The 922,746-nt window shown below is 72.5% G+C and carries 739 protein-coding genes, 10 tRNA genes, 8 pseudogenes, 1 CRISPR repeat array and 4 riboswitches (1 of these 762 only partly in view); of the genes and pseudogenes, 434 read left to right on the forward strand and 323 right to left on the reverse strand.

Annotation, left to right across the window (positions count from 1 at the left end; all coding sequences use genetic code 11):
• Positions 1-60 precede the first annotated feature (60 nt).
• A complete protein-coding gene (locus tag AC0VX6_RS05945; RefSeq protein ID WP_274976540.1) occupies positions 61-870 on the forward strand; it encodes a MerR family transcriptional regulator in 810 nt (269 codons plus the stop codon).
• Between the two features lie 194 nt (positions 871-1,064).
• Here AC0VX6_RS05945 and AC0VX6_RS05950 read toward each other — a convergent pair whose 3' ends face one another.
• A complete protein-coding gene (locus AC0VX6_RS05950; RefSeq protein WP_475467644.1) occupies positions 1,065-1,793 on the reverse strand; it encodes a hypothetical protein in 729 nt (242 codons plus the stop codon).
• Between the two features lie 265 nt (positions 1,794-2,058).
• Complete coding sequence (locus AC0VX6_RS05955) at positions 2,059-4,026, reverse strand: GMC oxidoreductase (protein WP_274976542.1); 1,968 nt, start codon at positions 4,024-4,026, stop codon at positions 2,059-2,061.
• A 214-nt stretch (positions 4,027-4,240) separates the two neighbouring features.
• On the opposite strand from AC0VX6_RS05955, the gene AC0VX6_RS05960 reads away from it, so the two are divergent.
• Together AC0VX6_RS05960 and AC0VX6_RS05965 are read left to right on the forward strand one after the other, a co-directional pair.
• Positions 4,241-4,888: a DUF6230 family protein gene (locus AC0VX6_RS05960; protein WP_274976543.1), complete on the forward strand. Its 648-nt coding sequence runs from the start codon at positions 4,241-4,243 to the stop codon at positions 4,886-4,888.
• 4 nt (positions 4,889-4,892) lie between these two features.
• Entirely contained in the window at positions 4,893-6,407 is a 1,515-nt protein-coding gene (locus AC0VX6_RS05965; protein ID WP_475467646.1) for a DUF6114 domain-containing protein, read from the forward strand.
• Positions 6,408-6,467: 60 nt separating this feature from the next.
• On the opposite strand, the gene AC0VX6_RS05970 is transcribed toward AC0VX6_RS05965, so the two are convergent.
• The gene (locus AC0VX6_RS05970; RefSeq protein ID WP_475467648.1) at positions 6,468-8,276 is read right to left on the reverse strand and encodes a UvrD-helicase domain-containing protein; all 1,809 of its coding nucleotides are present in this window, start codon (positions 8,274-8,276) and stop codon (positions 6,468-6,470) included.
• 980 nt (positions 8,277-9,256) lie between these two features.
• Here AC0VX6_RS05970 and AC0VX6_RS05975 point away from each other — a divergent pair.
• From AC0VX6_RS05975 to AC0VX6_RS05990, 4 genes are all read left to right on the forward strand, one after another.
• Entirely contained in the window at positions 9,257-10,453 is a 1,197-nt protein-coding gene (locus AC0VX6_RS05975) for an RNA-guided endonuclease InsQ/TnpB family protein (RefSeq protein ID WP_475467650.1), read from the forward strand.
• A 124-nt stretch (positions 10,454-10,577) separates the two neighbouring features.
• Positions 10,578-11,195: a DUF1707 SHOCT-like domain-containing protein gene (locus tag AC0VX6_RS05980; RefSeq protein ID WP_475467651.1), complete on the forward strand. Its 618-nt coding sequence runs from the start codon at positions 10,578-10,580 to the stop codon at positions 11,193-11,195.
• A 331-nt stretch (positions 11,196-11,526) separates the two neighbouring features.
• The gene (locus AC0VX6_RS05985; RefSeq protein WP_274976547.1) at positions 11,527-12,132 is read left to right on the forward strand and encodes a SanA/YdcF family protein; all 606 of its coding nucleotides are present in this window, start codon (positions 11,527-11,529) and stop codon (positions 12,130-12,132) included.
• Positions 12,133-12,357: 225 nt separating this feature from the next.
• Positions 12,358-13,785, forward strand: coding sequence for a hypothetical protein (locus tag AC0VX6_RS05990; RefSeq protein ID WP_274976548.1), 1,428 nt, complete (start codon positions 12,358-12,360; stop codon positions 13,783-13,785).
• A 112-nt stretch (positions 13,786-13,897) separates the two neighbouring features.
• Here the strand turns inward: AC0VX6_RS05990 and AC0VX6_RS05995 are convergent, their stop codons facing one another.
• Positions 13,898-14,746, reverse strand: coding sequence for a SanA/YdcF family protein (locus AC0VX6_RS05995; protein WP_274976549.1), 849 nt, complete (start codon positions 14,744-14,746; stop codon positions 13,898-13,900).
• A gap of 137 nt (positions 14,747-14,883) precedes the next feature.
• On the opposite strand from AC0VX6_RS05995, the gene AC0VX6_RS06000 reads away from it, so the two are divergent.
• Positions 14,884-16,452: a DUF885 family protein gene (locus tag AC0VX6_RS06000; protein WP_274976550.1), complete on the forward strand. Its 1,569-nt coding sequence runs from the start codon at positions 14,884-14,886 to the stop codon at positions 16,450-16,452.
• A gap of 471 nt (positions 16,453-16,923) precedes the next feature.
• Here the strand turns inward: AC0VX6_RS06000 and AC0VX6_RS06005 are convergent, their stop codons facing one another.
• Positions 16,924-17,961, reverse strand: coding sequence for an N-acetylmuramic acid 6-phosphate etherase (locus tag AC0VX6_RS06005; protein WP_475467653.1), 1,038 nt, complete (start codon positions 17,959-17,961; stop codon positions 16,924-16,926).
• An 81-nt stretch (positions 17,962-18,042) separates the two neighbouring features.
• Positions 18,043-19,029 carry a MurR/RpiR family transcriptional regulator gene (locus AC0VX6_RS06010; protein ID WP_274976551.1) on the reverse strand — a complete coding sequence of 329 codons (987 nt, stop codon included), beginning with the start codon at positions 19,027-19,029 and terminating at the stop codon, positions 18,043-18,045.
• Positions 19,030-19,228: 199 nt separating this feature from the next.
• On the opposite strand from AC0VX6_RS06010, the gene AC0VX6_RS06015 reads away from it, so the two are divergent.
• The 7 genes from AC0VX6_RS06015 to AC0VX6_RS06045 all read left to right on the forward strand — a co-directional run bounded on the left by AC0VX6_RS06015 (position 19,229) and on the right by AC0VX6_RS06045 (position 24,728).
• Positions 19,229-21,148: an AfsR/SARP family transcriptional regulator gene (locus AC0VX6_RS06015; RefSeq protein ID WP_475467655.1), complete on the forward strand. Its 1,920-nt coding sequence runs from the start codon at positions 19,229-19,231 to the stop codon at positions 21,146-21,148.
• Positions 21,149-21,305: 157 nt separating this feature from the next.
• Positions 21,306-21,491, forward strand: coding sequence for a hypothetical protein (locus AC0VX6_RS06020; protein WP_248773843.1), 186 nt, complete (start codon positions 21,306-21,308; stop codon positions 21,489-21,491).
• 60 nt (positions 21,492-21,551) lie between these two features.
• The gene (locus AC0VX6_RS06025) at positions 21,552-22,466 is read left to right on the forward strand and encodes an IS982 family transposase (protein WP_475465459.1); all 915 of its coding nucleotides are present in this window, start codon (positions 21,552-21,554) and stop codon (positions 22,464-22,466) included.
• A gap of 158 nt (positions 22,467-22,624) precedes the next feature.
• Positions 22,625-22,698: transfer RNA gene (locus AC0VX6_RS06030), tRNA-Lys, on the forward strand.
• A 192-nt stretch (positions 22,699-22,890) separates the two neighbouring features.
• A tRNA-Lys gene (locus AC0VX6_RS06035) sits at positions 22,891-22,964 on the forward strand.
• A 453-nt stretch (positions 22,965-23,417) separates the two neighbouring features.
• A complete protein-coding gene (locus tag AC0VX6_RS06040) occupies positions 23,418-23,903 on the forward strand; it encodes a septum formation family protein (RefSeq protein ID WP_475467657.1) in 486 nt (161 codons plus the stop codon).
• Between the two features lie 237 nt (positions 23,904-24,140).
• The gene (locus AC0VX6_RS06045; RefSeq protein ID WP_475467658.1) at positions 24,141-24,728 is read left to right on the forward strand and encodes a septum formation family protein; all 588 of its coding nucleotides are present in this window, start codon (positions 24,141-24,143) and stop codon (positions 24,726-24,728) included.
• 107 nt (positions 24,729-24,835) lie between these two features.
• Here AC0VX6_RS06045 and AC0VX6_RS06050 read toward each other — a convergent pair whose 3' ends face one another.
• Positions 24,836-26,455: an alpha/beta fold hydrolase gene (locus AC0VX6_RS06050; protein WP_475467660.1), complete on the reverse strand. Its 1,620-nt coding sequence runs from the start codon at positions 26,453-26,455 to the stop codon at positions 24,836-24,838.
• A gap of 322 nt (positions 26,456-26,777) precedes the next feature.
• Here AC0VX6_RS06050 and AC0VX6_RS06055 point away from each other — a divergent pair, with 322 nt between their 5' ends.
• The 18 genes from AC0VX6_RS06055 to AC0VX6_RS06140 all read left to right on the forward strand — a co-directional run bounded on the left by AC0VX6_RS06055 (position 26,778) and on the right by AC0VX6_RS06140 (position 61,083).
• A complete protein-coding gene (locus tag AC0VX6_RS06055) occupies positions 26,778-27,869 on the forward strand; it encodes an ABC transporter permease (protein ID WP_475467661.1) in 1,092 nt (363 codons plus the stop codon).
• Between the two features lie 13 nt (positions 27,870-27,882).
• On the forward strand, positions 27,883-28,758 hold the full coding sequence (locus tag AC0VX6_RS06060; protein ID WP_475467663.1) for an ABC transporter permease: 876 nt from the start codon (positions 27,883-27,885) through the stop codon (positions 28,756-28,758).
• Positions 28,759-28,761: 3 nt separating this feature from the next.
• Positions 28,762-29,823 carry an ABC transporter ATP-binding protein gene (locus tag AC0VX6_RS06065; protein ID WP_475467664.1) on the forward strand — a complete coding sequence of 354 codons (1,062 nt, stop codon included), beginning with the start codon at positions 28,762-28,764 and terminating at the stop codon, positions 29,821-29,823.
• Positions 29,816-30,862 carry an ABC transporter ATP-binding protein gene (locus AC0VX6_RS06070; protein ID WP_274976559.1) on the forward strand — a complete coding sequence of 349 codons (1,047 nt, stop codon included), beginning with the start codon at positions 29,816-29,818 and terminating at the stop codon, positions 30,860-30,862. The genes AC0VX6_RS06065 and AC0VX6_RS06070 overlap by 8 nt, the downstream gene beginning before the upstream one ends.
• 4 nt (positions 30,863-30,866) lie before the next feature.
• Complete coding sequence (locus AC0VX6_RS06075) at positions 30,867-31,055, forward strand: hypothetical protein (protein ID WP_274976560.1); 189 nt, start codon at positions 30,867-30,869, stop codon at positions 31,053-31,055.
• Entirely contained in the window at positions 31,052-32,857 is a 1,806-nt protein-coding gene (locus AC0VX6_RS06080) for an ABC transporter substrate-binding protein (RefSeq protein WP_274976561.1), read from the forward strand. Before AC0VX6_RS06075 ends, AC0VX6_RS06080 begins: the two co-directional genes overlap by 4 nt.
• A gap of 1,214 nt (positions 32,858-34,071) precedes the next feature.
• On the forward strand, positions 34,072-36,603 hold the full coding sequence (locus tag AC0VX6_RS06085) for a sensor histidine kinase (protein WP_475467665.1): 2,532 nt from the start codon (positions 34,072-34,074) through the stop codon (positions 36,601-36,603).
• Between the two features lie 97 nt (positions 36,604-36,700).
• The gene (locus tag AC0VX6_RS06090) at positions 36,701-37,126 is read left to right on the forward strand and encodes a roadblock/LC7 domain-containing protein (protein ID WP_013151544.1); all 426 of its coding nucleotides are present in this window, start codon (positions 36,701-36,703) and stop codon (positions 37,124-37,126) included.
• Between the two features lie 37 nt (positions 37,127-37,163).
• Entirely contained in the window at positions 37,164-37,523 is a 360-nt protein-coding gene (locus tag AC0VX6_RS06095) for a DUF742 domain-containing protein (protein ID WP_013151545.1), read from the forward strand.
• Between the two features lie 22 nt (positions 37,524-37,545).
• Complete coding sequence (locus tag AC0VX6_RS06100; protein WP_274976563.1) at positions 37,546-38,103, forward strand: GTP-binding protein; 558 nt, start codon at positions 37,546-37,548, stop codon at positions 38,101-38,103.
• A 60-nt stretch (positions 38,104-38,163) separates the two neighbouring features.
• On the forward strand, positions 38,164-39,426 hold the full coding sequence (locus tag AC0VX6_RS06105) for a styrene monooxygenase/indole monooxygenase family protein (protein ID WP_475467667.1): 1,263 nt from the start codon (positions 38,164-38,166) through the stop codon (positions 39,424-39,426).
• 508 nt (positions 39,427-39,934) lie between these two features.
• Positions 39,935-48,043 carry an SDR family NAD(P)-dependent oxidoreductase gene (locus tag AC0VX6_RS06110; RefSeq protein WP_475469268.1) on the forward strand — a complete coding sequence of 2,703 codons (8,109 nt, stop codon included), beginning with the start codon at positions 39,935-39,937 and terminating at the stop codon, positions 48,041-48,043.
• On the forward strand, positions 48,033-51,359 hold the full coding sequence (locus tag AC0VX6_RS06115; protein ID WP_475467668.1) for a type I polyketide synthase: 3,327 nt from the start codon (positions 48,033-48,035) through the stop codon (positions 51,357-51,359). The genes AC0VX6_RS06110 and AC0VX6_RS06115 overlap by 11 nt, the downstream gene beginning before the upstream one ends.
• A gap of 35 nt (positions 51,360-51,394) precedes the next feature.
• Positions 51,395-57,631: a type I polyketide synthase gene (locus tag AC0VX6_RS06120; RefSeq protein WP_475467669.1), complete on the forward strand. Its 6,237-nt coding sequence runs from the start codon at positions 51,395-51,397 to the stop codon at positions 57,629-57,631.
• A gap of 67 nt (positions 57,632-57,698) precedes the next feature.
• On the forward strand, positions 57,699-58,586 hold the full coding sequence (locus tag AC0VX6_RS06125) for a 3-hydroxyacyl-CoA dehydrogenase family protein (protein ID WP_274976567.1): 888 nt from the start codon (positions 57,699-57,701) through the stop codon (positions 58,584-58,586).
• Complete coding sequence (locus AC0VX6_RS06130) at positions 58,583-58,864, forward strand: acyl carrier protein (protein WP_248773858.1); 282 nt, start codon at positions 58,583-58,585, stop codon at positions 58,862-58,864. The genes AC0VX6_RS06125 and AC0VX6_RS06130 overlap by 4 nt, the downstream gene beginning before the upstream one ends.
• Entirely contained in the window at positions 58,857-59,966 is a 1,110-nt protein-coding gene (locus AC0VX6_RS06135) for an acyl-CoA dehydrogenase family protein (RefSeq protein WP_475467670.1), read from the forward strand. The genes AC0VX6_RS06130 and AC0VX6_RS06135 overlap by 8 nt, the downstream gene beginning before the upstream one ends.
• 31 nt (positions 59,967-59,997) lie before the next feature.
• Positions 59,998-61,083 carry an HAD-IIIC family phosphatase gene (locus AC0VX6_RS06140; RefSeq protein WP_274976569.1) on the forward strand — a complete coding sequence of 362 codons (1,086 nt, stop codon included), beginning with the start codon at positions 59,998-60,000 and terminating at the stop codon, positions 61,081-61,083.
• A gap of 37 nt (positions 61,084-61,120) precedes the next feature.
• Here AC0VX6_RS06140 and AC0VX6_RS06145 read toward each other — a convergent pair whose 3' ends face one another.
• A complete protein-coding gene (locus AC0VX6_RS06145; protein WP_475467671.1) occupies positions 61,121-61,783 on the reverse strand; it encodes an O-methyltransferase in 663 nt (220 codons plus the stop codon).
• Between the two features lie 271 nt (positions 61,784-62,054).
• Between AC0VX6_RS06145 and hrpA the strand changes: the two genes are divergently transcribed.
• Positions 62,055-66,005, forward strand: a complete 3,951-nt coding sequence (hrpA, locus tag AC0VX6_RS06150) for an ATP-dependent RNA helicase HrpA (protein ID WP_475467672.1) — start codon at positions 62,055-62,057, stop codon at positions 66,003-66,005.
• Positions 66,006-66,237: 232 nt separating this feature from the next.
• Here hrpA and AC0VX6_RS06155 read toward each other — a convergent pair whose 3' ends face one another.
• Both AC0VX6_RS06155 and AC0VX6_RS06160 read right to left on the reverse strand, forming a co-directional pair.
• Complete coding sequence (locus tag AC0VX6_RS06155) at positions 66,238-66,432, reverse strand: type II toxin-antitoxin system RelE family toxin (RefSeq protein ID WP_475467674.1); 195 nt, start codon at positions 66,430-66,432, stop codon at positions 66,238-66,240.
• 63 nt (positions 66,433-66,495) lie between these two features.
• Positions 66,496-66,681 carry a hypothetical protein gene (locus AC0VX6_RS06160; protein WP_274976574.1) on the reverse strand — a complete coding sequence of 62 codons (186 nt, stop codon included), beginning with the start codon at positions 66,679-66,681 and terminating at the stop codon, positions 66,496-66,498.
• A 223-nt stretch (positions 66,682-66,904) separates the two neighbouring features.
• On the opposite strand from AC0VX6_RS06160, the gene AC0VX6_RS06165 reads away from it, so the two are divergent.
• A complete protein-coding gene (locus AC0VX6_RS06165; protein WP_475467675.1) occupies positions 66,905-68,038 on the forward strand; it encodes a lactonase family protein in 1,134 nt (377 codons plus the stop codon).
• A gap of 161 nt (positions 68,039-68,199) precedes the next feature.
• On the opposite strand, the gene AC0VX6_RS06170 is transcribed toward AC0VX6_RS06165, so the two are convergent.
• Entirely contained in the window at positions 68,200-68,664 is a 465-nt protein-coding gene (locus tag AC0VX6_RS06170; protein WP_475467676.1) for a hypothetical protein, read from the reverse strand.
• A complete protein-coding gene (locus AC0VX6_RS06175) occupies positions 68,651-69,112 on the reverse strand; it encodes a Panacea domain-containing protein (protein ID WP_475467678.1) in 462 nt (153 codons plus the stop codon). Before AC0VX6_RS06175 ends, AC0VX6_RS06170 begins: the two co-directional genes overlap by 14 nt.
• A 417-nt stretch (positions 69,113-69,529) precedes the next feature.
• On the opposite strand from AC0VX6_RS06175, the gene AC0VX6_RS06180 reads away from it, so the two are divergent.
• The 3 genes from AC0VX6_RS06180 (at position 69,530) to AC0VX6_RS06190 (ending at position 74,564) form a co-directional block, all read left to right on the forward strand.
• A complete protein-coding gene (locus tag AC0VX6_RS06180) occupies positions 69,530-70,780 on the forward strand; it encodes a Gfo/Idh/MocA family oxidoreductase (RefSeq protein WP_475467679.1) in 1,251 nt (416 codons plus the stop codon).
• Positions 70,781-70,891: 111 nt separating this feature from the next.
• Positions 70,892-73,363 carry a type I restriction-modification system subunit M gene (locus AC0VX6_RS06185; RefSeq protein WP_475467681.1) on the forward strand — a complete coding sequence of 824 codons (2,472 nt, stop codon included), beginning with the start codon at positions 70,892-70,894 and terminating at the stop codon, positions 73,361-73,363.
• Between the two features lie 22 nt (positions 73,364-73,385).
• A complete protein-coding gene (locus tag AC0VX6_RS06190; protein ID WP_475467682.1) occupies positions 73,386-74,564 on the forward strand; it encodes a restriction endonuclease subunit S in 1,179 nt (392 codons plus the stop codon).
• Positions 74,565-74,631: 67 nt separating this feature from the next.
• Here the strand turns inward: AC0VX6_RS06190 and AC0VX6_RS06195 are convergent, their stop codons facing one another.
• From AC0VX6_RS06195 to AC0VX6_RS06205, 3 genes are read right to left on the reverse strand one after another with little or no spacing between them, the layout of a single operon-like run.
• Positions 74,632-74,964 carry a hypothetical protein gene (locus AC0VX6_RS06195; protein WP_475467684.1) on the reverse strand — a complete coding sequence of 111 codons (333 nt, stop codon included), beginning with the start codon at positions 74,962-74,964 and terminating at the stop codon, positions 74,632-74,634.
• Positions 74,961-75,179, reverse strand: coding sequence for a hypothetical protein (locus AC0VX6_RS06200; RefSeq protein ID WP_475467686.1), 219 nt, complete (start codon positions 75,177-75,179; stop codon positions 74,961-74,963). Before AC0VX6_RS06200 ends, AC0VX6_RS06195 begins: the two co-directional genes overlap by 4 nt.
• Positions 75,180-75,184: 5 nt before the next feature.
• Positions 75,185-75,682 carry an ATP-binding protein gene (locus tag AC0VX6_RS06205; protein WP_475467687.1) on the reverse strand — a complete coding sequence of 166 codons (498 nt, stop codon included), beginning with the start codon at positions 75,680-75,682 and terminating at the stop codon, positions 75,185-75,187.
• A 212-nt stretch (positions 75,683-75,894) separates the two neighbouring features.
• Between AC0VX6_RS06205 and AC0VX6_RS06210 the strand changes: the two genes are divergently transcribed.
• The 3 genes from AC0VX6_RS06210 to AC0VX6_RS06220 all read left to right on the forward strand — a co-directional run bounded on the left by AC0VX6_RS06210 (position 75,895) and on the right by AC0VX6_RS06220 (position 80,495).
• The gene (locus tag AC0VX6_RS06210; protein ID WP_475467689.1) at positions 75,895-76,731 is read left to right on the forward strand and encodes a helix-turn-helix domain-containing protein; all 837 of its coding nucleotides are present in this window, start codon (positions 75,895-75,897) and stop codon (positions 76,729-76,731) included.
• Positions 76,712-76,909 (forward strand): DUF397 domain-containing protein, encoded by a 198-nt coding sequence (locus AC0VX6_RS06215; protein ID WP_475467691.1) that lies wholly within the window; start codon positions 76,712-76,714, stop codon positions 76,907-76,909. The genes AC0VX6_RS06210 and AC0VX6_RS06215 overlap by 20 nt, the downstream gene beginning before the upstream one ends.
• Positions 76,910-77,063: 154 nt before the next feature.
• On the forward strand, positions 77,064-80,495 hold the full coding sequence (locus tag AC0VX6_RS06220; RefSeq protein ID WP_475467693.1) for a type I restriction endonuclease subunit R: 3,432 nt from the start codon (positions 77,064-77,066) through the stop codon (positions 80,493-80,495).
• Between the two features lie 78 nt (positions 80,496-80,573).
• Here the strand turns inward: AC0VX6_RS06220 and AC0VX6_RS06225 are convergent, their stop codons facing one another.
• Positions 80,574-81,299 carry a M48 family metallopeptidase gene (locus AC0VX6_RS06225; protein WP_475467695.1) on the reverse strand — a complete coding sequence of 242 codons (726 nt, stop codon included), beginning with the start codon at positions 81,297-81,299 and terminating at the stop codon, positions 80,574-80,576.
• A gap of 394 nt (positions 81,300-81,693) precedes the next feature.
• Between AC0VX6_RS06225 and AC0VX6_RS06230 the strand changes: the two genes are divergently transcribed.
• The 7 genes from AC0VX6_RS06230 to AC0VX6_RS06260 all read left to right on the forward strand — a co-directional run bounded on the left by AC0VX6_RS06230 (position 81,694) and on the right by AC0VX6_RS06260 (position 89,748).
• Entirely contained in the window at positions 81,694-83,667 is a 1,974-nt protein-coding gene (locus tag AC0VX6_RS06230) for a pentapeptide repeat-containing protein (protein ID WP_475467697.1), read from the forward strand.
• 80 nt (positions 83,668-83,747) lie between these two features.
• Positions 83,748-85,025: an ATP-binding protein gene (locus AC0VX6_RS06235; RefSeq protein ID WP_475483712.1), complete on the forward strand. Its 1,278-nt coding sequence runs from the start codon at positions 83,748-83,750 to the stop codon at positions 85,023-85,025.
• Positions 85,026-85,036: 11 nt separating this feature from the next.
• Positions 85,037-85,954 carry a hypothetical protein gene (locus tag AC0VX6_RS06240; RefSeq protein WP_475467701.1) on the forward strand — a complete coding sequence of 306 codons (918 nt, stop codon included), beginning with the start codon at positions 85,037-85,039 and terminating at the stop codon, positions 85,952-85,954.
• Positions 85,955-86,710: 756 nt separating this feature from the next.
• Entirely contained in the window at positions 86,711-87,343 is a 633-nt protein-coding gene (locus AC0VX6_RS06245) for a biotin transporter BioY (protein ID WP_475467702.1), read from the forward strand.
• Positions 87,343-88,023, forward strand: a complete 681-nt coding sequence (locus AC0VX6_RS06250; protein ID WP_274976578.1) for an energy-coupling factor ABC transporter ATP-binding protein — start codon at positions 87,343-87,345, stop codon at positions 88,021-88,023. Before AC0VX6_RS06245 ends, AC0VX6_RS06250 begins: the two co-directional genes overlap by 1 nt.
• Complete coding sequence (locus AC0VX6_RS06255) at positions 88,020-88,634, forward strand: energy-coupling factor transporter transmembrane component T family protein (protein ID WP_274976579.1); 615 nt, start codon at positions 88,020-88,022, stop codon at positions 88,632-88,634. Before AC0VX6_RS06250 ends, AC0VX6_RS06255 begins: the two co-directional genes overlap by 4 nt.
• A gap of 133 nt (positions 88,635-88,767) precedes the next feature.
• Positions 88,768-89,748 (forward strand): serine hydrolase, encoded by a 981-nt coding sequence (locus AC0VX6_RS06260; RefSeq protein WP_475467704.1) that lies wholly within the window; start codon positions 88,768-88,770, stop codon positions 89,746-89,748.
• A gap of 80 nt (positions 89,749-89,828) precedes the next feature.
• Here the strand turns inward: AC0VX6_RS06260 and fabG are convergent, their stop codons facing one another.
• Complete coding sequence (gene fabG, locus AC0VX6_RS06265; protein WP_274976581.1) at positions 89,829-90,587, reverse strand: 3-oxoacyl-ACP reductase FabG; 759 nt, start codon at positions 90,585-90,587, stop codon at positions 89,829-89,831.
• Positions 90,588-90,909: 322 nt separating this feature from the next.
• Between fabG and AC0VX6_RS06270 the strand changes: the two genes are divergently transcribed.
• Together AC0VX6_RS06270 and AC0VX6_RS06275 are read left to right on the forward strand one after the other, a co-directional pair.
• Positions 90,910-91,407, forward strand: a complete 498-nt coding sequence (locus AC0VX6_RS06270) for an ATP-binding protein (RefSeq protein ID WP_475467706.1) — start codon at positions 90,910-90,912, stop codon at positions 91,405-91,407.
• Positions 91,408-91,655: 248 nt separating this feature from the next.
• Positions 91,656-92,504 (forward strand): helix-turn-helix domain-containing protein, encoded by an 849-nt coding sequence (locus tag AC0VX6_RS06275; RefSeq protein ID WP_274978067.1) that lies wholly within the window; start codon positions 91,656-91,658, stop codon positions 92,502-92,504.
• Between the two features lie 233 nt (positions 92,505-92,737).
• On the opposite strand, the gene AC0VX6_RS06280 is transcribed toward AC0VX6_RS06275, so the two are convergent.
• The 5 genes from AC0VX6_RS06280 to AC0VX6_RS06300 form a co-directional block, all read right to left on the reverse strand.
• Positions 92,738-92,971, reverse strand: coding sequence for a DUF397 domain-containing protein (locus tag AC0VX6_RS06280; RefSeq protein WP_013151575.1), 234 nt, complete (start codon positions 92,969-92,971; stop codon positions 92,738-92,740).
• A gap of 410 nt (positions 92,972-93,381) precedes the next feature.
• Positions 93,382-94,467 (reverse strand): metal ABC transporter substrate-binding protein, encoded by a 1,086-nt coding sequence (locus AC0VX6_RS06285; RefSeq protein WP_475467707.1) that lies wholly within the window; start codon positions 94,465-94,467, stop codon positions 93,382-93,384.
• A 213-nt stretch (positions 94,468-94,680) separates the two neighbouring features.
• The gene (locus AC0VX6_RS06290; protein WP_274976583.1) at positions 94,681-95,352 is read right to left on the reverse strand and encodes a potassium channel family protein; all 672 of its coding nucleotides are present in this window, start codon (positions 95,350-95,352) and stop codon (positions 94,681-94,683) included.
• A gap of 28 nt (positions 95,353-95,380) precedes the next feature.
• Positions 95,381-96,832 carry a TrkH family potassium uptake protein gene (locus AC0VX6_RS06295; protein ID WP_274976584.1) on the reverse strand — a complete coding sequence of 484 codons (1,452 nt, stop codon included), beginning with the start codon at positions 96,830-96,832 and terminating at the stop codon, positions 95,381-95,383.
• A 239-nt stretch (positions 96,833-97,071) separates the two neighbouring features.
• Positions 97,072-97,992 (reverse strand): cation diffusion facilitator family transporter, encoded by a 921-nt coding sequence (locus tag AC0VX6_RS06300; RefSeq protein WP_416024233.1) that lies wholly within the window; start codon positions 97,990-97,992, stop codon positions 97,072-97,074.
• A gap of 117 nt (positions 97,993-98,109) precedes the next feature.
• On the opposite strand from AC0VX6_RS06300, the gene cmtR reads away from it, so the two are divergent.
• The 3 genes from cmtR to AC0VX6_RS06315 all read left to right on the forward strand — a co-directional run bounded on the left by cmtR (position 98,110) and on the right by AC0VX6_RS06315 (position 103,667).
• Positions 98,110-98,439: a Cd(II)/Pb(II)-sensing metalloregulatory transcriptional regulator CmtR gene (cmtR, locus tag AC0VX6_RS06305; protein ID WP_274976586.1), complete on the forward strand. Its 330-nt coding sequence runs from the start codon at positions 98,110-98,112 to the stop codon at positions 98,437-98,439.
• A 672-nt stretch (positions 98,440-99,111) separates the two neighbouring features.
• Positions 99,112-102,315 carry an efflux RND transporter permease subunit gene (locus tag AC0VX6_RS06310; protein WP_274976587.1) on the forward strand — a complete coding sequence of 1,068 codons (3,204 nt, stop codon included), beginning with the start codon at positions 99,112-99,114 and terminating at the stop codon, positions 102,313-102,315.
• Between the two features lie 494 nt (positions 102,316-102,809).
• Positions 102,810-103,667: a SigB/SigF/SigG family RNA polymerase sigma factor gene (locus tag AC0VX6_RS06315; protein ID WP_475467711.1), complete on the forward strand. Its 858-nt coding sequence runs from the start codon at positions 102,810-102,812 to the stop codon at positions 103,665-103,667.
• Positions 103,668-103,792: 125 nt separating this feature from the next.
• Here AC0VX6_RS06315 and AC0VX6_RS06320 read toward each other — a convergent pair whose 3' ends face one another.
• Entirely contained in the window at positions 103,793-104,236 is a 444-nt protein-coding gene (locus AC0VX6_RS06320; protein ID WP_475467713.1) for a hypothetical protein, read from the reverse strand.
• The gene (locus AC0VX6_RS06325; protein ID WP_475467714.1) at positions 104,233-105,054 is read right to left on the reverse strand and encodes a HEAT repeat domain-containing protein; all 822 of its coding nucleotides are present in this window, start codon (positions 105,052-105,054) and stop codon (positions 104,233-104,235) included. The genes AC0VX6_RS06320 and AC0VX6_RS06325 overlap by 4 nt, the downstream gene beginning before the upstream one ends.
• A gap of 319 nt (positions 105,055-105,373) precedes the next feature.
• Here AC0VX6_RS06325 and AC0VX6_RS06330 point away from each other — a divergent pair, with 319 nt between their 5' ends.
• Positions 105,374-105,544 (forward strand): hypothetical protein, encoded by a 171-nt coding sequence (locus AC0VX6_RS06330; RefSeq protein ID WP_013151584.1) that lies wholly within the window; start codon positions 105,374-105,376, stop codon positions 105,542-105,544.
• A 132-nt stretch (positions 105,545-105,676) separates the two neighbouring features.
• Here AC0VX6_RS06330 and AC0VX6_RS06335 read toward each other — a convergent pair whose 3' ends face one another.
• The gene (locus AC0VX6_RS06335; protein WP_274976591.1) at positions 105,677-106,159 is read right to left on the reverse strand and encodes an ATP-binding protein; all 483 of its coding nucleotides are present in this window, start codon (positions 106,157-106,159) and stop codon (positions 105,677-105,679) included.
• Between the two features lie 681 nt (positions 106,160-106,840).
• On the opposite strand from AC0VX6_RS06335, the gene AC0VX6_RS06340 reads away from it, so the two are divergent.
• From AC0VX6_RS06340 to AC0VX6_RS06365, 6 genes are all read left to right on the forward strand, one after another.
• The gene (locus tag AC0VX6_RS06340) at positions 106,841-108,487 is read left to right on the forward strand and encodes a family 2 glycosyl transferase (protein ID WP_475467715.1); all 1,647 of its coding nucleotides are present in this window, start codon (positions 106,841-106,843) and stop codon (positions 108,485-108,487) included.
• 593 nt (positions 108,488-109,080) lie between these two features.
• On the forward strand, positions 109,081-110,061 hold the full coding sequence (locus tag AC0VX6_RS06345; RefSeq protein ID WP_274976593.1) for an ABC transporter permease: 981 nt from the start codon (positions 109,081-109,083) through the stop codon (positions 110,059-110,061).
• Between the two features lie 70 nt (positions 110,062-110,131).
• Entirely contained in the window at positions 110,132-111,043 is a 912-nt protein-coding gene (locus tag AC0VX6_RS06350; RefSeq protein WP_274976594.1) for an ABC transporter permease, read from the forward strand.
• A gap of 13 nt (positions 111,044-111,056) precedes the next feature.
• Positions 111,057-113,240: an ABC transporter ATP-binding protein gene (locus tag AC0VX6_RS06355; protein ID WP_475467718.1), complete on the forward strand. Its 2,184-nt coding sequence runs from the start codon at positions 111,057-111,059 to the stop codon at positions 113,238-113,240.
• 84 nt (positions 113,241-113,324) lie between these two features.
• Entirely contained in the window at positions 113,325-115,025 is a 1,701-nt protein-coding gene (locus tag AC0VX6_RS06360; protein ID WP_274976596.1) for an ABC transporter family substrate-binding protein, read from the forward strand.
• 504 nt (positions 115,026-115,529) lie between these two features.
• On the forward strand, positions 115,530-116,591 hold the full coding sequence (locus AC0VX6_RS06365; protein ID WP_475467720.1) for a pectate lyase family protein: 1,062 nt from the start codon (positions 115,530-115,532) through the stop codon (positions 116,589-116,591).
• On the opposite strand, the gene AC0VX6_RS06370 is transcribed toward AC0VX6_RS06365, so the two are convergent.
• The 3 genes from AC0VX6_RS06370 to AC0VX6_RS06380 all read right to left on the reverse strand — a co-directional run bounded on the left by AC0VX6_RS06370 (position 116,584) and on the right by AC0VX6_RS06380 (position 120,331).
• Positions 116,584-117,483 (reverse strand): hypothetical protein, encoded by a 900-nt coding sequence (locus AC0VX6_RS06370; protein WP_475467722.1) that lies wholly within the window; start codon positions 117,481-117,483, stop codon positions 116,584-116,586. The two genes, AC0VX6_RS06365 and AC0VX6_RS06370, sit on opposite strands and share 8 nt — an antisense overlap.
• 784 nt (positions 117,484-118,267) lie before the next feature.
• Positions 118,268-119,143, reverse strand: a complete 876-nt coding sequence (locus AC0VX6_RS06375; RefSeq protein ID WP_475467724.1) for a hypothetical protein — start codon at positions 119,141-119,143, stop codon at positions 118,268-118,270.
• Between the two features lie 87 nt (positions 119,144-119,230).
• Positions 119,231-120,331 carry a VldE C-terminal domain-containing protein gene (locus AC0VX6_RS06380; protein ID WP_274976600.1) on the reverse strand — a complete coding sequence of 367 codons (1,101 nt, stop codon included), beginning with the start codon at positions 120,329-120,331 and terminating at the stop codon, positions 119,231-119,233.
• Between the two features lie 420 nt (positions 120,332-120,751).
• On the opposite strand from AC0VX6_RS06380, the gene AC0VX6_RS06385 reads away from it, so the two are divergent.
• On the forward strand, positions 120,752-121,723 hold the full coding sequence (locus tag AC0VX6_RS06385; RefSeq protein ID WP_475467725.1) for a hypothetical protein: 972 nt from the start codon (positions 120,752-120,754) through the stop codon (positions 121,721-121,723).
• 13 nt (positions 121,724-121,736) lie between these two features.
• On the opposite strand, the gene AC0VX6_RS06390 is transcribed toward AC0VX6_RS06385, so the two are convergent.
• The 5 genes from AC0VX6_RS06390 to AC0VX6_RS06410 all read right to left on the reverse strand — a co-directional run bounded on the left by AC0VX6_RS06390 (position 121,737) and on the right by AC0VX6_RS06410 (position 127,049).
• Complete coding sequence (locus AC0VX6_RS06390) at positions 121,737-124,163, reverse strand: glycosyltransferase family 4 protein (RefSeq protein WP_475467727.1); 2,427 nt, start codon at positions 124,161-124,163, stop codon at positions 121,737-121,739.
• 298 nt (positions 124,164-124,461) lie between these two features.
• Positions 124,462-125,133 (reverse strand): aggregation-promoting factor C-terminal-like domain-containing protein, encoded by a 672-nt coding sequence (locus AC0VX6_RS06395; RefSeq protein ID WP_274976603.1) that lies wholly within the window; start codon positions 125,131-125,133, stop codon positions 124,462-124,464.
• 35 nt (positions 125,134-125,168) lie between these two features.
• Entirely contained in the window at positions 125,169-125,693 is a 525-nt protein-coding gene (locus AC0VX6_RS06400) for a hypothetical protein (RefSeq protein ID WP_475467729.1), read from the reverse strand.
• A gap of 12 nt (positions 125,694-125,705) precedes the next feature.
• A complete protein-coding gene (locus tag AC0VX6_RS06405; RefSeq protein ID WP_475467731.1) occupies positions 125,706-126,746 on the reverse strand; it encodes an OmpA family protein in 1,041 nt (346 codons plus the stop codon).
• A 66-nt stretch (positions 126,747-126,812) separates the two neighbouring features.
• Positions 126,813-127,049 carry a hypothetical protein gene (locus AC0VX6_RS06410; RefSeq protein WP_475467732.1) on the reverse strand — a complete coding sequence of 79 codons (237 nt, stop codon included), beginning with the start codon at positions 127,047-127,049 and terminating at the stop codon, positions 126,813-126,815.
• Between the two features lie 722 nt (positions 127,050-127,771).
• Between AC0VX6_RS06410 and AC0VX6_RS06415 the strand changes: the two genes are divergently transcribed.
• On the forward strand, positions 127,772-129,019 hold the full coding sequence (locus tag AC0VX6_RS06415; RefSeq protein WP_475467734.1) for a DUF2207 domain-containing protein: 1,248 nt from the start codon (positions 127,772-127,774) through the stop codon (positions 129,017-129,019).
• A 179-nt stretch (positions 129,020-129,198) separates the two neighbouring features.
• Here the strand turns inward: AC0VX6_RS06415 and AC0VX6_RS06420 are convergent, their stop codons facing one another.
• Positions 129,199-130,206 (reverse strand): LLM class flavin-dependent oxidoreductase, encoded by a 1,008-nt coding sequence (locus AC0VX6_RS06420; RefSeq protein ID WP_274976608.1) that lies wholly within the window; start codon positions 130,204-130,206, stop codon positions 129,199-129,201.
• A gap of 186 nt (positions 130,207-130,392) precedes the next feature.
• Between AC0VX6_RS06420 and AC0VX6_RS06425 the strand changes: the two genes are divergently transcribed.
• The 3 genes from AC0VX6_RS06425 (at position 130,393) to AC0VX6_RS06435 (ending at position 134,391) form a co-directional block, all read left to right on the forward strand.
• Complete coding sequence (locus AC0VX6_RS06425) at positions 130,393-130,746, forward strand: ArsR/SmtB family transcription factor (RefSeq protein ID WP_274976609.1); 354 nt, start codon at positions 130,393-130,395, stop codon at positions 130,744-130,746.
• A gap of 221 nt (positions 130,747-130,967) precedes the next feature.
• Entirely contained in the window at positions 130,968-133,079 is a 2,112-nt protein-coding gene (locus AC0VX6_RS06430; RefSeq protein WP_475467736.1) for a serine/threonine-protein kinase, read from the forward strand.
• 376 nt (positions 133,080-133,455) lie between these two features.
• Complete coding sequence (locus tag AC0VX6_RS06435) at positions 133,456-134,391, forward strand: nitroreductase/quinone reductase family protein (protein ID WP_475467737.1); 936 nt, start codon at positions 133,456-133,458, stop codon at positions 134,389-134,391.
• Positions 134,392-134,560: 169 nt separating this feature from the next.
• Here the strand turns inward: AC0VX6_RS06435 and AC0VX6_RS06440 are convergent, their stop codons facing one another.
• The 8 genes from AC0VX6_RS06440 to AC0VX6_RS06475 form a co-directional block, all read right to left on the reverse strand.
• Complete coding sequence (locus AC0VX6_RS06440; RefSeq protein WP_274976612.1) at positions 134,561-135,475, reverse strand: type II secretion system F family protein; 915 nt, start codon at positions 135,473-135,475, stop codon at positions 134,561-134,563.
• Positions 135,476-135,488: 13 nt separating this feature from the next.
• A complete protein-coding gene (locus AC0VX6_RS06445; protein WP_212641132.1) occupies positions 135,489-136,421 on the reverse strand; it encodes a type II secretion system F family protein in 933 nt (310 codons plus the stop codon).
• Between the two features lie 52 nt (positions 136,422-136,473).
• Positions 136,474-137,799: a TadA family conjugal transfer-associated ATPase gene (locus AC0VX6_RS06450; RefSeq protein ID WP_212641131.1), complete on the reverse strand. Its 1,326-nt coding sequence runs from the start codon at positions 137,797-137,799 to the stop codon at positions 136,474-136,476.
• A gap of 135 nt (positions 137,800-137,934) precedes the next feature.
• Complete coding sequence (locus AC0VX6_RS06455) at positions 137,935-138,303, reverse strand: TadE/TadG family type IV pilus assembly protein (protein WP_475469269.1); 369 nt, start codon at positions 138,301-138,303, stop codon at positions 137,935-137,937.
• A 137-nt stretch (positions 138,304-138,440) separates the two neighbouring features.
• Positions 138,441-138,797 (reverse strand): pilus assembly protein, encoded by a 357-nt coding sequence (locus AC0VX6_RS06460; RefSeq protein ID WP_274976613.1) that lies wholly within the window; start codon positions 138,795-138,797, stop codon positions 138,441-138,443.
• A 175-nt stretch (positions 138,798-138,972) separates the two neighbouring features.
• Positions 138,973-140,388: a CpaE/TadZ family protein gene (locus tag AC0VX6_RS06465; RefSeq protein WP_212641129.1), complete on the reverse strand. Its 1,416-nt coding sequence runs from the start codon at positions 140,386-140,388 to the stop codon at positions 138,973-138,975.
• A 3-nt stretch (positions 140,389-140,391) separates the two neighbouring features.
• Positions 140,392-141,183, reverse strand: a complete 792-nt coding sequence (cpaB, locus tag AC0VX6_RS06470) for a Flp pilus assembly protein CpaB (RefSeq protein ID WP_274976614.1) — start codon at positions 141,181-141,183, stop codon at positions 140,392-140,394.
• A 69-nt stretch (positions 141,184-141,252) separates the two neighbouring features.
• Complete coding sequence (locus tag AC0VX6_RS06475; RefSeq protein ID WP_475467741.1) at positions 141,253-142,407, reverse strand: hypothetical protein; 1,155 nt, start codon at positions 142,405-142,407, stop codon at positions 141,253-141,255.
• Between the two features lie 650 nt (positions 142,408-143,057).
• Here AC0VX6_RS06475 and AC0VX6_RS06480 point away from each other — a divergent pair.
• Positions 143,058-143,525, forward strand: a complete 468-nt coding sequence (locus AC0VX6_RS06480) for a YkvA family protein (RefSeq protein WP_475467743.1) — start codon at positions 143,058-143,060, stop codon at positions 143,523-143,525.
• A gap of 148 nt (positions 143,526-143,673) precedes the next feature.
• Here AC0VX6_RS06480 and rpsN read toward each other — a convergent pair whose 3' ends face one another.
• The 3 genes from rpsN to AC0VX6_RS06495 form a co-directional block, all read right to left on the reverse strand.
• Entirely contained in the window at positions 143,674-143,979 is a 306-nt protein-coding gene (rpsN, locus tag AC0VX6_RS06485) for a 30S ribosomal protein S14 (protein WP_047871987.1), read from the reverse strand.
• Positions 143,979-144,215: a 50S ribosomal protein L28 gene (rpmB, locus tag AC0VX6_RS06490; RefSeq protein WP_130396777.1), complete on the reverse strand. Its 237-nt coding sequence runs from the start codon at positions 144,213-144,215 to the stop codon at positions 143,979-143,981. Before rpmB ends, rpsN begins: the two co-directional genes overlap by 1 nt.
• Positions 144,216-144,305: 90 nt before the next feature.
• Positions 144,306-145,400, reverse strand: coding sequence for a GTP-binding protein (locus AC0VX6_RS06495; protein ID WP_475469270.1), 1,095 nt, complete (start codon positions 145,398-145,400; stop codon positions 144,306-144,308).
• 162 nt (positions 145,401-145,562) lie between these two features.
• On the opposite strand from AC0VX6_RS06495, the gene AC0VX6_RS06500 reads away from it, so the two are divergent.
• The gene (locus AC0VX6_RS06500; RefSeq protein WP_274976617.1) at positions 145,563-145,982 is read left to right on the forward strand and encodes a VOC family protein; all 420 of its coding nucleotides are present in this window, start codon (positions 145,563-145,565) and stop codon (positions 145,980-145,982) included.
• Between the two features lie 66 nt (positions 145,983-146,048).
• Here the strand turns inward: AC0VX6_RS06500 and AC0VX6_RS06505 are convergent, their stop codons facing one another.
• From AC0VX6_RS06505 to AC0VX6_RS06555, 11 genes are all read right to left on the reverse strand, one after another.
• Complete coding sequence (locus tag AC0VX6_RS06505) at positions 146,049-146,336, reverse strand: YciI family protein (RefSeq protein WP_475467745.1); 288 nt, start codon at positions 146,334-146,336, stop codon at positions 146,049-146,051.
• A gap of 469 nt (positions 146,337-146,805) precedes the next feature.
• Positions 146,806-148,065, reverse strand: a complete 1,260-nt coding sequence (locus AC0VX6_RS06510) for a hypothetical protein (protein WP_475467747.1) — start codon at positions 148,063-148,065, stop codon at positions 146,806-146,808.
• 55 nt (positions 148,066-148,120) lie between these two features.
• Positions 148,121-150,787 (reverse strand): TPR repeat domain-containing protein, encoded by a 2,667-nt coding sequence (locus AC0VX6_RS06515; protein WP_475467749.1) that lies wholly within the window; start codon positions 150,785-150,787, stop codon positions 148,121-148,123.
• A 47-nt stretch (positions 150,788-150,834) separates the two neighbouring features.
• The gene (locus AC0VX6_RS06520) at positions 150,835-151,167 is read right to left on the reverse strand and encodes a hypothetical protein (RefSeq protein ID WP_475467751.1); all 333 of its coding nucleotides are present in this window, start codon (positions 151,165-151,167) and stop codon (positions 150,835-150,837) included.
• A 633-nt stretch (positions 151,168-151,800) separates the two neighbouring features.
• Positions 151,801-151,974, reverse strand: coding sequence for a hypothetical protein (locus AC0VX6_RS06525; RefSeq protein WP_212641121.1), 174 nt, complete (start codon positions 151,972-151,974; stop codon positions 151,801-151,803).
• Positions 151,971-153,662: a TRAFAC clade GTPase domain-containing protein gene (locus tag AC0VX6_RS06530; RefSeq protein ID WP_475467753.1), complete on the reverse strand. Its 1,692-nt coding sequence runs from the start codon at positions 153,660-153,662 to the stop codon at positions 151,971-151,973. Before AC0VX6_RS06530 ends, AC0VX6_RS06525 begins: the two co-directional genes overlap by 4 nt.
• A gap of 140 nt (positions 153,663-153,802) precedes the next feature.
• Complete coding sequence (locus tag AC0VX6_RS06535; protein ID WP_475467755.1) at positions 153,803-156,577, reverse strand: GTPase-associated protein 1-related protein; 2,775 nt, start codon at positions 156,575-156,577, stop codon at positions 153,803-153,805.
• Between the two features lie 104 nt (positions 156,578-156,681).
• Positions 156,682-157,902 carry a TRAFAC clade GTPase domain-containing protein gene (locus tag AC0VX6_RS06540; RefSeq protein ID WP_274976623.1) on the reverse strand — a complete coding sequence of 407 codons (1,221 nt, stop codon included), beginning with the start codon at positions 157,900-157,902 and terminating at the stop codon, positions 156,682-156,684.
• Positions 157,896-162,164: a SaeA-related protein gene (locus AC0VX6_RS06545; protein WP_475467757.1), complete on the reverse strand. Its 4,269-nt coding sequence runs from the start codon at positions 162,162-162,164 to the stop codon at positions 157,896-157,898. Before AC0VX6_RS06545 ends, AC0VX6_RS06540 begins: the two co-directional genes overlap by 7 nt.
• A gap of 517 nt (positions 162,165-162,681) precedes the next feature.
• Positions 162,682-163,560, reverse strand: coding sequence for a hypothetical protein (locus AC0VX6_RS06550; protein ID WP_475467759.1), 879 nt, complete (start codon positions 163,558-163,560; stop codon positions 162,682-162,684).
• Between the two features lie 86 nt (positions 163,561-163,646).
• The gene (locus AC0VX6_RS06555) at positions 163,647-165,674 is read right to left on the reverse strand and encodes an acyltransferase family protein (protein ID WP_475467760.1); all 2,028 of its coding nucleotides are present in this window, start codon (positions 165,672-165,674) and stop codon (positions 163,647-163,649) included.
• A gap of 520 nt (positions 165,675-166,194) precedes the next feature.
• On the opposite strand from AC0VX6_RS06555, the gene AC0VX6_RS06560 reads away from it, so the two are divergent.
• A complete protein-coding gene (locus AC0VX6_RS06560) occupies positions 166,195-167,334 on the forward strand; it encodes a hypothetical protein (RefSeq protein ID WP_274976628.1) in 1,140 nt (379 codons plus the stop codon).
• Positions 167,335-167,493: 159 nt separating this feature from the next.
• Here AC0VX6_RS06560 and AC0VX6_RS06565 read toward each other — a convergent pair whose 3' ends face one another.
• Both AC0VX6_RS06565 and AC0VX6_RS06570 read right to left on the reverse strand, forming a co-directional pair.
• A complete protein-coding gene (locus tag AC0VX6_RS06565; protein ID WP_475467762.1) occupies positions 167,494-168,870 on the reverse strand; it encodes a collagen-binding domain-containing protein in 1,377 nt (458 codons plus the stop codon).
• Between the two features lie 347 nt (positions 168,871-169,217).
• Positions 169,218-169,973, reverse strand: coding sequence for a TetR/AcrR family transcriptional regulator (locus AC0VX6_RS06570; protein WP_274976630.1), 756 nt, complete (start codon positions 169,971-169,973; stop codon positions 169,218-169,220).
• 112 nt (positions 169,974-170,085) lie between these two features.
• On the opposite strand from AC0VX6_RS06570, the gene AC0VX6_RS06575 reads away from it, so the two are divergent.
• Complete coding sequence (locus tag AC0VX6_RS06575) at positions 170,086-170,823, forward strand: SDR family oxidoreductase (protein WP_475467763.1); 738 nt, start codon at positions 170,086-170,088, stop codon at positions 170,821-170,823.
• 396 nt (positions 170,824-171,219) lie between these two features.
• Here the strand turns inward: AC0VX6_RS06575 and AC0VX6_RS06580 are convergent, their stop codons facing one another.
• On the reverse strand, positions 171,220-174,474 hold the full coding sequence (locus AC0VX6_RS06580; protein WP_475467765.1) for a tetratricopeptide repeat protein: 3,255 nt from the start codon (positions 174,472-174,474) through the stop codon (positions 171,220-171,222).
• Positions 174,475-174,948: 474 nt separating this feature from the next.
• On the opposite strand from AC0VX6_RS06580, the gene AC0VX6_RS06585 reads away from it, so the two are divergent.
• Both AC0VX6_RS06585 and AC0VX6_RS06590 read left to right on the forward strand, forming a co-directional pair.
• Complete coding sequence (locus AC0VX6_RS06585; protein ID WP_475467767.1) at positions 174,949-175,788, forward strand: hypothetical protein; 840 nt, start codon at positions 174,949-174,951, stop codon at positions 175,786-175,788.
• A gap of 87 nt (positions 175,789-175,875) precedes the next feature.
• Positions 175,876-176,145 (forward strand): hypothetical protein, encoded by a 270-nt coding sequence (locus tag AC0VX6_RS06590; protein ID WP_274976634.1) that lies wholly within the window; start codon positions 175,876-175,878, stop codon positions 176,143-176,145.
• Between the two features lie 117 nt (positions 176,146-176,262).
• On the opposite strand, the gene AC0VX6_RS06595 is transcribed toward AC0VX6_RS06590, so the two are convergent.
• Entirely contained in the window at positions 176,263-177,219 is a 957-nt protein-coding gene (locus AC0VX6_RS06595) for a D-2-hydroxyacid dehydrogenase (RefSeq protein ID WP_475467769.1), read from the reverse strand.
• Between the two features lie 80 nt (positions 177,220-177,299).
• On the opposite strand from AC0VX6_RS06595, the gene AC0VX6_RS06600 reads away from it, so the two are divergent.
• From AC0VX6_RS06600 to AC0VX6_RS06635, 8 genes are all read left to right on the forward strand, one after another.
• A complete protein-coding gene (locus AC0VX6_RS06600) occupies positions 177,300-178,061 on the forward strand; it encodes a FadR/GntR family transcriptional regulator (protein WP_475467771.1) in 762 nt (253 codons plus the stop codon).
• A 106-nt stretch (positions 178,062-178,167) separates the two neighbouring features.
• Positions 178,168-178,995 carry a hydroxypyruvate isomerase family protein gene (locus tag AC0VX6_RS06605; protein ID WP_475467773.1) on the forward strand — a complete coding sequence of 276 codons (828 nt, stop codon included), beginning with the start codon at positions 178,168-178,170 and terminating at the stop codon, positions 178,993-178,995.
• A complete protein-coding gene (locus AC0VX6_RS06610; protein ID WP_302475387.1) occupies positions 178,992-179,987 on the forward strand; it encodes a 2-hydroxy-3-oxopropionate reductase in 996 nt (331 codons plus the stop codon). Before AC0VX6_RS06605 ends, AC0VX6_RS06610 begins: the two co-directional genes overlap by 4 nt.
• A 156-nt stretch (positions 179,988-180,143) precedes the next feature.
• Entirely contained in the window at positions 180,144-182,261 is a 2,118-nt protein-coding gene (locus tag AC0VX6_RS06615) for a family 10 glycosylhydrolase (RefSeq protein WP_475467775.1), read from the forward strand.
• Positions 182,258-184,285 carry a beta-galactosidase gene (locus AC0VX6_RS06620; protein WP_475467777.1) on the forward strand — a complete coding sequence of 676 codons (2,028 nt, stop codon included), beginning with the start codon at positions 182,258-182,260 and terminating at the stop codon, positions 184,283-184,285. Before AC0VX6_RS06615 ends, AC0VX6_RS06620 begins: the two co-directional genes overlap by 4 nt.
• A 112-nt stretch (positions 184,286-184,397) precedes the next feature.
• Positions 184,398-185,681 carry an ABC transporter substrate-binding protein gene (locus AC0VX6_RS06625; protein WP_475467779.1) on the forward strand — a complete coding sequence of 428 codons (1,284 nt, stop codon included), beginning with the start codon at positions 184,398-184,400 and terminating at the stop codon, positions 185,679-185,681.
• Positions 185,682-185,684: 3 nt separating this feature from the next.
• Positions 185,685-186,605, forward strand: coding sequence for a carbohydrate ABC transporter permease (locus AC0VX6_RS06630; RefSeq protein ID WP_274976642.1), 921 nt, complete (start codon positions 185,685-185,687; stop codon positions 186,603-186,605).
• Positions 186,605-187,483, forward strand: coding sequence for a carbohydrate ABC transporter permease (locus AC0VX6_RS06635; protein WP_274976643.1), 879 nt, complete (start codon positions 186,605-186,607; stop codon positions 187,481-187,483). The genes AC0VX6_RS06630 and AC0VX6_RS06635 overlap by 1 nt, the downstream gene beginning before the upstream one ends.
• A gap of 3 nt (positions 187,484-187,486) precedes the next feature.
• Here the strand turns inward: AC0VX6_RS06635 and AC0VX6_RS06640 are convergent, their stop codons facing one another.
• Complete coding sequence (locus tag AC0VX6_RS06640) at positions 187,487-188,176, reverse strand: GntR family transcriptional regulator (RefSeq protein WP_274976644.1); 690 nt, start codon at positions 188,174-188,176, stop codon at positions 187,487-187,489.
• A gap of 340 nt (positions 188,177-188,516) precedes the next feature.
• Between AC0VX6_RS06640 and AC0VX6_RS06645 the strand changes: the two genes are divergently transcribed.
• The 3 genes from AC0VX6_RS06645 (at position 188,517) to AC0VX6_RS06655 (ending at position 194,730) form a co-directional block, all read left to right on the forward strand.
• Positions 188,517-189,245: a CPBP family intramembrane glutamic endopeptidase gene (locus AC0VX6_RS06645; RefSeq protein WP_274976645.1), complete on the forward strand. Its 729-nt coding sequence runs from the start codon at positions 188,517-188,519 to the stop codon at positions 189,243-189,245.
• Positions 189,246-189,621: 376 nt separating this feature from the next.
• On the forward strand, positions 189,622-190,818 hold the full coding sequence (locus tag AC0VX6_RS06650) for a DNRLRE domain-containing protein (RefSeq protein WP_475467781.1): 1,197 nt from the start codon (positions 189,622-189,624) through the stop codon (positions 190,816-190,818).
• Positions 190,819-191,700: 882 nt separating this feature from the next.
• Positions 191,701-192,218: direct repeats of the CRISPR family, unit length 29 nt; unit sequence GGGACCATCCCCGCGTGCGCGGGGAGCAG.
• 1,066 nt (positions 192,219-193,284) lie between these two features.
• Positions 193,285-194,730: a plasmid pRiA4b ORF-3 family protein gene (locus AC0VX6_RS06655; protein WP_475467782.1), complete on the forward strand. Its 1,446-nt coding sequence runs from the start codon at positions 193,285-193,287 to the stop codon at positions 194,728-194,730.
• Between the two features lie 270 nt (positions 194,731-195,000).
• Here the strand turns inward: AC0VX6_RS06655 and AC0VX6_RS06660 are convergent, their stop codons facing one another.
• The 5 genes from AC0VX6_RS06660 to AC0VX6_RS06680 all read right to left on the reverse strand — a co-directional run bounded on the left by AC0VX6_RS06660 (position 195,001) and on the right by AC0VX6_RS06680 (position 200,300).
• Positions 195,001-197,079 (reverse strand): hypothetical protein, encoded by a 2,079-nt coding sequence (locus AC0VX6_RS06660; RefSeq protein ID WP_475467783.1) that lies wholly within the window; start codon positions 197,077-197,079, stop codon positions 195,001-195,003.
• On the reverse strand, positions 197,076-198,224 hold the full coding sequence (locus tag AC0VX6_RS06665; protein ID WP_475467785.1) for a 5'-methylthioadenosine/S-adenosylhomocysteine nucleosidase family protein: 1,149 nt from the start codon (positions 198,222-198,224) through the stop codon (positions 197,076-197,078). Before AC0VX6_RS06665 ends, AC0VX6_RS06660 begins: the two co-directional genes overlap by 4 nt.
• A complete protein-coding gene (locus tag AC0VX6_RS06670; protein ID WP_475467787.1) occupies positions 198,221-198,952 on the reverse strand; it encodes an NUDIX hydrolase in 732 nt (243 codons plus the stop codon). Before AC0VX6_RS06670 ends, AC0VX6_RS06665 begins: the two co-directional genes overlap by 4 nt.
• 285 nt (positions 198,953-199,237) lie before the next feature.
• Entirely contained in the window at positions 199,238-199,447 is a 210-nt protein-coding gene (locus tag AC0VX6_RS06675) for a DUF397 domain-containing protein (protein ID WP_475467789.1), read from the reverse strand.
• Positions 199,434-200,300 carry a helix-turn-helix domain-containing protein gene (locus AC0VX6_RS06680; RefSeq protein ID WP_475467791.1) on the reverse strand — a complete coding sequence of 289 codons (867 nt, stop codon included), beginning with the start codon at positions 200,298-200,300 and terminating at the stop codon, positions 199,434-199,436. Before AC0VX6_RS06680 ends, AC0VX6_RS06675 begins: the two co-directional genes overlap by 14 nt.
• 227 nt (positions 200,301-200,527) lie before the next feature.
• Between AC0VX6_RS06680 and AC0VX6_RS06685 the strand changes: the two are divergent.
• From AC0VX6_RS06685 to AC0VX6_RS06700, 4 genes and pseudogenes are all read left to right on the forward strand, one after another.
• A pseudogene (locus tag AC0VX6_RS06685) lies at positions 200,528-201,089 on the forward strand (ATP-binding protein).
• A gap of 104 nt (positions 201,090-201,193) precedes the next feature.
• Positions 201,194-201,571 carry a hypothetical protein gene (locus AC0VX6_RS06690; RefSeq protein ID WP_475467792.1) on the forward strand — a complete coding sequence of 126 codons (378 nt, stop codon included), beginning with the start codon at positions 201,194-201,196 and terminating at the stop codon, positions 201,569-201,571.
• Positions 201,572-201,858: 287 nt separating this feature from the next.
• Positions 201,859-203,073 (forward strand): AAA family ATPase, encoded by a 1,215-nt coding sequence (locus AC0VX6_RS06695; protein ID WP_475467793.1) that lies wholly within the window; start codon positions 201,859-201,861, stop codon positions 203,071-203,073.
• 44 nt (positions 203,074-203,117) lie between these two features.
• Positions 203,118-203,750, forward strand: a complete 633-nt coding sequence (locus AC0VX6_RS06700; RefSeq protein WP_475467794.1) for a hypothetical protein — start codon at positions 203,118-203,120, stop codon at positions 203,748-203,750.
• A gap of 102 nt (positions 203,751-203,852) precedes the next feature.
• On the opposite strand, the gene AC0VX6_RS06705 is transcribed toward AC0VX6_RS06700, so the two are convergent.
• Positions 203,853-205,493 carry a DNA recombination protein RmuC gene (locus tag AC0VX6_RS06705; protein ID WP_475469272.1) on the reverse strand — a complete coding sequence of 547 codons (1,641 nt, stop codon included), beginning with the start codon at positions 205,491-205,493 and terminating at the stop codon, positions 203,853-203,855.
• Positions 205,494-205,709: 216 nt separating this feature from the next.
• Positions 205,710-207,494, reverse strand: coding sequence for a hypothetical protein (locus tag AC0VX6_RS06710; RefSeq protein WP_475467795.1), 1,785 nt, complete (start codon positions 207,492-207,494; stop codon positions 205,710-205,712).
• A gap of 694 nt (positions 207,495-208,188) precedes the next feature.
• Between AC0VX6_RS06710 and AC0VX6_RS06715 the strand changes: the two genes are divergently transcribed.
• The gene (locus tag AC0VX6_RS06715) at positions 208,189-209,895 is read left to right on the forward strand and encodes a hypothetical protein (protein WP_475467796.1); all 1,707 of its coding nucleotides are present in this window, start codon (positions 208,189-208,191) and stop codon (positions 209,893-209,895) included.
• Between the two features lie 275 nt (positions 209,896-210,170).
• Here AC0VX6_RS06715 and AC0VX6_RS06720 read toward each other — a convergent pair whose 3' ends face one another.
• The 11 genes from AC0VX6_RS06720 to AC0VX6_RS06770 all read right to left on the reverse strand — a co-directional run bounded on the left by AC0VX6_RS06720 (position 210,171) and on the right by AC0VX6_RS06770 (position 226,508).
• Entirely contained in the window at positions 210,171-213,206 is a 3,036-nt protein-coding gene (locus tag AC0VX6_RS06720) for an AAA domain-containing protein (RefSeq protein WP_475467797.1), read from the reverse strand.
• Between the two features lie 430 nt (positions 213,207-213,636).
• The gene (locus AC0VX6_RS06725) at positions 213,637-213,840 is read right to left on the reverse strand and encodes a hypothetical protein (protein WP_475467798.1); all 204 of its coding nucleotides are present in this window, start codon (positions 213,838-213,840) and stop codon (positions 213,637-213,639) included.
• A gap of 146 nt (positions 213,841-213,986) precedes the next feature.
• A complete protein-coding gene (locus tag AC0VX6_RS06730; RefSeq protein WP_475467800.1) occupies positions 213,987-215,327 on the reverse strand; it encodes an outer membrane protein assembly factor BamB family protein in 1,341 nt (446 codons plus the stop codon).
• Positions 215,328-215,480: 153 nt separating this feature from the next.
• Positions 215,481-217,685 (reverse strand): TPR repeat domain-containing protein, encoded by a 2,205-nt coding sequence (locus AC0VX6_RS06735; RefSeq protein WP_475467801.1) that lies wholly within the window; start codon positions 217,683-217,685, stop codon positions 215,481-215,483.
• Positions 217,686-217,920: 235 nt separating this feature from the next.
• Positions 217,921-218,241, reverse strand: a complete 321-nt coding sequence (locus AC0VX6_RS06740) for a hypothetical protein (protein WP_378635076.1) — start codon at positions 218,239-218,241, stop codon at positions 217,921-217,923.
• A 390-nt stretch (positions 218,242-218,631) separates the two neighbouring features.
• A tRNA-His gene (locus AC0VX6_RS06745) sits at positions 218,632-218,707 on the reverse strand.
• Between the two features lie 67 nt (positions 218,708-218,774).
• Positions 218,775-219,425, reverse strand: coding sequence for an oligoribonuclease (gene orn, locus AC0VX6_RS06750; protein WP_274976666.1), 651 nt, complete (start codon positions 219,423-219,425; stop codon positions 218,775-218,777).
• Between the two features lie 86 nt (positions 219,426-219,511).
• Complete coding sequence (locus AC0VX6_RS06755; protein ID WP_475467803.1) at positions 219,512-221,569, reverse strand: DUF2510 domain-containing protein; 2,058 nt, start codon at positions 221,567-221,569, stop codon at positions 219,512-219,514.
• Between the two features lie 99 nt (positions 221,570-221,668).
• A complete protein-coding gene (locus AC0VX6_RS06760) occupies positions 221,669-222,475 on the reverse strand; it encodes a hypothetical protein (RefSeq protein ID WP_475467805.1) in 807 nt (268 codons plus the stop codon).
• A 224-nt stretch (positions 222,476-222,699) separates the two neighbouring features.
• On the reverse strand, positions 222,700-224,472 hold the full coding sequence (locus tag AC0VX6_RS06765; RefSeq protein ID WP_475467807.1) for a substrate-binding domain-containing protein: 1,773 nt from the start codon (positions 224,470-224,472) through the stop codon (positions 222,700-222,702).
• Between the two features lie 269 nt (positions 224,473-224,741).
• Positions 224,742-226,508, reverse strand: a complete 1,767-nt coding sequence (locus tag AC0VX6_RS06770; protein WP_475467809.1) for a substrate-binding domain-containing protein — start codon at positions 226,506-226,508, stop codon at positions 224,742-224,744.
• A 413-nt stretch (positions 226,509-226,921) separates the two neighbouring features.
• Here AC0VX6_RS06770 and AC0VX6_RS06775 point away from each other — a divergent pair, with 413 nt between their 5' ends.
• The 5 genes from AC0VX6_RS06775 to AC0VX6_RS06795 all read left to right on the forward strand — a co-directional run bounded on the left by AC0VX6_RS06775 (position 226,922) and on the right by AC0VX6_RS06795 (position 233,070).
• Positions 226,922-227,539 (forward strand): hypothetical protein, encoded by a 618-nt coding sequence (locus AC0VX6_RS06775; protein ID WP_475467810.1) that lies wholly within the window; start codon positions 226,922-226,924, stop codon positions 227,537-227,539.
• A gap of 341 nt (positions 227,540-227,880) precedes the next feature.
• Positions 227,881-228,699 (forward strand): TrmH family RNA methyltransferase, encoded by an 819-nt coding sequence (locus AC0VX6_RS06780; RefSeq protein WP_248773919.1) that lies wholly within the window; start codon positions 227,881-227,883, stop codon positions 228,697-228,699.
• 57 nt (positions 228,700-228,756) lie between these two features.
• Entirely contained in the window at positions 228,757-229,689 is a 933-nt protein-coding gene (locus tag AC0VX6_RS06785) for a 2-hydroxyacid dehydrogenase (RefSeq protein ID WP_475467811.1), read from the forward strand.
• A 377-nt stretch (positions 229,690-230,066) separates the two neighbouring features.
• Positions 230,067-231,740: a bifunctional 3'-5' exonuclease/DNA polymerase gene (locus AC0VX6_RS06790; RefSeq protein WP_475467813.1), complete on the forward strand. Its 1,674-nt coding sequence runs from the start codon at positions 230,067-230,069 to the stop codon at positions 231,738-231,740.
• A 163-nt stretch (positions 231,741-231,903) separates the two neighbouring features.
• Positions 231,904-233,070 (forward strand): C40 family peptidase, encoded by a 1,167-nt coding sequence (locus AC0VX6_RS06795; RefSeq protein WP_274976674.1) that lies wholly within the window; start codon positions 231,904-231,906, stop codon positions 233,068-233,070.
• Positions 233,071-233,461: 391 nt separating this feature from the next.
• On the opposite strand, the gene AC0VX6_RS06800 is transcribed toward AC0VX6_RS06795, so the two are convergent.
• Both AC0VX6_RS06800 and AC0VX6_RS06805 read right to left on the reverse strand, forming a co-directional pair.
• Positions 233,462-235,267: a gamma-glutamyltransferase family protein gene (locus tag AC0VX6_RS06800; protein WP_475467815.1), complete on the reverse strand. Its 1,806-nt coding sequence runs from the start codon at positions 235,265-235,267 to the stop codon at positions 233,462-233,464.
• Between the two features lie 566 nt (positions 235,268-235,833).
• Positions 235,834-237,357: an ICP22 family protein gene (locus AC0VX6_RS06805; protein WP_274976676.1), complete on the reverse strand. Its 1,524-nt coding sequence runs from the start codon at positions 237,355-237,357 to the stop codon at positions 235,834-235,836.
• A gap of 255 nt (positions 237,358-237,612) precedes the next feature.
• Here AC0VX6_RS06805 and AC0VX6_RS06810 point away from each other — a divergent pair, with 255 nt between their 5' ends.
• Both AC0VX6_RS06810 and AC0VX6_RS06815 read left to right on the forward strand, forming a co-directional pair.
• Positions 237,613-238,572, forward strand: coding sequence for a glycerophosphodiester phosphodiesterase (locus AC0VX6_RS06810; RefSeq protein ID WP_274976677.1), 960 nt, complete (start codon positions 237,613-237,615; stop codon positions 238,570-238,572).
• Positions 238,573-238,765: 193 nt separating this feature from the next.
• Positions 238,766-240,019 (forward strand): alanine racemase, encoded by a 1,254-nt coding sequence (locus tag AC0VX6_RS06815; RefSeq protein ID WP_475467817.1) that lies wholly within the window; start codon positions 238,766-238,768, stop codon positions 240,017-240,019.
• 130 nt (positions 240,020-240,149) lie between these two features.
• Here AC0VX6_RS06815 and AC0VX6_RS06820 read toward each other — a convergent pair whose 3' ends face one another.
• Positions 240,150-241,730 carry a beta-N-acetylhexosaminidase gene (locus AC0VX6_RS06820; RefSeq protein WP_274976679.1) on the reverse strand — a complete coding sequence of 527 codons (1,581 nt, stop codon included), beginning with the start codon at positions 241,728-241,730 and terminating at the stop codon, positions 240,150-240,152.
• A 284-nt stretch (positions 241,731-242,014) separates the two neighbouring features.
• Between AC0VX6_RS06820 and AC0VX6_RS06825 the strand changes: the two genes are divergently transcribed.
• The 3 genes from AC0VX6_RS06825 (at position 242,015) to AC0VX6_RS06835 (ending at position 244,512) form a co-directional block, all read left to right on the forward strand.
• Entirely contained in the window at positions 242,015-242,884 is an 870-nt protein-coding gene (locus AC0VX6_RS06825) for a DMT family transporter (RefSeq protein ID WP_274978072.1), read from the forward strand.
• A 12-nt stretch (positions 242,885-242,896) separates the two neighbouring features.
• On the forward strand, positions 242,897-244,096 hold the full coding sequence (locus AC0VX6_RS06830) for a glycosyltransferase (RefSeq protein ID WP_475467819.1): 1,200 nt from the start codon (positions 242,897-242,899) through the stop codon (positions 244,094-244,096).
• A 107-nt stretch (positions 244,097-244,203) separates the two neighbouring features.
• The gene (locus AC0VX6_RS06835; protein ID WP_274976681.1) at positions 244,204-244,512 is read left to right on the forward strand and encodes a hypothetical protein; all 309 of its coding nucleotides are present in this window, start codon (positions 244,204-244,206) and stop codon (positions 244,510-244,512) included.
• 162 nt (positions 244,513-244,674) lie between these two features.
• Here AC0VX6_RS06835 and AC0VX6_RS06840 read toward each other — a convergent pair whose 3' ends face one another.
• The gene (locus AC0VX6_RS06840; RefSeq protein WP_274976682.1) at positions 244,675-245,613 is read right to left on the reverse strand and encodes a LysR family transcriptional regulator; all 939 of its coding nucleotides are present in this window, start codon (positions 245,611-245,613) and stop codon (positions 244,675-244,677) included.
• 146 nt (positions 245,614-245,759) lie between these two features.
• Between AC0VX6_RS06840 and AC0VX6_RS06845 the strand changes: the two genes are divergently transcribed.
• On the forward strand, positions 245,760-247,088 hold the full coding sequence (locus tag AC0VX6_RS06845; protein ID WP_274976683.1) for a pyridoxal phosphate-dependent aminotransferase: 1,329 nt from the start codon (positions 245,760-245,762) through the stop codon (positions 247,086-247,088).
• A 228-nt stretch (positions 247,089-247,316) separates the two neighbouring features.
• Here AC0VX6_RS06845 and AC0VX6_RS06850 read toward each other — a convergent pair whose 3' ends face one another.
• On the reverse strand, positions 247,317-248,678 hold the full coding sequence (locus tag AC0VX6_RS06850) for a glycosyltransferase family 4 protein (RefSeq protein ID WP_475467822.1): 1,362 nt from the start codon (positions 248,676-248,678) through the stop codon (positions 247,317-247,319).
• Between the two features lie 234 nt (positions 248,679-248,912).
• Between AC0VX6_RS06850 and AC0VX6_RS06855 the strand changes: the two genes are divergently transcribed.
• Both AC0VX6_RS06855 and AC0VX6_RS06860 read left to right on the forward strand, forming a co-directional pair.
• Positions 248,913-249,167: a DUF6457 domain-containing protein gene (locus AC0VX6_RS06855; protein ID WP_248773933.1), complete on the forward strand. Its 255-nt coding sequence runs from the start codon at positions 248,913-248,915 to the stop codon at positions 249,165-249,167.
• A gap of 572 nt (positions 249,168-249,739) precedes the next feature.
• Positions 249,740-251,158 carry an alanine/glycine:cation symporter family protein gene (locus tag AC0VX6_RS06860; RefSeq protein WP_274976685.1) on the forward strand — a complete coding sequence of 473 codons (1,419 nt, stop codon included), beginning with the start codon at positions 249,740-249,742 and terminating at the stop codon, positions 251,156-251,158.
• A gap of 98 nt (positions 251,159-251,256) precedes the next feature.
• On the opposite strand, the gene thiD is transcribed toward AC0VX6_RS06860, so the two are convergent.
• The 4 genes from thiD to AC0VX6_RS06880 all read right to left on the reverse strand — a co-directional run bounded on the left by thiD (position 251,257) and on the right by AC0VX6_RS06880 (position 256,149).
• The gene (thiD, locus tag AC0VX6_RS06865) at positions 251,257-252,060 is read right to left on the reverse strand and encodes a bifunctional hydroxymethylpyrimidine kinase/phosphomethylpyrimidine kinase (protein WP_274976686.1); all 804 of its coding nucleotides are present in this window, start codon (positions 252,058-252,060) and stop codon (positions 251,257-251,259) included.
• Positions 252,048-252,146, reverse strand: a riboswitch (TPP riboswitch). (Overlaps the previous gene by 13 nt.)
• 140 nt (positions 252,147-252,286) lie before the next feature.
• Positions 252,287-252,982, reverse strand: coding sequence for a DedA family protein (locus AC0VX6_RS06870; RefSeq protein ID WP_475467824.1), 696 nt, complete (start codon positions 252,980-252,982; stop codon positions 252,287-252,289).
• Between the two features lie 19 nt (positions 252,983-253,001).
• Positions 253,002-253,931 (reverse strand): DUF368 domain-containing protein, encoded by a 930-nt coding sequence (locus tag AC0VX6_RS06875; RefSeq protein WP_475467826.1) that lies wholly within the window; start codon positions 253,929-253,931, stop codon positions 253,002-253,004.
• Between the two features lie 544 nt (positions 253,932-254,475).
• On the reverse strand, positions 254,476-256,149 hold the full coding sequence (locus tag AC0VX6_RS06880; RefSeq protein ID WP_475467828.1) for an acyl-CoA synthetase: 1,674 nt from the start codon (positions 256,147-256,149) through the stop codon (positions 254,476-254,478).
• 362 nt (positions 256,150-256,511) lie between these two features.
• On the opposite strand from AC0VX6_RS06880, the gene rocD reads away from it, so the two are divergent.
• Positions 256,512-257,786 (forward strand): ornithine--oxo-acid transaminase, encoded by a 1,275-nt coding sequence (gene rocD / locus AC0VX6_RS06885; protein ID WP_274976691.1) that lies wholly within the window; start codon positions 256,512-256,514, stop codon positions 257,784-257,786.
• A gap of 31 nt (positions 257,787-257,817) precedes the next feature.
• Here the strand turns inward: rocD and AC0VX6_RS06890 are convergent, their stop codons facing one another.
• Both AC0VX6_RS06890 and AC0VX6_RS06895 read right to left on the reverse strand, forming a co-directional pair.
• Positions 257,818-259,311, reverse strand: coding sequence for an SGNH/GDSL hydrolase family protein (locus AC0VX6_RS06890; RefSeq protein ID WP_274976692.1), 1,494 nt, complete (start codon positions 259,309-259,311; stop codon positions 257,818-257,820).
• Between the two features lie 51 nt (positions 259,312-259,362).
• Positions 259,363-260,601 (reverse strand): 8-amino-7-oxononanoate synthase, encoded by a 1,239-nt coding sequence (locus AC0VX6_RS06895; RefSeq protein ID WP_274976693.1) that lies wholly within the window; start codon positions 260,599-260,601, stop codon positions 259,363-259,365.
• Between the two features lie 247 nt (positions 260,602-260,848).
• Between AC0VX6_RS06895 and AC0VX6_RS06900 the strand changes: the two genes are divergently transcribed.
• Positions 260,849-262,201, forward strand: coding sequence for an adenosylmethionine--8-amino-7-oxononanoate transaminase (locus AC0VX6_RS06900; RefSeq protein WP_274976694.1), 1,353 nt, complete (start codon positions 260,849-260,851; stop codon positions 262,199-262,201).
• Positions 262,198-262,935 (forward strand): dethiobiotin synthase, encoded by a 738-nt coding sequence (bioD, locus tag AC0VX6_RS06905; protein WP_274976695.1) that lies wholly within the window; start codon positions 262,198-262,200, stop codon positions 262,933-262,935. The genes AC0VX6_RS06900 and bioD overlap by 4 nt, the downstream gene beginning before the upstream one ends.
• Here the strand turns inward: bioD and AC0VX6_RS06910 are convergent.
• Positions 262,901-263,386: a DUF3291 domain-containing protein gene (locus AC0VX6_RS06910; protein WP_475467829.1), complete on the reverse strand. Its 486-nt coding sequence runs from the start codon at positions 263,384-263,386 to the stop codon at positions 262,901-262,903. The two genes, bioD and AC0VX6_RS06910, sit on opposite strands and share 35 nt — an antisense overlap.
• A 119-nt stretch (positions 263,387-263,505) precedes the next feature.
• Between AC0VX6_RS06910 and AC0VX6_RS06915 the strand changes: the two genes are divergently transcribed.
• Positions 263,506-264,981, forward strand: a complete 1,476-nt coding sequence (locus AC0VX6_RS06915; RefSeq protein WP_475467831.1) for an aminotransferase-like domain-containing protein — start codon at positions 263,506-263,508, stop codon at positions 264,979-264,981.
• A gap of 120 nt (positions 264,982-265,101) precedes the next feature.
• Here the strand turns inward: AC0VX6_RS06915 and AC0VX6_RS06920 are convergent, their stop codons facing one another.
• A complete protein-coding gene (locus tag AC0VX6_RS06920; protein WP_047868874.1) occupies positions 265,102-265,716 on the reverse strand; it encodes a superoxide dismutase in 615 nt (204 codons plus the stop codon).
• A gap of 777 nt (positions 265,717-266,493) precedes the next feature.
• On the opposite strand from AC0VX6_RS06920, the gene AC0VX6_RS06925 reads away from it, so the two are divergent.
• From AC0VX6_RS06925 to AC0VX6_RS06935, 3 genes are all read left to right on the forward strand, one after another.
• A complete protein-coding gene (locus AC0VX6_RS06925; protein ID WP_475467833.1) occupies positions 266,494-267,540 on the forward strand; it encodes a class I SAM-dependent methyltransferase in 1,047 nt (348 codons plus the stop codon).
• A 236-nt stretch (positions 267,541-267,776) separates the two neighbouring features.
• A complete protein-coding gene (locus tag AC0VX6_RS06930) occupies positions 267,777-269,789 on the forward strand; it encodes a glycosyltransferase family 2 protein (RefSeq protein WP_475467835.1) in 2,013 nt (670 codons plus the stop codon).
• Positions 269,786-271,441 carry a glycosyltransferase family 2 protein gene (locus AC0VX6_RS06935; RefSeq protein ID WP_274976700.1) on the forward strand — a complete coding sequence of 552 codons (1,656 nt, stop codon included), beginning with the start codon at positions 269,786-269,788 and terminating at the stop codon, positions 271,439-271,441. Before AC0VX6_RS06930 ends, AC0VX6_RS06935 begins: the two co-directional genes overlap by 4 nt.
• 91 nt (positions 271,442-271,532) lie before the next feature.
• On the opposite strand, the gene AC0VX6_RS06940 is transcribed toward AC0VX6_RS06935, so the two are convergent.
• The 4 genes from AC0VX6_RS06940 to AC0VX6_RS06955 all read right to left on the reverse strand — a co-directional run bounded on the left by AC0VX6_RS06940 (position 271,533) and on the right by AC0VX6_RS06955 (position 276,150).
• Positions 271,533-271,988, reverse strand: coding sequence for a MaoC family dehydratase (locus AC0VX6_RS06940; RefSeq protein WP_248773945.1), 456 nt, complete (start codon positions 271,986-271,988; stop codon positions 271,533-271,535).
• A 154-nt stretch (positions 271,989-272,142) separates the two neighbouring features.
• Positions 272,143-273,300: an enolase C-terminal domain-like protein gene (locus AC0VX6_RS06945; protein ID WP_475467837.1), complete on the reverse strand. Its 1,158-nt coding sequence runs from the start codon at positions 273,298-273,300 to the stop codon at positions 272,143-272,145.
• Positions 273,301-273,486: 186 nt separating this feature from the next.
• Positions 273,487-274,608 carry an alanine dehydrogenase gene (ald, locus tag AC0VX6_RS06950; protein ID WP_274976702.1) on the reverse strand — a complete coding sequence of 374 codons (1,122 nt, stop codon included), beginning with the start codon at positions 274,606-274,608 and terminating at the stop codon, positions 273,487-273,489.
• A 324-nt stretch (positions 274,609-274,932) separates the two neighbouring features.
• Positions 274,933-276,150: an amidohydrolase family protein gene (locus AC0VX6_RS06955; RefSeq protein WP_475467839.1), complete on the reverse strand. Its 1,218-nt coding sequence runs from the start codon at positions 276,148-276,150 to the stop codon at positions 274,933-274,935.
• A 402-nt stretch (positions 276,151-276,552) separates the two neighbouring features.
• Here AC0VX6_RS06955 and AC0VX6_RS06960 point away from each other — a divergent pair, with 402 nt between their 5' ends.
• The 3 genes and pseudogenes from AC0VX6_RS06960 to AC0VX6_RS06970 all read left to right on the forward strand — a co-directional run bounded on the left by AC0VX6_RS06960 (position 276,553) and on the right by AC0VX6_RS06970 (position 280,197).
• Entirely contained in the window at positions 276,553-278,718 is a 2,166-nt protein-coding gene (locus AC0VX6_RS06960) for a bifunctional copper resistance protein CopD/cytochrome c oxidase assembly protein (protein WP_475467841.1), read from the forward strand.
• A gap of 188 nt (positions 278,719-278,906) precedes the next feature.
• Positions 278,907-280,034 (forward strand): annotated as a pseudogene (locus tag AC0VX6_RS06965) (RNA-guided endonuclease InsQ/TnpB family protein).
• A gap of 34 nt (positions 280,035-280,068) precedes the next feature.
• Positions 280,069-280,197 (forward strand): hypothetical protein, encoded by a 129-nt coding sequence (locus AC0VX6_RS06970; RefSeq protein ID WP_475467843.1) that lies wholly within the window; start codon positions 280,069-280,071, stop codon positions 280,195-280,197.
• A 58-nt stretch (positions 280,198-280,255) separates the two neighbouring features.
• Here AC0VX6_RS06970 and AC0VX6_RS06975 read toward each other — a convergent pair whose 3' ends face one another.
• The 5 genes from AC0VX6_RS06975 to AC0VX6_RS06995 form a co-directional block, all read right to left on the reverse strand.
• Positions 280,256-280,684: a hypothetical protein gene (locus AC0VX6_RS06975; protein ID WP_274976706.1), complete on the reverse strand. Its 429-nt coding sequence runs from the start codon at positions 280,682-280,684 to the stop codon at positions 280,256-280,258.
• Positions 280,685-280,731: 47 nt separating this feature from the next.
• Positions 280,732-283,719 (reverse strand): AAA family ATPase, encoded by a 2,988-nt coding sequence (locus tag AC0VX6_RS06980; protein ID WP_475467845.1) that lies wholly within the window; start codon positions 283,717-283,719, stop codon positions 280,732-280,734.
• On the reverse strand, positions 283,719-284,876 hold the full coding sequence (locus tag AC0VX6_RS06985) for an exonuclease SbcCD subunit D (RefSeq protein WP_475467846.1): 1,158 nt from the start codon (positions 284,874-284,876) through the stop codon (positions 283,719-283,721). Before AC0VX6_RS06985 ends, AC0VX6_RS06980 begins: the two co-directional genes overlap by 1 nt.
• Positions 284,877-284,971: 95 nt before the next feature.
• Positions 284,972-285,631 (reverse strand): O-methyltransferase, encoded by a 660-nt coding sequence (locus AC0VX6_RS06990; RefSeq protein ID WP_475467848.1) that lies wholly within the window; start codon positions 285,629-285,631, stop codon positions 284,972-284,974.
• Positions 285,632-285,794: 163 nt separating this feature from the next.
• A complete protein-coding gene (locus AC0VX6_RS06995) occupies positions 285,795-286,508 on the reverse strand; it encodes a metal-dependent hydrolase (protein WP_302475388.1) in 714 nt (237 codons plus the stop codon).
• Positions 286,509-286,921: 413 nt separating this feature from the next.
• Between AC0VX6_RS06995 and AC0VX6_RS07000 the strand changes: the two genes are divergently transcribed.
• The 11 genes from AC0VX6_RS07000 (at position 286,922) to dapB (ending at position 299,046) form a co-directional block, all read left to right on the forward strand.
• Positions 286,922-288,805 carry an ABC transporter substrate-binding protein gene (locus AC0VX6_RS07000; RefSeq protein ID WP_475467850.1) on the forward strand — a complete coding sequence of 628 codons (1,884 nt, stop codon included), beginning with the start codon at positions 286,922-286,924 and terminating at the stop codon, positions 288,803-288,805.
• Positions 288,802-289,872 carry an ABC transporter permease gene (locus tag AC0VX6_RS07005; RefSeq protein WP_274976712.1) on the forward strand — a complete coding sequence of 357 codons (1,071 nt, stop codon included), beginning with the start codon at positions 288,802-288,804 and terminating at the stop codon, positions 289,870-289,872. Before AC0VX6_RS07000 ends, AC0VX6_RS07005 begins: the two co-directional genes overlap by 4 nt.
• Positions 289,869-290,915, forward strand: coding sequence for an ABC transporter permease (locus AC0VX6_RS07010; protein ID WP_475467852.1), 1,047 nt, complete (start codon positions 289,869-289,871; stop codon positions 290,913-290,915). Before AC0VX6_RS07005 ends, AC0VX6_RS07010 begins: the two co-directional genes overlap by 4 nt.
• Positions 290,912-291,934 carry an ABC transporter ATP-binding protein gene (locus AC0VX6_RS07015; protein ID WP_274976714.1) on the forward strand — a complete coding sequence of 341 codons (1,023 nt, stop codon included), beginning with the start codon at positions 290,912-290,914 and terminating at the stop codon, positions 291,932-291,934. The genes AC0VX6_RS07010 and AC0VX6_RS07015 overlap by 4 nt, the downstream gene beginning before the upstream one ends.
• Before the next feature lie 34 nt (positions 291,935-291,968).
• Entirely contained in the window at positions 291,969-293,048 is a 1,080-nt protein-coding gene (locus AC0VX6_RS07020; RefSeq protein WP_475467854.1) for an ABC transporter ATP-binding protein, read from the forward strand.
• Positions 293,049-293,297: 249 nt separating this feature from the next.
• Positions 293,298-293,570: an arylamine N-acetyltransferase gene (locus AC0VX6_RS07025; RefSeq protein ID WP_274976716.1), complete on the forward strand. Its 273-nt coding sequence runs from the start codon at positions 293,298-293,300 to the stop codon at positions 293,568-293,570.
• A gap of 213 nt (positions 293,571-293,783) precedes the next feature.
• A complete protein-coding gene (gene egtA / locus AC0VX6_RS07030) occupies positions 293,784-295,070 on the forward strand; it encodes an ergothioneine biosynthesis glutamate--cysteine ligase EgtA (protein ID WP_274976717.1) in 1,287 nt (428 codons plus the stop codon).
• Positions 295,067-296,407: an ergothioneine biosynthesis protein EgtB gene (gene egtB / locus AC0VX6_RS07035; RefSeq protein ID WP_274976718.1), complete on the forward strand. Its 1,341-nt coding sequence runs from the start codon at positions 295,067-295,069 to the stop codon at positions 296,405-296,407. Before egtA ends, egtB begins: the two co-directional genes overlap by 4 nt.
• On the forward strand, positions 296,407-297,150 hold the full coding sequence (gene egtC, locus AC0VX6_RS07040; protein WP_475467857.1) for an ergothioneine biosynthesis protein EgtC: 744 nt from the start codon (positions 296,407-296,409) through the stop codon (positions 297,148-297,150). The genes egtB and egtC overlap by 1 nt, the downstream gene beginning before the upstream one ends.
• A 65-nt stretch (positions 297,151-297,215) precedes the next feature.
• Positions 297,216-298,190, forward strand: a complete 975-nt coding sequence (gene egtD / locus AC0VX6_RS07045) for an L-histidine N(alpha)-methyltransferase (protein WP_475467858.1) — start codon at positions 297,216-297,218, stop codon at positions 298,188-298,190.
• A gap of 112 nt (positions 298,191-298,302) precedes the next feature.
• Positions 298,303-299,046, forward strand: coding sequence for a 4-hydroxy-tetrahydrodipicolinate reductase (gene dapB / locus AC0VX6_RS07050; RefSeq protein ID WP_274976721.1), 744 nt, complete (start codon positions 298,303-298,305; stop codon positions 299,044-299,046).
• 85 nt (positions 299,047-299,131) lie between these two features.
• On the opposite strand, the gene AC0VX6_RS07055 is transcribed toward dapB, so the two are convergent.
• The 5 genes from AC0VX6_RS07055 to AC0VX6_RS07075 form a co-directional block, all read right to left on the reverse strand.
• Positions 299,132-299,815 (reverse strand): class I SAM-dependent DNA methyltransferase, encoded by a 684-nt coding sequence (locus AC0VX6_RS07055; protein ID WP_274976722.1) that lies wholly within the window; start codon positions 299,813-299,815, stop codon positions 299,132-299,134.
• A gap of 112 nt (positions 299,816-299,927) precedes the next feature.
• The gene (locus tag AC0VX6_RS07060) at positions 299,928-300,221 is read right to left on the reverse strand and encodes a hypothetical protein (RefSeq protein ID WP_475467860.1); all 294 of its coding nucleotides are present in this window, start codon (positions 300,219-300,221) and stop codon (positions 299,928-299,930) included.
• A complete protein-coding gene (locus AC0VX6_RS07065) occupies positions 300,208-300,855 on the reverse strand; it encodes a hypothetical protein (protein ID WP_274976724.1) in 648 nt (215 codons plus the stop codon). Before AC0VX6_RS07065 ends, AC0VX6_RS07060 begins: the two co-directional genes overlap by 14 nt.
• A 94-nt stretch (positions 300,856-300,949) precedes the next feature.
• Positions 300,950-301,822, reverse strand: coding sequence for a 1,4-dihydroxy-2-naphthoate polyprenyltransferase (locus AC0VX6_RS07070; protein WP_475467862.1), 873 nt, complete (start codon positions 301,820-301,822; stop codon positions 300,950-300,952).
• A gap of 160 nt (positions 301,823-301,982) precedes the next feature.
• Positions 301,983-302,537 carry a GNAT family N-acetyltransferase gene (locus tag AC0VX6_RS07075; protein WP_212641041.1) on the reverse strand — a complete coding sequence of 185 codons (555 nt, stop codon included), beginning with the start codon at positions 302,535-302,537 and terminating at the stop codon, positions 301,983-301,985.
• 96 nt (positions 302,538-302,633) lie between these two features.
• Here AC0VX6_RS07075 and AC0VX6_RS07080 point away from each other — a divergent pair, with 96 nt between their 5' ends.
• The 9 genes from AC0VX6_RS07080 to AC0VX6_RS07120 all read left to right on the forward strand — a co-directional run bounded on the left by AC0VX6_RS07080 (position 302,634) and on the right by AC0VX6_RS07120 (position 313,544).
• Complete coding sequence (locus tag AC0VX6_RS07080; protein ID WP_082768262.1) at positions 302,634-303,014, forward strand: phage holin family protein; 381 nt, start codon at positions 302,634-302,636, stop codon at positions 303,012-303,014.
• 353 nt (positions 303,015-303,367) lie between these two features.
• Positions 303,368-304,339 carry a 4-hydroxy-tetrahydrodipicolinate synthase gene (gene dapA, locus AC0VX6_RS07085; RefSeq protein ID WP_212641040.1) on the forward strand — a complete coding sequence of 324 codons (972 nt, stop codon included), beginning with the start codon at positions 303,368-303,370 and terminating at the stop codon, positions 304,337-304,339.
• The gene (locus AC0VX6_RS07090; RefSeq protein ID WP_274976726.1) at positions 304,336-306,021 is read left to right on the forward strand and encodes a ribonuclease J; all 1,686 of its coding nucleotides are present in this window, start codon (positions 304,336-304,338) and stop codon (positions 306,019-306,021) included. The genes dapA and AC0VX6_RS07090 overlap by 4 nt, the downstream gene beginning before the upstream one ends.
• Before the next feature lie 266 nt (positions 306,022-306,287).
• Positions 306,288-308,804 (forward strand): DNA translocase FtsK, encoded by a 2,517-nt coding sequence (locus AC0VX6_RS07095; protein WP_475467864.1) that lies wholly within the window; start codon positions 306,288-306,290, stop codon positions 308,802-308,804.
• 233 nt (positions 308,805-309,037) lie between these two features.
• Positions 309,038-310,264 carry a RodZ domain-containing protein gene (locus tag AC0VX6_RS07100; protein ID WP_274976728.1) on the forward strand — a complete coding sequence of 409 codons (1,227 nt, stop codon included), beginning with the start codon at positions 309,038-309,040 and terminating at the stop codon, positions 310,262-310,264.
• 171 nt (positions 310,265-310,435) lie between these two features.
• Positions 310,436-311,878 carry a 30S ribosomal protein S12 methylthiotransferase RimO gene (rimO, locus tag AC0VX6_RS07105; RefSeq protein ID WP_274976729.1) on the forward strand — a complete coding sequence of 481 codons (1,443 nt, stop codon included), beginning with the start codon at positions 310,436-310,438 and terminating at the stop codon, positions 311,876-311,878.
• Positions 311,875-312,480 (forward strand): CDP-diacylglycerol--glycerol-3-phosphate 3-phosphatidyltransferase, encoded by a 606-nt coding sequence (pgsA, locus tag AC0VX6_RS07110; RefSeq protein WP_212641035.1) that lies wholly within the window; start codon positions 311,875-311,877, stop codon positions 312,478-312,480. Before rimO ends, pgsA (AC0VX6_RS07110) begins: the two co-directional genes overlap by 4 nt.
• Complete coding sequence (locus AC0VX6_RS07115) at positions 312,477-313,028, forward strand: CinA family protein (RefSeq protein WP_475467866.1); 552 nt, start codon at positions 312,477-312,479, stop codon at positions 313,026-313,028. The genes pgsA (AC0VX6_RS07110) and AC0VX6_RS07115 overlap by 4 nt, the downstream gene beginning before the upstream one ends.
• Positions 313,029-313,187: 159 nt before the next feature.
• Positions 313,188-313,544 carry a helix-turn-helix domain-containing protein gene (locus AC0VX6_RS07120; RefSeq protein ID WP_013151706.1) on the forward strand — a complete coding sequence of 119 codons (357 nt, stop codon included), beginning with the start codon at positions 313,188-313,190 and terminating at the stop codon, positions 313,542-313,544.
• Between the two features lie 105 nt (positions 313,545-313,649).
• On the opposite strand, the gene AC0VX6_RS07125 is transcribed toward AC0VX6_RS07120, so the two are convergent.
• The 5 genes from AC0VX6_RS07125 to AC0VX6_RS07145 all read right to left on the reverse strand — a co-directional run bounded on the left by AC0VX6_RS07125 (position 313,650) and on the right by AC0VX6_RS07145 (position 319,286).
• A complete protein-coding gene (locus AC0VX6_RS07125; protein ID WP_013151707.1) occupies positions 313,650-314,114 on the reverse strand; it encodes an RrF2 family transcriptional regulator in 465 nt (154 codons plus the stop codon).
• Between the two features lie 237 nt (positions 314,115-314,351).
• Positions 314,352-315,824 (reverse strand): glycoside hydrolase family 3 protein, encoded by a 1,473-nt coding sequence (locus tag AC0VX6_RS07130; RefSeq protein ID WP_475467868.1) that lies wholly within the window; start codon positions 315,822-315,824, stop codon positions 314,352-314,354.
• Positions 315,825-315,957: 133 nt separating this feature from the next.
• Complete coding sequence (locus AC0VX6_RS07135) at positions 315,958-316,926, reverse strand: carbohydrate ABC transporter permease (protein WP_475467870.1); 969 nt, start codon at positions 316,924-316,926, stop codon at positions 315,958-315,960.
• Positions 316,923-317,918 carry a carbohydrate ABC transporter permease gene (locus AC0VX6_RS07140; protein WP_274976733.1) on the reverse strand — a complete coding sequence of 332 codons (996 nt, stop codon included), beginning with the start codon at positions 317,916-317,918 and terminating at the stop codon, positions 316,923-316,925. The genes AC0VX6_RS07135 and AC0VX6_RS07140 overlap by 4 nt, the downstream gene beginning before the upstream one ends.
• 90 nt (positions 317,919-318,008) lie before the next feature.
• Positions 318,009-319,286 (reverse strand): extracellular solute-binding protein, encoded by a 1,278-nt coding sequence (locus AC0VX6_RS07145; RefSeq protein ID WP_475467872.1) that lies wholly within the window; start codon positions 319,284-319,286, stop codon positions 318,009-318,011.
• A gap of 274 nt (positions 319,287-319,560) precedes the next feature.
• On the opposite strand from AC0VX6_RS07145, the gene AC0VX6_RS07150 reads away from it, so the two are divergent.
• On the forward strand, positions 319,561-320,775 hold the full coding sequence (locus AC0VX6_RS07150) for an ROK family transcriptional regulator (protein ID WP_274976735.1): 1,215 nt from the start codon (positions 319,561-319,563) through the stop codon (positions 320,773-320,775).
• 162 nt (positions 320,776-320,937) lie between these two features.
• Here AC0VX6_RS07150 and AC0VX6_RS07155 read toward each other — a convergent pair whose 3' ends face one another.
• A complete protein-coding gene (locus tag AC0VX6_RS07155) occupies positions 320,938-321,477 on the reverse strand; it encodes a GNAT family N-acetyltransferase (protein ID WP_475467875.1) in 540 nt (179 codons plus the stop codon).
• Positions 321,478-321,713: 236 nt separating this feature from the next.
• Positions 321,714-326,243 carry an ATP-dependent helicase gene (locus AC0VX6_RS07160; protein WP_475467877.1) on the reverse strand — a complete coding sequence of 1,510 codons (4,530 nt, stop codon included), beginning with the start codon at positions 326,241-326,243 and terminating at the stop codon, positions 321,714-321,716.
• A gap of 75 nt (positions 326,244-326,318) precedes the next feature.
• On the opposite strand from AC0VX6_RS07160, the gene AC0VX6_RS07165 reads away from it, so the two are divergent.
• The 3 genes from AC0VX6_RS07165 to recX all read left to right on the forward strand — a co-directional run bounded on the left by AC0VX6_RS07165 (position 326,319) and on the right by recX (position 328,402).
• Complete coding sequence (locus AC0VX6_RS07165; protein WP_130396862.1) at positions 326,319-326,513, forward strand: DUF3046 domain-containing protein; 195 nt, start codon at positions 326,319-326,321, stop codon at positions 326,511-326,513.
• 175 nt (positions 326,514-326,688) lie between these two features.
• On the forward strand, positions 326,689-327,825 hold the full coding sequence (gene recA, locus AC0VX6_RS07170) for a recombinase RecA (protein WP_475467878.1): 1,137 nt from the start codon (positions 326,689-326,691) through the stop codon (positions 327,823-327,825).
• Complete coding sequence (recX, locus tag AC0VX6_RS07175; protein WP_274976739.1) at positions 327,818-328,402, forward strand: recombination regulator RecX; 585 nt, start codon at positions 327,818-327,820, stop codon at positions 328,400-328,402. Before recA ends, recX begins: the two co-directional genes overlap by 8 nt.
• Before the next feature lie 268 nt (positions 328,403-328,670).
• Here the strand turns inward: recX and AC0VX6_RS07180 are convergent, their stop codons facing one another.
• From AC0VX6_RS07180 to AC0VX6_RS07200, 5 genes are all read right to left on the reverse strand, one after another.
• Complete coding sequence (locus tag AC0VX6_RS07180; protein WP_475467880.1) at positions 328,671-330,815, reverse strand: dipeptidyl-peptidase 5; 2,145 nt, start codon at positions 330,813-330,815, stop codon at positions 328,671-328,673.
• A 179-nt stretch (positions 330,816-330,994) separates the two neighbouring features.
• Positions 330,995-332,134 carry an amino acid ABC transporter permease gene (locus AC0VX6_RS07185; protein ID WP_475467882.1) on the reverse strand — a complete coding sequence of 380 codons (1,140 nt, stop codon included), beginning with the start codon at positions 332,132-332,134 and terminating at the stop codon, positions 330,995-330,997.
• Entirely contained in the window at positions 332,131-332,805 is a 675-nt protein-coding gene (locus tag AC0VX6_RS07190; RefSeq protein ID WP_475467883.1) for an amino acid ABC transporter permease, read from the reverse strand. The genes AC0VX6_RS07185 and AC0VX6_RS07190 overlap by 4 nt, the downstream gene beginning before the upstream one ends.
• A 78-nt stretch (positions 332,806-332,883) precedes the next feature.
• Entirely contained in the window at positions 332,884-333,732 is an 849-nt protein-coding gene (locus AC0VX6_RS07195) for a glutamate ABC transporter substrate-binding protein (protein ID WP_274976742.1), read from the reverse strand.
• A gap of 44 nt (positions 333,733-333,776) precedes the next feature.
• The gene (locus AC0VX6_RS07200; RefSeq protein ID WP_274976743.1) at positions 333,777-334,520 is read right to left on the reverse strand and encodes an amino acid ABC transporter ATP-binding protein; all 744 of its coding nucleotides are present in this window, start codon (positions 334,518-334,520) and stop codon (positions 333,777-333,779) included.
• 314 nt (positions 334,521-334,834) lie between these two features.
• On the opposite strand from AC0VX6_RS07200, the gene miaB reads away from it, so the two are divergent.
• A complete protein-coding gene (gene miaB, locus AC0VX6_RS07205; protein ID WP_274978073.1) occupies positions 334,835-336,301 on the forward strand; it encodes a tRNA (N6-isopentenyl adenosine(37)-C2)-methylthiotransferase MiaB in 1,467 nt (488 codons plus the stop codon).
• A gap of 129 nt (positions 336,302-336,430) precedes the next feature.
• On the opposite strand, the gene AC0VX6_RS07210 is transcribed toward miaB, so the two are convergent.
• The 3 genes from AC0VX6_RS07210 to miaA all read right to left on the reverse strand — a co-directional run bounded on the left by AC0VX6_RS07210 (position 336,431) and on the right by miaA (position 339,712).
• Positions 336,431-337,696, reverse strand: coding sequence for a cytochrome P450 family protein (locus AC0VX6_RS07210; protein WP_475467886.1), 1,266 nt, complete (start codon positions 337,694-337,696; stop codon positions 336,431-336,433).
• A 16-nt stretch (positions 337,697-337,712) separates the two neighbouring features.
• A complete protein-coding gene (locus AC0VX6_RS07215) occupies positions 337,713-338,498 on the reverse strand; it encodes a TetR/AcrR family transcriptional regulator (protein ID WP_475467887.1) in 786 nt (261 codons plus the stop codon).
• 221 nt (positions 338,499-338,719) lie between these two features.
• Positions 338,720-339,712 carry a tRNA (adenosine(37)-N6)-dimethylallyltransferase MiaA gene (gene miaA, locus AC0VX6_RS07220; protein WP_274976746.1) on the reverse strand — a complete coding sequence of 331 codons (993 nt, stop codon included), beginning with the start codon at positions 339,710-339,712 and terminating at the stop codon, positions 338,720-338,722.
• 73 nt (positions 339,713-339,785) lie between these two features.
• Between miaA and dapF the strand changes: the two genes are divergently transcribed.
• Positions 339,786-340,610 carry a diaminopimelate epimerase gene (gene dapF / locus AC0VX6_RS07225; RefSeq protein WP_274976747.1) on the forward strand — a complete coding sequence of 275 codons (825 nt, stop codon included), beginning with the start codon at positions 339,786-339,788 and terminating at the stop codon, positions 340,608-340,610.
• Between the two features lie 168 nt (positions 340,611-340,778).
• Here the strand turns inward: dapF and AC0VX6_RS07230 are convergent, their stop codons facing one another.
• From AC0VX6_RS07230 to aceB, 4 genes are all read right to left on the reverse strand, one after another.
• Positions 340,779-342,101, reverse strand: a complete 1,323-nt coding sequence (locus tag AC0VX6_RS07230; protein WP_274976748.1) for a (Fe-S)-binding protein — start codon at positions 342,099-342,101, stop codon at positions 340,779-340,781.
• Positions 342,102-342,128: 27 nt separating this feature from the next.
• Entirely contained in the window at positions 342,129-343,328 is a 1,200-nt protein-coding gene (locus AC0VX6_RS07235) for an FAD-binding oxidoreductase (RefSeq protein WP_274976749.1), read from the reverse strand.
• 34 nt (positions 343,329-343,362) lie between these two features.
• A complete protein-coding gene (locus AC0VX6_RS07240) occupies positions 343,363-344,844 on the reverse strand; it encodes an FAD-linked oxidase C-terminal domain-containing protein (protein WP_274976750.1) in 1,482 nt (493 codons plus the stop codon).
• Between the two features lie 147 nt (positions 344,845-344,991).
• Complete coding sequence (gene aceB, locus AC0VX6_RS07245) at positions 344,992-346,596, reverse strand: malate synthase A (RefSeq protein ID WP_475467890.1); 1,605 nt, start codon at positions 346,594-346,596, stop codon at positions 344,992-344,994.
• 330 nt (positions 346,597-346,926) lie between these two features.
• On the opposite strand from aceB, the gene hflX reads away from it, so the two are divergent.
• Positions 346,927-348,465, forward strand: coding sequence for a GTPase HflX (hflX, locus tag AC0VX6_RS07250; RefSeq protein ID WP_274976752.1), 1,539 nt, complete (start codon positions 346,927-346,929; stop codon positions 348,463-348,465).
• A gap of 417 nt (positions 348,466-348,882) precedes the next feature.
• On the forward strand, positions 348,883-350,091 hold the full coding sequence (locus tag AC0VX6_RS07255; protein WP_274976753.1) for an amidohydrolase family protein: 1,209 nt from the start codon (positions 348,883-348,885) through the stop codon (positions 350,089-350,091).
• Between the two features lie 42 nt (positions 350,092-350,133).
• On the opposite strand, the gene holA is transcribed toward AC0VX6_RS07255, so the two are convergent.
• The 5 genes from holA to AC0VX6_RS07280 all read right to left on the reverse strand — a co-directional run bounded on the left by holA (position 350,134) and on the right by AC0VX6_RS07280 (position 357,221).
• Positions 350,134-351,096, reverse strand: a complete 963-nt coding sequence (gene holA / locus AC0VX6_RS07260; RefSeq protein WP_248773999.1) for a DNA polymerase III subunit delta — start codon at positions 351,094-351,096, stop codon at positions 350,134-350,136.
• 200 nt (positions 351,097-351,296) lie between these two features.
• Positions 351,297-353,642 (reverse strand): ComEC/Rec2 family competence protein, encoded by a 2,346-nt coding sequence (locus AC0VX6_RS07265; protein WP_475467892.1) that lies wholly within the window; start codon positions 353,640-353,642, stop codon positions 351,297-351,299.
• Positions 353,643-353,648: 6 nt separating this feature from the next.
• Positions 353,649-354,527, reverse strand: a complete 879-nt coding sequence (locus AC0VX6_RS07270; RefSeq protein WP_274976755.1) for a ComEA family DNA-binding protein — start codon at positions 354,525-354,527, stop codon at positions 353,649-353,651.
• Positions 354,528-355,643: 1,116 nt separating this feature from the next.
• On the reverse strand, positions 355,644-355,913 hold the full coding sequence (gene rpsT / locus AC0VX6_RS07275) for a 30S ribosomal protein S20 (protein ID WP_047871222.1): 270 nt from the start codon (positions 355,911-355,913) through the stop codon (positions 355,644-355,646).
• A gap of 333 nt (positions 355,914-356,246) precedes the next feature.
• Entirely contained in the window at positions 356,247-357,221 is a 975-nt protein-coding gene (locus AC0VX6_RS07280) for a hypothetical protein (RefSeq protein ID WP_475467894.1), read from the reverse strand.
• Between the two features lie 288 nt (positions 357,222-357,509).
• On the opposite strand from AC0VX6_RS07280, the gene lepA reads away from it, so the two are divergent.
• Entirely contained in the window at positions 357,510-359,351 is a 1,842-nt protein-coding gene (lepA, locus tag AC0VX6_RS07285; protein WP_274976757.1) for a translation elongation factor 4, read from the forward strand.
• Positions 359,352-359,430: 79 nt separating this feature from the next.
• On the opposite strand, the gene AC0VX6_RS07290 is transcribed toward lepA, so the two are convergent.
• The 4 genes from AC0VX6_RS07290 to AC0VX6_RS07305 all read right to left on the reverse strand — a co-directional run bounded on the left by AC0VX6_RS07290 (position 359,431) and on the right by AC0VX6_RS07305 (position 366,072).
• Entirely contained in the window at positions 359,431-360,336 is a 906-nt protein-coding gene (locus AC0VX6_RS07290; protein WP_248774002.1) for a sugar ABC transporter permease, read from the reverse strand.
• A complete protein-coding gene (locus AC0VX6_RS07295; protein WP_274976758.1) occupies positions 360,336-361,943 on the reverse strand; it encodes an ABC transporter permease subunit in 1,608 nt (535 codons plus the stop codon). Before AC0VX6_RS07295 ends, AC0VX6_RS07290 begins: the two co-directional genes overlap by 1 nt.
• Positions 361,944-361,945: 2 nt before the next feature.
• Positions 361,946-363,190 (reverse strand): sugar ABC transporter substrate-binding protein, encoded by a 1,245-nt coding sequence (locus tag AC0VX6_RS07300; protein WP_475467896.1) that lies wholly within the window; start codon positions 363,188-363,190, stop codon positions 361,946-361,948.
• Positions 363,191-364,470: 1,280 nt separating this feature from the next.
• Positions 364,471-366,072 carry a glycoside hydrolase family 13 protein gene (locus tag AC0VX6_RS07305; RefSeq protein WP_274976760.1) on the reverse strand — a complete coding sequence of 534 codons (1,602 nt, stop codon included), beginning with the start codon at positions 366,070-366,072 and terminating at the stop codon, positions 364,471-364,473.
• Between the two features lie 96 nt (positions 366,073-366,168).
• On the opposite strand from AC0VX6_RS07305, the gene AC0VX6_RS07310 reads away from it, so the two are divergent.
• Both AC0VX6_RS07310 and hemW read left to right on the forward strand, forming a co-directional pair.
• Positions 366,169-367,242, forward strand: a complete 1,074-nt coding sequence (locus AC0VX6_RS07310) for a LacI family DNA-binding transcriptional regulator (RefSeq protein ID WP_274976761.1) — start codon at positions 366,169-366,171, stop codon at positions 367,240-367,242.
• 205 nt (positions 367,243-367,447) lie between these two features.
• The gene (gene hemW, locus AC0VX6_RS07315; RefSeq protein ID WP_475467898.1) at positions 367,448-368,680 is read left to right on the forward strand and encodes a radical SAM family heme chaperone HemW; all 1,233 of its coding nucleotides are present in this window, start codon (positions 367,448-367,450) and stop codon (positions 368,678-368,680) included.
• Positions 368,681-368,756: 76 nt separating this feature from the next.
• On the opposite strand, the gene AC0VX6_RS07320 is transcribed toward hemW, so the two are convergent.
• The 3 genes from AC0VX6_RS07320 to AC0VX6_RS07330 all read right to left on the reverse strand — a co-directional run bounded on the left by AC0VX6_RS07320 (position 368,757) and on the right by AC0VX6_RS07330 (position 371,855).
• Positions 368,757-369,389, reverse strand: coding sequence for a DUF4870 domain-containing protein (locus AC0VX6_RS07320; protein WP_274976763.1), 633 nt, complete (start codon positions 369,387-369,389; stop codon positions 368,757-368,759).
• Positions 369,390-369,436: 47 nt separating this feature from the next.
• Positions 369,437-369,766, reverse strand: a complete 330-nt coding sequence (locus tag AC0VX6_RS07325; RefSeq protein WP_274978074.1) for a DUF4870 domain-containing protein — start codon at positions 369,764-369,766, stop codon at positions 369,437-369,439.
• A gap of 1,249 nt (positions 369,767-371,015) precedes the next feature.
• Complete coding sequence (locus tag AC0VX6_RS07330) at positions 371,016-371,855, reverse strand: DUF3097 domain-containing protein (RefSeq protein WP_274976764.1); 840 nt, start codon at positions 371,853-371,855, stop codon at positions 371,016-371,018.
• Positions 371,856-372,036: 181 nt separating this feature from the next.
• On the opposite strand from AC0VX6_RS07330, the gene hrcA reads away from it, so the two are divergent.
• The 3 genes from hrcA to AC0VX6_RS07345 are packed head-to-tail and all read left to right on the forward strand — an operon-like array spanning position 372,037 to position 374,928.
• The gene (hrcA, locus tag AC0VX6_RS07335) at positions 372,037-373,050 is read left to right on the forward strand and encodes a heat-inducible transcriptional repressor HrcA (RefSeq protein WP_248774011.1); all 1,014 of its coding nucleotides are present in this window, start codon (positions 372,037-372,039) and stop codon (positions 373,048-373,050) included.
• Between the two features lie 4 nt (positions 373,051-373,054).
• Positions 373,055-374,194 (forward strand): molecular chaperone DnaJ, encoded by a 1,140-nt coding sequence (gene dnaJ, locus AC0VX6_RS07340; protein ID WP_013151754.1) that lies wholly within the window; start codon positions 373,055-373,057, stop codon positions 374,192-374,194.
• On the forward strand, positions 374,191-374,928 hold the full coding sequence (locus AC0VX6_RS07345) for a 16S rRNA (uracil(1498)-N(3))-methyltransferase (RefSeq protein WP_475467899.1): 738 nt from the start codon (positions 374,191-374,193) through the stop codon (positions 374,926-374,928). Before dnaJ ends, AC0VX6_RS07345 begins: the two co-directional genes overlap by 4 nt.
• A 133-nt stretch (positions 374,929-375,061) precedes the next feature.
• Here the strand turns inward: AC0VX6_RS07345 and AC0VX6_RS07350 are convergent, their stop codons facing one another.
• Both AC0VX6_RS07350 and AC0VX6_RS07355 read right to left on the reverse strand, forming a co-directional pair.
• Positions 375,062-375,829, reverse strand: a complete 768-nt coding sequence (locus tag AC0VX6_RS07350; RefSeq protein ID WP_274976766.1) for a prolipoprotein diacylglyceryl transferase — start codon at positions 375,827-375,829, stop codon at positions 375,062-375,064.
• Entirely contained in the window at positions 375,826-376,356 is a 531-nt protein-coding gene (locus AC0VX6_RS07355) for a SigE family RNA polymerase sigma factor (RefSeq protein ID WP_013151757.1), read from the reverse strand. The genes AC0VX6_RS07350 and AC0VX6_RS07355 overlap by 4 nt, the downstream gene beginning before the upstream one ends.
• A gap of 325 nt (positions 376,357-376,681) precedes the next feature.
• Between AC0VX6_RS07355 and AC0VX6_RS07360 the strand changes: the two genes are divergently transcribed.
• On the forward strand, positions 376,682-377,032 hold the full coding sequence (locus AC0VX6_RS07360) for a histidine triad nucleotide-binding protein (protein ID WP_248774014.1): 351 nt from the start codon (positions 376,682-376,684) through the stop codon (positions 377,030-377,032).
• 144 nt (positions 377,033-377,176) lie between these two features.
• Here AC0VX6_RS07360 and AC0VX6_RS07365 read toward each other — a convergent pair whose 3' ends face one another.
• Positions 377,177-378,502, reverse strand: coding sequence for an RNA-guided endonuclease InsQ/TnpB family protein (locus tag AC0VX6_RS07365; protein ID WP_475467901.1), 1,326 nt, complete (start codon positions 378,500-378,502; stop codon positions 377,177-377,179).
• 23 nt (positions 378,503-378,525) lie between these two features.
• On the opposite strand from AC0VX6_RS07365, the gene tnpA (AC0VX6_RS07370) reads away from it, so the two are divergent.
• The 6 genes from tnpA (AC0VX6_RS07370) to era all read left to right on the forward strand — a co-directional run bounded on the left by tnpA (AC0VX6_RS07370) (position 378,526) and on the right by era (position 383,651).
• Positions 378,526-378,954: an IS200/IS605 family transposase gene (gene tnpA / locus AC0VX6_RS07370; RefSeq protein WP_475467903.1), complete on the forward strand. Its 429-nt coding sequence runs from the start codon at positions 378,526-378,528 to the stop codon at positions 378,952-378,954.
• 200 nt (positions 378,955-379,154) lie between these two features.
• Positions 379,155-380,264 carry a PhoH family protein gene (locus tag AC0VX6_RS07375; protein WP_274976769.1) on the forward strand — a complete coding sequence of 370 codons (1,110 nt, stop codon included), beginning with the start codon at positions 379,155-379,157 and terminating at the stop codon, positions 380,262-380,264.
• A gap of 185 nt (positions 380,265-380,449) precedes the next feature.
• Positions 380,450-380,938: an rRNA maturation RNase YbeY gene (gene ybeY, locus AC0VX6_RS07380; RefSeq protein ID WP_013151760.1), complete on the forward strand. Its 489-nt coding sequence runs from the start codon at positions 380,450-380,452 to the stop codon at positions 380,936-380,938.
• A complete protein-coding gene (locus tag AC0VX6_RS07385; RefSeq protein ID WP_475467905.1) occupies positions 380,935-382,332 on the forward strand; it encodes a hemolysin family protein in 1,398 nt (465 codons plus the stop codon). Before ybeY ends, AC0VX6_RS07385 begins: the two co-directional genes overlap by 4 nt.
• Positions 382,329-382,673, forward strand: a complete 345-nt coding sequence (locus AC0VX6_RS07390) for a cytidine deaminase (RefSeq protein WP_274976771.1) — start codon at positions 382,329-382,331, stop codon at positions 382,671-382,673. The genes AC0VX6_RS07385 and AC0VX6_RS07390 overlap by 4 nt, the downstream gene beginning before the upstream one ends.
• A gap of 9 nt (positions 382,674-382,682) precedes the next feature.
• Positions 382,683-383,651: a GTPase Era gene (era, locus tag AC0VX6_RS07395; RefSeq protein WP_274976772.1), complete on the forward strand. Its 969-nt coding sequence runs from the start codon at positions 382,683-382,685 to the stop codon at positions 383,649-383,651.
• A 138-nt stretch (positions 383,652-383,789) separates the two neighbouring features.
• On the opposite strand, the gene AC0VX6_RS07400 is transcribed toward era, so the two are convergent.
• Positions 383,790-384,524, reverse strand: a complete 735-nt coding sequence (locus AC0VX6_RS07400; protein ID WP_274976773.1) for an IclR family transcriptional regulator — start codon at positions 384,522-384,524, stop codon at positions 383,790-383,792.
• Positions 384,525-384,808: 284 nt separating this feature from the next.
• Here AC0VX6_RS07400 and AC0VX6_RS07405 point away from each other — a divergent pair, with 284 nt between their 5' ends.
• Both AC0VX6_RS07405 and allB read left to right on the forward strand, forming a co-directional pair.
• Positions 384,809-386,113 carry a DUF6986 family protein gene (locus AC0VX6_RS07405; RefSeq protein ID WP_274976774.1) on the forward strand — a complete coding sequence of 435 codons (1,305 nt, stop codon included), beginning with the start codon at positions 384,809-384,811 and terminating at the stop codon, positions 386,111-386,113.
• Positions 386,114-386,118: 5 nt separating this feature from the next.
• Positions 386,119-387,468, forward strand: a complete 1,350-nt coding sequence (gene allB, locus AC0VX6_RS07410) for an allantoinase AllB (RefSeq protein ID WP_274976775.1) — start codon at positions 386,119-386,121, stop codon at positions 387,466-387,468.
• Between the two features lie 60 nt (positions 387,469-387,528).
• Here allB and alc read toward each other — a convergent pair whose 3' ends face one another.
• From alc to uraD, 6 genes are all read right to left on the reverse strand, one after another.
• Positions 387,529-388,656 (reverse strand): allantoicase, encoded by a 1,128-nt coding sequence (gene alc / locus AC0VX6_RS07415; protein WP_274976776.1) that lies wholly within the window; start codon positions 388,654-388,656, stop codon positions 387,529-387,531.
• Positions 388,657-388,745: 89 nt separating this feature from the next.
• Positions 388,746-389,684, reverse strand: a complete 939-nt coding sequence (locus tag AC0VX6_RS07420; protein WP_475467908.1) for a LysR family transcriptional regulator — start codon at positions 389,682-389,684, stop codon at positions 388,746-388,748.
• A gap of 113 nt (positions 389,685-389,797) precedes the next feature.
• Positions 389,798-391,306 carry a nucleobase:cation symporter-2 family protein gene (locus AC0VX6_RS07425; RefSeq protein WP_475467909.1) on the reverse strand — a complete coding sequence of 503 codons (1,509 nt, stop codon included), beginning with the start codon at positions 391,304-391,306 and terminating at the stop codon, positions 389,798-389,800.
• A gap of 478 nt (positions 391,307-391,784) precedes the next feature.
• Complete coding sequence (gene pucL, locus AC0VX6_RS07430; RefSeq protein WP_274978075.1) at positions 391,785-392,681, reverse strand: factor-independent urate hydroxylase; 897 nt, start codon at positions 392,679-392,681, stop codon at positions 391,785-391,787.
• A 233-nt stretch (positions 392,682-392,914) separates the two neighbouring features.
• Positions 392,915-393,253 carry a hydroxyisourate hydrolase gene (gene uraH / locus AC0VX6_RS07435; RefSeq protein WP_274976779.1) on the reverse strand — a complete coding sequence of 113 codons (339 nt, stop codon included), beginning with the start codon at positions 393,251-393,253 and terminating at the stop codon, positions 392,915-392,917.
• On the reverse strand, positions 393,250-393,798 hold the full coding sequence (uraD, locus tag AC0VX6_RS07440) for a 2-oxo-4-hydroxy-4-carboxy-5-ureidoimidazoline decarboxylase (RefSeq protein WP_274976780.1): 549 nt from the start codon (positions 393,796-393,798) through the stop codon (positions 393,250-393,252). The genes uraH and uraD overlap by 4 nt, the downstream gene beginning before the upstream one ends.
• Before the next feature lie 410 nt (positions 393,799-394,208).
• On the opposite strand from uraD, the gene AC0VX6_RS07445 reads away from it, so the two are divergent.
• The 4 genes from AC0VX6_RS07445 (at position 394,209) to AC0VX6_RS07460 (ending at position 398,483) form a co-directional block, all read left to right on the forward strand.
• On the forward strand, positions 394,209-395,006 hold the full coding sequence (locus AC0VX6_RS07445; RefSeq protein WP_274976781.1) for a hydroxypyruvate isomerase family protein: 798 nt from the start codon (positions 394,209-394,211) through the stop codon (positions 395,004-395,006).
• 82 nt (positions 395,007-395,088) lie between these two features.
• On the forward strand, positions 395,089-395,979 hold the full coding sequence (locus tag AC0VX6_RS07450; RefSeq protein ID WP_274976782.1) for a 2-hydroxy-3-oxopropionate reductase: 891 nt from the start codon (positions 395,089-395,091) through the stop codon (positions 395,977-395,979).
• A 210-nt stretch (positions 395,980-396,189) separates the two neighbouring features.
• Complete coding sequence (gene gcl / locus AC0VX6_RS07455; protein WP_274976783.1) at positions 396,190-397,905, forward strand: glyoxylate carboligase; 1,716 nt, start codon at positions 396,190-396,192, stop codon at positions 397,903-397,905.
• 227 nt (positions 397,906-398,132) lie between these two features.
• Complete coding sequence (locus AC0VX6_RS07460; protein ID WP_274976784.1) at positions 398,133-398,483, forward strand: hypothetical protein; 351 nt, start codon at positions 398,133-398,135, stop codon at positions 398,481-398,483.
• Positions 398,484-398,535: 52 nt separating this feature from the next.
• Here AC0VX6_RS07460 and AC0VX6_RS07465 read toward each other — a convergent pair whose 3' ends face one another.
• Positions 398,536-398,700 carry a type II toxin-antitoxin system VapB family antitoxin gene (locus tag AC0VX6_RS07465; RefSeq protein WP_475467913.1) on the reverse strand — a complete coding sequence of 55 codons (165 nt, stop codon included), beginning with the start codon at positions 398,698-398,700 and terminating at the stop codon, positions 398,536-398,538.
• Between the two features lie 73 nt (positions 398,701-398,773).
• Between AC0VX6_RS07465 and relB the strand changes: the two genes are divergently transcribed.
• From relB to leuA, 4 genes are all read left to right on the forward strand, one after another.
• A complete protein-coding gene (relB, locus tag AC0VX6_RS07470) occupies positions 398,774-398,998 on the forward strand; it encodes a type II toxin-antitoxin system RelB family antitoxin (protein WP_274976786.1) in 225 nt (74 codons plus the stop codon).
• The gene (locus tag AC0VX6_RS07475) at positions 398,982-399,254 is read left to right on the forward strand and encodes a type II toxin-antitoxin system RelE family toxin (RefSeq protein ID WP_475467915.1); all 273 of its coding nucleotides are present in this window, start codon (positions 398,982-398,984) and stop codon (positions 399,252-399,254) included. The genes relB and AC0VX6_RS07475 overlap by 17 nt, the downstream gene beginning before the upstream one ends.
• A 151-nt stretch (positions 399,255-399,405) precedes the next feature.
• Positions 399,406-400,467 (forward strand): alkene reductase, encoded by a 1,062-nt coding sequence (locus tag AC0VX6_RS07480; protein ID WP_274976788.1) that lies wholly within the window; start codon positions 399,406-399,408, stop codon positions 400,465-400,467.
• Positions 400,468-400,909: 442 nt separating this feature from the next.
• Positions 400,910-402,610 carry a 2-isopropylmalate synthase gene (leuA, locus tag AC0VX6_RS07485; RefSeq protein ID WP_475467917.1) on the forward strand — a complete coding sequence of 567 codons (1,701 nt, stop codon included), beginning with the start codon at positions 400,910-400,912 and terminating at the stop codon, positions 402,608-402,610.
• 66 nt (positions 402,611-402,676) lie between these two features.
• Here the strand turns inward: leuA and AC0VX6_RS07490 are convergent, their stop codons facing one another.
• Both AC0VX6_RS07490 and AC0VX6_RS07495 read right to left on the reverse strand, forming a co-directional pair.
• Positions 402,677-403,387, reverse strand: coding sequence for a DUF2625 family protein (locus tag AC0VX6_RS07490; protein WP_274976790.1), 711 nt, complete (start codon positions 403,385-403,387; stop codon positions 402,677-402,679).
• A 222-nt stretch (positions 403,388-403,609) separates the two neighbouring features.
• On the reverse strand, positions 403,610-404,473 hold the full coding sequence (locus AC0VX6_RS07495; protein ID WP_274976791.1) for a CAP domain-containing protein: 864 nt from the start codon (positions 404,471-404,473) through the stop codon (positions 403,610-403,612).
• A gap of 319 nt (positions 404,474-404,792) precedes the next feature.
• Between AC0VX6_RS07495 and recO the strand changes: the two genes are divergently transcribed.
• The 4 genes from recO to AC0VX6_RS07515 all read left to right on the forward strand — a co-directional run bounded on the left by recO (position 404,793) and on the right by AC0VX6_RS07515 (position 408,047).
• Entirely contained in the window at positions 404,793-405,524 is a 732-nt protein-coding gene (gene recO, locus AC0VX6_RS07500; protein ID WP_212640976.1) for a DNA repair protein RecO, read from the forward strand.
• The gene (locus tag AC0VX6_RS07505) at positions 405,521-406,342 is read left to right on the forward strand and encodes an isoprenyl transferase (RefSeq protein ID WP_475467919.1); all 822 of its coding nucleotides are present in this window, start codon (positions 405,521-405,523) and stop codon (positions 406,340-406,342) included. The genes recO and AC0VX6_RS07505 overlap by 4 nt, the downstream gene beginning before the upstream one ends.
• Positions 406,342-407,139: an SGNH/GDSL hydrolase family protein gene (locus tag AC0VX6_RS07510; protein WP_274976793.1), complete on the forward strand. Its 798-nt coding sequence runs from the start codon at positions 406,342-406,344 to the stop codon at positions 407,137-407,139. Before AC0VX6_RS07505 ends, AC0VX6_RS07510 begins: the two co-directional genes overlap by 1 nt.
• Positions 407,140-407,234: 95 nt before the next feature.
• Complete coding sequence (locus AC0VX6_RS07515) at positions 407,235-408,047, forward strand: SGNH/GDSL hydrolase family protein (RefSeq protein ID WP_274976794.1); 813 nt, start codon at positions 407,235-407,237, stop codon at positions 408,045-408,047.
• A gap of 91 nt (positions 408,048-408,138) precedes the next feature.
• On the opposite strand, the gene AC0VX6_RS07520 is transcribed toward AC0VX6_RS07515, so the two are convergent.
• From AC0VX6_RS07520 to AC0VX6_RS07535, 4 genes are all read right to left on the reverse strand, one after another.
• Complete coding sequence (locus tag AC0VX6_RS07520) at positions 408,139-408,510, reverse strand: Fur family transcriptional regulator (RefSeq protein WP_248774039.1); 372 nt, start codon at positions 408,508-408,510, stop codon at positions 408,139-408,141.
• Positions 408,507-409,409, reverse strand: a complete 903-nt coding sequence (locus tag AC0VX6_RS07525) for a metal ABC transporter permease (protein ID WP_248774040.1) — start codon at positions 409,407-409,409, stop codon at positions 408,507-408,509. Before AC0VX6_RS07525 ends, AC0VX6_RS07520 begins: the two co-directional genes overlap by 4 nt.
• Entirely contained in the window at positions 409,402-410,235 is an 834-nt protein-coding gene (locus AC0VX6_RS07530; RefSeq protein ID WP_274976795.1) for a metal ABC transporter ATP-binding protein, read from the reverse strand. The genes AC0VX6_RS07525 and AC0VX6_RS07530 overlap by 8 nt, the downstream gene beginning before the upstream one ends.
• Before the next feature lie 72 nt (positions 410,236-410,307).
• Positions 410,308-410,679 carry a DUF6703 family protein gene (locus tag AC0VX6_RS07535; RefSeq protein WP_274976796.1) on the reverse strand — a complete coding sequence of 124 codons (372 nt, stop codon included), beginning with the start codon at positions 410,677-410,679 and terminating at the stop codon, positions 410,308-410,310.
• Positions 410,680-411,006: 327 nt separating this feature from the next.
• Between AC0VX6_RS07535 and AC0VX6_RS07540 the strand changes: the two genes are divergently transcribed.
• From AC0VX6_RS07540 to AC0VX6_RS07560, 5 genes are all read left to right on the forward strand, one after another.
• Complete coding sequence (locus AC0VX6_RS07540; protein ID WP_475467922.1) at positions 411,007-414,696, forward strand: CDP-glycerol glycerophosphotransferase family protein; 3,690 nt, start codon at positions 411,007-411,009, stop codon at positions 414,694-414,696.
• Positions 414,697-414,827: 131 nt separating this feature from the next.
• A complete protein-coding gene (locus tag AC0VX6_RS07545) occupies positions 414,828-415,124 on the forward strand; it encodes an antibiotic biosynthesis monooxygenase family protein (protein WP_274976798.1) in 297 nt (98 codons plus the stop codon).
• Between the two features lie 242 nt (positions 415,125-415,366).
• Positions 415,367-416,755, forward strand: a complete 1,389-nt coding sequence (locus tag AC0VX6_RS07550; protein WP_248774069.1) for a glycine--tRNA ligase — start codon at positions 415,367-415,369, stop codon at positions 416,753-416,755.
• A 321-nt stretch (positions 416,756-417,076) separates the two neighbouring features.
• The gene (locus AC0VX6_RS07555; RefSeq protein WP_274976799.1) at positions 417,077-417,451 is read left to right on the forward strand and encodes a PadR family transcriptional regulator; all 375 of its coding nucleotides are present in this window, start codon (positions 417,077-417,079) and stop codon (positions 417,449-417,451) included.
• Positions 417,451-418,833, forward strand: a complete 1,383-nt coding sequence (locus AC0VX6_RS07560) for a permease prefix domain 1-containing protein (protein WP_475467925.1) — start codon at positions 417,451-417,453, stop codon at positions 418,831-418,833. The genes AC0VX6_RS07555 and AC0VX6_RS07560 overlap by 1 nt, the downstream gene beginning before the upstream one ends.
• Before the next feature lie 190 nt (positions 418,834-419,023).
• Here the strand turns inward: AC0VX6_RS07560 and trhA are convergent, their stop codons facing one another.
• Positions 419,024-419,830, reverse strand: a complete 807-nt coding sequence (gene trhA, locus AC0VX6_RS07565; protein ID WP_274976801.1) for a PAQR family membrane homeostasis protein TrhA — start codon at positions 419,828-419,830, stop codon at positions 419,024-419,026.
• A 420-nt stretch (positions 419,831-420,250) separates the two neighbouring features.
• On the opposite strand from trhA, the gene ppdK reads away from it, so the two are divergent.
• From ppdK to mmsB, 10 genes are all read left to right on the forward strand, one after another.
• Positions 420,251-422,947 (forward strand): pyruvate, phosphate dikinase, encoded by a 2,697-nt coding sequence (ppdK, locus tag AC0VX6_RS07570; protein WP_274978076.1) that lies wholly within the window; start codon positions 420,251-420,253, stop codon positions 422,945-422,947.
• 370 nt (positions 422,948-423,317) lie between these two features.
• Positions 423,318-424,421, forward strand: coding sequence for a YdcF family protein (locus AC0VX6_RS07575; RefSeq protein WP_475467926.1), 1,104 nt, complete (start codon positions 423,318-423,320; stop codon positions 424,419-424,421).
• Positions 424,422-424,472: 51 nt separating this feature from the next.
• A complete protein-coding gene (locus tag AC0VX6_RS07580; protein ID WP_274976803.1) occupies positions 424,473-425,723 on the forward strand; it encodes a deoxyguanosinetriphosphate triphosphohydrolase in 1,251 nt (416 codons plus the stop codon).
• 175 nt (positions 425,724-425,898) lie between these two features.
• Positions 425,899-426,909 carry a LacI family DNA-binding transcriptional regulator gene (locus tag AC0VX6_RS07585; protein ID WP_475469275.1) on the forward strand — a complete coding sequence of 337 codons (1,011 nt, stop codon included), beginning with the start codon at positions 425,899-425,901 and terminating at the stop codon, positions 426,907-426,909.
• Between the two features lie 89 nt (positions 426,910-426,998).
• Positions 426,999-428,672, forward strand: a complete 1,674-nt coding sequence (araB, locus tag AC0VX6_RS07590; RefSeq protein WP_475467928.1) for a ribulokinase — start codon at positions 426,999-427,001, stop codon at positions 428,670-428,672.
• Positions 428,669-429,361: an L-ribulose-5-phosphate 4-epimerase gene (locus AC0VX6_RS07595; RefSeq protein WP_274976804.1), complete on the forward strand. Its 693-nt coding sequence runs from the start codon at positions 428,669-428,671 to the stop codon at positions 429,359-429,361. The genes araB and AC0VX6_RS07595 overlap by 4 nt, the downstream gene beginning before the upstream one ends.
• Positions 429,362-429,428: 67 nt before the next feature.
• Positions 429,429-430,865, forward strand: coding sequence for an L-fucose/L-arabinose isomerase family protein (locus AC0VX6_RS07600; RefSeq protein WP_274976805.1), 1,437 nt, complete (start codon positions 429,429-429,431; stop codon positions 430,863-430,865).
• A 105-nt stretch (positions 430,866-430,970) separates the two neighbouring features.
• Positions 430,971-432,065 carry a multiple monosaccharide ABC transporter substrate-binding protein gene (chvE, locus tag AC0VX6_RS07605; protein ID WP_274976806.1) on the forward strand — a complete coding sequence of 365 codons (1,095 nt, stop codon included), beginning with the start codon at positions 430,971-430,973 and terminating at the stop codon, positions 432,063-432,065.
• A gap of 44 nt (positions 432,066-432,109) precedes the next feature.
• Positions 432,110-433,639: an ATP-binding cassette domain-containing protein gene (locus AC0VX6_RS07610; protein WP_475469276.1), complete on the forward strand. Its 1,530-nt coding sequence runs from the start codon at positions 432,110-432,112 to the stop codon at positions 433,637-433,639.
• A complete protein-coding gene (gene mmsB, locus AC0VX6_RS07615; RefSeq protein ID WP_274976807.1) occupies positions 433,636-434,934 on the forward strand; it encodes a multiple monosaccharide ABC transporter permease in 1,299 nt (432 codons plus the stop codon). Before AC0VX6_RS07610 ends, mmsB begins: the two co-directional genes overlap by 4 nt.
• Before the next feature lie 28 nt (positions 434,935-434,962).
• Here mmsB and AC0VX6_RS07620 read toward each other — a convergent pair whose 3' ends face one another.
• Both AC0VX6_RS07620 and AC0VX6_RS07625 read right to left on the reverse strand, forming a co-directional pair.
• On the reverse strand, positions 434,963-436,600 hold the full coding sequence (locus AC0VX6_RS07620) for a VWA domain-containing protein (protein WP_274976808.1): 1,638 nt from the start codon (positions 436,598-436,600) through the stop codon (positions 434,963-434,965).
• Positions 436,601-436,633: 33 nt separating this feature from the next.
• On the reverse strand, positions 436,634-437,806 hold the full coding sequence (locus AC0VX6_RS07625) for a hypothetical protein (protein ID WP_475467930.1): 1,173 nt from the start codon (positions 437,804-437,806) through the stop codon (positions 436,634-436,636).
• A 220-nt stretch (positions 437,807-438,026) separates the two neighbouring features.
• Between AC0VX6_RS07625 and dnaG the strand changes: the two genes are divergently transcribed.
• The 5 genes from dnaG to AC0VX6_RS07650 all read left to right on the forward strand — a co-directional run bounded on the left by dnaG (position 438,027) and on the right by AC0VX6_RS07650 (position 447,143).
• Entirely contained in the window at positions 438,027-439,898 is a 1,872-nt protein-coding gene (dnaG, locus tag AC0VX6_RS07630) for a DNA primase (protein WP_475467932.1), read from the forward strand.
• Positions 439,899-440,017: 119 nt separating this feature from the next.
• Positions 440,018-441,112 (forward strand): RNA polymerase sigma factor RpoD, encoded by a 1,095-nt coding sequence (gene rpoD, locus AC0VX6_RS07635; protein WP_475469277.1) that lies wholly within the window; start codon positions 440,018-440,020, stop codon positions 441,110-441,112.
• Positions 441,113-441,326: 214 nt separating this feature from the next.
• Complete coding sequence (locus AC0VX6_RS07640) at positions 441,327-442,646, forward strand: glycoside hydrolase family 18 protein (protein ID WP_475467934.1); 1,320 nt, start codon at positions 441,327-441,329, stop codon at positions 442,644-442,646.
• 344 nt (positions 442,647-442,990) lie between these two features.
• On the forward strand, positions 442,991-445,939 hold the full coding sequence (locus AC0VX6_RS07645; RefSeq protein ID WP_274976811.1) for an FAD-binding and (Fe-S)-binding domain-containing protein: 2,949 nt from the start codon (positions 442,991-442,993) through the stop codon (positions 445,937-445,939).
• Positions 445,940-446,255: 316 nt separating this feature from the next.
• A complete protein-coding gene (locus tag AC0VX6_RS07650; protein WP_274976812.1) occupies positions 446,256-447,143 on the forward strand; it encodes an endo alpha-1,4 polygalactosaminidase in 888 nt (295 codons plus the stop codon).
• Between the two features lie 84 nt (positions 447,144-447,227).
• Here the strand turns inward: AC0VX6_RS07650 and AC0VX6_RS07655 are convergent, their stop codons facing one another.
• Together AC0VX6_RS07655 and AC0VX6_RS07660 are read right to left on the reverse strand one after the other, a co-directional pair.
• Positions 447,228-447,749, reverse strand: a complete 522-nt coding sequence (locus AC0VX6_RS07655) for a hypothetical protein (protein WP_274976813.1) — start codon at positions 447,747-447,749, stop codon at positions 447,228-447,230.
• Positions 447,749-448,090: a hypothetical protein gene (locus tag AC0VX6_RS07660; RefSeq protein ID WP_274976814.1), complete on the reverse strand. Its 342-nt coding sequence runs from the start codon at positions 448,088-448,090 to the stop codon at positions 447,749-447,751. The genes AC0VX6_RS07655 and AC0VX6_RS07660 overlap by 1 nt, the downstream gene beginning before the upstream one ends.
• A gap of 155 nt (positions 448,091-448,245) precedes the next feature.
• Here AC0VX6_RS07660 and AC0VX6_RS07665 point away from each other — a divergent pair.
• Positions 448,246-448,318, forward strand: a tRNA-Asn gene (locus AC0VX6_RS07665).
• 165 nt (positions 448,319-448,483) lie between these two features.
• Positions 448,484-448,556, forward strand: a tRNA-Asn gene (locus tag AC0VX6_RS07670).
• Between the two features lie 595 nt (positions 448,557-449,151).
• On the opposite strand, the gene AC0VX6_RS07675 is transcribed toward AC0VX6_RS07670, so the two are convergent.
• Entirely contained in the window at positions 449,152-450,039 is an 888-nt protein-coding gene (locus AC0VX6_RS07675) for an SAM-dependent methyltransferase (protein ID WP_475467937.1), read from the reverse strand.
• A gap of 672 nt (positions 450,040-450,711) precedes the next feature.
• Between AC0VX6_RS07675 and AC0VX6_RS07680 the strand changes: the two genes are divergently transcribed.
• Positions 450,712-451,416, forward strand: coding sequence for a RibD family protein (locus tag AC0VX6_RS07680; RefSeq protein ID WP_475467938.1), 705 nt, complete (start codon positions 450,712-450,714; stop codon positions 451,414-451,416).
• Complete coding sequence (locus AC0VX6_RS07685) at positions 451,413-451,883, forward strand: dCMP deaminase (protein WP_475467939.1); 471 nt, start codon at positions 451,413-451,415, stop codon at positions 451,881-451,883. Before AC0VX6_RS07680 ends, AC0VX6_RS07685 begins: the two co-directional genes overlap by 4 nt.
• Positions 451,884-451,910: 27 nt before the next feature.
• Here the strand turns inward: AC0VX6_RS07685 and AC0VX6_RS07690 are convergent, their stop codons facing one another.
• The 3 genes from AC0VX6_RS07690 to AC0VX6_RS07700 all read right to left on the reverse strand — a co-directional run bounded on the left by AC0VX6_RS07690 (position 451,911) and on the right by AC0VX6_RS07700 (position 456,304).
• On the reverse strand, positions 451,911-452,255 hold the full coding sequence (locus AC0VX6_RS07690; RefSeq protein ID WP_274976818.1) for a hypothetical protein: 345 nt from the start codon (positions 452,253-452,255) through the stop codon (positions 451,911-451,913).
• A 410-nt stretch (positions 452,256-452,665) separates the two neighbouring features.
• The gene (locus tag AC0VX6_RS07695; protein WP_274978082.1) at positions 452,666-455,158 is read right to left on the reverse strand and encodes a DEAD/DEAH box helicase; all 2,493 of its coding nucleotides are present in this window, start codon (positions 455,156-455,158) and stop codon (positions 452,666-452,668) included.
• Between the two features lie 156 nt (positions 455,159-455,314).
• Entirely contained in the window at positions 455,315-456,304 is a 990-nt protein-coding gene (locus AC0VX6_RS07700) for a malate dehydrogenase (RefSeq protein ID WP_274976819.1), read from the reverse strand.
• A 267-nt stretch (positions 456,305-456,571) separates the two neighbouring features.
• Between AC0VX6_RS07700 and AC0VX6_RS07705 the strand changes: the two genes are divergently transcribed.
• Positions 456,572-456,645: transfer RNA gene (locus AC0VX6_RS07705), tRNA-Ile, on the forward strand.
• A 654-nt stretch (positions 456,646-457,299) separates the two neighbouring features.
• Positions 457,300-459,219 carry a GDSL-type esterase/lipase family protein gene (locus AC0VX6_RS07710; RefSeq protein WP_475467940.1) on the forward strand — a complete coding sequence of 640 codons (1,920 nt, stop codon included), beginning with the start codon at positions 457,300-457,302 and terminating at the stop codon, positions 459,217-459,219.
• A 45-nt stretch (positions 459,220-459,264) separates the two neighbouring features.
• Here AC0VX6_RS07710 and AC0VX6_RS07715 read toward each other — a convergent pair whose 3' ends face one another.
• Together AC0VX6_RS07715 and AC0VX6_RS07720 are read right to left on the reverse strand one after the other, a co-directional pair.
• Positions 459,265-459,885: a TetR/AcrR family transcriptional regulator gene (locus AC0VX6_RS07715; RefSeq protein WP_248774113.1), complete on the reverse strand. Its 621-nt coding sequence runs from the start codon at positions 459,883-459,885 to the stop codon at positions 459,265-459,267.
• A gap of 86 nt (positions 459,886-459,971) precedes the next feature.
• Complete coding sequence (locus AC0VX6_RS07720) at positions 459,972-460,691, reverse strand: glycerophosphodiester phosphodiesterase (RefSeq protein WP_274976821.1); 720 nt, start codon at positions 460,689-460,691, stop codon at positions 459,972-459,974.
• Between the two features lie 245 nt (positions 460,692-460,936).
• On the opposite strand from AC0VX6_RS07720, the gene AC0VX6_RS07725 reads away from it, so the two are divergent.
• Positions 460,937-461,707 carry a DeoR/GlpR family DNA-binding transcription regulator gene (locus tag AC0VX6_RS07725; RefSeq protein WP_013151829.1) on the forward strand — a complete coding sequence of 257 codons (771 nt, stop codon included), beginning with the start codon at positions 460,937-460,939 and terminating at the stop codon, positions 461,705-461,707.
• 107 nt (positions 461,708-461,814) lie between these two features.
• Here the strand turns inward: AC0VX6_RS07725 and AC0VX6_RS07730 are convergent, their stop codons facing one another.
• The gene (locus tag AC0VX6_RS07730; RefSeq protein WP_047868282.1) at positions 461,815-462,282 is read right to left on the reverse strand and encodes a VOC family protein; all 468 of its coding nucleotides are present in this window, start codon (positions 462,280-462,282) and stop codon (positions 461,815-461,817) included.
• A 108-nt stretch (positions 462,283-462,390) separates the two neighbouring features.
• Positions 462,391-463,644, reverse strand: a complete 1,254-nt coding sequence (locus AC0VX6_RS07735) for an MFS transporter (protein WP_274976822.1) — start codon at positions 463,642-463,644, stop codon at positions 462,391-462,393.
• Positions 463,645-463,976: 332 nt separating this feature from the next.
• Between AC0VX6_RS07735 and AC0VX6_RS07740 the strand changes: the two genes are divergently transcribed.
• Genes AC0VX6_RS07740 through AC0VX6_RS07750 form a run of 3 tightly spaced genes read left to right on the forward strand, consistent with a single transcriptional unit; the run spans position 463,977 to position 466,991 of the window.
• Positions 463,977-465,587: a sensor histidine kinase gene (locus AC0VX6_RS07740; protein WP_274976823.1), complete on the forward strand. Its 1,611-nt coding sequence runs from the start codon at positions 463,977-463,979 to the stop codon at positions 465,585-465,587.
• Between the two features lie 40 nt (positions 465,588-465,627).
• A complete protein-coding gene (locus AC0VX6_RS07745) occupies positions 465,628-466,290 on the forward strand; it encodes a response regulator (protein WP_274976824.1) in 663 nt (220 codons plus the stop codon).
• A gap of 44 nt (positions 466,291-466,334) precedes the next feature.
• Complete coding sequence (locus AC0VX6_RS07750) at positions 466,335-466,991, forward strand: HD domain-containing protein (protein ID WP_274976825.1); 657 nt, start codon at positions 466,335-466,337, stop codon at positions 466,989-466,991.
• Between the two features lie 67 nt (positions 466,992-467,058).
• Here the strand turns inward: AC0VX6_RS07750 and AC0VX6_RS07755 are convergent, their stop codons facing one another.
• Entirely contained in the window at positions 467,059-467,340 is a 282-nt protein-coding gene (locus tag AC0VX6_RS07755; protein WP_013151835.1) for a DUF4031 domain-containing protein, read from the reverse strand.
• 100 nt (positions 467,341-467,440) lie between these two features.
• Positions 467,441-468,223, reverse strand: a complete 783-nt coding sequence (locus tag AC0VX6_RS07760) for an SDR family NAD(P)-dependent oxidoreductase (RefSeq protein WP_475467943.1) — start codon at positions 468,221-468,223, stop codon at positions 467,441-467,443.
• A gap of 87 nt (positions 468,224-468,310) precedes the next feature.
• Between AC0VX6_RS07760 and AC0VX6_RS07765 the strand changes: the two genes are divergently transcribed.
• Positions 468,311-469,162, forward strand: a complete 852-nt coding sequence (locus AC0VX6_RS07765) for a helix-turn-helix transcriptional regulator (protein ID WP_475467945.1) — start codon at positions 468,311-468,313, stop codon at positions 469,160-469,162.
• 25 nt (positions 469,163-469,187) lie between these two features.
• On the opposite strand, the gene AC0VX6_RS07770 is transcribed toward AC0VX6_RS07765, so the two are convergent.
• On the reverse strand, positions 469,188-469,661 hold the full coding sequence (locus AC0VX6_RS07770; RefSeq protein ID WP_274976828.1) for an Lrp/AsnC family transcriptional regulator: 474 nt from the start codon (positions 469,659-469,661) through the stop codon (positions 469,188-469,190).
• 208 nt (positions 469,662-469,869) lie between these two features.
• Here AC0VX6_RS07770 and AC0VX6_RS07775 point away from each other — a divergent pair, with 208 nt between their 5' ends.
• The 5 genes from AC0VX6_RS07775 to AC0VX6_RS07795 all read left to right on the forward strand — a co-directional run bounded on the left by AC0VX6_RS07775 (position 469,870) and on the right by AC0VX6_RS07795 (position 475,381).
• A complete protein-coding gene (locus tag AC0VX6_RS07775; protein ID WP_274976829.1) occupies positions 469,870-470,757 on the forward strand; it encodes a tryptophan 2,3-dioxygenase in 888 nt (295 codons plus the stop codon).
• A 38-nt stretch (positions 470,758-470,795) separates the two neighbouring features.
• A complete protein-coding gene (kynU, locus tag AC0VX6_RS07780; RefSeq protein ID WP_274976830.1) occupies positions 470,796-472,034 on the forward strand; it encodes a kynureninase in 1,239 nt (412 codons plus the stop codon).
• 727 nt (positions 472,035-472,761) lie between these two features.
• Complete coding sequence (locus AC0VX6_RS07785; protein ID WP_475467947.1) at positions 472,762-473,646, forward strand: hypothetical protein; 885 nt, start codon at positions 472,762-472,764, stop codon at positions 473,644-473,646.
• Between the two features lie 363 nt (positions 473,647-474,009).
• Positions 474,010-474,447, forward strand: coding sequence for an Lrp/AsnC family transcriptional regulator (locus AC0VX6_RS07790; protein WP_274976832.1), 438 nt, complete (start codon positions 474,010-474,012; stop codon positions 474,445-474,447).
• A 142-nt stretch (positions 474,448-474,589) separates the two neighbouring features.
• Positions 474,590-475,381, forward strand: a complete 792-nt coding sequence (locus AC0VX6_RS07795; RefSeq protein ID WP_475467949.1) for a PhzF family phenazine biosynthesis protein — start codon at positions 474,590-474,592, stop codon at positions 475,379-475,381.
• A 538-nt stretch (positions 475,382-475,919) separates the two neighbouring features.
• Here the strand turns inward: AC0VX6_RS07795 and AC0VX6_RS07800 are convergent.
• Genes AC0VX6_RS07800 through AC0VX6_RS07825 form a run of 6 tightly spaced genes read right to left on the reverse strand, consistent with a single transcriptional unit; the run spans position 475,920 to position 483,662 of the window.
• The gene (locus AC0VX6_RS07800) at positions 475,920-477,143 is read right to left on the reverse strand and encodes a beta-ketoacyl-[acyl-carrier-protein] synthase family protein (RefSeq protein ID WP_475467950.1); all 1,224 of its coding nucleotides are present in this window, start codon (positions 477,141-477,143) and stop codon (positions 475,920-475,922) included.
• A complete protein-coding gene (locus AC0VX6_RS07805; RefSeq protein WP_475483713.1) occupies positions 477,143-479,287 on the reverse strand; it encodes an ABC transporter permease family protein in 2,145 nt (714 codons plus the stop codon). The genes AC0VX6_RS07800 and AC0VX6_RS07805 overlap by 1 nt, the downstream gene beginning before the upstream one ends.
• Positions 479,281-479,970, reverse strand: coding sequence for an ABC transporter ATP-binding protein (locus AC0VX6_RS07810; protein WP_274976836.1), 690 nt, complete (start codon positions 479,968-479,970; stop codon positions 479,281-479,283). Before AC0VX6_RS07810 ends, AC0VX6_RS07805 begins: the two co-directional genes overlap by 7 nt.
• Positions 479,967-481,181, reverse strand: coding sequence for an SAM-dependent methyltransferase (locus tag AC0VX6_RS07815; protein ID WP_274976837.1), 1,215 nt, complete (start codon positions 481,179-481,181; stop codon positions 479,967-479,969). Before AC0VX6_RS07815 ends, AC0VX6_RS07810 begins: the two co-directional genes overlap by 4 nt.
• Positions 481,178-482,641: an aminotransferase class I/II-fold pyridoxal phosphate-dependent enzyme gene (locus AC0VX6_RS07820; RefSeq protein WP_475483714.1), complete on the reverse strand. Its 1,464-nt coding sequence runs from the start codon at positions 482,639-482,641 to the stop codon at positions 481,178-481,180. Before AC0VX6_RS07820 ends, AC0VX6_RS07815 begins: the two co-directional genes overlap by 4 nt.
• Positions 482,642-482,660: 19 nt before the next feature.
• Positions 482,661-483,662, reverse strand: a complete 1,002-nt coding sequence (locus tag AC0VX6_RS07825) for a glycosyltransferase (RefSeq protein WP_274976839.1) — start codon at positions 483,660-483,662, stop codon at positions 482,661-482,663.
• Between the two features lie 780 nt (positions 483,663-484,442).
• Here AC0VX6_RS07825 and AC0VX6_RS07830 point away from each other — a divergent pair.
• The 3 genes from AC0VX6_RS07830 to AC0VX6_RS07840 all read left to right on the forward strand — a co-directional run bounded on the left by AC0VX6_RS07830 (position 484,443) and on the right by AC0VX6_RS07840 (position 488,644).
• Positions 484,443-486,194: an ABC-ATPase domain-containing protein gene (locus AC0VX6_RS07830; RefSeq protein ID WP_475467955.1), complete on the forward strand. Its 1,752-nt coding sequence runs from the start codon at positions 484,443-484,445 to the stop codon at positions 486,192-486,194.
• A 357-nt stretch (positions 486,195-486,551) separates the two neighbouring features.
• Positions 486,552-487,478, forward strand: coding sequence for a proteasome assembly chaperone family protein (locus tag AC0VX6_RS07835; protein ID WP_475467957.1), 927 nt, complete (start codon positions 486,552-486,554; stop codon positions 487,476-487,478).
• A complete protein-coding gene (locus AC0VX6_RS07840) occupies positions 487,475-488,644 on the forward strand; it encodes a quinone-dependent dihydroorotate dehydrogenase (RefSeq protein WP_274976842.1) in 1,170 nt (389 codons plus the stop codon). Before AC0VX6_RS07835 ends, AC0VX6_RS07840 begins: the two co-directional genes overlap by 4 nt.
• Before the next feature lie 219 nt (positions 488,645-488,863).
• Here the strand turns inward: AC0VX6_RS07840 and AC0VX6_RS07845 are convergent, their stop codons facing one another.
• Positions 488,864-490,423, reverse strand: coding sequence for a polysaccharide deacetylase family protein (locus AC0VX6_RS07845; RefSeq protein WP_274976843.1), 1,560 nt, complete (start codon positions 490,421-490,423; stop codon positions 488,864-488,866).
• A gap of 278 nt (positions 490,424-490,701) precedes the next feature.
• A complete protein-coding gene (locus tag AC0VX6_RS07850; RefSeq protein ID WP_475469279.1) occupies positions 490,702-492,282 on the reverse strand; it encodes a polysaccharide deacetylase family protein in 1,581 nt (526 codons plus the stop codon).
• Between the two features lie 280 nt (positions 492,283-492,562).
• Positions 492,563-492,723, forward strand: a riboswitch (cobalamin riboswitch).
• 165 nt (positions 492,724-492,888) lie between these two features.
• Here AC0VX6_RS07850 and metE point away from each other — a divergent pair.
• Positions 492,889-495,189 (forward strand): 5-methyltetrahydropteroyltriglutamate--homocysteine S-methyltransferase, encoded by a 2,301-nt coding sequence (gene metE / locus AC0VX6_RS07855; RefSeq protein WP_475467960.1) that lies wholly within the window; start codon positions 492,889-492,891, stop codon positions 495,187-495,189.
• 407 nt (positions 495,190-495,596) lie between these two features.
• Here the strand turns inward: metE and AC0VX6_RS07860 are convergent, their stop codons facing one another.
• On the reverse strand, positions 495,597-496,655 hold the full coding sequence (locus AC0VX6_RS07860; RefSeq protein ID WP_475467962.1) for a DUF3558 domain-containing protein: 1,059 nt from the start codon (positions 496,653-496,655) through the stop codon (positions 495,597-495,599).
• A 452-nt stretch (positions 496,656-497,107) separates the two neighbouring features.
• The gene (locus AC0VX6_RS07865) at positions 497,108-498,157 is read right to left on the reverse strand and encodes a coiled-coil domain-containing protein (protein WP_274976846.1); all 1,050 of its coding nucleotides are present in this window, start codon (positions 498,155-498,157) and stop codon (positions 497,108-497,110) included.
• Positions 498,158-498,944: 787 nt separating this feature from the next.
• Between AC0VX6_RS07865 and AC0VX6_RS07870 the strand changes: the two genes are divergently transcribed.
• From AC0VX6_RS07870 to AC0VX6_RS07900, 7 genes are all read left to right on the forward strand, one after another.
• On the forward strand, positions 498,945-499,901 hold the full coding sequence (locus tag AC0VX6_RS07870; protein ID WP_274978084.1) for a methionine ABC transporter ATP-binding protein: 957 nt from the start codon (positions 498,945-498,947) through the stop codon (positions 499,899-499,901).
• On the forward strand, positions 499,898-500,638 hold the full coding sequence (locus tag AC0VX6_RS07875) for a methionine ABC transporter permease (protein WP_047870942.1): 741 nt from the start codon (positions 499,898-499,900) through the stop codon (positions 500,636-500,638). Before AC0VX6_RS07870 ends, AC0VX6_RS07875 begins: the two co-directional genes overlap by 4 nt.
• A gap of 71 nt (positions 500,639-500,709) precedes the next feature.
• Positions 500,710-501,570 carry a MetQ/NlpA family ABC transporter substrate-binding protein gene (locus AC0VX6_RS07880; protein WP_274976847.1) on the forward strand — a complete coding sequence of 287 codons (861 nt, stop codon included), beginning with the start codon at positions 500,710-500,712 and terminating at the stop codon, positions 501,568-501,570.
• 235 nt (positions 501,571-501,805) lie between these two features.
• Positions 501,806-503,206 carry a GH1 family beta-glucosidase gene (locus tag AC0VX6_RS07885; RefSeq protein ID WP_475469281.1) on the forward strand — a complete coding sequence of 467 codons (1,401 nt, stop codon included), beginning with the start codon at positions 501,806-501,808 and terminating at the stop codon, positions 503,204-503,206.
• 246 nt (positions 503,207-503,452) lie between these two features.
• Positions 503,453-504,487, forward strand: coding sequence for a LacI family DNA-binding transcriptional regulator (locus AC0VX6_RS07890; protein WP_274976848.1), 1,035 nt, complete (start codon positions 503,453-503,455; stop codon positions 504,485-504,487).
• 144 nt (positions 504,488-504,631) lie between these two features.
• Entirely contained in the window at positions 504,632-504,850 is a 219-nt protein-coding gene (locus AC0VX6_RS07895) for a hypothetical protein (RefSeq protein WP_274976849.1), read from the forward strand.
• 43 nt (positions 504,851-504,893) lie between these two features.
• Positions 504,894-505,559: a hypothetical protein gene (locus AC0VX6_RS07900; protein ID WP_475467964.1), complete on the forward strand. Its 666-nt coding sequence runs from the start codon at positions 504,894-504,896 to the stop codon at positions 505,557-505,559.
• Positions 505,560-505,877: 318 nt separating this feature from the next.
• Here AC0VX6_RS07900 and AC0VX6_RS07905 read toward each other — a convergent pair whose 3' ends face one another.
• Positions 505,878-507,128, reverse strand: coding sequence for a D-alanyl-D-alanine carboxypeptidase family protein (locus AC0VX6_RS07905; protein ID WP_274976851.1), 1,251 nt, complete (start codon positions 507,126-507,128; stop codon positions 505,878-505,880).
• Positions 507,129-507,807: 679 nt separating this feature from the next.
• Between AC0VX6_RS07905 and AC0VX6_RS07910 the strand changes: the two genes are divergently transcribed.
• The 13 genes from AC0VX6_RS07910 (at position 507,808) to AC0VX6_RS07970 (ending at position 523,013) form a co-directional block, all read left to right on the forward strand.
• On the forward strand, positions 507,808-511,056 hold the full coding sequence (locus AC0VX6_RS07910) for a sensor histidine kinase (RefSeq protein WP_475469283.1): 3,249 nt from the start codon (positions 507,808-507,810) through the stop codon (positions 511,054-511,056).
• A 232-nt stretch (positions 511,057-511,288) separates the two neighbouring features.
• Entirely contained in the window at positions 511,289-511,690 is a 402-nt protein-coding gene (locus AC0VX6_RS07915; RefSeq protein ID WP_013151865.1) for a roadblock/LC7 domain-containing protein, read from the forward strand.
• Between the two features lie 98 nt (positions 511,691-511,788).
• Positions 511,789-512,205, forward strand: coding sequence for a DUF742 domain-containing protein (locus tag AC0VX6_RS07920; RefSeq protein ID WP_223839293.1), 417 nt, complete (start codon positions 511,789-511,791; stop codon positions 512,203-512,205).
• Positions 512,206-512,239: 34 nt separating this feature from the next.
• The gene (locus AC0VX6_RS07925) at positions 512,240-512,833 is read left to right on the forward strand and encodes a GTP-binding protein (protein WP_013151867.1); all 594 of its coding nucleotides are present in this window, start codon (positions 512,240-512,242) and stop codon (positions 512,831-512,833) included.
• A 121-nt stretch (positions 512,834-512,954) separates the two neighbouring features.
• Entirely contained in the window at positions 512,955-514,595 is a 1,641-nt protein-coding gene (locus tag AC0VX6_RS07930) for a DUF885 domain-containing protein (RefSeq protein WP_475469284.1), read from the forward strand.
• A 1,051-nt stretch (positions 514,596-515,646) separates the two neighbouring features.
• Positions 515,647-516,222, forward strand: a complete 576-nt coding sequence (locus AC0VX6_RS07935) for an HIT family protein (RefSeq protein ID WP_274976852.1) — start codon at positions 515,647-515,649, stop codon at positions 516,220-516,222.
• Positions 516,223-516,606: 384 nt separating this feature from the next.
• Positions 516,607-517,236, forward strand: coding sequence for a phosphatidylinositol phosphate synthase (pgsA, locus tag AC0VX6_RS07940; RefSeq protein ID WP_274978088.1), 630 nt, complete (start codon positions 516,607-516,609; stop codon positions 517,234-517,236).
• A gap of 61 nt (positions 517,237-517,297) precedes the next feature.
• A complete protein-coding gene (locus AC0VX6_RS07945) occupies positions 517,298-518,413 on the forward strand; it encodes a phosphatidylinositol mannoside acyltransferase (protein ID WP_274976853.1) in 1,116 nt (371 codons plus the stop codon).
• On the forward strand, positions 518,410-519,654 hold the full coding sequence (locus tag AC0VX6_RS07950) for a glycosyltransferase family 4 protein (RefSeq protein WP_475467965.1): 1,245 nt from the start codon (positions 518,410-518,412) through the stop codon (positions 519,652-519,654). Before AC0VX6_RS07945 ends, AC0VX6_RS07950 begins: the two co-directional genes overlap by 4 nt.
• Positions 519,655-519,922: 268 nt before the next feature.
• Entirely contained in the window at positions 519,923-520,426 is a 504-nt protein-coding gene (locus AC0VX6_RS07955; RefSeq protein WP_274976855.1) for a hypothetical protein, read from the forward strand.
• A gap of 182 nt (positions 520,427-520,608) precedes the next feature.
• On the forward strand, positions 520,609-521,520 hold the full coding sequence (gene pdxS, locus AC0VX6_RS07960; protein WP_274976856.1) for a pyridoxal 5'-phosphate synthase lyase subunit PdxS: 912 nt from the start codon (positions 520,609-520,611) through the stop codon (positions 521,518-521,520).
• Between the two features lie 138 nt (positions 521,521-521,658).
• Positions 521,659-522,267, forward strand: a complete 609-nt coding sequence (gene pdxT / locus AC0VX6_RS07965) for a pyridoxal 5'-phosphate synthase glutaminase subunit PdxT (protein WP_274976857.1) — start codon at positions 521,659-521,661, stop codon at positions 522,265-522,267.
• Positions 522,264-523,013 carry a YebC/PmpR family DNA-binding transcriptional regulator gene (locus tag AC0VX6_RS07970; RefSeq protein ID WP_212640880.1) on the forward strand — a complete coding sequence of 250 codons (750 nt, stop codon included), beginning with the start codon at positions 522,264-522,266 and terminating at the stop codon, positions 523,011-523,013. The genes pdxT and AC0VX6_RS07970 overlap by 4 nt, the downstream gene beginning before the upstream one ends.
• 8 nt (positions 523,014-523,021) lie before the next feature.
• On the opposite strand, the gene AC0VX6_RS07975 is transcribed toward AC0VX6_RS07970, so the two are convergent.
• The 4 genes from AC0VX6_RS07975 to AC0VX6_RS07990 all read right to left on the reverse strand — a co-directional run bounded on the left by AC0VX6_RS07975 (position 523,022) and on the right by AC0VX6_RS07990 (position 527,797).
• Complete coding sequence (locus AC0VX6_RS07975) at positions 523,022-523,894, reverse strand: alpha/beta fold hydrolase (RefSeq protein WP_475467967.1); 873 nt, start codon at positions 523,892-523,894, stop codon at positions 523,022-523,024.
• Positions 523,895-524,192: 298 nt separating this feature from the next.
• Complete coding sequence (locus tag AC0VX6_RS07980; protein WP_475467968.1) at positions 524,193-525,452, reverse strand: NAD(P)/FAD-dependent oxidoreductase; 1,260 nt, start codon at positions 525,450-525,452, stop codon at positions 524,193-524,195.
• 141 nt (positions 525,453-525,593) lie between these two features.
• Positions 525,594-526,652, reverse strand: coding sequence for a tartrate dehydrogenase (locus tag AC0VX6_RS07985; protein ID WP_475467969.1), 1,059 nt, complete (start codon positions 526,650-526,652; stop codon positions 525,594-525,596).
• Between the two features lie 248 nt (positions 526,653-526,900).
• Positions 526,901-527,797 carry an alpha/beta fold hydrolase gene (locus AC0VX6_RS07990; RefSeq protein WP_475467970.1) on the reverse strand — a complete coding sequence of 299 codons (897 nt, stop codon included), beginning with the start codon at positions 527,795-527,797 and terminating at the stop codon, positions 526,901-526,903.
• An 84-nt stretch (positions 527,798-527,881) separates the two neighbouring features.
• On the opposite strand from AC0VX6_RS07990, the gene AC0VX6_RS07995 reads away from it, so the two are divergent.
• Complete coding sequence (locus AC0VX6_RS07995) at positions 527,882-528,754, forward strand: LysR family transcriptional regulator (protein WP_475467971.1); 873 nt, start codon at positions 527,882-527,884, stop codon at positions 528,752-528,754.
• A 41-nt stretch (positions 528,755-528,795) separates the two neighbouring features.
• Here AC0VX6_RS07995 and AC0VX6_RS08000 read toward each other — a convergent pair whose 3' ends face one another.
• Positions 528,796-529,041 (reverse strand): hypothetical protein, encoded by a 246-nt coding sequence (locus AC0VX6_RS08000; RefSeq protein ID WP_274976863.1) that lies wholly within the window; start codon positions 529,039-529,041, stop codon positions 528,796-528,798.
• Between the two features lie 10 nt (positions 529,042-529,051).
• Positions 529,052-529,477, reverse strand: coding sequence for a PPOX class F420-dependent oxidoreductase (locus AC0VX6_RS08005; RefSeq protein ID WP_013151882.1), 426 nt, complete (start codon positions 529,475-529,477; stop codon positions 529,052-529,054).
• A 144-nt stretch (positions 529,478-529,621) separates the two neighbouring features.
• Here AC0VX6_RS08005 and AC0VX6_RS08010 point away from each other — a divergent pair, with 144 nt between their 5' ends.
• Entirely contained in the window at positions 529,622-529,882 is a 261-nt protein-coding gene (locus AC0VX6_RS08010; protein ID WP_274976864.1) for a hypothetical protein, read from the forward strand.
• Positions 529,883-529,940: 58 nt separating this feature from the next.
• Here AC0VX6_RS08010 and tnpA (AC0VX6_RS08015) read toward each other — a convergent pair whose 3' ends face one another.
• Positions 529,941-530,369 (reverse strand): IS200/IS605 family transposase, encoded by a 429-nt coding sequence (tnpA, locus tag AC0VX6_RS08015; RefSeq protein ID WP_475467972.1) that lies wholly within the window; start codon positions 530,367-530,369, stop codon positions 529,941-529,943.
• Positions 530,370-530,392: 23 nt separating this feature from the next.
• Between tnpA (AC0VX6_RS08015) and AC0VX6_RS08020 the strand changes: the two genes are divergently transcribed.
• Positions 530,393-531,544: an RNA-guided endonuclease InsQ/TnpB family protein gene (locus tag AC0VX6_RS08020; RefSeq protein ID WP_475467973.1), complete on the forward strand. Its 1,152-nt coding sequence runs from the start codon at positions 530,393-530,395 to the stop codon at positions 531,542-531,544.
• 18 nt (positions 531,545-531,562) lie between these two features.
• Positions 531,563-531,865: a hypothetical protein gene (locus AC0VX6_RS08025; protein ID WP_274976867.1), complete on the forward strand. Its 303-nt coding sequence runs from the start codon at positions 531,563-531,565 to the stop codon at positions 531,863-531,865.
• 261 nt (positions 531,866-532,126) lie between these two features.
• Here the strand turns inward: AC0VX6_RS08025 and AC0VX6_RS08030 are convergent, their stop codons facing one another.
• From AC0VX6_RS08030 to AC0VX6_RS08045, 4 genes are all read right to left on the reverse strand, one after another.
• The gene (locus AC0VX6_RS08030) at positions 532,127-533,617 is read right to left on the reverse strand and encodes an adenylosuccinate synthetase (protein ID WP_475467975.1); all 1,491 of its coding nucleotides are present in this window, start codon (positions 533,615-533,617) and stop codon (positions 532,127-532,129) included.
• Positions 533,614-534,609, reverse strand: a complete 996-nt coding sequence (locus AC0VX6_RS08035) for a hypothetical protein (RefSeq protein WP_475467977.1) — start codon at positions 534,607-534,609, stop codon at positions 533,614-533,616. The genes AC0VX6_RS08030 and AC0VX6_RS08035 overlap by 4 nt, the downstream gene beginning before the upstream one ends.
• Positions 534,610-534,700: 91 nt before the next feature.
• Positions 534,701-535,795, reverse strand: coding sequence for a protein kinase family protein (locus AC0VX6_RS08040; protein ID WP_475467979.1), 1,095 nt, complete (start codon positions 535,793-535,795; stop codon positions 534,701-534,703).
• A 17-nt stretch (positions 535,796-535,812) separates the two neighbouring features.
• Entirely contained in the window at positions 535,813-536,604 is a 792-nt protein-coding gene (locus tag AC0VX6_RS08045) for an NUDIX hydrolase (protein ID WP_274976871.1), read from the reverse strand.
• Between the two features lie 295 nt (positions 536,605-536,899).
• Between AC0VX6_RS08045 and ruvC the strand changes: the two genes are divergently transcribed.
• From ruvC to AC0VX6_RS08075, 6 genes are all read left to right on the forward strand, one after another.
• A complete protein-coding gene (gene ruvC / locus AC0VX6_RS08050) occupies positions 536,900-537,448 on the forward strand; it encodes a crossover junction endodeoxyribonuclease RuvC (RefSeq protein WP_212640868.1) in 549 nt (182 codons plus the stop codon).
• Positions 537,449-537,498: 50 nt separating this feature from the next.
• Positions 537,499-538,119, forward strand: a complete 621-nt coding sequence (ruvA, locus tag AC0VX6_RS08055) for a Holliday junction branch migration protein RuvA (RefSeq protein ID WP_274976872.1) — start codon at positions 537,499-537,501, stop codon at positions 538,117-538,119.
• 18 nt (positions 538,120-538,137) lie between these two features.
• Positions 538,138-539,289 carry a Holliday junction branch migration DNA helicase RuvB gene (gene ruvB, locus AC0VX6_RS08060; protein ID WP_274976873.1) on the forward strand — a complete coding sequence of 384 codons (1,152 nt, stop codon included), beginning with the start codon at positions 538,138-538,140 and terminating at the stop codon, positions 539,287-539,289.
• A 320-nt stretch (positions 539,290-539,609) separates the two neighbouring features.
• Positions 539,610-539,975 carry a preprotein translocase subunit YajC gene (gene yajC / locus AC0VX6_RS08065; protein WP_249351987.1) on the forward strand — a complete coding sequence of 122 codons (366 nt, stop codon included), beginning with the start codon at positions 539,610-539,612 and terminating at the stop codon, positions 539,973-539,975.
• Between the two features lie 196 nt (positions 539,976-540,171).
• On the forward strand, positions 540,172-540,726 hold the full coding sequence (locus AC0VX6_RS08070) for an adenine phosphoribosyltransferase (protein WP_274976874.1): 555 nt from the start codon (positions 540,172-540,174) through the stop codon (positions 540,724-540,726).
• A gap of 588 nt (positions 540,727-541,314) precedes the next feature.
• Positions 541,315-543,492: a RelA/SpoT family protein gene (locus AC0VX6_RS08075; RefSeq protein ID WP_274976875.1), complete on the forward strand. Its 2,178-nt coding sequence runs from the start codon at positions 541,315-541,317 to the stop codon at positions 543,490-543,492.
• Between the two features lie 54 nt (positions 543,493-543,546).
• On the opposite strand, the gene AC0VX6_RS08080 is transcribed toward AC0VX6_RS08075, so the two are convergent.
• From AC0VX6_RS08080 to AC0VX6_RS08095, 4 genes are all read right to left on the reverse strand, one after another.
• Positions 543,547-544,014, reverse strand: a complete 468-nt coding sequence (locus AC0VX6_RS08080) for a nitroreductase/quinone reductase family protein (protein ID WP_475467981.1) — start codon at positions 544,012-544,014, stop codon at positions 543,547-543,549.
• Between the two features lie 145 nt (positions 544,015-544,159).
• Entirely contained in the window at positions 544,160-545,350 is a 1,191-nt protein-coding gene (locus AC0VX6_RS08085; RefSeq protein WP_274976877.1) for an acyl-CoA dehydrogenase family protein, read from the reverse strand.
• A 190-nt stretch (positions 545,351-545,540) separates the two neighbouring features.
• Positions 545,541-546,866, reverse strand: a complete 1,326-nt coding sequence (locus AC0VX6_RS08090; protein WP_475467982.1) for a CaiB/BaiF CoA transferase family protein — start codon at positions 546,864-546,866, stop codon at positions 545,541-545,543.
• Positions 546,863-547,258 carry a DUF3870 domain-containing protein gene (locus tag AC0VX6_RS08095; RefSeq protein ID WP_274976879.1) on the reverse strand — a complete coding sequence of 132 codons (396 nt, stop codon included), beginning with the start codon at positions 547,256-547,258 and terminating at the stop codon, positions 546,863-546,865. The genes AC0VX6_RS08090 and AC0VX6_RS08095 overlap by 4 nt, the downstream gene beginning before the upstream one ends.
• Before the next feature lie 214 nt (positions 547,259-547,472).
• Positions 547,473-547,587: riboswitch (SAM riboswitch) on the forward strand.
• 61 nt (positions 547,588-547,648) lie between these two features.
• Between AC0VX6_RS08095 and AC0VX6_RS08100 the strand changes: the two genes are divergently transcribed.
• The 6 genes from AC0VX6_RS08100 (at position 547,649) to AC0VX6_RS08125 (ending at position 554,778) form a co-directional block, all read left to right on the forward strand.
• Positions 547,649-548,998 (forward strand): aminotransferase class V-fold PLP-dependent enzyme, encoded by a 1,350-nt coding sequence (locus tag AC0VX6_RS08100; protein ID WP_475467984.1) that lies wholly within the window; start codon positions 547,649-547,651, stop codon positions 548,996-548,998.
• A 188-nt stretch (positions 548,999-549,186) separates the two neighbouring features.
• On the forward strand, positions 549,187-549,456 hold the full coding sequence (locus tag AC0VX6_RS08105; RefSeq protein WP_274976881.1) for a hypothetical protein: 270 nt from the start codon (positions 549,187-549,189) through the stop codon (positions 549,454-549,456).
• Positions 549,453-550,268, forward strand: coding sequence for an ABC transporter ATP-binding protein (locus tag AC0VX6_RS08110; protein ID WP_274976882.1), 816 nt, complete (start codon positions 549,453-549,455; stop codon positions 550,266-550,268). The genes AC0VX6_RS08105 and AC0VX6_RS08110 overlap by 4 nt, the downstream gene beginning before the upstream one ends.
• Entirely contained in the window at positions 550,265-552,910 is a 2,646-nt protein-coding gene (locus tag AC0VX6_RS08115; protein WP_475467986.1) for an FtsX-like permease family protein, read from the forward strand. The genes AC0VX6_RS08110 and AC0VX6_RS08115 overlap by 4 nt, the downstream gene beginning before the upstream one ends.
• A gap of 630 nt (positions 552,911-553,540) precedes the next feature.
• Positions 553,541-554,248: an SAM-dependent methyltransferase gene (locus AC0VX6_RS08120; RefSeq protein WP_475467987.1), complete on the forward strand. Its 708-nt coding sequence runs from the start codon at positions 553,541-553,543 to the stop codon at positions 554,246-554,248.
• Positions 554,239-554,778, forward strand: coding sequence for a DinB family protein (locus tag AC0VX6_RS08125; protein WP_274976885.1), 540 nt, complete (start codon positions 554,239-554,241; stop codon positions 554,776-554,778). Before AC0VX6_RS08120 ends, AC0VX6_RS08125 begins: the two co-directional genes overlap by 10 nt.
• Positions 554,779-555,007: 229 nt before the next feature.
• On the opposite strand, the gene AC0VX6_RS08130 is transcribed toward AC0VX6_RS08125, so the two are convergent.
• On the reverse strand, positions 555,008-557,254 hold the full coding sequence (locus tag AC0VX6_RS08130) for a primosomal protein N' (protein ID WP_475467989.1): 2,247 nt from the start codon (positions 557,252-557,254) through the stop codon (positions 555,008-555,010).
• A 111-nt stretch (positions 557,255-557,365) separates the two neighbouring features.
• Between AC0VX6_RS08130 and fmt the strand changes: the two genes are divergently transcribed.
• Complete coding sequence (fmt, locus tag AC0VX6_RS08135; RefSeq protein ID WP_475467990.1) at positions 557,366-558,301, forward strand: methionyl-tRNA formyltransferase; 936 nt, start codon at positions 557,366-557,368, stop codon at positions 558,299-558,301.
• Between the two features lie 68 nt (positions 558,302-558,369).
• The gene (locus AC0VX6_RS08140; protein WP_274976888.1) at positions 558,370-559,839 is read left to right on the forward strand and encodes an RsmB/NOP family class I SAM-dependent RNA methyltransferase; all 1,470 of its coding nucleotides are present in this window, start codon (positions 558,370-558,372) and stop codon (positions 559,837-559,839) included.
• A 382-nt stretch (positions 559,840-560,221) separates the two neighbouring features.
• Here the strand turns inward: AC0VX6_RS08140 and AC0VX6_RS08145 are convergent, their stop codons facing one another.
• Positions 560,222-561,433 carry a hypothetical protein gene (locus tag AC0VX6_RS08145; protein ID WP_475467992.1) on the reverse strand — a complete coding sequence of 404 codons (1,212 nt, stop codon included), beginning with the start codon at positions 561,431-561,433 and terminating at the stop codon, positions 560,222-560,224.
• A gap of 3 nt (positions 561,434-561,436) precedes the next feature.
• Entirely contained in the window at positions 561,437-561,829 is a 393-nt protein-coding gene (locus AC0VX6_RS08150; RefSeq protein ID WP_274976890.1) for a hypothetical protein, read from the reverse strand.
• Between the two features lie 287 nt (positions 561,830-562,116).
• On the opposite strand from AC0VX6_RS08150, the gene rpe reads away from it, so the two are divergent.
• From rpe to AC0VX6_RS08190, 8 genes are all read left to right on the forward strand, one after another.
• The gene (rpe, locus tag AC0VX6_RS08155; RefSeq protein ID WP_274976891.1) at positions 562,117-562,788 is read left to right on the forward strand and encodes a ribulose-phosphate 3-epimerase; all 672 of its coding nucleotides are present in this window, start codon (positions 562,117-562,119) and stop codon (positions 562,786-562,788) included.
• A gap of 250 nt (positions 562,789-563,038) precedes the next feature.
• On the forward strand, positions 563,039-564,031 hold the full coding sequence (locus AC0VX6_RS08160; RefSeq protein WP_475469287.1) for a phosphatase PAP2 family protein: 993 nt from the start codon (positions 563,039-563,041) through the stop codon (positions 564,029-564,031).
• A gap of 153 nt (positions 564,032-564,184) precedes the next feature.
• Positions 564,185-564,315: riboswitch (FMN riboswitch) on the forward strand.
• Between the two features lie 119 nt (positions 564,316-564,434).
• A complete protein-coding gene (locus AC0VX6_RS08165) occupies positions 564,435-565,067 on the forward strand; it encodes a riboflavin synthase (RefSeq protein WP_475467994.1) in 633 nt (210 codons plus the stop codon).
• Positions 565,068-565,159: 92 nt separating this feature from the next.
• Positions 565,160-566,449, forward strand: a complete 1,290-nt coding sequence (locus tag AC0VX6_RS08170) for a bifunctional 3,4-dihydroxy-2-butanone-4-phosphate synthase/GTP cyclohydrolase II (protein ID WP_274976893.1) — start codon at positions 565,160-565,162, stop codon at positions 566,447-566,449.
• Between the two features lie 125 nt (positions 566,450-566,574).
• Positions 566,575-567,048 (forward strand): 6,7-dimethyl-8-ribityllumazine synthase, encoded by a 474-nt coding sequence (gene ribH / locus AC0VX6_RS08175; protein WP_274976894.1) that lies wholly within the window; start codon positions 566,575-566,577, stop codon positions 567,046-567,048.
• 248 nt (positions 567,049-567,296) lie between these two features.
• Positions 567,297-567,761: a PH domain-containing protein gene (locus tag AC0VX6_RS08180; RefSeq protein ID WP_274978090.1), complete on the forward strand. Its 465-nt coding sequence runs from the start codon at positions 567,297-567,299 to the stop codon at positions 567,759-567,761.
• A gap of 111 nt (positions 567,762-567,872) precedes the next feature.
• A complete protein-coding gene (locus AC0VX6_RS08185) occupies positions 567,873-569,033 on the forward strand; it encodes an XdhC family protein (RefSeq protein WP_274976895.1) in 1,161 nt (386 codons plus the stop codon).
• A 176-nt stretch (positions 569,034-569,209) separates the two neighbouring features.
• Positions 569,210-569,797, forward strand: a complete 588-nt coding sequence (locus tag AC0VX6_RS08190) for a nucleotidyltransferase family protein (RefSeq protein ID WP_212644540.1) — start codon at positions 569,210-569,212, stop codon at positions 569,795-569,797.
• Between the two features lie 36 nt (positions 569,798-569,833).
• On the opposite strand, the gene AC0VX6_RS08195 is transcribed toward AC0VX6_RS08190, so the two are convergent.
• Both AC0VX6_RS08195 and AC0VX6_RS08200 read right to left on the reverse strand, forming a co-directional pair.
• Positions 569,834-570,754 carry an aldose 1-epimerase family protein gene (locus tag AC0VX6_RS08195; RefSeq protein WP_475467995.1) on the reverse strand — a complete coding sequence of 307 codons (921 nt, stop codon included), beginning with the start codon at positions 570,752-570,754 and terminating at the stop codon, positions 569,834-569,836.
• Between the two features lie 116 nt (positions 570,755-570,870).
• Positions 570,871-571,539, reverse strand: coding sequence for a DUF998 domain-containing protein (locus AC0VX6_RS08200; RefSeq protein ID WP_274976897.1), 669 nt, complete (start codon positions 571,537-571,539; stop codon positions 570,871-570,873).
• A 139-nt stretch (positions 571,540-571,678) separates the two neighbouring features.
• On the opposite strand from AC0VX6_RS08200, the gene AC0VX6_RS08205 reads away from it, so the two are divergent.
• Positions 571,679-572,005, forward strand: a complete 327-nt coding sequence (locus tag AC0VX6_RS08205; RefSeq protein WP_274976898.1) for a YciI family protein — start codon at positions 571,679-571,681, stop codon at positions 572,003-572,005.
• Positions 572,006-572,062: 57 nt separating this feature from the next.
• Positions 572,063-574,018 (forward strand): sigma-70 family RNA polymerase sigma factor, encoded by a 1,956-nt coding sequence (locus AC0VX6_RS08210; protein ID WP_274976899.1) that lies wholly within the window; start codon positions 572,063-572,065, stop codon positions 574,016-574,018.
• A 125-nt stretch (positions 574,019-574,143) separates the two neighbouring features.
• Here AC0VX6_RS08210 and AC0VX6_RS08215 read toward each other — a convergent pair whose 3' ends face one another.
• The 3 genes from AC0VX6_RS08215 to AC0VX6_RS08225 all read right to left on the reverse strand — a co-directional run bounded on the left by AC0VX6_RS08215 (position 574,144) and on the right by AC0VX6_RS08225 (position 578,271).
• Positions 574,144-576,855 (reverse strand): serine/threonine-protein kinase, encoded by a 2,712-nt coding sequence (locus tag AC0VX6_RS08215; RefSeq protein ID WP_274978091.1) that lies wholly within the window; start codon positions 576,853-576,855, stop codon positions 574,144-574,146.
• Positions 576,856-577,219: 364 nt separating this feature from the next.
• Entirely contained in the window at positions 577,220-577,531 is a 312-nt protein-coding gene (locus tag AC0VX6_RS08220) for a DUF2470 domain-containing protein (protein WP_274976900.1), read from the reverse strand.
• 197 nt (positions 577,532-577,728) lie between these two features.
• Positions 577,729-578,271, reverse strand: a complete 543-nt coding sequence (locus tag AC0VX6_RS08225; protein ID WP_274976901.1) for a YceI family protein — start codon at positions 578,269-578,271, stop codon at positions 577,729-577,731.
• A gap of 203 nt (positions 578,272-578,474) precedes the next feature.
• On the opposite strand from AC0VX6_RS08225, the gene AC0VX6_RS08230 reads away from it, so the two are divergent.
• The 11 genes from AC0VX6_RS08230 to AC0VX6_RS08280 all read left to right on the forward strand — a co-directional run bounded on the left by AC0VX6_RS08230 (position 578,475) and on the right by AC0VX6_RS08280 (position 588,035).
• The gene (locus tag AC0VX6_RS08230; RefSeq protein ID WP_475467997.1) at positions 578,475-578,948 is read left to right on the forward strand and encodes a MarR family winged helix-turn-helix transcriptional regulator; all 474 of its coding nucleotides are present in this window, start codon (positions 578,475-578,477) and stop codon (positions 578,946-578,948) included.
• 149 nt (positions 578,949-579,097) lie between these two features.
• Positions 579,098-579,838: an SseB family protein gene (locus AC0VX6_RS08235; protein WP_274976903.1), complete on the forward strand. Its 741-nt coding sequence runs from the start codon at positions 579,098-579,100 to the stop codon at positions 579,836-579,838.
• Positions 579,839-580,015: 177 nt separating this feature from the next.
• Positions 580,016-580,990, forward strand: a complete 975-nt coding sequence (locus tag AC0VX6_RS08240; RefSeq protein WP_274976904.1) for a prepilin peptidase — start codon at positions 580,016-580,018, stop codon at positions 580,988-580,990.
• 44 nt (positions 580,991-581,034) lie between these two features.
• Positions 581,035-582,216, forward strand: a complete 1,182-nt coding sequence (gene aroC, locus AC0VX6_RS08245) for a chorismate synthase (protein WP_248774172.1) — start codon at positions 581,035-581,037, stop codon at positions 582,214-582,216.
• 255 nt (positions 582,217-582,471) lie between these two features.
• Positions 582,472-582,984 (forward strand): shikimate kinase, encoded by a 513-nt coding sequence (locus AC0VX6_RS08250; RefSeq protein WP_212644538.1) that lies wholly within the window; start codon positions 582,472-582,474, stop codon positions 582,982-582,984.
• Positions 582,981-584,081 (forward strand): 3-dehydroquinate synthase, encoded by a 1,101-nt coding sequence (gene aroB / locus AC0VX6_RS08255; RefSeq protein WP_475467999.1) that lies wholly within the window; start codon positions 582,981-582,983, stop codon positions 584,079-584,081. The genes AC0VX6_RS08250 and aroB overlap by 4 nt, the downstream gene beginning before the upstream one ends.
• A 137-nt stretch (positions 584,082-584,218) precedes the next feature.
• Positions 584,219-584,782 (forward strand): elongation factor P, encoded by a 564-nt coding sequence (gene efp / locus AC0VX6_RS08260; protein WP_475468001.1) that lies wholly within the window; start codon positions 584,219-584,221, stop codon positions 584,780-584,782.
• Complete coding sequence (gene nusB, locus AC0VX6_RS08265) at positions 584,782-585,195, forward strand: transcription antitermination factor NusB (RefSeq protein WP_212640834.1); 414 nt, start codon at positions 584,782-584,784, stop codon at positions 585,193-585,195. Before efp ends, nusB begins: the two co-directional genes overlap by 1 nt.
• 60 nt (positions 585,196-585,255) lie before the next feature.
• Positions 585,256-586,044, forward strand: a complete 789-nt coding sequence (locus AC0VX6_RS08270) for a methyltransferase domain-containing protein (RefSeq protein WP_174547821.1) — start codon at positions 585,256-585,258, stop codon at positions 586,042-586,044.
• Positions 586,045-586,126: 82 nt separating this feature from the next.
• Entirely contained in the window at positions 586,127-587,380 is a 1,254-nt protein-coding gene (dinB, locus tag AC0VX6_RS08275; protein ID WP_475469289.1) for a DNA polymerase IV, read from the forward strand.
• A 244-nt stretch (positions 587,381-587,624) separates the two neighbouring features.
• Positions 587,625-588,035, forward strand: coding sequence for a DUF3040 domain-containing protein (locus tag AC0VX6_RS08280; RefSeq protein WP_212640832.1), 411 nt, complete (start codon positions 587,625-587,627; stop codon positions 588,033-588,035).
• Positions 588,036-588,427: 392 nt separating this feature from the next.
• Here AC0VX6_RS08280 and AC0VX6_RS08285 read toward each other — a convergent pair whose 3' ends face one another.
• The 3 genes from AC0VX6_RS08285 to AC0VX6_RS08295 are packed head-to-tail and all read right to left on the reverse strand — an operon-like array spanning position 588,428 to position 593,131.
• Positions 588,428-590,830, reverse strand: a complete 2,403-nt coding sequence (locus tag AC0VX6_RS08285; protein ID WP_475469291.1) for a transglutaminase TgpA family protein — start codon at positions 590,828-590,830, stop codon at positions 588,428-588,430.
• An 8-nt stretch (positions 590,831-590,838) separates the two neighbouring features.
• Positions 590,839-592,080 carry a DUF58 domain-containing protein gene (locus tag AC0VX6_RS08290; RefSeq protein ID WP_475468003.1) on the reverse strand — a complete coding sequence of 414 codons (1,242 nt, stop codon included), beginning with the start codon at positions 592,078-592,080 and terminating at the stop codon, positions 590,839-590,841.
• 58 nt (positions 592,081-592,138) lie between these two features.
• Positions 592,139-593,131 carry an AAA family ATPase gene (locus AC0VX6_RS08295; protein WP_274976908.1) on the reverse strand — a complete coding sequence of 331 codons (993 nt, stop codon included), beginning with the start codon at positions 593,129-593,131 and terminating at the stop codon, positions 592,139-592,141.
• A gap of 537 nt (positions 593,132-593,668) precedes the next feature.
• On the opposite strand from AC0VX6_RS08295, the gene mraZ reads away from it, so the two are divergent.
• From mraZ to AC0VX6_RS08315, 4 genes are all read left to right on the forward strand, one after another.
• Positions 593,669-594,100 (forward strand): division/cell wall cluster transcriptional repressor MraZ, encoded by a 432-nt coding sequence (gene mraZ, locus AC0VX6_RS08300; protein ID WP_017565728.1) that lies wholly within the window; start codon positions 593,669-593,671, stop codon positions 594,098-594,100.
• 278 nt (positions 594,101-594,378) lie between these two features.
• Positions 594,379-595,452, forward strand: a complete 1,074-nt coding sequence (gene rsmH, locus AC0VX6_RS08305) for a 16S rRNA (cytosine(1402)-N(4))-methyltransferase RsmH (RefSeq protein ID WP_274978094.1) — start codon at positions 594,379-594,381, stop codon at positions 595,450-595,452.
• Positions 595,453-595,462: 10 nt separating this feature from the next.
• Positions 595,463-595,930: a cell division protein FtsL gene (gene ftsL / locus AC0VX6_RS08310; protein ID WP_475468004.1), complete on the forward strand. Its 468-nt coding sequence runs from the start codon at positions 595,463-595,465 to the stop codon at positions 595,928-595,930.
• Positions 595,927-597,897: a peptidoglycan D,D-transpeptidase FtsI family protein gene (locus AC0VX6_RS08315; RefSeq protein ID WP_274976911.1), complete on the forward strand. Its 1,971-nt coding sequence runs from the start codon at positions 595,927-595,929 to the stop codon at positions 597,895-597,897. Before ftsL ends, AC0VX6_RS08315 begins: the two co-directional genes overlap by 4 nt.
• A gap of 24 nt (positions 597,898-597,921) precedes the next feature.
• On the opposite strand, the gene mmuM is transcribed toward AC0VX6_RS08315, so the two are convergent.
• Positions 597,922-598,833 carry a homocysteine S-methyltransferase gene (gene mmuM / locus AC0VX6_RS08320; protein WP_475468005.1) on the reverse strand — a complete coding sequence of 304 codons (912 nt, stop codon included), beginning with the start codon at positions 598,831-598,833 and terminating at the stop codon, positions 597,922-597,924.
• Between the two features lie 183 nt (positions 598,834-599,016).
• Here mmuM and AC0VX6_RS08325 point away from each other — a divergent pair, with 183 nt between their 5' ends.
• The 15 genes from AC0VX6_RS08325 to AC0VX6_RS08395 all read left to right on the forward strand — a co-directional run bounded on the left by AC0VX6_RS08325 (position 599,017) and on the right by AC0VX6_RS08395 (position 617,980).
• The gene (locus tag AC0VX6_RS08325) at positions 599,017-600,684 is read left to right on the forward strand and encodes a UDP-N-acetylmuramoyl-L-alanyl-D-glutamate--2,6-diaminopimelate ligase (RefSeq protein ID WP_274976913.1); all 1,668 of its coding nucleotides are present in this window, start codon (positions 599,017-599,019) and stop codon (positions 600,682-600,684) included.
• Between the two features lie 380 nt (positions 600,685-601,064).
• On the forward strand, positions 601,065-602,513 hold the full coding sequence (locus tag AC0VX6_RS08330; protein ID WP_274976914.1) for a UDP-N-acetylmuramoyl-tripeptide--D-alanyl-D-alanine ligase: 1,449 nt from the start codon (positions 601,065-601,067) through the stop codon (positions 602,511-602,513).
• Positions 602,510-603,583 carry a phospho-N-acetylmuramoyl-pentapeptide-transferase gene (gene mraY / locus AC0VX6_RS08335; protein ID WP_274976915.1) on the forward strand — a complete coding sequence of 358 codons (1,074 nt, stop codon included), beginning with the start codon at positions 602,510-602,512 and terminating at the stop codon, positions 603,581-603,583. The genes AC0VX6_RS08330 and mraY overlap by 4 nt, the downstream gene beginning before the upstream one ends.
• Positions 603,584-603,585: 2 nt before the next feature.
• On the forward strand, positions 603,586-605,037 hold the full coding sequence (gene murD, locus AC0VX6_RS08340; RefSeq protein ID WP_274978095.1) for a UDP-N-acetylmuramoyl-L-alanine--D-glutamate ligase: 1,452 nt from the start codon (positions 603,586-603,588) through the stop codon (positions 605,035-605,037).
• Positions 605,038-605,203: 166 nt separating this feature from the next.
• Positions 605,204-606,634, forward strand: a complete 1,431-nt coding sequence (ftsW, locus tag AC0VX6_RS08345) for a putative lipid II flippase FtsW (RefSeq protein WP_274976916.1) — start codon at positions 605,204-605,206, stop codon at positions 606,632-606,634.
• Positions 606,631-607,791, forward strand: a complete 1,161-nt coding sequence (gene murG / locus AC0VX6_RS08350; RefSeq protein WP_274976917.1) for an undecaprenyldiphospho-muramoylpentapeptide beta-N-acetylglucosaminyltransferase — start codon at positions 606,631-606,633, stop codon at positions 607,789-607,791. The genes ftsW and murG overlap by 4 nt, the downstream gene beginning before the upstream one ends.
• The gene (gene murC / locus AC0VX6_RS08355) at positions 607,788-609,248 is read left to right on the forward strand and encodes a UDP-N-acetylmuramate--L-alanine ligase (protein WP_274976918.1); all 1,461 of its coding nucleotides are present in this window, start codon (positions 607,788-607,790) and stop codon (positions 609,246-609,248) included. Before murG ends, murC begins: the two co-directional genes overlap by 4 nt.
• A 56-nt stretch (positions 609,249-609,304) precedes the next feature.
• Positions 609,305-610,036, forward strand: coding sequence for a cell division protein FtsQ/DivIB (locus AC0VX6_RS08360; RefSeq protein ID WP_274976919.1), 732 nt, complete (start codon positions 609,305-609,307; stop codon positions 610,034-610,036).
• A 496-nt stretch (positions 610,037-610,532) separates the two neighbouring features.
• Positions 610,533-612,029, forward strand: a complete 1,497-nt coding sequence (ftsZ, locus tag AC0VX6_RS08365; RefSeq protein WP_475468007.1) for a cell division protein FtsZ — start codon at positions 610,533-610,535, stop codon at positions 612,027-612,029.
• 251 nt (positions 612,030-612,280) lie between these two features.
• Positions 612,281-613,000 (forward strand): peptidoglycan editing factor PgeF, encoded by a 720-nt coding sequence (pgeF, locus tag AC0VX6_RS08370; protein ID WP_274976921.1) that lies wholly within the window; start codon positions 612,281-612,283, stop codon positions 612,998-613,000.
• 257 nt (positions 613,001-613,257) lie between these two features.
• Positions 613,258-613,986, forward strand: coding sequence for a YggS family pyridoxal phosphate-dependent enzyme (locus AC0VX6_RS08375; protein WP_274976922.1), 729 nt, complete (start codon positions 613,258-613,260; stop codon positions 613,984-613,986).
• Positions 613,987-614,113: 127 nt separating this feature from the next.
• Entirely contained in the window at positions 614,114-614,632 is a 519-nt protein-coding gene (locus tag AC0VX6_RS08380) for a cell division protein SepF (RefSeq protein ID WP_013151954.1), read from the forward strand.
• 39 nt (positions 614,633-614,671) lie between these two features.
• On the forward strand, positions 614,672-614,959 hold the full coding sequence (locus AC0VX6_RS08385; protein ID WP_013151955.1) for a YggT family protein: 288 nt from the start codon (positions 614,672-614,674) through the stop codon (positions 614,957-614,959).
• A gap of 134 nt (positions 614,960-615,093) precedes the next feature.
• Positions 615,094-615,975 carry a DivIVA domain-containing protein gene (locus tag AC0VX6_RS08390; RefSeq protein WP_047869230.1) on the forward strand — a complete coding sequence of 294 codons (882 nt, stop codon included), beginning with the start codon at positions 615,094-615,096 and terminating at the stop codon, positions 615,973-615,975.
• A 91-nt stretch (positions 615,976-616,066) separates the two neighbouring features.
• Positions 616,067-617,980, forward strand: a complete 1,914-nt coding sequence (locus tag AC0VX6_RS08395) for a DNA polymerase III subunit gamma/tau domain-containing protein (RefSeq protein ID WP_475468008.1) — start codon at positions 616,067-616,069, stop codon at positions 617,978-617,980.
• A gap of 375 nt (positions 617,981-618,355) precedes the next feature.
• Here AC0VX6_RS08395 and ileS read toward each other — a convergent pair.
• Positions 618,356-621,557, reverse strand: a pseudogene (ileS, locus tag AC0VX6_RS08400) (isoleucine--tRNA ligase).
• 353 nt (positions 621,558-621,910) lie between these two features.
• On the opposite strand from ileS, the gene AC0VX6_RS08405 reads away from it, so the two are divergent.
• The 5 genes and pseudogenes from AC0VX6_RS08405 (at position 621,911) to AC0VX6_RS08425 (ending at position 625,065) form a co-directional block, all read left to right on the forward strand.
• Positions 621,911-622,171 carry a TIR domain-containing protein gene (locus AC0VX6_RS08405; protein WP_013151959.1) on the forward strand — a complete coding sequence of 87 codons (261 nt, stop codon included), beginning with the start codon at positions 621,911-621,913 and terminating at the stop codon, positions 622,169-622,171.
• Positions 622,172-622,308: 137 nt separating this feature from the next.
• Positions 622,309-622,836 (forward strand): GNAT family N-acetyltransferase, encoded by a 528-nt coding sequence (locus AC0VX6_RS08410; protein ID WP_274976925.1) that lies wholly within the window; start codon positions 622,309-622,311, stop codon positions 622,834-622,836.
• Between the two features lie 246 nt (positions 622,837-623,082).
• A pseudogene (locus tag AC0VX6_RS08415) lies at positions 623,083-623,492 on the forward strand (TraR/DksA family transcriptional regulator).
• Positions 623,493-623,521: 29 nt separating this feature from the next.
• Positions 623,522-624,142 carry a signal peptidase II gene (lspA, locus tag AC0VX6_RS08420; protein ID WP_274976927.1) on the forward strand — a complete coding sequence of 207 codons (621 nt, stop codon included), beginning with the start codon at positions 623,522-623,524 and terminating at the stop codon, positions 624,140-624,142.
• Entirely contained in the window at positions 624,139-625,065 is a 927-nt protein-coding gene (locus AC0VX6_RS08425; RefSeq protein ID WP_274976928.1) for an RluA family pseudouridine synthase, read from the forward strand. Before lspA ends, AC0VX6_RS08425 begins: the two co-directional genes overlap by 4 nt.
• A gap of 245 nt (positions 625,066-625,310) precedes the next feature.
• On the opposite strand, the gene AC0VX6_RS08430 is transcribed toward AC0VX6_RS08425, so the two are convergent.
• Positions 625,311-626,291, reverse strand: a complete 981-nt coding sequence (locus AC0VX6_RS08430; RefSeq protein WP_465819629.1) for a DMT family transporter — start codon at positions 626,289-626,291, stop codon at positions 625,311-625,313.
• Positions 626,292-626,364: 73 nt separating this feature from the next.
• Between AC0VX6_RS08430 and AC0VX6_RS08435 the strand changes: the two genes are divergently transcribed.
• Positions 626,365-627,270, forward strand: coding sequence for a LysR family transcriptional regulator (locus tag AC0VX6_RS08435; RefSeq protein WP_013151965.1), 906 nt, complete (start codon positions 626,365-626,367; stop codon positions 627,268-627,270).
• A gap of 204 nt (positions 627,271-627,474) precedes the next feature.
• On the opposite strand, the gene AC0VX6_RS08440 is transcribed toward AC0VX6_RS08435, so the two are convergent.
• The 4 genes from AC0VX6_RS08440 to AC0VX6_RS08455 form a co-directional block, all read right to left on the reverse strand.
• On the reverse strand, positions 627,475-629,157 hold the full coding sequence (locus AC0VX6_RS08440; RefSeq protein ID WP_274976930.1) for a thiamine pyrophosphate-dependent enzyme: 1,683 nt from the start codon (positions 629,155-629,157) through the stop codon (positions 627,475-627,477).
• A gap of 557 nt (positions 629,158-629,714) precedes the next feature.
• Positions 629,715-630,032, reverse strand: coding sequence for an AzlD domain-containing protein (locus tag AC0VX6_RS08445; protein WP_475468010.1), 318 nt, complete (start codon positions 630,030-630,032; stop codon positions 629,715-629,717).
• The gene (locus AC0VX6_RS08450) at positions 630,029-630,781 is read right to left on the reverse strand and encodes an AzlC family ABC transporter permease (RefSeq protein ID WP_475468011.1); all 753 of its coding nucleotides are present in this window, start codon (positions 630,779-630,781) and stop codon (positions 630,029-630,031) included. The genes AC0VX6_RS08445 and AC0VX6_RS08450 overlap by 4 nt, the downstream gene beginning before the upstream one ends.
• Positions 630,782-630,993: 212 nt before the next feature.
• On the reverse strand, positions 630,994-631,845 hold the full coding sequence (locus tag AC0VX6_RS08455) for a helix-turn-helix transcriptional regulator (RefSeq protein ID WP_372491836.1): 852 nt from the start codon (positions 631,843-631,845) through the stop codon (positions 630,994-630,996).
• 293 nt (positions 631,846-632,138) lie between these two features.
• On the opposite strand from AC0VX6_RS08455, the gene AC0VX6_RS08460 reads away from it, so the two are divergent.
• The 3 genes from AC0VX6_RS08460 (at position 632,139) to AC0VX6_RS08470 (ending at position 634,175) form a co-directional block, all read left to right on the forward strand.
• Positions 632,139-632,576, forward strand: a complete 438-nt coding sequence (locus AC0VX6_RS08460; RefSeq protein ID WP_274976932.1) for a GNAT family N-acetyltransferase — start codon at positions 632,139-632,141, stop codon at positions 632,574-632,576.
• Between the two features lie 146 nt (positions 632,577-632,722).
• Complete coding sequence (locus AC0VX6_RS08465) at positions 632,723-633,400, forward strand: PaaI family thioesterase (protein ID WP_274976933.1); 678 nt, start codon at positions 632,723-632,725, stop codon at positions 633,398-633,400.
• A gap of 466 nt (positions 633,401-633,866) precedes the next feature.
• Positions 633,867-634,175, forward strand: coding sequence for a chorismate mutase (locus tag AC0VX6_RS08470; RefSeq protein WP_274976934.1), 309 nt, complete (start codon positions 633,867-633,869; stop codon positions 634,173-634,175).
• Between the two features lie 27 nt (positions 634,176-634,202).
• Here AC0VX6_RS08470 and AC0VX6_RS08475 read toward each other — a convergent pair whose 3' ends face one another.
• Positions 634,203-635,477: an endonuclease/exonuclease/phosphatase family protein gene (locus tag AC0VX6_RS08475; RefSeq protein ID WP_475468013.1), complete on the reverse strand. Its 1,275-nt coding sequence runs from the start codon at positions 635,475-635,477 to the stop codon at positions 634,203-634,205.
• 298 nt (positions 635,478-635,775) lie between these two features.
• On the opposite strand from AC0VX6_RS08475, the gene AC0VX6_RS08480 reads away from it, so the two are divergent.
• Positions 635,776-636,627, forward strand: coding sequence for a hypothetical protein (locus AC0VX6_RS08480; RefSeq protein ID WP_475468015.1), 852 nt, complete (start codon positions 635,776-635,778; stop codon positions 636,625-636,627).
• Positions 636,628-637,039: 412 nt separating this feature from the next.
• Complete coding sequence (locus AC0VX6_RS08485; protein ID WP_475468016.1) at positions 637,040-639,280, forward strand: rhamnogalacturonan lyase family protein; 2,241 nt, start codon at positions 637,040-637,042, stop codon at positions 639,278-639,280.
• A 262-nt stretch (positions 639,281-639,542) separates the two neighbouring features.
• Here the strand turns inward: AC0VX6_RS08485 and AC0VX6_RS08490 are convergent, their stop codons facing one another.
• Positions 639,543-639,809, reverse strand: a complete 267-nt coding sequence (locus AC0VX6_RS08490; RefSeq protein WP_475468017.1) for a hypothetical protein — start codon at positions 639,807-639,809, stop codon at positions 639,543-639,545.
• The gene (locus AC0VX6_RS08495; RefSeq protein WP_475468019.1) at positions 639,793-640,110 is read right to left on the reverse strand and encodes a hypothetical protein; all 318 of its coding nucleotides are present in this window, start codon (positions 640,108-640,110) and stop codon (positions 639,793-639,795) included. The genes AC0VX6_RS08490 and AC0VX6_RS08495 overlap by 17 nt, the downstream gene beginning before the upstream one ends.
• Positions 640,111-640,286: 176 nt before the next feature.
• On the opposite strand from AC0VX6_RS08495, the gene AC0VX6_RS08500 reads away from it, so the two are divergent.
• Genes AC0VX6_RS08500 through AC0VX6_RS08510 form a run of 3 tightly spaced genes read left to right on the forward strand, consistent with a single transcriptional unit; the run spans position 640,287 to position 641,471 of the window.
• Positions 640,287-641,108 carry a helix-turn-helix domain-containing protein gene (locus AC0VX6_RS08500; RefSeq protein ID WP_248774210.1) on the forward strand — a complete coding sequence of 274 codons (822 nt, stop codon included), beginning with the start codon at positions 640,287-640,289 and terminating at the stop codon, positions 641,106-641,108.
• A complete protein-coding gene (locus AC0VX6_RS08505; protein ID WP_475468021.1) occupies positions 641,098-641,277 on the forward strand; it encodes a DUF397 domain-containing protein in 180 nt (59 codons plus the stop codon). Before AC0VX6_RS08500 ends, AC0VX6_RS08505 begins: the two co-directional genes overlap by 11 nt.
• Positions 641,274-641,471: a DUF397 domain-containing protein gene (locus tag AC0VX6_RS08510; RefSeq protein WP_475468022.1), complete on the forward strand. Its 198-nt coding sequence runs from the start codon at positions 641,274-641,276 to the stop codon at positions 641,469-641,471. Before AC0VX6_RS08505 ends, AC0VX6_RS08510 begins: the two co-directional genes overlap by 4 nt.
• A 146-nt stretch (positions 641,472-641,617) precedes the next feature.
• On the opposite strand, the gene AC0VX6_RS08515 is transcribed toward AC0VX6_RS08510, so the two are convergent.
• Positions 641,618-642,979: a glutamine synthetase family protein gene (locus AC0VX6_RS08515; RefSeq protein ID WP_013151975.1), complete on the reverse strand. Its 1,362-nt coding sequence runs from the start codon at positions 642,977-642,979 to the stop codon at positions 641,618-641,620.
• A 353-nt stretch (positions 642,980-643,332) separates the two neighbouring features.
• Between AC0VX6_RS08515 and AC0VX6_RS08520 the strand changes: the two genes are divergently transcribed.
• Positions 643,333-645,105 carry an NAD+ synthase gene (locus AC0VX6_RS08520; RefSeq protein ID WP_475468023.1) on the forward strand — a complete coding sequence of 591 codons (1,773 nt, stop codon included), beginning with the start codon at positions 643,333-643,335 and terminating at the stop codon, positions 645,103-645,105.
• 163 nt (positions 645,106-645,268) lie between these two features.
• Here AC0VX6_RS08520 and AC0VX6_RS08525 read toward each other — a convergent pair whose 3' ends face one another.
• Entirely contained in the window at positions 645,269-648,268 is a 3,000-nt protein-coding gene (locus AC0VX6_RS08525; RefSeq protein ID WP_475468024.1) for a helix-turn-helix transcriptional regulator, read from the reverse strand.
• A gap of 457 nt (positions 648,269-648,725) precedes the next feature.
• Complete coding sequence (locus AC0VX6_RS08530) at positions 648,726-648,899, reverse strand: hypothetical protein (protein ID WP_475468025.1); 174 nt, start codon at positions 648,897-648,899, stop codon at positions 648,726-648,728.
• A gap of 220 nt (positions 648,900-649,119) precedes the next feature.
• Between AC0VX6_RS08530 and AC0VX6_RS08535 the strand changes: the two genes are divergently transcribed.
• The 3 genes from AC0VX6_RS08535 (at position 649,120) to AC0VX6_RS08545 (ending at position 652,447) form a co-directional block, all read left to right on the forward strand.
• Positions 649,120-649,710, forward strand: a complete 591-nt coding sequence (locus AC0VX6_RS08535; protein WP_274976947.1) for a hypothetical protein — start codon at positions 649,120-649,122, stop codon at positions 649,708-649,710.
• Between the two features lie 173 nt (positions 649,711-649,883).
• Entirely contained in the window at positions 649,884-650,222 is a 339-nt protein-coding gene (locus tag AC0VX6_RS08540; RefSeq protein WP_019610181.1) for a hypothetical protein, read from the forward strand.
• Between the two features lie 392 nt (positions 650,223-650,614).
• Complete coding sequence (locus AC0VX6_RS08545) at positions 650,615-652,447, forward strand: carbohydrate-binding module family 20 domain-containing protein (protein ID WP_274976948.1); 1,833 nt, start codon at positions 650,615-650,617, stop codon at positions 652,445-652,447.
• 220 nt (positions 652,448-652,667) lie between these two features.
• Here the strand turns inward: AC0VX6_RS08545 and AC0VX6_RS08550 are convergent, their stop codons facing one another.
• Positions 652,668-653,297: a TetR/AcrR family transcriptional regulator gene (locus tag AC0VX6_RS08550; RefSeq protein WP_475468027.1), complete on the reverse strand. Its 630-nt coding sequence runs from the start codon at positions 653,295-653,297 to the stop codon at positions 652,668-652,670.
• A 70-nt stretch (positions 653,298-653,367) separates the two neighbouring features.
• Here AC0VX6_RS08550 and AC0VX6_RS08555 point away from each other — a divergent pair, with 70 nt between their 5' ends.
• Positions 653,368-654,234 (forward strand): ketopantoate reductase family protein, encoded by an 867-nt coding sequence (locus tag AC0VX6_RS08555; protein ID WP_475468029.1) that lies wholly within the window; start codon positions 653,368-653,370, stop codon positions 654,232-654,234.
• Here the strand turns inward: AC0VX6_RS08555 and AC0VX6_RS08560 are convergent.
• Positions 654,231-657,338 (reverse strand): bifunctional [glutamine synthetase] adenylyltransferase/[glutamine synthetase]-adenylyl-L-tyrosine phosphorylase, encoded by a 3,108-nt coding sequence (locus AC0VX6_RS08560; RefSeq protein ID WP_475468031.1) that lies wholly within the window; start codon positions 657,336-657,338, stop codon positions 654,231-654,233. The two genes, AC0VX6_RS08555 and AC0VX6_RS08560, sit on opposite strands and share 4 nt — an antisense overlap.
• A 195-nt stretch (positions 657,339-657,533) precedes the next feature.
• Positions 657,534-658,958 carry a type I glutamate--ammonia ligase gene (glnA, locus tag AC0VX6_RS08565; protein WP_274976951.1) on the reverse strand — a complete coding sequence of 475 codons (1,425 nt, stop codon included), beginning with the start codon at positions 658,956-658,958 and terminating at the stop codon, positions 657,534-657,536.
• Positions 658,959-659,309: 351 nt separating this feature from the next.
• On the opposite strand from glnA, the gene AC0VX6_RS08570 reads away from it, so the two are divergent.
• The 3 genes from AC0VX6_RS08570 (at position 659,310) to AC0VX6_RS08580 (ending at position 663,088) form a co-directional block, all read left to right on the forward strand.
• Positions 659,310-659,786, forward strand: coding sequence for an RDD family protein (locus AC0VX6_RS08570; protein ID WP_274976952.1), 477 nt, complete (start codon positions 659,310-659,312; stop codon positions 659,784-659,786).
• Between the two features lie 284 nt (positions 659,787-660,070).
• Entirely contained in the window at positions 660,071-661,501 is a 1,431-nt protein-coding gene (locus AC0VX6_RS08575) for an LCP family protein (RefSeq protein ID WP_475468032.1), read from the forward strand.
• A 195-nt stretch (positions 661,502-661,696) separates the two neighbouring features.
• The gene (locus AC0VX6_RS08580) at positions 661,697-663,088 is read left to right on the forward strand and encodes an LCP family protein (protein WP_274976954.1); all 1,392 of its coding nucleotides are present in this window, start codon (positions 661,697-661,699) and stop codon (positions 663,086-663,088) included.
• Positions 663,089-663,509: 421 nt separating this feature from the next.
• Here AC0VX6_RS08580 and AC0VX6_RS08585 read toward each other — a convergent pair whose 3' ends face one another.
• From AC0VX6_RS08585 to AC0VX6_RS08630, 10 genes are all read right to left on the reverse strand, one after another.
• Positions 663,510-664,235, reverse strand: coding sequence for a DUF4191 domain-containing protein (locus AC0VX6_RS08585; protein ID WP_274976955.1), 726 nt, complete (start codon positions 664,233-664,235; stop codon positions 663,510-663,512).
• 215 nt (positions 664,236-664,450) lie between these two features.
• A complete protein-coding gene (lipA, locus tag AC0VX6_RS08590) occupies positions 664,451-665,404 on the reverse strand; it encodes a lipoyl synthase (RefSeq protein WP_047867607.1) in 954 nt (317 codons plus the stop codon).
• A 93-nt stretch (positions 665,405-665,497) separates the two neighbouring features.
• Positions 665,498-666,202: a lipoyl(octanoyl) transferase LipB gene (gene lipB, locus AC0VX6_RS08595; RefSeq protein WP_274976956.1), complete on the reverse strand. Its 705-nt coding sequence runs from the start codon at positions 666,200-666,202 to the stop codon at positions 665,498-665,500.
• 10 nt (positions 666,203-666,212) lie between these two features.
• A complete protein-coding gene (locus tag AC0VX6_RS08600) occupies positions 666,213-667,139 on the reverse strand; it encodes a TIGR01777 family oxidoreductase (protein ID WP_274978098.1) in 927 nt (308 codons plus the stop codon).
• Between the two features lie 397 nt (positions 667,140-667,536).
• The gene (locus tag AC0VX6_RS08605) at positions 667,537-668,103 is read right to left on the reverse strand and encodes an NADPH-dependent FMN reductase (protein ID WP_274976957.1); all 567 of its coding nucleotides are present in this window, start codon (positions 668,101-668,103) and stop codon (positions 667,537-667,539) included.
• A 249-nt stretch (positions 668,104-668,352) separates the two neighbouring features.
• The gene (gene sucB / locus AC0VX6_RS08610) at positions 668,353-670,137 is read right to left on the reverse strand and encodes a 2-oxoglutarate dehydrogenase, E2 component, dihydrolipoamide succinyltransferase (RefSeq protein ID WP_302475389.1); all 1,785 of its coding nucleotides are present in this window, start codon (positions 670,135-670,137) and stop codon (positions 668,353-668,355) included.
• A gap of 103 nt (positions 670,138-670,240) precedes the next feature.
• Positions 670,241-671,617 (reverse strand): dihydrolipoyl dehydrogenase, encoded by a 1,377-nt coding sequence (lpdA, locus tag AC0VX6_RS08615; protein WP_274976958.1) that lies wholly within the window; start codon positions 671,615-671,617, stop codon positions 670,241-670,243.
• Between the two features lie 138 nt (positions 671,618-671,755).
• Positions 671,756-673,255, reverse strand: coding sequence for a leucyl aminopeptidase (locus AC0VX6_RS08620; protein WP_475468034.1), 1,500 nt, complete (start codon positions 673,253-673,255; stop codon positions 671,756-671,758).
• Positions 673,256-673,598: 343 nt separating this feature from the next.
• Complete coding sequence (locus tag AC0VX6_RS08625) at positions 673,599-674,357, reverse strand: adenosylcobinamide-GDP ribazoletransferase (protein WP_274978100.1); 759 nt, start codon at positions 674,355-674,357, stop codon at positions 673,599-673,601.
• A 104-nt stretch (positions 674,358-674,461) separates the two neighbouring features.
• On the reverse strand, positions 674,462-675,457 hold the full coding sequence (locus AC0VX6_RS08630) for a bifunctional adenosylcobinamide kinase/adenosylcobinamide-phosphate guanylyltransferase (RefSeq protein ID WP_274978101.1): 996 nt from the start codon (positions 675,455-675,457) through the stop codon (positions 674,462-674,464).
• A gap of 207 nt (positions 675,458-675,664) precedes the next feature.
• Here AC0VX6_RS08630 and AC0VX6_RS08635 point away from each other — a divergent pair, with 207 nt between their 5' ends.
• Positions 675,665-675,871, forward strand: coding sequence for a hypothetical protein (locus tag AC0VX6_RS08635; RefSeq protein ID WP_274976960.1), 207 nt, complete (start codon positions 675,665-675,667; stop codon positions 675,869-675,871).
• A 43-nt stretch (positions 675,872-675,914) separates the two neighbouring features.
• Here the strand turns inward: AC0VX6_RS08635 and AC0VX6_RS08640 are convergent, their stop codons facing one another.
• The 4 genes from AC0VX6_RS08640 to AC0VX6_RS08655 form a co-directional block, all read right to left on the reverse strand.
• Positions 675,915-676,118 (reverse strand): DUF1622 domain-containing protein, encoded by a 204-nt coding sequence (locus tag AC0VX6_RS08640; RefSeq protein WP_368045833.1) that lies wholly within the window; start codon positions 676,116-676,118, stop codon positions 675,915-675,917.
• Positions 676,119-676,127: 9 nt separating this feature from the next.
• Positions 676,128-676,277, reverse strand: coding sequence for a hypothetical protein (locus AC0VX6_RS08645; protein WP_274976961.1), 150 nt, complete (start codon positions 676,275-676,277; stop codon positions 676,128-676,130).
• A 317-nt stretch (positions 676,278-676,594) separates the two neighbouring features.
• Entirely contained in the window at positions 676,595-677,599 is a 1,005-nt protein-coding gene (locus AC0VX6_RS08650) for an aldo/keto reductase family protein (protein ID WP_274976962.1), read from the reverse strand.
• 174 nt (positions 677,600-677,773) lie between these two features.
• Entirely contained in the window at positions 677,774-678,445 is a 672-nt protein-coding gene (locus AC0VX6_RS08655; RefSeq protein ID WP_475468035.1) for a DUF3043 domain-containing protein, read from the reverse strand.
• A 96-nt stretch (positions 678,446-678,541) separates the two neighbouring features.
• On the opposite strand from AC0VX6_RS08655, the gene AC0VX6_RS08660 reads away from it, so the two are divergent.
• The 5 genes from AC0VX6_RS08660 to AC0VX6_RS08680 all read left to right on the forward strand — a co-directional run bounded on the left by AC0VX6_RS08660 (position 678,542) and on the right by AC0VX6_RS08680 (position 682,840).
• On the forward strand, positions 678,542-679,324 hold the full coding sequence (locus AC0VX6_RS08660) for a PspA/IM30 family protein (protein ID WP_475468038.1): 783 nt from the start codon (positions 678,542-678,544) through the stop codon (positions 679,322-679,324).
• Positions 679,321-679,599, forward strand: coding sequence for a PspA-associated protein PspAA (gene pspAA / locus AC0VX6_RS08665; RefSeq protein WP_013152004.1), 279 nt, complete (start codon positions 679,321-679,323; stop codon positions 679,597-679,599). Before AC0VX6_RS08660 ends, pspAA begins: the two co-directional genes overlap by 4 nt.
• Positions 679,600-680,054: 455 nt before the next feature.
• Positions 680,055-680,975, forward strand: coding sequence for a zinc metalloprotease HtpX (gene htpX, locus AC0VX6_RS08670; protein ID WP_274976965.1), 921 nt, complete (start codon positions 680,055-680,057; stop codon positions 680,973-680,975).
• Between the two features lie 112 nt (positions 680,976-681,087).
• Complete coding sequence (gene pspAB, locus AC0VX6_RS08675; protein ID WP_274976966.1) at positions 681,088-681,687, forward strand: PspA-associated protein PspAB; 600 nt, start codon at positions 681,088-681,090, stop codon at positions 681,685-681,687.
• A 52-nt stretch (positions 681,688-681,739) separates the two neighbouring features.
• Complete coding sequence (locus AC0VX6_RS08680; protein WP_475468039.1) at positions 681,740-682,840, forward strand: glycerate kinase family protein; 1,101 nt, start codon at positions 681,740-681,742, stop codon at positions 682,838-682,840.
• A gap of 242 nt (positions 682,841-683,082) precedes the next feature.
• On the opposite strand, the gene AC0VX6_RS08685 is transcribed toward AC0VX6_RS08680, so the two are convergent.
• Both AC0VX6_RS08685 and AC0VX6_RS08690 read right to left on the reverse strand, forming a co-directional pair.
• Positions 683,083-684,330, reverse strand: coding sequence for an ABC transporter substrate-binding protein (locus AC0VX6_RS08685; RefSeq protein ID WP_274976968.1), 1,248 nt, complete (start codon positions 684,328-684,330; stop codon positions 683,083-683,085).
• Between the two features lie 554 nt (positions 684,331-684,884).
• Positions 684,885-685,313 (reverse strand): PaaI family thioesterase, encoded by a 429-nt coding sequence (locus tag AC0VX6_RS08690; protein ID WP_274976969.1) that lies wholly within the window; start codon positions 685,311-685,313, stop codon positions 684,885-684,887.
• A 135-nt stretch (positions 685,314-685,448) separates the two neighbouring features.
• On the opposite strand from AC0VX6_RS08690, the gene polA reads away from it, so the two are divergent.
• From polA to coaE, 6 genes are all read left to right on the forward strand, one after another.
• Positions 685,449-688,235, forward strand: a complete 2,787-nt coding sequence (gene polA, locus AC0VX6_RS08695) for a DNA polymerase I (protein ID WP_475468041.1) — start codon at positions 685,449-685,451, stop codon at positions 688,233-688,235.
• Positions 688,236-688,279: 44 nt separating this feature from the next.
• Positions 688,280-688,723, forward strand: a complete 444-nt coding sequence (gene arfB / locus AC0VX6_RS08700; protein ID WP_212640769.1) for an alternative ribosome rescue aminoacyl-tRNA hydrolase ArfB — start codon at positions 688,280-688,282, stop codon at positions 688,721-688,723.
• Between the two features lie 429 nt (positions 688,724-689,152).
• A complete protein-coding gene (gene rpsA, locus AC0VX6_RS08705; protein WP_274976971.1) occupies positions 689,153-690,643 on the forward strand; it encodes a 30S ribosomal protein S1 in 1,491 nt (496 codons plus the stop codon).
• Positions 690,644-691,061: 418 nt separating this feature from the next.
• Positions 691,062-693,050: a zinc ribbon domain-containing protein gene (locus AC0VX6_RS08710; RefSeq protein WP_475468043.1), complete on the forward strand. Its 1,989-nt coding sequence runs from the start codon at positions 691,062-691,064 to the stop codon at positions 693,048-693,050.
• Positions 693,051-693,101: 51 nt separating this feature from the next.
• Positions 693,102-693,620 (forward strand): GNAT family N-acetyltransferase, encoded by a 519-nt coding sequence (locus tag AC0VX6_RS08715; protein ID WP_475468044.1) that lies wholly within the window; start codon positions 693,102-693,104, stop codon positions 693,618-693,620.
• A 48-nt stretch (positions 693,621-693,668) separates the two neighbouring features.
• Positions 693,669-694,271, forward strand: a complete 603-nt coding sequence (gene coaE, locus AC0VX6_RS08720; protein WP_274976973.1) for a dephospho-CoA kinase — start codon at positions 693,669-693,671, stop codon at positions 694,269-694,271.
• 391 nt (positions 694,272-694,662) lie between these two features.
• On the opposite strand, the gene AC0VX6_RS08725 is transcribed toward coaE, so the two are convergent.
• Positions 694,663-695,766, reverse strand: a complete 1,104-nt coding sequence (locus AC0VX6_RS08725; protein ID WP_475468045.1) for a hypothetical protein — start codon at positions 695,764-695,766, stop codon at positions 694,663-694,665.
• A gap of 153 nt (positions 695,767-695,919) precedes the next feature.
• Between AC0VX6_RS08725 and uvrB the strand changes: the two genes are divergently transcribed.
• The 16 genes from uvrB to der all read left to right on the forward strand — a co-directional run bounded on the left by uvrB (position 695,920) and on the right by der (position 715,299).
• Positions 695,920-698,019 (forward strand): excinuclease ABC subunit UvrB, encoded by a 2,100-nt coding sequence (gene uvrB / locus AC0VX6_RS08730; RefSeq protein ID WP_274976975.1) that lies wholly within the window; start codon positions 695,920-695,922, stop codon positions 698,017-698,019.
• A 371-nt stretch (positions 698,020-698,390) separates the two neighbouring features.
• Complete coding sequence (locus AC0VX6_RS08735) at positions 698,391-698,843, forward strand: DUF3060 domain-containing protein (RefSeq protein ID WP_274976976.1); 453 nt, start codon at positions 698,391-698,393, stop codon at positions 698,841-698,843.
• 415 nt (positions 698,844-699,258) lie between these two features.
• Positions 699,259-700,254, forward strand: coding sequence for a GNAT family N-acetyltransferase (locus tag AC0VX6_RS08740; protein WP_013152018.1), 996 nt, complete (start codon positions 699,259-699,261; stop codon positions 700,252-700,254).
• 834 nt (positions 700,255-701,088) lie between these two features.
• A complete protein-coding gene (locus AC0VX6_RS08745) occupies positions 701,089-701,997 on the forward strand; it encodes a hydroxymethylglutaryl-CoA lyase (protein ID WP_475468047.1) in 909 nt (302 codons plus the stop codon).
• Positions 701,998-702,237: 240 nt separating this feature from the next.
• The gene (locus tag AC0VX6_RS08750; RefSeq protein ID WP_274976978.1) at positions 702,238-703,878 is read left to right on the forward strand and encodes a CTP synthase; all 1,641 of its coding nucleotides are present in this window, start codon (positions 702,238-702,240) and stop codon (positions 703,876-703,878) included.
• A gap of 48 nt (positions 703,879-703,926) precedes the next feature.
• On the forward strand, positions 703,927-704,589 hold the full coding sequence (locus AC0VX6_RS08755) for an NUDIX domain-containing protein (protein ID WP_274976979.1): 663 nt from the start codon (positions 703,927-703,929) through the stop codon (positions 704,587-704,589).
• A 3-nt stretch (positions 704,590-704,592) separates the two neighbouring features.
• On the forward strand, positions 704,593-705,579 hold the full coding sequence (locus AC0VX6_RS08760) for a site-specific tyrosine recombinase XerD (protein ID WP_475468049.1): 987 nt from the start codon (positions 704,593-704,595) through the stop codon (positions 705,577-705,579).
• Positions 705,580-705,829: 250 nt separating this feature from the next.
• Positions 705,830-706,783 (forward strand): ParA family protein, encoded by a 954-nt coding sequence (locus tag AC0VX6_RS08765; protein WP_274976981.1) that lies wholly within the window; start codon positions 705,830-705,832, stop codon positions 706,781-706,783.
• On the forward strand, positions 706,780-707,172 hold the full coding sequence (locus tag AC0VX6_RS08770) for a hypothetical protein (RefSeq protein ID WP_475468050.1): 393 nt from the start codon (positions 706,780-706,782) through the stop codon (positions 707,170-707,172). The genes AC0VX6_RS08765 and AC0VX6_RS08770 overlap by 4 nt, the downstream gene beginning before the upstream one ends.
• 122 nt (positions 707,173-707,294) lie before the next feature.
• Positions 707,295-708,170 (forward strand): segregation and condensation protein A, encoded by an 876-nt coding sequence (locus AC0VX6_RS08775; protein WP_274976983.1) that lies wholly within the window; start codon positions 707,295-707,297, stop codon positions 708,168-708,170.
• Positions 708,167-708,838 carry an SMC-Scp complex subunit ScpB gene (gene scpB / locus AC0VX6_RS08780; RefSeq protein WP_475468051.1) on the forward strand — a complete coding sequence of 224 codons (672 nt, stop codon included), beginning with the start codon at positions 708,167-708,169 and terminating at the stop codon, positions 708,836-708,838. Before AC0VX6_RS08775 ends, scpB begins: the two co-directional genes overlap by 4 nt.
• Positions 708,825-710,846, forward strand: a complete 2,022-nt coding sequence (locus AC0VX6_RS08785; RefSeq protein WP_475468052.1) for a pseudouridine synthase — start codon at positions 708,825-708,827, stop codon at positions 710,844-710,846. Before scpB ends, AC0VX6_RS08785 begins: the two co-directional genes overlap by 14 nt.
• 99 nt (positions 710,847-710,945) lie before the next feature.
• Positions 710,946-711,308, forward strand: a complete 363-nt coding sequence (gene aroH, locus AC0VX6_RS08790) for a chorismate mutase (protein WP_013152028.1) — start codon at positions 710,946-710,948, stop codon at positions 711,306-711,308.
• A gap of 70 nt (positions 711,309-711,378) precedes the next feature.
• On the forward strand, positions 711,379-712,542 hold the full coding sequence (locus tag AC0VX6_RS08795; protein ID WP_475468053.1) for a prephenate dehydrogenase: 1,164 nt from the start codon (positions 711,379-711,381) through the stop codon (positions 712,540-712,542).
• A 331-nt stretch (positions 712,543-712,873) separates the two neighbouring features.
• Positions 712,874-713,569, forward strand: coding sequence for a (d)CMP kinase (cmk, locus tag AC0VX6_RS08800; protein WP_274976987.1), 696 nt, complete (start codon positions 712,874-712,876; stop codon positions 713,567-713,569).
• A gap of 293 nt (positions 713,570-713,862) precedes the next feature.
• Positions 713,863-715,299 carry a ribosome biogenesis GTPase Der gene (der, locus tag AC0VX6_RS08805; RefSeq protein WP_274976988.1) on the forward strand — a complete coding sequence of 479 codons (1,437 nt, stop codon included), beginning with the start codon at positions 713,863-713,865 and terminating at the stop codon, positions 715,297-715,299.
• A 67-nt stretch (positions 715,300-715,366) separates the two neighbouring features.
• Here the strand turns inward: der and AC0VX6_RS08810 are convergent, their stop codons facing one another.
• Positions 715,367-716,530: a DUF418 domain-containing protein gene (locus AC0VX6_RS08810; RefSeq protein ID WP_274976989.1), complete on the reverse strand. Its 1,164-nt coding sequence runs from the start codon at positions 716,528-716,530 to the stop codon at positions 715,367-715,369.
• A gap of 138 nt (positions 716,531-716,668) precedes the next feature.
• Here AC0VX6_RS08810 and AC0VX6_RS08815 point away from each other — a divergent pair, with 138 nt between their 5' ends.
• A complete protein-coding gene (locus tag AC0VX6_RS08815; protein ID WP_274976990.1) occupies positions 716,669-716,956 on the forward strand; it encodes an AbrB/MazE/SpoVT family DNA-binding domain-containing protein in 288 nt (95 codons plus the stop codon).
• Positions 716,957-717,095: 139 nt separating this feature from the next.
• Here AC0VX6_RS08815 and AC0VX6_RS08820 read toward each other — a convergent pair whose 3' ends face one another.
• Positions 717,096-718,535, reverse strand: coding sequence for an MFS transporter (locus AC0VX6_RS08820; protein WP_274976991.1), 1,440 nt, complete (start codon positions 718,533-718,535; stop codon positions 717,096-717,098).
• Positions 718,536-718,655: 120 nt separating this feature from the next.
• Here AC0VX6_RS08820 and AC0VX6_RS08825 point away from each other — a divergent pair, with 120 nt between their 5' ends.
• A complete protein-coding gene (locus tag AC0VX6_RS08825; RefSeq protein ID WP_475468054.1) occupies positions 718,656-719,153 on the forward strand; it encodes a 2-thiouracil desulfurase family protein in 498 nt (165 codons plus the stop codon).
• Positions 719,154-719,265: 112 nt separating this feature from the next.
• On the opposite strand, the gene AC0VX6_RS08830 is transcribed toward AC0VX6_RS08825, so the two are convergent.
• Both AC0VX6_RS08830 and AC0VX6_RS08835 read right to left on the reverse strand, forming a co-directional pair.
• Entirely contained in the window at positions 719,266-719,805 is a 540-nt protein-coding gene (locus AC0VX6_RS08830) for a dihydrofolate reductase family protein (RefSeq protein WP_274976993.1), read from the reverse strand.
• Complete coding sequence (locus AC0VX6_RS08835) at positions 719,802-720,734, reverse strand: helix-turn-helix domain-containing protein (RefSeq protein ID WP_475468055.1); 933 nt, start codon at positions 720,732-720,734, stop codon at positions 719,802-719,804. The genes AC0VX6_RS08830 and AC0VX6_RS08835 overlap by 4 nt, the downstream gene beginning before the upstream one ends.
• A 166-nt stretch (positions 720,735-720,900) precedes the next feature.
• Between AC0VX6_RS08835 and AC0VX6_RS08840 the strand changes: the two genes are divergently transcribed.
• From AC0VX6_RS08840 to AC0VX6_RS08860, 5 genes are all read left to right on the forward strand, one after another.
• Positions 720,901-720,974: transfer RNA gene (locus AC0VX6_RS08840), tRNA-Pro, on the forward strand.
• A gap of 709 nt (positions 720,975-721,683) precedes the next feature.
• Positions 721,684-723,195: an ABC transporter substrate-binding protein gene (locus AC0VX6_RS08845; protein WP_274976995.1), complete on the forward strand. Its 1,512-nt coding sequence runs from the start codon at positions 721,684-721,686 to the stop codon at positions 723,193-723,195.
• Positions 723,195-724,193, forward strand: a complete 999-nt coding sequence (locus AC0VX6_RS08850; protein ID WP_274976996.1) for an ABC transporter permease — start codon at positions 723,195-723,197, stop codon at positions 724,191-724,193. The genes AC0VX6_RS08845 and AC0VX6_RS08850 overlap by 1 nt, the downstream gene beginning before the upstream one ends.
• Complete coding sequence (locus tag AC0VX6_RS08855) at positions 724,190-725,041, forward strand: ABC transporter permease (protein WP_274976997.1); 852 nt, start codon at positions 724,190-724,192, stop codon at positions 725,039-725,041. The genes AC0VX6_RS08850 and AC0VX6_RS08855 overlap by 4 nt, the downstream gene beginning before the upstream one ends.
• Positions 725,034-726,437: an ABC transporter ATP-binding protein gene (locus tag AC0VX6_RS08860; protein ID WP_475468057.1), complete on the forward strand. Its 1,404-nt coding sequence runs from the start codon at positions 725,034-725,036 to the stop codon at positions 726,435-726,437. The genes AC0VX6_RS08855 and AC0VX6_RS08860 overlap by 8 nt, the downstream gene beginning before the upstream one ends.
• A gap of 79 nt (positions 726,438-726,516) precedes the next feature.
• On the opposite strand, the gene AC0VX6_RS08865 is transcribed toward AC0VX6_RS08860, so the two are convergent.
• The 4 genes from AC0VX6_RS08865 to AC0VX6_RS08880 form a co-directional block, all read right to left on the reverse strand.
• Positions 726,517-727,374: an SAM-dependent methyltransferase gene (locus tag AC0VX6_RS08865; protein ID WP_475468058.1), complete on the reverse strand. Its 858-nt coding sequence runs from the start codon at positions 727,372-727,374 to the stop codon at positions 726,517-726,519.
• A 58-nt stretch (positions 727,375-727,432) separates the two neighbouring features.
• On the reverse strand, positions 727,433-728,755 hold the full coding sequence (locus tag AC0VX6_RS08870; protein ID WP_475468059.1) for a salicylate synthase: 1,323 nt from the start codon (positions 728,753-728,755) through the stop codon (positions 727,433-727,435).
• A gap of 140 nt (positions 728,756-728,895) precedes the next feature.
• The gene (locus AC0VX6_RS08875; protein ID WP_475468060.1) at positions 728,896-729,093 is read right to left on the reverse strand and encodes a ferredoxin; all 198 of its coding nucleotides are present in this window, start codon (positions 729,091-729,093) and stop codon (positions 728,896-728,898) included.
• 167 nt (positions 729,094-729,260) lie between these two features.
• Positions 729,261-730,919 carry a (2,3-dihydroxybenzoyl)adenylate synthase gene (locus tag AC0VX6_RS08880; protein ID WP_475468061.1) on the reverse strand — a complete coding sequence of 553 codons (1,659 nt, stop codon included), beginning with the start codon at positions 730,917-730,919 and terminating at the stop codon, positions 729,261-729,263.
• A gap of 196 nt (positions 730,920-731,115) precedes the next feature.
• Here AC0VX6_RS08880 and AC0VX6_RS08885 point away from each other — a divergent pair, with 196 nt between their 5' ends.
• The 4 genes from AC0VX6_RS08885 to AC0VX6_RS08900 are packed head-to-tail and all read left to right on the forward strand — an operon-like array spanning position 731,116 to position 746,205.
• The gene (locus AC0VX6_RS08885) at positions 731,116-737,640 is read left to right on the forward strand and encodes an amino acid adenylation domain-containing protein (protein ID WP_475468063.1); all 6,525 of its coding nucleotides are present in this window, start codon (positions 731,116-731,118) and stop codon (positions 737,638-737,640) included.
• Positions 737,637-743,108: an amino acid adenylation domain-containing protein gene (locus AC0VX6_RS08890; RefSeq protein WP_475468064.1), complete on the forward strand. Its 5,472-nt coding sequence runs from the start codon at positions 737,637-737,639 to the stop codon at positions 743,106-743,108. Before AC0VX6_RS08885 ends, AC0VX6_RS08890 begins: the two co-directional genes overlap by 4 nt.
• The gene (locus tag AC0VX6_RS08895) at positions 743,105-744,250 is read left to right on the forward strand and encodes an NAD(P)H-binding protein (protein WP_475468065.1); all 1,146 of its coding nucleotides are present in this window, start codon (positions 743,105-743,107) and stop codon (positions 744,248-744,250) included. Before AC0VX6_RS08890 ends, AC0VX6_RS08895 begins: the two co-directional genes overlap by 4 nt.
• On the forward strand, positions 744,247-746,205 hold the full coding sequence (locus tag AC0VX6_RS08900) for a Gfo/Idh/MocA family oxidoreductase (protein WP_475468067.1): 1,959 nt from the start codon (positions 744,247-744,249) through the stop codon (positions 746,203-746,205). Before AC0VX6_RS08895 ends, AC0VX6_RS08900 begins: the two co-directional genes overlap by 4 nt.
• Here the strand turns inward: AC0VX6_RS08900 and AC0VX6_RS08905 are convergent.
• Positions 746,195-747,376, reverse strand: coding sequence for a cytochrome P450 (locus tag AC0VX6_RS08905; protein WP_475468069.1), 1,182 nt, complete (start codon positions 747,374-747,376; stop codon positions 746,195-746,197). The two genes, AC0VX6_RS08900 and AC0VX6_RS08905, sit on opposite strands and share 11 nt — an antisense overlap.
• A 261-nt stretch (positions 747,377-747,637) precedes the next feature.
• On the opposite strand from AC0VX6_RS08905, the gene AC0VX6_RS08910 reads away from it, so the two are divergent.
• The 4 genes from AC0VX6_RS08910 to AC0VX6_RS08925 all read left to right on the forward strand — a co-directional run bounded on the left by AC0VX6_RS08910 (position 747,638) and on the right by AC0VX6_RS08925 (position 751,842).
• The gene (locus AC0VX6_RS08910) at positions 747,638-748,429 is read left to right on the forward strand and encodes a thioesterase II family protein (RefSeq protein WP_475468070.1); all 792 of its coding nucleotides are present in this window, start codon (positions 747,638-747,640) and stop codon (positions 748,427-748,429) included.
• A gap of 25 nt (positions 748,430-748,454) precedes the next feature.
• Positions 748,455-749,216, forward strand: coding sequence for a methyltransferase domain-containing protein (locus AC0VX6_RS08915; protein ID WP_475468071.1), 762 nt, complete (start codon positions 748,455-748,457; stop codon positions 749,214-749,216).
• Positions 749,217-749,834: 618 nt separating this feature from the next.
• Positions 749,835-751,517 (forward strand): sodium:solute symporter family protein, encoded by a 1,683-nt coding sequence (locus AC0VX6_RS08920; RefSeq protein ID WP_274977010.1) that lies wholly within the window; start codon positions 749,835-749,837, stop codon positions 751,515-751,517.
• A 52-nt stretch (positions 751,518-751,569) separates the two neighbouring features.
• Positions 751,570-751,842 (forward strand): hypothetical protein, encoded by a 273-nt coding sequence (locus tag AC0VX6_RS08925; RefSeq protein WP_274977011.1) that lies wholly within the window; start codon positions 751,570-751,572, stop codon positions 751,840-751,842.
• A gap of 121 nt (positions 751,843-751,963) precedes the next feature.
• Here the strand turns inward: AC0VX6_RS08925 and AC0VX6_RS08930 are convergent, their stop codons facing one another.
• From AC0VX6_RS08930 to AC0VX6_RS08950, 5 genes are all read right to left on the reverse strand, one after another.
• Positions 751,964-752,857 carry an alpha/beta fold hydrolase gene (locus AC0VX6_RS08930; RefSeq protein ID WP_475469293.1) on the reverse strand — a complete coding sequence of 298 codons (894 nt, stop codon included), beginning with the start codon at positions 752,855-752,857 and terminating at the stop codon, positions 751,964-751,966.
• A gap of 405 nt (positions 752,858-753,262) precedes the next feature.
• Complete coding sequence (locus AC0VX6_RS08935) at positions 753,263-754,390, reverse strand: MFS transporter (protein ID WP_274977012.1); 1,128 nt, start codon at positions 754,388-754,390, stop codon at positions 753,263-753,265.
• A 154-nt stretch (positions 754,391-754,544) separates the two neighbouring features.
• Positions 754,545-756,077, reverse strand: coding sequence for a tripartite tricarboxylate transporter permease (locus AC0VX6_RS08940; RefSeq protein ID WP_475469295.1), 1,533 nt, complete (start codon positions 756,075-756,077; stop codon positions 754,545-754,547).
• Positions 756,078-756,082: 5 nt separating this feature from the next.
• The gene (locus AC0VX6_RS08945) at positions 756,083-757,057 is read right to left on the reverse strand and encodes a tripartite tricarboxylate transporter TctB family protein (protein WP_475468074.1); all 975 of its coding nucleotides are present in this window, start codon (positions 757,055-757,057) and stop codon (positions 756,083-756,085) included.
• Positions 757,054-758,055, reverse strand: coding sequence for a Bug family tripartite tricarboxylate transporter substrate binding protein (locus tag AC0VX6_RS08950; RefSeq protein ID WP_274977014.1), 1,002 nt, complete (start codon positions 758,053-758,055; stop codon positions 757,054-757,056). The genes AC0VX6_RS08945 and AC0VX6_RS08950 overlap by 4 nt, the downstream gene beginning before the upstream one ends.
• A gap of 449 nt (positions 758,056-758,504) precedes the next feature.
• On the opposite strand from AC0VX6_RS08950, the gene acnA reads away from it, so the two are divergent.
• Positions 758,505-761,249: an aconitate hydratase AcnA gene (gene acnA, locus AC0VX6_RS08955; RefSeq protein ID WP_475468075.1), complete on the forward strand. Its 2,745-nt coding sequence runs from the start codon at positions 758,505-758,507 to the stop codon at positions 761,247-761,249.
• Between the two features lie 211 nt (positions 761,250-761,460).
• On the opposite strand, the gene AC0VX6_RS08960 is transcribed toward acnA, so the two are convergent.
• From AC0VX6_RS08960 to AC0VX6_RS08975, 4 genes are all read right to left on the reverse strand, one after another.
• Complete coding sequence (locus AC0VX6_RS08960) at positions 761,461-762,402, reverse strand: GntR family transcriptional regulator (protein ID WP_274977016.1); 942 nt, start codon at positions 762,400-762,402, stop codon at positions 761,461-761,463.
• A gap of 98 nt (positions 762,403-762,500) precedes the next feature.
• Entirely contained in the window at positions 762,501-763,334 is an 834-nt protein-coding gene (locus tag AC0VX6_RS08965) for an alpha/beta hydrolase (RefSeq protein WP_274977017.1), read from the reverse strand.
• A 326-nt stretch (positions 763,335-763,660) separates the two neighbouring features.
• Positions 763,661-763,978: a DUF397 domain-containing protein gene (locus AC0VX6_RS08970; protein WP_475468077.1), complete on the reverse strand. Its 318-nt coding sequence runs from the start codon at positions 763,976-763,978 to the stop codon at positions 763,661-763,663.
• Positions 763,962-764,837 carry a helix-turn-helix domain-containing protein gene (locus tag AC0VX6_RS08975; protein WP_475468078.1) on the reverse strand — a complete coding sequence of 292 codons (876 nt, stop codon included), beginning with the start codon at positions 764,835-764,837 and terminating at the stop codon, positions 763,962-763,964. Before AC0VX6_RS08975 ends, AC0VX6_RS08970 begins: the two co-directional genes overlap by 17 nt.
• Positions 764,838-765,083: 246 nt before the next feature.
• Between AC0VX6_RS08975 and AC0VX6_RS08980 the strand changes: the two genes are divergently transcribed.
• Positions 765,084-765,653, forward strand: coding sequence for an ATP-binding protein (locus AC0VX6_RS08980; protein WP_475468080.1), 570 nt, complete (start codon positions 765,084-765,086; stop codon positions 765,651-765,653).
• A 163-nt stretch (positions 765,654-765,816) separates the two neighbouring features.
• Positions 765,817-766,248 carry a hypothetical protein gene (locus tag AC0VX6_RS08985; RefSeq protein ID WP_475468082.1) on the forward strand — a complete coding sequence of 144 codons (432 nt, stop codon included), beginning with the start codon at positions 765,817-765,819 and terminating at the stop codon, positions 766,246-766,248.
• 214 nt (positions 766,249-766,462) lie between these two features.
• Here the strand turns inward: AC0VX6_RS08985 and AC0VX6_RS08990 are convergent.
• Positions 766,463-767,537, reverse strand: a pseudogene (locus tag AC0VX6_RS08990) (alkene reductase).
• 112 nt (positions 767,538-767,649) lie between these two features.
• On the opposite strand from AC0VX6_RS08990, the gene AC0VX6_RS08995 reads away from it, so the two are divergent.
• Positions 767,650-768,027, forward strand: coding sequence for a MerR family transcriptional regulator (locus AC0VX6_RS08995; protein WP_274977023.1), 378 nt, complete (start codon positions 767,650-767,652; stop codon positions 768,025-768,027).
• 100 nt (positions 768,028-768,127) lie between these two features.
• On the opposite strand, the gene AC0VX6_RS09000 is transcribed toward AC0VX6_RS08995, so the two are convergent.
• On the reverse strand, positions 768,128-768,637 hold the full coding sequence (locus AC0VX6_RS09000; protein ID WP_274977024.1) for a hypothetical protein: 510 nt from the start codon (positions 768,635-768,637) through the stop codon (positions 768,128-768,130).
• A 302-nt stretch (positions 768,638-768,939) separates the two neighbouring features.
• Positions 768,940-769,596: a TetR/AcrR family transcriptional regulator gene (locus tag AC0VX6_RS09005; protein WP_274977025.1), complete on the reverse strand. Its 657-nt coding sequence runs from the start codon at positions 769,594-769,596 to the stop codon at positions 768,940-768,942.
• 54 nt (positions 769,597-769,650) lie between these two features.
• Here AC0VX6_RS09005 and AC0VX6_RS09010 point away from each other — a divergent pair, with 54 nt between their 5' ends.
• The 4 genes from AC0VX6_RS09010 (at position 769,651) to AC0VX6_RS09025 (ending at position 772,756) form a co-directional block, all read left to right on the forward strand.
• Positions 769,651-770,625 carry an alpha/beta fold hydrolase gene (locus tag AC0VX6_RS09010; protein WP_274977026.1) on the forward strand — a complete coding sequence of 325 codons (975 nt, stop codon included), beginning with the start codon at positions 769,651-769,653 and terminating at the stop codon, positions 770,623-770,625.
• Between the two features lie 69 nt (positions 770,626-770,694).
• Positions 770,695-770,991, forward strand: coding sequence for a hypothetical protein (locus AC0VX6_RS09015; protein ID WP_047867669.1), 297 nt, complete (start codon positions 770,695-770,697; stop codon positions 770,989-770,991).
• A 102-nt stretch (positions 770,992-771,093) separates the two neighbouring features.
• On the forward strand, positions 771,094-772,182 hold the full coding sequence (locus AC0VX6_RS09020; protein ID WP_368045822.1) for a helix-turn-helix domain-containing protein: 1,089 nt from the start codon (positions 771,094-771,096) through the stop codon (positions 772,180-772,182).
• Between the two features lie 4 nt (positions 772,183-772,186).
• The gene (locus AC0VX6_RS09025; protein ID WP_274977029.1) at positions 772,187-772,756 is read left to right on the forward strand and encodes a PIN domain-containing protein; all 570 of its coding nucleotides are present in this window, start codon (positions 772,187-772,189) and stop codon (positions 772,754-772,756) included.
• Between the two features lie 235 nt (positions 772,757-772,991).
• Here AC0VX6_RS09025 and AC0VX6_RS09030 read toward each other — a convergent pair whose 3' ends face one another.
• The 5 genes from AC0VX6_RS09030 to AC0VX6_RS09050 form a co-directional block, all read right to left on the reverse strand.
• Positions 772,992-774,602, reverse strand: coding sequence for a carbohydrate-binding protein (locus AC0VX6_RS09030; RefSeq protein WP_274977030.1), 1,611 nt, complete (start codon positions 774,600-774,602; stop codon positions 772,992-772,994).
• A 613-nt stretch (positions 774,603-775,215) separates the two neighbouring features.
• Positions 775,216-776,247, reverse strand: coding sequence for a hypothetical protein (locus AC0VX6_RS09035; protein WP_475468084.1), 1,032 nt, complete (start codon positions 776,245-776,247; stop codon positions 775,216-775,218).
• Positions 776,248-776,593: 346 nt separating this feature from the next.
• Complete coding sequence (locus AC0VX6_RS09040) at positions 776,594-777,358, reverse strand: cupin domain-containing protein (RefSeq protein ID WP_475483715.1); 765 nt, start codon at positions 777,356-777,358, stop codon at positions 776,594-776,596.
• Entirely contained in the window at positions 777,355-778,275 is a 921-nt protein-coding gene (locus AC0VX6_RS09045; protein WP_274977033.1) for a DUF6807 domain-containing protein, read from the reverse strand. Before AC0VX6_RS09045 ends, AC0VX6_RS09040 begins: the two co-directional genes overlap by 4 nt.
• Complete coding sequence (locus tag AC0VX6_RS09050; RefSeq protein WP_475468086.1) at positions 778,268-779,407, reverse strand: Gfo/Idh/MocA family protein; 1,140 nt, start codon at positions 779,405-779,407, stop codon at positions 778,268-778,270. The genes AC0VX6_RS09045 and AC0VX6_RS09050 overlap by 8 nt, the downstream gene beginning before the upstream one ends.
• Positions 779,408-779,562: 155 nt before the next feature.
• On the opposite strand from AC0VX6_RS09050, the gene AC0VX6_RS09055 reads away from it, so the two are divergent.
• The 3 genes from AC0VX6_RS09055 (at position 779,563) to AC0VX6_RS09065 (ending at position 784,441) form a co-directional block, all read left to right on the forward strand.
• Complete coding sequence (locus AC0VX6_RS09055) at positions 779,563-780,579, forward strand: LacI family DNA-binding transcriptional regulator (protein ID WP_475468088.1); 1,017 nt, start codon at positions 779,563-779,565, stop codon at positions 780,577-780,579.
• A gap of 694 nt (positions 780,580-781,273) precedes the next feature.
• Positions 781,274-782,920 (forward strand): amidohydrolase, encoded by a 1,647-nt coding sequence (locus AC0VX6_RS09060; protein ID WP_475468089.1) that lies wholly within the window; start codon positions 781,274-781,276, stop codon positions 782,918-782,920.
• A 186-nt stretch (positions 782,921-783,106) separates the two neighbouring features.
• Positions 783,107-784,441 carry an MFS transporter gene (locus AC0VX6_RS09065; protein WP_274977037.1) on the forward strand — a complete coding sequence of 445 codons (1,335 nt, stop codon included), beginning with the start codon at positions 783,107-783,109 and terminating at the stop codon, positions 784,439-784,441.
• A 239-nt stretch (positions 784,442-784,680) separates the two neighbouring features.
• Here AC0VX6_RS09065 and AC0VX6_RS09070 read toward each other — a convergent pair whose 3' ends face one another.
• The gene (locus AC0VX6_RS09070; RefSeq protein WP_475468090.1) at positions 784,681-785,982 is read right to left on the reverse strand and encodes a M20 family metallo-hydrolase; all 1,302 of its coding nucleotides are present in this window, start codon (positions 785,980-785,982) and stop codon (positions 784,681-784,683) included.
• A gap of 259 nt (positions 785,983-786,241) precedes the next feature.
• On the opposite strand from AC0VX6_RS09070, the gene AC0VX6_RS09075 reads away from it, so the two are divergent.
• Complete coding sequence (locus AC0VX6_RS09075) at positions 786,242-787,390, forward strand: helix-turn-helix domain-containing protein (RefSeq protein WP_475468091.1); 1,149 nt, start codon at positions 786,242-786,244, stop codon at positions 787,388-787,390.
• 136 nt (positions 787,391-787,526) lie between these two features.
• Here AC0VX6_RS09075 and AC0VX6_RS09080 read toward each other — a convergent pair whose 3' ends face one another.
• Both AC0VX6_RS09080 and AC0VX6_RS09085 read right to left on the reverse strand, forming a co-directional pair.
• Entirely contained in the window at positions 787,527-787,754 is a 228-nt protein-coding gene (locus tag AC0VX6_RS09080) for a hypothetical protein (protein WP_047870654.1), read from the reverse strand.
• Between the two features lie 302 nt (positions 787,755-788,056).
• A complete protein-coding gene (locus AC0VX6_RS09085) occupies positions 788,057-788,566 on the reverse strand; it encodes a TspO/MBR family protein (RefSeq protein WP_274977040.1) in 510 nt (169 codons plus the stop codon).
• A 114-nt stretch (positions 788,567-788,680) separates the two neighbouring features.
• On the opposite strand from AC0VX6_RS09085, the gene AC0VX6_RS09090 reads away from it, so the two are divergent.
• Positions 788,681-789,460: an alpha/beta hydrolase gene (locus AC0VX6_RS09090; protein WP_475468092.1), complete on the forward strand. Its 780-nt coding sequence runs from the start codon at positions 788,681-788,683 to the stop codon at positions 789,458-789,460.
• Between the two features lie 69 nt (positions 789,461-789,529).
• On the opposite strand, the gene AC0VX6_RS09095 is transcribed toward AC0VX6_RS09090, so the two are convergent.
• Positions 789,530-790,000 (reverse strand): hypothetical protein, encoded by a 471-nt coding sequence (locus AC0VX6_RS09095; protein ID WP_475468093.1) that lies wholly within the window; start codon positions 789,998-790,000, stop codon positions 789,530-789,532.
• A gap of 330 nt (positions 790,001-790,330) precedes the next feature.
• Here AC0VX6_RS09095 and AC0VX6_RS09100 point away from each other — a divergent pair.
• Together AC0VX6_RS09100 and AC0VX6_RS09105 are read left to right on the forward strand one after the other, a co-directional pair.
• A pseudogene (locus tag AC0VX6_RS09100) lies at positions 790,331-790,396 on the forward strand (helix-turn-helix domain-containing protein); the annotation flags it as partial.
• Positions 790,395-791,180, forward strand: a pseudogene (locus AC0VX6_RS09105) (RNA-guided endonuclease InsQ/TnpB family protein); the annotation flags it as partial. The pseudogenes AC0VX6_RS09100 and AC0VX6_RS09105, both read left to right, overlap by 2 nt.
• A gap of 260 nt (positions 791,181-791,440) precedes the next feature.
• Here the strand turns inward: AC0VX6_RS09105 and AC0VX6_RS09110 are convergent.
• Positions 791,441-793,723 carry a glycoside hydrolase family 3 C-terminal domain-containing protein gene (locus tag AC0VX6_RS09110; RefSeq protein ID WP_475468095.1) on the reverse strand — a complete coding sequence of 761 codons (2,283 nt, stop codon included), beginning with the start codon at positions 793,721-793,723 and terminating at the stop codon, positions 791,441-791,443.
• Positions 793,724-793,822: 99 nt separating this feature from the next.
• On the opposite strand from AC0VX6_RS09110, the gene AC0VX6_RS09115 reads away from it, so the two are divergent.
• The gene (locus AC0VX6_RS09115; protein WP_475468097.1) at positions 793,823-794,581 is read left to right on the forward strand and encodes a TetR/AcrR family transcriptional regulator; all 759 of its coding nucleotides are present in this window, start codon (positions 793,823-793,825) and stop codon (positions 794,579-794,581) included.
• A 58-nt stretch (positions 794,582-794,639) separates the two neighbouring features.
• Here AC0VX6_RS09115 and AC0VX6_RS09120 read toward each other — a convergent pair whose 3' ends face one another.
• Positions 794,640-795,068: a hypothetical protein gene (locus AC0VX6_RS09120; RefSeq protein WP_475468098.1), complete on the reverse strand. Its 429-nt coding sequence runs from the start codon at positions 795,066-795,068 to the stop codon at positions 794,640-794,642.
• Positions 795,069-795,374: 306 nt separating this feature from the next.
• On the opposite strand from AC0VX6_RS09120, the gene AC0VX6_RS09125 reads away from it, so the two are divergent.
• The 12 genes from AC0VX6_RS09125 to AC0VX6_RS09180 all read left to right on the forward strand — a co-directional run bounded on the left by AC0VX6_RS09125 (position 795,375) and on the right by AC0VX6_RS09180 (position 812,993).
• Entirely contained in the window at positions 795,375-795,770 is a 396-nt protein-coding gene (locus AC0VX6_RS09125; protein ID WP_274977047.1) for a Fur family transcriptional regulator, read from the forward strand.
• A 532-nt stretch (positions 795,771-796,302) separates the two neighbouring features.
• A complete protein-coding gene (locus tag AC0VX6_RS09130) occupies positions 796,303-798,327 on the forward strand; it encodes an ABC transporter ATP-binding protein (RefSeq protein ID WP_475468100.1) in 2,025 nt (674 codons plus the stop codon).
• Complete coding sequence (locus tag AC0VX6_RS09135; protein ID WP_475468102.1) at positions 798,324-800,063, forward strand: ABC transporter ATP-binding protein; 1,740 nt, start codon at positions 798,324-798,326, stop codon at positions 800,061-800,063. Before AC0VX6_RS09130 ends, AC0VX6_RS09135 begins: the two co-directional genes overlap by 4 nt.
• A 738-nt stretch (positions 800,064-800,801) precedes the next feature.
• Entirely contained in the window at positions 800,802-802,292 is a 1,491-nt protein-coding gene (locus AC0VX6_RS09140) for an ABC transporter substrate-binding protein (RefSeq protein ID WP_475468104.1), read from the forward strand.
• Positions 802,292-804,193: an ABC transporter permease subunit gene (locus tag AC0VX6_RS09145; RefSeq protein WP_274977051.1), complete on the forward strand. Its 1,902-nt coding sequence runs from the start codon at positions 802,292-802,294 to the stop codon at positions 804,191-804,193. The genes AC0VX6_RS09140 and AC0VX6_RS09145 overlap by 1 nt, the downstream gene beginning before the upstream one ends.
• A gap of 151 nt (positions 804,194-804,344) precedes the next feature.
• Complete coding sequence (locus AC0VX6_RS09150; protein ID WP_475468105.1) at positions 804,345-805,394, forward strand: ABC transporter ATP-binding protein; 1,050 nt, start codon at positions 804,345-804,347, stop codon at positions 805,392-805,394.
• Positions 805,391-806,209: an ATP-binding cassette domain-containing protein gene (locus AC0VX6_RS09155; RefSeq protein WP_274977053.1), complete on the forward strand. Its 819-nt coding sequence runs from the start codon at positions 805,391-805,393 to the stop codon at positions 806,207-806,209. The genes AC0VX6_RS09150 and AC0VX6_RS09155 overlap by 4 nt, the downstream gene beginning before the upstream one ends.
• 341 nt (positions 806,210-806,550) lie before the next feature.
• Complete coding sequence (locus AC0VX6_RS09160) at positions 806,551-807,750, forward strand: MFS transporter (protein WP_475468107.1); 1,200 nt, start codon at positions 806,551-806,553, stop codon at positions 807,748-807,750.
• Positions 807,751-808,317: 567 nt separating this feature from the next.
• Positions 808,318-809,631: an ABC transporter substrate-binding protein gene (locus AC0VX6_RS09165; RefSeq protein WP_475468109.1), complete on the forward strand. Its 1,314-nt coding sequence runs from the start codon at positions 808,318-808,320 to the stop codon at positions 809,629-809,631.
• 286 nt (positions 809,632-809,917) lie between these two features.
• Entirely contained in the window at positions 809,918-811,063 is a 1,146-nt protein-coding gene (locus tag AC0VX6_RS09170) for an L-talarate/galactarate dehydratase (RefSeq protein ID WP_475468110.1), read from the forward strand.
• A gap of 231 nt (positions 811,064-811,294) precedes the next feature.
• Positions 811,295-811,933: a flavin reductase family protein gene (locus AC0VX6_RS09175; protein ID WP_475468111.1), complete on the forward strand. Its 639-nt coding sequence runs from the start codon at positions 811,295-811,297 to the stop codon at positions 811,931-811,933.
• A gap of 124 nt (positions 811,934-812,057) precedes the next feature.
• Positions 812,058-812,993 carry an RNA-guided endonuclease InsQ/TnpB family protein gene (locus AC0VX6_RS09180; RefSeq protein WP_475468112.1) on the forward strand — a complete coding sequence of 312 codons (936 nt, stop codon included), beginning with the start codon at positions 812,058-812,060 and terminating at the stop codon, positions 812,991-812,993.
• Here AC0VX6_RS09180 and AC0VX6_RS09185 read toward each other — a convergent pair.
• Positions 812,938-813,290, reverse strand: a pseudogene (locus AC0VX6_RS09185) (ATP-binding cassette domain-containing protein); the annotation flags it as partial. The gene AC0VX6_RS09180 and the pseudogene AC0VX6_RS09185 overlap by 56 nt on opposite strands.
• Positions 813,291-813,338: 48 nt before the next feature.
• Here AC0VX6_RS09185 and AC0VX6_RS09190 point away from each other — a divergent pair.
• A complete protein-coding gene (locus AC0VX6_RS09190; RefSeq protein WP_475468114.1) occupies positions 813,339-814,061 on the forward strand; it encodes a TetR/AcrR family transcriptional regulator in 723 nt (240 codons plus the stop codon).
• A gap of 300 nt (positions 814,062-814,361) precedes the next feature.
• Positions 814,362-816,329, forward strand: a complete 1,968-nt coding sequence (locus AC0VX6_RS09195) for a M3 family metallopeptidase (RefSeq protein WP_274977062.1) — start codon at positions 814,362-814,364, stop codon at positions 816,327-816,329.
• 270 nt (positions 816,330-816,599) lie between these two features.
• Here AC0VX6_RS09195 and AC0VX6_RS09200 read toward each other — a convergent pair whose 3' ends face one another.
• Entirely contained in the window at positions 816,600-817,373 is a 774-nt protein-coding gene (locus AC0VX6_RS09200; RefSeq protein WP_475468115.1) for an IclR family transcriptional regulator, read from the reverse strand.
• A 141-nt stretch (positions 817,374-817,514) separates the two neighbouring features.
• On the opposite strand from AC0VX6_RS09200, the gene AC0VX6_RS09205 reads away from it, so the two are divergent.
• The 6 genes from AC0VX6_RS09205 (at position 817,515) to AC0VX6_RS09230 (ending at position 824,182) form a co-directional block, all read left to right on the forward strand.
• The gene (locus AC0VX6_RS09205; protein WP_274977064.1) at positions 817,515-818,438 is read left to right on the forward strand and encodes a 5-dehydro-4-deoxyglucarate dehydratase; all 924 of its coding nucleotides are present in this window, start codon (positions 817,515-817,517) and stop codon (positions 818,436-818,438) included.
• Between the two features lie 143 nt (positions 818,439-818,581).
• Positions 818,582-820,147 (forward strand): ABC transporter substrate-binding protein, encoded by a 1,566-nt coding sequence (locus AC0VX6_RS09210; RefSeq protein WP_475468116.1) that lies wholly within the window; start codon positions 818,582-818,584, stop codon positions 820,145-820,147.
• Between the two features lie 16 nt (positions 820,148-820,163).
• Positions 820,164-821,090: an ABC transporter permease gene (locus AC0VX6_RS09215; RefSeq protein ID WP_150253814.1), complete on the forward strand. Its 927-nt coding sequence runs from the start codon at positions 820,164-820,166 to the stop codon at positions 821,088-821,090.
• A complete protein-coding gene (locus AC0VX6_RS09220) occupies positions 821,087-822,139 on the forward strand; it encodes an ABC transporter permease (RefSeq protein WP_274977067.1) in 1,053 nt (350 codons plus the stop codon). Before AC0VX6_RS09215 ends, AC0VX6_RS09220 begins: the two co-directional genes overlap by 4 nt.
• Positions 822,136-823,155, forward strand: a complete 1,020-nt coding sequence (locus tag AC0VX6_RS09225) for an ABC transporter ATP-binding protein (protein WP_475468118.1) — start codon at positions 822,136-822,138, stop codon at positions 823,153-823,155. The genes AC0VX6_RS09220 and AC0VX6_RS09225 overlap by 4 nt, the downstream gene beginning before the upstream one ends.
• Positions 823,148-824,182: an ABC transporter ATP-binding protein gene (locus AC0VX6_RS09230; protein WP_475468119.1), complete on the forward strand. Its 1,035-nt coding sequence runs from the start codon at positions 823,148-823,150 to the stop codon at positions 824,180-824,182. The genes AC0VX6_RS09225 and AC0VX6_RS09230 overlap by 8 nt, the downstream gene beginning before the upstream one ends.
• A 246-nt stretch (positions 824,183-824,428) precedes the next feature.
• Here AC0VX6_RS09230 and gcvH read toward each other — a convergent pair whose 3' ends face one another.
• Positions 824,429-824,824 carry a glycine cleavage system protein GcvH gene (gene gcvH, locus AC0VX6_RS09235; protein ID WP_274977070.1) on the reverse strand — a complete coding sequence of 132 codons (396 nt, stop codon included), beginning with the start codon at positions 824,822-824,824 and terminating at the stop codon, positions 824,429-824,431.
• 299 nt (positions 824,825-825,123) lie between these two features.
• Between gcvH and AC0VX6_RS09240 the strand changes: the two genes are divergently transcribed.
• Together AC0VX6_RS09240 and AC0VX6_RS09245 are read left to right on the forward strand one after the other, a co-directional pair.
• Positions 825,124-825,891 carry an enoyl-CoA hydratase/isomerase family protein gene (locus AC0VX6_RS09240; protein ID WP_475468121.1) on the forward strand — a complete coding sequence of 256 codons (768 nt, stop codon included), beginning with the start codon at positions 825,124-825,126 and terminating at the stop codon, positions 825,889-825,891.
• Between the two features lie 197 nt (positions 825,892-826,088).
• Positions 826,089-827,792: a RelA/SpoT family protein gene (locus AC0VX6_RS09245; protein ID WP_475468122.1), complete on the forward strand. Its 1,704-nt coding sequence runs from the start codon at positions 826,089-826,091 to the stop codon at positions 827,790-827,792.
• Between the two features lie 75 nt (positions 827,793-827,867).
• On the opposite strand, the gene AC0VX6_RS09250 is transcribed toward AC0VX6_RS09245, so the two are convergent.
• Both AC0VX6_RS09250 and AC0VX6_RS09255 read right to left on the reverse strand, forming a co-directional pair.
• The gene (locus AC0VX6_RS09250) at positions 827,868-828,053 is read right to left on the reverse strand and encodes a DUF397 domain-containing protein (protein ID WP_475468124.1); all 186 of its coding nucleotides are present in this window, start codon (positions 828,051-828,053) and stop codon (positions 827,868-827,870) included.
• Complete coding sequence (locus AC0VX6_RS09255; protein WP_475468125.1) at positions 828,040-828,861, reverse strand: helix-turn-helix domain-containing protein; 822 nt, start codon at positions 828,859-828,861, stop codon at positions 828,040-828,042. Before AC0VX6_RS09255 ends, AC0VX6_RS09250 begins: the two co-directional genes overlap by 14 nt.
• Positions 828,862-829,233: 372 nt before the next feature.
• Between AC0VX6_RS09255 and AC0VX6_RS09260 the strand changes: the two genes are divergently transcribed.
• A complete protein-coding gene (locus AC0VX6_RS09260) occupies positions 829,234-829,644 on the forward strand; it encodes an ATP-binding protein (RefSeq protein WP_475469296.1) in 411 nt (136 codons plus the stop codon).
• Positions 829,645-829,654: 10 nt separating this feature from the next.
• A complete protein-coding gene (locus tag AC0VX6_RS09265; protein ID WP_475468126.1) occupies positions 829,655-829,888 on the forward strand; it encodes a hypothetical protein in 234 nt (77 codons plus the stop codon).
• Between the two features lie 313 nt (positions 829,889-830,201).
• On the opposite strand, the gene AC0VX6_RS09270 is transcribed toward AC0VX6_RS09265, so the two are convergent.
• Positions 830,202-831,323 carry an NADH:flavin oxidoreductase/NADH oxidase gene (locus AC0VX6_RS09270; RefSeq protein WP_475468127.1) on the reverse strand — a complete coding sequence of 374 codons (1,122 nt, stop codon included), beginning with the start codon at positions 831,321-831,323 and terminating at the stop codon, positions 830,202-830,204.
• Positions 831,324-831,511: 188 nt separating this feature from the next.
• On the opposite strand from AC0VX6_RS09270, the gene AC0VX6_RS09275 reads away from it, so the two are divergent.
• Complete coding sequence (locus AC0VX6_RS09275) at positions 831,512-831,937, forward strand: ArsR/SmtB family transcription factor (protein WP_475468128.1); 426 nt, start codon at positions 831,512-831,514, stop codon at positions 831,935-831,937.
• A gap of 184 nt (positions 831,938-832,121) precedes the next feature.
• Here AC0VX6_RS09275 and AC0VX6_RS09280 read toward each other — a convergent pair whose 3' ends face one another.
• Positions 832,122-833,129, reverse strand: coding sequence for an NAD(P)/FAD-dependent oxidoreductase (locus AC0VX6_RS09280; protein WP_475468130.1), 1,008 nt, complete (start codon positions 833,127-833,129; stop codon positions 832,122-832,124).
• 41 nt (positions 833,130-833,170) lie between these two features.
• Between AC0VX6_RS09280 and AC0VX6_RS09285 the strand changes: the two genes are divergently transcribed.
• Both AC0VX6_RS09285 and AC0VX6_RS09290 read left to right on the forward strand, forming a co-directional pair.
• Positions 833,171-833,668 (forward strand): hypothetical protein, encoded by a 498-nt coding sequence (locus AC0VX6_RS09285; protein WP_475468132.1) that lies wholly within the window; start codon positions 833,171-833,173, stop codon positions 833,666-833,668.
• A gap of 45 nt (positions 833,669-833,713) precedes the next feature.
• A complete protein-coding gene (locus tag AC0VX6_RS09290) occupies positions 833,714-833,905 on the forward strand; it encodes a DUF2795 domain-containing protein (RefSeq protein WP_274977076.1) in 192 nt (63 codons plus the stop codon).
• 62 nt (positions 833,906-833,967) lie between these two features.
• On the opposite strand, the gene AC0VX6_RS09295 is transcribed toward AC0VX6_RS09290, so the two are convergent.
• Positions 833,968-834,723, reverse strand: coding sequence for a ZIP family metal transporter (locus AC0VX6_RS09295; RefSeq protein WP_475468134.1), 756 nt, complete (start codon positions 834,721-834,723; stop codon positions 833,968-833,970).
• A 387-nt stretch (positions 834,724-835,110) separates the two neighbouring features.
• Here AC0VX6_RS09295 and AC0VX6_RS09300 point away from each other — a divergent pair, with 387 nt between their 5' ends.
• Together AC0VX6_RS09300 and AC0VX6_RS09305 are read left to right on the forward strand one after the other, a co-directional pair.
• Positions 835,111-836,601, forward strand: coding sequence for an MFS transporter (locus AC0VX6_RS09300; RefSeq protein ID WP_274978105.1), 1,491 nt, complete (start codon positions 835,111-835,113; stop codon positions 836,599-836,601).
• A 15-nt stretch (positions 836,602-836,616) separates the two neighbouring features.
• Positions 836,617-837,249 (forward strand): TetR/AcrR family transcriptional regulator, encoded by a 633-nt coding sequence (locus AC0VX6_RS09305; protein WP_475468136.1) that lies wholly within the window; start codon positions 836,617-836,619, stop codon positions 837,247-837,249.
• A 190-nt stretch (positions 837,250-837,439) separates the two neighbouring features.
• Here AC0VX6_RS09305 and AC0VX6_RS09310 read toward each other — a convergent pair whose 3' ends face one another.
• Positions 837,440-838,429 carry an ArsR/SmtB family transcription factor gene (locus AC0VX6_RS09310; RefSeq protein WP_475468137.1) on the reverse strand — a complete coding sequence of 330 codons (990 nt, stop codon included), beginning with the start codon at positions 838,427-838,429 and terminating at the stop codon, positions 837,440-837,442.
• Between the two features lie 80 nt (positions 838,430-838,509).
• Here AC0VX6_RS09310 and AC0VX6_RS09315 point away from each other — a divergent pair, with 80 nt between their 5' ends.
• Entirely contained in the window at positions 838,510-838,689 is a 180-nt protein-coding gene (locus tag AC0VX6_RS09315) for a hypothetical protein (RefSeq protein WP_475468138.1), read from the forward strand.
• 5 nt (positions 838,690-838,694) lie between these two features.
• Positions 838,695-839,048, forward strand: coding sequence for a cupin domain-containing protein (locus tag AC0VX6_RS09320; RefSeq protein WP_274977081.1), 354 nt, complete (start codon positions 838,695-838,697; stop codon positions 839,046-839,048).
• A 127-nt stretch (positions 839,049-839,175) separates the two neighbouring features.
• On the opposite strand, the gene AC0VX6_RS09325 is transcribed toward AC0VX6_RS09320, so the two are convergent.
• The 5 genes from AC0VX6_RS09325 to AC0VX6_RS09345 form a co-directional block, all read right to left on the reverse strand.
• Positions 839,176-839,715 (reverse strand): hypothetical protein, encoded by a 540-nt coding sequence (locus AC0VX6_RS09325; RefSeq protein WP_274977083.1) that lies wholly within the window; start codon positions 839,713-839,715, stop codon positions 839,176-839,178.
• 257 nt (positions 839,716-839,972) lie between these two features.
• On the reverse strand, positions 839,973-841,814 hold the full coding sequence (locus tag AC0VX6_RS09330) for an IucA/IucC family protein (protein WP_475468140.1): 1,842 nt from the start codon (positions 841,812-841,814) through the stop codon (positions 839,973-839,975).
• Positions 841,811-842,527, reverse strand: a complete 717-nt coding sequence (locus tag AC0VX6_RS09335) for a GNAT family N-acetyltransferase (protein ID WP_475468141.1) — start codon at positions 842,525-842,527, stop codon at positions 841,811-841,813. The genes AC0VX6_RS09330 and AC0VX6_RS09335 overlap by 4 nt, the downstream gene beginning before the upstream one ends.
• Positions 842,524-844,047, reverse strand: a complete 1,524-nt coding sequence (locus tag AC0VX6_RS09340) for a lysine N(6)-hydroxylase/L-ornithine N(5)-oxygenase family protein (protein ID WP_475468143.1) — start codon at positions 844,045-844,047, stop codon at positions 842,524-842,526. Before AC0VX6_RS09340 ends, AC0VX6_RS09335 begins: the two co-directional genes overlap by 4 nt.
• Entirely contained in the window at positions 844,044-845,690 is a 1,647-nt protein-coding gene (locus AC0VX6_RS09345; RefSeq protein ID WP_475468145.1) for a pyridoxal phosphate-dependent decarboxylase family protein, read from the reverse strand. Before AC0VX6_RS09345 ends, AC0VX6_RS09340 begins: the two co-directional genes overlap by 4 nt.
• 492 nt (positions 845,691-846,182) lie before the next feature.
• Between AC0VX6_RS09345 and AC0VX6_RS09350 the strand changes: the two genes are divergently transcribed.
• Positions 846,183-847,427, forward strand: coding sequence for a Kelch repeat-containing protein (locus tag AC0VX6_RS09350; protein WP_475468146.1), 1,245 nt, complete (start codon positions 846,183-846,185; stop codon positions 847,425-847,427).
• Positions 847,428-847,467: 40 nt separating this feature from the next.
• Here AC0VX6_RS09350 and AC0VX6_RS09355 read toward each other — a convergent pair whose 3' ends face one another.
• The 3 genes from AC0VX6_RS09355 to AC0VX6_RS09365 all read right to left on the reverse strand — a co-directional run bounded on the left by AC0VX6_RS09355 (position 847,468) and on the right by AC0VX6_RS09365 (position 849,987).
• Entirely contained in the window at positions 847,468-848,112 is a 645-nt protein-coding gene (locus AC0VX6_RS09355) for a GOLPH3/VPS74 family protein (RefSeq protein WP_475468148.1), read from the reverse strand.
• 94 nt (positions 848,113-848,206) lie between these two features.
• Complete coding sequence (locus AC0VX6_RS09360; RefSeq protein WP_475468150.1) at positions 848,207-848,935, reverse strand: ABC transporter permease; 729 nt, start codon at positions 848,933-848,935, stop codon at positions 848,207-848,209.
• Positions 848,936-849,102: 167 nt separating this feature from the next.
• Positions 849,103-849,987 (reverse strand): ABC transporter ATP-binding protein, encoded by an 885-nt coding sequence (locus AC0VX6_RS09365; protein WP_274977091.1) that lies wholly within the window; start codon positions 849,985-849,987, stop codon positions 849,103-849,105.
• A gap of 504 nt (positions 849,988-850,491) precedes the next feature.
• Here AC0VX6_RS09365 and AC0VX6_RS09370 point away from each other — a divergent pair.
• The 3 genes from AC0VX6_RS09370 (at position 850,492) to AC0VX6_RS09380 (ending at position 853,488) form a co-directional block, all read left to right on the forward strand.
• A complete protein-coding gene (locus AC0VX6_RS09370; protein WP_047868736.1) occupies positions 850,492-851,094 on the forward strand; it encodes a response regulator transcription factor in 603 nt (200 codons plus the stop codon).
• A 368-nt stretch (positions 851,095-851,462) separates the two neighbouring features.
• Entirely contained in the window at positions 851,463-852,230 is a 768-nt protein-coding gene (locus AC0VX6_RS09375; RefSeq protein ID WP_475468151.1) for a DUF3159 domain-containing protein, read from the forward strand.
• Between the two features lie 442 nt (positions 852,231-852,672).
• On the forward strand, positions 852,673-853,488 hold the full coding sequence (locus AC0VX6_RS09380; protein ID WP_274977100.1) for an SAM-dependent methyltransferase: 816 nt from the start codon (positions 852,673-852,675) through the stop codon (positions 853,486-853,488).
• Between the two features lie 56 nt (positions 853,489-853,544).
• Here AC0VX6_RS09380 and AC0VX6_RS09385 read toward each other — a convergent pair whose 3' ends face one another.
• The 3 genes from AC0VX6_RS09385 to AC0VX6_RS09395 all read right to left on the reverse strand — a co-directional run bounded on the left by AC0VX6_RS09385 (position 853,545) and on the right by AC0VX6_RS09395 (position 857,087).
• A complete protein-coding gene (locus AC0VX6_RS09385) occupies positions 853,545-855,077 on the reverse strand; it encodes a glycoside hydrolase family 43 protein (protein ID WP_475468154.1) in 1,533 nt (510 codons plus the stop codon).
• A 155-nt stretch (positions 855,078-855,232) separates the two neighbouring features.
• The gene (locus tag AC0VX6_RS09390) at positions 855,233-856,138 is read right to left on the reverse strand and encodes a carbohydrate ABC transporter permease (protein ID WP_475468155.1); all 906 of its coding nucleotides are present in this window, start codon (positions 856,136-856,138) and stop codon (positions 855,233-855,235) included.
• A 1-nt stretch (position 856,139) separates the two neighbouring features.
• The gene (locus AC0VX6_RS09395) at positions 856,140-857,087 is read right to left on the reverse strand and encodes a carbohydrate ABC transporter permease (protein WP_475468156.1); all 948 of its coding nucleotides are present in this window, start codon (positions 857,085-857,087) and stop codon (positions 856,140-856,142) included.
• Between the two features lie 120 nt (positions 857,088-857,207).
• Between AC0VX6_RS09395 and AC0VX6_RS09400 the strand changes: the two genes are divergently transcribed.
• Positions 857,208-858,440, forward strand: coding sequence for an RNA-guided endonuclease InsQ/TnpB family protein (locus AC0VX6_RS09400; protein ID WP_475468157.1), 1,233 nt, complete (start codon positions 857,208-857,210; stop codon positions 858,438-858,440).
• A 39-nt stretch (positions 858,441-858,479) separates the two neighbouring features.
• On the opposite strand, the gene AC0VX6_RS09405 is transcribed toward AC0VX6_RS09400, so the two are convergent.
• On the reverse strand, positions 858,480-859,835 hold the full coding sequence (locus tag AC0VX6_RS09405) for an extracellular solute-binding protein (protein ID WP_475468159.1): 1,356 nt from the start codon (positions 859,833-859,835) through the stop codon (positions 858,480-858,482).
• Positions 859,836-859,903: 68 nt separating this feature from the next.
• Positions 859,904-861,748 (reverse strand): glycoside hydrolase family 2 protein, encoded by a 1,845-nt coding sequence (locus AC0VX6_RS09410; protein WP_475468160.1) that lies wholly within the window; start codon positions 861,746-861,748, stop codon positions 859,904-859,906.
• A gap of 188 nt (positions 861,749-861,936) precedes the next feature.
• Between AC0VX6_RS09410 and AC0VX6_RS09415 the strand changes: the two genes are divergently transcribed.
• Complete coding sequence (locus AC0VX6_RS09415) at positions 861,937-862,989, forward strand: LacI family DNA-binding transcriptional regulator (protein WP_475468162.1); 1,053 nt, start codon at positions 861,937-861,939, stop codon at positions 862,987-862,989.
• Positions 862,990-863,386: 397 nt separating this feature from the next.
• On the opposite strand, the gene AC0VX6_RS09420 is transcribed toward AC0VX6_RS09415, so the two are convergent.
• Positions 863,387-863,509 (reverse strand): hypothetical protein, encoded by a 123-nt coding sequence (locus AC0VX6_RS09420; RefSeq protein ID WP_475468164.1) that lies wholly within the window; start codon positions 863,507-863,509, stop codon positions 863,387-863,389.
• A 97-nt stretch (positions 863,510-863,606) separates the two neighbouring features.
• Between AC0VX6_RS09420 and AC0VX6_RS09425 the strand changes: the two genes are divergently transcribed.
• Together AC0VX6_RS09425 and AC0VX6_RS09430 are read left to right on the forward strand one after the other, a co-directional pair.
• Positions 863,607-864,383 carry a Scr1 family TA system antitoxin-like transcriptional regulator gene (locus tag AC0VX6_RS09425; RefSeq protein ID WP_475468166.1) on the forward strand — a complete coding sequence of 259 codons (777 nt, stop codon included), beginning with the start codon at positions 863,607-863,609 and terminating at the stop codon, positions 864,381-864,383.
• Complete coding sequence (locus AC0VX6_RS09430; protein ID WP_274977109.1) at positions 864,380-864,553, forward strand: DUF397 domain-containing protein; 174 nt, start codon at positions 864,380-864,382, stop codon at positions 864,551-864,553. Before AC0VX6_RS09425 ends, AC0VX6_RS09430 begins: the two co-directional genes overlap by 4 nt.
• A 42-nt stretch (positions 864,554-864,595) precedes the next feature.
• Here the strand turns inward: AC0VX6_RS09430 and AC0VX6_RS09435 are convergent, their stop codons facing one another.
• The 3 genes from AC0VX6_RS09435 to AC0VX6_RS09445 form a co-directional block, all read right to left on the reverse strand.
• Complete coding sequence (locus tag AC0VX6_RS09435) at positions 864,596-865,342, reverse strand: spermidine synthase (protein ID WP_475468167.1); 747 nt, start codon at positions 865,340-865,342, stop codon at positions 864,596-864,598.
• A gap of 135 nt (positions 865,343-865,477) precedes the next feature.
• Positions 865,478-867,784, reverse strand: a complete 2,307-nt coding sequence (locus AC0VX6_RS09440; RefSeq protein ID WP_475468169.1) for a phosphodiester glycosidase family protein — start codon at positions 867,782-867,784, stop codon at positions 865,478-865,480.
• A gap of 287 nt (positions 867,785-868,071) precedes the next feature.
• Complete coding sequence (locus AC0VX6_RS09445; RefSeq protein ID WP_475468171.1) at positions 868,072-868,245, reverse strand: hypothetical protein; 174 nt, start codon at positions 868,243-868,245, stop codon at positions 868,072-868,074.
• Positions 868,246-868,263: 18 nt separating this feature from the next.
• Here AC0VX6_RS09445 and AC0VX6_RS09450 point away from each other — a divergent pair, with 18 nt between their 5' ends.
• Positions 868,264-868,809 carry a LysR substrate-binding domain-containing protein gene (locus tag AC0VX6_RS09450; RefSeq protein ID WP_475468173.1) on the forward strand — a complete coding sequence of 182 codons (546 nt, stop codon included), beginning with the start codon at positions 868,264-868,266 and terminating at the stop codon, positions 868,807-868,809.
• 40 nt (positions 868,810-868,849) lie between these two features.
• On the opposite strand, the gene AC0VX6_RS09455 is transcribed toward AC0VX6_RS09450, so the two are convergent.
• The 5 genes from AC0VX6_RS09455 to AC0VX6_RS09475 form a co-directional block, all read right to left on the reverse strand.
• Positions 868,850-869,308 (reverse strand): carboxymuconolactone decarboxylase family protein, encoded by a 459-nt coding sequence (locus AC0VX6_RS09455; RefSeq protein ID WP_475468174.1) that lies wholly within the window; start codon positions 869,306-869,308, stop codon positions 868,850-868,852.
• Complete coding sequence (locus AC0VX6_RS09460) at positions 869,305-869,700, reverse strand: GNAT family N-acetyltransferase (protein WP_475468176.1); 396 nt, start codon at positions 869,698-869,700, stop codon at positions 869,305-869,307. The genes AC0VX6_RS09455 and AC0VX6_RS09460 overlap by 4 nt, the downstream gene beginning before the upstream one ends.
• Before the next feature lie 150 nt (positions 869,701-869,850).
• Positions 869,851-870,954 (reverse strand): LLM class flavin-dependent oxidoreductase, encoded by a 1,104-nt coding sequence (locus tag AC0VX6_RS09465; RefSeq protein WP_475468178.1) that lies wholly within the window; start codon positions 870,952-870,954, stop codon positions 869,851-869,853.
• A 190-nt stretch (positions 870,955-871,144) separates the two neighbouring features.
• The gene (locus AC0VX6_RS09470) at positions 871,145-871,612 is read right to left on the reverse strand and encodes a MarR family winged helix-turn-helix transcriptional regulator (protein WP_475468180.1); all 468 of its coding nucleotides are present in this window, start codon (positions 871,610-871,612) and stop codon (positions 871,145-871,147) included.
• Between the two features lie 147 nt (positions 871,613-871,759).
• Positions 871,760-872,701, reverse strand: coding sequence for a DUF5996 family protein (locus tag AC0VX6_RS09475; RefSeq protein ID WP_274977117.1), 942 nt, complete (start codon positions 872,699-872,701; stop codon positions 871,760-871,762).
• A 536-nt stretch (positions 872,702-873,237) separates the two neighbouring features.
• Between AC0VX6_RS09475 and AC0VX6_RS09480 the strand changes: the two genes are divergently transcribed.
• Both AC0VX6_RS09480 and AC0VX6_RS09485 read left to right on the forward strand, forming a co-directional pair.
• A complete protein-coding gene (locus AC0VX6_RS09480) occupies positions 873,238-873,894 on the forward strand; it encodes a hydrolase (protein ID WP_416028779.1) in 657 nt (218 codons plus the stop codon).
• Positions 873,895-874,021: 127 nt separating this feature from the next.
• The gene (locus tag AC0VX6_RS09485; protein ID WP_475468182.1) at positions 874,022-874,330 is read left to right on the forward strand and encodes a GNAT family N-acetyltransferase; all 309 of its coding nucleotides are present in this window, start codon (positions 874,022-874,024) and stop codon (positions 874,328-874,330) included.
• A 288-nt stretch (positions 874,331-874,618) separates the two neighbouring features.
• On the opposite strand, the gene AC0VX6_RS09490 is transcribed toward AC0VX6_RS09485, so the two are convergent.
• Positions 874,619-875,026, reverse strand: a complete 408-nt coding sequence (locus tag AC0VX6_RS09490; protein ID WP_475468184.1) for a hypothetical protein — start codon at positions 875,024-875,026, stop codon at positions 874,619-874,621.
• A gap of 233 nt (positions 875,027-875,259) precedes the next feature.
• Positions 875,260-875,433, reverse strand: coding sequence for a hypothetical protein (locus AC0VX6_RS09495; RefSeq protein WP_475468186.1), 174 nt, complete (start codon positions 875,431-875,433; stop codon positions 875,260-875,262).
• Between AC0VX6_RS09495 and AC0VX6_RS09500 the strand changes: the two genes are divergently transcribed.
• Complete coding sequence (locus AC0VX6_RS09500; RefSeq protein ID WP_475468187.1) at positions 875,413-875,709, forward strand: immunity 49 family protein; 297 nt, start codon at positions 875,413-875,415, stop codon at positions 875,707-875,709. The genes AC0VX6_RS09495 and AC0VX6_RS09500 overlap by 21 nt on opposite strands.
• Before the next feature lie 179 nt (positions 875,710-875,888).
• Positions 875,889-876,116 (forward strand): hypothetical protein, encoded by a 228-nt coding sequence (locus AC0VX6_RS09505; RefSeq protein ID WP_475468189.1) that lies wholly within the window; start codon positions 875,889-875,891, stop codon positions 876,114-876,116.
• A 48-nt stretch (positions 876,117-876,164) separates the two neighbouring features.
• On the opposite strand, the gene AC0VX6_RS09510 is transcribed toward AC0VX6_RS09505, so the two are convergent.
• The 3 genes from AC0VX6_RS09510 to AC0VX6_RS09520 form a co-directional block, all read right to left on the reverse strand.
• Positions 876,165-876,241: transfer RNA gene (locus AC0VX6_RS09510), tRNA-Val, on the reverse strand.
• Positions 876,242-876,257: 16 nt separating this feature from the next.
• A tRNA-Cys gene (locus AC0VX6_RS09515) sits at positions 876,258-876,328 on the reverse strand.
• A 41-nt stretch (positions 876,329-876,369) separates the two neighbouring features.
• A tRNA-Gly gene (locus AC0VX6_RS09520) sits at positions 876,370-876,442 on the reverse strand.
• A 231-nt stretch (positions 876,443-876,673) separates the two neighbouring features.
• Between AC0VX6_RS09520 and AC0VX6_RS09525 the strand changes: the two genes are divergently transcribed.
• Complete coding sequence (locus tag AC0VX6_RS09525; protein WP_475468191.1) at positions 876,674-877,855, forward strand: molybdopterin molybdotransferase MoeA; 1,182 nt, start codon at positions 876,674-876,676, stop codon at positions 877,853-877,855.
• Between the two features lie 260 nt (positions 877,856-878,115).
• On the opposite strand, the gene AC0VX6_RS09530 is transcribed toward AC0VX6_RS09525, so the two are convergent.
• Complete coding sequence (locus AC0VX6_RS09530) at positions 878,116-879,900, reverse strand: MFS transporter (protein ID WP_475468192.1); 1,785 nt, start codon at positions 879,898-879,900, stop codon at positions 878,116-878,118.
• A 184-nt stretch (positions 879,901-880,084) separates the two neighbouring features.
• On the opposite strand from AC0VX6_RS09530, the gene AC0VX6_RS09535 reads away from it, so the two are divergent.
• Positions 880,085-880,636, forward strand: coding sequence for a TetR/AcrR family transcriptional regulator (locus AC0VX6_RS09535; RefSeq protein ID WP_475468194.1), 552 nt, complete (start codon positions 880,085-880,087; stop codon positions 880,634-880,636).
• A 222-nt stretch (positions 880,637-880,858) separates the two neighbouring features.
• Here the strand turns inward: AC0VX6_RS09535 and AC0VX6_RS09540 are convergent, their stop codons facing one another.
• Complete coding sequence (locus AC0VX6_RS09540) at positions 880,859-881,356, reverse strand: N-acetyltransferase family protein (protein ID WP_475468196.1); 498 nt, start codon at positions 881,354-881,356, stop codon at positions 880,859-880,861.
• Positions 881,357-881,899: 543 nt separating this feature from the next.
• Here AC0VX6_RS09540 and manA point away from each other — a divergent pair.
• Positions 881,900-883,084: a mannose-6-phosphate isomerase, class I gene (gene manA / locus AC0VX6_RS09545; RefSeq protein WP_475468198.1), complete on the forward strand. Its 1,185-nt coding sequence runs from the start codon at positions 881,900-881,902 to the stop codon at positions 883,082-883,084.
• A 533-nt stretch (positions 883,085-883,617) separates the two neighbouring features.
• Complete coding sequence (locus AC0VX6_RS09550) at positions 883,618-883,992, forward strand: FKBP-type peptidyl-prolyl cis-trans isomerase (protein WP_475468200.1); 375 nt, start codon at positions 883,618-883,620, stop codon at positions 883,990-883,992.
• A 287-nt stretch (positions 883,993-884,279) separates the two neighbouring features.
• Here AC0VX6_RS09550 and AC0VX6_RS09555 read toward each other — a convergent pair whose 3' ends face one another.
• The gene (locus AC0VX6_RS09555) at positions 884,280-885,455 is read right to left on the reverse strand and encodes an acyl-CoA dehydrogenase family protein (RefSeq protein ID WP_475468202.1); all 1,176 of its coding nucleotides are present in this window, start codon (positions 885,453-885,455) and stop codon (positions 884,280-884,282) included.
• A 268-nt stretch (positions 885,456-885,723) separates the two neighbouring features.
• Here AC0VX6_RS09555 and AC0VX6_RS09560 point away from each other — a divergent pair, with 268 nt between their 5' ends.
• Positions 885,724-886,359, forward strand: a complete 636-nt coding sequence (locus tag AC0VX6_RS09560; protein WP_444963298.1) for a TetR/AcrR family transcriptional regulator — start codon at positions 885,724-885,726, stop codon at positions 886,357-886,359.
• A 120-nt stretch (positions 886,360-886,479) separates the two neighbouring features.
• On the opposite strand, the gene AC0VX6_RS09565 is transcribed toward AC0VX6_RS09560, so the two are convergent.
• From AC0VX6_RS09565 to AC0VX6_RS09580, 4 genes are all read right to left on the reverse strand, one after another.
• Positions 886,480-889,044, reverse strand: a complete 2,565-nt coding sequence (locus AC0VX6_RS09565; protein ID WP_475468204.1) for an MMPL family transporter — start codon at positions 889,042-889,044, stop codon at positions 886,480-886,482.
• A gap of 42 nt (positions 889,045-889,086) precedes the next feature.
• The gene (locus AC0VX6_RS09570; RefSeq protein WP_274977177.1) at positions 889,087-889,749 is read right to left on the reverse strand and encodes a TetR/AcrR family transcriptional regulator; all 663 of its coding nucleotides are present in this window, start codon (positions 889,747-889,749) and stop codon (positions 889,087-889,089) included.
• 311 nt (positions 889,750-890,060) lie between these two features.
• A complete protein-coding gene (locus tag AC0VX6_RS09575) occupies positions 890,061-891,719 on the reverse strand; it encodes a hypothetical protein (protein WP_475468206.1) in 1,659 nt (552 codons plus the stop codon).
• Entirely contained in the window at positions 891,704-892,477 is a 774-nt protein-coding gene (locus tag AC0VX6_RS09580) for an ABC transporter ATP-binding protein (protein ID WP_475468208.1), read from the reverse strand. The genes AC0VX6_RS09575 and AC0VX6_RS09580 overlap by 16 nt, the downstream gene beginning before the upstream one ends.
• A gap of 154 nt (positions 892,478-892,631) precedes the next feature.
• Here AC0VX6_RS09580 and AC0VX6_RS09585 point away from each other — a divergent pair, with 154 nt between their 5' ends.
• The 6 genes from AC0VX6_RS09585 to AC0VX6_RS09610 all read left to right on the forward strand — a co-directional run bounded on the left by AC0VX6_RS09585 (position 892,632) and on the right by AC0VX6_RS09610 (position 900,032).
• Positions 892,632-893,888 (forward strand): sensor histidine kinase, encoded by a 1,257-nt coding sequence (locus tag AC0VX6_RS09585; protein ID WP_475468210.1) that lies wholly within the window; start codon positions 892,632-892,634, stop codon positions 893,886-893,888.
• Positions 893,888-894,577 (forward strand): response regulator, encoded by a 690-nt coding sequence (locus tag AC0VX6_RS09590; protein WP_475468212.1) that lies wholly within the window; start codon positions 893,888-893,890, stop codon positions 894,575-894,577. The genes AC0VX6_RS09585 and AC0VX6_RS09590 overlap by 1 nt, the downstream gene beginning before the upstream one ends.
• A gap of 84 nt (positions 894,578-894,661) precedes the next feature.
• On the forward strand, positions 894,662-895,105 hold the full coding sequence (locus tag AC0VX6_RS09595) for a nitroreductase family deazaflavin-dependent oxidoreductase (protein ID WP_274978107.1): 444 nt from the start codon (positions 894,662-894,664) through the stop codon (positions 895,103-895,105).
• 719 nt (positions 895,106-895,824) lie between these two features.
• On the forward strand, positions 895,825-897,123 hold the full coding sequence (locus tag AC0VX6_RS09600) for an HNH endonuclease signature motif containing protein (protein WP_475469297.1): 1,299 nt from the start codon (positions 895,825-895,827) through the stop codon (positions 897,121-897,123).
• A 461-nt stretch (positions 897,124-897,584) separates the two neighbouring features.
• On the forward strand, positions 897,585-898,031 hold the full coding sequence (locus AC0VX6_RS09605) for a carboxymuconolactone decarboxylase family protein (protein WP_475468214.1): 447 nt from the start codon (positions 897,585-897,587) through the stop codon (positions 898,029-898,031).
• Positions 898,032-898,196: 165 nt separating this feature from the next.
• Positions 898,197-900,032, forward strand: a complete 1,836-nt coding sequence (locus AC0VX6_RS09610) for an AMP-dependent synthetase/ligase (RefSeq protein ID WP_475468216.1) — start codon at positions 898,197-898,199, stop codon at positions 900,030-900,032.
• 117 nt (positions 900,033-900,149) lie between these two features.
• Here the strand turns inward: AC0VX6_RS09610 and AC0VX6_RS09615 are convergent, their stop codons facing one another.
• The gene (locus AC0VX6_RS09615) at positions 900,150-900,908 is read right to left on the reverse strand and encodes an IclR family transcriptional regulator (RefSeq protein WP_274977184.1); all 759 of its coding nucleotides are present in this window, start codon (positions 900,906-900,908) and stop codon (positions 900,150-900,152) included.
• Between the two features lie 258 nt (positions 900,909-901,166).
• Here AC0VX6_RS09615 and AC0VX6_RS09620 point away from each other — a divergent pair, with 258 nt between their 5' ends.
• The 3 genes from AC0VX6_RS09620 (at position 901,167) to AC0VX6_RS09630 (ending at position 904,268) form a co-directional block, all read left to right on the forward strand.
• Entirely contained in the window at positions 901,167-902,519 is a 1,353-nt protein-coding gene (locus tag AC0VX6_RS09620; protein ID WP_274977185.1) for an RraA family protein, read from the forward strand.
• A 148-nt stretch (positions 902,520-902,667) separates the two neighbouring features.
• Positions 902,668-904,014 carry a TRAP transporter large permease subunit gene (locus tag AC0VX6_RS09625; protein WP_274977186.1) on the forward strand — a complete coding sequence of 449 codons (1,347 nt, stop codon included), beginning with the start codon at positions 902,668-902,670 and terminating at the stop codon, positions 904,012-904,014.
• A gap of 2 nt (positions 904,015-904,016) precedes the next feature.
• Positions 904,017-904,268, forward strand: coding sequence for a hypothetical protein (locus tag AC0VX6_RS09630; protein ID WP_274977187.1), 252 nt, complete (start codon positions 904,017-904,019; stop codon positions 904,266-904,268).
• A gap of 159 nt (positions 904,269-904,427) precedes the next feature.
• Here AC0VX6_RS09630 and AC0VX6_RS09635 read toward each other — a convergent pair whose 3' ends face one another.
• Complete coding sequence (locus tag AC0VX6_RS09635; RefSeq protein ID WP_274977188.1) at positions 904,428-904,961, reverse strand: DUF7144 family membrane protein; 534 nt, start codon at positions 904,959-904,961, stop codon at positions 904,428-904,430.
• 227 nt (positions 904,962-905,188) lie between these two features.
• Here AC0VX6_RS09635 and AC0VX6_RS09640 point away from each other — a divergent pair, with 227 nt between their 5' ends.
• The 8 genes from AC0VX6_RS09640 (at position 905,189) to AC0VX6_RS09675 (ending at position 911,820) form a co-directional block, all read left to right on the forward strand.
• Entirely contained in the window at positions 905,189-905,713 is a 525-nt protein-coding gene (locus tag AC0VX6_RS09640; RefSeq protein ID WP_274977189.1) for an ArsR/SmtB family transcription factor, read from the forward strand.
• 10 nt (positions 905,714-905,723) lie between these two features.
• Positions 905,724-906,800, forward strand: a complete 1,077-nt coding sequence (locus AC0VX6_RS09645; RefSeq protein WP_475468221.1) for a serine hydrolase domain-containing protein — start codon at positions 905,724-905,726, stop codon at positions 906,798-906,800.
• The gene (locus AC0VX6_RS09650; RefSeq protein ID WP_274977191.1) at positions 906,797-907,180 is read left to right on the forward strand and encodes a hypothetical protein; all 384 of its coding nucleotides are present in this window, start codon (positions 906,797-906,799) and stop codon (positions 907,178-907,180) included. The genes AC0VX6_RS09645 and AC0VX6_RS09650 overlap by 4 nt, the downstream gene beginning before the upstream one ends.
• A 269-nt stretch (positions 907,181-907,449) precedes the next feature.
• On the forward strand, positions 907,450-909,069 hold the full coding sequence (locus tag AC0VX6_RS09655; protein WP_475468223.1) for a sensor histidine kinase: 1,620 nt from the start codon (positions 907,450-907,452) through the stop codon (positions 909,067-909,069).
• Positions 909,070-909,130: 61 nt separating this feature from the next.
• A complete protein-coding gene (locus tag AC0VX6_RS09660; RefSeq protein WP_274977193.1) occupies positions 909,131-909,556 on the forward strand; it encodes a roadblock/LC7 domain-containing protein in 426 nt (141 codons plus the stop codon).
• Positions 909,553-909,915 carry a DUF742 domain-containing protein gene (locus tag AC0VX6_RS09665; RefSeq protein ID WP_274977194.1) on the forward strand — a complete coding sequence of 121 codons (363 nt, stop codon included), beginning with the start codon at positions 909,553-909,555 and terminating at the stop codon, positions 909,913-909,915. Before AC0VX6_RS09660 ends, AC0VX6_RS09665 begins: the two co-directional genes overlap by 4 nt.
• Positions 909,896-910,558 carry a GTP-binding protein gene (locus AC0VX6_RS09670; RefSeq protein ID WP_274977195.1) on the forward strand — a complete coding sequence of 221 codons (663 nt, stop codon included), beginning with the start codon at positions 909,896-909,898 and terminating at the stop codon, positions 910,556-910,558. Before AC0VX6_RS09665 ends, AC0VX6_RS09670 begins: the two co-directional genes overlap by 20 nt.
• Positions 910,555-911,820, forward strand: coding sequence for a cytochrome P450 (locus AC0VX6_RS09675; protein ID WP_475468226.1), 1,266 nt, complete (start codon positions 910,555-910,557; stop codon positions 911,818-911,820). Before AC0VX6_RS09670 ends, AC0VX6_RS09675 begins: the two co-directional genes overlap by 4 nt.
• Before the next feature lie 27 nt (positions 911,821-911,847).
• Here AC0VX6_RS09675 and AC0VX6_RS09680 read toward each other — a convergent pair whose 3' ends face one another.
• On the reverse strand, positions 911,848-913,074 hold the full coding sequence (locus AC0VX6_RS09680) for a cytochrome P450 (RefSeq protein ID WP_475468228.1): 1,227 nt from the start codon (positions 913,072-913,074) through the stop codon (positions 911,848-911,850).
• Between the two features lie 283 nt (positions 913,075-913,357).
• Here AC0VX6_RS09680 and AC0VX6_RS09685 point away from each other — a divergent pair, with 283 nt between their 5' ends.
• The gene (locus AC0VX6_RS09685) at positions 913,358-914,329 is read left to right on the forward strand and encodes an alpha/beta fold hydrolase (RefSeq protein ID WP_475468230.1); all 972 of its coding nucleotides are present in this window, start codon (positions 913,358-913,360) and stop codon (positions 914,327-914,329) included.
• 62 nt (positions 914,330-914,391) lie between these two features.
• Here the strand turns inward: AC0VX6_RS09685 and AC0VX6_RS09690 are convergent, their stop codons facing one another.
• Positions 914,392-915,408 (reverse strand): methyltransferase, encoded by a 1,017-nt coding sequence (locus AC0VX6_RS09690; RefSeq protein WP_475468232.1) that lies wholly within the window; start codon positions 915,406-915,408, stop codon positions 914,392-914,394.
• 195 nt (positions 915,409-915,603) lie between these two features.
• Between AC0VX6_RS09690 and AC0VX6_RS09695 the strand changes: the two genes are divergently transcribed.
• From AC0VX6_RS09695 to AC0VX6_RS09705, 3 genes are read left to right on the forward strand one after another with little or no spacing between them, the layout of a single operon-like run.
• A complete protein-coding gene (locus AC0VX6_RS09695) occupies positions 915,604-916,128 on the forward strand; it encodes a nitroreductase family protein (protein ID WP_302475399.1) in 525 nt (174 codons plus the stop codon).
• A complete protein-coding gene (locus tag AC0VX6_RS09700) occupies positions 916,109-916,426 on the forward strand; it encodes a DUF6092 family protein (protein WP_274977201.1) in 318 nt (105 codons plus the stop codon). The genes AC0VX6_RS09695 and AC0VX6_RS09700 overlap by 20 nt, the downstream gene beginning before the upstream one ends.
• Positions 916,410-917,159 carry a tRNA-dependent cyclodipeptide synthase gene (locus AC0VX6_RS09705; protein WP_274977202.1) on the forward strand — a complete coding sequence of 250 codons (750 nt, stop codon included), beginning with the start codon at positions 916,410-916,412 and terminating at the stop codon, positions 917,157-917,159. Before AC0VX6_RS09700 ends, AC0VX6_RS09705 begins: the two co-directional genes overlap by 17 nt.
• 84 nt (positions 917,160-917,243) lie before the next feature.
• On the opposite strand, the gene AC0VX6_RS09710 is transcribed toward AC0VX6_RS09705, so the two are convergent.
• The 4 genes from AC0VX6_RS09710 to AC0VX6_RS09725 all read right to left on the reverse strand — a co-directional run.
• On the reverse strand, positions 917,244-918,266 hold the full coding sequence (locus AC0VX6_RS09710) for a methyltransferase (RefSeq protein ID WP_475468235.1): 1,023 nt from the start codon (positions 918,264-918,266) through the stop codon (positions 917,244-917,246).
• Between the two features lie 181 nt (positions 918,267-918,447).
• The gene (locus AC0VX6_RS09715) at positions 918,448-919,305 is read right to left on the reverse strand and encodes an NAD-dependent protein deacetylase (protein ID WP_475468237.1); all 858 of its coding nucleotides are present in this window, start codon (positions 919,303-919,305) and stop codon (positions 918,448-918,450) included.
• A gap of 102 nt (positions 919,306-919,407) precedes the next feature.
• Positions 919,408-920,196 carry a hypothetical protein gene (locus AC0VX6_RS09720; RefSeq protein WP_475468239.1) on the reverse strand — a complete coding sequence of 263 codons (789 nt, stop codon included), beginning with the start codon at positions 920,194-920,196 and terminating at the stop codon, positions 919,408-919,410.
• Positions 920,197-920,463: 267 nt separating this feature from the next.
• Positions 920,464-922,746, reverse strand: the 3' portion of a protein-coding gene (locus AC0VX6_RS09725; protein ID WP_475468241.1) for a pyruvate carboxylase. 1,098 nt of this gene lie beyond the right edge of the window; 2,283 of the gene's 3,381 nt are visible here — the last part of the coding sequence; its start codon lies beyond the right edge, outside the window; the stop codon is at positions 920,464-920,466.

Raw genomic sequence — 922,746 nt, forward strand, 5'->3', positions numbered from 1 at the left:
TGGGGTGGAACGGGAAATTTACTGACGAGTAAGGTTCGCGGTTGTCTCTAGGCTGGACCCATGGCCGAATACCGCATTGACGAACTCGCCCGGCTCGCCGACACGACGGTGCGCAACGTCCGGGTGTACCAGGACCGTGGCCTGCTCGCGCCTCCCCGCAGGGAGGGCCGCGTGGGCATCTACTCCGAGGCGCACCTGGCGCGTCTGCGGCTCATCGGCCAACTGCTCCGGCGCGGCTACACCTTCGCCAACATCGGCGAGATGTTCCGGGTGTGGGAGCGCGGAGGGGACCTCTCCGACATCCTGGGCTTCGAGTCGGCCATAGGTGACGCCTGGAGCGACGAGATCCCCGGCTACCTGACCATGGGCGACCTGCGCGAACTCTTCGGCCACGGCGTCACGCCCCGCACGGTGAAGCGCTCCCTGGACCTGGGCGTGCTCGAACGCGACGGGCTGCGCTTCCGGGTGCCCAGCCCGCGGCTGCTGCACGCCGGGGTCGAGCTGGTGAAGCTGGGCATGACCGTGGACTCGGTGCTCGACATAGCGGAGAACCTGCGCGACAAGGTCGGCCACGTCGCCGAGCACATGGTCCGCCTGGTCGCCGACCACATCATCGCCGAGTACGCGCCCGGCACGGTGGTCCGCAGTGAGGAGACCGCCGAGATGGCCGAGCTGATCCGCCGGGTGCGCCCGCTCGCGCAGCAGGCCGTGGACGCGGTGCTGGCGCAGGCGATGGCGGAGAACCTCACCAACGTCATGGGGGAGCACTTCGCCCTGGCGATGGAGTACCTGGACAAGGACGGTGCGGACAAGGAAGGCGTGGGCGGGCAGCGCGGCGGTGCGCGCGAGGGCCTGACGGGGTCCGCCTGAAGGCCTTCGGTCCGCTTGTCGGCCCTCGCGCCCCGCGGACGCCGGGTGCGTGCGCGGCTCCAGCGCGCGAGCGCGTTCGGGGATCGGCTACCCGTTCGGGCACCGCGGCGGCGTGCGGGCGGCCCGGGGCGGACCGGGAAGGGGTCCGCCCCGGGACGCGTGCGGGAATCCGCCTACCCCGCCCGCCCGCGGGTTCAGGCGGGGGTGATCCCCTCGACGATCCGCAGGACTTCCTCGGGGTCGCCCTCGGCGGTCAGGTCCCCGCTCGCCTCCACTTCCTCCCAGTAGGCGTCGTCCACGTAGGAGAGCCAGACGATCACGCCGGGCTCGGGGCAGAAGACCGCGGTCGAGCCGTTGTAGTGGCCGTCGCCGTCGGGGAGTTCGCGGGCGGGCGAGTCGGGGAACTCCTCCTCGAGCGCGGAACCGAGGAGTTCGTAGTAGGCGTCGGCGTCGGTGAGGTCGTCGCGCCGCATGACGGGGACGTACAGGGCGGAGACGGCGACGGCCTCGCGTTCGGCCATCACCCGGTCGTTGTCGTCGACCAGGTGGTCCACCTGGACGGTGTCGGCCAGCCACGAGCGCTCGACCTCGTGCAGGTCGGGGACGACGTGGCCCTGCGCGGCGGCCAGGGCGGTGCGGTCCAGGTCGTAGGGGGTGCCCCCGACGTCGTCGGGCAGGTAACCGACCTCGTAGCCGTTGAGGTCGCCCTCGGCGGGGAAGTACCCCTGGGCCTCCAGGAAGGGCGCGGCCTCCTCCAGGGACAGGTCCTCGGAGGGCGCCTGCCCGTCGGCCCCCAGGGGAGGGAGAGCGTCCTGCTCGGTCGCCTCGGTCTGTACGGTCCCGGGTTCGGGTGCGCAGGCGGTGACCGCGAGGCCGAGGAGGGCGAGGGCGCCGAGCGCGAGCATGTGCGGTTTGTTCGTCACGACCCCATCTTCGGCGCGCGCGGCCGCGCGCGCATGAGTACGGCGGCCGGTCCGCACTGAGGGAGTGGCTTCTTGTGCGGAGCCGCACGTCCTGCTAAGGCGTGTCCGGTGGACCTCTGGTCCCGGATCCGTGGCTCCCCGTCCGGCTACGCGCACGGACCGGCCGGCCCACCCGACGAGATCCACCGAACACGCCCTGGAGCGGCTCCCCGGTGCCGCCAGGGCGTCCACCTCCCTGTGGGCGACCGGCCCCGGGACACCGTCCTCACGTTCGTGCGTCGTCCCCAGCGGTCCCGGTCGTCTCGCCGACGGTCACCGCGCCCTCCGAGGGCGGTTCCGGCTCCCTCACCGCGCCCTCCGGAGGCGACCCCGAGTCCACCACCGTGAGCGGGAGCGGGACGGTGAACCGCAGTTCGGCGAAGGCCCCGGCCGGGACCGCCGGGGACGCCGGGATCACCGGCCCGACCCTCCGGTACCGCTCGCCCTGCTCCGGCCGGGGGTCCTCCTCGCCCCGGTTGGGCCACATCGACATCGCGCGCTCGGCCTGCGCGGTGATGGTCAGCGACGGGTTCACCCCCAGGTTCGCGGTGACCGCCGAGCCGTCCACCACGTGGACGCCCGGGTGGCCGTACAACCGGTGGTAGGGGTCGATGACGCCGGTCTCCGCGCTGTCGCCGATCGGGCAGCCGCCCAGGAAGTGCGCGGTCATCGGCACGTTGAACACGTCGCCCACCGTGCCCCCGGGAAAGCCGTCGATGCGCTCGGCCAGCCGGGTGGCCGCGTCCTGCCCGGCCGGGATCCACGTCGGGTTCGGCTCGCCGTGGCCCTGCCGGGAGGTCAGCCTCCTCCCGCCCAGCGGCCCCCGCCGCACCGACGTCGTCAGCGAGTTGTCCAGCGACTGCATCACCAGGCCGATGATGGTCCGCTCCGACCAGCGGCGGGCGGAGAGGCTGCGGGCGAACACCACGGGGTGACGCGCCGCCAGGCCCAGGAACCGCAGCCAGCGCGGGATCCGCCCGCCGCCGGGCACCTGCATCGCGGTGAGCAGCGCCATCGCGTTGGAACCCTTGCCGTAGCGGACCGGTTCGATGTGGGTGTTCTCGTCCGGGTGGATCGAGGACGTGATGGCCACGCCCCGGGTCAGGTCCTCCTGCGGCCGGACCCTGCGGGTCATCGCGCCGACGAGCGCCTCCGAGTTGGTGCGGGTGAGCGTGCCCAGCCTCGCCGACAGGCGGGGCAGCGCGCCCGAGTCGCGCATGCGGTGCAGCAGGGTCTGGGTGTTGTAGGTCCCGGCGGCCACGACCACCTGGCGGGCGGTGAACGTGCGGGCGTTCGACCGCCGCCGGGGCGCGTCGGTCCTGACGGTGTCGGCGGCGAAGCCCCCGCCCGGCAGTTCGCGCAGCCGCTCGACGGTGGTCAGCGGGTGCACCTCTGCGCCGTCGCGTTCGGCGAAGTACAGGTAGTTCTCGGTCAGGGCGTTCTTGGCGCCGTGGCGGCATCCGGTCATGCACTCCCCGCACTCCGTGCAGGCCCGCCGGTCGGGGCCCGCGCCGCCGAAGTAGGGGTCGCCCACGGACGCGCCGGGCTCGGCCCGGGCGCCGTCGCCGTCCTGTCCGTCGCCGAAGCACACGCCCACCGGGGTGAGGCGGAAGGTGTGCCCCACGCCCATGTCCTCGGCGACCGCCTTCATGTGCACGTCGGAGGGGGTGACGGTGGGGTTGGTGCGCACGCCGAGCATGCGGCGGGCCTGGTCGTAGAACGGCGCCAGCTCCGACTTCCAGTCGGTGATGTGCCGCCACTGCGGATCCTCGAAGAACGGGTCCAGCGGGTGGTACAGCGTGTTGGCGTAGTTGAGGGAACCGCCGCCGACGCCGGCGCCCGCCAGGATCACCACGTCGCGCAGCAGGTGGATGCGCTGGATGCCGTACATGCCGAGCCCGGGCGCCCACAGGAAGTTGCGGACGTCCCAGGACGAGGAGGGCAGCGTCTGGGGCGTGAAGCGGCGTCCGGCCTCCAGGACGCCGACGCGGTAGCCCTTCTCGGTGAGGCGCAGGGCGCTCACCGAACCGCCGAACCCCGAGCCCACGACCAGGACGTCGTAGTCGAAGCGGTCGGCGCGGTCACCGGACGCGGACCCGGCCCTGGTTTCGGTCGGGGTTTCGGCGGCGGCTTGGGGGGTGGGGGCGGAGGAGCTGGTGGTGGCGGTGGGGTCTGTGCTGCGCTCTGGGGGCACGGTCGGTCTCTCTCCAGGTCAGTCGCGGTCTCCCGTAGTGCGCCGGATACGGGCCCGCAACATTGAATGCGCCATCTAGAAATGTGACAACAACTATTGTAATGTTCGTCACTACCGCCGAGTAGGGTGTGTGCCATGTAACACACGTGGCGTGCCTCGGCGCAAGTTCGGCTCCCCCTCGCCGCTCACGGGCGGCGGAACACTGGAGGTACTCATGCCCAAGGCTTCCGGCGAGGCGTCCGAGGCGCCTGAGGACGCGCCTGAGCAGCACGAAGCCGGTGGCGGAACGCGCTGGCGCAGGTTCGCCCTCGTGGCCGTTCCCGGGCTCGCGGCCGCCGCGGTCCTCGGAGGCATGACCACCCAGGGCCTGCTCGCCGCCTCCTTCGCGGTGTCCGGTGACAGTTTCAAGATGTCCGCCGACCAGCTCGTCGGCACCGGCTTCACCCAGTACGGCGACGCCGCCACCTCCGTCGACGGCTCCTCCCGCCCGGTCGGCCTGTCCTCGGTCGGTTCCGCCGAGCTGACCAACCTGTGCATGTCCTCCCTGTGGGACCTGCCCGTCGGCCAGGCCACCCTCGTCATCACCGCGGGCGAGTCCACTCCGGTCGAGGGCACCGACCTCGTCCTGGACATCGAGCAGCTCCAGGGCGACGCCGAGTTCGGCTCCATCGAGATCGGCCGCGACGCCAGCACGCTGGACAGGGCCGAGGGCGGCCAGGGACCGGCGGGCGGTTTCGGCCTCCAGTCCCAGAACATCACCGTCTCCGACATGCGGTTGACCACATGGGCGGTCACCTCCGGATCCCTGAAGCTGTCCGGTCTGAGCCTGGCCGTGCGGCCCGGCGAACACGAGTGCTTCTGATCCCATGGCCCACGCACTGACCCTGCTCCGCGGGGGCCGGGCCCGCCTGCGCGACTGGCGGCGCGGACGCCCGTTCTGGGGCGGGCTCCTCCTCGTCATCGCCGGAGTCGAGCTGCTGGTCGCGCCGGCCGCGCAGAGCCTGATCCTGCCCATCGACCTGATCGCCTACACCGGTGTCGCCGGTGTGTCGGGCCCGCTCATCGCGGTGCTGCTGATCACCCTGGGAGCGCTGAGCTGGTTCCAGCCCGCGCAGCACCTCTTCTTCGGGGTGGTCGGGCTCATGCTCGGCCTGGTGTCCTTCGTGACCTCCAACTTCGGTGGCTTCGTCATCGGGATGCTGCTCGGCATCGTCGGCGGTTCCCTCGTCTTCGCGTGGGCGCCCCGCGTGGACCGTCGCCGAAGGCGCGGTCGGGGACGCCGCCGGTCCGCGGACGCCGACGCCGCCGGTCCCGCGACACCCGACACGGGCGTTCCCGGGGCAGCCGACCCCCGCGGCCCCGAAGCGACCGACGAGGCCGGTGGGCGCGCGGTCGGGGAGGAAGCTCCGGCCGCCGTACCAGCCGTCCCCGCCGAGACCGCGCCCGGATCGGGCGTTCCCGGGCCCCTGCCCGGCAGGGACACCGGTCCCGTGACACCCGGCGGGGCCGTCAGCGACCCCCCGCCTCCGCCCCGGCCGCTGGCCGCGCTCGCCCTGCCCCTGGCACTGGCCGTGACCCTGGCCAGCGCCGCCGCGCCCGCCGACTGGCCCTGGGACTGGTTCCTGCCCCCGGGCGACGAGGAGGAACAGTCCTCGCCCCCGCCTTCCCCCTCGGACGAGCCCTCGGCGAGTCCCACCGACCGGCCCGCCCAGCCGGGCACCGGGCCCGGCGCGGACGAGGGGGGCGGTGCGGACGAACGGCCCGAGGACGAGGAGACCGGGGAAGAGGCCCCCGGGGAGGAGCCGGAGGAGGACGAGCCGGACCGGGAGGCGAACCCGGACGAGTGCGAGATGGGCACCGGTGAGTCCGCCCTGGCCGGGTCCGAGGAGGAGTTCCTGGACGCCGTCCGCGCCTGCCAGGCGGCCCGGGACGAGGGCGGGCTGCCCGAGGTTCCGGTGGAGGAGGCCTACGACTGCTCCAGCGGCTCGGTCCGCACCTCCGGCCTGACCGCCGACCGGCTGACGATGAGCGGCGCCCGCTACGACGGCGTGGTGGAGTGCCCCACCCTCGACGGGCCCCGCAGGTACATCCGGCTGACCATGAGCCGGGCCGACTTCGTCAACGCCGAACTGTGGTTCGAGGACGCCGGAACCCGGATGAGCCTGGGCCTGCCCACCATGGTCATGGACGGGTCCGTCCAGATGCACATCACCCGCATGCACGTGCGCATCCTCGGGATCCCGCTCACCTTCACACCGGACTTCCCGCCCCCGCTGCTGCTGCCGTACATGGTCGTCACCGACGTGGACGTGGACGACCCGCTGGCCAGCACCGACGTCATGAACATCCCCGACCTCAACGGCCGCTACGGCGGCGCCTGACCGCGCCGCCGCACACGGGGGCGGGGGCGCCGTCTGCGCGCCGCCCCCGCCCCCGCGCCGTCACAGACCGGAGCCGATCAGACGGCTGGCCCTGCCCACGTGCGACACGTACAGCGCGTCACGGGCCCGGGTGCAGGCCACGAACAGCAGCGTCCGCTCCTGCTGGAAGGCGTGCTCCAGCGCCACCTGGTCGCCGTCGGCGGCCTCGATGGCGGCCTTGGGCGGCAGCAGGTGGTCGCTGACGCCGACCAGCGCCACGCACCGGAACTCCTGGCCCTTGAGCCGGTGCATCGTCCCCACGCGCACCGCCTCGGCGGCGCCGCTGTCCTCCAACTGGGCGGTGGGGACGCCCCTGGCCTCCAGCTCCTTGGCGATGCCGCGCACGACCCACTGGTTGCGCCCGGCCACCGCGATCTCCGCCGGGTTGACCCCGGCCTCCAGCCACACCCGCACCCAGTCGCCCAGCGCGGTGAGCTCCTCGCCGCGGTCCTCGCAGCCGCGCACCACCGGCGCCGGACCGCGCAGCAGCGAGCGGTACCCGGCCAGGGTGTCGGCGTTGTCGTCCATGCCCAGGGCCGCGCGGCGGTCCAGGATCGGCATGCTCCAGTCCAGGATCTCCTGGGTCACCCGGTAGCTCACCCGCAGCCGCTGACCGCGCCCGCGCACGTTGATGCCGAGCGAGGCCAGCGACACCCGGTTGTCGGACACCCGCTGGTGCGGGTCGCCGACGATGAACAGGTCGTCCGGCCCCTCCGGGACGGCGGCGCGCAGCATCCGCCACTGCGTCGGGTGCAGGTCCTGGGCCTCGTCGACCACGGCGTGCCGGAACAGCGGCTCGCGGCGGCCCAGGATCCGCGCTGCCTCGGCGGCCAGCTGGGGGTAGGACCACATCCCCTCCACCCTCATGGCGCCGACGTAGCGCCGCACGGTCTCCCACACCTGGCGGCGGTGCTCCGGAGCCAGGTGCTGCACCCGCCCGCTGCGCTCGCAGCGGATGTAGTCGGGCAGCAGCTCCAGGCCCTTGGCGAGGATGACCTGCTCCCACTCGTCCACCAGGAAGCGGCCGGAGAAGGGCAGGCCGTCGGCCACCGCCACCGCGCGCCAGCGCCGGGCCAGCTCGTCCTTGCCGACCATGCGGGGCGCCACGCTGGTGTGGGTCTGCACGACCGAACGCGCGAGGCTGTCGATGGTGGCCACGCGCACGCGGGCGCGCACGCCGGGATCGGGCAGGAGCTGGTCCAGCCGCTCGGCCAGGGACTGCGCCAGCGCCCGGTTGTAGGTGGTCAGGAGCACCGATTCGCGGGTGTCCTCGGGGCGGGCGGCGGCGCGCTCGGCCAGGTAGGCGGCGCGGTGCAGCGCGATCACGGTCTTGCCGGTCCCCGGTCCGCCGGTGACCTGCGTGGACCCGTTGTAGTGCGCCTCGGTGATCCGGTGCTGGTCGGGGTGCAGGGTCAGCTGCCACTGGTCGAAGGGTGCCCTCAGGGCCCCGGCCAGCTCGGGCGGGCCGCTGGGCGTGGGGTCGGCCTCGGCGGGGACGATCCCGGTCGGCGCCTCGGGTCGCAGGTCGCGCGCGAAGCGCAGGGCCTCGTCGCGCGGGCGCACGGTGACCAGGCGGTAGCGGGTGCCGTCGGCGAGGCCGCCGTCGCCGGTCCGGCCGCGGCCCGAGGCGTCGGGGACGACGACGCCGGACCAGTCGGGGGCGATGCTGACGACCCGGACGCCCGGGTCGGCGGCGCCCGCGACGGACTCCAGGTCGGGCTCGTCGCCGACCTGGCAGGCGCGCATCACGGCCAGGGTGTTGAGCTGGACGTCGGGCGTGAGGCGGGTGAAGTCGCTGAGAAACGTCGGGGCGATCGCGAGGGCGGACACGTCGTGGTTTCCTCCGGTCTTCGACCAAGGTGGTGTCTGTGGTGCTCGGGGAGGTCGGATCGGATGGTCTGGCCTGGGAGAACGGCCTGTGCGGCCGCGGCTCCCAAAGGAAGGATGCTCGCCGCGGAATTCCGGCAAACGCCGCTCCCGGTGCGTTTCCCGCCGGGTTCGGAAGATGTCGAGGCTCTCGCGTTCTGCCTGCTCAGATGCGTGTTTGCGGAGGTGTGTTCGACGCAGGGACGAAGGTTTTCCGGGGCGGCCGGGAGGGGTTCCCGTGACCTGCGGTTCTCCGTTCGGATGCTGTGTCCGCAACCGGATTTATGTACCTGACCGAAACCCTCTCGACGGCGGGGGCGGGCACCGGAAGAGTGCCTGTTCCGCGTGGGGTCTGCGGGGAGTATGAGGGTGCACCGATCGCGCACGGAGGGCAGGGCCGAAAACCGGCGGGGCGTGGAGAGGGGTGCCGGGCCCGTACGGCGGGCCGCTCGGCGGGGGAACGGTTCACGGTGTGGCCGGTTGCGGACACGCGCTGTGCAGACGCGCGCCGACGCGAGATCGTGTACCGGGGGGAGGCAGGAACCACGTGTGGTTCAGGACTCTGCCGGGGTCCGTCCTACCCCGGCAGAGTCCTCAACCACCCTAGAGAAGCGGTACCCAGTCCCCGACCTCCCCAAAGCGCGCCGGGCCGCCAACCTGCGGTGGAAGGGGACGCGGGCGCCGGACAGGGGCCCGCGGCCAGTTCCCGCCCGCCGGAGCGGCCGGACCGCGGCGGCGCCGGTTCCGCACCGCGCTCCTTTCCACCCATGCCCTACCTCTCCTTCGCGAGAGTGCCATCGGCTTCAGCCGGTGGGTGAACCGTCAGTCACAAAACGTCACACCCCGCGCTAAGGTCGACCCGGACCAGTCCAGGGAGGTGACACATCAAACGCGAACGCGGTCACAAAGCCCGCCTCTACCCCACCAAGGACCAACTCTCGGGGTTGGAAACCCAGGGCCACGCCGCCCGCGCCCTGTGGAACCTCCTGCACGCGTGGTGGACGATGTCTTCGGAGAACCGGCGGGTGTCCCTCAAGGACGCCGACGCCGCGATTCGTCAGGCCCGCAAGGACATCCCCTGGTTGGCTGCCTTTCCCGCGCAGGCGGCGCAGCAGGTGTTGAAGGCCTACTTCCGGGCGTGGCAGAACTGCTGGGCGGGCCGGACCGGGCCACCTGTCTTCAAGGCCCGGTTGCGCGCCCGGATGTGCGTCGACGTCCCCCAGGGGCGGGACCTGAACATCGAACGCCTCACCCGCACGTGGGGGAGCGTGAAGATCCCCAAGATCGGTGTGGTTCGCTTCCGATGGACCAAGGATCTACCCGTGGGCAAGCACGCCGACGCCGCCCACCGCATCACCGGCGCCCGGCTGGTGCGGGAGGCCAACGGCTGGCACGTGGTGCTGCGCCTGCGCACCGAGGTCAAGGAACCGGCACCCCATGTCGGCCCGGGGGTGGGGATCGACCGGGGTGTGGCCAAGCCGCTGACCCTGTCCGACGGCACGTTCCGCGAGCACGAGCCGTGGCTGTCTGGAGGCGAAACCGAGCGTCTGCGCCGGTTGGAGCGCAAAGCCGCCCGTCAACGGCGGCAGCGCACACCCGGGCAGCCGTCTTCGCACCGGTTGCGGCGCACCTATGACCAGATCGCCCGGGTGCGCGCGAAAGCCAAGCGCCGCGCCCTGGACTGGCAGCACAAGGTCACGCACGCCCTGGCCGGGGAGTTCGGTGTGGTGGGGGTCGAGGACCTGCACATCGCAGGGATGGTCCGCTCGGCTCGGGGGACGGTGGAGGCCCCGGGCACCAACGTGGCACGAAAATCCGGGTTGAACCGGGCCATCGCCGGACAGGCGTGGGGGCGCACGGTCACGTTGTTGGAGTACAAGCTCGCCGACCGGGGCGGGTACCTGGTGCGGGTGCCCGCCCCGTACACCTCGCGGCGCTGCTCGGCACGCCAGGCCATCACCGAGGGCGGCCGCGAGTCGCGGGACCGGTTCGTGTGCAAGGCACCGGGGTGCGGGTATGCGGCGCACGCCGACACCAACGCCGCACGCAATATCGAGCACGCGGTCAGGCAGCAAGCGCCCCAGGACATTGTGGGTGCCAGGACGTGGAGCCCTCGCCGCCAGGCGGGCTGTGAAGCGTAGACCACCAGCGGCGGATATGGTCTGTTAGCTGGATTCTCCCGCTTTCAAGCGGGAGAGGATGTCAACGTGGTGGTGACAAAAGGAGCGGGAAAGGACCGGGCGAGCGACAGTGGCCTCCAATGACATGAGTCGGATGCGCGTCTCCGACGCGGAGAGGGACCAAGTGGCGGAGGTCCTGCGGGAGGCGGCGGCGCAGGGGCGCATCACCCTCGACGAACTCGACGAACGGCTCAACGCCGTCTACGCGGCCAAGACCTACGCCGACCTGGAACCGGTCACCGCCGACCTGCCGACGGGCGCCGAGACGCTGCCGGGCACCGTCGCGCGGCCGGTGGAGGGCCTCCTCCCGGAGCGCCGCGACGGAGGCGACGCCCTCGTCATCCGCTCCCAGAGCAGCACCGTCGTCCGCAAGGGCGTGTGGAAGGTGCCGCACCGCGTCGAGGTGTACAACAAGTACGGCTCCACCCGGCTCGACTTCCGCGAGGCCTCCCTGGCCACCTCCGTCGTCGAGGTCCACGTCGACGCCTCCTGGGGTTCGGGCGACGTGATCCTGCCCGAGGGCGCCACCGCCGACGTGGAGGCGGACGCCTCCTGGTTCGGCACGCTGCGCAACAGCGTCGACTCCCTCCGCCGCGCGTCCGCACCGCACTTCGTCATCACCGGTTCCTGCCAGGGCGGCTCCCTGACGATCCGGTACAAGCGGCCCTTCTCCTGGGGCGCTCTGGCGGGTCTGGGGAGCTGAGACAGGGTTCTCGCGCGGCCGCGGCAGGCCTCCGCGAACGGGAGTCCGGCCCCGGCCGCGGGCGGTTCCGTGCGGAGCCGGTTCCGGTCCTCCCGGGGGAGGCGGGCCCGGCACGGACGTTCCGACGCGTCCCGGTTTCACGCGTGTCGCGCGGGTCCGTACGCCTTCGTCCGGATACCCGCACTCCGCCGGTGCGCCATGATGGGTGCGACGCGCGCCCCCGCGCACGCGCGGGGCGGAGGCGGCCACCGCCCCGGGAGCGCCCGGGCGGGCCGCGGCACCGCGCGGACGGGTGGCGGACGCGCGCCGGACGACGGGAAAGGGCGGCAGGGTGGGCTTGTGGATCGCGGCGGTCGGAGCGGGCGCGTGCGCCCTGGCACTGGGCCCCTACGCCTGGACCTTCCTGGGCAGCGCCGGACGCCGCGGGGAGGTCGACACCGTCCCGCACCGGCCCGTGGCCGTGGTCCTGGGAGCCGCCGCCTGGAACGACGGACCCTCGCCGCTGCTCGCCCGCCGCCTGGACCTGGCCGTGCGCCTGTACGAGAACGGCCGGGTGGAGCGGATCATCGTCTCCGGAGACAACCGCGAGGTGTCGCGCCGCGAGACCGACACCATGACCGCGTACCTGGTCGGACAGGGCGTGCCCGCCGACCGGATCGACGCCGACCGCCACGGCTACCGCACCTGGGACACCTGCGTGCGGGTGCGCGACCTCTTCGGGGTCCGTGAGGCGACCATGGTCACCCAGGCCTTCCACCTGCCCCGCACGGTCGCCCTCGCCCGGGCCGCGGGGATCGACGCCGTCGGGGTGGGCGACTCCAGCATGGGCGCCCGCCGCCGCTCCACCGTGATCGGCTACGCCCGTGAGGTGGCCGCCGCGGTCAAGGCCCTGCGCGACGCCGTGCTGCGCCCGGCGCCCGCCCGGAGCGAGCTGTAACGCGACCCGGCCAGACGCGCCGACCGTCGCGCCGCCCGGGCGTCCACAGGCGCGAACCGCCTCTGGCGCCGCCACGCGGCGCGGACCTAACGTGGTGACAGGGGGTCCCCGGGCTCCTCCGCCTCGTGCTGCCCGCCCCCGGCCCCGGGCTTCGGCGCCGCCGCACCGCCCCGCTCGTCCACAGGTGGATTCGCGCGTACCGGCTCAGGCGGGATAATCGGCACCATGAACGCGACCACCGACCCACACGACGGCGCGGAGAACGTGGACTGGGCGACCCTGGCCCCCGAGGGCGGCGCTCGCATCCCCGAGCTCCTCGGCCAGCTCGCCGGGAGCGACAGCGCGCTCTCCGAACTCCACGACATCATCCACTTCCCCGCGCCCGGACACCTCGCCGCACCCAGGGCGGTCGACTTCCTGGTCGACCTCGCCTGCGCCGAGTCCACCCCGGCCACCGACCGATGGCGTCCCCTGAGCCTGCTCCTGGAGCTGGTGGCCGGGCACGCCGAGGACCGCTTCCCCGAGGCCCTCGACCTGGACCAGTGGCGCGACGAGGTGGCCTGGGCTGCCTCCAACGACGCCGAGAAGGTCCGCCAGCAGTACCGCGACTGGGCCGAGGAGGCCCCGGACGAGCAGCACCACCACCGCATGCGCAACCGGCTCGCCGTGATGGAGCAGCCCGACGGCGCCGCGATCCTCCGGGCCGAGCTGGACACCTACGAGGCCGTCCGCGCCCGCGTCCCCGACCTGGTCTCCCTGCTCCACGGCGGCGCCAACCGCGGCGGCATGGACCGCGCGGGGGAGTGGGTGAGCTACCTCCTGGCCTTCCTGCCCGACGACGCCGAGCGCATCACCGCCGAGGTCACCGGAGCCTCCCAGGTCCTGCTCGCCAAGGACCTGCGCCCCGCCCCGCAGGCGCCCACGAGCCTGCGCGACGTGATGAACACGCTGGACAGCGGCGGCGACCCGCTCCCCGCGGAACTGTTCGCCCTCGGCCTGCTGGCCAGCCCGACCGACATCGACCTCACGCTCGGACTCACCCACCAGATGGCGGGCGGGAACCTTTACAACTCCTTCGCCGCATCGGTGGCGATGCTGCTCATCCACGGCGAGAACACCCCGCGCGAGGCGCTGCGCCGCATCGGCCGCGGCGGCGGCGCCTCCATGGGCTACCAGGGCCTGTTCAACGAGTCCTGGCCGCACTGCGGCGGGCACTCCCCGCAGGTCCTGGGCTTCCTGGCGCTGGGCCGCGCGGGCGACCGCGCCCGCCGCCTGCGCCTGGACATCCTGCCCGGCCTGATCAAGGGCGAGGAGGACTCGCGTGCCCTCGTGACGGGCGTCGGCCTGGAACTGGTGCTCGGCCCCCGCAGCAAGGACCGCACCGCCGAGGAGCACGCCGAGGCCGACTACGACGAGGAGACCCTCAAGGTCCTCTGGACGATCGCCGAACTGCCCGCCTCCGCCTGGGAGGACGAGGAGTTCACGCGGACCCTGAGCGCCTGGGCGCTGCCGGACGACGCCGAGGACTTCTGCGCGCTCGTGGGTGTGGAACCCGAACCGGAGCCGGAGCAGGCCGCGGCCCCGCAGCCGCAGCAGCCCGCCGCCCCCCAGCCCGGCGGGCTGCTGGGGCGCCTCTTCGGCGGAGGACGGTAGGGCGCGCCCGGTCCACCGGCGCGGCGTAACTCCCGGCGCCGGTGGACCGACCGGGTCGCGATCGCCCGCCGCGGCCCCGGGCCGCCGTGTACGGCTCCGGGGCCGGGCGGTCTCAGCCGCCCGCCGCCCCCGGTTCGCGCTCCAGCGCCAGGGCCTCGTCCACTCCGGTCTCGTACTCGCCCAGGAACGTCGGGTCGGGCCGCAGCACCACCGAGCCCAGCGCCGCCACCGCAGCCGGGACCTCCCGGAACCATCCGTACACGGTGGCGAAGGTGCGCTCCTCCAGGCTGGAGTCGGCCACGCCCACCGCGTCGATGCCCGCCGAACGGCACAGCCGCACGGCGCGGGGCAGGTGGAAGTCCTGGGTGACCACGGTGGCCTCCCGCACCCCGAACACCTCGTGGGCCCGCACGCACGAGTCCCAGGTGGAGAACCCGGCGTAGTCGCCCACGATGTGCTCTCCCGGGACACCGGCGTCCACCAGGTAGGCGCGCATGGTGTCGGTCTCGTTGTAGTGCTCGACGCTGTTATCACCGGTCACCAGGACGACGTCGACCCTCCCGGCGAAGTAGAGGTCGGCGGCGGTGTCCAGGCGCCGGGCCAGCAGCAGGCTGGGCCGCCCGTCGGGGCGCACACCGGCGCCCAGCACCAGCGCCACCGGGCGTTCCGGCACGGCGGAGGCGGTGTGGCGGTGGTCGGAGGTGGAGGAGAGCACCCACAGGAACGGCACGCAGCCCGCCACCATAGCGAACACGGCCAGCACGGCGAGGCGCCCCAGCCACGGCCGGCGTCCGCGGCGGCCGCCGCGACCAGCGGAGGCCCCGGCGCTCTCGGCGCCGGATACGACGTCGGCGGTGTCGGCACCGGAGCCGCCGGAAGCTGGGGAGGGTCGGTCGCGGAGAACACCGGTGTCGTCGTCGGACGGGGGAATCTGGGGCGTGGCGGGATCTGGGATCGTCACGCTTGGGAAGACGCCCGGCCCCGCTCCGGAGTTCCGGCGCGGCGCAAGTTCCGGTACGGCACAGCGGACTCGACCGGTCCGGTTCGGGCCCGCGAACCGTCTGTCCGCACGGCCCCCTCCGGGGCTAGAGTCGCCGCATGTCCTTCCAGCCACAGCACGAAGACCTGCCCGCGCGGCTCCGGCGCCTGGCCGACCTCAGGCCGATGAACATGCGCGAAGGCTCCGGCATGCACGAGTACGACGGCAAGGTCGCCGACCTGTCGCCCGAAGGGGTCCGGGAGGCCCTGGCCGGACTCGGCGGCGAACCCCTCGAAGACGCGCACGACGAGGCCCACCTGGCCGCCTTCGAGAACGCCCTGCGCTACGAGTTGGGCGAACTCCAGCTGCACCGCGCCAACCCCCTTTACCACGTCAACGAACTCGACCTGTCGGGCTACGACCGCGCGTACGCGCCCCGGGCCGAGCGCGACGCCGCCCGCATCGCCCACCTGGCCGAGTGGCCGCGCGTGGTCGACAACGCGATCGCGGCCCTGGACCGCCTGCCCGCCCCCCTCGCGGAGTCCCTCCTCGGCGCCGTCCGGGGGGTGGCCGACGGCCTCCCCGACGACGTGCCCGCCGACGTGCGCGACGCGGCCCTGGCCGCGCACGCGCGCCTGCTCGCCCACGTCGAGGAGGCGGTGCGGGAGGGTCCCCGAAGCGCCGGGCTCGGCGCCGAGCCGCTCGCCCGCCTCATGGGCAGCGGTGAGGCCGTCGAGGTCGACCTCGCGGACCTGGCCGCCCGCGCCGACGCCGAACGCGACCGCCTGCGCGGGCGCCTGGCCGAGGCCGTCGGGCGCCTCGCACCCGGCCGCGACACGATGGAGTTCGTCCGCGAGCTCACCCGCCAGCACCCCGACACCGACGGAGTGCTGGACGCCGCACGCCGCTGGACGGAGCTGGCGGTGGCGTTCACCGCCGAACGCGGCCTGGCGCCCCACAACGACGGCGAGTGCCGCGTGGACGTCTCCCCGCCCTCCCAGCGCTGGGCCACCGCGATGATGGCGTGGTCGGGCCCGTGGGAGGCCGACACGCCCTCCTTCTACTTCATCACCCCGCCCGACGCCTCCTGGACCGCGGAGGAGGCCGACGAGTGGCTGGAGATGTTCAGCCACACCACCCTGCCAGCCGTCAGCGTGCACGAGGTGGCTCCCGGCCACTTCTCCCACGGCCGTGCGCTGCGTCAGGCGCCCGGGCCGGTGCGCCGCGCCCTGCACTCGATGACCTTCGCCGAGGGCTGGGCGCACTACGTGGAGGAGGTGTGCGTGGACGAGGGCTTCGGCGCCTACGCCGCCGAACGCCTGGGCGACCCCGCCTGGACCGCGGACCACTACGAGACCGGGGTGTGGGTGGAGGCGCTCATCCGCGTCACCCGCCTGTCCGTGGCGATCGGCATGCACAGCGGCACCATGTCCGTGGAGGAGGCGGCCGCCCGCTTCGCCCGGGACACGCCGCTCCAGGGGCCCGCGGCCCTGGCCGAGGCGCGCCGCGCCACCTTCGACCCCACCTACGGCCGCTACACCTGGGGCAAGCTGGAGATCCTGCGGCTGAGGGAGCGGGCGCGCGAGCGCTGGGGCGACGGGTTCACCCTGGAGCGCTTCCACCGGGCCCTGCTGGACCTGGGCTCCCCGCCGATCGGTCTGATCGGCACCGCCGTCGAACGAGGCTGAGCCGGGCGGGGCCGTCCACAGCCGCGGACCGGGGCTGGCGGGGCGGGCGGCGGAGGGGGAGACTCGGATACGGGGGGACCAGCCCCTCCCACGGCGGCGCGCGGCGCCCCCGGAACCGAGCCTACGCCGCCCGCCCGGCCCCGGGCCAGAGGGACTTTCGGCCTGTGGAAGACCCGCCCGGCCCCGGGCCAGAGGGGCTTTCGGCCTGTGGAAGACCCGCGCGTGGTCAAGTCCGCGCGGATCCCGGCCCGGACGGGCGCGACCTCCGGTGCGCGGGCAGCGCGAAGCGGGGGAGGCCGGGGACCCCCCGTATCCAACGTAGGCCGGACGGGACGGACACCGCCAGAGGAACCTTCGGCCTGTGGACAACCCGCGCGGGCCCACCCCGCGCGGGGCCTCAACCCGCGCGGGCCCACCCCGCGCGGGGCCTCAACCCGCGCGGGACAGCGGCCGTCCCGACCGCCCCGCCGCCTACTCCGGGGCGGTCTGGCCCGGCAGGCCCAGCCCGGCCAGCGCGACGCGGACCCGGCCCCGCGCCTCACCCAGGGCCCGGGCCGCCGCGTCCGCGTCCACGTCGGCCAGCAGCGACACCAGCGCGACGCGGGTGTCGCCCTCCGCCGCGTTCAGCGCCCGCGCGCACACCCGCTCGTCCAGCCCGGTGGCCTGCGTCAGGATGGTCACCACTCGGCCGCGCAGCTTGCCGTTGGTGGCGTCCACCCCCACCATCAGGTTCGAGTACGTCCGCCCCATCCGCACCATCACCGCGGTGGAGAACGCGTTCAGCGCCAGCTTCTGCGCCGTGCCCGCCTTCATCCGGGTGGACCCGGCGATCACCTCCGCGCCGGTGGCCATGCCCACGTGCACGTCCGCCTCCCGCGCCAACGGCGCCTGCGGGTTCGCGCTGATCAGCACCGTCGCGGCCGAGCGCTCCCGGGCCGCCTCCAGCGCCCCGCCCACGTAGGGGGTGCGCCCGCTGGCGGCCAGGCCCACGGCCAGCGATCCCGGCGTGATCGCGGCGGCGTCGGCCCGGCCCGACTCCCAGTCGTCCTCGATCCCCTCCACGGCCCGCGCCAGGGCCTCCCCGCCGCCCGCGTGGTGTGCCACCACCCACGAGGCGGGCACGCCGTAGGTCGGCGGCAGCTCGGCCGCGTCCTGGGCGGCGATCCGCCCCGAGGTGCCCGCGCCGAAGTAGTGGATGGCCGCCCCGCTCTCCAGGGCGGCCACCCCCAGCTCCACGGCCCGCGCCAGTTCCGGCAGGACCGCGCCCACCGCGCCGGGGACCGTGACGTCCTCGGCGTTGATCTGTCGCAGCACGTCCAGCGCCGGGAGCAGGTCGATGTCGTGGGTACCCGAGTTGCGGGACTCCGTCGGCGCGCGCACGATCACGGCCGCACCGCCCCCGTTCCCGTCGGAGGGCAGCGGGGCGCCGGCCTCCCGAGGGGCGTCCCCGCCTTCCGACCGGGTTCCGCGCCCGTCGTCGTGCACAGCGCTCTCCTGTTCGGTCCGCACCGGTGCCGTTCCTTTCCCTCGTTCGACCGTCCCGCCTCCGCCGCCGGTCGGAGCCGGGCGGCGGGAGCGGGACGCGTACGGTCAGCCGTGGTTGTCGTCCGTGCTCCCGCCGCCGGGGGCCTCGCCCCTGCGGCGCCTGCGGTCGTCGTTGATCCGCAGCCCCCGCACCGCCTCGAAGGTCGTCTCCAGCGCGGTGCGGCTGTCGGTGTAGCGGCTCTGCGCCAGACCCACGAACAGGCAGTCCACCACGGTCAGCTGCGCGAGCCTGCTCGCGGTGGCCCCCGAGCGGAACGTGGTCTCGCGGGCCGCGGTGGTCAGCACGTGGTCGGCGAACCCGATCGGCGAGCGGGGGAAGTTGGTGACGGCCACGGTCCGGGCGCCGCGCCGCCCCGCCTCCGTGAGCGCCTGCACCGTGTCTATGGTCGTCCCGCTGTGGGAGATGCCGATCGCCACGTCGCGCTCGTCCAGCAGGGCCGCGCTGGTGAGCATCACGTGCGCGTCCGACCACGCGAACGAGGTGAGCCCGATCCGGTGCAGCTTCTGCTGGAGGTCGGCGCCGACGAACGCGCTCGCGCCCACCCCGTACACGTCGATGCGCCGCGCGCCCGCCATCGTGTCGATGACCGTGCGCAGCACCTCCACGTCCAGGGCGGCGCCGGTCTCCTCCACCGCGCGCGCGTCGGTGTAGGCGATCTTCTGCACCACCGTGACGAGGGTGTCGTCGGGGTTGATGTCGCTGGACAGCTCCGGGGCCGCCCCGCGGGCGCCACGCGCCTGACCGGCCTCGGTGGCCAGGGCGAGGCGCAGTTCCCGGTAGCCGCTGAAGTCGATGGTGCGGCAGAACCGGATCACGGTGGCCTCGGACGTGGCGCAGACCTTGGCGAGCTGGGTGATGGAGGAGGCGGCGGCCCGCTCGGGGTCGTCGACGACGTGCTGCGCGACCCGCCGCTCCGCGGGTGCCAGGGAGGGCAGGAGCGACCGGATGCGCAGGACCGTCGTGGGGACGGGAGGCGCGGAGACGTGTCCGGTCTCCGCCCGTCCGCCCGCAGGCTTCGGAATTTCCGCCATGGAGGAAAGTTTCTTTCGGTCGTGGTGAAGAGTCAACGAGGAGATGGGAAAAAGCGGGAGAATCCAGGATTCCAAGGGACGGCCGCAGCGGCAAGTGGGGGGTGCGTGATTGCGATATCCCAGCTCAGGCGGCACCCTGGAACCAGGGGGCGCCGGGGTTCACCCGCTCGCACGCGCGCTCCGCGAGGGGGAGGGTGCTGTGTCGCTGAGCGACCCGGCGAGGCGGTGGCACGACACGGCCGGGCAGGCCCGGCAGGGCGTGTCCGCGCACACCGCCGACGGGCTACGCGTCGGACTGCTCGGGCAGTTCGGCGTCGAGATGGACGGGGCCCCGCTGCGCCTGCGCGGGGACAAGCGCCGCGCCCTGCTGGCCACGCTCCTGCTCAACACCGGGCGCACCGTCCCCACCGCGCACCTCATCGAACGTGTCTGGGGGAGCCCGGCCTCCCCGTCCGCGCGCAGCGCCCTCCAGGTCCACGTGACCCGCGTGCGCGCCGTCCTGGACCAGCACTGCGGCACCCCGCTCATCGGGGGCGGCGACGGCGGCTACCGGGTCGACCTCACCGAGGACCAGTGCGACCTGCTGCGCTTTCGCTCCCTGGTCCGCCGCGCCGACGGGGGCGCCGAACCCTCCGACCGCGCCGACCTGCTCATCAGCGCCCTGGGCCTGTGGCGGGGCCCCGTCCTGGCCGACATCGTCAGCCCCGTCCTGCACGAGCGCGACGTCCCGCCCCTTAACGAGGAACTCCTGCGGACCGCCGAGGAGGGGTTCGGCGCCGCCCTGGCCCGGGGCGACCACGAGCGGGTGGCCGACCAGATCGGCCCCATCGCCACCGACCACCCCGAGCGCGAGCCCCTCATCCGGGTCCAGATGACCGCCCTCTACCGCTGCGGGCGCCCCAGCGAGGCCCTGCGCGTGTACGCCCGCACCCGCGACGCGCTGGCCGAGCACCTGGGCACGGACCCGGGCCGCGAACTCCAGGAGACCTTCCAGGGAATCCTGCGCGGCGACCTCGACCGCGCCCCGGGCACCAGTGTCCCGCACCAGCGCGCCTCCGTTGAGCAGGGCGCCGGGGCCCGGCCCTCCGCTCCCACGGCCGGGGCCCGCCCCGGACCGGACACCGAACCGGCCGCCGTACCCCGTTGCGAATCCGGTCCGGCCACCGGACCCGGCGGTGAGCCGGGCGCCCCTGCGGGGGCGGAGGAACGCGACGGCCGCGGCGAAGGTCCGGTCCACGCGCCCGCCCCGGTCTCGGCCGCCCTCGCCCCGGCCGAACTGCCCGCCGCGCCCTCCGTGCTGCTGGGGCGCGACGAGGCCCTGGCCGAACTGGACCGGCTGGTGGACCCCTCCAGCACCGCTCCCGGCAGCGCGCTGGTGCGCGGACCCGCGGGCGCGGGAGCCAGCGCCCTCGCCCTGAGCTGGGCCCGCGCGGCCGCACCGCACTTCCCCGACGGGCAGCTCTACGTCGACCTCCGCGGCGGCGACGGCAGCCCGCGCGACCCGGCCGAGGTGCTGCGCCGCCTGGTGCGCTCCCTGTCCACCGGCACCCGCGGCACCGAGGCCATGGACGCCGACGAGGCCGCCGCTCGGGTCCGCACACTGCTGGCGCACCGGCGGGTCCTGCTGGTCCTGGACAACGCGGCCTCCGCACGTCAGGTGCGCCCCCTGCTCCCCGGCGGCACCGGATGCGCGGCGCTCGTCACCAGCCGCTACTGGCTGACCGACCTGCTGGTGCGCGACGGCCTGCGCGCCCTGCCAGTGGGGCCGCTCCCCCCGGACGCGGCGGTGGACCTGCTGCGCCCGCGGGAGGGGCGGGACCGGTGCGCCGAATCGGTGCTGCGCCGCCTCGCCCACGTCCTGGGACACCTGCCCCTGCCGCTGCGCATGGCGGCGGTCTGGCTCGACGACACCCGCCCGGGCCGGTCCGCCGCGGAGCTGGTGCGCCTTCTGGAGGGGGCGGACCCGGCACGCGGGAGCACGCCCACGGCCCGGATGGCCGCCGTGCTGCGTGCCGGGCCCCGGGAGGGGCGACACGGCCGCGGGGAAGTACCGGCCGAGCCCCGCCCTCCCGAGACCAGTGTCGACCGGCGATCTTACGTTCGGCTTTCACCCGGGTGAGAAGTGACCGCCAACGGGGGACGCGGAGTACGCGCCGCGTCGCCCCGCGCGGTCGCCGCAGGTGCGCGGCGGGGGAGGACCAAGAGCGCGTCGCGAAAAGGATTAGATATACCCACGGGGGTCCTCACCACTCCCATGAGTCGCTAGGGTCAACCCCATGACACAGAACAACGATCCCAACATGGACCCGGCGGGAACCACGCAGCACTTCCGCCGCTTCGTCGACGAGAACCCGAGCACCGAGGAGCCCGCGCGCCGCCCGGTCATGCCGATCGTGCTGGCCGTCGTCGGCGCGGTCCTGCTCATCGCCGTGATCGTCGCGCTGTTCCTGGCCTTCGCCTAGATGAGTAATTCCAAGGGGTGCGTGGTCTGAGCATGAGGCGAGGGAGCCCATGGTCATGTTGTGACGCAAAACCTGAACTCCCTCGCCCGAGCACTCTACGCCAGGACCGAACGCCTCCTGAAACACCGCCCGGACCTGGCCCCCTGGCGACCCGAGACCGGCTTCCAACCCCACCTGTCCGACGCCGACCTCATCACCCTGGCCCTGATGCAGGCCATGCTCGGATACACCAGCGAGACCCGCTGGCTGCGCTACGCCCGCGCTCACTTGTCCGAGCAGTTCCCCTACCTGCCCCAACAAAGCGGCTACAACAAACGCCTACGCAAGGCCTCCGCGCTGATCCGCGCCCTCATCCGCCACCTGGCCACCGACACCAGCGTCTGGACCGATGACGTGTGGGTGGTGGACTCCACCCCCGTGGAGTGCGCGCGTTCTCGCGAGACTGTCAAACGCTCCGACCTGGCCGGATGGGCCCAATACGGGTACTGCGCCTCCCATTCCCGGTTCTTTTGGGGGCTGCGCCTGCACCTGGTGTGCACCCTGAGCGGGCTTCCCCTCGCCTTCGCCCTCACCGGAGCCAAAGCCGACGAGCGCACGACCCTGATGGGGATGCTCGCCGACGATCCCGACCTGGTCGCCCAACGCCCGGGCCAGACGCTGGTCGCGGACAAGAACTACTACGGGCGCGACTTCGAACGCTCGTTGGCCCAAGCAGGTCTGTCCTTGCTACGTCCGGCACGCAAGGGAGAGCGCCCGCGGTCCGGGGCGGAGCTGTTTCGGCCGTTGCGGCAGGTCATCGAGTCCATCAACCAGACCTTCAAGGGCCAACTGGACCTGGAACGGCACGGCGGGCGCACCCCGGGCGGGGTGATCGCCCGGGTACTCCAGCGGATCCTGGCGCTGACCGCCGCGGTCTGGCACAACGACCGCACCGGCCAGCCGACCCTACGTTCGTTGACGGCCTACGATCACTGACCCCTTGGAATTACTCATCTAGGCGCTCCGAGGCAGGGGACCGAGGGGAGGACCGCCACTCCCGCCGGTCCGCAACCGGTTCGCGGCCCTCCTGCGGTCCTGCTAGAGTTAACGACGTCGCCAGGGAGGCCCGCAGGGCCGGTACCATGGCATGACAGGCGCCATTAGCTCAGTTGGTCAGAGCAGCTGACTCTTAATCAGCGGGTCCGGGGTTCGAGTCCCTGATGGCGCACAGACAACGGCCCCGGGTCGAAGGCAAAGCCTTCCGCCCGGGGCCTTCGTGTTGCCCGCCCGCGCCGCCGCCGGGAAGGCGGCCGCCCCGGTGTTGTGCCCCACATCGTGCGGTTCGCGGCGCGGGGCGCTCCATCGGTCGGGTAGAGTTGTCCATGTCGCCGCGGCCGCGAGGCAGGGCGGTGAACAACAGGCGTCATTAGCTCAGTTGGTCAGAGCAGCTGACTCTTAATCAGCGGGTCCGGGGTTCGAGTCCCTGATGACGCACCCGAGGCGAGGGCCCCGGCCGGAAACGGCCGGGGCCCTCGCTTTTTCCGTGGGGGCGCCCTGTACGGGAACACCGTGCGGTAACACCCCGTCGCGCTCTCACGCCGTTCGCCCGCCCCCGAAGCGATCACTCCCCGCGCTCCGCCGGAAGCCCTCCGCCGCCCTTTCCGGAACCCGCTCCCGGAACCCGCGTGCGCGGGCCGCCCTCCGCGGCCGCTCGGACGAGGACGTGGCTCCGGAAAACGTCATAGGTCTGTGATGTGCTGCTTCGCGTTTGCGGCATCCCACAGGGGTGAAGCGAGGGAGGGGCCGTGGAGGCGCACCGTGACGATCCGCTGCCATTCCGTCGTTTTCGCAAATAAGTTTGACATAAACCCCCAGGTAGTGAATTGTTACCTTCTCGCCGCCTCTTTCAGGCCGGCGAACCCCATGCATAACTTTCGGAGTATCCCCATGTCGAATTTCTCCCCCCTCCTGCGTACCGTGGGTGTCTCGGCGCTCGCCGCGGGCAGCGTGTTCGCCCTCAGCGGCTGCGGTGCCCTCATGTCCTTCATGGGTGCCGGCAACGTGATGGAGCTCAACGTCGGTGACTGCTTCGTTGAGGAGGAGATGAACACCGCGCTCGCCAGCGAGGACGTCAGCAACGTCCCGCTGGTGGACTGCGCCGAGGAGCACGACTCGGAGTTCTTCTTCTCCTACGAGATGACCGACGCCGAGTACCCCGGCGACGAGGCGACCATGGCCCAGGCCGAGGAGGTCTGCCTCGGTGAGAACTTCACCGACTTCGTCGGCGTTCCCGCCACCGAGTCGGAGCTCTACGTCGGTCACCTCTACCCCAGCCAGCAGACCTGGGACTCGTACAACGACCGCGAGATCATCTGCTACGTGAACACCTTCGGTGAGATGGTCACCGGCACCCTCGCCGGCGCCAACCGCTGAGCCTCCCCCCGGACGGCGCAGGCCCTGCTCCGCCTCCGCCTCCCCGGCCGCCCGAGCGGCCTCCCCTTCCCCCACCCCCACCTGCGGCAGTCCGCGTCACGCGGCGCCCCGGAAGGTAACGGAACCCGACACATACGGACCTGGGTCGAAACCTTCTCCGGGCCCCGGGCATCTGGACAGGTGTCGCCGATTCCGTCCCCCGTCGGCATCAGTACCGAACGATCCAGTGGAGTCCCCATGCTGTCCGAAACGCGCCGTCCCCTGTTCGGCCGTGTCGTTCTGGGAACCCTGGCCGTCGGCGCCACCCTGGCGGCCACGGCCTGCGGTTCGCTTCCCCTGCTGCCCCCCGCCCTCCAGGACGGCGGGGAGACCGTCGCCCCCGAGCCAACGGAAGCCGCGGCACCGACTGAGGAGACCACCGAGCCGGTGGAGACCGAGGCCGCCGACCCTGAGATCGTGGGCGTGGGCGCCCTCACCCTCGGCGACTGCTTCAACGAGATGGACAGATCCGGAGACGGGATCTCCGAGGTGCCCCAGGTCGACTGCTCGCAGCCGCACGACTACGAGATCTACCACGTCGGGGACATCCAGGAGACCGGCGCTTACCCGGGTGCGGACCAGGTCTCCCAGATGGCCAATGACATGTGTCTTGAGGCCTTCGAGGGCTTCGTCGGCACTCCCTACATGGAATCCGCCATCGACTACGAGCCGTTCGCTCCGTCCGAGGAGGGCTGGAACGAGTTGGGGGACCGCGAGGTCCTGTGCCTGGCCTACGACATGTTCGGTGAGCAGGTCACCGGTTCGCTTGAGGGATCCGGTCGCTGACTGCCTCCACCATCGGAGAACGCCTTAGGCCTCTTCCCGGGCGGTCACGGTGAGAACGGCCCGCACCGCCCCTCGCGGGGTAGTGCGGGCCGCCGTCGTCTCCGGGGTCAGATCCCCAGGCCGCTCGGGCCGGTCCGGTCGCGCAGCGCCGCGAGGTCCTCGGCCTCCACCTGGACCGCCCCGTCGACCTCCGCCGGGGGCAGGCCCTGGCAGGTGAGGTCCTCGGGCTGGGCCCGGTCCACCAGATAGGCGTCCACCGCCTCGGCCACGCAGTCCAGGCCGCCGGGGAGGTAGAAGCCGTGCCCGCCGTCACCGGCGACGGTGATCAGGGAGCTGTCCAGGCGGTCGGCCATGGCCGGGCCGCCCTCGTAGGCCGTGTTGGCGTCGAACTCGCCGGCGATGACCAGTGCCTCGGGGTAGCCGTCCCGCTCCAGCTCGACCGGCGGCTCGGGCCGGTCGAGGCCGTTGAAGGTGCACGGTTGGGGAACCGCCCAGTAGGCGCCGCTGCCGTAGGGGTGCTCCTCCCGGTACTCCCGGGCGTCCGCGTGGTAGGTGCTGACCCTTTCCGGCCACTCGGCCTCGCACAGCACCGCCGTCTGCAGGTCCAGGGTGGCTGTACCGTACTCCTCCTCTGCCAGGGTGCTCGCCTGGTCGGCGAGGGGCTGGGGCAGGGGCTGGTCGTGCACGATGTACCCCAGGTACTCCGAGACCACGTCCCACTGGTCCTGGAAACGCGAGTTCATGCCCACGTCCATGTGGAACAGGTGGCTGTCGTAGAGCACGCCGGGTGCGACCTCGATCGGTTCCTCCCGCAGCCGCTCGGCGGTCGCCTCGAAGGTCGCGTAGACCTCCTCCCGGGTCGAACCGAAGCCGAAGACGTCGTCGTACCCCGCCACCCACGCCGTGTAGCGTTCCATGTTCTCGCTGTAGGCGGGCGCCTGCATCATGAAGACGTCACGCCAGATGCCGTCGGGGTGCACCGACGAGTCCAGCACGCTGCGGTCCAGCCGCTCGGGGAACAGGCTCCCGTAGACCGCGCCCAGGTAGGTGCCGTAGGAGTAGCCCAGGTAGTTGGTCTTCTCCTCGCCCAGGGCAGCCCGGATGACGTCCATGTCACGGGCGGTGTTGGCGGTGGTCATGTGCGGGCGCAGGTCGCCCTCGGCCTGTTCGCAGGCGCGCTGGTAGCGGATCGCCGAACGGGTGGCCTCGGAGATCTCCCCGTCCGTCGGACTCGGGTAGACGGGCGGGGGCTCCGTGCCGCAGTCCAGCCTGGGCGAGGATCCGCCACTGCCGCGGGGGTCCATGCCGATGACGTCGTACACCTCGGCGACCCGCAGGCCCCCGACGAGTCCGGTGCCCGTCTGCGGGTCCAGCGGCAGGGGCAAGCTGCGCCCGTGCCCGCCCGGCCCTCCGGGGTTGGTGAGCAGGATGCCGCGCCGCTGTCCGGGGTCGGTGGCGCGGGCCCGGCTGACGGCCACCGTGACGCGCTCGCCCCCGGGGTCGGAGTAGTCGAGCGGGACCACGACGTCGGCGCACTCCAGTCCCTGGAGCACCTCCTCGGTACAGGGGGCCCAGGCCAGTTCCTGGTCGTGGAACCCGGCGAGCGCGGTGTCGTCGGCGGGGGAGTCCAGGGGATCGGCAGCGGCGGGGGAGGCCGCCGCGAGGGATGCGGCCAGGGCCGTCACGAGGACGGTCGAGGCCAGTGTGGTCGCGCGTGTTCTGCGCACGGGGGTTGCCTCCGCGTTCTCGGCCCGTTCGGGGAAACGGGGTCGTGTGCTTCGGAGACGTAACCGTACGAACCGCCCGTGTGATGACAACACCCACAAATGTCATGAGTGTGCTCATGTGGCCGGGTTCGGCCAATCGGCGCGACAACCATATGTGGCGGTTTATCGATTTTTGTTCGTTTTGTGATGTCGATCGTGTCGCTCGGAAGACGCCGTTTGGTCACGAAGGTGGTCTGGACCACACGGATCGGGTTACCGTGAACCCTCTATTAGGAAACTTTCCTAATAGAAACGGAGTCCCTGCGCCCCACGAAGGAGCCCCGTGGCCACCGAAAACGCGGCCTCCCCACCCCCGCCGCCCGCCGGAAGCGGCGCGTCGGCCCGCACCGACGCGCCCGCGCACCTACTGACGCGGATCTGGCGCCACTACGCCGCCGTCAAGGTCCGCAAGGCCGTCGTCGTCGTGTTCGTCGTCGCCAACGTGACCTTCTTCCTCGGCCGCGCCATGCCCGGCGACCCGATCGACGTGATGGCCGGACGCCTCACGCAGGGCGGCATGTCGATGGAGGAGGCCCGGGTCATCGCCATGAACTCGCTGGCCTACGACCCCGACGCCCCCCTGTACCAGCAGTGGTGGGACTTCCTGGTCGGCCTGGTCACCTTCGACCTGGGCATGACCATCAACCGGCCGGGCCAGAGCGTCATGGAGGCCATCGGCGCCTACCTGCCCTGGACCCTGTTCAGCATCGGCGTCGGCACGGTCATCGCCGTCGTCCTCGGCCTGGCCCTGGGCATGGTGATGGCCTACTGGCGCAACCGCTTCCTGGACCACGTGCTCAGCGTCCTCGCCTCGGTCCTGGGCGCGGTCCCCAACTACCTCATCGCGATGGCCCTGGTCTTCGGCGGAGGCATGTACCTGGGGTGGTTCGACCCCATCGACCTGCGCGGCACGATCAGCCCCGGTGTCCAGGCGGGGTTCAACGCGGAGTTCATCGGCGACGCCCTGTACCACGCGGCCCTGCCGATCGTCACCTACGTGCTCGCCATCATCGGCACCTGGATGCTCATCATGAAGGCCTCCACCACGGAGGTGCTCGGCGAGGACTACGTGACCGTGGCACGCGCCCGGGGGCTGCGCGACCAGCGCATCGCCGTCTCATACGTCGGGCGCAACGCGGTCCTGCCGCTGGTCGCCCAGATCGCCATCTCCTTCGGCACCCTCGTCGGCGGCGCGATCTTCGTCGAACAGGTCCTGGTCTACAAGGGCGTCGGCGGCCTGCTCCTGGACGCCGTCAACTACCGCGACTACCCGCTCCTACAGGGGCTGCTCATCATCATCACGTCCTGCGTGGTGGTCGCCAACCTCGTCGCCGACCTCCTCTACAGCCGCCTCGACCCGCGCATCCGAACGTAGGAGCCCACCGGAAATGGCCGTCACCACCACCGCAGCCCCCGGGGTCTGGGGAACGATCTGGCAGGGCCTGACCCGCAGCACCAGCGGGTTCGTCGGCCTCTGCCTGGTCCTGAGCGTCCTGCTCTTCTCCTTCGTCGGACCGCTGCTCATCGACCACCACAACCCCACGGACGTCACCGCGATCTGGGGACCGATCACCGCCGAGCACTGGCTCGGCACCAACCACCAGGGCAAGGACACCTTCACCCAGCTCGTGCTGGGCGGACGCGAACCCATCTGGGTCGGCTTCGTCGCCGCCGTGATCACCGTGGCCATCGCGGTCGTCCTCGGCGGCGTCGCCGGGTACGTGCGCGGACGGATCGACCACTTCCTGCTCCAGCTCACCGACATCACGATGACCATCCCGTTCATCGTGCTGATGCTGGTCATCGCGTCGTTCTTCCGCGCCTCCTCGCCGCTGGTGGTCTCCTTCATCATCGGCCTGGTCACCTGGCCCTACCTCATGCGCTCCATCCGCGCCCAGGTGCTCACCCTCAGGGAACGCGAGTTCGTCGAGGCCGCCCGGCTCCAGGACCTGGGCACCGCGCGCATCCTCTTCGTCGAGGTGCTGCCCAATATGGCGGGCTACATCTTCATCAACTTCATCATCGCCGTCACCAACGCGATCTACGCCGTGGTCGGCATGTACCTGCTCGGCCTGCTGCCCAGCACCGCCGACAACTGGGGCCTGATGATCCAGCAGGCCTGGAACAACAACGCCTTCCTGCTGCCCCAGGCAGCGCCCTTCCTCATCGCCCCGATGGTGATGATCATGCTCTTCCAGATCGGGCTGGTCACCATGACCCGGTCCCTGGAGCAGGCCCTCAACCCACGACTCCGGGACAGGTGAGCCATGACCGACCGCACCGCCGCCCCGCCGTCCGCCGAGGGCCCCCTCCTGTCGGTGAGGGGGGTGGACGTGGGCTACCGCACCGGCCGCAGGAAACAGGTCACCGCGGTACGCGATGTCTCCTTCGACCTCCACCCCGGCCAGTCCATGGCCCTGGTGGGGGAGTCCGGCTGCGGCAAGACCACCCTGGGCCTGGGCCTGCTCCGGCTGCTCCCGCGCACCGGCGTCCTCTCCGCGGGCGAGGTCCTCTTCCGCCGCAAGGACGGCCGCCTCGTCGACGTGCGCACCCTCGCCCGCGAGGACCTGCGCCGTTTCCGCTGGAACGAGGCGGCCATGGTCTTCCAGGGCGCCATGAACGCCTTCAACCCCGTGCTGCGGGTGCGCGACCACTTCCTCGACACCTTCCGCGCCCACGACCGGGGCCGCCGCACGCGCGCCGAGGTCCTCGAACGCTCCGCCGAGCTGCTGCGCATGGTCCGGCTCGACCCCGCCCGGGTGCTGGACAGCTTCCCCCACGAGCTCTCCGGCGGCATGCGCCAGCGCACCCTCATCGCGCTCGCCCTGGCCCTGGAACCGCAGCTGCTCATCCTGGACGAGCCCACCACCGCCCTGGACATCCTCACCCAGCGCTCCATCGTCGAGCGCCTCGCGGAACTGCGCGAGGAACTGCGCTTCGCGATGGTCTTCATCACCCACGACCTGGGCCTGGCCGCCGAACTCGCCGACCGCGTCGGCACCATGTACGCCGGACGGCTGATCGAGACCGGCACCACCCGCGACATCTTCCACCGAGCCCGGCACCCCTACACCTCGGCGCTGATCAACTCGGTGCCCCCGGTCACCGGCGACCTCAGGGTTCCCGAATCGCTGCCCGGAGGCCCGCCCAGCCTCTCCGCGCTGCCCCCCGGCTGCTCCTTCGCGCCGCGCTGCAAGCACGCCGTCGAGCGGTGCGCGTCCACCCGGCCCGTGCTCGACGTGCTCACGCACCGCCCCGACGGATTGAGCCACGCCGCCGCCTGCCTGCGTTCGAACGAACTCTCCACCGAGGGGGCCACCCGTGACTGACCGGACCGTTTCAGCGGACCCGCGGCCCGAGCCCGGCGCCGCACCCGTCGGCGACGGCGGGGAGGCCCCGCCGGTGCTCAGCCTGCGCGGCGCGCACCAGGTCTTCCCCACCCCGCGCGGCGACGTGCCCGCCGTCGCGGGGGTCGACCTGGACGTGCGCCCCGGACGGGTGCTGTGTCTGGTGGGGGAGTCCGGCTGCGGCAAGACCACCAGCGCCCGCATGGCCGCGGGCCTGGCCGACCCGGTCCGGGGCTCCGTGCTCTTCCGGGGCAGGGACGTCGCGGAGATGGACCGGCGCGAACGGAGCCGCTTCCGCCGCTCGGTCCAGTTCATCCACCAGGACCCCTACGCCTCGCTCAACCCCGTGCGCACCGTCTACTCGACCGTCTCCGCGGGGCTGCGCCGCCACGGGCTGGTCAAGGACAGGCACGAGGCCCGCCGGGCCACCGCCGAACTCCTGCGGCGGGTCGACCTCACCCCGGCCGAGGAGTACCTCGACAAGTACCCGCACCAGATGTCCGGCGGCCAGCGCCAGCGCGTGGCCGTGGCCCGCGCCCTGGCGATGGACCCCGAGGTGATCATCGCCGACGAGTCCACCTCGATGCTCGACGTGTCCATCCGGGTCAGCCTGCTCAACACCCTCGGCGCGCTGCGCGACGACCTCGGCGTGGGCTTCCTGTTCATCACGCACGACCTGGCCGTGGCCAAGTACTTCGCCTGGGAGGGCGAGATCGCCGTGATGTACCTGGGCAGGATCGTCGAGCACGGCCCCACCCCGCGCGTGGTCAACGATCCCCGCCACCCCTACACCAAGGCGCTCATCGACGCCGTCTGCGAACCGGACCCCGACCTGGCGCACGGCCGGGAACGGATCAGGCTGCGCAGCTCCGAGATCCCCGACCTGACGGACCTGCCGTCCGGGTGCGACTTCCACCCGCGCTGCCCCCTCTACGAGGAGGGCGGCTGCGACACCGTCCGGCCGCCGCTGGCCCCCGCGCACGACCGGCTGCTCGCCTGCCATGTCGTCGGCCGGGGGTGAGGCCGTGCTCGCCGTCGTCGGCCGCTTCGGACTCCTCGCCGGAGCCTTCCTCGCCCTGACCAGCGCACTCATGCTTCTCCTCACACCCCCCGGCACAGCCGAGTTCGTCATCAGCGCCCTCACCGTCGTGATCGGCCTGGTCGTGCTCTCCCTCGGTCTGCTCGCCGTCCTACTCGAAAGGAAGCGCCAATGACCCCTCCCACCCCCCGCCCCCTGATGCGGGACCTGAGCCGCAGGCGCCTGCTCCGGACGATCGGCTTCGGCGCGGCGGGCGTCGCCGGCGCCGGCGTGCTGTCCTCCTGCGCGGGCGGCGACAACGCCGAGGGCGGCGCCGCGCGGTTCACGGGCGTCTTCGACTTCGACTTGGCGGCCCAGACGCGCAACGTCGCCGTGGAGGACGGCGCGCTGCTGATGAACTCCGTGTACGCCGACCTCTTCCTGCCCGCGGGCGCGTTCTACAACTGGGAGACCCACGAGTGGGACTACCTGCTCCTGGAGAACAGCGCCTGGGAGGGCGACGACCTCGTCGTCACCCTGCGCCCGGGCCTGAAGTGGAGCGACGGCACCGACCTGACCGCCGAGGACCTGCACCAGAACTACGCCATCCGGATCCTGGAGGCACCCGCCTGGTCGGTGGGCTTCCCGCAGATCACCGAACTGGAGCGGCTCGACGACCTCAGCGTCCGCGCGCGCTTCGACAACCCCTTCCCCGGCATCGAACTCCAGGTCGTCAAGCACCGGATCTTCTCCAAGTCGACCTACGGCGACTTCGGGGAGCGCGCGATCGCGATGGTGGCCGACGGAGTGCGCCAGGGCGACGACGAGCACACCGGGTTCAACGCCGAGTTCATCGAGTTCAACCCCGAGGAGATCGTCACCAGCGGCCCCTACACCTTCGACCGGGCGCAGATGTCCGACGCGCGGATCACCCTGGTGCGCGAGAGCACCGGCTACCAGGGCGAGGAGGTGAACTTCGAGGAGGTGGTCGTCCACAAGGGCGACAACCGCCAGGCCTCCCTGCTCATCCAGCAGGGCGAGGTCGACTACTCGACCCTGGCCACCTCAGCCGCGGACCAGCAGGCGTTCCGCGGTGTCGAGGGGTTCCGGTGGATCGAGCACCCCGGCTACGACGGCTGCGGGCTGATGTTCAACTACGCGGCCAAGCCCGAACTCAAGGACGTGCGGGTGCGCAAGGCGCTCAAGCACCTGCTCGACAGCGACCAGATCGGCCAGGTGGCGCGGGGCGAGGCCTACGACGGGGTGCGGTACTACTCCGGGCTGGTCGACCTCCAGACCGAGCAGATCTTCACCCCCGAGGAGCTCGCGGAGTTCGCCAGCTACGACCACGACCCGGACCGGGCCACCGAACTGCTGGAGGAGGCGGGCTGGACCAAGGAGAACGGGGTCTGGCACACCGCCGAGGGACAGGAGGCCAGCTACGAGATCATCGGCGTCGCGGGCTGGGGCGACTTCGAGCTGACCGCCACCCAGGTGGAGGAGGCCTGGAACGCCTTCGGGATCAAGACGACCGCGCGCAACGTGCCCGCGGACAACCCCTGGGGCATCTGGGCCGCAGGTGACTTCGAGGTGGCCGTGCGCCACTGGGGCAACCCGGAGATCCCGCAGTACTGGGGCGCCTTCCAGATGAACTTCCTGGTGGAGAACGCCCGCACCGGTGAGACCCCGGGACAGGACTTCGACCTGAAGGTGGACAGCCCCAGCCAGGGCGAGGTGGATCTGGAGGCGCTGGTCGAGGTCGCCAAGACCGCGCAGACCGAGGAGGAGCAGACCGAGGCCCTCAAGACGATGGCGATCGTCTTCAACGAACTGCTGCCGCGCATCCCGATCTGGACCTACAAGTACCTGGCCCCGGCCCTGGAGGGCGCGCGGGTGGAGTCCTTCCCCGAGGACCACCCCGCCGCTCAGAACCAGATCTACCGGGACAACCACATCATCCTGTCGCTGATGCAGGGCGGCCTGGAGGCGGCCGGGTAGGGGCGGCGGGTCCGGGGGACCGGGCCGAACCCGGGGGCGGGGCCGCGCGGCCCCGCCCCTTCTGTGCCTACTCTCTCTTTTGTGCCGGAATCATGACTCTTGATGTGCATTCGCGTCAGGGGGAGGTAGTCTCCTGTACGTCGGGTGGACGGTGTCCGAACACCGCCCGTTTCCGGCGCCAACGCCTTCGGAAGGACCGCCCCGACCTCCTCCCCGAAGGTGCGGAAAACGTTTCCGCGCTCCGCGTTCCCCCGGTCGTGCCCCGCTCCGGCGCCGGACGACCCGCGAGGCGCGTCACCCCTCGTCCGGAGCCGTTCCCGGAGTAATTCCGTGAACGGCGCGCGAGCGGGGGAAGAGGAATCGACAGGAGAGCCATGACCCCCGCTCCCCGTGGACCCGCGCACCCGGCCCGTCCGTGCGCCGGGGCCCCGCGCCCCCGTGCCGCAGCGGTGTCCCGCGGCGGCGGGTCGGCGCGGCCCCCGTGCGACGGGGATTCCCGACGGTGCGGCCCGAGGGTCGGCCCGGCCCGGCGGCCGTTCGCGGAGCCGCGCGTCCGCGCTGTTCAGGGCGGGTGCGCGTGGTTCCGGATCACGGGTCCGCCGGTGCGGCGGACCGGTTACTGACACCTGTCCGGAAACAGACACGTGTCCATAAATCTCACAAAAACATCTGGGGCCACACCGGCTCCTGGGCGGCGTTTGTGCACGTCAGAGGTGTTGTTCCGGGTGCTTTTGTGATCCTTCCATGATTCGTCTGCCAAGGCTGTCGACCTTTGTTAGTCTGGCGAACCGAACGACGGTTCTCGGTGGAAGTACAGGAATTGTGCGGGGCATGGATACTTGTCTCCGGATGGGGTGTCGCACCCGTCTGGTCCCCGCTCGGGCGGGGGCGCCCCGGCCGAGGCCTTCTTCCGGCGCACGGGGCACCCGGCTGTCACGGGGGTTCCGAGCGGGACCCCGGGGCGGCCACCTCCCCGGGCAGGGCGGTGGAGCGGCGCCGCCGCCGATCCAGCCCCACCGACGCGAGGAGACGAGATTGTGGCAGAGGCGCCGTCGCCGCGAGACAGCCCCGCCCCGTACCCGCGCGGGGGCGGGTCGATGACGTCAGCGGAGGACGGGCAAGGAGCCAGGCGGGAGGGACGGTTCCGACGGGCCATCTCCCGTATGGTCAGAGCCCAGGAACCCCCCTCACCGGAGACCCAGCAAGGAAATCCCGTGCATCATCCCGTGCATCCGCACTCGCAGAATTCCGGCCGCACGTCGGACCGGGACGGCGTCCAGCCCACGGGCGGGACCGCTCCCGAGTCGGGCGCGACGGAGCGCGGCGACGCCGCGCCCCCCGCGACCGGCCCCTTCTCCGGCTCCGCCGAGAACGGGTACCGGCCCTCCTCCAGGACCAGCGTCCCCAACCCGTACACCACCCGGCGGGTGAACGTCGACGACGTGGACACCGGGGCCTCCCCGGTCAACCAGTGGCGCGGCGTGGGCCTGGACGAGCCCGAGCCGCGCACCCCACCCATCACGGCCACCACGGACACCATGACTGACACCTCCTCACCGACAGAGCGCGCGGAGCGGCCCCAGGCCCCCGCCGCGCAGACGCAGGCGGCCCCCGCGGACACCACGCCGCAGCCGGCCCCGCGGCCCGAGCAGGCGGCGCGGCAGCGGGCCGAGGCCCCGCACGGGCGGTCGCGGCTCCCCGAGGAGCAGGGCCACTCGCCCCGGCCCGAGCAGGCGGACGCCCACCGACAGGACCCGCCGCAGGCCGACGACCACCGTCGCCCCGAGCCGCCGCAGGCCGCCGCGCCCCAGGCCGACGACCACCGCCAGCCGGAGCAGCCCCGGGCCGCCGCACCGCAGGCCGTCCCGCCCGCCGAGGGCCGCCAGCAGCCCGCCCAGGCGTGGGCCGGGCCCGCGCCCCAGCCCTACCAGGTGCCGGGGGAGCGCCCCGCGCCCCCGCAGGTACAGGGCCAGCACGGATACGCCCAGCAGCCGGTCCCCGGTCCGGTCGGCCACGACCCCTACGCGCCCCCCGCGCCCTACCAGGCGGCCCCCGGCGCGCAGTACGGCCCTTACCACCCGGCCGGACAGGAGCACCACCACCCCTACCCGCCGCACCCGCAGCCCGCCCCGGCGCCCTACCCCGCCGCGCCGCCGCAGCACGGCGGCTACGCGCCCCAGCCGCAGGGCCAGCACCCCTACCCCGCGCAGCCCGCGCACTACCCGGCGCAGTACCCGCCCCAGCCGCTGGTCACCTACCAGAGCGCCTACCCGGCGCCCTTCCAGCCCCCTGGCTACGTCATGCACGGCCAGCCGATGTTCTACCCGGGCCAGTACAGCCCCTACGGCCAGCCGGTCCAGCACATCATCGTGCTCACCGCCGGACAGCAGCCGCAGGTGATCAGCGCCGAGTCGGCCGGCACGTTCTTCGCCGAACAGGCCGAGCCCCGGACCGACTCCGCCGAGCGCGAGGGCCGGGCCCTGACGCGCGCGGGCTCCGACACCGACGCGGCCAAGGAGCAGCCGGAGCGGGAACAGGAGCGCGAGGCCCCGGCCGAGGCCGCCGCAGAGCCCGCCGAAGCGGCCCCCGAGGCCCCGGCCGGGACGCTGACCGAGCGCAGAGCCGCCCTCATGGACGCGATCGCCCCCGCCGCGGCCGCCCCCGCGTCCTCCGACGACGGCAACAGCCTCCTCAACGAGGCCCTCGCGGGTCTGGCCATGCGCGACCTGTCGCTCGTGGACGCCCTGCTGGAGATGGTCGAGGAGCTGGAGACCGACGCCCAGGACCCCGACCTGCTCGACAAGCTCTTCCAGATCGACAACTTCGCGACCCGTATGCGGCGCAACGGGGAAAACTTCTTGGTGCTCACCGGGCATGACGGCGGCGAGTCCGACGCCCACGACGAGATCGTCCCCCTCCTCGACGTGGCCCGCGCCGCCACCTCCGAGATCAAGGACTACCCCCGCGTCCGGATGGGCAAGATCCCGCAGACCTCCATCACCGGTATGGCGGCCGACGACATCAGCCACCTGCTCGCCGAACTGCTGGACAACGCCACCGCCAACTCGCCCGAGCACTCCCAGGTCGTCATCAGCGCCCAGGAGATGGTCGACGGGCGCCTCATGATCGTCGTCGAGGACGAGGGCGTGGGCATCCCCGAGGGACAGCTCGCCGAACTCAACGACCGTCTCGCGGGCGAACCCGTCCTGGACGCCGACGTGCCCCGCCACATGGGCCTGTACGTCGCCAGCCGGATCGCCAAGAAGCACGGGCTGGAGGCCAGGCTCGAACCCCGATCCTTCCGCGGGGTGAGCGCCTACGCGATCATCCCCAAGGAGCTGCTGCGCGTGGCCACGCCGCGAACCCCCGGACAGGCCCGCACCTCGACCGTCCCGACCAGCGCACCGCCGGCCAAGCCCGCCCCGGCCGCCAAGCCGGTCACGCCCGCCCCGGCTCCCGCCCGCCCCGCCGCCAACGGCACGGGCAAGTCCTCCGCGGCGAGCGGTTCGTCGGTGACCTCCGCCGGGCTGCCCCGGCGCAGCGCCACCCCGCACGGGTCGCCCCTGCGGATGATGCCCCGCCCCGGACAGAAGCCGGACACCCCGCCCCAGACCCGCGAGGACACCCCGCCCAGGCTCACCGGCGACGCCCGGGCCGAGCAGATCCGCGACGAGCTCGGCGACTTCTTCGACGGCGAGCGAGAGGCCCGCGAGGGCGGCGACGAGCCCGAGGACGACAAGAAGTGACGGCTCCCGACCCCGTCCAGGGCGCCCCTCCCGGCGTGCCCACGCAGACACCACAGCAGCGAACACGACCCTCGGCCCAGGCAGGTAAGGCACAGCGATGACTGAATCCGTGAACGACAGTGTTGAGAACTTCTCCTGGCTCATCGACCGCTTCGTCCGCGACGTGCGCGGTGTCGAGCACGCCGTCGTCGTCTCCTCCGACGGCCTGGTCCTGACGCACTCCAGCGACTTCCCCGAGGAGCACGCCGAGCAGCTCGCGGCCATCGCCAGCGGTCTGCACAGCCTCGCCGTCGGCGGTGCCAACCTCTTCCAGAGGGGCGAGTGCGAACAGCTGCTGGTCCGCTTCAACCACGGCCACCTGTTCATCATGGCGATCAGCGACGGCTCCTGCATGGCGGTGCTCACCGCCCCGGGCACCGAGCTCAAGATCGTCGGCTTCCAGATGACCAAGCTCGTGGAGAACGTCGCCCACGTGCTCACGCCGCAGCTGCGCTCGCAGCTGCGCGAGGTCATCCAGAACTGACGACGGTGCCCGTTCGGGAGGAGAGGTTGCCTCGGCTATGAGCTTCCGCAGGCGAAGGAGTAACCGTGTCCGTCCGTTCACCTTCACGGGTGGGCGGACACGGTCGCGGCATCCGCTGATGGTGCAGACCCTGGTCTCGACGTCCGAGCCCGGGCAGGAACCTCCTGGCACCCTGATGCCGGAGTCGATCAGTATCTACAAGCTGTGCCGGGAGACCCGGTCGCTGGCCGAGGTCTCGGCCGAGTTGAACATCCCCCTGGGCGTCACCCAGGTTCTGGTCAGTGACCTGGCCGAACAGGACCTGGTGTACATCCACCCGACCATCACCGGCAGCAGTCCATCGGAAAACCAGGTTCTGGAGAGGGCTCTTCGTGGTCTCGAACGACTTTTCCAGTGACAAGAGGTCGAATCGCAAGAAGATGTCGAGCAAGATCGTCATCGCCGGGGGCTTCGGCGCCGGCAAGACGACCTTGGTGCGCTCGGTGTCGGAGATTCCCCCTGTCACGACCGAGGCGATCATGACCGAGGCCAGCATCGGTCATGACGACACCTCGATCACACCCGACAAGACGACCACCACCGTCGCGATGGACTTCGGTCGCATCACCGTCGACGACGAACTGGTCATGTACATGTTCGGCACACCGGGCCAGGCGCGTTTCTGGTTCATGTGGGACGATCTGGTCCGCGGCGCGGTGGGCGCCGTCGTCGTAGTCGACTGCCGGAGGCTCGCGGACTCCTTCGACGCGGTCGACTACTTCGAGACGAACAAACGCATCCCCTACATCGTGGCGCTGAACAAGTTCGAGGGCCGCCTCGACTACACCTCCGAGCAGGTCCGCGAGGCGCTGGAGGTCAGTCCTGAGGTACCCATCATCGACTTCGACGCCCGGAACCGGTTGTCCGGGGGTGAGGTGCTCAAGACGCTGCTGCGGTACGCGTTGGAGCACAACCGCGCCAGCGAGCCCGTCGCCTGACGGACGGGGAGACCCCGGTCTTCCCACCGCCCCGCAGATTCCCCAGGAAAGTTAGCGACAATGCGCAAGATCCTTATCGTCGGCGCGGGCCACGCCGGCCTGCACCTGGCCCATGGGCTCCTCACCCATGGATACGACGTCACGGTGATCACGGGGCAGTCCTCGATGGAGATCCGGACGGGCAGGCCGTCGATCTCGCAGTTCACGTTCCCCACCGCCCTGGAGCACGAGCGAAACTTCAACCTCGATCTCTGGAGCGCCCTGTCGCCGCAGATCAGGGAGCAGACGGTGCACCTGTACCCGGGCGGGGGCAGCCTCATGTCCTTCACCGGCAGGACGGGTGAGAACAACGACTACGCCGTCTCCATCGACAGGCGTGTGAAGATGGCCGACTGGCTGGAGTACTTCGAGGACCGCGGCGGCAAGGTCGTCATCCACGGTGTCACGGTCACCGACCTCGACTACTTCTCGCGGATGTTCGACCTGATCATCGTGGCGGTCGGCCACGGCGAGCTCGGCCAGCTCTTCGACTACGACGAGAGCAGGTTCTCAGGGGCCAGGCCGCGTGCGATCGCCCAGGCGCACGTCTACGACGTCTGGCCGGCCGAGGGCCAGGACGAGAACATCAGCTGGGCCGCGTCCGCCGCGGAGGCGGGCAACATCATCCTCCTGCCGATCCTCGGCCAGGACGGCCCCTGCCACTCGCTCGTCATGGTGGACAAGCGCGGCGGTCCCATGGACACCTGGCCCGACCGTCCCGGTCCCGAGGAGCAGCTGCGCCGGATGAAGGACCTCCTCCGCCGGTACGCTCCCGAGTACTTCGAGCGGGCCAAGGACGCGGTCCTGATCGACGGCAGGAACAGCACTCTGGTGGAGGACCTGACCCCCCAGGTGCGCAACCCCGTGGGGGTCCTCCCGTCCGGCGGACGCGTCCTCGGGATGGCGGACGTCATCGTGACCATGGACCCCTACGTGGGACAGAGCTGGAACAACTCCACACGGTGCGCGGAGGCCTACCTGGAGGCCATCATCGAACGCGGTGACCAGCCCTTCGACGAGGGATTTCTGGTCGGCGCCTTCGACCGTTTCTGGGAATTCGGTCTCTACAACCAGCAATGGTCCGAGATGTGCTCCACCTGGTGGGACCAGGGGGACATGTCCCCGCAGATGGTGGAGCTGCTGTCCGCCGCCGTGAAGTACCGTGAGATCTCCGACCGCTGGATCCAGGGGTGGGACTACTCGCCGGACTACGGTAAGTGGCTGCTGGATCCGCAGTTGGCCACAGAGTACGTGGCTGAGGTGCGCGCACGTCACGGCGGCTGACGTGCGCGTACCCCAGCGGCCTGAGCCCGGTGTCCGGCGGACACCGGGCTCAGCTGCTTTCTGTGGGAGGTGTCACCCGGCCACGCTCTGGACCGGAATTCAAGAAAGCAATGTCCGAAAACAAAGATTCCGTTGTCACCGGCTGTGAACTGTGGGTACTATCCTTCGGGTTGATGTCCGAAAGCGTGGCATGGTGAGTGGTGGGTCATTTGTTTCTTGAGGGCGAACTGTCCGTATGTGGACTGATTTGTTAGTGTCGGGCGAAGCCCTCTGCTGATGATGAGAACTGCGATGACCTCTGGTAGTACCCTTCCTCTCCTCCGGACCTGACAGAAACCTCCGCTTCCCCGCGGTCGCACGGGGACGCGGACCGCTAATCGACCATTCCTGGCCTGTACGAACACACAGCAGTGGCCCGTGCATTTGCACCGGAAGATCTCCGGTGGGCGGATTTCCGGCACACCGCGCGCGGAGCAAGGGGGCCGGTGGTGTGAGATCGGAGACGACGATGGTGACGGGTGCGTGGACGACTCCTGGGGCCGACGAACCGATCGCGGTGGTCGGGCTCTCCCTCCGGCTCCCCGGAGCGTCGACTCCGGAGGCCTTCTGGCGGCTGCTGTGCGAGGGTAGGGAGGCGATCTCCGCCCCTCCCGAGCGGCTCGGCGTCGCCTCCGCCGCGCGCGACCCCTACTGGGGCGGGTACCTCGACCGGGCCGAGGACTTCGACGCCGGGTTCTTCGGGGTCTCGCCGCGCGAGGCGCTGGCCATGGACCCCCAGCAGCGGCTCATGCTGGAGCTGAGCTGGGAGGCCGTGGAACGCGCACGCATGGCGCCGGACTCCCTGCGGGGCACCGACACCGGTGTGTTCACCGGCGCCGTCGCCGCCGACTACGGCCTCCTGCAACAGCGTGCCGTGCGCGGCGGCGCCACCCACCACACGCTCACGGGCACCCAGCGCGGCATGATCGCCAACCGTGTCTCCTACGCGCTCGGACTGTCCGGGCCCAGCCTGACCGTGGACAGCGGACAGTCGTCGTCCCTCGTCAGCGTGCACGCGGCCATGGAGAGCCTGCGCCGGGGCGAGTGCGGTACGGCACTGGCCGGCGGAGTCAACCTCATCCTCGTCCCCGAGAGCACCGAGAGCGTCGCCCGGTTCGGCGGGCTCTCCCCGGACGCGCACTGCTACACCTTCGACGCGCGCGCCAACGGCTACGTGCGCGGCGAGGGCGGCGCCGTGGTCGTGCTCAAACCCCTGGGCCGGGCCCTGGCCGACGGCGACCGCGTCCACGCGGTCCTGCGCGGCGGTGCCGTGAACAACTCCGGCCGCACCCCCTACCTCGCCCGGCCCGACGCCGCGGGCCAGGAGAGGGTCCTGCGTGCTGCCCACCGCAGGGCGGGGGTCGACCCGGCGCGGATCGGCTACGTGGAACTGCACGGCACGGGTACCCCGGCGGGGGATCCGGTCGAGGCCGCCGCGCTCGGCGCGGTGTTCTCCGACGGACGCGAGGAGCCGCTGCGTGTGGGGTCGGCCAAGACCAACGTCGGCCACCTGGAGGGCGCCGCCGGAATCGTCGGCCTGGTCAAGACGGTGCTCAGCCTCTCCCACGGACAGCTCCCGCCCACACGCAACTTCACCCGGCCCCACCCCGGCATCGACCTGGAGGCGCTGCGGCTGAGCCCGCAGTTGCGGCGCGAGCCGTGGCCCGCGGACGCTCCGCTGGCGGGCGTCTCCTCCTTCGGCATGGGCGGGACCAACTGCCACCTGGTGCTCGGTCCGCCCCCGCCGGTCCACACGGACCGGCCCGGAGCGGCAACGGGGGAAGGGGGCATCGACCCCGTCCCGTGGATCCTGACGGCCCGGTCCGAGGAGGCCCTGCGCGCCCAGGCCTCCTCCCTGCACTTCTTCGTGTCGTCCCGGCCGGGCCTGCGGGTGCAGGACGTGGGCCTGTCGCTGGCCACCACCCGCACCGTGTTCGAGCACCGCGCGGTCGTCTTCGCCTCGGGCGGTGACGGCGCGCGGGAGCTGGAGTCGGTCGCGCCCCCGTCCGCTCCCGCCGACGAGGCGCAGGAGCGGCCCGTCCTGGTCTTCCCCGGCCAGGGCGGCCAGTGGGAGGGGATGGCCCGGGACCTCCTCGACGGTGACGGCCTTCTGGCCCAGGTGTTCACCCGGCGCCTGCTGGAGTGCGAGCGGGCCCTCGCGCCCCACGTGGACTGGTCGCTGATCCAGGTACTGCGCGGCGAACCCGGAGCTCCGGCCTACACCGGCTCGGGAGCGCGCGTGGACGTCGTCCAGCCGGTGCTGTGGGCGGTCATGGTCTCCCTTGCCAAGGTGTGGTCGGCGCTGGGCGTGGAGCCGGCGGCGGTCATCGGGCACTCCCAGGGGGAGATCGCCGCGGCGTGTGTGGCGGGAGTCCTGTCGCTGGAGGACGCCGCCAAGGTCGTGGCCCTGCGCAGCCGTGCCCTGACCTCGCTCGCCGGAAGCGGCGGCATGGCCTCGCTGGGACTGTCCCCCGAACGGGCCGGGGAGCTCGTCGCGGCTGAGGAGGACCTCCACCTGGCCGCGGTCAACGGCCCCGAGTCGGTCGTGGTCTCCGGAAGCCCCGAAGCGGTGCGCCGGGCCGTCGAGCTCTGCGTCGACCGCGGTGTCCACAGCGCCCTGGTCGACGTGGACTACGCCTCCCACTCCTCTCACGTGGAGCACATCCGCGAGGAGCTGCTCGCGTGCCTGGACGGGGTCGAACCGCGCTCCGCCCGGGTGCCGTTCTTCTCCACCGTGACCGGGGGGTCCCTGGAGGGGGCGGAGGCGCGGACGGACGCGTCGTACTGGTACGGGAACCTGCGCGGTACCGTCCGCTTCGCCGACGCGGTGAACGCGGCCGTGGAGTCCGGCCACACCACCTTCGTCGAGGTGGGACCGCACCCGGTGCTCTCCTTCGGCGTCGAGCGGACGCTGGACGCCCGCGGGGCGCGGGGCAGGGTGCTGCCCACCCTGCGCCGGGGGGCCGGCGACCAGGCGCAACTGCTGACCGCGGCGGCGCAGGCGTTCACCGCCGGGGTCGGCGTCGACTGGGCGGCCCTGTTCGCGGGGACCGGCGCGAGCCGTGTCGACCTGCCGACCTACCCGTTCCAGCGCCAGCGGTACTGGCCGCACACCCACGCCCCGGTGCCCGTCGAAGGGCCGCCGGCCGACGAACCCGACGCGTCCCCCGCCGCGCCCCGCGGCGACGCACGGAGCACCCGCGCGCTGGTGCGCGGGCACACCGCCCGGGTGCTCGGGCGGGCGTCCCTGACGGCCTCGGACGAGCGCCGCGCCTTCCGCGACCTGGGCTTCGACTCGATGATGCTGCTCCAGCTCGGACGGGCGCTGTCCCGGGAGACGGGGGTCCCGCTGGAGGAGACCGTCCTGTTCGAACTGCCCACCCCCTCCGCGCTCGCGGAGTTCCTGGTCGGGGAGGCTGGGGAGGAGGTGCCCGGGGCCGCCGGGCCGCCCTCCGCCCCGCCCGAGACCGCTCCCCCCGCGCCCGCGGCGGCCCCCGCCGTCACGGCGCCGGTCCCCGACGACGACCCGATCGCCATCACCGCGATGGCCTGCCGCCTGCCGGGCGGGGTGCGTTCTCCCGAGCAGTTGTGGCGACTCGTCGACGACGGTGTGGACGCCATCGGGGACTTCCCCGACAACCGCGGCTGGGACCTGGAGAACCTGTACGACCCCGAGCCCGGAACACCCGGGCGCACCTACGCGCGCTCGGGCGGATTCCTGTACGACGCCGACCTGTTCGACGCCGGCTTCTTCGGGATCAGCCCCCGCGAGGCCGACGCCATGGACCCCCAGCAGCGACTGCTGTTGGAGACCTCCTGGGAGGCGATCCGGCGTGCCGGGATGAGCACGGACGACCTGCGCGGACGACAGGTCGGCGTGTTCGTCGGCGCCATGCCCACCGACTACGGGCCGCGCCTGGCCGATCCGAGCACGGGCGACGACGGGGGGTACCGGCTCACCGGCAGCACCCTGAGCGTGGCCTCGGGCCGTATCGCCTACGTCCTCGGCCTGCGCGGTCCGGCGCTGACCATCGACACCGCCTGCTCGTCCTCGCTCGTGGCCCTGCACCAGGCGGCCGAGGCGGTCCGCAGGGGCGAGTGCGAGATGGCCCTCGCCGGGGGAGCCACCGTCATGGCCACCCCCGGCATGTTCCTGGAGTTCTCCGCCCAGCGCGGACTGTCGCCGGAGGGCCGCTGCCGGGCCTTCGGGGCCGAGGCCGACGGCACCGCCTGGGCCGAGGGCGCGGGCGTGCTCCTGCTGGAGCGCGCCTCCCGCGCCCGCCGCGCGGGGCGCCCGGTCCTGGCGCTGGTCAGGGGCAGCGCGGTCAACTCCGACGGGGCCAGCAACGGGCTGACCGCGCCCAACCCCGACGCCCAGGAGCGGGTGATCCGTCAGGCCCTGGCCTCGGCCGGGGTGGAGCCCGGCGAAATCGACGCCGTCGAGGCGCACGGCACGGGCACCCGGCTGGGCGACCCGATCGAGGCCAAGGCGCTGATCTCGGTGTACGGCCGGGCCCGCGAGGGCTCCGCGGAGGATCTGCGGCTGGGCTCGCTCAAGTCCAACATCGGCCACGCCCAAGCCGCCGCCGGCGTGGCCGGGGTGATCAAGACGGTGGAGGCGCTGCGGTACGGGCGGCTGCCCCGGACACTCCACGCCGACGTGCCCACGGACAAGGTCGACTGGGACGGCAGCGGCGTGCGGGTGCTCACCGAACCGGAACCGTGGCCGGACACCGGGCGCCCGCGCCGGGCCGCGGTGTCCTCCTTCGGTATCAGCGGCACCAACGCGCACGTGGTGCTGGAGGGCGTGGCCGACGAGGGCGCCGCGGTCATCGTCCCCGACGACCCCTTCCACAGCGAACGCCACTGGGTGGACGCCTCCGTCCGGGCCGGGGCCGGACCCGAACCGCACGGGGCCGCGGAGCCGCTGCTCGACGAGGGGCTGGCGCTGGTCGACGGGCGCACCGTGTTCACGGGACGCATCGACACCGACGGCCAGCCCTGGGTGCGCGACCACGGCCTTCTCGGCCGGATCGTCGTGCCCGGCACGGCGCTGGTGGACCTGGCCGCGTACGCGGCCGACCGGGTCGGCGCCGCCACCGTGGCCGACCTGGTCCTGGAGGCTCCGCTGGTGCTGACGCACGGCGAGGGGGCCACGCTCCAGGTCACCGTGGGCGCCCGCGACGACCGGGGGCGGCGCGAGGTGCACGTCCACGCCCGCTCCGCGCGGGCCGCGTCGGACGCGCCCTGGACCCGCTACGCCTCCGGTGCCCTGACGGACGAGCCGGAGCCCGGTACCGGACCCGCCGACGCGGACGGCTCCCTCCCGGCGGACCTGCCCTGGCCCCCGGCCGACGCCGATCCGGTGACCGTTCGACCCGACTACACCCGTCTGGCCCGGCGCGGCTACGCCTACGGTCCGCTCTTCCAGGGGCTGAGGAGCGTGTGGCGGTGCGGGGACGACATCCTGGCCGAGGTCGAACCGCCCGACACGCCGTACACCGGCGGCCCCTTCCACGGTCCCCATCCGGCTCTGGCGGACGCCGCCCTGCACGCGATCCTGCTGTACGGCGGTAGCGGCGAGGACACGCTGACGGTCCCCTTCGCCTGGTCGGGGGTACGGGTGCGCGCCCTCGGCGGGGAGGCCGCGCGCGGACGCCTGCGCGTGCGCGCCACCGAACTGGGCGCCGACCGCTACCGCGTGCGCGTCTTCGACGAGGCGGGGAACACGGTCGTGGCCGTGGACGAGCTGGCCATGCGCGTGCTGGACGGGGACGCCCTCCCCGAACGCGACCCGTCCGAGGTGTCGGCCCTGCACGAGCTGGTGTGGGAGAAGGCCGCCGCACCCGGCTCCACGCCCTCCGTCCCCACCGGACTGCCCGGTTTGGACGCCGTCGACCGGGACGGCGCGGTGCCGCCGGTGGTCTACACCGAGCTGCCCGCCGCGGCGGTCTACGCCGAGGGCGACACCTCGGTGCCCGAGTCCGTCCGCCAGGGGCTGGACGCGGTCCTGGAGACCGTCCGGACCTGGCTTACCGACCCGCGCACCGAGCACTCCCGCCTGGTGGTGGTGACCTGGCGCGCGGTGGCCACGGGCCCCGGCACGCGGATCAGCGGGTTCGCCGCGGCGCCTGTGTGGGGTCTGCTGCGGGCCGCCCAGAGGGAGCACCCCGGGCGTCTGGTGCTCGTGGACTCCGACGGGTCGGAGGACTCCCACCGCGTCCTGCCCGGAGCCGTCGAGCTCGGTGAACCGCAGATGGCCCTGCGCGCGGGCGCGGTCCTGGTGCCCCGGCTGGCCAGGGCCGAAGGCGACCGCTGGTTGACGCCCCCCGGCGCGCTGTGGCGTCTGGGCAGCAACCGTCCCGGTTCGCTGGAGAACCTGGAGCTGCTGCCGGCGCCGGAGGCCGGGGAGGAGCTCGGCCCGTACGAGGTGCGCATCGCCGTCCGGGCCGCCGGCGTCAACTTCAAGGACGTGGTGGTGGCCCTCGGCATGGTCGAGGGGGACAGGGGCGTGGGCCTGGAGGGCTCCGGGACCGTCCTGGAGACGGGCGCCGAGGTGGCGGGCCTGAACCCGGGCGACCGCGTGGCGGGCGTGTTCGACGGGGCGTTCGGCCCGATCGCGGTCGCCGACGCCCGCAGGCTCGCCCGGATCCCCGACGGGTGGTCCTTCGAAGAGGCCGCGGCCGTGCCGGTCGCCTTCCTGACGGCCTACTACGCCCTGGTGGACCTGGCGGCGGTACGCCCGGGGGAGAGCGTCCTGGTGCACGCCGCCGCGGGAGGCGTGGGAACGGCGGCCGTCCAGCTCGCACGGCACATGGGGGCGCGCGTGTTCGGTACGGCGAGCCCCCGCAAGTGGGCCGGCCTGGCCGGGTACGGGCTCGACGAGGAGAGGCTGTCCTCCTCCCGCGACCTGGAGTTCGAAGCACGGCTGCGCGCCGCCAACGGCGGGCGCGGCATGGACGTGGTCCTCAACTCGCTCAGCGGGAAGTTCGTGGACGCCTCCCTGCGGCTCCTGCGTTCCCCGGGCGACGGCGGGGGGCCGGGCGGCAGGCTCGTGGAGATGGGGCTGACCGACGTCCGCGACGTGCGCGACGTCGCCGCGGACTTCCCCGGACGCGGCTACGACGCGTTCAAGCTGACGGACGTGGCCCCGGAGCGGATCGGCCAGATGCTCGGGCGGGTCCTGGAGCTGTTCTCCAGCGGCACGCTCGAACCCCTTCCGGTCACCGTCCACGACCTCCGCGACGCCAAGGACGCCCTCCGCGGCCTCCAGCGGGGGGAGACCGTCGGCAAACTCGTCCTGACCGTTCCGGCGCCCTTCCCGCAGGACCGCACCACGCTGGTCACCGGCGGCACCGGCACCCTGGGGCACCGGGTGGCACGCCACCTGGTCACCGGTTACGGGGTGCGCGACCTGCTGCTCGTCAGCCGCAGCGGCCCCGAGGCGCGGGGCCAGGAGGCGCGCACGGCCGAACTGGAGGCACTCGGGGCCCGGGTGAGCGTGGCCGCCTGCGACACCGCGGACAGGAAGGACCTGGAGCGGGTCCTGGACGGGCTCCCGGCGGACCGCCCGCTCGGCGCGGTGGTGCACACCGCCGGCGTCCTCGACGACGCCACCGTCACCTCGCTCACCGGTGAACAGGTCGACAGGGTGCTGCGCCCCAAGGTCGACGCCGCGTGGAACCTGCACGAGCTGACCGCGGAGGCCGATCTGGGCGCGTTCGTGCTGTTCTCGTCGGTGGCCGGAACCCTGGGCACCGCCGGGCAGGCCAACTACGCCGCGGCCAACGTCTTCTGCGACGTACTGGCCCACCACCGCCGGGAGCACGGCCTGCCCGCCACCTCCCTGGCGTGGGGCCTGTGGGCCGGGGCCAGCGGGATGACGGGCCACCTGGACAGGACCGACCTCGGTGTCCTGGGCCGGACGGGGCTGCTCCCGATGCCCGAGGACGAGGCCCTGCGGCACCTGGACACCGCCCTGCTGCGGAACATGGTCCACGGCGTCCCCGCCCTGTTCGACTCCGCCGCCGGCACCGGTACCGGCGTGCTCCGGGGCCTGGGCGGGCCGTCCCCGGAGGGCGCGCGCGCACCCCGGGGCGAAAGGGGGACCAAGGACGCCGCCGAGCGGTTCTCCGCGCTGTCCGGGCCCGAGCGCGAGCGCGCGCTGCTCACCGAGGTCCGCACGCACACCGCCGTGGTCCTCGGCCACGGCCCCGACACCAGGACCTCGCGGGTGGGCGCCGACCGGCCCTTCACCGACCTGGGGCTGGACTCGCTCACGGGTGTGGAGCTGCGCAACCGGCTCAGCGCCTCGACAGGTGTGCGGATCCCGGCCACCGCGGTCTTCGACCACCCCACCCCGCGCGCCCTGGCCGCGTTCCTCCTACTGCTGCTGTTCCCCGAGTCCCCGGACCGGGACGCGGCCGCGGCCGTGGAGGACGGCTCCGGGTCCGGCGACGGAGCCGGGAACCCGGACACCGGCATCGACACCATGGAGGTGGACGAACTCGTCACCCTCGCACTCCGGGGACAACACGGTCCCCACCACGCTGGACAGGAGACGGCAGTTGACCACTGACGACGCACGCCTGGTCGCGGCGCTCCGTGCCGCGATGAAGGAGAACGCGCGGCTGCGCGAGGAACTGGACCGCTCGACCCGGCCCGAACCGATCGCCATCGTCGGGATGGGGTGCCGCTTCCCCGGGGGAGCCGACACCCCCGAGGGGCTGTGGGACATCGTCTCGCGGGGGCGCGACGCGGTGCGCCCCTTCCCCGCCGACCGCGGGTGGGACCTGGAGGAGCTCCTCGTCGGGCGGTCGGGGGAGCCGCGTTCGTCGACCGGTCAGGGCGGGTTCCTCGACCGCCCGGCCGCCTTCGACGCCGAGTTCTTCGGGGTCTCCCCGCGTGAGGCGGTGGCGACCGATCCGCAGCAGCGGCTCCTGCTGGAGACCGCCTGGGAGGCGGTCGAACGGGCCGGGATCGACCCGGAGTCGCTGGCCGGCTCCGAGACCGGCGTGTTCGTGGGCACCATGGCCCAGGAGTACGGGCCCCGGCTGCTGGACGCCTCCTCCGACGGTTTCGCGCTCACCGGCTCCTCGCCCAGCGTCGCCTCCGGACGGGTGTCCTACACCCTGGGCCTGACCGGCCCCGCGGTCACCGTGGACACGGCGTGCTCGTCCTCGCTGGTGGCCCTGCACCAGGCGGTCCGTAGCCTGCGCGGCGGGGAGAGCTCGCTGGCCCTGGCCGGGGGCAGCTGCGTCATGGCCTCCCCCGGACTGTTCACCGAGTTCTCCAGGCAGGGGGGCCTGGCCCCCGACGGACGATGCAAGGCCTTCTCCGCGGACGCCGACGGCACCGGCTGGGCCGAGGGCGTGGGCATGATCCTGCTGGAGCGGCTCTCCGACGCCCGGCGCAACGGGCACACGGTCCTGGCTGTCGTGCGCGGCAGCGCCGTCAACCAGGACGGGGTCTCGAACGGGATCATGGCCCCGAACGGACCGTCACAGCAGCGCGTCATCGCACGGGCCCTGGAGGAGGCGGGCCTCACCCCGGGCGACATAGACATGGTGGAGGCGCACGGCACCGGCACCAGGCTGGGCGACCCGATCGAGGCGCAGGCGCTCATCGCCGCCTACGGCCGGGGCCGCACCGAGGACCGCCCCCTCTGGCTGGGTTCACTCAAGTCCAACATCGGCCACGCGCAGTCGGCCGCCGGAGTCGGGGGCGTGATCAAGTCCGTCATGGCGCTGCGCCACGGCGTCCTGCCCCGGACCCTGCACGCGGACGAGCCCTCTCCGCTGGTGGAGTGGGACGGGAGCGGTGTCCGGCTGCTGACCGAGGCCAGGCCCTGGCCCGAGACCGGCAGGCCGCGGCGCGTCGGGGTCTCGTCGTTCGGGATGAGCGGTACCAACGCCCACCTGATCCTCGAACAGGCCCCCGATGAAGCCGGGCCGCAACCGCGCCCGGCGGGAGCCGCGGGCCCCGTCCCGTGGGTGCTGTCCGCGCGCACCGAGGCGGCGCTGCGCCAGCAGGCGGCCCGGCTCGCCGGCCTGCTGCGCCTGTCCCCCGAGGCCGCGTCCGAGGACGTGGGCTGGTCGCTAGCCACCGCCCGGTCCGGGTTCCCCCAGCGGGCGGTCCTCCTGGCCGGCGACCGGGCCGAGGCGCTGGAGGCGCTGGACGCCTTCGCCGACGTGAGGCCGGCACCGGGCGTGATCCGCGGCCGCTCCGTGGCCGAGCCCCGCACCGCGTTCGTCTTCCCCGGGCAGGGGGCCCTCGACGCGGAGCTGGACCTGGGCGCCCTCATCGACGCGCAACCGCGGTTCGCCGAGGCCGTCCACGAGTGCGAGAAGGCGCTCTCGCCCTACCTGGACTGGTCGGTGACGGCGGCGCTGCGCGGCGGCCCCGGCGCCCCCGACACCGGTCGTCCCGACGTCGCCCAGCCGCTGCTGTTCACGGTCATGGTCTCGCTCGCCCGGCTGTGGCGGTCCCACGGCGTCGAGCCGTCCGCCGTGGTCGGCCACTCGCAGGGGGAGATCGCCGCCGCGCACGTCGCGGGCGTCCTGACCCTTGAGGACGCCGCCGCGGTGGTGGCCCTCCGGAGCAGGCTCGTCCTGCCCCTGGTGGGGAGCGGCGGAATGCTGGCGCTGCAGCTGCGTCCCGGACAGGAGCTCCCCTCGCTGGAGCGCTGGGGCGGCAGGCTGGACGTGGCCGCCCACAACGGACCGAGCGCGGTCGTGGTCGCCGGGGACGGCGGCGCGCTCGGGGAGCTCTCTGAGTGGTGCGCCGCGGAGGGGGTCCTCGCCTTCCCCGTCGCGGCGGACTTCGCCGCGCACTCCCGGCAGGTCGACGCCCTGCGGGCGGAGCTCCTGACCGCACTCGCCGGGATCCGGCCGGGGCAGGGGGAGCTCCCGCTGTACTCCACGGTGCACGGTGCCCGGATCGACGGCACCGCCATGGACGCCGAGTACTGGTACCGCAACATCCGCCAGACCGTGCGGTTCGAGGAGGCCGTACGCGCCATGGCGGAGGACGAGTTCACCACGTTCGTCGAGATGGGCCCGCGGCCGGTCCTGACCATCGGCGTCCAGCAGACACTGGAGTCCGCCGGTGCGAACGGCGGCGAGACCGCCGTCCTCGGTGCGTTCCACGGCAGGGCCAGCGGCCCCCGGGAGTTCCTGGCGGCCCTCTCCGAGGTGTGGGTGTGCGGCACCGTCCCGGACTGGTCGGTGGTGTTCTCGGAGTACAACCCGCGTGTGGTCGAGCTGCCCACGTACCCGTTCCAGCACCGGGACTACTGGCTGGACCCCGCACCCCGCTCCGCCGCGGCCCCGCCGGACGACCGCGCGGAGCAGGTGCCCCCGGACGCCGGGGCCGCCCCGCGCGGGAGCCTGTCCGCGCTGTCGGAGCTGTCCGAGCGCGAGCGCGAGGACGCCGTGGTGGCGTTGGTCCGTGAACACGTGGCGGCGGTGCTCGGCTTCACCTCGCCGGAGCAGGTGGACGTCCGGCGCGGCTTCCTGGACGCGGGCGGCACCTCCCTGGGAGCGGTGCGCCTGCGCAACGCCCTGAACGCGGCGACGGGCCTGGAACTACCCGTGACCGCGGCCTTCGACCACCCCACACCGCTGGCCCTCGCCCGGCACCTGCTCTCCCTGCTGCTCTCCTCCGGCGACGGCGGCACCGCCGACCCGGCCACCGCGCTGGACCGGCTCCGGACGGCGGTGCGGGCCACGGAGCTGCGCAGCGCCGAACGCGAGGCCGTGGCGGCGGGACTCCGCGATCTGCTGTACACGCTCACCGAAGGCCGGGGGGCGACGACGGACGGTACCGAGGAACTGGAAGGTGCGAAGGATGACGAGCTCATCGAGCTCATCGGCAAGGAATTCGGAATCTCCTAGCCGCCGTACGCTCCCGCATCCGAGGTTGGTCTCCCATGACGCATGAGGACAAGTTCCAGACACTGGCCCGCCGGCTCGCGCTCGATCTGCGCCATGCCCGCGGCCGTATCGACGAGATCGAGGAACGGCGGCACGAGCCGATCGCCGTGGTCGGCATCGGTTGCCGCTACCCGGGTGAGGTGGGCTCCCCCGACGACCTGTGGGAGCTCGTCGAGCGGGGCGCGGAGGGCCTCACCGACTTCCCCACCGACCGGGGCTGGGAACTGGACACGCTGTTCGACAGCGATCCCGCCACCCCCGGGACGAGTTACCTGCGCAGGGGCGGCTTCCTGCACGGGGCCGCCGGGTTCGACGCCGGGTTCTTCGGGATCGGCCCCCGTGAGGCCACCGCCATGGACCCGCAGCAGAGAGTCGCGCTGGAGACCTCCTGGGAGGCCGTCGAACACGCGCGCATCGACCCCACGACCCTGCGCGGCACCTCCACCGGGGTGTTCCTGGGCATGGTCGGCCAGTCCTACGGCCCGTCCATCCGGCAGGCGGGGGAGGAACTGGAGGGCTACCTGCTGACCGGGGGCATGTCGGCCGTCGCGGCCGGCCGGGTGTCCTACACCCTGGGCCTGGAGGGCCCCGCGCTGACCCTGGACACCGCCTGCTCCTCCTCGCTGGTCGCGCTCCACCTGGCCGTCCGCTCCCTGAGGGAGGGCGAGTGCGACCTCGCCCTGGCCGGAGGCGTCAGCGTGTACACCAACACCGGCCCCTGGGTCGCCTTCAGCCGCCAGCGCGGACTCGCCCCCGACGGCCGCTGCAAGGCCTTCTCCTCCAGCGCCGACGGCACGAGCTGGTCCGAGGGGGCGGGCATGCTCCTCCTGGAGAGGCTCAGCACGGCCCGGAGCAACGGTCGCCGTGTGCTGGGGGTGCTGCGCGGCAGCGCCGTGAACCAGGACGGTGCCAGCAGCGGGCTGTCGGTGCCCAACGGAACGGCCCAGCAGCGCGTGATCCGGGAGGCCCTGGCCGACGCACGGCTCGCTCCCGGAGAGGTCGACCTGGTGGAGGCGCACGGAACGGGAACGACGCTGGGCGACCCCATCGAGGCCAACGCGCTGCTGTCCACCTACGGACGGGACCGCCCCGCCGACCGGCCCGTCGGCGTGGGGTCGTTGAAGTCCAACATCGGCCACGCCGGGGCGGCGGCGGGTGTGGGCGGCGTGATCAAGGCGATCATGGCGATGCGGCACGGCGTCCTGCCCCGCACCCTGCACGTGGACGAGCCCAGCGCCCACGTGGACTGGGGGTCCGGGGCGCTGGCGCTGCTGACCGAGGCCGCGCCGTGGCCGCGGACCGGCCGTCCGCGCCGCGCGGCCGTGTCCTCGTTCGGCGTGAGCGGGACCAACGCCCACGTGGTCCTCGAAGAGGCCCCGGAGGACTCCGAGCCCGGACCCGCGACCGGGAGCGGCCCGGCCCCCCTGGAGACGGACACGGTCCCGTGGCTGGTCAGCGCCCGGTCGGAGGCGGCGCTGCGCGCCCAGGCCGCCCGCCTGCACGACCACCTCGCGATGCGTCCCGGACTCGACCCCGCCGACGTCGGATGGTCCCTGGCCGCCACCCGCTCGGAGTTCGAGCACAGGGCGGTGGTGACGGCGCGGGACCGGGAGGGCCTCCTCCGGGGCCTGGACGCCATCGGCAGGGCCGCCCCGGACGACGGCGTCCACCGGGGCACCGCCGCCCGGGAGCGCGCCGTGTTCGTCTTCCCCGGCCAGGGCTCCCAGTGGAAGGGCATGGCCGTCGACCTGATGGCCGCCTCCCCCGTCTTCGCCCGGACGATGGCCGACTGCGAGCGTGCGCTGTCCCCGTTCGTGGACTGGTCGCTCGCGGCCGTGCTCGGACAGGAGGAGGGAGCCGCGGCCCTGGACCGCGACGACGTCGCGCAACCGGCGCTGTGGGCGGTGATGGTCTCGCTCGCCGCGCTGTGGCGGTCCCTCGGCGTCGAGCCCTCCGCCGTGGTCGGCCACTCCCAGGGGGAGATCGCGGCGGCGTGCGTGGCCGGGGCGCTCTCGCTCGACGACGCGGCCAGGGTCGTGGCGCTGCGGAGCCGGGCGGTCCTGGAACTCGCCGGCACCGGGGCGATGGCCTCGATCGCACTCGGCGCCGAGGAGTTGGGCGAGCGCGTGGCCGAGTTCGGCGGCCGGGTACACGTCGCCGTCGTCAACGGCCCCGCCTCCACCGTCGTCGCGGGAGAGCCGGAGGCGGTGCGGAGCCTGGTGAAGGAGTACGAGACCCGGGGCGTGCACGCACGTCTCGTCCCGGTCGAGTACGCCTCCCACACACCGCACGTGGAGCGGCTCCGGGACAGGGTCCTCACCGCCCTGGCCGGTGTCGTCCCCCGGCGGCCGGACGTCCCGGTCTACTCCTCCCTGACGGGCGGCCCCCTCGGCGACACACCCATGGACGCCGACTACTGGTACCGGGGCCTGCGCCATCAGGTCCGCTTCGAGGAGACCGTCGGCGCGCTGCTCCGCGACGGACACGGCACGTTCCTGGAGGTGTCCCCGCACCCGGTGCTCGGCACGGCCGTCCAGGAGACCTGCCAGGAGGCGGGCGCCGACGGCGCCGTGGCCCTGGGCACCCTGCGCCGCGACGAGGGAGGGCCCGAGCGCTTCCTCGCCTCGCTCGCGCAGGCGCACGCGCACGGCGTCGCGGTGGACTGGTCCCGGCTGTTCGGCGGACGCCGGAAGGTGGACCTGCCGACCTACGCCTTCCAGCACCGCCACCACTGGGCCGTCGACGGGGCCGAGGGCGCGGACGTCACCCGTGCGGGCCTCAACGGGGCCGACCACCCCATGCTCGGCGCCGCGGTCTCCCTCGCGTCCGGCGACGAGTACCTGTTCACGGGCCGGATCGGCCTGGAAAGCCACCCCTGGCTGGCCGACCACGTCGTGCTGGACATGGTCCTGGTTCCCGGGACCGCCTTCCTCGAACTCGCCCTGCACGTCGGCGAACGCGTCGGGTGCCCGCGCGTGGAGGAACTGGTCCTGCACACCCCGCTGCGGCTCCCGACCCGAGGGGGCGTACAGCTCCAGCTCAGGGTCGGCCCGCCGGACGCCAACGGCGCCAGACCGCTCACCGTGCACTCCCGACCCGGAGGCGGCGACGACGGCCCCTGGACCCAGCACGCGAGCGGCCAGGTCACCCGGCCCCGGCCGGAGCACGGGGCGCCGAAGCAGGACGCGTCCTGGCCGCCGAAGGGCGCCGTCCCGGTGCCGGTGGACGACTTCTACCCCCGCATCGCCGAGATGGGCAACGCCTTCGGGCCGGTCTTCAGCAGCATGCGTGCGGTGTGGCGGGACGGGGACGACCTGTACGCGGAGGTCCGGCTGCCGGAGGGCGCGCGGGCCGACGCCGCCCGGTTCGGCGTGCACCCGGCGCTGATGGACTCCTCGCAGCACCCCCTCGCGCTTCCGCACACCTCCGCCCCCGCCGGCGGCCCGAGCCTCGCCGAGGCGGCCGGCCTCCCCTTCGCCTGGTCCGACGTCACCCTCCACGCCACCGGGGCCGCACACGTCAGGGTCCGCCTGTCCCAGACGGAACAGGACTCGGTCTCCCTGGAGCTCACCGACCCCTCGGGCCGACCCGTCGCCTCCGTCGGCTCCCTGGTCATACGTCCCATCAGCCCCCAGCAGCTGGCGGCGGCCACCCGCGGGGGAGGGGACGACCTGTTCCGCGTCACGTGGTCCGAACCCACCGGCGCGCCCGCGTCCGCCGACGGCCCCCGGCCCCTCGCGATCGTGGGGCCCGACCCCCTGGGCGTCGCGGACGTCCTCGCGGCGGCGGGCCACCCGGTCCGGTCCCACCGGGACGCCGACGCGCTCCACGCGGCCCTGGCGGCCGGGGACCCCGTTCCGTCCGCCGTGGTCGTGCCGTGCGCGGCCACCGATCCCGAGGACACCGCCGAGGCCGCCTACACCGCCACCTACCGGGCGCTGGACCGGCTCCAGGGCTGGCTGCTCGACGAACGCTGCGAGGACCTCCCCCTGGTCCTGCTCACGCGGGGCGCCGTCAGCGCGGCGGAGGGCGACCACGTCCCGGACCTGGACCACGCGCCCCTGTGGGGGCTGGCCCGCACCGTGCAGATGGAGTTCCCCGGCAGGTGCTCCATCGTCGACGTGGACGACACGGGGTCCGCGCCGACGGCCCTGGCGGCGGTACTGGACGGAGGGGAACCCCAGGCCGCCGTCCGCGGCGGCACGGTACTCGTCCCGAGGCTGGACCGCGCCGCGCCGCGGGAGGGGCGGTCGCCGGACCTGGGATCGGACGGGACCGTGCTCGTCACCGGCGCCAACGGAACGGTCGGCAGCGTGATCGTCCGCCACCTGGCCGCCGAGTGCGGAGCACGACACCTGCTCCTGGTCAGCCGCAGCGGACGGGAGGGCACCAGCCCCGAACTCCAGGCCGACCTGGCCGGACTCGGGGCCACCCTGTCCTTCGCCGCCTGCGACACCGCCGACCGCGACGCCCTGCGCGAGGTCATCGCCTCGGTCCCCGAGGACCGGCCGCTGAGGTCGGTCGTCCATATCGCCGGCACCGTCGGCGGAGCCGTCTTCACCGCGCTCACCAGGGAACACGTCGACCACGTGATGCGGCCCAAGGTCGACGCCTCCTTGAACCTGCACGAGCTGACGCGCGACTTGGACCTGCGGGAGTTCGTCCTGTTCTCCTCGGCGGCCAGCACGCTGGGCAACCCCGGCCAGGCCAACTACGCCGCGGCCAACGTCTACCTCGACGCCCTGGCGCACCGGCGCCGCGCCCAGGGCCTGCCCGCCACCACCATCGGATGGGGCATGTGGGCCGAGCGCAGCCAGCTCACTGTGCGGTTGGACGACACCGACCTGCACAGGTACGCGCGGATGGGCATGAGCGAACAGATCGCCACCGAGCGGGGGAAGGCGCTCTTCGAGGAGGCCCTGGCCTCGGACGCGGCCCACCTCCTGGCGGTGCCGCTGGACGTCGCGGGGATGTCCCAGCGGAGCATGAGGGGCGCCGACGTCCCGACGATGCTGCGCGCGCTGGTGCGCCGGCCGCGCCGCAGGGCGGCGGGGCTGACGGCCGACTCCGGGGACCTGCGCCGCCGTCTGGCCGGGGCGGACACCGAACAGCGCGGACAGCTGGTCCTGGACCTCGTACGGGAGGCCACGGCCGAGGTGCTCGGGCACTCCGCCCCGCAGGACGTGCCGGTCGACCGGGACTTCCTGGAGATCGGCTTCGACTCGCTCACCGCGGTCGAGCTCCGCAACCAGCTCCGCTCCCTGACCGGACTGCGCCTTCCCGCCGGGCTGGCGTTCAAGTACCCCACGCCCACGGCCGTGGCGGGTTTCCTCCTGGAGAGCCTGCCCGCCCCGGACCAGTCGGCCCCTCGGCCGCGCGAGGCGGCGGGGGCTCCCGAGGCGGACGGGCGGGGGACGCCGGACAGCCTGGTCGCGCTCTTCGAGGAGTTCTGCCGCCAGGGCAGGACCGCGGAGGGCATGCGGCTGCTGGACACGGCGGGGCTGGTGCGTCCCGCCTTCTCCGAGGCGGAGGGCTACGTCAGCGCCCGCGGCCCGGTCGTGCTGTCGAGCAAGGAGGCCGACTCCTCCGTCCTGGTGTGCCTGCCGTCCATCGTCCTGGCCTCCGGACCCCAGGAGTTCGCCAGGTTCGCCGGCGGCGTACGCGGTCTGCGGGAGGTCAAGGTCGTCCCCCACCCGGGTTTCCGGGACGGGGAGCCGCTCCCGGACACGCTGGCGGCGGCCCTGTCGGCGCAGGCCGACGCCGTCGCCCGCTGCGCCGACGGGCGCCCCTTCGTCCTCGTCTCCCGTTCCTCCGGGGGACCGGTCGCGCACGCCGTGGCCGCACTCCTGGAGGAGCGCGGTGTGCGCCCGGCGGCCCTGGCGCTGCTGGACCCGCCGCACCCGGACGACGAGGCGGTCCTGCCGACCACGGAGGCCCAGATGCTCCAGCGCGGCGGCGCCCTGGGCATCGTCGACAGCGCCCGCCTCACCGCGATGGGACGTTACATGCGGCTGTTCGCCGACGTAGGCCTCGGGGCCGTCGCGGCGCCCTCGGTGGTCCTGCGGCCGGAGGACCCCATCACCGACCGGGACGGAGCCCCCATCCCCCCGTTCAGCTGGGCGCCCCCGCACGAGCGGATCACCGTTCCCGGCGACCACTTCACGATGTTGGAGGACCACGCCGACATCGTCGCCCGGGTGCTGCACGACTGGTTGTCGGAGCGCGGTCTGTGAACGGACCTCCCCGCACCCGCGTACCGTCTCCCCCGGCGGTACCCCGTACAGAAGACAGGAGGCCCTGATGCCCACGCAGGAGGCACCGCCGAGCCCGGGCGGGCACCGGATCACGGTGATCGGAGCCGGCACCATGGGCGCCGGGATCACCTCCCTCGCGCTCGGCCACGGCGTGCCCGTGACGCTGGTCGACGTCGACCCGGCCGCCCTCGACGGGGCGCGCGACAGGATCGCGTACCACGGGCGCGTCGCCCAGCTGATGGGGGCCGCACCGGAGGGGGTGCGCCCCGGCGCGCTCGACACCACCACCTCACTGGACTCCGCGGCCGAGGCCACGGTCGTCATCGAGGCCGTCACCGAGGACGAGGACACCAAGGCCGCTCTCCTCACGGAGGTGGGCGCCAGGACCAAGCCGGGCACGGTCCTGATCACCAACACCTCGTCCATCCCCGTGGACCACCTCGCCGGACACCACCCCCGCCCCGACGAGGTGGTGGGCACCCACTTCATGAACCCGCCCTACCTGATCCGCACGGTGGAGGTCATCAGGGGACCGCGGACCTCGCGGCACACGCTGGACGCCCTCGACGGCCTGCTGCGCACGCTGCGCCGGGAGTCCGTCACCGTGTCCGACGCGCCGGGGTTCGTCACCAGCCGCCTGCTGCACCCGATGATCAACGACGCCGCCCGGGTGGTCCAGGAGGGCACCGCCAGCGCGGAGGACGTCGACGCGCTCATGGTCGGCTGCCTCGGCCACCGGACGGGGCCGCTGCGGACCGCGGACATGATCGGCCTGGACAACCTCGTCGACTCCCTGTGGGTCCTGCACGAACGCACCGGCGACGAGCGCTGCCGCCCCTGCGACCTCCTCCTGGAGAAGGTCGGGGCGGGAGACCACGGCCGTAAGAGCGGCCGCGGTTTCTTCACCTACGAACGGACGGAGCAACTGTCATGACCACGCCCGCACAGACACCCCGGAGCCACGGGGAGATCGAGGCCGACCTCATCACCTTCCTGGAGGGCCGGACCCGGGCGTCGTGGGACGAGGACGTCGACCTGTTCGCCACCGGCGGCCTGTCGTCGATGTTCGCCATGGAACTCGTCGTGCACCTGGAGCAGGCCCACGGGGTCTCCATCCGCGGCGGCGACCTGAAACTCGACAACTTCCGCACGGTCCGGACCATGGCCGCCCTGGTCCGGCGCCTGAAGGCCGACGAGGACACCGATGGCTGACGACGTGACGGCCCTCGCGGCACGGGTCAGCGAGGTCGTCGGGGACCGTGCCGACGCGTGGGACCGCTCCGGGGAGCTGCCCGGACCGGTGCTGCGCGAACTCGCCTCCGGCGGTCTGCTGTGCCCGCAGGTCCCCTCCCGGTACGGCGGCCTGGGGCTGGACAGCCGTGAGGGCGGGGAGCTCACCGCGCACGTGGGCAGCCTGTGCAGCTCCGTGCGCAGCGTCATGACCTCGCAGCAGATGGTGGCGGGCAGCATCGAGCGGCTCGGGAACGAGGACCAGCGCGACCGCTACCTGCCGCTCCTGACGGGCGGGCGGATCGCCGCGGCCGCCTTCAGCGAGCCCGGCGCGGGCAGCGACCTCTCGGCCATGGCGACCACCATCCGGGCCGAGGGGGACACGGTGGTGGTCGACGGGCGCAAGTCGTGGATCACCACGTCCGCCTACGCCGACATGCTCCTGGTGTTCGGCCGGTTCGGGGACGCGGCGGCCGCGGTCGTCGTTCCCGCCGACGCCCCCGGCGTCACCGTCGAGAGGATCTCCGACCCCCTGGGCTGCCGGGCCGCCGGGCACGCCGACATCACCTTCGACGGTGTGCGAGTGTCGGCCGACGCCGTGCTCGGCGGCGGCGGGCTCCCCCTGCCGTTCCTGGTCACGGCCGCCCTGGCGCACGGCCGTATGTCGGTGGCCTGGGGGTGCGTGGGCATCCTGCGCGCCTGCCTGTCCGAGGCGACCCGGCACGCCCGTACCCGCGAACAGTTCGGCGTCCCGATCGCCCGGCACCAGCTGGTCGCGCGCCACCTGGCCGAGATCTACACCGCCGAACAGATCGCCACCCGCGCGTGCGAGCACGCCAGCGGCCGCTGGGAGGCCGGTTCGCCGGACATGGTCACCGCCACCGTGCTGGCCAAGCACGTCAGCGCCACCCACGCCGTCTCCGGCGCGAGTGCGGCGCTGCAGGTCCTGGCGTCCGCGGGGGCCCGCGACGGCCACACCGTGGCGCGCGCCCACCGGGACGCCCGGATGATGGAGATCATCGAGGGCAGCAGCGAGATGTGCACACTCCTCCTGGCCGACCACGCCCTTGCCACCGCCGACTGAACCATTCCCGAAGCGAAGAGGAGGAGCAACGGTGAGCACAGACACGCAGAGCCGCGATCCGGCGCTGGTGAAGTGCCTGGTGTGGGACCTCGACAACACGTTGTGGCGGGGGACCATCCTGGAGGGGGACGAACCGGTCCTGGCCGAGGAGCTCCGCGACGTGGTGGTCGAGCTGGACTCCCGCGGCATCCTCCAGGCGGTCGCGAGCAAGAACGACCACGACATGGCCTGGGCCTGGCTGGAGAAGCTGGGAGTGGCCGAGTACCTCGTGCTGCCCCGCATCGGCTGGGGCCCCAAGTCGCAGTCGGTACGGGCCATCGCGGACCGGCTGAACTTCGCCCACGGGGCGGTCGCCTTCGTCGACGACCAGCCCGCCGAACGCGCCGAGGTCGAGTTCTCCCTCCCCGAGGTCCGCTGCTACACGGCGGAGCAGGCCGCGTCCCTGCCGGAGCTGCCGGAGTTCAGCCCGCCCGTGGTCACCGTGGACGCGCGGCGCAGGCGCACGATGTACCAGGCGGGGTTCGCGCGCGAGGAGGCGCGGACGGACTTCACCGGCCCCGACGAGGAGTTCCTGCGCTCCCTGGACCTGGTGATGGGCATCGGAAGGGCCGGTGAGGAGGACCTGTCCCGGGTCGAGGAACTGACCGTGCGCACCAGCCAGATGAACGCCACCGGCGTGCACTACTCCGACGCCGCCCTGCGCGGGCTGCTGTCGGATTCCGGGCACGAGGTGCTGGTCGTCACCCTCACGGACCGCTTCGGCCCCCACGGGGCCGTCGGAGTGGTGCTCCTGGAGAGGCACCCGGAGGTGTGGCACCTGAAACTGCTGGCGACCTCCTGCCGGGTGGTCTCCTTCGGTGCGGGCGCCGCGATCCTGAACTGGCTGGTCGACCAGGCCGCGCGCGGGGGGAGGCACCTCGTCGCGGACTTTCGGCCCACGGATCGCAACCGGATGATGGAGATCGCCTACCGGTTCGCCGGATTCACCGACGACCCCTGCCCGTGCTCCGGGGCGGTGGCCGGGGCCGCCGAGGAGGGCGTCCAGAGGCTGCACCTGGCGGCCGAGCGCCGCGAACCCCCCGCCACGCTCAGGATCGAGGCCGCGGACCTGGGGTGAGGACCCGCCGGGTGGAGGCCACCCGGCGGCGCCCTCCCTACCGTTTGCGGACCAGGGTGATCCCGTCGGCCATGGGCATGAGGGACAGGTCCACCCTCTCGTCGCGGTGCAGGGCCCCGTTCAGCTCACGGATCGCCTCCGTGTCCGGGTCCCGCGCCTCCCCGTCGGCCACGCGGCCGGAGAAGAGGGTGTTGTCCACGACGATGAGCCCGCCGGTGCGCACCAGCGGGAACGACCGCTCGTAGTAGACCGGGTAGTTCTTCTTGTCGGCGTCGATGAAAACCATGTCGAAACTGCCCGGGCCCTGTTTCCCGGCCAAATCCGAGAGCGTTTCCGCGGCGTCCCCCACGCGCAGTTCGATGCGGTCCTCGACCCCGGCGCGTTTCCAGTGGGGGGCGCCTATTTCCGCCCAGCGGTCCGTGATGTCACAGGTGGTGACCTTTCCCCCCGGGGGGAGCGCGCGAGCCATGCACAGGGTGCTGTAGCCGGTGTAGGTGCCGATCTCCAGCACCGAACGGGCGCCGACCAGCCGGACGAGGAGGGCCAGCAGCTGTCCCTCCTCCGCCATAACCTGAAGCGACTCCCCTCCGGGAAGTCCGGACGTTTCCTGGCGCAGTTCGGACAGGACGTCGTCCTCGCGCAGGGAGGCGCCGCGCACGTAGTCCATAAGGGCGGGGGTCATTTCGGTCTGATGAGCCATGCGGTGGATACTAGACGGAGTGACCAGGCGGGACAAAGCATGGGGAATGGTGGTTTATCCGCTCCGCGTGGAAACGGAGCCGCCCGGGACCGGCCCCACCGGGACGCCGTCCAGCGTGCGGCGGCGGGACGCACGCCCCGGAACAGAACGGGCCCGCCGCGCGTTGGCCGGTACGTGCCCGCGGCGCCCCTTCGCCCGTCCGCGACCGCGCGCCCACCGCGCGGACCCGGCGGCGAAAACCGGTTGCCGTCCCTCCTACCCTTGACTACTGATGAGCACCACCACGCCCGCGCCCGCCGCGGACACGCTGCGCTCCCGGCTGCGCGACCTCATGCCCTCGGACCGCCACCGGCTCCGTCGGCGTATCGACGGCCTGGCCAAGATCGGCGACGAGCGCCGCCGCGCCTCCGTCGCCGCCCAGATCTCCGGGGACGTCGACGAGGCGCTCCTGCGCGTGAACCTGCGCCGCGAGTCCGTGCCCGAGCTGAGCTACCCCGAGTCCCTGCCGGTCAGCTCCCGGCGCGACGACATCGCCGAGGCCATCCGCGACCACCAGGTCGTCATCGTCGCCGGTGAGACCGGCTCGGGCAAGACCACCCAGCTGCCCAAGATCTGCCTGGAGCTGGGGCGCGGCGTCATGGGCACCATCGGTCACACCCAGCCCCGGCGGCTGGCCGCCCGCACCGTCGCCGAGCGCATCGCCGAGGAGATCGGCACCCCGCTGGGCGAGACGGTCGGCTACAAGGTCCGCTTCACCGACTCCTCCAGCGACAGCACCCTGGTCAAGCTGATGACCGACGGCATCCTGCTCGCCGAGATCCAGCACGACCGCATGCTGCGCCAGTACGACACGCTCATCATCGACGAGGCCCACGAGCGCAGCCTCAACGTCGACTTCCTGCTGGGCTACCTCAAGCAGCTGCTGCCCCGGCGCCCCGACCTGAAGGTCGTCATCACCTCGGCCACCATCGACCCCGAGCGCTTCTCCCGCCACTTCGACGACGCCCCCATCGTCGAGGTCTCCGGGCGCACCTACCCGGTCGAGGTCCGCTACCGGCCCATCTCCGAGGAGATCCTCGACCCCGAGGAGAAGAATCCCGGCGGGGGCACCGACCGCGACCAGACCCAGGCCATCCTGGACGCCGTGGACGAGCTCGGCCGCGAGGCCCCCGGCGACGTGCTGGTCTTCCTCAGCGGCGAGCGCGAGATCCGCGACACCGCCGAGGCCCTGGAGAAGAAGAGGCTCCCGGGTACCGAGGTCCTGCCGCTCTACGCGCGCCTGTCCACGAACGAGCAGAGACGCGTGTGGTCCTCGCACAGCGGACGGCGCATCGTCCTGGCCACCAACGTCGCCGAGACCTCCCTGACCGTCCCCGGCATCAAGTACGTCATCGACCCCGGCACCGCGCGCATCTCCCGGTACTCCCACCGCACCAAGGTGCAGCGCCTGCCCATCGAGGCGGTCTCCCAGGCCTCCGCCAACCAGCGCAAGGGCCGCTGCGGCCGCGTCTCGGAGGGCATCTGCATCCGGCTGTACTCGGAGGAGGACTTCCTCTCCCGCCCCGAGTACACCGACCCCGAGATCCTGCGCACCAACCTGGCCTCGGTCATCCTCCAGATGGCCGCCCTGGGGCTGGGCGACGTCGCGGCCTTCCCGTTCGTGGACGGCCCCGACCACCGCCAGATCAAGGACGGCGTCAACCTCCTCAACGAACTGGGCGCCCTGCACCCCGACGAGTCCGGAGGCAGGCGCAGGCTCACCCCGACGGGCCGCCGCCTGGCCCAGCTGCCCATCGACCCCCGCCTGGGCCGGATGGTCCTGGAGGCCGAGGAGCGCGACGTCCTGGGCGAGGTCCTGGTCATCACCGCGGCCCTGTCCATCCAGGACCCGCGCGAGCGGCCCACGGACAAGCAGCAGCAGGCCCAGCAGGCGCACGCCAGGTTCACCGACAAGGAGTCGGACTTCCTGGCCTACCTCAACCTGTGGAACCACCTGCGCGAGAAGCAGCGGGAGCTGTCGGGCAACCAGTTCCGCAGGTTGTGCCGCGAGGAGTACCTCAACTACCTGCGCGTACGCGAGTGGCAGGACATCCACGGCCAGCTCAGGCAGGTCCTGCGCTCCATGGGCGTGGAGGTGCCGCACCCGCGCGAGGAGGCCGCCGACCCCCGCGGCGTGCACATGTCCCTGCTGGCCGGACTCCTGTCGCACGTGGGCCTCAAGGACCCCGAGAAGCACGAGTACCTGGGGGGACGGGGCGCCCGCTTCGCCGTCTTCCCCGGTTCGGCGCTGTTCAAGAAGCAGCCCCGCTACGTGATGGTCGCCGAGCTGGTGGAGACCTCCAAGCTCTGGGGCCGCATGGTGGCCCGGATCGAACCCGAGTGGGCCGAGGAGCTGGCCGGGGACATCGTCAAGCGCAGCTACAGCGAGCCGCACTGGGAGCGCAAGCGCGGCGCCGTGATGGCCTTCGAGCGCGTCACCCTCTACGGCGTGCCCATCGTCGTGCAGCGCAAGGTCTCCTACGGGCGGATCGACCCCGAGCTGTCCCGGGAGCTGTTCATCCGCCGCGCCCTGGTCGAGGGCGACTGGGAGACCCGCCACCACTTCTTCCACGACAACCGCAAGCTCCTGGACGAGGTGGAGGACCTCGAACACCGCGTCCGGCGCCGCGACATCGTCGTGGACGACGAGACGCTGTTCCAGTTCTACGACGCCCGCCTGCCGGACTCGGTGGTCTCGGCCGCGCACTTCGACTCCTGGTGGAAGAAGGCCCGCCGCACCGAGCCCGAGCTGCTGGACTTCACCCGCGACGAGCTCATCAACGAGGGCGCGGGGGCGATCAGCGAGGACGACTACCCGGACGTGTGGCGCCAGGGCGAGTTCACCTTCCCGCTCAGCTACCAGTTCGAGCCGGGCAGCGACTCCGACGGGGTCACCGCGCGCGTCCCGGTGAAGTTCCTCAACCAGGTGGAGGACACCGGGTTCGACTGGCAGATCCCCGGACTGCGCGACGAACTGGTGACCGCGCTCATCCGGTCGCTGCCCAAGCCGCTGCGCCGCAACTTCGTCCCCGTCCCGGACAACGCCGCCCGCGCCCTGGCCGGGCTGGTCCCCTACGAGGGGCCGCTCACCGCGGCGCTGGCCGCCGAGCTGACCCGGATGGCGGGGGAGCGGATCGCCCCCGGCGACTTCCAGCTGGACCGGGTGCCCGACCACCTGCGCATCACCTTCCGGGCCGTGGACGACCGGGGCCGGACCCTGGCCGAGTCCAAGGACCTGGAGAAGCTGCGCGCCAAGCTCAAACCGCGCCTGCGCGAGGCGATCTCCGCCGAGGCCAAGGGCGTGGAGAAGAAGGGTCTGACCTCCTGGGACTTCGGCCCGCTGGAGCAGACCCTGGAGCGCAAGGCGCTGGGGCCCAAGGTCAAGGGCTACCCGGCGCTGGTGGACGAGGGCGACAGCGTCGCGATCCGCATCTTCGACACCCGACCCGAGCAGCGCGCCGCGATGTGGGCGGGCACCCGCCGGCTGCTGCTGCTCACCGTGCCGTCCGTGGCGAACGTGGTGAGCAAGGGACTCAACAACCCCGACAAGCTGGCCCTGGCCGACAACCCGCACGGTTCGATCCGCAGGATGCTCGACGACGCCGAGGCGGCCGCCGTCGACCACCTGCTCGCCCGCGAGGGCGGACCGGTGTGGAACGGCGAGGACTTCGCCGGGCTCGCCGACCGGGTGCGCGCCGACCTCGGCGACACCCTGGCCGAGATCCTGGACAAGTCCGCGCGCGTCCTGGTGCTGTGGCGCAAGGTGTCCAAGAAGGTCAAGGGGACCACCTCGCTGGCCGTGCTGCCCTCGCTCAACGACGTGCAGGGCCAGCTCGGCGACCTGGTGGGCGAGGGGTTCGTGACCCGCACCGGCCCGGCCCGCCTGGACGACCTGCACCGCTACCTGCGCGGGGTGGAGTACCGGCTGGACAAGCTGCCGGAGAACCCGCGCCGCGACCAGGTGAACATGTCCAAGGTGGAGCAGATGCGCCAGGCCGTGGCCAAGCTGCGCGGGGGCCTGCCGCACGGCCGCGCGGCCGACCCGGACGTGGCGGAGCTGCGCTGGATGCTGGAGGAGTACCGGGTGAGCCTGTTCGCGCAGGAACTGCGCACGGCCTACCCGGTCTCGGACAAGCGCATCCTCAAGGCGGTCGAGGCCGTCAAGGCCGCCGACCGGAAGTAGGAGGGGTCGCGCCCGCCGGGGCGCCGCCAGGGCCGAGCTCCGGCGGCGCCGTCAAACCGTTCTCACCACGGTGCGGTGCTCGCGTACCGCTGAAGCCAGTTCCCTGATCGGCCGGGCGGGCTCGCTGAGGGACTCCACCACGGCGTCGAAGCATGGGTTGGGGACCGTCACGGTCTGCCCGCGTTCCACGGGCTTCCCGATGGCTCCGAGGACGGCTCGGTGGTACGAACACTCATCGGTCATAGACATCACCTCGGGCACCGACTTTGACGACAACCACGGTGATCTGACCGTCATCGACGGTATAGACCCCCCGGTAGTCGCCGACACGGATGCGGTAGCCGTCCCTGGCCTTGAGCTTCTTGCAGCCGTCTGGGCGCGGATCGTCAGCAAGGTCCGCTACGGCTTCGACGATGCGCTTACGCACCGATCCGTCGAGCTTGCGCAGCTCCTTGCGGGGCCGAGGCCTTGATCTCGATCGCGTAGCGGCTCACGCGTAGTCCTCGACCCGGAAGGGCACGGTCCCTTCATCGGTGCGGGCATTGATCACCGCGCTGTCAGCGGTGTCCGCCAACTCTTCCAGATACGCGGCGCTCACCAGGACCAGTCCGCGGTCGGCCAACGCCTCGGCCAACTCAGCCGCCGTCTGGCCCGGGTCGACCGGTTCAGCTGTCATTCGCCTCTCCTCGGGGCGCCCGACCGCCCGGCCACGAACGGTCGCGGACCGTGCGCTTGCACGCGGTCCATGAACTCAGGTCCTGACAAGCCTAGCCTCGGGTGCGGAGGGAAGGAGAGTTCGACAATCCGAGCCGGTACCAGGGCACCAGGGCCAAGGCGGAACAGGCACGCCGGGCGATAGCATGCCGCTGGTGGTGTAGACCACCTTCGGTACATGTGCGATGAGAACGGGGTTCCCGGTGGGCGAATCGGCGGACAGCTCGGTGGACGGCAAGCGGCTCCTGCTGGTGGGCACCTACACCCCCGACTCCGACCCGCCCGGGGAGGGCGAGGGGATCTACCGCGTCTGGTTCGACCCCATGACCGGCGAGATGACCGACGGCGGCACCGCCGCCCGCACGCCGGGCCCCTCCTTCCTCGCCTTCCGCGAGGACCCGCCCACGGTGTACGCGGTCAACGAGCGCGAGAAGGGCGCCGTCACCGCCTTCCGGATCGACGGCGGCGCCGGGCTCACCGAACTGGGCCAGGCCCCGACCGGCGGCGGATCGCCCTGCCACGTGCTCGCGCGCGGCTCCGAACTGGCGGTGACCAACTACGCCAACGGAGTGGCCACGCTGTACGCCCTGGCCGGGGACGGCTCCCCCGACGAGACGGTCGCGGAACTCGCGCACTCCGGAAGCGGCCCGGTCACCGACCGCCAGGAGGGGCCGCACGCGCACAGCGCCGCCGCCCCCGACGACCGTCACCTGCTGGTGGCCGACCTGGGCACCGACGAGCTGCGCGTCCTGCGCGGCGGCGCGGAGGTCGGCGCCGTCGCCCTGCCGCCGGGCACCGGGCCCCGGCACACGGCCGTCCTCGGCGAGTACCTCTACGTGGCGGGCGAGCTGGACTCGCGCGTGCACGTCCTGCGCTGGAACCCGGGCACCGGCACCGCCGAGCACCTGGGCTCCGTCGAGGCCACCGGTGAGGGGGCCGCGGGCGCGAACTTCCCCGCCGAGATCCTCACCAACGGCGACCACGTCTACGTCTCCAACCGGGGCGCGGACACGATCGCCACCTTCGCCGTCCGCGACGGCGGCGCCCGCCTGGAGCACGTCGCCGACACCCCGGCCGGAGGGCCGTGGCCGCGCAACTTCACCGTTGTTCGCGGACACCGCGACGAGCCAGACCACCTGGTCGTGGCCGCCCAGAACGGCGACTCGCTGGCCGCACTGCTCCTGGACCCCGACACGGGCGTCCCCGCCGACACCGGCCACCGGCTGCGCCTGCCCGTCCCCGTGTGCGTGCTCCCGGTCCCGATCACCCGCATCCGCCGCGCCGGGGGAACCCGGGACTGCCTGACGGCTCACGCGTAGTCCTCGGACCGGAAGGGGACCGTCTCCTCGTCGGCGCGGGCGTCGATAGCCGCGCTGTCAGCGGTGTCCTCCAGCCCTTCCGGGCACACCGCCTCCGGCTCCGGGGCTCGGCCCCGGGGCCCCTCCGCTGGTCGCACCGGGGCCGAGGGCTTCCGCTCCGTTCAGGTGTGCTTTTTCGCGCTCGGCCAGATGGCGTGTTCGGGGTCCCAGAACACGACGTGGAAGACGTTCTCGTCGACGAAGCCGTACAGTCTGCCGGGCCCGTTCATCCTCAACCGGGAGATCCTGGTCTGATCTGCCAGCCGCAGGTGCTCCAGGCGTTCCTTGGCCTGCTTGTTCGGCAGTCCTTCCAGGTCGTAGCTCTTCGCGAGACCGCCGCTCTGGTGGAAGAGCTCGCGGACACTCATCCGTTCGAAGTCCCGCAGTTTCCTCAGCAGGTCGCAGAGGTCCTCACCCGCGACCTCCGAGAACCCCCACGGTCCCTCGTGGTCGACGTGCTCGAACCGCCAGCACATGCGCTCGTGGGAGCTGTCGGCCTGGGGAAGCCGGTCGGGGTTGGGCGGGCTCTTGCCCGGAGGCGGGGCAGGTGCGGGAGCCTTCTTCCTCCCGCCCCTACCCTTGGGCACTGTCGGCCGCCGTGAGCGCGTCGAAGTACTCGTGGAGGTCGTTCTCCGCCAGGGGTTCGGTGCTCCGTTCGAGTCCTTCGGCACCAGCCCGCTGGCGTGCGCGCAGCCAGGGCGGCTCGCGGTGGGTCATCGCCGACAGCTGGTGTGCGCTGAAGCCCTGGAGCGAGCCCAGGACCAGGTCGACGGACTCCCGCTCACCCGGGTCCAGGGCTTCGGGGTCGCCCTCGATGTCCTCGGGCGCCACGGAGAACAGGCCGCGGTGACGCGCGTACAGGACGGGGGCGACCGGGCCGTTGGCCCAGGCCTCGAAGCGCTCGGGGAACAGCGGGCGCTCCTCCCAGGCCAGGTGGTAGCCGTAGGAGTAGTAGCACAGCTTCTGGAGCTTCATCGCGCTCATGGCGCCCAGGCGGTCGAGGATGTACCGGGCGACGTCGGTCACGCTGGCCATGCCACTCCCTCCCTGCCCTCGTGTGGGCCGGGAACGCGGTCTTCTCGCACGTCAACGGCTCTTTTCGATCATACGTGTGGTGTTTCGCGGGGGTCTATGAACCCGAGGTGCGATCAGCCTAACCCTTCGGTCCGACCCTGATCCGGGAAAGGCGCCTACCGCCCGTGTTTCGTCCGGTGGCGGGGCGGCGGCCGCGCTCCTCAGCTTGCCTCCACCTGATGGAACACGGCCGCAGTCTGACAGGTCCGGGGTCCGGAGTCCGGGCGGAGGTTTTCGGCCGGAGCGGATCGGCGAACGCGGACGAACCGGAGCACAGGGGTCGCCGGAAGCGGCAGGGCCCTGATGCGGTTCCCTTGCTGGCAGGGCCCTGGGTGGAAAGCCGGGGGCCGGAGCGCCCGTCGCGAAGGAGGACGAACAGTGGACCAACGGGAGCAACGGGAGCAGGGGACCCGGCGCGGTGCCAGGACCGGGTACACGGTCGGGATCATCGGGTGCGGCAGCATGGGGGAGCGCCACGCCAGGGCGTTCATCGCGACCGGCCGCCTGGAACCGTGTCTGCGCGTCACCTACCTCTGCGACCGGGACAGCGCGCGAGCGCACCGGGTCGCCGACCTGTTCACCCGGGCCGGTCTCCCGCGTCCCTTCGTCACCGGGCGGGTCGAGGACCTGCTGGCCGACGAGGCCCTCGACTCCGTCGACGTCGTACTGCCGACATCGGCGCACCACGACGTCTGCGTCCGGGCGTCGCGGGCCGGAAAGCACGTCCTGGTGGAGAAGCCCCTGGCGCTCGACGTGGAGCAGGCCGCGTCGATGGTCGGCGCGGCCGAGCGAGGCGGCCGCGTGCTGTCCGTGGCGGAGAACTACCGGCGCGTGTGCGCCAACCGCGCCCTGCGCGCCCTGCTGGACCGGTCGGACGGCGTCGTCTCCATGACCACCGACATCGTCTGCTCGCCGCTCCACGACGCCCGGCACAACGCCGCGGACTGGTACGCCGACCCCGACACCGCCGGGTCCTACCTCGCCCACGAGATGGGCGCGCACGAGATGGACCTCGTCCGCTTCCTCCTGGGGGAGGTCGAGTCCGTCCACTGCGTTGCCCGCTTCTCACCGGGTGAGCCCTCGCGTGATCCGCGACGGGCCACGGGACTGTTCGCGACGCTGACGTGCGCGTCCGGCGCGGTCGTGCAGCTGAGCCTGCGCTCCTGCGACCACGAGCCGCCGGGCGGGTCCAGGCGGATCGTCCTGGCCGATGGCGGCCACGTCCTCAGCCGGGCGTGGGAGGTCTGGGACGGCTGGCACCAAGGCCGCGACGGTACGCGCACCACGACGGACGAGGTCCTCGCCGACCTCACTGCCCTCACCGCTCGCACGGGCGAAGCGGGAAACGGTACCGACTCGTCCGACCCCGCGCTCAGGCACGAACCGGTCCGGCCGCTCTTCGCCAGGGACGACGTGTCGCGCAGCGGGGTCGCGTCCGCCATCCACGAGTTCGCGCACGCCGTCGCGGGTGTACGCGAACCCGAGATCGACGGCGCGGACGGGATGCGCACCCTCGCCCTGTGCGAGTCCCTGATCCTCTCGGCGCGCACCGGAGTCCCGATGGCCCCGACGGACCTCCTTGAGTCCGTGTCCCGCAGGGGACGACCGACGAGCCTCGGGGCGGAATGAGCCTGTGACCAGGGGCTCGGCAGGACCTGTTCGAGCCTCGCCAGTGCGCCTCTAGTCTGGTGTTCCGCGCCCGTACGTCTTGGGGGGCGGAACACGTCAAGAGGGGAACCGGTGGCAACGCACTCCAAACTCACCCTGCCGCAGCTGGAGCGGCACCTGTTCTCGGCGGCCGATATCCTGCGCGGTCGGATGGACGCCTCCGAGTACAAGGAGTACATCTTCGGGATGCTGTTCCTGAAGCGCGCCTCCGACGAGTTCGCCGACCAGCAGGCCCAGGTGGTCCGGGAGCTGATCGAGGACAGGGGGTTCAGCGAGGAGCGGGCCAGGGCGTCGTCGGAGAAGGACATCTACTACGATGACGTCTTCTTCGTGCCGGAGGCGGCCCGCTGGGAGCGCCTGCGCGACGAGGTGCACACCAACGTCGGCAGTGAGCTGAACAAGGCCCTGGAAGCGCTGGAGCTGGCCAACCCCGAGCTGGAGGGCGTGGTCCAGCACATCGACTTCACCGCCACCATCGGCAAGACGCGGCTGTCGGACCGCTCGCTGCGGGACCTGGTCAAGCACTTCAACAGGTACAGCCTGCGCGACGCCGACTTCGAGTTCCCCGACCTGCTCGGCGCGGCCTACGAGTACCTCATCGGCCGGTTCGCCGACTCGGCGGGCAAGCGCGGCGGCGAGTTCTACACCCCGCGCGCGGTGGTGCGGATGATGGTCCAGCTCACCGACCCCCGGGAGAAGGAGAGCGTCTACGACCCCACGGCGGGGTCGGGCGGGATGCTCATCATGGCCAAGCAGCACATGGCGGAGCAGGGGCGCGAGCCCCGTGACCTGCGCCTGGCCGGGCAGGAGCTCAACGGCGGGTCGTGGTCCATCTCCAAGATGAACCTGCTGCTGCACGGTATCCCCGAGGCCGACCTGCGCAATGAGGACACCCTCCTGCACCCGATGCACGTCGAGGACGGTGAGCTGGAGAGGTTCGACGTCGTCCTGGCCAACCCCCCGTTCTCCCAGGTGTTCCAGGGGGAGGAGGCCGAGCTCGCGGACGTGCGCTATTACTGGGGTCGGGTCAAGGACGGCTCGAAGAAGGCCGACCTGATGTTCCTCCAGCACATGGTGGCGGTGCTCAAGGAACCGACTGGTCGCGGCGCGACCGTCATGCCGCACGGCGTGCTGTTCCGGGGCGGTGAGGAACGCCAGATCCGCACCGAGCTGCTGCGCGACGACTGCATCGAGGCGGTCATCGGCCTGGCGCCCAACCTGTTCTACGGCACCGGCATCCCCGCGTGCGTCATCGTGTTCCGTGCCCGGCGGAGCAAACCGGCCGAGCGCAGGAACAAGGTGCTGTTCATCAACGCCGACCGGGAGTTCAAGGCCGGGAAGGCGCAGAACCACCTGCTGCCCGAGCACACCGAGAAGATCCTCTACGCCTACACCAACTTCGCGGAGATCCCCGGGTACTCGCGGGTGGTTGACCACGAGGAGCTGCGCGAGAACGACTTCAACTTCAACATCCGCCGGTACGTGGACAACGCCCCGCCGCCGGAGCCGCACGACGTGTACGCGCACCTGCACGGCGGTGTGCCCGAGGCGGAGATCGCCGAGCGGGTCGAGGCCTTCGCCCGGATCGGGTTCAGCGCCGACCACACGCTCATCCCGCGCCCGGACGGGGCTGACGGGGAGCACGGCCCCTACCGCGACTTCGCCGAGGGGTTGACCCGGGCGGACCTGGCGGCGCAGGTGTCCGGGGACCCGGGAGTGCACGCCAAGCGCGAGGAGCTGTTCAAGGCCCTGGACGACTGGTGGGAGCGCCAGGGCGGCCTGGTCGTGGCGCTGCCGGGCACCAAGCACCTGCTGAAGGTGCGCCGGGAGCTGATCAACAGCTTCGTGGAGGCGTTGGAACCGGTGGGGTCGCTGGACCGGTTCGAGACCACGGGCGTGGTCGTGCGCTGGTGGGATTCCATTCAGTACGACCTGCGGACCCTGGCGGAGAACGGCTTCGGCGGGGTGCTGGACGGCTGGATCACCACCATCGAGGACGGATTAGAGGCCACGCCGCCCAGGGACCCGGCGGAGCATCCGCTGGTGTCCGCGCTGATCCCGGAGCACCTGGAGAAGCTGGCCGAGGCGGAGCAGAGGGCTTCGGAGTTGGACGCCCGGATCAAGGCCGCGGCTCCAGAACCGGTGGAGGGTGAGGACGGCGACGAGGCGGCCGAGGGAGACGGGGACGACGGCGCTGAGGGCTCGGAAACGGCTCTGAGCGATGCTGAGCTGAAGCAGCTGAAGAAGGACCGCACCGAAGCGAAGAAGAAGGTCAAGGCCCTTCGCGGGGATCTGGTCGAGGCTCTGCGGTTGGCCCGTCACGCTCTGGGCGAAGAGGCGGAGCGTCGCCACGTTATGGAATTCGCGGAGCAAAAGCTGGCAGCCGAGTTGAACGACTACGTAGCCAAACAACGGCGCGAGGTCGTGGCTTTTCTGGAGAACTGGTGGGATAAGTACCATACCTCGCTGGAGCAGATCGAGGCTCGGCGTGAGCAGGCTGAGCTCAAGTTCAACGGATTCTTGAAAGAGCTTGATTATGTCTAAAGCTCTTCCTGAGGGGTGGCGAATGGTTCGCCTGCTCGATGTGGTCTCCATGCCATCGGGTCAGGTAGACCCAACCAGAGCACCCTTCCGAGCTCAAGTACTGTTGGCTCCCGACCACATCGAGAGTGGGACCGGCAGGATTGTAAAGAAGGAAACTGCTGCTGACCAGTCTGCTATAAGCGGGAAGTATCAAGTTGGCCCAGGAGATATTGCTTACTCAAAGATCCGCCCCGCGCTAAGAAAAGCCGCCTTGGTTGACTTTTGTGGGACATGCTCAGCCGACATGTATCCTTTGCGGCCAAGTGGAGAAATCGACGCGAACTTCCTGCTGTCGGTAATTCTCGGTGAAGAGTTTTCCGCTTTCGCCAGTTCAGTCTCTGGAAGAAGCGGCATTCCTAAGGTCAACAGGTCGGAGATGGGGGAGTACACCTTCGCTCTCCCTTCTCTCTACGAGCAGCGGCAGATCGCTGAGGCGATCGATGCAGTGGATGTATCAATACATGCTAGCGAGCACAGTTCTGCCAAACTTTCCCGGGTGCGGAAAGCAGTTCTCAGTGAAGCCATGGGTGTTGGCTTAGCTGAGGCTCGTCAGGATGCGGACTTCGGTCCGGACTCTGTGTCACGCCATGGTGTTCGTGGCGGCGAAAGCCAGACGGGGTCCTGGAAGTTGCTGCGTTGTGCTGATGTCCTGAAACTTGCTGGGGGATCTTCTAAGCTCATTGGCGAAGATGAGGAAGGCGGGTTCCCAGTCTATGGTGGAAATGGGATCATTGGTTACACAAAGCACCCATTGGTCGACGGTGATGTCATTATAATTGGCAGGGTTGGGCAGTACTCTGGTGCTGTCCATTACTCGGAATCTCCTGCTTGGGTGACAGATAATGCACTCTATTCTCAAAGTGTATTTGGTGATTGGGATAAGAAATTCCTTGCTCTCTATCTCAAGTGGTTTGACCTTCGGAAGAGTCAGAGTCTGAACGATAACCCGCTTGTCACTCAGGCATCAATCTCTCGGGTGCCTGTGGCTCAGCCTCCACTTAGAGAGCAGAAAAGAATTGTCTCGATCATCGAGGCAAATGACGAGCGGATCGCCGCAGAGCGAGCGCGGTTGGAGAAGCTGCGCAAGCTCAAGGCCGGGCTCATGGACGACCTGCTCACCGGCCGGGTCCGCGTGAACCAGCTCAAGGACCTTCCCGTCTGACTCCACCCCAGACACACGTGTGGCCCGGGAACATCCGCCCCGGGCCACGGCCGTCACCGCCTACGGCTTATTGCCTACGGCTGGCCACCACGCCTGTCCAGCCCCAGGAACCGCGAGGCTTCGGCCTCGGCGGCAGTTTCGACTCCGTGTGCGACCGCCGGGTCTGAACCGGGACCGCCTTCACCGGCCTGCTGGGCTGTACCTTCTCGATCTCCGCCGCCAACCCCTGAGCGCTGTCACCGCTCAGCATCACCATGCGCCGGGTGTGCGCCGCCCAGTACTGGCCGGTCGCGTTGCCGTGCCACACCGTCCACCCCCGCTTGCGGTAGGTGGCGTGAAGGCGCGCCACCTCCTGGGGAACGGAAGCCTCGACAGTCTCCAGGGTCATGAGGGCGCTCATGCCACACCACCTTCCAGAACCCGCAGTGCCTTCCGAAGCTCCTCGGCGCCCGCGCACACAACCAGCTCGGGCTGGCCGCTCGCGGTGGTCCGGGTACTCGTCGCCACGAAGCAGAGTCGCCCCCGGCCTTCGTGCAGTTCGTAGATGAGGAAGTCGGGGAACTCCTCGCGCAGCGTCAGCACGGCCGCGCTCGGCCTCACGTGGTAACCCTCCATGGTGCTCACTGTCCCTTCCGGGAAAGGGGAACCACCGGGGCCAGCAGCTCGGGTGCGTGCCATCGCAGCTCGAAGAACATCCCAGGTCCGCGCAGGGATTGGAAGCTCCCCCACCGAGAAGCGAGGGCGTTCACCAGGAGCAGGCCGCGTCCGCCTTCGGCGTGGGTGTCAGGGACGACGGCGCGCAGGGACGGAACGCGCCTGTAGGCGTCGAGCACCTCCACGCGCAGCCACCTGTAGAAGAAGAACGAGCGGATGTAGAAGTCGCCGCGTCCCACGCTGTTGACCGTGGCGTGTCGGACGTTGTTGGTCGCCAACTCCGAGAGCAGAAGCAGGGTGTTCTCGGCGGTCTCCTCGGGGGCGCCGGAGAAGACCAGCTTGCGCGCCAGCCAGTCGCGGGCCTCCTTCACGCTCTCGGGGCGTCCGACGAACCGGAAGGAGCAGCGCCGCAGCGGCAGGCGCTGTCGCGGTTCGGGGGCGTTAGGGACGATACGGTTGGACATGGGTCCTCACCTGTCTGACTCAGGTCGTGGGCCAAGGCCCTGGTTCGGTGTTCGCGCACCGTCCAGGGCCGCTTGTGTGAGTACCGGATCGCGTCTCGGCCTCACTTGGCCACAGTGACACGTTGGACACTGAAAAGTCCTGCGTCGCCATGAGAAGTAGCTGTTTGTGGAAAAGTGCAGTACGCCGTGTACTTGTGTGGTCAACTGTGGTCATGCCTACTGGTCGGAAGACGGTCGCGAAAGCGGCATTGGTGCAGTTTGGTAACGAGCTTCGGCGTCTGCGGGGAGCAGCGGACCTGTCTCAGCGGGAGCTGGCCAGGGCGACGCTGGTCTCCTACCAGATGCTGGGTGCGATGGAGCGGGCGGAGCGTGCGCCGCGCAAGACCTTCGCGGAGAAGGCGGATGAGGTTCTTGGCGCGCGTGGTGCTCTCTTGCGTCTTTGGCCTAATGAGCAGGAGGGGTACCCGCGTGGGTTCAAGGAGTATGCGGAGCTGGAACGGGAGGCCAGGGTCATCCACGACTTTCAGACACAGGTCGTGCCTGGGTTCTTCCAGACTCGGGAGTACGCACGGGCGGTCCTGAGCGCAGGCTGGCCTCCAGCCGAGGAAGAGGAGGTTGAACGCTTGCTCGACACCCGTGTCGCCCGCCAGCAGATGTTGGAGCGGGAGCAGCCGCCGCTGATGTGGTCAGTGCTTGATGAGAGTGTCCTTCGGCGTCCCGTGGGCACCAAGGATGTGATGATCGCTCAGCTTGAGTATCTGGCTGAGCTGGCGGCAAGGCCGCGTATCCGTCTTCAGGTGCTGCCCTTCGCCAAGGGGGTGCACGCGGCGATGGACGGCTCTCTGACTGTTCTGGATATGAGTGGTGGTGAGCACTGGGCTTATGCCGAGATCCCTGGCAGTGGTCGTGTAACCGCTGACGCTGACGAGGTGGAACAATACACGTTGCGCTTCGGGGTGCTGCGTTCGATGTCCCTCTCGCCAGACGAGTCCGTTGACTTCATCTCCCGCTACAAGGAGGCACACAGCCATGGAATCGACCCCTTCTAACTGGCACAAGTCCAGCTACAGCGGCAACCAGGGAGGCCACTGTGTAGAGGTCGCGGACACCCCCGCCCACGTCCACGTCCGTGACACCCAGAACCGTCCCCTCGGGCACCTCACCTTCCCCTCCTCCGACTGGAGCGCCCTCCTCTCCTCCCTGCGCGAGGGTCACGGGGCCGAGTAGGCCCGGCGAGTTCCCGTCCGCGCTGGCCGGTTCCGGCCGCTGGACAACGGCCTTCGGGAGCGCCGAAAACGCCGGGTTTTGACGTTGGCGGGTGGCAGAATCTGGGCAACAAGGACATGCCGCCCGCCACCCCCTGACGCCGCGAAAGGTGCCCATGCGCGCTTCCGAGGGCCGTTCTCCCCACGCCTCTCCCCACGCCCCCGGCTCCCCCGCCTCGCACACGGCAGGTTCTGCCAGCCCCACCGGCCCGGAGTGGGAGCTCACCGAGAAACCCCTCATCGACCAGCTCACCGCCATGGGCTGGACCCTGGCGGAGGACACCGGGCGCTCCTCCCCCCGGGAGACCGTCCTGGAACCGTGCCTGCGCGCCGCCCTGCGCCGGATCAACCCGGACGACGACGGCCGCGAGTGGCTCGACGAGGCCCGCCTGTCCCAGGCGGTCAGCGCCCTCACCCGCCCCCAGGCGCGCACCCTGGTCGAGATCAACGAGGAGCTCACCGCCCTCCTGCTCACCGGCACCCAGGTCGACGGGGTCGAGGGCTGGCACGGCGGACGCCGCCAGACCGTCCGCTTCATCGACTTCGACGACGTAGACAACAACGACTTCCGCGTCGTCCGGCAGTTCACGGTGGACGGACCCGGTCCCACGGGCAAGGACCGGATCATCCCCGACCTGGTCCTGTTCGTCAACGGCATCCCCCTGGTGGTCGTCGAGGCCAAGGGCCCCGACGCCAACGCCCCCATGGCCGGGGCGATCGACCAGCTGCGCCGCTACGCCAACCAGCGCGCCGGGGTCAGGGCCGCCGAGGGCAACGAACGCCTCTTCCACACCAACCAGTTCGTCGTGGCCGCCTGCGGCACCAACGCCCGCGCCGCCGGGTTCACCGCCGGACCCGAGCACTACGCGGAGTGGAAGACCACCGAGCCCCACAGTCGCGAGCGGGTCGCCGCCGAGGCCGGGCTCACCGGCCCCGAAGCGTTGAACGGCCAGCACGTCCTCGTCGCGGGGATGCTGCGCCCCGCTGTCCTGCTGGACCTGGTCCGGCACTTCACTCTGTTCATGGACACCGGCACCAGCAGGGTCAAGGTGGTGGCCCGCTATCAGCAGTACCGAGCGGTGCACCGCTCGGTCCAGCGCATGCTCACCAAGCCCACCCGCCTCCAGGACGGGGAGTTCGACCGCCGGGGCGGCATCGTCTGGCACACCCAGGGCTCCGGCAAGAGCCTCACCATGGTGTTCCTGGTGCGGGTCATGCGCTCGCAGTCGAAGCTGACCGGGTTCAAGATCGTCGTCGTCACCGACCGCACCCAGCTCCAGGACCAGCTGGCCAGGACCATGGCGCTCACCGGGGAGAGCAGCGAGGTCATCCCGAGAGTGGAGGAGCTCGCACCGACCCTCGCCGTTCCCGGCAAGGGCCTGTACTTCGCGATGATCCACAAGTACCAGGCGGGGAAGCTCGGCGAGTCCGGCAGCGGCGCGGCCGACACCGACACCGACGCGGACGACCCGACCGACACCGACGAGCCGGAGACGGAGGCCGGGGGCGGGAGGAAGGAGATCGTCCCCCAGCTGGACGTCATCGACGACTCCGCCGACATCCTCATCCTGGTGGACGAGGCGCACCGCTCCCAGACCTCGCAGCTGCACGCCAACCTCATGGGCGCTCTGCCCAACGCGGTCAGGGTGGGCTTCACCGGCACGCCCATCATCATGGGCGACAAGGAGCGCTTCACCAGCAAGGTCTTCGGCGAGTTCATCGACTCCTACACCATCAGGCAGTCCGAGGCCGACGGCGCCACCGTGCCCATCCTCTACGAGGGGCGCACGGCCGGGGCCCACGTGCGCGACGGCAACGACCTGGACGAGCTGTTCGTGAGCATGATCGACGCCACCCCCGAACAGCTGGAGGAGCTCAAGAGGCGCTACGCCACCAAGAACAACGTTCTCGAAGCCGAGGGGATGATCGCCGAGAAGGCCGCGAGCATGCTGCGGCACTACGTCGACGTCATCCTGCCCAACGGCTTCAAGGCCCAGGTCGTGGCCGTCTCGCGCAAGGCCGCCGTCCGCTACCGGGCCGCCCTGCTCCGGGCCCGCGACGAGCTCGTCGCCGAGATCGACGCCCTGCCCGCCGGGCTGCGCACCCCCGAGGCCGCCGAGGAGGCGGAGAGCGGCAGGGTCCACGACGCCGCCACCGCCCGGCTCGTCCGCGCCCTGCGCTACCGCGACCTCATCGCCCGGCTCGACACGGCCGCCGTGATCTCCGGCAGCCACAACGACAACAAGGACTGGAAGGAGTGGACCAGGACGTGGACCAACGAGACCGGGCACCGCAACCACGTCCGTGAGTTCAAGAGGCCGCTGCCCCCGGTGGGTCCGGGCCCCGACCCGGCCAGGACCAGCACCCTGGCCTTCCTCGTGGTCAACTCCATGCTGCTGACCGGGTTCGACGCACCCAACGAACAGATCCTCTACCTGGACCGGCACATCAAGGAGGCCGAGCTCCTCCAGGCCATCGCCAGGGTCAACCGCACCGCCAACGGCAAGCGGGTCGGCTACGTCATCGACTACTACGGGGTCGCCGAGCACCTCAAGACCGCGCTGGCCGCCTACGCCGCCGAGGACGTCGAGGGCGCCCTGAGCAGCGTGCGCGACGAGGTGCCGCTGCTGCGCGAGCGGCACGAGCGCGCCCGGCGGGTCTTCACCATCCGCGGGCTGGACCGCTTCGACACCGACGAAGGCAGGGAGGCGTGCGTCCAGGTACTGGAGGACGAGCGCGTCCGGCGGGAGTTCTCCAACGCCCTCAAGGAGTTCAACCGGAGCCTGGAGACGGTGCTGCCGCGCCCCGAGGCGCGCGAGTTCGTCCCCGACGCCAAGGCCTTCGGCGCCATCGCCGAGATCGCCCGCGGCCGCTACCGGGAGGCCGACGGCTTCGACCCCACCCTGTACGGGGGCAAGGTCCGCGACCTCATCGACCGGTACGTCCGCGTGCACGACATCCGCACGAAGATCCCGCCCACGGCCATCACCGCGGCCGACTTCGAGGCCAAGGTCGAGGCGCTGTCCTCCGACCGGGCCAAGGCCTCGGAGATGGAGCACGCGCTGCGCCACCACATCAGCGAGAACCTGGACAGCGACCCCGAGCGCTACGGCAAGCTCTCCGAACGGCTCGACGAGATCCTGGCCAGCCTCGACGGCAACTGGAAGGACCTCGCCGAGACACTGCGGGACTTCGCCTCCGACGTGGCCGCCGACCGGCAGGCGGACGACAGCGGACTCGACCCGCACACCCAGGCCCCGTTCTACGACCTGCTCGCGGCGGCGGTGCGCGACGGTGACGACTCCTCCCTGGAGGAGGGGCTGCGGCGGCTGCTGCGCCAGCTCACCGTGGAGGTCACCGACCTCATGCACCGCGAGGTCGCCCTGGCGAGCTACGGCCCCATCGGCGCGGGCAAGCTGCGCAAGAAGGTGGTGCGCGTGCTCATCGGCTGCCACCTGGGCGGGATCGAGCTCTTCGACGAGGACACGGCCGACCACCTGGCGTCCCGCCTGGTCGCCACCGCCGAGAAGCGCCGCGGGCGGCCGTGACCGGATGACGGCGGCCGCACGACGGCGGCCCCGGACCGGGAGCCGCCCACCGGGCGGTCCCCGGTCAGCCCGGTCCGGTCAGCCCAGCCACACCTGCCCGCCCAGGAACGCGAGCCGCTCCCGGCGGCGTTCGTGGTCGGGCACGGCGGTACGCACCAGGTCCCAGAACCCGGGGGAGTGGTCCCGCACCGCCACGTGGGCGAGTTCGTGTGCCAGGACGTAGTCGACGACGGGGGGCGGCAGCTGCATGATCGCCCAGTGCAGGTTCAGTCTGCCGCCCGCACCGAGCGAGCCCCAGCGGTGGCCGAGGTCGCGCACGTGTACTCCGGCCGGGTGCAGCGCCATCCGTGCCCGCCAGGGACGCAACCGGGACGGCAGCCACAGCTTCGCCCGTTCCCGGTACCAGGCGGCCATGGCCGCCGCCGGGTCCGGGCCGTACGCCACGGCCGGGTGCATGCGGATGCGGCCGCCGTTGAAGTGGACGCGCTCGACCTCGTCGGTGACCTTGAGGCGATAGCGCCGCCCCAGGTAGTCGAACCCCTCGCCGGACACGAACTCGCGCGGCGGCTGGCGGGAGAGCAGCACGTCCTTGTCGGCGAGCTTGTCGCGCACCCAGCCGCGCTTGCGCCGCGCCCAGCTCTCGACCCGCTCCCACGCGATGCCCTCGGGGACGTGCAGCAGCAGCGTTCCGTCGCGGTCCACGGTGATGCCCACGGTCCTGCGCCGCGACGACGGGCGGACCCGGAAGGTCAGTTCGTCGAGGACGAGCTGGTCGGGGACTCGGGTGGTCGGGGTCGCGGGCACGCCCACCAGGCTAGACCCTTCCGTCGACGTCCCCGGGGCTTCCGTGGCAGAACAGGTAACCAACGTGAAGCCTCTGGTTCAGCGGGCGATCTTGTGGAAGAGAACCTTCCTACCAGGGGATTGACTTATTTGCGAGATTATTCCATGATGTCTGCTTTCGAAGTCATCGCGAAGTTTGCCCGCCTTTTTGAGGTGCTCATCGTTGAGAGAACCTCGGTGAGAAGCTTTCCGACACAGATGCCTGCTCGGCATAGGAGACGAGCGTTGGAAAGATTATTCAGCGGATGATGGGGTGTTTCACGGATCCTGCTTGTGTGGGGCGTGTTTCTGTGAAGGCAAGGTGCTTCGCGAAAAAGTCTGATAAATCCCGCTCCTCTCGTCTAGGATGAGCGGCATGACTAGCATCTGGTCTCGGAGCTGGTTCCTTCCTTCTGTGGGGCTGGTACTCCTCGTCCTGGTTACCCTGATCTTGATCACCCTCGTGGATTGGAGCCCAACTCAGCGTCTCATCGAGTGGATACCCCAGAAAGGGATCCTTCTAAATTTCTCCCTGGTGATTTTTCTGGTGGCCGCGTTAGCCATTGTGGCTTTCGGGGCTTATTTTCGCCTGAGGCGCAAGCCCATGTGGCTTGGTTGGCTTATTCTGATTTCGCTTCTCTTGGTCATTTTTGCCGTCCTGGCGATATTTGCCGTGTCTCTCATTTTGCTGGGACTTCCGGTTCTGGAGGAACCTGAGAAGATAACGCCGAGATCAGTCGATGCGATCATGACCCGTGCAGTGGCTATCGTTGCAGGGATGGGCGGAGTCGCGCTGATGGTCATTGCCTATAGAAAGCAGCGCGTCAACGAAGACGAGTCTGAGCGTGAAAACGTCAGACTGTTCACGGAACGGTTCACGACGGCCGCTTCTCAGTTGGGTGACCCAGAGCCTGCGGTCAGCCTCGCTGGTGTCCATGCGCTGACACTTCTGGCAGATGAGTCGCCTGCGAAGCGCGAAGAACTAGTTCAGATGATCATCGACGTTTTGTGCTCCTACTTGCGGATACCTTATTCGGCGCGTGTTGACGAAGCCGGAAGAAAACCAGAGGACTCTGCAACTTCCGGGTCGGATGTTGGCGCAAGCGCAAGCGCAAGCGCAAGGGCGAGACGGGAGATCGCCAGAACCATTATCCGGCTTATGGGTGATCGCCTTCGTGAAAACACCAGATGGCAGGGTAGGGACTTTGATTTATCGGGCATCGTATTCCAGGAAGGGAACCTGGAGCAGGCTGTTTTCTCGGGCGGAAGAGTGTCTTTCAGGGATGCCGTGTTCGAGGGTAAGGTGTCTTTCCGAAGCTCGGTCTTCTCGAATGCATTTGTCGACTTCAGAGGGGCCAGCTTTTCGGGGGGTGCGATCGACTTCGATCAAGTCCGGATCACAGGAGGGGTGGTTTCCTTCTCGGGGGTTGATATATCCTCCGGAAGAGTCTCCTTCCGAAACACTGAATTCGTGGGTGGCGCCGTTGACTTCAGCAACAGTGAATTGACCAAGGGTGTGCTTGATTTCCGTGAGGCGAAGTTCCTGGGTGGAGGACTGAACTTCAGTAGAAGCCACCTGACGGGCATCGAACTCAACTTCTCCGGGTGTGCTTTCGATGAAGGGATGATCGATTTCGGGTCGACAGAGCTCACCAAGGCGCCGGTTAACTGCCGGAAGTCGACTTTCGCGGGAGGAGGAATATCCTTCCGCGAGGCCAAGGTCGAGGAGGGGCGTTTCTCCTTCGGGAAAACGATTGTCCGATCGGGTGAGATCGACCTGAGTAATATTCAGGCCAGAAAAACTTCTGTTGACTTCGATGGAGCTCGACTCGAGTCGGGGAAGGTTTCCCTTTCCAACGCCAGGATCACGGGCCACAGCGGGGTCAACTTCATTCGGGCCGAAATTCTGGGCGGCGATGTCCTGCTCTATGGCCTGGAAGCGGTCGAATCCAACTTCGTCTTTAGCAATGCCCTTTTGGGGGAAGGCCTGGTTGATCTGTCTTTGATTAACCTGGTTAACGGAACCATCTCCTTTGAAGAGGCTGAGTTCAGCGGAGCTTGCGTTGTCTTGTCGATGCTGAAATCAGGGAGCGAGAACATAAAATTTCCGAGTGCCGTGTTTGGCGGTGGGCTCGTGGCTCTTTCTTCTGGTGAGTCACGGGAAAACGGGAGGGATGTCCGGTACGTGCTCTTCTTTGACGGGAAGGTGTTCGGGTACTCTGGCGCCTCCGAAAAGAACAGGGTTTCTGATTTTTTCTTTATGCTGGACCCCGCAGAGAGCGGAGAGAGGTCAGATACAGGGAGGCCCCGTGTCCTCTTCCCGTCCTGGTGTGCTCGTCTCCTGGGGTGAGAACTTTCTTCCGGAGACCTTCCCGACTTGCTCTCGGTCGGCCATGCTGTTTTTGTGTATTTGATATAACCGGAGGAACTGTGAAGGTCTTACTGTACGACACTGCGCTCCGAGAGCACAACACTCATCAACTGGCCAGGTATATTACGCTAGCCATGGGGCGAGTTTTCTCCATCGTGAGGCTGCTGCTCGTCTTTCTCGCGATTGTGGCCGCCTGGTGGGCTTCTGGTTTCACATGGTGGATCTTGGTTTTCCTCGTCCCCATGGTGGGAACCTCTCTCAACGTGCTCCACTCCCAGGAGGCATTCCTTGCGGTTCTAGTTAAATCGAAGAATCGTTTGATCAGATATGTTTCAACGAGAATGGAAGACTCGAGTTGGAAGGCGGGAGTGAGCATACCGGGTCTTTTGGAGACCGTCGGTCCGGTTCTCGTGGTTGTCGCCATATCGTTCTCCGATGTGCTGTTCACGGGGGATCCTGGTCTTTTCAATATTACTCTCGCCCTCATGGTGGTGTACGCCACCAGCAGCCTTGCCCAGGTTCTCTTCGATTCCTCGCTGTATGGGAGCTTTTCGAACGCCGCCTCCATTGCCTGGATCAGGTTCATGCGTGCTTCTGTTCCGGTGGCCGCTGTCCTCCTGTACTCTTTCGTGCTGGCGATTTCGCCCTACGAAGCGAACATCGTATCCTACGCGTGCTGCTTGGTATTTCTTCTCGAATATCCTTTCCTGGTCATGTACGAGAGGTTCCTGAAGTCGGCGAGCCTTGCTCGGCGTCCAGCGCTCAAAAGAGAGAGGATCTTTGCTGCGATGCAGGTGCATGCTTCGGTGAGCAATCCACTTCACTTTGTCGAGATGGCCGCCCGTGTCAGCGGCGCGGAGGAGATGAATCTGCACTTGTCCGGTCTCAGGGACGAGTTGTCCAACTGTATCAAGGAGTTGGAATCAGGAATGAGGGAGGTGCGCCTGATGGGAATGGTGGAGAATCTGCGGGCGTGGATGTCCCCGGAGGCACGGAACTGCCTGAACGTACGGGCGGGAAGTGAAGGTATGAAGTTCCATGAGATGGACGCTGTGATCGCGAGGTCCGTTCTGTTCGACCTCTGTACCAATGCCATGAAGTCGAGGGGAGGAGGAGAATGGCCCAACGTGGTGGTTTCTGGAGCGAAGGAAGAAAATCGGATCAGCTTGACTGTTGAAGATGACGGCCCTGGTTTTTCAGAAAATCAGATGGGCACTTCCATGCGCCGACTCAAGAGAGTACTTGGAGAGTGCGGTGGAGATCTCGTGCTGCCGAGCCTCGAAGCCGCAGGAGAAGTCAAAGTTGTCGAAGCCTACTGGGCAAGCTCTCGGGTGTAGGAAGTGAACGCATGGACGTGATGGTCGTCGACGACATGGTCTTTCCTGTTCAGAAGACCCTTGACGCTTTTTTGCAGCGAAGGCGGAATGAATTTCGCTTCATTCCGGTCATGCATCCGAAGGGAATAGAGAGGGCGCTTGAGGAGAATCCGGGGGTCAAGGCGGTCCTACTCGACATGGACTTCAGCATCCGGAAGCGGAAGGACGATGATCCTCCAAATTGCAGCGGTTTGACGGCCCTGGATTTCCTGTCAGACAAAGACCGGCCTCCGGTGATAGGTTTTTCCAAGCCCGAAGGTTCCAAGCCCCTTTTCAGATACGCTTCCTGCCAGCTCGTCAGGCGTCCTCCCGTAGAATGGGTTCCTAAGGATCCGAACCAGTATCCCAGGCTCTTCCAGGTGCTGGACACGATCAACAGAGGGGAGGAAATCGGGGAAGTGGAGTCCTTGAAGGGATGCTATGCCGACGGCAGCGCGTCCGGAGTCTTCATGGGAGAGATCTTGGAGAAGCGATTCGACACCGCCATGTGGCGTGGTCTTGCTTCGGCGGGTTCGGACTACGAGGAGCTAGCCACGATGGCGGCGATCAATACGAGGAGTGCGATCAGGCGTGTGGAGTACTACTACCATTCTCTAGTCCGCTTTGAAGCCGCCACGGCAGATGTGGGGGAGAACATCGTGGATGCTTCAGAGATGGAGGGGCACTGGAATCCCGAGGAGAAAATGAAGTCCGATGTCGAGGCCTTCGCTGTGCGGAACGCGTCGTTCTTTACCGCGGGAGACCTGGAAGAAATGGTCCGGAAAAGGGACGACAGGGTTTCGTCAAGCGAGAGGGGAAGATTGTGGCAGCGAGAGCAGGAACCGTCGAGTTCGCCAGAGAAAAAGCGAAAAGATGGTCGCTACTCCTTGCGGCGGTGGTTTTTCTTCTAGGCTTCCCTGTCATGTTGGCCTTTTATGCCCTCATGCCATCGGATCCGCTCCTTCCAGGTCTGTTTGCCTTTCGGAGTGCTGTGTTCGGGGACAGCGTCTTCCTTCCTTTGATGGCTGGTTCGCTTGCCTATGCTGCTCTTATTCTTCCCCCCAGGGGTGGTGAGAGGGGAGCAGCTGCTCTAGCGGCCGTCCTCGGGTGCCTAGCCGGAGCGGCCATACAGGTTCAATGGCTCATGGACGACGCCCCCGAACTCAACTGGACTTTCCCGGAGCCACATGTCTTCAACACGGCGGGAATCTATCACGCTTGCTATTTTTCCTTCGTCTTCGGGATCACTTCGCTTCTGGTTTCTCTGCTCGTTTTGAGGCTGAGAGGGATATCTGGTCGGATGCCCCGTGGTGGACGTTTGGCTGTCCTCCTCGCATGCGCCTCCCTGGTTGCCTTCTTCCTCGTGTGGTGGTTCGAGTAGTCCTCTCTTCTGCTCCAGTACCGTGTGCGGACGCCGGATTCGCGATGCCTTTGCCTGTGCGCCGGAGGTCGGATCCACGGCCTCCGGCGCACGGCGTCCTGATCGGAAAAAGCATGGATAACCCTCGTATCCGGATCCGCCGGGCACCTCCGCGTGACCTGCGTCTCAGGCGACCCCCTACAACCCCGGGGCCCGCAGAACTGTGCGCCCCGACCTTCGTCCTGGTCGCCGCCATAACCGACAATGGGCAGAGATCCGCCTCCACGACCTCCCAGGGGAACCGCCCATGCCCACGACCAGGACCAACGTCCGCCACAAGGGTCTGACCGCCCGCGACCTCGCGCTCATCGCCGTGTTCGCCGGGCTCATCGCCGCCCTCAGCGTCACGGTCGCCATCCCGCTGCCGTTCTCGCCGGTGCCCATCACCCTCCAGACCCTGGGCATCATGCTCGCCCCCAGCCTCCTGGGCTGGAAGCGCGGCCCCCTCGCCGTGGCGGCCTTCATCGTGCTCGGCCTGGCCGGACTCCCGCTCTTCGCGGGCGGCATGGGCGGCGTCGGGGTCCTGGCCCGGCCCTCGGCCGGGTTCATCGTCAGCTGGGTCCTCGCCGCGCTGGTCATCGGCCTGCTCACCGACCTCATGGTCCGCGGCACCCGGGGGCGCTACCGGTTCTGGGCGGGCCTGGGGATCAACGTCGTCGGCGGCATCCTCGTCATCTACGCCGTCGGCGTCCCCTGGATGGCCGTCGTCATGGGCGACGGGGTCCTGGCCGCCGCCTACTCCATGGTGGCCTTCCTGCCGGGCGACCTGGTCAAGGCCGTGGTCACCGCGCTCATCGCCAGCGCCGTCTACCGCGCCTACCCGATCCCGCCCGCGGGCCGCCCCGTCCTGGAGACCGCCACCGCCCGCGGGGAATCCTGATGCTGCGCCTGGAGGGCGTCTCCCACTCCTACGACGACCGCGCCGTGCTGCGCGACGTCACCCTCGACCTCGCCGAACACCGCATCGGCGTGATCGGGGCGAACGGATCGGGCAAGTCCACGCTCGCCCGCACCCTCAACGGCCTCGTCGTCCCCGACGAGGGCCGTGTCACGCTGGGGGAGTGGGACACCCGTCGCCACGCCAAGCGGATCCGGCGCCGGGTCGGCTTCGTCTTCTCCGACGCCGCCAACCAGATCATCATGCCCACCGTGGCCGAGGACGTGGAGATCGGCCTGCGCTCCCTGAAGCTGGGCCGCGAGGAGACCGCCCGCCGGGTGGAATCGGCCCTGGTCCGCTACGGCCTCGACGGCCACCGCGACCACCCCGGCCACCTGCTCTCGGGAGGGCAGAAGCAGCTCCTGGCCCTGGCCTCGGTACTGGTCACCGAGCCCGAGGTGCTGGTCTGCGACGAGCCCACCACCCTGCTCGACCTGCGCAACACCCGCACGGTGCACCGGACCCTGGACGGTCTGGAGCAGCAGGTCGTCCTGTTCACCCACGACCTCGACCTGCTCGACGGCTTCGACCGGGTGCTGGTCATGGACGCGGGGCGGGTGGTCTTCGACGGCGTTCCCGGCGACGCCGTGCGCCACTACACCAAACTCATGGACGAGCGGTGAGCACGGTCGGCCTCTACGTCCCCGGCACCGGGTTCCTGTACCGGATCCCGGCCGGGGCCAAGCTCCTCGCGCTGCTGCTGGCCGGTGTCGGCCTCGTCGTCTGGGCGGACCCCCGGGTCGCCGTCGGCGCCCTGGCCGCCGCGCTCGCGCTGTACCCGCTGGCCGGTCTCCCGCTGGGGCGGGCCTGGTCCGCACTGCGCGCGCTGTCGCCGTTCCTGCTGGCCATCGGCCTGTTCCAGGTCCTGTTCGCGGACTGGCAGACGGCCCTGCGCCTGTGCGCGCAGCTGGCCGCGCTCGTCCTGTTCGCCAACCTCGTCACGCTCACCACCCGCGTGCGCGCGATGCTCGACCTCTTCGAGCGCATGGCCCGCCCGCTCAGGCACGTCGGCGCCAACCCCGACCGGATCGCCCTCGTCCTGGCGCTCACCGTCCGCTCCATCCCGATGGCCGCCTCCGCCTGGCAGGCCGCACGCGAGGCCTACCGCGCGCGGGGGCTGTCCGGCCGTCCCCACCTGCTCGTGGTCCCGGTCATCGTCCAGCTCCTGCGGATGGCCGACGCGACGGGGGAGGCCCTGGTGGCCCGCGGTATCGACGAGGACACCCGCGGCTGAGGATTCGCCCGCCGGGACGGACGAAAAGAGGGAACCGGGTACCGATTCGGTATCGAGATGTTCGTATTCGCGACATTTCACTGGATAATGTCGGTAACCCAGCCCATCCGCGTGTCAGCGAACCGGTGATACCGTGCCCCGGCATTCCCCCGCCGACACCCGAGCCCGGTCCGTCGCCGTCGTGGCGGCCGTCCTCGCGGTGATCCTGGCCTTCACCCTGCCCGGCGCCACCTCGGCCTCAGGGGCCGCGCCGCCCCGCCCGGACCCCGCGCTGTTCCGCTCCCTGGTCTCCGAGGACGCGTTCCCCCTGGTGCCCTTCGCGCCCGTCGGCGCGCCCGCCACCGGAGGGCAGGGGCTCACCCCCGCCCAGCGCGAGGAACTCACCGCGCGCGTCGGGGCGATCGGGGAGGAGCACCCGGCCGACTTCGCGGTCGCCGTGCAGGACCTGCGCACCGGGGCCACCTTCAGCCACGGCGCCAACCGGCGGTTCCCCACCGCGAGCGTGGCCAAGCTGACCATCCTCACCATGCTGCTGCTGCGTGCCGAGGAGGAGGGCCGCGACCTCACCGGGGCCGAGCGCTCGCAGGTCTCGGCCATGATCCGCCACAGCGACAACGAGGTCACCGACGGCCTGTACTCGCGGATCGGGTTCACCGACGGCTTCGTCGAGGGCACCGAGACCCTGGGTTTCACCAACACCGTCCCCCACCCCGGCGGCAGGTGGGGCGCCACCATGACCACCGCCGCCGACCAGGTGCGGCTGCTGCGGGCCCTGTACTGCGACGGGAGCCCGCTGGCGGAGGAGGACCGGGCCTACGCGCGCGGGCTGATGGAGTCCGTCGCCGCCGAGCAGTCCTGGGGGGTCTCGGCCAGCGCCGGCCCCGACGACACCGTCGGCCTCAAGAACGGGTGGACCCCGCGCGAGGCCAACGGCGGCCTGTGGAACGTCAACAGCGTCGGCTACGTGGCCGGACCCGGCCGCGAGTACCTGATCGCGGTCCTGACCGACGGCAGCCCCGACTACACCAGCGGCGTCGCCCTGGTGGAGGAACTGGCGACCACGGTCACGGCGGCGATGGAGGAGGCCCGCGCCGCCGGGGACCCGGACGGGTGACCGTCCCGGCCCCCGGCCCGCGCACACGCGCGCCCCGCCCGGAGGGTTCCGGACGGGGCGCACGGGGGTCGCGCGGCCGACTAGTCAAGCGGCCCGCCGGCGACGTAGAGGACCTGGCCCGACACGAACCCGGCCTCCTCGCCGGTGAGGAAGGCGACGGCGTTGGCGATGTCCTCGGGCACGCCCACCCGGCGCACCGGGATCTCGGCCTCCTTGAAGGCCTTCATGTCCTCGTACTCGACGCCGATGCGCTCCGCGGTCGCCCTGGTCATGGCGGTCTCGATGAAGCCGGGCGCGACCGCGTTGCAGGTCACGCCGAACTTGCCCAGCTCGATCGCCAGGGTCTTGGTGAACCCCTGGAGCCCGGCCTTGGCCGCCGAGTAGTTGGCCTGGCCCCGGTTGCCCAGCGCGGAGGAGCTGGACAGGTTGACGATCCGGCCCCAGCCGCCCGAGGTCATGTGGGCCTGGGCGGCCCTGCTCATCAGGAACGAGCCCCGCAGGTGCACGTTCATCACGGTGTCCCAGTCCTCCACGGACATCTTGAACAGCAGGTTGTCGCGCAGGACGCCCGCGTTGTTCACCAGGATCGCGGGCGGCCCCAGGCGCTCGGCCACGGTGTCGACGGCGGCGGTCACCTGGTCTGGGTCGGACACGTCGCAGCCCACGGCCAGGGCGGTGCCGCCCGCGGCGGTGACGCGGTCGACGACCTCCTGGGCGTCGGACTCCCTCAGGTCCAGCACGGCGACGGAGCGGCCCTCGCGCGCCAGGCGCTCAGCGACTGCGGCACCGATCCCACGGGCCGCACCGGTCACGACGGCCACACGGGGCGTTGGTGACATGGGATTACCTCCAAGAGTTCGCGTGGTGGGCGCGAGGAGATCCTATCCACATGCCAACCGGTCGGTAGGTGGACGGGGTGTGTCCGGGGCCGGACCGCCCGCGGGCGGGCGGATTCGCGACTACCCGCTTCACGGGTCGGCCGAAGTCGTCTCCGCGTTTGCCTGCACAACGTCGGGGCTTGGCCTACGATTGCCTGCAAGACGAAGATGCACGTGCATTCGAGTCGTGCAGCGGCACGCGCCCGACCTGCACGCCGACACGGCCCGCCCCGGCCGTGTCACCGACGCCCACACAGCGGTGCGTCAGGGAGGAGTGGAAGGCATGGAGTGCGCTGAGGCGGTGGCCGACCCGGCCGGTGGCTGGTGGCTCAGGGTCCTGACGCACGGTTCCCGCCGCTGGAACACCCCCGTCTGCGGGGACCGGCACGACGCCGTCACGTGGAGCTTCGAGCCGCGCCCCCACTCGGTGGGGGCAGCGCGCGAGATTTCCGAGGCGCTTCTCCACGAATGGGAGATGCACTACTTGTCCAGCGATGTCGCGGTGGTCGTTTCGGAATTGGTCACCAATGCGCTCCGGCACGGCGGCCCTCTGCCCTTGACAGGGCAGAGCGAGGGCGGTATTCAGCTCTCGCTCATGCGCAGCGGCAGTGAATTCATCTGTGCGGTTCGTGACGGTGGAGACCGGCTGCCGGAGAGAAGGGAAACCGATCTCGACCTGGAGGGCGGTCGGGGGCTTGCCTTGGTGAGTGCTTTCGCGCGAGAGTGGGGTGTGATTCCCACGCAGCCCGGTGGAAAGTTCGTTTGGGCGCAATTCGTGTGAGTCCCGGGGTTCCCGCCGGGGGCCGCGCCGGATCACTCCCGGCGGCGGGGCCCTCCCCGGAGGTGCCGGGGATCCGCCAGCGAGGCGAAGGCACCACTGCTCTATCGTTCTATCGTGTACCTGTAGTGTCTTGTCCGCACGGCAAAGGTGTCCCTTCGCACGGATACCCTTGTGCGAGGAATGAGGGAGAGGCGGCGAACGTGGATATCGCTCGATTGCGCCAGGGGAGCGGCCCCACTGTGCGCCGCATGCTGATCGGGCACGAGCTGCGCCAGCTTCGCGAAGCGCGTGGTATCAGCCGAGAGGATGCCGGGAACAAGATTCGGGCATCGGCGTCGAAGATCAGCCGTATGGAACTCGGCCGGGTCGGTTTCAAGCTGCGCGATATCGAGGACCTCCTCAAGATGTACGGGGTCTCCGACCGCAAGAGGATCAGGGAAATCCTCGAAGTCGCGCGCGAATCCAACAAGCCCGGTTGGTGGAAGGAGTACGGGGAGTCACTGCACAAGTGGTTCATCCGCTACGTCGGCTTCGAGGAGGCCGCCGACCACATCCGCATCTACGAGTCCCAGTTCGTTCCGGGGCTGCTCCAGACCGAGGAGTACGCGCGGGCGGTCATCTCCGGCGGCGTGGAGACCGACGAGGTCACCGAGCAGCGCGTCGACGCCAGACTCAAGAGACAGCGGCGCCTGCGCACCGACACGAGCATGCGCATGTGGGTGATCCTCGACGAGGCGGCGGTCCGCAGACCCATCGGCGGTCCGGAGGCCGGGCGCGAGATCATGCGCGGCCAGCTGGAGTGGCTCATCCAGCTCAGCAAGGAGTACGACAACATCACGCTCCAGATCGTCCCCTTCGCGGTGGGCGCGCACGCGGCCGAGGCGGGGTCGTTCACGCTCCTGCGCTACTCGGAGTTCGAGCTCGCGGACATGGTCTACCTGGAGCAGCTCACCGACGGCGAGATCATCGACCGCAGGCCGGTGGTGGAGGCCTACACCAAGGCCATGACCCGGCTCAGCGTCGCCGCGGCCACGCCGGACGAGACGCTGGAACTGCTGGAGCAGATGTTGGAGGACCTGGACAAGGAAACCGGCTGACCAGCGGCGTGGGACGGGAGGAGGGGACCCCGAACACGCTCCCAGGGATACGAGAGGCTCGCCGAGGCGGGCCTTTCCGGGTTTCGGGGCACGTGCGCGCACACGGACGGCCCCGCGGTCGCGGAGCGGCCGGGGCACGGCGATCGGGGCGGTGCCCGAGGAAGGGGTCACCGCCGAGCGGTAACCCCTCCTGTGTGCGTCGGGGCAGAACGCGTCCGACGGGACGAGAGGCCCTAGCTGAGCAGGTTGTCGAAGTCCCCGTCCTTGGCGCCCAGGATGAGGCAGTCGATCTCCTCCTGGGTGTAGACCAGCGCCGGTCCGGACGGGAACCGCGAATTGCGTACGGCGATGGAGCCGTCGCCGAGGCGGGCCATCTCGACGCAGGCACCCTGCGAGTTGCTGCGCCGGGCCTTCTGCCAGGCCGCCTCGGTGAGCTGGGTCGCGGGGATGCCGTTGTGTGCGGTCATGCTGCTCCTTTTTTCGTCGAGGGGAACGTCCGTGCTAATGCACCGCCACATGCACGTGCATCAGCACCGACACGTTCACAAGCATAGCGTGACCCCCGCCACCTGTCCGGAGGTTTGGTGGTATGTAAGCGCCATGTAACCCATGGCCTGCCCGTGTGTTGCGCCCACGTGTCCCGGGGGTGTTTCGGCCGGGAGGCAAAGGCGGTTAGGACACGCGGCTCCCCCTGACAGGGGGAACAGGGGATCGAGAACACGCGGTCGTTCCGGGCCGTGGGGGCGCGGGTGCGCGGGAGGCGCGGACCCCCGCCCGGCGGGAGGGCGGCACGGGAAGGGAGCGGACACGCGTCGGCCCCGTCGGCCGGGGCGGGGGCCCGGGCCGACGGGGCCGGTGCGGTGGGACGGGGCGGGGATCAGGAGCAGGACAGCGCGGTGGTCAGCGCCTCCAGGTTGCCCCGCATGATCGACGGGTAGTCGTCGCCGGGGGAGTCCTCGGTGACGCCCTCCAGCGGGTCGAGCACCTCCACCTGGGCGCCGGTCTCGGCGGCGATGGTCTCGGCGGTCGCCGCGGGCATCAGCGGCTCGGTGAAGATCGTCTCGATGCCGCGCTCGTTGACGACGTCGGTGATGGCCGCGATCTGCGAGGGGGAGGGCTCGGTCTCGGGGTCCACCCCGCTGACCCCGATCTGCTCCAGGCCGTAGGCCTCGGTCAGGTAGGTGAAGGCGGTGTGCCCCACGACCACCTCGTCGTGCTCGCAGGAGGACAGCCCCTCCTCGTACTCCTGGCCGATCGCCTCCAGTTCGGCGGTCACGGCCTCCACGCCCTGGGCGTAGCCGTCGGCGCCCTCGGGGTTGACCTCGGCCATCCGGTCGCCGAGCGCCTGGGCGGTCTGGGCCATCAGGTCCACGTCCAGCCAGAAGTGGGGGTCGTACTCGCCGTGGTCGTGCCCCTCCTCGGCGGCGGTCTCCTCCTCGGCGGCGGCCTCCTCCTCCGCGTGCGCCTCGTCCTCGGCGTGGTCGTGGCCCTCCTCGCCGTGGCCGTGCTCCTCCTCGCCGTGGCCGTGCCCCTCTTCGGCGTGCCCGTCGCCTTCGGCGTGGTCGTGGCCGCCCTCTCCCGCCGGGTGCAGCTCCACGACGTCGGCGACGTTGAACGCGCTCTCGGCGGCCTCCTGCGTGATCGCCTCGTCCACGGCGGGCTGGAGGCCCTCCACGTAGAAGGCGATGTCGGACTCGCTGACCTCGGCGACCTGCCGGCCCGTCAGCTCCAGGTCGTGGGGCTCGGTGCCGGGCTCGGTGAGCTGGACGACCGCCACCCGGTCGCCGCCGATCTGTTCGGCCAGCCACTCCAGGGGGTAGACGCCGGTGACCACGGTCAGGTCCGCGTCGGCGGGTGAGACACCCGAGTCGTCCGCCCCCTCACCGCCGCTTCCGCAGGCGGTGATCGTCAGAAGTGTCGCGGCGCCGAGGGCGGCGGCCCGCACGGTTGTCCCAGTTCGCATGGGTCAATTGTCGGAAGAATGAAAACGGTTGTCAATTTGTCTGTTCGGAACGGACCGCTCACGCACCCCCGGAACCGCCGTCCGCGGGCACGGGGAGCGGGCGGCCGGACGCGGAACCCGGGGCGCCGCGCGGCGCCCCGGAGTCCTTCCCGCCGGACCGGTCTCCACCGCGCCCCGACGGTCGCGGCCGCCCGCCGCCGTGCGGCCCGCGGCTCAGGTGGACTCGGAGAAGCGCTCCACGTCGTCGGTGCGCCCCGCGACCACGATCACGTCGCCCTTGTTCAGCACCGTCTCCTGGGTGGCGTAGGTGAACTCCTCACCCATCCGCTTCACCGACACCACCGTGATCCCGTAGTGCTGGCGCACCCGGGTCTCGCGCAGCGTCTTGCCGATGAGCTCCTTGGGCGCCTTGGTCTTGCCCAGCGAGAAGCCCTCCTCCAGCTCCACGTAGTCGAGCATCCTGCCCGACAGCAGGTGCGCCACCCGCTCACCCATGTCGTGCTCGGGCAGCACCACGTGGGTGGCCCCGACCTGTTCCAGGATGCGGCCGTGGCGGCGGCTCGTCGCCTTCGCCCAGATGTTGGACACCCCCATGTCCACCAGCAGGGAGGTGGCCAGGATGCTCTCCTCCAGGTGGGTGCCGATGGCCACCACCGCGCTGCGGAACTGGCCCGCGCCCACCTGGCGCAGCGCCTCCTCGTCGGTGGCGTCGGCGATCACCGTGTGCGTGAGCGCGTCGGCGAAGGACTGCACCAGCCGCGGGCTGGAGTCCACGCCCAGCACCTCCCACCCCCGGCTGACCAGCTCCAGGCCGAGCGAACTGCCGAACCGGCCCAGGCCGATGACCAGGACCCGCTTGTCGGTGAGTCTCCTGTGCTGCTGCACGGTGTCCCTTCCTTCCCTCGGAGTGCTCTCAGCCGATGATCGGCCGCGCCTCGGCGAGATCGTAGCGCCGGCGGTGGTCGCGGAAGGCCAGCGCCGTCACGAAGGTGATGGGGCCGATCCGGCCCGCCACCATCAGCAGGGCCAGCAGGAACTGGGCCCACGGCGCCAGTTCCGCGGTGATGCCCGTGGACAGGCCGACCACGCCGACGGCCGAGACCACCTCGAACATCACCGGGAGCAGTTCGAACGGGGTGGTGCGCACCAGCAGGACGGTGGTGAAGGCCACGACCGTCGCGGACAGGAACACCAGGCTCAGCGACTGCCGGATCACCTCGGGCGACAGCTGGCGTCCGTAGACGTGCACCTTGTCGTTGCCGCGGACCTCTGCCGCCACCACCAGGAAGATCACCGCCAGGGTGGCCACCTTGATGCCCCCGGCCGTTCCGGCGCTGCCGTTGCCGACGAACATCAGCATGATCGTCACCAGCAGCGTGGCGTCCTCCATCTCCCCGGTGTCCACGGAGTTGAGGCCGCCGCTGCGCGGCATCACGCCGTGGAAGAAGCCGTCGACCAGCCGGGACCACCAGTGCATCTGCCCGAGGGTCTGGGGGTTGTGCCACTCCATCAGGGTGACCAGCAGGGCCCCGCCCACGAAGAGGATCGAGGTGGTGGTGACGGTGAGCTTGGTGTGCAGGCTCCACAGGCGCGGGGTGCGCAGTTCGCGCCGCAGTTCCAGCAGGACGGGGAAGCCGATGCCGCCCAGGATCACCGCCAGGGCGATCGGCACCAGGATGAACGCGTCGCCGGAGAACCGCATCATGCTGTCCCCGTACAGGGAGAGCCCGGCGTTGTTGAAGGCCGAGACCGAGTGGAAGAAGCCCGAGTAGGCGGCCTCCCCGAGCGTCATGTCGTAGCCCAGCCACAACCTCGGGGTGATCAGCAGGAACGTCAGTCCCTGACAGATGAGGAAGATCAGGGCCACCCGGCTGACCAGGCCGCGTACGTCTCCCACCCACATGCTCCGGGTCTCGGTCTGCACGGTCAGCTGCATGCGCAGTCCGAACCGGCGGATCATCGCGGTGCCCAGCAGGGAGGCCAGGGTCATGATGCCCATGCCGCCCACCTGCATGAGCGCCAGGACCACCCCCTGGCCGAAGGTGTTGAGGTCGTTGCCGATGCTGACCACGCTCAGCCCGCACACCGAGAGCGCCGAGGTCGCGGTGAAGAAGGCCTCGACGAAGCCCAGGCCCCTGTCGTCGGGCGTGGTCAGCGGGGTCATCAGCAGCGCCGTGCCCATCAGGTCCACGACCACGTAGGCCATGAGGAACACGCGCGCGGGCTGGCGCCACGTGCTGGCCTCGCGGGTGGTGCTCAGTTCCCGGCGCAGTTTGTACGACAGCCTCGCCGCCCTGAGCGGCAGGAGCGAGCCGCGCAGCCTGAGCAGGGAGCGCAGCCCCGCTCTCAGCCGGTTCTCGCTCATCGCTGACCGCGGGTCGGGAAGGGTGCCACGGTGTCTCCTTAGACGTTCCTGGGCGCGGGGAAGTGTGCCGGAGGGTTGCGATCGTGGCACGCCGACGGCCCGTCCAGCATCGTAACCGCGCGGAGGGTGTGCCGGTGGCGCCCGCGGCGGTCCCCACCAGCGGGGACGCGGCCCTGGGAACGGGCCAGCGGCGGCGCCCCGGCGCGGCCGGCCCGGCCCGGCCGGGGCGCCGCACCAGGTCAGGCGTGGCGGGCGCCCTCGTGGTCGGCGTGGCCGGGCGGCTCCAGCTGCAGTGTGGAGTGCTCGACGTCGAAGTGACCGGTCAGGCACTCGTGGAGTTCGTCCAGCATGCGGCCGCTGTCGCGCAGGTGCTCCTCGGCGACCACCACGTGCGCCGACATCACGGGCACCCCGGAGGTGATGGTCCAGGCGTGCAGGTCGTGGACGTCCAGGACGGCGGGGTGTCCGAGCAGGTGGTCGCGGACCTCGCTCAGGTCCATGCCCTGCGGTGTGGCCTCCAGGAGGATGTGCACGGCCTCGCGCAGGAGGGACCACGCGCGGGGCACGATGATCGCCGCGATGCCCAGTGAGACGAGGGTGTCCACCCGGTCCCACCCGGTCAGCCAGACGACGACGCCGCCCGCGATCACCCCGACCGAGGCCAGGGCGTCGCTCAGGACCTCCAGGTAGGCGCCCTTGACGTTGAGGCTCGCGCGGGCGCCCGAGCGCAGGACGAGCAGCGCGCCGATGTTCATGACCAGGCCGAAGGCGGCCACGGCGATCATGCCCGGCCCGGACACGTCGGCGGGCGCGCGGAGCCGTTCGACCGCCTCCACCACGATGAACCCGCACAGGACGAACAGCACCAGCGCGTTGACGGCGGCGGCGAGGATCTCCGCGCGCTGGTAGCCGAAGGTGCGCCTGCTGGTGGCGGGCCGGGCGGCGATCCACACGGCCACCAGGGCCAGGGCCACGCCGAAGGAGTCGGTGACGGTGTGCCCGGCGTCGGCGAGCAGGGCCAGGCTGTCGCTGAGCGCGGCGCCGACCACCTGGACCACGGCGACGGCGAGCATCATCCCCAGGACCACCGCCAGCCGTCTGCTGTTGGCGGCCCCGGCGGTGACGCCGTGCCCGTGCCCGTGGTCGTGTCCCAGGCCCATCAGCCCTCCCGTTCCGACGTCCTCTCCCGGGGCCGCCGTCCGCGGCGCCCATGGTTCAGCCTCCACTGTTTATACAGCCTGTGCTGTCTATACAGCAAGCTGTGTACAATGGTTTTCATGTTGACCTCCGAGCAGCGCCTGTCCGCCATCCAGCGGCTCGGCCGCGCCCTGTCCGACCCCACCCGCTGCCGCCTCCTGCTGGCGCTCCTCGACGGTCCCCACTACCCCGCCCAACTCGCCGACCAACTGGGGCTCACTCGCCAGAACGTCTCCAACCACCTCGCCTGCCTGCGCGACTGCGGCCTGGTGAGCACCTCCGCGCGCGGGCGCCAGGTCAGCTACGCGCTCGTGGACGACTCCCTGGCCCACGCCCTGGAGGACCTCCTGCGCGTGGTGTGGGGGACCGCGCAGCCGCACGAGGCTCCCGGCGAGCCCCGGTCCGCCTGAGCGCCGCCGCGGGGGTGTTCGGCGGCGGTCGGTCCGGTGCGCGTGCGCCCCGGGCGCACGACTCCCCGCCGCCGCAGGTCCGGGTGTCCGGCTTCCCGCCGCGCCCGTCCCGTCACCCCCGGTGTCCCCGTGTTCCGCGTGTCCGGGGCCGTTTTCCGGTTGGCCGGAAGTTGCCACCGTGATGTCCGTTACAGGGCGCGCCCTTCTCGCGGGCGCGGGAAGCCGCATTTCATCCCATCCGGCTCCGACTTACGGATGAGGACACCTACTTTGGTCAGAAACCGACCCTGCCAGAAGGCTGACGCATCCCTGAGACTTCCCTGAATCGCGCGGGGGGAGCCCCAAGTCCCGATATAACGCGACGTATGGTGAGTAGTGCGCCCGGCAGGTGCACGAGGCCCGGGAGAGGCGGCAGACACGGCCGCCCCGCACCCGGCAGCCGGACACCGGCACCCCTGTCACCACACCTTCGATCCCGGTCCCAGAACCGGCGGACGACCGTGTGCTGCCCCGGCGCGTACACGCGCTCGACGACCCACACATCACGGCCCGCCCCGTGTCCGCAGTGAACTAGGAGCGAGAACCTCTCATGTCCAGATCGGCCGCAAGGGCCCGCGCCGCGGGTCTCCCCCGGACGGGGACCGCTGCCACCAGCGTGGAAGGGACCCAGGTATGAACCGCGCCGCGGTCATGTCGCTCGGCAACCGGGCACTGGTCCTGCTCATCACCCTGGCAGTCCTCTTCTTCGGAGTCCTCGCAGCGGCGTCGGCCAAACGCGAGCTCTTCCCCGACATGTCCCTGCCGATGGTGATGGTCTCCGGCACCTACCAGGGGGCCGCCCCCCGGGTGGTGGAGAGCCAGGTCACCGAGCCGCTGGAACAGGCCGTCCAGAGCGTCCCGGGCGTCACCACGGTCACCTCGACCTCCAGCACCGGCTCCTCCCAGGTCACGGTCGAGTTCGACTACGGCCAGAACCAGGACGACCTCGTCCGCCAGACCCAGATCGCCGTCGACCAGGTCGCGGGCATGCTCCCCGAGGGCGTCGACACCAGCGTCATGTCCTTCAGCACGGACATGATGCCGGTCGTGATGCTCGCGGCGGGCGCCGCCGACGGCGACGACCAGGCCATGGTCGACCCGCTGGAGACCCACCTCATCCCCGAGCTGGAGTCCGTCGAGGGCGTGCGCTCGGCGACGCTCACCGGCGCGGTGGAGTCCGACGTGGTCGTCACGCCGGACGAGGACGAACTCGCCGAGAACGGCCTGTCCCCGCAGAGCCTCGTGGACGCCCTGCAGTCCAGCGGCCTGCTCCAGCCGGGCGGGGACGTCGAGTCCGACGGCCGCAGCCTGAGCGTGACCACCGGTGACCAGTTCACCTCGATCGAGCAGGTCGAGGAGGTCTGGCTCCAGCCCGCCGCCGCGGGAGCGGACATGTCCGCCGCGGCGCCCGGCGCGCCCCCGGCCGCCCCGGCCGAGCCGGTCCGGCTCTCCGAGGTCGCCGACGTCGAACTCGTCCAGGACGAGGCCGCCAGCCTGGCGCGCGTCAACGGCGACCCGAGCATCGGCGTCATGGTCATGAAGACCCCAGACGGCAACACCGTCGAGGTCTCCGAGGGGGTCCAGGCGGTCCTGGACGAGCAGGCCGACGTCCTGGGCGAGGACATCGACATCAGCGTGGTCTTCGACCAGGCCCCCTACATCAACGAGTCCATCGTCGCGATGCTCGAAGAGGGCGGCATGGGCCTGCTGGCCGCCGTGATCGTCATCCTGGTCTTCCTGTTCTCGATCCGTTCCACCCTGGTGATCGCGGTGTCGATCCCGGTCTCGGTGCTGATCGGGTTCCTGGGCATGCAGGCGTTCGACTTCTCGCTGAACATGCTCACCCTCGCCGCCATCACCATCTCCATCGGACGCGTGGTGGACGACTCCATCGTGGTCCTGGAGAACATCCGCAGGCACCTGGACTACGGCAAGGAGCGGATGGCCGCGGTCAAGCAGGGCGTGCGCGAGGTCGCCGCCGCCGTGGTCTCCTCCACGCTCGCGACCATCGCCGTGTTCCTGCCGCTGGCCTTCGTCGGCGGCCAGGTCGGCGAGATCTTCCTGCCGTTCGCGGTCACCGCCAGCCTGGCCCTGGCCGCCTCCCTGGTCGTCTCCATCACCCTCATCCCGGTGCTGTGCTACTGGTTCATGAGCCCCAGGGACATCGGGGACGCCACCCAGGAGGAGATCGAGCGCGAGGAGTACGAGCGGGAGATGCGCGGCCCGCTCCAGCGCGCCTACCTGCCGGTCATCCGCTGGATCACCACCAAGCGCAGGACCGCCACGATCATTACGCTCCTCGCCAGCGTCGTCATCTTCGGCGGCACGGTCGTCATGGCCAACGGCATCGAGACCGACTGGATGGGCCAGTCCGAGGAGAACACCTACCAGGTCGTCCAGGAGCTGCCCCCGGGCACGTCCCTGGAGGTCGCCGACGAGGAGGCGGCCAAGGTCGAGGACCTCCTCGCCGGTTACGCCTGGGTGGAGTCCTACCAGACCAACGTCGGCGGCGGCGGTATGGCCGCCATGATGGGCGGCGGCGGTGCGGCCCAGGTGGACTACAGCATCACCGCCGACCCCGACACCGACCAGGCCCGCAACCGCGAGGTGCTGCGCACGGCCCTGGAGGACCTGGACACCGAGTACGAGCCGCGCCTGAGCGCCATGGCCGCCATGGGCGGTTCGGGCATCGAGGTGCGGGTCAGCGCCGACGACCAGGACACCCTGGCCGAGGCGGCCGGGATGGTCGAGGAGGAGCTGCGCGGCATCGACGGCGCCGACGACGTCGCCAACAGCATCTCCGAGTCCCAGCCCGCGCTGGAGGTCCGCGTCGACGGCGAGGAGGCCGCCGAGCGGGGCATGACCGAGGCCATGATCGGCCAGCAGGTCACCGCCGCCTTCAACGGGCAGAACGTCGGAACCGTCACCCTCGACGACACGCGCCGCGACATGGTGGTCCGCGTCGACGAGGCGCCCCGGACCGTGGCCGAGCTGGAGGACCTGCCCGTCACGGGGTCGACCGGCCAGGCGGTCCCGCTGTCCGACGTCGCCGAGGTGACCGAGGTGCAGCAGCCGCCGGAGCTCACCCGCATCGACGGCATCACCAGCGCCACCGTGTCGGCGAGCGCCACCGGTTCCGACCTGGGCGCGGTGAGCGCCGAGATCACGCAGGCCCTGGACACCATGGACCTGCCCGAGGGCGCCACCGCGACCCTGGGCGGCGTCAGCCAGGACCAGAGCGAGGGCTTCGCGCAGCTGATGCTGGCGATGGTCGCCGCGATCGTCATCTGCTACCTGATCATGGTGGCGACCTTCAAGAGCCTGCTCCAGCCGCTGATGCTGCTGATCTCGGTGCCGTTCGCGATCACCGGTTCGCTGGCGCTGCTGCTGGTCACCGGCACCCCGCTGGGTGTGGCGGGCATGGTCGGCATGCTGATGCTCATCGGCGTGGTGATCACCAACGCCATCGTCCTGATGGACCTGATCAACCAGAACCAGAACAACGGGATGCCGCTCAGGGAGGCGATCGTGGAGGGTGCCCGGCACCGTCTGCGTCCCATCCTCATGACGGCGCTCGCGACCGTCGCGGCGCTGACCCCGATGGCCCTGGGCATCACCGGCGGCGGGGCGTTCATCTCCGCGCCGCTGGCGATCGTGGTGATCGGCGGTCTGCTGTCCTCCACCGTGCTCACGCTGATCCTGGTCCCCGTCCTCTACCAGCTGGTGGAGTGGGGCAGGCAGCGCGGCGCGGCCCGCAGGCAGGCGCGCCGCGAGCTGCGCAGGGAGCGCAAGGCCGCGGCCGCCGGGGCCGAGCGCACCAAGGAGCCGGTCGGCTGATCCCAGGCCGTTCCCGGTTCGGGGGCGTCCCGCGCACTGCGCGGGGCGCCCCTCGCCGTTGCCCGGGCGGTCGGCTTCGCGCCTGCGGGGCGTCGACCGGCCGCAATGATGCGAACATGAGTTCGAACGGGAAAAATTCGACAAAAGTGTTTTATGGAACGACTTGGCGGTAGTGGGCTGGTATCCGCGCCCGGCCCGCCGGGCGGGAAGGGTGCGGTCGCCGTGCCCCGTGGGCCTGCGGGGCTGGAGACGCGGAGTGCAGCGTCCGCCTTCGCGTACGCAGAGTGATCGCACGGGGATCGAAAGATATTTGTCGTGCGACAACTTTTTTCGCCCCGTCGCTTTTGAAGGCGTTTCTGAGGGAACGTACTCCTCGCACGGCGACCGTCCCCCGCCCGACCAGAGCTCCCGACACCGCGTCAGGAGAGAGGGCCGAGCCGCAGGTGCTGACAGGCGACACAAGCACAGAAGGACAGAGCACCGGGGGTCCTCTCTTGTCCGAGAACAGCGCCCAAAAGTCCCAAGCCGCCGCAGACCGCACGACCGTCATCCCCAGGCCCCGCAGGCCGATGCCCGGAGAGGACGCCACGGCGGAGGAACTGCTGTCCGTACTCGGAGGGCTGGGGGAGGGCGACCCGCGGGCCAACGGACTGCGTGAGCGGGTCATGGCCCTCTACCAGCCGCTGATCAACAAGATCGCGCGCCGCTACGGGGGGCGCGGCGAGCCGTTGGAGGACCTGAAGCAGACCGCGATGGTGGGGTTGGTCAAGGCCGTGCACGGCTACGACCCGGACCGCGGCAAGCCCTTCATCTCCTACCTGCTGCCCACGGTGACGGGGGAGATCAAGCGGCACTTCCGCGACCACACCTGGGCGGTGCGGGTGCCGCGCCGCCACCAGGAGAACCGGGTGAAGCTGCGCCGGGTGACGGGGGAGTTCCAGCAGGAGCACGCGCGCACGCCCACGATCGCGGAGCTGGCCCACGAGATGGGGCTGCCCGAGGCCGAGGTCAGCGAGCTGGCGCAGGTCTCGGAGTCCTACCGGTCGCTGTCGCTGGACGCGCCCGACTCCTCAGACGCCGAGGGGCAGGAGGGCACGCGTCTGGAGGACCACCTGGGCTGTGAGGACGCGGCGCTGGACCGGGTGGTGGAGCGCGAGTCGCTCAAGCCCGCGCTGGCGCGGCTGCCCGCGCGGGAGCGGGAGATCCTGCGGTTGCGGTTCTTCGGGGACCACACCCAGTCCGAGATCGCGGACCGGTTGGGCTACTCGCAGATGCACGTGTCGCGGTTGCTGTCGGGGGTGCTGGAACAGCTGCGCGAGGAGGTCGGCGGGCACGCGCCCGGCCGCTCCTGAGACCTTCCGGAGGGGGCCGCGGGGGCCCTCCTCCGGACAGGCGGGAGAGGAGCCTCCCTGGCCGGCGCTCCGCGGGGCGTGCGGGACCGGACCTCGCTCCGGTGCCTGTGTCGGGCGCGGCGCCCTCAGCGGCGGACGCCCCGGTACCTCATGCGGGTGCGCAGCGGCAGCGCCGAGACGTAGCGGCCCAGGCGGTCGGCGTAGTCATCGGTGGTGATCTGCGCATGAGCGCTCCTGGCTGTCTCACGGGTGTCCTTGTCACCGCTGACCAGCAAGGGGAACAGCAGATCACCGCGGCGCAGCGCCGATGCCGCGTCCTCGCGGACGCCGCTGTCGGAGTGGGACAGCAGTCTGTGGAGCATGCGCATCGCCCGCTCCGGACTGCGGGTGTCGGCGCCCAACGGCGGCAGCATGTCCAGGGCCGCCCGGAGGACGTCGGTCGGCGGGCGGAGCCCGATCAGCCCCCGGACGGCCTGGAGGCCGTCGGGACGGGCCGAGACCAGATCCGCCAGCCGCGCGTCCAACTCTCCGCCGAACACCCCCGGCGAGCGAAGAGCCAGCCCGATCACCGACGCCAGAAGCGGAGGCGTGAGAACGCGGGTGGCGAGGTCGGGATACGTGTCAGGTTCGGCCCGCTGGCCCCGCTCCATCTGCTCCAGGGCGTCGACGGCCCGCCAGCCGACGGACCTCTCCCCGTCGACCGCCAGGAGGAGCAGGACCTCGGTCCAGGCCGGGTCGGGATCGTGGCCGTCGGCTCGCCACACACGGACCACGCCCTCGATCGCGGCCCACCGCACCTCGTGGAACGGTCCTGGGCGGCTTCGAGGAAGACCGACACCGGGACGTTGCCGTGTCTGGCCAGGAGCCTCATCAGGTTGGCGCGCCCTTGCGGGCTGTGCTCGGTGCGCCAGCGCTCTTGGGCGCGTTCGGACGAAACGCCGTGGACCGTGATCGTGTCGATGAGGTCATCGACCATCGCCCCGTTGGGCAGCATGCGGGCCAGGGCGTCCAGCAGGGGCCCCACCGCCCGGTCGTCAGGCGTCTGACGCAGAGCGGCGGCGGCGTAGGGGACGCAGGCGTCGTCGTCCAGCGCGGCGATGAGCACGGCGGCAGCGCGTTCGTCGCTGATCCGGGCCAGAGCCTGGACCAGCCCCTGGCGCAGATCGAGGGACTCGCGGTCATACCTCGCGCGGTCGGGGACACCGTGGTGGTCATGGGGGTGGTGCGAGGACGCGAGCAGCGCCTGCAACCGATCGATGAGCGCGGGGACGACGCGCGGGCCTCTGCGCCGGAGTTCGGCGATCGCCATGTCCCGGTGGCTGGGCTGGCTTCCGTGGGTCCGCCACAGCTCCAGGTGTTCGATCAGGCTGTCGACATCCTCGGTCATGTCGTCAGTACACCACGGGGCGTTGGGCCCTTCCACGGGGTGTGGAGGCCGGTGATTCCCTGTAGCGCTTCGCGGAGTCGAAGACGGGTCCTCAAGGTCTGGGGGTTCCGCCGTCACCCCGGTATCACGGGGTCGCGAAACGACCGGAAACAACAGGGGCCAGCCGGAACCACCGACGGGCCCCGCCTGGGGCGTTACCCGCAGTTCGGGTGGGCTTTCAACCCCGCAAACCCCCACAGTCGGGGCGTTCGGGCCCTTGGCACTGCGTCACCGGAGCGGCGATTTGTGCTATCCGCGCACTCCAGGCAGGCTGCGTCCCATGGATGAAACGAACAAGAGCCTCGACGACCTGGTCCGCGACGAGCTGGGCGAGGAACCGTCGCAGGAGGCCAAGGACTACGCGCGTGAACTCTACGAGCGCTACCGACTGCCCGCGCCCGGCCAGGACGGCGGTGCGGCGGCGCCCCCGAGGGCCGGCGCCGAGGAGTAGGCGCGCTCTCCCGGACGCGGCGGCGTACCGGCGCGGCCCCGAGCGGTCCGTGCTCCGGGGCTCCGCTCCGCTTCGCTCCGTGTCCGGGGGAGTGGGCCCGCCCACGGGGCGGGCGGCGACCCGTGTACCGGGTCAGTCGGAGAGGACGGCCTCGTCTGCGTCCTCCGCCGGGGTGTCGCACCCGCGGTCCCACACGAGCTCGAACCAGACCTTGCGACCCATCCCGTCACCGCGGGGCTCGGTGCCCCACTTGCTGGAGAGCGCCTCGACCAGATCCAGGCCCCGACCGTGCTCGGTGGTGTCGTAGGGGTCCCGGTGCTGGGGCTCGGGCGCCTCGGCCACGTTGCCCAGGTCCCGCACCTCCACCCGGGCCCACCCGGGTGCCAGGTGGACACAGACCTCGAACTTGCCGGTGGCCCGGCCCGAGGCGCTGTGCGTGATGGCGTTGGTGGCCAGCTCGCTGGTGAGCAGCGTCGCCGTGGTCAGCTCCGGTGAGGCGACCAGCTGCCGGGCGACGAACCTCCTCGCGTAGGCGATCTGGCTCGGCAGGCCGGGGAAGCGCCGCCGCGCCGGTCTGGAGGCGGTCTCTGTGCTGTACGGGGTGCGCTCTTCCATGGAACTCGCCGGACGTTGAAAGGGACGGGACGAAGACAGCGGGACCTGGAGTGCGTCCGGCTGCGAGGAGGCGGCCCCGCAGGTGGGGTCGTGTGTGTGGAGCACGACGGGGGGACTGTGGGGTGCTGCGGTGTCACACATTGGGTTCACTCCCCGAGGACGTGTGTTCGCGGCGGGCATGGCAACGGAAGTGCCGGGCCCTCGAAGGCGTCCGTGCCCGTGTAACGGGTCACGGCGCGGTGTGGCCGCACGGGCCCGGGCCCCCTGGGACAGGGAGGGGTGCGTCGGTGTGCCACGCGTCACGCGCAAGGGCGGCGACAGGAGGGAGGAGGGAAGCCGCGAGACTTCCTCCGAGGCGGTGGTGGGTCCTGGGAGCGGGCCGGGGTGGTGGGTCATGTCGGGTGGCGGATGTGCCCTACGACACTGAAGGGCGTATTCGCGCTTAGCATACGCTCCGTGCCTCCCCGGAAACCCAGCTGACCTGGCTTGGCCAGGATAACCCCGGCTGAGCTGGAAAAAGGGGCTGTTCGGTCGGATCGCGGGGGTGGCCGGGCGCGGATATGGGCCGTGTTTCGGAACTGGTGGGGCCTGTGAGTATGGATAACGATTAGGTCAAGCTCTGCGAAATTCTGTGCCTCCCACGGTCTTGCGCGCTTGTGTCCGACCGGCCAGGGTGTGGACATGCCCTCCCGCGCGCCCCTGCCCCCCGGTCTCGGCGTCGAGATCGACCGCGCGGCGCGCCTGGCCGACGAGGGGCACGTCCTCGTCGGCGGTAGCCCGCCGCGGGCGGTGCGCCTCACCCCGGAGCGGGTCAGCGCGCTGATCCGCTGGTTGAGCCGGGCGGTGCCGCGGAACGCGGAGGAGCGCCTGTTCGCCCGCGACCTCATCGGGGCGGGCCTCGCCCACCCCCGTCCTCTACCCCTCGCGCCGGGGGACACGGTAGAGGTGGCCGTCGTCGGACGGGCCGACTCCGCCGCGCTGCACGCCACCCTGGACCACCTCGACGAGCACCGCCACGGGACCCGGACCGTGGTCGTCGGGGCCACCGGGCCCGAAGCCCGTGCGGCCCGCGGCCGGGGCGCCCGCGTCGTCCCCGGTCCGGCCGGGGGAGCCGGGGACCGGGCGGCGGCGCTACGCGCGTGCTCCGCCGAGTTCGTGGCCCTGGTCGAGGCGGGCACCCGCCCCGGCCCCGGGTGGCTGGAGACCGCGCTCGGCCACTTCGCCGACCCGGACGTGGCGGCCGTGGTGCCCCGGGTCCTGACCGACCGCTCCGCCTGCCTGGGCCACACGCGGATGACCGTGGCCGCCGTCGCCGCCCGCGGGACTGGCGCGGACCGGGGCGCCGACCCCGCCCCCGTCCTGCCCTGGGGGCACGCCCTGCCCTGGCAGGAGCGCCCGGGACCGGCCAACGGGCACACCGACCCGCTGCGCCCGGTCCCCGTCCTGCTGCTGCGCCGCCGCGCCGCCGACCTCGACCCCGGCCTCGGCGCCGCCGCCGGGCTCGACCTGCTGTGGCGGCTCGCCGAACAGGGCTGGTCGGTGCGGTACGAGCCCCGCTCCAGGGTGTGGGCACCGCCGACCACCGACCTGGGCGCGTACCTGCGCGCCTGCTTCACCTCCGGGGCGGTCGCCGGTCCCCTGGCCCGCCGACGCGGCGCACGCGCGGCCGGACCCGCGCTGTCCTGGCCGGGCGCGGCAGGGCTCGCCCTGCTGTTCGCGGGACGGCCCGCCGCGGCCCTGGCCGCCGGTGCGCTGGGCGGCGCGGCGGTGACGGGCGCCCTCGTGGCCGGGGCGGGCACCCCGCTGCCCGAGGCGGTGCGGTTGGCCGGGCTGGACCTCGCGTACACCGTGCGCACGGGCACGCGCGCGGTCCGTACGGCCTGGTGGCCGCTGGCCGCGGCGGTGGTGGGCGCCGCGGTGCTCCGGCGGCGCGGTCGCGTGATCCCGGGCGTGCCCGGTCCGACCGCCACGGACCCGCTCGCGGGCCGGGACCGGTCGCCGCGGCGAGGCGGTGCCGCAGGACGCGCGGGCCGCGCAGCCCTGGCCGCGGGAGCGGCCCTGGTCGTGCCGCACCTGGCGTCCTGGCACCGGGGCAGGGGCGCCGCTCTGACCGGTCCGGTGACCTGGACGGCCCTGGGGATGGCTGGCGACGCGGCGCGTTCCCTGGGCACCTGGTGGGGGATCGCGCGGTCGGGTTCGCCCGCGCCCCTGGTGCCACGGCTCGTGCCTCCGGCCGCGACCGGCACGGCCGCGCCGGAGCGCTCCGGCCGCACGCGCGGCGCGCGGGGACCCGAGGAAGGCTCAACAGCGGCCGTGAGCCGGGCTTAACCCCTCCGGGGCGTGCGGGGCAGACCCTTCCGTGCGGACCACGGGTGTTCTCCGAGTACTTCCGCGCCTTTCGTGAAACCGTCCTGTGGTGGCACCCGACCCGGGGGAGGGAGGTTTCGACCATGCTGAGTTAGATTACCGTTGAGAGACATTTTTGTGGTCGTATGTCCGAATGTGGGGCCGCCGGAGGCGCGCCCACGGAGGGCATGGAGTGTGTTTTCCCAGCTCACGCCAGTTGTCGGTTACTGTGCAGAGTTATTTCATTGCAGAACGTGCGAAACTTGACAAATTGACTGCAATCGGGTGCTCAAATGGGCACTGTTGTCTTTTCTTGATGCAGTGTTTACCGTCGAGTGTCTAGCTCATCGCAGACTCTTGACATTCCGGTCACGGATCGTGAACCGGGCGCAAGCGTGTTTCGGCAGTCACCGGGAGCGACCCCCGCCGGTGGTCGCGGGATCGCGAAGGCTTAACGATGCCATCCACCGATGGCATCGTTCTCGCGCTTCGGACCCCCGGCCGCAGGCGTCCCCGGTGACGACCGCGCACAACAGGACGAGTGCCGGGCTCGGCCGTGAGGTTCGGAGATAGTTTTGGGCAAGTTCCTGGCCAGGCGGCTGCTGAACTACGTCGTGCTGATCTTTCTCGCGACGAGTTTCGCCTACCTGCTCGCCGCGACGAACCTCTATCCGCGCGGCTACTTCGAGCAGATGCAGCCGCCGCCGACGCCGGAGGCGGTCAACGCCCAACTGGACGCGCTCAACCTCAACGACCAGGCGCCGCTCGCCGAGCGCTACGTCACCTGGCTCGGCGGGGTTGTCCAGGGCGACTTCGGCAAGACCATCCAGGGCGGCGACGTCACCGACCAGATGTGGATGAAGGCGGGCGTGACCCTGCGCCTGATCACGGTCGCCACCATCCTCGGCAGCGTGATCGGCATCGCGGTGGGCGCCTACGCCGCCGTGCGCCAGTACCGGCGCTTCGACAAGGCGGCCACAGCGGCCTCCTTCTTCGTGCTGTCGGTGCCCACGGTGGTCATCGCGATCGTCGTCCAGGTGCTCGCCGTCACGATCAACGACGGCCTCGGCTTCCAGCTGTTGCGTTACTCCGGCGAGTACGCGGCGGGCTTCGACGGAACGTGGTGGGAACTGCTGCTCAACCGCGTCCACCACGCGATCCTGCCCACGATCGTGCTGGCCGTCGCGCTCTTCGCCTCGTTCGCGCGCTACCAGCGCAACATGATGCTGGACGTGCTCAACGCCGACTTCGTCCGCACCGCCATGGCCAAGGGGCTCACGCGCCGAAAGGCCCTGTTCAAACACGCCCTGCGCACCGCGCTGATCCCCACCATCACCTACTTCACCTTCACGTTCGGCGCCCTCGTGTCGGGGGCCACGTTCACCGAGAAGATCTACGGCTGGCACGGCATGGGCGCGTGGCTGATCGACTCCATCTTCCGCCAGGACGTCCACGTGGTCGCAGCCGTCTCCTGGTTCATGGCGATCACGATCATGGCGGCGTCCTTCCTCTCGGACATCCTCTACGCCTGGCTGGACCCGAGAGTGCGGGTGTGACCGTGTCCCCCGCCACCGCCCGCAACGTTCCACCGCGCAGCACCGCGCCAGTTCGGCTGGAGACCACGCCATGAGCACCATCGAGAAGAGCACGGGACCGGGCAGGGCGCCGACCGTGCCTCCGGCGCCCAACCGGCTCAAGGACGTCATACGCCAGCTCATGGGCACCCGGCGGGTCATCGTCGGTGTCGTCATGCTCGCGCTGCTGGCTCTCCTCGCCTTCGTCGGCCCGCTCGTCAGCGGTTGGGAAGTGGGCGAGCGCGACTACGCAGCCCTGCTGGAAGCCCCCTCGGGCGAACACTGGATGGGCACCAACCGGACCGGCCAGGACGTTTTCACCCAGGCCACCGCCGGCCTGCAGAAGTCACTGCTCATCGGGCTGCTGGTCGCGGCGGCCTCCACGGGTGTGGCCGCTCTCGTCGGCGCGTTCGCCGGTTACTTCGGCGGTGTGACCGACCGCGCCCTGATGTGGATCGCCGACCTGGCCCTGGTCCTGCCCAACTTCGTCATCCTGGCCATCCTGTCCACGCACTTCGTCGGCCAGGGCGGCTGGTTCGTGCTGGTCATCCTGCTGGCGGCGTTCAGCTGGATGGTCACCTCCAAGATGGTCCGTGGCCTGAGCATCTCCCTGCGCGAACGCGAGTACATCCACGCGGCCCGGTTCATGGGTGTGCCCTCACACAGAATCATCCTGCGCCACATCCTGCCCAACATGTCGTCCCTGCTCATCGCGGACGCCACGATCATGGTCAGCACCGCCATCATCGGCGAGACCGCCCTGAGCTACTTCGGGCTGGGAGTGCAGTCGCCCGACATCAGCCTCGGCATGGTCATCGCCGAAGGGTCGTCGTTCGCCACCACCGCCCCGTGGATGTTCGCGTTTCCCACGGTCCTGCTGGTGCTGATGGTGCTCGCCGTCAACATGATCGGGGACGGGCTGCGCGACGCCCTCGACCCGCAGTCCAAGTCACGCCGGTCCTAGGGGGCACAACACCATGAGCACTGACACCGTCGCGACCACCGGTGCCGACAGCGGAGCGCCCCTCGGCGACGCCCCGGTCCTGGAGGTCACCGACCTCACCGTCACCTTCGGCGGGCTCAACGGCAACCCCGACGTGCGCGCCGTGCGCGGGGTCAGCTACTCCGTCCGCCGCGGCGAGGTGCTGGGCATCGTGGGCGAGTCCGGCTCCGGCAAGTCCGTCTCCTCGATGGCCGCCATGGGGCTGCTGCCCGAACACGCCCGGATCACCGGCTCCGTGCGCCTGCACGGCGAGGAGATCCTGGGCCTGGACGACCGCGCCATGGCCCGCAAGCGCGGCAAGGTCATCTCCATGGTCTTCCAGGACCCGCTGTCCGGGCTCACCCCCGTGTACACGGTCGGCGACCAGCTCGCCGAGGCCGTCCTGATCCACGACCCCTCCACACCCAAGGCCAGGGCCCGCGCCCGCGCGCTGGAGCTGCTCGAACTGGTCGGCATCCCCAACGCCGAACAGCGCTACCGCTCCTTCCCGCACGAGTTCTCCGGCGGCATGCGCCAGCGCGTCATGATCGCCATGGCCATGGCCAACAACCCCGACGTCATCATCTGCGACGAGCCCACCACGGCCCTGGACGTCACCATCCAGGCGCAGATCCTCGACCTGCTGCGCACCGCCCGCGAGGAGACCGGCGCGGCCATCGTGATGATCACCCACGACCTCGGCGTCGTCGCCGGGTTCGTCGACCGGGTCCTGGTGATGTACGCGGGCCGTCCGGTGGAGACCGGCAGAGTCGACGACATCTACTACCGCAGCAGGATGCCCTACACCATGGGCCTGCTCGGCGCCGTCCCCCGCATGGACCTGGAGAACCAGGGCGCCCTCGTCCCCATCAAGGGCACCCCGCCGTCGCTGTCGGACCTGCCGCCCGGATGCACCTTCGCGCCCCGCTGCCCCCTGGCCCGGCCCGAGTGCGACGCGGCCGAGCCCGAACTCCTCGCGATCGGCGCCCAGCCCCCGGGTGAGGAGATCCGTGCGGGCGGGGCCGCGGCGCTGCCCGACGCCGCGGAGGCCGACGCCGACGCCCAGCGGGTGGCGTGCGTGCGCTCCGGGGAGATCACCAGCCGGGGGTGGACCGCCCAGGACATCTACCCGGTGCCGGAGATCCCCGACTCCCCGGCCGCCGCGGTGGACCGCGCGGACCGGGCCGAGATGCTGCGGGTCCGGGACCTGGTCAAGCACCACCCGCTCACCAAGGGCGCGGTGTTCAAGCGCCGGGTGGGCTCGGTCTACGCGGTCGACGGCATCGACTTCGACATCCGCGAGGGGGAGACCCTCGCCCTGGTCGGCGAGTCCGGCTGCGGCAAGTCCTCCACCCTCATGGAGATCATGGACCTGGCCGAGCCGCAGTGCGGCTCCATCTCCGTCATGGGCCGCGACGTCGCCACCCTGGGCCGGGCCGACCGGTTCGCGCTGCGCCGCGACATGCAGATCGTCTTCCAGGACCCGATGAGCTCGCTCGACCCGCGCATGACGGTGTTCGACATCATCGCCGAGCCCCTGCGCACCCACGGCAGGAGCGTGGACGAGGTCACCCGCCGGGTGTACGAGCTGATCGACCTGGTGGGCCTGAACACCGAGCACGTCACCCGCTTCCCCGCCGAGTTCTCCGGCGGCCAGCGCCAGCGCATCGGCATCGCCCGGGCCCTGGCACTGGAGCCCAGGCTGCTGGTGCTGGACGAGCCGGTCTCGGCCCTGGACGTGTCCATCCAGGCGGGCGTGGTCAACCTCCTCCAGGAGCTCCAGGCCCGCCTGGGCCTGTCCTACCTGTTCGTGGCCCACGACCTGTCCGTGGTCCGGCACATCGCCGACCGCGTCGCGGTCATGTACCTGGGCCGGATCGTGGAGATCGGCGACACCCGCTCGGTCTACTCCCGGCCCTCCCACCCCTACACCCAGGCGCTGCTGTCCGCCATCCCGATCCCCGACCCGGAGAAGGAGCGCGCGCGCACGCACATCGTCCTGGACGGCGACCTGCCCAGCCCCGCCGACCCGCCCTCGGGATGCCGGTTCCGGACCAGGTGCCAGAAGTTCGCCCTGCTCCCCGAGACCGACCGGGAGCAGTGCAGGACCGTCGAGCCCCGGATCCTCGCTGTGAACGAGGGTGACCAGGCGGCAGCCTGCCACTTCGCGGAGCGCTAGGAGGTCGTCCGACCCCGACGACCGGCTCGTCACGGCCAGCGCCGTCCCGCGCGCTGGCTGCATCACCCCAGAGAGGAAATCCCCATGCGAATCGGGAAGGTGCGCTACCTCGCCCCGGCCGTGGCACTGGTTCTCGTGGCCAGCGCCTGCGGCGGAGGCGGAGACGATCAGGAAGACGCCCAGGAGCAGGTGGCCTCCCTCGCCGCCGAGGACCTGAACCCCGCGCCCCGCGAGGACCTGCGGGAGGGCGGCAGCTTCGTGTGGGCCATCAGCGCCTATGACCAGCAGCACAACATGTGGCACACCCAGGGCAACATGGCCAACGTGCGCCGCGTGACCGCCGCGGTGCTGCCCAACCCGACCCGGTACGACGCCGAGGGAACACCCTCTCCCAACGAGGACTTCGTCCTCGATTTCGGGGTCAGCGATGACGGTCTCGAAGTCTTCTACGAGCTCAACCCCGATGCGGTGTGGTCCGACGGTGAACCCGTCACCTCCGGGGACTACGAGGCCCAGGTCAAGACCGTCAGCGGTTCGCGCGAGGGCGACTGGCAGCTCGGCGGCACCGACGGGTACGACCAGATCACCGAGTTCGTCCCCGGAGACGACGCGTACTCCTTCACCCTGAGGTTCGACGAGCCCTTCGCCGAGTGGCCGTCCCTGTTCTCCCCGCTGTACCCCAAGGAGTACATGGAGGACGAGGAGCTCTTCAAGGAGGGCTACGTCAAGGACTACCCCGTCACCGCGGGGCCCTTCGGGAACGTGGAGTTCGACGACGTCACCGAGCGCATCACGATCACGAGGAACGAGGACTGGTGGGGCACCGAGCCGCTGCTGGACGAGATCGTCTTCGACGCCATGGGCACCGACGCCATGGCGGGTGCTTTCAACAACGGTGAGATCGACGGCTTCTACCTCGGTTACGACGCGGCCGGTTACGAGCTGCTCAGAGACCGCGAAGGCACCTACTTCACGCGGGCTGTCAACCACGCCTACCGGTTCGCCTCGCTCAACGGCGCAAGCCCGAACCTGGAGGACGTTCGCGTCCGCCACGCGATCTCCCTGGGCCTGGACACCAGCGCTCTCGCGGAGATCGCCCTGGGCGCGGTCGACTGGCCGATCACCGGTGAGACCAACCGCCTGCTCCGGTCCAGCCAGCACGGCTACCAGGACAACAGCGAGGGGTACGGGGAGTACGACCCCGAGCGTGCGGGGGAGCTGCTCGACGAGGCGGGGTGGACCCTGGAGGAGGGCGCCGAGTTCCGCACGAACGCCGAGGGCGAGACGCTGTCCCTGGACTGGGTGGCCTCGGACGACATGGCCATCGCCCAGGACGAGGCTGAGATCGGCCGCGACATGCTCGCTGAGATCGGCATCGAGGTCAAGGTCCAGCAGGTGCCGAACAACGCCCTGTTCTCCGAGTACGTCATCCCCGGCAACTACGAGGTCGCCACGTACGTTCTCGCCGGTTCCAACCCCTACGCGGGTGACGCCCAGGAGAACTACGGCATGCCGGACGAGGACGGGGAATGGGGCAACAACCTCGCCCGTACCTCGACCGAGGAGATCGACCGGAAGTTCGACGAGATGCGTGCCGAGACCGACCCGGACCGCTACGCCGAACTCGCCAACGAGATCGACCGCCTCCTGTGGGAGGAGGTCGCGACCATCCCCTTCTTCGAGCGTCCCGGTCTCTACGTCATGAACGAGGACCTGCACAACTGGGGAGAGTTCGGCCTGGCCTCCGACTACGTCTACGAGGACATCGGCTGGGCTGCTGAGTAGCCCAGTGACGTCACCGCCCGCCGCCTGAGCGGACGCGCCGGGGCGCCGGTCCCCGCACGGGGACCGGCGCCCTTCGCCGTGTAACGCCCAAGACCGACGCGCCTCCCGCGCGGCCCGGCGCCGTGCGTGCGCCGTTCGCCGTTCCCCGTGCGGTGTGGTCCGGGGCCGTGCGCGCCGTTCGCCCTCCCCCGCGTCCCGTCCGGCCCGGCGCCGACACGGCCGCGCGGCCCCCGTGCGGTGTGTCATCCCCCACACACGGCCCGTGCGCTGCTCCGGAACGGGGGCTGGGGTTGGGGCCGCGGACCCGGCTGTGGCAAGGTCTAGGCATCGTTTCCGGCCCGCCCCGCCCGTCTGCCGGGCGGGCGGACGCTCGGGAACACCGGGGCCGTCCGCCGGGAGGCCCGCGCTCCCCCGTGGCCGTGCTGTACCGCCACGGGTCCACGTCTCCTCCTGGCAGCGCCCCAGCCCCCACACCCCCTGTCCCGCTGCGTTGGAAAGCCCTTGATGAGACCTCACCCGATCGCCGCCGCGGCCGCGGCGGCGCTGCTGTGCGCTGCCCTCACCTCGTGTTCCCAGGAACCGGAAGCGGAGGAGACCTCGACGCAGCCGCAGACCGGTGCCGCAGCCGAACCGGACGCGGAGGCCGACGAGTCCGGTTCCCCGGCGGAACAGACCCCGGACGAGACTCCGTCGCAGACGCCGGAGGGGGAGCGGGGCGGGCCGGTCGGCTGGGCGGGCGAGCCGCTGGAGCGCGACGGCGAGGAGCACCCGGGCGCGGTCGGCGGGGCGGAGGGGGAGACCGTCACGGCCTCCGACGCCGGGGAGCTGGCCGACCACCTGGCGGCCGAGGAGCCGCTCACCGTCGAGGTCACCGGATCGATCGACCTGGACGGGACGGTGGAGGTCGGCTCGGACAAGACCCTTGTGGGCGTCGAGGGCGGCGCCGAGCTCACCGGCGGGCGCCTGGTGGTCGACGGGGCCAGCAACGTCATCCTGTCCAACCTGCGGGTGGAGGCCGACGGGACCGCGGTGTCCGTGCGCGGCGGAGCCCACCACGTGTGGGTGGACGGCTCCACCTTCTCCGGCGGCGGTGACGACCCCCTCGTCTCGGTGACCGGCGGCGCCGACCACGTCACCCTGTCCTGGAACCACTTCGCCGACGCCGAGTCGGCGCTCGCCGTGGGCGGCGGGGAGGAGGAGCCGGGCGCGCTGCGGGTCACCGTGCACCACAACTACTTCGACGGGACGGCGGGGCGCCACCCCAGGGCGCGGTTCGCCGAGCACGTGCACGTGTACAACAACTACTTCCGGGCCAACGAGGAGTACGGGGTGGAGTCGGTGGACGACTCCAACGTCCTGGTGGAGGGCAACTACTTCGAGGGCACCCGGCTCTCGGTGGCCACCCCGGAGGAGGAGCCCGGCAACGTGGTCACCCGTGACAACCTGCTCGTGGACTCCGCGCAGCCCGACCTGCTCGGCGAGGTCGCCGATCCACCCTACGCCTACGAGATGGACGACACCGTCCGCGTCCCCGACGTGGTCTCGGCGGAGGCCGGGGTCAGCTGAACGAGTGGTACTCGTAACTCTCCCCGACACCGCTCTCGGTGCGGTAGTCCAGCCTGCGGGGGTACCCCTGTTCGTCGATCCACAGCTCGAACTCGGCGTCCCCGACGGCGGTGAGGGTATTGCTTCCGCTCTCGGGGTCGTAGCCGCCCAGCATCGCCGTGAACGTGCCCGTGTAGTGGTAGGCGCTGTGCGTGCTGCGCAGCTCCGGCCACTCCAGGCTCACCTCCTCCCGTCCCTCCAGCTCGAGGTCGGTGGAGGTGGCGAGCACCTCGCGCAGCTTGGCCGACCCGTACGTGTGCGAGCACAGGTACCGGTCGGCTGAGCTGGGCGGGTCCAGCAGTTCCAGGCCCCGGTCGGCGGTCATCATGAGCTGGCCGCCGCCCACGTCGTAGCGGTACACGCTCAACCCGTCCGTACTGGAGAAGTAGTGGTCGAACTCCGGTTCGGCCCCGGCGTCGTACATGGCCTGCCCGCGGCCCGAGGTGATCGGGTCGGCGGCGGCCGTGGGACGGGGAGCGGGCGGCTCGGGGAGGGCGTCGGCCGATCCGGCGCCGGGGTCCGGCGCGTCCCGCGGGTCGGTCTCCCCGTCGTGCACGGTGAAGGTGAGGTGGAAGGCCGAGGAGTCCTCCACGAGTTCGACGGCGGCCTCCAGGTAGGCCTCGGCGTCCTCGGGATCGGCCGCGGTACGGGCGGACCCGCTCCGCGGCGGACGGGACTCCGGGCCCTCCGCGACGTCCAGCGGGGGCAGGGGGTCGCCCACGACGAGCCGGGCCACAGCCCATCCGCTGGCGACCACGGCCAGGCAGACCAGCACCATGAGGAGGGAGACGAACCAGTTGGGCCGCCCTCCCGGGGAGGAGGGCTGCTCGTCGGGGTCGGAGGGGTGCGGCATCGACGGAATCGACACGGCCTGGGCCTCGTTTCTGCGGATCTTCGCGCGACCGCCGGGGGACACGGGACGCGGGGGGTTTGCTGATCGTTCTCGTCCGGCACCGGAGTGTGACGGGTGCTACGACGCGGTGACGCAGTGTTCCGTTCGATGGTCCCACGCATGTGATCGCTTCCGACATCGACGAAAGTGAGCACCCAGTCGCGGTGCGGTGACTCCAGGAACGGTGCGAGGAAGTCGAAGGTACGGGTCCGCGACAGCCGTCGCAGGGTCTCCTGGGCGGCGTGCTCCCACAGCAGCCGGACCGCGCTCCGGGCCGCGGCGGAGGCGGCGAAGGTCGGACTGCGGAAGAGTTCGTGCAGATCCCGGCCCTCCAACCGCAGGACGGTGGCCTCCAGCACCCGCGCGTCCAGCAGGCCCAGGAGGGACAGTGCGCAGTCCGTGCGGGCCACCGGGTCGGGGAGGGCTCCGGCCCGCGCGCAGCGCAGGACCGCCTCGGCGGCAGCGGCGGGATCCAGCCTCCAGTCCCCGTCCGGCGCGGGTTCGGGGCCGATTGTGGCCGTGCCGTCACCGGTCCCGTCCGAGGGGTGGGAGGGCGCGTCGCCCAGCGCACGGTGCACGGCTCCCCGCAGCTCCGCGGGGAGCCGTTGCAGCGCCCCGTGCGCGGCGGCCACCACGACCAGGGACAGCACGACCAGCAGCAGTGCGGCGTACTCCAGCAGGGTGTTGCCCCGGTCCACGTGTCCACCTCCTGTCGTTGTCCTGTCGCGTCGTGCCCGCCCACGACCTAGGGCCGCCGGGGGGCGAAGAGCTGGGGCGGCTCCTTCTCGTAGGCGCGCACGCGGCCGCGGATGAGCTCCAGGTGCTCGGGAGGGCACGACCAGCCCTGGCGGGTGAGCGAGTGCAGGATGCGGCGCAGCAGCCGTCCCGGCCGCAGTTGGAGGTCGTACACGCCCGCCGAGACCACCTCCCAGCCCTGCGTCCGCATCGCCGCGTACCGGACCCGGTCGCTCGCCCTGGCCACCGTCGAGGAGTGGAACTCCAGGCTGTCGTACTCCAGCGCCACCCGTTGGTCGGGCCAGCCGAGGTCGGCGTGGAACACGCCCTCGTCGGTGGGGACCGGGCACTGCGGGACGGGAGGAGGCAGGAGCGCCTCCAGGACCAGCACACGCGTCCACGACTCGGCGGGCGACCGGCTCAGCGCGGAGGAGTAGCGCAGAGCGGTGCGCAGCTGCCTCAGCTGCCGCTGGGAGCGGGCCCGCTGGGCGACGCGGAGCAGGTCCCCCTTGGTGACCAGCCCCCGGGAGAGGAAGGCGTCGAGGCGGGCCGTGGCCACGAAGACCGAGGGCGCGCGGGCGGCGACGTCTACGGCCGCGCGCACCGCCGTGGTGACGCGCACGCCCTCCACCACGTCGCGGTCCGCGGCGGGCACGTGCTCCCGGTGGGTGACCACCGGCATGCCGCTGGTGCGTACGCCCCGGGGGACCGCCACGTGCGGGCGGGTGCGTGTGGCGCGGGTGCCCGCCGGGTGCAGGTCCACGCCCCACACGTAGGAGGCGGTCACGTCGCAGACCACCGCGTCGGGGGAGATCGGGCCGACGATCGGCGCGAGCGTGCGCAGCAGGAGGGAACGGTCGGGAAGGGCGTGCTCACGGACTGTCATACCCTCCAGGTTCGAGGGCTCGCGCCGTCCCGGCAAGGCCCTTCCGCCGCCTGTGGACAACCCCCCGGACCCCCGCGCGGGGCGCGGTCACCGCATGGGACCGACGCCCGCCGCCAGGTGGATGTGGTCGATGTGGTTCTGGGTGTTGCTGCCCCTGTCGCCCATGGAGCGGCTCACGGTCGACCAGGGGCCCACCGGGTCCGGGTTCCCACCGGTCGCGTTCCAGATGCGCTGCTCGTAGATGATGCCCTTGACCCCGAGCTGGTGGGAGTTCTGGATCACCCAGTCGATCACCGTGATGGCGGTGGCGTGCATCTGCGGGGTGGGCACCCCGCCCAGTTCCGCCATCATGTAGTCCACCGCCTCGCCGCTGTGGTGGTCGCTGCCCGGCTCGCTGCGCCTACCGCCCGCGGAGAGGTAGAAGCCCGGGAACTGCTGCTGGAGGCGCTCGTGCGCCGCGCACATGATGGGGTGCAGAGACCCCAGCGAGGCGCAGTCCACGCTGGGTCCGCCCCCTCCGACGAAGTCGGGGTTGAAGCTGTAGCGGCCCTCCTGGTCGACCAGGTGCACGTCGATCAGCCGTTTGGCGGAGGCGAGGTCGTTGACGGTGCCGCCGTCGCAGAGCAGTTCTCCCCCGTCGCGGCCGCACTGGTGGGGGATGCGGACGATGGCGATGGCCGAGGCGTTGCCGACGACTGTGTTGGTCTCCTCCTCGCTGCCGTCGCAGACCACGTCGTTCCAGTGCCGGGACCCGTCCTCCTCCAGTTCGCGCTGGCACACGGCGCCGCGCACCTCCACCCGCACGATGTTCCCGCTGCGTCCCATGACGTTGTCGCTGGCGCGGATGTCGGTGAGGACCGCCCCGTTGCTCCGCGCGTACTCCTCGGCGCGCGCCTCGGCGGCCTCCTCGTCGAACCAGGGCATGGGGTAGGCGCCGTCCACGATGTCCTGCGCGGCCCGGTCCTGTAGGGCGCCCACCGCCGCCAGCGCGGCGGCGTCGGCCGCGGTCTGGGTCTGCGAACGCTGGTCGTTGGCGGCTCCCACCCGTACGAACAGCAGGGTGAGCGAGAGCAGGGCCAGGGTGAGCCCGAACAGGAGCAGGACGTTGGCCTGTCCGTCGTCGCCTCCGCCCGGCGCGCGCCGCGGGGACGCAGGGGCGGTGTGGGGGAGGATCCGTCGCAGTCCCATGCCTTTTCCATCAGGGGAGGGGGTGCTCCCGGGAGGAGGGGAGCGCGGGAGGGGAAGGCCCGGAGAGCGTCGCGCGTGGTGAGCACGCGAACACGCCCGGACAACGTCCCGACCAGCGCAGCTTATCCGGGCATGTCGGGAAGCGGTAGGGCCTGTGGACGACCGCGTCCGCCTGTGGGGACGGTGCGAAAGGTGTTCGGCCTGTTGGGAGGCGACGTGGCGGTGCGGCGGACGTGGGCCCGCGCGTGCCGGGCCACGGAGCCGTACGACTTCGTAGGAATTGTCCGGCGGGTTTCTGGCGAGTGTGGGGCCCATGACGGGTTCCGCACAGGGAGGATGGACCCTGTCCGACGCGTGCCGAGTCGTGGTGCGTGGTCGGATTCGCACCCATTCCACCGCAGAAGAAGCGAAGGCGAGGACATGAGCGCCCGTAAAGCGATGACCCCCGTCGAACAGGACGAGCTCCTCCGCAGGATCGGGACGGACCTGCTCCGGGCGGCCCCCGACGACTGGGTCAAGCTCCGGCTCGTGTACTCCGGACTGGGCGCCTGCGAGACGGCTTTCTTCGAGGTGATGTTCGAGGGAGGCCGCAGCAGCGGCTGGGTCCCGCCGCTGTCCACCCTGGAACGGCTGCGGGAGATCCGCGCGGGGATGTACGCCGAGAGGACGGGCACCTGGTACACGGCCTACTACGAGATCGACCGGCCCGCGAGCTACCGCGTCCGCTACGACTACGAGAACGAGCCGCACTTCGACGAACCGCGGGACGACGCCAGCTACCTGCTCGACCTGGAGCACTTCCCCCGCGACGACGAGCACGTCCCCGCCTGGCTGCGGGACCGGCTGGAGGGCGACCGTGTGCCCGAGACACAGGACGGCGGATCCCCCTGGAGCCTGCTCATCGCCTCGCGTCCCGAGCCGCGGACGCGGATGTCCCCGGGGGACATGACCCCCGAGGAGATGATGGACACCGTCCAGGAGATCGTGGACCACACCCTGGACGCGGTCCACGGCCCCTGGACGGAGGTCGTCGTGGACTACCGGGGCCTGTTCGGGGTCTCCTCGTCACGGGTGAGTGTGCGCAGACCCGACGGCGGCACGGAGTGGGACCTGCTCCTCCCCGAGGTCGGACGGCTGCTGGACCGGTTGCGCACCGGCATGTACCAGCCGGGCAAGGGCACGTGGTTCACCGCCCGGTTCACGGTGCAGGAATCGCGGGAGATCGGGGCGCACTTCGACCACGACGCCCCGCCCGAGTTCGACGTCGAACCCGACCCCCGCAACTTCCACCAGGACATCCAGCACTTCCCCCGCGGCGCTGACCACCTGCCCGACTGGCTGCTGGACCGGCTCAGCCTGGCCCAGCGCATGATCCGCACCGGGCAGGCCTGAGGGCTGGCCCCGGTCAGGGCATCCGTCGCCGGACGGCCTCCCACACGTGGACGTCGGCGGCGGTGACCTGGAGGTCACCGGACCCCAGGGGCGTCACGGTCACCGAGCGCACGTACGGGCCGTGGCTCCAGCGGCGCGAGGTGCTGTCCGGGACCGCGGTGGCGCCCAGACGCCCCAGAGCCCCCGGCGGCCCCGCCAGCAGCCGCAGCCGCCACGTGGCCCGGACCGCGCCGGGCCCGTCGTACCCCGTCCCCGTCAGCAGCGGCAGGGAGGCCACCAGGCGGCCGCCGGAGGCGGAGCCGCCCTCGGCGCGCAGCGGGAAGCGCCGACCCACGTCGGTGCCGCGCACCACCTCCACGGCGTACTCCGCGCCCTCCGGGAGCGGAGAGGCCAGGCGCACCTCGAAACGCAGGCGGCCCGCGCGGCGCCCCGCCGGGCTCGCCCGCACGACGTCCACCTCCAAGGTGGGCGCCAGCGGCGACGTCACGAGCCCCAGCCGGTCGTTGACCGTGTAGTAGGGGCGCACCCGCGTGCCTCCCCCCTCGCCCCACTCCACCTTCTGGTCCGGGTACCGGATGATCTTCTGGTAGCCCGCCACACCGGACAGGTGACGTCCCACGGTGCACTCGGTCCCGTCGGAGAGCACCAGACGCAGCTCCCACTTCTCCGATTCGCCGTACCGGCCGTGCACCACGACCTCGGGGTCCACCACCGCCGTGAAACGGCCGTCACCGGCCACCGGCGCGGAGAACTCCCGCATGGCCCCGGGAGACGTGCGCAGCCGCACCGCCAGGCGCGCGTGTGCGTCCGGGGCGTCGCGGCCCAGCACCCGGCCCTGCACGGTGATCAGCCCGTCGGCCGACTCCACGTGCTCCACCTCGGCGTGGTGCGCCGAGCGCCGCACGTGCAGCACCAGACGGCCCTTCGCCGAACGGGACGGCAGCACCAGGGACAGGCGCCCGACCCGTTCGGGGGCCAACGGGAACCCGTGCTGGCGGATCTCCACGTCGTGGACGGGGGTCTCCCGGTCGCCGTCGAGCCGCAGCACCTCCCACGTGCGCGCGGCCAGCCGACCGCGCACGGCGTCCACGACCACGTCGTCGCCGTCCGGCTCCAGTTCCACCCGTTTGCCCTCCAGGGTCAGTACCACCCGGTCGGGCGGGTCGGTGAACGACAGCACCGCGGCCCCGTCCCCGTCCACGCGCACCCGGCAGGCGGCGGCCGGTTCGGGGCGCGGCGCGGGCACCGACACCGGCGGCGGAGGCGTTGCGTGACCGGAGAGGTCGGAGAACAGCTCCTCGTGCATCAGCATGACGTTGGCCGGGTCGAAGCGCTCGGAGCCGGTCAGCGCGGCGGACGACATCCGCCGGCGCAGCTCGTCGTCGGCCATCAGCCGGGCCAGCCCCTCGGCGATCCCCGGGGCGGACCGGTTGGGCACCAGCAGCCCGTCCTCGCGGTCGCGGATGATCGACGCCGGGCCGTGCGGGCAGTCGGTGCTCACCACCGGCAGACCCGAGCGCATGGCCTCCACGATCGTCATCCCGAACGGCTCCTCGCTGGAGGTCACCGCCGCGAACGAGCCCTGGGCCCAGGCCTCCTCCACTCGCGGGTGCGCACCCATCAGCCACACGCGGTCCTGGAGCCCGAGCGAGTTGACCAGTCGGACCAGCGCCGAACGCCGGTTGCCGCGCCCGTAGATCCGCAGCGTCCACTCGGGGAACTCCTCGCTGACCATGGAGAAGGCCTGCACCAGGAGGTCGTGCCGCTTGCTGGGGGCCAGCCGCCCGGCGGACACGATGGTGCGGCTGTTGTGCCCGTTGGCGGTGAACGCGGGCGCGGGCACCGAGTTCGGGATGGACAGCACGCGCACCCGCGGCAACGGCATCCGCTCCCGGTACGTGCGCGCGTCCGCCTCGGTCACCGTCACGAAGGCGTCCAGGTGGGGGTAGGCCTCCTCCATCACCCGGCGCAGCGGCTCGGAGTGCTGGTCGTAGGTCAGGTGCTCCTGGCCGATCTTGACCACCCGGCTCGGGGCGGCCCGGGCGATCACCACGTTCAGCCCCGGCCGGGTGCCCACCACCACGTCGGCGTCGGTGGTGGCCAGGTACTCCTCCAGCCGGTCGTCGGTCAGGCGGCTGTGTGTGGGACCGCGCGCGTCCTCAGGCGGGAAGAGCAACGGCGGTACACCGGCCCGTTCCGATCCCTCGTACAGCGGGCGGCCGTCGGTCCCCGTGCCCTGGTCGCCGTCGTACCCGCGGACGTCCACGAGCGGACGCAGGCGCACCTGCGCGGGTACGGGCAGAACGGGCTCGGCGCGGTGCCGGAACACCGAGACGATCTCGACCTCGTGCCGGGCGGACAGCGCCGCCGCCTGGTTGGCGACGGTGCGCACGGTTCCGCCGATGCCGTACATGTCGTTGATCAGATAGGCGATCTTCACCGAACCCCCGTGTGGTCAGTGCCGACCCGTGCCCCCACGAGACGGCAGCGATGCACGTCTTCCACACCAGAGCCCCCGCGGGGGCGGCGTGGGAACGTCCAGGGTACGAACGCTCCGCAGAGAGAAATGCCCCTTATGTCTGATAAGACCCTGGTATTTACTAATTTCTGTGGGTGTTTTGCGGAACCTTAACAAGCCGCGAAGAAGCCGCACCCGGCCCTGTGAGCGGCGGGCGTGTAAGGAGGCGCGGGCGCGGGTCGGCGGGGGAAGGCGGGTTGGGAAGGGGCGGACGGCACCCTCAGTAGGTGCCGGTGTCCTCCCAGTAGGCCCAGGCGGCGCAGGGCGAACCGTAGGCGTCGCCGATGTGGCCGATCCCCCAGGAGATCTGCGTGGACGGGCTCTCCCGGAAACCCTCGGGCATGGAGCCGTGCCTGGCCGGGTTGAACCCGGAGATGCCGTGGTCACCGGTCTCGGTGTTGACGAACGTGTGGTCCCAGTGGGAGACGACGCTCCACAGGTTGCTCAGGCACTCCCACTCGTTCTCGGTCCAGCCGCGGTCCGCGGCCATGCCCATCGCGAGCGCCTCGTTCTCCAGGGCGTTGGAGTTGCCCTGACCCCACTCGTAATCCTCGGGTTCCTCCGGCCGGTCGGCGTCCACCCAGGTCTCGTCGCCGCAGCCGGGGCCCTCGACCAGGCACACCATCTGCCGGACGCCGCTGTTGAAGGTCTGGCTGAGTTCGAGCTGGTAGACCGCGACCATGATCGCCGCGGCCAGCACGGTGACCGCCGCCAGCTCGACGAACGCCGCGCCCCGGTCGCCCCCGGTCCTCCGGGCGGGACGCAACCGTTGCAGGAACCGGCCGCCCCGGTGCCGCCTCGGCGGCCCGTTGCGCTCACCGGACCGCCCGGGCGGCCCGGTGGGAGAGGGCCGTCGGGTGTCCCCGAGCTCGGGGCGGTGGGGAGTGGGCAACGCCGCCTCCTAGGCGATCTGGCTGGCGGTGGACTTCAGGAGATGGGGATGTCCTCGATGGGATCGAAGTTCGGTATTTCGACCGTCACGGAGTCGATGTCGTCAGGAACCGAGAAGAGGGACCAGTAGGTAACCTCGTCTCCACTTCCCAAGTTCTGGACAAGATCGTTTGAGATGCTTCCCGAGCAGAGGCAGGTGCCATTTCCATCCATTATCGGATGGTATCTTGTCCCTTCGTCTGGGTTTGCCATGGTAACCCCAGCGAAATTTTGCCCGGTGTAGGAGTATGAGCGGTCCCTCAGCCAAAGCATGGATGCCTGGCCGTCGCCGTTGTTTTTTATTCCCCAAGTGAGTGAGAGGAAGGCTCCGGAGTCGTCCCTCTCTGCTTGATGGACCTCGGCCACGAGGTCGCGTGATTCCTCTGCGCTTCCGGGAGAGGTGCCCAAGATTTCAAGGTCGTTTTTTGGATGAGCCGAGGTGGCGCTGGCTCCTGCTGAAGTGGTAAGCGGCATCGAAATGGCGAGGAACAGTAGGCCTAGGGAACGAGTCGAATTCTTCATATTGATTCCTCGCTATTTTTCGAAAGTGACACTGACTCTGCGGTTGCTTTCACGCCCTTCCTCTGTGTCGTTGCTGGCGATGGGTTCGCTGGATCCGTAGCCTTCGACTTCGAAGCTGATGCCGTCTCTGGTGATCAATTCAGAAAGAGATGATTCGACGGCTTCGGCTCGGTCCCGGGACAGGGGTAGGTTGATTGATTCGCTGCCGGTATTGTCGGCGTGGCCAGCGATGTTCACGGTATTTGAGCTTGCGTCGTCGATCTCTGTGGCGACCTGTTGTAGAATCTCCTCGGCATCTGTGCTTAGTTCATCGCTTCCTGTTTCGAACAGAACGTCGGAAGAAAGTATAATGCTGACTTCTTCGCTGCTTTCCGTTCGGCCGGTCTGGTCCTCAAGGTCGTCGGTGATGGTGACGAGGTCAATGATCCTAGGTTCTGACAGTCCTGGGTTCTCGATTGTTTCGGAAGAATGGCTGATCGGAACATTGAGCAGGGGTGGCGTCAGGGGGTTGGTTACTGTCATGGATTCTACGTCATTCGGCGGCGCTGGGTAGACAACCCACATTTCCAGGGTTTCGCCGCCTGCTATGTTCCCCCCGCTGGGAGAGCAAAAACAAGAACCGTCGCTTTTTTCATAGTTCAGATGGCGTTTTCTGTTGACTGGATCCAGTAGGGATACGCCGCTGGCTTCCTGTGGGTTGTCTGGTACCCCTAGGCCACTGTAGAGGAGGAAAGGGGAACTAGAGTTGTTGGTGACTCCGAAGCGAAGTCTGAGGCGGCCTTCGCCGATTTCCTCTAAAGCGTAGACGTCCAGTTGAAAATTTTGTCCTATGCTCGTTGCTGAAGTGGTGCTGCTGGCTATGATTTCTTGGTTTTCCGGCCCGTTCGGCGCTGCCGGAGAGGGCTCTGCGGATGGGTTATTGCCGCCTTCCCCCTCGGAGGTGTTGCCCGTATTGACCACGCAGCCAGTCACCAGGAACAGCGTGCAGACGCCAATTGTGGCCGCCTCCAGGTGTTTGCGGTCTCCCCTCGTGCGAGAAAGGAAGGGTGGCATGGAAAATCCTATTATTCTCTCTGAGGGGCAATGGGGGCATGCTGGTCGCTCGAGCAGTATTTGGCTTTAGGGTGTGGTGCTGACGCTTTCGGCCCCCGGTCCTTGGAGGATGGACGTGATGGAGGCGCCGATGCTGTCGCTGATTCTTCCGGCCAGTCCAAGCTGGTAGACCGCGACGGCGATACCTGCGACCAGAATGATCACGGCAACGTACTCGACGATCCCGGCACCCTTGTCCTTCTCCTTGGAGGTCGGCACAAGGAAGGTGCTCAGCGTCACCCAGAGTTTGGTCAGGCTGTTCACGGGGCTTAACTCCTTGAGGAGGGGGTCTTACGGCACCACATCTTCGCGGTCCTCGAACAGGTGGGGCCCTGCCCGCGGTCCACCGGGGGAGTACGTGGGCGACGCGTGCTCACGGAGTCCCACTATCCGGCATGAACACCGCCGCCATCCCGCCTTCTGACCGGATGTGGCCATCTTCCTTCAGGATGCCCCATGGATCCCGGAACCACACGTTGTCCACAGGGCTGGATGAACGCCCAGGCGGAAGTCGGTGGTCGGGTCGATGCGCGGTCACAGTTCCTCGCCGAGACGGGGTCACGTTTGGTGGTCGGCGGGTCACCATGATGGCACGTGTGCTACGGGGACGCCATGGCCGGACGGCAAATACCAGATCACTGTTGGGCTCTCCAGAACGCCCGGTCCCGGACGGGGACCGGCTTCCGCGCGAAGGCGCCACGGTGACCGGACGGGGCGCGGCGAACGGGGGCGCCCTCGGGACGCACCGCTTCGCCACCGCTTCCTCTCCCCCTCTCCCCCTGGCGCGACGGCCCGGCCCGCCGGTACTTCCCCCGGTTTCCGGCGGCTCGGGTCAGAACCAGGTGCCTTCGGTCGGCATCCCCACAGTCAGGACTCCGATCCTCGAGTGCCTCGTCTCCTCCACGACCCCTCATCCCCGTCCCCGCGAACCCCACTACCTACCCCGACCCCCACGACCCCCGAGACCGAAGACAAGAGGTGGCGGCTTGGACCCCAGCCTGACCCTTCCCCTGGCGGCAGCCCTGATCGTGGGGCTGGTGATCGGAGGCGTTCCGCTCTCCGCGGTCCTGAGGGGCGGATCCGCCCTCAGATCGGCGCTCCGCCGTCCCTCACCCACCGACCACTCCCCGCCCGACCCGGACGGACTCGAACCGAACGAACTGGCCCTGCTCGCGGGAGGTCCGGTCCGCGTCGGGGAGACCGCGGTCATGGACGCTTTCCTGAGCGGCCGCATCCGCCAGCAGCCCGCCGGAGGGCTCTTCACCCTCGTGGGCCCCTCCCGTCCCTACAAGCACGAGAAGGACGGCGTCCGCCGGGAGTTGGTGAAGGTCTTCCGCAAACGCGTCGGCGTCGGTGCCCTGGAGATGCTGCAACGGATCGTCGCGGGCCAAGGCGTGGAGAAGCTGCGCACCAGCCTGGCCGAGTCCGCCCTGATCGTCGACTCCCCGTGGCTGCGCCGGGCGCTGCGGCGCCGGGAGAGGGCTCCGAAGACGATCCGGCGGATGCGTTTCCTCGCGATCCTGGCCTCCGCCACGGGCGCGGCCGTGCTCTTCCTGGTGGAGCCGGGCGCCGCCGCGCTCGGCCTCCTCGTCGCGGGGCTCAGCGCGCTGGCCGCCCTGGTCGCCGCCCAGGTGGTCATGGCGGCCACCGGCGGCCCCACACTCAGCCCCAACACCCCCGCGGGGAACGCGGTGCTGGAGCTGGCCCGCCGGAGGTACGGAGCCCCGGAGGCCGGAGCCCCGGAGGCCGGATCCACCGGGGCGGCCTCCGCCGGTGCGCACCCCGCCGGGGCGATGTCCCGTGACCACGCGGTCCGGCACACGGCGGTCACGGGCTTTCGTTCGCTGCGCGCGTCCGCGTCCCGCCAGTCGGTCAGGAGGGCCGGGTCGGACCACGAACCCGCGCAGGTCCAGCAGGACCCGGTTCCCGTCGCCGTCCACACGGGCGGCGGCGAAGGCCCGGGCGATACCGGAGGCGCGGGCGGCGCGGACTCCGAATCCGTCACCCTGGAGAGCCTGTGCCTGTTCGCGGAACTGTGCCAGGGGCCGGGCGGTTCCGACGACCGGTCGGTCGGCCTCGAGGGCTGGGGCGGTGACTTCAGCCACTACGGTGACGGAGGCTGGGGAGGCGGCGACGCCGGGTCCGGCGACAGCGGCACCGGTGGCGGCTGGGGAGGCGGTGGCGACGGCGGCGGTGGCGGCGGGGGAGACGGCGGTGGTGGCGGAGGCGGCTGAACCCCTCCACCCGAACGCTCCCGTCCGGCCCGGAGCCTCACCGTGCTCCGGAGCCAGGAACCGGGCGGGGTTCTACGCGAACCCCGCCCGGCACTCCCGCACCGGGAAGGCGGCGCCACTGCCTGCCCACAGATTCGGCGCCGCCACCCTTGACCGTCTCCCTGTGCGGAGAGGTGGGGTCAGCCCTGGTCCGGACGCTTGAGGTCGGCCAGTTCCGCCAGCAGCTCGAACGAGCGCAGGCGAGCCTTCTGGTCGTAGATCATCGACGACACCATCAGCTCGTCCACGCCCGTGTCAGCGACGAACAGATCGAGCTTGCGACGGACTGTTTCCGGGGAACCCACGAACGAGTAACGAAGCATGTGGTCCAGTCGTTCCTTCTCCCCCGGACGCCATGCGGTGTCCAGGTTCTCCACCGGCGGGCGCAGCCGTCCCCGCGCACCGCGCAGGGTGCCGAGGAAGGCCTGCTGCATCGTCGTGAACAGGTGCTGGGCCTCCTCGTCCGTGTCGGCGACGAAGGCGTTCACCCCCGCCATGGCGTACGGCTGCTCCGACTGCGGTGAGGGGCGGAAGGCCTCCCGGTAGGCCTTCAACGCCTCGTACAGCGCGTCCGGGGCGAAGTGCGAGGCGAACGCGTAGGGCAGGCCGAGCTGCGCGGCCAGCTGGGCGCCGAAGAGGCTGGACCCCAGGATCCACAGCGGTACCCGCAGCCCCTCACCGGGGATGGCGCGGACGGGCTGGCCGGGCTCGGCGGGCTCGAAGTAGGCCTGGAGCTCCTGCACATCGTTGGGGAAGGTCGCCGAGGCGCTGTGGTCGCGGCGCAGCGCCATCATCGTGCGGGGGTCGGTGCCCGGCGCGCGGCCCAGGCCGAGGTCCACCCGTCCCGGGTAGAGCGACTCCAGCGTGCCGAACTGCTCGGCGATCACCAGGGGCGAGTGGTTGGGCAGCATGACACCGCCCGCGCCGATCCGGATGGTGGAGGTCCCCTCGGCGATGAAGCCCAGGGAGACGGACGTGGCGGCGCTCGCGATGGCCTGCATGTTGTGGTGCTCGGAGAGCCAGAAACGCTTGTAGCCCAGCCGCTCCGCGTGCTGGGCGAGTTCTCTGGCGGAACGCAGCGCGTCACCGGGCGTGGACCCCTCGGCGATGCTGGCGTGGTCGAGCACCGACAGCGCGACGTCGGACATGGTGGCTCTTCCCCCTGTTGCGTGGCGGGTCCGGCTGCGAGGCCGTGACGGGAGGATCGATCCGCGTCCCCGGTCGGCCTGCGCGTTCGATATTCGACGAACATCGAATTACGAAGGTACACTTCCGACTGTCCATGAGCCAAATCTCGCCTGGTCCCGGCCGGGCGCCGCATGAGGAGGACCGCCTTGGCTCCCAGGGAGCACGCGCACCCCGCGCTCCACGAGGTGGAACTGGTCACGGTTCTCGCCGCGCTGGCCGAGCCGACCCGGCTGCGGATCGTGCGGATGCTCGCCGACATGGACGGGGAGCACGCCTGGAAGGACATCGACCTGCCCATCGCCCAGTCGACCCTGAGCCACCACTTGAAGATCCTGCGCAACGCCGGTCTGGTGCAGAACCGCACCGAGGGGACGAGGTGCTTCATCTCGCTGCGCGACGAGGAGCTGGAGGGGCGCTTCCCCGGTCTGCTGGAGTCGGTGCTGGCGTGCCGCGACGCCACGGCCCCGCGCTCCGAAGAGAAGAGCGCCTCCGCCCGGTAGGCGTGGGCGCGCGGAGTCCGAGCCGCCGCCGACCACGGAGCGATGTCCGGTTCCTGATCGCCCGGTACCGGGCGCGTGACTCGCGTCCCGGAAGGCTCGTGGACCGACCCGACACGGGGTATGCCCGGGAATGTACGGTCGGTACAGGTCTACGCAACCATGGGTCGGCGGTCCAGGCAGCGCGCGTTCCCCCGGCCCAGGAGAGTGGAAGGCGCCCCCCCATGGCCCCGAACCCGCCAGCCTCCCTTCCGGCGCACGTGCGCCCGCTCACCGTGGGCGATCCAGCCGAGATCGGCGGCCACCGGTTGATCGGCCGCCTCGGCGGCAGCACCATGGGCGTGGTCTACGCCGCCGTGTCCCCGGACGGTGAGGCGGTCGCCCTCAGGGTCACCCACGCCGAGTGGGTTCCGGCCGCTGACCCCGACCGCACGATCACGCTCCTGCGCCGGTCCGTCGGGGTGTGCGCCGTGGGCGTCAACGCCAGCGGAACCTTCCGCGGACGGCCGTGGGCCTCGGTCCAGTACCTTCCCGGCCCCGACCTGGCCCGCCGCGTGCGCGAGGACGGATCCCTTCCCGAGCCCGCCCTCCTGGTGCTGGCCGCCGGAACCGCCGAGGCGCTGACCTCCGTCCACGCCGCGGGCGTACCGCACGGGGACGTCAAACCCGGAAACGTCGTCCTGACCCCGGAGGGCCCCCGGCTCGTGGACCACGGGATCGCCCGCCGGGTGGACGACGCGGACTCCCTGACCACCGCGGGCAGCGTCGGCTGGCTGGCCCCGGAGCGCTACGCGGGCGCGCTGCCCGACACCGCGTCCGACGTCTTCTCCTGGGCCTGCCTGGTGGTGTTCGCCGCGACCGGGCACGCCCCGTTCGGTACGGACGCCGCACCGCCGGAGGCGGCCCGCCGGGCAAGGGAGGACACCGTGGACCTCGCCGACGTCCCCGAGGGGCTGCGCCCCCTGCTGGCCCGGGCGCTGTCGGCGGACCCCGGTGGGCGCCCCGCCGCGGAGGAGGCCTACCTGGAGTGCCTGGTGCTGGCGGGCGTGGAGGACAGCGCCACCCCCGACGTGTGGGCGGACCGGCTGCGCGCGCTCGTCCGCGCCCACTGGCCGCGCGTGGACGCGGACCGCGGCCAGCCGGCTGCGTGGATCAGCTCCGCCCTGCACATGGCGGAGCGGGAGGCCGAGGCCGCGGGTTCCGAGGCCTCCCCACGGTGGGGCCTGCGCGCCCGCGGCCGCGGAACCCGGGACCGGGCGACCGGGGCCGTCCGCGACGGTGGGACCGGTGAGCGCGAGCCCGGTCCGCGCGCGACCAGCGGGCAGGCGGCCGACGGGCAGGCGACCGGCAAAAGGGCGAACGGCGGGCGCTCGCGAGGGCGACGCCGCGCGCGAGCCGGGCGCCGGCTCCCCGTCCTGGCGGTCGCCGCGGCCGTGCTCCTGGCCGTGTCCGTCGGCGGCGGCTCCCTGCTCCTGAACGCCCTGTCCGGTGAGTCCGGCACCACCACGGCCGACTCCGGCTCCGGGACGGACCGGGCCGCCGCGGGGGACCGGCCGACCGGCCCCCTCGGCGGAACGGAACTGGTGTCGGCCTCGCTCGACACCCTCCTGGCCGCGGACTCCTTCGAGCTCACCCTGCTCACCCACGCCGGGAACGGAGAGGGCCACGGCCAGCCGCTTCCCACCGGCACCGACCCCACCCTCTTCGACCGGGTGCTCTACCAGGCGGGACCGCCGGAGGCGCTGCGCTGGACCAGTACCGTCAGCGGCGCACGCACCAGCGACCTGCTGATGGTCGACGGCGACCTGCTGCGCGCGGAGAACTCCGCCTGGAACGCGACGCCGACCTGGTACGCGGCCGAGCCGGGGCTGACGGAGGAGGTGTTCTCGCCCGCGGAGGTGGTCGCACCGCTCGTCCGCGCGGTGGAGGAGGGGACCGTCACCGGGGAGGAGGAGGTGGTCCTCGCCGCGCCCCCGCCCGCCCAGGACGCCTTCGGCCACCTGGGCGGCGAGGCCCCCGACGGCGTGCCCGCGATCCGGGTGGCGGGCACGTTCCCCGCCGGGGGAGGGCCGGGGGAGGCGGCCACGGCGTTCGTCCTGGTCGCGACAGAGGACGGAGTCCCGCTGAGCTTCGCCACGGAGGGCGCCGGGGGAGGGCCGCTCAACGGACGTCCGGTGCCGGAGGGGGTTCCGGTCTCGTTCCTGGACCCCGCCGCCCCCGAACCGGAGCGGTGGTACACGAGGTACACGTTCGTGGAACTCGGCGGAGCCCCCGACCCGGGCGTCCCCGATCCCGGACAGGTCCGGCCCGCCGCTCCCGCGCCCGTCGGCGACTGAGCACGGGAGCCGGTCGGGCGGCCTCCCCGCTCACCTGTGGCGCCTTCCCGCCCGATGGTGTAGGTTCGCCACCGTGTCGCGTGCCACCGACCACAGAGCAGTGGGCCGGTCGGTAGGTATGGAGGCACCTCGACATCCGGGGAGCGCACTGTGAGCACACACACCGCGGACCGCGTCTAGCCGTTCCGACGGCGTCGGCCCAAGCCGCGCCCGAACGCGCCCAGACCCCTCGCGACCTCCCCGGAGTCCTCTTCCGGCCCGGCCACACCCGGGCTCCCTGTCACGTCCACCCGCCGCCCGTGCGCCCACGCGCCCGGGCCGCCGCGGGTGCCTTCGGGGACGGTCGCGCCCATGACCACCATCCCGAAGGAGACCTGTGACCGAAAACCCGCACGTCCGGACCACCGAACCCCACGTCAGCGACTTCAACCTCCCCGTCGTGGAGGAGTTCCGCGCCAACGGGGGCCGCGTCGGCGGCATGTTCGAGGGCGGCGACCTCCTGCTGCTCACCACCGTCGGGGCCCGCTCCGGCCGCGAGCACACCACCCCGCTCGGCTTCGTCCGCGTCGACGGCCGCGTGCTCGTCGTCGGTTCCGCGGGCGGCTCGGACCGCCACCCCGACTGGTACCGCAACGTCCTCGCCCACCCCATGGTGCGCGTGGAACTGGGCACCGAGACGTTCGACGCCGTCGCCGTCCCCGCCGAGGGCGCCGAACGCGACCGCCTGTTCGCCGAGTTCGTCCGCGCGGACTCCGGATACGCCGACTACCAGGCCGGAACCGAGCGGGTCCTGCCGGTGGTCGCCCTGGACCGCGTCCACGCGGACGGACCCGCCGAGGTCGCCAACCTCGCCGACAAGCTCGTGGAGATCCACACCTGGCTGCGCGGCCAGCTCGCGCACGTGCGCACCGAGGCCGAGGCCCACCTCGCCGAGCGCGCCGCCGTGGCGGACGGGGACGGCCCGCCACCGCTGGGACTCAGCCTCCAGCTGCGCCAGCACTGCCTGGCCTTCTGCGAGTCCCTGCACTTCCACCACACCAGTGAGGAGTCCGGTGTCTTCCCGGCGCTGGGCCGACAGGCCCCTCACCTGGAGGAGGCGCTGCGGCGGTTGTCGGAGGAGCACCGCACCGTGGACCGCGTCCGCGGTGAGCTGGAGGCGCTCATCTCCGACCTGTCCACGGCCGACCCCGAGCGCTTCCGCGCGGAGCTGGACCGGATGGCCCGGGAACTGGAGGCCCACCTGGACTACGAGGAGGCCCAGCTGATCCCGACCCTGGCCGAGATTCCGTTCCCGCCCACCGGCCCGGCCTAGAGACCGGCGGGAGGGCCCGGTTCCGCCGCTCGCGCACCTCGGGGAGCGGCGGAACCGGAGGTCTTCGGGGTCCGCGGGGAACCTCCGCCGCGCCCCGCGGCCACCGGCCGCCTCCGGGAGGGCGGCCTGCGTGCCCCTTCCCCGTACCTCGGGGAGGGGGCCGCCCTGGTCAGCCGCCCAGGATGAGGCCGAGGTTGACCTCGGTGCCCAGGAACATCGACCCCACGATGAGGATGAGCAGGCCCGGAAGCAGGGTCACCGCGGTCACCATCGTCACCCGGGGGTTCATCCGCTGGGCCTTGCGGCGCATGTACTGGGCGTCGGCGCGCCGCATGTCCTGGCTGATGGCGACCAGGGTGTCGCTGAGCGGGGCGCCCAGCTCCTCCGCCTGCTGGATCGCGGTCACGAACTTGCTCAACGACTCGTTGCGGTTGCGCCGGCGCAGCATCTCGAACGCCTCCCGCCGCGAGGTGCCCAACTCCATCTGCTGGAGGGCCAGCGCGAACTCGTCGGCGAGCACTCCCGGCATCGACTCCGCCACCCGGGCCACCGCCGCCCGGAACGACATCCCGGCGCTCACCGTCACCGCCAGCACGTCCAGGAAGTCCGGCAGCTGCGACTGCACCTTGTCGCCGCGCTCCTGGCCCTGCACGTACAGGCTCAGGTCGGTCAGTCCCATGAAGGCCAGCACAACCAGTCCGACCAGCGGGTTCCCCGAGGCGAACATCAGCAGGCCCAGGGTGCCGTACAGCGCCACCTCGCCGACCTTGCGCCGCAGGTAGCGCTCCAGGGTCAGCCCCTCCGGCCTCCCCGCCGCCTCGATGCGCTCGGAGACGGAGATCAGGCGGCGCTGGCTCAGCGACGCGTGCAGCGAGCGGGCGAACGGCCGTCCGATCGCCTCGGTGATCCGGTGCAGCACGAACGTGTCGTCGGACCGGACCCGCGTCGGGCGCGCGGCCGGGTCGTCCACCCGCACCCGGGTCTGCGACATCATCAGGTACAGGCCGTAGCACGCGACCAGCACGACCAGCGCGCTGGTCAGAGCGGCGGCGAGCGGCACCAGCAGGGAGAGGGGGGCGTTCATCGGGGAGCGGTCCTCACAGGTCGAACTTGGTGATGCGGGACACCAGCACGAAGCCGATGGCGAACAGCGCGGCCACCACCAGCAGCACCGCCACCCCCGCCACGGACGTGGTCATGACGCGCATGATGCCCGGCTCGATGGCGTTGATCAGGAACAGGGCGCCCACCGACATGAACCCCAGCGCCCACACGGTGCTCGTGGTCTCGCTGAGGATGGTCTGCACCTCGCGCCGGGTCTCCTTGCGGTTCTCCAGGGTGGTGGAGATGTTGCGCAGCGCCGTGACCAGGGAGCCGCCCGAGCGCGAGGCCACCACCAGCGTGGACAGCAGGACCCCCAGCTCACGGGAGGGCATGCGCTCGCGCAGCTCCGCGACGGCCTCCTCGAAGCTGGCCCCCAGCTTCATGGACTCGGCCATGCGGCTCAGCTCCTCGCCCGCGGGCCCGTCCAGCTCGTCGGCGGCCATCGCCACGGCCGTGGGCAGGGCCAGGCCCGCCGAGGTCGCGTTGCCCAGCACGCGGGCCAGGTCCGGCAGCTGGGAGGTGAACTCCTCGCGCCGCTTGGCCTCGGCGCGGTTGAGGTAGGAGAAGAACAGGAACGCCACCCCGGCCGCCGCCAGCAGGCCGAAGAAGGGCGCCAGCACCTGCCAGACCACGACCACCGCCAGCAGCGAACCGCCCAGCAGCGCGAGCACGAACGTGGACAGGCGCACGTCCGCGCCCGACCGGGCGATCCTGCGGTACAGCCGCCCGCCCCACTGGGTGCGGTAGATGGCCGCGTCCAGCCGCGCCATGGGCGTGGACGCCTCGTACTCGGCCTGGTCCAGGGCGCTGCGGGCGGCGATCAACCGCCGGTGCTGTGCGCTGGACACGAACTCCCACAGCGCCCACAGCGCCAGGGCCAGCACCACGGCCAGGCCGCTGAGGATCGCCACGAACTGCCAGGTCACCGGAGCTCCATTCCGATCGGGGGACGCGCCCGCCGGGGCGCGGGGGAGGGCCTCACCAGCCGTTGCGGGGGCGCTCGTCGGTGACCACCCCGAAGGCCGCGGGGATGGCCTCGCCCACGTGGTAGATCCGCCCGGCGATGTGCCGGGGCAGTGGGAAGTGCCGGAACTCGCCCTCCACGGCCCGGTTGGGGCCCATGGGCAGGGCGGAGAACTGCATCACCGGGTCCAGCCGGAACTCCTCGCGCCGCCGTGAGGAGACCACCGCGATCTCGTTGACCCGCCGGGACCCGTCCGGCCACCGGCCCAGGTGCACGATGGCGTCCACCGCGTTGTTGATCTGGTCGCGGATCGCCTCGTAGGGCACGTTGACGTCGCTCAGGGTGGCCAGGGTCTGCAAGCGGTGGATGGCGTCGTCGGCCGAGTTGGCGTGCACGGTCACCAGCGACCCGTCGTGGCCGGTGTTCATGGCCTGGAGCATGTCGATGGTCTCCGAGCCGCGCACCTCGCCGACGATGATGCGGTCCGGGCGCATCCGCAGCGCGTTGCGCACCAGGTCGCGGATGGCGATCTCGCCCCGGCCCTCGATGTTGGGCGGTCTGGACTCCAGGCGCACCACGTGGTCCTGCATCAGCTGGAGCTCGGCCGAGTCCTCGATGGTGACGATGCGCTCGTCGGAGGGCACGAACGCCGACATCGCGTTGAGGAAGGTCGTCTTTCCGGTACCGGTGCCGCCGGACACCACGATGTTGAAGCGGGCCCGCACCATCGCCGCCAGCAGGATGCCGGTGGGCGAGTCCAGGCTCCCCATCCGCACCAGCTCGTCGATGGGGTAGGGCTTGGGGAAGCGCCGGATGGTCAGCACCGGGCCCGACAGCGACAGGGGCGGGATGATCACGTTGACGCGCTCGCCGGTGGGCAGCCGCGCGTCCACCATCGGCGAGGACTCGTCCACGCGGCGGTTGACCAGCGACACGATGCGGTCGATGGTCTGGTAGAGCTGCTCCTCGCCGTTGAAGGCGGCGTCCACCCGCTGCATCCGGCCGCCGCGCTCGATGAACACGTTGTCGGGGCCGTTCACCATGATCTCGGTGACGGTCTCGTCGGCCAGCAGCGGCTCCAGGACGCCCAGGCCCAGGGCCTCGTCCACGACCCGGCGGATGAGCGCCGAACGCTCCCGGTCGGAGAGCACCGGGCCCTCGCGGGTGAGGATGTGCCCCACGACCTTCTCCAGGCGCACCCGGCGCTGGGCCAGGGTCAGCCTGGTGAGGTCCTCCAGGTTGATCTCCTCCAGCAGGCGCCTGCGCCAGTGCGTGACGCTGCTGCGCTCGGAGCGCCCCTCGACGGCGCGGTCCTCCTCCAGACGGTCCTTCAGACCCATGGCCCTGCTCTCCTTCCCCCCGGGGCCGGCGCGGCGGGCACACGTCCCGCCGCGCGGCGCCCCGACACGACTTCCCCTGCGTTCTCCCCGGGCGCCGGGGCGGCGCCCCGGCGCGCACGGCGCACCGCATCGACCTCACACATCGGGCATCTCCACGCGCCGGGTCAGCGTCAGGTCCAGGCCCGACGCGGAGAACACGATCGGCAGCGGGTGCGAGACCTCCACGTAGAAGCCCTCGTGCTCGTTGACGCCGCTGGTGACGGTCGCCTCGTCCAGCCACGACGGCAGCGCCGCGCGGGCGGCGGCCTCCGCGCCCTCCAGTTGCTCGGCCCCGGCCACCCGCGCCCCGGCGCGGGCCGCGGACTCCAGCCGCTCGACCGCGACGAAGGCCAGGAAGGCCTCGATGGCGATGACCGCGACCAGGAGCAGGATCGGGAAGATCGCGGCGAACTCCAGCAGCGGGCCGCCCCGGTCGCCGTCCCGACGCGGTCGGCCTCCGGGCAGGAGGCGCCGCCCTCCGCGGTCTCCTGCGCTCCGCCGTTCCCGGCCCCGGGCATCCCGCCGGCCCCCGGGCGGGGGGTCGCGGTCCTCGATGTTTCGGCGGGCGCGGCCCGCAGCGGTCCGCCCGACCGGTCGCGCGCTCACGGTGTCGCCCCCCGCGGCTCGACCTCGGTGACCACGCGGGCCTCACCGGTGACGTCCCAGGGCCCCGAGGCCCCGGGCAGGAAGATGGGCATGGCCATGGTCACCCGGGCGTAGCGCGCGCCGTCGCGCTCCACGACCTCCACGGACATCACGTCCGCGCCGTCCCACGGCGGCCGGACGCGCTTGCGGGCCTCCTCGTCCACGCGCGCCATGTCGTCGGGGGTCACGGCGGCCTGGCGGGCGGCCTCGGCGGCGCCGTGCGAGGCGTACATGGCGGTGATGCCGAGCAGCAGCACCTGCCAGACCAGGGCCAGCGCCAGCATCATGAACGGCACCGCCGCGGCGAACTCCACGATGACCCCGCCGCGGTCGCCGCGCCGTCGCGGGCCACCGCGCCGCGGATCCGGCCGAGCCCCGCGACCCCGCGGCTCTCGGAAGTCCCGCGGCCCTCGGAAGTCCCGTGGGCCGCGCCGGGGCGCACGGCCCGCCGGGCCCCGGCTCCGGCCCGCCTCCCGACGGAGGCCGGACTCAGCTCCCGAAGCCACCGCGGCCTCCTCCGCCCCCGTGCGGCCCCGAACCCGGGCGCCCGCCGAAGGGCTGGCCCAGCGGCGGCACGGAGGCCTGTCCGTTGACCGCCGCGCGCGACGGGTTGGCCCCCGACGCGTTGAGGAAACCGGACACGTCACGGGTGGACGGCCCGCCGCCGCGCCGCTCGGACAGGGAGGCGAACCCGCCCAGCCCCGCGGGAGGGGTGGCCGAACCCCCGCCGCCCCCGGGCTGCGCGGGCGGGTTCAGCAGGTCCAGTTCCGCGGCCAGCCGCGAGAAGGCCCTGCGCAGCCCCTCGTCGGTCACCTTGGTCGGGTCGCCGTTGTTCTCCCCGGGCTCCAGCGCGCGGTAGGCGGCGGGGACCGGCGTGCGCAGCACCCGGGTGCCCAGCAGCTGCTGGAGGAAGTCCGGCTGGATCTCGTTCTTGCGGCTGTGCCGGGTGACCAGCGAGTACACGTCCGTGTGCGAGCGCACCTGCAACCGCTCCCACATGCTCATCAGCCGCTGGGCGCCGCGCATCGCGGGCACGTCCGGGGTGACGGTGACGACCGCGCTGTCCGCCAGCTCGACCGCCATCGCGGTGGCCTCGTTCATGGTGGACCCGCAGTCCACCACCACCAGTTCGTACCGGGACCGGAGCGCGCTCAGCACCCGCCGGGCGGCGCTGGCGCCGACGTCCTCGCCGCGTTCACCGTGTTCGGGGGCGAGCAGCACGTGCGGGCCCCGCGGGTCCACGTACAGGGTCTCCGCGAGCATGCCGGGGGTGATGTTGTCCCCGGCCTCGACCAGGTCGCTGATGGAGCGGCGGTGGCGCAGGTTGAGGAACGCGGGCAGGTCGCCGGTCTGCAGGTCCAGGTCGACCAGGCACACCACCCGCTCGGCGGCGGCCGCGGCCATCGCCAGGTGCACGGCGCACGTGGTGGTGCCCACACCGCCCTTGGCGCCGCTGATCGCCACGACCCGGCCCCGCACGCCCGACGCGGGCAGGTCCATCGACGCCGACTCCAGGTGGCGGCGCAGCGTTCGCGACCACTCGGCGGCCTTGGTGACCCGGCTCTCCAGCTCGGCGATCCCGCAGTCGTCGGGCATCACCCCGCGCGCCCCGGCCTCCATGGCCCCGGTGAACGTGTCGGGGTCCATCGTGGGCGACACCAGCAGGATCGCCACCTGCGGATGGCGGTGGGACAGGTCGCGTATGGCCTCGAAGACCGGCGCCGGACCCAGATCCTGGTGGATGAGGACCACGTCGATCTCCGGGAACTCCCCGGCGGCGTCGATCAGCGCCGTCGTGGTGGCCCTGGAGGCCACCAGGGAGGCGCTGCCCAGCTCCTCGAAACGCGCGGCGAGCACCATCTCCGACTCCGAGGTCGGCATACCCGCCAGGACACGGAAGTTCAACGCTTACCCCCCATGCGGCACGCGCCGCTCGTCGGCCGTCCCGCCCTCGTCCGGTGTCGTGCTCTCGTCGGCCGTTCCCCCGGCGACGAGGTCGTCGAAGTCCCCGCTGCAGAACTCGGACTCCTCCGGGGTGCCGCCGCCGTCGGCGCTCACCAGGGCCAGCCTGAGCCCGCTGGAGAAGTCCTCGGCGTAGGCGAGTCGGAGCGCCGCCTGTGGGTCCAGGCGGAAGGTCACCGGGACCACCCCGGCCACGCCGCCGCCCTCCTCCTCCTGGGTGCGCAGCTCACCGATGTCGAGGACCTCCACCTCGGTGATGACCCGCACCGCGCACGCCTCGCCGTGGTCGCGCGCGGGGAAGGTGCCGTAGATGTCCACGAACGACCCGCGCCGCACCTTGCCCGCCACGCCGGTCTCGGCGTTGACCATGATGGCGATCTCCCGCTCCCCGGCGGTGAGGGTGGGCTGGGGCTGCACCATGCCCCGCTGGAGGTAGACGCCCGCCTCCATGTGGGAGGCGGCGACGAGCTGCTGGTCGGCCGGGGTCTCCACCTGGGCCAGGTCGGTGAGGAAGACCTCCGGGTCGAAGTACATGCTGGGCACCTCGACCCGCTCCACGGACTCCTCGCCGATGGGCTGGTAGGCGTCCACGGCCTCGGTCAGCCGCAGGACGGTCGCGAACTCGCCGAGGCGCTCCTGTTGGCTGTTGAGGTAGGTGAACACGGAGGCGAACACGGCGACGGCGCCGATAGCGGCAACGACCATGAGCAGGACGCCGCGTCGCTGACGGGGGTTCATAGGGGTTGCTTTTCCGTTTCCAGTGTCGTCGCGGGCCGTCCGCTCGCTCCGGGGGCGCGGTGCCGGTCCCTAACGGGAGTAGGTCCGGGGCGCGTCGGGGCGCGGGGCGCGGCCCGCGAACGGCGGACCCTGCGGTCGGTCGGTGGAGGGTGGGGGAGGAGGACCCGGCACGCGCCCCCCTTCCACGGGGGGAGGGGCCTGGACGGGCCCGGCGGTGCTGCCGGGGGAGGAGGTGTCGGTTCGACCCGAGGCGCCGGGCGGACCCGCGGCGCCGGGCGGACCCGCGGTGCCGTGTGCGCCGGGAGGGCGGTCGGCGCCGCCGGGAAGGGGCTCGGCGGCGCCTCCGGAGGAACCCGGAGCCGCCGGGGGACCCTGCCCGCCCGATGGCCGGGGGCCGGACTGCCGCGCGGGGGTCCGCGCGGCGGTGGCCGAGCAGAAGGGGCAGGTGCGTGCCGACATGGGCTCGCCGCACCAGGAGCAGGAGGCGGCGCGGATGGAACTGGCGGCGTAGGCCAGGGCCTGCGGGTGGGCGCTCAGCGCCACGAACTCCACGTACTTGGCGGTTCCCCAGTACAGGGGGCCGAGCGGCTGGGCGGGCAGGGTGCGGGTCGCCACGGGCTGGATGGCCTGCGGGAGGTGGTCGTCGAAGACCCCGGTGATCCCGGGGTCGGGGGTGGAGCACAGCAGTTGGACCGGCTGCACGGGCCGGAAGGGCAGCGTGCGGGAGACGTCGGACGCGCGCATGCGTCCCACCTGGTGGGTGGGCGCGCAGTAGGCGAGGAAGGACACGGACGGGGCGTAGGAGCCCATGTGCTGGCGCATCGAGGTCGGGATGGTGCTCAGGCCGGAGACGGTCCTGAGCCAGGCGCCCGCCAGCAGGTGCCTGGGCAGTTCGTCGCACAGCGCGGCGACCATCCCCGGCGGCAGGTAGGGGGCGAGGTAGGCGAGCTGGTCGGCGACCAGGGACAGGGCCAGGGGCGACAGGTCGACGCCGATCCCGGCGATGTGGTCGGTGCGCATCGCGCCGCGGGCGAAGTTGACCGCGCGCTCGGCGTCCGCGGAGTGCCATGCGGGGTAGAGCGCCACGACCTTGCGGCCCGCCTCGACCTGCTCCTTGGCGAAGGCGACGAACGCTGCGCTGCGCTCGCCGATGCCCTCACCGCGCATCGCGAACCGGTGGGCCCCGGCCTCACCCACATGACCCGTGCTGGGGATGTCCGCCAACAGGGTGACGGTCGTCGCCGACCGAGGTAGGGCTCTGGACACTGGGCAAGCTCCATCGGTTCTGCGCGCTGGGGCGAGATGGCTGAGCGGCCTTGCGAAGGGAGGCACTCGGACGCATCGTAACGAATGTGTGGCGGAGCGCGGGAGGCCTCGCATTCGTCGCCCCGGAACGCGGGGTGGACGGTGGTGGAGTGGACGGGGCGCGGGGGGTCGGCGGGGGTGACACGGGTGGCACCGACTCCGCGCTGGCCGAAGGGGATCGGATCGTGTCCGTGTGCACCGCCTCCTTCCTGGGCAGACGTGTTCCGTGTTGGCCGCATGTGGCCAACGCGTGGACAGATCGGTACGCGACCGTTTTCGGGTCGTATGGGTTCTGTGTTGGTCTGTGGGGTTTGGGATAGCTCCCAGTGACGTTTGGTGCCTCTCATCCTTTCTTCTCCAAGGATGCCCTTCCTCTCCCTGCCCCACCAGTCCCCTGCGCGGCCTGTGGACAACCCTCCCGGCTTCCGGACTCTCCTTCGGGGCCGAGGAAGGCGGACGGGATGTCACGCCGGTCACGTAGGGGATTAGGCCCGCGCAACGCGGGAACGAAACAGGAAGGCTTCGCGTCATATCTTGAGAAGCCACGTCCTCACCGAGGAGACCGAACGATGCGCAAGGTAAACCGCGCCGCGGCGGGAGCCGCCGCCTGGCAGGTCGTCCGCAACACCGACAGCGACATGTCCGTCTGGCAGAGGGCCGGAGCCGTCCCGCGGATGATCGGCGCCAAGGTGCGTGGACGGTACCCCGAGCTGAGCAGCGGCAAACTGCTCGGGATGCTCGCGCTGGCGGCCTACATCCTCTCCCCAGTCGACTTCGTCCCCGAACTGTTCATCCCGTTGCTCGGCCTGGCCGACGACGTCGCCGTCGCCGTGTGGCTGACCACCATGGCGCTCGGCGAGAGCGAGCGCTTCGTGCTCTGGGAGCGCCAGAACCAGGCGCAGCAGGCCTTCCACGAGGCCAACCAGCCGGGCGGACACGACAACGGCATGCGCGGCGGCCAGGCCGGACCGGAGCGGGGACACGGCGTCTCCGGCCACGACGGCCACCGCTCCCCCACCGACGGCGCACGCCGCTGACCGTGGACGACCCCGGATCGCACCCGGACCACACCCGAACCGCACACGGGCCCCGCGCGCACAGCGCGGGGCCCGTGGCGTCGGATCCGGTCCAACCGCAGGGCGTCGGGGGTCGCACCGCCGAGCGCGCGACCGGATCCCGTTCGCGTCACCAGCTGGACTTGGTCACCCCGGGCAGCTCTCCCCGGTGGGCCATCTCCCGGAAGCGGATCCGCGAGAGTCCGAACTTGCGCAGGTGCCCTCGCGGCCGCCCGTCCACTGCGTCGCGGTTGCGCAGCCGGGTGGCGCTGGCGTCTCGGGGCTGCCGGTTCAGCTCGGCCACCGCCGCCGCGCGCTCCCGCTCACCGGTGTGCGGGCTGCGGATGATCCGCTTGAGTTCGGCCCTGCGCTCGGCGTAGCGGGCCACCACGCGCCTGCGCTGCTGGTCGCGGGCGATCTTGCTCTTCTTGGCCATCAGACCCTCCCGCCGCGTGCGCGGATCTGGGCGACGACCCGCTCGATGCCGCGGGCGTCGATCACCTTCATGCCCTTGGTGCTCACGCGCAGCTTCACGTAACGCCCTTCACTGGGCAGCCAGTACTTCTTCGTCTGGATGTTGGGGTCGAACCTGCGCTTGGTGCGCCGGTGGGAGTGTGAGACCGAGTTTCCGAAGGCCGGAGCCTTTCCGGTCACCTGACAGACACGGGACACGGCGGTCCCTCCTCTCGTTCGCGGTCCGCGGCCTCGCGGACCGTTCGGGTTCCCCGGTGTCCGGGGCTTTTCCGTCGTGGCGCCGTCCCCCTACAGGGCGTCGGCGAAGGGGTCGGAACGCAGCGGCTGCCCCGCCTCGTCCTCGGTCATCAGGCACGAGTCCAGCAGGGCCACCAGGCGCCGGGCGTCCAGGTCCACACCCGTGAACGCCAGGTGCTGGCCGCGGTCGCCCAGCACCGGGTCCCAGTCCAGGAGCGCGGAGACCCGGCGGGTCTCGGAGACCATCTCCACCGCGGCCTCGGGCAGCGCGTCCAGCCAGGGGCCACCGCTCTCCAGCAGCAGGGCGTCGTTGTAGGCGTCCCACACCAGCAGGGTGTCCGGGCGGCTGGCCAGCCAGATCCGGCCCCGGCCGCGCAGGCCCGCGGACACGATCCGCTCCAGCGCCTCGTGCAGCCGCACGGGGTGCAGGGGGCGCCTGCGGCTCCAGGTCACCGTGCTCACCCGCCCGTCCGCGCGGTCGGCGTAGTGCGCCCATGCCGGGTTGAGCCGGTGCGCGGCCGCCTCGGGGTCGAACCGGCCGTGCGTCAGGTCCGTCAGACCGCCGCCCGGGGGGACGACCACGGCGGCCGGGTTGAGGTGCTCGACCAGGGCACGGGCCTCGTCGAAGTGGCGGGTTCCGTGCACGGCGACCGCCGTCGGGTACTCGATCTGGTGGGCGAGCACCTCGGCGACCGTGCGCTCGTCCTCCACGGCGATGTCCAGGTCCCGGTCGCTCAGGTCGTCGTGCCCGGACAGGTCCGGCAGCAGGCGGTCGGCGTCCACCGCCGCGATGACCGCGGCCAGCCGCAGCTCCTCCCGGGCCGCGACGACCTCGGCGACCTGCCGGGGCTCGACCCCGTCCCAGGTCTCGACCACGCACAGGGTGTGCTCACCCCGCTCGGCCAGCCGCAGCAGCGTGGGCACGAGGTCCTCGCGCAGCGTGCAGGACGCGCACAGGTGGTCCAGGTGGACACGGCTGTGGTCCACGGGACCCCAGCGGTCACGGGTGACGCGGTGGACGATCCCCTCGGCGATCCCGTCGAGGTCGTGGTGCACGGCCACGGACCCCGGGACCTGCGCCAGCAGGTCGTCCACGCTGCGTCCGCGCGCGTGGCGGTGCAGGCCGCAGACCACGGCCACGCGCATGGGGGTTGTCGGCTCCATAGGGGGACACCCTCCTTCCTGAGAAAACGATAATCATTATCGTATGGCACCCGCGTGGCGCCCGGGGAGAAAAGCCGGTTGTCATAATCACGATGGACGTAGTACTTTGCTTGAAGTGGTGAGAAGCGATCCCCTGGAGGCACCGTGAACATCGATCTCGTCGGACTGGCCGTGCTCTGCGACGACCCGCGCGCCAGCGCCGCGTGGTTCGCCGAACACTTCGGCTTCGACATCAACATCGACCTCGGCTGGTACCTGAACACCCAGCACGAGGACCACCCCAAGCTGTCGATCGACTTCGTGCTGCGCGACCATCCGTCCACGCACGAGGTCCTGCGCTCGGGAAGGGCGGAGTCGCTGGTCGCCTTCCTGGTGCCGGACGTGGACGCCGAGGAGAAGAGGCTGCGGGAGGCGGGCGTGGAGGTGATCATGCCGCTGGTCAGCGAACCCTGGGGGCAGCGCCGCTTCCAGGTCTCGGGTCCGGAGGGCCTCTACGTCGAGATCCTCCAGATGGTGGCCCCCGACCCGCAGTGGATGAGGGACAACGGCCTCGCCGAGCAGTGACGCCGGGGGCCGTGCACGGCGCGGGCCGGGACGGAAACGACTTCCGTCCCGGCCCGCGGCGTTCGCTCAGAAGTGCTCGGAGAGCGGGCCCAGCACCGGGGACCACTCCTTGACGTCCACCTCGGAGACCAGGCCCTGGATGCGGAAGGGGTCCTTCTCGGTCAGGGCGACGGCCTCGTCACGGGAGTCGGCGCGCAGGAGCAGGAGGGCGCCGGGAGCGTCCTGCGGGCCGAAGGGGCCGGAGCAGAGGTTGGCGTCCTGCGCGGCCAGGTACTCGCGGTGCGCGGGGCGGTGCTCGTCGCGCGCGGCGGCGCTGTCGGGGGCGTAGGTGTAGGTGACGGCGAAGATCGCCATGGTTTCCCTCCCGGGGTGTGTGGCGGCCCGACTGGTGCCGCGATCGCCGTCACTGTGCCACAGGCGCAGGTGGGAGGGCGTAGTCGGGGCGGAAACGTGCCACTGCGACCGGGAGGACGGCCGCAGCGGTTGCCGGGGTTGGGAGCTTTACCGACGACGTCGACGAGCTTCTCCTGCTCCTGTGGTCACACACCACCCAGCACACCAGCCCGCCTGGCATTCGGGCGCAGCCCACCACCGGACGCGGTTCCGGTTTGCTGCCCCTCTCCAAGCAGATCCGCAGGAACGCCCGAACCGGTCGCCGTCCTTCTCCCGGCCTCGCGCCGTCGTGCATGTCTGACCAGTAACAAGACGCTGTGGCTGCCCTCGGTTCTGGGCAGCCACAGCCCCCTGCCTGCTCGGGGCTTTCTGTCACCAGCCGATCGTTCCCGGTCGTACCGGATGAGATGGTTATGGTGCGGTCTTTGTCTCACGCAATGGCTTGTTCGATCGACTCTAGAACCATGGGGACAACACCGCTGCCCATCGGTAGTTCGTGGATAGTAGGCAGGCGCGACGTGCCATCTGAATTCTCTACGAGCAGCTTATCCGGGAATTCCTCAGGCTGCATCACATCCGCCCCCACGAGAAGATTTGCCGCCTGCACCGCAGCGCTTCTGTCTATCGGGTTGTGCCTGCCCACAACAAAAGCTTGGGGGGTCGGATCCCCGTCCGTGTTGGGTGGGAGGAACCAAGACTCCATCCCTTCGACGTTCCACAGTTCGGGTTCGTACGATGCTCCAGAACTTTCCCTGAGGTATAGATAATCAGTGCCGAATTCACCATATAGGACCCTGTGCAAGGGGTCGTTCTCTTTGCCCCTATACAAACCGTCGTAATCCGCCACGAGCACCTCAGGTGGATTTTCGACCCCTGCTGCCGAGAACTCCTGCCTCCACTCAAGGTCGCCTGATCCAGGGTTCAAGGCGAGCAGCACACTCGACTCCGTGTCTGGGCAGAGAATCGAGACGAAGACTTTCTCAGTGGACGTGGTGACCTCAACGTCGTTCCGGGAGAGTTTACTGCCGTCGCAGTACGCGGCTAGTTCAACCCGCCATATGTCGTCCTCTTCGTCCTCATTATTCGGCTGCTCACCAGTCAGAGTCAGCGGGTTCTCTTCGAACGTGAAATTTGTACGATCGTATGCGGCATCTGCCAGAGAGGAAAGGCCTCCTGAAGGCATAGGGATAGGATCGATTGTCGTCTCCTGGCGTTGACCAGTCCCGGGGTTCAGTACCGCATAATGCACCTCGTCGGACCGCAGTCCGTCCACCCGGTAGGCTACACGGACCGTGCCCCCACCAGGTGTGAAACTGACGGCCACCTCCTGCTCGGGGACACGGAAGTGCCAGCGTTCCTCTCCTCCGGGATAACCGACCCCGAACACGCCGTCCTCGGTGACCGCGACCAAAGAATTCTCTGCTGCGACGAGCCGTAGGGAATCGGGATGATCCCAGTCAGTAACGAACTCATCGAACTGGCCCACACTGTCCAATGTCTGTGGCGCCGTGATGCCCAGATCTTCCGAGGTCTGGTGCTCGATGACGGGTGGATCCGGGGTCACCACCGGTTCGATCACACGCACCGAACCCCACAGGAGCACGAGCACTCCGGCAATAGCCAGTACCACCCACCGCGCTCGGACACGCAGTCTTCTCGGCTCTTCTTCATCCATGGAAACTCGCAGCACACCGATACATGTTGACAACGTTAATTAAGCTCATTTTAAGAATGTAGGACGGTACTTATTGCGAGCCAGAATCATCGGAGACTGAAGCAGGATCCTCGAAGTCCGCGCCAGGTTCTTGGTAAGCCTCCATATATCCTTCGAGGTAGTCGCTAACCAACTCTTCTGCTGATCTCCCTGAAAATTCTGAGTCGGGAATTTTATTGACTACTTCCATCAATGCCTCGGTTCTTCCTGCGGAGCCGAAAGGCCAATCATTGGGAGATGCAGGGTACGAAAAACCCCCGTCCTCTTCTCCTACGAGAACGCCTGTTCCCTCGAAATCTTCTACATCGATTACGCCCTCCTCAATCAACAGTCGGCCCAGTTGGACTTGCATGTGCCACTTCGCGTTATCATCGCCGCCCAGCGTGCTTTCTAGGTTTCTCTCGTTGTTCTCGAGTTCTCGCTCGAGTTCCTCCATCTGTTCGGCAGCATACTCAGAAATGGAATTCTTCATTGGCTCCTCTAGGAGGGTTGAAATAATGTTAACACCTGTGCTTGCGGGGATTCCTCCTACGGGAATTGCGGAAGCTCCTCCGACGGTCATGTGTGTTCCGACTTTGTAAGCTGTCTCCCAATAAACTTGGATCTTCTTTTCTGCTGCTTCTATCGCCTCTGCATTCCCTTCGGCCCTGGATGCGTACTCGCTGAGCATGGCCCTGTCAGCAAGATCTCTCAGCTTCCCCGATTCAGCAGCATAGGTTGATGGTTCATGGTCTCCCGTGAAGAGGGCTTCGCGCATCGTGTTTTGCTCTTGCTCGACGATTGCAAGGAGAACATTGGGGCCAGCTTCCTCGTTTGCGAAAAGAAGTTGCAGGAAGTTCTCGCGGTGTGCCTCTCCGACGCCCATGGTCACATCCCCGGCCGAGTGCATGGGTAGGACCGAAGCTTCAGATTGGGTAACCACGGCGGCTGGTATGTCCCCATTTGATGACCCGCCGAAATCATTGATGTAAGAATAGAATATTTTGCTGAAGCTCTCAGCCAGTGCGGGGTTGATTTCTGTGGTGGCGGCGTTGGCATTCCCGTCAACCTCTACGCCGGTATCGAGGAAAATGCTGCGATCGAATTCCTTGTCACCCGCCCAGTAGGCGTCTTCGGGCAGATCATCAGGACGTTCTGACCCATGCACGGACACCCCGTTCAGACCTTCGATCAGACCAGCGGCGGCTTCGGCGGCTCTCAACCGCTCCTCCTCCGTGCCGTTGTTCTGCTCCCAGATCCAGTCCGTGAGACCAGTTATGGCCTCGGAGTCATCCGGCCAGTCGTGCGTGTAGAGGCCACGCAGCACCATATCCCGGTCAAGACCGAGAACGGGATGCTCGTACGGGCCCTCACCTGTGAGGATAGCGTGGTTGGCATCCTCGTTCCTGGTGCCCGCATCAACCAGGGACTCGAGTTGCTCGTCTCCGAAGGCGTAGAAATCCGCGTCGTTCTGCGAGTCCAGGTAATAGGAGGCTGACTGGGTCAGGTTGACTGAGAACTGCTGGCCTCCGGCGAGTTCCGGCGTCGTGTTCTCAAGCAGAGTGGCGAGGGAGTATGCCTCCAGCAACCAACTGTCACGTTGCCCTTGAGTCTCGTCTTCCGGATGCTGGCCAGGGAGGATCGGGCCTTCTACGGCTGAGCGAATACTGTCCGGGAGACGCTCATAGCTACCACCGATGCTCTCGTCGGACAGGACAAGTACCCCGTTGCCCAACCCCCGCAGCAGATCCTCGCGCACGTCCGGTGGGATATCGATGTTCTCTCGGATGCTGTCAGTCACTGAAAGTACGCCAGGGGGCACTTGGTTGGCGCCTTCGCCCTCCAACGCATCGTAGAATTCGGTGAGGAATTCGAGTTCCTCAGCCGGCATGTCCTCGCCACTTCCCTGGCGCTGCATGGCAACGATTCCCAGGTTGCCGAGTACTGCGGCTATTTCAGAGATATCCCCGTCGTAGTTTTCTGGGTCTGAGGCGTACTCAGCCACCTCCTCGGCCATCTCGTCGGGATCCTTGTCAATAGGGATCGCGTCGATGTCACCTCCGAGGTTGAAGTAGGACCAGGTGATGTGCCCAGAGTCGATAAGGCGTTCGATGCTCTCGGTAGTGGGACCGCTGCGGAGGTCAGACTCCGTGGTCTCTGCCGCCTCGTTCAGCTTCTGATATGCAGTTGACTCCAGTTCCTGGATCTCGTTCTTGAGTTCTTCGAGCGCTGACTCCGCCTCTTGTGCCGGCGCTTCGGTCCACATGAAGGAAATAGAGGGTGGTGCTTCATTCAGCCCTGTGGCCAATGCCTGAGCTTCTTCATTCCATCGCTCGATCAGGCTTTTCCGCTCGTCCTTGTATGTCTTGACGGAGTCCGCCCAGCTTTCGGTGACCATCGCGCAGTAGCGAATGCTGGATGCGACGTCCATCCACGTTGCCTTGTCTTCGCTGCTGAGTGTTGAAATATCCCATTTGATGATTTCCGTGAACTCGGTGGCGGCGTTGTCGAACCCTCCTTCCAAATCATGGGAGCGCCCGAGAACACGCGATTCGAAAATAATGAGATCTTCTGAGAAGTCCCTGACTTCTTTTGAGCAGACATCTGGGTCAGAATTAAGGAAGAGGGTGTAGGATGCGCTGCTGAAATCTCCGTTTCCGGATACTTCAATTGCATCTACTTTGTCGAAATGGCAGGATACGTACCTATTGTTGATCACTTCGGAACTCTGCTCTCTGGAGTTGTATAAAATGACGAGTGTGAGGGTTAGTCAAACGCACCGTTGACTTCGGGAATGTTTCCCCATGCTTCGGTGTAGCCCTCGCTGGACTCGTAGTCATTTTTTGCAATCTCAGAAGAACCTGCCTGGATGGAGTTGGCAAGTTGAAGACCGTTGCTCTGGACTGTGCGAATCTCAGGAAGGAGGTTGCTTCGGAAGTCCGCGTATCCAGGCCCGGCATGCCACGTGATCGAAGCTAATTCATCCATCATGTCGCTGAAGGTCTCTTCGAGGCCAACCATAGATTCCGCGAGAGCCTCAGCATGAACGGCGTTGGACATAGCCGCCCAGGTGTTTGCTCCGACTTCATCAGAACTCATCATCTCTCCTTCGATGAACCGATATTCTAAGACCGCTTCATTGGTGGTTGATGGGCTGCGGCATGCATGATGGGCCGCGGTGCCCGGATGGGCCCACAACGAGTATGGGGCCGGCGTCGGCCATGGTGCTCGGTTCTCGCTTAGCTTCTGGCCTGGGAGCAGTCCATAAACATATGGTTATGTGCTTTCTATGCGCAGGTGGCCAAGATAGCGGACGGAAGTGGCGCCGGGGTGACGCGCATGGCTGAAGAGACCTCGTCGCGCTGGGCGACGGTCTCGGCGTCCTCCATGATCAGGTCGAACATGTCGGCCAACCCTGCTATGACCTTGGCGGGAGGCTTCGGCGAGTTCGCCGTTTTGGAGGGCCTCGATCGGGTTGGCGCCAGCTTCGCCTGCCATGTCGGGGGACTCCTTCGGGGAGGGATGGGGGCGTATGGGTGGGGATGCTCCGTAAGTTAGCAGTTGTGACCAACGGTGAGGGCAGCGGTATCGGATGCCACGTTCGACGAAAAGGCTGATCAGATGCGGCTTGTGCCGGTGACGGCCGCTCGGAAACGGGTGGCCGGATTCGGTCAGGGACCAGCTGCTGTTGTCACCGGAGACGGCGGCACGGGTCAGGGCACGTACGAGGATTCAGGAGCCCTCGGTGATGCGGGACAGAGCGTGTGCCCACACGCCCTGGACGGTGACCGCTCCCAGCCAGACCGCCGCCGCGAGAACGGCCACGGTCACCGCGCCCGCGAGCGCGTACGTCACCACGGCCACGGTCCGGCGCGTGCTCCGGTGCCCGGCTCCCCGGTAGGTCATCGGGTCTCCTCCGCGTACTCGGGGTGTTCCGGCTCCGTCCTCCTCGGCCGCGCGTGCCGAGGGCCGTAGCCCGGGGCCCGGAACCACTCCGATACCCCGGAACCCCCTGGCAGCCCCGGTGTCCCCGGTGCCCCGGGCGCCTCCCGGGTCCACTCCGTCCCGGCTTCTTCCTGCGACGCGGCGAGCATCGCGGTGAACGCGTCGTGCTCCCCGGCCAGCGTCCACCGCAGCAGGGCGCCCAGACTGGCGTCGGCCCGCCCCTCCCGGTCGGTGACGGCCGAGGTCAGGAACACCCGCGCCTCCCCGAAGTCGGCCTCGGCGTCCCGCAGCAGGTTCCCCAGCCCCAGGGTGCGCTCCGCCCACACGCGCGGGTCGGTCTCCCCGGGCGCGATGGCCGTGCCCCGCACCAGGTCGCCGCGCGTGACCACCACCGCGAGGCGGGCCTGGCGCAGCCCCCGCCCGCCCCGGCGCCGGGCCAGCATCCGGTACTGGCGCCGGATCTCGTCGCGCACCGCCCCGTAGGCCAGTTCCGGATCGCGGGTGTGCGACCGGTCCCCGGCCAGCCGGGCCCTCTCCCGCGTGGTCAGCGAACGCCACACCGACTCGATCCCCAACGGGTCCACCGCCAGCACGAACGTCGTCGCCCGGCCCAGGTAGGCCAGCTCCTCGACGGTCGCCGACCGGTTGAACCGCTCGCCCGCCGCGTCGAACAGCTGCATGAGCAGGGTCCTGCCGCCCGCGCCCACCCGCACCGTCAGCCCCCGCACCTCGCGGCCCGGGGGAGTCGGCGCGGTACGGGACCCGGCCGCGAGCACCCGCTCGCCCTCCCGCAGCCGCCGCACCGTCTCCTCGCCCACCGGCTCCACGTACGCCTCCGGCGCCCGGCGCGCGGCTTGCGCCAGTGCCAGGTTCATGCCGGTCACCAGCCGCGTCTTGCCCGCGCCCGCGCCCCCGAACAGCGGCAGCACGAACTCCCTGGCCTCGCCCGGACGGTGCTCCAGCCCCCGGTCGCAGTGCGGACACCGCGCCTCCAGATCGGCCGAACCCAGCAGGAGCAGTGTGGGCAGGCGTGCTCCGCACAGGCACTCCCGGCGCCACAGCCCCCGCCCGCCGGGGCGGATGGCGCCGTGCCGCCGACCGCAGCGCGTGCACAGGTAGGCCGGGTAACCCAGCCGCAGGAAGCATCCCGGGCACACCATGCGGATCCGGCGCACCAGGAGCAGTCCCGAGTCGGCGAGCCGCAGCGCTCCGACGGCGGTCCACGCCGCGGCCAGGTAGAGGCCCACCACCAGGGCGTGCACCAGGAACTGCGGCAGCAGGAACACGCTCCAGGGCGCCGCGGCGCCCCAGCTGTGCCCCACCACCGCGCGCAGGTCCCACCAGGCCGGACCGCCGTGGTAGGCCAGGTGCGCGGGGTCGTCGCGGGTGCCGGGCAGCGGCTCGTCCGGGTGGTCGCCCGCCCACATCACCTCGCGCACGCGGCGCAGGTAGGAGACCACCAGCACGCACCATCCGACGAGGAGGGCGAAGCCTCCCCCGAGCACCACGGCGCTCACCAGCCCCGCGAGCAGCCACCACCGCAGCAGGTAGACGACCAGCAGGCCCAGGCCCGCACCGGCGGCGACCAGGAGCGCCGCTCCGAGCTGTGCGCCGCCGTCGTCGCGCCGCGACCGCGCCGCTCGCCTCACGGTCGGCGCATGTCCGGGCGCGGAACGCCCCGTGACCGCGCACCGTTCCCCGAAGACCGAACGCCTGAACGCCGTCCGCGCCGCGCGCCTCGTGGCCGCCGCACGCCTGGTCGCCGACCGCCCCGCGGACGCCGCCCCCCTCATGACCGCCGCTCGCCCGACCGCGAACCCAGCCCCAGGAACCCGCGCCCGCGCGGTTCGCGCGAGCGCTGCGCCCACTCGTCGAAACCGGCCGCCGACTCGCGCGGCAGCTGCCTGCGCATCCTCGCCAGGTGGCGCCGCCGCCACCCGCCCACGGCCGGTGCGAGCACCGACGCGTCCAGGCGCCCGGCACGCCCGTGCCCGGCCAGGATCCAGTGCCTCGTCGCCCGGTACACCAGGGCGGCCGTGGCCGTGTCCGGCCGGTCGTCGGCCAGCCGGGCCGACACCGCCTCCCCGTAGGCCTGGAACACCCGCGCCGGGCAGTCCCGCAGGGCTTCGGCCAGCAGCGAGCACTGGCACCACCCCAGCAGCACGCGCACCACCAGCCGCCAGGCCACCTCCTCCACCGCCGGATGGGTTCCCCGCACCGCCGCGTACACGGCGGCGAGGCGCTCGTGCGCCCGGTCCTCACCGGCCGCGCGCAGCGCGACCAGGGACGGGCGGACCTCCGACCACTCCATGACCACCCGTCTGCCGGAATCGGGAAGCCGGGTCCGCAGCCAGTGCCGGGACACCTCGTCCACCAGCTCCCGCCACGTCCGCTCCTGGCCCGCCCCGGGGGGCGCCGCCATCGCCTCGGCCACCCAGCCGCCCACCCCCGGCGCCACCAGGACCCCGGGGCGCAGCACCCGCAGGACCAGCAGGGCGGTCCGCGGCCCGTGCCCGGGTCCCCACACGTCGGTGAGCAGCTCCTCGTCCAGGTCGTGCGCGGCGAGCCCGGCGGCGCCCGCCGCCCGGCCCTCCCGGCGCACGGACACCAGGTACGACAGCAGTCCCGGAAGGTCGCCTCGGGGATCGGTGGCCAGCAGCCGCAGTTCGCGCAGCGGGGCGCTGGACCCGTCGCGGTCGTTGGCGAACAGGGCGCCCACCGGCCCGGCGGCCAGGGCCGACAACCTCTCGCGGGGCAGCGAGGCCAAGTGCGCGGCCGCGCCCCGGCGCACCCCGGGGTGGGCGGCGACCAGGGCGCGCGCCTCCGGGGAGGGCAGGTGCGAGGCGGCCAGCAGCGGGGCGAGCACCACGCGGCCGTAGCGCTCCATGCCCTCCTCGCATGGCGGCAGGCCGCTGGCCCGGGCCCAGCGCAGCAGCACCACCGCCCGGTCGGGGGCGAGTTCGCCGCACTCGCCGTCCAGCAGGGCGGCGACCCGTTCCCGCGCCGCGCCGCGCACCGACTCCGTGCGCATCGGCGTCACCGCGGGGGCGCCTCCTCCCGCGGCGATGTCGTCCAGGGAACGGCGGACCATCACGTGTTCGAGCCGCTCGGTGGTCCCGTCCGCGCCGCCCAGCCGGTGCGCCACCCGCTGCAAGCCGGCCAGGTCAGCGGTGTCGAGGACTCCCGACGACGGCCCGGTGAGCAGAGCGGCGGCCCCGGGCGCTCCGTTCCGGTTCCCTCCGGGCGTCCCGCCCCGCTCCCCGGCGGACGGCACGACCGCACCGGAGTCCAGCGCCGTGACCGTCGCGCGGCCTCCCCCCTCGCGGGCCCCGCCCGCTCCGACGGGTACGGTGACCGCCGCGCGCGTCTCGGTGCCGGACGGGCCGCCCGCGCCTCCGGTGAACGCCCGGTCCAGCACGTCGCCGACCGGCCCGCGCGCGGACCCGTCCGAAGAGCGGCCGGACACCGCGCCCACCAGCTTCCGGTCCGTCCTCCGGTCGCTGACCTCCATCCCGACGCGGGCCTCTCCCGACGCTGCGGCGTCGGCGTCCAGGATCCTGTGGACCAGCGCCGCCGCGTCCCCGGGGGCGAGCCACTCCACGGCCTCCGACAGCCACTCGCGCACCTCCCGCAGGTCCTCGCGCGCGGGAGCGTCCGCGTCCAGCAGGGACGCCGCGGCCAGCACCGGGAGCCAGTCCGCCAGCGCGCCTTCGCGGCCCGAGGCGTACGGCCGAGCCCTGTGCCACAGCGCCGCCGCCCGGCGCGTGCCCAGCCGGACCAGGCGGTCGGCCACGGCCCGCGCACGGGGATCGGGTTCGGGGAGCGCGTCCGGCGGGTCCTGCTCCGGGTCGTACACCGTGAACCTGGTACGCCACAGTGCGGTGTCGGAGTCGGGCGCGACCCCGACGACCTGCACGAGCGCCTCGTCGGGGTCGCCGCAGTAGGTCGCGAACGACAGGAGCCGTGCCCGCCGCGGCGGAAGCAGGTGGCTCAGGGCCGCCACCCAGTGCGCCACGGACGCGCTGTCGGCCACCAGCACCAGCGGACGGGAGTCGTCCACGGCGTCGTCGGCGGCGAGCAGCAGCCGCGTCACCACCTCCGCCGGGCGGCTCCGCACCCACGCGTCGGTGCGCGGGCGGTCCAGCGGGCCGGGGCCGACCTCCGGCGCCGACAGCTCCGCCAGCTCGGACAGGCCGGGGTCGCCGACCGGCTCCTCCGCCCAGAAGTCGGCCTCCCACAGCTCCGCGGGCAGCGGGCCGGACTCCTCGGGCCCCGGGGCCACCAGGCTGTGCGCGAAGTAGTTGCCCGGCCTCCCGGACGGGTCGTCGCCGCTGGAGACCACGCGGCTCACCACCGGCACCCCGCCCACGTCGGGGGAGTAGCACAGGTTGACCGGATGCTCGTCGACGCGTTCGCGGGACCTGGGCGGCTCGTACACGGTGAACCGCTCGACCTCCCTGAGCACCCGGGGGTCCACCCCCGGTGTCGCCGCGTTGAACTGGTACCCGGCGTAACCGGACAGGCCGTGCTCGCACGAGGTGTAGTACAGCTGCGCGAAGCCCATCGGCGCACCCCTTCGGTCTGGTCGTCGCGGGGGGTCTGGTTCTGGATCGGTGGTGGTTCACAGGGGCCCGGACACCGCGGCCCGACGGGTCCGGCGGGCCGGGCTCAGGACCGGGACGCCTCGCGCGAGGGGATGACCCCGAACTCGCTGAGCATCCACAGGAACGGGTCGGCGACCCGGTAGGGGCGCACCCCGCCGCGCACACGGTTGCCCGCGTCGGGGACGCCGCCCAGGGCCGACACCCCGAAGTAGCGGGCGTTGCGGTAGTGGTTGCGCACGTGGCCGTCCACCCCGCCGCCGTCCCACCGGTGCAGCAGCTGCTGGATCTGGGCGTGCACGTCCTGGCTGTCGGACCCGTCGAAGAACGGCGCGGCGGGCTGCGGCCGGTGCAGCGGCGAGCCCTCGTCCAGCTCGCCGTGCAGCGCGTCGATCTTGGTCAGGCACACCGCCATGGGCACCCGGATCAGCCTGTTGACGGCTCCGGGGCGGCTCATCAGCAGGTCGGTGACCCGCCCCAGCATGTCCAGCGGCCGGCTCCGCGCCGTGTCCGGGGCGGGCGGCCGCCCGCCCGCCGCGGCCAGCTGGCGGGTGCCCTCCATCCGGAGCGGGTCCAGCAGGAGGATGATCCCGTCGGCGCTGTTGAGGTAGCGCAGGTTCGCCTCCACGCTCTCCCCGGAGGTCAGGTCCTCCCCGGCGGTGTCGAAGAACGACAGCAGCGTGTGCTGCGGCCGCCTGCCGCCCAGCCCCCTGCGCCGGGTGGTGAACCGGAACACCAGCGGTTCGCGGGTGACCCCGGTGCGCCGGGTGGCGCCGAGCAGCCGAGCCTCCTCGTAGAGCGGGGTCTCGTAGTCGGCGTGGAACCGGTGCCGGGTCTGGTCGTCCGAGCCCCCCACCGACGCGTCGAACCGGGAGCCCACGCGGTTCATCAGCTCGTGGATGAGCACCGTCATGAACACCGTCTTGCCCGCGTCGCGCGCCCCGACCAGGGCGATCATCCGGCTGCGGATCCGTCCGAAGTTCACGGGGAGCTGGGCGTGGCAGGTGGCGCACACCTGTCTGCCGGTGGTCGACGCGCACTCCGGGCACACCGCCCGAGCGCTGCGCCCGTCGGCCTCGAAGACCGGCGGCAGCCGTTCGCGCCGCCCCAGCTGGGCGCGGATCGCGGCGTCCTCCACCGGCGCGCACACCCGCCCCTCCGGCCCCGGGCGCCCCGTGCACCGGAAGCGGATGCGGCGCTCGGCGAACCGCGAGTAGCAGTAGGGGCACACCAGGAGGCGGCCCTCGACGGGGATCAGCGAGCGCACGGCGTCCAGGCTCCTCAGCACCTCAGCTCCCTCACCGGGGGCTGGCGCAGCCGCACCCCCCGCCCGTCGTCGTCGGCCGGGAAGCACATCAGCCAGCCCTGGCCCGTGCCCCGCGGAGGCCGTACGCGCACCGACACCCACTCGCCCGCCGAAAGGTACTGGGCGGGCAGGATCGCCAGCACCGTCCCCTGGTCGGCGGCGTGCGGCTGCACCGGGCCGTCGGCGTACACCACGACCACCTCGGGCATGGTGCAGTCCTCCTCCGCGACCAGGTGCACCACCCGGTCCCGGCGCAGCAGACCCGCCGACTCCACGCGGTAGTCGAGCACCGCCCGGCCGGGAACGGTGACGCTCGCGGCGGAGCTCACCGCCTCCCCGCCCTCGAAGGGGACGACGGCGCGCACGTCCACCCGCACCGACTCGGGGCCCATGAGCGTCTCGAAGCCCCCGTCGGAGGAGTACTGGCGGCGGGTGCAGCGCAGTTGGCCGCCGGTCCAGGTCTCGGTGCCGCGCTCCTCGGGGCGCCAGGAGACGATCGCCGCGCAGGCGTCCTCGGGCCAGGTCCACCCGAGCCGGACCGAGGTGTCGAACCGCTCCGCGCGCAGCCCCTCCACGGGCGGCGCCGCGGTCACCCGCACGGAGACGCCCACGACCGCCTGGTCGCCCGCCACCGTCACCGCCAGGACGTGGTTGGTGCCCGACTCCAGGGTGAACGCCACCCGCTCCCGTTCCTCCCGAGGGGCCTGGGCCTGGTGCGCGCCCTGCTCCTCGGCCGCGGTCATGCGGTTCCCGGGTACCGCCGTGGCGGCCGCCCCGCGGTTCCACGGGGCCGCACCGGCCGCTGGCACCCCAGGAACCCCCTGAGTACCAGCGTGCGCGCCTGACCCACGGTTCCCGGTTGTTCCGGGGGTCCCCGGCACACCGGTGGGCGCTGCCGTCCCGGGAGCGTTGTGCGTGACGCCGGTTGTCGCCGCGGGGCCGGGGTTTCCGGTCGTTCCCGTTCTGAGGCTCCCCGGCACACTGGCGACCGTTTCCGCGTCAGGAGCCCCCGCGGTGCCGGGAGTCGCTGACGCCCCATGGTTCCCGACCGCCTCGGGAACCCCGGCCTTCGCGTGTCCTCCGTGCGTGCCGCCGGGCGCGTCCGAGCCTCCCGACACCCGGTCGCCGCGCGCCCCCGGACTCTCGGGTCTCTCGGGTCCGGAGCGCGTGGCCGTACCGCCGTGCCCGGACCCGCGGGACGCCGTGTCCGTGAGCAGGCCCGCGGTGGCGCGGCCCTCGGCGCGGTCGTGGAGGGCGACGCCCTGCGGGGGCACCACCGGTCCGCCCCCCGGTCGGTCGCCCGCGGCCGCGCGGTGCGATGGCGGGTTCACCGTGCGGGTCTCGCCGTCATGGGGGTCGGCGCCGGTCCGCTCCGCGGAGCCGAACACGCGGGCGCCCTCGCCCTCCCCGCCCGCGGGCGGGGAGGGCAGCACCACGCGCGGCAGGTCGGCCCCGTCTGCCGCGGGGGACGCCTGGGCGTTCACCGGGCGCTCGCGCCCGTCGCGGGCGTCGGCCCCGGTGCGCGGGGGAGCGCCGAGGGCGCCTTCCCCCGCCCCGGTGGCCGCCGGTGCCGTGGACTGCGCGGCGGGGGAGGGCCTGGCGTGCCTTCCGACACTGCGAACGCGGTTGCCGGGCCTCTCCGCCGGGTCGGAGGCACGGTCGCCCGCGGAGCCTCCGGGCGCCGCGGAGCCGCCGGAGGACGCGTGCGGGGTACGGGTGTCCTGGCCGGGAGCGGTACGGGTCCGCCCCGAGGTCTGCTCACCGGGGGTCAGGATCCGGAACCCCTCCCCCTCCTCGTCCGCGAAGCCTCCGCGTCGGGAGTCCGTGCCGTGGTCGGCGCCTCGGCTCCGGGCAGGGCTCCTCTCGTCCGGACCCAGAACGCGGACGCCCTCGGTCTCCCCGTGCCCGCCCTCCTCGGAAGGAGCGGTGCGCGGGTGGTCCTTGGCGTGGAACGCGCCCGGGTGGGGACGCGCCCCGCCCTCCTCGGAAGGAGCGGTGCGCGGGTGGTCCTTGGCGTGGAACGCGTCCTCGCGGGGGCGGTTCCCGCCCTCCTCGGGCACCGCGGCGCCGGTGCGCGGCGCGTGCGGGGTACGGGGCTCCTGGACAGGGGATGTGCGGGTGTGGCCCGTGCTCCTCTCCCCGGGCCCGAGCACGCGCACGCCCTCCCTCTCCTCGCCGGGCGTTCCCCCGCGCGCGGGGTCCGCGTGGCCGTTCGCCGGTCCCGGGGGCGGCCCCGAGGGCCGACCCGCACCGGCGCGAACACCCGTTCCGCCGCTCCTGCCGACCCCTCCGCCCCCGGGGGACCCCTCGTCCTCCGCCACCGGGGTCTGGGCCACCTCACGGCCGTAGGAGTCCAGGTCGTCGGGGCCGACCACCGTGCCGAGGGGCCACTCGGGCGGCTCCTCCCCGACCCGCAGCACGACCCTTCCCCGGGAGGGACGCGTCCACGAGGCCCGGAAGTCCGCGCCGCCGTCCGGCACCACGGACAGGTCCCGCACCGCTTCCGGGCACGGGCCCGGGCTGGCCCTGCGCACGAGCCCCGCCGACCCCCGCGCGTGCCCGTTCGAGGTCACGTAGACCGCGCGGATCCGGTAGTGGTACTCCACGTCCATCTCGACGTCGGTGTCGCAGAACCCCGACCCGCCCGTCTCCACGCGCACGCCGTCGCCCGCCCCGCGCGGCGGCGCTCCCACACCGCGCAGCACCTCCACACGCACCGCCTCCGCCGGGGCCTGCCAGGAGCCGGACACCGACCGCTCCCCGGCGCGCACCCGCAGCGAGGAGACCTCCGGCGCGATCATCACCGGCGCCGACGACGCCTCCTCCGACACTCCGAGGCCCTCGCGCACCGCCACCACCGCGTAGCGCGCCTCCGCTCCCACGGGCGCCCCGGTGTCGGTGACCTCGTTCCCCGACGACTCGCCCACCAAGGCCTCGCGGGCGCTCCCGTCCCGCCCGGTGCGCCGCGTCACCCGGTAGGTGACCGGCCCGCCCGGAGCGGGGACGGACTGCCAGGAGACCACCACGCTCCGGCCGTCGACCCGGGCCTCCACACCGCGCGGCGGCGGCGTCGCCACCTCCCCGAGCCGGGCGGCGAGCGCCTCGTCGTCGGCGGCCGCGTCCGCCGCCGCGGCCAGGGCCCGGGCGGCCTCCTCCCGGTCGCCCGCGCGCAGTGCCCGCTCCGCCTGCGCGGTCAGCTCCTCCACCTGCTGCATCCGTGCGCGCAGGCGCTCGTGCAGGTCGTGGTCCTCGGGCAGGTCCTCGGCGGCCTCCTGCGCCTGGCGCAGCCGGTTGTCCGCAAGCAGGTCGTGCACGTCGCGCTCCACCCGGGCGGGCGCTTCGGCGCCGGATGCGGACCGCCGCACGGCCGCGGCCAGCAGCAGCGCCTCCTCCTCGGCCAGCCCCCGGCCGACCCAGTGCCGGGCCAGCCCGGGCTCGTTCAGGGCCTCAGGGCGCTCCCGCAGGTCGTCGACGATCTCCCCAAGCACGAGGGCGTCGGCCCGGTCTCCCTCGGCGCGCAGGATCTCCAGCACGTTCTCGGCCGCCGCCCTGGCCTCGGACTCCGGTTCCAGCCGTACGCGCTGGACCGCCTCGTCGAGGGCGGCCTTGTCCAGGGCGGTGCCGTCGTGGAGCCGGAAGCCGTCCAGCACGCTGAACCCTTCGGCCAGGCGCTGCTCGCCGAAGACCTCCATGGGGGAGAAGGGCACGCCCCGGGTGCGCAGGTGCCCGCGCAGGGCGCGCAGGGTGTCCTCGGGAGGGGAGTCGTCCAGTTCGGGAAGCCGGTCCACGACGCGCACACCGTGTTCGAGCAGGACGCGTTCAGCGTCGGCCTCGGTGACGCCCACCGGTGCGATCATCGACCGGAGGGTGTCGCGGTCCAGGAGCGCTGTGGTCAGGCCCCCGGCGATCTCGGACCACGCGCTCAGGACCCGCTGGGCCTCGTCGGCGCGGACCTGACGGAAGTGGGCGTGCGTAAGCGCGCCCTCGCCCTCCAGCCGCTCGTGCTCGGCGATGAGGCCGTCCAGCACCTCCCTCAGGGAGCGGCGGCTGCTCCGGAGCGCGCGCCAGTGGGCGCACACCTCATCGACGTGCTCGGTGAACGCGGCCGGGTCGGCGCACAACCGCAACTCCAGGCGGGGTTCGACACCGTAGCGCGTGAACAGGTCCGCGGGCAGCCCGTGGGCGCGCGCGGCCACCAGCACCTCGTCCTCGTAGCGTGTGCGTTCCTGTGCGTCCCAGGGCATCGTGCGATCCCGCTCCCCTCGTGTGGTCGTGGTCGTACGGTCCGGTGAGGGGGGTGGGCGGCGGGCCCCGGAGGCGGTGCCGGTCAGTTCACGCGGCTCCTCTGGGGCCGGAGGCGGTGATCGCTCCCGCCCCGCCGGTCCCGGTCGCTTCGTTTCCCTGCATCGGCTCCGCCTTTCACGGCCGGGGATTTCCCGTGTTCTCCCTGTGCGGCCGTTTCGGGTCACGAGCATACCCCTCATGCGTGCGTTGACGGGGAGAACACGGGCCTTTTGGGTTCGCGCGTGTCCGCAGGCTTTTTCCGTGTCCGAAGAACCGTTCTGAACTGCGCATAATGCGACATCAGCCAAGAAAAACACCCCTTTTCTCTTTTCATGAGAAAAGGGGTGTCGCGTGCGGGGAAAGGCGTCATGGCGCGATATCCTGCACCGCTTCGTGATTCGCCGTGCTCTTCGTTCCCTCGTGTTTCCCGGACCCCGTCCTCGCGGGGTTCCCGTGTTCTCCGTTCGGGGCGAACCGCTACCAGCCGAGGACGTCCAGCGAGGTCTCCAGGTTCTCCCGCAGTTGGTCGCGGCGCGCCGTGAGGGCCTCCTCGTGCTCGGCGATCAGGCCCTCCAGGACGGCGCGCTCGGCGGCGACGAAGGCGTCCAGGTAGCCGGAGGAGTCCGTGCACTCCAGCGTGGGAACCGCGGCCTCGGGGTCCGAACCCTCAGCGGAGAGCGGTGTTCCGTGGAACCCGTCCACGGCACCGGCCATGCACGCCTCCCAGGCCACGGTGGCCTCGGCGACGGCGGGGTCGTTCATGGCGACGAGGTAGGACTCGCCCAGAAGCTCCTCCACGAGGAGGTGGGAGTCCGGGGTGTCAGGACTGTTGCCTTCCTCGTCGGTCTCGTGCGCCGGTGCGCCGTCGGGGGGAAGGGAGAAACCGTGCTCCCTGGCGATGTCGACGCGCGTGTTCCCGTACCTGCGGTACTCGTGCTGGGGGCCGAAGGCGCGCATGGTCAGGGGGTCCATCCCCAGCGCGGAGTCGACCTCGGCCTCGTAGCCGAGGTCCACCAGGCACTCCACGGTCAGCGTGTCCTCGGCCCTGCGCACGACGTACCCCTCGTACTCGTCGAGCCGGTACCGGTAGTCGTACACCGGCAGGTGCAGGCGCTCGCTCAGCTCGGCGTCCATGCCCGCGTAGGGGTCCTCCGGGCGGACGAAGGCCGCGATCTCCTCCGAACCACCGTTCCCCTCGCCGTCTCCAGGGAAGGGCGAGGGGGAGGGGGAGGGGGAGGGGGAGGGGGAGGACTCGGCATCGGACGCGCCGTCGGCGCACCCCGTCAAGGCGAGGGCGAGGGCGCCCCAGAGCAGGACGGGGAGGGCTGCGGTGAACAGACGGAGGGGGATGTCCACTGGGGCTCCAGGGGTGAGGCGTCGTCCGGGCGGGGGAGTGGAAAGCCCGATGCGACGTGCCTAACCCCCTCCCCCGGCCTCCTCCGTCAAACCCCCAGCGCCTCGTCCATCCTCGCGGCCAGGTCATCGGTGAGCAGGTCGATGTAGGTGCTCGTGATGTGCCCGGAGTCGCGGTAGACCATCACGTTGCCGATCACCGCCGGGCACCCGCCGTCCACGCAGAACCGGTCGGTGAGGTCGACCCAGTGCACCTCGCCCCCGGACTCGCGGGCCGCGATCTCCTGCGGGTCGGCGTCCTGGAGCGCGTCCCGCTCGGACCGCTCGCACGGTGACGGGTCCTCCAGGTTGGCCGCCACGCACTCCACCACGTCCCGGCGGGCGCGCGGGGTGTCGCGCAGCGCCACGATCTCGCCGCTGACCCGCGCCACCTCCTCCCACAGCCGGTTCATGCCCTCGGCCACCACGACCAGGTCCTCCTCCGGGGTGGTCTCCTCGGCCGGGTCGCTGGCGGTGGAGGAGCTGGTGAACACCAGGTCCGGCCGCAGCTCCTCCAGCTCGCCGATCACCGCGCGGTTCCAGTCGCCGCACGCCGTGTACGGGCCCCCGTCGGGGCCCTTCATCACGGTGTCGGTGAAGGCGCACGAGGACTTGGTGTACAGGTGCAGCCGCCAGCCGCGCTCCTCGGCCATCCCCTCCAGCGCGGTGACCCACTGGGCGCTGTGCGAGTCCCCGAGCACGGCCACGTCATGGGTGGCGTCCTCGGGGCCGTACACGCACGGGTCCGAGGGGTCGGTCTCGGAGTGCGAGGCCTGGCAGTCGTCGTCGTACAGCGTGGGCACGTCGTCCTCCGCGTTGACGGGGGAGGGGTAGAGCGGCCCCGCGTCGGCGGTCTGCCCGAGGGCGGCGGGACCGGTGTGCACCGCCGGGTCGAAGGTCACCGACCGCTCCTGGTCGGCCCGCACGTACACCGCGCCGCTCACCGCGGCCACCGTCACCACGCCCGCCGTGGCCACGGCCAGGGCGGAGCGGCCGCGGCGGACCAGGCCGCGGTCGCGCACCGGGTCCTCCACCCACACCTTGGTCGCCCACGCCAGCAGCACGGACGCGGCCGCGACCGCCAGGGCCTCCACCGCGCCCAGGCTCTCCTGGCCGAGCAGCACCAGCGCGAAGACGATCAGCGGCCAGTGCCACAGGTACAGCGAGTAGGACACGTCGCCGATCCACCGAGCGGGCGCAGTGCTCAGCAGCCGGGACGCCGACAGTCTCACGGGGGAGTCCTCGGCGGCGATCACCGCCGCGCTGCCCAGGACCGGCAGGATCGCCGCCCAGCCGGGGAAGGGCGTGGCGTCGTCATAGGCCACCGCGGAAGCCACGATGGCGACCAGGCCGAGCCAGCCCAGGGGCGCGCGCCAGCGCTCGGGCAGGCTGCCGTGCGCCAGCCCGATCGCGAGCAGCCCGCCGACGGCCAGCTCCCAGGCGCGGGTCGTCGGCAGGAAGTACGCCGAGGCCGCCTCCTGCGAGGTCAGCAGCACCGAGCAGGCCAGGGACAGCACCAGCACCGCGCCCAGCAGGACGGTGAGGGTCCCGGCGGTGGCGCGCCAGCGCCGCCGGGCCAGGGTCCACACCACGAACAGGAGCGGCCACACCAGGTAGAACTGCTCCTCCACCGACAGCGACCAGAAGTGCTGGACGGGGCTGGGCGGGTCGTCCGCGGCCAGGTAGTCCACCGCCTGCTGGGCCAGGTAGAGGTTCTCCACGTAGGCGGCCGACGCCACCAGCTGCCAGGCGGTGTCGACCAGGCGGGTGACGGGCAGCAGGAAGAGCGCGACCGCGCCGGTGACCAGGAGCACCGTCGTCGCGGCGGGCAGGAGGCGCCGGATGCGGCGCACGTAGAAGCCGCCGATCGACACCTTGCCGTGCTCGGTGGCCTCGCGGTACAGCAGTGACGTGATGAGGAAGCCGGAGATCACGAAGAACACGTCGACGCCGACGTAACCGCCCGGTAGGAGGGCGGGGTTGAGGTGGTAGACGAGGACCAGGAGGACGGCGACGGCGCGCAGACCCTGGACCTCGGGCCGGAAACGGCGTCCGGTCCGGGCGGGTGCTGAGAACATGGGCTGGCTCCGAGAGCGGGCTCGGCGACGAGGAGTGGACGAGGGTGTGTCCGGGGGTGAGTCGCGGGGGATGATCGCATTCTGTGCCGTTTCGAAGACCCGAGGCGACCCCGGAGCCGACACTGCGGCAGGTGTTCGTCCAACAGGGGTGCGGGGGACACGTTCCCTTGGTCGGGTGTTCGCCTGGCTGGCTCGGGAACCGTCGGCGGGGCGGTGGTTCTCCGGGGGCTCGCGGGACCGCGGTTTCCGGTGGTGCGGAACGCCCCGCTGGTGTGCCGGAGGACGCGTACGAGAGCGGGGCTCAGGGGGCGCTCGGGGCGCGTGGGAAAGTGCCGTTCGGGGTGCGCATCACGAGGCCCGTCCGGCGGATGTGACGTGCCCGGAAGGCGTGTGCGCCCGTTCGTGACGCGTCCGCTCCGGATCTGGGGCAGACTGTCGGATGTCGCCGGAAGGGATCGCGCCGGTTCGCCCAGGACCGTGCCGCGCCGCGGAGCCCCGTTCTCCCGAACGGGTCCGGCCGGTGCGACCGCGCCGCGAGAGGAGGCACACCGTCACCCCCGTCACCCCCCTGACCCGCGCGCACCTCGTGGCGGCCGCCACGGTCGTGGTCGTCGTGCCCTGTGCCCTGTACCCCCTGATCGGTCTGTGGACCCTGCTGTGGATTCCGGTCGTGCTGGTTCTGGGTGCCCTCGTCGTGCACTTCGGTGACGCCGCGGCCGTCGCGGCGGCTCCGAACGCCGCCGACGGGACCGCCGACCCCTCTTACGGGCAGGTCCACGGCGGACCGGACGGAACGCTCCGCGCCTTCGGCGAACGCGGCGGCGCGCGCGGCACCCGGATCCGCCCGGTCGCGCTGCCCAGCGCCGCACAGGACTACGACCTGGTGTTCTCCGCCGTGGTCCACTGGCGGTGGGAGGGCCACGTGGACCTGAGCCTGCGCAACCCGGTCGCCCCCGCCGTCCTGGCGGTCGTCACCCGCGCGTCCGCGCTGGCCCGCGGCGTCGAACCCGGCGACCACGGGACGGCCGAGTACGAACTGGCCGCCCGGCTCGCGGTGGAGACGGCGGTCACCGGCGCCGGGGTCGTGGTGTGGGCGGAGGAGGTGAGCCTGCGCCTGCCGGAGGAGGACGCCGAACGGCTGCGCCGCATGGCCGCCCTGCGCAAGGACCGCGAGCTGCGCGAGGCCGTCCGCGACGCCGAGGAGGAGCTGGAGGACCTCCCGCCCGCCCGCGTCGGCCGGGCGCCCGCCCCGCGGCCGACCGCCCCGCCTTCCCCGCGCCCGGAGGTCCCCCCGCCGTCGGCCGTGGACACGGGCCTGGACGCCTTCGGCGGTCTCGCCCCGCTGGACGACCCGCTCGGCCTCGGTGGTGACGACGGGCCCGACCCCTCCCCGGGTCCGGGCAGCGACGTCGACGAGGAGGGGTACGAGAGCTACTGGTGGCCCGCCGACGAAGGCCCCGAGTCGGCCGAACGCGACGTGCAGGTGGCCATCCTGCGCGGGCTGGTCGACTCCTTCGAGGACGCCGAGGAGCGCGCGAAGTTCGTCCACGAACAGGTGGTCGTTCTGGAGCGGGGCGGCTTCACCGAGCTGGCGCTGCGCATCCGCGAGGAGTACCCCGAGCCGGACGGGCGGGAGCCGGACACCGAGGAGCCCCGGTGAACGCCGGGGGCCCCGATCACCCGGATCGGAGCCCCCGTACGCTGCTCCGGCTGCCGGTGCGGGCGCCGGTCCCGACCGCCGCCGAGGCCCCGGCCGCCGCCCCGGTCACCCGTCACCGGAGCGGCGTGCGTCCCGTGCCGCCGCTCGCGCGGACCCTCCTCAGAAGGAGGATCCGGACTTCCTGCGCCTGGTGAACACGAAGGCCGCCACACCGGCCCCGATCGCCACCACCGCCGCGCCGACCAGCCCCCACAGGCTCGCGCCGGTCACGGGCAGACCGCCGTCCGACCCGGCCGCCTGCTCGGGTGACGGGGAGGCGGAGGGCTCCTCACCGGGTATCTCCTCCGTGACGGGACCCTCGGTCGGCTGCTCCTCCTCGGGGGCCTCGGGCTCCTCACCGCCGGGGGTCGGCTCGGGCTCTCCCGGCTCCTCGGGGGCCTCGCCCCCGCCGGGCCCGCACGGGGTCAGCTCCGCGGAGAAGTCGCCGTTGTGCAGCTCACCGTTGCCGACGACGCCCGCGGACAGGGACCCGTGCTCGAAGGAAGCGGCGACGACGTTGCCCTCGATGTTGCTCGGCGACAGCCAGCTCACCTTCGCGTCGGGAGCGAAGACGGTGCCCTCCAGGGTCCGGCTGTCGGGGGTGAAGGTGACGGACGTGGCGTCCCCGAAGTTGAACAGGACGTAGCGGGCCTCCTCCAGACCGATCCCGGCCATGTTGGGGGTCCGCCACTCGAACCGCCCGTCCACGCCCGAGGTGTCGACGTTGACGAGGAGCGGCGCGTCCGGACCGGGCTTGTCCTCGAAGGTGATGACCTCCAGGGCGGCCAGGTCCTCGGCGGCGACGTTCCACACGTTCTGGGCGCCCGGGGCCAGCGGCAGGGTGACGTTGGCGCCCTGGTCGAAGGGAGGCAGGGCCTCGGAGCCCTCACCGGTCCGCAGCGGGACCACCCCGCCCTCGCACGCGGCGAGTCCGGCCGAGCGCTCGCGGTAGGCGGGGAACAGGCCCGCGACGTCCAGGGCCGCGCCGGTGACGGACTCCTGCGGCTGTCGGACGGTGAGCGAGATCCTCGGCGTGCCCTCGCGGCCCTCGGGACCGGCGACCACGGTGTTGACCTGGGCGCCGTTGTGGTCCGTCGTGCTGATGTCGGCGTCCTCGGCGGCGCCGACCTTGACGTACCCGCTCTGGAGCACCTTGAGGTCGCCCTCGCTGGCGCCGAAGTCCACCCGGCCGTTCACCAGGAGGGCGGCGGGGTGCTCGTCGCCCTCGGCGGTGTACGAACCGGGTGTGTGGGCGGCGACGTTGTAGTCGCCGAACACGAGGTCGCCGCCGACCGCGACGGCTCCCTCGGACTCGTTGCCCGCCAGGACCGCGTCACCTTCGGTGACCACCAGGAAGCCCTGGTTCCCGGACACGGGGTTGACGGCGGTCTCGGCCACCGCGGGGGCGGCGGGCAGCAGGCCGAAGGCCAGGAGGGCGGAGGTGGAGGCGCAGGCCCCTCTCAGGAGCAGTGAGGGGGTCTGGGGACTTCTCGGCATCTCGGATGTTCCGTTCCGGAGTCTTCGTACTGTTGGGGAATGCGGACTGGTGCGAAGGGGGCGGACGGGCGGGGCGCGGGAGGACGGGGAGCGTTCCTCCGGGGTGCGTCCGACGGGGACGACGGGGGCCGTCCCGGCCGCGGACCCGTCGTGCCCTCCGCCCCATGTCGGGAGCCGGAGACACGGACCGTGATCACGGAACGTGTTGGGAGCGCTCCCGGGCATGGCTCGCGCGGTGTCCTTCCCTTCCACGCGCGACACGTGCCTCCGGTTGCCATGCCGTCGCCGTTGTTCCGCTTCCGTGTCCTGCGCGGTGCCGCCGCCGTCGGCCGAGGGGGCCGGGCGGGTCAGAGGTCGCCGGACCCCGGTTCCGCGTCGGCCAGGCGGGTGAGGAGTTCGCCCAGCAGGACGCGCTCGCCGTGGCTGAACTCCGCCCGCGACCGGTCCAGGACCGAGCGCAGGGCGATCGCCCGCCGCGCGGGTTCGCGGTCCCGGTCGGCTCCGGGAGCGGTACCGGCCGCCCCGCCGCCTTCGGGACCGGTGCCGGGGGCGGACGTGATCGCCGCGATGACCGCCTCGCGCGTCCTGGCGGACAGCGACGGCTCGGGCCGGTCGGAGTCCGGCCTGATCAGGCTGAGGGTGACGCCCATGCCCGCGGCGTGCACCATGTCCGCCGCCTGTTCGACGCCGACGACGAGCCGTCCGGCCTCCGCGACCCGGTGCACCAGCGTGAGCAGTACGCGCCGGGCCTCCCGGGTGGTCTCGCCGTTCCCGCCCGGAGCGGGGTCGCCGTACATCAGCAGGTAGTGGGCCGGGTTCTCCACACCGAAACCGACGTGCAGGTTCCAGCCGGCGCGCAGGTCCTCCACCGGGTCGGACGAGGCCGGCTGTGCCGTCTTGCGCGCCAGGTAGCGGGCGAAACCGTCTGCGGCCACGGCGTTGAGCAGACCGTTCATGTCACCGAACAGGCGGTAGATCGTCGGCGGCTGCACCTCGGCCGCCGTGCTGACAGCTCGCGTGGTGACCGCGGTACGCCCGTGGTTCCTGAGAAGGTCCGCCGCGGCCTCGATGACCTTCTGCCGGTTGTCGCTGCGAGAAGCCATGTATCGATGATAACGGTATGGCGATAGCACTGTTGCGTTATCGTCGATCAAGTACTAGCGTTATCAGCGTTATCAAACGTGGGCGCGAGGCCGCCCCGACGGGAGGACGATCATGAGCGGTACCGAACGGCGTGCGGCGCTGGTGACCGGCGGGTCGCGCGGCATCGGACGGGCGGTGGCCGAGCGGCTCGCCGCCGACGGCCAGGACGTCGCGATCGTGTACGCGGGCGACACCGCCGCGGCGGAGGCCGCCGTCGCCGCGGTCACCGACGCGGGCGGCAGCGCCGTCGCCCTCCGGGCCGACGTCGCCGACGAGGACGCCGTGCGCACGGCCTTCGACGCGGTCGAGGAGCGGTTCGGCGGCGTGGACGTCGTCGTCAACTCCGCCGGGATCATGGTCCTGGACACCGTGGCCGACCTCGATCTGGCCGACCTGGACCGCATGCACCGGACCAACATCCGGGGCACCTTCGTCGTCAACCAGCAGGCGGCCAGGAGGGTGCGCCGGGGCGGGGCCATCATCAACCTCTCCACCTCGGTCGGCAGGCTCGCCCTGCCGACCTACGCGGCCTACGCCGCCTCCAAGGGCGCCGTGGACGCGATCAGCCCGGTGCTGGCCAAGGAACTGCGGGGCCGGGACGTGACGGTGAACGCCGTCGCCCCCGGGCCCACCGCCACGGACCTGTTCCTGGCGGACAAGAGCGAGGAGCAGGTGGAGCGGCTGGCCGGGCTGAACCCCTTCGGACGCCTCGGCGCCCCCGAGGACATCGCCGAGGTGGTCTCCTTCCTCGCCGGACCCGGCCGCTGGGTCAACGGCCAGACCCTCTACGCCAACGGCGGCATGGTCTGAGCCCGACGAACCGGGGGAGCGGGGCGCGGCGTTGACCCCGGTGAGGACAGGCCGCCCTGTCCGTGGCGAGCACGCGACGACGGAACGGAACAGACCCCATGGCCGCAGACACGGAGAAGGGCTACGGCCTTCGTCTTGGTCTGCTCCGGCCAGCTCATCCTGTTGTTCACCGGCTGACGCGCTCGCGCGCTCCCCGCGCTCCCCGCGCTCCCCGCGCTCCCCGCGCTCCCCGCGCTCCCCGCGCTCCCCGCGCCTTCCACACCGGCCCCGGCCCGGCGCTCGGGCCGGTGCCCGACCGGCCGCCGGTACGGCGGAGGCGCCTTCCCCGGCACACGCGACGCATCGGTCCCGGCCGTCCGGGCCCTGGCTGGTCCCCGCGCCCCGGCCGCCCGTGTCCTACCCCGGCTCCGCGGTCCGCGACCCCGCACCCCCGGCCGGACCCCCGGCCGGACCCCCGGCCGGACCCCCGGACCGGCGTACCGGGTCGGTCCCGGGGGCCGAGCCCGAACCGTGCTCGATGACGCGCAGCATGTCCCGGATCTCCCGGAGCAGCGACACCGGCACCGTCCCGAGCCGGACGCCCTGTTGCGCGAGCCCCTCGGCCTCGTTGAGCGTGCGCCGGGCCTCCAGGAGGTTGCGGCGGGTCATGATCCCGGCCAGCAGCTTCATCGCCCGCAGTTGCCCCGAACGGTGCTGGAGGCCCCGGTAGCCGTCCACCGCGACCCTGGCCAGCTCCTCGGCCTCGGACAGCCGCTCGGCCTGCTGCAGTGACTCCGCCGCCATGCGGTGCGCGCGGGCGTGCCACCACTTGTCCCCCAGTTCCCGGAAGCCCTCGGCGGCCCGCAGCATCTCCTCCTTGCCCCGCTCCCGGTCCGCGGCCATCCGGGCCTGTCCCAGGACCAGGCACGTGCGCCAGCGCCCCCAGTCGTCACCGATCTCGACGAAGGCCCGTTCGGCGTCGCGCAGCCGGGCGATCTGGTCCGCGACCTGCCAGGTGTCGCGCAGCCTCTCCCGTCGGCGCAGCAGTCCGCGCGCGGGGCGCACCTCGGCGCAGCGTTCGGCGTACTCCATCCCCCCGTCGGCGAAAAGACCGGCCACCCTGGCCCGCTGCCTGCCCGGCCACCCGGGGTCGCGCGCGGTCAGGCGGCGGCGGTCGCGCTCCTGCGCGGGGCTGAGCAGCAGCTCGCACTCCCAGGCCTCCCGGTTGAGCTCGTTGGTCGGCAGCCGGCCCAGCGAACGCAGGTAGCGGGCGTGGTACCAGTCCCCGTTCGGCGCCCGTGAGAGCCGTTCCCTCTCGTCCTCCAGCAGGAACCAGGCGTTGAGCGTGAAACCGCGCAGCCGCAGCACCTCCCCCTTCTGCAACCGGACCCTGGCCCACTGCTCCTGGGAGTCCTGGGAGCCCACGAGCAGGTCCTGCGCGCGGGTGAGCGCCTCGTAGGCCCGCTCCTGGTAGCCCTGGAAGCGGTCCACCTCGGCCAGGTTGCACAGGGCGCGCACCTGCCACCAGCGGTCGCCGTGCTCGGAGAAGATCCGCACGGCCTCCTCGATCTCGGCCCGGCCGTCGTCCAGGTCGCCCCGGCGGTACAGGTTCACCCCGACCGCCCGGTGCGCCCGCGCCTTCCAGCGCGGATCGGCGGCCGGAACCAGCTGCTCCAGGATGTAGAGCGCGGTCAGGGCGCGCTCGTAGCCGGTGTCGTGGTCGCCGTGGCCGCTGGCCACCTCGGCGCGGTCGAGCAGAGCGACCCCGTAGGCGAGCGGTTCGCCCATCTCCAGAGCCAGCGCGGTCGCCTGCTGGGTGGCCTCGCGCACCGCCTCCCACTGCGTGCGCCCGGTCCGGCACAGCACGGCGAAGGCCCGGCGCAGCCGCCACCCGTACCCGATGGCCCGCTCGCGCTGCCGCTTCCGCTCGGTGGCCCGTCCGCGCGGCGGGTCGTCCTCAGCGGTCGCACGCGGCTGAGTCCAGTGGAAGCAGACCTCGAAGCCCCGCAGTTCGGTCTCCAGCCACGCCATGGGGTCGGCCGGGCCCCTGGGCCCGGCCGGAACCGGTCTCCCACCGCCGTGCCGCGCGGCGTCGCCGCCGGGCAGGGACGCGCCGAAGCTCCACTCGTGCGGCGCGGCCCGGCTCGCGGCCGCCTCCGCGATCCGGTCGAAGGCGCGCAGCAGCCGTTCCACCGCGAGCCCCAGCTCCTCCCGCGACCAGTCCGGCAGCTCCTCCTCCGGCACGCCCAGGATCCGGGGGCCCGCCGTCAGCAGGGTCTCGCGGACGTGGTCGTGCAACTGGAACCGGTCGAACCCTCCCGCCTCGTACAGGTACGTCACCAGGTACCGGTGGCTCATCCGCAGCAGCAGCGGCTTGGCCTCGTCCTCGGAGACGTCCAGCAGGGCGGCGGCCGCCCACGCGGTGAAGGTGGTCAGACCGGCCCCGGCCAGACGGCTCAGCAGCAGCCGCTCCCGCGGCTCGCACTGCTGGAGGCTGAATGCGAGGGACTGGGCGATGGCCTGCGGCCCGGGCACGGTCAGCCGCAGGGCCGGGTCGCTCATGTGGCGCAACAGGTCGGCGGCGCCCGGTCCCCGCTCCTGGGTGACCTGCGTGCTCACCAGGCAGAGCGCCAGCGGGAACCCGTGGCACGCGGAGACGAGGCCGGGCAGCGCGGCGCGGTCGGCCTCCGACAGGGGGCGGGGCGAGTCGCGCACCAGCCGGTCGAGCAGCTCCATGCCCTCCTCGTGCGGAAGGGGGTCCAGGTGCCTGCGCAGCATGGGCTGCGCCGCGTCGGGGAAGTCGTTGCGGCTGGTGACCAGCACCGCGCACCCCCGGCCGCCGGGCAGCAGCGGTTCCACCTGGGCGTAGTCCTTGGCGTTGTCCAGGACGACCAGCAGTCTGCGCTGCTCGGTCGCGGTCCGCCACAGCACGCACAGCTCATCCAGGGAGGCCCCGTCGGGCGGGCGGCCCCCGACCACGGTGATCATCTGGGTGAGGACGTCCTCGGGCCGACGGGGTTCGCGGCGCGCCGGGGCGATCGGGTCGGGGCCCTCGGACCCGCCCTTGCGGGAGCGGTGGCCCGGAACGGAGCGGCCGAGCGCCGAGGAGCGCGTCTCGGGCGAGGCCTCGTGCGCCGCGCCGCCGTAGAGCTCGAACTCCAGCTTGCCGTCGGGGAAGCGGTCGGCCACCCTGTCGACGACCTGCGCGGCGAGCTGGCTCTTGCCGGTGCCGCCCTCGCCGGTGATCGCGATGGCCAGCGGGCCCCGGGAGTCGCGCCTTCCGGCCCTCCATGCGGGTCGGCTGACCAGGCGGCGCGCGCCCCGGCGGGGGAAGCGGGCGAACTCGTCCAGCAGTTCGGCCATGAGGGCCGTGTGGCCGGTGAAGTGGTCCACCGGCGGAGGCAGCCGTCGGCGCAGCGCGGGTTTCTCCTCCGGCCGCTGGGACCGGTCGAGCCGGTCGAGCAGCGCCTGCGCGGAGGCGGCCACCCCCATGCCCAGGAGGGCGAGCACCACGACCAGCAGGCCGCCGTTCTCCGGCAGGAGGTCCGGAAGCCCCTGGAGCGCCGTGCCCAGGCCGACGAGGATCACCAGCCCCGTGGCCAGCCCGCTCTGGATCGGGCGCCGCCTGCGTGAGGGCGCGGTGGCGACCTCCTTGCGGGAACCCTCGTCCACGCTCTCCCTGCCCTTCCCGAAGACGCCGGATGTCCGTGTGTGCCGGGCCCGCGGGTTCTACCGCCCGGTAGCAGACCGATCCTCGCGGTGTCCGGAGTCCGGTGTCCAGACGGGTACGGGCGGCCCCCGCTCGCGTTCACCCGCCCGTTGCCGTACCGCCATGCGCGGTGCACCCGTCGCCGTCGCGCCCGGGAACCGCTCCGGAAGGAACGTGCGCGCCCGGTCCGTGTCCGTGGCCGGTTCCGCCAGCGGGGCGGGCATCCGCGTGGGGCGGCTCCGAAGTGCTCTGAGCAGGGAAAACCGTTTCGGGGCGGTGGCCGGGGGTACATGGGGCGAACATGCACCCATAACTCTCAAAAGGCAATAAATAGGACAGGCGATCGGAGTCTTCGCGACACGGCCGACAGCGCGGGCCGTCGCCGGGAAGCAGGGGCCTCGGGGCGTGGCCGGACCCTTCGGAAGGGTGTGCGGAAGGTGAAACGGAGTACTCAGGACAGCGGAGGAAGTACGGGCAGGTCCACCAAGGGCGGGGGCGGGAAGGCCCGGGGCGACGTCGCGCCCACCGAGCGGGAGGCGGTGGCGGGGCCCGCGCGGGCCAAGCGGTCGGCGGCCGCGCCCAAGGCTCCCGAGCCCGAGGCCGCCGGGCCCGAAGCCACCGAGCCCGAGGCCGCTGAGCCCCGGGTCCCCGAGCCGGGCGTCGAGCGCACCGGCCGCCTCCCCGCGGCCGAGCGCCCGGTCCGCGCCCCCGCTGCCGAGGACCCGGACGTGCTCCTCGACGTCCCGGTGGTGAAGGTCGACGAGATCCAGTTGGAGGTCGAGAACCTGCGGGCCTCCGTCTCCCTCCAGGCCGAGGTGCTGGACCTGCTCAAGCTCAAGGTGGGCGCGGACGTCGAACTCGGACGCGTCAGCCTCACCCTCAAGGGGGTCGAGGCCCAGGCCCTGCTCAAGGTCCAGCTCGACAACGTCCGGGAGATCATCACGCGGGTCCTGCAGACCATCGACACCAATCCGCAGATCCTGGAGCACGTGACCCGGGGGGTGGAGTCCTCGCTCGACCAGGTGGCGGGCGGTGCGGGGCAGGCCTTGGGAGCCCTGGGCAGGGGCGCGGGCGGCGCGGTGCAGGACGTGGGCCGGGGCACCGGGAGCGCCGTGGAGGGTGTGGCCCGCGGAGCCGGGAACGCGGTGGAGGGCGTGGGCCGGGGCGCCGGGGAAGCCGCGCGGGGCGTCGGCCGGGGCGCTGGGAAAGCGGTGGAGGACGTCGGGGATGTGGCGGACGTCGGGGACGTCGGGGAGGACCCCGACGGCGCGGCGTAGAAGTAGGACGGCGGGAGACCCCGGGCCGGGGCCGCCGCGCCCCGGGCGGCCCGGAGCGCACCGTCCGGAGAACGGGAGGTGGGGGCCGTGGAGGATCGGACCGGGCCCGAGTACGACGTGGAGATCAGCGCCTCCGTGGCCGCGGACGAACTGACCTTCGGCGAGGTGCCGGAGGTCACGTCCCGGACTTGGGGGGAACCGGGCCGTGAGGGCACCTCCGGCAGCGAACGCTCGGGGCTTCCCCACGGCGTCCGCTCCGGGGTGGTGTACACCGACATCCGCGTCGACTACCGGCTCGCGAGCCGCCTCAGCCTGCCCGAGGAGGCGCCGCCGGACCCGGACGCCGAGCGGGAGTGAACGCCTCGCGGGACCGCCGCGGGAGGCCGGGAACCCGGGAGTCCGGTGTGCCCGTGCCGGTGTATCCGTGTCGCTGTGCCCGTGCGGGTGCGAGCCGGGACCGGTGCGCCGACCGGATCAGTACCCGGCGGACTTGTCGACCACGTTCACCAGCGGTCGGCCCTGCGCGTGGCGCTCCAGGTTCTCGACGAAGACGTCCACGCCCCGGCGCCGCGTCGCGGCGGTCGTCGCCCCGTTGTGCGGGGTGACGATGACGTTGGGCAGGTCCCAGAAGGGGCTGTCCGGCGGCAGCGGCTCCCGGCCGTGGGCGTCGAGCCCGGCTCCGGCGATCCACCCCTCGGTGAGCGCCCGCAGCAGTGCCCCGTCGGCCACGATCCCGCCGCGTGAGACCACGATGACGTACGCCGTGTCCTTCATCGCCCTCAGCTCCGCCTCGCCGAGGAGGTGCTCGGTGGCGGGCGTGTCCGGGGCCGTGACCACCACGAAGTCGGACTCGGCCAGCATGCGGTGCAGGTTCTCGGGAGGGTGGACGGCGTCGACGCCGGGGGAGGGGAGGTCGGTGCGGCGCCGCACCCCCACCACCCGCATGTGGAAGGCCCGTGCCTTGGCCGCCAGGTCGAGCCCGCAGTTCCCCAGGCCGATGATCCCGCAGGTGAGGCCGTTGAGCTCACCGTGCTGGAAGCGCTCCCAACGGTGCTCGGACTGGGCCCTGGCCCACCGGGGGGCGTCCCTGTTCAGCATCAGCATGAGCATCATGGCGTGCTCGGCCAGCGGGACCGCGCCGTTGCCCGCGGAGGAGGTCAGGACCGCGGGGTGCGCGTCCAGCCCGGCCGCGAGGTCGTTGTTCACCCCCGCCGCCCAGCTGTGCACCCAGCGCACCGCGGGAGCGAGGGCCAGTTGATCGCCGCTGAGGGTTCCGGCGATGACGGTCGCCGTCCCCAGGAGGTCGGTGCGGTCGCCGAGCCCGTCCACGAACTCCACCGGGGCGCCCGCGGCGGCCGCGCGGATGCGCTCCCTCTCGTCGGGCTCGAAGCGCCCGCTCACGAGTACTCGTCCGCGCTCGGGCACGAACATCACGTCCTTCGTACGCTCTGGTAATTTGTGGCCCGTATTGGTCCGACCGGTCAGGTGAGTATAGGGAAGGTGTGTGCCGGATGCCACAGGAGGGCCGTTCCGTCTTCCGCGCCGTCGAGCACGCCAAGGTCTACTCCTCGGTGGTCGACCAGATCCTCGCCGGGGTGCGTTCGGGGACCTTCCCGCCCGGGACGCCGCTGCCCGCGGAGCGCGTGCTGGCCGAGAGGTTCGAGGTCGGCCGCGGCTCGGTCCGCGAGGCGATCCGGGTCCTGGAGCACGCCGGGGTGCTCGACGTCCGCGTGGGCAGCGGGACCTACGTGGTCGGCGACGGGGGGTCGGAGGAGAACGCCCTCCGGGCCCGGGCCGCGGTCGCCGGAGAGCACAGCCCGCTCGACCTGATCGTGGCCAGGGCCGCCCTCGAACCCGTGTGCGCCGAGCACGCGGCCACCGCGAGGACCTCCAACGACCTGCGGGTACTCGAAGACCTGGTGCTCAAGCAGGAGCGCGTGCTCGAAGAGGGCGCGGACCCCTCGGCGGTGGACGCCGACTTCCACCTGGCGGTGGCGGCGTCCTCGCACAACAGCGTGCTCTTCGCCCTGGAGCGGGCCCTGGTCGACCTCATGCGCGAACCCATGTGGAGCGAGCTCAAGGGCCGCTCCCGCGGTCGGCGGGACCAGGCCCGGCACTACCTCGAACACCACCGGCAGGTCCTCGGCGCCATCGAGCGGCGCGACCACCGCCGGGCGCGTCAGCTGATGGCCGTCCACATGAGCGAGATCGAGACGGGACTGCTGACCGAGCTGGGCTCCGGGCGTGACCGGGCGGACGGGCCGGGCCGCTGACCCGTTGACACGGGACGCGGTACCCGTTTAGCTTCACCATCGGTCAGATGGTCGGACCAATTGTCAGAGGTCCGTCCGGTTTCCCACCGTGGTGAAGGAGAGAACCGTGGGCACACCCCGCTACGCCGTGAACTGTTCGATCATGATGAAGGACCGGCCGCCCGAGGAGAGGCTGGCGGCGGTCCGGGAGGCCGGGTTCGAGGCGGTGGAGTTCTGGTGGCCCTTCGCGGAGCCCGTTCCCGCCGAGGCCGAGGTCGAGTCCTTCGTCGACACGGTCCGCGCCTCGGGCCTGCGCCTGGTCGGGCTCAACCTCTTCGCCGGTGATATGCCGGGCGGCGACAGGGGCGTGGTCTCCTGGCCGGACCGCGCCGAGGAGCTGCGGGCCAACGCCGCGGTGGTCCGCCGGATCGCGGAGGCGCTGGGCTGCCGGTCCTTCAACGCCCTGTACGGCAACCGCCGCGCGGACGTGTCCGACGCCGAGCAGGACGCCGCGGCCGTGCGCGCCCTGGGCGAGGTCGCGGGCACCCTGGCCGAGATCGGCGGCACGGTGCTGATCGAGCCGGTCAGCGGCGCTTCGTCCTACCCGCTGCTCACGGCGGACGACGCCGTGGCCGTGATCGAGCGGGTCGAGCGCGAGACGGGCGCGGACAACCTCGGCCTGCTGTTCGACGTGTACCACCTGGCCGTCAACGGCGACGACGTCCCGGCCGCCCTCGCCCGGCACCGGGGGCGCGTCGGCCACGTCCAGGTGGCGGACGCGCCCGGCCGGGGCGCCCCCGGAACGGGCGGCCTCCCGCTGCGCGACTGGGTGGGGGACCTGGCCGGGGGCGGGTACGACGGCTGGACCGCGCTGGAGCACGCGGGCGAGGGACCCGACCCCTTCGGCTGGACGCGCTCGTCGGACCTGCCGGGCCTGCCCGGCGCGGCGGCGTGACCCGGCCGCGACGGCCGTCGCGGCCCGCAGAGCACACCCCGGCGGGCCGTCCGGCCCGCCGGACCGACAACGAATCGACCAAGGAGTCCGCAGTGAGTGTGCGAACGATCGCCTTCATCGGCCTGGGCGTCATGGGCGCCCCCATGGCCACCAACCTCGTCCGTGCCGGGTTCGACGTGGTGGGGTACAACCGCAGCGCCGCGAAGACGGAGCCGCTGGTGAGCGCGGGGGGCCGCGCCGCCTCCTCGGTGGCCGACGCGGTGGGCGGGGCCGACGCCGTCATCACGATGCTGCCCGACTCCCCGGACGTGGAGTCCGTGGTCCTGGGCGGGGGCGGCGCCCTGGAGCACATGCGGCGCGGTGCGCTGCTCATCGACATGAGCACGATCCGCCCCGACACGGCCCGCGCCGTGGCCGGGGCCGGGGAGGCCGCGGGGGTCGCGGTCCTGGACGCGCCCGTGAGCGGGGGCGAGCAGGGGGCGGTCGAGGCCAAGCTCTCGATCATGGTCGGAGGCGAGGAGCGGGCCTTCGCCCTCGCCAAGCCGGTGCTGGACGCGCTCGGCACGACGGTGGTCCACGTCGGTCCGGCCGGAGCCGGGCAGACCGTCAAGGCCGCCAACCAGCTGATCGTCGCCGGGACGATCGAGCTCGTCTCCGAGGCGCTGGTCTTCCTCCAGGCCCACGGCGTCGACCGCGACAGCGCCGTACGCGTGCTCTCCGGTGGGCTGGCCGGCAGCACGGTGCTCGACCGCAAGGCCGCGTCCATGCTCGCGCGCGAGTTCGACCCGGGGTTCAGGGTGGACCTGCACCACAAGGACCTCGGGATCGTGACGGCCGCCGCCCGCGAGGCCGGGGTGGCCCTGCCCCTGGGAGCGCTTACGGCCACCCTGATGGGATCGCTGCGCGCCCAGGGCCACGGTGCCCTCGACCACTCGGCGCTGCTGTTGCAGGTGGAGCGGCTGTCGGGGCGTGACGCGGACGCGCGGGACTGATCAGGGGTCCCTCGTAGGCACATTCGCAGGCACATTGTCAGTCTTGAAATCTTGACTGACAATGTGCCTATACTGTCCTGCCTCCGTCGCGGCGCGCCACCGGCGCGCGAGCCGAGCCGCGGCCGCGGCGGCCGAGCCGACGAGAGGACCAGCCACATGGCACAGGGTGTGACGGAGAGCGGGCCCGAGAGCGCGGCCGGCGCGCCGCGCGAAGCCGACTGGCATCTGGGCGCGACGCGCTGGACGCAGCTGACGCTGACCGAGAACGACCCCGGACGCTTCGACCCCGACTTCTGGATCCAGGTCATGCGTGAGACCAGGTCCAACGCGGCCTGCATCAGCGCGGGCGGGTACGTCGCCTTCTACCCGACCGACGTCCCCCACCACCACCGCAGCGTCCACCTCGGCGACACCGACCCCTTCGGCGCCCTGGTCGAGGGTGCGCGCGGCCTGGACATGCACGTCATGGCCAGAGTGGACCCCCACGCCGTCCACGCCGACGCCGCGAGCACCCACCCCGAGTGGCTGGCACGTACCGCCGACGGCAGCCCGGTGGAGCACTGGGGCTACCCCGGCATCTGGCTGACCTGCCCGTTCGGCCCGTACAACCGCGACTTCATCACCGAGGTCGCCCGCGAGATCGTCACCCGCTACGACGTGGACGCCGTCTTCGCCAACCGCTGGCAGGGCCACGGCATCTCCTACAGCGAGGCGGCGCTGCGCAGCTTCCGCGACGAGACGGGGTTCGACCTGCCGCGCCGGGAGGGGGACACCTCCGACCCTGCCTGGCGCGCCTACGTGGTGTGGCGCAGGCGCAAGCTGAGCGACCTGGTGAGCCTGTGGGACCAGGCGGTCCGCGACATCCGCCCGCACGCCCGCTTCATCCCCAACCTGGGCAGCATCGCCGCGCGCGACCTCGACCGCGACATGCTGGCCCGGCACTTCCCGTTCTTCCTCATCGACAAGCAGGGCCGTTCCGGGGTGGAGGCGCCCTGGTCGGCCGGGCGCAACGGCAAGCGCAGCCGGGCGGTCTTCCGGGACAGGCCGGTCGGACTCATCACCTCCATCGGTCCCGAGCACCACCAGCACCGCTGGAAGGACTCGGTCTCGCCCGGGGCCGAGACCACCATGTGGATCGTCGACGGCTTCGCGCAGGGCGCCTTCCCGTGGTTCACCAAGTTCAACGGCATGGTGCCCGACCGGCGGTGGGTGCGCCCCGTCGCCGAGGCCTTCGCGCTCCACGAGCGCCTGGAGCCCGAACTCGCGGGCCGCCGCATCACGGCGGACGTGGCGCTCCTGGAGACGGGCGGCCCCGAGAGGGGGCGCTCGCACGAGGACGGCTTCTACCACGCCCTGGTCGAGGCCCGCATCCCCTTCGAGCTCGTCGCCGAGCAGAACCTGTCAGAGAGCGAGCTGGGCCGGTTCAGGGTGCTCGTCCTGCCCGACGCCGAGCGGCTGAGCCAGGACCAGTGCAGCGCGATCCGGGCCTTCACCGAGTCGGGGGGAAGCGTCGTGGCCGCCCACCGCTCCTCCCTGGACGACGAGTACGGCACCCCGCGGGCCAACTTCGGACTCGCCGACGTGTTCGGCGTGGACCTGAGCATGCCGGTGCGGGGACCCGTCAAGAACAACTACGTCGCGCTCACCGGAGAGCACCCCACCACGGACGGATTCGGGGGAGCGGAGCGCATCATCGGCGGCACCGAACTCGTCGGCGTGACCGCCCGCCCGGGGACCGGCGTGCCCCTGCGCTTCGTGCCCGACTACCCCGACCTGCCGATGGAGGAGGTCTACCCGCGGGAGCAGCCCGCGAGCCCCGCCCTGGTCACCCGGGAGCTGCCCGCAGGCGGGCGCTCGGTCTACGTCGCCTTCAACCTCGGCTCGCTGTTCTGGGAGGCGCTCCAACCCGACCACGGGACGCTCGTCGCCAACGCCGTCCGCTGGGCCCTCGGGGGGCCGGAACGGGTCCGGGTCCGCGGACGCGGTCTGGTCGACCTCGCGCTCTGGGAGGACCCGGAGTCGGTCGCCGTGGTGATCGTCAACCTCACCAACCCCATGGCACTCAAGGGGCCCATGCGCGAGATCATCCCGCTGCCCGCGCAGAAGGTCTCGGTCGCCCTGCCGGAGGGCGCGGTGGGCGCCGACGCACGCCTCCTGGTCGCCGGGTCCGACGTCCCGGTGCGCGTGCGCGCGGGGCGCGCCGAGGTGACCGTGGACTCCGCGGACCTGCTGGAGGCCGTCCGCTTCACGTGGATCCGGGGTGAGCGGGCATGAGCGCGCACGACCTGTGGTGGCACCGGCCCTTCCAGATGTTCCAGACCAACCTCAGGGAGGTCGACGCACCCCTCGACGCCGAACGGGTCCTGGACTACCTGGAGGGCTTCGGTGCGCGCGCCTGGCTCCTCAGCGTCGGCGGCATCGTGTCCAACTACCCCACGGAGCTGGAGTTCCAGACCCGCAACCCCGCCCTGGACCGGCGGCCCTCGGGCGACCTCGTGGGCGACGCGGTGGCGGCGGCACGCGAGCGGGGCGTACGGGTCCTGGCCAGGATGGACTTCTCCAAGATCGACCACCGCCGGGCCGAGCGCCACCCGGAGTGGTGCTTCACGGGGGCCGACGGCACACAGCAGGTCTACAACGGCCTGACCAGCGTGTGCCCCAGCGGGGACTACTACCAGCACCGCCTCCTGGAGGTGGTCGACGAGGTCCTGGACCGCTACCCCGTCGACGGGTTCTTCTTCAACTGGATGTCCTTCAACGAGGTCGACTACAGCGGTGTCCACCGGGGGACGTGCCACTGCCTGCCCTGCCAGCGGGCGTTCGCGGCCTTCGCGCCCGGAGTCGAGATGCCCACCGGGCCCGCCTCCCCCACCTACCGGGTGTGGAAGCGCTTCACCGAGGCGGTGCTCGACGACCTGACCTCCCGCGTGCGCGACCACGTCAGCGCGCGCCGCCCGGAGGCGCCGCTCATCCTCGGCGACCGCGCCGACATCGTCTTCCACGAGGCCAACAACGCGGTCGGGCGGACCCTGTGGCACCACCGGACCGCCGAGCACGTCAGCGCGGCCCGGACGTACCGGCCCGGGGTACCCGTGCTCACCAACGCCGTGGGCTTCGTCGACATGCCCTACCGCCTGGCGGGCGAGGAGCCCCACCACTTCGCCCAGTACCTGGTCCAGGCCTTCTCCCGGGGGGCCAACCCCTCCACGTACATCATGGGGACACCGGACGACGTCACCTACGAGTGCCTGGACACGGCCGGTGAGCTGACCCGGTTCCACCGCGACCACGAGCGCTTCTACCGGGAGCTGGTGTCCGCGGCCCGGGTCCTCCTCGTCCGGCCGGACCCGCTCAAGCTCGCCCCCGCCCGGTTCGATGAGGCCGTCCACGAGTTCCGGGGACTGTACTCGTCACTCCTCGAACGCCACATCCCCTTCGACGTCCTGCCCGAGCCCCGGGTCCGCGACGTCGACCGCCAGGGCCGACTGGGGGACTACGGGCTGGTCGTCCTGCCCGACCTGGGGCCGCTGGACCAGGAGACGGTGGACGCCCTGGGGCGCTACGCCGAGGCCGGCGGCGGCGTGCTCGCCACCGGCACGAGCGGGTTCGACGGCGACGCCTCCCTGATCGAGGGCTCACCGGTGCTGCGCCGGACGGCGGTCCGGGACACGGTCGAGTCCGTGCGCTCGCTGCACCTGCGCCGCCCCGGCCGGGACGGCGCGCGACGCGGGGGAGACCTGCCCGTGGTGGGCGCCTTCCACGTGGTCGAGCCCGTCGCGGACGCCGACACCGACCTCCCGGTGCTGTCCCGGGCCCCCTACGGCCCGCCCGAGAAGTGCCACGGCCACCTCCTCCTCGACCACCCCGGCGCGCTCTGGCGCGCCCACGGGCGCGGCCGGGTGGCCGTGCTGCCCTGGACGCCGGGCAGGGCCTACCACCAGCTGGGCCTGAGCGGGCACCGCGACGTGTTCGTCGAGACCGCGCTGCGCGCGGCCAATGGCCCGGTGGAGGTCGACACCGACCTGCCCGAGCAGGTCGAGGTGGTCCTGGGGGTCTCCGCGGCCGGGGGAGTGGTCCACCTGGTCAACCACTCCGGCGCCGTGCCCCAGGGGTTCCGCACCCCGCTGCCGGTCGACGGGCGCCGCCTGCGGGTGCCGTGGTGGACGGGCCAGCCCGCCCGCGCCCTGCGCGCCGACACGGACCTGACGGTCGCGGAAGAGGGCGGCGAGGGCGTCGCGCTGCCCCGCGTCGACCTCTTCGAGGTCCTGGTCACGGAGCGTCCCGTCAACGCCCGGTAACTTTGTAAAACAAGTATTCATGAGTTATTGACTTACCAAATCAGCACCGGAAACATGTCCTGTGAAGCTGCACACTCACTGGGGTGACCTCCCCCGCAGCGAAGGGAACGTGATGAGAGATTTCGATCGGCGCGCATTTCTCGCGTTGACCGGCATGGGCGCGGTGGGGGCCTCCCTGCTCCTGTCCGGCTGTGGCGGCAGCGGCTCGGGGAACGGCCTCCGGTACGCCTGGTGGGGCAACACCGTCCGCCAGCAGAACTACACCGAGGCCCTGGAGGCGTTCCAGGAGGCCAACCCCGACATCACGGTCGAGCCGGAGTTCGCCGAGTACACCGCCTTCCAGGAGCGCATGACCACGCAGATGGCGGCCCGCAGCGTCGCCGACGTCTTCTGGATCGCCTCACCCCAGGTCCTGACCTACAAGGCGAACGGGCTGTACCGCAGGCTCGACGACATCCCCACCCTCGACCTCTCCGACTACAGCGCCGAGGACATCGAGTCCTTCTCCCTGGGCGGTGAGCTCCTCAGCATGCCGCACGGGGTCTTCGTCCCCGTGGTCCGCCACAACGAGACCTTCCTCGAAGAGGAGGGCGCGCAGATGCCCGTGGAGGACTGGACCTGGGACGACCTCGCGGAGTTCCTCATCGACTACAGCGCCAACAACGCGCAGGGGCGCCGGGGCGCGACCTACACACCCGACCAGGACATGGCCTTCGAGGCGTGGCTGCGCCAGCGCGGCCAGGACCTGTGGACCGAGGACGGGGGCATCGGCTTCGACGAGGAGGCCCTCGGCGAGTGGTTCGAGTGGTGGCGCGTCCTCCTCGACGAGGGGGCGGTCCTGAGCCTGGGCGAGCAGGAGGGCATGCAGCCCGACTTCTCCGCGGTCGGCGACCTGGTCCTGCTCAACTTCGGCAGCTCCAACCACATCATCGACGAAGCCGCCATGTTCCCCGACTGGAAGTACCGCCTGCGGTCCGTGCCGGTGGGCGCGGACGCGGCCGACGGACACCGCTTCCTCTACTACCCCCGGCTGGCCGTCTACCAGGGCATCGACGACGCGAACGTCGAGGCGGCGGGCAAGCTCATCGACTTCAACGTCAACAACATCGAGTTCCTGCGCACCGTCGGCCTCACCATGGGCGCGCCGCCCAACCCCCGCCTCCTCACCGAGGCCTACGACTTCGCCTCCGAAGACGAGAAGGAGATGCTGGCCGTGGTGGAGGCGGACCGCGCCGAGCCGCAGCGCCCCCGCTACGAGGCCCCGCCCGGGACGGGGACCTGGCGCGAGGCCATGTCACGGGCCTCGGAGAACGTCGCCCTGGGCAACGCCGGGGTCGCGCAGGTGACCGAGGAACTCATCGCCGAGATCCAGTCCGGCATCGACCGGGGGGCGTAGGGCGTGCCCCCCTCCACGAGAACCCGACGCCCCGCCGCGCCGTCCTCGCGGCGGCGGCAGGGCCGCGCCGCCTACGTGTTCCTCTCGCCCTGGCTGCTGGGCCTGGGCCTGGTGACGGCCATCCCGCTGGGCGCCTCGCTCTACCTCGCCTTCACCGACTACAACATCCTCAGCACACCGGCCTTCACCGGACTGGCCAACTTCGAGCGCATGCTCGGCGACGAACGCTTCTGGGCGGCCTCCTCGGTCACCCTCCGGTACGTGGTCGTCTCGGTGCCGCTCCAGCTGATGTTCGCCCTCCTGCTGGCCGTCATGCTCGACCGGGGGCTGCGCGGCCTCTCGTTCTACCGGGGCGCCTTCTACCTGCCCTCGCTGCTGGGCGCGAGCGTCGCGGTCGCCATCCTGTGGCGCGAGGTGTTCGGGCACAACGGCCTGGTCAACGACTTCCTCGGCCTGCTGGGCATCGAGGGGCAGAGCTGGCTCCAGAACCCGTCCACGGCCCTGTCCACCCTGATCGTGCTCAACGTGTGGACCTTCGGGTCGCCGATGGTGATCTTCCTGGCCGGCCTCCGGCAGATCCCCGAGGAGTACTACGAGGCGGCGCGCGTGGACGGCGCCTCACGCCTGCGGCAGTTCCGGCACATCACCGTCCCGATGCTGACGCCGATCATCTTCTTCAACCTCATCCTGCAGACCATCGGCGCCTTCCAGACCTTCACGCAGGCGCATGTCATCAGCGGCGGCACCGGGGGACCCGTCGACTCCACCCTCTTCTACACGCTCTACGTGTACCAGCAGGGGTTCAGGTCCTTCGATATGGGCTACGCCTCCGCGCTGGCCTGGGTCCTGCTGCTGGTGATCGGCGCCGTGACCGCGGTCCACTTCTTCCTGTCCAAGTACTGGGTCTTCTACGGAGACGACTGATGACCGAAGCCCCCACGGTCGCGGGCACCAGCGGTCCGCGGCAGCGCCGCCGCCGACCGCGGACCGCGATCCTCAAGCACGGCGCACTGCTGCTGTTCCTGGTCGTGATGGTCTACCCGCTGGTCTGGATGGTCGTCAGCGCCTTCAAACCCGCGCACCTGATCCTGACCGAGCCGGGCCTGGTGCCCACCGAGGTCACCTTCGAGAACTTCCGGGAGGGCTGGCACGCCCTCAACCAGCCCTTCTCGGTGTTCTTCGTCAACTCCCTCGTGGTGACCGTGGGCTCGATCCTGGGCAACCTCGTCTCCTGCTCACTGGCCGCCTACGCGCTGGCCCGGCTGGAGTTCAGGGCCCGGCGCCTCTTCTTCGGGATCACCCTCGTCACGGTGATGCTGCCGATGCACGTGCTCATCATCCCGCAGTACATCTTCTTCGCCCAGCTGGGATGGGTGGACACCTACCTGCCGCTGCTGATCCCCAAGCTGCTGGCGACCGACGCGTTCTTCGTCTTCCTCATGGTGCAGTTCATCAGGGGCATTCCGCGCGACCTCGACCGCGCCGCCGAGATCGACGGGGCCGGGCACTTCCGGATCTTCTGGCACGTGATCCTGCCGCTGATGCGCCCCGCCCTGGTGACCACGACGATCTTCACGTTCATCTGGACGTGGAACGACTTCTTCACGCCGCTGATCTACCTGACGTCGACGGACATGTACACCGTTCCGGTCGCGCTGAGCTCCATGGTCAGCTCGGAGAGCCAGCAGGGCATCGGGATGCTGTTCGCGATGTCCCTGATATCCCTGCTGCCGGTCATCCTGTTCTTCGTCTTCGCGCAGCGCTACCTGATCCGCGGGATGGTCACCAGCGGACTCAAGTGAGCCCTACTCGGCTCCGGCCGCCTCCCGGGTCCCCGCCTCCAGCAGGGACAGGAGGCGGCCGCGCGCGTGGTCGAGGTGCTCGGCCAGCCTCAGGCGCGCCGCCTCGGGGTCCTGCGCCCTGATGCTTTCCAGGATCGTCGCGTGCTCGTGGGCCACGGTGCTGCCCTGCGTGGACCGGTGCGCCTGGAAGCGGCCCATGGTCAGGTGCACCTCGCCCATGATCAGCTCGTGCATCCTGCTCAGGCGCTCGCTGCCCGCACCGGAGACCAGCGCGGTGTGGAAGGCGATGTCGGCCTCCACCTGGCGCTCGAAGTCGCCGTCCCTGGCCGCGGCCTCGATCAGCGCCTGCGCCTCCGTGGCCTCCCTCGGGACCGCCCCCTCGGCCGCCAGGACGGTGACCGCCGCGCTCTCCACCGTGCCCCGGCTGAAGAAGAGGTCGCGGATCTCGTCGGCGTGGAAGTCGGGGACCACCGCCGTCTTGTGGGCCGACCGGCGCAGGAGGCCGAGGGCGGTGAGCCGCTCCAGGCACGCCTTGGCTGTGGGGCGCGCGACGTCGTACTCGCTGGCGATCCGGTGCTCGGTGAGCTTCTCGCCAGCCGCGATCTCCCCGTTGACGATGCGAGCGCGCAGCGACTGGTAGAGCGCGTCGGTCAGGGACGAGGGGGCGAGGGTGAAGTTGGCCTGTCGGTTCACGTCTTCATCGTGCCACAGCCGCGCCGCTGACATATACATCTGTCTTACCAGTGCACTGGTAAGTCCTGATGAGAGCGTCAAACGTGTTCACTCTGTGACCGCCCGCACAGTGGCACGGTCGGGAAAGCGGCCCCCGCGGGGCCCCGCGCGCCGGGAGGGGAGGGCGCGAGGGGGCGCGGGTGCCCGTGTGGCACGGAGGCGCCCGCCGGCAGCCGCGTTCGCGCGGGAGCGGCGGATCCCGTCTTCCCCGCACGGCCGCACGGCGGGTCACCAGGGGAATGCCTACACCTTCCGCAGCCGGGTACTGGTACGCCCCGACAACCGAACGCAGGAAGGAAACATGTCCACCAACGCTGAAGCACACCCCGGCCAGCAGCCCACGGCCCCCGACGCACAGGGCGGGAGGCGCCGGGTCGGCTGGCCCGAGATCGTCGTCGGTACGGTCGTCGCCCTCGTGCTCTACGCCGTCGGAATCCTGCTGTTCCTCCAGATCCCCGCCGAGAGCGCGGAGCTCGGCGGCCTCGCCCAGTACGCGATCTCCGGGCTCGCCCCGCTCGGGGGCTTCGCCGCGGCGGTGCTCGTGCGCGTCCGCGGCCTCGGTCCGTTCGGTCTGCGGCGGGTCTCCGCCAAGTGGCTGGCCGTGGCGTTCGGGGCAGGGATCCTCATGATCGTGCTCAACATCGCCAGTACCACGGCGATCTTCCTCTACTCCGGCGCCCAGGACACCCAGGCCTCCTACCAGGCCGCCGCCGCGGGCGGCCTGGTCTTCTTCGCCGCCGCTCTGCTCCTCGGCGGGGTCCTGACGCCCATCGGAGAGGAGTTCTTCTTCCGAGGGGTGCTCGCCAACGCCCTGAGCCGGTACGGGCAGTGGGTGGCGGTGCTGGTCAGCTCCGCGGTCTTCGCGCTGGCGCACGGGATCAACTACCTCCTGCCGGTGGCCTTCGTCGCCGGTGTCATCGCCGCCGTGCTGCTCCACCGGACCAGGTCCGTCTGGCCCGGTGTCGTGGTCCACGTGGTCAACAACAGCTACTCGGTGGTCGCCCCCGCCGTCATGGCCCTCATGGTCTGAGAACCCGTCCGGCGACGGACGCGGGGGACTCCCCTGGCGGCCTCGCCGTGGAGCCCACCCTGCTGGTGGGCTCCACGGCGAGGCCGCCGCCGGTGTGCGCCCAGCGGTAGCCGGTTTCCGGTCTGACGTGAATGGTTTTTCCTGGCTGTCGAATAAAGGATGCCCGCGTGTTCGCGTGCTTCTTTTCGGGTGGACCGGGTTTGCGCGATGCCGTTATTTCTTCAGGTGATAACCAGGGTTTTGGTCAGCGTTTATATCCCTGAGGTTTGTGGGGCGCTAGGGGAATTTGGTAAATTCCTCGTGGCTGAAGCGGGATGTGAACGTTTCTCCTGAATTCTTTTTCGGTCATAGCTGGAATGTGTAGGCACCACCCGTAATGCGTCGTTCCCTGACCCGTGCGACGGCGGTCTGTGCGGCTTACGCCCTGGTGCTCGTGCTGGGGGCGGCCGCTCCCGCCACAGCTGACGAGGGCGTCCCCGCCACCGCCGACGGCTCCGCCGTCCCCGGAGGACACGGTGCCTCGGGGGAGCGGAGCGGTGGACCGCGCGGGAGCGACCCGGAGACGGAGGGGACCAGCGGCCCGGCCGGACCCGGGGCCGCGTCCGCCACCGACGGTCCTTCCGCCCCGGCGCGCCCCCACGGCGAGTGGACCGAGGTCGAGAGCTCCTCGTGGACCTACGTGGACCGCGCCTTCCCCGACCGGGCCCACGACGGAGCCGAAACCGCGAGCGTGGGCACCGGACGCCTCGAATGGGACCGGAACTACACCCGCCGGGCCCTGTTCCGGTTCCCCGTCGCGTCCGGCCCCGGGGCCGTCGTCGACTCCGCGGTGCTGCGCACCGAGGTGGCGTGGTCCTACGACTGCGGCAGCGACTCCTTCGTGCAGCTGCACCGGGTCGACCCCTTCGACGAGGGGGCCACCTGGAACGACCAGCCGCGGGCACGCGCCCTGCTCGACACCCGGGGGATCAGGGGCGGGCGGTCCGCCTGCCCCGTGCCCGGCGGCGTGGAGTTCGACCTGACCGAGGCCTACCAGCGGGCCGTGGACGCCGGAGAACCCCACATCCACCTCCGGCTCGGCGAACGCGACGAGTCCGGGACCACGGCCTGGCGCCGCTTCGACGTCGAGGACCACCCGCCGGTGCTGGTGGTCGACCACAGTACGCCGCTGTCCCCGGACGCGACCGCCGACCCGAACGCCCTGCGGAGCGCCCCCGAGGAGGGCGCGGCTGGCGACGGGGCGGCCGACGACGGGGCGCCCGGCGGGCGCGCCGCCGTCCATGGGGAGGGCTCCCCGGACCCCGCGCCGACCACCCGGTTCGCGCAGGGACTCGACCTCTTCGGCGTCACCGCTTCCGGGGTCCGTGGAGGCCACGACACCCGCGTTCCGGACCTTGTCTCGGCTGGCCGCCTGCCGGGCGGGGGTGAACGGTTCCGTCCCCGGCGGGGGAGACGGACCGGCCGCCCCACCGCCGCGGACGGCCACCGGAGACGGGACGGGGACACGCCGCCCAGGGTCCGGGGGCCACCGGACACCGTCCGGTCGGAGACCGTTTCGGTCCACCGATCATGAATGAGGAACCGGTTGACGGACGACGGCACCCGCCTTTCCCGGTGCGTCATCCAGTTGGGTGCGAGGACGCACCGGCGGCAGCCCGAGGGGGTCGGGCTGGCCGCTCCCGGAGCGCCGCGTGAGGTGGGCGGAGCTCGGAAGCGGCCACGGAGCCACGCCACCGCCGCACCGGCCACAGGGCACGGTGGCCGTCTGCGGCGAGGGCACGGTTCCGTGCCGGTGAGAGAGGTGCTCGTCCCCGATACCGGACGCGTCCACGGCAGGGCCCGGCAGGGGGCTCCGCCGCCGGAAGCCGCAGCGGCCCGGAACCTCCTGTGTGCATGGGCACCACCCGGGAGGACACCGGGCCGCCATCGGCGTTCGCGGGCAGGGGCCGTGCACTCCACTGTCAGCGGGCGACAGCGCTACCCGGGTGCGGCCCGAACTGACCGACAGCTGACAAGGGTTCCTCCTCCTGAGCTCACTTCGGCCCTGGAGGCCCGGGCGGGGCGGTGCGCAGATGCGCTGACACGGTGGGGAATCGGAGCGCGGGGGCGGGGCCGAGGACACCATGGAGAGCCCCGACGCGGTGCCCTGTTTCATCAGCGGGGTGGAGGAGGGAGTGGAGGAACTGGCGGATGGTACTGACAGAGAGATTTTGTCAGCGCTGGAGTGCCTGGATAGGTAGGACGAATGCCTGCGCTGCGCCTGATGTCAGCCGATCTTTCCGCTGGAGCGGGATCGAATTTGCGACCCTTTATCTGTCTGTCAGTCTCGGGAAAGCACGTCCGTGCGCGCAGGGAGTACTGACAGCGTTTCTGTCACCGGTGCTGACAGAGCCGGAAGCATGCCTGTAAGCGTCAGAAATCACGCCAGCCCTGCTGGCGCCGCGCTGACAGAACGCGGACCATCCCCGCGTGCGCGGGGAGCAGACGAACCGGGTGGGTTCCAGCGTGGGCTTCGGGGGACCATCCCCGCGTGCGCGGGGAGCAGTCCACCGGGGTATGGCCGCCCGGCAGTAGCAGGGGACCATCCCCGCGTGCGCGGGGAGCAGCGTGACCCACGGTGACCTTCGGTGCTTCCATGGGGACCATCCCCGCGTGCGCGGGGAGCAGCGGAGGAGGAGGAAGAGACGCACGAGCCCGAGGGGACCATCCCCGCGTGCGCGGGGAGCAGGGTACCAAGATCGACGACCAGACCGGGCGGCTGGGACCATCCCCGCGTGCGCGGGGAGCAGCGCCGGACCGGGGGTTCCAGCATTCATCCGGAGGGACCATCCCCGCGTGCGCGGGGAGCAGGGCGGGATGGACGAGGCCTTCCGGGGGTGGGGGGGGACCATCCCCGCGTGCGCGGGGAGCAGTTGGCCGTGTGCATCGCCGCGGGGGTGCACCCGGGACCATCCCCGCGTGCGCGGGGAGCAGAGTCAATGACCTGCGAACTTACCGGTGGCAAGCATCCGTTTTTCCAACTTCTTTAAAAGCAGACACACGCACCACTGGCACTAAAATCACCAAAAACATCATAAACCACTCAAAAACCACAACTTCGTTGTCCGGCTCACCAGACCTCAGCGGTGCTCGAAGACCTCGAAGACGATCCCCCCACTTGGAGCCGTCACTCGCAAGGCGACCACTCAGCAGGATTCAATCACGCACGGAAGGGATCCAGGACACCCAACAAGAACGCAGCGGACAACTCACCCTTCCTCACGTGCCCGAGCATGGACACCACCCAATATCCGGCCTGCCCGAAGCACTGCCCGCGCGAAAAGCGCTTCCCCTTGCACCGCGGCCGCGTCCCGCGCGCCTCGGCCAGACACACCACCGGCTCCTGTACCCGTCGACACCTTTCCCGGCCCTTGCCCCTGGCCGGGCACCAGCGCTCCCGCCCCTGACACCGCCGTCCCCGTCCCACATCCACATGGGCACGCCCATTCCCCACCAGAACAGCCACTCCACTCACCGGATTGGACATCCCCGCAGGCAGAACCTCCCGTGCCTCGTCCCGGCCCGGCCCCTCTCTCACCCCGGTAAGAGGAAGAAAGACGTGATAAGTCGGGGCATGAGAACGAACACCCCGTACCACCTCTGACCTGCACTGTCAGCACCATCCACCCTGTTCGCACGCTTAGGCGAACACCTGACGAACACCCCCGCCGCCACTGACAGCCGAGCTCCACGCGGATTTTTTACTTCCGCATGCGCCGGCGGTTCACTTCTCATGGGCATTGACGTTCCCGACGTTCCCGGTGTCCACGACGGGCCACGATCGCGTCGAACGTTTCCGGCTCTTGGGTACCCGGCTCCATACTCCATGGTCGTCGAGGGCGCTTCCCGGCGTGGTGGCGGGCCACCGGACATGTGGCCCTAAACCTCGGGACGCCCCACTCCGGGCAGTCCACTGGATGCAGGACAGCACGCGGCACCGGTTACGGGCGACCCGCGATTCCCATGAGAGGGACGTCTGGTTCCTCGGTACTCTGCCCCCGTGCGCGATCACGACGGACCCGACAACGTCCCTGATGAGTCCGAACGTCTGCCGTGGGACTCGGCCGACCCGTTCACCAGCCCCGTGCCCTCGTCCCGGCGGCGACCGCGCCGCGACGAGGCCGTCGTCTACCGGGTCAGTGCCGAGCTCACGGGTACCGAGCCGCCCGTCTGGCGCGGGCTGGAACTGGCCTCGGACCTGTTCCTGAACGAGGTGCACGCCATCCTCCAAGCCGCGTTCGGTTGGGAGGACTACCACCTGCACCGCTTCGGCAGCGGTCCCGACTACTACAACGACGACACGGAGCGCTACCTGTCGCCGTTCGATGTGTCTGAGGGTGAGACCGGTGTCCCCGAGGAACAGGTGAGGCTGGACGAGGTCCTGGTCGACGTCGGAGACCGACTGTTCTACGTCTACGACTTCGGCGACGATTGGGAGCACCTGCTCACCCTTCAAACAGTCCTGCCCCGCGACGCGGACACCGCGCGGGCCGTGTGCACGGACGGAGGCAGGCCCGCGCCTCCCGAGGACTGCGGCGGTGCGCCCGGGTACGAACTTCTCAGTGCCGCCACCGACACCGGGCACCCCGAGCACGCCGAGGCGCTCGCCGAGTACCGGGAGGCCTTCGGCGAGGACCCCGACCCGGACCGGGCGCCGGTCCCGTTCGACGCCGACGCGGTCAACCGGACCCTGAGGGTGGTGTCCGAACCGCCCCCCGGAGACCTTCCCGGGTCGGTCGTCGGGTTGCTCGGCTCCGTGCGCGACCCGCGGGTGCGGGGGCGGTTGCTGTCCCTGGCCGCCGAGGCGACCTCGTCCGGAGACGAGGAGCCGAGCACGGCCACCGTCCGCGCCGCGGTGGGTCCCTACACCTGGTTGCTGGACCACGTCGGCGACGACGGGGTGAAGCTGACCGGATCCGGGTACCTGCCTCCGGCCAGTGTGGAGGAGGCCGCCGGAGCGCTGGGCCTGTCCGGGAGCTGGATAGGCGCGCTCAACCGGGAGAGCCAGACGCTCCCGGTGCTCAACCTGCGCGAGTCCGCGCGGAGGATGGGACTGGTGCGCAGGTACAAGGGGCGGCTGCTGCCCACCAGGGTGGGCAGGGAGGTGCGCGACGACCCCCGGGCGCTGTGGGACCACCTGGCCGCACGGATGCCGCCCGAACCGAAGCCCGAGGTCGAGCGGGTGGGGTGCCTGGTGACGGTGCTGGCCGCGGCGGCCGGGAGCCGGGACGTGCCCGGAGAGGTCGCGGAGGCCCTGACCGGCCTGGGGTGGCGGATCGGCGAAGGCCTGCCGGTGGACTCCCTGGCGGCCAGGGACACCGCCCACGAGGCGTGGGTGGTGCTGGACGTGTTGGGCGGGTGGCCCAAGGGTTCTCTCGCCCGTGGGATCGCGCCGACGGCGCGGGGCAGAGCGTTCGCCCGCGCGGCCCTGCGGAAGACGGGCTGAACGTCAAGCCCGCCGCTGCCCCGACAACCCAAAAGCCCCTGACAGTTGCGCGCTCGCGCTTGTCAGGGGCTTTCGTCTCTGCGGTGGGTGACGGGACCCGGCCTGTGGTCGGTAAGCGTTCTGAACCGCGAGCACACAAGGAGTTGCGGGTGGTGGGCGAGTGCCTTCACCCGGTTGTGCTGCGTTGCTCCGGATCCCGCTGGGAGATGTGCACCCTCCGGGTGCGAGCCTTGCACCGCCGTGGTGCGCCTGCGCGGACGCACCGGAGGCTCACGGTACGGGAGCCGCCGGGAGCGGTTGCGTTGATCGCTCGCGGCGGACCTTACCGTTCCGTGCCGGTGCGGCGGCACCCGCGTCCGAAGGGGCATCGGTCTCGGGGCGCTCGGCCGCGAAAGCGGGTGGAGGATCCGTCGCGCGTTCGAACCACGGTTTTCCCTCGGCGGCCATACCTTCGAGGATGCGGAGCGTGTGGGAGAACCCGGCGGCGTCGAGATTGATGTCCGATGCCTCGGTCTGCGGTTCCTCGTCCCCTTGGTTGTGAACGGGAGTGTCGGATACCGGGATGCTCTTGGCCGGTCCGTTGGTCAGCGTGATGTTCAAGGTGTAACGCCGTGCACTCTTGATCTGCACCTGGACGGAGGAAAGCGCGTCGAAGCGGTAGTTGTCCCGTTCGCTGCGGTGCCACCGTGCCCGCTCGAAGTCGAGTTTGGCCGTGGCCTCTCGCACTCCTTCGTTGGTGACCAAAAAGACCCTGATCTCGTACTTCGAGTGGCGCCAAGGCCCTCTCGGTACGCTGGCCGACTTGCAGGGACGGTCCGGTGTCGGGAGGAAAGCGTGGGTGGTGACCTCAGACCAGGCCAGGCGGTGGTGTTTCAGGGCCTCGTTGAGGATTAGGGTCTTATCCGCGTTCAACCAGGCCTCCATCTCCGTTTCCGTGGGCATCAGCGCTTCGAGCTTGCCCTTCCACCGTTCGTACTCGGCTTCCCGCGCGGTGAGGACGGCCTCCCGTTCCCAGTTCTCCTCCCTGTAACGACGGTGTTCACTGTGGATCCTCAACCACAGGGGAATCGTGAACCTGCCGACGACCACAGTCAGGAGGACACAGCCCACGGTTGAGACCGGTGACTCCTGGAACGCGATACTGAGGGTCGTCATGGCCGCCGCCGTCGAGAGCAGACACAGGATCACGCACCGTGCTTTGGCCGCCGTTCCCACCGCGTGGATTTCCTCAGGCTCCAGCGGCAGGCCCTTGGTCCAGCGCCGACGAACATCGCGCACCATGAACCGGATCAGCCAGTTCACTGCTCCGTTGCGAACACTGCTCTCCCGGTAGACACGGGCGACCTCATCACGCAGAGACCGGCGTACGCCGATGGTCTTGCTGAGCCACTCGTCCCTGTTCTCCGGTTCGGGGGCGTACTTGGCGAAGTAGTGGTCGAACGCGCGCTCCACATGATCGGCGAAACCGCGCTCGGGCGGACGCATGCGCGAGCGTCGGTAACCGTACTCCTGTTCCTTGGCGATCCTGCGCCGGTGTTGGTGGTTCCAAAAGGCGATGTGCCAACCTGCGGCGGACCCGAAGACGAGCATGGCCAAGCAGGAAATCAGCGACGACAGGCTCCCCTGAGCCAAGGCGGACTTCATCACGACCGTGACAGGGAAAAGGAACGTGCTCGCCAGTATCAGACCTCCGAAGACATCCCGGAGGGCGGTGGATTTCGGCCTAGGCCTCCTGGCCCTGGCCCTGGCGGGTACGGGTTCGAAGTAGGCCCAAGCCCGGTCGACCCGTTCGTTGGCACGTTGCTCCAGTTTGGCGCCCTCCCGGATCTGGTGCCACACACCCTGCTTCATACTTCCGGTGAGTACCAGACCGAGATGGCGCAGAATCAGGTCGCGCTGCATGTTGGGAAGAGCGTCCAAGCGGATCATCGTGTCCGCTGGGTCTCCACCGGAGCCGTCTATGCAGGACAGGAGCGCGAAGACGATGTCCAGGCCCCGCCACCACTGGTTACACCCTGCCGGTGTCCGCCGGGCTGACAGCTCTCCCAGGACCGTGCGGTCCTCCTTGGTGAGATCCCGGTAGGAGCGCTTGCTGAGGACGGCCAGAGCCCGATGGAAATGGATCTCCGGGCCGTCGAATCCGCGAGCGTAGGCTCGCTCAAGGTGCTCCCTCGCTTTGACCGGGACTCCGTCCGCGAGGTAGCGGCACCCGACTTCGTAATCACGTTCAGGCGGGTCGTCGGGGCCCACTACGTAAATGACGGAGTCGTGCACATGGCCGGCCTGAACCCCGACGTAGGAGCCGGATTCGGCGGTGTTGACGGTGTCGGCGGTATCAGGCCCGCTCATGAGAGTCCCTTCACCGCGGTGATCAGCGTCGCGACGTGCGCGGCCAGCGACGCCAGGTCGCCGAGCAGCCCCCGCAGGCGCTTCAGGGCCAGGACCGAGGTCTTCCTGCTCTCGGGCGTCCCTTCCTCGATTCCCTTGTCGGCGATGTCGATCTCGGCCGACGCCGCCTCGTGGGTGTCCTCGTCGATGCATCCCGCAGAGTGTTCCCTCGCCAGTTTCTCCCTGAGGGCGGCGAGTTCGTCCGCGATCCCGCTTCCGCTGGACCCGGGTGCGGCGAAGGACACGTGGAACGTGCTGTCGCGCACGTGACCCGCCTGGACGCCGACACTTCCGTAGGCGGTATTGGTGACGTTTCCTCCGTCACCGGAGTTGCTGTCCTTGCGCATGGTGGGGGACTCCTCCTGCCCTATGAGTTCTTCCGCGAGGTCCAGGGCGAAGGCCGCAGCGTTCGCGGCGGCGACCGGCTGCCATTCGTGGTCCGCCTCGCTGGCCTTCGTGCCGTCGGCGCGGTCACTGATGCCGCGCACGATCGCCACCGGTGCGCCGCTCAGATGTCCGGCCTGGGAGACCCCGGCGCCCTCCATCTCGATGGCCAACGCGTCGTTGTAGGTCTGCCTGATCCACTCGGCCTCGCGGGAGATACGCGAGTTCTGCACGATCTCTCCGGCGGCGATGGGACCCAGGTGCGCCTGGGGGCGCGGCCTCTCCGGTGGTGTGTGCCGGGACCATGTGCCGAGCCTGGCCAGGTGTGCGGCCGTCTGGGCGATGCCGTGCGGTGACTCCCACGCGCGGGGCCGGGCCTTGAGGCCGTCGTCCTCGCTGGTTCCGCCGTGGTAGGCGTACACGTGCGTCGCCACGACCACGTCACCCAGCGGAGGCGTGTCCCACAGGGCTCCGGCCACGCCCACGAAGAGCACCGCGGCCGGTGAGAACTCCTGGACGGCCCGCTCGACCAGAACCGCGGACGACTGATTGCCCTTGCCGGTGAGTCCGAGGACGACACGGCCGTGGCCGCCGGGCAGTGTTCCGATCTCGAACCGTGTGCCCCTGGGATGCAGGTGCGGTTCCGGGGAGCGGAGCCGCTCCCGCACGGCCTTGTACTCCAGGTTCAGGGCGGTCAGCACCACTACGAGGTCGTCGCTCATTCTTCGTTCTCGTTCCGGCTCGGGGGCAGGGGCCGCATCATCGGAGGGCGCAGTACCTGTTGGGGGCCTGCTCGGAAGAGGCGCGCGGGGCGCCCTTTGGTCACGCGTCGGTCCGAGACGACCGGGGTGAGGAAGCCCGTCACCGTCTGGACCTTGCGGTAGAAGTTGCGCGGGTCGAGTTCGAACCCCCACACCGCCTCATAGACCCGTTGCAGTTCGGCGATGGTGAAGGTCTCGTCACAGAAGGCCGTGGCCAGCGAGGTGTGCTCGATCTTCGAGCGGGCGCGTTCCAGCCCGTCGTCGAGGATCTGCCGGTGGTCGAAGGCGAGCCGTCCGCGGCCCGAGGAGAACTCCTCGACGGGACGCCAGGAGGCCGCCGAGGCGTCGGTACCGGCCTCGGGCTCTGGCAGGCCGGGTGCGATGGCGAGGTAGGCGACGGAGACGATGCGCCCCCGCGGGTCCCGGCCGGGGGTCCCGTAGGCACCTAACTGCTCCAGATGGAGCTCGGTCGCGTCGAGGTTGGCCTCTTCGCGCAGTTCCCGACAGGCGGCGTCGAAGACGTCCTCACCGGAATCGGCGATGAACCCGCCGGGCAGGGCCAGTTCGCCTTTGTAGGGTTCGATGCCTCTCTCGATGAGGAGGACGTGGAGGGCTGAGGACCTCAGGGTCAGGATGACCAGGTCAACGGTCAACAGCACAGGGGGCGGTTGCCAGGTTTCGTTCGGCATGCGCTGAGCCTAGCTTCCTGTCAGATCGACAGGAAGCGTTTTTCAGAAATTGGTGCTCGCGGCCATTTGTTTTGTTGATGTGTGTAGAGAAACCCTTGTTTTTAGTGTTTCTGATGTTCTATAAGTACTTTTTGGGGTTTTTCTGTGGTCGGTTAGCCGGAGTTCGGGTCCCAGCAGGAGAGCAGTCCTTGCCTGCCGCCAGGTGAACGTAGGTGAGTGCGGAAAGACGAGGTGCCCGGTCACTGCCAGGGGAAGGCAGTGACCGGGCACTGTTGTGTCTATCGGTCAGCGGGAGAGGGCGGCGGAGAGGAAGCCGCTCCACTCGGTGGCGGGGAAGGGGAGGTGTCCGGCGTCGGGGTGCTTGGAGTCGCGAACGGCCGTGCCGCTGTAGCTGCTCTTGCGGAAGCTCGTGGGGATGTGCGCGACCTCGACGCAGTTGACACGGTCGCTGCTGTAGCTGGACTTGAAGAAATTCAAGTTCTCAGACGCTCTCATGCTGTTCGTTCGACTCCAGGATGTCTTGGATGAATCCAATGGTGCGTGATGTTCTCAAGGCAGCTGCGTTCAGGTGCGAAAAGACCGTCACAAATCGCTGCACGGAATCTGATTCTTGGACAAAGAGGCTATCGGTCGCCGTCTCGGTGTACACGAGGCTGGGGTCGAGTTCACCAGGGAAGTCTAGAAGGACGAACGAGCCGGACATCCCGGCGTGCATGCCCGCGCTGAAGGGGAGCACCTGGATGTCGATGTTGTGGCGTGTGGCCATGTTGAGTAGGTGCTGAAGCTGGTCACGCATGATGCTCGGGTCGTCCAGTTCGCGTCGTAGCGCAGCTTCGTCGATGACTGCCCAGAGGCGAGGTGGCTTGTGGCGTCCCAGGATGTGTTGGCGCTGCATCCGGGCATCCACATGGCGTTCCGCTTCGGCTTCCGAGTAAGCACCTCCACCCATGAACACCGCTTTGCTGTACTCCGGAGTCTGGAGGAGACCAGGGATGACCATGCACTCGTAGGAGCGGATCATGGACGCCTCGACTTCGAAGTCCGGTAGCGCGTTGCCGCCGAAGACATCCTTGTAGCTGGACCACCAGCCTTGCTCCTTGGACTCGCGGGAGAGTTCATGGAGGGCGGCCCGGATTCCGTCCGGTGCTTCGTACAGGTCTGCGAGGGCGTCGATGTCACGTGCCTTGATGCGTCGTGCCTCGGCGTTTTCGATGTTGCTGAGCGTGGAGAGCGGTACCTTGGCCTGTTTCGCTGCGGCGGAGAGCTTGAGGACATGTGTCTCCCGCAGTCGCCGCAGCTCACGGGCCAACCTTCGGCGGCGCACAGTGGGGCTGATGGGACTCTGCATGAGGAGAACCTACTCTGGTTTTCTGCGAAATTCGAAGTGATGCGGTTGAAGTCTCGAAATTCGTAGAGCACTATGAAGATGTGGTCAGTGACTGATGGATCACACAGGGTTCATGTCGGTCAGGCTACGCCTTGCCCGTTCCGCGCATCACGGCATCCGTGAGACTTCTCCAACGGGCACCACGAAACCCCTGTTCACCTCGTGCCATGCCAAGGAGTGTGTTCGTCATGCCCGCAACCCTCCCGGCTCCCGTGCCCGTGCTGGGTGAGGCCACGGTGCCGCTGTCCAGCTTCATTCGGCCCATGCACCGCCACTACTTCACCCGCTGCGCCGAACGCCCGAACTACCGCCTGCGCCGCTACGACTTCGCCGGGACGCCGGCCGTCATGCCGCTGGTGCGGGCGTTCCTGGACACCTGCGCCGCCGCCAAGCCCGCCGACTACCGGTACCTGTTCACCCTGCTCGGTAGCGAACTGGCCAACAACAGCATCCGCCCCAGCCTCTCCGGCCGCCCCGGGGGGCACCTACACCCTGCTCGTGCACCGCCACCGCACCGGGCTGCACCTGTCCTGTCGCGACCGGGGTGGCCTGCGCGACAGGGACGCCCGCCTCAAGTCCAACCCCGACGGACTGAACCTGTCCGCCGAGTCCGGGCGCGGCCTGGCCCTGGTGGACGCCTTCGCCTCCGAGTGGGGCGACAACGGCAACGCCCACTACCGCACGGTCTGGTTCCACCCGGCCTACGACCTCACCGGAAGCCGCTGGAACTCCGACAACCGAGACGACTGACCTGTCGGTGACATGAGACGGGCCCAGGAGAGCGCGCCAACGCTGCTTCTGGGCCCTGAACCCCCGAAACCTAAACCGTTGCATAAGTAAGGAAAGAGGATCTGATGCGTAACCCTATCCCCTCGCCCCGGCGCCCCGACGACTTCCGCCCCTTCCCGATGCTCCCGCGCCGCACACCGCTCATCGGCCTGGCCTGCCCCTCCTGTGACCACCCCTCCTGCCGGACCCGCCGCGCCCAACGGCTTCCCCGCCTGGGCGGCCACCGCGCCGAGTTCGCCCGCGAGCACGCCCAGGCAGCGGCCGCCCAGGCCCGCAACCGCCACCTGGTCATCTGGTGGGGTGAGGCCACCCAGTCCTTCTGGATCCCCGGTCCGGCCGGGCTGACCGAGGCCGCCGACATCGACGCCCTCCTTCCGGCCCTGCGACCGCACGGCATCCTGGACACTGACCCGCCCGCCACTCGCCCCTGGTTGTGCGCCTGACACGGAGCGTTCTCGGGAAGGCACGCGTCAGCGCGGCCTCGCGGGATAAAGTCCCTGGTGAAATGGCTTGCTCCCCGCGCACGCGGGGATGGTCCCTACGCGACTAGTCGCGTAATTCGACTGCTCTTGTGCTCCCCGCGCACGCGGGGATGTGCACTACTTACTAAGGTGCTTAGGATTACGCGCCCAGGGGGCTGCGCCCCGCGCACACGGGGAGGACACCCCACCCACCACACCTCTTTTCTTCTCTGGGCGGGCTGGAACGACGACAACGAACGCTGGGAGCTATGCACAAGCGCTTGCTGGAACTCGAAGTCCAGAACTTCCGAAGTCTGCGCCAGGTCCGTATTCCGCTTGGGCCGCTCAACGTCCTGGTAGGACCCAACGGGGTCGGCAAGACCAACCTGCTGGACGTCTTCCGGTTCCTGGCCGACATCATCCAGACCGACATCGAACCCGCTCTGGAAAGCCGCGGCGGTTTCGAGAGCACAGCCTTCCGCGGCGGGAGCAGGCCCCCCTCCAACATCCGTATCCGTCTCAAGGCGACATGGACGAAGCACAGCAGCTCCAACGCGCCCGATGAGTACGCGCTCCAGATCACGAGGCGTCGCAGGGACGGCAGGGACGCCCTTTCCCGGAAGGAGAGCTTCCAGTTCAAGAGGACCAAGGGGCGCGGGCGCCGCATCACCATCCAGGGTGAGAAGGCCCAGGTCGTGGACACGCGCAGGAGCGAGGCCGAAGACACGGTCACCCACTCGATCGGCCTGCAACGCTTCAGCAGCGGCCTGTCGACCTTGCCGCGTCTGAGCGACGACGCCGGAGGCAGTGAGGTCGCCACCTTGGCGGAAGGGCTCGCGGCGTTCCGTGTGTTCGACGTGGACGTCGTCTCGGCCCGCTTTCCCTCGCGGTTCTCCTCCGGCACCCTGGCCGGGACCTCGCTCATGGAAGACGCCTCCAACCTCGCGCTCTTCCTGTTCACCATCAAGAGGAACGACCTCGGCGCATGGCAACGGCTGGTGGCTGACGCCAGGGAGGTGCTGCCCCAACTGGAGGACGTCGACTTCGACTTCCCTTCCGGGGCGGCACGCGAGGTCATCGTGGTCCTCCACGAATCCGGACTCCGTGTTCCCACTCAACTGGCCGACGCCTCGTACGGAACCATCCGACTCCTCGGTCTCCTCGCGCTTCTGTACGACCCGCACCCGCCAGCTCTGACCTGTATCGAGGAGATCGACCACGGACTGCACCCCCAGGCGTTGGAACTCCTCGTGGAACGGATACGCGAGGCGAGCGAGCGGACCCAGTTCCTCATAGCCACCCATTCGCCGGCATTGGCTGACAGACTCAGACCAGACGAACTCATCGTCTGCGAACGGGACGATGACGGGGCTTCCCAGATCCCGGCGGTGAGCCAGGAAAGGTTGGAGGCCATCGTGGACCGGAGCGAAGGCCTTCCCCTCGGAGAACTGTGGTTCTCGGGGGTCCTGGGCGGTGGTCTGTGAGTGGTCGGTATCAGCAACGACGTAAGGGCAGCAACCGCTCCGTCGTGGTGATCGCCGGTGAGGACCGCAACGACCGGGAGAGCTTGAAGACCCTCCTGGAAGAGGAACAGCCCGGCCTGCGCGGCAGCGTCGTGCAGATCGGCGACCCCGTCCGCCTACACAAGGCCACGGGAGCAAACCTCACCGAGCGGGTTCGTTCGATCCTCAAGAAAGCGGAAGGTGTCGCCGAAAAACAGGGGCCGGGAGCCCGAGTCGCCTGTCTTTACGTGCAGGAGGACTTCGACGCCGCTGACGGTTCCGCTTCTGTGGAAGCCCATCGGCGTGTGGAACAGGAGATCCACCGCCAGATGGGCCACGGGCACTACGTCCTTGCCGTGGCCGAGATGGAAGCGTGGATGCTGCTCTTCCCCGAGGCGCTGTCCTCGGTCGTGAAGGCGTGGAAGGTCCCCGCCAAGTACCAGGGCAGGGACACCGGCCGCTTTTCCGATCCCAAGCGGATCCTCATGCGCGAGGTCTCGGGAACCAAGGGGCGCAAATACACCGAGTCAGATGCTCCAGCCGTCTTCCGTGCCATCGTCGAGGGCAAGTACCTGGGTTCGCCCCGAGGCACCAACAGTTCCTGGGCCCGTTTCTGGCGGGACGTCGAGCTCTGCGGGCGGGAACACCTTCGCGACTGACAGGTCCCGCCACGGCCTGACACGCACCGTGCCCACACGCACTGACGCGGCCCTTCCCAGAACCTGTCCGGGAAGGGCCGCGCTGTTCCTTCGCGCACCTGCTCAGCCGAGCGGTTCGGGCTCCGTGGCCACCGACCGCACCAGTTCAGGGGCCGTCACCGCCCTCGGCTGGCTCACCACCGGCTTCAGCTCGACCAGTTCCTTGTTCGTCCGGATACCGAGCTTGGTGAACTCGCGGGCGGTCGGCAGGACGCGCCCCTCCAAAGAGCCGACCGTCGCGTTGTAGTGCTCCACTGACTTGTCCAGGGAACCCCTCAGCCTCCCCAGGTGCTCACCCACCTTGGCTAGGCGGTCGTAGATCTCCCGGCCCAACCCGTGGATGATCTCCGAGTTCTCCCGCACCTTCTCCTCCTCCCAGGACAAGCCGATGACGCGCAGGATCGGGATCAGGATGGTCGGGGTAGCGATCACGACCCTCTTGTCGAGGGCGTACTCGTGCAGGTCGGGTCGCTTGTCCAGGGCAGCCTGAAGCAAGGCTTCGTTCGGCAGGAACATGACGACGAAGTCCGGGCTTCCGGCCACCTTGGTGAAGTACTCCTTGCTGGCCAGTCCGTCCACGTGCTTACGAACGTGCGTGGCGTGCTCGCCCATGAACCTGTCGTACTCGGAGTCGTCGTCGGCCTCCACCGCGTTGATGAACGCCTCCAGCGACACCTTGGCGTCCACCACAATCTTGTGACCGTTGACCAGTTCGATGGTCATGTCGGGGCGAAGGGCCCCCTCTTCGCCCTCCACTGTGACCTGACGCTTGAAGTCGACGTGTTCGTGCAGATTGGCGAGCTCGACCGTCTTCTTCAGGTGCATCTCGCCCCACTGCCCACGGACCTGCGGCTTGCGCAACACCTTGACCAGTTCCTCGGTCTGCCTCCGGCTCCGCACGTTCTCCGCCGCCAGATTCCTGATCTGCTCGTTCAGCTGGCTCTCGGTCGAGGTGCGCCTGCCATCGATTTCGCGGAGCTGCACGCCCATCTCCCGCAGCTTCTCGGTGATGTCCTTGGCGGTCGTGCCCAGCTTCTCGTCAGCGGTGGTGCTCAGCTCCTCCTGGGAAGCCTTCAGCATCTTGGCCATGGTCGCCTCGACCTGTTCGGTCTGGAGTCGGCTGTGCTCCTCCCGGACCTGCTTCAGCTCCTTCTGCGCTGCGGCCACCTCGGCCTGCCGCTTCTCCAGCCCGGCCTGCTCGGTGCGCAGCTTCTCGATGACGGCCTTGTGTTCGTCGATGAGTTCCTTCCGCTGGTCGGCCACCGCCTCCAGCGCGGCCTTGTCCCTTTCAGCGGCGGTCAGTTCACCCTCCAGGCCGCGGAGCCGCTGCCGACTCTCGTCAAGGGACTTCCTCAGTCCCCCCGCATCGGTCGCGGCCCTCTGGTTCTGGTCCCGGGTGGCGTCGAGTTCGGCCTCCAACGCGCCGATCCGCCCGGACGCGGCTTCCAACCTGGCGTTCTGTTCGGTCGCGGCGATCTCCCGTTCGCGCTGCGCGCTCCGGGCTTCGTCGCGCTCCCGGCGCAGCGTCTCGGCCTGGGTGCGGGCCTGGTCGCGCTGTTCCTCGGCGAGCTTCCATTCCGTTCGCAGACGGTTTTGCTCGTCGCTGTGATGGCGGTTCCGGGACTCGGAGCGGTGGCGGGCGAACAGGTAGCCGAGGACGGCGAAGACCGCGGCCGTCGCTGCGAGGAGGGCGAATATGAGCATGGCGTTCACGGTGATTCCTCTAAGGGAAGTGCGCAGACCGGATCAACAGTCTGCGAAGAGGATGGGACCACCGCGTTCCACGGGCTGCCCGGGAAAGGCGGGCAGCGGGTGGAACGCGATGTCTATCACCATAGGGAACTCACAAGTGGGAATGCAGTTGATTCTTTGGTAAGGCCGGTTATCAGGCCGTTTCGACCATTTGCCCTCAGTTGGGAATCAGAAGTTCTCCTGCCACTGCCCCGAGCTGTGGTTCATCAGGGGAAGCCCGTCCGTATGCGTCCCCAACATGACTGACCTGCCCTCGGCCAGCGAGAGGTCGAGCTGTTCGTACAACTGCTCGGTTCCCGTGCCTCGGCTGCCCAGCCAGCCGTTGGACATAAGGGAGATGAAGTCGGTGCCGGTCAGGTACCGGGGAATCGAGGCCTGGCGGATCCGCTTGCCCGTGCTGTGCCCGAGGTCCTCGGTGTGTTCGTGGAGGATCTCGAAGTGCTCACGGGTGAAGTACATGCCCGAGATGAGTTCGGTACCCGCTGACATGCGCGTCTGGGGAGCGCAGAGCTTGATGAAACACGGGGTGTCGACGAGGCGGATGTCCGGGTGCCTGGGCGTGGTGTCGCGGCTCTTCTCGTCCAACTCGCGCATGCGCTTGATCTGTGTGAGGAACCGCTCGTCGATGCTGCTGTACAGGCCCTCCCTGGTCTGGCGCATCGTCTTGTACTGGAGCATGACGAAGTTGCCGCCGTGGGGGTTGTAGTAGACCAGGTCCACACCGGTCTTGTCCTCCGCGGGCGTGCGGTCGATATTGGCCACCAGCAGGGACCTGGACCCGTACTTGTTCTCGAACCTGCGCCAGGCCACGTGGTCGGTGTTGTGGAACCTCCAGCCGGGGAAGTTGGTGGCGTCGAAGTCCACCTGCCACTTCTCCTGCGGGTTGAACCGGCCCCCTTTCCGGGCCCCGGCGAGTCCCGTGAGGAACGGATCGGCTTCGCTTTCCCTGCGCCAGCTCAGCAGGTGCTCCCGTTCGATGTCGAAAGCTTCGAAGAGCACACCGAGCGCGTCGCGTTCCAGCGGCCGGACCGGACGGTCCTCGGTAGAGGGCTCCTCCAGCCTGATCTGCTCTTCGAGCCATGCGATGCGCCGGGCAGCCTCGGGCGACCTGGCGGTCAGCCTCGCCAGAATCTTCTGCCCGGCCACCGGGGTCAGATTCCGGTTGCGGCCGAAGGAGTCCCTGGCGACCTTGCCCAGGTCGGAGAAGAGATCCAGGGGGACCGGCTGTGACAGGCGGGCGTAATGGGAGATCTCGACCTTGCGTTCGAAAGTCCCGGACTTGCCCGAGGGAGCCACCGTTCCCAGTCCCAGAACAGTCCGCGCGTTCCGGCCGGCCCGTTCGTCGATGAACAGGCCCAGATACGTCCCACGCTTCCATTTCTCGTGGGCTCCGCGCACGGCGTACTGGCCGCTGTCGATTCCGTCCCGGCTCAGGAAGTCGTGCATCACGTCGGTGAGCGCGAGGGCGGCGACTCTGGTCTCGGGTTCCTGCGGTTTCTCCACGGGGAGCTGTCCGTTCGCCCAGAACCCGCCGTACCGCTTGGCTGGATCTTCGTAGGCCGCAAGCTCCCGGTCCACCTCCTCCTGCGGCTCGGTGTGCGACACCCTTTTCGTGTGGAGATCCACCAGGGAGAACAGGAGGCCCGCGTTCGGAGTCCGGACTTCCTCGACCAGTTGGAGAGCCCAGTCCGCGACAACCGACACACCGGTGACCGGAGCGCGGTTCAGCCAGTACCGCTGCTCCGGTTCGTCCAGGACGGACAGGAGCAGTGACCAGCCGGCATCGTCGCTCCACTCGACGGATCCGCCGCGAACGCCCTTGGGGAAGGGGGAGCGCAGACGCGCACGCGCCCAGCGGTTCGTAGCCGTGCGGCCGATCTCCAAGCTGCGCAGACTCATCGACCTGGACAAGGCCGCGTACACCCGCCCGACGTAGGGGCTGTGATCGGTCATGTAGTGACGTTTCTTGTGAGGGGGTCTTTCCGGCAGAGCCCGGTTCGGCCCCTCAGTTGTACCCTTTCCCTGTCACAATCAGGACCGCCGGGTTGCGCCCAGCCCCCCGAAGAGGACGTCTGCGACTGTGTCCTCTGGTCCGCCTTTATCGAGGCGAGAGCCCCCCAATGTCTGTGCCAGGCGCGGCAGAACGAGCCGAGCCTGAATAGCGTCGTGTTGGATGGAGCTGCCTCGGGGACGCGCTCGCGTTTTCGACGTACCGCTCGAACATCTCGCTCCCTCGTGGCCGCGTGGCATGGAACGTGGTCGCGTAGACGGCTTCGCCTTCACCACCAACATCTCCCTTGGCGCCGACGGAAATCAGCCCCTCGGGCCCACCAGAACGATGAGCACTCGCAGTCGGTGGCCTGTAGCCGTTTCCGGTGTTCGCAGCGCTACCGACAGCGATCTGGCCAGCAGCGAGGATTGGGATATCGTCATCACCCGGCCGCAGCGCTGCGGATTCTGTTGCGCCCTATCCCGGATTCCGCGTGCACTTCATGCCGGTGGAGCCGACGATAATGGTCACCGAGGAAACCGACACCGAGGCTGAACCTTTCAGGCCGCCCCTTCCTGGACGGGCTGCCGTACCTTTCCCCCAGGCGACGTGGACCACACGCGTCACCATCAAACAAGAGAATCCCACGGAGGACGTATGTCCATACCCCCCCTGGTGCACCGAGCGGTGCTGCCCGTTCGCAGCGATGACGACGTCGACCTGATGGCGGTCGTCCGGCGTTGCACCACCAGTTGGGTGCAGGGCAAGCACCCCGGTGGTAAGCCGCTGTCTGCGTCGGGAATCCACCAGGTGTCCAAGAACTCGACCTTGTACATCGCAAGCGCCTACGCTGAGGACGGCAGTGAGAGCGGCTTACGTTACCGGCTCCGCGACACCTCGCCAGCAGGGCTGTTCCACACAACGGTGACGGCCGTAAGTACTGGTCCGAAGACGGGTTGGGTGAGCGTCGACCTGGAGTACAACCCCACGGACGGGGAAGCGGTGAATCCGGGTCGGCCCCGCTTGATCGGGGAGCTGACCGAGGAACTGCCGCTCCGTGACGGTCCCGCTCCGCTGACAGTCCGCCCCCAACCCATCACTGCACTGCGCATCCACCAGCTCGTCGCTGTACTGACGAACTCGAATCGCCGGCTTCCGTGCATCGTTATCGCGCGGCCGACTCGGCATACAGAAGGCTGGCGCCAAAGGGTCACTCGAACGATCAGGGGGGCCGTCGGATCCGCGTCGTTGTACGAGCTGGAGGATGAGGCGGCATGCAACGCATTGCGCAACGAGCTCGGTGATGTCTTTCGGGTTGCGCCCGGGGCGATTCGGACCTACCTGCCTGACGTCGACATAGAGCTGCCTGCCGACTCGCACCGCCACCGCCTGCTGTCCCAGGTTCGCCTCATGACACCTGACGGTTACGCGTGGAAGAACATCAGTCGAAACGTGCAGGAGCGGGCTCGGTCGGCACCGCTTCCTTCGGCGCTTCGCGGGGCCGCGTTCCAAGATGCCTTCGACATCGAACGCGCTACACGGAATCAAGAACGAGCATCGGCCCGAGAGGCCTCAACGAACGCGGATGCTTCGGGTGAGCTCCGGGATGAGATCGAATACCTGACATCCCTGCTTTCCCTCGCTGACCAGCAGTACCGTGAGCTCAAGGAAAGCTATGATCTCGCCAGCCGACAGGTGGAGTCGTTGGCTGAACGCCATGAAAACCTGGAATTGGAGATCGATGAGGAGATCACTGAACATCTCTCCACACAGGAACAGCTGTCCAAGACCAAGAGTCAATTGGCACGTGTCCAGAATGCACTGCTGAACGGAGCAGGTGGACCAGAGGACGCATTCCCTGTACTCGACCCGGAAGAACTTCCGGACTCCTTCGAGGAATTGCTGGATAACCTTCCGCGTCTACCCCACATCCTCTACACGGGCGACAAGCCCCTCACCCTGGAGCTCGACGAGGTCGCCGGCAGCAAGCGAGCGGTGTGGGCGCGCAAGGCGTGGGAAGCCCTGAGGTCGCTGGACAGCTATGCCCGAGCCAAGAAAAACGGCTTCTCCGGAGCCTTCTACGAGTTCTGCCAGAACCCACCACCGGGAGGCCGAAACTACGCGCACAAGCAGGTCGCGATGTCGGAGAGCCGGAGTACGCTCACCCAGTGGGGTGACGAACGAGTCTTCCCTGTTCCTCTGGAAGTCCATCCCGACGGCGAGGCGCTGATGGAGGCGCACATCAAACTGGACTCGCGCGGCTCCATCTCCCCACGCTTGCACTTCCTCGACTGCACCGCGGACCACGGGCAGGTTGTGGTCGGCTTCATCGGTCGCCATCTCCGCAACACCAGGACCAATTGAGGACCATGAGCCAGGACATGAGGGAGCGTCTGCTCTCCCTTCTGCATGCGGGACCAGAATCGGCAGTATGCCGCCTGACCACTGGCTGAATCGCGGTCAGACCTGCCCCGCGCCGCGAAGGAAACGGTTCTTGCGCAGGAGCGACTCCTTGGTGGTGGGGTCACGGGTAGTAGGCCGATCACAGGGCCGGTGACGCCGGTACCCAACCGCGCCACCGGCCCCGGTGCATAACCGCGCCCGCGCCCAGAGAGGGCGCGGGCGGCGGGGTGGGGCTGTCACAGCCAGCGGGCGAGCTTTTCCCTCGGGGTGTCCGGGCGCACCCACCACAGGCGGGCCTTGCCGTCCCACCGGGCCCTGACCTCGCGCTTGGCCACGTCCTTCTCGCCGAAGGGGACCTTGAGGTACAGGCGGTCGCCCACCACCTCGCCGATGCCGGGGGCGTCTGCGGGGGCCGCTTGCTCGCTCTGGGCCTGACGGACGTGTTGCAGGGGTTGGTCCCGGCGGGCCCGTTCCACAATATGCCGGACCCGATCGCAGGCTTCGGGGTCAGTCAACCTCATCATCAGGTCGGTGGGCCCGTCGCTCGACAACAGGTTCAGGGAGCCGTGCCAGAGCACCGTGCCGTCCAGCACCACGACCTTCTCGTGCATCCGCTCGCGGGGACGCACCTCGCATCCCTCTTCACGCAGGCGCTGGATCTGCGCCTGGTGCCGTTCGGCGTTCTTGTCCTGGTTGTCACCGACCGGACGGGTGAACACGGTGACCCGCACCCCTTGGGCGATGCGCGGGGCCAGGTGCTTGAGCCAGCGTTCGACGGGTCGGCTGTTGAGGAAGGCGCAGTAGATCTCGATACTCTCGTTGGCCCGGGCCAGGTCCCACTCCAAGGCCCTGGTCACCTCGTCGGCAGGGAAGAAGGCGGGACGGCGCAGTTCCTCCTCGCTCAGGCCGACGAGGTCGCCGGCGCTACGGACGGGAACCAGCTCCTGGGCCGGAATCCGCTGGGCCGACTCCTCCAGGACGTCGAGCATGATCACGGTTTCACTGCCCGGCCGCAGGTGTTCGCGCAGGTACTCGACGTCGGCGACGACCACGAGGTGGTCCTGGGCCCGGCTCAGTGCCACGTTGAGCAGTCGGGCCGTGGACGAGGACATCCCCGTGCCGCTGTAGAAGAAGCCCGGTGTGTCCCCGGCACCGGCCACGGTGTCCACGATGACCAGGGGCCGCTGACTGCCCTGGAACCGGTGCACGGTGTCGGCCAGTCCCTCGTACTCCTGGCCGAACCGGTACTTCATACTGCTGCGCAGGTGCTTGACCTGGTCCCGGTAGGGGGAGATGACCGCCATGCGCTGAGCGGGGGACACGGGATCGTCGTGCTTTCGTCCGGGCAGGACACCGTCGTACTGCAGGCCGCGAACCAGTTCGTGGATGACGGCCTCGTGTACCTGGTTGGACTTGTGCCGACCAGCGCCGCCGAGTCGGACACGGCTGCCGGATGTGTCCACCAGCACCACCGACTGGTCCGCCAGCGGCGAGTGCGGCAGCCGGGAAAGGTCCTTACGCCCGGTGGTCAGGGGAGCATCACGGTAGGCGACCTCGTTGACCACGGCGCAGATGCCGGGGCGCATGCGGTACTGGGTGTTCAGACCGACCAGGCGGGGGTCGTCGGTCACCCGACCGGAGGGGTCTACCAGCCCCGCGGCGTGAAAGACGTCCCGGTCCATCCACCGCCGGGAGTGCTCCTGTTCCTCGGGCCGGAGCGCCCTGGATCCGGAGGCCTGGGTGATCGCGGGCAGCTGCCGGAAGTCCCCGGCCACCACGACACGCTTGTCGGCCAACCCGGCCGCACACCACGCGGAGGGCAGGTCGACCATGCCGGCCTCGTCGATGACCACGGTGTCCACCTCCTCCAGGAGGCGGTGGCTCTGCAGGGCCTTGGACAGGGTCGTGCCCATGATCCGGCACCGGGAACGGACCGCCTCCAGCAGCCCGTCGAGCTCCTTACGGACCTCGGCGAGCTCGGACTCGGCCTGGCCGATCAGTTCCTCCACCTCATCGGCGGAAGGAAGGCCACGGGCGGCCGCCAGGGCGGAGTCCCGTTCGCGGACGCGTCCGGTGATCGCCGTGTTGACGTCCTCCAGACGATCGGTGGAGGCATCGATCCGCCGCTGCTCCTCACTGAGAGCGCTGCGGAGGCGATCCCGCTCCTCGATCAGGCGTGCCAGCCGCTCGGCCTTGCGTTTGGCGAACATCCCCGAGGGCGGCCCGATCGCCTCGACGCTCGCGACCACCTGGTCGAGTTCCCTCTGGGCGCGGGTGGCTCGGATTCGGTGGTGGGAGATCTCGTCGGTGATCTCTCCCGCAAGGGAACACGCACTCCCCAGCTCTGTCTCGGCCCGGGCGAGGCGTTCGTGTGCGAGGCGCTGGGCTGTGGCGAGTTCGAGGGTCTCCTCCAGTTCCCCGGCCCGGGCGGAGAGGTCCACCCCCAGCCGTCCGGCGATCATCTCCGGGTCGATCACCGAACCGAACCGTTCCCGGAGCGAGTCGACCTCGATATCCCCGGCCCGCTGTACCAGACCGGTGTCGAAATCGTCCTCACCCTCCAGCCGTTCGCAGACCCGCTCCAGCGCCTGGTCGACAGCCACCCGGGTGGGCGCCAGGAACAGGACCCGTTCACCGAGATGGTGGGATCCCTCGATGATCAGGGAGACCACCTCGGTCTTGCCGGTGCCGGGCGGGCCCCAGATGAAGGTGATGTCGCTGCCCAGGGCCTGTTCCACAGATTGGCGCTGGCGTTCGTTGAGAGTCATGTCCCGGTATCCGCTGATGTACCGGTGCGGGTCGGCCAGTGCCCCGACCGTGGGGTCACCGTCTCCGAGGATCCAGGACGCGGTGACCACGTTCACGGGACCGGGATCTTGTCCGCAATCCCGGATGCGGTCAGCGAGTTTGGTCAGGGACCATGTCTCGTCGTCACGGAGTTGGACGTTTCCGGGGCGGTCACCGAGGTCCGCCTCCGTGGTGACGAGGATCTTCCCGTCGGGGTGAGCTGTGGCTGCGGCGTGCTCCCAGGGCTGGCGGGAACGGGAGGGGCGCACCAGAAGCCGATCGGAATCGAAGGAATCCTTCCAGCGGGTGCAGGAGAACAGGTACTCGTGGGGGTGGTCGCCATCGCCGACCCGGACGCGTTCGCCGTCCTTGAGGGAGACCTTCTCCTGGGCGTTGGCGTTGTCCGCCAAGTGGGCCTTGATCTCATGGGCGAGGGCGGTGAGGAACTGGTCGGCTGGTTCGGGGAGTGTACTCGGGGAAGTCACGAGACCCTTTCGGCGTCGTCAGCACTGGGGAACCGGCGTTCAGGAGTATGCCCCAGCCCGGTGACGTTCCGCAGGGAGTCGCGTGCGGGGAGTCGATGATGGTTGCTCCCACACCGCCTGTAAGCGGATTGCATCACTTCGCGTTCAAGGCCGTCTTCGGGCGGATCAGGCCAGGACCGACCGCTTGTAGCCCTCGGGTATCGGCAGCCCGGTCACCTCCGTCTCGGCGAGAAGGACCTGGCCTGGCAGGTCGACGACCGCGCCATATCGGCCGCCGTGTGGGCCGACCAGCTCCTGCCGGCCGCCGTGGGCCGCTTACCGGATGGCGTATGTGTTCATCTCACGCGGATGCCCACGCGAGACGGCGGAGTTGGCGATGGGAGTACTCGAACGCCGGATGAGACCCAGAACTTCCCGAGGAACTGAGCGTCTAGGCGGCCTGTACCGGGCAGCGGATCCAGTTCTCGGGCCACTGGTGGCCGGCGGCCTCGACGTGGAGTTTGAAGGTGTGGGCGTCGGCGTGGGTGTCGAACGGTTCGGACTGGGGCGCGCCGGTGCGGGTGCCGCCGAGCCGCCATTTCACCCAGTAGCGGGTACGCCCGTCGGCCAGCGTGCGCTGGTTGATGGTTGCCATGCGTGGACCATCGCTTGGTTGCGGGCCGAAGCGAAGGGAATCGGCGAAAGTTCTCGGAGAACTTTCAACCGGGGTTTTGTGTGGATTCTTATGTCCATTTTTAGTTTAAATATGTAAATGGGGTTTATGTCTTCGTGGAGAAGTGATCAGGTGAGGCCCAGAAGTGTCTGACGGCCGTCGTCACCGCTCTCCGTATAGCTGAGCACCACAGCGCCAGGAACGGCGGTGGTGGAGAGCCGTGCTTCAGCGTCCTTCATGCCGACCTGGCTCACATCGATCACGACGGGGGCGTCTCCGGAGTCCCAACCGTGGAACCAGATTTCCGCGTCCGGCCCGAGAGAGTGCTCACCGGAGTTGACGATGCCCTCTGCGAGGACGATCGAGTCGTCCGTCCCCAGCCCCGTGACGTCGGATGTATCCGGTATCGCCTCAACGGGGTTGGGCAGGGTGGCCAGTGCCGTTCCCTCGGGGGTCTCACGTCGGTACTCCCCGTCGCGGGCGTACCAGACCACGACCGACCCGTCCTCCAGTACTCCGATGACCCCGCCCTCCCATTCACCGATGACCTCGCCCGTCGACACGTCGAGGAGGACGTTGGGGGAGTTCAGCGTCCTCATCACCAGGTACTGGCCGGAGAGGGGGGCAAGGCTTCGGTGTTCGATGGACTGGAAGGCGTGGATACCGAAGTCCTCTTCGAAGCGCCACAGCTCCTCGCCCGTCCGCAGATCGCGGCCGACCAGACCGGAGATGACGACGTCACCCTCCTCCCGGGTGTAGGTGAAATCGCGTACCACGCTCGGCGCGCAGGTGAACGCCTCCACGACCACGCCGTCGAGGACGACCGCGTCGTCGGTGCTGCTGTTCAGGCCCTCGGTGGTGGTGCACCCGGCCGGTTCCTCGCGGGTCCACACCGGTTCGCCCGTCTCCAGGGAGAGCGCGGTCAGGGCGGGACCTTCGGAGGAGCGGACGACCATGGTGCCCTCCTCCACAGACTGGCGGAAGGACCTGTCGTCCACTCCGGCGTCGTCGCTACCCGCCTCGTCACGGGCGGACTCCTCAAGGATCTCGCCCGTGGACGGGTTGAACCGGAGCAGCACGGAAGCGGACTCGGTTCCCTCGACCTCCAACGCCAGGTACTCGCCGTCCCGCGAGGCGTACGCCGCGCGGGCGGTGTCCTGGGCGCGGTACCGCCACAGTTCCTCGCCGGTGTCTCCGGCGAGCACGACGTAGCCGTCGTCGAGTACGACGGCCACGCCCGTGGGTACGGGAACGCTACCGATGATCCGAGCGTCCTCAGGTGGCTGCCACTCCCAGCCGACCTGCTCGATCCGCTCCGGGTAGGCCAGCTCCTGTACCTCGTCGTTGGTGCTGTGGTCGGAACCGGAGGAGAGCCCGCATCCTGCCAGCGGCAGAAGCACGGCCGCGCACACCGCGGCAGGCAGCAGCGCCCTCCCGGTGGGTTTTTCTATGAAGCTGAAGTCTGCCACTTGCCCCAACTGATTCCCATATTGAGCAGGTAGTTGTCGACCGCGCTCTTCGTGCTTCCCTCACCGTCGACCCAGGGAAGTTCGTCGACATGGTCGTACAGGTTGCCCCGTACAGTGTCCTGGCTTTCCCCGTTGACGTCCCACTCAGCGGGGTCAAGAGGGATGTAGCGGTCCGCGCCTTCCCAGGACGGCTCCGGGATGGAGCGCTTCCAGTGCGTCCATGATCTCTGGGTCGTTGGCGGCCATCGCACTGATCGCCAGGTGATTCATATCCTCTTCGGCCATCCACTCCCGAGGGCTCTCCATCTTTGGATCGGGCGGGTTGTCCGAGACCTCCAGGGCCTCCTTGGCGAGGAACTTGGCTATCTCCACGACCAGCCCGGGGGCGTTCCTGTCGCCGGCGAAGCCACCGGCCGTGTCCACAACGAGGTTGCGCACCTTGTTGGCGTGTGCGACGGCTTCGGTGTTGTCATTCGAGCGCCGCTCGCTCTCGGAGTTCAGGGTCACGTCCACCAGCCCGAGCAGTGATCCGTAACTGGAGGAACCCTCATGGCTCCGGGGGCCGTTGTCCGTGGCGAACTCCGCCATGGACTCCGCTCCGTACTGGACGACCTCGCCATACGTCTTGTGAGCGGCATCCACGTCGCCCATGATGAACTCGGTGAAGTTCATCCGGCCTTCCGGGCTGAGGTAGACGCGGTTCTGGTCGTCGTCCCAGCGCGTGTCATGGCCTTCTGAGGACTCGCTCTCGCCAACCCCCTCTGTGCTGGCGAACACGTCCATGTACGAGACGAAGATGTCGGACCAGGAGTCAGCCAACTCCGGGTTCAGGTGCCCGGCGGCGACGTCGCGCCATGTGACGCCGTCGTCTCCGGTGACCTCATGGCCCGTGGCGAACATGGCCTCGCTGAACTCCGGATTCTCCATATGTCTCACCAGGGCGGCGAGTGCTTCGGCGGATCGCTGCTCCTCAGCGCTGAGTTCGGGGCGTATCTCCGAATTCTCATCCTCGGGTACGCGATCCTCGGGACTGGCCGCATCCTCCGAGATCCAGTCGGTCAAACCGCGCACCGCTGCGCCCCCGTCCTCCCATTCGTGGGTGAACAGGCCCTCGATCACATTCGTCCGCTCTTCATTGGTGTAGTCCACACCCAGATCGGCGTAGTCCACACCCTGTCCAGAGCTGTCCGTACCCAGCGCGGGGTGATCCGCGTAGGGGTCGCCACCGGGATGTTCACCAGTGATGACGTAGTAGTTGGCATCCTCGTTGCGTGTGGCCACGTCCAGCAGCGGAGCCAGTTCCTCCGGGGGTATCAAGTCGCTGTCGCCGATGTGGTGTGTATAGGTGCCAGAGGACATGGACAGGTTGACCGACAGCTCGTAGCCGCCCTGGAGGTCCTCGTTCGTGTGTCGGAAGAAGTCGGACAGTGCTCGCACGTCACCCTGGTACAGGACCCAGGAGTAGGGCACCTCGCCTTCCCCGTGCTCGTAGAACTGCGGGCCTTCTGCGGTCCGGCGCACGCTTCGGGGCAGATCCTCGTAGCTTCCGCCGAGGTTCTCGTCGGACAGGGTGAGCAGGCCGTCACCGAGTACGCCGAGCGCGTGTTCACGCTCCTCGTCGGTGAGGTGGTCGCCCTCCATCTGGGCGGGAACGCCCAGCACACCCATACTGTTGGGATCTTCTCCCTCCAGGGCGTCGTAGAACTCCCGGAGAAAGTCGATCTCTTCGGAGCGATAGCCGGTGCCGCCCTGCTGGGCCTGCATCGCGTTGGAGCCGATCATGCTCATCATGAGCATCAGTTCGTGGTACCGCTCGTCCAGCGGTTTGTCGCCGGACCAGTAGGAGGAGAGCTCCTCGGCCCATTCCTCGGCGTTCTCCTCAGTCAGCTCCCGTCCGTCCACGAGCATCGTGTAGCGGTTGGGGTCGAGGTTGTAGAAGGCCCAGGAGTTGATGCCCGCGTCGATGAGCTCCTGCACGTTGGCCTTGGTCGGACCTTCCCGCAGATCCTCGGCGACATCCTCGGCGTGCTCCTCGAACTTCTGGTAGTTGGTGCGCTCGCGCTCCTGGAGTTCGGTCAGCTTCGCGGCGACCTCGTCGTAGATGTCACGGCACTTGCTGGCGTCGCTGATGCCGAACAGGCCCCCGCACTCGGGGTGGGTGGCGGTGATGGTCTGGCCCTGGAAGTCGGCCGGGATCTCGCCTTCCTTCTTGGTGCGGAAGTCGAACCACTCGGTGTTCTGCGCTTCGCGCTCGTCCTTGAACTCCTCCACGTACTGCGCCCACTGCTCGATTTTGGAGGCGGCGTAGGTGATCGCCACCCCGGCGTCCTTCCAGTACTGGTAGTCCTCCTCGGACAACCCCTTGATGTTCCAGCCGACGAGGTCGGTGAACTGTGTGGCGGTGGAGCCGAACTGCCCGTCAGGTCGTCGGCGCGCCCCAGCAGACGTGCCTGGAGGATGTCCAAGTCCTCCATACGCGCTCTGATCGCCTCGGGGTTGGCGGTGGTGGTACGCGGCTGGAAGGTGAGGTCGAAGGTAGCCATGACTCGCTTGGGGAGAGGGAGAGGGAGAGGAGGGGACGGGCGAGCGGTAGTCAGAAGTTGACGTCGAGGTCCCAGGGGGTGTCGTACTCCTGGGCTGCCTCCAGGTCGTTCAGGGCCGTCTGGGAGGCTCCGGCCTGGATGTTGTTGGCCAACCGCAGGCCGTGCTCCTGTGCCTCGACGATGATGGGGGAGTACTCCTCCTTGTAGGCGCGCAGGGCCGAGGAGACCTCCTCGCGCTGGGCGACGGTCTCGGCGTCCTCCATGATCAGGTCGAACATGTCGGCCAGTCCCGCCATGGCCTCGGCCAGGGTTTCGGCGAGCTCGCCGCCCTGGAGGGCTTCGATCGGGTTAGCGCCAGCCTCGCCTGACATACCGGAGGACTCCTTTGGCCAGGGGTGGGGTGTTATGGGTGGGTATGGTCGCAAGTTAGCATGCGTAACACACGGTGAGGGCCGGTCTGCGGGCGGATTCCCGTCCTCTTCGCGATGGAGGCGCGTTATACCTGCGGTTTCACCAGCGCGGCCACATGCGGCCAGTTCGCCGGTGCCCCTGTTGGCCCCTGCGCTACCGATCGGGGGCTCGAAATCCCGGAGAGACGCGTGCCCGTGCACCCGGGTGCGCCCCGTTCGGCAGTGAGTGACGGGATGGGCGGCGCACACCCGCCGGGCGAACCTTTACCCCCGTGCACCCGCTGGTGCACCCCCGCACACGCGAAAGCCCCTGACCACTGCGTATCCGCGCTGGTCAGGGGCCTTCGCCTCTGGGGTGAGTGACGGGACTTGAACCCGCGACTTCTTGGACCACAACCAAGTGCTCTACCGGCTGAGCTACACCCACCACGTGCGCCGGGCCTCTCGGCCCCGCGTACGTATGAAAGCTTAGCGGACTCCGGGGAGTGCTTCGATCAGTTTTCCGCCGCGTCGTCCCCGAGAGCCGCCTCGCGCGCCTCCGCGCCGGTGCCCCCGGCCACCACGTCGGCGGCGATGGCACGGGCGGTGGCCGAGTTCGGGCCGGGCTCGGGTACGAAGGCCGCGGCGCGGTAGTAGCGCAGCTCGTGGATGCTCTCGGTGATGTCGGCGAGCGCCCGGTGCCCGCCGTTCTTCTCTGGGCTCGCGTAGTACACGCGCGGGTACCAGCGGCGCAGCAGTTCCTTGATCGAGGACACGTCGACCATCCGGTAGTGCAGGAACTCGTCGATGCGCTTCATGTCACGGGCCAGGAAGGTGCGGTCCGTGGCGATCGAGTTGCCGCACAGCGGAGCCTTGCGCGGCTCGGTCACGTACTGGCGGATGTGCTCCAGGACGAGGTCCTCGGCCTCCTGGAGGCTCACGCCCTTGTCCAGCTCCTCCAGCAGGCCGGAGGTCGTGTGCATGTTGCGGACGAAGTCCCCCATGCGGTCCAGTGCGGCCTGCGGCGGTCTGATCACGACGTCCACGCCCTCGTCGAGGATGTTGAGCTCGCCGTCGGTGATCAGGCAGGCCACCTCGATCAGCGCGTCGCGCTCGAAGTCCAGGCCCGTCATCTCGCAGTCAATCCACACCAAACTGTCATTCATACCGGTCAGCTTAGGGGTTGCGGGGAGTTCCGGGGGATGGCGAAGGGGGCGGCCGGACCGTGTCCGACCGCCCCCTTGAGCACGGGTCAGTCCCAGATCCAGGGGTCCGAGACGCCGGGCGGCTCACCGACGCCGAAGATGGCGTACATCCAGTCCCACACGCCCCAGAACTGGAGGTAGCCCAGGACCAGGAGGACGAGCAGGATGAGCAGGAAGGTGAAGCAGCCGCAGCCGCAGCTCCTGCACCCTCCCCGCTTCTTCTTGGGCTTCTGCGGGCGGTGCTGCTGGTAGGGCTGTCCCGGCCCGGGGGGCTGCCCCGGACCCGGCTGGCCCCACTGCGGGCCTCCGTGGTGACCGCCCATCGGCGGCTGTCCGCCCGGGGTGTTGGCCATGGGACCGGAGGCCGGTGGGTACCCGGGCGGGAGGCCCGGCCGGTTGGCCCGCTGGCCGGGCGGCGGACCGCCGGGGGGCATGCCCTGCGGGGGACGCCCCGGGGGGTTCGGGCCGCCCATCTGATGCTGGGGCGGGTAACCGGGCGGACCGAAGCCACCCTGCTGGGGCGGCGGGGGCTGGCGGTAACCGGGCTGGGGCCCCGACTGCGGGTGCTGCGGTCCCGACTGGCGCTGGGGCGAGAACATGCCCTGCTGGGGTCCGGACGTGCCCGCGGGCGGAACGGAGTGCCCCTGCTGGGGGCCCGAGTGCGGCTGCGCGGGCGGGAAGCCCGGCGGCTGCTGGGCACCGGGGAAGGGCTGGGCGGAGGGCTGCGGCCCCGAGGGCTGCTGGCCCGGTGCCTGCTGCTCGGAGGAGTGCTGGCCGGGCTGATCGGGCTGCCCGGTCGGGGGCCACGGGGCCCCCGGCTGCGCACCGGCCGCCGAACCGGCGGCGGCAGCGGCGCCCGGGCCCTGTGCACCCGGGGGCTGCTCCTCGGCGCGACGCCGGGCCTCCTCCTCGCGGCGCTTGGCCTCCTCCTGGAGTTCGGCCTCTCTGCGGACCCGCTCCTCCTCGCGCCGCTTGGCCGTCTCCTCCTCGGAGTGGCGGCGCTGCTCCTTGCGCTCCTCGGACAGGTCGGACCAGCCCTCCTTGAGGCTGCCCAGGAACTTGTTGAACTTGCCGCCCTTCTTGTCCCCCTCGTCCGCGCCCCCGGAGAAGGCGGGGTCGCCCGGGTCGAACACGGCGGTACCGGCGGTCCCGCCGCCCTGGAGCGCGGGGTCGCCCGGGTTGAACACCGCGGTGCGCGGAGCCTCACCCTGGGCCCCCGTCGGCCCGGGAGCACCAGGACTACCGGGAGCACCAGGGGTACCGGGAGTACCGGAAGCACCGGGACCAGCCGGGTCGAACACCGCGGTGCGCGGCGCCTCACCGCCCAGGTCGTCGTCGGTCAGGTTGGACGTGGGGATCTCGTCGTCGGTGAGGTCGGCGGTGGGCAGCTCGTCCTCGTCGCGCCGGGGGAGGTCGGCCGGGTTGACCCGCACGGTCGCACCGTCGCCCGCCCCGTACCCGTCGCCCGCCCCGTACCCGTCGCCCGCTCCGGGGCCGCCGCGGCCCGGCAGGTCGGCCGGGTTGACGCGCATCGTGGCGTTCGTGCCGCCCAGGTCGGCGGTGGGCTCCTCGTCATCGTCGCCGCCCCGCGCCCAGGAGGGGTTGATGCGCATGGTGCTGGGCTCGTCGTCGATGGGAGCGACGGGGGGCGGTGAGGCGGGGGAGGAGGAAGAGGCGGGAGAGGAGGAGGGGGAACCCTGTGCCCACGACGGGTTGATCCGCATGGTGCTGGGCTCGTCGTCGATCGGGGGCTGGGGGGACGGCGGAGTGTTGTCCTGCTGGGGGGATCCCTGCGCCCAGGAGGGGTTGATGCGCATGGTGCTGGGCTCGTCGTCGATCGGTGCCGCCGGCCGCTCCTGGGCGGGGCCCAGCCGCACCGTTCCGGGGTCCTCGTCGTCGGAGGCGGGGGCGCCCTGCCCGGGGCCGCCCTGTCCGGATCCGCCCAGGTGGGTGGTCGCGGCCTCCTCGTCACCCTGACCGCCACCGCCCTGGAGTTCGCTCAGGGAACGGGTATGCCGTGTCCACTCGCTGCCGTTCCACCATCTGAGCGTCTGCGCGTCGCCCTGCGGGTCCGCGTACCAACCCGGCTCGATAGATCCACCCATGGGCGACAGACTAAAGGGTTGCGGAACGGCGATGAACCAGTGGTGTCCGATTACCGGTGGTCAGAGCACCCGGACCATTTTTCTCCCGCCGCGGCGTACTCACCTCGTCGCGGAGGGCCGCGGACCGGCGGGAGCGCGCGGACCGCTCGGCGGCGGGACGAGGCCGGTGGCCAGCAGCCGCGCGGTGTCCAGTCTGCCGGGGCCTTTGGCGCAGGAACCGGGGACCTGGTCGTGGCCGAAGTGCCCTCCCCTGGCCCACGCGCGCGCCACCCGCGCCGCGCGCGCGGTCTCGGCCGAATGCGGCGCCGTCGCGGCGTGCGCCCCCGTGCTGTGCGCCGCCGCGCCACCAGCTGCCGTGCCATCTACTGCCGCGACACCCGCCGCCACAGTGTCCGCCGCGCTCCTCGTGTCCGGCCCCCGCGCTTCCCCGCTCCTCTTCTGCGGGCTCCCCGCGTCCACGGTCCCCGCCACCGGTCCCGCGGGGTCCGCGCGCCAGACCCGCTCCACCCCCCAGGAGTCCAGCCACGTCAGGATCGGGGACAGCCCGTGCAGCGGGCCGTCGGTGAAGGGGGTCTCCCCGGAGGACACCACCGCCACCACCAGACACACCCGCCCCTCATGGCCGTGGTCGTGGTACAGCTCGTACTGGCGCGTGCCGCCCAGGGGCAGTCGTCCGCGGCAGGTCGCGGCCAGGGTCTGGACCACGTCGCCGGTCAGCGGGTTCCACACCAGGTGCGCCTCGCGCTCCTCGGTCACCAGCCGCTGCGCCTCCTCGCGCGCGGACCAGGCCGCGGGGTCGGACCCCGTCACCGTCCACACGGCGCGCGGAGCGCCGATCCCGGGGGCCGTCCGGGTGCTCGTCCCGCCGCCGAACCTCTCGGCGCCGGGCATCCACGCCTCCGTCATGGCCTTCCCCCGTCCGGTCGTCGTGTGCCGGGCCTCCGGTACCGCGGGAGCAACCCCGACTCCTCTCTGAGTACGCCAACGCAACGGAGAAGTCCAGAGCCCCTCACCCGGAGGACAGGGACTTGTCACCGCCTGTCGGAGTTCCGTGGGAAGGGGCCGCAGACGCGTGGGGGGAGGGTGGGGAGGGGGAGGCGTCCGGGCCCGCGGCCCGAACGCCGTTCCGACTAGTCCGTGGTCTCCTCGGAACCCTCGGAGTCCTCGGAGATGCGCAGGGAGAACGCCTGGAGGAAGATCTCACCGATCTCGGTGGGGTCCTCGGTCATGTAGGCGGCGCCGCCGGTGGCGGCGGCGATCTCCTGGAGCGGCTCCAGGTTCTGCACGTCGGGCCCGAACGCGATGGTGATGACCGGGATCGGTCGCGACGGGCTCGCCAGGGACTCGATCTGGGACATCAGCTCGTCCAGTCCCAGACCGCCGGGGTTGTCGTTGTCGCCGTCGGTCAGCATGAGGATGACGTTGGTCCGGTCCGGCTGGTAGGTGCGCGACATCTCCTGGTAGGCCGCCAGGTAGGTCTCGTACAGCGCCGTGTCCCCCTGCGGCAGGGGCTGGAGCGAGGCCAGCGCGCCCGCCAGGACGTCCCGGTGCGCGGTGCCGTCGTCGGCGGCCGCCTGGAGTTCGCGGATCGGCGCGATCTCCTGGTAGTGCAGCTCGTTGTTGACGTCGGTGGAGAACTCCCACAGGCCCAGCTCCGAACTGGGCGTGAACATCTCCAGACCCTGCGTGGCGGCGGCGCTGGTCACCTGCATGCGGGTCATCCCGGTCCCGGGCACCTCGGCCAGCATCGAGCCGGAGATGTCCACGATCGCCAGGACGCGGGAGTCCATCTTGAGCTGGTTCCAGGTGCGGATCAGCCCGGTGATCGACTCCGCCGCGGGTGTGGGCAGTTCGGTGGGCGGCTCGGCGGCGAAGCCGACCTCCTCGGTGAGTACGGAGGCGTCGATCTGGCCCTCGGGTCCGCGGAAGCCCTCCGCGAGCAGCCGGGTCCGCGCGTCCTCCCCGCGCACCGCCTCGCGGAACTCCTCTGCGGCGCGGGTGACGGCGCTCTCCTCGCTGCGCACGACGTAGGGGTAGTCGAGGTAGTAGGTGCCGCCCTCCATATAGCCGACCTGGGCGGGGGTGTCCCCGTGCGCGGCGTTGTAGCGCCACACGGCCTGTTCCGACATCACCATCATGGGCGGGGCCTCGGCGGCGCCGCCGCTGAGGGCGAGGAAGGCGGCCTCCTCGTCCGAGGACGCGCCCCGGTGCAGGGACTGCAGGGCCGCGGTCATCCGCGCGTTGAACGCGGCGGTGTCGGGGCTGGCCTCCTCCAGCGCGCCGTGCAGGAGGTAGAGGGCGCCCAGGCCCGTGGCGTTGCGGGCGGGGTCGACCACGCGGACGGTGCGCTCCGCCTCCTGGCCCGGGGCGGTGGTGGGCACGACCTCCGCCCAGCTGCTCGGGGAGTCCTCGTCGGCGAACTCGGTGAGCTCGGCGAGGACCAGCGGCGAACGGGCCACCGATGTGCCGGTCTCGGTGATGACGGCGTCGCCCGCCTGGCTCTGGACCAGGCGCGGCCACAGGGAGGAGTCCGGGATCCACACGTCGGAATCGGTGTCGCCCATGGTGGCGCCCGCGCCGGTGATGCCGAAGGCGACGTTGGCGGAGTCGACCTGGCGTACCTGCACCTGTACGCAGCTTCCGTCCACCTGGTGCTCCTCCGCGTTGAAGTCGGAGGCGACGTCGGTCAGGGCCGGGGCGAGTTCGGGGCTGACCGCGATGTCCAGCGCGATGTCGGAGCCGCCGCAGCCGTCGGACCGGCCGAACACGTAGACGCCCACCGCGGCGAGGCCGACCACGATCACCAGCGCGGCGGCCAGGGCCGCGAAGGCGCCGCCGCGGCCGCGACGGCGCCTGGACCGGCCGGAGGTCTCTTCTGCGTATCTTCCGCGGTGACGTCCCACAGCTTTCCTCACGGGTGGTGTACGGACGAGGCGTACAGGGGGGTGTTACTGGTGGGAAACGGTACTCAACAGTCCAGACCGGGTTAATGCCGACCGTGCCGCTCCCGCGTCGGCCCTGCCGGGGGCCCGCGGGTGTGAACCCGGGCACAGCGCCGATCACCTCGGGGATTCCGTCCGTTCGCCCCGCGTTCTCCTTTCCGGGCGGGGCGGAACGAAATTCGATTCCGATACCCAATCGAGACCGCGCCGGACGGAGAGGGCTCCGGTCGTCAGCTGTCGCAGTCGGGCACGCAAAGACGCCGCGAGATGGAGCTGAGGAAGATGTCGCCGATCTCGTCGGGGTCGTCGGTGACGAACAGCGAACCGCTGGTGGCGGCCGCGATCCGCCGCAGCTCCTCCTCCGCAACCTGCTGCTCACCCGACCCGAAGGCGATGATGAACATGCTGACCGGCCGCTCGGGGTCGAAGCGGTCCTGGAGCGCCGCCACCAGGTCCGCGTGCGTGATGTCGCTGGACCCCTCGTCCTGCCCGGCGGTGAGCAGGATGACGCTGTTGATCCTGTCCTCGTCGTAGTCGTCCTGCACCCGGTCGTAGGCGGCCAGGATGTTGTCGTACAGGCGCGAACCGCCGCCGCGGACCGCGATCTCCTCGGCCACCCCGATGAGTTCCCGGCGGCGGGTGGCGGTGTCGCCCCGTTCGGTCTCGCCCAGGGGGTGCATGTCCGCGGCCTCGACGCGGCCGCCCGCGTTCTCGTCCGACATCAGCCACAGACCCATGTCGGTCTCGTCGGGGAACAGTGACAGGCCCATGAGCGCCGCCTGCCGGGCGACCTCCATCCGGCTCGGGCCCCCGTCGAGGTACTGCGCCATGTTCGCGGAGGTGTCGGCGAGCACCAGGGTGCGGCTGGGCATCGACAGCCGGTTCCAGTCGGTGACCGAGGCCAGCAGCGCGTCCCCGGTCAGGTCGTCGTGGGTGGGCGGCTCCTCGGCGGTCACACCGAACCCGTCGGGGTCCGCGCCGGCCGTGCCGGACAGGGTGCCGTCGGGGTCGCGGAAGCCGAGATCCCGGAGCTGGGCGCGGTAGGAGTCCTGGCGCAGCACCTCGTGCAGGTCGGCGGCGGCCGACCGCAGCGAGGCCGTGTCGGTGGTGGTGACGTAGGGGTAGTCGAGGCTGACGGTGCCCTCGGCGGGGTAGTGGGCCTCCAGCAGCGGCGCGGCCCCGGCGCGGTCGGCGTTGTAGGACACCACCGCCTGTTCGGGGACGGCGATCAGCGGGTCGACGCGCCCTCCGCCGCCTTCGCCGCTCCCGCCGCCGTCGTGGCCGGAGGTGTAGAAGGTGGCGAGGTCGATCTCGCCGAACGCGCTGTCGAGCTGCACGTCGCGCACGAAGTCGGTCATGGCGGTGTCCGCCTCGTCACCGGTCCCCAGGTGACGGCGGACCGCGTGCATGACGGCCATACCGTCGGCACCGCGGTTGGGGTCGACCATCACCAGGGGGCGTTCGCGGTCGTCGGGCAGGACCAGGGGCCATTCGGCCCCGTCGGGTCCGGGCACGCCCTCGCTGCCCCGCGGCGCGGCCAGGACCACCGGTGAGCTGGCCAGCGAGGGCGGGTCGGTGTCGATGCGGTGCGTGCCGCTGCCGGAGACGCGTGTCAGCTCGACCCAGGCCGAGGACTCGGGCACCCACACGTGCGGGGCGATGGTGGAGTCGCCCGCGCGGCCCCCGGACAGGGCGCTCATGATGCGGTGGGGCGCGATCTCGTCCACCTGCGCGTAGACGCACTCGCCGTCGTAGTCGGGGCGCTCGTCGTTGAACTCGCCCGCGGCCTCGCGGAGCACGGGCGCGATGCTCTGGGTCGCCGACACGCGCAGGTAGCGGGTGTCGCCGCAACCGAGCATGTCGAGTCCGATCGGGACCGCGACCGCGGCCGCCGCGATCAGGGCGACGGCGATCGCGGTGATCCCCAACGGCGACGTGACCGCCCCGCGGGTGTTCGCGGCGGTCGGTGAGGCCTGACGGTGGCGTCCACTGGGCACGGGCACTCCGGGGGGTCAATGCGGGGTCGAAGCGGGGACGACGCCGGGGCGGGGAGGTGCCCCCCGCGGTGCCACGGCGTCGGCCCCGCGGAAGGAGGTGCGAACCCCCGCGCGCCCGACGGCATCACACGGTATGGAGGACGAACGACCACACCATGAGGCGCGAACGACACGTTTCCAGGACCTTACTCGTTGGTAATGCAGGAGAGGAAGCCCTTCCCGATTCGACCGGGGTGATCGCTTTGTTACCGTGCCCGTCAAGGGTCACTCTGCGCTCCCCGCTAGGCTTAGGCCCCGCGTCCACACCCAGCCCACACTCCCCAGTGGACGTCCCGTGACACCGACCCCCGAGGGTTTTTGGCATGTCCCCATCGCATCGTGAACACCGGAGCCGAGGCACTCTCGGCACCGCCATGCTCGCCGGAGCGTGCTGCCTCGGCGCGGTCGCCTACGGGGCGATCGTCGGTCCGTCGATGCTGCCGCCGGACCAGCGTGACGTGCGGGCCACCACCGCGATGACCCCGGACCTGGCCCCCGACGCGGCCGAGCCCGAGGAGGTCGTGGAGGAGGGGCCCAGCGGTCGGCTCCAGGTCCAGGTGAGCGACCGCGGACGCGCCTGGGTGCAGACGCTGATGTGCACCGGGAACCTGGAGGAGGACCCCGCCGCCTGCGCCGAGCTGGCCCGGGCCGCGGAGGAGTTCCACGCCGACACCGGCGAGCCGGTCACCGTCGAGGAGGAGTCGGTCGCCGCCGAGGGTGGCGGGGGCGCGGAAGGCGACGCGGACGACGCGGGTGACGAGACCGACGCGGGCGACGCGGAGCCGACGGAGGCCGTCAACACGGGCAGCGCGCTGCTGTTCACCGAGGTCCGCGAGGGGACCGTGTGCACCGACAAGGTGTACGGGCCCCAGGAGGCCACCATCGTGGGCACCTGGGAGGGCCAGGAGGTCGAGACCACGCTCACCCGCAAGGGCTCCTGCGAGGAGGCGCGCTGGCAGCGCCTGCGCGCCCTCACCGAGCAGATCAGCTGACGGACGGCGCGGCCGGGCGGATGTCCGCGATCGACCCGCGGCGCGGCAGGGCCCGCGTCGGCCGGACGCCCGTCCACAGGCCGCGATCGGGGCTTCCGGGCGCGGTGGCGCGGACGTAGGCTCGATGACGGGGGCACCACGCGCCGCCGACAACAGGGGGCGGTCCCCCCGTTTTCCAGTGTGCCGCGCCGCCGACCGCGCCACCAGCCCCGCGCCGCTCATGTGGACGGCCTGGGGACCGGGCTCCGCCAACCCCGTGCACGGCTTCGGACCGGGGTTCCGCGGACCCCGTGGGCGGCCCCGGGACAGCAACCCTCATGGACCGGAGATAATCGTCCCCCATGGACGTCATCAAGGTCAGTGACCCCGCGGACCCGCGCCTGGCCGACTACACCCGCCTGCGCGACGTGAACCTGCGCCGCCACCTGGAGGCCGAGCACGGGCTGTTCATGGCCGAGGGCGACAAGGTCATCCGCCGGGCCGCCGCGGCCGGGTTCGAGCCCCGCAGCTTCCTGCTCACCGAACGCCGGGCCGAGGCGCTCGACGACGTGGTCGCCGCCTCCTCCGCGCCGCTGTACGTGGTCGAGGAGGACACCGCCGAGAAACTCGTCGGCTTCGACCTGCACCGCGGCGCGCTCGCCGCCTTCCACCGCCGCGCCCTGCCCCCGCTCGACGACGTCCTGGCCGGGGCGCGCACCATCGTGGTCCTGGAGGACCTGGTCGACCACACCAACGTGGGCGCCATCTTCCGCAGCGCCGCCGGTCTGGGCGTGGACGCGATCGTGCTCGCGCCCCGCTGCGCCGACCCCCTGTACCGGCGCGCGGTCAAGGTGTCCATGGGCGCGGTCTTCACCCTGCCCCACACCCGCATGGACGACTGGTACGGCGGTCTGGACACCCTGCGCGCGGCCGGGTTCCACCTCATGGCGCTCACGCCGGGGGAGGGCTCCCTGCCCCTGCGCGACGCCATGGCCGCCCTCGCCCCCGGCGACCGGGTCGGCCTCCTGCTCGGCACCGAGGGCGACGGGCTCTCCTCCCGCTGGCTGGAGCGGGCCACCGCCCGGGTGCACATCCCCATGGCCGACCGCGACGTCGACTCCCTCAACGTCACCGCCGCGGCCGCCATCGCCTGCTACGAGCTCACCCGCTCCACCGGCTGACGCGGCCGTCCCGCTAGGGTGGCGCCTGAGACGGACCGAGGGGAAGGGCGGCGCGACATGGGCGGCCGAACGCTGGTGCAGTGGGAGCAGAACAGGGACAACGCCCCGGACTCCCTGACCGTGGACCTGTACGCGGGTGGAGCGGCGCCCGGCAGCGGGCTGGACGAGGTCGCCTTCTACCAGGTGCCCTACACCCCCTCCACCCAGGGCGTCGACGCGCGGCTCGACATGATCGCGCGGATGCCGTCGCTGGAGGTCGTCCAGCTCCTGTCCGCCGGGTACGAGCAGGTGCTCCCGCTGCTGCCGGACCACGTGACCCTGTGCAACGGGCGCGGCCTCCACGACGCCAGCACCGCCGAGCACGCCCTCGCGCTCATCCTGTCCGCCCAGCGGGACCTGCCCCGGTGGGCGCTCGCGCAGAGGGAGCACCACTGGGGCTCCGCCCAGCTGCGCTCCCTGGCCGACTCGCGCGTGGTGATCGTCGGCTACGGCAGCATCGGTCAGGCCGTCGAGAGCCGCCTGCTGCCCTTCGAGGCCGAGGTCGTGCGCGTGGCCAGCCGCGCCCGTCCGGACGAGGGCGTGCACGGCGTGGACGAGCTGCACGACCTGCTGCCCGGGGCCGACATCGTCGTCCTGGTCACCCCGCTCACCGAGGCCACCCGCGGTCTGTTCGGCGCCCGCGAGTTCGCCCTGCTGCGCGACGACGCCCTCGTGGTCAACGTGGGCCGCGGCCCGGTCCTGGACACCGGCGCCCTGCTGGAGCAGAAGGGCCGGGTGCGGGCCGCACTCGACGTCACCGACCCCGAGCCGCCGCCCGCGGACCACCCGCTGTGGAGCGCCCCCGGCGTGTTCCTCACCCCGCACGTCGCGGGTGGTTCGGCCGCGTTCTACCCGCGCGCCCGCGCCTTCATGGACGCCCAGCTCGCCCGCTGGGCCGCCGGTGAGCCGCTGGCCAACGTGGTCCGCCCCGGAACTCAGCGAGACCGGTAGACGTCGGGTCGGTGATGGCCGGAGGGTGGTCCGTGCGTTCCCTGTCGTTCACGCCCGGCTCCTTCCGTAGCGCCATCAGGGCGGCGAGTCCGTCGGCGTCCAGTGCGTCACCCACCTCCAGAGCGGCCCGGGACTCTTCCAGATGGAGGAGGGGACTGGGACTTGTCAGGACATCGAGGGTCTCCTCCAACGCCTCCACAGCGCCGGGGGAGACGAGAACCGTGACCGTCTCCCCATGCCCGGTGCCGGACATGCGGTCGCGGACTTCGGGCGAGGGCCTGGCTGTCATGACTCCATAGTGGCCGAGAACCGGCGCGAAGTCTGTACAGAAGCGCGAATCCGCGGAACTGTCGCAGGCGGGCGGCACACTGGGGAGGATGCGGATCGCGGTGGTCGCCGACGGCGAGGGCGGCGGCTGGCTCCAGGAACTGGACGAGGCCCCCGGCCCGATCCGCCGCGTCGGCGACCTGGCCGCCGCCGTGCGCGAGGCCGAGCACGCCAACCTCCAGCCGCCCCGCTGGGTGTGGTCGGCCGGTGAGGACGTCTACCCCGACCTCGTCCGCGCCGGGGTGCGGGTCTCGCGCTGCCACGACGCCGCGCTCACCGAGGCCCTGCTCCTGGGCTACCAGGCCCGCCACGGCGAGGCCTCCTCGCTGGGCGCCGCCTGGGCCCGCCTGCACCGGCTGCCCGTCCCCGACGACCCCGTGCGCCCCCTCGGCGAGGGCGGCGCCCACGCCCAGCCCGCGCTCTTCGAGGCCGACCGCTCCACCCTGCCCCCGGGCACCGACCGCCTCGCCGCCCTGGTCGAGGTGCACGCCGACCAACTGCGGCGCCTCGCGGAACTCCCCGACCCCGCCCCCGGACGCATGCGCCTGCTCGCCGCGGTGGAGTCGGCCGGGGGACTGGCCGCCGCCGAGATGAGCCACGACGGCCTGCCCTGGCGGCCCGACGTCCACGACGAGATCCTCACCGGCCTCCTCGGCCACCGGCCCCCCTCCGGGCAGCGCCCGCCCGTCCTCGCCGACCTCGCCGCCCGCATCGGCGAGGCCGTGGGCCGCGAGGTCAACCCCGACTCCCCTACACAGGTCCTGCGGGCCATGGCGTGGATCGGCCACCCCGTCGACTCCACCCGCTCCTGGGTCCTGGAGAGGATCGACCACCCCGTCGTCCCGCTCCTGCTGCGCTACAAGGAGCTATCCCGCCTGCACTCCGCCAACGGCTGGACGTGGCTGGACACCTGGGTGCGCAGGCGCCCCGGCCCGGACGGGACCACCCTCGGCCGCTTCCACCCCGACTACGTGGTCGGCGGCGTGGTGTCGGGCCGCTGGGCCACCCGGGGCGGCGGCGCCCTCCAGATCCCCCGGTCGCTGCGCGGGGCGGTCCGCGCCGACCCGGGCTGGGTCCTCGTCCGCGCCGACGCCGGACAGCTCGAACCCCGCGTGCTCGCCGCGGTCTCCGGCGACGACGCCCTGGCGGCCGCGGCCGCGGAGGAGGACCTGTACGCGCGCCTGGCCGTGCACGTGGGCGGCGACCGCGACCGCGCCAAGATCGGCATGCTCTCGGCCATGTACGGCCAGACCTCCGGCGACGCCGCGCCCCTGCTGGCCACCATGCGCCGCCTCTACCCGCGCGCCCTGGAGTACGTGGACTCCGCCGCGCGCACCGGAGAGGCCGGCGGCGTCGTCCGCTCCTGGCTGGGGCGCACCTCGCCCGCCCCCTCGGGGTGGGACGCCGCCGTCTCCGGACCCGGCGGCGAGCGCCGCCGCCGCGCACAGGGCCGGTTCACCCGCAACTTCGTCGTCCAGGCCACCGCCGCCGAGTGGGCCCTGGTCCTGCTCGCCTCGCTGCGCCAGCGCCTGCCGGACATGCCCGAGGGGGCGGGGATCGTCTTCTTCGTCCACGACGAGGTCGTGCTGCACGTGCCGGCCGACCTGGCCGGGGAGGCGGTGCGCGCGGTGGCCGAGGCCGAGGCCACGACCCGCGCCACCCTCTTCGCGGACACCCCGGTGCGCTTCCCGCTGACCCCCGTGGTGACGAGGAACATCGGGTGAGCACCGGGTGGCGGTCCGGTATCGGACGGCGTGGGCTTCTTGCAAACTCGTCCCGGTACGCCCATTCTTGGATCCGGAAAGTGTAAAACCGGCAACGGGCCGTACGCCGCAGGGGTTCCCCCACGCCCCGGTCGGCTCACTCGCAGAAAGGTGAGATCCCCCCGTGCGGAGCCGCTTGAGAACGTGTGCGGGAACCACGGCCGCCTTCGCCGTCGCCTTCACCGCCTTCGGGACCACCCCGGCCTGGGCGGAGCCGGTGGTCGAGGACCGTCCCCCCATCAGCGAACAGCTCTCCTCCGAGGCCTCCGGCGCCAGCGGCCCCCGGCAGGAGACGTCCGAGCAGTCCCCCGAGGTCTCCGACTCCCGGTTGCGGCGCGACGCCTACGTGGCCCCCTTCCGCGAGGCCCGCAGCACCGAGTACTTCGCGGTCGCCCCCCGCGCCCTGCCGCGCGAGGCCGTCGAGGAGGTCCGCGGTGTCGAGGGCGTCGAGAGCGTCCTGGCCGTGGACGCCGCCCGTGTCGAGATCGAGGGCGAACCCACCTCGGTGCTCGGCGTCAGCCCCTCCAGCTTCCGCAACCACGCCCCCGAGCCCTCGGCCGAGTCCGACGAGATCTGGCAGGGCGTCGCCGAGGGCCACGTCGCCCTGTCCAAGGACGTCGGCACCGAGCGCGGACTGGAGGTCGGCCGCGAGGTCACCGTCGCGGGCGGGCGCGGAGAGGTCCCCCTGGAGGTGTGGACGCACGCCACCTCCGGCATCGCCGGGATCGACGCGCTGGTCTCCCGCGAGCGCGCCGCGGAGCTGGGCATGCCCAGGGGCAACGCCCTGGTGGTCTCGGCGCCCGAGGCCGACCTGGCCGAGCTGCACGAGGCCCTGGCCGAGGCCCTCGGCGAGGACGTCTCCCTCCAGCTCGTCGCCGACTCGCCCGAGCCGCTGGTCGAGGGCGAGGCCGTGGCCCCCTCGGTCATCGAGCAGGTCATCGACAACGCCGAGAGCCAGCTGGGCGTCCCCTACGTCTGGGGCGGTGAGACCCCGGAGGGCGGCTTCGACTGCTCGGGCCTGCTCCAGTGGGCCTTCGCCCAGGCGGGCGTGTCCATCCCGCGGGTCACCCACGACCAGTGGAACGCCGGACAGCGCGTGGAGTTCGACGACCTCCAGCGCGGCGACCTGCTGTTCTGGCGCACGGACCCCACCGCGCCCGACTACATCTCGCACGTGGCCATCTACCTGGGCGAGGGCATGATGCTGGAGGCGCCGCGCACCGGCCTGGACGTGCGCGTCACCCAGGTACGCACCGCCGACTACGCCGGAGCCGTGCGAGTCAACACCTGACGCCGCGCGGCCCGCACGCGCACACGAAGCGGGCCGTGGCACCACCGCGCCGGTGGTACCACGGCCCGCTCGTTCTCCTTGTCCGAAAAACCCAGCCGGGAGGGGAAGGCAGGCCTCGGTCAGGAGGGGGAACAGGGCCGTCACTGAGGGAGGGGGAGACAGCGCACGAGCCCTGATGCGGTGGTATTGAGTTCTGACGGAACGCGGTCGGGAGCTTTCCCGGAGTGCCGTCGCACAGGGTCTACATAAGCAGTGACCGGGCGATTTGGCAAGAGCCCGCATCAATGCAGGTAAGCGCTGTCAACCCCCCTGTGCAGTGCGTTCCGCGCAGCGCAGCGCCGCGTCGCGTGCCGTTTCGTCTTCCTCCGGTCCCGTGCGGTTCAGAGCCGGTTCAGCGGCCGACCGCGTACCCCTGGGAGGCACGCGCGTCGGCGGCGGCGCGCAGCTCGCCGGTCTCGGGGTCGCGGGCCACGGCGGCAAGGCGCCCCAGCGCCCACTCCTGGGCGACCTGCACCCGGTGGCCGCGTCGGCGCAGCTCCTCGACGGTCCGCGCCCCCACACCCGGTTCCACGACCAGGCCGCCCGGAACCGTCTCGCGGGGGTGGAAGGAGCTGGGGAAGGCGGTGGTGTGGAACATCGGGGTGTCCAGGACCTCCTGGAGGTTCTCCACCCCGTTGAGGATCCGCAGCAGGGCGGTGAACGTCCACTGGTCCTGCTGGTCGCCGCCCGGGGTGCCGATCGCCAGCACGGCCTGGCCGTCCTCCCTGGTCACCAGGGTGGGGGACAGGGTGGTACGGGGGCGCTTGCGGGGCGCCAGAGCGTTGGGGGAGGCCGGGTCGAGCCAGAACATCTGCGCCCGGGTGCCCAGCGGGAAGCCGAGGGCGGGGATGACCGGCGAACTGCTGAGCCAGCCGCCGCTGGGCGTGGCCGAGACCATGTTGCCCCACGCGTCCACGACGTCCACGTGGCAGGTGTCCCCGCGCAGGTCGGCGGGGTTGGCGACGGCGTCCTGGCGTACCGTGGGCTCGCCCGTGGTGCGGTCGCCGGGGGTGCGGCCCGGCACGTACAGCGGCGGTTCGAAGGGTGTGCGGCCGCCGACGGAGCCGGGCCGCTGCTCCATGCTGGCGCGCGCACCGTCGACCAGTGCCGCGCGGCGCGCGGTGTAGTCGGCGCCCAGCAGCTCCTTGAGGGGCACGTCCGTGAAGTCGGGGTCGCCGTACCAGGCCTCGCGGTCGGCGAAGGCGAGCTTTGCCGCCTCGGTCACCCCGTGCACGAAGTCGGCGCTGACCCCGTCGAGCACGTCGCGGCCGGTGCCCAGGGCCTCGGCCAGGCGCAACTGCTGGAGCATGACGGGCCCCTGCCCCCACGGGCCGGTCTTGTGCACGGTGTGGGCTCCGTAGACCGCGCTGGCGGGCTCCTCGTAGGAGGCGCTCCAGTCGGCCATGTCCTGCGCGGTGAGCAGGGCCCGCTGGGGCTCGCCCGTGCCGCTGGGGACGGGCGAGGACAGGAAGTCCCCGACCGCCTCCGCGACGAAGCCCTGCGACCAGGACCGCCGGGCCGCCTCGATCTGCGCCTCGCGGTCGCCTCCGGAGGCCTCGGCCTCGGTGACGATCCGCCGGTAGGCGGCGGCCAGGGCGGGGTTGCGCAGGCGGGAGCCGGGGCGGGGCGCGGCGCCGTGCGGGAGGTAGACGGCGGCCGAACCGGCCCAGTGGCGGGAGAAGACGGGGGTGAGCGCCTCGACGGCGGCGGCGATGCGGTCCAGGACGGGGTAGCCGCGCTCGGCCAGTCCGATGGCGTGGTCGAGGACGTCGCGGACGGTCATGGTGCCGTGGTCGCGCAGCAGCAGCATCCAGGCGTCGAAGGAGCCGGGGACGGTGGCGGCGAGGACGCCGCTGCCGGGGATGCGGTCCATGCCCGCGAAGGCGTCGACGGTCGCCGCGGCGGGGGAGACGCCCTGGCCGCACAGGACGCGGGGGGAGCCCCCGGCGGCCTGGAAGACGACGGGGACCTCCCCGCCGGGGCCGTTGAGGTGGGGCTCGACCACCTGGAGGGTGAACCCCGCGCCGACGGCGGCGTCGAAGGCGTTGCCGCCGCGTTCGAGCAGGGACATGCCCGTGGCGCTGGCCAGCCAGTGGGTGGAGGCGACCATGCCGAAGTCGCCGCGGAGCTGGGGACGGGTGGTGAAACCGAGGGGCATCTGGGCGGGTCCTCCTCAGGGGGCGGTGGTGGCGGGGTCGCCACCGCGGTCCGGCCCGGGCCCGCCCCCGGTGGGGAACGCGGAGGCCGGGAGGGTGACCGTGGTCACCCGGACTCGGGCCTGAGGTGACGTTACATCATGGGTTGTCCATATGAATGGGTTGATGTCTGTTTCGTGGGAGCGGCGCCCGGTGCCGTGGGAGGGGCGGGCCGCGCGGGACGCCGGTGGGACGGGCGCCCGCCCCGAGGAGGAACCGTGCGCGAGCGGTTCACGGGGACGTCGCCGGTTCTCCGGAGGAGGACGGGTGCCCGTGGACGGTCTCCGGTCGCGGTGCGGGGGAGCGCCGTAGGCGGGTGCTCCCACGGGGCGCCCGGCGGGAGAGGAACCGCGCGCCGGGGACCGGGGGCGGGGGACGGGGGCGGGCGCTACGGCGTCGTCCACAGGAGGAACCCGGGGCTGGTGCGTGCGCCCGGCCCCGGGTTGACTGGATGTAGGGGGCCCTCAGGGCCCGCCCGCACCGTGCTGCCCGCCTACCGCCGCCGCCTCGCGGCCGGAGGGCGCGCTGCTCAGGAGGTCCCGGCCGGGAAGCTCCACGGCAGCGACCGCGTCAGCTCGGCCCACTCCTGGGCGCCGATCGGGTCCATGACCGAGGTGGCGTCCACCTCCACGGGCAGGGTGGCGTTCACCTCCTCCAGCGTGCGCGCCACGTTCTCCTCGTGCGTGGCGTCGTGCTTCTCGGCCTCCTCCACGAGCACGGCGATGATCTCGCCGAGGTCGGCGATGAGCCCCTCCAGTTCGGTGCGCGACATCTCGACGTCCTCGGCGCAGTGCTCGACGGCGCCGGTCTTGACGCCCTCGTCGCCGTAGTACCAGACGGTGGCCAGCAGGCGGTCGAGGTCCCCGTCGCCGAGCCGCTCCGCGGCAACGGCCCGCTCCACGAACTCCGCGCTGGCCGGGGTCATCTCGCCCAGACGGGTCTCGCCGCTCCCGAAGCTCACGAACCGGCTGACGACGCACTCCTTGGCCATCCGGACGCGGGTCGCCCCGGGCTGCTCGGAGCCCGCGGCCTGCCCGCTCTCCCCGGACTCCGCGGGTGCCTCCTGCGCGCCCTCCCCGGCGGTGGGCTCCTCCTGCGCCGCCTCTCCGCCCTGCCCGGACGGGGCCTGGGGGGTCTCAGAGGTCTCGGCGGCCTCGGGGGTCTCCGGAGTCCCGGGCCGCCCGGCGGGGGAGGCGTCCACCGCGGTCCCGTCGGCGGAGGCAGCGCTCCCGTCCGTTCCGGCGGGCTCCTGCGGCTCCTTCTCCCCGGTCGTTTCGGGCGCCGACTCCACGGGCTCGTGGGTGCTCCCCGCCTCGGCGGGCTCCTCCTGCGTCGCCTCGCCGCCGGAGCCTTCCTCCGGGGCGGCGCCGCCCGCCTCACCGCCGGACCCCTCCTGCGCGTCCGGCCCCTCCTGCGCGGGCTCCTCGGCCGTCGGCTCCTCGGTGGTCGGCTCCTCCGATCCGGACCCCTCGGGATCGGTCTCCCCGGCCCCCTCCGCGGGCGCCTCCTTCCTGGTCAGCGACTCCGCCATCCTGACCAGTTCACCGCTGCCCCACTTGTCCGGCTGGAGGTACAGGGCCACGGCCACGCCCGGTTCGTCGAGCCAGAACAGGTCGCCGGTCTCCGGCGACAGGTAGGCCTCACTGCGCAGCGCCTCGCCCGAGTCCAGGCGTTCCAGAGTCCTCTCGGGAAGGTGGCCGTACCTGCGCTCGCGCAGGTCGTCGAGCTGCTGCATGCTGTCCGAGCGCAGGATGGAGACCCTGCCGAGCAGCTGGTCGGGCCCGCGCATCCAGGACAGCTGCGACTGCCTGTTGCCCAGCCGGTCGGTCGTGGTCGAGGCGTGTATCCCGTGCCGCTCCAGTTCGGAGGGCAGATAACCGATCTCGTAGCCGTCCAGGCTGTACGAGGAGACGCCCTGGCTGATCTCCGGCCACGCCAGCGTCCGCGTGTCCTTCTCGTCGGCCGCCACCGCCCCCGGGAGACCGACCAGTCCCGACGACGCGATCGCGGCGGCGCCGAGCAGCGCGACCCACCTCTTGTGGTGCTTGCGCATGAGTGTTCCTTCCCATCGACTACTCCTAGTGATGCTCGCAGCCTCTGAGTAATCAACCATGGGCGCGGGGGTCAAAAACCGTACATGAAGTGACCAAATGGATGCATTAAGTGAGAATGTCGTCGAACTGTCGGACACATCACCAGATGATGGGCCGCGGATCACCGGCTGCTCCGCAGACGGTAACCACGAGGTCACCATCCGCACCCAACCTGAGGAAGCAGCCGACAAGTTCACGCGCACTTGGGAGGTCCGGTGCAGCGCATCGGCATCGTCGTCGCAGCCGTGTCGTTCTTCGTCGTCACCGGCGCGAGCGCATCGTCCGCGACGCAGGACACCGACCCCCGGTGGTCGGGCGTCACCAGATCCGCAGTCATCGAGTACACGACAACCGAGCGCCCGCTGATCGCCGTCTCCCACCGCGGAGCCTCCGGTCACGCGCCCGAGAACACCCTGGCCGCCCTCGACGCCGCCGACCGGCTCGGAGCCGAGACCGTGGAGGTCGACGTCCAGCGCACCAAGGACGACGTCCTCGTGCTCATGCACGACACCACCCTCGAACGCACCACCGACGTCGAGGAGGTCTTCCCCGACCGCGGCTCCTACGAAGTCGCCGACTTCACCATGGAGGAGGTCCGCGAACTCGACGCGGGCGCGTGGTTCGACGCCTCCTTCGACGGTGAGCCCGTCCCCACCTTCGCGGAGGGACTCGACCGCCTGGAGCAGCTGGACCTCAACCTCTTCCTGGAGCTCAAGGAGCCCGGGCTCTACCCCGGCATCGAGCAGGAGATCGCCGACGAGCTGACCGAGCGCGGAACCTGGCTGGAGCCCAACCCGGACGGCGAGCCCCGCCGCCTCGTCGTGCAGAGCTTCGACTGGCAGTCGGTGCGGCGCTCCAAGGACCTGCTCCCGTCCGTGCCGCACGCCCTGCTCGGGCGGGTCCCCGAGAGCAGCATCGACGAGCACGACTGGGCGCAGATGATCAACCCCAACCACACCACCATCGACGCCGCCTACGTGGAGCGGGTCCACGAGGCGGGGATGGAGATCATGCCCTACACCATCAACGAGCGCTCCCGGATGGACACCGTCCTGGGCTGGAAGGTCGACGGGTTCATCACCGACTACCCCGACGTCGGCCAGGAGGCCATCGCCGCCCGGACCCAGCGGTCCCAGCCGGTGGTCAGGATCCCCACGCTGCCCCTGCCCCGCTGACCCGCGTTCGGCCCGGGAACCGCGTCCGCCCCGGAAGGGGGCGGCGTCCCCGGGCCGCGCCCGGAGCGCTCCCTGGCCCCGGACGGTGTCAGGTGGGATGATCGGTCCGACCCACACGAGGTCCCCGCCCGCGGGGAGACCGCGCCGCGGTCTCCCCGCGGGCGGGGCGTTCGGACCAGGAGGCGGACACCACGTGAGCGATCGGCTGACCATCCCCCGGGAACACGTCGACTGGCGCACCAAGGGCCTGTGGTGGACGGACGACCCGATTCCCCTTGAGGAGTTCGCGGCCCGCCGCGACCACCTGTTCACCGGCCCCTTCACCTGGCCGCTGATGGTGCTGCGCGCCTCCGCGCTGGACCGCAATATCGCCGCGCTCGCCGATTTCGCCGAGCGCCACCGGCTGCTGTTCGCCCCGCACGGCAAGACCTCCATGGCTCCGGCCCTCATCCAGCGACAGCTGGACGCGGGCGCCTGGGGGGTCTCCGCCGCCAGCGCCAACCAGGTCCTGGACTTCCGGCGGTTCGGCGTGCGCCGGATCCTGCTCGCCAACGAGCTGCTCGACGGCCGGGTGCTGCGCTGGGCGGCCGGTGAGCTGGACGATGACCCCGACTTCGAGTTCCTCTTCTACGCCGACTCCGCCGAGGGGGTGGCGGTCGCCGCGGAGGCTGCCGCCGACCGGCCCGGGGCAGGCTCCGCCGGGCGGCCCCTGCGGGTGCTGGTCGAACGGGGGGTCCCCGGCGGGCGCACCGGCTGCCGCACCCGTGAGGAACTGCTCGCGGTGGCCGCGGCCGTCGCCGAGGCGCCGGGCCTGGAACCGGCCGGGGTGGCGGGCTACGAGGGATCGCTCGGCGACGCCGACGGCGTGCGCGGTTTCCTGCGAGACCTGGTCGGCGACGCCGCGGCGCTGGCCGCCCGGCACGGCCCGGACAGGCCGGTGCTGTCGGTGGGCGGCAGCGCGTGGTTCGACCTGGTCGCCGAGGAGCTCGGCGGACGCGGGGACGTCCTGCCGATCCTGCGCAGCGGCGCCTACGTGGTCCACGACGACGGCCTGTACCGGCGCACCACGCCCTACCGCCGCCTGCCCGAGGGCCCCGACGCGCTGGCCGGGGCCCTGGAGCTGTGGGCCCAGGTGACCTCCGTCCCGGAGGAGGGGCTGGCGATCGTCGGCATGGGGCGCCGCGACGCCAACCACGACCAGGGTTTCCCCGTGCCGCGCCGCCTGCGCCGGGCGGACGGCGCCACCGTGGACGCCGGGGGCGCGGAGGTGACCGACCTCAACGACCACCACGCCTACCTGAGGGTCGCGCCGGGACTGAAGGTCAGCCCCGGCGACCTGGTCTCCTTCGGGATCTCGCACCCGTGCACGGCCTTCGACCGCTGGCGGGTCCTGCCGGTGGTGGACGACGCCGACACCGTCGTGGAGATGGCGGCCACCTACTTCTGAGGCCCGGCGCCGTCCCCGCACGGGATGCCGGGGACGTCCTCCACCGCGGAGGCCCCCGGGCGCCGTCGGCGGAGCCGCGCGGACCCCGGCGTCCCGGGAGCTCTCACGGCTCCCGGGGCCGCGGGGTCGGTCACCCCCAGCCCACCACCCCCGGGCGGGTGTGCCACGGGCGCGGCCCCTCCAGCGGCCGGTACTCCACCCCGGCCGCGTCGAGCCGCTCCAGGTGCCTCCTCAGCCGGGGCTCGAACTCGGCGTAGTCGCGCTCACCGGACGACCACACCTGCTCAGCGAAGGCCGACAGCCTGGGGAAGACCATGTAGTCCAGCCTGCGCGGCGAGTCGATGTGCTCGGTCCACACGTTCACCTGCGCGCCCAGCACGTGCGCGGCCTCCCCCTCGGTCAGCCCCGGCGGGACCGGCTCGGCCAGGTAGACGTCCTCGGTCCGCAGCAGCGTGCCCACCGGGACGGGCTCGTCGCCGGACTCGGACTGCCGGTAGTCCAGGTAGGAGGTGCGGGTGGGGCTCATGACCACGTCGTGACCGGCCCGCGCGGCCGCGACACCGCCCTCCTCGCCGCGCCACGACATCACGGTCGCTCCCGGCGCGAGCCCTCCCTCCAGGATCTCGTCCCAGCCGACCAGGCGGCGGCCGCGCGAGGTCAGGTGCTCGTCCAGCTGGCGGATGAACCAGCTCTGCAACTCGTCCTCGTCGGCCAGCCCCTCCTCCTTGATCCGCCGCTGCGCGGACGCACTCGTCCGCCACTGGGTCTTGGGGCACTCGTCGCCGCCCACGTGCACGTACGTGCTCGGGAACAGCTCGATCAGCTCGTCCAGGACGTTGCGGTAGAACTCCAGGACGTTGTCGGTGACCGCGAGCACCTCCTCGAAGATCCCCCACTGGTCGCCGACCGGGATCCGTCCGGACTCGCCCAGCTCGGGGTAGGCGTGGATGGCGGCCTGCGAGTGGCCGGGCACGTCGATCTCGGGGACGACGGCCACGTGCCGGGCGTCGGCGTAGGCGACGATCTCGCGGATGTCGTCCTGGGTGAAGAAGCCGCCGTGCGGGCGTTCGTCGAACACCGGCGGCTTCGCGGCGCCCACCTGGCTCCGGGTCCGCCAGGAGCCCACCTCGGTCAGCTTCGGGTAGCGGCGGATCTCCACGCGCCACCCCTGGTCGTCGGTCAGGTGCAGGTGCAGGACGTTGAGCTTGTGCATGGACAGCAGGTCGATGAACCGCAGCACCTCGCGCTTGGGCACGAAGTGGCGGGCCACGTCCAGCATCACGCCCCGCCAGCGGAAACGCGGCGCGTCGGTGACGCTCACGGCGGGCAGGGCCCACTCGGCGCCGCCCAGCGGGGCGTCCCGGTAGGCGTCGGCGGGCAGCAGCTGCCGCAGGGTCTGCGCACCGTAGAACACCCCGGCGGGGTCGTTGCCCACGATGATGGCTCCCTCGGCGTCCACGATCAGCCGGTAGCCCTCGCGGCCCAGGCCCGCCTCGGGGTCCACGCTCAGCCGGATCTGCGCGCTGGCCTCGTCGCCGGCGGCCAGGGGGAGGCCGGTGGCCGCTCCGAGTTCACGCTGGAGCCACGTGAGCGTGCCCCGGGCGTCGGGGTCGGCGGACACCCTGGTCGATGCGGTCAGCGTGAGGCCCCCTGCGCCTCCCGGAGCTGAGGAGTTGGGACGGGGGACGAGGGAGGGGAAGGTGTCGGGCACGGTGAACCGCTCCTATCCGGTCTAGACCAATACCGGACATAGTGTCACGTGGCTCCTCCCGGGCACACCCCCCGCGGACAAACGGTCACCCGTACCCGGAGACGACGGGGTACCGAAACCGGGACCGGGTAGGTGCGGGCGTGGTGGGGTTACCACCACGCCGGATGGGGGGCTGGCGTTATCGCCGTGGCGCGGGGCCCGTCCGTACCGTTGCCGAGACGACGGGACACAAGGGGGTCGGCGATGCTCAGGAGACGGGGGACACCCGTGGGACGGTGGCGCTGATGCTGGTGCCGATCCTCATCGCCGTGGCCGGGGCGTTCACCCTGGCGCTGGGTTCGGCCCTCCAGGAGCGCGACGCCGTCCGCGCCCCGGGCGGCCGGGTGGCGAAGGCGGGGTTCCTGCTGCACCTGCTGCGCCAGCCCCGCTGGATGATCGGCAGCGTGGCCGCCGTCCTGGGCGCGGGACTGCACCTGGTGGCCCTCAGCGGCGCACCGCTGACCATCATCCAGCCGATCGGCGTGACCGGCCTGCTGTTCGCCATCGTGCTGTCGGCCCTGTTCAACCGCCGCCGGGTCGGCCTCTCCCAGATCATCGCCGGAACCGCCGTCATGGTGGGCCTCACCGGGGTGATCTCCCTGTTCCCGCACACCGCCGAAAGCCCCGTCATGAGCACCGGCACGGCGCTGGCGCTCACCGGGGTCGTCCTCGGCGCGGGAGCCGTCGTCCACTTCACGGCGCACCGGATGAACAACGGGGTCCGGGCCCTCCTGCTCGCCCTTGCGGGCGGGGCGGCCATGGGCACCACGTCCGGCCTGGCCCGTGTCCTGTCCGCCAACGCCGTCGGGGACTGGACCAGCCTGATCAGCTGGCTGACCCCGCTCGCGGTGGCCGCGGCGGTCTTCGGCGCCCTGCTGATGCAGAACGCCTACCGCACCGGGCACTTCACGGCCGCCTACGCGACCCTCCTGATCACCGACCCCGTGGTCGGTGTGGCCATCGGCGCCCTCCTCCTGGGCGAGGGCGCGCCGCGGACCCTTCCCGCCCAGCTCGGCGCGCTGGTCTTCGCCTGCCTCGCCGTCGCCGGAACCGTGGCCCTCGCCCAGGCACGCCACCGCAACCCCGAGGTCGTCGCCGCCGACACCGAACGCTAAGGAGAGACCACCATGGCCGAACGCCCGCTGCGCGTCCTGATCGCCAGCGACACCTATCCCCCCGACGTCAACGGGGCCGGATACTTCACCCACCGCCTGGCCGAGGGGCTGGCCGGGCGGGGGCACCGGGTCCACGTGGTGTGCCCCTCCGAGCGGGGCGAACCCTACGTCACGGTCAACGGCGCGGTGACCGAGCACCGCCTGCGCTCGGCGCCCATCCCCTTCATGCGCGCCGCCGTCCCGCTGGGGATGGGCGGGCACATCGCCAGGATCGTCGCGCGCCTGGACCCCGACGCCGTGCACGCGCAGAGCCACTTCCCGCTCAGCCGCGCGGCGATGCGCAGGGGCCGCGCAGCCGGCGTCCCCGTCGTGCTCACCAACCACTTCATGCCGGACAACCTGTACGCGCACGCCCGGATCCCCGCGCCGATGCAGGAACTCGCGGGCCTCCTGGCCTGGAAGGACATGGTCCGGGTGGCGGGGGAGGCCGACTATGTGACCACGCCGACCCCGCGGGCGGCCCGGCTCCTGCGGGAGAAGGGGTTCACGCGCGGGGTCGAGGCGATCTCGTGCGGGATCGACCTGGAGCGGTTCCGCCCCCACGAGGACCCCGCCGCGGCGCGGCGCCGGTTCGGTCTGCCCGACCGGGACACGATCGTGTTCGTGGGCAGGCTGGACGCGGAGAAGAGGATCGACGACACCATCCGGGCGCTGGCGCGGATCGTGCCCGGACGGGACGCCCAGCTGGCCCTGGCGGGAACCGGCCAGCGCGAGGAGGAACTGCGCGCGCTGGCCGCGGAGCTGGGGGTGGCGGACCGGGTGTTCTTCCTGGGGTTCGTCCCGGACGAGGACCTGCCCCTGGTCTACGCGGCGGGGGACGCCTTCGCCATCGCGGGTGTGGCCGAGTTGCAGAGCATCGCCACGCTGGAGGCGATGTCCACCGGCCTGCCGGTGGTGGCCGCGGACGCGATGGCGCTGCCGCACCTGGTGGAGGAGGGGCGCAACGGGTTCCTCTTCCCGCCGGGCGACCCCGTGCGCCTGGCGGACCGGCTGCTCCTCGTGCTCGGTTCCCGGGGGCGCGCCCTGGGCGAGGCCAGCCGTGAGCTCGCGCGGCGGCACGACCACCACCGCTCCCTGGAGCGGTTCGAGGAGGTCTACACCCGTCTGCGGGGCGCGGCCCCCGCGCGGGCGGAGAGGCTGGTCGCCGCCTGAGGTGTCCGAAAGAGCCGTTTGGTTGATGTTTCGATTCTTCTGCCACTTTCCGTATTCTTTGCGTAGCGACCGGTGATGTTGTCCTCCTGCGGGATACACAAGATGTTGTGTGGTTCGAAGGGATCAGTGCACAGACCGGCCGGGGCAACCCCACCGAGGGCCTCACCGATCGGCTCGTCAGCGCCGAGCGGGAGGCGGGGTTCCACGAGCGCGACATGTCGGTGTTCGAACGCGAGCGCATCGACCTGGAGCACCGGGTGAACCGGATGGAGGCCGAGCTGGAGGCACTGCGCAAAAGAAGACTGGAAGCCTACGCCCGATGGTGGAACGCCCGGGACGACCGTGACCGGGCACTCCACGTCTGCCGCAGACTGCGCCGCCGGATCGACCGGACACGCGGCAGGGATAAGGAGTGAACGACGGCGAACGTGGTCCGACCCCCGGGGGGGTTCGGGCCACGCGTCGTTCCACGGCGGCCCCTCCAGGAGTCCGCCCCGGTGCCGGCGGCCGGACACCCGTGGAGCGCGTGCTGACGCGGGACCCGGCCGGATCGGCGCGGGACGGCCCGGCGCCGCCGGTCAGGCCACCGTGATCCCGGCGATCTCCCTGTTCACCTGCTGCGCGGCGTCCCTCAGCGCCGCCAGCGTCACCTGCACCGCCGGTCGCCTCGCCGCCACCGACCGCACCACCGCGTACACGTGCCGCTCGGGCGCGGACGCGGGCAGCTCGCGGTAGACGAGCCCCGCCGGGGCCCCCACCATCGCCAGGGCCGGGACCGCGGCGATCCCGATCCCGCGCGAGACCAGGCTCAGCACCGTTCCCAGCCCCTCGAACTCCCAGGCGGCGGAGGGCAGTCCGCCCACCTCGGACAGGAGCCGGTCCGTTCCGTAGCGCGAACGCTCGCTCTCGGGCGTCACGATCCACGACTCGTTCAGCAGCTCCTCCAGCACCACCGGCGTCGAGGGGTCGGCCAGCGCGTGCCCCCGGGGCACCGCCAGCACCATCGGGTCGCGCATCAGGTTGATGTGCCGCAGCCCGCCCTCGGGCCCGCGCCCGGGGTGCTGTCCGGACCAGTCGTCGACCAGGGCGATGTCCACCTCCCGCGAGCGCACCTGCTGTGTCCCCGTCGCCAGCAGGGTCTGGCGCAGCAGCAGCTGCATCCCCTCGTGCCGGCGCAGCGGCGGCACCAACAGGGGCGCGAACGCCACGGCGGCGGTGGGGAACGCCGTGACGGTGACCACGCCCAGCGCCAGGTCGGACTGCTCGGCGAGCACCGACTCGGTCGCTTCCACCAGCGCCAGGATGTCCTCGGCCTGGGTCACCAGCAGCCGTCCGGCGTCCGTGAGCTCGGCGCCCCGCGCGGAGCGGTCCAGCAGCGCGACACCCGTCTCCCGCTCCAGGGTGGCCAGTTGCTGGGACACCGCCGAGGGCGTGTAACCGAGGGCGCCGGCGGTGGCGGCGATGGTCCCCCGGACGCTGAACTCGCGGAGGACGTGCAGGCGACGCAGATCGAGCATAAGGAGATCTTACGCTCAGCATCGAAAAGACGCGCTTGTACTGATGCCCGAACCTGGGCAGTCTGTGGGGTGACGGGCCGTCTTCCCAGGTGGAGCGGCAGCCCAAGCATCACCCGCATTCACGACAAACCGGAGATGAGTCCTCGATGACCGTCACTGTGTCCGCGACCCTCGCCGTCAACGAAGCGCTCGCCGAGAAGCGCCGCCAGGGAGTCCGCGTGCTCCCCCTGGGCTTCGGCGAGGCCGGACTCCCGGTCCACCCGGTCATGCGCGACCGGCTCACCGCGGGGAACGGCGCCAACGCCTACGGGCCCGTCGCCGGGTCCGCGGCCCTGCGCGAGGCCGCCGCCGGGTACTGGGAGCGCCGCGGGCTGCCCACCGATCCCGGGCTGGTCGTCGCCGGGCCCGGCAGCAAGCCGCTCCTGTACAGCCTCCTGCTGGAGATCGGCGGCGACACCGCGATCGCCGCGCCCAGCTGGGTCAGCTACGCCGCGCAGTGCCGCCTGGTGGGGCAGCGGCCCGTCACGGTCCCCACCGCCACCGGCGAGGGGGGCGTACCCCAGCCGGACCTGCTGCACGCCGCCGTCACCGCCGCCCGCGAGCAGGGGCGCACGGTCAACGCCGTCATCGTCACCGTTCCCGACAACCCGACCGGCACCGTGGCCGGGGCCGACACCGTCCGGCGCCTGTGCGAGGTGGCCCGCGAACTCGACCTGGTCGTCATCTCCGACGAGATCTACCGCGACCTCGTCCACCCCGCGGCCCCCGGCGAGGAGCCCGCCGAGGTGCACAGCCCCGCCGAGTACGCGCCCGAGCGCACCGTCATCTCCACCGGGCTGAGCAAGAACCTGGCCCTGGGCGGCTGGCGCATCGGCGTCGTGCGCCTGCCCGACTCCGAGATCGGCCACCGCCTGCGCGGCGGGCTGCTCGGGGTGGCCAGCGAGATCTGGTCGAGTCCGGCCGCCCCGGTCCAGGAGGCCGCCGCGCACGCCTTCACCGAACCCGCCGAACTCCTCGACCACGTCGACCGCAGCCGCCGTCTGCACGGCATCGTCGCCGGGGCGGTCACCGAGGCCTTCGTCCGCGCGGGCGCGACCGTAGCCGCCCCCCGGGCGGCCTTCTACCTCTACCCCGACTTCGAGCCGGCCCGGGAACGGCTGGCCGCCCTCCACGGCGTGGCCACCGGCCCGGACCTGACCGGGCTGCTGCTGGAGCGCTTCGGGATGGGCGTACTGCCCGCCGCGGAGTTCGGGGAGGGCACGGAAGCCCTGCGCATGCGGGTCGCCACCAGCCTGCTCTACGGCGACACCGAGGAACGCCGCTACGCGGCCCTCGCCGCCACGGACCCGCTGGCGCTGCCCTGGATCCGCGCACACCTGGACCGCCTCGACGAGGTCCTGGGCGCGCTGCTCCCCGTCGGCGCCGACGCCGGTCCCGTCCTGCGCCGCTCCACCGAACCACAGGCGGTCAGCTGACCGCTCCCCGCGTCCGCCCCGTGTAAGGGGGCGGGGCGGACGCACCGTCCTCCGGCCTCCCCCGGCCGCTCCTTCCGGGGGAGGCCGGACCTCTGCCCGGCCCCGGGCGGGGGACGCCCCGGGCCCTGGCCGGCACGCCGCTTTCCGTTCCGACGGCACGCCCCCACCCGGGGCACCGCCGGATCCCCGTCCGGTGAGGCCACCGCGCGGACGCCGTCGCCCGCGCGCTCACCTCGGACCGGACGGGGCGCCCTCCACCCCCGCCTCGCGCGCGGCCAGTTCCGCGCTGGAGGCGATCACCGCCCGGTAGTGGTCGAGCAGCTGCTCACCGACCGCCTCCCACGTACGGTGCTCCACCGAGGGACGCGCGCCCCGCGCCATCCGCTCCCGCACCTGGCGGTTGTGGGCCAGCCGCCCCACCGCCACCCGCAGTTCGCGCACCGAGTCCGGGGCGTACAGCAGCCCGTTGTGTTCGGGCACCACCAGGTCCAGCGGACCGCCCGAGGCCGGGGCCACCACCGGCACCCCCGAGGCCAGCGCCTCCTGGACGGCCTGGCAGAACGTCTCGTCCGCACCGGTGTGCACGAACACGTCCATGGACGCGTACAGGCGCGACAGGTCGCCGCCGGTGCGCTGTCCGGTGAACACCGCGTCGGGCAGGCGCCTGCGCAGCCGCGCCCGCTCGGGGCCGTCCCCCACCACGACCAGCCTGATCCCGCGCAGGCGGGACACGTGTTCCAGCATCTCCACCCGCTTGTCCCTGGCCAGCCGCCCCACGTAGCCCACGATCGTCTCCCCGTTCGGCGCGAGCCTGCGCCGCAGTTCCTCGTCGCGGTGCGCGGGGGAGAAGCGCTGGGCGTCGACCCCGCGGCGCCACAGGTCCAGGCGGGGGAACCCGCGCGCGGACAGCGCCTCCATGGTGGCCGAGGACGGCGCCAGCGTGCGGTCCACCGCGGCGTGCGTACGCCGCAGCAGCGACCACAGGGCGTCCCCGCCGGGCAGGCGGTAGCGCCCGGCGAAGCCTGGGAGGTCGGTCTGGAAGACCGCAACGGTCGGCAGCGCCCACCGGCGGGCGGTCTCCACGGCCGCCGCCCCGAGCAGGGCGGGCGAGGCCAGGTGCAGCACGTCGGGGGAGAAGGCGCGGATCGCCGCGGTCATCACCCGCCGTGCGGGCAGCCCCACGGAGAAGTCGCGGTAGAACGGCAGGGGCACGGAGGGCAGCCGGACCACCGGGAAACCCGCGTAGGAGGAGGGGCCGGGTCCGGGGGCCAGCACCAGGGCCTCGTGGCCGCGCGCGGCGAGCAGGTCGGCGACCCGGCACACGGAGTTGGTCACCCCGTTGACCTGGGGCAGGAAGGACTCCGTCACGATCGCCACCCTCAGCCGGCCCCGGGCGTCGGCCTGGGGCACGCGGTCGAGCGGGGGCGTGCGGGCCGCCGCGCGGTGCCCGGCAGCGGGGACGCGGGCGGACGCGTGGTCGGCCGCGGTCCGGGGAGCGGCCGAGGGCACGGAGGGCGCGCGTGCGGCCGGGGAGTGGTGAGCGGCCGGGGACGTGCGCGCGGCCGGAGACGTACGGTCGGTCGGGGACATGCGGGTGGCTCCCAATGCCGGGGGGACGGCTGCCTACGCCGGGGACGGCTGTCTCCGACGCTAGGCTCGTGGGATGAACCTCGGTTTGGGTGCGGGGGAACCGCGCCCGAAGACCAGGCGTGGGCAGTCCGAGCGGTCGGTGACGGCGCCCGTGTGCCCGTGTGTCCGCCGGGTGACTCTCCGGTGGATATGATTGCTGAATGTAGCCAATATATTGCTCTAAGGAGTCGTGCGGTGACCCTCGTGGAATGGGCCGAAGCAGTCCGAAGTGAACTGGGCCTGACCGGCACCGAACCCCTCCGCAAGGAGGACGTCGACCGGGTGCTCGACCTCGCCCGGGACGCCGCCCACTCCGTGGCCCGGCCCGCCGCGCCCCTGACCACCTACCTCCTGGGCGTGGCGGTGGGCCAGGGCGCGGACCCCGACGAGGCCGCGGCGGCCCTCAGCAGGCTCGCCCTGGCCCAGGTCGACGAGGAGGACCGCGCCTAACACACCGCCGCCGTCCGCGCCGGTCGGAGGCGGCCCCGTCCGTACCGACGGGCCCTTGCGTCCGTTCCGGCGGCCTCCGGCCGTGCCGTCGCGGCCGCGCCCGTGAGGAACACGGCGCCCGGAGCCCGCCGGGGCCGTACCGGCTCGACGCGGTCGCGTCGGCTCGCCGTCCGTACCGGCCGCCCCCAACGGGTCGCGCTGCGGACCGCGTCGCGCGCGGGCCGCACCGGTTCCACCGGCTCCCTCGAATCCACCGGTGCCCTCGGGTGCGCCGCCGTTCGGGCGCAGCCCCGCGCCCGGCCCCCGACCAGCGCGGAAGCCTGTCAGGAGGACACCGCCCGCACCCGGAGGTACGTGGACCGCACCCGGAGGTACGTGGAAGAGACACCGGAAGTTCCCGAAGAAACCGGCATGTGGGTTACATGTGATGCGGTTGTTACGCGTCGATGCGATTCTGTGCCGGTATCGCGGGCCTTCCCCCAGTGCCGACGCGATTTCGAGGGCGTCGGATCCCCCGTACTTCGCTACCGGCGGCCTTCGTCCCCACAAACTCACCGATAGGGAGATCCCCTGTGGACCAACTGCTCGAAATGGCGAGCCTCGTCAGCAGCATCATCTGGGGGCCCTTCGTCCTCATCCCGCTGCTGTTCGGTGTCGGCGTCTTCCTCACGATCCGCCTCCGCGTGCTCCAGCTCTTCCGACTACCGCACGCACTCTGGCTCGCCATCATCAGGCGCAAGGAGGACGACTCCGTCGAGGGCGACATCTCCCACTACCAGGCGCTGAGCACGGCCCTGGCCGCCACCGTCGGCGTCGGCAACATCGCCGGTGCCGCGCTCGCCATCGGCGTCGGCGGCCCCGGCGCGCTGTTCTGGATGTGGGTCGTCGGCTTCCTCGGCATGGCCACCAAGTACAGCGAGGCCCTCCTGGGCGTGAAGTTCCGCCGCACCGACGCCAAGGGCGAACAGAGCGGCGGCCCGATGTACTACCTCAAGTACGGGATCCGCGGAGGCCTGGGCACCACCCTGGGCGTCGCCTTCGCCGTCTTCGGCGCCATCGCCGCCTTCGGCATCGGCAACGGCACCCAGGCCAACGCCGTCGCGCAGCAGATCACCAGCATCACGCCGCTGGAGCCGTGGATGGTGGGCCTGGCCCTCGTGGTCCTGGCCGGCGCGGTCATCCTGGGCGGCATCAAGAGCATCGGCCGCGTCGCCTCCGGCCTCGTGCCGATCATGATCGTCGGCTACGTGGGCATCTGCCTGGTCATCCTGGCCGCCAACTGGGCCGCCATCCTCCCCGCGCTCCAGCTCGTGGTGACCGACGCCTTCACCGGCACCGCGGCCACGGGCGGCTTCGCCGGCGCGGGCATCATGCTCGCCATCCAGCAGGGCTTCGCCCGCGGCATCTTCTCCAACGAGTCGGGCCTGGGCACCGGCGGTATCGCCGCCGCCTCGGCCAAGACCAACCAGCCGGTCCGCCAGGCCATGGTCTCGATGACCCAGACCTTCATCGACACCATCATCGTGGTCACCATGACCTGCCTGGTCATCATCACCACCGGCGTCTGGACCGACGGTGACGCGGACGGCTCGCTGATGACGAGCAACGCGGTCTCCGAGGGCCTGGGAGCGATCAGCCCCGCGCTCGCCCCGGCCGGCGCCGTCATCGTGGCTATCTCGGTGGCCGTGTTCGCCCTCACCACCCTGCTCGGATGGGCCTACTACGGCGAGCGCTGCATGGTGTTCCTGGGCGGGCGCCGCCTGGTCCTGCCCTACCGCCTGGTGTTCATCGCCGTCATCTACGTGGGCTCGGTCGCCAGCCTGGACTCGGTCTGGCTGTTCAGCGACATCGCCAACGGCCTGATGGCCCTGCCCAACCTCATCGGCCTCCTGCTCCTGTCCCCGGTCATCGCGGCGGAGACGCGCAAGTTCTTCGCCCACCCCGACTGGAGGGACCCGGACAAGGTCATGGAGGACGTGACCAAGGTCTGACCCGGTAGGGGCCGTGAGCCCCACCGGAGGACGCAACGGGGAGGGGGGACCTGCGCTGAGCCGGTCCCCCCTCGGCGTTCCCCCTCCGGACGCCGCTGCTACCACCAGGCGTGGAAGTGGTGCACCGGGCCCTGTCCGCCGCCCGCGTCGATCTCGTCGGCGCGCCGGATGGCCTCGGTCAGGTAGTCCTTGGCGCCGCCCACCGCGGCGGCCACGTCCGGCCGCTGCGGCAGCAGGGCCGCGATCGAGGAGGACAGCGTGCACCCGGTGCCGTGCGTGTTGCGGGTGGCCACCCTCGGGGCGCGGAACTCGACCGGGTCGGCGTCCCGGGAGACCAGGACGTCGACGCTCTCACCGCCGGGCAGGTGGCCGCCCTTGAGCAGGACCCTGCGCGGGCCGAGGTCCAGCAGCCGCCAGGCCTGGGCGCGCATCGACGCCAGATCGGTCGCCTCGGGCTCCTCCAGCAGGTCTGCGGCCTCGGGCAGGTTCGGGGTGACCAGGTCCGCGCGGGGCAGGAGCTTGGTACGCAGCGCGTCGACGGCCGAGGCCTCCAGCAGGCGGTCCCCGCTCTTGGCGACCATCACCGGGTCCACCACCACGTTCGGCAGCGTGTGGCGGTCGATCGCCTCGGCCACGGCCTCGGTGACCTCCGAGGTGCCCAGCATGCCCACCTTGACCGCGTGCACGACGGCGTCGGTGAAGAGGGTGTCCATCTGGTGGGCGACGAAGCGCGCGGGGATCGGGTGGACCCCGGTGACGCCGAGCGTGGACTGGGCGGTCAGCGCGGTGATCACCGTCATCCCGAAGGTCCCGTGCGCGGAGAAGGCCTTGAGGTCGGCCTGGACGCCCGCGCCCCCGCTGGGGTCGCTGCCGGCGATGGACACGATGTTGTACACGCTCATGGCGTTCCTTCGCTAGTGCTAACTAGGGCAGGTTCGACGGGTGTGCTCTCAGCCGGGAACGTGTCCCGGCACCCCGCGCCTCCGGAGCCGCGTCGGCGGCCCCGGTCATTATGTGTTTGTGGTGCGTTCCGGGCAGGATACCCACAGAACGCCGAAGGGGTCCGCCCGGGGGATGCGGGCGGACCCCTGGAGGGGTTCACGGGGAGCGGGCCCCGGGGGCGGGTGCTCAGGCGGAGGTGCCCTCGGTCCGGCGGGCCTTGGTCCGCTTGTAGACGCGGGCCAGGATGAACCACAGCACCAGCAGGCCGATGAGCACGACGACGATGTTGCTGATCACGCCGCTCCACTGGGCCAGAACGGGCTCGATGGCCGGGCCGAAGACGTAGCCGAGGCCGATCCAGATGGTGTTCCACACCGCGGAGCCGATGACTGTGTACAGCGAGAACTTGAACAGGGGCATCCGCTCGATCCCGGCGGGCACCGAGATGAAGCTGCGGACCAGGGGCACGCACCGGCCCAGCAGGACGGCGACGCCGCCGAAGCGGGCGAAGAAGCGCTCGGCCTTGTAGAAGTCCTCGATCTCCAGCAGCGGGGTCTTCTCGACCAGCCAGGCCGTGCGCTCGCGGCCCAGGAGCGCGCCGATCGCGTAGAAGCCCCACGCGCCGACCAGGCAGCCGATCGTCGCCCACACGATGGCCAGCCACACGTTCATGTGTCCGGCGTAGGCGAGGAACCCGGCGCCGGGCAGGACCGCCTCACTGGGCATCGGCGGGAAGAAGGTCTCGATGAACAGCGCCACGCCGACACCGGGTTCGCCCAGGGTCGTCATCAGGTTCAGGACCCACCCGATGAATCCCTCGTACTCGTGGGCGACGTCGACGTCGGTCGTCGAGGCCGCGGTCATCAGCAGATTCGTTGTCATGCGGTTGTCGTTCCCGTTCTCAGACGTGGGTGGGGGTCCGGTGGAGTTCGGCTTCTTCCATCCGGAGGCGCTTGCGGCGCTCCCAGACGATGGCCGCCGCCACGATCGCGAAGCCGATCGCCATCAGGCCGACTGTCACCGGGACGTCGGTGGGGGCCAGGAACGTGCGGTCCTCGTCCTGCCAGGGCCACAGGGCGCGCAGCGAACCGGCCATGAGGCCGGTGAGGACCACCAGGGTCATGTGGTGGAAGTTCTCCAGCAGGTGCTGGAGCAGCTTCACGAACAGCGACAGGCCCGTGAGCATGCCGAGCGCGAACACAGAGAGGTAGGCGATGTCCATGTCGCCGACCGCGCTGATCGTGGGCTCGTACAGGCCCAGCGTCAGCAGGATGAAGGACCCGGACAGCCCTGGCAGCACCAGCGCGCAGACGGCCACCGCCGCGGCGAGGAAGACGACGACCGGGTGGGTGGGCAGGTTGGCGCCGGGCAGGCCGGTGAGGAAGAACGCCCCCGCGGCGAAGACCAGGGCGATGAGGTAGTGCCGGGCCCGCCACCCGTGACCCGCGCCGGTGTAGGGGATCCACAGGCAGGCCAGGACCAGGCCGAAGAACAGCGCGTACGCGTACTGGGTGTGGGACTCGACCAGCGGGGCGAGGACCACGGCCGCCATACCGAGGAAGGCCACCATGCCGACGAGCGCGGGGACCAGCACGCTCCAGTCCACCTGGCGGAACTGCTCCTGGGCGCGCTCCCTCCCGCGTCCGCGCGGGACGTCGGTGACGTAGCGCCTGACACCGCTGACCATGTGGCCGGCGCCGCCGATGAGCTTGTCGTAGAGACCGACGATGAGGGCGACCGTACCGCCGCTGATACCGGGAAGGGCCTCCGAGGCGCCCACGGCGCCGCCGCGCACCGCGTTGAAGATGTAGCTGCCTACTGAGTTGGGCATCTGGGTTCTTGGGAGCGCTTCGGGCCGGGCCCGGGGAAGCGCGCCGTCCTCCGTCCTAGTGGTGTCACCGCACGCGCACCGTGTGCACGGGTGGAGGGGTGGGTCAAAGGTGGTCCTCGCGGTCCACGGCCTCGACCGGAGGCGGAGTGGACCGGTCGGCCCCGGCCGGGAGTGTGCGAACCGGTCGGAGCGGGGGAGGGGAAACCGTGGGGCCTTGGACCAGGCGACGCCAGTCTAGCGGTGGCGGAGGGGGTCCAGAGCGGCCGACGTCCGGTGAAACCCCTGTTTCGGCTGGGTAAGTCCATATTGACCCTGTGCCCGAAATGAAGGGTCCGGTACCGCCCGGGTGCGGAGTTCCGCAGCAGGCCGCCGGGGAGGCCGGGTGCCCGGCCGCGAGCGCCGTCTCCGGCACGGTCCGGCACCCGTTCCGAAGTCCGTCCCCGGGGCCCGCCCCGGAACGGGGGGTTCGGCCGCAGGACCTGTTCCGACATGACCCCGGGCCCGTGGAGGAGTCCCCGGCGGGGACCGGAGAGCGGACCGGCTCTCAGGGAAGGGTCGGGACGGCCGGAGCGGGTGAACCGGTCCCGGTGACCGACGCCGCCCACCGGTAGTCCTGTTTGCCGACCGCCGTACGCCGCACCCGGTCCACGAAGTGCACGGTGCGCGGCACCTTGAACCCCGCCAGCCGGACCCGGCAGTACGCGCGCAGCTCCGCCTCCTCCAGACGGGCGTTCGCGGCCAGCGAGACCAGCGCGGTCACCCGCTGCCCGAGGTACTCGTCGGGCGAGGGCACCACGATGGCGTCCTCCACCGAGGGGTGGGCCTTGAGCACGGCCTCCACCTCCTCGGGGTAGACCTTCTCCCCGGCGGTGTTGATCACCGCGCTGCCGCGTCCCAGCAGCGCGATCGAGCCGTCGGCGTCCCACGTCCCGAAGTCGCCCGACAGCGCCCAGCGGCGCCCCTCGGCGTCGGTGGGGAAGGTGCGCGCGGTCGCCAGGGGGTCGTTGTAGTAGCCCAGCGGGATCCGTCCGGTGCGCGCGATCCGCCCCACCTCCCGCGAACCCGGGGGCAGCGGGCGCAGGGACGCGTCCAGCACCGCGATGCTGCCGCCCATGGTGAAGCTGCGGCTGCCCGAGGGGCCGCCCCCGGAGGGGGCCTCCGCCGGACCGGCCGGTTCGGCGCCGGTCGCCGACCCGCACACGCCCGTCTCCGACCCCCCGTAGGCGTCGGAGAGGGACACGTCCTCGCGCCAGGCGTGCCACAGCGCGCGCACCGCCGGGGTGAGCGGGGTGCCGCCGGAGCGGACCGAGGCCAGGTCCGGGCACAGCCCCGGTTCGGTGAGCAGGTGGCGGGCCAGCGGGCGGGCCATGGCGTCGCCCACCAGCTGGAGCGCGTGCACGCCCTCCCGGTGCGCCGTCTCCAGCACCCGGTCCGGACGGAAGCTGCGGTCGGTGGACAGCACCACCCGCTTGCCGCACAGCAGCATGCTCAGCGCGTTCCACTGTCCGGCCGCGTGCATGAGCGGACCGAGGACCAGCATGCGCTGCTCGAAGCAACGCGCGGCGCGCTCGGCCACCTCCCGCGGGGTGCGGGCGCTGGGCGTGCCCGGAGCGCGGCGCTCCAGGGCCGCGCGGAAGATGTCCGCCTGCCGCCACAGCACGCCCTTGGGGTAGCCCGTCGTGCCGCCGGTGTAGAGCAGGTAGTGGTCCTCGCCGCTGGTCGGGGGCAGGACCGCGTCCTCGGGCGCCGAGGCCAGCGCTTCCTCGTAGTCGAGGCCCCGCGTCCCGCGCGCGGAGCCGTCCGCGACGAGCAGGACGTGGCGCAGCCGGGGCAGGTCGGAGCGGACCGTGTCCACCGCCCCGGCCAGCGAGTCCTCCGCGATCAGCGCGACCGCGTGCGAGTCGGCCAGGACGTGGCGCAGCTCGCCCGCGACGTAGCGGTAGTTGACGTTGACCGGGACCGCTCCCGCGCGCAGGACGCCGAGGAAGGACTCCACCCACTCGGCGCGGTTGAACGCCAGGACGGCGACGTGCTCGCCGGGGCGCACGCCCGCGCCGACCAGGTGGCGGGCCAGCCGCAGCGAGCGCTCGTGCAGGGCGCGGTAGGTGAGCCGACGGGGGCCGGCGACCAGGGCGGTCCGGTCCGGCACGGCGTCGGCGACCGCCGCGAACAGGCGGGAGAGCGAGAAGGGGGCGTCCGGGGACGCGGAGGTGGGCACGCCTGACCTCCCGGGCACGGTCGACGGAGCCGTCCACGGCTCGGTGCTCGCGGCGGCTGAGTGGCTGATGGTGCGACCGTACCCCTCGGGGGGCTGCCCGACCGCCGTCGGGGCTGTGGAGCGCGTCACCAGGGGCGTTATCGCAGGTCACCATGGATGTGACGACCCCGCTCAGAGGGTGTGCGCGGCGTTTCGCGGACGGGTTTTCGGGCATCGCCCCCGAGCTGTGACATCTCCCACCCCTTGTGGGCTCACCGGATCATCTGCTCAACTCTTGGGGACCTCCCGCCGAAGGGGCGCGATCCGGCCCGATGGTGGGTATCAACTGTCTGACATCGGTCAATGGTGATCGGAGCGGCTAGATGGGCAACACCCAGAACCTGGGACAGCGGGACTCCGCCGGGAACCCCGGTGGAGAGGCACTCTCCGGCGCGGACCACATCGCGCTCGCGCGGGCGCGGTCGGCGCACAACTACTCACCCCTTCCCGTCGTGATCGCCGAGGGCCGTGGCGCCTGGGTGACCGACGTCGAGGGCAGGAGGTACCTGGACTGCCTGGCCGGGTACTCCGCCATGAACTTCGGCCATCACAACCCCGACCTGCTCGCGGCGGCGCACCGGCAGATCGACCGGGTGACCCTCACGAGCCGGGCCTTCTACAACGACCAGTTCGGCCCGTGGGTCAGCGCCCTCGCCGACATGGTCGGCAAGGAGAAGGTCCTGCCGATGAACACCGGCGCCGAGGCGGTGGAGACCGGCATCAAGGTGGCCCGCAAGTGGGCCTACGAGGTCAAGGGCGTGCCCGAGAACGAGGCGACCATCGTCGTGGCGGGCGCCAACTTCCACGGACGCACCACCACCATCGTCTCCTTCTCGTCGGACCCTGAGGCCAGGACCGGTTTCGGGCCCTACACGCCGGGTTTCCGGTCCGTGCCCTACGGTGACGCCGAGGCCATCGAGGCCGCCATCGACTCCACGACCGCGGCGGTCCTCATCGAGCCCGTGCAGGGCGAGGCGGGCGTGATCGTGCCCCCGGCGGACTTCCTGCCCCGGGTCAGGGAGATCTGCGACCGTGAGCGGGTGCTGTTCATCGCCGACGAGGTGCAGTCGGGCCTGGGCCGCACCGGGACGGTCCGGGCCTGCGAGCACAGCGGTGTGGTCCCCGACGCCTACCTGTTCGGCAAGGCGCTGGGCGGCGGCATCCTGCCGGTGTCGGCGATGGTCGCCGACGAGGACGTGCTCGGCGTCATCCAGCCCGGCCAGCACGGCAGCACGTTCGGCGGCAACCCGCTGGCCGGGGCGGTCGGGAGCACGGTCGTGCGGATGCTCACCGAGGGGCCCTACCTGGAGAACACGCGCCGTCTGGGCGAGGTGCTCAAGCGCCGCCTCAAGGAGTTCGTCGGGGACGGGGTGGTGTCCGCGCGCAGCATCGGACTGTGGGCCGGCATCGACGTCGACCCGTCGCTGGCCTCGGGCCGGGAGCTGTGCGAGCGCCTCGCCGACCACGGGGTCCTGGTCAAGGACACCCACGGCTCCACCGTGCGGATGTCGCCGCCCCTGGTGATCAGCGAGGAGGACCTCAACTGGGGTCTGGACCGCTTCGCCGAGGTGATCAGGGAGCTCCAGGCGGGCCGGTAGCGACGCGACGCGGGGCCGACGCTTCCCCGGGTCAGGGGGCGTCGGCCTCGTTGCCGGGCGGCTCGGTGGCGAACTCCGGGTCCAGCGGTCCGCCCAGTTCCGACCTCAGCTGCTCAGGGTCGACCTTCTCCAGGGTCTCCCGGGCCACGTAGACCTCCCGCTCGGGGCCCTCCACGATCTGCAGGCGCACCCGCTCGGCGATGGACAGCTGCCCCTGCGCGGTGGGGTGGAAGCTCGCCCGGTCCACGCGCAGGCCCTCGCCCAGCTGGCCGAGCACGATCCCGTTCAGCCAGGCGGCGTCGGCGCTCACCTCGTGCCCGGTCAGGGCGGAGAAGGTGTTCACGTACTCCACGCTGCCGGTCTGGCGCCCGCCGTAGACGTCGCCGTCCACCCGGTAGGCCGTGTCGCGGATGAGCTCGTTGAACCGCTGGGCCAGACCGTTCAGCCAGAGCTGGTCGCTCCTGGTCAGCGTGTAGTACATGCCCGGGGGGTCCGCCGGGAACAGCCGCGGGTAGCCCAGCACCAGGACGCGGGCGTCGGGCGCGCGGTCGCGGACCTCCCCGAGGATCTCGGTCAGGGTCTCCTCGAAGGTCCTCATCCGCCTGTCGACCTCCTCCTCCTGCTCGACGCAGACGCTGCTCTCCAGGAGCGGCATCCGCACCATGCAGGTGCGCAGGACGGGGATGAAGCCCAGGTCGTTGCCGCCGATGCCCAGGGTCACCAGGGACGTGTTCTCGGTGACCCGCTCGATCTGGGACCCGGAGGTGCCGATCTGCTCGATCATCTCCGAGCCCTTGTGGCTGCTGCACGCGTAGAAGGCCAGCGAACCGGTGAAGTCGAACTCCTCGGCGACCACCCGGGGGTAGGCGTTCTCCGAACGCCAGCAGCCGCCCGCCTCGGCGGTGTCGGGGGCGTAGTCGCCCGCGCCGTCACCGGAGGAGTAGGAGTCGCCCAGGGCCACGTAGTTGCCCCACAGCGCGGCCTCCTCGGGCTCCATCCGGACCCGCCAGTCGGTCTGCTCCTCCTCGGTGATCGGGGGGAGCTCCTCGGCCGGGCACACGCCGTCGGTGGTCTCGCACCACAGGGAGACCAGGCCCTCGCGGGTGGCGGGCAGCGCCAGGACGGCCACCATGACCAGGATCAGCGTGACCGAGACGGCGGCGGCCACCCGGGAGCGTCGGCGCCGTCGGCGCGGACGGCCTTCCCCGTCCTCACCGCCGCTGCCGTCGTCGGTCCCGTCACCGCCGTCACCGCCGTCGTCCGTTCCGTCGCCGGAACCGCCGTGGGCGTCCGCCCCGCCGGTGCTGTCCGCGTCCCTGCCGGAGGTGTCCTCGCGGGCGGGTTGTGTGGAACCGCGCGCACCGTCCCCGTCGGAGGAACACCCGGGGGCCGCGACTGCCGCGTCCTGCCCGGCGTGCGGGTCCCCCTCCGGCTCGCGGGGGGCGGAGCCGGGTACACGGCCGACGGCGGAGGGGTCCGCGGGGACCGGCTCCGGCGCCTCGGGGTCCTCACCACGTGCTGACACGGCCGCTATCGCCTCCCCGGATTCCGGCGGACTCTCGTCACCTCCGCAAGACTATCCGGGACGGTTCGCCGCGATGACGTCCACGACCCGGTCCACGTCGGCCCCGCTCAGTGTCGCCCGGGCGGTCAGCCGCAGCCGGGACCGGCCGTCGGGGACCGAGGGCGGGCGGAAGCAGCCCACGCGCACGCCCGCGGCCAGACAGGCGTCGCGCCAGGCCAGAGCGGCCCCGGGGGAGGGCGCCGTCACCGACACCACGGCGGCGTCCGGTGCGCTCGTGGGCAGCCCGCGCCCGCGCAGCCCCTCCGCCAGCCGCCGCGCACGGTCGCGCACCGCGTCGGCCAACCAGGGCTGTGCGCGCAGCACGCGCAGCGCGGCCAGGGCCGCGCCCGCCGAGGACGGAGCCAGACCGGTGTCGAAGACGAACGTGCGCGCGGTCTCGGTCAGGTGGCGGACCACCCGGTGCGAGCCCAGCACCGCGCCGCCCTGGGAGCCCAGCGACTTGGACAGGGTCACCGACACCGCGACGTCGTCCGCGCCGCGCAGCCCGGCGGCGGTCGCCGTCCCGCTCCCGCCGGGCCCCACCACGCCCAGACCGTGCGCGTCGTCCAGCAGCAGGGCGGCGCCGTGCCCGCGGGCCGCGCGCGCCAGGGCGGCCGCGTCGGTGAGGTCGCCGTCCACGGAGAACACGGTGTCGCTCAGCAGCAGGGCCCGCCCCTCGGCGGACGCGAGCGCCTCGGCGGCCCGGTCCGCGTCGGCGTGGTCGTAGAGAGCCACGCGCGCCCCCGAGGCCCGGGCCAGCCGGGTCGCGTCGATGAGGGAGGCGTGGTTGTACCGGTCGCACACCAGCAGGGGAGGGGCGCCGCCGTCCGGCGCGGCCAGCGCGGTGACCATCGCCAGGTTCGCCGCGTACCCGGACGAGAACACCAGCGCCGACTCCGCGCCGTGGAGGTCGGCGAGCTCGCGTTCCAGCTCCCGGTGCAGGCCGGTGTCCCCGGTGACCAGCCTCGATCCGCCCGCGCCCGCGCCCCACACGCGGGCGGCGTCCCCGGCGGCGGCCACCACGTCCGGGTGGCGCAGCAGCCCGAGGTAGTCGTTGCCCGCCAGGTCCAGCAGGCCGTCGGTCGCGGGCCGGGGCGTGGCGCGCCGCGTCAGCCCGGCCTCGGCGCGTGCGCGGGCGGCGGCGTCCAACCACCCGAAGGGGTGTCCCGGCGGCAGCGCACGAGCGCGGCGCGCGCGGGCCGTGGCGCGCAGGGGCCACGGGCGGCGGGTGGGTGCGGCGGTGCTCGGCATACGCGGTTCGGCCTCCTGGGTCGTGGGTGCGGTCGGGCCGGGAGGCGAGGGCGCGTCCCCGGCGGGGACCGACCCAGCGGCGGCCAATCCCGCTGGGGCGGTCCGGTCCTTCGTGCCAGGGAGGCGTCTACGACTCTGCCGTCCCGCGCACGTGCGCGTCATTCACCGAAGCCCACAAAGATCCGCCCGGATTCCTGGTGGGACCGCACGGGGGCGCGTACGGGCGCGGGGTGAACAATGGAGCCCCATGACCCCGACGTCCCCCGCGGCTTCCGCGGACCCGGCGCCCGCGGACCGCTCCGCCCGGATCCGCGCCGCGGACACCGCCCATCTGTGGCACCCCTACACCACCGTTCCCGCCGCGGAGCGGCCGTACGTGGTCACCGGTGCCGAGGGGGCGACGCTGACCCTGTGGTCCGAGGAGGGCGAGCGGCGCGTGGTGGACGCGATGTCGTCCTGGTGGTCGGCGGTGCACGGCTACCGCCACCCGGTGCTCGACGCCGCGGTGCGGCGGCAGGCCGACGCGTTCAGCCACGTCATGTTCGGCGGGCTCACCCACGGGCCCGCCGCGGACCTGGCCGAGGCCCTGGTGGCGGTCACCCCGCAGCCTCTGGAGCACGTCTTCCTCGCCGACTCGGGCTCCGTGGCGGTGGAGGTCGCCATGAAGATGTGCATGCAGTACCACCGCTCCACCGGCAGGCCCGGGCGGCGCCGTTTCCTCACCTGGCGGGGCGGCTACCACGGCGACACCTTCCACGCGATGAGCGTGTGCGACCCCGACGGCGGCATGCACTCCCTGTGGGGCGACGTGCTGCCCGCCCAGGTGCACGCCCCCGCGCCGCCCTCCGGGTTCGACGCCGAACCCGACCCCGGCTACGTGGCCGCCTTCGAGCGCCTGGCGGCCGAGCACGCCGACGAGTTGGCCGCGGTCATCGTCGAACCCGTGGTGCAGGGCGCGGGCGGCATGCGTTTCCACCACCCGGGCTACCTGCGGGAGCTGCGGCGGATCGCCGACGAGTACGGGCTGCTGCTGGTCTTCGACGAGATCGCCACCGGCTTCGGCCGCACCGGCGAGTTCTTCGCCGCCGACCACGCCGGTGTCGCCCCCGACGTCATGTGCCTGGGCAAGGCGCTGACCGGCGGTTACCTGACCCTCGCCGCGACGCTGGCCACCGCACGGGTGGCCCGCGGCATCGCCGGGGGTGAGGTGCCGGTGCTCGCCCACGGGCCCACGTTCATGGGCAACCCGCTGGCCTGCGCGACCGCGCTGGCCTCGGTGGACCTGCTGACCGGCGGGGACTGGAGGGGCGACGTGGCGCGGATCGGGACCGGCCTGCGCGAGGGGCTGGCCCCGCTGGAGGGGCTGCCGGGCGTGCGCGAGGTGCGGGTGCTCGGCGCGATCGGGGTGGTGGAGCTGGACGCGCCGGTGCGCATGGCCGAGGCCACGCGGGCGGCGGTGGAGGCGGGGGTGTGGCTGCGGCCCTTCCGCGAGCACGTGTACGCGATGCCGCCCTACGTGTGCACCTCGGAGGAGGTGGCCGCCGTCGCCGACGGGATGGCCGCCGCAGTGCGGGCCTGCTTGGGGGAGGAGCGCCGATGAGCGTCCTGGTGGTGACGGGGACCTGTACCGGGGTCGGCAAGACGGTGGTCACCGCGGCGGTGGCCGCGCTGGCGGTCGCGGCGGGACGGCGGGTGGCCGTGCTCAAACCCGCCCAGACCGGAGTGGGGCCCGGCGAACCCGGCGACGCCGACACCGTGGCCGCACTGGTCCCGGCCGTGACGACGGCGGAACTGGTCCGCTACCCCGAGCCGCTGGCCCCCGCCACGGCCGCCGCCCGCTGCGGGGCCGAACCCGTGCGGGCCGAGGCGGTGGCCGAGGCCGTGTGGCGCCTGGCGGGCACGCACGACCTGGTGCTGGTCGAGGGTGCGGGCGGGCTGCTGGTGCGGCTCAACGCCGAGGGGCAGACCCTGGCCGACGTCGCCGTGCTGCTGTCCGCGCCGGTCCTGGTGGTGGCCCGACCCGACCTGGGCACCCTGAACGCCACCGCGCTGACCGCCGAGGCGCTGCGCACCCGCGGCCTGTCCCCGGCCGGGGTGGTGGTGGGGTCCTGGCCGGACCGCCCGGACCTGGCCATGCGCTGCAACCTCACCGACCTGTCCGCCATGGGGGCGGGTCCCCTGGCGGGAGCCGTGCCGCGGGGCAGCGGGGCGCTGGACCCGCGCGCGTTCGCGGACGTGGCCCACCGCTCCCTGGCGCCCCGCCTGGGCGGGGTCTGGCGGGTCGGCGCCGGGTCGGGGATCAGGCCGGAGGGGGCACCGGCGAGGACAGGGTGAACGCCTGAGCGCCCGGGCCGTGCGCGCGCAGCCACGCCGCGCGCTCCCCGGCCTCCCGCGGCGGCACCGGGGTCCCGGCGGCCGACCACCACAGCGTGCGCTCCACCTCCGGGAAGGCGCCGACGGCCGCGCGGAAGAGCAGCACGTCCCGGTGCGCCGCCTCCACGAAGGACCGCAGATCGCCGGGGGAACGCCACAGGGAGACCAGGCGGACGCGGTCCCCCTCGTCGAGGAAGTGGACCTCCTCCAGGTGGCCGGGGTCCCGCCGGGCCCGTTCGCGCAGGGCGGCGGCGAACGCGCCGAGGCGGCGGCGGTCGCCCCGCAGGACGCGCGCCTCCACCAGCACCGGCCGACCGGCGCGGAGCGCGGGACCGCGCTCCCCGGGGCGGTCCGGACGGCGGCGGGGCGTGCGGCGGACGGTGTCGTGTCGGCGCTGGGCGAGGAAGTGCATGACCGCTCCCGAGGAATTGGACTGTTGTGCAGGGGCCACTTCGGCTCTGGTGGTATCCCCTTCGCTGATGCCAGTATGGAATCCGGGGGCCACTCCCCACAGATCCAATGGAGGGGAAAATGGACTCTTCCCGGAGTTCCGCAGAACTCGCCGACCTCCTCGGCGCCTGGTCCCGGGGCGGCGGGCCCCTCTACCGGCGCCTCGCCGACACCCTGCGCCGACTGGTCGACCAGGGCAGCCTCACCCCCGGCGAGCGCCTGCCCTCCGAACGCGCCCTCGCCGTCGGCCTGCGGGTCAGCCGCACCACCGTGGTCTCCGCCTACGACGCCCTGCGCGCGGACGGCATCCTCGACAGCAGGCAGGGCAGCGGCACCCGCGTCAGCAGCCGGATCGCGCCCGTGCGCTCGGACGGCTGGACCGCCAACGGCACGGGCAACCCCATGTACCGCAACCTCTTCCAGCACGAGGAGGGGCTCATCTCGGCCGCCTGCCTGTCCACCCCCGCGCTCCCCGGCGTGGAGGAGGCCGTCCGCCGGGTCGTGGCCGAGGACCTGCCCGCGCTCATGGCCGAGGGCAGCTACCACCCCAGCGGTCTGCCCGCGCTGCGCCGGGCCGTCGCCGACCACTACACCGCCCGGGGCCTGCCCACCACCGCCGACCAGATCGTCGTCACCACCGGCGCCCACCAGGCCGTCAACCTGGTCGCCCAGCTCTACCTGCGCAACGGCTCGCCCGTCGTGGTGGAGGACCCCAGCTTCGCGGGCTGCCTGGACCTGATGGGTGACCGGGGCGCCCGCTTCCTGCCCGTGCCACTGGACGAACAGGGGCTGGACGCCAACGGCGTGCGCCGCGCCGTGGCCGAGCACGCGCCCCACCTCGTCTACACGATGCCCTCGTACCACAACCCCACCGGCACGATGATGTCCGCGGCGCGCCGCCGCGAGCTGGGCGAGCTGTCCGCCCGCCACGGCGTGCCGGTGCTGGAGGACCACGCCTACACCGGCCTGCGCTCCCCCGACGAGCCCCCGCCGCTCGCCGCGTTCGCCCCGCGCGGGGCCGAGGTCATCACCGTGGAGTCGCTGTCCAAGGTCGGCTGGGCCGGGCTCCGGCTGGGCTGGCTGCGCGCGCCCGCCGAGATGGCCCTGCGCCTGAGCCGCCGCAAGGTCCTCGCCGACCTGGCCAGCCCCCTGCTCGACCAGGCGGTGACCGTGCGCCTCCTGGAGCGCTACGACGAGCTGTCCCGGCAGCGCTCCGCGCTGATGCGCGAGGCCCTCGACCACATGGAGGAGCTGCTGCGCGGGGCCCTGCCCTCCTGGGAGTGGCGGCGCCCCGACGGCGGTGCGGCGCTGTGGGTGCGCCTGCCCGGTGTGGAGGCCCGCGCCTACGTGCAGGTCGCGCTCTGCCACGACGTGGAACTGGTCCCGGGCTCGGTGATGTCGGCGTCCGGAGGGGAGCGCCACGCCGAGTGGTTCCGGCTGCCCTTCGCCTACGACGCCCCCACCCGCGAGGAGCTGGTCTGGCGGCTGGCGCGGGCCTGGCGCGAACTCGACCGGCACGGGCCGGTGGAGGCCGACCCGGTCCGCCTCGTGGTCTGACCCGCCAGGGGCCGGGCGGGGCCCGGGAGAGGCGGCCCCGTACACGCGCGAGGGCGGCATCACCGGTGGGTGGTGCCGCCCTCCGCCGTGTCCGGCGACGAACCGGACGGGGGACCGGGCCTAGCCGATCTTGACCCCGCGGGCGTTGGTGAAGCGCTCCTGGACGTCGGCCCAGTTGACCACGTTCCAGAAGGCCTTGGCGTACTCGGCCTTCACGTTCTTGTACTGGAGGTAGAAGGCGTGCTCCCACATGTCCAGCATCAGCAGCGGAACGGAGCTGAGGGCGGTGTTGCCCTGCTGGTCGTAGAGCTGCTCGATGACCAGGCGCTGACCCAGCGCGTCCCAGGCCAGGATCGCCCAGCCCGAGCCCTGGATGGTGGTGGCCACGGCGGTGAAGTGCGAGCGGAAGGCGTCGAAGGAGCCGAACTGGTCGTCGATGGCCGCTCCCAGCTCGCCCTCGGGCTTGTCACCGCCCTCGGGGGACAGGTTCTTCCAGAAGACGGAGTGGTTGACGTGGCCGCCCAGGTTGAAGGCCAGGTTCTTCTCCAGCATCGGGATGGTGCCGAAGTCGCCGGTCTCCCGGGCCTCCGCCATCTTCTCCAGAGCCGTGTTGGCACCGGCGACGTAGGTCGCGTGGTGCTTGTCGTGGTGCAGCTCCATGATCTGACCGGAGATCCACGGCTCCAGGGCCGCGTAGTCGTAGGGCAGTTCGGGAAGCGAGTACGGCGCAGACATCTCTGACGCACCTTTCCAATGACGCGGTTCGTCGTGTTCACCAGCGATGGGATCGCCTAGGCAGCAAGCTATCAGTCGGGCGGCGGCTCACCCGATGTCAGGCTCTTTACACTCCGGCACGGGAATAAACCGAGGCAGTCGGCCCCGCTCCGGAGCGCCCGGCCGCGTGCATGCGGCCGCCGCCCCTCGGGGGAGCGGACCACGCACGAACGGCCCGCGCGGTCGAGGTCTCACCGCCGCCTCCTCCCCGCACTGCCCGGCACGGCCTCTTCCAATCCTCGCTTTCGCGGTGAAACCGCCGGGGATGCGGACGCGGGCGCGCGGACTTCACGGAAAACACCCGCCGGTGTCCGCCGCCATCGCGTTGAATTCGCAGGTGGGAGGAGGAAGAATTGGCCGTGGTGCTCCGAACGGCGCGCGGCCGCCCGCGCCCGGGCCCCGGCGCCCCCGCGCGGAAGGTCCCACGGGAGGCCAGCGGGCCGCGGGACGGGGTCGCCGACGCCCCGGGAAAACCCCGGATGCGTGCAAATGAGAAGCACGTGATGCGCGGGTGAACGGAAGGCGAATTGCGTGTAATCCAGGTTTCGATTCCCCTTCGGGGGCGTCCGTTATTTCCTCGAAGGGCTAAGGTCGAAAGCGTCTGAGCGGATTGCCGGCCTCCCCGAAACACCGGGCGAAGCGGCAGTTCAGTGCCGGGAAACCAGCCCTTCCCCCCTCGTCCCCCCGCGGCCCGCGCCCGGCGGAACCGTGTCGAAACTCCCGTGGAGGTATCCGCCCATGCGGTCGCTTCGCAGCCGTCTCCGTCCACTCCTGGTCACCGGCGCGGTGGTCGGCGCCGCCGTGCTCTGCGTGCCGACTGCCCTGGGGATCGCCGACCTGATCGGCTGGACGGACGTGCTCACCCTCACCTTCCTCGGCCTGCTCGCCGGTGCCGTGGGCGTGCTCGGGCTGGGCACGCTGCTCCTGTACCGCAGGGTGGGCGCCCTCTCCAGGAGCGTGTCCACCTCGATGGAGGCCCACAGCCGCAGCGTCGCCGAGACCCTGGGACGGGACCGCCTGGAGGCGACCCTGGCCATGGACGGCGTCCGCGAACGCCTCGCCCACCTCCAGGACCACACGCTCCCCAAGGTCAGCCGCGAGATCAGGAACGTGGTCACCGCGCGGGGCCGCGACGACTACGAGCAGCAGGTCGCCTGGACCGAGCTGCGCGAGCACCTCGACACCGCCGCGTTCATGCCGCCCCTGCGCGGCTGGGCCGCCTCCCCCGACGTGCTCCGCATCCTGATCCGCCAGATCGACCGGCTGCGCCCCGACCTGGTCGTGGAGTGCGGCAGCGGCGCCTCCAGCGTCTGGATCGGCTACGCCCTGCGCCGTGCGGGCACCGGCAGACTCGTCGCCGTCGAGCACGACGCCCGTTACGCCGAGCTCAGCCGCGAACTCGTGGCCGCGCACGGGCTCGACGACATCGTCGAGGTCCGGCACGCCCCGCTGGTCCAGACCCCCAACACGACGGTCACCGTCGATGGCGAGGAACGGCCCACCGCCGACCGCTGGTACGACACCTCGGTCTTCGCCGACCTGGAGGGCGTCGGCCTCGCGTTCGTCGACGGCCCGCCCCAGGCCACCGGCCTGCAGGCCCGCTACCCCGCGCTGCCCGTCCTGCTGCCGCGCTGCACCGAGGACGCCGTCATCGTCCTGGACGACGCCGCGCGCGTGGACGAGCGCGCCATCGGGGACCGCTGGCTGGCCGAGCACCCCGACCTCCAGCGCGTCGAGGAGGCCGCAGAGAAGGGCGCCCACGTCTTCAGCCGCAAGGGCGTCTAGGGAGTGTTCCGTGGAGGCTTTCGGATCAGCGAGCGGCCGTCCGGGCAATCTCTCGCAAGACGGTTCGCGCAGGTCAGCCTGGTTGGCTTTTCAAGCGAAACCGGCGCAGCGAGAGGAAGTCCGGTGGTCGCGAGCCCGAAATGATCCAAGGAACACGACCTAGCGAACGCCGCGTTCCCACGCACCGCCTGACGGGCTCCCCGCCGAGCCCCGACCGACACACCCGAGGTCACCCGATGATTACCACCGCCCTGCGGCAGGCACTGCGCGCCCGTGGCACCGAGGCCGCCGTGCTCTGCCACGCGGGTGCCGACACCCGCTCCGTCCTGGCCGAGCTGCCGCTACGCCCCGACGACATCCTGGTGGACCTGGACGCCCACCCCCTGGGACAGCCCCTGGAGCTTCCGCGCGCCTGGATGCGGGACGAGGAGCCCGAGGTGGGGCTGGTCGCGGTCGTGGCCGCCACGACCACCGACCTGCACCGCGCCCTCACCGTCTCCACGCACCTGCCCAGAGCCGTGCACATCGTGGTCGCCATGGTCGCCACGTCCGGCCACCAGGAGCCCCCGATCCCGGCCTCCCCGGGCATGGGCCAGTGGCGCGAACTCCAGGAGGTGCGGGTCCGCCGCGTCAACAGGAACGGCTGGCTGTGCGAGCTGTTCTTCCCCAACGGGATGGACACCGTCCAGGTGGTCGACGCCGTCGTGCACGGCACCCGGGGACGGCGCCGGGGACCGGCCACCGCGCCGCTGGCCGTCCTCAACGGGCCCGAGGCCGCCCTGTGGCGGCCGGGCGACACCGGAGTGCGGGGCGTGGAGGCCCGGGGGCCCGTCCCGCTGCGCCGGGTGACCCCCGTGGGGGACCTGGCGCTGCGCGTGTCCGACGACGTCGAGCGGCCCGAGTGGACCGACCCGGTCGTCCCCGTCCTGGACCGCGCCACCACCGCCGCCGACTCCTGGGCCCGGATCGCCGGGACGGACGGGCACGTGCGGGCCCGCGGGGCGGTGCCGGACGCCGCGCACGCGGTCGCGCCCGTGGACGAGCTCACCGTCAACCCCACCGGGTTCACCAGGGTCAAGGACGGCAACCTGGCCGACCTGACCGTCCACGGCCCCCACGCCGTGGTCAGGGAGGGCGGCAAGGACCTGGTCACCGTCGCCGCCGACGGCACGGTCACCGACGTCGACCTGGCGCGCCTGCGCCACCTGCGCGGGGTCAGGGTGGACTGGTCCGGGCACACCGGGCCCAGCGCCGCCGTGCGCGCGGTCGCCTCCCTGGCCGCCGGCGGGGTGCCCCTGGTCAGCGGCGAGGTGCCCGCCTGGGCGTCGGGCCTGGGCGGGCCGCTCGCTGACCTGATCACCGGAGCCCGCGACGAGGACCTGCGCGACCAGCTGCGCCGCGAGGAGTACAGCGTCCGCCTGCGCCGCACGGCCCTGCGCGCCCACGGCCAGCGCTCCCGCTGGCGGGCCCTGGGGGCGCAGGCCGGGATCCCCCTACCCAGGGAGCCCCGGATCTCGGTGATCCTGTGCACGCGCCGCCCCGAGATGGTCGGGTTCGCGCTCGCCCAGATCGCCCGGCAGCGCGACGTGGAACTGGAGGTGGTCCTCACCCTCCACGGGTTCACCGCGGACCTGCCCGAGGTGCGCGCGGCGATCGACGCGTTCCGGGAGACGGGGCTGCCGCTGGTCCTGCACGAGGCCGACGCGGGCCAGATCTTCGGCTCGGTGCTCAACGACTCCGTCGACCGCGCCTCCGGAGACCTGATCTCCAAGTGGGACGACGACGACTGGTACGGCCCCGACCACCTGGCCGACCTGCTGCTGGCGCGGACCTACTCCGGTGCCGAGCTCGTGGGCACCGGACAGGACTTCATCTACCTCCAGGAGGTGGACCTGACCGTCTGGCGCAACCGCAGGTCGGAGGCGGCCACCCGGTTCATCGCCGGGGGCACGATCCTCACCGACCGCGTGGTGATGGAGGAGATCGGCGGCTTCCGGCCGCTGCCCCGCGCCATCGACACCCAGCTGCTCCTCGCCGTCATCCGGGGAGGCGGCCGCATCTACCGCGCCCATGGACTCGGATACGTGCTCCGCCGCACCGGCGGCGGGCACACCTGGTCCGAGGACATGGCCTTCTTCCTGCACAACCACACCCAGCAGTGGTTCGGCTGGCGTCCGAGCGCCATCGTGGAGGGCGAGCCCTCGCCCCTCGGCCAGCCCGCCACCGAGTACACGGGGGAGATCCGTTGACCACGCTTGACACGACTCCGGAACCGGTCTCCGGCGGTGGCGCGACCGCGCCGCTCCTGCCCCGCGCGCAGACCGACTACCGCGACCAGCCCCGCGCGCGGCGCAACGACTACTCCGTGCTCCAGCCGCCCGCGATCGGCGAGTGGACCCCGACCCTGTCGGTGTCGGTGGTCATCCCCGCCCACGGGCACCAGGAGAAGCTCGAACTGGTCCTGGCGTCCCTGTCCGCGCAGAGCTACCCCGCGCACCTGATGGAGGTGATCGTGGTGGACGACGGCACGCCCGAACCCCTCACGCTCTCACCGGTGCGCCCGGAGAACACCCGGCTGATCACCTCGGCCCCCGGCGGCTGGGGCTCGGCGCACGCCGTCAACAGCGGCGTGGCCGTCTCCTCCGGCCAGGTGGTCCTGCGCCTGGACGCGGACATGCTGGTCTACCGCGACCACGTCGAGTCGCAGATGCGCTGGCACCACCTGGTCGACTACGGGGTCGCCCTGGGCCACAAGATGTTCGTGGACTTCGATCCGCAGGCCATGACCGCCGAGTACGTGGCCGCCGAGGTGCGCGAGGGGCGCGCCGCCCAGCTGTTCGACCGCGAGAGCGCCGACCCGCACTGGGTGGAGCAGACCATCGACGGCAAGGACAAGCTGCGGACCGCCGACCGCCTGGCCTACAAGGTGTTCATCGGCGCCACCGGCTCCCTGCACCGCACCCTGTTCGACGCCGCGGGCGGCCTGAACGGTGAGCTGGTCCTGGGCGGCGACAGCGAGTTCGCCTACCGGGTCTCCCAGCAGGGCGCCCTGTTCGTCCCCGACCTGGACACCAGCAGCTGGCACCTGGGCCGCACCCAGATGCAGACCCGCCGCGACGCGGGCACCCGCTACCGCGCCCCCTTCGTGGCCAACCGGGTGCCCGACTTCCACCTGCGGCGCAAGCGCCCCGACCGGCAGTGGGAGGTCCCGCTGGTCGACGTGGTGATGGACGTGGACGGCGCCACCCTGGAGGACGTGGACACCACCGCGTCCGCGCTGCTGTCCGGCACCACCCCCGACATCCGGTTGTGGCTGGTCGGCCCCTGGGACGTGCTGGACGAGGGGCGGCGCTCCCCGCTGGACGAGGAGCGGCTCGACCTGCGGCTGATCCGGGAGACCTTCCGGGCCGACCCCCGGGTGCGCCTGGTGGAGGAGGCGCCGGGCCACGACCCGCTCGTCAACTTCCAGCTGCGCGTCCCCGCAGGTCCGGCGCTGAGGGAGCGGGCGGTCGTCGAGCTGGTCGACATGGCCAACAAGAACAAGGCCGGGCTGCTGTGCTCGCCGGTGCCCGGCGCCACGCGCGGTGACGGCGTCATGCGCCTGGAGCGGATCGCCGCCTACGCCAGGGCCCGCCACCTGTGGCCCGAGGCGGGCTCCGAGGAGCTGGACCGCCGGGTGGAGGAGGTCTACGGCACCCACTGGGTCCCCGGGACGGACTTCGTGTTCCCGGAGGAGGGCGAGCGGACCAAGCCCGAGAACCCCGAGGTGCTGCGGCGCAAGCTCGACCACGCGCTCGCCGAGGTGGAGCGCATGCGCGCGCGGGCCAGGCGCGCCGAGCGCAAGCTGCGCTGGTTCACCCCGGGGCTCACCCGCAGGGCGCTGCGCAAGCTGGCGCGCTGAGCACGCGGCCCCGGCCGGCGGGAGGACCGCCCGGCCGGGGCCGCGCCGGCGTTCCCGGGCCGCCCCGCGGCGTTCCCGGGAGCGGAGGGCCTCAGGGCACCCAGAGGCCGAGCGACTCGGCCACCAGGGCGGGCCGCTCCCGGCCCTCGATCTCCACGGTGTGGGTCGTGGTGACCAGGTAGCCCTTGGGGGTCTCCTGGACCGAGCTGAGCTCGACGCCGTCGCGGATGCGCGAGCCGGACACGACCGGCTGGAGGAAGCGCACCTTGTTGAGCCCGTAGTTGATGGACATGCTCGGCTTCTTCGTCACCGAGATCACCGACTGGGAGAAGTGGGCCAGCATCGACAGGGTGAGGAACCCGTGTGCGATGGTGCCCCCGAAGGGGCCCGCGGCCGCCCTCTCCGGTTCGGTGTGGATCCACTGGTGGTCCTGCGTCGCGTCGGCGAACAGGGAGATCCGGTCCTGGTCGATGGTCACCCAGTCGGTGTGGCCCAGGTGCTCGCCCTGGGATGCGAGCACCTCTTGGATATCGGCGAATACGCGCACCGCGCCTCCACGGTCGTCGGGTCCGGAAACGGGGGCCGGACGGTGCCGCAACTCTACCTAACGCTGTTCGGTTAGGGGAGGAGGGAACCCGGCCGGGCGCGGCGGAGTTGTGCTGCGGTTGCTGCGGTTGCTGCGTTTGTCCAGGGGCCGCCGGTCAGCGCCGCCGTCGGGCGCCGTTGGCGCGTCCGCGCTCCACGCGGGCCTCGCGCGTGCCGTCGGCGTCCACGACCAGGGCCCGGGCCGTGCGCTCGGCCACCGCCGCGCGGTCCACCGTGTGTCCCAGACCGCTCTCGGTCAGCGGGACCGGCACCACCCCGTCGTGCGCGCGCACGGGCGGGAGCACCAGGTCGCGGCCACGGCTTCCGGCGCCGGGCATCTCCACGGGCAGCGAGGCCCCCGACAGCGAGGCCAGCGCGACCGTCGCGGCGCGGCCGACCCCCGTCGCCGCCGAAGAGCCGCACCACACCCGCCAGCCCGCGTCCACGGCGCGGTCCACCGCGCGGCGGGCCGCCGTGAGGCCGCCCATACGTGCCGGGTCCACGTTCACCGCGCCGCCCGCCTCGGCCCGGATCGCCTCGGTGAGGTCGTCAACCGACTCCAGGGGCCGGCCCAGCGCCACCGGTGTGCGCATCTGGGCGGACAGCCGGGCGTGCGCCGCGAGGTCGTCCGGGGCGAAGGGGTCCTCCACCGCCAGCAGACCGAGCCCGTCCAGGACGCGCAGCGCGTCCAGGTCGGCGGGGGACTCGGTGTAGCGGCAGCCCGCGTCCGCCTGGAGGACCAGGAACGGGAAGCTCGACTGCACCGCGCGCACCACGTCCGCGTCCCAGCCCGGCGCGATCTCCAGCCGGATCCGCCGGAAACCCGCCCCCACCTGGCGGTTCACCTCCGTGACCACCGACTCCACGGCCGCCTGGCGGGGCAGCGTCACCCCCGCGGTGAGCGCGGTGCGCTCCCCGCCCAGGGCGTGCGAGAGCGGGGTGTCGCGCTGTCGGCTCCACAGGTCCCAGCACGCGGTGTCCAGGGCCCCGGCCACGGCCGGGTCCCAGGGCAGGTCGGCCCAGGCCTCGCCCGCCTCGGTCGGACGCCGCCAGGAGTGGCCGAGCAGGGCGGGGGCGAAGACGCGGGTCAGGGCGTCCCACTGGGCCGCGTCGGCCTCCGGCAGCTCCCCCCAGCCGCTCACGCCGTCACCGTCGGCCACCCGGACCAAGACGGGGCCGTCGGCGCCGGGGCCCCGGCCGCCGGCCGGGGGCCGCAGCCGGATCAGCTCTAGTTCGACGATCCGGGTCGCGGTCGCCGAGCCGGTGTGTGCCACGCTGTCCCACCTCGGTACTCGTCCTCCCGCGACCGGCCGCAGAGCCGGACGCGCGGGCTTTCCCCTCGACCGTACCCCCGGCCGACCTGCGCGACCACCCCGAACGGTGCGGTCCGCGCCACCCGTGCGGCCGGGCGGCGCGGACCCCGGGCTCGTGCCGCCCGCGTTCGGGGGCGGTAGCCCCTCCTAGCCCTGGACCAGCACCTCGTCCAGCGGGCGGTGCTTGAGCCCGTGCGCCTCGGCGACCGGGGCGGAGACCACGTCGCCGTCGAAGGTGTTCAGGCCCCCGGCCAGCGCCTCGTCCTCGTTCATGGCGAGCCGCCAGCCCTTCTCCGCCAGCGCCACGGTGTAGCGCAGGGTGTCCTTGGTGAGGGCGTGCGTGGAGGTGTTGGGCACCGCGCCCGGCATGTTCGCCACGCAGTAGAACACCGTGTCGTGCACGTGGAAGGTGGGGTCGGCGTGCGTAGTGGGGCGCGAGTCCTCGAAGCACCCGCCCTGGTCGATCGCGATGTCCACCAGCACCGCGCCCGGCCGCATCCGCGACACCAGCTCGTTGGTCACCAGCTTGGGCGCCTTGGCCCCCGGCACCAGCACCGCGCCGATCACCATGTCCGACTCCAGCACCGACAGCTCCAGCTCGAAGGCGTTGGACACCACCGTCTTGACCCGGCCCCGGTAGAGGGAGTCCACGTGCCGCAGCTTGTTCACGTTCAGGTCCAGCACGGTCACCTCCGCGCCCATGCCCACCGCGATCTGCGTCGCGTTCAGGCCGGAGACGCCCGCGCCGATCACGGTCACGCGCGCCGGGCGCACGCCCGGCACCCCGCCCATCAGCACGCCGCGACCGCCGCTGGGCCGCTGGAGGGTCACCGCGCCCATCTGCGGGGCCAGGCGGCCCGCGACCTCCGACATCGGTGCCAGCAGCGGCAGGGAGCCGTCCGGCAACTGCACGGTCTCGTAGGCGATGCCGGTCACCCGCCGGTCCAGCAGGGCGTCGGTGCACTCGCGCGAGGCGGCCAGGTGCAGGTAGGTGAAGAGGGTCTGCCCCTCCCGCATGCGGTGGTACTCGGCGGCGACCGGCTCCTTGACCTTCAGGACCAGCTCACCGGCGTCCCACACCTCGTCGGGGGAGTCCAGGACGCGCGCGCCCGCCGCCTCGTACTCGGCGTTGGAGATGGAGGAGCCCAGGCCCGCGTCGCGCTCGACGACCACCTCGTGGCCGCGTCGGACCAGTTCGTGGACACCGGCGGGGGTGATGGCCACCCGGTACTCGTGGTTCTTGATCTCGCGGGGCACGCCGATGCGCACGGTTCCTCCTACGGCCGTCTCCGGTGATACCCCCACTGTGAACTGCGGGGGTGTCCTGGCGCCATCGCCAACATGCAATGCTGTCGACGATCTTGTTGACAGGGTGTAAGCCCGGTGTGTGGTCTGGGACACGGGTACCTGCCCGTGACGCGCGGGCTCAATCCCCCGGGGCCCGAAGCGCTGGAAGCCGCCGCCCCGGGCGCTTCCGGTCCGGGCGCGTCTCACCGCCCGCTCTCGGTCCGGACCCGTCCCGCCCCCGCTCTCGGTCCGGGCGCCGTCCCGCCGGGAACCGCCCCGCGGGCCGCCGCGAGTCCGGCCGCTGTTCTAACGGACGCCGCCCGCCGGGCGTCCCGAGATCCACACCCGCCGCACCCGGCCGGTCAGCTCCCGGCCCGCGTAGGGGCTGGGGTCCGCCGGGGGGACCGCCACCCGCGCGCCGGGGTCGAAGGCGACCAGGTCGGCGTCGAACCCCACCGCGATCCGGCCCTTGCCCACCAGCCCCAGCAGTTCCGCCGGGGCCCGCGCCGTCCACCGTGCGAGGTCGGCCAGCCCCCGGCCGCGCCGGTGCGCCGCCGTCCACAGCGCCGACAGGCTCCACTCCAGCGTGTACAGGCCGTGGGCGGGCAGGTGCCCCGACCCCACCGTGGTGATCGCCGAGTCCCGCGCCAGCAGCGCGTTCCACAGCGCCTTGCGGTTGGCGTCCGAGCGCAGCGGCGGCCGGCAGGCGTGCGCGGGCGACTCCGGGGCCAGCGACTCCGAGGGCAGGCACAGGTAGTGCGGGCAGGTGTGCGCGGTCAGCGCCACCCCCACGGTCCCCGCCGTCGCCAGCAGCGCCGCGCACTCGGCCGCGGTGAACGACCCCACGTGCGTGCGCGTCCCCACCGCGCGGGCCGCCGCGATCACCCGCTCCAGCCCGCGCCGCTCCGCCCGGGGCGGCCGGTGCTCCGCCGCCGTCGGCGGGGTCCCCAGCTCGGCCGCGTCCTCGGCGTGCACCAGCAGCACGCTGTCCAGTGCCGCGAGTTCGGCCATCGCCTTGCGCAGTTGGGCGTCGTTGAGCGCCGCGATGTCCGGGGCGCCGCCGTCCGACAGCGAGCAGTGGAAGGCCACCGCACCGGCGGCCTGGAGGTCGGCCAGGTCCAGCGGGCCGGTGCCCGGGGCCACCCCGCCGAGGAACAGCACCGGCACGGGGGACAGGGCCGCCGCGCGCTGGTGCGCCGCGAGGGCGTCCGCGTAGGTCAGGGCTGGCCGTGCCGGGGCCGGGGACGCCACCACGCAGGTCACACCGCCCCGCAGGGCGGCCGTCCCCGTCCGGCGGTAGGACTCGGCCAGGTCCTGCCCGGGCACGTGCGCGCCGGTGCCCACGTCCACCGCGCCGGGCAGCAGGGCCACGGCGCCGAGGTCGGTCGTCACGTGGGCGGGCATGCGCGCGCCGTGGGCGCCCACGGCCTCGACCCGCCCGTCGCGCACCCCGACCGAGGCGGGCCGGACCCCCTCGGGGAGGACCACGCGCGTGGACCTGACCACACTGTCGTACACGGCCATCCGCCGTCCCCTTCGCTGCGCTCGCTGGAGGATGTGCTGAGAGGAGCCGCGGGCGACCGCGGCACGGGAGGGGAGGCCGGACGCCGAAGGCGGGGAAACCGTCGTCTCGACCGGATACGAGCGTATCGCGAGGAGCCCCGCCGCAAGGGGGGAATCCGACATCCCGGCCCCGGCGCCGCCGCCCCGGCTGCCGCCCCGCGCGCCTCGCGGACGCCCCGGATCCGCCCGCGGGGGTGTACGGGGACGCCCGAGTCCGACACTGTGTAGTAGACGGACTAACCTTGGTCGAGGTGTTCCTCCGTGCGCGGCCCCTGCCGGAAAAGTCCCGGACAGCGGCGAGGCGGTCACACGGCCAAGGGCGCTGACCAGCCAGTTGCAACGAGACCGACGACGGAGTGGCGCGTGGCTCCTCCCGCACAGAACCAGAAGTCCCCCCTCAAGGAACACCATGACGACGCCCCGGGCACGGGACGGGCGCCCCTCTTCGCCGCCGCGGCCGCCGCCCTGTGCCTGGCCGGCCTGAGCCTGACCCTGGTCCTGGGCGGAGCCGCCTTCCCCGAGGTCATCCCGGGGCTGCCCGACGCGGGCGAGGCGGTCCGCTGGGGCCTGCCGCTGGCCAAGGTCGCCATGGACGCCTCCGCGGTCGTGGCGATCGGTCTGCTGCTGCTCGCCGCCGTCCTGCTGCCCTCCCACAAGGGCAGGCTCTCCCCGCAGGCGACCTCCTACGTGCGCGCGGCGAGCTGGGCGGGCCTGGTCTGGGCCCTCGCCGCCGTGTTCACCCTGTACTTCCAGGCCGCGGAGTTCCTGGCCCGCAAGATCGGCCAGATCAGCGTCGACGAGGTCACGGCCTACGCCGGGTCGGTCTCGGGCGGCATCGCGCTGATGTTCGTCGTCCTGCTCACGACCGGCATCGCCCTGTTCGGCCGCACGGCCACCACCGCCACCGGCGGCCTGTGGCTGCTCGTCCTGGCCCTGGCCGCCACCACGCCGCCCGCGCTGACCGGCCACTCGGCCTCCTCCGGCTCGCACGAGCTGGCCGTGACCGGGCTGGCCCTGCACGTGATCTCCATCAGCGTGTGGGTGGGCGGCGTGGCCGCGCTGACCTACCACGCGCTGCGCCGCGACGCCCAGGACCCGTCGGTGGCCGCCAACCGCTTCAGCCGCCTGGCGCTGTGGGCCTACGTGGGCGTGGCCGTCAGCGGCGCGGCCAGCGCGCTGGCCCGCCTGTACTCGATCGGGGACCTGGTCGCCACCGAGTACGGCCTGATCATCCTGGTCAAGATCATCCTGTTCGGGGTCCTGGGCGCGTTCGGCTACATGCACCGCGAGTTCGTCTTCAAGCGCCTGGAAGGCGCCCCGACGGGACCCGCGGGCGAGGTCTTCCGGCGCCCGCTGTTCCTGCGTGCGGCGCTGGCCGAGGTGCTCATCATGGCCACCGTCATCGGCGTTTCCGTCGGCCTGGGGCGCACCGCGCCGCCCCCGCCGCTGGAGGGCACCGTGGACCCGGCCGCCGCGATCCTCGGCTTCCCCATCCCGCCGCCCATGACCGCCCAGACCCTGCTCACCCTGTGGCGCCCCGACCTGTTCTTCATCATGATCGTGGTCGTCGCAGGCGGGCTGTACGCGGGCGCCGTCACCCGGCTGGTGCGCCGGGGCGACTCCTGGCCCGTGGGACGGACGGTGGCCTTCGCGGCCGGGCTGCTCACGATCGTGGTCACGCAGCTCACCGGGTTCGCGACCTACTCCATGGTGCTGTTCTCGACGCACATGATCCAGCACATGGTGCTGTCGATGCTCACCCCGATCCTGCTGGTGCTGGGCGCGCCGATCACCCTGGCCCTGCGGGCGCTCAAGCCCGCCGCGCGGCGCGGGGACCGGGGGCCGCGCGAGTGGCTCAACCTGTTCCTGAACAGCCGCTTCTCCAAGCTGGTCACGCACCCGGCGATCGCGGCCCCGCTGTTCGTGTTCGGCCCCTACGCGCTGTACTTCACGCCGCTGTTCGGCACGCTGATGAACGACCACCTGGGCCACCTGCTCATGGGCGTGCACTTCCTGCTGGTGGGCTTCCTCTTCTACTGGATCATCGTGGGCGTGGACCCGGCGCCGAGGAAGGTGCCCTTCCTGCTGCGCATCCTGCTGCTGCTGGTGGTGATGGGGTTCCACGCCTTCTTCGGCATCACGATCATGATGCAGTCCGAGCCCCTGGCGATGGACTACTACGGCCAGTTCGACATCCCGTGGCTGGAGGACCAGGCCGCCGACCAGTACGCGGGCGGCGGCGTCGCTTGGGCGCTGGGCGAGATCCCCACCGCGCTGGTCATGATCGCGCTGGTGCGGCAGTGGTCGCGCGACGACGAGAAGCAGGAGCGCCGCCGGGAGCGCCACAGCCGCCGGGGCGGCTCCGACGACGCCGACATGGACGCCTACAACGCCTACCTGGCCGAGCTCGAACGCCGCTCGCGGGGCGGGGCCCCGGCCGGGGCCGCCGCGGCCACGGAGGCGCGCAGCGCACCGGCGGCCGGGTCCGGGGACGACGATCCCGACCCCGCCGCGAGCAAGGGCGGCTGAACCGACACGCGGGGGCGCACCGGCCGGTCCGCCCCCGCGTGTCGATTCAGCCCAGTTTGGCGAGGACCCCCAGGCATTCAGGCCCGGCCCGGGAGGAATCGTCGTCCAGAGCACACCCAGTCTCCAGTGACGCACATCAGCCACCTTCATATGTTTTCGGCTGCGCTCCATGACCGACCCGGTACAGGATGGTGGGCGTGTCGACGATCACCGTGCAGCTCAAGCTCACGCCCTCGCCCGAACAGGCGGCGGTGCTGGAGCAGACCCTGCACGCGCTCAACGACCACGCCAACCATGTCTCACGGGCGGCCCACGAGCAGGGCATCCACCGCCTCTACCCCTTGCGCAAGCTCACCTACACCCGCCTGCGCGAAGCCGGGATCAGCTCACAGGCCGCCCAGTTGACCATCAAGAAGGTCGCTGACGCCTACACCACGTTCCACGCCAACCTCAAGGCCGCAAACTACGGACCCAAGGGCTCCGAGCGGCGCCAGCGCATCGAGTCCACACCAGTCGTCTTTCGCCCTGGATGCCCACACGATCTCGCTGTGGATCATCCAGGGCCGGATGAAGGACGTGCCCTTCGCCTGCTCGCCCGACCAGACGAAGGTGCTGGCCGAGCACAAACGGGGCGAATGCGACCTGGTGCACCGTGACGGGGCTTGGTTTCTTCTGGTGGCGGTCGCTGTGCCCGACGCCCCCGAGCATGAGCCCGACGGCTTCCTCGGAGTGGATCTCGCCATCGTCAACGACGCCACCACCAGCGATGGCCAGATGATGGCCGGGCGCAAGCTCAACCGGTACCGCAGACGGCAACGCCAGCTGCGCGCCAAACTCCAGAAGAAGGGCACCAGGAGCGCCAAACGTCTACTCAAACGTCAGCGTCGCAAGGAGTCCCGCCGCTCTCGGGACGCCAACCATGTCATATCGAAGCGCATTGTGGCCGAGGCCGAACGCACCTCGCGCGGGATCGCCCTGGAGGATCTGAAGGGCATCCGGCAGAGGGTACGGCAGAGAAAACCCAACGGGCCGCGCTGCACAGCTGGTCGTTCCAACAGCTGGGGAGCTTCCTCATCTACAAGGCCAAACGGGCCGGTGTGCCGGTGGTGTTGGTGAAGCCGGCGTACTCCTCCCGGGAGTGCGCGGAGTGCTCCTACACCCACCGGCACAACCGGATCTGTCAGGCTTCCTTCACCTGCCGGTCGTGCGGTGTCGTTGCACACGCCGACCGTAACGCTTCCCGTGTCCTGGCCCGCAGGGGCCGGGAGGCGTGGAACGCGGGGCGGCAGTCATCCGCCTCTGACGGTTCCCAGTAATCGTCTGGACGCGGGAGGTCGATCTGGCAGCCAGTTGGGCGCCTACCCGCAAGCTCGGCCCTTCACGACCGAGAAGCTGACCTACGTGGTCACCCAGGCGCCCCACCGCGACGCCCTGGCCGAGGCCATCCCGCTGGTGCGGGCGCGGGAGGGAGCGGTCTGACGGGCGGACCCGGGCGGAGGGGCGGGGCCACGGGGCGCGCGGACGCGCGAGCGCGGGGTCAGACGACCAGGGCGGCCACGGAGGCCCCCACCAGCCCCAGGACCAGGCAGATCAGCAGGGCCGCGGCCAGCATCGGCAGGGACGGCCGCAGCGCGGAGACCACGGACCCGCCGCCCCCCGAGGACTGGCGGCGCGCCACCACCGGCAGCATGACCACGTTCACGGCGCACACGACGGCCGCGACGCAGGCGGCCGCGGCGAACCCCGCCCAGAAACCGGACCCGGCGGCCAGCGTGTTGGCCGCGGCCAGCGTCGGCAGCGCGATCAGCACCACCACGGAGGCGATGCCGAACGCCGCCCGCGACCGGGGCGACGCCCCGCGCGAACTCCCGGAGACGACGAGGAGCAGACCGAGCAGGGCCGCCATCAGGATGGCGCCCACGACTCCGAACACGGCGATGTTGACCAGCGAACTCACGCTCGCCATTGTCGCATCGAACCCCGGGTGCCCGGATCCGGGGTGGACGTGCGCGCTCAGCCGGTGTGCTCCACCCGCGAGCCCGCCGCCGTCTTGACCACCCTCAGACGGGTGGACACCCTCTGCCGCAGGTCGGCGACGTGGCTCACCACGCCCACCGCACGGCCGCCGTCCCGCAGCCGGTCCAGGACGTCCAGCACCTCCTCCAGGGTGTCCTCGTCCAGTGTGCCGAACCCCTCGTCCACGAACAGGGTGTCGATGTCGGCGCCGCCCGCCTCGGCGCTGGCCACGTCGCCCAGGCCCAGGGCCAGCGCCAGCGAGCTGAAGAACGTCTCACCGCCCGAGAGCGTGGCCGGGTCGCGCTCCACGCCCGTCCAGGCGTCGACCACCCGCATGCCCAGGCCGCCGGCCGAACGCGCGCGCCCGTCCCCGGCGGCCTTGTCCACCGTGTACCGCAGCTCGTACCGGCCGTCCGACATCGTCACCAGACGGTCGTTGGCGGCGGCCACCACCTGCTCCAGGCGGGCCGCCAGCACGTACGCGGACAGGCGCACGTTGTCGGCGTTGTCGGAGGAGGTCCCGGCGGTCAGGCCGCGCAGCCCCTCGGCCACCGCGTAGCGGCGCAGCGCCGGTTCGCAGTCCCGCAGCCGCAGTTCCAGCTCCCCGCGCAGGGAGGCGAGCCGACGCGCCCGCTCCTCCAGCATGCTCCGCCAGGCCACCGCGCGGTCGGCGGCCTCCGACGCGGTCCGCGCGGCGCCGGCCAGCTCCTCCGGGTCCGTGACGGGCAGTTCCCCGGCCGCGGTCAGCGCGGGGTCCGCCAGCGACGCCTCTGCGGCGGCCAGGGCGTCGTCGAAGGAGCGGGCGCGCTCGCGCAGCGCGCGGCGCCGCTCCTCGTCCAGGGCGGCCTCCCACACCCCGGCCTCGTCGGCGAAGCGGGCGTCGGCCCGCTGCCGCTCGGCCTCGGCGGCGGCGGCGCGCAGTTCGTCGGCCGCGCGGTCGCGGTTGACGGCGGCCTCGGACGCGGCGCGCAGCAGGTCGGCCTCACCGCCCAGCCTGGCGATCCGCTCGTCCAGCCCGGCGTCGTCCCCGCGTGCCCGGTCCAGCAGCGCGGTCAGCCGCCCGTGCTCGCGGACGGCGTTGTCCCGGTCGGCCCCGACCTGGGCCTCCTGCCGGGCCAGCTCGCCCTCGCGGGCGCGGGCGCGCTCCAGGTCGCCGGTGGTGCGCTCCAGCTCCTCCTCCACCCGCCGGGCCTCACCGGCGGCGGCCCTGGCCTCCGCCAGCGCCGCGGTGTGCGCCTCCACCTCCTCGCGGGCGGTGTCGGCGGTGCCGTCCTCGGCGCGCTCGCGCGCGGCGGTGCGCCGCTCCCTCAGGGCCACCACGTCGCTCTCGGCCTCCGCGCGGCGCGAGGCCGCGGCGTCGGCGGCCGCCTGGGCCCGCCGCTCCTCCTCGGCCGAGACCAGGCCCTCGCCGCGGGGCCGGGCGGGGGAGGGGTGCGCCACCGACCCGCACACCGCGCACGGCTCCCCGTCGGCCAGGCCGGACGCCAGTTCGGCGGCCATGTGGGTGATGCGGCGCTCGCGCAGGTCCAGGGCGCGGTCGCGGGCGGCCTGGGCTCCGTCCACGGCCTCGCGGTAGCGCTCCTGAGCCCGCGCCAGTTCCCGGCCCAGGCGCTCGTACTCCGCGGCGGCGTCGAGGCGCCTGCGGGCGGCGGCCAGGGCGGTCTCGGCGGCCCCCTCCTGCCCGGCCTGGTCGTGCAGGCGCCGCAGCTCGGCGGTGAGCGCCTCCACCCGGGGCGGCAGGGAGGCGGCCAGCGCGCGCTGGCGCTCCAGCTGCGCGGCGATCTCGCCCAGGCGCCCCGTGAGCGCGGTGACGGAGCGGCCCAGGGACCGGCTGCGCTCGGCGTCCGCGCGCAGCGCGTCCAGACGGGCCAGCTCGTCCCGGCGCTCCCGCTCGGCGGCGCCCAGCTCCCCGCGCGGCACCGTCTCGCCGGGCCGCGCGGAGAAGCCCGGCAGCCCGCCCACCAGCGCCAGGTGGTCGGCGACGGCGAGCTCGGCCTTGTCCAGCTCGGTGCGGCGGTTGTCGCGGGCGCGCAGGAAGGGCAGCACCGACTCGGCGCGCTCGGCGTCGCCGAGCTGGACGTCGATCGCGGACCGCCACGCGGTGTGCTCGGCCAGCCGGGCACGGCGTTCCCGGGCGTCGGCCAGCCGCTCCTGGAGCGCGCGCAGCTCGCGTCCCCCGACCAGGGCGCGCTGGGCGTCCTCTCGGGCCCCGGTGAACTCCCCAGCCACCCGCCCGGCGTCGTGCGCGGTCGCGGCGGTGACGCAGGCCAGTTCCGCGGCCCAGGCCGACAGCTCCTCGGGCGGTTCGGGGGCCCGGGACCCGCCGACCTCGGCGATCCGGTCCGCGACCGCGCGCACCTCGCCGTTGGCGGTCCGGACCTCGTGTTCGAGCCGTTTGGCGTGCGATCCCAGCCACGTCTCCACGTCCCGGAACAGCCGGGTGTTGAAGATGCGCTCCAGGGACTCGCGGCGCTCCTCGGACTTGGCGCGCAGGAACCGGGCGAAGTCGCCCTGGGGGAGCATGACGGTCTGGCAGAACTGCGCGAGGGTCAGGCCCAGCAGGTCGCTGACGAACTGCCCCGCCTCGTCGGGGCGGGTGGTGACGCCCTCCCACCTGCCGCCGGTGAACTCCTTGACGACGACCTTGGTGTTCTGCGACACCGTGCCGGTGCCCCGCTTCTTGGGGCGGTCCCAGCGCGGCTTGCGCTCGATCCAGACGCGCCGCCCCTGGACCGTGAACTCCAGGACCACTCCGGGCTCGGCGTCCGGCGGCGCGTGGTCGCTCTTGGGGGAGCGGTCCTTGCCGCGGGCGCCCGGCACGTTGCCGTACAGGGCGAAGCACACCGCGTCCAGCACGGTGGTCTTGCCCGCGCCGGTGGGGCCGTGAATGAGGAAGAGCCCGCCCGCGCTGAGGCGGTCGAAGTCCACCTTCTCGGTGCCCGCGAACGGGCCGAACGCCTGGACGGTGAGGGTGTGCAGCCGCATCAGCGCGTCCCCTCCTGGAGCCGGACCTGCTCGACGGCGGTGTTCACGAGGGCCTCCTCCTCGGGGGTGGTGGGGGTGCCTCGGGCCCACTCCACGAAGTCGCCGACCACTTGGCGCTCGCTGCGGTCGGCGACGGAGGCGGCGATCGGGCGGGTGTCGGGGGCGCCGCCCTCGGGGGCGAAGTCCAGGACCAGGACGTGGGGGAAGCGTTCGCGCAGCCGGTCCATGGGGTGGGCGGGGCGGCGCGGGTCGGTCAGGGTGATCTGGAGCCAGTGGCCGGTGCGGGACTCCCACTCGGGGCGGGTGAGCAGGTCCTCGATCCGGCCGCGGACACGGGCCAGGGGGCGGGGGACGGGCGCCGTGGCGAACTCGGCGCCCGCGAGGCCGTCGGCGTCCAGGTCCACCAGCCAGTAGCCCTTGACGTGGTGCTCCTCGGAGAAGGAGTAGGCCAGCGGGCTGCCCGAATAGCGCACGGACGGGGTGATGGTCTGGCGCCCGTGCAGGTGGCCCAGGGCCACGTAGTCGACCCCGTCGTAGACCGGGACCGGCACGTGCGAGGCGCCGCCCACCGAGATGTCGCGTTCGCTGTCGGAGGGCTCGCCGCCGGTCACGAACGCGTGCGAGAGGACCACCGACCGGGTGCCGGGCCGCTCGGCGAGGTCGGCGCGCACCAGGTCCATGGCGTGTCCGAGCGCCGCCGCGTGCCCCCGCTCGGGCAGGTCCCAGTGGTGGCGCGCGATCTCCGGTTCCAGGTAGGGGATGCCGTAGAAGGCCACGGGCCCGTGCTCGTCCTCGATGACCACGGGCGTGCCCACGCCGTCCAGGGAGCTGCGCAGGTGGACGCCGGAGGCGTCGATGAGGCCGGTGGCGAAGGACATCCGCGCCATGGAGTCGTGGTTGCCGCTGATGAGGACGGCCCGGGCCCCGGTCTCGCGGATCCGGCCCAGGGCGCGGTCGAAGAGCCGGACCGCGTCCACCGACGGCAGGGCGCGGTCGTAGAGGTCGCCGGCGACGACCACCACGTCGACCCTGTGTTCGCGGATGGTGTCGACGAGGTGGTCCAGGAAGGCCGCCTGGGCGTCGACGAGGTTCTCCCGGTGGAAGGAGCGGCCCAGGTGCCAGTCCGAGGTGTGCAGCAGGCGCATGGCACTGGACATTACCGAAGCCCGACGCTCCGCGTGCGGGACGAGGGCCGTCCTGTGGACGGCCTCCGGGGTCGGCGCTGCCCGCGGCGCGTCGGTGCTTCGGCGCGTCAGCGCTTGCGGGCGAGGGTGAGGCCGTCGCCGATGGGCAGCAGCACCTGCGTGACGCGCCCGTCGGAGACCAGCCGGTCGTTGAAGTCGCGGATCCCCCGTACGGCCGCCAAGGTGTTCTCGCGGTCCACGACCCGCCCGTGGGAGAGGGTGTTGTCGGCCAGGATCAGGCCGCCCGGCCGGACGCGGGGGACCAGCTCCTCCCAGTAGCCGACGTAGCCCTCCTTGTCGGCGTCCACGAAGGCCAGGTCGAACCGCGGCTCCTCGGGAAGCTCCCGCAGCGACTCCAGGGCCGGGCCCAGCCTCAGGGTGATGCGGTCCGCGACCCCGGCTCGTTCCCAGTACCTCCGGGCCACGGAGGTCCACTCCTCGCTGACGTCCAGGGCCAGGAGGCGGCCGTCCTCGGGTAGGCCGCGCGCGAAGCAGATCGACGAGTAGCCGGTGAAGGTCCCGATCTCCACCACCTCCCGCGCGCCGCAGATCCGCGTGAGCATAGTGGTGAAGGCGCCCTGTTCGGGGCCGATCTGCATGCCCCGGTGGTCCGGGAACAGCCGCGCGGTCTCCTCGGCCAGGTCCGCCAGGACCTCGTCCACGGGCTCGCTGTGCTCGACGACGTAGGCGTGCAGTTCGGGGCTGAGGCCCTCTGTGGATCGTGTCACGCCCGACAGCCTAGGCCAGCCGGGGCGCGGCCGACAGGTGCCGGGCCGCCGCGGGGAGGGGAACCGGACGCGGCCCCGGCGGCGGGGCGCGTCGCGGGGTCCCGCGCGCGGCCGGGGCGTCGGCGCGGGGGCGCGGGGGCGCGGGGGGCGCCCCCGGCCCCCGTCAGTACTCGGGCAGCAGCGCGGGCCAGTCGAACAGGTAGATGGTCCCCACGATGACGCCGATGGTCAGCAGCGGGGTGACGAACTTCTGCTCGACCGGGCCGTCGGTGACGAAGCCCTTCCCCTGGCCGAAGCGCTTCTTGAAGAAGGGCCAGAAGATGGGCACGCCCATCTTGGTGATCATGTCGCCGAAGAAGTGCAGGATGACGCCGAAGGCCACTGCCAGGCCCAGCCAGCTGTAGTTCACCCCGGAGGTGAACAGCGCCAGCGTGATGCCCGCCGTGGCCATCGCGTTGATGACCCCCGACGCGACCTTGTTCTTGTCCAGGCCGAAGCCCAGGCCCTGGAGGGCGATGCCGATCAGCAGGAACACGAAGACCTGGACGGCCAGCTGGGACCACAGTGCCAACAGCTGCACCAGTACGCCCATGAGGACCGCGAAGAAGAACGAGTGCGTTCCCATCCGGTGCCCGCCGAACAGGAAGCCCAGCATGCCGCTCAGCACCTCGGTGACCCTGCCGTAGGTCTTGGTCACCGTGGCGCTCTTGTGGTCCAGATCGGGCAGCAGGGCCGCACCGGCACAGACCAGCGAACCCGCGATGATCTCACCGGGACCCAGGTGGAAGCTGAGTCCGAGGAATTCCCTGCCCTGGACCAGCGGAACGACCGCCATCCAACCAACCACGCCGCTCAGTGCGTGCGAGTGCCCCATCATGGCGGGAACCGTAGCGGAGTACGGCATTTACTGCCAACGCGGGGTGTCCGCCAACGGCGCGCCGGTCACGCAGCGCACACGGCCCGCCTCCCCGCCGCCCTCCCGGCGGCGCCCGTTCGCCACCCGGCGTGTGCCCGCGACCCCTCTGCGTGGGAACACGGGACCGCTGTGCGCCCTTCCGTGCTCCCCGGACGTCGATCGCGCACTCCGGCCGAACTCTTTCCGCGTGTCCCGGACATTTCCGGTGACGCTTTCCGGACGCTTTCGCGGGGACATTCTTCGGGCCGAATCCAAACCGATGTCACGGCGCTCCACGAAGGTCATTGACGCTCGTCGTCGTCCGTTGGTAAACAACCACCAACCCCCGGGTGGCGTGCCACCGACCCACGATCCTCTGACAGGAGGGGCCGCACATGAACGCCCACCACCCTCCCCCCGGTTCCCCCGTGCGCCGCACCGTCCCTCCCCACGCACCTTCCGCCGGCGCGTTCGCGCGCCGCACCGCCGCCACGGCCGCCGCGCTCCTCCTCCTGGCCGGAACCACCGCGGCCCCCGCCACCGCGGACACCTCCGACGGCCAGACCCTCAGCATCGCCACCTCCCAGCAGGTGGACTCCTTCAACCCCTTCACCGCGCAGCTCGCGATCACCACCAACGTCCTGCGCCACGTCTACGACTCCCTCGTCACGGTCGACCCCCAGACGAACCAGCCCGCCCCCTCCCTCGCCGAGTCCTGGGAGTCCAGCGACGACGGCCTCACCTGGACCTTCCACCTGCGCGAGGGCGTCCAGTTCTCCGACGGCGAGCCCCTGACCGCCGACGACGTGGCCTGGACCTTCACCACCATGATGGAGAACGAGGCCGCGGCGGTCGCCAACGGCAACTACGTCTCCGGCTTCGACACGGTCACCGCCGAGGACGACCGGACCGTGGTCGTCGAACTCGACGAGCCGCAGGCCACCATGACCTCCCTCAACGTCCCGATCGTCCCCAGGCACGTCTGGGAGCCGATCCTTGAGCGGGAGGGCGAGGCCTTCTCCGACTACGGCAACGAGGACTTCCCGACCGTCGGCAGCGGACCCTTCGTCCTCACCGGCCACGACCGGGGCCGCTCCATCACCCTGGAGGCCAACCCCGACCACTGGCGCGGCGCACCCGCCTTCGAGCGGATCGTCCTGCGCTACTACTCCGAGAAGGACGCGGCGGTGGAGGCGCTGCGCAGCGGTGAGGTCTCCCTCGTCTACGAACTCACCCAGGCGCAGGCCGCCGCCCTGGAGTCGGCGCAGGACATCGAGGTCAACATCGCCGACGGCAAGCGCTTCCAGGCCTTCACCATCAACCCCGGCGCGGTCACCCAGGACGGGGAGGAGTTCGGCGACGGGCACCCCGCACTCGCCGACCGCACCCTGCGCCAGGCCATCGTCATGGCCATCGACAACCAGGAGATCGTCGACAAGGCGCACGGCGGCGAGGCAGTTGCCGCGGGCGGCTACATCCCGCCCCGCTACGAGGACTTCCACTGGGCGCCCGAGGGCGGGGAGGCCGTCCTCGACTTCGACCCCGAAGCCGCCAACGCGATGCTCGACGAGGCCGGGTACGAGCGGGGCGAGGACGGCGTGCGCGTCTCACCCGAGGGCGACCGCCTCGAACTGCGCATGCACGTCCACCAGGACCGGCCCGACAACGTCAACACCGGACTGGTCATCGTCGAGCGCCTGGCCGACATCGGCATCGAGATCGAGAACCTCACCGTCGACCCCGGCGTGCTCAGCGACGCCCTCTTCGCGGGTGAGTACGACCTCATCTTCACCGGCTGGACGGTCAACCCCGACCCCGACTACGTGCTGAGCATCCACACCTGCGGCGCCCTGCCCACCGAGCCGGGCACCATGCAGGGCGACGCCTACTTCTGCGACGAGGAGTACGACGAGCTCTACGAGGCCCAGCTCGCCGAGTACGACCGCCAGGCCCGCGCGGAGATCATCCACCAGCTCCAGGAGGTCCTCTACCGCGAGGCCGTCGTGAACGTGCTGGCCTACCCCAACATCATGGAGGCCTACCGCACCGACCACATCGCCTCCATCCAGTACGAGCCCGCCGAGGGCGGCAACATCTGGGGCCAGGACGGCTACTGGGCCTGGTGGTCGGCCGAACCCGCCGACGAGCGGGCCGCGGGCACCGCCTCCGGCCCCTCCACCGGGGTCTGGATCGGCGTCGGGGCCGTCGTGCTCGTCCTCGCCGCGGTCGGGGGCTTCCTGCTGCTGCGCCGACGTTCCACCATGGAGGACCGCGAGTGACCACTACTCCCACCGCCGAGGGAGGCCCGCCCGGGGAGGACGCGCCCGCCGCACCCTCCCCGGCCGGACCCGCCGGAGCGGGCCGCGCCCGGCGCGCCGCGCGCTACGTGGCCGGACGCCTGACGACCGCGGTGGTCTCCCTGGCCGCCGTGGTCGTCGCCGGGTTCTTCCTCTTCCGGATCCTGCCCGGCGACCCCGTCCGCGCCATGACCGAGGGCCGCGAGGTCACCGCCGAGCAGCGCGATGAGCTGCGCCGCCAGTTCGGGCTCGACCAGCCGCTGTGGCAGCAGTTCCTCGACTACGCGCTCGGGCTGCTCCGCCTCGACCTCGGCGAGTCCTTCCAGTACCACGAACCCGTCACCGAGCTCATCCTCGACCGGATCGGCCCGACCGTCCTGCTCGCCGGGACCGGCACGGTCGTCGCCGCGCTGCTGGGCCTGTTCCTGGGCGCCCGGGCGGGCTGGCGGCCGGGCAGCCGCTCGGACCGGGCCAACACCGCCGTCGCCCTGTTCTTCTGGTCGGTGCCCACGTTCTGGCTGGGCCTGCTGCTCATCGTCTTCCTGGCCTCGGGGCGCGGGTTCGTGCCCGGCATGTTCCCGACCGGCGGCATGGTCGACCCCCGCACCGGCGGGGGCCTGGAGACCGTGCTGAACACCGCCTGGCACATGGTGCTGCCCGTCACCACCATGGTCGCGGTCATCTACGCCCAGTACCTGATGATCATGCGCTCCTCGCTCATGGACGAGAAGGGCGCCGACTACCTCACCACCGCGCGCGCCAAGGGCCTGCGCGACGCCCTGGTGCGGCGCAGGCACGCCGTGCCCAACGCCCTGCTGCCCACGGTGACGCTCCTGTTCCTCAACCTCGGACAGGTCGTGTCCGGGGTGATCCTCGTGGAGACCGTGTTCTCCTGGCCCGGCCTCGGACAGCTCTTCTACTCCGGCCTGCGCGTACCCGACCTCGGCCTCGTCCAGGGCCTGTTCGTGGTGTTCGCGGCCTCGGTGATCCTCATGAACCTGCTCGCCGACCTGGTGTACCCGCTGCTCGACCCCCGGGTGCGCCCGTGAACGCCCCCGCCGGGACGCCCGGCAGCCCGAGCGGCGGGGAGAACGACCCCTCCGCCCGGCCGGAGGGCTCCGACGGAGTCCCCGCCGGAGGCGGAACCGCCACGGCCACCGCGCCGCCGCTGACCGCACCGCCCTCTCCCCGCGTCCTCGCACGCAGACGCCGTCAGGAGGCCCTGCGCCGCTTCGCCCGCGAGTACACCCGCAACCGGGCCGGGCTGGTCGGCCTGGCCGCGCTGCTGGCCATCGGCGCCCTGGCCCTGACCGCGCCGCTCTTCGTCGACCCGGCCGACCTCACCGTCACCGGAGCGCCCGGCACCGCCTACGAGGAACCCAGCGCGCGGTTCCCGCTCGGCACCGACAATTTCGGCCGCTCCATCCTGGACCTGGTCGTCTGGGGCTCGCGGGTCTCGCTCACGGTGGGCTTCCTGGCCACGGCCGTCTCCGTGGTCCTGGGCACCCTGGTCGGGGTCACCGCCGGGCACTTCGGCGCCTCCGGCGGACCGGCCGGGCGGTTCGCGTCCTCCGTGCTCATGCGCGTCACCGACTGGTTCCTGGTCCTGCCCACGCTGGTCCTGGCCGTGGCGCTGGCCGCCGTGCTGCCGCGCGGCACCGGGACCATCATCATCGCCATCGGCCTGACCGTCTGGCCCGCCACGGCGCGCCTGGTGCGCGCCCAGACCCTCGCGGTGGAGGCCCGCCCCTACGTGGAGCGGGCCCGCGCCCTGGGCGGCGGCCACGGCCACGTCATGCTCTGGCACGTCCTGCCCAACGTCATGCCGGTCGTGCTCGCCCAGACCACACTGCTCGTGGCCACCTCGATCATCGCCGAGTCCACGCTGGCCTTCCTGGGCGTGGGAGACCCCACGACGATCTCCTGGGGAGGCATCCTGGACGCGGCCCGCAACGCGGGCGCGATCAGCTCCGGGATCTGGTGGTACATGGTGCCGCCCGGCCTGGCGATCGCCGTGGTCGCGCTGTCCTTCACACTGTGCGGCCGGGCCCTCGAATCCGTCATCAACCCGCGACTCCGGGAGCAGCGTTGACCTCCCTCCTCGACGTCCGCGACCTGCGCGTCACCTACCGCACGGGCGGCGGCGACGTCCCCGCCGTGCGCGGCGTGGACCTGTCCCTGGACCCCGGCGACACCCTGGGCCTGGCGGGGGAGTCGGGCAGCGGCAAGTCCACCGTGGCCCTGGCCCTGCTGCGCCTGCTGCCCGAGACCGCGCGCATCTCCGGCGAGGTCCTGCTGGAGGGCGAGAACGTCCTGGACATGCGCTGGGGCCGCCTGCGCGCGGTCCGCTGGGCGGGCGCCTCCATCGTCTTCCAGGGCGCCATGCACTCGCTCAACCCGGTCCGGCGGATCGGACAGCAGATCGCCGAGCCGATGAGCGTGCACGGCACGGTCCCCGCGGCGGAGGCGCCCGCCCGCGTCGGCGCGCTGCTCGAACAGGTCGGTCTGCCCGCCTCCCGCGCCCGCGACTACCCCCACCAGCTGTCCGGCGGGCAGCGCCAGCGGGCCATGATCGCCATGGCGCTGGCCTGCGAGCCGCGCCTGGTCATCGCCGACGAGGCCACCACCGCCCTGGACGTGATGATCCAGGCCCAGATCCTGGCCCTGCTGCGGCGGCTCGTCGCCGAGCACGGCATCGGCATGCTGATGATCAGCCACGACCTGTCGGTCCTGGCCTCGACCTGCGACCGGGTCGCGGTCATGTACGCGGGCCGGGTCGTGGAGCAGGGACCGGCCCGGGAGGTCGTGCACGAACCCGCGCACCCCTACGCCAGCGCGCTCAGCGCCGCCTTCCCCCGCATCGGCGACCCGGCCTCGCGCCTGGCGCCCCGGGGCCTGCCCGGCGACCCGCCCGACCCGGCGGACCCGCCCTCAGGCTGCGTGTTCCGGCCGCGCTGCGCGGTGGCCGAGACCGTGTGCGCCACGGTCGACCCGCCCCTGTGGCCGGTGGACCCCGACACCGGGGGCGCGTCCACCAGGCAGGCGGCGTGCGTGCACGTGGGCCCCGCCCGGCCGCTGACCGCCACCGGGGACGACGGGGGCCGTCCGTGACCGCGACCGCCGCACCCACCGAGGAGACGCGCCCGTGAGCACCACCGAGACCGACTCCCACGAGACGCCGCCGACCCGCGGGGAGGAGGCGGTCCCCGTCCTGAGCGCCCGGGGGGTGGAGGTCGCCTTCGCGGCCGGGTTCGCCCCCGGCGGGGGCCGGGGCACCGCCCGCGCCGTGGACGGTGTCAACCTCGACGTCTCCGCGGGCGAGATCGTGGCGCTGGTGGGGGAGTCCGGCTGCGGCAAGACCACCCTGGCCCGCGTCCTGCTGGGCCTGGAGCGGCCCACGGGCGGCGACGTGGCCTTCGAGGGCGACCCGCTGCGCTACGGCTCCCGCGACATGCGCCGCTACCGCCGCCGGGTGCAGCTGGTGCAGCAGGACCCCACCGGGTCGCTCAACCCGCGCCGCACCGTCTACGAGTCCGTTGCCGAGGGGCTGCGCATCCACGAGGGCACCGTGTCCGACGAGGCCGAGCGGGTCGGCGAGGCGCTGTCCAAGGCGGGCCTGCGCCCGCCGGACCGGTTCTTCCCCCGCTATCCGCACGAGCTGTCGGGCGGCCAGCGCCAGCGCGTGGTGATCGCCGGTGCGCTCATCCTCGATCCCGAGGTGCTGGTGGCCGACGAGCCGGTGGCCTCCCTGGACGCGTCGGTGCGCGGCGAGATCCTGCGGCTGCTCCTGGACCTGCGCGCCGACCTGGGGCTGTCGGCCCTGGTGGCCACGCACGACCTGGGCCTGGCCTGGAACATCGCCGACCGGGTCGCGGTGATGTACCTGGGGCGCGTGGTGGAGCTGGGCACCGTGGAGGAGGTCCTGTCCGCTCCCGCCCACCCCTACACCCGGGCTCTGCTTTCGGTGCTGCCCGAGGCGGACGGGGAACCGGTGGTGCTCTCCGGCGAGCCGCCGGACCCCAAGCGGGTGCCCCGGGGCTGCCGCTTCCACCCGCGCTGCCCGGTGCTGGCCTCCGGTGAGGCCGGGCGCGCGGGGGTGGCCGACCGCTGCCGCACCGTGGACCCGGCGATCCTGGGGGGCGGCGCCGAGCGGCGGGTGGCCTGCCACTGGGCGGCGGCCGACGCCGCCGGACGCGTGCGCGGGGGGGAACCGGCCTCCGGCTGAGTACGCACCGGTGCGGCGGCGCGCTGACCGCGGACGTCTCCACGTCCTCCTTCTCCGTTCCCGCTTCCGGATAGGAGCAGAGAGCGCTTCGTTCGGAACAGGGCTTTTATGGGTCCGTTTCGGGATTGATACGTCCCGCGAAACCTTATTTCCGACACTCTGACCCCCGCGCCGCTGTCCTCCCTCTTCACTGCCGACCGCGACTTCTGGCACGGCCGGGAACTGGGCCTGGACGCCTACCTCGCACGCGTGGGCCTGTCCGGCGACCTGCCGCCCGTCCTGACCAGCCACCCGCGCTCCCCGTTCCTGGGCAGGCTGATGGCCCAGCGCATCGGGCCGGGCGCCCAGCACACGCTCACGGACACCACCCTGACCACCGCCGCCCCCGACGGCACCCGCACGGAACGCGAGGTGCCTGTGGAGGAGGTGGGACGGGTGTTGCGGGAGGTGTTCGGTATCGGCCTTGACCAGGACGAACGTGCCGTCGTCGAGAAGCGCCTCCGGGAGTTCACTGCAATGTGACCGGCATCACACATCGGTGGGTGGGAACGCGCCCACCCACCGCGACGGCCTGTACCACCTGGCATCCCGTCGCCCAGCCTCCCCGTCCGTATCGGGAGTGTCCCGACAGCATCGGAGAGTCGTGGACAACACGCACGTTCGGCATGACGACCGGATGGGCAGGATTCCCGGGGCGCCGCCCGGCGGGGGCGGCCGTTCGCGAGGGGACAGCCCATGGCCCACCACATGACCACGGAAGACGTCCACGAGTACATCAACGGCGTCTGTTTCAAGACCGGCCCTCCCGGCAAGGTCGGAGCCGAGACCGAATGGCTGGTCGCCGACTCCGCGGACCCGACCGCACCCGTTCCCCTCGACCGCCTCGCCGCCCTGGTGGAGTCCTGCGGCCCGCCGCCCTCGGGGAGCGGCGTCACCTTCGAACCCGGCGGACAGCTCGAACTCAGCTCACCCGCCCTTCCGGGACCGGCCCGGGCGCACGCGGCGCTCGCCGCCGACCTGGACCACATCGGCAAGGCCCTCGCCGAGGCCGGGCTCCACCTGGTCGAGACGGCCCTCGACCCCGTCCGCCCGCCCCGGCGCCAGCTCCGTGAAGCCCGCTACACGGCCATGGAGCGCTTCTTCGCCCACCACCGCCAGCCCAGCGGCTACACCATGATGTGCAGCACGGCCTCGCTCCAGGTGTGCCTGGACACGGGGGAGGACGCCGCCGACGTCCGCGACCGCTGGGAACTCGTCCACCGGCTCGGCCCGGTGCTCGTCGCCGCCTTCGCCAACTCCGCCGTCTGGCGGGGCCGCCCCACCGGATGGAAGTCCACCCGCTGGGCGATCTGGGCGGCCACCGACGCCACCCGCACCCGGCCCGTCCTGGACGCGGACAGTTCCGCCGACCCGGCCACGGCGTGGACCGAGTACGCGCTGGCCGCCAGGGTCCTGGCCGTCCCCGGGAACGGTGGCCCCTGGACCCCCGACCCGGGCGTGACCTTCGCCCAGTGGCTCGACGGACAGGGTCCCCGCCCGGCCACCCGGGCCGACCTGGAGTTCCACCTCAGTACACTCTTCCCGCCCGTGCGCCCGCGCGGCTGGTGGGAGCTGCGGATGATCGACGCGCTTCCCCTGCGCTGGTGGCCGGTCCCGGTGGCGCTCGCCGCCGCCCTGGTCGACGACCCCCGCGCCCGCGCCGCGGCCGAGGAGGCCACCGAGGCGCTGTGCGGGGGACGATTCCCCGACCGTCACCTGTGGCTGCGCTCGGCCCGTCTGGGCATGGGCGACCCCGAAGTGGCCCGGTGCGCCCGCGCCTGCTTCGACGCCGCCGTCGAGGCGCTGCCCCGCATGGGCGCCGCCTCCCTGGCCGCGCTGGTCGACGACTACGCCGACCACCACACGCGGCGCGGTCTCAGCCCCGCCGACACCCGGCCGACCGTGCCCGTGCCGCGCCCGGCGCGGGCGGAGCGGGTACGGCCCGCGACCGCGGACCCCGGACACGTGGAAGGAGCACGGTGAACCACGAACAGGAGCGCGCCAAGGAGCGCATCGCCGCCGAACTCGACCGGGCCAGGGAGCGCAGCAACGGCCTGACCCTCCACGCCCTCGACGAGGGCGAGCTGCTCGCCCAGCACTCGCCCCTGATGTCGCCGCTGGTCTGGGACCTGGCGCACGTGGGCAACTACGAGGAGCAGTGGCTGCTGCGCGCCGCGGGGGGCCGCGAGGCGCTGCGCCCCGACATCGACACCCTCTACGACGCCTTCGAGAACCCGCGCGCCGAACGGGTGAGCCTCCCGCTGCTGCGGCCCGAGGAGGCCCGCGACTACAACGCGCGCGTGCGCCGGGAGGTGCTCGACGCGCTGGAGTCCGCCGACCTCACCCGGGTGGAGACCGGCACCGGCGGCGAACGATCCCTGCTGGACGCCGGATTCATCTTCCACATGGTCATCCAGCACGAGCACCAGCACGGCGAGACCATGCTCGCCACCCACCAGCTCCGCAGGGGCGAGCCCGTCCTGCTGGAGGAGACCGCTCCCGTCACCGCGCTGCGCCCGCCGGTCCGGGACGAGGTGTTCGTGCCGGAGGGGCCCTTCACCATGGGCACCGACGACGACCCCTGGGCCTACGACAACGAACGCCCCGCGCGCACCGTCGACCTGGGCCCCTACTGGATCGACACCGCCCTCGTGACCAACGCCGCCTACCAGGAGTTCATGGACGACGGCGGCTACCGGACCCGCCGCTGGTGGTCCCGCGACGGCTGGGAGTGGAAGGAGAAGCGGGGAGCGGTCTCCCCGGCCTTCTGGACCCGGGAGGGGACCGGGTGGTCGCGCCGCCGGTTCGGCCGCCGGGAGATGGTGCCCCCCGACGAGCCCGTGCAGCACGTGTGCTTCCACGAGGCCCGGGCCTACGCCGCCTGGGCGGGCAAGCGCCTGCCGAGCGAGCCCGAGTGGGAGAAGGCCGCGCGCCTGGACCCGGTCAGCGGCCGGTCCCGGCGCCACCCGTGGGGCGACGCCGAGCCCGGGCCCGGCCACGCCAACCTGGGACAGCGCAGGCTCGGCCCCTCCCCGGCCGGGAGCCACCCCGACGGCGCCTCGCCGCTGGGCGTCCAGCAGCTGATCGGCGACGTGTGGGAGTGGACCTCCACCACCTTCACCGGCTACCCGGGGTTCCGCTCCTTCCCCTACGAGGACTACTCGGAGGTGTTCTTCGACGACGGGTACAAGGTGCTGCGCGGCGGATCCTGGGCCACCCACCCCACCGCGGTCCGCGCCACGTTCCGCAACTGGGACCACCCGATCCGGCGGCAGATCTTCAGCGGCTTCCGCTGCGCGCGCGACGCGGAACCCGCCTGATGTGCCGACACCTGGCCTACCTGGGGCCGCCGCGCACACTGCACGACCTGCTGTACGCGGCGCCCCACTCACTGCACGTCCAGTCCTGGGCGCCGCGCATGCAGCGGTACGGCACCGTCAACGCCGACGGGTTCGGAGCCGGCTGGTACCCCCCGGGGGACGGCCCCGCCGAACCGCTGCGCTACCGCCGCGCCATGCCCGTCTGGGGTGACGCCTCCTTCGCCGACGCCGCCCGCGCCATCTCCTCCGGGTGCGTGGTGGCCGCCGTGCGCGACGCCACGATCGGGTTCGGCTCGGAGGAGTCGGGCGCCCAGCCCTTCCGCGCCGACCGGCTGCTGTTCAGCCACAACGGCGCAGTGGAGGACGACGAGGCGCTCACCGAGGCGTTCGCCACGCCCCCGCCCCGCGGCGCGCTGGACGCCCGCGCCCCCCTGGACTCCGCACCGCTGTTCGCGCACACCGTGCGACTGTGGCGCGACTCCCAGAACCTGTCCGAAACCTTGGCCACCGTGGTCCGCGAGGCCCGCAAGCACTCCGGGGGCCGCTACAACCTGCTGGCCAGCGACGGCCAGACCGTCGCCGCCACCGCGGCCGGGGACACCCTGTTCACCCTGCGCGAGCCGGACGGCGGGGTCTTCCTTGCCTCCGAACCCTTCGACGACGCCCCCGGATGGCGCGAGGTCCCCCAGGACTCGGTGGTCGCGGCGACGGGGGAGCGCACCGAGATCCGCCCGATCGACTGACCGGCTTCGCCCATCTTTCCGACACCACCTGTCCCGGGTACAACTTCGGGGACACAGGAGGCACCATGTTCCGGATTGACCGAAACCTGACCGCCGACGACCTCGACAAGGCGCTGCGCACCGACGTCGCCGAGGGCCTGACCGCGCGGCCCAAGCGGCTTCCGCCCAAGTGGTTCTACGACGAACGCGGCAGCTCCCTGTTCGAGGAGATCACCGCCCTGCCCGAGTACTACCCCACCCGCGCCGAACGCGCGATCCTGGAGCTGCGGGCCGACGAGATCGCCGCCGCGGCCGGCGCCGAGGTCCTCATCGAGCTCGGCTCCGGATCGGGGGTCAAGACCCGCCTGCTCCTGGACGCGATGCGCCGCCGGGGCAGCCTCACCCGCTTCGTGCCCGTCGACGTCAGCGGCGACTTCCTCGACTCCTCCGCCCGCCGCGTGGCCGACGACTACCCCGGCCTGGACGTGCACGCCGTCGTCGGCGACTTCGAGGAGCACCTCGGGCTGCTGCCGGTCGGCGGGGAGGGCGGTCGCCAGCTGCTGGCCGTCCTGGGCTCCACCATCGGCAACCAGGAACCGGAACCGCGCGCCGCCTTCCTGCGCGACGTCCGCGGCGTCCTGCGCCCCGGGGACTCGCTGCTGCTGGGCGCGGACCTGGTCAAGGACCCCGCCCGACTGGTCGCCGCCTACGACGACGCACAGGGGGTCACCGCGGCCTTCGACCGCAACGTCCTCGCCGTCATCAACCACCGGCTCGGCGCCGACTTCGACCCGGCCGCCTTCGACCACGTGGCGCGCTGGAACGCCGAGCGCGAGTGGATCGAGATGCGGCTGCGCTCCCGGGCCGCCCAGCGCGTGCGGGTCGCCGACCTGGACCTGGAGGTCGAGTTCGCCCCCGGGGAGGAGATGCGCACCGAGGTATCCGCCAAGTTCCGACGTGAGGGGCTGACCGCGGAGCTGGAGGGGGCGGGGTTCGCCCTCACCCACTGGTGGACCGACCCCGCGGGGGACTTCGCGCTCACCCTGGCCGACGTCCGCTGACACCGGAGTGCCCGGTCCGGGCGGTCGCGGCGGCGGCCCGGCCGGGCCCGTCCGCCCACGTCGCGGGCCGGGCCGCGACGACCCGCCTCCCCGGCTCCGGTACGCTCGTGCCGTGTTCAAGGTAGGAGTTTTCGGCGCCGACGGGCGCATGGGGTCAGAGGTCGTCCGAGCGGTGCGGGGCGCCGACGACATGGAACTCGTCGCTGGGGTGGACGCCGCCAGCGACAGGGACGCGGTGCTGGGGGCCGACTGCGTCGTCGACTTCACCCACCCCGAGGCGGTGATGGACAACCTGGAGTGGCTCATCGGCCACGGGATCCACGCCGTCGTCGGCACCAGCGGGTTCGACGAGGCCAGGCTGGAGCGCGTGCGCCGGATGCAGGAGGCGAAGCCCGGGGCCAAGGTGCTCATCGCCCCCAACTTCGGCATCGCCGCCGTCCTGATGATGCACTTCGCGCGCAAGGCCGCGCCGTACTTCGACTCGACCGAGATCATCGAGCTGCACCACCCGAACAAGGCCGACGCCCCCAGCGGCACCGCCTACCGGACCGCCGAGCTGGTCGCCGAGGCCCGCCGCGGGGCCGGGGCAGCGCCGATGCCCGACGCCACCACCTCCGAGATCCCCGGCGCCCGCGGCGCCGACGTGGAGGGTGTGCGGGTGCACGCTCTGCGCATCTCCGGGCTCATCGCCCACCAGGAGGTCGTGTTCGGTACCGACGGGGAGACCCTCAAGATCCGGCACGACTCGATGAACCGCGCCTCGTTCATGCCGGGCGTGCTGCTGGGCGTGCGCGGGGTGGACGGCCTCGCCGACCCCCTCACCGTGGGCCTGGACGCGCTCCTGGACCTGGACTAGCCGACCGCCCCGGACCGTCGCGGACGGGAACGCTCTCCGGACCACCGCACGGGGGCCGCGCACTGCGCGCGGCCCCCGTCCCGTCTCACGCGCCGCGACGGCAGGTGAGGAACACCTGGACCTCGGGCCGGGCGCCTTCGGGCTCGTAGGAGACGATCCGCTCGTCCTCCACGACCAGCCCGGCCTCCTCCACCACCCGGCGCAGCTCCCCGTTCGGGTAGCCCGACACCCGGATGTCCTTGCCCAGGAAGGGAATCGGGGCGTCGTCCAGGTCGGCCTCCACCATGGACAGGCACAGCAGGCCCCCCGGGACCAGCGAGGCGCGCACGCGGCTCAGCGCCTCGGGGATACGGGCCTTGGGCAGGCACAGCAGGGAGAAGAACGCCACGATGGCGTCGTACGAGGACTCCGCGGGGTCCAGGTCGAGGATGTCGGCCCGGACGAACGTCGCCTCCGGCACGTTGCGGCGGGCGATCTCGACCATCCGCCCGGAGATCTCGTAACCGGTCACCCGCGCCCCCGCCGCCACCAGCTGCCGGGCGGTGGGCACGCCCGTGCCCGAGCCCAGGTCGAGCACGTGCGCGCCGGGCGGCAGCAGGTCCAGCAGCCGGCGCACCCGGTCCTCCTGGCCCTCCTTGCGGGGGAATGCCTCGTCGTAGCGCTCGCCGATCGCGTCGAACGCCGCGGCCTGGAGGGCCGAGCGCCGCGCCCACTCCTCCGGATCCGGAACGTGGTCGAGGGGGTCGGGGGCGGTGTTCTCGCTGGGCACGGTGTCGTCTCTCCCTGCCGTGTCGTACGCGCGTGTCTGGGGTGCGCGCATCCTAACCCGTCCCCGCCTGACCGGGGACCGGGCGCCGCATCCCGGCGTCCGGCGTGTCGTCTCAGCCTCCGCCCGCCACCGGCAGGTCCAGGTCCTCCACGGGAGCCTCCAGCTCCTCCACCCCCGCCTCCAGGTCCAGGACGGGGGCGGTGGCGACCGGGGCGCCGTTGACCGGTGGGACGATCAGCTCGCCTCGGTGCCCGGCGGGCGGGGGCTGCGGCGGCTCCCACATCAGGGCGTACCCGAGGTAGGCGGTGTAGGCGGCGGCCAGGGCGGCCAGCACGAGGGGGCCGAGGAGCGGCCTCGGGCGGGAACCGGTCCGTCCCGGAGCGCCCCGCCCCTCATCCGCGGACAACGCGCACCCCGGTGAACGTACCGGCGAGCGGGACGCGCACGTCCATCGCCCGCACGTCCTCCGGCGGGGCCGCGAAGGTCGCGCTGAGCTCCACGGAGTCGCCCGGCCGCAGCACCAGCGCCGGGTCGGGGTCGGAGCAGACGCATCCGCCCGAGGAGTCGCGCGCCACGCGGTGCACCCTGCCGTTGGCGGCGTCGACCAGCTCGACGGCGGCCATGCCCTCGTCCGACCCGACCAGCTCCGCGAACGCCGGGCTGTCGGCGTCCCCGCCGTTGTGGATCCGCAGCACCAGTTCGACCGTGGCCCCGCCGCTGACCAGCTCGCGCACGCTCACGATCAGCTCGGTGCCCCCGCGCCGCACGGTCACCTCGTCGCGCGGCTCCCGGGGTTCGCGGCCCTCCTCCGCCCCCGCGGTCCCCTCCGCCCCGCCGTCCCCGGACACGGGAGGCGGGGGCGGGTCCTCCCGCGCCGCCCCGGTCGGCGGGGGACTCCCCTGCGGGGGGTCGGTTCTGTGGTCGAAGGAGGCCTCGGGTCCCTGGGGGGCCTCGGCCGGGTTGCCTCCGGAGCAGGCGGTCGCGATCAGCGTCAGCGCCGCGGCGATGAGCGCCGCGGCGGTCGTGCGGGGGGTCGCCATGCCTCGAAAGGCTAGGACCCGTGGGTCTCCCGACGGTCACGGGCGCGCCCGTGACCGCTTACGAAGGGCCCGTCGACCGCGCGCGGCAACCGCCTCACCCCAGGAGCAGGGCGACCGAGAACAGCACGCCGAACGCCATCTGGAGCCGCCCGGTCTCACCCAGGCCCAGCACCAGGTCGCGGCCGGTCTGGCCGCCCAGCACGCGCCGCAGCGGGGGCACCGCCAGCGGCGCCGACACCAGCACCAGCGGCGTCCACCAGAACACCGGGGTCAGCGCCAGCGCCACCAGGTAGGACAGCACGATCGCGCCCCCGTACAGGCGACGGGTGCCGGCGTCGCCCAGCCGCACGGCCAGCGTGACCTTGCCGGTCTCGCGGTCGGTCGGGATGTCGCGCAGGTTGTTGATCACCAGTACCGAGCAGGACAGCAGGCCCACCGGCACCGACGCCACCCACGCCTGCCAGGGCGCGGAGCCCAGTTGCACGAAGACCGTGCCCACCACGGCCACGACGCCGAAGAACACGAACACCGAGACCTCGCCCAGGCCCCGGTACCCGTAGGGGCTGCGGCCCCCCGTGTAGTACCAGGCCGCCGCGATCGCCAGGGCGCCCACCAGCAGCAGCCACCACGAGGACGTGGCCACCAGCACCAGGCCCACCACCCCCGCGAACGCGAAGCTGGCCAGGGCCGCAGCCAGCACCTGCCGCGGGGCGGCCAGACCGGTCGCGGTCAGCCGGGTCGGCCCCGTCCGCGCCTCGGTGTCGGTGCCCTTGACGCCGTCGCTGTAGTCGTTGGCGAAGTTCACGCCGACCTGGAGCGCCATGGACACCACCAGGGCCAGCAGCGCCTTCCACCAGACGAACCCGTCCAGGGCGAAGGCCAGGGCCGTGCCGGCCGCCACCGGAACGATCGAATTCGGAAGCGTAAGGGGACGCAGCCCCGAGACCCATTCACTGACCGTGGCCACGCTCCGGCCCCTCCCCGCTCACCACCGGCGCGCCCGTGCGCGCCGCGACAACCACCCCACGTTAGACCCTGTCGGCGGCGCTCCCGTCCGCGCCCCGGCGCCGGGGCGCGGACGGGCCCCTCCCGCTCGGCCCGGCCGACCCGCGCTCCGGCCCCTCCCGTTACTGGGAGATGGCCGCGTGCAGGCGCACCATCGGCAGCAGCCGCCCCATGTCGATCTCGCGGCGGGCGCCGTCCGCGCGCCAGCCCGAGGCCTCGAAGAAGGCCCGCAGGGCGTTGTCGGCCTCGGGCACCCACACGTGCAGGGTGGCGAAACCGTCCTCGACCAGGTGGTCCACGCACGCGTTCACCAGGCGGCTGCCGTGCCCCTGGCGCGCCCGCGCGGGGTCCACGTGCAGGGCGAACACCTCCGCGTCCTTGGCGGGCCACAGGTCCGGGTCCCCGGCGGGGCCGAACGCGGCGAAGCCCGCGACCGTGCGCGTTCCCTCCACCTCGTCGGTGGCCACCACCAGCCGGTGCCGGGAGGTCGGCGGCGACTCCAGGGCCGCCGTCCACTGCTCGCGGAACCGCCCCCGGGCCTCCTCGCCGCCCAGGGCCCCGGACACCTCCTCGGGCAGCAGCGCCCCGTACACCGCCCGCCACGACGCCACCTGGATGTCGACGACCGCGTCCACGTCGGCGGTACGGGCGGGACGGACGAACCGGGCACTGGACACGGGGGGCTCTCCTTCTGGGGTGGGCGACACGCCTGGCGACAAGATCACCTACGCCGGAGTTTCCGGACCTTGCCACAGCATGGGAACATCTACGTTGTGAGCCTCATTATCAGAGTTATCGTGAACGCGCTCGCCCTTTGGGCGGCTGTCCTCCTGATCGACGGCATCGAAGTCACCGCGCAGGACACGGTCGGCCAGATCCTGGTCTACCTGGCCGTCGGCGCCATCTTCGGCGTGGTCAACGCGGTCATCAAACCGATCGTCAAAACGGTCGGATGCCTGTTCTACGCTCTGACCCTGGGGCTGATCGGCCTCCTGGTGAACGCGCTGCTGCTCATGCTCACCAACTGGATCGCGGGCCTGTTCGACCTGCCCTTCCACATCGACGGGTTCTGGCCCGCCTTCTGGGGCGCGATCGTCGTCACCATCGTCAGCTGGCTGCTCAGCATGTTCCTGCCCGACGGCAACGACGACTAGTCTCCTACCACGGACTCCGTCCGCCCCGAACCGCGGGCGGACCCGGGCCCGGCCGGATGGCACGGGCCCGGGACGGGTAGGTTCGTCTTGCCGGGGACCACTCAACCTCGACCCACGAGGACGGTGGACCGGACGGGGCCAGGCCCCCAGCCCCCGCCACGGGGGCACCACAGATCTTTCCCGCGACCGTCGCGCATCCGCCGGTCGCGGTGGCGCACACGCAGCGCCGACCACCCGTGCCCGAGGCACACCCGCACGGGTCACCACAACTGTTTCGGAGTACACCGAGAGGAGGAGGGGCAACCACGGACCCCACCGCCCGAGGGCGGCGGTCCGCACGCCTTTCACACACGATGATGGACACCAAGAACCGCCCGTTCGGCAAGATGTTGACCGCGATGGTCACTCCGATGCTGGAGGACGGGGAACTCGACTACGAGGGCGCGGCCCGACTGGCCACCTACCTCGTCGACGAACAGCACAACGACGGCCTCGTCATCAGCGGCACCACCGGTGAGTCACCGACCACCAGCGACGACGAGAAGGACCGGCTGCTGCGCACCGTCCTGGAGGCGGTCGGCGACCGCGCCACGATCGTGGCCGGGGTCGGCACCAACGACACCCGCCACAGCATCCGGCTGGCCCAGGCGGCCGAGAAGGCGGGGGCGCACGGTCTGCTGACCGTCACCCCCTACTACAACAAGCCGCCGCAGGAAGGCCTCATCCGGCACTTCACGTCGATCGCCGACTCCACCGACCTGCCGGTGATGCTCTACGACATCCCGCACCGCACCGGGACGCCGATCGCCTCCGAGACCCTGGTCCGCCTGGCCGAGCACCCGCGCATCGTCGCCAACAAGGACGCCAAGGACAACGTCGGCGCCAGCTCCTGGGTCATGGAGCGCACCGACCTGGCCTTCTACTGCGGCACCGACATCCTCAACCTGCCGCTGCTGTCCGTCGGCGCGGCCGGGTTCGTCAGCGTCGTCGGCCACATCGTGGGCGCCGACCTGCGCGACATGATCGACGCCTTCGAGAAGGGCGAGGTCGGCCAGGCCCTGGCCATCCACCGCCGCCTCACGCCGGTCTACACGGGCATGTTCCGCACCCAGGGCGTCATCACGACCAAGGCCGTCCTCAACCTGTTCGGCCTGCCCTCCGGGCCGGTCCGCACCCCGCTCGCCGACGCCTCCGCCGAGCTCCAGGCACTCCTGCGCGAGGACCTGGCCGCCGCGGGCGTCAAGGGCCCGATCGGGCTCGCCCCGCACCAGGCCGTCCCGGCCAGCGCCGTCGCCGTCGAGCGCCTCACGGAGGGATCCGTATGAGCCACCCGCACCCCGAACTGGGCTCGCCGCCGCCCCTGGGCAAGGGCGTGCTGCGCATCGTCCCGCTGGGCGGCCTCGGCGAGATCGGCCGCAACATGACGGTCTTCGAGTACGGCGGGCGCCTGCTCATCGTGGACTGCGGCGTGCTCTTCCCCGAGGAGGAGCAGCCCGGCGTCGACCTGATCCTGCCGGACTTCGAGTACATCCGGGACCGGCTCGACGACATCGAGGCGGTCGTGCTCACCCACGGGCACGAGGACCACATCGGCGGCGTGCCGTTCCTGCTGCGTGAGCGGGCCGACATCCCGATCGTCGGCTCCAAGCTCACCCTGGCGCTGATCACCGCCAAGCTCGGCGAGCACCGCATCAAGCCCGAGACCGTGCTGGTGGAGGAGGGCGAGCGGCACGACTTCGGCCCCTTCGACCTGGAGTTCTTCGCGGTCAACCACTCCATCCCGGACGCGCTGGCCGTGGGCATCCGCACCCCGGGCGGGTCGGTGCTGCACACCGGCGACTTCAAGATGGACCAGCTGCCGCTGGACGGGCGCCTGACCGACCTGGCCGGGTTCGCCCGGTTCGGCGACGAGGGCGTGGACCTGCTGCTGTCGGACTCCACCAACGCCGAGCAGCCCGGCTTCATCGTCAACGAGCGCAACCTGACCGAGGCCATCGACAAGGTGTTCCGGCAGTCCCAGAAGCGCATCGTGGTGGCCTGCTTCGCCTCGCACGTGCACCGCGTCCAGCAGGTCATCGACGCGGCCGTCGAGCACGGGCGCAAGATCGCCTTCGTGGGCCGCTCCATGGTCCGCAACATGAACATCGCGCGCGACCTGGGCTACCTGAGCATCCCCGGCGACACCGTCGTCGACGTCAAGCAGCTCGACCAGATGCGCCCGGACGAGGTGCTCCTGGTGTGCACGGGCTCGCAGGGCGAGCCGATGGCCGCGCTCAGCCGCATGGCCAACCGGGACCACCAGATCCGCATCGAGGAGGGCGACACCATCCTGCTCGCCTCGTCGCTGATCCCGGGCAACGAGAACTCGGTCAACCGGGTGATCAACGGCCTGACCCGCTGGGGGGCCAAGGTCGTGCACAAGGGCAACGCCCTGGTGCACGTCTCCGGCCACGCGCCCGCAGGCGAGCTGATGTACGTGCTCAACATGGTCCGCCCGCGCAACTTCATGCCCGTGCACGGCGAGTGGCGGCACATGCGCGCCCACGCCGACCTCGCCAAGCTGACCGGGGTCCCGAGCGACCGGATCGTCATCGCCGAGGACGGCGTGGTCGTCGACCTGCACAAGAACCGGGCCAGGATCGTCGGCGCGGTGCAGGCCGGGTACGTGTACGTGGACGGCTCCTCGGTCGGCGACGTCACCGACGCCGCGCTCAAGGACCGCCGGGTCCTCGGCGAGGAGGGGTTCATCTCCGTCGTCGTGGCGGTGGACTCCGGCTCCGGCAAGATCCTGGGCGAGCCCGAGATCCACACGCGGGGCGCGGGCATCGGCGCCGACGCCTACGACGACGTCATCGACCGGATCCAGGACGCGCTGGACAAGGCGGCCCGGGACGGGGTCAACGACCCCCACCAGCTGCGCCAGCTCATCCGCCGCAGCGCCGGCCGCTGGGTCAACGAGACCTACCGGCGGCGGCCCATGATCATCCCCGTCCTGGTCGAGGTCTGACCGGCACCCGACGACGACGAACGGCCCGACGACGCCCCGCGGCGCGTCCGGGCCGTTCGCGTCGCCGGGACCGGGAACCGGTACCGGGGCGGTGGCGGAACCGGGGGCCCGGGCCGGGGCGGCGGTGGGACGGGGAGCACAGCGGCGTCCGTGCGACACGCCGCGCGGGATACGGGCGCGAGGGGTGGACGCCGCAGTAGGCTGCCCGCCGTGGCGGGCCGTCCTGCCCGACCGTCCGCACGACCCCGTCCCCTGGAGGTGACCCCATGGCCACGCGCGCCTCCTCCGGCGGTTCCGGACGCAAGAAGCCCGCCGCGCGCAAGCCCGCGGCGAAGAAGCGCATGCCCGACGGGCCCATCGCCTTCGCCGTCACCATGTTCGGCCAGTTCCTGCTGGTGCTGTGGAAGCTCGTCGCGCACACCGTCGGCGGCTCCGCCCGCGCGGTCGGCCGCGGCGCGCGCGGCCTGGACCCCGACCTGCGCCGCGACGGCGCCGGGCTGGTCCTGCTGGCCGCGGGCGTCCTCATCGCCGCCGCCGTGTGGTGGAACAGCGACGGGCTGCTCCTGGAGTACACCCGCACGGTCGTGGTCGGCGCCTTCGGCACGTTCTCGCCGGTCCTGCCGCTGCTGTTCCTGCCGATCGCGGTCAGGCTCATGCGCACCCCGGGCGACAGCAAGGAGGGCGACGCCGGGCGGCTGCTCATCGGCTTCAGCTCGATCATGCTGGGCCTGCTCGGCCTCATACACATCGCCCACGGCATCCCGCAGCCCTCCGAGGGCCTGGCGGCCCTCCAGGAGGCCGGGGGGCTCATCGGCTTCGTCGCCTCGGGGCCGCTCAGCGCCGTCGTCACCCCGTGGCTGACCGGCGTCCTGCTGGCCCTGGTGCTGGTCTTCGGGGTCCTCGTGGTCACCGCCACACCCATCCGGCGCATCCCCGAGCGCCTCCAGATCCTGTTCGGCGCGCTCATGGAGCGCGACACCGGCCCCGACGCGGGCATCGGCCTCCTGGGGGCGGACAAGAAGAAGCCCGCCAAGCCGCGCAGGAGCGCGCCCAGGGCCAAGAAGGCCACGGGCACGGTCGCGGGCGACCACGAGCGCCCCTACGACAGCCCGGTGCTGCCCGACGAGCCGATCGCCCCCGCCCTCACCGACGAGGAGGAGGGCGCGCGGACCGGCGCCGGGGCCGCGGAACCGGCCGCGGCCGAGGCGGAGGCCGCGCCCAAGGGCAGGAAGGCCGCCCGCGCCAAGCGGGAGGTCCCCGACCCCACCCCGGCCCCCGCCACCACCGAGCAGCTCACCATCCCCTCCCGCGTGGTGGAGGGCGACTACGAGCTGCCCGCGCCGACCATGCTCAAGCCCGGCAGCCCGGTCAAGCCGCGCACCAAGGCCAACGACGAGGTCGTCGAAGCCCTGTCGGGGGTGCTCACCCAGTTCAACATCGACGCCGACGTCACCGGCTTCACCCGCGGGCCGACGGTGACGCGCTACGAGATCGAACTGGGCCCCGCGGTCAAGGTCGAGAAGGTCACCGCCCTGGCCAAGAACATCTCCCTGGCGGTCAAGAGCGCCGACGTGCGCATCCAGTCGCCCATCCCCGGCAAGTCCGCCATCGGCGTGGAGATCCCCAACACCGACAAGGACCTGGTGAGCCTGGGCGACGTGCTGCGCTCGCCCGCGGCGACCTCCGACGACCACCCCATGCTGGTGGGTCTGGGCAAGGACGTCGAGGGCTCCAACGTGGTCGCGAACCTGGCCAAGATGCCGCACGTCCTGGTCGCCGGCGCCACCGGCGCGGGCAAGTCCACCTGCATCAACGGGCTCATCACCTCGCTGATGATGCGCGCCACCCCCGACGAGGTGCGGATGATCCTGGTCGACCCCAAGCGGGTCGAGCTGACCATGTACGAGGGCATCCCGCACCTGATCACCCCGATTATCACCAACCCCAAGCGGGCCGCGGAGGCCCTCCAGTGGGTGGTGGGGGAGATGGACCGGCGCTACGACGACCTGGCCGCCTCCGGGTACCGGCACGTGGACGACTTCAACGCCGCCGTGCGCACGGGGGAGCTGACCGCCCCGCCCGGCAGCGAGCGCCAGTACGAGCCCTACCCCTACCTGCTGGTCATCGTGGACGAGCTGGCCGACCTGATGATGGTCGCCCCCCGCGACGTGGAGGACGCCGTCGTGCGCATCACCCAGCTGGCCCGCGCCGCCGGGATCCACCTGGTGCTGGCCACCCAGCGGCCCAGCGTCGACGTCGTCACCGGCCTTATCAAGGCCAACGTGCCCTCCCGCCTGGCCTTCGCCACCTCCAGCCTCTCCGACAGCCGCGTCATCCTCGACCAGCCCGGCGCCGAGAAGCTGGTCGGCAAGGGCGACTCGCTCTTCCTCCCCATGGGCGCGGGCAAGCCCATCCGCCTCCAGAACGCCTGGGTGGGGGAGAAGGAGATCCGGGCGATCGTCGAGCACTGCAAGAAGCAGTCCGAGCCCAGCTACCGCGAGGACGTGGCCGCCCCCGACACCAAGAAGAAGGAGATCGACGAGGAGATCGGCGACGACCTGGACCTGCTCCTGCAGGCCGTCGAGCTGGTGGTCACCACCCAGTTCGGGTCCACGTCCATGCTCCAGCGCAAGCTGCGCGTGGGCTTCGCCAAGGCGGGCCGTCTGATGGACCTCATGGAGAGCCGCGACGTGGTCGGCCCCAGCGAGGGCTCCAAGGCCCGCGACGTGCTCGTCCAGCCCGACGACCTGCCCGCCGTGCTGGCCGACATCCGGGGTTCCTGACCCGCGCCGCCGCCCCCGCGCGGCGGCGCGCGGGCGCCGACCGGGACCCGGGAAGTCGGGCTTCAGGCCCCGTGTTACGGCCTTTCCCGAAACTCCACTGGCATCCCTTAAAAACAGGCATGCCCGATTTGGTGGGATCTTGGAGGCTTCATGGGGCGTGGTGACCTGCGCGAAAGCGCCCCGGGCGGCAGAGTGGTCTCTTGCAGCTACACACAGTCGCGGGGGGAGTGCGCATGGCGACGATCGGTCAGACCCTGTCCGCCGCCCGGGTCGCGGCGGGGTACACGGTCGCGGACCTCAGCATCCGTACACGTATCCGGGAACCCGTCCTCACGGCCATCGAGCAGGAGGACTTCTTCTCCTGCGGCGGGGACTTCTACGCACGCGGCCACATCCGCGGCATCTGCCGCACGCTCGGCCTGGACCCGGCACCGCTCCTGGCCGAGTACGACCGCGAGCACGCGTCCCGCGCCATACCCGCCTTCGTCCCCCCGCAGCGCCACCCGGCGTCCGTGCCCGAGGCGGCCCGCGTGGCCGCCGCGGCGCGCGCCGAGACCCGTTCCGGGGAGGACGGGGAGGCGGTGATGGCCCACCGCTTCGGCGAGGACGACTCCGGGGTCGGCGCCCAGCGCTGGGGCCACTTCGAACGCAGGCAGTTCCTGACGCGCCAGCCCGACGAGGAGCCCCAGGAGACCCAGGAGCACCGTGGGCCCCAGGAGCACCGTGGGCCCCGCAGGCCGCGGCTGGCCGGGTGGATCCCCGGTCCCCGCGAGACCGCGGAGGGACGCCGCCCCCGTGCCCGGGCGCCCGAGGACGGAGCGCCCGAGGACGGGGCCGCCGACGTCGGCACCGCGCGGATCGGACCCGTGCGGGGCGGGCACGCCGACGGCAGGCACCGGAGCAGCGGGCCCCGGGCCCGCGGTCCCCAGCCGGGCGGGACCCGGGTCGGCAGGCACGGCCGGGGCGACCCCGTCACCCGTCCCGTGGTCATCGCCGCGCGGCCCCGGCCCGTCGACGCCGTCCGGCGCCACTGGCCCTGGGCCGTGGTCGGGGCCATCTTCCTCCTGGCGCTCTTCGTCGGGGTCCGCACCTGGCAGGACTGGGACGCGGGCAACCCGTTGCGCTCGGCCTTCGACTCCTCCGCCACCGAGAGGACCGTCGACTCAGCCGTGGGGGCGGAGGAGGCCGCGGCGGAGCAGGGGCCCGTCGAGTTCACCGTCGAACTCGGCGCCTCCGGACGCAGCTGGGTCGAGGTCACCGGGGCCGACGGAGAGGACCTCTACGTCGGCTACCTGCTGGAGGGCGACGTCAAGGAGTACGTGACCGAGGACATGCTCAGCCTGTGGGTCGGCGACGCCGGGGCGGTCAGCGTGACCGTCGACGGCGAGAGCTCCGGCCCCCTCGGTCTTCCGGGCGAGGTCAAGGAGATCGTCATCGGCCCGGACGGCGTGCGGCAGTGACCGGACCGCGCCCCGGCCCGGAGCGATCCGGGCCGGGGTACGGGCGGGTGAGCCGGCCAAGGTAATGTGGGGGGCTGCGGGCGGCGCCGGACCGCGCCGTGCTCCGAGCACGGCCGACCGGTCCGGGACGGCCCCCGCGCCACCCGAAGCTCTCCCACACGCTTGGAAGCCATGTCATCGCGCCGTACTGTCTCACTCGTCACCCTGGGGTGTGCGCGTAACGAGGTCGACTCCGAAGAGCTGGCCGGGCGCCTGTCCGCTGGCGGCTGGGACCTCGTCGAGGGCGACTCCGAGGCCGACGTCACCATCGTCAACACCTGCGGGTTCATCGACGCGGCCAAGCAGGACTCCATCGAGACCCTCCTGGAAGCGGCGGAGAACGGCGGCAGAGTCGTCGCCGCCGGGTGCATGGCCGAGCGCTACGGCTCCGAGCTGGCCCAGGCCCTGCCCGAGGCCCAGGTCATCGGCTTCGACGACTACGCCGCCATCACCGACCGGCTCGACGACGTCGTGGCCGGGCGGACCCTGGTCCCGCACGACCCCCGCGACCGGCGCACGCTGCTGCCGATCAGCCCGGCCGAGCGCGACGCCTCCCAGGCCCACGTCCCCGGCCACGCCAGCTTCGCCGACTCCGCCGGGGCCGAGGGCACCGAGCTGCCCTACCGCGCCTCCGTCCCGCGCCGACGCCTGGTCGGCGGGCCGGTGGCCAACCTCAAGATCGCCTCCGGCTGCGACCGGCGCTGCACCTTCTGCGCCATCCCGACTTTCCGGGGCGCCTACCTCTCCCGCCGCCCCGACGACATCGTGCGCGAGGCCGAGTGGCTCGCCTCCGAGGGCGTGCGCGAGGTGTTCCTGGTCAGCGAGAACTCCACCTCCTACGGCAAGGACCTGGGCGACGTGCGCGCCCTGGAGAAGCTCCTGCCCCGCCTGGCCGCCGTCGAGGGCCTGGAGCGGGTCCGGGTCAGCTACCTCCAGCCCGCCGAGGTCCGCCCCGGCCTGGTGGACGTGCTCACCGGGACCCCCGGCGTGGTGCCCTACTTCGACCTGTCCTTCCAGCACGCCAGCGGCACCCTGCTGCGCCGCATGCGCCGCTTCGGCGACCGCGAGCGCTTCCTGGAGCTGCTGGACACGGTCCGCGGGCGCGCCCCCGAGGCCGGCTCGCGCTCCAACTTCATCGTGGGCTTCCCCGGTGAGACCGAGGCCGAGTTCGAGGACCTGGTCTCCTTCCTCTCCGAGGCCCGGCTGGACGCCATCGGCGTGTTCGGCTACTCCGACGAGGACGGCACCGAGGCCTTCGGCCATGAGGGCAAGCTGCCCGACGAGGTCGTCGCCGAGCGCGTGGACCGGCTCAACCGCCTCTCCGAGGAGCTGATGGCCCAGCGCGCCGAGGAGCGGATCGGCTCGGAGGTCACCGTCCTGGTGGAGACGGTGCTGGAGGACGGCGCCTACGAGGGCCGCTCCGAGCACCAGGCCCCCGAGGTGGACGGCAGCACGATCCTCTACGGCGAGGGCCTGGCCGTCGGCGACCTGGTACGCGCCACCGTCATCCAGTCGGCCGGGGCCGACCTCATCGCGGAGCAGGACGACACCCACGGGGAAGCCGCCGACAGATGAGCACCCCCGACCCCGCGGCCACCCCCGCCCCCCGCGTTCCCCTGTGGAATATCGCGAACATCCTCACGATGAGCCGCCTGGTCATGGTGCCGCTCTTCGTGTGGTTCATGTTCCTGGACGGCTCGTGGTGGCGGTTCGCCGCCTTCTCCGTCTTCGTGCTGGCCGCCATCACCGACCGGGTCGACGGCGAGATCGCCCGCCGCCGCAACCTGGTCACCGACTTCGGCAAGATCGTCGACCCCATCGCCGACAAGGCGCTCACCGGCTCCGCGCTGGTGGTGCTCTCCCTCCAGGGCGACCTGTGGTGGTGGGTGACCATCGCGATCCTGGTCCGCGAGTGGGGCATCACGGCGCTGCGCTTCGCGGTCCTGCGCTACGTGGTCATGCCGGCCAGCCAGGGCGGCAAGCTCAAGACGGTCCTCCAGATCGTCGCGATCAGCGTCTACCTCTTCCCGCTCCAGGTGCTGCCCTTCAGCGAGGTCTTCGTCTGGTTCGCGCACGTCGTGATGGCCGCCGCGCTGGCGGTCACCCTGTGGACCGGCCTGACCTACGTGTTCGACGCCGTGCGCGCGGTGCGCGCCCGCAAGGGCCCCGCCGCGTGACGGAGGAGCGGGACCGGCCGGTCCCCGGTGACCCGGACCCGCGCGCCGCGGCACTGGCCGCGGCCGGGGCCGCCCACCGGGCCCTGCTCGCCGCCGGCGCCACCTGCGCCACCGCCGAGTCGCTGACCGGCGGCCTCGTCGGCGCCCACCTCACCGCGATCCCGGGTGCCTCGGGCACCTACCGGGGCGGCGTCGTGGCCTACGCCACCGACGCCAAGGACAGCGTCCTGGGCGTGCCCGCGGACCTGCTGGCCGAGCACGGCGCCGTCCACCCCGAGGTCGCCGGGCACATGGCGCTCGGCGTCCGCCGCCTGCTGGGCTCCGACTACGGCGTCGCGGTCACCGGCGTGGCCGGACCCGATCCCCAGGACGGCCAGCCCGTCGGCACGGTTTTTGTGGCCGTCGCCACGCCCGACGAGGCCACGCGGGGCCGCCGTTTCCGTTTCACCGGGGACCGTGCGGGTATCCGATACCGCACGGTCGAGGGGGCGCTGCTGCTCCTGGACACCGCTGTGCGCGGGAGCACGGAAGGAAACGCCCGGGACTGAACTTTCCGGGCTGTTCTTCCTTTCCTCACCCTTGGGAACAAAACCACCCCTGGGCGGGGTTCCCCCTCCAGCGAACAGGACGGCAAGAGGTGCCCGAATCGGGCGTGGGACAGGTACGGTGGTGTATATGAAGGTCGCTACCGGTGGGAGGGAGCGCGAATGATGGTCCTGCTTCGTCACCTACTTGGTGACGTGCTCAGGCGGCTCCGGCAGCGCCAGGGCCGCACCCTCCGTGAGGTGTCGGCCGATGCACGTGTATCCCTCGGTTACCTGTCGGAGGTCGAGCGCGGGCAGAAGGAAGCCTCTTCCGAACTGCTCTCCTCGATCTGCGGGGCGCTGGGCGTCCCGCTCTCGCAGGTACTGAGAGAGGTCTCCGACCAGCTCGCCCTCGCCGAGCTCCAGGAGGCCGCGCTGCTGGGTGACGCGGTCACGACCGACCCCGTCTCCGCCCAGGACCTCGGCATCGACCCGGTACCGGATCGCGTTCCCCAAGTCGCCGACATGGTGGGGGTCTGACCCCTCCTCGGAACTGTCCGTCCATCGTCACCGTGACCACGACGAAGGAGCCGACCAGACGGTCGGCTCCTTCGGTGTTCACGGGACCTGCGCGCGGGGCGGCGGTCAGCGGTGGGTGTGGTTCACCCAGGCCTCGGGGTCCTCGGCCAGCGAGCGCACCGTCTCGGGCAGCTCGTTGGTCACCAGGTGCTGGAGGTTGACGCCCTCCAGGATCGCGCGCTCACTGGCGCGCAGCGCGATCCACACCTGCTGGAGGCTGCGGGCCGCGCCGTCGTAGTCCACGTGCTCGGGGCGTTCCCCGCGCACGTTGGCGAGCGGTCCGTCGACCGCGCGGATGATGTCGGCCAGGGAGATCTCCCCCGCCGGACGGGCCAGCCAGTAGCCGCCGACGGGGCCGCGCTGGCTGCGTACCAGACCGGCCCGGCGTAGCTGGGTGAGGATGTTCTCGAGGAATTTTCCGGGGATGGCCTGCGCGCGTGCGAGCTGTTCGGCCGTCACCGGCCCCTCGTCGGCGACGGCGAGTTCCGCCGCCGCGCGTAGCGCGTAGTCGACCCGGGCTGAAAGGCGCATGCTGTGATTATGCCGTGTGTAAGTGGGCGAATGGGGCACCGGTCGTCGACGGGAACGCCGCCGACCGGGATGCTTCAGGCCAAGGGTACTTCTCCTACCGGGTTGCGGGGACATCGGTGACGTCCCCGCTCCCGGGGTGTCCCGCCCCAGTATGTCCGCCGTGGTGACGGGCGTCACCCGAACGCGCCGACCCGGCCGGTCGCGGACCGGCCGGGTCGGGGAGCGGGGCCGGGGCGCTCAGTTCACGCCGGGGGAGGGGGCGCCCACCGGGGCCCCCAGCAGCTCCGCCGCGCTCAGCCCGTTCACGTGCGCGGCGCCGTAGGTGCTCACGTGCGCGCCGCAGTCGGGCCGCCAGATGGGCAGCCCCATCTCCACCACCACGGCGTCGGGGTGCGCGCTGAGCAGGCGGTTGACGAGCGCCTGGGCGGAGGGGTAGCGGTGCGCGTCCCGCACCACCACGACCAGGTCGCGGTCCCGGGCGCTGGCGGCCAGCCGGTCGGCGTGCGCGACGTCGGGGGTGACCCGTTCGGTGCCCGGGAACCAGGGGGACAGGCCCCAGGGGACCTCGCCCACCGCCATGCCGGAGGGGGCGTCCACCTCCACCACGTAGGGGTCCGCCAGCGGCGGCAGGTCGCCGTCCACGCGCACCGCCCGGCGGGCGCCGACCAGGCCCACCCCGTCGGCCGCGGGCACGTCCGGGCGCCGGGTCTGGGCCGTGCGGATCCAGCTCCGCAGCTCGGCGTTGCGTCCGGCGGCCTCCTCCAGGCGCTCCCCGGACAGGCGGCCCTCCCGGACCGCGTCCACCAGCGCGGCGCGGATCAGCTCGACCTGGTCGGCGTAGACGAACCGGCCCAGGCACAGCAGGTCCACCCCGGCGGCCACCGCGCGCACGCAGGCCTCGGGGATGCCGATCCGGCCGCTGACGCCCTGCATGTCCATGGCGTCGCTGACCACGGTGCCGGTGAAGCCCAGCTCGCCGCGGAGCAGGTCGTTGAGGATGCGCGGGGTGAGCGTGGCGGGGCCGTCGCCGCCCAGGCCCGGCATCTCGATGTGCGCGGTCAGGATCGACCGGACGCCCGCCTCCACGGCCGCGCGGAACGGCAGCAGCTCGCGGCGGCGCAGCAGGTCGGCGTCGGCCTCCACGCGCGGCAGCACGTGGTGGGAGTCCTGGGAGGTGGCGCCGTGGCCGGGGAAGTGCTTGGCGCACGCGGCCACGCCCGCCTCCTGGAGGCCGAGCACGGCGGCCGCCGCGTGCCGGGCCACCAGTTCGGGGTCGGAGCCGAAGGAGCGGGTGCCGATCACCGGGTTGTCGTCGGCGACGTTGACGTCCACCGAGGGCGCCAGGTCCAGGTTGAAGCCCAGCTCGGCCAGGCGCCCGCCCAGGGAGCGCAGGGTGGCGCGGGTCAGGCCGGGGTCGTCCACCGCGCCCAGGGCCGCGTTGCCGGGGTAGTCGCTGCCCTGCGCCTGGCCGATGCGGGTGACGTCGCCGCCCTCCTCGTCCAGGGAGATCAGCGGGGTGTCGGTGACCCCGGCCAGGGTCGCGTTGAGCGCGGACACCTGCTCGGGGCCGTCCAGGTTGTTGTGGAACAGACAGACACCGGAGATCCCGTCCGCCAGACCCTCCAGGACCCAGCGCGGGGCTTGGTAGGACTCGAAGGGCACCAGCAGCGTGGCGTTGGCCAGACGCGCCAGGGTCGGGTCGTACGGCATGACGAACTCCGTTCGGTGAGCGAAGGGGTGCCCGTGGTCGGGCAGACGAAGGGCGGGCAAACGGGGGGAGGGCGCGCCCGGAGCGGGGCCCGCGGTGTCCGTCGCGGGACCCGCCCCGGCGGGAGGGACGCGGTCAGCCCTTGACCGCGCCCATGGTCAGGCCGGAGACCATGCGCCGCTGGACGAACAGGAAGAAGATCATCACGGGGATGGTCAGCAGGGTGGAGGCGGCCATGATCGGCCCCCACTCGGTGCCGAACCGGCCGAAGTAGTAGGACAGCGTCAGCGGCAGCGTGTAGTTGTCGGTGCTGCGGCCCAGGAACGTCAGCGCGACGATGAACTCGTTCCACGCGGTGATGAAGGCGAAGATGCTCGCCGCGACCAGGCCCGGCGCGACCAGGGGCATCAGGATGCGCCAGAAGACGGTCCAGGCGCTGGCGCCGTCGATGGCCGCCGCCTCCTCCAGCTCCTTGGGCACCGCGGCCACGAAGCCCCGCAGCATCATGATGGTGATCGGCAGGGACACGGCCGTGTACACGATGAGCAGGCCGGACAGGTTGCCGAGCAGCTCCACGCCGCTGACGTCGGACAGCTGGCGGAAGTTGATGAAGATGGAGATGATCATCGCCTCCATCGGCACCATCTGGATCACCAGCAGCAGGATGATGAACGCGGTGCGCAGCCGGAAGCGGAACCGGGCCACGGCCACGGCGGCCAGCAGCGACAGGAACGCTCCCATGGCCACGGAGGCCACGGTGAGGAACAGGCTGTTGCCCAGGAACTGCCAGAAGTTCACCCCGGGGATCAGCTGGCCGTTGAGCACCCGGTCGAAGTGCTCCAGGGTCGGCGCCGTCGGGAAGATCGTCTGGTCGCGGGTGAAGATCTCGCCCACCGGCTTGAAGGCCGTGATGACCATCCAGTACACGGGGAACACCGAGAACAGGAACACCGCGAGGCCGGCCAGGTACAGCGGCAGGCGGCGCAGCCGGCGCAGCGGGCCGCGGCGGTAGACGCGCCGGGGGCCGTTCGGGCCGCCCGTCCCGGCGCCCCCGGTGGCGCGCTCGCGGACGGCGGAGACGGAGGTCTGGTCGATCGCGGTCATCGGGTCTCCCCCTGGCGGATCATGATGCGCAGGTAGTACGCGGTGACGGCGAGGATCATCACGGTCATGACCACCGCGATGGCCGAACCCATGCCGTAGTTGGCCGGGCTGGCGCTGAAGCCCTGCTGGTAGATGTAGTACGAGAGCAGGTAGACGTCCTTGTTCTGGAAGCTGTTCGCCAGGATGTAGAGCTGGGTGAACACGCGCAGGTCCCAGATGATCTGGAGGACCAGCAGCAGGGCGAACAGCGGGCGCAGCATCGGGAACGTGACGTTCCAGAAGGCCTTCCAGCCGCCCGCGCCGTCCATCCTGGCGGCCTCGTACAGCTCGTAGGGGATGCTCTTGAGCCCGGCGAGCACGGAGACGGCCACGAAGGGGAAGGACTGCCAGACGATCACGGTGACGAGGATCGAGAACAGCGGGAGCGGTTCGAGGAACCAGTTGTACTGGAGCCATCCGCTGCCCACCAGCCAGTCCGGCAGCCGGTCCAGGATGACGTTGACCAGGCCCCGCTCGGGCAGGAACAGCCAGCGGAAGACCAGGGAGGCGCTCAGCGCGGGGGTGGCCCAGGCGAGCATCATGCCCAGGGCCACGAACCCCGAGAACCACTTGGGGAGCTTGTTCAGCAGCAGCCCCACGAGGGTGCCCAGCACCATCGTGATGCCGACCATCAGCACGCAGACCACGACCGTGTTGCGCAGGATCCCCCAGAACTCGGGGTCGGTCAGCAGCGTCTGGTAGTGGGCGAAGTTGTTCCAGGCCGGACCCGGCTGGTTGGGCAGGAGGTTGCGGGTGGTGAAGCTGGTGAGCGAGTACCACACCATCTGCACGATCGGCCACAGCAGCACGACCGCGAGGAGGATCAGAGCCGGTGCGATGAGCAGGTACGGAGTGGGGAGCGCGAGGCGGCGGCGAGGTGCGGGCTCGGAGGCGGGGGCCTTCACGGCCTCCTCCCGCTCGCGCGCGGGCGCCGGTTCGACGGTTTGTGCCATGGTCTTCTCAATCGAGGCGTGGGCCGACCGCGGCGGGCGGGGCCGTTGGACCCCGCCCGCGCACAGCTCTACTCAGTCAGACGGGAGGGGCTACTCGACCGGCTCGTTGAGGATCGAGGTCAGCTCCTCGTTGGCCGCCGCCAGGACCTCCTCGGCGTCGCCCCCCTGCACGATCTCCAGGACGGCGCCCGGCAGGATCTTGTTGTCCTGGTCGGCCGCGGTCCAGCGCGGGGTGGTCGGGAAGAACTGGGTGTGCTGCATCTGCTCGGCGGCAGCGGCGGTGGCGGGGTCCTCCTGGTACGTCTCGCTCTCCAGCAGGTGCGGGTAGGCCGGGAAGAAGCCCGCGACGTCGGCGTAGCCCTGGCCGCCCTCCTCGTCGCCGAGGACGGTGAGCAGCTCGAAGGCCAGGTCCGGGTGCTCGGTGGTGGTGAACACCGTCAGGGCGGAACCGCCCGCGAAGGCCGGGGCGATGCCCTCGGCGCCGGGGATGGGCGCGGCAACGATGTTCTCGACGACCGCCGGGTCCTCGGCCTGCTCCTCCATGGAGCCGATCGCCCAGCCGCCGTCGATGTACATGCCCAGCTGGCTGTTGGCCATGTCGGCCAGCGCGATGAGCTCGTTCTGGCCGACGTAGTCCTGCGGCGAGATGCCGTCGGTGGTCAGGCTGGAGTAGAACTCGATGGCCTCGACGGTGGCGGGGTCGGTGAGGGTGCCCTCCCACTCCTCGCCGTTCTGCTCCGCGATCGAGCCGCCGTTGCTCCAGATGAAGCTGGCGATGCCGTTGGTGAAGTCGGTCGGCGCGGCGAAGCCGGGGACGTCGTACTCCTCCTCGATGGCCTCGGCCACCTCGACGAGCTCGTCCCAGGTCGCCGGCGGCTCGTGGCCGATCTCCTCCAGCCAGTCCGCGCGGTAGTACAGGGTGCGCACGCCCGAGAACCACGGGACGCCGTACTGGACGCCCTCGTAGGTGCCGTACGCCAGGGCGTTCTCGTCGATGCCCGCGGCGGCGTCCCAGCCGCTCACCTGCTCGGTGATGTCCATCAGGGCGCCCTGCGCGGCCCAGCCCGCGACCTGGTCGTTGCCGACCTCCAGCACGTCGGGGGCGTCGCCGCCGGCGAGGGCGTTGGTGATGGCCTCCTGCGCGTCGGGCCAGGGGATGAACTCGACCTCGACGGCCACGTCCGGGTTGCTCTCCTGGAAGCGCGCCTCGACGTCCTCGAAGTACTCGACGAGGGGCTCCTGGGAGGTGCCCATGACCCAGACGGTCAGGCTGTCGGCCTCGCCGCCCCCGTCACCGGAGTCGGAGCCGCCGCACGCTGAGGCGAGCAGGACCACGGCCGTGGCCGCGGCGATCTTGGGGAACCTCATCTGTATCTCTTCTCCCTTCGCACGACGCGCCGGGGTGCGACGCCTGTGCTCGAACCGACCTGGGATGATCGTGGGAATCACCCCGCGGCTCGACGTCTTGTGGGGGTTGTGCTGGGATAGCACGTTGGCCGCCCGGCCGGAGCGGGTACCGGGAGGGCCCAGCGAGTATCGGAAGGGCCCGAAGCGGGCCTTACGAGGACGTGACCTCCTGTGAGGTTGTGAGCTAAATTAACAGGAAACTTTCCTAATAAAAACAGGGTGAGGTGTCACGGTTATGTCTCAACGTCCGGGGACTCCCCGGCTGCTACGCCAGCTCAACGACCGCGCGGCACTGGAACTGCTCCTGTCCGCGGGGCCCTTGACCAGGACGCAGCTGGGAACGCGTACCGGCCTTTCCAAGGTGACCGCCTCCCAGCTGCTCGCGCGGCTGGAGGAGCGGGACCTGGTGCGCGTCGTGGGCAGCCAGGCGGGCGGGCGGGGGCCCAACGCCGCGCTGTACGCGGTGGTGCCCGAGAGCGCCTACGTCGCGGCCCTGGACGTCAGCGCGAGCCGGGTGACCGCGACGATCGCCGACATCACGGGCCGCATCGTCAGCGACGTCGCGGTCGACCCCAGCGCCTCCGACGACCCCGTCGCGCTCGTCCACACCGCGGTGATGCGCCTGGCCGACACCGCGGGGGTCGCACTGGACAGGGTCCGCGCCTGCGTCATCGGCACCCCCGGCGTCGTCGATCCCCGTACCGGCGACATCCGCTTCTCCTTCGACCTGATGTCCTGGCACGAGGGCATCCTGGAGGCCCTGCGCGCCGACCTCAAGCGCTCGGTCATGATCGAGAACGACGTGAACCTGGCCGCCCTGGCCGAGCACTCCGAGGGCGCCGCCGCCGGGGTAGCCGAGTTCGTCCTCATCTGGCTCAGCGCCAACGGCGGCGTGGGCATGTCCACCATGATCGACGGCCGCATCCACCGGGGCCGCTCGGGCGGCGCGGGCGAGATCGGCTACCTGCCCGTGCCCGGGGCGCCCATGCCCACCGACGTGGGCCTGTCCGGCGGCTACGAGTCCCTGCGCGACGGCGTCAGCCGCGAGCTGCCCCACGGGTTCCAGGCGCTGGTCAAGGCGGGGCAGGTGGTCGAGCTGGCCGCCGGGTACGGCATCGAGGGCACCGACGTCACCGAGGTGGTCGGGGCGGCCTCCGCCGCGGGGACCCCGGAGGCGGACGCCTTCCTGGACGACTTCGCCGAGCGCCTGGCCCGCGGGGTGGCCGCGGTCGCGGTGATCCTGGACCCCGGCCTGGTGGTGCTCGGCGGGGACGTGGCCAGGGCGGGCGGTGTGAAGCTGGCCGAGCGGGTCCAGGCCGCCGCCGCGCGCATCGCCCCGAACGCGACCGAGGTCGCGCTGGGAAGGGTGGAGGGCAGCCCGGTCGTGCGGGGCGCTCTGCTGCACGCCCTGGAACGGGCCCGGGAGGACGTCTTCTCCTCGACGGTCTGAACCCGCCGGGCTCCGGCCCCATGGGAGCCCTCCCACGGCGGCGGGCGCGGGCCTTGCCAGCGGGAGCCCGTTCCAGGCAGTCCCTTCTGCTCCTCCGTCCGCGCCCCGGCCTCCTCACCCGGCCGGGGCGCGGACGGCCCGCGCGGGCCGGGCACGGAGGGCTCAGGACGGCCGGGCCAGATCCCGGAGCATCACCACGCGCGGCAGCACCCGGATGCCCGCCCGCTCCTCGGCCCGCCAGACCTCCTCCAGGCCCGGGCCCCACTCCGCAGGGGGGAGCACGGAGAACCCGCGGTCCGCGTACCAGGGCCCGTTCCACGGCAGGTCGCGGAAGGTGGTGAGCGTGAGGCGGGTGTGACCGGCGGCGGCCGCCTCGGCGCACACCGCCTCCAGCAGGGCACCGCCGACACCGCGCCTGCCGTGCCCGGGGTGCACGGCCAGCTGTTCCAGGTGCGGACGCCCGTCAACGGTCACCGTCGCGGCCAGGCCGACCACGGAGCCGCCCGTCGCGGCGCCCTCGGCCGGGCCCCCGGGAAGGGCCCCGGCCGTGTCCCCGGCGGACTCCTCGGCCACCAGGACCCGTTCCGCGTGCGCGAGCACCTCCCGCGGGTCGTCGGGGGGCAGCACCACCCCGGCCGCGGCGAACACGGTGTCCGCCGCCAGCGACACCTCCACCACCCGTGGTTCGTCCTCCGGCCGCATCGGTCGGATCCCCTGTCGCCCCACCGGTCCCCCTCGTACTCGTGCCCTCTCCGGCGCGGACGCCATCCTGACCGGTTCCGGCCGCCGCGGCCAGCCGTTTTCGCGTCCCGGCGAAAGGTGCGCGGGCCCGCCCGTGCGCGCTCACGCGCACGGGCCATCCGACGCCGACGGACGGGGGACACCGCCCTGCGACGCGTCGCCGGCCCGCGCCCCGCGGGTGTCCGGCCGGGGGCGGGTCAGGGGCGCAGGCGCAGCCCCTTCGGGGTCACGTGGAACCCCGCCGCCACCAGCGCGGCGTCCACCGGCGTCGCGAACACCTCGGCCCCGTCGGCGCGCTCCACCGTCAGCGCCCCCGCGCGTCCGTCCCGCACCGCCCCGGCCAGGGCGCGGGCCGCCCGCTCCAGCAGGGCGGGCGGCGAACCGAAGGTCAGCACCGAGCGACCGCCCCGCCCCACGTACAGGGTCAGCCGCCCCCCGTCGATCACCACCAGCGAACCCGCCGACCGGCCCGGCCTTGCCTGGGCGTCCCCGGGCCAGGCCAGGTCCGTGCCGAACGGGTTCGCCGGGTCGGTCGCCGCCAGCACCACCGGTTCCGCCGCGCCGCCGGAAACCGCGCGCAGCCGGTCCACGGCGCCCGGCAGCGCGAACTGGGCGCCGCCCAGCCCGTCCACGAAGTAACCGCGGCGCACCCGGCCCGACTCCTCCATCGTCCGCAGCACCCGGTACTCGTCCGGGGAGATCCGCCCGCCCTGGTGGCCGCGCACCAGCACGCCCCGGCGCTCCAGGCGCGCCTCCAACCGCGCCAGGACCCGCCTGGTGGGATCGCCCTCCCGCTCGGGCAGGGCCCACCACCGCCCCGCGGCCGTGGGCGGTCCCGACCGGGTGGGCAGCACCGGGCGCGCCAGCCGCCCCGCACGCGAGGGCGCGCGACGCGGGGCGGCCCCCGAGCCCAGCACCGCGCGCAGCGGGGCCAGGGTGTCGTTGGTGACACAGCCCGACCACACCAGCTCCCACAGCGCCGCGACCAGCTTCGCGTCCGTCACGGCCGAACCCCCCGGCGCGCCCGCCGCACGGTCGGCGAGGTCGCGGAAGAACAGCGCCCCGCCCCCGCGCAGCGCCTCCAGCACCGCGTGGGCCGTGGTGCCCTCCCGCGGCGGCACCGGTTCGGGCAGCAGCAGGGCCGCCTCGTCGGCCGGGGCCAGGCACACCCACCCGTCCTGCCCGGGCAGCGCGCCCGCACCGGCCCACACGACCTCGCCCGCCTGCGTCAGCTCGTCCAACCGCCGGGGCGCGTAGTCCTCCACACGGGAGGGCAGCACGAGGGCCTCCAGCGCCGACGCCGCCACCGTCGCGCCGCGCAGCGACTCCACGGCCTCGAACACCGCGTCGGGCCCGCGCCACCGCTCGCCCGCGACGGCGCGCTGCCACAGCGGCGCGAACGCGGCCAGGGCGGCCTGCGCGACCGGCTCCACCTCGCTGCGCAGCCGCGCGACCGACCCGCGCCGCAGCCGCCGCAGCACGTCGGCGTCGCACCACTCGGTGCCCGTCCCGCCGGGCCGGAACCCGCCCTGATGGACGCGCCCCAGCCGGGACAGCTCCCGCAGCACGCCCTCCACCACGTCCGCGCCGAGCCCCAGCCGCGCCGCGGCCTCCCCGGAGGAGAACGGCCCGTGCGTGCGCGCGTAGCGCGAGACCAGGTCGCGGGTCGGCGCCTCCACCGGCTCCAGGAGGGCCCCGGCGACACCGGCGGGCGGCCGCGCGCCCAGTGCGTCGCGCAGCCGCGCCGCGTCCTCCACCGCGCACCAGCGCTCGGCGCCCGCCACGGCCATCCGCCCCACCCGGCCCGCGGACTCCAGCTCCTCCAGCCACTCCCGCCGGGCTCCCCGCGCCCCGGCCTCCTCCGTGGTCAGCGGCCCCACCTCGCGCAGCAGGTCGGCCGCCCCCTCGGCGTCACGGGCGCCCGAGCCGGGCGCGGTCCGCTGCAACAGCGCGCCGACCTCCTCCACCACGCGCGGATCGAGCAGCTCCCGCAGGTCCGCCTCGCCCAGCAGGTTGGCCAGCAGAGAGGTGTCCAGGGTCAGCGCCTGCGCGCGCAGCTCGGCCGCGGGGGCGTCCCCCTCGTACAGGAACGCCGCCGTGTACTCCATCATCAGCGAGCGCGCGAACGGCGACGCCGTCTCGGTGCGCACCTCCACCACCCGTGTCCGGCGTGACCGGACCCCCTCCAGCGCCTCCACCAGGGCGGGTACGTCGAACACGTCCCGCAGGCACTCGCGCACCGCCTCCAGCACCATCGGGAACGACCCGTAACGGCCCGCCACCGACAACAGGTTGGAGGCCCGCAGCCGCTGCTGCCACAGCGGCATCCGCCGGTCCGGCCGTTGGCGGGGCAGCAGCAGGGCCCGCGCCGCGCACTCGCGGAACCGCGCGGCGAACAGCGCCGACCCGGGCAGCTCGCCGGTGACCGCCTCCTCCACCTCCTCCGGGTCCAGCGACACCAGGTCGGCCAGCTCGCCCGGCCGGTCCCAGCCCCCGGCGTCCGGCAACCGCAGCACGATCCCGTCGTCGCCGTGCACGACCTGCGCGTCCGCGCCGAACCGGTCCCGCAGCCGCCGCGCCAGGGCCATCGCCCACGGCGCGTGCACCCGCGCGCCCAGCGGGGAGTGCACGACCGCGCGCCAGTCCCCGACCTGGTCGCGGAAGCGCTCGACGACCACGGTCCGGTCGTCGGGCACGTGCCCGGTGGCCTCCCGCTGCTCGGAGACGTACTCCACCAGGTTGCGCGCGGCCCACGCGTCCAGCCCCGCCCCCTCGGCCAGGGCCAGCGCCTGCGCCGGTTCCGCCGCGGCCAGCTCCCGGGTCAGCGCGCCCACCGCCCGGCCCAGCTCCGCGGGCCTGCCCTGCGCGTCGGCCTTCCAGAACGGCATCCGGCCCGGCCGCCCCGGTGCGGGGGAGACCAGCACCCGGTCGGCGGTGATCGCCTCGATCCGCCACGAGGTGGACCCCAGCACGAACACGTCGCCCACCCGCGACTCGTAGACCATCTCCTCGTCCAGCTCGCCGACCCGGGTGGGCGCCCGTCCCGGCGCGGAGCCCCCGTCCCGCCCGGTCAGGTGCACCCCGTACACGCCCCGGTCGGGGATGGTGCCGCCGCTGACCACCGCCAGCCGCTGCGCGCCCGGGCGCGCCCGGAGCACGTCCGCCTCCCGGTCCCACACCAGGCGGGGGCGCAGCTCGGCGAACTCGTCCGAGGGGTAGCGGCCGGACAGCATGTCCAGGACCGACTCCAGCACCGTGTCGGCCAGGTCGGCGAAGGGCGCGGCCCGCCGGACCAGGGCGGCCAGCTCGGGCACCGGCCAGTCGTCCATGGCGGCCATCGCCACGATCTGCTGGGACAGGACGTCCAGGGGGTTGCGCGGCATCTCCAGGCGCTCGATGGCGCCCGCGCGCATCTGCCCGACCACCACGGCCGTCGCCAGCAGGTCGCCCCGGAAGCGGGGGAGGAAGACCCCGCGCGAGGTCCCGCCCACCTGGTGCCCCGCCCGGCCGACCCGTTGCAGGCCGCTGGCCACCGACGGCGGCGAGGCCACCTGCACCACCAGGTCGACCGCGCCCATGTCCACGCCCAGCTCCAGGCTGGAGGTGGCCACCACGCAGCGCAGCCTCCCCCGCTTCAGCTCGTCCTCGATCAGGGCCCGCTCGGCCTTGGACATCGAGCCGTGGTGGGCGCGGGCGACCACCGGGGGGCCGCCGCGGCTGTGCCCGGACTGGGCGATGACCTGCGCGGGCACCTCCTCCGGCGGCAGGCGCCCGCCGTGCCGTTCGGCGTGCAGGTCGTTGACGCGGGCGCACAGCTTCTCCGCGGTGCGGCGCCCGTTGGTGAACACGATGGTGGAGCGGTGGGACTCCACCAGGTCCAGGACCCGACGCTCCACGTGCGGCCACAGGGACACGCCGCCCGCGCCCCGGGCGCCCCCGTCGTCCTCCGCGCCGCCGGAGGGCCGGGCCGGCCCCGGGTCGCCGGGCTCCTCCATGTCGGGGACGGGCACCACCACGCGCAGGTCCATGCCGGGGGATCCGGGCGGGGCGACGACGTCCGCGCCGCCCAGGAACCGCGCCACCAGGTCGGGCGGGCGCACGGTCGCCGACAGGCCGATCCGCTGCGCCGGGCGGTTCAGCAGGGCGTCCAGCCGCTCCAGGCTCAGCGCCAGGTGCGCGCCGCGCTTGCTCCCCGCGAGCGCGTGCACCTCGTCGACGATGACCGTCTCCACCCCGGCCAGCCCCTCCCTGGCCCGCGAGGTGAGCACGAGGAACAGCGACTCGGGCGTGGTGATGAGCACGTCCGGCGGCCGGGTGGCGAGCCTGCGCCGCTCGGCGGCCGGGGTGTCGCCGGTGCGCACTCCCACGGTGACCGGGGACAGCGCGTGCCCCCCGGCCTCGGCGGCGGCCGCGATCCCGGCCAGGGGGACGCGCAGGTTGCGCTCCACATCCGCCGCGAGGGCCTTGAGCGGGGACACGTACAGCACCCGGCAGCGGCGGGCCCGGTCCTCGGGGACCGGGGCCGAGGACAGCCGGTCCAGCGACCACAGGAAGGCCGACAGGGTCTTGCCCGAGCCGGTCGGGGCCACGACCAGCGTGTTCCTCCCGTCCTGGACCGACTCCCAGGCACCGGTCTGGGCGGGGGTGGGGCCCGCGGGAAAGGCCCGGTCGAACCAGGCCCTGGTGGCGGGTCCGAAGCGTTCGAGGGGGCGGGGCGCACGGCTCATGCCGCCAGTGTGCCCGCGGGCGGGGACAAAGGGGAGGGGACGCGGCGGACGCCGCGATCACCGATACTGGGCCCGATGAGACTCACGGTTTTCTGGCACAACATGCACGAGCAGTTCGGCGAGGCCTACGCGCAGAGCGTGGCCCGCGACCACGTCCTGGAGGGGCTCGGGTCCCGCACGGTGGAGCAGGCGCTCGCCGACGGGGCGGCGCCCAAGGAGGTGTGGCGCGCCGTGTGCGACGCCTTCGACCTGCCCGCCTCCAGACGCTGATCCGGCGACGGACCTCCCGCGAGGTCGCATCCGTTTCGTACGCCATATCGAACACAGGTTCGGGTAGGGTGGGTTGTCCACAGGCGGACGTGGGACGTCGCGATTGTCGTAGCGACCGCGTAGCGTCGTGCTCACCATGAAGAAAAAGGCATCCACCCAACAACAGGGGTATCCCGTGGCATCTGGAGACCGAGACAAGGCTCTCGAAACAGCGCTCGCCCAGATCGAGCGGCAGTTCGGCAAGGGCTCCATCATGCGCCTGGGCGACGACGACCGCCCGCCGGTGGAGTCGATCCCCACCGGGGCGATCGCGCTCGACGTGGCGCTCGGCATCGGCGGCCTGCCCCGGGGCCGCGTCGTGGAGGTCTACGGCCCCGAGTCCAGCGGTAAGACCACCGTGGCCCTGCACGCGGTGGCCAGCGCCCAGCGGATGGGCGGCATCGCGGCCTTCGTCGACGCCGAGCACGCGCTCGACCCCGAGTACGCCAAGAAGATCGGCGTCAACACCGACGACCTGCTGCTCTCTCAGCCGGACACCGGTGAGCAGGCGCTGGAGATCGTCGACATGCTCATCCGCTCCGGCGCGGTCTCCATCATCGTCATCGACTCCGTGGCGGCCCTGGTGCCCCGCGCCGAGATCGAGGGCGAGATGGGCGACAGCCACGTCGGACTCCAGGCCCGCCTGATGTCCCAGGCGCTGCGCAAGATCGCCGGTGCGCTCCACCAGACCAACACCACCGCGATCTTCATCAACCAGCTGCGCGAGAAGGTCGGCGTCATGTTCGGCTCGCCCGAGACGACGACCGGCGGCAAGGCGCTCAAGTTCTACGCCTCGGTGCGCCTGGACGTGCGCCGCATCGAGACGCTCAAGGACGGCACCGACGCGGTCGGCAACCGCACCCGCGTCAAGGTCGTCAAGAACAAGGTCGCGCCGCCCTTCAAGCAGGCCGAGTTCGACATCCTCTACGGGGTGGGCGTCTCGCGCGAGGGCAGCCTCATCGACCTGGGCGTGGAGCACGGCATCGTCCGCAAGTCGGGCGCCTGGTACACCTACGAGGGCACCCAGCTGGGCCAGGGCAAGGAGAACGCGCGCAACTTCCTGCGCGAGAACGCCGACATGGCCAACGAGGTCGAGAAGAAGATCAAGGAGAAGCTGGGCGTGCCCGTCAAGGGCGACGACAGCGCCTCCGGCCCGGCCGCCGAACCTGCCAAGGCCGCCGCGGAGGCGGCTTCGGACCCGGCCGCCGCGGCCAAGGCGCCCGCCAAGCGCGCCGCGGCCAGGACTCCCAAGGCGCCCGCGGCTGATGCGTGAGGGGGGCCGGTCCCCGGACCGGCACCACTCCGAGGACGACGGCCCCTTCCCGGGCGGTTCCGCTCCGCCCGGGAAGGATCCCGAGGCCGAGGCCCGCGCCCTGGTCCTGCGGATGCTCACCCACTCCCCGCGCACCCGCGCCCAGCTGGAGCGGGCCCTGCACCGCCGGGAGTACGAGGAGGAGGTCGTCACCTCGGTCCTGGACACGTTCGGTGAGGCCGGGCTGATCGACGACGCCGCCTTCTCCCAGGCCTGGGTGTCCTCCCGCCACCACGGCAGACGGCTCTCCCGCCGCGCCCTGGCCCAGGAGCTGCGCACCCGCGGCGTGGAGGAGGACACCGTCCGGGAGGCCGTCGGCGAACTCAGCGACCAGGACGAGGAGGAGGCCGCCCGCGACCTGGCGCGCCGCCGCCTGGCCGCCACCCGTGGCAGGGACCAGGAGACGCGGACCCGCCGCGCCCTGGGTTTCCTGGCCCGCAAGGGCTACTCCGCGGGCCTGGCCTACCGGGTGGTGCGCGAGGAGCTCGAACGCGAGGGCGTGGAGGCCGAACTCCACGCCCCCGACCCCGACTTCTGAGCCCGTCGCCGCCGATCCCGCCGGGGGCGCCGTCACCGCCGTCCGGGCTTCGATCCCGACGGCGACCGCCTGCGCGTGGGCACCCTGAAGGACTGAGGCCCCGAGGACCCGGACCGGTGTACGGGGACGGCCCCGAGACCGCCCCGCTCCCTTCCGACCCCGAGGGACCGCGGACCCGCGCGGGGTCAGCCGCCGCCAGCGGTCGGGGCGGTGGTGTCCTCCGCCGGACAGTGGGACCGCCCGTCCCGCCCGCCCCGTTTCCGAAGGGTCAGTCGTCGGCGGTCGTCGGACCGGCGGCGGCCTCAGCGGGCCTCGGGGACCCGCTGTCCCGTCCGGGATCCCGCGCGAGCGCGCCGGCGGTGTCCTCCGCACTCGGTGCGTCCTCGGCCTCCTCGATGCCTCCGGGCTCCCCGGCGTCCTCCGCGGCCGGTTCCGCGCCGTCCCCGCCATCCCCGGTCTCCGGCGGAACGGTCACCAGCTCCAGCGGCGCCACGTCTGCCTCGAACCCGAACACCCGCGCGTAGAAGGCCAGCTCCGACTCCAGGGAGCGGATCCGCGCCTCCTGCCCGGTGAACCCGTGCCCCTCGCCCTCGAACTCCACCAGCGCGTACGGCGCCCCGCGCCGCCCCAGCGCCGTCGCCATCGCCGTGGCCTGGTCCGGGGTCACGACCCTGTCCTCCAGGCCCTGCACCAGCAGCACCGGCACGTCGATCTCCCCGGCGCGGTGGACCGGAGAACGCTCCCGGTACCGCTCCACGAACCCCGGCAGCGTCCCCACCAGCGAGTCCAGGAACCGCGACTCGAAGTCGTGCGTGGTCCGGCTGAACCCCAGCAGGTCGGTGACCCCGAAGAGGGACACCCCGCACGCGAACGTGTCCCCGGTCAGCGCCATCAGCGCCGTGTACCCGCCCGCGCTCGGACCGCGGATCGCCAGCCTCCGGGGATCGGCCACCCCCTGTTCCACCAGGGCCCGGGCCGCGGCCACGCAGTCCTCCACGTCCACCACGCCCCACTCCTTGTGCAGACGCTTGCGGTACGGGCGCCCGAACCCCGTGGAACCGCCGTAGTTGACGTCCACCACACCGATCCCCCGGCTGGTGAAGTAGGCCTTGACCAGGTCGAACTCCAGCGTGCTGACCGACACCGGGCCGCCGTGCGCCCACACCACGTACGGCGCGGGCCCGTCCGCGGACGCGTCGGGGTGGGTCGGCGGGTAGACGTTCGCGTGCACCGGCGCCCCGTAGCGGCCCGGCAGCGTCTCCTGGCGGGGCACGGGCAGGTAGGCGGTGTCCGGCAGCTCCTCGGCGGCCCGGCGCAGCACCTCCACGCCCCCCGAGTCCGGGTCCAGCCGCACCAGGCACGGCGGCTCGGTCGGCGAGGAGGCCACCGCCACCACGGTGCGCCCGTCGGTGTCCAGCATCGACCACGTGGTCAGGCCGGTCGCGACCGGCGTCAGATCCAGGGTGTCGGGGTCGTACACGCTCGGGGTCAGGTCGGCGTGCCCGTGCAGCGCCACCACCCGGCCCGAGTCCAGCACGCAGAACGACCGGTTGCCCAGGCGGCCGGGAGAGGCGTGGAACTCCTCCTCGGCCGGGTACAGCGCCAGCGCCTGCCCGGTCATCCCCGCCTGGTACAGGTTCCACCAGCCCGGCCAGTCCGAGGCCACGTACAGCGTCGCGTCGTCGGCCCAGGCCGGGGAGACCACCGACTCGTCCACCCCGCCCTTGAGGGTGTACTCGCCGGTCAGCCCGGTCTCGCCCAGGGCGCCCACCCTCAGTTCGCTGCCGTCCCAGGGCATCCTGGGGTGGTTCCACCGCACGTAGGCCAGGTGGGCGCCGTCCGGCGACGGGGTGGGGGAGGCGTAGAAGTCCGCCCCCGAGACCAGTTCGCGCACCGCGGAGGGGTCCTGCGCGCCCCGTCCCGACAGCGGCACCGACACGATCGAGCGGCGGACCGCCCCCTCCCCGTGCCTCTCGCGCACGCACAGCACGGCGCGTCCGTCCGCGCTCAGCGCGGGGTCGGCGTAGCGCGAGGCGCCGTCGTCGGGAGTGAGCGGCACCGGCTCCGAGGAGCCGCGTTCCAGCAGGTAGAGGCGTTGGTCGGAGGACTGGGAGAACACCACGCCCATGCGGGTGATGGCCTTGTCTTCGCGGCGCGGGACCGGCAGGTAGGCGCGCCCGCCGTACTCGTGCACCCGGGTCCCCGCGCTCCAGGGCGCGGGCAGCAGCTCGGTCACCGTTCCGTCGGCGTCGCGCCGCATGAGGGTGGTCCGCCCCTCCTCGGGGCGGCCCTCCTCCCACCAGACCTCCGCGCCCGCGACGGACGGGAACGCCATCCGCCGCACTCCTCGGGCGACGTCACCGGCGCTGATGGGCGATGGCCAGGAGCCGTGGGGGCTCGACAGTTCAGACATGTCCGCTCAGGGTGGGTCGAGGATTCGATGCGATGACATGTCGACCTTAGTCCTCGTTCGCCCGCTTGTGCAGTCCCGAAGGGCCCTCCGCGCGCCGCCCTCCGCGGGGCCGCGACGACGACGGCCCCGTACGCGCCGGGGGCGCGCACGGGGCCGTACCGGCCGTGGGGAAGGAGGGGTCAGTCCTTCCGGTCCCCCTCGCCGTCCGCGTCGTCGCCGTCGTCGGACTTCGCCGGGCGGGATCCGTCCAGCGCGTCGGGCAGCGGCTCCTGCACGGTGGGCTCCACCGCCACTGAGCCGGCGGGGCCGCTGACCTTGGCGGCGCCGTCGCCGAAGCCGCCGCCGGTGCCCGCGGGCCGGACCGGGACGTCCTCGCCGCCCGCGGGCTTGGCCGAGGGCCTGCCGCGGCGGGCGTTGCGCCGCTCCAGCCAGATCGCGACCCGGCTCAGCGAGAGGTTGATGGCGATGTAGATGGCCGCGCAGATGATCGCGGCCGGGATCACGTTGCCCTCGCGCGTGGCCAGCAGGGTGAAGCTGCGCAGCATCTCGGGGAAGGCGATGATGTAGCCCAGTGCGGAGTCCTTGAGCAGGACCACGAGCTGCGCCACGATCGCGGGCATCATCGCGGTGATCGCCTGCGGGATGAGGATCATCCGCATGTTCTGGCCCCGGGTCATCCCGATGGCCTGGGCGGCCTCGGACTGGCCCTTGGGCACCGCGAGGACCCCCGCGCGGAAGACCTCCGCCAGCACGGAGCCGTTGTACAGGGTCAGACCCGTGACGACGGCGGCCAGCGCCGAGACCTGGAAGGTGCCCGCGGGGATGTCGAACACCTGGTAGGCCACGATGGGCAGCGCCATCGTGAAGAAGATCAGCATCAGCAGCGGGATGCCGCGGAAGAACTCCACGACGGCCCCGGCCGGAACGCGGATCCACCACTTGTCGGACAGGCGGCCGATGCCGAACACCAGGCCGAAGACGATGGCCAGGATCGAGGCGGTCAGCGCCGCGGTCAGCGTGTTCTGCAGGCCCGGGAGGACGTAGTCGGTCCAGGTGTCGGGCCGCAGGAACGGCTCCCACTTGTCCGAAGTCCACTCGCCCGCGGGGTTGACCGCCCAGGTCGCCGGTTCGCTCAGCAGCCCCCAGGTGAGCGGGTTGAACAGCGAGAACCCGGTGTCGCGCAGGGTGCCGTTGAACCCCAGGTACAGGATGGTCAGGCCGATCAGGGCCAGGAACACGGTGACGACCGTGTAGATGGCGTTGCGCCTGCGGGCCTTGGGGCCGGGGGCGTCGAAGAGGACGGAGCTCTGCGCGCTCATCGGACCACCGCCACGCGCTTGGAGAGCCAGCCGAAGAAGTAGCCCGTCGGCAGGGTCAGGATCAGGAAGCCGATCGCGAAGCCGACGAAGGTCGGCAGGACCGGAGCGATGCCCTGGTCGAACATGAGCTTCATCTCCCTGGACGCCTCCTGAACGCCCAGCCCCGCGACGGAGGCGACGGTCGTGTTCTTGATCAGCGCGATGAGCACGCTGCCCAGCGGGCCGACGACGGTGCGCAGCGCCTGCGGGATGACGATCATCCGCAGGTTCTGGGTGAAGGTCAGGCCCAGCGAGCGGGCCGCCTCCACCTGGCCGAGGGGGATCGTGTTGATCCCCGCGCGCAGCGACTCCGAGACGAAGCAGGCGGTGTAGCCGGACAGGCCGATGACGGCCCACCAGAACACGTCCCACGCGACGCTGTCGGCCAGGGCGATTCCCAGGGCGCTGTTCAGGCCCAGACCGCAGAAGAGCAGGACCAGGGTCAGGGGTGTGCTGCGGATGCCCTCGACGTAGGCGGTGGCTATGCCGCGCAGGAGCGGGACGGGGGAGACCCGCATGGCCGTGAGCAGGATGCCCAGGACGAAGGAGAAGAGGGCGCTGAGGAGGGTGAGCCGGACGGTCCATGAGAAACCGTCGACAACCCTGTCGATATTGCTGAGAAAGGCTTCCATGGGTCCCAGCTGGTCAAGGGCCGGGCGGCGGGGCCGGGGACGGCCCCGCCGCGGGGCGCACGGTCGGGGAAGGGGAACCTACTGGCAGGCGTCGACCTCGGGAGCGGCCTCCTCGTAGGCGAAGTCGGTCTCGCCGAAGGCCGTCTCCAGGGCCTCGACCGCGTAGCCCTCGTCCCACATCTTCTGGACGGCGGCGTTGACCTCCTCGCACCGCTCCGTGGAGCCGGCGGGCAGGCCCACGCCGTAGCGCTCCTCACCGAAGGGGTTGTTGACCACGCGGTAGGTGCCCGGGTCCTGCGCGGCGAAGCCCGCGAGGATGGTGTTGTCGGTGGTCACCGCGTCGACGGTGCCGTTGCCCAGCAGGGACAGGCACTCGGAGTAGTTGCCCGCCTCGCGCAGCTCGGCGTCGATGCCCATGTCGTCGACGATGTTGTTGGCGGAGCGGGAGCCGGAGGCCGAGCACAGGACCTTGCCCGCCAGGTCGTCGGGGCCCTGGATGTCCTCGTTGTCGGCCTGGACCAGGATGTCCTGCTGGGCCACGTAGTACGGTCCGGCGAAGTCGACGACCTGGCGGCGCTCGTCGGTGATCGAGTAGGTGGCGATCACCATGTCGACGGTGCCCTGCTGGAGGAAGGACTCGCGGTTGGCGGAGGCGGCCTCGGTCCACTCGATCTGCTCGGGCTCGTAGCCCAGCTCGCCGGCGATGTAGGTGGCCACGTCCACGTCGAAGCCGACGGGGGCGTCGCCGTCCAGCAGGCCCAGGCCGGGCTGGTCGTACTTGACGCCGATGGTGATGGTGTCGCCGCCACCCTCGCCGCCGCCTTCGCCACCGCTGCCGCCGCCGACGTCGGCGGTGCCACAGGCGCTGAGGGCGAAGGCCAGGGCCGCGGTGCCGCCCAGGATGGTGCTGATGCGACGGACTCGCATGTGGGGTACCTCTTCCTTGCTTCGTGCGAAGAACGCGGGGAAACCTAGTGGGTCAGGATCTTGGACAGGAAGTCCTGGGCGCGCTCGGACCGGGGGTTGGTGAAGAACTCGTCGGGGGTGTTCTCCTCGACGATCTGTCCGTCGGCCATGAAGACGACCCGGTTGGCCGCGCGGCGCGCGAAGCCCATCTCGTGGGTGACCACGACCATCGTCATGCCCTCGGAGGCGAGGTCGGTCATGACGTCGAGGACCTCCTGGACCATCTCCGGGTCCAGGGCCGAGGTCGGCTCGTCGAAGAGGATCACCTTGGGGTTCATCGCCAGGGCGCGGGCGATCGCCACGCGCTGCTGCTGACCCCCGGAGAGCTGCGCCGGGTACTTGTCGGCCTGGTTGCCGATCCGGACGCGCTCCAGCAGTTCCATGCCCCGGGCGTCGGCCTCGGCCTTGTTCATGCGCAGGACCTTGGTGGGGCCCAGGGTCACGTTCTGGAGCACGGTCTTGTGGGCGAACAGGTTGAACGACTGGAAGACCATGCCCACGTCGCTGCGGAGCCGGGCCAGGCCGCGGCCCTCCGCGGGCAGCGGCTGTCCGTCCAGCGTGATGGTGCCGGCGTCGATCGTCTCCAGGCGGTTGATCGTGCGGCACAGCGTCGACTTGCCGGAACCGGACGGCCCGATGACGACTACCACCTCGCCGGAGTTAACCGTCAGATCGATGTCGCGGAGCACGTGCAGGTCGCCGAAGTGCTTGTTGACGTTCTCCAGCACGACGAGAGGAGTTGAGGTCATGTTGGGGAACCTAATGGGTCCATGTTGCCGTGTCATCACGAAATCGCCGTCCGTCTGCGGAGTAGCAGACTTGTTACGGCGTGATCGGCGAAACTGTTATGGGTTTGGACGGTTAGATGACCGTTTGTCGCTCCGTGTCGCGGTTCCGTTCTCCAGCGTCTCACATCGGCCACTTCCGGACGCGCTCCGCCTCCCCGTCCGCCGCGGGACCCCGGGGAAGGCCCCGGACGGGGGAAGCCGGTTCCTCCCGGGGTCTCCGCGCGGTCCACGGCACCGGATAGCCTGGTCCCGTGAGCCAGAGTCGTACCTACCAAGTGCGGACCTACGGCTGCCAGATGAACGTCCACGACTCCGAGCGCCTCTCCGGTCTGCTGGAGGACGCTGGGTACGCGCGCGCAGCCGAGGACACCACCGCAGACATCGTCGTCTTCAACACCTGTGCGGTCCGGGAGAACGCCGACAACCGCCTGTACGGCAACCTCGGGCACCTGCGCCCGGTCAAGGACGCCAACCCGGGGATGCAGATCGCCGTCGGGGGCTGCCTGGCGCAGAAGGACCGCGGCGAGATCGTGCGCCGCGCGCCCTGGGTCGACGTCGTGTTCGGCACCCACAACATCGGCTCCCTGCCCGCCCTGCTGGAGCGCTCCCGCGTCCAGCGGGAGGCGCAGGTGGAGATCGCCGAGTCCCTGGAGCACTTCCCCTCCACACTGCCCAGCCGCCGCGAGTCCGCGTACGCGGCGTGGGTGTCGGTCTCCGTGGGCTGCAACAACACCTGCACCTTCTGCATCGTGCCCGCACTGCGCGGCAAGGAGCAGGACCGCCGCCCCGGCGACGTGCTCGCCGAGGTGCGCGCTCTGGTCGACGAGGGCGTCAGCGAGATCACCCTGCTCGGCCAGAACGTCAACGCCTACGGCAGCGGCTTCGGCGACCGGCAGGCCTTCTCCAAGCTGCTGCGCGCCTGCGGCGGGATCGAGGGGCTGGAGCGGGTGCGCTTCACCTCCCCGCACCCGCGCGACTTCACCGACGACGTCATCGAGGCCATGGCCGAGACCCCCAACGTCATGCCGCAGCTGCACATGCCGCTGCAGTCGGGGTCGAGCCGGGTCCTCAAGGCCATGCGCCGCTCCTACCGCCAGGAGCGCTTCCTCGGCATCGTGGAGAAGGTGCGCGCCGCCATGCCGCACGCCGCGATCACCACCGACATCATCGTGGGCTTCCCCGGCGAGACCGAGGAGGACTTCCAGGAGACGCTGCACGTGGTCCGCGAGGCGCGGTTCTCGATGGCGTTCACCTTCCAGTACTCCAAGCGCCCCGGGACCCCGGCCGCGACCATGGAGGACCAGGTCCCGCCGGAGGTGGTCAAGGACCGCTACCAGCGCCTGGTCGACCTCCAGGACCAGATCTCCTGGGAGGAGAACCAGAAGCTGGTCGGCCGCGAGGTCGAGCTGCTGGTCGCCGAGGGCGAGGGCAGGAAGGACGGCGAGCACCGCCGCCTGTCCGGCCGCGCCCCCGACAACCGCCTCGTGCACTTCGCGGTCGGTGACGGCGACGACCCCCGCCCCGGCGACACGGTGACCGTGGAGGTCACCTACGCCGCCCCGCACCACCTGGTGGCAGACTCCGGCGTGCGCGCCCTGCGGCGCACCCGCGCGGGCGACGCCTGGGCTGCCCGCAACGGCCGACCGGTCCAGGAGAGCAAGCCGCAGGTGCTCCTGGGCATGCCCCGGATCGGCGTTCCTGCCGAGGAGCCCGCCCCGGCGGGCGGCTGCTGCGAGATCTGACCCCGAGAGCACACAGCGGCCCCCGGCGCATCGGCGCCGGGGGCCGCTGCCGTCCGCGCGGCCGGGCCGACGGCCGTTCCGCCTTCGCTCCGGCGGGAGCCGCGCGGAGCGTGCGTGCGGGCCGGGACCTCAGAGCCGGACGGGCAGGCTGTCCAACCGCATCGCGCCCGGCACCCGCCCGGACAGGGGCTCGCGGCCGGGGGCCGGGGACAGGCCGGGGTGGGCGGCCAGCAGGGACCCGACCGCGACCTCGCCCTCCTGGCGGGCCAGGGCCGCACCCAGGCAGTAGTGGATGCCGTGGCCGAACCCCACGTGCTCCTCGCCGGGCCTGCCCCGGTGGCGGGTGATGTCGAACCGGTGCGGGTCCGGGTGGACCCTCGGGTCGCGGTTGGCGCCCGCCAGGACCGCGATCGCCCGCTCGCCCGCGGCCAGACGGCCGCACCTGAGTTCGACGTCCTCGGCCGCGTACCGCGCCTTGGAGACCACGGCGGTGCCCCCGTAGCGGAGCATCTCGTGCACGGCGGAGGGCAGCAGCCCGGGGTCGTGCCGCAGCGTCTCCCACTGGGCCGGGTGGTCGAGCAGGGCCCGCACCCCGTTGCCCAACAGGTGCGCGGTGGTCTCGTGCCCCGCGATGACGAGGGTGAACACCAGGGTGATCAGCTCGCTCTCGCTCATGCGCCCGCCGTCCTCGTCGCGCGCCCTGACCAGGGCGCCGAGCAGGTCCTCGCTCGGCCGGGCCCGGCGCTCGGCCAGCATCCCCTCGATGTGGCCGATCATCTCGCCGAGTGCGTCGTTCATCAGCTCGGGGCTGGTGGGGTCGAACCGGGACAGCTGGTCACTCCACGCCCGCCAGGTCCCGCGGTCCTCCTCCGGAACGCCGACCAGGTCGCAGATGACCGCGATCGGCAGCGGATAGGAGAAGTGCGGCATGAGGTCCACGACCCCGTCCCCGTCGGCGAGGTCGGGCAGCCGCGCGAGCAGGTCGTCGGTGATGCGCTGGACCGAGGGCCGCAGCTCGTTGACCCGGCGCACGGTGAAGGCGCGCGAGACCAGTTTGCGCAGCCGGGTGTGGTCGCCGCCGTCCTTGTCCAGGAGGGACTCGGTCAGGTAGGTGATCAGGTCGGGGCGGATGCCCAGCCCCCTGAGCGCGTCGGAGCGGGTGGTGGAGGCCCGGTCCCCCGGCACGTTCGCGGGGTCCAGCACGAAGCGCCGGTCGCTGAGGATGGTCCGCACGTCCTCGTCGTCGACGAAGAGGACGGCCTTCTGGGTGTCCACGAACAGGGCCGGCGCCGAGCCGCCCGCGGCCCGGACCCGGTCGATCACGGAGAGGGGGTCGGCGGTGAACTCGGGGGAGCGCAGGTCGATCAGTTCGTCGGACGGGGTCGCGGCTGTCATGGGCCCTCCTCGGGGCTCAGGTGGAGCGTGTCGTCTGTTTCTGCCGGGTGACCTCCGAGTGCAGGCGCTCGTCCAGCGCGGAGAAGAGCGCCAGGGCCCTGTCCCGGGCCCGACGGGTGTCCTCCGGGGAGGCGGCCTGTTCCAGGAGCAGACGGATGCTCCTGGCCATGAGTTCGGCGCGCGTGCGGTGGTCGGGCACGTGCATGCCCTGGCTCTCCAGTACCGGGGGCGTGACCAGGTGGCCCATGACCAGGGAGTTGTAGGCGTACAGCTGCTCGTCGGGTGAGCGGTCTCCGCTGAGCAGGCCGTGCTCGCGCAGGATGTCCCAGTAGGACCGCAGGGCCCTCTGCCGCTCCCGGACGGTGTCGCCGACCAGGGCGGCCGCGTCGCGGGAGAGGTTGCCCAGGGACTCGGTTCCGTTGGAGAACAGCGCGCGGATGGTCGGAGAGTCCAGGTGGAAGAGGTAGAGGGCGCGCGCGACCTCGCTGGGCCGGACGTTCTCCGGTGAGGCCCGCATGGAGTCCAGGATCCGGCGCAGCACGCCGAGCTGCGCCCGCATGACCACCGTGAGGAGGAGCGCCTCCTTGGTGGAGAAGTGCAGGTAGACGGTCCCCTTGCCGATCTTGGCCCGCCGGGCGACGTCCTCGATGGTGATCTTGCGGTGTCCCCAGGCGACCATCAGCTCCTCCGCCGCGTCCAGGATGCGGTCGGCGCGCAGTTCGCGCTCGCTGGCGGTCGGGGGTGTGGATGGGGCCACGGTGTACTCCTGCGAGTCGAGGGCATGCGAGGTGCTGCTGACCACGCGTGTTGACGCCGATGACCATATCCCCACCCCCTTCCCCTGACCGTGTGACCAGATTTCAAAACTGGTCACACAGTCAAGGTAGGCCACCGGGGAGGCGGGGGCAAGGGTTTTCGGGAGGGAGGGCGGAAGCGGGTCGTACAGGACCGACGGCCGGGCCCTCGGCGGGCCCGGCCGTCACGTTCGGGCGGGTGTGCGGTGGACGCGGACCCGCCGCGGGGTCACCGCGCGGAGTGGGGCACCCAGGTCGACACGTCCACCAGGGCCTCGCCCGGCTCGTCCGAGGTCCCCGACAGCGCCCGCTCCACCTGGGCCAGAGCGCGTTCCACGAGGTCGGGGGAGTCGTGGGGGAGCCAGCGCACCCGCGGGTCGCGCCGGAACCACGACTCCTGGCGGCGGGCGAACCGGCGGGTGGCCTGGGCGGTGTCCGCCTTGGCCTCCTCCTCGGACAGTTCGCCGTCCAGCTGGGCGAGCGCCTGCGCGTAACCGAGCGCGCGCGAGGCGGTCCGGCCCTCGCGCAGCCCGAGCTTGTCCAGCTCGCGGACCTCCTCCAGCAGGCCCTGCTCCCACATGCGGTCCACGCGGGTGCCGATGCGCTCGTCCAGCTCGGTGCGCGGAGCCGTCAGGCCGATCTGCGTGCACGGGTAGAAGGAGGTGTGGTCGGGCAGGTTCGCGGTGAACGGCTCCCCGGTCAGCTCGATGACCTCCAGGGCGCGCACGATCCGCCGCCCGTTGCCCGGCAGGATGGCGCGGGCCGCCGCGGGGTCGGCCTCGGCCAGTCGGGCGTGCAGGACGCCCGGGCCGACGTCGCCGAGCTCCGCCTCCAGGCGAGAGCGGACCGCGGGGTCTGTGCCGGGGAAGTTCAGGTGGTCCAGGACCGCGCGCACGTACAGGCCCGAACCGCCGACCAGGACCGGAATGACGTCGCGGTCGGCGCACTGCTCGACGCGGTCGCGGGCCATGTCCTGGTAGCTGGCCACGTCCGCGGGCTCACTGACCTCCCACACGTCGAGCAGGTGGTGGGGCACCCCGCGTCTCTCGGCCTCGCTGAGCTTGGCGGTGCCGATGTCCATGCCGCGGTAGAGCTGCATGGAGTCGGCGTTGATCACCTCGCCCCGGCGTCCCGTGCGCTCCTCCAGCCGCAGTGCCACCTCGACGGCCAGGTCCGACTTGCCCACAGCGGTCGGGCCGACGACCGCGATCACCTTGATCATCCCTCCAGCGTAGTCAGCCCCGGGCCCGGCCCGACCGCGAGCGGGACGGGGGAGGTGGTCGTGCGCGCCTAGGATGGTCGGCATGCGATTCGCCAAGGGCCACGGAACAGAGAACGACTTCGTGATCCTCCCCGACCCCGACGGGGAGCTCGACCTCACGGAGGAGGCCGTCCGCCTGCTGTGCGACCGCCGGGCCGGGATCGGCGCGGACGGCGTCCTGCGGGTGGTGCGCACGCGCGCCCTCGGCGAGGTCCTCGCACCGGCCGCCCGCACGGCCGAGCGCTCCGAGTGGTTCATGGACTACCGCAACGCTGACGGGAGCATCGCCGAGATGTGCGGCAACGGTGTGCGGGTCTTCGCCCGCTACCTGCTGCACGCCGGGCTCGTCGAGGGCGACCGCTTCGAGGTGGGCACCCGCGACGGGGCCAAGGAGGTCCAGGTGGAGGCCGACGGCGGCATCACCATAGACATGGGCCGTGTGGAGATGCAGGGGACCTCCTCCGCCAAGCTCGCCCGGCAGGTGGTGCACGGTGAGCAGATCTCCGTGGGCAACCCGCACCTGGCCTGCGAGGTGACCGTGCCGGTCGCCGAGGTGGACCTGAGCGAGCTGCCGGTGCTGGACGTGGAGGCCTTCCCCGCGGGGGCGAACGTCGAGGTGTACCGCGAGGTGGCTCCGGGCGTGCTGGAGATGCGCGTGTACGAGCGCGGTTCGGGGGAGACACGTTCCTGCGGGACCGGGATCGTCGCCGCCGCTGCCGCCGCCACCCCCCGCGGGGAGGGCGCGACCTGGAGGGTGCGGGTCCTGGGGGGCGAGTGCACCGTCTTCCTGGACGCGGACGGCGCGAGGTTGAGCGGACCGGCCGTGATCGTGGCCGAGGGCGAGACGAGCCTGGTCTGAGCCCGGGCTCGTGGAGTGTGCGCTCGCGCTGACCTCAGCCGGTGGAGGGTTGAATTCCGCTCCCGGGATGGTTGAGCGTGGAAGTCGTCGCTGATTCCGGTTCGGGGGAGTTCGGATTCGGCTTCCAGGACGGCTGAGCCCCCGTCAACCGCCTCCGCCACCGAACGCTCAGCGACGTCCCAGCAACCGCGCCACGGTCAGCCCCCGCAGGGAGGCGTCCAGTACCCGGGCGGTGTGGGTCACCGCCACCGGCGAACCCGCGCGGTCCATGGCGGAGGCTATCTGGAGCGAACACCCCGGGTTCCCCGACACCAGGACGTCAGCACCTGTGGAGGCCACGTCCCGCCCCTTGCGGTCGCCGAGCTCGCGGGCGGCCTCGGGCTTGAGCAGGTTGTACACCCCCGCCGAGCCGCAGCAGATCTCGCCGTTGGGCAGGTCGGACACCCGCAGCTCCGGAATCCCCGCGAGCAGGGCGCGGGGCGGGCGGGTGACGCCCTGGCCGTGGGAGAGGTGGCACGCGTCGTGGTAGGCCACGTGCAGGGGGAGGGGGTGGCGTTCGGCCCGCGGTCCCAGCTCCACCAGGAACTCGGTGAGGTCCGCGACCCGCTCGGCCTGGGCGCGCCCCCGGCTCACCCAGGCCCGGTCCGCGCCCGCCTCGGCCAGGGTGCGGTCGAAGTGCTTCATGCTGGACCCGCACCCGGCCGAGTTGACCACGATCCGGTCCACCCGCTCGCGTTCGAACACCTCGATCAGGCTCCGCGCGAGGTCGGCCGACTCCTCCATCCGCCCGGCGTGCCCGGACAGGGCCCCGCAGCAGCCCTGGGCGCGGGGGATGACCACGTCGCAGCCCTCCAGGGCCAGCACCCGCGCGGTCGCGGTGTTGACCTCGGGGAAGAACGCGCCCTGCACGCAGCCCACCAGCATGCCCACCCGTGCGCGCGCCCGCCCCACCGCGGGCACCAGCTCCGGCAGGGCGGGAGGGGGAGACGACAGCGGCGGCGAGATGCGCTCCATGGTGGCCAGGGCGGGGGAGACCCGCTCCAGCAGCCCCGTACGCCGCACCAACGAGGAGACGCCGCTGGCCTGGTAGGCGCGCAGCGGCCCGCGCAGCAGCCCCAGTCTGCGCCGGTACGGGAACAGTGCGAAGATCGCCCCGCGCAGCGCCCGCTCGCCCGCGGGCCGCTCGTGCTCCCTCTCCACCCGGTGCCGGGTGGAGTCGATGAGCGCGTCGTAGGCCACCCCCGAGGGGCAGGCGGACACGCACGCCAGACAGCCCAGGCAGTTGTCGAAGTGCCCGACCGCGGCCTCGGTCAGCACGTCCTCGTCGTGCGTCTGCGCCATCAGGTGGATCCGCCCGCGCGGCGAGTCCATCTCCTGGCCCCACAGCACGTGCGTGGGACAGGTGGGCAGGCAGAAACCGCAGTGGACGCAGTCGTTGAGCAGGTCGGAGAACAACCGGTCGCGCTCGTCCTCGGTCGTCGGGTCGGTCACGGGCCCTCCCAGGGTGTGCGCACGTGTTCAGATGCCTCCCGCGAAGCGCCCGGGGGCCAGGCGGTGTCCGGGGTCGAGGGAGTCCTTGACCGCCCGCATCAGCGGCAGTCCGGCGACCTCGCCCCACAGGTCCACACCGGCGGCGTGGACGTGCGGTTCCGCGCGCAGCAGGGTCATCGTCCAGCCGGGCACCGAACGCACGCCGTCGAGCACGGCCGCCACCTCGGCGGCCCCGGTGCCCGGCGGGAAGGACGCGTACAGCGCGCCCGCCCGGGCCGAGCCGCTGACGTCCGCGCCGGACAGGTCGTGCACCCGCGCCGCGGCCCGCACGCTCTCGGCGGGCGGCACCGACACCAGGGCGAGCGCGCCCCCGGCGGGCAGCACGCCCCAGCCCTCGGGCAGGGCGTCGGCCACCTCGGGCTCCGTTCCGGTGGCCGCGGCGATCTCGGCCGCCCGCGATCCGACGCCGTCCGGGGTTCCCTCCAGCACCACCCGCAGGCTCGCTGAGGGCCAGTCCAGCTCGACCGCCGCGGGCGTCGCCGTGCACCCGCGCAGTGCCTTCAGCAGGCGCTCGGCGTGTTCGGCGGAGGACGCGGGGAGGGTCAGCACGCGCAGGGCCCGGGGGAGCGGGTGCAGGCGGAAGGCCACCGAGGCGATCACGCCCAGGGTGCCCAGGCCGCCGGTGTGCAGCTTGGCCAGGTCGTACCCGGCCACGTTCTTGACCACCCGGCCCCCGCTGCGCGCCACCACGCCGTCGGCGCGCACCACCGTCATCCCGATGACCAGGTCGCGCAGCGCCCCGGTGAGCAGGCGGCGCGGACCGCTCACGCCCGTGGCCACCATCCCGCCCACAGTGCCGCCCGTGCGCACGGGGTCCGCCGACAGCCGCTGCCCGGCGGCGGCCAGCACGTCGTACAGTTCGGCCACGGGGGTTCCCGCGCCCACCTCCACCACCAGGTCGCCCGCGATGTGCTCGACCCACGACAGGTCGGCGGTGTCCACGAGCAGGTCCAACCCGCGAGGCACGCCGCCCCAGTCCAGAGCCGTGCCCCCGCCGCGCGCGACGACGGTCAGCTCCTGCCGGGCGGCGGACGCCATGACCCGGCCCAGACCCCGGGTGTCGGCGGGGCGCGCCACGCGCGCGGGGACGAGGCCGCCCACCGCGTCGGCGCCGGTCCCCTCCCGCTGGACGCCGTCCCGTGCGTCCGGTCCCTCGACGAGTGTCACGCGTTCTCCCCCGTGCCAGCGGTCCGCCCGCGCCTCAGAACTGCTCGGCCCTGCCCGCCTCCACCAGCGGGTGCACCCCCGTGCGCACCCCGGGCCGCTCGCCGCACAGGCGCGGGGTGGGCAGCAGCTTGTCCGGGTTGGCGATCCCGTCCGGGTCCAGGGCCCGGCGGAACAGGTCGAAGGTGGCCAGGTCGTCGGGGCCGTACATGCGCGGCATCTTGCACGCCTTGTCCACGCCCACCCCGTGCTCGCCGGTGATGGAGCCGCCGTGCTCGATGCACAGGTCGAGGATGGCCCCGGAGACCTCCTCGGCCCGCTCCGCCGCGCCCGGCTCCGCGTCGTCGAAGAGCACGAGCGGGTGCAGGTTGCCGTCCCCGGCGTGGAAGACGTTGGCGACGCGGATGCCCGAGGCCGCCGACAGTTCGGTGATGCGCCGCAGCACCTCGGGCAGGGCCGTGCGCGGGACGACGCCGTCCTGGACGATGTAGGCGGGGCTGATCCGGCCGACGGCGGCGAAGGCCGACTTGCGGCCCTTCCAGATCCGGGCGCGCTCGTCGGCGTCGTCGGCGGTGCGGGTCTCGAAGGCTCCCGCCTCCGCGCACAGCCGGGTGACCTCGGCGAGCTGCGCCTCGACCTCCGCGGCGGGCCCGTCCAACTCCACGACCAGCACGGCCGCGGCGCCCGCGGGGTAGTCGCAGGCCACGGCCCTCTCTGCGGCCTCGATGGCCAGCGCGTCCATCATCTCCACGGCCGAGGGCAGCACCCCGGCGGAGATGATGGAGCTGACCGCCCGGCCGCCCGCGTCCATCGAGGCGAACGCCGACAGCAGGGTGACGGTGCGTTCCGGCGACCGGGTGAGGCCGACGGTGATCCGGGTGGCCACGCCCAGGGTGCCCTCGGAGCCGATGAAGGCCCCGACGAGGTCGTAGCCGTGCGCGCCGGGGTTCTTGCCGCCCAGGCTCACCTGCTCGCCGGAGGGGGTGACGATGTCCAGGCCGCGCACGTGGTTGACGGTGAACCCGTACTTGAGGCAGTGGGCGCCGCCGGAGTTCTCGGCGACGTTGCCGCCCACGGAGCACACCTGCTGGCTGGAGGGGTCGGGCGCGTAGTAGTAGCCGTGGGGCGCGGCGGCGCGGGTGACGTCCAGGTTGGCCACACCGGGTTCGACGACCGCGCACTCGTTCTCGATATCGATCTCCAGGACACGGCGCATGCGCGAGGTGACCAGCAGGACGCCCTCGGCGTGGGGGAGGGCGCCCGCGGACAGGCCGGTGCCCGCGCCGCGCGGGACGAAGGGCACGCCGTTCTCGGCGCACAGGCGCACGACGGCGGCGACCTGGTCGGCGGTGGTGGGCAGCACCACGACGCCGGGGAGGGCGCGGTGGTGGGTCAGCCCGTCGCTCTCGTAGGTGCGGCGCCGGGCGGTGTCGGTGAGCACGCCGTCCTCGCCGCAGATCCGGCGCAGCCGCGGGACGAGCCCGGCCACGGCCGCCTGTGCCGTATCGGTCTCGGACATGGGCGCCTCTCGGTTCCACCTGCGCGGACACGGACGGTCCCGTCCGCTCGCGGACGCGACCTCGCAAGGTGAACGTACGACTGCACCCCTCGCATAGGCAAGGGGTGCAGTGGAATTTGTTTTCCGTTTTATGAAATCAGTGCCGGGTCAGGGCATGCGCTCGTAGGCGGGCAGCGTCAGGAAGTCGACGTACTCGTCGGCCAGGGCCACCTCGGTGAACAGCTCTCCGGCCTGCTGGTACAGGTTCTCGTCGAAGTCCGCGCCCAGCTGCTCGCGGATGGCGGCGAGCTCCTCGTCGATGATCTCCCGGACCAGGTCGGCGGTGACCTTGGGGCCGTTGTCGAGCGTGATGTCGTTGTGCAGCCACTGCCACACCTGGGAGCGGGAGATCTCGGCGGTCGCGGCGTCCTCCATGAGGTTGTGGACGGCCACCGCGCCGTTGCCGCCCATCCACGTCGCCAGGTACTGCAGGGCGACGTTGACGTTGCCGCGCAGGCCCGCGAGGGTGACCCCGCCCGGGGTCCTGTCCACGGCCAGCAGGTCCTCGGCCGAGACCTCGACCTCGGGGCGCTGCTTGTCGATCTGGTTGGGGCGCTCGCCCAGGACGCCGTCGAAGACCTCCATGGCCACCGGGACCAGGCCCGGGTGGGCGACCCAGGAGCCGTCGAAGCCGTCGCCGGACTCGCGGGACTTGTCGTCGCGGACCTTGGCGAAGGCGGTCCTGTTGACCTCCTCGTCCTTGCGGGAGGGGATGAAGGCCGCCATGCCGCCGATGGCGTGGGCGCCGCGCTTGTGGCAGGTCTTGACCAGCAGCTCGGTGTAGGCGCGCATCATCGGCGCGGTCATCGTGACGGCGTTGCGCTCGGGCAGCAGGAACCTGCGTCCGCGGGTGCGGTGCGTCTTGATGATGCTGAACAGGTAGTCCCAGCGGCCCGCGTTGAGGCCCGCGGAGTGCTCGCGCAGCTCGTAGAGGATCTCCTCCATCTCGAACGCGGCCGGGATGGTCTCGATGAGGCAGGTCGCGCGGATGGTGCCGCGCGGGATGCCCAGGCGCTCCTGGGCCAGGACGAAGACGTCGTTCCACAGGCGCGCCTCAAGGTGGCTCTGCATCTTGGGCAAGTAGAAGTAGGGGCCCCTGCCCTTGTCGATCTGGCGCCGGGCGCAGTGGAAGAAGTAGAGGGTGAAGTCCAGCAGGCCGCCGCTGACGCGCTCACCGTCCACGAGGACGTGCTTCTCGTCCAGGTGCCAGCCGCGCGGGCGGACGACGACGGTGGCGAGCTCGCCGTCCTCCTTCAGGGCGTAGGCCTTGCCCTGGGGGGAGGTGAAGTCGATGGTGCGGTCGAGGGCGTCGCGCAGGTTGAGCTGGCCCCCGATCATGTTCTCCCACAGCGGGGTGTTGGCGTCCTCGAAGTCGGCCAGCCACACCTTGGCGCCGGAGTTGAGCGCGTTGATGGTCATCTTGCGGTCGGTGGGGCCGGTGATCTCCACGCGGCGGTCCGTGATGCCCGGGGCGGGAGAGGCGACCCGCCAGCTGTCGTCCTCGCGGATGTGCTTGGTCTCGGGGAGGAAGTCGAGGTCGGTCCCGGCCGAGATCTGCTCCTGCCTGGCGACCCGGGCCTGGAGGAGCTCCTGACGGCGCGCCTCGAAGGCGCGGTGCAGTTCGGCGACGAGGGCGAGGGCGTCCTCGGTGAGGATCTCGTCGAACCGTTCGTGGAGGGGGCCGGTGATCTCGACCCCGTGCGTGGCGCCCATGGAAAACCTTCCGCAATACGAAATAAGCTTTTGGTATGTGGAAAACGAAGCTACCGTCCGGTTCGCGGACGGTCAACGTCGCGCGTGTCTCACTGACTTGGGAGTTTCCCGGGACGGGAAGGTCGCGAAAACTTCTCCCGCGGCGTCGGCGCCCGTCGTCGGGACGGACGCGGGACCCGGCTCGGATCCCATGGAGTGTCGTGCCCGCCGTGCCCTGCGATAATTCAGGTGCCCGCGCGGAGGCGAGATGCCACCATCGACAGGGCGCCCGCCACCGCCCGGTCGCGGGAAGAATCGGGGCGGCGGCCACGTTGACCCACCTGGAGGGATATGAATACAGCTGACACCCGCGGAAGCGTCCACGACGGCCACGAGGCCGAGGACGCGTTCCGCGAGGCGATCACCGTCGGGGACGGGGTCGACGCACACGACGCGTCCCGCGAGGCCGGGGCCACCGGCGGTGACCGCTACGACGACCCGGACAACGCCCCCGACCAGGGCGAGATGGAACTCGCCGAGCGCCACGCGCTGCGCCGGGTTCCGGGACTGTCCACCGAACTCACCGACGTCACCGAGGTCGAGTACCGCTCCCTGAGGCTGGAGCGCGTCATCCTCATCGGCGTGTGGACCAGCGGCTCACAGGCCGACGCGGACAACTCGCTCACCGAGCTCGCCGCCCTGTCCGAGACCGCGGGCGCGCTCGTGCTGGAGGGGGTCACCCAGCGCCGGTCCAAGCCCGACCCCGCCACCTACGTCGGCAAGGGCAAGGCCGCCGAACTGCGCGACATCGTGGAGGCCACCGGCGCCGACACCGTGATCTGCGACGGGGAGCTCACGCCCGGCCAGCTGCGCCAACTGGAGGACGTGGTCAAGGTCAAGGTGATCGACCGCACGGCCCTGATCCTGGACATCTTCGCCCAGCACGCGCGCAGCAGCGAGGGCAAGGCCCAGGTCGAGCTCGCCCAGCTCAGCTACCTGCTGCCGCGACTGCGCGGCTGGGGTGACGCCCTGTCCCGTCAGGCGGGCGGCTCCGGCGGCGGTGGCGCGGGCGGCGGTGTGGGACTGCGCGGCCCGGGTGAGACCAAGATCGAGACCGACCGTCGGCGCATCAACGACAAGATGGCCAAGCTGCGCCGCCAGCTCGCCCACATGCGCACCGCTCGCGACGTCAAGCGCGACGTCCGGCGCACCCGCTCGGTGCCGTCCGTGGCCATCGCCGGGTACACCAACGCGGGCAAGTCGAGCCTGCTCAACCGGCTGACCGGCGCCGGGGTCCTGGTCGAGAACGCCCTGTTCGCCACCCTGGACCCGACCGTGCGCCAGGCCCGCACGCCCGACGGCCGCGGGTTCACGCTCAGCGACACCGTCGGCTTCGTCCGGCACCTGCCGCACCAGCTCGTGGAGGCCTTCCGCTCCACCCTGGAGGAGGTCGCCGACTCCGACCTGGTCCTGCACGTGGTCGACGGGTCCCACCCCGACCCCGAGAGCCAGATCAGCGCGGTCCGGCACGTCTTCGCCGACATCGACGCCGGTGACGTGCCCGAACTCATCGTGGTCAACAAGGTGGACGCCGCCGACCCCGACGTGCTCAAGGCGCTGCGCACCCGCTACCCGGACATGGTGGAGGTGTCGGCCCGTACCGGCGAGGGCGTCCCCGCGCTGGTGGACGCGGTCGCCGCGGCGCTTCCCGAGCTGGCGCACGAGGTCCGGGCGCTCGTCCCGTACTCGCGGGGCGACCTCATCGCCCGGATCCACGAGGAGGGGCGCATCCTCAGCGAGGAGCACACCGCCGAGGGCACGGCGATCCACGCCTTCGTACCGGCCCTGCTCGCGGGCAGACTCGACGAGTACACGCCCAGCACGGCCTGAGGCACGCGCGGTCCGCCGCGCACGGCCGGGGTGCCTCCTGGGAGGCGCCCCGGCCTCGCTGTGTCCGGTGGCGGGTCCCGGCGGCGCACGCGAACACCCGGACCACCGGGGCCGCCGATGGCACCGGTCACCGGGTGTGCCCGCGGCCTTTGTTGCGTGACCGTCCTATTCGTCCTTCCGGGGAGGTGTACACGGAGTCCGCGGATGGACTACGGTTTTGGAGCACTGGCCGCCAGTGGCCGCTGTCCCGCGACAGCCGCCCCCTGTGCCACTGTCACGGCACCGCGGCGGCCGCAGGCCGCCCCACCGGCTCCGTCGGACCGCTCCAGATACGAGGTCGCCATGCCCGCCCGTGTATCCCACGACCGTGTCCCGCAGTCGCCCCGGCTGACCTGACCGGCGAGGGCGGACGACCCCATGACGGCGGTACTCCTCAGCAACATCGGTCGGCTGTGGACCGGGAGCGAGCTGATCACCAAGGCCGCGCTCCTGATGGACGACGACCGGGTGGCCTGGGTCGGGCCCGCCGCCGAGCTCCCCCAGAGCATCCCGGGCGTGGTGGACGACCTCACCGACGTCGACGACGTCGTCAACATCGGCGGCGGCATGATCACCCCCGGGCTGATCGACGCCCACTGCCACCCGGTGTACGCGGGGGACCGCTACGCCGAGGTCAACATGTGGGCCAAGGGCGCCTCCAAGGGGGACATCTTCGCGGCCGGGGGCGGTGTCTCCACCACCGTCACCATCACCCGCGGTACCGACCCCTGGACCCTGTGCAACGCGGTCCGCGAACGGCTCCGGCACTGGGTGCTGACCGGCACCACCACCGTGGAGGCCAAGACCGGCTACCACCTGACCAGGGACGGCGAACTGGCCGACGTGCGCCTGCTGCGCTCCCTGGAGGAGGAACCGGGCATGCCGCGCCTGCACGTCACCTTCTTCCCCGCGCACGGGGTGCCGCCCGAGTTCTTCGGCAGACCCAGGGAGTACGCGGCCACCGCCGCCTCCTGGCTCAACGACGCCGCGCTGGCCGGTGCCGACGGGGTGGACGTGTACTGCGACAACCAGCAGTTCACCACCGAGGACGCCCGCATGCTGCTGGGGGTGGGCCAGTCCGCCGGGCTGCGCACCACCCTGCACGCCTGCTCGCGCCCCCGGCACGGTGCCGTGCGCATGGCCGCCGAGATGGGCTGCTCCTCCGTGGACCTGCTGCACGAGACCGACGAGCAGGACGTCCTGGCGCTGGCCGCCACCCGCACGCCGGTGGTGGCCTGCCCGACGACCTCGCTGCACGAGCGCCGCACCCCGCCGGTGCGGGCGCTGCTCGACCACGGGGTGCCCATCGGGCTGGGCACCGACCACAACCCCGGCCAGTCGGGCACGATGTCGATGCCCCTGGTGATCTCGCTGGCCATCTCCATGTTCGAGATGACCGTGCAGGAGGCCCTGCACGCCGCCACGGTGGGCAGCGCACGCGCCCTGGGCCTGACCGACCGGGGCGTGCTCGCGCCCGGCAGCCTGGCCGACCTCGTTCAGTGGGACGCCGACCACGAGGGCGCCTTCGCCTGGTCGATGGGCCTCAACACCCTGCGGGTGTGGCAGGGCGGCAGGACCATCCGCTGAGGCGGCCCCTCCGACGCCCGAAGCGGCCCTTCGAACCCGCCGCTAACGCCTGCCGCGAGCCCTGGCGATCTCGATGACGGCCCGCTCCAGCGCGTACTCGGGGTCGCGTCCGGCGCCCTTGATGAGCGCGTCGGTCTCGGCGACCACCGCCATGGCGCGGGTGACCCCCGCCGGACTCCACCCCCGGGCCTGCTGACGCAGGGTCCGCAGCTTCCACGGCGGGACCTTGGCGCGCTTGGCCAGATCCGCCTCGGACATGCCGCGCGGCGGCTGGGCGGCCACGGCGATGCCGCGCACCGCGCCGGCCAGCGCGCTGTTGATCAGCACCGGGGCGGTACCCACCGCCAGCGACCAGCGCAACTGCTCCAGCGCCTCGGGCAGGCGCCCCTCCACGGCGCGGTCGGCCACGGTGAACCCCGAGGCCTCCGCCTTGCCGGAGTGGTACCTGGCCACCGCCGCGGCGTCCACCCGGCCCTCGGTGTCGGCGATCAGCTGGGTGCAGGCCGCCGCGATCTCGCGCAGCTCGCTGCCGACCGCGTCCACCAGCGCCTGCGCGGCGTCGGCGGTGATCTGGCGCCCCGCCTGGGAGAACTCGCCCTTGACGAAGGCCACCCGCTCGGCGGGCTTGCTCGGCCCCTTGCAGTCCACGCGGTGGGCGCCCGCCTTGACCGCGGCCTGGAGCAGGGCCTTGCCCTTGTTGCCGCCCGCGTGGGTGAGTACGAGGTTGACGTCGTCGGCAGGGTCCCCGAGGTAGTCGGTGACGGTCGCCGCCAGGTCCTTGGTCAGGTCCTGGGACGAGCGCAGCACCACCACCCGCCGATCGCCGAACAGCGAGGGCGAGGTCACCTCGACGAGCGTGGACATCCCCACCTGGGCGGGCAGCAGGTCGTGGACGTCCACGCCGGGGTCGGCCTCGCGGACCGCCGCGACGACGGAGGCGACGGCCCGGTCGACGAGGAGTTCCTCGTCCCCGACGATGATCGTGAGCAGGGCGGGTGCAGGCATACACAGAGGATGCCACGCCCCACCGACCAGCCGGACGCCCGTCGCGCGGTCGGCGGGCACGCGCCTGTCACATGGTCGGCGGGCGCACTCCCGCCCCGTCGCCCGCACCGACCGCGACCGGCCCCGTACGCGGTGCCTCCCGCGCCCCCGCCCCCTTACCGTGCCATCCTCCGCCGCCCCGCTGTCCAGGGCGCCGCCTCCTACCGCGCGGGGTCGGGCCCGCGCACCACGGCCTGCCCTGGCCCGGAACCGCCGCCGTCCAGCACGGCCACGTCCCCGTCCCGGTCGGTGCGCAGGTTCACCCGCGCCACCCGTTCCAGGATGTTCCACGTGAACGGTGCCGGGTGCCCGTAGGTGTTGTCCGCGCCCACCGAGGTCACCGACACCACCGGGGCGGTGGCCTCCAGGAAGGCCGGTTCCTGGCTCCCCGCCCCGTGGTGGGGCACGGCCAGCACGGTCACCCGTAACAGGTCGGCGTCCGGTCCCTCCAGCAGCCTTCTCTGCGCCTCCTCCTCGATGTCCCCGGTCAGCAGCACCGTCATCGCCGCACCGTCCGCCCGGACCACCACCGAAGTGTCGTTCACCGAGCCCGTGAAGCCGGGCACCGGCCACAGCACGCGCAGCAGCCACGTTCCCACCCTCAGCCGCTGGCCCCGTTCGGCCTCCAACAACCGCACCCCGGCGTCGGCCAGCAGCCGCCCCGTGGCGCTCTCCCCGAACCCCGGCGGCGCCAGCGCGGCCCCCACACTCCGGTGCCGCAGCACCCCGGGCGTGCCGTCCACGTGGTCGGCGTGGTCGTGGCTCAGAATCAGCAGCGGGACCTCGCGCACCCCCAGCCGCCCCAGGCAGTCGTCCACCCTGTCCGGGTCCTCCCCGGTGTCGGCGACCACCGCCGAGCCCCGGCCCGCCGACAGCACGAAGGCGGTGCCCTGTCCCACGTCGCACGCCACCAGCGCCCATCCCGGGGGCGGCCATCCGCCCGGCACGCACCGCGCGGCCAGGGCCAACAGCAGCACGGCCGCCACCACGGCTGCCAGGACACGGCGCAACCGCCCGTGCGTGAACACCAGCGCCGCCAGCACGGCGGCCAGGACCAGCCCTCCCACCAGATCCGACCGCCACGCCAGCGCGCCGTGCGGAACACGCGCGCCCGCACCGGCCACCGCCGCGATCCACGACACCCCCAACCCGGGCAGGTGCGCGGCCACCGCCGCCGCCCCCGGCCACACCAGGGCCAGGGCCGCCACCGCCGTCCCCGCCACCGTCACCGCCGCGACCACCGGAGCGGCCAGCACGTTGGCCGGAACCGCGATCCACGACAGTTCACCCGAGAGCAGGACCAGCACGGGGGAGACCGCCACCTGCGCGGCCAGGGCCACCGCCAGCGCCTCCGCCACCGGACGCGGCAGGCCTGCCGACCACGCCCGCGTCCACGGCGGCACCAGAAGCAGGATGCCCGCGGTCGCCAGCACCGACAGCGCGAACCCGAAGGAGGCTGCCAGCCCCGGCGCGACGAACAGCACCCCGACCACCGTGACGGCCAGCGCACCGAGTCCCGCGTGGGCGCGCCCGGTGGCCAGCGCCAGCAGACCCAGCGATCCCATGAACGCCGCGCGCACCACGCTCGGCTCCGGGCGGCACACCAGGACGAACACCCAGATCACCGCCGCGCCGCCCGCCACCGAGCACCACGGGGGCGCCCGCAGCAGCCGGGAGAGCGCCAGCACGAAGCCGGTGAGCACCGCCAGGTTGGCCCCCGAGACGGTCAGCAGGTGCGTCATCCCGGTCTCCCGGAAGTCCTCGGCGGTCTCCGGCGGCACCCCGGACGCGTCGCCGACGATCAGCGCCGGGAGGAGCCCGTCCTCGGGCCGGGACAGTCCGGAGGAGGCCTCCCGCAGGCGCTCCCGCACCAGACCGGCGAAGCTCTGCAGACCGCCGGGCCGCCCCACCTCCTCCGGCGGCCCGCGTACCACGACCAGGGCGGCGGTGAGGGGGTCGTCCTCCGTGCCGAGGAAGACGCCCCGCGCCCGGAAGGTCTGCCCGGGCAGCAGTTCGCGCCAGTCCTCCTCCGAGGCCAGGACCACCACCGGCGCCGCGGACACGCGCTCGGTCCCCTCGGACCGCACCCACGCGGTACGGGCGTCGATCACCCAGGCCGCCCTGCCCGGCCGGGGAGTCCCCGACCGCGGACGCGGATCGGACGTCACCACCGCCTCGAACTCCGCCTCGCGCCCATGCTCGGCGGCCTCCCTGGCCGCGCTCCGCTCCACCCGGTGCACCTGCACACCGGCCACCGCCGCCACCGTGGCCACACAGGCCAGCGACGCCGCAGCGGTGAGCGCCGCCGCCTCCAGGGGAGTACGCGCGGCCGTCAGGAGCGCCACCGCCGCGCCCGCCCCCGCGACCCCGGCCAGGGACCAGGCCGCCCACGGCGGGACGGCGAGCGCCGCCAGCGCGGCCAGCCAGGCCGTCGCCGCGGGCGCCAGCAGGCGCAGGTCGGGCGGCTTGTCCAGTCCGTAGGCGTCCGTCCCCAGCCATGTGGTCACCGCCCCTCACCCCACCGTCACGTGGGGTTGGAGGTCGGCGAGGATCTTGTCGCCGATCCGGTCCACGTTGACCAGGTCGTCGACGCTGCGGAAGGGGCCGTGCTCCTCGCGGTAGGAGACGATGTTGTCGGCGATCACCGTGCCGATCCCGGGCAGGGTCTCCAGTAAGGCCCGGTCCGCCCGGTTGATGTCCACCAGCCCTCCGGTGCCCTGGGGGCCGCTTCCGGTGACGCCCGCGCCCGCGGGCACGGGGACGCCCACCAGGACCTGTTCGCCGTCGACCAGCGGACGGGCCAGGTTGAGCAGGTCGAGGTCGGCGTCGGGCAGCGCGCCACCGGCCTCCTCCACGGCGTCGGCCACCCGCGACCCCGACGGGAGCGTGTACAGCCCGGGGTCGGACACCTCACCGCCCACGTGCACCACGAGGTCCTCCTCCGGAGCCGCGCCCCCGGCCTCCCCGGTATCCGCGCCCCCGGCCTCCGTCCCCGCCTCCCGCGCCGGGGACTGCGCGCCGTCGCCCTCGGCCGCGGGTACGGGCGCGGGCGCGGCACGGGTGACCATCTCGGGGGCGGGCACCGTGGTCGGCCGGTGGTACAGGGTCAGCACCAGCACGACGGCCAGGGCGCCCAGCACGGCCAGGACGATGACCGCCCGCCGGGACAGCGCCGCCCGGGGCGGCCATCGCCGGGCCAGCCGTTCCAGGAGCGAGCCGGAGGGCTCGGGGTCGAACTCCGCGTACCCCGACGGCGGGCGCTCCGGGCGCCGGTGCCGCCCCCCTGCCGGGTCGGGCCACGGGTCCGGACCGGGCGCGCCCTCCGACGCGCCGACACCTCGGGCGGACGGGACGGTTCCGCGCTCCGTGTCCTCCCCAATGCCCCGCTTCACGGTCCCCGCGGAGGCCCGCGCTGGGGGCCCGGTCGCCGATCCGGTTCGGTTCTCCCCGTAGGACCGAGGTGCGGGTGCGGTCGCCTGCCCGTCCCGGTTGTCTTCCGGAGACCGTGGGGCGGGTGCGGTCGCCTTCCCGTTCCGGTTTCGTTCGGGGGCCCGTGGCGTGGCTACGGTCGTCCGCCAAACCCGGTCCTCCCCGGAGGCCCGCGGTAGGGGCACGGTCGCCTGCCCGTCCCGGCCGCCTCCCGGGGTCCGTGGGGCGGGCACGGCCGCCTGACCGTCCCGGTCCTCCCCGGACGGGTACCGCGCCGCCGTCGACCCGGCCGGAGAGGGGCGCGGGGGAGCGGGCACGCCGAGCAGGTCGTCGGGGTGGCGCTCGGGCCAGGACTCCGAGGGCACGGGACCCGTGCCGGGAGCGGGCGGTGTGTCCGGATGACGACGGGTACCGGCCCCGGCGCTCCCCGGGGTCCGCCGCCTCCCGCTCGGACCCCGGGCGGGCCCGGCCGAGAAGCGGCCTTCCTCGCCGGTGAGAACCGCCCCCGGGGCGTCCGGCCTGGACCGGCTCCGGCGGCCACCGGAGGCGTTCCCGTCCCGCTGCTCTGGGGCAGGTGCCCGGGCCACGGTGTCCTCGGGAGCGTCCGGCCGCCGAGGGCCGGTGGCCGGACCCCCGTGCGAAGCGGCCCCGGGACGGCCTGCGCCCTCCGGGCGGGGCGGGCCGCCGGACGCCGCTGGTCGGTACGGGGCGTGCGTCCCGGCCACCGCGTACGGCGCGCTCGGGATCGCCGGGACACCCGGGGAAGGCGGCTCGGGCCGCGGTTGCGAGCGGGGGATACGCGCGCGCAGGCGCCGGGCGGCGGGTGAGGCGGCCAGGGTGAGCGCGCGGAGCCGGTCCTGCTGGTCGGTCGAGGGGGAGTGGCGCCTGTTGCGGCGCTGAACAGTCATAAGACCACGTTAGGAAGCCGGGGAAGCTGTGTCAGCAGCCGATTCCAAGCTGTGGACAACCCTCGTCCGGGCCTCCTCGACCCGCGCGGACGGCGGTGGGGGACGACGACGCCGGGCGCACGAAAAAACCCGGCCCGGTGCGCATGCACCGGGCCGGGTCGAGCCTCAGTCTCAGGCGGACTGCAGGGAGTGCAGACGCTTGGCGATCGCGCTCTTGCGGTTCGCGGCCTGGTTCTGGTGGATGACGCCCTTGCTGGTGGCCTTGTCCAGCGCGCGAGCGGCGGCGCGCTGGGCGACGGTGGCCTTCTCGACGTCCCCGGCCTCGGCAGCCTCACGGAACTTGCGGATGGCCGTCTTCAGCGAGGAGCGCACCGCCTGGTTGCGGACACGAGCCTTCTCGTTCTGCCGAATGCGCTTCTTCTGCGACTTGATGTTCGCCATGCGAAAACGTGCTCCAGTTGATCTTGGTCATCGCGCCGACCGGACCAGGCGGCCCGACCCGCGGGCAGCCGTTCCGCGAGGGGCCGGCGTGGGTGCCGACGCAGGGTGTGTGAGACCACAGGGCCCGAGGCCAATGTGGAAGTCCGAGACACGGACTTCCAGTATGCCTCACACGGGGTACCGCTCAGGCACCACCTGCCCCCATGGAACCCGTGACGATGCCGGGAGGACGTTTCCGAGGGCTCTTCCACGCGCCATCGCGGTCCCGTGCGGCACACGCGCGGAGCGGCGACGACTCCACCGCCCCGCCCACGGGTCTTCGGGGAGCGCCGCTCAGGACAGCAGCCACCCCTCCGTGTAGGCCGCCACGTCCTCCTCGGTCGCCTCGTCCCCCAGGTAGAAGGCCACCCCCAGGGTCATCCCCTCCGGCGGCTCGACCTCGGTCACGCCCAGCCGGACGGCCTCCAGCGCGGTCGCCAACGACTCGTCGGACTCCTCCGGAGCCCACTCGCCATCGCCGTACGTGGGCAGCCCGAACCGCACCGCCACGCCCTCGTGCGCGCGCAGGGCGGTCACCGCCTCGGTCACCTGCCGCACCATGAACCCGCCGTACAGCGCGTCGCCGGGCATCCCCGCGCCCACGCCCGGCAGCACCACCTCGTCGGCGTGCTCGGTCACCCGGTCCAGGTAGCCCTTGGACCAGTACTTCTCCCCGCGCTCCATGACGAAGGAGGGCACCCGACCACCCGGCACCAGCTCCACGTGGTGGGCCTGCACCGACAGCACGGGTTCCTCGCCCAGCTCCTCGCGCACCATCGACACGAGCGTGGGCATCGACGGGTCGTTCACGGTCACCGGGCGGATCTCCAGGTGCACGCCCGCGAACCCGTCCGCGGCCACCTCGGCGACCGCCGGGGCGAGCGCCGCGCGGGCCTGTTCGTCGATCTGGTCCCTCAACAGGGAGGACCCGCTCTCCACGTGCCGCAGCCACGCCAGCGCGCGCACGTCGGGGTACTCCCGCTCCAGCCAGGGCAGCAGGGAACCGGTGTCCTCGACCCGCTCGACCGCGCCCTCGGCGTCGATCTCGCCCGCGTACACGTACACCGTGTCCACCCCGCCGGTGTCGAGCACCCGCGCCAGGGGGCCGGTGTCCTCCCAGGAGCCGACCCACGCCGCGTCGGAGCCCCGCGAGGCCGCCCACGGCTCCGGTTCACCCGAGAACTGGAAGGCCAGCAGGGCCCCCGCGCCGACCACCACGACCGCGATCGCGGCCACACCCGCCAGCAACCGTGTCAACAGCCACTTCAACCGCCCGCTCCTCCCACATCCCGGACCGCGGGCGCTCCCCGCCCGCCACCGCCCCCAACGGCGGCGCCGCGCGCCCGGTGCCCGCCCGCGCGGCCCGTTCCCGGTCCCGGGTCACATAATCTGGACACCAGACCCGCGCCCCATACTGCCGCACGGGCCGCTGCCGTCACCGAGAGAGGGCACCCGGCCGCCGTGGGATGATGGACGACGCCGTCGGCCTCCGCCGCGGCGGGGGCGACACCGCCGCTAGGCGCACACGACCCGGACCCGACCTGTGAACGGAGCACGGTGGCACAGCCGAACTGGACCGATCCCGCGCTGATCCGCAACTTCTGCATCATCGCGCACATCGACCATGGCAAGTCGACGCTGGCCGACCGGATGCTCCAGATCACCGGTGTCGTCGAGGACCGCCAGATGCGCGCCCAGTACCTGGACCGCATGGACATCGAGCGCGAGCGCGGCATCACCATCAAGTCGCAGGCGGTGCGCATCCCCTTCACCGCCCTCGACGACCGGACCTACACGCTCGACCTCATCGACACCCCCGGGCACGTCGACTTCACCTACGAGGTCTCGCGCTCCCTGGCCGCCTGCGAGGGCGCCGTCCTGCTGGTGGACGCCGCACAGGGCATCGAGGCGCAGACCCTGGCCAACCTGTACATGGCCCTGGAGAACGACCTCACCATCATCCCGGTGCTCAACAAGATCGACCTCCCGGCCGCGCAGCCGGAGAAGTACGCCGAGGAGCTGGCCGGGATCATCGGCTGCGAGCCCTCCGACGTGCTCAGGGTCAGCGCCAAGACGGGCGAGGGCGTCGAGGAGCTCCTCAACGAGATCGTCAACCAGATCCCGCAGCCCGTCGGCGACGCCGACGCCCCGGCCCGCGCGATGATCTTCGACTCGGTCTACGACACCTACCGGGGCGTGGTCACCTACGTCCGGGTGATCGACGGCAAGCTCAGCCCGCGCGAGCGCATCCAGATGATGTCCACCCGCGCCTCGCACGAGATCCTGGAGATCGGCGTCAGCTCGCCCGAGCCCACCAAGTGCGACGGGCTGGGGGTGGGAGAGGTCGGCTACATCATCACCGGCGTCAAGGACGTGCGCCAGTCCAAGGTCGGTGACACCATCACCTCCCTCAACCGGCCCGCGACCGAGATGCTGTCCGGGTACCGCGAGCCCAAGCCCATGGTGTTCTCGGGCCTGTACCCGATCGAGGGCACCGACTACCCGGTGCTGCGCGACGCCCTGGAGAAGCTCCAGCTCAACGACGCCGCCCTGGCCTTCGAGCCGGAGACCTCCGCCGCCCTGGGCTTCGGCTTCCGCTGCGGCTTCCTGGGCCTGCTGCACCTGGAGATCACCCGGGCCCGCCTGGAGCGCGAGTTCAACCTCGACCTCATCTCCACCGCCCCCAACGTCATCTACCGGGTGGACATGGAGGACGGCACCGAGCACGTGGTGACCAACCCCAGCGAGTTCCCCGCCGGGAAGATCGACTCCATCTACGAGCCCATGGTCAAGGCCACCGTGCTCAGCCCCGCCGACCACATCGGCCAGATCATGGAACTGTGCCAGGAGCGGCGCGGCGACCTCCAGGGCATGGACTACCTGTCCGAGGACCGCGTGGAGATGCGCTACACGCTGCCCCTGGCCGAGATCGTCTTCGACTTCTTCGACCACCTCAAGTCCCGCACCAAGGGCTACGCGTCGCTGGACTACGAGCCCACCGGCGAGAAGGCCTCCGACCTGGTCAAGGTGGACATCCTGCTCCAGGGCGAGGCCGTCGACGCCTTCTCCGCCATCGTGCACAAGGACAAGGCCTACGCCTACGGCGTGGAGATGACCAAGAAGCTGCGCGAGCTCATCCCCCGGCAGCAGTTCGAGGTGCCCATCCAGGCCGCCATCGGCGCCCGGGTGATCGCCCGCGAGAACATCCGCGCCATCCGCAAGGACGTGCTCTCCAAGTGCTACGGCGGCGACATCAGCCGTAAGCGCAAGCTGCTGGAGAAGCAGAAGGAGGGCAAGAAGCGGATGAAGATGGTCGGCCGGGTCGAGGTGCCCCAGGAGGCCTTCATCTCCGCGCTGTCCACCGACACCGGCGGCTCCGACGACAAGAAGAAGAAGTAGTCCCTCCCGCACGCGGGAACACGGAGGGGGCGCCCCGAGCCGGGGCGCCCCCTTCCGCGTTCTCCTCGGTACCGCCCGCTCAGCCCTTGACCGCTCCCGCGGTCAGGCCCTCGGTGATGTAGCGCTGGAGGAACCAGAACACCGCGAGGGTGGGCAGGGACAGCATGATGGCGCCCACCGCGAACATCCCGAAGTTCGCGTTGCGCTGCGAGGCCACCAGCTGGTAGAGGCCCAGGCCCAGAGTCTTGGCGTCGGTGTCGCGCAGGAACACGCTCGCCATCAGGAACTCGTTGATGGTGGAGATGAACACCAGCAGGCCCACGATCGCCAGCACCGGCGTGACCAGCGGCAGCATGATCCGGAAGAACACCTGCGCGTGCGAGGCCCCGTCCATCTGCGCGGACTCGTCCAGCTCCTTCGGCACGGTGTCGAAGAAGCCCTTCATCAGCCACGTGTTGATGCTCAGCGCGCCGCCCAGGTAGACCAGCAGCAGCCCCCACCGGGTGTCGAAACCGATCGACGGGTAGTACTCGCCGATCGTGGAGAACATCAGGTAGATCGCCACGATCGCCAGGAACTGCGGGAACATCTGGATCACCAGCAGCCCGATCAGCCCCACCCGGCGCCCCCGGAAGCGCATGCGGCTGAACGCGTACGCGGCCAGCGCCGACAGCAGCACCGTCACGGCGGCGTTGGTGAAGGCGAAGAACAGCGAGTTCGCGTACCAGGTGGTGAACGGGGTGTTGCTGAACAGGTCCACGGCGTTGTCCAGGCTGGCCCCGGTCGGCCACAACTGCGCGCTGGACAGCGTGCCCAGCGGGTTGAGCGCCGCCGACACCACGAACAGCACCGGGAAGAGCGCGAACGCCACGACCAGCAGCATCACCACGTGGCGCCAGCCGTACCTGCGGGCCCACAGGCCCAGACGGACTCCGGTACCGCGCCGGTGGGGCGCGCGCACCGCGTCCGGGGTCGCGACCGCCATCAGTCCACCTCCTTGAGGGCCTTGCTCCTGCTGAGGCTGACCACCGACATCACCGACACGATCAGGAAGATCATCACCGACAACGCCGCCGCGTACCCGTACTGGGCGGTGGCCTCGTTGAAGGCGAGCCGGTAGGTGTAGGTGATGAGCAGGTCGGTGGCCCCGGCCGTCGGGCTCTCCGGGGAGAAGGGCCCGCCCTGGCTGATCAGCCACACCGCGTTGAAGTTGTTGAAGTTGAACGCGAACGTCGAGACCAGGATCGGCGTCATCGCCACCATCAGAAGCGGCAGGGTGACGTTGCGGAAGGCCTGCCAGGGGCCCGCGCCGTCGATCTGCGCGGCCTGGCCCAGCTCGCGCGGGACGGCCTGGAGGGCTCCCGTGGCCACCAGGAACATGTACGGGTAGCCCAGCCAGACGTTGGCCAGGATCACCGCCGCCCGGGCCGACCACGCGTCGCCCAGCCAGTCCACCTCCAGGCCGAGCACCCGGTTGAACAGGCCGAAGTCGGTGTTGAACATGTCCCGCCACAGCAGGAACATGGCCAGCGAGCTCATCGCGTACGGCAGGACCACCAGGATCCGGTACACGACCTTGCCGCGCAGCCTGGGCACGTGCAGGGTGAGCGCGATCGCCAGGCCCACCACGAACACCAGGAAGGTGACGGAGGCGGCGAAGGCGATGTTCCACACCAGGATGCTGAAGAACGACGACGCGAAGGTCGGGTTGAACAGGAAGCGGGCGAAGTTGTCGAAGCCCACGCCGACCTGCCAGCCCTGGGCCAGCCGCTCCCCGTCCTCGTTGTAGAACGCGCCCCGCTCGTTGTCCGCGTGGTAGACGATCCCGGTCTCGGTGTCGGTGACGCAGTCGCACCCGGCGTCGTAGGCGCGGGTCGCGGTCCCCTCGAAGGCGGTGGACAGGCCGCTGGAGCGGATGCCCGTGCCGCTGCCGGTGGGCACCGCGAACGCCTGGAGCTCGTCGCTGCGCGCGTTGACCTGGGTGGGGGACAGGATCGTGTACCCGAAGGCCTCGGTGATCTTGCCCGAGGGTTCCACGGTCGCGCCGTCGAGCTCGGTGAGCCCCTCCTCGGTTCCGGCGTAGGCCTGGCCCTCGGGGTCGGTGAGTAGGAAGGCCAGCTCACCGGTCTCGGGCGAGCCGGTGACCGCCACGGTCAGGGTGTACTCCTCGGCCCCGTCCGGACTGCTCACCGAGTAGGCCTCGATGGAGGCGATGGCCTGTTCCTTGTCGCCCCGGTGGCCGTCGCTGAGGTTGGTCACCGAGGTGCTCATCGTGTAGAGCACCGGCAGGATCTGGAAGGCGGTCAGGAACAGCACGCCCGGGACCAGGTACTTGACCGGGACGGTGCGCTTGGACAGGTAGACCCAGTAGACGAGGCCGACCACGGCCACGACCAGGCCGATGCCCCACCAGTTGCCCGCCACGTACAGGGGCAGCACCGCCCACACGCCAAGGGCGGTGAACAGGCCCAGCAGGGCGATCTTGACCAGCTGCCCGGCCAGTGAACCGTTCCCGGCGAACCGGCCGCCCGGCAGGGGCGTGCGGGCGGGCGCCCCCGGTGAGGGAGCGCCCGCTGTCTTGTTGGACGCCACCGCTACTCGCCGATCTGCGAGGCGATCGTTTCGTGGGCGGCCTCCATGGCCTCGCGCACGTCCTCACCGGCGACGACGGCGGCCTGGGCGATGCCGAGCGGCTCCCACGTCTCGCCCATCTCCGGGATGGAGGGCATCGGCATGCCCTCGGCCCCGGCCTCGGAGATCGCGGCGATGGTGGGGTCGTCGGCCGAGACGCTCTCCAGGGCCTCGGTCTGCACAGGCATGCGGGGGTCGGCCTCGTAGAGGCTGAGGACGAAGTCGGTGTCGGTGACGTAGTTGGTCACGAACTCCTGGGCCAGGGCGCTGTTGGCGCTGCCCTCGGTCACGAAGAACGCCTGGTAGCCGATGTAGGGGCTGGCGGGCTCCTCGCCCTCGAAGCCGGGGATGGGGCTGATCTCGTAGTTGACGCCCGCCTCGTTGGCGTCGGCGACGTTCCACGGGCCCGCGACGAAGAAGGGGGCCTCGCCCTCGTAGAACAGGGAGGCGTCGTTCTCCAGGGTGATGGAGCGGCGCAGCACGCCCTCTCCGGCCTCGCCGTACTCGGCGACCTTCTCCATGGCCTCGATGGACTCGTCGGTGCCCACGCCCAGGTCGGTCGGGTCCCAGTTGCCCTCCTCGTCCTGGCCGAAGAGGTAGCCGCCCGCGGAGGTGAACAGGGCGTTCATGCGGTAGGGGTCGCCCTCTTGGCCCACGGCCATGGACAGGACCTCGCTGGTCTCACCGGAGTCCTTGAGCTCGGTGCCGACCTCGACCATCTCCTCGAAGGTCGCGGGGGCGTCCGGCGCCAGGTCGGTGTTGCGCATGAGGAAGATGTTCTCCTGGGAGTAGGGAACACCGAAGAGCTGGCCGTCGTAGTTGAGGGCCTGCAAGGAGGTCTCGTCCAGGCCGGAGGCGCGGTCCTGGGGCAGCTCGATGGGCTGCACGGCGCCGTTGCGCACCAGGTTGCCCGTCCAGTCGTGGGCGCCGATGAAGACGTCGGGGGCGTTCCCGGCCTGGTGGGCGTTGAGCACGTCGCCCTGGATGTCGCCGAAGGTCAGGCCCTGGACCTCGACCCCGATGCCGTTGGCCTCGGCGAACTCCTGGGCTGCCGCCTCGATGGCGTCGGCGCGCTCGGGGTCGGACCAGATGACGAGGCTGCCCTCGGCGGCGGCCTCCCCGCCCTCGTCGCCGCCGCCACTGCACGCGGTCGCCATCAGTGCGATCGCGGCGATGCCCGTGACCGCTCGTGCGCTGCGGAATCTCATGCTGTCTTCCTTCCGGGAGGCCGTGCTGAGGGGTCGCGCATGCGTTCCGGCCGTCGAGGGCATGCGTGGTGATGTGACGCTAGCAATAACTTGCAAGCTTTGAAAGAGTTTGCGGATCTCCCGCATAAAGATGTGGAAACGCCACGGAAACGGGCGCGTGACATCGTGCGCTGGGTAGCGGCGCGGTGACCGTTCGCTGATTGATCCTGTGATGGTCAGCGATTTCGTAACACCATTGAACACGCCGTCGCGGACCACTCGAACCCCGTTCGGGTCCGACCCTGTAGAGCTAGCCCGCCGCAAAGCCGAACCACCCGCCCGCAGAGCGGACAGCGGCGGTATGCCGAAGGGGAGCGTCCCGTGGTGGTGCGCCGCAGAGGGTTGAGCCCTTCACAAAGCCGAACCACCCGCCCGTAGAGCCCTCAGCAGCGTTGCGCCGTAGGGGGTTGGGGTGGCACGTCCTGTGACCGTTGACCCCTGGGGGTTGGGGTGGCACGTCCTGTGACCGTTGACCCCTGGGGGTTGGGGTGGCACGTCCTGTGACCGTTGACCCCTGGAGGTTGGGGTGGCATGTGTGGTGACCGTTCCCCCGTGGGGGTTGGCGTAGAGCGTGCCGGTGACGGTGGCCAGGCATCCGTAGGGCGTGCGGGTTCCCCGTCAGCCCCTGGGGGGTGGGTGGTCGTGGTGGGCACTGGCTCCGAGGTTCAGTGCTGGGGGCGGGGACCGACTGAGAGCAAGTTCGCCCGGCGAACTTGCCGAAGGAGATCCCTGCACGCCGATCATTACAGGTGCCTGGTGGGCGTCACGAAGGCGTTCGGGAGGTCGCCGGTGGGAACGCCCACCGGGAGTCTCCCTCAGCCCTCCGTGAGCGGGGGTACACGGTTCAGACCAAGAGCGGCCATGAAGCCCCGCGCGTGACCGCGCGTCGTAGGGGGTCCGCAAGTTGTAGAGCGTCGCTGCGTCAGCAACCAGGCGCCCGTAGAGCCCGGGCTGGCGGGAAGGTCTCGGGGGGTTGACGTAGAGCCCGCCGGTGACGGCAACCAGGCGCCCGTAGAGCCCGGGCTGGCGGGAAGGTCTCGGGGGGTGACGTAGAGCATCCCCACGCCAGCGAGGGGTGATGACCTGTACAAATCAACACAAAACCACACCGCGGGCGGCACCGGACACCGTGTCCGGCACCGCCCGCGCGAGCTCAGCCGCTCAGCCCTTCATCCACTCGGCTGCTCAGCCCTTCAGCCCTTCCTTCAGCCCTTCCTTCAGCCTTTCATCCCCTCAACCGCTCAGCCGCGCAGCCACACCGCCGTCTCGGCGGGCAGCGCCAGAACCCCCCCGGCGGGCTCGCCCACCGGTCCGCTGGCCACGAGCACCCCACCGTCGGCCGCGAGCTCCACGGCCTCCGCGGTGAGGTTCACCGCGACGCGCACGCCCGGCTCGCGCTCGAAGTACAGCACGCCGTCGGGCGCGTCCAGCCAGGCCATCGAGCCGTCGCCGAGCGCGTCCAGCTCCCGCCGCAGGCGCAGCGCCTCCGTGTACAGCTCCAGCGTGGAGCCCTCCACCCCGCGCTGGGCGGCACGCGACAGGGCGCCCCAGCCCTGGGGCATCGGCAGCCACGGAACGCTGCCCTCGGGGCCGAACCCGTACGGCGCCTGGTCGCCGCCCCACGGCAGCGGCACCCGGCAGCCGTCCCGGCCGCGGTCGGTGCGCCCCGAACGCTCCCAGGTCGGGTCCTGCAACGAGTCCTCGGGCAGGTCGGTGACCTCGGGCAGCCCCAGCTCCTCGCCCTGGTACAGGTACACCGAGCCCGGCAGGCCCAGCATCAGCAGCGTCGCCGCGCGCGCACGGCGCAGCCCCTGCTCGCCGCCGCCGAAGCGGGTCACGTGGCGGGTCACGTCGTGGTTGGACAGCACCCACGTGGTCGTCGCGCCCACCGCGCTGTTGGCGGCCAGGGACACGTCGATGACCTCGCGCAGACGCCCGGCGTCCCACGGCGCGGTCAGGTACTCGAAGTTGAACGCCTGGTGCAGCTCGTCCGGGCGCAGGTAGCGGGCCACCCGCTGGGCGTCCTCCACCCAGGCCTCGGCCACCAGGGCGCGGTCGCCCGGGTACTCGGCGGCGATCCGCGCCCAGCGGCGGTAGATCTCGTGCACGCCGTCCTGGTCGAAGTAGGGCAGCGAGGTGCTGCCGTCGAGCATGTCGGCCTTGGCGCCCTCGGCGATGTCGGGCATCGCCGGGTCCTTGACCATGCCGTGCGCGACGTCGATGCGGAACCCGTCCACGCCCCGGTCCAGCCAGAAGCGCAGCACGTCGTCGAACTCGTCGTGCACCTCCTGGTTGGTCCAGTCGAAGTCGGGCTGCTCGGGGTCGAACAGGTGCAGGTACCACTGCTCGGGGGTGCCGTCGGGCCGCTTGAGGCGGGTCCAGGCCGGGCCGCCGAAGATCGACTTCCAGTTGTTCGGCGGCTCCTCCCCGTCGGGTCCCCTGCCGTCCCGGAAGACGTACCGCGAGCGGGCGTGTCCGCCCGGCTCGGCGGCCACGGCCTCCTTGAACCACCGGTGGGCGGACGAGGAGTGGTTGGGCACCACGTCGATGATCAGGCGGATGCCCATCCCGTGGGCGGTCTCCAGGAGGGCGTCGAAGTCCTCCAGGGTCCCGAAACGGGGGTCGACGTCGCGGTAGTCGGCGACGTCGTAACCGCCGTCGGCGAGCGGGGAGACGTAGAACGGCGTCAGCCAGATCGCGTCCACCCCGAGTCCGGCCAGGTGGGGGAGGCGCTCGCGGATGCCGGCGAGGTCGCCCTCGCCGTCACCGTTGGAGTCGGCGAAGCTGCGGACGTAGATCTGGTAGATCGCCGCGTCGCGCCACCAGTGCGTCTGAGGCTCCATCAACGGGGGTCCTTCCCTGTGACGAGTGCAATTTCTTGCGCAAGATTACCGCCAATTTTCGGCCATGTGACGACGATCTCGACTAGAGTTGCGCCCATGGGTCCACGACTTGCCGACATCGCGCGGCACGCAGGCGTCAGCGAGGCCACCGTCTCGCGGGTGCTCAACGACAAGCCGGGCGTCGGCAGCGACACCCGCAAGGCCGTCCTGACGGCGCTGGACGTCCTCGGCTACGAGCGCCCCGCCCGGCTGCGGCAGCGCTCCGCGGGACTGGTCGGCATGGTCATACCCGAGCTGGAGAACCCGGTCTTCCCGATGTTCGCCCAGGCGGCCGAGGGGGCGCTCGCCCAGCGCGGGTACACGCCGGTGCTGTGCACCCAGACCCCCGGCGGGATAACGGAGGACGAGTACGTGGAGCTGCTGCTGGAGCGCAACGTCTCCGGCATCCTCTTCGTCTCCGGGCGCCACGCCGACACCACCGCCCCCCACGAGCGCTACCACGCCCTGGTCTCGCGCAGACTCCCGATCGTGCTGGTCAACGGGTACGCCGACGCCATCCCCGCCGCCTTCATCTCCTGCGACGACCGGGAGGCCGGGCACCTGGCCGTCAACCACCTGGTCGCCCTCGGCCACACCCGCATCGGCTTCACCAGCGGCCCCGAGCGCTACGTCCCGGTCCGCCGCAAGCTCGACGGGTACCACCGGGCCCTGGCGCAGCACGGCCTGGACGGTGAGGACCTCGTGGAACTGTCGCTGTTCGGCGTGGAGGGCGGCCACGCCGCCGCCACCCGGCTGATCGAACGCGGCGTCACCGCCATGGTCTGCGGCTCGGACATGATGGCCCTGGGCGCCATCCGCGCCGCCCGCCAGCGCGGCCTGAGCGTCCCCCGGGACTTCTCGGTCGTGGGCTTCGACGACTCCCAGCTCATCGCCTTCACCGACCCCCCGCTGACCACCGTCAGACAGCCGGTCAACGCCATGGCGCTGGCCGCCGTGCGCGCCCTGTGCGACGAGATCGCCGGACACCCCGTCTCCCACACCGAGTACGTCTTCGACCCCGAGCTGGTGGTCCGCGGCTCCACCGCCATCGCTCCCACCAGGAACCACGCCCCCCTCACCCAGATCGACGCCGCCCCCGCGCACGCCCGGGCGGAGCGCCCCAGGGTCTGACCGGGCGCTCCTCCCCACGGCCCTCACCACCCGATCCCCGCGCCCCGTTCTCCGTCCCCCGCTCCCGTACCCCCGCCTCCCGGCCCCCGAACCCCCGCCCCTGAGCCCTCGCCCCTGAATCCCCGAACCCGCACCCCGCCCCGAGCCCCCCGCGCGTCCGACACGGGGGACCAGGGCACACCGGCCGGTCGGCGACACTGGAGGCATGCCTTCCGTTGCCCTCGACGGCGATCCCGTACCGAGCACCGGCGAACTGCCCGGGCCGTCCCTCGCCGAACTCGGCGGGCGGCCCCTCGGGTTCTACGTCCACGTGCCCTTCTGCGTCACCCGCTGCGGTTACTGCGACTTCAACACCTACACGGCCGAGGAACTGGTCTCCCGCGACGGCACCGCCACTGCCTCCCGCGAGACCTACGCCGACCAGGCGATCGCGGAGGTCGCGCTGGCCGACCGGGTCCTGACGGGGAAGCGGCCGCCGGTCAGCACGCTGTTCGTCGGCGGCGGCACGCCCACCCTGCTCCCGGCCGAGGACCTGGGCCGCGTGGTCGCCGCCGTGCGCGAGCGCTTCGGGTTCACCCCCGACGCCGAGCTGACCACCGAGGCCAACCCCGAGACGGTTACCCCCGACTACCTCGCGCGGCTGCGCGAGGCCGGGTTCACCCGCGTGTCCTTCGGCATGCAGAGCGCCCGCGAGCACGTGCTGCGGGTGCTGGAGCGCGGCCACACGCCCGGACGCCCCGAGCAGTGCGTGGAGTGGGCGCGGCGGGCCGGGTTCGAGCACGTCAACCTCGACCTGATCTACGGCACTCCCGGGGAGGACGACGAGGATTGGCGTGCCTCCCTGGAGGCCGCCGTCTCCGCCGGGCCCGACCACGTCTCGGCCTACTCGCTCATCGTCGAGGAGGGCACCCGCCTGGCCGCCCGCGTGCGCCGGGGCGAACTCGCCGAACCCGACGACGACACGATGGCCGACCGCTACCTCATGGCCGAGGAGGTCCTCACCGCGGCCGGGTTCAGCGCCTACGAGGTGTCCAACTGGGCGCGCACCGAGCAGGGCCGCAGCAGGCACAACCTCCTGTACTGGACCGGCGGCCACTGGTGGGGCGTGGGCCCGGGCGCGCACAGCCACGTGGGCGGCACCCGCTGGTGGAACGTCAAGCACCCGGCCGCCTACGCCGCCCGCCTGGCCGCCGGGCAGAGCCCCGGCCTGGCCCGCGAGGTGCTCACCGAGGAGGAGCGCCGCTTCGAGCGCGTCCTGCTGGAGCTGCGGGTGGAGGGCGGGTGCCCCCTGGACCTGCTCGAACCGCACGGCCGCGACGCGGCCAAGCGGGCTGTCGCCGAGGGCCTGCTGGACGCGGACGCCCACGAGGAGGGCCGCGCGGCCCTGACCCTGCGCGGGCGCCTGCTCGCCGACGCCGTGGTGCGCGACCTCACCTGAGCCCCTCCTGCAGGGCGCGGACACGACGCGGGGGCCCGGCCGACGGCCGGGCCCCCGCGTTCGCCGAAGCGCCGGACTACTTGATCCAGCTGACGTTGAACGGGTAGCGGTACCACTCGCCCCGGTTGGCGGCCACACCGCCGATGATGCCGAGGGCGACGGCGGCGATCCAGCAGACGAACCAGGTCAGGAAACCGATGATGACGATCATCAGGACGCTGGAGAGCAGGTAGCCGATCAGGATCAGGAGCTGGAAGTTGAGCGCCTGCGCGGCCTGGTTGCGGACGAAGGGCGACTCGTCCTTCTTGACGAGGAAGATGATCAGCGGCACGAGCCAGCCGATGATGCCGCCGCCCAGGTGGGCGAACATCGCCATCTGGCGCTCGTCGGGGCTGGGCTGGCCGGTCGTGGCCGAGGAGGGGCCGTAGGCGCCGTGCGGGGGCTGGCCGTAACCGCCCTGCGGGTGGGACTGGTAGCCGCCGGTCTGCTCGTACCCGGGCTGGCCGGGGTAGCCGCCGGGCTGGCCCGGATACCCGCCGGACTGCTCCTGGTAGCCGGGCTGGCCGGGCGGGGGCGGGTAGCCGCCCTGCTGGTAACCGGGCTGGCCACCGGTGGGGTAACCGTGCTGGGAGGGGTAACCGCCGGAGTCCTGGCCGGGCTGCTGACCCTGGCCGTAGGGGCCCTCGGGAGGGTTGTTGGGATAGGACATGTTGGGTTCCTTCGTGCGGATGCGCTCGGACTGCGTGCGGGAGCGGATCACTTCAACAGGCGGATGCTCACCGGGTAGCGGTACCACGTCCCCTTGTTGGCGCCGTTGGCGCCCAGGACGCCGAACACGATAGCGACGACCCAGATCAGGGCGACCAGGAGGGATCCGATCCAGGACAGCTCTGGGAAGAAGATACCCAGGCCGATGAAGGCCACCCACGCGAAGAGGTAGGGGATCAGCAGGGTGAGCTGGAAGTTGGCCGCCTCGGACGCGTGGTGGCGCACGAACGGCGACTGGTTGCGCTTGGCGAAGTAGATGGCCAGCGGCGGGATCCAGCCCAGGCAGGCGATCACGAAGCCCGAAAGGTGGGCGAGCATGGCCACGAGCGTGCTGTTGTCGCCGCCCGGGGCGCCCTGCTGGGGCTGGCCCGGAACACCCGGCTGCCCGTACGCCGCGGGGGCGCCCGGGTAGGGCTGCTGCTGGCCCGGGACGGGCTGGCCGTAGACACCCTGCTGGGGCTGTCCGTACTCGCCCTGCTGGGGCTGGCCGTGGGGTTGCTGTCCGTACCCGGGCTGTGGGACGTAACCGGCCTGCGGGGCGTAGCCGGGCTGGGCGCCGGAGGGCTGCCCGTAACCCGGCTGGGCGCCGGAGGGCTGCGCTCCCGGAGCCTGGGCGTAGCCCTGCTGCGCCTGGTCGGGCTGCGGGGCGTACGGGGACTGCGCGCCGGAGGGCTGGCCGTAGGCGGGCTGCGCCCCCGGGGCCTGGCCGTAGGCCGCCTGCTGCCCGTAGCCGGGCTGCTCGGGGGCCCCTTCCGGCGGGGCGAAACCGGGCTGCTGCTGTCCGCCCGAGGGCTGTCCGTACTCGCCCTGCTGGGGGTGCGGCTGGCCGTATCCGGGCTGCTGTCCGTACCCGGGCTGCGGGGCGTAGCCCGGCTGGGCCCCCGAGGCCTGGCCGTACCCGGGCTGGGCGCCGGAGGGCTGCCCGTGACCCGGCTGGGCTCCCGAGGCCTGGCCGTAGCCCTGCTGCCCCTGCTCGAACTGCGGAGCGTAGGGCGAATGCGCTTCCGAGGGCTGGCCGTAGGCGGGCTGGCCCTGGCCGGGCTGGGGAGCGTACGGGGACTGCGCGCCGGGCGGCGGTGCGAAGTCGGGCTGCGCTCCTGGAGCCTGGCCGTAGCCCTGGTAGCCCTGGTAGCCCTGCTCGGGCTGCGGGGCGTAGGGCGGCTGCGCGCCGGAGGGCTGGCCGTAGGCGGGCTGCGCCCCCGAGGGCGGCTGGCCGTGGTCCTGGCCGGGCTGCGGGGCGTAGGGCGGCTGCGCCCCGGACGGCTGCCCGTAGGCGGGCTCCTGGCCGGGTTCCGGCTGCGGGGGCTGCTGTCCGTACTCCTGCTGCCCGTCCTGCCCGTGGTCCGGCTGCTGTCCCCGGTGGGGATCCTCCGGGGGCGGGGGGTTCGTCGGGGTCTGGCTCATGCTCTTCCTTGGCTCCGCTGGTGAGAGGGAGGTTCCTGTACTACCGTGCTGTACCGACGACCGCGCGGGCCGGAGGCGGGCGACCTCGGCACCGGACACGGGGACCGGAGCCTCGCCCGGGTCAAATCCTAGGTCCTGCCGCTCCCCCCGCGCGCGGCGCTCGCTAGGGAGCGTCCGGGTGCGGCCCGGTGACGAAGTCGATCAGCTCCTCCACCCGGCCGAGCAGAGCCGGCTCCAGATCAGCATAGGTACGTACCGACCCCAGGATCCGGCGCCACGCCTCTCCCGTCTCCATCCGCCAGCCCAGGGCGCTCACGACCCCCTCCTTCCAGGGGACGCCGCGCGGCACCTCGGGCCAGGCCCCGATTCCCACCGAACCCGGCCGGACCGCCTGCCAGACGTCGACGTAGGGGTGCCCGGCCACCAGCACGTGCTCGCCGCGTACCCGCTCGGCGATCCGCGTCTCCTTGGAACCCGGCACCAGGTGGTCCACCAGGACGCCCAGCCTCCTGCCGGGCCCGGGTGAGAACTCCGCCACGATCGAGGGCAGGTCGTCGACCCCCTCCAGGAACTCGACGGCCACCCCCTCCACGCGCAGGTCGTGGCCCCAGACCTTCTCCACCAGTTCGGCGTCGTGGACGCCCTCCACGTAGATCCGGCTCTCCCTGGCCGTGCGCGCCCGCGCGCCCGGCACCGCCACCGACCCGGAGGCGCTGCGCAGCGGACCCCGCGCCGCCGGGGCGGGGCGCACCAGGGTCACCGGCTCGCCGTCGACCAGGAACGCGGCCGGGGCGAGGTCGAACACGCGGCGGCGGCCGTGCCGGTCCTCCAGCGTGACGGTGGCCTTGTCCCAGGCCACCACCGCCCCGCAGAACGCCTCCCCGGCGTCCTCGACGACCAGTTCCCGTTCCAGGGGCACCTCGCGGACCGCCTTCTTCTTCGGGCGGCGCCAGTCCCCGGCGAGCACGTCGCGGCCGTAACGGCCGGTTCCCTTGGTAGCCACGGTCGTGCAGTCTACTGGTGGCGCGCGCCGGCGCCCCGGCGGCCGCGACGCGCGCCGCGGGCCCGGCGGGGACAGGGGCGGCACCGCCGCGCCGGGGCCCGGCCGACCGCGGGTAACCGTCAGGGTTTGCGGCCGGGCATAGACTTAGCACTGAGGACCATGGAGTGCCAGGAGGTGGCGAGTGCTGGATGAGCGCAAGCTCGCGGTCCTGCGTGCCGTCGTCGAGGACTTCGTCAACACCAACGAGCCCGTGGGTTCCAAGGCCCTGGCCGACCGTCACCGGCTCGGCGTCTCCCCGGCGACCATCCGCAATGACATGGTCGCCCTGGAGGAGGACGGCTACATCGCGCAGCCGCACACCAGTGCCGGACGCGTTCCTACGGACAAGGGGTACCGGCTCTTCGTCGACCGGCTCTCCTCGGTCAAACCGCTCTCCAGCGCGGAGCGGCGCGCCATCGAGTCCTTCCTCACCGGCGCCGTGGACCTCGACGAGATCGTCGCCCGGACCGTACGGCTCCTCGCGCAGCTCACCCGCCAGGTCGCGATCGTCCAGTACCCGTCGCTGACCCGCTCGTCGGTGCAGCACGTGGAACTGGTCCCCCTCGGGGGGCAGCGGATCATGATGGTCGTGATCACCAACACGGGCCGGGTCGAGCAGCGCGTCATCGACGGCCTGGGAGAGGTCCACGAGGCCGCCGTCAACGACCTGCGCGCGATGTTGAACCGGGCCATCGCCGGACGCCACCTCGGCGACGTGCCCGACGCGGTGGAGGACCTGCCTCCGCAGGTGCCGCCCGAACACCGCCAGATGGCGGTGTCGGTCCTCTCCGTCCTGCTGGAGAGCCTCGTCGAACGGCACGAGGAGAAGATCGTCCTCGCGGGGACGGCCAACCTCGCCGCCGTCGACTTCGCCGCCAGCCTCAGGGACGTCCTGGAGGCGCTGGAAGAGAACATGGTCCTCATCCGTTTGCTGGGAGAGGCCAAGGACCCGTCGATGCTCACGGTGCGCATCGGCGCGGAGAACTTCCACGAGGGCCTGAGGTCCACCTCCATCGTGTCGGCGGACTACGGTGTGGGAAACCAGTCGCTCGCCAAGATCGGTGTGGTGGGACCCACCCGGATGGACTACCCGGGGACGATGGGAGCAGTACGCGCCGTGGCTCGCTATGTCGGACAGATTTTGGCAGGACAGTAACCCAGTGGCCAGAGACTATTACCAGGTTCTCGGAGTGCGTCGCGACGCGTCCAAGGACGAGATCAAGAAGGCCTACCGGCGGCTCGCGCGCGAACTCCACCCGGACATCAACCCGGACCCCGCAACCCAGGAGCGCTTCAAGGAGGTGACCCAGGCCTACGAGGTCCTCTCCGACGAGAACAAGCGCCGGATGTTCGACATGGGCCAGGACCCCTACGCGCCCGGCGGCGGCGGGGCCGGGGGCTTCGGCGGCGCGGGCGGGTTCGCCTTCGACGACATCATGAACGCCTTCTTCGGCGGCGGCCAGCCCGGCGGGCGCGGCCCCCGGGAGCGGGTCCGCCGCGGGCGCAGCATCAAGATCCGCGTCGAACTCGACCTCGTGGAGACCGCGTTCGGGGTCAGCAAGGAGATCACCTTCCCCACCGCCATCCTGTGCGAGACCTGCCAGGGCGAGGGGACGGCGGCCGGTTCGCACCGCACCACCTGTGAGATGTGCCATGGTCAGGGCGAGGTCTCCCAGGTCACCCGGTCCTTCCTCGGCCAGGTCATGACCTCCCGCCCCTGCCCCCAGTGCTCGGGCCAGGGCTCGGTCATCACCAACCCCTGCGGCGACTGCGCGGGCGAGGGCCGGGTGCGCGAGAAGGTCACCCGCACCGTCAAGATCCCCGCGGGCGTCGACGACGGCACCCGCATCCAGCTCGCCGGGGAGGGCGAGGTCGGCCCCAACGGCGGACCGCGCGGCGACATCATCCTGGAGATCATCCAGCGCCCGCACCCCACCTTCGAACGCCGCGGAGACGACCTGCACTGCACGGTGACCGTCCCCATGACGGCCGCCGCGCTGGGCGCCTCCTTCGCCTTCGACACCCTCGACGGCACCGAGAACATCGACCTGCGCCCGGGCACCAACTCCGGCCACGTCATCACCCTCCCCAACAAGGGCGTCAGCCACCTCGACGGCGGCGGCCGGGGCGACCTGCGCATCCGCGTGGACGTGGAGACCCCGAGCAGGCTGGACGAGGAGCAGGAGGCCCTCCTGCGCAAGTTCGCCGAACTGCGCGGCGAGGACCAGACCCCGGGACGCTTCAGCCCCGGACACGGCGGGTTCTTCTCCAAGATCCGCGACGCCTTCGGCGCCAAGTGACACCGCCGGTCTTCCTGGTCGAGGCCGCCGCCCTGGCGGCCGACCGGGTGACGGTGGACGGCGCCGAGGGCCGCCACGCCGCCGTGGTGCGCCGCATCCGGGAGGGCGAGACCGTCGACCTCTCCGACGGACGCGGCCTGCGCGTCCGCTGCACGGTCACCGCGGTGGGACGCGACCACATCGTCTGCGCGGTGGTGGAGCGCCGGGAGGACCCGGCGCTCCGCCCCCGCCTGACGGTGGTCCAGGCACTGCCCAAGGGCGACCGGGGCGAACTGGCCGTGGAGATGATGACCGAGGCCGGAGCGGACGCGGTCGTGCCCTGGGCGGCGGAGCGCTGCGTCACCCGCTGGAAGGGCGACCGCGCCGCCAAGGCGCTGGCCAAGTGGCGTGCGACCGCCCGCGAGGCGGCCAAGCAGGCCCGGCGCGCGCGGATGCCCGAGGTCGCCGACCTCGCCGACCGGGCCGCCGTGGTCGGCCTCCTGGCGGGGGCGGACCTGGGCGTCGTGCTGCACGAGGACGGCGCCAGCCGCCTGTCGCAGCTGGAGCTGCCCGCGGAAGGGGACGCCGGAGTCGTCGTGGTGGTCGGTCCCGAGGGCGGCTTCTCCGACGCCGAGATGGAGGCGTTCGACGCCGCGGGCGCGGTCCGGGCGCTGCTGGGACCGAGCGTGCTGCGCACCTCCACCGCCGGGGTCGCCGCCCTGTCGGTGCTCCAGTCCCGCACCGGCCGCTGGTAGAGCGCACGCCCCGACCCCGAACACGTGAGAGGCGCCCGGACGTGTGTCCGGGCGCCTCTCACATGCTCTTGCGGACAGCTCCCGCGCGTGGGGACCAACCCCGACGTGCGACGGGCCGCCCCGGAGGGGCGTGTCAGCTGCTGGGAGCCGTCTTGGCGCCGTTGTCGCCCCCGGTGGTGCCGGTGCCGCCCGTGCCGGTTCCGTCGCCTCCGGTTCCGCCGCCCTCGCCGCCGGTGCCGTCACCGCCGCCGGAGGGCTCCTCCCCGCCGCTCCCGCCGCCGTTGTCGCCGCCGCCCTCCTCACCGGTGGACCCGTCGCCGGCGCCGCTGCTGGGCTCGTCGGTGGGCTCGCACTCCTCCTCGGAGGCGGCCTTCTCGTCCTTCTCCTCCTCGGAGCTGGACGGGGTCGGGGAGACGGGCTCCTCGGGCGTCGGACACGTGGCGGCGGCCGTCACGCCCTCCTCGGAGGGAGCGGGCTCCTCCTCGTCGTCCTCCGGGGTGGGGGAGGAGGCCGGGTCGCGCGGCGGCTCCTCCTCCTGCTGGGTGGTGCCGTCCACGGAGCCGGTGGAGGGATCGGGAGCGGCCACACCGCCGCCCTCGCCCTCCTCCTCGGCGGGCGCGCCCTCGCGGTCGGCGCCCGCGGGGACGATCTCCAGCACGTGGTCGCGGACCTGGGGGCTGGAGATGACCACGGACCCGGCGATCAGGGCGGCTCCCGCCACCGCCACCGCCGGACGTAGCCAGGGCATACCGAACCAGGCCGAACCGCGGTTGCGCTCGGTGCGCTCACGGATCAGGTTCAACGCCTCGGGAGAGGTCGTGACCGCGTCGGCCTCGGCCTTGAGCAGGTGGCGCAACTGCTCCTCGAACGGATCGTTCGTGGGGTTCGTGGGGCTGGTCATGTCGTTTGCTCCAGAACAGAGCGGAGCGCGGAGATACCGCGGGACGTGTGGCTCTTCACCGCACCCCGGCTGATCCCCATGGCGTCCGCGATCTGTGCCTCGGACAGGTCGCCGTAGTACCGGAGCACGATGGCCTCTCGCTGACGGGTGGGTAGTTTGCGCAGGGCGCGGATGACGGCTTCGCGCTCCAACAGGCTCAGCGCGCCGTGTTCCGCGCTGGGGGCGTCGGGCAGGGCCTTGGGCGCGTGCTTCTCCACGACCGCCCTGTGGCGGAGCACGGACCGGGCCTTGTTGACCACGGCCTGGCGCAGGTAGGACAGGGCCTTGTTCGGGTCGCGCAGGCGGCGCCACGCTCCGTGCATGGCGACGAACGAGTCCTGGACGACCTCTTCCGCGGTCGCGTGGTCGCGGACCAGCAGGGCGGCGAGCCGAACGAGCGGACGGTAGTGCTCCCGGTAGAGCTCCGTCACGGCGTGGTCGGCGTCCCACTCCACCGAGAGCGGTGCCGTGGTGGCACCGGCCACCATGGTTTCTGTCGTCACATCAGTTCGACGCACACCCTTGTCGCGGGGTTTACGAAAGGGCATACCTCTTCTTTTCCAGGTAGACGTGCGTTTCAATCCGAACACGCGGGAATATGGCCGGGGCCGGACGGAGCCGACGACCTGACGCGCACGGGTGGAAAGCCTATCGCGCCCGGGGCGCCGGGCGTCGCCGAACCCGCTCGCCCGCGGTGCCCCGCAGGCCTTCCGCCGTCGGCCCGCCCGACGGCGACCTGCGGCATCATGGTCCCGGACGAAACCGAGAAGGCGGCCGTTCCCTCGGCCGCGCAGACGGAAAACAAGGTGAGCGATGGTCCAGGACGACTGCCTTTTCTGCAAGATCGTGAAGGGGGAGGTGCCCGCCGAGATCGTGCGCGAGAGCGAGCGCGCGGTCGCCTTCCGCGACATCAACCCCCAGGCGCCCACGCACGTGCTGGTCATCCCGCGCGAGCACTACCCCAACGCCGCCGAGGCCGCCGCGGCGGACACCGGCCTGCTCGACGAGATCGTCCGGGTGGCGCACGAGGTGGCCGCGGACGAGGACGTCGCCGACCAGGGCTACCGGCTGGTGTTCAACACCGGCAGCGGCGCAGGACAGACGGTCTTCCACCTGCACGGGCACCTGCTCGGCGGCCGCGGGCTCAACTGGCCCCCCGGGTAGGGCGCGGAACCGGTCCGGCCCGCGGACGCCGACGCCCCCGACCCCACCCCTCCCGCACGTCGTCCACAGGCGGAAATAACGGATCGAGTCGGGCGGAGGCGGCTTGTTGAAGTTCTCCCCCGGATGAATCCGGGGGATTCCCGCCTACCTCGCGGTGGTGGGCTTGACGCGACGAGCGCGCCTGACGACTGCCCTCCCGGCAGCCGGGAGGGCCACCACGTGGCCGATCCGGTACAGGTGCAAGATGTTGCGGGCCGCGTTGTAGCCGGCGTTCGCCGTAAAACCACAACCGTCCTTCTTGCACACGAACGTGGCCTGGTTCTGGCAGCTGCCGGGCGTGGTGAAACCACAAGCCGAACAGCGCTGGGAGGTACCTGGAGCAGGCACTCTCACCAGGGTGCCGCCCCGGTGTGCGAGCTTGTACGCCAGCATCGTGACCGTGCGTCCCCATGCCTCCTGGGCGATGGCGCGGTTCAGGCCTGACTTCTGGCGGACTCGCTTCCCGGGTTGTTCGATCGTGCCTTTGGCGGACTTGGTCATGTTCGTGATGGTGAGTGCCTCGACCACGACCGTCCCGTACCGCTCGGCCAGAGCGGTGGTCACCTTGTGCTGCCAGTCCCGGTGGCGTCGCGTGGCTCTTGCGCGCAACCGGCGGATTCGGCCATAGGTGCGGTGTAGGCGGCGGCTGGTGCGCTCGCCGGGTTTGCGGTGTGCTTTGCGGTGGGCGGCCCGCCGCTCCAGACGCAGCAGTTCGTCCCTCTCCTTGGGGGTCAGCCACTTGTCACGGTCGGCCGTACCCTCCTCGGTTCTGGCAGGCCGCCTGTGGTCCTGGTGATTGCCGTCCGAGAGCGCGAGGGGCACGGTGACGCCCACGTCGATACCGACATCGGGTCCCTGGTGAGATTCGGGCGCACTCTCCACGGTCTGCACGCGGAAGGCGATGTGCCAACCGATGGCGTCTTTGACCAACCGGGCCCCGGTGATCCGGTTCTCGGTGTTCGCCCGGTTGCCCACGGGCAGGTCCTTGGTCCAGCGGAACCTCGCACGGCCCACTTCGGGGATGTCGACCATGCCCCAGCGGCGGTGTACCCGCACGGTGTCCAGGTCCCGGCCCTGGGGAACGTCCACACTCATCACCGACCGGAGCCGGGATTTGAAGGTGGGTTCGTCGGCGCGTCCCGCCCAGCAGTTCTGCCACGCCCGCAAGTAGGTTTTGAGCACCGCCTGGGAGGCTTGGGCGGGCAGGTCAGCCAGGAAGTCGATATCCTTGCGGGCTTGCTTGATCGCGGCGTCGGCGTCCTTGAGGTCCACCCGCTGGTTCTCGCCCACCATGGTCCACCAGTCGTGGAGTGCGTTCCACAGAGCACGGGCGGCGTGTGCCTGACCATCCAACTTCGACACCTGCTCAGGCGAGAGCGCCAGTCGGGCGCGGTGCCCGACCTGCCGCTTGACTGGGGTGTCGTGACTCATAGCCATAAAATTACCATTGGTTTATGTCACCACGATGGGAACCAAACTCTGAGGTACGCACCGGACGTCATGTTGTTTATGACCTTCATGCCCACTTGGTTTTCCTCACGAAGTATCGGCGTGGGGCTCTCACCGAGGAGATGCTCGCCAGGTGTGAGGAGATCATGCGCGAGGTGTGCGCGGACTTCGAAGCCGAGTTGCGTGGGTTCAACGGCGAGGACGACCACGTACACCTTCTCGTGCGCTACCCACCGAAGGTTCAGCTCTCCAAGCTGGTCAACAGTCTCAAAGGGGTTTCGTCCAGGCGGATGCGCCAGGAGTACGACGCGCACGTGCGCCGGTACCTGTGGGATGGCCGCTTCTGGTCCGGTTCCTATTTCTCCGGATCATGCGGCGGAGCGCCACTGGCTGTCGTGCGTCAGTACATCGAACAGCAGCAGCGCCCGGCCTGACGGCCGGAGCGCTCTCGGATAAGACGGGTAGAATCGTCCATGTGGGCTTCGAGGGTTCGGTGTGACCGTTGGGAACACCGGCGCGCAAGCTCCGACCGGGCGCCGTCCGCGGCGTCGGGACCGTCCACCAGGTGCGCCTCCCGCAGGGGTCGGGCAGGCGCCCGACCGAAGGGTAGGGACAGCGGCCGCACGGCCTCACCATGTCCGAGACAACGCACACGCACCCGCCACGGGACACCCAGGTCAAGGTCGTGGTGCCCGACGAGCACACGATGGTCAGCCTGCTGGGCTCCAGGGACGAACTCCTCAGGGCGTTGGAGCGGGCCTTCGACAGCGACATCCACGTGCGCGGCAACGAGTTCACCATCAGCGGCTCCCCGGAGGAGACCGCCGTCGTGGTCCGCCTCGTCGAGGAGCTGATCGAACTCGCCAAGAGCGGCACCCACGTCACCCCCGACACCATCGAACGCATGGTCCACATGCTGCGCTCGCCCGGCGCCGAGCGCCCCGCGGACGTGCTGACCACCAACATCCTGTCCAACCGCGGCAAGACCATCCGCCCCAAGACGCTCAACCAGAAGCGCTACGTCGACACCATCGACCAGCGCACGGTGGTGTTCGGCATCGGTCCCGCCGGTACCGGCAAGACGTACCTGGCCATGGCCAAGGCGGTCAAGGCGCTCCAGGACAAGGAAGTCAACCGGATCATCCTCACCCGCCCCGCGGTGGAGGCCGGTGAGCGGCTGGGCTTCCTGCCCGGCACCCTCTACGACAAGATCGACCCCTACCTGCGCCCGCTCTACGACGCCCTGCACGACATGCTCGACCCCGACTCCATCCCCAAGCTCATGGCGGCGGGGACCATCGAGGTCGCGCCCCTGGCCTACATGCGCGGTAGGACCCTTAATGACTCCTTCATCATCCTGGACGAGGCCCAGAACACCTCGCCCGAGCAGATGAAGATGTTCCTCACCAGGCTCGGGTTCGGCTCCAAGATCGTGGTCACCGGTGACGTGACCCAGGTCGACCTGCCCGGCGGGCAGACCAGCGGTCTGCGCACCATCGAGTCCATCCTGCGTGACATCGACGACATCGCCTTCTGCCGCCTGAGCAGTGAGGACGTCGTCCGGCACAAGCTGGTCGGCAAGATCGTGGACGCCTACGGGCGCTACGACGCCGCCCAGGGCGACGCGCGCGACGGCAGGGGGTCCGCCGGAGGCGGCCGCCCCCGCCGCGGGCCCGCGCGCCGCGGCAACCCCGACACCCCGGCGGAGCCGGGGAGCGCCGGGGACGAGGAACAGGCAGACTGAGACGGGGGGTGTCCCGCCGGAGCCGAGACGGCCCGAGGAGCACGACCCCACGGCGTTCGAACCGGTGGACCCGCCTGCGGCGGGTCCACCGGTTCGGTTGCCGCGGGCGCGCCGGACCGGCGCGCCGCACCACCGGCCGGGCGCGCCGCCCGGCCCCGCGATCCCTAGGTAAGGCAGCCGCAACCATGAGTATCGACGTCGCCAACGAGTCCGGCGTCACCACCGTGGACGAGGAGAGGCTCTCCCGTCTGGCCCGTCACGTGCTCGACGCCATGCGCGTCCATCCGCTGGCCGAGCTGTCCGTCGTGCTCGTGGACGAGGAGCCGATGGCCGACCTGCACGTGCGGTGGATGGACGAGCCCGGCCCCACCGACGTGCTCTCCTTCCCGATGGACGAATTGCGCCCCGGCGGCCCCGGCCGCACGAGCGAGCCGGGCGTCCTGGGTGACGTGATCATCTGTCCGCAGGTCGCCGAGCGCCAGGCCGAGAAGGCCGGGCACGGCACCGAGGCGGAGATCGACCTGCTGTGCACGCACGGCATCCTGCACCTGCTGGGCTACGACCACGCCGAGCCCGAGGAGCACAAGGAGATGTTCGGCCTCCAGGGCGAGATCCTCGCGGCCTGGCGCGAGCGCGAGGCGGCCGGGGCCGAGGGGGATGAGAGCGCCCGATGACTCCGTCGGCCTGGCCTGACATCGCCCCGCTGACCACCGGTGAGCCCGTGGAGTGGATCAGCGCGTTCGCGGTCGCCCTGGTGCTGACCGCCGTCGCGGGCTTCCTGGTGGCCGCGGAGGTCGCCGTCACCCGGGTGATGTCCGTGGGCCTGCCCGAGGCGAGCCCCGGTGAGCGCGTGGCCAAGGCCGGGCGCCGCTGGGAGCGGGTGTCGACCGACCCCACCCGCCACCTCAACGTGCTGCTGTTCCTGCGCGTGGTGTGCGAGGTGTGCGCGGTGCTGGCCGCCGCCGTGGGCATGGTGTTCCTGTTGGGGCTCGGCTGGCCCGCGCTCGGGCTGACCGCCGCGGCGATGGTCGTGGTGGAGTCGGTGCTGATCGCGATCGCGCCGCGCATCCTGGGCCGCCAGTTCTCCGGGGCCTTCGCGCGCGCCAGCGCGGCGGTGGTCTACCCGGTCCAGGTCGTGGTGGGCCCCGTCGCCCAGCTGTTCGTGGGGGCGGGCCGCGCGCTCACCCCGCGTGCCAAGGGCGACCGGGAGGGCCCCTTCAGCACCGAGGTGGAGCTGCGCCAGCTCGTGGACCTGGCCGAGCGGGGGGAGGTCATCGACCCCGAGGAGAGCCAGATGATCCACTCGGTGTTCAAGCTCGACGACACGCCCGTGCGCGAGGTGATGGTGCCCCGCCCCGACATCGTGTTCACCAGCCGCGGGGCCGACGCCGACGCGGTGCTGACCCTGGCGCTGGCCAGCGGGTACTCGCGCATCCCGGTGACGGGCGAGGACGAGGACGACGTGGTCGGCATCGTCTACCTCAAGGATCTGGTGTACCAGTTGCGGGACCGCTGGGCGGCGGCCGCGGGCACCGAAGGCGAGGTGCCGCTCACCGCGGGTGACGTGATGCGCCAGGCGAACTACGTCCCCGACACCAAGCCCATCGACGAGCTGCTGCGCGAGATGCAGCAGCAGCGCAACCACGTCGCCGTGGCCATCGACGAGTACGGCGGCACGGCGGGTCTGGTGACCCTGGAGGACATCGTGGAGGAGATCGTCGGTGAGATCACCGACGAGTACGACCACGAGATCCCGCCGGTGGCCTGGCTCGACGCGGACCGGGTGCGGGTGACCGCCCGCCTGCCGCTGGGCGAGCTGGACGAGCTGTTCCCGGACCGGGACCTGGACGTGGCGGACGTGGAGACCGTCGGCGGACTCGTGGCGTTCGTCCTGGGCCGGGTGCCCGTGGGAGGGGACCGGGCCGAATACGCTGGTCTCCGACTCACCCTCGAAGGCAAGAGCAGCCGCCGGAGCCGGATGACCACGGTCCTGGTGGAACGCCTGCCCGCCGACGCCTCGGCGGTGCCGGAGGAGGGCAACGACGACGTGAGGAGTACGGAGCAGTGACGGAGACGACGGGGCTCGGCCCCGAGGACGGCAAGCTCATCACGCTCGCGCGGGCCTCCCGGGCCCGCAACGCGGCGGCGGAGGGCGCGGCGGTGCGCGACGAGACCGGGCGCACGTACGTGGCCACGACGGTGTCGCTGCCCTCGCTCCGGCTGTCCGCGCTCCAGGCGGCCGTGGCCGCGGCGGTCTCCGGTGAGGCCACCGCGCTGGAGGCCGCCGTGGTGGTCACCGGGGCCGCGGAGCTGACCGAGGACGACCGCGCGGTGGCGGACGACCTGAAGACCCAGGTGGTGGTGATCGCCGCCCCCGACGGGGTGCCCGCGAGCATCACCCGGCGCTGAGAAGGACCCATGAACGACCTCGACCTGGAGAAGCTGCGCGTACCGCTGGAGATGCCCTCCCACCCCGAGGGCTTCCGCAGCGGTTTCGCGTGCTTCGTGGGCCGCCCCAACGTGGGCAAGTCCACCCTGATGAACGCGCTGGTCGGGCAGAAGGTGGCGATCACCAGCAACCGGCCCCAGACCACGCGGCGCACGGTGCGCGGGATCGTGCACCGGCCCGACGCGCAGCTGATCATCGTGGACACGCCCGGCCTGCACAAGCCGCGCACCCTGCTGGGCGAGCGGTTGGACTCGCTGGTGCGGTCCACCCTGGTCGAGGTGGACGTGATCGCGTTCTGCCTGCCCGCCGACGAGCCGATCGGGCGGGGCGACACCTACATCGCCAAGGAGCTGGCGGAGCAGACCAACACCCCCGTGGTCGCCCTGGTCACCAAGACCGACCTGGTGGACCGGGACGCCGTGGGCCGTCACCTGATGGCGGTGAACGAGCTGGGCGACTGGGCCGACATCGTCCCGGTCTCGGCCCAGGGGGGTTTCCAGCTGGAGACCGTCACCGACGTGCTGTGCTCGCACCTGCCGGAGGGGCCGCCGCTGTACCCGGACGGCGACCTCACCGACGAGCCGGACGAGATGCTGGTGGCGGAGCTGGTGCGCGAGGCGGCCCTGGAGGGTGTGCGCGACGAGCTGCCGCACTCCATCGCGGTGGTCGTGGACGAGATGTACGAGCGCGAGAACACCCGTCCGGGCAAGGAGCTGGTGGACATCTACGCGTCGCTGTACGTGGAGCGCTCCAGCCAGAAGGCGATCGTGATCGGGTCCAAGGGCTCGCGCCTGCGCGACGTGGGTTCGCGGGCCCGCAAACAGATCGAGGCCCTGTTGGGCCGCCGGGTGTTCCTGGACCTGCGGGTGCGGGTGGCCAAGGACTGGCAGCGCGACCCCAAGCAGCTGCGCAAGCTGGGCTTCGACCAGCCCACCTGACGGGCTGACCGCGGGGCCGCCGGTGCCGTGTGCGGGCCCCGACCCTCGGTGGTCCCGCGGGGTGCGGGCACCGTCGTCGGCCGGGGGCGCGCGAGCGCGGCGAACGGGCCGGGCCGGGAGGAACCCCGGCCCGGTTCGTCATGTCTGGTTGTTGAGGTCGGTGGCCAGCAGGGTGGCGCAGCGCCGCACGATGGGGGCGGCGCGGTCCACGAACTCCCAGCTCACCCGGGCCTCGGGGCCCGACACCGACACGGCCATCCCCGAGGGCGCGCCCGCGACGGGGACCGCCACGCAGCGCACGCCGACCTCCTGCTCGCCGTCGTCCACGGCGAAGCCCTGTGCGCGGACCCGGCGCAGCTCCGCGAGGAAGGCGTCGGGGTCGGTGATCGTGCGGTCGGTGGCGGCGGGCATGCCGGTGCGGCGGACCGTGGCCAGCACCTCCTCGTCGTCGAGCTGGGACAGCAGCGCCTTGCCCACGCCCGCCGAGTGCGGCAGCACGCGGCGCCCCACCTCGGTGAACATGCGCATGGAGTGCTGTGAGGGCACCTGCGCGACGTAGACGACCTTGTCGCCGTCGAGCATGGCGAGGTTGGCGGTCTCGCCCAGGTCCTCCACCAGCTGCGCCAGGTGCGGGCGGGCCCAGGTGCCCAGCATCTGCGAGGCCTTGTCGCCCAGTCCGATCAGCCGGGGTCCCAGCGCGTAGCGGCGGGAGGGCAGCTGGCGCACGTAACCGTTGCCGACCAGGGTGCGGATGATGCGGTGGATGGTCGGCAGGGGCAGCCCCGAGGAGTCGGCCAGCTGGCTCAGCGAGGTCTCGCCACCAGCCTCGGCCATGATCTCCAGCAGTGAGAAGGCGCGGTCGAGGGACTGCACGCCGCCGGGGCGTCCGCGTTTGCCCTGTTCTTCAGGGTGTAGAGAGGTCTGTGGGGCTGACAAGGATCGTGCTCCCATGCTGAGGGCCGTGGGTTCGGGGTCCTGCCTCCGCGGGGGAGGACGGTTTCCGGCTCACTGTCTTCTATAGCACGTGGAACGGCGGTGTTCCGGTGGTCCGGAAACCTGCGTCCCGGGATCTTGGACACCCCTGGCTCCCTTGTTATTCCGGATAGCAAAAGTTACTATCCACGATAGGAAAAACTAGCCTGGGAGGGGACATACACGTGCAACAGGACCGGTCCGAGAACCGCCGCAGGGAGCCCGATCTCGGCCTGGACGTGCTCACCGCCGGGCTGAACGCCCGCCTGGCCGACGCCGACGCCCGACTCGTCCGCGACTACCCGGGCTCCTCCGGCGCCCGCCAGCCGGTGCACACCGTCTACGTCCCCGCGGACCGGGTCCGGGCCGGCCTGGTCCGGGAGTGGGGCGAGGCGGCCCTGAGCAGCCTGGACGAGTACGCGCCCGACGCCGCGGCACTGGCCGCCGCCACCGGTGTGGACGGGGACGCCGTGGCCGGGGTCCTGCCCCGCCTGCGCGACAAGCTCGTCCGCGAGCCGGTCGAGGACCTGCGCGTGGACCTGGAGGACGGCTACGGCGACCGGGGCGACGCACAGGAGGACGGCGACACCGTCGCCGCCGCCCGCGCCCTGTGCTCCGACATCGAAGCCGGGCAGGCCCCGCCTGTCCTCGGCGTCCGGATGAAGGGCATGGAGGCGGCCGGACGCGCCCGCGGCGCCCGCAGCCTCGCGCTGTTCCTGCACACCCTCCTGGAGGAGCTGGGCGGCCTGCCGGACGGGCTCGCGCTCACTCTGCCCAAGATCACCTCCGTGGAGCAGGTCGAGGCGATGGTCTGGCTCACCGAGGAGCTGGAGCGGCGCCTGGAGCTGCCCGAGGGGCGGCTGCGCTTCGAGTTGCAGATCGAGACCCCGCAGTCGGTCCTGCTCCCCGACGGCACGGTGGCCGTCGCCCGCATGATCGGCGCCGGACAGGGCCGGGTCAGCGCCCTGCACTACGGCACCTACGACTACAGCGCCGCCTGCGGGATCACCGCCGCCTACCAGAGCATGGCCCACCCGGTCGCCGACCACGCCAAGGCCGTCATGCAGGTGGCCGCCGCCGGAACGGGCGTGTGGCTCTCCGACGGCTCCACCAACGTGCTGCCCGTGGGCTCGGCCGAGGAGGTGCACGCCGCCTGGCGCCTGCACGCCTCCCTGGTCCGCCGCTCCCTGGAGCGCGGCTTCTACCAGGGCTGGGACCTGCACCCGCACCAGCTGCCCACCCGCTACCTGGCCACCTACGTCTTCTACCGCGAGGCCTTCGCGCCCGCCGCCGCGCGCCTGCGCGCCTACCTCGGCGCCGTGTCCGGCGGCGTGCTGGACGAGCCCGCCACGGCTCAGGCGTTGGCCGCCGCCCTGGTGAGCGGGGTACGCTGCGGGGCGCTGGACGAGGCCGAGGTGGCCGACGCCGCCGGAACCGACACCCGCACACTCGTCGACCTGGCCAGCCGACGGGTGGGACAGGAGCAGTGACACACATGACCCAGCACGATCTCGCCGTCCGCGCCCGCCGCGCCCTCACCCCCGAGGGGGAGCGGCCCGTCACCGTCGGGGTGCGCGACGGGCGCGTGGTCAACGTCCTGGAGGGGGAGTCCGCGCCGCTCATCGCCCGCCGCGAGATCACCCTGGCCGAGGACGAGGTGCTGCTGCCCGGCCTGGTCGACACCCACGTGCACGTCAACGAGCCCGGGCGCACCGAGTGGGAGGGCTTCGCCACCGCCACGCGGGCCGCCGCCCTTGGCGGGATCACGACCCTGGTCGACATGCCGCTCAACAGCGTGCCGCCGACCACCACCGTCGCCGGGCTCGACGCCAAGCGGGCCGCCGCCGAGGGCAAGCTCGCCGTGGACGTGGGCTTCTGGGGCGGGGCGGTGCCCGAGAACAGCCGCTCCGGAGCCACCAAGGAACTCGCCGCGCTCTGGGAGCGCGGGGTGTTCGGGTTCAAGGCGTTCCTGTCCCCGTCGGGGGTGGAGGAGTTCGGCCACCTGTCCCCGGACGAGCTGTACTCGGCGGCGGAGGCGATCGGGGAGTTCGGCGGACGGCTCATCGTGCACGCCGAGGACCCCGGCGTCCTGGAAGGGGCGCCGCCCGCGGCCGGGCGCGACTACGCCGCCTTCCTGGCCTCGCGGCCCGACACCGCCGAGAACGAGGCGATCGCCCGGGTGATCGACGTGGCCAGGGCCACCGGCACCCACGCGCACGTGCTGCACCTGTCCAGCGCCTCCGCGCTGCCGCTGATCGCCCAGGCCAGGGCCGAGGGCGTGCCGCTGACGGTGGAGACCTGCCCGCACTACCTCACCCTGGAGGCCGAGGGCGTGCCCGCGGGGGCCACCCAGTACAAGTGCTGCCCGCCCATCCGGGACGCGGCCAACCGCGACCTGCTGTGGCGCGCGCTGGCCGACGGGCTGATCGACTGCGTGGTCAGCGACCACTCGCCCAGCACCCCCGACCTCAAGGACCTGGACACCGGCGACTTCGGTACCGCGTGGGGCGGGGTGTCCGGCCTCCAGGTGGGCTTCTCCGCGGTGTGGACCGAGGCCCGCCGCCGCGGCGGCTCCCTGGCGGACGTGGTGCGGTGGATGTCGTCCGGGCCCGCGCGGGTGGCCGGACTGCTCGGCAAGGGAGCCATTGCGGAGGGCGCCGACGCCGACTTCGCCGTGGTCGCCCCGGAGGAGTCCTTCCGGGTGGACGTGCGCGCACTGGAGCACCGCAACCCGGTGAGCCCCTACGACGGGGCCGAACTGCTCGGGCGGGTGCGCCGCACCGTCCTGCGCGGACGGGACGTGGGGCCTGACGACAGGGCCGGGCGGATGCTGGTCCGCCGGTAGGAACGGCGACGGGCCGCCGCCGGGACGTTCCCGGCGGCGGCCCGGTCGTTCGCGCGGGGGTCAGCCCCGCAGCTCGCGCCAGCGGTCGCGCAGGTGGTCGGCCCCGGCCGTGGTCAGGGAGCCGAAGACGTTGAGGCGCGCGATGCCGCCGTCGGGGTAGACGTCGGTGCGCACGTGGGTGGCGGTGACCGGGGTGTCCAGGACGAAGCGGTGGGCGCTGTCGGGCTCCAGCCGGGTGCGGGGGACGATCTCGAACCACGCGTCGGGGGTGTCGGAGTGCGCGTCGCGCCCCAGGACCGCCACCCAGCCCGCGGCGTTGCCCTTGAGGTAGGCGGTGTCCAGCTCCAGGGCGCGGACGGTGGCCTGGGCGGTGAGGCGGAAGCGCACCCAGTCGTGCTCGGTGTCGCGGCGGCGCCGGTTCTCCCAGCCGTCGTCCATCTTCTGCGAGCGGCCGGGGGCGATGATGTTGTCCGGCGAGGAGTAGAAGCGGTCCGAGGCGTCCTCGACCATGCCGCCGTTGACCAGGGCGGCCACGTCGAAGCCGCCGAGGGCGGTGAGCCAGTCGGGGTCGGGCACGGGCTCGCCGTACACGCGCAGTCGGGCCACGCCGCCGTCGGGGAACTGCTTGAGGCGCAGGTGGGTCCACCGGCGCCCGGTGTCCACCTCGAAGGTGTTGGCGGCGTGCCCGTACACGAAGGCGCGGGGGACGATCCCGGTCCACTCCGCCTTGAGCAGCTCGTCGGTGGTGGGGGTGCCCTCCAGGTGGACGGCCTCGACGCTGACCTCGCGGGGGTGGTTGCCGCGGAAGTGCGCGGTGTCCACCACCACGCCGCGGACCAGGCCGGGCAGGCCGAGGCGGACCAGGGCCCAGTCGTGGTCGTCGGCCGCGGGGTGGGGCTGGTCGCCGCTCACGCCGCGGCGCCTGCGGGTCTCCCAGCCGTCCATCACCTTGCCCTTGTGCCCGAAGGCGTGCGGGTCGAACACGGCCGGTTCGGGCAGCAGCAGGTTCTCGCGCTGGGCGAAGAACTCGTCGTTGGCCGCCACGACCCCGGCGCCCAGGCGCCGGTCGGCCAGGTCGACCAGGGCCGAGAAGTCCAGGTCGGCGCCCCGGTAGTCGGCGTAGGGGTCGCCGCCCGCGTAGGGCCGGGCGTTGTAGGCACGCGGATCGGTGGGCTGGGCCCCGCTCATGTCTCTCCCGAAAAAAGTGGACGTGTCGGACATGTCCAGAGTCCCAAGAGAGAACGATTACTTCCAGCGAAAGTTTCTGATCATTCTGTTCAGCTGAGCTGAACAGATGGGCCGCCCAGGTCCGCTGCGGTGTCGGCCAGGGCGCGCAGCACCACCGCGACCTGGGGGCGCCCGCCCGCCCCGGAGCGCACGGCGGAGACCACGTGGCGGCGCGGCTGGTCGGAGCGCAGCACCCGCAGGCTGACCCCGGGGGTGCCGTCCGCGGCGGCCAGCCGGGGGACCAGCGCGACGCCCATGCCCGCCGCCACCATGTCCAGGATGGCCCTCCAGTCGGAGGCCACGTGCGCCTGCCCTGGGACGAACCCCGCCTGGGCGCACGAGGCGACGGTGATGTCGCGCCAGGGACCCGACGCCCCGTAGATCCACGGCTCCTCGGCCAGGTCGCGCAGGCGCAGGGCGCGGGAGTCGGCCAGGCGGTGGTGGGCGGGCAGGGCCGCGTCCAGGGGGTCGGTGAGCAGCTCGCGCCGGTCGTAGCGTCCGTCGTGGCCGGTGGGGGCCTGGGCGGCCAGGGACAGGCCGACGTCGATCTCGCCCGCCGACAACAGGTCGTAGACCTCGGCCGCCTCGGCCTGGCGCACCCGCGTGGTCAGGCCGGGGTGGGCGCGCCGCAGGGCGCCCAGCGCGGGCACCACGAGGCTGGGGATGGCGGTGGCGAAGGCGCCCACGCGCACGTGCCCGGCCTCGCCCCTGGCGAAGCCCTCCAGTTCGGCCTCGGCCCGCTCCAGCTGGGCCAGGACGATGTCGGTGTGGCGCAGCAGGGCGTGCGCGGCGTCGGTGAGGCGGACCCGCCGCCCGTGCGCCTCCAGCAGGGCGACCCCCACCTGTTGGGAGAGGGAGGAGAGCTGCTGGGACACGGCGGAGGGGGTCATGCACAGGGCCTCCGCCGTGGCCCGGACGGTCCCGAACTCCTCCAGGGCGCGCAGGACGCGGAGTTTGCGAAGATCCCAGTCGGTCACCCTCTCAGGCATACCATTCAGCCGCCCTGAACGGAACGCCGGTGTCCGCGGGGATCCCGCGGACACCGGCTCCGGGGGCGGGGGCGGGGGCGGGGGCGGGGGCGCGGCCCCGGCCCGGCGACGGATCACGCCCGGGGCTTGTCCAGGGGCTCGGAGCCCCCGTCGCGGTAGGCCTCCCGGGCCTGGTCGGTGTACTTGGCCTCCCCGGGACCGGCGCTGCCGATCTCCTCGGCGTCGATCTCGGCCGGGGCGGCGGAGCCCCCGCGGCCGATCACGTTGAAGCACACGTTGAGCACGATCGCCACGACGGCCGCGCCGATGATGCCCGAGTGCGCGACCAGCTCCACCGACTCGGGCAGGAACGCGTAGAAGGTGGGGTAGGCCAGCGGGATGACCGCCACGCCCACGGAGGCGGCCACCAGCACCAGGTTGAGGTTGTTGGTGAAGTCCACCTTGGCCAGGGTCTTGACGCCGCTGGCGGCCACGCTGCCGAACAGCACCAGGCCCGCGCCGCCGAGCACGGGCGTGGGGATGGCCGCCATGGCGCCGCCCAGCACCGGGAACATCCCCAGCGCGACCAGGATGCCCGCGCCGGTGGCCACCACGTAGCGGCTGCGCACCTTGGTCAGGGCCAGCAGTCCGATGTTCTGCGCGAAGGAGCTGGTGGGTGTGGCGCTGAAGACCGGTCCGATGAGCGAGCCGCTCACGTCGGCGCGCAGGCCCGCCGAGATGCGCTTGGCGTCCACCTTCGAGCCGGTGATCTCCCCGACCGCGATGATGTGCGAGGCCCCCTCGGTCAGGACCACGAGCATGATGACGCACATGGTGACGACCGCGGCGACCTCGAACCGGGGCGCGCCGAAGTAGAACACCGAGGTCGGGTCGAACACGACGTCGGCCTCGCCCACCCGGCTGAAGTCGGCCATGCCCAGGGGAACGGCGACCAGGGTGCCCACGAGCAGGCCCAGGAGGATGGACAGCCGTCCCCAGATACCGGGCAGGACCCGGGAGCCGAGCACGATCACCCCGAGGGTGAGCCCGGCCAGCCCGAGGTTGGCCAGGGGCGCGGCCGGGACCGCGGAACCGTCCTCCAGGGTGCGGACGCCGCCGTCCATGATCCACCGCGCCGCCACCGGCATGAGGCTGACGCCGATGACGGTGATGATGGTGCCCGTGACGATCGGGGGGAAGAAGCGGATCAGCTGCCCGAAGAACGGCGTCAGCGCCAGGGCGAAGAGCCCGGCGGCCAGGGAGGCGCCGAAGGCCACGGGCAGGTTCTCGCCGTCCTGCCCGGCGGCCAGGGAGGTGATGGCGCTGACGGGGACGAAGGAGCAGGCCACCACGATCGGCATCTGCGCGCCGACGCGCCGGTGGCCCACGGTCTGCATGAGTGTGGCGAACCCCGCCACGAGGAGCGCGCCGCTGACGAGGATGCCCATGGCGGCAGGGTCGTTCGCGAGCCCGGCGGCGGCGCCGATGACGAGGGCCGGCGCCACCGCGCCGGCGTACATGGTGAGGATGTGCTGGAGCCCGTAGACCAGGAGCAGCCGCGCGGGCAGCTTCTCGTCCTCGGGGCGGGGGGAGGAGGCGGCGTTCGTTGTGGCCGAGTCCTTCGCGGACGGACTGTTCGACATGGCCAGTTTCCAGCCTTTGCGATCGGCGGCCACCCCGGAGGGGGCCGAACTCTCGGGCACGGGGCCCGGTGGTGTCGCACCGGCCCGGCACCTCCGTCAGGGGGGCGCCGGAGCCGGGGGAGGGCCCGCCGCGGCGGGCCAGGGCCCGTGGCACGGCTGTGCGCGCGGGTCACGGGGGTGTCGGTGCGCGCGCCCGGCGGGGCGCCGGGTCCGCGGACGGGACCGCGAGGAGAGGGCGGTCCCGCCCGCGGGGCACTCGCCGGAGCGCTCACCGGGGAGCGCCCGGGCACGGGCGGGGCAGGGCTTTCTCCGTCAGGGGGCGCCGGGGGCAGCCGCCCCGAGGCGCCGCTGTGCCTGCTTCAACCCGATTCCCGTTCTCCGGGCGCCCGGACACAAGAAGGACTGCGCGCAGCGTCCGTTGGGGGTGGTGGCGGGCGACGGGTGGGACGAAGCGGAGCGGAGGTCCCAAAAACACTGCCTAGACGAAGCCGGGGACGGTCTTCCAGGCGTCGCCGGGCTCGGGGGCGTCGTCGCGCTCCACGGTGGCCTCGATCTTGCCGTAGGGCCGGTCGGCGGCGAAGAAGACCTCGTTCGGGTTGTCCAGGCCGAACGGGGACAGGTCCACCAGGAAGTGGTGGTTGTTGGGCATGGAGAAGCGGATCTCGGCGATCTCCGGGTGCGCCTCCAGGACGGCCCTGCCCATCTCGTAGAGGGTCTGCTGCAGCGCCAGGCTGTGGGTCCGGGCGAAGGCGTCCAGGCACAGGGCGCGCACCGAGGCGTAGGCACTGTCGAAGTCGTGCTCCACACCCACGTAGCGCCAGCGTGCGGTGACGTCGGTGGCCAGGATCCGGTCGGTGGTCTCGGGCAGCGTCGTGTACTTGGTCTTGGGGAAGCCGTGGAACTCCGAGCCGGTGGACTTGAGCACGGACAGGCCCTCGAAGCCCGAGACCACCCACTCCCGGCCGCCCGTCTTGGTGACGACGGCGGTGCGGGTCTCGGCGCCCCTGCGCGAGAACGCGTGGTCGTGCGGGCCGGAGGAGGTCCGGATCCGCTCCCAGGAGTACTCCTGCACCTCCTGGCGGGCCCCGTGCACGTACTCGTGCTCGTCCACGAAGTGGCGGGCCAGGCGCAGGGCGAAGTCCTCGACGGCGCCGACGCCGCCCCACTCGCGGGCCTTGGCGTAGACGGTGTTCTTCTGGGTGTCGGTCGGCAGGCAGGTGCTGTTGTCGCCGAGGGTGTGCACCGTCTCCAGCTCTCCGCGCAGCTGGGAGGTGACGTTGACGTCCTTGATCCGGTGGACGTCGGTGTCGCGGTTGACGTGGACGAGGCGGACCTCGGCCTTGCCGTACTGGTTGTCTCCGAGTCGGATGCCCATCAGGGTGAACTCCATCCGTGTGATGCGTGAAGTCGTCATCGTTCGCGCCGTGGCGCAGTGCTACGAGGGAGGACCGCTGTGGTCGTGCGGAAGGACCTGTCGCGCACTCGAAGATTCAGGCTTGCCCTGGCCGGCGAGGATCTCCTGCCCGCCGCTCCCTTCCCGGTCGGCCGTGCCGCCGCGGTGGTCTGTGTGGGTGGTGTCGAGGGGGAGGGCGCGTGGCGCCCGCCGGTCTAGGAACCCCGGTAGGTCGAGTAGGCGAACGGGCTCAGCAGCAGCGGGACGTGGTAGTGGGCGTCCTCGTCGGCGAGGTCGAACACGATGGCGACCTCGGGGTAGAAGCCGCGCTGGCCGGTCGCCGCGAAGTAGGCGCCGGTGTCGAAGACGATCCGGTGGAAGCCCGCGGGGAGCCGGTCGGGGCCCAGGTCGGGCACGCGTCCGTCGTCGTCGGTGCGGCCCTCGGCGACGGTCCGCCAGGACCCGGCTCCGTCGGCGGCCTCCAGCAGCACGGGCACGCCGCGGGCGGGGCTGCCCAGGGCGGCGTCCAGGACGTGGGTGGTGACGTGGCTCATGCGTCCTCCAGGAGTTTGACGAGGCGGAGTCCGGCGATCCGCCGCAGCTCCCCGCCGACCACGGCCAGCTCGGTGCCGCGGTCGTTGGACAGGCGTGCGACCAGGTCGGCGAGGAGTTCGCGGCTGGAGCGCCCGCTCGCGCAGACGAGGTAGATCTGCCCGAATCTGTCCTCGTACTCGCGCTGGGCGTGGGCGAAGACCCGCTGGACGCGCACGGAGGCGTCGTCGGTGTCGGAGGCGAAGGCGGACTGCTCCCCTCGCGACCAGGCGGCCTCGGTGCCGGCGCCCCCGGCCTTCTCCCCGATGCGGGGGTGGCGGGCCAGGGCGGAGGCGACCTCGTCGGCGGTGACCGCGCGCGCGTGCCCGTCGGCCGAGGCCAGCAGGGCCTCGCGGTCGGGGAAGGGCGCCTCGGACGCGACGGCCGCGACCCAGCGGTCCACGTCCAGGCACTGCGCGAGCGCGGCGCGCAGCTCCTGTTCGGACAGCGCGTTCAGGCGGGCCAGGCCGGGGTCGGGCCCGCTCTGCGGCTCCTCCGGGGTGCTCATGTGGTCTCCCCTGACTTGGCGCGAACCCCGGGTTCCCGTCCGTGGGACGGCGTACCGCCGCGGCCCCCGCCAAGAATTTTCGTAGTGCAGATACCTAATTCCGTATTACGGATTGGGGGGACTCTAGTTGATGCGAGTGTGACCTTGTCAACACTCGCAAGGGGAGATCTGCGAAAAATAACCCGTTCTGTGCCCGAGCACAAAGAAGGTCCGACCTTCTCGCCGTCACCCGGAGTCCACGACGGGTTCCGGGGGGTTCGCGGGACCGGTGCGGCCGGAGCGGCGTCGGGGGTGCCAGGGGACGGGCTCCGGGGTGGTTGACAAGCGGGGGTGCTCCGGCACACACTTCAATCATTCCTTAAAGCGAAAACTACTTTCCGCATTGTGGAAGTAGATGCTGGAGGCAAGGTATGAGCCACACCCTGGGGTACACGGTGAACTGCTCGCTGCTGTTCACCGAGCTCCCCCTCAACGACCGCCCCCGGGCGGCGCGGGAGGCGGGCTTCGACGCCGTCGAGTTCTGGTGGCCGTTCGAGAGCCCGACCCCGCCCAAGGACGAGGTCGACGCCTTCGTCTCCGCCCTCGACCGGGCGGGTGTCCGTCTCAGCGGCCTCAACTTCTTCGCGGGCCAACTGCCCGGCCCCGACCGCGGCGTGCTCTCGCACCCCTCGCGCATCGCCGAGTTCCGCGCCAACATCGACGTCGTGGTGCGCATCGCCGAGCGCACGGGAGCCACGGGCTTCAACGCCCTCTACGGCCTGCGCCAGCCGGGGGTGGACCCCGGCGAACAGGACCGGACCGCCCTGGAGAACACCGTCGCGGCGGCCGAGGCCGTGGCGGCGGTCGGCGGCACCGTCCTCATCGAGCCCATCAGCGGGGCCGAGAGCTACCCCCTGACCACGGCCGCGGACGGGCTCGCCTTCGTCGCCCGGGCCGGGGAGGCGGGCGCGGACAACGTCGCCCTCCTGGCGGACCTGTACCACCTCGCCGTCAACGGCGACGACTTCGCCGCCGCGGTCCGCGACCACGCCGCCGAGTTCGGACACATCCAGATCGCCGACACCCCCGGGCGCGGCGAGCCCGGCACCGGACGGCTGCCCATCGGGGAACTGCTCACCGCCGCCCAGACCGGGGGCTACCGGGGGCTCGTCGGCCTGGAGTACAAGCCGACCGTGCCCAGCGCCCAGAGCTTCGGCTGGCTCAACTGATCCCCAGCCGCGCACCCCGCCACCAGCCACACGGCACCAGCAGCACAGCACCAGCCGCACACCAGTCACGAAGGGGGCCCTCGTGCCCGTCAGGAAGATCGCCTTCATCGGCCTGGGGATCATGGGCCTGCCCATGGCCGTCAACCTCGTCCGCGCCGGGTACACCGTGACCGGCCACAACCTCACCCCCGAGCGCGTCGACGCGCTGGTCGCCGAGGGCGGCCTGCGCGGGGGCAGCGTCGCCGGTGCCGTCGCCGACGCCGACGCCGTCATCACCATGGTCCCGGACTCCCCGGACGTGGAGGAGCTCATGCTCGGCCAGGGCGGCGTCTTCGAGAGCGTCAAGCCCGGCACCCTGGTCATCGACATGAGCACCATCCGTCCCGACGTGTCCCGCTCGGTGGCCGAGACCGGGGCCGAGCGCGGCCTGCGCGTCCTGGACGCCCCCGTCAGCGGTGGCGAGGCGGGCGCGGTCGAGGCCAAGCTCTCCATCATGGTCGGCGGCGCCGCGGAGGACTTCGAGGCCGCCCGGCCGCTCTTCGACGTCCTGGGCACCACCCCGGTCCTGGTCGGCCCGAGCGGCTCCGGCCAGACCGTCAAGGCGGCCAACCAGCTCATCGTCGCGGGCAACATCCAGCTCCTGGCCGAGGCCCTGGTCTTCCTGGAGGCGCACGGGGTGGACACCGAGTCCGGCCTGGAGGTCCTGGGCGGCGGGCTCGCGGGCAGCACCGTGCTCCAGCGCAAGGGCGCCGCCATGCGCACGCGCGACTTCACCCCGGGCTTCCGGATCGCCCTGCACGACAAGGACATGCGCATCGTCACCGACTCCGCGCGCGCCGCCGGGGTCGCGATCCCGCTGGGCTCGCAGGTCGCGCAGTACGTCGGCGCGCTCAAGCACCAGGGCCACGGCGGCCTCGACCACTCCGCGCTGCTGAAGATCGTCGAGCAGCTCTCCGACGGCTCCGGGAAGTAGCGGACCGGCGCTTTCCGGACACCAGGGCCCGCACCCGGCCCCGAGCCGTCCGTCCCCGGTGTTGGCCGCACCGGCGGACACGGCCCGCGCACCGTCCGGGCCCACCCGCGGGCTCTCCCGCACCCCGGCAGCACCACGGCACCACCCCTGGCACCCAGCTTCACCACCACACAGCCACCAGCACCCCCAGCACTGAAGGGTTCGCTTCCCATGCCACAGATGCCCGCGATGAACGCGGTCGTGGAGGTCCTCAAGGACGAGGGCGTCGACACGGCCTTCGGCTGCCCCGGCGCGGCCATCCTGCCCCTCTACAAGGCGATGGAACAGGTCGGCGGCATCGAGCACCTGACCGTCCGCCACGAGGAGGGCGCCACCCACATGGCCGACGGCTGGTCACGGACCACCGGCAAAGTCGGCGTGGCCATCGGCACCTCCGGCCCCGCCGGGACCAACATGATCACCGGCCTGTACACGGCCATCGCGGACTCGGTCCCGATCGTGTGCATCACCGGCCAGCAGCGCACCGACCTGCTGGACAAGGAGGGCTTCCAGGCGGTCGACATCGTCGAGATCGCCAAGCCTGTCACCAAGTGGGCCGTCCAGATCAAGGAGGCCGCCACCGCGCCCTGGATCTTCCGCGAGGCGTTCCGGATCGCGCGGGAGGGACGCCCCGGCCCCGTCCTGGTGGACATCCCGGTGGACGTCGCCCAGCAGCTGATCGACTACGACCCCGCCATCGACGCCCCGCTCAAGGTCAACACCGTCGAGCCGCACCGGCCCCGGGTGGAGCGCGCGCTGGACATGCTGCTGGAGGCCGAACGCCCCCTGATCCTGGCCGGAGGCGGCGTCATCACCGCCGAGGCCTCCGACGACCTGCGCGCGCTGGCCGAGCACCTCCAGGTTCCGGTGCAGGTCACCCTCATGGGCAAGGGCTCCTTCGACGAGGACTCGCCCCTGTACTCGGGCATGACCGGCGTGCAGACCTCCCAGCGCTACGGCAACGCCTCCTTCCTGGAGTCGGACCTGGTCCTGGCGGTGGGCGCGCGCTTCGCCGACCGCCACACCGGGCAGATCGACGTCTACCGGGGCGAGCGCAGGTTCATCCACGTCGACATCGAGGCCACCCAGATCGGCCGGGTCTTCGAGCCCGACCTGGGCGTGGTCTCCGACGCGCGGCTGTTCCTGCGCGAACTGCTCGCCGCCGCGCGCGCCCGCGGCGCCAAGGCCGGGGTGCGGCCCTGGATCGACCGGGTAGCCGAGCTCAAGGCCACCCTGACCCGCCGCGAGGACTTCGACACGGTCCCGGTCAAGGCGCCGCGCGTCTACAAGGAGATCAACGAGGTCTTCGGCGAGGACACCTACTTCGTCACCGCGATCGGCCTGTACCAGATCTGGGGAGGCCAGCACCAGAAGGCGTACAAGCCGCGCCACTACCAGATCTGCGGCCAGGCGGGCCCGCTCGGCTGGGAGATCCCCGCCGCGATCGGCGTCAAGAAGGCGCTCAAGGACACCGAGCCGGACGCCGAGGTCGTCGGGATCGTCGGCGACTACGGGTTCCAGTACATGGTCGAGGAACTGGCCGTGGCCGCCCAGTACGACGTTCCCTACGTCATCATCATGCTCAACAACGAGTACCTGGGCCTGATCCGCCAGGCCTCGATCCCGTTCGACATGAACTACCAGGTGGACATCCACTACGACGAGTACGGCACCGACAACGTCAAGCTCATGGAGGCCTACGGGTGCTCCGGGCGCCGCGTCGTGGAGCCCGGGGAGATCCGCGAGTCCCTGGAGTGGGCCCGCAAACAGGCCCAGGCCACGTCGCGGCCGGTGCTCGTGGAGATCATGATCGAGCGCGAGGCCAACACGCCGCACGGGCCCGCGATCGACGCGGTCCGGGAGTTCGAGCCGGCCCCGGGGGCCTGACGGCGGGTGTGCCCCGTGCGGAACGCCTGCCACAGCGGACCAAACGGGGCACACCGGACACAGGTGAACCCGCCGTTACAGGGTTGTGTCCGGAGTGTTTCGCGACGTGCGTTTTCTCCGGCCCGCACCTGCGCAAACGTGGAGTCACCTTGACGACGGAGCCGCCGTGCCAGGGAGCGGGAGAACGCAACGGAGCCGTCGTCGGCACTCTCGGAAGTTGGAAAAGCATGTCCCCCCACGCGCGTTTCCTCTCTGCGGCCGCAGTCGCGGCCGTTGCGCTCGCCTCCTCCGCGTGTTCCTCCCAGAACGGGTCCGAGGAGGAGTTCCAGGAACTCCTGGCGGAGAGCGGTCTGCCCGGTGACGAACTCAGGATCACGGCACCGGACTCGGAAGGGTTCTGGTGGGCCACCTACGAGGCCACGGACGACTGTCAGCTCCAGTTCAAGTGGAACGGCACCGACCCGGTGCTGATCTACGGGGCCCAGACGGACGGTTACCTGGAGCTGGCCCCGGACGAGACCTACATAGAGTCCTTCGGCCAGGGCAAGGTCCAGCAGGCCTGCCAAGGGGAGTTCTGACCGTCCCCGGCCCCGGGCGCGCCGCCCGGGGCCGGGCCCCTGACCACCGGCTTCAGCCCCCGGCGTCCCAGACGTCCTCCCGGTGGGCGGCGGTGCGGCTCCACTCCACGACCTCGCGCAGTACGGTGTTCACCGTCTCCTCGGGTGTCGTGGTGCCCAGCAGTTCCGTCGCGCGCTCCAGAAGCGCCTCGTCGACGTCGATCCACGTCCTGCTCATGACCACTCCTTGTGCGACTCGGGCCCATGCTGACCTGGTTGCTATACTTGTATAGCAACCAGGGAGGTGCGTCATGCTGGCATTGAGACTTCCGGCGGAGATCGAGGACAGACTCGAAGCCCTCGCGAAGGAGACTGGCAGGTCGAAGAGCTTCTACGCCCGGGAAGCGATCGTTGCTCACCTGGACGAGCTGGAGGAGGTCTATCTGGCCGAACGCAGGCTGGAGGACCTCAGGGCGGGGCGCAGCGGTACGACACCGCTCTCAGAGGTAATGGACGAACATGACGTGGAAAGTTGAGCTCCACGACGATGCACGTCGTGACCTGCGAAAACTGGACCCACAGGTGGTACGGAGAATTCTCCGGTTCCTGAAGGATCGGGTGGAGGGAGCGGACGACCCGCGTTGCCTCGGTGAGGCGTTGAAGGGCAGTCGCCTCGGTGACCTGTGGCGTTATCGTGTCGGCGACTACCGCGTGGTCGCCGACATCCGGGACGGACTCCTCGTCGTTCTCGTGGTGCACATCGCCCATCGCAGTCAGGTGTACCGGGACTGATCTCCGCGGTGACGTGTCCACCCGGCCAGGGCGGCGCGTGCGTGACCTGGCCAAGTGCGTACCCGGTCGACGGCCCCGCGGCGGTTCCTCCTAACGTGAGTGCGTTCCCGAGGGCACGGCCCCTCTCGACCCGCACACCACGGAGTCCTCCTTGAGCGACCTGTTCGATCCCGTCCGGATCGGCCGCCTGCACCTGCCCAACCGCCTGTTCATGGCCCCGATGACGCGCTCGCGCTGCCGCGGGGGCTCGCCCGGCGACATCACCGTCGAGTACTACGCCCAGCGCGCCTCGGCCGGGCTGATCATCACCGAGGGCATCCAGCCCAGCGTCCGCGGCCAGGGCTACACCGACACCCCCGGGCTGCACAGCGACGAGCAGGTCGCGGCGTGGCGGCGCGTCACCGACGCCGTGCACGAGCGCGGCGGGCACATCTTCGCCCAGCTCATGCACTCGGGCCGGGTCGGCCACCCCAGCCTCTACCCCGACGGCGGCCTGCCCGTCGCCCCGTCCCCCGTCGCCTCGGGCGCGTCCATGTACGACGGCAGGCAGAAGCTCGCGCACCCGGTGCCGCGCGAGATGACCGCCGCCGACATCGACCAGACCCTCGCCGACCACGCCGCGGCCGCGCGCAACGCGATCGCCGCCGGTTTCGACGGGGTGGAGCTGCACGGCGGCAACAGCTACCTCATCGAGCAGTTCCTCTCCGACGGCAGCAACCGGCGCACCGACGGGTACGGCGGCAGCGCCGCCAACCGCGCCCGCTTCGCCCTGGAGGCGGTGGACGCGGTCGTCGAGGCCGTCGGCGCCGACCGCACCGGCCTGCGGATCTCCCCGGCCAGCAGGCTCAACGGCATCAGCCAGAGCGACCCCCTGGAGCAGTACCTCGCGCTCCTGGACGGGCTGCGCGGCCGTCCCGGGCTGGCCTACCTGCACCTGACGGAGTCGGCCTCGTCCGAGTACACCGACGCGCTGCGCAAGGAGTGGCCGGGGACCTTCGTCCTCAACCCGGCCTCCGGCACCGACACCGGGCCCGCCGCCGCGGCCCTGGCCGAGGAGCGGGCGGACGCCGTGGCGATGGCCTCGGCCTGGATCGCCAACCCCGACCTGCCCGCCAGGATCAGGGCCGGCGCTCCCGTCGCGGTTCCCGACCGGGCCACCTACTACGGCGGCGACCACCGCGGCTACACCGACTACCCGGCCCTGGACGCCTGACGCGAAATCCCGTCGACGGGACCGGCCCGGCCGCCGGCGCGCGGTGACCGCGCTGCCGGCGACGGCCTCGGGTGTTGGCCGCACCCCGGGCCCCGTCGACGGGATCTGGAACAACCCCCCTAGCACTGAAGGGTTCACCGAAAATGTTACAGACCCCCCGCCGTTCTCTTGAGGTCGAGGTACCGGTAAGGGGGCGGATTCCGCCCGGTGCGTCCTCCGTGACGAGGATTCCCAGGTCATGTGACGCGCGTCCCATCATGTGGACACCGGGTACCAGTTCCGGCGGGCCGTCTGCTAGCGTGAGGACCGTTATGCTGCGCGAGCTGCTTCTCCTTAGCGGCCGCGGCGGGGGTCGTTAAAAGGTCGGCTCCCTCGCCGCGGGAATTCGGCTTGTCCTGGTCGACCATGACCAAGCGCCAGAACCACCCGAGGAGCCACCGAGATGGTGCCGCAGCAGAAGCCCAGCCCCATGCCCTTCCACCGCTACAAGCCCTTCGCGCCGGTGGACCTGCCCGACCGCACCTGGCCCTCCAAGAGCATCACCGAGGCCCCGCGCTGGCTGTCCACGGACCTGCGCGACGGCAACCAGGCGCTGATCGAGCCGATGGACCCCGCCCGCAAGCGCGAGATGTTCGAGCTGCTGGTGCGGATGGGCTACAAGGAGATCGAGGTCGGCTTCCCCGCCGCCAGCCAGACCGACTTCGACTTCGTACGCTCCCTGATCGAGGGCGACGCGATCCCCGACGACGTGCAGATCTCGGTGCTGACCCAGGCCCGTGAGGACCTCATCGAGCGCACCGTGCAGAGCCTGGTCGGGGCCAGGCGCGCCACCGTGCACCTGTACAACGCCACCGCGCCCACCTTCCGCCGCGTCGTCTTCCGCGTGGACCGCGAGGCCTGCAAGGACATCGCCGTCCAGGGCACCCGGCACGTCATGCGCTTCGCCGAGCAGTACCTGGGCGAGACCGAGTACTTCGGCTACGAGTACTCGCCCGAGATCTTCGTCGACACCGAACTGGACTTCGCCCTGGAGGTCTGCGAGGCCGTCATGGACGTCTGGCAGCCCGGCCCGGGCCGCGAGATCATCCTCAACCTGCCCGCGACCGTCGAGCGCTCCACGCCCAACGTCTACGCCGACCAGATCGAGTGGATGAGCCGCAGCCTGTCCCGGCGCGAGCACGTGGTCGTCTCGGTGCACCCGCACAACGACCGCGGCACCGGCGTGGCCTCGGCCGAGCTGGCCGTCATGGCCGGGGCCGACCGCGTCGAGGGCTGCCTGTTCGGTCACGGCGAGCGCACCGGCAACGTCTGCCTGGTCACCCTGGGCATGAACCTGTTCAGCCAGGGCGTGGACCCCAGGATCGACTTCTCCGACATCGACGAGATCCGCCGCACCGTCGAGCACTGCACCCAGCTGCCGGTCGCCCCGCGCCACCCCTACGGCGGCGACCTGGTCTACACCGCCTTCTCCGGCTCCCACCAGGACGCCATCAAGAAGGGCTTCGCCGCCCAGCAGGAGGCTGCCGACGCCGCCGGGACCCCTGTGGAGGAGTACGTCTGGGACGTGCCCTACCTGCCCATCGACCCCAAGGACGTGGGCCGCAACTACGAGGCCGTCATCCGGGTCAACAGCCAGTCCGGCAAGGGCGGCGTCTCCTACATCATGCAGCGCGACCACTCGCTGGACCTGCCGCGCCGCCTCCAGATCGAGTTCTCCCAGGTCATCCAGAAGTTCACCGACGCCGAGGGCGGCGAGTTCGCCGCCGGGCGCATCTGGGAGATCTTCTCCCAGACCTACCTGGCCGAGGGCGGCCCGGTCGCGGTGCTGGCGCACCGCTCCACCACCGACAGCGACGGCACCTACCGGATCGAGGCCGACGCCCGGGTCAACGGCGAGATCCGCGAGCTGACCGGCACCGGCAACGGCCCCATCTCCGCGTTCTGCGACGCCCTGACCGGCGTCGACGTCAAGGTCCGCGTCATGGACTACGTGGAGCACTCCATGGGCGGGGACGGCGACGCCCGCGCCGCCGCCTACGTGGAGGCCGAGATCGACGGCCGGGTGGTGTGGGGAGTGGGCATCCACAGCAGCATCACCACGGCCTCGCTCAAGGCGCTGTGCAGCGCCATCGCGCGCGTCTGACGCGCGCACGCCCGAGGGAGCGGGGGCCGCGACCGCCGGGTCGCGGCCCCGGCCCGTTCCCGGCTGCTAGAGCAGGCCGAACGGCCCGGGGTCGGGCAGGTCCAGGGCGGCGCACGACTCCCGGTGCGCGCCGGTCAGCTCGCCCAGCGCGACCGGCCTGCGCGAGGTCGCGGCCATGTCCTGGCGCGCCTCGGCCGTCCAGGGGGAGGGGCGCAGCGACAGCCCCCGCGCCAGGTCCAGCGCCTCGGCCTCCTCGCGCCAGCCCGGCCAGCGCAGGGCGCGGTAGAAGTCCTCCAGGCGGCCGTCCAGCAGCCACAGCAGCCAGCCGGAGTAGGCCGTCTCCAGCGGCTCCCACTCCAGGGAGTCGGGCGCGAAGTAGACCATCTCCCCGGGCCTGCCGGGGTAGTCCCCGCCCTCGGCCGCGGGCCCGTTGAGGGCGAACACCCCGCCCAGCACGTCGTGGGCGACCACCAGCCGCGGCGGCGGGCCGTACACCACCGCCGCGCTCAGGTCGTTGACCTCGCCCAGACCGGGCAGCTCGGCCCCGCCGCCGCCGTGGACGCGCAGCCACCCGCCGTCGAGGAGCAGGCCGCCGGACTCCAGCGCCATCGCGCCCAGGAAGGACCGCGCGGTCACCTGGAGGCGGTGCAGGCACGTGCGGCCCCGCTCGGGGTCCACGGACAGGGCGCGCACGGCGGCCCCGCCCCGCTCCAGGCGTTCGGACAGCAGCGGCCAGGCGGGTTCTTCCACCTCGACCAGTTCACTCAGCTCGCGCACAGGGCCACCTCCCGTCGGGCCGCGAGGGGTCGCGACGGCGGTCCACACTACCGGTCGGCGCCGACGCGTCCGCTGAGGCCTCCGGGAGGGCGAACGGGGCGGCACGCCCTTCCGCGGACCGCGCGTGCACCCGGCCCCCACCTCGGACCGACAGCCGCGCTCTCCTCGCGCACGCGGGGCCGCCCTCCCGGGGGGGGCGGCCCCGCGTGCGTGCGCCGGAGGTCACTCCCAGCCGAACATCTGGGTCCAGGCGCTGCCGGACTCGCCGACGCCGATCGCGACCAGGTCGCAGTTGAGGATGTTCCTGCGGTGCCCGTCGCTGTTCATCCAGGCGTCCATCACCTGCTGGGGGCTGGTCTGCCCCTTGGCGACGTTCTCCGCGCCCCAGGCGTCGTAACCGTGGCGGTCGGCCCGGTCCCCGGGGCCCTCGCCCTCGGGGCTCTCGTGGCTCATGTAGTCGCGCCGGTCCATGTCCTCGCTGTGCTCCTGGGCGGCGGCGGTCAGCCGCGAGTCCACCCGCAGCGGGCCGCAGCCGGCGTCCGCGCGCTGGGCGTTGACCAGGGTCACGACCTGGTCGGTCGACCCGCCGGAGGGGGCGTCGGAACCGCTGTCGCCGCCACCTCCGCCGTCACCGCCGCCCGAGCCGCCGCCACCACCGGACTCCGAGCCGCCGCCGCTGTCACCGCCACCGCTGCCACCGCCGCCGGTGTCCTCGTCCCCGCCGTCCTCGGGCACGGAGGAGGCCTGCGCGCTCTGCGGCTCGCCGCCCTGCCCGGAGGGCGCGGGCTCCCGCTCCGGCGTCGCGGTGGGCGAGGCGAAGAAGTCGGCGTCCTCGGAGGCCTCGGGCACGAGCGAGTCGTCGGTGACCGCGGTGCCGAGCCCTCCCTCCCGCGCCTGGCCGTCCGCCGTGTTCTGGAAGGGGTTGAGGCCGGACTCCGCGCCGGTGAACAGCAGCGCGCCCGCCACGACCAGGCCGACGGGAACCGCGGCCATGGGCACCGCGAGCGGTATCGAGCGCAGTCCGCGTCCGGTGCGGCGGTGTCGGTCGGCGCTCTTCCTGCGCCTGCCTCGGCGACCACGCGCCATGGGGCCCTCCTCGGGAAGTGGGACGTCGGGGCACGGGCGCGACGGGGTGCCGCTCGCGCGGGGCCGCGCTCCGGGCGGCCCTCGCTCGTGCCCCGCGGGTCTCGGGTGAACCCGTGTCGGGGAGCGCGCGGGATGCGCGCGGCTGCTCCGGGAGAGTGCCGCGGGGGAAGGGCGGCGGGCCCGACGCGGAGCGCCTAGCGCGTGAGAGTAGAGCAAATGTCGCAAAAAGGGAAACCAAACTGTGACAAAGCTGGTCGTGGAGGGGTTTCGTGCTGCACCGTCCGCGTGGACGGTCCGCGGTATCCGCGACAATGGGGGTGTGAGTCTCTACCGCGACGAGGGTGTCGTCCTGCGCAACCAGAAGCTGGGCGAGGCCGACCGCATCATCACCCTCCTGACCCGGCGTACCGGCCTGGTCCGCGCCGTCGGCAAGGGGGTGCGCCGCACCAAGTCCCGCTTCGGCGCCCGCCTGGAGCCGTGCACCCACGTCGACCTCCAGCTGCACGCGGGCCGCACGCTGGACGTGATCACCCAGGCCGAGACCGTGCGCGCCTACGGCGAGGCGGTGGTGTCCGACTACTCCCGCTACACCGCCGCCACCGCGATGCTGGAGACCGCGGAGAAGGTCGTCTCGGTCGAGAAGGACCCGGCGCTGCGCCAGTTCCTCCTGCTCATCGGCGCGCTGCGTACCCTGGGTGAGGGAAGCCACGACTCCCGGCTGGTCCTGGACGCCTACCTGCTGCGCTCGCTCGCCGTCGCCGGGTACGCGCCCTCCCTGGCCGAGTGCGCCCGCTGCGGCAGCCGGGGGGAGCACCGCGCGTTCGCGGTCCACGCCGGAGGTATGGTCTGCACGGTGTGCCGTCCCCACGGCTCCGTGCACCCGTCGCCGGACACGCTCCGTCTCATGTCGGCGCTGCTCGGAGGGGACTGGGAGAGCGCGGACGCCAGCGAGGACAGGCAGCGCTCCGAGTGCAGCGGGCTGGTCGCGGCCTACCTACAGTGGCACCTGGAAAACGGAATCCGATCACTGCGCCATGTGGAGCGTTCTTGAGTCTGTTCAGCTTCGACACCGGTAAACGGCGGGAGTACTCCGCGCCCGTTCCGCACCCCAGCGGCGCGCGTCCCCCCGAGCTCCCCGCCCAGCTGGTGCCCCGGCACGTGGCCGTGGTCATGGACGGCAACGGCCGTTGGGCCAAGGAGCGCGGGCTGGCGCGCACCGAGGGGCACAAGGCCGGTGAGTCCTCGCTCTTCGACGTGATCGAGGGCGCCCTGGAGATGGGCGTGGCCAACCTGTCCGCCTACGCCTTCTCCACCGAGAACTGGAAGCGCTCGCCCGACGAGGTGCGCTTCCTCATGGGCTTCAACCGCGACACCATCCGCAGGCGCCGCGACGAGCTGCACGCGCGGGGGGTCCGCGTCAAGTGGGCCGGGCGCGCGGGGCGGCTGTGGAAGAGCGTCATCCGCGAACTCCAGGACGCGGAGGAGATGACCAGGGACAACACCGCGCTCACCCTCCAGTTCTGCGTGAACTACGGCGGCCAGGCCGAGATCGTCGACGCCGCGCGCGAGCTGGCCCGCAGGGCGGCGGCGGGCCAGATCTCCCCGGAGAAGATCACCGAGGACACCCTCGCCCAGCACCTCTACGCCCCCGACGTGCCGCCCGTGGACCTGTTCGTGCGCTCCTCCGGCGAGCAGCGCACGTCCAACTTCCTCCTCTGGCAGTCCGCCTACGCCGAGTTCGTCTTCCTGGACACGCTCTGGCCCGACTTCGACCGCCGCGACCTGTGGCGGGCCTGTGAGATCTACGCGAGCCGGGACCGCCGCTACGGCGGTGCCGTGCCCAACCCCGTGTCGGAGGAGGAGAAGTGATGGCAGGTTCGGACGGTCCGCTGCTCAGGCCGGGCATGTCGCTCGCCTCGGTGGGCGACAGCTTCACCGAGGGCGTGGGCGACCCCTACCCGGAGCCGGGCGCGGGCTTCCGCGGCTGGGCCGACCGGCTGGCCGAGCACCTGGCGGACGACCTGGGCGAGGTCCTGTACGCGAACCTGGCGGTGCGCGGCAAGCTCATGCGCCAGATCGTCACCGACCAGCTCCCGCCCGTCCTGGAGATGGCCCCGGACCTGGTCACCCTGAGCGCGGGCGGCAACGATCTGCTGCGCCCGGGCGGGGACCCCGAGCGGATGGCCAGGATCCTGGACCACACGGTGGGCCGCCTGCGCGCCGCGGGGAGCCAGGTCGTGCTCTTCACCGGCGTCAACGTCACCACGGGCTACATGCGCGGCACCATCGGCCTGTTCGCGCGCTACTACATGCACGTGCGCGCCGTCGCCGACAGGCACGGCTGCCTCCTGGTGGACCAGTGGCCGATGGAGGTGCTCACCGACCCCCGGGCCTGGGACGAGGACCGGCTGCACATGTCCCCCGAGGGGCACCGCCGCCTGGCGCTGCGCGTGGCCGAGGTGCTGGGCGTGCCGGTGACGGAGCGCTGGGACGAGCCGTGGCCGCACAGCGAACCGGTCGGCTGGGCCCGCGCGCGCCGGGAGGACCTGACCTGGGTCAGGGAGTCGCTCGGCCCGTGGATCGGCCGCCGCCTGACCGGGCGCTCCTCCGGCGACACGGTCACGGCCAAGCGCCCGGAGCTGTCCCGGATCACCAAGGACCGCTGACCGCCGCCGTCCCGGTGTGAGGTGGCTCCCAAAACGCCGGAAACGATCAACCTACTGTCGCGTAACCCTGGCGCGGAGTTGGATGATCGGGCATTATGAGCGGTTTTGGGACGAACTTGGTGCACGAGGACATCCTGTCCTACGTCGCCCTCGGTGACAGCTTCACCGAGGGCATGAGCGACCCCTACCCGGACGGCGGCGGCGCGCCCGACGGCCGCTACCGGGGGTGGGCCGACCGTCTGGCCGAACACCTCGCCGACCACGTCGCGGAGGTGCGCTACGCCAACCTCGCGGTGCGCGGCAAGCTCATCGGCCAGATCGCCGAGGAGCAGGTCCCCCGGGCCGTGGAGCTCTCGCCGGACCTGATCACGCTGTGCGCGGGCGGCAACGACATCATCCGCCCCGGCAGCGACCCCGACGCCGTGGCCGTGGCCTTCGCCGCGGCGGTGGAGGAGCTCAGCCGGACCGGCGCGCGCATCGTGGTCTTCACCGGGTTCGACACCAACTGGCAGCCCGTGATGCGCCACATGCGCGGCCGGATCGCCACGTACAACATGCACCTGCGCGCCATCGCCGACCGCTACGGCTGCGACGTGGTGGACGTGTGGAGCATGCGGGTCCTGGACGACGCCCGCGCCTGGAGCTGGGACCGCCTGCACCTGTCCCCGGAGGGCCACCGCCGCATGGCGCTGCGCGTGGCCGAGGTGCTCGGGGTGCCGGTGGAGGGCGACTGGAAGCAGCCGTGGCCGCCCGCCGACCCCCGCGACTGGCGCTCCGCCCGCCAGGAGGACCTGCACTGGGCGCGCGAGTTCCTGGTTCCGTGGATCGGCCGCCGCCTCACCGGCCGCTCCTCGGGGGACAACGTCAACCCCAAGCGCCCCAGCCTGGACCCGCTGCGCCGGGACTGAAGCGCCGCGGGGCGCCGCGCCCACGACGCGTCGGCGCTCCGGGCGCGGACCCGCCGGGGCAGACAGCCCCGACCGCGCTCGGCCGCCCCGGCTAGGAGCAGTTGGCGCAGGTCCCGAAGACCTCCACGGTGTGCGTCACACCGGTGAAGCCGTGCTTGGCGCCCATCTCGGCGGCCCACTTCTCCACCGTGGGCCCCTCGATCTCCACCGCGGTCGCGCACACCCGGCACACGATGTGGTGGTGGTGGCTCTCGGTGCCGCACGCCCGGTAGACGGCCTCGCCCTCGTCGGTGCGCAGCACGTCCACCTCACCGGAGTCGCTCAGCGCCTGGAGCGCCCGGTAGACGGTGGTCAGGCCGATCTTGGAACCGTCGGCGCGCAGGTCCGCGTACAGGTCCTGGGCGCTGCGGAAACCGTCGGAACCGGTCAGCGCCTCGCGGACCGCTTCGCGTCGTGTACTCATGGTCTCACCCTCCCCCGCTCAGTCTGGGGCATCGTACCGGTCGAACTCCCACCTGCGGGATCGAAGGCCGCCGCGGAGCGGCGCCCCGAGGCGCGGCGCAGCACGCCGCCGACCGCCACGGCCAGGCCGAAGACGGCCAGGGCCAGCAGCACGATCGTCGCGCCGGGGGAGAGTTCGGCGTAGAAGGACGTGGTCAGGCCGCCCACCGAGGACAGCAGTCCGATCAGCACGGCCAGGAGCATCGTCACCCGGAAGCTCCTGGTGAGCTGCTGGGCGGCGGCGACCGGGACGATCATCAGCGCGCTCACCATGAGCACGCCCACCACGCGCATCGCGATGACCACCGTCAGCGCGGCGGTCACGGCCAGCAGCACGCTCAGGAAGCGCACCGGCAGCCCGTGGGCCCGCGCCACCTCCTCGTCCTGGCACAGCACGAACAGCTCGCGGCCGAAGACCGCCACCACCGCGATCACACCGGCGGCGAGCACGCCCACCACCCACAGGTCGGACTCCTCCACCGTGCTCACCGAGCCGAACAGGTAGGAGACCAGCGTGGCGTTGCTCGCCCCGGGCGTGAGCCCGATGAGCAGCACGCCACCGGCGATGCCGCCGTAGAACAGCAGCGCCAGGGCCACGTCCCCGCTGGTGCGGGCGCGCACCCGCACCAGTTCGATGAGCACGGCGCCCAGCGTGGCCACCACGGCCGCGGTGAGCACCGGCGAGGTGCTGGTGAGCAGGCCCAGCGCCACCCCGGTCAGGGCGACGTGGCCGATCCCGTCGCCCAGCAGGGCCAGACGCCGCTGGACGAGGTAGGTGCCGATGATGGGTGTGACCAGGCCGACGAGCACCGCCGCGACCAGCGCGCGCCGCATGAACTCGTAGTGGAGCAGCTCAGTCACGGCCGGGTACCTCGAGTCGGATCATCTCCGCGGCCGTGGAGCCCGCGGAGTCGGGGGCGTTGGGGTCGGGGTGGGGGTGCTGGTGATCGTGTCCGGGCCGGGCGCACGCGCCGGTGGGCGCGGGCGCGGCGCCGTCGTGCACCACGCGGCCCGACTCCAGCACCACGGCGCGCTCGATCACGTTCTCCAGCGGGCCCAGTTCGTGCAGGACCAGGACCACGGTCGCGCCGCGCCCGCGCAGGCGGGCGATGGTCTCGGCCAGCGCGCGCTGGTTCTCGGCGTCCACACCGGCCATGGGCTCGTCCATGACGAAGGTGTCGGGCCGCCCGGCCAGGGCGCGGGCGATGAGCACGCGCTGCTGCTGGCCGCCGGAGAGTTCGCGCACCGCGTGGCGGCCCCGGTCGGCCAGCCCGACGGTCTCCAGGGCCTCGTCCACGGCCGCGCGGTCGGCGCGGGTGGGCAGCGACAGGCGGCGGCGCGAGGCGACCTGCCCTGAGGCGACGATCTCGCGGACGGTGGCGGGGACTGCGCCCCCGGCGGTGAGCCGCTGGGGCACGTAGCCGATCCGCCGCCAGGCGCGGAACCGGCGCAGCGGGACGCCGTGCACCAGGACCTCGCCTGAGGTCAGGGGCACGATGCCCAGCATCGAGCGCATCAGGGTGGACTTGCCGGAGCCGTTGGGGCCCAGGACGGCCATCGTCTGGCCCGCGGGCACGTCGAGGCTCACACCGTCGAGCACGGGGACGCCGTCGTAGGCCACACGCGCGTCGACGGCCTGGAATGCGGGCGGCGCGTCGCCCGCGACGGCCGTGAACTGGTCAGACACCGTTCCATTATCACGAAAACGAAAATGATTGTCAAAATATGGCGGATTCGTGATCTTTTCGGTGCCGTCGTGTCAGTAGCCCAGGATCCGCGCCACCGCCAGCACCAGCACGACCACCACCATGAGCACCCGCGCGGCCCTCGGCTGGCCGCCGAGGGAGGGCCAGGTCAGGAACGCCAACCACGCGACGAACGCGGCGACCAGCAGCAGGCACACCGCACCGACCGGGCCGGGCGCCACCAGCCCCGCTATGAACAGGGCGCCCACCGCCAGCGGCGCCAGCCACCGGGGGCCCTGGTGCAGCCACACGAGGGGCACCGCGCTGCGCTCCTCCACCGCCCTGCGCAGTCCGCCCGCCCTCCTCGCGCGGGGGGAGTCCCCCTCGCGCCGGGGCCGGTCCTGGTCTGGGCGCCGCTTCTCGTCACCGTGTTCGGGAGGGGCCATGCTGTCCGTGTCCGCTTCTGGTCCGTGCCGCCGCCGGACAGGCCCGAGCGGGGGCGCGCCCATCTCCCGGAAGAGGTGGGCGGCGGGCCACCGGGCCTGTGATACTTGTGTCCTGAACCCTAGTGCAGGACCCCGGCCCGCCGCCGGGCGCCGGCGCTGCCGCGCCGAGCACCCCCTCCCGCCTTCCGCGTGGCGCACAGCCATCGGTACCGTGTTGACTCTGAGTCACAAAATCTACACTCGCAGTCGTCAGTCGTCTGATGTACGCGGCCAGCGCGCCCAGTCGCCCGCGCGGCCCGTCGAACCCTCCGGAGGGTGTCAACTTCCGTGCCCGAAGCCACTGTCATCGTGACGTTCGACGTCACCGAGCCCCACCTGCAGCACTGCCTCGACTCCCTGGCCCGCCAACGCGACGACGGCGGGACCGGCGAGCCCCGGGTGGACGCGCAGGTGGTCCTGGTCCCCGTCCGCGACGGCGACCGCCTCCGCGCCGAAGGCGCCGAGACCGGGGACGAGCCCGTCCCCGAGAGCACCGACGCCGACAACGGAGGCGACGAGGACGCCGCCGACAACACCGAGGCCGACGCCCGGGGGGAGGAGAACGAGCAGGGGGACGAGGCCGTCGAACCCGCCCGCGAGGACGCGCTCGCCCTGGCCGCCGCGTTCGCCGCCGCACCGCCGCCCGGCCTCACCGCCGCGCTCCTGACCGGCGAGCCCGCCCCCGACCGCCCCGCCGCCCGCGCCCGCGGCACCGCTGCCGCGCACGGCACCCACCTGCTCTTCCTGGAGGGCTCCGACGCCCTCACCGGCTACGCCCTGGCCTACCTCCTGCGCAGCGCGGGCGACACCCGCTCGGACCTGGTCGTCGGCAACGCGTACAGGTTCGACGAACTGGGCGCCTCCCCCTCCAAGGCGCACCGCAGGTACTGCGGCAGGCACCGCATGGCCGAGGACCCCCGCGCCGTCCCCGGACTCGCCGCCGACGCCACCCTGGGCAACAAGCTCTGGCGCCGGGAGTTCTGGAACACCCTGCCCGACCACTCCCTGGACGCCGAGGACGCAGACCTGGGCCTGCGCCGGGCCGCCCTGTCCGCGGAGAGCGTGGACACCCTGCCCGGCCCCGTCCTGCTCATGCGCCGGCGCGAGGCCGCCCGCCCGCCCCTGGACAAGGCCGCCCTCACCCGGCGCCTCACCGCCATGGGCGACCTCGCCGCCGGCCTCGCCAGCGCCGACCGCGAACTGTGGGACCGCACCCTGCTCGGCGGCGAGCTGCACCAGCTCCTGCTGCGCCTGGACGACGCCGACGAGGAGGCCCGCGAGGCCGCCGTCGACCTGCTCAACGCCTACCTCGACCACGTGCCCGCGCGCCTCCTGCGCGGCCTCAACGTGCTCGACCGCCTCCTGTACCACCTGGTGCGCAGACGGCGCACGGCCGACGTCCTGGAGGTCGCGACCTTCGCCAAGAGCGTCGAGATCAAGAAGGCCACCGTCGTGCGGCGCGGCCTGGGCTACTACGTCCGCTACCCCTTCTTCGAGTCTGAGGACCCCGACCGGGCGGTGCCGCGCGAGGTGTACCGGCTCGGCGAGGACATCCGGGTCCGCCAGAAGACCGAGGACGTCCGCTGGTCGAACGGCCGCCTGCACGTCAGCGGCCGCGTCGGCATCCGCCACCTGCGCGCCCGCAGACGCTGGCAGCAGCACCTGGCGGCCTTCGCGGTCAACACCTCCACCCGCCGCCGCGTCCGCGTGCCCGTGCGCGTGCGGCTCGCCGCCGAGTACCGCCTCCCCGACGTCATCGACGCCGCCCGCCACGACCACGGGGGCTTCACCGTCATCGTCGACCCCCGCAAGCTGCGCTCCTCCGGCGGGTGGGAGCCCGGCGACTGGAAACTGGAGCTGGTCGTCCTCAACCGCGGGATCACCCGCCGCAGGATCGTCGCCAACCCCGTCCCCGGCCCGCCCGAGCGCCCGGGCTACCACCGCGTGGACGGGGACGTGTGGGTGCGCCCGCACTGGAGCAAGGACCGCCAGCTGCTGATCAGCGTCGAACCGGCCCGCGCGCGCGTGGCCGAGCACCGCTTCGACGCCCGCACCGGTGTGCTGGAGCTGGAGGGCGAACTGGTGTCCGCGCCCGCGGCCGAGGCCACCGGGCTGCGCCTGACCCGCCGCCCCGGCACCGCCGCGCTCACCTACCCGGCCACCGTCCACGGCGGCCGCGTCACCGCCCGCGTGTGCGCCGACGAGCTCTTCGACCGCGGCGTCACCGAGTGCGGCGGCGTGATCCGCCAGGAGGAGTGGGACGTCCACCTGGTGACCCCGGACGGGCAGGCCGTCGCCCTGATCCTGCCCGACGAGACGGCCACCGCCGCCTACGCGGCCGAGGACGGCCGCCGGGAGCTGGCCGTCCTGCGCACCGCGACCGGTCACCTCAAACTGCGCGCGGGGCACGCCCGGCCCGTGGTCGACCGCGCCCGCTGGGAGGGCCGCGCCCTGCTGCTGGAGGGGGAGTTCTCCGCCGACGCCGACCTGGAGCTGGTCGCCCGGGCGCGCGGCCGCGACGAGGAGCACCCGCTGAGGGTGGAGCGCTCCGGCAGCCGCTTCACGGCCCGCTTCGCACCCGCCGACGTCCCCACCCTGTCCGGCGAGCTGTCCCTGCCCGCGGGCGCCTACCAGCTGTGGGGCCGGGTCGGCGACACCGCCGGGGGCGGCGCCGACGCGACGGACGTGGGTGTGGAGTTCTCCGACGCGCTCATCCCCGACCTGCCGCTGGAGATGCAGACCGGCGAGCGCTCCTACACCCTGTCCTGCCAGGGGCGCGGTGTGCCCGTGCTCCAGGTGGGCAGCGACCTGCGCCCCGCCGAGCGCGGCACCTTCGCCCAGCGCGAGCTGCGCGAGCGCCACTACCCGGCCCGGCGCCGCGAGCCCGTCGCCGAGGGCGTGCTCTTCGACAGCTACACCGGCCGCCAGTACTCCGACAGCCCGCAGAGCGTCTACGCGGAGCTGCGGGGGAGGGCGCGCTGGGCGCAGCACCCGATGTCGTGGCTGGTCGCCGACGGCCAGGTGCGCCTGCCCGACGACCTGACCGCCGTGCGGCACCGGGGCCGGGAGTACTACGAGGCGCTGGCCCGCACCCGCTACCTGGTCACCAACTCCCGCCAGCCCCCGTGGTTCCACCGCCACCCCGACCAGGTGGTCGTGCAGACCTGGCACGGCTCGATGCTCAAGCGGATCGGCTTCGACGTCGAGAACATCCGCGGCAAGTCGCGCGACTACTTCGACAAGCTCGCCTGGGAGACCGCGCAGTGGGACTACCTGGTCTCGCCGAGCCCGTGGGCGACCCCGATCCTGCGCAGCGCCTTCCGCTTCGAGGGCGAGGTGCTGGAGACCGGCTACCCGCGCAACGACATCTTCTTCGCCCCCGACCGCGAGGCCGTCGCCGAGCGCACCCGGCGAAGGCTCGGCCTTCCCGAGGGCAGGAAGGTGGTGCTGTACGCGCCGACCTGGCGCGACGACAAGTACTACACGCGCGGCAGGCACAAGCTGGACCTGCACCTGGACCTGCGCCGGATGTACGACAAGCTCGGCGACGACCACGTGCTGCTGGTGCGCAGGCACCCGCGGGTGGTGGACAGCGTGCCCATCGTGGGCAGGGACTTCGTTTACGACGTGTCCCTCTACCCGGAGATCATGGAGCTCTTCCTCATCACCGACGTGCTCGTCACGGACTACTCGTCGATGATGTTCGACTTCGCCAACACCGGGCGGCCGATGCTCTTCTTCACCTACGACCTGGAGAGCTACCGGGACAACCTGCGCGGGTTCTACTTCGACTTCGAGGAGAACGCGCCGGGACCGCTGCTGACCGGGTCCGACCAGGTCGTCGAGGCCCTGCTGGACATCGACGAGGTGGCCCGGCGCAGCGGGGACGCCTACCGCTCGTTCGTGGAGCGGTTCTGCCCGCTCGACGACGGCCGGGCCGCGGCCCGCGTCGTGGACCGGGTCTTCGGCCGGGGGTGATCCGGGACCCGTGTCCCGGAGGCCTTCGGGCTCCTGAGGGTTCCGTGCTCCGGGAGGGAGGGCCGCCCGGAGCTGGATCCGCGCCTGTGGACAACCGCCCGGCGGCCTCCCGGGTGGGCCACAATGGGACCGTGATCGTCATCACCCGCTACTCCGTGCCCGAGGCCGACACCGCGGCCTTCCAGACCGACGCCGCCGCCGCGATCGAGGTGCTCTCCCGCCGCCCCGGCTTCCGCGGCCACCGGGTGGGCCGCGCCGCGGACGACCCCTGCCTGTGGACCGTGGTCACCGAGTGGGACGGCGCCGGCTTCTACCGCAGGGCCCTGTCCGACTTCGACGTCAAGGTCAACGCCGTGCCGCTGCTCTCGCGCGCCATCGACGAACCCACCGCGTTCGAACTCGTGACCGGGGGTGGGGCCCCGGCCTGAGCCCTCCGGACGGTTTCCGCACGCTTGGAGGCGGTTTCCGCACCTCCGGGAACGGTTTCCGCACCCCTGAAGAGGGTTGCCGCACCCTCGAAACGTGCGTGCGTGCACCCCTGGTTGCCCTAGCCTGGACGGACGCGGTCGTCGCTGTTGCCGCTCCCCGGTTTCGGCGGCGCCGTGTTTCCACACCAACCGATGTATCGCGCACGCGATCCACCGACACCCAGCCGGATGGAGAGTTCCCCATGGCCGCCAAGTCAGAGGCAATGGACGCACTGGTCAACCTCGCCAAGCGCCGAGGTCTGGTCTACCCCTCCAGCGAGATCTACGGGGGTCTGCGAGCCGCCTGGGACTACGGCCCCCTCGGCGTCGAGCTCAAGAACAACGTCAAGCGCCAGTGGTGGCGCTCCATGGTGCAGGAGCGCGACGACATCGTCGGCCTGGACTCCAGCGTCATCCTGGCCCGCGAGGTCTGGGAGGCCTCCGGCCACGTGACGGCCTTCGTCGACCCGCTCACCGAGTGCCAGTCCTGCCACAAGCGCTTCCGGGCGGACCACCTCATCGAGGCCTACGAGGAGAAGCACGGCCACGAGCCCGCCGAGGGCCTGGCCGCCATCGCCTGCCCCAACTGCGGCGCCAAGGACTCCTTCACCGAGCCGCGCATGTTCAACGGCCTGCTGCGCACCTACCTGGGCCCGGTCCAGGACGAGAAGGGCCTGGCCTACCTGCGCCCGGAGACCGCCCAGGGCATCTTCATCAACTACAAGAACGTCGAGCAGAGCGCCCGCCGCAAGGTGCCCTTCGGTATCGGCCAGATCGGCAAGTCGTTCCGCAACGAGATCACCCCGGGCAACTTCATCTTCCGGACCCGCGAGTTCGAGCAGATGGAGATGGAGTTCTTCGTCAAGCCCGGCAGCGACGAGGAGTGGCACCAGCACTGGATCGACATCCGCCACCAGTGGTACGTCGACCTGGGCATCGCCAAGGACAACCTGCGCCTGTACGAGCACCCGCAGGAGAAGCTGTCCCACTACTCCAAGCGCACCGTCGACATCGAGTACCGCTTCAACTTCCAGGGCTCGGAGTGGGGCGAGCTGGAGGGCATCGCCAACCGCACCGACTACGACCTGCGGACCCACTCCGAGGCCTCGGGCGCCGACCTGTCCTACTTCGACCAGGAGAGCAACGAGCGCTACATCCCCTACGTCATCGAGCCCGCGGCCGGTGTCGACCGGGCGGTGCTCACGTTCATGCTGGACGCCTACAACGTGGACGAGGCGCCCAACGCCAAGGGCAAGCTGGAGAAGCGCGCCGTCATGCGCCTGGACCCGCGCCTGGCCCCGGTCAAGGCCGCGGTGCTGCCGCTGTCGCGCAACGCCGACCTCTCGCCCAAGGCCCGCGACCTGGCCGCCAGGCTGCGCAAGCGCTGGAACGTGGAGTTCGACGACGCCGGTGCGATCGGCCGTCGCTACCGCCGCCAGGACGAGATCGGCACCCCGTTCTGCGTGACGGTGGACTTCGACACCCTGGAGGACGACGCGGTGACCGTGCGCGAGCGCGACACCATGTCCCAGGAGCGCGTGTCCCTGGACCGCGTGGAGACCTACCTGTTCGAGCGCCTGCCCGGCTGCTAGCCACCTGAGCGGCGAGGGCCGTCCGTCCCCGAGCGGGGCGGGCGGCCCTCGTGCTTTCGCGGGGAACGCCGACACGGCGAGACGGCCGGACCCGGGGGGAGTGGTTTCCGGCCGCCTCTTCGGCCCCGGGCCGCACACGGCCGCGGGAACCGGCTCTCAACCTAGCGGTAGGGGTGCGCGTTACGCGGTCGTTTGGTGTGTCCTGTCCTGTCGTGTGAGCGAATCGTGACACTGGTGGAGACCGGACTCGATACCTCGTTCTTCTATGCCTAGTTCTGCTAGGTTAATAAACCCTAGCGGAACTAGGCATAGGAAGTGCGCGTGCACATCGACAAGGACCTGGTCGCGGCGTCGGCCACACCGCTCGTCCTGGGCATCCTGGCCGAGGGCGAGTCCTACGGGTACGCCATCGTCAAACGCGTCAAGGAGCTCTCCGACGGTCGGATGCAGTGGACGGACGGCATGCTCTACCCCCTGCTGCACCGCCTGGAGCGCAACGGCTACGTCCGGGCGTCCTGGGGCGCGTCCGAGACGGGGCGGCGCCGCAAGCACTACGCGATCACGGAGGCCGGGCTGGAGACGCTGGCCGAGCGGCAGAAGCAGTGGGGAGTCGTCGCCGACGCCCTCCAACAGGTGTGGCAGGCCGCGTCGCGGCCCCCGGTCCTCGGGGACGCCGCCGCAGGGGGGATCGCCTGATGAGCGGGACCGCACGCGGTGAGGTCCTGGAGGAGCAGATCGACCAGTGGCGCGGCTTCGTGCGCCGCCGCCGGGCCATCTCCCCCTCCGACGTCGAGGAGATGGAGGACCACCTGCGCGAGCAGATCGCCGACCTGGGGGCGAGCGGTTTGGACGACGAGGAGGCCTTCCTCGTCGCGGTCAGGCGCATGGGCAACCTGGACGAGGTGTCGCGGGAGTTCGCGCGCGAGCACTCCCACCGGCTCTGGAAACAGCTGGTCCTCGTCCCCGAGGCCGAGGACGGGGCGGGCGGACTCGCGCGCTGGCGCGATCTCGGTGTGGTGCTCGCGTTCGCGCTCGGCGCGGGGCTGGCGGTCAAGCTCCTGTTCACGGCGGTCGACGACGAGTTCGCGCAGTTGCGCAACGTCGCCTTCGTGGTGCTCCCGTTCCTGGCGGGGTGGTTCGCCTGGAAGAGGCGGGCGTCGTGGCGTGTGTGCGCGGTGCTGGCCGCCGTCGCGGCGGTACCGGCCCTGGCCGTGAACCTCTACCCGTTCGAGGCGGCCTCCGGGCCGTTCGCGGGCCCCGGCATGACCGCCGTGCTCGCGTTCACGCACGCCCCGGTCCTGCTGTGGCTGCTCGTGGGCGTCCTGCACACGGGCGGGCACTGGCGCTCCCACGACCGGCGCATGGACTTCGTGCGGTTCATCGGCGAACTCGTGATGTACCTGGCGCTGATCGTGCTGGGATCCGCGGTCCTGGTCGGCCTCACCTTCGGGGTGCTCGCCCTGGTGGAGGTCGACCTGGAACCGTTCATGGAGGACTGGCTGCTGCCGTTCGGCGTGCCCGGCGCGCTCCTGGTGGCCGCTTGGCTGGTGGAGGCCAAGAAGAGCGTGGTGGAGAACATCGCGCCCGTCCTGACCCGGGTCTTCACGCCGCTGGCGCTCCTGATGCTGCTCGCGGACCTGGTGGCGCTCCTGGTGAACGGTCCGCTGACCACCGTGGACCGCGAACTGCTCATCATCATGGACGCCGTTCTGGTGCTGGTCCTGTTCCTGCTGCTGTACTCGGTCTCCGCCCGCGCCCCGCTGTCCCCGCCGGGCGTGTTCGACTGGCTCCAGCTCGCGCTGGTCGGGGCGGCGCTCGCGGTGGACGCCGTCGCGCTGACGGCGATGCTGACCCGCATCGCCGAGTTCGGGTTCACCGCCAACAAGACCGCCGCGCTCGGCCTCAACCTCGTGCTGCTGGTGCACCTGGCGTGGTCGGCGTGGCTGATGGCGGGTTTCGTGCGGGGCACCCGCCCGTTCGCCGCGGTCGAACGGTGGCAGACGGCCTACCTGCCGGTCTACGCGGTCTGGGCGGCTCTGGTCGTGGTGGTGTTCCCGCCGGTGTTCGGCTTCGCCTGATCCGGGCGGCGGCCGCGCCCCCGCGCTGGTCCGGCTTCCTCCCGGAAGGGGTCCGGGTCAGCGCGGGGGCGGTGCCTGTTCTTTCAGCCCGTCGTGCGGACCGCGAACGGCACCCCCGGTCGCGGTGCCTGTTTCTTCAGCCCGTGGTGTAGACCGCGAACGGCACCCCCCGGTCGCGGTGCCTGTTTCTTCAGCCCGTGGTGTAGACCACGAACGACACCGCGACATAGTGGCAGACGAACGCCGCGATGGTCAGCGAGTGGAAGATCTCGTGGAAGCCGAACCAGCGCGGCGCCGGGTCGGGCCACTTGAGCCCGTAGACCACCGCGCCGACGCTGTACAGCACCCCGCCCACCAGGATGAGGATCCACGTCGCCGGGTGGGTGCCGCCGATCAGCTGGGGGATGAACAGCACCGCCACCCAGCCGATGGCCAGGTACAGCGCGGTGGACAGCCAGCGCGGCGCGTTGAGCCACAGCATCTTGAAGCCGACCCCGGCGATCGCCCCGCCCCAGATCAGCACGAGCATGGCGGTGCGCAGCGTGCCTTCGAGCACGAGCAGCACGAACGGCGTGTAGGTGCCCGCGATGATCAGGTAGATGTTGGAGTGGTCCATGCGGCGCAGCACCTTCTGCGCGCGCGGCGACCATCGCCCCACGTGGTAGACCGCCGAGGTGGCGAAGAGCATCACCGCGCTGAGCGCGTACACGGCGCTGGCGATCATGGCGGGCACGGTGGGGGACAGGGACACCAGGACGATGCCCGCCGCCAGGGCGAGCGGAGCCGTCCCCAGGTGCAGCCAGCCGCGCAGCCGCGGTTTGACCGCCTCCAGCAGCTCCTCGGCCGCCGCCGCGGCCCTCTCGGGCACGGACGCGCCCGAGGGAACGCCGGACCCCGGTTCGCGCCCGCCTTCGCGCGGGCCCCCGCGGTCCTCCCGGTCGGTCTCCGTGCGCCCGGTACCCCGCGCCTGTTCCTCCGACACGCTGCACTCCTCCATCCCGCGGTCCGCCCCGCTGCGGGCCCACCCGAAGCCTAACCTACGGCTCCGTAGGTTACTGATCGGTAGTCCTGTGTTTCGCGGCACAGGCATTCTCCCGTGACGGGTGTGGCGCAACATTGGTCGTGTGACCTCCCGGGGTGGCGCTCGCCGGGGACGCACGGCTTCCGGGCGCATGGCCGACTCCGTGACCAGCGGGGTCGTCTCCATCGGCGGCTCCGCTCGCCGGATCGGGGCGTTCGGCGGCTTCTCCTTCGCTGAACCATTGGTATAGACCTTTTTAACAGCTGTGAACTGGGAGTATGTCGAAAAAAGGGAGTTCATGGGCGAGTGATGATGCGGAGTGTGGATAGAGTCGCGCCCATCCGGGCACAGGCGCCGACCCAGCGCTGCGCCGTCGAGAAGCGAGGGAGCACCCCCGTGGCCAAGTACGTCTACACGTTCACCGAGGGCAACAAGGACCTGAAGGATCTCCTCGGCGGTAAGGGGGCCAACCTCGCCGAGATGACCAACCTCGGCCTGCCCGTTCCCCCCGGGTTCACCATCACCACCGAGGCGTGCCGCCACTACCTCTCCCACGGCAGCATGCCCGCCGGACTCGACGCCGAGATCGAGGCCAACCTCCAGGAACTGGAGAAGGCCATGGGGCGCCGCCTGGGCCAGGCCGACGACCCGCTCCTGGTCAGCGTGCGCTCGGGCGCCAGGTTCTCCATGCCCGGCATGATGGAGACCGTCCTCAACATCGGCCTCAACGACGAGTCCGTCGCGGGCCTGGCCGCCCGGGGCGGCGACGAGCGCTTCGCCTGGGACTCCTACCGGCGCCTGATCCAGATGTTCGGCAGGACCGTGCAGGGCATCGACGGCGAACTCTTCGAGGACGCCATCGAGGAGGCCAAGGCCGCCAAGGGCGTCACCAGCGACCTGGACCTGGACGCCGCCGACCTGCGCCTGCTCGTGGACCGCTTCAAGGAGGTCGTGCGCGAGCGGACCGGCGACCCCTTCCCGAGCGACCCCCGCGAACAGATGGTGCTCGCGGTCCGGGCGGTCTTCGACTCCTGGAACGCCCCCCGCGCCGTCCTCTACCGACGCCGGGAGCGCATCCCCGCCGACCTCGGCACGGCCGTCAACGTCTGCTCCATGGTCTTCGGCAACCTCGGCATGGACTCGGGCACCGGCGTCGCCTTCACCCGAGACCCGGCCACCGGCCAGCCCGGCGTCTACGGCGACTACCTCCAGAACGCCCAGGGCGAGGACGTGGTAGCCGGGATCCGCAACACCGTCCCCCTCGCCGACCTGGAGGGGATCGACGCCCCCAGCTACGGGGAGCTGATGGGCATCATGGACACCCTGGAGAACCACTACCGCGACCTGTGCGACATCGAGTTCACCATCGAACGCGGCAGGCTGTGGATGCTCCAGACCCGGGTGGGCAAGCGCACGGCCGCCGCCGCGTTCCGCATCGCCGACCAGCTCGTGGACCAGGGCGTGATCACCCTGGACGAGGCGGTCCAGCGGGTCACCGGCGACCAGCTCGCCCAGCTGATGTTCCCCCGCTTCGACGAGGAGGCCCTCTCCGGGGCGGACGCCCACCGCCTGGGCCGCGGCATGAACGCCTCGCCCGGTGCCGCCGTCGGCAAGGCCGTCTTCGACTCCTACACCGCCGTCAAGTGGTCGCGCAGCGGCGAGAGGGTCATCCTGTGCCGCCGCGAGACCAACCCCGACGACCTGGAGGGCATGATCGCCGCCGAGGGCATCCTCACCAGCCGCGGCGGCAAGACCTCGCACGCCGCCGTGGTCGCCCGCGGCATGGGCAAGACCTGCGTGTGCGGCGCGGAGGAGCTCGACATCGACACCAAGAACCGGCGCATGACCGCGCCGGGCGGCGAGGTGGTCGAGGAGGGCGACGTCATCTCCATCGACGGCACCAGCGGCGAGGTCCTCCTCGGCGAGGTCCCCGTGGTGGACTCGCCCGTCGTGCGCTACTTCGAGGGCGAGATCGACCCCGCCTCCGACGAGGCCGACGACCTCGTGCGCTCGGTGGACCGCCTCATGCACTACGTGGACGCCGCCCGCCGCATGCGCGTGCGCGCCAACGCCGACACCGCCGAGGACGCCGCCCGGGCCCGCCGCATGGGCGCGCAGGGGATCGGCCTGTGCCGGACCGAGCACATGTTCCTCGGCGACCGCCGCCAGCTCGTGGAGCGGCTCATCCTCGCCGACACCGCTGAGGAGCAGGAGCAGGCCCTCGACGCGCTGCTGCCGCTCCAGCGCGAGGACTTCGGCGGCATCCTGGCGGCCATGGACGGCCTGCCGGTGACCGTGCGCCTGCTGGACCCGCCGCTGCACGAGTTCCTGCCCGACATCACCGAGCTGTCGGTGCGCGTGGCCGTGGCCGAGGCGCGCGGGGAGAGCCACGAGAACGACCTGCGGGTGCTCCAGGCGGTGCACAAGCTGCACGAGCAGAACCCGATGCTGGGCCTGCGCGGCGTGCGCCTGGGCCTGGTCGTGCCGGGGCTGTTCACCATGCAGGTGCGCGCCATCGCCCAGGCCGCCGTCGACCGGATCGCCGCGGGCGGGCGCCCCCGCCCCGAGATCATGATCCCGCTGGTGGGCACCGTGCAGGAACTGGAGATCATCCGCGAGGACGCGCTGCGCGTGCTGCGCGAGGTGGGCCGGGAGAGCGGCGTCGAACTCGATTTCCCCGTCGGCACGATGATCGAGCTGCCCCGCGCCGCGCTGACCGCCGGGCAGATCGCCGAGAACGCCGAGTTCTTCTCCTTCGGCACCAACGACCTCACCCAGACGGTCTGGGGCTTCTCGCGCGACGACGTGGAGGCCTCCTTCTTCTCCGCCTACCTGGAGAAGGGCGTGTTCGGGGTCTCGCCGTTCGAGTCCCTGGACGTGGACGGAGTGGGCCGCCTCGTGCGCATCGCGGCGGAGGAGGGGCGCGCCGCCCGCCCGGGCATCAAGCTCGGTGTGTGCGGCGAGCACGGCGGCGACCCCGCCTCGGTGCACTTCTTCCACCGCGTGGGCCTGGACTACGTCTCCTGCTCCCCGTTCCGGGTACCCGTCGCCCGCCTGGAGGCGGGCCGGGCCGCCGGACACACCGCGCCCTGACCGAGCCGGGGACGCACGCGGGTGCGGCGGTCCCCGCGGACCGCCGCACCCGCTTTCCCCCACCGCGCCGAGGCGGCGGAAGTCCCTGTGCGGAGGGGGGAACGGCGCCTCCCCGACGCCCTAGACTCGTCCCGGTCGGCCGAACGCGCGGGAATGCGCTGTGATCTGTTCGTGATGTATTCTGGCCGCCAGCCGGGCCACCACTTCCCCGCCCGCCTCCCCGTGTCCGCAGAACCGCGTACGGGGTGCGCTGACACCACCCTCCGCCACGGTCCTCTCACGGGCCGAACCGCTGAGAACCAGCGGTGGGCGGAGGCCGTCCCAGTGGGGTGACACGCCCCCCGACCAGAGAATGTGCGGAGGTGAGCCGGTGCGAACGGCGAACGACGGCCGCGGCGACGAGCCGTGGGACGACCCGACCACCGCCCCCTCGTCCGACGACGAGGCCACCCAGGTCTTCTCCCGGGGGGCCTACGTCCCGGCCTCCTCCGGAGCCGAGGGCACCCGCGCGTTCTCCGTCGACGACGCCGCCCGTACCCGCTCCGACGACGATGCCACCCGCGTGTTCTCCGCCGACGACGGGACCACGCGGGAGTTCCGGCGCGACGAGGTCCCGGCGCCCGGCGCGACCGCCCCGCAGGGCGTGTCCGACGACCGTCCGGCGGCCGACGACGCCGTCTTCACCCGCCGCTTCGTCCGCGAGCGCCCCCGGCCCCGCACCCGCGTCTCCCCGCCTCCGGCGCCCGCACCCCCCGAGGCGGGGTTCCCGGAGGAGGAGTTCCCGCGCGCCCCGGAGCCCGCTCCCAGCCGCCGCCCCGAGCCGCCGTCCTTCTCCCGGCCGCGCCGCCGCGGCCGGCGCCGCTTCCGCCTGCGCTGGCTGGTCAGCCTGCTGCTGGTCACCGCCCTGGCCGTCCCGGTCGGCACCTGGGCCTGGGTCTGGTACGTGGCCCGCCAGGACGAGCGCACCCCCTCCGACGCCATCGTCGTGCTCGGCGCCAGCCAGTACAACGGCGTGCCCTCGCCCGTCTTCGAGGCCCGGCTGCGCCAAGCCCAGGCCCTCTACCTGGAGGGCGTGGCCCCGGTCATCGTCACCGTGGGCGGCAAGCTGCCCGGCGACAACTTCACCGAGGCCGCCTCCGGACGCAACTGGCTGATCGAGGTGGGCGTCCCCGGCGCCCAGATCATCGCGGTGGAGGAGGGGAGAGACACCCTCCAGAGCATCGACGCCGTCGCCGAGGTCTTCGAGGCCAACTCCTGGGACACCGCCATCCTCGTCTCCGACCCCTGGCACAGCCTGCGCTCCGAACGCATGGCCGCCGCCCACGGCATCGAGGCGGGAACCTCGCCCTCGCGGTCGGGGCCCGCGGTCATCGAGCGCCGGACCCAGCTGTGGTACATCACCAGGGAGACCGCGGCGCTCTGGTACTACTGGATCTTCAACGACAGCAGCGACATCCAGGTCGATGCCGCCTGACCAGCGCGGACGGCGCCCGGGTCGTAGCTGGGAAGTAGGCTCGCAGACACCATGACGAACAACCCCCGCGAGGGCGGAGCACTCGGCTACACCGACCAGGACACCGAGCGCATGGCCCTGGAGAACCGCAAGAACCGGGCCCGCGACCCCTTCGAACGGGACCGGGCCCGGGTCCTGCACAGCGCCGCCCTGCGCCGCCTGGCCGCCAAGACCCAGGTCGTCCAGCCCGGTGTGAGCGACTTCCCGCGCACCCGCCTCACCCACTCCCTGGAGTGCGCCCAGATCGGCCGCGAACTCGGCCAGGCCCTGGGCTGCGACCCCGACCTGGTGGAGGCGGCCTGCCTGTCCCACGACCTGGGGCATCCGCCCTTCGGTCACAACGGCGAACGCGCCCTGGACGAGGCCGCCGCCGACTGCGGCGGTTTCGAGGGCAACGCCCAGAGCCTGCGACTGCTCGTGCGCCTGGAGGGCAAGGTCATCGACCCCGACGGGCGCAGCGCGGGGCTCAACCTCACCCGCGCCACCCTCGACGCCACCGTCAAGTACCCCTGGCTCCGGGGCGAGGGCGGCGACACCCACAAGTTCAACTGCTACCCCGACGACATCGCGGTGTTCGACTGGCTGCGCCGGGACGCGCCCCCGGGGCGCACCTGCTTCGAGGCCCAGGTCATGGACTGGGCCGACGACGTCGCCTACTCCGTGCACGACGTCGAGGACGCCCTGCACGCCGGGCTGGTGGACCCCGCGGCCCTGCGCGGCTCCGCCGAGCGCGCCGAGGTCGTGCGGATCGCCGCCGCCGACTACTGCGACGCCGACCCGGCCGAACTCGACGAGGTCTTCACCGGCCTGATCGCCCACCCCGCGTGGCCGCGCGAGTTCACCGGCGACCTCGCCTCGCTCGCCGCGCTCAAGAACCTCACCAGCGGGCTCATCGGCCGCTTCTGCCGGGCCGCGGAGGAGGCCACCCGCGCCGCGTACGGTCCCGGGCGCCTCACCCGTTACGGCGGCGACCTCCTCGTGCCCCGCCGCCCCCTGCTGGAGTGCGCCCTGCTCAAGGCGGTCGCCGCCCACTTCGTGCTCTCGCGGGAGGAGGCCCGGGTCTACCAGGCCGAGGAGCGCCGCCTGATCACCGAGCTGGTCGGCCTCCTGTGGAAGAACGCCCCCGAGGGCCTGGACCCGCAGTTCCGCACCGCCTTCACCGGGGCCGCCGACGACTCCGCCGCCCTGCGCGTGGTCATCGACCAGGTCGCCTCGCTGACCGACACCTCCGCGACCGCGCTGCACGCCGGTCTCACCGGCTGAGCGCGGGGCCGCGCCCGCGCGCCCGGGCCCCTTCACCCCGTTCCCGCGATTGGGGTGAAGGGGGGTTGACTTCACTGATGTGAGCGCTAACAATGTTGCGCACATCACAGAATTCCCCCTTCCCGTGCGCGGAGGTGTCGTCCCGGTGAAACCCCCAGGTGGCCGTACCCCCGTCATGGCGGACGTGGCCCGGCTGGCCGGAGTCTCCCACCAGACGGTGTCGCGGGTGGTCAACGGCCACCCCAACGTCCGCGAGGAGACGGTGCTGCGGGTGCGCGACGCCATCGAGGAGCTGGGCTACCACCGCAACTCCACGGCGCGCGCCCTGGTCACCCGCCGCACCAACGTGCTCGGCGTCATCGCCTTCGACCCCACGCTCTTCGGCCCGGCGCAGACCCTGGCGGGGATCGAGCGGGCCGCGCGCGAGGCGGGCTACTTCCTGAGCATGGTCAGCCTCGACGACGTGTCGCCCGAAGGAGTGGTCGCGGCGGCCGACTACCTGATCCAGCAGTCGGTCGAGGGCTGCGTGGCGATCGCCCCCCAGCGCGCCCTGGTGGAGGCGCTGGCCGCGCTGCCCGGCCCCGGACCCCTGGTCGCGGTCGAGGGCGGCGAGGGCTCGGGCCTTCCCGTCGTCTGCGTCGACCAGGTCCAGGGCGCCCACGACGCCGTCCGCCACCTGCTCGACCTGGGCCACACGACCGTCCACCACGTGGAGGGCGACCCCCTGTGGCTGGAGTCCGAGGCCCGGGTGGTCGGGTGGCGCCGGGCCCTGGAGGAGGCCGGTGCGCCGGTCCCCGAACCGCTCCAGGGGGACTGGAGCCCCCGGTCGGGCTACGAGCTGGGCCGGGCACTGGTGCGCAGGCGCGCCGAGGGGGAGCGGGTCACGGCGATCTTCGTGGGCAACGACCAGATGGCCATCGGCGTGCTGCGCGCGCTGCACGAGGCGGACCTGCACGTCCCCGGCGACGTCAGCGTGGTCGGCTTCGACGACGTCCCCGAGGCCGAGTACCTGACCCCGTCCCTGACCACCGTCCACCAGGACTTCGCCCAGGTGGGCCGGGAGAGCCTGGCACTGCTGCTCGCCGAGATCGCCCGGGAGGGACCGGCCGACCCCTCCGGGGCCGAGCGCCGGGTCGTCCCGGCGCGGTTGCGGGTGCGCGGCAGCAGCGGGCCCCCGCCGCCGTGACCCCCTGAGACCTCCCTGTCCGCCCCCTCACGGAGGAGTTTCCCTTGGTCCAGAATGTTAGCGCTAACAATTCACGTCCACCCGACCCGGTGGTCGTGGGCGTCGACTTCGGCACCCTCTCCGGCCGCGCCGTCGTCGTCCGGGTCCGCGACGGCGCCGAACTCGGCTCCGCCGACTCCGTCTACCGGCACGGCGTCATCACCGCGCACCTGCCCGGATCGGCCGAGCCCCTCGAACCCGAGACCGCGCTCCAGCACCCCGAGGACTACCGCGAGGTCCTGCGCACCGCCGTCCCCGAGGCGCTGCGCACCGCCGGGGTCGCGCCGGAGCGGGTCGTCGGAGTCGGCACCGACTTCACCGCCTGCACGGTCCTGCCGGTGACCGCGGACGGCACGCCCCTGTGCGAGCTGCCCGACCTGGCCCGGCGCCCGCACGCCTGGCCCAAGCTGTGGCGCCACCACGCCGCCCAGCCCGAGGCCGACGAGATCAACGCCCTGGCCGCCGAGCGCGGCGAGAAGTGGCTGGCCCGCTACGGGGGGAGGATCTCCTCCGAGTGGGAGTTCGCCAAGGCCCTGCAGGTCCTGCGCGACGACCCCGGCGTGTACGAGCGCGCCGACCGCTGGATCGAGGCCGCCGACTGGATCGTGTGGCAGCTGTGCGGACACGAGACCCGCAACGTCGCCACCGCCGGCTACAAGGGCATCCACCAGGACGGCGCCTGGCCCTCGGCGGACTTCCTGTCCGCCCTCGACCCCCGCTTCGCCCGCTTCGTCCAGGACAAGCTCGCCCACCCCCTGTCCCAGCTCGGCGAGCGCGCGGGCGGCCTCACCGCCCGCGCCGCGGCCTGGACCGGGCTGCCCGAGGGCGTTCCCGTCGCGGTCGGCAACATCGACGCCCACGTCACCGCCGCCACCGCGCAGACCACCGGCAACGGCCGGATGCTCGCCATCATGGGCACCAGCACCTGCCACGTCATGAACTCCGACGTCCTGGCCGAGATCCCGGGCATGTGCGGCCTGGCCCACGGCGGCATCACCCCCGGAGCGTGGGGCTACGAGGCGGGCCAGAGCGGCGTCGGCGACGTCTTCGCCTGGTTCGCCGACTCCTACGTGCCCCCCGCCTACCACGACGAGGCCCGCGAACGCGACCTGTCCGTGCACGACCTGCTCTCGGAACGGGCCGCCGGCGCCGCGGTGGGGGAGCACGGGCTCCTCGCCCTGGACTGGCACAGCGGCAACCGCTCGGTCCTGGTCGACCACGACCTGTCCGGCGTGCTCGTCGGCCTGACCCTGGCAACCCGGCCCGAGGAGGTCTACCGCGCCCTGGTCGAGGCCACCGCCTTCGGCACCCGCACCATCGTCGAGGCCTTCGCCGACGCCGGGGTCCCCGTGCACGACCTCACCATCGGCGGCGGCATGGTCCGCAACCCCTTCGTCCTCCAGGTCTACGCCGACGTCCTGGGCCGGCCGCTGCGCGTCGTGGCCTCCGAACACAGCTGCGCGGTGGGGGCCGCCATCCACGCCGCGGTCGCCGCCGGAGCCCACCCCGACATCCACGCCGCCTCCGCCGCCATGGGCGGGGTACGCGAGGAGACGGTCGACCCCGACCCGGCCCGGGCCGCCGCCTACGACGGGCTCTTCGCCCTCTACACCGAACTCCACGACCACTTCGGCCGGGGCGGCAGCCGCAGCCTGCACCGCCTGCGGGCCCTGCGCAACGCCGCCCTGTCCGCCGCCGCGAGCGGCGGGGAAGGAGAACGATGACCGCCCCCACCCCCACGGCCGTCCCCGAGGAGCACCGGGAGGAGGTGGAGCGCCTGCGCACCCTGGTGTGCGCCCTGCACGCCGAACTGCCCCGGTGGAACCTGGTCACCTGGACCAGCGGCAACGTCTCCGCCCGCGTCCCCGGCGCCGACCTGATGGTGATCAAGCCCAGCGGCGTCTCCTACGACGACCTCTCCCCGTCCGACATGGTCGTCTGCGACCTGGACGGCCGCCCGGTGGAGGGCGCGCACAAGCCCTCCAGCGACACCTCCGCCCACGCCTACGTCTACCGCGCCCGCCCCGACGTCGGCGGCGTCGCGCACACGCACAGCCCCTACGCCACCGCCTGGGCCGCGCGCGGCGAGGCCATCCCCTGCGCCATCACCGCGATGGCCGACGAGTTCGGCGGCGACATCCCCGTCGGCCCGTTCGCCCTCATCGGCGGCGACGACATCGGCAGGGGCGTGGTCGCCACCCTGGAGGGCCACCGCTCGCCCGCCGTCCTCATGCGCGGCCACGGCGTGTTCACCGTCGGAGCGGGTGCCGGGGCGGCGGTCAAGGCCGCCGTGATGTGCGAGGACGTCGCCCGGACCGTCCACATCGCCCGCCAGGGCGGCCCCCTCCAGCGCCTTCCCCAGGAGCACATCGACTCCCTCCACGACCGCTACCGGAACGTCTACGGCCAGTAGGGCGCGTCCGGCCACGCCCCGCCGCACGACGCCCCGGCACCCACCGAACACGCGCTAAGGAAGCACCGTGACCGTACCCACGCCCCCCGCCACCGAGCACCCCCCCGTGCGCGCCCGAGCCCCCCGCGTCGGCCTGCTCGGCATCATGCAGCCGCTCTACGACGACATGATCCCCGGCATCACCGAGCACCAGGCGGCGTACGCGGCCCGGGTGGCCGAACGCCTCTCCGGCGTCGCCGAGTGGACCGTCGCCCCGCCGGTGCGCGGGCGCGCCGACGCGGAGGAGGCGATCCGCGGCTTCGAGGCCGCCGGACTCGACGGGATCCTGGTCGTCATGCTCACCTACGGCCCCTCCCTGCGCGTCACCCGCGCGCTGGCCCGCACCCACCTGCCCCTGGCGCTGGCCAACATCCAGCCCGACCCCGCGGTGAGCCCGTCCTGGGACATGGACGACATGACCTACAACCAGGGCATCCACGGAGCCCAGGACACCGCCAACGCCATGGTGCGGGCGGGGCTGCCCTTCGAGGTCCTCACCGGCGAGTGGCAGAGCCCGGAGTTCGCCGCGCGCGTGGACCGCTGGGCGCGGGCGGCCCGCGCCGTCACCGCCCTGCGCGGGCTGCGGGTCGGCGTGTTCGGCTACCCCATGAACGGCATGGGCGACGCCCGGGTGGACGAGACCGCGCTGCTGCGCAAACTCGGCCCCGAGGTCCACGTCATCGCGCCCGGAGCCCTGCACCGGACCATGGCCGACCTGCCCGGACAGGCGGTGCGCGACCTCATGGCCTGGGAGGACGGGGCCCTGGAGGTGGACGGCCGCCTGTCCGAGGAGGAGCGCGAGGACCACGCCCGCATGCAGCTGGGCATCGAACGGCTGCTGGAGGAGGCCGGGTGCGGCGCCTACTCCACCCACTTCGACGCGATCGGGGAGGACGGCCGCTTCGCCCGGCTGCCGATGGCCGCCGCCTCCACCCTGATGGCCCAGGGGTACGGGTTCGCCGGCGAGGGCGACGTCCTGGCCGCCTCGATCGTCTACGCCGGGCACCAGCTCGCCGGGGACGGCCACTTCACCGAGATGTACGCGATGGACTTCCCCAGCGACTCCATCCTCATGAGCCACATGGGCGAGGGGAACTGGAGGGTGGCGCGCGAGGACGAGCCCGTCCGGCTGGTCAAGCGCCCGCTGGGCATCGGCGGCCTGGGCGACCCGCCCACCATCGTGTTCCGCTACCGGCCGGGCCCGGCCACCCTGGCCTCCCTGGTCGCCCTCGGCGGAGAGGAGTTCCGCCTGGTCGTGGCCGAGGGCGAGGTCATCGACGCCCCCGAACTGCCGTCCCTGGAGATGCCCTACGGCCAGTTCCGCCCCGACACGGGCGTGCGGGCCTGCATGGACGCCTGGCTCCGCGCGGGCGGCACCCACCACATGGTCATGAACACCGGTGCGCGCGCGCAGGACTGGCGGGTCCTGTGCGAGCTGGCCGGAATCGAGTACGTCCGGGTCTGACCCGGACGCCCGGCGCCCCGGCGCCCCCGCCCCCACCAGCAGGAACCGACCGCAACCCCCCCCGGCGCGCACCCGCGCCCGGACCACCCCCGGAAAGGCGAACGCATGACCCCCCACCCCCGACGCACACCCCTCCTGGCAGCCGCGCTGTGCGGCACACTCCTGCTCACCGCCTGCGGAGGCGTCGGCGACGCCGCGCGGCCCGAGGGCGAGGCCGGAGTCGTCGGCATCGCCATGCCCACCCAGTCCTCGGAGCGCTGGATCAACGACGGCGAGAACATGGTCGCCGAGTTCGAGGCCCGCGGCTTCGGCACCGACCTCCAGTACGGCGAGGACGTCGTGGAGGACCAGGTCTCCCAGATCGAGAACATGATCACCCGGGGCGCCGACGTCCTGGTCATCGCCTCCATCGACGGCGAGGCCCTCGGCGACGTGCTGGACATGGCCGCCTCCAGCGACATCCCCGTCATCGCCTACGACCGCCTCATCCTCGGCAGCGAGCACGTCGACTACTACGCCACCTTCGACAACTTCCAGGTGGGCGTCCTCCAGGGCGAGTACATCGTTCAGGCCCTCGACCTGGAGAACGAGGAGGGGCCCTTCAACATCGAGCTGTTCGGCGGCTCGCCCAACGACAACAACTCCTCCTACTTCCTCGACGGGGCGATGTCGGTGCTCCAGCCCCACATCGACGACGGCCGCCTCGTCGTCCGCAGCGGCCAGACCTCCATGGAGCAGATCGCCACCCAGGAGTGGTCCGGCGCCATCGCCCAGGACCGCATGGACAACCTGCTCAGCGCCCACTACTCCGAAGAGGAGGTGCACGCGGTCCTGTCGCCCTACGACGGCATGAGCCTCGGCGTGATCGAGTCCCTGCGCGCCGTCGGCTACGGCACCGAGGCCCGGCCCCTGCCCGTCATCACCGGACAGGACGCGGAGGCCGCCTCGGTCCGCTCCATCATCGCCGGGGAGCAGACCCAGACCGTCTTCAAGGACATCCGGAGCCTGGCCACCCAGACCGTGGACATGGTCGAGGCCCTGGTCCAGGGCGAGGAAGTCCCGGTCAACGACACCGAGAGCTACGACAACGGCGTCAAGGTCGTCCCCTCCTACCTGCTCGACCCCGTCTCTGTGGACGCCGACAACTACCACGAGGTCCTCGTCGAGAGCGGCTACTACGAGGAGGCCGAACTCCAGTGACGGCGGAGGAGAGGCGGCCCGCCCCCGGCGGGCCGCTCCTGACGATGCGCGACATCCGCAAGGACTTCCCCGGGGTGCGGGCCCTGGACGGGGTGTCGCTGACCGTCGGCCACGGCCGCGTCCACGCCCTGATGGGGGAGAACGGCGCGGGCAAGTCGACGCTGATGAAGGTGCTCAGCGGGGTCCACCCCACGGGCTCCCACAGCGGCGAGATCCTCATGGACGGGCAGCCCTGCGCCTTCTCCGGCGTGGCCGACAGCGAGCGCGCGGGCATCGCCATCATCCACCAGGAACTCGCCCTCATCCCGCAGCTGTCCATCAGCGAGAACGTCTTCCTCGGCCACGAGCATGCCCGCTACGGCGTCCTGGACTGGGGCGCCACCCACGCCCGGGCCCGCGAACTCCTGCGCCGGGTCGGCCTGGACGAGAACCCGGCCACGCCCGTCTCGGCGCTGAGCGTGGGCGCCAGACAGCTCGTGGAGATCGCCAAGGCCCTGGCCAAACGGGTGCGGCTGCTCATCCTGGACGAGCCCACCTCCGCGCTGAACGAGGCGGAGAGCACCCGGCTGCTCGAACTCCTCCTGGACCTGCGCGACCAGGGCGTCACGTGCATCCTCATCTCGCACAAGCTCGGCGAGGTGGTGCGCGTGTGCGACGAGGTCACCATCCTGCGCGACGGCCGCGCCATCGAGACCCTCGCCGTGGAGCGCGACGCCGACGGCAACCCCTCCGTCGACGAGGACCGCATCATCCGCGGGATGGTCGGCCGCGCGCTGGACCAGCGCCACCCGCCGCGCACCGGCGAGGTCGGCCGGGTGCGCTTCGAGGTCCGCGACTGGACGGTGGACCACCCCACCCAGGCCGGGCGGCGCGTGGTGGACGGGGTCGGCCTGACCCTGAGCGCCGGGGAGGTCGTGGGCATGGCCGGCCTCATGGGCGCAGGGCGCACCGAGTTCGCGATGAACCTGTTCGGCCGCTCCTACGGGCGCCGCGTCCGCGGCACCCTGCTCAAGGACGGCGCCGAACTCGCGACCGCCAGCGTAGCCGACGCCGTCCGCGGCGGCCTCGCCTACGTCCCCGAGGACCGCAAGACCCTCGGCCTGATCCTGGACGACGACATCCGCCACAACACCACGCTGGCGGCCCTGGACCGCGTGTCCGCGCGCGGCGTCCTCGACCCCGGCCTGGAGGCGGTGGAGGCCGCCAGGATGAGCGAGAGCATGCGGGTCAGGAGCCGGGGCACCACCCAGACCGTGCGCACCCTCAGCGGCGGCAACCAGCAGAAGGTCGTCCTGGGCAAGTGGATGTTCACCCGGCCCGAACTGCTGATCCTCGACGAGCCCACCCGCGGCATCGACGTCGGCGCCAAGTACGAGATCTACCTCATCATCCGCCGCCTCGCCGCGGAGGGCGCCTGCGTGCTGCTTATCTCCTCCGAACTCCCCGAGATCCTCGGCATGTGCGACCGGATCTACACGATGTGCGAGGGACGCATCACCGGAGAGGTCCCCGGTGAGGGGGCCGACCAGGAAACCCTCATGAGACTGATGACGCGAACCGGGGGACACCCGTGAAAGAGCCCACCGCAACCTCCCGACTCTCCCGGCTCGGCGGCGCGCTGACCCGCGGCAACTCCCGCCAGTACGGCATGGCCGCCGCCCTGGTGGCCATCATCGTGCTGTTCCAGATCCTCACCGGGGGCCTGCTCCTCACCCCGCTCAACGTCACCAACCTGATCATGCAGAACTCCTACATCCTGATCCTGGCGATCGGGATGATGCTGGTCATCGTCACCGGCCACATCGACCTCTCGGTCGGCTCGGTGGTGGCCTTCACCGGCGCGGTGTCGGCCATCATGCTCACCTCCTGGGGCCTGCCCACGGTCGTGGTCGTGCCGGTGGCCCTGCTGCTCGGCGCGCTCATCGGCGCCTGGCAGGGCTTCTGGGTGGCCTACGTGCGGGTCCCGGCGTTCATCGTCACCCTCGCCGGGATGCTCGTCTTCCGCGGCGCGACCCTGGCCGTCCTGGGCGGGGAGTCCGTGGCTCCGCTGCCGCCCTCCCTGCGCAACATCGCCAGCGGGTTCCTGCCCTGGCAGGCCGGGGACGGCCTCCACCTGCCCACCCTGCTGCTGGGCGCGGCGGGGGCCGCCGCCCTGGTGTGGATCCAGTGGCGCTCGCGGTCCCGCTCGATCGGGTACGGGCTCCCGGTCCAGCCCGCGCCGGTCACCGCCGCCTCCTCGGCCGTGATCGTCGCGGCCATCCTGGCGTTCACCTACGTGCTCGCCGACTACAACGGGCTGCCCGTCGTGGGCGTGCTGCTCGTCGCGCTCATCGCCGGGTACTCGTTCGTCATGCGCTCCACGACCATGGGCAGGAGGGTCTACGCCGTCGGCGGCAGCGAGCAGGCCGCCGCTCTGTCGGGCATCCGCACCCAGCGCACCACGTTCTGGGTGTTCGTCAACATGGGCGTGCTCTCGGCGCTGGCCGGGCTCGTCTTCACCGCCCGGCTCAACGCCGCCACGACCGGCGCCGGGACCATGTTCGAACTCGACGCCATCGCCGCGGCCTTCATCGGCGGCGCCTCCGCCTCCGGGGGCGTGGGCACCGTCGTCGGAGCCGTCATCGGAGCCCTGGTCATGGGCGTGCTCAACAACGGCATGTCCCTGATCGGCCTGGGCGTGGACTGGCAGCAGCTCATCAAGGGGTTGGTGCTGCTCCTGGCGGTCGCCTTCGACATCTACAACAAGCGCCGCGTCAGCGCCGGGCCCGTCACCGTCTCCGTCCCCCCGCCCTCCTCCGGGGCGGGCCGGGGCGGTGACGGGGCCCAGGGTCCGCCGCCCACGGCGGACCGGGCCCGGGCATCCTCCTGAGGAGACCGTCTCCGGGAGGTCCGGGGCTTCACTGGTAGCCCCGGATCTCCCGGAAGACCTCCTCCAACTCCTGCTCGCGGGCGTCGAACACCCGGCCGCCCGTCAGCTCCGCCAGCTCGGTCATCTCCGGCACGTCCGACTCGCCGAACAGCACCGTGAACACCGGCACCCGCGCCACCGGCTCCGACCGCGCCGCCAGCGACTCACGGAAGCCCTCCAGCCCCACGCCCCGGTTCACCTCGCCGTCGGTCATCAGCACCACCGACATCAGGGGTTCAGCGCCGTCCGATCCCGTGCCGCCCTCCAACAGCTCGTACGCCCGCACCAGGGCGTCGTAGGCGGCCGTGTCGCCCTCGGCCTCCAGCTCCTCCACCGCCGCGGACAGGTCCGCGCCGGCCCCGTCCACCGAACCCGACTCCACCACGAAGGTGCGCGGGTCGGCGGGCCACGTGGAGAACGGCAGCAGCGTCACCACCTCCCGGTCCTGGAAGGCCTGCGTGCTCCGGGCCAGCGAACCGCCGTCCGCGCCGGTCAGCGCGCCCAGGGCCGACTGGAGCTCGGCGAGCCGGTCGCCCTCCATCGACCCCGACACGTCCAGCACGTACACGGTGCGCGCCGGACGGCGCAGCGAGGCCGCGTAGTCCGCGACCAGCCCGTCCACGACCTCCCGGCTCGCCGGGAACGGCAGCTCCACCAGCGAGGGCACCGGCGGGGACAGCTCGGCCCCGGCCGTGACCGGGCGCCGCCGGGTCCGGTCGGCGATCCGCTGCTGGGTCCCCTCCGACGTCAGGTCCTCCACCAGCCGCTCGTACCCGTCCAGCGCCTGCTCCGAGGGGTCCGACAGCAGCGTCAGCGGGTAGTCGGCCGTCACCACGCCGTCGGCCGGGTACACGACCGTCAGGGGCTCCTCCAGCACGCCGGAGGCGTTCAGGGACAGGATCACCGACTCGTAGTTGACCAGGCCGTCCACCGGCTCGCCGCCCTCCGCGCGCCGCACGAACGCGTCCGTGAGCCACCCCGAGGACCCCGCCGTCACCTCCTGGCCCGCGAAGAACTCCGCCAGCTCCGGTCCCACCCGCTCCACGTCCTCCGACCGCAGCGCCGCGCCCGTGTCGGCCATCGCCGAGGCCACCCCGATCAGCGCGGAGAAGCCCGAGTTGGAGGCGCCCGGGTTGGTCATCCCGTAGTCCAACCCTTCTTCCACGACCGCCCGGTGCACGTCGGACCAGGTCACCTCCGCGCCCCCGTCCCACCCCAGCTCCCGCGCGCGGTCGGCGGCCACGCCCAGCACCACCGGGGAGACCATGACCGGCGTCTCCTCGTGCACCGCCGACCGGCCGTCGCCGTCCAGGTTGAGGTAGCGGTTGGAGGCGAACCACACCGCGTCGTACTCCCCGCCCCCGCCCCGCCGGTCGCCCGCGGCGATCCGGGCCATGCCGTCCAGCGTGCCGGTGTACTCCAGCTCCACGGTCACCCCGGTGCGCTCCCCGGCCTCCTCCAGCAGCGGCTCCAGGTCGGCGATCTCGCTCCCGGCCAGGATCCGCAGCGTCACGTCCGGGGCGGGCTCCGGGGCGGAGCAGCCCGCCACCGCCAGGGCCGCCGCCAGGGCCGCCGCGCACGCGCCGCGGACACCGCGGCCCCTACCGGTCCCCGCTCCAGCCGCCATCGCCGTCCCGCCTCCGTGTCCGCGCGCCATGCCCTAGCCCCCGCTCCCGGCGCCGCCGTCGCGCACCGACGCGTCCGGGGCGGGCGGGCGCATCCCGTTGCTGCTGTAGGAGTCCTCGATCCCCGTCAACAGGGTCTCCAGGACCTCGTAGGTGGGCGTGTTCACCACGTCCGCCACCCGGGTGCGCACCGGCAGCCCGTGCTCGGCCACCAGGTCCTCGAACTGGGTGCCGCCCTCGGTGCGGAACCCGTGCGCGGCGGCCAGCTCCTGGAGCCGCGGGTCCTCGGTGAGCAGGCGGCCGACCGCGTCGCCCGCCTCTGTGAACGGCACGACGGTGTGCACGGCGTACACGGTCGGCCCGGGGTAGAGCACCACCGCGTCGTCGGCGAGCGCGGGCCCGTTGACCATCGCGTCCACGTACTGCGCCTCGTAGGCCCACAGCAGCGGCGTGTGCCCCGCCCCCAGGTCGCGGTACTGGTCGAAGGGCTGCTGTGAGGACTCCGGCGGCTGGCCCTGGGCCAGGAACAGGCGCGACAGCGTCCGGGTGAGCTCCTCGTCCACCCCGCCCGGCGCGACCACCTCCTCGCCGTTGAGCAGGTAGGACAGGGCCGCCACGTGCATCGCCGCCGAGTTGGAGGTGCGCGGGTCGGTGGTGCGCACCAGCACCTCGTTGCGGTTGCTGGCGCTGACCGCGTCCCCGGGCAGGTCGCGCCAGCGGGTGCGCTCCTCGGTCAGCTCCAGGTAGGCGGCCAGGTCCAGCGACCACGTGCCGTCCCCGGCCTGTTCGGCGACCCCGGCGCCCTCCAGGGCGTCCACCATCGGCTGGTAGCTCAGCAGCACCATGGGTGTGCTGAAGGGCCGGTACTCGGCGGAGATCCCGTGCCGCCCGCGCACGTGCTCGGAGGCCGGACCCGATCCGGGGGAGACGAAGTCGGCGCCCTCGGCGTCCTCGGCCATCAGGCGCGAGCCCCGGGGGCGCACCCGCACCTCGTACCCGAGTTCGGCGAAGCGCTCCACGACCAGCCCGTCCTCGAACAGCTCCACCTTCTCCGAGCCGACCAAGCCCTCCACGAGGACCGTGACGCCGCCGGTCAGGCGGTTGACCACGACGAAGCCGAGCGCCACGGCCAGGACCACCGCGAGGGCCGAGGCGACCACGACGAACCAGAAAGCGCCGCGGCCGGACGTGTGGGGGAGTCCGCGCACCTGTACCGAGCCTCCTCGGGGAACCGGTCATCGGGGGGAACCCGATGGTCCCAGAGCCCGCGGGCGCGGAACCGGCCGGAAGGTGGCCGCCCGGTGGCGCGGCGGGGAAACCCGGGCACCGGCGCCGCCGCGCCTCGGGGGGAGGGCCCTCGCTGCGCGGGGACGGGCGGGACCGCGGACGGCGGTCCGGGTGTCGGCGGGGAGAACTACCCTGGAGACCGTGGCAGGCCGGATCAGAGACGAAGACATCGCCCTCGTACGCGAGCGCGCGCCCATCGCCGACGTGATCGGCGAGTACCTCCAGCTCCGCAACGCCGGGGGCGGGTCGCTGAAGGGACTGTGCCCCTTCCACGACGAGAAGTCCCCCTCCTTCAACGTCACCCCCTCCAAGAACCTGTTCTACTGTTTCGGCTGCGGGGAGGGCGGGGACACCATCTCCTTCCTCCAGAGGATCGACAGCCTCAGCTTCACCGAGGCCGTCGAGACGCTCGCCCGCCAAGCGGGCATCACCCTGCGCTACGAGGAGGGCGGGCGCAGCGCCGCCAGGCACGACACCGGCAAGCGCCAGCGCATGCTCGACGCCCACCGCGCCGCCGCCGAGTTCTACGCCGAACAGCTCCTCTCCCCGGGCGCGGTCACCGCCCGGCGCTTCCTGGACGAGCGCGGGTTCAACCGCGCGCACGCCGAGCACTTCGGCCTGGGCTACGCCCCCGCCGGATGGGAGAACCTCACCGCGCACCTGCGCCGCAAGGGCTTCACCGACGCCGAGCTGGTCGAGGGCGGCCTGGCCAGCCAGGGGCGGCGCGGCGCCTACGACCGCTTCCGCAACCGGCTGCTGTGGCCCATCCGCGAGGTCACCGGCGAGGTGGTCGGGTTCGGCGCCCGCAAGCTCGACCCCGAGGAGGACGGGCCCAAGTACCTCAACTCCCCCGAGAGCCCCGTCTTCCACAAGGGGCGGCTGCTGTACGGGCTCGACCTGGCCAAGCGCAACATCGCCCGGGAGGGCAAGGCGGTCATCGTCGAGGGCTACACCGACGTCATGGCCTGCCACCTCGCCGGTGAGGACACCGCCGTGGCCACCTGCGGCACCTCCTTCGGCGAGGACCACGTCAAGATCCTGCGCCGCATGCTGCTGGGCCGCACAGGACAGAGCGGCAGGGTCGTGTTCACCTTCGACGGAGACAAGGCGGGCCAGAAGGCGGCCGTGCGCGCCTTCGCCGAGGAGCACGGGTTCGCCTCCGAGACCTTCGTCGCCGTTCAGCCCGACGGGCTCGACCCCTGCGACCTGCGACTCCAGCACGGACCGCAGGCCGTGGTCGACCTCGTCAAGGACGCCGCCCCGCTGTACGAGTTCATGATCCGCAACGTCATGGAGAGCTACGACCTGTCCACCCCCGAGGGCAGGATGGCCGCCCTGGACGCCGCCGCTCCGGTGGTCGCCAGCATCCGCGACGAGGGCGTGCGCCGCGACTACGGCAGGAACCTGGACCGCTGGATCGGCATCCTGGACGAGGCCTTCGTGCTGCGCCGGGTCAACCAGCACATGCGCGGCGCCCGGGGACGCGGCCCCGGGCCGCGGACGGCCCCCGCGCGGCCCGTGCCCACCCCGGACGCGCAGGAGGCGCCCTACAACCTGGGCGACCCCTCCGTGCAGCGCGAGCGCCAGGCGCTCAAGATCGCCCTGCAGACCCCCTCGTTGGCCGTGGGCTTCGACGCGTTCACCGAGGAGGACTTCACCGTCCCCCAGCACCGCGCGGTGCTGGGGCTCATCACCGCCGCGGGCGGGGTGGCCGCCGCGCACGACCCCGCCGCGTGGGTGAACGGCCTGCGCGAGGCAGCCACCAATGACACACAGCGTGATTTCCTCACCCGTTTGGTGGTGGAACAACTGGAGTTCTACGGAGAACTCGACGAGCATTACGCCCGGCAAATACTGGGCACAATCAAGACTCATTCCATCAACCGGCGCGAGTCAAACCTGAGATCGGAACTGTCCCGCCTGGAGGGAACTCCGCAGGTGGAGGAACAACAGCGGCTGCTGACCGAACTCATGGCGCTCCAACAGCAAAAACGCGCTCTCCAGGAGATGTGACGGGGCGGTATGTAGCACCGGGGTGACAATAGTAGTTCTCCCTTCCCGGGTGCCCGAAAGGGCACAATGGGCGGGTGGCTCCAACAGTTGTGACCAACGAAACGCCGTCCATTCGACAGGTGGTCCGGCTGCTCCCCGACACGGGGCCCATCAGCCGTGAAGAGGTGGCCTCGGCCCTGGACCGGCTGGACGCGCCCCCGGACCACCTGGACCAGGCGGTCGCCCACCTCGCCCGGATCGGCGTGGAGGTCTCCGGCGCCGACGACACCGGTTCGGAGGACCCCGGCCCCGTCGTCGACGGCGGCCGGCGCTCCGGGTCGGACCTGGTCCGCCTCTACCTGCGCGAGATCGGCCGGGTACCGCTGCTGAGCGCCGAGCAGGAGGTCGAACTCGCCAAGGCGATCGAGGTCGGCCTCTACGCGCAGCACTGCGCGCCCGCGGAGGGCGTGCGCACCGCCGAGGAGCTGGCCTGCCTGGTCGAGGAGGGGCTGCGGGCCAAGAGGAGCCTGATCGAGGCCAACCTGCGCCTGGTGGTGTCCATCGCCAAGAGGTACATGGGCCGGGGCCTGCTCCTGCTCGACCTCGTCCAGGAGGGCAACCTGGGCCTGATCCGGGCCGTGGAGAAGTTCGACTACGGCAAGGGCTTCAAGTTCTCCACCTACGCGACGTGGTGGATCCGCCAGGCCATCACGCGGGCGATCGCCGACCAGGCGCGCACGATCCGCATCCCCGTGCACATGGTCGAGACGATCAACAAGGTCGTCCGGGTCCAGCACCAGCTGCACCAGCAGCTCGGCCGCGAACCCAGCGTCGAGGAGATCTCCTCGGCCGCCGGGTTCGTCGGCCAGCGCGTCGTGGAGATCCAGCGCATCGCCCGGGAGCCGGTCTCGCTCCAGTCGCCCATCGGTGAGGAGGAGTCCGACTTCGGCGACTTCATCGAGGACTCCGACGCGGTCGCCCCCGTCGAGGCGGCGGCCTTCACCGTCCTCCAGGAGCAGCTGGGGGCCATCCTCGGCGGCCTGTCCGACCGCGAGCGGCGCATCATCCGGCTGCGCTTCGGGATGGCCGACGGCCACCCGCACACGCTGGAGGAGGTGGGGCGCGAGTTCGGGGTGACCCGCGAGCGCATCCGCCAGATCGAGGCCAAGACCCTGGCCAAGCTCCGCCACCCCTCGCGGGCCGGGAGCCTGCGCGACTTCATCCGCACCGACTGAGTGCGCACCGGCTGGGCCCGCACCGGCTGGGCCCGCACCGGCTGAGCGGCGGTACGGGGCGCCCGTCAGCGCCCGACCGCGTCCGGACGGTCGGCGGCCACCACCAACGCGTGGGCCGCCCCCGGGGTTCCCGTCCGGCGGACGGTCGGCCTGATGTGGCCGAACCGGTGTCGACCCGCCGCATCGGACGCGCTCGGCGTCTACCGTCGTAGGTGTGAGAACCACGCCAGCCCCGCCGGACGGCGCGCCGCCCCCGCGGCGCCGACCCCTGCTCGTCCTGGGCGCGGTCGTGGCCGCCGCAGTGCTGATCACGGGGGTCTTCGTGGCCGCGACCGGAAGGAACCCCGAGCGCATCGGGTACTTCGCCGACTGGAACGTGGCCAACCGCGGCTACACCGTCAAGGAGCTTGAGGACAGCGGGGCCCCCGAGCACCTGACCCGCCTGATGTGGGCGTTCGGCGACGTCAGCTCCGAGGGCCTGTGCCACATCCCGGGCACCCACGACCAGCCCTGGGAGCTGTACCAGCGGCGCTACGACGCCGACGAGAGCGTCAGCGGGCGGGCCGACGAGTACGAGCAGGAACTCGCGGGCAGCCTCAACCAGCTGCGCCAGCTCCAGGAGGGGCACCCCCGTCTGCGGGCCAGCCTGTCCCTGGGCGGCTGGAACTGGTCCACGCACTTCTCCACCGCGACCCGCACCCCCGAGTCCCGGGAGGCCTTCGTGGCCTCCTGCCTGGACCTGTGGCTGCGCGGCGACCTGCCGGTGTTCGAGGGCGAGCCGCAGGGCGGCGACGGGGTGGCCGCCGGGATCTTCGACGGCATCGACCTGGACTGGGAGTGGCCCGGGGGAGCGGGCCATCCGGACAACGTGGAGCACCCCGACGACGCGGCCAACTTCACCCTCCTGGCGGCCGAGTTCCGCCGCCAGATGGACGAGCTGTCCCGGGAGACCGGCGAGGAGTACGTCCTGTCCGCGTCGCTGCCCGGCGGGGCCGCGGCCAGCGAGGCCTACGACGCGCGGGTCTTCGAGTACCTGGACTTCGCCACCGTGCAGGGCTACGACTTCGCCGGTCCGTGGAGCGAGCGGACCGCCTACCACTCCAACCTGTACACCTCCGACGCCGACGCCAACAGCGTCGACCGTGCCGTGCGGCGCTACGTGGACCTGGGCGCGCCGCCGGACCGGCTCGTGATGGGCGTTCCGGCCTTCGGCCGCGGCTGGCGGTTGCAGGACCCCTCCGAGCCCGGGCCGGGGCAGCCGGTCGCGGGGCCCGCGGAGGACCGCTACGACGGCCCGACCATGGCCTTCTCCGAACTCCAGGAGATCGAGGGCCCCCGTGCCCTGGACGAGGAGGCGGGCGCCTCCTGGGTCCTGGACGGCGACGAGTGGTGGGCCTACGACAACCCCGAGGTGATCCGCCTCAAGGGCGAGTACGTGCTCGAACAGGGGTTGGGCGGGCTCATGGTGTGGAACCTGGACATGGACCCCCGCGGCGAGCTGGTGCGGGCCATGGACGAGTCCCTCGGGGGCTGACCCCCGGGGCGTACGGCGCGGGCACCGGTTCCGGAGGAACCCGGACACCGTCTTGACTCCGCGCTCCCGGCTCCGCGCTCCCGGCTCCGCGCTCCCGGCTCCGCGCTCCCGGCTCCGCGCTCCCGGCCCCGTGTCCCCGACCAGGTTCCCGGCTCCGCACTCCCGGACACCGGCCCCGACTCCGGGCTCCGGGCTCCGCGCCTTCGACTCAGGGCTCCGGCCACGCGTCCGCGACCCCACGCCCCCGGCCCCGCGTCCCCGGTTCCGGACGGCGCGGCGGGGCGGTGCGGACGGGCAGCGCGGCACGCTTGCGGCGCCGCGGCCGCAGCCGCCACGCTGGCACCATGGCCGACCCGCACAGCAGCACCACAGCCCGAACCGACGTCGCCGCCCTGCGCCGCGACCTGGAGAGCCGCGTCCGGGGCACGGTCGCCTTCGACGCGGGCACCCGCGCCCTCTACACCTCCGACGCCTCCAACTACCGCCGGGTCCCGCTGGCCGTGGTGGTCCCCGAGACCGTCGAGGACTGCGTGGCGGCGGTCCGCACCTGCGCTGAGCACGGTGCTGCGATCGTGCCCCGGGGCGGCGGCACCTCCATCGCGGGCAACGCCATCGGCACCGGCGTCGTCATCGACACCTCACGCCACCTGCGCGCCATCGAGCACATCGACCCCGTGGCGCGCACCGCCACCGTGCAACCCGGCGTCATCCTCGACGACCTGCGCCGCGCCGCCGCCGAGCACGGGCTCACCTTCGCCCCCGACCCCTCCACCCACAGCCGCTGCACCGTGGGCGGCATGGTCGGCAACAACGCCTGCGGCTCCCACTCGGTCGCCTGGGGCACCACCGCCGACAACATCGTCTCCCTCGACGTGCTGCTCAGCGACGGGACCCGGCTCACCGTCGGCTCCAGCGGCGGCGAGGAGGAGCACCGCGCCCTGGCCGCGCGCCCCGGGCGCGAGGGGCGGATCCACGCCGCCCTCGCCCGCCTCGTGGACGCCCACCGCGCCGAGCTGCGCACCGCGATGCCCGACTTCCGCCGCCGCGTGTCCGGCTACGCCCTGGACCGCCTGCTGCCGGAGAAGGGCCGCGACGTCGCCGCCGCCCTCGTGGGCACCGAGGGCACCTGCGTGTTCGTCCTCGGCGCCACCGTGCGCCTGGTCGAGTCGCCGCCCGCCCGCGCCTTGGCCGTCCTCGGTTACCCGGACGCCCCCGCGGCCGCCGACGCCGTCCCCGACCTGCTCGGCCACGGCCCGCTCACCGTCGAGGGCATCAACCACCGCATGGTCGCCTCCCTGGACCGGTTCGGCTCCGGCTCGCGCGTGCCGCTGCCCGAGGGCGGGGCCTGGCTCCTGGTGGAGGTCGCCGGGAAGGACCCCGCGGACGCCGCCGACGCCGCGGAGGGCATGCTGGCCGCCCTGGCGGGCGCCTCCCGCCCCCGCGACGCCCTCGTCGTCTCCGACCCCGCCCACCAGAAGGCGCTCTGGCGCATCCGGGAGGAGGGCGCCGGGCTCACCCAGCGCACGCCCTCGGGGGCCGAGGCCTGGTCGGGATGGGAGGACGCCGCGGTGCCGCCCGAGAACCTGGGCGACTACCTGCGCGACTTCGAGGCGCTCATGGAGCGCCACGGCCGCTTCGGCGTGGTCTACGGCCACTTCGGCGACGGCTGCCTGCACGTGCGCATCGACTTCGAGCTCACCACCGAGCGGGGTCGGCGCGAGTACCGGGAGTTCATGGAGGAGGCCGCCGACACCGTGGTCCGGCACGGAGGCTCCCTGTCGGGCGAGCACGGTGACGGCCAGGCGCGCTCGGAGCTCCTGGCCCGCATGTACCCGGCCTCCCTCATCCGCGCCTTCGGCGAGTTCAAGCGGATCTGGGACCCCGCGGGCCTCATGAACCCCGGCGTCATCGTCGATCCGCTGCCGCTGGACTCCGACGTCCGGGTGGCCGCCGTCCCCGGCCCCTCCGGCTCCGGCCCCGTGCTGCCGCTGCTCTCGCGGGCCGAACTGGCCTACCGCGAGGACGACGGCGACCTCGCCAAGGCGCTGCGCCGCTGCTCCGGGGTGGGCAAGTGCCGCCGTCAGGAGGGGCCGGGCGTCATGTGCCCCAGCTACCAGGTCACCCAGGAGGAGAAGCACTCCACCCGGGGCCGCGCCCACCTGCTGTTCGAGATGGCCAGCGGCGACGTCATCACCGACGGCTGGCGCTCGGAGGAGGTGCGCGAGAGCCTGGACCTGTGCCTGTCCTGCAAGGGATGCCTGAGCGACTGCCCGGTCAACGTGGACATGGCCTCCTACAAGGCCGAGTTCCTGCACCAGCACTACCGGGGCAGGGTCCGCCCGGCCGCCCACTACTCCATGGGCTGGCTGCCCCTCTGGGCGCGCCTGGCCTCGATCGCCCCGGCCGAGACCAACCGCGCCGCCCGGCTGCCCGGGGTGTCGCGCCTGGCCAAGAGGGTCGCGGGCGTGGCCGCCCAGCGCGACCTGCCGTCGTTCGCCCGCACCACCTTCACCCGCGCGTTCCGGCGCCGCGCCGCACGCGGGCAGGCCCGCGTCGGCGGACCCCGGGTGGTGCTGTGGCCGGACACCTTCGGCAACCACCTCAACCCGAACGTGCCCGCGGCCGCCGTGCGCGTGCTGGAGGACGCCGGTTTCACTGTGGTGCTGCCCCAGGGACAGGTGTGCTGCGGCCTGACGTGGGTGTCCACCGGGCAGCTGGACACCGCCCGCGCGGTGATGCGCCGCGCGGTGCGGGCGCTGGAGCCGCTGGTGGAGGAGGGGCTGCCCGTGGTGGGCCTGGAGCCCAGCTGCACCGCCGCGCTCCGTCACGACCTGGTCGAACTGCTCCCGGGGGAGCGGAGCGAGCGGGTGGCCGCGGCCGTGCGCACCCTCGCGGGCTTCCTCAACGAGTACGCGCCCGACTGGCGGCCGCCCCGGATCGCGGCCTCGGCCCTGGCGCAGGTGCACTGCCACCAGCACGCGGTGATCGGCTTCGACGCCGACCGCGAGCTGATCGCCCGCGCGGGGATCGACGGCGAGGTGCTGGACTCGGGCTGCTGCGGGCTGGCGGGCGACTTCGGGTTCACCGAGGGCCACTACGAGGTGTCCGCGGCCATCGGCGAACGCGAGCTGCTGCCCCGCGTGCGCGGCGCCTCCCCGGACACGCTGGTGCTGGCCGACGGCTACAGCTGCCGCACCCAGATCGAGCAGGGGGCGGGCCGCCGGGCGCTGCACCTGGCCGAGGTGCTGGCTCGGGGGCTGGCCGAACGCGACGCGCGGAAGCCGGCCGGGTGACCCGCCCGTGTGTGACTCCTGTTGTGTCCTGAGGCTCGTGTGACCCTGCCGACACCCCCGGCGGGTTCCCGCAGCTCCTGGCCCTCCGGGGAGCGTGTCCGGTCGGTGGCCCGGAGGCTGAGCCTTTCGTCGGACCGTGTCCGTGGCTAAGGTGACCGTGCGTTCCGGCGCGGGCTCCGCCCGTGACCCCCGGGTTCCGCGGGCCGGGCCCCGCGCCGGGCGCGAGCACCTACCGTAGGCGCCGTCCCGCCCGCGCGGCGGGACCGCCGACCACCAGGCGGCGGAACACCCCACCGCCGCAGAACGGGGTTCCTCCATGTCCACACCCACCGGACTCCGCGCCGCTGCGGCCGTCGGCCTGACGGCGCTCCTGGCCGCGGGCTGCGCGAGCCAGGGCGGTGGCGAACTCGCCTCGTCCACCTCCTCCACCGCGGACACCGCCGACACCGCCGCCGCGACGGCCGCCTTCGAGGGCTTCCCCGAGGGCACGCTGGACTACCAGCTCGGCGCCTCCTACGCCCCGCCCTCGGGCGTGGGCACGGTGGTGCGCGACTCCACCTCCGAACCGGCGGAGGGGACGTACTCCGTCTGCTACGTCAACGGCTTCCAGACCCAGCCCGGCGACCTGGAGTGGTGGCTGGAGGAGCACGCGGACCTGATCCTGCGCGACGCCTCGGGCGAGCCCGTCATCGACGAGGACTGGGACGACGAGCGCCTCCTGGACACCTCCACCGAGGGCAAGCGCTCCGACATCGCGGCCGTCCTCGGCGAGACCATCGCCGACTGCGCGGACAAGGGCTTCGACGCGGTCGAGTTCGACAACCTCGACTCCAACCTGCGCTCCCAGGGTCTGCTCACGATCGACGACAACCTCGCGCTGGCCTCCGCACTGGTCGAGATCACCCACGGACACGGCATGGCCGCGGGCCAGAAGAACGCCGCCGAGGACACCGAGCGCGGCAGGGACGAGGTCGGCTTCGACTTCGCCGTGACCGAGGAGTGCGCGGTGTGGAACGAGTGCGAGGCCTACACCGACGTCTACGGTGACAACGTCCTGGCGGTGGAGTACCCCCACGCGCTGGAGGAGGCGGGGATGACCTTCGAGGAGGCCTGCGCCGCCCCGGGCGCGCCCTCCCGGATGATCCTGCGCGACCTGAACCTGGTCGGCCCCGACCACGGGGACTACGTCTACGACGCCTGCTGACCGGTCCCGGTCACCCGGAGCCGGGCGCGCGGGGCCTTCCCGCGGCCCGGCGCCGTCCGGCCGGCGCCGGGCCCCGGACGCGGCTCACACGCCCATCTGGTCGTGGAGGGCGTCCAGGGAGCGGGAGACGGCGTCGGGCAGGCGCGGATCCCGCTGGTCCACCCCCTCGCCCAGGTGGATGCGCCAGGCCACCTCGGCGCCGCCGGGCGCCCGCCGCGCCACCAGGCGAAAGCCCGTGGAGGAGTCCGGGTCGGGGAAGGGCACGAAGCGGTTGACCAGGATGGTCGCGGTGACCCGTTCGGAGACGGTCTCGGCCAGGCGGCGGTAGTCCACGCCGTCGGCGCCGGGGTCCGAGCGCAGCCGCACCGTGTGCTCGCCCGCGCCCTCCTCCAGGAAGGTGAAGGCGTCGGGGCTCCAGCTGGCCCGGTCGATGTCCTGCCAGGGCACCGCGCGCCCGTCGGGCAGGTGCAGGGCCCGGGTGGTGGCGGCCAGGAGCGGCGCCGCCTCCCCGGCCGGAGAGGCGACGGGCGCGTGGGCCAGCACGCGCTCGCCCCGCTCCAGCCGGGCGCGCAGCGCGGCGGGCACGCCCCTGGAGAACAGGGCCACTAGCGTTTCCCGCCGTTGCCGGGGGAGCCGTTCTCGTCCGTAGGCTGGGTGCCGTTGGACCTGTGGTTCTCCCACTCGACGAGTTCGACCTCCTCGTCGGTGGGCCGCGCGAGGAAGTCGCGCACGGACGTGACCGGCATCTTGTCCACGGCCTTGTCGTAGACGGTGCGGCCCGCGTTGCTGACCTGGGCGCCGACCAGACCGGCGACCTCCTGGACGACCGGGCTGTCGGCCACCTTGCGCGCGGTGCGCGCGAGCTGCTCGTAGCGGGCCCTGCCCGCCCGTGCTCCCAGGACGTAACCGATGGCGAGTCCGGCGGCGAACGTGATCCGGTAACGCATGGTCTACCTCTTCACCCTTTGGAGACGATCGGCGTGATCCGTGCTCGACGTTACCCCGTCGCGACCCCGCCACACATGCCGACACCGGTCACGAGCACTCCGCGGGGACGCTAGGCTTGACGTGTCACCACGGCCCGGCCGTGGGGCACACGCCATCCCGCGTAGCTCAATCGGCAGAGCAGCCGGCTGTTAACCGGCAGGTTATTGGTTCGAGTCCAATCGCGGGAGCGCCCGGAGGGCCCGTCGGAAGCATCCGGCGGGCCCTCGGTCTTTCGGCGGCCGGACGGGCGACCGGAGCCGGTGCGCAGGTGCGAAAACACGTCGCGAGCACCCTTCGGAACGCGCTATGCTAGGGGATGTCGCCGAGCCCCCGGGGTTCGGGGACGGGTGCGATCCCGCGTAGCTCAATCGGCAGAGCAGCCGGCTGTTAACCGGCAGGTTATTGGTTCGAGTCCAATCGCGGGAGCAGCAGGACAGGGTCCTTTTCCGACAGGGAAGGGGCCCTGTCGTTTTCGTGCCCGGGCCTTCCGGCGCCCGGAAAGCACTGGTGCCCGCACAGGGCACCGCGGTCCCCGGAATCCCAGTCATCCCGGCTGTCTCACGCGTTCGTGCGTCGGTACTTTGTCGCCGCAGGTCTTCCGGAAGCCATTGCTCCTCTGGAAGTCCGCACGCGGCGGACGCGACGTGCGCCGGGACCGGTCCGACCGGCCTCCCGGTCTGTCGTGGCGACGGCATGATCCGTCGGACGGGACCGAGGACACGTGGCCCGGGGGCGGCTGCGCCCGGTCATCGGCGAGGAGAGCGGCACCGGGTCCGCGCCCGTGCTCTGGGGCGCCGTCCGTCGGTGCCGGGGCTCTGCGCCCGGGCGGCCGGGCCGCCCCGCCGGACATCCACCATCCGCGCCAGCGGTTCGGGCCGCTGGAGTGCTCCGAGGGTTCCCGTGGTCGGGACACGGGACCGCTCGGTGTCGGGGCCACTGGGCTGAGTGGCCCGGTGTGCGCGGTGGCGGACCTCGCCCGCTGCCGGTCCGGGCGGCTGCGACGCGGGGCGGAGGTGACGCCTCAGATTCCGGCGACTCCGCCGAGGAGCAGGCGGCGGTTGCGCTGGGGCATCTGGTAGCAGCCGGGTACCGGAGGGGCCACGGGCAGCGTGCGCCACCGCTGGACCTCGATCACGCCGGGCTCGGCAATGCGCCAGCCCTCGAAGAAGTCGAGGATGGCCCGCCGGGAGCGCCAGCGGCCGGAGCGCAGGCGCTCGGCGAACACCTGCTCCAGTTGCTCGGCCCGCGCCGCGTCCTTGGGGAAGACGGCGGAGTCGGGTCGGCAGTAGTGGCTGAGGACCATGTGGCTGCCGGGAGCCAGGGCGTCGCGCAGGGCGGCGATGTGCTCGGCCGGGTGGTCGGCGTCGGAGGTGTGCGTGACGGCACCGGTGAGCAGCAGGCCGACGGGCTCGTCCAGGTCGAGGAAGCTCCGGGTCTCGGAGCTGTCCAGGAGCTCGTCCGGACGGGTGAGCGAGGCGCGCACCGCGGTGGTGGTGCGCCGGTCGCGGAGCAGCGCGAGGTGGTGGGTCAGGACCACCGGATCGTCGGTGGCGTAGACGACGCGCGCCCGGGGATCGCTCTCGTGCGCGATCTCGTGCGGGTCGCCCGGTGCGGGCAGCCCCGCGCCGAACTGGATGAACTGCCGGATGCCCAGGTCCGCGCACAGGTGGCGGACGGCGCGCTGGAGGAAGGCCCTCTCGCCCAGCACGAGGTCCTGGAACCCGGGCGCGGCCCGCTCCGCGCGGCCGGCCAGGTCCCGGTCCGCCTCGAAGTGGTCCTTGCCCTTGAGGTGGAAGGAGTGCAGCCGGGCCACGCTGGGCCGGGTCAGGTCAACGGCGGGCGGTGGGTGGGCGCGGACGTGTTTGCCCCCCGCCTGCCTCAGGAAAAGGGGGGAGGTGAATCGAGACATCGCCGTCCTCTTGTCTGAGGTGGGAAGAGTGGTCGACCACTGGATTGTATTCCGCGTGAGCGGTGTTGTTAACCGAGTCACAGACTCCGGTCATAAAAATCGGTGTTCGCGGTGCCCGGGAAGTACTGCGGGGTGCGGCGAAGGGCGGTCCTGGGTGGGCTAGGGGTTATACACCTAATGTCCATTATGGGAGGAATCGGGATGGGGATCCGGAGGCCGCAAGCCCGTGACTACGGGCTTCCCGGGTTCCGTGAGCGCGCGTGTGTGGCGGTGGAGACGTGTGGGTAAGGGTGGTTGTGTCCCGCCCCCGGAGCAGAGCCGCGGGCTCCTTCCCCGTGCGGGAACGGCGAAAAGCGTTCCCCGCTCATATCGGAGGCAAATTCCGAGTACGCAGTCGCCACCTGCGGAAATTCCTTACCGTGCCCAGGAATGCGGCGCAACCGGTGAACGGCGGCGCGGCGGTCCGAAAACGCCGGAACACCGCTCGGACGCTGCCCCTTGCAGCCGCTGACCCTTCCGGTCGCGGGCTCTCGCGGACCCGGACACTCCTCGGATGCGGGCGTTCCCCGGGCACGGACGGCCCTCCTTACGCGTGCACTCCCCGGGCACTCCTGTACGCGGTACCCCCGGCGGCGGACCGCCCGGCCCCGCGCCGTGGCCTAGCCTGGGGCCATGGACCGCCCGTACACCATCCTCAGCTGCGCCATGTCGGTCGACGGACGCATCGACGACACCGGGCCCGAGCGGCTGCGCCTGTCCAACGAGGCCGACTTCGCCGAGGTCGACGAACTACGGGCGGAGTGCGACGCCATCCTCGTCGGCGCCGGCACCCTGCGCGCCGACAACCCCAGACTGCTGGTGCGCTCCCCGCGGCTGCGCGAACGCCGCCGGGAGCGCGGGCGCACCGAGCACCTGCTCAAGGCCCTGGTCACCCGCAGCGGCAAGTTCGACCCCGCGGCCCGCTTCTTCGCCACCGGGGACGCGGGAGCCGTCGTCTACACCGGCGGCGCGGGCGTGGACGCCGCCCGGCGCGCGCTGGCCGACCGCCCCGCCGCCGACCCGCCCGCCGAGGTCGTGGACGCCGGGGACCCGCCCACCGCCCGGGCCGTGCTGGCCGACCTGGCCGCCCGGGGCGTCGCCCGCCTGCTGGTCGAGGGCGGAGGGCACATCCACACCCTCTTCCTCACCTCGGGGTTGGTCGACGAGCTCCGCTTGGCGGTGGCCCCCTTCCTGGTGGGACAGGAGGACGCCCCGCGCTTCGTCGTGCCCGGCACCTTCCCGCAGACCCCCGACGCGCCGATGCGGCTGGTGGAGGCCAGGGCGCTGGGCGACGTGGCGGTCCTGCGCTACCGGCTGGCCCCGGGGGAGTGGGCGTGAGCGCCGGTCCGCCCCCCGCCGAGGGGGAGTCCGACGCCCGGTGGCTGCGCCGCACCGTCGAGCTGTCCCGCTCCTGTCCGCCCTCGGACACGGCGTTCTCGGTGGGCTGCGCCGTGGTCGCCGCCGACGGCACCGTCCTGGGCGAGGGCTACTCGCGCCGTGACGACCCGCACGACCACGCCGAGGAGGCGGCCCTGCGGGAGGTGGACGCCGACGACCCCCGGCTGGCCGGAGCCACCCTGTACTCGTCCCTGGAACCGTGCAGCTCCCGTGCCTCCCGGCCGCTGTCCTGCTCGGCGCTGATCCTGGCCACGCCCGTCGCGCGCGTGGTGTTCGCCTGGCGCGAGCCCTCCGTGTTCGTGGACTGCGACGGCGCCGAACGCCTGCGCGCGGCGGGCCGGACGGTCGTGGAGCGGCCCGACCTGGCCGGTGGCGTGCGCGAGGTCAACGCCCACCTGCTGGGCTGAGCGGGAGCCCGGTGGACGGCGGCCGCGTCATCTGAGGTTGCCCGCGTAGGAGTACAGGCGGCGCGTGCGGGCCTTGGTCTCCTCGTCCTCGTAGGGATTGGTGACGCGGGCGTGCACCGCCCCGGAGAAGTCGTCCCACTCCTGGGCGCTCATCCGGGGCGCCCTGGCGTCGAGGTGGCGCATGGCGACGGATTCCTCCATCTCCAGGAGTCCGTCGAGTACGTCGCTGGCCGACACCGACCTGCTGAAGGAACCGGCCACCTCGCGAACCCTTCCGGCGAACTCCTCGTCCCTGGACATCCGGCGGGCGACGTAGGCGGCGGCCGCGGCGCCTCCCGCGGCGACGGCCCAGGCGATCAGGGGAAGGGGCATGGTCGAACCTCCTGTGTGTGAAGGTCCGCACGACCGCTGGAACGGGAGGGGTCGGCGGGCAGGGGAGCGGGTCCGGCGGCGCCGGACCCCGTGTCGTCCTTTCTACCCGCCGGAGGCGGCCCGACCCGGGTTGTCCACAGGCCGGAACCGGGGGTGGCGCCGCCCATGGCCGCGGGTGTCTGCTTGATACAGGGGGCCCACCTCCCCAGACGGCATGAGCGTGCCCGGAAACGGCCGCTCCCGCGCGGCCAGCGGTGTCCGCGCGCCGAGCGGTGCCCGCGGCCGACCGCGTTCGCCGTGGTAACCGGTCGCACCCTTCACTGGTCGCACCCGTCAACAGGCCGTACCCGCCGACCGGCCGTACCCGTCAACCGGTCACCGTCCGCTGCCGCTGCCGGTACCGCCTGCCCCTACAGCCGGTCCACGTCCGCCACGTGCACCACCGCGCGCCCCTCGGCGTCGGACGCGGCCAGGTCCACCTCGGCGCTGATGCCCCAGTCGTGGTCGCCCGCCGGGTCGGCGAAGACCTGGCGGACCCGCCACAGCTCCGGCTCCTTCTCGATGAGCAGCATCGCCGGGCCGCGCGCGTCCGGACCGGTCCCGATCGCGTCGTGCTCCTCGAAGTAGGCGTCCAGGGCCTCCTCCCAGGCCTCGGCGTCCCACTCCCCGTCCTCGTCCAGCCGCCCGAGTTCGTCGTGGCGGCGCAGGGCGGCCAACTCCACGCGGCGGAACATCTCGTTGCGCACCAGCACCCGGAACGCCCGCTCGTTGGTGGTGACGGGCCGCACCTTCTCCTCGGCGGCGGCCGCGTCCTCCGGCACCTCCGCCTCGGGGTTGGTCAGCTGCTCCCACTCGTCCAGCAGACTGGAGTCCACCTGGCGGACCAGCTCGCCCAGCCACTCGATGAGGTCGCGCAGCTCCTCGGTCTTGGCGTCGTCGGGCACCGTCTGGTTGAGCGCCTTGTACGCGCTGGCCAGGTAGCGCAGCACGAGCCCCTCCGAGCGGGCCAGCTCGTAGAAGCCCACGTACTCGGTGAAGGTCATCGCCCGCTCGTACATGTCCCGGGCCACCGTCTTGGGACGGAGCGGGTGGTCGCCCACCCACGGGTGGCCGCGCCGGTACACCTCGTAGGCGTGGCCGAGCAGCTCCTCCAGCGGCTTGGGGTAGTCGACCTCCTCCAGCCGCTCCATGCGCTCGTCGTACTCGATGCCGTCCATCTTCATCTGCTGGACGGCCTCGCCGCGCGCCTTGTTGAGCTGGGCGCCCAGGATCTGCCGCGGGTCGTCCAGGGTGGACTCCACCACGCTGAGCACGTCCAGCGGGTACGTGGGCGACTCCTTGTCCAGCAGGTCCAGCGCGGCCAGCGCGAACGTGGACAGCGGCTGGTTGAGCGCGAAGTCGGCCTGGAGGTCCACGGTCAGCCGCGCGGTGCGCCCCTGCGCGTCGGGCTCGGGGAGCGCTTCCACGATCCCGCCGTCCAGCAGCGACCGGTAGATGGCGATGGCCTCGCTGATGTGGCGGCGCTGCCTGGGTCGGTCGTCGTGGTTCTCGGTGAGCAGGTGCTTCATAGCCGGGAAGCAGTCGCCCGGGCGGGCGATCACGCTCAGCAGCATGGCGTTGCTGACCCTGAACCGCGAGGTCAGGGGCTCGGGGTCGGACTCGATGAGCTTGGTGAAGGTGGCCTCGTCCCAGGAGACGAAACCCTCCGGGGCCTTCTTGCGCACCACCTTGCGCCGCTTCTTGGCGTCGTCGCCGACCTTGGCCAGCGCCTTCTCGTTCTCGATGACGTGCTCTGGCGCCTGGGCCACCACGTTGCCCACGGTGTCGAACCCGGCGCGGCCCGCGCGCCCGGCGATCTGGTGGAACTCGCGGGCGCGCAGGCGGCGCACGCGCACCCCGTCGTACTTGCTCAGCGCGGTGAACAGCACCGTGCGGATGGGCACGTTCACGCCCACACCCAGGGTGTCGGTGCCGCAGATCACCTTGAGCAGCCCCGACTGCGCCAGGCGTTCGACCAGGCGCCGGTACTTGGGCAGCATGCCCGCGTGGTGCACGCCGATGCCGTGCCGCACGTAGCGGGACAGGTTGCGGCCGAACTTGGTGGTGAAGCGGAAGTTGCCGATCTCCGCGGCGATCGCCGCCTTCTCCTCCTTGGTGCACATGTTGATGCTGGTCAGCGACTGCGCGCGCTCGACCGCCTGTGCCTGGGTGAAGTGCACGATGTACACGGGGGCGTTGCCGCTGCCGAGCAGCTCCTCCAGCGTCTCGTGCAGCGGGGTGACCCGGTAGTCGTAGTAGAGGGGGACGGGGCGCTCGGCCGAGGCCACCACGGCGGTGGAGCGCCCGGTGCGCTTCTCCAGGTCCTCCTCGAAGCGGCTGACGTCGCCCAGGGTGGCCGACATCAGCAGGAACTGCGCCTGCGGCATCTCCAGCAGCGGCACCTGCCACGCCCACCCGCGGTCGGGCTCGGCGTAGAAGTGGAACTCGTCCATGACGACCGTGTTGATGTCGGCGTTCGCGCCCTCGGCCAGGGCGATCTGGGCCAGGACCTCCGCCGTGCAGCACACGATGGGCGCGTCGGCGTTGACGCTGGCGTCGCCGGTCATCATGCCGACGTTGTCGGTGCCGAAGATCTTGCACAGGTCGAAGAACTTCTCCGACACCAGCGCCTTGATGGGCGCGGTGTAGAACGCGCACTCGTCACGGGCCAGCGCGGCGAAGAGCGCGCCGGTCGCCACCATGCTCTTGCCCGAGCCGGTGGGGGTGTTGAGGATGACGTTGGACCCGGAGACGACCTCGATGAGGGCCTCCTCCTGGTGCGGGTAGAGGGTGAGGCCCCGCTCCTCGGCCCACAAAGCGAACGCCTCGAAGAGGGAGTCGGGTTCTGGTTCGGCCGGAAGCACATCGATGAGACTCACGGTCTCTATACTGCCTGCTTCCCGGCCCCCTTGGGGACGGCGGCCGCCGCGCGCGGGCCCGGGGCCCCGCGACGACGACGGGCGCACCCCGCGCGGGGTGCGCCCGTCACGTCACCGGTGTCCCGGTGCGCGTCGCGGTGCTCAGACCAGGCCGAGCTGCTTGACGGTGTCGCGCTCCTCGACCAGCTCCTTGACGGAGGCGTCGATGCGGGCGCGGGAGAAGTCGTCGATCTCCAGGCCCTGCACGATCTCCCACCTGCCGCCGCGCGAGACGACGGGGAAGGAGGAGATGATGCCCTCGGGCACGCCGTAGGAGCCGTCGGAGGGGATGGCCGCGGAGGTCCAGTCGCCCTCGGGGGTGCCGTTGACCCAGTCGTGGACGTGGTCGATGGCGGCGTTGGCGGCGGAGGCCGCCGAGGAGGCGCCACGGGCCTCGATGATCGCGGCGCCGCGCTTGGCGACGGTCGGGATGAAGTCGTTCTCCAGCCAGGCCTGGTCGCCGACGGCCTTGGCCGCGTTGGCGCCGTTGACCTCGGCGTTGAACACGTCCGGGTACTGGGTGGCGGAGTGGTTGCCCCAGATCGTGAGCTTCTTGATGTCGTTGATCGACACGTCGAGCTTCTTGGCGAGCTGGGTGAGCGCGCGATTGTGGTCCAGGCGGGTCATCGCGGTGAAGCGCTCGGCCGGGACGTCCGGGGCGTGGCTCTGCGCGATGAGGGCGTTGGTGTTGGCGGGGTTGCCCACCACCAGCACGCGGATGTCGTCGGCCGCACCGGCGTTGATCGCCTCGCCCTGGGGCTTGAAGATGCCGCCGTTGGCCTCCAGCAGGTCGCCGCGCTCCATGCCCTTGCCGCGCGGGCGGGCGCCGACCAGCAGGGCGACGTTGGCGCCCTGGAAGGCCTGGGTGGCGTCGTCGAAGATGTCGATGCCCCGGAGCAGCGGGAAGGCGCAGTCGTCCAGCTCCATCGCCGTGCCCTCGGCGGCCTTGACGGCCTGCGGGATCTCCAGCAGGCGCAGCTTCACCGGGGTGTCGGCGCCGAGCAGCTGGCCGGAGGCGATCCGGAACAGCAGCGCGTAGCCGATCTGGCCGGCGGCGCCGGTGACGGTGACGTTGACGGGTGCTTTGGACATGACGTGAACTCTCCCTGACGACGTTTCGCGACCCGCGATGCTCACAACGGGTTCGACGCGGCTTCGGTACCGGGCGCTGGGGGCCGTCCAGGCGCGCGCCGCACCTCACCACCCTAGACCGCGCGCTCCCGCGTGCTGTGACCCAGGTGCGCGGTACGTGTCTTCGCGCCGTCCCGGGCGGGCGGCCGGGAGGCCCTGTCCGGTAACGGATTTAGGGCGGGGAAACGTCGGACCCACCCTGTTAGGATGGCGTTTGCCGATCACGGCGGGCCGGTAGCTCAGTTGGTTAGAGCAGGGGACTCATAATCCCTGGGTCGCGGGTTCGAGTCCTGCCCGGCCTACCCTCTCCGAACACGAAAAAAGCGCCGCTGACCTGTGGATACAGGGCAGTGGCGCTTTCTTTGCCGCGGGCTTGTGCCCGGAAACCGCCAGCGCGGTCCGCGGGCGCGCAATAGGCGCGCGAGTTCGCGCGGCGGGCGGTCGGCCGCCGTTCCGCGGCGCGGCGGCCGACCGTTCCGGCCGAAGGCGCTGGACACCCGCGTCACGTGCTCCGCCGATCCCCCGGCACCCCCCGTGACCCGCCCTCTTCCGGGTGCGGGCCGGGGAGGCGGCGCCACGGCCCCGGGGTCGCGGCGTCCGTTTCTTCGTCTGTATTTTGTCTACTTATAGGGCCTTTGGTATGTTCTTTCCTTCCGGGGAAGTCCTCAGGGCGGTATCCGAATAACGGACGTCCGATTTCCCGGGCCGACATCGGACGAATATGGCGGCACTCCTGCCCGAATCGGAAGCTCCTGCGCGTTTTCCCGTTCCGTGCAGGTCGCAGGCCATACGACCCGCCGTCCAGTACATCCCGGAACCTCCGCGACCGGCGGAGGCGGCTCGTTTACACTGGCGGCCGTTCCGAGGGGCGCGGTGGTCCACGTCTCAACAACCACGGCGCGCGCGGCGGCGTCCGACAGTCGGTGGACAGATGCATTCGGGGGGAGAGGCGAGCGTTGGGAGCGGACGGCACACGGCGGCGCGGAACCCACCGGCACGGGGCGGAGCTCCGTCCCCGCCTGCTGCGCGGCCTGGCCGCGGCGGCCGCGGCGGTGCTCCTCGTGGTCGTGGTCAGCACCGCCGTCTCCCGGGACGAGGGCGCCGGTCCCTCAGAGTCCAGGGAGCAGACCGTCCCCGCGGTGAACGCCGTCCCCTTCAGCGGCCTCGTCGACCGGATCGGCGTCTCCCGGGACACCTCCGTCGCCACCGTCGACCTCGACGGCTCCGGGAACAGCCTGTCCTCCCAGGCGCTGGCCGCCGCCGGGTGGACGCCCGGCCGCGAGGTGGTCCTGCTCGGCACGCCCATGGAGCTGCCCGACTACGCCCCCGGCCGCCCCGACCACCTGGTCTCGGACGGCCAGTTCCTGCGGCTCGCGGACGAGCGCTACCGGTCGCTCACCTTCCTGGCCACCGCGACCCGCACCGACGGCGTCCAGGCCGAGGCCACCGGAACCGGCCGGGTGGTCTACGCCGACGGCCGGGAGCAGGAGTTCACCCTGTCGGTGCCGCACTGGACCGCCGGGCCCGCGAGCGAGGCCGCGCTCACCCTGCCCTACGCCAACTCCGCGCGGCACGCCGGTCCCAGCCCCGCCCTCGGCGCGGCACGCCTGTACGCGCGCGGCGTCACCGTGGACCCCGCCCGCGAGATCTCCCACGTGGTGCTGCCCGAGACCGCTGACGGGGCGGGCCGCATCCACGTGTTCTCCGTGGGCGGGCGCGCCGCGGACACGGAGTGGACGGGCACCTGGGCGCGCGCCACCTCCGGCTACATGGAGGTGGGTCCCTGGCAGGACCAGACGCTGCGGCTGTCGGTGCGCACGACCACCGGCGGCCACACGGTCCGCATCCGCCTGGACAACACCTTCGCCGCCGCCCCCGTCACCGTGGGCGCGGCCTCCGTGGCACTGCGCGGGAGCGGCGCAGCCTCCCGCGGCGCCGCGGTCCCGCTCACCTTCGAGGGGCGCTCCGACACCGTCATCCCGGCCGGGGGACAGGTGTTCAGCGACCCCGTCGAGATGCTCCTGCCGCCGCAGAGCGACGTGCTGGTCAGCGTCCACCTGCCCGAGCGGGTGACCACCGCGCCGGTGCACTACGCCTCGGTGGACACCAACTACACCAGCGCGCCCGGAAGCGGAGACCTGACCCTGGAGACCACGGGGGAGCCGTTCACCGGCCGGGTCGCGCAGTGGCCCTTCCTCACCGCGGTGGAGGTCTCCGGGGGACCGGGCGCGATCGCCGCCTTCGGCGACTCCATCACCGACGGGATCCGCTCCACCCCCGACGCCCACGCCCGCTGGCCCGACGTGCTCAGCGCCCGGCTGTCCGAGCAGCCGGGGCTGCCCGACCCGGGCGTGCTCAACCTCGGTGTGGCCGGGAACCACGTGATCCGGGACGGCTACCCGGGCGAGGGAGTCTCCACCAACCCCACCGGGGTGGCGCTGACCCACCGGGTGCACCGGGACGTGCTGGCCCAGAGCGGGGTGAACACCCTGGTCGTCTTCGCCGGGATCAACGACCTGCGCTGGAGCACCCCGCCCGAGTCGGTGATCGCCGGGATCGAGGAGATCGCGGGGCTGGCCCGCGAGAACGGCATGCGGGTGTTCGTGGCCACGCTCGGTCCCTGCGGGGGCGAGACGCGCTGCACCGAGGAGGTCGACCGGGCCCGCCAGCAGGTCAACGACCACCTGAGGGCGCAGACGAACGACCCCCTGTCGCCCTTCGACGGCGTGTGGGACTTCGACGCGGTCCTGCGCGACCCGCAGGACCCCAGCCGCATGCTGCCCGCCTACGACTCGGGAGACCACCTCCACCCGGGGGACGCCGGACTGCGCGCGCTGGCCGAGTCGGTGGACCTCTACCAGCTCGTCGGAGGCTAGGGGGAGGGCCCGGCGCGGGGCACGGCACCCGCCGCGGCCGTCCGGTCAGCGCGGGCACCCCAGGTGGTGGTGGAGCACGAGGTCGACGTGGACGGCGCCGAGGTCGTCCAGGCTCAGCCCGGCCCCGGGGTCGTACCAGTGCAGCAGGGAGTCGAAGGTCTCCAGCACCTCGTCGGCGACCCGTCCTGGCTCGCGCACCCCGAAGTCCCCGCGGGTCACGCCGTCCAGGATGATGCCGCGCACGTGCTCGCGGTACGCCCGCGTCAGGGAGGTGACCTCGCGGTGGCGGGCCGGGTGGATGGCCCGCAGCACCGGAAGCAGCTCGTGCCCCAGCGCGGTCGCCGCCCGGTGCCGCCAACCGGTCTCCACGTGCCGTCTGACCAGCGTGGACATGCGTTCCTTCGCGGGCCGGTCCGGCCGGTCCGCGGCCAGTTGCCCGTGCACCCGCTCCCGTGTGGAGCGCAGCACGACGGCGTAGGCCAGGTCGAACCGGGTGGGGAAGGCGCGCCTGAGCGCGGCGGGGTCGGCCCCGGTCTCGTCGGAGATCCGGGAGGTCAGTTCGGACATCGCCAGGCCTTGTGGGCCGTGCTGGGCGAACAGGTGCGCCGCGCAGTCCAGGACGGGTGCCGTGGTGCGGAGCGCGTGAGGGGATGTGTCGGCCGTCATGTGCTGTCTCATCGCTCGGAGTACGCCCCCGGAGAGGGTGGGAGGGCGTGTGGTCTTTCACCGGACCGGTTCCGCGCCCCCCGCCCTCAGACCGGACCGGCGGCCGGTGCCCGCCGCTCCCGGCCGCTGGTCAGAGACACCAGGTCCTCGATCCGCTCGGTGGCGAGCGCGTCCACGCCCATGCCCACCACGCGCGCCATCTCGGGGAAGTCGTTCACCGTCCACGCCGTGACGAGGTAGCCGCGCAGGTGCATCTCCGCGACCAGTTCCCGGGTCAGCAGCGTGTAGTGCGTGCCCAGGAAGGTCGGACGCAGGGTCCGCACCACGTCCTCGGGCGGAGGGCCCGGCTTGTCCCAGGCCAGCATCAGCCGGGCCTCGGCGCTGCGGCCGCGCAGGGCGTCGAGGGTCTCGGTGGAACCGGTGAAGAGCACCTGGTCGCCGAACCCGCGCGCCCGCAGCAGGCTGTCCGCCGCCAGCGCCGCGTCGGGCGCGCCGGCGTCCACGAGCAGGGGAGGGGGCGCGACGCCGGTGTACTCCGCGAGCACCTCCATCAGGGTGGGCACGCGCCGCTCCACGTCGTCGCGGGCGGTGGCGATCTCGGCCAGGGTCAGGTCCCCCACGGGTCGGGGCGGGGAACCGGGAAGGGCCACGAGCCGTTCGTCCACCAGGACGGGATAGCCGTCGGAGGTGAGGTGGACGTCGATCTTGACCAGGTCAGCCCCGGCACGCGAGGCTGAACGCAGGGCCGGGAGGGTGTTTCCCGGGAAGCGTGCGGTGTCTCCGCGCAGTGCGATGGACAACGTCATGTCGTCAAGGGTGGCAAAGACTTCCGCTTTACGTGGTGCAAACAGGAAAAACGCCCGCCGGGGGCGGGCGCGGACGGGTGTGCGGCGCCCCGCCAGGAACGGTGTTGCCGTTGCGTGGCACCGCGATTGCGAGCGGACTCACGTCGTCGGCGACGCCGACGGGGTGCGGCGAGCTGGGAAACTTTGTTACACGGCGTCGTGACCGCACGGCGCCCCATGACCGTCCCTGGAGTGTGAGGCGAACGATGATTCCGGACCAGAGACGAGAGCACATCCTCAAGCTCCTTCAGGAGCGCCACGTGCTGAGCATCAACGAGCTCACGTCGATGCTGTCCGTGTCCCACATGACGGTCCGGCGTGACATCCAGGCGCTGGAGAACGACGGCAAGGTGCTGTCGGTCACCGGGGGAGTGCGGCTCGCGGCGCGGCTCAAGAGCGAGCCCTCCTACCTGGCCAAGGCGCAGCTGGAGGTGCCCGCCAAGCGGGCCATAGCGCGCGCGGCGGCCGACCTGGTCCGGGAGAACTTCACCATCTACCTGGACGCGGGCACGACCACGCTGCAGATGGTCCCGCTGCTCACCGACAAGGTCGGCCTGACCGTCATCACCAGCGACTTCAACGTCGTGGGCCACCTGATGGAGTACCCGGGGATCGAGCTGATCCACACCGGCGGGGTGGTCTCGCACTCCGACCACTCCTCGGTCGGGCGCTTCACCGCCGACTTCCTGCGCCAGGTGAACGTCGACCTGGCCTTCATCGCCAGCAGCTCCTGGGACGCCGAGCGCGGGTCGACCACGCCCTCCGAGGCCAAGGTGGTCGCCAAGCAGGCGCTGCTGCGGATCGCCTCCAAGAGCGTGCTCACGGTCGACAGCACCAAGTACGGCAAGTTCGGCACCTTCAGGGTGGCGAGCCTGGAGGAGTTCGACCTGATCATCACCGACGACCGGCTCCCGCGCTCGGCCGTGGACGACCTCGCCGAGCGCGACGTGCGCCTGAAGCTGGTCGAGGTGGAGTAGGAGGAGCGGGGCGCCCACCGGGCTCCCCGGGGGCTCGGGGTCCGAGCCCGCTCCCCGCCCGGTCGGCGGCGCGTGCGGCCGAGGCCCGGGCCGGGGTTCCGCGCGGCTCAGTCCTCGTCGGCGTCGAGCTCCGCGTGGGCGAACAGGGCCAGTTCGGTGCCGTCCGGGTCGTAGAAGAGCAGGGTGGAGCCCTCCTCGCCGTGCATCACCGGGGAGTGCTCCACATCCATCTCCGCGAAGCGCTCCTCCCAGGCCTCCAGTTCACCCAGGTTCTCCACGCCCAGGGTGAGCCGGTCCAGGCCGCAGTGCCTGCGGTCGAACCTGCCCTTGAAGTTGTCGCGGTGCTGGATGAGCGCCAGCAGCAGCCCGGAGGCAGGGTGCTGGCACTCGGTGCGCCGTGTGCCCTCGTGGTCGCGCTTGCCGAGGACCCGGAAACCCAGGACCGTGCGGTAGAAGCGCACACTCTCGTCGCGGTCGCGGACCGACAGGGTGACGCGGGCGAGCCCGTTGAGCTGGGGCACGGGCACCTCTCTGCGGCGGGGGCCGATGGTGGCCAGTAGATCGAGCACGATCATCGAGCCTAGGTCGGAGTCAGAATGATGGGTCCCTCTTTAACGCGGGTTTAACGCCTGATGTTCCCCGAATCACCCCGACACACCCTCTGACCTCCCCCGTCACCCCTCTCAGGCGCCCGGAGTGGAACGTGTCACCGTCGCCGGAGAGGACGGTTCGCCGCGCACGTACCAGCGGGCGCGCATCACCAGGACGGTCACCGCGAAGGAGAGCAGGCCGCCCAGCGTGGCCAGCACGAACGCCCCCTGGTGGCCGTACGCGTCGGCCAGGACGCCCGCGATCGACGACCCCAGCGCCTGGCCCAGGATCAGGCAGCTCAGGACGACGGCCATCGACTGCGACAGGCGGCTGGCCGGGGCGGCCCTCTCGATCAGCCCGAACAGGCTCACGATGTGCGGGCCGATCGCGGCGCCCAGGACGAAGATGGCCACCGCCAGGGCGGCCGCGCCGTGGGCCGCGTACAGCGGCAGGGTGAGCAGGAACAGCGCGCCCGCCGCGATCCGGGTCCGCGCGGTGAGCGGGAAGCCCACGGGGACGGATGCCATCAGCAGGCCCGCGACGGCGCTGCTGGTGCCCATCACCGCGTACATCAGCCCGGACAGGTCCCCGTGCCCGGAGGCGGCGGAGAACGCGGTCACGCCGGTGGACATGCCGCCGAAGAACAGGCCCTGGCAGAACATGGGGACGGCCAGCACCAGCAGCGCGGGAGTGGCGATGCGGCCCCCGGCGCCCCGCACCGGCGGGGTCCCGGGCGGCGCGGTGGGGTGCAGGGCGAACACGGTCCCGAACACGCCGATGAGCACGGCCGCGCCCAGCACGCTCGCCGCAGGGGAGAGCGTCACGGTGAGCAGACCCACCAGGGCGGGGCCCAGGACGAACGCGGCCTCGTCCAGCACGCCCTCGACCGACATCGCCGCGGACACCGAACGCTCGCGCTCCTCGCCCCGGTGCGGCCCCCGCCGGATGAGCACCACCCAGCGCGTGCGCGCCATGGGGCCGATCTGGGGCATGCACAGGCCCGCCACGGCGGCCAGCACGGCCAGGACCGGGGCGGAGGCCTCCGCCAGGACGGCGGTCACGAGCACGGTGATGAGCACGGCGTCCACGAGCGAGGTGACCAGCACCGGGACGCGCTGCCCGCGCCGGTCGGCGAAACGGGCGATGACGGGCCCGCCCACGGTCTCCCCGAGCGCGAAGGCGCCGGTCACCGCACCCGCGGCGGCCACGCTCCCGGTCGTGGTGGTGACCAGGGTGAGCAGGCCGATCAGGGACATGGAGATGGGCAGGCGGGCGAGGAAGGTGCTCAGGAGCAGCGGCCACCCGGCGATGTGGTGCATGCGCCGCAGCGTGTCCAAAGGTGACATCCGGCCCCTGTCCGCGGTCGTGGTCGCCGACCCCCGGATCCCGGCACGGCCGTACGGCTCGGTTCATCGCGAAAGGGCCAAAATTCATCCCATGATATGGCCCTCGTCGGTGGGCGGGCCCTCGCGGCGCCCGCACGGGCGTCTTTCGGGCCCCGGCGGGCCTCCCGGTACCCGTGCGGGGGCTTCCGCGTCCCCGGCGGGCCCCGCGGCGTTCCCGCCGGACGCGCCGCGCGGGGAGGGGCGGGCGCGGGCGCCGACCGCCGGAAAGGGGTGGCCCCGCCCTGACTTTCGACGGTGCCGCCGACCCGCCCCCGATGTGTAGGTTCACCCGCATGGACCTCTCCGTACCGCGCGCGGGCCTTCGGCGTGCGCTGACTCCGCTCGGGGGCTGGCCCACCCGGGCCGCCGTCTGGCGCGACGTGCTGTTCGGGGCTGCGATCGCCGCCCTGTGCCTGGGGGAGATGCTCATCCGCTGGCGCGCCGGGGAGACGTCGGCCGCCGAGGCGCTCGCCACCGCGTGCGCCGCGGTGGCGCTGACCGCGCTGACCGTGGTGCTGTGCCGCCTCTACCCGCTGCTCGCCCTGACCGTGGCGCTGATCGGCTCGTTCTGGGTGTACGGCTTCAGCGTCCTGCTGCTGTGCGTCGCCTACCTGGTGGGCCGCCGCGTCCCCACGGTGTGGTCGGCGCTGGTGCTCTTCACGTCCGTGACCGTCCTGTGGACGGCGGTCGGAGCGCTGTTGGGGCCCGAAGTGCCCGCGGTATGGCCCGCCACAGTGAGCACCGTCGTGTTCACCGCCGTGCTCCCCTGGCTGGTGGGCGTCTACCGGCGCCAGCACGTGGCCCTGGCCGAGGCCGGATGGGAGCACGCCCGCCAGCTCCAGCGCGAGCACCGCCTCACCGTCGACGAGGCCAGACTGCGCGAGCGTTCCCGCATCGCCCAGGACATGCACGACTCCCTCGGCCACGAGCTCAGCCTCATCGCCCTGCGCGCCGGGGCCCTGGAGGTCAGCCCCGACCTGGACGAGGAGCACCGCCGCTCCGCGTCCGAGCTGCGGATCACCGCGGTCGACGCCACCCACAGCCTGCGGGAGATCATCGGCGTGCTGCGCGCCGACACCGAACCCGCGCCCATGACCCCCGCGGGCGAGGGCGTCCCCGCGCTGGTCGAACGTGTCCGCGACTCCGGCATGCGGGTCGTGCTGGTGCGCGACGGCGACACCGGCCGCCTGCCGCCGATGGTCGACCGCGCGGTCCACCGGGTCGTCCAGGAGTCGCTCACCAACGCCGCCAAGTACGCCCCCGGCGCCGACGTGACCGTGTGGCTGACCGCCAGCGGGGAGCAGGTGGAGGCCAGGGTCACCAACTCCGCGCCCCCGGGGCCGTGCCCCGACACCGGCCCGGGCGGCAGGCGCGGACTCATCGGCCTGCGCGAGCGCGTCCGCCTGACCGGGGGATCCTTCGCCGCCGGACCGAACGGCGACGGCGGCTGGGAGGTCTGCGCGACCATGCCGCTGGACGGCACCGCCGGGGCGGGGCCCGACGAGGACGGGGAGGCGGCCCAGATCGACCAGCTCCAGCTCGCCGCCCGCCGCCGGGTGCGCGGTTGGACGATGATACTGGCCCTGGTCCCGGTCACCGCCGCCGTGGCGATCGTGCTCGGGCTGGGCTGGATCGGCGTCACGAACATGGAGAGCAGCACCCTGTCCCCCGAGGAGTTCGCCGACCTGACCGTCGGCGACCCCCAGGCCGAGGTCGAGGAGGCCCTGCCGCCGAACTCGGTGTACATGGACGCGAGCGTGCTGGCGCAGGACGCCGTCCCCCCGGGAGCCACGTGCAGCTACTACCGCAGCGACGGCGTGTTCCTCAGCGAGGAGACGTTCTTCTACCAGCTCTGCTTCTCCGAGGGGCGGCTGCTGACCAAGGGCGAGGCGCCGCTACGGTGACCACGCGGACCCGCGACGGACACAGGGAAGAGGGACACACGTGATCAGGGTGCTGCTCGCCGACGACGAGGCGATGATCCGCGCCGGGGTACGGGCGATCATGCGCAGCGATCCGGAGATCGACGTGGTCGCCGAGGCCGCGGACGGCCGCGAGGCCGTGGACCTGGTGCTCTCCCACCGACCCGACGTGGCGCTGCTGGACATCCGGATGCCCCGGATGGACGGCCTCGCCGCCACGTCGGAGATCCGCAGGGTCGCGCCCGAGACCGCCGTGGTCATCCTCACCACCTTCGGGGAGGACAGCTACATCTCCCAGGCGCTCGGCGGCGGCGCCAGCGGCTTCCTGCTCAAGGCGGGCGACCCGCGCGAGCTGATCGCCGGGGTGCACGCGGTCGCCGACGGCGGCGCCTACCTGTCCCCCCAGGTGGCGCGCCAGGTCATCGCCCGGTTCGGCGGGCCCCGGGCCGCCCGGGAGGCGGCGGCCGTCGCCCGGGTCGGGGAGCTCACCCGGCGCGAGCGCGAGGTGCTGGCCCTGGTGGGGGCGGGCCTGTCCAACGCCGACATCGCCGACCGGCTGTTCCTCGTGGAGGGCACCGTCAAGAGCTACGTCAGCGCCATCCTCAACCGGCTGGAGATGCGCAACAGGGTGCAGGCGGCCATCCTCGCGCACGAGGCCGGGCTCGTGGACACCTCCGACACCTGACACGGCGCCGGGCTGACCCGCCGCGACGGGGGAGAATGGGGAGTATGGACGACGCGTGGCTGGAAGCCGCCTGGCGCGGACTCGCCGGGGACGGACCCGAGGCGGTGGCGGCCGGCGCCGAACTCCTGGGCCGCTGGAACGAGCCGCACCGCCGCTACCACACGCCCACCCACCTGGAGGCCGTGCTGCGCGCAGTCGACCTGCTGCTCCGCGAGGAGAGGGTGCGCGACGCCGACCTCGTGCGCTACGCGGTCTGGTTCCACGACGCCGTCTACGAGGGGGTCCCGGGCCGCGACGAGCGCGAGAGCGCGCGGCTCGCCGAGCGGCTGCTGTCCCTGACGGGGATGGGGACCGCGCGGGTCCGCGAGGTCGTGCGCCTGGTCGGGGTGACCGCGACGCACCGGCCGGGCAGGTGGGACGCCGACGGCGCGGTGCTCTGCGACGCCGACCTGTCGGTGCTGGCCGCCCCCGCCGACGAGTACCTGGCCTACACCACGGCAGTGCGCGCCGAGTACCGGCACGTTCCCGACGAGGACTTCCGTACGGGCCGGAGCGCGGTGCTGCGGTCGCTGCTGGAGGCGCCGCACCTGTTCCACACCACGGCCGGGCGGGCGCGCTGGGAGGCGCGGGCCCGGGTGAACGTGCTCGCCGAACTCGACCGGTTGAACGCCCCGCCCCCGGTGGAGCCGCCCCCGCCCTGAACCGGCCGCCGTCCGGTGGGTGAGGCGACGCGGCGGCGTGCGCGTGCGGGCAGGGCGGAGCGCCGTGTCAGGCCGTGCCGGTCAGCCGGGCGGCCTTGGGCCGCCGCAGCCCGGACGCGCGCAGGCGCGTGACCAGCTCGCGCCCGCTGACGTGCTCGGCGCCCAGTTCCAGGGCCCGCGCGTGCAGGTGCTCGGGGATGTCGTAGTGGTCGCGCTCGAATGCCCGCGGGTCCACCCCGAGCGCGCGGGCGAAGGCGTGCAGCTCCTCGTAGGAGCTGTCGCTGACCAGGTGCGCGAACAGCCAGCCGCGCGGCCCCGGCCAGACCGGGGTGTCGATGAGAACGCTCATCCCGAAACTGTAGGTCCTGTCCGGGCGGGGCCGGTGCGGCCCGTCGCCGCCCCGCCCGCTCCGGTCCCGCTCCGCTCGGCCCCGCTCCCTCCGCCCCGCCTCAGGCGCCCAGCCCCCCGTCCACGGGCACGATCGCGCCCGTCACCATCGAGGCCCGGTCGCTGAGGAGCCACGCGGCCACCTCGGCCACCTCGCGGGGCTCGGCCAGGCGGCCGAGCGGGGTCGCCGCCCTGTTGTGCTCGATGACGCCCGGGGACACCGCCTCCCACGCGTCGAGCATCTCCGTCGCGGTAGCGCCGGGGGTGATGCCGTTCACGCGGATCCCCTGCCGGGCCCAGGTCACGGCGGCGGACTCGGTGATGCTGTTGAGCGCGCGCTTCATCGCGCCGTACGCGGGCAGGGCGGGGTTGGCGCGGCGGCTGCCGACGCTGGAGGTGTTGACGACCGCCCCGCCGCCGCTTCGGCGCATCAGCTCGGCCTCGGCCGTCATCGCGGTCCACTGCCCCCGGAAGTTCACCGTGAACTGCGTCTCGACGTCCTCCTCGCTCGTCGCGTCCAGCGGGCCGGGCCGCTGGACCGCCGCTCCGTTGTTGAACGCGCCGTCGAGTCCGCCGTGCAGTTCCTCCACGCGCCCGACCGCCGCGCGGATGCTCGCCCGGTCGGCGAGGTCCATGGTCACCGCCTCCGCGTCGCCGCCGTCGGCGCGGATCTCGGTGACGAGCCCTTGTAGGGCGTCCGTGCCGCGGGCGGCGAGCACGACGGACGCGCCCTCCCGTGCGAAGAGGCGGGCGGCGGCCGCCCCGATCCCCCGGCTGGCGCCGGTGATGAGGACGACCTTGCCGGTGAGCAGGCCGACTGGTGAGGTGTCGATGTCGTTCGTCATGTTGACAGTGTCAGCTCGACCTCCGGGCCGGATCCAGGTACAGGCGGTACCAGGATCCGCCGCCGCGCGGCGTGCAGAATCGGGGGTATGGACAAACAGGGACTCGGGGCCTTCCTCCGCAGCCGCCGCGAACGGCTGCGGCCGTCGGACGTCGGCCTCCCCTCGGGCCCGCGTCGGCGGACACCGGGTCTTCGCCGCGAGGAGGTGGCGGTCCTCGCGCACATCTCCACGGAGTACTACGTCCGGCTCGAACAGGCCAGGGCGCCGCGGCCGTCGGGCGAGGTCCTCGCCGCGATCGCGGACGCGCTGCGGCTCACGGACGCCGAGTCCGACCACCTCCACGTCCTCGCGGGCACCGCGCCGAACCGCACCCGGCTGCACCGGCGCGACGTGCGCCCCAGCATCCTCGCCCTCCTCGAACGCCTGCCCTCGACGGCCGGGATCGTGATGTCCGCCGTGTTCGAGGTCCTCGCCTGGAACGACCTCGCGGCCGCGCTCCTGCACGACTTCGGCGAACTCACCCCGAGGGAGCGCAACCTCGCGCGTCAGGCGTTCCTCGGGCCGGCGCGGCCCGGCACGGCGCTGTACGGGGACTCCGACGCCGCCGGGTTCCGGCACCACGTGGTCATGGAGCTGCGCTCCGCCCTCGCCCGCTACCCGGAGGACCCCGCGGTGACCGGCCTCGTCGACGAGCTCCGCGAGGCCAGCCCCGACTTCGTCCGGCTCTGGGAGCGGCACGACGTGCAGGCCGCGCGGACGCTCACCAAGACCTTCCTGCACCCGGTCGTCGGGGAGGTCACCGTCGACTGCGACGCGCTCGCGCTCACCGACCGCGACCAGCACCTGGTGCTCTACAGCGCGCCGCCCGGGTCCTCCGGCGCCGAGGCCCTGGCCCTGCTGGGCGTCCTCGGCGCCGGGTCCGGCGCCGGACCGCGGTAGTGCCGGGCGGCCGCGGCCCCTGCGTTCAGGGCCGCCCGGTCACCGGGGCGCTCACCGGGCGCCAGGGCACGGGGCTGGACATGACCATGGTGCTGGAGGGGCGGCCATGCTCGGCGAGCCTGTCGATGACCTCCTCGAAGTGCTCCATGGAGCGGACCGCGATGAGCAGGACGCAGCAGTCGTCGCCGGTCACCCGGTGCACCTGGAGGATCTCCGGCATCGCCAGCGACGCCTCGTCGCGCAGCAGGCAGTGCGCGCCGAAGCACTCCATGCGCACCAGGGCGGTCACGGGCAGCCCGGCCGCGGCCGGGTCCACGTGCGCGTGGTAGCCGGTGATCACCCCGCGGTCGGTCAGGCGCCGTACGCGGTCGGCGACGGCGGGCGCGGACAGGTTCACCCGCCGGGACAGTTCGTTGAAGGACAGGCGCCCGTCCCGCTGGAGCTCGGCGAGGATGCGCTGGTCAACGCTGTCCAGCGGGGTTGCCAACCGTGATGTCATACTTTGCGTTCCCAAAGTCGAGAGTCACAACGACTTACGAATGCTAGGCCAGTGTCCCCTTCGCGTGTGCGACGGCCCTTCCTGTTCGGGGCGCGGGTGCCCGATGATGTCACCTCACGCGCCCGGCGGCCGTGTGCGGGGGCGGACCCCTCCGCCCGAGGCGCCGCGGGCGCGCCGCCGTACACGCGATCGCGACAAGGGGTTTCGCATGCTCACCACGACCGCCCAGCAGTGTCCGTACGCCGGTGGCCCCGGCGGGGCCGAGGCGGCCCGGAGCGCCGGGGACGACAGCCCGACCCTGTCCTTCGACCGTGCGACCCCCTACGTCGACTACGCCGGTATCGAGACCCTGCTGTCCCTGCAGAAGCCGCGCACCGCGGAGCCCGCCGAGCCCTCGTTCATCATCGCCACCCAGGTCATGGAGCTGCTGTTCGCCCTGGTGCGGGAGCGCTGGGAGGCCGCGCGCGACGCGCTGGAGGCCGACGACGTGCCCGGCGCCCTGGCCTGGCTGCGCCGCGCACGCAACGCCCAGGACGTGCTCAACGACTCCTGGGGCCTGCTCGCCGACATGACGCCCACCGAGTTCAACCGCTTCCGAGACTCCTTCGGCGAGGCCTCGGGCTTTCAGTCCTACGGCTACCGCAAGCTGGAGTTCCTGCTCGGCAACAAGTCCGCCGCCATGATCCGCCCGCACAAGGCCATGGACGGCGTCGTCGGCGACCTCACCGCCCTGCTGGAGCGCCCCGGACTCTACGACGCGGCGCTGCGGCTGCTGCACCGCCGCGGTTTGCCCGTCCCCGGGGACCGCGTCGAGCGCGACTGGACCCTGTCCTACGAGGCCAGCCCCGGCGTGGAGGAGGCCTGGAAGGCCGTCTACGCCCACGACGCGCCCGGCAACGAGCTGTTCCTGCTGGCCGAGGCGCTGCTCGACGTCGCCGAGCGGGTCACCCGGTGGCGTCAGCGCCACCTTGTCGCCGTCAAGCGCACCCTGGGCGGCAGGCCCGGCAGCGGCGGCTCCAACGGCCTGAACTGGCTGGCGCGCAACGCCGAGCAGGACGTCTTCCCCGAGCTGTGGTCCCTCCGCAGTACCGTCTGACCCGTTCCCACCCGCCGCCACGAGGAAGCAGGACCCCGATGACCCCCGCCACCCGCGCGGACTGTGCCGCGCTCGACGCGGCCGACCCCCTCGCCTCCTTCCGGGAGGAGTTCGTCCTCCCCGAGGGCCTGGTCTACCTGGACGGCAACTCGCTGGGCGCGCTGCCGCGCTCCACCCCCGGCCGGGTCGCCGACATGATCGAACGCGAGTGGGGGCGCGACCTCATCCGCAGCTGGAACGACGCCGGGTGGTGGGACAAGCCGCGCACCCTGGGCGCCAAGATCGCGCCGCTGGTCGGCGCGGCGGCCGACGAGGTGGTCGTCGGCGACGGGACCTCGGCCAACCTGTTCAAGACCCTGGTCGCGGCGCTGCGCATGTCCGACCGCTCGGTGGTGCTGGGCGAGGCGGGCAACTTCCCCACCGACCTGTACGTCGCGGAGGGGGCGGCCTCGCTGACGGGCGCCACGCAGAGGCGCGTGGACCCCGACGGCCCCGGGCTGGCCCGGGACCTGGAGCGGGGCGACGTCGCTGTCCTGCTGCTCAGCCACGTGGACTACCGCAGCGGCACCCTGCGCGACATGCCCGGCATCACCCGCCTGGCCCACGAGCACGGCGCCCTGGTGGTCTGGGACCTGTGCCACAGCGCGGGCGCGGTCCCCGTCGACCTGTCCGGCAGCGGCGCCGACTTCGCGGTGGGGTGCACCTACAAGTACCTCAACGCGGGTCCGGGCGCCCCCGCGTTCCTGTACGCCGCACGCCGCCACCACGCCGCAGCCGACCAGCCCTTGAGCGGCTGGCACGGGCACGCGCGCCCCTTCGACTTCACCGCGGACTACGAGCCCGCCGAGGGGGTGTCGCGCTTCCTGAGCGGTTCGCAGCCGCTGGTGGCCGACGCCGCCCTGGAGGCGAGTCTGGACGTGTGGGCGCGGGCGGACATGGAACTGGTGCGCGCCAAGAGCCTGGCCATGACCGACCTGTTCCTGGAGCGCGCGGCCCGGGCGGGGATCTCCTCGATCACCCCGGCGGAGCACGCGCGGCGCGGCAGCCAGGTGGCCCTGGTGCAGCCGGAGGAGGGCGCCGGGTACCCGATCGTGCAGGCGCTCATCGCGCGCGGTGTGGTCGGCGACTTCCGCGCCCCCGACGTCATGCGGTTCGGGTTCACCCCGCTCTACCTGCGCTACGTCGACGTGTGGGACGCCGCGCAGGCCCTGCTGGAGGTCGTGGAGACGGGGGAGTGGCGCCATGAGCGCTTCTCCCGCCGGGGCCGGGTGACCTGAGATCCGGCGTCCCGGCCCTGGGCCCGGCCGCCGGACCGTCGTGGCGGCCGTGCCCGGCGGCCGGGCGGCCCTCCGGGGCCCCTTCGCCCGTGTCCGGAGCCGGTCGGGGCGGCGCTGACCGTTCCCGTATGTGCGTTTTGCGTGGTCTTGACCACGTTCGCCGGTAACCCGCCATCCTCCCCGTCCGTCGCCGCGACCCGGAGCGCGGGGCTCCGCGGCCGTCCGCGTGCGGGTGGAGCCGAAGCTATGACGAGGGCCACGGAAAGGCCCCTCCGCTGCCCCGGGGCGGTCCGTAAATCCCCTGCCACCGGGGCTTTTCGCGTTTTCGGTCCCTCGCACGCCCCGTTTCGTAACGTATTGCGAGAGACACGCAAAGTCATTTTACCTCGGGGGATTGCGCGCTTTGCCTAAACGTGGGTTAGTGTCCTCGTGATCGGTTCGTTATTGCTGTTTGACGAACCGATGCCGAGCCCTTGACCGGCCGAGAGCCGCAAGGGAGTCGAGACCTCTTTCCCCGGGGACAGGGCCGCGCGAATCCACGCGCCTGCGCCAGCGGAGAAGCCGAATCCCATCGGTACATCCCGTTCCCGCCCGCCACTCGCCGCCAGCGACGCGGGAGAACCCTGCCTTGACCACGCCCTCGCGGGGGCGCACCGAGCGTGCCCGCACGCCGGGCGAGTCATGCCCGCGGTCTTCTCGGCCCTGTCGTCAACCTGGCTTCCTACTTATGAGCAACGACACTCCCATTCAGCACGGCGAAGTTACCGCGACCTACTTCTGGGACGACGGTTCCGGCATCAACGGGGACACAGGAGCCCCCGCGAGCGGGGAACCCATGCAGAAGGGCCTTTTCTCCAGCCCCAGTTGGCCGCTCGGCACCGAGGGCTATGTCGTCTACGAGGGCAAGAAAGCCGAGTTCTTCATCGGCGACCGGGGCCCGGGCGCCCCCTCCGAGGGTTGTGACGTCCTCCTCGACATGGACGGCAAGACCTTCGCCGAGATCACGGGCGAGACCTGGAACGACAGCAACTACACCGTCAGCGGCGGCAACGGCCACCTCGAGGTGGAGTACTACATCACCAAGTGGGGCGACGGCGCGGGCACCGAGGGCGCACCGCACCCCTTCCAGCAGCCCGGCAACAAGTGCGAGGACGCGGTCTCCCCGATCCCCGAGGACGCCCTTCCCGAGGAGGAGACCGAGGAGCCCGCCGAGGAGAGCGCGCAGAAGAGCGAGAAGAGCGAGGAGCCCGCCCCGAAGAAGGACGAGGGCGAGCCCGAGCAGAGCGCCGAGGAGGAGCAGCCCGAGGAGGGCGCCGCCGAGAACGGGAACGGGGACGGCGACGGCGGCGTGACCGCCGAGACCGCGGCCAACGACCTGTCCGGCTTCCAGCTCATGGGCTCCGACGGCGTCATCAGCGGCACCGGGCTGCTGGCCCTGGCCCTCATCCCGGCCGTGCTGCTCGCCGTGCTCTTCGCCTGGACGCGCCGCCCGTCCGGCGCCCACGCCGGAGCCGAGGACGACGGCGGAAGCCTGACGGACGCGAGCAGCGGCCGTCACAGCCTGGGCACGCGGCTCAACTCCGTGATCGACAGGCTGCGCGGTGGGCGCTGACCCGCACAGGACGGCCCGTCGGCCGGGACACGTGTTCCGGCGCACCGCGGGGGCCGCGGCCGACCGGCCGCGGCCCCCGTTCGCGTCCGCGGCAGGGGGGTCCGCACCGGCAGGTACGCCGTTCAGGTCTCGCGCGGCCCGCGGGCCGGGGCCGGCACCGGTCCACGGGGCGCACCGCCTCCGTCGAGGGGAGGGGAGGAGCCGGACCGGATCGCTCATCGGTGCGCTTCATGTCTTGAATATGAGGTGAATCACCCCATATTGTCGATAAGTCCATCCGGATACTGGACGAAATGCCCAGTAGTGCGGCGCGACGGCCCGGATGTTCTCCGTCGATGATCGTGTGAGCGGTATGAGGTAAGCATGGCCGTGCAGTTGGACGACACCGACCGTCGCATCATCTCCTTGCTCCGCCACGACGGGCGCATGTCCATCCGCGCGGTCGCCGAACAGGCGCACATCTCCCGCGCCAACGCCTACTCGCGCCTCGAACGCCTGCGCTCGGAGGGCGTCATCCGCGGCTTCACCGCCGTCATCGACCCCGAGAAGTACGGCACCGCCCTGTCGGCCTACGTGTCGGTGCGCATCGAGCAGCACTCCTGGGAACGCTTCCGCGGCTACCTGCGCGACATCCCCGAGGTCGACCACGCCGCGCTCGTCTCCGGGGACGTGGACCTGCTCCTGCTGGTCCGTGTCACCGACGCCGCGGCCCTGCGCACCTTCGTCCTCGAACGCCTCCAGCGCATCCCCGAGGTCAAGAGCACGCAGACCATGTTCATCCTGGACGAGCCGCCGCTCTAGGCAGTGTTTTTTGGACCTCCGCTCCGCTTCGGCCCGCCCGTCGCCCGCCATCGCCCGTCGGGGACGCTGCGCGTCGGGACGGGCCACCGCCCCGCGAAGCGGCCCTTGGGGCGGCGCCGGGGAGGGTCCTAGTCTGGGCCCCATGCCTGAGTACCGCGTGGTCGACGCCTTCACCGACCGGCCCCTGGCCGGGAACCCCGCCGCCGTCCTGGTCCTGGACGAGGCCTACTCCGACGACTGGGCCCAGGGTGTGGCCGCCGAGTTCAACCTGTCCGAGACCGCCTTCGCCCGGCCCGTGCGGGAGTCCGACGCCGACTACGAGCTGCGCTGGTTCACCCCCACCGTCGAGGTCGACCTGTGCGGGCACGCCACCCTGACCACCGCCCACACCCTGTCCGAACTCGGTGTCCCCGGCCCCTACCGCTTCACCACCCGCAGCGGCGTCCTCACCGTCACCGAGCGGGACGGGCGGCTGTGGATGGACTTCCCCGCCGCGTGGCCCAAGCGCGTCGAGGAGCCCGAGGGGCTGGCCGAGGCCCTGGGCTCGCGCCCCCTGTGGACCGGCCTGGGCCTCGGCGGCCAGGACCTGCTGGTCGAGCTCGCCGACGAGGAGGCCGTGCGCGGGCTGTCGCCCGACATCGCCGCGCTGGGGCGGATGCCGTACCACCTGGTCATCGTCACCGCCCGGGCCGACGAGGGCCCCGACTTCGTCTCCCGGGTCTTCGGCCCCAACGTCGGCGTGCCCGAGGACCCGGTCACCGGCAGGGCGCACACCGTGCTCACCCCGTTCTGGGCCGACCGCTTGGGCCGCAGCGAGCTGAGCGCCCACCAGGCCTCCGCGCGCGGCGGCGACCTGCTGGTGGAGGAGCGCAACGGGCGGGTGATCATCGGCGGCGAGGCGGTCACCGTGGCCACCGGCACGCTGTTCCTCTAGGGCCCCGGCCAGCCCGCGAACCCCCCGGGGCGCGGGTTCCGGCCGTGCGGGCGGCGTGGCCGGGCGGGGACGGAATGTGAGCGCGGGGACGGGAGGAATCCGGGTTTCCCCCTCACAGGGCCCCGAGTTCCGGTAGAACTGGTCCGAGGCACCTCCCCACCCCTCCCGGGGAGGTGCCCGCCGCGGCCCCTCCGGCACACCCCCTTGGTATCGGGGGGCCGCGGCGCACCCCCCGGAAGACCGGCCCCGCCGCCCCAGCGGGGCCGGTCCTCTCCGGCGGACGGCCACCGTTGCGGCGTTGCCGGCGGAGCCGTCCCACCGGCGCCGCCCGCGTCCACTCCCGGACCGGGCGCCCGCGCCGGGGCGCCGCCCGCCCGGGCGGGCGGGACCGCAGGATTCAGGGCGCGCTGAACCCCCGGTCCTCGTCCGTGCGGGCGACGACCGGAGCGCCCGGTGGCGGTTGCCCGCGGGCCCTCTGCGGTGGTTCCGCCCAACGCCCCCCGGTGACCGGCCCCGCCGCCCCCGCGGGGCCGCTCCCTCACCCCGCCCGGGACAGGAGGAGCGAGGAGTTCTGCCCGCCGAAGGCGAAGGAGTTCGACAGGGCCAGTCCGTCGGGCATCGGCTGCGGGTCCCCCAGGAGCAGGTTGAGGTCGATGTCGGGGTCCACGTCGTCCTTGCTCACGTTCAGGGTGGGAACGGCCACGCCCCTGCCGAGGCTGAGCAGGCACACGATCGCCTCCAGCGCGCCCGCCGCTCCGAGCGGATGGCCGTAGTAGGACTTGGTCGACGACACCAGCGGCCGGTGCGGGAACAGGGACGCGATCGCCGACGCCTCCGTCCGGTCGTTGAGCTGGGTGGACGTGCCGTGCGCGTTGACGTATCCGACCTCGGACACCCCGTGGTCGGACCCCGGCGAGAACAGCCCCGCCATCGCACGGGTGACTCCGTCCAGGTCGGGGGCGAGCAGCGAACCCGCGTCCGAGGTGCCGTGGTAGCCCACCACCTCGCCGAGGACGGGCGCGCCCCGCCGCCGCGCGTGCTCCCACGACTCCAGGACGAGGACCCCCGCGCCCTCCGCCATCACGAACCCCGAGCGGTTCCCGGAGAAGGGCACCGACGCGCCGTCGGGATCGGACGAGGACGTCATGGCGCCCAGTTTCCTGAACGGTTCGAGGACCTGGTCGATGACACAGGCCTCAGCGCCCCCGGCGACGGCCACTTCCAGGTCGCCCGCGCGCACCCTCCGGAACGCCTCGCCGATCGCCACGCTGCCCGAGGCGCACGCGGAGGCGTAGCTGAGCGCCTCGCCCCGCAGCCCGAACTCGATGGAGATGTTCGCCGCGATCATGTTCATGAGCCCCTTGGGCACGATCAGGGGGGAGATCTCCCGCACTCCGTGGACGGCCCCGTCGCCGAACTCGGAGGCGAGGGTCTGCACACCGCCGATCGAGCTGCCCATGAACAGGCCCGCCCCGTGGAGCACCTCGGGCAGACCGAGCAGGCCCGCACCGGTCAGGGCCTCCTCCGAGGCGCGCAGCGCCAGGCGGGTGACCCGGTCGGTGTGGCGGCGGACGCGGGTGGGGAACCCCTCCTCCCAACCGTCGGGCACCCGGGCGACGAGGGTCACGCCCTCGATGTCCGGTTCGGTGAAGTTCGTCCTGCCGTCGAGCAGCGATCCCCAGAACTCCTCCGTGTCAGCGCCGATCGGGCTCACCACGCCGGTACCGGTCACCACGACGCGTCGTTTCGTTTCGGACACCATCAACTCCTTCTCAGGCGGGATCGCGACCTGATGAGGACGACCGCGAACAGCACGAGCACGGTCGAGCAGGTCAGGGCGAACGGCAGATAGGACGTGCTCGCGGGGACGAAGGTGACGAAGGTGGACATGATCCGGTCGAAGAACGCCCGGACCACGGCCGAGGCGGCGAACGCGGTCAGAGCGACGAGCGACACGACCAGGGGAACCGTGTAGCCGAACACCGCCCGGTTGAGGACGCCGGGCGAGTAGCCGTTCATCCGCATGATCCGGACGAACTCGCCCTGGGTGGCGAAGGTGAAGCGGTAGATGGACAGGAGCATGATGGCCAGAAGGGCCACCGCGATACCGATGAGCAGCGACACCTGGATGTTGATGATCTCGACGATGCTCTCCCCGGAGGAGGCGATGCTCTCCCGCGAGACCGAGGGGACCGCGTCGTGCAGGTCGGGGTGGCGCGACCCGGTGAACGCGACCGGGACGGACGGGGCCCGCGTTCCGGAGTCCTCGATCCGCTGGTCCTCGGGGACGTACACCAGCGCGGAGGTCGCGTTGTCGGTGACGGCGCCGACCTCCAGCGTGTACTCGGCCCCGCCCTCGATGTCGGTGAACCGGAGTTCGCTGCCCTCGCCCACCCCGTACTTGTCGGCGAACGCCTCGGTGACGGTGGGTTCGTCCACCTCACCGAAGAAGCGCGAGTCCGACGGTACGGAGAACACCATCTGCGCGACGTGCTCGTCGTCGTACAGGGTGGTGAGCCGGGCGAGTTCGTCCTCGTCCCGTTCCAGGCCCGCTTCGGCCACGGCGTCGAACAGCACGTACATGTACTCGTAGTCGGTGTCCGTTTCGAGCATCGCCACGTACTCGTCCACCGAGATCTTCAGCATGAACGAGAAGTTCACGAAGAGGCTGACGATCAGCACGAGCGCGACCAGGGACAGCGGCTCCCGGGGGTTGCGCAGGGCCTTGACCAGCCGTAGCCGCAGCCCGAAGTCGGGGATGAACCGCAGCCCCGAGGTGGACACGCGGGGCTCCCGGCGTGCCCTGCGGCGCCGGCGGGGCCTTCGGTGGACCGTCCGGTAGCAGGCGTAGTCCACGAGGAGCAGCACGGCGAGGGTGACCAGGGAGACGGCGACCAGCACCGGGACGTCGACCGAGAGCGGCGGATAGTTGTAGAGCCTGCCGTTGATCGACATGATCGGTGTCGCCGCCACCGCCGTCAGGGCCGTGCACACGACCCAGGCCGCGACGAGTGTGAACACCGTCTCGACCCGGTAGTGCCCGCGCAGGCGGGAGGCGAGCCCGAGCCGCTCGAAGGTGGCGATGTCGCGCTGTTCCCTCCTGCGTGTCTCGAAGTGGTACACGGACACCAGGGCGACGATGATGGCCGTGAAGATGACGAAGATGAGCGCGGCTAGGTCGCGCGGGGCGGCGGAGTCTCCGATGACCTGCTGGATCCGGGAGTTGTTGTCCGAGTCGCGTATGAGCGAGGGAGCGTACTCGTCGATGACGGACGCGACGTCGGTGCGCTCGTCGAAGGAGAACTGCCGGGTCGCCTCGTCGAGGAACTCCGCGTCGAAGGTGTCGCCGGTGACGAACGCCATGCCGAAATCGTCCGCGTTCGGCTGGAGGACCAGTTCGCTGCTCTTGGTGGTCATGTAGTCGGGCGCGGTCGCGAAGCCGACCACTTCGAGGTCGAGGGACCCGACGGTGACGCGGTCGCCGACCTCCAGCCCGTGGGCGTTCGCGTACTGCTCGTCGAGCAGCACGTCGTCGTCGGCCTCCAGGTCCCGTCCGGCGACCACCGCGTGCAGGTTGATCGACTCCCGGGGAGGGAACAGCCGCAGGGTGGAGTCGTCGGGTCCCGGCACGTCGGCGCTGAGCACCGACTCCACTCCGTCGGCCACCTCACCCCGTACCTGCTCCCCCTCCCCGCCGTCGGCGACGAAGTACCCCTCCTCCTGGTTGTTCTCCTCGGCGAAGCGTTCGAGGTCGCCGAGCACGCTCGTGGACGCCACGAAGAAGGAGCTGCTCAGGGTGAACCCGATGACCGTGATGAGGAAGAGCGTCACGAGCTCGGGCCAGTTGCGTCTCGCCCGTCGCCGTACCCGCTTGCGCAGCGTGTCGCGGAGGGCGGGGCTCACCATGCGACCGACGAGGCGTCCACGGGGGCCAGGCTCCGGTCGTCGGAGACGACACGGCCGTCGTGCAGGCGCACGACCTGGTGGGAGATCCCCGTGACCAGCTCGTTGTGCGTGATCATCACGATGGTGACACCGAACCGCAGGGTCAGGTCCTGGAGCACCGAGAAGACCTCGCGGGTCGACACCGTGTCGAGCGCGCCCGTGGGCTCGTCGCAGAACAGGATCGCGCACTCCTTGTTGAGCGCCCTCAGGATCGCGCACTTCTGCCGCTGGCCGCCGGAGCACTCACCGGGGAAGCTGTCCACCACGCCGCGCAGGTTCCAGCCGTCGATCAGCTCGTCCACCTTCGGGATGAGCGGCCGGTCGAGCACGATGTTCTCGTGCAGCGTCAGGTCCCCGATCAGGTTGTACTCCTGGAAGACGAACGCGATCTCGTCGCGGCGGAAGCGGTCGACCTCCCGGCGCGACAGGGAGTGGACGTCGCGGTCGGCGACGGTGACGGTGCCGGAGTCGATCCCCTCCAAACCGGACAGGCAGTTGAGGAGTGTGGACTTCCCGGATCCGGACGGGCCGAGGATGGTGCACAGCGTCGCCTCCTCGATCTTCAGGGACACCCCCTTGAGCACCGTGGTGCCGTGCTCCCCGCCGACGGGGAACGACTTGACCAGGTTCTCCGCCGCGATCACGAGACGCCCTCCGCCCGCCGCACGAGCAGGAAGTACGAGTAGTACATGCTGTCGGCCGGAACGATCTCCTCCACGGCCAGGCCGGCCTCCGAGAGCTGGTCCTGGAGTGTGCTCCAGTAGGCCACCGACCGGAAGTCCGACAGCACGCGGTTGAGGAGGGCCTCGGCCTTGACCAGGGAGTTGCCCACACCGGACAGGTAGAGCTGGGTGCCCGGCACCGGGGAGGTCGAGCGTACGAGGACCTCCTGGACGTCCTCGAAGTCGGGGAAGTACTGGCCGATGACGTAGGTGCCCGTCGGCGACAGGACCTCACGGACCCTGCGGAAGAACGGGACGCGTTCCTCCTCGGGCATGTAGAAGATCATGAAGCTGCTCAGGACCATGTCGAAGCGGTCGGTGGTGTCGTGGTCGGTGAACCGGACCGGTTCCACGCGTGTGTTCGGATGCCCGGACAACCGCTCGCGTGTGGCGTCGGCGACCTTCACCTGGGGTTCCAGGCCGACCATCCGGGCGGTGGGCAGGGTGGAGAGCACCGAGCTCATGTGCAGGCCGTCACCGCAGCCGATGTCCAGGACGGACGCGGGGGAGAGACGGCGGCAGAGCCGTTCGAACGAGCGCTTCGTGTAGAGCTCGTAGGCCAGGGCACCGAGGTCGGAGTAGAACTTCTCGGAGAAGGAGGGCGCGACCTGGGCGTCGAACCCCATGCCCTCCAGTTCGAGGATGTACCGGCTGAGGACGATCAGGTAGCGCACGTCCGGCCGGTGCAGCGGCCCGGACTCCCCGTCCGCCTCGGCCTTGCGGATGAGCCCTCGGACGAACACGTAGTCCTTCTCGGCTTCGGCGCGCGGGCGCGTGGCCGAGTCGCCGCCGAAGCCGGCGAACCCGGTGGTGTAGGCGGGTTCGGGGACGACGGCGCCGTCCACCCGTGCGGCGACGCCCAGTTCCAGGGCGAGCCGGAGGAAGTCGTCGAGGATGCGGGGGTCCGTGTCCGGGCGCGCGGACAGGTCGCCGTCGGGGAACTCCCGGTCCATGAGGGTGAGCACGATGTGCCGCAGGAACCCCTGGAGCTTGGACAGGAGGAGGAGCTGGAGCAGGGGTCCGCCGCGCAGGCCCAGCCCGTTCGCCGCCGCCAGCGCCGCGCGGACGACGGGCGTCTGCCGGGAGCGCAGGGCCAGGTTGTGCCGCCTGAGGGCGATCTCGCTGTGCCTCATCGGACGGCCTCCAGCTCGTTCAGGGCCTTGAAGGTCACCTCGAGGTCCTCCTCGGTGTGCAGGCGGGACAGGAAGAAGCGGAGCCTGGCCTCGTCCTCCCGGACCGCCGGGTGCAGGATGGGCGCCACGTTGATGCCGCTGACGTGCAGCTGTTCGGAGAACCTCAGGGCGAGGGCGGAGTCGCCGGTGATGAGCGGGACCACGGGCGTGCCCCCGCTCCTGCCCGTGTCCAGGCCCATGTCCCTCAGGGCGCCGAGGAAGCGCTGGGAGATCTCGTGCAGCTCGTCGATCCAGTGGGGGTTCTCCTGGCACAGGCGGATCGACTCCAGGGCCGCCGCGGTGTTGGCGGGGGTCATACCCACGCTGAAGACGAAGCCGGGGAGGTTGTAGCGCAGGTACTCGACGAACCCGCGGCTTCCGGCGATGTAGCCTCCGCAGCTGTTGAAGGCCTTGCTGAGGGTGCCCATGTGGATGTCGACGCGGCGCGGGTCCACACCGAAGTGGCTGGCCACACCGCGGCCCGCGCGCCCCACGGTGCCGATCGAGTGGGCCTCGTCGATCATGAGGAAGGCGTCGTGGTGCTCCTTGATCCGCAGCAGCTCCGGCAGGGGGCACAGGTCGCCGTCCATGCTGTAGACACCCTCGACGACGATGACGACGTTGCGGAACCTGGGGCGCAGCCGTGCCAGCTCCTGTTCCAGGTTCTCCATGTCGTTGTGCTTGAAGGGCTTGCGCTTGGCGTCGGAGAGCAGCGCGCCCTGGATGAGGCTGTTGTGGGCCAGGGAGTCGTGGAGGATCAGGTCGTCCTCACCGAACAGGTTCCCCAGGATGTTGACGTTGGTGCTGTGCCCGCCGACCTGCACGAGCGCGTCGTCCACGCCGATGAAGTCGGCGATCGTGCGCTCCAGCTCCCCGTGGAGACCGATCTCGCCGCCGATGAGCCTGCTCGCCGAGACCGAGGTCCCGTGCTCCGCGACGGCGTCGTCGACGGCCTTGCGGATACGGGGGTGGCCGTTGGTGCCGAGGTAGTTGTAGCTGGAGTAGTTCACGAACGTGCGGGCGCCGACACTGATCGTGTTCGCGGCGACCCCGCGGTAGGCGGCGAAGTAGGGCAGGTCCTCCTGCCCGCGGAGGAAGTCCCCGAACTGGACGATCTTCTCCATCCGCGCGATGCCCTCGGGAGCCGCGGGGGCGTCCGCCGGGGTCTCCTCGACCAGCGCGTGCAGACGGAGTTCGAGGTCGGCGTAGGTGATGTCGTCCTGGAAGTCCTCCCACGGGTCGATCGCGCGGATCTGGGGGTGGTTCTTGGCGAGGCTGGAGACGAGGTCCATGATCATGATCGAGTCGAACCCGAGGTCGTCGATCATGAGTTTTCCGGGGTCGATTTCGTGGGTTTCGTACGAGGCTATTTCAGCGACGGTTTTGAGCAGATCGGTACTCATGTTACTCGTGTGACTCATGGGGGCTCCAAGTCGTTCTTCACGGCTTCTGAGACACGTGTTCGTGAATGTGTTCCGCTGCTGATGCCGCCCCGTCGACCCCGGAGAGGAGTCCGCGGAGTTCCCGGGCACGGGAGCGGGTGTAGGGGTCTGTGAGGACCTTCTCCACGGCATTCCGGAAAGAGCTTCCGGAAACGTCCCCGGGGGAGACGGCGACGGCGTTTCCGAAGCGGACGCAGTCCGCCACGTTCCACCGCTGCTCCATCTGCAGACCGATTCCGACGAAGGGTTTTCCGGTCGTGACCGCGGTCTGCACGGTTCCCTCGCCCCCGTGGATCACGGAGGCGTCGATGAGGTCGCCGAGCAGGTGTGCGGGGAGGAGGCCGCGCACGTGGATGTTGTCCGCGACCTCGGGGAGGTCGCTCTCCTTCAGGTAGGAGGCGACGGGGGCGATGACGGTGACGGGCATCCGGGAGAGCTCGGCGAGGACCCGGAGCACCACCTCCCGGTTGCCGGAACTGCCCATGGCGAAGTAGACCACCGGGCGTTTCGCCCGCGCCGAGGCCTCGGCGACGCGGACCACGTCCGGAGGGACCTCCCGGTCGATCCGGGCGAAGACCGGGCCGACCAGGCGGTAGTTCGCGGGCATCCGGTAGGGGCGCAGGTAGCAGGAGAGGGAGGTGATCAGGTTGAGGTCGGCGTCGAGCGCCTGGATGGTGCGACCGGGCAGCCTGACCCCGTGCTCGCGCGCGACCGCCCGGAAGGCCGCGGGCTTGTAGGTGGTCATCCGGGCGGCTTGCCGCAGGAGGGAGGCGGCGCCGGTGTTGACCGCCCGGGGGAGCGGGCCGCCCCCTTCGACGAGCGGCAGCGACCGCGTCTGGAGGATGTGGGGCCAGCTGTAGGCGAAGGGCTTGACGTAGACGAGCGGCACGCCGGCGGCACGGGCGGAGACGAACTGGCTGAGCGTCGTGCCGATCACGACCGCCGCCGGGCGGAGCGTGCTGATGAGGGCGAGTTCGCTGGCGACGCGGGTGCGGAGCATCGCGGCGGTGAAGGGGTGCCGGACCGCCTTCCCCTGATCGACGCGGATCAGCTGGTCCGCGTCTTCGTCGGTCAGCGCGGGGGCCAGGCGGTGAAACGTGAACCCGGCCTCTCCAATGAGACCAGAGTATCTTTCGGAATACCCGGAAAAGACGCATTCATATTTTCCGCGGAGGTGCTTCGCCACCTCGATGGACCGGGTTGTCTCCGCGAGATTGAATGTCTCGGGGGCGAACAATATAACGCGCACCAGTAAACGCACCTAAGCAAAATTTATGGGACGTCCACGAAAGTAGCATTGGCGAATATAAGCGTCAAATGTGACTCAGATCACACTAAAAGTCTCATGTTTTGGAGGGCCAGGTGAGGAAGGCGTGGGGCTGGGATGTTCCGTCGGGCCCGTGCATGTTCCCTGGTGAAGTTTTTCCGTCCTCGGGGCGGAGGAATCGGTGGGTTCACGTTCTGCAGTCACTTCTTGCAGTATTTCGACCACGAAGAGAAGTGTTGGATTCGTGTTTCTCGCTTTTCTGCGGCTATGTTGCGTGCTTGTTACCGCGGGGCGGCTTCAGTGTGCCGCTGCCGGGGCGCGGGGTGTTCGCACCGGTGCGCCGCCCGGGCGGCGGGCGGGACCGCGGAGTCCAGGGCGCGCCGATTCCCGGTTCCTCGCCCGGGCGGGCGGCGACCGGAGCGCCCGGTGCGGTTGTCCACAGGCCCTCTGCGGCGGATCCGCCCAACGCCTAACCTGGCCGGAACAGAGGAAACAGACGTCTGGGGGACAGCGATGACGGGACGGTACGGGGGCGGCCAGGGGCGCCGGTACGGGGGCGGCGGGGGCCGCGGCGGCGGGCGCGCGCCCGAGCCCGAGCCGATCCGCGGCGTCCGCGACGGGGCCCGGCTCTCCGAGGAACTCCTGCGCATGGACGGCGCCTCCTACGGCCGCTACAAGTCCCTCAGGGGGGACTGGGACTTCGGCGACTTCACCCTGACCGTGCAGCGGGTCCAGGCCGACCCCTTCGCGCCGCCCTCGCGGGTGCGCGTGCTCATCCCGGACGCCGGCATCCCCAAGAGCGCCTGGGGCGACCCGGTGCGCCGCCGCGCCACCGCCGACTACCTGGGGCGGCGCGCCCGCCGGCTCCTGCGCGGATCGCTGCTCAGGATCGACACCGGAGGCCAGGAGGTGATCGAACGCTCCTCCTGCCAGCTCACCGACGGCGGCATCGACCTGCGCATCGGCATCGACCTGCCCGGCCACGGCCGCCGCATCGACGGCCGCACCGCCGAGCGGGAGCTGTGCCGCACGCTGCCCGGCCTGGTGGACGACCTGGACTGGGAGGAGGTCGACACCGAGGAGGCCGCGGCCTTCGCCGACAGCGTCGCCGACACGGTCGCCCTGCGCTCCCAGCTGGAGGAGAGGGGCCTGGTGGCCTTCGTCGCGGACGGCGCCGTGCTGCCCCGGCGCAGCGGTGTCAGCGACGAACCGATGACCGGCGGCGCCGTGCCCTTCGCCTCCCCCGAGGGCCTGCGGGTCAGCGTCGACCTGCCGCACCGGGGCACGGTGAGCGGCATGGGCGTCCCCGAGGGCATCACCCTCATCGTCGGCGGCGGCTTCCACGGCAAGTCCACCCTGCTGCACGCCCTGGAGCGCGGTGTCTACGACCACGTCCCCGGCGACGGCCGCGAACTGGTGGTGACCAGGTACGACGCCGTCAAGATCCGCGCGGAGGAGGGCCGCAGGGTCGAACGCGTGGACGTGAGCGCCTTCGTGCGCAACCTGCCCACCGGCGCCGACACGAGCGACTTCCGCACCGAGAACGCCTCCGGGTCCACCTCCCAGGCGGCCAACATCTGCGAGGCGGTCGAGGCGGGGTCGCGCACCCTGCTGGTGGATGAGGACTCCACCGCCACCAACCTGATGATCCGCGACGAGCGCATGCAGGCCCTCGTGCACGGCGACCGGGAGCCCCTGGTCCCCTTCATCGACCTCGTCCGGCCCCTGCGCCGCGACCACGGGGTGTCCACGGTCCTGGTCATGGGCGGCAGCGGCGACTACTTCGACGTCGCCGACCACGTGATCATGCTCGACGCCTACCACCCGTACGACGTCACCGAACGGGCCCGCGAGCTCGCCCACGAGCGCGTGGACGCGGACTTCGCCCTGCCGCGCCCCCGCGTGGTCGACCCCGCCTCCGTGGACGACAGCACCTCGCGGGGCCGGGGCCGGATCAAGCGCCGCGACATGGACGTGCTGGTGTTCGGCGACCACGACGTCGACGTGCGCGCGGTGGAGCAGTTCGTCGACCCCGGACAGATCACCGGCGCCGGACTGGCCCTGCGCGAGCTGGTCGCCGGACGCCACCTGGACGGCGTCCGCACCCTCGCCCAGGCGCTCGACTCCCTGGAGGAGGCCCTGGGCAGAAGGGGCGTCACCCTGCTGGGCTCCGACTTCGGCGGCGACTACGCCCTGCCCCGCCGCTTCGAGGTCGCCGCCGTCCTCAACCGGTTGCGCTCGCTGCTGGTGGCCGACCCGCGCTGAGCCGCCGACCCGCAGTGAACCGCCGGGGCGCGGTCCGGGCCGGGGTGTGGCGGTCCTCTCATGCCCCGGTTGCAGGAAGCTCCCTCCGCCGGTCGGGGTTGGTAGGGGTGTGGGTGAGCGTCCTGGCACGGCTCAGCCGGTCGGGGTTCGCTTCCCGCACCGGTCGGCGGCGGTGGTGCCGTGGGGCGCGAGCGCCCTCGCGCGGCTCGGTCGGCGGGCTGGTGGGTCGGTATTCTGGAGAAGCAGGGCACAGCCTCCCAGGCGGTGCGAATCGGGCCTTCCCGGCCGTACCCCGGCGTCCGACCGCCGCGTGAGCGCGACCCTGTGACCCCGACCAGTTTTGGAGACGAGAACCCGGTGCGTGACTCCGCAGATCTGTACGAACTCCACCCAGGCTTCGAGGACGTCGCCGGACTGGCGATGCTGGTCTGTCTGGACGGCTTCGTGGACGCCGGACACGCCGGGCGCCAGATGATCACGTCGCTGTTCGACCGGTTCACCGCGGAGGAGGTCGCGACCTTCGACGCCGACCGCCTCGTGGACTACCGCTCGCGCCGCCCGACGATGACCTTCGTCGAGAACACCTGGACCGCCTACGACGCGCCCAAGATCGCCCTGTACCGGATGCACGACGACGAGGGCGCCCCCTTCCTGGTCCTGCACGGCCCGGAGCCGGACCGCGAGTGGGAGGCCTTCGTCGCCGCCGTGGGGAGCCTCGTCGACCGCTTCTCCGTCACGCTGTCCGTCAGCGTCCACGGCATCCCCATGGCGGTCCCGCACACCCGGCCGGTCACGGTCACCCCGCACTCCACCCGCCCCGAGCTGGTCGAGGGGCACACCCCGTGGATCGGCCGCGTCGAGGTGCCCGGCAGCGCCACCTCACTGCTGGAGTACCGGCTCGGCGAGCGCGGCCACGACTTCGTGGGCTACGCCGTCCACGTGCCCAGCTACCTGGCCCAGGCCCAGTACCCGCGCGCGGCCATCGCCGCCGCCGAGTACGTGGCCGGGGCCACCGGCCTGGCCCTGACCACCACGGAGATGGAGGAGGTCGCCGCGGCGACCGACGTCGACATCGCCGAACAGGTCATGGCCTCCGAGGAGGTCCAGCGCGTCGTGGCCAACCTGGAGCGCCAGTACGACGACATCATGTCCTCGCGGACCGACCCCCAGGAGCGTCCCACGCTCCCGCTGGCCGACGACGACGCCCAGCTGCCCACCGCCGACGAGCTCGGCGCCGAACTCGAACGCTTCCTCGCCGAGCGCGAGGGCGAGGGAAACGGATGACCGTGTTCTACCAGATGCTCTTCCGCTCGGTCCTGCGCCACATGGACGCGGAGAAGGTCCACAAGCTCAGCTTCGCCGCCCTGCGCGGCGTGACCTCCCTGCCCGCCGTGGCCTCCGCCATGAACGGTGTGCTCGGGCCGCGCGAGCCGGAGCTGACCGTGCACGCCCTCGGGCAGGAGTTCCCCGGCCCGCTGGGGCTCGCGGCCGGTTTCGACAAGAACGCGGAGAGCCCCTCCGGGCTGGCCGCGCTCGGCTTCGGCTTCGTCGAGGTGGGCACCGTCACCGCCCAGCCCCAGCCGGGCAACCCCCGGCCGCGCCTGTCCCGACTGGTGGCCGACCGCGCGATCGTCAACCGCATGGGCTTCAACAACGAGGGGTCGGCCCTGGTCGCCGAACGCCTCCACCACCGGCGCGGCGGCCGCCGTCCCGTGCTCGGCGTCAACATCGGCAAGACCAAGGTCACGCCCGAGGAGGAGGCCCCCGCCGACTACGCCCTCAGCGCCCGGCGCCTGGCCCGCTACGCCGACTACCTGGTGGTCAACGTCAGCTCGCCCAACACCCCCGGACTGCGCAACCTCCAGGGCGTGGAGCAGCTGCGCCCGCTCCTGGCCGCCGTGCGCGGGGCCCTGGCCGAGGCCGACCGACCGGACCTGCCCCTCCTGGTCAAGATCGCCCCCGACCTCGCCGACGAGGACGTCGACGCCGTCGCCGACCTCGCGCTGGCCGAGGGGCTCGACGGCATCATCGCCACCAACACCACCATCTCCCGCGAGGGGCTGACCACCCCCGCGGCGCAGGTGGAGGCGGCCGGTGCGGGCGGCCTTTCCGGCGCCCCCCTCAAGCGGCGCTCCCTGGAGGTGCTGCGCCGCCTGCGCGCCCGCGTTGGCGACCGGGTGACCCTGATCGCCGTCGGCGGCATCGAGACGCCCCTGGACGCCTGGTTCCGTATCCGCGCGGGGGCCAGCCTCGTGCAGGGCTACACCGGTCTCATCTACGGAGGCCCCCTCTGGCCCCGCCGCATCAACCGCGGCCTCGCCCGGCTGGTGCGGGCCTCCGGCCACCGCTCCATCAACGAGGTCGTCGGGGCCGACGTCCCCGCCCCGGTCGCCCCGGCGGCCGGTGGCGGGCAGGGGACGGACCCCGCCGCGGCCACCGCCAGGGGCTGAGCCCGCAGCCGGAGCCCGCACGGACCGTCACAAGGACCGGGTACGCGGACTCGCCGAGCGCCCGGAATCCGCACGCGGACCCGTCACCGGCGAGGCGGCTCGCGGTCCCGCCGCCCGGGGCCGCGTCCGCCGCCGAGGGGCGCGTCGCCACCGCACGGACGCGGCGGCCGGTGGGACACCCCACCGGCCGCCGACGCGCGTGCCGGTCCTCCCCGGACCTCAGGAACCGGCGGGCGCGGACAGCCCCTCGGGCGGGTAGCTCTCGCCGGCCTCCGGGCCTTCATAGACCTGGCTGACGGTCGCGAACTCGTACCCGTCGGCCCGCAGCCGCTCGATGATCTCGGGGACCGCGGCCAGGGTCGGCTCCAGGGTGTCGTGCAGCAGTACCACGCCCCCCGGCCGGGCCCCGCCCACCACGCTCTCCACGACCTCGTCGCGGCTCATGCCGGTCCAGTCCTCGCTGTCCTGGCTCCACAGGATCTCGGCCATGCCCTGACGGCCGATCTCCTCCAGCACCTCCGGCGAGCTGTCGCCGAACGGCGGCCGGAACAGTTCCACGGTGTGCCCCGTCTGACGGCGCACCATCGCGCTCACCGCGGCCACCTGGTGGACCAGCTCCTCGCCCTCGAAGGACTCGGGCATGCGCTCGTGCAGGTGGTTGTGGCTGCCGATCTCGTGCCCCTCCGCGTAGATCTGACGCGTGACGCTGGGCCGGGTCAGCGCCGGGTTGCCGTTGAGGAAGAAGGTGGCCGCCACCTCCTCCTCCGCCAGCAGGTCCAGCAGTCGCGGAGTCGTCGCGACCGGTCCGTCGTCGAAGGTCAGCGCGATGCACTTGGCCTCGGCGCAGTCCAGGTCGGGGTCTCCCGCCGAGACCACCCCCGGCACCCGCGGCTCGGCCGGGGGCTCGCTGCCGGGCGCCTCCACGGTCAGCACGGGCTCCTCCGCCACGGCGGCCTCCCGCGCCCGCTCGCCCAGGCCGGACAGCAGGGGCGCGGCCTCCTCGGCGGGCACCACCGCGACCATCCGCCCCGGCGCCGAGGACGGTGGGTGGCCCTCCACGATCGGGGACAGGTCCCCGTCGTCGAACTCCACCACCAGGTCCCCGTCGGCGTTGAACCCCATCGAGTCGTAGGTGCGCATCACCGGGTGCAGCCCCTGCGCGTCCACCGCCTCCTCGTCGGCGAACGAGTCCCGGACGATCCCGTTGAGCTCCCGGAGCGCCGCGTCGTCGGCCAGCAGTTCGGTGGAGTAGGCGGTGTGGCCGGTGGACACGTCGTACCAGTACGTCCCGTACCCCTGGCGCAGCCCGTGGAAGTCCTCCTCGGTGCGCACCAGGCGCACGCCCAGGACCCCGTTCCCGGCGGCGACCACCTCCCAGTCGACGCCCAGGTTCACCGGGTCCCGGCTGGCGCCCCGGTAGTCGCGCACCTCCTGGTCCACCCGGGCGGCCAGGTCCTCGGCGAAGGCGTCGGCGCCCGCGAACACGGGGTAGGCCACGTCGATCGTGAGCCCCTCGGGCTTGTACGGGTGGTCCTCGAAGTCGGAGGCGTCCCCGCGCCACTCGGTGACCCCGTCCCCCGGCTCCGCCGCCACCACCGTGATCAGTTCCGGTTCCTCACCGCCCCCGGAGGCGATCCCCTCGGTGCCGCACGCGGCCAGGGGCAGGACCAGCGCGGCCAGCGCCGCCCCGGACCACCGGGCTCTGCGCTCCCACGGCCGGCTCCCACCGGCCCCGGGGCAGGGGGCGGCCTCGTTCGGGTGGACTCGAGTCGACGACAACACCGGACTCCCTCATCCCTCAGCGGGTTGCCAACACGGCTGCTGCTGGGAGCAACATAGGGGACGCCCCCACCCGTCCCGGGGTGGTGACCACATGTGGTCACCACCCCGGGACGGGCGACGCGCCGGAGACCGGGAACGCCCGTGCGGGCGCCCTACCGGCACCGCCCGGTGCCCTCACACGGTTCCGCTTCCCGTGTGGCCCACCGGCCGCGGCCCCGAAGTCCTCCCTGGGCCATCCTCACCCGGACCGCCCGCCGCGCCGTGACGCCGCGCCCTCAGGCCCCCTCGGAAGCCTCCTCGGCCCCCTCAGCGGGCTCCTCGGAGGGCTCGGCGCCCTCCTCCGGGGCGTCGGGGACCCCGTCCATGTAGGTCTCGCCGGGGGTCGTGGTCCCCAGCAGCTGGGACACCGTGACCATGGTGTACCCCTGCTCGTGCAGTTCCCGGATCGCCGTACGGGAGGCGTCGACGGTGGTGCCGTGGATGTCGTGCATGAGGATGATCGCCCCGTCCGAAGCGCCCTCCAGCACCCGGTCGTGGATCACCGGGGCCTTGCGGTCCTTCCAGTCGAGGGTGTCCACGCTCCACAGGATCTGGGCCAGGCCCATGTCCGCGGTCACCGAGGCCACGCCCTCGTCGGTCGAGCCGTAGGGCGGACGCATGAGGTCCATGGTGTAACCCGTCTCGCGGTACACCAGCGCCTGCACGATGTCCAGGTCCGCGCGCACCCCTCCCGCGCCCAGACCGGCCAGGTCGGGGTGGTTCAGGGTGTGGTTGGCGATCTCGTGCCCCTCGGCGTAGGCGCGCCGCACCGTGTGCGGGTGCTCCATGACGGGGTTGCCGGTGACGAAGAACGTGGCCCGCGCGTCGTACTCGGCGAGGGCGTCCAGCAGTTCGGGGGTGCGCCCGCCGGGGCCGTCGTCGTAGGTCAGCGCCACGCACTTGGTGTCGGGGTCGGAGCAGTCGACGCCGGGGTCCACCGCGGGCACCTGTCCGGGCACGGCGCCGTCCTCCTGGCCGTCCTTGTCGGCCCGGGGCGGGGCGGCGATGGAGAAGTCGTCCACGCCCACGGTCGCGGCGTCTCGCACGCGCAGTCCCAGCTCGGACAGCAGGCCCTCGGCCTCACCGGCGGCGACCACCGCGCGCGTGCGGCCCTCCTGCGCCGGGGCCACCTGCCCGGCGTCGAACTCCACGACCAGGTCCCCGTCGGGGTTGAAGCCCACCGAGTCGTACAGGGAGCTGATCGGGTGGATGACGTCGGGGTCGGCCGGGCCCTCCCCGTCCTCCCCGCTCCCGACGGCGTCGCGCACCAGGCCGTTGAGCTCCTCCAGCTGCTCCTGGCCGCCGACCAGCGCGGCGGAGGGGTGGTGCGCCGCGGTCTCGGTGTCGTACCAGTAGGTGGTGTAACCCTCCCGGGACCCCTCGGAGTCGGTCTCCACCCGGGTCACGCGGACCCCCAGCAGGCCGTCGCGCGCCGCGGTCAGGTTCCACCCCGCCTCGAAGGAGACCGCGCCGGGGTTGGCCGCCTCGAAGGCGCGCACCTCGTCGGTCAGCTCGCGCTCCAGGAAGTCGGCCAGCGGCTCGGCGTTGGGGATCACCGGGTAGGTCACCGAGACGGAGATCTCCCCGTCGTAGGGCAGCTCGGCCTCCTCCACGCCCGCCACGGCGGCCGCGTCCACCTCGGTGAGCCCGTCGGGCTCGCCGGAGGCCGGGGGAGGCGGCTCGCTCTCGGAGAGCGGCGCTCCCTGCGTCCGCGGCCCTGGCTCGGGCTCTCCGGAGGAGCGGGTGGCGAACAACACCATGCCCGCCAGGACCGCCAGGGCTACCACGACCGTGATCAGGGGGTGGTCCGGTGCCATGGCGAGGCGGGACTGCTTATTCACGAGGGAATCTCCACGTTCATCGCTCAGACGAACGTCCGCGGGGAGCAGAGAGGGCTCACCCGCGCAACGCTTGACTTCGTGTGTGACGCCGGCCGAAGGACGGGGGTTCTCACCGTCCGGACCGTGCGCATGGGGCCGCACGCCGGGTGCATGGGCGAAGGGGGCCCTCCCTATACTTGCAGCCGTGGAAGGTACATGATCCACCCCCGCGTCCCGGGCCCGGCCCGGAACGAACGGGGCGGAACCATGTCGCAAGAGGGAACCCGGTGCGAGTCCGGGACTGCCCCGCAGCGGTATGGGGGAACGAACGCCGCCATGAGCACTGGTAGTGCCGGTCGCCGAGACCGGAAACCGGGAAGCGGCGGCCAGTAGGAGGAGCGGTGTCCGCACCGCCCGCGCCCCCGAGTCCGAAGACCTGCCTCCACCCGGCGACGCACCCGCGGCGCCGGCGGTCCCGCGCCCCGAGGGAGGGCCGGAGGCGGTGGCAGGTCCGGTGCGCGCCCGCGGCGCGTCCGTCGGCGTGCCCGCCCCTCTTCTCCTCCCCGCGGCCGGTACCCGGCTTTCGACGAGGGAGAGAAGCTCATGACCACGACCCCCGCGCCTTCCGCGGCCCCGGGCGGACCACGTCCCTCCGTGCGCTCGACCGTGCACGGCTACCCGCGCATCGGCCCCGACCGCGAGCTCAAGCGCGCCTGCGAGTCCCACTGGAGGGGCCGCACCACCGCCCGGGAACTGGACGGGGTCGCCGCCGACCTGCGCCTGGGCGTCTACGCCCAGCTGCGCGAGGCCGGTGTCGACGACATCCCCTCCAACACGTTCTCCTACTACGACCACGTGCTGGACACCGCGGTCCTGTTCGACCTGGTCCCCTCCCGCTTCGCCCCGCCCGCCGCGGCGCCGGACCGCGAGGAGGAGCTGCGCCGCTACTTCGCGCTCGCCCGCGGCGAGCAGGGCGCCCCTCCGCTGGAGATGACCAAGTGGTTCGACACGAACTACCACTACCTGGTCCCCGAGCTCTCGCCCGGCACGCGTCCGCGCCTGGTGGGCGACAAGCCCGTCGCCGAGTTCCGTGAGGCCGCCGAGGCGGGCTTCCACACCCGCCCGGTCCTGGTCGGCCCGCTCACCTTCCTGCTGCTGGCCAAGCCCGCCGACGGCGCCCCCGAGGGCTGGGAACCGGTCCAGCTGCTCGACCAGCTCCTGGACGCCTACGCCCAGCTCCTCGGCGACCTGCGGGCCGCGGGCGCCACCGAGGTCCAGCTGGACGAGCCGATCCTGGCCACCGACGAGGGCCGCGCCGCCGTCGGCCACCTGGAGCGCGCCTACCAGCGCCTGGGCGCGGTCACCGACCGGCCCTCCCTGCTGGTGTCCACCTACTTCGGCTCCATCGGCTCCGCGGCCCTGCGCGTCCTCAAGGAGTCCGCGGTCGAGGCGGTCGGCCTGGACCTGGTCACCGACGACGAGGGCGTGGACGACCTGGTGCGGATCTCCGGCCTGGGCGCCACCCGCCTGGTCGCGGGCGTGGTGGAGGGACGCAACGTCTGGCGCACCGACATCCCGGCCGCCGTCGCCGCGCTCGGCACCCTGCTGGCCCTCACCGACGAGCTGACCGTGAGCACCTCCTGCTCCCTGCTGCACGTGCCCCTGGACCTGGACGCCGAGACCTCCCTGGCCCCCGAGCTGCGCGGGGCCCTGGCCTTCGCCCGGCAGAAGGCCCGGGAGACGGCTCTGCTCGGCCGCGTGCTGTCCGAGGGGGCCGAGGCCGAGTACACCGGTCGGGGCGGCGTCCGTCCCCCCGCCTTCACCGACGCGCGCGTGCGCGCCCGCCTCGACGCCCTGGGCCCGGACGCCTACGAGCGCCCGCGGGAGCGCGGCAGGCCCACCGACACCCCGCTCACCACGACCACCATCGGTTCCTTCCCCCAGACCGCCGAGCTGCGCCGCGCCCGCGCCGCGCACCGCAGGGGGGAACTGGCCGAGGACACCTACAAGGCCGTCCTGCGCGAGGAGGTCGACCGGGTCGTCGCGCTCCAGGAGGAGATCGGCCTGGACGTGCTCGTGCACGGCGAGCCCGAGCGCAACGACATGGTCCAGTACTTCGCCGAGCAGCTGGAGGGCTACGCCACCACCGAGAACGGCTGGGTGCAGTCCTACGGTTCGCGGTGCGTGCGCCCGCCGATCCTGTTCGGCGACGTCTCGCGTCCGGCGCCGATGACGGTCGAGTGGACCACCTACGCCCAGTCGCGCACCGACAAGCCGGTCAAGGGCATGCTGACCGGCCCGGTCACCATGCTCGCCTGGTCGTTCGTGCGCACCGACCAGCCGCTGGGCGAGACCGCCCGCCAGGTGGCCCTGGCTCTGCGCGACGAGGTCGCCGACCTGGAGCGCGCCGGGATCCGCCACATCCAGGTGGACGAGGCGGCCCTGCGCGAACTGCTGCCGCTGCGCTCGGAGCACCGGGCGCGGTACCTGGACTGGGCGGTGGGCTCCTTCCGCCTGGCCACGTCGGGGGTGTCGCCGTCCACGACCGTCCACACGCACATGTGCTACTCCGAGTTCGGGCTGATCGTCGGCGGCATCGAGGCGCTGGACGCCGACGTCACCAGCGTGGAGGCCGCACGCTCGCGCATGGAGCTGGTGCGGGACCTGGGCGAGCGGGGCTACAGGCGCGGGATCGGCCCGGGCGTGTACGACATCCACTCCCCGCGGGTGCCCTCGGTGGAGGAGATCGAGGGGTCGCTGCGGCTGGCGGTCGCGCACATCGACGCCCAGAACCTGTGGGTGAACCCCGACTGCGGCCTCAAGACGCGCGGTTACGCCGAGGCCGAACAGGCCCTGCGCAACATGGTCGAGGCGGCCCGCCGGGTGCGCGCCGACCTGGTGTGAGCCCGGCAGTGTTTTTTTGGACATCCGCTCCGCTTCGGCCCGCCCGTCGCCCGCCATCGCCCGTCGGGGACGCTGCGCGTCGGGACGGGCCACCGCCCTCAACGGACGCCTGCGGTGCGGTGTCTTCCTTGCTCGGGCGCCCGGAGAACGGGAATCGGGTTGAAGCAGGCACAGCGGTGCCTCCGGTGAGACGGCTCGTGCCCACACCGTCGCCCACCACCCTCGACGGACGCCTACGGCGCGGTCCTGCTTGCAGCCTCACCTCCAGCCCCTCCAGAACCCCGTGGGCACCCGAACCGACCCCCACAAGCTGAGGTCGATCCAAAAAGAGTCCCCGGGAGGCTGACATGCGAGAGGGGGCCGCGGCGAACGCCGCGGCCCCCTCGTGCCGTGTCCGGTCAGCCGCCTCAGGCGCCGACCAGGGCCAGCGCCTCGGCGCCGGCGTTGAGCATGATCTCCTCGACGTTGTCGGGCATGACCAGGTCCTCGGCGGAGGCGTCCTCGGTGAAGGGCGGGTGCATCTGGTACTGGACCCGGATGTTGAGGTTGGCGCTGCGGATCACCAGCGTGGCCTCGGGGATGTCCTCACCCAGGAAGTCGTACTTGGTGAGGACGTAGTGGGCCTCGTCGCCGAGGTCCACCTCCTTGTCCTCCTCCACGTTCGCGGCGTCGTAGAAGGTGTTGTAGTCACCCTCGCCCCTGAGCTCCTGCACCGCGGTCTGGAAGTCGCTGGTGGCTGCCTCGACGGAGTCGGCGGCGGAGTAGGGGACCTGGTAGCTGATCTCGAACATCGCGTAGCTCTCGGAGGGGTTGCCCTCCGGGGCGGCGCCTTCGAGGCTCTCGCAGTAGGAGTTGTTGTCCTGGACGTACTTGTCGCCCTCGTCCTGGATCAGGAAGTCGGAGAGCACCTGGTCGGTGAAGGCCTGGCAGGGCTCGGCGGGGACGGCGTAGGGGGGCTCGCCCGCGGGGGCCGCGTCGGGGGCGGGCTCGGACGTCTCACCGCCGCCGGTGGTCTCCTCCGTGCTCGGGGCGGGCTCGGGCTCGGGGGTGACGGTCTGCTGCCCGCCGCCGTTGGTGACGAGCATGACCAGGACGGCGATGACCAGGACGACGATCACGACGCCGCCGCCGATCACGACCCACAGGCCCGCCTTGTTGCCGCCGCCCTGGGGCTGCTGCGGCGGAGGGGGGTACCCGGGGCCGCCGGGACCGCCGCCGTAGGGCGGCTGGCCGCCCGCGTACATCTGCTGGTCCGGGGAGCCGGGGAAACCCGCGGGACCGCCGTAGGGCGGCTGGCCGCCGGTTCCGGGGTCGCCGTAGGGACCGCCGTGGGGCGGCTGGCCGCCGGTTCCGGGGTCGCCGTAGGGGGCGCCGTGGGGCGGGCCGTAGGGCGGTTGGCCCCCACTGTTGTCCCCACCGCCGTATGGGTTCTGCGGCGGCTGGTTGTATGGTCCGTTTTCGCTCATGGCTCCCCTCGCCCGTGTGTGATGACCGTGTTGTCTGGGACGCGTGTGTGCGCCGTTGGGTTCTCACGACTTCCCGTGCGGCCCCGGAAGGGGGCACGGTGGCCGTGTGGGGGAGGCGCACCTGTCGCCACTGCCGTCCCGCGGGCGAGGGCGGGGGAGTGGGCGGGCGTTCCCCGCCTCCGTGCGGAGGTTGCGGTGGACCGGGGACCGGCCACCGGGGGCGGTGGCCGGACGGAGCCGAAGGCGTCCTTCGGTCCGGGCCGGGACGTGTGCATCCTAGCCGTGAGCGGTGTCCCCTGGGCAGGTCAGACCGGGGGTAGCAGGGTGAATCGTCACTGTTTTGTGTCGGTTGTGCAGGAACTCATCACGCACGTGACGCAATCGTGACGCCGTTCCCCGCGCGGTCGCGCCCCGCGCGGGGTAATGGGGCGTCCGTCGGGGGCGCCGCCGGATCAGAACATCGAGATGTGCACGTGGTCGAAGTGGTTCTCGGTGATGCTGCCGCGGTCGGCCATGTCGCGCCAGCCCTCGTCGCCGCGGCGGATGTCCCAGATCTGCTGCCGGTAGATGATGTACATGATCCCGAGGCGGTCGGCGTTCTCCTGGGCCCACTCGGCGATCGCGTAGCCGCGGTCGATCTGCTCCTGTGGGGGCGTGTTCCCGTTGGGGTCCACCATGAAGTCGCAGGCGCGGCCCTTGGGGTGCTCGCCGACCACCCAGCCGCCGACCGCCCGGTAGCAGCCCACGCCGCCCACGTCCCTGCCCTCGCCGAACTCCTCGATGATCAGCTCGCGCATCTGCTCGGTGCGCGGGGTGATGTTGTACTGGCCGCCCATCGGCTGCACGGGGTGGTCCGCGATCATCTCCTGGACCTCCTCGCGGCGCCCCTCCAGCTCGTCCAGGTCCTCCTCAGCCGCGGCCAGCTGCTCCTCGGCGTTCTCCTGCGCGGTCTCGTCGCGCTCCAGGGCCTGGCTGAGCTGGTCGATCTTGTCCTGGTTGCTGGTGGACAGGTAGTCGATCACCACCGCGCGGTCGATGATCTCGTCGGGGTCGGCCTCGACGAACAGCGACATGGACAGGCCGATCCCGCTGCTGGTGTAGGTGGCCACCGCCAGGGCGCGCACCTGCTCGCGCGCGTCCTCGACGTCCTCGCGGGTGCTCTGGGCCCGCTCCTCGGCACGCTCGGCCTCCTGGATGACGCCCTCCATGTCGCGCAGTTCGCCGTTGAACTCCTCGCTCAGGGTCTCCGCGCGGTCCTGGAGGGCGCTCATGTCCTCCGGCTCGGCGGGCACCGGCGCCGCCACCGCCGTGCCCTGGGGTGCGAACAGGAAGCCGCCCAGCACGGCCAGCGCCAGCGCGGCCACACGCGCGCGGCCCGGGCGCGCAGCGGCGGCGAGGAGCCCCGCCAGGGCCCGGGCGCGGTCCGGCAAGCTGAGTTCGGGAGGGTCGGGAGCCCAGAAGTCGGCGAATTCGTCCACTCGGCTCAGGTCGTCGGGCTGCACGGTGTGGTCGCTCCTCGGGCCCGCACGGCCCCCGGGCACGGGGGCGGAGCGGGCGCTGTTTCTCGTCGTTTCCCCAGAGGGGCCGACAGCCGCGGGAGCGGCCTTCGGCCCTGGCCTCCCGCGCACACCCGGGAGCCGGGGGCGAGAGTAAAGGGACCGTCATGAGTGTAGGCACTCGCGCGGTTATTCGGGAGGGACGGGACGAATCCACCGTGCCGCGAGGGCCTCGATGTGGTGGAGGTAACCCGATCCGAACAGCGAAATCGGGTGAACCGACCCTTTTCCCCGTGGTTGAGTAGGAAACGTGAAGGCTTGTGCGCACGACCCAGCGACCACCGCGCCCACGCGGTCGGACACCGCCGAGCGGTGTCTTCCGCTGCCCGGCGGGCGCTGTCGTGTCCGCCCGGTCCCGTGGATCCGCCCGCAGCCCCCGGACACCGGGGGCTGAGGCCCGCCTTCTCGAACCGGCCCCAGTCCGCGGGGATCGGTTCGGGCGCCCGGACACAAGGATGACTGCGCGCAGCGTCCGTTGAGGGCGGTGGCGGGCGACGGGCGGGACGAAGCGGAGCGGAGGTCCGAAGGGACACCGCCGCCGAGGGCGGCGCGTCCCCCGACCGGCCGCCCCGCGCGGACGGGCCGCCGCCGACACCCGCCCGACCACCGGCGCGCCGCCGCCCGCGCCCGCGGGGCGCTTCCGTACGCTCGGACGCGGGCGACGGGCCCGCGCCGGACCCCGCCGGGCGCCACACCACCGCCAGACGTCGATGGGAACACCGTGATTGACGCAGTGGGCCTCCACAAGGCCTACAGGTTGAAGAAGCACCGGGTGACCGCCCTGGACGGGGTCGACCTGCACGTCGAGCCCGGCGAGATCTTCGGTGTGGTCGGACAGAGCGGCGCGGGCAAGAGCACCCTGCTGCGCTCGGTCAACCTCCTGGAGCGCCCCGACGCCGGAACGGTCCGGGTCGACGGCGAGGAGCTGACCGCGCTGCGCGGCGCGCGGCTGCGGGTCGCCCGCCGCCGCATCGGCATGGTGCACCAGCACTTCGCCCTGCTGTCCTCGCGCACCGTCGCGGGCAACGTGGCCTTCCCCATGGAGGTCTCCGGCGTCGACCGCACCCGCCGCAGGAGGCGCGTGGGCGAACTCCTCGAACTCGTGGGCCTGGGGGACAAGGCGCGCGCCTACCCCTCCCAGCTCTCCGGCGGCCAGAAGCAGCGGGTGGGCATCGCCCGCGCGCTGGCCTCCGACCCCAAGGTGCTGCTCAGCGACGAGGCCACCTCCGCACTCGACCCGGCCACCACCGACGCCATCCTGGCCCTGCTGCGCCGCCTGCGCGACGAACTGGGCCTGACCATCCTGCTGATCACCCACGAGATGGACGTGATCAAGAGGATCTGCGACTCCGCGGCGATCATGGAGAACGGCGCGTTCCTGGAGTCCGGCCGGGTGCTCGACCTCATCGGCACCCCCGGCTCGCTGCTGGCGCGCTCCCTCTTCCCGCTTCCCGCGCACGGCGGGCCCGACACGGTCTACGTCACCTACCCGCGCTCCTTCGACGAGCCGCTCATGTCCGAGCTCACCCGCCGCTTCGACGTGGACGTCAACATCCTGGGCGGCGGCGTGGAGGAGGTCGCCGGGCAGTCCGTGGGCCGCCTGAGCGTGGACCTGCGCGGCGGCCGCCGCGACCAGGCGCTCGCCTACCTGTCCGAGCACGGCCTGCTGGTCGAGGAGGCCCGCAAGTGAGCACCAACCCCGCCGACGTCCTGCACCTGGCCGCCGCGACCGGGGGCACCGGTCCCTGGGACGCCGTCGTCGCGTTCGTCCAGGCCTGGCCCGCGATGTGGCCCGACCTGTGGCTGGGCACCCTGGACACCGTCTACATGGTGTGGTGGGCCACCGTCGTCAGCGTCCTGTTCGGCCTGCCGCTGGGCGTGCTGCTGGTGGCCACCGACCGGGGCGGGCTCATCCCCGCACCCGCCGTGCGCGCCGTGCTCAGCGCCGTCGTCAACATCGGCCGCTCCCTGCCGTTCATCGTGCTGATGGTGGCCGTGCTCTCCCTCACCCGCCTGCTGGTGGGCACCACCCTGGGCCCCACGGCCGCGATCGTTCCCCTGAGCATCGGCGCGATCCCCTTCTTCGCCCGCCTGGTGGAGACCTCCCTGCGCGAGGTGGACCGCGGGGTCGTGGAGGCCGCGCACGCCATGGGCACCCGCCGCGTCACCATCGTGGGCAAGGTGATGCTGCCCGAGGCCATGCCCGGCCTCATCGCGGGCCTGGTGATGACCGTGGTCACGCTCATCTCCTACTCGGCGATGGCCGGCGCCATCGGCGGCGGCGGTCTGGGCGACCTGGCCATCCGCGAGGGCTACCAGCGCTTCAACGACCACTACCTGTGGGCCACCGTCATCCTGCTCATCGTCATCGTGCAGATCGCGCAGAGCCTGGGCGACCTGCTGGTGCGTCGCCTGGCGCGGCGCTGACGCGACGGGGTACACCAGAGAACGACCCCCTCCCCCCAGGAGTTGTCCCGGAGACACGGAGGGAGACGGCGATGACCGAGGACGCGAGGAGGCGCGCGGTGCGGGGCGCCGCCGCGGCGACGGCGGTGGCCCTGCTGGCGGCCTGCGGCAGCCCCAGCGAACGGGCGCGGGAGGAGACCGGCGGGGAGGACGTGACCGTCCTGCGGATCGGCGCGACGCCGACGCCGCACGCCGAGATCCTGGAGTTCGTCGACGAGAACCTGGCGGCCGACGCGGGGCTGGCCCTGGATGTGTCCGTCTACACCGACTACAACCAGCCCAACGCGGCGCTGGCCGAGGGCGAACTGCACGCCAACTACTACCAGACGCGGCCGTTCCTGGAGGAGTACCTCCAGGGCAACCCGGACGCCGACCTGAGCTACGTGACGGACGTGCACCTGGAGGCCTTCGGCATCTACTCGCAGGAGCTGACCGACCTGGCGGACCTGCCCGAGGGCGCACAGATCGGCGTGCCCAACGACACCTCCAACATGGGCCGGGCTCTGGACCTGCTCGACACCGAGGGCGTCATCACCCTGGCCGACACGGGCGAGGAGGCGCCCACGGTCGACGACATCGAGGACAACCCGCTCGGCGTCACGGTCACCCCGGTGGAGGCGGCCCAGCTGCCGCGCTCCCTCCAGGACCTGGACGCGGCGGTGGTCAACGGCAACTACGCCCTGGAGGCCGACCTGGTCTCCACCGCCAACGTGCTGGCCTGGGAGGAGACCGGGGACAACCCCTACGCCAACGGGCTGGTGGTGGCCACGCACGACATCGGCGACGAGGAGATCGCCCGGCTCGACGAACTCCTGCACAGCGGCGAGGTGCGCGCGTTCATGGAGGACCGCTGGCAGGGCGTCGTGGTACCCGTCGGCGGGGAGGGCACCTGAGGGCGGCGTCGGGCGGTCGTGCGGGCCGCGCCGCGGGCCGCCCCCCGGAGCGCCCCGCGGAGCGCCCGTGCGGGACGCTCCGCGGCGTCGCGGAACCGTCTCCGGCACCGCCTGCCCGTAACGTTTGGATTGCGGTGCCGAGGCTGTTGATTGACATCAAGGTACTTCTCTGTTTCTTTTATGGGAGCGCTCCCAAAACGATGTCCCCTCGTCATGGAAGGTGCGTACACCAGCAGTGAACAACCGCAACGATTTCCCTGAGGGCTTCCTCTGGGGGGCGGCCACCGCCTCGTTCCAGATCGAAGGCGCCACGACCGCCGACGGCCGCGGCCGCAGCATCTGGGACACCTTCGCCGAGACCCCCGGCAAGGTCCTGGGCGGAGACACCGGCGACCCCGCCGACGACCACTACAACCGCTACGCCGACGACGTCGCGCTCATGAGCCAGCTCAACCTGGGCGCGTACCGCTTCTCCGTCGCCTGGCCGCGGATCATCCCAGAGGGCACCGGCGCCGTGAACCAGGCCGGGATCGACTTCTACGACCGCCTGGTGGACACCCTCCTGGCGGCCGGGATCCAGCCCTGGGCGACCCTCTACCACTGGGACCTGCCCCAGCCGCTGGAGGACGCGGGGGGCTGGCCCCACCGCGACACCGCCTACCGCTTCCGCGACTACGCCCAGGTCGTGGCCGAGGCCCTCGGCGACCGCGTCAGCAACTGGATGACCATCAACGAGCCCTGGTGCTCGGCCTTCCTCGGCTACGAGAACGGTCACCACGCGCCGGGCCACAAGGACCCGGCCGCTGCCCTGGCCGCCGCACACCACCTCCTGCTGGGCCACGGCTTGGCCGTCGAGGCGATCCGCTCCACCGGTCACACCGCCCGGGTGGGCCTGGCCCACAACCAGGCGGTCATCCGCCCCCACGGGCCCAGCGCCGCGGACGCCCGCGCCGCCCGCCGCGCCGACGGCGTGCGCAACCGCATCTTCACCGACCCCCTGCTCAAGGGCCGCTACCCCGCGGACGTCAGGGAGGACCTCGCCGGCGTCACCGACTTCTCCTTCATCCAGGACGGCGACCTGGAGATCACCTCCGCCCCCCTGGACTTCCTGGGCGTCAACTACTACTCGCCCGAGTTCGTCGCCGCCTCCGCCAAGGGTCTGGACCCCGCGCTGGTCAGCGGCGAGGGCGGCGCCTGGCTCGGCGCCGACCCCGAGGAGGTGCACGTCTCGCAGGGGCTGCCCGTCACGCACATGGGCTGGGAGATCGACCCCACCGGCCTGTTCGACGTGCTCTCCCGCCTGGCGGGGGAGAGCGGTGGCATCGACCTCTACGTCACCGAGAACGGCTGCGCCTTCGAGGACACCGTCACCGAGGCCGGCGAGGTCAACGACACCGACCGGATCGACTACTACGAGGGCCACCTGAGGGCGGCCAAGGAGGCCGTTCTGGCCGGAGTGCCCCTGCGGGGTTACTTCGCCTGGTCGCTCCTGGATAATTTCGAGTGGGCGTGGGGGTACTCCCGCCGGTTCGGCATCGTGCACGTCGACTACGAGACGCAGCGCAGGATCATCAAGGACAGCGGTCACTGGTACGCCGAACTGGCCAAGACGGGGCAGTTCCCCGAGCGCCGGTAACGCGTCCCGTGGACGCCGCCCGCCGCGCGGCGGGCGGGTGCCCGCGGAGCACGTCCTGGAGTACGCCGGACCTCCGCCGCGCACGGCGGAGGTCCGGCGTACCGCGGAAGGACCGTGGGGTGTCCCGAGGGGCACCCCACACAGTCGTTCCGGGCGGGTATGACCGTGGATGCCCGTCGCACACGCCGCCGTCCCGGGGAAGCAGTCCCCGGGACGGCGGGACACGATCCCAGAGGGAGCCTCGAAGTGGCCAAGACCGGTGCTGGTCGGAAGCGTCCGACCCTGGAGATGGTGGCGCAGCGCGCCGGGGTCGGACGAGGGACCGTCTCGCGGGTGATCAACGGGTCCGCGCAGGTGAGCCCCCGCACCAGGGAGGCCGTGCACGCCGCGATCGCCGAACTCGGCTACAGCCCGAACCAGGCCGCGCGCACCCTGGTCACCAGGCGCACCGACACGATCGCGCTGGTCGTCTCCGAGCCCCGGGACCGGCTGTTCTCGGACCCCTTCTTCGCCGACATCATCCGCGGCGTGAGCTCGGTCCTGCACGAGCGCGACCTCCAGCTCATGCTCACCACGGCCCGGACCGAGGCCGAGCACAAGCGCGTGGGCGACTACCTCAGCGGCTTCCACGTGGACGGCGCGCTGCTGATCTCCCTGCACAGCGACAACCCGCTCTCGGCCCGTCTGGCCGAGGCCGGGGTACCGGTCGTCCACGGCGGCCGCCCGCACTCGCCCGAACAGCCCGCGCCCTACTGCGTCGACATCGACAACATCGGCGGGGCCCGGATGGCCATCCGCCACCTCCTGGAGCGCGGCCGCCGACGGGTGGCCGCCATCACCGGCCCCCTGGACATGGACGCCGGTGTGGAGCGCCTGCGCGGCTACCGCGAGGTCATGGCCGCCGCCGGGCTGGAGGTGGACGACCGGCTCGTCGTGCAGGGCGACTTCAGCGTGGAGGGGGGAGCCGAGGCGATGGAGCGGCTCCTGGACACCGGGCTGGAGCCCGACGCGGTGTTCGCCGCCTCCGACATGATGGCGCTCGGCGGGCTGCGTGTGCTGCGCGCACGCGGTCTGAGCGTGCCGGGGGACGTGGCCCTGGTGGGCTACGACGACACCGTCATGGCCCAGCACAGCGACCCGCCGCTGACCACCGTCCACCAGCCCACGGTGCAGATGGGGCAGGAGATGGCGCGGCTGCTGGTGGACGTGGCGATCCCGCGCACGGCGGAGGCCGAGACCGTCATGCTCGGCACCCACATGGTCGTGCGCGAGTCCGGCTGAGCCGAGAGGCCTCCGGGCAACGTCCCAGCCCGCGCACGCACCCTCCCGCAGCGCTCTGACCCGCCCGTTCACGCCCTCCCGGGTGGACGCGGCGCGGTGACTGTGCAAGGCTGGTCGCGATTTCGCGGGAGACGGTGGGAGCGCATGGAGCGGGAGCCGACACACAACCGGTGTGCGATTTCCTCGTGCGGATGGTGCGAACGGGACGGCGTCGAGTGCCGGTTCTGCTCCGGCACGGGCTGGTGGCGACCCGAGCGGCCGCATCGCGACGGCAGCGGGGTGATCGTCTGGCTCCGCGTCGACGAGCCCTGCCGCGGGTGCGCGGGCACGGGCAAGGAGCACAGTCCCACCGCCGCCCTCTGAGCGGGGGCGCGCCGCCCCTTCCGCGGTGGACAAGGAGAAGCACATGCGCTGGGTGACCTATCTGTCGCCGAGCGGCGGCAGCGAGCGCGCCGGAGCCCTGGACGACGGCGACGTGCTGGGCAGCCCGGACCACGTCCGCCTCGCCGACCTGCTGGAGGCGGGCGGTGACGCCCTGGCCGGGGCGCACGAACGCGCCGTCGCCGCGCCGATCGAGATCATCGTCGAGCCGGAGGCGCGCATGTGCGCCCCGCTGGTCCCCGCCGAGCCGGTGCCGGTCCGGGCGGGCGACGACGTCTGGCGGGTCCCCCCGGAACTGGTGCGGGGCTCGGACGACGCCGTGCCGCCCCGGGCGAGGTCGGCCCGTGTGGGCGTGGCCGCCGTCTCCGGGGGAGGGGCCCCGGTGAGCGCCTACACGCCCGCCTGCCTGTGGCTGGACGGCGAGGGGCGGCCGGTGCAGCTGACCCTGGGGCCGGTGCTGACCACCGCCGACGAGGTGCCCGGGCAGCCGCTGAGCGTGAGCGCCTCGGTGGAGGAGGGGGAGCTGGGCCGCGGCCTGGCCGATCCCGCGCATGAGTGGCTGGTGTCGGGCCCCGGGCGCGTGCGCGCGCTGCTGCCGGTGGCGACACCGCCGCTGGAGACCGACGACGAGCTGTTCGTGGACGCCGACGTCCTGGGCACCTTCGAGGTCCGGGTCGGCTCCCAGGTCTGACCGCGACCGCGGGCGGACACGCGTGTTCCCCTTGGGCCTTCGCTTCGCTTCGTCCCACCCGTCGCCCGCCACCACCCTCAAACGACGCCTACGGCGCGGTCCTTCTTGTGTTCGGGCGCCCAAAGAGCGGGAATCGGGTTGAGGCTGGCACAGCGGCGCCTGCACCGGGTCGGCTCGTGCCCACCCGTCGCCCGCCACCACCCTCAAACGACGCCTACGGCGCAGTCCCTCCGCGAAAACCCGCCTCCGGCACCTCCAGAACCCCGCGGGCGCCCGAACAACCCCTCAGTGCCTGAGACCCGGTTCGAAGAACTGGCTCTACGGGGTGAACTCCCAGTGCCAGGGCTCGAAGCCGCCCCGGGCCCAGGGCGGGTTGTGCCAGCCGTGGGCGGGCGCGTGGGCCAGCATCCACTGGTGCTCGGCGGTGCCGACGCTGTTCACGCCGCCGCACAGGTCCACGGCCAGGCCCAGGCCGTGCTGGCTGGTCCCGGGCCGGGCGGCCATGCCGGGCAGCATCTCCTGGAACAGGCGCACCTGCTCGTGGTAGGGCCGGTAGGAGTCGGCCACGCACATCGGCCGTCCGAACGCCTCGCGGTAGTCCCCGTCGAGTTCGATGAAGGCCTCGGCCGCGTCGGCGCGCAGCCGCTCGCCGGGTTGGGGCAGGGGGCACAGCACCGACTCCGGGATCCGCCCGTTGGCGTGCGCGGTCGCGACGCCCCCGGTGCAACCGTGGTCGGCGCTTCCCGCGGCCGAGATTTCCTCCCCGCCCTCCTTTTCCTTCTCGCCATCGTGCCAATGGCCATTGTCGTCTTTTTCGTCCTCCGCCGAAACGGCGGTGACGGCGGCCTCCGCCGATCCCCCGGAGGAGTTCGCCGCCCGCGCGTCGCGCAGGGCCTCCTCGCGGCGCCTCTCGGCGGCCTCGGCGTCGCGCACCTCCGCGAGCCGGGCCTCCAGCCGGGTCTGCTCCTCCAGCAGGTCCTCCAGGGCCGCCTCCTGGTCGGCCACGGCCTCCACCGCGTCCTCCCGGGCGCTCTCGGCGTCCTCGACCGCCTCGGCCTGCTCCGCCTGCGCGGTCTCGGCGACCCCGGCGAGGGTGTCGGTGGCCACCCGCGCGGCCTCGGCACGGCCCACGTCGGCCTCCCGGTACGAACCGAGCAGGGTGAGGTAGGCGCCCCGTTCGAGCATCCCGGCGGGCCCCTCGGGGCCGGCCCAGGCGGTGACCATGCCCAGCTCACCGCCCTTGTAGGCGGTGGCGGCCTGCCGGGCGGCGGCCAGACGGGCCGCCTCGCCGCGCTCGTCGGCCTCGCCCGCGCGCTCGCGCGCCTCGCCGCTGCGCTCGGTCAGCTCGGTGAGGCGTTCGCGCTCGGCCTCGTAGTGCTCGATCTTCTCCGACGCCTCCCGGCGCAGCGTCTCCATGCCCGCGCGCAGCGCGGCCAGTTCCACCTGTACGCTCCCCAGCGCGGTCCCCGCCGAACCGCCGTCGGAGGCGGCCCCGGGCGCGGCGGTGGAGAGGCAGAGCAGTACCGCGAGGCCGGCCGGGAGCGCGGTACTGACCGAAAAGGCGCGCACGGAGGGTCCGCGGGTTTTCCCGCGATCCGAACCCTCCGCTTTCGTGATGTCACCGAGCGTGTGTGATTCAGGGCGTGACGAGGTACGCATTTCCGCTTCCTCCCCGGGACCTGCGTCTACCGTCTTGTCACGATGTCATGTCAGTGGGGTGTTGGTGGGGAAGCTGGCGGTGTGTCCAAAAAGTTACCTCAGTCCCGGGGTGGTTTCGGACGCTATCCCTGACCTGCTGCATCGGCCATAATGCCGACAATGGCGGGCATTATGTACCGGTCGGGGGAAGAAGATCCCGCCGATCGCCGTCAAACAGCCGAAGCGAGTCCTTCGCGCCCATTGGTACGCTATCCACCGCACGCGCACCTACGGAGATCTTCGGGTGCGCGGCTCCTCTCATCCCAGGCGAGTCCAGCGGACAGTCTTCACATCTCCCCACATTCCCGCCGCTTCCGGCTCGGCGGACCTCCTGGTCTGTACCGGTTTCCCCGAAGAGCCTTCGGACGGAGCGGTCAACCCCTGGGGTCCAACCAGCCGCTCGAAGCGGTGACACGAAAGGTTGCGAGGGTCCGTGTCGACACGAGCGACGAAAAACGGGGCCGGCGCGCAGAGCGAGGCAGCGCAGGCCGAACATGCCGATGCCACGCCCAAGCGCAGAGCCGACTGGTGGCGGCCACGTAACTGGCGGGTGCGCTCCCGACTGGTGGCCCTCATCGTCATCCCCACCGCGGTAGCCCTGGCGCTCGGCGGCCTGCGGGTCTACGAGGCGGCGGTCTCCACCGTCACCCACGCGCACATCCAGGACCGCGCCGAGGTCGGCGTCCTCATCGTGGAGCTGGCCAACCAGCTGGGCCACGAGCGCAGCGCCAGCGCGGTCTACATCTCCGACAACGCCGACCCCGCGCGGCGCTCGGACGAGCTGCGCCAGCGGATGGAGGAGGAGCGCGACGCCTCCCGCGACCTGCAGCAGACCCTCTCCGCCCGCCTCGACGACATGGGCGAGGTGGACAACGAGACCGCCACGAGCCGCCTGTCCAGCATGCGCACCCAGCTCTCCACGCTGGACGCCCTGCGCACCGAGGTCGACGAGACCCGTATCACCGTCCTGCCGGTGGTCACCAAGTACCGCACGATCACCCGCTCGCTGGCCGAGTTCAACCAGACGATGGCGGACGAGACCGGCGACACCGACCTGCGCGAGAGCGTGCGCACGCTGACCGCGCTGTCCACCGCCCGGGACCAGCTCTCCTACGAGACCGCGCTGATGGGCCACTCCCTGGCCCGCAACACGATGACCGGCGGTATCGCCGAGGCCATCGACTCCGCGCGCGCCCGCTACGAGAGCGAGATCTCCAACTTCGTCCAGGCCGCCTCCGAGGAGCAGCGGCAGATCTTCGACGACAACTTCACCGGTCTGGAGGTCAGCCAGGTCTCCACGATGCGCATGCGCGTGATGTACCGCGCCGACCGCGGCGACGACCTCACCGGTGTGACCGCCAACGACGGCCCCGAGGACTACCGCGAGATCGCCGACGTGGCCCTGGGACGCCTCCAGACGGTCGAGGAGGGCATCGCCGAGGGCATCGCGGCCGACGCCGACTCCCTGCGCGACGAGGCCATGGGCCGCGCCCTGATCGACCTCTTCGTCGTCGCGGCCGTGCTCCTGGCGGTCTTCGTCCTCACCTCCCTCGTGGTCCGCTCCCTGGTGCGCCCCCTGCGCGCCCTGGAGGACGGCGCGCGCCGGGTCGCCGAGCGCGACCTGCCCGACGCGATCAACCGGATGCAGGAGGCCGGGACGGTCCCCGAGAACGTCAAGGTCACCCCGATCGAGGTCGACACGCACGACGAGATCGGCGAGGTGGCCCGCGCCTTCGACGACGTCCACCGCGTCGCGCTCACCCTGGCCTCCGACGAGGCCGCGCTGCGCAGCAACGTCAACGCGATGTTCGTCAACCTGTCCCGCCGCAGCCAGACCCTGGTGGAACGGCAGCTGCGCCTCATCGACGGTCTGGAGCAGTCCGAGCAGGACGCCGACCGCCTCTCCGACCTGTTCCAGCTGGACCACCTCGCCACGCGCATGCGCCGCAACAACGAGAACCTGCTGGTCCTGTCCGGCCAGGACAACACCCGCAAGTGGGCCCAGCCGGTCCCGCTGGTCGACGTCCTGCGCGGCGCGGTCTCCGAGGTCGAGCAGTACGAGCGCGTCAACGTGCGCGCCCCCTCCCACATCTCGGTGCTCGGCCGCCCCGTCAACGACGTCATCCACCTGGTCGCCGAGCTGGTGGAGAACGCCACCTCGTTCTCCCCGCACGACACCGAGGTCCTGGTCAGCGCCAAGACCCTCGACAGCGGCGGCGTCCAGGTCGACGTCACCGACAGCGGCATCGGCATGGCACCCGAGGACATGGCGGCGATCAACGCCCGCCTGGCCGCCCCGCCGGTCATCGACGTCGCGGTCTCGCGCCGCATGGGCCTGTTCGTGGTCTCGCGCCTGGCCCACCGCCACGGCGTCAGGCTGAGCCTGGAGGAGGCCCACGGCGGCGGAACCACCGCGCACGTCATCTTCCCGCCCGACCTGCTGATCACCCCGGTCGAGGGCCAGCACGCCCTGGGCGGCGCGGACAGCCGCCCCGAGCTCACCTCGGGCGCGCCCAACACCTACGCCGACGCCGAGGCGGCCTTCGCCTCCACCCCGGCGCCCGTCGAGCCGAACGACCCCTGGCAGACCCAGGAGAGCGGCAGCGTCCCCGGCGACCTGGGCGGCCTGCCCAGGCGTCAGCCCACCGGATCCCACACCGGGGAGCACCCGCCCAGCGGCCAGGACCTGTGGGGCAACACCAGCACCGGTTCGGTGTGGGACACCACCAGGGGAGCCGGGACCACCGGGGCCTCCTCCGGCGGCGCCAACGGCCGACCCGTGGTCGACCCCTACGACTCCTCCGAGGACGACGAGCCCCAGCGCCCGCAGCCCGAGACCGGCGGACGCAACTTCTTCGACCCGAGCCCCCGCGGCGACTCCTTCGGCGGCGGCTCCGTGGGCCGCTCGTCGGACACCGGGTCCTTCAGCAGGCCCTCCGACACGGGGTCCTTCCGCCGCCCCACCGGCGACACGGGCGAGTTCCGCAGGCCCGCCACCGACACCGGCGCGTTCCGCTCCACGGCCAACGAGTCCTACGACGCGTTCGGCGGCGCGGGCGCGCAGTCGGGCGGCCACACCGGGGCCCCCGCCGGCAACGGCGCTTCCCCGGGCAACGGAGCCTTCTCCGACAACGGCTCGGGCCACGCGTTCGGCGGCCGTGACACCGGCGCCCACGAGCGCCCCGCGGCCCGCGAGCGCGACGACAACACCGAGACCTTCCCGGCGGTCCCCTCGTCCCAGGACGGCGGAAACTGGCGCTCCGGCGGTATCGACTCCCGCGAGGGGTACGGCTCGACCGCCTACCTCTCCCGCCGCTACGGTGGCGCCCAGGGGCCGAACAACACCGTCGTGCCGCCCACCCCGTCGGGTGAGGAGAGCGACTCGCTGCCGATCTTCGACGCGATCGAGTCCAACTGGTTCAAGCGCCGCAGCGGCGGCCCCACGGTGGACACGACCGAGACCGGCCCGATCCAGCAGGTCCCGGCGGTCCAGGAGCAGCGCCCCCCGGCCAGCACCGACCAGGCGCCCCGCTCCACCCAGGAGTGGACCTCCGAGGCCGACCGCGGCTGGAAGGCCGCGCGGACCGCGGCGGAGCCCAAGGCGGACGGACTGACCACCTCGGGCTTGCCAAAACGCGTTCCCAAGGCAAACCTTGTTCCGGGGACGGCGCCCAAGCCGGAGAACTTCAAGCAGATGCCCACGCGCAGCGCTGACCGCGTCCGCAACCGCTTCTCCGGCTTCCAGAAGGGCGTCCGCGAGGGACGGGACCGGCTCGGGGAAGGCTCGACGGAGGGGTGACCTCAGTGGAACCTGGCGGGACGGGGTCCCCCTTAATCCCGGGGGCTGGATGCAATAGCATCTACCGAGCTTCTCGGACGCGTCTTACCCACAGCTCGACGAGAGCAGAACACCAGACTCCCGGCCACCCCCGCGGGAGGGGCCGGGCAGTTCGTAGAGGCAGTGCTGTCACATGCCGTGCCGGCGGTAGCAGTGCCCAGAGACCAGCCGGCGAAACTGGACAGGAGATCAGATGAGTCGACAGGTGAATGAACTCAACTGGTTGATCACTGACTTTGCCGACCGTGTCCCCGACGTGGCCCACGCGATCGTCGTCTCCTCTGACGGCCTTCCGTTGGCCTCGTCGGCGGGCTTCCCAGCGGACCGGGCCGACCAGCTGGCGGCCATCGCCTCCGGTCTGTCGAGCCTGACGCAGGGTGCTGCCCGGGTGTTCGAGGGTGGAGCGGTCGCCCAGACCGTCGTGGAGATGGAGCGGGGGCTGATGCTCATCATGGCCATCAGCGACGGCTCCTGCCTGGCGGTCCTGGCGTCGGCTGAGAGCGACCTGGGTCTGGTCGCGTACGAGATGACCCTGCTCGTCGAGCGGGCGGGGCGGGCGCTGACACCAACGGCGCGCACCTCGGGAATCCACTGAACCACCACCGACAGGAGGAAGTGGTGGCACCTCACAGTAGAGATGCCGGGAGCGCCTCGTGGTTCGGACAACAGCCGAGCGGTCCCCCCACGGGGGGAATGCCGGCGGTTCCGGGCGGCGGAGATGTTCCCCGACCAATCCAACAACCGTACGACCAACGATCCGCTGCGGGGAGTGCGCCCAGTTCTCTGGTCCGCCCCTACGCGGTGACCAAGGGCCGCACCAAGCCGAAGTCACAGCTTCCCCTGGAAGCCCTGATCTCGGCCACCGCGGCGGCCCGCAACGAGTCTGGGACGCTGACGCCCGAATGGCAGGCGATCAGCGACCTGTGCCGGGAATGGCGTTCCGTGGCGGAGATCTCCGCGCTGTTGCGGATGCCGCTCGGTGTGGCGCGGGTGCTTGTGGCGGACATGTCCGAGCAGGGACTGGTCCAGATCAGGTCCTCGCTCAACAACGACGCCCGTCCCAACACCAACCTGCTTGAAAGGGTGCTCAGTGGACTTCGCAAGCTCTAGCCCAGCCGAGGAAGGCGGTGCTGGGGGGAACGCGATGACGTCGGTCAAGATCGTCGTCGCCGGGGGCTTCGGTGTCGGGAAGACGACATTCGTTGGCTCCGTCTCCGAGATCGTGCCGCTGACCACCGAGGCGGTCATGACCAGCGCCAGCGTCGGGGTGGACGACCTCGCCAAGACGCCGGACAAGCAGACCACCACCGTGGCGATGGACTTCGGCCGCGTCTCCCTCGACTCCGACCTGATCCTGTACCTGTTCGGCACCCCCGGACAGCACCGGTTCTGGTTCATGTGGGACGACCTGGTCAAGGGCGCCATCGGCGCAGTCGTCCTGGTGGACACCCGCCGTCTGGCGGACTGCTTCCCCGCGATCGACTACTTCGAGGAGGCGCGTCTGCCCTTCATCGTGGGGATCAACGGGTTCGACGGCTACTACCCCCACGCGGCCGACGAGGTCCGGGACGCGCTGACGCTCAGCCCGGAGATCCCGATCGTCCAGGTGGACGCCCGTGACAAGGCCTCCACCAAGTCGACGCTCATCACCCTCGTCGAGCACGCCATCACGGTGGGGGACCCCGAGGGCGCGGCCGGACAGCCCACTTCCACGGGCGGCCAGAGCTCCTGGCGCTAGGAGGGCCACCCGGGCCGGGGTCCCGCACAGAGCACGGCCCGGTTCCCGTCGGACGGGAACCGGGCGTCCGTGCTGGCATCATGGCGCCATGAGCTCTTCCTCCCAGCCCGACCCAGGGGCGATGACCCGGCGGTTCCGCGAGGTGGCCGAGCGCGTGCTCGACTCCCTGCTCCACGACGCCCCCGAGTGGGCGCTGGACCTGGGCGACACCCGTGGCGCCTCCCGCCTGTCCGACCGCTCGGTCGAGGCCGACGTGCGCCGCGTCTCGGTGCTCACCGACGCCCTCGGCTCCCTGGACGAGATCGACCCCGACCTCATCCCCGTCGGCGACCGGGTCGACCTGGAGGTGCTGCGCACCCGCGTCAGCGCCGACCTCTGGCACACCGCGGAACTGCGCCCGCACACGTGGGACCCGCTGCTGTACTCGCCGGGCGAGGCCCTGCACGCCCTCGTGGAGCGCGAGGCCCTGCCCCTTCCCGAACGCCTGTCGGCGCTCGCCGCGCGCTGCGCGGCCCTGCCCGACCACCTCGCCACCGCACGCTCGCGCCTGTCGGAGGGCCCCGGCATGCCCCGCGTGCACGTGGAGACGGCCCTGGCCCAGACGGCCGGGGCCCGCGCCATGCTCGTCTCCGACGTGCCCGCGGGAGCGGCGCCCCCCGCCCTGGAACCGGCCCGCGAGGCCGCCCTGGCCGCCGTGGAGGAACACGCCGCCTGGCTGCGGGACCGTCTGGAGACCGCCACCGCCGACCCCCGTCTGGGCGAGCGCGACTTCGCCGCCCAGCTCTGGTACACCCTCGACTCCGAGCTCTCGCCCGAGGCGCTGCTGGTGCGCGCCGAGAGCGACCTGCTGGCCACGGAGGAGGCGATCGCCGAGGCGGCGGCGGAGTACCTGGGCGGGGCGCGCCGCCGCGAGGGGGTGGCCGAGGCGCTCGCCGAGCTGGCCGCACGGGGCGCCACCGACGCCGACACCGTCCGCCCCGCCTGCGCCGACGCCCTCCTGCACCTGAACGAGAGGGTGCGCGCGCTGGACATCGTGACGGTCCACGACGACCCGGTCCGGATCGTGCCGATGCCCGAGGCCCGCCGCGGGGTGTCGGTGGCCTACTGCGAACCCCCCGGCCCCCTCGACCCGCGGTCCGGGGAGCAGCCGACCCTGGTCGCGGTCTCCCCGCCGCCCGAGGACTGGCCCGCCGAGCGACGGGAGTCCTTCTTCCGCGAGTACAACGCGGTCATGCTGCGCGACCTCATGGCCCACGAGGCCGTTCCGGGTCACGCGCTCCAGCTCGCCCACGCCGCCCGGCACCAGGGCGGCACCCGGGTGGGCCGGGCCCTGTGGAGCGGCACCTTCGTGGAGGGCTGGGCGGTCTACGCCGAGGAGGTGCTGGCCCGCCACGGCTGGTCCGGCGACCGGCGCGAGGACCTGGCGCTGCGCCTGGTGCAGCTCAAGATGCGCCTGCGGATGATCATCAACGCGATCCTGGACGTGCGCCTGCACACCGGCGACATCACCGAGGCCGAGGCGATCTCCCTGATGACCCAGCGCGGGCACCAGGAGGAGGGCGAGGCCGTCGGCAAGTGGCGTCGGGCCCAGCTCACCAGCGCCCAGCTGTCCACCTACTACGTGGGCTACGCGGAGGTCTCCGACATCGCCGACGACCTCGCCCTGGCCCGACCCGCGCTCACCGAGCGCGAGCGCCACGACGCGATGCTCGCCCACGGCAGCCCGCCCCCGCGCCACCTGCGCACCCTGCTGGAGCTGTAAGGACCCGGCCGCCCGCCCGTAGAGCGGACAGCGGCGGTATGCCGAAGGGGAGCGTCCCGTGGTGGTGCGCCGCAGAGGGTTGAGCCCTTCACAAAGCCGAACCACCCGCCCGTAGAGCCCTCAGCAGCGTTGCGCCGTAGGGGGTTGGGGTGGCACGTCCTGTGACCGTTGACCCCTGGGGGTTGGGGTCGCATATGTGGTGACCGTTGACCCCTGGGGGTTGGGGTGGCATGTGTGGTGACCGTTCCCCCGTGGGGGTTGGCGTAGAGCGTGCCGGTGACGGTGGCCAGGCATCCGTAGGGCGTGCGGGTTCCCCGTCAGCCCCTGGGGGGTGGGTGGTCGTGGTGGGTACTGGCTCCGAGGTTCAGTGCTGGGGGCGGGGACCGACTGAGAGCAAGTTCGCCCGGCGAACTTGCCGAAGGAGATCCCTGCACGCCGGTCATGTGGGGTGCCTGGTGGGCGTCACGAAGGGGTTCGGGAGGTCGCCGGTGGGAACGCCCACCGGGAGTCTTCCTCAGCCCTCCGTGAGCGGGGGTACACGGTTCAGGCCAAGAGCGGCCATGAAGCCCCGCGCGTGACCGCGCGTCGTAGGGGGTCCGCAAGTTGTAGAGCGTCGCTGCGTCAGCAACCAGGCGCCCGTAGAGCCCGGGCTGGCGGGAAGGTCTCGGGGGGTTGCCGTAGAGCCTGACAGTGCCTGCCTCAGCGACCACGAACCGTCGGCCCCGCAGGGCGCGGTGTGCTGAGGGCTCCACCGGCCCCCGCCTGTCGGGTGAGGCCTTCGCTCTCCGAACTCGACACCCGCCCGCGTTCCGCCCACCTCGGCCCCGAGGTGAACACCCGCCCGGCCGGGCACTCCTGCCGCCCTCCACACGTTGGTACACCGGCGGCCGTGACGGGCACGACCGGCCCCTGCGGGTTCCCGCGGACACCCTCGGCCTCGGATGCCCCCGGAGTTGTCCACAGGCCGGGCCGGGTTCGGCCCGCGGTCGCCGTCGCGCTTCTATGCTGGAGGCGCGAAAGAGTACGGACAGGCGACGGAAACGGACGAGCCATGCGCGGTGCCGACGACGAGCACGGAGACGTTCCCGACGACCCTCCCGCCGTGGGGACGGGGAGCCCCGACGGCTGGGAGCGGCTGTGGACACCGCACCGCATGGCCTACATCAAGGGCGAGGGCAAGCCCAGCGGCTCGCGCCCCGAGGACGGGTGTCCCTTCTGCCGCGCCCCCGGACTGTCCGACCCCGAGGGCCTCGTTGTCGCCCGTGGCAAGTCGGCCTACGCGGTTCTCAACCTCTACCCCTACAACAGCGGCCACATCCTGATCTGCCCCTACCGCCACGTGTCCGACTACACCGCCCTGGACGAGGAGGAGACCGCTGAGGTGGCCGCTCTCACCCAGGCGGGCATCCGCGCGCTGGGCGCGGCCTACGGGCCGCAGGGCTTCAACGTCGGCATGAACCTCGGCGACGCGGCCGGTGCCGGGATCGCGGCCCACCTGCACCAGCACATCGTTCCCCGCTGGGGCGGTGACGCCAACTTCATGCCCGTGGTCGGTCTGACCAAGGTGCTGCCCGAGATGCTGGAGCAGACCCGGTCCAAGTTGGCCGCGCACTGGCCCAGAGAGTAGGGCGCGCCCACGGGAGCACGCGAAACGCCCCCTGGACGCCGCCCCGTCCGCCCATTCCGACCCCGATTCGCCCGACCAGCCCGTCCAGCCTGATCCGCCCGACCAGCCCACCCGAGCCCACCCGGCCCGGCCCCCGAACCGCTCCGCCCGCAGGATTCCGCCTTCCGCGGGATTCCGCCTTCCGCGGGATTCCGACTCCCGCGGTCGGGCTCCTACCTCCGGCTGGATCCCGACTCCGGCGGAATTCCAACTCCGGGGGGATTCCGACCCCCGCGGTCGGGCCCCACCTCCTCGGTGGGCCCCACCCCCGCCGGTGCGGTTCCCACCTCCACGACCGTTCCCGCCCTACGATTCCAAGAAGACATGCTGAGAATCCTTCGCCCCATGGTCTCCCGGGTCACCACTCCGCTCGGCCGGAGTCTGGCCCGACTCGGCCTCACACCGAACATCGTCACCATCGTCGGCGCCCTCGGCGTCGTCGTCAGCGCCCTGTTCTTCTATCCGCAGGGACAGCTGTACGCCGGGTCGGTCGTCGTCACGGTCTTCGTGCTCTTCGACATGCTCGACGGGGCTGTGGCCAGGGCCCGCGACAGCGCCAGCGCGTTCGGCGCCTTCCTCGACTCCAGCCTCGACCGGGTGGCCGACGCCGCCATCCTCTCCGGGCTCCTGTGGTGGTTCATCGGTGAGGGCGACGACCCCCTGCTCGCCGGACTCACCCTCTTCTGCCTGGTCAGCGGCTTCATGGTGTCCTACATCAAGGCGCGCGCCGAGGGCCTGGGCGTCAACTGCGACGTCGGCGTCGCCGAGCGCACGGAGCGCCTGGTGGTCATCCTCGTCGCCGTGGGCCTCGGCGGCCTGGACGTGCCCTACGTCCTCGCGGGCGGCCTGTGGCTGCTGGCCGCGATGAGCCTGCTCACCGTCCTCCAGCGCCTGGTGGAGACCCGTGCCCGCCTCAACGACCCCGACTACGTCGAGGGTGCCGCGGGCACCGGCGAAGTCAACGGCGGAGCCTGAGCGTACGAGGCAACGTACGAGACAACGGAACAACGGGGAGAACGGCGAACGGGGAGACGACGTGGACGAACGCACGGCCGACCTGGCCTACACGGCGGGGTGGGCGATGATCCGCCGCACACCCGAGAGCGCGGGGCGGGCGCTGTTCCGACGCCTGGCCGACCGCTCCTGGCGCGCCCACGACGAGAGCACGCGCGGCCTGGAGCGCAACCTGAGGCGCCTGGTCGGTCCCGGGGCCACGGACGCCCAACTGCGCGCGCTCTCCCGCGCGGGCATGCGCTCCTACATGCGCTACTACTACGAGATGTTCCGCCTTCCCGCGATGAGTGAGGAGTACGTCCTGGGCCGGACCCGCGCCACCGGGATCGAGGTCCTGGAGCAGCACGTCCGGTCGGGCCGAGGTGTGGTCGCCGCCCTGCCCCACATGGGCAACTGGGACCACGCCGGAGCCTGGATCGCCCTGAGGGGCACCCCCCTGACCACCGTCGCGCAGCGGCTGCGCCCCGAGAGCCTGTTCCAGCGCTTCACCGCCCACCGCGAGTCCCTGGGCATGGAGGTGCTGCCGCTGACCGGAGGCTCGAACACCGTGGGCACCCTGGCCCGGCGGCTGCGCGAGGGCGGGCTGGTGTGCCTGCTCGCCGACCGCGACATCAGCGGCACCGGCCTGGAGGTGGACTTCTTCGGGGAGCGTGCGCGCGTGCCCGCCGGGCCCGCCGCGCTGGCCCTCAGCACCGGCGCCGCCCTGATGCCGGTATCGCTGTGGTACGACGGCCCGTACTGGAACATCCGGGTCCACGACGAGATCCCCGTCGCCGCAGGAGCCACCCGCGCCGAGCGGGTCCAGGCCACGACCCAGGAGCTGGTCCGCGTCTTCGAGGGGGCGATCGCCGAGCACCCCGAGGACTGGCACATGCTCCAGCCGGTTTTCAGCGCCGACCACGCGCGCGCCGCGCGGGAGGCGACCGCGGGGACCGCTGCGCCTCCGGCGGCGGACGAGAGAACCACGCGGGGGGTGCCGGGCGACAGCGCGGTACCGAACGGCGGTGTGCGGAGAGGGCCGGGTGACGGCACCGCACCGGGCACACGCACACGGGGCGGGTTCACCGCGGCGAACGGGGTAGGGGCCCCTCAAGGCAGCGGGGCGAGGCCCCCCGGACGAGACGAACGGAACGGGTGACCGTGGGCATGCGGGTCGGCCTGGTCTGCCCCTACGCCTGGGACGTCCCGGGCGGGGTGCAGCAGCACGTCGGCGACCTCGCCGAGGCGCTCACCGGCATGGGGCACGAGGTGTCGGTACTGGCGCCGGTCGGCGACGCGGACACCGGCGCCCTGCCGGACTACCTCGTTCCCGCCGGAAGACCGGTCCCGGTTCCCTACAACGGCTCGGTGGCCCGGCTCACCTTCGGCCCCAGGGCCGCCTCGCGGGTGCGCCGGTGGATCGCCGAGGGCGGGTTCGACGTCCTGCACATCCACGAGCCGTCCGCGCCGAGCGTCTCGCTGCTGGCGTGCTGGGCGGCGGACGGCCCCGTGGTGGCCACCTTCCACACCGCCAACCCCCGGTCGCGGGCGATGGCGGTGAGCTCCCCGGCGCTGCGTTCGGCGATGGAGAAGATCAACGGCCGCATCGCCGTGTCCGAGGCCGCCCGGCGCACCCTGGTCGAACACCTGGGCGGCGACGCCGTGCTCATCCCCAACGGGGTGGCTGTGCGCAGGTTCGCGCACGCCGAACCCCTGCCCGGCTGGCCGGGGGAGGGCGGCTCGATCGGCTTCCTGGGCCGCCTGGACGAACCCCGCAAGGGGCTGGGCGTCCTGCTGGAGGCCTTCGTGCTCATGGCCCCCGAACGCCCCGGCCTGCGCCTGATGGTGGCCGGTCCCGGCGACGCCTCGGCCGCCATGGAGGCCGTCCCCGCGCACCTGCGCGAACGCGTCGTGCTGCTCGGGCGCCTGGACGACGCCGACAAGGCGCGCGCCTACCACTCCGCCGACGTGTTCTGCGCGCCCAACCTGGGCGGGGAGAGCTTCGGCATCGTGCTGACCGAGGCGATGGCCTCCGGCGCGGCCATCGCGGCCAGCGACATCCCCGCCTTCGCCGCGGTCCTGGACGGCGGTGCCGCCGGGGAGCTGTTCGCCGCGGGAGACCCCGCCCACCTGGCCGAACGCGCCGGTGCGCTGTTGGACGCGCCCGGGAGGCGTGCCGAGCTCTCGCGCGCGGCCCGCCGAGCCGTGCGCGCCTACGACTGGGACACCGTGGCCGCCGACGTCGCCCACGTCTACCGGACCGTCCTGCTGTGGGACGGGAGCGGAGACAGGGACGGGGACGGGAACGGAGACGACGAGGACGGGGGCAGACACTCCGCCGGGGTGGGCCTGGACAGCGGGCCCCGGGCCACCGCCCTGCTGCGCCGGGGGACGACGTGACCGGGGCCGTCGCAGCGGCGGCGTCCGCCGGGTGCGCGCCGGGACCCGCGGCGTCCTCTCCGCAAACCGCCCTCCGGAGACGTGTCCCGCCCCTACGCGCGCCCGTCCCCGTCTTCCGGGTGCTTGCTCCGGCTCTGCTCACGTCCGTGTGCGCTGCCAAGGCACCCGTCCCGGCGCCGTGCACGCCAAGCCCCGCGGAACGGGGTGAGCGGCCCTGACCGAGGACGTCCTCTTCGCCGCCACCGTCGTCGGCATCCTCCTGGTCCTGGTGCTGTTCGGCTTCTACCTCTCCTGGCGGGCCACCCGCCTGCACCGCCTGCACCACCGGGTCGACACCGCACGCGCGGCCCTGGAGGCCGCCCTGGAGCGGCGCCTGGCCGCCGCGTCGGCGCTGGCCGCCGCAGACGGCACCGGCGCCACGCGCGCCCTGCCCGGGGCCGCCGCTGCCGCCGACGGAGCGCGCGACCGGCAGCGCGAGCTGGCCGAGAGCGCGCTCTCGCGCACGCTGCGCGCGGCACTGGAATCTCCGGGGCCGCTCGGGCGTTCTGACATGCTGCGGCCCCATCTGATCGAGGTGGAGGCCGCCGCCAAGGGCGTCCACATGGCCCGCACGTTCTACAACGGCGCGGTCTCCGACACCCGCCGCGCCCGCCGTTCCCGGCTCGTCCGGACGTTCCGCCTGGCGGGCACGGCGCCCCTGCCGGACTTCTTCGAGATCGACGATCAGCCGCCGCGGATCCCGCTCCTGCCGGTCGGTCCCGACACCCCGTAGATACGGGCCCAGGGAAAACACCGATCTGGCTAAAACCCTCGAAAGGGGGTGGAAGTAGGATGGGGGGCTGGTCGACCAGGGTGCGCGGCGCCGACGGTGTCCGCGTACCGCCGCGTGGGGCCGCCGACTCCGCTGCCCGAGAGCAGCCCTCAGCAGAACCGAGACAACGGGAGTCCACCACCGTGGCCAACAACGCACCGAACACCTCCGACAACGCCGTCGGTACCGAGCGTGTCAAGCGCGGCATGGCCGAGCAGCTCAAGAACGGCGTCATCATGGACGTCGTCACGCCCGAGCAGGCCAAGATCGCCGAGGACGCCGGAGCCGTCGCGGTCATGGCCCTGGAGCGCGTCCCCGCCGACATCCGCAGGGACGGCGGCGTCGCCCGCATGTCCGACCCCGACATGATCGACGGCATCGTCGAGGCCGTCTCCATCCCGGTCATGGCCAAGGTCCGCATCGGCCACTTCGTCGAGGCCCAGGTCCTGGAGTCGCTCGGCGTCGACTTCATCGACGAGTCCGAGGTCCTCACCCCGGCCGACGAGGCCTACCACATCGACAAGTGGGCCTTCACCGTCCCCTTCGTGTGCGGGGCCACCAACCTGGGCGAGGCGCTGCGCCGCATCGCCGAGGGCGCGGCCATGATCCGTTCCAAGGGCGAGGCCGGAACCGGCAACGTCGTCGAGGCCACCCGCCACATGCGTTCCATCCGCGGTGAGATCCGGCGCCTGGGCACCCTGGACGAGGCCGAACTGTTCGGCGCGGCCAAGGAGCTGCGCGCCCCCTACGAGGTCGTCAAGGAGGTGGCGGCGCTGGGCAAGCTCCCCGTCCCGCTGTTCTCCGCCGGAGGCGTGGCCACCCCGGCCGACGCCGCGCTCATGCGCCAGCTCGGCGCCGAGAGCGTGTTCGTCGGTTCGGGCATCTTCAAGTCCGGCGACCCGGCCAGGCGCGCCGACGCCATCGTGCAGGCCACCCTGCACTACGAGGACCCCGCGGTCATCGCTCGCGTGTCCCGCGGTCTGGGCGAGGCCATGGTCGGCATCAACCTGGACGAGCTGTCCGACTCCCAGCGCTACGCCGGCCGCGGCTGGTAGCCGCCGCCCGGCGGACGCCTCCCGCGTCCACCGCCCGACGACGCCTACCCGCGTCCGTCGTGCGGGTGGCGGGGCCGGACCGGCCCCGCCACCCGCACTCGGCAGAACACGAGCCTACGTCCACGAGTGAGGCCGTACTTGACCGCCACACCCACCATCGGCGTCCTCGCCCTCCAGGGCGACGTCGCCGAACACCTGCGCGCGCTCCGGTCCCTGGACGCGCACACCGTGAAGGTGCTCTCCCCCGACCAGCTCGACGCCCTGGACGGGCTGGTCGTCCCCGGCGGGGAGTCCACCACCATGTCCAAGCTGGCCGTGCGCTACGGCCTGATGGAACCGCTGCGCAAGCGGATCGCCGCCGGGATGCCCGCCTACGGCACGTGCGCCGGGATGATCATGCTCGCCGACCGCATCCTGGGCGGGACCGCCGACCAGCAGACCGTCGGCGGGATCGACATGACGGTGCGCCGCAACGCGTTCGGACGCCAGACCGAGTCCTTCGAGGCCGCCGTGGACATCGACGGCTTGGGCGGCGACCCCTTCGACGCGGTGTTCATCCGCGCGCCCTGGGTGGAGTCGGTCGGCCCCGGGGTCGAGGTGCTCGGCGCAGTGCCCGGCCCCGACGAGGCCGGTAGGATCGTCGCCGTACGGCAGGGCGGCCTGTTGGCCACGTCCTTCCATCCCGAACTGACCGGCGACACGCGCATCCACCGCCTCTTCGTCGACATCGTGAAAGGACATTCATGAGCGGCCACTCCAAGTGGGCCACCACCAAGCACAAGAAAGCCGTCATCGATGCCAAGCGCGGCAAGCTCTTCGCCAAGCTGATCAAGAACATCGAGGTGGCCGCGCGGACCGGCGGTGGAGACCCCGACGGGAACCCCACGCTCTACGACGCCATCCAGAAGGCGCGCAAGAACTCCGTGCCGCTCGACAACATCGAGCGCGCCCGCAAGCGCGGCTCCGGTGAGGAGGCGGGCGGCGCCGAGTGGCAGACCATCATGTACGAGGGCTACGCCGCCGGTGGCGTCGCCCTGCTGGTGGAGTGCCTGACCGACAACCGCAACCGCGCCGCCTCCGAGGTGCGCGTGGCCGTGACCCGCAACGGCGGCAACATGGCCGACGCCGGTTCGGTGTCCTACCTCTTCAACCGCAAGGGCGTCGTCATCGTGTCCAAGGAGGGCACCACCGAGGACGACGTGACCCTGGCGGTGCTGGACGCCGGTGCCGAGGAGGTCGAGGACCTGGGCGACGTCTTCGAGATCGTCTGCGAGGCCACCGACCTGGTCGCCGTGCGCACCGCGCTCCAGGAGGCGGGCATCGAGTACGACTCCGCCGACTCCAGCTTCCTGCCGACCATGGAGGTCCCGGTCGACGCCGAGACCGCCAAGAAGGTCATGCGGGTGGTGGACGCGCTGGAGGACTCCGACGACGTGCAGAACGTCTTCACCAACGCCGACATCCCCGACGAGGTCATGGCCGAGATCGGCTGACTTCCCGGTCAGGCGACCTCCCGCAGCAGGTCGCGAACGCGCGCGGGCGCCTCGTGGAGTGCGAGGTGGCCCGCGCTCGCGATCGTGCGCACGTCGGTGCCCAGCAGTCTGCGTACCGCGCCGCGCAGCAGCGAGGGTGTGAAGACGCGGTCGTGGGCCCCGGTGGCCACCGTGACGGGCGTGCCCGACCAGTCCCGGAAGTCCTCGCCCCGCAGTATGCCCGGGACCGGGTTGGGGCGGCAGTGCCGTGCGACCAGGGTCGCCCACTCCGCGAGCGGGTGGGTCGCGCCGCCCGCGGCGACGGGCCCACTGAGCAGGCCCAGGAGCCGCGAACTGGTCCGCTCGCCCGGTGAGAGCCGCCAGGAGAACGTGGCGCGCAGCCTCTCCCCGTCCATGACGGGGGCGGCCAGGCCCGCCGGACCGACCAGCACGAGCCCCGCCACCAGCGGCGAGGGCGTCGCCGCAAGGGCGGCCGCGGCGCCCGTGGAGTGCCCGAGCAGGATCACCGGTTCGGAGGTGACCCGGGGTAACAGCGCGTCCAGCCAGGCGCCGTAGGCGTCCGCCCGGCCGAGCAGGGGGCGCCGGGAGTCGCTCGTGCCCGGGTGCCCGGGCAGGTCGGCCAGGAGCACGGTCCGGTCGGCGCGCAGCACCCGCGCGGTCGCGACCAGGTTCGCCGACCCCAGGATGGCCCCGGACAGCAGCAGGACGGGGGTCCCCGGTCCGCCCGGCAGGACGTGCACCCGCGTCGCGCGTCCGGCGGCGGTCACCGCCCCCGGCGACCGCAGGTCGCGGGCCCCGCCCAGTGCGCGCTCGCACCAGGAGCGCACCGCGATCTCACCGGCGTCGGACCGGTAGATCCGGGTGAGGGACAGCGTGGACATCGTTTACCTTCTCGTGGCAGGGACGTCCCCGCTCCGGAGCCGGGACGCGGGGCGGGGCGCGCGGGAACCGCGTGCGCGAGGAGGGGCGCCTTCGTCGACGCCTCGGTCGCAGACGCCTGAACAGGAGCCCCGCGCCCAAGGGCTGGGCGCTTGTACGGCACGACCGCCTCTACGCGAGGCCGGACCCCGCGCGAGCGGGAGCCGGTGGGCGGGTGGGCTCGCCCACCGGCTCCGTGTTCGGGGTCCCCGCGCGCGAGGGCCGGTGCCCCTCGGGGACACCGGCGCCGGAAGCAGGGGGTCAGCGCAGCGGGTCGAGCGCCTCCAGCGCGCCCGGGCGGACGCCGGTCGCGATCTGCTCGGCCAGGAGGCCGCCGGTGACCGGGCCGTGCGTGAGCCCCCACATGCCGTGGCCGCCCGCGACGAAGACGCCGGGGGTGCGGGTGGCCCCCACCAGGGGCACACCGTCGGAGGTGACCGGCCTGGGGCCCACCCAGGCGTCGGTGCGCTCCTGCCAGCGCACTCCCCGGAGGTAGGGGCCGGCCGAGCGCTCGACGGCCTCGACCCGCCGCGGGACGAGCGCGTCGTCTGGGCCGCGGAACTCCATCGTTCCGGCGACCCTCAGCGCCCCCTGGTAGGGGGTGCACGCCACGCGGGCCTCCGGCAGGTAGACGGGGCCGGGCACCGGCTCGTCGGTGGGGACGGTGAAGGAGTAGCCCCTCCCGGCGCGGACCCGGGCGCGCACGCCGTGCTCGGCGGCCAACCGGTCGAACCAGGCGCCCGTGCACACCGCGACCGCGTCCGAGCGCAGCCGTTCGCCGTCGCCGGAGACGGTGACGACCGCGCCGTCCTCCCGGTGGACGCCGACCGCCTCGAACCCGGTGCGCACCCGACCGCCGCGCTCGCGCACCGAGGCCGCCAGGTTGCGGACGAGGGCGCCGGGGTCCACGTGGCGCTGTCCGTCCAGGCGCACCGCCGCCCCCACGGTCCCCGAGGCGTGGGGGAGGACCTCGCGGACCGCCGCCCCGGTGAGGGCGGTGTGGTCCACCTCCAGCCCCGAGGCCGCGATCCGGCCCAGTTCGCGAAGGAGCGCGACGGCCGAACGCGGCGAGCGGAACAGCGCGGTGACGGGCGCGCGGACCTCAGTGGTCTCCACGCCGCCCTTGGCCAGGGCGTCGAAGGCGTCCAGGGCCCCGGTGTTGAGGGGCAGGTTGGCGCGTACGGCCCTCTCCCAGGCGTCCCAGCGGCAGTGCGCGGCGAAGCGGGCCAGGAACAGCCACAGGTCCGGCGAGGGCGACAGCGGAACCGACAGGGGCGCGTCGCGGTCGAGCAGGGAGCGCAGACCGTAACGCAGCACGCCCGGCTCGTTCAGGGGGATGGCCAGGCCCGGCGAGAGCCATCCGGCGTTGCCCCACGAGGCCCCGGAGCAGACCCCGTCCCGGTCCACGAGGGTGACGCGGACGCCGCGCTCCTGGAGGAACCAGGCCGTCGACAGGCCGACCACCCCCGCGCCCACGACCAGCACGTGCTGGACCCCGCCGACACGCCCCACGTCCGCCATCGCCCCTGTTCCCCCTGTTCACCGTGTCCGTCGGTCCCCACCATGCTCGCTTTCCGCCGTGGGGGCCTTGTCGGGAGACGACAATCGGATACGGGGTTCCTGTGCCGTTCGGACAAGGGTGCGGCGGGGCCCGCGTTCGGGTCAGGGCAGGCGGGAGAGCACCTCGGCGGTGAACTCGTCCGTGCCCGCGCTGCCGCCCAGGTCGGCCGTGCGCACGGGGGAGGAGGCCAGCACGGCGCGGACCGCGTCCATGACCTGCGCGCCCGCCTCCGGGTGGCCAAGGTGGTCGAGCATCATCGACGCCGACCAGATGGCCCCCAGCGGGTTGGCCAGCCCCTTGCCGGCGATGTCGGGCGCCGAGCCGTGCACCGGCTCGAACATCGACGGGTACTCGCGCTCGGGGTTGAGGTTGGCCGACGGCGCCACCCCGATACCGCCAGCCACGGCCGCGGCCAGGTCGCTGAGGATGTCGCCGAACAGGTTCGAGCCCACGATGACGTCGAACCGCGCCGGGTCCAGGACGATCTTGGCGGCCAGGGCGTCGATGTGCTCCTGCTCCCAGGCGACCTCCGGGTGGCGCGCCGCGCGCTCGGCCACCAGTTCGTCCCAGAACGGCATGGTGTGCACGATGCCGTTGGACTTGGTGGCCGAGGTCAGCCTGCCGCCGCGCCGCCCGGCCAGGGCGAAGGCGTAATCGAGCACCCGTTCCACGCCCCTGCGGGTGAACACCGACTCCTGGAGGGCCGCCTCGTACGGGGTGCCCTCGTGGATCCGTCCGCCCACGCGCGAGTACTCGCCCTCGTTGTTCTCGCGCACGACCACGAAGTCGACCCCGCCGGGCAGCGCCCGCGCGACCGGGCTGGGCACCCCCTCCAGGACGCTGATCGGCCGCAGGTTGACGTACTGGTGGAAGCCGCGGCGGATGGGGATGAGCAGCCCCCACAGCGACACGTGGTCGGGGACGCCGGGCCAGCCCACGGCGCCCAGCAGGACGGCGTCGTGGTGGCGGATCCGGTCCAGGCCGTCGTCGGGCATCATGGCGCCCTCGGCCAGGTAGCGTGCGCAGGACCAGTCGAACTCGTCGTAGGAGAAGGAGAGCGCGTGGTGGGCGCCGATCCGGTCCAGGACGGCCCTGGCGGGCGGCAGGACCTCCTTGCCGATGCCGTCACCGGGGATCGTGGCGACGCGGTAGTGCTTCATTGCGGTGTCCTTCCGTGGGGTGTGCGGGGGTGTGCGAGGGTCTTCGGGGGCGTTCGGGCCCGACGGGGCCCTGCTCGTCCCGGCGGGGCCGGTCCGTCTCATCGCGTTCGGGCCCGACGGGGGACCGGGCCCGGTCGCGGAGGGCCCGGCCGGGGGGACGGGGAGCCGCGCTCGGACGTCGGCCGGGACCACGCGGTGCCCCGTACGGTGCGGGACAGGGGGACGCGGGAACCGCGCCCGGGGCGTGCTCAGGGCGCGGGGTCCCCGCTCAGGAACGCGCGCAGGTGCCGTGCCGTGGCCTCGGGCGCCTCCTCGGGCACGTAGTGGTCGCAGTCCAGCGCGTGGCCGCGCACGTCGCGGGCGTATCCGCTCCAGGCGTCCGGCACGTCGTAGTGGCGGCCCACGAAGCTGTGCCGACCCCACAGCAGCAGGACAGGGCACTCCAGGCGGCGCCCGGCGTCGGCCCGGTCGTGCTCCAGGTCGATGGAGGCCGCCGCCCGGTAGTCCTCGCAGGAGGCGTGGATCGCGGCCGGGTCGCTGAAGCAGCGCACGTACTCGTCCACGGCGGCGGGTGCGAAGGGGGTGCCGCCGCGGTGGCGGGCGTTCATACGGGTGCGGACCCAGAAGTCCGGGTCCTGCCCGATGAGGTGCTCGGGGATGCCGTCGCCCGCCGCCAGGAAGAACCAGTGGTGGTACCCCAGGGCGAACTCGGCGTCGGCGTGCTCGAAGGCGTAACGGGTCGGCACGATGTCCAGCGCGCACAGCGCCGTGACCGCCTCCGGGTGGTCCAGGGCGAGGCGGTGGCCGACCCGGCCGCCGCGGTCGTGGCCCGCCACGGCGAAGGAGTCGAAGCCCAGTTCGCGCATGACGAGGTACTGGTCCCGCGCCATGGCCCGCTTGGCGTAGGGTGCGTGCCGCTCGTCGGAGGCGGGCTTGTCGCTGTCCCCGTAGCCGCGCAGGTCGGTCATGACCAGCGTGAACCGGTCCGCCAGGAGCGGTGCGACGCGGTGCCAGATCAGGTGTGTCTGCGGGTAGCCGTGCAGCAGCAGGAGCGGGGGGCCGTCCCCGCCCAGACGGACGTTGACGCGCACACCCCCGGCGTCCACGGTGCGGCGGGCGAACCCGGAGGGGAGGAGGTCGCTCATAGATGGATTCCAACAGGCCGGGGGCGCGGGCGTCCAAGACCGGCTGTCGATATCGTTGATAGGTCCGGCCTATAAGGAGGATCGGTGGACGTCCGGCATTTGGAGTACTTCCTGGCCGTGGTCGACCACGGCGGGGTGAACCGGGCGGCCTCGGCCCTGTACCTGTCCCAGCCGTCCCTGTCCCAGGCGGTCCGGGCCCTGGAACGCGACCTGGGCAGCGACCTCTTCCACCGCATCGGCCGCCGCGTGGTGCTGACCGAGGCGGGACGCGCGCTGATCGAGCCCGCCCGCGAGGCGGTGCGCGCCCTGGACCTGGCCCGCTCGGCGGTCGAGTCGGTGCGGGAGCTGCGCGGCGGACGGGTGGACGTGGCAGTGCTGCCCACCCAGGCGATCGAGCCGCTGACCGGCCTGGTGGCGGGCTTCACCCGACGCCATCCGGAGGTGTCGGTGTCGGTCCGCAGCGCGCTGACCACGCGCGACGCCGTCGAGATGGTGCGCACCGGCGCCTGCGAACTCGGCGTGGTGGCCACCTCCGAGCCGTTCGCGGGGGCGGGGGTGCGGGCCCATCCGCTGGCGCGCCAGAGCTTCGTGCTGCTCGCCCCGCCCGACGGGCCCTTCGCCGCGGGGGAGCCCGTGCGCGCCGAGCGCCTGGAGGGGCAGAGGCTGATCGTGGGCCAGCACGGCTCGGGCATGCGCCGGTTCGTCGACGAACTGGTCGCGGACGGCCTGGACGCCCGGGTCGCCGTGGAGAGCGAGCACCGGGTGTCCCTCCTGCCGCTGGTGCTGGGCGGGGCCGGGATCGCGGTGGTCACCGACGCCTGGCGGGACCTGGCCGAGCGGGCCGGGGCGCTGGTGCTGGACCTGGAGCCCACCGGCCACCTGCACGTGTCCCTGGTCAGCAGGAGGGGACCGCTCACCGCGGCGGCGGAGGCGTTCGTGGCCCACGCGGTGGGCTGAACCCGCAGGGGCGGGCCCGGGACCGCTGGACGGACCCGGGATCAACGCCCCCACCGGTGGTTCGGGCTGATCAGCTCTTCGGGGTCCGACGGGTTGAGTCTGCCCGGGCCGAAATCCGACGCGGTGATCCCGAAACCGTGTCGGCGCAGTACCGTCACCGCGTGGTCCAGGGACTCGCAGTCGGTGATGAAGCCCCGGTCACCCGCACTGTTCGGCCTGATGCTGTAGTACAGCTTCTTCTCGTCATCGTTGCAGACGAAGAGGACTGCGTTCCCGGGGATCTTCACGCGCGGGCGCTCAGCCGACCATGTCGAAGGCGGAGACCACCCTGGTCGGGCGCAGCCGCACCGCGAGTTCGCCGGGCACGCCGTTGCGCCGCCCGAATTCCTCGGCCCGCTCGGGCCCCATGTAGCGGCGGGCGATCGCGGTGGCGGTGCGCACCAGCTCGTCGGGGTCCTCGGAGACGACGGCCTCGCCCTGCACCTGCACGAAGGCGTACGGCGGCTCGGGAAGGTCCACGGTGAGCGCCACCCTGGGGTCGCGCGCGATGGACCGGCCCTTCGCGGTGGAGGCGCCGGTGTTGAAGACGATGTCGCCGTCCTCGACGACGAACCACACCGGCGCCGCCAGCGGCCGTCCGTCCGAGGCGGTGTAGGCGAGCATGCCGGTGCGGGTGCCCTGGAGCAGGAAGTCGCGGACCCGGGGGTCGGAGAGAGAAGTCACGGACCCACGCTAGTGGGCGGGTTCCGATCCCTACGGGAGGACGGGGCACCGGGGTGCCCGCGTGTCGGCGCGCCCGCGCGTATCGGTACGATCCGCGCAACACGGGCGTCCGCCGAGGGCGGTCGGACACGGGAGAGGGGTGCCATGGACGGGGTCGTGCCGGACGACGGGACGTGGCGGATCGGTGCCCGTGAGGGCGTCGCCCTCTCGGCGCGCTGGTGGAAGTGGGTGTGGTCGGCGCCGGAGGGGTGCGACCCGGTCCGGGACGCCACCGGCGAGCACGCGGCCCGCAACCAGCCGGACGACCTGTGGTTCCTCGCCGGTACCTACGGGGGCAGGGTCGTGCGCCGGTGCGAGGTGCCCGCGGGGCGACCCCTGTTCTTCCCGGTGTTCAACATCTTCTAGCAAGGAACCCCGGCCGTTCACGGCCGGGAGGAACCGCTTCCCTCACCCGAACGGGCGGTTAGTCTGGGCGTTTTTGCTGGTCGATGTACTCCGCGATCACCGACAGCGGTGCGTCCCCGCACGAGGCGGCGAAGTAGGACGGCGACCACAACCGGTTGCCCCGCAGGAACCGTCGCACGTGGTCGGGGAACTGCTTGCGCAGGTAGTGCGCCGAGGTGCCCTTGAGCCGGTTGACCAGTGTCGAGACAGGGAGTTTGGGCGGGTAGTGCACGAGCAGGTGGACGTGGTCGTCCTCGCCGTTGAACTCGCGCAACTCAGCTCCCATGGTCTCGCACACCTGGTGCATGACCTGTTCGCAGTGGTCGAGCATCTGCCCGGTGAGGACACCACGCCGGTACTTGGTGACGGAGACAAGATGAGCGTGAAGGTCGGATACGACGCTTCTTCCACGCCTGACATTGGGATCTGGTTTCCACCTTGGTGACATGGACAAGACGGTCACCTGTGGGTGTGAAGACCGTTGTGCAGGTGAAGCTGCTCCCCGACGCCGCCCAGGAGGCGACGCTGTGGGAGACGCTGAAGTTGTGCAACCAGGCGGCCAACCGCGCCTCGCGCCGTGCGCACGAGTGTGGGGTGAAGGCGAAGACACCGTTGCAGCGGCTGGTCTACGACGACCTCAAAGCGATGGGGTTGTCCGCGCAACCGGCGAGCCACTGCGCACGCAAGGTCGCCGGGGCCCATGCCACGCTGAAGGCCAACCTCAAGGCCGGAAACCACGGCTGTGAGGGGTCCAAGCGGCGTACCCGGGTGGAGAACACGCCGGTTCGGTTCCGAAAAGACGCCGCGCAGCCCTTCGACGACCGGTGCCTGTCCTGGCAGATAGACGCGCGCACGGTGTCGATCTGGACCGTGCACGGCCGGGTGAAGGGCATGGCGTTCGCGTGTTCACCGGACCAGGCCAAGGTGCTCACCGAGTTCCGCAAGGGCGAATCCGACCTGGTCAAGCGCGGCGACAACTGGTACCTGTACGCCACCTGTGAGGTGCCCGAGGCCGACGAGTACACCCCCGAAGGTTTCGTGGGTGTGGACCTCGGTATCGCGAACATCGCCACCACCAGCGACGGGGACGTCTACTCGGGCAAGCAGGTCAACCAGGTCCGCCATCGCAATCGCCACCTCAGGCGCCGTCTCCAGAAGAAGGGAACCAAGTCCGCCAAGCGTGTCCTGCGCCGCCTCTCGGGCCGCGAGGCGCGGTTCGCGGCCGATACCAACCACCGCATCGCCAAGCAGATCGTGACCGAGGCTCAACGCACCTCACGGGGTCTCGCCCTGGAAGACCTGGGCGGCATCCGCAAGAGGGCACGGCTACGCAAGCCCCAGCGGGTCACACTGCACTCCTGGTCCTTCGCTCAACTGGGCGCTTACATCGCCTACAAAGCAAGACGGGCCGGGGTGCCGGTGGTGTACGTGGACCCGGCCCACACCTCCCAGGGGTGTAGCGCGTGTGGCCACGTCGACAAGAGGAACCGGCCGAGCCAGGCCACTTTCCGATGCACGTCGTGCGGTTTCGCTGGGCACGCCGATGTGAACGCGGCCCGCAACATCTCCTCCAGGGGTGTGGCGGGCTGGGCAGTGAGTCACGCTGCCGACGACGCGGCCTGAAGTACACCTGCCAGGTGTGTGGAAGAGCTGCAAGCTCAGCCCTTCAGGGCCGAGAAGCTGACCATGCAGTTCCCCTTCGAGCACTCCAGGGAGCCGATGGCCATGCCGGTCGCGCGGGCCGACGCGCACCTCAACGGCGTCGCGCTGCCCTTGGAGGAGATCCAGGGGGTGTTCCGCAGCCCCCTGTGGGTCCGTCGGCACAGCTGGGGGCTGTGGGGCGCGGTCGCGCCCCTGAGCCCCGGCGGGTACGTGCTGGAGATCAGGGCGGACGACGGCCAGGGCTTCCGGGTGGACACCACCTACCACCTGACCGTCGTCTGAGGCGTGCGGGACGGCGCGACGGGGGCCGGTCCACGACGGCCGGGCACGCCGCCCGCACCGCTCGGCACGCGGATCCCCTCCGGCCCCGCGCCGTTCGGCGCGCGGACCCCGCCAGACCCATGCCGCGGGTCGGGCGGGGACAGCCCCGAGAGCCGGGCCGTTTCCGGTCCCGCCGCCCGCCGAGGGCACCGGACGGCGACGGAGAAGCGCACCGGGCCGTCGCTGGTCCCGTCGTCCGCCGGAGCGGACCCCGCCGGTCGGTCAGACACGTGACGGAACGCGGGCGTCGGCGCGGGTCGGACCCGAGAACACCGCCTCCAGGGGCAATCCCAGCTCCTCGCCGACGGCCTCGGCGGGGGAGCCGGGCGCGGGGGCGAGCACGGGCCGCGCCTCCAGCAGGGCGCGGGTCAGGCGCTCCTGCCGGTCCAGGCGCGCCGCGGCGTCCCTCTGCGCCGCGCCCGTCACGGCGGCGCCCGGCCCGCTGGGCGCCGGGGCCGGTGCGGGAACCGGTTCCAGGCTCGACCCGTCCGGCGCGGTGTAGCCGGTGCACCAGCGCAGTCTCCCTCCCGCCCGCGCGGGGGCGTCGGCGTGCGTGACCACCAGCGAGTCCACCCCGCCGGTGGCGGCGAGCGCGTACCGGTGCGCCACCGCGTCGAAGTGCCCGACCCGGAACTCCCCCTGCCACGGGTGCGTGCCGTTGTGCGCCTCGGCCAGCAGCGTGCCCAGTTCCGGGTCCTCGGCCACGAGCGGGCCCGCGCCGTGCCGGGTGGTGTAGGTGCGCACCACACCGATCCGGCGGGCGTCGCCGGGGCGCCCGGCCTCGGCCAGGAGCGCGAGCGGGTTCGCGGTGGTCGTCGTGGACCAGGTGGTGTACGGGTGGAACCCGTGCCACTCGTCCAGCAGCACCCCCTGCGCCCCCTCGAACACCACGGGGGAGCGGGCGAGCAGCCGGGGCAGGTGGTCCTCGTCCACCAGCCGCACCCGCCGTGCGAAGGCCAGGTAGGCCTCCACGCACTCCTCGACGTCCGGCTCGGGGTCGGGCCGGACCCCGGCACCGCGGTCCGGGGCCGTGCCGGTCCCTGTCACCGTGCCGGGCTCTGCCGCCGCGCCGGAGGCCGCCGACGGCCCGGTTCCTGCCGCCGTGCGCCCGGCGCCGGGGCCCGCGCCCGGGGGCTCCAGGGAGCGGCGCACCGCGTGCAGGTGGTCGGCCAGGCGGCGCAGCTTGCGGCGCAGCGCGTCCGGCCGCGCGCAGTCACCGGCGGTCGGCGCGTCATCCGGGCGGGCCAGGGCGTAGGCCACGGTCTCGCCCACCCCCATCCCGCACGAGCCGTGCCGGTCCTCGCCCCGGGCCAGCTCCCGCGCCCGGTTGGCCGCCCGGTGCCACGGCGTGCTGATCAGCGCCCGGCGGTCCACGGTGACCAGCGCGAACGGGTCGGGCACGCCGAGCGAGGCCAGATGCCCGGCCTCGGCGGCCAGGGCGAAGGGGTCCACCACCATCCACCGCGACAGGTGCGTGGGCACCGGGCCGCCGGGGGCCAGTGTTCCCGCGCCGAACTGGGCGAACGTGTGGTGGCGGCCGTCGGGGGTCACCACGTTGTGCGCGGCCTGGGCGCCCCCGTTGGCGCGCACGACGGCGCCGAAGCGCCGCCGCGCGCACAGCAGGTCGACCGTCACGCCCTTGCCCGCGTCGCCGAACCCCAGGTCGACGACGACGGCGTTTCCGTCGGCCCACGGGGTGGTCGCGCCGGTCACAGCCGGTCCACCCCGCCCGCTTCGGCCGGGCCGCCGAGCCCGGTCGGGGTGTCGGCCACGACCACGGAGCCGCGGCTCTCGGACAGCGTCCGCAGCGCCCTGCCCACCGCCTCGCCCGTGTCCGAGCCCGCCTCGGCCAGGTCGGCCAGGCCCTTCTCCAGGTCGATGGCCTCCTCGGCGAGTCCGACGGTGACCGCGATGGTCTCCGACACCGCGTTGAGGTCGTCCAGGTAGATGACGTTCTGGCCCATTTGGGTGTCCCAGAAGCCGCGCACCTTGTCGTTGTGGAAGTGCCCGCTGCCGGTCGGCATGATGAAGTACACCTCGAAGCTGCGCCGCAGCTCGGCCAGGATCCGCGGGAACGGGATGTCCTCGGTGATGTCGTCGCCGATCACCTCGCGCACCTCCCGCGCCTTGACCCCCCCGTAGGCCATCTCGTCTCCGATGATGAAGAGGTGGCCGCGCCGTCCGCGCTTCTCCAGGCAGTCCATGGAGGTGTGCCGGGCCATGAAGTACATGGCCAGCTCGTAGGACTCCGTCACCTGGCCGCCACCGCCGCCCTCCAGCAGGATGTTGCCCAGGTCGTCCTCCAGTTCGTTGCCGGACTCGAACTGCCCCACCTGGAGCGGGGCCCGGTCGCACGTGGCGTCGCCGATCGCGCCGAAGAGGATCTGCGGGTCCTGCACGTACCCCTTGCGCAGCAGCAGGCCGAACAGGTCGGGCAGCTTGGTCTGGAGTACGCGCGGCACGTTGCGCATGGAACCCGTGACGTCGAAGAGCACCGAGATGGCCAGCGACTCGGGGTGTTCGGCGGAGTCGCGGCTCTCTCGCACGCCCACGCCGTGGGGGTCGAGGCTGTCGTGGACCCGCCAGGCGCTGCGCGGGGTCGAGGCGAGCACGTCGTCGGTGTAGCCGAAGCTGCTGGAGCCGACGGAGGAGTTGTAGGCCTGACGCGCGTGGTAGGCGTCGGTGGACCAGTGGCTGCTTCCCATGGGGTTCTCCTTGGAACGGGGGTGGGCGGATCGGGCCGCCGGGGTCGGGGGCGGGGTTCGTGAGGGGGAGGGTGGTCGGGGGAGGGGGTTCTCAGGCCCCGGCGGCCGGTGCCGGGTCCGGCATGGTGAAGGGGCGGAACCGGCGCGGCCCGTAGAGGCGTTCCAGCGCGTCGTCCAGTTCGCAGAGCAGGGCGAACCCGTCGCGGGGCCGCCGTTCGGGGGCGGGCAGGGTGCAGCCGCGCGCGAAGGACCGCAGCTCCCGGGGCAGGCGGCCCGCGGTGACGTACTCCACGCACCGGGTCGCCATGTGGATGTCGGTCTGGGCCAGCGCGGGGCGGCGCGCGGCCACCTCGGGCGGGTAGAAGTCCGCGCGGCCGGGCACCATCGCCGGGACGTGCGGCGCGGTGCGCGGGGCGTGCGCCGTCACCGAGTAGCACCAGTCGACCAGGACCAGGCCGTGATCGGCCGGGTGGATCATCACGTGCTCGGGTACGACCGCGCCGTGCACCACCCCCGCCAGGGCGGCGTTGCCGACGGCGACCAGCAGCCGCCGCCACATCCACGCCGCGTCGCGCGGGTCGACGCCGTCGGGGTGGGCGCGGCGCACCTCGGCCAGCGTGTGGAAGCCGTGCAGCCGTCCCAGGACGTTGGCCCGCCGCTCCACGCCGGTGGCGGCGTCGCGGTGCTTGAAGGACTCCACCAGTTCGGGGACGAAGGCCCGGTAGCGCTCGTGGCCGTGCTCCCGGATACGGCGCAGCGCGGTCGCCTCGGCCTCCAACAGGTCGTTGTCGCGGGGTGCGCGGGGCAGTTTGAGCACCGCGTCGCGCCACTCCGGCGCCCGGTAGCGCACCGGGTGCAGGTCGGCGACGTCGCCCCGGGCCAGCCGTTCCCGGCCGACCCGGTAGGTGTGCGTGCCGGTGGCCAGGGTGAGGTCGTCCAGGCGCAGGTCGCCCGCGGCCATCGCCCGGTACAGGTCCCACAGCCGCGAGAGCCGGGTGAAGGGGCCGGTGCCGCTGCCGGGCGGCGCCGTGTCGGGGTGGAGCGCGCGGGCCAGCTCGCGGTGGCGGGCCGTGGCCGCCGGGGGCACGCCGCCGCCCTCGGGCAGCGGGCCGAACAGCTCCACGGGGTCGCCCGCCAGGGCGACCTGGCGCTCGGCGTCCTCGAATACGGGGCCGGTGGCCGTCATCGGACTCCTCTCGGGTGTCACTGCGTGCCCCGCAGCAGGGGAGGGTGCAGCAGGGCGGCGCCGCCCGCGCGGTAGAGCCGGGCCCGCCGTCCGCCGCCCGCGCCGCCGCGCTCGGCGAGTTCCCCGGTGTCCTCCACGAACCCGGGTGCGGCGAGGATCTTGCGGTGGAAGTTGGCCGCGTGCAGGGACTGGCCCCACACGGCCTCGTACACCTCGCGCAGCGCCGTGATGGTGAAGGCGGGCGGCAGGAAGGCCGTGGCCAGCGGGGTGTACTCCAGCTTGGAGCGGGCGCGCTCGACCGCGTCGGCCAGGAGGCGGCCGTGGTCGAAGGCCAGGTCGAGCCCGGGGCGCGCGCCGTCGCCGTGGCCGAGGTCGCGCCAGGGGGTCCAGGCGGCCTCCTCGGTGCCCCGGCCGGTGTGCGGGTCGGGCAGGTCGGGGGCCAGCAGGACGTAGGCGACCGAGAAGACGCGCATGCGCGGGTCCCGGTCCCGGGCGCCGTAGGTGCCCAGCTGCTCCAGGTGCAGTTCGGTGGGCAGCAGAGTCTTCTCCGAGAGCACGCGCAGGGCGGCGTCGGGCAGGTCGGGGTCGGCGGGGCCGTCCGGTCCGTCCTGGGCCCGGACGAATCCGCCCGGCAGCGCCCACCAGCCGCGCTGGGGGTGCTCGGCGCGCCGCGTCAGCAGCACGTGCGGCACGCCCGAGCGGATGGTGAGGGCGACGACGTCGACGGTGACCGCGGCCGGGGCGAACGCGTGCGGGTCGTAGTCGGCGAGGAACCGGCTCTCGCCCTCCTCGTTGCGCGGGTCGGCCACGTGCGCCTCCAGTTGTTCTCAATCCGAGTATTTCTCGAACTGAGAGCAACTTAGCACGCGTTCGGTGTCCCGTCCATCCCTTTTCTCCGGAACCCGAAGACAGCGCGCGGTCCGGGGGCGTGCGGCCGCGCCCGGCCGGGCGACTACGCTCGCGACAGGGTGGCCCTGGCAGCGGCGGGCTCCGGCCGGAGGGCGCCCCCGGGGGCCGACACGCCCGGGCGGGCCGGAGGCGGACGTCGTCGCCCGCCGCTAGCATGTGGGCGAACGGACGTTCGAGAGGACAAGGGTGAGGCGCGTGCGCGTGTTGGGGATCGACCCCGGGCTGACCCGGTGCGGTGTCGCCGCCGTCGAGGGCGCCATCGGCCGACCGCTCGCCCTGCTCGGCGCCGACGCCGTGCGCACCAGCCCCGACACCGACCTGCCCCACCGGCTCGTGGGCATCGAGCGCGGTATCGAGGAGTGGCTGGACCGCTACCAGCCCGACGCCGTCGCCGTCGAGCGCGTCTTCGCCCAGCACAACCTCAGCACCGTCATGGGCACCGCCCAGGCCAGCGGCATCGCCCTGGTCTGCGCCGCCCGCCGCGGCCTGCCCGTGGCCATGCACACCCCCAGCGAGGCCAAGGCCGCCATCACCGGCAACGGCCGCGCCGACAAGGCGCAGGTCGGCACGATGGTGGCGCGTATCCTCGGACTCGACGGACCCCCCAAGCCCGCCGACGCGGCCGACGCCGTCGCCCTGGCCATCTGCCACATCTGGCGCGGCGGGGCCCAGGCCCGCGTCGCCCAGGCCCAGCAGGACTTCGCCCGCAAGGTGGAGCTGGCCCGCCGCACCCGCGGCCGCTAGCGCCCCGCCCCCAGGAAGGAGAGGGGCACCGTCCCCGGTGCCCACACCAGATGATCGCGTTCCTCACCGGCCGGGTGGCCGCGCGCGGCGCGGGCACCGCCGTCATCGACGTCGGCGGGGTCGGCATGACCGTGCAGTGCACGCCCTCCGCGCTCTCGCGCCTGCACGTGGGCGAGACCGGGACCGTGGCCACCAGCCTCGTCGTGCGCGAGGAGTCCCTGACCCTGTTCGGGTTCGCCGACGACGACGAGAAGCACCTGTTCGAGCAGCTCCAGACCGCCTCCGGCGTCGGCCCCCGCCTGGCCCTGGCCATGCTCTCGGTCCACAGCCCCTCCAGCCTGCGCCACGCCGTGTCCACCGAGGACACCACCGCCCTCACCCGCGTGCCCGGCATCGGCAAGAAGGGCGCCCAGCGCATCGTCCTGGAACTGCGCGGCAAGCTCGACGCGCCCGTGCTCACCGACGGCACCCCGCCCGGGTCCGAGGCCGCCGGGTCCGGCGGCGAGCCCAACGGCGCCTGGCGCGGACAGGTGGTCTCCGGCCTGGTCAACCTCGGCTGGTCGGCCAAGGACGCCGAGGCCGCCGCCTCCGCCGTGGCGACCGAGGCCGAGCACACCGACGACGTCGCCGTCCTGCTGCGCAGCGCCCTGCGCAGGCTCAGCCGGGCCTAGGAACAGGGAGGAAACCCCGTGTACGACTTCCACGAGGAAGATCCCCGCGGCTCGGCCCCCGTCGGGCCCCCGCCCTACGAGCGCGACGCGGTCTCGCCCGACGCGGGCACGGACGAGCGCCAGATCGAGGGCGCCCTGCGCCCCCGCGCGCTGGACGAGTTCGTCGGCCAGGAACGCGTGCGCGAACAGCTCTCCCTGGTGCTGCACAGCGCCAGGCGGCGCAACCGGGCGCCCGACCACATCCTCATGTCCGGCGGCCCGGGCCTGGGCAAGACCACCCTGGCCATGATCATCGCCGCCGAGATGGGCGCCCCGCTGCGCATCACCTCGGGCCCGGCCATCGAGCGCTCCGGGGACCTGGCCGCGGTGCTCTCCACCCTCCAGGAGGGCGAGGTGCTCTTCCTGGACGAGATCCACCGCATGGCCCGCCCCGCCGAGGAGATGCTCTACGTCGCGATGGAGGACTTCCGGGTCGACGTCGTGGTCGGGAAGGGCCCCGGCGCCACCGCCATCCCGCTGGACATCGCGCCGTTCACCCTGGTCGGGGCGACCACCCGCGCGGGCATGCTGCCCGCGCCCCTGCGCGACCGCTTCGGGTTCACCGCGCACATGGACTTCTACACCCCCGGTGAACTGGAGCTGATCCTCCAGCGCTCGGCGGGCCTGCTGGGCGCACCCCTGGACGCGGACGCTGCCGTGGAGATCGCCGGGCGCTCGCGCGGCACCCCCCGGATCGCCAACCGGCTGCTGCGCCGGGTGCGCGACTACGCCGAGGTGCGCGGGGACGGGCGGCTGTCGCTGGACACCGCCCGCGCCGCCCTCGACCTCTACGAGGTGGACGAACTGGGCATGGACCGGCTGGACCGGGCCATCCTCGACGTGCTCATGAGGAGGTTCCGCGGCGGCCCGGTCGGCCTGTCCACGCTGGCGGTGTCGGTGGGGGAGGAGGCCGAGACGGTGGAGACCGTCGCCGAGCCCTTCCTGGTCCGCTCCGGATTCCTGGCCCGCACCCCGCGCGGCCGGGTGGCCACCCCGCAGGCCTGGGCGCACATGGGGCTCACCCCGCCGCCGGACGCGGCCTTCGGTGCGGCGGCGGCCAACGGCGGCGGCACCACGGGCAACTCCGCCCCCGCGGGCAACGCGGGTCACAACGGCACGGCTACTCCCTGACCAGTGCGTCTGACACGGAGCCCCGGTCCGGGCACAATGGGTTCCGGCCGGGCGGATCGGGGGCGAACCGTTAACACCCCGATCTCCTCCGGTGGGATACCGGTGACCCACGCCACGTAAGCTGGGACGAAACAGCCGATACGGGGCACGACTCCGTACGTGTCGTTCGACACCGGTGGAACGTCTCGGCCCTCTGGCGCGTTGTACGTGCCGGACAGGCCCGGACCACGCGGTTCGTGCCGATGCGAAGAAGGTGGCCGTCGCGGTGTCCCATCCGACAGCGGTCGGCCACACGACGAAACGTCAGGAAGGACGCCCCCGTGCAGGGCCTTTACCACCTCGCTGCCGAAGGAGAGCCCACCGGTGGGCTCTTCAGCATGCTGTTCCCGTTCCTGCTGATCCTCCTGGTGTTCTGGCTGCTCTTCTGGCGCCCGGCCCAGAAGCGCCGCCAGCAGGAGACGCAGATGCACAACGCCCTGGTCCCCGGTGTCGAGGTGATGACCAAGGCCGGCATCTTCGCCACCGTCGTCGAGATCCACGAGCAGGACGTCCTGCTGGAGATCGCGCCCGGGACCCGCATCCGCATGCTCAAGGCCGGTGTCGGAGAGGTCGTCACCCCGGCCGCCGACGACACGCCGGTGGAGGACCGCCCCGACTTCGGCGACGACGACAAGCCCAAGGGCTAGACGTACCTCCTCGGGCCCGCGCCCCGCGTCCCGCACGGTGAGCGGACGGCCCGCGCGCGTCCGACCCCGGTACCGGCCCCCCGCGCGGGGGGCCGGTACCGCCGTGTCCGGCCGTCCGGACCACGGGTCGCCGCCGCGACTCCCGCGAGGGCCCCGGCCCCGACAGCACGAGAACCCAGCAGAAGGCCCATCCCACATGCCCGACGACACCGCCACCGCGGCGCCCGTCCCAGGTCCGGAGCTCATCCGGGCGCACATCCGCGACATTCCCGACTTCCCGCAGCCCGGCGTCCTGTTCAAGGACATCACGCCGCTGCTCAACCACCGGGAGGCCTTCGCGGCCGCCGTGGAGGGCCTCGCCGCGCCCTTCCTCTCCGCGGGGGTGGACCACGTGGTCGGACTGGAGGCGCGCGGGTTCATCTTCGGCGCCCCGGTCGCCATGGCGCTGGGCTCGGGCTTCGTCCCCGCGCGCAAAGCCGGGAAACTGCCCTCGCGGACCATCGGTCAGGCCTATGATCTGGAGTACGGCACCGCGACCGTCGAGATCCACGCCGACGCGGTCTCCCCGGGCAGCCGTGTGCTGATCGTGGACGACGTCCTCGCCACCGGCGGCACCGGCAGGGCCGCGGTGGACCTGGTCCGCAAGGCGGGTGGTACGGTCGTGGGATTCTCCGTCCTGATGGAGCTCTCCGCGCTCCTGGGACGGGACAGGGTGCCCGACGTGGAGCTGCACACCCTCCTCACGGTCTGATCCGGCCGACCCGCGCCGCGGCCGACGCCCCTCCCCACGGGGAATGCGCGACGGCCCGTCATCGTTGACGTACTCCACCACCGGGGGTGAACCCCCGGTGGCCAGTGTCACACCCGCCGCCGGGCGCGGCGGGAGCGGGGAGGCCGAGGCCGTTCCCGGCGGGAACGGCCCCACTAGACTGGTGGGAGAGGTACCGCGGCGGCCACGTCACGACTGGCCCTGATGACACGCACGTGCACCGGTGGAGCCGGGCGGCGCTGACGGCGCCCGCGCGACCGGACGGATCCGCGGGAGGTAGGCATGCCAAGCGAAGTGGTTTCGACCGGGGCGGCAGCGACGGACGAGACGCGGCGGGACGCCTCCCAGGAACCGCGGCCGAACACGCCCCAGGGGCACGCGGACGGCACCGGCGCGCAGGGCGCCACCACAAGTCCACAGGGAGACCGGCCGGAGGGCGCCGCGAACGGAGCGGCGCCCTCCGACGTCTCCGGAGCGGGGGCCACGCGGCAGCCGTCCCCCTCCACCACGCCCTCCACGGTGCGAGTACGCAGAAGGCTCGCCCGACTAGGCGCCCAGCGGGGAGTGACGATGAACCCGGTGCTCGAACCACTGATCAAGACAGTGCGGGCCACCCATCCCAAGGTGGACGTGCGGCTGGTCGAGCGCGCCTACGAGGTCGCGGCCCACCACCACCGCGACCAGAAGCGCAAGAGCGGCGACCCCTACATCACCCATCCGCTCGCCGTCGCCACGATCCTCGCCGAGCTGGGCATGCAGGAGGCCACCCTGGCCGCCGCCCTCCTGCACGACACCGTCGAGGACACCGACTACTCCCTGGGCGATCTGCGCTCGGACTTCGGCGACGAGATCGCCGAGCTGGTCGACGGGGTCACCAAGCTCGACAAGGTCAAGTACGGCGAGGCCACCCAGGCCGAGACCGTGCGCAAGATGGTCGTGGCCATGGCCCGCGACATCCGCGTGCTGGTCATCAAGCTGTGCGACCGGTTGCACAACATGCGCACCCTGCGCTATCTGCCCTCCCGCGCCAAACGGGAGAAGAAGGCCCGCGAGACCCTGGAGATCTTCGCCCCCCTCGCCCACCGGCTGGGCATGAACACCATCAAGTGGGAGCTGGAGGACCTGGCCTTCGCCACCCTCTACCCCAAGCGCTTCGACGAGATCGCCCGCCTGGTGTCCGAGCGCGCCCCGCGCCGCGACGTCTACCTCCAGGAGGTCATCGAGGCGGTCTCGGCCGATCTGCGCGAGTCCAAGCTCAAGGCCACCGTGCGCGGGCGGCCCAAGCACTACTACTCGATCTACCAGAAGATGATCGCCCGCAACTGCGGCTTCGACGAGATCTACGACCTCATCGCCGTGCGGGTCCTGGTGGACAGCGTCCGCGACTGCTACGCGGCCCTGGGGACCATCCACGCGCGGTGGAACCCGGTGCCCGGCCGGTTCAAGGACTACATCGCGATGCCCAAGTTCAACATGTACCAGTCGCTGCACACGACGGTCATAGGGCCCTCGGGCAACCCGGTCGAGCTCCAGATCCGCACGCGCGCGATGCACCGGCGCGCCGAGTACGGCATCGCCGCGCACTGGAAGTACAAGGAGGACCGGGGCAGCGGGGGCGAGAGCAAGCCCCGGGGCAGCTCCGACATGCAGTGGCTGCGCCAGCTCATCGACTGGCAGCAGGAGACCAAGGACCCGGGCGAGTTCCTGGAGTCGCTGCGCTTCGACCTGTCGGTGCAGGAGGTGTTCGTCTTCACCCCGGGCGGCGACGTCATCTCGCTGCCCCAGGGCGCCACCGCCGTGGACTTCGCCTACGCCGTGCACACCGAGGTCGGCCACCGCACCGTGGGCGCCCGCATCAACGGCCGCCTGGTGCCGCTGGAGAACGAGCTGCACAACGGCGAGACGGTGGAGATCCTCACCTCCAAGACGCCCGACGCCGGACCCAGCCGGGACTGGCTGAACTTCGTCAAGAGCGCCCGGGCCCGCAACAAGATCCGGCACTGGTTCACCAAGGAGCGCCGCGAGGCCGCGATCGAACAGGGCAAGGACGAGATCGCCAAGGTCATGCGCAAGCAGGAGCTTCCGGTCAAGCGCCTGTTCAGCGGTGAGGCGATCATCGGCCTGGCCAGCGACCTGCGCTACCCGGACGTGGACTCTCTGTACGCGGCGGTGGGGGAGCGCCAGGTCAGCGCCCAGCACGTGGTCGGCAAGCTCGTCGACTCCATGGGCGGCCTGGAGAGCCACACCGAGGACATCGCCGAGTCGGCGCTGCCCACCAAGGCGGCCACCCGCCAGCGCCAGCACGGCAACCCGGGCGTGGTCGTGGAGGGCGACGCTGACGTGTGGGCGCGCCTGTCCAAGTGCTGTACCCCCGTGCCGGGCGACGAGATCGTCGGCTTCGTGACCCGGGGCAACGGGGTGTCGGTGCACCGCCGGGACTGCGTGAACACCGCGACGCTGGACACCGACCGCATGGTCAAGGTGGACTGGTCGCCCACCGAGGACTCGATGTTCCTGGTGGCGCTGCACGTGGAGGCCCTGGACCGGTCCCGGCTGCTGTCGGACATCACGCGGGTGCTGAGCGACCAGCACGTCAACATCCTGTCCGCGACCGTCCAGACCAGCCGCGACCGCGTGGCGCAGAGCCGCTTCACCTTCGAGATGGCCGACCCCGCCCACCTGGGCAGCGTGCTGCGCGCGGTGCGGGGCGTGGACGGCGTCTACGACGTCTTCCGCGTCCGCAACTGACACGGCCGGGTCCCGGGCTCCCCGCGCGGGGAGCCCGGGACCCGTGCGCGCCGGTCAGATGCGGATCGTGGTCGAGCGCACGATCTCGAACACCGGGTGGCGGTCGGCCTCGGCCGCGAACGCCTCCTCGGGGGCGTCCGGCGGCGTCTCGAAGTACAGGCCCACCACGGCGGAACGCGGGTGGTCCAGGTACTCCTTGAGCAGCGGGGCGGCCTCCCCGGCCCCCAGTTCGCGCACGCTGATCAGCTCGATCCAGCCGCCCTGGCGCAGCGTCGCGAAGCCGTCCCGACGCAGGTTGCGGACCCAGTCCACCTCCCCGTAGGGGGAGACCAGGAACCGGCCGCGGTCGCTGTCCAGCACACTGAGCGGGATGGTGCGCAGGAAGCCCGACTTGCGCCCACGCGTGGTGAGCAGGTGCAACTCGGGCAGGCACACCCCGTACTTGACGAAGCCGCTGACGACGGCGTTGGCGGTCCGCCGCAGCCCCGTCATCTCGAACCGCTTCGTCGGCTCGTTCCCCATCTCGGCAACTCCCTCGCTCGGCTGCTCCCCATTCTGGCGGCTGCGCGCGCCCGTCGGCACCGGGGGAGGCGCGCGACCCGCCTCCGGTCCCCGCGGACCGGCCCGGATCCCGGACCCGATCCGGGGCCCGCGGAGGCGGCGCTGTTCAGCGGAAGGCCGAGATCCCCGTCACCGACTGGCCGATGCTGAGCGCGTGGATCTCCTCGGTGCCCTCGTAGGTGGCGACCGTCTCCAGGTTCGCCATGTGCCGCATCACCGGGTACTCCAGGGTGATGCCGTTGGCGCCGTGCACCGAGCGCGCCGCCGCGGCCACCCGCTGGGCGGCGGCCACGCACGAGAGCTTGCCGAAGCTCACGTGGTTGTGGTGGCACCGGCCCTCGTCCTTCAGGCGCCCGATCCGCAGCGCGGTCATGGCCGCCTGGTTGACGTCCACCACCATGTCGGCGAGCTTGCGCTGGGTCAGCTGGAACCCGGCGATCGGCCGGCCGAACTGCTCGCGGCTCAGCGCGTACTCCAGGGCCGCCTCGTAGCAGGCGCGCGCGGCGCCGGCCGCGCCCCACACGATGCCGTAGCGGGCCTCGTTCAGGCACGACAGCGGCGACCCCAGGCCGCGCGACCCCGGCAGCACCGCGTCGGCGGGCAGGCGCACGCCCTCCAGCACCAGTTCGGAGGTGACCGACGCGCGCAGCGACAGCTTGCGGTGGATGACGTTGGCCGAGAACCCGGGCGTGTCGGCGGGCACCACGAACCCGCGCACGCCCTCGTCGGTGGCGGCCCACACCACGGCCACGTCGGCGACCGAGCCGTTGGTGATCCACATCTTGGTGCCGTCGAGCACCCAGTCGCTCCCGTCCCTGCGGGCGCGGGTGCGCATCGACCCGGGGTCGGAGCCGGAGTCGGGCTCGGTCAGCCCGAAGCAGCCGATCGCCTCACCGGCGGCCATGCGCGGCAGCCACTCCTGCTTCTGCTCCTCGGAACCGAACTTGTGGACGGCCGCCATCGCCAGCGAGCCCTGTACCGACACGAAGCTGCGCAGGCCCGAGTCCACGGCCTCCAGCTCGCGGCAGGCCAGACCGTAGGCGACCGCGCTGGAGCCGCCGCAGCCGTACCCCTCCAGGTGCATGCCCAGCACCCCGAGGGAGCCGAAGGCCCTGGCCAGCCCGCGCGGATCGGGCAGGGTGCCCGCCTCGAACCACTCGGCCACGTTCGGCGCCAGCTCGCGCGAGGCGAAGTCGCGCACGGCGTCGCGGACGTCGCGCTCGGTGTCGGTCAGGTCGGCGTCCACCGCCAGGAAGTCGTGCGGGTCCGGGGCGGCGGGCTTGCGGGAGTCGCTCAAGGTGTGTGTCCCTTCGTGGTGCCGACGGCCGGTGCGGCCGTGCGGGATGTGGACGGTGTCTATCGGACCCGGGTGCGGGACCCGGAGGAAGGACGGGCGGTCGCCTCGGGGCCGGGTGCGCAGCCCTGACCGGTTCCGGGGCGTGGTCGGGCGGTGCGGCCGGGCGGGTCCGGTGCGACCCGCCCGGCTCTCAGGGCAGGTCGGGCTGCTGGACGGCGCCGCGCGCGACCATCGCGTCCACGTCGGCCCCGTCCACGCCGAGTTCGGCCAGGATCTGCCGGGAGTGCTGCCCCAGCAGCGGCGGCGCGGTGAGCGGCGGCGGGCTGCCCTCCAGACGGAACCCGGCGCGGACCTGTTCGATCAGCCCGGCGGTGGGGTGCTCCACGGTGCGCAGGACGTCGTCGCCGCTGGCGTCGGCGGTGCGCAGCGCGTCGAGCACCCCGCGCACCCGTCCCACCGGCACCCCGGCCCCCACCAGCAGCTCCATCCAGTGGTCGGCGGGTCGGGAGCGCAGGGTCGCCGACAGGGCGCCGACCAGTTCCCCCCGGTGCGCCACCCGGCCGGGGTTGGTGGCGTAGCGCGGGTCCGCGCCCAGGTCGGGGCGGTCCAGGGCCGCGCACAGCCGCTGGTACAGGGCGTCGTTCCCGGCGGCGACGACGATCTCGGCGTCCGCGGTCGCAAAGGCCTGGTAGGGCACGATCGTGGTGTGCGCGTTGCCGACCCGGGCGGGTTCGGCCCCCGTCACCAGCGCCTGCTGGGTGAGGTTGACCAGGCCGGAGAGGGTGGAGTTGATCAGCGACGCGCTGATGTTCTCGCCGCGCCCGGTGACGCGGGCCCGCATGAGCGCGCCCAGGATTCCCACGGCGGCGTTGAGCCCGGTGAGCACGTCGGTCAGGGCCACGCCCACCTTGCTCGCCGGTCCCTCCGCGGGTCCGGTGGTGGACATGAGCCCGCTCTCGGCCTGCACCACGATGTCGAAGCCGGGACGCGTCGCGGGCTCGTGCCCGGGCCCGAACCCGCTCACCGAGCAGTACACGACGGCCGGGTTGCGGGCGCTGACGGCCTCGTAGCCGAGCCCGAGCCGGTCGATGACCCCGGGCCGGAAGTTCTGGACGACCACGTCGGAGGCCGCGCACAGCTCCCGGACCGCGGCCAGGCCCCCGGGGTCCTTCAGGTCCACGGCCAGGCTGCGCTTGTTGCGGTTCACCGACAGGAAGTAGGCGGCCTCGCCGTGCCCCGCCGCTCCGGCCTCCCCGGCCCAGGGCGGCCCCCAGGAGCGCGTGTCGTCGCCGCGCCCGGGCTGTTCCACCTTGACCACCTCGGCGCCCATGTCGGCGAGCAGCATGGTGGCGTAGGGGCCGGCCAGTACGCGGGACAGGTCGGCGACGCGCACGCCCGCCAGCGGCAGCGGCGCGGCCCCGGCCCCGGACGCGCTCTCGGTTCCGTTTCCGGCCCCGGCGCCGCTTTCGGCCCGGGCTCCGGCGGGGCCCCCGTTCGCGGAGAGGTCGTCGCTCACGGCCGCTCCTCCTCCCCGGCCTCGGGGTCCGCGGGCAACTGGTCGCCCTCCCTGAGCTGGCCGTAGGTCTCCAGGCAGCGGCGCAGGGCGGTGGTCAGCGCGGCGCCGGACTGGCCCGCGTAACGGGTCTGCACCCGCCGCACCATCTCGGCGACGTCCCCGGTCACCGACTCCCCCTCGACCAGGGCGCGGAAGAAGTCCCTGGCCAGCTCGGTGAGCAGGGTGGTGTCCGCGGCGACGACGCGCCCGTCGGCGGTGTCCACGGCCAGCACGACGCCGAGCCGCTGGTACTGGGAGTGGCTCGCCACCGAGTCGGGCAGGCGGGCGTAGCCGGACACCAGGACGACCCTGGGATTGCGCAGGACCTGCTGGATACGGTCGTCGCCGTACAAGGTGCACACCTCTCGCTCACGGGCACGCGAAAACTCCGACGCTCTGGAGTCTCGCGCCTGGAGGGCGGCCGGGGGAAACCGGACACCCGCGGCGTGAGGGCAGGCAGGCACAAGTATGTCCCCACCGCGCGCGCCGCTGTCAAGCGGTCCGGTGGTCCGGGCCGCATCCCCTCCCCCTGCCGCGGGCCGGAAGGCTGTGTTAGTGTGCCTCGCAGGTCACGAGTACCAGCGTCAAGCCCCGGCTAGCTGGTCGGCAACCCTCCTACCGCGGTGGGGTGCCCCGGGTGAGGACCAGGTCCCGACACGACCGTGTCGGACAAGCGCGGACCCCTGAGGCGTTACCGGAGTGACATCTCCGCGGGTCCCACGACCCACAGGAGAGGTGCTTCCATGACCACTGCCGTTCCCGTCCACGCCGCCCGTTCCGCCGAGCCCCCGGCCGACGCCGCCGCGTGCACCGTCGTCACCTCCGACGAGGGCGTCCCCCTGGTCACCGGCGGACGCGTCGAGTACGCCAACTTCGACTACGCGGCCAGCGCCCCGTGCCTGACCCCGGTGGCCGAGGCCCTGTCCGCGGCGCTGCCCTACTACGCCAGCGTGCACCGCGGCGCGGGCCACCACTCCCAGGTCAGCACCGACGCCTACGAGCGCGCCCGCCGCAGCGTCGCCCGCTTCGTGGGCGCGCGCTCCCGACCCGCCGACGCCGTGGTGTTCGTGCGCGGCACCACCGACGCCCTCAACCTGCTGGCCCGCTCGGTGCCCGAGGGCTGCACTGTGGTCGTGTTCGAGTCCGAGCACCACGCCAGCCTGCTGCCCTGGGAGCACCCCGCCGCCCGCGCCGGGCGGGTGGTGCGCCTGCCGCTGCCCGCCTCCCCCGAGGAGGCGGTGGAGGCCGCGGCCGCCGCGCTGCGCGGGGCCCCCGAGGGCCCGCGCCTGCTGTGCGTGACCGCCGCCTCCAACGTCACCGGCGAGATCTGGCCGGTGGAGGAACTGGTGGAGGCGGCCCACGCCGAGGGCGCCCGCGTGGTCGTGGACGCCGCCCAGTACGTGCCGCACCTGCCCTTCAGCCTGGAGGGGACCGGCGCCGACTACGTCGCCCTGTCCGCCCACAAGCTCTACGCCCCCTTCGGCTCCGGGGTTCTGGCCGGCCGCGCCGACTGGCTGCGCGAGGCCACGCCCTACCTGTCCGGCGGCGGGGCCACGCGGCTGGTCGACGAGCACGACGTGGTGTGGAACGACCTGCCCGCGCGGCATGAGGCGGGCAGCCCCAACGTGCTCGGCGCCGTGGCGCTTGCCGCCGCCTGCGACGCCCTCACCCCCGCCGCCCAGGAACTCCTGCACGTGCGCGAGTCGGCGCTGCTGGAGCGGCTGCGCGAGGGGCTGACGGCGGTCGACGGCGTCACCGAGCTGACCCTGTGGGGCGGGGACCACCCGCGGGTGGGCATCGTGTCGTTCACCGTGGACGGCCTGCCCGCCGACCTGCTGGCCGCGGCCCTGTCCGCCGAGTACGGGATCGGGGTGCGCGACGGCCTGTTCTGCGCCCACCCGCTCACCCGGCACCTGCTGCCCCGGGGCCACGGCCAGGCGGTGCGGGCGAGCCTGGGAGTGGGCACCACGCGCGAGCACGTGGACCGCCTCGTCGGCGCGGTCGCCGAACTCGTGGCCCGCGGACCGCGCTGGGAGTACGCCGACTGCGACGGCCGCCTCGCCCCGGTGCCCGACCCCGCGCGGGTGCTCTGACGGCGGTCCCGGGAGCGGTTGCGGCGGCTGCCCGGAAGGGTTCGGCCGGGCGCCACTACAGCTGGCTGTAGCGGCGGTCGGCGGGTGAGCGGGATGTTTCGGCGGGCCGCGCCTCCGTAGCGTCGGAGACGACACGGCGGGCGGTACACCGGCCGTGTCCAGCCACCCACCGAACCCCGGGAGCAGCCGTGTCCGACGACCCCTACCGCATCGACGCCTCGATCGCGGAGGACCCCTCGTCCTCCGTTCCGCAGCCGTCCCCCGCGCCCTCCCGACCTCGGCGCACACCCGCCCGCCGGGCCCTGCTGGTCCTGCTCGGGATCGTCCTCGCCGGGACCGCCGCGGCCAACGGCACGCTGTCCCTGCTCGGCCACGAGCTGATCGGGTCGGCCTTCGGACTCGCGGCGCTGGTCTCGCTCGTCGCTCTGGTCGTCCTGTTCCGCAGGGGCGACCGGTGAGGGGCGCGCAGGAGACAGCCGCCGCACCGGCCCCCACCGCACCGGTTCCCGCCGGTCCGGACGCCGAAGGCGAGGCCGTCCGGCTCACCGACGTCCACCGCGTGTACTCCGACGGCGAGGGCGTCGTCTCCGCCCTGGCCGGGGTGTCGCTGGGGGTGCCCCGCGGCTCCTTCCTCGCCGTCATGGGGCCGTCCGGATCGGGCAAGAGCACCCTGCTCAACTGCGCGTCCGGCATGGACCGCCCCACATCGGGCTCGGTGGTGGTGGGCGGCACCGACGTCGGCTCCCTGCGCGAGCCCCGGCGCACCGAGTTCCGCCGCGAGCGGATCGGCTTCGTGTTCCAGTCCTACAACCTGGTGCCCACGCTCACCGCGGAGGAGAACATCACCCTGCCGCTGCGCCTGGCCGGACGGACCCCCGACCAGGGCTGGCTGCGTACGCTCGTCGACCGGACGGGTGTGGGGCGGCGGCTGCGCCACCGGCCCACGGAGCTCTCCGGCGGCCAGCAGCAGCGGATCGCGATCGTGCGCGCCCTGGCCTCCCGGCCCGACATCGTCTTCGCGGACGAGCCCACCGGAGCGCTCGACGGCGCGACCGCCGACAGCGTCCTGGGCCTGCTGCGGGAGGTCGTGGACGAACTCGGCCAGACCGTCGTCATGGTGACCCACGACCCCAAGGCCGCCGCCCGGGCGCACGCCACCGCGGTCATGGCCGACGGCCGCCTCGCCGACGTCCTGCACGCCCCCTCCGCGGCCGACCTGGCCGGACGCCTGGCCTCCCTGGAGACGGCCGGGGCGGAGGCCGACCGATGACGGCGCCCCCCGGGCCGGGTCCGATCTCCGCACCGGGCCCCGCCTCCTGCCCGGATACCGCCTGTGACGCGAACCCGCCCTCCGCCTCGGGGCCCGCACGCGATCCGGATCCCGTCGGCGGACGCGGCCCCCTCGCGCTGAAGCTGGCGCGCGGCCGTGCCGGAGTGCTGGCCGCCGTCGCCGTCGCGGTCCTGGGCGGATCGGCGTTCGTCACCGTCGGCGGCGTGCTGGCCGACACCGGGCTGCGCTCGTCGGTCCCCGCCGAACGCCTCCGGGGAGCGGACGCCGTGGTCACCGCACCCCAGACGGTCGAGCAGGCCGAGGACCTGGATCTGCCCCTGCCCGAGCGGGCCGGACTGCCCGGGGGACTCACCGCCCGGCTGGCCGCCCTGCCCGAGGTCGGCGCCGCCGTCGGAGACGTCGGGTTCCCGGCCGCCGTGCACACCGGGGAAGGGGTCGCCACGGGAGCCGATCCCCGCACCACCGGCCACGGGTGGTCCTCCGCCGCGCTGTTGGAGGACGCCCCCTTGGAGGGGGAGGCGCCGCGAGGGCCTGGCGAGGTGGTCCTGGACGCCGCCACGGCCTCGGCCGCCGGCGCCGGGGTCGGCGACCGGGTGCGAGTCACCGCCGCGGGGCGCACCGGCGACCACCGGCTCTCCGGGGTGCTGGACACCGGCGCCACCGTGGTCCTGTTCGCCGACGACACCGCCGCCGACCTGGCCGGGCGCACGGAGGGTCCGCGCGAGGGCACCGTGGACCTGATCGGCCTGCGCGCCGCGCCCGGTGTGCCGCCGGAGCGGTTCACCGGGGCGGTGGAGGAGGCCCTGGCGGGAGAGGACGCGCTCGTGCGGACCGGGGACCGGATCGGCGACGCCGAGTCCCCGGCCGCCGGAGCCGCACGCGGTGTCCTGGTCGCGGTGGCCGGTTCGCTCAGCGGTGTCCTGGTGATGACCATCGGCCTGACCGTCGCCGGAGCGCTGTCGGTCTCCGTGGCCGCACAGCGCCGCGACCTGGCGCTCCTGCGGGCCGTGGGAGCCACGCCCCGGCAGGTCCGCCGCCTGGTCGCCGCCCCCAACCTCCTCGTCACCCTGGCGGTCCTGCCCTTGGGCGTGGCCGGCGGCTACCCGCTGGCCGGGGTCGCGCTGGACTGGTTCGCCTCCCTGGGGCTGGTGCCGCCGGGTCTGCCTCCGGTCTTCGGACCGCTGCCCGCCCTGGCCACGGCGGTGCTGATGGTGCTCGCCGTGTGGCTGGCCTCGCTGGCCGCGGTCGGCCGGACCGCGTCCGCGCCGCCCACCGACGCGCTCGCCGAGTCCGTCGCCGAACCCCGCGTTCCCGGCCGGGCGCGGACCCGGACGGGGGCGGCGCTGCTCCTGGCCTCGGTGGGGGCGTCGGTCCCGGCGCTGGTGCTGGGCGGCGAGATGGCGGCGGTCGCCCCGGCCTCGGCCGGCCTGCTCGCGGTGGTCGGGCTGGCCCTGGTCGGCCCCGCACTGCTGCGGGCGGTGAGCGGGGCGCTCGGCCGCCGTCTGCCCGCGCGCTCCTCCGCCCTGACCTGGCTGGCGGTGCGCAACCTGCACGGCCACTCCCACCGGGTGGCGGGCGCGGTCAGCGCGCTGGCGATGCTGGTGGCCTTCGCCCTCAGCCAGGGCTACGTCAACACCACCCTGCTGGCCGCGCAGACGGAGCAGCGCGAGGACGGGGAGCTGGCCGCGAGCACGCTGACGGCGCCCGCGCTCGGCGGGCTTCCGCGGGGACTGGCCGGGGCCGTCCGGGAGGACCCGTCCGTCGCCGCGGCCGTCACCGCCACGCCGACCACCCTCGTGTGGACCACCGGGCTGCCGTTCGAGGAGGGGGTGGTGCACCAGGAGACGCCCGCGCTGGTCCTGGGGCCGGACGCCCCGGAGGTCGTCGACGTGGGCGTCACCGAGGGCGACCTGGGTGCGCTGACCGGCGACACCGTCGCGCTGGGCGCGCGGACCGCGCGCTCCCTCGGAGCGGAACCGGGGCAGAGGGTGACGTTCCGGATGGGGGACGGTGCCGAGGTCAGTGCCGAGGTGGTCGCGCTGTACGAGCGCGAACTCGGCTTCGGCCGGGCCCTGGTCTCGCGGGACCTGGCCCGGGGGCACCTGACCGGTGACCTGCCCGCCGAGCTGCGGGTGCTCGCCGAACCCGGGCGGGAGTCCGAGGTCCGCGGGGTCCTCGACGCCCTGGCCTCGGCCCATCCGGGGGTGGAGGTCGCCGACACCGCCCCGGACGCGGCCGGGACCGGGCTCACGGCGAACACGGTGCTCAACCTCGTGGTGCTGCTCTGCCTGGCGGGGTACGTTCTGCTCTCGGTGGCCAACCGCCTGTCCGCCCAGACCCTGCGCCGCCGCGCGGAGACGGACGCGCTGCACGCCGTGGGCATGACCCCCGCGCAGGTCAGGTCGCTGCTGCGCAGGGAGGCCGCCCTGGTCGCGGTCGGCGCGGTCGTCGCCGGTGTACTGGTCTCGGCGGTTCCGCTCGCCTTCGCGGGGATGGGGCTCCTGGGCCGCCCGTGGCCCGGCGGCCCGCTCTGGCTGCTGCCCGCGACCGTGCTGGTGGTCGCGGCGGTGTCCTGGCTGTGCGCGGAGCTGCCCGCGCGGAGGCTGACCGCGGACCGGTGACGCGTCGGGGCCTGACCCGCGCCAGGACCTTCACGCTGGCCGCGTCTGGGCGCGGACCGATGACGCGCCGGGGCCTGACGGTCTTTCCCGCAGGGGAGCGGCCTTCCGTCGGGGCGTCCTGGACGCCCGGGGCGCCCTGGTTGGCCAGGAGGGCGGAGCGGCCTTCCGTCGGGCGGCCTCCTCCGCCCGGGAGCGGTCTTCGTGACGGAAGGGCGGTCGCCCTCCCGTCGAGGGCCGGCGCCTCGGGACCGGCGGCCGGGGCACGGGGGATCCCCTCCCCGACCGGGAGCGTTTTCCGGAAAGCGAGGAGAAGCGCTTCCCGGGATGGCCCGGCCGTGTCGTGGGGCTCTCCCGGGAACACGGGGCGGTCACCTGCCGAAATCGCGGGGGAGCGGGGCGTGACGCACGCTCCCCGTCCGCGGGGCCGAGTTCGTCTACCAGAAACACTTGCGCCCCAGGAGTTCTCAAAGGGCGAAATAGGGCACATAACACCCATGTGTGTGCTGAGGATCACTTTCGCAGGGGGTACCATCGGGCCCTGACGGCATGGCGCGACGCTGTCCGGGCCCGACCGGCCCGCCCCGCCGAGCGTCTGCCTCCCGCGAGCGAACCGGCTGGGGGAGCGTGAACGTGACCAACGTCCGAGGGCCCAAGACGGGTCGGCTCACTGCCGTGTTCCGAGGGCGCGGGTCCGTGCCCGTCCCCGGCCAGCGGCCCGGTGTGGTCGACCTCGGCTCCCGCGCGGGCGGACGCCCCGACCCCCGGCACGCCGAGCACACCCGCCTGCACCAGGCCTTCCTGGGGCGCGTGGTCGACTACCTGTCCGTCGACGCGGGCGTGTGCCAGTTCGTCGACTGGGGGTGCCCGGTACCCGGAACCGCCGAGCGCGTGCACGCCGCCGCCCCCGACGCCTCCGTCGTCCACGTCGCCCCGCACGGTGCGGCGGGCATGCTCTCCACCGCCGGGGCCTCCGTGCTCTCCGGCGACGGCTCCGGCACGGACACGCTCCTGCGCCGCCTCGGCACCTCCGGGCTCGTCGACTTCGACGAGCCCGTCGCCGTTCTGATGACCCGCCCCTTCACCGCGGACGACCCGCCCGCCCGGATCGACGCCCTGCACGCCCTCATGCGCGGGGGCGGCTACCTCGCCCTCACCTCCCCGGCGCCCCGCGCCGCGGTGGAGCGCGCCTTCGAGCCCTTCCAGCCCGTCGAGCCGGGCGTGGCCGACCTGCGGTGGTGGCCCTACCCGGACGAGGACGTGTCCGACCCGGGCACCGGCGTCCTGGCGGGGCTGGGCCGCGCGCCCGGGCGCCGGGGAGGCGCTCGCGGGTGGCGGTGAACTGGACCGGAGAGGTCCTGGCCCAGCTGCGGTTCTACTGGGACTTCTCCCTGTGGCCCCGCCTGGAGGGGCTCACCGACGAGGAGTTCCACTGGGCTCCGGTGCCCGGGGCCTGGGCCGTGCGCGAGGGACCGGACGGGCGCCACCGGCCCGACACGGCCGTCCCCGAACCCGAACCGCCGCCGGTGACCACCATCGCCTGGCGGCTCGGGCACATCGTCGTCGAGATCCTGGAGACCCGCGTCAACTGGCACTTCGGCGACCGCACCGCCACGCGGGAGAACGCCGACTGGCCCGCGACCGCCGCCGAGGCCCGGCAGCGGCTGCGCCACGCCTACATCGCCTGGACCGCGCACGTCCAGGAGCTGGACGAGAACGGCCTGGCCGCGCCGGTGGGCGGCGCCGAGGCGCCCCAGTGGGAGGACTTCCCGATGGTCGCCCTCGTGCTCCACGTCAACCGGGAGGTCATCCACCACGCGGCGGAGGTGGCCGCGCTGCGCGACCTGTACCGCGCGCGGTACGGCCGCTGAGCCGTCCCACACGCCGCGGCCTCGTACTCACGGCGAGGTCCGAGCACCCGGACCCGCTGTGAGTACAGGATCCACCGGTGTACCACGGTGGTGTCGGGGAGGGGTGCGACGGGAGCAGCCCTGACCGCGGTGCCGGGTGACTCCTCCGGAACCACCACGGGTCCGGGCACCTCGCGTCACACCGGTGACACTTCCGGACGGACGGTCCCGGGGCCTCCCCGGACACCGCCTAGACCACGTGCAGCGGGTCCATCCGCACCTGCGCCAGGTGCTCGTCGCGGCGCGCGCTGCGCGCCGAGGCCGCCACCTTGAGCGACCGGGACAGCGCGCCCACCCCGGCCCGGGGCACCCGCAGCAGCGCCCGCTCGGTGGGCTGGGCGCCGTCCGGGCCGACCGCCCGGTCCGCGCCCACCGGCACCGGCCCCAGGAGTTCGGCGCCCTCGGGCAGTTCGATCTGGTCGAGCAGTTCGCGCACGTGCTCGGGAGCGCCGGTGACCGAGGCCATCGCCACCGCGGGGGGGAATCCCAGCTCGCGGCGCTCGGCCAGCTCGCGCTCGGCGAAGCCCGTCGGGTCCCACCGCACGAACGACTGCACCACCGGCAGCGAGGCGTCGGCCGACACCACCACCGTGCCGCCCGGCCGCACCAGGGCGCCCGCGTTCAGCCAACGACGCAGGGCCTCCTCCGAGGCGCGCAGGTCCATCCGGTTCAGCAGCGCCCAGCCGTCCAGCAGGACCGCCGCCGCGTAGCCGTTGTCGGCCACCGGTTCGGCCCCCGGGGTGGCCACCACCAGCGACGGCGCGTCCGCCACCCGCGACAGCACCTCCTCGCGGCCCGAGGTGCGCACGGTCAGCGAGGGGAACGCCCTGCCCAGCTCCTCGGCGGTGCGGCGGGCGCCCACCACCACGGCGCGCATGCGGGTGACACCGCACTCCGGGCACGCCCACTGCCCGGCGACCCGGCCGCACCAGCCGCACGAGGGCATGGCGTGCGAACCGCGCACGGCCAGAGGTCCCCGGCAGGAGTCGCAGCGCGCGGGCTCGCGGCACCCGGCGCAGGCCAGCGTGTTCAGGTAGCCCCGGCGCGGAACCTGGAAGAGCACCGGACCGGTCCGCGCGGCCTCGCGGGCCGCGCGCAGGGCCACGCTCGGCATCCGCGCCGACCGCGCCGCCTCGTCGCGGGCCAGCTCCCGGTCGTCCCCGGCCGCCCGGACCACGGGCGCGCGGCGGCGCAGGGTCGCCCGGTCGGCGGTCAGCGGGTGCGCCCACCCCGACTCCACCAGCAGTTGGGCGTCGGTGGTGCGCGTGTGCCCGCCGATCAGGGCACCGGCCCCGGCGCGGTGCGCCCGCATCGACAGCACCGTGCGCGCGTGCGGGTAGGGGGCGTGCGGGTCGGCGTGCACGTCGTCGCCGTCGTCCCACAGCACCACCAGTCCCAGGTCGCGCACCGGCGCGAACACCGCCGCGCGCGTGCCGACCACGACCCGGACCCCGCCGCGCAGCACCGACAGCCAGCGCCGGTAGCGCTCGGCCGGTCCGAGGTCGGCGGTGAGCGCCGCGTACCGGCTCCCGCCCAGGCGCTGTTCCAGGGCGTGGTCGACGGCCTGCACGTCGCGGCCGTCGGGCACCACGATCACGGTGCCGCGCCCGGCGGCCAGGGTCTGGGCGGCGGCGACCGCCACCGCGTCCGCCCACCCGGCGCCGGGCAGGGCGTTCCACACCGCGCGGGCGGGCTGGCCCGTGCGCAGCGCGCGCAGGAACGAGGGGCCCTCGGGGTAGTCCGCCCAGGGGCCGGGGCCGGGGTCCGCCCCGGCGGCATCCTGTGCCGCTTCCGTACCGGAGGGCGCGTCCGTCACGGTTGCGGACACCCGTGGGGCGTCGGCGGCGTTCGGTGCGGTGCCGGGGTCCGCCCCGGACTGGGTGTTGTGCGGGACCGCCCCGGAGGGGGCGTCGCCCGGGTTCGTCCCGATCGCCTCCGCAGGCGCGTCCGCCTTCGCTGCCTCCGCGGCCTTGGCCGCCTCCTTCTCCACGCGGGCGTGGCGGGGCGGCACCGCCAGGCGCAGCACGTCGCTCAGCGTGCCCGCGTAGCGGTCGGCGACCGCGCGGGCCAGCCCCAGGATCTCGGGGGTGAGCACGGGTTCGGGGGAGACCACCGCCTCCAGGTACGCCAGCCGCCCCGAGAACTCCGAGGTCTCCACCCGTTCGGCCAGGAAGCCGCCCAGCTGGCGGTTGTTGAACCGCACCTTCACCCGGCAGCCGGGCACCGCCGCCTCGTCCATGTCGGCGGGCACCCGGTAGTCGAAGTACCGGTCCAGGTGGGGCAGCGGGGTGTCCACGACCACGCGCGCGACGGGCAGCCGCTCGGCGGGCCCGCGTGGGGCCGGGCGGCGGGACCTGCTTGCCGCCCGAGCCGTGGCCTTCTCCTGTTCCGGAAGGTCGAAGAGGACCCCGTCGGGCTGACCGGGCTGCGCTGTCATCCTCCTCTGTCTACCAGAACCGTGCGACACCGCCCCGAGCACCGGGCGGCGCGGCCCTGCGCCACTGGTAGAACTGGGGAACCGACAGACCTCGGTGGAGGGGAACCCACGTTGAAGCTTGTCTTTGCCGGAACACCGCAGGTGGCGGTACCGTCCCTGCGCGCACTGATCGACTCCGGCCACGAGGTCGCCGCCGTGGTCACCCGTCCCGACGCCCGCTCCGGGCGCGGCCGGAAGGTCTCCGCCAGCCCGGTCGGCGAACTCGCCGAGAGCGAGGGCATCGAGGTCCTCAAGCCCGCCAAGGCGGGCGACCCCGAGTTCCTGGAGCGGCTGGCGCGGATCGCCCCCGACTGCTGCCCCGTGGTCGCCTACGGCGCCCTGCTGCCCCAGTCCGCGCTCGACATCCCCCGCCACGGCTGGGTCAACCTGCACTTCTCCCTGCTCCCCGCATGGCGCGGCGCCGCCCCTGTCCAGCACGCGGTCCTGCACGGCGACGACATCACCGGCGCGTCCACCTTCCGGATCGTCAAGGAACTCGACGCCGGTCCCGTCTACGGCACCCTCACCGAGACCGTGCGCCCCACCGACACCAGCGGTGAACTCCTCGACCGGCTCTCCGTCTCCGGCGCCGAACTCCTCGTCCGCACGGTCGACGGCATCGCCGCCGACCGGCTCAGCCCGGTCGAGCAGCCCGCCGACGGAATCTCCTACGCGTCCAAGCTCACCCCCGAGGACGCCGAACTCGACTTCACCGCCCCCGCCCTGCGCGTGGACCGCACGGCCCGCGCCTGCACCCCCGCCCCGGGCGCCTGGACCACCTTCCGCGGCGGCCGCCTCAAGGTGGGGCCGGTCACCCCCCTCACCGACGCCGACACACCCGCGCTCGATCCCGGCCAGCTGCACGCCGACAAGAAGCGGGTCCTGGTCGGGACCGCCACCCACCCGGTCGTCCTGGGCGAGGTGCAGCCGCAGGGCAAGCGCGCCATGGCCGCGGTCGACTGGGCGCGCGGCGTGCGCCCCGGCGACGGGGACCGCCTGGGGCGCTGAGCTGCCGTAGTCTCGACCTGGCGGGTGAACCCGCCGGTCCCGTCCCCGGTTTGTTGAGGCAGCACACGTTGAGCGAGCAGTCCCGATCCCCGTACCGCCGTCCCCGCCGCGGCGGGAAGCCCGCGCAGGGCGGCGGCCGGAGCGGGGACGGACAGTCCCGGCCCCGCGACCCCGCACGCCGCGTCGCCTACGACGTGCTGCGCGCGGTGGGCCAGCGCGACGCCTACGCCAACCTGCTGCTGCCCGCCCTGCTCAGCGAACGCGGCATCAGCGGCCGCGACGCGGCCCTGGCCACCGAGCTGACCTACGGGACCCTGCGCCTCCAGGGCACCTACGACGCGATCCTGGAGGCCTGCGTGGACCGCACGCTCGCCTCCGTGGACACCGAGGCGCTGCCGCTGCTGCGCCTGGGCGCCCACCAGCTGCTGTCCACCAAGATCCCGCCGCACGCCGCGGTCAGCGCCACCGTGGACCTGGCCCGCAGGGTCGTGGGCCACCACCGCGGCCGGTTCGTCAACGCCGTCCTGCGCAGGGTCTCCGCCCGCGACCTGGACGCGTGGACGGCCGTGGTCGCCCCCGACCGCGCCACCGACCCCAGCGGGTACCTGTCGGTCGTGCACAGCCACCCGCGCTGGATGGTCAAGGAGCTGGCCCGGGCGCTGGGGGAGCGGTCCGCCAACGGGCTGGTCGAGACCGAGCGCCTGCTCGCCGCGCACAACGAGCGCCCCCGCGTGACCCTCGTGGCCAAGCCGGGCCGCGCCACCGTCGCCGACCTGGTGGCCGCCGGTGCCGAGGAGGCCCGCTACTCGCCGTTCGCCGCCTACCTGCCCGAGGGCGACCCGGCGGCGATCCGTGAGGTGCACCAGAACCGGGCCGCGGTGCAGGACGAGGCCAGCCAGCTGGTCGCCCTCGCCCTGACCAGGGTGGACACCCACGGGAACGACGCGCGCTGGCTCGACATGTGCGCGGGACCGGGCGGCAAGGCCGGTCTGCTGGCCTCCTTGGCCGGGCAGCGCGACGCCCGCCTGCTGGCCGCCGAGGTGCAGCCCGCGCGGGCCGGACTGGTCGCGGGCGCGGTGCGCCGCTCCCCGCGCGACGCCGGCCGGGTCGTGGTCGCCGACGGAACCAGGCCCGCCTGGCGGCCGGGGGCCTTCGACCGGGTGCTGGTGGACGCGCCGTGCACGGGCCTGGGCGCGCTGCGCCGACGCCCGGAGTCGCGCTGGCGGCGCACCGAGGGCTCGGCCGCCGAGCTGGCGCCGCTCCAGCACGACCTGCTGACGAGCGCGGTCGAGGCGGTGCGCCCCGGCGGAGTGGTCGCCTACGTCACCTGCTCGCCGCACCTGGACGAGACCGACGGGATCGTCCGCCGGGTACTCGACGAGCGCGACGACCTCACGCTGCTGCGCGCCGCCGACTACCTGGACGGGGTGCCCGACCTCGCGGCCGGTCCGGAGGGAAGGTACGTCCAGTTCTGGCCGCACGTGCACGGGACCGACGCGATGTTCCTGGCGCTGCTGCGCAGGTCCGAGCAGTCCTAGAGCCGAGTAGTTCTGGGTCCGAGCAGTTCTGGGTCCGAGCGGTCCTGAAGCCGCGGGGGCCGCCCGCGCGGTGGTCGCCTCACCGGCCCGGGCCGGGGGAGTCCCCGGGCCGTCCACAGGTGGAGATCCGGGGTGGGCGGGAGCGGGGCGGCCGGTCACACTGGGACACGGGGGCATGTCACCGCGCCGACGGACGCCCGCGGCGCCCCCGATACCAGAGTAGGGCTCTGCGCGCCCTTCCGCGGGGCCCTGTGGACAACCCGTCCGAGGCGGCGGGGCGCCCTTCGTTCCCCGGCCCCGGGTTCGGCGGTGTCCGCCGTCGACCGAGGCGTTCGCCACCGACGGCGTCCTTCGTCCTCGGGTTCGTGGGCGGCACTGTCCGCTATCTCCGTGGTCCTTCGCCCTCCCGCTCGGAGTCGGCGGTGCCCGCTGCCGACGGCGGCACGGGCTCGGGTACCGGAGACCGGGACTCGGCCGTCGGAGGCTGGGCCCCGGCTACCGGGGGCACCGGCGCCGGAGGCTGCGACGCGGTTACCGGGGGCTCCGGAGTTGGCGACGCGGCCACCGGAGGTGCGGCCACCGGCGGCACGGGCGCGGACACCGAAGGCGCGGGCACGGGCCCCGGTGGCATGCTCGCGCGCAGGCGCAGGGTCAGCCGCTCGCCCAGCTCCCCGCTGAACACCCCCTCGTGCGCGACCCCCACCCGGTCGGCCAGCTCCACCGCGTGCAGGCGCACGACGGCCTCCACCAGCGTGGCGTAGTTCCCGACTGCGGACCGGGCCCGCACCCACGCGATCCCCGCCACGGCCGCCGCGACGAGCGCGGCGGGCCACCACCACACGGTCAGCGGCAGGTACAGCAGCGCCCACGCCGTCAGCCCGGTGGCGAGGGCCAGGTCCTCGCGGGCCGCGGTGACCTCCGCGCGCTCCTCCTCCGGCAGGACCAGCCACAGGTGCGGCCACAGCACGGCCAGGTCCGCGCGGTGGTCGCGGGCCAGCCGCGTGCGCACGGCCGCGATCCGGTCACCGCACCAGGTGGGGCGTTCCGGCCGTTCGGGGGAGATCCCCGCCAGGCGGTCGTAGGCCTTCGCGAACGCCTCCTCCCCGCCGCTGCCCCGCGCTTGCCGGACTTCACCGCTCCCTTTCCGCGCCCGTCCAGCCTCCTCGCTCCGCTCCGCTTCCCCGCCCCCACCGCGCGCCCGCTCGACCTCCCCGCGCAGCCGGTCCCAGCGCGCGCGCCGCGAGCGCACCCACCGCCCGGTCCAGCCGCGCAGCGGCGGTGGCCACCGCTCCCAGTCCGCGGCCGTCCACAGGCGCTCGACCAGCCAGCCCAGCCCCCGGGCGACCAGGCCCATGGCGGTGCTCCCGGCCACCACGGCGGCCAGCACCAGGGCCTGACCGCCGAAGGTGTCCACACGCGGGTCCGCGGCCCATCCGGTGACCCGCTCGGCCAGGTGCCCCACGTCCCACGCCCCGGACCAGCCCAGGGCGTAGGCGGCGGTCGCGACCGCCAGGTAGAGGGCACCGGGCAGCGCGAGGGTGCTGACCCACCTCTCGGTGAGCCTTCGGCCCAGTTCCGCCCACAGGTCGCCCACCGCCTACCGCCCCCGCGGCGGACGCAGGGAGGCGCCGCTGACCAGGCAGACCGGCACGTCCTCGGCCGGTGTGGGCTCCCACGTGCGCGCGCACCCGCCCTGGGGGCACCCGTACAGGGCGGAGGCGGGGCGGGGCAGGCCTGTCCCGGCCACCGCCGCGCCCCCCGAACCCACCAGGTGCACTCCGTCGGTGTGGGCGGCCAGTCCGCGCCCGTCGAGGGCGACCAGGGCCTCCTGGAGCCCGGCCAGCTCCGCCGACGCGTCCCCGCCGCCTCGCGCGGCCCCGAGCACCGCGTCGACCAGAGCGGGACCGCCGGGCACCGGTTCCAGCCGGTCCCGGATGTCGCGGGCGTGCTCGCAGACCACGCCCAGCCCCGCCGCGGTGTCCTCGTTCATGGACCTTCCGTCCTCCCGGCCGCTCCTGCGCGCGGGCGCCCGCCGCGGCACCCGGCACGGGCCCCACCTCCCCGGGGGCCGTGCCCGGTGCGCGCGGACACCCTCCCCCCCACTCCTCTCGGCCACTCCTCATGTCCGAAAAGGGCGATTTGTGATCTACGAGGTAAAGATCCGTCATGAAAACACCACCGACAGTGGGAGGAGAGGAAAAATTTCCACACGTTCCCGCAGTTCCGGGCCCCGCACCCGGACCACACGCCCCCGACCTCCGTGGCTACACTGCACGCGTGGCCATCCAGATCTCACCCAGCATCCTGAGCGCCGACTTCGCGCACCTCGCCGACGAAGCGGCCGCCGTGTCCCCGTCCGCCGACTGGCTCCACGTCGACGTGATGGACAACCACTTCGTCCCGAACCTGACGCTCGGCCTGCCCATCGTGGAGTCCCTGCTCAAGGCGACCGACACCCCCCTGGACTGCCACCTGATGATCGAGGAGCCCGACCGCTGGGCCCCCGCCTACGCCGAAGCGGGCGCGGGCAGCGTCACCATCCACGCCAAGGCCGCCGGGGCCCCCGTGCGCACACTGCGCGAGATCCGCCGCCTCGGCGCCCGCGCGGGCCTGGCCCTCAACCCCGCCGAGCCCGTCGAGCCCTACGCCGACCTCGTCGGCGAGATGGACATGCTCCTGCTCATGACCGTCGAACCCGGCTTCGGCGGACAGAAGTTCCTCGACGTGGTCCTGCCCAAGATCCGCCGCGCCCGCGAGATCCTCGACAGCCGCGAGGCCTCCGTCTGGCTCCAGGTCGACGGCGGCGTCAGCGACGAGACCATCGAGCGGGCCGCCGAGGCCGGAGCCGACGTCTTCGTCGCCGGTTCGGCCGTCTACGGGGCCCAGGACCCGGCCAAGGCCGTGGAGTCCCTGCGCGCCCTCGCCGCCGGGGCCGCCGCCGGGGCCTGACCCCGAAGCCCCGACCCCCGCAACCGAACGTCCGTCTGCGCAACGATCGCGACACGGTTCCGCCCTTCGCTGGCCCCGCCCGGCGCCTCCCCCTAAGCTGTGCGACTCGTAGTCGTGAATCTCGCTTGGTCGCGGCTCCGTCTCCCCCTCCGCCTTCGCGCGCGTGGGGGAGCGGCGCGGCGTGAGCGCGTTGCCAGGCGCGGACCCCTGGGAGTACGCGTTGAACGCTTGGACCGCCGAGCACCTGGCCATGGACGCGCTGTGGGAGGCGGAGACCGTCCCCATCCTCTGGCTCCAGGGCCTGGGGGACTGGCTCGCCCACCCGCTGGGCCTGGTCACCCACCTGGGCTCCCACACGCTCGTCATCCTCGCCCTCACCCTCGTCTTCTGGTGCGTCAACCCCGGCCTGGGGGCGCGCCTGTTCGTCGTGGTGGCCTGCTCCGGTGTGGTCAACCAGCTGTTCAAGTCCCTGCTCTACGGGGCACGGCCGCCCTGGTTCGACGCACGCGTCACGGCCCACACGAGTTCGGACAGCTTCGGGATCCCCTCCGGGCACACCCAGGGCGCCACCGTCACCTGGGGCTACCTCGGCATCAGGTCCGGCCGCCGCGCCGTGCTGTGGGCGGCGGTCGCGGTCATCGCGCTCGTCTCGCTCTCGCGGGTCTACCTGGGCGCGCACTTCGTCAGCGACGTCGTGGCCGGGCTGGTGCTGGGCGCCATCCTGCTGTGGGCGGTCCTGCGCTGGGAGGAGCGCGTCACCGCCTGGTGGCTGGGGCTGAGCACCGCCCGCTGGGTGGGCTGCGCCCTGGCCGTCGCCCTGCTGCCCTGCCTGGCGGCCACCGTGTGGCAGCTGCTGGTGCGCGGCGACTGGACGGTCCCCCAGGAGTGGATCGGCGCCGTCCCCGCCGACCCGGCCGGCGAGACCCTCACCGGTCTGTACACCGTGGCCGGAACCCTGCTGGGCGGGCTCGTGGGCTTCACCCTGCTCGCCCGTCGCGGCTGGTACAGCGCCGCGGGCACCCTGGCCTCCCGGGCCGCCCGTTTCGTGCTGGGCGTCTCGGTGATCGTGCTGGTGCAGGTGTTCGTGAGCGTGGTCTTCGGCCACCTGAGCGGGCTCGCCGACGCCGCCGTGTCCTTCGTCGCCTACGGCGCGATCACCTTCTGGGCCTCCTTCCTGGCACCGGAGGCCTTCGTCCGCAGCGGTCTGGCCGCCCGGCCCGGGGCCGCGGCCGAGACCCCCTGAACAGGCGGGGCGCGGGCTCGCGGCGACACGCCCGCCGGGGTCCCCGTCCGCGCGTGCGCCGTCCGCGCCGTCGGCGGTGGGGGCCGATGATTCGCGTCACACCGGCTAGGCGCTCCTGTTGACGAGGGGTTAGGATCCCTACCAGCAAGTTCAACACGTGCTCCGGGGTCGGTGTAATTCCGAACCGGCGGTGACAGTCCGCGACCCGGCCGAGTCCATCGGCCGGTTGAACCGGTGGAATTCCGGTACCGACGGTGAAAGTCCGGATGGGAGGCAGTACGTGTCGGGACGGCCCCCCGCCGCCCGCGTCCGCTGACGCGCGGCCCCGGTGCCGTCCTGTTCGTGGACCCTTCTCCACGCGTCCCCTCACCCCGGAGCCACCAGGCGAAGGGAAGGCAAGGGCGTGTTCACCGGAATCGTCGAGGAACTCGGCGAGGTCGTCTCCATCCAGGCCGCGGGCACCACGGGTGAGGCCGTACTGCTCACCGTCCGGGGCCCCCTGGTCAGCTCGGACGCCGCACACGGCGACTCCATCGCGGTCAACGGCGTGTGCCTGACCGTCGTCGACCGGGGTGAGGGCACCTTCACCGCCGACGTCATGAAGGAGTCGCTGGACCGCTCCAGCCTCGGCGGCCTGGTCCCGGGCTCCCGGGTCAACCTCGAACGCGCCGCCCGCGCCGACGGCCGCCTGGGCGGCCACATCGTCCAGGGCCACGTCGACGGCACCGCCGCCCTGGTCTCCCGGAATCCCGGCGACAACTGGGACGTTCTGCGTTTCGGGCTGCCCGCCCACCTGTCGCCGTACGTGGTCGAGAAGGGCTCGATCACCGTCGACGGCACGAGCCTCACCGTCTCCGCGGTCAGCGAGCCCGGGGCCGAGGATGAGTTCTTCGAGGTCAGCCTCATCCCCGAGACCCTGCGGGCGACCACCCTGGGCGGACTGGCCGCCGGTGCCACCGTGAACATCGAGGTGGACGTCATCGCCAAGTACGTCGAGCGCATCGCCGCCGTGGCGGCGGTCCGCCCGCGGGCGTGAGCGCCCGAGCACGGCACGAGGGGGCGGACCCGCGCGGGTGGGCCGCCGCCCGCCCCACCACCCACATCCACGACGCATCCCAGGGAGCGGCCATGACCGTCACCGAGCCCACCCCGGCCACGACACCGATCGACCAGGCCGTCGTCCTCGACACGATCGAGGAGGCCGTCGCCGAGTTCGCCGCGGGGCGGGCCATCGTGGTGGTGGACGACGAGGACCGCGAGAACGAGGGCGACATCATCTTCGCCGCCGAGCTCGCCACGCCCGAACTCCTGGCGTTCACGATCCGCCACACCTCCGGCGTGGTGTGCGTCCCCCTGGAGGGCCAGGACCTGGACCGCCTCGACCTGCCGCTGATGACCGCGCGCAACGAGGAGAGCCTGCGCACCGCCTACACGGTGACCGTGGACGCGCGCGAGGGCGTCACCACGGGCATCTCCGCCGCCGACCGGGCCCGCACCATCCGTCTGCTGGCCGCGCGGGGCAGCGGCCCCGCCGACTTCGTGCGTCCCGGCCACGTCCTGCCGCTGCGCGCCCGCCCGGGCGGCGTGCTGGCCCGGCGCGGCCACACCGAGGCCTCTGTCGACTTCGCCCGCCTGGCCGGTCTGCGTCCCGCGGGCGTGCTCGCCGAGGTCGTCAACGACGACGGCACCATGGCCCGTCTGCCCCAGCTGCGGGCGTTCGCCGACGAGCACGGCCTCAAGCTGGTCTCGGTCGAGCAGCTCGCCGCCCACCGCGAGGCGCTGGGGGAGGCGCTCACCGAGGCCGAGGCCCACCCGCCGCTGGTCACCCGCGCGGTCCAGACGCGTCTGCCCAACAGGTACGGCCAGTGGCGCGCGTTCGGGTACCGGGGCACCGCCGACGGGGCCGAGCACGTCGCGCTGGTGTACGGGGACCTGACCGACGGCGCCGACGTCCTGGCGCGCCTGCACTCGGAGTGCCTCACCGGCGACGCGTTCGGCTCCCACCGCTGCGACTGCGGCGCCCAGCTGGACTCCGCCATGGCCGACATCGCCGAGGAGGGGCGCGGGGTGCTCGTCTACCTGGGCGGCCACGAGGGCCGGGGGATCGGCCTGCTGCACAAGCTGAGCGCCTACAGCCTCCAGGACCAGGGTGCGGACACCGTGGACGCCAACCTGCGCCTGGGCCTGCCCGCCGACGCGCGCGAGTTCGGCGCCGGGGCGCAGATCCTGGCGGACCTGGGGGTGTCGTCGGTGCGCCTGTTGAGCAACAACCCCGCCAAGGCGGAGGGGCTGGAGCAGCACGGGGTGCGGGTCAAGGAGCGGGTGGCGATGCCCTCCTTCGTCACCGAGGACAACATCGACTACCTGCGCACCAAGCGCGACCGCATGGGCCACGACCTGACCGGCGTCTCCCGCTGACACCGGTCCCGCGGCGCGGCCGACCGGCCGCTTCGCGTTCGGCGCCCCCTCGCGGGCCGGGGCGGTGTCCGTCCCGGCGGCGGCCCGGGGCCCGCACAGTTCGTTCGGAGAGGAAGCAGGAGCCCATGAGTGGTGAAGGACGCCCCGACAGCAGCGGTGTCGAAGCCTCGGGGATGTCGGTGGGCATCGTCGTGACCCGTTGGAACGCGGGCGTGGTCCAGCCGATGCTCACCAGAGCCCTGGACGTGGTGAGGTCCTCGGGTGCGGCCGAGCCCGTCGTGGTGGAGGTGGCCGGGGCGGTCGAGATCCCGGTGGTCGCCCAGGAGCTGGCCCGCAAGCACGACGCCGTGATCGCCCTGGGCGCGGTCGTGCGCGGGGGCACACCGCACTTCGACTACGTGTGCCAGTCGGTCACCCACGGGCTGACCGAGGTGGCGCTGCGCCATTCCACCCCCGTGGGCAACGGCGTGCTCACCTGTGACACCCTGGAACAGGCGCTCGACCGCGCCGGACTTCCGGGGAGCGCCGAGGACAAGGGCGCCGAGGCCGCGCTGGCCGCCCTGGACACGGCGGCGGTCCTGCGCGGGCTGCGCCGCTGATCCGGTCCGGTGGCGCGCACGGTGACGGTGGTGGGCCGTCCGCGCACGCGGGCGGTCGAAGAGGTGTCGCGCGCGGGTCCCGGTCCGGCGGGTGGCCGCCGGGCGGTTCGTGGCGGGCGGTGCGCGCCGCGGGTCCTGGCGGGTCCGTCCGCCGGTACGGCGTCGCGGGGCGCGGCCCGGCGGCGTGCCGGGGCCGCGGCGGACACGGTCCAGAAGTGGAGCAGTTGGTGCGGACGAGGGAACAGCCCGTGGACGGCGAGGAGTCGGGGCAGGCGGTGCTGCCCAGGACGTGGCGGCCCCGGTCGGTGCGGTGGGTCGCCTACGGCCTGGCGCTGTTGATCGTGGTGACCCTGGCGGTCCTGGCGGCGATCCTGCCGGGCAGTTGGGGGGTCATGGACCGGGTTCTGATGGTGGGTCTGGGCCTGGCCATCGCGGCCGCCCTGCACCTGCTGGCCCGGCCGCGGCTGGTGGCGGCTGAGGAGGGTGTGACGGTGGTCAACAGCATCCGCACCCACGTGCTGTCCTGGGCGGAGGTCGTGGACGTGCGGATGCCCGAGGGCGAGCCCTGGCCCTCGGCGGACCTGTCCGACGGCACGACCCTGGCGGTGATGGCCGTCCAGCGCGCCGACGGCGAGTCCGCCGGGCGCGCCCTGGAGGAGTTCCGCGCGCTGCTGCACGAGCGAGGCGAGGGCCGCGAGCCCGACCGCTCGTAGGAACCTCCTGAGGGAGCCGCCGAATTCCTGAGGATCGGTGGCTCCCGAGTGTTGTGCGGGGCACATAGTTTGGTACCGAGAGCCACCGACGGAACGTGGAAGAGGTACCGCGTGCGCGACATTCGAGCGGCCGTGTCCGACCTGTACGCGTCGGGCGAGACGTTCGCGCTGGCCACCGTGATCGACACCTACAAGAGCGCTCCCCGCGACGCCGGGGCGGCGATGCTGGTCAGCGCCTCCGGGGAGGCGGTCGGCAGCGTGTCCGGCGGCTGCGTGGAGGGCGCGGTCTACGAGGAGGCCCTGGAGGTCATCCGCACGGGGGTTCCCGTGCGCCGCACCTACGGGGTCAGCGACGACGACGCCTTCAGCGTGGGCCTGACCTGCGGCGGGACGCTGCACATGTTCGTGGAGCCGATCAGCCGGTCCTCCTACCCCCAGCTCGGCTCGGTGATCGGCGCGGTCGACGAGCACCAGCCGGTCGCCGTGGCCACCATCGTCTCCGACCCCTCCGGTCAGGGGCGGGTGGGGCGGCGCCGTGTGGTCTGGCCCGGCCACGCCGAGGGGGACCTGGGCAGCGACAGGCTGGCCGACGCCCTGGACGACGACGTGCGCGGCATGCTGGCCCAGGGCAGCACGGGCCTGCTGCGCTACGGCGCGGACGGGCAGCGGCGCGGGGACGAGCTGGAGGTGTTCGTGCAGTCCTTCGCGCCCGCGCCGCGCATGCTGGTGTTCGGTGCGATCGACTTCGCGGCGGCCGTCGCGGACCTGGGCACCTATCTGGGCTACCGGGTGACGGTGTGCGACGCCCGGCCGGTGTTCGCGACCGCCAAGCGCTTCCCCACCGCCGAGGAGGTGGTGGTCAAGTGGCCGCACGTGTTCCTGGACGAGATCGCCGACCAGATCGACGAGCGCACGGCCATCTGCGTGCTCACCCATGACCCCAAGTTCGACGTGCCGGTGCTCAGCGCGGCGCTGCGCACCCGTGCCGGGTACATCGGCGCGATGGGGTCCCGGCGCACGCACGAGGACCGGTTGGAGCGGTTGCGCGAGGCCGGGGTGGGTGAGGCGGAGCTGGCGCGCCTGCACTCGCCGATCGGTCTGGACCTGGGGGCACGGACCCCGGAGGAGACGGCGGTCTCGATCGCCGCGGAGCTGGTGCAGGTGCGGTGGGGCGGCAGCGGGCGGGCCCTGCGCGAGACCAGTGGCCGGATCCACCACGACGCGTCGGGTAAACCCCTGGTTCCGGCCGGATTCGGCCACCGTGTGAAGTGAACCGAAACCCGTCGGGCCGCGGAGTGCCTGGTCACGGCGGGTTCGTGGGGGCGGTCGCGGAACAGGATGGGACGGGCTGTGCCAGGTCGCCCATCCCGCGTGCCCGTGCGTGGCATCATCACGTCATGGGTACTGGGGGGCAGGAGCAGGGCGGGGAGCGCACGTGTACGGGCCCGGTGGCGGGCCTGCTGTTGGCCGCGGGTTCGGGGAGCAGACTCGGGCGGCCCAAGGCGCTGGTCGAGGTGGGCGGCGAACGCCTGGTGGACCGCGGTGTGCGCACGCTGACCGCGGGCGGCTGCGCCCCGGTCATGGTGGTGCTGGGCGCGGCCGACACCCCGGTGCGCGGTGCCCACACGGTGCACAACCCCGACTGGCGGACCGGTATGGGGTCCTCGGTGCGCGCCGGGATCGACGCCCTGCCCGACACGGTCGACGCGGTGCTGATCGCGCTGGCCGACCAGCCCCTGGTCACCCCCGAGGCGGTGCGCCGTCTGGTGGAGGCGCACGAGCAGGGCGCCCGCGCCGCGGTGGCCACCTACCGCGGCAACCAGCGCAACCCCGTGCTGCTGGGCCGCGAGCACTGGTCGACGGCCTACGCCATGGCCGTGCACGACGTGGGGGCGCGCCCGTTCCTGCGCGCGTACTCCCATCTGGTCACCGCCGTGCCCTGCGACGACATCGCCAGCCCGGAGGACATCGACACGGTGGAGGACCTGGAGCGGCTCAGCGACGTGCTGGGCCGGGAGCCCTCCGGTTCGGGCTGACCCCGCCCGGAACCGTGCGCGTCGGCGGGCCGGGGCTCAGGCCAGGGGCTCGGCGAGGATGCCGAACACGTGCTCGGTCGACTCCCCGGGGGCCAGCACGATCAGGTCGGTGCCGGTGGCCAGCGCGTTGGCCGGGCAGGTCATGGGCTCGGCGGCCAGGTGGGCCCGGTGGTCGTCACCGCCGAGGGTGTCGGCGGTGAACAGCTGCAACCAGCCGAAGCTGCGGTCGCACCACAGCGACACCCGGTGCTCGGGGCCGCTCGCCCGCACCCACGCGCGCCCGTCGGTGTCCCTCTCCAGCTCCGTGAAGGCGGTGTCCAGGACGGTGTCGCCCAGTTGGCGGCCGGGCGTGCGGAAGTCGAATTCGCCGCCGTCCACGGGGACGGGGTCGCCCACGGGCAGCATCTGCCCGTCCACCGGCTGGCGGGTGCCCGCGGTGACCTCCAGCGCGAACTCCCCGCGCGCGGCCAGGGCGGACAGCGGCTCGCCGAAGGTGAGGTAGGGGTGGAAGCCCAGGCCGAACGGCAGGGGGGAGCCGCCCGGGTTGCGGGCGGTGGTGGCGACCGTCAGTCCGTCGTCGGAGAGCCGGTAGGCGACGGTCATCGCCAGGGGGAAGGGGAAGCCGGGTCCGCCCCCGAAGTCCAGCCGCAGTTCGACAGCGTCCTCGGAGACCGACGTCGGCGTCCACGCCTGGTCGTGGACCAGGCCGTGGATGGCGGTGCCGGTGGCCGGGTCGTTGGGTTCGGGACGGTACTCGACCCCGTCGAAGCGGTAGCCGTGCTCGGTCACGCGGTTGGGCCACGGCGCGAGCACCTGGCCCTGGAAGGCCTTGGGGCCGTCCCCGTCGTAGGGCCAGACCACGTCGCGGCCGCGCCAGGTGAGTGCCCGCAGTCCCGCTCCCGTGCGGTCGACGCGCGCTCGGTACTCTCCCGAGCGCAGCTCGATCACCTCACCCACCTGACACCTGCTTCCCCGTCGTGGTCGTGCGTCCGTGTGTCGAACCGGGCGATCATAGCCCACGCGCCCCGTCGGGGGGACACGACGGGACACGTGGCGCGTGTGACGGAAGTTGTTCAGGAGGTTCGGAGGCGGAGTGCGGCGACCGTCGAGACCCACAGCATGGCGGTGACGGCTCCGACGGCCAGGGTCAGCGAGCCGTACTGGCCGCCGGTCATCGCCCAGCCGTTGCCGACCAGCAGAGCGGTGCCCGCGACACGGGAGGCGGCGGCCGTGCTCCGGTGGCCGGTGCGGCCGTAGTGGTGCCCCAGTACGTAGCAGGCTGCGATCAGCGCGGCGAAGGAGACCGATCCGGCGGCCATGTGGCCGTAGCCGTGCCAGGTGAGCTGCTCGGGCATCCCCGCGGGGGTGCCGACGGGGAAGCCGTCGGCCGGATCCATGACGAGCAGCCCCGCCGCGATCATGCCGAGGCCGTTGACCAGGACCAGTCGCGGCGCCCACGTGCCGCCGGGCGCGTCGCCCATGGATCGGCGCAGCCCCAGGGCTCCGGCGGCGGTCAGGGCGCCCGCGACCAGGAAGTTCGTGATCTGGAGCCAGCCGAGTTCGCCGGTGCTGAGCGCGCTCAGGGGGTGCCGGGTCAGGTCGAACCCCTCCCGGGCGGCGGCCTGCGCCAAGGAGACGGCGGCCCACAGGGGCGCCGCGAGGGCCGCGCCGGCGAGCAGCGCGCGGGTGGTGCCCGCGGTGGCGCGGCGGACACGGGGTGCGGTGGCGGTGGTGGCGGTCATGGCCGGACCTCTCTCGTGTTTCTGTGCTTCTCCCTGTCACGTCGCTGCGGCGATGTGACAGGGAACGCCGCCATTCCCTGTCACATCACCTCGTTCGACGTGTATCCGAAGGCAACGAAACGAGACGAAGGAGCACGCCGTGCGCTTCCTGATGACCACCCGCCCCGCCGAGGACGCCCGCGACGACGAGGGCCTGTACGCCGAGATGGGCGCGTTCGTGGAGGAGCTCACCGCCTCCGGAGTCCTTCTGGCCACCGGGGGGCTGGAGCCCGGCGGCGTCCGGATGGTCTCCGCCGGCGAGGAGATCACCGTGACCGACGGCCCGTTCACCGAGGCCAGGGAGGCCGTGGCCGGGTTCGCCCTGGTCGAGGTCCGCTCCCGCGAGGAGGCCCTTGAGGTCGCCCGCCGCTTCCGCCGCATCGTCGGCGACGGCGAGAGCGTCATCCAGCAGGTCTTCGGTCCCTGACCCGCCGCGGCGCCGGCCGGGTTGCGCACGCGCCCGGCCGGTGCTGTCATCTTCGGTGTGACCGATGTCCACCGCACCGTCGACGCGGTCTGGAAGATGGAGTCGGCGCGGATCGTCGCCTCGCTCACCCGGATCGCGCACGACGTCGGCGCCGCCGAGGAGTGTGCCCAGGACGCCCTCGTCGCTGCTCTGGAGCAGTGGCCGCGTGAGGGGATCCCCGACAACCCCGGCGCCTGGCTCATGACCGCCGCCAAGCGCCGCGTCCTGGACCGCCTGCGCCGGGAGCACCGCCTGGAGCGCAGGCACGAGGAGATCGCCCACGAGCTGGAGCGCGGTCCCGGGGTTGCGCCCGTCCCGGAGGACGGCGTCCTGCGCCTGCTGTTCGTGACCTGCCATCCGGTGCTGTCCACTCCGGAGAGGGTCGCGCTGACCCTGCGCCTGGTGGCCGGGCTGACCAACGGGGAGATCGCCCGCGCCTTCCTCACCGGGGAGGGGCGCATCGCCCAGCGCGTGGCACGGGCCAAACGGCTGCTCGCCGAGGAGGGGGTGGCCTTCGGTATGCCCGACGGACGGGAGCTGGCCGAGCGCCTCTCCTCCGTCCTCGGGGTCGTCTACCTCGTCTTCAACGAGGGCTACGCGGCGACCTCGGGCGAGGACCTGATGCGCCCCGGCCTGTGCCTGGAGGCGCTGAGGCTGGGCCGCACCCTGGCCGGACTGGTGCCGCACGAGGCCGAGGTGCACGGCCTGGTGGCGCTGATGGAGCTCCAGCAGTCCCGGGCCGGGGCCCGGACCGGTCCCTCCGGCGAGATCGTCCGACTGCACGAGCAGAACCGGGGCCGCTGGGATCCCCTGCTGGTGCGCCGGGGCTTCGCCGCCATGCTGCGCGCCCGTGACGCGGGCGGCCCGCCCGGTCCCTACGTGCTCCAGGCCGCCGTCGCCGTGTGCCACGCCCGGGCCACCAGCGAGCAGGACACCGACTGGACCCGTATCGCCGCCCTCTACGACCAACTGGTCGTCCGACTGCCCACCCCGGTCGTGCGCCTGAACCGGGCGGTGGCGGTCGGCAGGGCCCGCGGGCCGGAGGAGGGGCTCGCCCTGGTCGACGAACTGGCGGGGGACCCGGTCCTGCGCGACTACCACCTGCTGCCCGGCGTGCGCGGCGACCTGCTCCTGCGGCTGGGGCGGGCCGCCGAGGCGAGGCGGGAGTTCGAGCGCGCCGCCTTGCTGGCCGAGAACGCCGCCGAACGCGCCTTCCTGTCACGCCGGGCCGAGGAGACCGCGGTCCCCGAGCCGACCAGGCCCGACCTGGGCGCAACGGCCCGGGGGTTCCTGGGCCGCGACGACCTGGACCCCGGGACGCTGCGCTCCTACGGCCAGACCCTGGACCGGCTGTGCCGCTCACTGGGGGAGGGGCTGCCCCTGGCCGACCTGACCCCCGAACGGGTGGCGGGCGTGTTCGCCACCGCCTGGGGCGGTGCGGCCCCGCGCACGTGGAACCGGCACCGGTCGACCGTGCGCTCCTTCGGCGCCTGGGCGGGGCTGGAGGATCTGGCGGCGGACCTGGAACGGCGCGGCGAGACCCGCTCCCCGCGCGCGCCGCTCGGCCCCGAGACCGTGGCGCGCCTGTGCGACGGGGAGGGTTTCGCGCTTCGCGAGCGCGTGCTGTGGCGGCTGCTGTACGAGTCCGGTGCCCGGGTGAAGTCCGTGCTGGCGCTCAACGTGGAGGATCTGGACCTGGAGGACCGCCGTGCGCGGGCGGGCGACGGCTGGGTGGGCTGGCGGTCGGGGGCCGCTCGGCTGCTGCCCGGGCTGGTGGCTGGGCGAGACCGGGGGCCGCTCCTTCTGGCCGACCGGCGTCCGGGACCGGCGAGGCGCCCCGCCGCGGCCGACCTGTGCCCGCTGACGGGGCGAGGGCGCCTCTCCTACCCGCGTGCGGAGTACCTGTTCAAGCGGGCCACGCGCTCCCTGGACCCGGCCGGTCGGGGCTACACCCTGAGCAGGCTCCGGCCCTGAGCGCACCCGCGCGGAGCGGGGTGGAGGGGCCCGCCCGGTGGTCCCGGACGGCCCGCCGGGGAGCGTTTCGCCCGGGTTCCCGGATCGGCGGGCGGCCGTCCGGGCGACCGCCCGCCCGGCAGGTCCTAGGCGAGCAGGCCGTCCAAGGGGATCAGCACACCCGAGCCCAGAGCCAGCAGCCCCGTGGACAACAGCACCACCACCATGAACAGGGTTCCCACCACGGCCAGGCGGAAGGCGCCCAGGCGCCGACGGGCCCGCGAGGTGGGCTTCCTGCTGGCCGCCGAGCGGCCCAGCGCCACCAGCAGCACCGACAGCAGCACCGGCAGCCACCACGCCGCGCCGACGTCGCCGGGCAGCAGGCCGGTGACGGCGCCGGTCAGCTCCGACAGCCAGCCCAGGACGGCCCCGTTGCCGGCGTCCAGCAGCCCGGTGTAGGCCGAGGTCACGAACTCGCTCTCGGGGTAGAAGCCCTCCTGCGGGCGCACCACGCGGCCCAGCCCGTCCAGGAGTCCGAGCAGCGCCGCGGGGTAGGCGAACCGGCGGCACGCGCCCGCCTTCATCGCCCGCTGGATCTGGCCCATGGTCTTGTCGGCCCGGCGCCTGCGGCGTTCCTGTTCGCGGGGGTCGAGCGAGGTGTCCTGCGGTCCTGCGGGGTTGTAGGGGTGGGGGGCTGTCGGACCGTCCGGTCGGCCGGTCGCGGAGGTACCGGCGGCGCGCCTGCGGACTCCGGCCGCCTTCTCGCGGACCTGGGACCAGCGTTCACCGGCCGAACCGGCCAGCGACGCCCACCGGTCCTGTCGGCGCGCCCTGCCGTCGGCGCGCTCGCGCTCGGCGACCGCGCCGCCGACCCGCGCGGCCTCGGGCAGCAGGAGCACCGCCGTGATCAGGGCCGCCCGGGTGGCCAGGGCGTCGCGTCCGTTGGCGTCGCGCAGGGCCAGGCGCCGCTGTTCCACCCACCACGGGGCGTGCGGGGCCGCGGTGCGCTGGCGCGGGTGCCAGGACTGGCGGCGCAGCAGCGACCGGCTCCGGGAGGCGGTGTCGGGGAGCAGGACGAGTTCGACCGCCCTGGCCCAGGCGGTGTCGGTCTCGTGGGTGTCCGGGCGCCGGGGCGCGTCGGGGCCCGAGCCGACCAGCTGGTCGACGTTCTCGGACACCTTGCGCATGATCAGGGGCACCTCGTGCTGGACGCGCTCCAGCAGGGCGCACCGCCCCGAACCGCCCGAGCGGCAGGCCGGGTGCGGGCACCAGTGCTGGGCGCCCAGTCCGACCGCGCCCGAGGTCACGGCCTCGCGCACCACCGCGTGGCGGCTGGCGTCGCCGGTGGCCAGGTCCAGCAGCCCGTCGGCGCTGATCTCGTGGCCGCGAAAGCGCGGCGGCATCCCGGGCACGTAGCGGGCGGCCAGAGCGCTGATCGCCACGTGCGCCTGCTCGGGGTGGGCGTCCAGGCCGGTGAGGTAGGCGCGGTCGAAGGTGTAGTCGTTGACCTCGCGGTCCAGCCAGCTGCGCAGCTGCGACCAGTGGGTGCGCAGCCACATGGCGCCGGTCTCGGAGCGGTCGAGCAGGTCGAAGGCCAGGCTCGGCGGGTCCTCGTGGCTGGCTCCGGCGAACTCGATGGGGCGCAGGCGCGTGACCGCGCGGATCTGCGGGCGCTCGCCCGCCAGCCATTGCACGACCTCGTCGTGGCCCCAGCGTGCCGAGGGCGCGAGCGTGAGCAGGCCGCGGGCCAGCAGGCGCCAGCGCTCGTCGGTGATGGCGGAGATGTCCACCTCGGTGTTGCGGGCGGTCAGCCAGTTGCCGCCGCGCTCGGGGCGGCGTCCGGCCACCAGTTCGTGCACGATCACGCCCAGGGACCACCAGGCCGCGGGCGCCTCGCGGCGGCCCTCGACGACCTCCGGCGCGGCGTAGTCCTCGGTGACCGCCAGTCCGCCGTAGACGCGGCTCATGGTGGCGCGCACGGCGCCGCCGAAGTCGGTGAGCGCCACGACCGGCGGGTCCAGGGAGCGCACGAGCAGGTTCTCGGGCTTGACGTCGGTGTGGTTGTGCTGGAGTTCGTCCTGCCAGTGGTGCAGGCAGTCGGCGACGGCGGAGACCACGGCGCGGGCGCGCTCGTCCGACAGCGGGGCCTGGTCGATGAGCGAGCGCAGCGAGCCGTGGGAGAAGTACTCCTGTGCCTCCCAGGCCAGGTCCTCGCCCCAGGAGCTGGCGGCGGTGCCGTACCCCTGGATGGCGGGGGTGTGCGGCGAGGCGGTGCCGCGGGCGCGCAGGCGGTCGAGGAGTTCGCGGTTGATGTCGTGGCCGGGCCGGTACACCTTGAGCGCGAGTCGGCGTCCGGGGGAGTCGGTGGGTTCGGCCAGGTAGACGACGGCCTCGCCGCCCGCGCCGATGTGGTCGAGCACGCGGTAGCGGCGGCGCAGTTCGGCGGGGACGGCGTAGTCGAGGTCGCTGGCGGGGCCGACCACCACGCGCGAGACCAGGCGGGCCATCCAGTCCAGGAGCGGGCCGAACAGGGTCCGCCACCAGGGCGCGCGGCCGTCGGTGCGGCCGTCGCCCGGGATGGTGCGGGCGGGGCGCGTGCCGGGGACCGCGGCGGCCGTGCGGGTGGCGTCCGCCTGACCGGCGCCGGGCAGGACGCTGGTGCGGTCCGCGGCCGGGGAGGACACGCGGGTGGGCTCGGTGTCGCCCCCTCGGGCCGTTCCCGGGCGGAACACACGGGTGGCCCAGCGCGTGCGGGCCGCGGGCGTGCGGTCCGCGTCGGGGCCGATGCGTGTGGTGGGCGCGGTGGGTTCGATCCGCTGGGTCGGCGCGTTCTCGTCACCGGGGTCGGGCGTGACCATCGGGGTCGGAGCCATCCTTCGGATAGGCGTTGGTGTCGTGGACCTGCGGGGGAACGAGGTCCCTCCAGGGTAGGTCCGCGCGGTGCGGTTCGCGTGGCGTTCGCGGCACCGGACCCGTGTCCCCCGTCGTTCCCTCCATCCCGTTTGACTCCTCACGGCTCCGTGAAGTTCCACCGAAACCGGGAGTGGGACGGAGGGAGGCGGTCGAGCTTCGTCCGGACGTTCCCCGGAGGTCGTCCACAGGCGCGGGCCGGGGCTGGCGGGAACGGGCGCCGGTGGGCTTTGCTGGATACAGGGGGGCCACCCCTCCCGGCCGCCGCGTGCTGCCCTCACACGTGTCCGCGTCCTGTACGCCTCGTGTGCCTCAGTGCTGCCCGCGCGGGGTCACGCCGAGCCTGTCGCAGGCCTCCTGGTACATGCGCACGACCTCGGCGCGGATCTGGGCGCGCTCGGTGAGGGGCCGCGCCCACGGCACGCGCACGGCGTGCTCGGTTCCGTCCACGGTGACCGCGTAGTCGCCGCCGTCGCCGTCCAGGCCCGTCATGCGCGCGGCGGTGGCCTCGGGTCGGCCGCCCAGCGCGCGGCAGATGAGCAGGGTGTCCTCGGGGTGGTCGCCGTTCATGTGGGCGGTGACGGCGGAGACGACCTCGGGGGAGAAGGGGTTGGACGGGGACACGGGACCTCCTGGTCGGCGGGTGGCGCGCACGCGTGACACGAGCGGGGGGAGGGCTGTGCGCCCTCCCCCCGCTGACGATATCCGAGCGGCCCCGAAGGTGATGACGGTGTGTCGTCAAAACTTCCGGGAGACCGTCCCGCCCCGCGTGTTCCCCTGTCCCGTACGGCCCGGAGTCCGCCCGGCCGTCACGGACGCGCTCAGGCCTGGCGGGTGAACTCGGCGTCGATGTCGATGGTGATCTTGTCGCCGACGACCACGCCGCCGCCGTCCATCGGCATCTCGATGTCCACGCCGAACTCCTTGCGGCTGATCTGCGTGGAGCCGGTGAAGCCGGCGCGGTTGAGACCGTAGGGGTCGATGGTGGAGCCGTTGAACTCCAGCGCGATCTCGACGGGGCGGGTGTTGCCCTTGATGGTCAGCTCGCCCTGCAGGACGAAGTCCTCGCCCTTGGCGACGGCGCCGGTGGAGCGGAAGGTGAACTCCGGGTGCTCCTCGACGTTGAAGAAGTCGGCGGAGCGGATGTGGTTGTCGCGGTCGCCGTTGTCGGTGTTGATCGAGCTGGCGTCGATGGTGGCCTCGACGGACGCCTGGGTGGGGTCCTCGGGCACCGTCAGCGTGGCGTCGAACTTCTCGAAGCGCCCGCGGACCTTGCTGACCATCATGTGTCGTACGGAGAAGCCGACGACGCTGTGGGCGGTGTCGATCTTCCAGGTTCCGGCCTGGAGTTCCTGCGCTGCCATGGTGTCTCCCTGTCGGGTCGGCGGACCCGGGGGTCGGGCCCATTCGCTGAGGTGTAACAAGGCTTCTTAGAAGAATCTTCCTCGGAAGAGGAGTTTAGGCAATGCGAGGCCCTCGTGCAAGGCGTTCTCCCACCACAGCCCACCACGGGCCGACCCGGGGCCCGACGGTGTGGCGGGGCGGGGGTTTCGGACACGCCGCTACGATGGGCCGCATGAACAACGCCGGATGGCTTGACGTCGGAGAACAGCACGTCTGGCGTGGTTTCCTCAGGATGAACGCCTGGGTCTACGACGAGCTGGAGAAGGACCTGCGCGCCCGTACCGGGCTCTCCCTCATCGAGTACGGCATCCTCGTGCACCTGTCCGAGGCCGAGGGGCGGCGCATGCGCATGCGGGTGCTGGCCGACAGCGTCATCGTGTCCAAGAGCAGGCTCTCCCACCAGGTCGCACGGCTCGAACGCGGCGGCTACGTGCACCGGGAGCACTGCGACGACGACCGCCGCGGGCTGTGGGCCGTGCTCAGCGAGAAGGGCTCCCTCCTCCTGGACCAGGCCGCGCCCGGACACGCCGAGCGCGTGCGCTCGCTGATCTTCGACCGCCTCAGCGAGGAGCAGGTCGCCCAGCTCGGCTCGATCATCGGCGCGCTGGAGGAGGGCGGAACCGCCCGGCGGGGGTGAGGGCCGCGCCCGCCCCGCCCGCGGGCCCGACCGTTTCGTGTGTCCGAATCCGCCGAAGACGGACCGGACCCGGGCGCGCGTCGCCCCGCCCGAGCCGCTTCGGGCGTGCCCGCCACGGGCCCCGCGCCCCACCGGTAGAGTCGGTGCACGTGAGCAGACCATCCATCATCGGCGCCCAGAACTTCCGCGACGACGACGGCAGCGTCGATCCCGAGGTCGAGGCACGCCTGCGCGAACACGCGACGGGCGCCACGGGCGACCGCCAGGTGCTGGCCGCGCTCAGCGGAACCCGCGTGCTCATCCCCGTGGTCGCCGTGGCCACCGAGACCGAGGAGGGCGTCGGCGGGCTCACCAAGGACAAGAACAGCGAGGTCGCCGTCCCGATCATGACCGGCAGGGACGGGCGGCGCGGCATGCTCGCCTTCACCTCCGTGGACGCGGTCCGCCGCTGGCGCCCGGACGCGCGCCCCGTGCCCTTCACCGTCAGGGACGCCTGCCAGGCGGCCCTGGAGGAGGAGGCGGACGCGCTGGTGCTCGACGTGGCCGGCCCCGTGCCCTACACCGTGCAGGGCCCCTTCCTCGGCATGATCGCCGAGACCGGCGCCGTACCCGAGCCCAAGGACGACCCGCAGGTCCTCGGACTCGTCTACCAGGTCACCAAGGGCGAGTTCGGCATCGAGCGCGTCCGCATCCACCCCTCCGAGCGCGGCGAGATCGGCATCCGCCTCGAACTCGAGGAGCGCGACGACGAGGTCCTGCGGCGCGTGGCCGAGCGGCTCACCGCCGAACTGCGCCACGTGCTGCCCGGGGGCATCGAACTGAGCGCCGTCGTGCGCGCCCGGCGCGGCGACGCGCCCCCGAGCGTGCCCGGGACCGCCGACCGGGACTGACCCCGTCCCGGTCGCCTCCGGCCGGGCCGCGGGCCCCGCGGCTCCGGACCGCTCCGCGCCTTGGCCCCGTGCACGCCCCGTGCGGGCGTGCGGTGCCACGGCGTTCGCGGACGGGGAGTTGTCCACAGGCCGGACCGGGCGGTGTCGCCGCGGGCCCCGGAAGGGTAGCTTCCCATCATGCCCACCCCCTCGACACTCCTCCTCCACCCGCACCTGTGGACGGCGTCCGTCGCTGTCCTCCTCGCCCTGCTCGGAGTGGTGGTGGGCCAGGTCAACGGCCGCCTTGTCCACCTCTTCGGCCCCGCCGGCCCGCCGCCCGCACCCGCCTCCCGCGGTTCGCTCACGCCCTCCGCCGACCGGCACGTCCAACCCGCGCGCGACGACGCCACCGCGGTCCCCGACACGGGGGAGGACGTGCACGGCGAGCGCCGCCTCCCGCCTGAGGAGGACGACGAGGGCCCGCCGCCGCCCCGCTGCCCCCACTGCCGGGCCGAGCTGCGCTTCCTGCGCTGGTTCCCGGCGGTGGAGGCCCGGACGTTCCGAAGACGGGGGGCCTGCCCCCACTGCGAGCAGGTCGTCCGGTCCCACCCCGCGGTCGTCGTCGTGACCGCCGCCCTCTTCGGCTGCGTCGGCCTGTGGGCCACCCTCCAACCCGACTGGTGCCCGTTCGGCGTGCTGGCCGTGCTCTGGCTGACCGCCGTCGGCGTGCCGCTGGCCGTCATCGACCTGCGGGTCATGCGCCTGCCCGACGCCGTCGTCTTCCCCGCCTACCCCGTCGCCGCGGTCCTGATCGGGCTGGCCGTCCTGCTGCCCCCCGAGGGACCCGACACCGACCGGGCCGTCGGGGCGCTCGTCAGCATGGTCCTGGTCACGGTGCTGTACTGGCTGCTGTGGCGGGTGCACAGCGCGGGGCTGGGCTTCGGCGACGTCAAGCTCTCCGGACTCACCGCGCTGTACGCGGGGTGGGCGGCGGGGACCCTCGGCGCGCTGGTCGCCGTGTTCTGGGCCTTCGCGGCCTTCTCCCTGGTGGGGATCGTGCTCATGGCTCTGCGGCGGCTCACCCGCAGGGACCCCTTCCCGCTCGGCCCCTTCATGCTCGCCGCCGCGCTGGCCACCGTCCTGGCGGGGGGCGCGCTCTTTCCACAACCCTGAACCCGCGGTGCCACCGCACGGCGATCCGTGAAAGGATCGTGCACATGTTGCGTTGGCTGACCGCGGGGGAGTCCCACGGACCCGCACTCGTCGCGATTCTTGAGGGCCTCCCGGCCGGTGTGTCCGTCACCTCGGACGACATCGCCGCCGCGCTGCTCCGCCGTCGCGCCGGGTACGGACGGGGTGCCCGGATGAAGTTCGAGAAGGACCAGGTCTCCGTGATCGGGGGCATCCGTCACGGCCGCACCCAGGGGGGTCCGGTCGCGATCGAGGTCGGGAACACCGAGTGGCCCAAGTGGGAGAAGGTGATGTCCCCCGATCCGGTGCCCGCCGAGGAGCTGGAGAGCGTGGCGCGCAACGCGCCGCTCACCCGGCCCCGCCCCGGCCACGCCGACCTGGTCGGCATGCAGAAGTACGGCCACGGGGAGTCGCGGCCGATCCTGGAGCGCGCCAGCGCCCGCGAGACCGCCGCCCGCGTCGCTATCGGCGAGGTGGCGCGCCAGTTCTGCCGCCAGGCCCTGGGCGTGGAGATCCTGAGCCACGTGGTGTCCATGGGACCCGTGGCGGTGCCCGAGGACGCCCCGGAGCCGCGTCCGGAGGACCTGGCCGCGATCGACGCCGACCCGCTGCGCTGCTTCGACGCCCAGACCAGCGCCCGCATGGTCGAGGAGGTCGACGACACCAAGAAGTCCGGTGACACCCTCGGCGGCGTGGTCGAGGTGCTGGCCTACGGCCTGCCGCCCGGCCTGGGCAGCCACGTGCACTGGGACCGGCGCCTGGACGCGCGCCTGGCCGGTGCGCTCATGGGCATCCAGGCCATCAAGGGCGTGGAGGTCGGCGACGGCTTCCGCACCGCCGCCCGCCGCGGTTCGGCCGCCCACGACGAGATCGAACCCGGTCCGGACGGTGTGCGCCGCCGCACCAACCGCGCCGGAGGCGTCGAGGGCGGTATGACCACCGGCGACCCGCTGCGCGTGCGCGCGGCCATGAAGCCCATCGCGACGGTCCCCCGGGCGCTGGACACCATCGACGTCGAGACCGGTGAGCCCGCGCAGGCCAACCACCAGCGCAGCGACGTCACCGCCGTCCCGGCCGCCGGTGTGGTTGCCGAGGCGATGGTCGCCCTGGTGCTCGCCGAGGCCGCCGTCGAGAAGTTCGGCGGCGACTCGGTCGCCGAGACCGCGCGCAACCTCAGGGGTTACCTGGACGCGCTGACCATCCGCTGACCTTCGGTCCCGGCCTCGGCGGGCTTCCGTCCCGTTCACGGACGGGACGGAAGCGGACTGGGAACCGCCCCTGGCGTCCCCTTGCCGCAACGGTTGTCCACAGGCGCGGGGACGGTCCGCGTCCCCGCCGATGGTTCGCGTTCCCCCCGCGAAGCTAAGGTGGGGGGACGGCAAGACCAAGGCCGGGGACAGCGCTTCTCAGTGCGCGGCGCCCCGGATTCTCCAGATGGGAAGAGCGTGGCAAAAGCGATCGCGGTGCTCATCGGTTCGCCCGGGTCGGGCAAGTCCACCGTCGGCGAGGCCCTGGCCGGGCGCCTGGGCGCCGACCTGTTGTGCACCGACACCGAGGTCGAGAAGCGCGCGGGCAAGCCCATCGGCGACATCTTCGTCGAGGACGGCGAGGAGCGCTTCCGCGCCCTGGAGCGCGAGGTCGTCGCCGAGGGGCTGCGCGCCTGGGAGGGCGTGATCGCCGTCGGCGGCGGCGCGGTCCTGGACGAGGACACCCAGCGAGACCTGGCCGAGCACCACGTGGTCTACCTCCAGGTGGAGTTCGGCGAGGCCGCCAAGCGCGTGGGCATGGACGTGGCCCGCCCCCTGCTCGCGGGCAACCCCCGCACCCGGCTGCGCCAGCTGCTCAACGAGCGCCTGCCCGTCTACGAGCGCCTGGCCAGCGTCACCGTCGAGACGACCGGCTACCACCCCGAAGAGATCGTCGACGCCATCCTGCCCTCGCTGGCCGGACAGGACTCCGGAAAGGCTCAGCAGTGACCGTGACCCGGATCGGTGTGGGCGACTCCGCCGGCCGCTACGACGTGGTGGTCGGCAGCGGGGTCCTCTCCGAACTCCCCTCCCTGGTCGGCGACGCCGCCCAGGTGGCCGTCATCCACCCCCAGGGCCTGGACGGGATCGCCCGCCCCGTGGTCGGCGCGCTGGAGGCCGCCGGTTACCGGGCGCACTCCATGCCCGTCCCGGACGGCGAGGCCGCCAAGACCGCCGCCGTCGCCGCCGACCTGTGGTCCCGGCTCGGGCAGCGGGGCTTCACCCGCAGCGACGCCGTCGTCGGCGTGGGCGGGGGAGCCGCCACCGACCTGGCCGGGTTCGTCGCCGCCACCTGGCTGCGCGGCGTGCGCTCGGTCCTGGTGCCCACCACCCTGCTCGGCATGGTCGACGCCGCCGTCGGCGGCAAGACCGGCATCAACACCCCCGAGGGCAAGAACCTCGTCGGCTCCTTCCACCCCCCGGCCGGGGTCCTGTGCGACCTCGCCACCCTGCCGAGCCTGCCCCGGGCCGACTACATCGGCGGCCTCGCCGAGATCGTCAAGGCCGGGTTCATCGACGACCCCGTCATCTGCGACCTGGTCGAGGACGACCCCGAGGGCGCGGCCGAACCCGAGGGCAGGCACACCCGGGAGCTCATCGAGCGCGCCATCCGGGTCAAGGCCGACGTCGTCTCCGGCGACCTGCGCGAGAGCGGCCGCCGCGAGATCCTCAACTACGGCCACACCCTGGGCCACGCCATCGAGCGCGCCGAGAACTACACCTTCCGGCACGGCTACGCGGTCTCCATCGGCATGGTCTACGCCGCCGAACTCGCCCGCCTGGACGGCCGCGTGGGCGACGACCTGGTCCGGCGCCACCGCTCGCTGCTCTCCTCGGTCGGCCTGCCCGTCTCCTACGCCCCCGAGGCCTGGCCCGAACTGCGCGCCGCCATGAGCGTGGACAAGAAGGCCCGAGGGGCCACCCTGCGCTTCGTCGTCCTGGACGGTCTGGCGCGGCCCGCCATCCTCAGCGGCCCCGCGCCCGAACTGCTGGACGAGGCGTACCGCGCGGTCACGGGCGACACCCAGGTTCCGCGAAGCCACTAGACTGCACACAGGCGACGTGCGCACCGGCGTGCCCGGGGAAGCTCCCCGAGGTGCCCGGGCCCGGCCCCACCGAACACAGACCGGGCCCCGAGGGGGCCGGTCCCCGACGTGTCAAACCCCTTGGAGAGACGACCGAAGTGGCCACGACGAACGACATCAAGAACGGCACGACCCTGCGGCTCGACGGCGGCGTCCTCTGGAACGTCCTGGAGTTCCAGCACGTCAAGCCGGGCAAGGGCGGCGCGTTCGTCCGTACCAAGCTGAAGAACGTCCTCACGGGCAAGATCGTCGACAAGACCTTCAACGCCGGGTCCAAGGTCGAGTTCGCCAACGTCGACCGCCGCGAGATGGAGTACCTCTACCACGACGGCGAGGCCTTCATCTTCATGGACACCAGCACCTACGACCAGATCCCGGTCCCGGAGGCCGTCGTCGGCGACGGCAAGGACTTCCTGCTGGAGAACACCAAGGCCACCGTGGCCACCAACGAGGGCAACCCCCTCTACATCGAGCTGCCCCCCGCCGTCGAGCTGAAGATCACCCAGACCGACCCGGGCGTGCAGGGCGACCGCTCCACCGGCGGCACCAAGCCCGCCACCGTCCAGACCGGCGCCACCATCCAGGTGCCCCTGTTCATCAGCGAAGGCGAGCGCGTCAAGGTCGACACCCGCACGGGTGACTACCTCGGGCGAGTCAACTGATGAGCGGAGCACGGCGCAAGGCACGGCGGCGCGCGGTCGAGGTCCTCTACGAGGCCGAGGTGCGCGCCACATCGGTGGAGGACGTCATCCGGCGCCGGCGGGCCCAGCCCGAACCGCCGATCAACGACTTCACCGAGAGCCTGGCCCGCTCGGTCGACGAGCGGCGCGAGCGCATCGACGAGCTCCTGGACACCTACGCCATCGGCTGGACCCTGGAGCGCATGCCGGTCGTGGACCGCAACATCCTGCGGATGGGCGCCTACGAACTGCTGTGGGCCGAGGAGATCCCGGACGGTGTGGCGATCGCCGAGGCGGTCGGCGTGGCCAAGGAGCTGTCCACCGACGAGTCCCCCAACTTCGTCAGCGGACTCCTGTCCAGGCTGATGGAGAACAAGCCGACGCTCTCGCTCTAGGGCGCGACCGGCACCGGCGCGCGGGGGACCGTCGCGGCAACGTGGATTGAGGGAACGCAGGTGACTGACAGGACCAGCGTGGCCGCGGGCGGCGGCCTCGGCGCGAGCGGGGCGACCGGCCCGGGGCGGGCCGCCAACGCGGCCCGGACCGCGGTCGTGTGGGACGCCCTCGTCGGACTGCTGGACCGGCTCGGGGACGGGCCCCTGGAGATCGTCGACGCGGGCGGGGGCACCGGCGGCGCCGCCGTCCCCCTGGCCGAACTCGGCCACCGGGTGACCGTGGTCGAGCCCAGCCCCGACTCGCTCGCGGCCCTGGAGCGGCGCGCAGCGGAGCGGGGGGTGTCCGTGCGCGGGGTCCAGGGGGAGACCCGCGACCTGGCCGCCCTGTTCGCGTCGGCCAGCGCCGACCTCGTCCTGGTGCACAACGTGCTGGAGTACGTGGACGACCCCGCCGCGGCGCTGCACGACGTGGTCGGCATCACCCGCGAGGGCGGCGCGGTGAGCCTGCTGGTCACCAACGCGGTCGCCGGAGCCCTGCACCGCGCGCTGGCCGGACACATCACCGAGGCCCACCACCTGCTCGGCGACCCCGACGGACGCTGGGGCGAGGGCGACCCGATGCCGCGCCGCTTCACCCGCCAGCAGGTCCTGGAGCTGATCGGCCGGGCCGGACTGTCCGGGGAGAGCGTCCGCGGGGTCCGCGCGTTCGCCGACCTCGTGCCCGGGCACGCCTGGGAGGGCGACGCCCACGCCGGGCAGCACCTGGTGGAGCTGGAGAGGGCCGCCGCCGAGCACCCCGAGCTGATCGGCATCGCCACCCAACTGCACGTCGTCGCGCACCGCTCCTGAACCCCGGTGCCGGGGCCGGAGCGTCCCCGGCACGGCATAACCTGGCTGTATGAGCCGACGCCAACTGGAACGCGGCGCCGCGATGCGGGGCATGGTCTCCCCGGAGGGCATCGCGGCGCTGGACGCGGACTTTCCCGCGGACGGCTCCGGACCGGACGGCGACTGCCACATCCTGCACCTGGACATGGACGCCTTCTTCGCGAGCGTCGAGCAGCTGCGCCACCCCGAGGCGCGCGGACGCCCGGTCATCGTGGGCGGTACCGGCCCGCGCGGCGTGGTCTCCTCCGCCGACTACCTCGCCCGCGCGCACGGCGTCCACTCGGCCATGCCCATGGCGCGGGCCCTGCGCCTGTGCCCGGACGCCCTGGTCTTCCCGCCCGACGGCCCCGCCTACCGCCAGGCGTCGGAGGCCGTCATGGACATCCTGCGCTCGGTGACGCCGCTGGTGCAGCCGCTCTCCCTGGACGAGGCCTTCCTGGACGTGTCCGGCGCGCGCCGCCGCCTGGGCGGACCGGTGCGCATCGCCGCGATGATCCGCGAGCGGGTGCGCCGGGAACAGCGCCTGACCTGCTCCGTGGGTGTGGCCGCCACCCGCTTCACCGCCAAGCTCGGTTCCACGCACTGCAAGCCCGACGGCCTGCTCCTGGTGCCCACCGCCCACGTGCGCGGCTTCCTGGACCCGCTGCCGGTCGGTGCGCTGCCCGGGGTGGGGGACCGGACCGAGCAGACCCTGGCCCGGCTGGGCGTGCGCACGGTCGGCCAGCTGGCCCGCTACGAGCCGGACCTGCTGCGCATGGAGCTGGGCGACAAGGCCGGGACCCGCCTGGCCGAGCTGTCGCGGGGGGTGGACACCAGCCCGGTCGTGCCCGAGTCCCCGGACAAGAGCATCGGCTCGGAGGAGACCTTCGACGAGGACGTGGCCGACCCCGGGGTGGTGGACCGCGAGCTGCTGAGGCTGGCCGAGAAGGTCGGGCGCCGCCTGAGGGCGTCGGGGCAGGCGGGGCGCACGGTGAGCGTGAAGCTGCGCCGCGGCGACTTCTCCACCATCACCCGGTCGCGGACCCTGGCCGAGGGCACCGACGTGGCCCGCGAGATCAGCGCCGTCGCCCGCGAGCTGTACACCGCCTCCGGGTTGAGGGGGGTGCCGCTGCGCCTGGTGGGGGTGCGGGTGGAGGGGGTCGTCCCGGTGGAACAGGTGCACCGCCAGTTGGCACTGGGAGAGGAGGAATCGGGTTGGAGGGATGTTGAACGGGTTATGGATCGCGTAACGGCACGTTTCGGGCCGGGCGCGATACAGTCGGCCGTGTTGGCCAAGCGTGACGAAAACGACGTATGATGCGGCAACTTCCGGGGCCCTCGGAGCGTTCCCCAGGGTAGGACCGGAATGAGGGTAAGAAGAGAGGCATGGAAGCCGGTGTTTCCGATACAGGGCGAGGGTATCGTGGCCCCTGGTGGTCAGGTACGCACGCAGCTTTTCTTTCCACCGGGCGCTAGCTCATCGTATTCTGGGCATACCACTGACCAAGAGACTGTTCTTCAGTACCCGTCACCCCAACCGGGGACTGCCGTAGGGAGGCGCCGTGCCGCTCTCTGAACACGAGCAGCGCATGCTCGACCAGATCGAGCGGGCGCTGTATGCCGAGGACCCGAAGTTCGCGAACACCGTTCGGCAAACGAACCCCGCGGTCCATTACAAGCGCTGGATCATCAAGGCCGGACTCGGTTTCGTCGTCGGTATCGTGCTGCTGATGACGGGGTTGATGCTCCAGTCCACAGTCGCCCAGGTCGCCATCAGCGTCCTCGGTTTCCTCGTCATGCTGCTGTGCTTCCTGTGGGGCGCCAACGCCTGGCGCAAGGCCTCCGGGAGCGGCGGTGCCGACCAGGGCGCCGTGGCGGCCGAGCCCAAGCAGAAGCGCCGTGGCGGCAGCCGCCCCGGCATGATGAACCGTTTCGAGGAGCGCTGGCGCCGTCGCCAGGAGGGTGAGGAGTAGGACCCCGGTCCCACACCCTCGGCGGTCGCGCCCGGCCGTGCTCCGCCGGTCGGGGATCCCGGAAGGGATCCGCGCCGGACACGCAGTTCCCCGTGGTGGGCCCCGCACAGTGGTGCGGGGCCCACCACGTTTTCCGGGTGGGGAGCGTAGGAGCCCGGGGCGTACCGGTGGGGTTCGTCGCCGACGCGGACAGCCCCGGAACGGTGTCCCGGTCCGGAGCGCCGACTCCGCAGGAGAGGGACTCTGACCCGTAGACCGGACACGGGGCCGCGCCACCGGGTGTACCGGCGCCCGGACCCGTCGGTACGGGCGAGCATCCCGCACGCGGGGTCCGCACACGGAACGGAGCGAGCCGGGAACCGGGATCGCGTGCGCGGGCCCCGGCCGCCCCGCTAGGACGTCACGGGCTCGGGGTCGGCCGCACGGCCCGGACGGTGCCACGGGGCCAGCGACCGGGGCAGCAGCACCGCGCGGACGCGCGACGCCGCGCCGACCACCCCGGTCAGCCCCGCCAGGGCCGTCCGCAGGTCCTCGCGCAACCCTTCCGGGACCCGGGGCGAGGGCGCGTAGCGCGCCTCCTCCTCGGCCAGGGCCAGCCGCCGCAGCGCCGCCGCGGCCTCCGGCGCCACCGGCCCCGGGGCCGCCCCCGACATCAGCCCCACCGGGGCCGCGTCGGTCCGGGGCGCCGGACCGGAAGCGGCCAGGCGTTCGGCCGTGGCGCGCGGGCTCTCCGCCAGCGACCACGTACCGCCCAGGTCCAGACAGGTGTCCCGCAGCTCCCGCCACGCGGTGTGCGCGCCCGACGTTCCCGCGCCGCCGGTCAGCGACGCCGTCCGGGACCAGCGCGTCAGGGCTCGCACCAGCGCGGGCAGGGCCAACAGCATCAGCGCGCCCGCGGCGGCGCCCGCCACGGGCAGCCACGACAGGTCCGGGCCGTCCCGCGTGTCGTCGCCCGGGGCGGCCACCGATGGGGAGGGCTCGTCCCCGGGCTCCTCCTCAGGGGCCTCGCTGGGCTCCTCGGCCTCCTCGGTGGCCTCGTCCCGCGGAACGTCCGGCTCCTCGGGCGAGAGCTCCAGCGGCTCCTCCGCGGTCCCGTCCGGGTTGTCGACGCCCTCCTGCCCGCCCCGGGAGTACTCGGGCACCGACGCCGAGCCCTGCCCCCCGGCGGAGGAGGGGGTCGGCTCGAACCGCACCCAGCCCGCGCCCTCGAAGTACAGCTCCGGCCAGGCGTGGGCGTCGCCCACGGACACCGCCCAGCGGCCGTCGCCCTGCTGCTCGCCCGCGGTGTAGCCCACCGCCACCCGTGCCGGGATGTCCACCTGCCGGGCCATGACCGCCATCGCCCCGGCGAACTGCTCGCAGTAGCCCACCCGGTCCTCGAACAGGAAGTAGGCGAGCGGGTCGGCCCCGTCGGGCACTGCGGGCGGGGACAGGTCGTAGGTGAACGCGCCCCCCGCGAAGTGGTCCTGGAGCGCCACCGCGCGCTCGTAGGGGCTCTGCGCGTCCTCGGTCAGGTCCTCGGCCAGCTCCCGCACCCGCGGGTCCAGGCCGCCGGGCAGGCCGCGGAAGTCGCCCGGCAGCGACCGCGGGCCGCCGCTGTCGGCCAGCTCCTCGGCGGAGGGCTCCCGGTCCAGGGTCTCCACGGTGAAGTTCAGCCCCGTGGGCGCGCTCTCGGTCGTGAACACCACGTGGCTCGCCGGGTCGGCGTACCACTCGCCGGGCACGTCCACCGTCCGCGCCCAGTACGGCAGCGGCAGGAAGTCGATCCCGGGCGCGTCCGAGTCCATCGAGATCCGCGTGGTCACCGCGTCGCCGGAGGGCTCCGAGCCCCACCCGGTGGGCAGCGGCAGCTCCCCGTCGACGACGGTGTCGCCCGAGGCGCTGACCGGCGTCATCGTCCAGTTCGCGCCGTCGAACTCGTCCAGCACGTACGTGCGCAGGTAGTCGGGCCGCTCGGCGTCGGTCCGGTAGGTCAGCACCGTGCGGTCGGAGGAGGAGGCCAGCTCACGCCGCAGCGAGACCAGCGGGTGCGTGGTGGTGATGCGGCCTCCGCCGGTGCCGATGTAGGTGCCGTCGGCCATCGTGTGGAGCACGTCGGTGCGCAGCGACGGCACCGCGAGCGGCACCGCCAGCGCCAGGAGCACCGCGGCGGCCGAGGCCAGCGCCACCGTCGTCGCCCTGCCCACCGCGCTCAGCACACGGGCCGAGGAGTCGTGGCCGTCGGGGACGCGCACGCCCCACTCGCGGCCGCGCACCCACACGTCCACCGCGAGCAGCAGCAGGAAGCCGACCGCGCTGCTGGTCGCGGGGAGCCAGCCCAACCCGGCGCCGTCCACGATCAGCGGGACCGCCATCAGCACGGCCACCAGGGCGCCGACCATCCCGGGGCAGCGCGCGGTCACCGCGAGGAGGTCCGCGACGATCGCGAACAGCACGAACACCAGCGCGATGATCAGCATGACCCCGGCGGTGGAGGAGACCGGGGGCGTGCTGGTGTCGATCGTCTCCAGGCCCTCGTCGAACAGCCGCAGCAGGTGCGCCGCCACGTCACCGGAGGGCAGCAGCCCCAGGGGCGCGACGTGTCCGGCGAACAGCGGCGCCATCAGCAGTGCCGCCGCCAGCACCTGGAGGAACGGCACCGGGAAGGAGCTCCAGCCGCTGAGGCGGTACAGCGCGGACACGCCGCCCACCGCCGCCGCCATCACGAGGGCCGGAACCCACCAGGCCTCACCCCGTACGAGGCCGCCCAGCAGCGGCAGCGCCATCAGCAGGCAGACCAGGGTGGCCAGGGGCATCAGTGCTCTCAACGCGCAACCTTCCGAGGGGTGTGCGGCCCGGCGGCGGGAGCGGGCGCGCAGGCGCGGCGCCACAGGTCGGGCAGTTCGGCGGTGGAGCCCAGCACGACGACGCGCCATCCGGCCCCGGTCAGCACGTCGTGGACCCCGCGCAGGGTGTCGGGGCCGGGCCAGGCGGCGTGCGCGCACAGCACGGCGACGCGCGTGCCGCGGCCGCCCGTGCGGGCCAGGGCGGCGGCCTCCTCGGGGTCCACCGCGCCCAGCACCGCCACGACCAGGCCGGTCGTCCCGCGGGCTTCGGCCAGCATGCCGATCCCGCCGAGCAGCCCGGGGGTGTCGGAGGGCTCGGCGACGGCCAGGCCGTCCAGCACGCCCGACGCGCTCGTGGTCCCGACCCGGCCCCGCTCGGTGTGCAGGCGCAGTTCGTGGCCGCCGTCGATCAGGTGCACCGCCACCGAGGCGGCGGCGCTCACGGCGGTCTCCAGGGACCCGGCGGGACCCGGATGCCCGTGCGCCCCGAGCCGCATGTCCAGCAGGACCGCGCTGCTCTCCCGCGAGTGCTGCTCGTCCCGGCGCACCATCAGCTCACCGTGCTTGGCGGTGGACCGCCAGTGCACCTTGCGCAGGTCGTCGCCGTACCGGTACTCGCGGGGGACGGGGTCCTGCTCCCCGGCGCCGCTCATCGAACGCCGCGGCGAGTCCTCGCCCTTGGAGCCGTTCGCGGCGCCCAGCGCGGGCAGCGGGACGGTCACGGGGGTCACGAGCAGGCGCGAGGGTCCGCCCACGTCGCGGCTGACCCGCACGCATCCCAGCGGGTCGGTCACGCCGATCCACAGCGGGCCCACCGGGTAGTCCCCGCGTACGGCCGGGCGGACCAGGTAGGCGACGTCGCGCACGGCGCGCGGGCGCAGGTAGCCCACCGTGTAGCGGGGTTCGCCGCCCAGCGGCACGGGCAGCGTGTCCCGCACCGACAGCGCGGCCACCGGCCAGGTCCGCGAGGAGTTGCCCACCCGCAGTTCCACCCGGGCGTTGTGTCCGGCCGGGATGCGCACGGGGGACAGGGTGCGGCTGTGCACGACGCGGGAGGCGGCTCCCAGGACGGTCAGCGCCGACAGCGGCGGGAGCACGGTGAGCAGCACGCCCAGGCCCACGACCTCGCGCTGTCCCACGACCAGGCCGGCCACCAGGGCGGTCAGGCCGAGGATGAGCATGCAGACGCCTCGTGCGGTGAGGGTTCGGTGCGGGCGCATGGACCCTCTCTCGGGGCGGGTGCGTACGGGGCGGGGCGGAGGGCCGCGGGCGCCGGGTCTACTGCGGGCCGGGCACGGGCAGGCGCGCGACCAGCTTGGCCACGATCTGCTCGGGGGTCAGGCGCTCCATCTGCGCCTCGGGGCCGGGCAGCAGCCGGTGCGCGAGCACCGGCACGGCCAGTGCCTGCACGTCGTCGGGAACGACGTAGTGGCGTCCGTCCAGGGCGGCGTAGGCGCGGGCGGCCTGCACCAGGTGCAGGGTGGCCCGCGGTGAGGCGCCCAGGCGCAGTTCGGGGCTGGTGCGGGTCGCGTTGACCAGGTCCACGACGTAGCGGCGCATGCCCGGGGCCACGTGCACCGTGCGCACCCGGTCGGCCAGGTCGCGGACCTGGGCGGCGCTGGTGACCGGTGTCAGGTCCTCCAGCGGAGAGCTGGAGCTGTGCGAGTCGATCATGTCGAGTTCTGCCTGGGGGGCGGGGTAGCCGACCGAGACGCGGGCCATGAACCGGTCGCGCTGGGCCTCGGGGAGGGCGTAGGTGCCCTCCATATCGTCCGGGTTCTGGGTGGCCACCACCATGAACGGCCGCTCCAGGGCGCGGGTCTGGCCGTCCACGCTCACCTGGCGCTCGGCCATGCACTCCAGCAGGGCGGCCTGGGTCTTGGGCGAGGCGCGGTTGATCTCGTCGCCCACCACGATGTTGGCGAACACCGGGCCGGGGTTGAACTCGAACTCGCGCCGGTCCTGGTGGTAGACGCTGACGCCGGTGATGTCGCTGGGCAGCAGGTCCGGCGTGAACTGCACGCGCTGCACGGAGCAGTCCACGGCCCGGCCCAGGGCCTTGGCCAGCATGGTCTTGCCGACGCCGGGCACGTCCTCGATGAGCAGGTGGCCCTCGGCGAGCAGGACCGTCAGCGCCAGGCGCAGCACCTCCGGTTTGCCCTCGATGACCGTCTCGATCGCGGTGCGGACGCGGTCGGCCACGGCGACGATCTCACCGACGTCCCCCTGGACGTCGCCCCCGCGACCGCCGTGGTGTGTACCGAGTGACACCAGACCCCTCCCGCTCCCTGTGGCTCCGCGTGTCGCTGTTCGGAACTGAGGCTAAGCCCATTCGAACCGATTGCAAACCAAAGTGCCGGAATCGGCGGCCGATTGGTTCCAGGAATGGTCAAAGAGGTCAAAGGGCTCCGATCACCCTCCTGTTTCCTCGGCGGTGGCACCGGTGCGGGGAGGGAGGGTGCGCAGGGAGGGAGGACCCCGGCTCCGACCGGCCCGGATCCCGCCGCGCCGGTCCGACACGCCGGGCCGCACCGGCGTGCACCCGCCCTGCCCATCCGCGCACGCGCACGCGGGCACGCGCGCGGCGTCGCCGCAGGTCGCCGCGGCCCCGGGGGATCGCGCCCCCGCGACACACCCCGCGCCCTCCACCTTCCCCCACCACCGTGTCCAACGCTGTGACCTGCGTTTTCGCGACTTCTGGAGGTCGCAAAAGCCGGAAAGATCTGTTGACGGTGGGGAAGAGTGGAGTAAGGTGGGGCAGCGTGGAGAGGGTGAATTCTCCACTTCGAGGGTGAGGGAGGTGGAAGTGTGTTCCTCGGCACCCACACGCCCCGGCTCGACCAGAAGGGGCGTCTCTTCCTCCCCGCGAAGTACCGCGACGAGCTGTCGGGGGGTCTGGTGATCACCAAGGGCCAGGAGCGCTGCCTCTACGTCTTCCCGACGGAGGAGTTCCGGCGCATCACCGACGCGCTCGCCACCACCCCGGTCACCGCCAAGGCGGTGCGCGACTACAGCCGGGTCCTCTTCGCCAGCGCCTCGGACGAGAACTGCGACAAACAGGGCAGGGTCACCATCCCGGCCAAGCTCCGCGACTACGCGGGCCTGGACCGGGAGTGCGTCGTGATCGGCGCCAACACCCGCCTGGAGATCTGGGACTCCCGGGCGTGGTCGGACTACGAGGCCGAACAGGAACCCGCCTTCGCGCAACTGTCGGAGGAGGTGCTGCCCGGGGTGCTGTGACCCCGGCGGAAACACCGCCGGGCCGACCAGCACACAGTCCACACCCTCGCAAGCCGGAGTCCGGCAACGGCCTCCGGGCGCGGTCTCCACGAGCTGGCGCGACTTCCCCGGTGCCAGGTCGTGAGCGCGAAGCCACCGGAAGGTGGACAATAGCGGCCGTGTCCGGAGGCCCGCCGGAACCCGCCGGGCCGTGCCAAGGACACCGTGGAGCGCACCGACCGCGGCGCTACCACGGCGACTCGGGGGGAGACGGCGACAGCGTGGAGGAACAGCAGCACATGGGGGACATCGGGCAGGACGGCGGGACCGGGGGCACCCGCCCGGGCGCGGACGGCGTGCCCGCCGACGGGGGGCACACCGCCGAGGAGCGGGCGCGCCTCGACGCGGCCCGCTCCGGAGCCGACCCCCTGCACGTGCCCGTCATGCTCGACCGGATCGTGGAACTGCTCGCTCCGGCCCTGGAGCGGCCCGGCGCCGTCCTGGTCGACGGAACCCTGGGCCTCGGCGGCCACTCAGAGGCGCTCCTGCGCGCCTGCCCCGGCATGCGCCTGGTCGGCGTGGACCGCGACACCACCGCCCTGGAGCGCAGCGCCGCACGCCTGGCGCCCTACGCCGACCGAACCCGCTTCGTGCACGCGGTCTACTCCGACATCCCGCGCGCCCTGGACGAGGCGGGCGCCGCCGAGGCCGACGCCGTCCTGCTCGACCTCGGCGTCTCCTCGCCGCAGCTGGACGAGACCGACCGCGGCTTCGCCTACGCCCACGACGCGCCGCTGGACATGCGCATGGACCGCGACCAGTCGCTGACCGCCGCCGAGGTCGTCAACACCTACCCGGTCGCCGAGCTCACCCGCGTGCTGCGCACCTACGGCGAGGAGCGCTTCGCCTCCCGCGTGGCCAGGGCCATCGAGCGGCAGCGCGCCCAGGCACCCATCGAGTCCACCCGCGCGCTGGCCGAACTGGTGCGCGAGGCCATTCCGGCGGCCACCCGCCGCACCGGCGGCCACCCCGCCAAGCGCGCCTTCCAGGGCCTGCGCATCGAGGTAAACGCCGAGCTGTCCATCCTCGAACGCGCCCTGCCCGCCGCGATCGAGCGCCTGGCGGTCGGCGGCCGCGTGGCCGTGCTGTCCTACCACTCGCTGGAGGACCGGATGACCAAGAGGGCCCTGGCCGCGCTGGCCACCGACACCACGCCCGCCGACCTGCCGGTCCCCCTTCCCGAACGGCAGCCCGAACTCCGGCTGCTCACCCGGGGGGCCGAACTCCCCACGGGCGAAGAGAACGAACGCAACCCACGCGCGCAGTCGGCCCGCCTCCGGGCGGCCGAACGCGTGCGACCGCCGCGGCAGTAGGGAGACCCAGATGAGCACGAGGACGGACACGCGCCGCACGCCCGTACGCGGCGGCAAGGCCCCCGCCGGGAAGACCGCCCCCGCGCGGCCCAAGCCCGCGCGCAGGACCGCGGCCCAGCCCGCGGCCGCGCCCGCACCGGCCAAGCGCGCCCGGTCCGGGAGCGGTGCGCAGGGCCGGGCGCCGCGCATCCCCTTCGTCCTGCTCATCCTGTTCCTGCTGGGGGCCACGCTCGTCAGCCTGCTCGTCCTGCGCAGCGTCGTGGCCGAGGAGGCCTTCGCGATCGCCAACCTCAAGGAGGAGAACCGGGAGCTGTCCTACGAGGAGCAGCAGCGGCGCAGCACGGTCGCCGAGCTGGAGAGCTCCGAGCGCATCTCCGACGAGGCCGAGGCCATGGGCATGGAGCAGGGCGGGGAGCCCCCGCTCTTCCTCGACCCCGAGACCGGTGAGATCAGCGGCGCCACCGGGAGCGGTGAGTGAGCACTCCCAGAGACCGGCGTCCCCGGGACCCCCGCAGGCCCGGAGCGGCCAACCGCTCGGGGTCGCGGCCCAACAGGAGGCCCCAGCGCGAGCCGCGCCGCCCCGACGGCGGAGCCCGGCCCCCGGCGCGCACCTCGGGGCGTCCGGCGCGGGAGGCGCGCGGCGGCGGGCGCACCCGCCGCGGCGGCTCCCCGCCGCCGCTTCCGCCCCTGCTGCGCCGTACCTTCCGCAGGGGCGAGCCGCCGGGCCGCATCAAGATCGGCGGCGCCCTGGTCATGGCGGTCCTGCTGCTCTTCGCCGGACGCCTGGTGCAGATCCAGGTCGTGGAGGCCGAGCACTACGCCGAGGCGGCCTCCAACACGCGCCTCCAGACCATCGACATCCCCACCCTGCGCGGCCAGATCACCGACGTCGACGGCAACCCCTTCGCGTTGTCGCTGGAGGTGCGCACCGTCTTCGTCGACCCCGAGATGGTCGCCGAGGAGGATCGCGACCAGCTCGTCGACGAGCTGGTCACCCGCTTCGGCCTGGAGGAGGAAGAGGTCGCCCAGAAGGTGGACGCCGCGCCCAGCCGCTACGAGGTGGTCGCCCGCGGGGTCCTGCCCGCGGAGTGGGAGGAGCTGGCCGACCTCAACCTGTCCGGTCTCGGCTCGCAGGTCTCCTACGAGCGCGTCTACCCCGAGGAGACCGGCGCCGCCGACCTCGTCGGCTTCGTCGGCGCCGAGGGCCACGGCCTGGAGGGGCTGGAGGGCTACCTCAACGACACCCTGGCCGGTGAGGCGGGCAAGCGCCGCGTCGAGGTGGGCGCCGACGGCACCCAGATCCCCATGGCGGGCGGCCTGGTCAGCGAACCCGAGCCGGGCCAGGACGTGCGCCTGACCCTGAACCAGGACATCCAGTGGTACGCCGCCCGGACCCTCGCCGAGCGCGTGGAGGAGCTGGACGCCCAGGGCGGCAGCGTCATCGTGGAGCGGGTCGGCACCGGTGAGATCCTCGCCATGGCCGACTACCCGACCTACTCCCAGAGCGACATCTCCTCCAGCTCCGCCGAACAGTGGTCCAACGGCGCGGTGGCCACGATCTTCGAACCGGGCAGCACCAACAAGGTCGTCACCATCGGCGCCGCGCTGGAGGAGGGCATCACCACCCCGGAGACGGTCTACACCGTGCCCGACAGCATGCGGTACCTGGACGTGACGTTCAGGGACTCCAGCCCCCACGAGACCCTGCGCCTGACCACCAACGGCATCATGGCCCAGTCCAGCAACGTGGGCACCATCAATATCGCCGACCAGGTGGGGCGGGGCGTCCTGCACTCCTACCTGGAGGACTTCGGGCTCGGCCAGCCGACCGGGCTCCAGCTGCCCGGTGAGCAGGCGGGCGTCCTGAAGGACCCGGAGGACTGGTGGGGCACCCAGCTGCCGTCGGTCTCCATCGGCCACGGACTGTCGGTGACCGCCGCGCAGATGGCGTCGGTGTACGCCACCGTCGCCAACGGCGGGGTGAGGGTGGAGCCCCGCGTGGTCGCCGGGACGGTGAACGCCCAGGGGGAGTTCACCCCATCCGAGGAGCCCGACCGGCGGCGCGTGTTCAGCGAGGAGACCGCCGAGCAGCTCGCGCTGATGCTGGAGGCGGTCACCAGCGACGAGGGCACCGCGCCCCAGGCCCGCATCGACGGGTACCGGGTCGCGGGCAAGACCGGTACCGCCAACCGGCTCGACCCCGAGACGGGCAACTACGACGGCGGCGGGTACACGTCCACCTTCTCCGGATTCGCGCCCGCCGACGACCCCGAGGTCGTGGTCCAGGTGGTGCTGCACGACCCGCAGCAGGACTACTACGGCGGCGAGGCCGCGGGGCCGGTGTTCAACGACGTCATGTCCTTCGCGCTCAAGACGCTGAAGGTCCCGCCGTCGGGGACCGAGCCGCCCGCCATCCGGCTGTCGGAGGACCAGGGCGCCGGTTAGGCGGGTACGCCGGGAACGCCCGCGTCAGACCGCGGCGCGGTCCAGGTGGGCGCGCACGGAGCGCACGTGCTCGGGGCCGGTGCGGCAGCACCCGCCCACGAGCACCGCTCCGGCCTCGTACCAGCCCACGGCGGCGCGGCCGAACTCCTCGGGGTCGGCCGTGCCGGTCCACCGCCCCCGCGCCGCGTCCCACTCCTCCCCCGAGTTGGGGTAGGCCACCGCCGGCAGGCCGCACGCGGCGACCGCGCGCACCAGCGCGGGGACGTGCCGGGGCGCGGTGCAGTTGACGCCCACCGCCACCAGCCGCCCGTCGGCGTGCAGCGGGGCGAGTCCGGCGGCCGCCTCGCGCAGGGGCGTGCCGTCGCTGATGCGCTCGCCGTCGCGGCAGGAGAAGCTGATCCACGCGCGGGCGCCGGGGGTCCGGGCGAGCAGCCGGGCCAGCGCCCGGGCCTCGGCCGCCGAGGGCACCGTCTCGCAGGCGAGCAGGTCCGCCCCGGCGTCGGCGAGCACCCGCCAGCGCTCCCGGTGCCAGGCGTACAGGCCCTCCTCGTCCAGGTCGTAGTCGCCGGTGTACTCCGAGCCGTCCGCCCGGGCCGCGCCGTAGGGGCCCACCCCGGCGGCCACCAGGCCGGAGCCGAACGCGTCGCGCTCGGCCCGCGCCAGCTCCACCGAGCGGGCGATCAGGGCCAGGGCCTCGGACTCGGTGGCGCCCCGCGCGGTCAGCGCCGGAACGCTCGCCTGGTACCCGGCGGCGACGGCCACGTTCGCGCCCGCCTCGAAGTAGTCCCGGTGCACCCGCCGGACGAGGTCGGGCTCCTCGGCCAGCAGCCGCGCCGACCAGAGCCCGCCGCGCAGGTCGCGTCCGTAGGCCTCCAGGCGTGTCGCCAGCCCGCCGTCGAGGACCAGCGGGCGCCGCGACGGGAGGGTTCCGGTCATGCGCCACCTCCGCGTCCGGGCGGATTCGAGGACGCCTCCAGCCTAGCCCGGACGGTCATCGACGCGTACGGCGAACCCGCGTAACCTGGGCGAAACGCCCGGTTCGGGAAACCTCGGCGAACGCAGCGTGGAAATTACCGGCCGGTCGTCGACAGCGGTTAACCTCCACACGTGCCACCGGTAATGCGACCTGAACACACGCCACTTCGTCCACTGTCCGCCCTCGCAGCGCTGCTCGGGCCGGACGCCTCCCTCCTGCGCCCGGACCTGGGCGCGGACCGACCCCCCGAGGTGCCGGACAGGGAGGTGCACGTCCGCGGCATCACCCACGACTCCCGCAAGGTGGGGCCCGGAGACCTCTACGCCGCCCTGCCCGGGACCCGCGCGCACGGCGCCGACTTCGCCGAGCAGGCGGCCGAGGCGGGCGCCGCCGCCGTCCTCACCGACGGGGACGGGGCCGAGCGGGCCGCCGCCACCGGGCTGCCCGTCATCGTGGTCCCCGACGTGCGCGCCGCGCTGGGCACTGCGGCCTCGTGGGTCTTCAAGGACCCGGCGCAGGACCTGCTGCTGATCGGTACCACCGGCACCAGCGGCAAGACCACCGTCACGTACCTGGTCGAGTCGGGCCTGCGCCACGCCGGAATGCACACCGGCCTCGTCGGCACCGTGGAGATGCGTGTGGGCGACGATCGCGTCGTCTCCTCGCTCACCACACCCGAGGCCACCGACCTGCACGGCCTGTTCGCCCTCATGCGCGAACGCGGCGTCTCCGCCGCCGCCATGGAGGTCTCCAGCCACGCCCTGGCCCTGAGCCGGGTCGGCGGCACCCGCTACGACGTCGCGGTCTTCACCAACCTGTCCCAGGACCACCTGGACTTCCACTCCGACCTGCGCGACTACTTCGACGCCAAGGCCCGCCTGTTCACCCCCGAGTACTGCGACATCGCGGTGGTCAACGCCGACGACCGCTTCGGCCGAGCGCTCGTGGACATGGTGGAGGCCGACGGCCGCGTCCCCGTCTCCACCTTCGCCGTGGACGGCTACAGCGACGCCGACCCCGCCACCGCCATGGAGGCCGACTGGCGGGCCGTGGACGTGCGTCTGGGCGCCATGGGGAGCGCCTTTCGCATCGTGGGCCCCGGCGGCATGGAGGCCAACGCCTCCGTCGCCCTGCCGGGCCCCTTCAACGTCTCCAACGCGATGGCCGCCATCGTCGGACTGGTCGAGGCCGGACTGCCGCTGGAGACCGCGATCGCCGGTGTGGCCGCCGCCCCGGGCGTGCCCGGGCGCATGGAGCCGGTCGTGGCCAACGCCGTGCCCCACGCCTTCCAGGACTTCACCGCGCTCGTGGACTACTCGCACAAGCCCGGCGCCATCGAGGCGGTCCTGACCTCCCTGCGCGCCACCACCGAGGGCGGGCTGACCATGGTGGTCGGCTGCGGGGGCGACCGCGACCGCGCCAAACGCCCGCTCATGGGCGAGGCAGCCGCGCGCCTGGCCGACCAGCTGGTCATCACCAACGACAACCCGCGCACCGAGGACCCCGTGAGCATCGCCGCGTCGATGCTCGAAGGGGTCGCCAAGGTCCCCGAGGAGTACCGCGCCCGGGTCACGGTGGAGTTCGACCGGGCCGAGGCCATCCGCCTGGCCGTCGAGCGCGCCCGCCCGGGCGATGTGGTGGTTGTCGCCGGGAAGGGTCACGAGACCGGCCAGTACGTCAAGGGCGAGGTGCTGCCCTTCGACGACCGTGAGGTGCTGCGCGCGGCCATCGAGGACCACCTCGGCATGAGCGCACGCGAGCGCCTGGGCGTCGCCCTCCAGGACATCCACCGGGTGCCTGACCAGGGCTGACACCCCGACACTCCCGGAGTGCGAACCGTCTGGACGAGGGGGCGCGGGCACCGCCCGCGCCCCCCGCGCGTCCGCGCCTCAGGGCCCGCGAGCGCTTCCGGGCAGGTGCGGGCCGACGGTCACGAAGTGGCGCATATTGCCGCCAGTGGGGGCCCGGCGGGATTCCGGACGCCCGAAGATGTTCTAAGGTAGGTCCGGCAATCGCAGCCCGACACGTGACGCCCCCGGCGGCGACCACGACGCGGCCCATGCCGACACCGTGGTGAGGCCCGGCGCGGCAACGCGCGGCATCCGCGGTGCCATCCCCTGACCTGAGACTCCGGCCGGGTGGCCAGCCGCCCCTGTGGCGTCGTGGACCGGGCCTGACATGAGGAGTGGATTTGATCGCGCTCACGCTCGATCGGATCGCTGAGATCACCCAAACCGCCATCGGCGGATCAGCGCGCCCCGAAGCCGTCGTCGACGGCCCCGTCGTCATCGATTCGCGGCAGGCAGCGCCCGGCGCGCTCTTCGTCGCCCTGGGCGGCGAACGCGTGGACGGACACGACTTCGCCGCCTCCGCGGTCGCGGACGGAGCGGCGGCGGCCCTGGTCTCCCGGCCCGTCGACGCCCCCCACCTGCTGGCGCGGGGCGGCGACGAGGGAGTCGTCGCGGCCCTGACGCGGCTGGCCCGGCACGTGGCGCGAGAACTCAGCGATCCCCGCCGCGGAGCGGAGCGCGCCGAGGTCGTCGCGGTCACCGGATCCTCCGGCAAGACCACGACCAAGGACCTCATCGCGCAGGTCGTGGCCCGCATGGGCCCGACCGTCGCCCCGGCGGGCTCGTTCAACAACGAGATCGGCCACCCCCTCACCGTGCTGCGCGCCGACACCGGCACCCGCTACCTGGTCCTGGAGGCCGCCGCCCGCGGCATCGGGCACATCGCCCACCTGTGCGGCGTGGCCCCGCCCCGGATCGGCGTGGTCCTCAACGTCGGCAGCGCCCACATGGGGGAGTTCGGCGACCGCGACGCCATCGCCAAGGCCAAGGGCGAGCTGGTCGAGGCGCTCCCGCCGGGAGCCGAGGCCGGGGGCGCGGGAGGGGTCGCCGTCCTCAACGCCGACGACCCGCGCGTGAACGCCATGGCCGCGCGCACCCGTGCGCGCGTGGTCACCTACGGACTGGGGGAGGACGCCACCGTGCGCGCCACGGACGTGGTCCTGCGCGAGACGGGCGCCCCCTCCTTCACCCTCCACCTGGCCGGGCGCACCGCCCGGGTGGAACTGGCCCTCGTCGGCGCCCACCAGGTCCACAACGCGCTGGCCGCCGCCGCGGTCGCCGACGAACTGGGCATGGGCGTGGACGAGATCGCCGAGGCGCTCGGCGCCGCGACACCGGTCAGCCGGTGGCGCATGGAGGTCACCGAGCACGCCGGAGCCACCCTCGTCAACGACGCCTACAACGCCAACCCCGAGTCCATGCGGGCGGCGCTGACCACCCTGGGCGCCCTCGCCCGGGACCGCCGCTCCATCGCCGTCCTGGCCCACATGGCCGAGCTCGGCGAGGACGGCGGGGTCGAGCACGAGAGGATCGGTGAGCTCGCCGCCCGCACGGGCGTGGCCCACCTGGTCGTGGTCGGCGGGGCGGCCGAGGGCATCGCCGTCGGCGCCGAGGGCGCCGCGAGGCAGGGACTGTGGCAGGGCGAGTGCGTCCGCGTTGCGGACGTTCACGAGGCCGCCTCGGCCGTGCGCGCGCGGATGCGCACAGGAGACGTCGTCATTGTGAAGGGATCACGCGTGGCAGGGCTCGAAAGGGTTATCGACCTCATCACGGAGGGTGACGCCCGGTGATCGGCATCACTCTGGCGGCGGCCCTCGCGCTCGTCGTCTCCATGGGGCTCATGCCCCCGCTGATCAAGCTCCTTTACCGGTTCAAGTTCGGCCAGGAGGTCCGCGACGACGGACCCGAGGGCCACAAGACCAAGCAGGGCACGCCCACCATGGGCGGCATCGTCATCATCCTCGGCGCCGTCGTGGGCTACTTCGGCTCCCACGTGGTGCTCCTGATCGTGCAGCCCAGCGCCAGCGGGCCCACCGCGTCGGGCCTGCTGGTGATGTTCCTCTTCGTCGGGATGGGCTGCGTCGGCTTCCTCGACGACTTCATCAAGATCTACAAGCGCCGCAGCCTGGGCCTGCGCAGCGGCGCGAAGATGGTCGGCCAGGCCGTCGTCGGCGTGGGCTTCGCCTACGGCGTCACCCTCTTCCCCAACGGCTACGGCTACACCCCCGCCGCCCCCAGCATCTCCTTCCTCCGCGACTTCGGCCCCCCGCTGATGATCGGCCTGTTCGTCCTGTGGGCCCTTTTCCTCATCGTCGGCTTCTCCAACGCGGTGAACCTGACCGACGGCCTCGACGGCCTGGCCACCGGCGCGACGATCCTGTCCCTGGTCGCCTACGTCATCATCGGCAACTGGCAGCTGCGCCAGTCCTGCGTGTCCTACCTCTCGGACAGCTGCTACACGGTCCGCGACCCCCTGGACCTGGCCGTGGTGGCCGCCGCCGTGCTCGGCTCCTGCATCGCCTTCCTGTGGTTCAACGCCCCGCCCGCCAAGATCTTCATGGGCGACACCGGCTCCCTGGCCCTGGGCGGTCTGATCGTGGGCCTGGCCATCACCACCCGCACGCAGCTCCTGCTGCTGCTCATCGGCGGCCTGTTCGTCATCATCACCCTGTCGGTGATGGTCCAGATCACCTCGTTCCGCCTCACCGGCAAACGCGTGCTGCGCATGGCGCCCCTCCAGCACCACTTCGAGCTCAAGGGCTGGGCCGAACCCACCATCGTGATCCGCTTCTGGATCATCCAGGGCCTGTTCGTGGCGATCGCCATCGGGCTCTTCTACCTGGAATGGATGCCGAGGTAGGCATGGCGCACCACGCTTCCCCAACACCGTCCGGCACCGCGCCTGAGGGCGCGCCCCTCCAGGGGCGCCGGGTCTGCGTCGCGGGCCTGGGCGTGTCCGGGCCCCCCGTGGCCAGGGCGCTCCTGGCCCGCGGGGCCCGCGTGACCGTCGTCGACGGCCGCGACGACGACACCGTCCGCCCGGTGGCCGACCGCCTCCGGGCGCAGGGCGCCGAGGTCGTCCTGGGCGACACCCCGCTGCCCGCGGACTGCGACCTGGTCGTCACCTCGCCAGGCTGGCGCCCCGACTCCCCGCTGCTGGTCCGGGCCGCCGAGGCCGGGATCGAGGTCATCGGGGACGTCGAACTCGCCTGGCGGCTCAAGCCCGCCGACCAGGTGTGGCTGGCCGTCACCGGCACCAACGGCAAGACCACCACCGTGCGCATGCTGGAGGCGATGCTGCGCGCGGACGGCCGCGACGCGCTCGCCGTCGGCAACGTCGGCACCCCGGTCGTGGAGGCGGTCCAGCCCGACGCCGGGGGCCGCTTCCGCGAGGTCCTGGCGGTGGAGCTGTCCAGCTTCCAGCTGCACTGGTCCTCCAGCCTGCGCCCGCACGCCGCGACCGTCCTCAACATCGCCCCCGACCACCTGGACTGGCACGGCGGCCTGGAACCCTACGCCCGGGCCAAGGGGCGGATCTACGCGCGGGGCACCCTGCGTGTGGTCAACACCGCCGACGCCTGGTCGGCGCGCCTGGCCGAGGAGGACGGCGACCCGCACACGCCGCTGGTCGGCTTCCGCCTGGACACGCCCCGCGCGGGCGAGGTCGGTGTGGTCGAGGACCTGCTGGTTGACCGGGCCTTCGTCGAGGACCCGCACAGCAGCGCCGAGGAGCTGGCCACGCTCTCCGACGTGCGCCCGGCCGCGCCGCACAACGTCGCCAACGCCCTGGCCGCCGCCGCCCTGGCCCGTTCGGTGGGCGTGGCGCCCGCCTCGGTCCGGGCCGGACTGGCCGCCTTCGAACCCGAGCCGCACCGCATCGCCTTCGTGGCCGCCGCGGGGGGCGTGGACTACGTGGACGACTCCAAGGCCACCAACCCGCACGCCGCCGCCGCGTCCCTGGGCTCCTACCCGTCCGTGGTCTGGATCGCGGGCGGCCTGCTCAAGGGCGCCGAGGTCGACGACCTGGCCGCGATGGCCGCCGACCGCCTGCGCGCGGCCGTGCTCATCGGCGCCGACCGGGCCCGGCTGCGCGAGGCCCTGGCCGAGCACGCCCCCGGGGTGCCGGTGGTGGAGGTCGAGGGCCCCGCCGACGGGGACGCCACCGTCATGGACGCGGTGGTCGCCGCCGCCGCCTCCCTGGCGAGGGAGGGCGACACCGTCCTGCTGGCGCCCGCGGCGGCCTCCATGGACATGTTCACCGACTACCGCGAACGGGGCCGCCTCTTCGCCGAGGCCGTACTCCGCTTGCCCTGAGTGACGTCCCGCCGCCCGTGCGTGACAGAACGCGCGCGGGCGGCCCCCACTGTGCCCTCCGCCACGCCCCGGGCCGCCAAAGATGGCCAACACGCGCGAAATGTCCACGGCTTCGCACCCGCCGGTACGCCAGTATTGAGGCGCGAATTTGGTGCGGAGGGTGTGGATGGCGGCGACGACGGCGGTTCCCGGGGCGACCCGGTCCAAGGCGCGCGCGGCGGCGGGCGGACGCGAACGCGCCCTGTGGCGTGAGTGGGTCCGCCTGCTGGACCGGCCGCTCACCTCGTACTACCTGATCCTGGGCACCTCGGTCCTGCTCATCGCGCTGGGCCTGATGATGGTGCTGTCCTCCACGATGGTCAACTCCATCGACGAGACCGGCTCGGCCTTCTCGATGTTCCAGAAGCAGCTGGTCTCGGCCGCCCTGGGCCTGCCGCTGATGTTCCTGGCCTCCCACCTGCCCCAGCGGATCTTCCGCCTGGTCGGCTACCCGGCGATGATCGTCTCCGCGGCGCTGCTGCTGCTCACCGTCTTCCAGGGCGTGGAGGTCAACGGCGCCACCCGCTGGCTCGACCTGGGCGGGCTGATCATCCAGCCCTCCGAACCGGCCAAGCTCGCCTTCGCCCTGTGGGGCGCCAACATCCTGGCCCGCAAGGAGGAGCTGCGCGAGCTCACCGAGTGGCGGCACCTGCTCATCCCGCTGCTGCCCGGGTGCGGCCTGCTGGTCCTGCTGGTGCTGATGGGCTCCAACCTGTCCACGGGCCTGGTGTTCCTGGTCACCTTCCTGGGGCTGCTGTGGGTGGTGGGCGCGCCGGGCAGGCTGTTCGGGGCCATGTTCGGCCTGGTCCTGGGACTGGCCGCCATCGCCATCGCCATCGAGCCCTACCGCATGGCGCGCGTCACCTCCTTCCTGGACCCCGAGGCCGACCCCCTGGGCTCGGGCATGCAGTCGCTGCACAGCCTCTACGCCCTGGGCACCGGCGGGCTCCTCGGGGTCGGCATCGGCGGGAGCCGTGAGAAGTGGGGCTTCCTGCCCTTCGCCGAGTCCGACTTCGTCTTCGCCATCATCGGCGAGGAGTTCGGCCTCCTCGGCACCCTCCTCCTGCTCGCCCTCTTCGGCATGCTCGGCTACGCCGGGCTGCGCGTGGCCTTCCGCGTCAAGGAGCCCTTCCCGCGCCTGGCCTCCTTCGCCATCGTCACCTGGATCATGGGCCAGGCCATGATCAACATGGGCGCCGTCATCGGGCTGCTGCCCGTCACCGGCGTCCCGCTGCCCCTGGTCTCCTACGGGGGCTCGTCTCTGGTCACCACCATGGCGGCCCTGGGCGTGCTCCTGGCACTGGCCAAGAGCGAGCCGGAGGCGCGCAAGGTGCTGGAGGCCCGGGGTCCCAGCCGGGCGCAAAGGGCTCTAAGCTGGCTGGGCCTGGACAACATCGCCGCCTCGGTGAACAACCTCGGCGGCGCGGCGGCGTCCGGGCGGCCCACCACGGCACGCGGCCCGCGCACGGCGGGCGCCCGCGGTGGCAGGACAACGGCCAAGCACAGGAGCGGACCGGTCCCGGCGGGTGACCGGCCAAGGAGGAATCGGCGACGATGAGGGTAGCCCTCGCCGGAGGCGGCACGGCCGGGCATATCGAGCCCGCACTCTCCCTTGCGGACGCGCTGCGGCGCATGGACCCCAGCACGGAGATCCTCTGCCTGGGCACCGAGCGGGGCCTGGAGACCCGCCTCGTGCCCATGCGCGGCTACGAGCTGGGCATCATCCCGGCCGTACCCCTGCCGCGCAGGCTCACCCCGCAGCTGCTCAGCGTGCCCGGCAAGCTCGCGGGCGCCCTCAGCGCGGCCGGCGAGCACCTGGACCGGCTCCAGGCCGACATCATCGTCGGCTTCGGCGGCTACGTGGCCACGCCCGGCTACCTGGCCGCCCGCCGCAGGCGCATCCCCATCGTCGTCCACGAGGCCAACCCCCTTCCGGGCCTGGCCAACCGGCTGGGCGCGCGCCTGACTCCGCACGTGTTCACCGGCCACCCCCACACCCAGATCCGCAACGGACGCTTCGTGGGCATCCCGCTGCGCGAGCAGATCACCTCGCTCGACCGGCTGGCCATGGGCGACAAGGCCCGCACCTACTTCGGCCTGCGCCACGACCTGCCCACCCTGCTGATCTTCGGCGGCTCCCAGGGCGCCCAGCGCATCAACGAGACCGCCTACGCCGCCCGCGACGCCTTCCGCGACAGCGGCGTCCAGGTACTGCACGTGGTCGGCCCCAAGAACGCCGACGAGCCCCAAGACCTCACCCAGATGGGCATCCCCTACGTCGCCGTCCCCTACGTGGACCGCATGGACATGGCCTACGCCGCGGCCGACGTGGCCATGTGCCGCTCCGGGGCGATGACCTGCGCCGAGCTGACCGCCGTCGGCCTGCCCGGCGCGTTCGTGCCGCTGGCCATCGGCAACGGCGAGCAGGCCCTCAACGCCGAGCCCATCGTCCAGGCGGGCGGCGGGATGATGGTCGACAACGCCGACGTCTCCGTGGAGTGGATCACCCGGCAGCTCATCCCGCTGCTCACCGACACCGACCGGGTCGTGGCCATGTCCGAGGCCGCCGCCCGGATGGGCCGCCGCGACGCCGACATGGAACTGGCCCGCGAGGTCACGGCCATCGCCCGCGGCGACAAACCCACGCCCGACATGCCGGTGTCCGAGGACGACGGCGACGAGGCCTTCTACGACGACGGGAAGGACATCCGATGAGCCTGGTGCGGCCGACCGAACCGGTGCCCGTGGACAAGCTGGGCCGTACCCACTTCATCGGCCTGGGCGGGGCGGGCATGTCCGGCATCGCCCGCGTGCTGCTCCAGTCGGGGGTGGAGGTCTCGGGCAGCGACGCCCGCGACAGCGACACCCTGCGCGAACTGGAGCAGATGGGCGCCGACGTCCACGTGGGGCACGCGGCCGACAACCTCGGCACGGCGGAGACCCTGGTGGTCTCCTCCGCCATCCGCGAGGACAACCCCGAACTGGTCGAGGCGCGCCGCCGCGGCCTGCGCGTGCTGCCCCGGGCCGCGGCCCTGGGCGCGCTGCTGCTGGGCCGCGAGGGCGTCGCCGTCTCGGGCACCCACGGCAAGACCACCACCACGTCCATGGTCGCGGTGGTGCTCCAGCACGTGGGCGCCGACCCCGGCTACGTCATCGGCGGCAAGCTGGTCACGACCGGCCTGGGCGCCGACGCCGGCATCGGCGGGGTCATCGCGGTGGAGGCCGACGAGAGCGACGGCTCCTTCCTCATGCTCTCGCCCAAGATCGCCGTGGTCACCAACGTCGAGGCCGACCACCTGGACAACTACAGCGGCATCGAGGAGATCCACGCCAACTTCGCCTCGTTCGTCGACCGGGTCGAGCGCACGCTCGTCGTGGGCGTGGACGACCCCGGCGCCCGCCGGGTGGCCGAACTGGCCCGCGAACGCGGCAAGCGGGTGCTCACCTACGGCGAGGCCGAGGACGCCGACTACCGCGTCACCCGGGTCCGCGCCCGCGGCTTCACCACCGAGTTCACCATCCGCACCGCGGACGGCGAGCCCGTGGACGGCCAGCTCGCCGTGCCGGGCCGCCACAACGTGCTCAACGCGGCCGCGGCCGTCGCGGTCGCCGACGAGCTGGGCCACGACCTGGAGGTGGCGGTCGAGGGCATCGCCGACTTCGCCGGGGCCGCGCGCCGCTTCGAGCCCAAGGGCGAGGCCGGGGGAGTGGCCGTCTACGACAGCTACGCCCACCACCCCACCGAGATCGAGGCCGACCTGCGCGCTACCCGGGCGGCCCTGGAGTCCCTGGCCGAGGAGGCGCGCGAGGACGGCCGGGAGCACGCCGGGGGCAGGGTCCTCGCCCTGTTCCAGCCGCACCTGTACAGCCGCACCCGCATCTTCGCCGAGGAGTTCGCCGCCGCGCTGGGCCTGGCCGACGAGGTCGTGGTCACCGAGGTCTACGCCGCCCGCGAGGACCCCGAGCCCGGGGTCACCGCGGAGTTGATCACCTCCCGCGTCGCGCACGACCGCGTGTGGTACGTGCCCGGCCGCGACGACGCCGTGCTCCGGGTCGCAGAACTGGCCCGCCCCGGTGACATCGTGCTCACCATGGGCGCGGGCGACGTCACCGAGCTGGGCCCGCGCATCGTCGAGGCGCTCGCCCGGAGGGCCGACGGCATCGGGGGCTGAGGCCGCAACGGTCAGCGGTGGGGAAGCGGTCGCGCAGACACAGGGAAGGGGCGCAGGTGGTCGCTGAGCAGGAGGAGGCGACTGGGCACGCGGTTCTTCCGCGCAAGCGGTCCGACCCCTGGAAGTTCGCCTTCGTGGCGCTGCTGGTGGTCGCCCTGGTCTGCGTGGTCGCCTGGCTGCTGCTCGGCTCCCGCCTGCTCGTGGTGCGCGACGTCGCGGTCACCGGCCTGGAGCGGACCCCCTCCGAGGAGGTGGTCGCGGCCCTGGGCGTGCCCACCGGGACACCCCTGGTCAGGGTCGACCTCGACCGCAGCGAGGAGCGCGCCGAGGCGCTGCCGCTGGTGGAGTCGGCCACGGTCACCCGCGGCTGGCCCGCCACCCTGGATGTCGAGGTGGTCGAACGCCAGCCGCTGCTGGCCGTCCGGGCGGGGGAGGACTACCGGCTGATCGACGCCGACGGCGTGCGCATCGAGGACGCGCCGAGTCCGCCCGACGCCTACCCGCTGGTCCGCGTGACCGGGGAGGTCCAGGGCAACGAGGCCGTCGCCGCCGCCGCGGACATCGTCGAACGGGCACCGGACTCCCTCCTCTCCCGGATCCGCCTCATCGACGCCACCGACCCCGAGGCGATCGCGATCGAACTCGCCGAGGACGCCCGCGTCGAGTGGGGCTCGCCCGAGGAGACCGCGCGCAAGAGCGACGTCCTGCGGGTCCTCATCGGCGAGCACCCGCCGCAGGAGGAACGCGTCTACGACGTGTCCGCGCCCGACCTCGCCGTGGTGAGGTGAAGCGTTCCCAGGCACAGGACGGGTGGAAGCGCGGTGGCGGGGGCCGGTGCGCGGAGCGGCACGGGCGCGGGCGTACCGGGGGACCCCGGCGGCACGCCCGGGCGGTCCGCGCGGACATTCCAGACGCGACGCGCCGAGGGCGCACATCGCTTCCCCGTGTCGTGCGCCGTTAGGCTGAACTCGTCATCGGTTGCCCGTGGTCGGCGGTCCGCTTACTGTCGGGAAACACAACCGAAGGTCAACAAAGCACCAGAACAGGCTTTTCGGGTACGCGGGAACCGTTCCGCCTCACGGCGGACCGCACCAGCCCTTCCCGGGCGGGTGGACGGAGGTTCCGGCGGTCCGGGGTCCCCCGGTCACGGCGTCGTGGACGACCCGTCGGGGAACCCGAAACGCACACTGTAGAACCGGATGCCGGACCAACGGCGCCTCCGGTGGCACACAGCCACCGGACGCGGTGGCGGAACGGCGTAAGCGAGCGGAAAGGCCCCTCGTCGTGGCAGCACCGCAGAACTACCTCGCGGTCATCAAAGTCGTCGGCATCGGCGGCGGCGGTGTCAACGCCGTCAACCGAATGATCGAAGAGGGGCTCAAGGGCGTCGAGTTCATCGCCATCAACACTGACGCCCAGGCGCTGCTGATGAGTGACGCAGACGTCAAGCTGGACGTCGGGCGCGAACTCACCCGTGGCCTCGGAGCCGGCGCCAACCCCGATGTCGGCCGCAAGGCCGCCGAGGACCACCGGGAGGAGATCGAGGAGGTCCTCAAGGGGGCCGACATGGTCTTCGTCACCGCCGGTGAGGGCGGCGGCACCGGAACCGGGGGCGCCCCGGTCGTGGCCAACATCGCCCGCTCCCTGGGCGCCCTGACCATCGGCGTGGTCACCCGACCCTTCGGGTTCGAGGGCAAGAGGCGGGCCACCCAGGCCGAGTCGGGGATAGCGATGCTCCGCGAGGAGGTCGACACCCTCATCGTGATCCCCAATGACCGGCTGCTGTCCATCTCCGACCGCCAGGTCAGCGTGTTGGACGCCTTCAAGGCCGCCGACCAGGTACTCCTGTCCGGTGTGCAGGGCATCACCGACCTCATCACCACGCCGGGACTGATCAACCTGGACTTCGCCGACGTCAAGTCGGTCATGTCCGGGGCGGGGTCGGCGCTCATGGGCATCGGGTCGGCGCGAGGGGACGACCGGGCGGTCGCGGCGGCGGAGATGGCGATCTCCTCACCACTGCTGGAAGCGAGTATCGACGGGGCCCACGGTGTGCTGCTGTCCATCCAGGGCGGCTCCGACCTGGGTCTCTTCGAGATCAACGAGGCGGCACAGCTCGTCGCGAACTCGGCGGCGCCCGAGGCCAACATCATCTTCGGCGCCGTCATCGACGACGCCCTGGGCGACGAGGTGAGGGTCACCGTCATCGCGGCCGGCTTCGACGAGCCGGAGGGAGTGATCCCGGTGGTGCGGGAGCGCCAGCCGGTGGACCCTCCTGAGGCCGCCGCCCCCAAGGCAGGCATCACGTCCGGCAGGGAGGAGAGGACCGCTCCGGCGGCGCCCGCCTCCGCGGACGCGAGCGGGGCGTCGGCCGCCAACATGCCGTGGATCACACCGTCCCGTCCGACTGAGCCCGCCCCGGAGCCGCAGTGGACGCCGCCGGCGTCCCAGGCCCCGCCGGTCCAGCAGCCGGTCGAGGCCGAGCCCGTCCAGCAGGAGCACCACACCCAGGCCGCTCCGGCCGAGCCGGGCCCCGCGCAGCAGACCCCGCCCCACGGCACGTCCGCCTTCCAGGCGGAGGCCGAGCCCGCCGAAGCGGTCCGCGCCGAGGAGCCCGCCCAGGTCGAGGAGGAGCCCGCGGCGCGTGAGGGAGGCCACGCGGGCCACATCCACGCGGTCTCGGACGCCACCGCCGAACGGCGTGGGGACGTGCCCACGCCCCGGCGCCGGGTCATCTTCGACGACCCCGACGACCTCGACGTCCCGGAGTTCCTGAAGTAGCTCCGACCCCGGCCCGCGGGCCGGGGTCGGAGCTACTTCCGGGGCGGTGTCCGCCCAGCCCGGGGCGGTTCGGGCGGTGGTAGTGTCCTGGACCGGGGGGACGGCGAGACGGTCCCCGCGGGAGTCCGCTCCCGCGAGGGGGCCGCGCCGGAGCCGGGACACGGCCGGTACCGGCCACCGGCCCCGAACGCCCGCGGGGCGACGCGGCCCGGGGACCCCCTCCGGCAGGAGCGGGGAGGAAACACCACCGGATGAGCAACGTCATCGACCTGGGCCACGGGGTCCGTGCCGCCGTCACCGAACGGCACGGGGGAGTGAGCGCCCCGCCCTACGACTCGCTCAACATGGGTCTGAGCTCGGGGGACGAACGCGAGGCGGTGCTCGCCAACCGCAAGATCGCCGCCCGCGACCTGGGCTTCGACGCCGACCGGGTCGTGTGGATGCACCAGGTGCACAGCGCCGACGTCCTCGTGGCCACCGGCCCCGGGGGCGCGGGCACCTGTGACGGGGTGGTCACCACCCGCTCCGACCTGGTCCTGGCCTCGATGGCCGCCGACTGCCTGCCGGTCCTGGCCGCCGACGCCGAGGCGGGCGTCCTGGGCGCCGCGCACTCGGGCCGACTGGGCACCGCGAACGGCGTGGCCGCCAACCTGGTCGCGGCCATGGCCGAACAGGGCGCCCGCGCCGACCGGATCACCGTCTTCCTCGGCCCCGCCATCTGCGGCGGGTGCTACGAGGTCCCGCCGCACGTGCGCGACGAGACCGCGCGCGGGGTCCCCGAGGCCGCCTGCACCACGAGCCGGGGCACCGCCGGGGTGGACATGCGCGCCGCGGTCACCGCCCAGCTGCGCCGGGCGGGCGTCACCGACGTCCGGGCCGACGGCCGCTGCACCCTGGAGAGCCCCGAACTGTTCTCCCACCGCGGCCAGGCGCCGACCGGCAGGTTCGCCGCCTTCCTCTGGCGCGCCTGAACGTCGCACCCGGCCACCAGGATGGTGGCGTGGAACCAACCGGGCAGCCCGGTTCCCCCCTCCCGCGGCGTGCGCGTCGCCCGTGCCACCCCCGGTCGGGCCCGCTCCCGGCGCCGCCGGAAGCCGCGGCGCTTGCGGCTCCCGCCTCGCGCGGGGCCCCCGACGGGCCCGGCGTCCCCGGGGTTCGGGGCACACGGGGCGAGGGGGGTGTAGGAAGGACAGCGAGTGGGATCCGTCCCAGGGAGAGAAGGAGCACCGTGACACACGCAGACCCGGCTCGCGTCGAGCAGGTCCGCGCCAACCTCGCCGCCGCGCGGGCCCGGATCGAGGCGGCCTGCGCCAGGGCCGACCGCAGCCCGGACGAGGTGTCGCTGGTCGCCGTCACCAAGACACACCCGGCCTCCGATGTGCGGATTCTCGCCTCACTCGGGGTGACCGACGTGGGCGAGAACCGCGACCAGGAGGCGGCGCCCAAGGCCGCCGAGACCACAGACCTCGGCCTGACCTGGCACTTCGTCGGCCAGTTGCAGACCAACAAGGCGCGCTCTGTGGCCTCCTACGCCGACGTCGTGCACTCGGTGGACCGCGCCAGGCTGGCCCGTGCGCTGGGCGAGCGCGCCGCCGCGGCCGGACGGAGCCTGACCTGCCTGGTCCAGGTCAACCTCGACGAGGACTCGCGGGCCGGGGTGATCGGTCCGCGCGGGGGAGTCGACCCCGGCGACGCGCTCGGACTCGCCGCGCGGATCGAGGAGCACGAGGCGCTCGCACTGGGCGGGGTCATGGCGGTCGCCCCCCGCGAGGGCGACCCCTCGGCCGCCTTCGCGCGTCTGCAGGAGGTCGCGGCCCGCATCCGCGATCGCTATCCTCGGGCGACGGTGGTGTCCGCGGGCATGAGCGGGGACCTGGAGGCGGCGGTCGCGCGAGGCGCGACACACCTGCGACTCGGTACGGCGTTGCTCGGCAACCGGGGACCGATCGTGGGGTAATGTCCCCACATAGACCTTGGAACCCGTCTGTGGAGTTCGCCCGAATGGACGCTCTCCCCGAGAGCGGACGGGACAGTGCGAAGGAGTCGGCTGCGGTGAAGGCCGCGGGGACGACGGAGGACATGAGATGGCCGGCGCGATGCGCAAGATGGCGGTCTACCTCGGCCTCGTGGAGGACGACCGTTACGATCACCGCTATGCGGACGAATATGATGAGTTCGACGATTTCGACGAGGGGGTGGAGGAGCAGCGTGAACGCGACGCTGACGCCCCGCCCGGCGAGGAAGCGCGAGGCGACGTGATGGACACCGGCGGTTACCTGGGCTCAGGTCGCGGTGGCACGACCGCGACCGCCTCCACCGCCGACCTCGCGCGGATCACCACGCTCCATCCGCGTACCTACAACGAGGCGCGTACCATCGGAGAGCACTTCCGAGAGGGTACACCGGTGATCATGAACCTGACCGAGATGGTCGACAGCGACGCCAAGCGTCTGGTCGACTTCGCGGCTGGTCTGATCTTCGGTCTGCATGGCAGTATCGAACGCGTCACCAACAAGGTGTTCCTGCTGTCCCCGGCCAACGTCGAGGTGACTGCCGAGGACAAGGCGCGGATCGCCGAGCGAGGGTTCTTCAATCAGAGCTAGAACGTCACATTTGTCCAGAGATTGGGTCGAGGAACGACCGTGAGTACCGTCCTGTCCGTGCTGATCATCATCCTGCAGCTGTTTGTCTTCGTGCTGCTGGCCAGGGTGATCCTGGAGATGGTGCAGTCCTTCTCCAGATCGTGGCGCCCCACGGGGTTCGTGCTCGTGATCGCCGAGATCGTGTACACGATCACCGACCCGCCACTGAGGTTCCTGCGTCGGTTCATCAAGCCCGTACGCCTGGGGAGCATCGCGCTCGACCTGAGCGTCCTGGTGCTCTTCTTCGGCGTCTACATCTTGATCGCACTGCTCGGGAGCTTCGCCTAGCAGGAGAGTAGACGTAGGCGGAAGGAACCGCCCCGGATTCCGCTATGTGGTCTTGGTCATGATCTGGATTGCCGTAAGGTCACGATCATGTAGCGTCCCTACGGACAGACTCCAAGCGCGCCAAGGAGACGAACATGCCGCTGACACCCGCCGATGTGCGGAACAAGCAGTTCAGTACCACCCGGCTCCGACCGGGATACGACGAAGAAGAGGTCGACGCCTTTCTCGACGAGGTCGAGTCCGAGCTCGACCGCCTGATCCAGGAGAACGAGGAACTGCGCGGCAAGCTGGCCGAATGCCTGCGGGGCAAGGTGCCCAACGCCGGCATGCAGGACTTCCAGCAGCAGGACCAGGCGCCCGAGCCGCAGCAGCACGAGCAGATGCGCCCCGAGCCGGTCCAGCCCCCGCAGGCCGTCGAGCCCCAGCCCCCGGTCCAGCAGCAGCAGATGCAGATGGCCGGCCCCGGCATGGGCATGGGCGGCGAGGAGAACATGGACACGGCCGCCCGTGTTCTGGCCCTCGCGCAGCAGACCGCCGACCAGGCGATCTCCGACGCCCGCCGCGAGGCCGACGAGACCCTCGGCCGCGCCCGCCACGAGTCCGAGGACATCCTCGGCAAGGCCCGCCGCCAGGCCGACCAGATCATCGGTGAGGCCCGCGCCCGTTCCGAGAACCTCGACCGCGACGCGCAGGAGCGCCACCGCCAGGTCATGGGCAGCCTCGTCCAGCAGCGCGAGGAGCTGGAGCACAAGGTCAACGTGCTCAAGGACTTCGAGCGTGAGTACCGCAGCCGCCTCAAGGACTACTTCGAGCGCCAGCTGCGCGAGCTCAAGAGCGAGGAGGAGAAGGCCCAGGAGCTGAACAACCCGAACACCACGGGCGGCTTCCAGACCATGGCTCCGCAGACCGGCGCGACGCCCTCGCTCCAGCACGGCCCCACGGGCAACCCGTTCGGGCAGCCCGAGCCGGCCCAGCACGGCGGGTTCCACCCGGGCGAGCCGCACGAGCGTCGCTGATCAGCGCGGCGTCTGCTCGAACAACTGAAGACTCCGGCACAACACGTGTAAAGGTCCTGGTCGACCCGTGATCCTTAGCATCCTCGCAACCGTGGCGGTGCTGACGGCCATCGCCGTCATCGTGGCCGCCCTGGTGTTCGCCGAGACCGTCCTGGTGTACGTCGCACTGGGACTGGCGGGCGTCAGCGTCCTCCTCCTACTGGGGGCGCTGCTCCAGGGAAGGTCCGGCGTCGGGGGCAGACCGGATCGGACGGACGGTTTGGGGAAGGCGTCCGTCCCCGTCATGGCCGCCACGGCGGCATCGGCGGTGCCCATCGCGCACGTGGAGTCGGAGAACCCTGGGCGCGTACCCGCACCGGCCTCCGAGCCGGTGCGGGAGCCCCATGTCCCGGAGCGGCCCGCCTGGCCGACTCCGGCCGCGGAGGACTCCGGTCACGGAGAACCCGAGTACGACGTCCCCCGCTGGCAGACCCCCACGGCCCACGACTGGCCGGAACCGGACACGGCGGCGCACGACGCCGCCCCCTCCGCTCCCCCCGCCGGGCCGAGCCCCTCCTGGGCGTCCTCGGAGCAGGAGCCGCAGCTCCGCGCCCCGGCGCCCTGGGAGAGCGGAACCGACACCGCCGACACCGCCGCGAGGGCGGAGTGGGACGAGCCGAGCGGTACCGCCGCCGAGGACGGACCCGACACGGGGGACACCGGCGAGCGCACGGCGGACGCCTCCGGCGCCGCCTTCACCTATGACATTCCCGGCCGTGTGCCCCCGGCCGATGACGGTTCCTCCGCCGAGGACCGCTCCCCGTCCGGAGAGGACGACGCCCCCCGCGAGGAGGACGACCGGGAGCGGGGCGGCTCCGCGTTCGCCTCCGAGGAGCCCTTCGTCTACAGCATCCCCCGCCCGGCGCAGGCCGTGGAGGAGAGCTTCCCCGAAGGCGGGGACGACGACTCCGCGGGCGGAGCCCGGGACGCGAGCCCCTTCGCCTACGACGTTCCCGGGGACGGGAACCGGGACGGCGACGGCGAGGAGGACGGCGGTCAGGCGGCCGACGCCTCGGACAGGGCCTCGTTCTCCTACGACATCCCCGGCCGGTCGGCCACGGAGGAGACCGTCGAGGAGGACGCCTTCGCGGACGGCGGCGACGACGGCGACCGTCCCGACGAGGAGGAGACCGGGGTCTTCGCCTACGACCTTCCCGGCGTGTCCACCGCCGGGGACGCCCCCTCATCCGGTGACGACTCCCGGGACGCGGGGGAAGAGGACATCGACGACGCGCCCGCCGCGGACGCCCCCGAGAAGCGTGACGCGGGGGAGCGCGACGCCGTGGAGCCCGGTGAGGACACGGCCACCGCCGGGGCTGACGGGGCTCCTGAGACCGAAGAGGCCTCCGTGCCCGCCGCTGACCACGATGACGCCCCGCGGAGCCCGCAGGCGCACGACGCGGAGCGGCTTGAGGAACCGGACGAGGACTCCGGCCCCGCCGACGACGCAGAGCACGCAGAGGACGCATCGCGGGCGCAGGCCTCGGAGCAGGACCCGGCCGGACCCGCGGCGGAGGGGGAGGACCCGGAGACGGCCGTTCTTCCGGTGGTCTCCGCGGACTCCGAGCCGGAGGAGGAGCACGCCCCCGGCGGCGACCGCGACGACGCCCGGACCGGTGGGTCGACCGACGAGGCGGCGGATGACACCGGGGACGGTGCCCGGAGCGGTGACGAGGACGCCGCGGACGCCGACCGGACCGAGGACGCCGACGACGACTCCGACGGACGAGGGGGCGGCGGTGCCTTCTCCTACCGCATCCCCCGCGGCGCGGACGAGGAGGACGGGACGCGGGCCGAAGACGCCCACGCCGACGCCGAGCCCGACCAGGAGGCCACCGGGGAGGACGGCTCCGCCGCCCGTGCGGACCGCCCCGCCGACGGTGCCGGGGGCGGCCCGGACGAGGACGGGGCGCGGGGCACCGCCGACCGCGCCTCCGGCGACGACGACGCCGACACCAAGCGCTGAGACCCGACGAGGGCGCCGCTCACCCGAGCGGCGCCCTCGCGCGTTGACGGCCGGGCCCGGTGGGCACCGGTTACCGGACCGCGCGGCGGCGTTCTCGCACGCGGCCCGGTGCCGGCGCGGACCGGGGCTGCCCGTGTCCAACGGTGCGGCGCCCCCGCGCGTCGGACTCTCCCTTCCGGGAGCCGGAGGAGGGCGCCCCGGGGACCCCGGCGGCGGACCGGCCCGGCAGCGGCGCCTGAGGTGCTGCCTGCGCGGCTCGGCCGCCCGGAGGCCCGGCGGTCACCGCGGTGCGCGCACCCGCCGCCGTGGAACGGGAGCGGCCCGGTCCGCCCGCCGACGGCGGACGGACCGGGCCGCTTCGGCCACTGCCTACGGTCAGGCCCTGCGGAACCCGAAGGTCACACCGAACTCCTCCGAGGACGCGGTGTGCAGCTCCCGGCCCGGCTCACCGGCGACGAACACGTCGGCCAGCACCTCGGCGGCGATCGTCCGACCGTGCTCGGCCAGTGCCAGCTCGGTCGCCTCGTCCGTGACCGTCCACCACACCTCGATGCGGTCCGACACCTCCAGCCCGCTCCGCTTGCGGGCCTCCTGGAGCATCCGGACCATCTCGCGGGCAAGGCCCGCGCGGCGCAGCTCCGGCGTGAGCTCCAGGTCCAGGGCGACGGTCTCGCCCGACTCCGAGGCCACCGCCCAGCCCTCACGGGGCTGCTCGGTCACCAGCAGCTCGTCGGCGCTCACCTCCACCGGCTCGTCCTCGACGTGCACCCGCGCCCAGCCGGTGGCGCGCACCTGCCGCACCAGTTCGGCCGGGTCGGCGGCCTGGACGGCCTTGGCCACCAGCGGGGTGCGCTTGGCGAACCGCTTGCCCAGCGCACGGAAGTTCGGCTTCACGGTGAAGTCCACCAGGTCGCCGCCCACCGAGGACAGCGAGTCCAGCGAGGCCACGTTCAGCTCGTCCGCGATCTGGCCGCGCAGCTGCTCGGGCAGGTCCGCGAAGCCCGGGGCGCCCACCAGGGCGCGGGCCAGCGGCTGGCGGGTGCGCACGGCCGAGTCCACCCGGGCGGAGCGGCCCAGCTCCACCAGACGGCGGGTCAGCGCCATGTTCCGGGACAGCTCGGGGTCGATCAGGTCCTCGCGCACCTCGGGCCAGGAGGCCAGGTGCACCGAGTCCGGGGCACCCGGACGGCGCAGCGCCGACCACACGTGGTCGGTCAGGAACGGCACGATCGGCGCCATCAGCAGGGTGACGGTCTCCAGGGCCTCGAAGAGCGTCGCGAACGCCGCGGCGCCCTCGGGGGTGGCGGCCCCGCCCCAGAACCGGCGGCGGGAGCGGCGCACGTACCAGTTGGACACGTCGTCCACGAACGCGGTCAGGCGGCGCCCGGCGGCCGTGGTGTCGAAGGTGTCCATCGCCTCGGTGACGTCGCGGACGACCTCGTTCAGCTCCGAGAGCAGCCACCGGTCCAGCAGCGGCCGGTCCTGCGGCGCGGGCGCCGAGTCCAGTAGCGCGTGGTCCCAGCCCTCACCGGCGTTGGCGTACAGGGTGAAGAACGACACGGTGCTGTGGTAGGTCAGCAGCACCTTGCGGACGATCTCCTCCAGGGCGGCGTGGCCCACCCGGCGGGCGGTCCACGGCGAGCCGCTGGCCAGCATGAACCAGCGCAGGGCGTCCGCGCCGTGCCGGTCCATCACCGCGATGGGCTCCATGACGTTGCCCAGGTGCTTGCTCATCTTGCGGCCGTCCTCGGCGAGGATGTGGCCGAGCACGACCACGTTCTCGAACGAGTTGCGGCCGAACACCAGGGTGCTCACCGCCAGCAGCGAGTAGAACCAGCCGCGGGTCTGGTCGATGGCCTCGGAGATGTACTGCGCCGGGAAGTTCTCCCGGAAGGTCTCCTCGTTCTGGTGCGGGGCGCCCCACTGGGCGAAGGGCATGGACCCGGAGTCGAACCAGGCGTCGATGACCTCGGGGACGCGGCGGGCCACCCGCTCCTCCTCGGGCAGGGAGGGGTCGGCGTCCGGGTCGGGGATGACGATGTCGTCGACGTAGGGGCGGTGCGGGTCCAGGGAGGACAGGTCCCGCCCGCTGAGGCGGCCCAACTCCTCCAGGGAGCCCACACAGATTCTGGCGCCCGTCGGGGAACTCCCAGATCGGCAGCGGGGTGCCCCAGTAGCGGTTGCGCGAGAGGGCCCAGTCGACGTTGCCGCGCAGCCACTCGCCGAAGCGGCCCTCCTTGACGTTCTCGGGCACCCAGTGGGTGGCCTGGTTCTGCGCGATGAGCTCGTCCTTGACCGCGGTGGTGCGGATGTACCAGGACGGCACCGCGTAGTACAGCAGCGCCGTGTGGCAGCGCCAGCAGTGCGGGTAGGAGTGCTCGTAGCTGACGTGGCGGAAGAGCAGGCCGCGGTCGCGCAGGTCGCGCACCAGCGTCTTGTCGGCCTCCTTGAAGAACACCCCGCCCACCAGCGGCAGGTCGGCCTCGAAGGTGCCGTCGGGGCGGACCGGGTTGACCACCGGCAGGCCGTAGGCGCGGCACACCACCATGTCGTCGGCGCCGAAGGCGGGCGACTGGTGCACCAGGCCGGTGCCGTCCTCGACCGTGACGTAGTCGGCGAGCACGACGTAGTGGGCGGGCTCGTCGAAGGGCACCAGGTCGAAGGGGCGCTCGTAGGTCCAGCGCTCCATCTCGTCGCCCTCGAAGCTCTCGCCGGTGAGCTCCCAGCCCTCGCCCAGGACCTTCTCGAACAGCGGGCGCGCCACGACCAGGCGCTCCTGGCCGTCGGTGGCCACCACGTACTCCACGTCCGGGTGCACGGCCACGGCTGTGTTGGAGACCAGCGTCCAGGGGGTGGTCGTCCACACCAGCAGCGAGGTGGGGTGCTCGGCGGCGGCCAGCGGGCCCGAGGTCACCGGGAAGCGCACGTACACCGACGGGTCGGTGACGGTCTCGTACCCCTGGGCGAGCTCGTGGTCGGACAGCGTGGTGCCGCAGCGCGGGCAGTAGGGGCTGATCCGGTAGTCGCGGACCAGCAGCCCCTTGTCCCAGATCTGCTTGAGCGCCCACCAGACCGACTCCACGTACTGGGGGTCCATGGTGCGGTAGGCGTCGTCCATGTTCACCCAGTAGCCCATGCGCTCGGTCATGGAGGTGAAGGCGTCCACGTTGCGCAGGACGGACTCGCGGCAGCGGTCGTTGAACTCGGCGATGCCGAAGGACTCGATGTCCTTCTTGCCGGACAGGCCCAGCTCCTTCTCCACGGCGACCTCGACGGGCAGGCCGTGGCAGTCCCAGCCCGCCTTGCGGTCCACGTGGTAGCCGCGCATGGTGCGAAAGCGCGGGAAGACGTCCTTGAAGGCGCGGGCCTCGACGTGGTGCACGCCGGGCTGGCCGTTGGCGGTGGGCGGGCCCTCGTAGAAGACCCAGTTGGGGCCGCCGCGGGTCTGGTCGAGCGAGCGCTGGAAGACGTTCTCCTTCGACCAGCGGCCGAGGATCTCGCGCTCCATGGCGGGCAGGTCGATCTGCGCGGGCAGCTGGGGCAGCGCGCGGGATTCGGGCCGGGGGTCGTTGGCCACCGTCGTACCTTTCCATCAGGTGTGTTCCTGACGGAGGGACGAGGCGTGCGGCCCCGCGGTACCACCCTCCTTGGACCGCGGCCGTGCCGCTGGGCGGCGGGCGGCGGGTCCCTCTTCGTTGCGCTGTGCCGGTTCTACTGGGACGCGGCGCGTCCGTTCCTCCGGCGGCTCCGGGGTGATCTTCGCGCTGGTCGTGCCCCCGGGCTCGCACCGCCCCCGGGTCGCTTGGACGGTCCAGCCGTTCTAGGCTGTTGCGCGTCCGGTCGGGGCCAGCGCTACTCGTCCCCATCGACACCTGAGGTCAGGATAACGCAGCGGGGAGGGCCCCGCCGCTCGTTCGGGGGAGGGCCGCCGTGGCTGAGGACGTCCGGGGCGCCGTGCTGGTGACGATGGCGGACCGCGAGGACGCCGAGGAGCTGGCCGACCAGCTCCTGGAGCAGGGGTACGAGCCGTGCCTGGTGCACCGCGACATGCTCGCGGGCGAGGACGACGCCGAGGACGTGGACTGGGTGATCGAGGTGCACACCGGGCCGCACGGCGGTCCGGCGGTGTTCGACGAGCCCCACCTGGCGGCCCTGGCCGAGGACTACGGCGGTTTCGCTTTCGCGGAGTGAGCCGCGGTACCCGGCCCGGCGGGTGAGCGGGACGGTGGGGCGCTGGAGGGTTCAGCGGGTCGCGTGGGCTGGACGGGCCCGGTGTGTGCTGGAAAACCGGTTGGGCACGGGCCGGGGGAAGCGCGAGGATGCTCCCCATGCTGATACGCGAAGCCCTGCCCGGGGACGGCCCGGCCGTCGCCGACGTGGAGGTCCGCTCCTGGCGGGCCGCCTACCCGGGCATCGTCCCGCAGGACTACCTCGACGCCATGGACACCGCGGAGCGTGGCGCCCGGTGGTCGGACTGGATCGCCGGAGCCGCCCGGCCGGGAGCGGGACTGCTGCTCGCCGAGGACGGCGCGGGGGCGGTGGCCTTCGCCTGCTTCGCCCCCGTCGAGGAGGGCACGGAGCGGGCGGGTGGTACCGCAGGGCTGTGCGAACTGGAGGCCTTCTTCTCCGTCCCCCGGGTGTGGGGGAACGGGGTCAACCGGCGGCTGATCGCCGACGTGCACCGGGCCGTCGCCGGGGCGGGGTACACCGAGGCCGTCCTGTGGGTGCTCCGGGACAACCCGCGCGCCCGGCGCTTCTACGCGGCGCACGGCTGGGAGGCCGACGGGGCGGTCACCGAGGAGGGGCCCCTCAACGGCGCGGTCCTGCCCCGCCTGCGCTACCGGCGGCGGTTCTGACCGGGGCCGGTCTGTGCGCGGCCGCGCGGGCTCCGAGCCCCCCGGGACGAACGACGCCCGTACCCCGCGCCGGGAGTGTCCGGGCAGGTCGGAGCCTTGTCCGGGCGGAAGGCGCGTCGTCCCGGATCTTTGCCTTGTCCGGGCGGATTGCCTAGGCTTCCGGCACTGCTCGCGGTACCGCCCAGGGGGAGAGCCCGCGCTCCGGCGGACTCCGGGACCGGTGCCGAGCCGTCTGGAGGGATTGCGATGAAGGCCACCGACGCCGCCCGGCTGCCGGTTCTGCCGGGGGAGGGCCCCTGGACGGCGGAAGAGGTCGCCGCGGTCCGCAGGCGGCTGGAGGAGGAGGTCGCCGTGGCGAAGCGGGAGCTCGGGGAGGTCGAGGCCGAGTTCACCGAGGCGCTGGAGGACCCCGTGGAGGGGGCCGGGGACGACAGCGCGGACGCCGGGGCCAGGGCCTTCCAGCGCGAACAGGATCTGGCGTTGGCCTACAATACTCGTGACCTGCTCGCCGAGGGCGAGCGGGCGATCGAACGTTTGGACGCGGGGACCTAGGGGTCTGCGGCTCATGCGGGCAGGCCATCGGGAAGGCGCGCCTTCAGGCCTTCCCGCGCGCGACCCTGTGCGTCACCTGCAAACAGCGCGAGGAGCGTCGCTGACTGAGGTAGAGCCCTCCGGGGACAGGAACATGACCACGACCGACAAGACGGGCGCGCGTCCGCGCAGGTACCTTCTCCTGCTGCTCGTCGCGCTCGCCGCGATCGGCGTCGACTTCCTCACCAAGGAGTGGGTCCTGGCGACCTTCGCCGAGGGCGAGTACCTCGACGTCATCGGCGGCTTCGTCCAGTTCACCCTGGTGTTCAACACGGGCGCCGCCTTCTCCATGGGCACCGACTTCACGTGGGTGTTCACCTGCATCGCCAGCATCGTGGTCCTCGCCATCGGCTACATGGGTCTGCGGGTGCGCAGCGTGTGGTGGGGTGTGACGCTCGGGCTGATGATGGGCGGCGCCGCCGGGAACCTGGTGGACCGCTTCTTCCGGGACCCGGCCCCCTTCCACGGCGCGGTCGTCGACTTCATCAGCGTGGGGACCTTCCCGGTCTTCAACATCGCCGACTCCTGCGTGGTGGTGGGCGCCTGCCTGGTGGTGGCGCTGACCTTCAAGGGACTCAACCTGGACGGCACCTTCATCGAGGACGACCGCGACGCCAAGAAGGACCCGGCCGAGGCCGGGGGCGACGAGAACGCCGGAGGCGCCGGTGAGACCGGTGCCGCCGGAGACGACAGGACCGGAGGGAGGGACCAGTGAGCGACGTCCGAAGCCTGCCCGTGCCCGACGGGCTGGAGGGCGACCGGCTCGACTCGGCCATCGCCCGCATGTTCGGCCTGTCCCGTACCCGCGCCGCCGAGATCATCGGTGAAGGCGGTGTCCTGGTCGACGGCTCCGAGGCGGGCAAGTCCGACCGCGTCAGCGCGGGGGCCTGGCTGGAGGTCACCCTCCCGCCGCCGCCCACCGCCCCCGTGCCGCGCCCCGAGGCCGTGCCGGGCATGCGGATCGTGCACGAGGACACCGACATCATCGTGGTGGACAAGCCGGTCGGCGTGGTCGCCCACCCGACCGTGGGCTGGACCGGCCCCAGCGTCCTGGAGGGCCTTCTGGCCTCGGGGGTGCAGGTGGCCACCAGCGGCGCCGCCGAGCGCCAGGGCATCGTGCACCGGCTGGACGCCAACACCACCGGCCTGATGGTGGTCGCCAAGAGCGAGACCGCCTACAGCGTGCTCAAGCGGGCGTTCAAGGAGCGCACCGTGGACAAGCACTACCACACGCTCGTCCAGGGGCACCCGGACCCGCTCCGGGGCACTGTGGACGCGCCGATCGACCGCCACCCGGCGGGCGACGGCCGCTGGGCCGTGGTCGCGGGCGGGCGCCCGTCGGTGACCCACTACGACACGCAGGAGGCCTTCCGGGCCGCGAGCCTGCTGGAGATCAAGCTGGAGACCGGCCGCACCCACCAGATCCGGGTGCACATGTCGGCCCTGCGCCACCCGTGCGTGGGCGACATGCTCTACGGTGCCGACCCGACCCTGGCCGAGCGGCTGGGCGTGCGCCGCCAGTGGCTGCACGCGGTGCGCCTGGGCTTCGACCACCCCACCGAGCACCGCCCGGTGGAGTTCTCCAGCCCCTACCCGGACGACCTCGCCGCCGCCATCGAAGCGCTGCGCGAGGACTGACCCGCCTCCGGACCGGCCCGCCGGTCCCGGTGCTCCGGCCCGGTCCGTCCACAGGCGCGGATCGGGCCTTGCCGTGCGTGCACGCGGCGAAGGACACTGGAATCGGGGGGAGCCCCACCCCCAGGGGGGTGCGCGGCACCCCCGGTTCCCAGTCTGGCACGGGCCGTAGGCCCCGGCCAGGGCCTCTCCGGAGCTGTGGACGGCGGCCCGGCCCGGGCCGCCGCTCCAGCCCGAGGGGGCTCCGGTCACCTCCTCCGCGAGGGCGGGGTCACGTACCGGGTGCGGATCACGCCCTGGCACAGGGCGGCGCCCAGGATGATGACCACCGCGCCCAGCGGCTGGTTCCAGCTCAGGGTCTCGCCCAGCAGCACGACCCCGGCGGCGATCGCCACCACCGGCGCCACGTAGGTGACCGTGGTCGCCACCGTCGCCCCTGCCTCGCGCACCACCGCGTACTGGAGGATGTAGGCCACGCCGGTGCCGAAGACGCCCAGGGTGCTCACCGCCGCCACCACCTGCCACGTCACGCCCGTGGGCATCTCGGTGAACAGCGGAACCAGGACCACCAGCGGCACCGAGCCCAGCAGCAGTTGCAGGGTGCTCAGTTCCAGGGCGCCGTGGGAGCTGCCCGCCACGAACCGGCGCAGGTAGGGCGTGCCGATCCCGTAGCAGACGGTGGCGCCCACCACGAACAGCATTCCCAGCACGGCGTCGCCGTCGCTGACGGCCACCTCGCCCAGCGATCTCCACACCCCGAAGACGGTGAGCACGCCCAGGAAGCCGATGCCCAGGCCCAGGACCCGGTCGCGGTCGGGCCGCTCGTCGGAGAGCAGCAGCATCGAGAACACCACGCCGAACAGGGGCGTCGAGGCGTTCACGATGCCCATGAGCGCGGACGGGATGAGCTGGGCGGCGAACCCGAACAGCGTGAAGGGGACGGTGTTGAGCAGCAGCGCCGCCACGAACATGTGCCCCCACAGGCGGGGCGAGCGCGGCAGTCGGCCGCCCCGCAGCAGCAGGACGACGAGCAGGGGCAGCGCTCCGGTGGCCATGCGCCCGAGCGTGAGCTGCATGGGGGAGAGCACCTCGGCCCCGATCTTGATGAACAGGAAGCTCATGCCCCAGATCAGGGAGAGCAGGACGAACTTGGCCCGCCAGTCGGAGAGCGCGCGGCGCGGGCTGCCGGGCGGGGCGGACACGGGGGAGACAGCGGAGGCAGCGGACATGGCACGTTTCTATCCCCGAACGATGTGTTAGGTCTACTTCGTATTTCTTAATCCAGCCCTTAGGCTTGCTTACATGCTCAGCGTCGACCGACTCCGGGTCCTGCACACCATCGCGGCCCACGGCTCCCTCAGCGCCGCCGCCGAAGCCCTCCACGTCACCAACTCGGCCGTCTCCCAACAGCTCACCAAGCTCGAACGCGAGGTCGGACAGCCCCTCGTCGAACGCAACGGCCGGGGCGTGCGCCTCACCGACGCCGCCGAACTCCTGGTCGAGCACACCGCCAGGATCCTGTCCATGGTCCAGCGCGCCGAGGCCGACCTGGAGGCGCACCGCGACGACGTCACCGGGCACCTGCGCCTGTCCGCCACCCCCACGGCCGTCCGCGGCCTCCTGCCGCACGCGCTCTCCTCCCTGCGCGAGGCCCACCCCGGCCTGCGCGTGGAGCTGCACGAGGAGGAGCCGCACGAGAGCGTGCCCGCCATGGCCCGGGGGGACGCCGACCTGGCCATGGTCGTCGACTGGATCGGGGCGCCGCTGAACCTGCCCAGCGGCATGAGCCGCGCCCCGCTCATGGAGGACGTGGGCGACATCGCCCTGCCCGCCGACCACCCCCTGGCCCACCGCGAGATCCTCGCCCCCGAGGAGATCCTCGACCTGCCCTGGATCAGCTGGTCACGCGGATCGATCTGCGACGACTGGCTGCACGGCCTGATCCGGGCGCACGGCGGCGAACCCAACGTCATCCACAACGTGGAGGAGCACCAGACCAAGCTGGCGCTCATCGCCGCCGGGATCGGCGCCGCCGTCATGCCCCGCCTGGGATGCGGACCCCTGCCGGAGGGGGTACGGGTCGTGCCCGTGCAGCCCGCGCTGGTGCGCCAGGTGTACGTGTTCTGGCGCACCGACGCCTCCCGCCGTCCGGGCATCCGCGCCACCGTGCGCGCCCTGCGCGAGGCGGCCGCCGCCTACGCCGCCTGAGTGCTCAGCCCCCTTTTCGGAACGGTTCGGGTCCGGTGAAGGGGCACGGGCACCGTGCCGCCCGAGGCGGCCGGTACGGCACCCGTGCATCCGTGCACGCCGGGGGCGGGACGGGACCGTGAGGCTTCGTCCGGGCGCCCCGGAGGCGACCGTTGGCAAGGCCCGGACGGTCCCGGCGGCCCCCAGCCGTGCGGCGGTACCGGCTCAACCGTTCAGCAGGCCCGACAGGGTGGCGGCCGGGCTGATCACCTCCGGGTCCGTCCGCACGTCGACCAGGGTGGGCAGGTCCGCCCCCACCGCCTCCGCCAGCGCCTTCTCCAACTCCTCACGCGTGTGCGCGGTCGCACCCCTGGCACCCAGGGACCGGGCGTACCCGGCCAGGTCCAGCGGCCCGCTGATCCGGGTTCCGGCGATCCGCCCCAGCTCACGGGCCTGGTGCATGGCGATCGTGCCGTACAGCCCGTTCTGGAACACCACCACGGTGATCGGCGCGTCCATCCGCACCGCGGTCTCCAGCTCCTGTCCGGTCATCAGGGCGCCGCCGTCCCCGGCCACCGCCACCACCGTCCGGTCCGGGGCGGCGATCTTGGCCGCCACCGCGGCGGGCACGGCGTAGCCCATGGCACCGCTGGTCGGCGCCAGCTGGGTGCGCGGATGCCGGAACCACCAGCCCCGGTGCAGGAAGGAGGCGAAGTTGCCCGCGTCGTTGGTGATCAGCGCGTCCTCGGGCAGGGCCGCGCGCATCCCCGCGACCACCGCCCACGGGTGCAGCCGGGAACCGGTGCGCCCGGCGGCCTCGGGCGGCACCGTCGCGGTGTCCACCCACACCCGGCGGGCCGAACTCCAGTCGCGGTAGGGCGCCTGGACCGGTGCCCCGGCGAGTTCGCGCAACGCCTCCCCGGCGTCGGCGACCGCGCCGAACCACAGGTCGGTACCGGCCCCGAGCTGCCCCGGATCGACGTCGATCTGCGCGACCCGGACGCGCCCGCCGCGTTCGGGCAGCCGGTACCCCTGGGTGGTGGTCTCGCTCATCCGGCAGCCGACCACCAGGACCGCGTCGGCCTCCGCCAGGGCGTTGAGCACCGGCGGAGAACAGCCCAGCCCTAGGTGGCCCAGGTACAGCGGGTGGTCGTTGGGGAACACGTCCTGGCGCCGCCAGGCGGCGTACACGCCCGTGTTGAAGCGTTCGGCGACCCGGATCAGGTCCTCCCGGGCCGCGCGGGCGCCGCCGCCCGCGACGATCACCGGGCGCACCGCCCTGGCCAGCCAGGTCGCCAGCCGGTCCCGGGCCTCGGTGCCCAGGACCGGGTGCGGGACCACGGGCGGTCCGGGCGGGTCCTGGGGGCCCACGCGCTGGCCGAACAGGTCGCCGGGCACCGCGATGGCGACCGGGCCGGGCCTTCCGGTGGTGGCGACGCGGACCGCCTTCGCGGTGACCTCCGCGAGCCGGTCGGCCCGGTGCACGGTGGTGGACCACTTGGTGATGGGCGCGTAGAACGCGGTGAGGTCCACCTCCTGGAAGGCCTCCCTGCCCAGGTGCCCGGTCTCGGCCTGTCCGAGGAACACGATCATCGGCGTCGAGTCCTGCATGGCGGTGTGCACGCCCACCGCCAGGTTGGACGCTCCCGGCCCCCGGGTGGCCGCGGCCACGGCGGGGACGCCGGTGAGCTTGGCCTCGGCTTCGGCCATGAACCCGGCGCCGTTCTCGTGCCGGGTGGAGACCAGCCGCATGCGCGGGTGCTGGTCGATCGCGTCGGCGAGCTCCAGGAAGCTCTCACCGGGGACGGTGTAGCACCGTCTGATCCCGGCCGCGGCCAGCACCCCCACCACCGCGTGCGCGGCGGTGTCGGTGGGCGGGCTGGGGCGTTGTGCTGCGCCTGTGGCCATGGGGGCGGGGTCCTTCCATCGTCGCAAGGTCCACTCGGCGCGTCCGGGCGGGTCCAGACCGGGTCTGGCACGTCCGGGCGCGTGCGGTCGGTGGTGACCGGCCGCTGCCGCTTCGAGCCTCGTGGGCTCCGTGGCGTTCCGGGTGCTGCCACCCGGAGGCCGCCGTCCCGGGTCGCCGCTGTCCGGCGCCCGAGTAGGGTCTTGGGCTTCCTTCCCAGGGGGCGGGGGACTTGCACTCCCCGCCCGCCGTGTACGGGGGCGGTCGTGGTGGGGCGACCGGTCGGCACCCGCGCCGGGGCTGCCCCGGCGCCGCACGGGCGAACGGGGAAGGCCCCGTCATCGGCTGGTACGCCGTCCGACGTCCCGTCACCTCCTCACCTCCAGGAAACCGCAGCGCGGCGGCCTCCGGTAGGGGATGTGGATAACTTCCCCGGGCCGTTCAGCCGACGCCGAGCGCCCACGGGGGCCGGACCCGTCCCGCGCCCGAGGCTGCTCCGGCGCCCAGCCGACGTTGTCGGGGAGAGGGAGCGTCCCCTGGCGGAGGCCGCCCGGGCCGCTCAGCCGACGCCCAGGGCGCGCAGGCCCGCCGTGGTGGCCGCGGCGGCGACGATCACGACGAGGAAGGGCGCGCGCAGGGCCAGGGCCAGGACGGCGGCGCCCAGGCCGCCCATCCGCGCCGTGTCCCAGGCCAGGGCCTGGCCCTCGCCGCGCAGCGCCTCCACCGCGATCAGCGCGGCGAGCAGGGCGAGCGGTACGGCGGTGGCGAACCGTCGCAGCCACGGGTTGTCCAGGAGCCGCCGGGGGGCGGCCAGGCCCGCGTACTTGAGCAGGTAGCAGCCCGCGGCGGTGGCGACGAGCACGGTCCACAGGGTCATGACCGGGCCTCCCCGCGCTCCGCCTCGGACCGCCGGTCGCCTTCCTCGCCGGGCGCGGCCGGACCGCTCTCCCCGGCAGCGGGACCGATCAGCGCCACGAGCGCGGCCGAGGCGGCCAGCAGCACCGGGACGCCCGAGGGCAGGAACGGGGTGGCCGCCAGGGCCAGGCCCGCGCCCAGGCCCGCGATCAGCCACGTGCGGGCGCCACCCTCCCGCAGCCTGGGCCACAGCAGCCCCAGGAAGACCGCCGGACCCACCGCGTCGAGCCCGAACGCGCTGATGTCGCCCACGCGCTCGGTGGCCAGCGCCCCGGCCAGGGTCGCCACGACCCAGGAGCCGCCCAGCACGGCGTAGGTCGTCACGAACGCCGTGCGCGCCGACGCGCGGTCCGGCTGGGCCAGGGTCACGGCGGTGGTCTCGTCGATCACCCCGTGCGCGGCCAGCGCCCGCCGCGCGCCCCGCCAGCCCAGCACGTCCGCCAGACGCAGCCCGTACAGGGTGTTGCGGGCGCCCAGGAGCAGCGCGCCCGCCGCACCGGCGACCAGGCTGCCGCCACCGGCGATCACCCCCACCAGGGCGAACTGGGAGGCTCCGGTGAACATGAACAGGCTCATGAAGACGGACTGCGCCGGGGACAGCCCGGCTGCCACGGCGGCGGTGCCGAACGCCAGACCGGCGGCGCCCACGGCGACGCCGATCCCCACGCTGTCGCGCACCGCGGGTGTACGGAGGACGGAGAAGGATTTCACGCGCCCCACGCTAGGAAGGCCGGTCCCGCGGTGTCTTGAACGTTCTTGCCGGGCCGCCCGATTGCCCGCCATCCGCTCCCGGTGGCGGCGAAAGGCCCCGGCCACCAGGGCGGAAGGAGGACGACGGGGCGACCGGAACCGGTCCCGCGGGGACAGCCCGGATGCCGCGGCCCCCGACCCCACGGACGCCCCGGCGCCGATCCGCCAGCGGCTCAGGTGGACAGCAGGGCGCGCTGGTAGGCCACCGGAGGCACCCCCAGGTGGCGCTTGAAGTGTCGGGTCAGGTGCGGCTGGTCGGCGAACCCCACCTCCACCGCGACCTCGCCCGCCCGGCGGCCCGAGGCCAGCAGCGCCCGGGCCCGGTCCACCCGCAACTGGTTGAGGTAGGCGTGCGGCGGCAGACCGTGGACGGCGCGGAAGGCCCGCGACAGCGCGAACGGGCCGATGCCCAGTCCGGCCGCCAGCTCCTCCAGCGTCGGCGGGTCCACCAGTCGCCCGGCCAGGATCCGTCGTGCCCGCTCCACCTCGGGGCGGGCCGCGTGCCCGGCCGGTCCGGCTGCCCGTTCGCGGCCGTGCGAGCGCAGCAGCATCCCCAGGCCCTGCCTGGCCAGGGAGGAGGCGGTGAGACGGTCGCCGTTCTCGGCGGCCACGTGCGCGGTGGCCAGCACCCGGGCGGCCTCGGGAGCGTGGATGCCGGACTCGGTGAACGCCGGGGTCCCGCGCATGCCCAGTTCACGGGCGATGTCGGCCACCACCTCGGGCAGGGGGTAGAACACGCGGTAGCTCCAGCCCTCGGGGATCCCGGCGTGGCCGGTGTGCACCTCCCCGGGGCCGACCACCGCCAACCCGCCCGGCCCCACACGGGCACGCCCCCGCTCGTGCGTGTACTCCTCGATGCCGCCGGTGATCACCCCGATCGTGTAGGTGGGGTGGGTGTGGCGGGTGAAGGCCGTGGTGACGAAGCGGGCGGTGAGCAATTCGGTCTCGGGCAGCCCGGAGAAGCGCCAGTAGCGCGCCCGCTCCGCGCGCGGGTCCTCGATCCGGGGGTGAACGTCGCCGGGCATGCCCATCGCTCCAGGTTAGGCAGTGCGCTGCGCGGGCGCCGCCACGGACCTCGCGCGGGCGGGGCCGGGAACGCCGCCACGGGCCAGGGCCTCGGCCCAGACACCGGGGGGACCGCCTGGATTTCCGCGGCGGGAACGAAACGGGCGCTGACGCCTGAGACGGAGCGGGCGGTGCGACAGCACGGGCACCGGTGACTATCGGACACCGGCTGGCGCCGCCCGCAGGTCCGCGCCAGCCGGGGAACGGCACCCACGATGCGTGTTTCGCCCCGTCATGGGACTAATCTGCCTGCATGACTACGACCGAGATCCGCCTGGCGCGGGATGAGCGTGACCGCGCCGCAGTGTTCGTCATCCGGGGAGCCGTGTTCGTCGCCGAGCAGCAGGTGCCCGTGGAGGAGGAGTGGGACGCGCGCGACGCCACCGCCGACCACCTCCTCGCCCTGGACGGCGGTATCCCCGTGGGCACGGTCCGCCTCGTGGACCTGGGCGGAGGCGTGGGCCTCCTCGGCCGTCTGGCCGTCCTGCCCAAGGGGCGCGGCACCGGGACCGGCGCCGCGCTCGTGCGCGCGGTGGAGGAGCGGGCCCGCGAGCGCGGTCTGTCGAAGGTGGAGCTGCACGCACAGACCCACGCGCTGGGCTTCTACGCGCGGCTGGGCTACGCGGCCTACGGCGAGGAGTTCCTGGACGCGGGGATTCCGCACCTGCACATGGTGCGTGAACTGGACTGACGCCGCCGCGCGTGCCGTCCGTCTCCGCGCCGTGTGACAGGGAGCGCACCGCCCGGCCCCGCCCCACCGGAATGCGACCGAGTAGGATTCGGTTTGACGGTGGTGCCCCCAGCCGCCCGTGCACACCCCGATCCGACGAGGAACACATGACGGTCAACACGCAGCCGGTAGCCGACCGCCCCGACCCCCGCGCCTTCGGCCTCCCGGTGGTCGACCAGGCCCAGATCCCCGCCGAGCTGCGCTCCCTCGTGGCCCGCGTCCACGACCTCGTCGACGCCGTCGCCAACACCGAGGTCGACACCGACACCCTGGCCGAGGCCGCGGCGACCGTCGAGGGCATCACCGGCAGGCTCAACGTCGCCCGCCGCCAGATCGGCACCATGGTCCAGCGCGACCTCCAGAGCGGAGACGTCGAGTACGGCACCATCACCAACATCGTCTCGGGCGACACCAACCCCGCCGCCCCGCCGCTCCTGCTGGAGCGCACCCCCGAGGGCCTGCGCGGCGAGGTCACCCTCAACACCGTCTACCAGGGCCCGCCCGGGCTCGTGCACGGCGGCTGGATCGCGGCCCTGCTCGACCAGGCCGTCGGCAGCGTCTCCGCCGTCGAGACCACCCCGGGGCTCACCGCCAAGCTGGAGGTGAACTACCGGCAGCCCACGCCGCTGTTCACCCCGCTGGAGGTCACCGCGGAGGTGGACCGGGTGGAGGGCCGCAAGGTCTTCGTCTCCGGGCGGATCCGCGCCCACGGCGAGGTCACCGCGGAGGCCACCGCCCTCATGGTCCAGGTCAGGATTCCCGAGACCGGGGTCCAGCAGAGCTGAGCCGCCAGCCGGACCACCCGGCCCGAGGCACCGTGGGGCGGCCCGCGCCGACAGGCGGGGCCGTCCCACGCGCGTACGCGGCAGCGCCGCACCGACCACTGCGGCGGGCCGCCCCACGCGCGTGCGCGACGGAGGGGCGCGCCCCCGCACGCGGGGTGACGCGACCCCCGCAGGGGGCGGACCGTCGCGTCCTCACCGGCGGATTCGGTAGTATCTCCCCCATGACCCGCCGCTATCACGTGTTTAGCCAGCCGACGACCTCGTCGGCCGCTCTCACGTAGGCGGAACCAGGGGTCGTCGGCAACGGAGCACCAGGGCAGCAGCCCGGTGCTCCTCCTCGTTTTCAGGCGGCCGACGCCCCACGACACGCTCTCCACGCACCGCGCGCATCCCGCGGGGGCGTCCGGCCGCACCGCGACCGCGCCCGGCCCGTCGCCGGGACCGCCCCACCCGAGGGAGAACCACCGTGTCCGAGCACCGCACCACCCCGCCCGCCGCCCAGGAGCAGATCCGCCGGTTGCGCGGACGCATCGACCAGATGGACGCCGAACTGGCCTCGCTCCTCGAACGCCGCGCCCTCGTCGCCGCCCAGGTGCAGCGGCTCAAGCCGGTCGGCTACTTCGCCGGGCGCGACATGCGGCGTGAGCGCGAACTGGTCGAGCGCATGGCCGAGCACGCCCCGCGCCTGGGCCCCGACCGGCTCGCCGCCATCATGGACAGCGTCATCAGCGCCGGGCTGGCCGCCGCGCAGGAGGAGGCCGTCCGCGCCAGGTGACCGCGTCCCGGCCACGGGCGGGCACGGTCAGTGGCGGAGCACGTCCACCCACACCATCCGGTGGTCGGAACTGGGGAAGGGGTAGTCGCCGGTCAGCCGGAACAGCGGGTCGTCCACGGTCGGCCAGAACACCCCGGACGAGCGGGTCGGCACGGTCCGCGAGGGCAGCACGTAGTCCACGCGCAGGTTGCCCGGGCCGGGCTCGTCCGCGAAGTCGGCGCTGTCCAGCACCGGGTCGCCCCCGTGCCCGTCGTTGGCCCCGCCCTGGCGCTGGGCCGCGCCCCTGCCGCCCTGGCTGGAGGGGCGCACGTCGTTGATCCCGGGGTGCTCCAGGAGCTGGGTGATGGCGTTCGGGTGGCCGTCGCCGTCGTTGGGGTCCGCGTTGAGGTCCCCGGCGATCACGAACGGGGCGCCCACCGGCAGGCCGCCGCGCCGCCCCTGGTCGTCGTAGACGTAGGAGGCTGCGCGCGGGGTCACGTAGTCGGCCCAGAAGCGGATCTCGTCGTGGTTGCGGGCCACGTTGCGCTTCTCCGGGCCGTCGAAGGACGGCGGGGTCGGGTGGCTGGCCAGCAGGTGGACCGGGCGGCCCCGGCCCGTGTCGATCGGCAGGTCCCAGTGGCTCTTGGAGGACAGCCGCAGCACCTCCAGGGCCTCGGGGGAGTAGTAGGACTCGCCCGTCCCGGGGTCGGTGGGCAAGAGCGCGCCGGGCATGTCCGCCCACCGGAAGGTCTGGAACGTGCGCACGTCCTCGGTGACGATCGGGTACATCGAGTACACGACCATCCCGTACTGGCCGGGGAACAGCCCGTACCCGAAGGAGTCCTCGGCGTAGGCGGGGCTGCCGGGCTCGGTCACCGCCTCGCCGTCGCCGTTGAGGTCCGCACCCGAGGCCACGCCGGTGTTGACGGGCGCCGAGTAGACGTAGGGGTACTCGACGGCGTCGGCGCCGTTCTGGCCCACGGACAGGTAGTTGTCCTGGAACCGGCGGGGCCCGTTCCCCTCCTCGTCGTAGTCGAACTCGTTGACCAGGAGGACGTCGGGGCGCACGTGCTGGATGATCTCGGCGACGTTGCGCGCCTGCTCGCTGTCGGGGGTGGCCAGCTCCTCGGCGAGCACCCCCTGGCCCGGGCGCTCCAGCGCGGTGTTGAAGGTGGCGAAGCGCACCTCGTGCGATCCGGGCGGCTGGGGCACCGACGGCGACGCCCCGGCGGAGGCGGGGGCCGCCACCAGGGCGGACGCGGCCAGGACGAGGGTGGCGGTGGAGGCCACCGGTCTGGCCAGCGGGCGTGAACGCGGCTTCATGAGGGCATCCTCTCAGCGGGGGAGCGGGGTGCGAAAGACCGGGGACTCCGGCGGCCGCGGCTTCCGGCGGCCGGGGTCGCGACGGTGTGGGTTCGGGCGGCCGCGGGTGCCGACAACCCGTGGTCCCGGCGGTCGGGAGTCCCGTTGAACCGGCCCAGCCGAACCGGGCACGACCGGGACGACGACATCCCGGCCGCGGGAGGCTAACAGCCGGGGGTGAAGCGCAGGTGACCCCGGGTTGTCCCCAGGGTTCGAAACCCCGTAGCGGCGACGACCGCCCTCCTGCTTCCCTGGTTCCATGGCCCACAACGAACCCAACCTGCCCTTCCGCTGGGACGTCGCGGGCGGTGACCAGCTCGGTTCCCTGACCGAAGGACACGACCACGAGCCCCTCTACGTCGAGGAGCTGACCGAGTGCGCGGCCAGGGTGCTCGCCCGCAGCGCGGACGGGGACCTGTACTTCGTGGGCCGCTCCCCGGACAGCCTCTTCGACCTGCTCAGCGGTGTGCTCTCCGACACCCCCTACCGGGAGCGGCTCAGACGGCTGCCCCTGTCGCTCTACGGGTACGAAGGCCGGGGGCTCACCCCCGCCGAACGCGCCCAGCTGCGCACCAACCTCACCGCCTCGGGCATCACGCCGCGGAGCCTGGCCGCGCGTGGGCGCCCCCTGGTCTTCGTGGACCTGGTCCTGCACGGGTCCACCTTCGGCAACCTGCACGAGAACCTGCGCGACTGGATCGAGGACGAGAGGGCCGCCTGGAACGTCATCCGGCGCAGGGTCCGCTACCTGGGCGTCACCCTGCGGGAGAAGACCAGCCCCAACACCTGGCGCTGGCAGCAGAACGCCGACTGGACCCACGAGCTGCCAGCCAGCGCGGTGCGCAACATCTCCGTGCCCGGCTGGCTGTGGAAACACCTGGGCAACGACCAGCCCAAGACCACCGCGTCCTTCCGCCGCACCCTCTGGGCGGATCCCTCCGTCACCGAGCCCCGACACGACAAGGAGGCGCTGTGCGCCCTGTCCACGGCGGTGCACCTGGTCGAACGGGGACGCACCCGTGAGGTCCGTGAGCACGTCCACCGGGTGCTGACCGGGGAGCCCGCCTTCCGGGAGCCCTGGCTGCGCGACCTGGCCCGCGCGATCCGCTGAGCCCGCTGTGTCCGCTGATCCGGTCCCGGCGGACTCGCGTCCTGCCGCGCGCACAGGGTTCACGAGGTCGTCTGCCTCCAAGGGCCGCGTGGGACCTGTGGAACCGTCTGTCTCCTCAGGTCGGCCCGAGGCCCGCCGAGCCGCTGTTCCCGTGCGGCGCCGACCTGGGCTTGAATCGTTTTGCCCTTGGCTGCTCCGTCCTCGCCTTCGCCTGACACGTGGCGGTCGGACATCCCATGTCAACTGGGACTCAGGTCCTCCGATCGGATGTAAATCGGTTTAGAAAGAGCCGTTGTCGCGCCGCTACTCCCCGTGTTACATTCGCGGTGTTTTCGGGAGCGCTCCCATCACATCGACGCATCCGGGCCGCCGCGACACGTCGGTACCGGATGCGGTGAGGAGTTGCCTTCCCATGCCCCCCATCCCCCCTGCCGCCCGTCAACGCACACGGCGCGGCGCCTGCCTCGCGACCGCCCTCGCCACGGGCGCGGCGCTCGCCGCCGTGGCGACCGGCCCCGCCTCCGCCGCCGCCGGCTGCGAGGTCGACTACACGATCCAGAACCAGTGGAACAACGGGTTCACCGCCGCCGTGTCCGTCACCAACCTCGGTGATCCCCTCGACGGCTGGACCCTGGAGTGGGACTTCACCGCGGGCGAGCGCGTCACCAGCGGCTGGAACGGCGAGTTCTCCGGCTCCGGGGACCGCGTCAGCGTGGCCGACACCGGGTGGAACGCCGCCGTCGCCACCGGGGCCTCGGTCGGCTTCGGCTTCAACGGCTCCCACGGCGGCACCCCCGAGATCCCCGAGTCCTTCACGCTCAACGGCACCGTCTGTACCGGCGACACCGGGGAACCGCCCGGTGAGGAGCCGCCCGACGACGAGGACCCGCCCACCACCGGCGAGGGGCGCCAGGTCGAGGAACTGGGCCGCGGCCTGGTGAGCGTGCACGGCCCGCAGGGCAACCTGGTGAGCTGGCGGCTGCTGACCACCGACTCCGAGGGCGTCGCCTTCAACGTCTACCGGGGCTCCACACGCCTCAACTCCCAACCCCTCACCGGGGCCACCTCCTACCTGGACGGCGGGGCCTCCGCCGACGCCGACTACACGGTCCGCCCCGTGGTCGACGGGCAGGAGGCGGAGGCGTCGGGGACCTCACTGGCGCTGCGCGACGGCTACCTGGACGTGCCCCTGGACGTCCCGTCCGGCGGCAGCGGCTACACCTACGACGCCAACGACGCCAGCGTGGGCGACCTCGACGGCGACGGCGAGTACGAGATCGTCCTGAAGTGGGAGCCCACCAACGCCAAGGACAACTCCCAGTCGGGTCGCACCGGCCCCGTGCTGCTCGACGCCTACGAACTCAGCGGCGAGCGGCTCTGGCGGATCGACCTGGGGCGCAACATCCGCGCCGGTGCGCACTACACCCAGTTCCAGGTCTACGACTTCGACGGCGACGGTCGGGCCGAGGTGGCCGTGAAGACGGCGGACGGCACCGTGGACGGCACCGGCGGGGTCATCGGCGACGCCGGGGCCGACCACCGCAACGGCGACGGCTACGTCCTGAGCGGGCCGGAGTTCCTCACCATGTTCGACGGCCGCAGCGGGGCCGAACTGGACTCGGTGGACTACGTGCCCGGACGCGGCGACGTCTGCGACTGGGGCGACTGCTACGGCAACCGGGTGGACCGGTTCCTGGCGGGCGTCGCCTACCTGGACGGCCAGCGGCCCAGCCTGGTCATGGCGCGCGGCTACTACACGCGCTCGGTGATCGCGGCCTGGGACTGGCGCGACGGGCGCTTCACCCGGCGCTGGACCTTCGACAGCGACGAGGCCGGGCCGCGGTGGGCCGGTCAGGGCAACCACCAGTTGAGCATCGCCGACGCCGACGGTGACGGCCGCGACGAGGTCATGTACGGGTCGATGGCCGTGGACGACGACGGAGGCGGGATGTGGGCCACCGGTCACGGACACGGGGACGCCATGCACGTGGGCGACCTGCTGCCCGACCGCTCCGGCCTGGAGGTCTTCACCATCACCGAGCGCACGGGGGGCGCGGCGGGAGCCTACGTGGCCGACGCCGACACCGGAGACGTGGTCTGGCGCAGGCCGACCGCCAGCGGTGAGGAGGGGCCCGGCCGGGGCGTGGCCGCGGACGTGTGGCCGGGCAACCCGGGCGCGGAGTTCTGGGTCACGGGCGGCGGCATCAGCGGCATGTACGACGCCGAGGGGAACCGTCTGGGCGTTCGCGCCCCCTCGTCCGCGAACTTCGTGGCCTGGTGGGACGGCGACCCGCTGCGTGAACTGCTGGACGGCACCCGTATCGACGAGTACGGCACCGGTGGCGACACCCGGCTGCTGACCGGCTCCGGGGTGGCCTCCAACAACGGCACCAAGTCCACACCGGCGCTGAGCGGGGACATCCTCGGTGACTGGCGTGAGGAGGTCGTCTGGCGAACCGAGGACAACCGGGCGCTGCGGATCTACTCCACGCCGCTGCCCACCGAGTTGCGGATGCCGACTCTGATGCACGACACCCAGTACCGGGTGGCCGTCGCCTGGCAGAACACCGCCTACAACCAGCCGCCGCACCCGAGCTTCTTCATCGGGGACGGCATGGAGCCCGCTCCCTGGCCGGAGGTGTACACGCCCTGATTCCCGGGCGGGGCGGTACGTGGGCGGTCGTGCGGGTGCGCCCGTGCGGCTGCTCCGCGCCCGGCGGAGTCCCCTCGGTAAAGGTGGCTGTCGGATAGGGGACCGGTCGGACAAGGAGCCAGCCGGAGAAGGGGCCGTCAGAGAAGGAGTCCGTCCGACAAGGGAGTCGTCAGGGAACCAGCCGTCAGAGGACGGGCCCTCCTACCGGATGTGTCTTCTTCCGGAGGAGGGCCCGTGGTCCTCCGCGTGGTGGCCGTGGGTCTCACAGGTACCTGCGGGGGAGGTCGCCCGCCTGGAGTTCGGCGAAGGTCACCATCCGCATGCCGGGGCGGGTGAGGACGGCCCCGCCGCGGGCGAAGAAGACGGTTCCCCCGGCCTTGCGCAGGTTGAGCAGGCCGACGGCCGAGCAGAGGATCTGCCGGGGCGTCACCCTCTCCACCCCCGGCGTGGTGGCGAGGGACGCGGCCACCTCGGGGGAGACCTCAGCGAGGAAGCGGGGAGTTCGTGCGCGCTCACGAGGTCTTCTCACCGGCCTCCGCGATCTCCAGAACGCTGAGGAGACGGCGGGCCATGTCCTGTTCCCGGCCGATCGGAAGGCCCTGCTCGTACTCCCAGGCGTCCTGCGTGCGGAAGGGCTCCCACATCCAGAACCAGTGCCACTGGCCCGAGTCCGCCCGCATCAGGCGCACCGACTGTTCCTGAGAACCCCGCTTCACCACCAGCACCATTCCCGGCCGGGGGAGCGGCTTGAGGTTCAGTTTGTCCAGTTCCAGGGCGAGCCTCTTGGCCGCCTCTCTGGTCTCTGATTCGACCTTGTTGTTTTCCGCCATGTCTCTTTCCTCCTGGTTCATTGCTGGAAATCCCTAAGCCCCTGCTGGAGGGCTGTGAGGAGTTCGATTACCAGCATCAGGCGAAGAGAGAGCCGAACCTAGAGTTTTTGGAGAGGTGAGAGAATCTGAGAGAAGCGGTCCAGCGCGCTCGACCCCTGGTTGCGAGAGGTGGAAAAATGGTAAAGAGGCAGGTCAAGCCACACGCGAAAGAGTGGGGGGCCGAGTTGAGGCGCTTCCGCTCGGTGTCGGGAAAGACCCAAAAATCCCTTTCTGTGTACCTGACCTGCTCTGACTCCCTCATCTCGGGATTCGAGAAGGGTACGTATTGGCCGAGTAGGGATATGGCTGCCCAGTTGGATGCACTGGTAGGAGCTGGTGGCGAGTTGGTGCAACTCTGGGAGCGATTGAGCAACAAGCAGGCGTATCCGGAGTGGTTGAGTGAACGAGTCAAGGCTGAGCCCAGAGCTGCGCTGATTCGGGAGTTCGAGACGGTGGTCATCCCCGGCCTGTTTCAGACAGAGTCCTACGCACACACTTTGATCAGGGCAAACAACCCTCTGGAGTCGGATGAGAAAATCACGGAGCTAGTAGAGGGGCGTATGGGAAGGCAGTTGCTCTGGAAGTCACCGCGTCCACCGCGAATGGTTCTCATCCTCAACGAGGCTGCGTTGACTGCGTGCATTGGTGGCGTTGAGGTCATGGTGTCTCAACTTGACCGTTTGGTGGGGATGATAGAGACGAACATGGTACGGCTCCACATCATCCCCGCCGACACAGAACAGCCGCCAAGTACCTCGTCTTTCTCCCTGCTTACGTTCGAAGACAGGCATGACACGTTGTACGTGGAGGACGCCGTCTCGGGCTCTATGGTCACTGATCAGAAGGTGGTTCGACGGTTCGATAGGCTCTTTGGAGACCTGCAAGGCGCCGCTCTGTCTGCTGAGAAGTCGCTGAAGCGACTGTATGAGATCCGAAGGGAGTCCCAAGATGGGGCTTGAGGAGAGCTGGAAGAAGTCCACCTTCAGCCATGGCAACGGTGGAAACTGTGTTGAAGCTCAGAGGACTGGAACGGGCGCGGCCGTCCGTGATACCCAGAACCGGCACCTCGGCCGTCTGGAAGCCGACCACTGTGAGTGGATCGCCCTCCTGGAAGCGGTCAAGGGATGACGAAGCCGAAGCTCTCGACTGAGTGGAAGAAGCCCGCCTACAGCGGTGGTAACGGCGGTGACTGCGTAGAGGCGAAGCGGACCTCTGCGGGCGCGGCCGTGCGTGACACCCAGAACCGGCACCTCGGCCATCTGGAAGCCGACAGCACCGAGTGGACCGCCCTCCTGGAAGCCGTGAAGGGCTCCGCCCCCTGAAGCCCTGACCCCTGCCCCTGGCCCCTTCGAAGCATTCCTGAAGCACCCCCGAGACGCACCGAGCCCCCTCCCCGGGACACCCGGGAAGGGGGCTCGCGCAGGCTCACAGGCTCACAGCGCCACAGGACTACATGGCCACCCGGCTCTTACAGGGTCGGCAGGTATCTGTGCAGCTCGTACGGCGTCACCTGGCGGCGGTAGTCGTGCCACTCCGCCTTCTTGTTGCGCAGGAAGAAGTCGAAGACGTGCTCGCCCAGCGTCTCGGCGACCAGCTCGCTGTTCTCCATGATTCGCAGCGCCTCGTCCAGGCTCTGCGGCAGCGGCCGGATGCCCAGCGCCCGGCGCTCGGAGTCGGTCAGCGCCCAGACGTCGTCCTCCGCGCCCGGAGGAAGCTCGTAGCCCTCCTCGATGCCCTTCAGACCAGCCGCCAGGATCACCGCGTAGGCCAGGTACGGGTTGCAGGCCGTGTCCAGCGAGCGGATCTCGATCCGGCTGGAGTTGGACTTGCCCGGCTTGTACATCGGCACTCTCACCAGCGCCGAGCGGTTGTTGTGGCCCCAGCAGATGTAGGCCGGTGCCTCGCCGCCCATGCCCGCCGAGGCGGCGGGGTCGTCCCACAGGCGCTTGTAGGAGTTCACCCACTGGTTCGTGACGGCCGTGATCTCGTCGGCGTGCCGCAGCAGCCCCGCGATGAACCCGCGCCCGACCTTGGACAGCTGGAAGTCCGCCCCCGGCTCGTAGAAGGCGTTGCGGTCGCCCTCGAACAGCGACAGGTGCGTGTGCATGCCCGAACCCGGGTACTGCGTGAACGGCTTGGGCATGAAGGTGGCGTACACGCCCTGCTCCATCGCCACCTCCTTCATCACGAGCCGGAAGGTCATGATGTTGTCGGCGGTGGTCAGCGCGTCGGCGTAGCGAAGGTCGATCTCCTGCTGCCCCGGCCCGCCCTCGTGGTGGCTGAACTCCACGGAGATGCCCATGGCCTCCAGCATGTTGATGGCGTTGCGCCGGAAGTCGTGCGCGCTGTTGTGCGGCGTGTGGTCGAAGTAGCCGCCGGAGTCGTTGGGCTCGGGCAGCTCGCCCAGTTCGGGCATCTTCTTGAGCAGGTAGAACTCGATCTCGGGGTGCGTGTAGAACGTGAACCCCAGGTCGGAGGCCTTGCCCAGTGTGCGCTTGAGCACGTGGCGCGGGTCGGCCGACGACGGCGAACCGTCGGGCATGAGGATGTCGCAGTACATGCGCGCCGTGCCGTGCGGCTCGTTGCGCCAGGGCAGCACCTGGAAGGTGGAGGGGTCGGGCTGGGCCAGCATGTCGGCCTCGTAGACGCGCGCGAACCCCTCGATGGCCGAGCCGTCGAAACCGATGCCCTCGGAGAAGGCTGCCTCCAGTTCGGCGGGGGCGACCGCCACGGACTTGAGGTACCCGAGCACGTCGGTGAACCACAGCCTCACGAACCGGATGTCGCGCTCCTCCAACGTGCGGAGCACGAATTCCTGCTGTCGATTCACGATCAACCTTCCTCGATGCGGTCGGTGTCCGGGCCCTCCCGGCGTACAGCGGGGCCGGTTCGGACACGGTCTCCCAGGTCCAGTGTGCCGTGCGGATATTTCCGGGGTATTTCCGCACACGCCGAACAGCCTGCCCGGTCCGTCACCCGCACACGCATTATGGCCCGTGACCGGGCGTTTCCGGCCATCCGCCCGCCGTCGGCGGCCGGACCCGCGTGGAACCCGCGCCGAACCCGCGGCAGCCCCCGGAGTGCGCGCCACCGCTTCCCGGCCGTCCGCGCCCGGTGCCGTGCCGTGTGCCCGGGCCCGCCGCGACCGCGCCCCGGAAACATCCTGCGGCTAGGCTCGGGCCCGTGGCACAGCTCAGAATCGCACTGGCCCAGGTCAACCCCACCACGGGCGACCTGGACGGCAACCTGTCCCTCGTCGTCGACTCCGCGCGCAGGGCCGCCGAGGAGGGCGCCCACCTGGTCGTCCTCCCTGAGATGGTCGTCACCGGCTACCCGGTCGAGGACCTGGCGCTGCGCAACTCCTTCGTGTCGGCCTCGATCAAGGCCACCCGCGCCCTGGCCGCCGACCTCGCCCGGGAGGGCCTGGGCGAACTCCCCGTCGTGGTGGGATACCTCTCCCGCCGCGAGGGCCCGGGCGCACGCTACGGCCAGCCCGCCGGGGCACCGCAGAACTCCGTCGCCGTCCTGCACCGCGGCGGCGTCGTCCTCTCCTCGGCCAAGCACCACCTGCCCAACTACGGCGTGTTCGACGAGTTCCGCAACTTCGTCCCCGGCGACACCCTCTCCGTGGTCCGCGTCCGCGGCGTGGACGTCGCCCTGGCCGTCTGCGAGGACCTGTGGCAGGAGGGCGGCCCCGTCACCGCGGCCCGCGCCGCCGGGGTCGGCCTCCTGGTCTCCCTCAACGGTTCCCCCTACGAGCGCCACAAGGACGACGTGCGCCTGGAGCTGTGCCAGCGCCGCGCCCGCGAGGTCGGCGCCGCCCTGGCCTACGTCAACATGGTCGGCGGCCAGGACGAGCTGGTCTTCGAGGGCGACTCGCTGATCGTGGACTCCGAGGGGGAGCTGGTGGCCCGCGCGCCCCAGTTCGCCGAGACCCTCCTGGTCGCCGACCTGGACCTGCCCGAGGCCGGACCGGCGCCGGACGGCCCGGGCGCGCGGGTGGACGGCCTGCGCGTCATGCGCCACACCGTCTCGGCGGACCCGGTCGCCCCCTACCCGCCGCGGGCGGCCACCGTCACCCCGCGGCCCGACCCGCTCTCCGACACGGGCGAGGTCTACCGCGCACTGGTCACCGGCCTGCGCGACTACACCGTCAAGAACGGCTTCGGTTCGGTCCTGGTCGGCGTCTCGGGCGGCATCGACTCCGCACTGGTGGCCACCATCGCGGTGGACGCCCTGGGCGCGGACCGGGTCCACGGCGTGCTCATGCCCAGCGCCCACTCCAGCGACCACTCGATCGGCGACGCCGAGGAGCTGGCGCGCCGCCAGGGCTTCGCCGCCCGCACCATCGCCATCGCCCCGGCCGTGGAGGCGTTCACCCGGTCCACGGGGGAGGCGGGCGTGCCGCTCACCGGCCTGGCCGCCGAGAACCTCCAGGCCCGCGTGCGCGGCACTCTCCTGATGGCGCTGTCCAACGAGGAGGGCCACCTGGTCCTGGCCACCGGCAACAAGAGCGAGGCGGCCACCGGCTACTCCACGCTCTACGGCGACTCCGTTGGCGGGTTCGCGCCCATCAAGGACTGCTGGAAGACCCTGGTCTGGGAGCTGGCCCGCTGGCGCAACGAGGAGGCCGACCGGCTGGGGCAGACCCCGCCGATCCCGGAGAACTCCATCTCCAAGCCGCCCAGCGCCGAACTGCGCCCCGACCAGCTCGACACCGACTCCCTGCCCGACTACACACAGCTCGACGCAGTCCTGGACGCCTACGTCGGCACGGACAAGGGGGAGGCCGAACTGGTCTTCGCCGGGTACGACCCCGAGCTGGTGCGCCGGGTCATCCGCATGGTGGACCGCGCCGAGTACAAGCGCCGCCAGTCCGCGCCGGGCACCAAGATCAGCTCGCGCAACCTCAGCCGGGACCGCCGCGTGCCCATCACCAACCGCTGGACGGTCTGAACCGGGTTCCGTCCGCCTCCTCCGGCGCGCCCGTGCCCGCACCGGTCGCCGGAACACGGCACGTCCCGCGGCGCGGAGCCGGTGGAGGCGGTGCGCCTGCCTCCACCGGCTCCGCGCCTCCCCCCGGTCCCCGTCGCGGTCCGGGCGGGCCCGGGGCCCGGTCCTAGGCCAGGCCCAGCTCCCGCAGCCGCGCTCCGGCCGCGGCCCGGTTGGGCACGTCGAGCTTGGCCAGGATGTTGGACACGTGCACGCTCGCGGTCTTGGGCGTGATGAACAGCCGCTCGGCGATCTGGGCGTTGGTGCTGCCCACGACCAGCATCCGCGCCACCTCCGTCTCGCGCGCCGTCAGCCCGGCGGGGACGGCGGGCGGGGCCGCGTCCTCCTCCAGGCCGCAGCCCATCCTGCGGGCCAGGTCCGCGGCGGCGTCGGCCAGCGGCACCGCTCCGCACTCCCGGGCGGTCGCGTGCGCCTGCCGCACCCACGCCACGGCCTGTTCCCGCAGCCCGACCGCCACGGCCGCCTCGGCGGCCCGCAGCCGGGCCCGCGCCAGGTGCAGCCGCATCGGCGTGGCCTCCCAGGCCGCCACCGAATCGCGCCACCGCTCCAGCAGCGCGTCCGGCCCCGCGCCGTCCACCTCGGCGAGGTGGGCCCCGACGGACACCCGGTAGGCGTGCTGCGCCGTCCCGTGGGCGGGCATCGGCGCCACCAGCGCGGCCACCAGGTCCCGCACCCGGCGCGCCCGCTGCGCCGTCCCCTCCGGGCGGCCCGGCGCCGCGCCCAGCCGAGCGGCCCCGGCCATCACCTCCGCCATCGGCCACGTGTACCCGTGCGCGGACTCCAGGGCCAGCCGCTCCAGCGTCCGCTCGGCCAGGACGAGCGCGTCGTCCACGTCCCCCGCGACCAGGTCCGCCTCCAGCAGCGCCAGCAGGGACAGCTGCACGATGTTCATACGGTGCGAGGCCAGCGCGTCCTCCCGCCCCGACACCCTCATGGTCCGGCGCGCCGCCTCCGGGTCCCCCTGCGCCGCCGCCGTGCGGGCCAGCACCGCGTCGACGTAGAAGCGGTGCTTGCTGGAGGGGTGGGTGCGCAGGACCGTTTCGAGGATGCCGCGGGCCTTGGCCAGGTCTCCCAACTCGAAGTGGATCTCCGCGCGGTTCTGGTGGTTGAACGTCTTGTGGACGGCCGCCCACCCCATCGCCTCGTGCCGGGCCAGGGACTCCTCCAGGACCGTCAGACCCTCCTCGTGGTGTCCCAGCTCACGCAGGAAGTGGCCCAGGTTGCCCGCCCCGCGCGCCTCCAGACCGGGGTCGCGCGCCTCGGCGGCGTAGCGGATGGCGGCCTCGATGAGGGGGCGTCCCCCCTCTAGGTCGCCCGCGTCCATGTGCAGGCCGCCCAGGGTGATGCGGGCGTCGGCGGCCGCGCACATGCCGCTCTGCCCGGCGGGGTCGGCGAGGGCGATGGCCTCCTCCGCCAGCGCGCGTGCCGACCTTCCGGACCTCTCCAGCTCACGCAGCCGCTCCTGCTCCGGCGTGTGGCGCCGGTCGGCGCGGTGCACCATGCTCTCCCGGGCCAGGATGGACAGCAGCAGGCCGTACCCCGGCATGTGCGGCGGGTGCAGTTCCAGGGCCGCGACCAGGTCGGTGATCCCGCTGCCGCAGGAGTCCGCGGCACGTGCCAGACCGCGGCGGCGCAGCAGCCCCGCCCGCACGGTCAGCGTGTGGTCGTCGCCCCCGTCCTCGGGGAGGGCGGCCAGGGCCTCGTCGGCCAGTTCGAGGGCGCGCCTGGCGCGGCCCGCCTCCACGGCGGCCCCCGCCGCGAGGCTGGCCACCTCGGCCCAGGTCCTGCCCTGGACCCGCTCCCGTGCGTCGGGGACGCGGTCCCACAGGGCCAGCACCCGCTCCAGCATGTCCAGTTCCTCGCCGTAGGCCAGGGTGTCGCCCGCGCGCACCGCCGCCCACCAGGCGGCCTGGAGTGCGCTGGGCAGCTCCTGTGCGGCGTTGTAGTGGTGGGCCTGCTCGGCGGCCCTGCGGTCGTAGGGGACGGAGTCGGGGTACTCGTCGATGAGCTGGGCGAAGCGCATGTGCAGCCGGGCGTGGGCGCCGGGCAGCAGGTCGCCGTGCACGGCGTCGCGCAGCAGGGCGTGCCGGAAGCGGTACCCGGTCCGGTCGGCGCGCAGGGTGTTGGCGTCGACCAGGGTGTGCAGCGCGGTCTCCAGTTCGCGTTCGGGTAGCCCGGCCGCGTGGTGGAGCATCTCGTGCTCGATGCTGCCCGAGACCGCGCCGACCGAGGCCACGCGCAGCACCGCCAGGGCGGTGTCGTCGAAGCGGTGCAGCGGCTCCAGCAGCAGGTCGCGGAACTGGTCGGGCACGTCGTGGCCGCCGACGGAGGGGTCGCCGACCGCCGAGGCCAGCGACTCCACGAACAGCGGGACGCCCTCGGTGCGCCGGTACAGCTGGTCCAGTTCGTGGCCGGTGAGGTCGGCTCCCCGTATCGCGGCGGCCTGGGCGCCGGCCTCCTCGCGGCTGAGCGGCGCCAGCTCCAGCGGCTCGACCCCGGGCGCGCGCCGCAGTTCGGGCAGCAGGCGGCGCAGCGGGTGGGCGCGGTGCAGGTCGTCGCTGCGGTAGGTGGCCACGAGCTGCACGCCCGGCAGGTCGAGGTTGCGGACGAGGAAGACGAGCAGGTCGCGGGTGGCGCCGTCGGCCCAGTGCAGGTCCTCCAGCACCACGGTGACGCCGCCGTCCTCGGCGGCCTGGGTGAACAGGCGCAGGACCTGCTCGAAGAGGATCCCCCGGTTCTCCGGGCGAAGGACGGGCACCTCGCCCAGTTCGGGCAGGAGCCGGGCGAACTCGCCGGTGCCCCCGGGCGCCGCGGCCTCGAACGCCGCGCGTCCGCGCTCGCGCAGGAGTTGGCGCAGCACGGCGGTGAAGGGGGCGTAGGACAGTCCGTCCACGCCGAGCTGGAGACAGCCGCCGACGAAGACCGTCCCCCGGGGCAGGGCCGAGACGAACTCGCCGACCAGGCGGCTCTTGCCCACGCCCGCGTCACCGCTGACCAGCACCGTTCCGGACGCCTCGGTGTGGGAGCGCCCGGCGTGGTCCCGGAGGAGGCGGAGTTCGCGCTCACGGCCCACGAAAACGGTACGACTGTCGGCAAGAACGGGCATAGCGCCCATTATGCCTGTCATGTGCGGCCTTCTCAGGGGGTTTTCGCCCGCCATCGCCTGCCCGCCGCCCACCTGTCCGCCACCCGCCTGCCGCCCACCTGCCCGCCTGTCCGCCACCCGCCTGCCGCCCACCTGCCCGCCTGTCCGCCACCCGCCCGCCGCCTGCCTGCTCGCCCGCCCGCCGCCGCATGGCGCGCGGACGAGTCGGGCCCGGTTCCGCCTTCGGGTTCCGGCCCCGACCGCGGCGCCGGTCCGGTTCCGACCACCGCGTCCCGCCGGGGTACGGGGCCCGGCCCGGGGAGCGCGTCCTCGGCTCCGGTCGGTTCAGCCCGAGTCCTCGGGTGCGCTCGCCGGGCAGCCGGAGCCGGTCGCGGCGGCCGACGGGCAGCGGACCGGTCCGGGAGGGGAGGGGGTGTGTCCGACACCGCGCGGTTCCCTTGTCCCCTCCCGCGCGCCCTCACGCGGCCCGGCCGTAGGAGCGCCGCCGGCGCTGGCGCTCACGGCGTTCCTCCCTGCGCCGCGCGCGCTCCCCGGCGCGTGCCCGCAGGGCCGCCCGCACGTTCTCCGCCTCGCGGACGCGCCGCTCGGTCATCTCCCGGGCGTTGGCGTTGAGCAGTTCGCTGTGGAACACGGTGCTCTCCTCTTCACTCGCGAGGCGGAACCGGTGTCCCGCCGTGTGCTCTCCACGTTCTCCCTAAGACCCCGGGGCGCACATGGGGAGGAATCCCAGTCCTGGGAGGTCTGAGCGCCGGTGCTCCCTAAGACCCGACCCCCGACGGCGTGTCACACCGCGCCTTCGACCGATCACCCGTAGTTGTCTAGGCGGCGACAACGCACGTGGGAGGCGCGACATGACGCGGAAGTACAGGGCTGGGACGGCGGGCGCGCTCGCAGTGGGCGCGCTCACGGCGGGGCTGGCGGCGGGCGCGCTGGGCGCTCCCGCGCCCGCCGCCGCGGAGCCGGTGGAGGGTGAGGGGCGGGTGGGCCTGTTCCTGGAGGCGGGCGAGGCACCGCGGCCGGGTGAGGAGTTCACGCTGAGCACCACCGTCGGCGACGGTCCCGTGGAGGACGCCCTGCTGGCCCAGCACGTTCCCGGGGAGCTGGAGATCGTCGAGGTCGGGCAGGAGGGGGTGGTCCGGGACGGGATCGTGAACTGGCGGGTGACGGTGCCCGAGGGGGAGGAGGCGGTGTACACGGTGCGCGTCCGCGCTCCGGAGGCGACGGGGGAGCGCCTGACCAGCACCGCCTGCCTGCTGCTGGAACGCGACGCCGACCCGGCCGCGTGCGCCAGCGACTCGGTCCTGGTCGCGGAACAGACCGCCATGTCGCGGGTCTCGGAGTACACCGACCCCGCGAACCTGCTGCGGGCCGCGGGGGTCGCCCTGGCGGTGGGACTGGCCTGGATGCTGTGGCGGCGCAGGAGGGCGGTGTCGCGCGGCTGAGGAGCCGGGCTGGTGGGGAGCTGGGCTGGGTGAGGAGCCGCGCGGGTAGGGGAGCCGGGCAGGTGGGGCGCCGTGCGGGTGAGAAGCCGGGCAGGTGGGGGTGCCGGTTTTGTTACGTCAGTGTGTCATGAACCCGGGGAGGGAAAACTACAGGGCGTAGTAGTGTTTCCGGCATGGACATTCTCTACTCCGCGCTCGTCTTCCTGCACATGATCGGCCTGGCCGGGATCATCGCGGGCTTCCTCATGCAGGTCATCACCGACAACCCCAAGTCGACCAAGGTCCTGCTGCACAGCTCCCTGCTCCAGTTCGTCACCGGTCTGCTGCTGGTCGGGGTGGCCGAGATGGCCGACCTCGGTGAGCTGAACCACGTCAAGATCGCGGTCAAGCTGCTGGTCGCGCTGGCCGTCGTGGTCGTGGGCGTGCTCAACCTGCGCAAGCCCGCCAAGAACCTCGCGATCATCGCGGGCGTGCTCGCCATCGTCAACATCGGCGTGGCCGTCTTCTGGTAAGCCCTCCCGGAGCGGCCCCCGCAGGCCCCTCCGGAGCCACCGCCGGTGGCGGCACGAACCGTGCCGCCACCGGTTTTTTCTGGGTGCGTTTTTGTAACCTTGCGAAAACTTTCCCACGGGCTTCGGGGTCTTGCGCGGGTGTCGTCCCAGCTCACGCGGGAGCGCGTCCCGGGGGCGGGCCGGTGGAAAGGGCGGCCCGAAGCGCATCACGGCAGATGGGAGCGGAGGTCGTCGCACTGGGTGAGCGGTGTGACGTTCAGATCAACACCCGTTCACAAGAGCGTTCCGGTCTGTTAGCTTCGTCACGCTCACGCAAACTCTTGCAAACACTGCAAGGGGACAGCGGACGGGGCAGTGCCGCCCCGCCGCGCTACCTCCCCCAAGGAGCGCACATGAAGCACATCCGACCCGGCGCCGTCGCCGGGGCGGTCCTGATGGGGGTCGGCCTGCTGGCCGCCCCCGCGCAGGCCGTCCCCGTCCCGGAGGCCCCCACGACACAGGTCCCGGCAGCCCCCGCCCCCGCCGAGGACGCCCGGGCCGCCGACAACGGCGAGACCATCGTCCAGCTCTTCCAGTGGAACTGGGACTCCGTCGCCGCCGAGTGCGAGGAGTTCCTCGGCCCCCACGGCTTCGGCGGGGTGCAGGTCTCCCCGCCCCAGGAGCACGTGGTCATCCCCTTCGCGGAGGGCGGCGACTACCCCTGGTGGCAGGACTACCAGCCGACCTCCTACCGCCTCGACAACACCCGGCGCGGCACCGCCGAGGAGTTCCAGACGATGGTCTCCACCTGTGCCGACAACGGCGTGAGGATCTACGCCGACGCGATCATCAACCACATGACCGGCGACGGCTCGGGCACCGGCAGCGCGGGCACCGACTGGGCCAAGTACGAGTACCCCGACCTGTTCGGCGACGGCACCGCCTCCCGCACCGGGGAGGACTTCAGCTCCTGCCGCAGGGAGATCAGCAACTGGAACGACAAGTGGGAGGTGCAGAACTGCGAACTCGTCGGACTGTCCGACCTCGACACCGGTGACCCCGAAGTGCGCGCCCAGATCCGCCGCTACCTCAACGGACTGGTGGACATGGGCGTGGCGGGCTTCCGCGTGGACGCCTCCAAGCACGTCCCCGAGGCCCACGTCGACGCGATCTTCTCGGACCTGAACGAGGTCCCGGTCTTCGGCGGCCAGCCCGACGTCTTCCACGAGGTCTACGGGGACCAGACCATCCCCTACACCGCCTACGCGCCCTACGGCCGCGTGACCGCCTTCGACTACCAGCGCGACATCTCCAACAAGTTCGCGGACGGCAACATCTCCGGCCTGGCCCAGCTGCCGGACTACGGCGGGCTCACCGACGAGCAGGCCACCGTCTTCGTCGACAACCACGACACCCAGCGCTACCACCCGACGCTGACCTTCAAGGACGGCGACCGCTACCACCTGGCCGTGGCGTTCATGCTGGCCCACCCCTACGGGCGCCCCGTGGTGATGTCCAGCTACGACTTCGGCTCCAACGTCACCCAGGGCCCGCCCAGCGTCGGCGAGGTGCAGGGCAACCCGGCGGGCTGGATCACCGCCGACACCGACTGCTCCAGCGCCGAGTGGGTCTGCGAGCACCGCCACCCGACCGTCGCCGGGATGGCCGCCTTCCGCAACGCCACCGGCGACACCCCCGTCGTCCAGCGCGCCGCCGACGGCTCCTCCCGGCTCGCCTTCGACCGGGGCGACCGCGGCTTCGCCGCCTTCAACGCCACCGGCTCCGCCTGGAACCTGACCGCCGACACCGACCTGCCCGACGGCAGCTACGACAACGCCGCCGGGAGCGGAACCCTCACCGTCGCCGACGGCCGGATCAGCGCCCGGGTCCCCGCCGACGGGGCCGTCGCCCTGCACGTGGGCGGCACCTGCGACGACCCGGCCGAGTGCGAGGGCGGCGGCGAGCCGGGCGAGCCGGGCCAGGTCAGCGTCTCGGCCACCGTGGAGACCTGGTACGGCCAGGAGGTGTACGTGGTCGGCTCCACCCCCGCGCTGGGGTCCTGGAACCCGCAGAACGGGGTGAAGCTGTCCACCGACGCCTCCACCTACCCCGTGTGGTCGGGCACCGCCCCCATCGGCGCCGACACCGAGTGGAAGCTGGTCAAGGTCGACGGCGCGGGCAACGCCGAGTGGGAGTCCGGCGCCAACCGCGTCGGCCCCGCCACCAGCGTCACCTGGCGCGACTGACCCGTGCGCGGCGCCCCGACCGGGGCGCCGCGCACGGCCCTCCCGGGACGCCCTCCCGGGGGCCGCGAGCCGCTTCCGCGGGGCCGACCACTCCCCGGCCCCGGCGCCCCCGCGTCCGACTCCTCCGGCGCGGGGGCGGCCGCCGAGCCGAGACCGTCCACACCCCGACCGGCGGGGCGGACGCCTCCCGGCCCGCGCCGCCCGCGCCCGTCCCGGGTGGTCAGGTCCGGGTCGGTGGCGCACTCAACGCCGCGGTGAGGAACGTGATCACCCACCGCCGGGCCGCCTCGCCCGCTGCCGGGGGCACGCAGCCGGGGGAGGGCCGCTGGTGGACCTCAAGGCGGTCGACGGCCGTCACGGCAAGGATGCTCCGCATCCTGAACCGCAGCTCCTCCGGTGAGAGGTCGGGCAGCACGCGCGCGAAGGCCGCGAGGTAGCGCTCGCGGACCGAGTCCTCGGCCGGACCGGTCCAGGCGCGCGCCTCCTCGGCCGGGTCGCTGAGGATCGTCACGATCATCCGGGACGTCCGGGCACCGCCCTCGTCGCCGACCGGCATCCCGTCGAACAGCGGCCCCGCGAACGCCTCCACCAGTTCGCCGACCGGTGGGTCGGGGGTCCGGGCGAGCAGTGCGTCGAGCCCGGCGCACTGGGCGGCGTTGACGGGCTCGACCACGCGGCGGGCGACCGCGGCCATCAGCTCCGCCTTCGAGCCGAAGTGGTAACCGACGGCGGCCAGGTTCGCCCCGGCGAGCGCGGTGATCGCGCGGACCGAGGTGCCGCGGTATCCGTGCTCGGCGAAGAGGTGCTCGGCCGCGTCGAGGAGCTGGGTGCGGGTGTCTGTGGTCGCCACACGAGGGACTCTACATATGTTTGAATGAAACGAACGTATGAATCAAACGAACGTATGAAAGAGGATCGCCATGAAGCTGCTCGTGTACGGAGCCGGGGTCTGCGGCAGCCTGTTCGCCGCCCGCATGCACGAGGCCGGCCACGACGTCTCGCTCCTCGCCCGGGGCGAGCGCCTGGCAGCCCTGCGCCGACACGGAGTACGGCTCGCCGAGGAGGACGCCCCGGCGGTCGAGCGGGTGCCCGTACCGGCGGTCGAGCACCCGGACAGCGGGTACGACCTGATCGCCGTCTTCGTCCGCACCCACCAGGTGGAGGCGGTGCTGGAATCACTCGCCGGTGTCCGGGGCGACGTGCTGTCCCAGCTCAACTGGGCAGCCGGCCCGGAGGCACTGGGCGCGGCGATCGGCCGCGAGCGGCTGCTGCTCGGCTTCCCCCCGTTCGGCGGCACGATGGACGGCGACGTGGTCCGCTACCGCGGGAGCGGTCCCGTCGTCCGCCGGGTCGCGATGCCGGTCGGCGAGCCCGACGGCCGTACCACCCCGCGGCTGGCACGGATCGTGGAGACGTTCCGTGCCGCCGGGGTCAACGCCGAGGCCGAGCCGCGGATGGACGCCTGGCTCAGGACGCACGCCGCGTTCGAGGTCCCGCTCGGGCAGGCGGTACACGCGGCGGGCGGCCCGGTGGCGCTGGCCGACGACCCGGACGCGGTCCGCGGCATGCTCCATCTCATGCGGCGCAACCTCGCCGCGCTGGAGACGCCGCCGGTGCCCCGCGCGTTCGCCGGGTTGCGGGCCCTGCCGCAGGGACTCCTCGTGGCCGTGCTCCGGCGCTTCCTGAAGAGCCCGACGGCCGTGCACAGCGGACTCAACGACCGCTCGCCCGCCGCGATGGCCGAACTGGAGCGGCTGGCCGAACAGCTCCGTGGTCAGTACACCTAGTCGTCGTAGAAGACGCGCTCCATCACCGCCCGCGCCCGGCGGGTGGCGCGCAGGTAGGTCTCCGTCAACTGCTCGGCCGGGCCCTCCCGCACGGACTCCGCGCCCTCCCCGGCGCCCTCCTCCTCGTCCTCGCCGTCTCCACCGCAGGGGCAGCCCATCGCCTCCGCCAGCGACGCCCGCACCCGCAGGTCCGAGGGCAGCGAGTCCCCGCCCCGGCCGCGCACCAGCATCACCATGCCCCGCACCCGCGACGCCAGCCGCCAGGCCCGGCCCAGCACCTCGCCGTCCTCCGCGTCCAGCAGACCGTGCGCCACGGCCGCCTCCAGCGCCTCCAGGGTTCCGGTGGTCCGCAGGTCGGGGTACTCGTGCGCGTGGCGCAGCTGGATCAGCTGGGCCACCCACTCCACGTCCGACAGCCCGCCCCGGCCCAGCTTGGTGTGCAGTGTCGGGTCGGCGCCGCGCGGCAGCCGCTCCGACTCCATCCGCGCCTTGAGCTTGCGGATCTCCAGCACCGCCGAGGAGTCGATCCCGCCCTCCGGGTACCGGATCGGGTCGATCAGCCTCGTGAACGCCTCCCGCAGCTGCGGGTCGCCCGCGACCGGCTTGGCCCGCAGCAGCGCCTGGCTCTCCCACACCTGCGACCAGCGCCCGTAGTAGGCCGCGTAGGACTCCAGCGTGCGCACCACCGGCCCGCTGCGGCCCTCCGGGCGCAGGTCGGTGTCCACCTTCAGCGGCGGCTCGGCCGCGGGCATCTCCAGCAGCCGCGCCAGCTCCCGCACGACGGCCAGCGCCTGCCTGGTCGCCGCGCCCGTGTCCACGCCCGGCAGGGGGTCGTGCACGTACATCACGTCCGCGTCGCTGGCGTAGGTCAGCTCGCCGCCGCCGAACCGGCCCATCGCCACCACGCACACCCGGGTGAGCGGCTCGTCCCCCGACGCCGCCACCACCAGGTTCTGCGCCAGCCGCAGCGCCGCCTCCACGGTCACCGCGGCGATGTCGGTCAGCGCCGCCCCCACGTCCTGGACCGAGGCGACCTCCAGCAGGTCGGCCGCGGCGGTGCGCAGCAGCTCGCGGCGGCGCAGCGCGCGCACCGCCGACACCGACTCCTCGGCCGTGTCGTACCGGCGCCGCGCCGCCTCCGCCTCCCCGGCCAGCACCTTCGGGTCGCGCCGCACCAGGTCGCCGTCGTCGTCGAACATCGCCACCGCCTCCGGGGCGCGCAGCAGCAGTTCCGTCACGTACCGGCTCGTCCCCAGCAGCCACGCCATCCGCTCGGCCACCCGCACGTCGTCGCGCAGCAGGCGCAGGTACCACGGCGTGGTGCCCAGGGCCTCGCTCACCTGCCGGAAGCCCAGCAGGCCCGCGTCGGGGCCGGGGGAGTCGGAGAACCAGCCCAGCATCACCGGCAGCAGCGTCCGCTGGATCGCCGCCCTGCGCGAGACCCCCGAGGTCAGCGACTCCAGGTGGCGCAGCGCACCGCCCGGATCGACGAACCCCAGCGCCTCCAGGCGGTCCCTGGCCTGCTCCGGCGACAGCCGCGCCTCCTCGCCCGGCAGCCTGGCCACCGCGTTGAGCAGCGGCCGGTAGAACAGCTTCTCGTGCAGGCGCCGCACCTCCGACGACACCCGGCGGCGCGCTTCGGTCAGCTCCCGCACCGGGTTCGCGGTCATCCCCAGCGCCCGCCCCAGGCGGCGCAGCTGGTCGGGACCGTCCTCGGCGGCCGCGTCGGGCATCAGGTGCGTGCGCCGCAACCGCTCCAGCTGCAACAGGTGCTCCAACCGCCGCAGGAACCGGTAGGCCTCCGCCAGCCCCGCCGCGTCGCCGCGCCCCACGTACCCGTGCTCCGACAGCGCGGCCAGCGCCTCCAGGGTGTTGCCCGACCGCAGCCGCTCGTCGGTGCGCCCGTGCACCAGCTGGAGCAGCTGCACGGAGAACTCGATGTCGCGCAGCCCGCCCGGGCCCAGCTTGAGCTCGCGCTCCGCCTCGCCCGCCGGGATGTGCGCCACCACCCGGCGGCGCATCGCCTGCACGTCCTCCACGAAGTCCTTGCGGCCCGCCGCCTCCCACACCATGGGGGAGATGACGTCCATGTAGGCCCGGCCCAGCTCCGCGTCCCCGGCGATCGGCCGGGCCTTGAGCAGCGCCTGGAACTCCCAGGTCTTGGCCCAGCGCTCGTAGTAGGCGCGGTGCCCCGACAACGGGCGCACCAGCGGGCCGTTCCTGCCCTCGGGGCGCAGCGCCGGGTCCACCTCCCACAGGGCGCCCTCGGCGTCGGTCTCGGCGGGGATGCGCATCATCGCGGTGGCCAGCCGGGTCGCCGCGCGCATCGCCGCCTGCTCGTCCACCGGCCTCCCGGAACCCGGGCCCGCGTTCTCGTCCGAACCCCCGTCCGCGGCCGGCTCGGCCACGAACACCACGTCCACGTCGCTGACGTAGTTGAGCTCGCGACCCCCGCACTTGCCCATGCCGATGACGGCCAGGCGGCACAGCGCGGCGTCCTCGGGGTGCTCGGCTCGGGCCACCGCCAGCGACGCGTCCAGCAGCGACGCGGCCAGGTCCGCGAGTTCCCCGGCGACCTCGTCCACCGTGCACAGCCCGGTCAGGTCGCGCCCGGCCAGGCGCAGCACCCGCCTGCGGTAGGCCACGCGCAGGACGTGCCGCAGCTCCTCCGGCGAACCGTCGCCGACCACGGCCGGGTCGGCGGTCGGCGCGGGGCTGTGGGGATCGGCGCCCACGGTGTGCAACAGGCCGCGGCGCACCTCCTCCGGCCCGGGGGAGCGGGCGGCGTCGGCGCCCAGCAGCTCCCGCCAGTCGCCCGGGTGGCGCACCAGGTGGTCGGCCAGGGCGGTGCTCGTGCCCAGCACCCGGCACAGCCGGGCCCGCAGCTCGCGGTCCTCGCGCAGCGCGTGCAGGAACTCGGCGGGGTCGGGGTCGGACTCCAGGATGCGGATCAGCCCGAGGAGCGCCTGGTCGGGGTCCGGGGCGGCCGCGAGCGATCCGATGATCTCGGTGTCGGCCCGGGCGTCGAGCCCGGCCTCCTCCACCAGCCGCAGGGCCCGGGTGCTGTCGCTGAAACCGCGCCTGGCGAGCGCGCCTGCCGTCATGTTCGTCGTTCCGTCCCTCACCACGTGTTCAACGGTAACGGTCCGGCCGGTGAGCGGGCCCGGTGCCCCGGACCGGTCCGGCCCCGGCGCGGACCGTCCCGCGCACCCGGAACCGGGCCGGGGCCGGTACCCGAACGGATACCGGCCCCGATGGGGGAGTGCGCGGCGCGCCCTCCCGGAGCTGCCGTCTACGTCTTAGATGTCGTAGTAGAGCTCGAACTCGCGCGGGTGCGGGCGCAGGCGCAGGGAGTCGATCTCCTCGGTGCGCTTGAAGTCCACGTAGGTCTCGATGAGGTCCTTGGTGAACACGCCGCCTTCGAGCAGGAACTCGTGGTCGGCCTCCAGGGCCTCCAGGGCCTCGTCCAGCGACGCCGGGACGGTCTTGATGGCCTGGGCCTCCGCCGGGGGCAGCTCGTAGAGGTCCTTGTCCACGGGCTCCGGCGGCTCGATCTTGTTCTTGATGCCGTCGATGCCGGCCATCAGCATGGCGGAGAAGGCCAGGTACGGGTTGGCCGACGGGTCCGGCACGCGGAACTCGATGCGCTTGGCCTTGGGGTTGGAGCCGGTCAGCGGCAGGCGGATGCAGGCCGAGCGGTTGCGCTGGCTGTAGACCAGGTTGATCGGGGCCTCGTAGCCGGGCACCAGACGGTGGAAGGAGTTCACCGTCGGGTTGGTGAAGGCCAGCAGCGCCGAGGCGTGCTTGAGCAGGCCGCCGATGTAGTAGCGGGCCGTGTCCGAGAGCTGGCCGTAGCCGGACTCGTCGAAGAACAGCGGCTCGCCGTCCTTCCACAGGCTCTGGTGGCAGTGCATGCCCGAGCCGTTGTCGCCGAAGAGCGGCTTGGGCATGAAGGTGGCCGTCTTGCCCGCCGCGTTGGCGACGTTCTTGACGATGTACTTGTACAGCTGCACCTTGTCGGCCTGCTGGAGCAGGGTGCCGAACTTGATGCCGATCTCGGCCTGGCCCGCGGTGCCCACCTCGTGGTGCTGGAGCTCGACCTCGATGCCCGACTCGATCAGCTGCTGCACCATGTCCGAGCGCAGGTCGCTGTAGTGGTCGACCGGCTCGACGGGGAAGTAGCCGCCCTTGTAGCGGGGACGGTAGCCGCGGTTGCCGCCCTCGATGGCCGAACCGGTGTTCCAGGCGCCCTCGATCGAGTCGATCTCGTAGTAGCCGGTGTTGGACCGGGTCTCGAACTTGACGTCGTCGAAGATGTAGAACTCGGCCTCGGGGCCGAAGAAGGCGGTGTCGGCCACGCCGGAGCCGCGCAGGTAGGCCTCGGCCTTGCGGGCGACGTTGCGCGGGTCGCGGCTGTAGGACTCCAGGGTCAGCGGGTCGTGGACGAAGAACGTCATGTTCAGCGTCTTGTGCTTGCGGAACGGGTCCAGCACGCCGGTGCTCAGGTCCGGCAGCAGCAGCATGTCGGACTCGTGGATGGCCTGGAAGCCGCGGATCGACGAGCCGTCGAACATCTGGCCATCGGTGAACGTCGACTCGTCGACGTTCTCGGTCGGGAGGGTAACGTGGTTCACGCCTCCGAAAAGGTCCGTGAATCGGACGTCGAGGAACCTGACGTCCTCGTCCCGGATATAGGCGAGCACCTCGTCGACGCTGCTGAACAAAACGAACCTCCGTGCAGGTGGCTGAGACGGTGGACCGGGGTCCGCCCCATCGCGGACACGTCGGATCACGAGCCGTCTCCCGGCTTCGTCTCCGAAGCTAGGAGCGGGTGGTTTCCGCGCCATGTCTCGATTGTTTCCTGTATGTTACGGACCCGGCTGTTGTCGCAGACCACCGGGTCTGACCCGGTGATTCCGCCCTGTAGGGGCCGAAAAGGGACGCCGGACGGCCCTGTTTGCGGCCCCCGCCACGGCCTTCGGTGTGACCTGCGCCATGGTCGGCCGCGCGGAGGATCACAGCAGCTCCGACGACCCGGGTACGCACCCTCCGACCGGGTGGATACCGTGGAGGGCATGAGCGACGAGAGCCGGGGCTCCGCCACCGCGGCGTCCGGGGACGACTTCCAGTACCGGGGCAACCGGCTCGGCCTGCCCGAGAGCGGCCCGGGTTCGGTGCCCGGTGTGATGCGCCGCCTGGTGGGGCTCGTCCTGGACTGGATGCTCTCCCTCGCGCTCGCCTGGGGGGCCTACGGCGTCGGGCTGGTCGGCGCGGGCGCCAGCCAGGCGGAGGCCGTCCCCATGGTCAGCAACACCGCCCTGGTCGTCTTCGCGGTCATGAACGTCCTCCTGCTCACCCTCTTCGGCACCACCGTCGGCCGCCGTCTGGTCGGCGTGGGCATCACCGCCACCGGCGAGCGCTCCTGGCCCTGGTTCGTGTCCATGACGGTGCGCACCCTCCTGCTGTGCCTGGTCATCCCCGCCGTCATCTACGACCGCGACACCCGCGGGCTGCACGACCGGGCGGCCGGGACGATCGCCACCCGCTACTGAGGCCTCACAGGGGGTTCCCGGCGGACGGGAAGCCCGGAGCGCGCGTGGGCGCGGCCCCTCCGAGCTGCTGTTAACATCCGTTCATTACTTGGCCCGGGAACGGACCGAAACCCTGCGCGCTTGACTCCCCGCCCCCACGGGGCTGCGTTCGCGCGCGGGGAACCGGGTCCGGACCCCGCGCGGGGGCCCGGTCCCCGACGCGGAGCCCGTTCCCACCGGTGGGCCCCGTCCCCGTCGGGGGACCCGGCCGCCTCTCACGCACGCCGCCGCACCCGAAGGTTCGCATGGCTGGAAAACGCTCCGCCCCCCGCCCCTCGTCCGCCGCCGTGCACGCCGTGCGCATGTCCCCGGGGCAGTGGGTCGCCTGCGTGGCCACCGCCCTGGCCATCATCGCCAGCCTCGGCGGCTACGGCTGGTACCAGGGCATCGTCGGCAACATCACCACGGCGCAGGTGGACACCGACGCCTGGGACCGGCCCACCAGCGTCGAGGGCGTGATGAACCTGCTCATCATCGGCTCTGACGTCCGGTCGGGGGAGAACGCCAACTACGGCGAGGCCGAGGGCGCGCGCCCGGACACCATGCTCATCGCCAGCATCAACGTGGACAACGGCGCGGCCACGCTGGTCAACCTGCCCCGGGACCTGGTCGTGGACCTGCCCGGCTGCGGCGCCGTGGAGGGCTACGAGGGGATGAGCCCGCACAGCGGCATGATCAACTCGGCGATGACCTTCGGCGGAGTGGGCTGCCAGTGGCAGACCGTCGAGGAGGTCACCGACGTGCACCTGGACCACTTCGTCATGATGGACTTCACCGGGTTCAAGGACATGGTGGACGCCATCGGCGGCGTGGAGATGTGCGTCCCCCAGCCGATCGACGACCCCAAGGCGCACCTGACGCTGGACGCGGGGATGCAGACCCTCATGGGTGAGGAGTCGCTGGGCTACGTGCGCTCGCGCTACGGCCAGGGCGACGGCAGCGACCTGTCCCGGATCGACCGCCAGCAGGAGTTCATGGGCGCCATGCTGCGCCAGGTGCTCAGCAGCGAGGTCATGACCAGCCCGGTGACCATCACCAACTTCCTCAGCGCCGTCACCGACTCGGTGACCACCGACGAGGAGCTGACCGTGGAGACGATGACCGACATCGCCATCTCCATGCGCGAGGTGGACCTGGAGCGCATCCAGTTCGTCACCGTGCCCAACGGCCAGCACCCCGCCGACGCCAACCGGCTGGCCATGAGCCAGCCCGCCGCCTCCGAGCTGTTCGCGGCGATCAACTCCGGCGCCTACCTGGAGGACGAGGAGCCGGAGGACGAGGGGGAGGAGTCCGGCGAGGCCGCACCGGCGCCCGCCGACATCTCCGTGCAGGTCCTCAACAACACCGGTGTCCCCGGTCTGGCGAACGAGGTCCAGGGCGTCCTGCTGGGGGAGGGGTACAACGTCACCGGTATCGGCGAACCCGTGGTGCGCTTCCCCGAGCTGACCACCGTCTACTACGCTCCGGGTGAGGCGGCCGCCGCCGAACTGCTGGCGGGTTCGCTGGAGAGCGCGGTCACCGAGGAGGTCGCCGACCTCCCGCAGACCCTGGAACTGGTCATCGGCCAGGACTGGAACGGCTTCACGGGCGGGGGCGGCTCGTCCGGTTCCGAGGTCTCCATCACCGAGGACCTGGGCGGCACCACCGCGGCCGGGGCCCAGGAGAGCGCCTGCTGAGGGCTGATCACCGACACCCGGAGACCGGTTCCGATCTGACACGGTACGTGCCCGTCCGGTACCATCCGGCCGTTACGTCCGTGTCAGCTCTCGCGCAGTACGACCTCCCCCACCGACCGGACCAGCCCTTGTCCCATACCGAATCGCAGGTGCCCTTTGGCTCCCAGAAACGCGTCCTCAGCCCTGGCGGGGAAGATGAGTGCCGGCCAGTGGGTGGCGTGCGGGGCGACCGGCCTGCTCATCGCGGCCAGTCTCACCGTGTACGCGGGCTACCGCGACGTCCTCAGCATCGCCACCGAGGAGGTCAACACCGACGCCTGGGGTGACCGTCCGGCCCAGGCGGAGGGCATCCACAACATCCTGCTGCTGGCCACCGACCAGCGCGCGGAGGAGAACGCCGAGTACAGCGTGGCCAACGGCGTCCGCCCCGACGTGCTCGTCGTGGTGAGCATCAACGTGGACGAGGGCGGGGTGACGATGGTCAACATGCCCCGCGACCTGATGGTCCCGATGCCCGACTGCCCGGCCAACGGCGAGAACCCCGGGGTGACGGCGGGCACGGTGGACCAGCTCAACCACGCCATGACCTACGGCGGGATGGACTGCCAGGGCAACACGGTGGAGACGATCACCGACATCCACCTCGACCACATGGTGATGGTCGACTTCGCGGGCTTCCAGGACATCGTCCAGTCCATCGGCGGCATCGAGATGTGCGTCCCCGAGCCGATCGACGACCCCAAGGCCCACCTCACGCTCGACGCAGGCATGCAGACCCTCAACGGCGAGCAGGCGCTGGGCCTGGCCCGCTCCCGGGCCAGCACGGAGCAGGGCAGCGACCTCAACCGGATCGAGAACCAGCAGCGCATGATGGGCGCCATCCTGCGCAAGGTCACCAGCGGCGAGATCATGTCCAGCCCCGCCACGCTCTACGACTTCATGGGCTCGGTCACCGACAGCCTGGTGACCGACGACGGGTTCACCGTGGACAAGATGACCGAGTTGGCCATCTCCATGCGCGAGGTCGACCTGGGCCGGATGCGGATGGTCACCGCCCCGGTCCTCGAAGCCCCGACCAACAGGAACAAGCTGGTGCTCAACGAGGGCCCCGCCCAGGAGCTGTTCACCGCGATCGCCTCCGGCGACGCCCTGCCCGAGGAGGAGGGCGGCGACGGCGGAGGCGAGGGCTCGGAGGAGGCCGCGGAGCCCGCCGTCGAGCCCGCGGACGTGTCCGTGCGGGTGCTCAACGGCACGGGCATCACCGGCCTGGCCAGCCAGGTCGGGACGCTGCTCACCGAGCAGGGGTTCAACGTCACCGGTGAGGGCGACCCGGTCGAGCGGACCCCCGCCGTCACCACGATCTACCACGGCCCCGACCAGAGTGCGCAGGCCGAGGAACTGGCCTCGGCGCTCAGCGTCGCCCAGCTGGAGGAGGTCCCCGACTTCGGCCCGGAGCTGGAGCTGGTGATGGGCGCGCAGGACTGGGACGGCCTGGCCGTGAGCGGAGGCGGCTCCGGCGGCGGGGGCGACGCCCTGGCCGGTCTGGGCGCCACCAGCGCCGCCGAGGACGAGGTCAGCTGCGAGTAGCCCTCAAGGGTGCTCCAGGGCCCCGCAGGCACCGCACGGTGTCGGCGGGGCCTTCGCCTTGCGGGCGGGTCCTCGTGGCTCTCACGGGACTCACACGTCTTCGGTGGGCTGGCCGGAACAGTCGCCGGTGCGTTCTCGGTGATCTTGTACTTATAGTGAGGCTGGACGGTCGAAACTCGCTATAAGTACAAGGTCATCGCAGTCCAGGGCCCTTGCGGCACACCAGCAACGGTTCCGGCCAGTACACATCCGCCGCCTACACGCCGCCGTCCCGTCCTCCCCCGGGCGCCGCGCCGGAGCGCTGAGGACCCCGCACCGGGGCGCGGCACGAGGGGCACCGGACGCGCCCGGGCACGCGCGAGGGGGCCGCCGCACCCGACGGTGCGACGGCCCCCTCGTCCGACTGCGGCCCCGGTCGGGGTCAACCGCCCATCTGGCCGCGCATGCCCCGGGGCATCTTGGCGTTCTTGGGCATGGGCCCCTTGGGCATCTGCATCTTGGCGGGCAGCGCCTTGAGCCGGTAGTTCAGCTCGGCGGTCCCGGCCTTGTCCAGGTTGCGCGGGAGCCTGACCAGCGTGCGCTGGAGCTTGGAGACCGGCACCTGGTCCTCGCCGTTGCCCACCTTGAAGTCGTAGATGGGCGTGTCGTAGGCGACGCGGGCCACGCGCTTCTTCTCACCGGCGATCAGCGGCTTGAGGCGGCCGGGGTCGCCCTCGCCGACCAGGATCACGCCGGGGCGCCCCACCACGCGGTGCACGACGTCCATCTGCTTGTTGGCCGCCACACCCGGCTCGACCACCCAGTTGCCGCGCATGTTGTCCAGGATCGCCATGCCCGCGCCCAGGCGTCCGTCCAGCATCTTGTACTGCACGCGCTGCGCGGAGCGGGTGAAGATGATGAACCCCACCAGGAAGGCGACCGGCAGGCCGGTCAGCGGCCACAGGATCCACGACCCGGTCCAGATGCCGATGCCGACGAACACCGCGAGGATGACCAACGCCGCCGTGACCGCGAGCGGGATGCTGCGCGGACTCTGCTGGTGGACGACCTTGGCGACCATGCCGATCTGCTTGAGACGGCCCGGCTGCTTCTCGGCACCGTCCTTGCCTTGGGCCGTGTTCTGTGAACCCCTGGGCTTTTTCGCCATCGTGCTCTCAGGCAGCTCGCGCCGACGCCGGATCGGCGGGGAAGGAGATCCCTCGGCTGCCTTGCCTCCTCTTCGCGGTCGTCGTGGGTGCGGCGCCTCGCGGCGCCACCGACGGGCGCCTGTCCACATCAGGATATGTGCGGGTGCCCGTAACTGAGGAACGGTGGCCAGCGGGCCACCGTTCCAGCTTGGTCACGACTCGGGTGGAAAGTCCGTTACGCGTTGTTCGCCAGGGCGGCGTTCTCGGCGTCCCGCTTCTCCCGGGCCTGCTTGTACAGGCGGCCCGCGCGGTAGGAGGAGCGCACCAGCGGCCCGGACATGACACCGGCGAAGCCGATCTCCTCGGCCTCCCGGCCCAGCTCCACGAACTCCTCCGGCTTGACCCACCGGTCGATCGGGTGGTGCAGCTTGGAGGGGCGCAGGTACTGGGTGATGGTCAGCAGGTCGCACCCGGCCTCGTGCAGGTCGCGCATGGCCTCGCTGATCTCCTCACGGGTCTCGCCCATGCCCAGGATCAGGTTCGACTTGGTGACCAGGTTGTCCGCGCGCGCCTCGGTGATCACCTTGAGGGAGCGCTCGTAGCGGAAACCCGGACGGATGCGCTTGAAGATCCGCGGCACCGTCTCGACGTTGTGCGCCAGCACCTCCGGACGCGAGCCGAACACCTCGGCCAACTGGTCGGGGTCGGCGTTGAAGTCGGGGATCAGCAGCTCCACGCCCGTGCCCGGGTTGAGCTCGTGGATCTTGCGGACCGTCTCGGCGTACAGCCAGGCGCCGCCGTCCTCCAGGTCGTCACGGGCCACACCGGTGATGGTGGCGTAGCGCAGGCCCATGGTCTTGACCGAGTTGGCGACCTTGGTCGGCTCCATGCGGTCCAGGGCGGTGGGCTTGCCGGTGGCGATGTTGCAGAAGTCGCAGCGCCGCGTGCACTGGTCGCCGCCGATGAGGAAGGTCGCCTCGCGGTCCTCCCAGCACTCGTAGATGTTGGGGCACCCGGCCTCCTGGCAGACCGTGTGCAGGCCCTCGCTCTTGACCAGGGAGTGGAGCTCGGTGTACTCGGGCCCCATGTGCGCCTTGATCTTGATCCACGGCGGCTTCTTCTCGATGGGGGTCTCGCTGTTGCGCGCCTCCACGCGCAGCAGCCTGCGGCCCTCAGGAGCGATGGTCAACGTGAACCCGTTCCCTTCTGTGCCCCGTGCCGGGGACCCTTCCCCTCGTGGGGGCTCGGCGTCCCCGCGGGGACTGGATCATGGTGTGGTGTGTCATCCACGCGCGGTGGCGCCGGAGAGCAGGTCCGCGCCGTCGGTGTGGCGGTACTCCCGCGCGCCGAGCAGGTCCGCCAGGTGGCGTTCCATCCGGGGCCGCGCGTCGGCCACGGACACGTCGCGCCCCAGTTCGGCGGAGAGCGAGGTGACCCCGGCGTCGGTGATTCCGCACGGGACGATCCGGTCGTACCACGACATGTCATTGTTGCAGTTCAACGCGAGCCCGTGCATCCCGACCCCGCGGGCGATCCGGCAGCCGATGGCGGCCACCTTGCGCTCGATGAGGCCGCGCTCGGGGTCGGCGGCCAGCCACACCCCGGTGCGCCCCTCCACCCGGGTGCCGGTCAGGCCGTATTCCGCGACGGTGCGGATGATGGCCTCCTCCAGCATCCGGACGTAGGCGATCACGTCGACGGGGTCCGGCAGCCGGACGATGGGGTACACCGTCAGCTGGCCGGGGCCGTGCCAGGTGATCTTGCCGCCCCGGTCGATGTCCACCACGGGCGCCCCGGGGTCGGTGATGGGACGATCCCACCTCCCGGTGCGCTTTCCGGCGGTGTACACGGGCTCGTGTTCCAGCAACAGGACGGTGTCGGGCACCTCATCGGCGACGCGACTCTCGTGGAGCCGCTTCTGGAGATCCCAGCCCTGGTGGTAAGGGACGGGAGCGTCGCCCAGCCATGCGTAAACGAGATCACTCACACATCCAACCTTACGCCCCGGTGGACTGTGCGGGTCTGGCCAGGATGTCGGATAGCGCACTGTCCACGGTGGGCAGCGCGAAGGAATAACCGGCCTTCGTGAGGCGTTCGGGCTCGGCCCTCATGTCGATCAGCGCGGTTTCCTCGGCGAAGTCCCCCAGCAGCGCGCGCATCGCCACCGCGGGGACCGGCAGGACGGCGGGGCGCCGCAGAGCGCGGCCCAGAGCCCTGGTGAACTCGGCGTTGGTCACCGGCTCGGGCGCGCACATGTTCACCGGCCCGGTGATCTCGGGGTGCTCCAGCAGGAACCGCACGGCCCCGATCTGGTCGCGCATGGCGATCCAGCTCATGTACTGGCGCCCCGACCCCAGGCGGCCGCCCAGCCCCGCCCGGTACAGCGGCAGCAGTGTGCCCAGCATCCCGCCCGAGCGGTCGAGCACCACCGAGGTGCGCATGTGCGCCACCGACAGGCCCGCCTCCTCGGCCGGGGCGGTGGCCTCCTCCCAGTCCCGGCAGACCCCGGCCAGGAAGCCGGTGCCCGGCGGGGAGGCCTCGGTGGCCGCGCGCCCGCCGGTGTCGCCGTAGAAGTGCATCCCCGACGCGCTCAGCAGGCGCGGGGGAGGCGAGGACATCCCCGCCAGGGCCTGGCACAGGGTGCGGGTGCCGCGCACGCGGCTGCGCCGGATGAGGGTGCGCCGGTGCCGCGTCCACAGGGCCGGGCCGACCGGCGCCCCGGCCAGGTGCACCACGGCGTCGGCCTCGTGCAGGGCCACCGTGTCCACCCGTCCCTGTTCGGGGCGCCACTCCGCCTCCTCCACGTCCGGGTGGTGCCGCCCCCGCGGCAGGTGGCGCACCATGCGCACCACCGTGTGCCCGTCGCCGAGCAGGGACGCCTCCAGCGCCCTGCCGATGAGACCCGTCGCACCCGTGATAGCCACTCGCATGGTCCTGGGTCTACCCGAAGGAGGGCGGTCCTCGCGCGTGAAGACACACCAAACGGACGACGGAGGACACCCGCCCGGTTTTTCTTCGGCTTTTTCCTCGAAAGAGCTGCGCGAGGGGCCCTCGGTCTTCTAGTTTGAACGTGGGACAGGAACTCCGCGTCAACGCGGAGCTACTGTGGGCGACGCGCTGTCGGGCTGACTGCCGCGTCCCCGACCACAGACCTTTGATGATGGGGATCATCAGGGGATGGTGATTGGTGGGGTAGAAAGACGGGGCGGTGCCGAGAGGCGCCGCCCCGTCCACTTTCCCGCCGCGGGCTCCGCGCCGCCCCCGAGGAGGCGCGGGCCGCGGGTGCCTGAGGGGTCCGCGGGCCCCTCAGCCGGTCAGCCCTCAACCGGGGTAGGGGCGCCGCTCCCGGGCCTCGCGCAGGGCCAGCGCCCACCACGCCAGCTGGCGCAGCATCCGCTCCACGGCGGCCTCCGCGGAGGACATGTCCACCACCGGGGTCCCGTCCGGGCCGAACATCGTCTGCGCGTTGTGCAGGCTGACCGTGTCGCGGATCGTGGCGGTGTGCAGCTCCGAGAAGACCGACCGCAGCTGCTCGATCGCCCGCAGGCCGCCGGACATCCCGCCGTAGGAGACGAAGCCCACCGCCTTGCCGAACCACTCCCGGCGCGCGGCGTCGATGGCGCTCTTCAGCTCGCCCGGGTAGCCGTGGTTGTACTCCGGGGTCAGCACGACGTACCCGTCGGCCGCCTCCACCGTGCGCGCCGACTCCGGGGCCATCGGGCCGCCGTGGCCGTCCTGCGGGCTGATGTCCTCCACGTCGAGGAAGTCGAACGCCACGGTGGCGTCCGGGTACTTCCGGGCCCGGTCCACGAACCAGCGGGAGACGGCGGGTCCGGTGCGGCCCCGGCGGTTTCCGCCGAGGATGACCGCGATCCGAAGGTTGTCCATGTGGGTCCTTGCTTCTTTGGTGCCGTCTCGGCCCACACGTGAGCGGGCACGTCGGGCGGGCACGCGCGGACCGGCTCAGGGAGCCGCGCGGCGCACCGTCGGTTCTTAGGGGACGGGTCAACGCTAGGACCTCAACAGGTCTTGAGGTCAAATCGGACAACACATTCCCCGATAAAGGACGCGCCGGGCCGGGTGCCGACGTGCGGCACCCGGCCCGGCGGGTGGTGAGGGGGCCTTCGCGGCCCGGGCCTACAGGCCCAGGTCGTCCTCGAAGGCGCCCTCCTCCAGACGCGCCTTCACGCTCTGGAGGAAGCGTCCGGCGTCGGCGCTGTCGATCAGGCGGTGGTCGTGGGCCAGCGACAGGTACACCATCGAGCGGACCGCGATCACCTCGTCGCCCATGGCGGTGTCCTCGACCACGACGGGGCGCTTGACGACCGCGCCGGTGCCCAGGATGGCCACCTGCGGCTGGTTGATGATCGGCGTGCCGAACAGCGCGCCGGTGCAGCCGGTCTCGGTGATGGTGAACGTGCCGCCGCCCAGCTCGTCCGGGCCGAGCTGGCCGGTGTGGGCGCGCTCGGTCAGGTCCTTGAGCCTGCGCGCCAGCTCACCCAGGCCCAGCTTGCCCGCGTCCTTGACCACGGGGGCCAGCAGACCGCGCTCGGTGTCCACCGAGACGCCGAGGTTCTCCACGTCGTGGTAGGTCACCTCCTGCTTGTCGCTGTCGACCACGGCGTTGAGCTTGGGGTGGGAGCGCAGGGCCTCCACCGCGGCCAGCGCGAAGAACGGGAAGAAGTCCAGCCGCACGTCCTCGCGCTCGGCGAAGCGCTCGGCGGAGTGCTCGCGCAGGCGGGCGATCTTGGTGACGTCCACCTCGATGACCTGCGTGGTCGTGGCCGAGACGTGCAGCGACTCCACCATCCGGTCCGCGATGGACAGGCGCAGGCGGGTGAGCTTCTCGGTACGGCCGCGCAGGGAGGTGTCGGTGGCGCCCTTGCGCGGGGCCGAGGACGGTGCGGGGGCGGCGGCGCGCGCGGCGTCGGCCTTCTGCTCCTCGGCGGCCTTGAGCACGTCCTGCTTGCGGACGCGGCCGCCCACGCCGGTGCCCTTGACGCGGCTGAGGTTCACGCCGTGCTCGGAGGCGAGCTTGCGCACCAGCGGGGTCACGTACGCCTCGGTACCGGCGTCGGTGCCCGAGGCGCGGCCGGTGCCGCTGAGGGTGCCGATGTCCACGGACGGGCTCTCGCCGTCCTTGTCCCGGTCCGCGGCGGGCTCGGCCTCGGGCTCCGGGGCGGGGGCGGCGGGCTCGGCGGGCTCCGGCTTCGGCTCGGCCTTGGGCTCGGCCTCGGCCGGGGCGGCGCCCTCGGAGACGGCCGGGGGCTCGTCCCCGGTGCCGCCGATGACGGCGATCTCCGCGCCGATCTCCACGGTCTCGTCCTCGTCGACGAGGATCTTGGTGAGTACGCCCGCGACGGGTGAGGGAATCTCGGTGTCCACCTTGTCGGTGGAGACCTCCAGGAGCGGTTCGTCCACCTCGACGGTGTCGCCCACGCTCTTGAGCCACTGGGTGACGGTGCCCTCGGTGACGCTCTCGCCCAGGGCGGGCATGGTCACCGACGTGGTCGGGCCCTGCTCGGAGGACGAGGCCTGCGCGTCGGACCCGGCCTGGGGCTCGGGGGCGGGCTCCGGCTCGGGCTCCCCGGCGGCCTCCTCCTCGGGCTTCTCGGTCTCCTCGGGCTCCTGCGCGGACTCCTCGGCGGCGGGCTCGGCGCCGCCCTCGTCGTCGGCGCTCTCGCCCTCACCGCCGATGACGGCGATCTCCGCGCCGATCTCCACGGTCTCGTCCTCGTCGACGAGGATCTTGGTGAGTACGCCCGCGACGGGTGAGGGAATCTCGGTGTCCACCTTGTCGGTGGAGACCTCCAGGAGCGGTTCGTCCACCTCGACGGTGTCGCCCACGTTCTTCAGCCACTGGGTGACGGTGCCCTCGGTGACGCTCTCACCCAGGGCGGGCATGGAAACGGAAGTCGGCATGGGTTTCCTCGTTGGATCTGGGCGCGGTCTCTGCCCAACCCCTTGATGGGCAGCGCGGATGTGTGCGGGGGCGGGCCCTTGCGGCCCGCCCCCGGTGGTGCGGTCAGTCGTGGACGTGCAGCGGCTTGCCCGCCAGCGCGAGGTGCGCCTCGCCCAGCGCCTCGGACTGGCTCGGGTGCGGGTGGATCAGCTGGGCCACCTCGGAGGGCAGGGCCTCCCAGTTGTAGATCAGCTGCCCCTCGGCGATCAGCTCGCCGACGCGGCTGCCGACCATGTGGACGCCCAGTACGGGGCCGTCCTTCTCGGCGATGACCTTCACCGCGCCCTGCGTCTGCAGGATCTGGCTCTTGCCGTTGCCCGCGAGGCTGTAGTTCATCTCCACGACGTCGTGTCCGCGCTCCTTGGCGACCTTGGTGGTCAGGCCCACGGACGCGACCTCGGGCTCGCAGTAGGTGACGCGGGGGACGCCGTCGTAGTCGATCGCGGGCGGGTTCTGCCCGGCGATGTGCTCGGCGACGAAGATGCCCTCGGCGAAGCCGACGTGGGCGAGCTGGAGGGTGGGGATGAGGTCGCCCACGGCGTAGACGTCGCCCACGCCGGTGTGCAGGTTCTCGTCCACCTGGACGAAGCCGCGGTCCAGGGTGATGCCCTGCTCCTCGTAGCCCAGGCCCTCCGAGACCGGCCCGCGGCCGATGGCCACCAGCAGGACCTCGGCCTCCAGGGTCTTGCCGCCCTTGAGGGTGACGGTCACGCCGGAGTCGGTGGTCTTGACCGACTCGAACGGGGTGCCCAGCTCGTACTTGATCTTGCGCTTGCGGAAGGCGCGCTCCAGCAGCTTGGAGCTGGACTCCTCCTCCACCGGTACCAGGTGCGGCAGGGCCTCGACGATGGTGACGTCGGCGCCGTAGGAGCGCCACACGCTGGCGAACTCCACGCCGATCACGCCGCCGCCCAGGACGATGACCGACTCGGGCACGCGGTCCAGGTCGAGGGCCTGGTCGCTGGTCATGACCTTCTCGCCGTCGATGTCCAGCCCCAGGGTCTTGGGCTTGGAACCGGTGGCCAGCAGGATGTTGCGGCCCTTGTAGACGGCGCCGTCGACGGTGACCTCGTCCTTGCCGGTGAGCTTGCCCTCGCCCTCGACGACGGTGATCTTGCGCGACTTGACCAGGCCGGTCAGGCCCTTGAACAGGCCGCCGATCACCTTGTCCTTGTAGGTGTGCACGGCCTGGATGTCGATGCCCTCGAACGTGGCCTTGACCCCGAAGTTCTCGCTCTCCTTGGCGGAGTCGGCGACCTCGGCCGAGTGCAGCAGGGCCTTGGTGGGGATGCAGCCGCGGTGCAGGCAGGTGCCGCCGAGCTTGTCTTTCTCGATCAGGACGACGCTCATGTCCAGCTCCGCGGCGCGCAGTGCCGCCGCGTAGCCGCCGCTGCCGCCGCCAAGGACGACGAGGTCGAAGGTGCCGCCGCTCTCACTCACGGGAACGAACTCCTTGTTGTGGCTGGTGATGGGTGGTGGTCGCGGCCGTGCCCCGCGCGGGCGGAGGGAGGGTGTGCGCGGCCGCGGTGGCCGGGAGGGGCGGCGTTCCGGCTCGGGAGGCCGCCCCCTGGGCGGGTGCTATCCGGCGTACTCCTCGGCGATGCGGACCAGGGTGCGGGTGCCCGCGCCGGTGCCGCCCTTCGGGGTGTAGCCGTGCGGACCGCCCTGGTTGAAGGACGGTCCGGCGATGTCGAGGTGCGCCCACGTGACGCCCTCCTCGACGAACTCCTTGAGGAAGACGCCCGCGGAGAGCATGCCGCCCCAGCGCTCGCCCGCCACGTTGGCGATGTCGGCGACCGCGGAGTCCAGGCCCGCGCGCAGCTCCTCGGGCAGGGGCATCGGCCAGGAGGCCTCGCCCGCCTCGGCGGCCGCGGCGACGATCCGGTCGCGAGCCTCGTCGTCGTTGGACATGACCGCGAACACCCGGGTGCCGAGCGCGACCAGCTGGGCGCCGGTCAGGGTGGCGATGTCCACGATCAGGTCGGGCTCGTCCTCCTGCGCCCGCACGATGGCGTCGGCCATGACCAGGCGGCCCTCGGCGTCGGTGTTGAGCACCTCGACGGTCTTGCCGCCGTAGATGGTCAGCACGTCGGAGGGGCGCTGGGCGGTGCCGCTGGGCATGTTCTCGGCCACGGCGAGGTAGCCGACCACGTTGACCCGCAGGTTCAGGGCGGCGATGGCACGCATGGCGGCCAGCACGGAGGCGGCGCCCGCCATGTCGGACTTCATCCAGTCCATCGAGCCCGCGGGCTTGAGGGACAGGCCGCCGGAGTCGAACGTGATGCCCTTGCCGACGAAGGCGACGGTCCTGGTGGCCTCGGGGTGGCTGTGAGCCAGGCGGACCAGGCGGGGCGGGTTGGCCGAGCCCTGGCCGACGCCGGTCAGGCCGCCGTAGCCGCCCTCGGACAGGGCGGCCTCGTCCAGGACCTCGACGCGCAGGCCGGACTGCTGGGCGATCTCCTGGGCGGTGGCGGCCAGGTCCTCGGGCACCAGGTCGGCCGGTGCGGTGTTGACCAGGTCGCGGGTGAGGTTGACGGCCTCGGCCAGGACGGCGGCGCGCTCGGCGGCCTCCCCGGCGTCCCCGGCGGAGCTGGCCAGGACCAGCTCGGCGGCGGGCTTGTCCTTGGCGGCGGTGCGGTACCGGTCGAAGCCGTAGGCGCCGAGGCGGGCTCCGAGGGCGACGGCTCCGGCCTCGGCGGCGGTCCCGGCGGGCAGGGCCAGGACGACGCGGCCCGCGCCCTCGGGGCGCGAGGTCAGCGAGCGCAGCGCGGCGCCGGCGGCGCGGGACAGGACGTCGGGGTCGACGGGGCCCTCGGCGGGCGCCGGGCCGAGACCGACCGCGACGACGACCGGGGCCTTGACGGCTCCGAGGGAGGCAAGGGTGTGCACCTCCTCGGGGGCGCCGCTCGCTCCCAGGAGCGACAGGGTCTGGGCGAGGCCGCCGGAGAAGGCGGCATCGACGTCATGAGCGCCCGACGCGGGCTCCGGAGCGTCGCCTCCGGAGTGGTAACCGACGACAACCGCGTCGGCGTCGAGCGAACTGGGGGACTCCGTATTTACTGACAACGACGTGCTCACGTCCCCGATGCTAGTCGCCCCGCGCGCCCGGCGGGGACGCGGCGCCCCGGGTCCGCGGGGGCCCTGACGCGGCGCTGCGGGGGACCGTGCGAGTCGGGGGTGTGCGGGGTCGGCTCCGGCCCGCGCGCGCGGCGAGGGTGCCTCTGGCCGCCGGTGAAGGGTGTCGTGGGCCGTCTCCGGGGCGGACTCCGCGTTCCCGTCTGCGAGAACCGTGAAACCTGTGTGAAAAAATGTGATGATCACGACATCGGGCACCCCCGAGCCGGTTACCGATTGGTAGGAAACCGCCTGGTGGGACGCCCCGAGGCCCGCCGACCGGGGCCGTGAATCCCCGTTCCGGTCCTCACAGCCGGGCCGCGGCCGCCGCGGCCACCACCAGCGCCGTCGTCACCGCCGTCTCCGACAGCGCGCCCAGCACGTCGCCCGTGACGCCGCCCAGCCGCCGCACCGTCCGGCGCAGCACGAGGCCCGCCGCCAGCAGCCCCGCCGCGGCGGCGAGCGCGCAGGCCAGCGCGAACTCCGGCGCGTGCGCCCAGCCCGCCAGGCACACCAGCGCCACGGGGACGGCGGCCAGCAGCGCACCCCGAAGGCGCACGGTCCCCGCCACGAACGCCCCCAGCCCCTCGGGCCGCGCCGGGGGCACGCTCGGAGTGCACGCCAGAGTCACCGCCAGCCGCCCGGCGGCCCCGGCCACCGCCGCGCCCGTCAGAGCCGCCACGGCCGAGGCCTGCGCCAGCTGGCCCAGGGCCAGGGCCTGCGCGGCGAGCACGACCACCAGGGTGATGACGCCGAACGGGCCGATGTCGGACCGGCGCATCACCTCCAGGGCGCCCTCGGCCGGGCGCGCGCTGCCCAGTCCGTCGGCCAGGTCGGCCAGCCCGTCCAGGTGCAGTCCCCGCGTCAGCAGCGCCCCCAGACCGACGGCCAGCACCGCGGCCAGGGCGGCGGACAGGCCGACCGCCGTCCCGAGCACGGCCGCGGCGCCGGTGAGGCCGCCCAGGAGCGCGCCCAGCACGGGCGCCCACACCATCGCCCACCCGGCCACCCGGCGGTCCAGCCGTCCGGCGCGCACCGGGAACACGGTGAACGTCCCCAGCGCCATCCGGACCCCCGCGACCGCGTCCGAGGCCCGGGAGGGGCCGGAGGAGCCGCCCGGGGCGGGTCCGTCCGGCGCGGGGTCCTCCGCGGGGGGACCGGCGGCAGCGCTCACGGCAGCTCCAGGACGCGGCCCGCGGTCACCAGCACCACGTCCTCGGACTCGGCGCCCACCCACTGGTTCAACCGGCCCAGGTGGTCGCGGAACAGCCCCCCGGAGCGGGTCGCGGGCACCACGCCCGAGCCCACCTCGTTGGTGACCGCCACGACGTAGGCCTGGGTGGAACGCCAGGCCTCCAGCAGCCCGTGGACCGCCGCCTCCACCTCGTCCTCCGCGTCGGGCGGGGGGCTGTCCCCCCACAGCCCGGCCCCGTCCATCACCCGGGTCAGCCAGGTGCCCAGGCAGTCCACCAGGACCGCGCCCCGTGCACCCTTGAGCAGCGCGGCCAGGTCGGTGGTCTGCTCGGTGCGCCACCACCAGGGGCGGCGCCGCACGTGCCGGGCCACCCGGTCGGCCCAGTCGGGGTCCGCGACCGGGTCGGGCTCCGGGCCGGTCGCCGCGTACAGCACCTTCGGCTCCGCCATCAGGCGCAGCTCCGCCTCGGTGGACTTGCCCGAGCGCGCGCCCCCGGTCACCAGGGTCCGGTGCGGCCCGCGCGGCCGCGACTCCGGCCACACCGCCGGAGGGCACGACAGGACCTGCCCGTCGTTCGGTACCAGGGCGCCCCACAGCCGGGCCCGGCGGGCGAACTCCTCCGGTGAGCGGACGCGGTGGTCGCCGCCGACCGCGACGACGGCCGTGGTCACCCCGATCACCCCCGAGCGGCGCAGCTCGCCGATGACCTCCGGGCGCTGCGCGGCGTCCACGACGACCATGTCCACCTGCTGGTCGGGGCGGACGGAGGAGTAGCCGGAGGAGCCCTCGGCGCGCGCCTCCGCCGGGGGCACGCCGGGCAGGGGCCCCGGGCCCGTGCGCGCGTACATCAGCCTGCCCCCGTCCGGGCCCTCGACCAGGACGCCGTCGGGGGTCGGGCTCACCGAGTACCCCGGCGGCACCGGGCCGACCACCCCCGCCTCGCGGACGCGGAAGCGGTCGTCCACCGTCACGCGCAGCGGCAGGCGGCGCTCGGCGAGGGCCTTTTTGCAGGAGGCGCAGGTGCACTGGGGGGCGGGCCACCCCGAGTGCCCGGCAGTCCCGAGAAATCGGATACGCACCGAAAAAGTAAACAGCATCCTCCGCCAAGGCTTGGTTAAGCTCGGGCCAGGATCACGGTGACCGGCGCTGTGACCTCCGTGACGAAGGGGCGGTCGAACATGGCGTGGACCTGGCGGTACTTCGAGGCCGACGGAGCCGACACGCTGGGGCAGGAGCTGCCCTCGGAGTCGTTCACCTCGCGCGGCGACGCGGAGAGCTGGCTGGGGGAGAACTGGCAGGAGCTCGCCGAGGGCGGCGTGGGACGCGTCGCCCTGCTCGACGGCGACACGGAGGTCTACGCGATGTCCCTGGAACCCGTCGAGTAGCGCTCGCCCGTCCGGGGGCCGCGAAGGCCTCCGGCGGCGGGGTTCAGCCGGTGCCGGGGACGGATCGGCGGCCCTGCCACGGCCAGCGGTTCTCCAGCTCCACCTCCAGGGAGAAGCTGAGGAAGGTCCGGATGAGGACGATCCCGGCGAGCACCCCCACGGTGGCGAAGGTGGGCGACACCGCGACCGTGCGGATGATGTCCCCGGCGACGAGGAACTCCAGGCCCAGCAGGATCGCCCGGCCCAGGCCCTGCCGTTAGGGCCGGTAGGCCGCATCCGGCCCGTGCCCGCCGACCCACCGGTACAGGAACAGCGCGGTCGCGCCCAAGGCCCCGACGACGATGACGCCGACCCCGGCGATGTCGACCGCGGTGCCCACCGCCTCGATGACGTGCGCGATGTCCATGGAGCCCCCTCCGTGCCGCGTGCGTGCGCGCCAGCAGCTACCCGGGTCAGGCGGGGGCGACACCAGGGGGCGGGCCGGTCCAGGAACGCGGACGGGCCCGGCCGTCCTGGGGACGGCCGGGCCCGCGGCGTCGGACACCGTCCGGGCGCGGCTGGGGTCTGTTCTTCGAACCCGCCTCCGCCACCGCTGTGCCTGCTTCAACCCGATTCCCGTTCTCCGGGCGCCCGAACACGAGAAGGACCGCGCCGTAGGCGTCCGTTGAGGGTGGTGGCGGGCGACGGGTGGGACGAAGCGGAGCGGAGGTCCAGAAAACGCAGCTAGCCGCGGATGTTCTCGGGGCTCTTCGTCAGCGCCGGGTCGCGCTGGACGCTGTCGCCCAGGACCTCGTCGATCCTCGCCATCAGCTCGGCGTCCAGCCTGACCCCCGCGGCCTTGACGTTGCCCTCCACCTGCTCGGGGCGGGAGGCGCCGATGATCGCGGCCGACACGTTCGGGTTCTGGAGCACCCAGGCCACGGCCAGCTGCGCCAGCGTCAGGCCCGCATCGGCGGCCAGCGGCTCCAGCCGCTGCACGCGCTCCAGCATGACCCGGTCCTTCATCTGGTCGCTCAGGAAGCGGCCGCCGCCGGGGTCGGCGGCGCGCGAACCGGCGGGCAGCTCCTGGCCGGGCTTGTACTTGCCGCTCAGGACGCCGCCCTCGAGCGGCGACCACACGATCTGGCCGACGCCCTCGCGCTCGGAGAGCGGGACGACCTCGGACTCGATGACCCGCCACAGCATGTTGTACTTCGGCTGGCTGGAGATGATGCGGTCGAAGCCCATCTCGTCGGCGATCTTGAGCGCCTGCTCGATCTCCTCGGCGCGCCACTCGGAGACGCCGACGTAGAGGACCTTGCCCTGGCGGACCAGGTCCTCGAAGGCCCGCACGGTCTCCTCCAGCGGGGTGGAGTAGTCGAACCGGTGGGCCTGGTACAGGTCCAGGTAGTCGGTCCCCAGGCGGCGCAGGGAGTTCTCCACGCTGCGGACGATGTGCTTGCGGGACAGGCCCCGGTCGTTCTTGCCCTCACCCGTGGGCCAGTAGACCTTGGAGAAGATCTCCAGCCCGTCCCGGCGCTCGCCCTTCAGTGCGCGGCCGAGCACCTCCTCCGCCCTGCCCCCGGCGTAGCCGTCGGCGGTGTCGAACGTGGTGATGCCCGCGTCCAGCGCCGCGCGGACACAGGCCTTGGCCGTGTCCTCCTCGACCTGGGAGCCGTGCGTGATCCAGTTCCCGTACGCGATCTCGCTGACCATGAGGCCGCTGTTGCCCAGATGCCGAAATTCCATGTCGAGCACTCTAGTAGGGGATTGTGCCCGTTCGCGAGGTTCTACGCCGTGCGGCTGGAAGCGCTCCCAGTCCGAGGGGAGCGCCCGAGGGGAGCGGGGGCTCGACGGGGAGTGAGGGGCCGGTGCTGGGACCGGCCCGGGCTCACGTCGTCGGGGAGGCGGTGGCGGGAGCCGTCAGCGCGCGTTGCGGGGCGTGGGGTCCTCGCGGACCTTGAGCCGCGGCTTGGGCAGGCGCAGGCGGCGGAACTGGAGCTGGCGCATGGCCGCGTACATCCCGATGCCCTTGACGGCGGGGTCGTCGGGGAAGTACCCGGCGGCGCGCTTCTTGACCGTGCGGCCCACCATGACGCCCTCGGCGATGATGGTGACCATCATCAGCGGCCACAGGACGTAGGCCACACCGATCTGGAACATCGGGTTGTTGATGAACAGCAGCGCGATGATCACGATCGAGAACGGCAGGAAGAACTCGCTGGCGCTGCGGCGCGAGTCGACGAAGTCGCGGGCGAACGCCCGGGCCTCGCCGAGGTCCTGCTGCCGGTAGTAGCGGGCCTCGTCCTTGGGCACGCCCTTGATCGCGGAACTCGCGGTGCCCCTGCCGCGTTGGCGGTCAAGACGATCCCGGTAGGCCTGGTAGGCCTCCTTGCGCGTCTCGGGCGCCTTGAGCGGTCGGCGGGGGGCCACCTCGGACTCCCTGCGCTTTGGGGTGGGGACACCCTTCTTGGGCGTGTATCCCTTAGGTTGGGTGGACTCAGTGGCCTCAGGGCTGGCGGATTCGGCGGAGGCCGGATCCGTGGCTGCGGAAGCGGAGCGACGTCGGAACACACCCTCAGGGTAGCCGGTCATAGCTTTATGGCGACCGCGGACCAGAGCGCGTAGGGTTGGGCAAAGCGCCCGCTGGGAACAGCCGATGTACGCACCGAGAAGGGGACGGCCACGCCGATGAGCGTGTTTCAGCGACTTTCGATGATCTTCAAGTCCAAGGCCAACAAGGCCTTGGACGCAGCCGAGGACCCAAGGGAAACCCTCGACTACTCGTACCAGAAGCAGCTCGAGCTCCTACAGAAGGTGCGACGGGGCGTGGCCGACGTCGCGACCTCCCGCAAGCGCGTCGAGCTCCAGATCCAGCAGCTGGAGCAGCAGTCCGGCAAGCTGGAGAACCAGAGCCGCGCCGCCCTGACGCAGGGACGCGAGGACCTCGCCCGCGAGGCCCTGACCCGCCGCTCCGGCCTGTCCCAGCAGATCGAGAGCCTGCGTGAGCAGCACGCCAACCTCCAGGGCGAGGAGCAGAAGCTCACGATGGCGGCCCAGCGCCTCCAGAGCAAGGTGGACGCCTTCCGCACGCGCAAGGAGACCATCAAGGCCAACTACACCGCCGCCCAGGCCCAGACGCAGATCAGCGAGGCCTTCTCCGGCATCTCCGAGGAGATGGGCGACGTCGGCATGGCCGTCCAGCGCGCCGAGGACAAGACCGCCGAGATGCAGGCCCGCGCGGGCGCCGTGGACGAGCTCCTCGCCTCCGGCGCGCTCGACGACGTCACCGGCACAGCCCGGGACGACATCCAGAGCGAGCTCGACCGCATGGCCAGCACCACCGGCGTCGACGCCGAGCTGGAGCGCATGAAGATGGAGCTCGGCCAGGGCAGCGGCGGTTCCACCCCCCAGATCGAGGGCGGCAACGGCGCCGGGAACACCGGCGGCACCGGCAACCGGGAGGGCGCGTGATCGTCCGCATCATGGGTGAGGGACAGCTCGACCTCACCGACGCCGACCTGGAGCTGCTCAACTCCTTCGACTCCGCGCTGGAGTCGGCGATCGAGTCGGGCGACGAGGCCACGTTCCGCCGGGCCCTGCACGACCTCCTGGAGAGGGTCCGCGAGGACGGTCGGCCGCTGCCGCCCGACGCGCTGGAGCCCTCGCAGTTCATCCTCCCGCACGCCGACGCCACCATGGAAGAGGTGCGGGAGATGCTCCAGGACGACGGACTCATCCCCGGTTAGGACCGGGTCCTCCGTCCGGCGCACCGCCTCCGTCCAGGTGCGTCCGGACCGGTGAGTGCGCACGGCGGGCCGGATTCCGGTCGGCCGGTGCGGTGCTCGGTGCCTGCGCGCGCGTTTCCGGGCCGCCGTGACCACGTGTCACGGCGGCTTCCGCGTGTCCGGGGGCGTACGCGCCCGTCCGGGCCGACCACGTCGGGCCGGGTGTGGCGTGCGCCGCCCCCGTCCCAGGAACCGCGGCGGGGCCCCCGTCCGTTGGACGTGGTGGAGGGAAGGGGAGAGGACGGGAACCCGCGGTGCGCGCGGGGGACGGTCCGCCGGGGAGGCCGCACCGGCTCCGCGGGGCCGGCAACGGGCGCGGTCGGCGAACACGCGGCGGGCGGACCACCTCATACCGTTTCCCACCTGGGCGAACTACACTCCGAGACAGTCGACGCGTCGGCGGAGGGGACTACGGCATGGCCGGATCCAAGTTCAGACCTGACCGGGGACTGACCGCCCGCATGGTGACGACCATGGGACTGCTCGCCCTGGTCTACGCGGCCTTCGTCGTCGGGCTGGTCCTCGTGGGCCTCAACGTGTGGCTGGTGCTGCTCATCGTCGCCGGGTTCGCGCTGTTCAGCTACTTCGCCTCCGACAGGATCGCCATGTTCGCCATGGGCGCCAAGGAGGTCTCCCCGGAGCAGGCGCCCGAGCTGCACGCCCTCGTCGACCGGCTGTGCGCCATGGCGGACATGTCCAAGCCCCGCGTGGGGATCGCCGACACCGACGTGCCCAACGCCTTCGCCACCGGGCACAACGAGAAGTCCGCGGTCGTGTGCGTGACCACCGGCCTCATGCGCCGCCTCGACGGCCCCGAGCTGGAGGCGGTCCTGGCGCACGAGCTGTCCCACATCGCCCACCGCGACGTCATGGTGATGACCGTCGCCGGGTTCCTGGGCATCGTGGCCGGGTTCCTCACCCAGGCCGGGCTGCGCTTCGCGATGTTCGCCGGGGCGACGCGCGGCAACAACAACGGGCCCGCGCCGGCCGTGGTCGCCCTGCTCGTCGTGGCCGTCAGCGCCGCGGCCTGGGCGCTCAGCTTCCTGCTCACCCGGGCGCTGTCGCGCTACCGGGAGCTGTCGGCCGACCGCGCCGCCGCCTACCTCACCGGGCGCCCGTCCGTGCTGGGCAGCGCCCTGACCAAGATCACCGGCGACATGTCCCGCATCCCCACCCGCGACCTGCGCCAGGCGGAGCCGTTCAACGCCTTCTTCTTCGCCCCGGCCTCCTCCCGCAAGGGGTTCAGCTTCAGCCAGCTGGTCGCCACACACCCGCCGGTGCAGCAGCGGCTGGAGCAGCTGTCCGACATCTCGCGCCAGCTCGGGCAGGGGCGCTGACCCCGTCCGCGGGGGCCGCCGGAGGGGACGGCGGCACCGATCCGCGCGGGCGGACACGGGGCCGATCCGGTCCGCGCGCGACCGACACGACCACGAGAGAGGACCGGCCACGATGAGCTTCTGGCGAGCGCTGTTCGGGCGCTCCGAACCGGCCCAGCCCGACCTGGACGCCCTGTTCGGCCTCCCCTCGGCGTCGGTCACCCTGCGTGCCGCCGCGGGCTTCACGCCCACCGGCACCGGCTCCGTCGCCTTCCGCGCCACCGAGGGCGCCGCCTTCGCCGACCTGGAACGCGACGTCACCGAGCTGCTCGACGCCGACGGGGGAACGCCCGTCGAACAGGTCACCGACGACTACGGCTACACCTGGCTCGTGGTGCGCTCGGCCGCCCCGGCCCGGAGCCCGGACGGAGCCGCCGACCCCGACATCACCGGCCTGGTGACCGACCTGCACGCCGTCAACTCCACCCTGGAGGCCAACGGCTACGGGCCCTCCCTCCTGTGCTCCCTGGTCGGCTTCACCGACGGCACGCGCTCGCTGGGGCTGGTCTACCTCTACAAGCGCGGCACCTTCTACCCCTTCGCCCCGGTCGGCGACGGCGGCCGCAGGGACAACGCCCTGGAACTCCAGGCCGAGGCCGCCATCGGCCGCGACCTGCCCCTGGAGGAGGACCGATCCCGCTGGTTCCCCGTCTACGGGGCGCCCGGCCTCTGACCAGCGGGGGGTGCCCCGCGCCGGGAGAAATGTGGCCTGGCACACTGGTCCGGTGCGTATCCTCATCGCTCCTGACAAGTTCGCCGGTACCCTCTCCGCCCTCGAAGCCGCGCAGGCGGTCGCCGACGGCTGGCACCGGACCGATCCCTCCGCCACGACGGACCTGCTGCCGCTCTCCGACGGCGGCCCCGGCTTCGTCGAGGTCCTGCACACGGCCCTCGGCGGCGAGGTGCACCGGACCGAGGTGACCGGCCCCCTCGGTACGCCCGTGGCCGCGGAGTACCTCCTGGACGGCGACACCGCCTACGTGGAGAGCGCCCAGGCCTGCGGCCTGCACCTGGTGCCCTCCGGTGACCGCGACCCCGGCCGCACCACCACCCACGGCGTCGGCGAGCTGGTCGCCCACGCGGTCCGCTCCGGCGCCCGCACCGTCGTCGTCGGACTCGGCGGCAGCTCCACCAACGACGCCGGGGCCGGTCTCCTGGCCGCCCTGGGCGCCACCCCCGCCGACCATCTGAGCCACGGCGGCGGCCCCCTGGCCGACCCCGGGGACGTCGACCTCGACGCGGCCCGCCGGGCCGTGGCCGGGGTCCGTCTCGTCGCCGCCACCGACGTCGACAACCCCCTGCTGGGCATCCACGGGGCCAGCGCCGTCTTCGGGCCCCAGAAGGGCGCCGACCCCGACCAGGTGCAGCGCCTGGACGCCGCCCTGACCGCCTTCGCCGACCGCGTCGACCCCGGCGGCGAGGTCCGCGACACCCCCGGCGCCGGAGCCGCGGGCGGCCTGGGCTTCGCCCTGCTCCTGCTCGGCGGCACCGTCGAGTCGGGCATCAGCCGCGTCCTGGACTCCGTGCGCCTGACCGACCGCCTCGCGGGGGCCGACCTGGTCATCACCGGAGAGGGCTCCTTCGACTCCCAGTCGCTGCGCGGCAAGCTGCCCCACGGCGTCGCCCAAGCCGCCAACAAGCACGGCGTCCCCTGCGTGGTCACCGCGGGCGCGGTCAAGGTCGGCCGCGCCGAGGCGGCCGCGGCCGGGATCACCGAGACCTACTCCCTCGTGGAGTCCTCGGGCTCAGTCGAGGCCGCCATGACCCGCTCCGCGGACGAACTGCGCGCCCTGGCCGCCGACATCGCCCGCCGCTGGACCCGCTGAGCCCCCGGCGAGGCCGGGTTCCGGCCGGGACCGGACCCCGTCGGACACGGAGGGGGCGGGCCGCCCCCGCCCCCTCTCCGCGTTCCCCCCGCTCGGCCCGCGCCCTCGCGCCGCGGGGCGCGCACACGCGAAGCGGCGCCCCGGGAGAACCCGCTCCCGGGGCGCCGCTGCCGTGTGTCGTCACGGACCGCGCCGTGACGGAGGGGTCCGTGCGCGGCGGGGGCCGCTACGAACCGTCGCCGCTACTCCTCCAGGGAGTGCTCCTCGTAGGCCAGGATCTCGTGGCCGTCCTCCCCGTAGTGGAAGATCTCGAAGGTGGCGGCGGTCGGGTCGCCGTTGTCGTTGAAGTCGATGTTGCCGCTGACGCCCTGGTAGTTGATCTCCTCACCGTCGGCCAGCAGGTCGCGGCACTCCTCGAAGGTGCCGCACTCGGTGCCCTCGGGACGGCTGACGTTGGGCAGCTCGGCGACGTACTCGGACGGGTTCACGCTGCCCGCGGCCTCGGCGGCCAGGGCGATCACGGTGACGCAGTCGTAGACCTGCGGGGCGAACTGGAAGACCTCCAGCTCCTCGTTGAAGCTGGTCAGGCCCTCGGTGAACTCGGGGTTGTCCGCGCTCGGGGCGATACCGGTGATGCCGGTGACGCTCTCGGGGTCGTCGGCGCTGACCGTCTCGCCCAGGTTCGGGTCGTTGAGGCCGTCGGTGACGTAGAGCTGCTCGCCCTCGGTGCCGCCCTCCAGGAGCTGGGCGATGACCTGCGCGCCCTCCTCGAAGGCGATGAGCGCGACGGCGTCCGGCTCCTCGGTGGTGACGCTGTTGACGACCGAGTCGAAGGTGGTGGCCAGCGGGTCGTAGGTCTCGTTGACCACGACCTGGGCGCCCAGGTTCTCCAGCTCCGTCTGGAGGGCGCCCGCGTAGCCGCCGCCGTAGTCGTCGGCGCGCGCGACGATGGCGATGTTCTGGTTGCCGTTCTCGACCATCGTGCGGGCCATCACGACCGCGGAGAGCAGGTCGCTCGGCGCGGTGCGGAAGTAGTAGCCGTTGTCCTCGATCTCGCTGAGCTCGGCGGCGGTGTTGGAACCCGAGCACTGGACGATCTCGGAACCGGTGATGGTGTCGTAGGTCGCCTGCGTCATGCCGGAGGCCGCGGCGCCGATGACGGCGTTCACCTGGTCGGAGACGAGGTTGTTGGCGGCCTCGTTGGCCTGGGCGTTGTCGCCCGCCTCGTCGCCCTCGACGATGGCGGGGACCTCGGTGCCGAGGATGCCGCCCGCGGCGTTGATCTCGGAGATCGCGTACTCGGCGGCCGTGATCTGGGGCGGGCCGAGGAAGGCGAGGTTGCCGGTCTGCGGGTAGAGGATGCCGTAGGTGAACTCTTCACCGCCCTCACCGCCGCCGCCTCCCTCGCCGCCGTCGCTGCCACACGCGGTCAGGCCGAGGACGAGGGCCGCGGTTGCGGCAGTGAGGCCTAGGACCTTCTTGCTAGCCATGATCGTGGTCACTCCGTTCAACCGGCGAAGCACGTGCTGCGCGGGGCAGCCGTGCCATGAGCATGCGCGTCCTGAATGTCCGTGATGTGTGGCATGACTTAATCAGGAGCGTTAGCGGAGCTTAATCATGAAAGTTCTGGCGCGGAAAGGACGGAACGGGCGTTGGTGCCGACTCGCCGTCAGGCTGTTATGGCTCTGTAGTCATCATCGACATCCGACGTTTCGTCTCTGTACAGAACACAGCTTTCCGTGCTCGCGGGGTAGCGAAGTGTCGCGATGATCAGGTGCGACGCGGTCCGGTCGTCAAGGGAGGCGGCCGGACCGGGGGAAAGTTACGGGCCCGCTGCAAAAGTTACAGGCGTACTACACACGAGTGTGAAGCGGTCCTTCCTTAAAACGAGAAAACCCTTGACCGATATACGCGGCGCAGAAGGGACGACCACCCCGCGGGGCCCGTCCGGAGCACCCGCCCGGAGCGGTCGTCAGCTGCTCCGGGCGGCTACCGCGGTCGGCCCCGGCGGGCCCGCCGGGGCCTCCCGGGCCACCGGGCCCCGCTACGCCCCCGGCATCTCGCGCAGCATGCACGTGAGCCGGGAGGTGCACACCTTCCGGCCCCCGTCGTCGGTGATGGTGATGTCCCACGTGGCCAGCGTCCGGCCCAGGTGCACGGGTGTGGCCACACCGGTCACGTGTCCCTCCGTGGCCGAGCGGTGGTGCGTGGCGTTGATCTCGATACCGACCGCGACCTTGCCGAACCGGGAGGCGTGGGCCGTGGCGCCGATCGACCCCAGGGTCTCGGCCAGCACGCACGACGCGCCGCCGTGCAGCAGCCCGAACGGCTGGACGTTGCCCTCCACCGGCATCCGGCCCACCACGCGCTCGGCGGACGCCTCCGTCACCTCGATGCCCATGCGCTCGCCCAGGCCGCCCGCGAGCGCGCCCGTGTCGAGCATCCGCCGCATCGCCTCGGAGTCCGTCGTCATCTGCCCTCCGCCTCCTCGGGACCCCGCCGCGGCCGGGCCCGGGCCGCGCCGGACCGGAGGCGGCGTCCCCGCCGTCGTGTCACTGCCCTCGCGGTATGGCCGCGAAGTGTCTCCGTCGCATCCTAGGATTCACCTGTGGTGACCAAGCGAGAGACCCCCGACCAGACAACCCGGACCGGCGACGGCGGCAGGCGCCCCCGGCTCCTCCTCCTGGACGGCCACTCGATGGCCTTCCGCGCGTTCTTCGCGCTCCCGGTGGACAAGTTCGGCACGAGTACCGGGCAGTCGACCAACGCCGTGTACGGCTTCGCGTCGATGCTGGTCAAGCTGCTGCGCGACGAGGAGCCCACCCACGTCGCGGTGGCCTGGGACCTGTCCGGCCCCACCTTCCGGCACGAGGAGTACGCCGAGTACAAGGACGGCCGCTCCGACACCCCGCCGGAGTTCCCCTCCCAGGTGCCGCTCACCCAGGACCTGATGAGGCTGATCGGCGTCGCCAACCTGTCCGCCCCCGGGTTCGAGGCCGACGACGTCATCGCCACCCTGGCCCACCAGGGCGGCGAGGCCGGGATGGAGGTGCTCATCGCCTCCGGCGACCGCGACGCCTTCCAGCTGGTCACCGACTCCTGCACGGTCCTGTACCCGGGCAAGAGCCTGTCCGACCTGCGGCGGATGGACCCCGCCGCGGTAGAGGACAAGTACGGGGTCACCCCCGAGCGCTACCGCGACCTGGCCGCGCTGGTGGGCGAGAAGGCCGACAACCTGCCCGGAGTGCCGGGCGTGGGCCCCAAGACCGCCGCCAAGTGGATCACCAAGTACGGGTCCCTGGACGAGCTGGTCGCCCGCGCCGACGAGCTTCCCGGCAAGGCCGGGCAGAGCTTCCGCGACCACCTGGACGACGTCCTGCGCAACCAGCGGCTCAACCGGCTGGCCACGGACGTGGAGCTGGAGGCGGAGGTCACCGCCCTGGCCCTGGGCGAGGCCGACCGCACCGGGATCGACGCGCTCTTCGACAACCTGGAGTTCGCCTCCAACCTGCGCGAGCGCCTCTACGCCGTCGTCCGCCTGCCCGAGGACGGCTCCGGGGAGACCGTGACCGAGGCGGTCGAGGGCTTCCGCGTCGAGCTGACCGTGGCCGGGACCGGCGGGCTGGCCCCCTGGCTGGCCGCGCACGCCGCCCCCGACGACGCGGCCTCCGACACCCTCACGCCCACCGCGCCCGCCGGACTGGCCCTGGACGGAGTCTGGGGACAGGGCACCGGCCGGGTGGACGCGCTGGCCATCAGCGTGCCCTCCGGCGACGCCGTGTTCGTGGACCCCACCGCCCTGGACCCCGCCGACACCGAGGCGCTGGCGGACTTCCTGGCCGACCCCCGCCGCCCCAAGGCCGTGCACGAGTACAAGGGCGCCCTGCTGGCATTGGGCGCGCACGGCTGGGAGCTGGGCGGGGTGGTCAGCGACACCGCCCTGGCCGCCTACCTGGCCCAGCCGGGACAGCGCCGCTTCGACCTGGCCGACCTGTGCCGCAAGTACCTGGGCCGGGAGCTGGAGGAGGACTCCTCCGGCGACCAGCTGACCCTGGACCTGGGCGGCGAGGACGGGGCGGGCTCGGGCCGCCAGCACCTGCTGGCCGTGCGCGCGAGCGCCACCCGCGACCTGGCCGGGGTGCTCTCCGCCGAACTCGACAAGCGCGGCGGCACCCACCTGCTGCACGAGGTCGAGCTGCCGCTGGTGGACGTGCTGGCCCGCCTGGAGCGCGCCGGGATCGCCGCCGACCGGGCCTACCTGGAGGAGCTCCAGGGCGAGTTCGCCGCGGCGGGCCGGGTCGCGGTGGAGCGCGCGCACGAGATCGTGGGCCGCGAGTTCAACCTCGGCTCGCCCAAGCAGCTCCAGCAGGTGCTGTTCGAGGACCTGGGCCTGCCCAGGACCAAGAAGATCAAGACGGGCTACACCACCGACGCCGACGCGCTGGCGTGGCTGGCCGCCCAGACCGACAACGAGCTGCCCGCGGTCCTGCTGCACCACCGCGACCAGACCAAGCTGCGCACCACGGTCGAGGGACTGATCAAGACCGTCGCCGACGACGGCCGCATCCACACCACCTTCAACCAGACGGTGGCGGCGACCGGGCGCCTGAGCTCCACCGACCCCAACCTCCAGAACATCCCCGTGCGCACCGACGTGGGGCGGCGCATCCGCCGCGCGTTCGTGGTGGGGGAGGGCTACGAGGAGCTGCTCACCGCCGACTACAGCCAGATCGAGCTGCGCATCATGGCGCACCTGTCGGGCGAGCAGGCGCTGATCGACGCCTTCAACAGCGGCTACGACTTCCACGCGCAGATGGCCGCGCAGATCTTCGACGTCGAGGTCGAGCAGGTGGACGGCGAGGCGCGGTCCAGGATCAAGGCCATGAGCTACGGCCTGGCCTACGGGCTGAGCGCCTACGGCCTGTCCCAGCAGCTGGGGATCACGCCGGAGGAGTCCAAGCGCCTCATGGAGGACTACTTCGCCGAGTTCGGCGGGGTGCGCGACTACCTCAACGCCGTGGTCGAGGAGGCCCGCCGGGTCGGCTACACCGAGACCATCCTGGGGCGGCGCCGCTACCTGCCCGACCTGACCAGCGACAACCGCCAGCGCCGGGAGATGGCCGAGCGGATGGCGCTCAACGCGCCGATCCAGGGGTCGGCCGCCGACATCATCAAGGTGGCCATGCTCAGGGTGGACGCGGCCCTCACCGGGGGCGGCTTCGCCTCCCGGGTCCTGCTCCAGGTGCACGACGAACTCGTGGTGGAGGTCGCGCCCGGCGAGCGCGGGGAGGTCGAGAACATCGTGGCGCGCGAGATGAGCTCCGCCTATGATCTGCGTGTGCCGCTGGCCGTCTCGGTCGGCAGCGGCCAGAACTGGCACGACGCCGCGCACTGAACAGGGGCCGCGCGCGGCCCGCGCACGAAGGGAAGGTGGGGACGGTGACGACACGGAGCACGGCCGAAGAGGGGCTGAGCGCGGGTCCGGTCACCGTCCCCGCCGACGCCCTCACGTGGCGCTTCTCACGCTCCTCGGGGCCCGGCGGCCAGCACGTCAACACCTCCGACACCCGGGTGTCGCTGTCGCTCGACGTGGCGGCCTGCCCCGGCCTGGGCGGCACGCGGCGCCAGCGCGCGCTGGAGCGGCTCCGGGGTCGCCTGGTCGGGGACGTGCTCACGGTGACCGTGCAGACCCACCGCTCGCAGGCGCGCAACCGGGCCGAGGCCAGGGAGCGGATGGCCGCCCTGCTGGAGGAGGCGATCGCGCCGCCCGCCCGCGAGCGCCGCGCGACCCGTCCGAGCCGCAGGGCCAAACAGCGCCGCCTGGACGCCAAGAAGCAACGGAGCGCCATCAAACGGTCACGCTCCAAACCTTCCGCGGACTGACCGTAACCGGCCCTTCGCACTTTTTCTTCCAGCCTCCGCGCCGACGCCCCGGGCCGCCGCCGCGGCCGTCCCACGGGAACGAAACCCCCGTTCGGACGTGGGACTACCCCCCAGTTGATCTTGACCGCCATGCTCGGGTAAATTGCCGCCATTGCGACCTACGCCGGGTTGGCGGCCCTGGGTTCCGATTGACCAGGACGCCCTTGTCTCATATTCTGGCGGGAGCGTTGTGGGTTCCTGCGTGCGTCCGCTGTCTCCGGTGAGGGTCGGCGCGACCGCGCCGCTCCGGTCGACACCCTGCACCTGGCGATTGGTGTCCAGGCGGTTCATCTCCGCCTCGGCTCCGCTCCTCGGACGACGGATCGACGGGTTCGAACCCGCGATGTGACCATCTTTCTGAATCTGTCCGTATCCGGAGTCCACCCACACATGACGAGCAGCACCGAGGCCACCTCGACACCCCAGGTAGCGGTCAACGACATCGGGTCCGAGGAAGCCTTCCTCGCGGCGATCGACGAGACCATCAAGTACTTCAACGACGGTGACATTGTCGAGGGCACCATCGTGAAGGTCGATCGAGACGAGGTCTTGCTCGACATCGGCTACAAGACCGAGGGTGTGATTCCCTCCCGGGAACTCTCGATCAAGCACGACGTCGACCCCGGCGAGGTCGTTGCCGTCGGTGACCAGGTCGAGGCCCTCGTCCTCCAGAAGGAGGACAAGGAAGGCCGCCTGATCCTGTCCAAGAAGCGCGCCCAGTACGAGCGCGCCTGGGGCACGATCGAGAAGATCAAGGAGGAGGACGGCGTCGTCACCGGCACCGTCATCGAGGTCGTCAAGGGCGGTCTCATCCTCGACATCGGTCTGCGCGGCTTCCTGCCCGCCTCCCTGGTCGAGATGCGCCGTGTGCGCGACCTGCAGCCCTACGTCGGCCGCGAGCTCGAGGCGAAGATCATCGAGCTGGACAAGAACCGCAACAACGTGGTCCTGTCCCGCCGCGCCTGGCTGGAGCAGACCCAGTCCGAGGTCCGCCAGACCTTCCTCAACACCCTCCAGAAGGGCCAGATCCGCAAGGGTGTGGTCTCCTCGATCGTCAACTTCGGTGCGTTCGTGGACCTGGGCGGCGTCGACGGCCTGGTGCACGTCTCCGAGCTGTCCTGGAAGCACATCGACCACCCCAGCGAGGTCGTCGAGGTCGGCCAGGAGGTCACCGTCGAGGTCCTCGACGTGGACATGGAGCGCGAGCGCGTCTCCCTGTCGCTCAAGGCGACCCAGGAAGACCCGTGGCAGCAGTTCGCCCGGACCCACCAGATCGGCCAGGTCGTTCCCGGCAAGGTCACCAAGCTGGTTCCGTTCGGTGCGTTCGTGCGCGTCGAGGAGGGCATCGAGGGCCTGGTCCACATCTCCGAGCTGGCCGAGCGCCACGTCGAGGTGCCCGAGCAGGTCGTCCAGGTCGGCACCGAGATCTTCGTCAAGATCATCGACATCGACCTCGACCGCCGCCGCATCAGCCTCTCGCTGAAGCAGGCCAACGAGAGCGTCTCGCCGGACCAGGTGGACTTCGACCCCACCCTCTACGGCATGGCCGCGGAGTACGACGAGCAGGGCAACTACAAGTACCCCGAGGGCTTCGACGCGGACAGCGGCGAGTGGCTCGAGGGCTTCGAGGCCCAGCGCGACGAGTGGGAGCGCAGCTACGCCGAGGCCCAGGCCCGGTTCGAGGCGCACCGCAAGCAGGTCGAGGAGGCGCGCGCGGCCGAGGCCGACGCCGCCAACGCTCCTGCTCCGGTGGAGGAGGACGACTACACCGGTGGCGGACAGAGCAGCAGCTCGTCCGGCTCGGAGTCCTCCAGCGGCGCCCTGGCCTCCGACGAGGCCCTGGCCGCCCTGCGCGAGAAGCTCGCGGGCGGCGACGCCTAAACAGCCTCCGAGGACACGCTGAGAAGCTGTTCGGGCCGTCCCCTCTCCGGAGGGGGCGGCCCTTCGCCGTGCCCGGCCCCGGCCGGGTAGTTCCCTTGGCTATCCCTGGTTTTCCTTCGGCTCTGACCGGGTGGTCCGCTGAACGCAACCGCCGGGAGACGAATCAGGCGCCGGTCAGAACACAGCATGAGCCCGCCAGAGCCACCACCCCACCCAAAGTCAGCGCATCAGGCCGCAGAGCCCACCAGAGCACGGGAATTTTCCGAAAACTCCCACACGTGTTCGTGCTTCGTGCCATGCTCACCTTCATGCGCACCCGCTTGTCGGCACACGGCCGGACCCCTCCAAGGCGGGCGGTCGTAGAGGCCGTCCGCCCCGCACGGGATGCGTCGGTCCGGGTGGGTCGAGGTGGTGCTCGGTGAGCCGCAAGGTGCCTCTCGCCCCGGGTGAGGCCTCCCGCACCGCGTGCGCCCCGGTCGTGCTGCGCACCGGGGTGGAAGAGGAAACCGGCGAACTCGTGTCGGCCTCGGTGCTGGCTCAGCGTGTGGGCTGGTGCGCCGACCTGGTCACCGGCATGGCCACCGGCCTGCTGGTCGAGCACTCCAACGCTGCTGACGTGGACGCGCTGGCCGCGGGGGCGGACGCGGCCGGGCGTAGGCTGCCGTCGAACGCGTGGATGGCGCTGCGCCGATTGGGCTGGGCCGCCGCCCCGCCCGAGGGTGTGCGGGTCAACGACCGGATCGTGCGCATGGCCCAGGAAACGGCGGGGCGCACTTTGCGGTCGGTGAAGTGGCGTGCTGATCTGACCTTGGGGGTGCTGGCCGCTTGGCCCGCCTACCCCGCCCGGCGCACCCCCGCCGAGTGGGATCAAGTCCGCGGCGCCATCCCCGGCGGTGAGCATCTGCCGTCCAGCCTGATCGGCTCCCGTACCCGGCAGGTCACCGCGTTCGCCCGCAAGCACGGCCGGTTGCCGGTCGATGTGTTCGATCTGGAGGGTGTGCCCCGCATCGCACGGATGCTGGTGTTGTCGGCGTGCGACGCCCAGCAGGTGACCCTGGAACGCCATGAGAGCGATCCGGGCCGGGGCCTGCTGCGGCTCAAGCTGCCCATCCGCTCCGACCCGCGCACGTATGCGGACTGGACGTGGGTGGCTTGTCCCCTCACGCTGCCGCCCACCGTCCCCACAGATGCGGTTCTCCACCTGCCAACCCTGCGCATTCTGGGCGAGAAGGTGCGCGCCGATGTGTCCTACAGCCATGCTGTCCCCACGGCCCGCAGCAGCGGGCACACGGTCGCGTTGGGTGTGGACTGGGGGCTGAACACCCTGCTGTGCGCGGGATCGGTCCGGTTGTGCGAGGACGGGCGTATCACCGCCTTGGGCTCGGGTGCGATGTTCCGGGCCTCTGGTGTGTTGGCCAAGCAGCACCGGCTGCGCCGCCAGGGCGAGTTCCTGCACGCCAAGATCGACCACCACCAACGCCTCACTGGCGGAGACACCGCACATCCCGTTTCCATCAAACACGCCGTCCTGGTTGAAGAAGCCCGGCGCGTGTCCGCCAGGCGTTCCCGCCTCAACGACGCCCTGGCCACCTCCGCCACCCGGTGGGCGGTGGACCAGGCCATCGCCGCCGGGGCGAGCGTGATCTACGTGGAGGACCTGCGATCCATGGAAGCACGGGGCATGGGGCGCACGATGAACACCCGCCTGTCCCAGCAGGTGCGCGGACGCGTCGTGGAGCGGATGCGCCATGCGGCCGCCGAGGTGGGGATCGCGGTGGTCACCGTCCCCGCCCGGGGCACCTCGAAGCACTGCCCCCGCTGTCTGGCCCCGCTCCAGCACCGTAAGACCCCTGACCGGTCCGTTCCGGGGTGGAGGTGGGCCCGGTGCCCCGACCGCAATGGTTGCGGGTGGCAGGGCGACCGTGACAGCGGAGCCTGGCAGCGCGTGGCCGCACGCGGCCTGACCCACCAGGCCAGGACCACCACCGTTGATCGTGTGACGGGGGCGATGGGCATCCGTACGATGGTGGAGGCGCTCGAAACCCGCGCGGTGGTTATTGCACCCGTCGCCACGAAGACCCGTTGGGGGGACCGGTCCAAGACCGGTCCGACCCGGCGTCGTTACACACGCCCCGCGCCCAGGCGACGCGGGGCACCCTCCCCCGCCAGACCACACGGTCGGGCGGGGCAGCGTCCGGAGGGGCACGCACCACCGGACCGGTCCCGGCTGCCGCGCGCGGCCCACCGGTACCAGGGCGTGGACACGATCAGCACACCCACCACCTGGCCGCACCGGCCCAGGGGGGCGGCGTTGGGCGCGGGTTTCCACCTGCACGCCCACGCCACCCCACCACGGTGGGAGATCCCGTTAGCGGGCACGATGTCTTCTATCGGATCACCACGCTAATCAGAGACGCTCGTGGCGTGCCCCCGACGGAGGGGCCCTTCAGGAGGCGACGTGTTCGACATCCACCCGGCCGCCCCCGCCGACGCGGGCGAGGTCTTCACCCTCCAGCGCGCGGCGTTCGTCGACGAGGCCCAGGCCTTCGGAGACCCGTTCGTGCTGGCCCTCACCGAGAGTCTGAAGAGGGTGGAGAGACTTCTGGGGCAGGAGGACACCCTCGTGCTCAAGGCGGTCGCCGGAACCCGCCTGGTCGGCTCGGTGCGGGCGCGGGTGCTGGGCACCAGCGCGGTGGTCTCCCGTCTGGCGGTCGTGCCCGACCTGCGCCGCCGGGGGATCGCGCGGGCGCTGCTCGCCGACCTGGAGGGCCGCCTGCGCGAGCGCCACCCCGGCCTGGCCGCGCTCACCCTGTCCGCGGGGGCCCAGGACACCGGCCAGCAGCGGCTCTACCGCGGCCTGGGGTACGCCGAGACCTCCCGCGAGCGCGTCGCCGAACACCTGGTCATGGTGCACATGCGCAAGGAGCTCACCCCGGCCGCGGCCCGCCCGGACGGCGCCGCACGGGCCGCGCGGTAGGCGGGGGCGCCATGACGCGGACGCGGGCGGCGGTCTAGGGTTTCCGACATGCTCACAGTGGGACTCACCGGCGGGATCGGCTCGGGCAAGAGCGCGGTCGCGACCGGACTGGCCGCCTACGGCGCCACCGTGGTCGACGCCGACGCCATCGCCCGGGAGGTCGTCGAACCCGGTACTCCGGGCCTGGAGGCCGTCGTCGCCGAGTTCGGCGAACAAGTGCTCACCCCCGACGGGCGCCTGGACCGGCCCCGGCTCGGGGAGATCGTCTTCGCCGACGAGGCCAGCCTGGCCAGGCTCAACGCCATCGTGCACCCCCTGGTGGGCGAGCGCAGCTCCCAGCTCATGGATGAGGCCGTGGCCTCCGGTGTGGAGGTGGTGGTCTACGACGTCCCGTTGCTGGTGGAGAACGGCCTGGGGCCGCTCTACGACGTGGTTGTCGTGGTGGACGCCCCCGACGGGGTTCGGGTGGAGCGGGTCGCCGCCAACCGCGGCATGCCCCGTGAGCAGGTGGAGGCCCGCATCCGCGCGCAGGCCGACCGGGACACCCGCCTGGCCGCCGCCGACCTGGTGGTGGACAACTCCGGCACCCGCGAGGAGCTGACGGAGCGCGTGGCCGAACTCTGGCGCGAACTCGTCGAGCGCGCCCGGTAGCGCGCCCCCTTTCCGTCCCCCCACCCCGCCGGAGAGCCAACGATGTCCACCGTCGACGACCTGGTACGCCTGCTCTACCCCAAAGGGCCCCCGCCGCCCGCCGGGGACGGGCCGCCCGACTTCCCCCTGCCCTCCGACGTCCGGGAGCTGCTCACCCGTGTGGGCAGCGGCTTCGAGGTCGACAACAGGTTCCACTTCACGGTCGGAGGGAACCTGCTGGAGTACAGCCGGGAACACCAGGAGGCCCAGCGGCGGATCTACGGGAGCGACGAGATCACCGTCGACGGGGACCGCCACTCGTACCGTGACGGGAGAGGCGACTACCGGATCGTCTTCTCCGACCTGCTCTTCGTGGGGGCTCGCGTCACTCCCGTCCCTGTTCTCGCTCGCGTCACTCCCGTCCGCGGTCGCGGTGCAGGACCTCGGACAGGGACGACCCGGCGGCCACGGCCTCGCGCACCAGCTCCTCGCGGACCGAGTGCGCGGCCTCCACGCTGAGCAGGCTGTCGTCGATCTCCTGGGGGCGCACCCGCTCCTGCGCCGAGAACAGCGCCAGGTCGGCGTAGTCCCCGGCGCGGTCGGCGATCTCCTGGCACTGCTCCCACTCGCGGTGCGCGGTCACCGCCGCGTGCACCCGGTCGCCGTAACCGGTCAGCACCCCGACCCGCTCGTCGAGCGCCTCGGTGGCGCGGGCCACCGCCTCCTCCTGCGGTTGCAGGGCCCGGGTGACCTGCTCGGACACGGCCTCGCGCCGACGCACCAGCAGCTCCCTGCGCAGGGAGCGCAGCCGCAGCAGCTCCCGGGCCAGTTTCCACTCCTCCTCGCGCAGCAGCGGCAGGGTCTGGGCGGCGTCGAAGGAGTCGCCGAGCACCCGCACGCCCTCCTCCACCCGGTCGGTGGCCTGCTGGAGCGCGGCGAACAGGTGGGCCTCGGGCTCCTCGGTGCGAGAGGCGTAGCCGTGGGTGCGGCCGAAGTCCTGGGGCAGCACGTACCGGTCGGCGTACTCCGAGGCCAGGCGGGCGACCATGCCGGGCCGCAGGATGGCCCCGGCGCCGCCCGCGGCGGCGGTCAGGTAGAGGACGGCGGTCGCGGGGTCGCCGGGGACAACGGCGCCGACCGGACCGAGCGCCTGGCCGAGCAGCGTCCGGGCGCCCAGGACGCCCACGGTGGAGGCGGGCAGCGCCCAGAAGGCGTGCATGACCAGGTCGGCCCAGTCGTCGGTGAAGGAGCCCCGGAGCGAGGCCAGGCCGAGGACGGCCGCGGTCGTCCCCAGGCAGAGCAGGGCCACCAGGACGGCTCCCGCCGCCGGGGAGAGCAGGGCGACGGCGGCCAGGGAGGTGCACCCCGCGGCCGTGATCGCGGCGCCCTGGCGCCAGGTGGGCCCGCGCCGCGGGCGGGCCGCGGCCGGGAGCAGTTTTTCGGGATGGGCCCTCATGCGCGCGACCGCGCGCGGGGGGAGGTCCGGGTCGAAGGTCGGTCTGGAGGGGTGTGACACGGCTGCCACCTCGCTTCGGACGCAGAGCGCTGGTCTCGATGGTAACTCCGCGCCCTCGGCCGGGAAGGGATGTCGTACGCGGTCTGTAGCGTTAGGGGTGAGGGACACGCGGGCCAGCGGGGGCGGCCCGCCTTCGACGGGAGAAGAGGCGACGTGCGACCGGTCAGCGACATCAAACGCAGCGAGGCGCCCTTCGAGGTGATCTCGGAGATGACCCCGGCGGGGGACCAGCCGGGCGCGATCGCCGAGATCAGCAGGAGGGTGCGGGACGGGGAGCCGCACACGGTGCTGCTCGGCGCGACCGGCACCGGCAAGACGGCGACCGTGGCGTGGACGGTGGAGCAGCTCCAGCGGCCCACCCTGGTGATGCAGCCCAACAAGACCCTGGCGGCGCAGTTCGCCAACGAGCTGCGCCAGATGCTGCCCAACAACGCCGTCGAGTACTTCGTGTCGTACTACGACTACTACCAGCCCGAGGCCTACGTCCCGCAGAGCGACACCTTCATCGAGAAGGACTCCTCCATCAACGACGAGGTCGAGCGGCTGCGCCACTCGGCCACCAACTCGCTGCTCACGCGCCGGGACACGATCGTGGTCGCCTCGGTCTCGTGCATCTACGGCCTGGGCACCCCGCAGGAGTACGTGGACCGGATGGCGCAGCTGGCGGTGGGCATGGAGGTCGACCGCGACGACCTGCTGCGCCGCCTGGTGGAGATGCAGTACTCCCGCAACGACACCGCGTTCACGCGCGGCACGTTCCGGGTGCGCGGCGACACCATCGAGATCATCCCGGTCTACGAGGAGCTGGCGATCCGCATCGAGATGTTCGGTGACGAGGTCGAACGCCTGCTGACCCTGCACCCGCTCACCGGCGAGGTGCTCGGCGAGAGCCGGGAGATGTTCATCTTCCCCGCCTCGCACTACGTGGCCGGCGAGGAGCGCACCGAGCGGGCCATCGCCACCATCGAGGCGGAACTGGGCGAGCGGCTGGCCGAGCTGGAGGCCCAGGGCAAGCTGCTGGAGGCGCAGCGCCTGCGCATGCGCACCACCCACGACCTGGAGATGATGCGCCAGCTCGGCACCTGCTCGGGCATCGAGAACTACTCGCGGCACTTCGACGGCCGTGAGCCGGGCAGCCCGCCCAACACGCTCCTGGACTACTTCCCCGAGGACTTCCTGCTGGTGCTGGACGAGTCGCACGTGACCGTCCCGCAGATCGGCGCGATGTACGAGGGCGACGCCGCGCGCAAGCGCACCCTGGTCGAGCACGGGTTCCGGCTCCCCTCGGCGCTGGACAACCGGCCGCTGAAGTGGGAGGAGTTCACCGAGCGCATCGGGCAGAGCATCTACCTGTCGGCGACTCCGGGCCGCTACGAGCTGCGCCAGGGCGGCGGCGAGGTGGTCGAGCAGGTCATCCGCCCCACCGGGCTGGTCGACCCCGAGGTGCTGGTCAAGCCCACCGACGGGCAGATCGACGACCTGGTCCACGAGATCCGGGTGCGGGCCGAGCGCGACGAGCGGGTGCTGGTCACCACGCTCACCAAGAAGATGTCGGAGGACCTCACCGACTACTTCACCGAACTCGGCATCCGGGTGCGCTACCTGCACAGCGAGGTGGACACGCTGCGCCGCGTGGAGCTGCTGCGCGAGCTGCGCGTGGGCGAGTTCGACGTGCTGGTGGGCATCAACCTGCTGCGCGAGGGCCTGGACCTGCCCGAGGTGTCGCTGGTGGCGATCCTGGACGCGGACAAGGAGGGCTTCCTGCGCTCGGAGACCTCGCTGATCCAGACGATCGGGCGCGCGGCGCGCAACGTCGCGGGCCAGGTGCACATGTACGCCGACAACGTCACCGACTCCATGCGGGCGGCCATCGACGAGACCAACCGGCGCCGGGACAAGCAGCTGGCCTACAACGCCGAGCACGGGATCGACCCCACGCCGCTGCGCAAGCAGATCGCCGACATCCTGGACGCGCTCAACCGCGAGGACGTGGACACCGAGGAGCTCATGGCCACCGGGTACCGCAGCTCGGGTGGCAGGGGCGGTCGGGCGCCCGTGCCCGCGCTGGGCGAGCGTTCGGCGGACGTGTCCGCCATGCCGCGCGCGGAGCTGGCCGGGCTCATCGAGCAGCTGAGCGAGCAGATGCACCAGGCGGCCACCGACCTCCAGTTCGAGCTGGCGGCCCGGTTGCGCGACGAGATCGGCGAGCTCAAACGTGAGCTGCGCGGTATGGACGCGGCCGGGGTGAAGTGACGCGAGTGCCTGTGGAGTAGGGTTTCCAGCTCTGGGGGCATGGGGATTCTCTGGGGACGCCGGAATCTTCTGGGGGGCGCCGGGGTCCTTTGGGGATGCTGGGATCTTCTGGGGGCACGGGGGCCTGCGGGCGCACCGAGGTTCTCTGGGGTCGTCGGGATCTTCTGGGGGTACGGGGATTCTCTGAGGGCACGGAGGCCTCTGGGGGCACCGAGGTTCTCTGGGTGCGCCGGGGTCGGGGCGGCACTCACGTCTCGAAAGAGAAACTTTTTGAGAACGGTGAGGTCGCATAGTTACCTCCGCGTGACATACTCTTGGCTTCGCGCAAGCCGTATGTCGCAATTGCCGGTTATCCGGTTGTGGGGGAGAACATGAGAGTTCGGCTTCTCGTGGCCGCGGGCGGCGGTCTGCTGGTCACCGGCCTCCTTCCCGGTTGTGCTCTGGCCTTCGGGCACGAGGACGTCGAGCCGCCCAACGGTGCTCCGGGCACCCAGGGCGCCTCCGACGAGGACGAGCCCGACATGCCCAAGCACAACGTCAGCACCGAGGACGTGCTCATCGTCGTCGACGACGGCGCCGAGGTGAGCGAGGACTGCGGTGAGCGCGAGGTCGTCGTCACCGCGGACGACGCCGTCGTCGTGCTGCACGGCGAGTGCGGGCTGGTGCGCGCCACCGGTCGCGGGTCCACCGTCGACGTGGGCTCGGCGGACAAGATCGTGCTGGTCGGGGTGGACAACAGGATCTCCTTCGCCGATGGCGAGCCCGAGGTGATCAACCACGGGCGCAACACCACCGTGGCCGAGGGCGGCGCGGCACAGCGGTGATCCCGGGGGCGTTGCGTGCCGGGGGATTCGTGTTGGAGAGTCCGTGCTGGGGCCCGTGTCGGAGGGTCCATGCCCGGGGAGGCCGCTCGCGCCGGGGGTTCGTGTCGGGGCGTTGACCGCCCCGGCACCCGAGAGTGACCTTCGATCCGTTACGGTGGTGCGCGTCCGTGCGCGCGCGGGGAAGCGGCACGGGACGCCGGGGCCGAGCGGGCGTGGCGACGCGCAGTGAATTCTTGGTTGCAGTTGGCTGTTTCGTCCTCCTGATCGGTTCTGAGGCGGTACGGTCGTTTCGTTCCGCCCGCGGTGTGGCCTGCCCCGCCGGGGCGGCACGACGGCCCAGGGGCGGTGCACGCGCCCTGCCGGAGCCGTTCCGAGGGCGCGCGTTCGACGTGAGGACCCGCTAGGGGAGGGGTGGATGAGCGGTTATGTCGCACGGGTGCGGCATGATGAGTCGCCCGGAGGCGACGTCGGCCTGGACCCGTTGGTGAGTTCGGCCGCCCAGCGCTGGGCGGCCGTGGATTCGCTGTTGCCCGAACCGGTCAACTTCGCTCCGGGCTCCTATCCCCTCCTGACCGTCAGCGACGAGGACGGCCGTGCCGTCGCCGCCGGGACCATGCACTACACCTGGTACCAGCCGGGCGAGGTCGGCCGGATATGGGGCGTGCCCGACCAGCACTGGCTCACCCCCATCGTGGGCGGGCCCGACCCCGGCCGCGCTCTGGACTCGCTGCTGACCAGCTGGCGCGACCAGCTGGAGGACCTGCCGACCGGCACCGGTTCGGAGTCGGCGGCCCTGGTGAGCTGGCCCGCCCGCGACGTGTGCGGCATCATCCCGCTCCAGCGCCACGGCCTGCAGCCCTACACCGTGCTGGCCGCCCGCCAGCGCCGCCGCGGCGTGCCCCCGTCGCTGCCGCCGCGCGACGTGACCATCCGGCTGGCCGACCGGAGTGACCTGACCCAGGTGGTCGGTCTGCTCATGGAGGAACACCGCTACGAGCAGCACTTCGGCGGGGTGTTCCTGCAACCCGACACCGCCGAGCAGACCCGTGAGGTGGCCGCCCGGGCGCTGAACCGCTCCCGGTCCTGGATCTGGCTGGCAGAACGGCGCGGTCGCGCCGTGGGCCTGCTGTGGGTCTCCCCGCCCGAGCGTTCGCGCTGGGCCAAGTCGCTGGTCAACGCGCGCCCGATCGCGCACATCGGCTACGGGGTGGTGACCGCCGCGGAGCGCGGCAGCGGGATCGGCACGGCGCTGGTGGGGCAGGCGCACCAGGCGCTGGACAGCCACGGCGTGGGCGTCTCGGTGCTCAACTACGCGGCGATGAACCCGCTGTCGGGGCCGTTCTGGCACCGCATGGGGTACCGCCCGGTGTGGACGACCTGGGAGGTCCGCCCCGCGCTCGCCCTGCGCTGAGGTCGCTCGCCCTGCGCTGAGGTGGAGGGGAGCGAAGGGGCGTGGGGTGTGGGGCGTGGGGTCGGTAATTGAGAAGACGCGGGGCTGAGGGGCATGGGGTTGCGGGGTTCTGGACCCTCGGCTGCGGGGGTTGGGCGTGCACGGTCGCGCTGACCTCAGCCAACGGGGATTGGGTGTGCGCGGTCGCGCTGACCCCGGCTGCGGGGGTTGGGCGTGCACCCCTTCGGCCTGCGCCCCGGGGTTTGGTCTGTGGTGACGGGAGGGTGGTCACCTGATCCGTGACTACCTGCCTGTGGTTGAGCTGCAACCCCCCCTCTGCTCCAGGTCGCGCGTAACGCGTGCCTTTCACCCCCTGTCTTCTGGAGGGCGGATACGTGCGCGTTCGTACCACCCCCAGCGGCCGGGGTCTGGGAAGAGTGGACGGTGACGGCGTGGGGTGGTGGCTGAGCCGCTTATCACGCACTTCGCGGGCGTGCTGTCGACCGCGGCACTGGAGGACCGGGGCGAAGCACGCGATGCGCTCACCCCCAGGGCAACCGATGTGCGCATCGCGTGGTCCCCAGCACTGGAGAAGACCCCTTGGGTCTGAACGGGGAGCCTGGGACCCACGGCCACCCCCCACACCCCTACCCGGCACTGGTGTTTTCCGTTTGTACCCCGCCGTGTCTGAGGAGGGCAGCACCGAACACGTTCAACCACCAGACGGCTGAACTTCAAACCCCCACGGGCTGGCCACATTCTTGGCCTCCACCGGCTGGCCCCCTGGTGCGGGGCCGCCGGTGGGTGCTCCACTACCCTTGCGCTGACGCAACGGCGCGTGGAAGGGGACGGACGATGGCCACCGAGGGTGCGGAGCACGTCGAGATCGTCGAGGTGGGGCCGCGCGACGGCCTCCAGAACGAGGCGAGGACTCTTTCGGTCGAGGACCGCGTCGAGCTGATCGACCGCGCGGTGGCCGCCGGGGTGCGCCGGATCGAGGCGGTCAGCTTCGTCAATCCCAGGCGCGTTCCCCAGATGGCCGGGGCCGAGGAGGTCATGGCGGGCGTCACGCGTGCGCCGGGGGTCTCCCACATCGGGCTGGTCCTCAACCGGCGCGGCCTGGACCGCGCGGTGGCCGCGCGGGTGTCGGAGGTCAACGTCGCGGTGCCGGTCACTGACGGGTTCTGCGTCCGCAACCAGGGGTGCACCGTCGAGGAGATGCTCGGTGTCCTGACCGATATCGACGCCGCGCTGGAGGGCACGGGCATTCCGCTGAGCGTGACCGTCTCCACCGCGTTCGGCTGTCCCTTCGACGGCGAGGTGGCGCCTGAGCGCGTGGTGGAGGTGGTCCGCCGCATCGCCGACACGGGTGCTGTGGAGATCGCCCTGGCCGACACGATCGGTGTGGGTGTGCCCCGCCAGGTGAGGGAACTCGTGGCCGCCGTCGGCGAGGTCGCGGACGGGCGCGCGCTGCGTTGTCACTTCCACAACACCCGCAACACCGGTTACGCGAACGCGCTCGCGGCCGTGGACGCGGGCGTGCGGGTGCTCGACTCCAGCCTGGGCGGCTTCGGCGGCTGTCCCTTCGCCCCCGACGCCACCGGCAACATCGCCACCGAGGACCTGCTGTACGCCCTGCACCGAAGCGGCCTGCACACCGGGATCAGCCTCTCCGGGGCCGCCGACCTGGGCGAGTGGATGGGCCTGCGCCTGGACAAGCAGCCGCCCGCCTACCTGGGCCGCGCCGGGGCGTTCCCGGCCTGACCGTGTGTGGTTTTCGTCGCCCGGCTGCGCTCCGAACCGCTGCGGGCAAGGCGATCACGCTGGTGACGGGAGGGAATCCGGGCGTCCCCGGGTGTGGACAGCCGGGGTGCCTGTTATCCTGGTGCCCCGTGGAGTCCGGCGGCCGGAGCGACGAAACCAACCGCCCGCAACCGGACCGCCGCACGGCCGCTCAGCCCGATCCGAGCCCGCCGTAGCCACTCAACCCACGGGAGCACCACTTTGGCATCCGCCGCGAGTACCAAGCACCTTTTCGTTACCGGCGGCGTCGCCTCCAGTCTCGGTAAAGGCCTGACCGCTTCCAGCCTGGGACGACTTCTGAAGTCGCGCGGCCTGCGGGTCACCATGCAAAAGCTCGACCCCTACCTCAACGTCGACCCGGGGACGATGAACCCCTTCCAGCACGGCGAGGTCTTCGTCACCGACGACGGCGCCGAGACCGACCTGGACGTCGGCCACTACGAGCGCTTCCTGGACACCGAGCTGTCCGCCACGGCCAACGTCACCACCGGCCAGATCTACTCCAGCGTCATCGCCAAGGAGCGCCAGGGCGCCTACCTCGGCGACACCGTGCAGGTCATCCCGCACATCACCAACGAGATCAAGGCGCGCATCTACGCGATGGACGCCCCCGACGTCGACATCGTCATCACCGAGATCGGCGGCACGGTCGGCGACATCGAGTCGCAGCCCTTCCTGGAGGCGGTCCGCCAGATCCGCCACGAGATCGGCCGGGACAACTGCTTCTTCCTGCACGTGTCCCTCATCCCCTTCCTCGGCCCGTCCGGCGAGATGAAGACCAAGCCCACCCAGCACTCCGTGGCCGCCCTGCGCAGCATCGGCATCCAGCCCGACGCCATCGTGTGCCGCTCGGACCGCCCCATCACGCAGAGCCTGAAGTCCAAGATCAGCCTCATGTGCGACGTGGACGAGGCCGGGGTGGTCTCCACCCCCGACGCCCCCTCGATCTACGACATCCCCAAGGTCCTGCACCGCGAGGGCCTGGACGCCTACGTCGTGCGCCGCCTGGGCATGCCCTTCCGGGACGTGGACTGGACCGAGTGGGACGAACTGCTGCGCCGCGTGCACCAGCCCGACCACGAGGTCACCATCGCCCTGGTCGGCAAGTACATCGACCTGCCCGACGCCTACCTGTCGGTCAGCGAGGCGCTGCGCGCGGGCGGTTTCGCCACCGACACCCGCGTCAACATCCGCTGGGTGGCCAGCGACAACTGCGCCAGCCCCTCCGGCGCCGCCTCGGAGCTGGACGGCGCGGACGGCATCCTCATCCCCGGCGGCTTCGGCGTGCGCGGCATCGAGGGCAAGATCGGCGCCATCCGCTACGCGCGTGAGAACGGCGTGCCGCTGCTGGGCATCTGCCTGGGCCTGCAGGCCGTCGTCATCGAGTACGCCCGCGACGTGCTCGGGCTGGAGGGCGCCAACAGCACCGAGTTCGACGACAAGGCCGCCGACCCGGTCATCGCCACCATGGCCGACCAGACCGACGTCGTCGCCGGACAGCGCGACATGGGCGGCACCATGCGCCTTGGCATGTACCCGGCCGCGCTGGGCGAGGGCACCGTGGTGCGCGAGCTCTACGAAGGCAGCGCCGAGGCCTCCGAGCGGCACCGCCACCGCTTCGAGGTCAACAACGCCTACCGCCCGAAGCTGGAGGAGGCGGGTCTGGTGTTCTCCGGGCTCTCCCCGGATGGCAAGCTGGTGGAGTACGTCGAACTGCCCCGGGACGCCCACCCGTTCTTCGTCGCGACGCAGGCGCACCCGGAGCTGCGTTCCCGCCCGACCAAGGCCAACCCGCTCTTCCGCGGACTGGTCTCGGCGGCCCTGGAGTACCACAACTCCTGATCCGAGGGGCCGGGCGGGGCACGAGTGAGTCCTGAGAGGCGAGAACCCATGCCCAGTGACACCCACCCGGCCCTTCCCACGGGGGCGGACGCGAAGGTCGCGGACGCCCCCGAGTCGTGGCCGGTGGAGCGGTCCGAGGAACGCTTCCGCAGCGTCAAGTGCGGCATGCGTACGGACTGGGTGCGCATGGTCGGCAGCGACGGCGAGGGCACGACCGTGGCCGCCCGCGACTACATGGAGCACCCCGGCGCCGCCGCGGCCCTGGCCCTGGACGCCGACGGCCGGGTGCTGCTCCAGCGCCAGTACCGCCACGCCACCCGGCACACCCTGTGGGAGCTGCCCGCCGGGCTCATCGACGAGGAGGGCGAGGGGCCGCTGCGCACCGCCCAGCGCGAACTCGTCGAGGAGGCGGGGCTGCGCGCCGGGCTCTGGCACGAGCTGGCCGAGTTCTTCCCCTCGCCCGGGTTCTCCGACGAGCGCATCCACGTGTACCTGGCCCGGGACCTGTCGGTGGTGCCGCCCGAGGAGATCGGCTTCGAACGCGAGCACGAGGAGGCCGACCTGGTCGCCGAGTGGGTGCCCCTGGACGAGGCGGTCGCCCTGGTGATGGCGGGCAGGCTGCACAACGGCGCCACCGTCATCGGCGTACTGGCCGCCCAGGCCGCCGCCGCGGACGGGTTCGCCTCCCTGCGCGAGCCGGCGGAGGACTGACCCGTGGCCGACCGGGCGGGCGAGGAGCGGGACCCGCTGGCGCGGGTGTGCGCCGCCTTCCTGGACCACCTCAGCGCTGAGCGCGCCCTGGCCGACAACACCCTCGCGGCCTACCGGCGCGACCTGCGGCGCTACCGTGCGTATCTGGCCGAGCACGGCGTCCTCTCGCCCGACCGGGTGGGCCCCGCCCAGGTGGGCGACTTCCTGCGGGCCCTGCGCGAGGGCGACGCCGACCACCCGCCGCTCGGCGCCGCCTCGGCCGGGCGGGCCCTGGCCGCCGTGCGCGGCCTGCACCAATTCGCGGCCCGGGAGGGCTGGGCCACCACGGACCCGGCCGCCGACGTCTCCCCGCCCGCGCCGCCGATGCGCCTGCCCAAGGCGGTGCCGCTGGCGTCGGTGGAGCGCCTCCTGGACGCCGCCGGACCGGCCGGGGCCCCGGCCTCCGGCGACCGCGCCGGGCTGCTGGCCCTGCGCGACCGGGCGCTGCTGGAGGTGCTCTACGGCACGGGCGCGCGCGTCTCCGAGGCGGTGGGGCTGGACGTGGACGACGTCGCCGACGCGGTGGAGGGCGACGACGCCGTGGGCCTGGTGCGCTTTCGCGGCAAGGGCGGCAGGGAGCGCGTGGTGCCGCTGGGCTCCCACGCCCGCCGCGCGCTCTCGGGCTACCTGGTGCGGGCCCGGCCGGGCCTGGCCGCCTCCGGCCGGGGCGGTCCGGCGCTGTTCCTCAACGCGCGCGGGGGCAGGCTCACCCGCCAGGGCGGCTGGGGGATCCTGGCGGCGGTGGCCGAGCGCGCCGGGGTCGAGGGCGTCTCACCGCACACCCTGCGCCACTCCTTCGCCACCCACCTGCTCGACGGCGGGGCCGACATCCGGGTCGTCCAGGAGCTGTTGGGACACAGTTCGGTCACCACCACGCAGATCTACACGCTGGTGACGGTCGAGCACCTGCGCGAGGTCTACGCGTCGAGTCACCCCAGGGCACGCCGCTGAGCGGGGACGCCGCCACGGGGGGTCCGCGCGCGGTGCGAAGCGGAACAACCCGGTTGGAGGCTCCGATTTCCCCCAGGGGCGCAGGCGTGGGATTCTACCCGTACGTTTTGTTGATGTGCGTCGTGTCGGCGTTCTAGAGTCGCCGCGCGGAGGTACGTTGCTGTCGACATATTGAGTTTCCGACGGCGGCCAGGGACAGGGGCGCGCGGCATCCCTAGCCGTGGCCGATCCGTAGGGGAGGTCAAGGGTTGTGAACTGGGACAACGAGGCTGCGAACACCGCACCTGTCGGCGAGGGGGAGCTCGCCGACCCGGTGACCAACCCGTGGGGGACGACACGCAACACGGGGGCTAACCTGCACACCTCAAGACCCGAGCGAGCCTATCCGGAGCCCGGGCCCGTAGATGAACACGGCCCGGCACGGATTGTAGCACTCTGTAACCAGAAGGGTGGGGTCGGCAAGACCACCACGACGATCAACCTCGGCGCCGCCATCGCCGAGTACGGAAGACGGGTGCTGCTGGTCGACTTCGACCCGCAGGGCGCCCTCTCCGTCGGCCTGGGCCGACTCGATCCGCGCGAACTGGACCTGACCGTCTACAACCTGCTCATGCAGCGGGACGTGACGGTCGAGGACGTCCTGCTCAAGACCGACGTCGACGGCCTGGACCTGATCCCGAGCAACATCGACCTGTCGGCCGCGGAGGTGCAGCTGGTCGGCGAGGTGGCGCGCGAGCAGATGCTCGGCCGCGCGCTGAGACCGGTCATCAACGACTACGACGTGGTCCTGATCGACTGCCAGCCCTCGCTGGGCCTGCTCACCGTCAACGCGCTCACCGCCGCGGACGGCGTCATCGTGCCGCTGGAGTGCGAGTTCTTCGCGCTGCGCGGTGTGGCTCTGCTGATGGACACCATCCAGAAGGTCCAGGAGCGGCTGAACGAGGACCTGGTCATCGACGGCTTCCTGGGCACCATGTACGACCCGCGCACGCTCCACGCGCGCGAGGTGCTGTCCACGATCATCGACGGCTTCGGGGACAAGGTCTACGGCACGGTCATCAACCGCACCGTGCGCTTCCCCGACGCCACCGTGGCGGGCGAGCCCATCACCAGGTTCGACTCGTCCTCGGCCGGGGCCAACGCCTACCGGGAGCTGGCCAAGGAGGTGCTGGCGAGGTGGCCTCTCAGCGGTCACGGCGCGTGACCCTACCCGGGGCGGACGAACTGTTCTTCCGTCCCAGCGGCACCGAGGAGGTGCCGGAAGAGACCGAACGCCAGCACAAGGCACCGGAGCAGGGCAGCAGGAGCGAGGCGCCGTCGCGCTCCGACGGCACCACCAGGGGCACGTCCGCCGTGAAGGCGGCGCGCGCGCCCAAACCGAGCGGGCGCCAACGCCACGACGAGAAGATCACCGTCTACATCTCCGGGCCCGAACTGCTGGCACTGGAACAGACCCGGCTCTCGCTGCGCGCCGAGCACGGGCTGTCCGCCGACAGGGGCCGTCTCGTCCGCGAGGCCGTCGCCGTGCTGCTGGCGGACTTCGAGGAGCACGGACCGGCCAGCATGCTGGTACGCAGGCTGACCGAGGACTGAGGGCACGCGCACCGGTACCGGAGGGGGTGCCGGTGCGACGACGGAGGTGCCACGGGTGTCACCGGCGGGTTCTGGCCGGTGACACCCTTGTCTCATGAGGAAGACGACGCGGGGCCGGTGCCATGGGGGCTGAGGGAACGTCGGCGGACACCGTCGCGGAGGTGGACGACAACGCCTTCCAGGTGCACCTCGACAACTTCGAGGGGCCCTTCGACCTGCTGCTCGGGCTGATCTCCAAGCACAAGCTGGACATCACCGAGGTGTCGCTGTCCAAGGTCACCGACGAGTTCATCGCGCACATCCGGGCGCACGGCGACGACTGGGACCTGGACCAGGCCAGCAACTTCCTGCTGGTCGCGGCGACCCTGCTGGACCTGAAGGCGGCGCGCCTGCTGCCGCGCGGCGACGTCGAGGACGAGGCCGACCTGGCCCTGCTGGAGGCCCGCGACCTGCTGTTCGCCCGGCTGCTCCAGTACCGCGCCTACAAGGAGGTCGCCTCGTTCATGCGGGCGCGGCTGGCCGCGCAGGGGCGCCGTTACGCGCGCGCCGTCCCGCTGGAGGAGCGCTTCGCCGGGCTGCGGCCGGACGTGCTGTTCAAACTGGGCCCCCAGGAGTTCGCGGCCCTGGCGGGGATGGTCTTCACGCCCAAGGAGCCGCCCAGCGTCCCGGTCACCCACATCCACCAGGCCAAGACGTCGGTCAAGGAACAGGGCGAGCTGATGGTCGCGGAGCTGCGCGAGCACGGGCGGTTGACCTTCGCCCAGCTCACGGCGGCCTGCACCGGTACCTTCGAGGTCATCGCCCGCTTCCTCGCCCTGCTGGAGCTGTACCGGGCCGCCAACGTGGGCTTCGACCAGCCCGAACCTCTGGGGGAGCTGCTCGTCTCCTGGACCGGCGGCGAGGGCGAGGTCGAGCTGGAGAGCGAGTACGACGAGGCCGACGGCGCCGGTGACACCGGCGGTGGGAGCGGGCCGGGGGAGACGGAGGAGCGCGCATGAGCGTCCGGGACACGGCGCAGGATCCGACAGCGGAGGGCCCGGCGGCGGGGGACACGGTGGCCCGGGGGGCGGTCGGCGGTGAGTCGGCCGGAGTAGTCGTGGAGGCGGCCGGGGACGCCCCTGCCACCCTGCGCCGCGACCTGGAGGCCGTGCTGATGGTGGTGGACCAGCCGGTGTCGGAGTACGACCTGGCGCGGGCCATGGACGTGCCCGTCACGGTGGTCGTCGGGGTGCTGGAGTCGCTGTCGCGGGAATACACCGAGCAGGGCCGGGGTTTCGACCTGAGGGCGGTGGCCGAGGGGTGGCGTGTGTACACGCGGCCCGAATGCGCCGACGTCGTCGAGCACTTCCTCCGGGAGGGGCAGGAGGTGCGGCTCACCCAGGCCGCACTGGAGACGATGGCGGTGGTGGCCTACCGACAGCCGGTCTCCCGTGGCAGGGTCTCCGCCGTGCGCGGTGTCAACTGCGACGGGGTTATGCGTACCCTCGTACTGAGGGGCCTGATCGAAGAGGCCGGACACGACTCCGAGTCCGGTGCGCTGCTGTATCGGACCACCTCCTATTTCCTGGAACGGTTGGGCCTGCGAGGCCTCGACGAGCTGCCTGATCTGGCGCCGTTCCTCCCCGACGACATCGAAGGTCTAGACGACACCGGTGAGCACACCTAACAACAGTTCCCGCGGTGCGCGGGACGACGCCCCGCGCGGTGAGCGCGGCGACTACGACAAGCGCGGCGCACAGGGCCGCGGCGACAGCCGGGACCGCCGGGACGACCGTTCCCGCGGCGGTCACCGGGATGACCGCGGCCCCCGGGGCCGTGACGACCGTGACCGCGGTAGCGTCCGGGGTGACCGGGACAACCGCGGCGGGCGCGACTTCCGCGGCGGCCGCGACGGTCAGCGCGACGACCGCCGTTCCTTCGGCGGTGACCGCGACGGCCGCCGTTCCTACGGTGACCGCGACAACAGGGACAACCGCGGCGGGCGTGACTTCCGTGACGGTGGGGACCGGCGTTCCTTCTCGGGCGGTCGCGATGACCGTGACCGCGGTGGCTTCCGGAACGACCGGGGCCCGGGCGGCCGCGACGACCGCGGTGGTTTCCGGGGTGACCGGGACAACCGCGGCGGGCGCGACTTCCGCGGCGGCCGCGACGGTCAGCGCGACGACCGCCGTTCCTTCGGCGGTGACCGCGACGGCCGCCGTTCCTTCGGTGACCGCGACGGCCGCGGCGGACGTGACAGCCGTGGTCCCGGCGGTGGCCGTGACTTCCGTGACGGTGGGGACCGCCGTTCGTTCTCGGGTGGCCGGGACGACCGTGGTGGCCGCGACTTCCGGGGCGGTCGTGATGACCGTGACCGCGGCGGCTTCCGCGGCGACCGCGACAACCGCCGCTCCTTCGACAACCGTGGTGGCCGTGACGGCCAGCGGGACGACCGTCGTTCGTTCGGTGACCGTGACAACCGCGGTTCGGGCGGTCGTTTCCAGGACCGTGACAACCGTGGCGGGCGTGGTCCCGGTGGTGGCCGTGACTTCCGTGACCGCGAGGACCGCCGTTCGTTCGGTGACCGCGACAACCGCGGTTCGGGCGGCCGCTCCTACGACCGTGGCGGACGCGGCCCCGGCGGCGGCCGTGACGACCGTGACCGCGGCGGGTTCCGCGGCGACCGGGACAGCCGGGGCGGGCGTGACGACCGCCGTTCCTTCGGTGACCGCGACAACCGCGGCGGGCGCGACAGCCGTGGTCCCGGTGGCGGGCGCGACTTCCGCGACCGCGAGCCCCGTGAGGACCGCGGGGACCGTCCCGGCGGCGACCGCTCCGGCGCCAGGCGCGTCACGAGCGAGAACCAGCTCTCCAAGGCGGCACGCGAGCGGCTCAACGCCCTGCGCGCCGACTACGACCCCAAGGACGAGGACCGCGCCGACGAGGCGCGCGACACCTACACCGACGTCGAGAACGGCATCCGCCTCCAGAAGGCGCTCGCCGCGGCCGGGGTCGCCAGCCGCCGGGCCAGCGAGGAGATGATCGCGGCCGGACGCGTCAGCGTGGACGGCCAGGTAGTGCGCAGGTTCGGCGCCCGGGTCGACCCCGAGTCCTCCGAGATCCGCGTCGACGGCATGCGCGTGGTCACCGCCCCGGACAAGTTGTACTTCGCGCTCAACAAGCCGCGCGGCGTCGTCAGCACCATGTGGGACCCCGAGGGCCGCCCCACCCTGGCCGACTACACCGGTCAGACCGAGGAGCGGATCTTCCACGTCGGTCGGCTCGACACCGAGACCGAGGGCCTCATCCTGCTGACCAACGACGGCGAGCTGGCCAACCGGCTCACCCACCCGCGGTACAAGGTCGTCAAGACCTACATCGCCAAGGTGCCCGGCCCGGTTCCGCACCGCGTCGTCCGCGAGGTACAGAAGGGCGTGGAGCTGGACGACGGCCCGGTCGAGGTCGACTCCTTCCGCGTGGTCGACAACGACCCGCCCAAGTCGCTCGTCGAGATCCGGCTGCACGAGGGCCGCAAGCACATCGTGCGCCGCCTCATGGAGGCCGTCGGCCACCCGGTCGCCGACCTCGCCCGCACCCAGGTCGGCCCGATCGACCTGAACGCCCTCAAACTGGGCACGATGCGGGCGCTCACCTCGCGCGAGGTGAGTGAACTCTACGAGGCCGCGGGCCTGTAGATACAGTTGACGGCGGTCGCCTGCCCGGACACCGGGCGGCGGCCGCCGTTCCCCTTTCCCGGGCACGGCACGCTGAACGAGGACGAGGCGGGATCGAACGTGGCGGTACGGGCCATCCGCGGTGCGGTACAGGTCGACGCGGACGAACGCGAGCAGGTTCTGGAGGCCACGGCCGAACTGGTCTCGGAGGTGATGCGGCGCAACTCACTGGAGACCGACGACGTGATCAGCGTGCTGTTCACCGCCACCCCCGACCTGAACAGCGAGTTCCCCGCGCTGGCCGCGCGCAAGCTCGGCTTCTCCGACGTCCCGCTGATGTGCGCGACCGAGATCGCCGTCCCCCACGCCCTGCCGCGCGTGGTGCGCCTCATGGCGCACGTGGAGACCGACCGGCCGCGCTCGGAGCTCCAGCACGTCTACCTGCGCGGTGCCCAGGCGCTGCGGCTGGACATCGCCCAGTAACGGTCTCCGTCGGTCTCCGGGCAGGTCGTAGGCTTGGGGGTAACGGAAACACGTCGGAGGCGGGGGAACAGTGGGCGACAGCGGCGGTGTGCGCGGGGACGGGGAGCAGCTGCTCCCGGTGCGCCGGGTCACGGTGGTCGGCACGGGACTCATCGGCACGTCGGTGGCGCTCGCCCTGCGCTCGCGCGGCGTCGACGTCGCCCTCTCCGATCCCGACGCCGCTTCCCTGCGCCTGGCCTGCGACCTGGGCGCGGGGCACCCCCTTGAGGAGTCCGACGACCCGACCTCGGCCCCGGCCGACCTCGCGGTCATCGCCGCGCCGCCCGCCGTCATCCCCTCCGTGCTGCGCCGCGCCCAGGACCGGGGCCTGGCCCACGTCTACACCGACGTGGCCAGCGTGAAGGCGAGCGTGCTGGCCGAGGCCGAGCGGCTGGGCTGCGACATGGCCACGTTCGTGGCCGGGCACCCCATGGGCGGCAGGGAGAAGCAGGGCCCCGGCGCGGCGCGCGCCGACCTGTTCCTGGGCCGTTCGTGGGCGCTGTGCCCCACCGGCAAGGCCGAGGCGCAGGCCGTCGCCGTCGTCGCCGAGGTCGCCCGCATGTGCGGTGCGGACCCGCTGGTGCTGGACGCGGCGGCGCACGACCGGGCGGTGGCGCTGGTCTCGCACGCCCCCCACGTGGCCTCCTCGGCGGTGGCGGCCCGGCTGCTCTCGGGCGACGACGCCGCCCTGACCCTGGCGGGACAGGGCGTGCGCGACGTCACCCGGGTGGCGGGCGGCGACCCCGCGATGTGGTCCGAGATCCTCACGCACAACGCCGCCCCGGTCGCGGAGGTCCTGCACGCGGTGGCCGCCGACCTCGCGGCGACCGCGGACGCCCTGCGAGCGCTGGCGGATCCGCCGGGGACGGGCGAGACGTCGGACCGCGACCTCGCTCCGGTGCGCGACCTGCTGGAGCGCGGCAGGTCCGGCCAGGGCCGCATCCCCGGCAAGCACGGCACGGTACGGCTGCCCGACTACACGGTCATGCCCGTGGTCATCCCCGACGAGCCCGGTGCGCTGGGCCGCCTGTTCGCCGCGGCGGCGGAGGCCGGGGTCAACATCGAGGACGTGCGCATCGAGCACACGCCCGGCCTGCCGCTGGGTGTGGCTCAGCTGTACGTGCTGCCCGAGGCGGTGGACACGCTCGCGCGGGTGCTGGCCGCCGACGGCTGGTCGGTGCATCCGGGACTCTGAGCATCCTTCGCGGTGTTCGTGCGCTTGCGGCGGGGTTCGAGTACCGGCACCGGCTGGTCCGGAGGTCAGGACCCCCGCGTCCCGCCGGTCCCGGTTCCGGTCCGCCCGGTCCCGGTCTCCACGGGCGGACACCGGGGCCGCACCTCACCGGTGCCGGTGCGTGCTACGCACACCTGCGCACATTCACGCACGCACTACGCACACCTACGCACATTTGCGCATGCCCACGCACACCCATGCACACCTGCGCACGTACTACGCGCCAAGTACGCGCGGGCCACGGGTAGGGTTGGGCGTCGGCAACAGTGAACGCAAGCGGGAGTCAACGGCAGTGAGCGCGCAGGGCAGCACCGAGGGCATCGTCATCGCGATCGACGGTCCCTCCGGGTCGGGCAAGTCGAGCACCTCCCGGGGCGTGGCCAGGGCGCGGGAGCTGCGGTACCTCGACACCGGCGCGATGTACCGCGCGCTGACCTGGTGGATGCTCTCCCAGGGCGTGAACGTCAACGACGCCGACGCCGTGACCGCCCTCGTCGACACCCCCGTCATCACCATGGGCACCGACCCCGACGCGCCCTCCGTGGCGGTGGACGGCCGCGACGTGGCCGCCGAGATCCGCGGCAGGGAGGTCACCACCAACGTCAGCGCCGTCTCGGCCGTGCCCGCGGCGCGCGAGCGCCTCGTGCGCACCCAGCGCGAGATCATCGCCGCCGCCAGGGCCGAGAGCACGGGCATCGTGGTCGAGGGGCGCGACATCACGACCGTCGTCGCCCCCGACGCCCCGGTCAAGCTCTTCCTGACCGCCAGTCCCGAGGCCCGCGCCCAGCGCCGCAGCAAGGAGGTCCGCAGCGCCGACGTCGCCGCCACCCAGGCCGACCTGGCCCGGCGCGACGCGCTGGACTCCAGCCGGGCGCACTCGCCGCTGCGCCAGACCGAGGACGCCACCGAGCTCGACACCAGCGGGCTGACCCTGGACGAGGTCGTCGCCCTGGTGGTCAAGCTGGCCGACGAGACCCGCGGCCGCTGACCCGCGGGGTCGGGCGCCGCCGGGTTCCGGCCGACGGGTGGCCCGCACGGCCGGGCGCCGCCGCGACGGGCGGACGGTGCGCCCCGCGACCGTAACACCGGACACATTCGTCCCCGACAGCCCTTTTCAGGGAACACAACGACATCCGCGGGGGTTCCTCCCCGTGGCCAGTACACGGGCGCCGTCGGCGCCCGCGTCGATCCGCGCGACCCGGGACACCGGGGCGGGTCGGACCTTCGCATCCTCGCGGCACGCATCCTGGGCGCGCGGGGATCCAGAACCGGGAGCAGTACATGAGTGACTTCGACATCTCCGACGTCGTCCACGGGGGAGCGGACTCCGAAGAGCCCGCCGCCCTCCCCGTGGTGGCCGTGGTCGGACGCCCCAACGTGGGCAAGTCCAGCCTGGTCAACCGCATCATCGGCCGCCGTGAGGCCGTGGTGGAGGACGTGCCGGGCGTGACCCGCGACCGGGTCGCCTACGACGCCGAGTGGCAGAACACCAGGTTCACCCTGGTGGACACCGGCGGTTGGGAGACCAGCGTCAGCGGCCTGGCCGCCATGGTCGCCCGCCAGGCCGAGTACGCCGCGCAGACCGCGGACGTCATCCTGTTCGTGGTCGACGCGACCGTGGGCGTCACCGACGCCGACGCCGCCGTGACCCGCGTCCTGCGCTCGACCAAGCGCCCCGTGGTGCTGGCCGCCAACAAGGTGGACGGCAGCATGCAGGAGGCCGACGCCCTCGACCTGTGGCAGCTCGGCGTGGGCCAGCCCTTCCCCATCAGCGCCCTGCACGGCCGCGGCACCGGCGACCTGCTGGACGCGCTCGTGTCCGAGTTCCCCGAGCAGCCCCTGGGCGAGGAGGACGAGGGCGAGGACGGCCCGCCGCGCATCGCGCTGCTGGGCCGCCCCAACGTGGGCAAGTCCAGCCTGCTCAACCGCCTCGCCGGTGAGGACCGGGTGGTCGTCGACGCCGTGGCGGGCACGACCCGCGACGCGGTGGACGAGCTGATCGAGCTGGGCGGCAAGACCTGGAAGTTCATCGACACCGCCGGTATCCGCCGCCGGTTCCGGGCCCTCCAGGGAGCCGACTACTACGCCACCATGCGCACCGGCAGCGCCCTGGAGCGGGCCGAGATCGCCGTGGTGCTCATGGACGTCAGCGAGCCCCTCGCCGAGCAGGACATCCGGGTCGTCGAGCAGGTCGTGGAGGCGGGCCGCGGCCTCGTCCTGGCCTTCAACAAGTGGGACATCCTCGACGAGGAGCGCCGGACCTACCTGGAGAAGGAGATCGACCGCCAGCTGGCGCGGGTCTCCTGGGCTCCGCGCGTGAACGTCTCGGCCAAGACCGGGCGCCACATGGAGAAGCTGGTCCCGGCGATCGAGACCAGCCTGAGCGGGTGGAACCAGCGCATCCCGACCGGGCAGCTCAACAACTGGCTCAAGGAGCTGGTGGCGGCCACCCCGCCGCCGGTGCGCGGCGGCAAGCAGCCCAAGATCCTGTTCGCGACGCAGGCGGGTTCGCGTCCGCCGCACTTCATCCTGTTCACCACCGGGTTCCTGGAGGACAACTACCGCCGCTTCATCGAGCGGCGCCTGCGGGAGGACTTCGGCTTCGAGGGCTCCCCGGTGCACATCAGCATGCGCATCCGCGAGAAGAAGGGCGGCGGGGTCCAGGGCCGCGCCTCCAAGGGCAGCGTGCGTCCGGACCGCAAGCACCGCCGCCGGTAGCCGCACCGCTCCGGCCACGGCACGAGGAAGGGGGCTCCCCGCCGGGGGAGCCCCCTTCTCCGTGTTCTCAGGCCGATGAGGGTGCCTGCCGCGGGTCCCGGGGAGCGGCGCGGCGGGTGAGGCGGCGCAGCAGGCCCTCCGCCGGGCCGCGGCGGCCGGCGCGCCGCATCAGGTCGGCCGCGGCCAGTGACGCCAGCCAGGTCGCGGCGGCCACACCGAAGGCTCCCGCCAGTCCCAGTCGGTCCTGCCATCCCAAGCCCGCCGGGGAGAAGACCGCCAGGAAGACCACACTCTGGAGCAGGTAGAAGGTGAGGGAGCGCTGGCCGAGGGCCTGCACGGCGGTGGTCAGGGTGCCGCGGCCGCGTGACGCCCGGATCGCGACCAGCGCGACGATCCCGGCCATGCCGACACCGCCGAAGTAGCCCGTCAGGGGCTGGAGGAGGGCTGTGCTCCACTGCGCCGCGGCCGAGGGAGCGCTCCACGTGCCCGTCTGGACCAGGATCGAGGGAAGCGCCCCGGCGACGGAGACCGCCGTGGTGAGAACGACCGCGCGCACCAGCAGGGCTCGGTTGTGCTCGGGCTCCTCCAGGAGGCGGCGTCGCGCCGCCCACATGCCCGCGACCACCGCGGGTGCGACCAGCACCGTCCCGATGGCCAGGGCGAAGGGAGCACCGGGGAGGCGCTCCAGGTAGAGCGTGCCGGGGTCGGACCCGGGCGGCGTGGCCACGGAACCGATGTCGAAGGTCGAGACACCCTGGGACAGGGCCAGCACCAGGGGAACCGCCGAGAGCACGGTGCCGGGCACCAGGGCCAGGCCCGCAACCCGCAGCAGGGTCGCCGAGCGCGCCCGCAGCAGACCCATGAGTAGCAGGGACGCGAGGCCGTAGGCGGCGAGGATGTCGAGGGGGGCGATCAGCGTGTGGACCAGGCCGAAGGCCAGCAGCCACCAGCCCCTGCGGCGCAGCAGGGCGTGTGCGTCGGCCGGGTCGGCCCCGCGTGCGACCCGCCGGTCCAGTGTCTGAGTCAGGGCGTAACCGAACAGGAAGGCGAACATCGGGCGCGCCTGGTTGCCCACGAACAGCTCGTGCAGGACGAGCGCGGCGCCGTTGGCCAAGGCGGGGCCGCGCTCGACGGCCAGGACGAACAGCGGGGCGTGGGCGCAGGCGATGGCCAGCAGCATGGCGCCCCTGGCCAGGTCCGGGGCGAGCGCACGGGATGCGGGAGCGGTCACGGCTTCTCCTCTTTGGGGGGCAATCCACATGCTATTACATGTAAATCATGTATTGCGTGTGTCTCGTGATCATGGCCGTAAACGGACACGGCCTGCTTGGTACGCTGTGCGGAACACGTACGGGAAGGCGGTGGCGAGGTGGTTGCGGAGCGGGACGGCGCTTCCTACGGACCCGGCGGCCGGGGTTTCTACGGCGCGGTGACGGTCAGCGAACGCGGCCAGATCGCGATTCCGGCCAAGGCCCGCCGCGACCTGGGCATCGCCCCCGGAGACAAGCTGCTGGTCCTCGGGGACCCCCAACAGGGGATCGCCCTCATGACGGTCGACCGGCTCATGGAGAACCTCCAGGGTTCCTCTGCCCTGATGGACGTACTGCGGCAGCATGTCGACGGCGACGCGGGGGCCCCGCCCGACGGCGCCGGGTAGCCGCGCCGCGGGACGCGTGCGCCCCCGCTCCGGTTCCCGCGGACTCCTCGGGGGCGGTTCCGTCCTGGAGCGGGACGGGTCCTCCGTGCGTGCCGCCGCCCGGGCGCTGGGGCAGCGAGGGGGATTCCCCGTGCTGGGCTCAGGCCTCCCCGCGCAGGCGGCGGACGTTGCCCTGCGTGGGGCGGCTCCCCGCCGGTCCCCCCTCGCGGTCGCGGGGCGGTCGGCCCGCCTCCTCCCCGGGGACCGGAATCGCGGGGGCGCCGGGCAGCGGGCGGTTCGCGCTCTCCTTCATCCGCCACACCACCGCCAGCCCCACCACACCCGCGACCATCACCAGCCACGCCGGCGCGTAGAGGCTTCCGGTGGCCTGCACCAGCGCCTCGGCGATCAGCGGTGTGGTGCCGCCGAACAGCGCCACCGATACGTTGAAGCTGATGGCCAGCGCGCCGTAGCGGACGCTGGTGGGGAAGAACGCCGGGAGCGCCGCGGGCGCGCCGCCGGAGAAGTGCACCAGGGTCACCGCCAGCACCACCATGCCCAGGGCCACCGTCCACAGGCCGCCCTGTTGCAGCAGCCAGAACGCGGGCAGGGCCAGCACGATCGAGAACAGGCTGCCCGAGAGCAGCACGGGCCTGCGCCCCACACGGTCGCTCAGGTGCCCGAACCCGGTCACCGTGAACAGCATCAGCACCATCGCCGCCAGCGTCAGGACCAGGGCCGTGGTGGGGCCGTACCCCAGCTCCGCCTCCAGGTAGGTGGGCATGTACGCGGTCAGGACGTAGTTGTTGACGTTGAAGACCATCACCAGGCCCACGCACAGCAGGATGTGGCGCCACTGGTCCACGACCGTCGCCCGCAGCTGCCCCTCGCGGTGCCCTCCGTGGGAGTCCTTGGCGAAGCCCTCGGTGTTCTGCTCGAAGACCGGGGTGTCCTCCAGCTTCACCCGCAGGTACAGGCCGATGGCGCCCAGCGGCAGCGCGATCAGGAAGGGGATGCGCCACCCCCAGTCCTGCATGGTGTCCGAACCGAGCAGGAGGGTCATCACCGTGACGACGGTGGCGCCGCCGACGTAGCCGCTGACCGTGCCGAACTCCAGCCAGGAGGCCAGGAAGCCCCGCCGCCGGTCGGGCGCGTACTCGGCGATGAAGGTCGTGGCGCCGCCGTACTCGCCGCCGGTGGAGAAGCCCTGGAGCATCCGCGCGACCAGCAGCAGCACCGGCGCGGCGAAGCCGATGCTCGCGGCCGAGGGGATGAGCCCGATCGAGAACGTGCTCACCGCCATGAGCAGCATCGTGAAGGCCAGGACGCGCTTGCGGCCGATCCGGTCGCCGAGGGGGCCGAAGAACAGCCCGCCCAGGGGCCGCACCAGGAAGGCGGCGGCGAAGGTGGTGAAGGTGGCGATGAGCTGGGTGCCCTGGGTCTGCTCCGGGTAGAACACCAGGCCGATCGTGACGGCCAGGTAGCTGTAGACGCCGAAGTCGTACCACTCGGTCGCGTTGCCGATCGCCGCGGCCACCACGGCCTTGCGCGTCGCCCTGCGGTCCGTGGCCAGGGCCGTCCGCCCCTGCGGCTCGTTCAAGTCTCCCCCTCGCTGCCCAGCGGTCCTGTTGTACCCACTTAATCACCCTGGGTGACGAGAGCGCGGGCTCTGCCCGTGTCGCCGCCCCGGTAGCGTGGTGGCGGCCGAGAGGGGGAGTCCATGCGCAGGGTGCTGGTCAGCGCGTGTCTGATGGGACGCCGGGTGCGCTACGACGGGCGCGCCAAACCGGTGGAGGACGACGTGGTCGCCCGCTGGCGCGCCGAGGGCCGCCTGGTGGTGCACTGCCCGGAGGTCGCGGGCGGCCTCCCGGTGCCCCGGCCGCCCGCCGAGATCGAGCCCGGCGCGACCGCCGCCGACGTGCTCGCGGGCCGCGCGCGCATCCTCACCCCCGAGGGGCGGGACGTGACCGCGCACTTCGTGGACGGCGCCCGGGCGGCGCTGGCCACCGCCCGCGCGCACGGCGTGGCGGTGGCGGTGCTCAAGGAGTCGAGCCCCTCCTGCGGGGTGCACCGTGTCTACGACGGCGCCTTCGGCGGGAACAGGGTGCCCGGCGAGGGGGTCACCGCGCGCCTGCTCGCGGACGGCGGCGTCGCGGTGTTCACCGAGGACGAGATCGCCGACGCCGCAGCGCGCCTGCGCGAGCTGGAGGGCGTCTGAGGGTCGGCGCAGGGGGAGTGCGCGTCCCCGGGGCGGGAACACCCGTCCGTGCCCGAAGGTGAGGAGCGGTGCCGGGGCCCGGCCGGTGGCGGCGGGCCCCGGCACCGCGGGGTCAGGAACGGACGACCTCGTAGCGCATGCACGCGAAGTCACCGGCGCGGTGCACGTCCAGCACCTTAAGGTCCACGCGTCCGGCCAGCAGGGGTGAGCCCGCGCCCAGGGTGACCGGCGCGACCGACACGACCACCTCGTCCAGCAGGCCGAGCCGGGCCAGGTCCGCGGCGACACCGCCACCGCCGACCACCCACACGTCGCGCCCCCCGGCCGCCTCGACCATCTCCGCGTGCAGGTCGCGCAGTTCCTGGTCGGTGTCGGCGCTGGCGAAGCGGACGTCGCCCTCGACCTTGGGCAGGTCCCGGTGGGTGAGCACCCAGGTCGGGACCCGGTAGGGCCAGGGATCACCGCCCTCGTGCTTCAGGATCCACTCGTAGGTGCCCGCGCCGGACACGATCGCGCCCGCCTCGCGGACGAAGATCTCGGTCTCGTTCAGGGCATCGCCCCCGTCGGCGGCGAACAGCCACTCCAGGGAGTGGTCCTCGGTGGCGATGAAGCCGTCCAGGCTCGTCGCTGTGTTGTAGACCGTCCTGCTCATCGTGTACCTCCGTCGTGGTGTCGGTTCTGAAGCCATTCGATGGGGTCGCCGTGGTCCACCTTTATGCCCTCCGCGCGCAGCATGTGGCGCACGAGCTGCCTGCGGTGGGCGGAGAAGGTGAGCACGTGCGCGACGACGCTGCCCAGCACGAAGCTCTCGGGCGGGTCGCACAGGGCGTCGATCAGCCGGTCGCCCCAGGCGTCCCGGCGCCCGATGTCGTCGACCGCGGCGATCCAGCGGGCCCCCGCCCGCGTGTGCCGCTCCGCCAGCGCCTCCAGGTCGTCCGAGCCCCGTTCGGGCAGGTCGGCGCCGTCGATCGAGGCGAGCCACGACTCCTTGGTCCGGACCAGGTGGTCGAGCACGGCGGCCACGGACTCCTCCGGCCCGTCCCACTCCAGGACCGTCTGGCCGGGGGCCCGCACCCGCCGGTAGGCCTCCTCGGACAGCCGTCCGGCGAGGCGGATCAGGTGGGCGGTGTCGTCCACGTCGTGGTGGACCTGGAGGGCGATCAGGTCCATGCCGGTCCGCTCCTTGGGCCTGTCCTCGATCCACAGGTGGATCGGCGGGTGGAAGTGGATGCCGTTGGGCGCGGACAGCCACGTGCCGCTGCCCGCCGTGGTGGCGCTGGGCGGATGCCCGAAGGCGCGTCCGAAGGCGCGCGTGAACCCCTCGACCGACTCGTATCCGGCGGCGAACGCGGCGTCGGTCACGCTGCTGCCCCGGCTGATCTGCCAGGCCGCGCGCTCCAGGAGCACCCGGCGGCGCAGCGCGACCGGTGACTCCCCGGTGTCGCGGGTCAGTCTGCGGGTGAAGTGGAACGGTGAGGCGAAGGCGTGGTCCGCCATGTCGGTGAGGCGGGTGTTCTCCTCGTCCAGGACCGCGTCGAGCAGTTCGCGCAGGCGGTCCCGGCCCGGGGTGGGCTCGGTCATGGCACCAGTATGTTCACCGGCGGCGCCCGGGCGCCTGACCGATCTTGCCCACCCGTGCCGCCGCGCGGCCCGGGGCCGGCGGACTCCGTCTCCGGTGCGAGCGCCCCGGCGGATGCGGTAGAGTCTTCTGCGTCGGCGGGGCCGGAAACGGTGACCGCTCGACGAACGGGACGTAGCGCAGTTTGGCAGCGCACTTGACTGGGGGTCAAGGGGTCGTGGGTTCAAATCCCGCCGTCCCGACAGAGAAGTAGCAGGTCAGTGAGGGGTCCACCATCAGGTGGGCCCTTTTCTGCGTTTCCGGCGTGGTCGAGGCCGGGTCATGGGGATTCTCGGCGCTCCGCGCGACATCTCGCTCCGCGCGCGCTGCGCGGGCTCCCGCCACCGGTGTCGTTCTGCTCTCCAGCCGACCCGTGTGCCCCGTGCCGAGGGCGTCCACCTGCCCGGCGGGCCGGGCTTCCCGGGGTCGCGCGGCCGGTCCGTGGCGCCGGTTCTCCCAGGGCCTCAGGAGTCGGGGTCGCATCCGTGGGATTGAAGGTGCTATACATGGACATACCGGCAATGAAAACGGTTTTCATTACTGAATATCCTGTCCAGCGCGACCGCAGGGGTGTGCAGCTCAGTGTCGAAGGAAGCCGGGCTGGAGGCCGGGGCCGCCTTGGGGGCCCTCTACGAACGGATCGCCGCCCGCCGCTCCGACCCCCCGGTGGAGGACCCTGCGTCCCGTCCGTCCCGCGCGGTCGTCGGACACGACGGGACGCCCGCTCCGTGGTGACAGCCCCGCCTCCCGTCCTGCCGCTGGCCGTCGGCCGCGTGGACCGGCACGGAAGCCGGACCACACCTCCGCGCCGACCCGACCCGTTCGACCGGGACGCCGGGGCCCCGAACCCCGGTCGCAGACACCTCCCGGGGCCGTTTCGCCCGCGGCCCCGCCCCCGAGAAAGGCCGAACGATGAGACGACGATTCCTGCCCGCGGTCACCTTCGCGGTGCTCCTAGCGGCCACCGCCTGCGGCGGCGGCGAAACCGAACAGGCCTCCGCTGACGGCGCCACCCTGCGTTACGCCGCGGTCGGAGCTCCGGCGGCCACCACCCACGACCCGCACGGCCGCGTCGGCAACGAGGCCGACTACATGCGGTTCGCCATGCTCTACGACGTGCTGACGGTGACCGATGAGGAGGGTGCGGTCCAGCCGCGCCTGGCCCGGTCCTGGGAGCCGGTCGGAGAAGCCCTCGACCTGTGGACCGTCAGCCTGCGCGATGACGCCGTCTTCTCCGACGGCCAGCCCGTCACCGCCGACGACGTCCTGTTCTCGCTGAAGCGGATCCAGAGCAAGGGCGCCGAGAACAACGGACGCCTGGCGGTGTTCGACCTGGAGTCCTCCTCCGTGGTGGACGAGCACACCCTGGAACTGGCCACCCACCAGCCCTATGCCGAGGTCGGCAGCGCCCTCGCCTCCCTGACCTTCGTCGTCCCCGACGGCAGCGACGACATCACCGAACCCGTGGTCGGCTCCGGACCGTTCCAGCTGGAGGAGCACGACGACACCACCGCGGTCCTGAAGCGCAACGACGACTGGTGGGGCGGGGCCGCCGACTACGAGACCCTCCGGATCACCGCCATGCCCGACCCCGCCGCGCGCGCCGAGGCGGTGGCCTCGGGGCAGGCGGACGTCGCGGGCAGCGTGGCGCCCGTCAGCGCACAGCAGTACGAGGAGTCCGACGCGGTCCAGGTGGTCACCAGGCCCGCCGGGGTGAACTACCCGCTGGTCATGGACCTGGAGGCCGAGCCCTTCGACGACCCGGGTGTGCGTGAGGCCGTCAAGCTCTCCCTGGACCGTGAACAACTCGTCGAGACGGTCTTCCTCGGTTACGGGGAGCCCGGCACCGACGTCCTGAACCCCGACGCGCCCTTCGCCCCCGACCTCGAACCGGTCGAGCGCGACCTGGACCGGGCCCGGGAACTGCTGGAGGAAGCCGGACACGCGGACGGTGTCGAACTCACCCTGTACGCCACCAACTCCTACCCGGGCATGGAGGAGACCGCTGCCCTGGCCGCCGAACAACTCGCCGAGGCGGGCATCGACGTCGCGATCGAGGTGGGCGCGCCCGACACCTACTGGACCGAGGTGTGGAACGTCGAACCCTTCTACCTCAACAGCCTGGGCGGGAACGGGTTCGTGGACTTCGCGCGCATGTCCCTGCTCTCCGACGGCCCCGTCAACGAGACCGCCTGGAACGTTCCCGAGTGGGACGCCGACTTCACCGAGGCACTGGCCACCGCGGACGAGGAGGACCGCCACGCGATGCTCGCCGACCTGCAGGAGCGCGTCGCCGACGACGGCGGGTACGTGGTCTGGGGTACGGGAGACGGCATCGACCTGACGGGTCCCGGCGTGAGCGGCCTGCCCACCGGTCCCGGTTTCCACCGCCTGTTCATCGAGCGGGTCGAGGTCGCCGGCTGATGTCCGGCCCCGAGGCCGCCCCCGAGGCCGGCCGCCCCCGCGTCCCGGGGGCGGCCGCGGGGGTCTCGCTCCCGTTCGCCGTCGTCCGGGCGGTGTTCCTGCTGGCCCTGGTGTCGGTGGCGGTGTTCACGGCCACCGAGTTCCTGCCGGGAGACGCCGTGGACCTGCGTGCCTCGCCCGGGGCCGACGAGGCGCAGCTGCGGGAGCTGCGGGAGGAGCTGGGCCTGGACGCCGCGCCCTGGCGGCGCTACCTCGACTGGGCCGGGTCCCTGCTCACCGGAGACCTCGGCACGTCCCTGGTCAACGGCCGCCCCGTCGCCGACGCCCTCGCCCAGCGGCTGCCGGCCACCTTCGCGGTCGTCGGGTCGGCGCTGGCGGTGGCGGCCCCCGCGTCCCTGGCCCTGGCCTGGTGGGCGGGGGGCAGCAGGCTGGCCCGCCGGGCGTCCACGGCCGTCCTCACCGGAGGCGCGGCCGTGCCCACGGCTGTCACGGCCGCGGTGCTGGTCACCGTGTTCTCCGGAGTGCTGGGTCTGGTGCCCCCGGTTTCCCTGCTACCGCCCGGAGCCGCGCCCTGGCACCACCCGGAACTGCTGTTCCTCCCCGTGGCGGCCCTGGCGCTGCCCACAGCGTTCTACGCCGCGAGCCTGCTGACGGGCGCGGTGGCCGACACCGTGCGCCTGCCCCACGTGGCTGACGCCCGCCGACGGGGCGTCCCCCCGTGGCGGATCGCGGCGACCGACGTCCTCCCCTTTCTCCTGGCCCCCTTCACCCGGGTCACGGCGGTGTCCGCAGGGGGGCTGATCGCCGCCGCGGCACTGGTGGAGACACTCTTCGGCTATCCGGGCGTCGGGTCCCTGCTGGTCTCCTCGATCGCCTCACGGGACCTGCCCGTCGTCCAGGCCACCGCCGTGGTCGCCGCCGCGGTCGTGCTGGCCGGACTGCTGGTCGCAGACCTGGTCGCCGCCCTGACCGAACCCCGCCGGAGGCGCTCGCCGTGAACCGCCGTCCCCTTCTGCTCCTCGCCTCCGCGGCCGTCCCCCTGCTGTCGGTCGCGGTCCTGGCCGCAGCCCTGTTCGGCGGCTGGTGGGCGCCGCACGACCCCACGTCCCCGGTGGGGGCGCCCTGGCAGGAACCCGGACCCGGCCACCTCCTGGGAACCGACGCCCTGGGCCGCGATGTGTGGTCCCGTGTCCTGGCCGGCGGAGGAGACCTGCTCGGTGTCTCCGTGACGGCCGCCGTGTGCGCCTGTGTGGTCGGGACCGTCGGAGGCCTGGCCGCGGGGTGGTTCGGCGGGCCGGCCTCGCGGGTCCTCACGGCGGCGGCCGACCTGCTGCTCGCCCTGCCCTCCCTGCTGCTGGCCCTGGTGGCGGCGATCGCCCTGCCCGGGCACACGGCGGTGGTCTTCGCGACGGTGTGCGGGGGAGCCCCGCTCACCCTGCGCGTGGTCAGGGACGCGGTCCGTGCCGTCCGCACCTCCGGGTACGTGGAGGCCGCACTCCTGCGCGGCGAGACGACCGCTTCGATCCTGGCGAGGGAGGTCCTCCCCGCCATGCGGGGGGTGGTCACCGCCGACCTGGGGCTGCGCCTGGTGGTCGCGCTCCAGGTCGCCGCCGCCCTGAGCGTCCTGGGAATGGGCGCCGAGCCGCCCGCCCCCGACTGGTCCCTCATGCTCAGGGAGAACATGCCCGGCGTGGCGATCAACCCCTGGGCCGTCGGTGCGCCGGCCGCGGCACTGGGCGTCACCACCGTCCTGCTCGCCCTCCTGGCCCAGCTGTACCTCTCCGAAGACCGCACGAGCCGGGTCCGTGACAGCGCACCCGCACCGAAGGAGCCCACGGATGGCTGAGGGACTGTGCGCACAGGCGCTGCTGGTCGAGGACGGACACGGCGCCCGCGTGGTGGGCCCGGTGGACCTGCGGGCGCCGGACGGCGCGGTGCTCGCGGTCATGGGCGCGTCCGGAAGCGGCAAGACCAGCGCCGTCCTGGCCGCGCTGGACGCGCTGCCGCCCGGCCTGGTGCGCCGGGCCGGCCGGGTGCGCTGGCAGGGGGCGCCGGTGCCCGCGGGGCGTGCGGCGCGCCGGTGGCGCCGGGCCAGCACCGGCGTGCTCGGACAGGAACCCGCCTCGGACCTGCACCCCCTGCGCCCGGTCTGCGCCCTGGTCGCCGAAGCCCTGCCGGGCGGTCTCCGGCGCGCGAACGCCGAGGCCGTCCGCGCGGCGCTCACCTCGCTGGGGCTGGACGCCGACGCCCTGTGGCGTCGTCGCCCGCACGAACTCTCCGGAGGCCAGGCCCAGCGTGTGGCCCTGGCGCGGGCGGTCGTCGCCGATCCCGGGCTCCTCGTGCTCGACGAGCCCACGAGCGGCCTGGACCCCGCCACGGTGGAACTCGTGCTCCACGTCCTCGGACAGCGGAGGGGACGCCCCGGAAGGAGCACCGTCGTGATCACCCACGACCGGGGTTTCGCCGACCGCGTGGCCGATCTCCGTCTCGACATCGGTGAGTCCGAACCGGTCCGCGGGGGCAGCGCCACACCAACGGGCCCCCGGGACCCGGGCGGTGTACCGGTCCTCGGCCTGCGGGGGGTCCGTCTCACGGCTCCGGGCGGCCGGGAACTGCTCGACGGGGTGGACCTGACCGTCGCCCCCGGGGAGGCGGTCGCCGTCCTGGGTCCCTCCGGATGCGGTAAGTCCACGCTGCTCAGAAGCCTGGCCGGGCTCCATCCTCCCGCGGCGGGCTCGTTCTCACTCGACGGTCGGCCCCTGCCCGCCAGGCACACCGACCGCGCCGGGGAAACGCTGCGAGCCGTCCAACTGATCGCCCAGGACCCGGCCGGAACCCTGAACCCGGCTCAGCGGGTCGCCACGGCACTCGCACGCCCGGCCATGGTGCTCCGCGGGCTGACCCGCGGCCGGGCCGCGGCCGAGGTCCCCGGGCTCCTGGAACGGGTCGGTCTGCCGGCGGACACCGCACGCGCGCTGCCGGGCCGCCTCTCCGGCGGCCAGCGCCAGCGCGTGGCAGTCGCCCGCGCCCTGGCCGCACGGCCCCGGGTGCTGCTGGCCGACGAGGTGTCCTCCGCCCTGGACGCCGCGAGCGCACGCACGGTCCTGGACCTCCTGGACACCCTTCGGGCCGAGGAGGGCCTGGCCGTCGTCATGGTGACCCACGACCGGAGTGTCGCCGACCGCGCGAACCGGGTGCTGGCGCTGGACCCGGAGCGCCTGGCCCTGGTGGCTGTGCCGTAGCACCGCCTGCGGCGGCGTTCGTGCCCTGCGCGGGCGGTGTCCGAGACGGTCGGCGACCCGGAGCCGTTCGGCCTGGGGCTCAGTCCGAGGACCGTCGCCCGAGGGCGAGCATGGTCGGATGGACCATGTAGTAGCCCGGGGCGTCGAGGACGTAGTCCGGATGGCCCGGGGTCAGGAGCCGCTCGACTCCGGCCACCTCCTCGACGCTCAGGCCCGCGTCGGTACCGCGCTTGAGCACCGACTCCCGCATTTCCGGCCAGACGACGTTCTCCAGGTAGGGGCGCACGGTCGGGTCGGCGTCGACCGGCGAGCCCACCCTGGGGAAGACGTTCACACGCACGTCGAGCAGCCCCGCGGCGGCCATCCAGGCGGTGTGGCGCTCATAGTGGGCGGGCCCTCCGGAGGGGAGCCCCCAGTTGAGTTCGGACGCGGTGCGCGCCGCCCGCTCCAGCCGTGAGCGGCCGGGCAGGAACATGGCCTGGTAGTAGTTGCTGGTGAACAGCCCCAGCAGGCCGCCGGGGCGCAGGGCGCGCGCGGCGCGTGCGACCAGGTCCCCGGGGTCGTCGAAGTTGCCGGGCCAGACCACGTCCGAGGCCCAGATCGCATCGAACCCGTCGCCGGATCCGGCGGCCCCGTCGAGCACGTCCACCAGGTCGGCGGCGCGCACCTCGACCCTGTCCGACACACCCTCGGACCGCGCGTGCTCCCGGGCGAGGTCCAGCACGTCGGGGTTGCGGTCGACGGCCAGGACCCGGGCCCGCGGGCCGGCCGCCCGGGCCAGCGCCACCAGCCCGCCTCCGGCGCCGGTGCCCGCGTCGAGCAGGCGCGTGCGTCCGGACAGGTCCATCGCCCCGACCGCCTGTTCGACGGCCGGGGCGACGAAGGCCCGGTTGGCGAGCAGGTAGGGGATCAGTCCGTTCTGCTGGATGTCTGTCATGGCGTGGCCACCTCGGCTGTCTCGGACGGGGGACGGTCGCGCTCGTCGGTCGGCGCGGTCACGGCCGCGAGGCGGGTACGACGTGCGGCAGTACGCTGGCCAGTTTCTCGCTGGTCTCCTCGAACTCGCGTTCTGGGCGGGAGCCCTCCACGATTCCGGCACCGGCGCGGAGCCAGGCCCGGCCCTGTTCCTCGTAGACCGCGCGCAGGACCAGCGCGGCGTCGAGTTCACCGCTGGATGCGGCGGTCACCACGGCCCCGGAGTACAGTCCGCGCTCCTCCTCCAGGCGGGTGATCGCCTCGATCGCCGGGGACTTGGGGATCCCCGACGCGGTGATCGCCGGGAACAGGGCCTCGAAGGCGTGCCAGGGGGTGGCGTCCTCGCGCAGGCGCCCCCGGACGGTGGACGCCAGGTGCTGGACGCTGCCGCGGACGGAGACGCCCATGAACTCCGACACCGCGACGGAGTCCGGCACGCACACCGAGCGCATCTCCGCGACGGCTTCGCGAACCGATATGGCGTGCTCGTGGATCTCCTTGGGGTCGGCCTCCAGTTCGGTGCGGGCGGCGCTGTCCGCCGCCTCTCCGCGCCCCGCCGCCCGGGTGCCCGCGAGCGGGTTGGTCAGGACCTCGCGGTCCGGGCCGACCGTGACGACCAGTTCGGGGCTGAAACCCGCGCTGCGGAGCCCGTCCAGATCCAGCAGGAACGACCGCGCCGGTGTGTTGGCCCCGCGGCCGACCGCGTAGGTGGCGGGGACGTCCACGGGCGAGGGCAGCTCGACCTTCCGGGACAGGATCACCTTGTGGTAGTCGCCGCGTCCGATCTCGCCCAGGGCCTCGCCCACGAGCGCGCGGTAGGCCGGGGAGTCGGCCCGTGAATCGACCGTGACGCGGTTCCGCGCCGGTTCGGCGACCTGCTCGCGCAGCACGGAGAGCACCTTCCCGCGCATCTGCGCTCCGCCCCCGCTGATCCGGGCCCCGTCAGCGGTGATGCGGACCTCGGTCTGGGGCACGATGAGGCGGGCGAGCCGCGCGGACCTCTCCGGGGTGGACGGGCGGGCCCCGCGTGACCGGAGCGCGAAGTCGAACCCCACCCAGCCGTAGGCCCGCCAGGTCGGGTCGGGCAGTCCGGCCAGGGCCGCGTCCAAGGCGTCGGCCGGGCTGCCGGTGTAGTCGTGGGAGTCGGCGGTCCCGTCGGCGCCGCGGACCGTGACCCGGTCGCTGTCGAGGTCGATCCCCCACCGCGCACCGCCGCCGAAGAGCCAGACCCCCTCGCGTTCGTAGAGGACGTACTCGGGGAAGAGTCCCGAGCCCGCGAGCCGGGCGGCGGCCGCGACGGGGTCGAGCGGCCCTTCGACCTGTTCGGTTTCACGACTGCTCACGGCCGTCTCCTCGCCCGGGACGGCCCGTGGGCCGCGTCTGGTGTACCCGTGGTCAACATTCTTCTCCGGTCTTGTGTCGGGGCCAGCGAGGACGCCCGTCTCCTCGTCGGGCGCGTGAGCGGGGGGAGCACGTCCGGGGTTCAGTCCGAGGTGAGCTCGATCGCGCCGGAGGGGCAGCGGTCGACCGCGTCGCGCACGTGCGCGACGTCGCGGGGGTCCGGCCGTTCGGTGCGCAGGCGCACGAGCCCGTCCTCCTCGCCCTGGTCGAATACTCGGTCGGCGGCGATGACGCACTGGCCAGCGCCGATGCAGACCTCGGGGTGGACGGTGATGCGCACGCGGGGACGTCCTCTTCACTGTGGAGCGGCCCGGGCAGGGCCGCCGGACGCCCGAAGGCGCCCTGGTGATCGTAAATGATAATCATTTTCGTCAGAAGCGTTCGTCCGTGTGGCTGAGGTCGCAACGCCTTACGTGTCGCTTCGGTCGCGAAGGGTGACGAGGGTCCTCATCGGATCCGCTCGCGCAGAGCGTTCTTGTCGACTTTGCCCACGGGGGTCAGGGGCAGCGTGTCGACGGTCTCGATCCGGTCGGGGGCCTTGTAACCGGCCAGGCCCCTCCCGCGCAGGAAGGCACCGAGTTCGCGGACCGTGGGCGGAGTGCCCGCGCTGACCAGGAAGGCGACCGACCGCTCACCGAGGTCCGGGTCGGGAGCGGCCACCAGGGCGACCGCCGACACGTCCGGGTGGGCGAGCAGCTGGCCCTCCACCTCGGTGGCGTCGATCTTCTCGCCGCCGCGGTTGATCTGGTCCTTTACCCGGCCGACGACGTTGATGTGGCCGCTGGGGTGGAGCCGGACGAGATCGCCGGTCCGGTAGAACCCGTCGGGTGTGAAGTGCGTGGTGGCGAGTTCGGGGGCGCGGTAGTAGCCGCGCAGTGTGTAGGGGCCCCGTGTCAGCAGTTCGCCCACGGCGCCGACGGGCACCGGGGCGCCCGACTCGTCGACCACCCGCACCTCGTCACCGGTCGAGACGGGGCGCCCCTGGGTGGTGCACACCAGCTCCTCGGGGTCGTCGAGACGGGTGACGTTGATCAGGCCCTCGGCCATGCCGAACACCTGCTGCAGACGGCATCCCAGCGTCGGGCGAACGCGGCGCGCGAGGTCGTCGGCCAGCCGTGCTCCCCCCACCTGGAGGACCGAGAGGCTGTCCAGCGCCGCTGAGCCCGGAGCCCGGTCGGCGTAGGCCTCCAGCCACACGGGCACCATCGGCGGACTGAGCGCCGTGACGGTCACGCCCTCGCGTTCGATCAGGGGGAACACCGTCTCGGGGGCGGGGCTGGGCGCCATGACCACCGTCGCGCCCACGGTGAGCGCGCCCAGGACGCCCGGGCAGGACATCGTGAAGTTGAAGGCGACGGGCAGCACCGCGAGGTAGACGCTGTCCGGAGTGAGTTCGCAGGCGGCCGCGGCGGCGCGGGCGTTGTAGGCGTAGTCCCGGTGCGTGCGTGGGATGAGCTTGGGCGTTCCCGTGGTCCCTCCGGAGAGCAGGAGGAGGCCGATGTCGCCGGGGGCGGGGCGCCCGGAGTCGGGGACGCGGTCACCGGAGGTGCCGGAGAGCAGGTCCTCGAAGCCGACGGCGTCATCGAACCCGCCGGTGTCGCCGACGACGATCACATGGCGCAGCTCCTCGTGCTCCTCGCGCATGGACGCGGCCAGCGTCCGGTAGTCGAACCGCGCGTGGCGGTCGGCCACCGCGTAGCCGACCGCGCGGGTGACCCGCAGGAGGTGGGAGATCTCGTGCCCCCGGTGTCCGGGCATGGCGTGGACCGGGACCGCGCCGAGGTACTGCAGCCCGAACCAGAGCAGCAGGAACTCCGCCCGGTTGGGCAGCTGCACCACCATCCGGTCGCCCCTGCGCAGCCCCAGCCGATACAGCCCGGCCGCCACCGCTCCCGCCTCCGCGGCCAGCTCGGCGTAGGTCCACCGGCGCTCGCCGTCGACGAGTGCGACGGCGTCGGGGCGCTGCTCGGCCTGGTGCGTCAGCAGGTCGGCCAGGACCTCCTCACGCCAGAATCCGGCCTGCCGGTAGCGCTGGCCCGCCTCCTCCGGCCACCCCGGCCAGTCCTGCTCATGAGCTGTTACGGGCCTGTTTGCGCTCTTGGTCATCTCTGCTCCTTTTGCGTTCTATGCCACACATGAGGGGGATCGCGCTCAGTGTGCAGCTTAGGGTAAAAAAGATAACGGTTTTCGTTTTCAAGCAAGCCATCGACCCCCGGTTCCCACCGGGTTCAGGTCGGCCCCCGAAGCCCGCTGCGAGTCAAGGAGACGATCACGCGTGTCGCTGCCAGCCGATCCGCCAACGGTGCCCACGACGGAAGGGGAACTGCGCGCCGCGGTCGCCGCGCTGGTGGACATCCCCCCGGAGGAGGTCGGCCCGGACGACGACTTGTTCGAGCTCGGCATGGACTCCATCGCCCTGATGCGCCTGGCCTCGCGGTGGCGGCGCGCCGGTCTGGGGGTCGGCTTCGACGAACTCGCGGAAGCGGCGACCCTGCGCGGCTGGCAGCGGCTCCTGGCACCGGCCGACCCGGCCCGTGAGCCCGGCTCCGAGGCGGAGGACCCCGGCGGCCCCTTCCCGCTCGCCGCCATGCAGCACGCCTACTGGATCGGGCGCCAGCCGGGCCAGCCCCTCGGCGGGGTCGGCGCGCACTTCTACGCCGAGCTCGACGGTTCGGGAGTCGACGCCACGCGCCTGGAGGCCGCCGTGACGGCGCTGCGCCGCCGCCACGGGATGCTGCGCGTCACCGTGCTCGACGACGGCCGCCAGCGCGTCCTGGACCGCCAGCCCGAGCCCGCGCTGACCGTGCGCGACCTGCGCGAGGAGACGGCCGAGCGGGTCGACCAGGTGCTCGCCGAACTGCGCGAGCACTACACCCACCGGCGGATGGACGTGGAGCGGGGCGAGGTCTTCGACCTCGCGCTGACGCTCCGCCCCGGCGGCGCCACCCGGTTGCACATCGACCTCGACATGCTGGCGGCCGACGCCGCGAGCATGCGGGTGCTGCTGCGCGACCTCCGACTGCTCTACGCCGACCCCGACGCGGAACTGCCGGAGATCCCCCTGGACTACCGCGCCTACCTGAGCGCGGCCGAGACCACCCGGGCGAGGGAGCGCGAGGAGGACCGCGCCTGGTGGAGCGGGCACCTGGAATCGCTGAGCGCCCCGCCGGCCCTCCCCACCGTCGTGGACCCGCTCGACCCGGACTCCTCCTCGCCGCGCTTCCACCCGACCACCCGACTGCACCACTGGCTGGCCCCCGAGCGCAAGGAACGGCTGGTCGCCGCCGCACGCGGCCACGGGGTCACCCCCGCCGCCGCTCTGGCGGCCGCCTTCGCCGAGACCCTCGGGGCCTGGAGCGACTCCCCGAAGTTCCTGCTGAACCTCCCGCTGTTCCACCGCGACCTGGACCTGGCGGGGGCCGAATCGCTCGTCGGCGACTTCAGCAGCTCGATCCTGCTCGACGTCGACCTCACCGAGGAGCGGACCTTCGCCGAGGCCGCGCGCCACGTGCAGACCCGCCTGCGCACGGCGGCCGCCCACGGCTCCTACTCCGGTGTCGAGGTGCTCCGGGACCTCTCCCGCGCCGCCGACGGCGTGCCGGCCCTGGCCCCCGTCGTCTACACCAGCGCCCTGGGCCTGGGCGAGATCTACGACTCCGAGGTCAGGAACGCGTTCGGCGACCCGGTGTGGATCATCTCCCAGGGGCCCCAGGTCTGGCTGGACGCCCAGGTGACCGAACTCGACGGCGGGCTGCTCCTGAACTGGGACGTGCGGCACCGCGCGTTCGAGCCCGGGGTTCCCGAAGCCGCGTTCGATGCCTACCGCGACCTCGTCGAAGCCCTCGTCGACGACGCCTCGGCGTGGACCGGGCCCGCGGCCCCGCCGCTGCCCGAGGCCCAGGCGCGCGTGCGCGAAGCGGTCAACGCCACCGACGCGCCGGCCGTGACCGACCGGCTGCACGAGGGCTTCTTCCGCTGCGCGCGCGAGAACCCCGCGGCCGTCGCGCTGGTCCCCGACTCCGGTGAACCGGTGACCTACGCCGCGCTCGCCGACCGCGCGGGCCGTGTCAGCGCGCTGCTGTCGGAGGCGGGGGTGGCACCGGGCGACGCCGTGGTGGTCAGCCTCCCCCGTGGCGTGGAACAGGTCGCCGCGGTGCTCGGAGTCCTGGGCGCGGGCGCCGCCTACATCCCCGTCGGGGTGGAACAGCCCGCCGAGCGGATGGCGCGCGTCCTGGACGCGGCCGACGCCGCGGCCGTGCTCACCGGCTCCGCGCACGCCGACCGGTTCACCGGCCCGCCGCGGGGCCGACGGGGGACACCGGTCGTGCGGATCGAGGACGCGGACCGGTGCGCACCCGCGCCTCCGGACCTCCGGCAGCCCCTCGACGCGACCGCCTACGTCATCTTCACCTCCGGTTCCACCGGGGTCCCGAAGGGCGTGGAGGTCGCGCACGCGGCGGCCGTGAACACCATCGCCGCGCTGAACGACCACTTCGACGTGGGGCCGCGCGACCGCGGCCTGGCACTGGCGGACCTGGACTTCGACATGTCCGTCTACGACCTCTTCGCCCCCCTGTCCGCGGGGGGTTCGGTGGTCCTGGTCGGAGACGAGTCCCGCCGCGACGCCCACCACTGGGTCACGTTGATCCGTGAGCACGGGGTAACGCTCCTGAACTGCGTGCCCGCTCTGCTCGACATGGTGCTGACCGCCGCCGAGTCGCGTCCCGAGGGCCTCGGCGACCAGTTGCGGTTCGTGCTGCTCGGCGGTGACTGGGTCGGTCTCGACCAGCCCGCGCGCCTGCGCGCCCTGGTCCCCGGCGCACGGTTCACCGCCCTGGGCGGGATGACCGAGGCCGCCGTGCACTCCACGGTGTTCGAGGTCGACCGGGTCGACCCCTCCTGGGCCTCGATCCCGTGGGGGAAGCCGCTGCCCAACATGCGCGCCCGGGTCGTGGACCACCGAGGCCGCGACCGCCCCGACTGGGTGGCGGGCGAGCTGTGGGTCAGCGGCGCGGGACTGGCGAACGGCTACCGCGGAGACCCCGAGCGCACCGCCGACAAGTTCGTGACCGACCGGGGCCGCCGGTGGTACCGCACCGGAGACCGTGCCCGCTACCGGTCCGACGGCGTCCTGGAGTTCCTCGGCCGCGCCGACCACCAGGTGAAACTACGCGGACACCGCATCGAGCTGGGGGAGGTCGAGGCGGCCGCCGCCTCGTGCCCGGTGGTCACGGCCGCGGTCGCGCTCATCACGGGTACACCGCGCAGGCTCGCCCTGGTGGCGGCCGGGGTGACGGGCCCGGCGGCCGAGGCGGAGCTCCGCGCCGCTCTGGAGCGCAACCTCCCCTCCTACATGGTCCCCTCCCAGACCGTGCTGGTGGACGAACTCCCCCTGACCGCCAACGGCAAGCTCGACCGGCGGCGCGCCGAGGCGCTGACGGCGGCCGCGACCGGCCGCGCGCCGGAGGGCGACCCCGACGGGGACCGGTCCCCGCGGGGATGGGCCGAGACCGTGGTGGCCGAAGTCTGGGGCGGACTCCTGGGCGTCGGGGCCGTCCGGCGCGACGACGGGTTCTTCGCCCTGGGCGGTGACTCGCTGCTGGCGACCCGGATGATCGGCGCCCTGCGGGAACGGGGCGTGGGCGGCGCGCGGGTCGCGCGACTGTTCGCCTCGCCCGCGCTGGCCGACTTCGCCGCCACGCTCACACGGCAGGAACCGTCGGCCGACGCCGTCCTGGGGGAGGGCGACCCGGCCAACCGCCACCAGCCCTTCCCGATGACCGACGTCCAGAGGGCGTTCTGGATCGGGCGCGACAGCAGGCTCTCCCTCGGGGGCGTGGGCACCTACCACTACAGCGAGTTCGACGGCGCCGACTTCGACCTCGACCGCTTCGAACGCGTCTGGGCGGCCCTGGTGGACCGGCACGAGATGCTGCGCGCCGTCTTCGACGAGGACGGAAGGCAGCGCATCCTGCCGCAGGCGCCGCCGGTCACGGTGGCGGTCACGGAGGTCGACTCCGAGGAGGAGGCGGCGAAGGTCCTGGCCGGGCTGCGCGAGGAGTCCTCCCACCTGAGCATCGACCTGACCCGGTGGCCCCTGTTCGAACTGCGGGCGGTGCGCTACCCCGGCGGCGGCGCGACGCGCACGCGCCTGGCGATCGGGCTCGACTACATCGTCCTCGACGCCGCGTCCATCATCGCCCTGTACGGGGAGCTCGACCGGCTCTACAGCGACCCCGAGGCGGAGCTGGAGCCGATCGACGTCTCCTTCCGCGACTACGTCCTGCACTCCGAACCCGACCCCGACTCGGTCGAGCAGGCGCGCCGGCACTGGACGCGCCGGCTCCAGACGCTGCCCCCGGCACCCGCGCTCCCGCTGGTCGCCGACCCCTCCACCGTGGAGCACCCCCGCTTCACCCGGCGCCAGCGCCACTTCCAGGCGAAGTCGTGGGAGGCGATCACCGACAAGGCCCGGGCACACGGTCTGACACCGTCGGTCGTCCTGCTCACCTGCTACGCCGAGGTCCTGTCGGCGTGGAGCGACCACCCGGACGTGGCGGTCAACCTCACCCTGTTCAACAGGCAGCCGGTCCACCCCCGCATCGACCTGATCATGGGCGACTTCACCTCGGTCTCCCTGCTCGGGTACGAGCCGCGCACCGGGGAGCCCTGGTCGGAGGCCGCCCACCGCCTCCAGCGCGTCATGAGTGAGGACCTCGACAACCGCGATGCCTCCGTGACCTGGCTGCTCCAGGAGCTCGCCAAGCGCACCGGCGCGGTCGACGCGGCCATGCCCGTGGTCTTCAGCAGCTCCGTCGGAGTGGGCGACCGCACCGTCAAGGACCTCTCCGACGGCTTCCCCGAGAAGGTGTGGGGCATCTCCCAGACCCCGCAGGTGCTCCTGGACAACCAGGTCACCGAGTCCCACGGCGGTGTCATGGTCACCTGGGACGCCATCGAGGAGCTGTTCCGCCCCGGCGTGCTCGACTCCATGTTCGACGCCTACAACGCGATGCTGGCCTGGCTGGCCGGGAACGACTGGGACACGGCCGCCCCGCCGGTGCTGCCGCGCGCCCAGGCGGACGTGCGGCTCAGCGCTCAGGGCGCCGTCCCCGCCGTCCAGGAGGGCACCCTCCACGGCGAGGTCCTGCGCCGGGCGCAGGACCGGCCGGACCTGCCCGCCGTCCTCGGGGCACCGGAGCACGAACCCCTCACCTACGGCGCGCTCGCCGCGCGGGCGGCCCGGGTCGCGGGCGGCCTGGCCGAGCGGGGCGTGGGCCCCGGCGACGTCGTCGCCCTCGCCCTGCCCCCCGGAGCCGACCGGGTCGTCGCGGTCCTGGGAGTGCTCTCCGTCGGTGCGGCCTACCTGCTGACCGACCCGGGGGAGCCCCGCCCGCGGCGCGAGGACGTCCAGCGGGCGGCCGGGGCCCGCACCGTGATCGTCGCTCCCGGGCGCGCGGACGGCCCGGACCAGGCCGACATCGGGGACCTGACCGCCGCCGAACCCCTGCGGGGCGCGGTCGCCGCCGACCCCGGAGCACCGGCCTACGTCACCGTCGGAGCCGGTCAGGACGGGGCGGACCCCGCCGTCGAGTTCGTCGAGCACCGGTCCGCGGTGGCGACGATCGCGGCGGTACGCGAGAGGTTCGGCCTCGACGCGCGGGACCGGGTGCTGGCGGTCGACCTCCCGTCGGCCGGAGTGGACGCGTTCACCGTGTTCGGTCCTCTCGGCGTCGGCGGCGCACTCGTGTGCCCCGGAACCGAGGGGACGGGCGACCCGCGCACCGCGGTCGCGCTGGCCGCCGAGCACGGCGCGACGGTGTGGAACGGCCCGCCGATGCTGCTCGACGAGTTGATCGCGGCGGCCTCGACCGAGGAGGAGGAGCCGCTGCGGGGCCTTCGCCTGGCGCTCGTCTCGGGCGACCGGGTGAGCACCGGCCTGCCCGGGCGCCTGCGCGGGGCCACCGGCGGTGGAGGCGGGCTCGTGGCGCTGCACGGCGGCCGCGGTGTCTCCGGCTGGGCGAGCGCCGTCGAGCTCGACGGCGGTGCGGACCGCTCCGCGCCGTCCGGGACGCCCCTGCCGGGCCACCGGTTGCGCGTCGTGGACTCCGCGGGCCGCGAATGCCCCGACCAGGTGATCGGCGACCTCTGGACCGGCGGTCCCGCCGACCCGTCCGGGAGCCTCCGCCCGGCGGGTGTGCGAGCCCGGTACCTGCCGGACGGCACGGTCGAGTTCCTCGGCCCCGAGCCGCAGGCCGTGCTCAGCGGCCGCCGCGTCGACCTCGGCGCCGTCGAGAGCGCGGCCGAATCGCACCCGGGCGTCGTCCACGCGGCGGTGGTCACCGTGGGGGAGGGACGTGAACGGCGGCTCCACGCCTTCATCGTGACCGCCGACGGCGAGGAGGCGGACGGCCTCTCCCGGCACCTGGCCGACCTGCTGCCCCCCTTCGCCGTGCCGGCCCGGCTCACCCGGCTGCCCCGCCTGCCCCTGACCGCCGCGGGCGCCGTCGACCGCGGCGCGCTGGCCGAAGCGGCCGTCGCCGAGGAGCACGCCGCCTCGGGCCCGCCCACGGGGGAGACCGAGGTCCGGATCGCCGCCTTGTGGACCGAGCTCCTGGGCACGCGGGCCGACCACCGCTACGCCGACTTCTTCGCCGCCGGCGGCGACAGCCTGAGCGCGCTGCGCCTGGTCACGGCCACGGGCGAGGAGTTCGGCGTCGAGATCTCGGTCCGTTCGTTCCTCACCGCATCCACCCTCGCCGACCTGGCACGACAGGTCGACCACGCCCTCGCCTCCCGCGACGACGAAGAAAGCGGAGTCCTGTGAACGCCCATCAGATCGTTTCCGAAATGGAGAAGGACGGCATCCGGCTCTGGGAGGACGGCGGTGCCCTGCGGTTCCGAGCCCCCAAGGGCGTGCTGACCGAGGAGCGCAAGGCCCTGCTGCGCGAGAACCGCGCCGACGTCCTCGCCCACCTGACCGCGCGCCGCCGCGCCGCCCGGATCACCCCCGCTCCCCAGGAGGCCCACACCCCCTTCCCGCTGACCGACATCCAGGCCGCCTACCTGGTCGGCCGCGGCAGCGCGTACGGGTACGGCGGAGTGGCCTGTCACGTCTACGTCGAACTCTCCTTCCCGGCCGACACCGACCCGGGGCGGCTCCAGGACTCCTGGTGGTCCGTGGTGCGCCGCCACGGCATGCTGCGCGCGGTGGTCCACCCCGACGGTTTCCAGGAAGTGCTTCCGCGGATCCCGGAGGAGCCGGTGCCGACCGCCGACCTGCGCGGCGCCTCCTCCGCCGAGGTCGGGGCGCGCGTGGACCTGGTGCGTCGCGAGCTGGCCTCCAGGGTTCCCCCCACCGACGTGCCGCCGCTGTTCGAGCTGCGCATGACGCGCTGCGACGACGAACTCATCCTGCACCTGTCGATCGACCAGCTCATCGTCGACTACGCCAGCCTGCTGCTGGTCCTGTCCGAGCTGGAGGACACGTACCACGGCCGTGGGGGCGAGACCCCGGAGATCGGGTTCCGCGACTACGTCCTGGCGCGCCGCAACCAGACCCTGACCGGCGAGTACGACCGCGCACGCGACTACTGGACCCGACGGCTTCCCGACCTGCCCCCCGCCCCCGACCTGCCGCTGCCCGCGGACGGCGGGCGGGTCGGCGCCTTCCGGCGCTTCGAGGAGGTGCTGAGCGCCGGGCAGCGCGCGTCCTTCGAAGCCAACGCCGTCCGCGCGGGCGTCACCGCCTCGGCCGCCGCGATGGCCGCCTACGCCGAGGTGCTGGGCCGCTGGAGCCGCAGCCCCCGGTTCACGCTCAACGTCCCCACCTTCACCCGCCTGCCCCTGCACGCCGACGTCGACCGCCTCGTGGGGGACTTCACCTCCGTCGAGCTCCTCGCCGTCGACCTGCGGCCCGCGCAGACGTTCGCCGAACGCGCCGCCACCCTGCGCGACACCCTGCTGGAGGACCTGGAGCACTCCCTGTACACCGGGAGCCAGGTCCTGGCCGACCTCACCCGGCGCAGCGACAGCGACACCGTGCTCATGCCGGTCGTGTTCACCAGCACGCTCGGCTCCGCGGCGGCCCGCCGCCCCGCGGCCGCGATCCGCCACGCCCAGACCCAGACCCCCCAGGTCTGGCTCGACTGCCAGGTCATGGAACGCGCCGACGAACTCGCCCTGAGCTGGGACGTCCGCGAAGGGGTGCTGGGCGGCGACACCGCCGCCGACCTCTTCGCCGCCTTCGCGGCCCTCATGACCCGCCTCGCGGAGGACCCGGACGCCTGGAACGAGGCGGCCCGCGTCGAGCTGCCCGAAGCCACCCGCGCCGTCCGCGAGCGGGTCAACGACACCGCCGCCCCGGTGCCGCGCGCCCTGCTGCAGGACGGGGTGCTCGCGGCGGCCGAGCGCGACCCCCGGCGCGTCGCCGTCATCGACCGGGACCGCTCGCTGACCTACGGCGAGCTGGTCGCGCACGCGACGGCTGTCGCACGGGCGCTGGGCGCCAGCGGCGTCGGCGCGGGCGACCTCGTCGCGATCACGATGGAGAAGGGGTGGGAGCAGGTCGCCGGTGTCCTGGGCACCCTGCTCGCGGGAGCCGCCTACCTCCCCCTGGACACCACGCAGCCGCCGCAGCGCCGTGGGGCGATCCTCGCCGACGCCGGCACCTCGGTGGTCCTGACCCAGTCCTGGCTGGTGGAGGAGGGCGAGTGGCCCCCGGGGTGCAGGACCGTCGCCGTCGACGGCCTCCCTCCCGTGTCCGGTCCCGCGCCGCGGCCCGACACCGGCCCCGACGACCTGGCCTACGTCATCTACACCTCGGGGTCGACCGGGGCGCCCAAGGGCGTCATGATCAGCCACGCCGCGGCGTTGAACACGATCACCGACGTCAACCGCAGGTTCGGCGTGACCGCCGACGACCGCGTCCTCGCGCTGGCCCAGCTCGGCTTCGACCTGTCCGTCTACGACGTCTTCGGCCCGCTGGCGGTGGGGGCGGCCGTGGTGCTGCCGGACCCCGCGCGCCGCGGTGACCCCTCCGAGTGGATCGAGACCGTCCGGAACAGGCAGGTCACGTTCTGGAACTCGGTACCGGGACAGCTCCAGATGGTGCACGACTACCTGCGCGCCGACGACCCTCCCCTGCCGTCCCTGCGCGTCGCGCTGCTGTCGGGGGACTGGATTCCCACCGCCCTGCCCGAGGCCGTGCGGTCCTGGGCCCCGAACATGGCGGTGCACAGTCTCGGCGGGGCCACCGAGGCCTCCATCTGGTCCATCCACCACCCGATCGACCGGGTCGACCCCGCCTGGCGCAGCATCCCCTACGGCAGGCCGATGGACAACCAGACGTTCCACGTCCTCGACACGGCGCTGCGCCCCTGCCCCGACCTGGTCGTCGGCGAGCTGTACATCGGAGGCGTCGGTCTGGCGCAGGGCTACTTCGGCGACAAGGAGCGGACCGAGGCCCGGTTCATCCGGCACCCGGAAACCGGTGAGCGCCTCTACCGCACCGGTGACATGGGCCGCTACTGGCCCGACGGGGTGATCGAGTTCCTCGGGCGCGAGGACCAGCAGGTCAAGATCCGCGGTTACCGGATCGAACTCGGCGACGTCCAGGCGGCGGTGGAGTCGCTGCCGGAGGTGGGCGCCGCCGCGGTCGTGCTCACCGGCGGGCGCGCCACCGCGCCCACGGGCGCGGGACAGAGCCTGACGGCCTTCGTCGAACCCGCCCGTCTGGACACCCCCCTCCCCGTCCCCGAGACGCTGGTCCCCGCCGTCCGCGACGCCGCCCGGGAGGTCGGGCGGCGGGTGGACACCGCGGGGCTCGCCGCGTTCCGTGCCGCGCTCAGCGAGGCGGCCGCGGCCTCCGTCGCCGACACGCTCGCGCCGGTGTTCGCCGACGGCGGCGCGTACTCACCGGAGGAGGTGTCCGACGCTCTGGGAGCGGCCCCCGCACACCACCGGCTGGTACGGCGCTGGCTGAACGGGCTCGTCACCGCCGGTCTCCTGGAGCGCACGCCCCAGGGGAGGCTGAGCGGCCTGCGGGCCCCCGGTCCGCAGGCAACCGCCCGCGCCTGGGCCGAGGCCGCCCGGCTGGAGAGCGAGGCGGGGTGGAGCACCGAGCTGTTCGCCACGGTGCGCTCCAGCGCCGAGCACCTGTCCGACCTGATCGCCGGACGTGAGGAGGCGGCGGCCCGGCCGTTCTCCGGAGCCGATCCGCGGGCGCTGACCGCCGCCTACGCGGAGAACGCGGGCTCCTCGGCACTGCGTTCGGTCCTGGCCGCCGCGGCCGCCGAGATCGCCCGGACCCGAGACACCCCTGACCCGCTGCGGGTCATGGAGGTCGGGCTGCGCGGCGGTGGAGTCGCCGCCGACCTGCTGTCCGCCCTCTCCGACCACCCGGTCGACTACCTGGCGACCGACGGGTCGGCCCAGAACCGCTCCGCGTTCGAGCGGGACTTCTCCGACGACCCCCGGGTGCGCTGCGCGGCCTTCGACCCCGCGCAGGACCCGGCCGAACAGGGACTGGCGCGCAACTCCGTCGACCTGCTGGTCTGCGTCGGCGTCCTGGACAACCTCCCCGACGCGCACGCCGCCCTGGACCGGCTCTCCACCCTGGTGGCGCCGGGCGGGTGGATGCTCCTGCTGGCCAACACCGATGACGACGACCACGCGCTCCGCGTCTCCGCGGAGTTCATGGCCGAGCACGCGGGGCCGTTCACCGACGTCCGCCGGGAGCGGGAGCAGACCTTCCTCAGCCACGAACAGTGGCGGGAGCTGATCGGCGACAGCGACAGCGGCCGCCGGATCGCCGCGGAGTTCCCCGAGGACCCCGAAACGGCCCGGGCCTTCGGCCAGCACCTGTACCTGGTCCAGGCCAAACCGGCGCAGGCCCCGGTGGCGGTGGAAGCACTGACGCGCCGCAGCCACGAGCTGCTCCCCGAGTACTCGGTGCCCGCGCACTGGGAGATCGTCGACGCCCTGCCGAGAACGGAGAACGGCAAACTGGACCGCAGCGCGCTGGAGAAGCGGTCGCTCCAGCTGGGAACCGGCTCCGCGGAGGAGGCCGGTGACCAGACGCCCCGCGACGACCTCGAACGCGCACTGGCCGACCTGTGGGCCGAGCTGCTCGAAACGGAGCACATCGGACGCGACGACGACCTCTTCGCGCTGGGCGGCGACTCGCTGCTGGTGGCCCGGATCGTCGGGCGGCTGCGCGACGGGCTGGCCGGGCACGAATGGGACCTGGAGTGGGAGGTCGTCCTGCGCCACCTGCTGCGCCGGCCGACCATCGCGGGCCTGGCGGCCTACCTGCGCGAACTCTCCGCCCCCGAAGCGGAGGAGGAGGCCGAGAACTCGCCGCTGGTGGAGCTGATCGCGCCGCAGGCCGGCGCCCCGGTGACCGTGCTCGTGCACGCCGGAACGGGGACCCTGCTGCCGTACCGGCCCCTGGTCACCCGGCTCCGCGCCCGTTCCACCGAAGGGCACGGGCTGGTGGGCCTGGAGCTGCCGGTACCCGAGGACTTCCGCAACGCCGACCCGAACGGGCTCATCGACCGCACGGCCGCCGAGTACGTGCGCGCCCTGGTCGACGCCGGGCACACGCGGGTCGACGTCGTCGGCTACTGCGTGGGCGGGGTCATCGCCACCGAGGTGGCCCGCGGGCTCGCCGAGGCCGGTGCCACGGTCCGCAGCCTCACGGTCATCAGCAGCCACAGCCCGACCTTCCGGATCGACGACGAACTGCTCTCCGAGTACTCCTTCTCGCTCATGATGGGCATGGACCAGGCCCGTATCGGGTTCCCCGCCGACTCCGACCGCGTCGGCGAGGCGGTCTCCTCCCTGCTCGACCGTTCTCCGGATGCCGTCCTGGAGGGCGCGATCGCCGATCTGGACGGGGAGTTCGCCGATGTCGGGGCCTCCTTCGAGGCCCTGGAGGCGCTGCCCAGAATGGCCCGGGTGAAGCGCATGTGCGAGGCGCTGCCGCCCGAGCTCGCCGACACCTACCAGCCCGAGGGCCTGCTGCGGGCGCTGCGCACCTACCAGCAGAGCATCTTCGCGTTGAGCCGGCACCGGGCCGAACCCTACGCGGGCGACATCACCTTCCTGCGGCACAACGGCGCCTACCCCTTCCCGGGAAGCGCCGACACCATCGCCGACCACTGGGCGCGCATCTGCCTCGGCGAGCTGCGCACCCGCGACATCCCCGGCGAGCACTTCACCTGCATGACGGGTCAGAACGTCCCCACCGTGGATAGCCACCTGCACGAGATCATCGAAGGGAAGACGTCATGATCGGCCTCATCGGCGCCTCGGGCGCGGTCGGCCGCCACACCGCCGCCGCCCTGGCCAGAGCGGGCGTCGGCCCGCTGCGCCTGGGCGCCCGGCGTCCCTCCGCCGTCCCCCCGGGCCCCTGGCCCGAGGGCAGCGAGACCGTCGGGGTAGACGCCCTGGACCCCTCCTCGCTCGCCCGGTTCAGCGCGGGCTGCACCCTGGTGGTCAACTGCGCCGGGCCGAGCTACCTGCTCAAGGACACCGTCGTGCGGGCCGGGCTGGCCGCGGGCGCCGACGTCGTCGACGTCCTGGGGGACGACCCCGTCCACGAGTCCCTGACGGAGTCGGGCGGGGTCGGGCCGGACCGCTGCGTCGTCCTGTCGGCCGGGACCGTTCCCGGCCTGGCCGGCCTCATCCCGCCCTGGCTGGCCGGAGCCGGCCCCGCGAAGGGGCCGGCGCGCAGGATGACCGGCTACGCCGGAGGGCTGGAACACGCGACCGAGAGCGTGGCGGCCGACATCGTCCTCTCCCTCGACACCGGCGGGTCCGGCGGCGAGCGCTTCGGCCGCCCCCTGGCGGCCTGGCGGCACGGCCGCCGCGCCGACAGGGTCCTGCGGGTGGCCGACGGAGCCGAGGTGCCCTACTTCCCCCACCGGGTCGCCCTGCACCCGCTCCTGACCGCCGAGGTGGAGCGCCTGGCCGCGCGGATGGGTCTGGCCGAGGCCGACTGGTACAACGTCTTCCCCGGAACGCGGGTGCGCGAACTGTTCACCGCGCTGCCGACACTGCCCATGGACACCGCGGGGGAGCGGGCCGCGGTGACCGAGCGCATCCGGCGCGCCGCCGAGGTCGACGCCGCGGGCAGCGCGCCCTACTACCGCCTGGTGTTCAGCCTCTCGGGGCAGGACTGGGCGCGCACCTGCGTCGTGTACAGCGAGAGCAGCTACCGGCTCACCGGCGCGGTCGCGGCGCTCGCGGTCCTGGACGTCCTGGCCGGCCGCGTCGGCGGGGGGCTGCACTATGCCGCCGAGGCGATGGACCCGCAGGCCACGGTGGCGGCGCTCAGCGCCGACGGGGACGCGGAGTTCGCGGTCCACGAGCACGCCGTCGCGCTGCCCGGCCCCGGGGACGCGGACGCCGCCGTCGAGGACGGTGCCCTGTGAGCCCCCGCACGCCGCTGCGCGCCGTCGTCTGCGGCACGAACTTCGGCCGCTTCTACATCGACGCCGTCCAGCGCCACCCGGACTTCACCCTGGCGGGGATCCTCTCCACCGGCAGCCGCTACTCCCGGGAACTGGCCGAACGGCACGGCGTGCCCTGCCACACCGCCCCGGAGGAGCTGCCCGACGACATCGACGCCGCCTTCGTGGCGGTCCCCGCGGCGGTCATGGGCGGCAGGGGTTCGGAGCTCGCGCGCACCCTGCTCGACATGGGGGTGCACGTGCTCCAGGAGCACCCGCTGCACCCCGACGAGCTGTCGGAGTCCCTGCGCGCGGCGCGGCGGGCCAACCGGCAGTTCCAGGTCAACACCCACTACCCGCACGTGGCCCCGGTGCGCGGCTTCATCGAGGCGGCCGGCAGGCTGAGGAAGCTCCAGCGCGTCCTGTTCGTCGACGCGGCGGCCCCGGTCCACGTCCTGGCCCCCCTGATCGACATCCTGGCCCGGGCCCTGGGCGGTACCCGCCCCTGGCGGCTGGGTGACCCGGCTCCGGTCCCCGAGGACGTCGCCGCGGCCGCGAACGGCGAGGCGCCGTTGAGGCTGCTGCACGGCGCCATCGCCGGAGCCCCGCTGACGCTGCGGGTGCACAACCAGCTCCACCCCGGCGACCGCGACAACCACTCCCTCTTCTGGCACCGCGTGGCGGTGGGCACCGAAGGGGGGGTCCTGACCCTGGCCGACACGCACGGCCCCGTGCTGTGGCACCCCCGGGTGCACTCCCCCCGCGACTCCGGGCACCGGTTGGTGTTCACGCCCGGGGCCGGAGCCGAGGCGCTCCGGCTGCCCGCGTCGGCGGTCCTGGACGGGGTGGACCCGCCGCCCCGGATCTCCGACATCTTCTCGGAGCTGTGGCCCGCGGCGATCGGCGAGGCCCTCGACGGCTTCGCCGCGGCGATCGCCGCGGGCGGGGACCCGCTCCGGTCGGCCCAGCACGACCTCGCGGTCTTCGCGGTCTGGCGGGACCTGATGGCCCGTCTGGGGCCACCGGAGCTGATCCGCCCCGCCGACCCCGAACCCCTGGCGCCCGCCGTCCTCGCGGCACCCGGCGCCCCGGGCACGGCGGGGCCCGCCGGTCCCGGGCCCGAGGGGGCCCGCCCGGCCCCCGTCGGTGAACCGGCCCGCCCGCACGCGGCGGACCTGTCGGACTACAACGAGGCCGCGGAGTTCTTCGACCTCGGCGCGCGCGAGCACACCGCCCGCACCGGCCCCGCGGTCGTCGCGTGCCTGTCGGGCATCGATCCGGGCGCCGGGCCCCTGGTGGACATCGGCGCGGGCAGCGGGCTGGTCACCCGGCAGGTCGCGGCGGCCTACCCCGACTGCCGCCTGATCGCCACCGAACCCGCCGCGGGGATGCGCGCCCTGCTCACGGCCCGGGTCGGCGACGACCCCGGGCTCGCGCGAAGGGTGACCGTCCTGCCCCACGCCGCGGAGCGCCTGCTGGAGCCGGGAGTCCTTCCCGAACGGCTGTCCGGGGTCGTGCTCTGCGGTGTGCTGGGCCACCTCGAACCCGACCTGCGCCGCGAACTCCTGCTGGGGCTGGCCCGGCGCATGGCGCCCGGGGCCCCGATCGTGGTCGAGCTGACGGGGATGCGCGAGCCCACGACGATCCGCCCGACCCTCCTGCGCCACGCCGAGCTCGGCGACCAGCGGTACGAGTGGTGGATGTCCGGAGAACCGGACGGTCCGGGCCGGATGCGCCTCGACACCGAGTGGCGCGTCCTCCGCGGGGGCGAGCCCGTCCGCGAGGTCCGGGAGCAGTACCTCTGGTACACGCTGGAGCTGGCCCAACTCGCCGAGGAGTGCGGCCTGCACCTCACCCCGCCGCCCGCGCCCCACGCCGCGAGCGTGCCCTACCTGGGTACGCTCACGGCGCCGGGGGACGGTCCGGTCACCACGTGACGAGCACCCGTTCGGGTCCGAAGGCGATTCCGTCGTGACGAAAGCGAACCGACGCGAACGGCTCGGCCGCCCGCAACCCGGGCATCCGGTCGACCAGGGTGCCGATGGCGACACCCAGTTCGAGGCGGGCGATGTTCTGGCCGACGCACTGGTGGATCCCGTAGCTGAACGCCACGTGGGTCCTGCCGGTGCGGTCGAAGTCGATCCGCCCGGGGTCGGGGAACACCGCGGGGTCGTGGTCTGCCGCCGCCAGCAGCGGGATGATCCCGTCGCCGGCGGGGATCACGGTCCCGCCGACCTCGATGTCCTCGGTCGCCGTGCGCAGCGCGATGGAGTCGCCCACGGAGAGCGCCCGCAGGAGCTCCTCGACCGCCTGCGGGAGCACCGCGGGGTCGCGCCGCAGCCGGTCGAGCAGGTCGGGGCGCTGCAGCAGTGCGAGCACGCTCAGCGCGATCTGGTTGGTGGTGGTCTCCCAGCCCGCGACGATGAGGATGCTGATCGTGGTCACCAGTTCCTGCCGGGTCAGCTCGCCCGACCGCAGCTGCTCGTGGACCAGCCGGCTCAGCAGGTCCTCACCGGGGTCGTCCTCCTTGGCGCGCACGGCGTCCTCCACCACCGCGCCCAGGGCGCCGATGCCCTCGCTGGCGCCCTCGGCGGTGCTGCCGCCCCCGCCGAAGACCTGCGATCCCAGGGTCTCGGTGACGCGCCGGAACAGCTGGTCGCCGCGGCGCAGACCGATCAGTTCGCACATGACGGTGCTGGAGACCACGTGGGCGAAATGGGTCACCAGATCGGCCGGCGGGCCGTAGTTCAGCAATTCGTCGATTCGGTCGTCGACGATCCGCTGGATGTCCCGGCGCATCCGCCGCGCCTTGCGCACCGTCATCTCGGCCAGCAGCATCCGGCGGAACCGGGAGTGCTCGGGCGGGTCCATCCGGATGAACGGCGTCGTCTTCGTGCCGGCCTCCTGTTCGCCCTCCACCAGTGCGGGGAAACCGGGGCGGCGGATGTCCGCGCTCACGCGGGGGTCGGCGAGTACCGCGCGGACCTCCTGGTATCCGGTGACGACCCAGGCCGTGCGGCCGGTGGGTAGGCGCACCCGCGCCACGGGCCCCCGCTCGCGCAGGTCGGCGTAGGCGCCCGGTGCCGAGAACGGGCACCCGCGTGGCATGGGAAAACCCGGAAGCCTCGCGACATCGGCGTCGGACATACGCGCACCAGCCCTTCTGTGCAGGGTTCAAAAACGGCAGGAAAAATCGGGGAAAAGGAGAATCCGACTGATCTTCACTGATAACTTTACAACGCGCGGATCCGATTTCCAACCCGATTGGAAATCTGCTGTCCGAGACCAATGTCACCGGTTCCGCCAATGGCGGCGCCATTAAAAGCCATTCTATTTTCACCGGAAGATATCGCGAGGAGTGGAATTCCCATGGACCTGCGGCATCCGCCCATCAGCCCGTGGCTGCGCCGGCCCCAGCACCGCCCGCGCGCGGACGTGCGGCTCGTCTGCCTGCCCCACGCAGGGGGGTCGGCGTCCTCGCTGCGGCCGTGGCAGTACCTGCTGCCACCCGGCATCGAGGCGTTGTCCGTGCAGTACCCCGGGCGCGAGGACCGGTTCGGCGATCCCATGGTCGACACGATGTCCGAGGTCGTCGACGCGGTCGTGGACGCGCTCGCCCCCCTCCTGGACCGCCCCTACGCGCTCCTGGGCCACAGCATGGGAAGCGCCGTGGCCTACGAGGTGGCCGTGGAGGCGCGTCGGAGGGCGATCCCGGCCCCGGTCCGGCTGTTCGCCTCGGGGCGGCCCGCACCCCTCCACGTCAGGCCCGGGGACGTCCACCTGCGCGACGACGAGCACCTGGCGGCCGACCTGACCCGACTGGGCGGCACCCCGCCGGAGGTCCTGGCCGACGAGGAGCTGCGGACCGCTGTCCTGCGCTACGTGCGCAACGACTACCGGCTGATCGAGACCTACCGGCCCACCCGGGCGGAACCGCTCGACATGCCCGTGCACGTCTTCGTCGGCGCACAGGACCCGGAGTGCTCCGAGGAGGCCGCGGCGACCTGGAGGACCACGACGACCGGTGAGGTCACGACCGAGGTGTTCCCGGGCGGCCACTTCTTCCTCGCGCAACAGCGCCGCCCGGTCGCGGCGGCCGTCGCCCGGACCCTGGGCCACGCGCCGACCGGGACGGCACCCGCCTGGCCCAGCACACCCTGACACCACCACGACGAGGGAGATCACCATGGTCGCCGACTACTACACGGCCTCGGCCGAGTTCTACGAGATGGTCGCGGCACGCCATGTGCGCACCAGTGCCGGACCGCTGCGCGCGGCGCTGGCCGGGGTCGCCCCCGGAGCCGGCCCCGTCGTCGAGATCGGAGCCGGCACGGGCCGCATCACCGAAGTGATCGCGAAGGCCCTGCCGAGCGCCCCGATCATCGCCGCGGAACCGTCCACCCCCATGCGGGCGATGCTCACCAGCCGGGTCGTCGGCAACGACGACCTGCGCCGACGCGTGACCATCAGCGCCGAACCCGCCCAACACCTGCGGCTGCCCGACCGGGTCGGCGCGGTGGTCGTCTTCGGAGTGGTCGGCCACCTCACCAGGGACGAGAGGCTGGCGCTGTGGGACGTGTTGAGGGCCCACGTCCCGCCCGGTGCGCCGGTCGTCGTGGAACTCATGGGCACCGGTTCCGCCAGAGCAGTTCCCCCCTTCCGCATGCTGCGGGAGCGCATCGGCGAGCAGACCTACGAGTGGTGGACGCGGGCCGAACCCGTCGAGTGCGCCGAGACCGAGGTCCTGCGGTGGGAGACCACCTGGAAGGTCCTCCGCGGCGACACGCTGGTGCGCAGCACCAGCGACACCTACGTGTGGGAGAACCTCAGCATCGCCGGGCTCGCGGAGGAGGCCGGTATGACCGGGCGTCTGGTCAGCGAGCCCGGCCTGCCCGGAGCCCCCGAGATCGGCGTTCTCACCTTTCCGGAGCCCGACCGGGACCGCTGAGCGGTCCCGTCGGCGGCCCGCCCCGGAGCACGGGGCGGGCCGCCCGCTTCGCCCGACGCGAGACGTTCACTCCGACCGGCCCCTCCTCCCGTTCCGGGCGAGGGTCCGCGCCCCGGTCCGGCCTGTCTCCCGCGCCCCTGCCGCCGCACCGCCTTCGGCGGCATTTCATGAGAAACCGCCCCGAAAGCACACGATAGGCGTGCTCCGGCGGGGTAGGTGCACAGGCGCCCCCGCCCCCCGGCGCCCCGGGAGAAGGCCTCCCGCGACGCCGCTCCCACCGGTGTCCGCCACCCCCGGCGGAGCCGCGCGCGCCACCCCGAACAGGACGGCGCCAGACCCTTGACACACCGGTGCTTGTGCAAGATGGTTGCTTACCTTGATGGTTAATGTTTGGTTCCGTGGAAAAATGTGGGGAATGGTCCTCATGTGCACGGTGCACATGCGTGAACGGAGTAAGAACATGGGCGCACCCCGTCCTGAGGTGGAGACACGAGTACCGGTTCGCGACGCCGCGTCCTTCGTCGCCCGAGATCCGGTGCCGACCCGCCCGCATCACGTCCGAAGGTGTGAACAGGCCTTCCGCGGAGGGGCCGCCGCGTCGAGAGAGGACCAGCCGACGTGACCGTGCTAGCACAGGACTCCCTGCGGCTGGACGCCAACGCCATCGACTACACCCTGCTCGCGGTGTACTTCGCGTTCGTGCTGGGCATCGGCTTCATCGCCCGGCGTTCGGTCTCCAACAGCCTCGACTTCTTCCTGTCGGGGCGCTCCCTGCCCGCCTGGGTGACGGGTCTGGCCTTCATCGCGGCCAACCTCGGCGCCATCGAGATCATCGGCATGTCGGCCAACGGCGCCAACTACGGCATGCCGACCATGCACTACTTCTGGATCGGCGCCGTCCCGGCGATGCTGTTCCTGGGCCTGGTCATGATGCCGTTCTACTACGGCTCCAAGGTCCGCAGCGTCCCCGAGTTCATGCTCCGCCGCTTCGGTACGGCCGCCCACTTGCTCAACGGGATCAGCTTCGCGGTCGCTCAGATCCTGATCGCGGGCGTCAACCTCTTCCTGCTGGCGACCATCGTGGACGCGCTGCTGGGCTGGCCCCTGTGGCTGTCGCTCCTGGTCGCCGCCGCCATCGTCCTCAGCTACACCGCGCTGGGCGGGCTCTCCGCGGCGATCTACAACGAGGTGCTCCAGTTCTTCGTCATCGTCGCGGCGCTGCTGCCGCTGACCCTGGCCGGACTGAACCGCGTCGGCGGCTGGTCGGGCCTGGTGGAGGAGGTCACCGCCTCCCCGCAGGGCGCCGAACAGCTCTCCGCCTGGCCGGGCAACGCGCTGACCGGCTTCGGCGACAGCTTCCTGAGCATCCTCGGCATCGTCTTCGGCCTCGGCTTCGTCCTCGCGTTCGGCTACTGGACGACGAACTTCGTCGAGGTGCAGCGCGCCATGGCCTCCAAGAGCATGTCGGCCGCGATGCGCACCCCCATCATCGGCGCCTTCCCCAAGCTGTTCATCCCGTTCATCGTCATCATCCCCGGGATGATCGCGGGTGTGAGCGTCTCGGAGATGGTCCAGCTCAAGGCCGGTGAGAACCCCGGCGTCGACTACAACGACGCGATCCTGCTGCTGATGCGCGACGTGCTGCCCAACGGTCTGCTGGGCGTGGCCCTGGCCGGTCTGCTCGCGTCGTTCATGGCCGGTATGGCCGCCAACCTCAGTTCGTTCAACACCGTGTTCACGTACGACATCTGGCAGGCCTACGTCGTCAAGAACCGGCCCGACTCCTACTACCTGGGCATGGGCCGGTGGGTCACGGTCGGCGCGACCGTCGGTGCCGTGGGCACGGCGTTCATCGCCTCGGGTTACTCCAACCTGATGGACTACCTGCAGCAGCTGTTCTCGTTCTTCAACGCGCCGCTGTTCGCCACGTTCATCCTCGGCATGTACTGGAAGCGGATGACGCCCCACGCCGGTTGGAGCGGCCTGGCGGCGGGAACCCTGGCCGCCGTGGGCGTGTTCCTGCTCGCCGAGACCGGCGTGCTGGCCCTGTCGGCGCAGGGCGCGAGCTTCGTCGGCGCGGGCGCGGCCTTCGTGGTCGACATCCTCGTCAGCGTCGTGGTCACCATGTTCACCCGGCCCAAGCCCGACTCCGAACTGGTGGGCCTGGTGCACTCGCTGACCCCGCGCGAGTCGCGCAAGGCCTCCACCACCGGTGAGGACTCCGGCTGGTACCGCCGACCGGGGCTGCTGGCCGGGATCGCCCTGGCACTCGTCATCATTCTGAACATCATCTTCGCCTGAGCGACCCCGAGAGGTGCACCGTGCTGAGACAAGCTGGCAAGGAGGTCATCCGATGAGCGCTGACAGCCCCGGAACGGGGAAGGGCCGCACCGCCTCCCGGGTCTTCGACATCCGCACGATCATCGCGCTGCTGTTCGCGATCTACGGCGTCGTGCTGACGGTCATGGGGTTCTTCACCACGCCGGAGGAGATCGAGCAGGGCGGCGCGAACCTGAACCTGTGGTCGGGCCTGGGCATGCTCGCCTTCGCCGTGTTCATGGGCGGCTGGGCGCTGGTCAAGCCGCTCAAGGCCCCCGAGGAGCCGGGCCCCGACAGCGAGGCCTGACACCGAGGCCTGACACCGCGGCCCCGCGTCGGGTCCCCGGGTCCGGGTCCCCGGACCCGGGGACCCGGCTCCGGACCGGTCGGGACGCGCACGCCCCGGGCCGCGGACGCGGCCCGGGGCCTCAGGCGTCGGGGAGCCCCCGCAGCAGGTCCCGCACCAGGTCGGGGCGTTCGCGGAGCGCGAGGTGTCCCGCGCCCCGGACGGTGTGGACGGCGGCGTCCAGGAAGAGCAGGGCCGGACTGTGCAGCAGGTCGGGGGAGAAGAAGGGGTCGTGCGACCCGGTGGCGACGCTGACCGGGGTCCGCCGCCAGTGGCGCAGGGCCTCCGCCCGCAGCGGCCGGGGCGGCAGCGCGTTGACCGCGCGGCAGGACCGGCCGACCAGGGTCGTCCACTCCAGCAGGGTGGTGTCCCGGGGTTCGGCCGATCCGGGGCCGCACATGGCGCGCAGCAGCGCGGAGCTGGACCGGGTGTCGGGGTGGAACCTCCAGCGCACCAGGGCGGCGGCCAGGGCGGTGCCGCCGGTCGCCGGTGTCAGGCCGCCGGGGTTGACCAGGCAGAGCCCGGCCACCAGGGGCCCGGGGGTGGCCGAGAGCGCGATGGCCGCGCCGATGCCGTGGCCCAGGACCAGGACGGGCCGGTCGGTGATCTGCGGGAGCACCTCGTCCAGCCAGCCGCCGTAGTACGCCGGGCGCTCGACCAGGGGCCGGACGCCGTCGCTGAGCCCGGGCTGTCCGGGCGGGTCGGCGATCAGGACGGGGCGGTCCTCGGCCAGGACGCGGACGGCGTCCAGGAGCGTGGCCGTGCTCAGGACCGAACCGGGGAGCACGAGGACCGGGACGCCGGGGCCTCCGGAGGCGGTGAAGACGCGGGTGACGCCCAGGGAACAGGGGACGGTCGCGAGCGGGGTGAGCAGGGGCTGGGCGTTGAGCCTGTCCCAGCACCAGTCGTGGACGGCCTGTCTGGTGGTCCGGGAACGGTAGACGCGCTGTGCGGGAGAGGGGGCGGGGTGGTTCACGTTGCCTGGTTCCGTGGAGACGCCGGGCTTGGTGGACCCGACTGCCGACACACCTAACTTCTCATCGTACGCCCCCGGGGGGTGTTCGAACAGGGGAGTGCGCGACCTGTGTGTTCGCGCCGAGGCGGTTCCCGGGTCCGGTCCCGGGACGGGAGAGCACGGTTGTGACGCCTGTGCCGCCTACCTGTTCCGGATGACCGGGCCACCCGGACGGCCCACGCGCCCCACGTGCACTCGACGCCTCGTGCCGCCTACCTGTTCCGGATGACCGGGCCACCCGTACGGCCCACGCGCCCCACACACACCTGGCTCCCCGCGCCGCACGCCAGACTCGCGTAGTCCGGAGAGCACACACGAATCTGACGCCTCGCGTCGCACACCCGCCCCGCGGGCCCCGGCGGCGGGTCAGACCTGCTTGGCCGCCGTGACCGCCGACGCCACGAGCACCACCGCGGCGAACCACAGCGCCCCGGGCGCGCCCACCGCGCCCGCGACCCCCGCTCCCACGGCCGGGATTCCGACCTGCCCGAGCCGGTTGCCCCAGATCCGCAGCGCCAGCGCGGCCCCGCGCGAGCCCTCCGGCGCGGCCGTGGCCACGGCCGACATCGTCAGCGGCTGCCCCAGGCCCAGCAGGAACCCCCCGACGGCCAGCACCGCCCCCAGCACGAACACGTTGCTGACCGGCAGGGCCACCGCCGCCATCGACAGGCCCGCGGCCCCGGCGCTGACCGCGATCAGCGTCTCGCGCGACCACCGCAGCACCAGCCGGGACAGCACCAGGCGGGACAGCAGCGAGAACCCCGCCCGCAGGCTCAGCAGGACGCCGACCGTCATCGGCGAGATGCCGCGGTTCTCGGCGACCAGCGGCAGGTAGGCGGTGAGGATGTCCACGGCCGAGAGCAGCGCCAGGCTGGCGAACAGCCCCGAGGGCAGGCCCGGCCTGCGCAGCAGTTCCCGCGCGGGGGTCCTCTCCGAGCCCTTCTTGCGCGAGGGCGCGGGCATGCGCACCCGGACGAAGGCCAGGATCGGCACCAGCCCCAGCCCGCCGATCACCGCGGCCAGGAGCAGGGCGGCGGAGGTGGCCGACAGCAGCGCGTCCCCCGAGGCGTCGGCCAGCATCGCGCCCGACAGCAGGGGGCCCACGAGCTGGCCCAGGGAGGCCGCCGCGGTGAACCACCCGAAGTCGCGGTCCAGGTTCCCCGGTGCGGCCAGGCGCGCGATGAGCCCCTGGCCCGCGACCATGCACAGCAGGTGGCCCATGCCCAGCACCGTGCTTGCCGCGGCGATCGCGAACAGGTCCGTGCCGTACGCCAGCAGCAGCGAGCCCGCGCCGAGCACCGCAGCGCCCAGGCCGACGATCCACGCCATGCGCCGGGACCGGTCGGTCGCCCGCCCCAGCGGGACCGCCACCAGCAGGGGCAGCAGCGCGTAGGCGGCGGTGACCAGCCCGACCGCCACGGCGTCACCGCCCAGGGCGATCGTCCGGTACGAGACCAGGGGACGGGCGAGGTTGAGCGCGGTGTGGGTGCACATGACGCTCAGTAACAGCGGCCAGAGCCACGACGCCCCCCTGACGCGGCCTCTTCCCAACGTTCTCTCCCCCTCGTCCGTGTGATCCCCGTCCGACGCCGCGGCGCCCCGGGGGCTGGGGGTCCCCCGGGACGTCCGATGACGTGACCATCAGGTTCTACACGGTGCCCACCCGGCTCCCGTCGGCCGGGGTGGCGGACCGGCGCCGGTCCCGCACCCGCTTGACCGCGAAGACCGCCACCACGGCCACGAGGATGGTGTAGATGCCGACCGCGATGCCGCTGTCGAACAGGATCGACACGTCGCCCTGGCTCGCGGCCATCGCCCGGCGCAGCTCGCTCTCGGCCAGCGGCCCCAGGATGACGCCGATCAGGACCGGCGCCACGGGGATGTCGTACCTGCGCATCAGGAGCCCCAGGGCGCCCACCGCGAACAGCAGGACGACGTCGAACACCGAGCCCTTGACCGAGTACACGCCCACCGTGGCGAAGACCATCAGCCCCGCGAACAGGTGGCGCTGGGGCAGGCGCAGGAGCCGCGCCCACAGCGGTGCGAAGGGCAGGTTGATCACCAGCAGCAGGAACGTGCCGATGAACATGCTGGCCAGCAGCGCCCAGACCAGGTCGCCCTCCTGCTCGAAGAGCAGGGGTCCCGGCTGCATCCCGTACTGCTGGAACGCCGCCAGCATCACGGCGGCCGTCGCGGACGTGGGCAGTCCGAGCCCGAGCAGGGGGACCATCGCGGTGGCCGTGGTCGCGTTGTTGGCCGCCTCCGGACCGGCCACGCCCTCGATCGCGCCCCGGCCGAACTCGCTGTTCCCGCGCCGTTTGGCCAGCGCCTTCTCGGCCCCGAAGGACAGGAAGGTGGGGATCTCCGAGCCGCCCGCGGGGACCACGCCGAAGGGCAGGCCCAGCGCCGTGCCCCGCAGCCACGGCTTCCAGGAGCGGCGCAGGTCCGCGCGCCCCAGCCACGGCGTGCCCGACGCCACCAGTTGACTCGCGGCGGCCCGCTTCGGCCGGAACCCGGTGTGCAGGACCTCGCCCACGGCCAGCAGTCCGACCGTGATCACGACGATGCTGACCCCGTCCAGCAGCTGCGGGACGCCCAGGGTCAGGCGGATCGCCCCGCTCTGGTCGTCGATGCCCACCACGCTGACCGCCAGGCCGATGCCCAGAGCGGCGATGCCCCGCAGGGGCGAGGAGGTCACGACGGCGGCGGTGCACACGAAGGCGAGGACGGCGAGCGCGAAGTACTCGGCCGGTCCGAACCCGAGCGCCAGGACCACCATGCGCTGGGCGAAGAAGGCCACCACGGTCGTGGCCACGATGCCGCCCACGAAGGAGCCGATCACCGCCGCCGCCAGAGCCTGGGAGGCCCTGCCGCGCCGCGCCATGGTGTGCCCCTCGAACGCGGTGGCGATCGAAGAGCTCTGCCCGGGGGTGTTGAGCAGGATGGACGTGGTCGCGCCGCCGAACTGCCCGCCGTAGTAGATGCCCGCGAACATGATGAACGCCGCGGTCGGCTCCAGCAGGAAGGTCAGGGGGAGCAGGAGGGCGACCGCCATGGACGAGCCCAGCCCCGGCAGGACGCCCACGGCCGTGCCCAGGACCACGCCGAGGAGGCACCACAGCAGGTTGACGGGGGTCAGGGCCTCGGCGAACCCCGACATCAGGAGGGAGAAGGTGTCCACGGTGTTCACAGGACCTTTCCGAGCAGGCCGCTGGGCAGCGACACGTCCAGCAGGCCGGAGAAGCAGATCTGCACGAGCGCGGCCAGGGCCACGGCCACGCACAGGTCCAGCAGGGGTGAGCGCCGGTCCAGGGCGAAGCTGACGCCCCAGAAGAGCAGGGTGCCCGAGAGCAGCCAGCCGAGCGGCTGGAGCAGCAGGACGTGGGCGGTCAGGGTCGCGGCCATGATGCCCAGGGTGCGCCAGTCGCCGTGTCCGCTCTTCGCGTCGTCGCTGGCCGCGTCGGCGTCGTCGGCGGCGGAGGTCGGATCGGTGCCGGTGGCCGCGCTATCGGTGCCGGCCTCGGCGGCGGTCGCGTTCGGAGCTGTGGCACTGGGCGCTGCGGAGGTTCCCGGGGAGTCGGAGGCCTCAGGGGAGTCGGTGGTTTCGGAGGTCCCCGTGGACTCCGGAGGCGCGGATACCCCGGAGACTTCTGGAGAAGTCGGTGCTGTCGGTGCCGCCGGGGTTGCGGTGGTCCCCGCGGACGGGGAGCGCCGCACGGCCAGGACCGCGCGCACCCCCGCCACGCACGCCGTGACGCCCAGGAGGGCGCCCACGGTCAGCGGGAAGAACTGCGGGCCCAGGAAGCCGCTGCTCTCCGGCACGCGGATCACCGTGCCGCCCACGAGCAGGAAGAGGGCCGTCACCAGGGTCACCGAGGGCACGGCCAGTGCCGTGCCGAGGGTGGCGGGCGCGGGGTCGGCCGTGGGCTCGGGCTCCGGGGCGGTGGTGTCGGCTCCGGTTCCGCCCTCGGCCTCCGTTCCGGCCCGGCCTCCGGCCACGCCCACGACGGCGTTCCCAGCGCCGGTTCCGTTGCCGTCCCCGGCCTCGGCCCGGGCGCTGACTCGCGTCTCGCTCCCGCTCCCGCTGGCGGGCCCGGTGTCCGTGCCGGTCTTCGCGTCGGTGTCCGGGGACTGCACCCCGGCGGGTCTTTCTCGGGTCACGACAGCCCCAATCCCTCGATGATCTGCTCCAGGCGCGCGGTCTCCTCGGTGAGGAACGCGTCGAAGTCCTCCCCGGCGACGAACGCCTCCCGCCACCCGAAGCGCTCCACGGCCTCCCGCCACTCCGGCGTCTCGACCAGCGCGTGGACCAGGTCCAGCAGGACCTCGCGCTGGTCCCCGTCCAGGCCGCCCGGCGCGGCCAGACCGCGCCAGTTGGCCAGGTCCAGGTCCATGCCCGCCTCGCGCAGCGTGGGGACGTCCACGCCGGGCAGCGGTTCGGCGGCGGAGACCGCCAGCGCCCGCACTTCCCCGGCCTCGATCTGCGACTGGAAGCCGTTGTAACTGGACACCGCGATGTCGGAGGTGTGCGACAGCAGGGAGGTGAGCACCTCGCCGTCGCCCGAGTAGACGATGTAGTTCAGCTCGGAGGGCGGGATCCCGAGCCCGTCGAGCATGAGCGCGGCCAGCAGGTGGTCCGAGGTGCCGATGGCGCCCCCGCCCACCACGAGGTCGCGGGGCGCCTCGGTCCAGGCCGCGGCCAGGTCCTCCAGGGTCCTCAGCGGGGAGTCCCGGCGGACCGCGACCACGATGTAGTCCTCGGCCAGCCGGGCCAGCGGCGTGATATCGGCCAGGGTGGTCCGCGAACCGGTGATCTCGATGCCGCCCAGGATCGAGCTGCCCATCACCATGAGCACGTCGCCGCGCCCGCGCTGCTGGGCCGTGTGGTTGAGGCCCACGGTTCCGCCGCCACCGGGCAGGTTGAGCACCTCGACCCCGCTGGCCAGGCCGTTCTGCTGGAGCGCGTACTGCGTCTGCCGGGCGACGGTGTCGAAGCCGCCGCCCGCCGCGGCGGGAACCACGACCTCCAAGCGCCCACCGCCCGTACCCGCTTCACGGGAGGCCTCGCCTGAGCGGACCTCCACCAGGGCACCGGCGAGGGCGACCGCTCCGATCGCACCCGCGATCGCCTCGCGTCGGCTCGGAGCCGTTATCTGCATTGCTCTCCCCCACGGATCGTGTGACCGGCGCCCGGTCCCTGCGTGACGTGCGCCTCGTGAGGCGGGGCACACACCTGGAGATATTGCACCAAGATTAACGCGAGTGCAATATGCGGAAGCCGAGATCAGCGCTCGTCACCCCTCGGAAACCTCCCGGTTCGCCCTGCGTGGGGCCGGGGTCCGACGGGGCTGCGGACGGTGCGGAGTACGGTGCCCCGGCCCAGGTGAGCTCGTGTTCCTGTCGAGTTCCGAGCATTCGAAGCCGATGCAAGTGCAGTGCCGGGGCGGAGCGGGCGAGTCGGTCGCGGCCTGGAGGGGCGCCTCCGGGTGCCGGGCGGCCGCTCCCGGGGGCTGGCTCCACCAGGTGTTTCCGCTTTGTACTAGACTCGTTGCTAGAACAATCATGGTGTCCGGGAACCGGAGCACCCGAGGACCAGCGTGGGGAGACGATGGACGACTCCGTGGCCACAACCGCCGGAACCGCCGCGACGGCGGTACTCAACGCGGCCGGAAGCGAGTTCCGCTACGTGGCGCTCGACCGGCTGCTCACCCCCGAGAAGCTGGACCGCACGCCCTACACGGTCCGCGTCCTGGTGGAGAACGTGGCCCGCCGGGCGCCCGGGGCCCTGCCCGCGGTGCTCGCCCGCGTGCGCTCGGGCCGCGGGGACTGCGAGGTCCCCTTCCACCCCAACCGGATGATGCTGCACGACACCACGTGCCTGCCCACCCTCACCGACCTGGCCGCGCTGCGCGACACGGTCACCGAACTGGGCGGCGACGCCGCGGACGTCAACCCGGTGATCGCCACCGACCTGGTCGTGGACCACTCCGTGATCGCCGAGGCGCACGGTTCGGCCGCCGCCTTCGCCCGCAACCTCGACATCGAATTCCGCCGCAACGCCGAGCGGTACGAGTTCGTCAAGTGGGCCGAGCGCAGTGTGCGCGGGTTCCGCGTGGTCCCCCCGGGCCGGGGCATCATCCACCAGGTCAACATGGAGACCCTCGCCCGCGTGGTCTGGCGCGAGGACGGCGGCGACGGCCCCGACCTCCTGCACCCCGACGTCCTCGTGGCCACCGACAGCCACACGCCGATGATCAACGCCATCGGCGTCCTGGGCTGGGGCGTGGGCGGCCTCCAGGCGCAGGCCGCCATGCTCGGCGAACCCGTGATGCTCAACTTCCCCGAGGTCGTCGGCGTCCGGCTCACCGGGGCCCTGCGGCGCGGCGTCACCGCCACCGACCTGGCGCTGACGCTGACCGAACTGCTGCGCGCGACGGGCGTCGTGGACGCGTTCGTGGAGTTCTGCGGACCGGGGATCGACGGCCTGCCCTGGTCGGCCCGCGCGGCGGTGGCGAACATGGCGCCCGAGTACGGCGCCACGTGCGCCTACTTCCCCTACGACCGCGAGGTCCGCGACTACCTGCTCCTGACCGGCCGCGAGGACGGGCACGTGGAGGCGGTGGACGCCTACATGCGCGCCCAGGGGCTGGTGCGCGGCGTGGACTCCCCGGAGCCGCGCTTCGACCGGCTCGTGGAGTTCGACCTGGACGCGGTGGAGCCCTGCCTGGCCGGGCCGCACCGCCCCGACCAGCGCGTTCCGCTGTCCCGGGTGCCCGCCTCCTTCCTGGAGACCGCGTCCGCGCCGGAGAGCGCTCCTGTCCCGGAGAACGCTCCGGTGCCGGACGCGGTCGCCTCCCCGGCTCCTGTCCCGGACGGCGCGGCGGCCCCGGTGAAGGGGGAGGACGTCTTCGGCGAGCCCCTCCCGCGCGGACCGGTGGGCATCGCCTCCATCACCAGCTGCACCAACACCGCCAACCCCGCGCTCATGATCCAGGCGGGCCTGCTCGCGGCGCGGGCCATGGAACGCGGCCTGCGCGTCAAGCCCTGGGTCAAGACCACCCTGTCCCCGGGCTCGCGGGTGGTCGTCGGCTACCTGGAGAAGGCCGGGCTGATGGAGCCCCTGGAAGCGGCCGGTTTCCACACCGTCGGTTTCGGCTGCATGACCTGCATCGGCAACTCCGGCCCCCTGGTCCCCGAACTGGAGGCGCTTGCAGGCGAGGGCCTGGAGGCCGCGGCCGTGCTGTCCGGCAACCGCAACTTCCCCGGCCGGGTCAACCCCCGCGTCTCGCACGCCTACCTGGCCTCGCCGCCCCTCGTCGTGGCCTACGCCCTGGCCGGAACGGTCCTGCACGACTTCGCCGCCGAGCCCCTGGGCCGCGACCGCGACGGGAACCCGGTGTACCTGGCGGACCTGTGGCCCGGGGACGAGGAGGTCGCGCGCGTCGCGGAGAAGGCCGTCGACCCGCAGGCCTTCCGGGAGAACGCCGCCGCGGTCTGGGAGGGCACCGAGCAGTGGCGGGCGCTGGACGCGTCCGGGAGCACGCACTTCCCCTGGAACGGGCGCTCCACCTACATCCGCAGGCCGCCCTACCTCACCGGCGTGCGCCCCGAACCCGGCAGCGAGGTCCGCGTCGAGGACGCCCGCGTCCTGCTGTGGCTGGGCGACCACGTCACCACAGACCACATCTCACCGGCCGGGGCCATCCCCCGCAACAGTCTTGCGGGCGCCTACCTGCGGGAACTGGGCACCGAACCGCGCGACCTCAACCAGTACTCCACCCGGCGCAGCAACCCCGAGGTGATGCTGCGCGGCGCCTTCACCAACCCGGCCGTGGCCAACCTGCTCCTGCCGGAGGGCGAACGCGCCCGGGGAGGACACGCCCGCGTCCTCGACGGCTCGCGCGTGGAACCGGTCTTCCACGCCGCCGCGACCTACCGCGAGGCCGGGGTGGACCTGGTGGTCCTGGCGGGCCGGTCCTACGGGACGGGGTCGAGCCGCGACGTCGCGGCCAAGGTCCAGGCCCTGCTGGGCGTGCGGGCGGTGGTTGCGGAGAGCTTCGAGCGCATCCACCGCAGCAACCTCATCGGCATGGGGGTCCTGCCGCTGCTGTTCCCCGAGGGGACCACCGCGGCCGACCTGGAACTCGACGGCAGCGAACGGCTGACCGTCCTCGGGCTCGGCGGGATCGGCGTGGGGGTGACGCCGCTCGTCCTCAGGGTCGCCGGGTCCGACGGGAGCGCGCGGGAGCACACCGTGCTGCTGCGCCTGGACTCGGGGCACGAGGTCGCCTACCTGCGGCACGGGGGCACGATGCCCTACGTGGCGCGCCGCTTCGCGGACCGCCCCGCCTGAGACCGTCCCGTCCTGGGCCGTCCCCGACCGGCGGACGCCTGCGTGCCCGAGTCCACCTCGGACCGGTGAACGCCTGCGCGCTCGGCCCGCCGGGCTGGGGGCGCGGCGATCCCCGGCGACGGACGTCCGCGCACCCGGGGCCGGTCCCCGGTCAGGGCCTTCTCCGGTCAGGTCCGCACGCGGGCACGCCCGGTCGCGGGGCCGCCGCCCGTCACAGCAGGGCGGGCGGCTCCGCGCCGATCCCGGTCTTGATCCACCGGACCCGGTCCAGGTGCGCGTGCAGGGCCCGGGACGCCTCCTCGATGCGCCCCTCCCCGAGCAGGTCCATCAGGAGCAGGTGCTCGCGGGCCTGGTGCACCATCCGCGTGCGGTCCACCTGGTGGCGGTACTCGATGAGCCTGCGCACCCGGTTCTGCCGACGCACCGCGTCGAGCAGGACCGGGTTGTTCGCACACCCCACGAGCATCTCGTGGAACTCCGCCCCCGTCTGGAACAGGGTGCCGCGCGCGGACGACAGCGCCCTGCCCCGCACCAGGCCCTCCTGGCGCTCCCGGTGGAGCGCGAAGGCCTCCGCGTCCACCGCGAACCCCGGCTCCAGCAGGGCGGCGGGCTCCACGATCATCCGGAACCTGTAGCTGTGGTCGTGCCCCTGCGCGGTGGACAGCACCTCCTGGAACTCCCAGCCGCGGCCCGCCCGCCGCCGCACCAGGTCCTCGGCCTCCATCCGGACCAGGACCTGCTGCACGTGCCGGGCCGCCACCCCGTGGCGGCGCGCGATCTCCGCGGCGGTGAACTCCCGGTCGAGCCGGTCGTTGAGGAAGTCGTCCACCACGCGGAAGTACAGGTCCTCCTGCCCGTCCCGCTCCGGCACGGCGTCCACCGAGGCCAGTTCGCTGCCCGGCCTGGTGAGGAAGTACCCCCGGTTCGGGATGTGCTCGACGATGCCCATCTCGTCCAGCAGCGCCAGCGCGCGCCGGACCGGGGACCGCGACACCTGGAGCCGGTCGGCGATCCACTGCTCGGTCAGGTGCGCGCCCTCGTCCAGGCCGCCCGTCCGCGCCAGCTCGCTGATCTGGGTCGCGAGCGAGAGCGCGAGCGCGGAGGCCCGGCCGTCCCCGTTCTTCCTGGCGCCCGTCTCGACTGCTCCGGTCATGCACGTCCCCGTCGTGTGGCTGCGTTCCCTCCCTATGATGCCGGTGCTTTCCGGCCGGGGGCGCGGGCGCCCGAGGTCGGGCTTTCGGGACCGGAGTGTCAGGAGCCGTCCAGTTCCCGGGCCAGGGCCTCGCCCAGCCAGGCCCGGGCCCTGTCCAGGTAGTCGTGGGCGATGGAGGTCTTGGCGCCCCAGGAGTCGAACCCGTGGGGAGCACCGGGCTCCAGGTAGAAGGTCGTGTCCACCCCGGCGTCGCGCAGCCTGTGCGCGTACTCGCGGGACTCGTTGTGGAAAAGGTCGATGTCGCCGACACCGATCCAGGCGGGCGGCAGGCCGCTGAGGTCCTCGCGGCGTGCGGGCACGGCGTAGCGCGGGACCGCGGCAGCGCCGGGTTCGGCGCCCAGGTAGGAACGCCAGCCGAAGCGGTTGACCTCGTTGTTCCAGATGCGGTGGCGGACCCTGTCCAGGTCGCGCCGGGCGGCGGTGCGGTCGTCGAGCATGGGGCACAGCAGCCACTGGCCGACCGGTTGCGTGCCGCCCTCGTCGTGCAACCGTTGGACGAGCGCGGCGGTGAGGCCGCCGCCCGCGCTCTGGCCGCCGACCGCCACGCGCGCGGGGTCCACGCCCAGGGAGGCGGCGTTGTCCTGGAGCCAGGTCCAGGCGGCGTGGCAGTCGTCCAGGGCGGCGGGATAGGGGTCCTCGGGGGCCATGCGGTACTCGGCGGAGACGACGGTGATACCCAGTTGGCGGGCGGTGGCGTTGCACAGCGGATCGTCCTGCACGGCGCGGCCCATGACCAGGCCGCCGCCGTGGATCCAGACGAGGGCGCCGTCCGAGCGCTGCTCGTCGGGGCGGTAGACCCGTACGCCGGGGGCCGCCTCCTCGGGGAGTTCCATGGTGACGCCGGGCAGTTCCTGGGCGTCCAGGTCTTCCATCAGTTTGCGTGTGAGTTGCAGGGCCCAGGGGCGGTGTACGGGGATTTCCGGTGAACGGAGTAGGGGGCCGCGCAGCTCCGGTGCCACCCTCGACAGCTTCACGACAGCGGTCCTGGAACGGTGGTCGTCGGCACGGGGCCTCCCTCGGTTCGCGGGCGGGCGAGCAGGGCGTCGCGCCGTCCGCCGCCGGGCGGCGCGGATGCCGTCCGGAGCATACCGGAATGCGTTGTGGGGGTGGATGCCCTGGTCGCCCGGTCGCGGTTCTGGAGGGCACGACCGGGCGACCAGGCGCAGGGGCCAGGTGCGGCAGGGGATGACTGCTCTGGCTACCGGGAGAGGGCGGCGTTGAGGAAGCCGGTCCACTCGGTGGCGGGGAAGGGGAGGTGTCCGGCGTCGGGGTGCTTGGAGTCGCGGATGGCTGCGCCGCAGGGAAGGTCGGCTACCTCCACGCAGTTGCCCCCCGTCTGCCCGCTGTAGCTGCTCTTCCGGAAGTCGGTGGGAAGGTGAGCGACCTCTACGCAGTTGCCACCGGTTTCTCCGTTGTAGCTGCTCTTACGGAAGTTCGTGGGGATCTGAGCAACCTCAACGCAGTTCTGGGCATGGCCGCTGTAGCTGCTCTTACGGAAGTCAAGGACGGTGGTCATGAGGGCTCTCTAGGGACTTCATGATGCTGGTGATGAGATCGGCGGAGCGCACTGTACTCAGGGCAGACCCCTGGATGTCACTGAAGGTAGCACTGTGAGCTTCAACCTCCTCCTGGTCCTCAAGGAAGAGCCCGTTGGATGCGGTGTCGATGTACACGATGGGGAGATCTAGCGGGTCAGGAAACTCCAGGATGGTGAAGGGAGCACACAGGCCAGCATGTGATCCAGCATCAGCAGGGAGTACCTGAAGGTCGATGTTAGATAGCTGAGCCATGTGATGTAGGTAGGCAAGCTGCTCCTTGAGAACCTTCACGCTGCCAATCTGCTTGTGAAGAGCGCTCTCCTCGATGACCGCTCGGAGCCGAGCGGGATGGTGGCGAACCAAGATCTCGCGGCGAACCATGCGCGCCTCAGCTTTTTTCTTCATGATTTCGGGGTCCGCGAACCTGCGCCCTCGTAGTAGAGCTTCGGCGTAGTCGGGCGTTTGCAGTAGCCCTGGCACCATCTGCGCTTCGAAAGTGCGGATCACTGACGCCTCAGCTTCGAAGTCGGGTAGGGCGCGTTCGGTGAAGACCTCTTTGTACTTGGACCACCAGCCTCGTTGACGTGCGTCCTTTGCAAGCGCATGCATGGATGCTCGCTTGCCAGGGTCGGTGATCTCGTAGAGGTCCATCAGCTTGTTGAGATCTTCCGCTTTTATGCGTTTAGTCTCGGTTGTCTCCATCTTGGAGACTTTTCCAGAGCTCCACCCGTACTTGTTGCCGACCTGGGTGGCGGTGTACCCAGTCGCTTCTCGGGATTGGCGAAGCATTGTTGCCAGGCGGCGAAGTCGGAGGGTTGGGCTGTTGGCAGGGGTCATGGCAACACCCTAGCGAAAAAATTCAGGATGGTAGAGATCTGGCTTGAAAACTCTACGATTGCTAGTTATCTTTCTCTACGATTGCTAGTTATCTTTGGGGTGTGGTCGTGACCAGTCCATCACGCAGAGTTCATTCTGGTCAGGCTACGCCTTGCCCGTGCCGCGCATCACGTCAACCGTGAGACTCCTCCGACGGGCCTACGAAACCCCTGCTCATGTCCTGCCATGCCAAGGAGCGTGTTCGTCATGCCTGCAAAAGCCCCGGTGTCCATGCCCGCGCCCGTACCCGTGCTGGGTGAGGCCACCGTGCCGCTGTCCAGCTTCATCCAGCCCGCGCACCGCCACTACTTCACCGGTCAGCCCGAGCGGCCCAACTACCGGATGCGCCGCTACAACTTCGCGGGGACTCCGGCGGTGATGCCCTTGGTCCGGGCGTTCCTGGACACCTGTGCCGCCGCCCGCTGTGCTGACTACCGCTACCTCTTCACCCTTCTGGGCAGCGAACTCGCCAACAACGCGATCCGCCACAGCCCCTCCGGTCGTCCCGGGGGCAGCTACAGCCTCCTGGTTCACCGCCACCGGGAGGGCCTGCACCTGGCCTGCCGCGATCGGGGCGGCCTGCGCGAGCACGACGCCCACCTGACGCCCAAGGCGAACGGCCTGAACCTGGACGCCGAATCCGGTCGGGGTCTGGCGATGGTGAACGCCTTCGCCTCCGAGTGGGGCGACAACGGCAACGCGGAGTTCCGCACGGTGTGGTTCTACCTGGCCTACGACCTGACCGGCAGCCGGTGGAACGCCTCCACCGGCAACTGACATCGGTAACTGCCACCAACGACTGACACCGGTAACCGACCACTGAGCTTCGCGCTCTGACATGTCGATGACATGAGACGGGCCCAGGTAAGCGCGCCAACGCTTCTCCCGGGCCCTGAATCCCCAACACCCAACACGGTCATATGCAAGGAAAGAGGATCTGATGCAGAACCCTATCCCGGCGCCCAGGCGTTCGGACGATGTTCGGCCGATCCGACCGACCCGCCCCGTCCGCCCGCTCCCGCGCCGTACCCCGCTCGTCGGCCCGGTTCGCCCCGTCTGCGACCACCCCTCCTGCCGGGTGCGCCGCGCCCAGCGGCTTCCACACCTGGGCGGCCACCGCGCCGAGTTCATCCGCGAACACGCCCAGGCCGCCGTTCTCCAGGCCCGGCACCGCCACCTGATCATCTATTTCGGTGAAGCCACCCAGTCGTTCTGGGCCGTCACTTCCACCGGACTTCTGGAAGCACCGAACGTAGACGCACTCCTCCTCGCCCTGTGGCCGCAGCCGCGCCGCACCCTGGACGCCGACCCGCCCGCCGCCCGCCCCCGGACGCGGGCGCTGGGCGGCACGCGGGTTTCCGCCATGGCCTGACGACATCCGCTTTCGCCTGCAAGATCTGCATCCGGCTTCCAACCAGCGCGGCCCTTCCGGGAACCTTCCCGGAGGGCCGCCGCGTTCTCCGCGCTTCCTCCGCTGCCTTGCGTCCTCCACACGAATTTCCATGCGGACTTACAGACCTGGGCTTCGGAGCCGAACAGGACCAGGACCGGGCCGGAGAACCGGGCGGAGCCGCAGGACCCCCGATCTACGCGCTGTACTGGTACGCCGGGTAGGTCAGGTAGCCCCGTTCGCCGCCCTGGTAGTAGGTCTCCTCGTCCGCCGGCGCGATCGGCAGCCCGGTGCGCAGCCGTTCCACCAGGTCGGGGTTGGCGATGAACGAGCGGCCGAAGCTGATGAGGTCGGCCCCCAACCCGAGCCAGTGGTCTGCTTCGGTCCGGCCGACCTGCTTGGGGCCCATGGGGTGCACGGGGTTCATGATGAGGGTGCCCGACCAGACGCGGCGCAGTTCCAGCAGCAGTTCCTCGTCGGTGGTGGCTTCGAGGTGGACGTAGGCCACCCCGATCCGGGCCAACTCGGCCAGCAGCGCGGTGTACATCTCCAGGACGTTCGTCTCCTGCACCCCCCAGAACCCCGCGCCGGGGGGAGAGGCGGATACCGGTGCGCTCCGGGCCCACGGCGTCGGCGGTGGCGGTGGTGGCCTCGACGGCGAACCGGATGCGGTTGGCCACCGAGCCCCCGTAGGAGTCGGTGCGCAGATTGGCGTTGTCGGAGAGGAACTGCGAGATCAGGTAGCCGTTGGCGCCGTGCAGCTCGACCCCGTCGAACCCGGCGGCCACGGCGCGGCGGGCTGCCCGGGCGTAGGACCCGGCGTGCTCGGGCACCTCGGCCTCCGTCATCGCACGCGGCATCGGAGCGGGCTGGCGGCCGGTCAGGGTGAACACGTCCCCGACCGCGGGAACCGCCGAGGGGCCGAGCGGCTGCGTTCCGGTGGTCTCGGGGTGCGAGACGCGCCCGCCGTGCATGATCTGGGCGAAGATACGGCCGCCGTTGGCGTGCACCGCTTCGGTCACCGGCTTCCAGGAGGCGACCTGCTCGTCGGTGTACAGGCCAGGCGTTCCCGGGTTGGACTGCCCCACCAGGCTCGGCTGCACCCCCTCGGAGACGATGAGCCCCGCTGTCGCGCGCTGGGCGTAGTAGGCCGCCATGGACGGTGTCGCCAGCCCGCCCTCCGCGGCGCGGACACGGGTCATCGGCGCCATCACGACCCGGTTGGGCAGGTGCGGGTCGGCGAGCCGGTAGGGCTGGAAGATGCTGGTCACGACAGGTTCTCCTCCGTGGGCGGTGTGCTCCGGTCGGGCACGTCGACTACGCTAAAACCTGACATTGATGTGAGGGGCAAGAGGCTGTGTCGCGGGTCACGGGGGAGGAAGCGTGCGCATTGGGGAACTCGCCAGGCGGACGGGTGTGAGCGTCCGGTCCCTGCGCTACTACGAGGAGCAGGGGCTGCTCACCAGCACCCGCAGCGCCAGCGGGCAGCGGCACTACACCGAGGCCGCCGTCGAGCGCGTCGCCTTCGTCCAGCGGCTGTACGCCGCCGGGCTCTCCAGCCGCACCATCTACGAAGTGCTGCCCTGTGCCGAGGCGCCCAGCGAGCGCAACTCCGACGCGGCGATGGAGCGCATGGCCCAGGAGCGCGACCGGCTCACCGAGCACATCGCCGAACTGGTCCGCACCCGGGATGTGCTCGACGGCGTGATGGACACGGCCCGCGCCTACCGGGAGCGGTTCCGCTCCGGCGCCGCCGCCTGACCCGTTCCGTCTGATCGCGCCCGGCCCCGCGCCCCGGAGCCGCCACGCCCGTCGGTTCGGCCCCGGCCCTGTGGCCGACCGGGCCGGGGCCGAACAGCGGTCAGCAGCGGTAGGTGGTGCCGTTGGCGGCGCTGCCCCAGTTGCAGGAGCTGATGGTGCCCGCGCTGGCGTTGTTGTCGGCACTGCCGGGGCGCTTCAGGCGCAGGTCGGGGTTGCGGCTGGTGCTGCTGTTGAGCAGCACGTGGCGGGCGTAGCCCCGGTAGATCTGGTGGTTGCCGTTGGAGTCGCGCCGGTTGGTGCCACTGCCGGTGCGCACGTAGGCCGTCGCACCCGCAGGCAGGTTGTAGGAGGGCAGCGGTCGCCCGTAGGTGTTGGTGGTGATGTCGGGGACGTACCCGCCCACGTTCACGGTGCGCGTGGTGACGTTCCTGATGAGGAAGTACTCGCCGTTGACATTGCTGGAGGTGTCCGACCCGGCGGCGTTGGGGCGCACGTGCGTGATCATCAGCGCCCCGGTGGTGGAGGCGGCCTGTGCCGGGGTCGACAGCAGGGAGGCGGCGGTGACGGCGGCCGCGGCGATCGCGGCGGCGCGCAGGGCAAGACGTGGCATGGACGCTCCTGAGGGGCTGATGGAAGCGTCATCGTCGCAGGCGCCGTGTCGCATGCGCGGCCTTTTGGAAGTATTTGGCCTGCTTTGGCCAACGTGTACACCTGTCCGGTGGGACCGCGTCCGTGACCGCGCTGACCGGTCCCGCCGCCGAGGCCGCCGGGACCGGGGCTCCGGTACGCCGCCCGGGTCCGCTCTGCGGTCGTCCGCCCCGAAGTCGTTGTCAGGGCGGACGCGGACGTGCCCCGGCGGGGGTCACGGGTGGGGAACGCGGGCGTGGAAGCCCCGTGCCGGTTCGCCGCCGGTCAGGAGAAGAGAACGCCGTCGAGCATGGCGACCAGTCCCTCGGCCGCCGCGAGCGGGTCGTAGTCGGGGTGGTCCAGGTGCTCGGCCACGATCGCGTCCATGCCGCCGCCGACGATCAGCGCCGTGGTGCGCAGGTCCGGCCCCTCCGTGCCCGGGTCCGCCCCGCGCGCCCGCCGGGCGGCCGCCATCAGGTCCGCCAGGGGACGCCAGCGCTGGCTGGAGCGGCGGTCCTCGTCGCTCACCGCCGCGATGACCACCCGGGTGTGCCCCGGGTGGTCGCGCAGGTAGCCGACCATCGAGCGGATGTAGGCGGCGGGGGCCCGTTCGGCGTCGACGCTCTCCACGGCCCGGCCCACGTGCTCGACCAGGCCGCTGAGCGCGCTCTCGTGCGCCGCGCGCACCAGGGCGTCCTTGGAGCGGAAGTGGTACAGCACCGCCGCCTTGGTGATCCCCGCGGCCTCGGCGATGCGGGCCAGCGAGGTCGCCGCGTCCCCGTGTTCGGCGATGAGCCCGACTGTGACGTCGATGAGCTGCGCGCGCCTCGCCTGCTCGGTCAGCGTGGGCCTGCGGGGTCCGCGCTCGCGCTCCCGTGGCTGCCCTTCTGCCTGCTCGTGCCCCTGTTCGGGCTCCCGCGACCGGGGGTTCTCTCTTGTCATGACTCCAGAACTTACCGTATGGTCAGATTACTTACCAAGCGGTTAGGGGTTGTCATGCAGAAGAAGAAGCGCAACCGGTGGATCATCGTGGCGTGCGCCGTGGTCGTCGCGGTGCTCCTCGCCGCGGTCGCCCTGCGCACGCCCTCACCGGTGGGGCACTGGCGCTCGGCCGAGGGGCGGGACGCCTTCATGCGCACCTACGAGGCCGCGATGGCCGACCTGCCCCGGCCCGACGCCGAGATCGACGTGCGCACCGACTACGGAATCGTGCGGATGTACCGCTTCGAGGGCACGGGGGACAGGGAGGAACCGCTGGTCCTGCTGCCCGGCCGGGCGGCGCCCTCGCCGGTCTGGGCGGACAACCTGCCCTCCCTGCTGGAGGTCGGGGACGTCTACACGGTCGACCTGCTGGGCGAGCCCGGGATGAGCGTGCAGGAGCGGCCGATCGAGGACGACGCCGACCAGGCGGCGTGGCTGCACCAGGCCCTGGACGGTCTGCCCGAGGAGGGGTTCCACCTGGTGGGGCTGTCGATCGGCGGCTGGACGGCGACCAACCTGGCCGTCCGCGAGCCCTCGCTGGTGGCCTCGTTGACGCTGGTCGACCCGGTGTTCGTCTTCGACGACATGCCCGTGGAGGCGATCCTGCGCTCCCTGCCCGCCTCGCTGCCCTGGCTGCCGCGCTCCTGGCGCGAGGACTTCAACTCCTGGACCGCGGGCGGCGCTCCGGTGGAGGACGTTCCGGTCGCCCGGATGATCGAGTCCGCCATGCAGAACTACGCGCTCAAGCTGCCCCCGCCCGGCAGGGTCAGCGAGGAGGCCCTCACGGACCTGGACGTGCCCGTGCTGGCGTTCGTCGCCGGACGGTCGGTGATGCACGACCCCGACACCGCCGCGGCCACCGCCGAGCGCGCCCTGCCCCACGGCACGGTGGAGGTCTACCCGGAGGCCTCACACGCGATCAACGGCGAGTACCCCGAGGAGCTGGCCGCCGACATCGCCGCCTTCCTGGAGGAGGCGGACCGGACCTGAACCGGGCGATGACCGGCCCTGGGGACAGCGGCGCGCTTGTCCGGGACCGATCGCGGGCACCACACGGACATGCCCGAACGCACCGAGGACGGACGCTACGTCGTGGTCTCCGGCCGACGTTGGCGCGCGAGCGACCCGCAGTTGCCGGAACCGGTACGCGAGCGCCTGGTGAGACACCTGATGTCCGCGCGCAGGGACGTGGCCGCCGCGCTGCGCACCGGGGACACCGGTGCCGAGGGGCGTGCGCGCGCACGTGTGGCCCTGGCCAAGGAGGGCCTGGGCGAGCGCGGAACGCCCTGGTGGGAACTGCCGGAGGCCGACCGCCGCCACCGCTGGGAGGACGCGCTGCGCCGCCTGGACCCCTGAGGATCCGTTTTCGAAGGGTTTGTCTGCCAGCGCGGAAGAAATTACTTCACCGTTCTGGCATCCCGGTTCACACGCCGAGAGCGCTGTGCGATGATCGCACACATGGCACAGGAGCTGAGTTGGGAGTCGATCGGAGAGCGCGTCAAACTGAGCCGTCTCTCTGTTGGAATGTCCCAAGGGGAGATGGCCGAGCGCATCGGCTTGGAGCGCTCGATGGTCTCCAAGCTGGAGAGTGGAGTCCGCCATATCGACGCGGTCGAGCTCACGCGAATCGCCAGGGAGCTCGACTACCCCCTGGCTCACTTTCTGAGTGCCCCTCCCACCGTCGTCTCCCGCAGGACGGCCACCGCGACCGAGCTCGACAGGAGTGAAGATTCCAAGAGGGCTTATCGGACCGAAGCCCGACTCTCGGAGTGGTTGAGGGATGTACGCCAACTCATGGCCGATGGTGTGCTCAAGGCCCCGCCTCTGCTGCGTTTTCCAGGCACCGTGGGCAGCAGCGGTGAGGCGAAGGAAGCGGCTGTCTGGTTGCGTGAGCAGTTGGGTCTGGGGGCGGAGCCGTTGGGGTCGATGACCGAGGAGTGTGAGAGGGCAGGGCAGTACACCGCTGTCGTCTCGCTGCCTGAAGGGGCGGACGGAGCTTCCTTGGTAGACGACGACGTGGCTGTGGCTATCGTCAACGAGCACCTGCAACCCGGGCGGCAGCGCAGCACCGCGGCACACGAGCTCGGCCATCTCGTCCTGGGGGACGAGTTCTCCAGCGACCTGGGAGTGCACGCCTCCCGGCGGGACCGGGAGAAGGCGGTGGACGCCTTCGCCGCGGAATTCCTCCTGCCGACAAAGGTCGCCAGGCGGGCCGTTGCACGCAAGAACCCAGAAGAGGTGCGGCACAACCTTGTCAAGCTGTCCGCTACTTACAAGGTCTCCTGGACCCTTGCTGTCCATCAGGCGGTGCCCGAGGGCGGCAGGAAGGCGGAGTTCTGGCAGCGGATGAAGGAACAGACCCCCACAGCAGCGGAGTTCAGGAACTCCCTGGGGTGGAAGCCGCAGCCTGACCTGTCCGCGGTGCGGGTCCCCCCGGGGTACGCCTCAGCGGTGATGAGGGCACTCGATGACGACCTGATCACCGTTGTGGGTGCGGTCGAGATGATGCGAGGACAGGTGACCCCCGACGATTTCGACGAGGAATAGCGGTTTGGACCTCTCCTCCCGCGTACTGCTGATCGATGCCTCGCCTCTGTTGTACGCCGCCCGGATCGACCGCCTCGATGTCCTCGGGAGTCTGCTGAAAGGCTACGAGTGTCTCACTACCCACTCAGTCATTGAGGAAGTGGAGCGCAATGAGGAGGACAGCGAGGTTCTGCGACGGGTTGTGTCCGCCTCGTGGCTGGGCAGGGCGCGTACCGATTCCCTGGCCTACCACGGTCGTTTTCTGGCGTGGAGCCAGTGGCTGAAGATGACACACGAGCACAATATCGGTGAGACGACGCTGTGCACCTATGCCGACGCGCATGGTGGAACGGTGTACATGGACGACAAGCCCGCCCGTAAGGTCGCGGAACGCCGTGGTCTCGCGGTGCGGGGCACTGCGGGCCTGGTAGCGGACGCCTGCTGCGCCGGAACGTGGACGGTGACGAGTGCCTCCTCGTTCATGGACGACCTGATCGAGGCCGAACTGCGCCTTCCTTTCCACAAGGGGGGTTTCGAGACATGGGCGGTGCGGCAGGGACTTCTGAGCCCGGCGCATGGCCGCGTCCACAGATGAGGCCATGCGCCGGGCTCCCGGCCCGCGTCGTGGTGCCGCTCGGTCCTCCCGGCCGCCGTAAGCGCCTCCGGACCCGTCGGACCGGAGGCGCGCAACCATGGGGTGAGGCCCCGGCCAGCGAACTTCCTCGCTGGCCGGGGCCTCCTGTTCGCGGGTGCGGGTGCGGGTGCGGGTCCGGGGACCGAACCGTGGCGGGCGCCTCGGTCGCGTCAGCGCACCCGGTCCGTGGCGCCGGTTACGGCGTGACCCGCTGGCCCCCGAAGGTCACGACCAGGGTGCCGTCGGCGGAGTGGGACCAGTCCAGGCCGCCGTCGTAGGAGGAGCACCGCGACCCGTTCGAGCCGGACCAGAACTGGTTGGAGCTGTCGGCGTTGCCGATGATCCGGTCGTTGGAACCGCTGTCGCACGAGGTGTTGCCGCGGAACACCGAGGAGCCGTCGTCGAAGTTGAAGTTGCGCTCCTCGTTGCCGATGCTGACGTTGTCCGACACCGTCATCGAGCCCGGGTTGCTGTTGTAGGTGAACCCGTGCTTGCCGTTGTCGTAGGCGATGTTGCCCGTGATGACGTGGTCGACCCCGATGTCCTCGCCGCCGAGCTTGAATCCGTTGCGGTCGCCGTTCCCGGCCTGGGAGCCGTCGCTGAGGATGCCGTTCTCGTAGGCCAGGGAGTCCTCGATGGTCACGGTGCCGATGGGGCCGGTGTCGTCCTTGGTGTAGAGGTCCCAGCCGTCGTCGATGTTGTTGTGGGCCACGGCGTAGCGGAAGACGTTGCCGGGGCCGGAGGTGAGCTTGGCGGCGAAGCCGTCGGCGTCCTCGCCGTCGGAGTCGGCGTTGTCGTGCGACTCCGCGCTCAGGATGAGGTTGTGGGCGGGCCAGTCGCTCTCGGGGGTGCTGGAGACGCGGCGCGAGAGCTGGAGGCCGGTGTCGTGGTTGAAGCGGGTCACCGTGCGCTCGATGACGTTGTGGCTGCCGCTGACGAAGATGCCGTTGTCCCCGGCGTGCTCGACGACGATGCCCTCGATGTGCCAGTAGGACGCCTCCAGCGCCAGGCCGCGGTTGGTGGAGTCCTCGCTCTGGGCGGAGAAGTTCAGCACCGGGGTCTCACCCGGGTAGGCGGACAGCTCCGTGCGGTCGGCGGAGGTGCCGTCCTCGCCCAGCGGGATGGTGACCGTGTCCGAGAAGGAGTAGGTTCCGCCGCGCATGTGGATCGTCCCGCCGGGTTCGATCCGGTCGATGGCCGAGGTGAGCGTGGTGGGGTCGGACTCGGTGCCGTCAGCGCCCGCGCTGCCGCCCGGAGCCACGTACAGCGCGTCCGAGGTCGGCGGGTCGCCGTCGTCGCCGCCCCCGTCATCGCCGCCGCCGTCATCGCCTCCGCCGTCGCTGGTCTCCACGTCGAGGTAGTCGACGTTGGGCATGCCCTGGGAGCCGGTCGGGTCGAACCGGATCGTGTTGGCGCCCTCGTCCAGTTGGACGGTGAGCGTCTTGGTCGCCCACTCGTCCCAGTCGCCGGTGCCCTCGAAGGAGACCGACGCCGCCCGGGAGCCGTTCACGAGGACGTCGGCCGGGCGGGCGGAGGAGGTGCCGTTGGCGAAGTGCACGGTCAGCGTGGCCGTTTCCGGGGCGGAGGCGTTCACGCTGAACTGCACGTGGGCGCCCTCCTCGTTCTCGGTGTCGCAGAACCCGTCGCCGGAGTAGCCCGGCCACTCGGTCTCGATGCTGCCGTTGCAGGAGGCTGAGGAGCCCTCGGCCTCGTAGCGGGTGGTGGCGGCGTGCGCCGCCGTGCCGGAAAGCGTGACGAGCGTGCCTGCCAGGAGGACGGCGCACGCGAGGGCGGGTCTGGTCTTCATCGTTCGTCTCCAGGGGGGTTGGTGCGTCTGACCATTGGGACGGTGAACGGAAAGGACGGGAGTGATGGAAGGGGCTGGGGGATGGGGGCTTCGCGGGTGCGGTCGGTGCGGCACAGCCGTTGCTGTGGAGTCGTTGCGGCGCGGTCGGCCATGGGGTGGTGCGGCCACGGGGCCGACCGTTCCGGTGGAACGGTGGTGCCCGTAGTCCGGAAAGCGCTTTCAAACGAGAAGTTAAGTGTTCGTTCTCAGCGCGTCAACGGTCTTGTTCTCCGTGTGCTTTCGTGTTAATAGCGCGGAGTCCTTCCTGTTCGGGGCGGTGTTCACTTTTTTGGAAGTGCTCTGTGTCAGGTTTCGTGGCTCTCGGTCGCGGGGGCGTCGTTGTGCGGGTGGCGCGTTGAGGCGTCCGATTATGTGCCCGGTGGAGAAGAAGGGCCGCGAGTGACGGAAGGGGTTTCGACTGTGTTCGCGCGACGCGCTTTGCAAGGGCATTGGCCTGGATGGACGGCGTAGTCGGAGACGCAGAACCAGGTGATACGGAAAGCCCTTACCAGGACACTGGTGAACGCTGGTACCGCCATTCCGCGTCCCAGCGGCGCCCCGTCAGCCCCGCGCCTCAGGAGCGCGGGCCACCGGTGATCTCCTCGGCGATCCGCTCGGCGTCGCCGTCCCTGATCAGCCGCAGGTCACCGGCCAGTCCGATGACCTCCTCCGGGAGCGGGCCCACTGGTCCGGCCGTGAGGTGGACGTCCGCGTAGGTCTGCGGGTCCGCTCCCACTGCCACGCGCACGATGACGCCGTCCGAGGGCGGTCCCTCCCGGAACACCACGCCGCTCCGCCCGTGTGCCTCGAAGTCCTCGCACGCGGTGCCCTCGTCCACGCAGCCGCTCCGGAGCGGTCCGGCATAGTCGTGCTCGGTCCAGTGGGGGTCCCGTTCCGCGGTGCCCCAAGAGCTGACGCTGATCTCGGCGCCGTCGGCGCGCTGGTAGGTGATCTGCCCTGCGCGGTCCGTGGCCACGGCGGTCCAGTCCTCGGAGTCCAGCACGGCCCGGGCCGGAGGGTTGCCGGTGAGGGAGTACACGACGCGGTCGAACGGCGCCCGCGCCCTGGCCAGACTCTCCTGCTGTCGGTCCTCGACCGTGTACCCGTCCAACGCGGCCCGCGCCGCGACCACGGCCGCGAGAGCGGCGGCGGCCCACAGGATCCCGCGTCCACGGGTGAGGTGGAGCACGGTGAGGACGGCGGCTCCGCCGACGACCAGGGTCACCGTCAGGTGCGTGTACACGGTGACGAACACGCTCCAGCCGAGATCGGCCTGTTCGAGCATGAGGAAGTACTGGAGGAGGGCGGTGACCACCACCGCGGACAGCAGCAGCACACTCCACAGGGGATGGGGCAGGCCAGCCCTCCGGAACCCCGTGAACGTGACGTAGAAGAGGGTGGCGGTGGCCAGGATGTGGAGGAGCGCCCCGGCCAGGGGGCCGAGGTCCACGTTCGGCGCAACACGTGCCGGGGAGAGCGCGAGGTCGGCCAAGGGGAAGCAGAGCGTGAGCAGGATGCACAGGTACGGCGCACCGAAGAGCCACAGGGAGCTCCGTCTGGTGTCTCGGCGTTCGGGAGCGGCTTTACCGGGGGCGGGTGAGTCCACGCGGTGGCCTTTCATCGGAGGGAGGCGTCCGGTAGGACGCGCCGGGCAGTCGGCCGGTTGCGCCGTGGCAGCCGAAGGCCGTCCGCTCCGCGAGGGCGGAGCCGTGGCCGTTTCCCGGGGCGGTCAGTTGTTCCCTTCCGGGCTTTCCGGGGTTCGGGGGGCGTTCGGGGTCTCCGGGGCAGCTGAGGCGTACCGGGCCCCTGGGGCTTCCGCTAAGGCGGAGGTGTCCGTGGCCGCTGGGGTCTCCGGCGCTCCCGGGGCACTCCGGACCTCTGAAATCGAGGGTGCCCGGGGCTTACGGGGCCTGCGGGGCTCCCAAGAGTCCGAAACGAAGGGTGTCCGACGCCTACGGGATCTCCGGGACTCCCGGGGGCTCATCGGTGCCGGGGGCCTCCGCGACCCGCCACGTGCGCAGGCGTCCGCACATCCCGAACGCCCGGGGCCCCGGCCTCGGCTCGGTGCGCACCACGGCGGCCTCCCGCATGATCCCCGGGTCGCCCCCGGCCAGCGACGCGAGCTGCTCCCGGGTGCGCTCCACCTCCCGTTCCACACCCTCGCGCCAGATCTCACGCCATTCCCGCACGCGCGGCCGCACTACCTCCGCCACGAGCCGGTGGAACTCCTCCAGCGCCCCCGCGCCCTCCTCCCGGACCGACGCGACCAGCTCCCAGTAGCCCCGCAGGGCCAGATCGCGCCGGGCACGCGCCCGCTCCGCGCGCAGCTCCTCCGACCCCTCCGCGGGCAGGGCCGCCGCGGCGGCGTAGGCCGCGGGGTCGGCCAGCACCTCACGGGGGAAGGTGAACACCGCGTCACCCGCCTCGGGCAGGCCCGCGTTCTGCATGACCACGGTGATCTCCAGCCCGCCGGAGTTCACCAGCCGGTGCACCGTGCCCGGGGCGAACCACAGCACGGCGCCGGCCGCGAGCGGGTCGGCCGCGACGCCCCCCGGGGTGACCGTGTGCACCTCGCCCCGGCCCGAGACCACCACGTAGGCCTCCGACGACGCGGTGTGGACGTGGGGCGTGCCGCCGTGCAGGCCGTCTGGCGCCTCCCAGTCGTAGACCCGCAGGCCGCTGACGGCGGTGCCGCCGGGGAAACGGGGCGTGTTCACGGCGTGTCCTCCCCGGGCGCGTACTCCCGCGCGAGCGCACCGGCCTCGTCCACGGCGCACACCCGGTCGACGAACACCAGGCGGTGGCGCAGGCTCAGGGTGCGGTCCGGCTCCAGGACGACCTCCTCGTCGAAGGAGGGGGAGGGGCTGAACACGGGGAAGGGCTCGGTCCGCACGAACCACCTGATCGGGACGGCGGCGCTCGTGGTCCCGGCGTAGGCCAGGACCGTCGCACCCCCGTCGATCTCGTCGTGCTGGCCGCTGAAGGCGATCCAGTTCGCCTCCGTGCCCATGACGTCGGCGCCGGTGAGGCCGGTCGCGCTGACCACGTCGCCGCCGGTCCACGACCGGGGGCCGCGCCAGAAGAGCCCGGTGTAGCCCGCGGCGGCGCGGCCGTGGGTGGTGGGGCTGCCCAGTTCGAGGGTCCTCCCGCGCACGTTGGTCAGCGAGGTCGCGAAGTCCAGCGCCCAGATCCCCCGTTCGCGGTCCGCCGAGTGGAACCGGTGGGTGCGCACCTCGGCGATCCACCGCTCGCCGCCCGAACTCCTCCAGGCCAGGCGCTCGGTGACCGAGACGCCCTCGCCGTCGCGGGCCACGGAGGTGAACCCCTCGTGGCCGATGGCGCCGTTGTTGCCCAGCCACCGGTAGCCCTCGCCGCGGACGAAGGTCGGCCCTCCCCAGAAGTTCTGTCCCGAGACGTGGGACCAGGTCATCTGGAGGCCCTTGTGCCACCGGTGGTCCCACGGCCGGAACGCGGTCAGCGGCGCGCCGCTCAGGGTGCGCAGGGGGTGCAGGTAGGGCTTGGGGGACTCGGTGGCGGGGGAGTCGGGGCGCAGCACGTAGCGCGCGATCTCGACCCCGCCCACCGCCACGGTGAGCGCGTCGTCGCCTTCGGTCAGGGTGGGGGTCTCAAGCACCTGTGGTCTCCTCCGTCCTGGTGAGGACGGCCGCGGCGGTGACCGCGTCGCCCCCGTGCATCGCGTGGTAGAAGCCGTCGTCGGGGGTCAGGTCCCGCCGCCGTACCGTCGTGCCGGTCAGGGCCGACCGGTACATGCCCGCGACGAGTTCGAGCGCGCGCCGCCCGTCGGGGCCGCTGGCGCGGGGCCGCTCCCCGTGTTCCATCGCGTCGAGCAGCGCCGCGAGCTGGGCCCGGTGCGAACTCGGCTCGTCCTCCACCGGCGGCCAGGACGCGACCGCGTCGGCGTCGCGCACGTGCGGCGCGGGGGTCCAGCGCCAGTGCGCGTTGTCGTAGCCGTAGAGGTGCTCCAGCTCGACCGTGGCGTGCTCGAAGTCGAAGCGCAGGTAGCTGGTCTCGCGGGGGGAGAGCAGGCTGTTGGCCACCGAGACGGTCGCGCCCGACTCCAGGCGCACGATCGCCATCGACACGTCCTCGGTCTCGGTGGGCCGCGCGGTCGTGGACATCACGGCCGTGACCTCGGACCAGTCGCCGAGCAGGGAGAGCATCAGGTCCATCTGGTGGATGCCGTGGCCCATGCTCGGGCCGCCCCCCTCGGTCGCCCAGCGTCCGCGCCAGGGGACCTCGAAGTAGTCCGGGGCGCGGAACCACAGGGTGTTGCACACGCCGACGAGCGGACGGCCGAGCGTTCCCTCGGCCAGGTGGCGGCGCAGGCGCTCGGCGCCGGAGCCGAAACGGTGCTGGAACACGTAGCTGACGAAGGGCCCGCGCTCGCCCCCTTCGTGGGTACCGACCTCGTCGTACTCGGCCAGGGACAGCGCCGGCGGCTTCTCGCACCACACCCAGCACCCGGCGTCCAGGGCCGTGGTCACCGCGTCCTTGTGCGCGACGGGCGGCGTGCACACGATCACCAGGTCGGGGGACTCGGCGCGCAGCAGGGCGTCGAGGCCGGTGTAGCGGCCGGGAACCCCCCACTCGTCGGCGGTCGCGGCCACACGGGACGCGTCGAGGTCGGCCAACGCGACCACCTCGACCCTGTCCCCCAGGGCGGCGAGCGCGGGCAGGTGCCTGCCCCGGGTGATGCCGCCGCTCCCGACGACGGCTACGCGAATCGGTGGTCTGGGACTCGGCACTGGCACACCCCTCGGATCACGAACCCATGGTGAACGTTCACTTTCTGCGGCCGGGTCTAAAATAGTGATCGTTCACATCCACCGTCAAGACCGACGCGGTCAAGACCGGTCCCGCCGACGGACGCCGCCGACGGGCCCCGCCCCAGGAGGAGCCGATGGCCGAACCCGAACCGACCAGGCGCCGACCGACCATCATGGAGGTCGCCCGCCTGGCGGGCGTCTCCCACCAGACCGTCTCGCGCTACCTGCGCTTCGAGGGCGGGCTCAAGGAGGCGACCCGCGAGCGCGTGGACGCCGCGATCCGGGAGCTCAACTACCGCCCCAACCTGGTGGCCCGGTCGATGCGCACGCGCCGGACCGGGCGCCTGGCGATCCTCCTGCCCGGCGTGCCCGGTGCCAGCCCGAGCCGGTTGCTGGCCGGGGCCATCGCGACGGCCCACGCGGAGGGGTTCGTCGTCGAGGCGGTGAGCGTGGACGGCGGGGTCGGGGCCCGGACCGAGCGCATGCTCGAACTCGCCGGATCGGGCCAGGTGGAGGGCGTCCTGTCCCTGGCCCCCGTCGCCCCCGACAGCCTCCGGGACTCGGGCGAGGGCGCCTCCGTGGTCGTCTCCGCCGACTACGACGACGAGATGCGCGGTCTGGGCGAGATCGCCGACGGATCGATCGTCGCCGACCTCGTCGAGGGGCTGGCCAAGACCGGGCACCGGCGCTTCCTGCACGTGTCCGGCCCCCTGCAGTACGCCTCGGCGCGGGGGCGCAGGCGGACCTACCTGGAGGCGGTCGAACGCCTGGGGCTGGAGTCCCACGGCGTGTTCGACGGCGACTGGACGGCCGAGTCCGGCGCCGAGGCCGTGCGCTCCCTGCCCGAGGACAGCGGGGTCAGCGCCGTCATCGCGGGCAACGACGTGGTCGCGGCGGGCGCGGTCCGCGCGGCGATGGAGCGCGGGTGGAGCGTGCCGGGCGACCTGAGCGTGACGGGGTGGGACAACAACCCGGTGGGCGCCTACCTGTCGCCCTCGCTCACCACGGTCGACGTGGACCTCGAACGGCTGGGCGTCAACGCCATGCGCCGCCTCGTCGCGGCCGTGCGGGGCACGGCGGCGGAGGTCGGTCGCGAGCCGCTCAACACGATCCTGTGGCGCGAGTCCACCGGCCCGGGCCCCTGGCGCTGACGGCGGGCCCCGCCCGGGCCTCCGTGTCTCTCGCGTCCTCGCGCCTTCTCGTCCCTCGCGCACCTCGCGCACCTCAGGTACCGGAGGCCCCGCGCCCCCCGCGCCCCTCGGACCCCTTGGGCACCGGGGGCCCGCGCCCCTCGCGTCCCTCGGACCCCTTGGGCACCGGGGGCCCGCGTCCCTCGGACCCTTCGGACCCCTCGGACCCCTCGCGCCCCTCGGGCACCGGGGGCGACATGGAGGCGCCGAGTCCGGACCGCCCTGCGCCCCGCACGTGCGACTGTGCGATGTGACACCGCGCAGGTAACGGCGTATGACGTGCGTGTTTCGGGAATGTCGCGCAGCGGGCGGTCGTTGTGCACATGCCTATCCCCGCGTGCCCAATCCGCTGCGAATCGCCATTGTTCGCCAGCTCACAGTTGCTGCAACCTGGAGGGAAATCCCAGGTGGGGGCGGCGTGAACCGTGCGGCACCAGCGGGGGCGGGAGCACGCGCGACCGCCACGGCGCGGGCGGTTCCACGCCCGCCGCCGACCCCGTGCACGGTGCGTCCGGCGGCTCCGCTCCGCCCGCTTCCGTCCGCGCGGCACGTCGGCTCCGCCCGTCGGATGCGCCGCGTCCGGCCGCGCGCCCCGCCCGGGACCCGACCGCCGCAACCGTCCCGACCGCTGCACCCCACGGAGAACGCCTCCAGCATGCTCGACCTCAAACTGACCAACGCCCGCATCCGCACGGTCGACGACGACCGGCCCTTCGCCACGGTGCTCGGCATCGCCGCCGGACGCGTCCTCGGCCTGGACGAGGAGGTCGCCGACCTGCCCGCGCGCAGGACGGTCGACTGCGGCGGCGCCGTGGTCGTCCCCGGATTCGGGGACGCGCACAACCACATGGCGTGGTTCGGCCAGTCGCTCGCCGAGCTGGAGCTGGAGACCGTGTCCACCCTGGACGCCCTCTACGACGCGGTCGCCCGCGCCGCCGCGACGCTGCCCGAGGACACCTGGATCGTCGGCTCCGGCTACGACGACGCCCTGCTCGGCGCCCACCCCGACCGCCACGGCCTCGACCGGGCCGGAGGCGGCCGACCCGTCTGGCTCAAGCACCGCTCCGGCCACATGTGCACCGTCAGCAGCGCGGTCCTGCGCCAGGCCGGGATCGACACCGCCGTCTCCGACGCAGCCACGGCCGACCCGGACGGGGGAGTGATCGTCCGCGACGGCGCGGGCGCCCCCACCGGCCTGCTCCAGGAGCGCGCGCAGGAACTCGTGACCGCGCTGGTCATGCCCTACCCGGTGACCGAACTCGCCGACGCGCTCGCGCGCGCCTCCCGGGTCTACGCCTCCGAGGGCCTCACCCACGTCGTGGAGGCGGGCATCGGGCGCGGGCTGATCGGCCGCACCCCCGTGGAGGCCGCCGCCTACCAGCTCGCCCGCGACCGGGGCGAGCTGCTTCCCCGGGTCGAGCTCATGGTCGCCGCCGACAACATGCACCCGCTGGGCGGGCACGCCGACGACGGGATCGACACCGGCATCGACCTGGGACTGCGCACCGGCTTCGGCGACGACCGGCTGCGCCTGGGACCGATGAAGATCTGGCTCGACGGGTCCCTCATCGGCCGCACCGCCGCCGTCACCGAACCGCTCTGCGGCCACGGCCACGGCGTGTACCAGAACTCCCCGGAGGAGATGCGCGCGCTGGTCGTGGCCGCCCACCGGGCCGGGTGGCGCGTGGCCGCGCACGCCATCGGCGACGACGCCGTCGACGTCGCCCTGGAGGCGTTCGCCGAGGCCCAGCGCGCGCTGCCGCGCCCCGACGTGCGCCACCGCATCGAGCACGCGGGCGTGGTGCGCCCGGACCAGCTTCCCCGCATCGCCGAGGCGGGCCTGGTCCCCGTGCCCCAGCCCCGGTTCCTGTACGCCCTGGGCGACGGCATGGCCGCCGCCGTGGGCCCGGACCGCGTGCCCTGGCTCTACCGGCACCGGTCCTTCCTCGACCACGGGCTGCGCGTCCCGGGCAGTTCGGACCGGCCGGTCGCCCCGGGGGCGCCGCTCCTGGGCATGGAATCGATGGTGGAGCGCGTGACCGCCTCGGGAACCGTTCTGGCCGCCGACGAGCGTGTCAGCGCCGAACAGGCCCTGCGGGCCTACACGATGGACGCGGCCTGGGCCAGCCACGACGAGCACCGCAGGGGCAGCCTGACCCCGGGCAAGCTCGCCGACCTGGTGGTCCTGGACCGCGACCCCGTGGACACCGCGGAGGAGGGCATCGGCACGATCCGCGTCCTGGCGACCCTCGTCGGCGGGGAGTGCGTACACGGGGCGGACGTCCTCGACGGCCTGACCTGACCCGTCCCGGCCGGACCGGCGCGGTCCGGCCCGAACCGGCCTGACACGGCTTCCGGCCCGGTCCCACCCGGCCGGGCCCCGGCCCGTGTCCGACGGGCGGCACCGGGCGAACGCCCGCCCGGCACCGCCCCATCCCCTGAACACCGCGCCGCCGCCGGCGCGGACAGCGAATAGGAGAAACCAACCATGAGTGACCTCGACCCAGAGGCGACCGAGGAGCGCCCGGCACGCGGCGGGCCGGTGGTGAGCGGTCGCGAGGCGGGCCGGATCGCTTTCGCGGCCTTCGTCGGAACCGCGCTGGAGTGGTACGACTACTTCCTCTTCGGTACGGCCGCCGCGCTCGTGTTCAACCGGCTGTACTTCACGACGCTGGACGCCACGGCCGCCACCCTGGCCGCGTTCGCCACCTTCGGCGTCGGCTTCGTCGCGCGTCCGCTGGGCGCGGTGCTGTTCGGCTGGATGGGCGACCGGATCGGACGGCGACCAGCGCTGCTGATCACCGTGGTCTCCATCGGTGTGGCCACCGGCCTCATCGGCCTGCTGCCCGACTTCGCCTCGATCGGCATCGCCGCTCCGCTGCTGCTGGCCCTGCTCCGGCTCGTGCAGGGCGTCGCGGTCGGCGGCGAGTGGGGCGGCGCGGTGACCATCGCCGTCGAGCACGCCCCGCCGGAGAAGCGCGGGCGCTACGCGGCCCTGCCGCAGATCGGGTCGCCCGTGGGCACCCTGCTCTCCTCGGGCGCGTTCTCGCTGGTCCTGCTCCTGCCCGCCGACCAGTTCGACTCCTGGGGCTGGCGCCTGCCGTTCCTGGCGGCCTTCCCGCTGCTGCTGGTCGCGGTCTACATCCGCCAGAAGGTGGAGGAGTCGCCGGTCTTCGAGGAGATGGAGAAGCAGGAGGCGCGCTCCAAGGTCCCCGCGATCGACGTGTTCCGCCACGCGTGGGGCAGGCTCCTCATCGCTATCGCGTCCGCCATGCTGGGCGTCGGCGGCTTCTACGTCATGACGACGTTCGCCATCAGCTACGGAACCGACACCCTCGGGCTGTCGCGCAGCCTCATGGTCAACTCCACCCTGGTCGCCGCGGTGGTGCAGATCGGCGTGATCATTTACTTCGGGCGCCTGGCCGAGAAGCTCGGCCCCGGACGCGTCACCATGTGGGGCGGTATCGCCACGGCGGTGATCGCCTTCCCGGTGTTCTGGCTGATCGACACGACCTCGCCGGTGCTCGTGGTGCTGGCGGTGGCCGGCGGCGTGGGTTTCCTGTCCATCGCCTACGCGGTCTCCGGCGCGCTGCTCACCGAGCTGTTCCCGGCGAACCTGCGCTACAGCGGCGTCGCGCTGGCCTACAACCTGGCCGGTGCCCTGAGCGGCTTCCTGCCGTTCATCGCGACGGCCCTGCTGGAGAGCGCGGACGGCCGGTCCTGGATCGCCTCGGCGCTGTTCCTGGGGATCGCCCTGATCACGGCGGTCGGCGGCTTCTACGGCGAGCGGCTGCGCGTGCGCGACGACGTGGTGGTGCGCTGACACCGCGGGGAGGAACGCGACGGGCGGTGTCCGGGGGGCTCCCCGGACACCGCCCGTTCCGTCGTCCGGGCCCGTTCCGCACCGCGCACGGGAGCCGACGGGTACCGCGCCGCCCGATGCCGGGGGCGGCCGCCCTTCCCGGCCCCGGGGCTCCGTGTTCCGCCCCGGACGCGGCGAGGGGCCCGCGCGACGTGCGCGGACCCCTCGGTGCCCTCCGGCTCAGCGTCCGGGCGCTGCGCTCACGCGCGTCCGGGCGTGTAGGACCCGTCGGAGGCCAGCTCGCCCGCGCCGAGCCGCCGGACCACGTCGGTGAGCACCGCCAGGCCCGCGACCAGGTCGGCGTCCTCGGTGTACTCGCCCTCGTTGTGGGACACGCCCCCGACCGAGGGCACGAAGAGCATGACCGTGGGCACGCGCTCCTTCATGTTGATCGAGTCGTGCCCGGCCACGGTCATGACCTCGTCGCTGCTCAGCCCCAGGCTCCGGGCGCTGGCGCGGGCCAGGGCCACGCCCTCGGGCTGGTAGGGGTTGACGCCCCAGGCGTGGGAGAGGGTCTGCTCCACGGTGACGGAGGCCGCCGCCTCGATACGGGTGACCTGCTCCTGGAGCAGCCGGTCGGCCTCGGCGAGCACCTCCTCGTCGTGCGAGCGCAGGTCGAGCAGCAGCTCGGCTCGCGAGGGCACCACCACCGGCGAGTTCGGGTAGACGTCGAGCTGCCCCACGGCCGTGTGCAGGACCCCGGGGAACCGGTCCGCCAGCTCGCGCGCGGCCACGACCAGCATGGAGGCGCCCACGAGCGCGTCGCGGCGGTCGGCCATCACGGTGGCCCCCGAGTGCGCCTGCTCCCCGTGGACGGTGACCGCGTACTTGCGCGCGGCCCAGCTCGCGCTGACCAGGCCGATCGTGGTGGAGGACTCCTCCAGGACGCGTCCCTGCTCGACGTGGATCTCGGCGCAGAAGGCCGCCTCGGGGCCGTCGCCCTCACCCAGGAAGCCCGTCGGGGCCAGGGCCTCGGCCACCGTGACCCCGTCCGCGTCGCGCGCGGCCAGCGCCGTCTCCAGCGGGAGCGCGCCGGTGTAGACGGCGCTGCCCATCATGGAGGGCGTGAAGCGCGAGCCCTCCTCGTTGAACCAGTTCACGACCGCGAGGTTGTACACGGGCGCGGGGGCTCCGGCGGCGGCGTCCTGCCCGGCGATCCGGAAGACGGCGTGGGCGGCGGCCAGCACGCCGTAGGCCCCGTCGTAGCGCCCCGCCGTGGGCTGGGAGTCCATGTGCGAGCCGACGACCACGTAGGGGGCGCCCGGCACCCGCTCCAGCAGGCCGAACTGGTTGCCGACGCGGTCGTAGACCACCCGCAGCCCCCGCTCGGTCAGCAGTCCCTCCAGCCACCGCCGCTGGGCGGTGTCGGGCCCGGTGGCGGCCTGCCGGTCGACGCCCCCCGACGGCGTGGCGCCGAAGGCGCTCATGGCCCGGAAGTCCTCCAGGAAGCGGGCGTCGGCGGATGCGGCGTCCTGCGACGGGCCCTGTTCGTATGCGGTCATCTCGGTGTTCCTCTCGGAGAACGTCGGGTCGCGGGGGGCCGGGCGTGGGCCACGTCCATCCTCGCCACGCGCCCCGCGCCGCTCAATCGTCATCCACACAAGATTCCCCGGGGGTGCTGTGCATGTGCACATAGACTCGGTGCCGGACGCTGAGCACGGATGCCGGATACCGGGCGCCGAACGCCGACGCTGGACGCCGCACGCCGAGCCCCGCTCACCGGACGCCGGAAGCAGTCGAGACGCACGAAGGGAGGCGGCCGTGACGGACCCCGCGGAGCAGGCCCCGCCCGCCGGCGAGCCCCGCTCCTGGGCGGGCATGGTCGAACTGCTCGCCGAGGACCGGGAGAACCTCGTCGAGGACTTCCTCCAGCGCCTGGCGGCCCTGGGCAACTACACCGACGGCATGGTCCCCGACTCCGACCTGCGCCAGAGCGCCACGGAGACCTTCGACATGCTCACCCGGCGGATCGCCGGAGTGCCCCTGCCCGACCACCTGCGCGACCTCTCCACCCGCCTGGGCGTGCGCCGGGCACGCCAGGGTGTGGCGCGCGAGCACCTGCTGGAGGCGGTCCGGCTCGACTTCCGCGTTCTCTGGGCGGGTCTGGTGCGCGCGGGCGGGCCCGGGTCCTCGCAGATCCTCGTGCTGCACGCCGAGGAGATCCTGACCACGGTCGAGCAGTACATCAGCGACGTGCAGGCCGCCTTCCTGGAGGAGCGGGCAGCGCTGGAACGCGACTCCCGGGCGGCGGCGGCCCAGGCGTTCTCCCGGCTGCTCAACTCCGGGAGCCGGGCCGCCGCCGTGGCCTCCGAGGTGGCGGGCACCCTGGGACTCCCCGAGCACGGGGCCTTCGACGTGGCCTTCGTCGTGCCGTCCCCGGAGCGGGAGCAGCGGCCCGCGGCCCGGGTCCGCGAACGCGGCGGTGGGCTGGCGTGGGAGTTCGACGACGGCGTCGCCCTGGTGCGCGAGACCGCACGGACGCCGTGGCCGGACTTGCCCTCGGGGGCCTCAGGGGGGCTGGTCGCGCGGGTGCGGGGGCTGGCGGCGGTCCCGGCCTCCGTCGAGGCGGCCCGCGTCCTGTCCGGCTACGCCGCGACCGGCGGCGGGTTCGTGCGCGAGGAGGACGTCTGGTCCGCCATCGCCCACGACCAGCTGCGCGGCCTCATCCCCGGTTTCGGACGCGACCGGGTGGAGCGCTTCGAGCGGCTGGACGGGGACAGCCGGGCGCGGCTGCTGGAGACGCTGGCCCACTACGCCGCGACCGGGTCGGTCAAGGCCACCGCCGAGGCCCTGTACTGCCACCGCAACACGGTGGTCAACCGGCTCCAGGCCTTCCGCGAGACCACCGGCCTGGACCTGACCGTCCCGGCCGAGGCGGCCCAGGCCCTGGTGCTGTTCTCGGGGCGTTAGCGCACGGACCGGCCGTACACAGAGCACGTGCGGCCCGGGAGGGGTTCCGGGCCGCACATGGCAACCTCCGTGCTCTGGCGCTCGTACTCCGACGCTGTCTGGGGGGTTGTTCCGAGGGAGGCGTGTGGGGACGCCGTTACTTCACGCTCACCGCCGTGAAGACCTCGGCCTTGTCTCCGTCCTCCTCCACGGTCTTTCCGGTGGAGGCGAAGTCGAAGGAGGCGTCCTCACGCTTGAACCGGTAGCTCTTCTGTGGGGAGGCCACCTTGGTGAAGGTCCCGTCGAGGTCGCGGATGCCGACGAAATCGACGGTGTCGGGCACGATCAGCTTGATGCGCTTCATGCTCGGCTGGATGATCCGCATGCTTCCTCTTTCTTTCTCGGTACTCCTCCTGTGTGACGGCAGCACTCTCCGTCTGGTCTCCAGGTCATTCCCCATAACGGAACGATAAAAATCAGGACAGCGATTTTCGTGTGTCCCGTGTCGCTCCGGCGGTGCGCGACGAATCCGGGTGAACGTGGCGAAAGGAGTGTGTGAACTGCGGGAACACCCTCTGGAAGCCGGGGCGGGGCCGGGTCCCGAATCGGGCGATCTGCCCAGGGCCACAAAGGGTCTTCTTCCCCGACCGAAACCCTCCATGGCGGGCGTCCGCGGCGTATAGGCCCTCAGCCGCCCGTGTTGAGCCACCAGACGGAGAGGTTGAGCGCGGTCGCGAACACCGTCCAGGCCCAGTAGGGCACCAGCAGGGCCGCCGCCCACCGGGACCGGCGGGCGAACAGCACGATGGTCGCCGTCAGCGCCGCCACCAGCAGGCAGATGTCGACCAGGGCCGCCCCGCGCAGACCGGCGGCGAAGAACAGCGGCGTCCACGCCGCGTTCAGCGCGAGCTGGACGAAGTAGAGCGTCAGTTCGGTGCGGGCGCCGCGCCAGCCGTGGCGGCGCCAGACCAGCCAGCCCGACACGGCGATCATGGCGTACAGCGTGGTCCACACCGGGCCGAACACCCAGGAGGGCGGGGCCCACGAGGGCTGGCGCAGGGCGGCGTACTCCGCGGCGGTGCCGGTGCTGGAGAGCACCCCGACGAGAGCGGCGGCGGTGACGGCGGCGGCGAACCCGACCAGGCCCAGCAGGGACGCGCGGGTGGAGGGGGTGTGCGAGGCGGCTGCGGCGGTCATGGCTTCTCCCGGGGGCGGCGGTCGGCTTCTGGTCGGTGCGGGCGCCCGGTCCGCGACCGTGTGCCTGTACCGCTACCTCCGCCCTTGCCTCACTAAACAAGTATCTTGGAAAGCGTGAAGAAAAAGAACCGGGAACGCGGCCGCGCCGCGAAGGCGCTGGGGATCGCCGCGCTCGCCCTGACGCTCCTGCTCGTCCTCGCGGTCGGCGGCTTCGCCGTCTGGGCGCTCAACCCCTACCAGGCGGAACCGCGGGCGCTGCGCGAGGCCGTCGCCGCCCCCGGCGTCGAGGTGGACGTGACCGACGACGCCGTGGTCGTCAGCTCCACCCACGCCCCGCCCGAGGCCGGAGTCGTCTTCTACCCGGGCGCGCGCGTCGCACCCGAGGCCTACGCCGCGCCCTGGGCGCTGATCGCCGCCGACACCGCCGTGCGTGTGGTCATCCCGAGGATGCCGCTGAACTTCGCGGTGTTCGACACCGACCGGGCCGACCGCGCCATCGCCGACCACGGCGACGGAGTCGACGCGTGGTACGTGGGCGGGCACTCGCTGGGCGGCGCGATGGCCGCCTCCCACCTCGGCGGACGCACGGACGACACGGTCGTCGGACTGGTCCTGTGGGGCTCCTACGCCGCGGAGGGCGCGGGCCTGGCCGGGCGCGAGGACCTCGCCGTCATCTCGGTCTCGGGCAGCCGTGACGGCCTGTCCGATCCGGCGACGGTCGAGGAGAACCGCCCGAACCTGCCGCCCGACGCGCACACGCACCAGGTCCAGGGGATGAACCACGCCCAGTTCGGCGCCTACGGGGACCAGCCGGGGGACCTGCCCGCCGACATCGGCGAGGCCGAGGCCCACCGCCGCCTCGCCGAGGTGACGGTCGACTTCCTGGACCGCTAGGCCCCGCACATGCCAGGAGCCCGTACCCCCGAGGCGGTACGGACTCCTGGCACGAGGGGGACACCCGCCTCACGCGGCGGCGGAGCGGGAGCCGCGCACCAGCACCACGGCGGCCAACAGGGCGTCCTCCGCCTCGTCCAGCGCGGCCTGGACGTGGTGTCCGTCCGGAGCCGAGTGCACCGCGATGAGCGCGTGCGCCGCGCACATCGCCGCCTCGGCCGCCGCACCCGGCCGTGAGGGGGCCGGGTCGGTCGCCCACTGCCAGTCGCTGACGGTCCGCTCCATCCTGCGGTACAGCAGGGCCTGACCCACCTCCCGGTCCTGTACCGCGTGGGCCCACGCGTTCGGCGCTCCCTCGGCGGGGCGCACCGTATCCGGACCGGCCTGGATCTCCGCCGCGGCGATCAGGCTCTGTGCGAGCGCGGGCACGTCCTCCTCGTGCGCGCCGCCGCTGCGGTGCATGGGATCGAACACGGGAGGGAGTCCCAGAGCGGTCAGCGCACGCACGATTGGTCCGGGGTCGCCGATACCCTGCGTCATCTCAACCTCCGGCTGTCTGCTTCGGCACATCTCCAGCCCTCTACCCAGTCATCGGCTACTTCCCGAACGCATTCCCAGCGTTTTCGTCGAAAAACTCGGAGGAGTGCTACGGAGGTGCAACGACACGGCCCCGGGCCGGGTTCCTACCGTCCGTCGCGAATCACGCGGATTCCGGGGGCGCCGGGGCCCTCCACCCGAGCCGATCCCGGGGAGCGGAGACCGCGGGCGGCGAAGGCTCACCCGGGGTCGCGCACCGCCCGCCGCCCTCACCACAATGTCGTAGGGCCCGACTACGGTGTGTGCTGGTTCGAGGGGAGGTGTTTTCTCATCATGCTGACGGGATTCCGGTACCGGCTCGCGCTCACTGACGAGCAGGCCGAGTCGTGTCAGGTCTATGGCGATATCTGTCGGGCGGTGTGGAACACCGGCCTGCACCAGCGCCGCGAGGCCGTGTCCCGTTGGCAGCGCGGCCAACGCCTGCCCTACTGCGGCTACCACCTCCAAGACCGAGGAGACCTGGCTGAAGGCCGCCCCCTCCCACATCCTCCAGCAGACCCTGCGCGACCTGGACCGGGCCTGCCGGGAGCACGGCACGTTCAAGGTGCGGTGGCGTGCCAAGGACCGGTGGAAGCCCTCCTTCCGCTTCCCCGACGGCACACGGATGAGCATTCAACGCCTGAGCCGCAAATGGGGGCGCATCAAGCTGCCCAAGCTGGGATGGGCGCGCTTCCGCTGGTCACGCGCGCCCCGGGGCACGGTCCGCTCCGCGACCATCTCGCGGGACGGGGCCCACTGGTATATGTCGCTGCTGTGCGAGGACGGCCACACCACCCCCGAGGCGCATGAGCGCCCCGGCAGCACGGTGGGCATCGACCGGGGTGTGGCGGTGGCGGTGGCCACCTCCGACGGCGACCTGCTCGACCAGGTGTTCCAGTCCCCGAAGGAGGCCGAGCGCGAACGCCGCCTGCGCCGCCGCCTGTGCCGCCAACGCCGGGGGTCGAACAACCGGGCCAGAACCAGGGCCGCCCTGTCCGCGTTGACCGGGCGGGTGCGGGCTCGGCGCGCCGATTTCGCCGCCCGGACCGCGCACGTGGTGTGTGCCAAGAACGCGGTCGTGGTGCTGGAGAAGCTCAAGACCAAGAACATGACCGCCTCGGCCCAAGGCACCACCCACGCGCCGGGTGTCAACGTGCGTCAGAAGGCGGGGTTGAACCGGGCGATCCTGGCCAAGGGATGGCACGGCCGGGCCCCGGCCGCCGTGGCGCACGAAGACGGTCGCGTCGCCGAGCGGGACGTGCTGGGAGGTGAAGCCCTCGAACATCGCCCCAGTATCCCCGCCGCTGCCCCGCCGGTACAGGGCCCGGCGCGGGCGGGGGCGGGGCAGGGCGGAGAAAGGACCGCCCGGGCGGCGGGAAGGGATTGCCCGGCCGGGCGGTCCGCTCAGTCCTCGGCGTTGATCCTCGCCACGAGCGCTTCGAGCTCGTCCAGCCCCGTCGGGCCGAAGCTCGCCAGGCGGCGGATCGGGATCGAGGCCATCATCCGCGCCATGTCCATCCCCATGGCGTTGTCGGAGCCCTCGGCCGCCGCCGGAGGTGTGAAGGCCCGGGCGAGGAGGGCAGCCGCCCCGGGGTCGGCCATGACCTCGCCCAGCGTGGAGTCGAGCGTCACCGGCAGGCGCAGCGCGTCGCCCTCGACGGCGACCGCCGCCGCGGCCCGCAGGTCGCGGCTCGAAGCGCCCGCCGACACCACGTACTCGCCGCCCTCGACCATCCAGCGGTCGGCCCGCACCTCCCAGTACGCCAGGTCCTCGCGCGACAGCAGGACGCTGACGCGCTCGCTGCCGCCGGGCTCCAGGGTCACGCCCGTGAAGCCCTTCAGCTCACGCGGCGCCCGCGACACGGCCGAGTCGGGCTTGGCGACGTAGAACTGCACGACCTCGCGTCCGGCCCGGTCCCCGGTGTTGGTCACGGTCAGGTGCGCGGTGATCCCGGCGCCGTCCTGCTCCAGTTCGAGGTCGGAGTAGGCGAAGCTCGTGTACGACAGGCCGTGCCCGAAGGGGAAGGCCACCTCCATGTCGCGGGCGTCGTACCAGCGGTAGCCCACGTACAGGCCCTCGCCGTAGAGCACGGCGGAGTTCTCCCCGGGGAAGTTGAGGTAGGCGGGGGTGTCCTGCAACCGGACCGGCACCGTCTCGCCCAGCCGCCCGGACGGGTTGACCCGGCCGAACAGCACGTCGGCGACCGCGCCGCCGCCCGCCTGGCCCAGGAGGGCCCCGTCCAGGACCGCGGGGGCCAGGTCGGCGACCGGGGCGAGCCGCAGCACGCCGCCGTGGGAGAGCACCACGACCGTGCGGGGCTGTGCCCGCACGACGGCCGCGAGCAGGTCGAGCTGTTCGGCGGGGAGTTCGATGTGCTCGCGGTCGAAGCCCTCGGACTCCTGGTGCTCGGCCAGGCCCAGGAAGACCACGGCGGTGTCCGCGTCGGTCGCGGCGCGCACCGCATCCTCGCGCAGCTCCGCGGCGTCGCCCGGCTCCGCGGCTCCCGGCGCGTCGGCGGCGTACCCGGCGGCGAAGGTGACCGCGCCGGAACCGGCCAGGGCGCGGATCTCCTCCAGCGGGACGTCCACGCGCGTGGGGTTCACGTGGGAGCTGCCGCCGCCCTGGTAGCGCGGGTTCCGGGCGAAGCCGCCGATCACCGCGACCGACCCGCCCGGCGCGAGCGGCAGGAGCGCGCCGTCGTTCTTGAGCAGGACGACGCACCGCGCGGCCACCTCGCGGGCGAGGGCGTGGTGGTCCTCGACCTCCCGCGCGCCGACCTCCGGGGCGCGTTCGGGATCCGCCGCGCGGTCCCGGCGGGAGCCGCGCGCCCTGGCGGCCAGCGCGGCCACGCGGGAGGCGGCCGTGTCCACGTCCTGCGCCGAGCAGGCCCCGTCCTCCACGGCCGCGAGGAGCCGCGCGTCGCTCGCGCCGCCGTCGCCGGGCATCTCCAGGTCCAGTCCGGCGGCGACCGCGGCGGGCCGGTCCTGCACCGCGCCCCAGTCGCTCACGACCACGCCGTCGAAGCCCCACTCCTGGCGCAGCACCGTGGTGAGCAGCCAGTGGTCCTCCGAGGCGTAGACGCCGTTGATGCGGTTGTAGGAGCACATCACGGTCCACGGGGCGGACGTGCGCACGACCTTCTGGAAGGCGCGCAGGTAGATCTCGCGCAGGGTGCGCGGGTCGACGTCGGAGCTGGAGCGCATCCGGTCGTGCTCGGCGTTGTTGGCGGCGAAGTGCTTGAGCGAGGCGCCCACTCCGGTGCTCTGGAGGCCGCTCACCCAGGCGCCGCCCAGGACGCCGGTGAGGACGGGGTCCTCGGAGAAGTACTCGAAGTTGCGTCCGCCGCGCGGGTCGCGCTTGATGTTGATCCCCGGGCCCAGGAGCACGTCCACGCCCAGCGCCCCGGCCTCGGCGCCCAGGGCCGTACCCACCCGTGCGACCAGGTCGGGGTCCCAGCTCTGGGACAGGCCGACGGCGGGCGGGAAGCAGGTCGCGGGCAGGCTTTCGGACAGGCCCAGGTGGTCGGTGGCACCGGCCTGTCGGCGCACGCCGTGCGGCCCGTCGGTGAGCACGAGCGAGGGGACGTCCCCCACGGCCTTGGTCGTCCAGAAGTCGGCGCCGCTGCTCAGTGAGGCCTTCTCCGCCGGTGTGAGCCCGCTGAGGTCGGGATTCGGGTCGTGGGTCATGGGTGCTCGCTCCTGTCCGGGGAAACGCGGTTCGGTGGCGCGTCCGTGCGAAAACAGTACGTCATGCGGTTTTCGCGCGGCAAGTGCTACAGTCGCGCCATGGCACGACGAGGCTCCTACGCGAAGGGCGTGGCCAAGCGCGGGGAGATCCTCGACGCGGCGCTCGCCGTCATCGGACGCGACGGGTACAGCCGCGCGACGGTGCGCGAGATCGCCGACGCGGTCGGACTCAGCCAGAACGGCCTGCTGCACCACTTCGGGAGCAAGGAACGGCTCTTCGTCGAGGTGCTGCGCCACCGCGACGAACTCGACGTGCTGGTCTACGGGGAGGGCGCGCGGCAGCGCTCCGGCGCCTTCGGCCGGGACTCCCGCGCCGATGGCGGGCCTCCCGGGGCCGTCGGCGAGCGTCGTGAGGCCGCCGACGAGCGCCCCGACATCGGAGAGTCACTGGTCCGGGTGGTCCGGCACAACGCCGAGGTGCCCGGCCTCGTGCAGCTGTACTCGCGCCTGTCCACGGAGGCCGTTGAGGAGGGGCACCCCGCCCACGGCTTCTTCCGGGAACGCTACGCCACGGGACGCGAGGCCATCGCGGCGGAGATCCGGCGCCTACAGGGGGAGGGGAAGCTTCCGGCCGAGCACGACGCCGACCGCCTGGCGGCCCTGGGCCTGGCCCTCATGGACGGCCTCCAGGTGCAGTGGTCCTACGACTCCGGCGTCGACATGGCCGACCACATGGCACACTTCCTCGGCCTCGTCGGCCTGCGGTCCGCCGGGCCGGACCCGGCGCGGGAGGGGCGGGTTTCCGGGGGCGCGGCCCCTGACGGCCCGGTTCCCGGGGGCTCCACCGCCGAGGGGTGACCCGGGCCCGTTCCGTTCGGGCCGCGGCGCCGGTGCCGCGCGCCGGGGCTCGGCGGCCTCAGGCGGACGCGCCGCCCAGGGAGTACCCGCCCTCCTCGGTCCAGGGAACCTCGGCGTCCTCGACCCGCACGCTCCAGCGCGCGTTCGGCAGGGCCCCGCGCAGCCGGGTGAGCGCCCCCAGGTAGTGCCGCAGCTGGCACAGGAGCGGTTCGACGCCGCAGGAGTGGTGCGGCAGCTTGCTGGAGCCCGCCAGCACCTCGCCCTCCGACAGGTGGCGGCCGCCGTACAGGAAGAGCCCCTCGAACACCTCCTCCGGCCGCCGGTGCGACTCGGGCACCTCGCCCGCGGCGTGCCACCGGGGCAGCAGCGCGGCGGCCTCCTCCATGAGCGCCCGCTCGCCCTCGGCGAGCGCCTCGGCGGCCAGGGCGTGCTCGTGCGCGTCCAGGGGGGTGGCGCGCGTGGCGCTGTAGTGGAGCGAGACGCCCATGGTCCTGCCTCCGCGGTGGGGAAGGGGAGTGTGCGGGACCGAGCGTAGGGCCGTGCGCCGACGTTCGGGTCCTCCTGGGACGGCCGCCGCTCGCTCGTAGACCTCGGGGGAGCGGATTCCGGTGCGGTTCGGGAGTTTTTGAGGTGATACTGGGGCGACCGTGGTACGGTTATGAAAATCATTTCCATGCAGTCTGTGTCACATGACCGGAGGCCCGTGACGTGTCTGGAGGCAGGCGACGGCGCCGCGCGCCGGGGGCGGCGGGCACGCCGTTCACCGTGAGGACCGACCGGACGGCGGCCTGAGATGCCCCGGGTGTCCCAGTACGACGACGTCGTCCTCAAGGCCCTGGGGCGGAGCACGCGTTTCCGCAGCTGCCAGGAGATCCACCTCGCCCTCTCCGGAGGAGGCTCCCGCGCCCGCAGGCCGCCCAGCCTGTCCACCGTCTACCGCACGCTCCACCGTCTGGCGGAGGAGGGCGTCCTCGACACCCTCCACTCGCCCGAGGGGGAGCGCCTCTACCGGCTGTGCAGGACCTCCTCCCGGCACCACCATCTGCTGTGCCGGGTCTGCGGGCGGGTGGAGGACATCGCGCAGGCGGACGAGTTGGGGAGTGTCGTCGAACGCATCCGCGAGGACAGCGGTTACCACTCCCTGGACTACTCCTTCGAGCTGTCGGGCGTGTGTCCGGGCTGCACCTAGGCAGCGCTCTCCGGGCCTGTGCCCTCCGGGCACGTGCTCTCGGCCCCGCGCCCGGGCGTCCGCACCGTTCCGACGGGCGGGGCCGGTGCGGGCGACGGGCTCCGGGCGGGGCCGGTCCGCCGACCACGGGCCGCCGGGCCCGCGCACGACCGCCTGAGCCGCACCCCCGCCGCACGGGACCACGCGATCGCCCCGGCGGCGGGGGTGCTCCCCGGCCCCCGGCCCAACACCCCCCGACCACGCCGCAGAACCCGGAGGACACCATTTCCGCCATCGACGACCACTCACCGGGGACCGGGTCCTTCGCCCCCGTCGGCCACCGGTACAGGGTCACCAGCACACCCGTTCCACGTGCGGCGCCGAACGGCCCGGACACCGCGCACGGCCCGGACCCCGCGCACGACGCCGTCGTCGACGAGTACGACCGGGAGGCCTTCGGCGTCCCGCGCCTCGCCGAGGAGCCCGGCCTGTCCGTGCGGCGCCCGCCCGGGACCGGCCGCGAGGCCGCTCCGGAGACCGGGGCGCTGGTCCGTTGAGCACCGCACAGGACACCTCCCCGCGCGCGCAGGCCGCGCCGGAGACGGGGACCGGGCGCGCGCCCTCCCCGCTCGACGTCCTCCTGGAGCCGGTCAGGGGGCGCGTCCGCGCGGCCGTGGTCCTCCAGGGCCTGGCCGGCGCGCTCGGCCTCGTCCCCCTGATCTGCCTGGCCGAGGCCGCGGCGGCGCTGCTGGTCGACGGGCCGACCGACGCCGCCCCGGTGTGGACGCTGGTCGCGGTCGCGCTGGCCGGAGCGGTCGCCGCCCTGGCCGCGGGCACCGCCTCCACCCTGGTCGGGCACCTGGCCGACAACGACATGCAGCTGTCCGTGCGGCGGGCCCTGGCCCGCCACCTGGGACGGGTCCCGCTGGGCTGGTTCTCCGGCCGCGGCTCGGGCCGGGTCAAGAAGGCCCTGCATGACGACATCGAGGACGTCCACTCCCTGGTCGCCCACACCCTGCCCGACCTGGCCGCCGTCGTGGCGGTTCCCGTGGTCGCCCTGGCCTACCTCGCCTCCGTTGACTGGCGCCTGACCCTGGTCGCGGTGCTGCCCGTGGCCGCGGGCGTGCTGCTGTTCGCGCGGGCCATGGCCGGGTCCATGAAGAAGATGGCCGAGTACGCCGAGGCGATGGGCGCGGTCAACACCGCGGCCGTGGAGTTCGCGGACGGCATCCAGGTGGTCAAGCACTTCGGCGGCCACCGCAGGGCCCACGAGCGCTTCACCCGGGCCGCCGACGCCTTCGCGGACTTCTTCGTCTCCTGGTCGCGCGCCACCACCCCGGCCACGGTCGCCTCCTTCCTGGCGCTGTCGGCGCCCACGGTCACCGTCACCGTCGTGGCGGCGGGGGCGGGCTTCACCGCCCTGGGCTGGAGCGAACCCGTCTCGGTGGCGGCCTTCGCCCTGCTGGCCCCGGCGCTGTGCGCGCCGGTGAACGTGATCGGCTCGCGGGTGCAGCAGATCCAGGCGGCGCGGGCCGCCGCCGGGCGGGTCCGCGACCTGCTCGCCACCCCGCCCCTGCCCGAGGGCTCCGGCGGGGGACCGCGGGGCGCCCGCGTGGTCTTCGACGGGGTGCGCTTCGCCTACCCGGCCCAGGACGGGGCCGAGGGGAGCGGGGCGGGTGGGGAGGTCCTGCGCGGTGTGGACCTGGTCCTTGAGCCGGGCACCGTGACCGCCCTGGTCGGCCCGTCCGGCGCGGGCAAGACCACCCTGGCCACCCTGCCCGCGCGCTTCGCCGACGTCACGGCGGGCGCGGTCACCGTGGGCGGGGCGGACGTGCGCGACATCCCCGCCGAGGAGCTGTACCGCACGGTCGGCTTCGTGTTCCAGGACGTGCGGCTGCTGCGGGAGACCGTGGCCGACAACATCGCCATGGGCCGCCCCGGGGCGGCCCGGGAGGAGGTGGAGGCGGCCGCCCGCGCCGCCCGCGTCGCCGAACGGATCGAGGCGCTGCCGCGCGGCTACGACTCCGTGGTGGGCGAGGACGCCGACCTGTCCGGGGGCGAGGCCCAGCGGGTCTCCATCGCCCGGGCCCTGCTCGCCGACACCCCCGTGCTGGTGCTGGACGAGGCCACCGCGGCCGTGGACCCGGTGTCGGAGGCGGATATCCAGGACGCCCTGAGCGAACTGGCCCGGGGCCGCACGGTCCTGGTGATCGCGCACCGGCTGGGCACCGTGGCCGGGGCCGACCTCATCGCGGTGATGGACGAGGGCCGCGTGGTGGAGCGCGGCACCCACGGTGAGCTGCTGGCGCGCGGCGGCCGGTACGCCGACCTGTGGCGCGCCCAGCACCCGCGGGACGGTGACGCGGACGCACCCGGCGGGGCCGCCCGCGAGAGCGGCGTGTCCGGGGCGGACGCCGGTGACGGAGGCGGCCCCGGTGCGGGCACCCGTGACGGGCAGGCCAGCGACGGCGTTCGTGACGGGGCCCTGCTCAACAGGGGCGTCCGGAACGGAGGCGCGTCCGAGGGGGACGCCCATGACGCGGACGCACGAGACGAAGAACCGGGAGCAGACCAGTGATCCGCGCCTTCCTCAAGGCCCTGGGCCCCGAGCAGGTCGGGCCCATGCGCGCGAGCCTCGCGCTCACCACCGTCGTCTCGGCCCTCCAGGGTGTGCTGTTCGCCCTCCTGGTGCCCGTGCTGTCCCACCTCCTGGGCCCCGACCCGGACCGGGCCTGGCCCTGGGCGGCTGTCCTGCTCGCCGCCACCGCCGTCTACGCGGTGCTGCGCGCGGGCAGCCTCCACCTCAACTTCCGTGTCGGCGGCGCGCTCTCGCGGGGCCTGCACCACCGGCTCGGCGACCACGTCGTCCGCCTGCCCCTGGGGTGGTTCACCGGGGGCCGGGTCGGGGAGCTCAACCGCCTCGCCACCGACGGCGTCTCCCGGGCCACCAACCTGCCCGTGCACCTGTACCCGCCCCTGGCCGACGCGGTGGTCACCCCCGTCGTCTCGGTCCTGGCCCTGTTCGTGTGGGACTGGCGGATCGCGCTCGCGGCCGCGGCCTGCCTGCCGCTGCTGTGGATGGTCTTCACCCTGTCCGGTGAGGCGGTGGGGCGCAACGACGCCGCTCGCGACGCCGTCACCGACGAGGCCGCCGACCGGGTGCTGGAGTACGCCCGCGCCCAGACCGTGCTGCGGGCCTTCGGCCGCACGGACACGGGCGGTCGGCGCCTGGACGCGGCGCTGGAGGCCGAACACGGCGCCGCCCGGCGCCTGCTGCTGCGCGCGGTCCCCGCCCTGCTCTGCTACTCCTTCGCGGTGCGGCTGGTCTTCGGCCTGCTCCTGGTGGCCACCGTGTTCCTCACTCTCGGCGGCACCCTCGACGCGCCCCTGGCGGTCGCGCTGCTCGTGCTCGTGGCCAGGTTCGTCCACCCCCTCTCCGGCGCGGCCGACCAGGGGGCCGCCCTGCGGATGGCGACGAACGTGCTCGACCGGATCAACGCCGTGCTGGAGGCGCGTCCCCTCCCCGAACCGGACGCGCCGGTGCCGCCCCGGGGCGCGGACGTGGAGTTCGACGACGTGTCCTTCTCCTACGACCCGGGCGGGCCCCGCGTCCTGGACGGGGTCTCCTTCCGGGCCGAGCCCGGGACGCTCACCGCCCTGGTCGGGCCCTCGGGTTCGGGCAAGACCACGGTGGCCCGGCTGCTGGCCCGCTTCCACGACGTCGACGCGGGCAGCGTGCGCCTGGGCGGGGTGGACGTGCGCTCGGTCGGCAGCGAGGAGCTGTCCCGGCACGTGGCGATGGTCTTCCAGGACGTGTACCTGTTCGACGCGAGCATCGCCGAGAACGTGCTCCTGGCCGACCCCGGGGCCGCGCGGGAGGACCTGGACCGGGTGGCCGCCGCCTCCGGCCTGGACGCGGTGGTGGCCGGACTCCCCGACGGGTGGGACACCCGCGTCGGCGAGGGCGGTGCCTCGCTCTCGGGCGGGCAGAAGCAGCGGGTCTCCATCGCCCGCGCCCTGCTCAAGGACGCGCCGGTCGTCGTCCTGGACGAGGCCTCGGCCGCCTTGGACGCGGAGAACGAGGCGCTGCTGACCGCGACCGCCGTCTCCCTGGCGCGCGAGCGCACGGTGCTCGTCATCGCGCACCGGCCCGCCACCGTGGCCGCCGCGGACCGGGTGGTCTTCCTCGACGCCGGACGCGTCGCGGAGGCCGGAACCCCGGCCGGACTCCTCGCCGCGGGAGGGCGCCACGCCGAGTTCGCCCGTGCGCGCGAGCGGGCCCGGGGGTGGAGGCTGACCGCCGAACCCTCCTGACCCGGAGCGGCCGTCCGACCGGCGCGGGTCGCCACCGGCACCGGATGCCACGCGACAGGAAGTCCCGTGCGACTCCGCCTTTTCCCTCGGCGGGTTCTTCTGGCATGGGTCTTCAGCGCGACGGTGCCGGGGGCTTGCGGGAAACACCGTGGGATCAGCCCGGAAATCCGGGCCGGCACCAGGGGGTGACTGTCCCTTGTCGTGGTTGCCGGATCGGGTTGCAAGCGCTGTTCAGGGGGTGGACTGGTTTACGGAATCATGCGGGGGCGTATCCGTTTCCGGCCATTTCCAGGAACCGGTGCGCGGTGGCGTGGAAAACGAGTGGTTCCGCCCTCGCGTGAATGCACGGGCGGGCGCGGTCCTCGCTGTCACCGAGGCGCCCGGACCGTCCGGCGGCGGAGGAGGCGCGCCGAGCCGCCGACCGCCGGGATCGGAACCGGGGAGGCGCGCGGGGGAGTGGCGGGCCTCACCCCCGTGCGTGGCGTGGGCCTCCCGCGCGGCACCCGGCCCGCCCGCGGCCCCGGTTGCCGAGCCCTCAGGACAAAACGGGTATCCCCTTCCACGCCGGGCTTCCGCGCCCCCCAGTGCGTCGGTCCGGCTGCCCCTGCGTCCTGCTTCGTCCCTGTTGGGCGGGGCGCGGGGGATCAATAATGAAAACGGTTGTCATATGCTGCTCTGGTCCGCCGAGGCGTCCGCGCACCGCGGCGGCCTCCCCGCCCCCGACCCGGAAGAACCGCCGTGCACCTGCGCAAGATCCCTCCCGGCGCCTGCCTGGCCGCCGCCTCCGCCCTCCTGCTGACCGCCTGCTTCCCCTCCGGCGGCGACACCGCCACCGCCGACGAGGAGGGGCGCATCGCGGTGGCGATGCTGCTGCCGCCCAGGTCGGCCCTGTCCCCGCTCACCGACGACGCCTTCAAGCTCTCGCGCTGGAGCACCGCCGAGACCCTCGTCGTCCTGGACGAGGTCGGCGACCCCCAGCCCGGCCTGGCCACCGAGTGGGCCCAGGTCGACGACACCACCTGGACCTTCACCATCCGCGACGGGGTCACGTTCCACGACGGCACCGAGCTGACCGCCGAGGTGGCCGCCCACTCCCTGGAGTACGCCGCGCAGGCCTCGCCCAAGCCGCGTATCCTCGACGGCGTCGAACTCGGGGTCGAGGCGGAGGGAGACACCGTCACCGTCACCACGGCCGAGGCCGACCCGCTCGTCCCCCAGCGCCTGTCCTCGCCGCAGCTGTCGATCCTGGCCGAGAGCGCCTACGAGGGCGACACGGTCAGCCCCGTCGGCACCGGCTCGGGCCCCTTCGAACTGGTCGAGGTCAACGGCACCACCTCCGCGAGCCTGGACCGCTACGAAGGCTACTGGGGCGAGGCCGCCCTGGCCCCGGGCATCGACGTCAGCTTCGTGCCCGACGGCACCGCCCGCGCCGCCGCCCTGCGCACCGGCGAGGCCGACATCGTCGAGGCCGTGCCCACCTCCCAGGCGGCTCTGCTCGACCAGGAGCTCATCACCGAGGTCCCGATGCCGCGCACCAACACCCTCTACCTCAACACCCAGGACGGGCCCTTCACCGAGCCCGGGCTGCGCGCCGCCGCCCGCGAGGCCATCGACCGGCAGGTGCTGGTGGACGGTGTCTACGAGGGGCGCGCGGACGCGGCCGAGGGACTGCTGGGCCCCGCGCTGCCCTGGGCCGCCGACCGCCCCGAACGCCCGGGGGCCGCCGAGGCCGCCGACCCCGACGGCGCCGCCATCACCTTGGCCACCTTCACCGACCGCCCCGAGCTGCCCGAGGTCGCCACCGTTCTGGAACAGCAGCTGGAGGAGGCCGGGTTCGAGGTCGAACAGGTCGTGCGCGAGTACGCCAACATCGAGGAGGACGCCCTCAACGGCGAGTTCGACGCGTTCATCCTCTCCCGCGCCACCGTCCTGGACTCCGGCGACCCCGTCGCCTACATGACGAGCGACTTCTCCTGCGACGGGTCCTTCAACATCGCCCAGCTGTGCGACGAGGACGTGGACGCGGCGCTGGAGGAGGCCGAGCGCACCCCCGCGGGCGACGAGCGGCGCGCCGCGATCCTGGAGGCCGAGGCGGCCGTGCTGGCCACCGACGCCGCCATCCCCATGCTGCACGAACGCGTCATCCAGGGCGACGCCGCCAACGTCGTGGACTCGGCCAAGGACCCGCGCGAGCGCCTGCTCGTCACCCCGCGGACCCGGCTGAACTGATGGCCGCAGCCGCTCCCGACCGCACCGGCGCCCCCGGTCGCACCGCGCCACCCGGCCACCCCGAGCCCCCCGGACGCACGGCCGCCCCCGACCGCGCCGGCGCCCGCGGGGCCGGGTGGCTCCTGCCCCTGGTCTCCCGCGTCGCCGCCCTGGTCCTGGTCACGGTCGTCGTCGGGCTCCTGCCCTGGCTGTCCGGACGCGACCCCGCCCTGTCGGTGCTGCGCGCCCGCTCGGCCGAGCAGGCACCCACGCCCGAGGTGCTCGACGCCATCCGCGAGGACCTCGGCCTGGCCGACGGCCCCGCGGTGACCCTCGCCCGCTGGTTCGGCGGCGTCCTCCAGGGCGACCTCGGCCGCTCCTGGGTCTCCGACGCGCCCGTGCTGCCCTCGGTCGTCTCGGCCATGGGCGTGTCCCTGACGGTCATGGGCGCCGCGCTCGCCGTCGCACTGCTCGTCGCGGCCGTACTGTGCGCTCCGACGCTGGTGCGCGGGGCGCGCGGCACCCTGCGCCCGGGCGGGTCGGGCAGCGGGGCCGCCGCCGCGATGCTCACCGCCCTGCCGGAGTTCCTCGTCGCCGTCCTGCTCATGGTCGCGCTCTCGGTGTGGCTGGGCTGGCTGCCGCCCTACGGCTGGCAGGGCCCGGTGAACCTCGTGCTCCCGGCGCTGGCGCTGGGCCTGCCCGCGGGCGGACTGCTGGGACGGCTGCTCGACGACGCGCTGCCCGCCGTCCTCACCGAACGCTGGGTGGGACTGTGGACGGCCTCGGGCTGCTCCCCGGCCTCCGTAGCCGCCGCGGCCCTGCGCCGGGCCACCCCCGCCCTCATCCCCCAGTTCGCCATGGTCGTCGTCGGCCTGACCGGCGGCGCCGTCGCGGTGGAGACGGTCTTCGCCGTCCCCGGGATCGGCCGCACCGCCCTGGGCGCCGCCCAGTCCCAGGACCTGCCGCTGCTCCAGGGCTCCGTGCTCGGCCTGGTGCTGCTCGGCACCTCCGCCGGGATCGCCGCCCAGGCCGCGCGCCGCCTCCTGCTGGGCCCCGGCCTGCACGACGCCGCCCTGACCCTGCCCCCGCCGCCCACCGCCCCCGCCGGGGCCGTGCGCCGCGCGGTCCCCGCGGTGTGCGCGGCGCTGATCCTGGCGGTGTGCCTGTGGGGCCTGACCCGCGACGCCATGACCGTCGAGGTGGCCCAGCGCCTCGCCGCCCCCTCCTGGGACCACCCCCTGGGCACCGACGCGGTCGGCCGCGACGTCCTGGCCCGGCTCGGGCACGGCGCCCTGGCCACCGTGGGCACCGCGGCGCTGGTGTGCCTGGCCAGCCTGGCCGCGGCCCTGCTGATCGGGTTCGTTCCCGCGCTGTCGGCGGGCGCCTCGGAGATGGCCAACGCCCTGCCCCCGGTGATCGCCGGAATCCTGGTGGCCGCCATCGCCGGGCCCGGACCCCTCGGCGCCGCCGTGGCCGTGGCCCTGGTCTCCTGGCCCCCGCTGGCCGCGCACACCTCCGCACTGGTCCAGGAGACGCGCGCGGCCGCCTACCTGACCGCGCAGCGGGCCCTGGGCGCAGACCCCCGCTGGATCCTGGTCCGGCACGTGCTGCCCGCGGTCCTGGGGCCGGTGGCCCGCCACGCCGTGCTGCGCCTGCCGGGCATCGCGCTGGCCATCGCCTCGCTCGGCTTCCTCGGCCTGGGCTCGCAGCCGCCCTCGGCAGAGTGGGGACTGAGCCTGTCGGAGTCCCTGGCCTACGTGGAGCGAGCGCCCCTGGCGGCGCTGGCCCCGGCCGCCATGCTCCTCCTGCTGGCCGCGTTCGCCGTCTCCTCGTCCACGCTTCCCCAGGGCTCGTGGACACCCCCGTGGCGCCGGGGTTCCCGGCCAGCCGCGACCGCACCGCCCCCGGGAGCCCTGACGTGACCCGCGAAGAAGGCGGGCTCCCGCCCGAGGACCGCGCGGGCGCGGCGGGCGGCGACCCGACCCGGGCGCGCGGCCGCCTCCGCCGCCCCGCTCCACGGTGCCCGGTTCCCCTCTCCGGCCCGAAAGCCGAACCCTCCCCGGAAGGACGCAGATGAGCGACGAGGCCCTGCTGTCGGTCCGCGACCTGCGGGTCACCCTGCCCGGACGGCGAGGGGGCGGGGTCCGCGCCGTGCGCGGGCTCTCCTTCGACGTGCGCCCCGGCGAGGTGCTCGCGCTCGTGGGGGAGTCCGGCGCGGGGAAGTCGGTCACCGCCCGCGCCGTCCTGGGCATGGCGCCCCACGGCGCCTCCGTCACCGGGAGCGTCCGCCTGGACGGACGGGAGCTGGTCGGCGCCCCGCCCGCCGTCCTGCGGCCCCTGCGCGGGCGTCGGATGTCCCTGGTGCCCCAGGACGCGCTCGCCGTGCTCAGCCCCGTGCACACCGTGGGCGCCCAGCTCGTGCGCGCCCTGCGCTCCGTGCGGCGGATGAGCCGGGCCGCGGCGTGGGAGCGGGCGGTGGCCGCCCTGGACCGGGTCGGCATACCCGACGCCGCCCGGCGCGCGCACGCCTACCCGCACGAGTTCTCCGGCGGCATGCGCCAGCGGGCGGTCATCGCGATGGCCACGGTCAACGAACCCGCCCTGGTGTTCGCCGACGAGCCCACGACCGCCCTCGACCCCAGGATGCAGGCACGGACGCTGGAACTGCTGTGCGGGCTGCGGGAGCGGACCGGCACCGCGGTCGTCCTGGTCACCCACGACCTGGGCGTCGTCGGCGGCCACGCCGACCGGGTGGTGGTCGTCTACGCCGGGCGCCACGTCGAGTCGGGCCCGGTGGAACCTGTCCTGACCCGGCCGCGCGCCCCCTACACCGCCGGCCTGGTCGCCGCGCTGCCCCGGCCCCGGCCCCGGCCCGGGACCGGGGACCGCCGCCTGCCCGCCATCGCCGGGACGCCCCCCTCGCCGGAGGCGCTGCCCGGCGGCTGCGCCTTCGCGCCCCGCTGCCCGCTCGCGGAGGATCGGTGCCACGCCGAGGAGCCCTCACCGGTTTCGGCGGGGGAGTCGGGCAGGCTGGTCTCGTGCCACCGGTGGCAGGACCTGCCCGACCCGGCGTCCTCCCTGTTCACGGACACCGCGCACACACCACGAGGAAGGACGACATGACCACCCCACCGCTGCTGAGCGTGCGCGACCTGGTGGTGCGCTACCCGGGCCGCACCCGGCGGGCCGCGCCGGTGACGGCCGTCGACGGCGTCTCCTTCGACATCGGCGCGGGGGAGACGCTCGCCCTGGTCGGGGAGTCGGGGTGCGGCAAGTCCAGCACCGCCGCGGCCGTGATCGGGCTGCGCCGCCCCCAGGGCGGAACGGTGCTCTTCGAGGGCCGGGATCTGACCGCCATGGCGGAGGGGGAGCTGCGCGCCCTGCGCCCCGCGATCCAGCCGGTGTTCCAGGACCCCTACGGTTCGCTCAGCCCGCGCCTGCGCGTGCGCGACGCCGTCGCCGAACCCCTGCGCATCCACGGCCGCTGGGACCGCGCGACCGGCCCCGACCGGGTGGCCGGACTCCTGGAGAAGGTCGGTCTGGACCCCGCGCACGGCGACCGGCTGCCGCACGAGCTCTCCGGCGGGCAGTGTCAGCGCGTGGGGATCGCGCGGGCGCTGGCCTGCGAGCCGCGTCTGCTGGTCCTGGACGAACCGGTGTCGGCCCTGGACTCCTCGGTGCGAGCCGGAGTCCTCAACCTGCTCACCGGCCTCCAGGACGAACTGGGACTGGGCTACCTGTTCATCTGCCACGACCTGGCGCTCGTCGGGCACGTCGCGCACCGCGCGGCGGTCATGCGCGCGGGGCGGCTGGTGGAGACCGGCCCCGCCCACCGGGTCTGCTCCGACCCCGCCGACCCCTACACCCGCGAACTGGTGGAGGCCGTCCCTGCCCTCCCCGGCGCCTCCGGGGACCGGTCGCTGCCGAGCGCCTCGTGAGCCCGGCACGGCCGCCCCGCGGGAACCGGGGCGGTAGCGAGAGCGGGCACGGGAGTGGGAGCGGGCACCGGAGCGGGAGCGGGTCCGGGACCGGAAGCGGGCACCGGAGCGGGCTCGGGAACAGGACCGGAACCGGAAGCGGGCACGAGAACAAGGGCGGAAACGGGACCGGGATCGGAACCGGGAACGGGAACGAGCACGGCAGCGGGGCCAGGAGCGGCAGCGGCATCGGTAGCGGGGACACGAGCGGGTCCGGGAACACCGCCGGGACCGGGCTCGCGAACAGGGGCGCGAACGTCCTGTCCCGGACCACCGCGCGCGGAGCCGCGGCTCTGCGCGACGTGTGCGGTCTGCCCGCGCTGCCCCTGCTGCTGATCGGCTCGCAGTTCGCGTTCAACGTCGGCTTCTTCGCGGTCCTGCCCTACCTCGCCGACCACCTCGGCGGCGCCCTGGGCCTGGCCGGGTGGCTGGTCGGCCTCGTGCTGGGCCTGCGCACCTTCAGCCAGCAGGGCCTGTTCGTGGTGGGCGGCACGCTCACCGACCGGTTCGGCGCCCGCCCGGTGGTGCTGGCGGGCTGCGCGCTGCGCGTGGCCGGGTTCTGCTGGCTCGGCTTCGCGCAGGGCACCGCGTCGGTCATCGCTTCAGTCCTGCTCATCGGCTTCGCCGCCGCGCTGTTCTCCCCGGCCGTGGAGACCGAGATCGTGCGCCAGGCCGTGCGGCACGAGCAGAGGACCGGTGAACCCCGCACCCGGATGCTCGCCCTGTTCTCCGTCGCTGGCCAGGCGGGAACCTTCGTCGGCCCGCCGTTGGGCGCCCTGCTGCTGCTCGGTGGCTTCCGCGCCGCTTGCCTGGCCGGGGCCGGGGTCTTCGCCGCCGTGCTGGCCGGGCACCTGCGGCTGATGCCGCGCACCGCGCCGGGCGCGCCCGCGTCGGCCGTCCGGGGGGCGCCGCGTCTGCGGGAGGGGCTGCGGCTGCTGCTGGGCAACCGCCGGTTCCTGGCGCTGAGCCTGGCCTACAGCGGCTACCTGCTGGCCTACAACCAGCTCTACCTGGCCCTGCCAGCGGAGGTGGAACGGGCGACCGGCTCCCAGACGGCGCTGGGCTGGCTGCTGGCCTGGGCGTCGCTGCTCTACATCGCCACGCAGATGCCGATGCTGCGTTGGGCCTCCGCGCGTCTGACGCGGCGCGCGACGCTGGTGTGGGGGCTGGTGCTGATCTGCCTGGGCTTCGCCGGGGCCGCCGCGTCGATGCCGGTCGGCGCGCTGGGCGCGCTCGTGCCCTCCGCGGTGTTCGTCACCGCGCTGACCCTGGGCCAGGTGCTCATCGTGCCCACGGTGCGTGCCTGGATCCCCGACCTGGTCGAGGACCGCCACCTGGGCCTGTTCACGGGCGCGCTTTCCTCGCTGTCGGGGCTGGTGGTGCTCCTGGGCAGTGTGCCCGCGGGGGCGCTGCTGGACCTGGGCGGGCCGCTGCCCTGGCTCCTGCTCGCTCTGGTGCCGCTCGCCGGAGCCGCGCTGGTCCCCGGCCGGGGCCGCCCCTGACCCCGTGGCCCGGCCGCGGCCCGGCCTGCACCGCGCGGCCCGCTCTCCACCATGGCCCGGTCTTCACCGCGACGCGGTGCCGCCCATGGGTGCAGGGCGGGTCACCTCGTCCCAGTGGCGCGGCTCGCCGTGGGCGGGCGCGCGCACCGGTGCGGGTGACGGCTCCCGCCCCACGGGGGTCGCTGCGGACCAGGACGTGGTAAACGCTTTCCGTGTCGAGGCGTGAGAGTCGTCCCGCACGTCTGCCCCGATGTGGAACCCGGTCACCCCGGGTCGCCCTTCGCGTTCGCGCGTGTGACTTCTGTGGCCGAAGGCGGCGTCGTTGTGGCGAGATGGTCCACCAGGCGGTCCATGGATGTGAACCATTGACACCCATGTGAACACGGTGCTAAAAACTGACCATCATAGTCCTTGGATAGCGCTTACCAGTCCACTTCGAGCCATTTCTTCCCTGTGTTCCCACGCACACGTCCGTGTCCGCGTCCCCCCGGACGGCCGGGCGCGGACGCCCCCACCGAAGCCACAGCCGTCACCGGCGAGAGCCGGAAGCCGAAGGGAAACACCACCATGCGCGTACCCCCGGGCCGAGGGCGCCGACACGGCCGCCGCGGCACCGCCCTGTCCGTGACCGCCGCGGCCGCGGCGACGGTCCTGCTCGCCTCCGCCTGCTCGGGCTCCGACGACGGCACCGTGGAGCTGCGCTTCTCCTGGTGGGGCTCCAACGAGCGCCAGGCCACCATGCTCCAGGTCATCGAGAACTTCGAGGCGGACAACCCCGACATCCGGATCACGGCGGAGACCACCGACTGGTCCGCCTACTGGGACCGGCTGGCCACCACCACCGCGGCCAACGACTCCCCGGACGTCCTCATGCAGGAGGAGCGCTACCTGCGCGAGTACGCTGACCGAGGCGCCCTGCTCGACCTGAGCGAGGCCGAGGGCCTGGACCTTTCGCTGATCGACCCGCTGGTCGCCGAGAGCGGCCAGCTGGACGGGCAGACCTTCGGTGCGGCCAGCGGCGTCAACGCCTACTCCGTCCATGCCGACCCCGAGGCCTTCGCCGCCGCCGGGGTGGAGATGCCCGACGACGACACCTGGACCTGGGCGGACTACGTCGAGATCGCCGGGCAGATCAGCGAGGGCAGCGGCGGTGAGTTCGCCGGCGCCCAGAGCATGAGCTACAACGAGGCCGGTTTCCAGGTCTTCGCCCGCCAGCACGGGGAGGCGCTCTACAACGAGGACGGCAGCCTCGGCTTCTCCCAGGAGACCCTGGAGGCCTGGTACGAGATCACCCAGGACCTGCTGGAGAACGGCGGCCAGCCCAGCGCGGCCCGGAGCGTGGAGATCCAGGCGGGCGGCATCGACCAGTCGGTCGTGGCCACCGGCGAGGGCGCCATGGCGCACTTCTGGAGCAACCAGCTCGGCAACGTGGTCGAGGCCTCCGGGCGTGAGATCCAGCTCCTGCGCTACCCCGGCGAGACCGAGTTCGACCGGACCGGCCTGTTCTTCAAACCGGCCATGTTCTACTCGATCTCCGCGGGCTCCGAGCACCCCGCGGAGGCGGCCCGCTTCGTCGACCACATGCTCAACGACCCGGCGGCGTCCGAGCTGCTCCTGGCAGACCTGGGCCTGCCCGCCAACACCGAGGTCCGCGAGGCCATCCTCGACGACCTTCCCGAGTCCGACGCCCGGATGGCCGAGTTCATGAGCGAGATCGAGGGCACGATCGTGGACGGCAACCCGCCCGCGCCGATCGGCGCCGGTCAGGTCGTGGACATCAGCAGCCGCGTCAGCGACGGGCTCGCCTTCGGCGACCTCACCCCGGCCGAGGCCGCCGAGCAGTTCATGACCGAGGTCGAGGCGGCCATCGAGACCTCCTGAGCCGTTCGGCGCGGCCTCCGGCGCGAGCGGACGCCGCGCCGAAGGCCGCCCGAGGCGCTCACGGCCCACCGGTCGCGCCCGCGCCCGCACGAACGCGGTCGCGGGCGCGGCTCCGCCACGGCGGACGCCCACCAGGCCCGTACACGCACGCACCCGCATACGCACACGTGCACGCTCGTGCGCGCACGCCCCCTTACCTGTAACCGCATACGCACACGACCCACACGTGCACGCCCTCTACGCACACGTGTGCACGGCCGCACACCAGCAAGAGAAAAGGACGTACATGACCCCGCACGCCGGAGCGGCCACGCAGGACCGCATCACCAGCGTCACGATCTCCTCGGTCACCCTTCCCCTGGACACGCCCATCAGCGACGCCAAGGTCCTCACCGGGCGCCAGCGGCCGATGACCGAGGTCGCGATGCTCTTCGCCGAGATCACCACCGAGGCCGGTCACGAGGGCGTCGGGTTCGGCTACTCCAAGCGGGCGGGCGGCCCGGGGCAGTTCGCCCACGCCCGGGAGGTGGCCTCCGTCCTGCTGGGGGAGGACCCCAGCGACACGGGCAAGATCTGGGACAAGCTCGTCTGGGCGGGGGCCTCGGTGGGCCGCAGCGGGCTGGCCACCCAGGCGATCGCGCCCTTCGACATCGCCTTGTGGGACCTCAAGGCCAAGCGGGCGGGCCTGCCGCTGGCCAAGCTCCTCGGCAGCTACCGCGACTCGGTGCGCTGCTACAACACCTCGGGCGGCTTCCTCCACGCCCCCGTCGAGGAGGTCATGGAGAGGTCGGCCGCGGCGGTGGCCGACGGCATCGGCGGCATCAAGCTCAAGGTCGGCCACCCCGACAGCGGCACGGACCTGGCCCGGGTCGCGGCGGTGCGCGAACACCTGGGCGACGGCGTGCCGCTGATGGTGGACGCCAACCAGCAGTGGTCGCGCGCCGACGCCCAGCGCATGTGCCGGGCCTTCGAGGAGTTCGGGCTGGTCTGGATCGAGGAGCCGCTGGACGCCTACGACTTCGAGGGCCACGGACGCCTGGCCGCGACGTTCGACACCCCCATCGCCACCGGGGAGATGCTCACCAGCGTCGCCGAGCACGCCGAGCTGATCCGGCACGGGGGCGCGGACATCGTCCAGCCCGACGCGCCCCGGATCGGCGGCATCACGCAGTTCCTCCAGGTCATGGCGATGGCCGACCGGCGCAACCTCCAGTTGGCCCCGCACTTCGCGATGGAGGTCCACATCCACCTGGCCGCTGCCTACCGGCACGAGCCGTGGGTGGAGCACTTCGAGTGGCTCGACCCCCTCTTCAACGAGCACCTGGAGATCTCGGGCGGGCGCATGCACCTCTCCGGCCGGCCCGGCCTGGGGGTGACCCTGAGCGACCAGGCGCGCGCGTGGACGGTCGACACCCACCGGGTCAAGGCCTGACCGCGACGGTGCCCGGGCCGGGGGAGGTCCCGGTCCGGACACCGTCCCGGGGGAGGTCCCGGTCCGGACACCGTCCCGGGGGTCCCGGTCCGGACACCGTCCCGGGGGTCCCGGTCCGGACACCGTCCCGGGGGCCCGGCCCGGACACCGGTCCGCGGCCGCCGGTCCGGTGGTGCGGGGGCGGGAACAGTTCGGCCGCCGCCGAAGCTTCGGCCTCCTAGAGTCCCGGTCATGACCACCGACCAGCGAACGGCCCCGGGGCACGCCGCCCCGGCCGCGCCCCTCGTCCACCGCACCATCCGACCGCGCATCCTCTACTTCGGCACCCCCGTGGTGCTGATCTCCACCGTCAACGACGACGGCACCCCCGACCTCGCCCCGATCTCCTCTGCCTGGGCCCTGGGCTACCTGCTGGTGCTGGTGCTGGTGCTGGGGCTGGGGGCCACGGGGCAGACCGCGCGCAACCTGGCTGAGCGCCCCGAACTCGCGGCCGGCTTCCCCGCCGCCGAGGACTGGGCCGGTGTCGAGCCGCTGGTCCCGCTTACCGGGCGCTCGCCCGTGCCCCCGGGCAAGCCGCCGGGCTGCCGTTTCGAGGCCGACAAGTTCGCCGCCGCGGGCCTGACCCCGCAGGAGTCGCAGCGGGTCGCGCCGCCCCGCGTGGCCGAGTGCCCGTTGCAGTTGGAGGCCCGGGCGGTGCGCGTGGACGCCGACGCCTCGGGCGACTTCACCGTGGTCCAGGCCGAGGTGCTGCGGGTGCACGCGGACGAGCGCCTGGTGGTGCCCGGTACCGACCACGGCGACCCCGCGCGCTGGAATCCGATGATCTACCTCGCCTTCGCGAGAGTGCCATCGGCTTCAGCCGGTGGGTGAAACGACCATCACGAAACGTCACACCCCGCGCTAGGGTCGGCCCAGACCAGGCAGGAGGTGACACATCAAGCGCGAACGCGGTCACAAAGCCCGCCTCTACCCCGACAAGGACCAACTCCGTGAGTTGGAAACCCAGGGCCATGCCGCCCGCGCCCTGTGGAACCTGCTCCACTCCTGGTGGACCATGTCCTCCGAAAACCGGCGGGTGTCCCTGGCCGACGCAGACGCCGCGATTCGTCAGGCCCGCAAAGACCTGCCCTGGCTCGCTGTTCTTCCGGTGCAGGCAGCGCAGCAGGTGTTGAAGGCCTACTTCCGGGCGTGGCAGAACTGCTGGGCGGGCCGGACGGGGCCGCCCGTCTTCAAGTCCCGGTTGCGTGCACGGATGTGCGTGGACGTTCCCCAGGGGCGTGACCTGGCCATCGAGCGCCTCACCCGCACGTGGGGGGCCGTGAGGATCCCCAAGGTCGGCGTGGTCCGCTTCCGGTGGACCAAGGACCTACCGGTGGGCAAGCACGCTGACGCCGCGAACAGGGTTACCGGTGCGCGGTTGGTGCGGGAGGCTAACGGCTGGCACGTGGTGCTGAGGGTGCGTACCCAGGTCAAGGAACCGGCACCCCATGTCGGCCCGGGGGTGGGGATCGATCGGGGTGTGGCCAAGCCGCTGACCCTGTCCGATGACACCTTCCGCGAGCACGGGCCGTGGATATTCCCGGGTGAGGGCGGGCGTCTGCGCCGGTTGGAGTGCACAGCCGCCCGTCAACGGCGGCAGCGCACACCCGGGCAGCCGTCTTCGCACCGGTTGCGGCGCACCTATGACCAGATCGCCGGGCTGCGCGCGAAAGCCAAGCGCCGCGCCCTGGACTGGCAGCACAAGGTCACGCACGCCCTGGCCGGGGAGTTCGGTGTGGTGGGGGTCGAGGACCTGCACATCGCCGGCATGGTCCGGTCGGCTCGTCCAAGAGCAGGAGGGAGGGGCGGTGGACCATCGCGGCGGCGGCCTGCACCCGGCGCTGCTGGCCTCCGGAGAGCACGCCCACCCGGCGGTCGAGGAAGCCGGTGAGCCGGAGCGCGTCGGCGACCTCGTCCACCGCCGAGTCCAGGGAGCGGCGGCGCAGACCGTGCAGGCCTCCGAACAGGCGCAGGGTTTCCCGGGGCGTGAGGGTCGGGTACAGAGCGAGGTGCTGGGGCGCAGCAGGCCCGAGACGACACCGGCGAACGTGGTCTTGCCAGCTCCGTTGTGGCCCACCAGTCCGACGATCTCACCGGGTTCGGCGACCAGGGTGAAACCGTCCAGCGCACGGACGGTTCCGAAGTCCTTGAACAGGGATAACGCTTCGAGCATGGGGGGTTTCCTCATTCTCCGTGTGATATTTTCTAGCGTTTGTATACGATGTAGACTATGGCTGTGCGAAAGATCAGGCAAGAAAGAAGGCCGGAGATCCTCGACGCCGCGCTGCGGCTCTCGGAGGAGCGGGGGCTGGCGGCCGTGTCGATGCGCGCGGTCGCGACCGACATCGGTCTGACCCCGATGGCCCTGTACAGGTACTTCGAGGGCAAGGAGGCCCTCCTGGACGGCCTCGTCGGACGCCTGCTGCGGGAACTGCCCCTGCCGGGCGCCGAACCCGGCCCCGAACCCCGTCCCGGCACGGGCTCCGTGTCCGTGCCCGCTCCCGCTCCCGGGGCCGACTGGCGCGACCGGCTGCTGGCCTGCGCCCGCGGGGCCCGCGCGCTGGCGCACCGGTACCCGCGCACGTTCCCCCTGCTGCTGGACCGGCCCGCCGAACTCCCGGAGGCGATGCGGGTCGTGGACGCGCTCTACGCGTCGCTGCTGGACGCGGGCGTGCCGGACGCGCGGGTGGCGGCCCTGGAACGGATGATCAGCACGTTCGTGCTGGGCTTCGCGGTCTCGGAGGTCAACGGCCGCTTCGGGGAGGGCAACCTCGGCACGCGAGGGCGGCGCGAGCTGGCGGACCCGGCACTGGTGCCCGCGCACCACCGGCTCGGCGAGGTGCTGGACCGCCCGGTCGACTGGGACGCCGAGTTCGAGGAGGGGCTGATCCGGCTGCTGGAGGTGGTCGAGGGGGCGGCGCGGGCGGGGAAGGGCCCGTCGGCGCCCGGTCGGCCGTAGGCGGCGTGCGGACGGCCTTCCCGAACGCTCGGCCTGTGCCCACGCGCGCGGGCGTCGCCCCGGGCGTGCGGGCGACACACGGGACGGTGCGCGGACGCTCGACGACTACCGGCGACGCCCCCGGGCGTGCGGGTGACACGGGCCGGGGAGCAAGGTAGAACAGCACGAGCGCCCCGAGAGCACCGGAGCCCGCCCGGCCGAGGACCCCGACGCCGCGGAACCCGGCGCGTCGTCCACAGCTCCGCCGCACAACCACCGCGGGGGAGCGGGGCCGGTACCGACGAACGAGGAGCACGATCCTTGACCGACAACCCGTTCCTGTCCCCGAGCGAGCTTCCCTACGGGCTCCCCGACTTCGCCGCCGTCCGCGAGGAGCACTTCCTGCCCGCGTTCGACAAGGGCGTGGCCGAGCACCTCGCCGAGGTGGACGCGATCGTCCGCGACCCGCAGCCCCCGACCTTCGACAACACGATCGCGGCGCTGGAGCGCTCCGGCGCGCTCCTGGCCAGGGTGGAGACGGTCCTGCACACCCTGGCCGGGTCCGACGCCACCGACGGCATCGAGGAGATCGAGCGGGAGACCGCCCCGAGGGCCGCCCAGCACCGGGACGCCGTCTCGCTCAACCGGGAGCTGTGGGAGCGCGTGCGGCAGGTCACCACCTCCGACCCGCAGGAGGCCTGGCTGCTGGAGCGGTACCGCCTCGACTTCGTCAAGGCGGGCGCCGACCTGGACGACGACCAGCAGGCCCGGCTGCGCGAGCTCAACGCCGAACTCGCCGGACTGAGCACCGAGTTCTCCCGCAACGTGGTCCGGGCCACCCGCGAGGCCTCCCTCGTCACCGGCGACGTCTCCGACCTCGACGGCCTGGACGAGGCCCACATCAGCGCGATCGAGCGGGACGGGGAGTACGTCCTGCCCCTGCTCAACACCACCGTGCAGCCCGCGCTGGCCCAGCTCACCGACCGGGCCACCCGCGAGCGGCTCTACACCCTGAGCGCCGAGCGCGCCCCCGAGAACCTCGACATCGCCGCGCGCATGGCCGTCCTGCGCGCCGAGCGGGCCGCGCTGCTCGGCTACCCCGACCACGCGGCCTACACCGTCGCCGACCAGACCGCCAAGACCGTCGACGCGGTCGAGGAACGGCTCGGCCAGCTCGTCGGACCCGCCCGGCGCAACGTCGAGAAGGAGGCCCGGGCCCTGGCCGAGCACGCCGGGCACGACATCGAGCCCTGGGACTGGCCCTTCTACGCCGAGCGGGTGCGCAGGGAGCGCTACGACTTCGACGACAGCGTCCTGCGCCCCTACTTCGAACTCGGCAGGGTGGTCGAGGACGGCGTCTTCCACGCCGCCGCGCTGCTGTACGGGATCACCTTCGCCGAGCGGCCCGACCTGCGCGGCTACCACGAGGACGTGCGGGTGTGGGAGGTGTTCGACCGGGACGGCTCGCCCCTGGGGCTGTTCCTGCTGGACCCCTACGCCAGACCGACCAAGCGCGGCGGCGCGTGGATGCACAACCTGGTCGACCAGTCCTTCCTGCTGGACGAGCGGCCGGTGGTGGTGAACAACCTCAACATCACCAAGCCCGCCTCGGGCCCCACCCTGCTCACCTTCGACGAGGTCGAGACGGCCTTCCACGAGTTCGGCCACGCCCTGCACGGGCTGCTGTCGGCCGTGCGGTTCCCGCGCGTGCAGGGCACGAGCGTGCCGCGCGACTTCGTGGAGTTCCCCTCCCAGGTCAACGAGATGTGGGCGACCTGGCCGGAGGTCCTGGCCCACTACGCCCGCCACCACGAGACCGGTGAGCCGGTGCCGGCCGAACTCGTGGAGCGCCTGACGGCCGCCCGCCAGTTCAACCAGGGCTTCGCGACCTTCGAGTACCTGGCCGCCGCGCTCCTGGACTGGTCCTGGCACCGCTTGGCCCCGGGCGAGGCCGTGGAGGACCCGGCCTCCTTCGAGGCCCGCGCCCTGGAGGCCGCGGGGGTCCTGCACCCCCTCGTCCGTCCGCGCTACCGGTCGGCGTACTTCATGCACGTGTTCGCCAACGGCTACAGCGCGGGCTACTACTCCTACGTGTGGAGCGAGGTCCTGGACGCCGAGAGCGTGGAGTGGTTCACCGAGAACGGCGGCCTCACCCGGGAGGGCGGCGACCGCTTCCGGGAGAGGGTGCTGTCGGTGGGCGGCGGTGTGGACCCCATGGAGGCGGTCCGCGACTTCCTGGGCCGCGAGCCCCGGATGGAGCCCCTGCTGGTCCGCCGCGGGCTGGTCTGACCCCCGGCTGACCCGTCAGGGATCCGGTCCGGCCCACGGCTGACCCGTAGCCGGGCACACCGGGAGGCGGTGTGCCCGGCCCCTCGGGGCCGGTGTCCGGGTCCCCGTCCGGAGCCGTCGGGGGAGCGGCCCCCCGGCGTCGGCGTCCCGCGCGGCCGGTGTCCGGACCGCTCACCGCGCCGCACCGGCCCCCGCAGGCGGTATCCGTACTCCGGCCGGCGGTGTCCGTGCCGCCCCGGGCGGCGCCCGGGGCGCTCCGGAACGCCGGGGTCAGCGCACGATGCGGTCGCGCGCCTCCAGCAGGGCCGCCACGAGCCGCCGCTCCCGGTCGGGGTCCAGCCGCACGATGGGGACGGAGAAGCTCAGCGCCTCCCTGGGCGCCACCCCGCCCCCGAAGTCCAGCGCGACCGCGAAGCACCGCAGCCCGACGGTCGACTCCTGCTCGTCGATCGCGTGTCCGCGCTCCCCGACCCGCTCCAGTTCGGTCCGCAGCGCCGCGGGGTCGGTGAGGGTGTGGGGGGTGCGGGCCGTGAGCGTGGGCGGCAGCAGCGCCTCCACGTCCTCCCACGGGCGCGTGGCGAGCAGCGCCTTGCCGAGCCCCGTCCCCCAGCAGGGCAGGCGGCGGCCGGGGCGGGAGACGACCGCCAGGGAGTGCCGCGAGATGCAGGTCGCGAGGTAGACGATCTCGTCGCCGTCCAGGCGGGCGAGGTGGACGGTCTCCCCCCACTCCTGCGCGATCTCGTTCATGACGCGCTGCGCCCGGCGCACGACGCCGTCGTGCTCGACGTAGGAGGCGCCCATCCGCAGGGCGCGGATGCCCAGCAGGTACCCCGTGTTGGAGATGTCGGGGTCCACCCACCCGCTGCGCACCAGGGTCGTGAGCAGCGCGTAGGCACTGGCCCGGGGGATACCCAGGTCGGAGGCGACCTCGCGCAGCGAGCGGGGCCGGTCGGCCGTGCTCAGGTACTCCAGGACCGCGATCGTCCGTTCAGCGGACTTCACCGGACGCACGCCTGTGGCTTGGGAGGCTTCTGTGCTCTGCATGGCGGATGATCCCATATATCCCCTTTTTCCATTTTGTGACTAAGGGGAGAAGTTCTTCCCCTTGACGTGATCTGAGACACCAATCTAGTGTTGCCGTCCATCAGGGTAGACCGCATCTCCATACGTAGACAAGAGGCCCCCATGTCCCCCAGCCCAGCCGAACTCGCCGCCTCCCTCACGGGGCTGCTCGGCTTCCCCGTCACGCCCTTCACCTCCACGGGGGAACTCGACCTCCCCCGCTTCGAGGAGCACCTCGACGAGATGCTGGAGGCCGCTCCGGCCGCGCTGTTCGTGGCCTGCGGGACGGGTGAGTTCGCCTCGCTGACCCACGACGAGCACCGTGCGGTGGTGCGGACCGCCGTCGCCCGCGTCGACGGAGCGGTCCCGGTGCTGGCGGGCGTCGGCGGCGGAACCCGCACCGCCCTGGAGTACCTGCGCGCGGCCGAGGACGAGGGCGCCGACGGCGCCCTCGTCCTGCCGCCCTACCTCCAGGTCGGCCCGCAGGACGGGTTGCTCGCCCACTACCGCGAGCTGATCGGCGCCGCCCGCGTCGGCCTGGTGCCCTACCAGCGCTCCACCGCGGTCTTCGCCCCCGCCACCGTGGCCGAACTCGCCCGCAGCGAGAAGGTCGTGGCCTTCAAGGACGGGCACGGCGACATCGAACTGCTCCAGCGCACCGTGACCGCCACCGGCGGGAACCTCCCGCTCCTCAACGGCATGCCCACCGCCGAGACCTTCGTCCGCGCCTACCGCGCCGTCGGCGCCGTCTCCTACTCCTCGGCCTCGCTCGCCTTCGCCCCCGCCGTCGCGTCGGCCTTCTTCACCGCGCTCGAACGCGGAGACGAGGCCACCCAGGACGAGCTGCTGCGCGAGTTCTACGTCCCGCTCTCCGAGCTGCGCGACACCACACCCGGCTACGCCGTCTCGCTGGTCAAGGCGGGCCTGGAGCTGCGAGGGCGCTCGGCCGGACCGGTGCGCCCCCCGCTGGGGGAGGTCCGCCCCGAGCACCGGGAGCGGCTCGGCCGGATCATCGACCGCGGTCTGGCGGTCGCGGCGGCCGCCTAGAGCGCCCCCGCCCCCGCCAGCCGCCCCACCGCGCCCCTCCGGGGGAGTGCTCCCAGCCCGTCACCAGTCCCATCGCACCTCCCCCTCCGGGGAGAGCCCGCATCCCCTGCTCACCCTCCACAAGGCAGATCCCGGAGAAACCCATGCCCATCACATCCCGCCCCCCGACCTCCGTCCGCCGCCCGGTACGGGCCGCCGGAGCCCTCGCCGCGGCCGCGGCGCTCCTGGCAGGCACCGCCTGCTCGGTCGCCAACAGCGACAACGCCGCCTCCGCCGACGCGCTGCGCATCGTCCTGCCGGAGGAGCCGCCCACCCTGGAGCCCTGCGACGCCTCCCTCACCGCGACCGGCAGGGTCACCCGCTCCAACATCACCGAGGCGCTCACCGAACGCGTCCCCGACACCGGTGAACTCGAAGCCGCGCTGGCCACCGAGTGGGAGCAGACCTCCGACACCACGTGGACGTTCACCCTGCGCGAGGGCGTGACCTTCCACGACGGCACGCCCTTCGACGCCGAGGCCGCCGCCTTCTCCATCGACCGCGCCGTCAACTCCGACATCGGCTGCAACGTCGACGGCTACGTCTTCGGCGACAGCGAGATCACCGTCGAGGCCGCCGACGCCACCACGCTGGAGGTCACCACGGGCGAGCCCGACCCGATCCTGCCGCTGCGGCTGTCCTTCGTCGAGGTCGTGCCCACCACCACCGACGCCGAGGGCAAGGTCCGTGAGCCCGTGGGCACCGGGCCCTACCGGATCGGCTCCTGGGAGCAGGGTTCGAGCCTGACCCTGGAGCGCTACGACGGCTACTGGGGCGAGGCGCCCGAGTTCGAGTCCGCCAGGTACGTCTGGCGCTCCGAGGGCAGCATCCGGGCGGCGATGGTCGCCCAGGGGGAGGCCGACATCGCCGTGGGGCTCGCCCCCGAGGACGGCGCCGGGGACAACGCGGTCGAGTACCCCAACAACGAGACCTCCTACATGCGCATCGACGCGACCCAGGAACCCCTCGACGACATCCGCGTCCGCGAGGCCATCAACTACGCGATCGACAAGGAGGGCCTGGTCGCCTCGGTCTTCGCCGGTATGGGCCAGCCCGCCGGACAGATCGTCCCCGAGGGCGTCACCGGCCACAACCCCGACATCGCGCCCTGGCCCCACGACCCCGAGCGGGCCGCGGAGCTGATCGAGGAGGCGCACGCCGACGGCGTGCCCGTCGACACGACCATCACCATCATCGGACGCAACGGCATCTACCCCCGGGCCTCCGAGGCCATGGAGGTCGTGCAGAGCTCCCTGATCGAGGTCGGTCTCAACGTGGAGATCCAGATGCTCGACGTCAACGCCTGGCTGGAGTACCTGCTGCGGCCCTTCCCCGCGGACGCGGGCCCGACGCTGCTCCAGGCCCAGCACGGCAACCAGGCCGGTGACGCGGCGTTCACGATGGAGCAGATCTACGGCTCCGAGGGAGCGCAGAGCATCTACGGCACCGAGGAGCTCGACGGGCTGATCGCCGACGCCGAGCAGGCGCGGGAGGGGGAGCGCCAGGAGGCGTTCGCCGCCGCGCTGGCCCACCAGAACGACGAGGTGGTCCGCGACGCGGTACTCGCCCACATGACCGGCATCATGTCCGTCGCGGACGACGTGTCCTACACCCCGAACTCGGCCACCAACGACGAGCTGCGTCTCAGCGAGATCCAGCGGAACGGCTGAGGGGGTAACCGACTCCATGCTCGTCTTCCTGCGGCGCCGCATCCTGTCCAGCGCCCTGCCACTGCTCGCGGTGGTGCTCGGTGTCTTCTTCCTGGCACGACTGACCGGCGACCCCGCCAACCTCTACCTGCCCCTGAGCGCGACACCGGAGATGCGGGCGGAGTTCGCCGCGCAGAACGGCTTCGACCAGCCGGTGTTCGTGCAGTTCCTCGACTACCTCACCCAGATCGCCCAGCTCGACTTCGGCGAGTCGCTGCGCACCGCCCAGCCCGCCGCCGAGGCGGTGCTCCAGGCCTTCCCCGCGACCCTGCAACTCGCCGGGGCCACCATGGGCATCGCCATCCTGGCGGCCGTGGTGATCGGCAGCCTGGCCGCCTACCGCCCCAACTCGCTCGCCGACCGCGTCGCCAGCTTCCTGTCGTCGGCCTCGGCCAGCGTGCCGGACTTCTGGTTCGCCATCATGGGCGTCCTGGTCTTCGCGGTGACCCTCAACTGGCTGCCGACCTCCGGCACCGAGGGGATGGGGGCGTGGGTCCTGCCGATCGCCACGCTCCTCATCCGCCCGTTCGGCGTCCTGGTCCAGGTCGTGCGCGGGTCGATGGTCTCCGCCCTGTCGGCCCCCTACGCCAAGGTGGCCCGCAGCAAGGGCGCCGACGAGAAGCGCGTCATCTTCGTCCACGCCCTGCGCAACGCGGCCGCGCCCGCCCTGACGGTCGCGGGCGACCTGACCGTGGGGATGATCAACGGCGCGGTCGTCGTCGAGACGATCTTCGGCTGGCCGGGCATCGGCAAGCTGATGATCGACTCGATCCTGCAACGCGACTTCGCGGTGCTCCAGGCGGCGGTGCTGCTGACCGCCGTGACGATCTTCGTCCTCAACATCCTCATCGACATCTGCTACGCGCTGCTGGACGCGCGCGTCCGCCAGGGGGTGACGGCATGAAGAACCCTGACTCCGCGCCGGGCAACGGCGACGACGCGGTGACCGCCGCCGAGACGGCCGCGACGGCGGTGACCGCCACCGAAGCCGTGGCGACGGGTGCGGCCATGGCCACCGCCGCCGAGACGGCGCCCGCACCGCGGCCCCAGGGGCTGCTGCGGCTGCTGTTGAAGGACCCCTTCGCCTGCGCCGCCGCCCTGGTCCTGGTGGTGCTGGCCGCGGTCGCGGTGGTCGGCCCGTTCCTGCTCGGCGGCCTCGCCACCCAGCAGAACCTGCGCGCTGTCAACCTGCCGCCGTTCACCCTGGACAACGGCTGGGCGTTCGTGCTCGGCAGCGACTCGCTGGGCCGCAGCGTCGCGGCGCGGCTGATCGTCGCCGCGCGCACGACCTTCGCCGTGGCGGTCCCCGCCGTGCTGGCCTCCTTCGTGGTGGGCTCGGTCTGGGGGATGTGGGCGGGCTACCACCGGGGCTGGCGCGAGAGCGTGTCGATGCGGATCGCCGACGTGATCCTCAGCTTCCCCTCGCTGCTGCTCGCGGTCGTCGTGCTCTACGTGTTCTCGCCCAGCGTCGCCACCATCGTCCTCGTCCTGGCGGTCGCCCGGATCCCGATCTACCTGCGCACCGCCCGCGCGGAGTCGGCCGAGCTGCGCAGCCGCCTGTTCGTGGACGCGGCCCGCACCTTCGGGACCCGCAGCGGGAGCATCATCCGGCGCCACGTCGCGCCGACCGTGATGCCCACCCTGCTCACCGTCGCCACGCTCGACTTCTGTTTCGTGATGCTCACGGAGTCGTCGCTGAGCTTCCTGGGCATCGGCATCCAGCCGCCCGACCTGAGCTGGGGGCTGATGGTGGCCCAGGGCAGGCAGGAACTCCAGACGGCCTGGTGGATCGCGGTCTTCCCGGGCCTGGCCATCATCATGACGACCATCTCGGCCACCACCCTGGCCTCCTGGGCCAGGCTGGCGACCGACCCCGCCCAGAGGTGGCGGCTGACCGTGCCGCGCGGCAGGCGCCGCGCGCCCGTCCGCAAGGCCGAGGAGGCAGCGCAGTGAACGCGGTGCAGGAGAGTCCGACCCGGGTGCGGTCCCCGCGGCCCGCGGCGATGGAGGTGGACGGCCTCTCGGTCGACATCCGCACCCCCGAGGGGGTCGCGCACGCCGTACGCGACGTGAGCTTCGCCGTGGACTCCGGCCAGACCCTGGCGCTGCTGGGCGAGTCCGGGTGCGGCAAGAGCATGACGGCCAAGGCGATCGCGGGTCTGCTCGACCCGGTGGCCGACGTGGTCGGCGGCGAGATCCGCCTGGACGGGTCGGACCTGCTCACCCTCGGCGCCCAGGAGCGGCGCCGCCTGGCGGGCCCCGGACTGGCCATCGTCTTCCAGGACGCGCTCACCGCGCTCAACCCGGTGTTCACCGTGGGATCGCAGCTGGCCGAGCCCTTCCGCATCCACGAGAGGCTGTCGCGCCGCGAGGCCAGGGCCAGGGCGGTCGAACTCATGGAGCGGGTGGGCATCCCCGAGCCCGGTTCCCGGGTCGACGCCTACCCCCACCAGTTCTCGGGCGGTATGCGCCAGCGGCTGCTGATCGCGATGGCGGTGGCCCTGCGCCCCTCGGTGCTGCTCGCCGACGAGCCCACCACCGCCCTCGACGTCACCGTGCAGTCGCAGATCATGGAGCTGCTGCGCGACCTGCGCACCGAGAGGGACATGGCGCTGGTCCTCATCACCCACGACCTCGCGGTCGCCGCCGAGCAGGCCGACCACGTGGCGGTCATGTACGCCGGAGCGGTCGTGGAGACCGGCCCGGTCGGGGAGGTCTTCGGCTCCCCCCGCCACCCCTACACGCGCGGACTCCTCGCCTCGGTGCCGGGTGGCCAGAAGCGGGGGGAGCCGCTGCGGTTCATCCCCGGCAGCCCGCCCGACCTGAGGGCGATCCCCAGCGGGTGCGCGTTCCGCACCCGCTGCCCCCTGGCGCGCGAGCGCTGTGCCACCCACCGGCCGGAGCCGACCGCGACCGGTGACGGCCGCGCCGCGGCCTGCCACTACTGGAAGGAGGAGGCCGATGCCTGACACCACGGCACGACCGGCCGGGCCGCTGCTCCGGGCGAGCGGCCTGACCAAGAGCTTCAGGGTTCCCAGGAGCGCCTCGGGCAACACCCGGCTGCGCGCGCTCGACGGAGTCGACCTCACTCTGGAGCGCGGCGAGACGCTGGGCCTGGTGGGCGAGTCGGGCTGCGGGAAGTCCACCCTGGCCCGGGTCCTGCTCATGCTGGAGCGGCCCGACCAGGGCACGCTGCGCTTCGACGGGACCGACCCGTTCACCCTGCGCGGCAAGGAGTTGCTGGCCTGGCGCCGCCGGGTGCAGATGGTCTTCCAGGACCCCTTCGCCTCACTGAACCCGCGGTTGAACGCCGCCGAACTCATCAGTGAGCCGTGGCGCACCCACCGCGGGCTGGTCCCCCGGGGGGAGCGGCCCGCACGGGTCCGCCGACTGCTGGAGATGGTGGGCATGCGGGCCGGCGACGCCCACCGCTACCCGCAGGAGTTCTCCGGCGGGCAGCGCCAGCGCATCGGTATCGCCCGCGCCCTGGCCCTCGAACCCGACGTCATCGTGTGCGACGAGCCCGTGTCCGCCCTGGACCTGTCCGTGCAGGCCCAGGTGCTGAACCTGCTCGCCGAGTTGCAGGGCGACCTGGGCGTGTCCTACGTCTTCATCTCACACGACCTGTCGGTGGTGAGCCACGTCGCCGACCGCGTGGCGGTGATGTACCTGGGCAGCGTGGTCGAGACGGGCGGGACCGAGGAGATCTTCGAGAACCCGCGCCACCCCTACACGGCGGCGCTGCTGTCCTCCGCCCCGGCCCTGCTCGGCGCGGGGGCCCCGTCCCGGGAGCGCATCCTGCTGCGGGGCGAGGTGCCCTCACCGGTGGATCCGCCGTCCGGGTGCCGCTTCCGGACCCGGTGCTGGCGGGCCGAGGACGTGTGCGCCAAGGTCGCCCCGCCCGCCCAGACCCGCCCGGGGCACCCCGGCCACACGGCCGCCTGCCACTTCCCGCTGGAGGCGGCCGCCGCGGGGTCGGGGGCGTCGGGAGGGTGAAGGCCGGACCGGTGCCCGGTTCCCCGTCCGGAGCGGTCGGGGGACCGGGCACCGGCCGTCCGGGGCCGCCCGGCCGGTGCCGGTACCGGGCCTCCGGGCGTCCCCTGCGCGGTGACCGGAAACCCGGCCCCTTCGCCGTGATCTTGTACCCATAGCGAGTCCCGGCCGCCGACATCGGCTGCAAGTACAAGATCATCGCAGGTCAGGGGCCACGCACCACACAGGTGACGTTTTCGGTCGGCCCCGTTACCCCTCGGCCTCCTCCCGGAGCAGCTCCGCGTAGGCCTCGGCGTCGAGCAGCCCGTCCACCGCCCCCGGGTCCGCGGGGCGGGCCTGGTACAGCCAGCAGTCGTAGGGGTCGTCGTTGACCTGCTCGGGCTCCTCCGCGAGTTCGTCGTTGACCTCGACCACCTCGCACCCGAACGGCGCGTAGAACTCCGACACGGCCTTGACCGACTCCACCGTGCCCACCGCCTCCTCGGCGTCGAAACGGTCCCCGACGTCGGGCAGCTCCAGGAAGACCACGTCGCCCAGCTGCCGCTGGGCGAAGTCGGTCAGTCCGACGGCGACCGTGCCGCCGGGCTCCCGGCGGACCCATTCGTGGGTCGTGGTGTAGAGCAGGTCGCCCGGAATGGTGGCCATGGCAGAACCCTTCGTGTCCTCGCGTGTCCGGAGCGCGATCGCCGCTGGTGGGCGACCGGCAAGGCCAGTGTGCTGGACCGGCGGGCGCGCGGGGGCGCCTTTGGCGCAACCGGGGGAGGGGAGTCGGCCCGACGGCTTGCGCCGCACGCCGCGCGCGTGGTGCGGGTGAATCCCAGTGCCCGGTCCGTCCGGTTCCTCTGGCCTCGGCCGCGCGCGTGTTGGGGGGGCGGTCACCCGCGGGTGGCCTACCCAGCGGTAACATCGTCGCCGGTCACACCGAACGCACGGGAAGGCGTCCGATGAGCGAGGAACTGTCCGTCCGCCTCGACGGCCACGTCGCCGTCCTGGAGATCCACCGGCCGCCCAACAACCACTTCGACCACGCTCTCCTCAAGGAGCTGGCGGACACCGCCGAGGAGCTGGTCGCCACCGGTGACCGCCGCGCCCTCGTGCTGTGCTCGGAGGGCAGGAACTTCTGCGCCGGGGTGGATTTCGCGGCGGGCGGGGTCGGCGACACCCCGGTCCGGACCCTCAGCGCCATCTACGGTGAGGCGCTGCGCCTGTTCGCCCTGCCGGTGCCCGTGATCGCCGCCGTCCAGGGCGCGGCCGTGGGCGGCGGCCTGGGCATGGCCTGCGCGGCGGACTTCCGGGTGGCCGCGCCCTCCACCCGCTTCCACGCCAACTTCGGACTCCTGGGCCTGCACCAGGGCTTCGGGCTGAGCGTGTCCCTGCCCGCGATCGTCGGCCGCCAGAAGGCCGCCGACATGTTCTACACCGCCCGCCGGGTGACCGGCACCGAGGCCCACGCCACCGGCCTGGCCGACCTGCTGGTGGACGAGGCCGCCCTGCGGTCGGCGGCCGTGGACCACGCCCACCGCATCGCCGCCTCCGCCCCGCTGACCGTGCGCTCGATGAAGGCCACGCTCCGCGCCGACCTGCTCGCCGCGCTGCCAGCCGCCCTGGACCGGGAGGTCGTGGAGCAGAACAAGCAGCTGGGCACCAAGGACCACGAGGCCGGGGTCAGCGCCTCCCTCGCCCGGGTCCGGCCCGTCTTCACCGGCGAGTAGCGGGAGCGGTCGCGGCTCCGGCGCTGAGGAGCCGAGGCGGGTCCCCGGCCCCCTGCGGGTGACCGCGGCGGCCCCTGTCCCGCTGGTGAGCAGCGGCGGTCCCGGCCCCGGGCGCGGACTCCGGATTCCCTGCCTCGCGGCGGCTGCCGGTCACTACACTGGTGCGACTCGGATCAGCTTGCGGACAGGGGGTCGGGATGGGCGCACCCGATGTGACGGCGTCCACCCAGTGGTGGCAGGGGCTCAACGCGGCCAAGGCCACCTCCACCCCCGCCGACCGGGTCCGGGCCCTGGTCAGGGAGCACCAGCGCTGGTACCCCAAGGCCGACGTGGCGCTGCTGAGCCGGGCCTACGCCGTGGCCGAGCACCTGCACAAGGAGCAGAGGCGCAAGAGCGGCGAGCCGTTCATCATCCACCCGGTCGCCGTGGCCACCATCCTCGCCGAGATGGGCCTGGACACCGCGACGCTGGTCGCCGCCCTCCTGCACGACACGGTGGAGGACACCCCCTTCAGCCTGGCCCACCTCGCGGCGGAGTTCGGCACCGAGGTCGGCGTCATGGTGGACGGCGTCACCAAGGTGGACCGGTCCATGTACGGCAGCGCGGCGGCGGGGGAGACCTTCCGCAAGATGGTGGTGGCCGCCCGCGACGACCTGCGCGTGCTGCTGATCAAACTCGCCGACCGGCTCCACAACCTGCGCACCCTCCAGTTCCAGCCCCCGCACAAGCGCGTCAAGATCGCCCAGGGCACCCGGGAGCTCCTCATCCCCCTCGCGGAGCGGCTGGGCGTGTACCGGCTCAAGCGCGATCTGGAGGACCTGTGCTTCGAGTACCTGGAGGGTGAGGACTTCGAGCGGGTCAGCACCCGGGTGGCCCGGATCCGCGAGAACTCCGCCCACGAGGTCGACGCGCTGCGCGTCTCCCTGCGCGACGGCCTGGCCTCCTTCCGCGTCAAGGCGCGGGTGGAGGTGCGCTCCCGCCACCCGTACTCGGTGTTCACCTCCGGAACCGGCCTGACCGGCGACCCCGACCCGCTGGACACCGTCCGGTACGTGGTCGTGGTCAAGGGCGACGAGCGCAACGCCTACCTGGCCCTGGGCGCGGTCCACGGGAGGTGGAAGCCCTACCCGGCCAAGTTCCGCGACTTCATCGCCACCCCCCGGTACAACCTGTACCGGGCGCTGCACACCACCGTCCTCACCGAGTCCGGCCGCCGCGTGCAGATCATCATCTGCGACTCCCACGCCCAGCAGGTCTCCGAGTACGGCATCATCGCCGACATCCGCCAGGCCACCGGCAGGGACGGCCGCCTGACCACCGAGCGCACCACCGACCCGGAGTGGCTCACCCGGCTGCTCGGGTGGCAGGAGCAGGCCTCGGCCGAGGAACTCCTGGAGGGCGTGCGCACGGATCTGGCCGACAGCATCACCGTGCTCACCGGGCAGGGCCAGGTCCTCACCCTCCCCGAAGGGGCCACGCCGGTCGACGTGGCCTACGCGCTCGGCGCCGACACCGGCGACCGCTACTCGGCGGCGGCCATCGACGGCCGCCTGGTCAGCCCCGCGACCCGGGTCCGCGAGGGGGACACGGTGCACATCATCACCAAGTCCGTGCCCGCCCCCGACCGGGGGTGGCTGGAGTCGGTCCGGACCGGCAGGGCGCGGGTCGCGATCGCCGCCTGGCACCGCACGCGCGCCCACGAGCAGGCGGAGCACACCGGCCGGGAGCGGATGATCGCCCTGGTGGGGGCGGACCGGCTCATCGAGGCCGAGTCGTCGGGGGCGATGACCGGGGTGGCGCGCCGTTCGGGGTACCCGTCCCTGGAGGAGCTGTACGTGGCCCTGGGATACGAGCAGGTCAGCTCCGAGGACGTGGCCGCCCTCCTCCCGGCGTCGGCCTGAGTACGACCGGCTCGACGGCGGTCGGGCAGGGGTGCCGTGCCGGGCGTCCCAGGGGTCCAGGGACGCCCGACGCGGTTACGGCTGGTGCTTCTTGAGGGCGGTGAGGAGGCCGGTCCACTCGGGGGTGGTGAAGGCGAGGTGGCCGAGTCCGCGGTTGCGGGTGTCGCGCACCCGGGTCTCGGTCCGGCCTTCGGAGACCTCCACGCAGTCGTTGTTGACCCCGCTGCTGTAACTGCTCTTGCGCCATTCACGGTCGCTCATCAAGTTCTCCCTGTACCTGTCGAACCAGCTCACAGCTGTCGCTGGTCGACAGCGCTTCCGATTGGATGGCCCCGAAGAGGCTGGCGCAGTAACGCACCTGCTCCACATCATCGATGATCAAATCGTCGACCACGTACTCGGCCGTGACCACCATCGGGCGGTCGGGGAAGGTGTGGATCTTGAAGGGGCCGGAGAGGCCGGGGGGAAGCGTGCAGCGTCCCGGCACGATCTGGAGTTTGAGGACCCGCTGATCAGACATCGTGAGGAGGCGGCCCAGCTGCTCCCTCATGGTGGCCTTGCTGCCGAGAACCCGTCGGACGACACCCTCGTCCAGCACCATCCACAATAGCGGCCGGTCGGCACCGCCGAGGATGGCCTGCCGTTTCATCCGCGACTCGACCAGCCGGTCGAGGGCGTTTTCGTCGGCGAACGGCTGCATCGCCATGTAGGTGGCACGGGCGTAGGCCGGGGTCTGCACCAGTCCGGGAACGAGCATGGCGTGGTATTGGCGGATCTCGGTCGCGGATCGCTCAAAATCCACAGCCGTCTGCGCGCCCGCCGGATAGATGCTCTCGCTGTTGAAGCTGCTCCACGACCTCTCGAAGATCCCGGAGGTCTCGAAGATCCGGTCCAGGGACTGGCATTCCTTGAGTTGCGGGGCGTAGATCGCCAGCTCCCAGTAGGAGACGAGAGAGGTGGAGCAGTTCAGCTGCTCAGCCACCCGACCCTGCGTCCAGGACCTGGCCTTGCGGTGTTTGCGCAGCTCAGAGGCGAATTTTCGGTAAGCGGGGTTGGGCTCCTTGGGCATGATTCTCCAAAGGAATCAAGCCGATTGGATTCTTTGTGAGTTTACTGTCATGCGGGGCCATTGCGGGTGAGAGTTCGCGAGAAACCGTTGGCACCTATGGCACTGACTTCGCTGGCGGGGGCAGGGTTGTTGCGCGCCGGTTGTTTGAGCGTCCGGCGTTATAGCTCTCAAATTCCGGGAAACCGGGCAATTCGTCCATGGGGTGCTGAGCGGCCCCCGGTGATGAAGTGAAAGGTGTTGAGTGGTGTGAACGGTTTTGGCATACCGCGACCGAGGCGGGCGGGAGAGGACGGCGGGCGCGACGGTGGGAGCGGGCTACCGCGCCGGGGAAGGACGGGGACCGGGGTGCGCACGGCGCTCTTCGGGTCCCAGGTGAGCCAGGCACCGCAGATCCGCAGCTGGTGCCGGCGGGGCGCACGGGTTCAGGCGCACCGGGCTTTCTCCCTGGTGCTCGTGGCGGGCGAACTGGTGACCAACGCCTGGGCGCACACCGCTTCGGGAGCACGGTGCGGTCGCGTGAAGGTTCAGATGCGGCACCTACCGGACCACGTCATCCACCTCGCGGTGACCGACGACGGGCCCCGGCCGGGTCAGCCCGTCCACCTGCCCCGCCTGTCACCGCCCGGCGACGACCTCCGCGTCGGCGGGCGGGGCCTCCACCTCGTGGACCGCCTGTCCGTGGAATGGGGCTGGAACGGCGAACCCGGCGCACCCCTGACCGTCTGGGCCCGCATCGACCCCTACGCCCCCATGCCCGGACCCGACGACGCCGTCACGGCCTGAACAGCCCGCGATGGCCTGGGACCGCAACCGGGACGCCGCCCAGTACGAGGCCGCCCGTTTCCTGGAACAACTGCACAGCCCGCTGTGGTGGGTGCTCTGGGGACCGGCTTCGCGCTGCTTCTGGGCCTTCCATCTCGGCCCGCACCGCGTCGCGCCGCTGCGAGCGACCACACCGCGACTGCTGGACGAGGCCATCCGCGCCACCGGGTGCGAACTCCGATCCTTCCGGCCCCTGCGGCCCTGACCTCCGTGGGCGGCGCCCGTGGCAGGCGCCGCCCACGACAGCGTTCCCCGCGGCCGGGAGCACGGGGGGAAGGACCTCGGCCGCGGACATCTCGACGGCGGGCGCGTACCCGGGGCCGGGAGCGCAAGGGAGGAACCTTGGCCGCGGACATCTCGACGGCGGGCGCGTACCCGGGGCCGGGAGCGCAGGGGAAGAACGCTCCCGGCCCCGGTACCGCCGAACCCGCCCGGCGCCTTCGGCGCTTGCGGCGGGTTCCGGGGCGGCGGACCCGGAGCCGTGCGCTCCGGGCCCGCGGGGCTCCGCTCCGCCCGGTTCAGGCTCCGCTGGCGGCGCGCGGGTGGCCGACCGCGTAGCCGTACTGCTCGGGCCAGCGCGACTCCGCGCCCAGCTCCTGCGCGGCGCGGTGGGCCCAGTAGGGCTCGCGCAGCAGCTGCCGCGCCAGGAACACCGCGTCGGCGCGGCCCGAGGCGACGATCTCCTCGGCCTGGGCGGGTTCGGTGATCGCCCCGACCGCGCCGGTGGGCAGACCGGTGGCGCCGCGCACCTGCTCTGCGAAGGGCACCTGGTAGTTCGGGCCCACGGGGATGCGGGCGTCGGCGACCAGGCCGCCGGTGGACACGTCGAGCAGGTCCACGCCCCGGGCCTGGAGCTCCTTGGCGAGCAGGACGGTGTCCTCGCCCGTCCAGCCCTCGCGCTCGTCGGTCCCGTCCTCCGACAACCAGTCGGTGGCCGAGGTGCGGAAGAACACCGGCAGGTGCTCGGGCCACACCTCGCGCACGGCCTCGACGACCTCCAGCGCGAAGCGCATCCGGTTCTCGGGGCTGCCGCCGTACTCGTCGGTGCGGTGGTTGGTGACGGGGGACAGGAAGGAGTGCAGCAGGTAACCGTGCGCGCCGTGCACCTCGGCCACCTGGAACCCGGCGGCCAGCGCCCGCTCGGCCGAGGCCGCGAAGTCGCGGACCAGCTGCCGGATCCCGTCGGCGGTCAGCTCGGCCGGCGCGGCGTAGCCGGGGAAGGCCTCGGTGCCGGGGCCCACCGTCGTCCAGCCGCCCTCGGACTCGGGGACGTACCGTCCGCCCAGCCAGGGTTTGTCCGTCGAGGCCTTGCGCCCGGCGTGCGCGAGCTGGATGGCCGGGACCGCGCCGTGGGCGCTGATCGCGGCGGTCACGCGTGCGAAGGCCTCCTGCTGGCGGCTGTTCCACAGGCCGAGGTCCCAGGGGCTGATCCGCCCGTCGGGCCGCACGCCCGTGGCCTCGACCATGACCAGACCGGTTCCGCCCGCGGCCCGGTCTGCCAGGTGCGCGAGGTGGAAGTCGGTCGGGGCACCGGTGTCGGGCCCCTCGGAGGCGGCCGAGTACATGCACATCGGGGACATCCACACGCGGTTGGGGATCTCCAGCGACCTCAGCTTCAAGGGGGTGAACAGCGTGCTCAAGGGGTGTCCTTCCGTCTGCAACAGGTGGTGGGCTTCCATCGGGGAGCGGGTCCGGCGCACGGCGGCGGGGCTCTAATACGATGGATGTCGTACTACGGTAAGCAACGTACTACGAGGATTGTCAAACTACGACCGTCCTCGTACTTTGTGGTGGAAGTCGCACGGCGCACGGCAGTGGAGGTCATGGCATGCCCGGCAAGGAACGAAGGATCGGAGGCGGTCGCCGCCTGGAGCACCCGCCCGCCGAGGAGATCCGGGTGGAGACGGTCATGCACGCCCTGGCCGACCCCGTGCGCCTGCGCATCGTGCGCGAACTGGCCCGGGGCCACGACGACATGGCCTGCATCGCCTTCGAACTGCCGGTGAGCAAGTCCACCTCCACCCACCACTTCCGCGTGCTGCGCGAGGCGGGCGTCATCCGCCAGTACTACGAGGGCACCTCGCGCATGAGCTGCCTGCGCCAGGAGGACCTCGGCGCGCGCATGCCCGGTCTCCTGGAGGCGGTCCTGCGGGCCGCGCACATCGCCGAGGGCGACGCCGCCGCGGGCGGGTCCGCCGAGGCGGGCCCCGACGGGGCCGCCGCCGGAGTGAGCCCCTCCGGCCCGGCGGCCTGAGCGGAAGGGGCGGGGCGGGCGGCCACGGTCGGCGGGCCACGGGTCTGCCCGGCTGATCCCTCCTTCGAAGCAGTGGCGCCGCCTCCTAGGCAGCGGTGCCGTGATCGTGTTCCGGCCAGGTGAGGGCCCCGTCCTCCGAGGGGCGCCGGAGGGCGGCCCGGCGCCCCGGTCGGGCGGGCAGGGTTCAGTCCGCGACGCGTCCCCGCGCCTCCGTGGTGCCGAGGGCGGCCCGCGCCGCCGCGGCCGCCGCCGCGTCGGCGGCGACCAGGTCCGCGTTGAGCGCGGCCCCCGCCCGGGTCCCCGACGCCGCCGCGACCGGCACGTTCGCCATCACGTCGGCGACGTTGCCCGCGGCCCACACCCCCTCGACACCGGTGAACCCGCCCGCCTCCACGGCCAGCTGCGCGCCCATCCCGGTCGGGTGCTCCGTCAACGCCAGCCCCAGGTCGGCCAGGAAGTCCGCGCGGGCCGCGAACCGCGGCGCCACCGCCAGCGTCCGCACCGCGAACTCCCTGCCGGAGGCCAGGCGCACACCCGCCAGCCGTTCCCGGTCGTCGACCTCCAGGCCGTGCACCTCGCCCTCGACCACCCCGACGCCCAGCGCGGCCAGCTGCTCCCACTGCTCGTCGCCCAGGTCGACGCCGGTGTGCAGGAACAGCGTCACCTCGGACGACAGCTGACGGAACATCAGCGCCTGGTGGAACGACCCCGGCCCGGTCCCCAGCACCCCGACGGCCGTGTCGCGCGCCTCCCAGCCGTGGCAGTACACGCAGTGCACCACGTCCCGCCCCCACAGCCGCGCGAGACCGGGGACGTCGGGCAGCTCGTCCACCAGCCCCGTGGTCAGCAGCAGCCGCCGGGCCACCGCGCGGCCCCCGCCCTCGGTGCTCACCACCAGGTTCCCGTCCTCCCGGCGCACGCCCGAGACGCGGCCGGACACGATCCGCCCGCCGTAGGAGGCGACCTCCTCGCGCCCCAGCCGGAGCAGTTCCAGCGGCGGAATCCCGTCCCGGGACAGCAGGCCGTGCGCCCCGGCCGCCGGGGCGTTGCGCGGCTCCCCGGCGTCGACGACCAGCACCGAACGGCGGACCCGGGCCAGCGTCAGCGCGGCCGACAGACCCGCCGCGCCGCCCCCGACCACCACGACGTCCCACGCCTCACCGGATGCCCGTACCAACTCGTTCTCGTTCATACCGCCACGATGCGGCCGCGGCGCCGCGCTGCCAAAGTCCTTTGCCGGTCCGGCAAAAACGGGCGGACCCGAGGGCCGCGGGCCACGGCTGCGGACCGCCGCGCGCCGGTGGTGTTTTCCCGGGAGAAACGGCATCCTGGCGCGATGACGGATGGCTCGGCGCCGCCAACGGCGACGCGGCACGGGCCCTCGCGGACCTGGTCGGGCGCGGCTGCGACCCTGAGCTGCACGGCCACCTGGTCGGCTTCGCGGTCCGGGTCGGCGCCCGGCGCCTGGCGGACGCGGCGGCCTGCCTGCGCGTCGTCGGCCACGCGGACGCGGCCGCGACCCTGACCGGGCAGGTCCGCCTGGTCGGATCGTTGCAGTACCCACTCGTCACCGGCGACGACGGTGCGGCCGCTGCGGTTCTACGGGACCTGGCCCCCACCTACGGGGTCCTGCGCGACCAGCTGACCGGGTTCCGGCACCGGGAGGACGCGTCTGCGGCGACGCCTCCTCTTTGCCCACCGGTGGTATTTCCGCGCGCGCCGTCCGGGTAGCCGACGGGAGTCCGTCGCACCAGCACGCGAGACCGGGAGGAACCCATGGCCGACCTCAACCCCATCGAACTGCAGAAGGCGCTCAAGGGAGCCGAGTACCCCGCCAGCCGCGACGACCTGGTGTCGCTGGCCAAGGGCAACGGCGCGGGTGACGACCTGGTCCGGAAGCTCTCCGACGCAGGTACGAGCCGGTTCGACGGCCCCGACGACGTGCAGAAGGCCCTCTTCGGCAAGTAGCGGCACCGCCGACCGGGGCCGCCGGGGAGCCGCCGACCCGCGCGGCCCCCGGCTCCCGCCGCTCAGGCGTGGGAGAGCGCGAAGGAGACCAGGAACCCGCAGACGGTGATGACGCCGATGGCCAGGTGGGTGTCCTCGAAGGCCTCCGGGATCATCGTGTCGGCGATCATCGCCAGGATGGCCCCGGCCGCCACGGCCGTCACCGTCGCCACCACGAACGCGGGCAGCCCGCCCACCACGGCGTAGCCCACCATGGCCGAGACCATGCTGGCGGCGGCGATCGCCCCCCACACGCCGAAGACGTACCCCTTGCCGCGACCCGCCCGCCGCATGCCCGCCGAACTGGACAGCCCCTCGGGGATGTTGCTGATGAACACCGCCGCCACGGTCACCGTGCTGACCGCGCCGCCCTGGGCCAGGCCGACGCCGATGACCGCCGACTCCGGAACGCCGTCCAGCAGCGCCCCCAGAGCCAGCGCGAGGCCCGACCCGGCCTGCTGGCCCTCCGAAGGCTGCTTTCCGGGCCGGCCGGACCGCTTGCGGTGCCGCGCCCCCCGCCGGGCCAGTGCGATGTTGCCCACGGTGTAGGCGGCCGCGCCCGCGAGGGTGCCGACCACCGCCGGGAGCAGCCCGGCCTCCGCGTGCGCCTCGGCTATCAGCTCGAACGAGACCGCCGACAGCAGCACCCCGGCGCCGAAGGCCATCACCGAGGCGATCACCAGGCGCGGGATCCGCAGGGCGTACCCCAGCACCGCGCCCACTAGCAGCGCCGACCCGGCCAGCAGCCCCCAGGCGCCCGCCTCCACCACTCCCGCCATTGCCGTCCCCTCCCGCTACCGGCGCACCGTCCGGCGGCGCGCCTCCCCCTTACGGGTGGTAGCAGGAGGAGGCGCCGCGGGCGGCACGGCGCGCCGCGGATCCGGTCGCGGCGGTCCCCGACCACATCGCCGCGATCCCCCGGATCGCCTCGCCACGGCCTCTGGAGCGGTCGTGCGCGGGATCGCCCGCAACGGTCGCGCGAAAGGCCCCGCCGGGTGTTTCCGCGCGCGGGGGAGCGCCGTGTCCGAAGGCGCGCCCCGCACGTCCGTGAACGCCCGCGAGCCGGGGGAGGGCGACCCGTCCGCGCCGGGGGAGCGGGCGCGAAACTGTACCGGATGTAAGGTAAATTTCGGGCCATGGGCTCACATCAGACGCACGCGACGGTCATGACGGCGACACGCCGGTGGCTGCTGCTGGTGACCGTGGCGGCCGGACTGCTGCTCGTCACCGTGGACAACACGATCCTGTACACCGCCCTGCCGACCCTCACCGCTCAACTGGGGGCGACCGGCGCGCAGAGCCTGTGGATCATCAACGCCTACCCGGTCGTCATGGCCGGTCTGCTGCTGGGCAGCGGCACGCTGGGCGACCGGATCGGCCACGTGCGCATGTTCGTGGTCGGGCTGGTGGTCTTCGGCCTGGCCTCGCTGGTCGCCGCGTTCTCCCCCACGGCCTGGGTCCTCATCGCCTCGCGCGCGCTGCTGGCGGTGGGCGCGGCGGCGATGATGCCCGCCACCCTGGCGCTGATCAGGATCGCCTTCCCCATCGAACGCGAACGCAACATCGCCATCGCGGTCTGGGGCAGCGTCTCGGTGGTCGGCGGCGCGCTGGGGCCGATCGTGGGCGGGGTCCTGCTGGAGTTCTTCTGGTGGGGCTCGGTCTTCCTCCTCAACGTGCCCGTGGTCGTCGCGGCCCTGGTCGCGACCGCGCTGATCGCGCCGCCCAACGTCCCCGACCCCGGCAAGCACTGGGACCTGGTCTCCTCGCTCCAAGCCATGGCCGGACTGGTCGCCTCGGTGCTGGCGATCAAGGAGCTGGCGCACACGCCGCCGCGCTGGCCGCTCTTCGCCGTCGCCGCGGTCGTGGCCGTGGTGGCCTTCGTCCTGTTCACGCGCCGCCAGCGCCGCCTGGATGACCCGCTGCTGGACTTCGCGGTCTTCCGCAACCCCGCCTTCACCTCCGGCGTGCTGGCCGCGGCGTTCTCGATGTTCGCCATCGGCGGCATCCAGCTCGTCACCACCCAGCGCTTCCAGCTCGTCGTGGGCTTCACACCGCTGGAGGCCGGGCTGCTGGTGGCCGCCGTGGCGGCGGGTTCGCTGCCGACCGCGCTGCTGGGCGGCGCGTTCCTGCACCGGACCGGCCTGCTGCCCCTGATCGCGGGAGGGCTCGCCGCGGGCGTGGCGGGTGTGGTCGTCTCGATCCTGGGTTTCCAGACGGGCATCGGCTGGCTCGTCGCGGGGCTGCTGCTGACCGGCGCCGGGCTGGGCGCGGCGATGTCGGTGGCCTCCACGGCGATCATCGGCAACGCGCCCGCCAGCCGCGCCGGGATGGCCTCCTCGGTGGAGGAGGTCTCCTACGAGTTCGGCAACCTGACCGCGGTGGCGCTGATGGGCAGCCTGGTCACCTTCGTCTACGCGGCCGCCGTCCAGCTGCCGCAGGGCGCCCCGGCCGCCGCCGGGAGGAGCCTGGCCGACGCCCTGGCCTCGGCCGGGGGAGACGGCGCGGTCGTCGCCGCGGCCCACGACGCCTTCGACACCGGTTACCTCGTGGTCATGGTCGTGGTCGCGGCGGTCCTGGCGTGCGGCGCGGCCCTCACCTGGCGGCTGCTGCGCCACCATGGTCCCGGCACGTCCTCGTCGGCGTACGCGGACCACTGACCCCCGGGGGAGAGCATGCGCAAGAGCAACCGGACACAGATCCTGGACGCGGCCTTCCGCGTCGTCCAGCGCGACGGCGTCACGGCCCTGACCTACGAGTCGGTGGCGGCCGAGACGGGTCTGACCAAGGGAGGGCTGCTCTACCACTTCCCCTCGCGCGAGGCCCTGCTCCAGGCCCTGCACGAACATCTGGCCCAGGGGTGGGACGACCACCTGGTGGAGGCCGCCGGCAGGAGCGCGGACCGGGCCACGTCCCGCGAGCGCCTGGCGGCCTACGCCCGGGTGGCCGCGCACAGCTCCACGCGCGCCGAGCTGCTGCTCCTGCTGGAGACCGCGAACGAACCGGCCACCCGCGCCCCCTGGGACGAGGTGATGGGGCGCTGGACACCCGAACCGTCCGCCGGGCCGCTGACGCCGGAGGAGATGGAGCTGTTCGTGCTGCGCCTGGCCGCGGACGGCCTGTGGCTGTACGAGTCGCTGTCCAGCGGCACGCTCGCGCCCCCGACGCGCCGCCAGGTCGCCGAGCACCTGGCCCGCGCCATCGCGCCCGAGCGGGACCGGGACGCGGAGCCGGACCGGGACGCGCCGGTTCCCGGTCCGGACGCTTCGCACGCCCCGGACGCGGACCCGGACACCGGGGCCCGCTGACCGGGGGCCGGGACTTCCCCGTCCGGGTGGATGTTCCCACCGGCCGCTCGTCCCGCGGCTTTCGGGCGGATGTTCCCACCGGCTGCCGCCGCCCGGAGGCTTCGGGGTGTGCGTTCCCACCGGCCCCACTCGCCCCGCGGCCTCCGGGCGTGCGCTCCGTACCGGGGAGCGCACGCCGGTCCGCCGCCCCTCAGGCCCCTCCGCTCACCAGGGCCTCGCCCAGCGGCGTGCGCGCGTGCATCACCCGCGTGCCCTCCCGGCGGCCCTCCACCAGCCCCGACCGCCGCAGGATCGACAGGTGGTGCGAGGCCGTGGAGACCGCCATCGCGCAGTCCCCGGCCACCTCCGACGTGGACCGGGGCCCGTCCAGGGTCAGCAGGACGCGGGCGCGCCCCGACCCGAGCAGTTCCTCCAGCGCCTCCGCGGCGGCCGTGCCCTCACGCGTCCACGCCGCCGACAGCCCGTGCACCGGGTAGAACAGCGTCGGCTGCACGGGCGGCTCGGTGAGCACCGAGCAGTGTGGCGCGCTCATCACGGAGGGCGTGAGCACCACGCCGCTGCCCTCGCAGGCCACGTCCTCGTCGTGCCTGCGCATCCCGACCTCGATCGCGTCCCGGTGCCAGCCCACCGACTCGTGCAGCGTGCCCACCATCGCCGCCACGCCGCCCGCGCCCATGCGCCGCACCCGCAGGTCGATGTCCGTGCCCAGCAGGCGCCGGATCTGCGGCCAGTGCGGGGCCAGCGCGGCCTCCCAGACCGCCGTCCAGGCGTCCGAGACCAGCGCGCGGGTGCGCTCGGGGTGGGCGAACATGTCGGCCACCAGGGCGTGGCGGCGCCCACGCGAGCGCGCGAGCACCTTGGTCAGGTCGGCCCGGACGGCTTCGGGCGGCACGCGCCGCAGGCGCTCGGCCTCCTCCTCGGGGGTCATGTCCCAGGACGGGGCCGCCGTGAGGAAGTCGGGGAAGTAGCCCTCGTGGCCGATCACCGTGGCCAGGTACTCGAACGGCCGCCTCGGCAGCGACCCCCGCACCGCGCGCAGCCAGCCCCACTGGAGCGGGTGGCCCGAGGGGTCGAGCAGGACCCGGACCGCGTGGCACAGCTCGTGGCCCGGCGAGACGCCGAACCGGATCGCCGAGACGTCGGCCGCCCCGATCCGGAAGCGGACCCTGTTTCGACGCACATCGAAAGTGTAGAGCGCGGCGCGCCCGCCCGGCCATGGTGGAGCCACACCGAGACGGGCACATCCGAAGGGACACCGCGATGAGGTTCGCACCGCTCCACCGCCACGATCCGGGCGGCGGGGCCGGGGGCTCGCCCGCCCCGGGCCCGACGCCGACCGGGTACCGCGTCACCGGCGCGGCGGCCGGTCGGGCCGCGCGCGTGCCCGCGGAGGCCCGCGGGTCCGTCGAGGTCCGCCGCGTGACCGGGTTCGGGGAGTGAGCGCCGTGGAGAGCACGACACACGACCGCGTGGTCCCCGCCGACGAACTCCGGATGGGCGACTCGCGCACGCTGCGCTTCGAGGGCCGCCCGCACGGCTCGGGGATCTCGTTCTTCCTCGTGGACAACGACCCCGGACAGGGGCCCGGCCTGCACCGCCACCCCTACACCGAGACGTGGACCGTCCTGGAGGGCGAGGCCGCGTTCGCCGTCGGCGAACGCAGGCTCACGGCCACGGCGGGCGACACCCTGGTCGTCCAGCCCGGGGTGTGGCACGGCTTCACCAACACCGGCACGGGACGGCTGCGCGTGATGTGCGTGCACGCCTGCGACACCATGATCCAGGAGTGGAAGGACTGACTCCCGGCCGGACGACAAGCGCCGCCGGGCTCCGGGCCCGGCGGCATATCCGGCATAAACGGACAAAAGTGAATCTACGCCGTAAAGGAGCTGCGTTCCAGGCGGAACCAGTGAACTGACGACGAGTTCACGAGGGCAGGTAGCCGTCCACCCACCGCTCGAAGGACTCGCCGTGACGGTCCCGCGCGCCCTCCAGCACGGCGTCGACCTCGGATTCCGTGGGCAGGCCGCGTCCGAAGTGCTCCTGGAGCCAGGCGCGGTACCGGGTGCGCCGGGGCCCGTCCTCATCCTGGGGCTCGCCGCGCAGGTAGGGCGGGTAGCCGTGGTCGACGCCGATCTCGGAGTCCGCACCCAGGAGCAGGACCAGGCCGCGGGGGTTCTCGGCCACCACCGCCACGGCGCCCTCGTCGCCGAGGACGACGACGGGCAGGTCGACGGGGTCCTCGCGGTCGTCGCAGCGCCACAGGGCGTAGACGGAGCCGGAGCCGTTGGCCAGGGCGAAGGGGATGAGGCGGGACCGGAACGCCGGGTCCTCCGGCCAGCCGGTCAGCTGTTCCGGGTCGCCGTAGTCGAGCGTCTCGAAGCCGTCCGCGACGAAGTCACCGTCGGCCCGCTCCTCCAGCTCCCTGAGCAGGTTCAGTTCCGGCACGGGCGAGTAGGGGTCCACGTCTCCTCCTGGGCGGTGCGGTGCGGTGCGCGGGCCCGAAGAACGTACCGCGCCGCCACGACACCCGGGGCGGTCCGGCGGCGCGGACCGCCGGGGGAGGGGCACGGAGCCCCTTCCCCGGAGCGGACGCGGCGTACGCGGACCTCTTCGGCCCCCGTCGGACCGGCGAACCCCGCTGTCCCGCCGCGCCCACCGGACCGTGGAAGCCCTGTCCCGCCGCGCCCACCGGACCGCGGAAAGCCCCTGTCCCGCCGCGCCTACCGGGGCGCGGGACGGAACCCGGCGATGGGGTTCTCCAGGGTGCCGACCAGTTGCAGGCCCGCGGACGGGTCCTCCAGATCGACCATCTGGCGGTTGTTGCGCAGTTGCAGCCGGTTCAGGCACGAGAGCGCGAAGCGTTCCGCGAACAGGTCGTCACGCGCGAAACGGTCGGCCAGGTGGGGCGCCGACGCCTGGTAGCCGGCCACGCACGCGGCCACGGTGCGCCAGAAGTCGGTCTCGGACAGGACGCCCTCACCAGCGAGGACGCCGTTGAGGAAGCGCAGGAAGCAGTCGAAGACGTCGGTGAACAGCGACAGCACCCGCATGTCCTCGGGCACCGCGCCCTGGACCCGCTCGACCCCGGCGGGCAGTTCGGCGTCGTCGTTCATCACCGCGATCTCCTCGGCGATGTCCTTGAGCAGGACCCGCTGGGGCACCCCGTCGCGCAGGACGAGGATGACGTTCTCCCCGTGCGGCATGAACACCAGGTCGTGGGCGTAGAAGCAGTGCAGCAGGGGGACGAGGTAGGCGTCGAGGTAGCGGCGCAGCCAGTCCGCGGGCTCCAGACCCGACTCGGCGATGAGCTCGGCGGCGAGGGACCTCCCCTGCGCGTCGGTGTGCAGCAGCGAGGCCATCGTGGCCAGGCGCTCGCCCGACCGCAGCCGTGTCACCGGGCTCTCGCGCCACAGCGCGGCGGTCATCTTCAGGTAGGGCGACTTCTCCGTCGAAGCCTGCGCGTAGTGGGTGGTGCGGTAGCCCACCGCGGCCAGTTCGCGCAGGATCTCCACGCGCGTGCCGCGCAGGACGGGGTCCTCGGCCACGACCGAGGCGACCCAGTCGTTGATGGCCGGGGTGGCCTCCATGTACTTGGCGGACAGCCCGCGCAGGAAGCCCATGTTCAGCACCGACAGCGCGGTCTTGACGTAGTGGCGTTCGGGGGCGGAGGTGTTGAAGAAGGTGCGGATGGACTGCTGGGCGCGGTACTCGTCGGGGCCGTGGCCCAGGCACACCAGGTCGCGGCGGGCGACGTCGGCGGCGAAGGTGACCGCCAGCCGGTTCCACCACTGCCACGGGTGGACCGGGATCAGGTGGTAGTCGCCGGGGTCCAGGCCCATGTCGGTCAGCCGCGCGTCGAAGACGGCCAGGGCCTGGGCGCCGAGCTCGCCGCGCAGCAGTTCCTCGCGGTCCAGGTCGGCAGAGCAGCTGAAGACCGTGCGCTCGCGCCGGGCGGCGACCCACACCAGCCGCACGGGGGCGGCGGCCTCGGGGGCGTAGGCGCGGTACTCCGCGGCGTCGAAGCCCAGGCGCCCGTTGTTGGCGACGAAGCACGGGTGGCCCTCGGTCATCCCCGCCTCGATCTCCTGGAACCCGGCACGCGCCAGTTCGGCGGCGCTCGGCTGCGCGTCCGACATGCGGTAGGCGCTGCTGGCCAGGGTGCTGGTGATCTCCTCCAGGTAGACGGGCAGGACGTCCTCGTCGAGGGTGAGCGTCTTGCGCAGGTCCAGGATCAGGTCGAGGGCGTCCAGGGGCAGGCGCGCGCCGTCGCGCCGCAGGTCGCGGCGGACGATGCTGTCGGCCTCGATCCGCCAGTGGTCCAGGGCCATGAGGCGGGCCGCGAACCGGTACTCGACGCCGCCGTCGTCGCTGGTGACCGAGAAGAGGCCGTCGGGTCCGGGTTCGGGGCTGAGCAGCCGTTCGTGGGCGAACTCGGCCAGGGCCTTGCGCACGAGCAGCCGGTTGGCGCGCTCCCAGGTCTGCGGGGCCAGGTGGCCGACCGCGTCGCGGGGGTCCTGGAGGCGGGGCCCGTGGGTGTCGGGTCGGGTGGTGGGCGTGGTCATCGTCCGATGCCTCCTGTGGTCGGGTCCGCGGCGACGGCGGCGCGGAACTGGTCGCGGGTGCAGGTGCTCAGGTGGGCGTCCTTGTCCTTGAGGGTCACGGTGGTGAGGACCCGGAAGCCCATGGCGGCGTTGAGGGTGTGGACGGCGGTGTTGCGCACGTCCGGTTCGACGACGACGCGTCGGGCGGCGGGGTCGGAGAGGAGCAGTTCCATGACGGTGGTGATCACGGCGCGGGTGAAGCCGTGTACGGGTGTGTCGGTGGGCGCCACCAGGAAGTGCATGCCGGTGTCGCCGGGGAGCACGGGGTAGTGGGCGGCGAGTTCGCTGTGGCCGGGGTCGTAGCGCTCGATCAGGAAGCGGGGAGTGCCGCGCCACTCGCCGACGTAGGCGTGTTCGTGCGGGGAGGCGGCCATGGTGCGGTAGTCGCGGGCGACGTCGTCCTCGGTGGCCTCGGACATGAGCCAGAAGTGGGATTTGGGGTGGGTGAGCCAGCGGTGCAGGAGGGGGGCGTCGGCGTCGGGGTCCACGGGCCGGACGCGGAACTCGCCGAGTTCGGGGTCGGCGCGGGTGAAGACGGCCGCGGCGGCCCGGTCGGACGCGGTGTCCTTGCCGGTTGCGGTCCCTCCGTCGGGTGTCCTGCTGCGGCCGGACACGTCGCCCGAGGCCGGTGCGTCGGCGGCCTGGTCGGGCGCGGCCGGTGCCTGCTCCCTCATCGGCGCGCCGCCTTCCGGGCCGGTCCGGAGGCCGGAAGGGCCGTCTCCACCGTGTCTTCCTGGTTCGGGTCTTCCTGGTTCGGGCGGTTCCCGTCCCTGGCGTCGGTGCCCGGTGCTCCCTGCCCGGGTGCGCCGAACTCCTGGAAGGCGATCGAGCGCTCGACGGCGTAGGGTTCGCGGCCCAGCATCGCGCGCAGGATGCAGGAGTTGCGGTAGGCGCCCATGCCCAGGTCGGGGGCGACGAAGCCGTGCGTGTGCAGTTCGGCGTTCTGCACGAAGACGGCGCCCCGGGCGAACTCCGGTCCGCGGCCGTCGTCGGGGGAGCCGTCGGCGCCGGGCGCGTCCTCCCCGGCGGGCGGTGCCCCGATGTCGACGCGGTAGTCGCGGCGCACCGCGAAGCGCCCGGACCCGTCCCAGGCCAGGCGGTCGGTGATGGGTTCCAGGAAGTCCGGCATCCGGTACTGGTAGCCGGTGGCGAGCACCAGGCCCTCGGTGTCGAGGGTGAAGTCGCGCCCCTGGTCGGTGTTGCGCAGGTCCAGGGTGTACGCGCCGCCCGCCGCGTCGTGGCGGGCGCCGGTGACCTCGGTGCCCGTCATCAGGCGTACGGGCGGCGGGCCCAGGCGGCTCTTGACGTAGAGCAGGTCGTAGATGGCGTTGATGAGGTCGGAGTCGATCCCCTTGTACAGGTTCTTCTGCGAGGCCACGAGGCGGTCGCGGGTGGGTGCCGGGAGCGCGTGGAAGTGGTCGGCGTACTCGGGGGAGGTCATCTCCAGGGTGAGCTTGGTGTACTCCAGCGGGAAGAAGCGCGGGGAGCGGGTGACCCAGTTGAGCTGGTAGCCGTGTCCGTCCAGGTCCTGGAGCAGGTCGTGGAAGATCTCCGCGGCGCTCTGTCCGCTGCCGACGACCGTCACGCTGCGCTTGTCGCGCAGCCGCCGCGCTGCGGGCAGGTAGCCGGAGCTGTGCACGGCGTCGCCGGGCAGGTCGCGGCAGGGTTCGGGCAGGTAGGGGGGTGTGCCGGTGCCGAGCACCAGGCGCCGTGCGCGGTGGGTGCGCCGGGTGCCGGTCGCGGTCTCGGTGCTGTGCAGCAGGTAGAGGGCCCGGTCGGGGTCGTACTCCACCGAGTCCACGCGCTGGCCGAAGCGGACGGCGTCGCCCAGGCGCCGGGCGGCCCAGCGGCAGTAGTCGTCGTACTCGGCGCGCAGGGGGTAGAAGCGCTCGCGGATGTAGAAGGGGTAGAGCCTGCCGGTCTCCTTGAGGTAGTTGAGGAAGGAGAAGGGGGAGGTGGGGTCGGCGAGGGTGACCAGGTCGGACATGAAGGGGGTCTGGAGTTCGGCTTGCTCCAGGAGCATGCCGGAGTGCCAGGAGAACTCGGGTTTCTCGTCGAGGAAGAGGCCGTCCAGGCCGGGGATGGGCGCGGTCAGGCAGGCCAGGCCGAGGTTGAAGGGGCCGATGCCGACGGCGGCGAAGTCGTGGATCCGGCCGGGGTCGGCGGCCGGGGCGGGGTGGCGGCTGGTGGTCAACGGGACCTCCCGGTGGTGGTCGGCAGGGCGGGGGCCGTGTGGGCCTCGGGCGGGGCCGGGTGGTCGGGTGCGTGGTGTCCGTTCACGAAGCGGTCGACGTGCGCGGCGATCAGGTCCAGTACCTCGGCGACGTCCTGCGGGGTGGCCCTGGGGTTGAGCAGGGTGAGTTTGAGGTGGGGTCTGCCGTCGACGGTGGTGCGGGCCACGAAGGCGCGGCCCGAGGCCAGCAGCGCCTCGCGGGCGTAGCGGTTGGCGGCGTCGGCGGTGTCGGGGTCGGCGCCGGGTACGGCGCAGCGGAAGACCAGGGTGCTCAGGCTGGGCCGGGTGACGACGGTGAAGCGCGGGTCGGCGTCGAGCAGGGTCCAGGCGGCGGCGGCCAGGTCCAGGACGCTGTCGAAGAGGGCGCCCACGCCGTCGGCGCCCATGACGCGCAGGGTGAGCCACAGTTTGAGGGCGTCGAAGCGGCGTGTGGTCTGCAGGCTCTTGTCGACCTGGTTGGGGGAGAGCAGCGGGGTGCTGCCGTCCGAGCGGGAGTTGAGGTAGTCGGCGTGGTAGGTGACGTGGCGCAGGACGTCGCGGTCGCGGACCACGATCGCGCTGGAGCTGACCGGCTGGAAGAAGGACTTGTGGAAGTCCACGGTGACGGAGTCGGCGCGTTCGACGCCCTCCAGCAGGTGGCGGTGGCGTGAGACCAGCAGGCCGCAGCCGTAGGCGGCGTCGACGTGCATCCACACGCCGCGCTGCCGGCACAGGTCGGCGATGCGGGGCAGGGGGTCGATGCTGCCGAAGTCGGTGGTTCCGGCGGTGGCGACGACGGCGATGGGCAGGAGCCCTTCGGCGCGGCACCTGCGCAGTTGGGCGGCGAGGGCGTCGGGGCGCATGCGCCGTCTGTCGTCGCAGGCCACGGTGATGACGGATTCGTAGCCCAGGCCGAGGAGGGCGGCGGACTTGGCGACGCTGAAGTGTCCGGCCTCGGAGGTCAGGACGCGCATCCTGGGCAGGAGTTCGGCCAGGCGGGTGTCCTGGCCCTCCTGCGCCTTGGCGCGTTGGTGGGCCTCGTCGCGCGCCATGAGCAGGGCCTGGAGGTTGGACTGGCTGCCGCCGCTGGTGAAGACGCCGTCCGCGGTCTCGCCGAAGCCGACGCGTTCGCACGTCCAGTCGATGAGCCGCTGTTCGATCAGGGTGCCCCCGGCGCTCTGGTCCCAGGTGTCGAGGGAGGAGTTGACGGCGGACAGGACGGTCTCGCCGAGCAGGGCGGGCAGGACCACGGGGCAGTTGAGGTGTCCCATGTAGCGGGGGTGGTGGAAGTAGACGGCGTCGTCGAGGTAGACGCGTTCGAGTTCGTCCAGCGCCGCGGTGGGGTCGTGGAGCGGCTGGTCGAGGTCGACCTTGTCGATCTGGGGGCGCAGGTCCTCGGCCGTGGCTCCGGTGAGCGGCCGGTCGGCTCCGGCGATGCGCCGGGCGACGCGGGCCGCGGCCTTCCCGGTCAGGTCGCGGTAGTGTTCGGCGCTCTGGGCGTCGAACAGCTGTGCCCGGGGGTCGTCGGGGTCCTGGTCGGAGGGGGGTGTCGGCTCGGGCCTGGTGCCGAGGGCACCGGCGTTCCCGTGCAGCGGGCCCGGTGCGGACCGCGCGAGGGAGCTCATGGATCATCCTCCTGGAAACGGGCATGCCGACAGCACCCGCAAAGCGGGTGTGGGCATAGGGTGAGGAACTTCGCGAACACTCTTATGTAGGGCGCCCTAACTAAGGGGAGGCTAGCCTAAGCATTCGGGCCCGTACAGTGTGAGGAGAGTTACAGTGGCGACCGTGGTGGTCACTTGGGGTGACTGTAAGTCGCTGGCCAGGGCGAACGGGAGTTGCGAAGAGTGATGCGGCCTTCGCGGGAACCCCACATCCGACACGGCGGGCTTTTCTCGCGAGATCGGACGTTTACTCCCTGGAAACCCCGTGGCGCTTCGGCAGAGAGGCCCACGCCTCGCCCCGCGCCGGGGGAGCGGTCGGATTCGTGACCGGGCGGGTCCGCCGCGGCGCCGGAGGGGCGGTGTGGCCGGTTGCGGCACGAAACCCCCGCGCCGCCGGGCTTTCTGGGATCATCGGGGCAGACCGGATCACCCCCTGCGCGCGGAAGCGGTGCCATGGCCGACCCCCCACACGACGGCGCACCCTCCCGGGGCGACTCCCGGCCGCACCGGAACACGGCAGTGCGTCGGGGGCGGGCGCGGCGCCTGACCGGCATCGCGGCCCCGGTACTGGCACTCTTGGTCGCGAGCACCTCCTGCTCCCTGGTCGGGGAGTTGACCGAGGAGCCGTGGGAGGTCCGCATCTCCGTGCGCGCGCTCGCCGAAGGGCCCCTCGCGCCCCGCGCCGACCACAGCCTGGTCTGGTCCGGTGAGGAGGTCCTGGTCTGGGGCGGACACTCCGCCGGACAGCACGACTCCTTCTCCGACGGCGCCGCCTACTCTCCCGAGAGCGACACCTGGCGCCCCCTGGCCGAGAGCGGACTGGAGTCCAGGACCCGCCACAGCGCGGTCATGGTCGGGGGCCGGATGCTGGTCTGGGGAGGCTTCACGCCGACCTACGACGGTGAGCGGGACGCGCACCTGGCCCGGGACGGGGCCCTCTACGACCCCGAACGCGACGTCTGGGAGCCGATCGAGCCCGCGCCGGAGAGCAGGACCGGGGCGCGCGGAGTGGTCGCCGACGGACACGTCGTCTTCGGCGGCGGGTACAGCGAGCGGGGCGGGGAGGGCTTCCTGGTGTACTCGCCCGAGGAGGACGCGTGGCGCACCGTACCCCTGCGCCACAACGCCGAGCACGCCACCGTCCACGACCTCGCGGCCCTGGACGACACCGTGGTGGCCGTCGGTGACTCGCGCGAGGGGGTGTTCCTGGTGACGATGCGGATCGGGGAGGAGGCCGCGTCGGTCCAGGACGTCTCCGACCTCCCCGGGGCGCGGGAGCAGGACGCCTTCGTCGGGCTGGCGGCCTCGCCCGAGGGGCGTGTGCTCCTGGCGCTGAGAGGCGGTGAGAGCGCGGGCCTGTACGAGGTCGGCCCGGCCGGTGCGGAGCCGCTGGACACGTTGGACTACTCAGACTTCCGCCCTCCGGTGCCGACGTACACCGGCGGCCTGCTCACGGGAGGAATGGACTTCGCCGCCGGACTCGGGCTGGTCGCGACCGGACCCGGCGAGATCAGCCTGTGGGAACCCGGCGCGGGGCGGTCCCGCCGCTTCCAGACCGAGGCGCTGTCCGGGTACTGCGGCCCCCTCGTACCCGTTGCCGAGGACGCGCTGGTCGGCTGGGGCGGTCCGGACTGCGCCTCCGCCGGTGTCCGGGTCGACGTCTCGGTCCCCGGACCGGGGGAGCCGTCGGCGTCGTGACCGGGCGGCCGGGCGGATGCGGACGAGCGCGCCGCGCCGGTCAGGCGGACGCGCCCTTGCCGGTGGCCATGACGGCCGTGCGGACCGCGTTGCGCAGTCCGGGGGCGGCGGCGTCGAAGCGCTCCTGGAGCGCCCTGACCGCGGGCCGGTGCCGCCAGCGCTCGTTGGGGGCGAACACGGTCCACACGTCGCCCTCGGCCGCGATCGAGACCAGGGCCGCGTCCTGGAGTGGCACCGCCGCCGGGTCGCCGCCGCCCAGGACCGCCTCGCGCGTGCGCTCGCGCAGCCGGTCCACCTCCTCGGGCCGTTCGGGGATGACCGTGCGGGTGGGGAACACCCCCAGCGTCCGGCCGCGTCTGACCGTGACCGTCCCGTTCGCGACCAGTCCCTCGCGCACCATCTCCTCGGCCCTGCCCATCTGGGGATAGAGGAGGTTGATCCAGTGGTGCGGCTCGTTGGGCGACAGGTCGGACAGGACCCGGGCCAGGAACGGGTCCCGGGGAGCCCGGGCGATGGCGCGCGCCACCTTGCCGTCGCGGGGGCGCAGCACCCCGCCCAGGGTCAGGTCGGCCAGCGCCGCGGCGCACAGCAGCTGGCCGCGGTAGCCGGCGCTGACGGGGTCGAACCGGTTCTTGTCGGTGTCGTAGCTGAGCAGGTAGAGCCGCTGCGGCAGCGTCAGGTCCATGTCGTTCTCCTCTCGAATGCGTCCTTGCGGGCCCGGTCGGGCTCTGCCGTGGAAGTACCCCGTCCGCGTGCGCGGACGGCCCGTCCCGGGGTCCTCACCCGCGCGGTTCCCAGCGGAAGATCCGGGTGGCCGCCGCGACGGCGACGGCGACCCAGGCCAGCGTGGGCGCCAGCAGGAACAGGGACTCGGTGACCGGGACGCCTCCGCTCCAGGCGTTGACGACCAGCTCCGAGGCCGAGCCGCCGGGCAGCAGCCGCTTGAGCAGGGTCAGCTCCTCGGTGCCGGTGAACCCGACCCATCCGGAGACGGCCAGGACGCCGAGCATGATGGGCAGCGTGGTCACCTGGGCGTGGTCGGGGGAGTTGGTCAGTCCGGCCGTGGCCAGCCCCAGGCCCGCCATCATGACCATCGTCGCGACGACGGCCGCTACCAGCAGGAGCACGTTGTCCGGGGCGCCGCCGACCACGGCCAGCACGGCCAGGATCACGGTCACCTGGACCAGCGTGACGGCGGTGACCGGGAGCAGCAGCCCGGTGAGGATGCCGGCGTCGCCCGACGCCGTTGAGCGCAGCCGCTTGAGGAAGAGGTTCTGCCTCCGGGAGGCGAGCGTGGTGACCGAGGTGGTGTAGAGCCCCATGGTCACCACGAGGAACACCAGGATCGAGGCGATGGCGCCCAAGTCCACGGCCTCGCGCAGCGCCGGGAAGGTCTGGTGCATGTAGATGTAGAACGCGCTGGAGGCCGCCGGGACGATGAGCATGGTGACCAGGACCAGTCGGTTCCGGAAGATCTGGATCAGCTCGCTCTGAGCGATCGTGAGCATGGGTCGGGTCCTTTTTCCTGGAAGGTGCGGGGAGTCGGAGCGTGTTCGGCGCGGGCTTCGGAGAGCACCGGCTAGGGCCTGTTTTTTGGGCCGGTTCCAGCTTGTGGGGGGTGGTTCGGGCGCCCGAACACGGACTGAAGCGGAGCGGAGGTCCAAGAAGACACTGCCTAGTCGTCGCCGATGGAGCGGAAGACGTCGTCGAGCCGGGTCGGACCGGCCTCCAGCCCCCGCAGTTCGACCGCGTTGTCCTGCGCCCAGCCCAGCAGGGTGTACAGGTCCTTCTGCAGGCCCAGGGTCTCGACGAGGAACGCCCCGTCGCCCTGGCGCGCGGCCTGGACCGGCGGCGTCGGCGCGGTGTCCGGCAGGGAGAAGCGGATCGTGGCCGGAAGGGTCTGCGTCAGCTCGGCCACGGTCCCCTCCCGGTGGAGGGAACCCTTGTGCATCAGCCCGATGCGGTCCGCGCGCTGCTGGGCCTCCTCCAGGTAGTGCGTGGTCAGCACGATGGTCGAGCCGTCCTCGCGCAGCCTGTCCACGGCCTCCCACAGCCCGTCCCGGGACTGGATGTCCAGACCGGTGGTGGGCTCGTCCAGGAAGATCAGCTCCGGCGACCCGTACGCGGCGGTGGCGAAGTCCAGCCGCCGCTTCTCGCCGCCCGAGAGCTGGGACACCTTGGTCCCGGCCTTGGCGGTGAGGCCGACCATGCCGAGCACGCGTTCGACCGTGTCCGTGCGCCGGGTGAGTCCGCCGATCAGCCGGACCGACTCCTTCACCGTCAGGTCCGGGGAGAACCCGCTCTCCTGGAGCATGATGCCCACCCGGGGCCGCACGGCGCGCCGGTCGCGCGGGTCCTGGCCGAAGACCCGTACGGTGCCCGAGGTGGCGGTGCGGTGGCCCTCGACGGTCTCCAGGGTCGAGGTCTTGCCCGCGCCGTTCGTGCCGAGCAGCGCGTAGAGTTCCCCGCGCCCCACCTGGAGGGACAGGTCCCTCACGGCGTGGAAGTCCCCGTACTTGAGGTTGAGCCGTTCGACGTCGATGACTGCTGTGGAGGTCATGCTCCCATTGCAGCGCCCGCCGCGCCCGCGGGGCAGTGGGGCCACGTCACCACCTGGCCGTGACGTTTGTGGGGGTGAGCCCATGACGCGGTGTCACTGGTGGGCGCGGCGCGATCGGCGGAATACTGGGAGGGACCCCCGTCCTCGGACCCGGAGAGCCGCACATGGACACCCGGCCCCCGCGCATCCCGCCGACGGCGGCTCCGGCCCTGCCGCGGCCGCCCCGCACGACCGCCGGGCCGTCGGCGGAGGGGCGGTGAGCCGCCTCTCCCGCGCCGGGATCCCGTGCCCGGCCGCCACCGCGGCGGTCCGGCCGCCCGGGACGCCGGTCCGGGACGACCCGTCGGCGTCCTACGCTTTCGTCACCGTGGCCGCCCCGCGCGAACGCGTGGCCGACCGCGGCGGCGGGTCGACGGTCCGACACGACAGGGGCCGGTTCCCGACCGCCGCGCAGTTCCCGCGCCCGGCCCCGGCACAGCGCACGACAACGCGGAAGGACAACCGATGACCACCGTGGTACTCGCCGACGACGAGGCCCTCCTGCGCAAGGCGATGGCCGCCCTGCTCCCGCTGGAGGGGGAGATCACCGTGCTCGCCGAGGCGGAGGACGGGGAGGAGGCCGTGCGGGCCGTGCTGGACCACCGGCCCGACGTGCTCGTCATCGACCTGGAGATGCCCAACGTGGACGGGCTCGGCGCCGTCGAGCGGATCCGCCGCGAACTGCCGGACCAGGTGATCCTCATGCTCACCCGCCACGCCAGGCCCGGCGTGCTGCGCAAGGCGCTCAAGCTCCGGGTGCAGGGGTTCGTCAGCAAGTCCGCGGAACCGGCGCACATCGCCTCGGTCATCGACAACCTGCACCGGGGCAAGCGGTGGATCGACCCGGACGTCTCCGCGCTCGCCGTCATCGACGACTGCCCGCTCACCGACCGCGAGGTGGACGTGCTGCGGGCGACCAGCGAGGGCTACTCGGTCGCCGACATCGCCGCCCAACTCCACCTGGCGGAGGGCACGGTGCGCAACTACCTGTCCAACGCGATGCAGAAGACCCAGACGCGGACCCGGCACGAGGCGGCGCGGTACGCGCGCGAGCACGACTGGCTGTGAGCCCCCGGCGGCGCCCGTGCGGGCGCACGCCTCCCGGACGCCGCGGTCCCGTGACACGGGGCCGCGGCACCGTCCTCACGCATCGGTGACCTCGCGTTTCGCGTTCCACCAGTGACACCACGTCATTGTTTGCCTCAGCGCGACGTCACGGTGAAGTGGTGACGCCGTCGCACTGCCGGACGAGCCCGCGAACCGGTGGAATAGGGGGCAAGAACTTCACACCGGCCGCCACCGGGAGACACCCGGAGCGGACGCGGGACACCCCGTCGCCCCTTCCCCGCACGGGGGCGGCCCGGAAGCGACCGCGACCGCGACGGGGCGCCGACCCGGCGGCGGAGCCGGAAGCGGACGTGAAAGAGAGGAACGACATGGCACGCAGTGACACGACAGCCGACCGGAACCTCCCCGCCTCCCCCGAGCACACCGACCCGAACACCTCCCCGGACGGAGTGACCATGACCGAGCACCGCCCCACCCACCCCGCCCCCGCCCAGCCCGAGCAGCCCGTCGACGTCAAGCAGGCGGCGATGGAGGCGGCGGGTGGCCCGTGGGGGATGGTCATCTCGGCGATCCCGGCCCTGGTCTTCGCGGGGGCGATCGCCTTCGTCTCGCCGCTGGTCGCCGCCGGGATCGCGATCGCCCTGGCCGTGGTGATCGCCGTGGTCCAGCTCTGGCGCGGCAAGCCCTTCAGCTCCGTGTACGGCGGGGTGCTCGGCGTCGTGATCGCCGGGGGCATCGTCGCCTGGACCGGGTCGGCCAACGACTTCTTCGTGATCGGGATCTGGGCCGCCCTGGTGGTGGGCGTGGTCGTGCTCGTCACGACCCTCATGAACCGGCCGGTGACCGGCGTCATCTGGAACGCCGTGCACGGCGGCACCCACGCCTGGCGCGAGGACCGGCCCACGCTGGTCGCGCACCACGTCGCCACGTTCGCGGTGCTGATGCTGTGCGTGCTGCGGTTCGCGGTGCAGGGCTGGCTCTACCTGGCCGACTCCACCGCCTGGCTGGCGATCGCCGACACCGTGATGGGCTTCCCGCTGATGGCCGTGGTCGCCGTGGTGGTCATCTGGGCCTTCCGCCGCTCCACCAAGCGCCTGGTCAAGTCCGATGGCTCCGAGGCCGCCGAGCGGGGCTGACCGTCCCCGTCGGCCTCCGGGCCGCCCGCCCCCGACACACCCCCACAACACGTCCCCGACACCCCGCCGCGCGGGCCGACCACCCTCGGCCCGCGCGGCGGGGTGTCGGGCACACTGCCCCGGCGCGCGGCAGGGCGGGCGGCGGCCACCGCGGCACATGCCGCCGTCCCCCAGCCCACCGCCGCGCCTGGCGGGGTCTTCCCCTTTCGCGGGGAACACCCTTCCCCGGGCTGCGCACGTCTTCGGAGCCGGGGGCTTTCCCTTTCGTGAGGTAATACCGCACGCGAGGGGAGAATTCGGGCATTCGGTGGGGGACGTGCACACACGGTGTGGATAGCATCGGTGCGAGCGGTTTCCCCAACCTCGGCGGGATCGCGACCGTGTGAGCGCCGGGGGCCGCGTTCCGTGACGTCCGCCCCCGTCTATCGAGGTAGATGCCCAGATGACCGACGATGCGTCCACTCCCGCCTCCGCCGACCGCCCGCCGCAGATCGACACCACCCGGACCCACTCGGCCCGGATCTGGAACTACTGGATGGGCGGCAAGGACAACTACCCGATCGACCGCGAGGCGGGCGACGCGGTCGCCGCGGGCTTCCCCGAGATCGTGGACCTGGCCCGCACCAGCCGGGAGTTCCTGATCCGCGTCGTGACCCACCTGGCGGGCGAGGCGGGCATCCGCCAGTTCCTCGACATCGGCACCGGCATGCCCACCGCCAACAACACCCACGAGGTCGCCCAGTCGATCGCCCCGGAGGCCCGCGTGGTCTACGTGGACAACGACCCCCTCGTACTCGCGCACGCCCGCGCGCTGCTGGTCGGCACCCCCGAGGGGGTCACCGACTACATCGACGCCGACCTGCGCGACCCCGACGCGATCCTGGAGCGGGCCGCCCGGACCCTGGACTTCGACCAGCCCGTCGCGCTCATGCTCATGGGCGTCCTGGGCCACGTGCCCGACGACGAGGTCCTGCCGGTCGTGCGCCGTCTGGTGGACGCGCTGCCCCCGGGCAGCTACCTGGCGAGCTACGACGGCACCAACACCAGCGAGGCCTACAACGAGGCCATCGAGGTGGGCAACAAGCAGGGCGCGGTCCCCTACCTCCTGCGCAGCCCGGAGGAGGTCGCCGCCCGCTTCGAGGGCCTGGAGCTGCTGGAGCCGGGCGTGGTCCCCTGCCCCCTGTGGCGCCCCGCCCCCATCGAGGTCGGCTCCCGGCGCGGCATGGACCAGTACGGCGGCCTGGCCCGCAAGCCCTGACGCCGCGCGGTGCCGGTTCCGCCCGCGCCCCGGCCTCGGGCGGAACCGGCGCGCGCTCAGGGCGCGGGGTAGACCTCCGCGCGGTCGACGGTGACGATGGCGTCGCTGGACCCCGCGGGCCGGTCACCGGTGACCGTGACGGTCAGGGTGTGCTCGCCGGGGCCGAGTTCGGGGCTCAGGTACACGCGCTGCTCGCCGACCCGGAACGGGTTGTGGTAGCTCACCGGCTCCGAGGGCGGCCCGCCGTCCACCGAGAACGTCGCGTAGCCGTGGTCGGTGTCCAGGGAGGCGTACACCGCGATCCGCGACCCGGTGAAGTGGTAGGTGGCCGTGGCCCCGGCCTGGGCGGTGTAGTGGTCGTCGCCGTAGAAGCAGTACGCCCCGCAGCGGTCCCCCGTGGTCCAGTCGCCCTCGTAGGAGACCCGCGGTCCGCCCCGGCCGGTGTCGGTGTCGTTGACCGCCGTGCTGCCCGCGCCCGGGTCGCCGGAGGGCAGGCGCTGGGTCGCCCCCGCCGCCAGCGGCCGTCCGAGGTCGGGGGTCCCCTCGGGGGTCCAGCCGATGCGCTGGGCCCGCGTGGACCGGAACGAGTAGGTGTACTCGGGCGTGTTCTTGGCGTGGTAGGCGATCCAGTCCTCGGTGCCGTCGGGCGAGCGGAAGAAGAAGTGGTGCCCGGGCCCCCAGACCCCGGCCGCGTCGTCGCGGCTGAACAGCGGCCCCGGCAACTGCTCCCAGGCGTCCGCCGACAGCGGGTCGGCGCCCTCGTCCAGCGCGATCGACCAGATCTGGTAGTCGGGTTTGCCGGTGTCGCAGGCGGAGTAGGTGAGGAAGGTCCGGCCGTCACGGTACAGCGGGGTCGGCCCCTCCCGGACCTCGGGGCAGCCGCCCTCGTTGGGCAGTGCGACGGGTTCGCCCTCGACCGTCCAGGGGTTGCTCATGCGCGCGGCGTAGAGCTGCTGGGGGCCGCCGTCGAACCCGCGTCCGGGGCTGCTCCAGGCGAAGTAGGGCTGCCCGTCGTGCACGAAGGGCTCGCCGTCGATGGCGTAGGTGCCGGTGTCGGCGATCCGCGCCTTGAACTCGTAGGGGCCGGCCGGGTCGTCGCCGGCCGACTCCAGGACGTAGAGCCGGTGGCTGGCGTCCCGCTCCACGGGGTCGGTCAGCCTGCTGTCGGCGGCCGTGTAGTACAGGTACCAGCGCGGCCCGTCCCCGGTCTGGAACCGGTGCAGCGCCGGGGCCCACAGTTCGGTACTGCGGCTGGGGTCGCTGTCGCGCCACACCTCCACGGGTTCGGCGGTGGCCAGGGTGGCCAGGCTGGGCGACTTCCACACGGAGATGCGGTCGCCCTGAGTAGTGGACAGGTAGTAGTTCCCGTCGTGGTGCACGATCGTGGGGTCGGCGCCCGCGTTGAGGGGGTTGCGGAACGTCCCCTCCTGTGCTGCTCCGGCGTCGGCCGCGCCGGCCGTCGTGGCGGCGGTACCGCCGGAGGCGTCGGCGGTGGCGGTGGTGGCGAGGGGGAGTGCGAGCAGCGCCAGGGTCAGGGCGCTGAGAGCCGTCAGGCGGCGTCGCGGGCGAGGGGACGTGCGTGGTGACATCGCTGTTTCCCGTCCGGTGAGTGGTGCTCTTCCTGTTTCTTGCGTCGTTGTCGTTGTCGTCGTGCGGTGGGGCCCGCGCGCCCGCGGCCCCGGCGGCGCGCGGTGCGCCCCCGGGTACGCCGCGGCCGGTCGGCCCCGGGCGCGCGGACCGGTCCTCACTGCCCGCCCAGACCCGTCGTGGCGACGCTGTTGACGATCTGGCGCTGGAACAGCATGAACACCACCACCATCGGCGCCGCCGCCACCATCGACGCCGCCAACTGCGAGGCGTAGAAGGTGCCGTAGGAGTCCAGGATGTTGGGGATGCCCACGGGCAGCGTCATCAGGGCCGGATCGGTCGTGACGATGAACGGCCACAGGTAGTTGTTCCAGGCGGTGATGAACACGAAGATCGACGCCGCCGCCAGGATGGGCCGCGACAGCGGCATGATCACCGTCGTGAACAGCCGCCAGTAGGAGGCCCCGTCCATGCGTGCCGCCTCGTCCAGCTCGCGCGGCACCGCGTCGAAGAACCGCTTGAGCACGAACACGATGACCGGCGCCACCAACTGCGGCAGGACCACCGCCGCATAGGTGTCCACCAGGCCCAGCGACACCATCTGCTGGAACAGCGGCACGATGAGCAGCTGCGGCGGGACCACGATCGCCGCCACCGTGAAGGCCATCAGCGCCGCGCGGCCCCGGAAGCCCATGCGCGACATCGCGAAGGCCGCCGGGGCCGCCACCACGATCGTGAGCAGGGTGACCAGCACGGCGATGACCAGGCTGTTGAACAGCCACATCTGCACGTTCCCGGCCTCGAACAGGTTGCGGTACTGCTCCAGGGTGAACCCGGTCCCGGGGACCAGGGTCGGCGGCAGCGCGACCGCGTCCCCCTCGGACTTGAACGAGGTGACCAGCGCCCACAACATCGGGGCCAGCCACAGCACCGCGAGGACCGCCAGCGCCGTCATCGCGGCGATCCGCGGTCCGCGGCCCCCGCCCAGCATCAGGTCGCGCTGCCTGGCGCGGTCCAGGGCCGCCTCGGCCCGCCGCGTCGAACGAATGCTCCGCATCGCCATGTCAGACCCTTCTCCGCGCGCTGATCCACAACTGGAGGGCGGCCACGCCCAGGACGAGCGCCAGGAACAGGTAGGAGACGGCGGCGCCGTACCCGAACCGGTAGCCGGTGAAGCCCACGTCGTAGATGTAGAGCAGCAGCGAGCGGGTCGCCTCGCCCGGGCCGCCCCCGGTGAGCAGGTAGATCTGGTCGAAGACCTTCAGCGAGGCCAGCACCTGCAACAGCAGGACGACCACCGTGGTACCCCGCAACTGGGGGAGGGTGACGTGGCGCAGCCGTGCCCACACCCCCGCGCCGTCCAGCGCGGCGGCCTCGTACAGGTGGCCGGGGATCGACTGGAGGGCTGCCAGGTACAGCAGGAAGTTGAACCCGACCGTCCACCACACCGTGGTCAGCGCCACCGACCACATGGCCACGCCCTCGTCGGTCAGCCAGCCCAGGCCCTCCATCCCCAGCAGTCCCAGCGTGTGGTTGAGCAGGCCGAAGTCCTCCACGTACAGGAACTTCCACACCAGCGCCACCGTGGCCACCGGCAGCAGGAACGGCAGGAAGAACGACAGCCGCCACAGCCACTGCCCGGGCAGCCCGGTGTGCACCAGCACCGCCATGGCCAGCGCGACCACCACCAGGGGGACGGTGGTGATGAGGGTGAACAGGACGGTGTTGCCCAGGGTCCGCCACACCATCGGGTCGCCCAGCGCCTCGGCGTAGTTGCCCAGTCCGACGAACGCGCCGCCCGCCCCGTTGAGGGCGATGTCGGTGAAGCTCATCCACAGGCCGCTCACCAGCGGCCAGGCCAGGAACAGCGCGTACACCAGGAGGAAGGGCAGCAGGAACACCAGGGGCGAGTCCGCCAGGCGCAGCCACAGCCGCCGCGCGCCGCCGGGGCCGCCCGGCGTCGGGGTCCCGCCCGCGCGGGCGCGGGCCGGGGCCCGGGTGGTCAGGCTCATTTGTTTGTTGGGCGTGGACACCCCGTCCTTCAGGGCGGGGAGGAAACGCCCTCTCCTTTCTCGTGGCTTTCTGTTGGATTTGGCTCACGCGATCGCAGAGTGGTCGCTACGGTGTGTGCCATGACCAGGAAGAACGTGAAGCGGGCGTTTCGGTACCGCTTCTACCCGACCGATGTGCAGGCGGCTGAGCTGTCGCGCACGTTCGGGTGCGTGCGCCTGGTCTGCAACCGCGCCCTGGCCGAACGCACCGCCGCCTGGAACACCGAACAGCGGCGGCTCTCCTACACCGACACCTCCGCGGCACTCACTTCCTGGAAGAAGGCCGAGGAGCTGTCCTTCCTCACCGAGGTCTCCTCCGTCCCGCTCCAGCAGACGCTGCGCCACCTGCACACGGCGTTTCGGAACTTCTTCGACCGGCGCACGAAGTACCCGCGGTTCAAGTCGCGCAAGAAGTCGCGGGCATCGGCGGAGTACACCCGGTCGGGGTTTCGCTATCGCGACGGCTGCCTGACCCTGGCCAAGATGGCCGAACCCCTGGACATCGTGTGGTCGCGGCCTCTGCCCGCAGACGCACGGCCGTCCACGGTGACGGTCTCGCGTGACGCGGCCGGGCGCTGGTTCGTGTCCCTGCTGTGCGAGGACACCATCACGTCGGTCCCGGCTGTCCACGACGCGGTGGGCGTGGACATGGGTGTGACGTCGCTGGTGGCGTTGTCCACGGGGGAGAAGGTGGCCAATCCCCGCCACGAGCAACGCGACCGCGCCAGGCTGGCCCGCGCCCAGCGGGCGCTGTCCCGCAAGGCCAAGGGCAGCGCGAACCGGGGCAGGACCCGCCGCAAGGTGGCACGGGTGCACGCCCGCATCACCGACCGGCGCCGGGATTTTCTGCACAAGCTCACTACTCGACTCGTCCGCGAGAACCAAGTGGTCGTGATCGAGGACCTGGCCGTGCGCAACCTGGTCAGGAACCGCGGATTCGCTCGGGCGATCTCGGACGCGGCCTGGCGCGAGCTGCGCACCATGCTGGAGTACAAGTGCGCCTGGTACGGGCGGGACCTGGTCGTGGTGGACCGGTTCTTTCCGTCCTCCCGGCTGTGTTCGACGCCCGGGTGCGTCTACGTGCACGCGTCGCTGCCGCTGCACGTGCGGGAGTGGAGGTGCCCCCAGTGCGGCACCACCCATGACCGCGATGTGAACGCGGCGAACAATCTCAGGGCCGCCGGGCTGGCGGCATCTGCCTGCGGAGCTGGTGTGAGACCTCAACGGGAGTCCTCCCGGACGGGGCGACCGGCGGTGAAACAGGAAGGCCACGGGGTGACCCGTGACGAGGCGTTGGCCTCGAACCACCGGTAGGTGGTTCCGGAATCTCCCGCCTTTAGACGGGAGAGAAAGTCAATCCAGGCCTCCCGGGTTGGTGCGGGCGGCCCAGGAGTCCAGGGTCCGGCCCAGGTGCTCCACCGCCGCCTCGGGCCCGTCACCGGTCAGGGCCGTGCGCAGCGCCTCGCTCACGTCGGAGTGGAACTGCGATCCGGCCCCGGCGAACCACACCTCGGGGTCGAGCACGGGGGTCTCACCGGCTGCGGCGTAGTCCGACTGCGGATCCAGCGCCAGGTACTCCGGCGACTGGGCGATGGGCGAGTAGGCCGGGATGTGGCCCGCCTCGCCCCAGATCAGGCTGTTGCGCACCATGAGCGCCACGAACTCGTGGGCGGCGCGCACCCGTTCGGGGTCGGGGTCGCCCCGGCGGGGCAGCACGAAGGCGTGGGAGTCGGCGTACCCGCCGGGCCGGTCGAAGACCGTGGGGAAGGGGGCCGCCCCCAGGTTCTCCACGTGCTCGGACAGGTAGGGCAGCTCCCACTCCCCGCACACGAGCATCGCCGAGCGCCCCGAGGCGAAGGCCGCCAGCGCGGTGGGGTAGTCCAGGTCCGGTTCCGACGTCCGCCCGTCGAGCAGCTCGGCGAGGAAGGAGTACACGCGCAGCGCCGCGTCGCGGTCGAACACGGCCGGTCCGCCCTCGGGCAGCTCCATGGACGCGCCGGTCTGGTCGTACAGCATCCAGAACAGCCGCCACCCCTGGGAGTCGTCGTTGACGTGCCCGTAGGAGACGCCGTTGCCGCCCCCGGCCTCGGCCAGCGCCCGGGAGGTCGCGAGGAACCCCTCGGGGGAGTCCATCCCGGTCAACTTCCCGTCCCCGTCGAGCACACCGGCCCGGTCGGCCACCCCGGTGTCGTAGAAGACGATCACCGGGTGGGTGTCCAGCGGGATGGCGTAGGTGGCGCCGTCGTGGATGCCGCGTTCCCACAGGTCGGGCACGAAGTCCTCGGCGGTGACCCCGAACTCGGCCAGCAGGTCCAGGTCGAAGGGTTCGAGCAGCCCGCCGGGGGCGTACCCGGGCAGGCGGGACAGGTGCAGCACGGCCGTCTCGGGGGCCCGCCCGCCCACGGAGGCCACCGCGAGCTTGGTGTAGTACGGCGGCCCCCAGGCCAGCGTGCTGGGGGTGACGCTCAGGTGCGGGGCCTGCTCGCGCACCGCGTCCAGCATGGTCTGCACCCGGGCGCCGTCGCCGCCCTGGAACAGGCTCCAGAACCGCACCTGCGAGCCCGGTCCCGCACCGGAGCCGGGGGCGCATCCGGCGGCGCCCAGGGCCGAGCCCAGGGCGAGGGCTCCCGTGCCCAGGAGCACGCCGCGCCGCGAGAACGGCGGAGGCGGCCCGGCGGGCGGGCTGGATCTGCGTGGTGGGTGTGGCATCGGCGGACTCCAGGGAAGGGGCGGGGGGTGGTGGGGGCGGTGGTCCCCGGGGCGTCCCGGGGACGCACTCACTCGGGCCGACGGTCGGCCTTCTCGTACGCGGCCGTCCTGCGCTGGGCGGCGGCGATGCGGGCGGTGTCGAGCTTGTCGCCGCGGTCGAACCGGTAGACGCCGTTGCGTTCCTGGAACACGTCGGTGAGCTGCGTGTAGCAGTAACCGAACATGTCCGGGTCCTCCAGCAGCACGCCCGTCAGGCCCTCGAAGCGGGTGTGGAACTCCTCCTCGGTCCTCGGGTCGTCGCCGTACCCCCACGACTGCTCGCCGCCGTCGGTGCCGGGGTCCCAGCGGATCCCGCCGAACTCGCTGCAGAAGTAGGGCTGGCCGCGGTAGGGCACCGACCAGTCGCGGCCGTCCGCGCCTCGGTTGACGTAGGGGTCGTCCTGGGCCAGGCCGCTCATCTGCTTGCGGAATGCCTCGGGGTCCTGCTCGTAGCTGTGGGAGTCGTAGACGTCGGTCTCGGGGACCCGGTGGGCGTACCCGGAGGCGTCCACCACCGGGCGGGAGGGGTCGATCGCCTTGGTGGCCAGGAACATCGCCCGGGTCACGTCGTCCAGGGCGGTGAAGCGGTCGTGCAGCCGCTGGAAGGTCTCGTTGAGCGGGCACCACCCGACGACGCTGGGGTGGGAGTAGTCGCGTTCGACGGCCTCGGTCCACTGGGCCACGTAGGAGGCGTCCGGCCGCTGGTTGTCGTCGGCCGGGCCGCCGTGGGCCGCGCACCCCCAGTCGCCGAACTCGCCCCAGACCAGGTAGCCGAGCCGGTCGGCGTGGTAGAGGAAGCGCTCCTCGAAGACCTTCTGGTGCAGGCGGGCCCCGTTGAACCCGGCCCGCAGGCCCAGTTCGATGTCGCGCACCAGGGCGGCGTCGTCGGGCGCGGTCATCAGCCCGTCGGGGTAGTAGCCCTGGTCCAGGACCAGGCGCTGGAACACGCGTTGGCCGTTGATGAGGATCGCCTTGCCCTGGACGGAGACCGACCGCAGTCCCGCGTAGGACCCGGCCCGGTCCACCACGCGCCCCGCGGCGTCGAGCAGTTCCAGGCGCAGCGTGTACAGGTGCGGGTCCTGCGGCGACCAGGCGCGGCACCGCTCCACCGGCACCGTCAGGGTCAGCCGGGGCGCGGCGTCCAGGTCGGCGCGGGCCTCGGCGGCGGCGACCTCGCCGTCCCCGTCCTCAAGGACGGCGCGCACCCGCAGGCCCTCGCCGCTGCCGGACAGCGGCAGGAGCAGGTGGAAGGCACCGTTGGCCAGGTCCGGGGTGATGCGGGGGCGGCGCAGGTGCGTGTCGGGGACCGGTTCCATCCACACGGTCTGCCAGATCCCCGTGGTGCGCGTGTAGTGGCACCCGGTGTTGGCGTACCAGGTGGCCTGCTTGCCGCGGGCCTGGAAGCCGTGTCGGCTGTCGCGGGCGCGCACGACCACCACGGCCTCCTCGCCGGGGGCGGCGACCCCGGACAGGTCGGCGGTGAAGGGGGTGAACCCGCCGCGGTGGCGGACGACCTCCGTGCCGTTGACCCACACGGTGGTGTCGTAATCGACGGCCTGGAAGTGCAGCAGGACGCGCCGCCCCGCCCAGGCGTCGGGGACGCGGACGGTGCGCCGGTACCAGACCGCCTCCGTGAAGTCGGTGTCGCCCACGCCGGACAGCTCCGACTCCGGGCAGAAGGGGACGGTGATGGCGCCGGAGAGTTCCGCGTCGCGCAGGCCCCGTTCGAGTCCGCTGTCGCCGCGGTCGATCTCGAAGTCCCAGGTGCCGTTCAGGCACAGCCAGTCGGGGCGGGTGAACTGCGGGCGCGGGTACTCGGGGCGGGGCGGAGCGGTGGGCCCGTCCCCGCGCTGCGAGCGGTGGTGCGTCGGCACGGAGGTGTTCTCCTTCTCACGGCGTCGTCCTGTGACTGGCGTCACGCCACATGTCAGCACATTTTTACATCGATGTAAATACCTCGATCCGAAGGTCAGGAGGCTCCGGACACCGTGCTCGGAGCGGCCGGTCCGACCGCCGGGCGGCGGCCGGGCGCGGGCTAGGATGGCGCTGATCGGGGGTGGACGTGGGCACGAGGCCGCGTATCAAGGACGTCGCGCGTCAGGCCGGGGTCTCGGAGAAAACGGTTTCCAACGTTATTAACGACCACCCGCACGTCAGGCCCGCCACGCGCGCCGCCGTGGAGGCGGCCATCGGCGCCCTGGGCTACCGGGTCAACCTGGCCGGACGCCACCTGCGCCGCGGCCGGACCGGTGTGATCGCGCTGGTCGTGCCCGAACTCGACCTGGGCTACTTCGCCGAACTCGCCGACCTGGTCATCCGCGAGGCCGAACGCCTCTCGCGCACCGTCCTCGTCCACCAGAGCGAGGCCCGCCGCGAGCGCGAGGAGTCCGCGCTGGAGGGGTTCGGCGCCGACTTCGTGGACGGGGTCATCCTCAGCCCGCTCGCCATGGACGACGCCGCCCTGCGCACACACCCCTCCCGGCTGCCGGTGGTGCTCCTGGGCGAGCTGCCCCGCACGGTCCGGCACGGCCACGTCGCCATCGACAACGTGGCCGCCGCCCGGGAGGCGACCGAGCACCTGCTCGACGGCGGGCGCACCCGGATCGCGGTGGTGGGCGGTCGGCCGCCCGGCCCCTCCGGCACGGCCGAGCTGCGCACCCGCGGTTACCGCGAGGCCCTGGAGGCGCGGGGGAGGAGCTACGACCCCGCGCTGGTGCGACCGGCCGGGCACTTCCACTGGAGGGACGGGGCGGAACTGGCCGCCGAACTCGTCGCCGGACCCAGGCCGCCCGACGCGCTGCTGTGCATGAACGACCTGCTGGCGCTGGGGGCGATGCGCGCGCTGCACGACGCCGGGGCGCGGGTCCCCCGGGACGTGGCGGTGGTCGGGTTCGACGACATCGCCCCCGGGCGCTACTCCGTGCCGAGCCTGACCACCGTCGCCCCGGACAAGCCGGGTCTTGCCAGGGAGGCGGTGCGGCTGCTGCTGGAGGAGGTGGAGGCCCGTCGCGGCGCCCCGGACGCGGAGCCCGGGGCCGGGGCCGCCCGGGCCTCGGCCAAGGTCGTCGTCGGCCACACCCTTCTCGTGCGGGAGAGTAGTGCCAGCGCACTCTGAGACCCGTCCTCCTCGGAGAGGCCGGGGCCGCCAGAAGACGCGCAAGCCGCTTTACGGAAATGCATGTAAATGGTCTGATTTTCTCTTCGTGCTTGCGTAGGTTAATGATAATGGACCCCACGGCATGACGGAGGTGGGGCCCGTTTCCGTGTCACTCCTCCTGTTCGCGCGCACGCCTCCGCTCGCTTCGGCGGGGGAGAGGTGGTGCTATCTTTTTGGCGGTTTTGTTCCATTCGGGCAGTTCGGGTGGGGTCGAGGTTCCCGCGCGGGTGCGGATGAGGCCGTCCACGACCAGTCCGGCGAAGACGCGGGGGTGGGTCCTGTATTCGCCCTTGCCGTCCAACCACCGGTAGAGGCCGTGTTCGGTGACGGTGACCTGCGCGTACCCGAGATAGGGTCAGCAGGTCAGAGTGGGAACCGTGTCCAGACTGAACCAGTGGGGCTTGTCGCCGATCTGCGAGGGCAGCCCGCGCGCGGTGAGTTCTTCCTGGAGGTGCTGTAGCTGTTCGATCGCATCCATGCACCAACGGTGCGGCTGAACAGTGGTTTTACACAGCTACCAATATCTTCCTGTATGGATATGGCCCCGAATGCAGATGCCTGGATAGCTTTGAGGTGTGACTGAGAACGAATTCACATCTCTGTTTTCCAAGCTCCGTGAACTGTCCGGTTTGAGGCAGGAGGAGCTTGCCGAACGTGTGGGGTCCTCCGCCGCCTCGGTGTCCCGGTGGGAGACCGGCGTCATCACCCCCAAACGGGCGAAGGTCGAACAGCTCGACAAGGCGCTCAAGGCCGAAGGCCGCTTGGTGCGCACGTGGGAACCGGTGGCCACCGGGTCGCAGATTCCGCCCTGGATGCGTTCCAAGGGCGCCCTGGAGGAGAAGGCGGTGGAGATCGACACGGTGACGGTCTCCAACCTCGTGCCCGGCCTCCTCCAGTCCCTGCCCTACGCGCGCATGGTGTTCCGCGCCGGGCATCCCAGCGCGTCCAACGACGATGTGGAGCGCTTCGCCCAGCTTCGCGTCTCGCGCTACGAGGTGCTCAAACGAAGGAATGACCCGTTCGTCACCGCTGTCTTCCCCATCTCCGCGCTGACCTGCCTGCCCGACAGCGTACGCACCGACCAGGTCAAGACGATCCTGCGGCACATGGAACGGGAGCGCATGGCGGTCCACCTGATTCCCGACGGCAATCCGATGCTGCTGATCGCCGCCTCTGTCCAGGTCTACCGGTTGACGGACGGCACCGCTGTGGCGGCCTCCGACTACGCCCGGGGCAACCTCCTGATGGACGAGCCGGAGGACACCGCGGCGGTAGTGTCTGTCGTGAGGAACCTGATCGGTCTGTGCTCTCCCTCGGGGGAGACGTCCCCCCTGCTAGGAAGGCTGCTGTGATGTGGCATAAGTCCAGCTACAGCAATGACGCCGCTCACTGCGTCGAGGTCAGCGAAGGGCCGTCCACCCTGGTACGCGACACCCAGAACCGGGAAGCGGCCACCCTGGCCTTCCCCGCCGCCGAGTGGGCCGCTCTGCTCCGTTGTGAAGGTCCCGACTCCGCGCGCTGACACCCCGCTCAACCGGTTCCCCGTTCGGGGGAGCGGGGGCGCTCACGACAGCGCGACGTAGACGGTGTTGGACGCGTCGTGGTCCTGCTGGGGGTTGGGGAAGTCCACGACCTCCGCGCGCGCCGTGGTGAAGACCTCCGCCAGCAGTTCGGTGAACTCCTCGTCCGGCGCGTCGTTGGACCACAGCGCGAAGACGCCGCCCGGCGCGAGCAGGCGCTCGCGCAGGCGGCGCAGCCCCTCGGCCGTGTACAGACCGGCGTGACCCGGGTGGAGCAGGTGGCGCGGAGAGTGGTCGATGTCCACGATCACCGCGTGGAACGGCTCCGCGCCCAGGTCGGGGGCGGGCCCCGTCCCGGCGCCGACCGAGGCGAAGAAGTCCCCGTGCTCCAGGCGGCAGCGGGAGTCGGAGACCAGCGCCGCACCCGAGGGGATCAGTCCCTCGCGGTGCCAGTCGATGACCTCGCCCAGCGCCTCCACCACGACCAGGGAGCCCACGCGCGGATCCTCCAGCACCGTGTGCGCGGTGTAGCCCAGGCCCAGACCGCCCACGGCGACGCGCAGGCTGTTCGCCGAGTCTGCCCCACCCGTCTCATCCGCCCCGTCCAGTTCGGCCAGGGCCAACCGGGCCAGTTCGACCTCGGCCGCGGTGAACAGGCTCGACATCAGGAAGTCGTCGTCGAGTTTGATCTCGTAGACCTCCTTGCGGAAGAGGGGGTCGTGGCGGCGCCGGAGGCTGAGCTCCCCCATCGGGGTCGCCCGCCAGTCCAGTTCCTGAAAACGGGCGCTCATCTGTTCTCCTGCTCGTCGTGGTCCCCGGGTCCCCTTCGTACCACGTACCAGCGGGGTGCCGGGCGGCGTTCGGGACCGGTCGGAGCAAGCCGGGGCCCGGCGGGGTCCGTGCCGCCGCCGGGCCCGCCCGGCGGGTCAGGGCCCCGTCGTGACCTGGGCGGTGAGGCCGTCCAGCACCACCTCACCCGCGTAGGCCCGGCTCGGGTCCTCCTCCAGCAGGTACACCCGCGAGACCGTGACCGGGTGCCCGACGTCCTCGGGCACCTCCAGGCGCACGTCGCGCCAGCCCTCCCAGCCCACGGCGGGGCCCTCCAGGGAGTGGCCGACGCCGTGCGCGTCGGTGAGGCTGAGCATGAGGCGGGCGCCGTTGCCGTCGCCGCGCACGCCCACCGTGAACGCGAAGGCCTGGCGGTCCAGGGCGAGCGGCTCGGGCGGGTGGGCGGCGGCGGTCCGGGTGCGGATGTCGCGGGTGAAGTCGTAGGCCAACGCCAGGCCGGGGCCGTCCCGCCCGGCCACGGGGCGCACCTCGGCCGCGCCGCGCGCGGTCCGCGCCGTCCACTCCCGGGCGTTCTCGAAGTCCGCCAGGGGAGTCGTCCGCGTACCGATGGAGAACGGTATCCGCGTGCTCACCCCGCCCGCGGTCACCGTGAGGACGCCCGAACCCTCTCCGGGCCCCGACCCCTCCCCGCTTCCCGTGCCCTCCCCGGCGCGCGGCCGCACCTCGAAGCCTCCGTAGCCCCGGTCCACGACCTCGACCAGGTCGGGGACGGCCTCGACCCGTGCGTCGACCGGTTCGACGGGCGCCCGCCGCCCGTCCCCGGTGACGCCGGTGAGCACGAAGGAGGCGGTGTCCTCGGTGGAGGCCATGCCCAGGTGCCGGGGCGCGGCGACGAGTGTGTCCGGGGCGGGCAGCACCTCCAGGTCGACGGTGTCGCGGACCCGGCCCGCCCGCCCCGTGACGGTCACCGGACCGGGGTCTCCCGCCACGAACCGGGGACCGTCGCCGTGCCCGCTGGGAGCGGACAGCTCCAGTTCACCGGTGCGGTCGTCGGGGGAGTGGGGCGCGCCGGGCCCGGAAGGCCCGAAGGCCTCGTCGTGCCCGGTGGCGGCCAGGGTGCGGTGCATGCCGGTGAACACGAGGCGGGGGTCCGCCTGGGGCGGCACCGGTGAACCGTGCTCGGGCCGGGGCTCCAACGCGGGCCGCAGCCACAGGCCCGAGGTCCGGGCCGAGCCCTCGGGCGCCGTGAAGATCAGGCCGTCGGGGACCTCCCGGAGCTGGTCCCCGGCGCGGTTGCGCAGCGCCGGGGAGACGCCCCCGGGTTCGCGCACGAGCAGGGTCGAGGACCCGCCGCCGTCCAACTCCAGCGCCTGCTCGGCCCCGGACGCGGCGAGGAGTTCGGCGACCTCCGCGAGCGTGGCCCCGGAGTGGCCGCGGTTGCGCCCGTCCGCGGTCACCACGTGCAGGGCCCCGCCGTCCTCGGAGAACCCGATCGCGGTGCGCGGCGCGCGGGAGTCGTCCTCGACGGGGACGGGCTCGCCGTCGCGCACCAGCACGTGCCGTCCGCCCACGACGACGCGGGGTTCGACGCCCCCGGCGGTGAGGGTGTGCTCCACCTCGACCGGGTCGCCCTCGGACAGGGCGGCGATGTGCTCCGCCGCGGAGCCGCGCGCTACCAGGACCTGCTCGTCCTCCTCGATCGGGCCGCTTCCCGGGGTGTCGCTGACCCGCTCGACCCCGCCTTCGGAGATCACGGCCTCGGCGACGGCCGCGTCCCCGGGGTCGGCCCCGGGTTCGTACACCACGTGTGCGCGGGGGTGGTCGCCCCAGTCCGACGTGTACAGGCCCAGACCGTCCGCGGGGACGGCGGAGGTGTTGAGGGCGTCGAGGTCGAGGTCCCCCGAGGGCAGGGACGCGGTCCCGTCGAAGGCCACCTGGCGCACGCTGCCCCTGCCCTCGGCGTCGATGACCGCGGCGTTGGCGAACCCGGGGTCGGGCGAGGTGAGCAGGCGCCCGTCGCTCATCCCGGCGCCCAGCGGGGCCTGGGTCGCGCCGATGTCGAAGTAGCCGCCGTTGACCGCGGCGACCACGGTGGAGCCCTCCGGGAGCTCGGCGGCGGCGACCATGTCCGCCACCGTCGCGGGGGAGGTGAGGCCGCCCCCGTCGACGTACTCGACCCCGACACCCTCGGTGAGGTCGACGGTGAGGAGGCTGGCGAACTGCTCCCCGCCGTCCCCCGTGGCGGGGAGGGGACCGGAGGCGAGGCCTACCCCGGTGGCGATCCGCTCCTCCACGGCCCCGGCGATCCCGCCCACCGGCGCGGCGACGTCGGCCGTCACCCGGGACGACGGCGCGGCCAGGACCATGGGTACGACCAGCACGGCGACCACGGGGAGGGCCGCGGAGCGGACGGGGCCCGAGGGCCTCGGACGGGACAGGTTCACGGGGGCACCCCTTCGCGGGAGGGTTCGTCTGGGCGGTGGGTGGCGCGCCCGGTGCCCGGTCGTGCACATCCTCCACGACGGGTGCTCTTTCCAACGGCGGTACACACCGGAGGGTGAGGACGTGAACACGGGGAGAAGAGCCCGAGGACTCCTCTCCCCGTGCCCGGGGGCGGCCCGCGCGGCCCGGAAACGACCCGGTCCGGGACGTGGGTTCTGACCTGGGGGGACGGCGGGCGGTACAGGTCCGGACCCGCGTGCGGAAGTTCCGGCGGACTTCCATCAACGGTTCAGTGCCTGCGTTTTCGGAGCAGCAGGCCGTTTGCTACGGCGACACCGGTGACCACGACCGCTGCCCCCGCCGACTGCAGGACCGTGGGGTGCTCACCCAGGACCAGCGCGGACAGGCCGAGCGCGAGTACCGGCTGGATCAGCAGCAGTCCACCGGTCGTCGTCAGCGGCAACGAGACGCTGCCGTGGGGGTGTCCGTCGAGGACGGGGAGACCGGCGATCACCTCGACCGCCTCGCCGCCGGGGCCGTCGACCTCGTGCTCGCCGAGTCCTGGAGCGCCTCCCCGCTGCGGCTGCCGACGGGTGTCATCGCGGAGCAGCTCACACGAGAAGCCCTGTTCATCGCGGTCCCGGGGGACCACTCCCTGTGTTCCCGTGGCTCTCTCGGCATTCGTGACCTGGCCGGGGAGCGCTGGGCGACCTGTGTCCAGGGTTCGGACGCCCACACCGCGCTCGAACAGGTCGCGCGCCGACACGGTGTCGAGCTCGACGTGTCGTTCCACGTCGCCGACCATCTGACCCAGCTCGCGTTGGTGCGGGAGGGCCTGGCCGTCGCCTGTGTCCCGATCCCGGCTGAGGACGGTGATCCGAGAATCGCCTGTCTGCCGCTCGACACCGAACTGCATCGCGACATTCTGCTTCTGGAGCGGGCACAGACCGCCTCGTTGGCGCTCCAGGCCCTCAGAACGTGCTTGGTGGACGGATCGCGGACCGCTTCCGCCGGCGTGGCGCCCTGACCGGGCCGCGGATCGCCACGACGGCGGAAACCGCCTCCGTCTACCGCTTGCGCACCGGGTGGCCGCTGGCGATCGAGACGCGGTTGAACGCGTTGATGAGAGTGGTCGTCCACTCCACCGCGGAGATCTGGGCGGTGGTCAGATGGGCCGCCGCGCGGGCGTTGACGGCCTGCCGGTCGACGGTCGGGTCGATCACCGTCAACGACTCCGCCAGTTCGAGCGCGGCCCTCTGCTCATCGGTGAACAGCGCGACCTCACGCCAGGCCGACAGCACGTCCAGGGTGCTCTGCGCGACCCCCGCCTCGCGCGCCTTCGGGAAGTGGATGCTCAGGCAGGTCGGGCACCCGTTGATCTGGGACACCCGGATGTTGATCATCTCGACGGTGTCGTCGCCCAGGCCCGCCTCCCGCGCCGCGGCCCTGGAGGCCGCCGCCGCCTTGAGCATCGCCGCGTAGACCTCGGGGTGCTCCTTGTCGATGTAGGGGCGCTCCGCTCTCATGCGCCGCTCCCCTCGACGGTCTCCTTGACCAGGGCGAGGTCGGCCGGCCTCGGGCGGCGGAACCGCCCGCCCCCGGCCGTGTACTCGTCGCCGTGCTCTCGCAGGTGCTTGGCGAAGAGCGGGCACACGGGGACGACGGTGAGGTTCCCGCGGGCGCTGTCGGCCAGCGCCTCACCGACCAGCAGTCCGGCCAGACCCCGGCCGCCGAACTCCGGTGCGACCTCGGTGTGGAAGAAGACGCGCTCGCCGGGTGTCTGGGGCGGGTCGACGAAGTCCGCGCGCCCGGCGGGGGTGCCGTCGTCCAGGCTCACGGTGTAGGCGCTGACGGCGCGTGACCGGTCCAGCGCGATGTGGACGACGGCGCCGGTTCTGTCTGTTCGCGGCTCTCTCATGGAAGGCCTCTCTGGTGGGGACGGTGTTCGGCTCGGTCGGTGGCGGGCAGGGGGCGCCCGGCCCGGGTGGGGTGGACGCGGGGCGGGCGCGGCGGCGGGTTCTCGTCGTGACCGGAACGGGAACCCGCCGTGGGGATCGGTCGTCTCGCCTCAGCCCGTCGCCGCCGCGGAGGTGTCCGCGGCGTCTCGGGCGGCGAGCAGTGAGGCGTGGGTGGGCGCGTCGGGCACGTGCGCGGGCCGGTTCCTGGCGAACTCCTTGCGCAGCACCGGAACGACCTCCTCGCCGAGCAGGTCGATCTGCTCCAGAACCGTCTTCAGGGGTGTCCCGACGCCGTCGACGTTGAACAGCTGGCGCTGGTAGTGGCCGAAGGAGTCGCGGAAGGCGAGGGTCTTGTCGATGACCTGCTGGGGGCTGCCGACGTTCAGCGGGGTCTGGTCCATGTACTCCTCCAGCGACGGCCCGCCGCCCATCAGGGGGTGGTGGTCGAAGTAGGGGCGGAACTCCTTCACCGCGTCCTGGGAGTTCTTGCGCATGAACACCTGTCCGCCCAGGCCGACGACGGCCTGCTCTGCTTTGCCGTGGCCGTAGTGCTCGAAGCGGCGGCGGTAGAGCGAGATGAGCTTCTTGGTGTGCGTGGCGGGCCAGAAGATGTTGTTGTGGAAGAAGCCGTCCCCGTAGAAGGCGGCCTGCTCGGCGATCTCGGGGCTGCGGATGGAGCCGTGCCAGACGAAGGGGGGCACGCCGTCCAGGGGGCGGGGGGTGGAGGTGAAGCCCTGCAGCGGGGTGCGGAACTTGCCCTCCCAGTCCACCACGTCCTCGCGCCAGAGCCGGTGCAGCAGGTTGTAGTTCTCCAGTGCCAGCGGGATGCCCTGGCGGATGTCCTGGCCGAACCAGGGGTAGACGGGGCCGGTGTTGCCGCGGCCCATCATCAGATCCACCCGGCCGTCGGCCAGGTGCTGGAGCATGGCGAAGTCCTCGGCGATCTTGACCGGGTCGTTGGTGGTGATCAGCGTGGTGGAGGTGGACAGGATGAGCCTGTCGGTCCGGGCCGCGATGTAGCCGAGCATCGTGGTCGGTGAGGAGGCCACGAAGGGCGGGTTGTGGTGCTCGCCGGTGGCGAAGACGTCCAGGCCCACCTCCTCGGCCTTGAGCGCGATGGTCACCATCGCCTTGACGCGCTCGGCCTCGGTCGGCGTACGGCCGGTGGTGGGGTCGGTGGTCAAGTCGCCGACGGTGAAGATCCCGAACTGCATCGCACCCGTCTCCCTGTGGTCGCTGTGCCGACTGCCGTGGCGGACGCGGTGCCGGGCGTGGTCGCCCCCGTCGCGGCGTCATCGTCTTTTGGTTGATGTGTCAACCAGGGTAGCCCAAGTGGAAGTTGATCCATCAACGGAATCGGCGTGGTGCTCCCGGGGGTGTGCGCTGCCCGCTCAGTCCGCCCGCTCAGTCCGGCTGCTTCTCCACGTGGTCCACGACGCGCTGGGAGAGCCGGGCGAACGTCCTGAGCTGGTTGGGGGTCAGGGCGTCGACGAACAGGCGGCGGACGTGCTCGACGTGCAGGGGCGCGGCCTCCTCGATCGCCGCGTATCCGGCCGGGGTGGCGACGATGAACGCCCCGCGGGCGTCGTCGGGGCATTCCTCCCTGGCCACGAGCCCGCGCTTGGCCATCCGCCGGACCTGGTGGGACATCCGGCTCTTCTCCCAGTTCACGAGCCTGGCCAGTTCCAGGAAACGCATCTTCCCGTCGCTGGTCGCGGTGAGGTTGACGAGCACGAGGTAGTCGGAGGCGGACATCCCGGAGTCGGCTTGGAGGAGACGTGACAGTCGACCGACGAGCGTCTCCTGCATGCGGATGAAGCTGTCCCAAGCGGCCTTCTCATCCGCCTCCAGCCAGCGCGGCGTCTCGTTCATGGGCGCAGTGTAACGAAGAAGTTGACACCTCATCCACCTGGGACGAAGCGGCCCGGGCGCGGCCCCGCGTCGGGCCGGGCCCTCCGAAAGCGCGGAGGGGCCCGTCGACGGGGGCCGCCACCCCGGCCCGGTCCGTCCCGTCGTCCCTCAGGACGCGGGGGTGCCCTGCCAGCGCAGGGGGTCGTCCTCCAGCGCGGAGCGGTCCCAGTCGCCCAGGTTCGCGGCGGCCTCGTAGGTGGTGCGCAGGAACTCGGCCACCGCGCGGTCGGGGTCGGGCGCGGTGCGGGCGGCCTCGTAGGGCAGCAGGAACTGCTGGAACTCGGTGCTGTAGTACGCGCCCTCGGGGCCCACCGGCTGGTCGGCGAACCCCTCGGGTGCGGGGTAGGCGTAGGAGTAGAAGGCGCCCTCCTCTCCGCCGCCGGGCCAGAACCCGCAACTGGACAGTTCCCGGGAGTAGCCCTCGACCATGACCCAGTCCCCGCAGTTGGGCGCTCCGCCCGGGTGGGGCGGGGCCGTCCGTCCGGAGAAGCGGGTGCAGGCCAGGTCCATCGCACCCCAGAAGAAGTGCACCGGACTGACCTTGCCGACGAAGTGCGACCGGAACTCGCCGATCACCCGGTTCGCCTGGAGGAGCTGACGCCAGAACAGGGCGGCCGCCTCCCCGTCGTAGGAGGCGTGCTCGTGGTCCTCGGCGAAGGGGATCGCGGGCTCGACCTCGTTGGGGCTCGGCCGGATCGGCGCCTCGATCCCGAGCTGGCCGAGCGTGTCCATGATCCGGGTGTAGAACTCGGCGACCGGCATCGGCCGCAGCGGGAAGCTCCGCTCGCCGCCGTCGCTGCTGTGGATCCGGAGCTGGTGGCCGACGAAGTCGAACTCGATCTCGAAGGCCCCCGTGCGGTAGGGGACGGCCGAGGTCGTCAACCCGCGCGGGCTGACGTAGAGGGTCACCTGCCACCAGTGGTTGATCAGCGGTGCGTGGGCCATGCGGATCTTGCCCACGATCTGGGTCCACATGTGCAGGGTGTCGCGGGTGGGGGTCCAGTCCGAGACCCGCAGGCTCGGCCAGTTCGTCGCTGACGGGCTGGTCATCGCTCACTCACTTCCTTCCGTGCGCCAAGGGGCGGAGGCGGCCGAGTGCCGCGGACGGGTGTCCTGACCCCCGGCCCCTCCCGGAGCGAGGCGGGCCGCGGTCCTGTCGGCCCCGCCGCGCCCCACGGCGGCCGACGGCCTCCGGACGGGCGGTGCTCCGCCTCGCCTGTGGGCGCGAGACCCCCGCTGGTCGTTGATACATCATCCGGACAGTAGGTGACAAGTCAACTTGCTGGTGGGCGATCCGCGCCCGCGGGAGACGGCGGATCCGGGGCCCGATTTGGTTGACACATCACCCAATGGTGCTAATTTTGGTGATGCGTCACCTAACTCGGCGGAAGCGCTCCGTCACCGCCGCGCAGGACCGCTCCCGCGCGGAGAGGTCGCGCCGGTCCGCGCAGCCGCGTCGGCCGACGCGGCGTGGCGTCGGCCGGTTCGGGCGGCACGGGCACGGGCGCGTGCGCCCGTGCCGTCCGCGCGGCGACCGGCGTCCCGGCCGAGCCCCCAGAGCACGAAACCCCTGAGAGGAACCCCCTGTGAGCACCAAGGCCAAGAACGGACTCCAGGCACTGCTGACGCCGGAGGAGAGCGTCCTCGTCCTGATCGACCACCAGCCGTTCCAGTTCGCCAACCTCAACAGCCACGAGCCGTCCATGGTCGTCAACAACACCGTGGGCCTGGCGAAGGCCGCCAAGGCGTTCGGCGTTCCGACCATCCTGACGACCGTGCTGGAGGAGCGCGGCGGCTACCTCATCCAGGAGCTGCAGGACGTGTTCCCGGAGCAGAAGCCGATCGACCGCACGTTCATCAACACCTGGCAGGACGAGCGCGTCGTCGACGCCGTCAAGGAGACCGGCCGGAAGAAGGTGGTCATGGCCGGTCTGTGGACGGAGATCTGCCTGGCCATGCCGGCGATCCAGGCGGCGGGAGAGGGCTTCGAGGTCTTCGCCGTCACCGACGCGTCGGGCGGCGCCTCGGCCGAGTCCCACGACATGGCCGTGCGGCGCATGGTCCAGGCCGGAGTGGCCCCGATCACCTGGCTGGCCGTGGCGGGCGAGTGGCAGCGCGACTGGGCCCGCGAGGAGACCATGGAGGGCATGGTCGACGTCCTGACCCGGCACGGCGGCGCCACCGGCATCGCCTTCGCCTGGGAGACGCAGATGCTGGCCAGCCGCGCCGCGAACGGCGCCTGAGGACACGACCGCGCGACGGGGCCGGTCCGCGGCGGGCACGGCCCGTCCCCGACCGGTCCCGTCGCCGACGAGGACACCGCCGCTTGACGGCGTGAACAAGCTGACACACCAACACGAGGGAGGACCCGTGGCGGTCCAGGTGGGCGACGTGCCCCAGGCCAAGCGCTATGAGGCCCGCGTCGACGGAGCATCCGAGGTCGCGGGCACCGCGGAGTACATCCGCACGCCGGAACTCGTCGCGTTCGTGCACACCGAGGTCGGGCCGGAGTACGAGGGGAGGGGAGTCGGGTCCGCGCTGGTGCGCACCGCCCTCGACGAGGCGCGGTCCGCGAACCTGCGCGTGCTGGCGACCTGCCCCTTCTTCGCGGGCTGGATCGCCCGTCATCCCGAGTACCAGGACCTGCTGTACCGGTCCCGGAGCAGGGTCAGCGACTGAACGGTCGCGCGTGAGGTCTGCTTCCACGCCGGTGAGATGGACAGCGCTGCTGAGGCCCAGGCCCGGGGCGAGGCCTACAGCGTGCTGGTCGCCACTGCCATGGCCGCGATCGGGGTCGAGGAGGAAGGTCCCGGTGACCTGCCTCCCGACCTGTACGAGATCTTCGAGGGGGAGGACTTCACCGGGTCCTGCGACGCGGCCCCGCGGATCCTCGACTGGTGCCGTGACAACGATCTGCCGACCACGGGGAACCGACCCCTGGGAGCCACGGCGAGCGGTGGAACGAGGTCAGAGGCCGTGAAGGTGGAAGCTCCGGCTCCGGTGGAGCAGGTGCAGCGTGTTGGCTACCAGCAGCAGTGGCAGGGCCGCGAACACCAGTCCCAGCCAGAAACCGGCGATCACCGCCCAGACGGCCAGGGCGAGAACGAGCACCAGTAGGAGGAGTTGCAGCCCTACGGCGGACACGTACACCGCACGGCTCGGCCGCCGAAGCAGGTATCCACAGATCAGGCAGGCGGCACCGTAGACGGCCGCGAGGGCCACCAGCGCGGTACCGGACGAACCGGTCTGGCCGCAGGAGGCCAGTCCGGCGATCAGGAACAGGCCGCCGGTCACGTACATGGAACGCCGCGAGGACCGCGCCTGCGTCGGCGGAGGAGCCGGAGGGGTGGGGCGGGGGGAATCCGAAGGGGGCATGCTCCCATGTTGCCACCCCGGCGCTCTCCGTGGTGGCGTACTTCCCCGGCGTAGGGAGACCGTGGGCGCCGGTCCGCTTCCACCTGCTCCCCCCGGGACGCCGGTCCGAGCCCGGGGACGATGGAACGCGGTCGACCGGGACTGCACCGCCCAGCCGCTCGCGGGCCTGACTTCACCATCGCCGAAGACACGCTCGTTCGGCCGGCCGTTCCCGACATCGATCCCGGAGTCTGTCAGCCGAGGACCCGGTCGACGGCATCGGCGATGAACTCCTCTGTCGCCGCCTCGCCCTCGTATGTCACGCGGACCAGGACGGCGCCGACGAGCAGGGCGAGGGAGGGGTCGACATCCCGGGCAGGGAGGTGCGCGTGGCTGTGGACAGGGCGGTGGCGGTCCTGGAACCACACCAGGCGTTCCCCGGCTCTCCGCCGCCTCCCGTGATCCTGTTGTCCCAGCTGATCGCGGGGGACCGCGAGGGTTCTGCCCTGGCCTTGGTCGACGCGTTGGAGGAGCACCAGGATGCCTTCAGCGTCGGTGTGAACCAGGGGAAGAGCGATGGGTTCGTCAACACGTGTGTTCTCGCTCTGGCCTGTCTGGCCCGTGCTCGTGGCTGGGATGTTCCAGTGGAGAGCGGCTATCTGCCTCGCGGGGTTCTGGACCACGCGGCCACGCTCTTCGGCTGATCCTCGGCGGTGGGGTGGGGGCCGCTCACTGGGGCATGCGTCTCTTCCTGACTTCTTGGTCGGCAGGAATGCGGCCAGCGCAACCAGCAGCCCGGCGACCCTGCGCAGAAGCGTTCCTCACTAGGGACGAAGTTCCGGAGGCGGACCGCGCGGCCAGGTTGGGGCACCGGGTGCCGGGGATGGCCCGGGTCTACGAGCACGTGACCCCGCAGATGAGGCGGCGTGTACTCAGCGTGCTGGAGAACCGGGGGCGGGGGAGCGTGACGGCTCTCACGAACCGGGAACGCGAGTGGCTCTTCGCCGTGGCGCCGGTGCTCGAAGAGCACTACCGTGGAAACAGCGAAAGCGGGCTCCGAGAGGAACCCGCTTCGAAGACGATCTCCCAGATATCTCCCAGTCTGGGCTGACCGGTCTTCGGTCACAGGTCAGATAGACCCGCTGACCTGCGGTGATGCTGGTGGGCGATACAGGATTCGAACCTGTGACCTCTACCGTGTCAAGGTAGCGCTCTAACCAACTGAGCTAACCGCCCGCGTGTAGCGATGGGGAGGTGGAGACGGGATTCGAACCCGTGTAGACGGCTTTGCAGGCCGCTGCCTCGCCTCTCGGCCACTCCACCGAGTTGCACGTAAGGCGCCGGGGCACCTCGCGTCTCCTCCGAGCGGACGACGGGATTCGAACCCGCGACCCTCACCTTGGCAAGGTGATGCTCTACCAGCTGAGCCACGTCCGCTTGCTGCCTGGCGTCCGGCCCGTGGGCCCCGCCGTGCTGCTGGTAAGAACTCTAGCGGAAAGTCGGCAGACGGCAAATCGGCGCTGGGAGGGGCCGGTTCGGCGCTCCCAGCGCGGGGAGGCGGCCGTGCGGCCGCAGGACGCGCCGGGGCCGTCGGGGCGGACGTTAACGTCCGCGTCATGCGCCCGGGTGGACAATGGAGGACACCGGCGTGACGAGGGGGAGACGGATATGGGAGCGGGCGGCGGCACCGGGGGACACGGCGGGCACCGGTCGTGGCCGCGGGCTCGGGAGGCCGCCCGGCTCCTGGGCGCTGTCAGGCCCCCGGCTCCGCAGGAGCTTCCCCTGGAGGACGCCCTGGGCGCCGTCCTCGCCGCGGACCTGCACGCGCTGACGGGCCTGCCCGCCTTCGACGCCTCGGCCATGGACGGCTTCGCGGTGTCGGGCCCGGCGCCCTGGCGGCTGGTCGGCAGGCAACTGGCCGGAGCTGCGGAGGCGCCCGTGGGCCTGCGCCCGGGCGAGGCCGTCGAGATCGCCACCGGCGCCCGTGTGCCCAAGGACACGGAGTGCGTCGTGCCCTACGAGCTGGCCGCCGTCCGGGACGGGACGGTGGACGGGCACGCGGAGGCGGGCCGCCACGTGCGCTGGGCGGGGGAGGAGACCGCCCCCGGCGAGACCGTGCTCGAACGGGGAGCGGTGGTCAGCCCCGCCGTGCTGGGCCTGGCCGCCAGTCTGGGCCACGACACCCTGCCGGTGCTGCGCCCCCGGGTCTCGGTCCTGGTCACCGGTGAGGAGATCACCACATCGGGGCTGCCCGGCGACGGCAGTGTGCGCGACGCCATCGGTCCGGCGCTGCCCGGGGTCGTCGAGCGCGCGGGAGGCCGGATCGGGCCCCTGCAGCACCTGGGCGACGAGCGGCAACCGCTGCTCGACGCGCTGGCGGGTGCGGACGGCGACGTGGTCGCGGTGTGCGGTTCCTCGTCCCGGGGCCCGGCCGACCACCTGCGTTCGGTCCTGGAGGAGCTGGGCGCCCAGGTGGCGGTGGACGGGGTCGCCTGCCGTCCGGGCCACCCGCAGCTGCTCGCGCACACCGACCGGACCGTGTTCGTGGGCCTCCCCGGCAACCCCGGGGCCGCCCTGGTCGCCGCGGCCACCCTGCTGGTCCCCCTGCTGGCCGCCATGACCGGCCGTCCGGACCCCGGAACGGGGCTGGCCCGCGCCTCCCTGGAGGGCGCCGTCACCGCCCACCCCCGGGACACCCGGCTGGTCGCGGTGCGTCTGGACGGCGGCCGGGCGCGGCCGGTGGGCCACGACCGTCCGGGCAGTCTGCGCGGCGCCGCGCTGGCCGACGCCTACGCGGTGGTGCCGCCGGACTGGGACGGCGGCGAGGTGGAACTGCTCCGCGTGCCCTGAGACCGCCCCCGCATCCGCCCGGAGGCCGGTCCCGCGGCTCAGAGACCACTCCCGGGTCCGCTCAGACGCCGGTCCCGCCCCCGTTCAGAGACCGGACCAGGGGGCCTCGCGCCTCCACGGCGTCGGGGCGACCGAACCGCTTTCTCACGCGAGGATCCCACAGAACCCCGCGGCGCGGTCCCAGGGGTGCGACCCCGCGAGGGGCGGACACGCGTCGGGCCCCGGAAGGCGACGCCTTCCGGGGCCCGGACCCTCACGTGCTAGCCGTCGGAGCGGGTCCGCTCCGACGCGGCCCGGGTGTCACCGGCCGCCGGGTCGGCGGCCACCGGAGCGGGCTCATGCCCGGCACCCGTGGTCCCCCCGGCCTCCTCGGCGCCCGCGGTCTCAGCGGCAACCGTGGTCCCCGCCGTCCCGGCGGTGCCCACGGCCTCGACCGCCTCCTCCACGTCCCCCTCGGCGGGGCCCTCCACCGGCTCCACCGCGGGGTTGCCCCGACCGCGCAGCAGCACCCACGCCTGCGCGGCGGCCGACAGGACGATCACCACGGCGATGACGCTGGTCAGGTGCATGCCCTCGGTGAACGCCGTCCGCGCGGCGAGCATCAGCGAGTCGCCCGCGGAGCCGCCCACGTCGGCGGCGGCGTTCGCGGCCCCGCCCAGGGTCTCCCGGGCGGCGTCCACGGCCCCCGAGGGCACGCCCTCCACGGCGGTCAGGTTCGCCCGGTAGGACGCGGTCAGCACACTGCCCAGCAGCGCGACGCCCAGCGCCGCGCCCAGCTCGTAGGCGGTCTCGGAGATCGCCGAGGCCGCGCCCGCGCGCTGGGGAGGGGCCGACGACATGATCGCGCCGTTGGTCAGCGTCTCGGCGAACCCGGAGCCGGTGGCGATCAGCGCGAAGCCCGTCGTCACGAGCACCACACCGGTCACCACGTTGCCCTGCGGCGCGAAGACCAGGACCGCGAACCCGGTCGCGGTCACCAGCAGGGACCCGCCGATCACCGTGGCCAGGCTCAGGTGGCGCGACAGCCGCACCGCCACCAGTCCGGCCAGCACCGACAGCACCAGGCCGGGCACCAGCACGAAACCGGCACGCATCGGCGAGATGCCCAGCACCAGCTGGAGGTACTGCGTCAGGAAGAACAGCGACGACACCAGCGAGAACACGATCATCAGGTTGGTGGCCACCGCCACGCTGAACACGCGGTACCGGAACAGGCCCACGTCGATCAGCGGGTCGTCCAGGGCCTTCTGGCGCCGGACGAACAGGTAGCCCAGGCCCAGGCCGACCACCAGGGACGCGACCGGGACGACGGCCAGGCCCTCGGTGGCCAGGTTCTTGACGCCGTAGACGACGGGCAGGATCGCGGCCATGGACAGGACCACGCTCAGCGGGTCCAGGCGCCCGGAGTCGGGGTTGCGCGACTCGCGCACCAGCAGCGGGACCAGCACCAGGATCAGTGCCATCACCGGCAGGTTGATCAGGAACACCGAGCCCCAGAAGAAGTGCTCCAGGAGCCAGCCGCCCAGGATCGGGCCGAGCGCCGCGCCGCCGGAGAACCCCGACGCCCACAGGGCGATGGCCAGCAGGCGCTGGCGCGGGTCCAGGAAGATGTTGCGCAGCAGCGACAGGGTCGAGGGCATCAGTGAGGCGCCCGCCAGGCCGAGCAGGGCGCGGGCCGCGATGAGCACCTCGGCGGTGGGCGAGAACGCGGCGAGCAGCGAGGCCGCGCCGAAGGCGGCCGAACCGATCATGAGCAGGCGCCGCCGACCGATGCGGTCGCCGAGCGAGCCCATGGTGATCAGCAGTCCGGCCAGGACGAAGCCGTAGACGTCGACGATCCACAGCAGCTGGCCGGCGTCGGGCCGCAGCTGCTCGCTGAGCGCGGGGACGGCGAACCCGAGCACGGTGGAGTCGACCGAGATCAGGATCACCGGGAGGACCAGGACGGCGAGCGCGGTCCATTCGCGCGGGCCCGCGAGGGCGGGCGCCGCGCCGTCGCGGCCGCGCGCGCCGGCGGTGCCGTTTCCGGTCTGGGCGGAACTCATCTTTCCTCGTTACGTGTCGCTTGTGTGCGCGCCGCACGGCTGTGAGGGCGCGTTCGGACCGGCGGGATGCGGAGGGCGAACGGCCGGGCGGAAGGACGGGAAGCCTGGTCGACCGGGGGCGTACTCCCGGGACTCTTCAACCGTCCAGACGGTACAGTACCGTCCAGCCGGTACAGTGTCAATCGTGAACGCTTCGAACACCCGCGACCGCATCCTCGACTCCCTACAGGACATCCTCGTCGGTGAGGGTTATTCCGCGGTGACCCTGGAGGCCGTGGCCCGTGACGCCGGGGTGTCCAAGGGAGGACTGCTCTACCACTTCCCGTCCAAGGCCGCCATGCTCACCGGGCTCATCGAGCGCCTGCGCGTGCTGGCGGAGGAGGAGTTCCGGGAGGCAGTGGAGGGGGAGGAAGGCGTGGTCCGCGTCTTCCTCCGCACCTCGCTGCCCCGCAGCCCGGAGGAACGGGAGCTGTACTGGGCGGTCATCGCGGCCCTGCGCGGCCAGGAGGACATGCCCGAGGAGGCCGTCCGCACGGTCCAGGGGCTCTTCAGCCGCTGGGGCGACCTGCTGCACGAGGAGCTCAGCGACCCGGTCCTGGCCGAGATCATCCTGCGCGCGGGCGACGGGCTGTACATGGCGGCGATCGCCGGGCTGCCCCAGCCCGACCCGGCGCTGACGCAGCGGATGATCGACCGCCTGGTGGAGGCCTCCGACAAGGTGCGCCGCGAGCGCTGAGCGTCCGCCGTCCGGGCCGGACGCGCGTCTTCGACCCCCGCCGCCGAACCGGTCCGCACCGCCGCGTTCCGGCCGGGCGGGGGCATCCGGCGCGAACCGGGTGTTCGCGGCTCCGGGGCCCGGCCCCGCTCCCGGCGGGCGTGACCCGGCGCGTGTCCCTCCGGACATGCGTGTCCCCAGGTCAGGTGCGGGGTCGCCGCTACCGGGAGGAACCGGCCCGGTTCAGACCCGGTACTCGAACATCTGGACCTCGGTGCCGCCCACCGGCACCCGTTCGACCGGGGTGAACCCCTGCCCCTCGTAGTAGCGCACCAGGGCCCCGTCCCCGCCCGCCCAGCAGTCCACCCGCACCAGCCCGACTCCGCGCTCGCGCGCCCGCCTGCGTGCGAAGGAGAGCAGCTTGCCGCCCACGTCGCGCCCGGAGTAGGCGCGCGAGACCAGCAGCAGGTGGACGTAGAGCTCGCGTTCGCGCACCCGCGGCGCGTAACCGGGAGCCCGTTCGGTGACGGTGAGGAACCCGGCCGTGCCGTCCCCGACCTCGGCCACCCACAGGCCCTCGGCGACCAGCTCCTTCACGCGCGCGACCCGACGGGGGTCCTGTGACCAGGGGCGCTCGCCCCACTGCGCGGAGCGCCCGTGCTCGACCAGCCACGCCACGGTGGCGTCGAAGGTCTCCAGTACCGCTGACAGGTCCGCTGGTCCGCCCTGGCGCAGCCTCAAGTGTCCGCCTCACACGTCGGGGAACAAACACGACCAGAGCACGTTAACCGGTCGCCCGTCCGCCGGGCACCCCGGTTCCCCGGAGGAAGGGAGGGGCTTCGGCGGCGCGGCGGGTAGGCGGTTCCACAGACGGGGCCGTGGCACCACGGGCGCCGCTGCGGGACAATGGCGCAACCCCGCATGGGGAGCACGGGGTCCGTGAGCCGCACGGTCCGCGCGGTGGCGGCCGGTCGCCTCCACGGGCGGTCTGCACGGGATTCCCGCCGCGTCGCGGGGTGTCCGGCCCGTCGCCGGGTGGAAGGAGGAGGTCAGGATGTGGCGCTGTTCACGTGCTTCCGATCATGGTTTACTTCCCAGTAACTTCGTTGCCGCAGTCGGTACCCGTGTTCGTGGGGTGCCTGCCCACCCCGCGAGGTGAAGTGTGCACTACCTCAAGGTGTGGGGCGCGCCGTGTCGACCGGGACAGCGCCCTCCACGAGACTGTTGCAGCCTCGCCGGGGTGTCCACGGGGTGAGAACACGCAGACGGGAAAGCGGGGGGCGCATGCACAGGCTCACCAACCAGGTAAGGCCTTACGCCTGGGGAGCGCGCACGGCCATCCCGCGGCTGCTGGGCGCCGAACCCGACGGCACGCCCCAGGCCGAACTGTGGCTGGGGGCCCACCACGGTGCGCCCAGCACGGCCCACTGCGAGGACGGCCCGCGCCCCCTGCCCGGCCTCATCGCCGACAACCCCCACCGCGTCCTGGGGCGGCGCACCGCCGAACGCTTCGGCGGGCGGCTGCCCTTCCTCCTCAAGGTCCTTGCCGCCGAGGCGCCCCTGTCCCTCCAGGTCCACCCCGACGCCGTCCGCGCCCGCGCCGGGTTCGAGGCCGAGGAGCGCGCGGGCATCCCCCTGGACGCCCCGCACCGCAACTACCGCGACCCCCACCACAAGCCCGAACTCCTCCTGGCCCTGGAGCCCTTCGAGGCGCTGTGCGGCTTCCGCGAACCGGCCGCCGCCCACGCCGAACTGCGCGGACTCACCTGCGAACTGGCCGTCGCGCTGCGCGGCGACCTCGACCTGGCCGACGCCGGAACCGCCCTGCGCGGCGCCCTGACCCGCCTGCTCACCCTCTCCGAGGAGGAGCGCGCCCGACTGTTGGACGACTTCGTGCGCGAGTGGTCGGACTCCGGTCCGCGCGGGTCACACGGCGCCATCGTCGCCGACCTGGCCGACCGCTACCCGGGCGATCCCGGCGCGGTGGCCGCCCTGCTGCTCAACCGGGTCACGCTCTGGCCGGGCCAGGCCCTGTTCCTGCCCGCGGGGAACATGCACGCCTACCTCCAGGGCACCGCGGTCGAGGTGATGGCCAGTTCCGACAACGTGCTGCGCGCCGGACTGACCGGCAAGCACGTGGACGCGCCCGAGCTGCTGGACGTGGTGGACTTCTCGGTGCTGCCCATCCCCTACGCCAGACCCGGGGTCTGCGAGGGGCGCCGGGAGTTCCGCACGGCCGCCCCGGAGTTCGCGCTGCACGAGATCGGCCCCGGACGCATCACCGCCCACCTGCCGGGGGAGGGGCCGACCGTGCTGCTCGCCCTGCACGGGCAGGTGGAGCTGGTAGCCGAGGTCGGTCAGGGGATGACCCTCCAGCGCGGTGAGTCGGTGTTCGTGCAGGCCGACAGCGGGCCGATCAAGGTCGAGGGCCACGGCCACGTCATCGCCGCCACCGTCGGCGATATCTGAGACCCGGATCTGCGGACCCGAGACCGTACACCCCAGATCCCACACCAGAGATCCGGGCCCCGAGACCCCACGCCCCAGACTTCACACCAGAGATCCTGAACCGGAATCCGAGATTCCACATCTGAGACCTCACACCCCAGACCCGAGACTCGACTCCCCGGACCTGAGACCCGAAGCCCGAGTTCCTCGACCCGAGACCCCAGACCCGAGACTCCAGACCCGGTTTCCCACACCTGGGTTTCGAGACCCGAGACTCCGGGCCTGAGAGCCGAGGCCCGGATTTCCAGACCCCGGACTCCAGCCCCCGGTCCCCAGCCTCCAGACCTCAGGCTCCAGATTCCAGACTCCAGGCCCCAGCCTGCGGATCTCACATTCCAGGGCCCGGACTCCGGAACTCAGCCCTGGGACCGCGTCAGAGCAGCGCGAGCGCGTCGCAGAGCACCCGGGCGGGACGTCCGTTTTGCTCCAGGAGGTTCCCGCGCACCGATAGCCTGGGCCCCTCTGTTCACTGTGACCACACGAGGGGTACCACCATGGCGCTTGAGCGTCCCGAGATCGACTTCATCGAGGGCCCGCCGCCCGCCGATCTGGAGGTCACCGACATCCAGGTCGGTGAAGGCGCCCAGGCGGGTCACGGCAGCACCGTCGACGTCCACTACGTGGGCGTGTCCTTCTCCAGCGGCGAGGAGTTCGACGCCAGCTGGAACCGCGGCGCCCCGCTGAGCTTCCGCCTCGGCGCGAAGCAGGTCATCGCGGGCTGGGACCAGGGCGTCCTGGGCATGCGCGTGGGCGGTCGCCGCAAGCTGGTCATCCCGCCGCACCTGGCCTACGGCGATCGCGGCGCCCCCGGCGCCATCGAGCCGAACGAGACCCTGATCTTCGTCTGCGACCTGGTCGGCGTCCGCTAGGACCTCCTCCTCCCCGCGGGGGACTCCACGGGGTCGCCGCATCCCGCCCGCGGTCCCTGCCGGTCCGGACCGGTTCCGCGCGCTCGGGCCCGGCGAGCCCCGCTCTCCGGCTCCCCGCGGCGACCGGTCGGGACACGCGCCCGCTCCGGTCGGGGGCGCATACCCGCCGCTCCGGCCGCGGGCACGCCCCGGCCCGCTCGGGGCTCAGGCGCCCGGTCCGGGCACACGCGTACGGCAAGGGGCCCGTGCCGCGCTCCCACGTGCGGCACGGGCCCCTCGTCCCGCCGCTAGCCCAGGGTTGCGCCCACCTTGACGTGGCCCTTGAGCAGGTCGCGGGCGATCGTGCGGCGCTGGATCTCGTCCGTGCCCTCGAAGATGCGCAGCAGCCGCACGTCGCGGTAGAAGCGCTCGATGGGCAGCTCACGGGTGTAGCCCATGCCGCCGTGGATCTGCATCACGCGGTCGACGATCTCGTTGGCCTTCACACCGCCGAAGAGCTTGGCGATGGACTGCGCGTGCCGCGAGTCCCGGCCCACCGACACCTGCCACGCGGCGTGCAGCACCAGCAGGCGCAGCGCCTCGATCTCGGTCTGGGAGTCGGCGATCATCCACTGGATGGCCTGCCGGTCGGCGATGGGGGCCCCGAAGGTCTCGCGGGTGCGCGAGTACTCGATCGCCATGTCCAGCAGGCGCTCGCAGCCGCCGAGCGCGCGGGCGGGCAGCAGGTAGCGGCCCTTGCCGATCCACTTCATGGCCAGCTCGAAGCCGCGGCCCTCCTCGCCCAGGATGTTCTCGTGCGGCACGCGCACGTCCTGGAAGACCAGGGAAGCGGGGCGGCGCTCGCCCATGGTGTCGATGGGCTCGGAGGTCCAGCCCGCCTCGCGGTCGACCAGGAAGCAGGTCACGCCCCCGTCGGCGCCCCTGTCCGGGGCGGTGACCGCGAAGACCATGGCGAAGTCGGCCTCGTTGCCGCCGGTGATGAAGGTCTTCTCGCCGTTGACCACCCACGTGTCGCCGTCGCGGACCGCGCGCGTGCGGATGGCCTTGGCGTCGGAGCCCGCGCCGGGCTCGGTGATGGCGAAGCAGGAGCGGCGCTCACCGGCGATGGTGGGCAGCAGGTAGCGCTCCTTCTGCTCCTCGTTGGCGTGGTAGAGGATGTTGTCGGCCTCGCCGCCGAACTTGAAGGTCAGGAAGGTCCTGCCCAGCTCGATCTCGATGATCGCGGCGGTGACCGGGTCCAGGCCCATGCCGCCGTACTCCACCGGCGTCTCCACGCCCCAGAAGTCGGACTTGCGGGCCAGCTCGCGCAGCCGGGTGCGCTCCTCGGCGTTGAGGCCGGGCGGCTGCCCCTCGCGTTCGCGGCGCAGCACGTCGTTCTCCAGCGGCATCAGCTCCCGATCGACGAAGGTCCGCACCCAGTCGCGGACGGCGCGCTGCTCATCGCTCAGTGAGAAATCGATCACGGCCTGTCTCCCCAGTAACCTAACGTCGTTCGGTTTGAGGGTACGGTCTTCCCCGGGGCGAGTGCAAGAGGTGCCGCCGAACAGGAGGAAACGGGTGCTGCGTCCGGTTCCGGACAGATCCCCGTGCCGGGTCGCACGGGACCCGAAGACGGGCGCTCAGGTGCGCGAACACCGCCAGGGGGCCGCATGCGGTGAGCCGACGTGCGATGATCGGGCCGGACGCCGGAGGGTCCGGTCCGTCCGCCGCAGTGGAGAAGGGGACCCCTCCGTGGCCCGACCCAAGACGCCGATCCTGAGCCGTCCGGGCATCCGCCGCGCGGCTCTCGCGCTCATCGACCGCGACGGGCTGGACGGCCTGTCCATGCGCAAGCTCGCCCAGGAGCTCGACGTGCAGGCGGCCTCCCTCTACAGCCACTACCGCACCAAGGAGGAGCTGCTCACCGAGGTCGCGGACGAGGTCACCTCGCGCATCGACGTCTCGGGCTTCGAGGGCGGGGACTGGCGCCGGGGCCTCACCGTCTGGGCGCGCTCCTACCGTGACGCCCTGGCCGAGCACCCCCATCTGCTGCCGGTGGTCTCCTCCGGGCCCGGGCGCCGCGAGGAGGCGCTGCGCCGCGCCGACGCCGTGCACGGCGGCCTGGTGGGCGCCGGATGGCCGCCCCGCTACGCCACGATGATCGGCGCCTCCACCAAGTACCTGGTCGTGGGGGCCGCCACCAACTCCTTCGCGCGCGGGTTCGACGACGACGTGCGCGTCTACCGGGACCGCTACCCGAACCTGTCGCAGGCCCACCGGCTGCCCGAGCACGCCGCGGAGATCGACGACGCGAGCTTCGAACTCGCGCTCTCGGCCTTCCTGGACGGGCTGACCGGCGTCTTCGGCGAGGTCGGTAACCGGGGCTGAGCACCCGGAGGCCCGGCCCGGGGCCGCGGCCGCCCCCGGCGACCGTGCCGACCCCGTCGTTCCACGCGAAGGGCCCGGGGGCGGTCACCACCGCCCCCGGGCCCCTGGACCGCGTGCGCCTCAGCGCCGCTCGGAGGACACCCGGTCCGTGTCGTCCTCCTGGTGGGAGGGCGAACCCGTGTCCCCGGCGGCCGACGCGTCGCCGGTCGTTCCGTCGCCGTCGGCGTCCCCGCCGGTTGCGGCCTCCTGCTCACGCGGGTGGCGGCGCTCCAGGGAGGCGCCCTCCACGTCGATGTCGGGCAGGATCCGGTCGAGCCACCTGGGAAGCCACCACGCGGCGTCGCCCGCCAGGTGCATCAGCGCGGGGATCAGCGCCATGCGCACGACGAAGGCGTCGATGAGCACGCCGAAGGCGAGCGCGAAGCCGATCGAGCTGATCATGACGCTGTGCGAGAAGACGAACCCGCCGAACACCGAGATCATGATGATCGCGGCGGCGGTGACCACCGAGCGTCCGGCCCTGAAGCCCTGCACCACGGCCAGCCGCGAGGGCGAACCGTGCACGTAGGCCTCGCGCATGCCCGTGCCGATGAAGAGCATGTAGTCCATGGCCAGGCCGAACAGGATCCCGACCAGCAGCGTGGGCAGGAAGTTCAGCACCGGTCCGGTGTTCTCCAGCCCGAAGAGGCCGCCCAGCCAGCCCCACTGGTAGACGGCGACCACGCCGCCCAGCGCCGCGAAGAAGGACAGGATGAACCCGAGCGTGGCCACGACCGGCACGAAGATCGACCGGAACACCAGCAGCAGGATCACCAGGGACAGGCCCACGACCACCGCGAGGTAGGTCGGCAGCGCGTCGCTCAGCGTCTCGGAGATGTCGATGTTGCCGCTGGCCATGCCCGCGACGCCCAGCGGGCCGGTGCCCTCGATCGGCTCCATCGCGCGCAGGGTGTGCACGAGCTGCTCGGTGGAGGCGCTGGCCGGACCCTCGACGGGCACGACCTGGAAGATGGCCAGGGTGTGGTCCTCGGAGACGCCGATGGGCGCCACCGCCGCCACGTCGTCGTGGGAGTAGATCTCCTCGGCGACCAGCGCCTGCTCCTCCTCGGCGTTGCGCTCCGCGGACTCCTCGTCGGGTCCGCCGGTCAGCTCGGCCACGACCAGGAGCGTGCCGTTCTGCCCCGCGCCGAAGTTCTCCTCCACGGCGGTGAACGCCCGGTACTGGGTGGAGTCGGTGGGCTCGGAGGAGCCGTCGGGCATGCCCAGGCGCAGGTCCAGCGCGGGCAGGGCGACCACGCCCAGGGCGATCACGGCCACCGCGGCCTGGGCCAGCGCGCGCCCGGTCGACATCGGCTTGACCCGCTCCGCCTCGTGCGCGCCCCCGCCGGCGGCGGAGGTGCTCTCGGCGAGACGGGCGCGTTCGCGGCGCGACAGGATGCGCGCGCCCACCAGCGACAGCAGCGCCGGAACGAGCGTGATCGCGATGAACACGGCGATGGCGATGGAGACGGCGGCCACGCTGCCCATCAGGCCCAGGAACCCGATCCCGGTCAGGTTCAGGCCCAGCAGCGCGATGAGCACGGTCGTGCCCGCGAAGACCACGGCGTTGCCCGCGGTCCCGTTGGCCAGGCCGATGGACGCACCGACGTCGACGCCCTGCTTGAGCTGGCGGCGGTGCCGGTTGATGATGAACAGCGCGTAGTCGATGCCGACGGCCAGGCCCAGCATCAGGCCCAGGATCGGGGTCACCGAGGCCATCTCCAGCACCCCGGACAGCGACATCGCGATCAGGGTGGCCACGCCGACGCCGACGAGCGCCGTCAGGATCGGCAGGCCCGCGCCCACCAGGGTGCCCAGCATGACCACCAGGACCACACCGGCCACGATCACGCCGATCACCTCGGCGGTGCTGACCAGGGAGGGCATGGTCATGGCCATGTCGTTGCCGAAGTTGACCGTGGTGCCCGGCACGGGGTCGCTCTCGAAGACCTCCATGACGGCGTCACGGGTCTCCGGGGTGATCTCGGTCTGGCTGTCGCTGAAGGCGATACGGACCAGGGCGGTGTCGCCGTCCTCGGAGACCGAGCGGATCTCCGAGGCCATCTCCAGCATGGCCTCGCCACGCTCCAGCTCCTCCAGGCCCGCGTCCAGCTCCTCGCGGTTCTGGTCGATCACGACCTGTTCGGCGTCGAGCCCGGGGCCGACCTGGTCGATCAGCCCGGCGGCCTCGGCCTGCTCGCGGCCCGCGTCGAGCTCGGCCTGACCGGCTTCGAGCTCCTCCAGGCCGCTCTCCAGCTCGTCGCGGCCCTCCTCCAGCTCCTGCTGCTGGTCGGCGCGCTGCTGCTCCGTGGCGAACGGGTCGATCGCGTCCTCCACGCCGGAGAGCCCGGCGGCCTGCTCGGCGCGGTCGGCTATCGCCTCCCGCTGCTCCTGGGTGAAGTCCGAGCCGTCCTCGGTCTGGTAGACGACGGTGCCCGAGCCGCCTCCCATCCCGGAGAACTCCTGCGACAGGAGCTGTTCCACCTCGTCGGTGGGCGTCCCGGGGATGGAGAAGCTGTCCTCCAGTTCACCGGAGAAGAGGAAGAAGGCGGTGCCGGAGGCCACGAGGAGTGCCAGCCAGACCGCGATGACGGTTCGGGCGCGACGTGCGCACGCACGCCCGAGTCTGTAGAGAAATTCAGCCATGGTTCCTGCAAACGGAGTGGATGGGAGGGAGCGCGTGTGCGCTCAGGAGGTGGGTGATCCGGCGTTCCCGTAGCCGTCACGGGTCACGGCGAGCATGCGGTCCAGCAGGTCGGCCCAGACCCGGCGGGAGTCGTCGTTGTCGACCCCTCCGGTGGTCTGCTCCCAGCGCTGGACCGTGATCGTGCCGCCGCTGATGACCGCGCCGCACATGAGGTCGACCACGAGCGGGTCGGCGTGCGGGTGGCGGCGCGTCATGATGGCCGCCAGGCGGACGCTCACGTCGTTGATGGCCCGCTCGAACAGCGCGGCCTGGCTCGGGGCGGGTTCGTTCCCCTCCTGCCGGAGGAGGCGCTTGAGCCGGGTGACCGGGGTGACCAGGTCGGTCCGGCGGATCGCCGCCGCGAACTCGTCGAACATGTTGCCCGCCCGGTCGCCGGTGACGGCGGGGAGGTTGGCCTCGATGCTGTCGACGATCGCCTCCAGCATCTCGCCGAACACCTCCAGGACGATGTCGTCCAGGGACCTGAAGTGGTTGAACACGGTTCTTCGGGAGACGTCGGCCCGTTCGGAGAGCTGGTCGACGGTGAAGCCGGTGTCCCCGCGTTCGGTCATCAGCGCGGCGGCCGCGTCCACGATGGCGCGGCGGTGGCGCGACTTCAGTGCCTCACGCCGGTCGCGTGCGGGCGGTTCGTGCTGATTGTCCACATATCCACGGTACGGAGGTGGTTGCACCAAGTGCAACGAAGCACTGAGTGCACCCAGTCACACTCGGGGCGCGGCTCGCGTCGGCCGCAGGGCGGTGTCCCGTGGGGCCGCCGGTGCCTCCGGGAGGAGGGGCCGGGCCGGTGGGGCGGACGGCTGCTCCCACCGGGAAGGGGCGGCCCCTGCGGTGGCAGGACCGCGCCAGGAGGCAGGAGGCCCGCCCCGCCGGTGAGAGGACGGTCCCGCCGGGAGCGGCCCGCACACGAGGAGGCGGCCGCGCGGCCCCCGTCCCGGGTCGCACGGCCGCCGGTCCCTCAGGAGCCCGTGGGCTTGGTCTCGGCGTTGCCCTCGATCGCCGACCGCTCCAGGCGGTCCAGCCACCCGCCCCGTTCCGGCACGGTCTGGAGCGCGACATCCCGGCCGTACCGGATCCGGGTGAAGGTCTCCGGGAGCCGCGCCTCCAGCCTCCGGTAGGCGACACGGCCCAGCAGCCAGGCCACGAACCCCCCGTTGAACACACCCACCGGCACCGCCAGCCACGGCAGCCCCCACAGCGACAGGAACACGGCGGCCAGCACCGAGGGCGTGCACAGCACCGGCAGCGCCGCGAGCGCGATCCACACCTGCACCGAGTTGTCGCCGGAGTCGTTGGCGTCCACCCGCAACTGCGGGTCCACACCGGGGGAGAGCGCCACCACCGACAGCAGCAGCGCCAGCCCGCTGCCCACTCCGAAGAACGCCGCCAGCCCCGTGAGCACCAGCGGCCACGCCCAGTGGGCACCGGTGGCCGCGATGAACACCGCGCTCAACGCGGTCGCGGCCGGGGCGATCAGCAGCAGGATCGCGATCTGGCGGCCGCGCACGTCCGCGCGCAGCGTCTCCCGGTCCTGGCCGACCACCGACAGCCACAGCGCCGTGCCGTCGTGCCCGTACATGTTCGAGGTGGACAGCGCCATGACGAAGGCCGCGATCACCCCCGTGAACGGAGCGAAGAACGCGTACAGGTCGGTGGGCCAGGCCATCAGGCCCATGAACAGCGCCGCCCACAGCGACGCCCGAAGTTCCAGGCCCCGCCACGGGTCGCGCCACCACTGGCGCAGCTCCCGGCCGACCACCGCGCCCAGCGGGGAGTCGGGCAGCAGCGCGAACGCCCGGCGCGTGAGCGCGCCGCTCCCGCGGCGGCGCCGCCGGACCCCGCGCAAGGTCACCCGGGGCGCCAACAGCACGCTGGTCACCACCACCATCGCCGCCGTGAGCACGGCGAACCCGCCCAGCCAGGCCGCGGCCGCCGGCCAGGAACCGGCCGCAGCGGCCTGCACGGCCAGCACGGGCCACGAGGTCGGCAGCGCCGCCAGCACGGCGCCCACCACGCCCTCGCCCAGACCGTTCTCGCTCAGGCTCAGCGTCGCCCGGAACGCGGGCTGCACCACCATCCACCCGAAGAAGAGCCCGGCCAGGATCAGCCCCCACTGCACCGACGCGATCTCTATGCCCAGCCGCGAGTGCATCGCCGCGCCCAGAGCCCGGAACACCAGCCGGGACAGCGTCACCACGAACACCCACAGCACCAGGACCCCCGGCACCGCCACCACCAGTGCGGACGGGTCCAACGCCAGCGCGTGCCACACGAGCGCGCCCAGCGCCAGCAGCGTGACGGCGGGACCGAGGTCCACGAACATCGTCACCAGCAGCAGGGCGCCCACGCGACGCCGGTCCAGGGGCAGCAGCGCGAAGTACTGCGAGCGCAGCACACCCGTGCCGTTGGCGACGGTCGGGCCGAGCATCCAGCCCACCGCCCACACCGCGAACGCCAGGCAGAGCAGGTCCGCGCGCACGCCGTCCGAGGCCGCCGCCACCGCCAGGTACCAGGTCAGTGCGGTCCCGCCGACGACCAGGACGATTCCGAACAGCCGCATCCCCGTCGCCGAGTGCCGCAGCAGGGTGAACTTCAACCGGATCAGGAGGCCAGCCACGCCAGCTCACCCTCCTCCATCTCGCGTGCGCCCACCAGACGCACGAAGGTGTCCTCCAGGGTGGTGTCCACGCCGCGCACCTCCTCCAGCGCCCCGTCGGCCAGCACCCGGCCGCGGGCGATGATGGCCACCCGGTCGGTGAGCTGCTCCACCAGCGCCATCACGTGGCTGGAGATCACCACCGTGCCGCCGCCGTCGGTGAACCTGCGCAGGATCGCGGTCAGCACCCGCGCCGAGACCGGGTCCACGGCCTCGTAGGGCTCGTCTAGGACCAGGACCTTGGGCGCGTGCAGCAGGGCCGTGGCCAGCCCGATCTTCTTGCGCATGCCGGTGGAGTACTCCGCCACCAGCACCGCGTCCCCCTCGGCCCGGTCCAGTTCCAGCACCCGCAGCAGCTCCTCGGCGCGCGCCCGCGTCACCTCCCGGCCCAGCCCGCGCAACCGCCCCCAGTAGTCCAGCAGTTCCCCGCCGGTCAGCCGCTCGGGCAGGGCCAGGCCGTCGGGCAGGACGCCGAGCATGCGCTTGGCCCCGACCGGGTCCGACCACACGTCCACGCCCAGGACCCGGGCCGTCCCGGCGTCGGGGCGCAGCAGCCCCACCGCCATGGACAGCGAGGTGGTCTTGCCCGCCCCGTTGGGGCCGACCAGCCCGAGCATGGCCCCCCGCGGCACGGACAGGCTCACCCCGTCCGCCGCCGTCGTGCCGTTGAAGACCTTGGTCAACCCGTCCAGTTCCAGGGCGGGCGCGTTCTCACTCATACCGCCAGCCTCCCCGCGTTCCCGTCGCGGGCGCATCCGCCGAACGGTCACGGCCGCCTGTCCGGTCGGCCAGGCCCGCGCCGGTGCGGCGGCCCGTCGGCCGATGCCGCGCGGGTGCGGCCGTCCTACTCTTGGCGTGGAGGAGGGAGGCCACGTGGACACGACACCGGCCGCGGACGGCGGCACCGCGTCCGGGGAGCGCCGGGGCCCGCGGGGATGGGCGGCGGACGCCCTGCTCTTCCTCGTCGCCGCGCTGGTGTGGGCCTACTACGTCCTGGCCTACAGCGTGGGCCTGCACCCGTACGTGCCCTCCTGGCTGGTCCTGCCGGACCTCGCCCTGGGCGCGGTCGGCTGCCTCGCGCTGTGGTGGCGCCGAGGCCACCCCCTGGGCGTGGCCGTCCTGCTGTGCCTGGTCCAGAGCGTGTCCAGTTCGGTGATCGCGGCCCTGGTCGTCGCCCTGTTCAACCTCGCCGTCCGCCGGCCCTGGCGGCAGGCCGTGGTGACGGCGATGGCGAGCCTCATCCTGGGCCTGCCCTGGATCGTCATGGTCCCGCCCACCCGAGGCGACAGCGTCGTCGTCCTGATCATCGCCACACTGCTCTTCACGGGCAGTATCGGCTGGGGTGTGGCCATCCGGACCCGGAGCCAGCTCATCGAGCGGCTGCGCGAGGACGTGCGGCGCGAACGCGAGGACCGGGGGCGGCGCCTGGCCGCCGCCCGGACCGAGGAGCGCCAGCGCATCGCCCGCGAGATGCACGACGTGGTCGCCCACCGCATGTCGCTGCTGTCGGTGCACGCCGGTGCGCTCGCCTACCGGACCGAGCGCGCGGAGCGGGGCGATGCGCCGCCGCTGGAGAACGCCGAACTCGGCGCGGCCGTGCGCGTCATCCGCGACAACGCCCACCAGGCGCTGGAGGAACTGGGCGGTGTCCTGTCGGTGCTGCGCGCGGCCGACACCGCCCCGGGGGAGGAGGGCGACCACGCGGGCACCGCCGCGCCCCAGCCGCCCGCCCTGGCCGAGGTCGACCGTCTGGTGGAGGAGGCGGTCCGGGCGGGCCAGCGCGTGCGCTCCGTCCACGACGTCCCCGAGGGGGTCGAGCCGTCCGGCCAGGTGCGCCGCACCGCCTACCGGCTGGTGCAGGAGGGGCTGACCAACGCGCGCAAGCACGCGCCCGGAGCCCGGGTGGAGGTGCGGATCGGCGGCGCCCCCGGGCGGGGCCTGGAGGTGTCGGTAGTCAACCCGCTGCCGGTGGGGGTGGCGCCCGCGGAGATCCCCGGGGCCGGGGCGGGGCTGACCGGCCTGTCCGAGCGGGTGGCCCTGGACGGCGGAACCCTGCGCCACGGGCCCGGGGACGGGGAGTTCCGCCTCCTGGCCGCGCTGCCCTGGCCCGAGACGACGGAGGTGCCATAGTGGTGCCCGTGAACACTCCCGTGCGCGTCCTGCTCGTGGACGACGACCCCCTCGTCCGCTCCGGCCTGCGGATCATGCTCAGCGGCGACGGGGACATCGAGGTGGTGGGCGAGGCAGGGGACGGCGCCGAGGTGCCCGCGGCGGTGGCCGAGCACCGCCCCCACGTGGTGCTGATGGACGTGCGCATGCCCGGCACGGACGGGATCGCGGCGACCGAGGCGCTGCGCGGCGACGGGAACGGGCCCCAGGTCCTGGTGCTCACCACCTTCGACGCCGACGCCACCGTGGTGCGGGCGTTGCGAGCCGGTGCCGCCGGGTACCTGCTCAAGCACACCGCTCCGGAGCGGATCGTGGAGGCGGTGCGCCGCGCGGCGGCGGGTGAGCCGGTGCTCTCACCCAGCGTGGCCCGCGCGCTGATGGACCGGGTGGCCGGGGCCGACCCTGCGGAGCGCGACGAGGCGCCCTCGCGCCGCGAACGCGCCCGGGGGCGGTTGGCGCTGCTCACCGAACGCGAGCGCGAGGTGGCCGAGGCGGTGACCGCGGGGCTGTCCAACGCCGAGATCGCCGAGCGGCTGTACATGTCGATGGGCACCGTGAAGGCGCACGTGTCCAGCGCGCTGACCAAGCTGGACCTGTCCGGGCGGGTGCAGCTGGCGCTGCTCACCCACGACGCCCGCACTCCCGACTGACGTGGTACGGATGAGCCCCGTGGGGAAGTGATGTTGGCAGTGCTGTCGGCCAGCATGACGAGCAACGACGAGGGAGACGATTCCATGCCGCTCGAAGGCGAGTACGAGCCGAGTCCGACGGAGTGGGTGCGCAACCAGGTCGAGCAGATCGAGCGCTCCGGAGGCAGGGAGGGAATGACCCTGCGCGGGATGCCGGTCATCCTGCTCACCACACGCGGGGCCAGGAGCGGCAAGCTGCGCAAGACACCGCTGATGCGGGTGGAGCACGAGGGGAGCTACGCCGCAGTCGCCTCGCTCGGCGGTGCGCCCAAGCACCCCGTCTGGTACTTCAACGTCCTCGCCGAGCCCCGCGTGGAGCTGCGGGACGGGACCGTGAACCAGGACATGGTGGCCCGTGAGGTCACGGGTGAGGAGAAGGCGGCCTGGTGGGAGCGCGCGGTGGCGGCGTTCCCGGACTACGCCGACTACCAGAAGAAGACCGACCGCGAGATCCCGGTCTTCGTGCTGGAGCCCGTCGCCGACCAGTGACGTGTTCTCGGAACGGACCGGCCGGAAGAGGAGACCCGGCCGGTCTGTCCCGGGCCTGGGGCCCAGACCAGCCAGCTCCACGGGCGATGGTCGACTTCGCGGGCGTCCACGTTTTCCACAGGTGGGGGTTGGGGGTGGTCGTGGGTGGTGTGGTGATGGTTTCCTGGAAATAGGGGGGATCCCACCCAGTGGACGTTTTGGTGTGCCCTAAAGCGCCTCCCCGGGCATAAAGAACTGAGGGGTGGGGAGGGGCCGCCATCAGGTCTCTCCCCTGCGCCATTCCTGCTGGGGGTTGCTGGCGGCAACGAAAGCGCGCCAGCTGCCGCGAAAGGGTGCGGACGGCGGGAAACGGTAGGCGTCGGGTGGGGGTGTGGGTGGCCGACGAAAAGCGGCATCAAAGGCAGGAGTGGCTACAGGCGGGCGACCAACACCCGGGGTGTGGGGGTGGTCGGGCTCTGCTGCGTCGGCACCAAAGGCAGGCGGGTACTCCGGCTTCGGGCGACGATCCTGGCCCCTGTAGTCGGGGAGGGCGACGATCGCGCCAACGGCAAGCAAGCATTCTGGGTGCTCCTTTTCGGACACCTTTTGAGTCCGCCTTAATTGCGGCCCCATAATGAAGGGTGAGCCTCCTAAAAAGAAAGACGAAAATGCAGTGACTTTCAGGCTGTGGATAGTGGATAAAAGGCGGGTGCTGGCCTATAATAAGAAGTATGGAGACGATGATCGCAGCGCCCGAGACGGCCCCCGGGGAATGTTCCCCGGCCGTGGCCGCGCTGGCCGGTGCGCGCGAGATCATCGACCACGCGTTGAACACCGACGTGCCGCCCGGGGCGGACGAGAGCGCCGCTGAGGAGATCGCGGCGCTGTGGGCCCAACTGGACCAGATCCGGTACCAGGCGTTGGCGCGGATGGCGCGCCTGTACGCGCGGGGTGCGGTGGCCCGCTACAGCGGCTACTCCACGTTGGACAAGTGGTTGGTGCACCACGGCAAACTGCCCACCTCCCAGGCCAAGGACTTGGCGCGGCTGGCCCAGCACGTGCACGAGGAGACTCTGCCCGCCACGGTGGAAGCGGTGGAGACGGGCGTGGTGGGGTTGGGTGAGGCGGTGGTGATCGCCAAAGTCACCGACAAAGCCGTCCAGACCCGCGACACCGAGCATTTCCCCGATCAGGCGCAGTACCGGCAGGGCTTCGAAGCGGCTCTGGTGGCGGCCAAGCAGGAGCGGCCTGCGTTGTCGGTCAACCAGCTTCAGTCGGTGGCCCGCCAGGTCGCGCACCGTTTGGACCCCCACCGCCTGGACCGCGACCACCAGGCCGCTCACGCCTCGCGTGGCCTGGTCGTGCATGACACGTTCCAGGGCAGCTACCAGCTCCAGGCGTGGGGCGGCAGTGGGGATGCGTTGATCGTGCGCGCGGCCATCGACACCTTCACCACCCCACCCTCGGACGAGGACACCCGGTCGCGGTCTCAGCGGGAGCATGACGCGCTCATCGCGGCGCTGCGCTTTGCCACCACCCACACCGGATGCGCCAACGCCCCCGCTCCACTGGCGCAGATCCGCATCGTGGTGCCGGTGCAGACCTACCTGGACACCCAGGGCCAGGAAGTTCCGGCGCTGGACGAGCGCGGACGGGTGGTACCGGTCGGTCTGGTGCACGAGTTGGCCGCCGACTCTGAGGTGGTGCGGATGCTCACCGCCCCGCCCACCGGGCAGGTCCTGGATGTGGGCCACAGCCGCCGCCTGGCCTCAGCCCGCCAGCGCACCGCCGCCTTCCACGGGCACACCACCTGCGCCCACCCGCAAGGGTGCGAAGTTCCGGTGGCCCTCTGCCAGGCCGATCATGTGCAGTCGTTCTCTCGGGGCGGGCGCACGGTGGTGGCGAACCTGCAACCGCTGTGTGGGCCGCATAACCGGGCCAAGTACCAACGCGAACTGCGCACACACCAACAGCAGGGGCATGGATGGGGACGAGACCATCCGCCCGACAGAATTCTGGTGCCACCGCCCCGGGAGTGACCCCCGGTCGGGCCGGTCCCCGGCATGCCCGCGCCCGCCAGGCGGCCCGGGCCCTGCCGCCAGCCGTCGTCGCTGCCATCGTCGCCCACCCCCGCCACGGGGGCCGGTAGCGCTGCCCAAGCCGGAGGGCCCGCTCGCCTTTGGTGTCAACGCAGCAGAGGCCAACCCTCTCCCAACACCGGGCGTTGGTCGCCCTCCCGAGCCACTACGCGGCAGCTGGTGACGCTGCCCCGGCCACCATCAACGGGCGGGGCGTTGAGTGGCGCCCCCAGACACCCGCTGCCTTTGGTAGCCGGGGCTGACTCGTGAAACGCCGGACAAACCGAACTGACCCGAACTCGACCTTCCACCTCAGGTTCCGTTCTTGGCCCCGCAGCGCCCGGACCCCGTTGGTAGCGTTGAGGTCCGGGTCCCGGCTGAGACCGGGACGGTGAAAGTGTTCGACGAGGAGGGCGGCCCCCGTGGCGAAAGAACGCGTGATCTGGGCGAAGAAGCTTCCCGAGGTCTACAGCAAACTGGACGAGATCGACAAGGTCATCTCCGGACACCTGGACTTCGGCCTGCTGGAACTGGTCAAGCTCCGCGCCTCGGTGCTCAACGGGTGCTCCTTCTGCATCGACCTGCACACCCAGCGCGCCCTGGAGGCGGGGGAGTCCCAGCAGCGGCTCTTCCTCGTGTCCGCCTGGTACGAGGCCGGTGAGATCTTCACCGACGCCGAGCGGGCCGCTCTGGCGCTCACCGACGAGATCACCCGACTGGGTGAGCACGGGGTGTCCGACGAGGCCTACGAGGGCGCCGCCGAGCACTTCGAGGACCAGGAGCTGGCCGCGCTCATCGCCGGCATCGCCATGATGAACCTCTACAACCGGCTGGCCGTCACCAGCCACCTGCACCCGCGCAAGCGCTGAGCCCGGCTCCGCTCCGGCTGCCGAGGGGGCAGCCCCGCTCCGGCCGCCGACCCCTCGGCACCCGGAGCGGGGCGCCCGGAGCGGGGCACCCGTTTCCTGGGTAGGGACCAGTGCACCCGACACCCCCGTCGGCCGTGCACGGAGATCCCGGACCCAGGAGCGCCCATGCCCCCCACCGGACGAACCCTTCCGAGCCTGCTCGCCCGCAACGCCGCCGACCACCCCGACGCGCCCGCCCTGTCCTGGCGCGCGCCGGACGGCGGCGGCTGGACCACCCTGACCTGGTCGCGGGTGCGCGACCGCGTCGCCGCGCTCACCGAGGGCTACGCCGCCCTGGGCGTCGAACCCGGCGACCACGTCCTGCTCGTGATGGGCAACCGCCCCGAGCACTGGCTGTCCGACCTCGCCCTCGTCCACGCGGGAGCCGTTCCCACCACGGTCTACGACACCGCCGCCTCCGAACAGGTCGCCCACATCGCCCGGCACAGCCGCGCCCGTCTCGCCGTGGTGGGGGACACCGCGGCCGCCGCCGTGTGGGAGGGCCTGCTCGCCGACCCCGAGGTGCCCCTGGCCGCGCTGGTCGTCGTGGACGGGGCCGACCCCGGCCGCGGCCACACCGACTACGCCTGCCTGGAGAGCGTCCCCGCCGCTCCTGCCGCCCCCACCTCCGTCATTCCGGCCACCCCCGCCGGGACGGCCTTCGAACGCTGGCGCGACCTGACCCCCGACGGCCTGCTCACCGTCGTCTACACCTCCGGGACCACCGGGGACCCCAAGGGCGTGGCCGTCACGCACCGCGACGTGCTCGCCAACGCCACCGCCCTGGACGCGGCCATCGCCCTCCCCGAGCACTCCGACCACGTGTGCTACCTGCCCCTGGCCCACATCGCCGAACGCATGCTCGGCCTCTACCTGCCGGTCTTCCGCGCCTCCCACGTGTGGATGTGCGAAAGCCTCCAGGACCTGCCCGGGGTCCTGCGGCACGTGCGCCCGCCCCAGTTCTTCGGAGTCCCCCGGGTGTGGGAGAAGTTCGCCTCCGCCCTGCGCGCGGAGCTCGCCCGCATGCCCGAGGAGAGGCGCGCCGCCGTGGACGCGGCCACGGCCGTGGCCACCGAGCACGTCGCCCACCGCGAGCGCGGCGAGGAGGTGCCCGCCGAACTCGGGGAACGCTTCGAGCGGGCCCGGGCCGAGGTTCTGCTTCCCCTGTTGGCCCAGGTGGGCCTGGACCGGGTGAGCTGGGCCTCCAGCGCCTCCGCGCCGATGCCGCTGGACGTGGTGCGGTTCTGGGCCGGGTTCGGGGTCGTGGTCATGGACGCCTGGGGCCTCACCGAGTCCGTGGGCGTGGCCACCGTCAACAGCCCCGCCACCGGCTTCCGGCTGGGCTCGGTCGGCCGCCCCATCGCGAGCGTGCGGGTGCGGGTGGCCGAGGACGGCGAGGTGTGGCTGCGCGGGGAGTCGGTCTTCGGCGGCTACCTCCAGCCGGACGGTTCGGTGCGCCCGGCCACCGACGCCGGGGGGTGGTTCGCCACCGGCGACGTCGGCCGCCTCGACGGGGACGGCTACCTGTGGATCACCGACCGCAAGAAGGAGCTCATCGTCACCTCCCAGGGCAAGAACGTCGCGCCCGCGCCGGTGGAGAACGCCCTCAAGGAGCACCCGATCGTCGGCCAGGCCTACGTGCACGGGGACCGCAGGCCCTACCTGGTGGCGCTGCTGGTGCCCGACCGCGAGACGCTGCCGGTGTGGGCGGCCGCCCGGGGCATCGACACCGGCGGGGACTGGGAGGCGCTGGTCGCCCACCCCGAGGTGGCGGCGGAGGCCGAACGCGCGGTCGCGGCGGCCAACGCCCGGTTCAGCCGCGCGGAGGGGGTCAGGCGCCACCGGCTGCTCCCCGGCGAGTGGGGCCCGGAAACCGGTGAGCTGACCCCCTCGCTCAAGCTCCGGCGCCGGGTCGTCCGGGAGCGCTACGCCGACGCCCTGGCGGAGCTGTACCGCGACTGACCCCGGGGCCGGTCAGGCGTCGCCCATGCCCGCAACGTCCATGCCCGGAACCTACCCGGCCGGGCCCCGAACGCGGCCGCCCGCCCCCACCGGTCGCCCGCCCCGCCGGGTGACGCCTCAGGCGCGCACCCCGATGGCGTTGGCGCCCCTTGACAGCTCCGGAAGCTGGGACAACAACTCCCCGGGACTGGTCCTGTCACTGGTGGTCACCAGGTTGACGGCGCCCAGGGCCTCGCCCTCGGAGTCGTACAGCAGCCGGGTCAGGCTGAGGGCGCCGGGCTCGCGCTCGGACTCGGCGAGGTGGTAGCCGACCTCCCGGATCCGCTCGATCTGCGCCCGGAGGTCGGCGGCGTCCTGGGTCCTGCCCGAGGCCAGGCGCACCTCGGCGTGGTCGGCGAGGTAGGCGTCGAGCTCCTGGTCGTCCCAGTCGCTGAGCAGCACCTTGCCGCCGCCGATGTAGAGGGGCACCCGGCGCCCGATCGGGAACTGGTAGCGCAGCGGGTCGGCTCCGTCCACGCGCGCGATGAGGATACGCTCCTGTCCCGAGCGCACGTAGACCGACGAGGTCAGACCGGTCGTGGCCGACAGTTCGGTGAGGATCGGCGTCGCGACGCTGCAGAGGCGGTCGTTGACGACGAAGGAGTGCGCCAGGGACAGCACCACCGGCCCGAGCGAGTAGCCCAGGCGCTCCTGCTGGACGTATCCGCGCCGTACGAGCTGGTTGACGGTGCGCTGCGTCGTGGCCAGGTGGAGCCCGCTCTCCCGCGCGATGTCGCTGAGCCGCAGGGGGCCGCGCGCCCGCTCCAGGCACTCCAGCACGTCCAGAGCCCGGTCCAGGGTGCGCCCCTGGTTGCCACCCCCAGCCGTCGCTCCCATCCGTGCCCTCGCCCGCCCTTCCGTCGTCGTTCGTCCTGTCCCGGGGCTTCGCCCTGTCCCGGGAGTTCGTCCTGTCCGGGAGTTCGCACTGTCCCGGGAGGAGGCCGATGTGCCCGCCCCCAAGGCGATGCGCGCATCGCCGCCCTCCCCTCAACGTAGCGGACGGGTTTCCGGCAGGTTGACACCGCGAAGCGTCGCAGGTCACACTCACTATCAACAGGCAACAGAAGCTATCACTCAATGATAGAGGGTGGGATCATGAAGGTCGCCGTGCTCGGGCTCGGAGAAGCCGGTGCCGTCTACGCCGGCGCGTTCGCGGCCGCCGGTTGGCAGACCGTCGGCTACGACCCCTCGCCGGGGGCGCGGACGCCCGAGGGGGTGGCGCGGGCCGCCTCGACCGGCGAGGCGGTCGCCGACGCCGACCTGGTCCTCAGCCTCACCACGGCCGCGTACGCGGTGACGGCGGCCGAGGACGCCCGGCCGCTGCTGCGCAGGGACGCGGTGTACGTGGACCTCAACGCCGCCTCCCCGGCCACCAAGACCGGGGTGGAGGCGGCTCTGGGGGAATCCGCCCAGGTCGTGGACGGTGCGATCATCGGTTCGGTGCTCAGGTACGGTGCCGAGGTCAACGTCCTGCTCTCCGGTCCCGCCTCCGAGGCCGCCGCCCGGCTGCTCCGGGCGGTGGGCTCCGATGCCGAGCCCGTCGGCGGCGAGGTCGGGGCCGCGTCACGGCGAAAGCTGCTGCGCAGTGTCTTCATGAAGGGCCTGGGAGCCCTGATCACCGAGGCCGTGGACGCCGGAAGGGCCGCGGGGGAGGAGGCGTGGATGCGCACACAGGTCGCCGACGCGCTCGCCGACGGCACCTCCGCGCTGGAGCGCCTGGACAAGGGCACGCGCCTGCACGCCCTGCGCAGGGCGCACGAACTCCGCTCCAGCGTCGAACTCCTCGATGAACTGGGCGTCCAGGCACAGGTGAGCACCGGGGCCGCCGACCGCCACCTGTTCCTGGCGCGCTCGGGCGGGGAGGACGCGCGCGAACTGGCCGACGCCTACGCCGGCGTCCCCACCGCCGCCATCGGCGACGGCCGCGACCGGCTGGGCTTCGTCTCCTCGCGCGTCCGCCCGGTCTGGCCCGGGGCGAGCGTCACCGGCCGGGCACTCACCGTCCTGACCCGCCCCGGCGACAACCGCGCCCTGCACCGGGCGCTGGCCGTCGCGCGGCCGGGGGACGTCCTGGTCGTGGACGGCGGGGGCGACACCTCACGCGCCCTGCTGGGCGAGCTCATCGCCGAACGCGCCCTCAACCGGGGCGTGCGCGGCATGGTGGTCGACGGCGCGGTCCGGGACGCCGACGAGCTCCGCGACCTGGGCTTCCCCGTCTGGGCGGCCGGGATCTCGCCCGCCGGGCCCTACAAGGACGGCCCCGGGCACGTGGGCCGGACGGTCTCGGTGGGCGGCGCGGTCTGCTCCACCGGGGACATCGTGGTCGCCGACGGCGACGGGGTGTTCTTCGTCCCCCGCCTGGAGGCGGAGCAGACCCTGAGCGCGGCCCGCGAGGTCGTGGCGGAGGAGGAGCGCCGCCGCGCCACCATCCGGGCGGAACGCCGGTGAGCGCCCGCTCCGCCGGTCCCCGCTCCGCCGGTCGCCGCCCCGCCGGTCTCCGCCCTGCCGGTTCCCGCTCCGCCGGTCCCCGGCCGGATCCTTCCCCCGCCGCACCCGGCCGCCACCACTCCCCGACTCCCCTCCCGAAGGTCCACCCATGCCCATCGCACTCCTAGCCCTGGCGGCCTTCATCGCCGTGATCATCGTCTGGAACGTCGTGTTCAAACGGAACATGGGCGAGGCGATGCTGCTCGGACTGGTCGTCACCGCGCTGTTCGCCGGGGCACAGGCGCCCGCGTACCTGCTGCGGGGGCTGGTCGACGCCCTCACCCACGAGGTGCTCTACGCGGCCCTGGCCTTCGTGTTCATGGCCTACCTGATCGACGTCACGGGCCTGATCCAGCGGATCCTGGCTATCCTGAACTCCCTCTTCGGGCGCGTCCGCGGCGGTCCCGCCTTCATCGACACGGCCGGTTCCGCGGTCTTCGGCGCCCTGTCCGGGTCCAACTCCGCCAACACCGCCTCCAGCGGCTCCTTCACCGGCCCCTGGATGGTGCGCACGGGGTGGTCCCCCACCCGCGCCGCCACGGTGATGGCCGGCAACGGGGGGATGGGCGCGGCCCTGCCCCCCAGCGCCTCCATGGTCATCATGATCGGCTTCGCCGGGGGCATGGTCAGTACCGGCCAGGTCTACATGGGCCTGCTCGCGGCCGGGACCTACCAGATCCTGCTCAGGTTCGCCCTGATCGCGTACTTCGTGCGCAGGGACGGTATCCCCAGGGCCGACGAGACCGACCTGCTGCCCCTGCGCGAGTCCCTGCGGCAGGGCGCGGGAGCCCTGACCATCTTCCTGGGCGCGCTCATCCCGATCGTGGTCACGGCGGGCCCCCTGGCCGCCTACCTGGAGAACTCCACCCCGCTCGGCGAGGCCATGGGGGAGATCTCGCTGCTGATCTGGATCCCGATCCTGATCATCGTGTTCTCCCTCGTCGCCGGACGCGACCGCCTGCCCCGGAATACGCGGGACTGGTCGGCCCTGCTCGACGGCGCCCTGCCCAAGTTCGCCACCATCGGGGCCCTGCTGTTCTTCGCCATCGCGGCCAGCGAGATCCTGGCCCGCCTCGGGCTCGCGGAGGACGTCAACACCCTGCTGGAGAACCTGCCGGTCAACCGCGTCCTGCTGGTGGTGGCCGTCGGACTGGTGATCGCCCTGGTCGCCGGGCCGCTCTCCTCCACGGCCACCCTCACCGCGGTCGGGCAGATCTCCTTCCTGGCACTGGTGGGCGTGGGCGTCGACCCGCTGCTGGCGGTGATCGCCATCCTGGTGTTCGCCTCCACCGAGGGGGCCTCGCCGCCCGCGTCCGGGTCGATCTTCGTGGCGGCCGGACTGACGGGAGCCCGACCCGAGAGCACCTTCCTGCCGCTGATCGTCTACTACATGATCCCGATCTTCCTGATCGGCTGCCTCATCGGTTGGGGCGTCCTACCGGTCTTCGGAGGCTGAACATGACCACCATCAGATCCCGCGCCCTCCTCGTGGTGCGCACCCTGTTCAAGCTGGGCCTCGTCGCCTGCTTCCTCCTCGGCGTCCTGCTCGTCGCCGGTCAGCTGGCCGGGGTCGTCGCGCAGCGGCCGGACTGGATCACGACCACTTCGGACCTGCTGTTCGTCCCCGCGGTCGCGGCCGCGGCGGCCTTCGGGGTCCTCGGGTTCCTGGCCAACTACCTCACCGACGACACGGGCGGGGGAGAGGACTGAGGCGCTCCGCGGGGGAGTGACCGACCCGCCGGGGGCGGTGGCCGAGGCCGCCGCCCCCGGCCGTGTCCCCGGCGGCCGCCGGCCCTGTCCACGGCGGCCGCCCCCGGGCGCGCGAAACCGCCCCCGTCCTGGGGAACGGGGGCGGCCCGGGAGGGGCTCTCAGTAGTTCTGCCCGGTGGTCTGCTGCGGTCCCGCCGTCTGCTGCGGCGAGCCGGCGCCCCCCTCCGGGGACTGCGCGGGCCTGGGCGCCGCGTGGGCGGCGTTGTACCCGCTCTGGTAGGCGCCCTCGTGGTGTTCGGTGCGCCCGGACTCACGTTCGCGGTCGGGCCAGCCGGCGGTCAGGCCGTAGATCACCAGCAGGTCCACGGCGATGGCCACCATCGACCACAGCGGCATCGCCATGACGAAACCCAGTTGGGCGACGGCGTTCACCGAGGCGAGGATCAGGGCGAAGCCCCGGGCCCACGTGCTGCGGGACAGCACGGCCAGACCGGCGACGATCAGCACCGCCCCCCACAGGCCCAGCAGCACGCCCCAGGAGGTGTACCCCAACAGGAGCACCTCCGTGCTCGCCGCGGCGTAGAACTCGGGGGTCAGGAGCGCCACCAGCCCCTGGATGACGTTGACCGCCCCGATGACGATCAGCAGTGTCGCGACGAAGAACTGCCAGCCGTTGGCTGCCTGCGTTCGCATGTTCACGGATCCTTCCCGGCCGTCCCCGCTGGCCTCTGCGCGGTCCGGGACGTGGGAACGGCCGCTCGGGTGTCCCTCTTGCGGATGCGCGAGCCGCGCGCCTTGTCTTCATCATCCGACTCCTCGGGTCAGCGACACCCCACCCGTTCCTACGGATCGGGCAAAGCTCACGGGCCTGGTAATCTAAAATTACGTAATTACGGAAAAGCATGTAAGGTGGAGGCGCGGTGGACAGGACGACGGAGGAGCGGCTGGCCGAGCTGGAGGCGCGGGTCGGCGCCCTGGAGGCGGTCGGCGAACGCGCGGCCGAGACACCCCGGGCCGAGGCGCTCGGAGACGTGTTCTTCGCGCTCAACGCCCTGCGGGAGCGCGTCACCGGACACGGCGGCGTGGTCTTCGCGGGGATCGTCCGCGACGGCGAGGGGGAGGAGAACGCGCTGGAGTGGCAGCAGGGACTGCCGGTCGAGCGCCTGGAGGAGTCCGACTGGGCCCGCCACGCCGCCAGCCTCGACGCCCTGGGCAATCCCGTCCGGCTCCAGCTGCTACAGGCGGTCTGGAGGGGAACCGGGACCGTCGCCGCACTGGCCGAGCGCTCCGACTTCGGCACGACCGGCCAGATCTACCACCACGTCAACCTGCTCGCCGCCGCCGGATGGCTCATCACCGTCCGGCGCGGCCACTACGCCATTCCACCGGAACGCGTCGTCCCCCTGCTCGCCATCCTCACGGCGGCCGGGGGAGCGCCCCAGTAAGGAGGGTTCCGTGAGAGCCAGAAGAGGGACCGTCGCGGTCGCCTGTGCGGCGGCCGTCCTGGTCGTCGTACTCGGGATCGCCGCACGGCCGCACACATCCGCCCTGTCCGCCGAGGAGTCCGGGGACCCCGGGCTCCTGGACCGGGCCCGCCCGCTGCTGTCCGAGGGCGTGCGCGACCGCGTCAGCGTCGTCGAGGTCGACGGCGGACGGGTGGGTTTCGCGCACTTCGGCGCCGACGACGGCACCGACTACGAGATCGGCTCGGTCACCAAGGGCATGACCGGGATGCTGCTCGCCATCGCCATGGAACGCGGCGAGGTCACCGCGGACACCCGGCTCGGGGAGCTGGTCGAGCTGGACGGCGCCCCCGCCGCCGACGTCACCCTGGCCGAGCTGACCAGCCACCGCTCCGGCCTGCCCCGGCTCTCCCCCCGCCTGCCCGACATCGTGGTCTCGGCGGCGGCCTCCTACCTGGGCAACGACCCCTACCCCTACGACTACGACGACCTGGTCGCGCAGGTGGCCGCGGCGGAGCTGTCCGACCGCGGCGAGTCCCACTACTCCAACATGGGCACCGCGATCCTGGGCCACGCCCTGGCCAACGCCGCCGGGACCGACTACTCCACTCTGCTGCGCGAGCGGCTGCTCGACCCCCTGGGGATGGACGACACGACCCTGCCCGACTCCGGGGACGACCTGCCCGAGGACGCGACCCGGGGCTACACCGACAGGGGGCGCCGGGCCGACCCCTGGCTGGCCCGCGCCTACGCGCCCACCGGGGGCGTGCGCTCCACCCCCGCCGACATGGCGCGTTTCGCCGGGGCGCTGCTGGAGGGCACCGCCCCGGGCGCGGCGGCACTGGAACCGCGCTGGGACGACGGGCCGGACCGCCGGATCGGGTTCGCCTGGGTCACGCAGGAGTACGGCGGTACCGAGGTCACCTGGCACAACGGCGGCACCGGCGGCTTCTCCTCCATGGTCGCCCTGGACCGGGAGGGCGGGCGCGCGGTGCTGGCCTTCGGCAACACGACCACCGGACTGGAAGACCCCGTCCTGGAGCTGCTGACGGAGGAGGACGCCCGATGAGCGTGATGGATGTGCTGCCCTACGTCGGGGCCGCGTTCCTCAACGGCGTCTGCGTCCTGAGCGCGGCGGACGTCCTCCTGCGGCTCCGCGGCCGGGGCAGGTTCCGCTTCGCGGACCGCTGGGACGTGCTGAACCGGACGGTCAACACGCTCCTCTTCCTGGTGCTCTCACTGCTGCTGACCACATGGGCGGTCTTCCCCGTGGCGGTCTGGTACCTGGACGTGGCACTGAGCGCGGGGGCCGCCGCGGCCGCGGTGCTGTGCTGGCCCGGTCTGCCCGCGCGCGCCGACGACGCGGGCGCCGCCTCCCGGCGCCACTCCGCGATCGGCACGCTGGTCTTCCTCGCGGTGGTCCTCGCGCTCTTCCTCCTCTTCGCCTGAACCGAGCAGCCGCGCGGCAAGTGCGCAATACGGGGGTATGTCAGAATTAAGAAGAGCGGAAAAAGTGGGATGGCGCACTTCTCCGCCGTCTGACCGGGGTTCCTCGCGAGAAAGCCCACGTGCCTTTCGCCCGTGGTCTACGGTGATTTCCGTCCGCCCTCGAATTCCCCGTGGGAAAACCGGGTGGACCTCCCCTGCCCGGAGACCGGGCGACGGGTCCGGGCACGGCCCCGCCCCCTTCGCACGATTGCCCCGCGAGGAACCCGCCCATGCCAGTTCACCCGCCCGACCGACGACGGCGGCCCCCGCGCCCCGGACGACAGGCCCTGGCCGCCCTGTTCGCCGTGACCGCGCTGGCGGCCCCCGCCTGGTCCTGGGCGGTCGTCACGGCCCACCCCGACGCCCGCCAGAGCGTGGCCCTGGCCGTCGGCGCGGCCGCGGCCGCCCTGTGCGCCGCCGTCACCGCGGCGGCGCACCAGGCCGCGGCGGCCCGCGCCGCCCGCGAGCACGGCACCCGGGTCGACGCCACCGCCCAGGCCCTCGAACGCGAGGCCGAGCACCTGGTCGACGAGCTCCTGCCCGCCCTCGTCGAGGGCCTGCGCGCGGGGCGCGCCGCACGCGAGGTCCTCGACGAGCACCCCCAGCCCCGCCACGTCGCGCTGCACCGGCTCACCCACACCGTCACCGCCGAACTCGACACCGCGCGCGTGCGCGCCGCCGACGCCCTGGCCCGGCGCACCGCGCTGGAGGAGCAGATCGCCGACCTCGACCGCGTCGGCCTGCCGCTCATGGCCGCCCGCATCCGCGAGGACCGCGTCGGCGCCGCCGAAACGCTGGGGGAGGAACTGCCCCCCGTCCACGAAGCCCTCGCCCGCCTGCGCGCGCACACGCTGGAGGAGCTACTGGCCGCCGACCGCCGCTCCGCCTCGGCCATGGAGACGACCGCCGCCTCCGGCGCCCGCATCCAGGCCCACCTGACCTCCCTGCTGGCCAAGCTCCGCGAACTCCAGGACCGCTACGGCGACAGCCCCGGCATCTTCGGCGACCTCCTGGACATCGACCACGGCGTATCCCGCACCGGCCGCCTCGCCGACGGCCTCGTCGTCCTGGCCGAGGGCCGCTCGGGCCGCCGCTGGACCCGGCCCATCGTCATGGAGAGCATCCTGCGCGGAGCCATGGGCCGCATCAGCGCCTACCGCCGCGTGCGCCTGCACAACACCAGCACCGCCTCCATCGCCGGGCACGCGGCCGAGGGCGTCATGCAGGCCCTGGCCGAACTCATGGACAACGCCGCCAACTTCTCCGCCCACGGCACCGAGGTGCACGTCTACGTCCAGGAGGAGGACACCGGCCTGTCCGTCACCGTCGAGGACAGCGGACTGGGCATGCGCGTGCGCGAGCGCAGGCTGGCCGAGAGCCTGGTCACCGAGCCCCGCGACCTGTCCACGCTGCGCGGCACCCGCACGGGCCTGGCGGTCGTGGGTCGACTGGCCGACAAGCACGCGCTCGGCGTCAGCTTCCGTCCCTCGGCCCGCGGCGGCGTCGGCGTCGTCGTCCTCGTGCCGCCGCACCTGGTCACCGAGTCCCAACCCGCGCACGGCGGCCCGCGCGCCGGGCACCACCCCCGCCGCCCCGTGGGGCCCGCCCCCGCCTCGGGGCCGGATCTCCGGACGGGCACGGCGGCCCCGGGCCCCGGCACCGCTCCCGCACCCGCCCGCGCCGCCTCCGGGCTGCCCCGGCGGCGGCGCGGCCAGACCCTGGCCGCGGCGCTGCGGGAGGAGCCCGACCAGCTCTCCGCGGCTCCGGCCGCGCCTGCGCCCGGCGGTGACCCCGGCACCAGGTTCGCGTCCTTCCGCAACGCCCGCCAGCCACAACGAGCCGAAGAGTAGAGAAGAGAAACGGAGGGAGGGGCACGCGACCGGACCCGCGCGCGACTGCCCCGCGACCCCGATGAACACCATGGACACCAGCCTCGACTGGCTTCTGGAGAACCTGCGCCACCGCACACCCGGCATCCGCCACGTGCTCGTGCTGTCCAGGGACGGACTCAGGATGTGCCACACCCGCGAACTGCACACCGACCGCGCCGACCAGCTCGCCGCCATCGCCGCGGGCATCCAGAGCCTGTCCCTGAGCGCCTCCGCCGAGTTCGGCGACCGGGGCGGCGCGGGCCAGGCCATGGCCGAGTTCGGCGGAGGCGTCCTGCTCATCATCCGCGCCGGGGAGGGCGCCCATCTGGCGGTGATCGCCGACGGGGACGCCGACGTCGGCGTGATCGGCCACAGCATGAACGAACTCGTCGAGCGGATCGGCGGCTTCCTGACGGCCGCCCCGCGCCGTGGCGAGCGGGCCCCCGCGGGCACCGAGCAGCGGTGACCCATCACGACTCCCTCCGGGGAGAGGCCCCCGACCGCCTGTACACCGTGACCGGCGGGCGCTCCGACGCGGACACCCGCGCCCTCGACGCGGTCACCCTCGTCGTCGCCGAGTGCGACCCCGCGCCCGGCATGCAGTCCGAGCACGCCGCGATCCTGCGCCTGTGCGCGTACCCGACCGCCGTGGTGGAGCTGTCCGCGGAGCTGCGGCTCCCCGTCAGCGTCGTGCGGATCCTCCTGCTGGACCTGCTGGACACGGGGCGGGTGACGGCCCGCCACCCGGTGGTCCCCGCCCGGCAGGAGGCCGGACACGACCCCGAGACCCTGAAGCAGGTGCTCCTTGCCCTCCAACGACTCTGAACGGCTCGCCCAGCCGCGCCGGGCACCGCTCGCAGCGACGGCCGACAACGCGCTCAAGATCGTCGTCGTCGGCGGGTTCGGCGTCGGCAAGACCACCCTGGTCGGCTCCGTCAGCGAGATGCGCCCGGTGAGCACCGAGGAGGTCATGACCCAGGCCAGCGCCGGGATCGACGACATCAGCGCCGTCCGGGACAAGCGCACCACCACGGCGGCCTTCGACTTCGGGCGCGTCACCGTGGACGAGCGGCGGGTGCTCTACCTCTTCGGCGCACCCGGCCAGAAGCGGTTCTGGTTCCTGTGGAACCAGCTGTTCGAGGGCAGCCTGGGCGCGGTCGTGCTCGTGGACACCGACCGCATCCAGGACTCCTGGTACGCCGTGGACCGGCTCGAACACCACCGCACGCCCTTCGTCGTCGCGGTGAACCGCTTCGGCCCCGGTCCCGACCTGCCCGAGGTGCGCCGCGCTCTGGACCTGTCCGAGCGGGTCCCCCTGGTGGACTGCGACGCCCGCAGCCGCGAGTCCAGCCGCGACGTCCTGATCACCCTCGTCCAGCACGTGTCCGGACCCGTGGCCGGGTACCCGCCCGCGCCGACGTCGGCGTTCGCACCCGTGCCCGCGCCGACCCCGCAGGAGACGACGTGAACCACACCCCGGGCCCGGAGGCCGCGGCACCGGCCAGCAGCGGCCCGCCGCCACCCTCCCCGGCCCACGCGGGCGCCGCCCGCTTCTACGGCCCCGACATCGCCCGCGACCCCGCCGGGCTCTACGAGGAGCTGCGCGGGCGCTACGGCCCGGTCGCGCCCGTGCTGCTCGACGGCGACGTTCCGGCGTGGTTCGTCATGGGCTACCGGGAGCTGCACCACGTCACCAGCAGACCCGAGTGGTTCGCCCGCGACTGCCGCCGCTGGAACCAGTGGGACCGCGTCGGCCGCGACTGGCCGCTCCTGCCCTACGTGATGTGGACGCCCTCGGTCATGTTCGCCGAGGGGGCCGAGCACCAACGGCGCGCGGGCGCGATCGGCGACGCCCTGGACGCCGTGGACCGCACCGACCTCAGGGCCCTGTGCCAGCGGGCCGCCGACACGCTCGTCGACGCCTTCCGCGCGGAGGGCGAGGCCGACATGGTCTCGCAGTACGCCCACCAGATCCCCGCGATGGTGGTCGCCCGCCTCTACGGCCTGCCGGAGGCGGAGGTACCGGCGCTGGTGCGCGACGTCGTGCTCTCGCTCGACGTCACCGCGGACGCGGGCGGCGCCCACCGGCGCCTGCACGCCCGCCTGGACGCCCTGGTCGCCGACCGCCGCGCCGCGCCCCGCGCCGACGTGCCCTCGCGGCTGCTGCTGCACCCGGCGGGGCTGAGCGACGCCGAGGCGGTCGTCGACCTGCTGGTGGTCCTCGCCGCCGCCCAGGCGCCCACGGGCAACTGGATCGGCAACGCCCTGCGCCTGATGCTGACCGACGACCAGTTCTCCCTCGACCTGCGGGGCGGGCGCAGCAGCGCGGGGGAGGCCCTCAACGAGGTGCTGTGGAAGAACACCCCCACGCAGAACTTCATCGGCCGGTGGGCCGTGCAGGCCTGTGAACTGGGCGGCCGCGGCATCCGGCGCGGCGACATGCTGGTGCTGGGGCTGTCGGCGGCCAACGCCGACCCCCGCCTGCACGCGGGGCTCCCCGACGTCTACGGCGGCAACCGCGCGCAGATGTCCTTCGGCCACGGCGAGCACGGGTGCCCCTTCCCGGCACCGGAGATCGCGGAGACGATCGCCCGCACGGCGGTGGAGAGCCTGCTGGACCGGCTGCCGGACGTGCGGCTGGCGGTGCCCCCGGAGCGGCTGGAGTGGCGGCCGTCGCTGTGGATGCGCGGACTGTTCGAGCTCCCGGCGCGCTTCACGCCGCAGCGGTAGGGGGGCGGACGCGCGCCGCGGCGCCGCTCAGCCCGGGGAGGGGACCGGCGTGAAGCGCAGCGGCAGCCGGGTCAGCCCCCGGGTGAAGACCCCCGTCTCCTCCAGGGTGACGCCCTCGGCCAGGCGGACGTCGGGCATGGCGTCCAGCAGCTGGTTGGTCGCCACCCGCACCTCCGCCTCGGCCAGGAGGGCGCCCACGCAGAAGTGGCGCCCCAGGGCGAAGGCCAGGTGCTCGGCCGCGGCGGAGAACGAGGTGGCGTCCCCGAGTTCGGCCCGGTGGATGTCGAAGGAGTCGGGGTCGGCGAAGCGGTCGCCGTCGCGGTTGGCCGAGCCGATCAGGCAGATGACGGTCGCCCCGGCGGGCACGGTCCCGCCGCCCAGTTCCACGTCGTGCGCGGGCTGGCGCATGATCATCTGCACGGGCGGGGTGTAGCGCAGCGTCTCGGCGAACGCGCGCGGGATCAGGCTGCGGTCCTCGCGCACCCGCGCGAGCTGCTCGGGGTGGGTGACCAGGTTGGCGAACATGCTGGATACGGCCTTGTCGGTGGTCTCCCCGCCCGCGGCGAGCAGCAGGCTGCAGAAGGCCTTGACGTCCTCGTCGCTCATCCGGGTGCCGTCGACCTCTGCGGTGCACAGGGCGGACAGCAGGTCCCCGCCCGGGTCCGCCCGCCGCTCGCGGATGATCGGCAGCATGTACGCGGCGAACTCCTCGCGGGTGCGCAGCCCCTCCTCGGCCACCCGCGGGTCCTGCGACAGGTTGCCCAGGAAGGCGATGATCGCGGTGTACCAGCGGTGGAACCGGTCGTGGTCGGCCCGTTCCAGGCCGAGCATGTCCGCGATGACGTTGACGGGGAAGCGGGTGGCGAACTGCGCGACCAGGTCCACCTCGCCCGTGTGCCGGAAGGCGTCGATCAGCTCGCCGCTGTTGCGCTCGATGACGGGCCAGAACCGCTCGCGCAGTTCGCTGCCGCGGAAGGCCGGTGCCACCAGGGCGCGGCGCACCGCGTGCTCGCGTCCGTCCAGTTGCAGGATGGTGCGCCCGTGCACCGGTTCCAGCTGCCAGTCGTAGTTGCGGGTGGTGAAGGCCTCGTCCCGGAAGGCGCGCCGGACGTCCTCGTACCGGGAGACGACGTAGCTCCGGGTGGCCTCGTGCCAGAACAGGGGCGCCCGCTCGCGCATGGCGCGGTAGGCGGGATAGGGGTTGGCAAGGAATTCCGGGGAAAGGATGTCCGGAACCTCGGGAGCCGCGGTCATGGCCGATTCTCCTCACCGCTGGGGGTAAGCGCGAGCCTCCACCGTAGGTTTTCCCTGTCGCCCAAGTCCATAGGTAACAGTGTTTTACGGGCATGGAATATTAAGAGGTTTCTGGGTGGAATCCCTTTTGTGGGATATATGTCGTTTATGGGGCTTCGGTGGTGATTCCGCGCCGCCGTCCACGGGGTGCGACCCCCACTCCCCGAGGGAGCCTGGAGGAGCCGGACCCGCCGGTATAGCGTGACCGTGACCCCACCCCTCAGCGACGAGGAGCGCGTACGCCATGAACGTGGAACACCGGGACGTCGAGGTCAACGGAATCCGGCTGCACGTCGCCGAGCAGGGCAGAGGACCGCTCGTCCTGCTCCTGCACGGCTTCCCCGAGAGCTGGTACTCCTGGCGCCACCAGTTCGCCCCGCTGGCCGGGGCCGGGTACCGCGTGGTCGCCCCCGACCAGCGCGGTTACGCCCGCAGCGACCGGCCCGAGGCGGTGGACGCCTACACCCTGCCCCACCTGGTCGGCGACGTCGTCGCACTCGTCTCCGCGCTGGGGGAAGAGAGCGCGGTCGTGGTCGGCCACGACTGGGGTGCGCCGGTGGCCTGGGCCACCGCCATGATGCGCCCCGACCTGGTCCGCGGCGTGGCGGGCCTGAGCGTTCCGCCCGTTCCGCCCGCCATGCTGCCGTCGGTCGCGGCCTCCCGCGCCGTCTACGGCGACGGCTTCTACCAGGCCTACTTCCAGGAGCCGGGCGTCGCCGACGCCGAACTGGCCGCCGACCCCGCCTCGACCCTGCGCCGTATCCTGGTCGGGGCATCCGGCGACGCACCCTTCGACCAGCCCCGGCTGTGGATCGTGCCCGAGGGCGAGAGCGCACTGGGCTCCCTGCCCGAACCGGAGGAGCTGCCCTCCTGGCTCACCGAGGAGGACCTGGCCGCTTTCACGGCCGACTACTCCGACCCCGACGCCTTCACCGGTCCGCTCAACTGGTACCGCAACATCGACCGCAACCAGGGGCTCATGTCGCCCTTCCAGGGGCGCGTCATCGACGTGCCCGCGCTGTACGTGGGCGGGGACAAGGACTTGGTCAGGGCCATGCGCGGCGTTCCCGAACTCCTGGAGAACCTGTCGCTGGTCGTACCGGCGCTGCACGCCGGCGTCACCCTGCCCGGCTGCGGCCACTGGACCCAGCAGGAGCGCCCCGGGGAGGTCAACGCGGCCCTGCTGGACTTCCTCGCCGCCGTCCACGAGGGCTGAGCCGTGCCCGTGCGCGCCGGGCTCGGGCGCGCACGGGCGCGGTGGCGGCACCGGTGCGCCGCTCAGGCGCGCACCCCCTCGACGATGCTGGTCCCGTAGCTGGGCAGGACACGGGTCAGCTTCAGTCCGGCCTGCTCGAAGAGGTCGGCGAACTGGGTCCTGGTGCGCTGCTTGCCGTCGCAGTGGGCGAGCATGCTCAGGTCCATGAACTTGGCGGTCCGGGCGGGACCCGGGGAGTCGGGCACCACCACCTCCGCGAGCAGGACGCGCCCGTCGCGGGTCATCGCCTCGCGGCAGTGGGAGAGGATCCGCGCGGCGTCCTGGTCGCCCCAGTTGTGGATGACGTTCGACAGCAGGTAGGCGTCGCCCCCTTCGGGGACGAAGGAGAGGAAGTCCCCGCTGACGACGCGGCACCGCTCACGGACGCCCTCCAGCACCGGTCCGGCGTGGGCGACCACGTCGGACCGGTCGAAGAGCACGCCGTGCAGACCGGGATGGGCCGACAGCACGATGGCCAGCAGCCTGCCCCGGCCCCCGCCGACGTCAACGAGGGTCTCATGCGCGCCGAAGTCGTAGCTGCCCGCCACACCCCGGGTGAGCTGGGCGGAGATGTCGGTCATGCCCTCGTCGAAGACCGCCGCGGTCTCGGGGTGTTCGTCCAGGTAGGCCCACGCCGTTCGGCCGTGCACCTCCTCGAACACCGAGCGTCCGGTCCGCACCGCCCGGGCCAGGTGGGCCATGGTGGACCGCTCGGCCTGGCTGCCGACCCACCGGGCGTAGCCGCGCATGGAGTCGGCCGCGTCCCCGCGTAGGGCGCGGCCGAGCCCGGTCAGGGCGAAGTGCCGCCGCGGCCCCTCCTCGACCAGGTCGAGGTCGGCGCAGGCGCGCAGGAGGCGGTGGAGGGCGTCGGCGTCGGCGCCGACCCTCTCGGCGATCTCGTCGACGGGCAGGGGCTTGAAGGTCATGGCGTCGGCGACGCCGAGTTCGGCAGCCGCGCTCACGGCGGCCGCCACCCAGCTGGCGGTGATGAGCTCGAACAGTTTCGTGGCCGAAGGACTCGGGGGTGCGGATGCGGACATCGCGGTCCTTTCAGGTGGTGCCCCTCCGGGGGTGCGGAGAGGGCCGGCCAGATGCGCCTATGCGGCATCCATGGAGCCGTATAACAGGGTAAACTACGGAGCGTGCTTAGAAAATCGCATACTGTGGACACGGGTTCGAGTGAGACGGATGCGGACCCGTGCCCCTCTCAGCGGTCATCACACGCCCTACAGACCCTGACCACCCGCCGCGCCGTACGCGCCTTCACCGACCGGCCGGTGGACGACTCCCTCCTCGACCCCATGCTGGACGCCATGCTCGCCGCCCCCTCGGCGTCCAACAAGCAGGCGTGGGCCTTCGTCGCGGTCCGCGAGCGGCGGAGGCTGAGGCTGCTGCGCGCCTTCGCCCCCGGGATCATCGAACTCCCGCCCCTGGTCGTCGCGGCCTGCTTCGACCGCTCTCGCGCCGTGGGGGCCTCAGGGGGCTCGACGGATTCCAGGGACTCCAGGGGCTCCTGGGACGAGGGCATGCTCTGCGTCGCGATGGCGGTGGAGAACCTCCTTCTGGCGGCCCACTGCCTGGGGCTGGGCGGGTGCCCGTCCGGGAGTTTTCGCGCCGGCCCCGTCCGCAGGCTCCTGGGCCTGCCCGAACACCTGGAACCCCTGCTCCTGGTTCCGATCGGGCACCCCGCCCGGCCGCTCGCCCCCGCACCCCGACGAGACCCGAACGAGGTGGTCAGCCATGAGCGCTGGGGAACCTGAGGTCCGACAGGTCGGCGAGGAGCTCCTCCTTCTCGCCGCCTACCTGCTCAGCAGCGGCCGCGGCCTGCTGGACGAACCACGGCAGTACGGCACGTTCCGCTGTCTGGACGCCGCCCGGCGCGTCCTGGCCCTCGCGGCCGGAACCGGCCCGCACCACCCCGAACTCGACGCCCTGCGCGGTCGGATGGACGACGTCATGTGCGGGGCGATGGGCGACCACGAACTGGACACCCTGCTCGACCAGCTGTGCGATCGCCTGGCATCCGTCCTGGAGGATCCCGATGTCATCCCCGACTGAGCCGGAGCCGCCCCCGGAGCCCCCGGACGGCTTCGACGTCCTGCCCTTCACCGGTTCCTGCCGTCGCGTGTTCGAGCGCGGGGAGCACGCCCTCATCGGCATCAGCGCCGGGAACAGCTACTTCAGCCAGCAGCGGATCGCACGGCTCCTGTGCTGGGCGCGGGACCGCTTCGCCCGGGTCGACGTGCTCTACACCGACCTGCACCTGGACGCCATGTACATGGCATCCGGCAGCAGCAGGGAGCACGCCGCGGTCCGGGCGAACAGGACGCTCAGGGACGTGCGTCGGCGCATCCGGCGGGCGGTGGAGACGGCGGCCGCGGAGTCGGCCGCCGGGGCGGACGTGCGCGTCCTCGCCCTGTCGCAGTGCACGCGGCTGCCCGGCTACCGGGAGGTCGAGCGGCGCCTCGACCGGGAGTACGCCGCCGATCCCCGCATCCGCCGCTGCTGGGAGGAGCACGTACGCCGGGTCGTGGGCACCCAGCCGGACCCGGAGGGCGCCAGGCTGCGCGCCGGGCTGGCCTACCTGCGCGCCGAACTGCCCTTCCTGCTCAGCACCCCCGAGGTACTGGAGGTGCCGTCCTCGGTGTCCTGCTACCACGACCTGCTGCCGATCCTGTCCGCGCTGCGAGGCGTCACCTCCTGCTTCCACCCAGGACAGGCCCACGTGGTCGTCCGCCCGGCCCTCCGGTGCCGTACCTCCCCGGAAGCGGAGGCGCTGGCGTCCCCGTGACCGCCGCGCGGTGGCGCCCCGCCCGGGGCGCCACCGGACGGAGCGGCTCCGACTGGGGTGTCGTCCCGGGCGGGACGGGGCCCGCTACGCGCGGCGGACGTCCATGACCGACTCCCCGTCCTCGACCCGGTGCACGGCGTGCAGCGCGAGGTCGGCCTCGGCGAACAGTTCCCGGTACTCCTCCTCCGTGCGCAGCGGGGCGCCGTAGAGGACGAGCATGTACAGGCTCATCGCCTGGAGGAAGGGGGTGGTGCCTTCCCCCTGCGGCAGGTGTCCGATGATCAGCAGCCGGGACCGCTCGCCCATCGCGGCGCGGACGTTGCGCAGGATCCGTACCGCATCCGGCCGCGGCCAGTTCTGCATCACCCGTGCCATCAGGTAGACGTCCACCCCCGTTGGCACCCCGTCGAAGAAGCTGCCCCCCACCACGGCGCACCGCTCCGCCACGCCCCGCTCCCGCAGCAGCGGCCCGGCCCCGGACACCACGTGCGGAAGGTCGAACAGCACCCCCTCCATGCGCGGGTGGCGCCGCAGGAGGGCGGCCAGCATCGAGCCCTCTCCGCCGCCGAGGTCCGCCACGCGTTCGGCCCCGGACAGGTCCACGTTCTCCAGCAGGGTGTCGGCGGCCACGGACGTGACCATCGCCCTGCGGAACAGGGCTTCGGCGTCCCCCCGCTCCTGCTCCAGGTAGGCGAACAGCGGGTGGCCGGTGTGCACCTCGAAGGCCGTACGGCCGGAACGCACCGCCTGCGACAGGCAGGTCCACGCCTGGAGGAAGGCGCCGTGCGTGCACATCCGGAAGAGGTCGTACAGGCCGCTGGGGTCCCCGGCGCGCAGGTGCCCGCCCGCCTCGGTCAGGGCGAACGACCCGGGCGCGGGCTCCGAGAGCAGCCCGCTCACCGTCCCGGCCCGCAGCACCGCCGTCAGGGTCTGCTCGGGGACCCCGGTGCGGCGGACCAGGTCCGCCACCGGGCGCGGCCCGTCCGCCAGGTCCTCCACCACGTCCAGTTCGACTATCGCGACGACGGCGTGCATGAGCATCGCCGACGCCACCAGTTGGTTGAGCGGCAGGTCCGTGCGCTCCGCGCGTACAGCGGCCTCGTCCATCGCACCCACAGTCGGTCCTCCCCGGGGGACGTCGTCATCGGGGCCGACGCGGTCTCCCTCCCGGGACACGGCGCCGACCTCTCAAGACTACGGGGAGTGCACGGATATGTTCTCGGGGTTGTGGATAACGTAACCGGGCGGGAAGGAGCCGGGACCGCGGCGACGACGGTCGGCGGTCGGATCAGACCGGGGCGGCGTCCTCGGCCTCGTAGGCGTGGACCAGGGCGGTGAGCACCTCGGAGCAGCCCGCGTCGACGGTGAGCGCGGCGACGTCGTCGGCGCGGGTGGCGCCCCGGTTGAGGACCACCACCGGCTTGCCCTGCTCGACGGCGCGCTTGACGTAGCGCCGCCCCGAGAAGACGGTCAGGGAGGAACCCGCCACCAGCAGCGCCCGCGCGCCGTCCACCATCGCGTAGCCCTCCAGCACGCGCGCCTTGGGCACGTTCTCGCCGAAGTAGACGATGTCGGGCTTGAGTACGCCGCCGCAGCCCTCGCAGTCGGCCACGCGGAACCCCTCGGTGGAGGCCAGGACCGCGTCGGCGTCGGGGGCGATCTCCACGTCGGGGACCCCGTCGGCGAAGTCGGGGTTGAGCGCGCTCAGACGCCCGGCCAGGCTCTCGCGGGAGGTCACGGCCGAGCAGGCCAGGCAGATGACGCGGTCGTAGCGGCCGTGCAGGTCGATCACCCGCCTGCTGCCCGCCGCCCCGTGCAGGGTGTCCACGTTCTGGGTGATGACGCCGGCCAGGGCGCCGCCCGCCTCCAGCGCGGCCAGCGCGCGGTGGCCGTCGTTGGGGCGGGTCCGGTGCACGTGGCGCCAGCCCACGTGGTTGCGGGCCCAGTAGTGGCGTCGGAAGGCGGCGTCGCCGACGAACTGCTGGTAGGTCATGGGCTTGCGCGGCGGTGAGTCCGGGCCGCGGTAGTCGGGGATGCCCGAGTCCGTGGACAGGCCCGCGCCGGTCAGCGCGACCACCGGGCCCGAGCCGAGGACCTCGTGCATCCGGGCCGCCAGGGCCGCCGGGTCGTCGAACGTGTTCCTCACGCCTTCGAGGGTACGCGGCGCCCCGGTGCGGCCGCCGCCACCCCGTCGTGTCCTCCCGCTGACCCGCTGGTCACCGCCTCGGCGCGGTACTGCCCCGCCGGTTCAGGCGGCGCGCTCCAGCTTCTCCACCGCGCGGGACAGCACCTGCTCGAACTCCTCCTCCATCAGGGCGTCCCCCTCCCTGTCCATCTGAGCCCGGTGGGCGTCCCGGCACTCCTCGCTGAAGTCGTCTTCCCGGCACGCCTCCATGAGCTCCGTGGACGACACGCCCGAGTAGCCGCTCGTGCGCATCCCCACGAGGACGAAGTACACCTCTCCGACCTGGCCCCACGCGGTCCTCGCCGCCATGTGCGAGCGCTCGCCGTACAGGGTCACCGAGAACATGCCGCCGCCCTCGGGAAGGGAGGGCGACTCCCTGGAGACGAGCGCGCCCTCGACCCCTCCGTTCGCGGACACGCTCATCCTGGAACAGGTGTCCAGCAGGTGACCGAACCCGGTGCCCTCGACCGGAGCGTCGCCGAAGTCCCCCGAGACCAGGACGTAACCGTAGGTCGCCGCGCCCGGAGAGGAACCGGGCGGGGCCGCGATCTGCGCCGCCCCCTCGACGGTCCCCGCTGGCAGCCGCCCGGTGCCACCGTTGAGGACGGCGGCGCACTCGGCCGGTTCCACGTCGCCGAAGTCGTCGGCGCCCGCCTCGCCGCCGAAGTCCACCCCCCGGATCTCGTCGACGTCCAGATCGTCCACGTCGAACCCGTCGGGGTAGGCGTTCGGGGAGGGCAGCAGGGCTTCCAGACGCGGGCTGTCCTGGAGGTCGAGCCGGGGGCCGCAGCCGGTGGTCAGGACCAGGGCGGCGAGGAGGGTCAGGGCGCCGTGGCGGTGCAGGGGAGTCAAAGGGGGAGCTTTCGTTCTCGTGTCAGCGGTTTACCGACACGCTCCGACGCCGCCGGGACACGTGGGGTTCCCGTTCTTCCGTGGCCGGTTGCGGCCCAGTCCTCGTCCGGTCCGGAGGAACCCCCGCCCTCGCCCCGGACGGACAGCGCCCCCGCAAGGTCGCGCCGGGCCCCGGCTGAGCCCTCGGGGGAGCAGAGTGCCCGGCGGACACCCGCAGGTGCCCGCCGGGCCCGGACGAACGGCCGCCCCGCCGTCCCGGTGCCGGGCTCAGCCCAGGCAGACCAGCAGGTCGCCGCCCTCCACCTTCTGCACCCGGTCGACCGCCACCCGCGTGACCGTCCCCGACACGGGCGCGGTGATCGCGGCCTCCATCTTCATCGCCTCGATGGTGGCCACCGTCGCACCGGCCTCCACCGCGTCGCCCTCGGCGACCGTCAGGGTCACCGCGCCCGCGAAGGGCGCCGCGACCTGCCCAGAATCGTTGCGGTCCGCCTTCTCGGCGGTCCGCACCTGCGAGGCCAGGGCCCGGTCACGGATCTGGAGCGGGCGCAGCTGGTCGTTGAGCGTGGCCATCACCGTGCGCACGCCGCGCTCGTCGGCCTCGCCCACCGCCTCCAGCTCGATGAGCAGCCGCACACCCGGCGACAGGTCCACCGCGTACTCCTCGCCCGCGCGCAGGCCGTAGAAGAAGTCCGCGCTGGAGAGCACGCTGGTGTCGCCGTAGGCCGCCCGGTGCTCCTCGAACTCCCGCGTCGGGCCGGGGAAGAGCAGCCGGTTGAGCGTGGCCCGCCGGTCCCCGGCCAGCCCCGCGCGGTCCTGCTCGCTCAGCGCCTGCGCGGGCCGCGCCTCGGAACGCCCCTGGAGCGCCCGCGTGCGGAAGGGCTCGGGCCACCCGCCGGGCGGGACGCCCAGCTCACCGCGCAGGAACCCCACCACCGAGTCCGGGACGTCGAAGCGCCCGGGGTCGGCCTCGAAGGCGGCCGGGGAGACCCCCGCGCCGACCAGGTGCAGCGCCAGGTCGCCCACGACCTTGGAGGAGGGGGTGACCTTCACCAGGTGCCCGAGCATCCGGTCGGCGGCGCCGTACATCGCCTCGACCTCCTCGAAGTGCTCGCCCAGCCCCAGCGCGACCGCCTGCGTGCGCAGGTTGGACAGCTGCCCGCCCGGGATCTCGTGGTGGTACACCCGGCCCGTGGGGGAGGACAATCCGGCTTCGAAGGGTGCGTAGACCCGGCGCACCGCTTCCCAGTACGGCTCCAGTTCGTTGACCGCGTCCAGGCTCAGGCCCGTGGAGTGCTCGGAGTGGTCGAAGGCGGCCACGATCGCCGACAGCGACGGCTGCGAGGTGGTGCCCGCCATCGACGCCACCGCGCCGTCCACGGCGTCCGCCCCGGCGTTGACCGCCGCCAGGTAGGTGGCCAGCTGCCCGCCCGGGGTGTCGTGGGTGTGCACGTGCACCGGCAGGTCGAACTCGCTGCGCAGCGCGGTTACCAGCTTCGCCGCGGCCGGAGCGCGCAGCAGGCCGGCCATGTCCTTGATCGCGAGCACGTGCGCGCCCGCGTCCACGATCCGCTCGGCCAGCTTGAGGTAGTAGTCCAGCGTGTAGAGCTTCTCGCCGGGGTCGGACAGGTCCGAGGTGTAGCACAGCGCCACCTCGGCCACCGAGGTCCCGGTCGCGCGCACGGCCTCGATGGCCGGGCGCATCTGCTCGACGTCGTTGAGCGCGTCGAAGATCCGGAAGACGTCCACGCCCGTCTCGGCGGCCTCGCGCACGAACGCGTCGGTCACCTCGGTCGGGTAGGGGGTGTAGCCCACGGTGTTGCGCCCGCGCAGCAGCATCTGGAGGCAGATGTTGGGCACAGCCTCGCGCAGCGCCGCCAGCCGCTCCCAGGGGTCCTCGGCCAGGAAGCGCAGCGCCACGTCGTAGGTGGCGCCGCCCCAGCACTCCAGGGACAGCAGTTCGGGCAGGGTGTGCGCGACCGCGGGCGCCGCGGCCAGCAGGTCGCGGGTGCGCACCCGCGTGGCCAGCAGCGACTGGTGGGCGTCGCGGAAGGTGGTGTCGGTGACGCCCAGGTTGGGCGACTCGCGCAGCCACCGCGCGAACCCCTCCGGGCCCAGCTCGGCCAGGCGCTGGCGCGAACCCGGGGGCGGCGGCCCGGCGGGCTCGGGCAGCGGCGGCAGCTTGGTGGCGGGGTCCACCAGCTGGGGGCGCTCCCCGTGCGGCTTGTTCACCGTGACGTCGGCCAGGTAGGTGAGCAGGCGCGTGCCGCGGTCGGCGGAGGGCCGCGCGGTCAGCAGGTGCGGGCGCTCCTCGATGAAGGAGGTGGTGATCCGCCCCGCCTGGAAGTCGGGGTCGTCCAGCACCGCCTGGAGGAAGGGGATGTTGGTGGCGATGCTGCGGATGCGGAACTCGGCCACGGCCCGGCGCGCCCGGCTGACCGCGGTGGCCAGGTCGCGCCCCCGGCAGGTGAGCTTGACCAGCAGCGAGTCGAAGTGCGGGCTGATCTCGGTGCCCGCCGCGGAGGTGCCGCCGTCCAGGCGGATGCCCGA

Source organism: Nocardiopsis sp. iso_25, assembly GCF_056173305.1.

Coding starts and splice junctions, on each gene's coding strand:
- AC0VX6_RS07735 (WP_274976822.1), bottom strand. CDS start 463,644: ATGTCACCTTTGGACACGCTGCGGCGCATGCACCACATCGCCGGGTGG.
- AC0VX6_RS06980 (WP_475467845.1), bottom strand. CDS start 283,719: ATGCGGCTGCACACCCTCACCGTCCAGGCGTTCGGCCCGTTCGCGGGC.
- AC0VX6_RS07580 (WP_274976803.1), top strand. CDS start 424,473: ATGACGAACAACCCCCGCGAGGGCGGAGCACTCGGCTACACCGACCAG.
- AC0VX6_RS06280 (WP_013151575.1), bottom strand. CDS start 92,971: ATGACCGCACACAACGGCATCCCCGCGACCCAGCTCACCGAGGCGGCC.
- egtA (WP_274976717.1), top strand. CDS start 293,784: ATGGCCCACCACATGACCACGGAAGACGTCCACGAGTACATCAACGGC.
- AC0VX6_RS09215 (WP_150253814.1), top strand. CDS start 820,164: ATGCTCGTCTTCCTGCGGCGCCGCATCCTGTCCAGCGCCCTGCCACTG.
- pgsA (WP_274978088.1), top strand. CDS start 516,607: ATGGTCTCCCGGGTCACCACTCCGCTCGGCCGGAGTCTGGCCCGACTC.
- AC0VX6_RS08905 (WP_475468069.1), bottom strand. CDS start 747,376: ATGCCACGCGGGTGCCCGTTCTCGGCACCGGGCGCCTACGCCGACCTG.
- AC0VX6_RS07290 (WP_248774002.1), bottom strand. CDS start 360,336: ATGGCGGTCGCGACCCCGGACGCGGTGCGCGCGCCCCACCGGCGCGGT.
- AC0VX6_RS08575 (WP_475468032.1), top strand. CDS start 660,071: ATGGCTGGAAAACGCTCCGCCCCCCGCCCCTCGTCCGCCGCCGTGCAC.
- AC0VX6_RS06250 (WP_274976578.1), top strand. CDS start 87,343: ATGCTGCGCCTGGAGGGCGTCTCCCACTCCTACGACGACCGCGCCGTG.
- scpB (WP_475468051.1), top strand. CDS start 708,167: ATGAGCGTCCGGGACACGGCGCAGGATCCGACAGCGGAGGGCCCGGCG.
- AC0VX6_RS06620 (WP_475467777.1), top strand. CDS start 182,258: ATGAGCGCGCACGACCTGTGGTGGCACCGGCCCTTCCAGATGTTCCAG.
- AC0VX6_RS06240 (WP_475467701.1), top strand. CDS start 85,037: ATGGACGTGATGGTCGTCGACGACATGGTCTTTCCTGTTCAGAAGACC.
- AC0VX6_RS05960 (WP_274976543.1), top strand. CDS start 4,241: ATGCCCAAGGCTTCCGGCGAGGCGTCCGAGGCGCCTGAGGACGCGCCT.
- AC0VX6_RS09010 (WP_274977026.1), top strand. CDS start 769,651: ATGCAGAAGAAGAAGCGCAACCGGTGGATCATCGTGGCGTGCGCCGTG.
- AC0VX6_RS07830 (WP_475467955.1), top strand. CDS start 484,443: ATGACGGGACGGTACGGGGGCGGCCAGGGGCGCCGGTACGGGGGCGGC.
- AC0VX6_RS06040 (WP_475467657.1), top strand. CDS start 23,418: ATGTCGAATTTCTCCCCCCTCCTGCGTACCGTGGGTGTCTCGGCGCTC.
- AC0VX6_RS06330 (WP_013151584.1), top strand. CDS start 105,374: ATGGATGAAACGAACAAGAGCCTCGACGACCTGGTCCGCGACGAGCTG.
- AC0VX6_RS06635 (WP_274976643.1), top strand. CDS start 186,605: ATGACCGAAGCCCCCACGGTCGCGGGCACCAGCGGTCCGCGGCAGCGC.
- AC0VX6_RS07935 (WP_274976852.1), top strand. CDS start 515,647: ATGCGCGGTGCCGACGACGAGCACGGAGACGTTCCCGACGACCCTCCC.
- AC0VX6_RS07850 (WP_475469279.1), bottom strand. CDS start 492,282: ATGGCACCGGACCACCCCCTGATCACGGTCGTGGTAGCCCTGGCGGTC.
- AC0VX6_RS09595 (WP_274978107.1), top strand. CDS start 894,662: ATGCCGCTCGAAGGCGAGTACGAGCCGAGTCCGACGGAGTGGGTGCGC.
- AC0VX6_RS08150 (WP_274976890.1), bottom strand. CDS start 561,829: ATGAACGAGGACACCGCGGCGGGGCTGGGCGTGGTCTGCGAGCACGCC.
- AC0VX6_RS09465 (WP_475468178.1), bottom strand. CDS start 870,954: ATGCAGTTCGGGATCTTCACCGTCGGCGACTTGACCACCGACCCCACC.
- AC0VX6_RS07535 (WP_274976796.1), bottom strand. CDS start 410,679: ATGGCCCCTCCCGAACACGGTGACGAGAAGCGGCGCCCAGACCAGGAC.
- AC0VX6_RS07980 (WP_475467968.1), bottom strand. CDS start 525,452: ATGGCGGACGTGGGGCGTGTCGGCGGGGTCCAGCACGTGCTGGTCGTG.
- AC0VX6_RS07840 (WP_274976842.1), top strand. CDS start 487,475: ATGACCGTGTTCTACCAGATGCTCTTCCGCTCGGTCCTGCGCCACATG.
- AC0VX6_RS08170 (WP_274976893.1), top strand. CDS start 565,160: ATGACCGTCACCGAGCCCACCCCGGCCACGACACCGATCGACCAGGCC.
- AC0VX6_RS07765 (WP_475467945.1), top strand. CDS start 468,311: ATGGACAAACAGGGACTCGGGGCCTTCCTCCGCAGCCGCCGCGAACGG.
- AC0VX6_RS09345 (WP_475468145.1), bottom strand. CDS start 845,690: ATGAGCTCCCTCGCGCGGTCCGCACCGGGCCCGCTGCACGGGAACGCC.
- AC0VX6_RS06900 (WP_274976694.1), top strand. CDS start 260,849: ATGACCCCGACGTCCCCCGCGGCTTCCGCGGACCCGGCGCCCGCGGAC.
- AC0VX6_RS06695 (WP_475467793.1), top strand. CDS start 201,859: ATGCACAAGCGCTTGCTGGAACTCGAAGTCCAGAACTTCCGAAGTCTG.
- holA (WP_248773999.1), bottom strand. CDS start 351,096: ATGCCTGCACCCGCCCTGCTCACGATCATCGTCGGGGACGAGGAACTC.
- AC0VX6_RS08495 (WP_475468019.1), bottom strand. CDS start 640,110: ATGGCGGAAAACAACAAGGTCGAATCAGAGACCAGAGAGGCGGCCAAG.
- AC0VX6_RS09020 (WP_368045822.1), top strand. CDS start 771,094: ATGGCACAGGAGCTGAGTTGGGAGTCGATCGGAGAGCGCGTCAAACTG.
- AC0VX6_RS06215 (WP_475467691.1), top strand. CDS start 76,712: ATGGAATCGACCCCTTCTAACTGGCACAAGTCCAGCTACAGCGGCAAC.
- AC0VX6_RS08430 (WP_465819629.1), bottom strand. CDS start 626,291: ATGTCCGCTGCCTCCGCTGTCTCCCCCGTGTCCGCCCCGCCCGGCAGC.
- AC0VX6_RS07465 (WP_475467913.1), bottom strand. CDS start 398,700: ATGAGCAGGACGTGGATCGACGTCGACGAGGCGCTTCTGGAGCGCGCG.
- AC0VX6_RS09205 (WP_274977064.1), top strand. CDS start 817,515: ATGTCCCCCAGCCCAGCCGAACTCGCCGCCTCCCTCACGGGGCTGCTC.
- AC0VX6_RS06380 (WP_274976600.1), bottom strand. CDS start 120,331: ATGGGACTGCGACGGATCCTCCCCCACACCGCCCCTGCGTCCCCGCGG.
- AC0VX6_RS06645 (WP_274976645.1), top strand. CDS start 188,517: ATGTCCACCAACGCTGAAGCACACCCCGGCCAGCAGCCCACGGCCCCC.
- AC0VX6_RS06110 (WP_475469268.1), top strand. CDS start 39,935: ATGGTGACGGGTGCGTGGACGACTCCTGGGGCCGACGAACCGATCGCG.
- pspAB (WP_274976966.1), top strand. CDS start 681,088: ATGAGCTTCTGGCGAGCGCTGTTCGGGCGCTCCGAACCGGCCCAGCCC.
- AC0VX6_RS09470 (WP_475468180.1), bottom strand. CDS start 871,612: ATGAACGAGACGCCGCGCTGGCTGGAGGCGGATGAGAAGGCCGCTTGG.
- AC0VX6_RS07645 (WP_274976811.1), top strand. CDS start 442,991: ATGGCCGACCCGCACAGCAGCACCACAGCCCGAACCGACGTCGCCGCC.
- dapF (WP_274976747.1), top strand. CDS start 339,786: ATGGTCGGCATGCGATTCGCCAAGGGCCACGGAACAGAGAACGACTTC.
- AC0VX6_RS09395 (WP_475468156.1), bottom strand. CDS start 857,087: ATGAGCCTGACCACCCGGGCCCCGGCCCGCGCCCGCGCGGGCGGGACC.
- AC0VX6_RS09655 (WP_475468223.1), top strand. CDS start 907,450: ATGCCAGTTCACCCGCCCGACCGACGACGGCGGCCCCCGCGCCCCGGA.
- AC0VX6_RS07180 (WP_475467880.1), bottom strand. CDS start 330,815: ATGTCTGAACTGTCGAGCCCCCACGGCTCCTGGCCATCGCCCATCAGC.
- AC0VX6_RS06300 (WP_416024233.1), bottom strand. CDS start 97,992: ATGGGCCTGGGACACGACCACGGGCACGGGCACGGCGTCACCGCCGGG.
- AC0VX6_RS08545 (WP_274976948.1), top strand. CDS start 650,615: ATGAAGCACATCCGACCCGGCGCCGTCGCCGGGGCGGTCCTGATGGGG.
- AC0VX6_RS06930 (WP_475467835.1), top strand. CDS start 267,777: ATGATTACCACCGCCCTGCGGCAGGCACTGCGCGCCCGTGGCACCGAG.
- AC0VX6_RS08585 (WP_274976955.1), bottom strand. CDS start 664,235: ATGGCGAAAAAGCCCAGGGGTTCACAGAACACGGCCCAAGGCAAGGAC.
- egtD (WP_475467858.1), top strand. CDS start 297,216: ATGTTCCGGATTGACCGAAACCTGACCGCCGACGACCTCGACAAGGCG.
- AC0VX6_RS07195 (WP_274976742.1), bottom strand. CDS start 333,732: ATGCGAGTCCGTCGCATCAGCACCATCCTGGGCGGCACCGCGGCCCTG.
- AC0VX6_RS07095 (WP_475467864.1), top strand. CDS start 306,288: ATGGCCACGCGCGCCTCCTCCGGCGGTTCCGGACGCAAGAAGCCCGCC.
- AC0VX6_RS06165 (WP_475467675.1), top strand. CDS start 66,905: ATGAGAACGGGGTTCCCGGTGGGCGAATCGGCGGACAGCTCGGTGGAC.
- AC0VX6_RS06660 (WP_475467783.1), bottom strand. CDS start 197,079: ATGAGCGGGCCTGATACCGCCGACACCGTCAACACCGCCGAATCCGGC.
- AC0VX6_RS08825 (WP_475468054.1), top strand. CDS start 718,656: ATGCGCAGGGTGCTGGTCAGCGCGTGTCTGATGGGACGCCGGGTGCGC.
- AC0VX6_RS06130 (WP_248773858.1), top strand. CDS start 58,583: ATGACCACGCCCGCACAGACACCCCGGAGCCACGGGGAGATCGAGGCC.
- AC0VX6_RS08505 (WP_475468021.1), top strand. CDS start 641,098: ATGGGGCTTGAGGAGAGCTGGAAGAAGTCCACCTTCAGCCATGGCAAC.
- AC0VX6_RS09115 (WP_475468097.1), top strand. CDS start 793,823: ATGGCACGACGAGGCTCCTACGCGAAGGGCGTGGCCAAGCGCGGGGAG.
- AC0VX6_RS09170 (WP_475468110.1), top strand. CDS start 809,918: ATGACCCCGCACGCCGGAGCGGCCACGCAGGACCGCATCACCAGCGTC.
- coaE (WP_274976973.1), top strand. CDS start 693,669: ATGCTCACAGTGGGACTCACCGGCGGGATCGGCTCGGGCAAGAGCGCG.
- AC0VX6_RS06100 (WP_274976563.1), top strand. CDS start 37,546: ATGTCGAGCAAGATCGTCATCGCCGGGGGCTTCGGCGCCGGCAAGACG.
- AC0VX6_RS06480 (WP_475467743.1), top strand. CDS start 143,058: ATGCGCAAGGTAAACCGCGCCGCGGCGGGAGCCGCCGCCTGGCAGGTC.
- AC0VX6_RS07360 (WP_248774014.1), top strand. CDS start 376,682: ATGGTCCAGGACGACTGCCTTTTCTGCAAGATCGTGAAGGGGGAGGTG.
- AC0VX6_RS06535 (WP_475467755.1), bottom strand. CDS start 156,577: ATGGGCTTCGCGCAGCTGTACTACACCTCGTGCGAGCACGGCCTGTCC.
- AC0VX6_RS08975 (WP_475468078.1), bottom strand. CDS start 764,837: ATGACCCCTGCCAACAGCCCAACCCTCCGACTTCGCCGCCTGGCAACA.
- AC0VX6_RS07825 (WP_274976839.1), bottom strand. CDS start 483,662: ATGCTCCGCACCCGCGTCGCCAGCGAACTCGCCCTCATCAGCACGCTC.
- pgeF (WP_274976921.1), top strand. CDS start 612,281: ATGAGCAACGTCATCGACCTGGGCCACGGGGTCCGTGCCGCCGTCACC.
- AC0VX6_RS09250 (WP_475468124.1), bottom strand. CDS start 828,053: ATGAGCGACCGTGAATGGCGCAAGAGCAGTTACAGCAGCGGGGTCAAC.
- AC0VX6_RS08660 (WP_475468038.1), top strand. CDS start 678,542: ATGAGCGTGTTTCAGCGACTTTCGATGATCTTCAAGTCCAAGGCCAAC.
- AC0VX6_RS07990 (WP_475467970.1), bottom strand. CDS start 527,797: ATGAGCGACCTCCTCCCCTCCGGGTTCGCCCGCCGCACCGTGGACGCC.
- AC0VX6_RS08755 (WP_274976979.1), top strand. CDS start 703,927: ATGCCCAGTGACACCCACCCGGCCCTTCCCACGGGGGCGGACGCGAAG.
- relB (WP_274976786.1), top strand. CDS start 398,774: ATGCTGGCATTGAGACTTCCGGCGGAGATCGAGGACAGACTCGAAGCC.
- AC0VX6_RS06505 (WP_475467745.1), bottom strand. CDS start 146,336: ATGGCGATCTTCGCCGTCACCTACACCTACGCCCCCGACAGCGCCGCC.
- AC0VX6_RS08460 (WP_274976932.1), top strand. CDS start 632,139: ATGACTACGACCGAGATCCGCCTGGCGCGGGATGAGCGTGACCGCGCC.
- AC0VX6_RS07255 (WP_274976753.1), top strand. CDS start 348,883: ATGACGGCGGTACTCCTCAGCAACATCGGTCGGCTGTGGACCGGGAGC.
- AC0VX6_RS07090 (WP_274976726.1), top strand. CDS start 304,336: ATGAGCCACCCGCACCCCGAACTGGGCTCGCCGCCGCCCCTGGGCAAG.
- AC0VX6_RS06755 (WP_475467803.1), bottom strand. CDS start 221,569: ATGGGTGGATCTATCGAGCCGGGTTGGTACGCGGACCCGCAGGGCGAC.
- AC0VX6_RS08645 (WP_274976961.1), bottom strand. CDS start 676,277: ATGGACATCGCGCACGTCATCGAGGCGGTGGGCACCGCGGTCGACATC.
- AC0VX6_RS08915 (WP_475468071.1), top strand. CDS start 748,455: ATGGTCGCCGACTACTACACGGCCTCGGCCGAGTTCTACGAGATGGTC.
- AC0VX6_RS09165 (WP_475468109.1), top strand. CDS start 808,318: ATGCGCGTACCCCCGGGCCGAGGGCGCCGACACGGCCGCCGCGGCACC.
- AC0VX6_RS06555 (WP_475467760.1), bottom strand. CDS start 165,674: ATGTTCTCAGCACCCGCCCGGACCGGACGCCGTTTCCGGCCCGAGGTC.
- AC0VX6_RS06740 (WP_378635076.1), bottom strand. CDS start 218,241: ATGTCAGGCGAGGCTGGCGCTAACCCGATCGAAGCCCTCCAGGGCGGC.
- AC0VX6_RS07150 (WP_274976735.1), top strand. CDS start 319,561: ATGTCTCAACGTCCGGGGACTCCCCGGCTGCTACGCCAGCTCAACGAC.
- AC0VX6_RS06805 (WP_274976676.1), bottom strand. CDS start 237,357: ATGCGCAAGCACCACAAGAGGTGGGTCGCGCTGCTCGGCGCCGCCGCG.
- AC0VX6_RS07135 (WP_475467870.1), bottom strand. CDS start 316,926: ATGACCGCGATCGACCAGACCTCCGTCTCCGCCGTCCGCGAGCGCGCC.
- AC0VX6_RS07930 (WP_475469284.1), top strand. CDS start 512,955: ATGACCCGGCGGTTCCGCGAGGTGGCCGAGCGCGTGCTCGACTCCCTG.
- AC0VX6_RS07385 (WP_475467905.1), top strand. CDS start 380,935: ATGACTCCGTCGGCCTGGCCTGACATCGCCCCGCTGACCACCGGTGAG.
- AC0VX6_RS07130 (WP_475467868.1), bottom strand. CDS start 315,824: ATGCCGTACGACCCGACCCTGGCGCGTCTGGCCAACGCCACGCTGCTG.
- ftsL (WP_475468004.1), top strand. CDS start 595,463: ATGAGCACGAGGACGGACACGCGCCGCACGCCCGTACGCGGCGGCAAG.
- chvE (WP_274976806.1), top strand. CDS start 430,971: ATGACCCCCCACCCCCGACGCACACCCCTCCTGGCAGCCGCGCTGTGC.
- AC0VX6_RS06080 (WP_274976561.1), top strand. CDS start 31,052: ATGACCCCTCCCACCCCCCGCCCCCTGATGCGGGACCTGAGCCGCAGG.
- sucB (WP_302475389.1), bottom strand. CDS start 670,137: ATGCCGACTTCCGTTTCCATGCCCGCCCTGGGTGAGAGCGTCACCGAG.
- AC0VX6_RS09210 (WP_475468116.1), top strand. CDS start 818,582: ATGCCCATCACATCCCGCCCCCCGACCTCCGTCCGCCGCCCGGTACGG.
- AC0VX6_RS07595 (WP_274976804.1), top strand. CDS start 428,669: ATGACCGCCCCCACCCCCACGGCCGTCCCCGAGGAGCACCGGGAGGAG.
- AC0VX6_RS06995 (WP_302475388.1), bottom strand. CDS start 286,508: ATGATGGGGCACTCGCACGCACTGAGCGGCGTGGTTGGTTGGATGGCG.
- AC0VX6_RS09650 (WP_274977191.1), top strand. CDS start 906,797: ATGAGCGTGATGGATGTGCTGCCCTACGTCGGGGCCGCGTTCCTCAAC.
- AC0VX6_RS09245 (WP_475468122.1), top strand. CDS start 826,089: ATGGGCGCACCCGATGTGACGGCGTCCACCCAGTGGTGGCAGGGGCTC.
- AC0VX6_RS07660 (WP_274976814.1), bottom strand. CDS start 448,090: ATGCGTTACCGGATCACGTTCGCCGCCGGACTCGCCATCGGTTACGTC.
- AC0VX6_RS08775 (WP_274976983.1), top strand. CDS start 707,295: ATGGGGGCTGAGGGAACGTCGGCGGACACCGTCGCGGAGGTGGACGAC.
- der (WP_274976988.1), top strand. CDS start 713,863: ATGAGTGACTTCGACATCTCCGACGTCGTCCACGGGGGAGCGGACTCC.
- AC0VX6_RS06270 (WP_475467706.1), top strand. CDS start 90,910: ATGGAGTGCGCTGAGGCGGTGGCCGACCCGGCCGGTGGCTGGTGGCTC.
- AC0VX6_RS08860 (WP_475468057.1), top strand. CDS start 725,034: ATGGCTGAGGGACTGTGCGCACAGGCGCTGCTGGTCGAGGACGGACAC.
- AC0VX6_RS07140 (WP_274976733.1), bottom strand. CDS start 317,918: ATGGCACAAACCGTCGAACCGGCGCCCGCGCGCGAGCGGGAGGAGGCC.
- AC0VX6_RS09700 (WP_274977201.1), top strand. CDS start 916,109: ATGAGCGCTGGGGAACCTGAGGTCCGACAGGTCGGCGAGGAGCTCCTC.
- AC0VX6_RS07800 (WP_475467950.1), bottom strand. CDS start 477,143: ATGGTGTCCGAAACGAAACGACGCGTCGTGGTGACCGGTACCGGCGTG.
- AC0VX6_RS09265 (WP_475468126.1), top strand. CDS start 829,655: ATGGCCTGGGACCGCAACCGGGACGCCGCCCAGTACGAGGCCGCCCGT.
- ybeY (WP_013151760.1), top strand. CDS start 380,450: ATGAGTATCGACGTCGCCAACGAGTCCGGCGTCACCACCGTGGACGAG.
- fabG (WP_274976581.1), bottom strand. CDS start 90,587: ATGTCACCAACGCCCCGTGTGGCCGTCGTGACCGGTGCGGCCCGTGGG.
- AC0VX6_RS09360 (WP_475468150.1), bottom strand. CDS start 848,935: ATGCTCACGATCGCTCAGAGCGAGCTGATCCAGATCTTCCGGAACCGA.
- AC0VX6_RS07305 (WP_274976760.1), bottom strand. CDS start 366,072: ATGGAGCCTCAGACGCACTGGTGGCGCGACGCGGCGATCTACCAGATC.
- uraD (WP_274976780.1), bottom strand. CDS start 393,798: ATGAGCACCCCGGAGGAGCCGCAGAGCGGGCCCGACCCCGGCCTGGCC.
- AC0VX6_RS09290 (WP_274977076.1), top strand. CDS start 833,714: ATGGCCGACCTCAACCCCATCGAACTGCAGAAGGCGCTCAAGGGAGCC.
- AC0VX6_RS06715 (WP_475467796.1), top strand. CDS start 208,189: ATGTCCATACCCCCCCTGGTGCACCGAGCGGTGCTGCCCGTTCGCAGC.
- AC0VX6_RS06160 (WP_274976574.1), bottom strand. CDS start 66,681: ATGACAGCTGAACCGGTCGACCCGGGCCAGACGGCGGCTGAGTTGGCC.
- AC0VX6_RS09490 (WP_475468184.1), bottom strand. CDS start 875,026: ATGCCCCCTTCGGATTCCCCCCGCCCCACCCCTCCGGCTCCTCCGCCG.
- AC0VX6_RS06275 (WP_274978067.1), top strand. CDS start 91,656: ATGCTGATCGGGCACGAGCTGCGCCAGCTTCGCGAAGCGCGTGGTATC.
- AC0VX6_RS07155 (WP_475467875.1), bottom strand. CDS start 321,477: ATGCGGCCGGAGGACGAACCACGGGTGGTGGAGGTGTCGCTGGCGGCG.
- AC0VX6_RS06285 (WP_475467707.1), bottom strand. CDS start 94,467: ATGCGAACTGGGACAACCGTGCGGGCCGCCGCCCTCGGCGCCGCGACA.
- AC0VX6_RS05980 (WP_475467651.1), top strand. CDS start 10,578: ATGAGTCGGATGCGCGTCTCCGACGCGGAGAGGGACCAAGTGGCGGAG.
- AC0VX6_RS09055 (WP_475468088.1), top strand. CDS start 779,563: ATGGCCGAACCCGAACCGACCAGGCGCCGACCGACCATCATGGAGGTC.
- AC0VX6_RS08215 (WP_274978091.1), bottom strand. CDS start 576,855: ATGGTCACGCCCGACCCCGGTGACGAGAACGCGCCGACCCAGCGGATC.
- AC0VX6_RS06725 (WP_475467798.1), bottom strand. CDS start 213,840: ATGGCAACCATCAACCAGCGCACGCTGGCCGACGGGCGTACCCGCTAC.
- AC0VX6_RS07805 (WP_475483713.1), bottom strand. CDS start 479,287: ATGGTGAGCCCCGCCCTCCGCGACACGCTGCGCAAGCGGGTACGGCGA.
- AC0VX6_RS08570 (WP_274976952.1), top strand. CDS start 659,310: ATGAGCGACGAGAGCCGGGGCTCCGCCACCGCGGCGTCCGGGGACGAC.
- AC0VX6_RS07760 (WP_475467943.1), bottom strand. CDS start 468,223: ATGACGAACGACATCGACACCTCACCAGTCGGCCTGCTCACCGGCAAG.
- bioD (WP_274976695.1), top strand. CDS start 262,198: ATGAGCGTCCTGGTGGTGACGGGGACCTGTACCGGGGTCGGCAAGACG.
- AC0VX6_RS08130 (WP_475467989.1), bottom strand. CDS start 557,254: ATGACAGCGCAGCCCGGTCAGCCCGACGGGGTCCTCTTCGACCTTCCG.
- AC0VX6_RS06350 (WP_274976594.1), top strand. CDS start 110,132: ATGAGCACCATCGAGAAGAGCACGGGACCGGGCAGGGCGCCGACCGTG.
- AC0VX6_RS07690 (WP_274976818.1), bottom strand. CDS start 452,255: ATGCCCCTTCCCCTGATCGCCTGGGCCGTCGCCGCGGGAGGCGCCGCG.
- AC0VX6_RS08830 (WP_274976993.1), bottom strand. CDS start 719,805: ATGAGCAGGACGGTCTACAACACAGCGACGAGCCTGGACGGCTTCATC.
- AC0VX6_RS09175 (WP_475468111.1), top strand. CDS start 811,295: ATGACCACCGACCAGCGAACGGCCCCGGGGCACGCCGCCCCGGCCGCG.
- AC0VX6_RS07880 (WP_274976847.1), top strand. CDS start 500,710: ATGACCGAGGACGCGAGGAGGCGCGCGGTGCGGGGCGCCGCCGCGGCG.
- AC0VX6_RS07210 (WP_475467886.1), bottom strand. CDS start 337,696: ATGACAGCCGCGACCCCGTCCGACGAACTGATCGACCTGCGCTCCCCC.
- AC0VX6_RS08200 (WP_274976897.1), bottom strand. CDS start 571,539: ATGACCGCCACCACCGCCACCGCACCCCGTGTCCGCCGCGCCACCGCG.
- rpsA (WP_274976971.1), top strand. CDS start 689,153: ATGACGAGCAGCACCGAGGCCACCTCGACACCCCAGGTAGCGGTCAAC.
- AC0VX6_RS08100 (WP_475467984.1), top strand. CDS start 547,649: ATGACCACTGCCGTTCCCGTCCACGCCGCCCGTTCCGCCGAGCCCCCG.
- AC0VX6_RS08500 (WP_248774210.1), top strand. CDS start 640,287: ATGGTAAAGAGGCAGGTCAAGCCACACGCGAAAGAGTGGGGGGCCGAG.
- AC0VX6_RS08010 (WP_274976864.1), top strand. CDS start 529,622: ATGGACGGGGTCGTGCCGGACGACGGGACGTGGCGGATCGGTGCCCGT.
- AC0VX6_RS06690 (WP_475467792.1), top strand. CDS start 201,194: ATGCGTAACCCTATCCCCTCGCCCCGGCGCCCCGACGACTTCCGCCCC.
- egtC (WP_475467857.1), top strand. CDS start 296,407: ATGTGCCGACACCTGGCCTACCTGGGGCCGCCGCGCACACTGCACGAC.
- rsmH (WP_274978094.1), top strand. CDS start 594,379: ATGGGGGACATCGGGCAGGACGGCGGGACCGGGGGCACCCGCCCGGGC.
- AC0VX6_RS06125 (WP_274976567.1), top strand. CDS start 57,699: ATGCCCACGCAGGAGGCACCGCCGAGCCCGGGCGGGCACCGGATCACG.
- AC0VX6_RS05945 (WP_274976540.1), top strand. CDS start 61: ATGGCCGAATACCGCATTGACGAACTCGCCCGGCTCGCCGACACGACG.
- AC0VX6_RS08845 (WP_274976995.1), top strand. CDS start 721,684: ATGAGACGACGATTCCTGCCCGCGGTCACCTTCGCGGTGCTCCTAGCG.
- AC0VX6_RS09110 (WP_475468095.1), bottom strand. CDS start 793,723: ATGACCCACGACCCGAATCCCGACCTCAGCGGGCTCACACCGGCGGAG.
- AC0VX6_RS08735 (WP_274976976.1), top strand. CDS start 698,391: ATGAGAGTTCGGCTTCTCGTGGCCGCGGGCGGCGGTCTGCTGGTCACC.
- AC0VX6_RS09600 (WP_475469297.1), top strand. CDS start 895,825: ATGATCGCAGCGCCCGAGACGGCCCCCGGGGAATGTTCCCCGGCCGTG.
- AC0VX6_RS08650 (WP_274976962.1), bottom strand. CDS start 677,599: ATGGAATTTCGGCATCTGGGCAACAGCGGCCTCATGGTCAGCGAGATC.
- AC0VX6_RS09120 (WP_475468098.1), bottom strand. CDS start 795,068: ATGGGCGTCTCGCTCCACTACAGCGCCACGCGCGCCACCCCCCTGGAC.
- AC0VX6_RS09275 (WP_475468128.1), top strand. CDS start 831,512: ATGCCCGGCAAGGAACGAAGGATCGGAGGCGGTCGCCGCCTGGAGCAC.
- AC0VX6_RS08380 (WP_013151954.1), top strand. CDS start 614,114: ATGGCCGGCGCGATGCGCAAGATGGCGGTCTACCTCGGCCTCGTGGAG.
- AC0VX6_RS09335 (WP_475468141.1), bottom strand. CDS start 842,527: ATGAGGGAGCAGGCACCGGCCGCGCCCGACCAGGCCGCCGACGCACCG.
- AC0VX6_RS06245 (WP_475467702.1), top strand. CDS start 86,711: ATGCCCACGACCAGGACCAACGTCCGCCACAAGGGTCTGACCGCCCGC.
- AC0VX6_RS06600 (WP_475467771.1), top strand. CDS start 177,300: ATGCCACAGGAGGGCCGTTCCGTCTTCCGCGCCGTCGAGCACGCCAAG.
- AC0VX6_RS09315 (WP_475468138.1), top strand. CDS start 838,510: ATGAGGTTCGCACCGCTCCACCGCCACGATCCGGGCGGCGGGGCCGGG.
- cmtR (WP_274976586.1), top strand. CDS start 98,110: ATGTTGACCTCCGAGCAGCGCCTGTCCGCCATCCAGCGGCTCGGCCGC.
- dinB (WP_475469289.1), top strand. CDS start 586,127: ATGCGGGGCATGGTCTCCCCGGAGGGCATCGCGGCGCTGGACGCGGAC.
- AC0VX6_RS07795 (WP_475467949.1), top strand. CDS start 474,590: ATGCCTGAGTACCGCGTGGTCGACGCCTTCACCGACCGGCCCCTGGCC.
- AC0VX6_RS07550 (WP_248774069.1), top strand. CDS start 415,367: ATGGCCGCCAAGTCAGAGGCAATGGACGCACTGGTCAACCTCGCCAAG.
- AC0VX6_RS07520 (WP_248774039.1), bottom strand. CDS start 408,510: ATGAGTACACGACGCGAAGCGGTCCGCGAGGCGCTGACCGGTTCCGAC.
- lspA (WP_274976927.1), top strand. CDS start 623,522: ATGACCACGACCGACAAGACGGGCGCGCGTCCGCGCAGGTACCTTCTC.
- thiD (WP_274976686.1), bottom strand. CDS start 252,060: ATGAGCGTGTACAACATCGTGTCCATCGCCGGCAGCGACCCCAGCGGG.
- AC0VX6_RS08410 (WP_274976925.1), top strand. CDS start 622,309: ATGCTGATACGCGAAGCCCTGCCCGGGGACGGCCCGGCCGTCGCCGAC.
- AC0VX6_RS09525 (WP_475468191.1), top strand. CDS start 876,674: ATGGGAGCGGGCGGCGGCACCGGGGGACACGGCGGGCACCGGTCGTGG.
- AC0VX6_RS06420 (WP_274976608.1), bottom strand. CDS start 130,206: ATGTCCGACGTCGCGCTGTCGGTGCTCGACCACGCCAGCATCGCCGAG.
- AC0VX6_RS06975 (WP_274976706.1), bottom strand. CDS start 280,684: ATGGCGAGCGTGAGTTCGCTGGTCAACATCGCCGTGTTCGGAGTCGTG.
- AC0VX6_RS06670 (WP_475467787.1), bottom strand. CDS start 198,952: ATGCCGAACGAAACCTGGCAACCGCCCCCTGTGCTGTTGACCGTTGAC.
- AC0VX6_RS07755 (WP_013151835.1), bottom strand. CDS start 467,340: ATGAGCGTTCTCATCGACACCCCGGTCTGGCCGGGGCCGCGCGGCTGG.
- AC0VX6_RS08880 (WP_475468061.1), bottom strand. CDS start 730,919: ATGACCAAGAGCGCAAACAGGCCCGTAACAGCTCATGAGCAGGACTGG.
- AC0VX6_RS05990 (WP_274976548.1), top strand. CDS start 12,358: ATGAACGCGACCACCGACCCACACGACGGCGCGGAGAACGTGGACTGG.
- AC0VX6_RS06705 (WP_475469272.1), bottom strand. CDS start 205,493: ATGCTCATATTCGCCCTCCTCGCAGCGACGGCCGCGGTCTTCGCCGTC.
- murG (WP_274976917.1), top strand. CDS start 606,631: ATGAGGGTAGCCCTCGCCGGAGGCGGCACGGCCGGGCATATCGAGCCC.
- AC0VX6_RS08865 (WP_475468058.1), bottom strand. CDS start 727,374: ATGACAGACATCCAGCAGAACGGACTGATCCCCTACCTGCTCGCCAAC.
- AC0VX6_RS08080 (WP_475467981.1), bottom strand. CDS start 544,014: ATGGGGAACGAGCCGACGAAGCGGTTCGAGATGACGGGGCTGCGGCGG.
- AC0VX6_RS07495 (WP_274976791.1), bottom strand. CDS start 404,473: ATGGCGCGTGGTCGCCGAGGCAGGCGCAGGAAGAGCGCCGACCGACAC.
- AC0VX6_RS06870 (WP_475467824.1), bottom strand. CDS start 252,982: ATGACAACGAATCTGCTGATGACCGCGGCCTCGACGACCGACGTCGAC.
- AC0VX6_RS09350 (WP_475468146.1), top strand. CDS start 846,183: ATGGCCGACCCCCCACACGACGGCGCACCCTCCCGGGGCGACTCCCGG.
- AC0VX6_RS07000 (WP_475467850.1), top strand. CDS start 286,922: ATGAACGCCCACCACCCTCCCCCCGGTTCCCCCGTGCGCCGCACCGTC.
- AC0VX6_RS06675 (WP_475467789.1), bottom strand. CDS start 199,447: ATGAGAGCGTCTGAGAACTTGAATTTCTTCAAGTCCAGCTACAGCAGC.
- AC0VX6_RS08980 (WP_475468080.1), top strand. CDS start 765,084: ATGCCTGCAAAAGCCCCGGTGTCCATGCCCGCGCCCGTACCCGTGCTG.
- AC0VX6_RS06780 (WP_248773919.1), top strand. CDS start 227,881: ATGGACGTCATCAAGGTCAGTGACCCCGCGGACCCGCGCCTGGCCGAC.
- AC0VX6_RS07365 (WP_475467901.1), bottom strand. CDS start 378,502: ATGAGTCACGACACCCCAGTCAAGCGGCAGGTCGGGCACCGCGCCCGA.
- AC0VX6_RS09625 (WP_274977186.1), top strand. CDS start 902,668: ATGCCCATCGCACTCCTAGCCCTGGCGGCCTTCATCGCCGTGATCATC.
- AC0VX6_RS08965 (WP_274977017.1), bottom strand. CDS start 763,334: ATGGAAGACCTGGACGCCCAGGAACTGCCCGGCGTCACCATGGAACTC.
- AC0VX6_RS09580 (WP_475468208.1), bottom strand. CDS start 892,477: ATGAGTGAGAACGCGCCCGCCCTGGAACTGGACGGGTTGACCAAGGTC.
- AC0VX6_RS06830 (WP_475467819.1), top strand. CDS start 242,897: ATGGCCGAACGCCCGCTGCGCGTCCTGATCGCCAGCGACACCTATCCC.
- metE (WP_475467960.1), top strand. CDS start 492,889: ATGACCACGACCCCCGCGCCTTCCGCGGCCCCGGGCGGACCACGTCCC.
- AC0VX6_RS07375 (WP_274976769.1), top strand. CDS start 379,155: ATGTCCGAGACAACGCACACGCACCCGCCACGGGACACCCAGGTCAAG.
- AC0VX6_RS09085 (WP_274977040.1), bottom strand. CDS start 788,566: ATGACCGCCGCAGCCGCCTCGCACACCCCCTCCACCCGCGCGTCCCTG.
- ftsW (WP_274976916.1), top strand. CDS start 605,204: ATGGCGGCGACGACGGCGGTTCCCGGGGCGACCCGGTCCAAGGCGCGC.
- AC0VX6_RS09125 (WP_274977047.1), top strand. CDS start 795,375: ATGCCCCGGGTGTCCCAGTACGACGACGTCGTCCTCAAGGCCCTGGGG.
- allB (WP_274976775.1), top strand. CDS start 386,119: ATGACCCAGCACGATCTCGCCGTCCGCGCCCGCCGCGCCCTCACCCCC.
- recX (WP_274976739.1), top strand. CDS start 327,818: ATGCGTGAGGGGGGCCGGTCCCCGGACCGGCACCACTCCGAGGACGAC.
- AC0VX6_RS08160 (WP_475469287.1), top strand. CDS start 563,039: ATGGACGCGCTGTGGGAGGCGGAGACCGTCCCCATCCTCTGGCTCCAG.
- AC0VX6_RS06825 (WP_274978072.1), top strand. CDS start 242,015: ATGCTGGTGCCGATCCTCATCGCCGTGGCCGGGGCGTTCACCCTGGCG.
- AC0VX6_RS08655 (WP_475468035.1), bottom strand. CDS start 678,445: ATGACCGGCTACCCTGAGGGTGTGTTCCGACGTCGCTCCGCTTCCGCA.
- AC0VX6_RS07900 (WP_475467964.1), top strand. CDS start 504,894: ATGCGCTGGGTGACCTATCTGTCGCCGAGCGGCGGCAGCGAGCGCGCC.
- AC0VX6_RS06520 (WP_475467751.1), bottom strand. CDS start 151,167: ATGAGTTCTGATGAAGTCGGAGCAAACACCTGGGCGGCTATGTCCAAC.
- AC0VX6_RS06370 (WP_475467722.1), bottom strand. CDS start 117,483: ATGCCGCACCCCTCCGACCCCGACGAGCAGCCCTCCTCCCCGGGAGGG.
- AC0VX6_RS06375 (WP_475467724.1), bottom strand. CDS start 119,143: ATGACAGTCCGTGAGCACGCCCTTCCCGACCGTTCCCTCCTGCTGCGC.
- AC0VX6_RS06010 (WP_274976551.1), bottom strand. CDS start 19,029: ATGGCGGAAATTCCGAAGCCTGCGGGCGGACGGGCGGAGACCGGACAC.
- AC0VX6_RS07775 (WP_274976829.1), top strand. CDS start 469,870: ATGCTCACCACGACCGCCCAGCAGTGTCCGTACGCCGGTGGCCCCGGC.
- AC0VX6_RS07165 (WP_130396862.1), top strand. CDS start 326,319: ATGAGACTCACGGTTTTCTGGCACAACATGCACGAGCAGTTCGGCGAG.
- AC0VX6_RS06230 (WP_475467697.1), top strand. CDS start 81,694: ATGACTAGCATCTGGTCTCGGAGCTGGTTCCTTCCTTCTGTGGGGCTG.
- AC0VX6_RS07475 (WP_475467915.1), top strand. CDS start 398,982: ATGACGTGGAAAGTTGAGCTCCACGACGATGCACGTCGTGACCTGCGA.
- hflX (WP_274976752.1), top strand. CDS start 346,927: ATGAATACAGCTGACACCCGCGGAAGCGTCCACGACGGCCACGAGGCC.
- AC0VX6_RS06615 (WP_475467775.1), top strand. CDS start 180,144: ATGGCACAGGGTGTGACGGAGAGCGGGCCCGAGAGCGCGGCCGGCGCG.
- AC0VX6_RS08970 (WP_475468077.1), bottom strand. CDS start 763,978: ATGACCACCGTCCTTGACTTCCGTAAGAGCAGCTACAGCGGCCATGCC.
- AC0VX6_RS09150 (WP_475468105.1), top strand. CDS start 804,345: ATGAGCGACGAGGCCCTGCTGTCGGTCCGCGACCTGCGGGTCACCCTG.
- AC0VX6_RS07815 (WP_274976837.1), bottom strand. CDS start 481,181: ATGAGGCACAGCGAGATCGCCCTCAGGCGGCACAACCTGGCCCTGCGC.
- AC0VX6_RS09710 (WP_475468235.1), bottom strand. CDS start 918,266: ATGGACGAGGCCGCTGTACGCGCGGAGCGCACGGACCTGCCGCTCAAC.
- AC0VX6_RS07300 (WP_475467896.1), bottom strand. CDS start 363,190: ATGAGATTCCGCAGCGCACGAGCGGTCACGGGCATCGCCGCGATCGCA.
- AC0VX6_RS09200 (WP_475468115.1), bottom strand. CDS start 817,373: ATGCAGAGCACAGAAGCCTCCCAAGCCACAGGCGTGCGTCCGGTGAAG.
- AC0VX6_RS07510 (WP_274976793.1), top strand. CDS start 406,342: ATGGCAGGTTCGGACGGTCCGCTGCTCAGGCCGGGCATGTCGCTCGCC.
- AC0VX6_RS08935 (WP_274977012.1), bottom strand. CDS start 754,390: ATGTGCACCCACACCGCGCTCAACCTCGCCCGTCCCCTGGTCTCGTAC.
- AC0VX6_RS08625 (WP_274978100.1), bottom strand. CDS start 674,357: ATGGCGCTGGGGACGTTCACCGTGTTCCCGGTGCGCGCCGGACGGCTG.
- AC0VX6_RS08225 (WP_274976901.1), bottom strand. CDS start 578,271: ATGGCAGCGCAGGAACTCCAGGCCGGAACCTGGAAGATCGACACCGCC.
- gcvH (WP_274977070.1), bottom strand. CDS start 824,824: ATGGCCACCATTCCGGGCGACCTGCTCTACACCACGACCCACGAATGG.
- AC0VX6_RS09080 (WP_047870654.1), bottom strand. CDS start 787,754: ATGCGGATCATCCAGCCGAGCATGAAGCGCATCAAGCTGATCGTGCCC.
- AC0VX6_RS08540 (WP_019610181.1), top strand. CDS start 649,884: ATGGACATTCTCTACTCCGCGCTCGTCTTCCTGCACATGATCGGCCTG.
- AC0VX6_RS09155 (WP_274977053.1), top strand. CDS start 805,391: ATGACCACCCCACCGCTGCTGAGCGTGCGCGACCTGGTGGTGCGCTAC.
- AC0VX6_RS07785 (WP_475467947.1), top strand. CDS start 472,762: ATGAGCAACGACACTCCCATTCAGCACGGCGAAGTTACCGCGACCTAC.
- AC0VX6_RS09070 (WP_475468090.1), bottom strand. CDS start 785,982: ATGACCGCATACGAACAGGGCCCGTCGCAGGACGCCGCATCCGCCGAC.
- AC0VX6_RS06195 (WP_475467684.1), bottom strand. CDS start 74,964: ATGAGCGCCCTCATGACCCTGGAGACTGTCGAGGCTTCCGTTCCCCAG.
- AC0VX6_RS06200 (WP_475467686.1), bottom strand. CDS start 75,179: ATGGAGGGTTACCACGTGAGGCCGAGCGCGGCCGTGCTGACGCTGCGC.
- AC0VX6_RS06565 (WP_475467762.1), bottom strand. CDS start 168,870: ATGCCGAGAAGTCCCCAGACCCCCTCACTGCTCCTGAGAGGGGCCTGC.
- AC0VX6_RS09220 (WP_274977067.1), top strand. CDS start 821,087: ATGAAGAACCCTGACTCCGCGCCGGGCAACGGCGACGACGCGGTGACC.
- mmuM (WP_475468005.1), bottom strand. CDS start 598,833: ATGACCGGAACCCTCCCGTCGCGGCGCCCGCTGGTCCTCGACGGCGGG.
- leuA (WP_475467917.1), top strand. CDS start 400,910: ATGGTGCCGCAGCAGAAGCCCAGCCCCATGCCCTTCCACCGCTACAAG.
- AC0VX6_RS08035 (WP_475467977.1), bottom strand. CDS start 534,609: ATGGGAAGCAGCCACTGGTCCACCGACGCCTACCACGCGCGTCAGGCC.
- AC0VX6_RS09405 (WP_475468159.1), bottom strand. CDS start 859,835: ATGCCACACCCACCACGCAGATCCAGCCCGCCCGCCGGGCCGCCTCCG.
- AC0VX6_RS06845 (WP_274976683.1), top strand. CDS start 245,760: ATGACCGTCACTGTGTCCGCGACCCTCGCCGTCAACGAAGCGCTCGCC.
- AC0VX6_RS09030 (WP_274977030.1), bottom strand. CDS start 774,602: ATGAAGACCAGACCCGCCCTCGCGTGCGCCGTCCTCCTGGCAGGCACG.
- AC0VX6_RS06090 (WP_013151544.1), top strand. CDS start 36,701: ATGACTGAATCCGTGAACGACAGTGTTGAGAACTTCTCCTGGCTCATC.
- AC0VX6_RS07975 (WP_475467967.1), bottom strand. CDS start 523,894: ATGTCCACGCTGTCCCTCACCCGGATCTACCGGTCCGACGCCGGTGAG.
- AC0VX6_RS06365 (WP_475467720.1), top strand. CDS start 115,530: ATGAGACCTCACCCGATCGCCGCCGCGGCCGCGGCGGCGCTGCTGTGC.
- AC0VX6_RS08960 (WP_274977016.1), bottom strand. CDS start 762,402: ATGACCGGAGCAGTCGAGACGGGCGCCAGGAAGAACGGGGACGGCCGG.
- AC0VX6_RS08510 (WP_475468022.1), top strand. CDS start 641,274: ATGACGAAGCCGAAGCTCTCGACTGAGTGGAAGAAGCCCGCCTACAGC.
- AC0VX6_RS09435 (WP_475468167.1), bottom strand. CDS start 865,342: ATGAGCGCCCGTTTTCAGGAACTGGACTGGCGGGCGACCCCGATGGGG.
- AC0VX6_RS06760 (WP_475467805.1), bottom strand. CDS start 222,475: ATGACGGAGGCGTGGATGCCCGGCGCCGAGAGGTTCGGCGGCGGGACG.
- AC0VX6_RS08605 (WP_274976957.1), bottom strand. CDS start 668,103: ATGGACAACCTTCGGATCGCGGTCATCCTCGGCGGAAACCGCCGGGGC.
- AC0VX6_RS06060 (WP_475467663.1), top strand. CDS start 27,883: ATGGCCGTCACCACCACCGCAGCCCCCGGGGTCTGGGGAACGATCTGG.
- AC0VX6_RS09005 (WP_274977025.1), bottom strand. CDS start 769,596: ATGACAAGAGAGAACCCCCGGTCGCGGGAGCCCGAACAGGGGCACGAG.
- AC0VX6_RS09330 (WP_475468140.1), bottom strand. CDS start 841,814: ATGACCACGCCCACCACCCGACCCGACACCCACGGGCCCCGCCTCCAG.
- AC0VX6_RS08070 (WP_274976874.1), top strand. CDS start 540,172: ATGCCCGACGACACCGCCACCGCGGCGCCCGTCCCAGGTCCGGAGCTC.
- AC0VX6_RS06910 (WP_475467829.1), bottom strand. CDS start 263,386: ATGCACTTCCTCGCCCAGCGCCGACACGACACCGTCCGCCGCACGCCC.
- cpaB (WP_274976614.1), bottom strand. CDS start 141,183: ATGAACCCCCGTCAGCGACGCGGCGTCCTGCTCATGGTCGTTGCCGCT.
- AC0VX6_RS06205 (WP_475467687.1), bottom strand. CDS start 75,682: ATGTCCAACCGTATCGTCCCTAACGCCCCCGAACCGCGACAGCGCCTG.
- AC0VX6_RS08285 (WP_475469291.1), bottom strand. CDS start 590,830: ATGCCCCTGGCCACCCTGGTCTGCCTGCTGATGGCGCTGCCGCTGCTG.
- AC0VX6_RS09355 (WP_475468148.1), bottom strand. CDS start 848,112: ATGGACCTGACGCTGCCGCAGCGGCTCTACCTGCTCAGCTACGACACC.
- AC0VX6_RS07895 (WP_274976849.1), top strand. CDS start 504,632: ATGGAGCGGGAGCCGACACACAACCGGTGTGCGATTTCCTCGTGCGGA.
- htpX (WP_274976965.1), top strand. CDS start 680,055: ATGGCCGGATCCAAGTTCAGACCTGACCGGGGACTGACCGCCCGCATG.
- AC0VX6_RS09230 (WP_475468119.1), top strand. CDS start 823,148: ATGCCTGACACCACGGCACGACCGGCCGGGCCGCTGCTCCGGGCGAGC.
- AC0VX6_RS06220 (WP_475467693.1), top strand. CDS start 77,064: ATGCGCGCTTCCGAGGGCCGTTCTCCCCACGCCTCTCCCCACGCCCCC.
- AC0VX6_RS09505 (WP_475468189.1), top strand. CDS start 875,889: ATGGCCCGGGTCTACGAGCACGTGACCCCGCAGATGAGGCGGCGTGTA.
- AC0VX6_RS07120 (WP_013151706.1), top strand. CDS start 313,188: ATGATGGTCCTGCTTCGTCACCTACTTGGTGACGTGCTCAGGCGGCTC.
- AC0VX6_RS07160 (WP_475467877.1), bottom strand. CDS start 326,243: ATGAGCCGTGCGCCCCGCCCCCTCGAACGCTTCGGACCCGCCACCAGG.
- AC0VX6_RS09015 (WP_047867669.1), top strand. CDS start 770,695: ATGCCCGAACGCACCGAGGACGGACGCTACGTCGTGGTCTCCGGCCGA.
- AC0VX6_RS07970 (WP_212640880.1), top strand. CDS start 522,264: ATGAGCGGCCACTCCAAGTGGGCCACCACCAAGCACAAGAAAGCCGTC.
- AC0VX6_RS07185 (WP_475467882.1), bottom strand. CDS start 332,134: ATGAGCGCGCAGAGCTCCGTCCTCTTCGACGCCCCCGGCCCCAAGGCC.
- orn (WP_274976666.1), bottom strand. CDS start 219,425: ATGAATGACAGTTTGGTGTGGATTGACTGCGAGATGACGGGCCTGGAC.
- AC0VX6_RS08290 (WP_475468003.1), bottom strand. CDS start 592,080: ATGCGCCCGCACCGAACCCTCACCGCACGAGGCGTCTGCATGCTCATC.
- AC0VX6_RS09565 (WP_475468204.1), bottom strand. CDS start 889,044: ATGGCTGAATTTCTCTACAGACTCGGGCGTGCGTGCGCACGTCGCGCC.
- trhA (WP_274976801.1), bottom strand. CDS start 419,830: ATGGAGGAGTGCAGCGTGTCGGAGGAACAGGCGCGGGGTACCGGGCGC.
- AC0VX6_RS07100 (WP_274976728.1), top strand. CDS start 309,038: ATGGCGACGATCGGTCAGACCCTGTCCGCCGCCCGGGTCGCGGCGGGG.
- AC0VX6_RS09635 (WP_274977188.1), bottom strand. CDS start 904,961: ATGCGAACGCAGGCAGCCAACGGCTGGCAGTTCTTCGTCGCGACACTG.
- AC0VX6_RS07650 (WP_274976812.1), top strand. CDS start 446,256: ATGTCCACACCCACCGGACTCCGCGCCGCTGCGGCCGTCGGCCTGACG.
- AC0VX6_RS07750 (WP_274976825.1), top strand. CDS start 466,335: ATGGACGACGCGTGGCTGGAAGCCGCCTGGCGCGGACTCGCCGGGGAC.
- AC0VX6_RS09305 (WP_475468136.1), top strand. CDS start 836,617: ATGCGCAAGAGCAACCGGACACAGATCCTGGACGCGGCCTTCCGCGTC.
- tnpA (WP_475467972.1), bottom strand. CDS start 530,369: ATGTCACCAAGGTGGAAACCAGATCCCAATGTCAGGCGTGGAAGAAGC.
- AC0VX6_RS06335 (WP_274976591.1), bottom strand. CDS start 106,159: ATGGAAGAGCGCACCCCGTACAGCACAGAGACCGCCTCCAGACCGGCG.
- AC0VX6_RS08475 (WP_475468013.1), bottom strand. CDS start 635,477: ATGAAGCCGCGTTCACGCCCGCTGGCCAGACCGGTGGCCTCCACCGCC.
- AC0VX6_RS09400 (WP_475468157.1), top strand. CDS start 857,208: ATGACCAGGAAGAACGTGAAGCGGGCGTTTCGGTACCGCTTCTACCCG.
- AC0VX6_RS08925 (WP_274977011.1), top strand. CDS start 751,570: ATGAGCGCTGACAGCCCCGGAACGGGGAAGGGCCGCACCGCCTCCCGG.
- AC0VX6_RS09390 (WP_475468155.1), bottom strand. CDS start 856,138: ATGGCGATGCGGAGCATTCGTTCGACGCGGCGGGCCGAGGCGGCCCTG.
- AC0VX6_RS09095 (WP_475468093.1), bottom strand. CDS start 790,000: ATGACGCAGGGTATCGGCGACCCCGGACCAATCGTGCGTGCGCTGACC.
- AC0VX6_RS07320 (WP_274976763.1), bottom strand. CDS start 369,389: ATGTCCTATCCCAACAACCCTCCCGAGGGCCCCTACGGCCAGGGTCAG.
- murD (WP_274978095.1), top strand. CDS start 603,586: ATGGCGCACCACGCTTCCCCAACACCGTCCGGCACCGCGCCTGAGGGC.
- AC0VX6_RS06985 (WP_475467846.1), bottom strand. CDS start 284,876: ATGTCCAGTGCCATGCGCCTGCTGCACACCTCGGACTGGCACCTGGGC.
- AC0VX6_RS06210 (WP_475467689.1), top strand. CDS start 75,895: ATGCCTACTGGTCGGAAGACGGTCGCGAAAGCGGCATTGGTGCAGTTT.
- AC0VX6_RS07920 (WP_223839293.1), top strand. CDS start 511,789: ATGCCGGCGGTTCCGGGCGGCGGAGATGTTCCCCGACCAATCCAACAA.
- AC0VX6_RS08635 (WP_274976960.1), top strand. CDS start 675,665: ATGGCGTGGACCTGGCGGTACTTCGAGGCCGACGGAGCCGACACGCTG.
- AC0VX6_RS09685 (WP_475468230.1), top strand. CDS start 913,358: ATGAACGTGGAACACCGGGACGTCGAGGTCAACGGAATCCGGCTGCAC.
- AC0VX6_RS07770 (WP_274976828.1), bottom strand. CDS start 469,661: ATGACATCACGGTTGGCAACCCCGCTGGACAGCGTTGACCAGCGCATC.
- AC0VX6_RS08230 (WP_475467997.1), top strand. CDS start 578,475: ATGGGCCGCATGAACAACGCCGGATGGCTTGACGTCGGAGAACAGCAC.
- AC0VX6_RS07715 (WP_248774113.1), bottom strand. CDS start 459,885: ATGACGGCCGACACATCCCCTCACGCGCTCCGCACCACGGCACCCGTC.
- AC0VX6_RS09145 (WP_274977051.1), top strand. CDS start 802,292: ATGGCCGCAGCCGCTCCCGACCGCACCGGCGCCCCCGGTCGCACCGCG.
- AC0VX6_RS09475 (WP_274977117.1), bottom strand. CDS start 872,701: ATGACCAGCCCGTCAGCGACGAACTGGCCGAGCCTGCGGGTCTCGGAC.
- ruvA (WP_274976872.1), top strand. CDS start 537,499: ATGATCGCGTTCCTCACCGGCCGGGTGGCCGCGCGCGGCGCGGGCACC.
- AC0VX6_RS06355 (WP_475467718.1), top strand. CDS start 111,057: ATGAGCACTGACACCGTCGCGACCACCGGTGCCGACAGCGGAGCGCCC.
- AC0VX6_RS06430 (WP_475467736.1), top strand. CDS start 130,968: ATGGCCCCGAACCCGCCAGCCTCCCTTCCGGCGCACGTGCGCCCGCTC.
- AC0VX6_RS07560 (WP_475467925.1), top strand. CDS start 417,451: ATGAGCGGGACCGCACGCGGTGAGGTCCTGGAGGAGCAGATCGACCAG.
- nusB (WP_212640834.1), top strand. CDS start 584,782: ATGAGCGGAGCACGGCGCAAGGCACGGCGGCGCGCGGTCGAGGTCCTC.
- AC0VX6_RS08950 (WP_274977014.1), bottom strand. CDS start 758,055: ATGCAGATAACGGCTCCGAGCCGACGCGAGGCGATCGCGGGTGCGATC.
- AC0VX6_RS09380 (WP_274977100.1), top strand. CDS start 852,673: ATGACCGACGATGCGTCCACTCCCGCCTCCGCCGACCGCCCGCCGCAG.
- AC0VX6_RS08240 (WP_274976904.1), top strand. CDS start 580,016: ATGCCCACCCCCTCGACACTCCTCCTCCACCCGCACCTGTGGACGGCG.
- AC0VX6_RS06400 (WP_475467729.1), bottom strand. CDS start 125,693: ATGAAGAATTCGACTCGTTCCCTAGGCCTACTGTTCCTCGCCATTTCG.
- AC0VX6_RS09615 (WP_274977184.1), bottom strand. CDS start 900,908: ATGGGAGCGACGGCTGGGGGTGGCAACCAGGGGCGCACCCTGGACCGG.
- AC0VX6_RS08455 (WP_372491836.1), bottom strand. CDS start 631,845: ATGCCCGGCGACGTTCACCCCCGGATCGAGGACCCGCGCGCGGAGCGG.
- AC0VX6_RS08560 (WP_475468031.1), bottom strand. CDS start 657,338: ATGACGGCAGGCGCGCTCGCCAGGCGCGGTTTCAGCGACAGCACCCGG.
- AC0VX6_RS08075 (WP_274976875.1), top strand. CDS start 541,315: ATGAACCCGGTGCTCGAACCACTGATCAAGACAGTGCGGGCCACCCAT.
- AC0VX6_RS06340 (WP_475467715.1), top strand. CDS start 106,841: ATGCCCTCCCGCGCGCCCCTGCCCCCCGGTCTCGGCGTCGAGATCGAC.
- AC0VX6_RS07725 (WP_013151829.1), top strand. CDS start 460,937: ATGATTCCGGACCAGAGACGAGAGCACATCCTCAAGCTCCTTCAGGAG.
- AC0VX6_RS06925 (WP_475467833.1), top strand. CDS start 266,494: ATGCGGTCGCTTCGCAGCCGTCTCCGTCCACTCCTGGTCACCGGCGCG.
- AC0VX6_RS08685 (WP_274976968.1), bottom strand. CDS start 684,330: ATGGCTAGCAAGAAGGTCCTAGGCCTCACTGCCGCAACCGCGGCCCTC.
- AC0VX6_RS06175 (WP_475467678.1), bottom strand. CDS start 69,112: ATGGCCAGCGTGACCGACGTCGCCCGGTACATCCTCGACCGCCTGGGC.
- AC0VX6_RS08580 (WP_274976954.1), top strand. CDS start 661,697: ATGAGTGCCGGCCAGTGGGTGGCGTGCGGGGCGACCGGCCTGCTCATC.
- AC0VX6_RS09280 (WP_475468130.1), bottom strand. CDS start 833,129: ATGAACGAGAACGAGTTGGTACGGGCATCCGGTGAGGCGTGGGACGTC.
- AC0VX6_RS09300 (WP_274978105.1), top strand. CDS start 835,111: ATGACGGCGACACGCCGGTGGCTGCTGCTGGTGACCGTGGCGGCCGGA.
- AC0VX6_RS06145 (WP_475467671.1), bottom strand. CDS start 61,783: ATGGCTCATCAGACCGAAATGACCCCCGCCCTTATGGACTACGTGCGC.
- era (WP_274976772.1), top strand. CDS start 382,683: ATGAACGACCTCGACCTGGAGAAGCTGCGCGTACCGCTGGAGATGCCC.
- AC0VX6_RS05965 (WP_475467646.1), top strand. CDS start 4,893: ATGGCCCACGCACTGACCCTGCTCCGCGGGGGCCGGGCCCGCCTGCGC.
- AC0VX6_RS07860 (WP_475467962.1), bottom strand. CDS start 496,655: ATGAGCGAAAACGGACCATACAACCAGCCGCCGCAGAACCCATACGGC.
- uraH (WP_274976779.1), bottom strand. CDS start 393,253: ATGAGCCACGTCACCACCCACGTCCTGGACGCCGCCCTGGGCAGCCCC.
- AC0VX6_RS06850 (WP_475467822.1), bottom strand. CDS start 248,678: ATGTCCCCGACCGACCGTACGTCTCCGGCCGCGCGCACGTCCCCGGCC.
- AC0VX6_RS07675 (WP_475467937.1), bottom strand. CDS start 450,039: ATGTCTCGATTCACCTCCCCCCTTTTCCTGAGGCAGGCGGGGGGCAAA.
- AC0VX6_RS08325 (WP_274976913.1), top strand. CDS start 599,017: ATGCGACCTGAACACACGCCACTTCGTCCACTGTCCGCCCTCGCAGCG.
- AC0VX6_RS07240 (WP_274976750.1), bottom strand. CDS start 344,844: ATGTCCGAGACCGATACGGCACAGGCGGCCGTGGCCGGGCTCGTCCCG.
- AC0VX6_RS07445 (WP_274976781.1), top strand. CDS start 394,209: ATGAGCCACACCCTGGGGTACACGGTGAACTGCTCGCTGCTGTTCACC.
- AC0VX6_RS08040 (WP_475467979.1), bottom strand. CDS start 535,795: ATGACGGCCACCGGCCCCGTATTCGAGGACGCCGAGCGCCAGGTCGCC.
- AC0VX6_RS09690 (WP_475468232.1), bottom strand. CDS start 915,408: ATGTCCGCATCCGCACCCCCGAGTCCTTCGGCCACGAAACTGTTCGAG.
- AC0VX6_RS08895 (WP_475468065.1), top strand. CDS start 743,105: ATGATCGGCCTCATCGGCGCCTCGGGCGCGGTCGGCCGCCACACCGCC.
- AC0VX6_RS08525 (WP_475468024.1), bottom strand. CDS start 648,268: ATGCCCGTTCTTGCCGACAGTCGTACCGTTTTCGTGGGCCGTGAGCGC.
- AC0VX6_RS07460 (WP_274976784.1), top strand. CDS start 398,133: ATGTCCCCCCACGCGCGTTTCCTCTCTGCGGCCGCAGTCGCGGCCGTT.
- AC0VX6_RS09240 (WP_475468121.1), top strand. CDS start 825,124: ATGAGCGAGGAACTGTCCGTCCGCCTCGACGGCCACGTCGCCGTCCTG.
- AC0VX6_RS06120 (WP_475467669.1), top strand. CDS start 51,395: ATGACGCATGAGGACAAGTTCCAGACACTGGCCCGCCGGCTCGCGCTC.
- rpsN (WP_047871987.1), bottom strand. CDS start 143,979: ATGGCCAAGAAGAGCAAGATCGCCCGCGACCAGCAGCGCAGGCGCGTG.
- AC0VX6_RS09375 (WP_475468151.1), top strand. CDS start 851,463: ATGGCACGCAGTGACACGACAGCCGACCGGAACCTCCCCGCCTCCCCC.
- AC0VX6_RS06665 (WP_475467785.1), bottom strand. CDS start 198,224: ATGAGCGACGACCTCGTAGTGGTGCTGACCGCCCTGAACCTGGAGTAC.
- AC0VX6_RS06360 (WP_274976596.1), top strand. CDS start 113,325: ATGCGAATCGGGAAGGTGCGCTACCTCGCCCCGGCCGTGGCACTGGTT.
- AC0VX6_RS08485 (WP_475468016.1), top strand. CDS start 637,040: ATGCCCCCCATCCCCCCTGCCGCCCGTCAACGCACACGGCGCGGCGCC.
- AC0VX6_RS07680 (WP_475467938.1), top strand. CDS start 450,712: ATGGACCGCCCGTACACCATCCTCAGCTGCGCCATGTCGGTCGACGGA.
- AC0VX6_RS07350 (WP_274976766.1), bottom strand. CDS start 375,829: ATGACCAGCCCCACGAACCCCACGAACGATCCGTTCGAGGAGCAGTTG.
- AC0VX6_RS06405 (WP_475467731.1), bottom strand. CDS start 126,746: ATGCCACCCTTCCTTTCTCGCACGAGGGGAGACCGCAAACACCTGGAG.
- AC0VX6_RS07325 (WP_274978074.1), bottom strand. CDS start 369,766: ATGCTCGCCCACCTTTCGGGCTTCGTGATCGCCTGCCTGGGCTGGATC.
- murC (WP_274976918.1), top strand. CDS start 607,788: ATGAGCCTGGTGCGGCCGACCGAACCGGTGCCCGTGGACAAGCTGGGC.
- AC0VX6_RS07425 (WP_475467909.1), bottom strand. CDS start 391,306: ATGTCGAACAGTCCGTCCGCGAAGGACTCGGCCACAACGAACGCCGCC.
- AC0VX6_RS06135 (WP_475467670.1), top strand. CDS start 58,857: ATGGCTGACGACGTGACGGCCCTCGCGGCACGGGTCAGCGAGGTCGTC.
- AC0VX6_RS07720 (WP_274976821.1), bottom strand. CDS start 460,691: ATGACGTTGTCCATCGCACTGCGCGGAGACACCGCACGCTTCCCGGGA.
- AC0VX6_RS06895 (WP_274976693.1), bottom strand. CDS start 260,601: ATGCCGAGCACCGCCGCACCCACCCGCCGCCCGTGGCCCCTGCGCGCC.
- AC0VX6_RS09385 (WP_475468154.1), bottom strand. CDS start 855,077: ATGTCACCACGCACGTCCCCTCGCCCGCGACGCCGCCTGACGGCTCTC.
- AC0VX6_RS06000 (WP_274976550.1), top strand. CDS start 14,884: ATGTCCTTCCAGCCACAGCACGAAGACCTGCCCGCGCGGCTCCGGCGC.
- AC0VX6_RS06595 (WP_475467769.1), bottom strand. CDS start 177,219: ATGTTCGTGCCCGAGCGCGGACGAGTACTCGTGAGCGGGCGCTTCGAG.
- kynU (WP_274976830.1), top strand. CDS start 470,796: ATGACCCCCGCCACCCGCGCGGACTGTGCCGCGCTCGACGCGGCCGAC.
- AC0VX6_RS06325 (WP_475467714.1), bottom strand. CDS start 105,054: ATGACCGAGGATGTCGACAGCCTGATCGAACACCTGGAGCTGTGGCGG.
- AC0VX6_RS06955 (WP_475467839.1), bottom strand. CDS start 276,150: ATGGCCGTGTACGACAGTGTGGTCAGGTCCACGCGCGTGGTCCTCCCC.
- AC0VX6_RS08390 (WP_047869230.1), top strand. CDS start 615,094: ATGCCGCTGACACCCGCCGATGTGCGGAACAAGCAGTTCAGTACCACC.
- AC0VX6_RS07190 (WP_475467883.1), bottom strand. CDS start 332,805: ATGGAAGCCTTTCTCAGCAATATCGACAGGGTTGTCGACGGTTTCTCA.
- AC0VX6_RS07310 (WP_274976761.1), top strand. CDS start 366,169: ATGGGTCCACGACTTGCCGACATCGCGCGGCACGCAGGCGTCAGCGAG.
- AC0VX6_RS06575 (WP_475467763.1), top strand. CDS start 170,086: ATGAGCGGTACCGAACGGCGTGCGGCGCTGGTGACCGGCGGGTCGCGC.
- aroC (WP_248774172.1), top strand. CDS start 581,035: ATGTTGCGTTGGCTGACCGCGGGGGAGTCCCACGGACCCGCACTCGTC.
- AC0VX6_RS08435 (WP_013151965.1), top strand. CDS start 626,365: ATGCTCAGCGTCGACCGACTCCGGGTCCTGCACACCATCGCGGCCCAC.
- AC0VX6_RS08555 (WP_475468029.1), top strand. CDS start 653,368: ATGAAGCTGCTCGTGTACGGAGCCGGGGTCTGCGGCAGCCTGTTCGCC.
- AC0VX6_RS08440 (WP_274976930.1), bottom strand. CDS start 629,157: ATGGCCACAGGCGCAGCACAACGCCCCAGCCCGCCCACCGACACCGCC.
- AC0VX6_RS08480 (WP_475468015.1), top strand. CDS start 635,776: ATGGCCCACAACGAACCCAACCTGCCCTTCCGCTGGGACGTCGCGGGC.
- AC0VX6_RS07420 (WP_475467908.1), bottom strand. CDS start 389,684: ATGCCTGAGAGGGTGACCGACTGGGATCTTCGCAAACTCCGCGTCCTG.
- AC0VX6_RS06310 (WP_274976587.1), top strand. CDS start 99,112: ATGAACCGCGCCGCGGTCATGTCGCTCGGCAACCGGGCACTGGTCCTG.
- AC0VX6_RS06710 (WP_475467795.1), bottom strand. CDS start 207,494: ATGACCGATCACAGCCCCTACGTCGGGCGGGTGTACGCGGCCTTGTCC.
- AC0VX6_RS06105 (WP_475467667.1), top strand. CDS start 38,164: ATGCGCAAGATCCTTATCGTCGGCGCGGGCCACGCCGGCCTGCACCTG.
- AC0VX6_RS07145 (WP_475467872.1), bottom strand. CDS start 319,286: ATGAGGTTCCCCAAGATCGCCGCGGCCACGGCCGTGGTCCTGCTCGCC.
- pucL (WP_274978075.1), bottom strand. CDS start 392,681: ATGGGCATCCGACTCGGAGACAACCAGTACGGCAAGGCCGAGGTCCGC.
- AC0VX6_RS08445 (WP_475468010.1), bottom strand. CDS start 630,032: ATGACCCTGTGGACCGTGCTCGTCGCCACCGCCGCGGGCTGCTACCTG.
- AC0VX6_RS06045 (WP_475467658.1), top strand. CDS start 24,141: ATGCTGTCCGAAACGCGCCGTCCCCTGTTCGGCCGTGTCGTTCTGGGA.
- rpsT (WP_047871222.1), bottom strand. CDS start 355,913: ATGGCGAACATCAAGTCGCAGAAGAAGCGCATTCGGCAGAACGAGAAG.
- AC0VX6_RS09620 (WP_274977185.1), top strand. CDS start 901,167: ATGAAGGTCGCCGTGCTCGGGCTCGGAGAAGCCGGTGCCGTCTACGCC.
- AC0VX6_RS06915 (WP_475467831.1), top strand. CDS start 263,506: ATGGACTCTTCCCGGAGTTCCGCAGAACTCGCCGACCTCCTCGGCGCC.
- AC0VX6_RS09630 (WP_274977187.1), top strand. CDS start 904,017: ATGACCACCATCAGATCCCGCGCCCTCCTCGTGGTGCGCACCCTGTTC.
- AC0VX6_RS06785 (WP_475467811.1), top strand. CDS start 228,757: ATGGGCGGCCGAACGCTGGTGCAGTGGGAGCAGAACAGGGACAACGCC.
- AC0VX6_RS06775 (WP_475467810.1), top strand. CDS start 226,922: ATGCTCGCCGGAGCGTGCTGCCTCGGCGCGGTCGCCTACGGGGCGATC.
- AC0VX6_RS06790 (WP_475467813.1), top strand. CDS start 230,067: ATGCGGATCGCGGTGGTCGCCGACGGCGAGGGCGGCGGCTGGCTCCAG.
- tnpA (WP_475467903.1), top strand. CDS start 378,526: ATGTCACCACGATGGGAACCAAACTCTGAGGTACGCACCGGACGTCAT.
- AC0VX6_RS09255 (WP_475468125.1), bottom strand. CDS start 828,861: ATGCCCAAGGAGCCCAACCCCGCTTACCGAAAATTCGCCTCTGAGCTG.
- AC0VX6_RS09455 (WP_475468174.1), bottom strand. CDS start 869,308: ATGAGAGCGGAGCGCCCCTACATCGACAAGGAGCACCCCGAGGTCTAC.
- AC0VX6_RS07985 (WP_475467969.1), bottom strand. CDS start 526,652: ATGAAGCACTACCGCGTCGCCACGATCCCCGGTGACGGCATCGGCAAG.
- AC0VX6_RS06020 (WP_248773843.1), top strand. CDS start 21,306: ATGACACAGAACAACGATCCCAACATGGACCCGGCGGGAACCACGCAG.
- AC0VX6_RS09000 (WP_274977024.1), bottom strand. CDS start 768,637: ATGCCACGTCTTGCCCTGCGCGCCGCCGCGATCGCCGCGGCCGCCGTC.
- AC0VX6_RS09060 (WP_475468089.1), top strand. CDS start 781,274: ATGCTCGACCTCAAACTGACCAACGCCCGCATCCGCACGGTCGACGAC.
- AC0VX6_RS06095 (WP_013151545.1), top strand. CDS start 37,164: ATGAGCTTCCGCAGGCGAAGGAGTAACCGTGTCCGTCCGTTCACCTTC.
- AC0VX6_RS09365 (WP_274977091.1), bottom strand. CDS start 849,987: ATGACCTCCACAGCAGTCATCGACGTCGAACGGCTCAACCTCAAGTAC.
- AC0VX6_RS07740 (WP_274976823.1), top strand. CDS start 463,977: ATGGACCTCTCCGTACCGCGCGCGGGCCTTCGGCGTGCGCTGACTCCG.
- AC0VX6_RS07610 (WP_475469276.1), top strand. CDS start 432,110: ATGCGCGACATCCGCAAGGACTTCCCCGGGGTGCGGGCCCTGGACGGG.
- AC0VX6_RS09550 (WP_475468200.1), top strand. CDS start 883,618: ATGGCGCTTGAGCGTCCCGAGATCGACTTCATCGAGGGCCCGCCGCCC.
- AC0VX6_RS08745 (WP_475468047.1), top strand. CDS start 701,089: ATGGCCACCGAGGGTGCGGAGCACGTCGAGATCGTCGAGGTGGGGCCG.
- AC0VX6_RS06495 (WP_475469270.1), bottom strand. CDS start 145,400: ATGCGCGTGGCCGTGGTCTGCGGCCTGCACCGCCACGCGCGCGGACGC.
- AC0VX6_RS09370 (WP_047868736.1), top strand. CDS start 850,492: ATGACCACCGTGGTACTCGCCGACGACGAGGCCCTCCTGCGCAAGGCG.
- AC0VX6_RS07700 (WP_274976819.1), bottom strand. CDS start 456,304: ATGTCCAAAGCACCCGTCAACGTCACCGTCACCGGCGCCGCCGGCCAG.
- acnA (WP_475468075.1), top strand. CDS start 758,505: ATGGACGACTCCGTGGCCACAACCGCCGGAACCGCCGCGACGGCGGTA.
- rimO (WP_274976729.1), top strand. CDS start 310,436: ATGTCATCGCGCCGTACTGTCTCACTCGTCACCCTGGGGTGTGCGCGT.
- AC0VX6_RS09705 (WP_274977202.1), top strand. CDS start 916,410: ATGTCATCCCCGACTGAGCCGGAGCCGCCCCCGGAGCCCCCGGACGGC.
- AC0VX6_RS06680 (WP_475467791.1), bottom strand. CDS start 200,300: ATGCAGAGTCCCATCAGCCCCACTGTGCGCCGCCGAAGGTTGGCCCGT.
- AC0VX6_RS06570 (WP_274976630.1), bottom strand. CDS start 169,973: ATGGCTTCTCGCAGCGACAACCGGCAGAAGGTCATCGAGGCCGCGGCG.
- AC0VX6_RS06525 (WP_212641121.1), bottom strand. CDS start 151,974: ATGACCTACCGGGGAGCCGGGCACCGGAGCACGCGCCGGACCGTGGCC.
- AC0VX6_RS07355 (WP_013151757.1), bottom strand. CDS start 376,356: ATGGTGGCCGGTGCCACCACGGCACCGCTCTCGGTGGAGTGGGACGCC.
- AC0VX6_RS08985 (WP_475468082.1), top strand. CDS start 765,817: ATGCAGAACCCTATCCCGGCGCCCAGGCGTTCGGACGATGTTCGGCCG.
- AC0VX6_RS09680 (WP_475468228.1), bottom strand. CDS start 913,074: ATGACCGCGGCTCCCGAGGTTCCGGACATCCTTTCCCCGGAATTCCTT.
- AC0VX6_RS09295 (WP_475468134.1), bottom strand. CDS start 834,723: ATGGCGGGAGTGGTGGAGGCGGGCGCCTGGGGGCTGCTGGCCGGGTCG.
- AC0VX6_RS06800 (WP_475467815.1), bottom strand. CDS start 235,267: ATGCCCCTCGGTTTCACCACCCGTCCCCAGCTCCGCGGCGACTTCGGC.
- AC0VX6_RS06065 (WP_475467664.1), top strand. CDS start 28,762: ATGACCGACCGCACCGCCGCCCCGCCGTCCGCCGAGGGCCCCCTCCTG.
- AC0VX6_RS08535 (WP_274976947.1), top strand. CDS start 649,120: ATGACGCGGAAGTACAGGGCTGGGACGGCGGGCGCGCTCGCAGTGGGC.
- manA (WP_475468198.1), top strand. CDS start 881,900: ATGCACAGGCTCACCAACCAGGTAAGGCCTTACGCCTGGGGAGCGCGC.
- AC0VX6_RS06295 (WP_274976584.1), bottom strand. CDS start 96,832: ATGAGCGAGAACCGGCTGAGAGCGGGGCTGCGCTCCCTGCTCAGGCTG.
- AC0VX6_RS06920 (WP_047868874.1), bottom strand. CDS start 265,716: ATGTCTGCGCCGTACTCGCTTCCCGAACTGCCCTACGACTACGCGGCC.
- rocD (WP_274976691.1), top strand. CDS start 256,512: ATGGGCAACACCCAGAACCTGGGACAGCGGGACTCCGCCGGGAACCCC.
- AC0VX6_RS09660 (WP_274977193.1), top strand. CDS start 909,131: ATGAACACCATGGACACCAGCCTCGACTGGCTTCTGGAGAACCTGCGC.
- pgsA (WP_212641035.1), top strand. CDS start 311,875: ATGAGCACCCCCGACCCCGCGGCCACCCCCGCCCCCCGCGTTCCCCTG.
- AC0VX6_RS09420 (WP_475468164.1), bottom strand. CDS start 863,509: ATGGATGCGATCGAACAGCTACAGCACCTCCAGGAAGAACTCACCGCG.
- AC0VX6_RS08740 (WP_013152018.1), top strand. CDS start 699,259: ATGAGCGGTTATGTCGCACGGGTGCGGCATGATGAGTCGCCCGGAGGC.
- AC0VX6_RS07730 (WP_047868282.1), bottom strand. CDS start 462,282: ATGATCGTGCTCGATCTACTGGCCACCATCGGCCCCCGCCGCAGAGAG.
- AC0VX6_RS09065 (WP_274977037.1), top strand. CDS start 783,107: ATGAGTGACCTCGACCCAGAGGCGACCGAGGAGCGCCCGGCACGCGGC.
- gcl (WP_274976783.1), top strand. CDS start 396,190: ATGCCACAGATGCCCGCGATGAACGCGGTCGTGGAGGTCCTCAAGGAC.
- AC0VX6_RS08690 (WP_274976969.1), bottom strand. CDS start 685,313: ATGACGACGGACTCCGAGGCGATGCGGCGGATGCTCGACACGGGCGCG.
- AC0VX6_RS08115 (WP_475467986.1), top strand. CDS start 550,265: ATGACGGCGCCCCCCGGGCCGGGTCCGATCTCCGCACCGGGCCCCGCC.
- AC0VX6_RS08465 (WP_274976933.1), top strand. CDS start 632,723: ATGACGGTCAACACGCAGCCGGTAGCCGACCGCCCCGACCCCCGCGCC.
- AC0VX6_RS08910 (WP_475468070.1), top strand. CDS start 747,638: ATGGACCTGCGGCATCCGCCCATCAGCCCGTGGCTGCGCCGGCCCCAG.
- AC0VX6_RS08835 (WP_475468055.1), bottom strand. CDS start 720,734: ATGACCGAGCCCACCCCGGGCCGGGACCGCCTGCGCGAACTGCTCGAC.
- AC0VX6_RS07125 (WP_013151707.1), bottom strand. CDS start 314,114: ATGCGCCTTTCAGCCCGGGTCGACTACGCGCTACGCGCGGCGGCGGAA.
- AC0VX6_RS09610 (WP_475468216.1), top strand. CDS start 898,197: ATGCCCCCCACCGGACGAACCCTTCCGAGCCTGCTCGCCCGCAACGCC.
- aceB (WP_475467890.1), bottom strand. CDS start 346,596: ATGGGCGCCACGCACGGGGTCGAGATCACCGGCCCCCTCCACGAACGG.
- AC0VX6_RS07790 (WP_274976832.1), top strand. CDS start 474,010: ATGGCCGTGCAGTTGGACGACACCGACCGTCGCATCATCTCCTTGCTC.
- ribH (WP_274976894.1), top strand. CDS start 566,575: ATGAGTGGTGAAGGACGCCCCGACAGCAGCGGTGTCGAAGCCTCGGGG.
- AC0VX6_RS07065 (WP_274976724.1), bottom strand. CDS start 300,855: ATGGCGACCCCCCGCACGACCGCCGCGGCGCTCATCGCCGCGGCGCTG.
- AC0VX6_RS09530 (WP_475468192.1), bottom strand. CDS start 879,900: ATGAGTTCCGCCCAGACCGGAAACGGCACCGCCGGCGCGCGCGGCCGC.
- AC0VX6_RS07585 (WP_475469275.1), top strand. CDS start 425,899: ATGGCGGACGTGGCCCGGCTGGCCGGAGTCTCCCACCAGACGGTGTCG.
- AC0VX6_RS06450 (WP_212641131.1), bottom strand. CDS start 137,799: ATGGGTCTGAAGGACCGTCTGGAGGAGGACCGCGCCGTCGAGGGGCGC.
- AC0VX6_RS06840 (WP_274976682.1), bottom strand. CDS start 245,613: ATGCTCGATCTGCGTCGCCTGCACGTCCTCCGCGAGTTCAGCGTCCGG.
- AC0VX6_RS07925 (WP_013151867.1), top strand. CDS start 512,240: ATGACGTCGGTCAAGATCGTCGTCGCCGGGGGCTTCGGTGTCGGGAAG.
- AC0VX6_RS06545 (WP_475467757.1), bottom strand. CDS start 162,164: ATGCCCTGGGACGCACAGGAACGCACACGCTACGAGGACGAGGTGCTG.
- dapA (WP_212641040.1), top strand. CDS start 303,368: ATGATGGACACCAAGAACCGCCCGTTCGGCAAGATGTTGACCGCGATG.
- AC0VX6_RS08850 (WP_274976996.1), top strand. CDS start 723,195: ATGTCCGGCCCCGAGGCCGCCCCCGAGGCCGGCCGCCCCCGCGTCCCG.
- hemW (WP_475467898.1), top strand. CDS start 367,448: ATGCCTTCCGTTGCCCTCGACGGCGATCCCGTACCGAGCACCGGCGAA.
- AC0VX6_RS06875 (WP_475467826.1), bottom strand. CDS start 253,931: ATGCCCAACTCAGTAGGCAGCTACATCTTCAACGCGGTGCGCGGCGGC.
- AC0VX6_RS07620 (WP_274976808.1), bottom strand. CDS start 436,600: ATGGCGGCTGGAGCGGGGACCGGTAGGGGCCGCGGTGTCCGCGGCGCG.
- AC0VX6_RS06385 (WP_475467725.1), top strand. CDS start 120,752: ATGAGCGCCCGTAAAGCGATGACCCCCGTCGAACAGGACGAGCTCCTC.
- AC0VX6_RS07915 (WP_013151865.1), top strand. CDS start 511,289: ATGAGTCGACAGGTGAATGAACTCAACTGGTTGATCACTGACTTTGCC.
- AC0VX6_RS06625 (WP_475467779.1), top strand. CDS start 184,398: ATGAGAGATTTCGATCGGCGCGCATTTCTCGCGTTGACCGGCATGGGC.
- AC0VX6_RS07820 (WP_475483714.1), bottom strand. CDS start 482,641: ATGAGTCACACGAGTAACATGAGTACCGATCTGCTCAAAACCGTCGCT.
- AC0VX6_RS06440 (WP_274976612.1), bottom strand. CDS start 135,475: ATGAACGCCCCCCTCTCCCTGCTGGTGCCGCTCGCCGCCGCTCTGACC.
- alc (WP_274976776.1), bottom strand. CDS start 388,656: ATGAGCGGGGCCCAGCCCACCGATCCGCGTGCCTACAACGCCCGGCCC.
- AC0VX6_RS09460 (WP_475468176.1), bottom strand. CDS start 869,700: ATGAGAGAGCCGCGAACAGACAGAACCGGCGCCGTCGTCCACATCGCG.
- AC0VX6_RS07515 (WP_274976794.1), top strand. CDS start 407,235: ATGAGCGGTTTTGGGACGAACTTGGTGCACGAGGACATCCTGTCCTAC.
- AC0VX6_RS06650 (WP_475467781.1), top strand. CDS start 189,622: ATGCGTCGTTCCCTGACCCGTGCGACGGCGGTCTGTGCGGCTTACGCC.
- AC0VX6_RS06190 (WP_475467682.1), top strand. CDS start 73,386: ATGGTTCGCCTGCTCGATGTGGTCTCCATGCCATCGGGTCAGGTAGAC.
- hrpA (WP_475467672.1), top strand. CDS start 62,055: ATGAGCACCACCACGCCCGCGCCCGCCGCGGACACGCTGCGCTCCCGG.
- miaA (WP_274976746.1), bottom strand. CDS start 339,712: ATGATCAAGGTGATCGCGGTCGTCGGCCCGACCGCTGTGGGCAAGTCG.
- AC0VX6_RS07200 (WP_274976743.1), bottom strand. CDS start 334,520: ATGACCTCAACTCCTCTCGTCGTGCTGGAGAACGTCAACAAGCACTTC.